Origin of the sequence: Georgenia sp. M64, assembly GCF_038049925.1 — a bacterium.
Taxonomy (GTDB): Bacteria; Actinomycetota; Actinomycetes; order Actinomycetales; family Actinomycetaceae; genus Georgenia.
The window spans coordinates 2,062,586-2,985,331 of the sequence record NZ_CP145809.1; the positions used below are offsets into that span (position 1 = coordinate 2,062,586).

A 922,746-nucleotide genomic window follows, 5' to 3' on the forward strand; every position below is an offset into this window, starting at 1 on the left:
CGATCTGCAGCGGCACGAGGATGTTGCCGAACGCGGTGAACAGCGGCGTCGCGAACAGGAACATCATGATCGTGCCGTGCATGGTGAAGAACTGGTTGTACTGCTCCTTGGACTGCAGCAGCATGCCCGGCTCGAAGAGCTCCGCACGTATGAGCAGCGCGAGGACCCCGCCGATCATGAAGAAGACGAAGGCGGCGACGAGGTACATGTACCCGATCACCTTGTGGTCGGTCGATGTCACCCAGGACACGACGATCTTGCCGAGGCTCTGCTTGTGGGGCTGCAGGCCGGGGACGACCTCTGGTCGGGCGTCGGCTGTCTTTGCCATCAGTCCTGGCTCCCTTCCGTGGCGTTGTCGTCGGTGACGAGGTAGCGCCGGTTGAGCTCCTCGCCCAGCCGCCCGGTCTGGCCGGCGGCGCGCAGCTCGTCCATCTGCTCGTCGAACATGGCGCGGTCGACCACCTCGACGTTGAAGAGCATCTCGGAGTGGAACTCCCCGCACAGCTCGGCGCACTTGCCCGAGAAGGTGCCCTCGCGCTGGGGGGTCACCTGGAAGGTGTTGGTCCGACCCGGGATGATATCGAGCTTGTAGAGGAACGCCGGGATCCAGAAGGAGTGGGCGACGTCGCGCGAACGGAGGGTGAACTCGACCGTCTCGTCCACCGGGAGGTACAGCGTCGGGAGGGTCTCCTCCACCCCCACCTCGCCCGTCAGCGCGACCTGGCCACCGGAGGAGTGCACGTCCTCGCTGAGGTAGTTGAAGTCCCAGCTCCACTGCTTGCCGTAGACCTCGATCTCGAGGTCCGGCTCGGCGGCCGTGTCCTGGAACTCGCCGGTGGTACGTGTGGAGAAGAAGAACAGCGTGCCGATCATGAGGATCGGGACCACCGTGTACATCAGCTCAAGCGGCACGTGGTAGCGCAGCTGGACCGGGAGCTCGGGGTCGTCCTTGCGCCGCCGGTATGCCACGACGACCCAGATCGTCAATCCCCAGACGAGCACACCGACGACGAGCGCTGCCAGCCACGACCCGTTCCACAGGTCGATCATGCCCGCGGTGCGGTCGGTCAGGCCCCGCTCGCTGGGCAGGAAGCCGACGTCGACGCCCTTGCCGGGCTCGCTGGGGAACTGGTCCGCGGGGGCGCACGCGGTGGCGACCAGCCCCACGCCGGCGGCGAGGAGGAGGGCGCGCACGCCAGGGCGCCGGGGTGGCGGAGACGGGGTACGCACGGGATGAGACCTTCCGACGCGGTGCTGCAGCTGTCTTGACGAGGGGCCGCCGGCTCCCGTCGCCTGCACCGACGCCGTCGGCGCGCACGGACCCGGGACCTTCGTCCTTCGGGGGAACACTACCGGTCGACAGCCTCGTGAGGCGCCACCGACGGGCGTTCCGGACGCCGAATTTGACGTTCTGTCACCTCCGGACGCTCCCCGGTGACCGGTATGACCGGTTCACCCGCCGCGGGACGGCGACGGCCCGGTGCGCACCCCCGGCGGGGGGCGCACCGGGCCGTGGCCGGTCGGGTCAGGAGGTCGGGCCGTGGGCCCCGACCACGTCGACGACGGCGGCGAGGGAGGGCGACGCCTCGGCGGTGTCGCTGGCGGGCGTGCCGGGAATCTGGATCACGGCGCGCGAGCCCACCGGGACACCGGCGAGCTTGTCGAAGACGGAGCCCTGGCCCAGGGTCACACCGGTGACACCGGAGGTCTCCCAGGTGTTCGCGCTCTGGCTGTTGTCCCACAGCGTCTCGGCGAACTGCACCACGACGGTGGAGCCGGGCTCGGCGGGCACCGCGTCACCCGTGCCGTTGGCGATGACGGTGACGACCGGCTCGGTGGGCTCGGGGGCGCCCTCGTCGACCGTGACGCTGGGGACCTCCCCCGGGGCGCCCTCGACGGTCACGGGCAGCTCGGGTGCGGGCTCGACGGCGGTGGCGTCCGCCTGGCCGGTCGCGTCCGGGGCGTAGGCGCCCACGACGTCGACGACGAAGACGAGGGTGTCGCCCGCCTCGATGACGCCGCCCTGGGGGTTGTCGCCGTAGCCGAGCTCGGCCGGGATGGACAGCAGGACCCGGTCGCCGACGTGGGTGCCGGTCAGGCCCTCCTTCCAGCCGGGGATGACCTGGTTGAGGCTGAAGCCGGTGGGGGCGCCGCGCTCGAAGGAGCTGTCGAAGACCTCGCCGTCCCACACCTGTCCGGCGTAGTTGGCGACGACGTAGTCGTCCGCGCCGACCTCGGCACCGTCGCCAGGCTCGAGGACCTCGACCTCGAGCTCGGCGGGCGCGCCGCTGCCGGGGAACGTGATCTCCGGGGTCTCCCCGAAGGCGCCGGCCACGGTGGGCAGCTCGTCGCCCGGCGGGGTGGCCTCCGCGGAGGCGCTGGTCGTCCCCTCGGCCGTGGGCGACTCCTCGCCGTCGCCGGAGGAGCAGGCTCCCAGGGTCAGGGCAGCGGCGAGAGCCAGGCTGGTCAGGGCTACGGGGCGGCGCACGGTGTCTCCTCGGGGGTGGTCAGGCGGTGGGCGGCGCTCGAGCGCCCCCCGGGCAGCACGACGGCCCCGACCGGCATGGCCGGCGGGGCCGTGCGCGGGGCGGGGTGGCTCAGTGGAACGAGTCGCCGCAGGCGCAGGAGCCGGTGGCGTTCGGGTTGTCGATGGTGAAGCCCTGCTTCTCGATGGTGTCCGCGAAGTCGATCGTCGCGCCGTCGAGGTAGGGCACGCTCATCCGGTCCACGACGACCTCGACGCCGCCGAAGTCCCGGACGGCGTCGCCGTCGAGGACCCGCTCGTCGAAGTACAGCTGGTAGATCAGGCCGGAGCACCCGCCGGGCTGGACGGCGACGCGCAGGCGCAGGTCGTCGCGCCCCTCCTGCTCGAGGAGGGTCCTGACCTTGGTGGCCGCGACGTCGGTGAGCTCCACGCCGTGCGTGGTGAGCTGCTCGGTGGACTCGCTCATGGGTATCTCCGCTTCGTCGATGGGCTCCCGCTGAGATGAACTGCACCGGGGGCGACCTTGTTCCGGGCCAGCCTACGTCGTGCGTGCGTCCGGACGCACGATCCGTGCCGATCGTGACCGATCCCACCGCCGCCCCGGGGCGAGCTCACACCGACCACGTCCGGGCGATCCGCGCCCCACGCGCCCGCAGGGCGCCCAGCCCCTCCCCCGCCCCCGGGCGGCGCCCGCGGCGTCCGGCGTCGAGCACCTCGTACGTGGCGCTGATGCCGAGCGGGGAGACCTCCCGGCGGGAGGTCTGGACCTCGTCGGCGACGGCGACGACGGGCAGCGCGCGCGGGAGTGCGGCGCGCGCGACGGTCGCGACCACCGACGCGGTCAGGCTCCGGGCGTCCAGGACGGCCGCCCCGGTCAGGACGAGGTCCGCCTCCGCGACGGCACCGGCGAGATCCACCGCCGTCGCGACGACCTCGGCCCCGGGCAGGGGGCGGGCGCCCAACAGCTGCAGGACGAACGCGCTGCCGCCCCCGGCCCCGGTGCCCGGTGAGCGGGCCAGCCGGGTACCGGCTGACCGGGGCTCGACCGCGAGCAGGGAACGGCGCGGGATCGGCGGCGCCGCGCGCTCCAGCACGTCGCACCCGTGCCCCAGCGCCCGCTCGAGGTCCTGCGCGCGGACCGGTCCGACCGCCGGGTCCTGCCCCAGCACGGCACCGGCGCCGTGCAGCCCCAGCAGGGGGGCGTCGTCGCTCAGCGCCAGGACGAGGTCGACGCCGGCGAGCCGCTCCCGGGCGGCGGACACCGCGGCCGCCGCACCGGCGGGCGTCAGGCCCGTCAGGGCGAGCCCCCCGCTCGTGAGCGGTTCCGCCCCGGCCATGCCCGCCAGCTGCGCGAGGAGTCCGGCCCCGCCGTCGTGGGCGGCCGCTGGGACCGACAGGCCCACCACGACGCGGCCGGCCCCGGTGGCCAGGGCGGCGAGGACGAGCGCACCGAGCCCGCCGGTGGTGCTCCGGACCGCGGCCTCGGCGCGGTCCGCCGCGAGGTGGGTGCCGAGGACCTGGTCCGCCTCGACGAAGGCGGTCCCGCCCGCCTGGCCGGGCACGTGCAGGACCGTGGCGGGCACGGCGGCGCCGAGCGGGCCCGGGACGGTCACCGGGACGAGCCGACCGCCCAGCGCCGCGCCGACGGCGTCGACCAGCCCGGCGGAGCCGTCGGACAGCGGCAGCGCCCGGACGACGTCGGACGGGACGCTCTCCCGCCACCCCTCGGCCAGCGCCGTGGCCGCGACGGCGGCGGTGACGGCCCCGGCGAACCGGTCCGGTGCGACGAGGACCCGCACCTCAGACCCGGCCGCCGAGACGTGCCAGGAGCAGGGCCTCGGCCAGGACCACCCGCTCGAGCTCGCCCAGGTGGACGGACTCGTCCTCGCTGTGGGCACGGGAGTCGGGGTCCTCCACCCCGGTGACGAGGATCCTCGCCTCGGGGAAGACCTCCCGGAGCTCGGCGATGAACGGGATCGACCCGCCCACGCCGATGTCCACGGGCTCGTGGCCCCAGGCCTGCGTGAAGGCCCAGCGGGCCGTGCGCATCTCCTCGGAGTCGCCGCCGGCGTCGAACGCCTGGCCGCGCTCGCCGGGGGTGACCGTGACGCGTGCGCCGAACGGCGCGTGGGCGAGGAGGTGGTCGTGGAGCAGCCGCTCGGCCTCGGCGGGGTCCTGACCCGGCGCGATGCGCATCGAGAGCTTGGCCCGGCAGACCGGTGCGATGGTGTTCGAGGCCTGCGCGACGGAGGTCGCGTCCAGCCCGATGACGGAGATCGCCGGCTTGGTCCACATGCGCGCGCTCAGCGCCCCGGTGCCGGCGAGACGGTAGCCGTCGACGGCCGAGGCGTCGGCGCGCAGGTCGGCCTCGGGGTAGTCGACGTCGGCGTCGTCACGGGCGACGAGACCGGCGACAGCGACGTCCCCCGCGTCGTCGTGCAGGCTCGCCACAAGGCGGGCCATGAGGGTGACGGCGTCGAGCACCGGACCGCCGAACATGCCCGAGTGCACGGCGTGGTCGAGCACCCGCACCTCCACCTCGCAGTCGACCAGCCCGCGCAGCGACGTCGTCAGGGCCGGGACGCCGATGCGCCAGTTCCCCGAGTCCGCGACGACGATGACGTCGGCCGCGAGACGGTCGCGGTGGGCGTGGAGGAAGTCGGTGAAGGTCGGCGAGCCGATCTCCTCCTCCCCCTCGACGAAGACCGTCACGCCCACCCCGAGCTCGTCCCCGAGCACACGCAGCGCGCCGACGTGGGCCATGACCCCGGCCTTGTCGTCCGCGGCGCCGCGGCCGTAGAGCCGCTCGCCGCGCTGCACGGGCTCGAAGGGGTCCGAGGTCCACCCCGCGGCCTCCCCGGGGGGCTGGACGTCGTGGTGGGCGTAGAGCAGCACCGTCGGCGCGCCCTGCGGGCCGGGCCGGTGGGCCACCACGGCGGGGCGGGAGGTCCGTCCGTCGGTGGTCACCTCGAGGACCTCGGCGTTGGCCATGCCGGCGCCGCGCAGCAGCGCCGCCACCGCCTCCGCCGAGGCGCGCACGTGCGCCTGGTCGAACGCCTCGGAGGAGACGCTGGGGATGCGCACCAGGTCCTCCAGGTCGGCGCGCACCCGGGGGAAGGCCTCACGGGTGCGCCGGGCGAGATCGTCGACTCCAGTCACGGCGTCGAGGCTACCGCCGCCGCGTCGACTACCCTGCTGGGGTGATCGGACGCCGCACCCCCGTCGAGCCAGAGCCGGAACCTGTCCTCCCCGGCAAGGGCCGCCCCACGCCGAGGCGCAAGCAGGCCGAGGCGCGCAACCGCCGGCCCCTCGTGCCCGAGGACCGCAAGGAGGCCCGGCGCCGCGCCCGCGAGCAGCGCAACGAGGCCTGGGCCCGTCAGCAGGAGGCGATGCGCACCGGCGACGAGCGGTACCTCCCGCTGCGGGACAAGGGCCCGGTCCGTCGCTACGCCCGCGACCACGTCGACGCGCGCTGGTCGGTGGCCGAGTTCTTCCTGCCCCTCGCGCTGGTGATGATCGTCGTCATGATGTTCGCCGGCGCGTACCCCCAGCTGGCCGGCGGGCTCGTGCTCGCGATGTACGGCGTCCTCGTCCTCGCGATCGCCGACTCCCTGTTCATGGTGTGGCGGCTGAAGAAGAAGCTCGCCGCGCGGTTCGGTGAGGAGAAGGTGCCCCGGTGGACCGGGTTCTACGCGTTCACGCGCAGCTTCTACTTCCGTCGCATGCGCCAGCCCCGTCCGCAGGTCGGGCGCGGGGAGTACCCGGCCTGAGCGGGCACCTACGATCGAGGGCATGGTCAACCACGTCTATCTCGGCCGCTCCGGCCTGAAGATCTCCGAGATCACCTACGGCAACTGGCTCACCCATGGCTCCCAGGTCGACGCGGAGGTGGCGACATCCTGCGTCCACGCCGCCCTCGACGCCGGGATCACCACGTTCGACACCGCCGACGCCTACGCCAACGGCAAGGCCGAGAAGGTGCTCGGCAAGGCGCTCAAGGGCCAGCGCCGCGAGTCCCTCGAGCTGTTCACCAAGGTCTTCTGGCCGACGGGCCCGAAGGGTCCCAACGACTCGGGCCTGTCGCGCAAGCACATCATGGAGTCCATCGACGGCTCGCTCCGGCGCCTGGGCACCGACTACGTCGACCTCTACCAGGCGCACCGCTTCGACGTGGAGACGCCGATCGAGGAGACGATGCAGGCCTTCGCCGACGTCGTGCGCGCCGGCAAGGCCCTGTACATCGGCGTCTCGGAGTGGACCGCCGAGCAGATCCGCTTCGCCCACGACCACTCCAAGGAGCTGGGCTTCCAGGTCATCTCCTCCCAGCCGCAGTACTCGATGCTCTGGCGGGTCATCGAGGACGAGGTCGTCCCCACCTCCAGCGAGCTCGGGCTGTCCCAGATCGTGTGGTCCCCGGTGGCCCAGGGTGTCCTGACGGGCAAGTACCTGCCCGGGGAGAAGCTGCCCAAGGGGTCGCGGGCGACCGACAAGAAGGGCGGCGCGGACACGATCAAGCGCTTCCTCGACGACGACCTCCTCACCCGTGTCCAGGACCTGCGGCCGGTCGCGGACGAGCTCGGCCTGACGATGGCCCAGCTGGCCGTGGCCTGGGTCCTGCAGAACGACAACGTCGCCGCGGCCATCATCGGCGCCTCCCGGCCCGAGCAGGTCGCGGAGAACGTCGTCGCCTCGGGCGTGCGGATCCCGGCCGAGCTCATGGCGAGGATCGACGAGACCCTCGGTGACCGGGTCGTCCGCGACCCGGCGAAGACCTGGGAGAACGCCCCGCACACGCGGCCGAGCTGATCGGCCCCGGCGGCCGCGCGGGGGCCCGTGCCCTCCGCGGCCGCCGCCCCCGGCTTGCATGCCGTCGGCGCCCGCCGCCCGCTGCCCGCCGGCAGCCGCTCGCGGCCCGCAGGCCCTCAGCGGCCGCCGCGCCCCCGGGCCGCGCGGCCGGCGAGGGCCCGGTTGAGCTGTCCCGGCCAGGCCGGGCCCTCGTAGATGAACGCCGTGTACGCCTGGAGGAGGTCCGCGCCGGCGTCGAGCATCGCCTCGGCGTCGGCCGGGGTGGTGATGCCCCCGACGCCGATGACCACCGGTCCCTCCCCCAGTCGCGTCCGCAGGAGCCGGACCACGTCGAGCGCGCGGGCGCGCAGCGGCTCGCCCGACAGGCCGCCCGGGCCCAGGTCGTGGTCGATCGTCGTGTTCGTCGCCACCACCCCGCCCAGACCGAGCTCGAGGACCAGGTCCGCGACGGCGTGGAGATCGGCGTCGGCGAGGTCGGGGGCGATCTTCACGAGCACCGGCACCTCGCGCCCGGCCGTCTCCCGTGCCGCGTCGCGGACCGCGGCGAGGATCGGCCGCAGCGCGTCGACCGCCTGGAGGTCGCGCAGGCCCGGGGTGTTCGGCGAGGAGACGTTGACCACGAGGTAGTCGGCCCACCGGGCCACCGCCCGGGCGCTGGTGACGTAGTCCGCCGCGGCGCTCTCGAGCGGGGTCACCCTGCTCTTGCCGATGTTGGCGCCGACCACCACCGCGCGCCCCCGCCGGGTCCCCCGCAGCCGGCGCAGCCGCTCGCCGGCTGCGGCGGCGCCGTGGTTGTTGAAGCCCATCCGGTTGCGCAGGGCACGCCGGTCGACGTGGCGCCACAGCCGGGGGCTGTCGTTGCCCGGCTGGGCGACGGCGGTGACGGTGCCCACCTCGACGAAACCGAAGCCGAGCATGTCCATCCCCAGCACCGTGTCGGCGTCCTTGTCCATCCCCGCGGCGAGGCCGAGGACGCCCGGGACCGGCCGCGTGAGGGGCCCGCCGGCCGACCTGGCCGGGACGGGTCGGCCGGGTCGCCGGCCGAGGGTGGCGCGGACGGCGCCCGCGAGTCCCGGGACGCGCGCCACCGACCGGATCAGACCCATGGCCAGGACGTGCGCCCGCTCGGGGTCGAGGCGCAGCGCGAGGGTGCGGAAGAGAACCTGGTACATCTCAGCGCCGCTCGGCCCGGGCGGCCACCCGCGCCGGGCTCGAGACGTAGAGCCAGACCAGGCCCAGGACCGGCAGCACCGCCGGGACGAAGCCGTAGCCGCTGCCGTAGCGCGACCAGACGGTGTCCGCGGGGAAGAGGTCGGGCCGGGTCAGGCTCAGCGTGCCGACGACGGCGACGCCCACCAGCTCGAAGCCCACCGCCACCCACGCCACGCGCCGCATCCGGCGGCCGTTGTGGGCCAGCGCCACCGTCGCGGCGACGTACACCGCGCCGGCCAGCGCGGAGAGGCCGTAGGCGACGGGGGCCTCCCCCGCGTCCCGGAGCAGCTGGACCGTCGCGCGCGCCGTCGCCGCGACCGCGAAGATGCCGTACACGAGGATGAGCACGCGGCCCAGGCCGTAGGCCGGTCGCCGGGTGTCGGTGGTCGACGTCGTGCTCACCGGGGCGTACCCCGGCTCGCGGACGTCCTCGCGGGTGGTCATGTCGTCCTCCTCGGTCATCCTGCCCACACCTGCCAGACCCGGGCCTGCATGGCCATGATCGCCACGCACGCCACGAGCAGGACGACAGAGCTCGTCCGTGTCCGGTCCGCCATCGCCCAGACCGCGGCGACCGGCAGCAGCACGACCGCAGTGACCACGTAGCCCCAGAACGTCCAGGGGTCCGCCGGGGACCTGCCGCCGGCGGCGGCGACGATCCCCACGACGATCTGCGCCAGGAGTGCGACCTCCACGGCGCCGCCCGCGACCAGCTGGCGCAGCACCACCGGACGGTCCCTCAGCGCGAACCAGGCGGCCCACAGCGCCAGCGCGCCGGCCAGGGCGGCGGCGAGGACGACGGTCGTGAGCACCCGGCGAGATTATCGCCCCCGGGCCGCCGGGCTAGCATCGGACGGTGACCGACCTCGACCTGACCTCGAAGAACCCTGCCCGCATCGGTGCCGACGCCCTCGTCGTCGGCGTCGCCCGGACGACCGACGGCCCCCGGCTGCTCGGCGACGTCCTCCCCGGGCGTGCCGCCTCCGCCCTCGCCGCGCTGCTGCCCGCGCTCGGCGTGAGCGGCACCGCCGACGAGGTGGTGCGCATCCCGGCCGTCGACGGCGTCTCCGCGGACGTCCTCGTGCTCGCCGGTGTCGGTGAGGACCTGACCTACGAGGCGCTGCGCCGGGCGGCGGGCTCTGCCGTCCGCTCCCTCGCGGGGACCGAGCACGTCGTCCTCGCGCTGCCCGCCGAGGACGCTGCCGTGGTCGGCGCCGTCGCCGAGGGCGCCCTGCTCGGTGCCTACCGCTTCGACCGCTACAAGACCTCCGACCCCGCGCCGGTGGCGCGCGTCGAGGTCGCCACCCCGGCCGCGAAGGACAAGGCCGCGCGGGCGGCCGCCGAGCGCGCCCGGGTCGTCGGTGCTGCGGTGCGCGGCGTGCGCGACCTCGTCAACGCCTCCCCCGCCCACCTGTACCCGGCGAGCTTCGCCAACGAGGCGAGGGCGGCCGCCGAGGGCAGCGCGGTCACGGTGACCGTCCTGGACGAGCAGGACCTCGCCGACGGCGGCTACGGCGGCCTCCTCGCCGTCGGGCAGGGCTCGGTGCGCCCGCCGCGCCTGGTCCGGGTCGAGTACGCGCCCGCCCGCTCCCGCGCCCACTACGCCCTCGTGGGCAAGGGCATCACCTTCGACTCGGGCGGGCTGTCCATCAAGCCGGCCAAGGGCATGGAGACGATGAAGTGCGACATGGCGGGCGCCGCGACGGTCCTGCACACCGTGCTCGCCGCCGCCGAGCTCGCCCTGCCGATCCGGGTGACCGGCTGGCTGGCGCTCGCCGAGAACATGCCCTCCGGCACCGCGCAGCGCCCCTCCGACGTCATCACGATCCGCGGCGGGACCACCGTCGAGGTCCTCAACACCGACGCCGAGGGCCGTCTCGTCCTGGCCGACGCGCTCGTCGCGGCCCGGGAGGAGAACCCCGACGTCCTCGTGGACATCGCGACGCTCACCGGCGCCCAGATGGTCGCCCTCGGCAACCGGGTGGGTGCGGTGATGGGATCCGAGGAGGTGCGCGGGCAGGTCGTGGCCGCGGCGGAGGCCGGCGGCGAGCAGCTCTGGCCCATGCCGCTGCCGGCCGAGCTGCGCGAGTCGATGAAGACACCGGTCGCGGACATCGCCAACATGGGCGACCGGTTCGGCGGCATGCTCGTCGCGGGTCTGTTCCTCAAGGAGTTCACCGGGGACACCCCGTGGGCGCACCTGGACGTCGCCGGCCCGGCCTACAACGACTCCAAGCCCTTCGGCTACACCCCCAAGGGCGGGACCGGCATGGGGCTGCGCACGCTCCTCGGCCTGCTCGAGGCCGCGGCCGCCCGGTAGCCGTCTCGGTGGCGCGCCCGGCGACCGGGCGCGGCACCGGCCGGGTCCGCCGCCGCGCGGGTGCGCCCCGCGCCCGAATGGGCCCTCACGGCACGGGAGTGGAATGATGACGGCGGATCCGGCCCAACCGGGGCCGACCATGGTGCTCAAGGAGAGGTACGTGGCTGAAACGCAGGAGTACGACATCGTCATCCTCGGCGGCGGGAGCGGCGGGTACGCGGCGGCCCTGCGGGGCGCGGAGCTCGGCCTGAAGGTCGCTCTCATCGAGGCCGGCAAGCTCGGCGGCACCTGCCTTCACCGCGGCTGCATCCCCACCAAGGCGTTGCTGCACTCCGCGGAGGTCGCCGACACGATCCGCGAGAGCGCCGGCGTCGGGGTGGAGAGCACCCTCGGCGGCATCGACATGGCCAAGGTCAACAGCTTCAAGGAGGGCATCGTCGCCCGCCTGTACAAGGGGCTCCAGGGCCTGGTCTCCTCGCGCAAGGTCGACCTGATCGCCGGCTGGGGCCGCCTCGTCGCGCAGGACACCGTCGAGGTCGACGGCACCCGCTACAAGGGCAGGAACGTCATCCTCGCGACCGGCTCGTACTCCAAGACCCTGCCCGGGCTCGAGATCGGCGGCCGGGTCATCACGTCCGAGCAGGCCCTCGAGCTGGACTACGTCCCCAAGAGCGCCATCGTCCTGGGCGGGGGGGTCATCGGCGTCGAGTTCGCCTCCGTGTGGAACTCCTTCGGGGCCGACGTCACCATCATCGAGGGCCTGCCCAACCTCGTGCCCAACGAGGACCCCTCGCTCTCCAAGGGCCTCGAGCGAGCCTTCCGCAAGCGCAAGATCGCCTTCCAGACCAAGACCATGTTCGCCGGCGTCGAGCAGAACGACGACGGCGTCAAGGTCACCACCCAGGACGGGAAGACCTTCGAGGCCGAGCTCCTCCTCGTCGCCGTCGGCCGTGGCCCCGCGACCGCCAACCTCGGCTACGAGGAGAACGGCATCCCCATGGAGCGCGGCTTCGTCCTCACCGACGAGCGCCTCCACACCGGCGTCGGCAACGTCTACGCCGTCGGCGACATCGTGCCCGGGCTCCAGCTGGCCCACCGCGGCTTCCAGCAGGGCATCTTCGTCGCGGAGGAGATCGCCGGCCTCAAGCCGGCCGTCATCGCCGAGTCCGGCATCCCCCGGGTGACCTACTGCGAACCGAACGTCGCCTCCGTGGGTCTGACCGAGGCCGAGGCGAAGGAGGCCTACGGCGAGGTCGAGTCGGTCGAGTACAACCTGGGCGGCAACGGCAAGAGCCAGATCCTCCAGACCACGGGCTTCGTCAAGCTCGTCCGGCAGAAGGACGGTCCGATCGTCGGGGTGCACATGCTCGGCGCGCGGGTCGGCGAGCTCATCGGCGAGGGCCAGCTCATGGTGAACTGGGAGGCCTACCCCGAGGACGTCGCCGCGCTCGTCCACGCCCACCCCACGCAGGACGAGGCGATGGGCGAGGCCGCGCTGGCCCTTGCCGGCAAGCCTCTGCACGCCCACAACTGACCCGATCGAAGGAGACGCCAGGACATGTCTGAGTCCGTGAAGATGCCCGCACTGGGCGAGTCCGTCACCGAGGGCACCGTCACCCGATGGCTCAAGGCGGTCGGCGAGTCGGTCGAGGTGGACGAGCCGCTGCTGGAGGTCTCGACCGACAAGGTCGACACCGAGGTGCCCTCCCCGGTCGCGGGGGTCATCGAGAAGATCCTCGTCGAGGAGGACGAGACGGTCGAGGTCGGCGCCGAGCTCGCCGTCATCGGTGACGGCTCCGGCGGCGGGGGCGACGCCCCGGCCGAGGAGCCCGCCGAGGAGCCCGCAGACGAGCCCGCCGCCGAGGAGAGCTCCCCGGTCGCGAGCGAGGCTCCCGCGGCCGAGGAGGTCGAGGCCGCCCAGCCGGCGGCGGAGGACGCCAAGCCGGCCGAGGAGGCCAAGTCCGAGGCCACCGCGAACGCCCCGTCCGAGGGCGGGTCCGGCGGTGGGTCCGGCTCCGGCGAGCCGGTGACGATGCCGGCTCTCGGCGAGTCCGTCACCGAGGGCACCGTCACCCGCTGGCTCAAGGCCGAGGGCGACACCGTGGAGGTCGACGAGCCGCTCCTCGAGGTCTCCACCGACAAGGTGGACACCGAGGTGCCCTCGCCCCTGGCCGGGACGGTGCTGAAGATCCTCGTCCAGGAGGACGAGACCGTCGAGGTCGGCGCGCAGCTGGCCATCGTCGGCGAGGCAGGCGCCGCGCCCGCGAAGGAGGCTCCCGCCGAGGAGCCGGCGGCCGCGGAGCCCGAGCAGAAGGCGCCCGAGAAGAAGGAGCCCGAGCAGCAGGCCCCCGCCGAGGAGCCGGCCAACCAGGCCACCGTGGAGAAGGAGTCCGGCCAGCACCGGGCCGAGCCGCCCGTCGAGGCGCCCCAGGCCGGTCCGCCGTCGGCACCGGCCCGTCCGTCCGAGCCGGCGCCGGCCGCCGAGGCGGCGGCGACGTCCTACATCACCCCGCTGGTGCGCAAGCTCGCCAACGACCGGGGCGTCGACCTCGCCACCCTCACCGGCACCGGCGTGGGCGGACGCATCCGCAAGCAGGACGTCGAGGCCGCCGCCGAGGCTGCCAGGAAGGCTGCCGAGGAGAAGGCCGCCGCCGAGCAGCCGCAGCCCTCGCAGCCCGCTGCGTCGCAGCCCAGGAAGGCCGCCGAGCCCTCCCCGCTGCGGGGCACCACCGAGAAGATGTCGCGCCTGCGCAAGGTCATCGCCAAGCGCATGCGGGAGTCTCTCGACACCTCCGCCCAGCTCACCTCGGTCGTCGAGGTCGACGTCACGCGGATCGCCGCGCTGCGTTCGCGGGCGAAGTCGTCGTTCCAGGCCAACGAGGGCACGAAGCTGACCTTCCTGCCGTTCTTCGTCAAGGCGGCGACCGAGGCGCTCAAGAGCCACCCGAAGCTCAACGCCACGATCGACGGCGAGCAGGTGGTCTACCACGGCGCCGAGCACATCGGCATCGCGGTCGACACCCCGCGCGGTCTCCTCGTCCCGGTCATCAAGGACGCCGGGGACCTCACCCTGGGCGGGATCGCGAAGAAGATCAACGACCTCGCCGCCCGCACCCGCGACAGCAAGGTCACCCCGGACGAGCTCTCCGGCTCGACGTTCACGATCACGAACACCGGGTCGGCCGGCCTGCTCATGGACACCCCGATCATCAACCAGCCCGAGGTCGCCATCCTCGGGGTGGGCACGATCGTCAAGCGTCCGGCCGTGGTGACCGACGCGGACGGCAACGAGGCCATCGCCATCCGCTCGATCATGTACCTGTCCCTGACGTACGACCACCGGCTGGTCGACGGTGCGGACGCCGGGCGCTTCCTCAGCGCCGTGCGCGTCCGGCTCGAGGAGGGCGCGTTCGAGGCCGAGGTCGGTCTCTGAGCCCTGATGCACGGCGGCGGCCCCGTACCGGCAGAGTCCGGTGCGGGGCCGCCCGCGTCACCGAGCACGCCCGCCGCGTGACCGAGGCGGCTCGTCCCGCCGCGTGACCGGGGCGGCTCGTCCCGCCGCGTCCCGCCGCGTGACCGGGGCGGCGCGTCCCGCCGCGCCACCATCACCCGGCGGCGCCGTCACCCCCGGCGAGCCTGCACGGAGCCGTTGCGTCCACCCGCCACGGCGCGGGGCCCGCCAGGGTGTAGCGGGTGCAGCGTTCCGGCTGGGGCTCAACTGCCCGGTGCCCGGTGGAGGCCGTGAGGGTGTACCCGGACTGCCGGGTGACCGCCTCGAGCACGAGCCGGGAGGTTCGCTGCTCGACCAGCTGGACGTCGACCACGGTGGTGCTCAGTCCTCGCGGCCGCGCACCGCCCAGGGCGCGCACGACCGCGGCATCGGCTGCGGCCGGGGCGCTGCCCGGCACGGTGAGGGCGGCGAGACCACCGGCGTCACCGGCGGTGAGAGCCTCGTCCCGGGCGGCCACGAGCTGTGCGAGGACCACGCCCGCAGGGGTTGACGGCGCCGCGGACCGGGCCGCCGCCGCGCCGCCGAGCACCCCGACCGCGAGCCCGAGGGCGACGAGCAGTGGAACGGGTGACCGCCGACGACGACGGAGCCCTCGGCTCCGCGTCCGACGTCGTCGCGCCGCGGCGAGGGCCGTCGGCGGCTGGCCGGCCCGCGTCCGGAGCTGAGCGGCGGCCAGGTCGGCATCGGCCGGCAGGGCCACCGGGGCCGGGTCGGCGAGCCCGGGCGCGCACGCCGCGAGGTCCCGGGCAGCGGGCCTCTCCCCCGGTGCGGGACGAAGGGCGGTGCGCAGCACGTCGCCCACGGCGGGATCGTCCGCTGCCGCCCACGAGAGGGTGCGGGCGAGGGACCAGACGTCTCCCGGCGCCGACGCGGGCGCCCCGCCCGCCCGCTCGGGGGCGACGAAGCCCGGCGTGCCGGCCTCTCGCGTGACCTCTCCGGCGAGGTCCGTCAGCACCGGCCGCCCGCCCTCGGTGAGGATGACGTTGCCGGGTGAGACGTCGCCGTGGACGACACCACGATCGTGCAGGTGGCCCAACGCGGAGCCGAGCGCGTCGAGCAGGGCGGCCGCCTCGGCGCGGGTGAGCGGACCCCGGGCGGTGCGCACCGTGGCGAGCGTCGGTCCCTCGACGAGCTCGCACGCGAGGGCGCAGCGGTCCCGGCCGACGCTGACGACGTCCAGCACCCGGGGCAGGTGGGGGTGGTGACCGCCGCGGAGTGCGGCCAGCCGGCGCAGCTGGGCGGCGCCGCGCTCGTCCGGTGCCAGTCGCAGGACGCTGAGCGCGACCGCGCGGCCGGCCGGGTCACGTGCGGCCCAGACCGCGCCGGTCGCGCCGAAGCCCACGGGCTGCCCCACCCGGTACCCCGGTACCTCGGGAGCACCGGGGCGTCTCGCGCTCATGGTGCGAGCGAACCAGGCGGGCACGTCCTCGCGCACCCCCGTCGGCCCTGCTGTGGACGACGGGGGTGCGCCGAGGGCGCTGTGGGGGGCTCGTCAGTCCTGCGGGACCCGGCGCTGCCACGGCCACCAGGTGCGGCGACCGAGGTCGTGGACGAGTCCGGGGACGAGGAGGGAGCGCACGACGAACGTGTCGAGCAGGACGCCGAAGGCGACGATGAACGCCAGCTGGAGGAGGAACAGCAGCGGGATGACCGCCAGTGCGCTGAACGTCGCCGCGAGCACGAGCCCGGCCGAGGTGATGACGCCGCCGGTGACGGCCAGGCCGCGGTGCACGCCCTCCCGGGTGCCGCGGACGAGCGACTCCTCCCGCACCCGGGTCATGAGGAAGATCGAGTAGTCGATGCCCAGCGCGACGAGGAACACGAAGCCGTACAGCGGCACGGTCGCGTCGGCGCCGGGCAGGTCCAGGACGTGGTTGAACACGATCGCGCTGATGCCCATGGTGGCCCCGAACGAGAGGAGGTTGGCCAGGAGCAGCACCAGCGGCGCCACGACCGCCCGCAGGAGCAGCACCAGCATGAGGAAGATCGCCACGAGGACCACCGGGATGATGGTCCGCAGGTCCTTGGCGGCGGTGTCCTGGGTGTCCAGGCGCTGTGCCGCTGCGCCCCCGACGAGGGCGTCGGCGTCCGCCGCGTGGACGGCGGTGCGCAGCTCGCGCACGGTCGCCACCGCTGCCTGGGTCTCCGCGGCGTCCTCGGTCACGACGTCGATCCGGACCAGGCCGTCGACGACGACCGGTTCGGCCTCGGTGTCCACCCCGGCGGGCGGACCGGACTCGGTGTCCACCCCGGCCGGCGGACCCGCCTCGGTGTCCACCCCGGCCGGCGGACCCGCCTCGGTGTCCACCCCGGCCGGCGGACCCGCCTCGGTGTCCACCCCGGCGGGCGGACCCGAGGCGGCGGTGACGAGCGACGCCCCGGTGACGCCGGGGACGGCCTCGGCGGCTGCGATGACGTCTGCCGCGTTCGCCTCGGCGGTGATGACGACCGCGGGCTGGACCTGCCCGGCGTCGAAGTGCTCGGCGAGCACGGCCTCGCCGGCGACCGACTCGGTCTCGGCCAGGAAGATGTCGGAGTCGCTGGTGCCCTCCGCGCGCAGCGTGGGGACGAACGCGGCGGCCGCGAGGAGGACGAGAGCGGTGACGACCCAGACCGGCCGGGCGTGGGACGTGACGAAGGTGGCTACCCGTTCCCAGATCCCCGGCCGTGCCGAGCCGCGCGTGACGAGGTGCGCGCCGTCGACGACGTCGGCGCCGGTGTAGCGGGGGGTCCGCGGCCAGAAGATGAACCGCGACCGGCGACCGGCGAGGAGGAGGAAGGCCGGCAGCAGGGTGAGGGCCGCCAGGACCGCCGAGGCGATGCCGATGGCCGCCACCGGTCCCAGGCTCGAGTTGGACCCCAGGTCGGAGAGCAGCAGGCACAGCAGTCCGACGATGACGGTTCCGGCGCTGGCCAGGACGGGTTCCAGCGAGGCCCGCCAGGCGACCTTCATCGCGTCGGCGGGGTGGGCGTGCCGGGTGAGCTCCTCGCGGTAGCGCGCGACGAGCAGGAGGGAGTAGTCCGTGGCTGCGCCGACGACGAGGATCGAGAGGATGCCCTGGCTCTGGCCGTTGAGCTGCAGGACCCCGCCACCTGCGAGGGGCTTGATGACGAGGGCGGCAGCGGCCAGGGCGAAGACCGACGTCAGCAGGACCGCGAAGGGCAGGCTGGGCGAGCGGTAGACGAGGATGAGGATGACGAACACGACGACCAGAGCGGTGAGCAGCAAGATGCCGTCGATCCCGCCGAAGGCGGTGACGAGGTCGGCGATGGCACCCGCCGGGCCCGTCACCCAGGTGCTGACGCCGGCCAGCTGGTCAGCGGCGAGGGCCCGCAGCTCGGCGACGGCGGCGTTGACGACCCGCTCCTCGCCCTCCCCGACGAGCTCGTTCGCGACCGTGGCGTCCAGGGGGACCGGGACGAGCACGGCGGCGCCGTCCTCGGACGGGACGGCGACGACGGGGCCGGTGAGGACGTCACCGAGCGCCCCGCCGCCGGGCAGCACGATGTCTGGGACGGCCTCGGCGAACGCCGCGACGGCCTCGACCTGACCGGCGCCGAGGGTCCCCCCGTCCGCGGCCTCGACGACGACGAGCGCAGGCAGCGTGGTCTCGTCGCTGAACTGCGCCGAGAGCTCCCCCGCCCGAGTGGACTCGGCGTTCGCGGGCAGGAAGGCCGCGTTGTCGTTCTCCTGGACCTCGGAGAGGGTCCCCTGGGCCATCCCGCCGAACGCTCCCACGAGCAGCCAGACGACCAGGGCGAGCAGGATCAGTCCCGCCCGCCCGACCGCGGACCGGGTCCGGACGCGGCGCTGCGGCGGTGCGGGCGGTGCTTGGGTGGCCACGGGATCCTCCTGGACGGTCAAGATGCTCAACACCGTGAACGCTAGCCTGGCTACCTAGCTTGTGCAAGACTCGATCCGGGCCCTCCACGGGCCGACCCACGTCGCTCTGGAAGGATGCCCCGATGGATCCCCGAGGCCCCGGTGTCGCGACCCCGCCGCCGGCGTGGCCCACCGGCCGCCTGCTCTCCGCCGCCGCCCGGCGCGTCGAGCGGTCCTGGGACGACTACCTCCACCGGTGGTCGCTCTCCCACGCCTCGCTCCCGCTGCTCGCCGTCCTGGCGGGCGGTCCCCGCTCGCAGCGCGAGATCGCCGCCGCCCTCGGGGTGAGCGAGCAGGCCGTGAGCAGGATGGCCGTCGGGCTCGAGCGGGCCGGGTACCTCGAGCGCCGGCGCCACGGCACCGACCGCCGTCGTCAGGTCGTGGCCATCACGGAGCACGGCCGCACGACGCTCGCCGCCCTCGACGACCCCGGCGCGGTCGAGGCCCTGGCCACCGCGGCGCTAACCCCGGCCGAGGTCGCGGAGCTCCGGCGCCTGCTCCTCCTCGTCCTGGAGCCACCCGGGGGATGAACGGCCGGGCGGGCCGCGGCGCGCATCGGCCTACGATCGTCCCGTGCGCTTCGAGCAGATCGACCTGGGGACCTCCCTGACGGACTACCAGCGGGCGTGGGAGCTCCAGCGCGCGCTCCACGCCCGGGTCGCCGACGGCGACCTCGAGAACACGGTCCTCCTGCTGGAGCACCCGCCCGTCTACACCGCGGGCAGGCGCACCGCCACACGCGACCGCCCCACCGACGGCACGCCCGTCATCGACGTCGACCGTGGCGGACGCATCACCTGGCACGGCCCGGGCCAGCTCGTCGTCTACCCCATCGTCCGGCTGCGCGAGCCGGTCGACGTCGTGGCGTACGTGCGGGCGCTGGAGCAGGCCGTCATCGACCTCGCCGCGGGCTACGGCGTGGCCACCGCGCGCGTGCCCGGCCGCTCGGGGGTGTGGGTCCTCGCCGACGACCGCGGGCGCGACCGCAAGCTCTGCGCCGTCGGCGTCCGGGTGGCCCGGGGGGTGACGATGCACGGCATCGCCGTCAACGCCGACGTCGACCTCGCGGCGTACGACCGGATCGTGCCCTGCGGCATCGACGACGCCGACGTCACCTCGCTGTCCGCCGAGACCGGCCGGCGCATCGGTCCCACGGACATCGCCGAGGCCCTCCAGCGGCACCTCGCCGAGGCGCTCGGCCCGCTCACGGACGCGTCCCGGCCCGCGACGGCGCCGGCCGGGACGCCGACGTAGGATCGTCACCAAGCAACGGACGAGGAGAGGCACCACGTGACCATCGCTCCCGAGGGCCGCAGGATGCTGCGGGTCGAGGCACGCAACGCCGAGACCCCCATCGAGAAGAAGCCGAGCTGGATCAAGACCCGCGCCACGATGGGCCCTGAGTACCGGGACCTCAAGCAGCTCGTCCACGGCGGCGGCCTGCACACGGTGTGCGAGGAGGCCGGCTGCCCGAACATCTTCGAGTGCTGGGAGGACCGGGAGGCCACGTTCCTCATCGGCGGCTCCCAGTGCACGCGGCGCTGCGACTTCTGCCAGATCGACACCGGCAAGCCCTCGGCCCTGGACCGCGGCGAGCCGCTCAAGGTCGCCGAGTCGGTCCGGACGATGGGGCTGAGGTACTCCACGATCACCGGCGTGGCCCGCGACGACCTCGACGACGGCGGAGCCTGGCTCTACGCCGAGACGGTCCGCCAGATCCACGCCCTCAACCCCGGGACGGGCGTCGAGCTGCTCATCCCGGACTTCGACGCCGTGCCCGAGCAGCTCGCCGAGGTCTTCTCCTCGCGGCCGGAGGTGCTGGCCCACAACGTCGAGACGGTGCCGCGGATCTTCCGTCGCATCCGGCCCGGTTTCCGCTACCAGCGCTCCCTCGGTGTCCTCACCTCCGCCCGCGACGAGGGCCTGGTCACCAAGTCCAACCTCATGCTCGGGATGGGCGAGACCTTCGAGGAGGTCGTCGAGGCGATGGAGATGCTCCACGACGCCGGCTGCGACCTGCTGACCATCAACCAGTACCTGCGCCCGTCGGTGCGGCACCACCCGGTCGACCGGTGGGTCCGCCCCGAGGAGTTCGTCGCCCTGTCGGACAAGGCCGAGGAGATCGGCTTCCTCGGTGTCATGTCCGGACCGCTGGTGCGCTCGAGCTACCGCGCCGGTCGGCTGTGGGGCCAGGCGATGGCCCGCAAGGGCCGGCCCGTGCCCGAGCACCTCGCGCACCTGTCCGAGGCCCGGACCTCCCGCCAGGAGGCCGCCGCGCTCGTGCGCTGAGCCGGGCGTAGCCTCGGCCGGGTGGACCCCGTCGGCGCCCTGGAGCGCGTGGCCTACCTGCTCGAGCGGCAGCTGGCCGAGCCGCACCGCGTCCGGGCGTACCGGCGCGCCGCCCGACGCCTCGCCGCGCTCGCCCCGGACGAGCTCGGCGCGCGGCTGCGGGCCGGCACCCTGACCGACCTCCCCGACGTCGGACCGAAGACGGCCGCCGTGGCGTACCAGGCGGCCGCCGGGGACGTCCCGGCCTACCTGGCCGAGCTCGAGGACGGTGCACGGGACCGGGTCGTCACGGGCGGGGAGGTCGTGCGCGGCTGGCTCGCCGGCGACCTCCACACCCACTCGGACTGGTCCGACGGCACGGCCCCGATCGCGGCGATGGCCGCCGCGGCCGTGGACCTCGGCCACTCCTACCTCGCCCTCACCGACCACTCCCCCAGGCTCACCGTCGCCCGCGGGCTGACGGCCGCGCGGCTGCGGGAGCAGCTCGACGTCGTGGCCCGCCTCAACACCGAGCTCGCACCGTTCCGGATCCTCACCGGCATCGAGGTCGACATCCTCGAGGACGGCTCCCTCGACCAGGACGAGGACCTCCTCGACGCCCTCGACGTCGTCGTGGCGAGCGTCCACTCCCTGCTGCGGATGGAGAGCGCGGCGATGACACGGCGCATGGTCACGGCCGTCGCGAACCCACGGGTGGACGTCCTGGGGCACGTCACCGGCCGACTCGTCACCGGCTCGCGCGGGACGCGGCCGCCCTCGACCTTCGACGCGGAGATCGTCTTCGAGGCGTGCCGGCGCTTCGACGTCGCCGTCGAGATCAACTCCCGGCCCGAGCGGCGGGACCCGCCCACCGACCTGCTCCACCTCGCCCGTGACACCGGCTGCGTCTTCGCCGTCGACACCGACGCCCACGCGCCGGGTCAGCTCGAGCTCCTCGACCACGGCTGCGCCCGCGCGCAGACGGCCGGCCTGGCCCGGTCACGCATCGTCAACACCCTCGCCGTCGACGACCTCCTGGCGTGGACGGCCTGACCAGCCATCGGGGGTGGACCGCCTGACGACCCATCTGGCCGCGACGGCGTGGCCCCTGCCCCCCGGACGGTAGGCTTGACCGTCATGGCACGCAAGAACTCCGACGACGCCGCACCGAAGCCCCAGAAGCAGCGCTGGTACCACAACGTCCGTGACGCCTACCGGCTGACCCGGCAGGTCAACCCCCTCATCACGTGGATCCTCCTGGGCGTCTTCGTGGCCGTCATGGGGCTCGCCCTCATCATCGGGTTCATCTGGGGCCACCCGTGGTACACGGGCCTGTTCGGCCTCATGCTGGCGCTGACCCTCATGCTCGTCGTGCTCTCGCGCCAGACCGAGAAGGCGGCCTACAGCCAGATCGAGGGCAGGACCGGCGCCGTCGGGGCCGTCCTGGGCCAGACCAAGGGCTGGAACTTCGAGCAGGAGCCGGTCGCGGTCAACCCGCGCACCCAGGACCTCGTGTTCCGCATGGTCGGTCGTCCGGGCATCGTGCTCGTCTCCGAGGGCCCGGCCAACCGGGTGCAGCGCCTCCTCGAGGACGAGCGGCGCAAGGTCGCCCGGGTCGCGCCGAACGTCCCGGTCCACCTGGTCCAGGCGGGCAACGACGAGGGACAGGTGCCGCTCGCGAAGCTCGGCAAGACCGTCCGCAAGCTCAAGAAGACCCTCACCGCGGCCGAGGTGGCCACGGTCGCCCGCCGGATCCAGGCGCTCGGCGGGACCAGGCTGCCCATCCCCAAGGGCGTCGACCCGATGCGTGCACGTCCCGACCGCAAGGGCATGAAGGGCCGCTGAGCCCCTGCTCCGCACCGGTCCGTGCCGCTGAGCCCCTGGTCCGCACCGGTCCGTCGAGCCCGCCGCCGTCCCTGGTGGTGTGACCGTCAAGCCGAAGAGTCCGTCAGGCCCGGCCCGACGGACTCTTCTGCTTCGTAGCCGTGGCCGGTCTCGCGCCGCCGTCTCGTTCGCTAGCGCACTCGTGTGACGACGGTCCCCGCCCACACGTCGTGCAGGCCGCGACCGTCAGGGCCCCAGACCACCGCGGGGATCACCAGGCACAGCGCCACCGTGCGTGCGAGCGCGCGGACCGGACCGGGGAGGCCGCCGGCGGGGGTGCGGACGGCGAGACCCGCCACCACATGGCCAATCGTGGCGCCGAGGGTGGCGACCATGAGCCACGTCATAAGGGCGAACACGGCGAGCGTCGCCATGGGCTCGTAGCCGAGGAAGCCGGCGCTGATCGCCGAGGCGAGGGCCCAGTCCACGGCCAGTCCGACGAGACGGCGGCCGAGGGTGGCGACGGGGACGGAGACGGGCGCGGTCACCGGGAGAGTTTACCGGGCCGACACCGTAGGGCCCCGATCCGCTCCGGCCACGAAACATGCCGGACACATTGAGGTGACACGCGGGCAACAGGTCGGGACTAACCTCGGCGTCGTACCTTCGTCCACACCAAGGAGCAGCGGATGTTTTCCAGCGCCGAGGAGGCCATCGCCTTCACCAAGGAGCAGGACGTCAAGTTCGTCGACGTCCGCTTCTGCGACCTGCCGGGGGTCATGCAGCACTTCAACATCCCGGTCGAGGCCTTCAACGAGGACGCCTTCACGGACGGCCTCATGTTCGACGGCTCGTCGATCCGCGGGTTCCAGGCGATCCACGAGTCCGACATGAAGCTCGTCCCGGACGTCACGAGCGCGTTCGTGGACCCGTTCCGCAAGCAGAAGACGCTGGTCGTCAACTTCTCGATCGTCGACCCCTTCACCGACGAGTCGTACTCGCGTGACCCGCGCAACATCGCCGCGAAGGCCGAGGCCTACCTCAGGAGCACCGGCATCGCCGACACCGTCTACTTCGGTGCCGAGGCGGAGTTCTACGTCTTCGACGACGTCCGGTTCCAGACCACGCAGCACTCGAGCTTCTACTACCTCGACTCCACCGAGGCGGCCTGGAACACCGGCCGCGAGGAGGAGGGCGGCAACCTGGGCTACAAGACCCGTTACAAGGGCGGCTACTTCCCTGTCTCCCCCTCCGACCGCTTCGCCGACCTGCGCGACGACATGGTCCGGATCATGCAGGAGGTGGGCCTGGACGTCGAGCGCGCCCACCACGAGGTCGGCACGGCCGGCCAGCAGGAGATCAACTACCGCTTCAACACCCTGCGGGGCGCGGCCGACGACCTGATGAAGTTCAAGTACATCATCAAGAACGTCGCCTTCGAGGCCGGCAAGTCCGCGACCTTCATGCCCAAGCCCCTCTTCGGTGACAACGGCTCCGGCATGCACTCGCACCAGTCCCTGTGGAAGGACGGCAAGCCGCTGTTCTTCGACGAGCGTGGCTACGGTGGCCTGTCCGACCTCGCCCGCTGGTACATCGGTGGACTCCTCAAGCACGCGCCGTCGCTCCTGGCGTTCACCAACCCCTCGGTGAACTCCTACCACCGCCTGGTCCCCGGCTTCGAGGCGCCCGTCAACCTCGTGTACTCGGCCCGCAACCGCTCGGCGTGCATCCGCATCCCCGTCACCGGCACCTCGCCGAAGGCCAAGCGCATCGAGTTCCGCGTGCCCGACCCGTCGTCGAACCCGTACCTGGCCTTCTCCGCCATGCTCATGGCCGGCCTGGACGGCATCAAGAACCGGATCGAGCCGCCGGACCCGATCGACAAGGACCTCTACGAGTTGCCGCCCGAGGAGCACGCGCAGATCGACCAGGTCCCCGACTCCCTCCCGGCCGTCCTGGACGCGCTCGAGGCCGACCACGACTACCTCACCGAGGGCGACGTCTTCACCGCTGACCTCATCGAGACGTGGATCGACTACAAGCGCGCCAACGAGATCGACCCGCTGCGCCTGCGCCCGCACCCGCACGAGTTCGAGCTCTACTACGACCTCTGAGCCGGTCGTCAGCCCGAGCCGCCCCCCGACCCGCTCTCAGTGCGGGCCGGGGGGCGGCCTGCGTCCCGGCAGCGACGCCGACCGCCTGGTCATCCGCCTGGTCATCCGCCCGGGCGCCGGCGCCCGCCGTTGTCATCGCGCGCCTTCGACCGTAACCTGATGGTTCCGGCGCGACGCGCGCCGGGAGCGCCACTCCAGACTCCGGTGGCACCGCGACGGTGCGACGGAGAGGCGAAGATGGACGGCAGCGGGAGTCCCTCGGTCGTCGTCGACGAGGAGGAAGGCACGACCAGGCTGGTCCTGGCCGGTGAGATCGACGCGGGCATCGCCGACGACGTCGCCCACGCGCTCCAGCGCGTGGCCGCCCACGACACGCCGGTCGACATCGACCTCGCCGGTGTGACGTTCATGGACTGCTACGGCCTGCGGATCCTCCAGGCGGTCGTCGAGCGGGTGAGCGCGCCCGTGCGCGTCGTCGCCGCCAGCGCCCCGGTCCGGTTCCTCCTGGAGACGGCGGGGCTGGCCGCCCTCACCGCCGACGGCCCGGGCTCGTCGGGGCCGGACCGCGCCGTCGACCTGAGCGGGATCGCCCCGCTGGCGGTCGACCGCCTCTACCTGTCCGAGCCCCTGACGGCCCGGCCCCAGCAGGCCCAACCGCTACCGGTGGGCACGGCCCGGCCCGAGCAGGCCGAACCGCAACCGGTGGGCACGGCACGCACCGAGGGAGGCCTGCCATGACGCTGGGGACCACGACACCGCCGGTGGGCGGCACCCTGGACGGACCGCCGCGCCTGCTCCTCACGCTCGCCGACCTCGAGGCGGTCGTGCGGGACGTCGGCTCGGCCCACCTCTACGTCGGGACGGCGCCCTACCTGCTCCGGGCCGGGCCCTGGCACGCCGAGAGCGGGTACCCGCTGCCGGGGGTGCCCGCGTGGCCGCTGCGCGCGGAGCCCTGGTGGCAGGGCGGTCAGCGGGTGTGGATCGCGCGCCAGCTCGTCCGCCGCGCCGGGCACGTCGAGCCGTCGCAGTCGGCGTGGGTCGTGGTGGGCTCCGCGGCCGGCCGGGGCGGCGACGGCGAGCCCCTCCTCGCCGACCCGCGCACGCTCGCCGAGGTGGCGGCGCGGGTGCACCGCGAGGCGGCGGAGACCTACACGGGCTGGCGCGAGCGCGAGTTTCGCTGAGGCGTTCGCCGGGCGCCGGCCGCGCCGGTGGCCCGGGCTGCGCCGACGGCCCCGGTCGCACGGGGTCCGACCCGCGCCCGGCTCACTGGTAGAACAGCTCGTCGACGACCGTCCGAGCCCGCCGGGCCCGGCGCAGGTACTCCTCCTCCAGGTCGAGCCGCCGGCCCGGGGGGTAGCCGAGGATCCGGGCCACCACCTCGAGCTCGACCGCCTCGTGGGGCAGGGTGTCGATCTTGGCGCCGGTGGTCCGGCCCGTGCCGAGCACGATCGCGTCCCGGATGCGGGACGCGAGCTGCCACGCCCCGTCCAGGCGCGCAGCCTCCTCGGCGCTGACCAGCCCGGCCTCGTGGAGGGCGTGCAGCGCGCGGGTGGTCGAGGTGGTGCGCAGCTCCGGCACCCGGCCGGCGTGGCGCAGCTGGAGCAGCTGCACGGTCCACTCGACGTCGCTGAGGCCGCCGCGGCCGAGCTTGAGGTGGCGGGTCGGGGGGACGCCCCGCGGCATGCGCTCGGACTCGACCCGGGCCTTGATCCGGCGCAGCTCGCGCAGCTCGGCCTCGGTGAGGCCCTCCGCGGGGTAGCGCAACGGGTCCACGAGCGCGACGAACCGCCGGGCGAGGTCGTCGTCCCCGGCCACGGGGCGCGCGCGCAGCAGGGCCTGCCGCTCCCACGGCTCGACCCACCGCTCGTAGTACTCGGCGTAGGCCGACAGCGTGCGGGTCATGGGGCCGTTGCGGCCCTCGGGTCGCAGATCCGCGTCGACCGCCAGGGGCGGCTCTCCCCCGCCCTCCCCCAGGAGCCCGCGGACCTTGCTCGCCACGGCCACCGCCGTCCGGGTGGCCGTCTCGGGGTCCGCGCCCGGCTCCGGCTCGTGGACGAAGAGGACGTCGGCGTCGGAGGCGTAGCTCATCTCCTCCCCGCCGAGGCGCCCCATGGCCACGACGAGGTAGCGCGACGGCGGCTCGGACAGGCCCGCCTCGGCCGTGGCCTCGGCGACGGCGACCCGCAGCGCGCCGGCGAGGGTGACGTCGGCCGCGGTGGTGATCATCGCACGGGAGCGACCGTCCGGGACCGCGTCGAGGACGTCCCCGATGCCGGCCCGGAGGAGCTCGCGGCGCCGGAGGTAGCGGGCCACCATCACCCCGGGCACCGGCTCGGCCCGGCGCGACTGGAGCGCGAGCAGCTCCGGCTCCAGCACCTCCCGGGTGCGGGGGGCGAGCTCGTCGTCGTCGTCGAGCCACCGCACCGCCTCGGGCAGGGTCGCCAGGGAGGCGGCGACGTAGCGGCTGTGGGAGAGCAGGTGCGCGAGGCGCTCGGCGGCCGCGCCGGAGTCGCGCAGGAGCTTGAGGTACCAGTGGGTGGTGCCCATGGTCTCGGAGAGCTTGCGGAAGCTCAGCAGGCCCGAGTCCGGCTCGGGTCCCTGGGCGAACCAGCCCAGCATGACGGGCAGGAGCTGGCGCTGGATCGCCGCCCGCCGGGTGATGCCCTCGGTCAGGGCCGCGATGTGGCGGATCGCCCCGGCGGGGTCGTGGAAGCCGATCGCGGCGAGGCGGGCGCGCGCCGCTTCCGGCGCCAGGACGACGTCCTGGGCGCTCAGCTGCGCGGTGAGGGGCAGCAGCGGGCGGTAGAAGATCTCCTCGTGGAGGTGGCGCACCTCGCGCCGCACCTGCCGCCACCGCTCCTCGAGGGACTCCGCGCCGTCGACGCCGTCGGTCCGCAGCGACCGGCCCAGGCGACGCAGGTCCGCCTCGTCGGTGGGGACGAGGTGCGAGCGGCGCAGCCGGTAGAGCTGGATGCGGTGCTCCAGCGCCCGCAGGAACCGGTAGTGGTGCCCCAGCTCCTCGGCGTGGTCGCGGCCGACGTACCCGGCGCGCGCGAGCTGCGCCAGGCCCTGCAGCGTCGTCCGGGACCGGATGGTCTCGTCGGTCCGGCCGTGGACCATCTGGAGCAGCTGGACGGTGAACTCGACGTCGCGCAGGCCACCCTTGCCGAGCTTGAGCTGACGCTCGGCGTGCTGGGCGGGGACCGTGTCCTCGACCCGGCGCCGCATGGCCTGGGCGTCCTCGACGAAGTGCTCGCGCTCCACCGCCGACCACACCATCGGCGCGAGGGCCTCGACGTAGGCCTGGCCGAGGGCGAGGTCACCGGCCACCGGCCGGGCCTTGAGCAGCGCCTGGAACTCCCAGGCCTTCGCCCAGCGCTCGTAGTAGGCGAGGTGGGAGGCCAGGGTGCGCACGAGGGGGCCGTCCTTGCCCTCGGGCCGCAGGTTGGCGTCCAGCGGCCACAGGGCCGGCTCACCCGACGGGCCGGCGCACGCCCGTGCCAGGGCGGCCGCGAGCCGGGTGCCCACCGCGAGGGCCTCGCCCTCGTCGGTGCCCTCCGCCGGCTCCACGACGTAGACGACGTCGACGTCGGAGATGTAGTTGAGCTCGCGGCCCCCGGTCTTGCCCATCCCCAGCACCGCCAGGCGCACCCCACGGGCGCCGTCCGGCTGGTCCGCGCGCACCACCGCCAGGGCGGCGTCCAGCGCCCCCGCCACGACGTCGGCGACGGCGGCTGCCACCTTGGGCAGGTCCGCCAGCGGGTCGGGGCTGGTGAGGTCCGCGGCGGCGATCTCCAGGATGCGCCGGCGGTAGGTGCGCCGCAGGGTGTCCACCCCCTCGGCGCCCGTGACCGTGGCGACCGGGACGGTGTCGCGGTGGTCCGCCCCGACCGCCCTCAGCGCCCGCTCGCGCTCGTCCTCGGCCGTGAGGTCGAGGACCGGGACCTCGCCCTCACGCTCGGCGAGGAGGCTGACGTCACCCGGGCGCGCGACGAGCATGTCCCCCAGCGCCGAGCTCGCGCCCAGGACGGCGAGGAGCCGGTCCCGGTGCGGCCCGTCGGTGGTGAGCACGGCGGCGAGGTCCCCGCCGTCGTCGGCGGCCTCGACCAGCCGGAGCAGGGTGAGCAGGGCCAGGTCGGGGTCGGCCGCGCGGCCGAGCGCCTCGGGCAGCGGTGCGCCCGCCGCCTCCGCGGCGGCGACCACCGGGGCGAGCGCGGCCTCGGCGAGGAGGATCTCGGCGCGGGCGGGCGCCGCGAACCCCAGCCGGCGCAGCCGGCTGGCGGCGGAGACCTCACGCGGCACGGGCGGTCAGCTCACAGGGCGGGGATGAAGCGCTGCAGCTCGTACGCCGTCACCTGGGCCCGGTACTCCTCCCACTCCGTGCGCTTGTTGCGCAGGAAGAACTCGAATGTGTCCTCACCGAGCGTCTCGGCGACGAGCTCGGAGGTCTCCATGATCTCCACGGCCTCGCGCAGCGAGTTCGGCAACGACCTGATCCCCAGCGCCTTGCGCTCGGCCCGGCTCATCGCCCAGACGTCGTCGTCGGCGCCCTCGGGCAGCTCGTAGCCCTCCTCGATGCCCTTGAGGCCGGCGTTGAGCAGCACCGCGAAGGCGAGGTAGGGGTTGGCCGCGGAGTCCAGCGCCCGGTACTCCACCCGCGCCGAGCCGCCCTTGTCGGGCTTGTACATGGGCACCCGCACGAGCGCGGAGCGGTTGTTGTGGCCCCAGCACACGTAGCTGGGGGCCTCGCCGCCGCCCCACAGGCGCTTGTAGGAGTTGACGTGCTGGTTGCACACGGCGGTGATCTCCGCGGCGTGCCGCAGCAGGCCGGCGATGAACGCCCGGCCGGTGTCGGAGAGCTGGTACTGCCCGGCGGGGTCGTAGAAGGCGTTGTGCTCACCCTCGAACAGGGACAGGTGGGTGTGCATGCCGGAGCCGGGGGCGTCCACCAGCGGCTTGGGCATGAACGTCGCCAGCACGTCCTGCTGGAGGGCGACCTCCTTGATGACGGTGCGGAAGGTCTGGATGTTGTCGGCCGTGCTCAGCGCGTCGGCGTAGCGCAGGTCGATCTCGTTCTGGCCCGGGCCGGCCTCGTGGTGGGAGAACTCCACGGAGATCCCCATCGACTCGAGCGTGGTGATCGCGTCACGGCGGAAGTCGTGGGCGGTGCCGCGCGCGACGTGGTCGAAGTACCCGCCACGGTCGATGGGCACCAGCCCGTCCTCCGGCGAGGAGTTCTGGAAGAGGTAGAACTCGATCTCGGGGTGGGTGTAGAAGGTGAAGCCCTTCTCGGCCGCCTTGTCCATCGCGCGGCGCAGCACCCCGCGCGGGTCGGACCGGGCCGGCTCGCCCGCCGGGGTGAGGATGTCGCAGAACATCCGGGCCACGCCGTTCTCCTCACCGCGCCAGGGCAGCACCTGGAAGGTGGCCGGGTCCGGCTTGGCGAGCATGTCCGCCTCGTAGACCCGGGTCAGGCCCTCGATGGAGGAACCGTCGAACCCGATGCCCTCCGCGAAGGCCCCCTCGAGCTCGGCCGGCGCGATGGCCACGGACTTCAGCACGCCCAGGACGTCGGTGAACCACAGCCGGATGAACCGGATGTCGCGCTCCTCGATCGACCTGAGCACGTACTCCTGCTGCCTGTCCATCGACCCCTCCTCGGTCCGGGACCGCCACGGAAGGTGCCCGGGCGGACGTGCGAGGGGCACGGGCCCCCACAGGCCCCATCATGGCGCACGCCCGGCCGCCCGCGCGCCGCCGACCGGCATCCGCCCCTCCGGCGCGCTGCGCCGTCGCCTGCGGCAATAGGCTCGGGGCATGGCTGAACTGCGCATCGCCCTCGCCCAGGTCAACAGCGCCGTCGGCGACCTCGACGCCAACGCCTCCGCCGTGCGTGCCGTGACCGCCCGCGCCGTCGCGGCCGGGGCCGACGTCGTGCTCCTGCCCGAGATGGTCCTGACCGGCTACCCCGTCGAGGACCTCGCCCTGCGCGGGTCGTTCCAGCGCGCCGCGGCCGCGCGCCTGGAGACCCTGGCCGCCGAGCTCGCCGCGGACGGCCTGGGCACCACCGCCGTCGTGCTGGGCTCGCTGGGCACCGCCCGGGCCGAGCGGCCCACCAACGTCGCCGCGGTCCTGCGCGGCGGCGCCGTCGAGGCGGTCTACACCAAGCACCACCTGCCCAACTACGGCGTGTTCGACGAGTACCGGATCTTCGCCCCGGGCGACCCGGACGACGTCGTGGTCGTCGAGGCCGGCGGGCAGCGGCTCGGTGTGGCGATCTGCGAGGACATCTGGGTCGACGGCGGGCCGGTCGCCGCGATGGCCGACGACGGTCTCGACGCCCTCCTGGTCCTCAACGGCTCGCCGTACGAGTTCGGCAAGGGTGCCGTGCGGCGGCGTCTCACCCGTGACCGGGCGCGGCAGCTCGGCTGCCCGGTCCTCTACGTCAACCTCGTCGGCGGCCAGGACGACCTCGTCTTCGACGGCCACAGCTTTGTCGTCGACGCCGCCGGGGACCTCGTCGCGGCGTCCCCGGGCTTCGTCGAGGACCTCCTGCTGGTGGCGCTGCCCGGGGACGGCGCGGCCCCCACCACCCCGGCCGGGTACGCCCTGCCCCCGGAGCGGTCGGACATCGCCCAGATGTACGAGGCCATCGTCCTGGGTCTGCGCGACTACGTGCGCAAGAACGGCTTCGAGAAGGTCGTGCTGGGTCTGTCCGGCGGCATCGACTCGGCCCTCGTCGCCGCCGTGGCCGCCGACGCGATCGGTGGGGAGAACGTCGTGGGGATCTCGATGCCCTCGCGGTACTCCTCGGACCACTCGCGCGACGACGCCGCCGACCTCGCCCGCCGCATCGGCGCCGACTACCGGGTGCGCCCCATCGGCCCGATGGTCGAGGCCTTCCTCGCCGAGATGGACATCACCGGGGTCGCGGAGGAGAACCTCCAGGCGCGGGTGCGCGCCGTCGTCCTCATGGCCGTGTCGAACTCCGAGGGACCGCTGCTCCTGGCGACCGGGAACAAGAGCGAGCTCGCTGTCGGGTACTCCACCGTCTACGGCGACGCCGCGGGCGGGTACGCGCCGCTCAAGGACGTCCTCAAGACCCACGTGTGGGAGCTGGCCCGCTGGCGCAACGAGGCCGCCGCGGCCGCCGACGAGGAGCCGCCGATCCCGTGGAGCTCGATCGAGAAGGCTCCCTCGGCCGAGCTGCGCCCGGACCAGAAGGACTCCGACTCCCTGCCGGACTACGACCTGCTCGACAACGTCCTCGAGGGCTACGTCGAGCGCAGCCTCGGCCGGGAGGAGCTGCTCGACTCCGGGTTCGACCCCGAGACCGTCGAGCTCGTCCTGCGGCTCGTGGACCGCGCGGAGTGGAAGCGCCGCCAGTACCCCCTCGGCCCCAAGGTCACCGCGGTCGCGTTCGGCCGTGACCGGCGCCTGCCCGTGACCAACCGCTGGCGCGAGCGGCTCTGACCCTCCCCCGCCCGACCGAGAGGACGACCCTTCCCATGAGCACCCCCGCACCCGAGACACCCCGCCGGTTCCGGGTCCACCACCTGCGCCAGGCCAAGGAGCGCGGCGAACCCCTGACGATGCTCACCGCCTACGACGCCGTCACCGCCCGGGTCTTCGACGAGGCGGGCGTCGACCTGCTCCTCGTCGGGGACTCCGTCGGCGACAACATGCTCGCCCACGACTCCACGATCCCGGTGACGGTCGACGAGATGGTCGTCGCCACCCGGGCGGTCGCGCGCGTGACCCGCCGGGCGATGGTCGTGGCGGACCTGCCCTTCGGCTCCTACGAGGCATCCCCCGCCCAGTGCCACGCCACCGCCGTGCGGCTGGTCAAGGAGGCCGGCGCCCACGCGGTGAAGTTCGAGGGCGGGACGCACCTGGCCGGCCACGTCGAGCTCCTCACCCGGTCGGGGATCCCCGTGGTGGGCCACCTGGGCTTCACGCCGCAGTCGGAGAACATCCTCGGCGGCAAGCGCGTCCAGGGCCGCGGCGAGGAGGCCGCCGACCGGCTCGTCGCCGACGCCCTCGCCCTGGCCGACGCCGGCGCCGTCGCCGTCGTCCTGGAGATGGTCCCCGCACCCGTGGCCGACCGGGTCACCGAGGTGCTGCCCGTCCCCACGATCGGGATCGGCGCCGGGAACGGCTGCGACGGGCAGGTCCTCGTCTGGACCGACATGGCCGGCATGGGGTCGTGGTCCCCCCGGTTCGCCCGCCGCTACGCCGAGCTGGGCGCCGCGCTCGGCGCGGCGACGCGCCAGTACGTCACGGAGGTGCGGACCCGGGCCTTCCCCGGGCCCGAGCACACCTACGAGAGCTGAGCGGACCCGCCGGCGCCTGTCGTGCCGCCCTCTGACCCGTCCGTCGTCCCCTCGACGGACGGGTCGGCGCCGGGCTCCCCCTTCCAGGCGGCGTCGTCCTCCTCCCACTCCTCGTTGCGCGAGCGCACCGTGTCCATGGCGTGCCGCGCGGCCTCCGCCGACGGGTACGGGCCCATCCGGGAGGTCCAGCCCGCGACCTTCCCCTCCTGGACCTCGCCCGTGGCGAGGTCGTAGTAGAACTCGGGCTGCTCGCTCATGCTCGTCCTCCTCGTCGCTGCCCGCGCGGACCGCGGGCCGCCCCGTCCGTAGACTGGGCCCATGCTGGTGGACCCTATGCTCGCCGACCGCGCCCCCCGGGGCACCCTGACGAAGGGACGCGTCTCGCCGCTGCGGGAGGTGCCCGCGTCGATCCCGCGGCCGGAGTACGTCGGGCGCACGGGTCCGGAGCGGGTGAGCGCCTCCGAGGTGAAGTCGCCCGAGACGATCGAACGGATCCGGCGGGCCTCGCGCGTCGCGGCTCAGGCGCTGGCCGAGGTCGGCCGCCACGTCGCGCCGGGCGTGACGACGGACGAGCTGGACCGCATCGGCCACGAGTTCATGCTCGACCACGGCGCCTACCCCTCGACGCTGGGCTACATGGGCTTCCCCAAGTCGCTGTGCACGTCGGTCAACGAGGTGATCTGCCACGGCATCCCCGACTCGACCGTCCTGGCCGAGGGCGACATCCTCAACGTCGACGTCACCGCCTACCTCGACGGCGTCCACGGCGACCTCAACGCCATGTTCGAGGTGGGCGAGGTGGACGAGGAGTCCCACCTCCTCGTCGAGCGGACGAAGGTCGCCATGGAGCGCGGCATCAACGCCGTGCGCCCGGGGCGCGCCGTCAACGTCATCGGCCGGGTCATCGAGGCCTACGCCCGGCGGTTCGACTACGGCGTCGTGCGCGACTTCACCGGCCACGGCGTCGGCGAGGCGTTCCACTCCGGACTCATCATCCCCCACTACGACTCGGCCCCCCGCTACGACGACGTCATCGAGCCGGGCATGGTCTTCACGATCGAGCCGATGCTCACCCTCGGTGAGATCGACTGGGTCCAGTGGGACGACGGCTGGACCGTGCTGACCAAGGACCGCTCCCGCAGCGCCCAGTGGGAGCACACCGTCGTCGTCACCGAGACCGGCGCGGAGATCCTCACCCTGCCCTGACGCCCCGGTCCGGATAACCTGCGGGTGCGCCGACCGGCGCGGCGGGACGGACACGACGGAGAACCATGAGCGACCTCATCGGATTCGGCATCGACATCGGCGGCTCGGGCATCAAGGGCGCCCCGGTCGACCTCACCACCGGTGAGCTCGTCGGCGACCGGCTGCGCATACCCACCCCGAACCCGTCCAAGCCGGCCGCCGTCGCGGCCACGGTGGCCGAGCTCGTCGCCTCCTTCGACGTGCCGGACACGACCCCGATCGGGCTGACCTTCCCCGCCCCGATCAAGCACGGCGTCGTGGGGTTCATCGCCAACCTCCACAAGTCCTGGAAGGGCGTGGACGTCCCGGTCCTCATGACCGAGGCCATCGGCCGTCAGGTCATCGCGGTCAACGACGCCGACGCCGCCGGCATCGCCGAGGTCGTCTACGGCGCCGCGAAGGGCGTGCCCGGTGTCGTCCTGGTCACGACGCTCGGCACCGGGATCGGCTCCGCGCTCATCGTCGACGGCACGCTCGTACCCAACACCGAGCTCGGCCACCTCGAGATCGACGGCCACGACGCCGAGCACCGCGCGGCCTCCTCCGCGCGCGAGGCGGAGGGGCTGTCGTGGGGCGAGTGGGCCGAGCGCCTCCAGCGGTTCTACGAGACGGTCGAGATGCTCTTCTCCCCCGACCTCCTCGTCGTCGGCGGCGGGGTGAGCAAGAAGCACGACAAGTTCCTCCCCCTGCTGACGACGAAGGCACCGATCGTCCCCGCGGCGCTGCGCAACACCGCCGGGATCGTCGGCGCCGCGCAGCTCGCCGCCCACGGCTACCGCTGACGTGGCCCGCGGCCTCGAGGAGGTCGCGCCCGGTGTCCACGTGGCCACCGCAGGGCTGTGGGCGACCACGTCCACGGTCGTCGTCGCGTCGGACCGCTCCTGCCTCCTCGTCGACCCCGCGCTGACCCCCGCCGAGCTCGACGGCCTCGCCGCGACCGTCGCCGGGCGCGGCTGGCGGGTGACGGCGGTGCTGTCCACCCACCCGCACTGGGACCACCTCCTGGTGCCGGCGTCGCTGACCGGCGTGGCCCACCTCGCCTCGGCGGCCGCCGTGCGCGCGGCTAGGGAAGGCCGGACCGCGCTGGTCGCCGAGGCCGCCGGGAGCGGCACCGGGTCGCAGGCGCACCTCGGCGTCCCGGACGCCCTGCCCGCCGGGGCGGCCGGGGACGGGCCGTCCGTGCCGACCTGGCCCGCGGTCAGGCTCGCCGAGCATCGTGCGCACGCGCCGGGGCACCTCACGGTCGTCGTCCCCGTCGCGCGGGCGCTCCTCGTCGGCGACATGCTCTCGGACCGCGAGGTCCCCCTGCTCGACCTCGACGCGGCCGACCCGGTGACGGACTACGTCGCGGGGCTGGCGCTCCTGGCCTCCCTGCTGCCGGCAGCCGACGTGGTCGTGCCCGGGCACGGCACCGTCGCCACCGCCGCCCAGGCCCGCGCACGCCTCGACGCCGACCTGCGCTACCTCGACGGCCTGGCGGCCGGCCGTCCCGGCACCGACCCGCGCCTGGGCGACCCGTGGGTCAGGGCGGAGCACGAGCGTCAGGCGGACCGGCTCCGCGGTGACCCCGGACCTGCGGCAGGGCCGCCGCCGCGAGATCAGGGGCGGGATCCGGGTCGTCCCTGATGTGCGGAGCGGGCCGATGCGCGACGCTGGAGGCACCGACAACGAAGAAGAGGTGCACGACGTGAACGACATCCGAGGCGGCATGCGCAACCAGGGTCTGGTCCGCCCCCGCGACACCCGCGTCCTCGCGGGCGTGTGCGCGGGCCTGGGCCGGCGCTTCGGCCTGTCCCCGTGGGTGGCGCGGCTGCTGTTCGTCCTGCTGCTCATGGTCCTGCCCGGCAGCCAGCTCGTGGTCTACCCCATCCTGTGGGTCCTCATGCCCAACGAGTACTGACCCGCCCTCGCCGAGGCGCGGTCCGGCCGCCACCGGCGGACCTCCGACACGCGGCACCACCTGCCCGTTCACCGGCCGTACACCGGCCGTCGTTACGATCGGTGGCAGGGGTACGGGTTCTGAGGAGCAACACGGTGGTCATGGTCTCGCGCTGGTTCGTCGTCGGGGCGGCCGCCCTGGCCGGAGTCGGCCTGGCGACCTCCGCGGCGCTGTCGGACGTCTCCCTGGGCCCGGAGGGACCCCTCCGGGTGGTCCTCACCGCGGCCGGCACCGGTCGCACGGCGGACTGCTCGGCCGCAGCGTTCGAGGGGACCTTCTTCGACGGTGCCACGGTCACCGTGACGGACGCCGCCGGCACGGTCGTCGGCGCGGGCGAGCTCGACGCCACGGGCCAGGCCACCCCCGACGGCTGCGCCTGGTCCCTCACGTTCGGTGAGCTCACGGGCGCCGAGAGCTACGTCGTCGAGCTGCGCCGCGAGGGAACGCCACCACGGGTGCACACCTACGACTTCACCGTGGCCGAGCTCGAGGAGAAGGACTGGACCGTCTGGGTCAGCGTGTTCGCCTGACGGCCCGGGTGCGGATGAGTCGGCCGGTACGCCGGGTTCTGTCCCGCCGGGTCGTTGCCGTCCCGGCGGTGGCGGCCATCCATCTACGACGTACGTTGCCGCACGCCTCCAGCGACCTACCCGCAGGCTCGGGCGGGCAGCCCTGATCACGCCTGCTGTCTGGTCTTGCTCCGGGTGGGGTTTGCCTAGCCGCGACGGTCACCCGCCGCGCTGGTGGTCTCTTACACCACCGTTTCACCCTTACCGCCGGATCGCTCCGGCGGCGGTCTGCTCTCTGTGGCACTGTCCCGCGGGTCACCCCGGGTGGGTGTTACCCACCACCCTGCCCTACGGAGCCCGGACGTTCCTCGGCGCCCCGGCCGAGGCCGGGACGACGCGACCGCCTGGCCGACTCATCCGCGCCGCCATGGTACCCCGGGCGGACGCAGGGCGACCGGCCGTTACCATTCCCCGGTGCTCGTGCTGCTGCCGCCCTCCGAGGGCAAGACCGCCCCGGCCCGCGGCGGCCCGGTCGACCTCGCCCGTCTCGCCGCCCCTGCCCTGGCGCCCGCCCGGGAGCGCGTCCTCGACGCCCTCGCCGCCGTCTCCGCAGCACCGCAGGGGCCGTCCGTGCTGGGGGTCGGCCCGTCGCTCGCGCCCGAGGTCGGGCGGAACACCGTCCTGCGCACCGCGCCCGCGGCGCCGGCCGCCCGGGTCTACACCGGGGTGCTGCACACCGCGGCCGGTCTGGCCGGCCTCACCGGCCCGGCCCGCGCCCGCGCCGGCCGCTCGGTGCGGATCCTCTCCGGGCTCTGGGGCGTCCTGGCGCCGGCGGACCGCATCCCCGCCTACCGGCTCTCCATGGGCGTCGCCCTGCCCGGGACGGGACCGCTGGCGACGTACTGGCGCGAGCACCTGCCCGCGGTCCTGGACGAGCAGGCTGACGGCGACGTCGTCGTGGACTGCCGGTCGGCGACCTATGCCGCCGCGTGGCGGCCCGGAGCCGCGGCCCAGCACGTGGCGGTCCAGGTGGTGCGCGAGTCCGGCGGACGGCGCCAGGTGGTCTCCCACAACGCCAAGCACGCCCGCGGGGTGCTCACCCGCCACCTGCTGGTCCGGCCCGGCCGACCGCCGCGCACCGCCGACCAGCTCGCCCACGCCGCCACGGAGCTGACGGGCACCGCATGGGGGGCGGTGGAGCTGACAGGCACGGGACGGCGGCGCACCCTCACCCTCGTCGAGAAGGACTGACCGGATCGACCTCCGCGGGCACGACGACCTCCGAGGGGCACCCGACGACGGTGAGGTCGCCGACGAGGCGGCCCGCCGCGTCGACCTGGGGCCACACGCGCACGACCGTCACCGAGGCGGGCGGGATCCGCACCGCGGACCAGTGGTCGGCGGCCACCCGGCCGACGAGCCCGACGGCGGCCCGGACGACGACGGTGTGCGCGGCGACGACCACCGTCTCGCCGGTGTGCGCGGCGGCGAGGGCGCGCAGGCCCCGCGCCACCCGCGCCCCGACGTCGCGCAGGGACTCCCCACCCGGGGGGCGGTGGTCCGCCTCGGTGGCCCACCGCAGGAGCTCACCGGGCCAGCCGCTCTCGATCTGCTCGACGGACAGCCCGTCCCACTCGCCGAACCGGCACTCGGCGAACCGGTCGTCGGGCTCGGCCGGGATGAGCCCCAGCGCCGCCCCGAGGGCGTCGGCCGTCTCCCGGGTGCGCACCATGGGCGAGGGCACCAGCACGGACGGCACAGGCAGGTCCGCCCAGAGGTCCGCCCCGAGCCGGCTGACGAGGGCGCCCGCGCGGGCGGCCTGCTCCCGTCCGAGCGGGCTCAGCGGCGGGCCGGGCGTGTCCCCGCCGGAGTAGTGCCCGCTCTCGGTCAGCGCGGTCACGCCGTGGCGCACGAGGACGACCGTGACCGGGGACCCGACCGCCCGCGGCAGGGGCGTCCCGGAGGCGCGGGGGGCGTTGGCGTCCGCGGCGGAGGTGTCGTCGGCGTCAGTGCCGACCCCGCCCGGCAGCACCTCGCCGGCGCCGTCGGGCGCCGGTGCACCGGACCCCGCGGCAGCCGGTCCGCGACCGGGGAGGTCCGTGCCGGCGTCGTCGTGGTCCCGTCGGACCGCGGCCCGGGTGTCCATGGCGGTGTTGGCCAGGGCGTCGGCAGCACCGTTCTGGGCCCTCGGCACCCACGTGTACCGGACCCGGTGCGGGGGCAGGACCGCCCGGGCCCGGGCGGCGAGGTCGCGCATGTCGGCGTGCCTGATCTTCCACCGGCCGCTCATCTGCTCGACCACGAGCCGGGAGTCCGCTCGCACCTCGACCTCCGCGCCGGGGTCGATGCCCGCCGCCGCGCGCAGGCCCTCGACCACCGCCGTGTACTCGGCGACGTTGTTCGACACGACGCCGAGGTAGTCCGCCCGCTCGGCCAGGAGGGCACCGGTGCGCCCGTCGCGCACGACCGCGCCGTACCCGGCGGGGCCGGGGTTGCCCCGGGACCCGCCGTCGGTCTCGACGACGAGGAGACGCCCGCTCGCGGGCGCGGCGTCGAGGTCCGCCCGGCCGGAGGGCGGGCCGCCCGCGGGCGGTCCGTCCGCGGCAGGTCCGTGCGCCGCACGGCCGTCCGCCGGGAGGCCCTCGCCGAGGTCGAAGAGCCCGTCCTGCTCGGTCACTGCTCGTCCAGGCGCACCAGGACGTAGCCGTGGTCCTCCGAGACGATGACCTCCTCGGGTCCGGCGGCGTCGATCGCGGCCAGCTCGGTGAGGGAGAAGTCGACCTGGACCCCGTCGGTCCGGTGCCCGTGGATGCCCACCGCGCCGAGCCCGCCGGTGCGCCGCCGGGCGGCCTCGTAGAGGTCGACCAGCTCGGGGTCGAGCTCGCCGGCCAGACGAGCCCGGTCCTCCGCGACCTTGCGCGCCTCGTCGTCGAGCGTGGCGAACGCGGCGTCGCGCTGGGCCTCGTGGTGCGCCACGTCGGCGCTGATGGCCTGCTCCTGGGCCTCGAGGTCGGTGACCCGGCTCTCCGCGGCGTCCATGCGCTCCATGATCTCCAGCTCGACCTCCTCCAGGACCTCCTGGCGCTGCGCGAGCTTGGCGAGCTCGTCCTGGAGGGCGACCAGCTCGCGGGAGAGCCCCGTCCCGGAGTCGAGGGTGGCCTGGTGGCGGGCGGCCCGGGCACGCACCTGCTCGACGTCGGCCTCGGCCTTGGTGAGCTCGCGCCGGGTGTCCGAGGCCACCGTCCGGGCCTCGACCTGGGCGCGGTGGAGGTCCTCGGCCCGGCCCCGCAGCTCCTCGAGCGCGGCGAGGACCGGCAGGCTGCGCCGCTGGTGGGCGAGCCGGGCCAGGCGGGTGTCCAGCGCCTGCAGGTCGAGCAGGCGGCGCTGGTCCTTCACGGGGGCGGTGGTCACGAGGAGGCTCCTTCGTGCGGCGACGCGGCGCCGCTCGGTGTCTGCGGGAGGTGCACCGCCCACGGGTCGGTGACGAGGGTGGACACGTGCAGGTCCAACCTAGCGCCGCGGGCGAGCGCGGCGGCGCGGAGCACCTCGGCCGCGCGCGGCAGCCAGGGCCACTCGCTCGCCCAGTGGGTGGCGTCGACGAGGAAGGGGCGCCCGCCCGCGAGGTGCTCCGAGGCGGGGTGGTGGCGCAGGTCGGCGGTGAGGTAGACGTCGGCGCCGAGGGAGCGCACCCGTCCGAGGAGGGAGTCCCCCGACCCGCCGCAGACCGCGACGGTGCGGACCTCGGCGTCGAGGTCCCCGCCCACGCGGATGCCCTGCGCGGTGGCGGGCAGGACCCGGGCGACGAGCTCGGCGAACGCCCGGAGGGTCATCGCCTCGGGCAGCCGCCCGATGCGGCCGGTGCCCGTGGCGGCAGGGACGGGGGCCTGCGCGACGAGGCTGTGGGCGGGCTCCTCGTAGGGGTGCGCCTGCCGCAGCGCCGTCAGGACGGCGGCGCGCCGCTCGCGCGGGAGCACCATCTCCAGCCGGTCCTCGGCGACCTCCGCGACGGCGCCGACCTGCCCGACCGCGGGGTGGGCCCCCGGCAGGGGCCGGAACGTCCCGGTCCCGGGCGAGTGGAAGGCGGCACGCTCGTAGTCCCCCAGCCGGCCCGCGCCGGCCGCGGCGAGCGCGTCGAGGACGGCGGCCGTGTGGTCCCGGGGCACGAAGGTCGTCAGCGTGTCCAGCTCAGCGTCCAGCGGCTCCACCGGCGCGGTGCCGGTGAGCCCCAGCAGGTCCGCCAGGGCCTGCGAGACGCCGTCGGCGGCGGCGTCGGCGTTGGTGTGCGCGGCGTAGAGGGCGCACCCGCCGGTGACCAGGCGGTGGACGACCCGACCCTTGGGGTCGCTCGCCGCGACGGAGGACGTCCCGCGCAGGTAGAGCGGGTGGTGGGTCACCAGCAGGTCGGCGCCGTGGTCGAGCGCCTCGGCGACGACCTCCTCGGTGGGGTCGACCGCCAGGACCACGGAGGTGACCGCGGCGGCCGGGTCGCCCGCGACGAGCCCGACGGCGTCCCAGTCCTGCGCCGTGCGCGGGGGGTAGTGCTCCTCGAGGACGGCGACGACGTCGGCGACGGTCAGCGGCATGGCGGCGAGCCTACCTGCGCACCGGTGGGCCCGGCCGGTCTCGAACCGACGACCTCCGCGGTGTAAACGCGGCGCTCTGACCAACTGAGCTACAGGCCCCACGCGCCACGCGGCGCGGCCTCAGCCTAGACCGCTCAGCGGCCGCGGCTGCGCGCGGCGATGCGGATGCCCGACCACGTGGGCGCCGCGGAGACGGCGGACGTGGCGTGCATCCCCGCCGTGCGCGCGGCGTCCTCGACGTCGGCGGGCCGCACGTGGCCCGGCCGGCCCGGCTTGGGCGTGAGGACCCAGATGAGACCGCCGTCGTCGAGGTTGGCCTGGGCGTCGACGAGCAGGTCCGTGAGGTCCTCCACCTCGGCGTCCTCCTCGCGCCACCAGATGAGGGAGCCGTCGCACACGTCGCCGTAGTCCTCGTCCACCAGCTCGGTGCCCGTGGCCACCTCGATGGCCTCGCGCACCTCGAGCGAGACGTCCTCGTCGTAGCCCCACTCCTGGATGACCTGCCCGGTGGTGAAGCCGAAACCGGCCCCCGCACCCGCGCTCCCTGACACGTCGGTCCTACCTCTCCTGGGCCGTCGGCCCGCGTCGTCCGCGCGCCCCGGGCTGTCCCGGGACGACGTGTGGGGCCAAGCCCATCGCAACCCGGCCCCTCGGTGCAAGCCCGGTCCGGGCGTGGCGGTCGCGGATCTGCTCCCGGGCGGCGCCGCCGGCGGTGTCGGGAGCGTCACAGCCGCGATGCCCCGCCCCGCATTCGACCTCGGCAAGGTCAAGGCACGACAATGGTCCTAACCTGAACGAGAGTGCGTCACCACCCAGCGTCGAAGCGACGCCTGACCGCGAGAAGAGGGAACGCGTGAGTTCACGAGACGAGTCCTCGCCCCTGATCAACGGACTGCTGAGCAGGGTCCAGGACATCGACCACGACGAGACCCAGGAGTGGCTCGACTCCCTGGACGGGCTCATCGACGAACGCGGCGGGCCGCGGGCGCGCTACATCATGCTCAACCTGCTCAAGCGGGCCCGGGAGCGCAACGTCGCGATCCCCAGCTCGATCAACACCCCCTACGTCAACACGATCGGGGTCCACGAGGAGCCGTACTTCCCCGGCGACGAGGCCGTCGAGCGCAAGTACCGCGGCTGGATCCGGTGGAACGCGGCCGTCATGGTCACCCGCGCCCAGCGTCCCGACGTCGCCGTCGGCGGGCACATCTCCTCCTACGCCTCGGTCGCGACGCTGTACGAGGTGGGCATGAACCACTTCTTCCGGGGCAAGAACCACCCCGGCGGCGGCGACCAGGTCTTCTTCCAGGGCCACGCCTCGCCGGGCAACTACGCCCGGGCCTTCCTCGAGGGCCGCCTCAGCGAGGCGGACCTGGACGGCTTCCGGCAGGAGTACTCCCACCCGGAGGGCAGCCGCGGGCTGCCGTCCTACCCGCACCCCCGGCGGATGCCGGACTTCTGGGAGTTCCCCACGGTGTCGATGGGTCTGGGCCCGGCCCAGGCGATCTACCAGGCGTGGGTCAACCGCTACGTCCACGAGCGCGGGATCAAGGACACCTCCCAGCAGCACGTGTGGGCGTTCCTCGGCGACGGCGAGATGGACGAGCCCGAGTCGCGCGGCATGCTCCAGCAGGCCGCCCAGCAGAACCTCGACAACCTCACCTTCGTCGTCAACTGCAACCTCCAGCGCCTCGACGGCCCGGTGCGCGGCAACGGCAAGATCATCCAGGAGCTGGAGGCCCAGTTCCGCGGCGCCGGCTGGAACGTCATCAAGGTCATCTGGGGCCGGGAGTGGGACGTCCTGCTCAACGCCGACAAGGACCGCGCCCTCGTCAACCTCATGAACGAGACCCTCGACGGGGACTACCAGACGTACAAGGCGAACGACGGCGCCTACGTCCGGGAGCACTTCTTCGGCCGTGACCCGCGCACCAAGGCACTCGTGGCGAACATGACCGACGACGAGATCTGGGCGCTCAAGCGCGGCGGGCACGACTACCGCAAGATCTACGCCGCCTACAAGGCAGCCACCGAGCACACCGGCCAGCCGACCGTGATCCTGGCGCACACCGTCAAGGGCTACGGGCTGGGACCGAGCTTCGCGGGTCGCAACTCGACCCACCAGATGAAGAAGATGAAGACGACGGACCTCAAGATGCTCCGGGACGCCCTGCGCATCCCGATCTCGGACGAGCAGCTCGAGGACCCGTTCAGCGCCCCGTACTACCGGCCCGACGCCTCGGACGAGACCCTGCAGTACATGCTCGAGCGTCGCAAGGCCCTCGGCGGCTACGTCCCCGAGCGGCGCACCGACGCCAAGGCGCTGGCACTGCCGGACGACAAGCCGTACCAGATCCTCGCGAAGGGCTCGGGCAAGCAGGAGATCGCCACCACCATGGCGTTCGTCCGGCTGCTCAAGGAGCTCATGAAGGACAAGGAGGTCGGCCGGCGGTTCGTGCCGATCATCCCCGACGAGGCGCGCACGTTCGGCCTGGACGCGATCTTCCCCACCGCGAAGATCTTCAACACCAAGGGGCAGAACTACACCTCGGTGGACCAGGAGCTCATGCTCAGCTACAAGGAGTCCGAGCAGGGGCAGATCCTCCACACCGGCATCAACGAGGCCGGCTCGGCCGCCGCGATGCAGGTGGTCGGCACGTCGTACGCGGTCCACGGCGAGCCGATGATCCCGGTCTACATCTTCTACTCGATGTTCGGGTTCCAGCGCACCGGCGACCAGTTCTGGGCGGCCGGCGACCAGCTCGCCCGCGGCTTCATCATCGGCGCCACGGCCGGCAAGACCACCCTGGCCGGCGAGGGCACCCAGCACATGGACGGGCACTCCCCCGTCCTGGCCTCGACGAACCCGGCGATCGTCCACTACGACCCGGCCTACGCGTACGAGATCCGGCACATCGTCAAGGACGGTCTGCAGCGGATGTACGGCGAGGACAGCCGCGACCAGAACGTCATGTACTACCTCACGGTGTACAACGAGCCGATGGTCCAGCCCGCCGAGCCGGAGGACGTCGACGTCGAGGGCATCCTCCGGGGCATCCACCAGATCGCCCGGCCCGAGGGCGACGGCCCCTGGGTCCAGCTCCTCGCCTCCGGCGTGGGTGTCCCGTGGGCCCTGCACGCCCGCGAGCTCCTCGCCCAGGACTGGGGCGTCCGGGCCGGCGTGTGGTCTGTGACGAGCTGGTACGAGCTCCGCAGGGACGGCCTCGAGGCCGACCGGCACAACTTCCTCCACCCGGAGCAGGAGCGCCGCGAGGCCTACGTCACCTCCCGGCTCCGCGACGCCGGCGGCCCGTACGTGGCCACCAGCGACTACGAGCACCAGGTGCAGGACGCGATCCGGCCGTGGGTGCCGGGCGACTACCACACCCTGGGTGCGGACGGCTTCGGCTACTCCGACACCCGGCCGGCGGCACGGCGCCAGCTGTTCATCGACGCCCACTCCATGGTCGTCAAGGCGCTGGAGGCCCTCGGCCGCCGCGGGGAGGTCGACACCGACCTCGCCCGGCAGGCGATCGAGCGCTACGACCTGTTCAACGTCCACGCCGGCGAGTCCGGCTCCGCGGGCGGCGACGCCTGACGCCGAGCACGTGACGACAGCGGCCCCACCCGTTCGGGTGGGGCCGCCGTCGTGCCGGGCCGGGCCGTTGCGCCGGCCGCGGTGACGCACCGCGCCGGGGCGCTACTCCGGACGGCCGACCGGGATGCCGTGCGTGAGGGTCGTGGGGTCCTGCCCCTCGTAGCGCCGGCCGCGGTACTGCGGGCGCACGAGGTTCTCCACCGAGAGGATCTCGTCGAGTTCGTCGGCACCGAGCAGGCCCATCTCGAGGACGACCTCGCGCACGCTCTTGCCGGTGCGGGCGCACTCCCGGCCCACGAGGTCGCCGTTGTGGTGGCCGATGATGGGGTTGAGGAACGTGACGATCCCGATGGAGTTCAGCACGTAGCCGCGGGCGATCTCCTCGTTCGCGGTGATCCCCACGACGCAGCGCTCGGTGAGGTTGTCGCAGGCGTTGGTCAGCAGGTGCAGCGACTCGAAGCACGCCTGGGCGATGACCGGCTCCATGACGTTGAGCTGGAGCTGGCCGGCCTCGGCGGCCATGGAGACGGTGACGTCGTTGCCGATGACCTTGAAGCACACCTGGTTGACGACCTCGGGGATGACCGGGTTGACCTTGGCGGGCATGATCGACGAGCCGGCCTGGAGCTCAGGCAGGTTGATCTCCTTCAGGCCCGCGCGCGGGCCCGAGGACAGCAGACGCAGGTCGTTGCAGATCTTGCCGAGCTTGACCGCCGTGCGCTTCGTCGCCGCGTGGAGGGTGACGTAGGCGCCGGTGTCCGAGGTGGCCTCGATGAGGTTCTCGGCGCTGACCAGCGGCAGGCCCGTGACCTCGGCGAGCTTGGCCACCGCCGTGGCGGGGTAGCCCTCCGGGGTGTTCAGGCCGGTGCCGATCGCCGTCGCCCCGAGGTTGACCTCGAGCAGCAGCGACTGGGCGAGGCTGAGCTGGCGCAGCTCCTCGCCGAGGACGACGCCGAACGCGGTGAACTCCTGGCCCAGGGTCATCGGCACGGCGTCCTGGAGCTGGGTGCGACCCATCTTGAGCATCCCGGCGAACTCGGTGCCCTTGTCGTCGAGGGCGAGGACGAGGCGCTGGACGGCGTTCTTCAGCTCCTCGGTGGCCCGGTGGAGGGCGATGCGGAAGCCGGTCGGGTAGGCGTCGTTCGTGGACTGGCTCTTGTTGACGTGGTCGTTGGGGTTGACGACGTCGTAGCGCCCCTTGGGCAGGCCGAGGTGCTCCAGCGCGAGGTTGGCCACGACCTCGTTGACGTTCATGTTCACGCTCGTGCCCGCCCCGCCCTGGAAGACGTCGACCGGGAACTGGTCCGTGCACCGCCCGCGGAGGAGGATCTCGTCGCAGGCCGCGACGACGGCGCCTGCCACCTCGGCGGGGACGGTGCCCAGTTCGGCGTTGGCCAGGGCCGAGGCCTTCTTGACCTCGACCATCCCCCGGATCAGCTCGGGGACGTCGTTGATGGTGCTGGTGCTGATGCGGAAGTTCTCCGCCGCGCGCACGGTGTGGATGCCGTAGTACGCGTCCGCCGGAACCTCTCGTTCACCGAGCAGATCCTCTTCGATCCTCGTGTCCATGCCCGTCCCTCTCCCCACCACGGGGACGCCGTGCGTCCTGCCGGGCGTGGCGGGGCCCGCGACGATGCTAGGCCTGGACCTGCGCGGCTGCCACGAGCGGCTCCAGCTCGGCGGTGACCCGGGCCACGCCGGCGGCGTCGGGCGAGTCGGCGAGCTCACCGAGGTGGCGGCGCGCGTCGAGCGGTCGGCCGGCGTCGAGGGCGGCGAGGACGACCTGACGCCCGGCCTCGACCTCGTGCTCGCGCGGGGACCAGTGCCCCACGCCCAGGCCGAGGCCGTCCCCCGGCAGGCCCGACTCGCGCAGCATCCGCACGCTCTCGCTGACCGCGCGGCCCGTCCGGTCGCGCTCGCACGCACCGTTGAGACGGCGCATCGCGCCCTCGTGGTCGTCGACGAGGGAGAGTCGGGCGAGCTCGATGAGGGCGTACCAGGCGCGCGGGTTGCCCGCGATCTCCTCGGCGAGGGCCCACACCGCGAGGTTCTCGGCGCGCTCCCGGTCCGCCGGCTCCTGGTCCGCGGTGAGCGGGTCGGCCGGGCCCACCCCGCTGGCGCGCCGGCGCACCAGGTCGGCGAGGGCCGCGAAGGCCTCGATGTCGTTGGGGTCCTCCACGAGCCGCGCGCGCAGCGCGTCCTCACGCGGGACGTCGGCGGTCGGCGGGACCGCGGAGGGACGGCGCATCCCGACGCGGCGGACCGGCTTCTTCCGCCCGAGGAGGGCGCGCAGTCGTCTCAGCAGTGCCATGCCGACGACCATATCCGCATCGCCCCCGCCCTGCCGCCCGATGCGGGCCGCAGGCGTGGCGGCCCGCGCCCGCCGCCTTTGTAGGCATCCCACAACCGCTCGCTATGCTCGCAGGCATGACGGTCAGCGAGCGGGTCAGCCGGGAGGAGGGCAGCTCCGACGTCGTGCGCCGCCTGCGGGGCGGCACGGACATGCTCACCTCGGCCGCCCTGCGGCGCCTCGACGCCGAGCTCGACTGGTACCGGTCCCTGGCCGCCGAGGACCGCTCGTGGATCGGGCTGGTCGCCCAGGCCGGCATCGCCGCCTTCATCACCTGGTACGAGCAGCCCTCCTCGGGCTCGTACAACGCCCAGGAGATCTTCCGCGCCGCGCCGCCCGAGCTGACGCGGTCGATCTCGCTGCAGCACACCCTCCAGCTCGTCCGGATCGTCGTCGAGGTCGTCGAGGACAACGCCGTCCAGCTCGCCGAGCCCGGCCAGCAGCGCGAGCTGCGCGACGCCGTGCTCGTCTACTCGCGGGAGGTCGCGTTCTCCGCCGCGGAGATCTACGCCCGCGCGGCCGAGACCCGCGGCGCCTGGGACGCCCGGCTCGAGGCCCTCGTCGTCGACTCGCTCGTGCGCGGCGTCGCGGACGACTCGGTGCGCTCGCGCATCGCGGCCCTGGGGTGGTCGGGCCTGGGCGCCACCCTCGTCCTCGTCGGCCCGGCGCCTGCGGCGATGGACGAGCGGCGGACCTCCGACCTGCGCCGGGCCTGCCGGCGGGCCGCCGCGGACGCGCTCGTCGGCATCCAGGGCGACCGCCTCGTCATCGTCCTCGGCGGCGAGGGGGACCTGCGCGCCGCCGCGGAGTCCCTCCTGCCCCGGTTCGCCCCGGGACCGGTGGTCCTCGGTCCGCAGGTGCGCGACGTCGGCGACGCCGGACGGGCGGCCCGGGCCGCGGTGGCCGGCCAGCTCGCCGTGCGCGCCTGGCCCGGGGCCCCGCGCCCGGTGCTGGCCGACGAGCTGCTGCCCGAGCGGATGCTCAACGGGGACCCCCTCGCCCGGCGCACCCTCGTCGAGGACCTGTACAAGCCGCTCGTCGCCGGCGGCGCCACGCTCGTGCAGACCCTCGAGGAGTACTTCGCGCAGGGCCGCTCGCTCGAGGCGGCCGCGCGCGCCCTGTTCGTCCACCCCAACACCGTGCGGTACCGCCTGCGCCGCATCGCCCAGGTGGTCGGCTGGGACCCCACCGACGCCCGGGAGGGCTTCGTCCTCCAGATCGCCCTCGCCGTCGGCCGCCTCACGCAGACCGACGCCGGGCACTCGGGCGTGTGACCGGCGGGCGCCCGGGCGTGTGACGCACGTCCCGCGCCCGCGCCGGCCCGGCGGGCGGGCCGGTGACCGGCGTCACGGAGTTGTAGGTATCGCACAAGCGCCTCCGTGGGACTTGGTAGGCCCCGTAGGCGCGGCGGCCCCCTCCCCGGCGGGCAAGGTTGGACGGTGCTAGCCGTTCTCTGCCCCGGACAGGGCGCCCAGACCCCCGGGATGCTCGCGCCCTGGCTCGAGCTCCCCCACCTCCGGGAGCTGCTCGAGCACTACAGCGACGTCACCGAGCTCGACCTCGTCACCCTCGGGACGACGGCGGACGCCGAGACCATCCGCGACACGCGGGTCGCCCAGCCGCTGCTCGTGGCCGCGTCGCTGCTGAGCCACCACGCGCTCGGGCGTCCCCGCGCCGACCTCGCCGCGGGCCACTCCGTGGGCGAGCTGGCGGCGGCCGCCGTCGCCGGGGTCCTCGACGACGACGCCGCCCTCGTGCTCGTCCGCGAGCGGGGCCGGGCCATGGCCGACGCCGCCGTCGCCACCCCGACCGGCATGACCGCCGTCGTCGGCGGGCGCCCGGAGGACGTCGAGGCGGCCCTGGCGCGGCACGGCCTCACCGCGGCCAACGTCAACGGCGGCGGGCAGGTGGTCGCCGCCGGCACCACCGAGCAGCTCGCCGCCCTCGCCGCCGACCCGCCCCCGCGCGCCCGGGTGATCCCGCTGCAGGTCGCCGGCGCCTTCCACACCGAGCACATGGCGCCCGCCGTCGCGGCGGTGCGCGCCACGGCCGCCACCCTCACCCCGGCCGACCCGGCCACCACGCTCCTCTCCAACGCCGACGGCGCCGCCGTGCCCTCCGGGGCCGACGCCCTCGAGCGCCTCGTCACCCAGGTGGCCGGCCCCGTGCGCTGGGACCTGTGCTGCGAGCAGATGCTCGCGGCCGGCGTCACCGCCGCCGTGGAGCTGTGCCCCGGCGGGGTGCTCACGGGCCTGGCCCGGCGCACCCTGCCCGGGGTCGAGACCGTGGCCCTCAGGAGCCCGGACGACCTGCCCGCCGCACGCGAGCTCATCGACAGCCACGGAGGATCCCGATGACCCGACCCACCCTGCGCGTCTCCACACCCGTCGAGCACGCCCGGATCCTCGGCGTCGGCGGGGTCCGCGGCGAGAACGTGGTCGTCAACGACGACATCGTCGGCCCGATCAGCTCGTCCGACGAGTGGATCCGCCAGCGCACCGGCATCGTCTCGCGCCGCCGTGCGGGCGAGGACGTCGACGTCGCCGACCTCGCCGAGGGCGCGGCCCGGGCCGCGCTCGAGGCCGCCGGGCTCACGGGCTCGGACGTCGACGCCGTCGTCGTGTCCACCGTGACGTGGTTCGAGCAGACGCCGTCCCTCGCGGCGGTCGTCGCCGACCGGATCGGTGCGACGCCCGCCGCCGCCTACGACATCTCGGCCGCGTGCGCCGGGTACGCGTACGGCATCGCCCAGGCCGACGCCATGGTCCGCGCGGGCACCGCCCGGCACGTCCTGGTCATCGGCGTGGAGAAGATGTCCGACTTCATCGACCCCACCGACCGGTCGATCTCCTTCCTCCTCGGCGACGGCGCCGGCGCCGCCGTCGTCGGCCCCTCGGACACGCCCGGCATCGGGCCGACCGTGTGGGGCTCGGACGGCTCGGCCGCCGGGATGATCAAGCAGACACACTCGTGGCTGGACTACCGCACCGCGGGCCCCAGCGGGGAGGTCGAGTGGCCGACCCTGCGCCAGGAGGGGCCCTCGGTGTACAAGTGGGCCGTCTTCCAGATGACGCCGACCGCGGAGCGCGCCATCGAGGCGGCCGGGCTGCGCCCGGAGGACATCGACGTGTTCATCCCGCACCAGGCGAACATGCGGATCATCGACCACATGGTCAAGAAGCTCGGCCTGCGCGACGACGTCGTCGTGGGCCGGGACATCGCCGAGACCGGCAACACCTCCGCCGCGTCCATCCCGCTCGCCACCGAGCGGCTCCTGCGCGAGGGCCAGGCCCGCAGCGGCGACATCGCCCTGCAGATCGGGTTCGGCGCCGGGCTGGTCTACGCCGCCCAGGTCGTCGTCCTGCCCTGACCCACCCGCGCGCCGCCCTGGCACGGGCGGCGGGCCCCCACCAGACTGTCCACCGACCACCCACGTGAGACTTCACCGCACGTGACACAACAAGGGAGAGAACACATGGCTTACAGCGAGCAGGAGATCCTGGCCGGGCTGGCCGAGATCGTCAACGAGGAGACCGGCCTGCCGGTGGACTCCGTCACCCCCGAGAAGTCCTTCACGGACGACCTCGACGTCGACTCCCTGTCGATGATGACGATCGCCACCCTCGCCGAGGAGAAGTTCGAGGTCCGCATCCCCGACGAGGAGGTCGGCAACCTCAAGACCGTCCAGGACGCCGTCGCCTACATCAACGGCGCCCAGCAGGCCTGACCTCACCGGCCGGGGCGTGCCCACCGCGCGCCCCGGCCGTGGCTCGGCCAGCACCGCACCGCACCGCCCCCGCACAGCCCGAAGGAGCACCCGCATGGCAGCGACCACCGTCGTCGTGACCGGCCTCGGCACCACCAACCCGCTCGGCGGGGACGTCGCGTCCACCTGGTCGGCGGTCCTCGCCGGCAAGTCCGGCGTGCACACGCTCGACAACGACTGGGCCGAGCGCTACGAGCTGCCCGTCAGCTTCGCCGCCGAGGTCGCGGTCAAGCCCGAGGACGTCCTGCCCCGGCCGCAGCTGCGCCGCCTCGACCCCTCGGCCCAGTACGCCATGATCGCCGCGCTCGAGGCCTGGGCGGACGCCGGGAGCCCCGAGGTCGACGGCGAACGCCTCGGCGCCGTCGTCGGCTCCGGCATCGGCGGGGTGTGGACCATCCTCGACGCCTGGGACACCATCAAGGACAAGGGGGCCCGGCGCGTCATGCCGCTGACGGTGCCCATGCTCATGGCCAACTCCCCCGTCGCCAACATCTCCGTGCGCTTCGGCGCCAAGGCCGGCGCCCACGCCCCGGTGTCCGCCTGCGCGTCGGGCGCCGAGGCCATCGCCTACGGGGTGGACATGATCCGCTCCGGGCGGGCCGACGTCGTCATCGCCGGCGGTGCCGAGGCCGCGATCCACCCCATGCCGCTCGCCTCCTTCGCCAAGATGCAGGCGCTGTCCACCCGCAACGACGACCCGGAGGCGGCCTCGCGCCCCTACGACGTCGACCGGGACGGGTTCGTCATGGGTGAGGGCGCCGGCATCGTCGTCCTGGAGTCCGCCGAGCACGCCGCCGCCCGCGGCGCCCGCGTCCACGCCGTGGTCGCCGGGGTCGGGATGTCCGCCGACGCCTTCGACATCGCCCCGCCCGACCCCACCGGTGCGGGCCAGGAGCGTGCCATGCGCATCGCCCTGGCCGACGCCGGCCTGGACGGCTCCGACGTCGTCCACGTCAACGCCCACGCCACCTCCACCCCCGCCGGCGACGGCGTCGAGGCGGGCGCGATCGCCCGGGTCCTGAATGCGGGGGCGTGCGTGTCCGCGACGAAGTCCATGACCGGGCACCTCCTCGGCGGCGCCGGTGCCCTCGAGGCGGTCCTCACGGTCCTGGCGGTGCGTGAGCGCACGGCCCCGCCGACGATCAACGTCGACAACCTCCAGGAGGGCCTGGATATCGACCTGGTGCGCGGCGAGCCGCGCGCCCTGCCCACCGGCCAGGTCGCCGCGCTCAACAACGCGTTCGGCTTCGGCGGGCACAACGTGGCGGTGCTGTTCGCCTCCGCCTGACGCCGGTCACACAGGGGCGCCCCGGGAGACCTCCCGGGGCGCCCCTCGTCACGTCACGCGCCCGTCGGCCGGCCGCCCGAGCACCGGGAGCACGCCATGGTGCCGTGCGGCCTGCCCAGCGTCCCGACCGCCCCGCCTCAGCCGACCCGGTGGAGCCACCGCACGGGGGCACCCGCACCCGCGTACCGGAACGGCTCGAGCTCGTCGTCCCAGGCCTGGCCCAGCGCCAGGTCGAGCTCGTGGCGCAGGCGCAGGGGGTCGCCCGCGTGCTCCAGCGCCGCGCGGACACGGTCCTCGGGCACGACCACGTTGCCGTGGGTGTCCGTCTGCGCGTGGAAGATCCCGAGCTCGGGGGTGTGCGACCAGCGTCCGCCGTCGCAGCCCGGGCTCGCCTCCTCGGTGATCTCGTAACGCAGGTGGGTCCATCCGCGCAGCGCCGATGCCAGACGCGCCCCCGTGCCGACCGGGCCGACCCAGGAGTGCTCGGCACGGAACAGGCCGTCGGCGGCCGGCTGCACCGTCCACTCCATGGTCACGCGCGCGTCCAGCACGGTGCCCGCCGCCCACTCGACGTGGGGGCACAGCGCCCGGGGCGCAGAGTGCACGAAGATGACGCCGCGGGTGAAGGCACCACTCATGTCGACTCCTCCTGGTTGGTTTCGAGGTGCGTCTTCCCCAACGACCTCGGTACCTCACAGGCAGGTGTTCGCGCGGCGAACAGCGCCATCATGCCGTACGCGGCGCCGCCCGCGCCACACGTGAGCTCGGCGAGCCGCACGGGGCGCCCGGCTCACGTCGGCCCGCCGAGCCGTACCGGGGCGCCGCCCGTGCACGCGTGAGCCCGCCGCGTGCACGGCTCTGCTGACCGGCCCGTGAGCTCAGAGCAGCTCGCGGACCGCCTTCATCGCCTTCTTCCGCACGGCGGGCTCGAGCCGGTCGAGGTAGAGCTTGCCGTCGAGGTGGTCGACCTCGTGCTGGAGGGCGCGGGCCATGAGCTCCTCACCCTCGACGACGACCTCCTTGCCGTCCAGGTCGATGCCCTCGACACGGGCGTACCAGGCGCGCCGGGTGGGGAACCACAGCCCGGGGACCGACAGGCAGCCCTCGTCGCCGTCCTGGAACTCGTCCTCGGAGAGCTCGACGATGCGCGGGTTGAGGACGTAGCCGATCTCGTCGTCGATGTTCCAGGAGAACGCCCGGAGGCCGACGCCGATCTGGTTGGCCGCCAGGCCGGCGCGCCCCTCGGTGTCGACGGTCTCGAGGAGGTCCTCCACCAGGGAGCGGACACGGTCGTCGATGTCGGTGACGTCCTCGCAGGGGGTGCGCAGGACGGGGTCACCGACGGTACGGATCTCACGCATGGCCATGGGGTCATCGTTTCACGATCCGCCGCACGTCCCGCACGACGGCGGCCCGAGTGCCGGGCGTGCCGGCGGGGAGTTCGTCTCACCCCCTGCCCAGCGCGACGAAGGTGTGAGAGCCTGGAAGGCATGCCCGGACTGCTCCGCATGGTGCGCCGTGGTGCCGTCACCGTCGTCGGCGCCACGGTCCTCGTGGCGGGGCTGCTCATGCTCGTGCTCCCCGGCCCGGGCCTGCTCGGCACGGCCGCCGGCCTGGCCATCCTCGCCACGGAGTACGCCTGGGCCCGCAAGCACGTCCACCACGTGCGCCGGCGCGCCCACGACGTCACGGCGCTCGCCGGGGCGAGCCCGCTCAACACCGCCGTCGCGATCGGCTTCGGCGCGGTCCTGCTCACGGTGGGCACCGTCGCCGTCGTCGCGCCGGACCTCATCCCGTTCGCCGGCGTAGGGGTGGGCGTCGGGCTCCTCCTCAGCGGCACGGCCATCGTCGTCGGCACGGTCGTCGGCTACCGCGAGCGTCTGCTCGCACTGCGACTGCGGCGCGAGGCCGAGCGGCACGGCATGACGCTCGGCGCCCCCTCGCAGCTGTCCGAGGAGCGCTGACCCGCTCAGGGCCCTAGGCCTCTGGTGCGCGCAGCAGTGCGCCGGGCACGCTGGACCCAGGCTCGTCGGTGCGACCGGGCCGGGGAGGGAGAGATGGCCGAGCTGCCCGCCGGGGCCGCCGCCGCGCTCCCCGGGTCCTCCAGGGCGGGGACTGCCGAGACCCGACTCTCGGCGACCGTGCCGGCCGGGACGGTGCCTGCTGGAACGGTGCCTGCTGGGACGGTGCCTGCCGACACCGGGCTCACCGCTGCCGAGGTCGCCGAACGGGTCCGGGCCGGCCAGGTCAACCGCACGAGCGAGCGACCCAGCCGCACCGGCGCGCAGATCCTCCGGGCGAACCTCCTCACCCGCTTCAACGTCCTCCTCGGCGCCCTGCTCGCGGTGATCCTCGTCGTCGGGCCCCTGCAGGACGCGCTCTTCGGGATCGTCATCGTCGCCAACGCCGCGGTGGGGATCGTCCAGGAGCTGAGGGCCAAGCGCACGCTCGACCGCCTCTCGGTGCTCGAGGCCCCCGTCGCGACGGTCGTGCGCGACGGCGCCACCACCCCGGTCGGCGCCGCGGAGGTCGTGCTCGGGGACGCGGTGGAGGTCCACCGCGGCGACCAGCTCGTCGTCGACGGGCCGCTGCTGCGCGCGGAGGGCCTGGAGATCGACGAGTCCCTCCTCACCGGCGAGGCCGCTCCCGAGCCCCGTGGGGTCGGCGAGACGGTCCTGTCGGGCAGCTTCGTCGTCGCCGGGTCGGGCCGGTACCGCGCCGACCGGGTGGGCGAGAACGCCTACGCCGTGACGCTGGCGGCCGAGGCCCGGCGGTTCACCCTCGTGGCCAGCGAGATCCGCGACGCGCTCGACCGCGTGCTCCGGGTGATCACCTGGGTGCTCGTCCCCACGGCGGTGCTGCTCGTGGCGACCCAGCTCCTCGTCGAGCAGGAGTCGCTCGCGACGGCGGTGCGCTCCTCCGTCGCGGGTGTCGTCGGCATGGTGCCCGAGGGGCTGGTGCTGCTCACCTCGGTGGCGTTCGCCGTCGGGGTCGTCCGGCTGGGTGCGCGCGGGGTGCTCGTCAAGGAGCTGCCGGCCATCGAGGGGCTGGCGCGGGTCGACGTGGTCGGGATCGACAAGACCGGCACCCTCACCGAGCCCGCGATGTCGGTGGCCGCCGTCGTGGCCTTCGGCGACGGCCCGGCCGAGGAGGCGCTCGGGGCCGTCGCCCACGCCGACGCGAACCCCAACGCCTCCACCCTCGCCCTCGCGCGCGCCTTCCCCGCGCCGGACGGGTGGGTGGTGACCGACGAGGTGCCGTTCTCCTCGGCCCGGAAGTGGAGCGCGGTCACGGTGGCCGGGCACGGGACGTGGGTGCTGGGTGCCCCCGAGGTGCTCCTCCCGCCCGGTGCGCCGGCCGTGGCCGAGGCGGAGCGGCGGGCGGGCGCCGGGCAGCGGGTGCTGCTCCTGGCCCGCGCCGGCGAGCTCCCCGGGACGCCGACGACGAGCGAGCTCCCCGGGACGCCGGCGGCGGGCGAGCTCCCCGGGACGCCGGCGGCGGGCGAGCTCCCTGCCGGAGGGACGGTGCGGGCCGGGGGCACGGACCGACAGCCCCCACGCGCGCTCGTCGCCGTAGCTCTCGTCGCCCTGGCCGAGCGGGTCCGCCCCGACGCCGCCGCCACGCTGCGCTACTTCGCCGCCGAAGGGGTCGAGGTGAAGGTCATCTCCGGCGACAGCCCGCGGACCGCCTCCGCGGTGGCCGCCCAGCTCGCCCTGCCGGGGGCGGACCGGCCGGTCGACGCCCGTACCCTCGGACCGGACCTCGGCGACGCCGTGGAAGGCGCAACCGTCCTGGGCCGGGTGACGCCGCAGCAGAAGCGGGACATGGTCCGGGCGCTGCGCGGCCGCGGGCACGTCGTCGCCATGACCGGCGACGGCGTCAACGACGTCCTGGCGCTGAAGGAGGCGGACATCGGCGTGGCCATGGGCAGCGGCGCGCCGGCGGCCCGGGCGGTGGCCCAGCTCGTGCTCATGGACGACCGGTTCGATGTCCTGCCCGGCGTCGTCGCGGAGGGCCGCCGTGTCATCGCCAACATCGAGCGCGTCGCGCACCTGTTCCTCACCAAGACCGTCTACGTCGCCGTCCTGGCCCTCGCGGTCGGGGTGGCCCAGCTGCCGTTCCCGTTCTTCCCGCGGCACCTCACCGTCGTCTCCACCCTCACCATCGGTGTGCCCGCTTTCTTCCTCGCCCTGGCACCGAACCTCGAGCGCTCCCGGCCCGACTTCCTCGGCCGGGTGCTGCGTTTCGCCGTGCCGGCCGGGACCGTCGCGGCGGCGGCGACCTTCGGCGGCTACGCCCTGGTGCTCGGCGCCGGCCTGGGCGTCGGCGCCGCCCGGACGACGGCGACGGTGGTCCTCCTCGGCGTCGGCCTGAGCGTCCTCACCCTGCTCATGCTGCCGCTGCGACGCTGGGAGGTGGGCCTCGTCGCGGCGCTGGCCGGCACGTTCGCCGGGCTCATGCTGGTGCCGTGGACGCGGTCCTTCCTCGCCCTGACCACCCTGCCGCCGCGGGCGTGGGCGGTCGCCGGCTCCCTCGTGCTCGGGGCCGGGCTCGCGCTCGTCGGCGTGCACCGTCTCGCCCATCGCGAGCCCCCGCCCGCCGGGGTGCCGCCGGCGGGGCCGGCCCGTCAGAGCCGGGCGAGGGTCTCCGGGTCGGCCGAGCCGCCGTAGTACCGGTCCAGCACCGCGGTGAACGCCGGCTCGCCCGGAGCGGCGGCCGCGAACAGCGTCATCGACGACCGGAGCTTGACCGCGTCGATCCCGCCGAGGAGGTCCTGCGCCGTCGGGGCGGGGCTCGCCGCGACGGTCCGCGCGCACGCGACCAGACGCGGTCCCAGGACCGGGTGCCGCAGGTAGGCCCGGGCCTCGGCCAGGGAGGCGATGGCGTACCGCCGGGCCGTCTCGCTGCGGCCGAGCCCGGCGACCTGCGGGAAGACGAACCACATCCAGTGCCCGGTCTTGCGTCCGCGTGCCAGCTCGGCCAGGGCGGCGTCGTAGGTGTCCTCCTGGGCCCGGACGAACCTCTCGAGGTCGTGCCCGTCGCTCATCGCGCCCCCGTCGCTCATGACGCCCCCGTCGCTCATCGCGCCCCCGCCGCTCATGACGCCCCCGTCGTGGTGTGCCTCGGGGACGCAGCCCGCAGCCCGGAGCGCAGGAGCTCGCCCGCGCCCGGCGGTGCGCCTGCCGCGTCGAGCCCGAGGAGGGCCGCGCCGAGCACCGGGGCGGTGTCCACCACACGCACGGACGCCGACGGCGCGCGGTCGGCCAGGCCCGCCTCGACCGCCCCGAGGAGCAGCGGGTCGCGGGCCGCGAGGACCCCGCCGCCGAGGACGACGTCGGCCTCCCGCTGCAGCAGCCCGAGCCGGCCCAGGGCGGCGGTGGCGAGGAGCACCACCTCCTCCGCCATGCGCCGCACGACGGCGACGGCGGCGCGGTCCCCTTCACCGGCCACCCGCAGCAGCACCGGGGTCAGCCCGAGCAGCCGGTCGGCGGGGATGTCGCCCAGGTGGATGCCTGCGACGACCTCCGCGACCGTCGTGACGCCGAAGTACCCGGCGACGGCGTCGCGCAGGGCGGTGGGCGCTCCGCGGCCGTCCTCGGCCCGCACCGCGAGCCAGAGCGTCTCCGCGCCGAGGTCCGCCCCGCCGCCCCAGTCGCCCGAGAGCCGCCCCAGCGCGGGGAACCGGGTGACCGCGCCGCCGGCGGCCACGCCGACGGCGTTGACGCCCGCCCCCACGACGACGGCCACCGCGTCGGAGGCGTCGGTCCCGGCACGCAGGAGAGCGAAGGTGTCGTTGTCGACCACGACACGCCGCGCCCAGCCGGCTGCGCCGATCCGGTCGCGCAGCGCGGCGGTCTCGTCGGGCAGGTCCGCCCCGGCCAGGTAGAACGCCCCGTGCTCGGCCACCGGGCCGGCCGCCGGGTCCAGGCCCGCGTCGGCGGCGACGCGCGCCACGAGCTCACCGATCACGCTCATGGTGGTGGCCATGCCCACGCTCTGGTGGCACGAGCCGCCACCCCGCGCGCAGGCCAGGACCGTCCCGTCGTCGGCGACGAGGAGGACGTCGGTCTTGCTGTTCCCACCGTCGACGGCCAGGACGCTCACGTCAGCCACCGCAGGTGCTCGTGGTTCGCGGCGAGGAGGAGGTCGGTGAGCCGGTCGGCGGTCTCCGCCTGACCGATCAGCGGGTGGGCGAGCAGGGCGCGGAAGACGCGGTCCCGCCCGCCGCGCAGCGCGGCGTCGAGCGCGAGGCTCTCGTACGCGCTGACGTGCGCGACGAGACCCGCGAGGAGCGGGTCGAGCGGCGCCACGGGCTCGGGCACCACGCCTCCGGCGCCGACCCGGGCGGGCACCTCGACGACGGCGCCGTCGTCGAGGAAGGGGAACGTGCCCGCGTTGCGGAGGTTGACGACCTGGACGTCGCGCCGGTCGCCGACGAGGGAGGCCATGAGGTCCACGGCCGCCTCCGAGTAGTAGGCGCCCCCACGCCTCTCGAGCAGGGCGGGCTTGCGGTCGAGCGCGGGGTCGGCGTAGAGGTCGAGGAGCTCCCGCTCGATGGCGGCGACCTCCTCGGCGCGCGAGGGCGTCGTGCGCTGCTCACGGACGACGGCGTCGTGGTCGTAGAAGTAGCGCAGGTAGTACGAGGGCCAGGCACCGATGCGGCGCAGCAGGGCGGCGGGCAGGCCGGACCGCTCGGTGAGGACCTCGGCGCCCTCGTCCAGGAGGGCCGGCAGGACGTCGGTGCCGCCGACGACGACACGCCGGGTCCACGTGAGGTGGTTGAGCCCCACGTGGTCCAGTCTCACGTCGGCGGGGTCCGCCCCGAGGTGCGCGGCGACGGCGCGCTGGTTGCCGATGGCGACGTTGCACAGGCCCACCGCGCGGTGCCCGGCGTCGAGCAGCGCCCGGGTGACGATCCCGACCGGGTTGGTGAAGTCGACGACCCAGGCGTCCGGCGCCGCCCGGGCCCGGACCCGCTCGGCGATGTCGAGCACCACCGGGACGGTGCGCAGGGCCTTCGCCAACCCCCCGGTGCCGGTGGTCTCCTGCCCCACGCAGCCGCACTCGAGCGGGAGGGTCTCGTCGACGGCGCGGGCGCGCTGCCCGCCGACACGCAGCTGGAGGAGGACGACGTCGGCCCCGTCCACGGCGGCGTCGAGGTCCGCCGTCGCGCTCACCGTCGCCGGGTGGCCCTGGCGGGACAGGATGCGCCGGGACACACCCGCGACAAGGTCGAGGCGCTCGTGGGCCGGGTCGGTCAGGGCGAGCTCCTCGACCGCGAGCACGTTCCCCAGCCGTGCGATCCCGTCGACGAGCTCCGGGGTGTACGTCGACCCGCCGCCGACGACCGCGACCTTCACGTCGTTCTCCTTCCGCGGGACGGCCGGGCGCCGCGACCCGGGACCAGGGTGGCACGACGCCCGGCCGTCGTCGTCCTCACAGGTCCCGCTGCGCCAGCTCGCGGAAGTCGTCCGGCACACCGCCGGTCCGGCCCAGCGTCGCCGGGAGGTAGCCGACGGCGTCCTTGCCGAACCGGGCGCGCGCGGCGTCCATCGACCGGTCGAGCGCCCACCGGGCCGAGCCGGTGGCCGAGCCTGGCCGCCACGGGTCGGGCGGGGGAAGGGGCAGCTCGAGCTGGATGGACGGCTGCGCGGCGAGGTTCGACACCGAGATCGCCAGGAGGGTGATCTCGACGGCGCCGTCCTGGTCGTCCAGGGCCTGCCGGACGAGGCGCTCGGCCACCTCGGTGAGCGTGAGCGTCGACGAGACCGGGGCGGCGAGGGTGAGGGAGCGGGTGACGGCCCGCATGCCGGCGAACCGCACCCGCACCGTGACCGTCCGGCCGGCACGGTCCTTGGCGCGCAGACGCCCGGCGACCCGCTCGGCGAGGTGCGAGAGCACCGAGCGGACGAGCTCCGGCGTCGGGGCCCGCCGGCCGAGCGCGGACTGGGCGCCGACGGACCGGGCCCGGGACGACGTCGCGACCCGGCGCGGGTCCTCGTCCAGCGCCAGGGCGTGCAGCGTCCCCCCGGGGCGCCCGAGAAGACGCTCGAGCATGGGACCCGGCGCGGCCGCGAGGTCGCCGATGGTGCGGATGCCCCGCTCCGCCAGCTGCTGCTCCGTCACCGGGCCGACCCCCCACATGAGGGCCACCGGCAGCGGGTCGAGGAAGGCACGCTCCTGCCCCGGCTCGACGACGACGAGCCCGTCGGGCTTGGCCACCTGCGAGGCGACCTTGGCCAGGTGCTTGGTGCGGGCCGCACCCACCGAGATCGCCAGCCCGACCTCCGCGCGCACCCGCCGCCGGATCAGCGCCCCGATCGACGCGGGCGGGCCGAAGAGGTGCACGGCTCCGGAGACGTCGAGGAAGGCCTCGTCGACGGAGATGCGCTGCACGAGGGGCGTGACGTCACCGAGGATGTCCATGACGCGGTCCGCCAGCGGCTGGTACCGCGCGAAGCTGCCGCGGACGAAGGTGAGGTCCGGGCACAGGCGGGCCGCCCGCCAGCCCGGCATCCCGCCCTGCACGCCGAAGGCCTTCGCCTCGTAGGACGCCGCGAGCACCACCCCGCCGCTCGGGCTGCCGCCCACCGCGATCGGCCGGCCCCGCAGGGCCGGGTCGAGCAGCTGCTCCACCGACGCGTAGAAGGCGTCGAGGTCGGCGTGGAGGATCGTGGCTCCGTCGGGCACGTACTCAGACTAGACGAACAGGTGTTCGAGTGTCGAGGACGGCTCCTACCTCCGCCCGGCATCCTCGTGACGCCGAGCGACGTCCGGCCCCGAGTCGGGATGCCAACGGTCGACTACCGGTGAGGTGCGTGCCGAAGCAGCGCCGCCCCGTGGGGCGCGAGGCGCACGAGCAGGGCCGCGGAGCCGGGTGCGACGCCTCGGGTGTCCTCGCTCTGGCGGGCCACCGACGTGGCGGTGACCGGCTCGCCCGTCCACAGCTCGCGGACCTCCCCGACGAGCCGGCCGTGGGCGGTCACCGGCAGCCCGACGTCCCCGGCGTCGAGTGCGACCGCGAGCTCCCCGGCGCCGAGGTTGAAGGCCGCCACGTAGCGCACCTCGTCGTCCCCCTCGGCGGTCCACAGCACCAGCGGACCCTCGCGGAAGACCTCACGGTTGCCGCTCGAGCGGGCGTGTACGGCGAGGACGTCCGGGTTGGTGAACAGCGCGGTCGTCGCCGGGTCCGTCGACGGCAGGTCCCCACCGATCATCAGGGGCGAGCGGGCGATCACCCACAGGGTCATGAGGCTGACCCGCTCGGCGGGCGTGAGGGCGTCGTCGCGCGGCTCGCCCCGCTCGGCCCGCAGGCCGATGCGTCCCAGCGGCAGCATGTCGCCGTCGGGCCAGCCCCGCTCCCCCGCGAACGGCGCCCACCGGGCGAACCGGGCGAAGTTGCCCTCGACGTCCTCCCACCGGTCCCACAGGTCGTCGCAGATGCGCCACATCGTGGCGTGCTCGCGCAGGTGGCCCACGCGGGTCAGGGAGAGGTCCCGCCCCGGCGAGAGGCTCAGGTCGATCGCGCGGCCCGACCGGTCGATCGCCCGGGCGTAGGCCGCGATGTCCGCCGCCTGGTACGGCCACAGCATGTCGTCGGCCTTGATGAGGTCGACACCCCACCGGGCGTACAGCTCCAGGGTGGAGTCGTAGTAGGCCTGGGCGGCCGGGTGGTCGTGGTCGAGCCCGAGCATGTCCGGGTTCCACTCGCACACGTTCGTCGGGTCGGCGACGTCGGCGGCGGTGGCGCCGCCACCGCCGAGCACGGGCGTGGCCCGCTCCACCGCCAGGCGCGGGATCCCCCGCATCGTGTGGATGCCCAGACGCAGCCCGAGCGCGTGGAGGCGTTCGGCGAGCGGCCCGAAGCCCGCCCCGCCGGCGGCGCTGGGGAAGCGCCCCGGGTCCGGGAGGAGGCGGCCGTGGTCGTCGAGGGCGAGCGGCGCGCCGGCGTTGTACCCGTGGGCACGGGCGGTGGGGTCGGACCAGTCGATGTCCACGACGACGGTGTCCCACCCGTGGGGCAGGAGGTGCTCGGCCATGAACGCGGCGTTTGCCATCACCTCGGACTCGGTGACGGTCGTGCCGTAGCAGTCCCAGCTGTTCCACCCCATCGGCGGGCGCGGGACGGGTCGGGTCGCCATGCGGGATCCTCTCGAGGTGGTCCGGCGTGCGGATGGGCGGCATCGCGCCTTGGCATGCGGAGGGCGCAACCGCGACTGCGGTGATGCGGGAGCTCAGCAAACCGCTCTTGACGCGACAGAGAATGAAGCACCTTAACCAGACAGCTCGAGAACCGGTCTCTCGGCCCCTCCGGACGGCCGCGGTCAGTCCGGGCTGTTGGGCGTCGGCGGTGAGCCGGGCGCTCGGATCGCGGTCTTGCCGATGGGGGTGCCGTGGCGGTCGAGGAATCGCCAGTGGGTGGGGTGGCGTTCGATGGTGATGTGTTGGGCGTGGACGTGGTCGTGGTGGTGCCAGCACAGCAGGATGGCGTTGGTGATGTCGGTGGGGCCGTGGTGGGCGTACCACCAGAGGTTGTGGTGGATCTCGCCCTCGCCGGGTGGGGCGTCGCAGCCGGGGTACTGGCAGTGGCGGTCGCGGGCGATGATCGCCCTCGTTTGGGCGGTGGTGAAGAGGCGTTCCTCGCGGCCGACGTCGAGGATCTCGGCGTCGGGGCCGAAGATGACGCGGTGGACGGCGCTGGCGCAGGCCAGGCGGGCGAGGAGGGTGAAGGGGATGGGGGTGTTGTCGGCCAGGGTCGCGGCCTCGACCCCGGCCAGGACGCCCGGGTCGAGGTCGGCGGTGATCCGCGCCAGGACGTCCGTGTCCTGACCGCCGCCCGCGCCGACGTCACCGGCACCGGCACCGGTGCCGGTGCCGGGATCGCTCTGCCCGGCGCCGCGTGAGCCGCTGGCGCCGTCGGCGCCGCCGGCGGAGGCGGCGGTGAGGGCGAGGAGGGTGTCCAGGGTGGTGGTCACGGCCAGGTGGGGGCGGATCCGGGCGGTGGGTTGGAGGGTGCCGGAGTCCAGGGCGAGGTGGGTGATGCCGTTCAGGGCCGCGGCGCGGCGTTGGGCGGGGGTGCGGGTGTCTCCGGCGGGCGGGACGCCGGTGCGGGCGGTCAGGGCTTCTTTCAGGGCGGTGGCGTTGGCGGTGGCGAGGAAGCCGCGCAGGAGGGACCCGCCGGGGACGTCGGAGATGAACAGCTCCTCCCGGTCCAGGTCATCGGCGTAGGAGCGGTCGGCGGCGTCGGGGTCGGTGCGGATGGCCCAGTGGGCGACCAGGCGGGTGAACCGGGCCACGTCCAGGCCCGCCGCGCAGCCGACGAGGAACTCCTCACCCATCTCGGGGTCGGCCAGCTGCGCCACCCGAGCGGGGGTGTCGGTGGCGTGGCGGATGAGGACACCGACGTGCTCGTCACTGATGTCCCCGGCCGCCAGGGCCGCCGCGGCGGCGGGCAGGACGTCGCGCAGGGCCCGGGCGGTACGCACCCGCCGGGCGGCGGTCGCGGGGTGGGCGCCGGTGATCTGGCGCACCCAGGCGGGCAGGGTCCGGGCCCCGCCGGTGGCCCACCGCCCGTCGGCGTCGACCGCGGCCAGGACCCTGGCCTCCAGGCCCGCGACCTGACGGCGGACCCGCTCCAACGCGCCGGCGGTCTCGGCCAGGGCGGTGAACGCCACCCCGTGCACGTCCACCTCGGCCAGGGCCGCGCACGCGGTGAGCAGGTCGCCGACCCCGGCCGCCAGCGCGGTCCCGGGATCGACCACCGCCTCCGCCGCCACCACACACCTCCAGGGCACACCGCCCCCGTCTCCGGGGCATCCAATACGAGTCAGCTACCTGGCCCCTAATTTATCGAACGCCCGTACAAGGAAGCAATACCCACGACTTGTGTAAATGAATTTGTGGATAACCCCGAATGTCCACAGGGCTGGATGGCAGGCTCAGCGGCATGGGGCGGCCCAGGCCGGACCGGCACCAAGCCGGGCGACGGTCATCGTCGCCGGCGGGCGCCGCCCACCTGCAGTCCCGTTGTCCTACGTACCGACACGGCCACCCAGCGTGGCTCGACGCCGTCGGCGCCCCGTGAGCCGGATATCCCCGCACGAGCCGCATTTCCCCCACGAGCCACACTTCCCGCGCGAGCCACATTTCCCCGCACGAGCCACAATGCGCCTCGTCGGGTCGAGCCACGAATTCACCGGCAGGCTGTTCCTTCGACCGGCACCACGAACCCCTCGATGACCACCCGGCCCCACCGCCCTATCGAAGACTTTCCTCCGCGATGTCGCACCACAGGGGATGCCGACTGTGCGCGCATCCCGTCGCTCCGCGCCGTGCTGCACCTCAGACAGCCCTGTGCCGCAGAACACACTTGCGCTCCGGGCCGAGCGCCGTGTAGTTTCCTCCCCGACAGGCAGGGTTGCCTGAAGGATTGTTACTCGGCGACGAGGCAAGACCTGAGACGCACGCACGTGCGGCTCGGGTCTTTTTTTGTGCCCGGGGACATGGACAGAGAGGTCTTGAGATGGGATCCGTGAACTATCGGACGTTGGCCGAGGACATCCTCCAGGAGGTCGGCGGCGAGCAGAACGTGACGAGCGCTACGCACTGCGCCACCCGCCTGCGGCTGAAGCTGCGCGACGAGAGCAAGGCCGACAAGGCCGCCATCGAGAAGCTCCCCGGGGTCATCACCGTGATGCAGGCCGGCGGCCAGTACCAGGTGGTCATCGGCAACAACGTGCCGACGGTCTACGCCGAGCTCGGCAAGATCTCGAAGCTGACCGACGACGACCACGCCGGCGCCGACGCCCCGGCCGGGGGCAACATCTTCAACCGCTTCATCGACCTCATCTCCTCGATCTTCCAGCCCGTCCTGTGGCCGCTCGCCGGAGCGGGACTCCTCAAGGCCTTCCTGAGCATGGCCAACCAGTTCGGCTGGCTCGCGGCCGAGTCCCAGACCAACGTCATCCTGGCTGCGGCCGCCGACGCGCTGTTCTACTTCCTGCCGATGTTCCTGGCGATCACGTCCGCCAAACGGTTCCGGACCAACCAGTTCACCTCGATGGCCATCGCAGGCGCCCTCGTCTACCCGTCGATCGTGGCACTGGCCACCGCGGGCGAGCCCGTGGCCTTCGCAGGGGTGCCGGTCGTCATGATGAACTACACGAACTCGGTCATCCCGATCATCGTGGCGGTCTGGCTCCAGAGCCACCTCGAGCGCTTCCTCGCCAAGGTCCTCCCCGACGCGATCCGCAACTTCAGCGTCCCGCTGCTGACCATCCTCGTCATGGTCCCGCTCGTGCTCATGACGGTCGGACCGGTCACCACCGCCGCCGCCGAGGCGATCTCCTCGGGCGTGAACGCGATCTTCGGCGTCGCGCCGTGGCTCGCCGGCGCCATCCTCGGCGGTTTCTGGCAGGTCTTCGTCCTGTTCGGCCTGCACTGGGGCCTCGTCCCCGTCATGATCAACGACCTCAGCACCCAGGGCTTCTCCATCCTGTCCGGACCGCTCGTCGCAGCAGTGCTCGCTCAGGCAGCCGCCGCGCTCGCCGTGGCGATCAGAAGCCACAGCGCCGCACGGCGCGAGGTCGCGGCGACCGGCTCCCTTTCCGGCTCCTCGCCGGCGTCACCGAACCGGTCATCTACGGCGTCAACCTGCCGCTGAAGAAGCCCTTCTACTTCGGTATCGCCGGTGGCGTCGTCGGCGGCGCCATCGCGGCCGCCGGCGGCAGCGCGGCCAACGCGTTCGTGTTCCCGTCCCTGCTCGCCCTGCCCGCGTACGCCCCCATCGGCAACTTCGCCCTGCAGCTCATCGGTACCGGCGCCGCCATCGCGATCGCTTTCTCGCTCACCTTCCTCTTCGGTCCCCGCGAGTCCGCGGACGCCGTCGCTGCCACTCCCTCCACGGGAGGCGCTCCCGTGCCCGCCGTCCCGGGAGCCACCTCGGGCGCCGCCCAGGCCTCCACCGTTACGCTCACCGGCGTCGTCGACGTCCTCTCCCCCGTCGCCGGCCGCGCCGTGCCGCTCGCCGAGGTGCAGGACAAGGTGTTCTCCTCCGGTGCGATGGGGCAGGGCGTGGGCATCGTGCCCTCCGACGGCCGCATCTACTCGCCCATCACCGGCACCGTCCAGGTGGCGATGAAGACCGGACACGCCTACGGCATCAAGTCGGCCGAGGGCGTCGAGGCCCTGGTCCACATCGGGATCGACACGGTCAAGCTCGGCGGCCGCGGCTTCACCGCGGAGGTCACCCGCGGCCAGCAGGTCCGCGCCGGCGACCTCATCGCCGTCGTCGACCGCGACGTCGTGGCCGAGGCCGGCTACGACCTCACCACGGTGCTCGTCGTGACGAACACCAAGGAGCTCACCGCGGTCGTCCCGGTCGCCGGCGGCACCGTGGCCCACGGCGACCCCGCCCTGACCGTGCAGGTCTGAGACAGATGACCCACTTCCCGACGACGACGGAGCGCACCGTGACCACCACCTTCCCCGCCGGCTTCCTCTGGGGCGGCGCCACCGCGGCCAACCAGGTCGAGGGCGCCTACGCCGAGGGCGGCAAGGGCCTGTCCATCCAGGACGTCCTCCCCCGGGGCATCCAGACGCCGCCCACCGAGGCCCCCACGCCGGACAACCTCAAGCTCGAGGCAGTGGACTTCTACCACCGCTACGCCGAGGACATCGCCCTGTTCGCCGAGATGGGGTTCAAGGTCTTCCGTCTCTCGATCGCGTGGAGCCGGATCTTCCCCAACGGTGACGACGACACCCCCAACGAGGAGGGCCTCGCCTTCTACGACCGGGTCCTCGACGAGCTCGAGCGGCACGGCATCGAGCCCCTCGTCACCATCAGCCACTACGAGACGCCGCTGCACCTGGCTCGCGCCTACGGCGGGTGGACCAACCGCGAGCTCATCGGGTTCTACGAGCGGTACTGCCGCGCCCTCTTCGAGCGCTACGGCCACCGGGTGAGGTACTGGCTGACCTTCAACGAGATCAACTCCGTCCTGCACGAGCCCTTCCTCTCCGGCGGCATCCCGACGCCGAAGGACCAGCTGAGCGAGCAGGACCTGTACCAGGCCATCCACCACGAGCTCGTGGCGTCCGCGCGCGCCACCAGGCTCGCCCGCGAGCTCGCTCCCGGCGCCCAGGTCGGCTGCATGATCCTCGCCATGCCCACCTACCCGCTCACCCCGGACCCGGCCGACGTCGTCGCGGCCATGCAGGCGGAGCACGCCAACTACGCCTTCGGTGACATCCACTGCCGGGGCGAGTACCCGGGCTACCTGCTGCGGTACTTCCGCGAGCACGGCATCGAGCTGGACGTCACCGACCAGGACCGCGAGGACCTGCGGCACACGGTCGACTTCGTCTCGTTCAGCTACTACATGAGCCTGTGCGAGACCGCCGACCCGGAGAAGAAGGTGGCCGGACGCGGCAACATCATGGGCGGCGTCCCGAACCCGACCCTCGAGGCGTCGGAGTGGGGCTGGCAGATCGACCCGCAGGGTCTGCGCGTCGTTCTCAACGACTACTGGGAGCGGTGGCAGAAGCCGCTCTTCATCGTGGAGAACGGCCTCGGCGCCGTCGACCAGCTGGTCGAGGTGGACGGCACGCCCACCGTCGTCGACGACTACCGCATCGCCTACCTCGACGACCACCTCGTGCAGGTGGGCGAGGCCCTGGCCGACGGCGTGGACCTGCTGGGCTACACCACGTGGGGCTGCATCGACCTCGTCAGCGCGTCGACCGCTCAGATGAGCAAGCGCTACGGCTTCATCTACGTCGACCGCAACGACGACGGCACCGGCAGTCTGGAGCGGTACCGCAAGAAGTCGTTCCACTGGTACCGCGAGGTGATCGAGACCAACGGTGCGATCCTGGGCCGTGCCGACGACGTGGCCCCGGCGCTGCAGCGCTGAGTCCAGTGCGGTGAGGGGTGGCGGGGCCGGACGGTTCCCGCCACCCTGGGCCTGAGGAGAGGAGGTGGGCGTGGAGATCCTGCGGGTGTTCAACAACAACGTGGTCCTCGCCCGCACCGACGCCGGCAGCGACGTCATCCTCACCGGCCGCGGGCTGGGCTTCCAGGCGAGGCCCGGTGACACGGTCGACCAGGACAAGGTGGTGCGCGTCTTCGTGCCCGAGGACGGCCGCGACCCGGACAACTTCGGTGCGCTCATCTCGGCGATCCCGCCCGAGCTCCTCCTCCTCGCCGACCAGGCCCTGGCCGCCTCGGACGCCGGCTCCGGCCGGCGGGCCAGCTCCACCACGGTCGTCGGCCTCGCCGACCACATCAGCTTCGCGCTCGAGCGCCTGCGCCAGGGCATCGAGATCGAGTACCCGCTCCGGGCGGAGGTCGCGCACCTCTACCCCCGGAGCTCGCGACCGCCGGCCGCGTCCTCGAGCTCGTCAACGCCCGGCTCGACGTGCCCCTCCCCCCGGAGGAGGCCGTCCCGATCGCCCTGCACCTGGTCAACGCGGGGTTCGCCACCGGTGACCTGTCGCAGACCTACCGTATGACCGGCGTCTTCGCGCAGCTCTTCGACGTCCTCGAGCAGACGTACTCCCGGCCCTTCGACCGTGACACGGTCAACGCGGCCCGGTTCATCACGCACCTGCGGTACTTCTTCGTCAGGGCGCACACCGGACGTCAGCTCGACGACGGCGCGGGCCGGCTCGGCACCGCCATCCGGGGCGCCTACCCCGAGGCCTACTCGACGGCGCTGAAGCTCCAGGCGGTCCTCGAGCTCCGGCTCGGCCAGCCCCTCACCGAGGACGAGGTGACGTACCTGACGCTGCACGTCGCACGCATGGTCGACGAGGTCAGAGCCTGATCGTGCCCGCGCCCGCCGCCGACGCCCCTAGTCTTGGCCCCGGACAAGGACGCCCACCCGAGCGGAGCCGATGATGCAGACGTACCTCTACTTCTCACTGGTGCCCGAGGCGCTGATCGCCTCCCAGCTCCCGCCGGAGAAGTTCGGGCAGTACTACGCCACGGGGTACGGCTACAAGTCCAAGGGTCAGGCGATCTTCTTCGACGTCGACCCCGCGCGGCTCGGGGACTTCTTCGACCTCGAGGCGGCGTTCGAGCGGTGCGTCGCCCACCCCGACGGCCGCCCCAAGAGCTCGGTGTACGTCTCCACCTACCGGGTGCTCGAGCACGTGCCGGTCGACGCGCTCGGCAGCCTGCACCTCACCACCGCCTACGGCGCCACGCTCGAGCTCGGGCGCAGCGCGGACCTTCCGCCCGCCGGTGACGGTCTGCACCTGTACAAGGAGCTCGCCCCGGTGACCAGCCTCGTCGTCAGCGACCAGGACCCGCGCACCTTCTACGAGGGCATCACCGTGGAGCCGTCGAAGTTCGTCCGCTTCCCGGGACTGGCGTTCGTCGAGCTCGAGCTCGGCGAGCTCGCGAGCGACCCCGCCCGCGGCCACGTCGCGGACCTGCCCTACCACAACCTCCACCACCTCCGTGAGGCGCTGCTCGAGGTCTCCCAGCCCGACAAGTCGACGAAGATGGTCGAGCGGGTGCCGTCCGGGGAGTTCACCTACCGCACCGTCAAGGACGGCAGCGGGTTCTACTTCGGCAACGGCGCCGACCTTGCGTTCTACCCGATGCCCTCGCACCACGACCTCCGGCAGGACCACCCGCTGTGGTGGCGGTCCGCGAACCAGTGAGGCACGTCCACCGCGTGCGCGACGAGCACCGGGTGCGCGACGAGCACCGGGTGCGCGACGAGCACCGGGTGAGCGACGAGCACCGGGTGAGCGACGAGCACCGGGTGAGCGACGAGCACGGCGTGAGCGACCACCACCCGGGCCGGGCGGCGCCGGTGCTCGGGCTCCGGAGGCGCCGGTGAGGCAGCAGCACGGATGAGGGTCGCGATCGCGACGTGCACGGCCGTGCCACCGGGCTTCGACGACGACGAGCGCCTCGCCGAGGAGCTCGGTCGCCGGGGGATCGACGTCGCCAGGATCGCCTGGGACGCGCCGGGCACCCGCTGGGACACCTTCGACGCCGTCGTCATCCGGTCCACGTGGGACTACCCGCCCCGGCGGGCCGAGTTCCTCGCGTGGGCCGACGCCGTCGGCGCACGCCTGCACAACTCCCCCGCGCTCGTGCGGTGGAACAGCGACAAGCGCTACCTCGCCGACCTCGCCGCGGCCGGGATCCCGGTCGTCCCGACGACGTTCGTGGCTCCCGGCGAGCCGCTGCCGCAGCTGCGCGGCGAGGTCGTCGTCAACCCGAGCGTCTCGGCCGGCGCACGCGACACCGGCCGCTTCTCCGAACGCACCCACCACCTCGCCCGCGCGCTCGTGGCGCGCGTCCAGGCCGGCGGCCGGACGGCGATGGTCCAGCCCTACCTCCCCGCAGTGGACAGCCGCGGCGAGACGGCGGTGGTCTGCATCGACGGTGAGCCGCTCCACACCCTGCACAAGCACGCCGTCCTGCGGGCCGACGAGGTCGCTCCCGTGCGCGCCGACGACCTCGGTGCCGCCGAGGCGATGTACGACCCGGACCTCGTGGTGCCGGGCGAGGCGGAGCCCGCCGAGCTGGACCTCGTGGGCCGGGTCCTCGAGAGTGTCACCGCCCGCTTCCGCGGCGCCCCGCTCTACGCACGGGTCGACATGGTCCGGGCCGAGGACGGCGCACCGGTGCTGCTCGAGCTCGAGGCGGTCGAGCCGAACCTCTACCTCGACGTCGCACCGGAATCCCTCGGCCGGGTCGCCGACGCGATCGTCTCGCACGCGGCGGCCCTGCCCGGCTGAGCCCGGCCGCCCGCCGTCCGGTTCCGGTTGCGGCGCGCCCGCCCGGCCCTAGCATCACAGTTCTCACGTGAGCGCGCCGGGGCGGCCGGCCACCTCGTGGACCGGACAGGGGGACCCGTGGCTTCGACCACTCGTGCAGGTGACGACGTCCCACCTCGGCGGCGCCGCTCGCCCGTCGGGGCGCTGCTGGGGTTCCTCATCGGGGTCGTGGTGACCACCGTCGTCGCCGTGGTCCTGCTCGGCATCGGCGTGGCCGGCGTGGGTGACGCCGAGGAGGCGATGGGCCCGACGCCGACGCCGACGCCGACAGCCGACCCGACGCCGCGCCAGGAGGGCGCGTCCGGTCCCGTGCCGGCCGCCTGCCTGGAGGCCGCGGAGTACAACCAGACGCTCAACGAGGCCCTGGACGAGATCGCCGTCGGCGTCCGCGACCAGGACGCACGCACGCTGCAGGAGGCGCTGGACGCCGTGCAGGACGCCCGGCCTGGCTCGGAGGCGGCGTCGCAGGAGTGCCAGGACCTCGCCGGGACCGACGGCGCCACGGATGAGGCCACGGCCGGGACCACCGGCGAGGAGACGGCCGGCACCACCGACGAGGAGACGGTCGGGACCACCGACGACGAGACGGCCGGGACCACCGACGACGAGACGGCCGGGACCACCGACACGGAGACGGCCTCCGACGGCGCCGGCACGACCGGCGACAGGGAGAGCACCGCGGGCGCCACCGCCGAGCCGACCGACTCCGCGACGCGATGAGCGAGCCGAGCAGGGTCGCCCGGCGCCGGGGCCTCGCGGAGCGCCTGTGGTACGGCTACGCGCGACTCATCGTCGCGCTGCGCTGGTTCGTCATCGTCGGGTGGGTGGCGGCGGCGGCCGCGGCGATGATCCTGCTCCCACCCCTGGGGACCACCGCCGACGACCTCGAGGCCCTGGGCGCCGACGACGCCAGCTTCGCCGCCGAGAAGCGCTCCGTCGAGCTCTTCGGCTTCCCGCTCCTCAGCCGGGTGGCGATGGTCCAGCACGACCCGGCCGGGATGACGACCCTCGCGCAGGCCGAGGGCGTCCTGCGCGGCATCGCCGTCAACCAGGACGCCTACGACACCGCGCTCCTCGGCGCCATCCCGATCCCGAACGCCGGTGGCGCGTTCCCCGGCGCCCAGGAGGAGGACACCGCCGTCATCACGTTCCTCTTCGCCGAGCCCACCGCCAGCTTCTTCGAGCAGACCGACGTCGCGAAGCAGTTCGCCGAGGACCAGCTCACCGATGCCGAGGACGCGTACGTGGGTGTGACGGGCTCGATGCCGGCCCGCGCCGCGCAGGGCCGCGTCGTCAACGCGTACGTGCCCGTGGTCGAGCTGACCACCCTCCTCGCCGTCCTCACCGTCGTCGCGCTCACGTTCCGCTCGCTCGCGGCGCCCGCCGTCACGCTCGTCTCGGTCGGTGCGGCGGTCGGGTTGACGATGGGCGTCGCCGGCTCGGTCGCGGAGGCCCTGGACTTCTCCGTCCCGGCGGACCTGCGCCCGCTCATCGTGGCGCTGCTGCTCGGCGTGGTGACCGACTACTGCATCTTCTACCTCTCGGGCCTGCGGGCCCGGCTCGCCGAGGGCCACGACCGGCTCGAGGCCGCTCGGCTGGCGACCGCGTCGTTCACCCCGATCGTCACCGTCGCGGGCCTCACGGTCGCCGCCGGGACCGCCTCGCTCGTCGTCGCCGGGTCGGCGCTCTTCAGCGGCTTCGGGCCCGGGCTGGCCGTCACCGTGCTCACCGGGGTGGTGGTGGCGATCACCCTCGTCCCGGCGATCCTCGCGGTGCTCGGCCCGCGCGCGTTCTGGCCGAGCGACATCCGCCTCGCGCTCGAGCGCGAGGCCGGCCGCCAGCGCTCCTCCGCCCTGACGTCGACCGTGACGCACCGCGGCTCCGCCGTCGTCGTGGCCGCCCTGTGCATCGCGGGGCTCGGCCTCGCCGCCTCCCAGGTGCGCCACATGGACCTCGGCCTCGGGTTCGTCCAGTCGCTGCCCGCCGACAGCGAGGTCGCGCGCGCCGCGGAGGCCGCCGGCGAGGGTTTCGCGCCCGGGATCGTCTCCCCCACCGAGCTGCTCGTCGAGGGCGACGGCGTGGGCGAGGACGAGGAAGCGGTTTCCCGTCTCGGCGAGGCGCTGCAGGCGCAGCCGGGCGTGGCCGGGGTCCTCGGTCCCGGTGACTCCGCCGCCGCGGACGACCTCGGCGTGCTCGTCGCCGAGAGCGGCGACGCCGTGCGCTACCTCGTCGTCCTCGACACGACGCCGCTCGAGGCCACCGCGATCGACAACCTCCGCGGTCTGCGCGAGAGCATGCCGGAGCTGACCGCCGAGGCCGGGCTCGACGGCGTCACGACCAGTCTCGCCGGCGACACCGCGCTCGCCGACGGGATCGTCAAGGACACGACCGACGACCTCCTGCGCATCAGCGTCGCCGCGCTGGCCGTCAACCTCCTCATGCTCGTGATCTTCCTCAGGGCGCTCGTCGCGCCCCTGTACCTCCTCGCCTCGAGCGTCCTCGCCCTCGGCGCCACCCTCGGCATCACCGTCATGGTCTTCCAGGGGGTGCTCGGGCACGACGACCTCACCTTCTACGTGCCCTTCGCCGCCGCCGTGCTCCTGCTGTCCCTCGGCTCGGACTACAACATCTTCGCGGTGGGACGGGTCTGGCAGCTCGCCCGCGACCGCTCCCTGCGCGACGCGATGCTCGCCGGGGTCCCCCAGTCCACCCGCGCCATCACGGCTGCCGGCCTGGCCCTTGCCTCCAGCTTCGGGCTCCTCGCCCTGGTGCCGCTGCGCCCGTTCCGCGAGCTGGGGTTCGTGCTCGCGGTGGGGATCCTCATCGACGTGTTCGTCGTGCGGGCGCTGCTGGTGCCGTCGCTGCTGACCATCGTCGGCACGGTGAGCAGCTGGCCGTCGAGGCGCCTGCGGCGACGGGAGCCGCAGACGTCGGCGGCGGCGCCACCCGCGCGGGAGAGGTAGCGGACCGCCCGGACCACGGCAGGCCGACGTCCGCCACCCGTCCGCGCCGCCATACCGCGGCAGAGCCCGTCGGCGCGGTCATACCGCGGCGGAGCCCGTCGGCGCGGTCATACCGCGGCGGAGCCGTGCCGGCCCGAGCACTCCGGGCAGCCGGACACGCTCGGCTGAGCCCGTCACCCGGGAGGAACGCAGGAGCCCCGTCGCGCAGCGTGCGCGACGGGGCTCCTGCGTCAGTCCGGCCGTCAGAAGATGGAGTACTCGCCCAGGCGGTCGATCTGCTCGACGCTGTGGGCCGTCTCCAGGATCCACTCGAGGTACGTGGTCATTGGTGCCTCCAATCGAGGTGCTCAGCAGGAACGGTTCGAAGAACACGCCCTTGGGCACCCCGACCGGGCTATCACCCGGCAACATCCAGGATACGGGGCCGGACGTTGATGAGCGGGCGAAGGCCGGGTGACCTTGTTCATGTGCGCGTGTGGTGGAAGACCTGAACATCGGACCAGGTACGCGACGGCATGACCCTTGCCAGGCCCTCCGATGAGCTTGCCGGGCCCTCCGATGACTGCGTCGGTGCGGTGCACCGCCGATACCGGCGATCTCGCCGTCGATGCTTGCCGGGGACGGCGCCACGGAGGACTCTGTAGACCCCGCCCTGGTCGGAGGCATTCATGGGCAAGCTGATCTACGCGGCCAACATCTCGCTCGACGGCTACCTCGAGGACGAGGCCGGCTCGTTCGACTGGTCCGTGCCGGACGAGGAGGTGCACGCGTTCTGGAACGAGCACGAACGGCACATCGGCACCTCGCTCTACGGCCGCCGCATGTACGAGACGATGCGCGTCTGGGAGAGCGACGACTGGCTGACCGACGAACCGGACGTCGTCCGCGAGTACGCGCGGATCTGGCGCGACGCCGACAAGGTCGTCTACTCCACGACGCTCGCCGAGGTCTCCACGGCGCGGACGAGGATCGAGCGGGCCTTCGACCCCGAGGCGGTACGCCGCCTCAAGGAGACCTCCGACGCGGACCTGAGCATCGGCGGCGCGACCATCGGGGCCGAGGCGTTCCGTCACGGCCTGGTCGACGAGTGCGTGCTGCTCCTGTGCCCGGTGACCGTGGGCGGCGGCAAGCCGGCACTGCCCAGGGGCGTCCGACTCGACCTCGAGCTGCTGGACCACCGCCGGTTCCGCAACGGGGTGGTCTACCTGCGCCACGCGGTACGAAGCGCCACCTGAGCGGACGGACGTCGCGAGCCGGCACGCGCGTCGTGATGCGGCGACGTCTCGGTGCCCCGGCAGGACCCGGACCCGCGACCGACGACTGATGAGGGGATCGTCGGACCGACCGTCGCCCCTGGTCACCGTGCCGTGGGCCGGCCCCACCTGCGCTGCTGCCTCGGGACAGTTCCTCTCGCCCATGGCCTTCCCCGGACGCCTTACGGACTCGGTGCGGATCCGCTGGACCGACGGTGCCCGGGCGTCGACAGGACCGCGAGCTGTGCTGCACGTCGGAGACCCAGCCGTGATCGATGAGGACGTGGAGTGCTGCGGCTGGTGGTTGATCGCCGTGACGGTCCGGACCCGCAACCACCCCGCCCGCCCCGATGCCGACCGCCGAAGGTCCCAATCATCACCGGCTGACAGCCAGCGCTTGGACATCCACACGGTCAGGTCAGCGGTGTCCGGAGGGACTTATGACTCTTCCCGACCTGCGAAGCCCTGGGGCAGGCTGGTCCTGGAGGCGGTTTCTCAGCGTCCCGGCGTCGGGCACCGCAGGCCCGAGAAGCCTCTTGGAGGCACACGTGTCCGCCACGATCAGTTACCAGGACTACTGGGTCAACCCACGCATCAAGACAGCCGCTCTGTGGGCGTCCATGCTGTTCGTCTACGTGTACGTGGACTTGTTCGGCTTGTTCCGAGCGGACGTGCGGGCCGACATCGAGGCGGGCGAGATGTTCGTCTTCACCATCGGACAGGGCGTCCTGCTCGGCATGACCATCTACGTGCTCATCCCGATCCTGATGCTGTTTCTCAGCCTCGTCCTGCCGGTGAAGCTGACGCGGACGACCAACCTCGTCGTGCCCCTGCTTTACGCCGTCACGATCGTGGCCGGCGCCATCGGTGAGTGGAACTACTACCTCCTCGGCAGCCTCGTCGAGGTCACCCTGCTGGCTGGCGTCGTGTACTACGCGTGGACCTGGCCAACGACGACCGACGTTGTGACCGCCCCGGCGGACCAGTCCCGGGACGGCACACGCGGGCGCTTGGCGCCCTAGGTGGGCGGGTCGCTCACGCGTCCGGTCCTCGCCTGCTGAGGTCAACGATGGCAACGCACATCGAGAAGGTGCACGGGGAGATGGGCCAGGGTGTGCTGAGGTAGCCCTACCGACGGACGGCAGTCGTCGTCGGGGTGCTGCTCGTCGTGTGTTCGGCCGCCAGCATCCTGAGCGTGGCACCGCTCGGTTCCATGCTGGACAGCCCGGTCGATCTGGCACGGTTGGCGGCGAACGACGATCGGGTGGTGCTCGCGGCGCTGGTCGAGTTCGTGTGGGCAGCGAGCGGCGCCGGCATCGCGATTGCTCTCTACCCCGTGCTGCGACGCTACGGCCGTGCCCTGGCTCTCGGGGCTGTGGCCGCGCGGGTCGTCGAGGGAGTGCTGGTTCTCGTTGGCACGCTCAACCTCCTGGCTCTCTTCACGCTGGCCCGGCAGTCCCTGAGCTCAGGCTGGACCGACGACGCCTCGACCGACGCATCCGTGCAGCTGCTCCTCGCCGTGCGGGAATGGGTGCCGAGCTTCATGATCCTGTTGCCGTTCCTGCTCGGCGCCGGGATGTATTACTACCTGATGTACCGCTCGACCATCGTCCCGAGGTGGTTGTCGGGCTGGGGCCTCCCCGCGGTCGCGCTGTCCTTCGTGGCCACTCTCTCCTCCGGGTTCGCCCAGGAGTTCGGGTTCACCACGTTGAACACCGTTCTGAACGTCCCCGTCTTCCTGCAGGAGATGGTGCTGGCCGTGTGGCTGCTCGCCAAGGGGTTCAACCATGAGCCGAAGCGCCCCACAGACGTGCACGGAGGTTAGGCCATGCGGAAGCGCGCTCCGCACGTGAGTCGGGCAGGCCGCTTCGCGGCCCTGTACGTCGCGGCCGCCTGTTTCCGGTCACCAGCCAGGTGGCGGTCGTCGCCGGACTGGTCCGCGCCGGGCTGGTCCTGACCAGCGTCATGGTGTTCAACCACGGCATCACCGTGGCGGTGGACCAGCAGGCCAGTGACCCAGAAGCAGGCTGCCGCCACGTGGCAGATGATCAAGGCGGTTGCCGACGCTCTGGGTGGAGCCGGTGGCGGCGTCCTCGGCGGTAGTGGTTCCTGTTGGTGAGCTGGGTGGCGCCTCGTTCGAAGGTGTTTCGTGTCAGCCGGGCCGGCTCGGCCTCGGCGTCGGCGCCGCCGCGCTGCTCTCGGCGGTGCCCGTCTGGGCTTCCTCGAGGTGTGGTCGGCCTGCTGCACATCGCGTGGTTCCTCTGGTTCGGAGTCGTCACGGCCCGGACAGGATCGGATCGGCGGAACCACGGCTCGCCAACCGGGTCCGTCATTCGTGGCCGCGGCCTTCGGGGCGGAACGACGCCTCACCCTCGCGATGACGGCTCCACATGGGCAGCTTCTCGGCATGAGCGATCACGGGGTAGCGAGGTCGAGTGCGTCGGGCGGTATGGCTCGGTCGGTTGGCCCTGGCGGTGAGATCGGGAGCGCCAGCGCCCAGCCTTTTTGGCGCCGGCACCCAGTGCGAGCTTCATGCACCTGCCGCAGAGGGCGACTCGATCGGCGAGCCGCTCGCGGGCGTGGTCGTTCTCGGACCGGCATCAGCGGACGGCGTCCGCCTGGTCTGCGGCCTGGGACTCAGCGGAGACGAACCAGGGGGGTCGGGTCGTCCCGCCACTCCCCTGCAGACGCCGGTCCGCAAGAGCTTCGGACCGGCGCGGCAACCCACCCATCTCGACGGGCCCAACAACAACGCTGACCTGCGCAAGCGTGCCCCCGGCAGGACTTGAACCCGCGACCGACGAATTATGAGTTCGCTGCTCTGACCAGCTGAGCTACAGGGGCGTGCGGCGCTCGGAGCGCTCACGACGGCGTCCAGCGTACCGGCCGCGTTACCGTGGTCGGGTGATCCTGCGCCGCGACCGCCGCCTGCCCGAGCCCCTCACCGCCCACCTCGCCCCGCGCGACGCGCCCCTCGCGTCGGCGGAGCTGGCGGACGGGACGTGGGCCGTCGTCGCCCGGGCGGCCCTCGTCGTGGTCGGGCCCGGCGGCGTCGTCGTCCGCTCGCCGTGGCACGAGGTCGAGCGCGGCACGTGGGACGGCGACGAGTCGGTCCTCACCGTCACGTGGGTCGACGGCGTCCGCGCCCCGCTCGAGCTGAAGGTGCAGGACGCACCGAGCGCCGAGCGCTTCACCCGCGCCCTGCGCGAGCGGGTCCAGTCCTCCCTCGTCCACAGCGAGAGCGCCGAGCTGCCCGGCGGGGCCATCGTCATGGTTCACATCCGCCGCGACGAGGACGGGGCACTCTTCTCCCAGGTGACCGCCCGCGGCCGCCTGCGAGACGACGCCGAGGAGCGCCGTCTCGTCGACGAGATGGAACGTCACGCGCGCGCCGCTGTGGGCCTCGCCACATGACCACCTCGGGGCGCGTCCCGTGGCCGGAGCGGCCCTGATTCTTTGCTAGAGTCCTATCTCGCGATCCCGCGTAGCTCAATTGGCAGAGCATCCGACTGTTAATCGGACGGTTACTGGTTCGAGTCCAGTCGCGGGAGCCACATCACCGACTGCCTCACCTGCTAGAACAAGGTCCAAACCCGTCGTCGCACCCGGCGCGTGCCACATACGTGCCAGAACCGCGCCAGTTCCTGGCAGCCGAACGGGCGAGCCAGGGCGCAGCAAACCTCGACGGAGCTATCAGCCCGGCAACTCTCACGCCACCGGCGCCAAGGCTCGAGACCCCCGCCCACTCAGCACTGCACCTCACATGCTGAGAATCTCGAGGCTCCACCCAACGGCACGGCACTCGCTGGGTGCCCCCATGGGTGCGGACGACGCCGATGGCTGAGGACGACGATGAGCGACGGGGCCGCCTCACCGACCAGCAGCTCGACGAACTGGTCACTGCCTACGTCGACGACGTCCGTGCTGGGGTCATCCACCCGCAGGACTGGAACGCGCGGGACACCCGGTGGGAGGTTAAGCACTACCTCGCCGAAGGCCCCGAACCGCTGCGCTTGCTGGACGCGATCCTCGACCGGGACACCGGGGACGGGGTAATCACCGAGGATGTCGGCCTCGGGTTGCTCGTCGGCTACCTCGACGACCGTCGTGGACTGTGGGCGCAGCTCAACGAGCGCTGCCGGAAAGATCTGCGGTGGGCCGCTCGACGTCCCAATTCGAACGGGCCGTCGAGCGTCCTCTCCCCGTAATGACGTGTCAAAGAATGCGCGCACGAGCGTCCAGGACCTGTCCTAGATGCTGCGCCCGTGAGTACGCCCCCTAGCCGCGTCAGTCTTGCGGGTCTGGGCAATGACCGGCACGGTGCAGTGCGTCGGTGGCTCGGTGGCGGTCGCGTTCCTGGGTGAGTCTGGGGGGAGGCGCGCCGAGTGGTGCGGGCCGGTGATGCCGTATCGGTCGCGGTAGGCGGCGATGACGGCGAGTTGAGAGAGCCACCGTGCGCGATCGCCGGCACCGAGCGGTCGCTCACCAATACGAGACAGCCACGGCGCCTGTTCGCGGACGGCGGTCTCGGCGAGGGTGTGGGCGCGAGTCTCGATGATCTGGCGGCGTTCGGCGAGGCCGCGAGCAGCGTCGGCGGGCAGGCCCCCGGCTGCGGCAGGGAGGAGTCCGGCGATGAGGTCCGGGGTCGTGCCGGGAGCGGGCCGTGACGTGGCTCGGGCGAGGCGGGCGGTGAGGACGGCGGCGATGTCGTGAGCGTCGAGCAGTGTGCGCTGTGCGACCAGGCGCGGCAGGAGGGTGTCGAGGTCGTGGTGGTTGGCCTCGGCGCGGCGCAGCTCAGCGGTGAGGACGGCGAAGGCCTCAGACTCGTTGACCTGAGCAGGTTCTGCCAGCGCGAGCCCCGCGCGGGTGAGGGTGTCGGTGACGAGACACCCGGGCCCGGGCTGGCGGACACAACCTCTCACGCATCAGGGGCCAAAGTCCTATCGTTGAACTCTTCGACCCGTCCTGACATGGAAGTTCACTGTGAGCCGCGGGAAACTCCCCGGGCAACCGTGGGAAATCGGGAGCGGTGCGCTCCCCCGCTGGCGAGGAGGTGGCGGGACCGTGACGGGCAACGTCGTGATCTCGGGGCAGCACACCCACCATCGATCACTCTACCGGGCCCCTCGCCGCAGACCCGGCACTCCCACCCTCGCTGGCTCGTGTCAGCGATGCGTCCGCCCAGCCTCCGCGCCGTCCCCCATCGACTCGCGGGCAGCTTTCGACTGGAGAAACTGACACCCGATAGCGTCTCCTCGAGGACGAGAGGAGACCACCTTGCCGCTACGCTCCGTTCTGCTCTTCGTCATCGCCGCGCTGTTCGAGATCGGCGGCGCCTGGCTCGTCTGGCAGGGAGTACGAGAGCACAAGGGATGGGTCTGGATCGGCGCTGGAGCCATCGCCCTCGGGCTCTACGGGCTCGTCGCCACCCTCCAGCCCGACGCCAACTTCGGCCGCATCCTGGCCGCCTACGGCGGAGTGTTCGTCGCCGGCTCACTCGCGTGGAGCACGCTCATCGACGGCTTCCGCCCGGACCGCTGGGACCTCACCGGCGCGGTCCTCTGTCTCGTAGGGGTCGCCGTCATCATGTACGCCCCGCGCACTGGCTGATCCCATCATCCGCAGTGTTGGCGGCCACGGGAGACTGCCCGGAGGCGGCCAGATAGCTGCCCGGTGGCGGTCGTGAGAGTTGCCCGCTGACGGTCATGGGATCTGCCCGACACGACATTCCTGCCCTGCCGCGCTGACGCGGTTCGGGGCCCCTCCTCGGGTGCGATGGCGGTGCTGAAGCGCCCATCGCCCCGAGGAGGGACAACGTGAAGTCTGCCGAGGAGATCATGGAAATTCTCGAAGCGTTTGATCTGACTGGTTCGTACAGGGACGCCGGCGAGCTCGCCGGGGTCTCCCATCACACCGTCGCCCGATACGTCGCCGCTCGTGACGCGGGACGGTTGAGCGAGAGGCCGGCGGCCCGTCCGCAGCTGATCGATGAGTTCTTGCCCAAGGTCGAGGAGTGGGTGGACAAGAGCAACGGCAAGATCCGCGCCGACATCGCCCATGACAAGCTGGTTGCCCTGGGATTCACCGGGTCGGAGCGGACAACCCGCCGGGCGGTCGCGGCGGTGAAGAAGGCTTACCGGCAGGGCAGGGCCCGGGTGCATCGGCCCTGGGTCACCGAGCCGGGGCTGTGGTTGCAGTACGACTTCGGTGACGGCCCGGTCATCGACGGCGCGCGGACGGTGTTGTTCTGCGCGTGGCTGGCGTGGTCGAGGTTCCGGGTCGTGCTGGCGATCAGGGACAAGACGATGCCGAGCGTGTTCGCCGCCCTGGACCAGGTCTTCCGGGTTCTGGGTGGGGTGCCGACGTATGTGCTGACCGACAACGAGAAGACCGTCACCGTCGAGCACATCGCCGGGATGGCGGTGCGGAACCCGCAGATGGTGGCCTTCGCCCGGCACTACGGGGTCAGCGTGCTCACGTGCGAGCCGGCCGACCCGGCAAGCAAGGGCGGGACGGAGGCCACGGTCAAGGTCGCCAAGGCCGACCTGGTCCCGAAGGAGACGAACCTGCTGCCCGGTTACGCCTCGTTCGCCGAGCTCGAGGCGGCCTGTCAGGCGTTCACCGATCTGGTCAATCACCGGGTCCACCGGGTCACCCGGCGGGTCCCGGCGGAGATGCTGGCCGAGGAACGCGCCCGCCTGCATGCCCTGCCGGCGGCCCCGCACACGGTCGCGTTCGGGCTGACACGGCAGGTGCCGGCGAACTCCCCGATGGTGACCTTCGAGGCCGGGCAGTACTCCGTGCCGCATCACCTCCTCGGGGAGAGGGTGTGGGTCCGCACCTACGGCGCCGGGCCTGGGGAGCAGGTCGTCATCGTCCACGCCGGCGAGTCCGGCCCGGTCGAGGTCGCCCGCCACGCCCGCGCCACACCGGGCTCCCCGAGCATCGACGACGCGCACTTCCCGCCCGCCCCGGCCGGTGCCCTGGAGCGCCGGCCGCGTCCGAAGAGCGCCGCGGAGATCGAGTTCCTCGCCCTGGGTGACGGGGCCCGGCTCTGGCTGAGCGAGGCCGCCGCGGCCGGCACGACGAAGATGCGGGTCAAGATGGCCGAGGCCGTCGCCCTGGCCAAGCTCTTCGATCCCGGTGAGGTCGACTGGGCCCTGGGCCACGCCGCCGTCCACGCCCGCTTCGCCGAGGCCGACCTGCCCTCGATCCTGAACCACGCGGGCACGAGCGACGGTGAGGTCCACCGCGCCGGGGAGGACCGCTCCTTGACCCAGGGCACCGCCGGCTGGGCCGCCCTGGGCCAGCAACCGCCCGCCAGCCCCGGCGTCGAGGAGGTGGCCTGATGACCACCACGACCACACGCACGAGCGTGCCGGCCCTGGGAGTGCCGTCCGCGCCGCCGCTACCCGGCGACCTCGAGGCCCTGCTCCGCCGGCTGCGCCTGCCCCACATCCGCCACCAGGCACCCGAGGTCATCGCCACCGCCAAGGCCCAACGCTGGGAACCCGTCGAGGTTCTACGGGCCCTGTTCGCCGAGGAGGCCGCCGGCCGGGACCGGGCCTCCCTGGCCACCCGCCGGACCGCGGCCGGGTTCCCCACCGGCAAGACGTTCGACGCCTGGGACGAGGCCGCGTCCTCGATCCCGGTCCCGACCCAGCACGCGCTACGGACCCTGGAGTGGGTCCACCGCAAGGAGAACCTCGTCGTCTGCGGGCCGTCGGGGACCGGGAAGACGTTCCTGCTCGAGGCCCTGGGGCACCAAGCCGTCGAGCAAGGCCTGCGGGTCTCGTGGTTCACCCTCGAAGACCTCGGCGCCCTCCTGCGCAGGCACCGCGCCGACGACACCGTCACCAAGGCCATCGCGAAGGTGCTGCGCGCCGACCTCGTGGTCGTCGACGACATCGGCCTCCTCCCGGTCGCCACCGACGCCGCCGAGGGCCTCTACCGCCTCGTCGACGCCGCCTACGAGAAACGAGCCGTCGCGATCAGCTCCAACCTCCACCCCGCCGGGTTCGACGAGCTCATGCCCAAGACCATCGCCACCGCGACCGTCGACCGGCTCCTCCACCACGCCCACGTCTGCCAGACCAGCGGCGAGTCCGTCCGCCTGTCCCAGGCCCTCTCCGGTCGAGGAGTGACGCCCTTGGCCTGACCACCCGGGCCGGTGATGGCCAGCCCCTGGGCAGATCCCATGGCCATCACCGGGCAGTTCCCGTGACCGTCACCGGGCAGGTCTCACGACCGCCCCTGGGCAGTTCCCACTGTCCCTTGACACGCAGTTTCCTGACTCTCATCTGGGCGTTGCGGACGGCAGCCCGTCGCGCTTGCCCGCGGGATGCGGCCGGTGACGGCGCTTCGAGCAGCGCCGGGGACGAGTGCTCCATTCCGATGGAATGCCGTGCTGACCAGGTGCTGCAAGGATCGGCCGGATGGAGGGATACCTGCTTGTCCTGGCGTTGGCGGCACTGCCCGCGGCGGGGAACTTCCTCGGCGGCCTGGCATCGGAGGCGCTCCGTGTCTCGGGCAACGGACTGGGTGTCGCACTACACGCCGCTGCTGGGGTGGTCCTCGCCGTCGTCGGTCTCGAGCTGATGCCGGAGGCGCTGGCGTCGTCCACACCGTGGGTGCCGATCGTCGCGTTCGTCGGCGGCGGCGGGTTTTTCCTCGCTCTGGACAAGGTGATCGGCTATGTCCAGGCCAGGTTCGCCCCCGACGGACAGTCGGGTCCGTGGGCGATCTTCTCCGGGGTATCGCTCGACCTGTTCAGCGACGGCGTGATGATCGGTACTGGCACCGTCGTCAACCCCGCGCTGGGCCTGTTGCTTGCCGCAGGCCAGGTGCCGGCCGATATCCCCGAGGGCTTCGCAGCGGTGGCGACCCTGCGCCGAGCGGGGGTCTCGCGCAGTCGGCGCCTTGCACTGGCGGCCGCCTTCGCCATCCCGATCCTGATCGGCGCCACCCTGGGGTACTTCGCCCTGCGTTCCGCGCCGGAGCTGGTCACCCTTTCCGTACTCGCACTCACGGGCGGCGCCCTGACCGCCGTGGTGATCGAAGAGATGGTCCCCGAGGCTCACACCGCGAGCAGGGAGAACGGCGAGGAAGACACTGAGGAGCCCCGGCTCAACGCCCTAGCCCTCGTCGCCGGCTTCGCGCTCTTCGCCGCCATCTCGGCCTACCTGGGCGAATAGCGGGGCCCGAAGAGACCGCTTGGTGCACCCACGTCATGATCCCGGCAACCCGTGTGTGCGCTGACCCGCACGTCGGGTAGGTCGTGATGCCCTTGTCAGGCAATGCCGACCGAGCCTTACGCCGAACTGTCTCGGCGAAGTCGTCCGGACGCTGGCGCCGGGTTAGCAGGACGGTGATGGACCGATTGCGGGGATCGTTGCGAAATCCGGCCACCGGAGGGGCCCGGTTCCAACACCCCTGATCGGTGTCACCGACTGCGCCGTCGTCCTCGATATCTCCGGACCGCAAGCCCGTCGTTGGTGATCCGAGCGGCCGGCGTTGGCGTGCGCGCTCGTGGTCGGTGACCTGACCGGCCGGCGGGGTTGCCCGGATTGCATGGCCGAGACGGATCTCGACGCGGATGGAGTTGCCATCACCCCGGCGGTCACGGCGACGACGCCCTCGGTAATGTCCCAACCACGATGAACCACGCCAGGGTCAGCCCCCGCCTCACCGCCGCGCGCTCACCGTGGCCGGTCACGCTAGTCCTCGGCCCTGTCGCTGCCGGTGAGGCTGACCAGGACCAGCGCCGCAGCGCCGGCGGTGATGAAGACGTCGGCCAGGTTGAAGGTGGGGAACCAGCCGCTGTGCAGGTAGTCGGTCACCACCCCGTCACCGGCCCGGTCGAGCAGGTTGGCCACCGCGCCTGCCAGGATCGCCGCCAGCGCTAGCCGCACGGGCACCGTCGCGGTGCGGGTAGCCCGCCAGGCGAAGGCCGCCAGCGCGACAACGATCAACCCGGTAATGCCGAGCACGACACCGGCGGGCAGGTCGGCGCCGAGACTGAACGCCACCCCGGAGTTGAAACCCAGGCGGAGCTCGACGGGCCCCAGGTCCACCGCCTGGCCGTCGGCCAGGGCCGCGCCCGCCCATTGCTTCAGGCTGAGGTCCGCCGCGGCCAGCAGCGTCACGATGGCAACCAAGGCGGCCCGCGCCCGGGTCACCCCGATCGCCTTCGTGGATTCCTGTGTGGTCACGAGAACACTCCCTCATCCTTGGTGATCTCATGAACCTCGACCGCCCGGGCAGGCGACGAGAAGACCACGGTGTCATCGCCGACGACCTCGGCAAGCTGGGTGATCGTGGAGGCGGTTGCCAGCCGTCTGCGGTCGGTGAGGTGCGGGTGCGAGTGGATCACGGATGCTCCTTCGAAAGCTCGCCGAGGTCGCCCTGGCCTACAGGCCGAAGGCGCCGCCCTCGACGAGGATGACCACGCCCAGGCCGATCAGGACGAGCGGGAACAGCACGTGCTCCCAGCGCTCCAGAATTTCCGCGATGGGCCTGCGGGTGGCGACGAACTTCGCCAGCAGCACCAGCACGGCCACGAGGGCCAGGAACACGATGGAGTAGGCCACGATCGCGCCGGTGCCCACGGTGACGAAGACCGGGACGTAGACGCCGATGTTGTCCCCGCCGTTGGCGAAGGTGACGCCGGCGACGGTCCACACGCTGATCGCCTTGCCGGCGACCTTCTCATCGTCGTCGTCATCGACCCCGCGCCAGGCGTTCCAGGCCGCAAGCAGTCCGAGCGCCAGCGGGATGAGTCCGAAGTAGGCGATCGCCTCCTGCGGCAGGAAGGTGGCCGCGCCCAGGGCGACCAGGACCGACGCGACGAGGATGGCACCGAAGCCGAGGTACTGACCGGCGATGATCTTGCCCGTGGTGCCACGCATGCCGGCGCCGCGGGCGAAGAACAACGACAGCACGATGATGTCGTCGATGTTGGTAACCAGGAACAGGCCGATCGCCTGCAGGATCGGGGCGAGCAGGTCCATGACTGCCTTTCGGTGAAGCGCCGGCGCTGGTGCCGGCACGGGTGTGCGAGGACCGGGGCACGGAAGAGGGCCGTGGTCGTGCGACCACGGCCCTACCCGGCGGGGATTCCTTGGGGACTCTTGGGGCCGGCGGGTGTGCCCGTCGGCCCCCGTGCTCATCAGCTGTGGGTGGCGACGGGCACCGCGGCGGGGGACCCCGTCCGTGCGGCGATGGTGCGCAGGTCCGTGGACCGACCGGCCCGGACGCCGTTGGCGATGACGACGACCTCGGCGAGCTCGTGGACGAGGACGACCGCGGCAAGGCCGAGGACACCGGCGAGGGCGAGCGGGATGAGCACGGCGATCAGGACCAGCGACAGGCCGACGTTCTGGAGCATGATCCGCCGGGAGCGGCGGGCATGCGCGAGGGCCTGGGGCAGCAGCCGGAGGTCGTCGCCCATCAGGGCGACATCGGCGGTCTCGATCGCGACGTCGCTGCCCATGGCGCCCATCGCCACACCGAGGTCCGCGGTGGCCAAGGCGGGTGCATCGTTGACGCCGTCCCCGACCATCACCGTGACGCCCCGAGCGCGGAGCATCCCGACGAGGCGGGACTTCTCCTCCGGGCGCAGCTCGGCGTGCACGGTGGTGATGCCGGCCTCGGCGGCCAGCGCCTGGGCGGTGGCCGTGTTGTCGCCCGTCAGCATTGTCACGGTGTAGCCCTCGCGGCCCAGGCGGGCGATGACCTCGGGGGCCTCGGGGCGAAGCTCGTCGCGCACGGCGATGGCTCCGAGCACCCGGTCGTCGACCTCCAGGAGCACGGCGGTGGCGCCGGCCTGCTGCATGGCGGTGACCTCGGCCGCCAGCCCGGCGGGTTCGATCCAGCCGGGGCGTCCCAGGCGCACCCGGCGGTCGCCGATGGTGCCGGTCAGTCCGGCGCCGGTGACAGCCTCGACGTCGGCCGCCGCCGGCACGGTGTCGGCGGCTGTGACGATGGCCCGGGCGAGGGGGTGCTCGCTGCGGGCCTCGAGCCCGGCCGCCAGCGCGACCACCTCCTCGCGGGTGGCTCCCCTGGCGGTGGCGACCTCCACGACGACCGGCCGGTTCGCTGTGAGGGTCCCGGTCTTGTCCAGGGCGATGGTGCGGACCCGGCCGAGGGTCTCCAACGCCGCCCCGCCCTTGATGAGCACACCGAACCTGCTGGCGGCACCGACCGCGGAGACCACCGCGACCGGGACGGAGATCGCCAGGGCGCACGGGGACGCGGCGACGAGGACCACCAGGGCCCGCTCGATCCACAACCCGGGCTCGCCCGCGAGGGAGCCGATGACGGCGATGAGGGCGGCGAGGATCATGATGCCGGGCACGAGCGGCTTGGCGACCTTGTCGGCCAGGCGCTGGGTCGCCCCCTTCCGGGACTGCTCGGCCTCGACGATATGCACGATGCGTGCCAGGGAGTTGTTCTCCGCGGTCGTGGTGGCCTCGACCTCGAGGGCGCCGGTGCCGTTGATGGACCCGGCGTAGACCTCCGCGCCCGGGCCGGCTTCGACGGGCATGGACTCCCCGGTGATGGCCGAGACGTCCAGCGAGCTGCGCCCGGCGAGAATGGTCCCGTCGGTGGCGAGGCGCTCACCGGGCTTGACGATCATGAGGTCGCCGACGCGCAGGTCCTTGGGTGCGACGCTGACCTCGATGCCGTCGTGGCGCACGGTGGCTCGCTCGGGCACGAGGGAGAGCAGCGCGCGCAGACCCCCGCGGGTCTTGGCCAGGGAGTACTCCTCCAGGCCCTCGCTGATGGAGTACAGGAACGCCAGCATCGCGGCCTCCTGCACCTCACCGAGCAGCACCGCCCCGACGGCCGCGATGGTCATCAGGGTGCCGACCCCGATCCGGCCCTTGGCCAGGGCACGGAGCGTGCCGGGGACGAAGGTGGCCGCGCCCGCCAGCAGGGCGGCGAGGTTCAGCCCGAGCGCCCAGCCGTCCTGCCCGGTCCAGGAGAGCAGGAAGCCCGCGAGGAGCAGCACGCCCGAGAGAGCGGCCCCGCGGATCTCGTCGACGTCCCACAGCCGCTCGACGGACTCGCCAGGCCCGTCGCCGTGCTCGTCGCCGGTGTCGGTGTGCTCGTCCTCGGGATGTGTGCAGCAGGCGTCGCTCATCGGGCGGTCTCCAGGTCCTGGTGCGGCTGCAGGTGGTCGGCGTCCGGCGTGGTGGTGGCGCCGATGCCGTAGTTGGGGCACAGCTCGACGGCGTACCCGGTGGAGGCCAGCAGCTGCTCCGCCGTCGCCAGGACCGCAAGCAGCTCCGGGGCGGTCGTCAGGGTGAACATCGACGCCCGTCCCTCCGGGTGGGAGGTCACCAGACCGCAGTCGCGCAGGCACGCCAGGTGCGCGCTCACCGTCGACTGGGCCAGACCCAGGTGCTCGGTCAGGTCCCGCACCCGGTGCTCCCCCATCGTCAGGTGCTGCAGGATCGCCAACCGGGCCGGGTCGGACAACCCGTGGAACAACGCCGCCGCCGGCGCAAGGGCCGCAGGGTCAACTGCTCCGGTCTCTGCGCTGTCATCGGAAGTTGCTGATTGCATCGTCATAGAGCGATACTAAGCGGTGCCTGGTCGTGGATCAACCTCGACCGTGGGCCGCGGAGCCGCGAAGGGATGGCGCAGGATGATGTCGACGGGTGTGGCCGCGTGGCTGGCCCTGGGCCTGTACGGCGCCGGTCTCGTGGCGGCGTTCGTGGTTCGGTCGTGGGTGCATCGCCGCCGGACCGGTTCGAGCGGGTTCCGAGGGATCTCCGGCCCGATCGGGTCGCTCGAGTGGTGGGGCGGCGTCCTTTTCGCCGCGGCGCTGGTGCTTGGCTCACTGGGTCCTGCCCTGGCCCTGTCGGGCACCGTCGAGGTGTTCGCGTGGACGCCGGGATGGCTCAGCTGGGTAGGTCTGCTCGCAGTGGCCGCCGCCATGGTCGGTGTGCTGATCGCTCAGGGAGGAATGGGCAGCTCCTGGCGTATCGGCGTCGACGCGAGCGAGCGCACCGACCTGGTGACCTCCGGGCCCTTCGCCAAGATTCGCAACCCCGTCTTCTCCGCGATGATCACGGCCCTGCTGGGCATGATGTTGATGGTTCCCGGTGTCGTGACCATGGCCGCCCTGCTCGCCCTGGTGGTCGCGGTCGAGCTGCAGGTTCGCTTCGTCGAGGAGCCGTACCTGGTGCGGGTGCACGGGAAGGCATACCTTACCTACGCCCGGACCGCAGGACGCTTCGTACCTGGCGTCGGACGGCTGGCCGGCCTCGTTGAGCCGGATCGCTGAGCGTGCAGCGGCACGACCTGCTCTCGATCACGGCCCGTGCGCCGCGCCCAGGACGTCACGCCCGGGTCAGAGAAGGGTCTGCCAGTACGTCCGAAACTGGAACAGGATGAGCGCCAGGATGGTCAGGTACCAGCCGGTGAGCACGACCCCGTGGTAACCGGCGACGACTTCGGTCGCCCGGCGCGTCGGTCGGGGCAGGGAGGCGTGGGCGGCGGTGAGGTTGCGCAGAGTGGTGTACCAGAACAGCGCGATGGTCACGATCCACACCACGATGCAGTAGGGGCACAGCGCCTCGATGCGGTACAGGCTCTGGAAGATCAGCCAGTGCACGAAGACGGCACCGAGACTGACGCCGGCCTGGAGGCCCAGCCAGAACCAACGCCGGTACCGAGCACCGGCAAGGAGTCCCACACCGACGGTGGTGACGACAGCGAAGCCCGCGACACCGATGAGCGGGTTCGGCACGCCGAAGGCCTCGGCCTGCGGGGTCGTCATGACCGAGCCGCAGCTCAGGACCGGGTTGATGCTGCAGCTGGGCACGTAGCGGGGGTCGGCGATCAGGGCGATCTTCTCCACGAGCAGCACCACCGCCGAGACCAGACCCACCAGCCCTCCCAGAGCCAGCAGCAGTGCGAGCTGGCGCGTCGTACCACCGCCGGCGTGGGCGGAGACGTCGCCCAGGCCGTCACCTCGTTGGGCTTGCGGCGACACCTCGTCAGCCCTCAAGGGCGTCATCGATCAACTTGCGGAACTCGTCGGTGGTCGCCGGTGCGATCATCTTGCCGTTGAGGAAGAACGTCGGTGTGCCCTGCACCCCGAGCGCCAGAGCGTCGTTCATGTCCTGCTGGACCCGTTCGAGCGTCGCCGGGTCCGCGACCGCCCGGTCGTAGGTCGCCACGTCGAGGCCCAGATCCTGGGCGAACGTGCGGAACAGGTCGGCCTTGGACGTCTGCTGCTCCCCCCATTCGGACTGGGTCTCATACATCCGCTTGTACATCGCCTCGAACTGCCCCTGCTGGGCGGCGGCCTCGACGGCCAGCGCGGCGTTCTCGGCATTGGCGTGGCCCGGCACCGGGAAGTAACGGGCGACGAAGGTGACCCGGCCTGCGTAGTCCTCACGGAGTTGCTCGACGAAGGGGTAGGCCGCCAGGCACGCCTCACACTCGAAGTCGAGGAACTCCACCAGCGTGACCCGGCCGTCAGCGGCCGTGGCGAGCCGGTGGCTGTTCTCGCGCACCACCGGGATCTCGCCGACCTCACCGCCCCCGTCGGCGCTCGGGTCCCCGCCGGCCCGGCCAACGACAAGAGTCACCGCCATGGCGACGACGAAGACCGCGACGAGCGCGGCTGACAGCTTCACATTCCTGCTCACAGAACCATGCTCCTGCCCAGCGGCACCGCCGTCCGGCGTGACACACATCGTGGTGAATGGGGGCGCAGTCGTTCCGCACCGCCGGGTTAGGTAAACACACAAACCGGTCGGAACACATCTCGACGGGAGCGTCGGCGACCACGGGAGCGGTGAGAGCCTGGACGTTGGGCCCTTGGAGACGTATCGGGGCGTGACCAGCGACCCTTGAACCGTCACCTCGCCCCTCGCCGGGCGGTGGGGTGCCTAGGCGTGTGGGATGGATTACGGAAACGGCAAGGTGGTTTTCTGTGCAGCACCGGCCCGTTACCCTTTCGTGACACGTTGGTGGCGGCCGGGGCAGACCTGGAGCCTGTCTGCACTAGTTCACGGAGGCCTTGCTCGATGCCGGACGGTGCTGCGCCTGAGGAAGTCCGGGTGCCGCTGACCCGACGTCGGATCCGCGAGGCAGAGCGTGCTGCCCACGACGCACAGCGGGCCGGAGCCGCTCATGGTGACCGGGTCCGTCCGTTCGAGGGGCCGCCGCCATCGGAACAGGCCGGCGTGGGGGGTAGACGCCGTCCGAGCCACGCGTACGTGGCCGCTGGGCTGCCTACCGAGGAGCTGGTCCAGGTCTCGGCCCGGTCTCGCCGCGAGGCGCGCTCCCGGTCCACGCGTGGAGACGTTGACCGTCGTCCGCGGCGGCTCGTGGCGCGCGCGACCGTGCTGACTGCACTGGGGTTGACGACGATCGCGGTACCGGTGCTGGGAATCGACGGGAGCGACCACTCGGCCCACGCGCACGAGTCGGCCGTGGCGTCCGTGCAGCCCGAGCCCAACGTGTTGGACGTTCTGGACTCCCAGGTAGCTGCGGCCGAGCCGTCGAACCTCGCCCCGCCGAGTCTGCTCGCCGACCCGGCGGCCCGAGCCCGGGCCGAGTGGTTGCAGGCGTCGCGGGCGGCGCAGCGCGGTGCTCTCGATGGTGCGGACCTTCAGGGAGCCCACGGGACGCTGGCCGCTGCGGTGCCCGAGAAGAGAATCGTCATGCCGCTCCCGCGGGGATCGTTCCGCACGACTTCTCCCTACGGCGGACGTCCGGACCCGTTCACCGGAGGGGCGTCCACGCACACCGGTGTCGACTTGGCGGCACCACTGGACACACCGATCCACGCGGTCGCCGACGGGGTCGTCGACTACGTCGGTCCTGGGAAGGACGGCCGCTCCAGCATGATCATCGTGGTCAGGCACGAGATCGACGGCCGAACGGTGTACAGCTGGTACAACCACATGTACGCCAGAGGCCTGTACGTCCAGGTCGGCCAGCAGGTCCGGGCCGGTGACGTCATCGCCGGCGTCGGGAACAACGGCCGGTCCACCGGGCCGCACGTGCACTTCGAGATCCACACCGACGACGACCTGACGACGACGGACCCGCTGGTATGGCTACGGGAGCAGGGCGCGGTCGACGTCAGCGAGCTTCCCTAGCGTGCCGATGTTCTCCGCCACGGGCCTCGACCTTGACACACGCCGCGGCGTTGTGGGTTGCCGACCGAGCTTGCCTATGGTGGCCCTCATGTCTGCCACCGCCCACACGCTTCCCACCCTCCGCGGCGCAGGGCCTGCCGCGGTCCGCGCGACACTGGTCCTCCTGCTGCTCGGCTTCACGGCGCTGCTCACCCCTGCGGCCGCCCGCGCACACGACACGCTCATCGAGACCAGTCCCGGCCAGGACGCCGTCGTCGAGGATGCGCCGACCGAGGTGACGCTGACCTTCAGCGCCGAGGTCCTCGATCTGCCCACCACCATGGTGGTGACCGCGGCAGACGGGGACGTGGTGGCCGAGGGCACGCCGGCGGTCGACGGTCAGACGGTCCGGCTCTCTCTGCCCTCGATCCTGCCCGACGGCGAGTACGAGGTGACCTGGTCGGTCGTCTCCTCCGACGGGCACCGCACCGAGGACACCTACACGTTCACCCTCGCGGCCGACGACGACGCGGCACCACCGGAGCCAGCCGCAGAGAGCGCCGCAACTCCCACCGCCCAACCGTCCGCCCATACACCGGGGGCCAGCCCGGCACCGGACACCGACGCCGACGCGCAAGCACGCGGCGAGGACGGGTGGATGCCCTCCTGGACCGCCATCTTGATCGTGCAGGCCGGCATCATGGTGCTCGCCGTGGCGGTAGCGCTGAGCTACAAGCGCTGGCGCACCGGCCGCTGACCTCACGTGAGGGGAGTGGCCCGCTCCCAGGTTCCAGTACGGGTTATGGTGACCCGGGCAGGCTCAAGTTTCTGCAAGGGAAGCTCGCCACAACCGACCTCAAGGACCACGTGGAGACCGTGACCAAGAAGAATCAGGCGCAGGAACGCGCCGCTCGGCTCGCGACCATGCGCGCCGAGCAGTCGCGGCGGGAGCACCGCCATCGGAGCCTGATCATCGCCGCCGTAACCCTGGTCTGTGTCGGGCTTGTCGCAGCGGTGGCGATCCCCCTGGTCGGTGCCGCCCGTCAGCGAGCTGCCGTGGAGGCCGCGGCCAACGCCCCGATCGAAGGCGTCCAGGAGTTCGAGAATCTGAGCGCGAGCCATGTCACTGGGCCCGTCGACTACCCGATGGCACCAGCCGCCGGCGGGGACCACGACTCAGCGTGGCAGAACTGTGGGACCTACACCGCGCAGGTTGCGGACGAGAACGCCGTGCACTCTCTCGAGCACGGGGCGGTCTGGATCGCCTACTCCCCCGAGCTGCCTGCGGACGAGGTGGCCGCGCTGACCGACAAGGTGGAGAACGAGCAGTACGCGTTGGTCAGTCCCTACGAGAGCATCGGGTCCCCGATCGTGCTGAGCGCATGGGGCGTCCAGCTCGCTGTGGAGGGTGCCGGCGACCCGCGCATCGACACGTTCCTTGCCCGGCACCTCCAGGGGGAGCAGACCCCCGAGCCCGGCGCGGCGTGCTTCGGCGGCGTCGGGATGCCGACGGCGTGACGATGCCTGGAATCGACCCTGCCCTCGGCGGACCGGCCGGCCCGCCGAGGGCCGAGCGGGGCGCCCGGTCCCCCGCCGGGCGCGGTGTGCCCGGCACTGTGCTGGCAGTTCTCGCACTCGTGCTCGCCGCTCTCTCCGGGGTGGGCGGCCTCATCGCCGGGTCGCGGCTGGCGCCGGAGGCCGACGTCCCCCGGCCCGGCTCGGTCGATGCCGGCTTCGCCCGCGACATGGGCACCCATCACGCCCAGGCCGTTCAGATGTCCGCACTCGTTCGTGATCGCACCGAAGACCCCCAGATCCGAGCGCTGGCCCTCGATGTCCTCCTCACTCAGCAGCAGCAGGCTGGCCAGATGTTCGGCTGGCTCGAGCTGTGGGATCTGCCCCAGGCCAGCCAACAGGCTCCCATGGCCTGGATGCAGGACCACGCGGGCATGGCAGAGGGCAGCGCCGAAGCCGCCGGCACGATGCCTGGCATGGCGAGCCGGGAGGAGCTGAACCGCCTCGCCGGGTCCTCGGGCCGCGACGCCGAACGGCTGTACCTCGAGCTGATGATCCCCCACCATCAGGGCGGGGTGGACATGGCGGAGTTCGCCGCGGTCAACGCACAGCAAGAGGCCGTCCGCAACCTGGCGGCGAGCATCGTCAAGGCGCAGACCGCCGAGCTCACGGTACTGGACGACCTCCTCACCGCGCGCGGCGGTCCGTCCTCCGACTGAGCGCCTCGAGAACCTCGCCATGCTGTAACATCTGCGGAGTTCTGCAGATGAGGAGGTTTCGATGGGTGAAGTCGCTCGGCTCGACTCCTGCCATGTCGTCACGGTCCACCCGGACAAGGTGGCGCTGACCCGCGAGCACATCCCTGACCCGACCGAGACAGAGCGGCTGGCCACCCTGTTCAAGCTGCTCGGTGACCCACGCCGAGCGCGGATCCTCTACGCCCTGCTCGAGGCCGGGGAGCTGTGCGTGTGCGACCTGGCCGCCTCGGTAGACGTTCCGGAGACGGCGGTCTCGCAGTCGCTGCGGCTGCTGCGCGCCGCGGGAGTGGTCGACAACCGCCGCGCCGGCCGGATGGTGTACTACCGACTGGCCGACGCTCACGTGCGGATGCTGCTTGACCTCTCTCGCGAGCACGCCCGCCACGAGGAGGGGATCTGATGGGCACCGGACACAGTCACGGCCCCACGCCCGCGACCGGGCACGCGGGCGGGCGCTACCGCACCCGTCTGGCCGGCGCCTTCGCACTGACGGCGACGTTCTTCCTCGTCGAGCTCGTGGCCGGGTTCCTGTCCGGCTCGCTCGCACTGATCTCCGACGCCGGACACATGGCAGCCGACGTCGTGGCGTTGGGCGCCGCCCTGGTGGCAACGCGGATAGCGACCCGCCCGGACACCTCCGGACGTCGGACCTACGGGTCCTACCGGGCGGAGGTCTTCGCATCGGGCCTGACGGTGCTGATCATGCTCGGCGTGGGCGGTTACGTCCTGCTCGAGGCATTCAGCCGGATCGGATCGGCCCCCGAGGTGACCTCGGGGACCATGCTCGTCGTCGGCTTGATCGGGCTGGCGATCAACATCGCCTCCATGCTGCTGCTGCGCAGCGGGTCCAAGGAGAGCCTGAACGTCAAGGGTGCGTACTTCGAGGTCGTTGCCGACGCCGCCGGGTCGGTGGGCGTCATGGTCGCGAGCGTGCTGATCATGACGACAGGTCAGCCGGTGTGGGACGTCGTCGTTGCTGCGCTGATCGCCGTCTTCGTGATCGTCCGGGCGCTCTCGTTGGGGCGACAGGTCCTCAGCGTGCTCGGTCAGCACGCCCCTGCGGGCATGGATCCCGAGGCGGTGGCGGACACCCTCGGTGACGTCCCTGGGGTCAGCCAGGTCCACGATCTGCACCTGTGGACGCTGACGTCAGGCATGAACGTCGCCACCGCCCATCTCGTCGCGCCCGACGGGACGGACCAGCACGCCGTCCTCGTCGCCGCCCGAGCGGTCCTGCAGGACCGGTACGGGATCGAACACGCCACCTTGCAGGTCGAGCCACCCGGACACCGAGGCTGCAACGACCTGAGCTGGTGAGACTCGGGCCCCGGCTCGGTCGGTGCAGGGGAGGCAGCGCTGGCCCCTGACCTGCAGAGAGAAGTTCGTAGGGAGTGAGGAACGGCCGTGATAGGTACGGGTCGGGTCGGCGAGCCGGGATCCCGCAGCTGCCCCTCGAGCGGTATGAGTGATCTGTGAAGACGGCCGCGTCCGCGTCCGGGGGCACCCATGACGTCCGCCGGACCCGGTCTCACAGCCCTGAGGGTGCCCGCCGGCCGAAGCCGGAGAGGGGATGGTGGTACGCCCTCGGCGCCCTGCCGATGGCGCTGGTCGCCATGGTCGCGGGGCTGGCGCTGACCGGTGCCACGAACCCCCCGGAGCTGTTCGATCCCGGTCCGTTCGTGCGCTGGGGCCTGCCCCTCGTCACCGCCCTCACATGGGCCGGCGCGACCCTGACCATCGGTACGTTCACGCTTTGCGCGCTGGCGCTGCCGCGACCCGAACCGGGCAGAGGAGCGACGAAGACCGGCGACGGTGGCGCATGGGTTCTCCTTGCGCAGGTCGGTGTGGTGGCCGCGGTGGTATGGGCCTTCGCCCAGCTGGCGCGCCTGCTGCTCACGCATGCGGCGGTGCTGGGAGCGCCGATCGGTGGACCGGGTTACGACGTCCAGCTCATTCACTTCGTCACCGAGATCGAGATGGGACGCTACCTGGCCCTGGCCACGATCCTGGTCGCCGTCGTCCCGATCGTCGCCGTAGCCAGCGCGAGCCACACCGCCGCGGCGTGGGCCGGCATACTCGCTTTGCTCTCGCTGTACCCGGTCGCCCAGACCGGGCACGCCGCGGGGGCGGCGAACCACGACATGGCGGTGTCCTCGTGGTGGCTGCACCTGGGGGGCGTGACGGTGTGGGTCGGCGGGCTGGTCGCCCTGTGTCTCGTCGCACCCAGGCTTGGCCCCGACCTTCCGCGCGTGGTGGAGCGGTACTCGCGTGTCGCGTTGTGGGCCTTCCTGCTCACCACGGTCGCCGGTGCCGTGAACGCCTCGATCCGCGTGACGACACCGCTGGACCTGCTTACCCACCCCTACGGCCAGCTGTTGCTGGTCAAGGTGGTGCTCACCCTGGTGCTGGGGCTGGCCGGCTGGCTCCACCGCACCAGCACCATCCCGGCGATCCGAGCCCATGCCTCCGCCGGCGCCGACGGTGCAGGGACAGGACTGGCGTTCTGGCGTCTGGCCGGGATGGAGGTCCTCGTCATGGGCGCGGTCGTCGGCATCGCCGTCGCCCTGGGCGCCTCGGCGCCGCCGGACCCTCTGGAACCGGTGAGCAACGCCGGAGCACTCTTCGTCCTCACCGGATACCCCGAGCCGCCGGCGCCGACCGTGGCGACCTACCTCACGCAGTGGCGACCGGAGCCCCTGACCGCCTTCGCCGCCCTGGCCGGGGTGATCGTCTACGTGCACTGGGTGCGGCGCCTGCGCCGCCGGGCTGACACCTGGCCCGTCACGCGCACCATCAGCTGGTCGATCGGCCTGGCCCTGTTCTTCTGGGTCACCAACGGCGGACCGGCGGCCTACGGGAAGGTGCTCTTCAGCGGCCACATGGCCCAGCACATGCTCCTCGCCATGGTCGTGCCCATCTTGCTCGTGCTCGGCGCCCCGGTGACCCTGGCCCTACGGGCCCTGCCGGCCCGAGGGGACGGCTCCCGCGGACCCCGGGAATGGCTGCTATCAGTGGTGCGCTCCCGCCCGGCCCGCTTCCTCTCCCACCCGATCGTCGCAGGGGCCAACTTTGCGGGATCGCTGGTCGTCTTCTACTACTCCCCCCTCTTCGAATACTCCCTGACCAGTCACCTCGGGCACCTGCTGATGGTCGTGCACTTCACTGCCGCGGGTTACCTCTTCACCAACGCCCTGATCGGCGTCGACCCCGGCCCCGCGCGTCCGTCCTACCCGCTGCGCCTGCTGCTGCTGTTCGCCACGATGGCATTCCACGCCTTTTTCGGTATCTCTCTAATCAGCCAGACCACCGTCCTGGCAGGCGGATACTTCGGCCAGCTCGACCTCAGCTGGTTCGACGGCCTTCTCGCCGACCAGGAGGTCGGCGGAGCGATCACGTGGGGCGTCGGCGAGATTCCCACCCTCGCGCTGGCCGTCGCGGTTGCGCTGGGCTGGGCGAAGGAGGACACCCGGGCCGCCAGACGCTCCGACCGCAAGGCGGAACGCGACGACGACGCCGACCTCCGCGCGTACAACGCCGTCCTCGCCGCCCGCGCGGCAGGCCGGGCGCCCGCCGCGGACGCTGAGGATCCGCCCCGACGAGCCGGGCCACGCTCATGACGGTGCAGATGTTCGCCGCGCAGGTCGCCGTGCCCCGCCCCTCTGGCGTGCTTCGACCATGCGAGACAAGCCCTCATTTGCCCGAAGACCCGCCCGCGGCTACTCCGGGGCGACCCGCACCTACGCACCGCACCGGGAGCGCGAGATGACACCAGGACCGGTCAGGACCAGATCAACCAGCGCCACGCACGGCAGCGACCCAACCCTGGCCCAGGGTGCCTTCGGCTGGCCGCAGCGGCCCTTCAGTCGACGTGTCGTGATCGCTGGCGGGCTCGGTACAGCGGCTGCGTTGTTGCTTGGTGCCTGTGCCCCCGGTGGCAACCCGCAGTCCCCGGCCGATGCAGCGGCGGCCGCGTCGGACGCTGGTTACGTCGCCGGTGACGGCACGTTCGCCACATGGGCCCCCGCTCAGCGAGCCGAGCCCGTCTCCCTGGTTGGGACCACCTACGCCGGGGACGAGCTCGACCTGGCCGACTGGCGCGGTGACGTCGTGGTGGTCAACTTCTGGGACGCAGCCTGCCCGCCGTGCCGCGCCGAGGCACCCGACCTGAAGGACGTCTACACCGACTACACCACGCGCGGGGTGAAGATGCTCGGCATCAACCCACGCGACGACGGTGGCACGGCCCAGGCGTTCGAGCGCACCTTCGAGGTGCCGTACCCCTCCCTGCACGACCAGGAGGCGCGGGGGGTCGCCGCTTTCGAGGGGCTGGTGCCGCTGCAGGCCATGCCCTCCACCGTGGTCCTGGACCGGCAGGGGCGCGTCGCTGCCCGCATCCTCGGTCAGGTTGATCCGACCATCCTGCGTGGGCTCATCGACGACACCCTGGCCGAGGAGGTCTAGGACGTGGGCTCGGACCAGATCCGTGATCCCCTGCCCGGCCACGGTGCTGACCGGGCCAATGCCCGCCGCCGTGCTGACCATCCCCGCTACCACGAGACATCGGTCCGAGAACCATGAAGATCATCACCGAGACAGACGCCACCAACCTGAGCTCCAAGGCGGAGCTGGGACAACACGGGACCGCCGACCTGCCCCCGGGAATCAAGCTCGGGCCGGCCGGTTGGCTGCGGTGGACCTGGCGTCAGCTGACGAGCATGCGGGTCGCGATCATGCTGCTGCTTCTCCTGGCCGTGACCGCGCTGCCCGGTTCGCTGTTCCCCCAGCAGCCGCAGGACCCCGCACGGGTGGACGAGTACTTCGCCAGCTACCCACGCCTAGCGCCCTGGCTCGAGCGCTTCGGCTTCTTCGACGTCTACAGCTCGCCCTGGTTCGCCGCGGTGTACCTTCTCCTCTTCACCTCACTGATCGGATGCATCGTGCCGCGCATCCGGGTCCACTGGCGGGCCCTACGTGCCCAGCCCCCACGCGTCCCCCGTAGCTTCCAGCGATTCCCAGTGCGGCAGGAGCGCACGGTCGCCGAACCGCGTCCCGTGGTGCAGGCCAGCATCATGGCCGCCGTGAAGGGCCGCTACCGAGCGACCGTCACCTCCGAGGGCATCACCGCCGAGCGCGGGTACCTGCGCGAGAGCGGCAACATCATCTTCCATCTGTCGCTGATCGGCGTCCTGCTCTCACTGGCAGCCGGGCAGCTCTACAGCTACCGCGGACAGTTCATCGTCGTCGAGGGTGAGTCCTTCGCCAACTCCATCCTCGACTACGACACCTTCGACCCCGGGACCTTCTTCGATCCCAGCTCGCTCGAGCCCTTCACCTTCACGCTCGAGGACTTCGAGTCCCGGTTCACCTTCGACGCCCTGGCCCGCGACTTCGCCGCAACCGTCAGCGTGACCGAGCCCGACGGGACCACCCGTCGTGAGGTCATCAAGGTCAACGACCCCATGGATGCCGGCGGGGCGAACGTGTACCTGATGGGCAACGGCTTCGCCCCGCGCATCACCGTGCGCGATGGTGCGGGCGAGGTTGCCTTCTCGGGGCCGGTCCCTTTCCTGCCCCAGGACTCCGTCTACACCTCAAAAGGTGTCATCAAGGTCCCCGACGTCAGCACCGGCGAGCAGCTCGGGCTCACCGGGGTCTTCCTGCCCACCGCCATGATGGCGGAGGACGGCTCCGGGGCGTACTCCGCCCATCCCCAGGCCAACGCACCACTGATGGTGCTCACGCTCTGGGCCGGCGACCTCGGCCTGGACGACGGTGTGCCCCAGAACGTCTACGTCCTCGAGACCGCCGACATGCGCCAGGTCTACGAGGAGGCGCCGGACGGTTCCCCCGGTTCCGCCGAGGGCGGCCAGAGGCCGGTGACCTTGTTCCTCGCTCCCGGCGAGAGCGTCGAGCTGCCCGAAGGACTCGGCACCGTGACCTTCGAGTCGCTCCCCCGCTTCGTCGGCCTGGACCTGCGCTACGACCCCTCGCTGCCCTACCTGCTGGGCTCCGCCGTCGCCGCCATGCTCGGGCTGTCCGCCTCCCTGTTCGTCCCCCGCCGGCGCCTGTGGGTCAAGCTGACCGACACCACCGACGGAGGCACCTCCGTCTCCGGCGCGGCACTGGCCCGGGGGGACGATCCGGGCCTTGCCCGTGACCTCACCAAGGTACTGGAGAACGCGGGAACCTCCGTCGCCCCCTCACCGGACACCGGGGTGCACACCGAGGACGGGGCCGAGACGGCAAACGAAGCGCACGTCACGACCAGCGCCGGATATCGCCCGGCCCAGAAAGGACACTGATGCCCGAGAGCACCCTCGGCCAGATCAGCCTGATACTGATCTACGGGGCGATGGCCGCCTACACCGTCAGCTTTGTCGCCTTCTCCGTCGACCTGGCCGGACTACGCGACCACGGGCACGACGGCCGGCGCCGCCGCGCCGCCGGCATCGCGATCACCACCGCCTGGCTCGGTTTCGCCCTGCACGTCCTCGGCGTCACCGCACGTGCGGTCGCCGCCGCCCGGGTGCCCTGGGCGAACATGTACGAGTTCTCCATCCTCTTCACCCTGGTCGCGATGGTGATCTTCCTGTCTCTGCAACGCGGCCGGGACATGCGCTTCCTGGGCACCTTCGTCCTCGGCCCCGTGCTCCTCATGCTCGGCATCGCAGTCTCAGTCCTCTACGTCCGCGCGGACGGCGTCCAACCGGCCCTGCAGACCTACTGGCTGGTCATCCATGTCTCCATCGCCACGCTCGCCGTCGGCGTCTTCTCCATCGCCGCGACCCTCTCCACCCTTCAGCTCGTGCAGGAACGTGCCGAGCTGCGTCGTGCCCGCACAGATGTCGCAACTCCCCAGTCCACGCACGCGCCGGAGTCCGGCGGCGCTACGGCGACGCCTACGCTGACCCGGGAAACGCAGAGCCCGGCCCACCGGCTGTGGGGTCGGCTGCTCGACGTCGTACCGTCCTCGGTCGAGCTCGAACGCCTCGCCTTCCGGCTCAACGGGATCGGCTTCATGATGTGGACCTTCACGCTGGTCGCCGGTGCGATCTGGGCCGAACACGCCTGGGGCCGGCCGTGGGGCTGGGACGCCAAGGAGACCTGGTCCTTCGTCATCTGGGTCATCTACGCCGCCTACCTGCACGCGCGGGCCACCCGCGGCTGGGAAGGCCGACGTGCCGCCTACCTCTCGATCGCCGGGTTCGTCACCATCCTCGGCAACTACTTCCTGGTGAACCTGGTTTTCAACAGCCTGCACTCCTACAGCGGCATCGGATAGTCATGCGCCCGCACGTAGCGGCGGCACGCTGTCATCCGGCCGAGCCAGGCCTTGCAGGATCTCCCGGCGGGACCGGCCGGGCCGGTCGGTCGGTGTGGAGGCCCTCGACCCGGCGTCGGATCTCCCGATATTCCTGGGCCACGACCATCACCAGCACCGGGGTCGACCTCGTCGGCCGCCGCGGCGCCAGCTGTGCACACCTTCACGCACCCGTCGCCCGGAGCGGTCGCGCACGCGCCAGCAACATTGGGACGGCCACAGTCGTGGGCACCGACGAAAGAATCCCGAGGACGGCCGGACGTGATCCCTGGCGGTCCGTACGTGGCTTCGGTTGTCCCTCTGGGGACGCCGTTCACCGTGCACCTGTCGCTCCCAGCCGGGCCAAGACCTCCGCGGCACCTACACGCACCTCATGGGTGGCGCCGACGTCACGTGGGGGCTGCCCAGATCTGATCCCCCGAGGGCGGGAGGGATGAGCCCCCCGGCCGACCGGCTCCTCCCACCTCGCCTGGCGGGAATCGACGTCGCGCGCGGTCTGGCGGTCCTGGGCATGTTTGTCGCCCACCTGGGTGACGACGGACCAGGCGGCCGGCATGACCCGGAGTGGTTCGTCATCGCCGACGGGCGCTCTTCCGCGCTCTTCGCGTTGCTCGCAGGTCTCTCGCTCGCACTGACCAGCGGGCGGCAGGTCCTCCCCTCGGGTATACCGCTGATCCGAGCGCGCCTCGCGGCACTCGTCCGCGCCGGCGTCCTTCTGCTCCTCGGTGTCCTCCTCGTCGCCCTCCAGACACCGGTGCTCGTCATCCTGCCGGCGTATGCGGTCCTCTTCGCTCTCGCCGTCCCGTTCCTCGGCCTGCGTCGCAGGTGGTTGGTGGTAGGTGCCGTCGCCGTGGCGGTGATCTCCCCGACGGTGATCTTCGCTCTCACGACCCCGACCGCCGAGGGCCGACCCAGCGTGCTCGCACGCCTGACCAACCAGGCTGACCCGGTCCAGCTGCCGATGGACGAACTCGTCACCGGCCCCTACCCGGCCCTCGTCTTCCTGGCCTACGTCCTGCTCGGCATGGCCGTGGGCCGCAGCGACCTCTCCCGGACCCGGACCCACACCATCCTGGTGGGCGCCGGCACAGGCCTCGCGTGCCTCGCATGGGGGACCTCACGGCTCGCGCAGGACTCGCTTGGAACCGGCGCCACGCCTCTGACCCTGCGCCTGGTCAGTGCGGCGGCGCACGACAACTCCACCCCCGAGGTCATCGGGAACAGCGGCACCTCCCTCACGGTCATCGGCCTGTGCCTCCTGATCACCCGGCCCACGGCAAGGCACGGTCGAGCTCTCGCCGGCGTTCTCGCCCCGGTAGCGGCCACATGAGCCATGCCGCTGACCGTGTACTCGCTGCAGATCGTCGCCATCTCGCTGCTAGGCAACGACGTGGTGTGGGACCCACAGTCGAACACAGTCCTGATCTGGTTCATCGCAACCACCCTGATCGGGGCATGGTCGTGGCGCCACTTCCTCGGGCGAGGGCCGCTCGAACGCCTCCTCAAGGCGGCCGTCCAGACGACCCTCCGGGCGGGTCCTCCCCCACCGGCGAGCCAGCACGACCGGCGCCATCAGGACGACCCGTGATGGACGGCGCCAGCCACCCGTTGCTCCGGCCTGTATCTGATCGCTCCACCCCACTCGGCGAACGTCATCCCGCGTTGCGTCAGCCATCCGGGGCGCGGGAATTGCCTCGCGTGGCGGGTCCCACGGATCGCGGTCGATGAGGAACCGCTCGGCGTTGAGCCCGCCCTCGGCGGCCACCTTGTGACCGATGTCAACGCCGGTCCGATGTGATCGTAGAGCCGCTTGGGTTCACGTCGCGGCCGCACCACCTGACCGATGAAAGCATGCCGCTGCGTCGCAGGCGAAAGCGCAACCCGAAAGGGAGCGACGGCCGTTCTGGAACCTGCTCGCCTTCCAGCTGGGCACGGTGCAGGCGTGTCGCGAGGTCGCCGAGAGCAAGCCTGCACGCGGGCATGTCGATCCCTGTAGGCGGACACGTACTTCCCTGCTGACGGACGGCTGATCTCCCATCTGTGGCCATGGACCGGTCAAGTCCGCTCCGACGTGGGCGTACCTCCGGGAGTTGTCCTAGGTCTTCGACCACGTCATGAGAAAAGGTTCGACCTGAGAGACGTCGGCCGCGATGACGACGGTTTGCGTGCGCAAGATCGAGAAGTCGATCGGAACGCGGCAACGGCAACGTCCGCGGATGTGATCGACTCCCGCGTCATCTCCGTGGGGTTCTCCGGGACCGGACGGACCACCCGGCCCGAGAGCGCGCAGGCCAAGGTCGCGTGGCCGGCCGGGACACCGCCCCACGTATCGGCCGTAGATCACCGAGCCGGGGGTGGCAGCAGTTCGACCCGGGCGAGGAGCCACAAGCTCCGAGCGCGGACGGGTCCCATCGTCGGACGCTATCGTTCTCCTCGGGCAGGTACGCGCGCCCGATTCGGACGGGCCGGCGACAGGCTAGAAGCTGCGCGTGTGGGTTTGCGCCCTGATCACGTCGGCCCTGCGGGTGTGGGTGATGGCCTGGCCGAGGTGCAGGGCTTCGGCGGCCCGGTGCCGGTCGCGTTCCTGGGCGAGGGTGTGGGTCGAGGGTCCGAGCGGTGCGCGGCTGGTGATGGTGTACCGGTCGCGGTAGGCGGCGACGACGGCGAGCTGGTTCAGCCACCGCTCATAACTGCCGGCTCCGGTTGGTCGCTCCCCGACTCGGGACACCCAGGGTGCCCGGTCCCGGATCGCAGTCTCGGCGAGGGTGTGAGCGCGGGTCTCGATGAGGTGGCGGCGTTCGGCCAGGGCGAGGGCGGCATCGGGGGCTAGCGGTCCGGACGCGGCGGGGATGAGTCCGGTGATGAGGTCCGGGGTCGTGCCAGGTGTGGGCCGCGCCGTGGCTCGGGCGAGGCGGGCGGTGAGGACGGCGGCGATGTCGTCGGCGTCGAGCAGCGTGCGCTGCGCGGCCAGGCGTGGCAGCAGGGCGTCGACGTCGTGGCGGTGGGCCTCGGCGCGGCGCAGCTCGGCCATGAGCACGGCGAAGGCCTCAGACTCGGTGACCTGGGCGGCTTTGGCCGTCGTGAGCCCGCCCGCGCCGGTGAGGGTGTCGGTGACGAGCCGGGTCCAGCGGCCCTGCTGGGCGGTGGCGGCGATGGTCTCGTACTCGGCCGCGAGCTGGGCGAGGCCGGTCCAGCGTTCCTGCTCGGCGGTGATGGTCTGATGCGCGGAGAGCTCGAGGCCGGAGTGGTTGAGCACTCCGAACAACACGGTGCGGGCGGTGGTGTCGGTCTCGGCGGGGGTGGCGTGGAGGGGGGCGGGCTGGTCGAGGGCGACGTAGGCGGCGTTGGCGTGGCGGCCGCGGGTCATGGACACATAGAGGTTCTCCCGGGTGGTCGACGACGAGACGACCACGTGCGCGGTGTCCACGGTCAGGCCCTGGGCGCGGTGGGCGGTGACGGCGTAGCCGAGGTCGACGTGCCGGGCGACGTACCCGGCCGGCAGCCTTAGCCTCGCGCCGTTGGCGCTGTTGGCTTGGCGGACGTCGAGTGTCCCGTTGCGTCCGACGTGGGTGACGGTCCACCTGTCGCCGTTACGGACCCAGGTGTCCGGGGCGGTGCGCAGGCGGCGGTCGTTGCGGCGGGTGATGACCACATCACCGACGGATGCGCGGGCCTCGTCGCACAACCGGACCTCGCGGCCGGTGGCGGTCAGACCGGCTTGGATGCGTTCGGCGCGGGCGCGTTCGTTGAGCTGCCGTACGGACTCGGCGGCCTCGCTCACCAGGATGCTGGAGCGTCCTGCGGCCAGGTCGTGCTGCCACGCCTCGTAGGCGGCATCGACCATCGCCTCCGTGGTCCCCTCGACGATCCGGCCGTGGCCGGCGTAGGCGTCGATCGCGGCCGGGTCGCCGTCGCGCAGGGCGAGGGAGGCTTGCTTCTCCCAGTCGTGGACGAAGCGTCGCACCTCGACCAGTCGGGCCAGGTCGGCGCCGCGGGCCTGGACGAGCATGTTGAACGCTCCGCCGGCGTCGACGGACTGCAGCTGGGCCGGGTCCCCGACGAGGACGACCTTCGCCCCGACCTCGGCTGCGCGGGTGGCGATGGTCTCCAGGGTGCGGGTGCAGGCGAGGGTGGCCTCGTCGAGGATGGCGAGCTGGCCGGGGCGGAAGTCCGTTCTGCCGCGGGCGTGGTCGTGGACCCACTTGGCGGTGTTGTCGCACCCGAGGCCGATGTCGTCGGCGAGGACCTGTGCGGCGGCGGCCGACGGTGCCATCCCGATCACGGACCCGGGCCCGTGCGCCGTGGTCCAGGCACCGGCCAGGGCGGCCATCGCGGTGGACTTCCCGGTCCCGGCCGGACCGACCAACAGATCCAGGCGTCGGCCCGAGGTGAGGATCTGCGTGATCGCGGCGGCCTGCTCCCCGCCGACCACCACACCGTCACCCCGGCCGCCCGGCACGGTCACGACGATGGGTGGCGGGACGACGAGCGCCGGTTCGTGGTCCTCGGCCAGGGCGAGCAGCCGGTCCTCCGCGGCGAGCAGACGCTCGCTCGAGTAGTACGTCGAGTGCCGCGGCCGCAGGGTGCTGGTGCCGTCGTCGCGCCGCATCCCCGCCGGGGTGGACGCGACCTCGGCCGGGGTGAGCTGGACCGACCGCCGGGTGGCGGCGTCGGTGATGAGCGCGATCACCTGTTCGCGGTCCGCGACGGTGGCGAAGCGCCAGCCCATGGTGCGGCGCGAGGCCTCGGCCCACAGGTTCCAGTGCCGCCAGGTCGACCGCCGCTCCGACACCGCATCCACGACGTCGGCGGCGGCCTGGTCGATCAGGAACATCGGCACCGACTCCCCGGTCAGCGCCCGCGCTGGCTCTCGGGTGGTGGTGAGGGTGCGTGCCCACACGGTGGGGTCGCCGCCCACCAGGTCCCGCGCGCGTGCCCGCCACTCGGCCGTCAGCTCGGCAAGTGCCCGGATGGACTTCTCGGGGCGGGTGTCCAGGGTGGCCTCCGCGCGCAGCCGTACGATCCGCCTGTCCGTGGGGCGGTGCCCGTGCTCGGCCACGTAGGCGGCGATCCTCGCGTCGGTCGCGACGTCGATGGCCCGGGCCCGGCTGGAGAACGCGGCGATCAGGTCTTCGCCGACACCTTGGATCTCCCACTGGCCGGTGCGGTCCTCGCCCCGCTGGCGCCGCTCCCACGACAGCCCGAACGTGCCCGTGAGCCGGTCCGCGAGGACGGCGTTGTAGTGCTCAGACAAGGCGACGATCGCGTGGTGGACCGCCCGGGAGTCCAGGGTCCGCCACCGCCCGTCATGGGCGGCCATCACCTTGTTCGACACCACCACGTGGGTGTGGAGCTGCGGGTCGTTCGCCCGCGAGTCCCAATGGTCATACGCCGTCGCAGCGACCCCCACGATCGGTACCTGTCCGATCCCGGCGTGCCCGGTGCGGGTGGCCGCAACCTCCCGCTCGAACAGGTCGAGCACCTGCGCGACGGCGGCGTGATGGGCCTCGACGATCAACTCCTTAGTGTTCGCGTCCGCCAGGCCCCACAGCACCGAGACCGACTTCGGCACCGAGAACGTCAGATCGAACCCCGCCGTCGCGGTCTGCGGCCCGCGCGCGTACTGCTCGGCTTGGATGCGGGTCACCTCGGCGTCGAACTCCCCCGCCGGCAGGGCCCGGTCCACGCGAGCGGTCAGCGCCGCGGTCCGCTCCGCCACGCTCGGGTACTCCCGGAACGGCCGGCCCAGGCTCGCCCCGGTGACCGGGTCGCTCCCGCGCCCCAACAGCATCTGCAGCTGCTCCGGTGTCACCGCCATGCCCGGGCGCAGCTCCCCAGCCCCGAAGAAGACGACCCCCGTGCCCAGCCACACCCCCGGCGGTGTGCCGGCCCCGGTGAAGTAGCGCGTGAACGCGGTCGCCTGCGTCGCGTCGCCGTCGCCCTGCACGACCGAACGCAGCAGGTACCCGTAGCCCTTGCATGCCGACACCACGCGCATCGAGACCGTCACACCCACCAGGTGCGCGACCCAATCCACCTCGGGTGCCAGAGGTGTGAGGACCACCACCGGTGACCCATCTCGGACCACACCGACCGAGTGGCCGAAGACGCGTAGGCTCCCGCGGGGGGTCGGCTCCGTCACCGTATCTTCGGTCGGCCCGGGACGTCCGGAGACGCGGTGGCGTGGCCTCTGGCGTCGTGGGCACACCTGGTAGTCGAACAGGCCTTCCCGGACGCTGTCGCCGGTATGGGCGCGCTGGTCGACGAGCTACCGCAGGGCGCGGAGAGAGGAAGAACTGGACCCTGTCGCCAACTCACGCCGACCTTCTCCCCGTACGCACCCTGACCTGGGCCGATATGTCCCGCCATGGTGCGTACGGGGTGCGTACGGGGTGCGTACGGGGTCAGGCACCCCGTACGTTCTCGGCAACGCACCCGCTCGAGAGTATGACCCATGCAACCCGCGATCACACACGCGAGCCGGACGCCGGCAACGCGATACACCCCGACGACGGCAACCGCGGGGGAAGAGAGCGGTGGTGAGGACTCCTCACGACCGCGGACACGCCGCCGCCGCGCAAACGACCCGTTTCAGTGGAGCCGGCACCTCGGGTGAAGGGAACGGTGGTGACGACTCGTCACGACCGCAGACGCGGCCAGCATCCCCGGGTTAGGTGCGCTTCGGTGAAGACGGCACCTCGGGGGAAGAGAGCGGTGGTGAGGACTCCTTTCACCACCACGTCCGGCGTTCGCTTCTCGTCGTTGCTGCTGCCACGAGGAGCGAGTGACTCGAGGATCTCGGCGGTCACCGGGGCGGGTGCTGCGTCGTGACCTTCAAAGACGAGACGCCGCGCGGCATTCACCGCGCCGTCGGGATCTTGATGACGAGCGCCCGGCGGAGCTCCTCGAGGTCGACCCGGATGACGCGGCCGACCCTGTACCCGGTGACCGTGCCGTCGGCGATGCGTCGCCGGATCGTCTTGGTGCAGACGCTGAACTCTGCTGCGGCGTCGGAGAGCGCGACGAGCTTGCCGCTCGGCACCCGCGTGGTCCCCCGCCGATTCGTGCTCATCTGCTGCCTCCTGGTGGTGTGGACCGCACCGTCAGTCCGTCACATCTGAGGTGTGCGTCCCTGCCCCTTCGGGCCCCTCCCTGTCCGCCTGAGCCCACCGACCGCGCAACCCCTTCGACGCCCGTCGCACGCCGAGCACGCCGCCGGGGCGAACTCCCCCAACGGGACGTCGCGTGACCTGCTCGGCGCCGTCCGCCTGCCCGGCTGGCCCGCCGGGCTCGCCGGCCTGAACCCGCTGACCAACCTGCTGATCCTCCTGGTCTGGACTACCACAGGCCCCGTTGCCACAACGGGGACGGCGAGGGCACCTCAGGCTCACAAGACCCCGTTGGCGATCTCCGAGAGTTTCGCCGCGATCTGCGCATCTCGCCCCTGCGCGACGTGCTGGTAACGGATCGCCATGGCCGGGGTCGAGTGACCGAGCCGCCCCATCAGTTCCTTCAGCGTCGCGCCCGTCTGCGCCGCCAGGACGGCCCCAGTGTGCCGCAGATCATGGAAATGCAGGTCGGATCGACCGGCGGCGTCACGGGCCTTGTGGAAGTGCCAGGACATGCTCGAGTGGGCGAGCTGCTCACCGTCCTTGTCGGGGAACAGGAGCCCGTCTCGACCCCACTGCGCGTGCTCGTCGATGTGGTCGCGCAGCAAAGGGATCAGGTGCGGTGGGATCGACACGTCCCGGACGCTCTCGGTCGACTTGGGAGTGTCGACGACGACCTCACCGCCGACGCGGGTGACACCGCGGCGGACCTTGACGACAGCGTTCCTCAGGTCGACGTCCTTGCGGCGAAGTTCGGTGATCTCACCGAAGCGGAGGGCGCACCACGCCGCGAGGAGGATCGCGGCGCGCAGCCGGGCGGGCATGGCCAAGGTCAGCTGCTCCAGCTGAGCGAGCGTGGCCGGCTCGATCTTCCGGGCCGCCTTCCTCACGGAGCCCGCGCCGCGCACCCGGCACGGGGACGCGGTGACAACGTCCTCATCTACCGCGGTGAGACAGATGGACCGCATGAGGGAATAGGCGTGCGCCCGGTACGTGGGGCCGGTCCTGGTGCCGAGATCGTGATTCCAGTCCGCGACGTCGGTCGGGGTGATGGCGACGGCTGGCCGGTCACCGAACCGGGGCAGGATGAACTTGTCCAGGATCCCGCGGTAGTGGGCGGCAGTCCTCGCCTTCAGCTCGCGGCGCTTGAGCCACGACTCGGCGTAGGCGCCGAAAGTGATCGGTGCCACCTTCGCCGTGCGTGCGGACTCGGGGAGCCACTCGTCCCGCACGATCTCCGATCGGCGCACCGAGAGCCACCCGTGCGCGTCGCCCTTCGTGTCGAACGTGACAGGGGCCTTGTAGGGCTGACCGTCCGGGCCTGTGTAGCGGGCCTGGAAGCGGCCGGAGGGCAACTTGCGGACGCTGCCAAACGATGCGCGCCGCCCCCTCCGGTTCCCGCCGGAGCCGGCGGCGCCAGGTGGATCGGTGGTCATGATGCCTACCTCAGTTCCGGGGGTGTCGTGCCAGCTACGTGCCAGAACAACAGGGTAACCGTGTCCTCTCGCGTCCGATCCTGTCTCCCGTGACTGTACTGCTAACACGCAGGTCAGAGCGCCAATTTGGCGGCGTGCAACAATCACGAGATTGTGCGGACGAACTGGTTCGAGTCCAGTCGCGGGAGCCGGACGAGGCCCGCACCGTCAGGTGCGGGCCTTTTCTCATTCGTCCCTGACGCCCGTCGATCCTCCACCACCGAGGCCCGTACCGGTCTCGTCGTCGGGTCCGACGCCGTCCGGCGCCACACCGGCCGGCAGCCGCTCGAGCGAGGAGTGCGGCTCGCCACGGGCGTGGAGGTCCCCAGGCTCGACGTCGGCCTCGTGCCCCGGCTCGAGCCCCAGGGACCCGTCGACCAACGGCTCTCCCGCCGTCGTCTCGACGTCACGGCGCTCGGCGTCGCGCGGGTCAGCCTCGACCTCGCGCGCCTCGGGTGCGGTGGTGCTGTCCTCGGGCATCGAGACCCCCTCGTCGTCACTCGTGTGCGCTGACGACGGTACCGCGCCGGCCGCCGGAAGACCTCGGAGAACCGGCGGAGCCGGCTACTCCGTGCGCAGCGCGCGACGCCGGTTCTCCAGCGTCATGAGCTCGCCGAACGTGGCCGCGTAGGCGGGGTCGCCCGGATCGGTGCGCTGCAGCCGCCCCTTGACGTCGGCGATCTCCCGGGTGAGGCCCATCCGCATGAGCGCGGTCAGCACGCCCTGCGCGTAGCCGCCGAGGGCGTCGGGCCGGTCCTCGGGCAGCGGCGCCACCGCGAGCTCGGTGAGCACCCCGGCCACCGGGCCGGCCGCGTTCTCGCGCACCTCCTCCGCCCACCACCCGGCCGCCTGACGCGCCGCGTCACCGCCGCCGGCGGCCGCGACCTGCTCGACGCGCTCGCCGTAGGCGCGCGTGCCACCCGCCGCCCGGATGGCGTCGTGGACACCGCGGTAGGCCGGCACGGTGAACGTGTCCGGCGCAAGGTCGTCGAAGCCGGCCCCGAGGGCGTGCTGGGGCAGCTGAAGGACCACCTCGAGCACCTCACGCTCGAGCCGGGCCACCGGGTCCTCACGCATCCGGCGCTCGCCACCACCCTGGCGGCCCTGCCCGTTCGACCCGGCCCACCGGTTCGCGTCGCCGCGTGCGTCGCCCGCCTCCTGGCGGGCGACGCCACCACCGGTGCCGCCGCCGCCGTCGTAACGCCCTCCGCCGTCGCCGCGGCGACCAGCGCCGCCGTCGGGCCGCCACTGCCCGCGCGAGCCGTCGCCGTCCCGGCCCCCGCCGTCGCGGCCCCCGCTGACCGCTCCCCCACCGGGAGCAGCCGGGCGCGGCGCCCGCTCGGCCGCCTGCACCGCGCGGCGCACGCTCATCTCGTCCATGCCGAGCCACCCGGCGAGCTCGCGGGCGTACTCCGCCCGCAGCGCCCGGTCGCGGATGCTCGCCACCACGGGCGCGGCCGCACGCAGGGCGGCGACCCGGCCCTCCGCCGTCGCCAGGTCGAGCTGGGCCAGGACGGAACGGATCGCGAAGGCGAAGAGCGGCTGTCTGGTGCTGACGAGCTCCCGCACGGCCTCGTCGCCGCGCTGGAGGCGCAGGTCGCACGGGTCGAGCCCGTCCGGCCCGACGGCGACGAAGGTCTGGGTCGCGAACCGCTGGTCCTCGTCGAACGCCCGCAGGGCGGCCTTCTGCCCGGCGGCGTCGCCGTCGAAGGTGAAGATGACCTCCCCGCCGTGGGTGGCGCCGGAGGAGAAGATCACCCCGGAGGCCGAGTCGGCCGAGTCGCCCAGGAGGCGTCGCACGATGCGGATGTGGTCGGTGCCGAACGCCGTGCCGCAGGTCGCCACGGCGGTGCCGACGCCGGCGAGGTGAGCGGCCATGACGTCGGTGTAGCCCTCGACGACGACGACGCGTCGCTCCTTGGCGATCGCCCGCTTGGCCAGGTCGAGGCCGTAGAGGACGTGGGACTTCTTGTAGATGGGGGTCTCGGGGGTGTTGAGGTACTTGGGCCCCTGGTCGTCCTCGAACAGGCGCCGGGCCCCGAAACCCACGGTGTCGCCGGTGATGTCCCGGATGGGCCAGACGAGCCGGCCGCGGAAGCGGTCGTAGATCCCCCGGTTGCCCTGGGAGACGAGGCCCGACGCGGTGAGCTCGGCCTCGGTGAACCCCCGCCCGCGCAGGTGTCGCATGAGGTGGTCCCACCCCTGCGGGGCGTACCCGACGCCGAAGGTCGCCGCGGCGGCCCGGTCGAACCCGCGCTCGGCGAGGAACTGCCGCGCCTGCTCCGCCCCGGGGGTGTCGAGCTGGCCGGCGAAGAACTCCTCCGCCACGCGGTGGGCGTCGACCAGGCGCTGACGGCGGCCGTGCTCCTCACGGGGCCGGCCCGTCCCGCCGTCCTCGTAGCGCAGCTGGACGCCGACCTTGCCGGCCAGGTGCTCGACCGCCTCGCTGAAGGGCAGGTGGTCGATCTTCTGGACGAAGGAGATGACGTCCCCGCCCTCGTCGCAGCCGAAGCAGTGCCACAGGCCCAGCTGGGGCCGGACGTGGAAGGACGGGGTGCGCTCGTCGTGGAACGGGCACAACCCCTTCATCGAGCCGACGCCGGCCGGCCGGAGCGTGACGTAGGTGCCGACGATCTCCTCGATGCGGGCCCGTTCGCGGACGGTGGCGATGTCCTCGCGACGGATGAGCCCTGGCATGGCGTCAGTCTAGGTGGCCGGGCGCGGTCGCCCACCGCCGCTCGGGACGGGGTCGCACGACCTCCACCTGTGGAGCGTCAGTACACCTCGGAGAGCATCCCGCACAGGCGCGCGTGCCACTGCTGCGCCGAGGGATCGGTGAGGGAGGCCACCTGGTCGACGACGGCGCGCAGCCGGCCGGCGTCGTCACCGGCCTCGCGGTGGTCGGCCGCGAACGGCGGCTCGAGGTGCCGCTCCCCGCCCGAGGCCAGGGCGTCGACGAGGTCGAACACGATGGTCCGCTGGGCCAGGTACAGCGGCTCGAGCTCGCGCGGGGCCATGACGTACAGCGCCGCGACACCCTTGAGGACGAGGATCTCGGCGAGCGTGGGGTCCGGGACCACGAGGTCGGCGGCGTAGCGCGTGAGGCGTCCGCCGCCGTAGCGCGCCCGTGTGGCGTCCTCGGCCGCTCCGCAGAACCGGCCGATGAGCTGGCTGGTCATGTCCTTCAGCCGCGCGAGGTCACGCCGGGAGCCGTCGTACGAGCTCACCCACACGGGGTCGGCGAGGAGCCGCTCGAGCGCCGCGCCCAGCTCGTCGTCGGAGACCGGCGGGTCGTACCAGTCGCGGACCTGGGCCACGACACGGGCCTGCTCGCCCTCGCGGCGCAGCACGTCCATCTCCACGCGCCCGCCGACGATGGCGTCCTCCACGTCGTGCACGGAGTAGGAGATGTCGTCGGCGAGGTCCATGACCTGGGCCTCGAGGCAGCGCCGGAGCTCGGGCGCACCCTCCCGCAACCAGGTGAAGACGGGCAGGTCCTCGGGGTACACGCCGAACTTGGCGGTGGTGGTGCCGTCCACCCGGACCGGGCCCCGGCCCGGCAGCCACGGGTACTTCGTGGCGGCGTCGAGGCTGGCCCGCGTGAGGTTGAGCCCCACGCCCGCACCCTCGGCCGTGAACACCTTGGGCTCGAGCCGGGAGAGCAGCCGGAGGGTCTGGGCGTTGCCCTCGAACCCGCCGATCCCCCGGGCCACCTCGTGCAGGGCCCGCTCCCCGTTGTGGCCGAAGGGCGGGTGGCCGAGGTCGTGGGAGAGGCATGCGGTGTCGACGACGTCGGGGTCGCACCCCAGCGCCTTGCCCAGCTCCCGACCGACCTGGGCGACCTCGAGGGAGTGGGTCAGGCGGGTGCGCACGAAGTCGTCGCTGCTGGGTCCGAGCACCTGGGTCTTGGCACCCAGGCGGCGCAGGGCGGAGGAGTGCAGGACCCGCGCGCGGTCCCGCTCGAAGGCCGTGCGGCGCGGGCTCTTGGCCTGCTCCTGCGACCAGCGCTCCCGGTCGCGGTCGGTGTACGCGTCGTCGGCGGGGACGAGCGGGGCGTCGGGCACGCCTGGAGCCTACGTGATCGGGTGTGCCCCGCTGCGATGTGGGCCACAATGGCCGCGTGAGCCCCGCCGTCGAGCCCTCCCCCGTCCGAACGCCCGACGCGCCCGCCGACGCGGACCGGCCCGCCGACACGGACGCACCGGGCGCGACGCCCGACGCCGCACCGCCGGCGGACGGACCCGGCGGGACCGGCCGGCTCGGTGACCTCACCGTGACCACCCTGGTCCACCGCGGCGCGAGGGGCCCGGCGGCCTGGTGGGAGGCCGCTGTCGTCTACCAGGTCCCCGGGCGGCTCGACGTGGCCGGGGCGCGCACCATCAGCGCGGAGATCTCCCACCTGGCCCGGCTCGGCGCCGACGTCCTGCAGGTCCGGGTGCCCGAGCTCGACCCCACCGACCCGGCGGCCGCCCCGGTGGTGGACGACCTCGTGCGCCGCACCCATCAGCGCGGGCTGCGGATGGTCGTCGGCCTGGCCGGTCACGACGCCCCGGCCGGCACCGCGGACCCGGCCGCGTGGCACCTGGCCCGGTGCGCCGCGTGGCTGGACTGCGGCGTCGACGGCATCGACATGGTGGTCGCCCAGGCGTCGTCCCCCGACGGCGCCCACCGGCACGAGGGGCTCGACCTCGGGGCGCTGCACGCCCTGCTGGCCGAGCGCTCCGACGACGCCGTCCTCACCGGCGCGGCGAGCGCCACCGACCCGGCGTCGCTGCTCGCCCACCTCCAGGAGGACTGGCTGCACGTCACCCGCGACGACCGTCTCGCCGTCACCGACTGGTCGGCCGAGCCGCTCCGGTCCACGATCACCGACTCCTACGCGGTCCGCGACGTCGTCGGCGTCCCGGCCGGCTGGACGACGACGGGCGTCGGGCCGGCCCGCGGCCGACGGGTGTGGGCCCGGACCGACGAGGACACGAGGGAGCGCCGGTTGCGCGCCCTCACCCTCCTCACCCTGGCCCTGCCGGGGGTGGCGTACCTGCGTCAGGGCGACGCGACGGGGGTGACGGTGCGCGACGAGCACCCGGTCGAGTTCAGCACCGCCACCGTCGCCCGGGTCGCGAGGGAGCAGCGTGGCGCGCTGGGCAGCGCGTTCGAGAACTTCCGGCTCGCGCTCCGGCTGCGGCACGAGCTGCGCCTCGGCACCGGGCACCTGGCCTGGGTGGACGAGAAGGACGGGCGCGAGGCGCTCGTCCTGGTCAACCGCTCGGTGCTCGTGGTGACCAACCTCGGGGAGGAGGCCGTGCGGGTCCCGGCCGACCGCGAGCTCCTCCACGCGTCGAGCTCGCTGGGCCCCCCGATCGACGGCGACGTGGTTGTCCCCCGGGACACCACGGTGTGGTTCTCGCTGGCCTGAGCCGCATCCCGGCGCGGCGCAGGCCGCGCGTGACGCGGCGCGGCGTCAGCCCGCGCGCCACCAGGCGGCGGCGTCGGGCGGCAGCGCCGCACCGCTGAGGGGCTCGCTCGCGAGGAGCACCTCGCCGGCGGGCAGCTCGACCGCGTCGCCCGAGAGGTTCACCGCGCAGCACAGCCCGCCCTCGCGCTCGAACGCGAGCACCCCGTCGGCGACGTCGAGCCACCGCAACGCCTCGCCGCGTCCGCGCAGCTGCTCGCGCCGCAGCCGCAGGACGTCCCGGTAGAGGGTGAGCATCGAGGCGGGATCGGCCGACTGCGCCTCGACCGTCAGCGCCGCCCAGTCCCCCGGCTGCGGCAGCCAGGTGGCACCGCCGTCGGGTGAGAACCCGTAGGGCGGGGTGTCGCCCGACCAGGGCAGCGGGACGCGGCAGCCGTCCCGGCCGGGGTCGGTGCCCCCGGTCTGGACGAAGATGGGGTCGCGGCGCTGTGCCGGGGTGAGGTCCTCGACCTCCGGCAGGCCGAGCTCGTCACCCTGGTAGACGTACAGCGACCCGGGCAGAGCCGCCACGAGCAGGGCTGCGGCGCGGGCGCGCCGCGTGCCCAGCCGGAGGTCGGTGGGCACGCCCGCGCGCCGGCCGCCCGGGTCGAACCCCGAGTCCGCGCGTCCGTACCGGGTGACGGGCCGGGTGACGTCGTGGTTGGAGAGCACCCAGGTCGGCGGGGCCCCGACGCCGGCGTGGCTCGCCAGGGTCGCGATGATCGGGGCTCGCAGGGCGGCGGCGTCCCAGGGCTGGGCCATGAGGTCGAAGTTGAAGGCGGTGTGCAGCTCGCCCGGGCGCAGGTAGGCGGCGAGCCGCTCGCCGTCGCCGAGCCAGACCTCCCCGACGAGCACCCGCTCGTCGCCCGGCTGGGCGTCGACCACCGAGCGCCAGGACCGGTAGACTTCGTGGACGTCGTCCCGGTCGACGTACGGGTGCTCCCCCGGCCCGGGCAGGTCGGGCACCGGCGGCAGCGCCGGGTCCTTGGAGATCATCGTGGCGGAGTCGATGCGGATACCGGCGACCCCGCGGCTCAGCCAGAACCGCAGGACGTCCTCGAACTCGGACCGGACGTCGTCGTCGCGCCAGTTCAGGTCCGCCTGCTGGGGGGTGAACAGGTGCAGGTACCACTCGCCGGGCCGGCCGTCGGGCTCGACCACGCGCGTCCACGCCGGCCCGCCGAAGGCGGACTGCCAGCCGTTGGGGGGCTGGGCACCGTCCGCCCCGAGACCGGGGCGGAAGATGAACCGCTCCCGCTCGCGGCTGCCCGGCCCGCTCGCGACGGCCGCGCGGAACCACGGGTGGGAGGTGGCGATGTGGTTGGGGACGACGTCGATGATGGTGCGCAGGCCGTGCGCCGACGCCTCGGCGATCAGGACCTCGGCGTCGTCGAGGCTCCCGAGCTCGGGGTCGATGGCGCGGTAGTCGGCGACGTCGTAGCCGCCGTCGGCACCGTCGGAGGGGTACCAGGGGGTCAGCCAGACGGCGTCCGCGCCGAGCTCGCGCACGTGCGCGAGCCGGCGCCGCACCCCGGCGAGGTCACCCACGCCGTCGCCGTCGGCGTCGGCGAAGCTGCGCGGGTAGACCTGGTAGACGACCGCGTCACGCCACCACGGGCTCATCCCTTGACGGACCCCGCGGTGAGCCCGGCGACGATGTAGCGCTGGAGGAACTGGAACAGCAGGATGATCGGGATCGAGGCCACCACCGCAGCGGCCGCGAACAGGCCCCACGGGGCGTTGCGCTCGTCCGACGCCCACTGGTACAGCCCCACGGCGAGGGTGAAGTTGTCCGTGCTCTGCAGGACGACCCGCGCGATGACGAAGTCGCCGTAGGAGGCGATGAAGGACAGCAGCCCGACCACCGCGAGGATCGGCGCGACCAGCCGGAGGATGATCGTGAAGAAGATCTGGGCGTGGGAGGCCCCGTCGATCTTGGCGGCCTCGTCGAGCTCCTTGGGGATGGTGTTGAAGAACCCGTACATGAGGAACGCGTTGGTGCCCAGCGCACCGCCGAGGTAGACGGCGATGAGGGACAGGCGGCTGTTGAGGCCGAGGACGGGGAAGATCTCGCCGATGCTCAGCAGCAGCAGGAAGATCGCGACGAACGCCAGGGTCTGCGGGAACATCTGCACCAGCAGCAGCGCGGTGAGGCCGCCACGCCGGCCGGCGAAGCGGAACCGCGAGAACGCGTAGGCGGCCGCCGAGCCCATGAGGACGGTGCCGATCGCCGTCACGCCCGAGACGATGAGCGAGTTCAGCGCCCACGTGGCGAAGTCGCTGTCCCCGAGGTCGGCGTAGTTCTCCCACGAGATGGTGCGGAAGAGGTCGTTGGATCCCGTCAGGCTCCCCCCGGGGTTGAAGGAGGTCGACAGGATGTACAGCAGCGGCAGCAGGCAGTAGGCGATCGCGACGACGCCGACGACGTGCCGCCAGCCGATCTCGCGCCACCAGCGGCGTCCGCGGGGCCTACCGTCGTTGTAGACCGTCGTCGTCTGGGCCATCTCAGATCTCCTCGAGCGTGCGGGTGCGACGGAAGCCGAGCCAGGAGATGACCCCGACGACCAGGAAGATGACGATCGCCATCGCCGAGGCGAGGCCGTAGTCCCGGGCGCCGCCCTCGAAGGCCGTCGCGTAGACCAGGGTGATGAGGATGTCGGTGGCGCCCACCTGGACCGGGGAGTCGGGGAAGTTCGGCCCGCCGCCGGTGAGCATGAAGATGAGCGAGAAGTTGTTGAAGTTGAACGCGAACGAGGCGATGAGCAGCGGCGCGGTCGCCACCAGCAGCAACGGCAGCGTGATCGAGCGGAAGATCCGCAGCGGGCCCGCGCCGTCCATCTTGGCCGACTCCATGACGTCGCCGGGCAGGGACTGCAGGGCACCGGTGGCCACGAGGAACATGTAGGGGAACCCCAGCCAGAGGTTCACCCCGATGATCGAGAGCTTGGCCAGCCACGGGTCGGTGAGCCACTGCACGCCCGCCCCGCCGAGGATGACGTCGTTGATGAAGCCGAAGCGCTCGTTGAGCATCCCGCGCCACACCAGCGCGGCGAGGAAGCCGGGGAAGGCGTACGGGAGGATGAGCATGGACCGGTAGAAGCGCCGGCCCTTGACGCGCGGGTCGTTGAACACGATCGCGAGGAAGAGGCCCAGGGCGAACGTCGTCGCCACGGACAGCCCGGCGAAGACGAACGTCCAGACGAAGATCTGGAAGAACGGGCCCGCGAGGCGGTCGCCGGTGACCATCTCGAGGTAGTTGTCGAAGCCGACCGCGACGCGCCAGCCGGGCGTCAGCGCGGTGCCGTCCTCGCTGACGAAGCTGCCCTCCTCGTTCGGGCGGTAGACCGTGCCGTCGTCGGTGTTCGTCATCGTGTCCGCGGCCTCGTCGTAGCTGTAGAAGCTGCGCGAGACGAACCCGCTGGTGCCGTTCTGGGTGCGGATGGAGCCCTCGTTGGGGTCCTCGGCGATCGGCACCCGCAGGTTGGTGACGGCCTGCTGCTGCTGCGCGACCTCGGCGAACGGGAGCACCTCCCAGCCGGGGAGCTCGACGATGCGCCCGCCCTCGACCTGGGCGTCCTCGACCACCTCGAGCGGCTGCTCGGCGGTGCCGGCGACGACGTCGCCGTCCTCCTGGACGACCGCGAAGCCGAGCTCCTCGCCGTCCCGCACGACGGCGAGGGGCAGGGTCGGTGCGCCCTCGACGCGGCGGTCGTTCTGCAGCAGGATCGCGCTGACCGCGTCGGCCTTGGTGGAGTTGTGCCCGTCCCCGTAGTTGGTGAAGGAGACGTAGCCGGTGTACGCCATGACGAACACCTGGTAGACGAGCAGGAAGAACAGGCCCGGCACGAGGTACTTCGCCGGGATCATCCGCCGGGAGAAGTAGACCCAGTTCACGACGACCAGGGCGAGGACCAGGAAGCCGACGATGCCCCAGTGCTCGACGGCCGCGGCGGCGAGGATCCCGTACACCCCGAGCGCGTCGACGAGGGCGACGAGCACGAGCTTGACGAGGAAGCCGGGGCCGAAGCTGCGCGCGTGCGAGTCGGTCCGGCGTCTGGAGGGAGAGCGCTCCTGCGGCGCCTCGGTGATCTCTGGGCTGGTCATCTGGGTGCTCCCTCCGCGCTCAGCGGTGAGCGCGCGACGTCGGGTCGTGGCGTGGAGGTGCGGCCCCGGACGGGTCCGGGGCCGCACCTGTGTCTCAGCGGATCAGCCGGCGATCTCGGACTGGAGGTTGCCGATCATCGTGTCCCAGCGCTCCACCGGGGGCACCGTGCCGTTGATGATGTCGACCTCGGCGCCGCCCCACCACTCCCAGACGGCAGCCATCTCGGGCAGCGCGGGCATGGGGGCGCCGGTCGCGCCGGCCTCGTTGAAGCCCGCGAGGATCGGGTCCTCGAGCGCCTCGGCGGCCTCGGTCATCGCCGGCACACGGCCGCCGATGTTGTACAGCTCGGTCTGGACCTCGGGGGTCGCGACGAAGTTGACGAGGAAGTCGTTGACGAGGAGGGCGTTCTCGGAGTTGATGTTCGGGAAGAAGCCCTGGACGCCCACGAACGGCTGGGCCTCCTCACCGCCGGCGCTCGGCACCGGCAGGACGGAGATGTCCAGCCCGGCCTCGGTGAACTCGGTGGTGTACCAGGGGCCGGTGATGATGTAGGGCGTCTCGCCGGCGAGGAACGCCTCCTTGGCGACGTCCGCGGAGATGTTCGTGTCGAGGATGCCCGCCTCGCCCTGCGCCGCGAGGAACTCGGCGAACGCCTGGCCCTCGGGGCCCGCCATGCCGAGCTCGGCGGTGTAGGACCCGCCGTCGCTGACGAAGACGGGGGCGCCGAAGGAGGTCTGCAGCGGGTACAGGTGGTACGGGTCGCTGCTGGTCGGGTCCTGCTGGATGACGATCGGGTACTCCGAGCCGGTCTCCTGGGCCGCGGCGATCATCTCGTCCCAGGTCTCGGGCGTCTCGGAGAGGATCTCGTTGTTGCGGACGAGCGCGATGTTCTCGATGGCGTACGGCACGCCGTAGACCTGGCCGTCGTAGGTCACGGCGTTGAGGGCCGACTCGGAGAAGAGGTCGGCCTTCTCACCGAGGTCGACGGTGCCGACGACGCCGTTGGTGACCCAGCCGCCCAGGCCGTCGTGGGCCGAGACGATGATGTCCGGGCCCTCGCCGGTCGGCACGGTGGTGATGAACTCGTTGCCGATGTCGGCCGAGGCCTTCTGCACGACCTCGATCTCGACGCCGCTCTGCTCGGCGTACTGGGTGCCGATCTCCTCGACGAGGTCGATCCGGGTCTCGTCGGCCCAGATCGTCAGGGTGCCGGTGAGCTCCGGCGCCTCGGTGCCGGCCTCGGTCGTCCCCTCAGCCGCGGGGGCTGCGGTGGTCTCGTCGTCGGTGGCGTCGCCGCCCCCGCCGCACGCGGCAAGCGCCATGGTCATGCCGACCGCGGCCGCAAGGGTGATGCTCCGTCGCATCGTCATCTCCTGTAACAGTTGTTGGATGGGTTTCTCTCCCGGTCGCCCTGCGGTGCCAGCACCGCGGGGAGCCCGATGTGAAAGAGAGTAGGCATGTCGGTAGCCAGACTGCAACAACTTGCAGTAACTTTCAGGCAACAGTTTCATGACAGCCGTGCAGGGTTGCACGCAGGAACCAGGAGTGGGTCAGTGGCCATGCAAGGGCGCACCAGGCTTACCGACGTCGCCGAGCAGGCCGGCGTCAGCACGGCGACGGTCTCTCGGGTCCTCAACGGCAAACCCGGCGTGGCGGGCGAGACCCGCCGGGCGGTCCTCGCCGCGCTCGACATGCTCGGCTACGAGCGGCCCGAGAAGCTGCGATCACGGTCGAACGGGCTCGTCGGTCTGGTGGTGCCCGAGCTGAGCAACCCCGTCTTCCCCGCGTTCGCGCAGTCGATCGAGACCATGCTCGCCACCACGGGCTACACGCCGCTGCTGTGCACGCAGTCCCCCGGCGGCATCACGGAGGACCAGTACGTCGACATGCTCCTCGAGCACGAGGTCGACGGCATCATCTTCGTCTCGGGCCTGCACGCCGACACCCACGCCGACCCGGCCCGCTACCAGCGACTGCAGGAGCGTGGCGTCCCGATCGCCCTCATCAACGGCCACAACCCCGAGATCGACGCCCCGGCCTTCTCCACCGACGACCGCGGCAGCATGGACCTGGCGGTGCGCCACCTCGTCTCCCAGGGCCACCGCACCATCGGCCTGGCCATCGGCCCGGACCGGTTCGTCCCGGCCCGCCGCAAGCGCGACGGCTTCGTCGAGGCCATGCGGAACTACCTCGACGTGTCCGACCCGGCGATCGTCAGCACCCTGTTCACCGTCGAGGGGGGCCTCAGCGCGGGCACATCGCTCATCGACCTCGGGTGCACCGCGATCATCTGCGGGTCCGACCTCATGGCGCTCGGCGTCGTGCGGGCCGCCCGTGCCCGGGGCCTGCGGGTGCCCGAGGACCTCTCCGTCATCGGGTACGACGACTCGGCGCTGATCCCGTTCACGGACCCGCCGCTGACGACCATCCGTCAGCCGGTCGAGGCCATGTGCCAGGCCGCCGTCACCACGCTCGTCGCCGAGATCGGTGGTTCGAGGGTTCCTCGCACGGAACTGGTGTTCGTGCCCGAGCTCATCGTCCGCGGCTCGACCGCGGCCGCGCCGGGCAACGTCGTGGGGCTGGCGATCTAGCCCGTCGACCGCGTTCCGGGCACCTTCCGCCATCAGCCGAGGGGGCGTGCGGCCGGCCCGGCTGGCCTCCGCGCGCCGACGGCGTCAGGATGGTCGGTCGGCGACGGCGGGTCACGCCTCGCCCCAGCACCCCAGCACCCCAGCACCCCAGCACCCCAGCACCCCAGCACCCCAGCACCCCAGCACCCCAGCACCGACCCAGGAGATCGATGTCCACCCTCACCCGTGCCGAGCTGACCGTCCACACCCCCACCGAGGGACGTGCCACCTGGTGGCGCGAGGCGGTCATCTACCAGGTCTACCCCCGCTCCTTCGCCGACGGTGACGGTGACGGCATCGGCGACCTGCCCGGCATCACCGCACGGCTGGACCACCTGGCGGCGCTCGGCGTGGACGCCGTGTGGCTCTCGCCCTTCTACCGCTCCCCGCAGGCGGACGCCGGCTACGACGTCGCCGACTACCGCGACGTCGACCCGCTGTTCGGCACCCTCGCCGACGCCGACGCCCTCCTCGCCCGGGCGCACGACCTCGGCCTGCGCGTCATCGTCGACCTCGTGCCGAACCACACCTCGGACGAGCACGAGTGGTTCGCCGCGGCGCTCGCCGCCGGTCCCGGCAGCCCCGAACGGGCTCGCTACATCTTCCGCGAGGGCAACGGCGAGACCGGTGAGGAGCCCCCGAACAACTGGGAGTCCGTCTTCGGCGGCCCCGCGTGGACCCGGGTGCGCGACCGCGCCGACGCCCCGGGCAGCGCCTGGGCCGAGGACGGGCAGTGGTACCTCCACCTGTTCGACTCCAAGCAGCCCGACCTGGACTGGGAGAACCCCGAGGTCCGGGCCGAGCTCGAGGACGTCCTGCGCTTCTGGCTCGACCGCGGCGTCGACGGCTTCCGCGTCGACGTCGCGCACGGCCTGGTCAAGGCCGCCGGCCTGCCCGACTGGGCGGGGCACGTGAGCATGGTCGAGGGCGCCGAGGACGCGGGTGACACCGATCCCGAGCCGCCCGCGGTCCGCTCCCCCGAGGGTCACCACGCCCACCCGCCGATGTTCGACCAGGAGGGGGTGCACGAGATCTACCGCGACTGGCACCGGGTTCTCGCGGAGTACCCGGGCGACCGGGTGCTGGTGGCGGAGGCGTGGGTGGACCCCGTCGAGCGCCTCGCGCGGTACGTCCGCGCCGACGAGATGCACCAGGCCTTCAACTTCGCCTTCCTCGTCTCCCCCTGGCACGCCCCCGAGCTGCGCGACGTCATCGCCCGTTCCTACCGGGCCAACGACGCCGTCGGGGCGCCGACGACCTGGGTCCTGTCGAACCACGACGTCGTCCGGCACGCCTCCCGGCTGGGCCTGGCCCGTACCGGCAAGGGCCCCAACGGCATCGGCGCCACGGACCCGCAGCCCGACGCCGAGCTCGGTCTTCGCCGGGCCCGCGCCGCCACGCTGCTCATGCTGGGGCTCCCGGGCTCGGCGTACCTCTACCAGGGCGAGGAGCTGGGGCTGCCCGAGCACACCGAGCTGCCGGACGAGACGCGTCAGGACCCGGCGTTCTTCCGCACCGGCGGGGCCGAGCGCGGCCGCGACGGGTGCCGGGTGCCGCTGCCCTGGGAGCAGGACGCGCCCGGGTTCGGCTTCTCCCCCACCGGCCGCACCTGGCTGCCGCAGCCTTCCGAGTGGGCCGACCTGGCTGCCGACACCCAGAGCGGCCGGCCCGGCTCGACCCTCGAGCTGTACCGCGAGACGCTGCGCCTGCGCGCGGAGCTCGGGCTGGGGCTGGGGTCGATGTCGTGGAGCGCCGGGCACGCGACGAGCCCCGACGTCGTCGCGTTCGTCACCACGGGCGCGGCCGAGGTCCTCGTCCTGACGAACCTCGGCGACACGGACGTCGCCCTGCCGGCCGGGTGGAGCGTGCTCGTGGCCAGCGGTCCGCTCGGCGAGGGTGCCGGCGGCGAGGCGACCACCGTGCCGGCCGACACCACGGTGTGGGCGCGGCGCAGCTGACCGAAGGCTGACGTGGCCCCGCCCGGCCTCCGGGCCGGGCGGGGGCGGCGGCCGGGCGGGGCGCCGCTGCTCAGCCGCCCGAGACGGAGAGCTCGGCCTGACTGATCATCGCCAGCAGGTCGGCGTCCATGTCCTGCGAGTCCAGCCAGCCGTCGGGCAGGTGCGGGGCCTTGGGGCTGCCGGCCCGCCCGCGCGGCCCCTCGGCGCTCTCCCCGGGGTAGGCCTGGTCGAGGTCGAGGGCGGCGAGCCGCTCGTCGAGCTCGGCGAGGGAGGAGACGAGCCCGAGGTCGTGCCGGGCCTCCCCGCCGACGACGTAGCCCTTGAGGTACCACGCCATGTGCTTGCGCATCTCGCGCAGGGCCCGGTCCTCCTCGCCGAAGTGCTCCACCATGAGCTCGGCGTGGCGCCGGACCGTGCCGGCCACCTCCCGCAGCCCCGGCCGGACCCGCAGGTCCGACCCGTGCGCGGCGGCGACGAGGTCCGTGAACAGCCAGGGCCGGCCCTGGCACCCACGCCCCACGACGACGCCGTCGCAGCCGGTGCTGGCCATCATCTCGGCCGCGTCCTCGGCCGACCAGATGTCGCCGTTGCCGAGCACCGGCACGCTCGTCACCGCGTCCTTGAGCCGCGCGACGGCCTCCCACCGGGCCTTGCCCGAGTAGTGCTGCGCGGCGGTGCGGGCGTGCAGGGCGACGGCGGCCACGCCCGCGCGCTCGGCCAGCCGGCCGGCGTCGAGGTAGGTGAGGTGGTCGTCGTCGATGCCCATCCGCATCTTCACCGTCACCGGTACCTCGTGGTCCCGCCCGGCCGACGCCTCCCGGGCGGCGGCGACGGCCTCGGTGACGATGGCGTCGAAGAGGTCGCGCTTCCACGGCAGCGCCGACCCGCCGCCCTTGCGGGTGACCTTGGGCACCGGGCAGCCGAAGTTGAGGTCGACGTGGTCGGCGCGGTCCTCGGCGACGAGGATGCGCACCGCCGCGCCGATCGTCGCGGGGTCGACGCCGTAGAGCTGGACCGAGCGCACCGGCTCCTCCGGGTCGGGGGTGATCATCCGCATCGTCTCGGGCGTGCGCTCGACCAGGGCGCGCGAGGTGATCATCTCGGTCACGTAGAGCCCGGCGGGCGCGAACGGGCCGGACGGGCCGGCAGCTGCCGGCACGGCCGCCGGCGCGCCGGCGGGCGCGGCAGCCGGCGCGGCGGCACCTTCACCATGGCCGGACGGGAGCGAGCTGGCGCCGGGCGGGACAGAGGTCGCGCCGGCGGCGGTGAGGCCGGCAACGCCGGACTCGCGGCACAGCCGTCGGAAGGGCGGGTTCGTCACCCCGGCCATGGGGGCCAGCACGACGGGCGTGCCGAGGGTGACGGCACCGATCTGGAGGTCGCTCACCGAGCCATTGTCACCGGCGGGGCCGGGGAGGGGCGAACCGGGCCGATCTCGCCGTCACGGTGCCGGTCGCGGGCGGGCGCCCGGCTGACGAGCAGGGCGGCGATGGCCGTCGTCACGGGGATCGCGAGGACGAGGCCCACGGAGGAGACGAGGGTGCGCACGATCTCCTCGGCGATCTCCCCGGCCATGAGGGTGTCGAGCAGCGCACGGTCCATGAGCGAGGCGACCATGAGGACCGGCAGGGCGGTGCCGACGTACGCGAACGCCAGGGTGTAGACGGTCGAGGCGATGTGGTCCCGGCCGATGCGCATCCCCTGGCCGAACAGCCGCCGCCTCGGCAGCGCCGGGTTGGCGGCGTGCAGCTCCCAGACCGCGGAGGCCTGGGTGATGGTGACGTCGTTGAGGGCACCGAGGCCGGCGATGACGATGCCGCACAGGAGCAGGTCGGCGAGGGAGAGGTGGGGGAACTGCGCGGCGAGGATGAGCGACTGGTCCGACCCGGCGCCGGTGAGGTTGGCCGACCCGGTCCCCCACACCCCCAGGGTGGCGGTGACGGCGAGGCCGACGAACGTGCCGAGCAGCGCCGTCGTCGTGCGGATGGAGACGCCGTGGGCCAGGTAGAGCGAGAGGAACAGCATCGCCCCGGACCCCACGAGCGCGACGAGCAGCGGCGGGTGGCCGAGCATGAGCGCCGGCAGGACGAACAGGAGGATGACGGCGAGGGAGGTGCCCAGCCCGGCCATGGCCGCGAGGCCACGCCAGCGGGCGACCGCGAGGACGACGGCGGCGTAGATCGCGACGAGGATCCACACCGGGCTGGAGCGCTCGAAGTCCCAGAAGACGTAGGGGCTGCCGGTGCCCATGGCGTCCGGGCTGAACATCAGGCGCAGCTCGTCACCGACGCCCATCCCGTTGGCCATGATCTCCGGCGGCACCTGGACCGGCACCACCTGGCCTGCGCCGGTGCCGGTGGAGAGCTCCACACGGACCTGCCCGCCGTCGCCGTCGGCGCCGAGCACCTCGACGACCTCACCGGCCTCGATCGTCATGCCGGTGCCGGCGAGCGGCACGGAACCGATCGGTGTCTCGCCCCGCGGCCACAGCGCGACCAGTCCGACGACGGTCGCGACGAGGAGGGGCAGGACCAGCGCGGCGAGGATCGCCCGCACCCGTCGGGCCTCGGCGGGGTTGAGCGGCAGCTCGCCGGAGTGGTGGTGGCTCACCTGCCCATGCTCGCCCCGCGACAGGCGGGGACCGCGCAGGCCACGCCGTCCCGGCGGAACCTGGCGGGTTCGCTCCCGCGGCGGCCGCGCCGCCGAGCGCGCACCCTCGCGTCGAGCTCGCGGGAACCGGGACCGGTCAGCACCCCAGGAGGTCCTCGCTCGACGCGCAGGCACGACCTCGGCGAACGCGGCGCCGAGCGGGCACGAGCTCCCCGCGGGCCGACCCAAGCGGTGGCGCCGGCGACCCAGGGCCGCCGGCGCCGGCGCTCAGCAGCCGACGAGACGCTCGGCGAGGTAGCCGCGCACCTTGTCGAGGGAGATGCGCTCCTGGTTCATGGAGTCGCGCTCGCGCACGGTGACGGCCTGGTCCTCGAGGGAGTCGAAGTCGACCGTGATGCAGTACGGCGTCCCGACCTCGTCCTGGCGCCGGTACCGCCGGCCGACCGCGCCGGCGTCGTCGAACTCGACGTTCCAGTACCTGCGCAGCTCCGCGGCGAGGTTCTTCGCCACCGGTGAGAGCTGCTCGTTGCGCGAGAGCGGGAGGACGGCGGCCTTGACCGGGGACAGGCGAGGGTCGAGCCGCAGGACGGTGCGCTTGTCCACCCCGCCCTTGGTGTTCGGCGCCTCATCCTCGGTGTAGGCGTCGGCGAGGAACGCCATGAGGGAACGGGTCAGACCCGCGGCCGGCTCGATGACGTACGGGACCCAGCGCTCGTTCTTCGCCTGGTCGAAGTAGCTGAGGTCCTGCCCGGAGTGCTCGGTGTGGGTGGACAGGTCGAAGTCGGTGCGGTTGGCGACGCCCTCGAGCTCGCCCCACTCGCTGCCGCTGAACCCGAAGCGGTACTCGATGTCGACCGTGCGCTTGGAGTAGTGGGAGAGCTTCTCCTGCGGGTGCTCGTAGTGGCGCAGGTTCGCCGGGTCGATGCCGAGGTCGGTGTACCAGGCGGTGCGGTTGTCGATCCAGTACTGGTGCCACTCCTCGTCCGTGCCGGGCTCGACGAAGAACTCCATCTCCATCTGCTCGAACTCACGGGTGCGGAAGATGAAGTTGCCCGGCGTGATCTCGTTGCGGAAGGACTTGCCCACCTGGCCGATGCCGAACGGCGGCTTCTTCCGGGCGGAGGTCATGACGTTGGCGAAGTTGACGAAGATGCCCTGGGCGGTCTCGGGCCGCAGGTAGTGCAGGCCGGACTCGTCCTCGACCGGGCCGAGGTAGGTCTTGAGCATCATGTTGAAGTCGCGCGGCTCGGTCCACTGCCCGCGGGTGCCGCAGTTGGGGCACGCGATGTCGGCGAGGCCGTTCTCCGGGGCGTGGCCCTTCTTCTCCTCGTACTCCTCGGCCATGGTGTCGGCCCGGAAGCGCTTGTGGCAGCTGAGGCACTCGGTGAGCGGGTCGGTGAAGACGCCCACGTGGCCCGAGGCGACCCAGACCTGCCGCGGGAGGATGACCGAGGAGTCGATGCCCACGACGTCCTCGCGGGAGGTGACCATGTGCCGCCACCACTGGCGCTTGATGTTCTCCTTGAGCTCGACGCCGAGCGGCCCGTAGTCCCAGGCGGAGCGGGTGCCGCCGTAGATCTCCCCCGAGAGGTAGACGAAGCCGCGCCGCTTGGCGAGGTTGATGACGTTGTCCAGGCGCGAGGGTGCTGCCACGGGTGATCACTCCGGTACTCGAGACGGACCCGCACCTGGCTGGCGCGGGCGGGAGCCGGCGGTGACCGGCTGCGGGGACCAACCTACCGACCGGCGTGCGGGGATGCCGTCCTCGGGAGCCCGGGGGCCGGTGCGTGCGGCGCCGGGAGCCGGCGCGTGCCGCGCGGCGGGCCGATGCCTGCGGCCTGGACAGCGGTGCGTCGCACCGGCCGTGGTGCGCGCCACAGCCATCAGGTTTGACGATCGTTCTCAATACCGATGAGAATGATCCTCATGACGCGACGCACCCTCCGCACGGCCGCCGCGGCGACCGTCCTGGCGACGACGCTCGCCGCCTGCTCGGGAACCGGTTCGGGCGACGGCGGCGCCGGCTCCCCCGACGGTGCCGGCGCCGAGGTCCTCGCCTCCTTCTACCCGCTGCAGTACGTGGCCGAGCGGGTGGGCGGTGACCGTGTGCAGGTCGACTCCCTCACCCCGCCCGGGGCCGAGCCGCACGACCTCGAGCTCGCCCCGGCCGACGTCGCACGCCTCGGCGAGGCCTCCGTCGTCGTCTACCTCTCCGGCTTCCAGCCGGCCGTCGACGACGCCGTGGCCCAGACCTCGCCCGAGCACCTCGTCGACGCCGCCGCCCACGCCGAGCGGGCCGGCACCGACGACCACGCCGACGAGGAGTCGGCCGAGGCCGACGACCACTCGGCCGAGACCGACGACCACGCGGCAGAGGACGAGCACGCGGGCGAGGCCGGCGCCGACCCGCACCTCTGGCTGGACCCCACCCTGCTCGCGGAGGTGGCCGTCGACGTCGCGGACGAGCTCGCGGCCGCCGACCCCGACAACGCGCAGGAGTACGAGGCGAACGCCGAGACCCTGGCCGGCGAGCTGACGGCCCTGGACGAGGAGTTCACCACCGGGCTCGCCCAGTGCGAGATCCGCACCGTCGTCGTCGCGCACGAGGCGTACGGCTACCTGGCCGAGGCCTACGACTTCGAGCAGGTGGGCATCTCCGGCATCGACCCCGACACCGAGCCGTCGCCCGCGCGTCTCGCCGAGATCGGCGACGTCGTGCGCGCCGAGGGCGTCACGACGATCTTCACCGAGTCCCTCGTCAACCCCAAGGTGGCCGAGACCCTCGCCGACGACCTCGGCGTCGAGACCGCCGTCCTGGACCCCCTGGAGGGCCTGGCCGACGACAGCAAGGACTACCAGGTGGTCATGCGCGAGAACCTCGCCGCCCTGAGGGAGGCGCTCGCGTGCGCGTGAACGACGGCATGAACGACGCCGGCTCGCCCGACCGCCCCGCCGCGGCGGGCGGGCCGTCGGCGGAGGTCCCGCTCGCGGTCGAGGACCTCGGGGTCACGCTCGGGCACGCCCACATCGTGCGCGGCGTGACCTTCACCGTCGGCGCCGGGGAGATGGTCGCCCTCCTCGGCGCGAACGGCTCGGGCAAGTCCACGCTGGTGAAGTCGCTCGTGGGGATCGTCCCGGTCACCCACGGCCACGCCCGGGTCTTCGGCGCCGACGTCGGCGACCGGCGCGCCGTCCCGTGGCGCCGGGTGGGCTACGCCCCGCAGCGGGTCACCGCCACCGCCGGCGTCCCCGCGACCGCGCTGGAGGTGGTGACGTCCGGGCTGCTGGACAACCGGCGGCTGCGGCCCGGCCCCGGCGCCCGGCAGCGCGCCATGGAGGCGCTGGAGGAGGTCGGCCTGGCCGCCCGCGCCCACCGGAGCGTGCAGGTCTTCTCCGGCGGCCAGCAGCAGCGGGTGCTCATCGCGCGTGCGCTCGTGCGCCGGCCCGACCTCCTCATCCTCGACGAGCCCCTCGCCGGCATCGACCGGGAGTCGAAGGAGGCCCTCGCCGGCACGCTCACCGGCCTGCGCGAGCGCGGCACCACCGTGCTCGTCGTCCTCCACGAGCTCGGCGAGCTCCAGGGCCTCGTGCAGCGGGCCGTGGTCCTGCGCCACGGCCGGGTCGTGCACGACGGCGCACCGCCCGCCCCGGTCCCCGGCCACGACGACCCCGACCACGAGCACGACCACGCCCACGGCGACCAGCCCGTCCCCGGCTACGCCGCCCCCGACCTCTCCGCGGAGTGGTGATGGACCTCCTGACGACCCTCGGCGACATGCTCGCCAGCCCCCTCATGCGCCGAGCGCTGCTCGTCGCCCTCCTCGTCGGCCTCTCCGCGCCCGTCGTGGGGACCTACCTCGTCCAGCGGCGCCTGGCCCTCCTCGGCGACGGCATCGGCCACATGGCACTGACCGGCGTGGCGGCGGGCTGGCTCGCCGGCGCCGCCGTCGGCCTCACCCCGCACGACGTCCTCGCCGTGCCGGGCGCGGTCGTGGCCGCCGTCGCGGGCGCCATCGCCGTCGAGCTCGTCCGGGAGCAGGGCCGCACCAGCGGCGACGTCGCCCTCGCGCTGCTCTTCTACGGTGGCATCGCCGGCGGCGTCCTCCTCATCGGCCTCGCCGGCGGGACGTCGGCCAACCTCACCGGCTACCTCTTCGGCTCGATCTCGACGGTGACGACGACGGACGTGTGGCTCACCGTGGTCCTCGCCGCGGTCATCCTCGGCGTGGGTCTGGGCCTGCGGCCCGCGCTGTTCGCGCTCAGCCACGACGAGGAGTTCGCCCGGGCCACCGGCCTGCCGGTCCGTGCGCTGAACATCACCGTCGCGGTGACGGCGGCTCTCACGGTGTCGGTCTCGATGCGTGTCGTGGGCGTGCTGCTCGTCTCCGCACTGATGATCGTCCCGGTCGCGGTGGCCCAGCTGGTGGCCCGGTCGTTCCGGGCGACCATGGCGCTGGCCATGACGATCGGGGTGGTCGTGACGGTGGTGGGCCTGTCCATCACGTACTTCCGGTCGCTGTCCCCCGGGGCCACGATCGTCATGCTCGCCATCGGGCTGTACGCCGTAGTATCGGTGCTGCGCCCGTCGCTCCGGCGTCCGGCCGGGGAGGACCCCCACCTGGACGTGGACGACGACGTCGAGGTCCGGGAGGCGGTGTGATGCTGCGGATGACGCGCCAGCGCGCCGCCGTCAGCGGGATGCTCGCCCGGACGCGGGACTTCCGCAGCGCGCAGCAGCTCCACGAGATGCTGCGCGAGGCGGGCGAGTCGATCGGCCTGGCCACGGTGTACCGGACGCTGCAGTCCCTCGCCGACGCCGGCGAGGTGGACGTCCTGCGCATCGCCGACGGCGAGACCCGGTACCGCCGGTGCGGCCGGTCCGAGCACCACCACCACCTGGTGTGCCGCGGCTGCGGACGCACCGTGGAGGTCGAGGGCGCCCCGGTGGAGCGGTGGGCGGCCGAGGTGGCCCGGGACAACGGCTTCGTCGAGGTGGACCACACCGCCGAGCTGTTCGGCACGTGCGCCCGCTGCGCGGAGAGGGAAGCAGCCCGTGCCTGAGTTCCTCTCGTCCTGGCCGTTCTGGCTCGTGTTCGTGTTCATGTGGTCGGGGGCCACCGTGCGCGGGCAGGCGACGTACTGGGCAGGACGGGTGGTCACCGACCAGACCCTGCGCCGCACCCACCCGGCGGGTGGCCGCGCGCGCCACCTGCACGACTGGCTGGCCGGGGAGGGCACCGAGCGCGGCATCGAGGCGATCCGGCGGTGGGGCCTGGTCGTCGTGCCCTTCTCCTACCTCACCGTGGGCTTCCAGACGATGGTCAACGCCGGGGCCGGCGTGCTGCGCATCGGCTGGGTGCGCTACACCGTCGCCCAGCTCCCCGGCGCCCTGGCGTGGGCGGCCATCTACTCCACCATCGGCTTCGCGGTGTGGGAGGCCGGGCTCGCCGCCGCCGCCGGGTCCCCGTGGGGCCTGGCGGGCATCGGGGCACTGACCGTCGTCCTCGTCTCGACCGTCCTCGTGCGGCGCCGTCGTCGACCGACGACGCTCGACGGCGCCGCGACCACCCCGGCGGTCTCGGAGGAGCCGGCCCGCGGCTGAGGCGTCCCGAGGACCGCACAGTCGTCCGCCCTGCGGTGGAAGATCACGAAACGGTCACGTAACGTCGTGGGGTCCGCGGCGGGCCTCCGACCGCCGCGGCCGGGTCGCCCGCCGGGCGCCCGGTGCACGCCGCAGCGCCACCCCGCCCCGGCGGTCGTGCAGGTCCCCCATCGCGCGGGGGCGGGGAGCCCGCAACGGGCGAGGCACGCGCGGAAGGAACTCCATGACCACGAGAAACACCATGTCCGGCACGGCCACCACGGCCGCGCCCCGCAGCACCGCCGCCCGCGTCCGGCGCGCCGGCGGCGTCGGCGCCCTCCTGGCCATGCTGTCCGTGCCCGCGGTCGGTGTCACCGGCGCCGGGGCCGCCTCCGGCGAGACCTGGGACGCCCTCGCGCAGTGCGAGAGCAGCGGCAACTGGTCGATCAACACCGGCAACGGCTACTACGGCGGTCTGCAGTTCTCCCAGAGCACCTGGGAGGCGTTCGGCGGCACGCAGTACGCGGCGCGGGCGGACCTCGCCAGCCGTGAGCAGCAGATCGCCACGGCCGAGCAGACCCTTGCCGTGCAGGGCTGGGGCGCCTGGCCGGCGTGCTCGGCGAAGCTGGGGCTCTCCGAGGGCGACAAGGCCGGGTCCGCCGGCGCGGCACCCGCCGTGCAGGCCGCACCCGCCCCGGCCCCACAGGCGCCCGCCGAGCAGGAGCACACGCACCCGGCACCCGCCGAGCAGGAGCACACCCACCCGGCGCCCGCCGAGCAGGCGCCGGCACCGAACCCGGCCGCGGAGACCCACACCGTGGTCGCCGGCGAGACCCTGGCCAGGATCGCCACCGACCACGGCGTCTTCTGGCGCGACCTCTTCGAGACGAACCGTTCGGTGGTCGGCGACAACCCCGACCTGATCTTCCCCGGTCAGGTGCTCCGCATCGGCTGACCAGCTGCTGCGCACCCGCTGACCAGGTGCTGCGCACCTGATGAGCCGCCCACACCGAGGGGCCTCCCGCACTGCGGGAGGCCCCTCGTCGTTCGCGCCGCGGGCCCTCGTCGTTGGCGCGGGACGCCCTCGTCGTTTCGCGCGGCGGGCCGTCGTCGTACGGGTGGGTGGCCCTTCGTCGTCGTGCGGGCGATGGCCCTAGATGCCCTCGGGCCGGTCCACCGCCCCGCCGTAGCGGCGGTCGCGACGGGCGTAGGTCTCCACGGCACGCCACAGGGTGCGGCGGTCGACGTCGGGCCAGGCGTCGTCGATGAAGACCATCTCGGCGTACGCGGACTGCCACAGCAGGAAGTTCGACGTGCGCTGCTCCCCGCCCGTGCGCAGGAACATGTCGACGTCGGGCAGGTCCGGCTCGTCCAGGTGCCGGGCGACGGTGCGCTCGGTGACCCGCTCCGGGTCCAGCCGTCCGGCGGCGACCTCCCGGGCGATGCTGCGGGCGGCGTCGGCGATCTCGGCCCGGCCCCCGTAGTTGACGCACATCGTCAGCGTGCACACCGTGTTGTCCCGGGTCTGCTCCTCGGCCCGCTCGAGCTCGGAGACCACCGAGCGCCACAGCCGCGGGCGTCGGCCGGCCCAGCGCACCCGCACGCCCCAGGCGTCCATCTGGTCCCGGCGGCGGTGGAGGACGTCGCGGTTGAAGCCCATGAGGAAGCGGACCTCGTCCGGTGAGCGCTTCCAGTTCTCGGTGGAGAACGCGTACGCCGAGACGTGCGTGACCCCGATCTCGATCGCCCCGGCGACCACCTCGAGCAGGGCAGCCTCCCCCGCCTTGTGACCCTCGACGCGGGGCAGGCCGCGGGCGTTGGCCCACCGGCCGTTGCCGTCCATGACGACGGCGACGTGCCGCGGCACGAACCGCGGGTCGATCGCGGGGGCGCGCTCGCCCGAGGGGTGCGGCGGCGGCGGGACGGGCGCGGCGGCGCTCACGCGCGCTCGACCATCCGCAGGGAGCGCAGCTGGCGCTCGAGGTGCCACTGGAGGTAGGACGCCACAAGTCCCGAGGCCTCCTTGCGCTCGCGCGGCTCGGACGCGTCGGCCTGGGCCCAGTCGCCGGAGAGCAGCGCGCCGAGGAGCGACATCGTCTCCCGGGCGGGCGAGGCCGAGCCGGGTGGACGGCAGGAGTCGCACACCGCGCCGCCGGCCGCGGCGTTGAACCCGCGGTGCGGACCGTCGGTGCCGCACCGGACGCAGTCGTAGCAGCTGGGCGCCCACCCCGCCACGGCGAGGGCGCGCAGGAGGTAGGAGTCCAGCACGAGGGAGGCCGCGTGCCTGCGCGTGGCCAGGGAGTGCAGGGCACCGACGAGGAGGAGGTACTGCTGCGGGAACGGCTCGCGCTCGATCTCGGTGAGCCGGGCCGCGGTCTCCGCCATGGCGTGGGCGGTCGTGTACAGCCCGTAGTCCTCACCGAGGTTGCGCCCGTAGGGGGCGATGGTCTCGACCTGGGTGATCGTGTCCAGGCTCCGGCCCAGGTGGAGCTGGATGTCGACGACGCCGAACGGCTCGAGCCGGGCACCGAACTTCGACGAGGTGCGCCGCACCCCCTTGGCGACGGCGCGGACCTGGCCGTGCTCACGGGTCAGCAGCGTGATGATGCGGTCGGCCTCACCGAGCTTGTGGGTCCGCAGCACCACGGCCTCGTCCCGGTACAGCTTCACCCGTTCATTGTCCCCCACCGGCCGCCGCCCCGGCCCCATGGCGCGCGGGGCACGGGGCGGCCCGGCCGCAACGCCTCAGCGCCCGGCGCGGTTGACCGCCGAGACGATGGCCTTGAAGGACGCGGTCATGGTCGAGGGGTCGATGCCCACGCCCCACAGCACCTGTCCACCCACCTCGCACTCGACGTACGAGGCGGCGGTGGCGTCCCCGCCCTCGGACAGCGCGTGCTCGGCGTAGTCGAGCACGTGGACCTCCACGCCCACCTCGCCGAGGGCGTTGACGAACGCGTCGATCGGGCCGTTACCGGTGGCGGCGAGGACCTTCTCCTCCCCGCCGTCGACGAGGGTCACGGTGAGGACCGCGTCGGTGCCCTCCCCCGCCGTCGTGAGGGTGGTGCCCTTGAGAGCGAAGCGGCCCCACGGCTCGAGGCCCATCGCGGCGGTGTGCGGCAGGTACTCGTCGGCGAAGATCGACCAGAGCTGCTCGGCGTCGATCTCCCCGCCGTAGGCGTCGGTGTGCTTCTGGACGATGCCGGACAGCTCGATCTGCAGGCGGCGGGGCAGGTCCAGGTGCCGGGTCGAGGAGAGCAGGTAGGCCACCCCGCCCTTGCCGGACTGGGAGTTCACCCGCACGACCGCCTCGTAGCTGCGGCCGACGTCCTTGGGGTCGATCGGGAGGTACGGCAGCTCCCAGACGACGGCCTCCTCGGCGCCGCCGGCCGCCGCGACCTTCTCCGCGCGGGCCGTGAAGCCCTTCTTGATGGCGTCCTGGTGCGAGCCGGAGAAGGAGGTGTAGACGAGGTCGCCGCCGTAGGGGTGGCGGGGGTGGACGTCCATCTGCGTGCAGGCCTCGACGGTGCGGCGGATCCCGTCGATGTCGGAGAAGTCGATCATCGGGTCGATGCCCTGGCTGAAGAGGTTGAGGCCGAGCGTGATGAGGTCGACGTTGCCGGTGCGCTCGCCCTGGCCGAAGAGGCAGCCCTCGACCCGGTCGGCGCCCGCGAGCAGCCCCAGCTCGGCCGCCGCGACACCCGTGCCGCGGTCGTTGTGCGGGTGCAGCGACAGCGCGACGTGCTCGCGCCGGGTGAGGTTGCGGCTCATCCACTCGATCTGGTCGGCGTAGACGTTGGGGGTGGCCCGCTCGACCGTGGCCGGGAGGTTGAGGATGATCTCCCGGCCGGGCTCGGGCTGCCAGACGTCCATGACCGCCTCGCAGACGGCGAGGGCGAAGTCCAGCTCGGTGTCGACGAAGATCTCCGGGGAGTACTGGTAGCCGAAGACGGTCTCGTCGCCGAGGACCTTCTCGGCGTAGGCCAGGACCTCGCGCGTGCCGGCGACGGCGAGCTCCTGGGTGGCCTCGCGGTCGTTGTGGAAGACGATGTCACGGAAGACCGGGGCGGTGGCGTTGTACAGGTGCACACTCGCCCGGGGGAAGCCGACGAGGGAGTCGATGGTCCGGTGGATGAGCTCGGGCCGCGCCTGGGTCAGGACCGAGACGGTGACGTCGTCGGGCACCGCGTCGTCCTCGACGAGCGAGCGCACGAAGTCGAAGTCGGTCTGCGAGGCGGCCGGGAAGCCGATCTCGATCTCCTTGTAGCCCATCGTCACGAGCAGGTCGAACATCCGGCGCTTGCGCTCGGCGTTCATCGGCTCGATGAGGGACTGGTTGCCGTCACGCAGGTCGGTGGAGAGCCAGCGGGGGGCACGGGTGGTGCGGCGGGTCGGCCACTGCCGGTCGGGCAGGTCGACCGGGTTGACCTCCACGAAGGGCCGGTACTTCGACACCGGCATGGCGGAGGGCTGCTGGGCGCTGATGCGGTCTGCGGTCTTCATCGGTTCCTCGTCGCTCGTGCGTGATGGCCGGGCACGACGACCGCCGCGACGAGGGGCCGGCCGTCAGTTGGCCTCGTCGCGGCAGAGAAGGAGCAGCTGGTGCTGCACGGACCTGCGCACATCACGAGGCTACCGCCCGCGGTGGGCACGAGTCACCTTCCGGACGGGGTCGTCTCAGCATTCAGGTGGTCGCCGGCGTTCAGGTGGTCGCGGTCAGCTGGGCGCGCCCTGTGGTCGGCCGCGCTCAGGTGGCGGCCGGCGTTCCAGGCGGTCGCCGGCGTTCAGGTGGTCACCGGTCAGGCGGCGGAGTCGCGGTGACTACGGAGGAACCGGGGTGGGTCAGCCCGTCCGGCGCACCGGACTCACCCCGCTTCATCCTGAGTCGCCGAGGTGGGGGCGTGATTCGCCGAGGTGGGGGCGTGCTTCGCCGGGGAGGAGGCCTGACACGCCGAGGAGGGGCCTTGTCAGGGTCGGGACGTGTCAGGGCACTCGGCTCATCGTGGTGTCAGGGCACCCGGCTCATCGTGATCGGTGGCGGGATCTCCCCCGCCCAGCCCACCGGCGCGAGGGGGATCCGCCCGTCGCGGGCACGGGCGTCGAACTCCTCGCTCAGCCGCACGAGCTCACGCTGGCGCGTGTACCCCGTGGAGCCCGCCCGGAACTGCCGCACGAGGAGCCAGCCGGCGAGCGGGAACGCGACGGCGAGGACGAGCCAGCCCACCGCGAGGCCGGACATGATCGAGGCGAGCCCCATGAGCACCACACCGGCGACCAGGCCGGCGCCGATGGTGCGCAGGGAGAAGGCGCGCGAGACCCCGTCACCCGTCACCGCGTGGAACTCCGCCCAGGCGCGTGCGCGGAACTCGGCGACGGAGCCGGCGTCCTCGGGAGCGCGTCCCGGCACACCACCGCGCCGCGCCCCGCTCATCGGGCCTCCTCCCCCTGCAGGACGTGCACGCTCTGGGCCACCATCGTCGCCAGGCGCGCGCACGACTCCAGCGAGCCGCGGTGGAACGTCGAGGCCGTGACGACGACCAGCGCTCCGGCCGCCGGGAAGGGCAGGTGGATCTCGGCGGAGCCGTGCTCGAGCGGCTCCGTCCCCGGCGGCACGGTCATCCCGGCGTGCTCCTGAGCGGCCCAGTCCAGGGCGTCGAGCCGCACGACGGCGGCTCCGGCGGTCACCGGGGTGGTCACGGTCTCGACGTGCGCGCCCGGGTGCCGGGCACGAAGGGCCCGGGCGAGCATGACGTGCTGCGCGACGGGGGCGTCGTCCGGCAGCGGGGGCAGGTCGTGCACCTGCACCGAGAGCTGGACGAACACACCGCGCACACCGTCGAGGACGTCGGAGGTTCCTGCACCGCCGGCACCATCGGCGACGTCGGAGGTCTGCGCGCCGCCGGCACCGCTGTCGATTCCGGGGGTGCCTGCTCCGTCGGTGGCGTCGGACGTCCCTGCGGCGCCGGCACCGTCGGCGTCCGCCGGGTACACCGCGCTCACCAGCCCGGCCCATATCACCGGCCGGCGCAGCAGGCCCCGGCGCAGCACGAGGAGAGCTCCGGTGACCGCGTCGACGTCGGCGCCCGGCGCGTCCCGCCCGACCCGCTCGGCGATCTCCGCCCGCGCCTCGTCCTCGCTCAGGTGCAGCCGGAGGTCGAGCATGTCGCGCGGCACGAGTGCCTCGACGGCGCGCGTCACGGGTGCCGTCGTGCCGGTGGTGACCGCGCTCATCGGGCCAGCTCCTCGGACGTGAGGTAGGCGGTGCCCGCCGGGAGGTCCCACGGGTTGTCGACGTCGTGGGCGGTGACCTGCTGGACGAGCGGAACGCCCGTGATGACCCACTGCGCCTGGTTGGACTTGATCTTGACGGCCTGCCAGAGCAGCTCGTCGGCGTGCATCTCCGTGGTGGTGAAGAGGCTCGGCGGGAGCTCGACCGGCTGCCCGTCGACCCCGCGCACGACGGTGGGCGCGGTGCCCACCCCGGTGGTGCGCCGGATGTGGTTGATCCGGCTGATCGCCTTGCCGGCGATCTTCCCCACGCCGAGGCCGGCCAGCCCCCAGGCGACGGCGGACCAGTCGCCGTCAGCCGCGACGGCCAGCGCGGTGTCGGTGGCGAGACCGGCGGCGCCGACCACCGAGGCGCCCAGCGCGAGGAACGGCGCCGCGGGCGGGAAGACGAACAGCGAGACGCCGGCCGCGACGGCGAGCCCGGCGGAGGCCCAGCCGCAGAAGGCGGAGATGTCGGACAGGCTCGGCGCGATGGACCGGATCCAGTCGCCCACCTCGGAGGAGGAGACCCACCCGCCGAAGTCGCGGACCCAGTTGCCGATCGTGGCGGACCAGCCACCGCCGAAGGACATGTCCCCGGCGGCGTCGAGTCGGGCCGCGTAGGACTTCGAGGCGTCGTTGAACTCGTCGTGGAGGCGGTCGGCGGCGGCGCGCAGGGCGATCACGCGGTCGGCGGCGGCGTTCGCCGCGGCGAGGGCCTCCTCCCGCTCGCCGGGCTCACCCGCACCCGGCCCCATCTGCAGGTAGGGGACCGCGGCGGAGACGGCGGCGCGCTCGGCCCCCAGGGCGACACCGAGGTCGGCGTCGATGGTGGCCGCGCGAGCCTGGAAGCCCGCGAGGTCCTCGGCCCAGCCGGACAGGACGTCCCCGGCCTGGCCGAAGGCGGTCGCGATGGTGCTCAGGCGTGGCGGGAACTCGACCATCGCCTCCTGGTAGGCCCGCGCGGTCTGGCCGGTCCACAGGTCGGTGCGCGCCCCCTGGAGGAACGCGGACATCTCGGCGACGTCGTCGCCGAGGTCACGGAAGAGGCGCGCGAGGTCCCGGGTGCCCTCGACGTCGCCCGGGGTGGGGTCCCAGCCGAGGTTCTCCAGCACCCGTGAGGCGGTGAGGTACCCGCTCATCCGTGCCTCTCCCGGGTGACGAGCTGCTCGGCGAGACGCAGGTCGAGGGTCTCGAAGGCCTCCAGGACCTGCCCGAGGAAGGTGCCGGCCTGCCGGCCCTGCTCGCGCACCTCGTCGAGGCTGTCGTCCCAGCTGTCGGCGAACTCCACGACGTCGTCGTGGAGGATCCGCGCCCCGACCGCGAGCCCGGACATGCCGCGCAGCGTGTCGTGCACGGACGCCATGCGCTCGTCCAGGCGCGTGAGGTCGTCCCGGACGTCCTCGACGTAGGCCCGGTCGACGATCAGCTCGTCAGACATCTCTCCCCCTCGTGCGCGGCGCGGCCCGGAGGCCGCGCCGCGATGTGCGTGCTGGCTGCCGACCGAGGGCGATCCCCCGCCGGCTCCCCACCGGTCAGATGCCGGCGGCCAGCTGCGAGTCGGTGTCGGCCAGCGCCTGGGCGGCGTTGGTGAGGTACTGCGACAGGTCCTGCAGGCCCTCGATGGTGGTCTGCGCGCCCTGGGTGAACTGCTGGTAGGACTCGTTGAACCGCACCGAGGCCTGGTCCGTGACGAACCCGGACTCCACCAGGCCCTGGATCTGGGCCTGCAGGCGCTGCAGGTCGGCGACGATCTGCTCCTTCGCGGTGACGAGGTTGTTCGCCTCGCGCTGCATCTCGTCGTAGGAGACGTTGATGTTGGCCATGTGCTTCCCCCTTCTCGTGGTCCGGCCGCCTTCCGGCCGGATCCGCTGCCCTATTCCTACCGGTATGGGGGGCACCGTGTCGCGCTCCCCCGATGGGGAGAACTCCCCATCACCACCCTGGCTGCGACGACGTCGTCACGCCCGCGTCCCGCTCCCGCTGCCGGTCACCGACGCGGCTGAGCTCGACCTGCGCCCTCACTGCACCAGCGGCAGCTGGACGCGTCGCACCTTGCCACGGTCCACGGCCAGCCCCCGCCCGGGCGGGAACTCGGCCCGCTGCACCCGGGGGAAGCTCGTGCGGAAGATCGTGTCGCCCTCGATGCTCTCGGGCTGCAGGGCGATCCCGCGCCGGCCGTTGCGGACCTCGGCGAGCAGCGGCCACGACGACCCCCACGCCGACGTCTCGGCCTCGGCGACGACGAGGTGGTCGTTGCGCCGGGCCGCCTGGATCAGCTCGGTGAGCGGCCGCTCGGCCGGACCGGAGAGGAAGTCCGCGAGGCTCTCCACGACGAGGACGATCCCCGTCTCCCCGTCCCCGGGCGGGCGCCCGAACAGCGGCAGGACCTCCTTGGCGACCTCGGCGACGTCGGCCGCGCCGGTCGCCGAGCGCTCCCAGCCGGGCAGCCCGGCGAGCTCCGAGCGCCGGGCGGCCAGATGGACGAACCGGGCGTCGGGTCGGGCGGCGCGCACCGACGCCGTGAGCCAGCGCAGGGCGTTGGTGCGCCCGGACTCCGGGGGGCCGGCGACGAGGAACGTCCCGGCCGGGGCGAAGCCGACCGGCTCGAGCGTGTCGTCCGCGACACCGAGGACGGGCCACCCGTCGACGCTCGCCGGCATCTCGCGGGCGGGCACGAGCGCCGGCAGGCGCCGGACCGGGGGCGCCTCGGGCGTGCCGCCGCGGCGCAGCGTCCCGGCGAGCGACTCGACGGCGCGGACCTGCTCGGCGAGGTTCGGGCTCCCGCCGAGGACGGCGATCTGCATCTCCAGCCCCTCGGGCGTGATGGCGCGCCCCGGCGGGGAGGCGGGGTCGAGGACGTCCTTCGGCGCACCGAGCTGGAGGTAGGCCTGCTCGTCGGCCTGGCGCATGACCACCCGCCGGGGCAGCGAGCCGGTCACCGAGATGGGGATTGCGCCGGGGCGGTCGGCCGTCACCGCGACGTGGACCCCGGCGGAGCGGCCGTCGACGAGGATCTGGAGGAACAGCTGGTACCAGGGGGCCCGCCCGGGAACGGTCTCCCAGTCGGCCCGGAAGGCGGCGAACCCGTCGAGGAGGACCAGGACACGCGGCTCGTCGGGGCTGCCGGTGCGCTCCCGGTACTCCGCCACGGTGCTCGCGTGGGCGGCCGCGTACCGCGCGGAGCGCTCCTCGACGAGGTCGCGCAGGGTGGCGAGGAGGCGCTGGACCCGCTCGGTGTCGTCGCCGTCGATGACGGCGCCGACGTGCGGCAGCGCCTCCAGCGGCGCGAGGCCGCCGGAGGAGAAGTCGAGGGCGTAGACGTGCACCGGCCCACCGCGCGGGGTGATCCCGGCGCCGGTGGCGAGGGTGCGCAGGGCGGTGGACTTCCCCGAGCCGCCCGCACCGTAGAGGGCGATGTTGCCGTCGACGTCGGGCCGGTAGTACGTGGTGACCTGCTGCTGGTGGGCGGGGTCGTCGACGACGCCGAGCACGAGGGCGGCGTCGGAGCGCGGGCGCAGCGCCGCGAGGTCCTGGACGGGTCCGAGGACCGGCAGCCAGGGCCGGCGCGGCGCCGGGACGCCGGCCGCCTCGGCGGCGGCGGCCACGGACGCGACGATCCGGGCGATGTCGGTGGGGCCCTCCTCGGCGGGACGCTCGGCGTCGGGGCTCTCCGGCGGCTCCCACCGCACGCCCGCGCCCATGGCGAGGGTCTCGACGTCGACCTCGGCGCGCGGCGCGGCCTCGCTCGTGCGGCCGCCGGCGTACCCGGCCTGGAACATCGTCACCCGTCCCGGGCCGGTCCGGGCGGCCCCGCGGCCGGGGGTGCCGGGGTCGAAGTGGGCGGCGTCGGGCAGGCCGAGGACGTCGCTGGAGTCGTTCTCGTCCGCCATGCGCAGGGCCACGCGCAGGTTGGTGTTCGCCCGCAGGTTGTCCTTGATGACGCCGGCGGGCCGCTGGGTGGCCAGCACCAGGTGCAGGCCGAGGGAGCGGCCGCGCTGGGCCACGTCGACGACGCCGTCGACGAACTCGGGCACCTCGGTGGCCAGCGCCGCGAACTCGTCGACGACGATCACCAGGCTCGGCGGCGCCTCCGGGTCGCCGGTGCGCTCGAGGGTGATGAGGTCCTTGGCGCCCTTGCGGTTCAGCAGCCGCTCGCGGTGGTGGAGCTCGGCCCGCAGGGAGGTCAGGGCCCGGCGCACGAGGTGCGGTGAGAGGTCGGTGACCAGACCCACCGTGTGCGGCAGGTTCACGCAGTCGGCGAAGGCCGAGCCACCCTTGTAGTCGACGAAGAGGAACGTCACCCGGTCGGGGCTGTGCGCGGCGGCCATGCCCAGCACCCAGGACTGGAGGAACTCGCTCTTGCCCGACCCGGTCGTGCCGCCGACGAGCGCGTGCGGGCCCTGCGTGCGCAGGTCGAGGGTGAACGGCTCGGTGGCGCCCTGGCCGATGAGGGCGCGCAGGTTGGCGTCGTGCCGCCGGCGCTGGGGCGGGCGGCCGTCGCGGGGGGTGAGCGAGCCGTTCTCCTGCCAGCGCTCCAGCACCGCCGTCGCTCCCTGGGCGACCTCGGGACCGATGAGGGAGAGGTAGGAGACCCGGGCGGGCAGGTCGGAGGCGTCCTCGACCGGGGCGCCGGCGTCCGCGACCGCCGCGAGGTGACGCGCCAGGTCGGCGGCGGCGGGGGCGGTGAGGCTCTCGCACACCATGGGCCGCACGGCGTCGCCGGTCCGGACGTAGCCCGCGGTGCCGGCGTCGGTGGTGGTCGAGACGGCGAGGAACGTGCGGCACACCGCCGGCAGGCGCTCGACGGCGGCGGCGCACCACACCACGTGCACGCCGGCGGCCGGGCCGGCCTCGGCGAGGCGGACGAGCCGGCCGCGCTCGACCGGGGCGTCGTCCTCGACGAGCAGGACGACGGCGGGCAGGGCGGTCTCGCCGGTGCGCCGGGCGAGGCGGTCCTCGACCAGGCCCTCGAGGCGGGCGACGAGCCCGAGGACACCGGCCTGGTTCGAGCCGACGTGGGCGCCGTCCAGCGGGGAGTGGACGGAGCCGACGTGGGGCAGCCACTTCGTCCAGTCCCAGCGCGGCGCCGAGGCGGCAGAGGTCGCGACGGTGAGGACCAGCTCGGCCGGGGAGTGCAGGAGCACGAGCTGGGCGACCGCGGCCCGGGCGGCGTCGTCGAGGACGGCGCGGGGCCCGGCCAGGCCGAGGGCCCCGGACTCGCGCAGGTCGACGGTGACCGGGACGCCGTCGACGTCGCGGAACTGCGCCCGCAGCTCGGTGAGCCGGTCCCAGTACTCCTGCGGGGTGCTCCCCCGGTTGGGCAGGGTGACGGTGGTGCGCGAGGCCGTGGTCCCCACCCCCAGCCGCAGGGCGAGGAACTCCTCGTGCTCGGGCCGCCTGGTCCACAGCAGCGGCTCGAGGGCGTGCGCGTGGGCGAGGAGGTCGGCGACGGCGGGGTGCTCGGCCAGGCGCATCTGCCGCTCGGTCGTGCGCCGCTCCGCCAGCTCGCTGCGCACCGCGTCGAGGGTCGCCGTGAACTGCTCGACCTCGGCGCGGAAGGTGCGCCGGCTCGTGGCCCGGTTGTCGACGTAGGTGCCGATGACCATGAGCGGCATCATCGCCATGAAGGCGAACATCTCGGGGCTGCGGCCCAGCATGAGGAAGACCGGCACGAGGAGCATCGGCACCGCCAGGATCACCCACGGCAGCCGCACCGGCTTGGGCGGGGCGGGCGGCCTCGGCGCCTCGACCTCCTCCCCGGGGTACGCCGGCGCCAGGCGCGGGGACCTGTTGAACTCCACCACGGCGGTGTCGGGACGGGTGTGCCGGGCCGCGGCGAGCCGCTCGACCCGCAGCGTGGTGTCGCCCAGGGTGACGGTGTCCTCGGGGAGCAGGACGGCACGCTGGACCTGGCCCTCCCCCATGAGCAGGCCGTTGGCCGAGCGCAGGTCGACGATCTCGACGACGTCGCCGACGCTGAGGCGCGCGTGCTCCTTGGACACGGTGGGGTCGGCCAGCCGCACGTCGCACCCCTTGCCCCGCCCGATGACGGTGGTGCCCTCCGGCAGGTCGGCGCTGAGCCCGGCGTCGGGGCCCTCGAGGACCCGCAGCCGGGCCACGGCCGGGCCGGTGCCGCCGTCGGCGAAGCGCCGGGCGGCCTGGGCGAGGGAGACCACGGAGCCGGGCCGGACGGTCTGCCCGGCCGGTGCCTGCGGGTCGAGCAGGCGCACGCTGCCGTCCGGGACGTGGCGACGCAGGGTGAGCCCCTCGACCTCGCCGGTGCTCAGCGGCGCGGCCGCAGGGTCGGTGGCGTGCAGGGTGCGGGCGACGTCGGCGACGGTCGCCGTGCCGTCGACGGTGACGGCGAGGTCGACCGGGTCGGCGGACGTCCGCAGCAGGCTGAGCTTGATCCTCACCGGGTCTCCTCGGGGTGCGCCGGGGCGCGGTCGGGTGTGGTCCTCACGCGCGGGCGCCCGGCGGGACGGGTCGCGGGCCGGCGCAGGGACCGGGTCGAGACGCGCGAGCGCCACCACCGTCGCCGGCCGACCGCGGCGCGCAGCCGGGTCAGGGTGGCGCGCACGTCGCCCCAGTGCCCCTCCACGTCACCCTCCGCGGGCGGGACGGGTCCGAAGGTGGCCTCGTCGGCCCGCGCGGCCAGCTGGTGCAGCGCGCCACCGGCGCCGCTGACCGCGGCGGTGACGACGCGCGCGCCCTGACGCCGGGTCGCGGTGCGCGGGAGGTCCACCCCCAGGTCGGTCGCCGCGTCGATCACCTCCGACCAGGCTCCGGCCACGCGCTGGGTGGGCGTGCCGCGCAGGCGACGCCGGCGGGCCCGCAGGGCCTTGACCGCGACGACCACCAGCAGCGGCAGGAGCAGCACGAGCAGGAGACCACCGGCGACGGCCGCGACGAGCAGGGCGAGCGGGAACGCCTGCTCCTCCTCCTCGTCCTCGTCCTCGACCTCCACGTCCCGCCGGTCCGCCGGTGGCGCCTCGGGGGGCTCCTGGGCGGGCGGGGGCGGCTGGAGCACCTGCGGCTGGGGGCGGTTCTGGGGCTGCGGAGCCTCGTCCTGCCAGATGCGGTCCTCGTCCGGGGTGGGGTGGAACGGCACCCACCCGTGCCCCTCGAAGGGGACCTCGACCCAGGCGGTGACGTCCTCGCCGGTGAGGTCGCCGTCACCGGCGGCCTCCAGGCCCATGACGACCCGGGACGGGATGCCCAGGGCGCGCAGCATGAGCCCCATGGCGGCGGCGTACTGCTCCTCGTCGCCGACCATCGCCTCACCGGCGAGCAGCTCGTCGACGCGGGCGGCGCCGTGGCCGGGGAGGGAGGGCGCCTCGCCCTCGAGGCCGTGGGAGAAGTATCCCTGCTGCAGGCCGGCCTCGACGGCCTGGATCTGCGCGAGCGGGGTGGTGGCCTCGGCGGTCATGCTCGCCGCGACGGTGGTGGCGGACTCGGGGAAGAGCGCCGGGGGCAGCTCGACGTCGGCCACCGGGGCGCCCTCGAGCTCGGTGGCCCGCGGCGCCGTGACGGGCGCGGCGAGGACCTCGTAGGTGTCCCCCGCCCGCAGCCCGGCGGTGGTCAGGCCCGTGCCGCCGGCACGGCTGAAGTAGAAGGAGCGCTCGAGCGTCTCGGCCCGCGCGCCGGTGAAGTCGACGTCGTACGCCCGGCCGGCGACGGGCACCCACACCCCCGCGTACTCCCCCACGGTGACGCGCACGCGGGCGAGCCCCGCGGGCACGTCGGGCTCGATCCTTTCTCCGATGCGGGTGAACTCGCCCGAGCCGGACGCCGCCGCGCCGGAGACCGTCCACGCGGTGCCGTCGTAGGCGTCCAGGACCGCCAGCCGCAGCGCGGTGCCGGCGGGCAGGCCCGACACGGTGAGCAGCGCGGTGTCGCGGTGGTCCTTGACGTGGCTGCGGAAGCCCGCGAGCGGGCTGGCGTAGTCGCGGATGTCCGGTGGCGGCTCGACGCGCTCGCGCAGGATGAGCCGGGGCGCCTCCGGCGGGGCGAGGAGGGCGACGCCGGCGCCGGCGACGAGGCCGAGGGCGGCCAGGGCGGCGACGCCGGGCAGCCGGCCGGCGTGGGCCCGGCCGGTGCGCCAGGTGCCCCACAGCAGGGACCCGAGCGCCAGGGCCAGGCCGAGGGGCACGGCGGTGGTGACGTCCGCCGTTCCGAGGAGGACCGCGAGGGCCAGCACGAGCACCGGCGCCACGAGCGCCAGGGCGGGGCGCCGGGTGCGCAGCGCCACGCTGACCGCCACGAGGGCGGCGACGAGCCCGAGGAGGTAGGGCGCGGTGAGCCTCGCGCCGCCGTCGCCGAGCGGCGGGGCGACCGTGACGACCTCCTTCCACGAGGTGACCACGCCGCGCCCCACCGACCCGATCGTCTCCGGGGTGGGCACGAGCCCGCCGAGCGCCGTCGTGGGCGCCGCGAGGGGTGAGAGGAGGACGAGCGCGACGGCGGTGGCGGCGAGGAGTGTCAGGGCGCCCCAGCGCCGCGCGGCACCGACGACGGCCAGCGCGGTGCCGGCCAGGACCCCGCCGACCGCGGCGGCGACGAGGCGTGCCGAGCCGAAGACGGGCAGGAGGGGGACGAGGGCGAGCAGCACGAGCAGCGCCGGGCCGGCGACGTCGGGCAGGCGGCGGGCCAGGAGGGTCCTCATCGGCGCATCACCGTCCGCAGGGCGGCCGGGAGGTCCGCCAGGGTGGGCACGGTCACCACGGTGACGGCCCCGACCGTCGCGACACCGGGCTCGGCGTCGACGTCGGCGCGCACCGCGACGGCCCGCACGCCCAGGGGAAGGACCGCCCCGGCGGCGCGCAGGTCGTGCGGGGTCGTCCCCGAGCCGCAGACGAGGACGGCGAGGGAGGCGTGCTCGACCTCACGGGCCACGGTGCGGGCCATCGAGACCACCGAGCCGGGCCCGGTCCCGGGGACCAGGCGGGTGAGGTCGTCCAGGAGCGCGCGGGCCGAACGGGTGCGCAGCACCTCGTGGGTGGTCAGGACCGTGAGGTCCTTCTCCTCGGCGAAGGCCTGGAGCCCCAGGGAGGCCGCGGCGGAGACCGCGAGCTCCAGCTCCTCGGGCTCGGGGTGGTCCGCGGCGTTGCGGGAGAGGGCGACGACGACGTGGGAGCGCCGGGTCTCCTCGTACTGGCGGACCATGAGCGTGCCGGTGCGGGCGGAGGAGCGCCAGTGGACGTGCCGGCGGTCGTCCCCGGGGATGTACTCGCGCAGGGCGTGGAACGACAGGTCCGAGCTCGTGATGTCCCGGGTCGGCCGGCCCTCGAGGTCGTGGAGGAACCCCGCCGAGCTCGACGCGAGCCGCACGGTGCGCGGGTGCACGAACAGCTCGACGGTCTCGGTCCAGGTCATCGCCCGACGGACCAGGCCGAGCGGGTCGCCGCGGACCGTGCGCACGGGGCCGACGGCGATGACGGCGCGGCGCGACGTCGGGATGGCGAAGAGCTCCTCGTGCTCCCCGCCGCGTGGCAGGCCCGGCAGCGCGAAGCCGGTCTCGGCGTCACCGACGGCGAGCTCGACCCGGGCGGGCAGGACGGGGTGGGCGGCGGTGTTGCGCACCGTCACCCCCGCCATGGCCCGCTCCCCCACGGTGACCCGGTGCTCCGACAGGCGCAGCTCCACGGCGAAGGGCTGACGCCCGAGGGTGAAGGCCAGCGCACCGGCGAGGACGGCCAGCAGTCCCGCCCCGCCCGCGACGAGCTCGAGCCAGCCCAGCCGGGCCCCGGCAACCCAGGCCACGGCGCCCACCGCCAGGGTCGACCAGCCCGCCGCGGAGACCCAGCCGAGCGCCGTCGCCACGGCCGCGCGGGGCGCGGCGGTACGGGTGAGCGCGGCCTGGACGCCGGGGACGGTGCGGAAGCGCCCGCTCAGGCTCGTCGCGGCGGGGCGTGCGGTGGTGCGGGCGGTGCTCACTGCCGCGGTGCCTGCTCCCGCACGGTGGGCGGCACGACGTCGGCGACCACCGCGGCGACGGCGCCGGCGGCGGTGGCTCCCTCGAACTCGGCCTCGGCCTCGAGCACGAGGCGGTGCGCCCAGACGGGCTCGGCGAGGTCGCTGACGTCGTCGGGCACGACGTAGGTGCGCCCCTGGGAGGCCGCCCACGTCTTTGCGGCGCGGACGAGGGACAGCGCCCCGCGCACCGAGACACCGACGACGACGCCCGGGGCGCGGCGGGTCTCCGCGGCGAGGCGGGCCACGTACTCCAGGACGGCCGGGTCGACGTGGACGGTGTCGGCCAGGGCGACCATGTCGGCCACGGCCGCGCCGGTGATGACGGGGTCGAGGGCGCCCGCCCGGTCGCGCACGGCGGCCGCGGCGAGGATCTCCACGGTCGCGGCGTGGTCGGGGTAGCCGACCGAGGTGCGCATGAGGAACCGGTCGAGCTGGGCCTCGGGGAGGCGGTAGGTGCCGGCCTGCTCGATGGGGTTCTGGGTGGCCAGGACGATGAAGGGCCGGCCGACGCGGTGGCTCACACCGTCGACGGTGACGCGGCCCTCCTCCATGACCTCCAGCAGGGCCGACTGGGTCTTGGGCGAGGCCCGGTTGATCTCGTCCGCGAGGACCACGGAGGCGAAGATCGGGCCCTGGTGGAACTCGAAGGTCTGGGTCTTCGGGTCGAAGATCGACACGCCCGTGACGTCCGAGGGCAGCAGGTCCGGGGTGAACTGGATCCGGCTGGACGTCGCCTGGAGGGTCTGCCCCAGCGCGCGGGCGAGCTGGGTCTTGCCGGTACCGGGGTAGTCCTCGAGGAGCAGGTGGCCGCCGGAGAGCAGCGTGGTGACGACGAGGCGGACGACGTGGTTCTTGCCGAGCACGGCCTGGCCGACGTTGTCGACCAGCCGGGTGAAGGTCTCGGCGAACCAGGCGGCCTGCTCCTGGGTCATCACGGGCTGCACGGTGGTGGTGGTCATGAGGTCCTCGGGGGTGGTGGGCGGTCGGGGTTCGCCGGCTGGGCCGGGTCCTGGGCGGTGGCTGGCCGGCTGTCAGCCGGCCGGGGCGTTGGGCCAGACGAGGGTGTGCTCCTCGCGGACCGGGCCGTCGAAGACGACGCGGACCCGTTCGCCCGGGTAGCCGCGGTACATCGTGGTCTGGAGCAGGCCGTCCCCGCGCAGGCTGTGGACCTTGCCGTTGGAGCTGGAGCCGGAGACGTACGTGCCGTTGGCGTAGAAGGTGACCGTGTAGCTCCCGGCCGGCAGGTCCCAGTAGCGGGCGTCGAGGTAGGCGCAGGAGACGTGCGTGCACTCGCCGTAGGGAGCGCCGATCGCCGAGCGGGTGCGGCTGACCTCCACGCGGGGGTTGGTCGGCGGCGGGGGTGGCGGGGCGGTACGGGCGGAGGCGGAGGCGCTCGTGCGCGCGCCGTCCTCCCGGATGACCCGCACCTCCCCCTGGTAGAGCGTGTCCCACGACCCGCCGCGGCGGGCCGAGTCGTTCGCCGCGACCCGCTGCCACCCGGTCCAGGCGTTGCCGCCGTCCTTGAAGCGCACCTCGGTGGCGGTGATCGCCCGGCCGTTGCCGTCCGGCGTGCTCCACGTGAACGTCACCTGGTCGCTGTTGGCGTTGGCACGGATGGTCGGGTTCCCTAGCGGTCCGTAGGGCACCGCGGTGTTCGACGCGCCGGAGGGGTCGCCGGGGTAGGTGTTGGTGGCCCGCACCCGGAAGGTGTAGCTGGAGCCGTCCTGCAGGCCCGTGACGCGGCGGTCGGCCCGCAGGTTCTGCCAGGCGCCGCCGTTGACGGAGACCTGGTAGCCGGTGATGGCGTCGCCGTTGGGCTGGGCGGCGGTGAACTCGAGCTGGACCACCCCGTCCTGGCCGGTGGCGGTGGCGGTGGGTGTGCCCGGCGCGGAGGGCTTGGCGAACGAGCGCACCGGCGCGGACTGCGGCGACGTCCCGGACCAGCCGGCCTTGTTCTGCGCGGCGACGGTGACCGTGTAGCTCGACCCGGCCGGGGCGTCCTCCTGGAACGAGGTCGTCGACGCCGGCACGGTGAACTCCCGGAAGGCGGCGCCGTCGCGGAGGATCTGCACCTGGTACTGCGAGACGGCGTCGCCGTTGGCGTAGGGCGCCTCCCAGGCGGCGGTGATCTGCTCGGCGACCGGGTCGTCGACGCGCTGGACCCGCGGTGCCGCCGGGGTGTCCGGCACCCCGGCGGGGACCTCCCCGGCGGACCAGCCGGACCACTCGGACGGGTCCGGGGCGGCGTTGCGCGCCCGGACCTGGACGCGGTACTCCTGGCCGTTCGTCAGGCCGGTCCACGTGTGGGACGTCCCGGTGACGGTGACCTGTCCCGAGCCGACGGCCGGGGAGATCTGCAGGTCGTAGGACTCCACCGGCGAGCCGGCGGTGGGCGGCTCGGTCCAGGTGATCTCGAGGCTGGCGTCGCCGAAGGTCAGGGTCGGCGGGGCGGGCCGTTCGGGGCGCACGTCGGGCCGGGCGACGGCGGAGGGTCCGGACGGCTCGGAGTCGCCGACGGCGTTGGTCGCAGTGACGGTGAAGGTGTACTCGACGTCGTTCGTCAGGCCGGTGACCGTGCACGTCGTCGTCGCGCACGCCGTCGTCGACCCGGCGGTCTCCACCCGGTAGCCGGTGATGGGGGCGCCGTTGTCCGCCGGCGCCGTCCAGGACAGCACGACCGTCCGGTCGCGCACGTCCTCGACCCGGGGCGGGGCGGGGCGGGCGGGGACGCCGACGACGTTCATCGTGGCGCGGCCCTCGACCTGCCGGGCCGGGTCGCCGGTGGCGTCGGCGACGGTGAAGCGCACGACGACACGGCCGACGAAGTCCGCGCCCGGGGTCACGGAGAGGCGCCCGCCGTCGACCGAGGCCTGCGCGGCACCCGCCTCGACCACGGCCCCGACGAGGCTCAGCGGCTCGGGGAAGGGGTTGTAGGCCCCGGCGAGGACGTCGCGGGTGACGGTGTCGCCCTGGTCCACCGTGCCCAGGTCGACGTCGGTGACGCCGGCGAGGGGGCGGGTGGACGGTACGACGAGGGCCTCGACGACCCCGGTCACGGGCGGGTTCACGGGGTCGGAGACGGCCACCTCGATGCGTCCCCGGGTCCCGGCGAGGGTGTCGGCGGGGACCGAGACCGACAGGTAGGGCCCCTCGACCGTGGCGGCAAAGCCGTCGGGGACGCCGACGAGCTCGTACTCGAGCCGGTTGAAGTCGGCCGTGTCGGCGTCGGTGACGAGGTTGCGCAGGTTGAGGGTGACGGCCTCCTCCGCCGGGGCGACCTCCACCGAGCCGCCGGCGAAGGTGGGCGGGGTGTTGCCGCCGTCGGGCTCGACGGTGATCGGCAGGGTCAGCACCGAGGACAGCCCGTCCTCGGCGCTGTCGCCGTCCGTCACCTCGAAGGTGATCGACGCCGGCCCGACGTACCCGTCGGCGGAGGTGAACGTCAGCGTGGTGGCGTCGACGACCGGCGCGGAGCCGTCGGAGCTCGTCGCCGACACCGAGGCGGAGTCGGTCAGGCGCACGTCCCGCCCGCTCGGGGCGACGACGTGGTCGGCCAGCGCGATGTCGACGCGCTGACCGGTGCGCACCCGCACGGGCTCGGCGTCGGTGCGGAGCACGGGCCCGGTGTCCTGCGCACCCGGGATGTCGACGAACGCCCACGCGCTGTTGCCGTCGACGTCGGTGACCTCGTACGTGATGACCTGGCGGGAGGGCAGGACCGGGGCGCGCAGCTGGTCGCCCTCGACGGTGACGCCGTCGGCCCCCTCGACGCGGACGGTCAGGGCCTCGGCGGTGCCGTCGGGGTCCTCGTCGTTGTCGAGGACCGGGACGGTGACGACGTCGTGGCCGATGATGTCGGCGGCCTGGACGAGGTCGTCGCGGGCCACGGGCGGCGCGAGCGGGGCGTCCGGGGAGACGGTGACGCCGAGCAGGCCGGTGTCCTGGCCGCCGCGCTGGTCGGTGACGCGGTAGGCGAGCGTGAACGTCGTCGGCTCCGCCGGGGTGACCATCCGCAGCCGGCCCTCGGCGACACCGATCTCGACGCCGTCGACCGGGTCGAAGGGCTCGTCGGGGGCGAGGTAGAGGGGGTCGCCGTCGGGGTCGGTGTCGTTGAGCAGCACGTCGACGGTGACCTCCCGCCCCGGCCGCACGACGGCGGTGTCGTCCTGGGCCTGCGGGGGGCGGTTGGTCTGCGGCGGCGGGACGACGGCCACCCGGACGGGGGCGGCGGCGACCAGACCGAGGCGGTCGCGCACCGTGTACGTGAAGGAGTCGGTGCCCGCGAGGTGGCCGTAGGCCTCGTAGTCGAGGTAGCCCGGCCCGACCTCGACCACCCGCCCGAGCGTGGGCGCCTCGCCGGTGCCGAGGAGCTGGACCGAGTCGCCGTCGGGGTCGATGCCGAACAGCGGGACGGGGATGCGGATGCGCTCGCCGCCGAAGGCGCGGGTCTCCACCGGGCGCGGCAGCGGGGCGGAGTTGTGCTCGGCGTCGGCCTGGACGTGCACGGTGACCTGTGCCGAGGCCTCACCGCCGAGCTCGTCGACCACCCGGTAGACGGCGTGGACCGTCTGCGGCTGCTCCGGTGCCCGGAAGCGCACCGTCTCCCCCGAGACGAACATGTGGCCCTGGGTGGGTGTCTCGGCGAGCTCGGGGTCCAGCTCGAACTCCAGCCCCGAGGGGTGGGAGTCGTTCTGCAGGACCGGGACGGTCACGAAGTCGCCGGCGCGCACGGTCGCGACGTCGGGCTCGGCGACGGGCGGCTGGGGGGCGGCGTCGGCCCCGACCGGCAGGACGACGACCTCGCCGGTGGCCGCGGCCTCGCCGTTGGACACGGTGTACGTGAAGCGGGTCGCGGCCGCCAGGACCTCCGTCGCGGAGATCTTGAGGATGCGGTGCTGCAGGACGGAGACGACGAGGCCCGAGCCGGCGGGGACGTCGACCTGCTGGACGGCCAGGAGCGCGCCGGTGGGGTCCTCGTCGTTGGCGAGGACGTCGACGAGGACCGACCCGCCCACGGGCAGCAGCGCCGTGTCCTGCACGGCGACGGGGGCCCCGGGTGCGGGCTCGACGACGTCGACGCGGACCAGCCCGGTGGCGTCCTTGCCGGAGTCGTCGACGACGACGTAGGTGAGGTAGGCGGTCTGGGCGACGTCGGCGCGGAAGCGGAAGGATCCGGCGTCGTAGTCCGGGACGACCGTGACGTCGCCGGACGGCTGGACGTTGGCCAGACGCAGCGGCTCGCCGTCGGGGTCCGTGTCGTTGGCGACGGGCTCGACGACGACCTCCTCCCCCACCGTGGCGCGGACGTGGTCGTAGACCGGCACCGGGGGCAGCGAGGTGTCGCGCACGTCGACCTCGAGGGTCACCTCGGTGACGGCGCGCGCGTCCGAGACGAGGACCGTCACCGGCTTGACGCCGGCGCTGACCCCGGAGTCGACGAAGGTCACCAGGCCGTCGGGGGTGTACCGCACGACGTCGTCGGTGGTGGCGCTCGCGCCGGTGACGACGAGCTCGTCGCCGTCGGGGTCGCGCAGGTGGGACAGGACGTCGACCGTGCCGGTCGCACCGGTGGAGAGGGTCAGGCGCAGGGGCCGGAGCTGCTCCGGCGGGTTGTTGACCTCCTCGGGGACGACCCGCACGGCGACGGCGGCGCCCGCCTCGCCGCCGCGGCCGTCGTCCACGGTGTAGGTCAGCGAGCCCGTGCCGGTCGCGTCCGTGGGGACCTGGACCTGCAGCGCCCGGCCCCCGACGACGGGGCGCACGGTCGCGGCCGGGAAGCCCTCGAACCCCGAGACCGTCAGGACGTCGCCGTCGGGGTCGGTGTCGTTGGCGAGCACCTCGAGCACCGCCGTGGCCCCGGGCCGGACACCGACGTCGTCGTCCTCGGCGACGGGCGGGCGGTTCTCGGCCTCCCGGTCGAGCGGGATCTCGTCGGTGATGTCCTGCTGGGACTCCTCCTCGAGCTCGTCGCTGGCGTCCGGCGGGGTGACGTCGTCCCAGTTGTCGACGATCGTCATCGCCTCGGTGACGAGGTAGGCGGTGCCGGAGAGGGTGTCGTTGAGGACGACGAGGCCGTGGTTGGTCCGGAAGACCAGCTCCCCGGGGGTGGTCGTCGCCGGGACGGCCGCGTCGGTGGGCGCGCCGTCGCCGCACTGGACGAGGTAGTGCGGCTCACCCCCGGCCCAGGCGGCGTGCACGCACCCGCCCACGACGGCCGGGGCGGCGGGCTCGCCCGCGACCGGGGCGCGCAGGACCACCGGCTCGCCGCCGGCCAGCGGGACCCGGACGAGGGCGTCGGCGGTGGCGAGAGCGACGTCGGTCGCGGCCTCGCCCGGCTGCTGGAGGACCACCCGGGAGGTGTCCAGGCCCAGGCCCGTGAGGTCTCGGGGCTCCTCGCCGGGGACGAGGAGGCTGACGTCACCCTCCGCGGTGCGCGTGAGGACCACGACCTCCTCGCCGACGACGCTGGCCTGGGTCTCGGCGTCGGCGAGCTCCGCCGGCTCCACGCCGAGCGGCTCGGTGGGCAGCACCGGCGCCTCCGCGTCGGCGGCCGCGGCCTCGGCCTGGAGCCGCTCGGTACCCGCGGGGATGGTCACGACCTCGGCCTCGGCGGTGGAGACGCCGTAGGCGGTGCCGTCGGTGCCGACGGTCAGCACGGCGCCGGCACCGAGGGACGCCTGGGGCTCGGCCTCGTCGTCGCCCAGCGCCCCGGGGGCGCCGGCGGGTGCCGTGCGCACCGTGCCGGCCGCACGGTCGAGGACCGCCAGCACGCCGCCGCCCAGCGCCACGCTCCGCTCGGCCGGGAGGGTGATGCCGCCGGTGGTGGCGACCGTGGCGACGTCCAGCGGGGAGAGCACACCGGCGCCGTCGTCGAGGACGAAGACGTCCGACCCCTCCTGGAGGACGTCGACGTCCTGCGTGGCGGAGGTCACCGAGCCGTCCAGCTCCTGGACGGGATGGTTCACGCGTCCGACCCGCAGCTCGGCCGAGGAGGAGACCCACACCCCGCCGTCGTGGAGCTCGACGTCAGCCGTCGCGACGCCGTCGTAGAGCAGGCTCGCGGCGACGACGCCACCGGTCACGAGGGACAGGACGGTCGCCGAGGCCACCTTGCGGCGGGCCTCCCGGCGGCGCTGCGCCTTCCGGGCGCCGGTCGGGCGCGCGAAAAGTCCCACGACTCCCCCTGGGATGAGCACTTGGTCCCGGTCCGGGCACCGCGATGCATGCTAGCGCAGGGGGACGTCCGCAATGGGGGGCAGCAGGTGGGGAGAACTCCCCATCCCGGCTACCGCTCGGGCGCCGCGGCGGTGTCGAGCAGCGCCAGCTCCTCCGCCACCACCAGCCGGGACGCGACCGCGTGCTCGACGAGGCGGGCGCGCCGGTTGACCGCGAGCCGCCCCGGGCCGCCACGCAGGCCGCGCACGCCGTGGCGGTGGAGCTTGTCGCACACGTTGTCGAGCTTGCGGTTGAACCGGGTCAGCGCCCAGCCGAGCCGGGCGGCGGCCTGGGCCGAGGTGGGGATCGTCGCGGTGGTGCCGCGACCGGTGAGGACGGGCTCGGCGAGGGCCAGGACGAGCAGCCGCTGGGACGGGGTGAGGTCGACGGGGCCGACGGTGGTCTCCCCCACCTCGTCCTGGACGGGGCGGGTGGGCAGGAACGCCGGGTCGTCGTTGTCCACGGTGAGCTCGTAGGTCGTGGGGCCGGCGGTGAAGAGGACGACCGTGCGGGCGTAGACCAGGGGCAGGCGCGCGCCCGGCGCGAGCCAGGCCTGGGTGCTGCCGTCGGGGTCGGCCAGCGTGGCCGACAGGCGGGAGCCGACGTTGTGGATCCACCACAGGTCCTCGTGCCGGACGATCTCGAGGAACCGGCGGTGCAGGTAGGGGTTGTCGTCGAGCTCGAGCGGGCCCTCGCGGCCGATGACGAAGGTCTCCGTGACGTCGTAGAGCTCGCCGCAGAACTCGACCCTCAGCCCGGCGGCCCCGCGCGCCGTCACGGGACGCACGCCTCGGCCGGCTGCGCCGACGTCGTGCCGTTGGGCAGGCGCACCTTGACCGCCACGCAGACGGTGGCCTCGGCCCCCTCGACGACGGCGACCGGCTCGGCCGCGGGCCGCACCTGGGGGTCGGCACCGGGGTCGGTGCGCTGCCAGGTGTAGGTCACCTCGCCCGCACCCTCCGGGGGCGACCACGTGAACGTCACGGTGGTGCCCTCGCGGCTGCCCGCGAGCGACACCGGGCTCGCCACCCGCTCCGGCATCGCCAGCCCGGTCCCGGTGACCTCGGTCGGCTCCGGCGGCTCCTCACCGCGCAGCGCCCCGGCCGCGACGACGCCGCCGGCGACGAGGAGGACCGCGACACCGGCGAGGACGAGGCGGCCCCGGCGCGCCGGCCTCTCGGCCGGCGCGGCGTCGGGCGCCGCGTCGGGCGCGGCGAGTGGGCGCGGACGGGCGCGGGTCACGTCGTCGCTCTCGTCCCGGACGACGGTGGCCCCGCGCAGGACGGTCCCGGCGTCGTCGTCGGCCGGGGCGACGTCGGCCGCGTCGCCGTCACCCGCCCGCCCGGTCTCCCGGGGGCCGGGCGGCCGCTCCTCGGTGACCACCCGGGCCCGGGCGAGCGTGGGGTCGACCTCGATGACCCGGCGGACCTCCGTGCGGCCCTCGCCGTCCCCGCCGCCGCGGGCCGCCTGCATCCAGGAGGTGTCCGGCACCTCGATGTCGGTCACCGGCAGGCGCAGCTCCTGCTCGACCACCTGCAGCGCCCGGCCGAGGTCCAGCGCCGAGGCGTAGCGCTGGGCGGGCTGCTTGGCCATGCCGCGGGCGAGCGCCCGCTCGAGCGAGGCGGGGACGTCCTCGCGCCCGGTGGGGGGCACGGGGTCACGGCGGATCCGGCGCGTGTAGTCCAGCCGGGTGTTGGGTCCGCCGGGCCGGGTGAACGGCGACCGGCCGGCCAGGAGCGTGTGGACGGTCGCGGCCAGGGAGTAGACGTCGCCGCTCACGCCGGGGGCCGGGCGACCCTCCACGGACTCCGGGGGCGCCCAGGGGATCGAGACCCCCGCCGTGTCCTCCGCCGCGGCCCCGACGAGCCCGGCGATGCCGAAGTCGGTCAGCGCGGGCCGGCCGTACTCGGTGGTGAGGATGTTGGCGGGCTTGATGTCGCGGTGGACGATGCCCGCGCGGTGCGCGGTCTCGACCGCCCCCGCGAGGCGGATCCCGATGCCGAGCGCCTCGGCCACCGACAGCGGCCGGGTGCGGATGCGCTCGGCGAGGTTGGGCAGCGGGCAGTACTGCATGACGAGGTAGGGCCGGCCGTCGGCGGCCACCCCCGCGTGGAAGATCGCCACGATCGAGGAGTGGGACGACAGCTGGGCCATGACGTTGGCCTCGGCGTCGAACTGCTCGCGCGAGGCCGTCGCGTCGGCCGTGAGGACCTTGACCGCCACCTGACGGCGCGGCATGTGCTGGGTGTAGAGGTACACGTCGGCGAAGCCCCCGGAGCCGAGGGGGCGCTCGAACGTGTACCCGGGCAGCGCGGGAGCCGGGGCGGGCTGTCGTGGGCTCACGCGGGCGTCTCCCCCGCCCGGGCGACGCGCACCCGGACCTCGGCCCCGAGCTCGAGCTCCCCGCCGGCCGGCACCGGCACGCCGGCACCGGGCCGCAGCCGCAGCGCGGGCTGGCCCGCGACGTGCACGACCGTGCCGTTCGTCGAGCTCATGTCGGTGACGACGACGTGGTCACCGGCGGGCCGGACCTCGACGTGGGTGCCGGAGACGTCGCGCTGGGGGTTGGGCACGGCGACGAGCCGGGGGGCGTCGGGCCCGGCGAAGCGGGTCGCCTCGGGCGCCCGGCCCAGGAGCACCGGACGGGTCACCTCCACCCGGGCGCCGGAAGGCAGGACGAGCTCGAGCGCGGCGTCGGTGGCCGTCTCCTCCGCGGGGTCCGTCAGGTGGGGCAGCTCCCCGCGCAGGACGGTGTCCTCGGGGCTGGGCCCCCGCTCGAGGGACGGACGCTCGCCGGTCAGGCCGCGCCGTTCGTCCCCTCCCGCGCCTGGCTCGCTGGGCTCGTCCTCGCGCGCGACGGAGGCGTCCGCCTCGCGCGGACCGGTCGACCACGGGACCGACGAGATGATCGCGGGGCGCGCCCGTCGGTCCGGGGTCGCCGCGGGCGCGGGCGGGGCGGACGCGGGCAGGGCTGGTGCGGGCAGGGCGGGTGCGGGTGCGGGCGGGTCGGCTGCGGACGCCGCGCCGTCCGTCGCCTCGGGCAGGTACGTCGTCTCGAGGGACCTGTCGCCGGGGGTCCCCGGCGACACGCCGCTGGCGGTCTCGGCCGGCGCGGACGCGCTCTCGGCGGGCGCGGACGCACTCCCGGCGCGCGCGGACGCGGCCTCCGCGACCGGCTCGGACGCGGCCTCAGCGGCCTGCTCGGTCGACCACAGCAGGTGGTCGTAACGGTCGTCCGGGCCATCGTCCGGACCGGCGACCCCCGCCGGCTCCACCTGAGGCGGTGCGGCCGCCGGCGAGCTCGCCGCCGCGGGCGGGGCGCCCGTGGCGGGGGGCTCCGCCGGCGGCGCGGCGGGGGTGCCTTCGCCGCGGCCGAGGGCCGCCGCCAGCGCCGGGGCCTGCATGAGGGTCAGCTCGAGGTCCTCCTCGCTCTCCCCCTCGGCCAGGAGGAGACCGGCGTGGGCGTCGGACGTCGTGACGGAGCGCAGGGCGCCCGCGAGGGCGATCCCCCCGACCAGCGGCAGCCAGTCGGCGGCGCCGAGGTCGCCACCGGGCTCGGCGGGCTCGACGCCCGCACCGGCCACCGCCGCTCCCACCGCACCGGCCGCTCCCGCCGCACCGGTCGCACCGGTCGCACCGGTCGCACCCGCGCTGATCGTGAACCCCGCACCGCCGCCGAGCACCTGCTCGCGCCAGGTGGCGTAGCCCGCCCCGGTGACGCTCTCCTCACCGACGCGCACCGCGAGGTCCCCACGCACGAGCACGGCGAGACCGTCCGGGTGGGCCTCGACCATCGCGAAGGACGGCAGCGCCCGGATGCCCCCTGCGGCGAGGTGCTCGACCCAGGTGGCCAGCCGCGAGCCGTCGCGGGTGAGCCGCCACAGCTCGCGGGCGGCGCCGAGCCCGACCGAGGGGTGCAGCAGGGCGACGGCCCGGTCACCCACGAGGGCGATCCAGCTGCCGCTGCGGTACTCGTGCACGCTCATGCCCCCGCCTGTGGCAGCGTGGAGCCGTCCTCGTCCTCGTCCGCCGCCGCGGCCGGGCTCGGCACGGTGCGGCCGCCCGCCCGGTCCGGGTCGCCGGCGTCGACGACGACCACGGTGACGTTGTCGTTCGCGCCGTCGCGCACCGCCTCCGCCACGAGCGCGCGGGCGGCGTCCTCCGCGCCGGGGACGGCGGTGAGGATCTCGGCGATGCGGTCCTCCTCCAGCTCGCCGGTCAGACCGTCGGTGCACAGCAGGAGACGTTCGTCGGGGAGCACCCGCAGCATCCAGAAGTCCACGGAGCTGTCCCCGCCGGTGCCCACGGCCCGGGTGATGACGTTGCGGCGCGGGTGGTGACGGGCGTCGGCGGCGTCGAGGGTCCCGGCGTCGACCATCTCCTGCACCAGCGAGTGGTCGACGCTGATCTGCTGCAGCCGGCCCTCCGCGAGGCGGTAGACGCGCGAGTCCCCCACGTTGAGCACGAGCCAGTAGGGCTCCCCGCCCTGCTCGGTGAGGATCGCGCCGGCGACCGTGGTGCCGGCCGACGCGTCACCGGTGGCGTCGGCCCCCTCGCGGGCCATCGTCGCGCGGATCCGGCCGGCCGCGGCGGCCACCGCCGCCTCGACGTCGGCCGGGGCGATCGGCCCCGGCGCACCGGCGAGCGGTCGGAAGGCGTCGACGACGGCGGCGCTGGCCATCTCGCCGCGGGCGTGCCCGCCCATCCCGTCGGCGACGACGAAGACCGGGGGGCGCGCCAGGGCGGCGTCCTCGTTGATGCTGCGGCGCCCGCCCGTGTCCGAGGCCACGCCCCACTCGATCGACATCCGTACCCTCTCGTGAAGTCCAGGGACCCAGGGTGCCAGAAACCGCCCGTCCGGCCTCACAGCAGCGCGGGGTACACCCCCCAGTACGCCGCGGTGACGAGCAGGACGAGCGCGCCGAGCAGGGTCAGCACCACGACCGCGCGGCCCGTCCCGCGGGCGCCGCGACGCCACCAGGTCTCGACCACCTGCACGAGCAGCGCGGCGGCGAGGATGCCCACGAGCTGCGCGACGAGCCACCCGCCCTGGGCGAGCAGCGGGTTGGTGCGGTAGTTCAGGGCGAGGTCGGCCACGCCGACGAGGTAGGACCCGAACAGCACCCAGGTCGCCGTCGTCGCCAGGCTCAGCGCGGCGGTGTGGCGCCCCAGCGGGGCGGGCAGGGCCCCGGCCCGCCGCCCCCACAGGCGGGGCACCTGCCCGGCGGCGGCGGTGACGGCGCCGAGCGCCAGCAGGCCGAACCCGACGAGGAACGAGGCGACCATCATGTCCCCGGTGGCGAACCAGCGCGGCTGGTCCACCGGCTCGGCCCGGTAGGCCTGGACCGGCTGGTCCCCCGCGATCCTGGGCTGGGCGTCGGCCGTCTCGGGCAGCCCGAGGATCCACCGCGCGAGGTCCTCGGTGAACCCGGGCGCCAGGACGCCGTCGATGCGGATGCCGTGGTTCGCCCCGGCGTAGTACCGGATCGTGTACAGGTCGTTGCCGGCGCGCTCGAGGTCGCGCACGAGGACCTCGGGGCCCTGGACGATGGGCATCGAGGCGTCCGCGGTGCCGTAGACGACGAGGACCGGCTGGGTGAGCCGCTGGTGGTACGGGGAGGGGTCGAAGTCGAAGTACTCGAACCCGCCGCCCGGCAACGTGCCGCCCACCAGCCGCGGGATGGCGCGCAGCACCTGGTCGGGGACGCCGACGTCGCGCAGGTAGGAGTCCGCCGCCAGCGCGCCCTGCTCCCGGATGGGCACCACCGGGGCGGAGACGAGCACGACGAAGGCCACGTCGTCGTTCCCGGCGGCCGCGATCGGCGCGGGGATGGCGCCCTCGCTCTCCCCGTAGACCCCCACCCGGGCCGGGTCGACGCCGTCGTGCTCGCGCAGGACCGCGAGGGAGTCGAGGTAGTCCTCGGCCATGCCGGGGTAGTCGCGCGACCGCGTGGTGTAGGTGTCGGCGCGCTTGTCCGGCACCATCGTCACGACCCCGGCGCTGGCGAGGTCGGTGGTGGTGTCGGCGAAGTTCTCGTGCGTGGCCGTCCCGGCGCCGTGCATGAACAGCACCGCCGGCCGCAGCCCGGGCGCCCCGACGGGCGAGGCGATCGTCGCCTGCACGGTGACGCCGTCGTCCACGCGGACCTCCACGACCTCGCTGGCGACCTCGTAGGTCCCCACGGGCGGGGTGAGGACGTCCGAGCCGATGGTTGTGTCCGGCGTCTCCGGGACGACGGTGTGGCCGAGGGGCTGGGGGTTCCACCCCGGGCCGGCGAAGGCGCCGACGAGACCCAGGACGAGGACCACCACGACGGTGGCGGCCAGCCTGCGGTATCTCACCCGCTCAGGGTAGTTCTCGGCGCTGACGCGCCCGCGCGCGGTGGTCAGAAGCCGAGCCGCTGGAGCAGCTTGGGGTCACGCTGCCAGTCCTTGGCCACCCGCACGTGCAGGTCGAGGTAGACCCGCGCGCCCAGCAGCGCCTCGATGCCCTTGCGGGCGCGCGTGCCGACGTCACGCAGCCGCGCACCGCCCTTGCCGATGATGATCGCCTTCTGCGAGGGCCGCTCGACGTAGAGGTTGACGTGGACGTCGAGCATCGGGGGCCGGGGGTCGTCCTCGTCGCGGGGCCGCTCGTTGATCTCCTCGACGACGACGGCCAGGGAGTGGGGCAGCTCGTCGCGCACCCCCTCCAGGGCGGCCTCCCGCACCAGCTCGGCGATCATGACGTTCTCGGGCTCGTCGGTCAGCTCGCCGTCGGGGTAGAGCGGCGGGGAGAGCGGCAGGCGCGCGAAGAGGACGTCGGTGAGCACGTCGACCTGGTCGCCGGCGACGGCGGAGACGGGCACGATGTCCGCCCAGGAGCCGAGCTGGTCGATCTCGAGGAGGTGCTCGGCGAGGCGTTCACGGCTGACGAGGTCGGCCTTGGTGGCCACGGCGACCACGGGCGTGCGCTGCTGGCCGAGCTCGCGGGCGATGAACCGGTCCCCCGGGCCGATCCTCTCGTCGGCGGGCAGGCAGAAGACGATGACGTCGACCTCGCCGAGGGTCTCGCGGACGAGGTCGTTGAGCCGCTGGCCCAGGAGGGTGCGGGGGCGGTGCAGCCCGGGGGTGTCGACGAGGACGAGCTGGCCGTCCTCGCGGTGGACGATCCCGCGGATCGTGTGCCGGGTGGTCTGGGGCCGGCCGGACGTGATCGCGACCTTCTGGCCCACGAGCGCGTTGGTGAGGGTGGACTTGCCGGCGTTGGGCCGCCCGACGAGGCAGGCGAAGCCGGCGCGGAAGTCCTCGGGCCAGTCCACGCGCACGAGGCCCTCGAGGGCGTTGGGCCCGGCGGTGAGCTCGTCGTCGGAGGGGAAGGTCATGGTTGCTCCTCGTCGGGGGGTCCGCCGGCACGGCTGGCCAGCAGGGTGGAGACGCGTCGCCGGCGGCCCTCGGCGCGCTCGGCGACGAGGTGGAGGCCCAGGACGTCGACCTCGGCGCCCGGCAGCGGCACCTTGCCCAGCGCCTTGGCCAGCAGGCCGCCGGCGGAGTCGACGTCGTCGTCGTCGATCTCCAGGCCGAAGATCTCGCCGAGGTCGTCCACCGGAAGGCGGGCGGGGACGCGCACGGTCCCGTCCCCGAGGTCCTCGACCTCGGGCTCGGCCCGGTCGTGCTCGTCGACCATCTCCCCGACGAGCTCCTCGAGCAGGTCCTCGATCGTGACGAGCCCGGCGATGCCGCCGTACTCGTCGACGACCATGGCGATGTGGACGCTCTCGGCCTGCATCTCACGCAGGAGGTCGTCCACGAGCTTGGTCTCGGGCACGAACACCGGCTCGCGCATGACCTCGGCGGCGGTGAGGCCGGCGGTGTCCTGGCGCCGGTGGACCCGGCGCATGACGTCCTTGAGGTAGAGCACGCCGCGCAGGTCGTCGGTGGACTCCCCCACGACCGGGACACGGGAGTAGCCCGACCGGGTGAACAGGGTGATGGCCTTCTCGAGGTTCTCGTCGGCGTCGATGGTGACCATGTCGGTGCGCGGGACCATGACCTCCCGGGTGAGGGTGCGGCCGAGCTCGAAGACCGACTGGAGCAGCTCGCGCTCGTCCTCCTCGATCTGCTCGGACTCGCTCACCCGGTCGACCATGTCGCGCAGCTCCTCGTCGCGCTCCTCCCGCTCCTCCTCCAGGGTGCGCGGCGAGCGGGGGTGCAGGCTCGCCGAGATGCGCAGGGCCACCGCGCCGAAGCCCGCGAGCGGGGCGATGACGGGCGCGAGGACGCCCAGGACGCCGGTGGGGTTGCGCCGGCCGACGCTGCGCGGGGAGACCCCGACGACGACCGTGACGAGGACGGCGGTGAGCACGACGGAGACAGCCAGCACCTGCCACCAGCGCGGGAGCAGGTCGGCCACGACGAGGGTGAGGCACACCGCCGCGGTCATCTCCGCGAGCAGGCGGACGAACGCGGTGGCGGCCATCGCGGCGGCGCGGCGCTCGACCAGGCGCACCACGGTCGCGCCGTGGCGGTGACCGGTCGCCGCGAGCTCGCCGGCCGCCGCGCGGGTGATGCGCGCGAGGGCGGCCTCGCCCGCGCTGAGGGTGGCCCCGACGGCGGCGCCGACGACGACGAGGAGACCGAGCCACACCTCGGGGACCTGGTCGATCATGCCGTCCACCGGCGTCAGCGGCCCGCGAGGAAGGTCAGGAGGAGCCGGCGCTGGAGGTCGAACATCTCCTTCTCCTCGTCCGGCTCGGCGTGGTCGTACCCGAGGAGGTGGAGGATGCCGTGCGTGGTGAGCAGGAGGAGCTCCTCCACGGTGGAGTGACCCGCGGTGCGGGCCTGGGTGGCGGCCACCTCGGGGCACAGCACGATGTCGCCGAGCGTGCCCTCGGCGGGCTGCTCGCCCTCGCGCGCCGGGCGCAGCTCGTCCATGGGGAAGGACAGGACGTCGGTGGGGCCGGGCTCGTCCATCCAGCGCTCGTGCAGCTCGGCCATGACGTCGGTGGTGACGAAGAGGATCGACAGCTCCGCCTGGGGGTGCACGCGCATCTCGTCCAGGACGTAGCGGGCCAGGGCGGCGAACTCCTCGCCGTCGACCTCGTAGCCGGACTCGTTGTTGATCTCGGTGCTCATCGCCGGCCACCGCGCCCCTCGCGCCGCTCACGCAGCTCGGCGCGCGCGCGCTCGCCCTCGCGGGAGCGGACGGTGGCGTCCCAGCGCTCGTAGGCGTCGATGATGTCGCCCACCAGCCGGTGGCGCACGACGTCGGCGCTGGTGAGCCGGCAGAACGTGACGTCCTCGATGTCGTCGAGGATCTCCTGGACCACCCGCAGGCCCGACCGGGTGCCGCTGGGCAGGTCCACCTGGGTGACGTCGCCGGTGACGACGACCTTCGAGCCGAACCCCAGGCGGGTGAGGAACATCTTCATCTGCTCCGGGGAGGTGTTCTGGGCCTCGTCGAGGATGATGAAGGCGTCGTTGAGGGTCCGTCCGCGCATGTACGCCAGCGGGGCGACCTCGATGGTCCCGGCCGCCATGAGCTTGGGGATCGACTCAGGGTCGAGCATGTCGTGCAGGGCGTCGTAGAGGGGCCGCAGGTAGGGGTCGATCTTCTCGCTGAGGGAGCCGGGCAGGTAGCCCAGGCGCTCGCCGGCCTCGACCGCGGGCCGGGTCAGGACGATCCGGCTCACCTGCTTGTTCTGCAGCGCACCGACGGCCTTGGCCATCGCGAGGTAGGTCTTGCCCGTGCCCGCCGGGCCGATGCCGAAGACGATGGTGGAGGCGTCGATGGCGTCGACGTAGCGCTTCTGGCCCAGCGTCTTGGGCCGGATGGTCCGCCCGCGGTTGGACAGGATGTTCTGGGTGAGGACCTCCGCCGGGCGGGCGGCGCTGGGCGCGGTGAGCATGGCGATGGCCCGCTCGACGGCGTCGGCGGACAGGGCCTGCCCGGCCCCGGCGACGGTGGAGAGCTCGTCGACCAGGCGCTCGGCGAGGGCGACGTCGCCCACGGGCCCCGTGAGGGTCAGGACGTTGCCGCGGACGTGGACGTCCACGGCGGGGAAGCCCCGCTCGACGGCGCGCAGCACCTCGTCGCGCTGGCCGAGGAGGACCACCATGGGGACGTCGTCGGGGACGGTGACCTGGTGCTGGACGTGGCCGGGGACGTGGGTGCCGTCGCCGGGAGCGGTCTGCTGCGTCATGGGTCGGGCCGGCGGCCCAGGCTCTCCTCGGTCGGTGGGACGCACGGCGCGCGCCGTGCGTGCCCAGGATATCGGGTGCGTGCCCGGTCAGCCCCAGCGGCCGAGCCGTTGCGCGAGCACGGCCAGCGCGGCGGGTCCGGCGGTGGAGGTGCGCAGCACGTGGGGCCCGAGCAGCACGGCGCGCGCCCCGCCCGCCTCCAGGGCGGCCACCTCGGCGTCGGTGATGCCGCCCTCGGGACCGACGACGACGGCGACGTCGACGGCGTGGGCCAGCCCGTGGGCGCCCGGCGCGAGCGTGCCCGGTCCGGGGAGCGGGACGGCGGCGAGCGGTCTGGTGGCGCGCTCGTGCAGGACGAGGACCACGCCGCCCGCCGCCACGGTGGTGGCCACCGCCGCGGCCAGCTCCCGGGTGGTGACGGGCTCGTGGACCGCCGGGACCCAGGCCCGGCGGGACTGCTTGGCGGCGGCGAGGGCCACGGCCGCCCAGCGGCGCCGGCCCTTCTCCGCCCTCGGCCCGGACCAGACGGAGACGGACCGCTCGGCCTGCCAGGGGACGACGGCGTCCGCACCGAGCTCGGTGGCGGTCTCCACCGCCTGCTCGTCACGCCCGCCCTTCGCCAGCGCCTGGACCAGGACCAGCCGGACCCCGGGTGGGGGCTCGTGGGTGAGGGTCTCGACCTCCACCCCGAGCTCCTCGCGCGCGGCGGTCACGACCGTGCCGCTCGCCCGGGCGCCTGCGCCGTCGACGAGGTCGACGGCCTCACCCACGCGCAGGCGCCGCACGGCGACGGCGTGACGGGCCTCGTCGCCGGTGACGGTCACGACGGTGCCGGGCGCGGCACCGTCGAGGTCGGCGAGGAAGACCGCGGTGGTCATCTCCCGGCGAGCTTCTCGCGCAGCTTGGAGAAGACCCCCGAGCCCGAGGCGGCCAGGCGGGCCTCGGGCTGCTCCTCGCCGCGCAGCGACGCGAGCTCGGCGAGGAGCTCGCGCTGGCGCTCGTCCAGGCGGGTGGGCACCTGGACGTCGAGGTGGACGTGGAGGTCACCGCGGCCGGGCCGGTGCAGGTGCCCCACGCCCAGGCCCGGCAGGGTGACGACCTGCTCGGGCTGGGTGCCCGGCGCCACGTCGACCTCGCGCGGACCGTCGAAGGACTCCAGCGGCAGGACGGTGCCCAGCGCCGCGGCCGTCATGGGGATGCCCATGGTGCAGTGCAGGTCGTCCCCGCGACGGACGAACACGGGGTGGGGCTTCTCGCGGATCTCGACGTAGAGGTCGCCGGCGGGCCCCCCGCCCGGGCCGACCTCGCCCTGGCCGGTCATCCGGATGCGGGTGCCGGAGTCCACGCCCGCGGGCACCTGGACGTTGATGGTGCGGCGGGTGCGCACGCGTCCCTCGCCGGCGCAGTCCGGGCAGGGGTCGGGGATGACGGTGCCGTGGCCCTGGCAGGCCGAGCACGCGGTGGTCGCCATGACCTGGCCGAGGAAGGATCGGGTCACACGCTGGACGGAGCCGCGGCCGTGGCAGACCTCGCAGGTGCGCGGGGAGGTCCCGGGCCGGCAGCACGAGCCCTGGCAGGTGCCGCACACGACGGCGGTGTCGACCTGGAGGTCGCGGCTGCCGCCGAAGACCGCCTCCTCGAGGTCGATGTCCAGGCGCACGAGGGCGTCCTGGCCGCGGCGCCCGCGCGGGACGGGCCCTCGGGGGGCACCGCCCGCGGCCGCGCCGAAGAAGGTCTCGAAGATGTCCTGGAAGCCGCCGAACCCGGCGCCGCCGCCCCCGCCACCGAGGGCGGACTCGCCGCCCATGTCGTAGAGCTGGCGCTTCTCCGGGTTGGACAGGACCTCGTACGCCCGGGTGACCTCCTTGAACTCGTCCGCCACGTCCGGCCCCGCGACGTCGGGGTGGAGCTTGCGGGCGAGCTTGCGGTAGGCCTTCTTGATCTCCTCGGCGCTCGCCTGGCGGGAGACACCGAGGATCTCGTAGTAGTCGCTCACGGGGTCACTCTCTGTCGGCTTCGGGCCGGGGGCTGCCGGCCTGCGGTCGTGGCCGGGGCGCCGGCCTGGGGGTGGGGGCCGGACGGGCCGGCGGTGCGCTGCGGTCCGGACGGGCCGGCCGCGGTGGGCGGGTCCGGACGGGCCGGACCGCCGGTGCGGTCACCCGGCAAGGAACCGGGAGAGGTAGCGGGCCACCGCGCGGACGGAGGCCATGGTGCCGGGGTAGTCCATCCGGGTGGGGCCGAGCACGCCCAGCCGGGCGATCCCCTCCGCGGGTGCGGAACCACCGTACGCGCTCGCGACGAGGGAGGCCTCCGAGAGCGCCTCGGAGCGGTTCTCCGACCCGATCCGCACGGCGACGTCGTCCTCCATCTCCGAGAACAGCCGAAGGAGCACCACCTGCTCCTCCAGGGCCTCCAGGACGGGACCGATGGTGCGGCTGAAGTCGACGTCGGAGCGCGCCAGGTTGGCCGTTCCCGCCATGACGATGCGCTCCTCGGCGTCCAGGCGCAGCGTGTCCAGGACCTCCTCGCTCACCGCCTCCACCAGCGGGCGGTGCTCGGGGGCGAACTGCGGGGGCAGCGCCGCGAGCGGCTCGACGATGGCGCCGAGGCGCCGGCCGGCGCACGCGACGTTGAGCCGGGCGCGCAGCTCGCCGACCACCCCGGGGTCGAGCTCGTTGCCGGTCTCGACGGTGCGCTGCTCCACCCGGCCCGCGTCGGTGATGATGACCACGAGCAGCCGGTGCGGGCTGAGCAGGACGAGCTCGAGATGGCGCAGGGCCGAGCGCCGCAGCGACGGGTACTGCACGACGGCGACCTGGTGGGTCAGCTGCGCGAGCAGGCGCACGGTCCGCTCGACGACGTCGTCGAGGTCGACCGCGGTGTCCAGGAGGTTGGCGATGGCGCGGCGCTCGGGGACCGAGAGGGGCTTGAGCGTGGAGATCTGGTCCACGAAGGCGCGGTAGCCCTTGTCGGTCGGGACGCGTCCGGCCGAGGTGTGCGGCTGGGCGATGTACCCCAGCTCCTCCAGGACGGCCATGTCGTTGCGGATGGTGGCCGGGGAGACGCCGAGGGAGTGGCGCTCGACGAGCACCCGGGAGCCGACCGGCTCCCTCGTCTGGACGTAGTCCTGCACGATCGCGCGCAGCACGTCGAGCCTGCGGTCCTCGCTCACGGTTCCTCCCTCCGCCGGGCCAGCACTCTCGGCCTTCGAGTGCTAATCCTACGCGCCACGCCCGCGCACGCTGCGTGGGGGCGCGCCACCGGCGGCCTACCCTGCCCGGGTGGACGACCGCTACGGCACCGACATCCTCTCCGCCGACCCCCACCGCGCGGGCGCCTACGCCCACCGGCCCACCACCACGGACCGGGCCGCGGAGAAGGGCCTCGTGGTGGAGGAGGTCGGCACCGGCTGGGTCGGCGCCGTGGTCCGGGTGGAGAAGTCCGGCGGCATGCACGTGGTCGTGCTCGAGGACCGTCGCGGCCGGACCCGGACGTTCCCGCTGGGCGCGGGGTTCTGGGTCGAGGGCCGGCCGGTCCGGCTGGTCCCCCCGGCGGCGGCGCGGGCACCGCAGGGTCCGCGGACCGCGGGCGGCCGGCGGCTGACGGCGTCCGGCTCGCTCGCCGTCGAGCGCGAGCGCGCCCGGGTGGCGCGGGCGTCGCGGATCTGGGTCGAGGGCCGCCACGACGCCGAGCTCGTCGAGCGGGTGTGGGGCGACGACCTCCGGGTCGAGGGCGTCGTCGTCGAGCTGCTCGACGGCGTGGACAACCTCGCCGCCGCGCTGCGGGACTTCCGTCCCGGCCCGGGCCGGCGCGCCGGGGTGCTCGTTGACCACCTCGTCCCGGGTTCGAAGGAGTCCCGGATCGCCGCCGAGGTGACGGCGGGCGCCGCGGGTGAGCACGTGCTCGTCCTGGGCCACCCCTACGTCGACGTGTGGCAGGCGGTGCGGCCCGAGCGGGTGGGGCTGCAGGAGTGGCCGGACGTCCCGCGCGGGACCGACATCAAGGTCGGCACCCTCGCCGCCCTGGGCTGGCCCCACCGCGACCAGGCGGACATCGCCTCGGGGTGGAAGCGGATCCTCGGCACGGTCCGGTCCTACAAGGACCTCTCGCCCGCCCTGCTGGGCCGGATGGAGGAGCTCATCGACTTCGTCACCGGCGTGCCGGAGTGATGGCGCCCGCGGCGCGGGCCATCACTCGGGTGCGACCGCCGGCCGGCGCCGCCCGGCCGGTCAGCCCGCGCTGCCCGGCACCATGACGACGCCGCCGGTGAGCCGGCGGTAGACGAACGCCGAGGCGATGACGACGAGCGGGAACGCCACGAGGAGCCCCACGACCAGGGCCAGCGCGCCGAGGATGACGACGCCGAGGGCCGCGAGGATGAGCAGGACGGCCGTGCCGAGGTTGTCCTTGACGAGGACGAAGCTCGCCCGGAGCGAGTCGACGGCGGAGAGCCGGCGGTCGATGGCGAAGTGCAGGTAGAACATCCCCAGCACCCCGATGATCAGACCCGGGATCACCAGCAGGAGGATGCCGACGAACATCGCGAGCGACAGCAGGACCGCGGCGAGCAGCGCCTGGAGGAAGTTCGGCACGGAGAGGAAGTCCCCGACCTGGATCCTCCTGCCGTCCACGGTGCGCAGGGCGGCCGAGACGAGCGCGGCCCCGATCGCGAAGTTGATGATCGTGAAGATGATGTTCACCAGCGACGCCGCGGGGTCGAAGGTCATCATGACCCACCCGGCGTCGCCGGAGGGCGCTCCCGCGTTGCGGATCGTGCGCTCGATGCTCGTGCCGGTGCTGCTCACGACGAGCATCACCAGCGCGGCGAGCACCCACGGGCCCGCGTTGACCTTGAACGCCTGCCACGCGTAGCGGAAGGCCTCACCGACGGAGACGGGCGGGGTCTGGAGGGCGACGTACGGCGCCTGGCCGGGGCCGTACTGGCCGCCGTACTGGCCCTGCTGCGGGGGCTGCCCGTAGGCCGGGGGTGCCTGCTGCCCGTACTGCGGCGGCGCCTGCTGGCCGTACTGGGGCGGGGCCTGCTGCCCGTACTGCGGCGGAGGTACCCGCTCGCCGTACTGCGGCGGCTCGCCGCCCGCGGGCGCCCAGGGGGCGTCGTGGCGCTCGTCGTCGCGCGGCTCGTCGGGGATGCGGTCGGGGGTCTCCCCGGGGGGAGGCGGGCTCTGGCTCACTGGTGGGTCCTCGCACTCGTCGGACGCGCCCTGTCCCTCATGACGATGGCACACCACGTGGCCTGGCGGGAGAGTCCTACGGCCCGTTCTCAGGCGGTGAGCTCGCGCACGACGGCGTCCGCGAGGAGCCGGCCCCGCAGCGTCAGGGCGACCCGGCCGTCCCGGGCCGGTCCCGGCTCGACCAGGCCGCGCCGGACGAGGTCCGTCACCACCGCTGCGAGGCGCCCCGGCACGGCCCCGCCGGGCCTGAGCTCGACGCCGTCGGCCAGACGGACCCCGAGCATGATCCGCTCGAGCTCGGCCTCCCGCGCTCCGAGGACCTCGCGCCCCGCGGCGGGACTGAGACCGCTCTCGAGCCGGTGGGCGTAGGTACGCGGGTGCTTGACGTTCCACCACCGCACGCCGCCGACGTGGCTGTGCGCCCCCGGGCCGACGCCCCACCAGTCGTGCCCGCGCCAGTAGGCGAGGTTGTGCCGGCAGGCGTCGGCGGGCCGGCGCGCGAAGTTCGACACCTCGTACCAGTGCAAGCCGGCCCCGGCGAGCACCTCCTCGGCGAGCTCGTACTTGCGGGCCGCGTCGTCGTCGTCGGGCAGCGGCAGCTCGCCGCGGCGGACCTGGGCGCCCATCCGGGTCCCGGGCTCGACGACGAGGGCGTAGGCCGAGACGTGGTCCGGCTCGAGCGCGACCGCGGCGTCCAGGCTCGTGCGCCAGTCCGCCACGGACTCCCCCGGCGTGCCGTAGATGAGGTCGACCGACACCGCCAGGCCGGCGGCCCTCGCCCGGGCCACCACGTCGGGCAGGCGGGCGGGGTCGTGCGTGCGGTCGAGCGTGGCGAGGACGCCGGGCACGGCCGACTGCATGCCGAAGGAGACCCGGGTGAAGCCCGCCTCGGCCAGCGCCGCCAGCGCGGCCGCGTCCACGGAGTCGGGGTTGGCCTCGGTGGTGACCTCCGCGCCGTCGGCCAGGCCCCAGGCGTCCCGGACGGCGCCCAGCATCCCGGCCAGGTCGCCCACGGGCAGCAGGGTCGGCGTCCCGCCCCCGACGAAGACCGTGCTCACGGGGCGGGCCGGCATGCCGGCGGCCGCGAGCGCCTCGTCGGCGAGGACCCGGGCGGCGAGGTCGATCTCGCGCCGGGCGGTCTCGGCGTACGCCTGCGCGCTCGCGCCGCCGCCGAGCTCGGCGTTGGTGTAGGTGTTGAAGTCGCAGTACCCGCACCGCACCCGGCAGAAGGGCACGTGCAGGTACACGCCGAGGTCGCGGTCGGCGGCGCCGGCGGCCGCGGAGAGCGGGAGCCTGCCGTCGTCGGGCGGCGTCTCGCCGTCGGGAAGTGCCGGTGCCATGGCCTCTAGTGTCTCCCACGTGGACCGTGCCCCCGAACCTCGCACCGCGCTGCACCGGCTCGACGGCGACGACCCCGCCACCGCCGCCCGGCGGGCCGCCGTGGCGCGGCTGCGCCCCCTGCCGGCGCAGGAGCCGTTCTCCTCGCGGGCCGAGGTGACCCTGCCGCTCGCGGACGCCGAGCCGACCCGCACACCCTTCGCCGTCGAGCACGACGGACGGGTGGTCGGGTTCGGGGTGATCGACTCGCTGGGCTACCTGCCCGACGTCGTCGACCGGCCTGACGAGGCGGCCCTGCTGCGCGGGTTCTACCTCGACGCGGCGGAGCAGAACCGCGGGATCGGCCGCGCGACCGTGCCGCTCCTGCGCGTCCTGGCCCGCGAGCTGGTCCCGGCCGCGCGGATCCTCGTCCTCACCGTCAACGAGGCCAACCCGGCCGCGGTGCGCGCCTACACCGCGGGCGGGTTCGTCGACGTCGGGCGCTACCTCGGCGGCGGGCTCGGCCCGCAGCGGGTGATGGCCGTCGCACTGTGACGCGCGGCGACCCCGCCGGGGTCAGGGGCGGGCGGCGGCCCGGTCGACGTACTCACGCAGGTAGTCGGCCATCCGCCAGCCCTCGTCGGCCGCGTGGGCGAGGAGCGTGCGGGCGTCGGCGGGGTCCTGGGCGGTGAACCACCGGCTCACGCTCACCCCGTGCCCCGGGCGGCGCACGACCACGACGTCGTCCCCGGCGGCGACCGGGCCGGGCACGACCACGCGCAGGTAGGCACCGGTGCGCCCGTGCTCGGTGAACCGCGAGACCCACCGCTCCTGGCGCAGCCACCGGCCGAACGTCGCGCAGGGGGTCCGCGGACCGGTCACCTCCACCTCGAGGCGCTCGCCGATCCGCCACCGCTCGCCGATCTCGGCGTCGTCGACGGCGACACCCGCGGTGCGCAGGTTCTCCCCCAGACGACCCGGCGGGACATCCTGCCCCAGGACCGCCGCCCAGTGCTCGGCCTCGGCGGCGTCGACGGCGTAGAGCGCCTTGTCGGGGCCGCCGTGGTGCCTGCGGTCTGCCTGGACGTCGCCGCGCAGCCCGTACGTGCCCACCCGGGCGGCGCCGTCGACGGGCCGCTTGTCGATCGCGGTGACCCCGGCGGAGCCCGCATCCGGGTGGAGCCGGGCCACACGGCACACGTGGGTGACCACGGGCACGGCGGCGGCTACTTCTTGCCCGTGGGCGCGTCGGAGGTGAGGGCCGCGATGAAGGCCTCCTGCGGGACCTCGACCCGGCCGATGTTCTTCATGCGCTTCTTGCCCTCCTTCTGCTTCTCCAGGAGCTTGCGCTTGCGGGTGATGTCTCCGCCGTAGCACTTGGCGAGCATGTCCTTGCGCAGGGCGCGGATGGTCTCGCGGGCGATGACGCGCGCGCCCACCGCGGCCTGGATCGGCACCTCGAACTGCTGCCGCGGGATGAGCTCCTTGAGCTTCTCGGCCATCGTCACGCCGTAGGTGTAGGCCTTGTCGCGGTGGACGATCGCGGAGAACGCGTCCACCTGCTCGTGGTTGAGCAGGATGTCGACCTTGACGAGGTCGGCCTCCTGGTCGCCCGAGGGCTCGTAGTCCAGCGAGGCGTAGCCGCGGGTCTTGGACTTGAGCTGGTCGAAGAAGTCCCCGACGATCTCGGCCAGCGGCAGGGTGTATCGCAGCTCGACCCGCTCCGGGGAGAGGTAGTCCATGCCCAGGAGGGTGCCCCGGCGGCTCTGGGTGAGCTCCATGATCGTGCCGACGAACTCGCTCGGTGCCAGGATCGTGGCCTTGACGACCGGCTCCCGGATCTGGCTGATCTTGCCCTCGGGGAACTCGCTGGGGTTGGTCACCCGCACCTGGCTGCCGTCCTCGGCGACGACGTCGTAGGAGACGTTCGGCGCCGTGGAGATCAGGGCGAGGTCGAACTCGCGCTCGAGCCGCTCCCGGACGATCTCCAGGTGCAGCAGGCCGAGGAAGCCGCAGCGGAACCCGAAGCCGAGCGCGACGGAGGTCTCGGGCTCGTAGACGAGGGCGGCGTCGTTGAGCTTGAGCTTGTCGAGGGCGTCGCGGAGCACGGGGTAGTCCGAGCCGTCGATCGGGTAGAGCCCGGAGAACACCATCGGCTTGGGCTCGCGGTAGCCGCCCAGGGCGTGCGCGGCCGGCTTGGACAGGTTCGTCACCGTGTCGCCGACCTTGGACTGGCGCACGTCCTTCACGCCCGTGATGAGGTAGCCCACCTCACCGACCCCGAGGCCCTGCGACGGGATGGGCTCGGGCGAGATGACACCGATCTCGAGCAGCTCGTGGGTGGCCCGGGTCGACATCATCTGGATGCGCTCGCGCGGGCTGAGGTGCCCGTCGATGACCCGGACGTAGGTGATGACCCCGCGGTAGGTGTCGTAGACGGAGTCGAAGATCATGGCGCGGGACGGCGCGTCGGCGTCACCGACCGGTGCCGGGATGTCGCGCACGATGCGGTCGAGGAGCTCCAGGACCCCCTCCCCGGTCTTGCCCGAGACCCGCAGGCAGTCCTCCGGCTCGCCGCCGATGAGGCCGGCGAGCTCCTCGGCGTACTTCTCCGGCTGCGCGGCCGGCAGGTCGATCTTGTTGAGGACGGGGATGATCGTGAGGTCGTTCTCCATGGCCATGTAGAGGTTGGCCAGGGTCTGCGCCTCGATGCCCTGGGCGGCGTCGACGAGGAGGACCGCCCCCTCGCACGCGGCGAGCGAGCGGTTGACCTCGTAGGAGAAGTCGACGTGCCCCGGGGTGTCGATCATGTTCAGCGCGTACGCCTGGTCGCCCACCTGCCATGGCATCCGCACCGCCTGGGACTTGATGGTGATGCCGCGCTCACGCTCGATGTCCATGCGGTCGAGGTACTGGGCGCGCATCGCCCGTGAGTCCACCACGCCGGTCAGCTGGAGCATCCGGTCCGCCAGCGTCGACTTCCCGTGGTCGATGTGGGCGATGATGCTGAAGTTGCGCAGCAGCTCCGGCGGCGTGGCCGACGGGCTGATCTGCGCCGACAGTGCCGGGCTGGGGATCGGTGACAACGCGGGCTACCTCTGCGGGGGTGGTGCGCGCGGGGGCGCGCGGGACACGGACTGGCCCCATCGTCCCACGCCCGGGCGCGGGCGCCGCGCCGGAGGGAGACGCCGTCGGCGAGCACGCCGTGTTCGCCCGGGGCGAGGCCGCTCGGCGCCGGGCCGGCGGGCGTGCGAACCTGGGTGCATGACTGCGACGGCGGACGTCCTCGCCCAGGTGGTGCCCACGCTCGTGCGGGTCGCGCGGCGGCCCGGCGCCGCCCTGCTCACCGGTGCCGGGCTCGGGGTGGGCGTGCTCGCGCTGCTCGGGCTGGCGCTGGGCGTCACCGCGACCGGCGCGTGGGCGTGGGTGCCGCTCGGCCTCGCCGCCGTCCTGGCCGTGCCGGTGGTGGTGCTGGCCGTGCGCCGTGAGCGCCTCCAGGCCCAGACGGCGGACCTGCAGGTCCACCGCACGGTCGGCACGGGTGAGCTCGTGGTGCTCGAGCCCGGCAGGGCGGGACGTGACCTGCGGGCCGAGATGGACGCCCTCGACGCCGCGGCCGCCGAGAACGCCCTGCGCACCGCGCGCTTCCTGCCCCGGGTCGAGGCCGCGCAGCGGGCCGCCCTCGTCGCGGCGGGCGGCCCGGTCCACGCGCCCTACCTGCGCGACGACCTGCGCGTCACCCTGCTCGCGCTCGTCGGCACCGTGGCGGCGATCCCGCTGTCCGTGCTCGCCTCGGTCGGCACCGCCGTCGCCCTGCTGCTGTCCTGACCGGTTCCCCGCTGCACTCCTGACCGGTTCCCCGCTGCACTCCTGACCGGTTCACCGCCACTCTCCTGACCGGGTCAGCCGCCCTCGCGGGGCGGACCTCACTCCTCGAGGGTCATGAGCACCTCGACGTGCTGGGTCGACCGGCCCCCGCCCGAGAAGACCCCCCGCACCGGGGGCACGTCCCGGTACTCCCGGCCGCGCGCCACGAGCACGTGGTGCGGCCCGACGTCGATGCGGTTGGTGGGGTCGTAGCCGTACCAGTCGCCCGACCAGAACTCCACCCACGCGTGGGACTGCCCGACGGCGACCTCGCCGGTCCCGGCGCCGGCGAGCGGGTGGAGGTAGCCCGAGACGTAGCGGGCGGGGATCCCCAGCGCCCGCAGGGTGCCCACGGTGAGGTGGACGATGTCCTGGCACACCCCCTTGCGCGCCTCCCACGCCTCCGCGGCGCGGGTGTGGACGCCGGTGACGCCCGGCACGTACTCCATCTCCCCGCGCAGCGCCCCGCACACGGCGACGGCGCCGTCGTGGACCCCGAGCCCGGCGGCGGCGTCACGGGCGAGCTCGACCAGGTCGGGCGGGGGGCTCGTGGTGGGCGAGATCATGAGCATCTCGCTCATCCGGTCGGTCAGGGCCGGGGCGGCGAGGCTCGCCCACTCGGTGCCGTGGACCCGCTGCGGCGCGGCGTCCCGCTCGACGCGGGAGTCCGCGACGAACGTGAGGCTCTCGTGCGGGGTGAGGACCTCGACGGCGTCGACCCGCGTCCCCCAGTAGTCCCGGTACTCGCTGCGCCACGTCTCCGGGGCGACGGTGAGGGTGGACTCCAGCACCCGCTGGCCGAGCATCGCGGCCGGGCGCATCCGCAGCTCGTTGTAGGACACCCGCACGGGGTGGGCGTAGGCGAAGGTGGTGCGGTGCACCACGTGCAGGCGGGTCACAGGTGCTCCCCCATCCAGACGGCCGGCTCGGCCAGGAAGTAGCGGGCCCGGATGTGGTCCGACGCCTGGCTGCAGGCCACCTGGACCGCCTCCATCTCCGCGAGCAGGTTCGTCTGCAGGTCCGTCACGGGCAGGTACTCCAGGTGCGAGCGGGCGCGACCGAGGGTCCGTGCGGCGTCCTCGCGCACACCGGGCAGGCGGACGCCCGGCTCGAGCTCGGCCAGGCACTGCTCGGCCCGGTCGAGGGCGTGGACGATCGAGCGCGGCAGGTACCGGTCGAGGAGCAGGAACTGGGCGGCCTGGACGTCCCCGACGCGGCCGCGGTAGGTCCGCAGGAAGGCCTCGTAGGCCCCGCCGGAGCGCAGGAGGGAGACCCAGCTCGCCCCGCCCGTGCCGCTGACCGCCCGGGAGGCGACGAGGCGGGCGGTCATGTCCGCCCGTTCGAGGGACCGGCCCAGCACGAGGAACTCCCACGTCTCGTCCCGCGACGTCGAGGAGTCGACGATCCCCGCGACGATCGCGGCCCGCTCGCGCACCCACTGGAAGAAGTCGTAGGCGCTGCGCCCGTGGGTCATGGCGGGCAGGGCGTTCCAGGTGGTGTTGAGGCACTCCCACAGCTCGGTGGAGATCGTCTCGCGGGCCCGTCGGGCGCTCTCGCGCGCCGCGACCAGGGCACCGGCGATCGAGCCGGGCGCGGTGCGGTCGTAGGCGAGGGTGTCCAGGAGCTGGCGCCGGCCCACCGGCTCCTCCACCGGCGGCGGCGGAAAGCCCATGATCGCCAGGACGGAGCGGGAGTGGGCGTCCTCGTCGACCCAGGGGTCCTCCAGGAGGACCTGGAGCTGGACGTCGAGGAGGCGGGCGGTGTCGTCGGCGCGCTCGACGTAGCGACCGATCCAGAACAGCGACTCGGCGATCCGGCTCAGCACGGCGCCACCCCGCTCTGCTGCTGCGCGGCCGGCCGGCGCTGCTCGGGCTGCTGCTCCACGGTCTGCTGCTGGGCCTGCTGCTGGGCCTGCTGCTGCTGCTCGCTCTGCACCCGGACGGTGTCGGCGGCGTCGGAGTCACGGGGCACCCCGACGGGCACGACCAGCTCGCCGTGCACCGGCGGCTCGGGCGGTGGTGGTGGGGTCCGGCGGTGCCCGACGACCCACGTGTCCTTGGACCCCCCGCCCTGGGAGGAGTTGACCACGAGCTGGCCCTCCTGCAGGGCCACCCGTGTGAGGCCGCCCGGGAGCACCCACACGTTCTCGCCGTCGTTGACGGCGAACGGGCGCAGGTCCACGTGCCGGGGCCGCACGTGCTCGCCCGCGAGGGTGGGCACGGTGGAGAGCTGGATGACGGGCTGGGCGATCCAGCCGCGCGGGTCGGTGCGGAGCCGCTCGCGCGCCGCGTCGACCTCCTGCCGGGTGGCGGCCGGACCGATGAGGATGCCCTTGCCACCGGAGCCGTCCACGGGCTTGACCACCAGCTCCTCCAGCCGGTCGCAGACCTCCTCCAGCGCCGCGGGCTCCTCCAGGCGCCAGGTGTCGACGTTGCTGATGAGCGGCTCCTCGCCCAGGTAGTAGCGGATGAGGTCCGGGACGTAGGTGTAGATGAGCTTGTCGTCGGCGACCCCGTTGCCGACGGCGTTGGCGATGGTGACGTTGCCCGCCCGCGCCACGCCCATGAGGCCGGGGCAGCCCAGGAGCGAGTCGGAACGGAAGACCACCGGGTCGATGAAGTCGTCGTCGACCCGGCGGTAGATGACGTCCACCCGGCGCCGGCCGCCCGTCGTGCGCATGTACACGCGACCGCCCGCGACGAAGAGGTCGCGGCCCTCGACCAGCTCGACGCCCATCGAGCGCGCGAGCAGGGAGTGCTCGTAGTACGCGGAGTTGTAGACCCCGGGGGTGAGGACGACGACGACGGGGTCGTCCACGCCGTCGGGGGCGGAGGCGATGAGCGCGTGCAGCAGCCGGCGCGGGTAGTCCGCGACCGGGCGCACCCGCAGGCTCGCGAAGAGCTCGGGGAAGGACTGCGCCATGGCGCGCCGGTTGGACAGGACGTAGCTGACCCCGGAGGGGACCCGGACGTTGTCCTCGAGGACACGCCAGGTGTCCGCGGCGTCGCGGATGACGTCGATCCCGGCGACGTGCACGCGGACCCCGTTGGGCGGCTCGATGCCCCGCGCCGCGCGCGTGAAGTGAGCCGAGGAGACCACCGCCGAGCGCGGCAGGACCCCGTCGGCGATGACCCGCTGACGGCCGTAGACGTCGTCGAGGAGCGCCTCGAGCGCACGGACCCGCTGCGCGACCCCCGGGGCGAGGGCGTCCCACTCGTCCGCGGTGACGACGCGCGGGACGGTGTCCAGTGGGAAGGGCCGCTCCTCGCCGCCCACGTCGAAGGTGATGCCCTGGGCGAGGTAGGACCGGGCGAGGGCGTCGGCGCGGGCCATGAGCTCGTCCGCGCTGAGCCCGCGCAGCGTGTCGTAGACGTGGCGGTACGGCACCCGGACGCCGTCGGGCTCGATCATCTCGTCCCACGCCGCCCCGGCGGGATAGCCGTCGAAGAGGTCCATGGGGGACGACGTTAGTGCGCCGACGTGTCCGGCGTGTGACGAGACCCGGGCGCCGCGCGCGTCCCGCCGGACCCTCGCGCGGGCACCGCCCCGACCGCACCCCGGACCGCACCCCGGCCGGGCGCGGCGACGCACCCCCCGCTAACCTGCCGGGCATGAACCCCATGCTCCGCCGCGCGCTCGGCGCCGCCGGCGACGCCGCCACCCGCGTGCTCCAGGACTACCTGCGCCGGCCGCGGCAGGCGCGCCCGGCGCCGACCCGCCGCCGTCCGGTCCCGGGCGCCGGACCGCGGGGCTCGTCCTCGCCGGCGGCCACCGTCGGGGAGCAGCAGGTCGAGGCCGGCTCGCGTGACACCGTCGAGTACGACGTCGCCCGGCTCGGCCTGCCGGACCTCGCCTACGCCCCGCAGGCCGACGACCAGCCCGACCCGGGCGAGGTCGTGTGGACGTGGGTGCCCTACGACGACGACCCCGACCAGGGCAAGGACCGCCCCGTGCTCGTCCTCGCGCAGGAGGGCGCCGGGCTCGTCGTGGCGCAGATGAGCTCCCAGGACCACGACCGGGACGCGGCGGACGAGGCGCGCTGGGGCCGGCGCTGGATCGACGTCGGGTCCGGCGCGTGGGACTCGCGCGGGCGGCCGTCCGAGGTCCGCCTGGACCGCCTGCTCTGGGTGGACCCGGGCGCCGTGCGCCGCGAGGGCGCCGGGCTGCCGCGGGAGCGCTACGACGAGGTCGTCGCCGCCCTGCGGGCGCTGCACGGCTGAGACGGCGCTCACCCCGGCCCGGGGTGAGCGGCACCGGGGCGGGCTGCTAAGGTGTTCTCTTGGGTTGCCGCCCGGTCGGCGGTGGCCCGGCCACCGACCAACCACGAGGTCCCCCACGCCCCAGTCCCGGTCGCGGCAACTCCCTCAACGACCGATGACCGATCGCTCAGGCGAACGCAACAGAGAGTGCATACGTGGCGAACATCAAGTCCCAGAAGAAGCGCATCCTCACCAACGAGAAGGCGCGGCTGCGCAACAAGGCCGTGAAGTCCGAGCTCAAGACGTACGTGCGTCGGGTTCGCGAGGCCGTTCTCGCCGGTGACAAGGACTCGGCGTCGGAGGCCCTGCGGGCCGCCGGGCGCAAGCTCGACAAGGCTGTCAGCAAGGGCGTCATCCACGCCAACCAGGCTGCCAACCGCAAGTCGAAGCTGGCTCGCTCCGTCGAGAAGATCTGATCCTCCGCGGCCGCGTGCGGCCGCGACCGAAGGGCGCCGCTCCCCCGGGGGCGGCGCCCTTCGTCCTTCCCGGACGCCACTGCTGCGGTCTCATCGCACCGGCACGTCGAAGGGCCTCCCGCCGTCCCGCGCCGCCGTTGCCACGACGGCCCGGTAGTGCTCGAGCAGCGCGTCGCCGAGGGCCTCCCACGACCGAGGTAGGACCCGGCGGCGCCCCGCCTCGCCCATGCGTGCGCGCATCGCGGGGTCGGCGGCGAGGACCCGCACCGCTCGGGTGAGGGCGCCGTCGTCCTCCGGGGCGTAGAGGTAGCCGGTCTCCCCCTCGGCGACGACGTCCAGGGGCCCGCCTGCGGCCGGCGCGACGACCGGCACGCCGGAGGCCATCGCCTCCTGGAGCGTCTGCCCGAAGGTCTCGTGTGTGCCGGTGTGGACGAAGACGTCCAGCGCGGCGTAGGCGTCGGCGAGCTCGTCGCCGTCGAGACGGCCGAGGAACGTCGTGGCCGTCCCCCGCAGCAGTCGCTCGAGCAAGGGCCGCGAGGGCCCGTCACCGACGACCACCAGGCGCACCCCCGCCAGCGTCGCCACACCCCTGAGCCTCTCCACGCGCTTCTCCGGCGCCAGCCGTCCCACGTAGCCGACGACGGCGGTGCCGGCCGGTGCGCCCTCGAGGACGGACGCACGCACCGCCCGTGTCCCCGGTGCCGCCCGCCGGCTCGGGTGGAAGGTCGCGGCGTCGACGCCGCGTCCCCACAGGGCGCACCGCGCCACGGCGTTGTCGGCGAGGTCGGCGAGGCTGGCCTCGGAGGGGGCGAGGGTGAGGTCGGCCTGGGAGTGCACATGGCGCAGCCAGCGCCGGATCCCGGGCGCCGTCGCGGACAGGCCGTGCTTGCGCGCGAAACCGGCGACGTCGGTCTGGAAGACCGCCACGGTGGGGATGCGCCGGCGTCGTGCGGCGGTGATCGCCTGGGCGCCGAGACCGAAGGGCGAGGCGGCGTGGAGGACGTCGGGCCTGAAGCCGTCCAGGACCCCGGCCAGCTGGACGCTGGGCAGGCCCGCCCGGAAGCCGCGGTAGCTGACCGCGGGCACGGCGACGACGGGGAAGCCGGCGTACGTCGGCGGCGCCGGGGCGGGGCACACGACGACGGCCTGGTGCCCGCGGGCGGCCAGGTGGTCCAGCACCCGGAGGACCGAGGTGGTCACCCCGTTGGCCGACGGGAGGAACGACTCGGTGACGATGGCGACGCGCACGGGCCCACCGTCCCGCGACGCGGTGGCCGGCCGTCGTCTGCCGCGGGTGTGTCCGGTGTCGCGCCGGTGAACGCTTCGCGGCGGGAGCTCGCCGGCCCGGGATCGGCCGGCCCGCGACGGCGTCTCAGTCCTCCAGGGTGAGGCCGCGCTGCTCCTTGAGGAGGAGCGAGCCGCCCGCGGCGAGGAGGAACGCTGCGGCGAAGACGGTGAAGATCAGCCAGATCCCGCCGGACCGGTCGAGGAGCGGCACGGACAGCGGCGCGAGGATCGACGCGATCCGGCCGAACCCGGCGGCCCAGCCCGCCCCGGTCCCACGTACGGCCGTGGGGTACATCTCCGGCGTCACGGCGTAGAGCGACCCCCACGCCCCGAGGGCGAAGAAGGACAGCAGGCACCCGGCCGTCACGACCCCGGCGGGGGTCGTCGCCGTGGCGAAGAGGAACGAGGCCCCGGCCGCGCCGGTGAGGAACGCCGCGAGGGTGGGCCGACGGCCCCACGCCTCGATGAGGAAGGCGGCGAGCGCGTACCCGGGCAGCTGAGCCGCGGTGATGACGACCGTGTACTCGAAGGAGCGGACCATGCCCAGCCCGGAGGCGACGAGGAGCGTGGGCAGCCAGGTGAAGGCGCCGTAGTAGGCGAAGTTGAGGAAGAACCACACGATCCAGAGCCCCGCCGTGCGCACGCGCAGCGGCCTGGCCCACAACGTGCGCAGCCGCACCCCGACCGGGCCGGCGGTCGCGGGGCCCGTCCGGGCCGGCGCACCCGTCGGGCTGGTCGGGCCCGCACCCGCAGGGCTCGTGTGACCCGCACCCGCTGGACCCGCCGGACCGGCCGGACCCACACCCGCTGGACCCGCCGGATCGGCCGGACCCGCACCCGCGGTACCCGCCGGACCCGCACCCGCGGCCGTGGCGCCCTGGGAGAACACCGGCCTGGCGTCCTCGAACCGGCGGACGGCGTCCTCGGCCTCGGCGGCCCGGCCCCGCGACTCGAGGAACCGGACCGACTCGGGGATCGCCCGGCGCACGTACAGGGCGTAGAGGGCGGGCACCGCGCCGAGGGCCAGGGCCCAGCGCCAGCCGTCGTCGGACGCCGAGACGACGAAGTAGCCGATGAGTGCCGCCGCGAGCCAGCCCACCGCCCAGAACGCCTCGAGGATGACCACCAGACGGCCGCGGATCCTCGCCGGGGCGTACTCGCTGACCAGGGTGGATGCGACGGGCAGCTCCGAGCCGAGCCCGAGACCGACGACGAAGCGCAGGGCGAGGAGGGCCGCGAGCGAGGTCACCAGCGCCGACGCACCGGTGGCGAGCCCGTAGACGAGGAGGGTCAGGGCGAAGACGTTGCGGCGTCCGACCCGGTCCGCGAGCAGACCGCCGAGGGAGGCGCCCAGGGCCATCCCGACGAAGCCGATGGAGCCGACGAGGCTCAGCTGGGTGGGGTTGAGGCCCCACTGCACCGACAGCGCGGCCATGACGAAGGAGATGAGTCCGACGTCCATGGCGTCGAGCGCCCACCCGATGCCCGACCCGACGAGCAGGCGCCGGTGCTCGGTCGTGAAGGGCAGCCGGTCGAGCCGCTGCGAACGGCTGAGGCCGCCGGTGTCCCGCGCGGTCGTCGCGGCCGCTTCGTCCATGAGGGTTCCCATCACGGCGGCACACGGCCACCTGCTCGTCGAGCCGCCTGGTGGGCGGCGGGGGCCGGGCGCCGCGGGCGCCGGTCGTCCTCCAGGTTAGACCCTGTGCGAGCACAAGGCCGCGGACGCCCGCTGTCCGACCCCCTCAGCGGTGCGCGGCGGCGATGCGCAGAACCGCGCGCTCGACGGCGAACACCGGGTCGCGGCCCAGCCCCTTGACCTCGGCGTCGGCCGCGGCGACCGCGGTGATCGCTGCGGCGAGCCCCTCCGGGGTCCAGCCGTCGAGCTCGCGCCGAGCCCGGTCCACCTGCCACGGCGCGAGCCCGAGGTCGCCCACCGACACCCCGGTCCGGCCGCGGGTGGCGGCGACCTTGGCCAGCGTGCGCAGCTTCATCGCCAGGGCCGCGACCACGGGGACCGGGCCCGTGCCGGTGGCGACGGCGTGCCGCAGCAGGGCGACCGCCTCCCCCGCCCGCCCCGCGACGGCGGCGTCGGCGACGCGGAAGCCGGTCGCCTCGACGCGCCCGCCGTAGTAGCGCAGCACGACATCGGTGGTGACGGTGCCGGTGGTGTCGGCGACGAGCTGGGCGGTCGCCGCACCGAGCTCGCGCAGGTCCGTCCCGACGGCCTCGACGAGCGCCTGGACGGCGTCTGGCTCGATGCGCCGGCGAGCCCGTCGGAAGTCGGTGCGGACGAGGTCGGCCTTGTCGGCGTCGCGCTTGACCGGGTCGCACGCCACCACGGGGTGTCCGGCCGCGGCGACGGCGTCGAGCAGCTTCTTCCCGCGCGTGCCGCCGCGGTGCCGCAGGACGAGCCAGACGTCGTCCGGCACCGCCTGGAGGTAGGCGAGCGCGTCGTCGAGGAACGGGTCGGACATCGACTCGAGCCCCTCGACGACGACGCACCGCGGCTCGCCGAACAACGACGGGCTGGCAAGCATCTCGAGCTGCCCGCGCTCGTACGCGGCGGCGTCGACCGTGGTGACCTCCACCTCCGGGTCGGCCTCCTTCGCCAGCTCGAGGAGCCGGTCCACCGCCCGGTCGGCGAGGAGCCCCTCCGTGCCCCGCACGAGCACGACACGGGCCAGCGCGACCTGGTCCCAGGTGAGCACGGCGGGCTTGCGGCGGGTGGGGGGCACTCCCCTAGCCTGCCACCTCCTGCGGGTGTCCAGGACGGCCGTTCACCGGCACCGGGAGACGGTGGCGAGGTCCGGCCCGCGACGGACGAGGGCGATCTCTCCGCAGGTGTCGGTGCGCAGCACCACCGAGCCGGTCCGCGCGTACAGCTCCAGGGCCGAGGCCGCCGGGTGGCCGTAGTCGTTGCCCGCCCCGACGCTGACCACCGTCAGGCGCGGTCGCAGGGCCGCGGCGAGGCCGGCGTCCTGTCGCGCCGACCCGTGGTGCGCCATCACCACGACGTCGACGGCACCGCCACGGGCCCCGGCGAGCCGGCCGCGCACACCGGCCTGCCCCGCCAGCTCGACGTCACCGAGGGCGACGACGTCGGCGCCGGGTGCCGTGAGCCGGAGCACGAGGGAGAGGTCGTTGACGCCGTCGCCGCCCGGGGACCGGGCGACCGCCGCGGGGGTGGGCCACAGGACCTGCCAGTCCACCTCTCCCGCCCTGCCCCGGTCCGCCGGCCCGGCGGCCCGGCCCCCGGGCGCCACCGGCACCTCGTGCGTGACCGGGCGGGACACGGGCACGCCCGCGTCGGCCAGCAGGGTGAGCGTGTCGCGGACCCCGGGGGCGGGCTCGGGGCCCGGCCCGAGGACCGCCGCGGTGACCTCGGCGGCGGCGAGCACCTCCGCCAGGCCGCCGACGTGGTCGGCGTGCGCGTGGGTGAGCACGAGCAGGTCGACCCGGCCGACGTCCGCGGCGCCGAGGCAGTCACCCGCGGCACCCCCGTCGGGCCCGGTGTCGATCATGACGGCGGCATCGTCCCCCGAGCGCAGGAGGAACGCGGCCCCCTGGCCCACGTCGCACTGGATCGCCACCCAGCCGCGCGGGGGCCACCCGTCGGGCAGGGCGGCGACGAGGTCGTCACGCCAGGGCAGGACCAGCAGCGCCGGCACCACCACCGCCACGACCACCACCGGGCGCAGCCAGGCCGCGCGCGGGCCGGCCCGTGCGAGCACCCCCACCCCCGCCGCCGTGGCGACGGCGAGCGCGAGCACGCCCGGGCCCCCGGCGGGCCACGGCACCTGCGCGGCGGGCAGACCGGCGAAGGTCTGCGCGACGGTGGCGATCCACCAGGTGAAGGCCGCCGCCGCCGTGACGAGGACGCTCGCGGCGGTCGGCCAGACCGGGCCCAGGAGGGTGGCCGCCACCCCGAGGACGGTCGCCGGTGGCACCGCCACGGCGGCGAGGAGGTTGGCCGGGACGGCGTAGAGGGCGACGGCGGGTGTGAGCAGGACGACGACCGGTCCGCACGCCGCCTGTGCCGCTGCCGGCACCGCGATGCCCACGGCCAGCCAGCGCGGCACCACGTGGCTCAGCCACGAGGCCCATGGCCGGGCCAGCAGGACGAGGCCGCCGGTGGCGAGGACGGACAGGGCGAACCCGTACTCACGCGCCAGCCAGGGGTCGAGCAGGATGAGGCCGACGACGGCACCGGCGAGCGCGGGAAGGGCCCGGGACGGGCGTCCGAGCAGCAGCGCGACCAGGACGACCGCTCCCATCGCCGCGGACCGCAGGACGCTCGCCTCGGGCCGCACGAGCAGCACGAACGCCGCCAGGGCAACGGCCCCGACGACGGCGCGACCCCGGCGCGGCAGCCATGCGGTCGAGCCGAGCACCGCGCCGAGGAGGATCGCGACGTGCGCACCGGAGACGGCGGTGAGGTGGGTCAGGCCGGTGGCGCGCATGTCCTCCTCGAGCGCCGTGGGCAGGGCACGGTCGTCACCGACCGCGATCCCTGGCACCAGGCCCCGCGCCTGCGGGGAGAGGTCGGCCGTCACCGCGCGCAGCCGGCCGCGCATGGCGTTGACCACGCGCAGCGTGGCCGGGGGTGGGTCCGTCACGTCAGGGGGGTCACCGGCGAGGAGCAGGGCCACGGCACGCTCGCCCGGTTCGGTGGCCGCGAGGGTGGCGCGCACGCGCACACGCTCCCCCAGCGTGACGTCGCCCCACGTGGCCGGTCCGAGGAGCACCACCGGCGCGGACGCACCCGAGCGTTCGCCACGGCCGGCGACGCTCTCCAGGTCGAGCTGGACCCGGACCCGGGGCGCCGCCTCCCACTCGCGGGCACGCCCGAGGGGCTCCGGCTCGCTCGCCACGCGGCCGGTGACGACGACGGACGCGCCGCGGGAGGTGAGGTCGGCGAGGTGGCCGCCCTGGCGGTGGTGGAGCTGGGCGGCGGTGCTCAGGAGCACGGCCGCGACGACGCCCGTCACCAGCAGGGCGGCCGCGGACGGTGACGTCACCGCGCTGCGGCGGTGCCGGCCCGGCTGCGGCCGTGCGCGGCGGGTGGCGCCGATCACCGCGCCCGTCACGAGGGCGAGCCCGAGCGCGGCGGCCGCTGCGAGCGCGACGGCGTCCGCCGGCTGGGCGACCGCTACCCAGGCGGCCGCCCACGCCCCGACGGCCGGGAGGACCGCCCGCGCGTCGACGGTGCGGACGTCCTGCGCGCTGCGCGGCACGGGCGGGCCGCTCACACGCTCACCAGCTCCCGCAGCCGCTCCATGGTCGTCGGACCGATGCCGGAGACCGCGTCGAGGTCGTCGACGGTTCCGAACGGCCCGTTGGTCTCGCGCCACTGGAGGATCCGCTCGGCGAGCGCCGGGCCGATACCGGGGAGGGCGTCGAGCTCGGCGGCGGTGGCCGTGTTGAGGTCGACCGGCGACGGCGCAGCCGGAGCGTCGGCACCGGAACCGGAGGAGAGCCCGGGGGCCGGGCCGGCCTGGCTGCCGGGCACGCCCTGCCCCTGGACGGGCACGAACACCTGCTCGCCGTCGACGAGCGGGCGCGCGAGGTTGACGGCGGCGAGCTCCGCGTCCGGGGACGCTCCGCCGGCAGCCTCCACCGCCTCACCCACCCGCGCGCCGGCGGGGAGCTCGACCACACCCGGCCGGGCCACGGCGCCCGCCACGTGGACGACGAGGGGCGTCGCGGCAGCGGTCGTACCCCGCACGTCCGCCGCGTCCGGCTCGTCCGTCAGGCCCTCGCCCGGCACTCCGCCCGCGCCGTCGTCGCGCGGCGCGCCGGTTCCGTCGCCGCGGGGCTCACCGGTCCCGCCGTCGGCGCCCGCCGGTCCGCCGCCCGGCACGGACGCGGCCGCCCGGTCCGCCGGTGGGAGCGGGACGGGCTCGCCGGGGCGGCCGGCCCATGCCCACGCGGCCACGGCGAGGGCCACGACGAGCACGACGACCACCGCGGCGACCGCCGCCCGTACGGGCGGCGCCCAGCGCCAGCGGCTGCGGCGGTGGTCGGTCTCCGGGTCCACCTCGAGGTGCCCGGCCGTCGCCGTGTAGGCGGCCCGGGTCAGCCGGTGCAGGCGCTCGCCGCGGCCACGGTCCATGACGACGATGCTCCGGCCCGGGACCGCCATCGACCCGCACGGGCGAGGACGGTGTGCACGGCGGCGTCCCGCCGCCGGATGTGGAGGAGCGGCGCGGCGTCGCCGGGCGCGGCGCCGGGCCCGCCGTTCGGGGACGACGGGCCCGGTGGTCGATGCCTTCCGGGTTGCTGCGGGAGGGGCGGGCTGCCCCTCGCGCGGTTACGGGAAGAGCGGGGCGCCGTCGGGAAGCTCGACGCTGGGTGTGTACGTCCCGCTGGTGAGGTTGTCGTAGTTGGCGCCGGCGAGCTGGCACAGGGCCGTCTCGTCGATGTCGCCGAGCTGGGCGGCGGTCACGGTCGCCTTGACGTCGCCGTCGAGGTCGACGGTGCTGTCCACGAGCTCCTCGGTCGTGGTGTTGCAGGTGATGACGATGAGCCGGTAGAGCGCGACGTTGACGAACGTGGGCGGCGTCGTCGGTCCGTTCGTGTCCTCGAGGGTCAGGTCGACGGTCTCGACGTCCGGGTCGGGCTCGTAGCCCTCCGGGAACGGCGCGATCTCGTCGATGGTGTAGCGCCCGAGACGCAGGTGCTCGAGGAGGAACTCACCGACGTCGGGATCGGCGTCGGCCGCGGAGTTGTCCAGGACGGTGACGCACACGTCGGTGATGTCGTCGAACGTGTCGGGGTCCGTCGAGGTGTTGAGGTTGTGCGTGCGGCACACCTGGAAGGTCGCGCCGGCGAGGCGGGCACCGGCGTCGTCGTTCTTGAGCCAGGTGAGGCTGCCGTCGCGGAACTCCTTGACGGCACCGTCGGAGCTCGAGCCCGTCCCGTTCGTGCTGCGGGTGAGGGTGTCGCTGCCCTCGGTTGCGGTGATGGTCAGGGTCACCGTCGCGGTGCCCGTCACGGTCCCCGCGGTGGCCGAGGTGAAGACGACGACGCACTGGCCGTTCGCGTCGAGGTTGTCGCCCGTCTCGTCGCAGCTGCTCGCGGTGGCGTCGACGGTGTTCACGGCGCCGGAGGCGTCGGTGAGGGTGACGTCGACGTGCCCCTCGGTGGCGGCGACGAAGCCATTGCCGTCGCCGAGGTTCTTCTCGACGTCGACCGTGAACGTGTGCGACTCACCGATGGAGTTGATGTCGTCGGGCTCGATGGTGATCTTCGCGTCGACGAACCGCTTGACGGCGTCGGGGTTCTCCCCCGGGTCCGAGCCGGTCTCGACGTCGATCGTCTCGTCGCCGACGGCGATGCTCGCCGACGCGTGGCCGGTGACGGTCCCCGCGGTCGTGGAGGTGAAGGTGATGGTGCAGGTGCCACCGATGGTGCCGGTGGTGGAGCAGGTGTCCGCCGTGACCGTCACGGGGTTGGCCGCTGTCACGGAGTGGGTGAGGGTGACGTCCACCAGGGTGCCGTCGTCGGCCGGGGCCGACTCGCCCGCGAACGTCTTGCTCGCGGTCACGGTGAAGGTGTGGCTCTCGCCCACGTCGTTGACGGCGCTCGGTGCGATGGAGATGTCGGCACCGCACAGCGGGAAGGACCCGTGCACGAGGTCCTTGAGGACCGCGTTGACCTCGAAGGAGGACCGGGTCTCGGCGAGGAAGTTGGTGAAGCAGGGCACCGTGCCGTCGAAGACGGCGCTGAGGTTGATGCCGCCCTCGAAGAACGCGCCGGTGGGGATGTCGCGCACCCCGCCCTTGCCGACGTAGTTCCACGGGACGCCCGCGTCGGGGATCGGCGCGGTGTTGACGTTGGCGCAGACCTCGTCGTCGGCGGCGACGTCGTCGCAGTCCGCGGGTGTGCCGTCGGCGCCGCCGACGAGGGTGAGCAGGGTGCCGCCGCCCTCGTCGCCGCCGGTGCCGACCCACTCGAGCACCTTGATGGTGACGGCGGTGCCGCCCTGGTCGAACTCGCTCAGGACGAGGAGGTCACCGACCTGGTGCTCGCCGCTGAAGGTGCTCGTGCTGCCGAGCGGGACGCCCGGGACGGGTGCGACGTCGTCCTGGAAGAACCAGAAGCCGACGTCGGCCGAGCCCTGGACCGCGTAGCGGTCGAGCCCGAAGTAGACGTAGGTGTCCCCGCCGAGGGTGTAGGCGGAGGCGTAGGCGTTGGTGATGTCGTCCTTGTCCGGGACGCTGCCGTTCTTGTGCTTCCAGCCGGGGATGTCGAGGTCGTCCTTGGACCCGCCGCCGGTGAAGATCGACTGCGGCGCGGGGTCGGGCACGATCCCGGTGGTGGCGAAGGCGTTGCTGTCGCCGTCGAAGAGGGTCGACCAGTCCTCGCCGGTGACCGCTGCGTCGTCCATGATGTTCGCGTCGAGCTCGAAGAGGTCGGCGTCGTGCACGGCCGCGACGGGTGCTGCGAGCAGCGCCCCGCCCAGGCCGGCGAGGGCCAGCGCACCGGCTCCGGACGCGGCGACCGCTCGCCGCAGGCTCCTCCGCCTCACGCGCGCGGACACGGGTAGCCCCTCTCCGCGAACGCCGCGCGACACGCGGCTCCTGCTGGGGTGTGACCGGTGCTTCTCCCTTGGTGCATGGTGGTGACTCCCTCTCTCAGGACGCCCCCGAGAGGGCGCCATGTGGTGCCCTGCCACCCGGCGCACCGCGTGGGTCCGTGACCCCGGCCGGCTGCGTTGCCGGCCCCACGGGCAGCCGCGGCGCCGTGCCGCAGGACTCCCCCCGGTGCGACCGTAGGACCGCGACGACCGGCCGCGACATCGGCAACTCACCCGACGCCGTGAGCCACGATCGCCCTAGGGTCGCCGTAGGGTCATCTCCTCACCCTGCACCCCGGTCGCTCTCACCCCCGTTTCGGGTGGTGTTCACCCACGTCGGGGCTCCCGCAGCGGAGTGGTCGCGGCCTAGCATGCCGCCATGGCGAGCGTCGTGGGGGCGCACGCCCGTGCTGTCGCTCTGGCGTCGGGAGACGAGCTGCGGCGGGAGCTGGGGCGAGTTCTCGCGCGCCTCGGCCTGGAGCTGGTGTGCGCGTCGTCGGCGACCGAGGTCATGCGCCTCAGGGGCGACGCGCCCGCCGTGGCCGTTCTCGAGGTCGAGGCCGGCGCGTTCATGGTGTGCCGGCACCTCCACGACCGGTTCGGGGAGTCGCTCCCCGTCATCATGGTCTCGGCCACCCGGACCGAGCCCCAGGACCGCGTGGCGGGGTTCCTCGTGGGCGCCGACGACTACCTCACCGTGCCGCTCGACTCCGACGAGGCCCTGTGCCGGGTGCGGCGGTCCCTGCTGCGCGGCGCCCGGCGGTCCGTTTCCGTCCCGGGCCTCGCGGCCCTCACCCAGCGGGAGGCCGAGGTGCTCGATCTGCTGGTGGCGGGATACACGCAGAAGCAGATCGCCACCCGCCTGGACATCTCCGGCAAGACGGTGGGCACCCACATCCAGCACCTGCTGACCAAGCTGGACCTCCACAGCAGGACGGACGCCATCGCCCTGGCGATCCGGGCGGGGCTGACCCCGCAGGCACCGGCGCCCCGACGTCAAGGGATCGTCTCGCTCAGCGCGTAGGGCGTGGAAGGATCACGGTCATGGCCGACGACCTGACCACCGCCGATCTCGCCCAGCTCAGGGCCGACGCCGCCCAGGCCGCTGCGGAGGCGGCCGAGGCACGGGCGGTCGCCGCCCAGGCGGCGCTCGACGCCGCGCTCGCTGCGGCCGGGCACGCCGCGGCGGCCTCCCCGGGCGGAGGCCCGGACCCGGCCACCGCCACGCCCCCGGCCCCGGCTGACGAGCCGCGACCACCTGACCCGCTGCCCAAGGCCGCCGAGCCGCAACCTGGGGACGACGCGCCGGCGCCCGCGCCGGACGGCGCGCCCGGGCACTCTCCCGACCTGGCCGGCTACGCCGCCGAGGTGGCCGCCGGGTACACCTTCGAGGGCCCGACGCTCGCGGTCGGTGCGCTCGTCACGGACGACGGCGCCGTCCCCGGGGCGCAGGTGCGTCTGCCGCTGGGGATGCTCAACCGGCACGGCCTGGTCGCCGGCGCCACCGGGACCGGCAAGACCCGCACCCTCCAGGTGCTCGGCGAGGGCCTCTCCGACGCCGGCGTGCCGGTCTTCCTCACCGACATCAAGGGCGACCTCTCCGGAATCCTCGAGCCCGGCGAGGCGAGTGAGAAGCTCCTCGAGCGCACGCGCCGCATCGGCCAGGACTGGTCCCCGACGTCCTACCCGGTCGAGCTGCTCTCCCTCGGCGGGGTCGGCCGAGGTGTGCCGATCCGCACGACGGTGACCGACTTCGGCCCGCTCCTCCTCGCCAAGGTGCTGGGCCTGAACGACACGCAGGAGTCCAGCCTGCAGCTGATCTTCCACTGGGCCGACGCCCAGGGCCTCGCCCTGCTCGACCTCAAGGACCTCCGCTCGACCGTCGCCTACCTCACCAGCGAGGAAGGCAAGCCCGAGCTGCGCGAGATCGGCGGGATCTCCTCCGCCACCGCCGGCGTCATCCTCCGTGAGATCTCCGCGCTCCAGGCGCAGGGCGCCGACGTCTTCTTCGGCGAGCCTGCGTTCGACACCGCCGACCTGCTCCGCACCGCGGCCGACGGCCGCGGTGTCGTCTCGGCCCTGCAGCTGCCCGACCTGCAGGACCGCCCCGGCCTCTTCTCCACCTTCGTCATGTGGCTCCTGGCGGACCTCTTCGGTTCGCTGCCGGAGGTCGGCGACCTCGACCGGCCGCGGCTGGTGTTCTTCTTCGACGAGGCGCACCTGCTCTTCGCCGACGCCTCGGCCGAGTTCCTCAAGCAGGTCACCCAGACCGTCCGGCTCATCCGGTCCAAGGGCGTGGGGATCTTCTTCGTCACGCAGACGCCCAAGGACATCCCCGAGGACGTCCTGGCCCAGCTCGGCGCCCGGGTCCAGCACGCCCTGCGGGCCTTCACCCCCAAGGACGCCGACGCCCTGCGCGCCACGGCGCGCACCTTCCCCACCTCCCCCTACGACCTCGAGGAGCTCCTCACCACGCTGGGCACCGGCGAGGCGGTCGTGACCGTCCTGTCCGAGAAGGGCGCACCGACCCCGGTGGCGGCCACCCGGCTGCGCGCGCCCCGCGCCTCGATGGAGCCGGCCACGACGGCGGCGATGGAGTCCGCGGTGGCCGCGTCACCCCTGCTGGCGCGGTACGGCGCCGCGGTGGACAACGAGTCCGCCCACGAGCTCCTCACGACCCGGGTGGCGCAGCAGGAGGCCGCCGCGCAGGCCGCGGCCGCCCGGGCGGAGGCGGACCGCCTCGCCGCGGAGCAGCGCAAGGAGGCCGAGCGTGAGGCGAAGGAGCGCGACCGGGAGCTGGCGAAGCTGCAGGCGGAGATCGAGCGCGAGGAGAAGAAGGCCCGGGAGGCCGCCGAGCGCGCCGCCCGGCGCCGCGGCAGCGCCTTCGACTCGTTCCTCCGCTCAGCGGGTACCCAGCTGGGCCGGGAGATCACCCGCTCGATCCTGGGCACCCGTCGCCGCTGATCGGCCCGCCGCCGGCTCGGCCGGACGTCCCCGCCTCGACGGGCCCGCCCCGCCCGGGGCGTGCGGCTCGGGTCAGGCGCGCCGGTAGACGACGTCGGTGACGAGCTGGCGCCGCTCCCCCGGGGCGAGCGCGAGCTCGTCCGCCTGGTCGGCGCGGTTGAGCGCGTCGGTGAGCAGCTGGCAGGGCTCGACGGCGATCGAGCCGCGCGGGTCGCGCTCGAGGGCGTCCCCGGTGAACACGTGGACCACGCGGGCCTGGAAGGGCTCCTGCTCGACGGTGAGCGTGTCGCCGGTGCGGGGCGAGCGCACGACCGTGGCCACGACACCGTCGTCGTCGGGGACGAGGTTGGTGAAGGCGTCGTCGAGGGCGGCCTGGCCCAGCGGCGCGAACCGCACGGGCGCCGCCGTCCCGGCGTAGGCCTGCTCCCCCGCGAGCGGGATGAGGGTGGGGTCGGTGAGGACGCGGGCTCGCGCCGGGATGCTCAGCTCGAGCTCGTCGACGCTCGCGTGCCCCGGAAGGCGCAGGTAGGGGTGCCAGCCGAGAGCCACCGGCGCGGCGGTCTCGCCGATGTTCCGCGCCACGAGCTCCAGGCCGAGCCGGGCCTCGCCGAACGAGCCGATGCCCAGGGAGTAGGTGGCGGTGACCTCGACCGAGAACGGGTACCCAGGGTTGAGATCGGGGGTGATCGTGGCGGTCAGACGCAGGGTGCGGTCGGAGTCCGTCGCCCCTGCGACGGCCCGGCGCCACGGCACGTCGGTGAGCAGGCCGTGGAGGGCCTCGCGGGTGCCGTCGGCGTCGGCGCCGAGGTCGTGGGAGGTCCCGGCGAAGGTGTACCGGGCGTCGCGGACCCGGTTCGACCACGGGGCCAGGACGGCGCCGCGGTACCCGTCGCGCTCGGCGAGCTCGGCTGCGCTGCGGTAGCCGTCGTGCAGGTCGGCCGGGGCACCGTCCGGGCCCGGCACCTGCCAGCGCAGGAGCGTCGCGCCCGTCTCCGCCACCTCCAGGAGCGCACCGTCGGGGTGGATCAGCACCCAGGTGGTCTGCCCGTCGAGGTCCCCGCGGGTCACCGCGGCGCGGGTGACGGAACTGGTCTCCATGCTTGCTCCTGCTCTCGTACGTCGTCTGGCCCTCAGCATGACCGATCGGCGCCGCCCGCGCGGGAGTGTCCACGTCGCGGCCCGGGTCCGGCACCGCCGGGGAGCCGGGCGGGGTCAGCTGGCGGGCACCACGTTGACGAGCCGGGGCGCGCGCACGACGACCGTGCGGATGTCCTTGCCGCCCAGCGCCCGGGTCACCGCCGGGCTCGCCAGCGCCAGCTCCCGCAGGTCGTCCTCCCCGATGGAGACGGGCACCTCGAGCCGGTCGCGGACCTTGCCCGCCACCTGCACGACGCACGTGGTCGTCTCCTCCACCAGCAGGGCGGGATCCGCCGTCGGGAAGGGCTCACGGGCCAGGGAGGTCGTGTGACCGAGGCGGGACCACAGCTCCTCGGCGATGTGCGGCGCCACCGGGGCGACCATGAGGACCAGCGGCTCGATCGCCTCGCGGGGCACCTGCGCCAGGCCAGTGAGGTGGTTGTTGAGCACGATCATGCGCGCGATGGCGGTGTTGACGCGCATCGCGGACATCTCGGTCTCGACCTCGGCGACCGTGCGCGCGACGAGACGCCGGGTGGCCTCGTCGGCACCGGTGTCGACGACGGTCGTCTCGCCGGTGACCTCGTCGACGACGTTGCGCCACAGCCGCTGGAGGAACCGCTGCGACCCGACGACGGCGCGGGTGTCCCACGGCCGGGAGTCCGCCAGCGGGCCCATGGACATCTCGTAGACGCGGAAGGTGTCCGCGCCGTACGTGGCATACATGTCGTCGGGGGTGACGATGTTCTTGAGGGACTTGCCCATCTTCCCGTACTCGCGGAAGACCTCCTGGCCCTGCCAGGTGAAGGTCGGCTCGCCGTCCGCGTCTGCGGACTCCTCGACCTCGTCGGCCGGCACGTACTGCCCCCGGGCGTCGGCGTAGGCGTAGGCCTGGATGTAGCCCTGGTTGAACAGCCTGTGGAACGGCTCCGAGCTCGAGACGTGGCCGAGGTCGAACAGGACCTTGTGCCAGAACCGGGCGTAGAGCAGGTGGAGGACGGCGTGCTCGACCCCGCCGACGTACAGGTCCGCACCGCCGGAGACGTTGGCGGCCACGGCGGTGCCGTCGGCGGCGGTCGTCGCCGGTCGCGGGCCCATCCAGTACCGCTCGATCTCGGGGTCGACCAGGGCCTGGTCGTTGCGCGGGTCGAGGTAGCGCAGCTCGTACCAGCACGACCCCGCCCAGTTGGGCATGGTGTTGGTGTCGCGGGTGTAGGTGCGCGGGCCGTCGCCCAGGTCGAGCTCGACGCGCACCCAGTCGGTGGCGCGGCCCAGCGGGGGCTCGGGCGAGGACAGCGCGTCGTCGGGCTCGAAGGTGCGCGGGGAGTAGTCCGGCACCTCGGGCAGGTCCACGGGCAGCATCGACTCGGGCAGGGCGTGCGCGCGGCCCTCGTCGTCGTAGACCACGGGGAAGGGCTCGCCCCAGTAGCGCTGCCGGGAGAACAGCCAGTCCCGCAGCCGGTACGTCGTGGCGCCACGCCCCACGCCGTTCTCCTCGAGCCAGGCGATGGTCCTGTCCTTGGCGGTCGCCACGTCCAGCCCGTCGAGGCTGAGGGACCCGCCCGAGGAGTTCACGACCGTGCCGTCGCCGGAGTAGGCGCCGCCCTCGAAGCCCTCGGGCGGGGCGACGGTGTGGATCACGGGCAGCTCGTACGCCTGGGCGAAGGCGAAGTCGCGCTCGTCGCCGCCGGGGACGGCCATGATCGCGCCGGTGCCGTAGCCCATGAGGACGTAGTCGGCGACGAACAGCGGCACCTCGGCGCCGTTGACGGGGTTCGTGGCGAGGATGCCCGTGAACACGCCGGTCTTGGGGCGCTCGGGGTCCTGGCGCTCGACGTCGGTCTTCGCGGCGGCGGCCTCCTGGTACGCCTGCACCGCCGTCCGCGGGTCGGCGGCGCCGCCGGTCCAGACGTCCTTGGTGCCCGCCGGCCACGCGGCCGGCACGGCGCCGTCGTGGAGCAGCGGGTGCTCGGGCGAGACCACCATGAAGGTGGCGCCGAAGAGCGTGTCCGGCCGGGTGGTGAACACGGTCAGCGGCTCGTCGGTGCCGGGCACGGCGAAGTCGACGTGCGCGCCCGTGGATCGGCCGATCCAGTTCCGCTGCATCGAACGGACCTTCTCCGGCCAGTCGATCGTGTCGAGGTCGTCGACGAGGCGGTCCGCGTAGGCGGTGATCCGCATGTTCCACTGGCGCAGGCTGCGCTTGAACACCGGGTAGTTGCCGCGCTCGGAGCGGCCGTCGGCCGTGACCTCCTCGTTGGCCAGGACGGTGCCCAGCCCGGGGCACCAGTTCACCGGTGCCTCGGTGATGTAGGCCAGGCGGAAGGAGTCGACCACGTCGGCCCGCTCACCCGGGGAGATCTCGTCCCAGGGGCGACCGTCCGGGGTGGGCCGGGTGCCAGCGGCCAGCTCCGCCTCGAGCTCGGCGACCGGCCGGGCCCGCCCGGTCCCGCCGTCGGCCCGGGGGGCGTCGGCGTCGTAGAAGGAGCCGTAGATCTGCAGGAAGATCCACTGCGTCCAGCGCACGTAGTCGGGGTCCGTGGTGGCGAACGTGCGGCGCTGGTCGTGGCCCAGGCCCAGGCGCCGCAGCTGGCGGCGCATGTTGACGATGTTCTCCTCGGTGGTCACGCGGGGGTGCTGACCGGTCTGCACGGCGAACTGCTCGGCCGGCAGGCCGAACGCGTCGTAGCCGAGGGTGTGCAGGACGTTCTTGCCCTTCATGCGGTGGTAGCGCCCCACGACGTCCGTGGCGATGTAGCCCAGCGGGTGGCCCACGTGCAGGCCCTTGCCCGATGGGTAGGGGAACATGTCGAGGAGGTAGAACTTCTCCCCGGCCGCGTCGCCGGCGAGGTCGCCGGTGGGGTTGTCGGCGTGGAAGGTGCCGAGCTCGTCCCAGCGGTCCTGCCACCGCTCCTCGATCGTCCCCGCCAGGGCGGCGGTGTAGCGGTGGGGGGTCTGCGCCCCGGGTGCGTCGTCGTGCTGGCTCATCGTCCCTCGTCCTTCGTGGCTCCTGACATGACAAGACCTCCCGGTCACGGGAGGTCAGCCGCGCTGAGGCGGCGCCTGGGCGCCGCCGGGGTCAGCGCGGCCGCGTCAGGAGCACCACGGTCGTCATGGGCCCAGGCTATCGCAGCCCGGCGGAGGCCCCGCGGGCGCGGCTCAGGGACGCCGGCCGGTGCCCCGGGTGGTGGGCCGGGAGGCTCCTCGGCGGCGGCCGTCGCGGCGCTCGGGGTGCTCGGCGGGGCGGGCGGGGTGCTCGAGCCGGTCGCTGCCGGCGGAGCCGTGGTGCAGCTCGGCGTGCTCGGGCTCCTCGGCGGCCCGGCCGCGGATGCGGACCCGGGCGCGGATGCGCAGCACGACCGCTCCGGCCACCGCGGAGATCACCGACGCGAGGATGACCGCGAACTTGGCGTGGTCGCCCTCGGTGGTCGCCCCGAACGAGAGCTCGGCGATGAGGAGGGAGACCGTGAAACCGATCCCGGCGAGCATGCTCACCCCGGCGAGGTCGGGCAGGTCCACGCCGTTGCCCAGGCGGAGCCGGGTCGTCCGGACGAGCAGGGCCACCCCGCCCCAGATGCCCAAGGGCTTGCCGAGGACGAGGCCGGCCATGACGCCGATGGAGATGGGGTCGCCGAGGACCTCGCCGAGACCGCCCGAGTCGACGACCGACACCCCGGCGGCGAAGAACGCGAACAGCGGGAGGACGAGACCGGCCGACCACGGCTGGACCCGGTCCACGAAGGCGTGGGTCATCGACTCGCGCTCGCCGCCGCGGGTGCGGGCGGGCACGCTCATGCCCAGGAGGACGCCGGCGACGGTGGCGTGCACGCCGGCCTCGTGCATGAGCACCCAGGCGACGAGCGCCACCGGCACGAGCACCCACCAGGCGTGCACCCGGCGCTGGACGAGGACGGCGAACACGGCGATGGCCGCCAGGGCCCCGGCGAGGGGCAGGAAGTGGATCTCCTCGGTGTAGAACACCGCGATGACGGTGATGGCGAGGAGGTCGTCGACGACGGCCAGCGTCATGAGGAAGACCCGCACCGCGGGCGGCAGGCCCCGGCCGAAGATGCCGAGCAGTGCGAGCGCGAAGGCGATGTCGGTGGCGGTGGGGATGGCCCAGCCGCGTCCGCCGCCGGAGTCGGTGAAGGCCTGGACGCCGGCGTAGATGAGCGCGGGCACGGCCATGCCCAGCACCGCCGCGAGCATGGGCAGCAGGGCCTGGGAGAACTTGCGCAGCGACCCGGTCACGAACTCGGTCTTGAGCTCCAGGCCGACGACGAAGAAGAAGATCGCGAGCAGGCCGTCGGCCGCCCACGAGCCGAGGGAGAGGTCGAGGTGCAGCGCCGCCGGTCCGACGACCGTCCCGGTGAGGGCGTGGTAGCTCTCGCGCCACGGGGAGTTCGCCCACACGAGCGCGACCACCGCGCCGAGGAGGAGGAGCGCACCGCCGAAGCGCTCGTCCTGAAGACGCGCCCTCAGGCCGCGGCGGTCGTGCGGGTGGAGCGTGGGGACGTGGTGCTGGACTCCGGGCACGGGTGGGTCCCTTCCTGGTGGGTCGGCGAGAGAGTCGCCGACCAGACTTCCCGGCACACCGCCGTTCAGGTTACGTGAGGGGCGGGACGCCCGCACGCCCGTCCCGCTGGGCGGCCCGGAGCCGGGTGGTGAGCGCGGTGAGGGTGCGCAGCTCCTCCGCGCTGAGCGCCCCGCCCACGTGCGAGGCGATCGAGCGCACGTGGCGGCGTCCGATGGTCCGCTGCATCTGCGCCCCCGCCTCCGTGAGCGAGACCAGCACGCCGCGGCCGTCGTCGGGCGCGGGCTCGCGCGCCAGCAGGCCGCGCTCGACGAGCCGGTCGACCATCCGGCTGAGACTGGGCTGGCTGAGGAAGACCTCCTCGTTGAGGTCCCGCAGCCGCATCCGTGACCCGCCCGCCCGGCTGAGCGTGAAGAGCACGTCGTACTCCCGGGCCCGCAGCGGAGCGAAGTCCCCGGCCCGCTCGAAGCGCTTCATGAGCGTGGACTGGGCCCGGAAGAGCGACTCCCACGCCTCCGCGGCCAGCCGCGAGTCCGACGTCGTGCCTGGATCCTCGGTCACTGAGCCCCCTCACGTCTCGATGCGGACGCATGCTCCCACACCCGCGGTGGGCACGGCACGACGCCGAGGACGGCGACGTCGAGGACGTCCTGGTGCGACGTCGCTCGTCGGTACCTCCCGCGCGGCCCCGGACGGCCAGGAACGCGGCCGGCGGCCCACCTGTCGGAGGGTCGCCGGCCGCGCGAGCTGACGGGGCTCGTCCGGGCTAGCCGGCCGTCAGCCCCATGGCGGTCGGGAGCCACATGGAGATGGCCGGGATGAAGACGACCACGAACAGGCCGAGCACCAGCGAGACGAGGAACGGCCAGAGCCTGCTCACCACGGGCTCGATCCGCAGCCCCGCCACCCGGGCACCGACGAACAGCACGTTGCCCACCGGTGGGGTGATCACCCCGAGGGAGAGGTTGAACACGATCATCGTGCCGAAGTGGATCGGGTCGATCCCGAACTCCATGACGATCGGCAGGAAGATCGGCGTGAAGATGAGGATCGCCGGCGTCGGGTCCATGAACGTGCCGACGACGAGGAGGATCACCATCATGAGGACGAGGATCACCGTCGGGCTGCTGGTCAGCCCGAGGACGGCCTCGGAGATCATGTCGGGGATCCGGGCGAACGACATGACGAAGGACAGCGCGGTGGAGACGCCCACGAGGAGCATGACGATCGCCGTCGTGCGGGCCGAGTCGAGCAGGATGCGCGGCAGGTCCCGCACGTGCAGGGCCCGGTAGGCGAACCCGAGGACGAGGCTGTAGACCACGGCGATGGCCGCGGACTCCGTGGCCGTGAAGTACCCGGCCAGGATGCCGCCGACGACGACGACGATCATGAGCATCGACGGGACGGCCTTCCACAGCACGAGGACCGCCTGGGCGAACGTCGGGTGGTCGCTCGAGCGCAGCCGGCCGGGCTGGCGACGGGCGTAGACGTAGACCATCGCCATGACGGCGCCCGCCCACACCAGGCCCGGTCCGACACCGGCCATGAACAGCGCCGCGATCGAGGTGGACGACACGAGCGAGTACACGATGAAGGTGTTGCTCGGCGGGATGAGCATGCCGGCCGGGGCGGAGGCGACGTTGACGGCGGCGGCGAAGGTGCGCTCGTAGCCGTCCTTGCGCATCCGGGGGGTCATGACGGTGCCGACCGCCGCGGCGGCGGCGACGGCCGCGCCGGAGACGGCCCCGAACATGGCGTTCGCCACGACGTTCGTCTGGGCGAGGGAGGCCGGCATGCGCCCGGTGAGCACCTTCGCGGCGTCGATGAGCCGCCCGGCGATGCCGCCGTTGTTCATGAGGACGCCCGCGAGGACGAAGAACGGGATCGCCAGCAGCGGGAAGGAGTTGATGCCCGTGAACATCCGCTGGGCGGAGACGAGCACCGCCTGGTCGGTGCCCAGGAGCACGACGGCCGCGCCGAGCGAGGACAGCCCCACGGTGACGGCGATCGGCACGGAGGCGACGATCCCGAGGATGATGCCGAAGAGCAGGATGAGTCCCGCGATGGTGTTGGTGTCCATCACACGGCCTCCTCGTCGGCTGCCTCGAGGCCGGCGTAGGCCGGCTCGGTGCCCCGGGCGATCCCCTGGAGGTGGTAGATCGCGTAGAACGCGACGAACAGCCCCGAGATCGGCAGGGCGAGGTACATCTGACCGATGGTGAACGGCAGCGCGCTGAGGTTCTGCCCCATCGCGCCCTGGGCGGCCCGCCACCCGCCCCAGACCAGCACCACCACCGCGAAGATGATGATGAGGACCTGGACGGCCATGGCGATGACCCGCTCCACCTTCTCGGGGAAGAGCCGGACGACGAACTCGACCGCGATGTGGCCGCGCTCGCCGAAGACGTACGCGGCGGCGAACAGGCCGAGCCAGACGAACGTCTGACGGGCGAGCTCCTCGGACCACGTGCTGGGGTTGCCGACGACCTGGCGGGAGAAGACCTGCCAGACCACGACGAGGACCAGCACGGCGAAGAGTGTCACGGAGATCGTGGCGAGGACCTTGTCGAGGGCCTTCTTGAGGGTGGTCACGGGTAGCACCTCCTTTCAGTGGGTGACGGGCCGCGGGGGGTCACTCGGCGGCGGCGCGGGCGGCGTCGTAGAGGGCCTGCTGGCTCTCGGAGGTGATGAACTCCTCGGCGAGGGGCTCGAGGACCTCGGTGAAGGCGGCCTCGTCGACCTCGGTGAACGTCGCGCCGCCGGCCTCGGCGTTGGCGATGGCGTCCTCGGTGGCGGTGGCCCAGAGCTCGGTGTGCTCCTCGTGGGCGGCGGTCCACTCGGCGTCGAAGACCTCGCGGTCCTCCTCCGACATCTCGGCGAGGAGGTCGGTGTTGATGATGAGGTAGTCCAGCCCGACGAGGTGGTTGGTGTAGGACCAGTACGGGGCGACCTCGTAGTGCTTCTGGGTCCAGAACGAGACCTCGTTGTTCTCGGCGGCGTCAACGACACCGGACTGCAGGCCGGTGTAGAGCTCGCCGAAGGCCATCGGGGTGGCGGAGGCGCCCATGGCCTCGGCCATCGCGATGTGCAGGTCGGACTCCTGCACGCGCAGCTTCTTCCCGGCCAGGTCCGCCGGGGTCTCGACCGGGGCGTCGGTGGTGTAGACGCTGCGGGCGCCCTGGGTGAAGCCGCCCAGGACGGTGACGTTGTTGGACTCCTCGAGGGAGGCGTACAGGTCGCCGACGATCTCCTCGTCGTGCACGACCGACATCTGGTGCTCGACGTCGTCGAAGACCTTGGGCAGGTTGAAGACGAGGAAGTCCTCGTTGAGGTTCTCCAGCTGGGTGCCCGAGACGATCGCCATGTCGACCGAGCCGTCGGAGACGAGCTGGAGGGCCTCGGCCTGCGCGCCGAGGGTCTCGTTGGGGTAGACGTCGATGCTGTAGCGGCCCTCCGTGGCCTCCTCGAGGCGCTGGCCGAAGTTGTCCAGGGCGATGTAGGAGGGGTGCTCCTCGGTCTGGTTCAGGGCCAGGCGCAAGGTGGCGCCGCCACCGTTGCCGCCGGCCGCGGCGGTCTCGCCGTCGCCGGTCGTCTCGCCACCACCGCAGGCGGCGAGGGTCAGCGCGGTGGCGGTGGCCAGGGCGGCCATCGTGAGGGTCTTCGTGCGCATCATGGGTGTTCCTCTTCTGCTCAGCGATGAGCGTTCGGTGTGAAGCGGGCCCGGGGGGCCGGGATGTCGCGGTGGTGAGGCGTCCGTGCCGTCCGGCGCCGGCCTCTGGCTGGGCGCCACCCCCGGTGAGGTGGGGACGCCCTGATTCACCCACACGGCCGAATCGAGCGGCAATCAGTTGCCACTCCTTGCCTTGGGCCCACTCGGGCGCGGCAAGAGACGACAACCCGACGGGCGCGCGGACGCACCGGAGGGCACGGGTCTTCCCCGCGCTCTCCGATGCGTCCGGCGTGGCCGGTCGTTCAGGACCGGGCGGCCAGGATCTCCTCGGCCCGCTCGGTGACGGCGGCCACCAGCTCGTCGTCGGGCAGCAGGTCCGGACCGAGCAGCCGCAGGAGGGCACGCACGGCGTCGGCCACGTCGCCCTGCGCGGCCGCGACGACCTCCGCCTCGCGGGTGTCCTTGACCGGGGCGCCGTGCCCCTGCAGGTGCAGGACCCAGGCGGCGAGGGCGCGCACCGGTCCCGCGGGCAGCCGGCCGGCCGCGCGCTCGAGGCGCAGCGCCGGCAGGATCCGGACGGGGACCTTCTGTGAGCCGTCCGCGGCGATCTGTGCGAGGAGGTGGCGCACCCGAGGGTTGGAGTAGCGGTCCAGCAGGGCGGCGCGGTACCGGGCGACGTCGTCGGCGGGCACGCTCAGGTGTTCCCCCGCCACGTCCCACCAGTCCTCGACCCAGCCCCGGACGACGGGCTCGGCGATGGCGTCGGCGACGGTCTCGTGCCCGAGGATCGTCGCGGCGTAGGCCATGAGCGAGTGCGAGCCGTTGAGCATCCAGAGCTTGCGCTGCTCGAAGGGGTGCACGTCGTCGACGACCTTCACGCCGGCCTTCTCCCAGGCCGGCCGGCCGGCGGGGAACTCCCCGGAGACGACCCACTCGCTGAAGGGCTCGGTGGGCACCGGGGAGACGTCGTCGTAGCCCTGGCTCTCGCGCACGGCGGCGCGCTCGGCGTCGGTCGTCGCCGGCGTGATCCGGTCGACCATGGAGGTCGCCCAGGAGACGTTCTCGTCCATCCAGCCGGTGAGGGTGGGGTCCACCAGCTCGGCGAGCTCGACGACGACGCCGCGGAACGTGGGGCCGTTGTCCGGGAGGTTGTCGCAGGGCAGCACGGTGATCGCGCCGGCCCCCGCCGCGCGGCGGGCGAGGAACCCGGCCACGAGCCGGGCCGGGGTCGTGCGCACGGCACCGGCCGGGTCTTCCCTCAGCGTCGCCACGTCCGACGAGACGTCCGGGTCGTCGGCGGCCAGGTGGCCGTCGGACCCGCGCATGTAGCCCGCCTCGGTGACGGTGGTGGTGACGATCGCCGTCTGCGGGGCGCGCAGGTAGTCCAGGAAGGCGGCGGTGTCCGTCGCCGGGTGGACGGCGGAGAGCGTGCTGATGATCTCGAAGGAGTCCCCGTCGGCGTGGCGGGTGATGAGCGTGTAGAGCCCGTCCTGGGGGCCCAGCGCCTCGGCGGTGTCGGGGCGCCGGCCGGTGAAGGCTGCGATCCCCCACTCCCCCGCGTCCGGGGCGTGCTCGGTGTACCAGGCCTGGTGGGCGCGGGTGAAGTTGCCGACGCCGAGGTGCACGATCCGCACCGGCGCCGCGGGCCGGCCGTGGTGGCGGCGGCTGAGTCGTTCGGTGCTCACAGCTTGAACGCCTTCCTGGGCTGGGTGACGACGAGGTCGTAGGCGCTGTCGAGCGCCTCGGCCATGGTGAGCCGGTGGTCCGCGACGAGCTCGGCGAGGAAGGCCGAGTCGATCCGCCGGTTCATGTCGTGCCGGGCAGGGATCGAGAGGAAGGCGCGGGTGTCGTCGATGAAGCCCGACGTGCGGCTGAACCCGGCGGAGCCGGTGATCGAGCGGCGGTAGCGCTTGATGCCCTCGGCCTCGTCGATGAACCACCACGGGGCCCCGACGTAGACCGAGGGGTAGAAGCCCGCCAGGGGGGCGAGCTCGCGCGAGTAGACCGTCTCGTCGATGGTGAAGAGCACCAGCTGGAAGTTCGGCGCCGTGCCGAAGGCGGAGAGCACAGGCTTGAGCGCCTGGGAGAACTCCACGGCCATCGGGATGTCGGCACCGACGTCGGCACCGTGGGCGTCCAGGGTCGGCGTGTGGTGGTTGCGCACGACACCCGGGTGCATGGTCATCACCAGACCGTCCTCGGAGGCCATACGGGCCTGCTCGAAGACGAAGTGGCGGCGCAGCGTGTCGCCCTCCGCCGGGGTGATCTCGCCCGCGCGGGCCCGGGCGTACAGGCGCTGCGCCTCGCCGTCGTCGAGCTGCTCGGCGCGGGCGTCGCGGTGGGAGTGGTCCGAGGAGACGGCCCCGTGCGCCTTGAAGTACGCGCGGCGGTTCTCCATCGCCTCGACCCAGCCGGGGTAGCTCCCGGTGTCGACCCCGGTGACCTGGCCCAGGGTGTCGATCAGTGTGTTCCACGCGGGCGTGGCGGGCTCGAGGTACTTGTCGGGCCGGAAGGTCGGGGCCACGACCCCGGTCCAGCTCTCGTCGGCGGCGAGCTTGGCGTGGTGGCGAAGGTCGTCGGCCGGGTCGTCCGTGGTGGCGAGGAACTCGATGCCGAAGCGCTGGTACAGGGCGCGGGGACGGAACTCGGGGGTGGCGATGGCGGCGGTGATGCGGTCGTAGATCTCGTCGGCCGTCCGAGCCGAGGGGACGAGGTCGATGCCGAACACGTCGGAGAGCACCGACTCGAACCAGAACTTCATCGGCGTGCCGCGGTAGACCTTCCAGTGCTCGCACAGCAGGTGGAAGGCCCGACGACCCTGCTCGGGGGTGAGCTCCCGGCCGCCGGCACCGAGGTCGGCGAGGTCGACGCCGGAGGCGTGCAGGAGCCGGTTGATGTAGTGGTCGGGGCTGATGAGGAGGGAGGTCGGATCCGCGAAGGGCTCGTCGTCGGCCAGCCACTGCGGCGGGACGTGCCCGTGCGGGGAGATGATCGGCAGGTCCTTGACGGACTCGTACAGCTCGCGGGCCAGGGGCCGCAGCGTGGGGTCCGCGGGGAGGAGGCGGTCGGGATGGACGTGGAGGACGTCGTCGTCGGTGGTGGTGGCCATGCTGTCATCGTCCTGGCGGCCCCACCGTGCGGCAACGTGTTGCCGGGTGTTGCCAGGCATCCGGGCCGCCACGCCGGTGCGAGCGCGCATGTACGCGCCGAACGAGGAGGAACGGGCGTCCGCGCTCATCCCGCCCGGTGCGCGCTCGCCCGTGAGGTCCTCACTCACCCGTAAGGTCCTCGCTCGCCCGAATCAGGCGGGCCCGGCCCGCCGAGCGCGCATGTTCGCGCCGAACGAGAAGGAACGGGCGTCCTCGCTCACCCCGCCCGGTGCGCGCTCACCCGCACACTCCTCCCTCAGCGGCCGCACGCGTGCCCGGCCCGCCGAGCACGGGTCAGCGCCGAACGCGGCGCTCGCACGTCAGGGCTGCGCGGAGGCGGCGGCGGTGCTCGACCGCTCCATGAGCTTGACGGGCACCACGACCGGCGGTCCCCCACGCGGGTGCGCACCCTTCATCTGTGCGACGAGGTTGCGCACCGCGGCCGAGCCGAGGGCGCGGCGCGGGGTGGCCACCGTCGTCAGCGAGGGCGTGACGAGGTCGGCGGCGAAGATGTTGTCGTAGCCCACGACGGAGACGTCGTCGGGCACGCGGACCCCGCGGGCCTGGACCGCGCGCATGAACCCGATGGCGACGAGGTCGTTGTAGGCGATCACCCCGGTGGTGGGCGCCTGGAGCCATGCCTTCGCCCCCGCGACCCCGCCCGCGACCGTGGGGGCGAGAGGGCCGATGCGCCGGACGTGGACGCTGAGCTCGAGCGACGCCTCGCGCAGCCCGCGCCAGCGCATCCCGTCGGCCCACGACGCCTCGGGGCCGGCGAGGTACGTGACGGTCGTGTGCCCGAGCCCGCCGAGGTGCTCCAGCGCGCGCCGCACGCCGCGGGGGTTGTCCGGGACGACCGACGGGATCTCCCGCACGGCACGGTTGATGACGACCATCGGCTTCTGCTTGGCAATCATCCGGATCGCCGCGTCGGACATGCGCGACGTCCCCAGCACGATGCCGTCGACGATGGGCAGCGCCCGTTCGAGCGCGTCGCGCTCCTGCCGGTCGGACTCGCGCGAGTCCACGAGGACGACGATGTACCCCGCCTCGGCCGCCTCGTCCTGGACGCCGTTGATGATCTCGAAGTAGACGGGGTTGGTGATGTCGGGGACGACCAGGGCGATGAGGTTGGTGTGGGTCGTCGACAGCGCCCGGGCCATCGGGTTGGTGCGGTAGCCGAGCTCGGCGGCGACCTTGCGGATCCGGTCGGCCGTCTCGGAGTTCACCCGCCCTGGCCTCGAGAACGTCCGCGACACCGTCGACGGCGCCACACCAGCGGCCTTCGCCACGTCGTAGATCGTCGGCGCACCCCTGCGCGGACCGGGGACCGGGCCGGGCTCCTCGGCGTCGGCAGGTACGGGTCCGGTGATGGGCACGACGCCGGGCACCTCGTGCTCGTCCTGCTCCACCCGCGGGCCCCCTCGATCCTGCGCCGGTGCAACATCCGGCAAACGGTTGCGACTCTTCCCGCAGCCTAGTGGGAACGGTCGCGGCGATCCTCGTCCGCCGCGCACCGTCCTTCGCCCTCGCCGGCCCGCTCCGGACCCGTCGGCCGCGTCGGCCGTGGCAGGTGCGGACCGCCTGCGGACGGCGCCACGGACGAGCGGACAACACCTGGCAACCCTTGGTGACCGGTGCCTCGAGATGCGTCAATGGAGCGGACGGGTCGACCACCGCCGCCTACGACCCTCCACCCGCGCGTGCCGATCGCCTGGCCCACCAGGTCCTCACCCGCCCGCCCGGACCGTCGCACCGGAAGGAACCCCATGCTCCGCCCCCAGGACTCCGCCACCCGTGAGCGCCGCTCCCTCGACGGCCTGTGGCGCTTCCGCGCCGACGCCGCCTCGCGCGGCCGCACCGAGCGCTGGTTCGCCCGACCCCTGGACGACGCGATCGACATGCCGGTCCCGGCGAGCTTCAACGACGTCGTGCCCGGCCGCGAGCTGCACGACCACGTCGGCGAGGTCTGGTACCAGCGCACCGTCCGCGTCCCGCGGGGGTGGGCCGGCGAACGAGTGGTGCTCCGGTTCGACGCGGCCACGCACCGCGCGACCGTCTGGGTCGGCGAGAGCGAGGTGATGAGCCACGAGGGCGGCTACACCCCGTTCGAGGCCGACGTCACCGAGCACGTGACGCCGGGCGAGGAGGTCCGCATCACCGCCGTCGTCGACAACACCCTCACCTGGGAGACCGTCCCGCCGGGCATCGTCGTGGACACCCCCCACGGCCGGCGCCAGAAGTACATGCACGACTTCTTCAACTACGCCGGGCTCCACCGCACCGTCTGGCTCTACAGCACCCCGGCCACCCACGTGGCCGACGTCACCGTCGTCACGGGTGTCGACGGCGACCCCACCGCGACCGTCGTCACCGGGACGGTCGCGTACGAGGTCGAGGTGGCCGGCGGCGTCACTGGTGGTGACACTGGCGACGGCGCCGCGGCGGGCGACGGCGCGGACGAGCCGGCCGTGGACGTCGAGCTTCGCGACGCCGGCGGCACCGTCGTCGCCCAGGGCCGCGGCGCGGTGGGCACGCTGACCGTCCCGGACGTGCGGCTGTGGCAGCCGGGTGAGGGCTACCGCTACGACCTCGTCGTCTCGGTGAGCGCGGACGGCGTCCTCGTCGACCGCTACACGGAGAAGGTCGGCGTGCGCACGGTGGAGATCCGCGGAACCGACTTCCTCATCAACGGCCGCCCGTTCTACTTCCGCGGCTTCGGCATGCACGAGGACCACGTCACCCGCGGCAAGGGCCACGACGACACCGCCATGGTCCACGACTTCGAGCTCCTGCGCTGGACGGGGGCCAACTCCTTCCGCACCTCGCACTACCCCTACGCCGAGGAGGTCATGGACTACGCGGACGCGCACGGCGTCGTCGTGATCGACGAGACGGCCGCCGTCGGCATGAACGGCGCGGTGGCCGCGGTCCTGGGCACCCGTGTCGACAAGGTGTTCTCCCCCGAGACCGTGAGCGAGCGGACCCGCGAGGTCCACGCCCAGGCGATCCGCGAGCTCGTCGCGCGGGACAAGAACCGACCGAGCGTGGTGCTGTGGTCGATCGCCAACGAGCCGGAGTCGCACACCGAGGAGTCGGAGGAGTACTTCCGCCCGCTGTTCGCCCTCACCCGCGAGCTCGACCCGCACCGCCCCGTCGGGTTCGTCAACGTCATGTTCTCGCCGGCGGACGTGTGCCGTCTCGCGGGGTACTCCGACGTCGTCATGATCAACCGCTACTACGGCTGGTACGCCGACAGCGGCGACCTCGCCGCCGCGGAGGCCGCCCTCGAGGACGAGCTGGCGCAGTGGTCCGAGCACGGCAAGCCGATCCTCATGACCGAGTACGGCGCCGACACGATCACGGGCCTGCACGACCTCACCGGGGCCATGTGGTCCGAGGAGTACCAGACCGAGCTGCTCGACATGTACCACCGGGTCTTCGACCGCACACCGGCCATGGCGGGCGAGCACGTCTGGAACTTCGCCGACTTCGCCACCTCCCACGGGATCGTGCGGGTGGACGGCAACAAGAAGGGCGTCTTCACCCGCGACCGCCGCCCCAAGGCGGCCGCCCACCTCCTGCGGCGCCGCTGGCGCGGCTGATTCTGCCGCCCCACCGCCGCGGCAACCCGTGGCACGGACGTGGCGGCGGGCGCGGGTCCCGGCGAGGATGGCACGCGTACGGTGAGGGACCGACGAAGGAGGACCGGTGGCACCACGCTTCGACCGGCTGGCCGGTGACGACCTGGCCCGCGCCGACGCCGTCGGCGCGCTGCTGACGGGCACGGCCCCGCTGGGGGTGGCGTACTCCGGCGGGGTCGACTCCGCGACGCTCCTCGCCCTGGCGGTGCGGGCGCTGGGTCCCGGCGACGTGGTGGCCCTGCTCGGGGTCTCGCCCTCCCTCGCCCGCAGCGAGCGGGCGACGGCGCACGAGACCGCCGCGTTCGTCGGCGCCCGTCTCGTGGAGGTCCCCACCCACGAGGGCGAGAACCCGGACTACGTGCGCAACGGCGTCGACCGGTGCTTCTTCTGCAAGGACGAGCTCTTCGGCCGGATCGACCACGACGTGGTCCGCGACCACGGCCTCGCCGCCGTCGCCTACGGCGAGAACGCCGACGACACCCTGCGGCCGGACCGGCCCGGCTCCCGGGCCGCGACCGAGCACCGCGTGCTCCGCCCGCTGGCGGACGCGGGCCTGACCAAGGCGCACGTGCGCTCCCTCGCCCGGGCGATGGCCCTGCCCGTGGCGGACAAGCCGGCCGCCCCGTGCCTCGCCTCGCGCATCCCCCACGGGCAGGAGGTGACCCCCGCCAAGCTGCGCCAGGTCGAGCGCGCGGAGGAGGTCCTGCGCGAGCTGGGGTTCAGCGACGGGCGTGTGCGCCACCACGGCGACATCGCCCGCGTCGAGCTGCCGGTCGCGGAGATCCCCCGGGCCGCCGGCGACGACGTGCGGGAGCTCCTCGAGAGCGGCATCCGGGCGGCGGGCTTCCGCTACGTCGTCGTCGACCTCGGCGGCATCCGGTCCGGCGGGTTCACCCTGCCCCTGCTCGCGGCCGGCCACCGTGGCTGAGCCCGACGGCGTCGTCCCCGGCGTGGCGGAGCTCGACCACGACCGTGCCCGGCGGCGCGGCTACCCGGAGGCGGTCTACTGCGAGGGCAAGTCCCCCGACCAGCTGCGCCGGATCGCCGCCGCCCTCGCGGGCCGGCCCGGGAACGCCGCGACGCTCTTCACGCGCGCCGACGACGAGCGGGCCGCGGCCGTCCTCGAGGCGCTGCCCGACGCCCGTCACGAGCCCGACGCACGCCTGCTCGCGTGGCCGCCGCGCGAGCCGGACCCCACCGGCGGTCTCGTCGTCATCGTCTGCGCCGGGACGTCCGACCTTCCGGTGGCCCGCGAGGCCGAGCTCACCGCCCGCTACCTCGGCCGGCGCACCGAGCTGGTCGTCGACGTCGGGGTGGCTGGCATCCACCGAGTCCTCGCGCGGGTGGAGACCCTCCGGGCGGCCGACGCCGTCGTCGTCGTCGCCGGGATGGACGGCGCTCTGCCCGGCGTCGTCGCCGGGCTCGTCTCGGCCCCCGTCGTGGCCGTGCCCACCTCGGTCGGCTACGGCGCGGCCTTCGAGGGGCTCGCACCGCTGCTGACGATGCTCAACGCGTGCGCACCGGGGGTGGGCGTCGTCAACATCGACAACGGCTACGGCGGCGGCCACCTCGCCGCCCAGATCGCCGCCCCGCGCGCCGGTGGGAGGATGGGCCGATGAGCGTCTTCACCAGCATCATCGCCGGCGACATCCCCGGTCGGTTCGTCTGGGCCGACGACGTCTGCGTCGTCCTCGCCACCATCGCGCCGATCACCGACGGCCACATGCTCGTCGTCCCGCGCACCGAGGTCACGCAGTACACCGACGCCGACGACGCGCTGCTGTCCCACCTGGCCGTCGTCGCCAAGCGGGTCGGCCGGGCGCAGCAGGCGGCCTACGGCGCGCCGCGGGCCGCGGTCCTCGTGGCCGGCTTCGAGGTCGACCACCTCCACCTCCACGTCCTGCCGGCGTGGGACGAGCGGTCCCTGCGCTTCGACAACGCGCGCCACGACCTGCCCGCCGAGGAGCTCGACGCAGCCACCGAGGCGGTGCGCGCCGCCCTGCGCGATGCCGGCTGGGGTGCGCAGGTGCCCGTCTCGGCGGGCTCGCCCGCGCTGGCCTGACGCCGCTCAGTCCTCGGAGCCGGGCGCCGCGGCGTCCGCCTCTCCCCCGGCCCCCGGCCCGGCGCCGTCCGGCCCGGCGCCGTCCGGCCCGGGCTCGGTACCAGGATCGGCGCCGTCCAGCCCCTGCTCCACGGTCGCGGGCTCGCCGCCGTCCGCCGCGGGCTCCTCACCCACCTCGTCTCCCCCGGCACCATCGTCCGTCGCCGGCCCGGTCTCCGGCTCCGGGAAGCGGAACCACGTACCGAGCCGGACGGAGGCGTCGGTGCCCACGAGGACGCGGCGGTAGTCCATCGGCTCACCGGTCGCTCGGTCGATCCGCAGGACCGTCAGCTCGGCGTCGGAGGTCAGCGGCCCGACGGTCGCGCCGCCACCCGCGCCGCCGCCGGTGGAGGTGCTCACGTAGCGCAGACCGGCCCCGAGCGGCTCGGGGCCCACGGTCCGGTGCCAGTGGCCCGAGAGCTGCAGCGTCGCGCAGCCCGACTCCAGGGTGGCGGTGCCCGCGCGGGGGTTGTGGACGAGCAGGAGGTCGACCGGGTCACCGGCGTCCCGCGCGTCGCAGGCCGTCCGGGCGAGCCGCTCCTCCATCTCCGGGATCGTCTCGTCCCGCTCGGGCCGGGTGCCGGCGCCGATCGCGGTGAGGGTGGGGTCGGTGTCGCCGAGGATGCGGACACCGGCGACGTCGACGACGTCGCCGCCCAGCACCGTCCACCCGGCCGCGCGCTCCTGCTCGGCCGTGGTCACCGAGTCGTGGTTGCCGGTCGCGACGACGACCGGGACGCCACTGGGCACCGCCCCGGCGAACGCGTCCACGCAGTACGACTCCACGGAGCTGCCCGAGACCACCGTGTCGCCCGCGTCGAGCACCGCGTCGGCCGCGAACGCGTCGACGGCGGCCGTGATGACGTCGGCCATACCGACGTTGCAGTGCAGGTCCGAGACGAGGACGAACGTGACGGGCTCCGGCTCCGGCTCGGGGGACGCCGTGGCACCACCGGGCACGCCCGCGGCGTCCGGCTCGGCGAGGGGGCCGTCGCTCTCGTCGAGCGGTGCGTCGGGCTCGGCGTCAGGGTCTACCAGAGGTGCGTCCAGCGCGGCGGCGTCGGGCGCCTGCGTCTCCGGGTCGACGGCCTCTGCGCCGGGCGCCGATGCCTCCCCCTCGACGGCCTCCCCCACGGGCGCCGACGCCTCCGGGTCGGCGGCGTCCGCGTCGGGGTCAGCCGCCCGGCCGGCCGCGCCGTCGACCGGTACCGGTCCGGCCTCGGGCGTGCCGGTGACGCCGTCCGCCAGGAGCGACGGCGGCGCGACCGGCGCCGACTGGTCGTCCTCGGCGACCGCCGTGCGCAGGTTCTGCGACGCGAGGGCGTAGAACTCCTCGTTCTCCTCGTAGGCGTCGCGCAGCACGTGGCCGTACGTGGCGATGAGATCGGCGAGCCGGCCCGTGATCTGCACCCCCTGCATCGGCGTGCCGTCCAGCACCGGCGGGCTGAGCCCCACGACGGGGCGCTGCTGCACCGCGGGCACGAGGACGGCGGCGACCAGCGCCAGCGACGCGACCGCGCCGAGCGGCGTGACCCCCGGCCGGGCGAGCGCCGCCCGCACGTGGTCGCGCAGGAGGCCCTGGGAGGCCAGGCGCCCCGCGGCGATGAGCACGAGGGCGACCGACCAGACGACGGTGGTGCGGCCCAGGGCGTCGGCGACCAGCCCGCGGGTCGCGGCGGCGACGGCCGCCTCGGGGTGGCTGAAGAGCTGGGCGTAGGCCTGGAGGTCGGCCAGCAGGCCGGTCATCGGGCTGCCCGTGGTCCCGAGCTGGAGCGGGATCTCGCGGACGACCACCTCGATGCCCAGCGGCCACGGGAGGGGCGAGTCCGCCACCACGGCCCCGAGCGGGCCCAGCTCGACGGTCGCCTGCCGGTCGAGCGTGACCTGGTAGTCGGCCTCGTGCGGACCGAGAGAGGCGCGGGTGGACGCCGTCGAGACCCCGACCGCGAGCGCGAGGAGGCCGGTGACGAGCAGGGTTGCGGCGGTGCGCAGCACCCGCCGGGTCGTGGGGGTCTGCCGGTGCCACCACGCCCAGCGACGCTGCGTCGGGACCGGGTCGCTCATCAGGTCCATCATTCCCTGTTCCCGCACGGATCGCCCGGCGCGGGACCCGGCGTGCGTGAGACCGTGGCACCGACCATCCTGGGGACGGCGGCCACGGCCGGCTCGCCCCGGCAGAGGGAGGCCCCATGGGCAGGGACGTGACGGCGAAGTCGTACACCCGCAGCGACCACACCCGGTACCGGCGGGCCGTCCAGCGCGACCTCGACGCGTTGGAGCAGATGCTCGAGGACCGCTCCTTCGTCGAGGACGAGTGGCGCACGGGCCTGGAGATCGAGCTCAACCTCGTCGAGGAGGACCTCTCCCCCGCGATGAAGAACGCCGAGGTCCTCGAGCACATCGACGACATGCGCTACCAGACCGAGCTCGGACGGTTCAACATCGAGCTCAACGTCGAGCCGCGGCGCATCGACGGTCAGTCCCTCCTGCAGCTCGAGTCGGCCCTGCGCAAGAACCTCAACCGGGCCCGCGACCGGGCCGGTGACCTGGGCGCGGACATCGTCATGATCGGGATCCTGCCCACGCTCGAGCCGCCGGAGCCGGGGCGGTCGTGGTTCTCGGAGAACGACCGGTACCGGCTCCTGGACGAGGCCATCCTCTCCGCGCGGCGCGAGGACATCCTCATCGACATCCCGGGGCCCGAGCGGCTGCGGATGACGTCGGACACGATCGCGCTCGAGGCCGCCTGCACGTCCGTCCAGCTGCACCTGCAGGTGCGCCCCGGGAGCTTCGCCCGCTACTGGAACGCCGCGCAGGTGCTCGCCGGCCCGCAGCTCGCCGTCGGTGCCAACTCGCCCTACCTCTTCGGCCACCAGCTCATGGCCGAGACCCGCACCGAGCTGTTCCTCCAGTCGACGGACCTGCGCGCACCGGAGCTCCGCAACCAGGACGTGCGCCCCCTCGTGCCCTTCGGCGACCGGTGGATCAACTCGATCTTCGACCTCTTCGAGGAGAACGTCCGGTACTACCCGACGCTGCTCCCCGAGACGACGGAGGAGGACCCGTTCGCCGTCCTCGACGCGGACGGCACCCCGGAGCTGGCCGAGCTGCGGCTGCACAACGGCACGATCTACCGCTGGAACCGGCCCATCTACGACGTCTCCGACGGCCGTCCCCACCTGCGGGTGGAGAACCGGGTGCTGCCCGCCGGCCCCACGGTCGTCGACGTCCTGGCGAACGCGGCCTTCTTCTACGGCGTCGCGGTGGAGATGGTCCTGGACGAGCGGCCCCTGTGGTCGCGGATGAGCTTCGAGGCGGCACGCGAGAACTTCCACGCCGCCGCGCGCGACGGCGTCGAGTCACGGCTGTACTGGCCCGGGGCGGGCAAGGTGGACTGGGACGAGCTGGTCCTCCGGCGGCTGCTGCCGATGGCGCAGTCCGGGCTGGAGCGCCTCGGGGTGGCCACGGAGGCGTCGGACCGGTACCTCGGGATCATCGAGTCCCGCGCGAAGCTGCGGGTCAACGGCGCCTCGTGGCAGGTCGCTGCCACCCGGGCCTTCGAACGGCGCGGCCTGGACCGTCCGGCCGCGCTCAAGGAGATGCTGCGCGAGTACGTGGGGCACATGCACGCCAACGACCCTGTCCACACCTGGCCGGTGCCCTGACCCGCCCGACGTCAGACGGCGACACCGCCGAGCCAGGCCGTCACGCTGACGATGAAGCCGTTGAGGCCGATCGCGAGCCCCGCCAGCGCGGGCCACATGGGATGGCGCCGCTGTGCGAGGGAGACCACGCCGAGCACCGCCGCGACGAGGGAGAGGATGAGGGAGACGAACCGGTTCACCGCCGTGTAGGTCTCGTCCGCCCCGCCCGGCGCCCCCGCGGAGTAGGCGTAGACGGCCTGCCACACGGTCAGGGCCACGGCCACCGCGAAGGCCGTCCAGGCGACGGCGTCGGAGCGCCGCTCGGCCGCCTCGCCGAGCGCGGCCGTCTCGGGCCCGGCGGCCGCGCGCCCGGACACGTCCCGGTCACGTGCGCCGCGGTCCGCCGCGCGCCCGGACACGTCCCGGTCACGTGCGCCGCGGTCCGCCGCGCGCCCGGCGCCCGCGGCGCCGGACCGGTCCGGGTGGGCCGGCGTGCCCGACGGTTCGTCTCTCACGATGGTCTCCTCACGTCCCGGTCCGACCGGTCGTCCGGGTCGGCCCGGGACGCCCGGGACGACCGCTGGTGCCAGCCTGCCACGCCGGGGCGACGCCCACCCCCGACACGGCCGTGACGCCGCCACTAGGATCGGTCCATGAGCGACACCGTTCCGGTACCGGAGGGCCTGGCAGAGCAGGCGGCGACGATCGGGGGGCCGGAGGGGGTCCTCGACGAGCGGGCCGTCCACGACCACATCGTGTCCTCGCTCGCCAGGCTGGACCTCGACGGCCGCAGCGTCGCCCTGGTCGTGCCGGACGGCACCCGCTCGGTGCCCATGCCGCGGCTCCTGCGCCCCGTGCACGAGGCCCTGGCCGGGCGCGCCACGAAGGTCACGGTCGTCGTCGCGCTGGGCACGCACGCCGCGATGAGCGAGGAGGCCATGGGCCGGGCCTTCGGGTACGAGCCGGGCCGGGCCGAGGAGACCTACCCGGGCTGGACCTTCGTCAACCACGAGTGGTGGCACGAGGAGACCTTCGCCGACCTCGGCGTCATCCCGGCCTCGGAGGTCAGCCGGTACTCCGGCGGCCGGCTCAACGACCGCGACATGCACGTCGTCGTCAACCGCGCGGTGGTCGAGCACGACGTCTCCCTCGTCGTCGGCCCGGTCCTCCCCCACGAGGTCGTCGGGATCTCCGGCGGCAACAAGTACTTCTTCCCCGGCCTGTCGGGGCACGACGTCATCGACCTGTCCCACTGGGTCGGCGCCCTCATCTCCTCCTACGAGATCATCGGGACGACCGGCATCACACCGGTGCGCGCCCTGATCAACGCCGCGACCGAGCGCATCCCGTCCGAGAAGCTCTGCGTCGCCGTCGTCACCGAGGCCGGCACGGGCGAGCTGCACTCGGTGAGCGTCGGCACGACGGAGTCCGCGTGGGCGGCCGCCGCCGAGATCGCCGCCGCCTCCCACATCACCTACCTCGACCGGCCGGTCAGGCGGGTGCTGTCGATCCTGCCCGAGATGTACGAGGACATCTGGACCGGCGCCAAGGGCTTCTACAAGCTCGAGCCCGTCGTGGCCGACGGCGGCGAGGTCATCCTCTACGCCCCGCACATCACGGAGATCTCGGTGATGCACCCGGGCCTGAAGGAGATCGGCTACCACAACCGCGACTACTTCGTGAAGCAGTGGGACCGGTTCCGGGACCACCCCTGGGGCGAGCTCGCACACTCCACGCACCTGCGCGGCATGGGCACCTACGACGCCGAGACCGGGACCGAGACCAACCGGGTCAAGGTCACCCTCGCCACGTCCGTGCCCCGGGAGCAGGTGGAGGCGGTGAACCTGTCGTGGATGGACCCCGCCGACGTCGACGTCGCCGCCCTCGAGGCGGACCCGGACACCTTCGTCGTGCACAACGCCGGTGAGGTGCTGTTCCGGCTGCGGGAGCCCAGCTGAGCCCCGCGCCGGGCCGTCACGTCTGGCTCGACGTCACGGCGGGCGTCGCCGGTGACATGCTGCTCGGGGCCCTCGTCGACGCCGGGGCGGACCTGGCCGCGGTCCAGCGGGCCGTCGACGCCGTCGTCCCCGGGTCTGTGCGGCTCGAGCGGTCCGAGGTGGTGCGCGCCGGCCTGCGCGCCGCGAAGGTCGACGTGGTCGTCCTCGTGGACGACCCGCCGCACCGGCGGTGGACCGAGGTGCGGGCGATGCTCACCGGTGCCACGCTCGACCCGCTCACGCGTGCCCGGGCGCTGGACGCGTTCGCCCTGCTGGCCCGGGCGGAGGGGCGCGTGCACGGCACGAGCCCGGAGGACGTGCACTTCCACGAGGTCGGGGCGCTGGACTCGGTGGCCGACGTCGTGGGCGTCTGCGAGGCGCTGCGGCTGCTGGACGTCGGCACCGTCAGCGCGACGGCGATCGCCGTCGGGGCTGGGCGGGCGCGGGTGGCTCACGGGGACGTCCCCGTGCCCGTCCCCGCGGTGGCCGAGCTCGTGCTCGGCTGGCCGGTCACGGCGGGCGTCCCCGAGATTCCCGACGACGGCCACGAGCACCACCCCCACGACGGCGGGTCCGGCCACGCCCACGGCCACGACGCCGACCACCACGGCCACCACGCCCACGACCACGACCACGCCCACGGCGACTCCGGCGGCGAACCCGGCGACCCCCTCCCTGCGGCGCCCGCCCGGGCTCGGCAGGTCGGCGAGCTCGCCACCCCGACCGGGGTCGCCCTCGTCCGCGCTCTCGCGACGAGCGCCGGCGTTCTGCCCGCGATGACACCCGAGGCGGTCGGGGTCGGGGCGGGCACCAAGGACGTGCCCGGGAGGCCGAACGTGGTCCGCGTCGTGCTCGGGCAGCTCGCCTCCCCCCGGCCGGTACCCGACCCCGGGTCGCACGACGACGCACCCGGCCCGGCCGGATCGCACGACGTCGCACCCGGCCCGGCCGGATCGCACGACGTCGCACCCGGCCCGGCCGGATCGCACGACGCGGCCCCCCAGGTCGTCCAGCTCGAGGCGAACGTCGACGACCTCGACCCGCGCCTGTGGCCGGGCGTGCTCAGCGCCCTGCTCGGGGCCGGCGCCGTCGACGCCTGGCTCAGCCCCATCCTCATGAAGAAGGGTCGGCCCGCCCACACCGTCCACGCCCTGTGCCCTGCCGGCGCAGCCGACGACGTCGCGACGACCCTGTTCACCACGACGAGCACCATCGGCGTGCGCCAGCACGCCCCGCTGCACCGCCGCGTGCTGGGTCGGACGTGGCAGGCGGTCGACGTCGGCGGCGCCCAGGTGCGGGTCAAGGTCGCCCACGACACGGTCGTGGTGCGACAGGTCACCCCCGAGTTCGACGACGTCGTGGCCGCGGCGGCCCAGCTCGCCCTGCCCGAGCGCATCGTCCTGGACCGCGCAAGGCTCGCCGCGGACGAGGCCGGGCTCCGGGTGGGCGGCGCCCTTCATGAGGGCATCACGGACACACTCCCGGACGCACCACCGCAGGAGGAACGATGAGCACGCAGGAGAGCGACGCGGAGCGACCCGAGCACGCCGAGGGTGGCCGGTACACCACGCCCGGGCAGGAGTACACGCGGGACACCCGCTACATCACCACCCGCATCACGGCCGACGGTCGGGACGGCTACCCGGTGGAGCCCGGCCGCTACCGGCTGATGGCCGCCAGGGCCTGCCCGTGGGCGAGCCGGGCGATCGTCGTGCGCCGCCTGCTCGGCCTGGAGGACGCGATCTCGCTCGGCCTGCCCGGCCCCACCCACGACGCCCGCTCGTGGACGTTCGACCTCGACCCGGGCGGCCGTGACCCGGTGCTCGGCATCGAGCGGCTCCAGGAGGCGTACTTCCGCCGGGTCCCCGGGTACACCCGCGGGATCACGGTCCCGGCGATCGTCGACGTGCCCACCGGCGCGGTCGTCACCAACGACTTCGACCAGATGACGCTGGACCTCTCGACGCAGTGGCGCGACCACCACCGCGAAGGTGCACCGGACCTGTACCCGGAGTCGCTGCGGGAGGAGATCGACGCGGTCAACCGCCGTGTGTTCGCCCAGGTGAACAACGGCGTCTACCGGTGCGGGTTCGCCGGCTCGCAGGAGGCCTACGACCGCGCCTACGACCGCCTGTTCAGTGCGCTCGACTGGTTGGAGGAGCACCTGGTCGGCCGGCGGTACCTCGTCGGGGAGACCATCACCGAGGCCGACGTGCGCCTGTTCACCACCCTCGTCCGCTTCGACCCCGTCTACCACGGCCACTTCAAGTGCAACCGCAGCAGGCTCACCGAGATGCCGGTGCTGTGGGCCTACGCCCGCGACCTGTTCCAGACCCCGGGCTTCGGCGACACGGTGGACTTCGGACAGATCAAGCAGCACTACTACCTCGTCCACACCGACATCAACCCCACCGGGATCGTCCCCCGAGGACCCGACCTCGCCGGCTGGCTCACGCCGCACGGTCGTGAGGCCCTCGGTGGGCGCCCGTTCGGCGACGGCACGCCACCCGGACCGGTTCGGCCGGGCGAGGAGGTCGACCCGGCCGGGACGGCCCGGGATGCTACTGGTAGCTGATGAAGTTCGGCACCGGCTGCACCTGCATCGTCTGCTCGGGCGTGAGCATGGGGACGTCCTCGTCGTAGAAGTTCTTCCAGCCCCACCACCGGACGGACGGTGCGTTGGCGCGCAGCGTCGCCCAGGTGCCCTGCTTGGCTCCCTGACCACCCTGGCCGTCGGCGTGGATGAGGACGGCGAGCTCGCTGCGTGACTGGTCGACGGTGTCGACGCCGGGGATCATCCGCACCTGGAACTGGTGGAGGACGAGGAGCTTCTGCGGCAGGGCACGCTCGCGGGTGAGGTCGGCCAGGTAGGTGACGACCTGGTTGACCTCGGCGACGTCGACGTGGCCGATCTGACGCATGTGCACCTCGTCGGGCCCGAGACGCCACTCCGGGTCGAGGGCGAGGCCCACGTTCGGCATCGCGAGGAGCTCCTCGTAGCGCCTGGCCTGGGTGACGAAGTCCGTGCGGCCCGGCTGGAGGTCCAGGACGACGTAAAGGCCCTGCTCGTGCGCGAGGTCGACGAGCGGGCGCAGCTCCTCCACCGGCCGCTCACCGGAGTAGTTGCCGTCGTCGCCGGGCCCGGCCGAGGCGACCGTGGAGATGATCTCCAGGGCGGGGACGACGTAGGTATCGGTGAGGTCCGCGTACGACGCCGCGTGCGCGCGGGCGCGCTCCACGGTCGCCTCGGGTCCCTGCTCGCCGAGCACCCCGAGCGCGGAGGTGATGGGGCTGCCGTAAAGCGCGACGTAGGTCTTGCCGGGCATGACCAGCTGGCCGCCGCCGGGAAGCTCGGTCCCCGTCGCAGCCGTCCGGGTCCGCCACTCCAGCGTGCCGGGGTCGCCGAACGCTGTGCCCAGGCCGACGACGACGCCCGGCTCGTTCGCGGCCGTCTCCTGGACCGTGGTGCTCGTGGCCCGCGGGTCGCCGCCGGGCACGGTCTGCACCCGGGCGCCGGCGGTGCGGGCGTTGGCGACGGCGGCCGCCTGGGCGGGGTCACCGGTCGTCATCACGACCACGTCCGACGCAGCAGGGTCAGGCCGCTCCGTGGCGGGAAGCTCGGCGGCGCTCGACTCCTCGCCGTCGTCCTCGGTGGAGTCAACGCCCGGCTCGGTGGCTTCGCCACCCGGCTCGGTGGGCTCACTCGCCGGTGTCGCCTCCGCACCGGTTCCTGTCGGCTCGGCGCCGGCCGCGTCGCCGGTCGCCGGCGCGGTCGTGGCCCCTGCCTCAGGCGCGCTCGGGTCGCCGGCCTCACCCTCCGCAGGTGGGGTGCCGTCAGCGGCTGGGGCGGGGTCGGCCGCCGCGAGCAGGGCGGGCTGCCCGGGGTCGAGCGCGACGACGGCGGCCACCGCACCGTCGGCGGCGACCGGCTCGGCCGACACCGACGCTCCGACGAGCTCGGCCAGCGCGGCGTCGTCCTGCGGTGCGTCGACGACCTCCACCTCTCCGGCGGGGTCCGACACCTCGCCGACCACGAGAACCGAGCGGGCGCCCAGTCGCTCGAGCTCCGCCGTCGCCGCCGGGCCGTCGAGGAGCACCGGGACGCCGAGCGCGAAGGCCGCGGAGGCGCCGCGGAGTGCGTCCGCCTCGCTCGCGAGGACGACCACCTCGGCGTCGGTGAAGAAGGTGGCCGAGGTCTGGGCGGCGAGGTCCGCCGCGCCGTCGGCGCCGATGACGGCGGTGGCGGGTGGCGCCGCCACCGTCGCCACGACGGCGGGATCGGCCGACTCGCTCGGACGTCCGGCGGTACCGAGCTCCTTGCCCTCGGTGTCGGTGCACCCGGCCAGCGCCAGGGCGGCGGCCGCGAGGGCGGCGGGAACGGTGCGTCGAGACGGGCGCATGCTCTCCTCAGGAGTTCTGTGGGCGGTCCTTCCAGGGTACGGCCCGCCTCCGACGTTGAGACTTGTAGGGCCTCGTCTGGGGGTGTGACTCTGCCTCTGACTGGCCCGCGTGCGGTGCCTTTGACGTGATCTGTCCACTCTCGGGCGAGGCGTCTTAAGGGTGCGCCGACCAGGCGGACATGACTTCATAGGAGCCTGGCCTAGAGGCCCCGTCAACGTCTTGTCTGCCCGCCTGGCCGGTGCTGCCGATCCCTAGTTCTACGCGGAAGGGCACATCCATCATGACAAGCACGCGCCCAGTTGTCGCCGGGGCCGATACCCATGCCGACACGCATCACATCGCCGTCCTCGACGCCGCCACCGGCGCGTTGCTCGGCGACCGGCAGTTCCCGGCCACGACAGCGGGATACCGGGCGATCCTCGCTTTCGTGGCCGAGCTCGGCGAGCTGGTCCGGTTCGGGGTCGAGGGCACGAACTCCTACGGGGCTGGGTTGAGCCGGCACCTGCAGGGCGCGGGTGTGCCGGTGCGGGAGGTGATACGCCCGAACCGTGCCGCACGACGCCTGCGAGGCAAGTCCGATCCGCTGGACGCGATCACCGCCGCGCAGGTGGCACTCGCCGGCGAGGACCTCCCGATCCCGAAGGCCAGTGACGGTCCGGTGGAGTCCATCCGGGTCCTGGCGATGGTCCGGGACTCCGCGGTCAAGGCCCGCGCGAACGTCCTCCGCCAGATCGGGATGATCCTGGTATCGGCACCCGCCGAGCAACGGGAGAAGTTGCAGAAACTGGGTGAGAAGGCGCTGCTGGACACGCTGCGGCGCTCCCGCCCCGGCGATCTCCTCACCGGCGTCGACCACGCCACAGCGACCGCGCTGCGCCATCTCGCCCGCCGCCACGAACACCTCACCGAGGAGATCGCCGAGACCACCGACCAGCTCCGCGCCCTCGTCGAGCACGTCAACCCCGCGCTGCTGGCCACCAAGGGCGTCGGGGTCGTCACCGCCGCGCAGCTACTGATCACCGCCGGGGACAACCCGCACCGAATCACCGGCAAGGCCGCGTTCGCCGCGCTCACCGGCACCAGCCCGATCCCGGCCTCCAGCGGCAAGACGAACCGGCATCGCCTCAACCGCGGCGGCGACCGCCGCGCCAACTTCGCCATCCACACCATCGCGCTCGTCCGGATGAGCATGGACCCGCGCACCAAGGCCTACATCGCGAAGAAACTCACCGAGGGCAAGACCAAGCTCGAAGCGATCCGCTGCCTCAAACGACACATCGCGAACGAGATCTACACACTGCTCACAAACCCGCCAGCCGTGCCTGACGTCACCGACCTGCGCCCCGCCCGCCTCGCCCGAGGACTATCCCTCCAGACCGTCGCGGACCACTTCGGCGTCTGGCCCATGCACATCTCCACCATCGAACGCGGCAAACGCCGCGACGACGACCTCACCCACCGCTACCGCCAATGGCTCAACGCCGCTTGACAACCCATAGGAGCATCACACGGCGCGGGCGCGCGCCAGGAGATGCGCCACAGCGCAGGAGCCCGCGACCGCTGGGAGGATCGCCACCGCAGCCGTGCGGGGAAGGTTCCCCGCCGCGACCCTGTTGCAGGAGAAGTCGGTCGGACCACGGGAGAGGACGAGGGATGCCGGACTACGGCCACGAGATGCGCGGCGGCGCGTTCATCACCCCCTCGGCCCGTGACGCCGCGGGCACGGTCCGCCTCGCCACCACGGCCGAGGACGCCGGGCTCGACGTCGTCGCCTTCCAGGACCACCCGTACCAGCCGGCGTTCCTCGACGCCTGGACACTGCTCTCGTGGGTGGGGGCGTGCACCTGGCGCGTCCACCTCATGCCCGACGTCGCGAACCTCCCCCTCCGACAGCCTGCCGTGCTCGCGCGCTCGGCGGCGAGCCTCGACCTCCTCACCGGCGGACGTGTCGAGCTGGGCCTCGGCGCCGGCGCCTTCTGGGACGCGATCGTCGCCATGGGCGGTCCCCGCCTCAGCCCGGGCGACGCCGTCGACGCCCTCGGTGAGGCGATCGACGTCATCCGTGAGCTGTGGGACCCCACGCGCCGCCTCGTGCGCGCGGGCGGCGAGCACCACCACCTCGACGGCGCGAAGCCCGGACCGGCTCCCGCGCACCGGGTCCCGATCTGGATCGGCGCCGTACGCCCCCGCATGCTGAGGTTGACCGGACGTCTCGGCGACGGCTGGGTGCCGAGCTCGGCCTACGTGCCGCCGTCCGACCTGGCCGCACCGAACGGAGTCATCGACGACGCAGCGCGCGCGGCGGGCCGGGACCCGGCGGACGTGCGGCGTCTGTACAACATCGGCGGGGACTTCTCGCGGGGCGCAGGATTCCTCCGTGGCCCGGCGCCGGTGTGGGCCGAGCAGCTCGCGGAGGTCGCCCTGACCCACGGGATGAGCACCTTCATCGTCGCCGCCGACACCGCGGACGACATCCGGCGCTTCGGCCACGAGGTGATGCCGGACCTGCGCGAGCGGGTCGCCGCCGAGCGGGCGACGCGATGAGCGGCGTCCTCAGCGCCGCTGAGCTCGGGGCCCCTGCGCTCGGCGAGCGGGCGACGATCGTCCAGGTCTCCAGCGCCTTCTGCGCACCGTGCCGGGCGGCACGGACCGTGGCGGCACATGTCGCGGGGACGAGCGACGGGGTGGCACACGTCGAGCTCGACGTCGCGGGTCACGAGGAGCTCGCCGAGCGCCTCGGGGTCACGGCCACGCCGACCGTCCTCGTCCTCGACCGCGCCGGGAGCGTCCGGCACCGGCTCGAGGGAGTGCCACGACTGGCGTGGCTGCGCGCGAGCGTCGACGAGGCAGCCGGCGACCTCCCGATGTAGGCCGACCGGCCCGAGCCGGGCCGACACCATTCCGAGACAGGCCGACCGTCACGGACCAAGGTCCTGCACCGCGTGTGACGTCTGCCCCAGGATGGGGTGGTCAGAGTCGACACAAACAGGAGGACCCGCACATGTCGTTCCAGGACAAGGTCGCGATCGTCACAGGCGGTGGCTCGGGGCTCGGAGAAGCGATCGGCAAGGAGCTCGCCGCCAAGGGCGCCAAGGTCGTGCTCAGCGACATCAACCTCGCCGCCGCCCAGCGCGTGGCGGACGAGATCACCACCGCGGGCGGTACCGCCTCCGCGGTCGAGCAGGACACGGCCGTCAAGGCGGACTCGGAGAAGGTGGTCCGCTACGCCGTCGAGACCTACGGCGCACTCCATCTCGCGGTCAACAACGCCGGGATCGGCGGCAAGAACGCGCCCGCGGGCGAGACGGACCTGGACGAGTGGGACAAGGTCATCGGGATCAACCTCAACGGCGTCCTCTACGGGATGCGGTACCAGATCCCGGAGATGCTCAAGGCGGGCGCGGAGCGCAGCGCCATCGTCAACATGGCCTCGATCCACGGCTCCGTGGCGGCTCTGGGCAACGGCGCGTACACCGCCGCCAAGCACGGCGTCGTCGGGATCACCAGGAACGCGGCGGCCGAGTACGGCGCCCAGGGTCTGCGCATCAACTCGGTCGGCCCGGGCTACATCCACACGCCTCTGCTCGACAACAACCTCACGCCGGACGTCATCGAGATGCTCGCCGGCAAGCACCCGCTCGGACGTCTCGGCCGCCCGGAGGAGGTCGCGCACCTGGTGTGCTTCCTGCTGTCCGAGGACGCCTCGTTCATCACCGGCGGGTACTACCTCGTCGACGGCGGGTACACCACGGTGTGAGCTCGCCCGTGCCACGCAGGGTCCGCCGTCGGCTCGTCCGGCCGCGGCGGACCCTGCGGTGCGCCGGTGAGGGACCGTTCGCCCTGACGCCGGGCGGGTGCCGTCACACCGTTGTCGGCGCCGTCACTCGCGGACATGCGCCATCACGCCGTGACCGGCGCCGCCGTCACGTGCGGACCCGCGCCATCACGCCGTGACCGGCGCCGTCACCCCTCAGGCGCCGTCACCCTCAGGCGCCGTCGCCTTCAGGCCCGCGCGGAGGCGAAGCGACGGACCCAGCCCTCGACGTAGTCGGCCGTCTCCTCCCAGTCGCGGACGGCGTGCACGGGCATCCCCAGGCGGATGACGGGATAGTCGTTGCCGCCCTCGTCCAGCCGGTCACCGACGAAGAGGATGTCGGACACGGCGATGCCCGTCTGCTCGCTGAGCCGCTCCATCCCGTAGGCCTTGTCCACGCCCTTGCGGGTGATGTCCACCGACGTCGAGCCGCCGGAGCGGACCTCCAGGTCCGGCAGGAGCTCGGCGACGGCGTCGCGCAGACGCCCCTTCTTCTCGCCGGTGGGGTCCCACGCCTTCTTCGCGTCGAGCGGTGCCTCCTGGCCCAGTGCCGAGAAGGTGATCTGGGAGCCGCGGTCCTCGAGGATGTCGCCCCAGGTCTGCTCCTCCCAGAGGCCGAGACGGCGGGCCTCACCCTCCACCGCCGCGAGAGCACGCGACCGCTCGTCGTCGGTGAGGTCGTGGTTGTAGACCTGCTCCCACGTCGCGCCCTCGTGGCGCAGGTAGCGCGTGCCGCACGTGGGCATGAGGTGCAGCCGGGAGAGCTGCTCGTCCGTGGCGTCGAGGTGGGCGAGGACCTGGTCGCTGAACTGACCGAAGTGACCGCCGGAGATGATGCACACCGGCACCTCGTCCAGCAGTGCGGTCAGGGCGCGCCCCATGCGCTCGGGCATCGGCGACTTCGACGGCGCGAGCGTGTCGTCGAGGTCGAAGGCGATGAGTCGCACGTCCGTCGCGTCGGCCTGGGTCTCGTCGGTCATTGATCTCCTCGGGTGGTCGTCCTGTGATTATGCCGTGTCCCCGCAGACCGCCCGGAGCACAATGTCCCCATGACCACCGTGCCGCTCCTCACGCTCAACGACGGGCACCGCCTGCCGGCCATCGGCCTGGGCACCTACCCCATGACCGACGAGGTGGCCGCGACCGCCGTCGCCTCGGCGCTGCGCATGGGTTACCGCCTCGTCGACACCGCCGCGAAGTACGGCAACGAGGTGGGCGTCGGCCGCGGGATCGCCGATTCCGGTGTGCCGCGCGAGGAGGTCCTCCTCACGAGCAAGCTTCGAGGGCAGGATCAGGGCTACGACGAGACGTTGCGGGCCTTCGACGCCAGCCGCCGGGACCTCGGCGTGGACTACCTCGACCTCTACCTCATCCACTGGCCGCTGCCCCGGGTCGACAAGTTCGTCGACACCTGGCGGGCGCTGATCCGCCTGCGCGAGGAGGGACTCGTGCGCTCGATCGGCGTCTCGAACTTCACGGTGGACCACCTTGACCGGCTCATCACGGAGACCGGGGTGACCCCAGCCGTGAACCAGATCGAGCTCCACCCGGCCTTTCCCCAGGAGCAGATGCGTGCCGCGCACGCCGAGCGCGGGATCATCACCCAGTCGTGGAGCCCGCTCGGACGGGCTCGTCTGCTCGACGCCCCGGCCATCGTCGAGGCAGCCGGGCACCACGGAGTCACCCCGGCCCAGGCCGTGCTGCGCTGGCACCACCAGCTCGGGGCTGTGCCGATCCCGAAGTCGGCCGACCCGGAGCGGCAACGTGAGAACCTCGACATCTTCCGCTTCGCGCTCCACGAGCCCGAGCTCGACCGAATCTCCGCACTCGCCCGCTCCCGGTACGGCGGCGACCCGGACGTTCACGAGGAGTTCTGAGGTCGGGACCGCCGCGTCCGAACGCCCTCTCGAAGGTTTGAGCGCACACGGCCACGACGAACGTGTGGGCTCGGGCTCAGCCCGCTCCCCTGCTCCCCGCTGCAGCCCGCTCCCTCGCTCCCCGCCGCAGCACCCTGTGCCATGGGTCTTCCTTCCCTCCCCACTGTTCCTCCACAGGTGTGGTTCCTGCGTGGGTGTCCACAAATTTGGCGGAATGACGCCATTCCTCTGGACCTGCCGAACGTCCGTTCGATACGGTGGAGGTTGACACGGACGAGGGAGGTGAGTGGTCATGGCGGTCACCGCCGAGCTGCCCGGGAGCCCGACCGTCGCCCTGCTCACCACGGCGCAGGACGCCCTGAGCCAGGTTCTGGCGACCGACCTGCTCGACCACCCCGCCCAGGTCGCCCTCGACGTCCTCGACCAGGCCGAGACCCTGCGCCGCCAGGTCGAGGCCCTGACCGCCCGGGCCCTGACCGCGGTCGAGGCCGACGGCCGGTGGGCCCTGGACGGGGCCCGGTCCATGGCCACCTGGTACCGGCACCGCTCCGGCCGCCACCACAGCGCCGCGGCCCGCAAGGTCCGCCAGGCCCGCGCCCTGCGCGACCACCTCCCCGCCACCGCGACCGCCCTGGCGACCGGCACGATCAGCGTCGACCACGCCGCCGCCCTGGTCCGCCACACCACCGACACCCCGGCCCGCCAGGCCCTGCTACGCCACCACGACGTCGGCGAGGACTTCCTCCTGGGCCACGCCACCACCATGGACGCCCAGGGCTTCACCCTGGCCCTGCGCCACTGGGCCCTGCGCGCGGACCCCGACGCCGCCGACCGCGCCTACCGCGCCGACGCCGACCGCGAGGAGTTCTACCTCGCCGAGACCACCGACGGCTACGTCCCCGGCGGGTGGCTCTCCAAAGCCACCGGCACCGCGCTCCTGACCGCCCTCGACGCCCGGGTCGGCACCCCCGCCGCGACCGATACCCGCACCCCCAACCAGCGCCGCGCCGGCGCCCTGGCCTCCCTGGCCCACCTCACCCTCGACGCCGGCATTCTCAAACCCTTCGCCCGCACCCGCCCCCACCTGTGCGTCACCGTCCCCTTCACCACCCTGACCCTGCTCGCCCAGACCACCCCCACCCCCCACCACCCCTCCTGCCCCGCCACCACGCCCCGCCCCGCCAGCCCTGGCCCCACCGGCCCCGGCGTCACCAGCCCCGGCGTCACCAGCCCCGGCGTCACCAGCCCCGGCCCCACCGGCCCCGGCGTCACCAGCCCCGGCGTCACCAGCCCCGGCCCCACCGGCCCCGGCCCGGGCGCGGCGTTCGGCCTCACCCCGGCCACGACCGACGCCACGGGCGGGACCGGCGCCACGGACCCCGCGGCCACCACCGGCGCCACCAGCGCCACCGGCGCCGCGGCCGCCCGGTGTACCTGCGGCGCCCCCGAGGCGCTCATCAGCGCCGACCTCGACGTGGCCGCGATGGCCGCCGCGGAACCCGCCACCTTCCCCGACGGCACCCCCCTGCCCCACGCGCTCCTGGCCCGCCTGGCCTGCTCCTCCGGGATCCACCGCGTGGTGTTCGGGCCCGACTCCCAACCCCTGGACGTCGGCCGCGAGGAACGCCTCTACACCACCGCCCAGACCCGGGCCATCATCGCCCGGGACCGCCACTGCCAGTACCCCGACTGCACCGCCCCACCAGGCGAGGGCGAGATCCACCACTCCCTGTGGTGGTACGCCCACCACGGCCCCACCGACCTCCGCAAAGGCATCCTGCTCTGCTGGCACCACCACGACCACGTCCACAACCGCCACATCACCATCGAACGACACACCGACCGATGGACCTTCCACCGCCGCGACGGCACCCTCCTCGGCACCACCACCTTCCGCACCAACTAGCCCGGTCGGCGCACCCGCGGCAACGTCGCCCTTAGGCCTGCGTGCGTCAGTGGCTGGCGAAGTGAGTCGCGAGGCGTGCGAACCCCTCGTCGAGGCCGACCGTCGGGCTCCACCCCAGAGCGTCGCGCGTCCGCCGCTGGTCGAACCAGTGCGCGGTGCTGAGCTGCTCGGCGAGAAACCGGGTCATCGGCGGCTCGTCCGGTCGCGCGAGAAGGGACCACGTCCGCTCCACCACGGCTCCGACGCCGCGGGCGATCGGGACCGGGACGGACCACGCCGGCGGCTCGACCCCCGCGGCACGGCACATCCCGCCGATCAGCTCGGCCACCGGCCGGGGCTCACCGTTGGTCACGACGAACGCCTCACCGTGGACGGTCTCGACGCGCTCGAGCGCCGCGACGATCGCCGAGACGGCGTTGTCCACGTAGGTGGTGTCGATGAGAGCGGCGCCGGTGCCGATGCGAGGCAGCCGGCCGGCAGCCGCGCGGTCCACCACACGTTGGACGAGCTGGGTGTCGCCCGGTCCCCACACGATGTGCGGCCGCACGGCGACGACCGCGAAGCCGGGACGGTCGGCGGCCAGCGCGAGCAGCTCGGCGGCCGCTTTCGTCCGTGCGTAGCTGCCCCGCGCGAGGTCCGGCCGGGCTGGTTGCGTCCCGGCACCGACGATCGAGGAGCCGGTGTGGGCCACGGAAGGGGAAGAGACGAACACGAAGCGCGCGACCCCCGCGGCGCGGGACGCCTCGAGCAGGAGGCGGGTGCCCTCGACGTTCGTCCGGACGAACTCCGCCTCCGCGCCGGTGAACGACACCTTCGCCGCGAGGTGGACGACGGCGTCGTGCCCGAGGACGGCCGCAGCGACGGCGTCGGCGTCGCTCACCGAGCCGCGCACCTCGCGAACGCCGGCGATCCCCGCCTCGCGCCGCTGCAGCACGGTGACGTCGTCGCCGCGGTCCCGGAGCGTGCCTGCGACGGCCCGGCCGAGCATCCCCGACGCACCGGTGACGAGCACCTTCACGGGTTCCCCACCCTCGCTCCGGCGAGCGCCCGCTCCGCCCACGCCGCCAGTCGGGTGCGCTCGACCTTGGAGTTGTGCCGGACGTCGGTCGGGATCTCCGGTACCCGCAGGACCGCGGCGAGGGGCACCGTCGACCGCGCACGGACGGTCCGCGCCAGGCCCGCCGGAGCCAGTGACCAGCTCCGCCGGGCGCCGGCGTGGGCGTCGGGGTCGGTCTCGACCACGACCACCACCTGTTGGGTGCCTGCCGGACCCACCCCGACGGCGGCGGCGCGGCGGACCCCGTTCACGGCGAGCGCCGCGTTCTCCACCGCGACTGGTGTCACGACGCCGCCGGCGGTCGAGATGACGTGGCTCAACCTGCCCTCGACCCACAGCCGACCACGACCGTCGAGATGCCCGACGTCGCCGGTGCGGTGCCACCCCGGCCACGTCCGCGAGTCGGCCTCTGTCGCCCAGAGCCGGTCGTAGCGGTCCTTGAGGTTCGGGGCGGAGACCAGCACCTCACCGGTCACGCCGGCCTCGTCCGTGGGCTCCCCGGCGGCGCGGCCCACGTCGTCGAGAGGCACCACCAGCACCCGGGCGCGTCCGACCGGCCGGCCGACGCACGTGCCGCCGCCGGCCCCTCGGACCGTCCCCGAGGCGGCATCGGCCGAAGCCTGGCGGATCTCCTCGAGCGAGACGTCCGTGACGGGAAGCGCCTCGGTCATCCCGTACGGCGTGTGCGCGCTGGCCGAGGGCACGAGCGCCGCGGCTGCGGCGAGGCGCTCCGGCGCGATCGGGGCACCCGCCGACAGCAGGACCTCGACGCGACCGAGAGCCGACCGCCCGGCGTCCGTCAGCTCGCCGGCCGTCCGTACCACGTTGGCCAGGGCGGACGGTGAGGCGAAGACCGCCCGGGCGTCGATGGCCGCGACGGCGTCCGCGAGGGCGCCGGCCGTGAGCGTGGCAGGGGCCGTGACGTCCATGTCGGGGGTGGCCGACGTCGCTCCGAGTGCAGTGCCGAGCAGTGCGAACGGAGCGAATCCGGCGACGAAGGGCCGCTCGGGCGAGAGCCCGTAGGTGTCGGCAACGACGTCGCGCATGCCCGCCAGCCCGCGGTGGGTGTAGGCGACGCCCTTCGCCGGGCCCGTGGAGCCGGAGGTGAAGAGCACCGCGGCGTCGGCGTCCGGGGCCGGCTCCGGCGGGAGCTCGATGCCGGCGGACTCGAGCCGCCGCCCCTGCTCGATGAGGTCGCGGTAGGTCCCCTCCGCGCCGAGGATCCGGCTGGGGAGCGCATCTGCACCCGCGCCCGCACCCGCGCCCGCGCCCGCGACGAGGACGCGCCGACCGGGCCACCCCAGGGTCCGCGCGCCGAGGAGCGCTCGGTCGACCCCGATGATGACGTCCGGGTCTGCGCCGCGGACGGCCCGCGTCAGTCCCGCCGTCCCGAGCCCGGCGTCGGCGAGGACGACCACGGCACCGATGCGCAGGCACGCGAAGAGCGCGGTCGTCAGCTCGGCGCCCGGTGGCACCAGCAGGCTCACCCGTTGCCCCGGCCTGACCCCGGCGTCCGACAGACCGAGCGCGAGGTGCCGGACGTCGGCGGCGAGGCGTCGCCAGGTCACGGTCGTGACTGCCCCGTCGCGCAGGGAGACGACCGCCGGCCCGTCGGTGTCGGCGAGGGAGTCCAGGGCCGCCCACAACGGCTCGTACGGGGCGCTGTCCCCGCGAACCGGCAGCTCTCCACTCGGCCCGAGGGGCGCCGCATCGGTCCCGCGAGGGTGCGGCGCCGTGTCGCCGTCGACGGCCTCCGGACCCGCGGCCGCCAGCCCGATCCCGCGCGCCGCCAGCCAGCGCACCAGCACGCCGGCGACGTCGGCGTCCTCGACCACGAGGTGGCCGGCGCCCTCGAAGCGGTGGACGTCGGCCTGCGGGAGTCGCTCGCGAAGATCCCGGAGGTAACGCCCGTAGAAGACCGGGTCGCGGGGCCCCCACAGGAGCAGCGCGGGGACGTCCAGGGCGGCGACCCCGTCGGCGACACGGCGCAGCTCCCGGTGGCTGGGGTGGCTGGCGTCGACCGGGATGTCCTCGACGAACGCGCCGATCCCCCGTCGCCGCTCCGCCGTCGTGTACGGCGACCGGAACGCCGCGCGCACCTCCGGGGCGAGCGCCGGACTCGCCAGGGACAGCGTGACCTCGAGGAATGCCGGCGTGAGCACGGTGGCAGCGCTGTGGATGGCGGTGCGGCGCGCCAGGCGCAGCAGCCCGGGCACCGGCACCGCGTCGTCGTGGTGGACGGCCGTGTTCGTCAGGACGAGGGCTGCCAGCTCCCGCGGGTGGTCGACGGCCCACCCGGAGACGACGACGCCGCCCCAGTCGTGGCCCACGGCGACGACCGGGAGCCGTGCGCCCCGCGAGGCCCCGACCTCGGCAGCGGGGACGACGCCGTCTCCGTCGCCCGAGATCCCGAGGGCGTCGGTGAGCCGGCCGAGCTGAGCCACGCGGTCAGCGAGGCGGTGGTGCGCACCCGTGCGTTCGGACCAGCCCATCTCCAGCTGGTCGACGGCCACGACGCGCCAGCCCGCGGCCGCGCCGGCGGTGAGCACCGAGCGCCACAGGTACGACCACGTGGGGTTGCCGTGCACGCACAGAAGGACGCCGCGGGCGGGCCCGGTGAGCGAGGGAGCGTTGTCGAGCAGGTGCCAGTCGTGCCCGTCGACAGCGACGCGGCGCGACCAGGACGGGTCGACCCCGTGCCACGCCGGGGCGAGGGGCCTGGTCCGGTCAGCGCCGGGCGATGCCGTGGTTCCCGGTGCGGCTGAGCCTGCGCTCACCAGGCGAGCTCGAGCATCGTGGTGTTGAGGCCCGACCCGACCCCGAGGCACATCACCCGGTCCCCGGGGCTGAGGCTCTCCGCCTGCTCGGAGAGGGTCATCGCGATCGCGGCAGGGCCGACGTTGCCCCAGCGGTCGAACGTGATCGGCACGGCCGCGGGGTCGAGGTCCACCGCCTCGATGATCGCGTTGGTGTACGGCGTGGAGATCTGGTGGGTGACGTAGCGGTCCAGGCGGCGCCAATCCCAGCCCGAGCGCTCCGCCTCGTGCCACGCGTCGGTGACGAGCTTGAGCCCGTGGGTGAGCAGGCTCTTGGTGTCGGTCGTCATCTTGCCGAACGACCCGACGCAGAGGCGGTGGTGCTCCGTGCCGGCACGGGAGACCCCACCGAGGATGCGGTGCCCGTCCGGCCGGTCCGAGGCGCGCCCCACGACCGCGGCGGCAGCGCCGTCACCGAGGGTGAGAGAGGCGAACTGGTCCGTGTAGTCCCCGCGCGTGACGCACTCCGCCGCGAGCCTCCGGAGCGTGTCCTCCTGCGTGGGACGCACGTCCTCGGCGTCGACGACGACGGCGTAGTCGATCTGTCCGGCGTCGATCATCGCCGAGGCCATCTGCAGCCCGTTGACGAACCCCAGGCAGGCGTTGGTGATGTCGAAGTTGAGGGCCGAGCTCGGCAGGCCCATGCGGTGGTGCACCCCGACCGCCACCGAGGGCTCCAGGTGCGGCCGTGAGACGGAGGTGTTGACGAGCATCCCGACGTCGCCAGGGTCGACCCCAGCGGCGGCGAGCGCCTTGGCGCCGGCCTCCGCGGCCATGTCCTCGAAGTCGGTCCCCTCGGCCCACCACCGCCGCTCGCGCACGCCCGACACGCGCTCGAGGAGGTTCGGCGGCAGCCGCAGCGCGCGCCGCGTGGGCGCCAGCCGTTCCTCGAACTCCGCCGAGGTCACCACCACCGGTGCCTCGATGTGGGCCAGCCCGACCACGGCGCTGTCCCGGTACCGCGCACTCGCGTTTCCGTCTCTCACTCCCTCAGGTTACGGACCACCCCGCACCTGCGCCTGCGGGTCCGTCCCGTGGCACGGACTCACGTCGGCGAGACGGCCTCGTCACCAGGTGGTGTCGGCCTCCGGGCCGTCCTCGAGGATGGTCTCGAGCTCGTCGCGGTCGTCCAGCGGGTGCCTGGCGAGGAAGTGGATGGACGCGGCCAGCCCTCCCCACACGACGACGATGGCGACGATCATCATGACGACGGCGACGGTGCTCATCGCGTCACCTCCCCGTGCGTGGTGCCGGTATCGCGGCCCGTGCCGCGCCGGCCCGGCGGTCGCCCGACCGGGTGGGCGGTGAAGTCGTCGACGGGCCGGCGCCACGGGATCACGGAGTAGAGGATCGAGGCCAGCACGGCCAGGCCGACCACGCCCCAGCCGAAGGTGTTGAGGAACCAGCCCGGGTAGCCCGAGTAGGGCTCGGCGAGAAGACTGATCACGGTCGCCACGAGCATGACGACGAGCACGAGCGGGACCACGATCGCGACGAGCACGCGCCACCACGCACCGACCTGCGCCGTCGACGTGCCGTTGAGGTGCGCCTGGAGCTCGGGGAGCTTGCGGGCCACGAACGCCACGAGGAGCGACATGAGGATGGCGGAGGAGACCACGCCGATCTCGTTGATGTACTTGTCGACCGTGTCCAGGACGGGCAGCCCGGTGGTGGTGGAGTACAGCGCCAGGGACAGGATCGCGGCGAAGCCGCCGATGAAGATCGACGCCTGCACCCGGGACAGCCCGAACTTCTCCTGGAAGGCGGCGGAGACGACCTGGAGCAGGCTGAGCAGCGAGGTCAGCCCGGCCAGGGTGAGCGAGGTGAAGAACAGGACCCCGAAGATCGGCCCACCGGGCATGAGAGAGATGATCTGCGGGAAGGTCATGAAGCTCAGGCTCACGCCGGTGATGCCCTCGAGGTCCCCCACCGCGACGCTCTGCTGCGCGGCCATGTACCCCAGCGTGGCGAAGACGCCGATGCCCGCGAGGAGCTCGAAGGAGGAGTTCGCGAAGGCGGCCACATACCCGGTCGGGACCAGGTTGGAGCGGCGCTTGAGGTAGCTCGAGTAGGTGAGCATGATCCCGAACGCGATCGACAGGGAGAAGAAGATCTGGCTGTAGGCGGCGATCCACACCTGCGGGTCGCCCAGCGCCGCCCACTCGGGCGTGAAGAAGGCGTCGATGCCGTCGATCGCCCCGGGCAGGAACAGGGCCCGCACGACCATGATCGTGAACAGGATCGCGAGCAGGGGCAGGAAGACGCGGTTCGCCCGCTCGAGCCCGCGCTGGACACCGAGGGCGAGGATGATCAGCACGACGACCCACACCACGAGGAGGGGCCAGAAGATCGCCGGCACGATGTCGAAGGAGACCCCCGCATCGCCAGCCTGGAGGAACTCCCCTACGAAGAACGCGGTGGGGTCCGAACCCCAGGCCTCCGTCACCGAGAAGCCCACGTAGCGCACCGACCACGCGATGATCACCGTGTAGTACGTGATGATGACGAACGAGATGGCCACCTGGAACCAGCCGAGCGCCTCGAAGGGACGCCCGAGCCGGCGGAAGGTCGCCGGGGCGGAGCCGCGGTAGCGGTGCCCCAGCGCGTAGTCGAGCAGGAGGATGGGCACCCCGGCGGTCAGCAGCGCGACGAGGTACGGGATGAGGAACGCCCCACCGCCGTTCTCGTAGGCGACCCCCGGGAACCGCCAGATGTTCCCGAGCCCGATCGCGGAGCCGATGGCGGCGAGCAGGAACCCGTACTGGCTCGACCACTGCTCCCGTTCGGGCGCCGAGGCGGACGGTCGTGAGGTGGCCATGAGCTGCCTTTCCCGCAGGTGCCCGCCCGGACAGCACGGCACGTGGTGCCGCCGAGGGTAGCGCCACCGCCCGCGCCGGGCGACCCAGGTCCGCACCCCGACAGCACCGGGCGACCGGGCCCGACGGTACGGAGTCCCCGAGCCCGCGTCGGCGCGCGGCCGTGGGAGCATGGTCGCCGCACCGTAGCCCCGACCCCCAGGAGAGACGCCATGGCCACCCCGCACATCGCCGCCGAGAGGGGCGACATCGCTCCCGCCGTTCTCATGCCGGGTGACCCCAGGCGCGCCGAGCGCATCGCGGCCCAGCTCATGCCGGACGCCCGCAAGGTCTCCGACGTGCGCGGCATCGGGGCGTACACCGGCACGGTGGACGGACGGCCGCTGTCGGTGATGGCCTCGGGAATGGGTATGCCCTCCCTCGGCATCTACGCCAACGAGCTCTTCCAGTTCTACGACGTCCAGCGGATCATCCGCGTGGGCACGGCGGGCGGGCTCTCCCACAAGGTGAAGGTCGGAGACGTCGTCGTCGCGCTCGGCGCCCACACGGACTCGGCGATGAACACGACCCGCATCCCGGGCATCCACTTCTCCGCGGTCGCCTCCTACCAGCTCGTCGCCGCCGCCGTCGCCGCCGCGGGCGGGGCGGACGACGTCCATGTCGCCCCGGTGGTCTCCCGCGACCACTTCTACGGCAACCCCGCCGAGCAGATCCAGGCCCTGGCCGACTACGGCACCCTCGCCGTGGAGATGGAGGCCGCGGGCCTCTACGGCATCGCCGCCGAGCACGACCGCGAGGCACTCGCGGTCCTGACGATCTCGGACCACCTCCTCGACGGCTCGCGGGACATGAGCGCCGAGGAGCGTGAGCAGAACTTCGGCCGCGCGCTGCGGCTGGCCGTGGCGGCCGCACACTGCTGAGGGAGTCTCCGGCGAGCTGCTCGCCGGAGACGTCACGGCGCAGTGCCGAGGGCGAGGTGCCGACGCACCGCTTAGGGCGAGGTCCGGACGCACCGCTGAGGGCGAGGTCGCGACGCACCGCTGACGGGACGCGGCCGAGCCCTGGCGCGCGCGAGGGACCAAAGTCCCGGAACCCGTTGCACACCGCCACCTCCCGGCGCAGACTGGACCTACGTCCCTCAGGCGCGGCGGAGGTCATGATGCGAACCGACCAGCTGGACATGCTCCCGATGCTCTCGCGCGGCAAGCACCGCAACCCCAGGCGCGGTGCCTGCTTCATGGAGCTGGCATCCTTCCTCGCCGGCGAGCGGTGGAGCGACCGCCCGCGCTGCACCCATCCGCTCCTCGCCCACCTCGCGCGTCTGGTCAACGACTGCACCTCCGACGCGGCCCGACCGGCGCTGGCCACGATGATCCCGTCGGTCATCGGGCTCGTGAGCGACGACCCCCGGTGGAACCACGAGATCGCCCACCTGGCCGCGCGCCGCGCCCTGCCGGTGGTGGCCGAGGAGACCCAGCGGGCCCTCGCCGTCGGACTGCTCAGCCTCGACAAGCTGCTCGCGCCCGGCGACGGGCGGGACGAGGACACCCTGCGCTGGACGACCGCCGAAGCATTGGACACCGTTCCGCTCGCGACCCGGTGGGCTCGCGACTTCGTCGCCCGCGGCGTCGTGGGACCGGTCCGGTTCCATCCCGGCCCGGTGATCCTCGACTTCGCGATCCCCGGAATCGCGGCGGCCTGCGTGCCCGACTCGGACGAACGGCTGCGTGACCTGCTCGACTCGGCGATCCGGCTGTGCGAGGCGCTCCGCGGCCGCTCCGACGCCGCACCCCTGCTGCCGGAGCAGTGGCTCGACGTGTGCCGGCCCGCCACCGTCGGGTAGCAGCAGCCACCCGAGAGAGCAGCCGTCAGCCGCCCGAGAGAGCAGGCCGCCCGACCTGGTGCGGCACGGCCGGAGCCACCCGACGTGCCCGCGCCCTTCCGAGCAACGACCTGAGGCCCGTGCCGGGCGCCTGAGCAACCAGCCCGGGCACTTCTCGGCGCGCGGGCGTCCCCCGTGGCACAGCCTCGTCGCGTGGTCCTCGACCGGGTACGGCCGGCCTCGGTGGGGTTCGGCCCCCGCCCTCAAAGCTCTTCACGACAGGCGTGGACAACTGGGCAAATCAGTCTCCAGACGTGCGCCGCAAAGGTATTGTCCAGACCAGACGCTAAGGAGGGCGCTTCCGGTGACTCAGTCTGAGACGCACACGATCGACGAGGCATCCCCGCCGGTCCGCCGGGGTCCGGGCAGGCCTCGCCACGCCGACACCGAGGAGCGTGCGTTCCGCGCCGTCCTCGAGCTCTTCGGCCAGAAGGGCTGGTCCGGTCTGAGCCTGGACGGCGTCGCGACGCACGCCGGGATCGGGAAGTCCTCCATCTACCTGCGCTGGAAGGACAAGCGCGACCTCCTCCTCGACGCCATCCGGCACCTCGAGGCGCACAACGTCACGCCGGCGGGCGAGGACCTCGACATCCGTGAGTACCTCAACCAGCACGCCTGCGCGCGTGCCGAGTTCTTCCTCGGCGAGTACGGCCCCGCGATGGCGCACATGTTCTCCGCGGCCGTGGTGAACCCGGAGGAGTTCAAGGAGATCCGGGAGGAGAACATCAGCCGAGGGGTGCTCGCCCTCGCCGGTCGGATCGAGAAGGCCATCGCGGACGGCGAGCTTCCCCCTGGGACGTCGGTGCACCATCTCCTCGACGCGATCGAGGGCGCGATCTTCGTGCACATGCTCATCAGCTCCTCACGGAGCAGCCGGGAGGAGCTCGAGGCCGGGCTCAAGGACTACGTCCGCGAGCTGGTGGACATCCAGCTCCGTGGGGTGGGTGCACGGGTCTGAGCGCTGCGGGCGGCCACCTCTGATCCCGGCGGGCGGCCACCTCTGATCCCGGCGGGCGGCCACCTCTGATCCCGGCGGGCGGCCACCTCTGATCCCGGCGGGCCGCCGTCCGCGTGCGCGCGGTCGGCGCGGTCTCGAGCACGGCCGTGCGATCAGGGTGTCCGCGCCAGGTAGGCCGCCGCGGTCCACAGATGGGTGACGGCGTAGGCGCGCCACGGACGCCACGCCCGTGCCGCGGCCACCGTCTCGGCGGCGGAGGCTCCCCCGAGGGCACGTCGCAGCACGAGGTCGCCCGAGGGCAGTGCGTCGCGGTCGCCCATGGCGCGCAGGGCGAGGTACTCCGCCGTCCAGGGTCCGACACCCGGCACGGCGAGGAGGGCGGCCCGGGTGGCTCCGGGGTCCTGGTCCGGGTCGATCCGGAGCCCGGCGGCGCACACCGTGGCCAGGGCGTGGAGGGTGCGGGCCCGGTTCCCGGTCACCCCCGTCACCTCCCTCAGCGCGGACGGTCCGGCGTCGGCGAGCACCTCCGGCGACGGGAAGGTGCGCAGCCCGCCGCCTCCCGATGTTGCCGTGCCCGGGACCGGGCCGCCGAGCGCCGCGACGAGACGCGCCGCGAACGTCCGGGCAGCGGCGAGGGAGACCTGCTGACCGAGCACCGTGGTCACCGCCGCCTCGAAGCCGTCGACGTGCCCGAGCACCCGTAGACCGGGCCGGGCGGCCACCAGCGGTGCGAGCGCCGCGTCCTTCGCCAGGTGGACGTCGACGGCCGCGACGTCGGTGTCGAGGTCGAACCAGCGGCGCAGACGGGCGACGACGGCGTCGCCGTCCCCCGGGTGGGCGAGCTCGATCTCGGCCCTGACAGCCGTCGGTGTGATCCGCAGCGAGACGGCGGCCGGCCCGTGGGCGCCCGGGACCGTTCGACGTACCGACCCCGCGGCGGGGTCGACCTCCTCGAGGCCCGGCACCGCGTGCGCGGCGAGTGCCGCGAGGAGCGGCCCGACGGCGAGCGGCGTGGCGGCCGGCAGGAGGACATCCACCGCGGTGCCGCTCACACCGGCGTGCCGTCGGCGCGCCACAGCCCGGACGCGCCGCGGCGGTGCGACCCCACGAGATGGGTGTCGACGATGCCGACCGCCTCCATGAGGGCGTGCACCGTCGTGGGACCGACGAAGACGAACCCGCGACGCTTGAGGTCCCGGGACAGCGCCACCGACTCGGGCGACGTCGTCGGCACCTCGTCCGGCCGGGTGGGCACCGGTGTCCTGGTGGGACGGTAGGACCACACGAGCTGCTCCAGCCCCCCGTGCTCGCGCAGGGCGATCACAGCCCGGGCGTTGGTCGTGGCCGCGAGGATCTTGGCGCGGTTTCGGATGATCCTGGGGTCCGCCATGAGCCGCTCGACGGCGTCGGCCCCGAAGGCCGCGACCACGTCGGGCTCGAAGTCGTGGAACACCTCGCGGAAGGCGGGACGCTTGCGCAGGACCGTCGCCCAGGACAGGCCCGCCTGGAACGCCTCGAGGCTGAGCCGTTCGAAGAGCGCACGTTCGCCGCGCACCGGCATGCCCCACTCGGTGTCGTAGTACGCGCGGAGGAGCGGGTCGGTCGCCGCCCACACCGGGCGGGCCAGGCCGTCACCGCCGACGACGAGCCCGTGGAGGACGGCCGGTCCGCCGTCGCTCGGCACGTCCCCGCCGTCGCTCGGCACGTCCCCGCCGTCGCTCGGCACGTCCCCGCCGTCGCTCGGCACGTCCCCACCGTCGCCTCGTCTCACGCGGCCCGCTCGAGGTCGAGGAGGACCCGCTTGGCCGGCAGACCGCCGCGGTAGCCGCCCAGTGAGCCGTCCGAGCGCACCACCCGGTGGCACGGCACCACGAGCGGCACCGGGTTCGTGGCGCAGGCCGACGCCGCGGCCCGGACGGCGGTGGGTCGGCCCGCCGCGGCCGCCAGAGCGGTGTAGCTGGCGGTCGCGCCGTACGGGATCTCGCGCAGGTGCGCGAGGACCTCCCGGCGGAAACCGGCTGTCAGCCGCAGGTCGAGGGTGACGTCGAAGTCGTGCCGGCGACCGCTGAAGTACTCCTCGAGCTGGCGGGCGACAGACTCGAGCCTGCGCGGGTCCCGCAGGATCCGCGGGCTGATGCGCTCGCCGAGCGTGGCGAGGACGGCCTCCTCGCCCTCATCCTCGAACGCCACGCGCACCAGGCCGACGGGCGTCGCCGCGAGCAGGAGCCGGCCCAGCGGTGAGTCGACCGTCCGGTACGCGACGTCGAGCAGGTCCTCGGCGTCGGCCAGCTCGGCGAGGCGTCGGTGCAGCGTCGCGAGGTGCTCGGCGTCGACCTCCCGCGCCGGCGCCAGGGCGTCCGGGGATGCTGCGGGCCGGGACAGGGCGGGGCGCTCGGCGGCACCGGCCTGCGCGCCCGGGTGCTTCTCGGCCGGGTGGGCGGCGCCGTCCGCCAGGTCGCTCGTCTTCCGGTCGCTCGGCCGCTCGTGGACGGACCCGTGTCGGGTGATGCTCATGAGGACGCTCCCAGTCTCTCGCGCAGGTTCCGGATGCCGTCGGCGGCGGCGCGCCGGGCGGCCGGTGCGGTCCCACCGACCAGCGCCGCGACCTGGTCGTAGGGCAGTCCCGCGAGGTGGTGGTAGGCCACCGCCTCCCGTTGACGCTCGGTGAGCTCACCCAGCGCCCGCCACAGGTCGACGGCCTCGTGCCCGTGCGTGGCCGGGGGGACGACTCGTTCCGGGAGCTCGGCCACCGGCACCGCTCGGCGGGCCCGGGAGCGCAGGAGGTCGATCGCCTTGTGCCGGGCGATCGTCACCAGCCACGCCTCGACGTTCGCGCCGTCGTCGAGGGCCGGGTAGGCCCGCATCGCGGCCAGGAAGGTCTCGGACCAGGCGTCGTCGGCGTCGACCGGGCCCACGAGGGCGCGGCAGACCCGCAGGACCGTGGGGCCGTGCTCGGTGACGACCTGCTCGAAGGGACTCACGCCCGGTAGACGTCCTTCCGCGCCCGGATGTGAGGGGTGGGCGCACGCCGATCGTAGGACGTGACCGGCTGGGATCAGCGCCCGGGTGGGATCAGCGCCCGGCGGGGGTCAGCGCCCGGCGGGGCGACAGGCGGGGCTCGAGCGTCTCGGCGACGTGCGCCACCGACTCGCGCAGCCGCAGGGTCTCGCCCTCGTCGAGGGTGTCGACGACGGCGTCGACGAGCCGGACCTGCAGCGCCTGGGCCTGCTGGAGGAGGACGGTGCCCGCGGGGCTGACGTGGATCAGGCCGGGGGCGCTCCCGTCGTCCGCGCGGTCGTGGGCGTGCCGGCCGAGCAGGCCCCGCTCGGCCAGGCCCTCGACGGTCACGCGGGCGGCGGCGTCGGGCTGGCCGGTCCGCCGCGCCACCTCCCGGAAGTGGTCGGCGCCCTCGGAGACGGCGGTGAGGGCCTGGAGCTCACCGAACCGGATGCCGAGGAGTGTCTCCATGTGGCGGAAGATCTGCTCGCGCGACCGCGTCATCACGGCCATCTCCTCGACGAGGTCGAGGGTGTCGACGAGGTGCTCGCTGGGGTCGGACCGCTGGACGGCCGAACGGGCCCGGCGGTTGCGGACGAGCTGGTCGCCCGCGAGAAGGGCGGGGTCGGAGGATGTTTCCTGGGGTGTTTCGTGACTCACACCCAGCACAACGGTGGCGATGCCCTCACTGTTCCGTGACCCGCCCTCGGTCGGGTTCCCGCCCACCCCGGGGACCGCCACGCCCGTCACCGGCCCGCCGCGTAGCCCTGGACCCCGCGGGGGTTCGCCGCCGCCGAGAGCACACCGGTGTCCGGGTCGAGCGTCACGGCCGACAGTCGCCCGAGCGACCAGTCCCCCGCCCGCGTCACCCGGTGGCCCCGGCGACGCAGCTCGGCGATGACGTCGTCGCCGAGCCGGTCCTCCACGACCGCGCCCGCCGGCGTCCACGTGCGCGGCCAGAACGAGCCCGGCATCGACGTGGTGTGCAGCGCGGGGGCGTCGATGGCCTGCTGCGGGGAGTAGCCGCCGACGATGGTGCGCAGGAGGTACAGCAGCTGCCACTGGTCCTGCTGGTCGCCGCCGGGCGACCCCAGTGCCGTCACCGGGCGACCACCGCGCAGCACGAGGGTGGGCGTGAGGGTGGTGCGGGGCCGTCGCCCGGGGGTGAGCGTGGCGGGCGAGCCCTCCTCCAGCCAGGTCATCTGCAGCCGTGAGCCGAGGCAGAACCCGAGCGCCGGGATGGTCGGTGAGGACTGGAGCCAGCCGCCCGAGGGCGTCGCCGAGATGATGTTGCCCCACCGGTCGACGATGTCGAGGTGGCAGGTGTCGCCCCGGGTCTCCCCCGTGGGGGCGACCGTGGGCTCGCCGAGCCCGGCCCGGGAGTTCTCGTGACCGGGGTCGTACTCCGTGCGCAGCGGCGGCAGGAAGGGCTCGTGCCCGGGTACCTGCCCCGGCCGCAGCTCCGCCGAAGCGTCGGCGGTGATGAGGGCGCGCCGGCTCGCGGCGTACTCCGCGCTCAGGAGGGTTGCCAGCGGGACGTCGGTGTCGCCGTAGTAGGCCTCGCGGTCGGCCAGGGCGAGCTTCTGCGCCTCGAGCACGGTGTGCGCACCGAGCGCGGTGGACGGGTCGAGGTGGGCGTCGTCGTAGCCGTCGAGGATCGCGAGGGTCTGGAGCAGGGCCGGTCCCTGCCCCCAGGCACCGGTCTTGGCGACGGTGTACCCGCGGAAGTCGAAGGTGACGGCCGGCTCGTAGGCCGCGGAGAAGGCCGCGAAGTCCTCGGCGGTGATGACGCCGGCGTGGTCGCCGCCGGTGGAGTGCCGGTGCGGCTCCGCGAGGAACGACGCCGCCTCCCGGGCGACGAACCCCTCCCGCCACTGGCGACGGGCCTCCTCGATGCGCCCGGCCCGGTCGCTCGCGCCCGCCTCCCCGGCCGCGACGAGCCGCTCGAGCGTGCGCGCGTACGCCTGGTTCCGGACCATCTCGCCGGGCGCGGGCGGCCGCCCGTGCGGCATCCACTGCCTCGCCGACGTGGGCCAGTGCTCGGTGAAGAGGTCCTCCACCGCCGCGATCGTCTCCCCCACCCGCGCCAGCACGGGGTGCCCGTCCCGGGCGTAGCCGACGGCGTACGCCAGGACGTCCGCCAGCTCCCACGTGCCGTGGTCGCGCAGGAGCACGAACCACGCGTCGACCGCACCGGGGACCGCGGCGGCCAGGGCCCCGGACCCGGGGACGAGGTCGAGCCCCTCGGCGAGGTAGTGCTCGCGCGACGCACCGGCCGGGGCGGGGCCCTGCCCCATGAGGACGGTGGGCGTGGGGTCCTCGGCGGTGGCGAAGATCGCCGTCATGTCGCCGCCGGGACCGTTGAGGTGGGGCTCGACGACGTGGAGGACGAAGCCGGCGGCGACCGCCGCGTCGAACGCGTTCCCGCCCCGCTCGAGGACCGACTGCGCGGTGCCGGTTGCGAGCCAGTGCGTCGTGGCCGACATCCCGAAGGTGCCGTGCAGGGTGGGCCGGGTGAGGAAGGTCGGGGGTGGGGTGAACTTCACTCTTCGACCCTAGTGGCGCCCAACGACGTCGCGCCCGGACCTCGCACGGGCTGTGGACGAGCGCTCAGCGGTCGTCGTCCTCGCGGTGGTGGAGCTCGGCGACGGCCCGGAGCTTCTCCAGGTCGAGCCGGTCGGCGGCGGCGACGGCGAGCCGTACGGGCGTCAGCGCGGTGAGGGTGGAGGTGCGGGTGCCGCCCTCGAGCACGGCGCGCTCCCCCAGCACCGCACCGGGGCCGACCTGGGCGATCTCCTTGCCGTCGACGTCGACCGTGAGGACGCCGTCCAGCACGAGGTAGATCTCGGTGCCCGGCTCGCCCTGGCGGGTGACGGTGGCCCCCGCGGGGAGTCGGCGGATCTCCGGCCGCTCGCCGCCGTGCATGATGCCGCCGGAGAGCTGACGCTCGAGCGCGCTCTCGGCCTCGACGACGAGCGCCTCGGAGTCCAGGTTGCCCCAGGGGGTGCGCGGGCCGAAGGAGTGCGCCAGCCACGAGTCCAGGTCGGTCAGCCCCGACTTCAGGCTCAGCGCACCGTCGGGGCCGTAGACCCAGTGCCGGGGGAACGCGGACGCACCGGGCATCGCGACGTCGACGTGGCCGTCGGGGTGCAGGGTGAGCGCGAGGGTCGTCCACACGATGGGGGCCTGCCACATCGCGAACGGCGCGTGCGGCACGGGCCGCGGCAGCGGCACCCCGGTCCGGCCGCCGACCGTCTGGGTGAAGTGGACGCTGCCCTGCTCGACCACCGGCTCCTCGCGCAGGGTGGGCAGGGCGTAGCCGCCGAAGGTGGCGCCCACGGAGGCGACCCGGACCGTCGTCGAGCCCATGACGACCCCGGACTCCGGCGCGAAGCCCCACTCCAGCGGCGTGCCGGTCTCGTCGAAGTCCACCCAGGCGGACAGGACGTTGGCGAAGCGGAAGCGGTCGTCGGCGCGCAGCCGGTGAACCTCCTCCGCGCCGCTGAGGTGGTCCACGGGCGGGGCGTCGTAGTGCGAGAGTCCCAGGTCCATCCCGGCCTTGAGCCACCCCCGCATGGAGTCCGACGGGATCCAGGAGAGGGAGGTGATGGTGGATTCGACCCGCATGGTGTGCTCCGCCCGTCGGTGACGCGATGGTCGTCATTCAACACGAGGCGGCGCTTGCCGGTCGAGGGTTCACGCCCCGGGCGACGACCGGGCGCCGACCAGACGACAACCGGGCTGCGACCGGGCTCCGGCCGGCGCACCAGGTCGCCGGTGGTCGTCGACAGCAGCCATCTCGGCAACCTCGCCGGCAGCGGATCCTGGGCTGGTGCGACGCCGCGCCCGTCAGAGCGGGTCGGTCCCCTCACCCTCGACCCGTCCGGACCCGGCCGGCGCGCCGACGAGGGCGAGCGCCTCCTCCACGGCGGCGTCCGCGTCGAGCTCGGCCCCGGCGGCGCGGTCCCGCTCCCAGCCGCCGTGGCCCTCGCGGACCTCCTCGACGGCGGCGGCGAACCAGGCGCGGTCCGGGGCCGGCAGGGGCAGGTCCGCGCGGGCGCGCATCTCCCCCGCGGCGCCCACGAGCCGGGCCGCGGCACTGGCCCGGCCGCGCTGCGCGGCGACCACGGCGGCGTGCTCGACGACGATCGCGGTGAGGTCGACGTCGCCCATCGAGGCGATCTCGCGACCGTGGCGGCGCAGCACGGCGGCGGCATCATCGGTGCGGCGCTCGTGGAGGTGGGTCCCGGCGATGTTCACGCGGGTGACGGCGATGCCCCACCGGTCGTCCAGCTCGAGCGTGTGCTGGAGCACCCGGTGGAAGATCTCCAGCGCCTCCGCCGGCCGGCCGGTGTCGAGGTGCACCAGGGCGAGGTTCGACATGGCACTGCACTGGCGGATGCGGTCCCCGCCCCGCTCGGCGACGGCGGCCGCCTCGGTGAGCAGCTCGCGCGCCTGGTCCGGCTCGCCGAGGACCCGGTGGACCACGCCGAGGGCGTTGAGCTCGCGGGCGACGCCGGCGTCGTCGCCCGTGCGCCGCCAGTACTCCAGGCACTCGGTGAGGAGCTCGCGCGCCGCGGGCACCTCGCCGTGCTCGAGGAGCAGCACCCCGAGCCCGTGCAGGGCACCGACGAGGTCCGCGGACTCGACGTCGCTGGCCACCCGGACCGCCTGCGCCAGCCAGCGCCGGCCCTCGGCCTGGTACCCGCAGCCGTACCAGAACCAACCCAGCTCCTCGCACAGTCGCAGGGCCAGGCCCAGCGCGCGCGGCGAGCCGTCCGGCCCCGCGCCCAACGCCCAGCGCAGCGCCCCGCGCAGGTTGCTCAGCCGGTCCTCGATCCGTCCCCGGGCGCGCAGGTACTCCGGGCCTCGCAGCCGCGGGACCTCCCGCTGGACGATGGCGAGGAAGTGCTCGGCGTGCCGCCGCCGGACGTCCGCGGCCTCGCCCGTCTCCGCGAGCCGCTCCCGGCCGAAGTCGGCGATGGTGCGGAGCAGCCGGACCCGCGGCTCCCCGTCGGGCCCCTCGGCGACGACGACGAGGTTGACGTCCATGAGCGCCGCGACCGTGTCGAGCGGGTCGTCCTCGTCGCCGAGGAGAGCGGCCACGTCGTCGAGGTCGAACTCCCCCTCGAAGACGCTGAGGTGCCGCAGCGCCCGCTGCCGCGCGGGGTCGAGGAGGTCGTAGCTCCAGGCGACGGCGTCGCGCAGGGTCCGCTGCCGCCCCGGTCGGCCGGCCTCGGACGCGGCGATGCCCAGGCTCTGGTCCAGGCGGGCCCGCATGGCCCGCGGGCCGAGCAACTTGGCGCGGGCGGCGACGAGCTCGATCGCCAGCGGGAGCCCGTCGAGACGGCGGCAGATGGCCGCGACGTCCTCGGCGTTGTCGGGCCCGACGACGAAGCCCGGGCGCACGAGCCTGGCCCGCTCGGCGAAGAGTGTCACCGCCGGCGAGCCCGCGACCGGCCGGCCGGGTCCGGGGACGGCGAGCGGGTCGAGCGGGTGCTCGTGCTCGCCCACGACGTGCAGCGCCCGGCGGGACGTCGCCAGGACGCGCGGCCCGGCGTCGGCGAGCGCGCGCACGACCTCGGCCGCGTCGGGGATCTGCTCGAGGTTGTCCAGGACCAGCAGGACCCGGCGGGGTGCGAGGTGGGCGAGCAGCATCTCGGGGGTGAGCTCCGCGCCGGCCAGGCCCACCGTCTCGGCCACGGTGGTCCACATGACCTTGCCCGTCCGCACAGCCGCGAGGGAGACGAAGTAGACGCCGTCCGGGAACGCGGCCTCCAGGCTCGCCGCCACCGCCATCGCCAGGCGGGACTTGCCCACCCCGGCCGGCCCGGTGAGGGTGACGACCGCGCCGGGCCCGGTGACGAGGCGCGTGAGGTCGGCCAGCTCCGCCTCCCGGCCGACCAGCGAGGTGCGTGGGACCGGGACGTTCGAGCCCGAGCCGAGGCTCCGGGGCGGCGGGAAGTCCGCCGGCAGGTCGTCGTCGAGGAGCTGGAAGAGACGCTCCGGCTGCGGGAGGTCCTTGAGCCGGTGGGCACCGACGTCGGCGGCGCGGGCGCCGTCGTCGCCGCGCACCAGCTGCCACGTCGCCTCGGTGAGCAGGACCTGGCCGCCGTGGGCGGCCCCGCACACGCGGGCGGCGCGGTGGACGTCCAGGCCGACGTAGCCGTCCTCGTGACGGACCGGCTCGCCCGTGTGCAGGCCCATGCGGACCCGTACCTGGGCCCCGCCCGGCCACGTCGCGGCGGTCAGCTCCCGCTGGGCCTCGCGCGCGGCGGCGACGGCGTCGACGGCGGAGGCGAAGGTGACGAAGAAGCTGTCGCCCTCGGTGCCCATCTCGTGCCCGTCGTGACGCCCGACGGCGGCGCGCACGATCGAGCGCTGGAGCGAGAGCACCTCCGCGTACCGGGGCCCGAGGTCGCGCAGGACCGCGGTGGAGCCCTCGATGTCGGTGAACAGCATCGAGACGGTGCCCTCGGGCAGGTGCGTCACGGCCACCCCACGGTTCGCGACCCCATGCCCTCTCCCGTCCACCGGCCCTGGGGCCATTGAACAGCAGACGACGCGCGACGGGGTGCGCGTCGATGTCCGAGAAGTCGTTGGCAGCGCCGCACCGCCGCACTAGGCTGCGACCCGCAGGGGGGCCTGCCACCACGAGCACTCCCAGGAGCCACGCATGTCGACCTTCGAGACCGACGAGCCGTTCGAGAGCACCGACGCCGAGTCCGACGCCCAGACCGCCGCGGTGCGCGGCCGCCCCGAGGACAGGGACCACCACGACAAGGGCCTCAAGGGCGGCAAGGACACCGAGAAGCACATGCTCTGACGGCGCCTGACGCCGTCCGACGCACCCGGACCAGCACCTCCGCACACAGACCCCTCCGTCTGGCCCCCGTCCGCCGGCCTGGTGCCCGCTGAGGACGGACGCACCCGTCCGCATGCGTGAGCACGGATCCGCCCGCAAGCGCGGCTCCGTGCTCGGCGCGCTCCGACCCGCCCTCGGCGCGGCACGGACCCGCTCTCGGCGCGCCACGGAACGGCCCTCGGCGTAGGCACGGACCCGCCCTCGCACGCGCCCGGCGTGCCCCCGCCGGGACCCCGTCGTCCCGGTATGTCCGGTACCTCCCGTCGGCATGCCGCCAAGATCTCTCGACATAGAGACTTTCGTCCCTGGCGGGTGCTACGTTGACGCCGTTCACGCCGCTGTGAGCCCGTTCACACACCGATGGGGGTCCGTGCATGTCGCACTCGCACTACGACGCGGAGGCGCATCTGCCGCCGCACCACAGCCCGCTCCCCGAGCTCGTCGAGGAGGAACGGACGCGCGAGCCCAGCGCCGAGGACTTCACCCGGGTGCAGTCGTCGGAGGAGTTCGTCCACCTGCGCAAGACCTTCCGGAGCTTCGCCTTCCCGATGACGGCGGTGTTCCTCGTCTGGTACTTCGCCTACGTCCTGCTGTCGACGTACGCCGAGTCGTTCATGTCGACCAAGGTCCTCGGCAACCTCAACCTCGGTCTGCTCCTCGGCCTGGCGCAGTTCGCCTCGACGTTCCTCATCACGTGGCTCTACGTGCGCCACGCCAACAAGTCGCTGGACCCCGTCGCGGCGAAGCTGCGCGGCGAGCTGGAGGGTGAGATCTGATGGACGTCGGAAACCCGTGGCTGAACATCGCGATCTTCCTCGCGTTCGTCGTCGTCACCCTGGTCATCGTCATCCGTGTCTCGCGCACGACGACGTCGGTCAGCGACTTCTACCACGGCGGCCGGGCCTTCTCGGGCCGCCAGAACGGCATCGCCATCGCCGGTGACTACCTCTCGGCGGCGTCCTTCCTCGGCATCGTCGGGGCCGTCGCGCTCTACGGCTACGACGGCCTGCTGTACTCCATCGGCTTCCTCGTCGCCTGGCTCGTGGCGCTGCTCCTCGTCGCCGAACCGCTGCGCAACACCGGCAAGTACACGATGGCCGACGTGCTCAGCTTCCGCATGAAGCAGCGCCCGGTGCGCACCGCTGCGGCGACCTCCACGCTCGCGGTGTCCTTCTTCTACCTGCTCGCCCAGATGGCCGGGGCGGGCGGTCTGGTCGCGCTGCTGCTGGGCATCGACGGCAAGTTCGGGCAGGGCCTGGTCATCGCCGTCGTCGGGGCGCTCATGATCGTCTACGTCCTCATCGGCGGCATGAAGGGCACCACCTGGGTGCAGATCATCAAGGCCGTGCTCCTCATCATCGGCGCCGGCGTCATGACGATCTGGGTCATGGCTCTCAACGGGATGAACCTCTCCGAGGTCGTCGGCTCCGCCATCTCGGCGCACCCCGAGGGGGCACGGATCGCCGAGCCGATGCTGCAGTACGGGGCGTCGGGCACCTCCAAGCTCGGGTTCGTCTCCCTGGCCATCGCGCTCGTCTTCGGCGCCGCCGGGCTGCCGCACGTGCTCATGCGGTTCTACACGGTGCCCACCGCCAAGGAGGCCCGCCGCTCGGTCACCTGGGCGATCGGTCTCATCGGCGCGTTCTACCTCTTCACCCTCGTCCTGGGCTTCGGGGCGGCCTACCTCGTGGGCGCCGACGCGATCCGCGCGGCGCCGGGCGGGGCGAACTCCGCCGCCCCGGCGCTGGCGTTCGAGCTCGGCGGCACCCTGCTGCTGGGGGTCATCGCGGCCGTCGCCTTCGCCACGATCCTCGCGGTCGTCGCGGGCCTGACCATCACCGCCGCCGCATCCTTCGCCCACGACATCTACAACGGTGTCATCAAGAACGGCGAGGCGGACCCGGCCCAGGAGGTCAAGGTCGCCCGTCGCACGGCGGTGACCATCGGGGCGATCTCGATCGTCGGGGGTGTCCTGGCGAACGGGCAGAACGTCGCGTTCCTCGTCTCGCTCGCCTTCGCCGTCGCGGCGAGCGCGAACCTGCCGTCGATCCTGTTCTCCCTGTACTGGAAGCGGTTCAACACCCGCGGGTCGGTGTGGAGCATCTACGGCGGCCTCGTCAGCGCGCTCGTCCTCATCATCTTCTCCCCGGTCGTCACCGGTTCGGAGACGGCGATGATCCCGGGCATCGACATCGCGTTCTTCCCGCTGTCGAACCCCGCGCTCGTCTCGGTCCCGCTGGGCTTCTTCCTCGGCTGGCTCGGCTCGGTGACGTCCGCCGAGCACGACGTGGCCAAGCAGGCCGAGATGGAGGTCCGGTCGATGACCGGCGCCGGCGCCGAGAAGGCCATCGTGCACTGAGTCCGCGCACGACCACGACGGCGGCCGGGATCACCCGGCCGCCGTCGTCCGTCCGCCGCCCCGCCGCGACCCTGCGGTAATCAGAACGGGGCGACCCGGGGCACCGTCGGGAAGATCTCGTCCAGCTCGGCGAGGTCGGCCGCGGACGGCACCCACGCGGCCGAGACCGCGTTCTGGCGCACCTGCTCCGCCGACGTCGCGCCGGCGATCACCGAGGCGACGGCCGGCCTGGAGGCGAGCCAGGAGAAGGCGACCTCGACCTCGCTCAGCCCCCGGTCGCGCGCGAAGGACCCGAACCGTGCGAGCTGGTCGAAGTCGGTGTCCTCGAGCAGGTGCTGCCGCGTCCGGGTGAGGCGGCTGCCCTCGGGGGCGGTGCCGCGCGAGTACTTCCCGGTGAGGAGGCCGTTGGCCAGCGGGAAGTACGGCAGGACGCCCAGGCCGTAGGCCTGTGCGGCCGGCAGCACCTCGAGCTCGGCGCGCCGGTCGAGGAGGTTGTAGTGGTTCTGCGCGGAGACGAAGCGGGTGAGCCCGCGGGCCCGGGCGACGTGCTCGGCGTCGGCGATCTGCCAGCCGGCCCGGTTGGAGTGGCCGACGTAGCGCACCTTGCCGGCGTGGACGAGGTCGTCGAGGGCCGCCAGCGTCTCCTCGACGGGAGTTCGCGGGTCGGGCGCGTGGAGCTGGTAGAGGTCGATCCAGTCGGTGCCGAGCCGGCGCAGCGACGCCTCGACCGCCCGCATGACGTAGCGCCGGGACCCTCTCGCCCCGAAGTCGGCGCCGTTGACGCCGTTCATGTCCATGCCGAACTTCGTCGCCACGACGACGTCCGCGCGGCGCCTGCCCAGCGCGCGCCCGAGCAGCTCCTCGCTGAGCCCCGGCTCGCGGCCGTAGACGTCGGCGGTGTCGAAGAACGTGACCCCCGCGTCGAGGGCCGCGTGCACGACCTCCGCTGCGCCCTCGGCGCTCTCGGTCCTCGTGCCGGCGCGGCCGAGGTTGTTGCACCCCAGGCCCACGACGGAGACGGAGAGGCCGGACGTGCCGAGCTGGTTGAGATCCATGAGCCCGACACTATCGACCGGGTGGCGTCCGCTCAGGTCCGGGGCACGATCCCCAGGTGCGCGAGCTGGGTGCGGGCGCTCTGGCCGGCCGCCGACTCCAGCGCGGGGTCGACGTCGCCGTAGACCCGCCGGACGACGTCCTCGGGGGTCCGGGCGCCGGCAGCCACGGCGGCCCGGACCTCGGCCAGCCGGGCGTTGCGGTGGGTGCGGATGTTCTCCAGCGCCGCGGCCGGCTCGTCCACGTGCGGACCGTGGCCGGGAGCGATGGCGACGACCTCGTGGCTGCGGGCGAGGGCGAGGAGCCGGTCGAGCGTGGCGAGGTAGGCGGTGACGTCGCCGTCCGGCCACGCCAGGACCGTGCTGCCCCGACCCAGGACGGTGTCCCCGGTTAGGAGCAGGCCGTCGGCGGGGAACAGCAGGCACACCGAGTCGGCCGTGTGGCCGGGCGTGGTGAGCACCGTCAGGCTCAGCGCACCGGCCGCCAGTGGCTCGCCGTCGGCGAACGGCTCGCCGCGTCCGGCCCCGCGGACCGGGGCGCCGGTGCGCTCGGCGAGCGCGTCGGCCCCGGCCGTGTGGTCGCGGTGGTGGTGGGTGAGCACGACGAGGGCGACGCGTCCGCCGTCGGCGGTGGCGACCTCGAGCACCCGGGCCAGGTGCCCGGCGTCGTCCGGGCCGGGGTCGACGACGACGACGTCGGTGCCCTCGCGCAGGACGTAGGTGTTCGTGCCGTCCAGGGTCATCGGGCCGGCGTTGGGGGCGAGCACACGGGTGGCCCGCTCGCTGACCTGCCGCACCGTCGTGGCGTCCATGGTCCGGAGCATACGGCGCATGGCCCGGCCGGGAGCGGGACTCGGGTCCGGCCCGCGGACCGGCCGCGGACCGGCCGGCGGGGCGGCGGGGCGGGGTGGGGCGGTGCGGTGCGGGTCAGTCGACCCGTACCCGCACGCCGTGCCAGCCCGTTGCGCCGTCGGGCAGCACCGGGCGGGTCTCCCCCGTCTGGACCTCGCCGTCCTGGTCGGTGGCCCGCACCTCGAGGAGGTGCTCGCCCGCACCCGCTCGCCAGCGGTAGACCCACTGCCGCCAGGTGTCGACGTCGAGCTCCCCCGCCAGCTCGGCCTCCTCCCACGCCCCGCCGTCGACGCGGACCTCGACCCGCGCGATCCCCGTGTGCTGCGCCCAGGCGACGCCGGCGACCGCGACCTCGCCCACCGCGAGCGAGGCCCCGGACCGGGGCACGTCGATCCGGGAGGAGATCTTCACCGGCCCCCGCTCGGACCACCCGCGGTCGGTCCAGTACGCGGTCTGGTCCTCGAAGCGGGTGACCTCGAGCTCGCTCACCCACTTCGTCGCCGAGACGTACCCGTAGAGGCCGGGCACGACCAGGCGCACGGGGTACCCGTGCTCGGGCGGCAGCGGCTCGCCGTTCATGGCGACGGCGAGGAGGGCGTCGCGCCCGTCGGTGAGGACCTCGAGCGGGGTCGAGGCCGAGAAGCCGTCGACGCTGCGGGACAGGACCATGTCCGCCCCCGCGGTGGGGCGGGCGCGGGTGAGGACCTCGCGCACGGGGACACCGACCCAGGCCGCGTTGCCGATGAGCGGGCCCCCGACCTCGTTGGAGACGCAGCACAGCGTCACCCACGCCTCGGTGAGCGACTCCGCGAGGAGGTCCTCGTAGGTCAGGACGACCTCCTCCTCGACCATGCCGTGCACCCGCAGCTGCCAGGTGGTCGCGTCGACCCGCGGGACGATGAACGCGGTGTCGATGCGGTAGAAGTCGTCGTTGGGCGTCACGAGCGGCGTCAGCCCGGCGACGGCGAGCTCGGCGCCGGCGGGGACCGGCGGGGCGGGGACGTCCGGCTCGGGCAGGGCGACGGCCGGCGGCGCGGGCCGTGCGGTCGAGCGGGCGACGGCAGCCGCGGCCACCGCGACGCCGGCGAGGAGCCCGGCGCCGATGAGGAGGGTGCGCCGGGCGGGGTCCGGGCGCGTGACGTACTGTCCCGCGGTGGGGCCGACCGCCGAGCCCGGCGTCGAGCCGTCGGGCGTGGTGCCGTCGCGGGTCAGCGCGCCCTCTCGGGTGAGCACGGCGTCCCGCGGGGTCAGCGGGGCGTCCCGCGGGGTCAGCGCGGCGTCCCGCGGGGTCAGCCCGGCGTCCCGCGGGGTCAGCGCGGGCAGCGCGAGCACGCCCACGACGGTGGCGGCCAGGACGGGCCACACCGCCGGCGCCCCGCCGTCAGGACGCGAGACCGTGGCAAGCGCAGCGACGGCGCCCAGCACCGCCACCAGCGCGCCGCCGGAAAGACGCCGGCGACGCTCCTCGGTCCCGGCGACGGCGGCCAGAGCCGTGACGACGACGGCGATCCCGGCGCCGAGGGCCACCTTGTCCGACGTGCCGAACCAGGCGATCGCGAGGTCCTTGAGCCAGCCCGGCGTGAGGTCGATGAACGCCTCGGCGACCGCCTCGACCGGGCCGGGCCCCGTGCCCGCCAGCGCGGCGAGGACCTCGGCGAGGGCGATGGTGACGCCGGTGACGGCGATCCCGAGAAGCGCCGCCGCGCCGCGGCCTGTCATGCAGGCAGCCTATGCGTCGGGGAGGCCACGAACCAGGTGGGGACGAGGGACGGTCGGGGCAACCGGGATCGACCCGCGCGAGGGCAGGCTCGGTCGGAGCGACGGCAGGCTCAGCCCGCCCGCTCGGCGTCGTGCATCCGCGGGTCGGCGTACTGCAGGACCAACCACGGGCTGAAGGCCCACGGAGCGGAGGAGACGGCGAGCGCGAGGTCGGTCCGGCCCACCCAGCGGTACTCCGCCACCTCGCCCGGCGCGGGCCTGGGCTCGCCGACCGCGGTCGCCGTGAACACCGGGCAGACCTCGTTCTCGACCACGCCCGACGCGTCGACGGCCCGGTAGCGGAAGTCCGGCAGGACGGGGCGGACGTCGACGACCTCGAGGCCGAGCTCGTCGCGCCCGCGGCGGTGGACGGCGTCGACCATGTCCTCCCTCGGGCCGGGGTGCCCGCAGAAGGAGTTGGTCCACACCCCGGGCCAGGTCTTCTTCGTCAGGGCCCGCCGGGTGACGAGCACCCGGCCGGCCCGATCGACGACGTGGCAGGAGAACGCCAGGTGCAGCGGGGTGTCGGCGGTGTGCACCGTGGCCTTGTCCGCCGCCCCGACGGGGCGACCCTCGTCGTCGAGCAGCACCACCAGCTCGCCGTCGCCGCTCGCCTCCGGCACGCGTGCCACCGTCCTCTCGCGCGCCCGCGGGCTGGGCGCTCGTCCCCGCGATCCTACGGTGGCCTTCCGCCGGCCCGGCGACAGGTCCACCATGGGAGGGACGGCGGTCTGGAGACGCGATGACCGATGCTGACGGCACGCCACGCCCACGCGGCGACGCAGGGCCGGGACCGCCCGCGCCGCCCGGCCGGGCGGCCTCCGGCCCACCACGACCGACCGGCCCACCACCGACCGGCCCACCACCGACCGGCCTGCCGCTCCCGGTCCCGCCCGGCGTCCGGGCCCAGCTCCTCGCGACCGAGCACTGGAGCCTCCTGGCGACGCGGTCGCAGACGTGGGCCGAGGTGATGGCCAGGATCACGCTCCACCTCACCTTCACCTCGGCGAGCATCGTCTCGCTCGCCCTCGTCGCGCAGGTGTCGGGCTTCGGCCCCTCGTTCCGGCTGCTCGCCGTGGGTCTGAGCGGGTCGGTGCTGCTGCTGGGCTCGCTGACCCTGGTGCGCGTCTTCAACGCCAGCAACGACGACCTCGCCCTCGTCATGGGGATGAACCGGCTGCGCCGGGCCTACGTCGACACCGACGCGGGGATCGAGCAGTACCTCATCACCGGGACGACGGAGGACCCGGCCGGCGTCGGCCGGACGTACACGATGGTCGGTCGACGCAAAGGGGGCCAGTTCTTCGGGAGCACGGCGCTGTTCCTCCTGGTCGTCAACGTCCTCGTCGCCGGGGTGTTCGCCGCCCTGGTGGCCGGGTCGTGGGACCTCGAGCGGCCGGCCGTGGGCCTGCTCGGGCTCCTCGGCGCGGCCGCCTACGTCCTGGTCGTCGCTGTGCTCATGCGTCGCACCTTCGCCCGCGACCACCCGGGCTTCGCCGGCGTGCCGACCTCGGAGCCCTCGCCCTGAGCCGTCCGGCCGGACCGCGCCCGCCGCACGGGTCCTTCCGCTCCGGGGCTCCGACGCCTACCGTGGACCTGTCCGGTTCGTCCGTTCCCAGCCGGTGACCCGGCCCGCAGGGAGGGAGCTCGCGATGACGCGACGCCCGATCGGAGTTCTCACCGCCGCGCTGGTGCTGCTCGTCGCCGCCCCGGCCGTCGCCGCCCCGTTCCCCGACCGGCTCGAGCTGCCCGCCGGGTTCCAGCCGGAGGGGATCGCCGTCGGGTCCGGTCCGACCGCCTGGCTCGGCTCCCTCGCCGACGGGGACATCTACGCCGTCGACCTGCGCACCGGCGCGGGCGAGGTGGTCAGCGAGGGCCCGGGCACGCCGTCGGTCGGTCTCGCGGTCGACAGCCGGGGGCACCTCTTCGTCGCGGGCGGCCCGACCGGTGACGCCCGCGTCGTCGACACCGCCACCGGCGAGGTCCTGGCCACCTTCGCCCTCACCGGGGAGAGCCCGACGTTCATCAACGACGTCGTCCTCACCCGTGAGGCGGCCTGGTTCACGGACTCCTTCAGGCCGGTGCTGTACCGGGTGCCGCTCGGGCCGTCCGGCGCCCTCCCGGATCCCGGCGAGGTCACCGAGCTCCCGCTCACCGGCGACTGGGAGCAGGTGGCCGGCTTCAACGCCAACGGCATCGAGACGACGCCGGACGGCAGGGCGCTCCTCGTCGTGAACTCGACCACCGGGGTGCTGCACCGCGTGGACCCGGCCACCGGCGAGACCCTGGCCGTCGACGTCGAGCCGCTGCCCGCGGCCGACGGCCTGCTGGTCCGTGGCCGCACGCTGTACGCCGTGCAGAACGCGGTCGGGCAGATCGCCGTCGTCGAGCTCGACCCGGCGGGCACGCGCGGCACGCGCGTCGACACCCTCACCAGCCCCGACTTCGACGTCCCGACGACCGTCGCGGCGTTCGGGTCGGACCTCTACCTGCCCAACGCCCGGTTCGGGACTCCCCCGGCCGGGGCCGCGTACTGGGTCACCGTCGTCGACCGGTGAGGCCCGGCGTCCCGCCGCCGCCTCAGTTACCCATCGCCTCGGCCCTCGGCCGCCTCAGCCCTCGGCCGGTGCGCCGCCACGGGCGTCGAGCATCTCGCGCAGCACGGTCAGCTCGGCCTCCTGGGCGGTGACGATCGCGCCGGCGAGGTCGCGCACGACGTCCTGCTCGGCCATGTCCACCGCCGCCTCGGCCATCTCCACGCCGGCCTCGTGGTGCGGGATCATCAGACCGAGGAAGATCCGCTCCGCCTCCACGCCGTCGGCCTCGGCGAGCGCGGTGAGCTCGGCCCGGGTCGCCATGCCCGGCATGAGCCCGTCGGGGGCGGCGCCGTGGTCGCCGTGCCCCTCCATCCACGCCATCGGCTCCGCGGGGCCGGACTGCGGCAGGTTCCAGGTCTCGAGCCACGCGTGCATCTGCCCGGCCTGCTGCTGCTGGGTGAGCACGATGTCGAGCGCGAGCTGGCGCACCTCGGGGTCCGCGCTCGCCTCGCGCACGAGGACCCCCATCTCGACTGCCTGGAGGTGGTGGACCCGCATGTCCCGGGCGAACCCGGCGTCGGCCGACCCCTCCGCCGGTGTCGCCGCCGACGGCGCGAGCCGGGTGCCGGCGAGCAGCCCACCCACCGCGGCGAGGGCCACCAGCAGCGCGGCGACCGCGACGAACGCACCCTGGCGGCGCGCCCCGCCCGCGGCCGGACCGACCTGCTCGTCCGAGTCGGTGGGCAGCGTCACGGCGGCGGGCATCAGGCGGGCGTCCCGACGCCGCCGAAGCAGGCCGCGCCGGGCTCGGGCGTCTGCTCGCCCTGGAGGTACCGCTCGAGGAAGACCTCGAGCCGCTCGTCACCCGCGTCCTCGACCTGGAGCTGGAGACCCCACGCGCTGGCCACCACCGGGGCGGGCATGTCCGCCTCGCCCGGGCTGAGGAGACCGTACGCCTCCCCCTCGACGAGGTCGGTGAGGATCTCGACCTGCTCGGCCGGGAGGTCGGGGTCGTAGGTGATCCACACGGCGCCGTGCTCGAGGGAGTGCACCGCGTTCTCGTTCGGGACGGGCTCGGTGTAGACACCGCAGTTGAGCCACGCGGGGTTGTGGTCACCGCCGACGGGCGGCAGCGGGTCGTACGACACGGCCGTCTCGACGTGGTTCGAGGTGAGCTCGGTGAACTCCTCGACGCCGTCGATCGGCGCGTTCGCCGCGGCCTCGACGGTGGCGCGCTCACGCGAGGCGTTGACGAGCGGGACGGCGACCGCCGCGACGAGGGCGAGGCTCAGCCCCGCGGCGCCGCCGACGATGAGGTTGCGCTGGCGCCGGTCCCTGCGCTGCTGCTCGGCCCGCATGGCGGCCACCTGGGCCGCGCGGTCCTTGGCGTCCACCTTGCGGGTGCTCACGTGGGGTCCCCCAGAAGTTGTGCTTTCAAGTACCTCGATGCTAACCCGCGCGTCGGTCAGGGCCAAGAACGGTCGTGGGTGCGCGCGAGCACGCCGACAGTACCGGCGGAGCCCCCGCGCGCGGCGCGGGGAACCGCGACGGCCGCCTCGTCGGGGAGGTCGGCCGTCGCGCCCGGCGCCAACGGTCCGTTCAGGGGTACTACGGTGCCGCGCGCTCCCTGGTGAAGGTCCAGGTGGCGCCACGTCCTCGTGCACGCCGGGCCACACGTTAGGCAGTCCTCGGTCGGGACCGTCGGGACCTAGGTCCCCGCGTTCGAGACCGGGACCTCCGGGCCTGTCCGACCCCGTTGCGGGTGGCAGGCTGAGAGGAAGCCGACGAGGTCCCGGCACCGGCGCCGGGCGGGCAGGAGGACATTCCCATGAGCGCGCAGAACGTCCCGCCGGGTGCGGTGGTCGTCGGGGTCGACGGCACCGGGAAGGACCGTCGAGCACTCGCCTGGGGTGCCGCGGAGGCGGCGCGCCGCAGGACCGGTCTGCACGTGCTCTACGCCTACCCCTGGACCGTCTTCGCCAGCGAGTACGGGATAGCCCCCAGCGCGGAGATCCTCCGCGACGCCTCGGCGGTGACGGACGCGGCCGTCGAGGAGGCGCTGGAGGCGGTCCCGGGCCTCGTCGTCACCACCCAGGTGGTCGTCGCCGACGCCGCGGTGAGCCTGGTGACGGCGTCCGAGCAGGCCTCGGTCGTCGTCCTGGGTGCGCGCGGGCGCGGGGCGGTCGCCGGCGCGCTGCTGGGCTCGGTCTCGCAGTCGGTCGCCGCCCACGCGCACGGGCCGGTGGTCGTCATCCGGGAGCGCGGGGGCACGCCCGACGGCCCGGTGGTCGCCGGTGTGGAGCCCGCCCAGGGAGCGGCGGCCGTCCTCGAGTTCGCGTTCGAGCAGGCGCGCGCCCACGGCGTGGGCCTGCGGGCCGTCCACGCCCACTCCCTCGCATCGTTGCGGACCGACTACTTCGGACCCCGGACCGAGGAGTTCCTGGCCCTGGCCGCCGAGCAGGTGGTGAACAAGGAGCGGTCCGCCATCGACGCGCTCGTCGCGGCCGAGGCCGGTCGGGGCGTGGCGGTGGAGGTGGTCGACGTCGAGGGCCACCCCGTCGACGTCCTCGCGGAGGAGGCCGACGCGGCCAGCCTCGTCGTCGTCGGAAGCCGCAGCCGCAGCGGCCTCGCGGCGCTGCGCCTGGGCTCGGTCAGCCGGGGGGTGCTGTGCCGTGCCCCGGTCGTGGCAGTCGTCCGGGTGCCGGTCACCGCGCGGTAGCGCACCCGGACCCGTCCTCCACAGCCGGGTTCCCCACGGCACACCGTGTGCTGCGGTGCACGGCGGGCACGCGCGTGGGTGGGTGGCGCTTTGCTTCCCTCAAGGAGGCGAACCCCATGACCAACGAGTCGCTGCAGTCGCTGAACGTCAACACCCTCATCGGCAACACCCGCCACCGGGGAACGGCCTGGCACTACCGGGCCGATCTCCAGGGCGAGGAGCCCAACCACTACCCCGGTCCCATCCCTGTCGAGGACGTCGCCCGGCGGCTCTTCGGGTGGGACGCCCTGACGCGCCGGATCGCCGTCGAGGTGCCGGCCGACGTGCGGTCGATGACCCACGTCAGCCCCGCCGGCACCCCCATGCGCTGGGTGGACGTGCCCGGCCGCAAGGCGGTGGTGCGCTCGGACCGTGACGACGGCGCCGTCCTGGGCGTCTTCACCGACGCCTACGTGCCCCACCAGTACGCCCAGTACCTGCTGCGGACCCTGTCGGACATCCTCGACGACTCCCTCTCCGTCAGCTCCGCCGGACTGCTCAAGGACGGCGCGGTCGCCTGGGTGGAGGTCTCCGTCCCGGAGTCGATCGTCACGCCCGAAGGGGTGGAGTTCCGGCCGAACCTCCTCGCGACGACGACGCTCGACGGCTCCCTGGCCACGACGTACAAGCGCACGGTCACCGACGTCGTGTGCGACAACACGCGCAACGCCGCCCTGCGCGAACGGGGGCAGCACGTCAAGATCCGCCACTCCCGCAACTCCCTGCTGCGGCTGGACGCCGCCCGGCAGGCCCTGGCGATGGTGCACACCACCGCGGAGGAGTTCGCCGCCGAGGTCGCGCGGCTGTGCCGGATCGAGGTCGACCACCGCACCTGGAGCCGGTTCCTCGACTCCTGGGTGCCCCGGACCGCTGCGGACGGCGCCCGGCTCGCCCCGCAGGCGGCCCGGATGGCCGAGCGCAAACGAGAGGCCCTGGCCGGGCTGTACGCGCACGACCACCGCACCGCACCGTGGGCCGGGACGGCCCACGCGGTGCTGCAGGCGGTCAACACCTACGAGCACCACCTCAGCCCGATGCGCGGGACCTCACGCCCGCAGCGCAACATGCTCCGGACCGTCAGCGGTCGGTACGACAGCCTGGACCGTGCGGCGTGGCAGACCCTGGAGAAGGTCCTGGCCACGGCCTGAGCTGCGTCACATCGCCCGGGCCAGGCTGCGACGCAGCGCCCACGACCCGACCAGCAGCAGGACCACGGCCATGGCGGCCAGCACCCCGAGCTCGAGGGCGATGTCGGAGAAGGTGGCGTCGTGCCGCTGGATCTTGGCGAAGGCGTCGTAGCCCCAGGCGTGCGGGGTGATGTGGGCGGCCGTGCGCAGGGCGTCGGGGAAGAACTCCAGAGGGGTCATCGCCCCGCCGAGCGCCCCCAGGATGAGGCCGGAGCCCACCCCGACGCCGGAGGCCGCGGCGTCGTTGTCCATGACCGAGCCGATGACCATCGCCGCGGCGGCCGCGACGGCCGCGAACAGGGCGAGGACGACCACGGACAACCACACGGTTCCCCAGTCCACGCCGAACACGAGGGCCGTCCCGGCCATGATGTACAGGCCCTGGACCCCGGCGATGGCGAACCGGCCCAGCGCCTGGCCCCGGACGACCCCGCCGGTCGTCACCGGCGCGGCGAGGGTGCGCCGGTGACGACCGGTACCGGCGGGCCTGGATGAGGGTGGCGGAGCCGGCGACGGAGATGAGGAAGACGAACAGGAGCAGCTGGGAGCTGGCGCCGAGGTCGAACTGCCCCAGGCCCGAGAGCTCCTGCGCGACGGCGTCGACGTCGACGACGGACAGCGTCGGCGGGCTCACGCGGCCGGCGGCGTCCTCCAGCGCGGCGCGTGCGTCCTCCTCGGCCACGCCGCCCGCACCGGTGAGCGCCGCGAGCTGGGCGTCGCTCACCCCGACCGCGCGCACCGCGCTGCGGACGCGTTCGAGTGCTACCTGGGCGCCCGCCTGCGGGCCCGTGACGACCTCGACGGTCACCGGCTCCCCGAGCGCGGCGCCGGCGGGGACGAACACCCCGGCGTCGCTGCGGCCCCGGGCCAGCAGCTCGCGCGCCGCGTCGGGCTCGGCGAGTGTCACCGCGACCCCGTCGCCCTCCAGGACCTCGACGAGGGCCGAGCGGACCTCGCCGGCCTCACCGGCGACGACCACGCGGCCCTGCGGTCCGTCGCCGCCGAACTGGGAGCCGATGAGGACGACGAGCAGCAGCGGGAAGATGAAGACGAAGAAGATGTTGGACCGGTCCCGCAGGAACCGCCGCAGCTCCACCCCGGCGATCGTCAGCGCGCTCATGGCGCCGCCGCCCGGTCCGGCACGAGCCGGGAGACCGCCACGGCGACCGCGGCGAAGCCGAGCATCGTCAGGACCGGGACGCCGATGTCGCCCAGGCCCCCGCCGCCGGCGGTGATCCCGAGGCCGCGCATGAGCGCCGCGACGGGGTTGAGGTCGAGCACCCGCGCCAGCAGGCCCGAGGCCGCGAGCGGGAAGAACGCCCCGCCCGCCACACCGAGGCCCATCGCGAGGATCGACTGCATGACGCTCGCCTGCTCGGCGGTCCGCGCCAGCCGGGCGACGACGAACATCAGGGAGGTGGCCGCGGCGACCGCGCAGAGCACGAGGACGCCGACGGCGAGCGGCGAGCCGAAGTCGGCGCCGAACATGAGCGACCCCGCCACGAGGAGCACCGTGGTCGCCACGACGCCGAGGACGAAGCTCACCAGGGCCTTGGCCGCGACCACCGTGCCGGGTCGCATGGGCATCGAGCGCAGCCGGGCCATGGTCCCCTGCTCGCGCTCGGCGACGAGGCCGAGGACGCCGAACCCCACGGTGAACAGCAGGAACAGTCCTGCCTGGCCGGCCACGAGGGTTGCCGACGTGCTCAGCTGCTCGCTCGACGCCACGCCCTCCTCCAGCGTGAGGGCGCCGGTGTCCGTCGCGGCGCGGGCCGCCACCTCGCCGACCGTGTCGGGCGGGAGACCCGCTGCCGAGGCGGCCGCGGCGGCCTCGGTGCCGGCGGCGAGCTGGTCGAGGACGCCCTGGGCGACGGCGAGGAGCACGTCCGTCTCGACGCCGGCCCCGTCGCCCTCGACCATCTCGACGGTGACCGGCTCCCCGGCGCGGACGGCGTCGCCGAACCCGTCCGGCACGATCATCGCCAGGTCCGCCGTCCCGTCCGCGGCGAGGGCACGGGCCTGCTCCGCCCCCACCTCGGTGAGGGTGACGTCCGGCGCGTCGATCCGGGCGAGGGTCTCGCCGAGCACCGGGGCGAGCTCGTCCCCCGCCGGGGCCGCGACGGCGAGGGTGACCGGTTCGAGCTCGAGCTCCTCGGTGCCACCGAGGACGAGGTTGAACACCGCCATGAGCCCGAGGGGCACGGCGATGCCGAAGATGAGGACGGAGCGGTCCCGCAGGCGCTGGAGAAGGTCGCCCGCCGCCATCGTGAGGATGTGGCGCATCAGTCCCGCAACGCCTTCCCGGTGAGGTGGAGGAACACCGACTCCAGGTCGGGGCGGGTGATCTCGACGTCGCTGAGCGACATCCCCGCGGAGGTGGCGCCGGTGACGACGTGGCTCACGGCCGAGGGGGCGTCGCGCACCGTGAGGGTGAGGGTGTGCCGGTCGGCGTCCACGCGCTCGACCGCGGGGAGCCGCGCGAGGACCTCGGCGGCCTCGGCCAGGTGGCCGGTGCCGGTGAGCCGGATGTGGTCGACGCCGCCGGTGAGGCGGATCAGCTCGTCACGGGTGCCCTCGGCCTGGATGCGCCCCGAGTCGACGATGGCGATGCGGTCGCAGAGGCGCTCCGCCTCCTCCATGTAGTGCGTGGTGTACAGCACCGCCATCCCCTCGCCGGACAGCGCCTCGACCGACTCCAGGATCGCGTTGCGGGACTGGGGGTCCACGCCCACTGTCGGCTCGTCGAGGATGAGCAGCGTCGGTCGGTGCAGGAGACCGACGCCGATGTTGAGCCGGCGCTTCATCCCGCCGGAGTACTCCTTGGTCCGGTCCTTGGCGCGGTCGGTCAGCCCGATGAGGTCGAGGACCTCCTGGGTGCGGCGGCGCAGCCGGTCGCCGCGCAGCCCCTGGAGCCGGCCGAAGAACGTGAGGTTCTCCCGTGCGGTCAGCTCCGGGTAGATGGCGAGGTCCTGCGGGACGAGGCCGATGTGCCGCTTGACCTCGACGGCGTCGGGCACCACGGCCCGACCGGCCACCGTGACCGAGCCCCCGTCGGCGGCCAGCAGCCCGGCGACCATCGAGATCGTCGTGGTCTTGCCTGCCCCGTTGGGACCGAGGAGCCCGTACGTCTCGCCCCTGGCGATCACGAAGGACACCCCGTCGACGGCCGTGAGGTCGCCGTAGCGCTTCTCCAGACCCGTCACCGCCAGGACGTCCTCGGCCGTCACGGCCTCTGCTGCACCCACGTCGCCCATCCGTCCCTCGGCCCCCCGGCGGGGTCCATGCTGCCACCTGGGAGAACGCACCGGAACACCTCCGGCGACGACGCCCGACCGGCTGCGGCCGCAGTGCCGGGAGCCCGTCCGAGGTGTCACCGAGCGGCTGCGCAGCCGGCTCCTGCCCCGCCACGCCGACGCGCCGCGCCGCCGGCCGGCCCTGGTGCGGGGCGGCCGGCGCACCCGGGCTCGTGGCCCGGGCGCGCCCGACCCGCGCGATCGTCCCACACCGACGTTCGCGTCAGCGCGCCTGGCGACCGGCAAGGTCCGACCGTCGGCGACAGACCTACCGTAGCGATACCCCCGGGTGTATCGAGGAGACCTACGTCCCGCACGAGCTCCGGGATTCCCACTCGAGCTCCTAGAGGCTGCGGGGACGGTACGCGGCAACCAGCGCGTCGAGGAGCCGGTCGGTGTCCTCGTCGACCTCACGCCGGGTGGGGTCGCCGTCGTACCAGTCGACGATCTCGCGGGCGCCCCGGGCGAAGGGCACCTTCGCGGTGAAGTCGGAGACGAGTCGCCGCACCTTGGTGTTGTCGAAGATCACCGAGTGGGCCTTGTCGCCGAGCAGGGAGGCGCCGAGCTCGGGGTCGGCCGCCGCGATCGCCTCCGACGCGACGTGCACGAGACGCGGCTCCACGCCGGCCGCCTCGGCCATGAGCGTGTAGATCTGGTTCCAGGTGAGCACCTCGTGGGAGGTGATGTGGAAAGCCTCGCCGATCGCGGAGGTCGCCCCGAGCAGCCCGGTGAAGCCTGCGGCGAAGTCGCTGTTGTGGGTGAGGACCCACAGCGACGTGCCGTCCCCCGGGACGACGACCTCGGCGCCGCGCCGCATGCGCTCGACCGTCGTCCAGCCGCCGGGCAGCGGCACCATCGTCGCGTCGTAGGTGTGCGAGGGGCGCACGATCGTCGCCGGGAAGCCGTTCTCCCGGTACTCGCCGACGAGCACGTCCTCCGCGGCGATCTTGTTCCGGGAGTAGCCCCAGAAGGGGTTGCGCAGCGGGGTCGACTCGGTGATCGGCAGCCGGGCCGGCGGGGTCTGGTAGGCCGAGGCCGAGCTGATGAAGACATACTGCCCGGTCCGTCCGGCGAAGGTCTCCACGGCCGCGCGCACGTGGGCCGGGGTGAAGGCGAGGAAGTCGGCGACGACGTCGAAGGTCTCCTCCGCCAGGGCCTCGCGCACGGCGGCGAGGTCGCGCACGTCGGCCCGCAGCTCGCGCACCCCCGCGGGAAGGGGCCGGGTCGTGGACCGGCCGCGGTTGAGCACGGTGACGTCGAACCCGTCGTCAGCCGCCCGGCGCACGCACGCCGAGCTGATGACTCCGGACCCGCCGATGAACAGGGCCTTCATGTTTCCTCCTCGTCGCGGTCGGCGGGTGGGGCCGGCCGGTCTCCCATGCTGCCAGCAACGCCGGCCGGGCGACGACCGCTGCCGGCCCCCGCCGGCCGCTGCCGACGGGCAGGCGACGACACGCGCTGCCGGCTGACGTCAGCGCGCCCACCTTGCCGGCAGACGTCAGCGCGCGCCCACCGACGACAGGGCCTCGACGACGCGGGTCATCGGCGAGCCGAGGTTCCACCGCTCCGCCAGCGCCAGGACCGCCTCGGGGTCGGCGGGGGTGGCGGGCAGGGCGTCGTCGACCTCCGCGGCCGGGGCGTCGCGCGCCACCCGGACCACGAGGGGGGCGACGTCGAGGTAGTCCCGAGCCCCGCGGAGCCGAGTGCGCTGGGTGGCCGAGACCGCCCCGCCCTCGGCGTCGACGGCGGCGCGGAGGCCCGCGAGACTGCCGTGCCGCGCGAGGAGCCCGGCCGCCGTCTTCTCCCCCACGCCGGCGACCCCGGGCAGCCCGTCGCTGGGGTCGCCACGCAGGATCGCCATGTCGGCGTAGGCCTCACCCGTGGCGACGCCGTAGCGCTCGCGCAGCCGCGCCTGGTCGACGTGCTCGAGGTTGCGCAGCCCGCGGGCGGTGTACAGCACCACCACCCCGGCGTCGTCGTCGACGAGCTGGAAGAGGTCGCGGTCGCCGGTGACGATCTCCACGCCGCCGGGCGCCCGGGACGTGACCGCCCGGTCGGTGAGCGTCCCGATGACGTCGTCCGCCTCGTAGCCGGGGGCACCCACCCGCGCGATCCCCAGGGCCGCGAGGGCCTCGACGATGACGGGCACCTGCGCGGTCAGGGCCGGCGGCACCTCCTCGCCGCCGTCGGCTGCGAGCCGGTGCTCCTTGTAGGACGGGATCGCCGCCACGCGGAAGGCGGGGCGCCAGTCGTCGTCCCAGCAGGCGACGAGTCGGGACGGCCGACGGTCGGTCACCAGGCGCGCGATGGTGTCGAGGAACCCGCGGACCGCGTTGACAGGGGTGCCGTCCGGGGCGGTGACGGAGTCCGGGACCCCGTAGAACGCCCGGAAGTACAGCGAGGCACTGTCGAGGAGCAGCAGCGGGCCGGTCGAGGTCATGGGGTCCAGCATGCCCTGCGGGCGCCGACCGCGGGCGGGCGGGCGTCCGACCAAGGGCGCGCCCGGTCCTCAGGCGCCGGCCGCGGCCGCCGTCGGGGCGGCGGTCGACACCGCCGAGCCTCGCCGGCGCCGCGAACGACCCGGGACCAGCGGCGACCACCACGGGCCGCGCGCCTCGCGCGCCACCCGGCGGGCCTCCTCGAGTCGCCAGGAGCCCTCGTCGTAGCTCCACTGGTTCCACAGGCGCTCCTGCATGAGCACCATCTCCACGATCTGTCCGCTCTCCACGTTCTCCTCCTCGTCGGGGTCCCGCCGGTCCGGTCGGCCGGCGTGGCGTTCTGCGCCGGACACGACGATCCCCGCCGGCGCCCGGCCCGCGCATCGGTGGTGCATGCCCATCTACCGGGGACCGGGTGCCTACGGCAGCGCCGCCCATCCGAGATGGGCAACCCGGTCCGGCGAGATGGGCAACGCCTACCGATGTGCCGCCCGCCGCCCGGCGGGGACCGTGGTCATGCCAGGTTCCCAACCGACCACAGGAGGACTTCCATGAACCAGGTCACCACCGAGGCCACGACCCGCAACGGGGTCGACACCGCGACCCTCTTCGCCACGCTCGACGCGGTCAGCGCCGATCCCTCGATCGCCGACTTCCGGTTCCGTGCGCACAACCGCTGGGTCAGCGGCACGCACAGCCAGGGACGGATCAGCGGGTTCTACGGCGCCGGCCAGGAGATGAGCCACCTGCGCGAGACCGTCCTCGACGCCGACCACCCCCAGGTGCTCGTCGGCAGGGACACCGGGCCCACGCCGGTGGAGTACGTGCTGCACGGCCTGGCCGCCTGCCTCACCGCAGGGCTGGTGAACATCGCCGCCGTCCGCGGGATCACCCTGACCTCCGTGGAGTCGACCGTCGAGGGTGACATCGACCTCATGGGGATCCTGGGGCTCTCGGAGAGCACCCGCAACGGCTTCTCGCAGGTGAGGGTGCACTTCACCATCAGCGGCGACGCACCGGAGGAGGTCCTGCGGAACCTGCTCGAGCGGTCCGCGGGCCGCTCCGCCGTCCTCGACGTCGTCACCAACGGCGTCCCGGTGACGATCGACGCCACCGTCCGCTGAGCGGCTCCGCCTCGCCGGGGACCGGTCGGTTCCCGGCGTGGCCGAACAGGAGAGGGACATGACCACGCACGTCCGCACGATCATCATCGGTGCCGGCCAGGCAGGTCTCGCGCTGAGCCGCGAGCTGACCGAGGCCGGGCAGGACCACGTCGTCCTCGAACGCGGCCGGCCCGCGGAACGCTGGCGCAGCGAGCGCTGGGACTCCTTCCGGCTCCTCAGCCCCAGCTGGCTCACGCGCCTGCCGCACTACCGGTACACCGGCCCGGACCCCGACGGGTTCATGACCGGCGCCGAGGTCGTCGACTTCTTCGACGGGTACGTGCGGTCCTTCGACCCGCCGCTGCTCACCGGTGTGGAGGTCACCGCGGTCGAGCCGTCCACGCGGGGCTGGGAGGTGCGCACCGCCGCCGGCGCTCGCTGGTCGGCCGAGAACGTCGTGGTCGCCACCGGCCACTACGACGCGCCCTCGGTGCCCGCGACGGCACGAGCGCTCCCGAGGGACGTCCACCAGCTGCACACCTCCGGGTACCGCAACCCCCGCTCCCTGCCCGAGGGTGCCGTCCTCGTCGTCGGGGCCGGGCCGTCCGGGCAGCAGATCGCGGACGAGCTGGCGCTGTGCGGCCGCGAGGTCTACCTGGCGGTCGGGCACCACCGTCCCCTCCCCCGCCGCTACCGCGGCCAGGACGTCTTCTGGTGGATGGACCGCCTCGGCCTGCTCACCCGGACGATCGACACCCTGCCCGACCCGACCGTGACCCGGAACGCGCCGAGCGTCGTCCTCTCGGGCGGGACCCACGACCTCGACCTGCGCCGGCTCGTCGCCGACGGGGTCGTGCCGGCCGGCCGGCTCGTGGCCGCCGAGCAGGGGTGGGTGACGTTCGCCGACGACCTGCCGGACCGGCTCGCCGAGGCTGACCACAACGTCCGCCGTCTGCGGGCGGCGGTGGACGACCACGTCGGCCGGACCGGGACCGTGGCCCCACCCCCGGAGGACGGCGAGCCGGCCCCGGCACCCTGGGCCGGGGCGGCACCGCGCCGGCTGCACCTCGGCCGGGCCGGTGTGCGGACCGTGGTGTGGGCGACCGGGCACCGCCGCGACCTCTCCTGGTTGCGCGCCCCGGTCCTCGACGGCGACGGCGAGCCCGTCCACCGCCGCGGCGTCACCCCCGCGCCGGGGCTCTACCTCCTCGGGCTGCGTTGGATGTACCGGCGCAACTCGAGCTTCATCGACGGGGTGGGCGCCGACGCCCGCTTCCTCGCCGAACGGCTCGTCCCGGCCCGGAGCGCGGTGCCGGTCGGCTGACCGGTCCCCCGGCCGCGCCCGCCCGGTGGGCAGCCGCACTCAGCCGACAGACCGGGCCGTGCTCAGCCGGTGGGTGACCGTGCACAGCGGGCAGACCGCGGCCGCGCTCAGCCGGTGGGCGCGGCCGTCCCGGCGAGACCCAGCTCGTGCGCGAGACCCGCGGCCTGCCGGCGGCTCGGCACGTCGAGCTTGGCGAGGATCGCCGCGACGTGCTGGTCCACGGTCCGCACCGACACGACCAGCTGCTCGGCGATCTCGGCGTTGGTCATGCCCTGGGCGAGCAGGACGAGGACGTCGACCTGCCGCTCGGTCAGGCCCGCCGGGTTCGTCCGGGTGCCCCGGCGGGGCCCACGGGGGATCTGCCGCACCCCCTGCTCGCGCAGGAGCTCGCGCACGCGGCGGGCCGCGGCCTCGGCACCCAGGTCGTCGAAGGTACGAAGCGCCTCCACGAGGCCGGTGCCGTCCGCGCCGTGGGCGAGGGCGTCGGCGGCGTCGTAGGCGCACCCGAGCCCGGCCCACGCGCGGGCGGCCGCGGGAGCGTCGCCGCCGAGCTCCAGGCGGATCGGCAGCGCCACGCCCTCGGGCACCGTCACGGGCACCCCGGCGCGGGCGAGCCACAGCGCGACGTCACCGATCGCCCAGGGCAGCCCGCAGCGCACGACACGGTCGTACAGGTCCGCGAGCGCGCCCCGCTGGGCGGGCAGCCGCCCGGCGAGGTCGGCGCGCTCGGCCCGGGCCACCGTGAGCAGCACCTCGCGCTGCAGCTCGCCGCTGCGCTCGACGGCCGCCGCGAGGCGCCGGAGCGTCTCGGCGTCGGGACCGCCCCGCCGGCTGTGCAGCCGGACGAGGGTGTACAGGGCGTTGAGGTCGTTCAGGGGCGTCGAGGCCGGCCCTTCCACCACCGACGTGGCCAGCGCCTCCGCGACGTCCCACCGCCCCCGGTCCATCTCCAGGCGCGCCCGGAGGCCGTCGAGGTAGCCGAGGACCGAGAGCACCTCGCGCTCCTCGGCGAGCGCGCTGCCGCGGTCGAGGCTGTCACGGGCGAGGTCGTGGTGACGGTGCTCGATCGCCGTCTCGGCGAGGTTGGCGTACCCCACGCAGGCCAGGTGTTCGTGGCCGCTCGCGCGAGCGATCGCGATGCCGCGTCCCACCGTCGCCACACCGTCCTCGTGCCCGCAGCCGTACCGCGCCGCGCCGACGGCGACGAGGGCCTGCGCGAGGACGTCGTCCTCGCCCAGTGACTGCGCCATCTCCGCGGCCTCGGTGCCCAGCCGGACCGCCTCCTCGCTGTCCCAGAGGACCATGGCGTGGATCGCCCGGGTGGCCAGGGTCTGCGCCAGGTCCCGTCCGCGGGGGAACCCTGCGGCGACGGCGACCGCGTCCTCGAGGTAGCGGTCGCCGGACCGCGGGTCGCCGAGGGAGTAGTGGATGCCCGACAGGAACCGGCTCACGCGGGCGACACCGATCCGGTCGCCGAGCTCGCGCAGGACCGTCAGGGCCGCGCGGGCGGCCTCGGCCGCCTCGGCCATGGCAGCGGTGTCCAGGCACGTCACCGACCACTCCTCGAGCACCGCGGCCCGCACGTCCGCCGGCAGGCGGTCGGCGAGCGGCGACACCCGGCGGTAGTGGGCCAGCGCCTCGGTGTTCGCGCCGTACCGGACCGCCTGCCGGGCCGCGAGAAGCCCGTGACGCACGATCGCGTCCGGGTCGGCGAGCGCGACGGCGTGGTGGACGAGCCGGGCGGGGTCGGCCTCCTGCGCCTCCAGCTCGTCGAGCAGGAGCCGGTGGAGGGTGGCCCGGTGGCCGGCCGGCACCTCGGCCGCGACCGCCTGACGGGCGATCTCGTGCCGGAAGCACACCCACACCGGCCCGACCTCGAGGATGCCCCGCCGCTCCGGGACGACGGCGGCGTCCGCCCACCCGGGCACGCACGCGTCCAGGACCCGGCGCTCGAGCCGGCCCGGGCTCATGGCCACGAGCTCGACGAGCTCGCGGGCCGGACCCGGCAGGCGCGCGACGCGGGCCATCACCGCGTCCGCGACCGACGGGGGCACGTCGCCGGGGTTGGCCAGGACCTCGGAGACGTAGAAGGGGTTGCCGCCGGTGAGCCGGTGCAGCTCCACCGCCGACGCCTCGGCGAGGTGGGCGACGGCGGTCACCGAGAGCGGCTCGACGGCGACCCGCACCGCCGCCGCGGGCGGCACCTGACCGAGCACCCGGCGCAGGGGCCGGCCTGGGTCCGCCTCGTCGGAGCGGTAGGTGAGGATCATGAGGGCCGGGACGTCGTGGATCCTGCGCACGAGGTAGGTGATGAGGTCCAGGCTGGCCGCGTCCGCCCAGTGCAGGTCCTCGACGACCATGACGGTGGGCGCGGGCGGGCGGGCCATCTCCGCCAGCAGGAGGACGTAGAGCCGGTCGGCCCCGTCGCCGCGCCCGAGGGCCGCGGCGAGGTCGGCCCCCGCCTGCCCCGCCATGTCCACGAAGGGTCCGAGCGGGCGTGGCGTCGACAGGTCGTCGCAGATGCCCGACAGCACGCGCAGGTCCCGGCCGTGCCGGGCGAGGAACGCCCGCACGAGGGAGGTCTTGCCGACACCGGCCTCGCCGGAGACGAGCGCGACCCGGCCCAGGCCGGTCGCGGCGGCACGCAGGGCGTCGTCCAGCGCGGCCAGGTGGTGGTCTCGCTCCATGAGAGCCACCTCCCCAGGCTAGGGCGCGGGGCCGGTGGCCGGAAGGGTCGCCGCACGTTCACACCGCACGTCGGCCCGTTGGTCCCGCGCGCCGGACGGTGCCGGCGGCCTAGCGTGGCGGGAGGGGAGCGCCCGGCGGCGAGTCCGGGCGCGGGACGAGGAGCTCCGACATGGACCTGCTGACCCGGACCGACATCGACACCCTCACCGTGCGGGAGCCGGGCGAGCACGTGTCCGTCTTCCTCCCGACCCGGCGCGACGCCGGGGACCGGCTGCGCCTGCGCAACCTGCTGGACGAGGTCCACGCCGTGCTCGTGGGGCACGGCACCCGCCGACCCGACGTCGACGCCTTCCTCGAGCCGGCGCGCCGGGACGACGCGTGGGCGTGGGAGCGGATGAGCGACGGGCTGGCGGTGTACCTCCGTCCGGGGCGGATGCACGCGTACCGGGTGCCGCTGCCGCTGCCCGAGGTGGCGGTGGTGGGCGACCGGTTCGTCGTCGGCCCGATCCTGCCGCTGGTCACCGAGGAGGAGCACTTCGTGCTCGTCGCGCTCGACCGCCACGACGTCCGCCTGCTGGAGGGCACCCGTGACCGCCTCGAGGAGGTGGACCTCGCCGAGGTCCCGACGAGCCTGCTGACCTCCAGGACGAGGCACGGGGTCGCGCCGCACCCCTCGCCCGCCCGCTCGGTCGCGGCGCCGCGGTCTTCTACGGTCACGGCGGCGGGGACGGCAGCGACCGCAAGGCGGAGGCCCGTGCGTTCTTCCGCACGGTGGCCGGCGGGATCGCGGAGGTGCTCGGCGACCGCCGGACACCCATGGTGCTGGCGGGTCTGCCCGAGGCCGTCGCGATGTACCGCGACGTCAACCCCTACGTCCCCGTCCTCGACGCGGCCGTGGCGGGCGGCCCGCGCACGGCGGAGGAGCTGCACGCCGCCGCGTGGCCGCTCGTCGCCGACCATGCCGCCCGGGCCGGCCGGGCGGCGCTGGACCGGCTCGCGGAGCTCCTGGGCACGGGCCGCGCGACCACCGATCCCGAGGAGGCGGCCGTCGCCGCGCAGGAGGGCCGGGTCGAGACGCTCCTGCTGCCCTCACGGGAGACCTGCTGGGCCTCGGTACCGCACGTCGTCGAGCTCGGTGACGGCAGCGTCGCCGACTGCGAGCGGGTCGACGACGCGGCGGTGGCCACGCTGCGCGCGGGTGGCCGCGTCGTCCTCGTGCCGGCCGGCGACCTCCCGGGCACCGTCGGCGCGCTGCTCCGCTACTGAGCGGTCGGTGACTCCCGGCTGGTACGACCCCGCCTAGAGTGGCGCCCATGAGCCACCCCACCGCGCTGCACGAGCAGATCCTCGCCGAGGAGTCCGAGCTCCGCTTCGCCACCTTCACCCGCCACCACGCGTGGGAGCTGGGCTGCCTGCTGCGCGAGGCGGCCCTCACCCGGTCGTTGCCGATCGCGATCGGCATCGTGCTGGGCGAGCAGCGCGTGTTCCACACCGCGCTCGACGGCTCGAGCGCGGACAACGACGAGTGGCTCGCCCGCAAGATGGCGGTCGTGCGCCGCTACGGCCGCAGCTCGCTCGGGGTCGGCGAGCAGTTCCGGGTCGGCGGGAAGGACTTCGACGCCGACAGCCGCCTCGACACGGCCCGGTTCGCCGCGCACGGCGGGGCGTTCCCGCTGACGCTGACGGGCGGGGAGCTCGTGGGGGTCGTCGGCGTCTCCGGGCTCCCGCAGCGGGAGGACCACGCCCTCGTCGTCGAGCAGCTCCGGATCTACCTCGGGCGGTAGCCGCGCAGGCGGCCCTCACCCGAGCCGCGGGTCCGTCACGGTACCGGGCACGCAGCAGCGGGGCAGGGGGTCGGTCAGGGCGTCGCGCCCCGCCGCACACGACCAACCAGGACGGTCAGGGCGTCGCGCCCGCCGCTCCCAGCCACGCTCGCACGCGCGTGGCCCAGCCCTCGCGCCCCCGGGCGAGCACCGCGGCGAGGAGCAGCCGGGCCTGCCAGTGGGAGAGGTCGCCCGCCATGACCGCACCCGCCGCGGCGAGGTCGGCTCCCCCGCCGGCGTAGAGGCCCGCGACGGCGCCGGACCCCGTCCGTGACGTGACGACGACGGGCAGTCCCGCGCCGAGGAGCTCCACGAGCGCGGCCGTCACCGGCGGGGTGGTGTTCCCCGCGCCGAACCCCGCCACGACCAGCCCCTCGGCCCCGTCCCGCACCGCCGCCTCGACGGCCGCGGCGTCGGCGCCGAGGTACTGGGGCACGACCGTGACCCGCGGCAGGTCGACGGCGTCCGGGGGCAGGATCGGGGCGGGCAGCTCGGGCCGGGCGTGGCGGCGCACCCCCGTCTCGTCGACGTGCCCGATGGGGCCGCGGGTGGGTGCGGCGAACGCCTCGAGGCCCAGCGACTTGGCCTTGTGGGTCCCGATGGCCGGCAGCACCGCGTCGGCGAAGGCGATGGTCACCCCCGTGCCCCGGCTCGTCGGCGACGCGGCCCAGGCCAGGGCGGCGGCGAGGTTGCGGGGACCGTCGGGGGCGGCGTCGTCGAACGGGCGCTGCGACCCGGTGAGGGTGACCGGCCGCTCGGTGTCGTGGCCGAGGGCAAGGAGGAACGCGGTCTCCTCCATGGTGTCGGTGCCGTGGGTGACGACGACGCCGTCGGAGCTCGCCAGGGCCTCCCGGACGCTCCGGGCGAGGCTGAGCACGCGCGGCACGGTCAGCGCCGAGGAGTCGACCCCCTCGACGTCGCGGACGACGACGTCGACCTCCAGCGGCCAGACGGTCCGGGCCCGCTCGAGGAGCTCGGCCCCGGCGGCCCCGACGGTGAGCCCACGCGCACCCCTGCGGGCCGCGATGGTCCCGCCGGTGGCGAGCAGCGTGATCATGGTGCCTCCTGGCGACGAGATGCCCGGGTCAGGCTACCGACCGCCGTCGCCCCGTGCGGCACCGGGCGAACTGGCAGGTCCGCCCCAGCGTCCTCCCAGGTCGCGGAGGCAACGTGGTGCTCGCGGGATTCGACGACCGGGCCCCCGCACCCGGAGAGACGGATGGAAGACATGAAGCGCACACTCTCCGCCCTGGCGGCCGCCGGGGCCCTGGGCATCGCCGGCGTCGCCGGTGTCGCCCTGCTGCCGGCGGGCGCCGCGACGACCACCGGGACGACCACCGAGGAGGAGTCCGCCTCCTTCCTCGCCGACCGCGTCCAGCGCGTCCGCGACGCGCTCGCCGGCCTCGTCGAGGACGGCACCATCACCGAGGACCAGGCCGACGACGTCGCCGAGACGCTCGGTTCCGCCCTCGGACGCGGCGGCCACGGCCTGCGCATGCTCGCGCTCGACAGCGCCGCGGAGGCGCTGGGGCTCGACCAGGAGGTGCTGCGCGAGCAGCTGGCCGACGGCGCGACGCTCGCCGAGGTGGCCGAGGCGCAGGGGGTCTCGACCACCGAGCTCGTCGACGCCCTCGTCGCCGCCGCCGGTGAGCGGATCGACCAGGCGGTGGCCGACGGCGACCTCGACGAGGCGCGTGCGGCCGAGCTGCGGGCGGGCCTTGAGGAGCGCATCACCGCGGCGGTCGAGGAGGGGCTGCCGATGGGTGGGCCCGGCCACGGCCCCGGCGGGCACCGCGGGATGCCGGGCCTGAACGGCACCTCGGACGACGGCGCCACGACCGACGGCGCCACGACGGGCGACGCCACCGCGCAGACCTCGGCCTGGCGGGCCTGACCGGCGAGCCGCGCCCGACCGGCGGGCCCGACCCGGCTCGCCCGGGCGGGCCCGACCGGGCGCCCCGACGACCTACTCGCTGAGGAAGACGTACCTCGCCACGAGCAGCAGGGCGACGACGTAGAGGATCGGGTGGACCTTTCGGCCGTCGCCGGTGAAGAGCTTGATGGCGCAGTAGCTGATGACCCCGAGGCTCACGCCGTTGGCGATGGAGAAGGTCAGCGGCATCGCGATGATCGCCAGGAACGACGGCACACCCTCGGAGACCTTGTCCCACTCGATGTGGCGGATCCCGTCCATCATCATCGCCCCGACCAGGATGAGCGCCGGTGCCGTCGCCGCGCCCGGGATCGCCCCGGCGAGCGGCCACAGGAACATCGACAGCGCGAACAGCACGCCCGTCGTCGCCGACGTCAGGCCCGTCCGGCCGCCGTCCTCGATGCCCGAGGCGCTCTCGACGTAGGCGGTGGTGGTCGAGGTGCCCATGAACGCACCGAACATGGCGGCGAGTCCGTCCATGGAGAAGGTGGTCTTGGCGCGGGGCATGTCGCCCTTCTCGTCGAGGTACCCGGCGCGCTGGGCCAGCCCGGTGAGGGTGCCCGTGGCGTCGAAGAAGTCCACGAAGAAGAAGGTGAACACCACCGACAGGACGCCGAGGCCGAGGGCGCCGGCGATGTCCAGCGCCCCCACGAGGTCGCTGGGCCAGATCGGCGCGGCGACGACGCCGTCGCCGAACCCGGGGAACGCCTGGAGGCCGCCGTCGGCGCCCCCGGCGAAGACCTGGGCACCGGAGACGATCGCGATGACCGAGGACCCGAGGATGCCCCAGAGGATGGCGCCCTTGACCTTGAGCTGGAGCAGGACCGCGGTGATGAGCAGGCCGACGATCGCCACCCAGGCGGTGGGGCTGCCGAGTGAGCCGAGGGTGACCATCGTCGCCTCGTTCGGCACGACGATCCCGGCGGTGCGCAGCCCGAGGAACGCCAGGAACGTGCCGATGCCGGCGGTGATCGCCAGCTTGAGGCTCATGGGGATCGCCATGACGATCGCCTTCCGGGCCCCGATGACGCTGAGGACGACGAACAGCACGCCCGAGATGAACACCGCGCCGAGCGCCGTCTGCCACGGCACGCCCATCCCCTGCACCACCGTGAAGGAGAAGAACGCGTTGAGCCCCATGCCGGGGGCCTGGGCGAACGGGTAGCGAGCGATGACGCCCATGACGATGGAGCCGAACGCCGCCGCGATGGCCGTGACCATGAGGAGCTGGACGAACGAGTTCGGGACGTCGATCGCCCCGGAGAGGACCTGCGGGTTGACGAAGAGGATGTAGCTCATCGTCAGGAACGTGGTGAAGCCCGCGCGCAGCTCGCGCGGGATCGTCGAGCCCTCGGCGGTGATGCCGAAGTAGCGGTCCACCGGGCCGGGCCCGGTGCGGACGGGACCGGACCTCTTCGTCGCGGTCGTGCTCATGCTGCCTCCAGGGGAAGGGACGGGGGCACGGGCTGGGGCGCGGAGCTGACCGCCCGGCCGGCTACCCAGACGACTGCGACGTCGCCGGGTGTGCCCAGGGTGAAGATCTTGGCAAGGGCGTCGGTCGGGTCCGCCGCGTGGCGGAGCACGACCTCGAGGGTGCTGCCCGGCTGGGGTCGGACCCAGACGGCGTCGAACTGCTTGCCGACCGAGAGGTCGCCGACGTCGTCGCCGAGCCCCAGCGCCAGGGCGCCGGACCTCGTCGCGAGATGGAGGAGCGCGGCGGGGCCGAGGGCCACGCCGCGCGGGCCGAGGAGGCGCTGGACGAAGTACGCCTGCAGGCCCTCCTTGAGCAGGGAGAAACCGGTGCCGGCCCCGACGTCGGAGCCGAGCGCCACCCGCACGCCGGCCGTGAGGTGCTCGGCGAAGGGGAACAGCCCGCTGCCGAGGGCGCAGTTGGAGGTGGGGCAGTGGGCGACGGCGGCGCCCGCGCGGGCGAGCACCTCGAGCTCGTGACCGGTGGGGTGGACGTTGTGGGCCAGGACCGAGCGCGGGGTGACCAGGCCGTGCCGGTCGTAGGAGTCGAGGTAGTGCCCGGCGCCGGGGAAGAGCCGGGCGACCTCCTCGATCTCGGCGGTGTTCTCGTTGAGGTGGGAGGTGAACCAGACGTCGTCGCGGGCGCCGAGGAGCTCGGCGCACGCGTCGAGCATCGGCTCGGAGCTGGAGAGGGAGAACCGCGGCGTGACGGCGTAGCGCAGGCGTCCGCGGCCGTGCCACCTCTCCAGCAGGGCCCGGCCGTGCGCGAGGGCTGCCTCGGGGGTGGTGAGCAGGGGCTCGGGGAGGACCCGGTCGCTGACGACCAGGCCGCTGGTGATCCGCAGCCCGACCCGCTCGGCCTCGCCGAACAGGGCGTCGACGGCCTCCGGGAAGTGCGAGCCGAAGACCAGCGCGGTGGTGGTGCCGGCGCGGACGAGGCCGTCGACGAACTCGCCGGCGACCTCCTCGGCGTAGGCCCGGTCCACCAGGCGCATCTCCTCGGGCAGCGCGCACCGGTCGAGCCAGTCCAGCAGGGGCATGCCCAGGCCGCCGATGGCCCGCACCTGCGGGAAGTGCACGTGGGTGTCGACCATCCCCGGCAGCAGGATCCCGCCCCGCAGGTCGACGACCTCCTCGCCGGGGTGGGCGGCGGCGACGTCCGCGAAGCGGCCGCGGGCGGCGATCACGCCGTCGCGGACGAGGAGCCCGCCGTCGCTCTCGGCGCGCAGGGCCTCGGGGCCGTCCTCGAGCGGGTCGCCGGGGGTGTCGAGGACGGTGGCGCGGTAGAGGGTCATGCGCGGCGGCCCTCGGCCGGCGCGGCGGCCGTCGCACGGTCCGGCCGCGCGAGGCCGTGGGAGGGCCCCGCAGGTCCGGTGGCCTCGATGGTCTGCAGCAGGTCGGCCGCGACGGAGACGGCGATGACGGCCGGGGCCTTGCCCGTGATGGTCGGCAGCCCGATGGGGCAGGTGATGGTGGAGATGACGGCGTCGTCGTGGCCCTCGCCGCGCAGCCGGACCCGGAACCGTGACCACTTCGCGCGGGAGCCGATGAGGCCCACGTCCAGGTCACCGCGGCGCAGGGCCGCGTCGCACAGGAGGAGGTCCTCGGCGTGGTCGTGCGTCATGACGAGCACGTGCGAGCCCGCCGGGAGGGCGCGCAGCACGGTCTCCGGGGCGACGGCGTGGTGGACGGTGACGCTCGCGTGCCCGCCGGTGACCTCGGCCAGGCGCAGCGGGTCGAGCTGCTCGGGCCGGCTGTCGACGAGGTGGAGGTCCAGGCGCAGCCGGGACAGGATGCGGGCGAGCTCGAGGCCGACGTGCCCGACACCGAACACGGCGACGGTCGGGGCCGTGCGCAGCGGCTCGAGGAGGACGCTGACCTCTCCCCCGCAGCACTGACGCCCGTGCCGGTTCTCGGTGTGGTCGTTGAGCGCGAACGTCACGGTCTCGGGCACGGTGACGCCCTCGTCGATCATCGCCCGCGCCCGGTCCACGACCGTGGCCTCGAGGTTGCCCCCGCCGACGCTGTCCCACGTGGCGTCCTTCGCCACGACCATCTTCGCGCCCGCCTCACGCGGGGCGTGGCCGCGGACCGCCGTCACGGTGACGAGGACGCCCGGGCGAGCGTCCGCGCGCAGGCTCTGGACCGCCTCCAGCCAGTCCACGGTCAGCTCCCCCCGGCGCCGGCGCGGGCGACGCCGTGGTCGGCGCCGTCGTGGGCCTCCTCGGTGCCGTGGTCGGACCCGTCGACGTCGCCCGTCGCGGCGGGCTGGGCGGCCCCCGGCGACGGCGCGGCCGCGTCCCCCGTGGGTGCGCCGTCCCCGAGGTCGTCTCCCCCGCCGGCCGGCCGGGCCGCCGCCGTCCCCGCGACGGGCGCACCCGGCACCGCCGACGTCTCCTCGCCGGGCGCGCCACCGGCCGCGCGGGCCGCCTGGACGGCCCAGAAGACCGCCTCGGGGGTGGCCGGGCTCGCCAGGCCCACGGTGACCCCGCCGGGCCCGAACGCGGCGGCGGCCTCACGCAGCGCCTCCCGGACGCTGAAGGCCAGCATGAGCGGCGGTTCCCCCACGGCCTTGGAGCCGTAGACGACGCCGGTCTCGGTGGCCCGCTCGAAGAGGTGGACGTTGAGCTCCTCGGGCATCTCGGAGAAGCTCGGCAGCTTGTAGGTGCTCGCCGACTGGGTGGCCAGACGGCCGCGGGTGTCGCCGTCGGAGAGGTCCCAGCGCAGCTCCTCCAGGGTCAGCCAGCCGGCGCCCTGGACGAACCCGCCCTCGATCTGGCCGAGGTCGATGAGCGGGGAGAGCGTGTCGCCGACGTCGTGGACGATGTCGGTGCGCAGGAACCGGTAGGCACCGGTGAAGCCGTCCACCTCCACCTCGGAGGCGGCGACGCCGTAGGAGAAGTACTTGAACGGCTCGCCCTGCATCCGGCTGGAGTCCCAGTGCAGGCCCTCGGTGCGGTAGTACCCGGCGGCGAACAGAGGGACCCGCTGGAAGTAGGCGGCGCTGACGACGTCGGACCATGCCAGGTCCCGGTCGTGGAACCCGATGCCCGTGACCCGCCCGCCGTCGAAGCGGACGTCGTCGGGGTGGATGTCGAGCGTGCGGGCCGCGACACCCGCGAGCCGCTCGCGGATCTGCTCGCAGGCGTCCTTGACGGCGCCGCCGTTGAGGTCCGCGCCCGAGCTGGCTGCCGTGGCGGAGGTGTTGGGCACCTTGTCGGTCCGGGTGGGCGCGAGGCGGACGTGGTCCAGCGGCACGCCCAGGGCGGTCGCCGCGACCTGGCGCATCTTGGTGTGCAGGCCCTGGCCCATCTCGGTGCCACCGTGGTTGATGAGCACCGACCCGTCCTTGTAGACGTGGACGAGCGCCCCGGCCTGGTTGAACGCGGTGAGGTTGAACGAGATGCCGAACTTCACCGGCGTCACGGCCAGCGCCCGCTTCGTGTACGGGTGTGCGGTGTTGAACGCGGCGATCTGCTCACGGCGCCGGGCGACGTCGGCGCGCTCGTGGACCTCGTCCCAGATCGCGGCGAGCCGCTCGGGGTGCCGCACCGGCTGGCCGTAGGGCGTGGCCTGGCCCGGGGCGTAGAAGTTGCGCCGGCGCAGCTCGGCCGGCTCCACCCCCAGCAGGGGCGCGCACCGCCCGAGGATGTCCTCGATGACGAGCATCCCCTGCGGGCCGCCGAAGCCCCGGAACGCCGTCTGCGAGGTCTTGTTGGTCCGGGCGATCCGGCCGTGGACCTCGACGTCGGGGATGAAGTAGGCGTTGTCGATGTGGCACAGCGCCCGGGCGAGCACGGGCTCGGACAGGTCCAGGCTCCAGCCGCCGTCGGAGGTCAGGGTCGCGCGCAGGGCGAGCAGGCGGCCGTCGTCGTCGAAGCCGACCTCCCACGAGGCGTGGAACGGGTGCCGCTTGCCGGTGATCGTCAGGTCCTGCGTGCGGTTGAGCCGCAGCCGGACGGGCCGGCCGGTCAGGACCGAGCCGAGCGCGGCGATGGCCGCGAGGCCGTGGGGCTGCATCTCCTTGCCGCCGAACCCGCCGCCCATGCGCAGGCACTGCACGGTGACCTCGTGGCTGTGCAGCCCGAGGACGTGGGCCACGATCTCCTGGGTCTCGGAGGGGTGCTGGGTGCTGGACTGGACGAGGACCTGCCCCGCCTCGTCCACGAGGGCGAGCGCGGCGTGGGTCTCGAGGTAGAAGTGCTCCTGGCCGCCGAGCTCGAGCTCGCCGGAGAAGCGGTGTGCTGCCGCCGCCAGCCCGGCGGCGGCGTCGCCGCGGCTCACGGTGGGCTGGTTGCCCTGGAAGCTGCCGGCCTCCATCGCCTCGCCGAGGGTGAGCAGCGACGGGAGGACCTCGTACTCGGCCCGCACCGCCTCGGCGCCGAGCCGGGCCGCCTCGAGGCTCTCGCCCAGGACCCAGGCCACGGGGTGGCCGAAGTACATGACCTCGGTGGGGAAGAGCGGCTCGTCGCCCTTGACGCCGGCGTCGTTGACGCCCGGGACGTCGGCGCCGGTGAGGACGCGGACCACGCCCGGCACCGTCGTCGCCCCGCTGGTGTCCAGCGAGGTGACGCGGGCGTGGGCATGTGGGGCCTGGACGGGCCAGGCGTGCAGGACCCCGGCGGTGCGCACGACGAGGTCGTCGGTGTAGAGCGCGGCGCCGGTGACGTGGAGCTCGGCGCTCTCGTGCGGGACGGAGACCCCGACGACGGGCCGCTCGGGACGCTCGGACAGGGACCTCATCGGGCCACCTCCAGGGCGGTCTGGGCGAAGAATCGCAGGAGGGACTGCTCGAGCATGGCCGAGCGGTACCGCGAGCTGGCGCGGTGGTCGTCCATGGGGGTGCCCTCGCCGGCCATGACCGCAGCGGCCGACCGGGCCGTCTCCTCGGTCCACCGGCGTCCCACGAGGGCGTCCTCGGTCGCCCGTGCGCGGACCGGCGTCGCGGCGACGCCGCCGAGCCCGATCCGGACCGCGCTCACCTCGCCGTCGCCACCGGTGGTCAGGGCGAACGCGACGGCGACCGAGGAGATGTCGTCGAAGCGCCGCTTGGCGATCTTGTAGAACGCGGTGGCGGGCGCGAGCGGGAGCGGGAGACGCACCGCCCGGATGATCTCCCCGGGCCGGCGCACGGTCGTGCGGTACCCGGTGAAGTACTCGGCCAGGGGGACCTCCCGCTCGCCGTCCGCGCCGGTGAGGACGAGGGAGGCGTCCAGGGCGAGGAGCGCGGGCGCGGAGTCGCCGATGGGCGAGCCGGTGCCGAGGTTGCCGCCGAGGGTCGCGGTGTTGCGGATGAGGCGCGAGGCGAACTGCGGGAAGAGCTGGGCCAGCAGCGGGACCCGCCCGTCGAGGGCCCGCTCGACCTCCGACAGGGTCAGGGCCGCGCCGATCTCGATGCGCTCGTCGGTGACCTCGAGGCCGCGCAGCTCGGGGAGACGGTCCACCGCCAGGACGAGCGGGGGCCGGGCGTGACGGATGTTGCGCTCGACGCCGGTGTCCGTGGCGCCGGCGACGACGAGGGCGTCGGGGTCGGCGGCGAGCCGCTCGAGGAGCTCGGCGAGGTCGGCGGGCCGCACGAACCGCCCGGTGGCGTCGGACCGGTCGGTGCTCCGGACCGCGGGCGCGGGGCGTCCCTGGCGCTCGGCGAGGGGGTCACCGGCCTCGGGGCCGTCGAGGGCGAACGCCGCGTCGCGGATGGGCCGGTACCCGGTGCAACGGCACAGGTTCCCGCTCAGGGCGTGCAGGTCGAACCCGTTGGGACCGGTCTCGTCGTCGGCGGCGTGGTCCTCCCCGACGGCGGACGTCCCGGTCGCCCCGGCCGCCACCCCGGCTCGGCGGTCCGGCCGGTAGTACTCCGCGGCCATCGAGCAGACGAACCCCGGCGTGCAGTAGCCGCACTGCGACCCGCCCCGCTCGGCCATCTCGCGCTGGACCGGGTGGAGGTGCTCCGACCGGCAGGCGCCGGGCGCCGTGCCCAGGCCCTCGGCGGTGACGATCTCCTGCCCGTCCAGCGCGGCGGCCGGCGGCAGGCAGGCGTTGATCGCCGTCCAGCGCGTGCGGCCCTCACCGTCGGGGCGGGCGACGAGGACGGCGCACGCACCGCACTCACCCTCCGCGCAGCCCTCCTTGGCGGCGGTCAGGCCCTGCGCGCGCAGCCAGTCCAGCAGCGACGTGTGCGGCCCGGCCGGGACGTCGGCCCTGACCTCGCCGTTGACGGTGACCTCTAGGTCCATGCCTCGTGCTCCTGCTTCGAACTGCCCGTGGGTCCGCCGGTACCGGTGGTCCGCGAGGGGCATGGTTCGGTGCTTGAGCTGCCGGGCCGCAGGTTATCCATGCCGAACAACGGCGCCGGTGTGCGCAGGACGTTAGTCCCTCGCCCGCGGTGCCCACAAGCATTTCGGAAGGCGAGTTCCAGATCGATATCTGGACGGCACCGGGGCGAAACGTGGCGCGGCAGGGACGGAAGGTTGGCGCTGTCGGGGCGGGAGGTGGTGGGGCCCGCCGGAGTCACGCCACCCGTCCGAGGCCGGCGCCCCCGTGATGCGGGACGGCGCCGGGGGTCCCATGCTGGGCGAAAGACGCGGGCGTCAGCGCCTCGTCCCGAGCAGGAGGAGATGTCATGACCACGAAGGTCCACAAGTCGATCATGGTCGACGTCCCGGTCGCCACGGCCTACAACCAGTGGACGCAGTTCGAGGACTTCCCCCACTTCATGGGTGGCGTCACGTCCGTCACCCAGCTCTCCGACGACCGTCTGCAGTGGGTCGCCGAGATCGCGGGGGTCAAGCGCGAGTGGGAGGCCCGGATCCTCGAGCAGGTCCCCGACCGCAAGATCGCCTGGGCGGCCACGGAGGGCGCCACCAACGCCGGCGCGGTGACGTTCGAGGACGTCGGCGGCGGCCAGACCCAGATCCACCTCGAGCTGGAGTACGAGCCCGAGGGTCTGGTCGAGACGGCCGGCGACAAGCTCGGCCTCGTCGAGCGGCAGGCGGTGGCCGACCTCGAGCGCTTCAAGGAGATCATCGAGTCCGAGGGGTACGCGAGCGGCGCCTGGCGCGGCACCGTCAACCCCGGCGCGACGGTCGGCGCCCCCGGTGTCGGCGCAGCAGCGCCCTCCGAGGGCGACTCGGGCAAGGCGGGGGTCTCCGGCAAAGCCGCCGCGGCCGCCGTCGGCGTGGCCGCCGCGGGAGCGGCCGCGGTCGCAGCCGCCAAGGGCGGTGACGACAGCCCCACCCGCACCGCCCCGTCCGCACCGGCGGAGGGCTTCGACCCCGGGGCCCCTCCCGGGACCCCGCCGGCCTACCCGCCCACGGTGGCCGACGACGAGTCGATCCCGCCCGCCGTGCGGGCACAGGCCAACGTCGACCCCGAGACCGGGCTCGCCCCCGGCGAGGCCGACCGGACGGACGTGGACGCGTCGGGCACCGGGCTCACCGAGGGCGAGCCTCGGCACCGTGACGACGACGCCCCGTACCGGGACGACGACGCCCGTCGCCGCGACGACGACCCCCTCCGCTGAGCAGCGGGCACCAGGACACCCCGGTGCGCGCCGAACCCGGCGCAAACCTGAGCTGATCCTCCCGACGGCCCCGGCCCCGCGCCGGGGCCGTCGGGCGTCACGGGGTCAGCGGCCCTGCTCCAGGCGCAGGGCCGCCAGTGCGGCGCGCGCGGCCGCGACGTCGGCGCGAGCGCCCGCGTCGTCGGCGACGGCCACCTCCCGGTCGTCCTCGGCGTCGGCGAGCTCGTCCTCCACACGCTCCAGGGTGACCTCGGCCGCCTCGAGGCGCCGCCGCAGGTCCTCGGTCTCGGCCCGGGCCTGCAGGACGCCCGCCTGCAACGACCGCACGTGCTCCTCGGCCTTGCGCCGCCGCCGGTCGGCGGTCGCGGCCTCCGCCTCGGCGGAGGCGAGGTGCTCCTGCGCCTCGGCGAGCCGACGGGCGGCCGTCTCCCTCGCGCGCGCCCGCTCGGCGTCGCGTGCGGCCCGCTTGCGCGCCAGGGGCGCCACCCCCTCGGGGGCCCGCTCCCCCGCCGCCCCGGGAACGGCCAGCACCCCGTCGAGGTCCACCCCGCCGAGCCCGGAGGACTCCATCGGCGCGACGAGGAGCCCGGTGCGCAGGGCCTCGGCGGCGTCCTTGTCCGTCATGGCCGCGTTGAGGGTCGCCGCGAGCTGCTCCACGACGCCCGGGCCCACCTTGTGCCCGAGCTCGCCCGCGAGGTCCCGGCCACGGCGGGCGAGGGCCGAGACGAGACGACGGCGCTGCGCGGTGAGCTCGCGGAGCTGGGCGGCGTCGAGGTCGGCCTGGGCGCGTCGCAGCTCCTCACCGAGCTCGAGCAGGCCGGTGACCTCCTCGCCGAGGTGGCGCACCATCTGGTTGGCCAGCCACGCGGCGGCCGACGGCCTCGGCATCGCCCGGACGGCGTCCGCGAGCCCCTTCTCACCGGCGGCCCGCAGCTCCTTCGCCCGCGCGTTGCGCGCCGGCGTGAACTCGGCGGGGGTCAGCCCGTAGAGCTCCTGCGCCACGGCGCTGAGGTCGGTCACGGCGCCAGTCAACCCGACGAGGGCCCTCCCGCTCCAACCCGCCCCTCCCGCGCACCTACCACCCCGGTACCGGCCCGCCCCCGGCACCGGCTCGCCCCGGTGTGCTGACCGGCCCCGGCTCACCGCGCGATCCGGCCGCCTCCCCACGCGGACCGGCCCCGTCTCACCGCACCGGCCCCGTCTCACCGCACCGGCCCCGCCTCACCGCACCGGCCCCGCCTCACCGCGCGGACCGGCGCGTCCTGGCAGGGTGAGGCCGTGAACATCCTCCAGCGCCTGCGCGAACGTTTCTGGTTCGTGCCGGCCGTCATGGTCGTTGTGGCGGTCCTGCTCGCCGAGGCCCTCATCGCCGTCGACGAGCTGGCGACCCTGCCCACGCTGCCCGGCTGGCTCGACTCGATCATCTACCGCGTGGGCGAGAGCGGCAGCCGCGACATCCTCGGTGCGATCGCCGGGTCGTCCCTCGCCGTCGCCGGCACGACCTTCTCCATCACGATGGCGGTCCTCGCGCTGACGTCCTCCAGCTACGGCCCGCGCCTGGTACGCAACTTCATGGCCGACCGCGGGAACCAGGCCGTCCTGGGCGTGTTCGTCGCGACCTTCCTCTACAGCCTGCTGGTGCTGCGCTCGATCCGGGCGCTCGGCGACCCCGGCGACCCCGAGGCGGAGGTGTTCATCCCCCACCTGGCGGTCAACGGCGCCGTCGTCCTGGCCGTGCTGAACATCGCCGTGCTCATCTACTTCATCCACCACATCTCCGACTCGATCCAGGTCTCGACCATCGCCCGCCGGGTCCGGCAGGACCTGCACGCGACCGTCGACCGGCTCTACCCCGAGCAGATCGGCCGTGACCTCGACGTCGACGCCCGTCTGCCCGACCGGCTCGAGGAGGAGGCCGCGCCCGTGCGCGGCGGACGGACCGGCTACGTCACCTACGTCGACGAGGCGGCGCTGCTCGACGCCGCCCGCTCGGGAGACGCGCTCCTCGCCCTGCGGGTCATGCCCGGTCGCTACGTCCTGGAGGACACCGTGCTCTGCCTCGTCCACCCGCGGGACCGACGGGACGACGAGCTCGTGAAGAAGGTGCGGGACGCCGTCGTCGTCTCCGACGCCCGCACGCCTTACCAGGACGTCGACTTCGCGGTGCAGCAGCTCACCGAGCTCGCGGTGCGGGCCCTCTCCCCCGGCACGAACGACCCGTACACGGCCGTCAACGCCCTGGACGACCTGTCCTCGGGCCTTGCCCTCCTCGCCGCCCGCGAGCTGCCCTCCCCGTGGCGGGCGGACGACGACGGCGTCCCGCGCGTCCACGCCCCGCGGCCCGACGCCGTCTCCCTCACCTCCGACGTCCTGGACCACGTGCGCTGGTACGCCGGGACCGCGCCGTCGGTCATGCACGCCGGCCTGACCCTGGTGCGGCGGGTCGGCCGGCACGCCCAGGACCAGGCCCTGCGCGCGCGGCTGCTCACCCAGGTCCGGTTGCTCACCGAGGCGTTCGAGGGTGCGGGGCACCAGGAGCACGACGTCGAGGTGTTCCGCGAGCGGGCCGACGAGGTCACCCGGGGACTCGCCCGCACGGGTGCCTGAGAGCCGCCGGGGCCCCTGACACCCGGCACGGTCACACGCGCGCCCGGCGGCCCGCCACGCGCCACCGGCAGGCTGGGGCGCGCAGGCTGGGAGACCCCGCAGTGCGGGTGCCTGCCTGCCGACGCCCGACCCGGAGGCTGCGCCGCGGGTCGACAGACCCGCCCCCGGCGGGGCTAGCGTGGACGCCCGACGCCGACCCGAGGAACCGCCGTGACCCCTGCACCGCACCTGCTCGACCAGCCCCACCACGACGGCTCCGAGGTGTACGTCCCGCCCGGGACGCCGCGCCTGGGTGACGTCGTCCCCGTGCGCCTGCGGGTCCCGGGAGCCCGGCGCGAGGTGTGGGTGCGCACCGTGCGCGACGGCGAGCCGATGATCGCCCCGGCGCGGCCGGACCGGTCGGTCGGCGAGGAGCACTGGTACGTCGCCGAGGTGGACGTGCACAACCCGGTGACGGGCTACCGCTTCCTCGTCGCCGAGCCGGGTGGCTACCGCTGGCTCAACGGGCGCGGCGCCCACGCCCGGGACGTCCCCGACGCCGCCGACTTCCGGCTCAGCGTCCACGAGCCCGCACCGGCGTGGACGGCGTCGTCGGTGGTCTACCAGGTCTTCCCCGACCGCTTCGCCCGCTCCTGCGGCCACGACGGCCCGCCGCCCGGCCCGCTGCCCGAGTGGGCGCTGCCCACGGCGTGGGACGAGGTCCCCGGCGCCCGCGGCCGCGGCGTCGGCAGCCAGCTCTACGGCGGGGACCTGCCCGGGGTCGAGTCCCGCCTGGACCACCTCGAGCGCCTCGGCGTCGACACCCTCTACCTCACCCCGTTCTTCCCCGGCCGGTCCAACCACCGCTACGACGCTCGCACGTTCGACCACGTCGATCCCCTGCTCGGCGGTGACGAGGCGCTCGCCTCGCTGCGCGCCGCGCTGCGCTCGCGCCGCATGCGGCTCGTCGGAGACCTCACGACCAACCACACCGGCGTGGCCCACGAGTGGTTCGACCGGGCGCGCACCGACGTCGGGACCGCCGAGTCGTCCTTCTACCACTGGGACGACGGCGAGCCGGGGTACGTGGGGTGGCTCGGCCACGCCTCGCTGCCCAAGCTCGACCACCGGTCCCCCGAGCTCGCACGGCGCCTGGTCGAGGGGCCGGGGTCCGTCGTCGCCCGCTGGCTCGCCGAGCCCTACGCGCTGGACGGGTGGCGGATCGACGTGGCCAACATGACCGGCCGGTACGGCGCGGTGGACCTCACCCACGCCGTCGCCCGGACCATCAGGGAGACGATGCGCGCGGTGAACCCCGAGGCCGTGCTGGTCTCGGAGCACTTCCACGACGCCGGCGCCGACCTCGTCGCGGGCGGCTGGCACGCGAACATGAACTACTCCGGGTTCACCCGGCCGGTGTGGACCTGGCTCGTCGAGCCGGGCTCCACGCTGCCGTTCCTGGGGATGCCCGTGCCGGTGCCGCGCCGCGGTGCCGGCGCGGCGGTGGCCACGATGCGCGAGTTCGACTCGGCGGTGCCGTGGTCGGTGACGGCACGGCAGTGGAACATGCTCGGCTCGCACGACACCGCACGGATCCGCAGCGTCCTGGGCAGCCGCGAGCGGGCGGAGGTGGCGGCGGCGCTGCTGCTGACCTACCCCGGGACGCCGGTGATCTTCGCCGGCGACGAGGGCGGGATGACCGGCGTCAACGGTGAGCACGCCCGGCGGACCATGCCCTGGGCGCAGGTCGACGCCGGCGGCGGGCCGGACTGGGACGCGGCCACGTTCGAGATCTACCGGTCGCTCCTCGCCGTGCGGCGGTCCTCGCGGGCACTGCGCGAGGGCGGCCTGCGGTGGGCCGTGGTCGACGACGACGCCGTCGCGTACCTGCGCGAGACGAGCGACGAGCGGGTGCTGGTCCTCCTCGCCCGGGCGCCGTGGTCGGGCGCGCGGCTGCCCGCCTCGCTCGCCGCGGACGGCGCCGAGAACCTCTACGGCGGGGCGCCGCTGCTCGTCGGACCGGGCGGGGTCGAGCTGCCGGGCGACGGCCCCGGCGCGCAGGTCTGGCGCCTCGGCTGAGCCACCGCGCCGGCGGCCGCGACGCCGGCCCACTCCGGGCGGCGGCGGTCAGCGGGTCGTGTCGACGACGCAGAACCGGTTGCCCTCGGGGTCGGCGAGGATGACGTAGTCGGCGTCGGCGGGCTGCTTGTCCCAGTGCACGCGGGTCGCGCCGAGCCCCACGAGCCGCTCGACCTCGCCGCGCTGGTCCTCGGTGTACAGGTCCAGGTGGATCCTCGGCGGGACCTGGACCGGCGCGGGGACCCTGTCGAGGGAGATGTGGGGGCCGGACCGGCCGGCGCGCGGGCGCAGCAGGACGAAGTCGTCCTCCTCGCCGCTGCCGTCGCGGGGCATGTAGTCCAGCGCGGCCGACCAGAACGCGACCTGCCGGGGCAGGTCGTCGACCCGGATGACGATCGAACCGACGGTGAGCACGCCGCCCTCCCTACACCGGTAGGTGGGCCCGCAGCGGCATGCGCGGGCCGAAGCGCTGGTGACGGATGCCGCTCAGCTCGACGAGGCGCTGCACCCGGTAGCGGTGGCCGCGGAACGGCTCGAGGAGCTCGGCCATGCCGGCGTCGTCGGTCCGCCGTCCGGTGAGGGCGTAGCCGACGTCCTTGGCCACGTTGTAGTCGCCGAAGCTCACGGCGTCGGGGTCGCCGTGCGCGCGGACGCGGACCTCCGCGCTCGTCCACACCCCGATGCCGGGGATGGAGCGCAGCCCGCGGTCGGCACCGGCGTGGTCGCGCTGGAGGGTCCGCTCGAGCGCGTCCGCCCGCCCGGCCGCGGCCACGATCGTCGAGGACCGGGAGTGGTCGATGCCCAGCCGCAGCCACTCCCACGACGGGATCGCCACCAGGGCCGACGGGGCGGGCTGGACCCGCAGGCCCAGCCCCGCCCCGGGCCCCGGGGCGGGCTCACCGAAGCGGCCCACGAGGCGCCGGTAGCCGGCGAACGCCTCCGACCCGGTGACCTTCTGCTCGATGACGGCCGGCACGAGCGACTCCATGACCAGCCCGGTCCGCGGCACCCGCCAGTGCGGGTGGGCGCGCCGCAGCCGGTCCACGACCGGGTGTCGCTCGGCCCGGAACCCCGACGGGTCGTCGCCGGCACCGAGCATGGCGGGGACGGCGTCGAGCACCCAGTCCGCGCCGTCGCCCCAGGCGGTGGCGAGCACCTCGCCGTCCGCGGGACGCACGCTCAGGCGCAGGGTCGCCGTGCCGGTAGGGGTGCGCACGCCGCGCCAGGCCGCACCGTCGGCGGCGGCGAGGAAGGTCGGGTCCCCGGGACCGTGACGCAGGACGGCGAGCTGCTGCGCCACCCGGCAGGGCCAGGTGGGGCGCCAGGTGCGCTCCGCCGTCGTCACGTGACCAGCGTAGGCGCGCGGGGAACCCGCGGAGCGGCTGCGCCGCCGGGCCGCCGGGCCTACTTCCCCGGGCCCTTGCCGCCACCCTTGCCCTTGCTGCCGCTGACGACCGGCTCGGCGGCGGCGGGTGTCGGGGCGAGCTCGGCGACCGTGAGGTCCGAGCGCAGGACGGTGCTCGTGGTCGTGCCGAGGTAGATGTGGCCGTCCGCGACGGCGATCGAGCGCGCGTCCTCCGGGACGGAGGTGGTCACCTGCTGCCAGGTGACGCCGTCGGCCGACCGGGCGATCCCGCCGCCGCCGAGGACCCACACGTGCTGGTCGTCGCTGAAGACGTCGATCGCCCCGATGCTCCCGCCCGTGATGGTCTGCCGTGTGGGAGCGGGCGACTGGTGCAGCGTCCGGCCGTCGAAGGTGGTCACGACCGTCCCGCGGCCGCAGACGAGGGTGTCGGCGAAGACCTCGATGTCGGAGGCGTCCGAGGGGAGGCAGACGTTGCCGAGCCGCGTGCTCCCGGTGGTCCAGCGGCGGCCGTCGAAGATCCGCACCGGACCGGAGGAGCTGGTGGTGCCGTAGTGGCGCGCCTGGACGTAGATCTTCCCGCCGAGCTCGGCCACCCAGTAGTAGCGCTCGTAGCCGCTGGCGGTCGCGGGCAGGTCGGTGACCGCCTGCTCCCACGTGGTTCCGCCGTCGACGGACCGGTACGCGACGGCGCCGACCCGGTCGGTGCCGTCGAGGTAGGCGGAGCCGGCGACCCAGAGGTCGCTGCCGTCCATGGTGGCGACGTCGTAGGCGTGGACGACCGGCACCGCGGCGGCGTTCTCCCACCTCCCGGAGGCGTCCGTGGCGAAGCCCGAGGGTGTGCGCCACCCGGCCCTGGGGTCGGCCATCGGGGCGAAGCGGGTCCCTCCGACGTCGCGGACCACCTGGATCTCCTCGGTGGGGACGCCGGCGAGGGCGACGGCGACCTCGCCCGTCGCGGGGTCGAGCGTGACGAGGTCGATTGGTCCGGTGTTGTCCCCGTAGTCGCCGTAGCCGAGGTGGATGAGACCGTCGTGGACGGACAGGTCGTCGATGATCCGGCCCTGGGCGGAACGCTGCGCCGCGACCGGGGCGACGGTGGCGACGGTGCTGTACCCCGGCTCGCCGGCCGGGGCCTCGACGGCGGCGCCGGCGGGAACGGCCACGGCAGCCGCGGCGACGAGCGCGGCGGCGAGGGCGGGTGCTTGGGCGGCTGCGCGGCGCGCGCGGGATCGCGACATGGGGATCTCCGGGGTGGGGCGGCTGGTCGGCGACGAGGTCGGACGACGGATGTCGCGCACACCATCCCGGCCGTCGCGCACGCCGCGCGGACGCCACGCACCGCCCCGCAAAAGTGTGTCGCAGATCACTGCGACCCTGGGACCTGTGACGCCTGTTCGGGGGACTTAGGTCCCGGGATCAGGGCCGCCGCGGGTCACCGGGCGGGCCCCACGGCAGGGCCGGTCCGGCGGGGGAAGAATGGGGGCATGGCCTCCCCCGTCGTGTCGTGTCCCGCCTGCGGGACGAGGAACCGTGTGCCGGTGACCACCGGCGGGCGGCCGCGGTGCGCCGCCTGCCACGCCGACCTGCCCTGGGTGGTGGACGTCTCCGGTGCCGAGTTCGCGGACGCCGTCGAGGGCAGCGCCGTCCCGGTGCTGGTGGACCTGTGGGCACCCTGGTGCGGCCCCTGCCGCCAGGTCTCCCCCGTCGTCGAGCAGCTGGGGCGCGAGAACGCGGGTCGGCTCAAGGTCGCCAAGGTCAACTCCGACCTCGCACCGGAGGTGGCCGTCCGCCACAGGATCAGCGGGATCCCGACGCTGCTCCTCTACTCCGGGGGCCGGGAGGTCACCCGCGTCGTCGGTGCGCAGCCGGCCGGACAGCTGCGGCGTTGGCTCACCGAGGCCCTCGCGAGCACCTGACCGGAGGACGGCGGGCTCACCTCACGGAAGAGCAGGCCCGTGGTCGTCACCAACGGTGGTCACGCTCACGAGCGCACGTGCCGGTCGGCGAGGTCGTCGAAGACCTCCCGGTTCAGCCGCAGGGCGTACCGCGCCTCCGCGACGACGGCGGCGCGCTCGGTCGCATCGAACGGCAGGGCGTCCAGGCGTTCGCGGTAGGCGTCCTTGTAGGGCTTGACCTTCTCGATGCCGTCGAACCGGTAGAACCGAAGCCCCTCCTCGGCGACGCCGTAGTGCCGGCGCAGCATCGCGGCGACCACCTGCCCGCCCGAGAGGTCGCCGAGGTAGCGCACGTAGGCGTGGGCCGCGTACCCGACGTCGGTCGCGGCGACGGCGTCGAGCCTGCTCACGTAGCGGCCCACGGCGGGTACGGGCTCGACCCGGCCTTGCCAGTCCGGTCCCCACAGGTGCGCCAGGTCCGCCTCCAGCGCCGCGGTCCGGGCGAGCTCGGGCGCGACGAGCGCGGCTGCGGCGCCGGTGAGCCGGCCGCCACCGGCCTCCAGAGCGCGGTACACCCCGAGCTGCTGCGCGGCGAGGTCGGCGTACGCGTCCGGTCCGAGCCGGCCGTCGAGCAGCGCGGTCACGAAACCGGCCGACTCCGCCGCGCGGTGCTCCGCGCGGGTGCCCTCGCGCAGCTCGGTCGCGAGCCCGGCCGAGGCCCCGGCGGGGGCTCCGGTGGAGCGCCCGGCCGACTCCTCGGTCGAGGCTGCCGTCGAGGTTCCGGTCGGTCGCCCGGCCGAGAGCTCCGCCGTCAACTGGTGCTTCACGCCGTCTCCTGTTCGTCCGTCCGGGTGCCGCAGCAGGAGTCGTCATTCGATCACGTCCGGTGGCCCGCACGCGCGCCACGGCGTGCCGCATCCTGGGCCCGGGAGGACAGGACCGCCTCCGATGCTGCACCCTTGGACCTGGCGCCGAGCACACGGCGCACCGGATCGCTGCGCTGGGAGACCCGCGCGATCCGCACCGGGGACGGAGACTGCGTGGACGACTCGCTGCTGGCGCCGCAGGTGCCCGTCGACCTGGACAACTGCGCCCGCGAGCCGATCCACATCCCCGGGTCGATCCAGCCGCGCGGCCTCCTGCTGGCCCTCGCGGCGGACGACCTCACGGTCCTCCACGCCTCCGACAACACCGAGGGCCTCCTCGGGATCCCCGCCCGTGAGCTCCTCGGCGGCCCGCTCGCCGGCGCCGTGGGCACGGAGGCGGCTGCCGTCCTCGCGGCCCGGTTCGCCGAGCCCGGTGAGGTCCGTGACCGCAACCCGCTCACGCTCACGGTGCGCGGCGCGAGCGTGGACGCGATCCTCCACCGCCCGCCGCGCGCGGACGGCGCGCGGGAGCGACCGGACACGGCCTCGCCGGTCACGGGTACCCGGACCGTCGCCGGCACCGGCACCGGCGCGCAGGGCGCCGGTGGTACGGCTGCCGGGGTCGTCGTCGTCGAGCTCGAGGCGGTCTCGGGCGACCGCCCGCTGACCTACACCGGCACGTACCAGGCCGTGCGCGGCGCGGTCGAGTCGCTCAACCGCGCCCACAGCCTCACCGCCCTGTACGACACCACGGCCCGCGAGGTGCGAGAGCTCACCGGGTTCGACCGGGTGATGGTCTACCGGTTCGACGAGGAGTACAACGGGGAGGTCGTCGCCGAGGCGCGTCGCGGCGACCTCAACCCCTTCGTCGGCCTGCACTACCCGGCGACCGACATCCCCAGCCAGGCCCGTGCCCTGTACGAGCGGAGCTGGATCCGCCTCATCTCCGACGTCGGGTACACGCCCGCGCCGATCGTGCCCACGCTCGACCCGCGCACCGGCGCACCGCTGGACCTGACGTTCGCGACCCTGCGCAGCGTCTCCCCGATCCACCTCGAGTACCTGCAGAACATGGGCGTCACGGCGTCGATGTCCATCTCCCTCCTCAAGGACGGGAGCCTGTGGGGCCTCATCGCCTGCCACCACTACTCCGGCCCGTTCGCCCCGCCCTACGGCGTGCGCGCGGCGGCCGAGTTCCTCGGCTCGGCCCTCTCGCTGCGCCTGGTCGCCCAGGTGGAGGACGAGCGCATCGCCGCGGCCCGCCGGGTGGCGCGCGACCTGGCCGGCCTGGTCGCGGCCTCGCGCGACGAGGCGGTGCCGCTGGCCGAGGCTCTCACCGCCGACGACGCGATCCTCGAGCTGCTCGGCGCCGACGGCGTCGTCGTGCGCGCCCAGGGCGACACCCGCACGCTGGGCCACGCCCCCGGCCCCGCCGGACGCGACGCCCTCCTCGCGTGGGCGGGCACGACCACCGGCGACTACGCCTGCACCACCTCGCTCGTGCGTGACGTCCCCGAGGTCGCCGCCCTGGTGCCCGACGTCGCCGGTGTCCTGGCGATCACGATGTCCGGTGGGGACGCCGTGGCTTGGCTGCGCCGCGAGGTCGTCCACTCGGTCGACTGGGGCGGGGACCCGCACAACAAGGCCCTCGCCCGCCTGGAGGGCGACACGGTGCGGCTGAGCCCGCGCAGGTCCTTCGACCGGTGGCGCGAGACCGTCCGCGGGTCCTCCCTCCCCTGGACCGACGACCAGGCCGACACCGCGAGGCTGCTGCGCCGCCACGTCGTGGAGGCGATGTACACCCGCACCCAGCGCGACGCCCGCGCCGCCGAGACCCTCCAGTCCTCCGCACTGCCGGCGCACCTCCCGCAGGTGCCGGGCTGGGCGCTCGACGCGCGCTACGCCCCCGCCGACGGCGGTCGGGTCGGCGGGGACTGGTACGACGCCCTCACCCTGCCCGACGGCCGGCTCGCCGTCGTCGTCGGCGACGTCGCCGGCCACGGTCTGCACGCCGCCTCGACGATGGGTCAGCTCCGCAACGGCCTGCGCGCCCTCCTCGTGCGCGACCCGGACCCCGCCGCGGCGGTCACCGCGCTCGACGAGCTCGTCCGCGCCACCATGCCCGGCGAGATGGCCACGCTGCTGGTCGCCGTCGTCGACCCCGGCACGGGTGCGGTCGACTACGTCCGCGCCGGCCACCTGCCGCCCGTGCTGCTCGACGCCGACGGCGACGCGGTCCTGACCGACGACGTGCACACCACCCCGGTCGGCTTCGTCACCGGGCACGTCACGCCGGGCCGCCTCACCGTCGCTCCCGGCGGCTCACTGATCCTCTTCACCGACGGGCTCGTCGAGCGACGCGGGACCTCGCTGCGCTCGGCGCTGGAGTCGCTGCGAGAGGCGTTCGGGCAGGCGCACGCGGCGGCCGCGGGCCGCGCCGGCGACGGCAGCTGGGGCGGCGACCCGGACGGAGGGGACGGCCCGGACGAGGGTGCCGGCCCGGCCGGCGGCGTCGACCTCGACGCCGTCGTCGCCCGGGTGCGTGACCCACGTTCGGACGACGACGCCACCGTGGTGGTGGTGCGCCGGGTTAGGCTCGAGGCGATGACGGACGTGACCTCATGATCGGGACCCCTGGCGACATCGCGCTGCGCGCGCACGAGGGCGAGGTGCACGCGGTCCTCGTCGGGGAGGTCGACCTCGACGCCGTGAGCCGCCTCAAGGACGAGCGCGACCACGTCGGGGTCGTCCACGCCGTCGACTCCTCGGAGCTGACGTTCCTCGACTCCTCCGGCCTGCGCTTCCTGCTCGGCCTCACCGCGCTCAACCCCGGGATCCGGCTCGTCAACCCCTCCCCGGTGCTCCTCGAGCTGCTGGAGATCACCGGCACCGCCGGCATGTTCCGCATCGCCTGAGCGCCGCGGCCACTCGCCGGGGTCGGCGCCGCGCCCGGCGCTCAGTCGGTCAGCAGGTCCTCCACGCCCGCGACCACCTCGACGTCGACGCCGGGCCGGGCACCGTCACGCACGTCCCGGTCACCCAGCGCCTCGCCCAGGCGGACGGTCTGGAGCATCGGCACGCCGACGTCGGGGCACGAGAACCCCTCACGGGTGGCGCGGCGGGCGACCGTGAACGCCGAGACGACCACCTCGTCCGCGTCCTCGGCGACCTCGACCCGGTGCGGGTCCCCGCACCCCGGCACACCCCCCAGGTAGCGCACGAGAAGCTCACGCTCACCCACGACCGCCACGGCCTCGACAGGCGCGGGGCGAACCCGGTCGAAGCCGACGACGAGGGCGTACCCGCCCACCGCGGTGAGAGCCAGCACGATCGTGCCGACGAGGTACAGGCTCAGCGCCCGCACCCGCGTCCGCCCCTCGGCCGACAGGTCACCCACCCGTGCATCGTCGCCTGCCGGGACCACCGAACGCCAGAGATCCACCCGGGGAGACGCTGGTCCCTCGGAAATCACCGTCACCACCTGGGACGATGGAGGTGTCAGGCCCAGGGACCCGCGGCCGGTCCGGCCGCGCGACGCGACGGCGCCCGCCGCCGCGGCCGACGAGGAGGTTGGCGATGAACGAGCAGCAGTTCGAGAAGATGCGCAGCGGCGCGGGCTTCGTGGCCGCCCTCGACCAGAGCGGCGGCAGCACGCCCAAGGCGCTGCGCCTGTACGGCGTCGAGGACGACGCCTACGCCTCCGAGGAGGAGATGTTCGACCTCGTCCACCGGATGCGAGCCCGCATCATGACCAGCCCCGCCTTCACCGGCGAGCACATCCTCGGCACGATCCTCTTCGAGAACACCATGGACCGCGATGTCGAGGGCCGCCCGACCGCCGAGTACCTGTGGGACGTCAAGACGATCGTCCCGATCCTCAAGGTCGACAAGGGGCTCGACGCCGAGACCGACGGCGCTCGCATGATGAAGCCGATGCCGGGGCTGGACGACCTCCTGGCCCGGGCCGCGGAGAAGGGCATCTTCGCCACGAAGATGCGCTCCGTCGTCTGCGGCCCCGGGGCCGGGCTCGACGCGGTCGTCGACCAGCAGCTCCAGGTGGCGCACCGCATCATCAAGGCCGGGCTCGTGCCGATCATCGAGCCCGAGGTCGAGATCCGCTGCCCCGAGAAGGAGGCCGCCGAGGACCAGCTCCACGCCGGCCTGCTCGCCCACGCGGAGCGGCTCGGGCCGGACGAGTTCATCATGCTCAAGCTCACCCCGCCCGAGCGGGACGACCTCTACGCCGACCTCGTCGCGCACCCGCAGGTGCTCCGCGTGCTGTTCCTCTCCGGCGGGTACTCCCGCGACGAGGCCTGCGAGCGCCTGGGCCGCAACCACGGCTGCGTCGCGAGCTTCTCCCGCGCCCTCACCGAGGGGCTGCGCGCCGAGATGAGCCCGGAGGAGTTCGACGCCGCGCTCGGCGCGTCCATCGCGCAGATCGCGGCCGCGTCAGCGACCTGAGCCCAGCGGCCACCGGCGTGCGCGAGCGCCCCGGCGCGCACGAGCGCCGTGGGCGTGCCTAGCATCGGGGCGACGGGTGAGCGCGTACCCGCCGCCCCGACCCCCAGGAGCCCGCATGATCCCCGTCGGTGTCACCGCCATCCCCACGCAGGGCGCCGAGCTCGCCGCGCGGGTCGCGGCCTCGCTGCGCGAGGCGCTCGACCTGCGCGAGGAGCACGTCCGCGTCGAGGCCGGCATCTCCGCCCCGGAGCAGGTGGACCACCTCCGCATCGACCTCACGCACGCCGTCGTCGACCGCCACCACCTCACGGTGCGACCCTGGCGACCCCCGGCCCCCCGCGGCGGTGTCGCGGCCACGGTGACGTCCCTCGCCGTGACCGGCGCGCCGCTCGTGCTGTTCGGTGCGTCGGTCGCCGTCGACCTCGAGGCCGGGAACGTGCCCGCGCGCTGGGTCCACGACGAGCAGTCCCGCCTGTGGCTGGTCTTCACCGAGGAGATCTCGCCCGTCGGTCCCGCCCGCGGCCGTCTCGCCATCACCGGGGACGTCGCCGCGCTGACGGCCGCGGTCGAGCAGGTCGCCGGGGAGCTCGCCCGCAGCAAGGGCCTGACCCTGCGGGAGCTGAGCGTGGTGCCGCGGACCGTGGGGCCGGACCGCTGGCAGGTCGAGGTCCGCGCGACCGTCACCAAGGGCTTCGTCTCGAGCCGGGTCAGCGCCGATGCGCAGGTGCACCTCGACCCGGCCCTCGTCCTGCACGTCGAGCAGGTCGACGTCCGCGCGGGCGGGATGCTCGGGAAGATCGCCGAGGGACTCGCCGAGGGCTACCTGCGCCGCGTGCGGGGCCGGCGGATCCCGCTGGGCGCACGGCCCGTGGCCGGAGCCCGGCTGACCTCCCTCGACGTCGACCTCGACGGCCGCTTCCACCTCGCCGCGACGCTCGGCTGACGGCGGTGCCCCGGACCGCCCCCCTCGCGCGGGCTCGTGGGCTGGCCCGCTCGCTCCTCTGGTCGTACGGGACCGTGTGGCGCCGACGACGGATGGTGGCCTTCTACGCGGGCTTCCTCGCGCCGGGCGACCTCGCCTTCGACGTCGGCTCCCACGCCGGGAACCGGGTGCGGGCCTTCCGACGTGCCGGGGCCCGGGTGGTCGCCGTCGAGCCGCAGCCCGACCTGCTCGCGGTCCTGCGCACGCTCTACGGGCGCGACCGGGGGGTGCGGATCGAGCCGTGCGCACTCGCCGCCGAGCCGGGCGAGGGGGTCCTGCACCTTGCCACGCGGGCGCCGACCGTGTCCACCCTCGCGCCGGCCTGGATCCGCGACGTGCGCGCCGACCCGCGCTTCGCGGGCCTGCGGTGGGACCGCGAGGTGGTCGTTCCCCTGCGCACCCTCGACGAGCTCATCGCCCGCCACGGGGAGCCCCAGTTCTGCAAGATCGACGTCGAGGGCCACGAGCTGGAGGTCCTGCGCGGGCTGACGCGGGCCCTGCCGGCGCTGTCGTTCGAGTACATCCCGGTGGTGGCCGACCGGGCGGTGGCCTGCGTGGAGCGGCTGGCCCAGCTCGGGGAGTACCGGTTCGCGTCCTCCCCGGTGGAGACGTGGCGGTGGGCGACGCCGTGGCTGACGCCCGAGGACATGGTGCTCCGCCTTCGCGCCCTCTCCCCCGACGCCCGGCCCGGCGACGTCTACGCGGTGCGGTCGGACGTGACCCTGCACGGCTGAGCGGCGAGCGCCCCGGCGGTCGGTGCGAGCCGGCGCTCCCACTGTCGGCGGGCGTCCCGGCCGAAGGACCAGCTCAGCGCCACGAGCGCCACCACCGGTGCCGCCGTCGTCACCGCGGCCGGGACGAGGGGCGGCGCCCCGAGGACGACCAGGAGCACGACCACCTGCGCGACGCCGACGACCTTTCGGGCGAGCGAGGGCGGGACCGGCGCCCGGAGCCAGGGGGCCACCGCGGCCGCGGCGAGCTGGCCGTAGCGCATGAGTCCGATCGCCAGGACCCACCACCCGGCCGCACCGGTCACCACCACGGCGACGGCGAGCACGAGCACGAGCGCGGCGTCGGTCTCGGAGTCGAACCGCGCACCGAACGCGCTCGCCTCGCCCCGTCGCCGGGCGACCCGGCCGTCGACGCCGTCGAGCAGGAGCGCACCCGTGCCCGTGAGGAGCACGGCGAGGGAGAGGACGGCCGACGTGGCCGCCGCCTCCGCGGTCGACGGCCGCACCGACGCGGCCGCGGCCAGGGCGGGCAGCAGGGAGGCTATCCAGGTGACGAGCACCAGACGCACGAGGGTGACGACGTTCGCGGTGCCCAGCCCGGTGCACGGCACGGCCCGGTCGGTACCCACGGGGTCCGCGCCGACCGGGCCGGGTCCGCGCACGGCTTGGACGAGGACGGCGGCACCGACGAGGTACGCACCGGGCCCGACGAGTGCGCCCGGTCCGCCCGTGCCGGTCGCGAGCAGGACCAGCGGGACGGCCAGGCTCGCGAGCAGGCCCAGCGGCACGGCCACCGGTGTCCGCACGAGGTGCCGCGCGGCCGGGTGCCCGGTGCCGGCGGCCCCGCCGTTGGTCGTCATCCGGGGCCTCCTCGGCGAGTCGGACCGGCACGTCCCGGTGGGCCGAAACTAGACCACGCCGGGCCTCCGGGCCAGACCAGGACGCCGCGGGACGGCGGCTAACCCTCGAGCAGGCCGAGGTCCAGCGCGCGCAGCACGGCCCGGGTGCGGTCGCGCACCCCGAGCTTGACGAACACCGCGGACAGGTGGTTCTTCACGGTCCCGGCGGCGAGGTGGAGCGCCCCGGCGATCTCGGCGTTGGAGTAGCCCGCCGCGGCCAGGCGCAGCACGTCGAGCTCGCGCGGGGTGAGCGGCTCCGGACGCTCGAAGCCCTCGACCGCCCCGGGCCGGGCGGAGACCGCGCGGAAGAGGCGGTCGGTCAGCCCCGGCTGGAGGAGCGTCCCGCCGCCGGCGAGCACGCCGATGGCACCGACGAGCTGGTCGAGCGTGACGTCCTTGAGCAGGTAGCCGCGCGCGCCGGCGCGCAGGGCCCGCAGGACGAGCTCGTCGTCGTCGAAGGTCGTCAGCACGAGCACCGGGACCTCGGACCCGCGTGCGGCCAGCTCCTCGAGCGTCGAGATGCCGTCGCGGCGTGGCATACGCAGGTCCAGCAGGAGCACCTCGACGTCGACGCGCCCGACGAGCGCGAGCGCGTCATCGCCGTCCCGGCCCTCTCCGACGACCTCCACCTCGTCGCTCAATGCGAGGAGGCTGAGGATCCCCTGCCGGACGAGGGTCTGGTCGTCGACGACGGCGACCCGGGTCACGGTGGGGGCTCGGCTCGGGAGCCCGGCCGCCCTGCGGCGGCAGCACCTGACGCGGCCCCACCTGCGAGTCCTGACGTCGCGACACCACCCGCGGCGTGGTCCCCTGCCGCCGGCAGCCGGATCATCACTGTGAAGCCCTCGCCCGGCGCCGACGCGAACGACACCTCCCCGCCGAGCTCCTCCACCCGCTCACGCATCCCGGTCAGCCCGTTGCCGGGCACGATCCGGCGCGCCCCGGCGCCGTCGTCGTGCGCCCGGACCACGAGGCCGTCGACGTCGGAGACGACCGAGATCTCCAGCCGGCTCGCCGCCGCGTGACGCACCGTGTTCGTGAGGACCTCCTGCACCGCGCGGACGACGGCGATGGTCCGCTCCTCGTCGAGCGGCGACCGGTCGTCGTCGAGGGGCGCCCGGACGTCGTCGACGTCCAGCGCGACCGTCAGGCCCGGCAGCCGGCCGACGACGGCGCGCAGGGTGGGCACGAGCCCGGCCGGGACGTCGCGCAGCTCGCCGACCGTGGCGCGCACGTCGGTGAGCAGGCCCTTGGCGATGTCCCTGGCGCGCGAGACGTGGGTCAGGGCCTCACCGCTCGCCTGGTGGCCGGCCACCTCCAGCTCGAGGGCGAGCGCGGTGAGCTGGTGGCCGAGGACGTCGTGGAGGTCGCGGGCGATGCGCAGCCGCTCGTCGTTGCGGCTGGACGTGGCCAGCAACGCGGTCGCGGCACGCAGGTCGGCGTGGGTGGCGGCGAGCTCGGCCCGCGCGGCCGCCTCGCGGCGGGTGCCGACGACCACGAGCGCGGTGAACACCTGGAACGCGAGGTAGGCGGTGGTGCTCAGCAGCATCGTCGTCGTGTCCCACCCGGTGAGCGCCCCGCCCACGGCCACCGCGACCGTCTGGACCACCACGACCGCGGCGAGCACGCCCACCGGCAGCGCGAAGGCGATCGTCGCCGTCGTGACGACGAACAGCAGGGACGTGAAGCCCAGGTCCGGGGCGAGGAGCCACACCGCCATCCCGGCGACGACGAGGGTCCCCATGCTCACCCGCGGGTCCCACCCGCGCGCGGCCCGCACGTCGAGGCTCTCGACGGCGAAGACGGCGAGGTAGACCAGGTAGGCCGCCCACCACAGCGCGGCGACCGTGCCGTCGTCGCCGAGGGGGACGCCCGAGACGAGCACCGCGACCCCGACGACGGCGGTGGCGGCCAGGCCGGCCCCGGCGCTGAGCAGCTCGTCCGCGCGGAAGGTCATGACGCCGATGCTACGAGGCGGAGCCCCGGCGGCGGACCTGCCGATGGTCATGGGTCGAACCGGTGCCGACAGGCACATCCGGTGGTGCCGCGCCGCTTCCTAGCGTTGCGGCGACGGAAGGAGAACCACCATGACCGTTCTCGAGATGCACGACGTGCACAAGCACTACCGCGGCGCGATCGCCCTGGACGGGCTGGACCTGGCGGTCGAGCGGGGCGAGATCGTGGCCGTCCTCGGCCCCAACGGCGCGGGCAAGACGACAGCGTTCGAGCTGTTCCTCGGGCTGGTCCGGCCGACGTCGGGCTCGGTGTCGGTGCTCGGCCGGGCGCCGGGCGGGCCGGTGCGCGGGCGCGTCGGGGCGATGCTGCAGTCGGCCGGGCTGCCCGAGCAGGTGACCGTGCGCGAGCTCGTCCGCCTCGTCGGGCGCAGCTACCCGCGCGCCCTTGCCACCGACGACGTGCTCGCCCGCACGGCCCTGACCAGGCGGGCGGACCGGACCGTGACGACGCTGTCCGGTGGGGAGCGCCAACGGCTCCTGCTCGCGCTCGCCCTGGTCGGGGCCCCGGAGGTCCTGCTCCTGGACGAGCCCACCGCCGCGATGGACGTCGCCTCGCGCCGCACGTTCTGGGACCAGGCCCGCGCGAGCGTGGCCGACGGCGCCACGATCCTGTTCGCCACCCACGACCTCACCGAGGCGGCGACGGTCGCCGACCGGGTGCTCGTCGTCAGCGCCGGGCGGCTCGTCGCCGACACGACGGCGGACGAGCTCACCCGCCACGGCAGCGAGGACCTCGAGGAGGTCTTCCTCACCCTCACCGCGGAGCGATCCTCCGCCGCCGACGAAGGAGACGACCGATGACCACCGCCCCCCGCCCCGTCCACAACCCGACGTCGCGCGCCCCGCGCACCGGCGACGCCCGAACCACCGCACAGGCGGGCCGACGGCCCAACGGCGGACCTGTCGGCCTCGTGGCGCTCGCCGCCCTCACCCAGCTGCACGCCAGCCTCCGCACGCCCGAGTTCGCCGTCGGCGCGGTCGGTGTGCCTCTCCTGCTCTACGCGATGTTCGGGCTGACCAACGCCTCGGCCGTCCTGCCCGGCGGGACGTCGGTCGGGCTGGCGATGCTCGTCTCGATGAGCGCGTACGGCGTGGTGTCGCTGGCGATCTTCACCTTCGGCGAGGACGTCGCGAAGGAGCGCGGCCGCGGCTGGACGCGCACCCTGCGCGCGACGCCGCTGCCGACGAGCGTCCACCTCGCGGCGAAGATCGCCGACGCGCTCGTGCTCGCCGTCGTCGTCGTCGCCGCGATGAGCGTCCTCGCCGCCACCGCGGCCGGGGTCTCCATGCCGGCGACGACGTGGCTGGCGCTCGGCGCGACGATGGTCTCCGGGGTGCTGCTCTTCTCCACCCTGGGCTTCGCCATCGCGTTCGTCGCCCGGCCGCGGGCGGCGGCCGTCATCGCGAACCTCGTGTTCCTGCCGCTGTCGTTCGCCTCGGGCTTCTTCGCCCCGCTGAGCGACCTCCCCGAGGTGCTGCGCGACGTCGCCGCGTTCCTGCCGACGTTCCACTTCGGACAGCTCGCCTACGGCGTGGCCATGCCGGCAGCCGACGTCGAGGCCTGGACCGCGGCGGCCGGCCGGCCGGTGTGGGTGCACCTCGCCTGGGTGCTCGGATCGGCGATCGCACTCGGGGCGCTCGCTCTGTGGGCGGCGCGCCGGGAGAGCGTCACTCGCCGCGGTTGAGCGCGGACAGCCGTCACCCTCCCGGCGCGCCGGACGGTGCCCTCCCCGGCCCGTCCCGCCCGCGGGGCAGATGGCTCCGGACCAGCTCGGCGCCGGCGTCCGTCGCGACGGCGAACCACTGCGTCCGCTCGTCCGCCCCGTGGCTCGTGGCCCAGGCGGTGAACGCCGGTCCGGTCGGGTCATAGTTCCGGGTGCTGCGGATGGCGAACCACTCCTTCACCCGCGAGTCGCCGATCTGCTCGACGAGACCAGCCTGCGTCAGCACCCGGACCGTGGGACGTCGCAGGGGCGCCTTCTTCCCACGGACGGGGACCGGACCGCCGCCGAGCTCGAGGACGAGGCGGGCGAGGCCGTACGCCTGCTCGAAGGTGAGGTCGCGGCGCGCGCCGCGGATCCCGTGCGCGGCGACGAACGCCGGTGATCCACCGACCTGGCCGGTCATGGCAGCCTCCTCCGACGCCCGCGCGGGAGGCGGCGCCGTGGGGCGACCGTAGTGGCAGCCCCCGACGTCGAGACCGGCAGGGCCTTGTCCGGTCTTTCGACCCGCGCCGCTGTAGCGCGTTCTAGGGACAACATCCGCCCGTGCGGAGTAGCGTCCCGACCGGGGGCAGCGCGGAAGGGCGTGGCCATGGGCGTTCGCAGCACCACTGTCGGGCGGATCGTCGGCTCCGCCGTGCTCGCCGCGGCGCTCGTCGCGTCGTGCGGGCAGGGCACGGCCGGACCGACCGAGCCCACCCCCTCACCGTCGGCCACCGGTCCGGCGTCGCTCACGTGCCCACCGCCGGACGCCACGCTCCCCGCGAGTGCCACGCGGCTCTGGGACGCCGCCCTCACCCTCGCGGACGCCGACCGTACGGACGAGGCCGTCGAGGTCGCCGTCGAGGCCCTCGCAGCCAGCGGCGGTCGTCTGCCCGCGGAAAGGTGCGAGGACGCCGCTGCGCTCCTCGATCCGGAGCCGAAAGCTGAGAAGTGGTGGGACACCGCCCGCACCGTGACCGAGGACTGGCTCAAGATCTGGTGGGCCTGGGCTGCCGTCATCGCCGCCGTCGTCCTCGCAGGCTTCGCAGCGATTGTCCGCCTGCCGTCGTGGCGTCGTCGTCGCAGGTGGCCGGCTCTGCGGATCGGGAGCCTCGACGTCGACACGGCCGCCACCGGGGAGGATCTCGGCGACCGGCTCGCGAGCACGATCCGCTCGCACCTCGCCGGTGCGGACAAGCCGAACCGACTCCCCTCCCTCCGGCTCGCCGAGCCCACCGACGCCGAGATCGAACGCCTCCCCATGGACCCGGTGCCCGAGCAGGTGAGCTGGCTGGTGAGCGCGGCGCGCTGGCTGCGCGGGCGCAACACCCTGCACATGCACGTGCTCCTGGGTGAGCCCGACCAGCGCACCCGCACGATCAGCTGCACCGTCCGGCTCGACGAGCCCAGCGGCAGACCGGTTCGTCGTCGGGGCGGCGTCGTACCCGACGGCGTCCGCGAGGACCTCATCGAGATCCCCTACGCCGGGTCCGAGCCGACCACCGACGACTACGCGTCGCTCGCGGGCTTCGCCGCCGTCTGGCTGGCCACGGAGGTCGCCGACATCAGAGGCACCCGTGGACCGTTCGCCGACCGGACCGGCACGTGGTTCTGGAACGCCCATCGGCACTTCCTCCTCGGCATCCGGGCGACCAGGCACGAGGACGTCGGTCACGCCCGGTTCCAGTACCTCCGGGCGCTGGAGGCCCACCGCAAGGCCGCCGACCACGACGACGGCGTCCCCGGCCGGTTCTTCGAGGCCGAGCTGAACGCCGCCGTCGTGCTGGGTATCGCGAAGAACCACGCGCTGTGGCCGACCGGGGTCCGCGAGCTCGAGGCACTCGCCGGGTCGTTGGCGAGCGAGCGCGCCCAGCTGTCGGGGTCCGCGGACGACCACCTGAGGACCCGCCTCGACGGGCTCCGGCTCCGGGCCGAGCTCAACCTCGTCATCCTGCGGCTCAACATCCTCACGCGGAGGTGGCTCGTCGGCGGCGAGGGCCGTGACGACGCTGCGGTCCGCGACCTCGAGCAGTCGCTGGCGACGCTTCGCGCCACCGCCGAGCAGAGCCGGGCGGAGGACCACCTGCGGCGTCGCGTCACCCTCTACGCGAGGGCTCTCGAGCTCGGGATCGCCGAGGTCGCGAGCGGGTGGGACCGCACCCGCGGGTGCGGCTCGGACGCCGGCCTCACGCGCGCCACCGCCGACCTCCTCGACCGGCTCGACGAGCTGCCGACGATGATGCGACCGCACGTCGTCTACAGCCTCGCCTGCGTGTGGGCACGGCGGTACGCCCGCAGGGGCCTGAGCGGCGCCCGACGCGCGGCAGCACGGGACCGGGCTGTCGAGCTGCTGGGTCAGGCGGTGACCGCCAACCCGGACCTGCGGAGGTGGGCGCCGGAGGAGCCCGCCTTCTTCCGGCTGACCGGCCACGAGCCCTTCCAGAAGGTGATCGCCAAGCCGGAGGAGAAGCAGGCCGAGGCCGCGGAGCCCGCCTGACTTTCGGACGCTCGACCCGGTCCACCACCACCTGACCACCATGAGATTCAGGACCCTCTGCTCTGTTCCCGCCGCCGGGCTCGGCGTACCGTCGGTGACGTTCCACGGCGGCTCCCGGCCGCGGGTCCGGGCCGACGTCGCACGGCCGAGGAGGACGGGATGAACGGGACGGCTCGAGCGGCGGCCCTGGTGGCTGCCGCCACGATGGCGCTGGCAGCGGCGCTCCCGGCGGTGGCGAGCGGAGCACCCGCCGGGAGGGAAGAGGCGGCGGCTGCACCGACCGGCTCGTCGTTAGCGGCGGCCGCACCGACGATCGAGAACTTCCGGTACTACGAGGCAACGGTCAACGTCAGCGAGTCCGCCGAGGGCTGGCGCGGTGCCGTGAGCGTCCGCAGCGTCATCGGCGGCGAGGAGTCCGTGTTCGTCTTCCTCAGCCGGGACGGCGAGCCGGTCACCTGCGCGGACGAGACCGCGGATCTCGTCACGTACACGCTGTTCTCGGCGGACGACGCGACGGAGCCGGGACCGATCACCCTCGACATCGACCGCCGGCTCCGCACGGCGCACGCCGATGCCGTCGTCGATCTGACCCTCGTCGAGAGTCCCGGGTGCGGCGGGGAGGACCTCGTCACCGAGCTCCCCGCCCAACACATCACGCTCGACGTCACCGGAACCACCGAACGCCTCCGGACGAGCATCTCGGGCACGACCTCCTCGGCCGGGGACATGGACCGACTCCGGGACTACGACCTCGCCCGCGACGGGACCGGCACCGTGGCGATCGACGGGCTCCTCGCCCCGGTGAGCAGCGACCAGTCGTTCCTCACCTACTCGGCGGAGCACTTCTTCCGGCACGGGGACTTCCCCGGGATTGTCGACAACGCCGCACCGGACGGCGGTCTGGGCGCGTTCGCGGCAACCTCCCGCAGCTACGACCCGCCCGACGGGCTCGGCCTGCTCTTCGAGGACGCCTTCGTCGGCGCGACCGTGGGCCCCAGCCCCGACAGGGAGATGAGGCTGGCCGCCTCCGCCGTCCAGGTTCGTGCCGTCATCTGCGAGAGCGGCGCACTCGGCTTCGTCTCGCGCGACCTTCGCGGCTCGGCGACGACGGACGTCGCCATCGACCCCAGATTGACCTCTGCCACTGCCGCGGCGACGCTGACGATGGAGGTTCTGGTCCTCGACGACTGCACGGGTGGGTCCGCGGTCGAGACGGTCGAGCTCCCGGTGGCGATCGACCTCACCGCGTCCGGGCCCGCGGTCCGGTTCAGGGGCTCCTTCGCCCAGGTCACCCCTGGCTCGGGCGTCGAACGGACTCAGGGCTGGTTCGTCACGCGGGACGCCGCCGGGACGCTCGTCCTCGGTGACCTCACCGGTCCGGCCGACCTGGCCTACATCTCCCGCGCGAGCCGCTGACGGCGGGCGCGCCCGCCCCCGCCGGGCACGTCCGGCTACTGGGTGGCGACGACGGTCGTGGCGGCGATCGCGTCGTCGAGCGCCTTCCGCACCGCCGTGGCGGCGAAGCCGCCGTCCTCGGCGACCGCCCGCGCCCGGCGGCGCAGCTCGCGCCTGCTCACGTCGCTGCCCGGTAGGACGGTGGGCACCTGGCCCACGGCGTCGAGGAGCGCGATGAGGGTCAGCTCGTACGGAGTGGGGGCACGGCCCACGACGAGCACGTCGCTGAGGCCCTTTCGCACGCCGTCCTCGTGGGTGGAGTCGACCGCCGGCCACGCGGTCCTCGGGAAGACGCCGAGCACCCTGTCCACCTCGAGCCGGAGGATCCCTCGTGCGGCGAGGCGCTCGAGGACCCGCTGGTGCAGGCCCTTGCCGATGCCGTCGAGGGCGTTCTTCGGCTTCTCGGGCTTGCGGCCGGCGAGGCGCTGGAGCGTGGCGTCGAGGAGGTCGTCCCCGGTGGGCGAGGCGTCGGCGACGACGAGCCGGCCGGGGCGCTGCTCCTCGTCCCGGTCCGTCACCCGGAGCCTGCCGAGCGCGGTCAGCTCGTGGACGACGGCGCCCGCGAGCACGAGGTCCCGGCGGAGCTGGTCGACCAGCGGCTTCCCGGTCTTGTCGTCGGTGAGCAGGAGCACCAGATCCTCAGCCAGCAGCACCGTGCCACCCTATCGATGCGGTCGGGCCGGTGTGCCGCCCTGCTCGGTCGGGTGCGTCTCGAACCGCGTCCGGCCGCCGGGGTCAGCGCCCCAGCCGGCCGATGCTCACCTCGCTCATGAGCGCGGGGCGGTAGCCCTCGAGGTAGCCGTCGACCGTCGGGTGGAGGTTGTTCGGGTCGGTGGGGTTCTGCAGGTCGAGAGCGATCCACGGGTCGGCCGAACCGAGACCGTGGCCGGCGAAGCGGTCGGTGACGTCGACGAAGGTCGCTCCCTGGGACTCCACCGCCGCCTTGAGCGCGGCGTTGAGCGCATCGGTGAGCGCGTTGATCTCCACGGCGCGCTCCGCCGTCATGAGGACGACGCCGTTCGGCAGCGTCAGGCCGGTCGGCTCGACGAGGTGGGGGTAGCCGAGGACGACGATCGTGCCGTCCGTCGCGGCGTCGACCGTCGCGATCGTCTGACCCGCGGAGGCCGCCGCCCCGGCGATGCGCATCGGTGCAGTGCCCACCAGCACGTCGCACGCTACCTCGGCGAGATCCGCGAACGCGGAGCACTGGACGAGCGTCTCCACCCAGGCCACGTCGTTCCCGCCCAGGGTGAGGCTGACGAGCTCGGCCTCCGTGAGCCCTGCCTGGACGGCCGGCACGGACTGCACGATCGTGCGGATGTCCGCCGTCGTCGCTCCCCCGCAGGCCGCGTCGGCCACCAGGGTGACGCGCGGATGGCCGTCGAGCGCGCTGACGTGGTCGGGTCCCGCGCCCTGGAAGCAGGGAAGGGAGACACCGGGAGCGACGGTCTGCAGCGACGTCAAAGCGACTCCCCCGGTGCCGAACGCCGCCGAGTACGAGTCGCCGAGGTTGACGTGGTCCACCTGCGGGGGTCCCGCCGGCTCCAACGGCTTCGCGGCGGTGGCCGAGGCACCCGCGAGGGCCAGCCCGACGGCGGCCGATCCGGCCGCGAGGAGCGAGACTGCACGGCGGAGGAACGTTCTGGGCATGGCGTGCCTTCCGGTTCGAGGCGGAACCACCCGGGGTGGCGTCCCTGCCGGTCGGGCCGGTGCGAGCACCCGCTGGGGTCAACCTATGGCCTACGGACCGCGGTGAACAGGCCTGAGCTGGGACCGTCCGGCCGCCCCTACGGCAGCACGAGCCGCAGTGCCGCCCCGAGCGTGCGGTGCCGGAAGGTGAAGCCGGACGCCTCGAGCCGGTCGCTGGACACCCGCTGGCTCGCGTACGCCAGCTCCTGCGCCCCCTCGGTGCCCACCACGAGCCGGGGCCCGAACGACGGCACGGGCACCAACGCGGGCCGGTGCAGCACCTTCCCGAGGGTGCGCGCGTACTCCGCGCCCTGCACCGGCTCCGGCCCGACGGCGTTGAGCGGCCCGGCGAGGTCGTCGGTGAGCACCGCGTGCGCGTACACCGACACGACGTCGTCGGCCGAGATCCAGCTCTGCCACTGCTCCCGGTCGAGCGGGCCACCGAGGCCGACGGCGAACAGCGGGAGCAGCCGCGACAACGACCCCTCCGCCGGGCTCTGCACCAGTCCGGTGCGCACGTTGACCACGCGGACGCCGGCCTTCTCCGCCGGTTCGGTGGCGGCCTCCCACTCCCGGCACACCAGCGCGAGGAACCCCGATCCCGACGGCGACTCCTCCGTCAGGGGCGCGTCGTCGCCGTCGCCGTGCGGGTCGGTCCCGTAGTACCCGATGCCCGACGCGCAGACGAACGCCCGTCGCCGGCCGTCCCCGGCGAGGTCCGCGAGCGCCCGCGCGATGAGCAGCGTGCCCTCGGCGCGGCTCGTGAGGATCTCGTCCTTGGCGGCCGCGGTGAACCGTCCGCCGATGCTGCGACCGGCGAGGTTGACGACCGCGTCCACGTCCCGCAGGGCCTCGGGGTCGAGCCGGCCCGCGGCCGGGTCCCAGCTGATCTCGTCGGACGTCTCGGCGGGCCGGCGCACGAGGCGGAGCACCCGGTGCCCACCGCCGGAGAGCAGCGCGCACAGCTGGGTGCCGATGAGCCCCGACGCGCCGGCGACGGCGATCGTGCGGGACCCGGCGTCGGCGTGGGCGGCGTGGAAGGCCAGGTCGTCACGCAGCTGGACGGCCCGGTACTCCAGCACCCGCCGCAGCGTGGGCACGAGCGTCCCCGCGACGAGGTCGCTCTCCCGCGGTGCGACGACGTCGACGCTCTCGTGCAGCACCGTCCCCCCGCCGGACTCGACGAAGCGGTGCTCGTGGACGATCCGGCCGAACGGACCGGTCGTCGTCACGCGGAAACCCCGCGGGGGGTCGTAGGAGTCGTGGCGGCCGGTGGACTCGAGCTGCCCCCGGCGCAGCCACCCGGGCAGGGCAGACGGCAACGGCAGGGCCGTGGCCAGGGCGCCCAGTCCGGTCCCCAGCACACCGGGCGCGCCGACCGCGAGGCGGGCCTCGGAGCCGTCACGCAGACCCTCGTCGGGCTCGGAGAGCACGGACCCGGCGAAGGGCGGCGTCAGCCGGACGAGCGCACCGGGCCGCTCGAACCAGGCGAAGACCCGCTCACGCGGGTAGGGCAACGCGGTGCTGTGCTCGATGTGGGCCACGTCGCCATCGTGACACGCGCACCCGTCCAGGGCCCGTCCGGCTGCTGCCGCACAGCCCGAACGCTGCTGCAGCCTCGGCTCGGCCTCGGCACGCGCGACGTCCTCGGCCTCGCCGCCTCCTACTTCTTCGGCACCTCCGGATTCCTCGGTGCCTTCGGTGCCTTCGGTGCCTTCGGTGCCTTCGGTGCCTTCGGTGGCAAGGTGGCCACGTACTCCGCCGCCTGAGCGACCAGGTCGCGGGCGTCGGCGTCGTCGGGGACCGTGACGTACCCGCCCATCGGCCGCTCCTCGGGGCCGAACCCGCGAGCGCCCCTCTCGCGCAGCGCCGTCAGGTCCGCCTCCGGCAACTTCACGCCGACGTCGGAGCCGAAGAGACCGGCGAACATGTGCCCGCCGAGGAACGCCCCGAGATTGCCGAACATGGGCCGGACCTCCACGCGGGGGTCGTCGGGCACCAGGTCGCGGAATCGCGCCTTGTCCTCCTCGGTCGGCCTGGGCATCTGCACGGTGTCCTCCTCGGGTGGGACCTGGGCCCATCATCACCGATGGAGAGCCCCGGCGGACAGGGTGCCGCGCGGTCGCGGGCCGTCGACGGCGCCTCAGCGCCACCGCAACCGCGCCCGCACGACGGCGGCGCCCAGGACCGTCATCACCGCGGCCGCACCCACGAGGTAGCCCGTCATGGCCCCGGCGCCGAGGGCCGCGGACGCGGCTGCCGTCCCCGCCGCGCTGCCCACGAACAGGGCGGTGGCGAACAGGCTCACCATGGTCGCCCGGGCCCTCGGGAGCGTCTCCGTCACCCAGTTCTGCAGGGTCGAGTGGAAGAAGGCCCAGCCGCCGGCGAGCAGGACGGCAGCCACGAGGACGCCGATCCCGGACCGGTCGAGCGCGAGCACGAGCGACGACGCCACGGTCATCACCGCACCGGCCGCCATGAGGCGTGCGGGACCGACCCGGGCGCTCATCCCCTTCACCACCCGGGCGAGGACGACCACGCCCACCCCGTAGCCGGCGACGACGACGCCGGAGAGCGTCACGGACATCCCCTGCACCTGCAGCAGGGCCGGCAGGAGCGGCAGGACGCCGAGCATGAGCGCGCCCTCGACGAACGCGACGGCGAGGAGGGCGCGGGCACGGCCGTCCCGGGCGACGGCCCCGAAGGCCGTCCGGTCGGTCCCGCCCGCCACACCCGCCGGCTCCGGCATCGTCCGGGTCCACCACACGACCACCAGGGCGAGGACTCCGGGCAGCGCCAGCGCCGCCCGCCACCCGAGCGCGTCGCCGAGGACCGCGGCCACCACCGCCGCGAGAGCCGTGCCGAGCGCCATCGCGCGCATGACGTCGGTGAGCAGGCCGTGCCGGCGCGCGGCGTCGACGGCGTCCCCGAGGTAGACCAGCGCGCCGGGGACCACCGCGGCCAGGGCGGCCCCGGTCAGGCCCCGCAGGAGGACGAGGAGGGCGAAGGACGGCACGAGGAACGACGCGGTGGCGAGCACCCCGGCGATCGCCAGGGCGAGACGAACGGTCGGGACCCGGCCGAACCGGTCCGAGACCACCCCCCACCCCACCTGCATGACGCCGTACCCCACGAAGTACGCCGTCGCGGCGCCCGCCGCCACCTCGACGGAGACGCCGAGGTCGGCGGCGACGAGCGGGAGGACCGGGGCGATGAGCATCCGGTCGAAGGAGCTGAGGAAGGTGACGGCCTGGAGCTGCCGGATGGTCCTGCGCACGGCCCCGCCCCTCCCGCTCTCGCGCCCCGGACCGGCGCGCGGCGGCGCCGGTCCGGGGCGGGTCTCACGCGGCGGGCCGGCCGCCGAGGTAGAGGTCGCTCAGCTTGGGATCGGCCAGCAGCTCGCGGGCGGGCCCGGTCGCGAAGACGGTGCCGAGGTCGAGGACGCAGCCGATGTCGGCCATCTCGAGCGCGCGTCGGGCGTTCTGCTCGACGAGCAGCACGGCGACGCCCGCGTCGCGCATGCGGGCGACCTGCTCGAACACCGTCGTCGTCCGCTTGGGGTCCAGGCCCATCGAGGGCTCGTCGAGGAGGACGACGTCGGGGCTGACCATGAGCGCCCGGGCGAACTCCACCTGCTTCTGCTGACCGCCGGAGAGCAGCCCCGCGGCGGCGCCCCACCGCTCGGCCACGACCGGGAAGACCTCCTTGACGAAGGCGGCCCGCTCGGACAGCGCCGCCCGGTCGGCGGAGGTGTAGCCGCCGAGCATGACGTTCTCCTCCACCGTCATCTCGGGGAAGACGCTGTGCCCCTGCAGGACGTGCGACAGCCCGGCGCGCAGGAGGGTCTGCGGCCCGGAGCCGGTCATGTCCTTGCCGTTGAGGACGACGGACCCGGCCCGGGGCTTGAGCAGCCCGCTGGCGACCTTGAGCACGGTGGACTTGCCGGCGCCGTTGGGACCGACGAGGCACACGACCGTGCCGCGCGGCACCTCGACCGACAGCCCGCGCAGCACGAGGGCGGCCTTGCCGTACCCGGCCTCGATCCCCTTGAGCTCGAGGACGACGTCAGACGCCAAGGTAGGCCTCCAGCACTCGCGGGTCGGACTGGATGATGTCCGGCGTCCCGGTGGCGATCGGCGCGCCACGGTCGAAGACGACGATGTGGTCGCACAGCTTCATGATGAGCTCCATGTTGTGCTCGACGATGAGGAAGGTGGTGCCCTCCGCGTTGAGCTCGCGGATGAGGACGGCGATCCGCTCGATGAGCGAGGGGTTCACCCCGCCGGCGGGCTCGTCGAGCATGACGAACGGCGGGTCCGACATGAGGGTCGAGCCCAGCTCGAGGAGCTTCTGCTGGCCGTAGGAGAGGTCGCGTGCCTCCGCCGTCTCGAGGTGGTCGATGCCCACCCGGGCCAGCATCCGCCGCGCCCGCTCGACCGTCTCCGGCGAGTGGCTCCCGCCGAGGTAGTCCGCGAGCGAGTGCGGCTGGACGGCGACGAGCATGTTCTCCAGCACGGTCATCCGTGGGAAGGTCCGGCACAGCTGGAAGCTCCGCCCGAGCCCGGCCCGGGCGATCTTGTGCGGCGCCCAGCGGGTGATCTCCTTGTCGTGGAGGTAGACCTTGCCCGAGTCGGGCTTGATCATCCCGGTCACGCAGTTGAAGAAGGTCGTCTTGCCCGAGCCGTTGGGCCCGATGAGCCCGTTGATCTTCCCGTCGAGGAAGGTCACCGAGGCGTCGCTGACGGCGTGGACGCCGCCGAAGGACTTCGTCAGCCGCTCGGTGCGCAGGATGGTCGTGCCGACGGCGGAGCCGGCCGGTGCGGGGGTCATCGGGTGCGCTCCTGCTCGTCCGTGGGGTCAGCCGGGGCCGCGCGCCTGCCGGTCGGCTCGCCCGTCGAGGTGGCCGTGGGGTCGGCGGTGGAGGGGACCGGGGCCCGGCCGGTCGCCGTCGCCGTCTGCTCGGCCCGCAGCTGCTCGGCGGAGAGCTCGCGGATCGAGGTGGCCTGGGGCCGGAACCGCCCGACGAGCTGCTGGGCGCCGGTGAGGACGCCGTCGGGCAGGAACAGCACGACGATCGCCAGCAGCAGGCCCGTGGCGACGAGGTGGAACTGGGTCTGGCCGTAGTTGAGGACGAAGTACTCCAGCGCGACGCCGATGACGACGGCGCCGAGCAGCGGCCCGAAGAGGTACCGGGTGCCACCGAGGAGCGCCATGAGCACGATCTGCGCGGAGAGGACGACGTCGAACTGGAAGATCGGGTCGAGGTCGCCGAACCACAGCCCGTACAGCCCGCCCGCCAGCGCCACGACGAGCGCCGAGAGGGTGAACGCGACGAGCTTGAGGGTCGCGGTGGGGATGCCGAGCGACTCGGCCTTGTCCTCGTCCTCGCGCACGGCCTTGAGACCGGCGCCGAAGCGCGAGTGGTTGACCAGCGCCCACAGCACGAGGGCCAGGACGAGCAGGCCGAGGAAGATGAAGTAGAACGCCCGGTGGTGCTCGGGGCGCAGCAGGTCGGGGAACGGCCGCGGCACCACCAGGCCGTTGGAGCCGCCGGTCACCGTGTGCCAGCTCTGGAAGACGAGCTGGAGCACCAGGACGAGCGCGATCGTCACGATGACGAACGAGGCGCCTCGCACCCGCAGCGCGGCGAAGCCCACCGGGACGGCGATGACGAGGGTCCCGAGCGCCGCGACCACCAGGGCGACGAAGCTGGGCATCCCGACGTTGATGACGAGCAGCGCCGTGCCGTAGGCACCCAGCCCGAAGAACGCCGTGTGGCCGAGCGAGATGTACCCGGTGAACCCGCCCATGAGGTTCCAGCCGGTGGCGAAGACGGCGTAGTTGAGCACGATGACGCCGGCGCTGAGCATGTAGGGGTTCGGCGCGAGGAACGGCCACAGGGCCAGCACGGCACCGACGACGGCGATGACGAGCAGGTCGCGGCGGCGGTCGCGGCCGGCCCGTCCGGTGCGCCCACCACGTCCGGCGAGGCCGGCGAGGCCGCGCCCGTGCCCCTCGCGGTCGCCCGTGCGGGCGGCGCGGCGGTCAGAAACGCTGAGCAAGACGGCCTCCGAAGAACCCCTGCGGCCGCACCATGAGCGTGGCGAACAGGGCGAGGTAGAAGATGGTCTGCGCCCACGTGGGGCCCAGGGGCAGCTCGAGCATCACGCGCAGCACGCCGAGCAGGAGCGCGGCGATCGCGGCGCCGGGGATCGAGCCGAGCCCGCCGACGACGATGATCGCCATGAGCGGGCCGATCCAGTGCCAGTGCAGCGAGGGGTAGATCGTCGCCTGGAGGGACAGCGCGGCGCCGCCGACGGCGGCCGTGGCCAGGCCGAGACCGAAGCCGAAGCCGGCGGTCCGGTTGGTGTCGATGCCCACGAGCTGCGCGGCCTGCGGGTGCTGGATGGTCGCGCGCAGCGCCCGGCCGAAGCGGGTGTACTTGAGCACCGCGAACAGCGCGAGGAGGCTCACCCCCGCCAGCGCGAACGAGATCACCTGCACCACGGGGATGCGGGCGGTGAGCAGCTCGATGCTCGAGGCGCCGTAGGGCAGGTTGATCCGGCGCTGGGTGCCGGAGAAGACCATGCCGAGCAGGCCCTCGACGATGAGCGCGATGGCGAAGGTGAGGAGCACCGACATCATCGTCATCGTCGCCGGCCGCAGCCGGGACAGCAGGAAGCGCTGCATGAGGTAGCCGATGGCGAAGAACGCCGGCACGGTGGCCAGCAGCGAGAGCATCGGGTCCAGCCCGGTGGCGGTGGAGAACCGCCACGCGATGTAGGCCGAGAGGATGATGAACGCCGAGTGCGCGAGCATCACCACCCGCATGATCCCGAAGTACAGGGTCAGACCCGCTGCCAGGAGGGCGTAGAGCCCTCCCAGCAGCAGGCCCAGGATCAGGCTCTGGAAGAGGAGAGTGCCTGAGACCACCGGCTCACCACTCCGGCTTCGGGTAGATCAGCTCGGCCTCGGCGACGTCCTCGGGCAGGACGATGGCGATCTCGCCGTCGACGTACTGCTGGATGAGGTGCGCGCCGTTGGGGCGGCCGGCCTCGTCCCAGCCGAGCGTGCCGACGACGGTGTCCACCTCGTTCTCGTGGAGCCAGTCGATGAGCTGCTGCTGGCAGTCGCCCTGCTCGGCGCACCCGACGGCCTCGACGGCGGCGGCGACGACCTGGCCGGCGGTGTAGGCGTTCGCCTCGTCCTCGCCGGGCTCGGCGCCGTGGAGCTCCTCGTTCGCCGCGACGAACTCCTCGTTGGAGGGGTAGGTGGCCTCGACGGTGTAGCCGGTGGGCGAGAGGATGCCGTCCACCGCACCACCGATCGCCTCGACGAACTCGGGGTTGGTCGGCGCGGTGGAGAAGGCCGCCATGCGCGGCTGGTAGTCGAGCTGCTGCAGCGCCAGGATCATGTTGACCGCGTCCTGGTACTGGGTCCCGCCGACGACGATGTCGGGGTCCGCGTCCGCGATCTGCGCGGCGACCGCGCTCATGTCGGTCGCGTTCGGCGGGTAGACCTCGTCGACGACGATCTCGACGCCGAGCTCGGCGAGCCCGTCACGCAGGCCGTAGGCGGTGCCCTGCGCGAACGGGTCGTCCATGGCCGCGACGGCCGCGGTCTGCGGGCGCTCGTCCTCGGGCATGGCCTCGATGTGGTCGAGGAGGTAGTTGTAGTGGTCCGGGGCGATGGCCGGGGCCGCGTAGAAGATGTTCTCGAAGCCGTTCTCGAAGACCTCGGCGGCGGCCGCCGCGGGCTCGACGAAGAGCATCCCGTACTCGTCGGCGACGCGGGACGCGGGCACCACGAGCCGGGTGGAGAACGGGCCCATGACCAGGTCGACCTCGTCCTGGGCGATGAGCGACTCGTAGTCGGCCACGACACGCGCGGCGTCGGAGGCGTCGTCGAGGATCTTCAGCTCGACCTGGCGGCCGAGCAGCCCGCCGCCGTCGTTGATGACCTTGGCCCAGGTCTCGTACCCGCGCTGGACGCCCTTGCCCGGCTCGGCGAAGTCACCGGTCAGCGGCAGCGAGATGCCGATGACGATGGGGTCGTCCCCACCCTCGGCGCCGCCGGTGGCGTCATCGGTCCCGCCGCCGGTGTCCCCGCCGCACGAGGCGAGCAGCAGGGCGCCGGCGGTCGCGGCGGTGATGGCGGTCAACTTCCTTGTCGACATGGTGTCTCCTCATCAAGACGACGGCGCCGTCTCGGTGGAGCGGGTGACGAGGCTCGCGCACGGTGAGACGGGTCCGCCGTGCAGGTCACGGCCCACCGCGATGTGACGGTGTGGTGGTTCCCCACGGCGGCGGAGCAGCAACGACGACACATCGCGGGCGGCGGAACAGCAACGAGGTCGCATCCCGGGTCGCGGAGCAGCAACGACGACACATCGCGGGCGGCGGCCACGAGGGACGTGCGCCGCGCCCCCGGCACCTGGGGCGTGGCTCACGTCACAATTCGGCAACATCGACGTCCGGGCGGGCCGGGGGGTTTGTGCGGTTCGACGTCCTGTGTACTGTGCGTGGAAAGCGCTTGCTGAGGTGGTCGTCCTGATGAGGTGGACCCGGTGAGCCCCTCAGGCCGGCCGGCTCCTCGGCACCGGCCGCGACCGCGCCGCGAGGACCTGCGCCACCACGGCCAGGACGCCCTGGGCCACGAAGAGACCGGGCGTGACGCTCCCACCGACCACGGCCACGAGCAGCGGCAACGTCCCCAGGGCGACGACGTCGGGCCCCACGAGGAAGGCTGCGCCGAGCCCCGGTGGGACCACGCCGAACGGGGTGTGCACGAGCGGGCCGGAGAAGTCCGGCAGCGGCCGGTACGCCGCCCGCACCGCCGCCGCTGACCACACCGGCGCCGCCAGCACCACGAGCCAGCCCGCGTCGGCGTGAGCCGCCGCGAGCAGCGCGTGCACGACCGCGGACCACACGACGAGGACGACCGTGGGCACCACGAGGCGCAGGCGGCGGACCGTTCGCTGGCCCAGCGGCAGGAGCGTGTCCAGGGCAGGAGCCGCGCTCGCCTCGCGAGCGCCGTCCGTGACCGCGAGGCCCGCGGCGTACCCGCCGACGACGAGCAGGGCGAGGGTGAGGACGGGCACGTCCGGACCGAGGGCCAGGGCGGGCAGGCTCCCGGCGACGACGAGCTGGACCAGGCGCCGGGGCCGGCGCAGGAGGAGCATCGCGTCGGAGGTCACGAGGGCTGCGTGCGGGGCCCACCGCCGCGGGACCCGCGCCACGGGTCGCAGCCGGGCCGAGCGGCGGGCCGCCGGCTCGGTCGCCGCGGCGAGCGCCCGTCCCAGCCCGCGGGTGTCGAGTGACAGCACCGAGCCCAGGGCCTCCGCCGAGCTCGCGCCACGCTCTCGCACGACGGACCCGCTCACCCGTCCCAGCCGCAGGTCGAGCGCGACGGCGAGCGTCGTGGCGAGGACCACGGTGGCTGCCGCGGCGGCGCCCAGGACGACGGCGGCGGGCGGGTGCGTGACGCCGGCCGGCCAGCCCCACCACAGCCCGGCGAGACCGGCGAGGGGTACGGCCGCCAGTGCCGTGTCCGCCGCGCGCCGGGTCCGGCCGTGCACGCCGGCCGAGACCTGCGTCAGTCCCACCGCGAGGACCAGCGCCGCGGCGCCCGCTCCCCCGGTGACGGCGGCCCCGGCGAGTGTGGCTACGCCGGGTGACGGCACCAGCACGAGCGCCCCGAGGGCGGCGACCACCGCCCCGGGCAGGGCCGCGACGACGGGCCACCGCAGAGCGGCGGGACGCAGCAGGCCGCGCCGGTCCACCGGCAACGGCAGCCACCACGTCGCCTCGTGGCCCGGCAGCGAGATCGGTCCGAGCCGTGCCGCGAGACCGACGAGCGCGGCCGCCCCTGCGGCGAGGACGAGCACGGCCAGCCACCGCGCGGCGGCCACCGAGGCGTCGTCGAGGAGGCTTCCGCCCAGGTCGCGGCCCAGCCGGGCCGCGAGCGCGAACGCCATGGCGGTGTACAGGACGACGATGAAGCCGCCGAGGTAGACGTCGTAGAGGAGGTCGCCGAGCCCGCTCTCGGCGCGCTCGAGGCTGCGGCGGCGGGACCACCGGCGCACCGCCCGGCCTGTCGGGGGCGCCGGTCGTACGCCGAGCGCCTCGCTGCCGTCTCTCACAGCGCGGCGATGGCGGCCGCGCCCTCGGCGGCCGTGAGCAGCCGCGCACGCTCCTCCCCCAGGACGAGGACGGCGGTCGCTGCGCCGACGACGACGGCGGGGTCGTGGGTGGCGAGAAGGACCGCTCCCCCGGCCTCGCGCTCCTCGACGAGCCGCTCGACCAACCGGTCCCGCATCCCGGCGTCGAGGCGCTGCTCGGGCTCGTCGAGCACGAGAAGCGAGCGGGGCCGTGCGAGCGCCGCGGCCAGGAGGAGGCGGCGGCGCTGCCCGGAGGACAGCGCCGCGGGCAGGGCGTCGGCCCGTGCGGTGAGGCCGAGCTCTTCCACCAGGCCCTCGACGACGTCGGCGGCGTCGGGCACGCCGTGTCCGAGGCAGGTCAGGAGGAGATGCTCGCGCGCCGTCAGCGCAGGGAAGAAGACCTCGTCACCGAGGCACTGCGCGACCGCGGCCCGCTGGGCGCCGGACCGCTCGTCCACCGGTGCCCCCAGGATGCGCACTCCGCCGCGGATCGGCTCGAGCGACCCGACGACCGTCCGCAGCAGGGTCGACTTGCCGGTCCCGTTCGCGCCGACGACGGCGAGAACCTCGCCGGCACCGACGCGAAGGTCCACCGGCGGGCAGACCGGCATGGTGAACCCGACCACCAGCCGCGACGCCTCGACGACGGGAGAATCGGACACTCCCCGATGCTACCGAGGTCCGTGCCGACCAGCTCTCGCCCGCGCCGAGCCCCCCACCTCGCCGCCCCTGTCGCCTCACCGCTGCCGACGCGCCGGTCGGTCGCGGCGATCCGGCGCCGCGACGCGGTGCAGCGGCAGGCGGAGCTCGGCGACGCAGCCCGGCCCGTCGTTGCGGATGGCGGCCGAGCCACCGTGTGCCTCGGCGACCCCACGGACGATCGCCAGGCCCAGGCCTGCTCCACCGCCCTCTGCCGGACCGCGCGAGCCCGTGGCGCGCCAGCCGGCCTCGAACAGGTGCGGGAGCTGGTCGGCGGGGATGCCGCCGCACTCGTCCGCCACGCGCACGGTCGCCGTGCCGTCGACGCCGGGCGCACCGTCGTCGCCGGGCGCACCGTCGTCGTCGGGCGCACCGTCGTCGCCAGCACCTGCCCATCCCCTGCCGTCGCGGTCTGCCCGGCCGTCGTCGTCTCCGTCGACGAGGACGTCCACCGTGACCGTGCCGCCCGCGGGGGTGTGGCGGACGGCGTTCGCCAGGAGGTTGGCCACCGCCCGGCTCACCTCGCGGGCGTCCATGGGCACGGCGGCGGACGACCGCGCCCGTCCGACGACCCGCACGCCGGCGCGCTCGACCACGGGGACGGCCTGGGCGACGGCGTCGGAGACGACGTCGGCCAGCGGCACCCACTCGGTGCGCAGCACGCGCCCGGACTGCAGCCGCGAGAGGGTGAGCAGGTCGTCCACCATGTCGCTGACCCGCAGCACCTCGGCACGCAGCCGCACGAGGTACGCGGCCGGGTCCTCGGCCACGCCGTCCTGCAGCGCCTCGGTCATCGCGCGCATGCCGGCGAGCGGGGTACGCAGGTCGTGCGACATCCGGGCGACGAGGTCGCGCCGCCCCTCCTCGAGCCGGCGGTCGCGCTCACGTGCCGCCTCGGCGTCGGCGTTCGCCCGGGTGAGGAGGTGCAGCCGGCGGGCGAGGACGAGACCGGTGAGCACGGCGACGGGCAGCGCCGCGGAGATCACCAGGAGGATCGTCCGGGAGTCCTCGGGACCGAGGAGCATGGCGCGAGCGCTGGCGTACACGCCCGCGGCCAGCGACAGCACGACGACGAGCGGGGCTGCCACCGCCGCACCGACGACGGATCGCCGGGCCACGCCCAGGACGACGGCCGCGCCGGCGGCCCCGACCGCCGCGGCGACGAGCGCGGCCAGGCCCGCGGCCGAGAGCTGGCCGCCCATCACGCGCTCGCGTCCGCGGGAGCCGGTTCGGGGTCCCAGCGGTACCCGACCCCGAAGACGGTCACCAGCCGGCCCGGCCGCGCGGGGTCGTCCTCCACCTTCTCCCGCAGCCGGCGCACGTGGACGGTCACCGTCGAGCGGTCGCCGTACTCCCAGCGCCAGACCTCGGCCATGAGCTCGTCCCTTCCGACCGCCCGGCCGGGGTGGCGCAGGAACCACTCGAGGAGGTCGAACTCTCGCGCGGTGAGGACGAGCTCGCGCCCGGCCAGCTCGGCCCGGTGGGCCGCCCGGTCGAGCACGAGGTCGCCGTCGACGAGACGTCCGGCTGCGTCGAACCGCCCGCCGGCCCCGAGAGCCGGGCCCGGCCTCTCGGCGGCGGCGGGCGCGGTGGCGCGCCGGAGGAGCGACTGCACCCGGAGCACCAGCTCGCGGGGGCTGAACGGCTTGGTGACGTAGTCGTCCGCGCCGACCTCGAGGCCGAGGATCCGGTCCTCCTCCTCCTCGCGGGCGGTGAGCATGACCACGGGCAGGTCGGCGCGCACCCGGCGCAGACGCCGGCACACCTCGAGACCGTCGATGCCGGGGAGCATGAGGTCGAGAATCGCCACGTCGGGCGGTCGAACCGTGGCGATCTCCACCGCGGTCAGGCCGTCCGCCGCCCGCTCGACCTCGAGACCGGCGCGGACGAGGTACGCCCCGACGACCTCGGCGACGGTGGCGTCGTCGTCGACCACGAGTATCAGTGGCACCACCCCATGCTAGGTGCCCGGCGCCTGCCGCCCCGGGGCGCGCGCGGTGCGTCACCACCTCGTAAGAACCGGGTAAGGCCGGCGTCATGGAGTCCGTCGGCAGCCCGTCCTTCACTGGTGACAGGCCGGCCGCCACGGCCGGCGACCAAGGAGGAGAAACCATGTCGAACCACATCCGCACCGCCGCCGGCGTCGCCGTCGTCGCGCTCGGGTCGCTGGGCCTCGCGTCGTCCGCCCAGGCTGGGGTGAGCGGCCCCGCCTTCTACGTCGACCACGAGCTCTACCGCACCGTGGCCACGCCCACCGAGCTCTCCGGCACGGGGGCGCCGGAGCACTCGTGGGACACCATCTACAGCTTCGGCGACGCCCAGCGCAGCGTCGCCACGGCGGCCCCGGGCGACCGCGACTACAACGGCGGACGATGGCAGGTACACGACGTCCGGTTCCCGAACGGGTACGAGGCCGCGCTCACCTCAGGTGACCTCGACGACGACGGCGTGCTGGACGCCACCGACGAGGTCCTGGCCGCGCTCACCGCCGGCGACGCCGTCGACCACGGCGTCGTGAAGTACTTCGTCTGCACCGTGAACAAGGTGCCCGCGAGCCAGCTCTGAGCCCCGTCCGCGTGAGCACCCCTGCCGACCGAGGCGTCGGCCGACCCCTCAGGCCGGCCGACGGCCTCGGCCCGCGTCGTGCGCTCAGGCGGTCTGGCCCTCGTGCTCGCCCTCGGCGAGCTCCTCGACCAGCTTGTCGTTGAACGCGGGCAGGTCCTTCGGCGTCCGGCTGCTCACCAGACCGGCGTCGACGACGACCTCCTCGTCCACCCAGGTCGCGCCCGCGTTGCGCAGGTCCGTCCTGAGGCTCGGGTAGGAGGTGACCGTACGGCCGTTGAGGACGTCCGCGTCGGCCATGATCCAGCCGCCGTGGCAGATGACGCCCACCGGCTTGTGCTGCTCGAAGAACGCCCGGACCAGGGCTACGGCGTCGGTGTCCATGCGGAGCTTGTCGCCGTTGGCGACGCCACCGGGCAGAACGAGACCGTCGAAGTCGTCGGCTCTCGCGCTGCCGACGGCGAGGTCGACGCTCGCCTCGTGGCCCGTCTTGCCGGTGATCGTGCCGGACTCCGGCGAGACGAGCACCGCCTCGGCGCCGGCGGAGGTCACGGCCTCCCAGGGCGAGGTCAGCTCCGAGTCCTCGAAGCCGTTGGTCAGCAGGAACGCGACGCGCTTGCCGGACAGCTCAGCCATGCTCTTCTCCTTCTCTCGTGCGGTACGCCTCGACGTTACGAGCCGCGCCGCGACCTCGCCCGTCGAGGCGCACCTCGCGGCGCCCGACCGCGGCGACGGCGCGCTCCACAACCCGGCCTCCGCGGGGTGGCGGCGCGCGAGAATGGTCCGATGCCGAAGCCTGCCGACGACGCCCGCTGTCCGTGCCTGTCCGGCCTGGTCTACGCGGACTGCTGCGGGCCGCTCCACGCCGGGATCGCTTCCGGCGGTCCGTACGCGCCGACCGCGGAGGCGCTCATGCGCTCGCGGTACAGCGCGTTCGCCGTCGGCGACGCCTCCTACCTGCTCGCGACGTGGCACCGCTCGACCCGTCCGGGCCACCTCGAGCTGGACGACGACGTGGAGTGGCGCCGCCTCGACGTCGTGCTGACGTCGGCGGGCGGCCCGTTCGACGACGGAGGCGTCGTGGAGTTCGTCGCTCACCACCGCGGCGCGGACGGGCGCGGCCGGCTGCACGAGGTGAGCCGGTTCGTCCGCGAGGGCGGACGCTGGTTCTACGTCGACGGCGCGCGCCGCTGAGCTGACCCGCGCGGCCGACGGCGACCGCCTCGCCGACAGCGACAGCCTCGCGACTGCGACCGCTCCAGCGACGGTAACCGCCCCCGCGACGGCAACCGCCCCCGACGCGAGCGCGCGCCTCCCGGCCCGGGTCAGCTCAGGCGAGCTGCACCGTGGTCAGGCAGGTCGGGTCCTCCTCGCCGGTGCCGATGGCGGTCTCGGCGGTCTTTCCGTCGTAGGAGACGGTGAGGGTCGCCTCGATGTCCCGCGGCAGCCAGAAGCCGGTGAACCCGTTGTCGAAGGTGGTCACCGTCTCGTCCACGAGGACGTCGCCGGTGGCGTCGTCCACGATGCTCACCTGCACCTCCTTGCCGCCGAGCTCGCCCTTGCAGGTGGTGAGCGAGTGGTAGAAGCACTCGTGCGTCTGGTCCACGTACGGGGCGACGGAGAGGTAGAACCGGTCGTCGGGAAGGTCGACGGCGACCTCCTGGTCGGCGTCGGACAGCACCAGCTGGTCCACGCGCACCGACGCCATGAGGTCGGTCGAGCGCTCGGTCAGCGCCACCCGGTCGAGCTCGTCGACGATCGCCGCCGTGTCGAGGTCCGCCAGGCCGTGCTCGGTCAGCAGTGCCTCGACGTCGGACTCCGTCGCCCCGGCGGTGGTGGGTGCAGCGCCGGTCGCGGCAGGGCCGGGCTCCTCGGCGGCGCCGGCGCAGCCGGCGAGCAGCACGAGCACACCCGCGGTGGCGGCAACGAGTCGTCGTCCCATGGTCTCTCTCCGATCCGCCCGAAGGGCGCAAATGCTGAACTTTCCGGCAAGCCTGCCATCACGCCAGCCACACCACCTGGGTCCAAGGACTCATCCGCGGCCCCGTGCATCCACAGGCTCCACGGCAGGGCTCCCGGTCTCCGCCCATGCTCGGCGATGATGGCGTCCATGAGCGAATTCGCCGGGTTCACCCCGTGGGGGCCGGAGTTCTACGCCGAGCTCGAGCTGCACAACTCGCGCGAGTTCTGGGCCGAGCACAAGGCGCGCTGGGAGCGGGAGGTCCGCGATCCCATGCGGGCACTGATGGCCGCGCTGGAGCCGGAGTTCGGCCCCGCTGTGGTGTTTCGCCCGCACCGGGACGTGCGGTTCAGCGCCGACAAGTCGCCGTACAAGACCCACCAGGGCGCGATCGCCGGGCCTGCCCGCGGGCTGGGGTACTACGTCCAGCTCGATGCCGACGGTCTCAGCGTCGGCGGCGGGTTCCGCTCCCACTCCGCCACCCAGACGGACCGGTACCGTCGCGCGGTCGATGCCGACGACGGCGGCGAGCTGCCGGCGATCGTCGCCACCCTCGAGGGCCAGGGGTACGAGGTGATCGGCGCGACCCTCAAGACCCGGCCACGCGGCTACCCGGCGGATCACCCGCGGCTCGAGCTGCTGCGGCGCAAGGAGCTCATGGCGATCCGGAACGTGGGGGTGCCGACCTGGCTGGCCACGACCGAGGCACTCGATCGTGTCCGCGCGATGTGGACGGAGGTGCGCCCGCTCGCACGGTGGGCGACCGAGCACGTCGGACCGGCCGAGGACGTGACCGCCCGCCCGTAGCGCCGGGGATGTGCGAGCCGGCCGGTGGCGCCGAGAACGTGCCTACCGGCCGGCAGCGCCGAGAACCTGCCCGCCTCAGAACAGCGCCGGCTGGGCCGGCTCGACGGCGGGTGGCGGCGCCGCCTCCTGGCCGGTGCGGGTCCAGCGCCGTTGCGGCCGCCTGTCGAACCCGTGCTTCCGGCGCGCCCGACCTGCCCGTTCACCGAGCCATGTGCGGTGCTCCGTCGAGGCGTAGGAGCCGGAGCCGTAGAGGCGCCGGTAGCCGGGGACCAGCTCGGGGTACTCACGGCCGAGCCAGGCGAGGAACCACTCACGCGCACCGGGCCGCAGGTGCAGGGCACCGGTGGTGACGTCGGCGGCCCCGGCCTCGGCCAGCGCGGCGAACAGCGCGTCGAGGTGGTCGTCGGAGTCGGTGAGCCACGGCAGGATCGGCATCGCGAGGACGGTGCACTCGAGCCCGGCGTCGGTCACCGCACGGATGAGGTCCAGCCGCGCCTTCGGGGTGGGTGTGCCCGGCTCGACGCGCTGCTGGAGATCGGGGTCGATCAGGGCCAGTGAGACCGCCACCGACACCGGCACCGTCCGCGCTGCCTCGACCAGCAGCGGCAGGTCCCGCTTGAGCAGCGGACCCTTGGTGAGGATGGAGAACGGCGTCCCGGACTCCGCGAGCGCCGTGATGATCCCCGGCATGAGCCGGTAGCGGCCCTCAGCCCGCATGTACGGGTCGGAGTTCGTACCGAGGGCGACGTGCTCGCGCTGCCACGACGGTCGGGCGAGCTCCTTGCGGAGCACGTCGGCGACGTTCGTCTTCACGACGATCTGGGTGTCGAAGTCCTTGCCGGCGTCGAGGTCGAGGTACTCGTGGGTGCGCCGCGCGAAGCAGTACGTGCACCGGTGCAGGCAGCCCCGGGTGGGGTTGATGGTCCACGAGAACGGCACCTGCGACGCGGCGGGCACCCGGTTGAGTGCGCTCTTGCACAGCACCTCGTGGAACGTCACGCCGTCGAAGTCCGGCGTGCGGACGCTGCGGACCAGACCGGCGAGCGGCACGAGCGCCGTCTCGTCCGCGACCTTCAGCTGGCGCGACTCCCATCTCATGACATCCATTCGAACACACTTACGACACCACGTCGAGCACCGGGCAGGGAGGTGTCGCGTCCGGGCCCTGCGGGTGCGTTACCCACGCAGGCGCGTGGCTCTCTGGGTATCGCTCTCATCGCGTGGCTCTCCGGCGCCTGGCCCTCCGGAGGAATGCGCAGCCCGCTGGGGTCAGTCCGACAGGTCCAGGAGGTACCGGTGCACCACCCCCACCGCGACCGACCCCTCGCCCACCGCCCCGGCGACGCGCTTGACCGACCCGCGCCGGAGGTCCCCCGCGGCGAAGACGCCGGACATGCTCGTCTCGAAGTCGCCCCGGCCGAGGTCGCGACCGGTGAGCACGTAGCCCTGCTCGTCCAGCTCGACCGTGCCCGCGAGCCAGTCCGTGTGCGGCGCCGCACCGATGAGCACGAAGAGCGCCGCGGTCGGCACCGCCTGCCGGTCGCCGTCGGGTCCCGCCAGGACGACGCTCTCGAGGCGCTCCGCTCCCCCGCCCCCGACCACCCTCGTCCCGGCCCGCACCGTGATGTTCGCGGTCGCCTCGATCTGCCGGACGAGGTAGTCCGACATGCTCGCCGCCAGGGACTCCCCCCGCACGAGCATCGTCACGTGCCGGGCGAACCTCGCCAGGTGCAGGGCGGCCTGGCCGGCGGAGTTCGCGCCTCCGACGACGTGGACGTCCTCCCCGGCGATCGCCGGGGCCTCGACGCCGGCCGCGCCGTAGTACACCCCGGCCCCGACGAGACGCTCGAGATCGGTGCCGCCCAGGCGCCGGTAGGTCACCCCGGAGGCGAGGATGACGGCGCGCGCCCGGACCTGGCCGCCGCCGTCGAGGGTGAGGACCCGCTCGTCCCCGTCGGCCGCGAGCCCGACGGCCCGGCGGGTGAAGACGAACTGTGCCCCGAACAGCAGGGCCTGCTCCCACGCCCGGTGCGCGAGCGGTCCGCCGCCGATGCCACGCGGGAACCCGAGGTAGTTGCGGATGAGCGAGCTCGTCCCGGCCTGGCCGCCGATCGCCTCGGGCTCGATCACGACCGTCCGCAGCCCCTCGGAGGCCCCGTACACCGCGGCGGCGAGCCCGGCCGGGCCGGCGCCGACGACGGCGAGGTCGTGCACCGCACCGCCGGCCTCGGTGGTGATCCCGTGGGAGGCGGCGACGTCGGCGAAGGTCGGGTCGCGCAGCACGGTGCCGTTGACGTGGACGGCGGCGGGGAGGTCGCCCTCGCCGAGGCCGTGCTCGGCCATGAGCCGAAGACCCTCGGGCGAGTCGGCCGGGTGGAAGTCGAACGGGACGCCGTTGCGGGTCAGCAGGTCGAGGAGCTGGTGGGTGCGGCGGGTCCACTGCTCCCCGACGAGGCGGTAGATGACGAAGTGAGGGCGGTGGGCCTTGGTCCAGGCGCTCAGCCACTCCTGCACCTGGGGGTAGAACCACTCCTCCGGGTCCACCCACCCCTTGGCGAGCTGGAAGTCGATCTGCCCGAGCGCCACCGCCCGCTGCAGCGTCTCCAGCTCGCCGAACGGGATGTGGGTGTGGTGGCGGTCCATCGCGAACAGCAGGACCCGGCCCGCCCCGGGATGCAGGGCGTGCGCCGCCTCGAGGAGCGTCACGCCGCCGAGGTGGAGGTCCGCGAGGACCATCGCCACCTCGGCGCCGTCGCGCGCGAGGGACCGCAGGGTGTCGAGCCCCGCCTCGGCCGACGCGGCGGGGAGCACCGTGTAGTCGGGGCCGAACCGGCGGTTCAGCGCCGCGCAGGTGCGCCCGCGGTCGTCGTCGTTCGCGTCGACGACGACGATCACGGGCGCGACGGACGTCATCGCGGGGCTCCCGCCTGAAGCACGGTCACGAGGCCGAGCATCTGTCCACGCTAGCGGTCCGGGCCGCCCCCGCGGCAGCCCGCGTGCCGCCGCGGCGCGCGGGCGCGCCGGGATCCGCGGTGCTCGGTCAGGCCCGGAACTCCCCCGGCCGCGGCTGACGCCAGGCGGGGACGTCGTAGCCTGGATCCCACGGGAACCGTCCCGACCGGTCGTCAACGGTCAGCTGGAACACCGGCACGGAGTGCTCCGCCGGCCGCCGGTAGTGGACGTTGGCCGCGTAGACGATCTCGCCCGGGTTCGGCGACTCCTCCACGAAGAGCCGGTGCGGCCACTGCTCGAAGCCGACGACCTCGCCGTGCATGAGCTGCCGTCCGTCGTAGACCTGGCCCGCGAGGTGGTTGAGCACCCCTGCGGCGTTGTCCATGTTCAGCCCCAGCACGAGCAGCTCGGGGTGCCCGATCCCGAACAGGCCCACGGTGTAGCAGAACGGCGGGCGCTCTCGTCCCGGGTCGCCGAAGACGTACTCCAGGTGCACGCCGTGCTCGCGTACGTGCTGGGCCACGAGCTGCTCCTGCTGGTCCAGCCACGCCCCGACGGCCGGGTCTCCCACACCTGCCATGCCCGCTCCCTTCCTCGAGCACGACGCTAGGTGGCAGGAGCGGACCGGCGGCCGGCGATCCACAGCATGTCCTCACCCTGACCGGCCGTCCCCAGGCGAACCGCGTCGCCCGGCTACGCCGACGACGATCGGGGCGCATGACAGTGACAGGACGGGACTGCAGGGAAGGTGGCTATACTCATGATCATCATTGGCGCCACAAGGAGTGGACCCATGGATGTAGGAGTACGCCAGCTGCGCGACGCACTCAGCCGATACCTCGCGGAGGTCAAGGCGGGCAGGACGGTGACGGTCACCGAGCACGGTCGCCCCGTGGCCCGGATCGTTCCGGTCGCCCGACCGACCCGCCTGGAGCAGCTGCGCCGCGAGGGCCGCGTCCAGCCGGCCCCCCGCGTCAAGCAGCCCGCGCCCGACCCGGTCACGACCACGGGGCCCGTGAGCGATCTCATCGCCGAGCAACGTCGTTGATGATCGGTTACCTGGACACCTCGGCGTTCGTGCCACTGCTGGTCGAGGAGCCGACGAGCACAGCCTGCCGCCGGTTCTGGGACGACGCGGACACGCTGGTCAGCACTCGGCTGCTCTACGTCGAGACGAGCGCGGCGCTCGCACTCGCCCAGCGGATCGGTCGGCTCGGCCCGGGCCGGCTCGACCGCTGCCGGTCGGTGCTCGAGGAGCTGTGGCAGGCGGTCGAGGTGCTCGAGCTTGACGGCGACCTCATGCGCGCGGCGTCGAGACATGCGGGTGATCACGCTCTTCGTGGCTACGACGCCGTCCACTGCGCCGCGGCCTGGCTGGTCAACGACGCCGACGTGGTCGCCGCGTCAGGTGACAGGCAGCTCCTGACGGCCTGGTCGAACCTGGGGGTGACGACCTACGACACCACCGGCTGACACGGTCCCGGACGAGCGAGGGGCGACCGGACGGATCCTCCTGACGAGGGCCTCACGCCGCAGCCGCGAGCCCGCCCAGCTGCTCGAGCCGTGCCACGCCGAGCGCACCGTAGGTCCGCAGCTGTTCGTGCGCGTCGTCGAGCGCGGCTGAGCCGGGGTACCCGGGCGGGACGCGGGCCGGGTTCAGGGAGGTGCTGTTCGCCCACGCCTTGATGTCCGGCTCGGCGCCGAACGCCAGGGAGGACCGCCTCCCCAGAACGTTCATGGCCGCCCACTCGGTGAGCGTGTTCGCGTACGGCGTCGGCGGGCACAGCCGGTTCTTCTCGGCGTCGTCGGTCCGCGTGGCCTCGACGTACCCGGCCAGGGCCGCCCCGAAGCAGGGGAAGCCCACCCGGATGGGCTGCAGGGTGATCGCCGCCGGTCCCCAGATCGGCACGAGCGGCGGGTACTTCAGCCCCGATGCGGCGCAGTGCACGACCAGCGCGTCCTTCGCCGTCGTCACGGTCCCGCCGTCGAGGACGACCCGGCCCGTCTCGACGCGCCGGACGTGCCCCAGCCGCACGACGTTGTCGATGGTGCGCAGCTGCTCGAGCTCCCAGGTGGCCAAGGTCGGGGTCTTCGCCATCGTCGGTGTCACCGTCCGGTCGATCCGCAGCATCACGCCGGCGTCCTCCAGGCGGAGGAAGAGGTCCTCGAGGGAGGTGGCCGCCGCGGCCGCGACCATGACGTCGGCCACCATGCCGGTGAAGACCGCCGGGTCGGGCTGGATCACGGCCCGGTTGAGCATCCACGGGTCGCGCGGGCGCACCCAGCAGATCGCGTCGGGGTCGACCCCGCGGGCGAGCAGCCACACGCAGGCGTCGGTCGCGGTCTTGCCGGACCCGACGACGACGAACTGCCCCGGCGCCTCGGAGAGCCGGGCCAGGTCGTTGACCGGCCGCACCTGCGCACCGCCGGCCACCTCGAACGGTGGCGGGGTGTCCGCGGGGATGTCCGGCGCGAGGTAGCGCGCGTCGACGACCCGGCACCCCGGCCGCACCTCGAACCGCTTGCCGGACACGTGAGAGACGATCTGCCCGTCGCCGAGGTACTCGCAGCCCACGAGCACCTCGACGTCGCCCGTGGTCACCATCGCCTCGCGCACCCGCCCGTAGTACGCGCAGATCTCCGAGACGGTGGCGCGCTCCTGCAGGCCGGTCTCCGGCCCGTGGTCCTGGACCTGCCCGTCACCGAGCAGTGTCGAGGCGACGCCGTAGAACGCCGAGGCCTGGTGGAGGCGGACGAAGGGGTAGGCGTCGAGCCAGTGCCCGCCGACGTCGTGGCGCCGGTCGACGACGGCGACCCGTACGTCCGCGTGGTCGGTCAGCGCGTCGGTGAACGCCATGCCGCTGGCCCCCGCCCCCACCACGAGGTAGTCGGCGTCCACGGTCGGGACCATGGGACAACGGAACCACCGCCGGCGCGGCCTGTACAGAGCTGGGAGGCGTCGCGGTGGGTCCGGTTCGTGCCCGGTCGGCCGGCTCGTCCCAGGGAGGCGGCGCGGACCTCGGTGCGCGCCCGTGCGGGAGGCGGCGCGGACCTCAGTGCGCGCCTGCGCGGGTAGCGACCTCGCCGAGGGTCTCCGCCAGCTCCCGCGGCCGCGACCACATCGGCCAGTGGCTGGTCGGCAGGTCGATCCAGGTCGTCTCGCGCAGCTCCGGGATGCCCGCGACGAACGCCCACTCAGGATGCTCGACGGCGGAGGTCTGGTAGAGCTCGGCGGTGAAGCCGGTGCAGATGAACGTGCTGGGGATGTCCCGACGGGCGTCGTTCGTCAGGTCCGCGGACTCGCGGATGAGGTTCCCCGGCTCGGGCACCGCGCGCCGGCGGAAGGTCTCCTTCTGCTCCTCCGTGAGTCCGTCGAGGTTCTCCTCCTCCTCGATCTCCGACCAGACCATCGGCTTCTCCACGCCGTCGAAATCGGGGTCGAGGGCGCCCTTGCCGGGTGCAGTGTCCACGTAGACCATGGCCGCGATCCGTCCCGGGACGCGGTCGCTGGCGGCGTAGCCGGAGAAGCCGGCGGCGCTGTGGACCGCCAGGACGACCGGGGCGTCCTTCGCCTCGACCGCCGCGCAGATCGCGTCCACGTGGTCGGCGAAGGTGACGGCTGATCGGTCCGCGTCCGCCGACTCGAGGCCGGGGAGGGTGAGGGCGGTGACGTCGTGCCCCTCGGCCCGCAGAAGCTCGGCCACCTCGTCCCAGGCCCATGCCCCGAGCCAGAAGCCCGGGACCAGGATGATCGGTGCGGCGTGCGCGTTCGTCTCGGCCATGTCGCTCCTTCGTGGTGCGGTCGGATGCGGCCAGGTGTCCACGATGGCCGGTGCGGGCCCGGATGTCGATGGCCGGGACGGCGGGGTCCTTCCCGCGCTCCTCCCGGCGGTGCGCTCTGATGCGCCCACGTGGCGGGCTGGCGCGGGCGGTGTTCTGCGTCTGTGTTCGCCGGCCGGACATCCTGTCGCCGAACCGACGCCCGATGCTCGCGTAGCGAACAGTCGAGAAACACCACACCTACCTCGGGGAGTACCAGCGCCCGGTGAGCCTGGGCGCCGCCCCTCAGATCACCACGACCTCGCGCTCGGCGGGAATCCGTGCGCTGCCGTCCGAGCCCAGGAACGCCAGCGGGACGCCGCGGGCTCGGGGCCAGTCGGTCGTGTCGGACACCTGGACGTGCACGTGCGGCTCGGTGCTGTTGCCGGAGCTCCCGCACTCGCCCAGCAGCTCCCCCACCTCGACCCGCTGTCCCGGGCGCACCCGGACCGTTCCCCGGCGCAGGTGTGCGAGGACCACGTACGGACCCTCGGGCCCGACCGCGATGACCACGCGGTTGCCGGCGAGCGAGTCCACCCCCGCCCGGGCGCGTGCCGGCTGACCGAGCGCGTACCGGATGAGCGCGGGCTGCGACCGGCGTCCGTCGTGGTCGGGCATCGTGTCCACGGCCTCCACCACGGTGCCGGAGACCGGCGCGGTGACCGGCAGGCCGAACCCGACGTAGGTCTCGGGCGGTTCGGTCGCGACCAGGGTGCGCCACGTGATCGGGCCGGACCGGCCGCGTGCATCGACCGCGACGAAGTCGATCGCGTGCGACGTCCCGTACAGCGCCGTGCCGTGGCTGGGGATCCGGCGTGCCGGGCTGTTCTCGGTGCGCCACCGTCCGCGGAACGGGTAGGCGAGAACCAGCGGCCGGGCGGGGGGTGCCACGCTCACGTCCTCAGGCTGACACACGCCACACGGCCCTCGCGCCCCGCAGCCCGTGTCGGGAACAGGTCGTACGCCCCGCCTCAGTGCCCGAACGCCTCCGCCAGCCACCACGCCGGCTCGTCGGCCACCACCTTGGCGTCGACGAGCAGCGGCCGGTCCCGCGGACCGGCCACCCACGCGGCCACGGCACCGAGGTCGGCCGGCCCGCGCACCGTCACGGCGTCGAACCCGTAACCGGCGCCGACGGCGGCGACGTCAGTGGGCGGGAACCTCACCGAGCCCAGGGGCTCTCCGGCGAAGTGGTGCACCTCGGCGCCGTAGGCGTCGTCGTTGTAGACCACCACCACCATCGGGAGGCCGAGCCTGCGCACGGTGTCCAGCTCCGCGGCCCCCATGAGTGCCCCGCCGTCGCCGAGCGCGGCGACCGGCAGCCGGTCCGGCTCGGCGAGGGCCGCGCCGATGGCGCTCGCCAGTCCCAGCCCGATGGACTGGAAGGCCTGCGTGAAGCAGAACCCGCGCTCGTCGGGGACACGGAGGAACATCGACGGGTAGCCCATGAAGTTCCCGGAGTCGACGGCGACGACGCGCTCGGCGGGCAGGAGGTCGTCGAGGGCGATGGTCAGCGTGCGGGGGTCGATCCGGTCGCCGGTGGAGCGGTCCTCGAACGGGACGTCCCGCCACCGCCGCCCGGCGGCGAGCCGGTCGTGCACGTCGGCCGTGCGGTACCCCGCCGTGTCGTGCCCCATGACAGTCGGGGCGGCCGTCGCCCCGGTGTCCGTCGGCCCGATGTCCGCCGCACCGCCGAGCAGGGCGAGCGCAGCGGCCGCCGTCACGGCCACGTCCCCGACCACCCCGAGGTCGAGCGCGCGGTGGACACCGAGCGCCTCGGGGGTGTCGTCCACCTGGACCACGGTGGCGTCGGCGGCGATGAGCCGGCCGTGGCGCATCGTCCACATGTTCAGCGCGCACCCCCACCCGACGACGAGGTCGGCGCTCGCCACCAGCTCCGCGACCACCGGCGAGGAGAACCCGCCGGAGACGTCGAGGTCCCAGTCCTCGCCCCGGAAGAGCCCCTTGGCGACGGCGGAGGTCGCCAGCAGCGCACCGCACCTCTCGCCCAGCGCCGCCAGCGCGTCCCGCGCCGCGACGGAGCGAGCGCCCCGGCCCGCCACGAAAACCGGGCGCTCGGCTGCCCGGAGCGCCGCGGCGAGCCGCTCGAGGTCCGTCACGGACGGTGCAGGTGGGTCCGGCGGGGCGGGGAGCGGCGGGATCTCGACGTCGCCCACCTCGAGGTCCGCGACGTCGAGCGGGAGGTTGAGCAGCACCGTGCGCCGGTCGTGCAGGGCGGTGGCGACGGCGCCGACGGCGTCGGCAGCCGCGGTGGCGGCCCCGACGCGCATCGGCACCGCCCCGACCGCACGCGCGAGGGCGTCCTGGTCGACGTGGAAGTTCGACGTCGGCGCGGTCGCCTCGGCCGCGAGGACGACGAGCGGGGTGCGCGACTTCGCCGCCTCGGCGATCCCGGTCATGGCGTTCGTCAGGCCGCACCCCTGGTGCACGGACACGGCGGCGACCCTCCCCGCGGTGCGGGCGTAGGCGTCGGCCATGGTGGCCGCGCCACCCTCGTGCCGGGCGGCGACGAACCGCGCGCCGGCGTCGACCATCGCGTTGGTCGCCCGGAAGTTCCCCGAACCCACCACCCCGAAGACGTGGTCGACGCCCGAGTGCACCAGCGCCCGGCCGACCACCTCGGCGACCCGCACGTCAGCGCTCGACGAGGGCCAGCACCCGGGCGGGCGAGCCGGACCCGCCGACGATCTTCAGCGGCGAGGTGACCAGCACTGCGCCGGTGGCCGGCAGCCGGTCGAGGTTCGTCAGCTGGGCGAGGCCGTACTTGCCGTTGCCGAGGAGGTACGAGTGGCACGGGAACGGCGGCTCGAACCCTGCCGCCGCGCCCGCGTCGGTGCCCACGGTCTCCACGCCGAGGCCGATCAGCGGGGTCTCCTCCGCGATCCAGCGGGCGCAGTCGGCGGACATCCCCGGGCTGTGCGGGCCGTCGTCGTCCTTGTTGATCATGTCGTGCTGCGTGGTCCGCGCCGACCACCCGGTGCGGCACAGGAGCCAGCCGCCGTCGGGCAGGGGGCCGTGCTCGGCGGCGAAGGCCTCGACGTGCTCGCGGGTGATGACGAAGTCCGGGTCCTGCGTGACCTGGTCGGTGACGTCGAGGACGACGGCGGGCGCCACGAGCTGCCCGGCCGGGACGGTGGCGACGTCGGCCCCGTCCTTCCCGGTGACCCAGTGGACCGGGGCGTCGAAGTGCGTGCCGGTGTGCTCCCCGGTGCGGAAGTTGTTCCAGTACCACGCGGGCCCGCGGTCGTCGTAGCGCGAGATCTCCTCGAGGCGGAACGACGCGGTCTGCCCGAACTGCTCGGGCAGCTCGAGGATCGGCGTCTCGGCGGCCAGCGGTGCGGTGAGGTCGACGACCTCCACCGAGCCGGACCGCAGGGCGGCGACGAGGTCGGCAAGCAGGGCCATGGGTGCTCCTTCGCAGGTGGTTGCCGCACAGGGTGGCACACCGGGCACGGGGCGGAGAGCACATCGCGGCTGCGTGGTCGCTCACCCGTCCTGGTTGCGGTCAGTAACGTTCGCCGTCGGAGCCGGCGCCGTCGGCACAGGGGGACGCAGTGACGGACGAGCAGGCGGCGGACGCCGGACACGACGACACCGGACATGGGGCGGACACCGGGCACGAGGCGGACGCCGAGCACGTGGACCGCGCCGTGCGGCTGGAACGGCTCGCCGCCGCAGCCCGGGCCGACGCGGCAGCCCGGGCCGGCGCCGTCGGGCACGATCCGCAGGATCTGCAGCACGCTCTCGCCCTCCTCGACGCGCTCGACCTCCGCACCCTGACCGAGCTCGAGCGTGAGCTCGACCGGCCGGACAGCATGATCACCCGGCCTCGCACGGGCGAGTCGCCGGGCCTCGCCGCGTTCCTGGGCCGGCGCTACGCCGCCTCGATCCCCGCGTCCCGGTACCACCCGAGCACCTCGGTCCCGGAGCTCACGGCCCGTCTGCTGGACACCCTCGTGTGCCGTGAGGTCCTGCTCGCGCACGGCACGACGATGTTCGGCCGGGCCGTCGCCGGGGTGAAGGACGCCCTCGGGCTGCCGCCGAAGGACAGCCTCGCGGCGACCGGGTTCGCCGAGTACGGTGCGCCGGCGGTGTTCCTGCTGCTCGACGTCGCCGCGTCGTTCGCGACCGTCCAGCTGAGCAGGACCTCCGCCCACATCACCGCGTCGATGGGCTACTCCGGGATGGACGCCTACGCCGACGCCCTCGACGCCTGCCACTTCATGACCGTGCCGTTCGCGCGCCACCTCCTCAGGTGGCGGCCCGCCCCCGACGCGCTGGTGTCCGCCATGCGGCACGGCCGGCTGGACGGCCTCGGTATCTCGCCCACCGACGTCGACGAGGAGCGGTTGCGCGCGGAGCTGGCGACCCTGCACAACCGCCTCCCGGAGCTGAGTGCGCCGTACCCGTCGTGGGAGGGGCCCGGGGCTGTCCGACGGCGGCCGCGGGCAGGAGCCGGGCCGGAGGACGAGGTGCGCAGGGCGTTCGTCGTCGCCCCGGCCGACGGCGACCCACGCACCGTCGGCCACGCTTTCCAGCAGCGCCTCACCCGCCGGAGCTGGACCGTGCGGGTCCGCGAGCGTCGCGCCCCGCTCGCAGCAGCCGCCGCAGTCGCCGCGATGGTGCTCTCCTCGACGCCGGCGTGGACGACGGCGCACCCGGTATCGCTCGGCCAGGTCCTCCTCGCCGGGCTCGTGGGCGCCGTCGCGGTGCTGGCGTGGACGGCCCTGCTCGATGACCGCGAGGAGGAGTTCTTCCGCGCGGCCGTGGCGTTCAGCCCATCCACCGTGCTGCAGGGACGGCGCGACGCAGCCCTGGTGTCCGCCCTGCGCGACCTCCGGCCGGACGCCTTCGCCCGAGACCGGAACGGCGGCCTCGCGCGGACCGTCACGGTCGTGCTCGAGCGCGACGGTGTCGTGGTGCTCGGCCGCGAATCGCGGCCGGTCGCGAGGTTCCACTGGCTGCACGTCGCGCGGATCAACGCGTCGACCGTGCCGGCGCCGCCCGCAGCGCCATCAGCCGAGCCCCACCCCGCACCGGCCCGCGGCCGAACCGTGCACCGGGTGGCCTTCGTGATCCGCCGGGACGGCCCCGACGTCGCCGTCACGCTGCCGCTCGAGCGGGCGAAGGTGGCCTGGACGCAGCTGAGCTTCGTCGAGAAGAGTCCCCTCAAGGCCCTGGTCTCCGGGATGGAGTCCGCGCGGTACGGCTGGGCCCTCTCCCCCGCTGCCGTCGGGCCGCGCGGCGCCCGCCGGGACGCGAACGAGCGCATGCGCGTGCTCAGCGGCGTCGACCCGGTCGCCGGGACCCGGTACGAGAAGGAGGCCCTCGACTGGGAGTTCGGTCCGCGGACCCGGCCGCCGAGTCGCACATGATGCCCGCCGCGCGAGTCTGCTCGTCTGGTCGCTGCGAACGACCAGACGAGGAGGTTGGTCGGCGCTCTGCCTGCCCGCAAGGGCGTCACGCGGCCACCCGCTCCCGCTGCGTCAACGCCAGCGCCCACACCGCGCCGGCGAGGGCGACGCCGGCCGCGACTCCGAACGCCCACGGGGTCCCGGCCGACTCGGCCACGACACCGAGCAGCATCGGTCCGAGGCCGATCCCGAGGTCGATGGCGGCGCTCGCCGTCCCGGACGCCGCGCCACGCTCGTCCGGGCCCGCGAGCGCGAAGATCGCGGCGAACAGGGCCGGGGTGCTGAACGTGATGCCCAGGCCCATGACGGCCGCCCCGGCGACCGCCCCGAGCGGCGTCGGCCAGAGCGCCACGAGCCCGAGCCCGGCGGCCATCGTCGCGACGGCGGCGGTGGCGAGCCGCAGCGGCGGGAACCGGTCGGGCACCGTGGCGAAGACGATCCGGCAGGTGACGACGACGATCCCGTAGGTGGCCAGCGGCACGCTCGCGTTCGCCATGCCGACCGACTCGGCGTGGAGGGCGGCGAAGGCGAGGAACCCGCCCATCGCCACCATGGAGGCGAGGAACACCAGCCCGACCGGCACCGAGGGGCGGTGGACGAGGTGCCGGTCCCTGGCCACGCCCGGCTCGCCCGCACCCCCTGGTCCGTCCGGCATGGTCGGTCGCGTCTCGCCGATCCCTGCCGCCAGGGCGGCCGCCGCGGCCGCGAATGTCGCGGCGGCGAGCCACGCGGTGGTGAAGCCGGCGGCGCGGACGAGCAGCTCGCCCAGCGGCGGGCCCGCGGTGAGGCCGAGGTAGAGCCCGAGCGAGTTGTAGCTCATCGCCTCCCCGATCCGGCTGGGCGGGGCGAGGTCCATGAGCGCGGCCACCGCCGCCACGAAGAACGCCGCTTCCGCCAGTCCCAGGACGAGCCGGAGCGCGACGACGCCGGCGAGCCCGCCCGCGAGCGGCGTCAGCGCCATGCACACCGCGCACAGCAGCGCGCCCGCGACGAGTGAGGGGCGGCGTCCCCTCGTGTCGGCCACCCGGCCGGCGAAGGGCCGTGCCACGAGGGCGACCACCGCGAAGGCGCCGAACGCGAGCCCCGCGGCGGCGGTGCTCGAGCCGAGCGGACCCGTCACGTACAGAGGCAGGGCGTAGATCGCGACGCCGTCGGCGGTGAAGTAGGCGAGCTCGGCCAGGCCCAGCATGACGAAGGGCCGGGTGAACAGCCGCTCACGCGAGTCGGTGGGAAGGGTGCCGGTGGTGGTCATGCCGGCACTGTCGTCCGGCGCGGCGCCCCGCACATGGGTAGACCTACCGGGTTTCGAGCAGCCCGTGCTCCATCGCGAACAGGGCGGCGGCGGGGCGGGTGCTCACGCCGATGCGGACGTAGATGTCCTGGACGTGGTGCTCGGCCGTGCGCGGGGAGACGCCGAGCCGGTCACCGATCTCCCGGTTGGTCAGCCCTCGGGTGAGCAGGCGCAGCACCTGGACCTGACGGTCGGTCAGTCCGCCCACCCCGGCCGGTCGGCTCGGCCGCTCGTGCCCGGCGGCGCGCAGGACCGCCGCGGCGGCGTCGGGGTCGAGGTGGCCCGTCCTCGCCTCGGACCGCAGGCGCCCGGCGGCGGCGTCGGCCGTCAGGGCGGCCCGGTGGGGCCGGTCCTCCACGCTCGAGCGGTAGAGGTCCGCCGCGGCGAGCACGCGTGCGGGCATCGACAGGTCCGCCGCGCGCAGGCCACGGTGGTAGCCGGTCCCGTCGCACCGCTCGTGGTGCTGGGCCGCGACGTGGGCGAGGTCGGCCAGTGCCGGTGAGCGCGAGAGGATCCGTTCGGTGTAGTACGGGTGGAGGCGGGCCTGGTCGCGCTCGGCGGCCGTGAGCGGTCCGGGCTTGGTCCAGATCCGGCTCGAGACGCCGATCCGGCCGAGGTCGTGGAGGTGCCCGGCGATCCGCACGCGGGCGGCATCGGGCAGACCGAGAATCTCGGCGGCGTCGCCCGCGAGGTCCGCCACGCCCGCCGAGTGTCCGTGCAGCCACGGGCTCTTGAGGTCCACGAGGTGGCCGAAGGTGCGGGCGACGTCCGCCAGTCCGCCCTCGTCGACGAGAAGCGCAGGGTCGGGCTCGACGGCGAGGGCCGCCTCGAGGGGGTCGAGCGTGGCGGGAGCGGACAGGGGCTGGGCGTCCGTGAGCCCTCCGGGCGTGGCTGCGGCCGGGGCCGGGGGACGCTCAGGCAGGTCGACGAGCCCCTCGAGCAGGCCGACGTCGAACCCGGCGACGACGTCCGGGTCCAGGTGGGTGCCGGCGCGTCGCCGCAGCTCGGCGAGCGCCGTCGCCGGTCCGGCGTGGAGGGCGAGGAGGACGGCGGTGCCGGCGACGTGCATGATCCGGGTGGTGACCGGGATCTGCTCCCCCGCCACGTGGGGCTGCCCCTTGCCGTTCCACATCGCGGTGACGTGCGCGAGCGTCTGCGCGACGGCGTCGCCGAGCCCCAGCCCGACCGCGGCGTCGCGCGCCACCTCGCACGTGGCGGTGGGCGGCGCCTCGTCCCGGGCGCTGCGGACGGCGGTGAGGAGGGTCTGCGCGCGCCTGCGCCCGGACGCGGCGCTCACCCCGGGGACGAAGGTGCGCAGGACGTCGCCGGGCCGCTCGACGTCGGCGAGGAAGCTGTACCGGACGAGGGAGATGTCGTCCCCGAAGAGCCCGGCCGCCTCGTAGGAGGCGGCGGTGCAGCCGAGGTGCTCGAGGAGGGAGGCATAGAGGACCACCCGTGCGTCCTCCTCGGGGCAGCCGAGGGCGCGCGCCAGCCGGACCGCCACCACGGACCGGGTGAGCGACTCGTCCAGCGGGGAGCCGGACCCCAGGTCCATCGCACCGGACAGCCCGCCGAGGATGGCCAGGAGCCGGATCATCACCCCACGGTGGCACCCTCGACCCGCGGCCACAACGGGTCGTCCCGCCGCTGCCGACCTGCCGGTGCGTTGTCGGGCAGGCCGGGCGCGACAAGACCCGGCCGACCAGTCTGCTCACCTGGTCGCTGCGGACGACCAGATCAGCAGACTCGCCCGGGATGCCGAGCACCGGGTTGGGTCGGGCAGGCCGGCCAGCGAGCTCGTCGCGGGGCCGCCGCGCCCGGCTCAGCCGATCGTCACGGTCGCCGTCAGGGGCGTGTCGGCGCTGGAGGTGCCCACGTGGACGGTGTACTCCCCCGGCAGGACGACGAAGCCGTGCGTGCACGCGTCCCACACCGACAGCGGGTGGTGCGTCGCCCCGGAGTCGACGACGACCCGCACCCGCTCCGACGCCCCGGGCTCGAGCCGCACCTTCGCGAACCCGACGAGCCGCCTCGGTGGCTCTTCGGCCGCCGCCGGCAGGCCGAGGTAGACCTGGGCCACCTCGGCGCCGGCCACGTCCCCGGTGTTGGTCACCGTCACCTCGACCGTGAGCGGCGACGTCCCGTCGTCCGTGGTGGGGCTCACGGCCAGGTCCGAGAGCTCGAACGTCGTGTACGACAGCCCGTGCCCGAACGGGAAGAGCGGCGTGACGCCCTCCGACTGGTACCAGCGGTAGCCCATCCGCAGCCCCTCGGTGTACCGGATGACCGGGTAGCCGGCGCTCTCGTCCGTGCCGGGGTACCGCTCGGGGTGCCCGGCGAACGGGGTGTCCGCCCAGTCGCGCGGGTAGGTCGTGGGCAGCTTCCCGGAGGGGTTGACGACGCCGAGGAGGAGGTCGGCGACCACGTGCCCGTCCTCCGAGCCCTGGTTCCACACCTCGAGGACGGCGGGGACGGCGTCGATCCAGGGCATCAGGACGGGGTTGCCGTCCTTGAGCACCACCACGGTGCGCGGGTTGACCGGTCCCACCTCGGCGATGAGGCGGTTCTGGTCGTTGAGCATGTTCGCGTCGTCCTGGTCCGCGCCCTCGGTGGCGACCAGCCCCGCCATGATGACGACGACGTCGGCAGCGGCGGCCGCGGTCCTGGCCTCCTCGAGGTTGGACAGGTCGTCGGCGACGGTGACCTTGCTCAGCGCGGCGGTGGAGCCGAGCCCGTCGAGGACCTCCCGCAGCCCGTCCACCGGCCGCACGGTGTAGAGCGGGTCGACCTTCGAGCTGCCGCCGCCGCCGAGGCAGGCCTCGTCGACGTAGGTGGCCTGCCCGATGACGACGATGCTGCCCACCCCGGGATCCAGCGGCAGCACCTGGTTCTCGTTCTTCAGCAGCACGGCGATCTGTTCGCCGATGCGCCGGGAGACCTCGCCGTTGCGCCGTGCGTCGATCTCGCCGGGCGCGTAGGGCCGCTCGAACTGCCCGAGCCGGAACATCTGGGTGTACCGGCGCACCAGGGCCCGGTCGACCGTCTCGATCTCCAGGCTCGTGTCGTGCAGGGCTGCCTTGACGTTGGCCTCGTTGAGCCACTTGGCGTCGGGCATCTCGTGGTCCATGCCCGCGTTGATCGACGGCGCCGCGGACCGGCACGACCAGAAGTCGGACTGCACGTACCCCTCGAAGCCCCACTCCTCCCGCAGGACCGTGTGCAGGAGGTACCGGTTCTCGGTGGCGTACGTGCCCCGGACCCGGTTGTACGCGCTCATGATCGCCGCGATGCCGGCATCCTTGACGAGCATCTCGAAGGGCAGCAGGTACAGCTCGCGCAGGGTCCGCTCGTCGACCTCGACGTCGGTCCGGAAGCGCTCGTACTCCTGGTCGTTGACGGCGTAGTGCTTGCCCATGGCGATGACGCCGTGGTCCTGGATGGCCCGGGTGACCGCCACCCCCATGACGCCGCTGAGGTACGGGTCCTCGGAGAAGTACTCGAAGTTCCGCCCCGCCGTCGGGAGCCGGTGGAGGCACACCCCGGGCCCCTCGAGGACGTGCTGGCCCAGCGTGGCCGCCTCCTCCCCGATCACGGTGCCGTACCGGTGCGCCAGGTCGGGGTCGAAGCCGGCCGCGAGACCGATGGTCATCGGCAGCGCGGTGGCCGGCGGGCTCGGCGTGCCGTCGCCCATCCCCACCCCGACCGGTCCGTTGGTGATCCGGAAGCGCGGGATGCCGAGCTCCTCGATGCCGGTGACGTGCCGCTCGATGCGGATCTGGGCGGCCAGCTGGTCCATGTCCGCACCGCTCTCGACCGCCTGCGCGGTCAGCGCGTAGATGTCGATGGTCTCCATCGCCCCGTGCAGCTGGGCGATCTTCTGCTCCAGCGTCATGGCGGCGACGAGCGCCCGCGCCCGGTCCCCGGGGGGCGACGACGTGTCCGTCCAGGGTCGGTCCGAGGCGGTGGCGGCGGTGTCACTCGGCATGGTCATCTCCTTGTGGTCCGGGGCGACGCCGGCGACGACGCCCACGTCGATCAAACTCCTCGCGCGCGCCCGGCGCGAGGCCCAGTGCGCGGTCCCGGCGGTCGCGAGGACGAGCGCCGCCCGCCCGGGCCGGGTCGAGCCGGCGAGGTCCCTGCCTCACGAGCCACCGGAACCTGGGCACGGGAGCCCGAGCGGACTAGCCTCAGGACATCGGGCTCGACGAGGAGCTCGACGAGGAGGTCGGCATGTCTGACGCCACACCCGGAGCAGGTCAGGACCGCGCCGGCGACCGCGGGACGGCCGACAGGCCCGTGATCACGATCTTCGAGCACTACGGTGCTGGCGCCACCACCGTGGGCCGCCGGGTCGCGGAGCAGCTGGGCCTGCCGTTCCACCCCCAGGCCTTCAGCTCCGAGGACCTCGAGGCCGGACCCGACGCCGTGCTGAGGAGCAACGCGGTGCTGGCGACGGTGTACTCGGCGATGGGCGGCGCCTACGGCGGGTTCGAGGGCCGCGACGTCGTGGCCACCCAGCAGCAGAAGTACGACCTCGTCATGGACAACAACCGGGCGGTGTGGGAGGAGGCGGCACAGGGCGGCGTCATCCTCGGACGCAACGGCGCCGTCATCCTGGCCGACCGGCCCAACACCGTGCACGTGCTGCTCACCGGCGACCGCGAGGACCGCATCACCCGCGCGGCGAGCGAGGCCGGCATCACGACCGAGCAGGCCGCCCGGCGTCAGGAGCGGGAGGACCAGGTGCGCTCCGAGATGTCCAAGACCCTGTACGGGTGGGACCCGCGCCTGCCCGACCGGTACGACCTGGTGATCAACACCAGCCGTATCCCGTTGGACGCCGCCGCGGACGCGATCGTCCACGCCGCCCGCGTACGGACGCGCTGAGCCGCCGCACCACCCCACCCGAGGAGCTGACGAGCATGGACACCGCCGTCCCCGCGACCGGGGTGGTCACCCCCCGCAAGCTCACCACGCGCAACTACCTGGCCTACGCCGCGGGCGACGCCGCGAACAACCTCTCCTTCACGATGGCGGGCTTCTTCCTCATCCTCTACTACACCAACGTCGTGGGGATCGAGGGCGGCGTCGTCGGCACGATGTTCCTCGTCGTCCGCTTCGTCGACGCGTTCACCGACCTCTTCGCCGGCCGCGCCGTCGACGCCAAGAAGCCGGGCAGGCTCGGCAAGTTCCGGCCCTTCGTCCTGTGGTTCTCCCTGCCCCTGCTGCTCACGAGCATGGCCATCTACTCGGCGAAGACCTTCTTCCCCGACATCTCGGGCGGCGCCGCGGTCGTGTACATGTACGTCACCTACCTGCTCATGGGGTCGGTCTTCTACACGCTGGTGAACATCGCGTACGGCTCGATGGCACCGGCCATCACCCAGAACCCGCTCGAGCGCGGGAAGCTCGCGGCCTTCCGCGGCTACGGCGCCTCGATCGCCATCCTCGGGCTGGCGTTCGCCATCGCCCCGCAGATCCGCGCGAACGTCGGCAACCCCGAGGCGCTGCAACGGTCGCTCTTCCTCACCACCGCCGCCTTCGTCGTCATCGGCATGGCGCTGTACCTGTTCCTCGTGTTCAACACCCGCGAGCAGGTCGCCCGGCCCACGTCGCCGGTCTCGATGAAGGACAGCCTGCGCACCCTCACCACCAACAAGCCGCTCCTGTGGCTCTCACTCGGCGCGGTCCTGTTCCTCACCGCGGTGACGGCGCTGAGCACGCTGGGGTCCTACATCGCCATCTACGTCCAGCAGGACGCGCAGTTCATCGCGTGGAACATCCTCGCCCAGACCCTGGCCATCCTCGTGGTCGGGCCGCTCATCCCGGTCATCGTGCGCACGATCGGCAAGCGCGCCGGCTACGTCTCCTTCGGTGCCGTCACCATCGTCGGCGCCGCCGTGCTGGCGCTGTCCCCCCTCGGCGAGGTCCCACTCCTGGGCCCCGTCGCGTTCCTCCTCATGGGCCTGGGCATCAACGGCGTCAACACCCTCATGTGGGCGCTGGAGGCCGACACCGTCGAGTACGGCGAGTGGCGCACCGGCAACCGGACCGAGGGCACCACCTACGCCGCCTTCTCCTTCACCCGGAAGATGGGCCAGGCGCTCGGCGGGTTCGTCGGCGGCTTCGCCCTCACCTGGGCGGGGTTCAGCGCCGCCCGGGCCGCCGGCGGCGAGACCCAGGAGGAGGGGGTCGCCGAGGCCATCCAGCTGTGGGCCGGCGGCATCGTCGCCACCTTCGCCCTGCTGTCGCTGCTCGTCATGGTCTTCTACCCCCTCACCGAGGCCAAGTTCCGCGAGATCACCGCCGACATCGCCGCCCGCCGGGCCGCCTCCGCCCGGTAGCGCAAGCCCGACAGCCGCCGCCCGACAGCCGCCGCCCGACAGTCACCCCCGAGAAGGAGTCCCATGCTGCGTCCCCAGGACACCGCCACCCGGGAGCGGAAGAGGCTGGACGGCCTCTGGCGCTTCGCCCTCGATCCCGACGGCGCGGGGCGCGCGGCCGGCTGGCACACGGGACCGCTGCCGGGCACGTCCCTGATGCCGGTGCCCGCCAGCTTCAACGACCTCGTCACCGACGCCGCCGTGCGCGAGTACTTCGGCGACATCTGGTACCAGACGCTCGTCCGCGTACCGCGCGGCTGGGCGGGCCAGCGCGTCGTCCTGAACCTCGAGTCCGCCACGCACCGTGCGGTGGTCTGGGTGAACGAGACCCCGGTCGTCGAGCACGAGGGCGGGTACACCCCATTCGAGGCCGACGTCACCGGACTGGTCACCCCGGGCGAGGAGGTGCGCGTCACCGTCGTCGTCAACAACACGCTGAGCTTCCGGTCCATCCCGCCGGGCGCGATCGAGGAGACCTCCAGCGGCCCGAAGCAGCGCTACTGGCACGACTTCTTCAACTACGCCGGTCTGCACCGCTCGGTGTGGCTCTACGGCACCCCCCGCAACCACGTCTCCGACATCGCCGTCGTCACGGGACTCGAGGGCACCACGGGCACGGTCCGGTACACCGTCGAGACCGCCGGCCAGGCCGTCTCGGACGACTCGGACGTCTCGACCGGCGCGGGCGTCGCCGTCGTCCTGCGCGACGCCGACGGCGCCGAGGTCGCGCACGGCACCGGTCCGACCGGCACCCTCACGGTGCCCGAGGTACACCGGTGGGCACCCGGCGACGGCTACCTCTACGACCTCGAGGTCCGGCTGCTCGACGGCGCCGCGACGGCGGACAGCTACCACCTCAAGGTCGGCGTGCGGACCGTGGAGGTGCGCGGCACCGAGTTCCTCGTCAACGGTGAGCCGTTCTCCTTCAAGGGATTCGGGATGCACGAGGACCACGCCGTCATCGGCAAGGGCCACAGCGACGCCCACCTCGTCCACGACTTCGAGCTGCTGCGCTGGATCGGCGCGAACTCCTTCCGCACCTCCCACTACCCCTACTCCGAGGACGTGCTCGAGCACGCCGACCGCCTCGGCGTCGTCGTCATCGACGAGACGGCGGCCGTCGGGCTGAACATGGGTCTGGGCGGCGGCATCTTCGGTGGCCAGGGGTACACGACCTTCTCCCCCGAGACCGCGAACGAGGCCACCCGGGAGGTCCACGCGCAGGCCATCCGCGAGCTGGTCGCCCGGGACAAGAACCACCCGAGCGTCGTCCTGTGGAGCATCGCCAACGAGCCCGAGTCAGAGACGGAGGCAGCGGAGGAGTACTTCCGTCCCCTCTTCGACGTCGCCCGTCAGGCCGACCCGACCCGGCCGGTGGGGTTCGTCAACGTCATGCTCGCTCCGCACGGCACGTGCCGCGTCTCCCAGTTCGGGGACGTGCTCATGCTCAACCGGTACTACGGCTGGTACGTCAACACCGGCGACCTCGCGGCCGCCGAGCACGACTTCAAGGCCGAGCTGGACGCCTGGTCGGGCGACGGCAAGCCGATCATCATCACCGAGTACGGCGCCGACACCTACCCCGGGCTGCACAGCCTGGTCCCCGAGCCGTGGTCCGAGGAGTACCAGGTCGCCTACCTCGACATGAGCCACCGGGTGTTCGACAGCGTCGACGCCGTCGTCGGCGAGCACGTGTGGAACTTCGCCGACTTCGCCACCACCTCCGGGATCATGCGGGTGGGCGGAAACAAGAAGGGCGTCTTCACCCGTGACCGGCAACCCAAGGCCGCTGCCCACGCCCTGCGCCGGCGCTGGCGCGGCGGGCCGTAGCCACGGAGCCGGATCGAGCCCGGCTGCGGCCACTCCGGGAGAACGCGGCACCGACCTTGGCAGCGCTACCGCGACCAGGCGAGCGTGCCCGCCGCGGTCGCTACCCGGTCGGCGCCGTCGCCTGCTCGAGCTGGGCGGCGAAGCCCTCGGCGAAGCGCCGCACGCCGTCCCACTCGGTGTAGACGTGGTCGCGGGAGATGTCGGTGTCGAGGCTGCCGGGCTTGTCGCTCGCGATCTTCTTCATCATGTGCCGCTTGACGAAGCCGTACTGCGTGTAGAGCAGCGCCCCGCCGAAGATGCCGACCGTGCCCGGCCGCCAGCCCGTCTCCTGCTCGAAATGCTCGACGTAGCCCTCGGCCTCCGGCGGGTCGCCGTGGGCGGCGAGGCTGACGGAGAAGAAGGCCGACGGGACACGGGCGAGCATCTGGTGGTTCTTCCTGGCCAGCTCGACCACATGCTTGTCGTGCTTGCCCATGTGGATGGACGCCCCGAGGACGATGCCGTCGTAGCCGTCGGGTATCGCGCCCCGGGCGTCCTTGACGTCGACCATGGTGATCTCGTGGCCGCGGTCGCGGAGGACGTCGGCGACGACGTCGGCGATCTTGGCCGTCTGGCCCTCGGTCGTGCCGTACGTGAGGAAGACCTTCACGATTGCTCCTGTCCCGGGGAGCACGTCGGGCGCGCCGTCGACGGCACGCCGAACCGCTCCCATCTGCTCCATGGTCCGCCGGTCATCGGTGGTTCGGCAGAGCCGTTGGTCCCGCAAGAACGCTCCCTACGAGGACTCTCGACCTCCAACGGGACAATGGGCCGCATGACCGAGCTTGCCGACGCCGTCCTGCCGCTCATCCGCACCCGCGCCGATCTGCACCGCTGGTCGGCGTCCAACGCCCACGGCCGGCAGATGCACGACGCCGTCGACCTGCTCGAGCAGGCCGCCGCGACCGAGAACCCGGCCAGCCTGTACGCCGTCACGCACAGGGCGCTCGCCTCCGCCGTGAAGATCATCGCCCGCGCCGACGACTCCAGCGGCATCATCGGTGACGCATGCCGCCGTCTCCTCGCGCTGCACCCCGTGCACGCGGCGGGGGCGGGCGTCGCCCCGGGCAGGCTCGTGGACTGGATGATCCGGTTCCAGTTCGACGGCGACGTCGACTACTTCGAGATCGACCCCGTCGCCTACGCGCCGGCCCTCGGCGAGCACGGCGTCGCGGCGTACCGCGACCGGCTCGCGGAGATCCGCGGGCGTCTCGGGGCAGAGCCCGCCGAGGGCGAGTGGTGGCGGTCGGAGAGCACGCACGAGTGGTTCACCCTCCACCACAACGAGCAGCGCCTCGCGGTGCTCGACCGCGACGTCGAGGAGATCGTCCGTACCCACGCCCGGGACCGGAAGGTCGCAGCCTGGCTCCACGACACCGCCGAGGCGCTGGAGGAGATCGGCGAGATCGACCTGGCCGTCGACTGGGCAAGGCGGGCGACCGAGCACGACCGCGGCCATCAGTCGCTCAGGGCCGCGCGCTACTGGTGCAGCCTCCTGGCCGCCCACCGCCCGGACGAGCTGTCGGCCGCCCGGCTCCAGGTGTTCCGCACCTGGCCGTCGGCGACCACAGCCGGGCACCTCCTCGAGGACGCCGGGGCCGCCTGGCCGGACTACCGCGACGAGGTCCTCGACCGGCTCGCGGCGGACCCCCGCGAGGCGGTCCTCTTCGCCCTCCTCGGTCTCAAGGACGCCCGGCTCGCGTGGGACCTCGCGCACGAGCTGGAGCTGCGTGACGTCGACGCCTGGGACCGTCTGGTCGACGCGTACGAGCGCATCGACCCACGTGCCGTCCTGCCCGTGCAGATGAAGCTCGTCGAGGCCGCACTCGTGAAGGCGGACGCACACCAGTACCGGCTCGCGGCCCGCCGCCTGAGGAGGATGCGCACGCTCGCCCGGGAGACCGAGGACGCCGCCGCCGTCGACGCGTTCGTCGCCTCGCTCCGTGTCGAGCACCGGCGTCGTCCGCGGCTCCAGCAGGAGCTCGACCGCGCCGGCCTTCCGTGACGCGACGGGCTCTTGCCCGATTTGTCACCGCGCGCGCACCATGAGTCGACGACTCGGAGCGGCGCATGAGACGCATGAGAACACTGCTGGGAGCGGGACTCGCGCTCGTCGCTCTGCAGGTCGGTGGCTGCTCCACCGAACCGCCGACGACGGCGTCCGAGCCGACCACGGACGGGACCGCCGCCGAGACCGTAGACGGAGGTACCGCCGGCGAGACCGCCGACGGTGCGACCGCCGCTCCCCCGTCGTCCGGACCGTCTTCCGCCGAGCCGGGCACGTCCGGGTCAGACACGGCCGGGCCGACCACTGCCGGCTCGGCCGACGAGTGCGAGCGAGAACCGAGCCGTTCGGGTGAGGTTCTGACCCTCCAGGAGGTTATCGACGAGGCCGTCGACGGCCACGACGGCGGCATCGTGGTGGCCCTCGCTCGTGACGGCGGGGAGATCCGTGTCTGTGCGGCGGGCACGGCGGACCCGACGGGGACTCCCCTTCAGGCGACCGACGCCTTCCGCGTCGCCAGCATCACCAAGACCTTCACCGCGGTGGTGCTGTTGCAGCTGGTGGAGGAGGGCGAGCTAGGCCTGGACGATGCCGTCGGCGACCACCTGCCGGACCTCGGACTGGTCGAGGGCGTCTCCGTGCGCCAGCTCCTCCACCACTCCAGCGGCATCCCTGACGTCATCAACCACCCCGACCTCGTCGCCGTCCTCAGCGACTTCGACCGCGTGTGGACGAACGACGAGGCGCTCGCCCTCGCCGGGAGGGTCGAACGGGACTTCGAGCCGGGGGCGGAGCACGTCTACTCCAACACCAACTACCTGCTGGCACAGATGGTGATCGAGTCGGTCAGCGACCGTACGCTCGCGGACCTCGTCGAGGAGCGCATCACCGGGCCCCTCGACCTCGCCGACACGGCCTTCGCCCCTGCCCCGGACCTCGTGACCGGCTTCTCCGACGTGTTCGAGCCGGACGGGCACACCGAGGGCGTCTCCTACCGCGCCCTGGAGACCCTCGGTCCCGGTGCGGGCGCCCTCATCTCCACGGCCTCGGACGTGGCGGTCTTCTACCGCGCCCTCGCCGCCGGCGAGCTGCTCAGCCGCGCGACCATGACCGAGATGACCGAGTTCGAGGGCAGGGGCGGCTTCGGCCTCGGCATGGGCCTGGGGGTGTGGCGCCTGTCCCTGCCGAGCGGGCCCGGCTACGGCCATGGCGGCAACATCCCCGGCTACGTCTCGTACGCGGGTGTGACGCCCGACGCCGAGGACGTGATCGTCCTGCTCAGCAACGACGACGACCTCCAGCCCCACTCGCTGCTGCGACTGACCTTCGCGGCGTGGTGACCGTCCACCACCGACCGCCCAGAGCCGGCTGCCCAGAACCAACCGCCGGAGCCGACCGGACTCAGCGCACCCGCTCGCGCCGGTACAGCGCCCGCGCCCACAGGTAGCCCCCCAGCGCGACGGCGAGCGACCACCCCACGGCCCAAGCCGCCGTGCCGCCGTCGGGACCGCCCTGGAGCAGGCCGCGAACCGTCTCGATGATCGGGGTGAACGGCTGGTACTCGGCGAACCAGCGCACCGCCGTCGGCATGGTCTCGACGGGGACGAACCCGCTGCCGAGGAACGGCAGGAGGATGAGGAACATAGGCGTGTTGCTGGCCGTCTCCACGCTCTTCGAGAGCAGCCCGAGCGCCACGGACAACCAGGTCAGGGCGAACGCGACGAGCGTGAGGAGGCCCAGCAGGGCGAGCCAGTCCAGCGGGCCGGCCGCGGGCCGGAAGCCGATGAGGACGGCGACGACGAGCAGGACGAACATCGCGAGCAGGGACTGGATGACGCTGCCGAGCACGTGCCCGGCCAGGACGGAGCCGGGCGAGATCGCCATGGTCCGGAACCGGGCGATGATGCCCTCGGTCATGTCCATGGCCACGGAGATGGCGGTGCCCTGGGCGACCGCCGCGGCCGTCATGACGATGATCGCCGGCGTGACGTAGTCGATGTAGACGGCGCGGCCGGCGCCCCCGGGTTCGGTGCCACCGAGTCCGGCGCCGAGCGTCCCGCCGAAGACGTAGACGAAGAGCAGCAGGAACACGATGGGCATCCCGACGAGGATGACCGTCATGCTCGGGTACCGGCGCATGCGGCGCAGGCTCCGGCGGAGCATGGTGGCGGAGTCGTGCAGGGCGAGCGGGACGGCGGTCATGACACGGCCTCTCGGGTGGGGATGGCGTGCCCGGTGAGGGCGAGGAAGACGTCGTCGAGCCCGGGGCCGGTGACCTCGACGTGCTCGGTGACGACGCCGGCGTGCTCGGCCCGGTCCAGGACGGCCCGGACGGCCGGGACGTCGGTCGTGCCGGAGACGCTCATGGTCAGGGCCTCGGCGTCCGCGACGGCGTCGGGGAAGGCGCGGGTCGCCGTCGCCAGCGCGGTCGGGTCGGCGAGGTGGAGGCGGATGGTGCCGCCCGGGACGAGGCGCTTGAGCTCGGCGGGGGTGCCGTGCGCGACGATCCGGCCGGCGTCGAGAACGGCGACGCGGTCGGCGAGGTGGTCCGCCTCCTCGAGGTACTGGGTGGTGAGGAGGATCGTCACGCCGTCGGCGACGAGGTCGCGGACGACGTCCCACATGGCGCGGCGGCTGCACGGGTCGAGCCCGGCGGTGGGCTCGTCGAGGAACACCACGCGGGGCTCCCCGACGAGGGTCATGGCGAGGTCGAGCTTGCGCAGCATGCCGCCCGAGTACGTCGAGGCGGGCTTGCGCGCGGCCTCGGTCAGGTCGAACCGGGCGAGGAGGTCGGCGGCCCGTCGTCGGCCCTCCGCGCGCGGGAGGCGGTGGAGGTCGGCCATGAGGTGGAGGTTCTCCTCCGCGGTCAGGAGGGCGTCGACGGCGGAGAACTGGCCGGTGAGGCCGATGACGGCGCGGATCGCGTCGGGGTCGTCGTCGAGGTCGTGACCGGCGACGCGGACCGTCCCGGCGTCGCGGGAGAGCAGGGTCGAGAGGATGTGGACCGTGGTCGTCTTGCCGGCCCCGTTGGGGCCGAGCAGAGCGAGGACGGTGCCGGCCGGCACGACGAGGTCGATGCCGTCGAGCACGAGGTGCTCACCGAACGACTTGCGCAGCCCGAGGGCCTCGACGGCCGGGCTGGTGGGGGTGGGCATGGTGGTTCCTTCTCAGGTGTGGGCAGGCTGACGCCCGCCCAGTGCGGGCAGGCGGGGGCGGCCGCGGGTCGGCGGCGGGCGGGTGCGCGGGTCAGGCACCCGGTGGGACGGACGTCCGGGACGGGCGGCCGGTCAGGCCACGGGCGGCAGGAGCGGTGATGGATCGGCGTGGATCAGCGTTGGGGCCGCGGCCGGTCAGATGTCGAGGTCCTCGATGACCGGCTGGTCGACGGCGACCACGACGAGGTCGTAGAGCGGTGCGGGGATCTTCTCGCGCAGGGCGTCGAGGTCGTCGACGACCTCGAGGGTGGCGGTCGCGGCGGTGGTGCCCCACGACTGGTCGGCACTGAGGTGACGGCGCCAGCCGGTGAGGTTGCCGTCGGGGCCGGCGGCCGCGACGTACTCCGCCGACCGCTCGACGTGGACGACGAACTTGCCCACGCGGCTGCGGAAGACCCGGTAGTGCTCGGACCGGTTCTTCGTCGACCGCGTCCAGTCGACCAGCTGCACGCCGAGGAACCGCTGGCGCCGGCCCTTGCCCGGTCCGACACGGACGGTGATCTCCTGGAGGCCCTCGTCCTTGCCCTCCTCGACCTCGACGTAGCGCTGCAGCGCCTTGGAGATCGCTGCCGAGAGGTTCCCGCCGGCGAGCTCCTGCGCGCGCTGGAAGAGGTCGACGTCCCTCTCGGCCACGTAGATCGTCTTGTTGGGCATGTCATCATCCTAGCCTCCGACCTGAGCATACGCATATGTATACGTATATCGCAAGGTGTAGAGGTGGGCGCGCCCGGACCGCGGGTCTGGAAGGACCGACCCGAGGACGTACGAGGCTCGCTGGGGGACGTTCGTCCATCGACGCCGCAGCGCCCGTGAGGACAGTGGGAGGCGGACCGCGGAAGGCGGGCCAGGGTCCAATCAGGGTCCTGACGAGGGCGGATCCCGATACCCGCGCGCCGCCGCGACTGGAACGGTCATCTCGGGCGGAATTTTTCGCCGCCACGCGTCCGATCTGATCCGGAGGGATCGCATGTCCACCCGCACACCGATGCGCAGCCCGAGCACCGACCCGACGACGACAGGGCTCTCCATCCGCTCGCTGCGGACGTTCTTCCTCGCCACGTTCGGCCTGTCCTGGGGGGTCGGCGTCCTCTACGTGTTCTTCTCCGAGCCGCTCGACGGGGTCTTCGGCCCGATGGGCTACACCAACCCGATCTTCATCTTCATGGTCTACTCCCCCGGCATCGTCGGCGTGCTCCTGGTGTGGAGACACGAAGGCCTCGCGGGGGTGGCGCGCTTCTTCCGGCGGTTCGCGCTGGTCCGCATGTCACCGGCCTGGTGGTTGGTGCTCCTCGTCGGCATGCCGGCGGTGTTCTACGCCGGCGCGGCGATCACCGGCTCCTTGACCGACCCGTTCCCGTTCCAGCCCTGGTCCGCCGTCGTGCCCGCCCTGCTGGCGATGCTGTTCATCGGCCCCATCGAGGAGCTCGGCTGGCGCGGGGTCGCCCTGCCGCTGCTCCAGCGGAGGCTGGCGCCCCTCTGGTCGAGCCTGCTCCTCGGTCTCGTCATCACGATCTGGCACACGCCGTCGTTCCTGCTGAGCGGCACGAAGCAGTCCGCCTGGGAGTTCTGGCCGTTCTTCTTGGGCGTCATCGCGATCAGCGTCATCCTCACCCCGATGTTCAACGCCGCGCGGGGCAGCCTGCTCGTCGCCTTCCTCTTCCACGCGCAGATGAACAACCCGGTCTGGCCTGACGCGCAGCCGTGGGACATGTGGCTGTTCGTCGCGGTCGCCGTCGTGGTCGTCGTCGTCAACCGCAGAACGATGCTCGACACGGGATCAGCGGCGACGGCGATCCTGACCCCAGCGGTGCCGGATGGCGTGGTCCGGGCGCCGGCGATGTGAGGCGTGATCTGGAGCCCTGCGCCCCGCGACCAAGACGCCGGTCACGTGGCGCCCACCCGGTCACACGAGAGCGGGAACCCGCTCCGGGCAGTGGACGACGGCCAGCAGCCCGTCCGTGCCGAGCTCCACGGGTCCGTCGGCATGGGTGAGGAAGACGCACTCCCCCGGGCCGACGTCGAGCGAGCCGTGCGCGCCCGACACCGTCGCGCGTCCCGCGCACGAGACGACCATGCGTGGGCCGGACTCCGGTACGGCTGCACCAGCGCTCCCCGTCAGCGTCCAGAGCGCGAAGTCGCGCACCGGCGGCCGGTACAACGTCCCGGCGCCGGCCGCCGAGCCCTCGAGCCGGCCCGGCCCCCCCGGCGCCGGGTCCACGAGCCGGAGCAGCTCGGCGACGTCCACGTGCTTGGCTGTCAGGCCCGCCCGGACGACGTTGTCCGAGGTCGCCATGATCTCCAGGCCGGTCCCGTGCAGGTAGGAGTGGACCATGCCGGGCGGGACGTAGACGACCTCGCCCGGCGCCAGACGCAGCTGGTTGAGGAGCAGCGCGGCGACGATCCCGACGTCGCCCGGGTGGTGCTCGGCCAGGCTCGCCACCGTGGCGTACTCGGTCCGGAACATGCCCCGTTCGCCGAGCTCGCGCACCCGTCGGGTCACCGCGTCGGCGAGCTCGTGGGGCGCCGGGTCGAGGAGGATCGCGGCTAGCGCAGCACCGTGTACGTGCTGGGGGTCGGCGGCCCTGAGTGTGGCCACCACGGGCGCGAGCGCGTCGAGTCCGAGCCCGGAGAGGAGCCGGTCCGCTTCGGCGGGCGGGCGGAACCCTGCGAGGAGCTCGGTCTCCTCGAGTGCGAGCAGCAGCTCGGGCTTGGCCGAACGGTCGCGGTAGCTCCGGCCGGGGTCGTCCCTACTGAGACCGGCGGCCTCCTCACGCCGGAACCCGCTCTCGGCCTGCTCGGCGGTCGGGTGGACCTGGAGGGACAGCGGCGCGGCGGCAGCGAGGAGCTTGGCCATGAACGGCACCCGGTCACCGCGCACCCCAGGCCCGAGTGAGGCCGCCGGGTCCTTGGCGACCAGGCGGTCGAGCCCGGTCCCGGCCTCGTCCACGGAGGGGTCAGCAGGGTGCGCGCCCATCCAGATCTCGGCCACCGGCCGGCCGTCGGGCTCGGCACCGAGCAGGGCCGGGAGCGCGGTCGTCGATCCCCACGCGTAGCGCTTGACGGGGTTGGTCAGGCGGAACACGTCAGCGCCGCGCCAGGATCTCGTCCGGACCGGGGATGTACAGCCCGGCCGCAGCCAGCATCCGGTCGGTCTCGGCGGCGTCGACGTGGCGCCCCACCGTCCGGTACTGCCCGATCGGCACCACGGAGTGCGTGACGGTGTCGTCGTGGACGTGCACGAGGTTGAACGCCTGGGCGCCGTCGCGCCCTCGGGTGCCGCGGCCGGGGGTCTGGAGGTCCTGGGTGTAGCAGGTGGCCGACGCGACGGACACCGGGATCCCCACGAAGGTTCCGGCTGTCGAGTAGTGGAGGTGCCCACCGAGGATGGCCCGGACGTCAGAGCCGCGCAGCACCTCGGCGAGGGCCGCCTGGTCGCGGAGCTCGACGGTGACGGCGAGGTCCTGCACGCACGGGACCGGCGGGTGGTGCAGCGCCAGCAGACTGCCCTCCGGCGCGGGCACCGCGAGGGCCTCGCGCAGCCACTCGAGCTGGGTCGGCTCGAGCTCTCCGTGGTGCCGGCCCGGGACGGTGGTGTCGAGGACGACGAGGCGCAGCCCGCCGAGCATGACGACGTGGTCGTAGGGCTCGGTGGAGCCCGGCGCGTCGAGGAGCTCGGTACGCAGGCCGGCCCGGTCGTCATGGTTGCCCATGACCCACACGACCTTGGCCCCCATGCGGGCGGCCACCGGCTCGACGATGCCTCGCAGGCTGCGGTAGGCGCCGGCCTCTCCACGGTCGGCCAGGTCACCGGTGAAGACGATGGCCTCCGGGTGCACACCGGTGGTCTCGAGTCCGTCGAGGAGCTCGGAGAGGTGCCCGCCTGCGTCGGCGACGTCGCCGAGCAGCCGGCCCGGAGGCACGAGGTGGGTGTCCGAGATGTGCACGAGGAAGTGGCGCGCTCGGGGGTGCTCGGCGGGACGAAGCTCGGTCATGGTTCCTTCCGGGAGGACGGCGGACCGACGGTCCGCCCAGGGACGAGGACCCCGGGGAGACGCTCGGCGACGACGCCGGCGCCCGGGTGTGCAGCGAGCAGCTCGGCCATCCGGGCCACCGTGCGCCTGGCGAGCTGCTCGACGGGGATGCGGTAGGTCGTCAGCCCGAGGAGGTCGGCGCCGTGCAGGATCCCGTCGCAGCCGGAGACCGAGACGTCTCCCGGGACGGACAGGCCCACGGCGGCGAGGCCCCGGAGGACCTCGAGCTGGCGCAGGTCGGACGGGCACATGATCGCGCTCACCCGGCCCTCGCGGGCCAGGGCCACCGCCTCGGCGACGCCGCCGCGCGGGCCGGCGCCCACGGGGACCGGGATGATCCGCACCCCGCGACCGGCGAGCGTGGCGGCCATCGTGGTGCCGCGCACGTACTCGGGGTAGGAGTCCCCCTCGGCCGTCACGAGGATCGCGACGTCGCGGTGACCGGCGTCAGCGACGTGCTCGGCGAGGCTGCGGCCGGCGTGGACCTCGTCGTAGGACACGGCGTGGATGTGATCGGTGGTCTCGGGCCGGCCGGCCCGGATGATGGGGATCCGGGAGCAGAACGGCTCCAGCTGCTCGCTGGTCACCCCGCCGGTGGCGACGATGAGGCCGCCCACCCGCATCCCCATGAGCCGGTGGAGGCCCGCCACCTGACGCCGGCCACGGGTGTCGGCGGTGACGGTCATCGAGACGAGGGTGAGGTCGGCGGCGTGCGCGGCCTCCTGGAGCTGGGTGAACAGCAGGCCGTAGGCGGGGTTGGCGGCGTCGCGCAGGAGCAGGCCGATCGTCGACGACCCACGGGAGGCCAGCTCGGAGGCGAGCACGTTGGGCACGTAGCCGAGCCGTTCGGCGGCGGCGAAGACCCGGCGCCGGGTCTCCTCCGAGACCTTCTTCTGCCCCAGCATCACGCGGGAGACCGAGGTGCGCGAGACCCCGGCCGCCGCGGCGACGTCCTCCATCGTGAAGCTCGTGAGCTGGTCGGGCACGTCGGGCACATCCGGCAACGCCGCGCCGGCCCCCGTCGGGTCGTCCTCGACGCTCATGCTCCCACCGCCACGCGCTCCCGGGCCGCGCGGTAGTCGCGCAGCAACCAGGGCCAGTCTGTCTGGATCGCGTCGACGCCGAGGTCGAACAGCGGTCCCCAGCCCTCGTCCGGGGAGCCGAGAACGGCGCGTTCGTCGTCGTGCCCGGCGAAGAGGTCACGGCCGGTCGTGAGGACCTCGGCGTTGACCAGGACGAACGCACCCCGGGCACGGAGGTCGGCGAGCACGGCGGGGTCGAGGAACGGGCTGTCGCCATCCCGTGCCAGCAGCTCCACGCCCACGGTGTTCAGCTGAGGGTCCTCGAGGTGGTGGTGCGCCTGCTCCACCGTCGCGCAGATCGGCACGAAGGGGTACTTCACCGGGTGGGCGCGCAGCACGTCGACGCGGTCGAGCCCGGCGGCCGAGCACTTGAGCAGGAGCTGTGCGCTCATGCTCAGGGCGTCGAGGGCGGGCAGGAGACTCTCCCACCAGGTCCAGGAGCGGTCGACGTTGACGAGCGTGCCCGCGGGGACGCCGCCGAGGAGGTCCAGCAGGCCGGCGACCGGCGCCGGTCGCCCGGGCCGCTCGCTGTGGACGTACCGCTGCGCACGGATCTCGCGGGCGGTGCACGAACGCAGGTCCGTGGTCGTGCCGAGGAGCCGCTGCTCGTTGCCGTCGTGGAAGGCGAAGAACTCCCCGTCCGTGGATGCCACGACGTCGATCTCGACGACGTCGCCCCCGGACGCGACCGCGGCGACGACCGACTCGGGGGTGTTCTCCACCAGCGAGCCGACGGCGGTCCCACGGTGGACGACGATGAGCGTGCCGACCTCGGCGGCTCGCGCCCCCAGGAGCGCGTTGGTGGCGGCGAAGCGCTCCTGGCCGAACATCAGCGAGCCTCCGTCTCGCCCGGCAGCGAGGTGGGCAGAGCGGCCCGCAGCCGTGTGCGCCGCTTCCGCGTGCGCGCCGCACGGCCGTAGACGAGGTACATCGTCAGGCCGGTGATGACCATGAGGAGCACGGTGTAGACGAACGTGTTCGCCCGCGCGTCCAGGCTCGCCGTCCCGTCGGTGTTGGCCTTGATCACCAGGCCGAGCGGCTGGAAGAGCGGGTGAGCGAGGAAGACGGCGGTGTCGTAGTCGTCGAGCAGGGAGTTGAAGTTCAGCGCGAGCACCGCGGCCGCGGCGGGCAGGACCGCCGGGAAGAGGATGCGCCGGAAGATGTACAGCGTGCGAGCGCCCATGAGGGTCGCGGCCTCCTCGAGGGAGGAGTTCACCCCCGCGAAGGCCGCCTTGAGCAGACGCAGCGTGAACGGGATCTTCACCACGACGAACGCGATGAGCAGGATCACCGCCGTGCCGGTCAGGACGACGTTGCCCACCAGCGGGCTCGGGTGGTCGTAGCTCATGATCAGCCCGAGCGCGATCATGGCGGCGGGCAGGATCCACGGGATGTGGAGCAGGTACTCGAACGTCGTCGTCAGCCCGTTGCGGTACTTGGAGAGGATCCGGGTGACGAAGAGCAGACCGCCGACCACGATGACCGCCGCCGCCGCCGAGTACACGATCGAGACCAGGAACGGGCGCAGCGACGACTCCTGCCCGAGCACGCGCACGTAGTTGTCGATCGACATCTTCTCGATGGCGAAGCTGCCCGACTCGATCGTCGTGGAGTCCACGAAGGAGTACAGGACGATGAGGACCACCGGCAGGACGTAGACGGCGAACAGCAGGTAGGCGACGACGTGCACGACGATGTTCGCCACCGGGTTGGTGATCCGCTGCTTCTCCAGGGCTGTGGAGACCCGCGAGAGGGAGAAGTACGTGCCGCCCTTCTCGACCCGGGTCATCACCGCGAGCATGAGGATCGTCGCCCCACCGAGGACGACGGCGAGCAGCGCGGCGAGGTCGCGCGACGTGGGCGAGCCGGCGAAGGTGAGGATCATCGGTGCGATCGTCTGGAAGTCCCGGCCGCCGAGGACCTGAGGGGCCGAGAGTGCTCCCAGACCGGTGAGGAACGACAGGATCGTGATCGCGAAGAGCATCGGGCGCAGCATCGGCAGGACCACCCGGAAGAGGATGGTGAACGTGCCGGCTCCCATGTTCTTCGCGGCCTCGATGGTCTGGTGGTCGACCTTGGCCAGCGACGAGGACAGGAAGAGCATGTGGTTGGTCGTCGTGGCGAACGTCATGACGAACAGGACGGCGAGGTAGCCGGTGAACCAGGCGGGGTCGAGCCCGGGGAAGATCCGCAGCAGGAACCCGGTGACGATCCCGTCCTCGCCGTAGACGAACTTGTAGCCCGCGGCGAGGACGATGCCGCCGTAGATGAACGTCGTGGCGTACCCGAACCACAGGATCCGGGCCCCCTTGATGTCGAAGTACTTCGTCACCAGGACGATGAAGACGCCGACGACGTTCGTGGTGACCGAGAGGGTGACGGCGAGGAGAAAGCTGTTCGTCAGCGACGTCATCGCCCGCTCGGAGGAGGCGAGCTTCTCCACGGCCCGCCCGGAGAACGCCCCGTCGGGGAAGAAGGTCTCGATGAGCAGGTTGGCGTTCGGCCACACGAGGAACGCGGCGATGAACCAGGTCAGGACGACCGAGACGACCAGCACGAACGGTGAGCGCAGCATGCTGCGCACGGGTGTGCGGCTCATCGGTGGGCCACCGTCGCGCGCGGCGCCGGTGGGACGCGCACTCCGTCGTCGCCGTACTGCAGGACGTGCGTGGGGTCGAGGGTGAGGGTCACCCGCTCGCCCACCGCGGGCCGGACCTGGCCGTCCTCCTTGAACAGGACCTGGACGCTCGCCCCGTGGGACTCGACCGTGAAGACGGAGTGGAGCCCGTGGTAGCTCGCGGCGGCCACGACGCCGTCGACGGCGCAGCTCTGCGGCGGCGGGGTCGTGCCCTCGGTGAGCAGGCCGACCTTCTCCAGGCGCAGGTAGGACGACCGCGCCGGGTCGAGTCCGGCGCCAGGGCCCAGGGCGGCGAGGAACGCGGGGGTGAGACGGGAGGCCTCGCCGATGAAGGTGCAGACGAACTCGGTGGCCGAGGCGTCGTAGATCTCCTGCGGAGTACCGACCTGCTCGACGCGGCCCTTGTTGAAGACGGCGATGCGGTCCGACATCGTCAGCGCCTCGTCCTGGTCGTGCGTGACGTAGAGCGTGGTGATGCCGAACTCGTGCTGCAGCTCCTTGAGCTGGCCGCGCAGCTGGTGACGGAGCTTGGCGTCGAGGTTGGACAGCGGCTCGTCGAGCAGGAGGATCTTCGGCTGAAGGACGAGCGCGCGGGCGATCGCCACGCGCTGCTGCTGGCCGCCGGAGAGCTCGGCGAGGTTCTTCCCGAGCTGCTCCTCGCTCAGGTCCACGCGCCGGGCGATGTCGCGTACGAGCCGGTCGCGTTCGGCCTTGCCCTCCTTACGGACCTTGAGCCCGAACGCGATGTTCTCCCAGACGTCCATCGACGGGAAGAGCGCGTAGTTCTGGAACACCATGCCCACCCGTCGCTGGTCGCTGCGCAGCCGGGTGACGGCCTTGCCGTCGACGTAGATGTCGCCCGCGCTCGGCTCGATGAACCCCGCGAGGGTGCGCAGCGCCGTCGTCTTCCCGCAGCCGGACGGGCCGAGCAGGGTGAAGAACTCGCCCTCGGACACCTCCAGGTCCAGGTGCGGGATGGCGACGAAGTCATCGAAGGTGACCTCGATGTTCTCGTAGCGGATCACGGTGTCTCTCCTCGGTGCGGGGTGCTGGACGGCGGTCGGGCGAGCCCGGGCACGGCGGGCCGGGGCATCTGGCCCCGGCCCGCCGGGCGGTCACGGGACGTACTCGAGCTCGACCTTCTCGATCCAGGAGGCGATGTTCTCGGCGACGAACTCCCAGTCGATGTCCTGCTGCACGAGGTTCTCGTGGAACTCCACGATCTCCGGGTCGGCCTCGGCGATCGCACCCTCGTTGACCGGCATGGAGTCGAACTCTGCGGACCACGCCGCCTGCGCCTCCGCGCCACCGAACCAGTCGATGAACTCGTGCGCCTGGTCGGTCTGGTCCGTGCCCTTGACCACGGCGATCTGCTCGACGGCGAACGGGATGCCGAACTCGGGACGCATGATCTCCGAGTCGACCCCGTACTCCTCCTCGCGCGAGGGGATGCCGGAGGTGAACATCTGGCCCATGTCGACCTCACCCTCGGCCATGCGCAGGTAGAGGTCGGTGTCCGGCACGGAGGGGTTGCCGTGCTCGAAGTAGCCCTGGATCTGCTCCCAGCCCTCGTCCGAGACGCCGAGGTCGCCCTCGGGGTCCTTAAAGCGGTCGAGGATGCCGGCGAAGATCAGCTGGGTCGTCGCGCCGCCGAGGCCGTCCACGGTCTCGTACCGCTCGTGGAAGCGCTCGTCGTTCCACAGGTCGGTCCACTCCTGCGGCGCCTCCTCCGGTGTGTACACGTCGGCGTTGTAGGCCAGGACGATCCCCTGCTGGACCAGCGGCCAGAAGTAGCCCTCGCCGGAGGGGTCCGCGAGGTCGGGGTCGACCTCGCCCGACCATGCCGGCTCGTAGGGCTCGATCGTGTCGGCCGCGACGAGCTGGGAGAAGTACATGTGGTTGAGGCCGAAGACGACGTCCGCGACCGGGTTGCCCGCCTCGGCGAGGATCTTGTTGGTGGTGTCGCCGCCGCCCTGGCCCACGACCTCGATGTCGAACCCGGCCTCGGCGGCCTGCTCGGTCAGCCACTCGGCGCGACCGTCGGCGTTGGAGTTCGTGTAGACGATGAGGGTCTCGCCGCCACCCTCACCACCGGCGGCGGGAGTCGTCTCGGCGTCGTCGGTGTCCGCGCCGGTGGCGCTGCAGGCGGACAGGAGAAGGGTGGCTGCCGCGGCGGCGGCCGCGATGCTGGAGAGCTTGTGCACGAGGGACTCTTTCTCTCGGGATCGGCGGTGATCTCAGTGCGGCGGCGAGCCGAACCTGGACCGACCGGGACTTCCATGTCGACGTCAAGGGGGAGCGCTCTCCCCCACAGCCCAGGATGGCTGTGAGCCATGAATGCGTTGTGGCCTCACGCTAAACCCGAGATGAACTCTTGTCCACGGAAACGCGCCCATGGGGGGAGCGCTCCCCCACAGACCCGACCTGGACCGCCAGCCCACCCTGCGTCGGTCCTGGCAACAGCGCAGACACCGTCGAGGTGCGGGAGGCCAGGACCAGGCCGTCCCACGAGCCACCCAGCCTGCACAGACCGCGCCGGGCACTCCTGAGCAGCTTGGCCGAGGAGAACGTACGGGCATTCCTGACACAGTTTTCGGCTACAGCGGGTGGCGGTCACCGTGCCGCCCTCCGCCCGCCCGCCGGGGGTGAGGACCGGACAGGCCGAGGGCGTCCGGCACGATGTCATCCACGTGCCGAACGCCCTCGGCGAACCCTTCCCGAGCGTGAGCGCGAGGTCAGCGGGGTGCGGTGCCCGCTCGCGACCCGCTACCTCGCCAGCCACCCGCCGTCGACGGCGAGGACCTGCCCGTGAACGTACGCGGCGGCGTCGGAGGCGAGGAACACCACGACGTCGCCGATGTCCTCGGGCGTGCCCCAGCGGCCGGCCGGGATCCGGACCGAGAGCTGCTCGAGCCGCACCGGGTCCGCCAGCAGCGCGCTGTTCATCTCGGTGGCCATGTAGCCCGGCGCGACGGCGTTGACGTTGACGCCCTTGCCGGCCCACTCGTTGCACAGCGCCTTGGTGAGCTGGGCGATCGCCCCCTTGCTCGCCGCATAGGCGGGCACGGTGATGCCGCCCTGGAAGGACAGCAGTGATGCGAAGTTCACCACCTTGCCCTCGCCGCGCTCGAGCATCGGCCGGCCGAAGATCTGGCACAGCTGGAACGGCGCGCGCAGGTTGATGTCGAGAACCGTGTCCCAGGCCTCGAGCGGGAAGTCCACGGCGGGGTAGCGGTCCTGGGTGCCGGCGTTGTTGACGAGGATGTCGACCCGGTGCTCGGCGAGCACCGCCTCGGCGGCCGCGGCGACGGCGTCACCGTCGGCGAGGTCCACCTGCTGGAAGGACACGGTTCGGCCGAGCGAGGCGGCGTGCTCGCACAGCTCCCCGGGGACCTCGTTGCGGGCGAGGACGACGACGTCGGCCCCGGCCTCGAGCAGCGAGCGGGTGATGCCGGAGCCGAGCCCGCGCCCTCCCCCGGTGACCACGGCCGTGCGGCCGGTGAGGTCGAACCTGTTGACGCTCATGCGTCTGCCTTTCCGTCCAGCGGGGTGACGAGGACCTTGAGGCAGTCCTGTCCGGAGGTGGCGGCGTCGAACGCGGCGCCGATGTCGGCCAGGCCGAAGGCCTTGGTCGGGAAGCCCTCGAGGCCCAGCTCGCCGGCGGCGATGAGCTCGATGGCCCGGGTCATGTCGGCGGAGGTGTAGACCCGCACGCCCACGAGGCTCTGCTCCTTGAAGCACACGGCCTGCAGGTCCAGCGCGGTCGGCTGCTTGTACACGCCGACGACGACGATCCGCCCCAGCACCCGGGTGGCCGCGGTGAGCTCGGCGGCCACCGACGGGTGGGCCGCGGAGTCGAAGGTGGTGTCCGCACCCTCGCCGTCGGTCAGCGGCGCGAGCGTCTCGGCCATGCTCGAGCCCTCGGGCACGACCGTGAAGCCGAGGCCCTCGGCCACCGAGCGGCGCCACGGGCTGGGCTCGGTGATGACCACGCGACCGGCGCCCTCGTGCCGCGCGACGAGCGCGGTGAGGATCCCGATGGGTCCGGCGCCGTAGACGGCGACGGTGTCCCCGCGCTCCATGCCGGAGAGGTCGACCGCGTGGACGGCGACGGCGAGCGGCTCGGCGAGGGCGGCGGTGCGGGGGTCGACGCCGTCGGGCACCGCGTGCAGCACCTCGGGCGGCAGCGCGACGTACTCGGCCATGCCGCCGGGGGCGTCGATGCCGTACAGCCCCAGGCGCCGGCACACGTGGGAGCTGCCGGTGCGGCAGGCGCGGCACTCGCCGCACGTGATGAGCGGCTCGACGGTGACCAGGGTGCCGGCCGCGGTGCCGGTGGCGCCGGCCTGCTCGACCCACCCGGACATCTCGTGGCCCATGACCAGGGGCGCCTGGGCCCGCGGGTGCTTGCCGTGGAGGATCGACAGGTCGGTGCCGCAGATCCCGTTGTAGGCCACGCGGACGAGCGCCCAGCCGTCGGGGACCTCCGGCCGCTCGACCTGGCGGTGCGCCACCTCGTCGGTGGCGGTCCAGACCGCCGCCGCCATCGTGGACGTCTCGGTCGTCGCGCTCATCTCAGGCTCCCGTCAGGGCGGCGACGGGTGCGCAGCCGGCGTTGCGGCCCGGGGCGCCGAGCACCTCGGGGTTGACGATGTCGCGCGGCGCGCGGCCGGCGCACACCTCGACGACGTTCTCCACCGTGCGCCGCTTGAGCTCGTCGTAGGACTCCTCCGTGTACCAGGCCAGGTGCGGCGTCAGGACGACGGAGTCGAACGTGGTGAGCGGGTGGTCCGCGGCGATGGGCTCGGACTCGTGGACGTCGATCGCGGCGGCGCGGATGGAGCCGGTGGCCAGGGCCTCGACGAGGGCGTCGGTGTCGATGACGCCGCCGCGGCTGGTGTTGACGACGATGGCGTCGGTGCGCATCCGGGCGAGCTCGGCGGCGCCGATCATGCCGCGGGTCTCCTCGGTGAGCGGGGTGTGCAGGGAGACCACCTGGGAGCGCTCGAGCAGCTCGTCCAGGCTCACCGAGGGGAAGCCGTGGAACGTCGCCGCGCCGGGCTCGGCGAGGATGTCGTAGCCGATCACCTCGTACCCGAGGCCGGCGGCCTTGCGGGCGGTGGCGGTGCCGATGAGGCCCATGCCGATGATCCCGAAGACGCGGTCGCGGGTCTGGTAGACGGGCCGGACGACGGCGAGGTCGAAGGACCCGGCGCGCACCCCCCGGTCCAGCCGCGGGATGCCGCGGGCGGCCGCGAGGGTCATGGCGACCGCGTGGTCCGAGACGGACTCGGTCCCGTAGTCGGGGACGTTGCACACGGCGATGCCGCGCGCCGTGGCGGCGTCGACGTCCACGGAGTCGACGCCCACGCCGTAGCGCCCGATCGCGCGCAGCGAGGGCAGGGCGTCCATGATCTCGGCGGTGATGGTGGCGTACTGGACGAGGATCGCGTCGGCGCCGGCGGCGTTGGCGATCAGCTCCTCCGCGCTGCGTGACTGGGTGAGGACCAGCTCGGCGCCGGCGGGGTCGGCGACCTCGTGCTCGGCGGCGAAGGAGTCGTGGTCGCACTCGGTGATGACGAGACGCATCAGCGGGCCAGCCATCCGCCGTCGACGGGCAGGACGACGCCGTGGACGTAGTCGGCGGCCCGGCTGCACAGGAACAGCACGGCGCCGGCGATGTCGGAGGCCTCGGCCCAGCGCCCGGCGGGGATGCGGTCGAGGATCGCCTTGCTGCGCTCGGGGTCCTGGCGCAGGTCGTGGGTGTTCGCGGTGGCGACGTAGCCCGGGGCGACGGCGTTGACGTTGACGCCGTGCTGGGCCCACTCGTTGGCCAGGGCGCGGGTGAGCCCGGCGATCGCGGACTTCGACGAGGTGTACCCGGGCACGTTGATGCCGCCCTGGAAGCTGAGCATGGAGGCGGTGTTGATGATCCGGCCGTGGCCGCGCTCGATCATCGTGGCGCCGATCTCCCGGGCGAGGACGAACGCGGTGCGCAGGTTGACGTCCATGACGTGGTCGAAGTCGGCGTCGGGGTGCTGCGCGGCGGGGATGCGCCGGATGGTGCCGCCGTTGTTGACGAGGATGTCGACGCCGCGCTCGGCCAGGTCCGCCGCGAGGGCGGTGACGGCGTCGCGGTCGGAGAAGTCGGCGGTGATGGGGGTGAAGGTGCGCCCGTGGGCCTCGACGGCGGTGCGGACCTCACTGTCGCCCTGGGGCATGTCGTAGCTGACGCCGACGATGTCCGCCCCGGCGGCGGCGAGCGTCTCGGCGATCGCCAGGCCGATGCCCTGGCTCGCGCCGGTGACGACGGCCGTCTGCCCCTCGAGGCTGAAGAGGTCCTCCGCGAAGGCGGCGGGGGTGGTCGCGTGCGTCATGTCGGTGTTCTCCTGGCGAGGTGGGTGGTGCGGCGCTACCGCTCGTGCGGTCAGCGTCGGAGGACGGGTGGGGCGGTGCTGCCCCCGGGCGTGTACCCCAGGGCGCGGGAGATCTGGTCGGCGGTGCGCAGCGCCGCCTCGGACATCGCCTCGACCTGCTCGAGCGTGTGCTCGACCGTGATCGTGGAGATGCTGATGCCGTACTTGATGGTTCCGGTGTGGTCCCTGATGGGGGCGGCCACGCAGGCGACGCCGGGGACGTTCTCCTCGCGGTCCATGGCGTAGCCGCAGCGGCGCACGTCGGCGACGTCCGCGCGCAGCGCCTCGAGCGTGGTGAGGGTGTGCGGGGTGCGGGCCGGCAGGCCGGCGCGCGCGACGAACCGCTCGAGCGCGTCGTCGGAGTACCCGCTGAGCACCGCCTTGCCGATGCCCGAGGAGTGCATGGGGATGGCGTTCCCCACCCGGGAGGGCATCTGGTAGGGCTTGTCGGAGTCGGTGCGGACGAGGTAGATGATCTCGTCGCCGTTGGCCGCCCCCACGTGGACCGTGCAGTGCACCTCGGCGACGAGCTCGTCGACGAACGGGCGGGCGATCTCGGAGATGTCGATGCGCTGGAGCGCGCGGCCCGCCAGGGAGAGGATCTGCGGTCCGGGCAGGTAGCTGCCGTCGGCGGCGAGGGCGACGAAGCCCCGGTCGACGAGCGTGGAGATGATCCGGTGCGTGGTCGCCTTGGCCAGGCCGGTGGCCGCCACGACCTCGGAGAACCGGTCGTGGGTGAGCGCCGCCTCGAGGACGAGGAGGGTCTTCTCGCTGGCGTTGGCGGTGGCGGCCGCCCCGGCGAGGGCCTCGGGGTGGACCGAGGTCGGGCCGGGTCGGGGTGCGGTCTCGCTGATCATGGTCTCTGCCTGTCCCTGGACGGTTGCTGGTGGGTACCAGCGTGCACTCATCTCATCTCTGAGATCGGGAACCCGTCCATGTCGTCGAAGGACTGGTTCTCCCCCGCCATCGCCCACACGAAGCTGTAGGCCGCGGTGCCGACGCCGGAGTGGACCGACCAGCTCGGGGAGATGACGGCCTCCTCGTTGCCGATGAGGAGGTGCCGGGTCTCGTCGGGCCGGCCCATGAGGTGGACGACCCGGGCGTCCGCGGGCAGGTCGAAGTAGAGGTAGGCCTCCATGCGCCGGTCGTGGGTGTGCGCCGGCATCGTGTTCCACATGCTGCCGGGGTGCAGCGTGGTCACGCCCATGACCACCTGGCAGCTGCGCACGCCGTTCTCGTGGATGTACTGGTTGAGCGTGCGCCGGTTGGAGGTGAGGGGGTCGCCGAGCTCGCGGACCGTCCCCTCGCCGGCCTTGACCAGCGTCGTCGGGTAGGCGGTGTGCGCGGGCGCGGAGACGAGGTAGAACCGGGCCGGGCCCTGCTCCCCGCCGGCGTCGGTCGAGGACAGCAGCACCTCGCGGGCGCCGCGGCCGACGTACAGGCACGAGCCGTGGGCCAGCTCGTAGGAGGTGCCGTCGACGGCGACCGTGCCGGGTCCGCCGACGTTGACGATGCCCGCCTCACGGTGCTCGAAGAAGTACTCGGAGCGGATCTCCGGGAAGGTGGGCAGCTCGACGGTCGTGCTGACCGGCCGCACCCCGGCGAGGACCACGCGGTCGTGGTGGGTGTAGACCGCGCGGGCCTCGTCGTCGGCGAACAGGGCGGGCACGAGGTAGCGCTCGCGCAGCTCGGCGGTGCCCATGCCGGGGATCTGCTCGGGGCTGGTGGCGTAACGCTGTTCCATCGTGGACCTCTCGTGGTGCGGACGTGCGTGGCTGTGGTGCTTGCTTGTGTGGCAGTGGTGCTGGTGCTTGCTTGTGTGGCTGTGGTGCTTGCGGTGTGGTGGGAGCTCGGTGCGCTACGGCGCGACGAGGCCGAGGACGCCGGGCAGCCACATCGACAGGGCGGGTGTGAAGATCACGACGACCAGCAGCAGGATCAGTGCGCCGAAGAACGGCAGCAGGCGCCGGATCACGTCCTCGATGCCCAGGTCGGCCACCTTGGCCCCGACGAAGAGGATCGGGCCGACCGGCGGGGTGATGGTGCCGACCGAGAGGGCGAAGACCATCATGATGCCGAAGTGCACGGGGTGGATCCCGAAGGCGCTGACGATCGGCAGGAAGATCGGCGCGAAGATCAGCACCGCCGGCGTCGGGTCCATGAACAGGCCCACCACCAGCAGGACGACGGCGATGAGGAGCAGCAGGACCACCGGGTTGGAGCTGACCGAGAACATCGCCTCCGAGACCATCGCCGGGACCTTGGCGAAGGACATGACGAAGCCCATGATCGACGAGACGCCGATGAGGAACATGACCACCGAGGTGGTGCGGGCCGCCTCCATGAGGATGCGCGGCAGGTCGCTGAGCTTGATCGCCTTGTAGATCGCCGAGAGGATCAGCGAGTAGACGACGGCGATGTTCGAGGCCTCCGTGGGGGTGAAGAACCCGCCGAGGATGCCGCCGATCACGACGACGATGAGGGCCATCGCGGGCAGGGCCGCGACGATCGTGCGGGTTCCCTCGGCGAACCCGACCTTCCTGCTGAGCCGCAGCTCGGGGCGGCTGCGCGAGTACAGGTAGACGATGATCATGCAGGCGACCACCCACAGCAGGCCGGGGATGTAGCCCGCGACGAACAGCGCGGCGACCGAGGCGCTGGAGACCAGCGAGTAGACGATCATGAGGTTGCTCGGCGGGATGAGCATGCCGGCCGGGGCGGAGGCGATGTTCGTCGCCGCGGAGAACCCTCGGTCGTAGCCCTCCTTGGCCTGCATCGGCCCCATGGTGGAGCCGATCGCCGCCGCGGCGGCGACGCCGGAGCCGCTGACGGCGCCGAACATCGCGTTGGCGGCCACGTTCGTCTGGGCGAGCGAGCCCGGTGTGCGGCCGACCATGACCTTGGCGGCGTTGACGAGCCGGCTGGCTATGCCGCCGTTGTTCATGATGACGCCGGCCAGGACGAAGAACGGGATGGCCAGCAGCGGGAAGGAGTTGATGCCCCGGAAGACCTGCTGGGCCGAGGTGAGCACGCCGTTCTCGACACCGAGGACGACGAACAGCGCGGTCATCGACGACAGGCCGACGGCGATGCTGATGGGGGCGCCGATCACGAGGAAGATCGAGATGCCGGCGAGGAGGATCAGTGCTGCGAGCGGTGCGGTTTCCATGTGTCAGCCCTCCGTCACACGACGTCCGGCTCGGTGTCCTCGACCGGGCGCTCCGCGCCGGTGAGGATCCGTACCAGGTGGTAGATGGTGTAGAGGGCGATGAGCACGCCCGAGATCGGCAGCGCGAGGTAGAGCGGGCCGACGTTGACCGGCAGGCCGGTGAGGTTCTGCTCCCAGGCCAGGTCGACCACGCTGAAGCCGCCCCAGATGAGGACCAGGGCCGTGAAGGTGAGGACGCCGAGCTGCACGACCACCGCGAGGAGCTTCTGCACGGTGACGGGCAGCTTGCGGACGGCCACCTCGACAGCGATGTGACCGCGCTCGCCGAAGACGAGCGCCGCCCCGAAGAGGCCCAGCCAGATGAACAGGTACTTGGCGAGCTCCTCGGACCAGCCGCTCGGCTGGTCGAGGACCTGTCGGGCGAAGACCTGCCAGGTGACGTCGACGACGAGCAGGGCGAAGAGCGCCACGCACGTCCACGTCAGGACGCGGTCGAGCGCGTTCTTTGCTGCATTCATGGGATGGGCCTCTTCGGGACGGTGGGGATCACTCGGCCGCTTCGCGGACCTGCTCGAGGATCGTGCGGGTGACGTCGTTGGTGATCTTCGACTCGGTCAGCGGCGCGATGGCCTCGGCGAACGCCTCGGCGTCGACCTCGTTGAACTGGGCGCCCTCGGCCTCGGCGGCCGCCTTGGCCTCGCCGACCTGCTCCTTCCAGAGCTCGGCCTCGTGCTCGATCGCCTCGGCAAGGAGCTCGTTGAAGATCTCCTGGTGCTCGGCCGACATCGACTCCCAGATGGTGGGGTTGATGATGAGGTAGTCGGGGAACATCAGGTGCCGGGTGTAGCTGTAGTACGGGGCGACCTCGTGCTGCTTGAGGTTGTAGTAGATGAGCTCGTTGTTCTCGCCGCCGTCGAGCAGGCCGGACTGCATGGCCGTGTAGACCTCGCCCTGGCCCATCGGGGTGCCGGTGCCGCCCATGAGGCTGAGCATCTCGATGTTGGTGTCGGACTCGATGACGCGGATCTTCATGCCCGCGAGGTCCTCGGGGGTGTTGATCGGCTTCTCGGTGTTGTAGACGGACCGGATGCCGCCGTGGAAGGCGCCGAGCACCTTGATGCTCTGGTCCTCGAGCGAGGAGTAGAGGTCGCCGACGATCTCGGGGTCGTTGGTGACCTGGCGCTGGTGGTCCTGCGACTCGAAGGTGAAGGGCAGGTTGAAGACGACGAAGTCGGGGTTGAAGTTCTCCAGCAGGGGTCCGGCCACGTAGGCCATCTCCAGCGTGCCGGCCTGCAGCAGCTCGATGGTCTCGCGCTGCGCGCCGAGGGTCTCGTTGGGGAAGACCTCGATGTCGTAGGCGCCGTCGGTGGCCTCGAACAGCTTGTCGCCGAGCTCGTCCAGGACGATGTACTGCGGGTGCGTCTCGGGCTGGTTGAACGCCGCCTTCATGACCAGGGTGTCGCCGGAGGCCTCGGGGGCCTCGCTCCCCTGGGCCGCCGGCGTCTCGCCGGCGGGGTTGGTGGCGCCGGTGCCGGCGCTGCACGCGGTGAGCGCGAGCACCGAGGCCCCCAGCAGGGCCGTGATCGAAACAGCCTTGTTTCGCGTCATCTTCAAGGACTCCTCTGTCGGCTCACGACGTGAGCGCATCTCGTGCGGGTGCTTTCTGCGTGCCCGCACCGGTGGTGGGTCACTGGCCTCGACGTCGAGCTGACCGCGTTGCCAGAAGTGCCATGTCGTGGAACTTAGTTCCGTGGTGCGGACCTAGATAACCAGACGGAGGACCCACAAGCAACACGACCTAGGTCCCAGAACCGCTACCGTGACCTGATCGAGACTTTCGTGGAACGCAGTTCCGCCAAACGGAACCCTAGAGGAGAATCCCCCGATGACCGACCACGACGACGTGCGGCTGCCGCTCCTCGGCGCCTACGCGATGGCACCGACCGACCCCGCCGACGAGGCCGTCTTCTACGACGGTGTCGCCGACCTCGGGATCGGCGGACTCGAGCTTCCCCTTCCCCTGCCCGGCGCACCGAGCCTCGAACCCGCCTGGCTCGCACGGAACGTCCTGCCGAGCTGGGACCTGCTCGTCACGTGCATCCCCACCGTCATGGGCCGGCTCGGCACGGATCCCGCGTACGGCCTCGCCGCTGCCGACGACGACGCCCGGGCCCGCGCCCTCGCCGACGTCGCCCGGGCGCGTGACCTCGCCCTGCGGCTCGCCGACGAGCACGGACGACGGCGCGTGGTCGGCATCCAGGTGCACAGCGCCCCCGGACCGCGCGGCGGCGGCCGCGACGCCCTGACGCGGTCGCTCGAGGAGATCTCCGGCTGGGACCTCGCCGGCGCACAGCTGCTCGTGGAGCACTGCGACGCCGCCTCGGACGAGCACGTCGCCGTCAAGGGCTTCCTCGCCCTCGAGGACGAGATCGCCGCGGTCCGCACCGCCGGCGGCTCGGTGTCCGGCTCCGCCGACGCTACCGGCCTCAGCGTCAACTGGGGGCGCTCGGCCATCGAGGGGCGCAGCGCCGCCACCCCGGTCGAGCACGTCCGTGGGGCGGTCGACGCCGGTCTCCTCGGCGCCGTCGTGCTCTCCGGCGCCACTGGCGAGACGACCGCGTGGGGTGAGGCCTGGGGCGACGCGCACATCCCGCCCCGCGGCGGCGACCCGGCTCTCGCGCCGTCGTCGGCCTCCCTGCTCGGACCCGACGAGGTGCGCGAGACGCTCGACGCCGCCGGACCGGCCGCTCTCGTCGCGGTCAAGGTCTCGGTCCGGCCGAGGGACGCCGACGTGCCCACCCGGCTCGCCGTCGCCCGCGCGGCGCTGACCCTCGTCGGCGACGCCCGGCGGGCCGCCCGATGAGGGTCGGGTTCGTCGGTCTCGGCGTCATGGGGGCGCCCATGGCGCGCAACATCGCCCGCGCCGGCTTCGAGCTCCACGTCACCGCCCGCCGGCCCGCGGCGGCTGATGCCCTCGTCGCCGACGGCGCCACATGGCACGACACGGCACGCGAGCTCGCGCGCCACGCGGACGTCGTCGTCGTCATGGTGCCGGACCTGCCCGACGTCGAGGCCGTCCTCGACGGCGAAGACGGCCTGCTCGCCGGGGTGGACGCCCCGACGGTCGTCGTCGTCTGCTCGACCGTCTCCCCCGAGGGCGTGCGCGCCCTGGGACGGCGGGTGGCCGAGGCCACCGGCGGGCTCGCCCGCCTGGTCGACGCCCCCGTGAGCGGCGGGGAGGAGGGCGCCGTCGCCGGGACCCTGTCGGTGATGATGGGCGGGCGCGACGAGGACGTCGCCGTGGCCGCGCCCGTCCTGTCCGCGACCGGCACCCCGGTCCACCTGGGCCCAGCCGGCGCGGGCGAGGTCGCCAAGGCCTGCAACCAGATGATCGTCGCCGCCACCGTCCTTGCCCTCGGCGAGGCCGCCGTGGTGGCCGAGCGAGCCGGGCTCGACGTCCGCGCCCTGTTCGACCTCCTCGGCGGCGGGTATGCCGGGAGCCGCCTGATGGAGGTCAAGAAGGCGCGGCTGGCCGAGCACGACCACAGCCCCTCCGGGCCGGCGAGGTTCATGGTCAAGGACCTGGGGTTCGCCACCGCCGAGGCGGCCGCGACCGGGACGGCGACCCCGCAGCTCGACGTCACCCGGGAGGTCTTCACCGGGCTCACCGACGCCGGGCTCGGCGACCTCGACACCAGCGTCGTCCAGGCCTACGTCGAGTCCCTCGGGCGGGCGAGGTGAGTGCCCCCGGCCGCCGGACGGCCGAGGTACCTGCCCCGACGGTCGCGTCCGGGAAGGTCGCGCCCGGGGATGTCCGTCCCTCCCCCCGAACGGTCATCAGCCGGCTGACGCCGGGCGGCCGGCGCAACTTCGCCGACACCCTGCGCGCCGAGAACACCGGCGCCGTTCTCCTCGTCCTCGGTACCGTCCTGGCCCTGCTGCTGGCCAACTCCCCCGCCCGCGACACCTACGCCGCCCTCAGCGGCACGGTGGTCGGTCCCGCGGCCCTGCACCTCGACCTCACGCTCGCGCAGTGGGCCACCGACGGGCTGCTCGCGATCTTCTTCTTCGTCGTGGGCCTGGAGCTCAAGCGGGAGATGGTCGAGGGCCAGCTGCGCCGCCCGGCCACGGCCATCGTGCCGATCCTCGCCGCCGTCGGCGGCATGGCGGTCCCGGCGCTGCTCTACCTCCTGGTCAACGTCCTCGCCGACGACGGCGCCACGAACGGCTGGGCCGTCCCGGTCGCGACCGACATCGCCTTCGCCGTCGCCGTGCTCACCCTGTTCGGGCGGCGCCTCCCGACGGCGCTGCGCGCCTTCCTGCTCACCCTGGCGGTCGTGGACGACCTGCTCGGGATCGTCGTCATCGCGCTGTTCTACTCCGACGGGATCCACGTCCTCGAGCTCGGCGGCGCGCTCGCCGCGATCGCCGTCTTCGCCCTCCTGGTCCGCCGGCGCCACTCTCCCTGGCTGCTCGCGCTCGTCGCCGTGGCGGCGTGGGCGCTCATGCACTCCGCGGGCGTGCACGCCACCATCGCCGGCGTGCTGCTCGGCTTCACCGTGCCGGTCCTCGCGCGCGGCGGCGCCACCAGAGGGCTCGCGGAGCACTACGAGCACGTGTGGCGGCCGGTCTCGGCCGGCCTCGCCGTGCCGGTGTTCGCCTTCTTCGCCGCCGGGGTGAGCCTGAGCCCGGAGGCACTGCGGGACGCCCTCGGCGACCCGGCGGCCCAGGGCGTGGCGCTGGGGCTGGTCCTCGGCAAGCCGGTCGGCATCCTCCTGGCCACCGCGGCGCTCGTGGGCCTGACGAGGGCTCGGCTCGACCCCTCCGTGCGGTGGCCGGACCTCGCCGCCGTCAGCGTCGTCGCCGGGATCGGCTTCACCGTCTCCCTCCTCATCGGCGAGCTCTCGTTCCCGGGCGGCTCACCGCGCGGGGAGCACGTCAAGGCCGCGATCCTCCTCGCCTCGGCCGGCGCCGCGCTCGTCAGCGGCGGGTTGCTCACCTGGCGCAGCCGGGTGCACGGCAGCCGCCTGGACGACCCGGACGCAGAACCCGTGACCACCGGCGTGCGGTCGGACTCCCCGCCGACGCCGTAAAGAACGTACGGATACTCCGTACAGAATCTTCGGCCAAGGCCACGGCCACGGCCACGGCCAGCGGCCAGCGGCCAGCGGCCGCCAGGCCCGGTCAGGCGGCCGCGATCCGCGCGAGACCGTCCCGGTCGAGCAGCGCCGTCCACCGTCGGCCGGAGTCCACGAGCCCGTCGGAGCGCCACCGGCTCATCACCCGTGAGACGGACTCCGGCGTCGAGCCGGCCATGGCCGCGAGGTCGGCGCGGGAGAGCGGGACCTGGATGAGCACACCGCCGCCCGGGCGCTCCTGGCCCATCCGGTCGGCGAGTCGGAGCAGGACGGCGGCCACGCGCGCGGCGACGCTCTCGCCCGACCGGCCGGCGTCGGACCGGGCCCGGGCGAGCCGGACGGCGAGGTCGTCGAGCACCCGCAGCGCGACGGCCGGGTGCTCGGTGAGGACCTCGCGGAACGCCGCCGGTCCGATCCGCAGCGCGCACGTGGTGGTCAGCGCGACGGCGGACTCGGCGAAGGTCGGCTCCCCCAGGGTGCTCAGCGCACCGAGGAGGTCCCCGGGCGCGAGGACGTCGGTGATGACCTCGGTGCCGCCCGCCGCGGTCCGGGTGAGCTTCACCCGCCCCGCCGCGACGACGAAGAGGTGCTCGGCCGGCTCACCGGCGGTGTAGAGCGGGTCACCCTCGGCCCACGACAGCGACACCATGCGCTCGTCGACGGCGGCGAGCTCGTCCTGGGACAGGCCGCGGAAGTACGGCACCTGCCGCAGCACGGCCAGGCGCACGTCGCGGGCGCAGCGGTGCGGCTGGGCGCAGGTGCTGCGCAGGGGAACGTGCCGGCGGGCCACCGCCTCAGGCTAGACCCGCCGGTGCCGTTGATTGACGGCCGTCATGGTCCGCCGTCGACGCCGTTCGTAGCGTCGGGCTCATCGACAGAGAGGAACGACCATGACCACCCCGACCACCCGCACCGTCCTGCGTGCCGAGGGCTTCACCTGCCCGTCCTGCGTGACCAAGATCGACAAGCAGGTTCGCCGGCTCGACGGCGTCTCCGCCGTGACCGTGCACTTCGCCTCCGGGCGCATCGAGATCGACCACGACCCCGGCGTCGCCGAGGTCCCCGCGCTGGTCGAGGCCGTCGCCCGCGCCGGGTACACCGCCCGCCCGGCGACGTTCTGACGAGCCCCCCGTGACCACTCTCTCCCGCAGCCGGTGGGCCGTGCCCGCCGGCTCCGGCGCCCTCATCCTGGCCGCCCTGCTCATCGGCCTCGTCTCGGCCCCGGCGCGTGACGCCCTCATGGTCGCCGCCGCCGCGGTCGCCGGCGCCCCGGTGCTCCGCTCGGCCGTCCGGGCGCTGGCCGCCCGGGTGGTCGGGATCGACCTGCTCGTCTCCGTCGCCGCGCTGGGCGCCGTCGTCATCGGGGAGTACTGGGAGGCCGCCGCGGTGACCTTCCTCTTCGCCGTCGGGCACGCGCTCGAGGCCGCGACGCTCGGCCGGACCCGCGCCGCGCTGGCCGAGCTCGTGGCCGTGGCGCCCGACGTCGCCGTCGTCCTGCGCGACGGCGAGCAGGTGGAGGTCCCGGCCGCTGAGGTCGCCCCGGGCGAGAGCGTCCTGGTGAAGTACGGCGCGAAGGTCCCGGTCGACGGTGAGGTCACGGCAGGCACGGGTGCCCTGGACGAGTCGGCCGTCACCGGTGAGTCCGTGCCGGTGGACAAGACCGCCGGCGACACCGTCTACGCCGGCACCGTCTCCCTCGGGGGGCTGCTGCACGTGCGGGCCACCGGGACCGGGTCGGACACCACCCTCGCCCGCATCATCCACCGTGTGGAGGAGGCGCAGGACGCCCGGGCTCGCACGCAGGCGTTCCTGGACCGCTTCGCCCGGTGGTACACCCCCGGGATCATCGTCCTGGCGGTGATGGCCGGGCTGCTCTCGCGCGACGTCGAGCTCGCCCTGACCCTGCTCGTCATCGGCTGCCCGGGCGCACTCGTCATCGCCGTCCCGGTCGCGGTCGTCGCCGGCATCGGGCGCGGTGCCCGCGACGGCATCCTCGTCAAGGGCGGGGACCACCTCGAGACCGCTGCACGCGTCGACGCCGTCGCCCTCGACAAGACGGGCACCCTCACCACCGGCCGGCCCGTCCTCACCGACGTCGTCGTCCTGGACCACCGGCTCACCCGCGCCGAGGTCCTGACCTGGGCCGCCCGGGCGGAGGCCGGCTCCGAGCACCCGCTCGCCCGGCCGGTCCTCGACGCCGCCCGGCAGTCCGGCGTCGCCGTCGGGGTCCCCGGTCCGACCGAGCCCGTGGCCGGGCGCGGCGTGGTCGCGGTGGTCGAGGGCACCCGGGTGGTCATCGGGTCCCCGGCCCTCCTGGCCGCCCAGGGCATCGCCGACGACGGCGCCACAGCGGCCGCCGCCGACCTCGCGCGCCGGGGCCGGACACCCCTCGCCCTGGCCGTCGACGGTCGGGTGGTGGGCGCGCTGGGCGTCGCGGACACGGTGCGCGCGGAGGCCGCCCCCATGGTCGCCGCCCTGCACGCCGCGGGGGTGCGGCGCGTCGTCATGCTCACCGGCGACACCGCCGCCGTCGCCGCCGAGGTCGCACGGGCCACAGGTGTGGACGAGGTGCGGGCCGGGCTGCTGCCGGAGGACAAGCTCACGGCGGTGCGCGAGCTCCAGCGTGCCGGGTACGTGGTGGCGATGGTGGGCGACGGCGTCAACGACGCCCCCGCCCTCGCGACGGCGGACGTGGGCGTGGCGATGGGCGCGGCCGGGACCGCCGTCGCCGTGGAGACCGCCGACATCGCCCTCATGGGCGACCGGCTCTCCCGCCTGCCCGAGGCGCTCGCCCTCGCCCGCCGGACCGTGCGCACCCTCCGGCAGAACATCGCCGTCGCCCTGGTCACCGTGGCGCTGCTCCTGGTCGGGGTGCTGCTCGGTGGCGTGACGATGTCGGTGGGCATGCTCGTCCACGAGGCATCGGTGCTGGTCGTGATCCTCAACGCGATGCGGCTGCTGCGCCGGGCGTGAGCGCCAGCTCGCCGTATCGTCGATCGATGGAGACGGTGAACGTCCAGGAGGCCAAGACACGACTGTCCGAGCTGTTGACGCGTGTCGAGCGCGGCGAGGAGGTCTTCACCGCCCGGGCGGGAGTGCCGGTGGCTCGACCGGAGGCCGTGCGGAAGGCGCCGCCGAGAACCTTCGGAACGATGTCGTTCCACGTCCCGCGGACCTTCGACGAGTACCTCCCCGAGAGTGAGCTCGAGGCCTGGCAGTGAGGTACCTGCTCGACACCACATCGTCCTGCTGGTGAGGACGGACGGACGGACCGACCGGCGGGTTCACTCGCCCAGGACCACCAGCCCGACCCGAACCGCGTCTCCGGTCGCGAGACCCTCCGCGGCGCGGACGGCCTTCTTGACGGGCAGCACGTAGGTGCCGCGCTTGCTGTCGGGGAAGATCGACGTCCGCCACACCGTCTCCCCCACGGTGACCTCGACCCGCACCGAGCCGAACCCGCGCGCGAACGGGGCGGACACCTCGAGGATGTCGTCGGCCATCTCGGTGGGCAGCGCCACGAACGTCCAGGTGTCCGCCTGCCGGGCGTCCCACTGCCAGAGCTCGGCCTCGAACTCGTACGTCACGCCCGCATGCTTCCCGGCGGCGGCGACCACGTCAACACGCGTCCACGCCCGGGCGTATCCCCCGTTCCGGGGACAATCGTCCCTGGCGGGTGGCCCGTCCTCGCGGTGCACTGGAGGTGGAGCGCCGCCCGCGCTCCACCGCGGAGGCTGTCATGTCCGAGAAGCACGCCGCCCATAGGCTCGCAGGAGCCGTCGTCGCCCTCGTCCTGCTCGCCGGGTGCGGAGCTCCCGGACCGGCGCCGACCCCGGGACCGGCGCCACCGCCCACGACCGAGCCGGCCCCACCGCCGACGACCGAACCGGCCCCACCGCCGACGACCGAACCGGCACCAGACCCCACGACCGCCCCGGAACCCATCACCGAGCCCGCGCCGGACCCCATGACCGATGCGACCGGTACCTGGCTCGCCATGGTGGACACCCTGTGCGGCTCGGCCATCGAGGAGTACGCGGGAGCCAAGGATGCGATCGGCGAGTCCGAGCCCGTCACCCTCTCCCTCGTCGCCGCCCAGCTCGCGGGCGCCGTCGCCGAGCAGGCGTCCTCCCTGCAGCCGGACGACCCGGCCGCCGCCGACCTCGTGCTCGCCCTCACCGACTTCGCCGACGCCCTCGGCGAGGTCGCCTGGGCGATGGACTCCGGGACCTACGACGACGTCATGGCCTCCGGCGACTGGGCGATGGCCGCCGGCGACGACCTCGCCGCCTCGGCGGAGTACGTCGGGGCCTGGACGTGCGCGTTGATGTCCGACGAGATCTGAGGAGGCGGAGATGACACGAGAGATCATCGACCTCGGAGCCCCGGTCCTCCCTCCGGAGCTGGAGGCGGAGGTCGTCGGCGCCCTCACCGACGCCGTGCTCGCCCAGAGCGTCCCCGAGGAGCTGGAGGTGTTCCGCGCGCGACGCACCGAGCTCGTCGCGGGCCGGGGCACCGTGCCCCCGCCGGAGCGGGACACCGCCCTCGGCTCCGGCGCGGAGGTCGTCGTCCTGCTCGCGCCCTACGTCGTCGCGGCGGCAACGGCCGCCGTGCGGTTCCTCGGCAAGCTCCTCGCGGGTGCCACCGAGGAGGAGGTGCAACCGATGCTGCGCTCCTGGGTCAGACGCCTCCTGCACCGGGACCCTGCCGACGAGACGGTGGCACCTGTCCCCGCCGCGACCCTGCGCCGCGTTCACGAGACCGCCTCGACCGTCTGCCGGCAGATGGGGCTGGAGGACGACGACGCGCTCCTCATCGCCGATGCCCTCGTGGGCCGGCTCTCCCTGGCCGCAAGCACGTGACCGCGGCGTGCGTGGCCACGCCCGGACGGTGGGCACCCGACGTCGGCTCGCACCACCCGGCCACCGCGACGCTGACCGCGTTCGCCCTTCTCACCGCCACGATCCTCCTCGCCGGGGTGTTCGTCGGGCAGTGGCTCGCCATGGGTGAGCCGGCCGGGACGTCCCTGCACTGGATGGTCGCGGTACCCCTCGTCATCCTCGTCGCCACCGCGGGCCTGGTCGCGGCCCAGCCCGGACGGCGGGTGCGCTCGGACGACCTCGTCCCCGTGCCGCCACAGAGCCCGGGGGCGCGCCGGCACGCCGACGTCGCCGCGCAGGCCGGGCTCGTCCCGGCACCGGAGCTCGTGTGGAACCCGCAGGACCCCCGCACCGGCGCCCTCGCGCTCGGGCGGCCGGGTCGTTACCTCGTCCGGGTCACCCCCGCCCTCCTGGGTACGGCCCGACGCCGGCCGGCCACGTACGACGCCGTCGTGCGGCACGAGCTCGCCCACGTCCGCCACCACGACGTCGCCCTGGCGTACCTCGCGCTGTACTCCTGGTACGCGACGCTGCCGGTCCTGGCTGTCCCCGTCGTCCTCCGGCTCGCGGGCGGCGACCGGTCCCTCCTGCCGAGCTACCTCGTCCGCGCAGTCGCCCTGGCGAGCGCGGTGTACCTCGCCAGGGCGTTCCTGCTGCGCCGGCGTGAGCACGAGGCCGACCTCCGCGCGGCGATGTGGTCCGGCGACCCGCACGGGGTGGCTGCGGTCTTCGGCCGGGTGCCCGGCCCGCCCGGGCACCGTCTCCTCCGCAAGCGCCGTCTCCTCGCGCTGCACCCCACCGGGCCCGAGCGAGTCGCCTACGTCCTGGACCCGGGCCGGCGAGCGCGGCTGAGCCCGGCGACCCTGCTCGTCGCCGGGTTCGCCGCCGGCGCCGCGCTCCCCCTGCTCCAGGCGCTGGCCGCCGAGGCGTTCGCCTGGGACGCTCTCACTGCCGCCCGGGCCGCGCGAGCCGTGTCCTTCGGGGGCCTCGGCGCCGTCGTCGGCGCGGAGGTCTGGCGCACCGGCTCCGTGGGCCGGCCGGTCAACGGTCCGGGCCGGACCGCCGCCACGGGTGCGGCGCTCGCCGCCGGGGTGGCGGTCGGCGCCCTCCTCTCGCTCGGCGGGACCGGCCTCGTCCAGGGCTCCGCCGTCGACGCCGTCGCAGCGGGCCTGACGGGCCTGCTCCTGGGCGCCGTCCTCGTCGTGGGCCGAGAGCTCGCCGCCGGGCCTCCGCGCGCGGTGGCCCTGGGAGCTGCGGTGGCGTGCGCTCTCGCCGCCGACGCGGTGACCGGCGTGGCCGAGCTCGTCGCCGGGGGCCTGTCCGTCTTCGTCCTCGCGTTCCTGCCGTTCGTGGCCGCGCAGAGTCCGGCGGCGTGGCTGCTCGGCCTCGCGGTGGTCGCCGTCGCGACGGGCGCTCTGGTCCGGGACCGCCGAACCGACCACCACCGGCGGCTCGCGACGGCGGCGGTGGCCGGTCTGGTGGGCGCGGCTGCCGCGGTGGTGGCCGGCGCGGTCGCCGACGAGCTTGGACTCGGGGGTCTGATCTGGGCACCTGTCGGGGCGGCCCTGGCGGTGCTGGTCGTCGTCGGGGTGCGGGGCCTCGCCGACGGCGTCCTCGCCGGCGCCGTCACCGTCGTCCTCGCCGCGCCGGCCGGCGTCGTGGTCGCCGCGGTCCGGGCCGGGGGCCCGCTCGGCACCGACGGGGTCTGGGCGGTCCTGGAGCCGGCCGCCGCGACCGTGACACTTGCCGGTCTGCCGCTGCTCGCCGGGGTCGGCGTCCTCCGCCGCCCCGGCGCCCCACGGGAGGCCGGACGACTGGTCCTCGTGACCACCGTCGTCGCCCTCGTCTCGGCGGTGACGACGGCGGTTCTCGCCCCCGCCGACAGCCCCGCCCCATCCGACGCCGGTGCCCTGGGGGCGTACCTGAGCGAGGAGCTTCCCCTGCTCGTCGTGCTGCGGGACACCGCCGCGGTGGCGTACGAGGAGGCCCTGTACTTCCCGCGCGGGGGTGACGTCGCGGCGGACCTCCGCGGGCGCGTCGTGGGGTTGTACGACGACGCCATCGACGCCGCCGACGACGTCGAGGCCGGCTTCCCCCTCGGTGGCGCCCCGGAGCTGCGGCAGCTCCACGAGGCCTACCGCGACGTCGTGGTGGCCGAACGTGCGCTCACCCTGGCGGCCGCCCAGGCCCAGGTGGACCCTGCGGCGACGGCGCAGGCCCAGACCGCCGCGACAGCAGCGGCCGCGGCGATGGCACGGTGGACCGAGCTTCATGAAGCAGCTCTGGGGACGCTCGGCGAGGCCGGCCGGTGACCTGCCCGCTCGACGGTCCGCGCCGTCCGAATCGATGTCGTGCTGCGGTCGTACACGGGGCTGTGGTGACCTAAGCCTGGTCCCCCACCTCGGTGAGCAGCCGCCCGAGCAGACGGCGGAGCTCGGCGTGCCCCTCGGCGCCGAGCACCTGGGTGATCGTCTGCTCGATCCCGCTCACGGTCGCCCGGCCGGCGTCGACCGTCCGCTCCCCGAGAGGGGTGAGGCGGATGAGCTTCGCCCGCCGGTCCGTCGGGTCCGGCTCGCGGCGCAGGTACCCGAGCTCCTCGAGCTCGTCCACGAGCTCGAGCATCGACTGCGGCGTCATGTTCGCCCCGCGGGCGAGATCGCTCAAGCGCGCGCCCTCGCGCCCGATCTGGGCGAACACGGCCGAGTGTCGCGGCTTCTGCGGGTACCCCGCTCCCACGACGCCCTCGACGATGCGAAAGCCCAGGAGGCTGTAGGCCTGCCCGAGCATCGCGATGGTGTTGGGCTCTTGCGCCGGCACCCTACTCCGTCCTAAGGTTTGCCTTACTTTCAGGCTGACCTTACTACATGGGCGATCTCGCCCGTGAGCTTTGGAGACCGCGATGTCGGACCAGCTCGCTCAGGTCGCACCCACGCCGCTCGCCGTCGCGCCTGGCCCGTCGCTCGCCGCCCACATCGCCGTGGGCGGGGTGTCCGGCCTCGCCTGGGGAGCGGGGCTGCGCGGCTACATGGCCGAGATGGTCGGGGCCGAGTCCGTCGTGAGCTGGGGCGGAACCGTGCTCGCCGTCCTCCTCCCCGCCGGGGTCACCGGGGCACTGCTCGGCTGGGCCGAGTACCTGCGACGGACGGGCGGCCGACCGCACTGGCGGCTGCTCGCGCTCGCCCCGCTCGCCCTGGCGGTCGCACCGCTCCTCATGCCGGGCGCGGTCGTCGCTCTCGTGACGCAGGGGCTCGGTGGCGGCGCGATCGCCTTCGCAGCCATCGGCATCGGTGGGGGCTTCGCACTGTCCGGGCGCGGCCGGGTCCGCCGGCGCGCCCTGTGCGGTGTCGTCGCGGGCATCCTCGTCACGGGCATCGCGGCCACCCCCGCCGGCATCGGCGGACCCGACCTGGCGCTGAGCACCCCGCGCGGCGTCTGGGTCGCGCTGCTCGGCCTCACGTCCGGTCTCACCCTCGCCATCGCCTCCTCGATCCCACAGCGACCCGCCGTCCGCACGGGGCCCAGACCCACAACAGATGCAGGCTGGTCGGCTCGAGGAGGCGTGGCGTGAACGCGGCGCTGAGGTCTCTCCTGCGCACCGCCAACACCCTCGCCGTCGCCCTCTACCGGCGTTCGGGCGGACGCGTCGGCGGATCCGCCAAGGGGGTGCCGGTGCTCCTGCTCACCGTCCCGGGACGCCGGACGCGGACTCCGCACACCGTGCAGGTCGCGTACTTCGAGCACGACGGCCGGTTCCTGGTCACCGGCACCAACGGCGGCTCGTCGCACGAGCCGCAGTGGTTCCGCAACATCCGGGCGACGCCGACCGGTCGCGTCGAGATCGGTCGCCGGGCGCTCGACGTGGACGTCCGGGTGGCCGCGCCGGACGAGCGCCTCGAGCTCTGGGCGGACGTCGTCGTCGCGCAGGCGCCGCCCTTCGCCCACTACGAGGAGAAGAGCGGCCGCGCCATCCCGGTGGCCGTCCTGACGCCCGCGTCCCCGGCCTGACGTCGTCCTGTCGGGCGCACCTCGCCGTCAGCTCTCCATCTTCGTCACGATCCGCTGGACGGTGAGCCAGGTGCGGGTGGTGATGTCCTTGCCGTAGGTCTTCTCCAGCCAGGCCATGAAGTCCGGGGTCCGGCCCGGGTCGCTGTTGTCGATGACCGCGAGGAAGACCCGGGCCGCGTCGTCGAAGCCCACGACCCGGGCGCGCGGGTCCGACCGCTCGGGCAGACGGTCCGGGGGCTGGGCGCCGTCCTTGAGGAACGTCGCCGTCAGGTAGGTGCCTCGCCCGTGCGTGAGCCCCGGGAACGGGTCGCTGTCCAGCAGGGCGCGGAGCTCGGCGTGCTCACGGACGATGGTGCCGCCGGGGATGCCGAGCTCACGGTGGAGCGCGCGCTGGATCCGCCGCTCGAGCGTGGGGACGTCGCTCCTCCTGCCGCTGAAGACGATGTTGCCGCTGGCCAGGACCGAAGCGACCGAGTCGAACCCGAGCCCCTCGAAGACACCCCGCAGCTTGTCGTTGGTCATGTTCGGGTTGCTCGGGGCGATCCCCCGCAGCAGGGCCGCGTACCTGGTGCTCACGTTCCTACTCAACCACCGAGCGGCCCGCCTCCGGGGAGGAGACGGGCCGCTCGTCGGCGACGGCGCGCGCCGGCGCGGGACGGCGCTGCTACTCCTCGCTCCCGAACAGGGCGTTGACCCGCTCGTTCGCCCGGGCGAGGGACTCCGGCTCCGTCTGGAAGGACAGCACGGCGTCCATGGCCGGGGCCATGACCGAGGTGAGCTCGGCCCACCGGGCGCTGACCGGGCTGGTGACGGTGGTGCCCTCCCGCACGTGCACGGCGAAGGCCGCCGCGTCGGTCCCGGCCTCCTCGTAGACCTCCACGGCCCGGTCGGTGGCGGTCGTGATGGCGGGGAAGATGACCCCGCTCTCGGCCATGACGTCCTGGCAGTCGGCGGAGCCGAGGTGCTCCACCCAGCGCCAGGCCTCGTCGGGGTTGGGGCTGCCGGACCAGATGGCGTCGGAGAGCCCGTTGAACACCGAGGCCCGCTGGCCCGACGGTCCGATCGGGGTGGGCGCGACCTGGGTCTCCACACCACCGAGCTCGCGGATGGTGCGGGCGTTCCAGCTGCCCTCGATGAGCGAGGCGTACCCGCCGGCGGCGAGGGCGTCGGTGGTGCCGACGCCGGAGGTGGCCGCGGCGAGGGAGGGCATGTACCCCTTCTCCACCAGGGACCGCCACCAGGCGATGGTCTCGACGAACCTCGGGTCGTCGTAGTTGAACCTCGTTCCCCAGGGGTTCTGGTCGGCGTAGGTCCAGTCGTTGCTCAGGGCGTAGGCGGACCACTGGACCTGCCCGTAGCCGCCGCCGGCCTCGTTGTACCCCATGCCGTAGACGTCGACGTTGTCCTTGTCGAAGCCGGGCTCGTTGCCGCGGACCCCGTTCTCGTCGATGGTCATGGCGGCGAGGAACTCCTCGAACGTGCCGCCGTCGTCGGGGTTCCACTCCAGCTCCCACAGGTCCTCGGCGCTGTACCCGGCGGCCTCGGCCAGCTCGGTGTTGTAGTAGATGCCGACCGTGTCCCAGTCCTTCGGCAGCCCGTACCGGCCGGTGCCGTCGGGGCCGATCCACAGGTCCGCGAGGCCCTCCTGGTACTGGTCCAGGTCGACCCCGGCCTCGTCGATGTAGGGCTCGAGGTCGAGGATCTGGCCGAGGCTGACGAACTTGCCGAACTGGGCGGAGTGGTCGACGAAGACGTCGGGGGCGTTCTCGGCCACCATGCCGGCGGTGAGCTTGGTCCAGTAGTCGTCCCAGCCGTACTGCTCGATCTGGACGTCGATGTCGGGGTTGTCGGCCTCGAAGTCCTCGGCGCACTGGTTGTACCCGGGCATCTGGGTGGAGTCCCACATCCAGTACTGGATGACGGTGCGGCCGTCGCCGGTGGTGCGCGCGTCGGTGGCGCAGCCGGTCACGGTCAGGGCGAGGGCGGCGAGGGCGGCCGGCAGGGCCGCGCGGCGGGTGGGGCGCATGGGGTGCTCCTTGGGGCTCGGCTGGGGCTCGGCGACGGGTCGGCCGGTCGGGGCGCTCACTTGATCCCCGAGAAGCCGATGGAGTTGACGATCCGCCGGCCGAGGACGACGAAGAGGACGACGATGGGCAGCGCGGCGACCAGCGTCGCTGCCATGAGGCCGGACCAGTCGGGCGTGCCGAACGGCGTCTGGGACCGGAAGATGCCCAGCGCGACGGTGAGGACCCGCACGCTTTCCTCCTGGCCGACCAGCAGGGGCCAGAAGTACTCGTTCCAGGCCGTGATGTACGTCAGGACGGCCAGGGTGGTGATCGGCGCGGACGCCATGGGCAGGATGACGCGGAGGAACACCCGCAGCCGGCCGGCGCCGTCGATGAGGGCCGCCTCCTCGATCTCGCGCGGGATGCCGAGGAAGAACTGGCGCAGGAAGAAGATGGCGAACGGGGTCATGAAGAAGGTCGGCAGGACCAGGCCGGCGTAGGTGTTGAGCAGCCCGAGGTCCTTCATGAGCACGAAGTTCGGGATGGCGGTGAAGATGCCCGGCACCATGAGCGCGGCGAGGAAGACGGCGAAGACGACGTTGCGGCCGGGCCAGCGCAGCCGGGCGAACGCGTACGCGGCCATCGCGGAGAAGAAGACCTGACCGAGGGTGATCGCGGTGGAGACGATCACGGAGTTGCGCAGGTACACCCAGAAGTTCAGCGCCGAGCCCGCGCCGCCCTGGGCGAGGTTCTCCTCCAGGGACGTCAGCCCGAACACGCGGCGGTAGGCGTCCAGGGTCAGCCCGGCGGGCAGGAGGTTGCCGGGGTCGGTGGCCAGCGCGCTGTTGGTGGACAGCGAGGTGCGCAGCATCCAGTAGAAGGGGAACACCGTCACGAGCAGGACGGTGATGAGGCCGATCCAGGCCAGGACCCGGCCGGCGGTGGGCCGCACGCGCTCGCGCGGCGGACGGGTTTCGGCGACGACGTCGGGCTCGGCGACCGGGACGGGCGTGGTGGTGGTGGGCATCGTCATCGGTCTCTCCTAGTTCTCGTCCGACTCGCCCGCGCGCATGAGCTTGATCTGCACGAAGGTGATGACGGCCAGCAGCAGGAACAGGGCGATCGCCAGCGCCGAGGCGTAGCCGAAGTTCAGCTGGCCGAAGGCGAGGTCGTAGATGTAGAGGTTGAGGACCCGGGTGGCGTTGACCGGGCCGCCGTTGGTGGTGACCGAGACGGTGTCGAACACCTGGAAGGAGCCGGTGACCGTGACGACGAGGACCATCGCCAGCACCGGGCGCAGCAGGGGCAGGGTGATCGAGCGGAACGTCCGCCACTCGCTCGCGCCGTCGAGCTGGGCGGCCTCGTACACCTGGGGCGAGATGACCTGCAGCCCGGCGAAGATCAGCAGGGCGGTGTAGCCCATGTGCCGCCAGACGTTGATCATCGCGATCGTGGGCAGGGCGAGGGCGCTCTCGCCGAAGAAGGCGACCGCGTCGAGCCCGACCCAGCCCAGGGCGACGTTGACGATGCCGATCTGGAAGTCGAGCATGAAGTACCAGACGAGGGCGACGATGACGTTGGCCACGAAGTAGGGCAGCAGCGCCATCCCGCGGATGAGGGTCGACCGGGTGATCCGGTGCAGCAGGACCGCCAGGGCCAGGGCCACCACGGTCTGGACGCCGATGTTCATGAGCACGTACAGCGCCGTGACGCCGAGCGCGTTCCAGAACAGCGGGTCGGCGAGCATGCGCTCGAAGTTCGCGGTGCCGACCCACTCGGGCGGGGTGAGCACCTGGTAGTTGGTGAAGCTGTAGTAGACCCCCCGGACGGCGGGCAGGAGGTAGAAGGCGACGAGGCCGATCGACGCGGGGAGGAGGAAGAGCAGCGCGGTGCGCATCTCTGTCCCTCCCCACCGGCGTGCGCGGCGGCGCCGGACCGGCGCGTGGGGGGCCGTGATGGCCATGGGAGCTCCTGTCGCTTCGCTGGGACGGGTACGAGGGTGTGGTGGGTCGACCCCCCGGCCTGGGGCCGGGTGGTTGGGGAGGGCGTTCGCGGACGACGGCGCCGGGTGCGCCGGCTCGTCAGTGCCGGTAGCTCGTCAGAGCCGGTGGCTCGTCAGAGCCGGGTGAGGTGGAGCAGGACCATCTGCTCGGGGTTGAGGGCGGGCGCCTGGACGCCCACGCGGGCGAGGGTCTCACCCGTGAGGACGGCGCCGCCGGCCATCCAGGGGGCGGGCCGCTGGCCGGTGCGGCCGGCGACGGCGTCGCCGGGGGCGAGCGGGGTGAGCCGGTAGCGGGCGGCCGGGTCCAGGCCGGGCAGGCGGACCCGGCCGGGCGGGTTGGCCACCGGGGTGCGCACCTCGACGATCGTGAAGATCGCCTCGGCGCGGTCGGCGGCGACGACGCCGTGGACCCACAGCGCGTCGTCGGGGTGGTCGGCGTGGACGACGTCGCCGGTGTGCAGCAGGTCGCGGTGCGCCTTGTGGGCGGCGACCCACGCGGTGAGCCGGGCCAGCTCCTCGGGTGTGGCGCGGGTGATGTCCCACTCGATGCCGAGGTGGGAGAAGAAGGCCGTGCCGGCGCGGAAGTCCAGGCTGTGGGCCCGGCCGGTGGTGTGCGAGACCGGGGAGGCGATGTGCGAGCCGGCCAGCTCGGGCGGCAGGAGCAGGGCGGTGCCGGCCTCGATCTGCTGGCGTTCGAGGGGGTCGATGCAGTCCGAGGTCCAGATCCGGTCGGTGCGCTCGAGGATGCCGAGGTCGGCGCGGCCGCCGCCGCCGGCACAGGACTCGATCTCCAGGTCCGGGTGGGCGGCGCGGATCTCGTCGATGAGGCGGTAGACCGCCTCGACCTGGCGGTGCACCCCGGCCTGGCCGGTGGGCCAGTGCCCGGCGTCGACGAGGTCGCGGTTGTAGTCCCACTTGACGTAGTCGATGTCGTAGGCGGCCAGGACGGCCAGGACCTGGTCGCGGACGTGGGCGTAGGCGCCGTCGTGGGCGAGGTCGAGGACCTGCTGCTGACGGGCCGGGACCGGGGTGCGCCCGCCGGTGGCGAGGATCCACTCCGGGTGCGCCCGGTAGAGGTCGGAGTCGGGGTTGACCATCTCCGGCTCGAACCACAGCCCGAACTCCATGCCGAGGCCGTGGACGTGGTCGACGATCGGGCCCAGACCCTCGGGCCAGACGTCGGCGGAGACGACCCAGTCCCCCAGGCCGGAGGTGTCGTCCCGGCGGGAGCCGAACCAGCCGTCGTCGAGGACGAACCGCTCGACACCGACCGAGGCGGCGAGGTCCGCGAGCTCCTTGAGGCGGTCGAGGTCGTGGTCGAAGTAGACGGCCTCCCACACGTTGATGAGCACCGGCCGGGCCGAGCGCGGGTGGCCCGGACGCGAGCGGAGGTAGCGGTGGAACCGTGCGGACATCTCGTCCAGGCCGATGCCGTGCGAGGCGTAGACCCAGGGGCCGGTGTAGGCCTCCCCCTCCCCCAGCCGCACCTCGCCGGCCAGCAGGAGCTCGCCGCCCGCGAGGAGGGAGTCGCCGAGGTTCGTGCGCTCGGCGTACGTGCGGGTGTTGCCCGACCAGGCCACGTGCACGGCCCGGACCTCGCCGCGGCGCCAGCCGAAGCCCTGCTCGCCGGCGGCCATGACGAGGCTGGCGTCGTGCCCGCGGCCGCGGCGGGACTCACGCAGGTGGGTGCCGAGCGTGAAGGCGTGGCGCTGCTGCGCGCGTTCGCGCAGGTGGCGGCCGGTGAGGTCGAGGATCTCCTGCGCCTCCGTGGGCACGGGCAGGGCGAGGTCGAGGGAGGTCAGGTCGAAGACCCCCGCACCGGTATTGGTCACGTCGGCGCGCTCGCGCAGCAGGCCGGAGGTGAGCAGCTCGATCTCGACCCGTAGGACCAGCCCGGCGACGTCGTCGGCGGCGGTGACGACCACGCGCTCGGCGACGACGGGGTCGCCGTCGGGGCGCTCGGTGGTGACGCCGGTGAGGGTGAAGGCGGTGGAGAAGTCGGCTCCCGACCGGTGCCCGGTCAGGCCCGGGGTGCCGAACCAGCCGCGGGAGTGCTCGGCGACCAGACCCACGGGGACGACGACGTCGGCCTGCCCGGAGACGAGCGGGGGTTCGCTGGCGCGCCGCAGCTCGGCGACGTCGTCCTCGGTGAGCTCCCCGAGGTCGGGGCCCCAGTGCAGGACGCGCGGGAGCTGCTCGCCGGCGACGTCGAGCAGCAGGCTGGTGCCGCCGGTGCGCAGGTGCACGTGGGTGGTGGTGACCGGCGTGGCCGCTGCGGTGATGGTCACTGAGGGCTCCTTCGTTGGGGCGTCGCGTTCAGTGGGTTATTTCTACTGCAGAAGTAAGTGCCCCGTCAACCCCCTCCACCCGCCCGTCGCCGCCACCGCGCGAAACGTCGCAGCCTTGCGCGAAGAACGTCGCGGTTCTCGCGAGTCCGGCCGCACAGCTGCGGGCCGTTCAGTGTGACGGGCCGCACCGCCGAGGCGGGCCTTTTGTTTTGTCGCGACAGGAAGGCGTCGGTACTCCTAGACTGCGGATCATGACGAGGACCACGTGGGCGCCGCTCGAGGGCTCGGCCCAGGCGGTGGCGCTGGAGGTGCTCGTCAACGGCCCGCTCTCCCGCACCGCGCTCGCGTCCCGGCTCGGGCTCTCCCAGGCCTCCCTCACCCGGCTCACCAAGCCCCTGCTCGAGTCGGGTCTCCTCGTCGAGGCCGAGCCGTCGGCGAGCGAGGCCCGGCTCGGCCGCCCGACCCAGCCGCTCGACGTCATCCCCGAGGCGAGCCACTTCGCGGGCGTCAAGCTCACGGAGGAGACCGCCTTCGGCGTCGTCACCACGCTGCGTGCGGGTGTGGTGGCCGAGCGCACGATGCCGCTGCCGGGGCACGACCCGGCGGGCGTCGTCGCGGCCGTGGCGGAGCTGGTGGCCGCGCTCGGCGCCGAGGCGGCCGACCGCGGCGGGCTGCAGGGCGTGGGCGTGAGCCTCGGCGGCAACACCCGGGAGGCGACCGTGGTCACCCGCGCCCCCTTCCTCGGCTGGCGCGACGTGCCGCTGGCCGAGCTCGTCGCGTCGGCGACCGGGCTGCCCACGGTGATCGAGAACGACGTCACCGCCCTGACCGAGGCGGAGCACTGGTTCGGCGCCGGGCGCGAGCACGCGACCTTCGGGCTGCTGACGATCGGGGCCGGGGTGGGGTTCGGCCTCGTGGCCGACCGGCGCCTGGTCACCAGCCCCGAGGCGGGCCTGGGGCTCGTCGGCCACCACCCGCTGGACCCCGGCGGGCCGCGCTGCCTCGTCGGGCACCGCGGGTGCGCGTCGGCGATGCTCACGGTCGGCGGGATCAGCGGCGCGGTCTCCGCGGCCGTGGGCCGGTGGGTCGGCTACGACGAGGCGCTCGACCTGGCTGCTGCCGGTGACGCCGTGGCCCGCGCCGTCGTCGACGACTCGGGGCGTGCGCTCGGCATCATGGTCGCCGCCGCCGCGAACTTCACGACGGCGCCGGCGGTCGTCATCGGCGGCGAGGGCGTCCGGCTCGCCGACGTCGCCGCGGCGGCGTTCGCGCAGGGCCTGGCGAGCGGCCGCGACCCCGACGCGAGCGAGGTCGAGGTGATCGTGCGGCCGGGCGACTTCCACCAGTGGGCCCGTGGGGCCGCCGTCGTCGCGATCCAGGCGTTCGTCTCGGGTCGCCCGGCGGCCGGCCGCCGCGGCTGAGTGAGGAGCCGCGCTGCCGGCCGCGCCGGGTGCCTCAGCCCTTCTTGCGCTCGCCCTCGCGCTGCGCCTCCGCCAGGTCCTCGTCGGACAGGATCCGCTCGTCGGGGTCGGCGGCGTCGCTCACGGCGGTGAACCGGAGCTTCTCCATGTAGGGCGTCGGCTCGCCACGCCGGTAGTCGGCGAACTCCTTGGCGTAGTAGGCACGCGCCTCCTCCACGGTCTTCGCGGCGGTGACGACGTCGTGCATGAGGTTCAGCGCGAGGTTGTTCGCCTCCTCGTCGTGGCAGCGGGCCGACACCTCGCCCTGCGTGCGGTCGACCACCACGCTGCCGTCGAAGCGCGCGAGGTCGGAGACCTTCTCCGGGGGCACGCGGTAGTCCAGCACGGACTGGACCGAGTCGTTGTGCGGCGCGGGGAAGAGGTGCTCGTCGAAGTCCTTGGACGCCACCATGCGCTTCCAGGGACCGGGCGCGTGCCAGATGAGGTACGAGTCGGTGGCCTCCTGCGGCTCGCCGTACTTGTCGACGACGAGCTGTGCTGCCTCGCGGGACTCCTCTGGCCAGTCGGAGGTGATCTCCGCGGCGGGACGCTGCGCCATGTCCACTCCTTCGCTCGGGTGAATCCACGCTCCCCCGCCAGGCCCCCGCCCGCAAGCCGGCCGGGGGCGCCGTCGGGACCCGGCCGTCAGCCCGCTACCCGCGATCGTCGATCTGTGCTTGCCGTGCCGGGGTGCCCGGGAACCTGGTCCGCAGCGTGGCGTGGACGGCCTCGGCGTAGGGCTCCGCGGCCGCGATCGCCTCGGTCACGGTCGCCAGGACGGTCGCCGTGCCCTTCCCGGTGACCGGAGCGGCCGCCGGCGCCAGCACGTCGTGCGCCATGAGAAGCTCGATCGCGAGCAGGTCCTCGAGCACGCCCAGGGCCTGGTCGGTCCGGCGCACGGCCAGCGGTGCGCCGGTGGCGTGGTCCTCGACGTCGAGGTCGAGGGGCGGGGTGCCGAGGGTCGCGGGAGCCGCGAGCTGCACGAGCTCGGGCAGCAGGGCTGCCGCGGTGTAGCGCAGCTGGAGGCCGTACACCGGCTGCTGCGGCGGCGGTCCGTCGGCCATCTGGCGGAAGAAGGCGCCCCAGAGCTGCGCCATCCGGCGTTCGCTGAGCTGGCCCACGTGCGCCAGCGCGATGCGCAGGGCGTCGAAGCTGATCGCGAGAACCATGGGGTGGAAGTTCCCGTTGCTCAGGAGGACGCCCTCGGCCGCCGAGGCGAGCGGGTTGTCCGCGGCCGCGTTGAGCTCGGTGGTGACCGCGTGACGAGCCGCCGCCACGTACTCGCGCAGCGCGCCGTGGACCTGCGGGACGACCCGGAACGAGAGCGGGTCCTGGACGGAGCGGGCCCCTCCAGGTTCGGCCAGCGCACTCCCGGCGAGAACCTCACGGAGGTGGTCCGCGGCGTCGACCTGCCCGGGGATCCCGTGGGCCCGGCCCACCGCTGGGTGGAGCACCGAGACGTTGGCCCCGGTCGCCTCCATCGACAGGGCGGCGGCGAGGTCGGCCGCCTCGGCGATCCGGGCGGCCCGGGCGACCACGAGCGCGGCGTGGCCGACCGACACCGCGTTGGCCGAGATCAGCGCGAGGCCGTCCTTGCCGCCGAGGACGAGCGGAGTGATGCCGGCCCGCCGTAGCGCCTCGCCGCCGGGCAGGATCTCGCCACCGTGCTCGGCGCGACCGACGCCGATGGCGACCTGCGCCACGCCCGCCAGCTGCCCGAGATCCCCGGCGCCCACCGAGGAGACCTCGGGCACCACGGGGTGGACCCGGGCGTTGAGCATCTCGGCGAGCACCTCGGCCACCCGGAGGCCGGCGCCGGACCCGCCGCGCGCGATGCCGTTCAGGCGCACGGCCAGGGCAGCGCGCACGACGTCGGTCGGCAGGGACGCGCCGATCCCGCCGCTGTGCGACATGACGAGGAAGAGCTGCTCGTCGCGGATCTGCTCCTCGGTGAGCCGGGTGTCCCTGCCGTGCCCGACCTGGGTGGTGAGGCCGTACACGGCCTCACGGGCCTCGAGTGCCCGGTCCACGACGGCGCGGCTCGCCGCGATCCTGGCGCGGACCGTCTCGTCGAGCTCGACGCGGGCGCCGTCGACGACGTCGAGCATCTCCTCGAGCGTCAGCGGTGACTCGGTGATCGTCACGGTGGCCATCGCTGATCCTCCGGTGGTCCAGCAGGGCGCGGCGAGAGCCGCACTCGACGGTACCGCTCCGCAGAATCGGTGAGCGAGGTGCGGTCTCCGAGCGGACCCCCAGACGATCGTCAGCCCGCGCCCCGTCCGACCTCGCGAAGCGCCATCGCGACGACGCCGTCCCAGGTCGCCTCGTCAACCAAACGGTCGAGCTCTGGCCGAGGTGCGCGATGGGTGGCGCGGCCGAGCACGTCGGCAACCAGCTCTGAGGCGGAAGCCGCCCGTGTTGGCAGCGCCCGCACGTCCAGTGCGATGTCCACCTCGTCGGCCCAGGCATAGGCTCCGGCAACGCCACGATCCACGGCCAGGGCTCGCCGCGACGGACGGCGAATCTTCTGCTCGGCCAGGGGGACGAGCTGTCGGACCGTTCGCGGACTGATGTCCTCTCCTCCGAGGACGATGAGCGGTCGCCTGAGGTAGAGGCTGAACAGCGCCTCCGAGGACGTCCCTGGGCTGGCTCCGCCGATGGCGATCGCGGCATCGCACAGACAGGCCTCGACGAGGTTGCGTCGATGCCCCCACCCGGGTGTCAGGACGACCGCCTCCGCTCCGCGCCAGTGGGGTGGAGCCGCGCGCTCCTTGTTGGCGACACCGATCCACCTCGCCGGCCGGCCCGGTGATGCGGCTCCGTTCGCAGCGAAGATGGCCGTGTCCTTGACATGTCGCGGCCTGCTGGGCTTGAGGTCTCCTCCGGTGAGCAGGACGGCCTCCGCCCGGTGCACCGCTGCACCAAGCAGCTCCGCAGCGGCGAGCTCGTCCACCGTGGCATCGTTCGTGCCGAAGATCGCTACCACCGCGAGGTTCGGACTCACGTCGGGTCCTCCTGCCCTCTACGGACGGTCGAAGAGATCGTCGGGCACGGTGGATCGGGCGGGGTCGACGAGCCAGGCGAGGGCTTTGTGGATCCTCGCCGCGACGGTGGCGTCAGAGAACCTGTACCGACGCTCGACCGGGATACCCAGCGTCTCAGCGGCGCCGTCGCTGACCCGGATCGTCAGGGTGACCCCGTCCGCGACGATCTCGCGCACTCCCCCTTCGCACGTCGCTCCCGTGTCGGTGGAAAGCGTGTACGGCTCGGAGGTGGCCGCAGAGCCGTGCGGGGTGAGCAGTCGGGAGACGATGAGATGCGTCCCGGCCCCGGACTCGTCCTCACCCAGTCCGACCACGGCGGAACCGTCCGCCCGGACGGCAGCGACCGCCCGGACCTCGATGTCCTCCATTTTGCCTCCTAGCTCCCGCCGGCGCTGAATCCGCCCGGTTCGTACGAGATCTTGGCGCCCCGTCGTCCGGCAGCGTTCATCTTGCCCTTGCACGAGCTACAGGACAGGTAGTGCCCGGTCATGACCCAGTGAGCACCAGGGCGGACGTAGTCGTCGTAGGTCGACAGCGCCCGTGCCTCGGTGTGTGTGGCGAGCATGTTGAGGGGGTAGCCGAGCTCGTACTCCTCCTGGGTCATGTCGCCGCTCACCAACGTGGTGGCCACCACCTCTTGTCCACCGACGATGATGCTCAGCTGCATGGTGTGGGGGCCGCGCCTGACGACCTCCTTCTTGGAGTACCGGTCGGTGTCGGACGGGCGCAGGCGCAGCAGCGTCCCGGCACGGAACCGGGTCAGCCGGAACGTGTACAGGGTTGTGCCGGACATCTCGGTGGTCTCGACGAACTCCGCGTCCTTCCACTCCTCGCCGCTCGCCAACCGCACGGACGCGGGGTCCCCGGCCTTGAAGGCCACTGCCTCGTCGGCCACCGGCGCAGGGACGGCTCCCTCGACCACCGAGTTGTTGGGCGCGATCGTCACGGTGAAGTCGAGATCAGCATCGGTGCGGTCCTCGGCGGCGGGCGCGAAGGCGATCGTCAGGCCGATCCCGGGCTCGAGCAGCGAGGTGTAACGACGCTCGATGGTGCGAGCCTGTTCCTCCTTCGCGGACCGCAGGGAGGCGTAGTCCTCTGCCTCACCCCCGGCCCGAAGGTCACTCGCCGCTTGGGAAGCGACCGCTCGGTGATCGGTGACGTCGAGATCCGCCGGCGGCGGGGCCTGGTCGGCGGCCGCGGCGGGCTTCGGCCCGCCGCCCAGGATCGCGAGGACCGCCTTGCCGCCCTTGACCGCCTGGTTGATCACCCAGTCGATGGCGTCGTTGACGGGTGCGCGGGCCTTGTCGATCGTGTTGCGGATGGTGGTGCTGATGTCGCCCAGGCCGAGCAGGCTGGCGAGGAACCCGATGGCTACCGGTATCGCCTTGGCGAGGGCGTTCTCGACGAACGTCGCCGCCACGCTGATCGAGCCCTTGGCGATCGCCCCGATCGAGTCGATCACCGCGTTGACGAGGTCGATGATCTGCGACCCGCGGTTGATGAAGAACATGACGATGTCGTAGATCGCCTTGCACGCCTTGAAGAACGCGGACGCCGGGTTGAGCAGGCCGACGATCCACGTGATGCCGGCGACGATGACCTTCTCCTGGATGAACTCCCAGATCGCGTCGAGGACCATCGCCTTGAGATCGGCGACCTTCTCCTGGATGAACCGCCACAGACCCGGGATCCCCTCGGTCGCGATGACCTTGAAGACCTCCGCCGCCTGCTCCAGCGCCGAGACGACCGGTTCGCCCACGATCTTGACCGCCCGCGCACGGAAGTTGGCGTAGGTGAGCCCGAGCACCTGCAGGACGATGCTGACGATGCCCTTGAGGTCGAAGGAGTCCGGCATGGTGATCCCGGCCCCGCCGAGCGCGCCGAAGAGCCAGTCCATCAGGCCCTTCCTGAGGTGGGTGCCGATGTTGGCGATGAAGTTCTCCAGGCCGAGGGCGACGCCGGCGACGAGGTTGCCCAGGAAGCCGATGGGGTCGGAGATGATGTCGGAGACGACGTCGGCCGCCTTGGCCAGGATGCTCAGCAGCATGTCCTTGAAGGCGAGGATCTTCTTGACCAGGCCGATCGTCGCGTCGTAGACCCGCTGCCACAGGGACTTGTTGGCGGCGCGCAGCTCCTCCTCCATGGCGGACATGCGCTCGTACGACGCCTTGTACTGGTTCGTGAGGCTCTCGACGAGCGCGTCCTTGCGGGCGTCGATGCTCTGCGTCATCTCGTCGAACTCGTTGGAGACCGCCGCGAGCGTCTCCATGCCGAAGGCCTGCAGGCTGACGTCGAGGCTGGCGACGAAGACCTGGACCTCGGCGAGCCCCTGGGTGACGCGCCGCTTCGCGGCGGCGAGCTTGGCGTCCACGCAGTCGGCGACCAGGTCGATCGCTTCGTTGACGTGCCACAGGTATGCGCTCCGGGCGGTGGCGAGGGAGCTCTCGATGAGCTCCTCCCAGTCGTCGCCCCACGTCGTCAGCCACGTACCGACGCCGCCCTTCTCCTCCTCGAAGGTGTCGCGGTAGGCCTTCTCGGCGGCGGTGAGACCCTCGCCGAAGATGCGGGCGGCCTCGGTCTCCATCTCCGTCAGGAGGGTCTCGACGTCGGTCCGGGTGCGGTTCTTGATCCCCTCGATCGTGGTGGTGACCCGCCGGCGCTCTGCCTCGTCCCGCGTCATGGTGCCCGTCTGGCGGCCCGCGACGGTTCCGATCACCCCGGTCCGGGCCTCCTGCATGCCGGCCAGGCCGCCGGCCAGGGCGCCCTGGGCCCGCTGCTCGGCACCCCCGCGCACCTCGGCCTCGCCGGCCCGGTACGTGGCCGCCACCTGGGCCTCGTGCTCCTCGGCCTCGGTCCGGGCCGTAAGGGTCTGGCCGAACTCCGGCTCGTTCCCCCGCTCGAGCTGGTCCTGGGTGACCCCGCTCTCCGCCATCGCGGAGTCGGTCGCCTGCCGGTCCTCGGAGTAGTCGAGCCGCTCCGGGGGCAGAGGTGCCGGCACGACGGGGGCGGCGGCGACGGGCGCCGGGGACGGGCCCACCTGCTCGACCTGCAGGTCGACCTCCGGCTGGGGCGTCTCGACGTCGGCCGGAGGCACCTCGGCCGCGGCGGGCGCCGCCAGCGGGCCGGCCGCCGCGTCCCGCTGCGCGCCGAGCTGCCCCTGGAGGCTGGAGCTCGCGGCCTGCGCGCCGCCGGAGATGACCCTGTTGGCCTGGTCCTCGCTGGTCGGCGTCGGTGACGTCGCCGCCACGATCGCCGCACTCAACGCAGCCCGGAAGGACTCCCGCTGGAAGGTGTCCGTCTCCGTCCCCGCCTCGTCGAGGTTCTGCACGGTCGCGACGGCGGCGCCGCGCAGCTGCTCGGTCGGGTGGCGGACCGCCGCCGCCTGAGCATTGACCTGGATCGTCCCGGCCGGGGTGTGCCCGGACGCCCGGCCAGCCCGCTGGCGGATCTGCTGGACCGCCGGCGCGATCGCCTCCCGCGGCGACGGCGGTTCCGTCACCTCTGGCGCCGCCTCCGCCGCGGCTGCCTCCACCGCGGCCCCCTCCGCCGTGACCGCACCGGCTTCGGGGACGACCGGCGCGGCTCCGGCCATGGCCTGCGCTGCTCCGGCTCCTGCCGCCGCGGCCTCGGTCGCCGCTGCCGCCGGCTCCGCCGCCCCCGGCCCGCCGGCAAGCTCCGCCACCGTCCCTGCTCCGCCTGCCGGAGCGCCGGGTCCCGGTGCCGAGACACCGGTCATCGCCGTCGTTGGGCCGGTCCCGGTGGTCACCGTCGGACCGGTCGCCGCCGTCCCGGGCACCCGGGCAGCGACCGGCACCGCCGCAACCGCGGGCGCACCCCGCACCGCCACAGCCGGCGCCGCCGCTCTCGCGACGACCGGAGCGGCACCCCGCGCCACGGCCGGAGCAGCCGCCCTCGCGGCCGCGGGAGCAGCGGCCCTCGCGGCCGCGGGAGCAGCGGCCCGCGCGGCCGCAGGAGCGGCAGCCCTCGCGGCCGCGGCCGCCGACACGCTGCCCGCCGCCCGGGCCACCGGCCCGCCCTGGCCCAGCCCGAACGCCGCGCCGACCCCCCGGTTGCCCAGGCGCTGCTGCAGGTCGGCGGGCGTCACCGCGCCGGCCCGGCGGGTCGGCGCGGCGGGTCGGCGCGGCTCCGCACCGGTCCGGCGGGCGGGTGCCTGGCGGGTCTGGGCCATGGTCCGGCGCTACGAGCCCGCGGCCTTCCGGGCGGCAGGGCTCTTGCCCAGCCGGGAGACGGCGTCCTCGAGCGCCGCGACCTTCTCGGCCAGCTCGGCGGTGGCCCGGTCGGCCGCGCACATGGCCTCGACCGGCTTGACCCACCGCCGCCCCGCGTGGTCCGGCTCGCCGACGATGCCGCGGTTCTCGTCGAGCGTCACGGCGCCCAGGAGGATCCACTCCGCCTCGCAGCAGCAGCTCGGGCACGTGGTGAGCAACTCGCACCACCCGCGCCGCTCGGTCTCGTAGGACTGGTCGCCGTGGTCGTCGCACCGGCCGTCGTCGTCCTGCCGGTCCGCGGGCGTGCGGCGGCACACCGACAGGGCGTCGAGCTCCTCCGGGGTGAACGCCCGGACCAGCGTGTGCTCGCGAACCCGCCCGCACTCGTGCGCGTCGTCGTCGCGGCACCGTCCGCACCCGTTCCCGTCGTCGCTCCGGTGTGACGTCTCGTCCGACGTCGTCCGGCGCACGGCGATGAGCACCGTCGGCGGCGGTGGCTCGCAGGCACAGGGGTCGGGCGTCAGGTCGAGCTCGACGGGTGCGCACAGCTCGATCGGGTACCCCTCGCAGTCGATCGCCAGGCCCCGGTCCACGCAGAGCACCCAGGCGGGCTCGCCCTTGACGGTGCGCCGCACCCGAAGCCCGAAGCCGCAGACGACGCCGCACCCGAGGTACGCCCGCAGCACGCTCTGCAGCAGGGACACGGGGTAGCGAGCGGCGGTGTCGAGGTCGTCGGCGCTGACGAGCATGCCGTCGTGGAACGACACGCTCTCGATCCCGCTCGGCCGCGCCTTCCGGGGGAGCTGGACGCTGCACTCCTTGGTCTTCATCTTCTCGCTCCTTGGTCTCGCGCCGCCGTGCGGTCAGGTCCACGTCTGGTGGTGCCGGGTGCCACGTGGCCGGTCATGTCGCGCCCCCGGTGTCCGCCTCGTCCGGGCTGTAGCCGCCCTTCCGGCGGGTCCGCCGTTCCACCTGGAAGGCGGTGACGAGGTCGTCGCCGGGCCGGGACTGGCACCGGACGCCGCACTTCAGGCCCGGTGGGCGGGCGTCGAGCATCCGGCCGCAGCGGTCGCGCAGGAGCTGGCCGCGGACGGTGATCTCGATCCGGGCGCCGGCGAAGAGGTTCGAGCGCCGGCCCGTCACCTCGGCGCCGAGCCACTCGTCGTCCAGCACGAGCCTGGCTCCCCAGGCGCCGTCGCCGTGGTCACCGTGCTCGGCATCTCCGTCCTTGTCGGCCCGGCCGAGCGGCGTCACCTCGGCCAGCGGGACGCGGTAGCTCAGCCAGCTGGCGTCGTCCTGCTGGTAGAAGGCGGTGACGAAGACGCTCGCCTCGTGGAGGGTGCGCGGGTCGAGCGGTCTGGTGAACCAGACCTCGAGCCCGCCCGACGTCAGCCGCTCCTCGAACGCCCGCCAGGGCACCGGCGTCGACCAGCCGCCGTCGAGCCAGTCCTGCCAGGAGACCGACCGCACCCGCGGCAGGTCGGCGTCGCAGCAGCTGGTCAGCTCGTACAGCAGCGGGTTGCGGTAGACAAACGGGCGGACGCTGACCGTGTCGGGCTCGGTTCTGGGGCAGAAGCCGTACCGCGGGTCGCAGGGGTCGGGTCGCGGCCCGGGGTGCGCGTCGTGGTCCCACCGGTCGGACTTGTCGGGACGCTGCTCGGGTTCGTCGAGGTGCTTCTCAGGATGCTTGGGGTCATCCCGGTCCTTCTCGGGGTACTTCTCCCCCAGCGCCTCGGCGGGCCTGTCCGGGTAGCGCTGGTCGCTCTTCGGCGGCTCCTTCTGCTCCTGCTTCTGCGGGTACTTCTCGTTCTCCTTGGCCGGGTCCTTACCCTCGGGGTACGGGTCCTTCCCGTCGTCCTTGCCGTCATCCTTGCCGTCGTCCTGGGGGTACTGGTCCGGGTCCTTCCCGTCCGTCCCGGGATGCTGGTCGCGGTCGTCCTTGGCGGCGAGGTCGCAGATCCGGACGCACGCCAGCGGGACGCAGACCTCCGGGTCGGCGTCGTACTCCCACTCGTCGTCACCGGTCGGGCGCATCGGCCCCGGCTCCCGGAGAAGCCACTCGACGTCGGGACTCTCCGGATCGCCCGGCAGGCCGCCGGTGCGGACACCGAGGTACTCGTCGTGGCTGAGGCACCGGTCGTGCGGGTGGTCCGGGCAGTCCCGGTCGACCCCCAGGCAGCCACGGTGCAGGGAGAAGACGACACCGTCGTGCGCCCAGTGCGGGTCGTCACCCCGGCAGTCCTCCTCCTGGGGGGCGCGGCGCGCGTAGTGCGCGCACAGCGTGTACCAGCCGGGCCCGCGCGGCGGCGGGCCGACGAGGTCGGCGATGCCGAGCCGCCCGCCCTCCCACAGGAGCATCCGGCCGTGCCGGTCCAGCGCCAGACCGCCGCTGAGCTCGAGGCAGCCGCGGCGCAGGTCCAGGGCACCGTCGTCGTCCACCGACAGGGCGAAGCCCAGGACGACGCCGTAGCCGTGGACGGCGCGGCTGAGCAGCTGCTGGCGCATGAGCTCGTCGGCGAGGCCGGCGTTGAGCTGCTCCGCGGTGAGCATCTGCCGGGGGGTGAAGCTCGGCCGGCGGGACCAGGCGCCCCGCTCGGGACCGCTCCTGTTCTTCATAGGTCGCTCCTTCTCACTGCAATCGCGGTCCTGGGCCAGGTCGGGCGGCGTGGTCGAGCACGATCGGTGCGCCGGCCGTGGCGGGGAGGGGCCAGCGGCCCAGTCGGGTCGTCGCCCCGAGGTGGTCGGCGCCGGCGAGCCGGGAGTCGTCGGAATCGGCGACGACGGCGCCGTCGGTGCGGTCGCCGGGCCCGCCCGCCAGGCGCAGGCCCCCGCCGAGCCGCCTCCCACCGGCCGCGCCGGTCCACCGGACCTCGACGCGGCAGTGCGCGGGCACGAAGACGTCCAGGAGCCGGCCGAGGAGGGGCTCGAGCTCGGAACGCTCCGGCCCGACGGCGAGCGTGATCGTCACCGTCCGGGCCCGATAAGCGAGCATCGCCACCGGGTCGGCGCAGGTCGGACCGAGCCGGGCGGTGCCCAGCACCAGCGCGCCGGCGCGCGGCGGGCGCGGCAGCTGTCCGAGCGCCACGGTGTCCGCGCCCAGCCGGGCGGGCTCCGCCCCGACCGACGGCGCCGCGTGCACACCGAGGAACCAGCCGGCGGGCTCGTCGGCCGAGTCCTCGACGCTCGCCCGGCCGCCGGTGACGAGGTCGAGGACCAGCTCCAGACCCGTGCGGGTGCCCCGCAGGTCGAGGATCTCGGCGGCGCGGACGAGGAGGCCCCGCCGCACGTGCGCGGGGAGCTCGCCGAGCGGCGGGAAGCCCAGCCAGCCGAGGAGGTAGTCGCTCCAGCCGTCGTCCGCGGTCACCGGGTCGAGCCGGGCCGGGAGCGCGTCGAGGGTCTCGTCGATGCCGTCGAGGAGCACCTCGTAGGGCGCGAGCAGGCGACGGAGCTCGTCGGCGCCGCGCGGGTCCTCCCGGTAGATCGCCGGGAGGTGGTCGAGGTAGGACGTGCCGGGGTAGCGCACGCGCAACCGGGCCAGCTCGGGCGCCGGGCCGCCGGCGGGCACGGCCAGCTCGAGGCGCAGCCAGAGCGTGGTCCCGTCCGCGCCGTCGAGGAGGTCCACGAGCCGTTCCGGCGAGTCGGTGCTGCCGCGGTAGGTGGCTCCCCGCCGCCAGGTGAGCCGCTGCTCATCGACAACGCCGGCTCGGGACCGTCCGTCGAGCAGCGACGCCGCGAGTGACGGGTCGCCGGTCGCCCAGCTGATCTCCAGGGTCGTCCCGGCGGGCAGGACGACGTCGACCTCGGCCCGGTCCCACGGCGCGACCGGCCCCAGCGGGGAGACCAGGGCGGGGGTGATGAACGTGGCCCGGCGTGGCTCCGTCGCGGGCGCCGCGACGATGTGCGCGAGGCCGCCGCTGCCACCGAGAACGAGGGTCGTCCCCTCCACGGCGAGCGAGGTCAGGCGGCCGAGGCCCCGCGGGAGGGTGAGGACCTGGTGGTCCTCGACGTCGCCGGTGCGGGGGTCGAGCGACTGGTACACCACACCGGCCGAACGGTCGTCGGCGACGGTGAGCAGGTGCACCACCGTGTCGGCTGCGAGCAGCGTGCGGCCACGTCGGTGCACGGGGTCCAGCGGGATGCGCGTCACGGCCGCCGTCGAGGTGTCGACGACGAGCAGCTCGGTCGAGGCGTCGGGGTCCACGACGGCGATCCAGGCCCCGGTCGCGCCTGCCGCCACCGACAGCTCGGCTCGGTCACCGACAGCCGGATCCGACGTGTCCGCGCCTGCGTCCGCGGCCGGGCCCGAGTCAGGGCCGTCCGTCCGGTCCAGCGCGATGGTGTCGCGACAGGTGCGGCCCCAGCAGTCGACGTGCCGCAGCCGCCGGCCCGCTCGGCCGAGCTCCACGACCCACACGCCGTCTGCGCCGTCACCGGTCACGTCGCTGACCCGCCAGCCGGTCGGGACCGCGGCAGGGGTGAGGCGCTGGAGCGTCCGGGCGTCGTGACGCTCGAGGTCGTCCCCGGCGAGCACCCACAGCAGCGACCGGCCGACGACGAGGCGCCGCGCCGGCGCAGGACCCTCCAGGACCCCGAGCTCGGCGACGGCCTGCTCCTCCGCCAGCAGGCGCGCGAGCTCGCGGGACCGCGGCCGCAGCCAGGTCAGCCCGGCACACCCGCCGGCCGCGGCCAGGGCGCCGCCGTCGGCGCTCCCCGTTCCGCCGACAGGGCGCACCGTCAGAACGTCCGGGACGACCAGCCGGTCACCCCGCACCTGCAGGCCGCGGCGGACGCCGGCCCGCCAGTGGGCTGCCGTGCGGAAGTCGTAGACGCGCTCCTCGACCGAGGGCATCAGTCCCACCTCCGCCAGCTCGGCTCGGCGCCCGGGGCGCCGCCGTCGACGACGACCTCCACGTCACCCGCGACGACGACGCCGTCACGGGGCACCGTGAGCCCAGACGACTCGTCGTCGGCGGTCGCCGAGGAACCTGCCGACCCGTCCGCCGCGAGCCGGACGTCGGGGACGGTCCCGACACCCTCGACGCTCGCGACGATGGCCACGACGTCGGTGACGGTGAGGTCACGTCCCAACGGCCAGGGCTCCGCAGATCGCCGCACGGCGGTGAGCCGGTCGCGCAGCGCCGCCTCGACCGCGGCCGCGACGTCACTCGGGACGGCCCACGCCTGGGTCGTGACGCGCACCGCCACGTCGACGACGACGACCGCCGGCCCCTGGACCACGAGCCGCTCGCCGAGCACCCGTCCGCCGCCGAGCTGCGCGGCGACCTCACGCAGGTACGCCCGCGGCACCTCGGCCGAGCCACCGGGTCCGACGTCGAACCCGGCCGGGGCCACGACGAGGGTCCGGACGCCGTCGACGGAGCGGCCGGGGAGCCGGCGGTCGAACCGCGGCAGCACCTCCGCCCGGCCGACCGCCATGCCGGGCAGGGCGTAGGCGGCGGCCGCGAGGTCGTCGTCGGTGAGCAGCACCGCCCGGCTGGTGGCCGCGGCCCGGGCGTGCGCGAGGAGCTCCGTGGCGGTCGTCGCGTCCCGGCCGCCCGCGAGCGCGTGGCGGTTGGCGCCGTACGGGACCGGGCCGAGGACCGGGACGCCCCAGGTCAGACCGGGCCGGAGGTTCCCGCCGGAGCCCGCGGTGCGCAGCAGGTCGCCGTGGGCGATCGCCGCGCCGGCCGGTGGGCGGCGGCCGTTGACGCCGTTGCCGAAGACGACGGCGTCCGGCGTGACGGCGTAGTGCCGGTCGTCCGGGCCGGAGGTGGCCAGGTCGTGCTCGGTCCAGGGCTCGTCGCCCACCTCGATAGCCAGGCGGGGACCGCCGGACGCCGGAACCAGGTCGGCGGTCGAGAGCTCGACCGTCTGGTCCGGCAGGCCGGTGCCGACCGCCAGCGCCGCACGGGCGACGCGCTCGAGCTGGACCACCGGCAGGGCGTTGACGGCGACGGCGCGCACCTGCGGGGGGACGGGGAAGAAGCCGCGGTCCAGCCGGAGGCGGACCTCGGCGGTGCCCGGCCGTGCTGGCGGGACGGTGAGGACGACGACGCCGGTCCTCGCCAGCCCCGCGGTGCCGTCGTGCTCGACCGGCAGGTGCTCCCACCCGTCGTCGGCGGCCCGATACTCCCAGACCGCCGGGCCCCAGGAGGTCTCCGGCGACGGCGGGGGTCCGGGCGGCGCGGCGACCTCGAGTCCGAGCGCGACCGGGGCGGTCGTCCCGGCCATGCCGGGGGCCTCGTCGAACCGCAGCGTCAACGCGGTGGCCGTCTCGGTGTGGGTGGCGGTGCCCGGGCCGGCGCCGTCGACCGTCCACGTCAGGCCGTCGGGCGCCGGCGCGGGCACGGCCGCTCCACCGACCGTGAGGTCGACCCCCACCAGCGCGGCGGGCGTGAGGTAGACCTGCCGGTCGCTGACGACGCGCAGCGCCGGGTGCGCCTCGCACCGGACCTCGGTGCCCTCCCGGAGGAGCCGGCCCTCGGCCACGCCCTGGGCCGGCCAGACGATCCCGCGCGCCGGGGCCGGACCCTCCGCCCGGCGGCCCAGCAGCGCGGCGAACGCCCGCAGGTGCCGGCCGCCGACGTGCCCGGCGCGGTAGACCTGCTGGTCCACGATCCAGGCGAGGAGGTCGACGAGCGTCATCCCGGGGTTGTGGACGTTGTGGTCGGTCCAGTCGGGGGCGTACCGGGGGATCTCCCCGCGGGCAAGGTCGACGAGCTGGTCGAACTCGATCGTGTCCAGCGAGGTGACGAACTCGCTCGGGATCACGGCGCGCCTCCCGTGACGACGACGGAGAGGTCCTGGGCGCAGACGAGGCCGTCCACCGGGAACGCCTCGGGCACGTCGACGCTGACCTCGACCACCCGCTCGACGCCACCGACCGGGGCGAGCGCCCGCAGCACGTCCGCGGTCGTCGGGCGCCGGCCGAACGGCCACCCGGTCCCGTCCGGCCCGCCGGTGACGGGGTCGAACAGTGCGGCGAGCGCCGTGGTGGCGTCCTGCTCGACGGCGGCCCACCGCTCGGGCGGGGCGCCGAGGGTGACCGCCACGGTCACGGGGACGTCGGTGGGGCCGGTGACCTCGACGCCGTCGCCGTCGAGCGCGCCCCAGCCGACCTCGCGCAGGCGCGCGGCGACCGCGTCGAGCTGGGCGAACGTCGGGTGCGGGCAGCCGGTGCCGCGCACGGCGACGGCGACCCGGACCGGCTCCCCCGGCCCCCGCGGGCGCCGGCACCGCGCGCGCAGGACGTCCCCGGAGGAGGCGACGGCGAGCGCCTCGACGTCCGCGGGGGTCAGGGCGCGGCCGGCGTGGCGGAGCTGCTGGGGCGCCGTGGCGAAGAGGGTGTCGGCGGCAGGGGCATCGATGCCGCCGGCGGTGCCGAGCGGCAGGACGGCGGCCTCGACGCCCTGGACCGCCGTCGTCAGACGGGTGGCCGGCCAGGGTGGGGTGTTGCCGGCCGCTCCCCCGCCCTGCTGGTAGCCGAAGGCGCGGATGTTGTCCCGGCCGGCGGGCGGGATCCGGCCGGTACGGTCGTCGCCGAACCGCACCCGGCCGGTCGCGGGCTCGAGGACGTACACGCGCGCGCCGCCGCTCTGCCCGACGAGGCTGTCGACGCGGCGCCAGAGCACCCACGTGCCTGGTGTCCGCTCGACGCCGGTGACGACGGGGGCCGGGCCTGCCCCGCGGGTCTCGGCCGCGAGCGCCGCGAGTGCCGTGACCTCCTCCTGGCCCAGGTCCTCGCGGACGCGGAGCTCGACCGTGTCGGGCAGCACGGGGACGTCGGCGAGGAAGACGGTCGTGCCGGGGGCACCGAGGCTCGAGCCGAGGATCTCCTGCTGGACCGTGCGCGCCTGACTGACCGGCACCGCGTTGGGCAGGAGGAGGCGCACCACCGGCGCCCAGCTCGCGGCCGCCTCGGCGTCCGACCCCGCGCCCGAGCCGGCTACCCCGCCCGGTGCCGAACCGGAGCCGCCCGGGTCCGCGCCAGGGCGCAGCCGCAGCCACACCCGGTCCCGGCCGAAGAGCCGCACCGGCACCGGGTCGTGGTCGAGCGCCAGGGTGATCGTCCCGGTGCGGCGCAGGGACGCCGTCCGGTCGTCGGTGGGCACCCGGCGCCAGCCCTCGGGCGTGCGCACGTCCACCTCGAGCGCGCCGGTCCCGGGCTGGTCGACGGCGTCGACGAGGAACGTGAGCGGCCCGCGGCCGATCGCGGCGGTCAGGCCCGCGAACACCGCTCGCGACTTCGCGCCGACCGCCCCGGCGCCCTCGAACAGCTCGAAGCTCGCCGACGCCACGGCTGCCGCCTGCGTCTGGTCGACGACGTCGGCGTTGTTCTCCACCAGCAGCACCTCGGGCGGCAGGCCCGGCGGGGAGGCGAAGGTCGCCTCGATGGCGAGGATCTCGGGCGGGCGCAGCTCGGAGGTGTCGACGACGACCGTCTGCTCCGTGACGCCGCCGCTGGTCTCCTGCCGGACCAGGTAGGTGGGCCGCCCGTAGTCACCGCCCACGAGCCGCGCACGGATCCAGTAGTCCTCCTGGCCGCCGATCTCGGTGGTGGTCAGGTCCGCGGGGACGACGAAGCGGATGGTCCCGGACGTCGAGAGGTCGTCGGTCCCGTCGAGCACCTCCAGGCGCCGCCAGCCCTCGCCGTCGGCGTACTCCCACGACAGCTCGGGGTTGGTGTAGCCGCGCTCGCGCACGGTCACCGACCAGGTGGGGTCCTCGGCGAACGACGCCGCCGTCGCGCCTGCCGCGGGCAGCGTCTCCCAGGCCGCGCCGAGCCGCGCCCACACCACCGACAGGACCCGCTCCGCGAGCAGGACCTGCTGGGTCCGCGGGTCGGCGGGGGCGCCGAAGACGAGCTCGCTCGGCTTGACGGTGGTCACGACCTTCGCGAGGGTGCCGAGCGCCTCGTCCGTCACCGACACCACGGCCGTCTCCTCGACCACCTGGTACTCGGGGTCGTCGCCGGCGACCTCCCGGTCGAGGGTGGCGACGCCGCCGGTGAGGTCGGTGACGACGTGGCTGGCCTCGCCCGCGACGATCCGCGACCCCACCTCGGTGGCCGTGTCCGTGGCGGCCAGACGCAGCTGCGTGCGGCTGTCCGCCGGATCGAAGGTGCCGGTGTGGGCGGTGGCGCCCACGCGCAGGAACCGCACGGTGGTTCCGGCGGTGACGCCGTCGACCTCGTACACGCGGACGTCGCCCTCGCGGATGCGCCGGTTGGCCGACCCGAGGGTGACGAAGGACGGGGCGGTGCCGTCGGACGGGGTGATCTCGGCGCGGTTGGGCACCCAGGGGCTCTCGAGCTCGATGAGGTCGTGGAGCTCGACGTCGAGCTCCTCCGGCGCGGCGACGGCGGCACGCAGCACCCGCTCGCCGGCGCCGGGCACGAGCAGCTCCAGCGCGTCGTCGGTCGCGACGAGCTGGGGGCGGGCGGCCGACGCCGGGGCGGGCAGGGGCGTGGTCGTGACGTCCTCGCCGCCCTGCCACACGAACGCCTCGTCCGGGCCCAGGCCGACGGTCGTGGGCAGGCCGCCGACGCCGAGCACGCCCGGGTGGGCGTGCAGGGCGGAGCCGTCCGCGACCGTGCCCGCGATGGGCAGGACGGTGACGTCGTCGCCGTCCCGGTCGAGCCCGACGAGACCGCCGCCGGCCGCGAGGCACACCCACAGGTGCTCCGCGCCGCCGGTGCGGTAGCGCGTCGCCGCGGGGACGACGTCCGGGCGGGCCGGGGGCACCGGCTCCTCCCCCGCGACCTGCGTCCACGACGCCGTCGGTCCGGCGGCCCCGTCCTCGACGGTGGCCACCCACAGGGCGCCGTCGTCGTCCGCGGCGAGGACCTCGACCCGGTCCGGGCGGCCCGGCCAGTCCGCGCCCTGGACCCCGGTGAGGAGCCGCAGCCCGGCCGGGGCCAATGAGTCAGGCTCGACGGCCGACCAGGTGCCCACCGCGCGCCCGGCCTCGTCCAGCCGGAGGGCGTGCAGGTCGTGGTCGGCCATCTCCAGGATCACGGCCACGCCGTCGCCGGCCGGGGCCGGGACGATCACCGGCGCGACGACGGCGACCCCGCCGTCACCCGCCGCCGTCTGGCCGGCCGGGCGGTCGAGCGCGTGCCACGTGCTGCCGTCGACGGTGACCGCCGTGGAGGTGGTGCGCACCACCGCGGACCACAGCGCGCCGTCGCGGTCGGTCACGACGACGACGTCGCCGGCGGCATCGGTCCGCCCCACGGCCACCGGCGCGGCGGCCCCGAGCAGGACCCGGCGGCCGTCCTCGCCCGTGAGGGGCGCCTCGAGCCAGCGGACGGCGCCGTCCTGCGGCAGCAGCACCTGGAGGTTGCCGTTGCGGCCCGCGCCGTAGCCGCGCCAGTCCGTCCCGGACCCGGTCGCGAGGACGAACGCGACGATCGAGGAGTCGACCAGGGTGATGTCCAGCCGGGCCGTGGCGCCCTTCTTGCTCAGGGTCTCCGGTGCGGCGAGGGCGAAGACGTCGAAGCGCAACGGCTCGGGGCCGAAGGGCAGGAACCGGCGGGTGGTGGCGAGCGGGGTGCCGTTGTGCGCGGCGGCGGTCACGGTCCGGCTGCCCTCCGCGGGGGTCGCACCGCCACCCGCGCCGGTGCCTGTGCCCGTACTCGTGGCCCCGTCCTCGCCGGTCCCCGCGGAGGCGACGCTGAGGTGCACGCCCGACGCCCGGGACGTCGGGGGCCGGCCGACCACCGGGGTGCGCAGCTCGGCGCGGAGCCACCGGGAGGTGTGGCCGTGGACCTCGGTCTCCTCCACGGACCCGGCCCACGACTTGGCCACGCGGACCTGCGCCCCCCGGACCCCGAGCAGGTCGAGCCGCTGCCAGGCCGGCTCCTCCTCGCCGTCGCGGGTGCCGAAGAGCGACCAGGCGACGTCGAGCGCGCCGAGCTCCCGGGCGAGACCGGCCGGGGCGAGGGTCACCCCGATGGTGGCGGGCTGGTCGAGGTTGAGCAGGTCGGGGTGGCCGAGGTGCAGGACGTGCGCCTGGACGTCGCGCAGGCGGAAGGACTCCAGCGCAGAGATCCGCGCCGCCGTCGTCCCGGCGGGCGCGGGCTCCTCGAGGGGGTCCACCAGGGTGACGAGCCCGTGCTCGTCGGCCTCGAGCACCCGGTAGGCGCCGGTCCCGATCCGCAGCAGGTCCTCCGGGGCGAGGCCCCCGGCGGGGCTGAGCTGGACGGTCCGGCTGCCGGCGCCGGCGAACGTCAGCAGGCGGTAGCCGTCCGCCGCCGCGACCGGCGCGGCGGGCGTGGTCACCCGCGCCGGGGCGAGCTCGATGCGGTCGGCGCCGGCGTCGACGGCGACCAGCTCGCCCACCCGGCCCGGGACCACCCGGAGGCGGGCCTGGGTCTCGAAGGTGACGTCGTCGCCGGCCGGGGCGGGCCGGGCACTGGCGGCACCGGCAGCACCGACGTCGGGCGCCGGGGGTGTCACGGCCACCTGGGTGCGGGCCGGCGCGTGCACGGCCCGCAGCTGCTTGACCCCGAGGGTGAGCACGAGTACCCCGGTGGCGGGCCGGGGCGGCGAAGGCGGCAGACCGAGGAGGTCGAAGAACGCCAGGGCGTCGCGCCGGGCGGTGGCGTCGAGGCGCTGCGTCGTCTCCTCGGCGAGCCGGGCGCCGATCCGCAGCAGGGCCGAGCCGACGTCGTCGCGCTCCTCCGTCGGCCGCCACCGCGGGGTCAGGGCGGCGGCGAGACGGCGCAGCTCCGCCCGGAGCTCTGGTGCCCGGCGGGGATCGGTCCCCGGGTGGACGCCGGCCTCGAGGCGCGAACGGTAGGTGCTCATCGGCTCGCCGACTCCCGGAAGGAGAAGGGGTAGACGAGGTTGCCGGGCTGGTTGGTCGCCCGGACCTCGTAGTCGATGACGACGTCGAGGCGGCCCAGGCCCAGGTGCGCGCTGCTCACGGTCACCGCGCGGACGTCGATGCGGGCCTCGTAGGTGCGCAGCGCCTCGCGCACGGTCGTCTCGATCTGGGCCACGACCTGGGTGGACAGGGCGGCGAAGACGAGGTCGTGGATGCCGCACCCGAAGTCCGGGCGCATGACCCGCTCGCCCTTGGCCGTGCCGAGGATGATGACGATCGACTGGCGGATGTCCTCCTCGTAGGAGACGAGCTCGACCAGGCCGGTGGCCGGGTCGAGCGCGACGGGGAAGGCCCAGCCCGTCCCGAGGAACTCGCGTCCACGTGCGTCGGTGTCCATGGTCAGCCGATCAGGACGGTCGGGTCGCCGACGGCGACGGCGTTGGGCGGTCCGGCCTCGAGGATCTGGTCGCCCAGCCGGGCCGCGGGCAGGCCGCCGATGAGGACCGTGGGGCTGCCGGCGGCGATCGTGCCGCCGACGTGCGGCTTGGGCCCGTCGAAGAGCGGGCAGACGTGCGTGTCGGATCCGGCCCGCCACGCCGGCCGGCCACCGATGAGGACGGTCGGGCAGCCCGGCCCGGGGACCAGCGGCGAGCCGTGGGCGGTGGTGTCACCCACCCGCGCGGCCGGCTTTCCCATGATGTCCCTCCTCCTCGCTGATCCGGACGACCTCGTCGAGTTCGTCGACCTAGTTGATCTGCACGACCGAGCCCTGCAGCTTGAGCGTCCCCGACGACGTCAGGCTCATCGACGCCGAGGCGTCGATGGAGACCGTGGCGCCCTTGAGGACGAGCTCGCGGCCGGCGGTGACGGTGACCTTCGCGCCGCCGGAGTCGATGGTGATGACGTTGTTCTTGGCGTCGTCGACCGTGATGCCGTCCTTGTCCAGGGCGATGCGCTTGCCGTCGGCGAGGCGGACCTCGATCTCGGGTGCGGCGTCGTCGTCGTTGAACCGGATGGTGTGCCCCGCGCGGGACGTGATGACGCGGGTGTTGTTGGCGCCGTCGCCGTTGTCCGCGGGTGGCTTGTCCTTGCCGTTCCACAGCGAGCCGAGGACGTAGAGGTGGGACGGGTCGCCCTTCTCGGCGGCGACGAGCACCTCGTCGCCGATCTCGGGCAGGAAGTACGTGCCGCGGTCGGCCCCGGCCATGGGGACGGCGAGCCGGGCCCAGAAGCTCGTGTCGCCGTCGGGGTGCCAGGGCAGCCGGACCCGGACGCGGGCCAGGCCGTCGGGGTCGGTGTTGTCGGTGACCTCCCCCACCGCGACGCCGGTGAGGAAGCCGTCCGCCTCGCGCTCGGCCTCCTCGGTGCGCATCCAGGTGCCGCTCATACCGTCGTCTCCTGCACTGTGAAGGTGGTGCGGTAGCCGCTGCCGTCGAGGGTGTGGGTGGTCTCGGCGATGTAGTAGGTCTTGGAGAAGGCCCGGCCCAGCCCGCCGAGGGTGACGTTGGTGTCGGGCAGGAGCTCGGGCAGTCCGACGCACTCCCCGCGGCCGGTGAGGAAGTCCTGGGCGCGTTCGTCCAGCACCGCCTGGGCGCGCGCGTCGGCCTCCTCCTGGGTGCTCACCGGTGCCCGGAGGTTGAGGACGGGGTCGGCGGCGAGAGCCCGGACGACCCGTTCCCCGCCGCTCTCCTCGCCGGTGTCGCGGCCGGTCTCCTCCCCGCGCCGGGCCCGGCCCACGATCTCGGTGCCGGTGGCGGCCGAGCGGCCGTGCACGCGGACCTCGGAGATCTGCCGGGCGAGGTTCGCCTCGGGGCTGAAGCTCAGCAGCCCCTCGCCCCAGACGAGCTCGGCGACGGCGGCGGCGTCCTTGTGCCGGGGGCCGAAGTAGAGCGTGCGGTCCCGCTCGTAGAAGGTGGCCTTGTTGCGCTCGGCGAGGGTGGTGACGAAGACCATGTCGGTCTCGTTGTTCTGGTCGATGCGGTCCTTGGCCGGGGTGGTGGGCTCGACGTCGGCGCGCAGGCCGGCCGCGCGGGCGACGTCGGCCACGGCCGTGCTGTCCGGGGCGGCCTCCCAGTGCCGGGTGTTCTTGCCGACGGTGAGGGGGTAGAGGCCGTCGCTGCCGCTGATGGACAGCTCGGGGGTGGAGCCGGCGGAGAAGTCGGTGCTGAGCTCGGTGACGACGCCGGTCAGCACCGGGCTGAGGGCGGCCGGGTCGCCGTACCCGAGGGCAATCTCCACGGTGGCACCGAAGGCGAACAGCTCGAGCAGGTCCACCCGTTCCTCGGCGCGGGTGGCGAGGAACTCCCGGGCCTTCCAGTCGAACGCGGCGGCCACCTTGAAGGAGAAGCGGCCGGCGGTCTTCTCCTTGAGGTCGACGCTGACCGAGGTCACCGCGAGGTAGAGGTCGCGCAGGACGTCCTCGCCGCCGACCTTGACGGCGAACGTGGGGACGTAGAACCGGTCGTGGGCGGTGTCCTGCTCAAGCTGGGCGAGTCGCACGGGGCACCCCCTCGTCGATGGGCGGCAGCACGAGGACGGTCCCGGGCGGGATGCGCCGGGGGTCGTCGACGTCGTTGTGCCGGGCGATGAGCCGCCAGTACCGGGGCTGGCCGTACTCGCGGGCGGCGAGGAGCCAGATGCTGTCGTGGGCCTCGAGGACCCGGCGCTTGGTCTTGTCGGCGGAGTTGCGGCGCGGGTCCTCGAGCTGCTCGGCGATGGTGCGGTACTGCTTGAAAGTGACCGAGAGGGTGGCCCGGACCGGGGTGCCGTCCGAGGCGAACATCGTCAGCCGCTGGGAGATCTTCTCCACGACGGCGACGAACCGGAACACCCCCCAGCGGAACTCGACCCGGGGCGGGGCGTGGAGGTCGCCGTCGATTGAGAGCAGGTCGGTCAGCGGCGAGGTCAGCTCGAGGACATTCCGGCTCTGCCCGTCGGTCCAGGTGTCGAAGAGCAGGTCCATGCTCAGGACGCGGGCGTTGCCGTTGACGAACTGCACCACGGGGTTGGACAGGCCCGGGGGGGCGGACTCCTGGAAGTTGGCCGAGTACTCGACGTTGTACTCGGTGGGATTGAACAGCACCGTGATGGGGGTGCCCGCGGCGCGCCCGTCGAGGGGGGTGACGATCGCCTTCGCCAGCTCCTGGGCCATGTCAGCCCCTCCCCCGGCGCTCGCGCTCGATGCGCATGCGCTTCTCGAACCGGTGCCACAGCTCGCGGTCGAGCCGGTCCAGGTCGACGGCGGGGGCGGCCGCGGCGGTGGGCGGCGGCGTGGGGGCGGGCGCGTCGTGGGCGTCGACGACGGCAGGCCGGCTGCGGTGGACGAGCGCGGCGGGTGGGCGGTCCGGGACGGCGAGCGGTCCGGGTGCCGGTGGTGCGGGCGCCGGACGCGGCGCACTGCGGAGCCGTGGCCCGACGCGCAGCTCGGTGGCGGGGTAGCCGCCCGGGTGCGGGGCGGCCGGGCCGGTCGGCCGGCGGAGACGACGGCGGGCCGGCGCGGGGGCAGGGGTGGCCGCGTCGGCGAGCCGGTCCATGAGCGGCTGAGGGGCGGCGCCGAGCCGCGAACCTCGGGTGCGGTGCCTGAGCGGCGGAACGGTCGGCGGCGCCTTGACGTCGAGCGACTCCGCGGCGACGCCCGGCGCCGTCGGCCGCGCAGCTGGCCGGCTGCCGATCAGACTCTGCTGGCCGTCACCGTCGGAGGGAGGCGGTGTGCGCCAGGTGGGCCGGGTCGTGGTGGTCTCGCTGCCGGACCGGTGGATGCGGTCAGCCGGCGTATTGCGGTCGAGCCGAGCCCCACGCGGTGCCCGCACGGCGTCGGGCTCGCGCGGGCTCAGGGGCCGGCGGGTCGCCCGCCCCGGCCCGGAGTCGCGCGTCGCACCGAGGCGCCACGCACGCTGGGCCACCGCGACCGGCGCGCGCGTGCCGTCCGCCGCGGACGGCATCTGCCGATCGGCGCCCGACGCCGGCGCGACCCCACGCACGAGCGTCGTCAGCCGCTCCGCGAGCCAGACCCGCAGCGACAGAGACAGCGACAGCCGCACCGCGGCCCCGTCTCGCGAGCGCAGCACCGGCGCCGGCAGCGTCCGCGCGGGCCGGCGGAAGACCAGGGCCAGCGGCCGCCGCCACAGCGGCCCGCGCCCCGACCGTCCGCCGCCCGCCCGGTCCCCAGGCACGCCGTCACCCAGCGCAGCAGCCTTCCCCCGGCGCAGCCGGCCGGACCCCGGACGGAAGGTCGGCGCGGGGCGCGTGGGCAGGCGGGCGCTCATCGCTGCCTCGTGATCCCGTGGTGAACGAGCTCGACCGCCTCGGTCGCCACCGCCCCGGACATCGCGTCGAGCTCCGCACCTGACCACCGCGCCGGGTACGCCGCGGCGCACACCCACCGCCAGGCCTCCTGACCCGCCTCGTCGAGGAGGACCACCGAGACGGTCCGGCGCTGCACCCGGCCGGAGATGACCTCCTGGTGCCAGTCCCACAGCCACCCGTCCACCAGCCCGCGCTTGAGGACGAGCGGGGGGTAGGTGGTCTTCAGCGCCAGCTGGTGCTCGAAGTCGTTGACGCCGCCCTCGCGGTAGGGCTCCACCTGGGTCTGACGCTCGACGCCGGAGACCGACTGGAACCCGCCGGCCTCGGTGCCGTCGATCTCCACAACGAACCGGAACAGACGGAAGGGGTCGGGGCGGGCCATGACTCACCTCCTCAGAGGGTGTCGAACGGGTTGGCGGGTGCGCCGTCGAGCCGGCGGTTGATCTGGGAGATCTCCTCGCACCAGCGGCGGCGCTGGGCGTGCTCGAGGGACATCAGCTCGGTCTGCGGCCAGTGGAAGTGGTAGGCGATGAAGGCCATCTCCTCGTAGAGCTGGGCCACGGGATAGGCCCTCACGCTTCCCCCAGGGCGTAGACCCTCCCGCCCCCGGCGAGTCGACCGTCCGGCGCGCCGGCGGCGTGGCCGCCGACCTCGTCGCCCAGCCGGCCGTCCGGCTCGTCGGCGGCGTTGAGGCGTTCGTAGAGCCCCTGGAGGTAGTCCAGGTCGCTGGCGAACAGCCCCTCGACCACCTTGGTGTTGACGTCGGGCAGCGACCCGAGCCGGGTGACCACCCGGGCCAGGACGATGATCGTCAGGTAGGCGGGGTTGGCCTGCACCCGGGGGTCCTTGAGTGGCAGGATCTCGTCGGCCGCGGTGGCCAGGCGCATGACGCCGTCGGTGTGCAGGACGCCGTCGGCGTCGAGGTACCCCTTGGGGAGCGTGAAGTCGACCTCGGTGGCGAACATGGTGTGCCTCCCTACTGGATCCGGCGGATGCCCTCGTTGGCGAGCTCGAGGGTGTCGATGGCCACCTCGTTGCCGGTGCCGTTGAGGTCGGTCGGGTCGTACTTGCACGGCCACGCGCGGGTGACCTCGAAGGCCGCCTTGTCCTCGCCGGCCTCGTTCTGCACCCGGATGACGACCGTCTTGCGGATGTCGTCCTGGAGCGTGGCGCCGCCGACGACGAGCTGGTGCCAGTCGGCGAGCTCGAGGGAGTCGGTGATCCCCCACTTGAGGGTGACGTTGGCGTACTTGGTCAGGCCGGAGAGCTTGCGGACCGTGAGGCGGGCCTCGTCGCCCTCCCGGTACTCGATCGGGTCGCTCGCGAGGTCCCCGATGGTCACCTCGGAGAACGCGGCCTGCTCGAGGCCGTCGATCTCGAGGCGGAACCGGAACTTCCGGAGCGGGTCCGTGCGTGCCATCGCTCAGCCCTCCTGGCTCGTGGCGGTCGTGCCCGTGACGGTCATGACTTCGCCTCCTGCGTCTTCTGGAAGACCCGGAAGACGACGAACTCGGCCGGCCGGACGGGCGCCACGCCGACCTCGACGATGAGGCGGCCGTTGAGGAGGTCGTCCTCGGTCATCGTCTCCCGGCCCACCGCGACGGAGAACGCCTCCTCCTCCTTCAGCCCGAGCAGCGCGCCCTCGCGCCACTGGGTCCGCAGGAACAGGGTCACGGTCTGCTTGACCCGCGCCCACAGCCGCGGGTCGTTGGGCTCGAACACGACCCACTGGGTGGAGTTGTAGATCGAGGCCTCGAGGAAGATGAACAGCCGCCGCACGTTGACGTACTTCCACAGCGGGTCGCTGGACATCGTCCGGGCGCCCCACAGCCGGATGCCCCGGCCGGGGAACCGGCGGATGGCGTTGACCCCGCGGGGGTTGAGGATCTCCTGGGTGCCCTGGTTGATGTCGTACTCCAGGTCGATCGCCCCGGCGAGGGTCTCGTTCGCGGGGGCCTTGAACACCCCGCGGGTGTTGTCGGTGAGGGCGTAGATCCCGCACACCGACCCGCCCGGCGGGACCAGGGTGCGCACCCCGCTGCGGGGGTCGCTCACGTAGATCCACGGGTAGTAGAACGCGCCGTACTTGGTGTCGGTGACGTCCGAGCGGGGCTCGATCCCGCTGGCGTTGCCCAGGCCCTGGAGGGAGTCGACGACGGCGAAGCGGAACCTGTTCCGCTCGCAGTGCGTGACCACCAGGCGCGCCGTGTCGTAGTCGACGCCGGGGGCGTAGACGATCGCCACCTCCCGGAACCGGTCGAGCTCGAGGGCCTTGAGACCGCGGCGCCGGCCGGGGTCGGCGTCGTCGACCTCGTAGTCGGCCGGGGTGAGCGGGTCGCCGTCGGCGCCGCCGTCGAGCTGGGCGGAGACGCCGTCGCCGGTGGGCAGCTCGGCGTCGTCGGCGGCCGAGATCTGCACCAGGGAAGAGTTGAACCCGTTGACCCGCTTGTCGAAGTACGCCGGCGAGGCGGGGTCGAGGCTGAGGTCGTCGAAGTCCTCCGCGATCGTGGGGACCGGCCCGTCGTCGATGCCGGCGGCGTCGGCCGGGACGTCGGCCGGGTTGGCCCAGTGGTCCACGCGCAGGCGGAACCCCACGGGGTTGCCGTCCGCGCCCCGGGTGCTGCCGGGCAGGATGCGGACCCAGGTGTTGTTGTAGGCGGTGCCCGGTCCGGTGGCGGTGACGGTGAACCCGCCGACGTCGACCGTCGCGGCGGCCGCCCCGGCCCCGGTGACGCGGGTGACGTAGCAGCGGCGTCCGCCGTTGTCGAAGAAGGTCTTCACGGCGTAGGGCAGGAACTTCCCGGCGCCGAAGACGTCGCCGAACCAGCGCAGGTACTCCCCGTAGCTGGTGGTCAGCCACGGTACCAGCGGGCCGCGCTGCGCCTCTCCGAGGAACGCCGCGGTGCTGGTCGCCACGCCCTCGATCGGCTTGGGGCCCCGTTCGATCTCCTCGACGTAGACGCCCGGTGCGAGGTACTCAGGCATTCGACTCTCCTGTCGTGGCGTGGGTTCCGGCGGTCCGGAGGCTCTCGCGCAGCTGCGCCTCCGACTCCGCCCTGTGCTTATCGCGGGCCTTCGTCGCCGCCGCGAGGTCGGCCTTGGCCGTGGTGGCGGCGGTCTCGGCATCGGCGAGCGCCCTCTGTGCGTCGGCGAGCGCCGTGACGGCGTCGAGCAGCTTGTGCTCCAGGTCCTTGGGTGGGATGAGGCGGGGGCCCTCGCCGAAGGACTTCCGGCGGGCCGCCGCCGAGCCGAGCAACCAGTACGCCAGCGCGTACTCACCGGCCTGGCGCGCCTTGGCGATCTCCTCGCGCCGGGTCTTGAGCTCGGTGTGCTGGGCGGTGACGGTCGCGGTGAGCTTCTTCCACCCGGCCAGGGCGTCGGAGCGCTTCTTGACCCGGTCCTTGAGCCGGTCCCGCCTGCTCTCGGCGCTCGCGAGCGTCCGGGCAGCCTTCCTCGCCTTGCGATCGAGCTTCTTGGTCCGGTCCGACCGTGCCTTGACGACGGCCTCGACCCCGGCGACACCGTCCTCACCCAGCTGCCGGCGCAGGCCCTCCTCCTGGGACTGGAGGTACTCCCCGTAGGCCGTGTCCTCGCGGGCGAGTGCGTCGTAGGCGGCGGTGTAGGCGGTGGCGGCGGTCTCGGCGTCCTTCTGGACCGCGCGCAGGGTCGTCAGCCGGTTCTCGAGGTCCGCGAGCGCGACGTCGGCCTGGTTCTTCTTCGTACGCGCGGCGGTGGCCTCGGTCTCGAGCTGGGCGAGCTTCTCGGCGATCGTGTCGTCATCGCTCGAGCCGCTGTCGGTCGAGCCACCGCCGGTCGAGCCACCGCCGGTCGAGTCGTCGCCGGTGCTCGGTGCGCCCGATGCCGTGTCACCGACGGGCGCCTCGACCACCTCCTCGGTCTGCTCGGTCGGCAGCGCCTCCTCCTCGGTGGGGGGTGAGCCGCCCGCCTCCCCCACCGCCTGGCCCTGCGGCTGCAGCTGGTTGTCGAGGTCCTTCTGCTGGGCGGGCACCGCCTCGGCGTCACCGGCGTCCGCTGATGGTTCGCTCACGGCCGCGCTCCTTCCTTCTCGTTGGTGGTCCGCCCGGCTCAGGGGCCGGCTCGTACGTGGATGGGTGGGATGACGGCGTCGTCGAGGTCGACCGGCGCCGTGAAGACGTGGTGGCGGCCGTGCTGGAGCTGGACCGCCAGCGTCCGGGTGGGCAGACCGTCCTTGCCCACGGTCAGGACGACGTCGATCTCCACCGGCTCGTCCGGGGCCGGCGGGCGCAGCTCCACCACGAGCGCGAACGCCCCCCGCGCATCCGTCGTGGCCGGGAACTGCCGACCGGGGCCCGGCGCCGCGGCGGAGACCGTCGCGCCGTCCACGGGTTCGGCCCCACCGGCCGGGCTCCGCACCACGACCCCGCGCACCAGGGTGGCGACGTCGTCGAAGGGGGCGTCCGGACGCCGCTCGAGCGCGACGACGTGGCGCACCCCGTCCGTGGCGAGGTTGACGGTCAGGAGCACCGGGCCCCGGTAGATGCTGCGCTCGGTCCCGATGCGGAAGGTGAGGTCCTCGCCCGGCGGGGCGTTGAGCACCACCGCCTGGCCGCTGAGGTTGCGCACCACGGCGACCGGGCGCGGCTGCCCGGCGGCGACGTCCCACAGGGTCACGTCGACGTCGCCGCGCACCGGCCGGCGGGTGGCGCCGTCCATGAGGGTCACGACGGCGGTGACGACGTCGGTCCGGCCCTCCTCGAAGGCGATGCTCACAGCGCCCCCACCCGTTCGGCCAGCGGTCCGGGCGGGTCGGGCAGGACGCCGGCGCGGTAGCGGCGCTCGGTGACCCGGTCGTCGCGGACCGGCGGCGCGGACGTGACGAGCACGGGGCTGGCCAGGTACACCATCGACGTGCGGTAGGACGACTGCGGCAGCAGCCCCCAGATGCGGCTGAGGTCCTCCACCGTGCACGGTTCGGGGGTGACCCGCACGGTCTGCCCCGGCACCTGGTCGATGGTGGGGCGCTCGTGCAGGGCCCGCACGGCCGCCCCGAGGGTGAGGAGCTCGTCGGGGTCGGCGGCGCCGCCCCCGGCGCCGGTGGAGCGGAACACCGAGAGCAGGTAGCGCAGGTCCAGGGCGAGGGCGTCGGTCGCGACGAGGGGGCCGTCGGCGTCGCCGGGCCGCGGGACGAGCACCTGCTCGTTGCGCAGCGCCGGGCTCGGCACCACGTGGACGAGGAAGAGGGCGAGCTTGCGGTCGGCGACGTCCTCGGCCACCGGCGGGCCGACGTAGACCTTGCCCACGCCGACGGCGCTCTCGAGCCGGGCCTGCAGCGCGGCGGTGACCAGGGCGACGGCGTCGGCGGTCATGGTCGCACCAGCGCGGGTGTGCGCTCCTCGGGCACCGGCCAGTCGTCGAGGGTCTTCTCCGCGGCGAGCAGGCCGGTCTTGCGCAGCTCGCGGCGGGTGGCGGTGCGCACGTGGTCCAGGCCGATGGGGCCGCCGCCCGGTGCGGCGAGGAACGCGGCGTGCAGCGCGATGGACTGGATGCTGCCGCCGGTGATGGGCAGCCGGCTGGCGACGGCAGCGACGTCGAGGCCGTCCAGCGGCGCCGCCGGCGGGAACGCCTTGTGCCAGATCCGGGCCCGCTCGGCGGCGGTCGGGACGGCGAAGTCGACCACGAAGCGCAGGCGGCGCAGGAACGCGCCGTCGATGTTCGCCTTGAGGTTGGTCGTGAGGATCGTCAGGCCGCGGAAGGACTCGAGGCGCTGGAGGAGGTAGGCGACCTCGACGTTGGCGTGGCGGTCGTGCGCGTCCTTGATCTCCGTGCGCTTGCCGAACACGGCGTCGGCCTCGTCGAAGAGCAGGACGGCGCCGGTGCGCTCGGCGGCCTCGAAGACCCGGTCGAGGTTCTTCTCGGTCTCGCCGATGTACTTCGAGACGGTCTTGGACAGGTCCACCTGGAGCAGGTCCACCCCGAGGTCGCGGGCGATGATCTGGGCGGCCATGGTCTTGCCGGTGCCGCTCGGGCCGCTGAAGAGGGCCGCGACGCCCTGCCCGTAGGGCACGCGGGCGGCGAACCCCCACTCCTCGAGCACCCGGCCGGCGTGCAGGACGTGCTGCGGGATGGCCTTGAGCAGGGTCCGGTTCTCCTCCCCGAGCACGATGTCGTCCCAGCCGTAGACGGGCTCGACGCCGCGCACCCCGGCCGGCAGCGCCGTGGGGCGCAGGTCGCGGGCGGCGCGCTGGACGAGCTCGACGGCGGAGCCGGCAGTCCCGTCCGCGAGCTGCTGGGCGGCCATCGTGGCGGCGTCGTCGAAGGTGCCGGGCTCGAGGGCAACCGTGGCGGCGAGCCGCTCGGCGTCGCCGGGGCGCAGCGGCAGCTCGGCGTGCTCGGCCGCGCGGGTCCACCAGGTGGCCCGCTCGGTCGCGGAGACGGCGGGGGCCCGCAGGACGAGCCTCGACCGGGCCGGGAGGTCGCCGTCGGCGGCGACGAGGCCGCGGCTCCCTGCCCGGTGCCGCACGAGGTCGCCGACCCGGCGGCGCTCGGCCTCGTCCAGGGCGTCGGTGCCGAGCAGGAGCAGGGCGCCGCCGAGGAGGTGGGCGAGCGCCGCCCAGTCGCCCGCCGCGCCCGCGCGGGCGCCGGGCTCGACGCCCGCGAGGTCGCCGACGACGACGGGCAGGCCGATCCAGGCGGTCAGCCGGGTGAACCAGCGCCGGCCGCCGTCCCCGCCGACCAGGCGGACCACCGTGCCGCGGCGGGCGGCGTCCTCGAGGCGCCGGGCCAGCTCGCTCTCCTCGGCGGAGAGCGGCGGCTCCGCGCCGGCGAGGGACGCCCGCAGCTGGGCGCCGAGCCGGGCCGCGGCGTCCTCGGCGGAGGGGGCGAGCAGGTGGGCGAGCACCGCGGCGGCCGGGGCGTAGCCGACGTCGACGGCGGGGGCCTCGCTCTCGACCGGCCGGACCAGACCGGTGTCCACGAGCGAGCGGGCGCGGCGCAGGTCCCAGGTGGCGACCCGGGCGCCGGTTAGCAGCTCGGCCAGGAGGGTCAGGCTGGGCCGGCGGCGGGTGAGGTCGTCCTGGAGGACGCCGACCGCCGTCGCGTAGCGCCCGTCGATCTCCGGGGCGAGGACGAGGCCGAGGAGGCGGAGGTCCTGGTCGGTGAGGTCGAACGTGGCCGCGACGTCCGCGAGCGCCGGGGGCAGGGCGGACCGGGAGACGAAGAGGCCGTCGTCGGTGTCGGCGAGCCGGGCGGCGAGGTCGTCGGCCTGGGGCCGGGCAGGGTCCACGCCGAGCATCTCCAGGGCGTCGCGCGGGCTGACCGACCAGCCGAGCACCCCCTGGCCGCCCTCGCCGAACCGGCGGGTCAGGGCCAGTGCCAGGCTCGTCTCGATCCAGCCGGCCAGCGGCGCGAGCCCCTCCGCGTCGACGCCGCGGGCACCGGCGGGGACCACCCGGATCCGGTCCCGCTCGTCGTCGGGCGGTGTGGTGCGGGCCTCCCCGGCGAGCGCCCGGACGACGTCGGCGAGCTCCTCCCAGCGGGCGTTGTCCACCCCGACGAACGACCGCGCCGCGGCCGGGTCGAGCAGCACGACCATGCGCACGGCCGGCTCGTCGAGGTAGCGCCGGCACGCCGAGGGGTCGCTGCCCTCGAGGACGAGCACCACGGGCTCGACGGCGGTGCCGAGGACGGCGTCGGGGTCGTCGACCGCGACGACGGCGAACTCGCCGGTCTCGCTGAGCAGCGCGCGCAGACCCTCGGCGAACGGTTCGCTCGAGAACGGACCGATGAAGATGGTCATCCTGCGCGCCACTGCTGCTCCAACCCGGGACGTCGTCCCACCATGGCGCGGGCCGCGGGCCGGGCCAATGGATCGTCCGGGCCGAAGAGGATCCGGGTCGGGTCCTGGATCCACGGGCCGCCGGATCCATGCCGACACCCCCGTGGACAGACCCACCCATTTCGGACCGGATCCGCCTTGCCAGGGCGCGCCGGGACGCGAGACGCTTGTGGCTTCAAGGGGGGCCTGTGGTCGGCGGTGAACCCTTCAGCCGCCGGCATGAGGGTCGGGGAACCTGATGCGCGTGCTCATCTACTCACCGGTTCGGCTGTTCGGGGAGTGCCTGGCGGCGTTCCTCGCCTCGGCCGACCATATCGACGCGGTCGCGCCCGTGGATGAGATCGACGACCTCGACATGAAGGCGCTGGAGTTCGGCGCCGACGTGGTCCTCTTCGACGTCACCGCCCCGGAGGCGCTCGCTGCCGCCCGGCTGGTCAAGGGCCTGTGCCCGGACACCGCGACCATCGCGGTGGCCGTGACGGAGGTGGCCGACGAGGTGCTCGCCTGCGCGGAGTCGGGGTTCGACGCCTACGTGCCCCGCACCGCGCGAACGGACGAGATGCTCGAGATCCTGCGCCGGGCGCAGCTCGGTGAGACGCTCTGCGACCCCCGGATCGCCCGGACCCTGTTCAACGAGCTGGCCCGCCGGCACGCGGTCGCGGCGGCGGACACCCACCTCACCCCGCGGGAGATCCAGATCGCCCGGCTCCTCGGGCGCGGCGCGGCCAACAAGGAGATCGCCGCTGAGCTCCACCTCTCCGTCGCGACGATCAAGAACCACGTCCACTCGGTGCTGCGCAAGCTCGAGGTGGGCAGCAGGGCCCAGGTGGCGGGCCTGCTGAGGGAGAACCCGCTCGCGCTGCGGCTACGGTGACGACGTGGCTGCAGGGATCGCAGCACCAACCAACTCCCGTCGGGCACTTCGGTCCCCACCGTTTGGCGCTCAAGACAGAAGGCTCATCCGGCCGAGCACGCCAATCCACTCCAGGCCACCGCCAATCACAGCTTCACGCGTGCTCCGCTTTCGTTCGAGTCAGAACCATCGTCCGGCCGCTGCGAAGTCTCTTGGACGAGGTTCCGCGCGACCATGCCCACGCCATACAATCCGAGACCGGCCAAGGCCCCGAACGCAGCACCAACTGGTCCCGCGCTGAACCCGATTCCCGAGCCGGCGCCCACCATCCCAACAGCGGTCATGCCTCCGAAGTGAATGGCCGCCCATCCAGCGGCACCTCCGACGGCCCCACTGGCCATGAATCCGGCGGCTTCCTTGCGGGCACCAGTCTTTCGAGCCATCGGTTCCCTCATTCGTGCGCTTGGCTCCGTTTGTCGCGGAACGTGCCTGATAGGTACACGATTCATAGCAGGAACGACGGTCCGACGGCGCGGTTTCGGCGTCCAAGACGTCAGGGACCTGTGCTCGCTTGCTTGCCCTTGGCAAGAGATAAAGCTCGCAAGGGCAAAAGGTCCCGCTTGCAGATGCCCCCGGGACGCGAGGTCCAGCTGCGTCCGCGACAGGCCCAGCACCTCGCCGGCGAGCCTGACAGGTCCCCTCGCACGCGTGTCCAGTGGCCACCCGGTACAGCCCGACGGGGTCTTGCAGCTGCCGGTATGGCGCTCCTCGCTCGGGTAAACCTCGCACTCCCCGCTGGACGCCGCTAGGACGTCGCAAACCAGGGGCTTGGTGGCGCTCGGCGATGTTCCGCCGCACCGCGTGGCCCTTGTACCGGTGCATCCTTCCTGGCGGTGCTCGAGGTCACCGGGTTGCTCGGGAGGTGCCAGGCCGCAACAGCGCAGCAGCAAAGATGGAAGTCCAGCCCCTCCTTGACCACGGTCGTCGACAGCTGCAACCTTTTCCCGCAGTTGAGCCGTCGAGTGAGTCACTGAATGGGCACCCAGGTGTCAAGTGGCAATGGCGCAGGCGCCCAGCGGGTTGACTTCCGACGGGCATCGACACGGTCATGGTGCACGGCATTGGGCGATAGGGTCGCGTTGTGCACGACGGCAAGGAAGGCATGGGAGTGAGCGACGACGGAGGGCTGACGCTGAGCAATCCTGTCATTAACGGCCCATATGGACCCCCGGCAAGCCACTTCGAGATCGGCCAGCAAGGTCCGACCGGGAAGATCATCCAGGGCCGCCGCCCGAGCCAGTCGTTCATCCCCATCGCTCGCACGAAGAAGCGCGGCGCGCGCACCGACAGCCCGTCGGCGCTCCAACATGAGTTCGACTTCGAACTCACCGGCGAACGGGTCGACAAGAACACCCTGATCAACGACGTCCGTCGCGAGGTCGACCTGTGGCGTGCCCGGGGCTACTCCCACGTCACCCCCGTGACACGCACCCTCCTCGACTACTGGGCCGATCCTAAACGCGACAAGCCGCTGTTCTTCGGCCAACGGGAGGCGGTCGAGACCGCGATCTACCTTAGCGAGGCGGCGGGCCGCGCCGGCAACACCGACTGGCGCACCCCGCTCGCCCGAGTGAACGCAGATCACAACGCGGACCTCCCCCGCGTGGCGCTCAAACTCGCCACGGGTGCCGGCAAGACGGTCGTCATGGCGATGCTGATCACGTGGCAAACCCTGAACAAGGTCATGTCCCCCCGCGACACTCGGTTCGCCAAGCGGTTCCTCATCGTGGCGCCAGGGATCACGATCCGCGACCGGCTGCGTGTGCTCGAGCCGGGCGAGCCCGGCAACTACTACGACCAGCGGGACGTCGTGCCCGCCCAATACCAGAAGGCGCTGCGCGAGGCGCAGGTTGTCATCACGAATTACCACGCCTTCTTGCAGCGTGACGCCAAGGAGATCCAGGGCGTGCATCGCACCACCCGGGAGATCTTGCTCGGCTCGGCCGCGAACACGAACGACGACCCATTCCGGGAGTCGCCAGACGCGGTGGTCTCGCGCGTGCTGCGCGGGTTCTCTCTACCGACGGGCAAGAACCGCAACGCGGGATCTGAGATCGTGGTGTTCAACGACGAAGCCCACCACTGCTACCGCTACAACCCGGAGCAGAACGAGAAGCTCAGCAAGGAGGAGCAGGAGGCCAACAAGGAGGCCGGCACCTGGTTCACCGGCCTTCAATGGGTGGCAAACCGCGTGGGCATCAAGACCGTCTTCGATCTGTCAGCCACGCCGTTCTACATCAGCGGCTCCGGCTACGGCGAGGGCCACATCTTTCCGTGGGTAGTCTCCGACTTCTCGCTGATGGACGCCATCGAGTCCGGCATCGTGAAAGTCCCGCGCACCCCCGTCGACGACGACGCCGCCGACGACAAGGTGACCTATCTGCGCCTGTGGGACTACGTCGGTAAGGACCTCCCAAAGCGAAGGACGTCTGCCGCGCTGGACGCGAACGGCTGGACCATGCCGGCCGAGCTTGAGGGTGCGCTGCGCAGCCTGTACCGCTCCTACGAGAAGTCGTACGCGCACTGGCAGGAGGAACTCGAGCCGCTGGGCGAGACGCCCCCAGTCTTCATCGTGGTCGCCAACAACACGATCGTCTCTAAGTTGATCTACGACTGGATCGCTGGTGGCCCACTGCTCGACGGCGACGGGGAACCGATTCTACGGCTCGACGGCTCGCCGGTGCTGCGACCCGGAAACCTTCCGCAGTTCTCAACCGTGCAGGACGGCGTCTCGGCACCGCGCCCGCCGAGCATCATTGTCGACTCCCAGCAACTGGAGTCAGGTGAGGCGCTCAGCGCCGATTTCAAGAAGGACGCCGCAGCGGAGATCCAGGCGTTCAAGGCCGAATACCGCCGTCGCAACCCGGGTGCCGACGCCGAGGCACTGACCGACGAGGACATGCTCCGCGAGGTCATGAACACCGTCGGCAAGAAGGGGACGCTCGGAGAGCACGTGCGCTGTGTCGTGTCGGTATCGATGCTCACTGAGGGGTGGGACGCCAACACCGTCACCCACATCCTCGGCGTGCGGGCGTTTGGTTCCCAGCTCCTGTGCGAGCAGGTGGTCGGCCGCGGCCTTCGCCGCCGCTCGTACGCAATCAACGACGTCGGCCTCTTCGAGCCGGAGTACGCAAACATCTATGGCATCCCGTTCGCGTTCATCCCTACCGACAAGGACGTACCCGACCCGCTGCCCAAGCCGCCAGCCACCTGGGTCCACACGGTCGAGGGACGCCAGGAGCACCGCATCACCTTCCCCAAATTGGACGGATACCGGCTCGAGGTCCCCGATGCCGACTGGTGGATCGACCACGACTCCGCCAAGCCATTCATCATCGGACCATCGACCGTCCCAACCTGGACGGAGAGCGCCGGCGTCGCCGGAACCGTCGAGCTCGACCGCGGCGACTCCCACCTGCTGCGCAAGCAGGAGCTCGCGTACGAGATCGCCAAGCGACTGATCGACAAGCAGCTCAAGACGCAGGACAACGACGACGGCGACCGTCGCCCCTGGCTGTTCCCGAAGATCGCTGGGCACTGTCTGGAGTTCATCAACAAGTACGTCGTCATCGAGCCGGGCTACTCGCTGAACTCACTGCGACTCGCCGAGCCCCAGGCGCTGCTCACGGACGCCGTCTACCAGGCCCTCACCAGTCAGACGGAGAACCGGCGTCCGCGCATCCGCCCCATCCTGCGAACCTTCGACCCGGTGGGCTCAACAGGAGAGGTTGACTTCGACTCCCGCAAGAAGGTCAAGGAGACCGAGAAGTCCGAGGTTTCCCACGTAGTGCTCGACTCCGGGTGGGAAGCCGACCTCGCCAACGTGTGTGAATCGCTGAGCGACATCGCGGCATACGCCAAGAACGACCACCTAGGTCTGACCATCCCATACGTGTATAAGGGCAAGTCTCACGACTATGTGCCCGACTTCCTGCTACGGCTCAACCGACTCGAGGGCGAAGACTTCGACCGCGTCCTCATCGTGGAGGTCTCCGGAGGGCAGAAGAGCCCCGGCCCGACGTCGGTCAAGGCCACGACCGCCCGTGACTCCTGGTGCGCCGCCGTCAACAACCACGGTGGGTTCGGACGATGGGGGTACATCGAGGTCAAGGACCAGAAAAACTTCCTCGACCACGTCCGAGACGCCATCACGAACCTATACGCCGACGCAGCAATCATCGGCGACCCCGACCTGCTGGACTATCTCGAACGCGAAGAGGTGCGCCGTGGCGCGTAGAATTACGACCCCCAAGGGACCGACGCCCGTCGAGGCGATCCAGCACCCCGACAAGCGCGTCAACATCCCAACTGCCGACGCGCAGGACTTCGTATCGCCGGAGCACCATGCCGTGCCCACGGTCGTGTACGAGCGCGACCCAAGCCTCGACCCGCAGTTGGTCTGGCGGAACAAATACAAGGAAGACGTCGCTGAACTCGTTGCAGAGGCGCCGCCGATCTATATCCAGGAGAAGATCGACTCCCGCGTCCTGGTTGAGAACCTGCGCAAGACCGCGAAGCACGACGAGCTCGAGCCGGAACTAACCCTGTTCGACACGTTCGACGGCCTTGACGAACTCGACTCGATAGACTTTTACCGACACCAGGCCAACTGGTCGAACCGTATGATCCTCGGCGATTCGTTCCAGGTCATGGCATCGCTCTCCGAGCGAGAGTCGCTGCGCGGGCAGGTGCAGATGGTATACATCGATCCACCCTATGGGATTGGATTCGCATCAAATTGGCAGACGTCCGCAAGAAACCGTACCGTTCGAGATGGGCGGGTCGAAGATTCCGCCCGCGAAGCGGAGCAGATCCGCGCATTCCGTGACACATGGGGAGAAGGCATCCATTCGTATCTCTCTTACCTGAGAGATCGCCTGTTCGTCGCACGTGACCTTCTTACCGAAAGCGGAAGCATCTTCGTGCAAATCGGCGACGAAAACTTGCACCTGGTTCGCAATCTACTGGACGAAGTGTTCGGTCCGGAGAACTTCTGCGGCCAGTTTGCATTCAGGACTAAGATTCCCCTTCGCACTACCTTGGTCCCTGCAATTTATGACCACATCGTGTGGTTCGCGAAGTCGAAGAGCAATGTAAAGTTCCGGCGCCTCTTCAAGACCCGGCGCTCAGGGCTTGGCAGTCAGTTCACGCGCGTGCAACTCCCTGACGGGACTCGACGCAAACTCACTCGTGCTGAGCTGTCGGACCCTAGTTCCGCACCGGGTCGCGTTTATCGGTTAACCGACCTCGTCTCGGCTGGCCGAACCGAATCATGCGTGTTCGAGTTTGAAATTGAAGGGCGCAAATTTTTCCCGTCCGGCAATAAGAGCTGGAAGACAAATCCGAAGGGTATGCAGAAGCTGATCGCCGCTGGAAGACTCGAGGCTCCTGCAGGTGCCCCGAACTACGTATTCTTTGCCGATGACTATCCAGTTGAGGAACTCGACAACGTCTGGACCGACACCCAGGGCGCGTCGGATCGCACTTATGTCGTCCAGACCGCAACAAAAATCATTGAACGTTGCCTGTTGATGTCAACGGATCCTGGAGACCTGGTTCTAGATCCGACCTGCGGGTCGGGAACGACTGCTTACACAGCCGAGAATTGGGGCCGTCGGTGGATCACGATCGACACTTCCCGGGTGGCGTTGGCTCTCGCCAGGCAGCGGCTGATGAGTGCTCGGTATCCCTACTACCTCCTAGCTGACAGCGAGAACGGAAGACGGAAGGAACAGGAACTTACACCCTCACCGTTGGCGCCGGCGAGAACGACCAACGACATACGCCACGGATTCGTTTACGAGCGCGTCCCTCACGTCACGTTGGGCTCGATCACCCGGAACCCTGATATTCAAGACGGCATGTCGAGCGACTCAATCGATGCTGCGGTGAGACGACATGCGGACATGGAGTTGCTTTACGACCGACCGTACGAGGATTCGAAAAGGGTACGCGTTTCCGGACCGTTCACCGTCGAAAGCTTGTCGCCACACCGTTCTCTCGCTTTCGCTCAGGTTGGAGATGCGCAGTCGAATGCGGAGTCGAGCGCGGCGGAGGATGCCGAGAGCCTCACCTTCGAGCAATCCATCCTCGATAACCTCGCTCGCGCCGGAATCCAGAACGGGCGGCGTGCAGAGCGGATCGAGTTTGCACACGTCGCCCGATACCCGGGCACCTATGTTCAGGCGGTCGGCGAGCGGCGGACTGATAACGATGATCAGGCTGCCGAAGCCACTGCCACACGAGTCGCGATCGCCGTCGGACCACAGTACGGCACCGTAGACCCCAGGTTTATAAAGTCGGCGGCCCGTGAGGCCATCGACGCGGGAGTAGATCTCCTGTGTGTGCTCGGATTCGCCTTCGATCCACAGGCCACTGGCGTCACCGAGGACGATTCGGTCACGGTCGAGACGTCGCGGGATGGGTTCGACGTCGCTGGTGAGCGGTCGCTGGGTCGCATCAAGGCACTCCTCGTCCGCATGAACGTTGACCTGCTCATGGGAGACGCACTTAAGAAGACGGGCGCCGGCAACCTGTTCACCGTATTCGGCGAACCCGACATCGTCCTCAACGAGCAGGACGGGCAATACACCGTCGAGTTACTCGGAGTCGACGTCTACGATCCCACCACGGGTGAGGTGCGCAGCGACGACACGAGCAAGATCGCGCTCTGGATGATTGACACCGACTACAACGAGGAGTCTTTCTTCGTTCGGCACTGCTACTTCACCGGCGGCAACGACCCTTTCAAGCGTCTCAAGACCGCACTCAAGGCAGAGATCGACGCCGAGGCGTGGGCCACGCTTTACGACACTAGGTCCCGCCCGTTCGGGCGGCCTTCAACTGGCAAGATCGCAGTGAAGGTCATCAACGACTACGGTGACGAGGTCATGAAAGTCTTCGAGGTATGAAGCTCACACACGTCCGGATCAAAGACTTTCGGAGTTTCTCGGGCGAACATGAATTCGCGATGTCAACCGGCGTCAACTACTTCGTGGGTCCCAACAATTGCGGGAAATCAAATCTCCTAAGAGCCGTTGAACTCGCTTTGGATCCGGATTCCACTTACCTTCCTGAACGAGACAGACCTGCACGGCAAGTCTCACTGGGCGCACCTCCCAAGACCCGCATCACCTTAACCTTCGAGGTCGGCAATACCGGTCCCGAGAAGACGTTACTGAGTCGCGCGCGAGACTATGAGCTGCGACTCAGAGAAACGCGAGCCAATTCCACGAGCACGATTCAGACGTATGCGGATGACAGCCAAATTCGAATGGTGGCAGCCTTCGGAACCGGGGGAACACGTCAGACGACTTTCCAGGCCAAGGGACTCGGAGCTGGCTACCTTCCGGCGGAAAGCCCCGAAAATGTGAAGTTGGAAGCCCAGTTTCGCAAGGTCGTCCGGTTCGCAGTTGTCCATAGTGGCGAAGACCTTCAGTCACTTCTGGCCGGCAAATTTCGAGAGATACTTCAGATGGTCATCGCGGATCACCTGAGCGAGGAATTGACCAAAGCTCAGGAGGCACGCAGCATGTACCTCGCGGCGTTGCAGAAGGAACTACTTGAGCCACTGCGGAGCCAGATTCACGCACGCGTCACCGGGATGTTCCCTGAGATTACGGTTGCGGACCTCGTGCCGGATGTACCAACCGTGGCACAGACCATCTCCTCCGTCGATGTTCAACTCGGCGACGCGATGACGACGCAACTCAGCGAGAAGGGTACGGGCGTCCGGGGCACCGTGCTCGTCTCTATGCTTCAATATCTCGCCGAGCAGAGTCGCCGCTCCCTTGTACTGGCTGTCGAGGAGCCCGAAGCGTTCCTCCACCCTGGTGCCCAGGAATCCATCCGCGGCGAACTCGAGAAGCTTGCCTCACGAGCCGACGTAACGCTGGTCGTGACGACACACTCCCCCTACGTGATTTCCCGGTATGAGCAAGCACAGATCACGGAACTCCAAAAGAGCCCAGACGGCACAACGGGGAAGGCTGGTGCCGCTCTGGGTAACGAGTTGCGGTCGAAGTTGCTCGGAGCGCTTTACCGGGACGTAGAGAGCGCCGAGATAGTCGAACGAAGCCTTGCAGTTCCAGAGAACACTCGCGCAGTGGTTGTCACCGAGGGCTACACCGATGGGCTTTTCTTGGAATTAGTCTGCAAAGCAGTCGAACGAGCGGACGTGGTCGACGGACTCCACTTCATCCCTGCGGGCAGCGCTGCCAAAGTGGTGCTGCAGGCTCTAACGACAAGATCAGCAACAGGTGTACCCGTCCTAGCCTTGCTTGACCACGACGACCAAGGGCGCGCCGCACGCGACAAGCTCAAGGCATTCGACTGGAACCCGAAGTCGGAGCTCGTGTCGCTCTCGTCGTGGCCCGGCGGATGCAAGAAGCATGACATCGAGATCGAAGACCTTCTGCCTCAAAAAGCTGTTGCGAAGCTGGTAATGCAACTAGGTGAAGACGCAGCCCTAGACGGCAAAGAGAAGTGCGGAGCACACTGGCATTTGAGGCCGACGAAGGAGTGGAAAGATGCCGCCATAAGTAGGCTGGAGTCGTACCTCACCAAGGGCGATCCTGGCGGCATGGTCTGGCTGGCCGAGGAGCTTCAAAGTCGGGCGGAGAAGGTCGCTGCCGCCAAGGAAAAGCGTCGCGCGTTCCAAGCCGCCGAAGAGACTGGCAAGTGACCGTGTACACGCCTGCGCAGGCCGACGCGATTGGTTGCCTCGATCGGACGCTGCAGATTATCGCCTGCGCGGGCTCAGGGAAGACGCAGGTCATCTCGCAGCGCATCGCGGACATACTTGCCCTGCCGGATGTGAAGCCCGGGAACGTTGTTGCGTTCACGTTCACAGAGAAGGCGGCCGCGGAGCTCAAGGAACGGGTGCTCCGCATCATCGAGGAGCAGCACGGTTCGACCACCGGGCTGGCCGAGATGTTCATAGGCACGATGCACGCTTACTGCCTGAACCTGCTGCAGACCTATATCCCGGAGACGTTTAAATTCTCCGTATTGACCGAAATCACACAGCGGCTGTACATCGACCGCAACTCGCGCCGGTCTGGGCTCACTGAGACCCCGACGATGTCTCGCGGCACGCCGAGACTTCGCCGGTACATCCACTCGAAGTTGTACTCGCAGGTGCTATCAGTGCTCGCCGAGGACACGGTCGACCTTTCGCAGGTCGATCCGCAGGTGCTCTTGTCACAGCATGCGTACAAGGCGCTCCTGGCACAGGGGGCGTACTTCGACTACACGACGATGGTTGAGCTCGCGGTCGAGCTGCTCGAGGCCGCAATCGGTGACGCCCAGGCCGATCCCCTGCTTCACCACATCCGCGACGAGGTGCGCTTCGTCGTCGTCGACGAGTACCAGGACGTCAACCCGCTGCAGGAGCGGCTGGTCCGAGCCCTGACACGATTCGGGGCGAACCTCTGCGTCGTTGGCGACGACGACCAGACCATTTATCAGTGGCGCGGAAGCCAGGTCTCCAACATCGTCACGTTCGCCGACCGGTACGACGCCGTCCGTCAGGTCACCCTGGCAGACAACTTCCGATCCTCCAAGGGTGTCGTCGCACTCGGGCGAGCGATCGCCGAGAGCATCCCGGCCGGCCACCGGCTTGCCAAGGAGATGGAGTACGCCTCCCACCAGGAGTGGCAGCGTGGCGACATCCTGGCACTGACGCACGCCTCGCCTCAGGCGGAAGCCACGTGGATTGCCGATCGGCTGCAGTCACTGCGCGGAGTCGCGTTCAAAGACGCACCTGCCCGTGACTCGCGCGGTCTGTCGTGGTCAGACATGGCGATCCTGTTCCGGTCCGTGTCCGGGGACGCCGGTCCGCTCGTCGAGGAACTAGATCGCCGCGGGATCCCCTACGTCGTGAAGGGCCTGACCCGCCTGTTCGACGCAGTGGAGATACAGGCAATCGAGGCGATGTTCCAGTTCCTCGTCGGTGACATCGATCGGCCCATGCTTGAGTCGCGCTGGAGAGCAGCTCGCCTCGTGCCGGACGGCACGTCGCTCGAGTCCCTCGTGCAGCTGCTCAAGGAGTCGGGAGACTTCTCGCGCGGCCATCGGTGGGGCACCTACAACATCCAGCGCGTCTACCTCGAAGCCCTCGAGCGCATGGGTATCCGAGAGGACACCATCACCGGCGACGGTGCCCGTAGCGAGTTGGTGTTCTACCAGCTTGGCAAGTTCAGCCAGGTCATCTCCGACTTCGAGGAGATCCATTTCTCCTCGGCCCCTGAGAAGAAGTACCGGGCGTTCGTCGATTGGCTCACCAACCAGGCACGCGGGTACTACGACGACGCGGACGCGGACGTTGGCTATGCGACGCCGGATGCCGTCACGATCTCGACCGTGCACCAGGCCAAGGGCATGCAGTGGCCCGCCGTCTTCGTGCCGTGCCTGCGGAAGAACCGGTTCCCCAGTCAGCGTCACGGTGGGCTCAACCTGTTTCACGTCATCCATGACACCGCGATCGACGACGCCGACCGGTACCGCGGGACCGAGGAGGACGAGCGCCGGCTCTTCTACGTCGCTATTACCCGCGCACAGAAGTACCTGTATCTCTCGTTCTCTCCAGGCGGTTCGCCACGCAACAGCACGCCGTCCGTGTTCATGCAGGAGGTCGTCGCGGTCTCGTACGTGTCGACCGCCGATAGCGGGCTTCCGTCGAACCTTGCGCGACTCGAACCGCAGCCCAAGGTCGAGATCCCCCAGGTCACGCTCTCGTTCTCCGAGCTGAAGTACCTGTTCGAGTGCTCCTACCAGTTCAAGTTGCGGTTCATGTACGGGTTCAACGCCCCGATCCACGAGGCGCTCGGATACGGCAAGGGGCTGCACGACGCACTCGCCGAGATGCACAAGCGGGCACTCGACGGTGACCTGATCACGAAGGCCGACATCACAGACCTCGTGAACCGACACCTCCACACTCCCTACGCCTACCCCGCCCTGAGGGAAGCGCTAGTGCAAGCGGCGCAGGACTCGCTCGACCGTTACCTGCGTCTTCACGGTGACGACCTCCGACGCACCGTTCACTCCGAGAAGCAGATCCAGGTCCACATCGCTCCCGGCATCACCGTCGACGGGCGCATCGACCTCGTCAAGCGACTCGAGACCGACGAGGTCTCGATCGTTGACTTCAAGTCGACCGAGCGCGCTCAAGAAGAAGACGTCACGCGCGACCAGCTCCACGTGTACGCCGTCGGATACAAGGAACTCAACGGCGAGGGAGCCGACCTCGTCGAGGTCCTCAACCTCGATGAGAAGGGCAAGAATGCCCGCGAAGAGATCCGCGACGACCTGCTGGACGGTGTGAAGCAGCGGATCAAGAATGCTGGCGACGCACTTCGCACCAACCAGCTGCCGAAGTTCGAACAGTGGGCGCCCGCATGCAACAAGTGCGACCTGGTCGGGCTCTGTAGGCCACGCCGCGCGCCTGAACACGGTTCCTAGCCCTGAGTGTCAGCGCCCCAGGTCAAGAAGACGCTCTTCGCCGTCGGCATTGCGGGTTGACCGTCGGTATTGCGCACGATGTCGGGCTCGCGGAAGATCTTCCAACCGTCATCGAACCCGAACTGAGAGATCGAGCCCACGGGGTCCTTGAGTCGGTGGATCTCGAAGGCATCGTCGTCCTCGGCGTTCTCGACCACGTAGAGCCAGAACTCATCTGGGTGCTCGACCGCCTCGAGGTACTGCCGGCGCGATAGGAGCACACCGCGGAGAGACCAGTCTCCGCCCACGGACTTCACCTCGATCCGACGCACGACCTTGCCCGCCGAGTCGTGCGACAGAACATCAAAGCCGGGGTTCGAATGCTCCTGCTCTTGCGGGTTTCGGCCGCACGAGCTCTCGTACTTCAGAACTCGGGCAACCCCAGCAGCGTCGATCGATGAACTGCGCAGCGACTCATCGCCGACAGTCTCGGTCTCCTGATCGCTGCCGTAGTACACGTACGACCGCATGTGCTCGCGCCGCTCGCCTCGTATGCGGTTCCCGCCAGCACTAGGTCGTCGCGGTGCCGACCGCTCACCAGTTCCTCGTCCTGCCGCGGTTGGGCTGTCGGTACGGTTCGGCTCCGTCGTGTCGCTGCCGTCCCCACCGCCAAGCGAAGAAGGCCGCAGCGAGGCATCAGTATCTGGCGCGTCGTCGTCCTCGCAATCTTCTTGCTCCTCCGGAGCCCCACCCTCCACCTCCGACGACTCTTTTAGAATGCACTCCTCGGTAGCGCGAATCCGCGGGATGTCTGGCTCGACAGGCTCGTGGTACTCGAAATCCTCAACCGTTCCGGAGCCGACCGTCGTACGCTCGATTTCTGCCAGGTCTGCCACGCCGAGTTCGTCGAGGTTCTGCTCGGCCTCGTCGCTACTTGCGGCGCTGAGAACCGTCTCGAGCTGGAGCGCCAGTCCGGGGTGGTCCTCACCGACCAAGCATCGGGCGAGCTCTCGAGCGATGCGCCGTAGGTCAGGCGGCTCGCTGAACAGCAGCGTCTTGGTCTCGTCCACGTAGATCGCATGGACCTCGGCCGCCTCCGTGGTCTGAACCTGGTTGCCGAACTCAGCCCGGTACTTTACGGAGAGGTGGTTTGTCCGCGAGAACTCGATCTCGAACAGGCTATCGGGGTCGACCTGCTCGTCGCCGTCGTCGAACTCCGATTCGATGACACGGAGGATGGACTGTCGGCGTTCACCGAGGAGATGGGCGACTTCCGGCGCGGGCGCGCGTTCGCTATCACCAACGATCCCCTCGATAAGGTCTTCAGCTCGTCGAACGCCCGCCGCCTCCAACGCCCGCCAGGTCGCACGCTCACGTCGGATGACGTTCTGCGATAAGAGTTCGATCCGCTCGGCAAGCCCGCGTCCGTCCTTGAACACGAGTAGATCTGGCGCGTTTAAGAGACCGCGGGAGTCGACGACCGATCGAACGCGGCGCAACCTCACCAAGGGGGACAGAACGCCCGGCTCGTCCGCCACAAGCAGCGCCTGAAGGTGGCTCCACGCCTGATGTACGACCACCTGAGCTTCCTCGTCAAGCATGTCGTTGCCGAATGCCCTCGAGATGCGCACAAGCAGTCGCTCAAGCTGCGCGGCTCCCGGCTCTTCCTCGACGCCAACCCTGTCGTAGAACTCCTGGTACCGACGCTGGTCGTGGGGTAGCCGTGTAACCCACTGCCCCAGCCCGGCCTCCGTCCAGAACACAAAGTCCGGCTCTACGAACTCGCCTGGCGTGACCTGGATGCACCGCTCGCCGGAGAGTTCCTGTACGAGTCGATCGTCGCTGACAGACCCGAGTGCCTGGTAGACGTCCGGATGCATTGGGACCTTCGTCTCGGCACAGTGCCGCAGGTGAGCGACGATCACCGAGGTCGGGGGGTCGCTGGGCATCCCGAGCCAGCGGAGGGTCTCAGCGTGAACCTGCTGCGTTTCGCGAGGCAGCCCCAACTTGGGGCCTTGAGACTCGAAGAGGTGCCTCCGGAACGTGGGCAGAACCTTCTCCGGGCGCTCACGGCCGCCACCCTCCACCGGCAGCCATGGAAGCTCCTGAAGATTCCTGAGGTCCAAAGGCACCGACTGGTAGCGCTCCGGCGAGCCCTGAATGGCGTCAAGGATCGAGAGGACCACGTCGGGATCGGGTTCGCTGTCGTCGTCCGCGAGGCGGCGCGCCGCCGCGTTCAGGAGACTCCGGCTGGGCGTGGTTCCCACGCCGAGCCAGACGAGCGCGTCCACGAGGTACTCGGGTAGGCGCTCCACATCGGCGATCGGCGCATCCGGATCAATGAGTTCCACGGCGGCGTTCGGAAGGTGCACGTCAGCTGCCTCTCGGACGACCCCGTCGACACAAAGCACGAGCCGAGCACCCCGGACCGACGCCGCGGCTCCGTCGTCTTCGTCGAGTTGTGGCCTGGCCCGGTGGATGATCCGGAGAATCACACCGAGCGTCTCGGCGTCGCCAAACGTGTCGCCGTCTGCGAGCGGTACGACCACCTGTGTCAGGTAGTCGACAGCGTCCAGGTCACGCGCCCCCAGCGTTCGCAACAGGTCCCCTTGTCCTCGGACCCTGCTGACGTCGACCACGTCAGCGAGGCCAAGCTCATCCTCGAAGTCGGAGGGCAGCGACAGCTCGTGCAGCGGCTTCAGCCCACCGATCGAGGATGGGTAGATGGCCAGCGCGGCTGCCCGCGAACGGTCCTCCTCAAGCTGCAGGTCAAACCCGCGGTTGCCGAGCCAGGCGAGTACTCGGTCGGCAGTCGCAGCGAGTTGGTCGCGATCGGCACCTTCGAGGATGTCCAACGCAATCGCTACGTCCAGTTCCGGGCAGTACTCGACGAGGCTCGGGCACACCTCCTTCAGGCGTGCGATGTCGGCGATCCGGTCCTCGCCTAGCTCGATGAACAGGGCCTGGTCGGCGTCGTTGATGACGACGGTCGACGCGGCGGCTGCGAACTTGCCGTCGATGCAAGGCACGATCGCCGGCTTGTATGCCCCAGACTCGATGGCGGCGGTCTTGCTTCGCGATAGCAGGATCTCGAGCACCCCGAGAAGGGACAGCATCTCAGCGTCATTGAAAATGCCTGTCGGCGGCTTCCAGGCCTCCACGACGTTGTGCCCGATGAGGGCATCGACAACGTGCGCGGCCTTCATGAGTTCCATGCCAAACGCAGTGAATGAGAGTGACATCACCGTTGCGCGGAGCGTGGAGTCGACAACCGGAAGGGTCAGGTCGACGAACACCGACTCCGCCTTGTACTCGTCAAAGGTCTGCGGAACCAGGCACCCGCGAGGAGCGCGGACTTCGCCGGCGATCGTTCGCATGATCGACAAGTCAGCAATCCCATCCTTAACTCGCTCGAAGAACGGCTCGAATGCTTCTTCGTGAGCCGGTCCAGGACGGCTAGCGAGTTCGAAGTCGCGGATCAGTTCCCAGGTTGCGTCGAGGCCAATGACCTCGCTCGCCGGCTCGAGGTTCTGCCGGACCAGGGCAGCCGCCGAGTCGATGAGGTCGCGGTTCCAGTCGGAGCGGTAGGTGCCATCGTCGAAAAGCACGCCCTTCCGGTCTTCGCGGGGATAGAAAGTCGCGTTGACGTGTCCGCTCCAGCCGAGCCGCGTCTGGGTGGGCAGCCCGCCGTAGATGCGGCCTTCGACCTTCTCACCGACGGGTAGCGCAACGGTGACGTACTCCGACCGGTTCTTGTCGATTTGAGGGAACCTCGCCTTCAAATCCCCTGAGCTGTCGTACTCGCCCTCCAGGAACAGCCACTCACTGGCAGAGCGTCCGTCGGTGACGGACACACGGTCACCGTCTCGCGTTCGCTTGACGACAGCCCGATCGGAGCGAGTTTGGACCTCGATCTGCTCCACCCGCTTGAGGAAGAGCAGCGCTTCGGGGGCACGCTCGAGGAACGCCGACTCAAGAAGCTCGATGTCCCGCGCGGCCACGACTTGTGCACCAAGCGCCATCCGGAGGTCCGTCTGCTCGGTTGCCCACGGTAGGAAGAAACTTGTCCCGGATGACCCGTGGTCACGACCGCACTCCTCCTTGCAGACGGCTATGCGGTGCTGCTCGTCAGTGCTCTCGTCGAGAACGAGGTGATAGCCCCCTGTGACCAGTTCGGGGTGGTCTGTGATCTGGTAGACCGACGTGAATCCCACGCCGAATGCGCCCGTGGTGTCCACGTCTTCAGACTTGTGTCTGCCGGCGAAGATGCGGAATGAGTGAAGGTCACAGCTCCGGCCGCGGGCTTCCTTCCATGGGCACACTGCCAACCTCTGATCGCCGCAAGCGCTGAACTCGCCGTCATTCCATGCCGTCAACTCGGCGGAGCTCACTGTGAAGGCAACCCGCGTGGCCGTCTTCGCGTCGTCCGCATTCTGCGTGAGTTCATGCAGAATCGTGGTCGGGCCACCGAGGACCGAGAGCACGTTGGCGATATTTCCAAGGTGGTCCGATGTCTTGGAAAGACTGTCAAATCCCTCGAGACCCAAGCTCACTACAGCACCCTTTCCGATCACCCGCGCGCGACGTGTACATCATCGCCTATCTCAGACGATGGCGCGGCAAGCCCGATGTGGTGGCGCCGTCGGGCCTGCTTGGGAGCCAGCGGCGACGGATTACGGAAACATGCGGGACCAGCCTCTCCTACGCGTGATCCCTCATGAGCGCTGTCGAAAGGGGCGAAGAGCTCGAGTTAGTAGGAACTCGAGCGGCTGTCACTGTAACCATCGACCACCGACGTCCTCGCGAGTGCTTCGGTTGCGTCCTTGACCAGGCCAATCTATGAGCGCGAGTAGTCGACGGTGACCCGGTATCGACCCGACAGCCACGGACATCCCTGATTGTGGTCGGCGAGCGCCTCGGTCGACGGGAAGTCCTGCGGCTCGTCCGGCAAATGCCGCACGGGACGTCCGTCGAGCTCGCGGTAGATCATCTCCACCACAGCCGGGGACACCCGCACGACGAGATATCCACCTTCACGCTGCACCGTGAGCAGGTGCAGGTCGAAGAGCGTGTGGATGTCGGACCGCAGCAGGAGACCGTTCGCCACGATGTTGGTGTGTGTGCCGCGGTACGGGGAGATGTGCGCGGCCTCGAGCACCGCCCCCTCCGCCGTCCCGGTCACGGCGCACCGCCGCCCGTAGGTGCTTAGCAGCGACGTACGAAACTGCCCCTGCCCGCGGCGGACGGCGATCTCCGCGAGCGCCCGCTCACGCGTGTCCTCCTTCAGGTCCGCCAGCTCAGCCGCGGCGCTCTCGGCGGTGGCGAAGGCGCGTTCGGCGTCGTCCTCCGTCGTCGTCGTCGTGAAGAGTGAGCTGAGCCAGGCCTCCGCAGCAGAATCTGTGGTGCTGTGTCGGAGTGACGGGTTGGCAGACAGGCCAGTGGACTCCATCACCGACGCCCAACTGACCTGACGCGCCGAGAGATCGGACGCACGGTCAAATCGAAAGCGCCCCACGTATAGCCGCTCGCCGTCGTCGGTCCAGGGCAGGTTCTCCACACCCGTCAGAGCCGTCGCATCCACCGAGACCTCGACACGTCCCACAAACCCATGCTGCGAGAGCCAAAAGTAGACCACGTCACCCTTCTTGATCGGCGACATTCTCTTTGCCATGTCCCAGAGGCCGTTCTCCTTGGCGATCTCCCAGTGATTTGGGTAGTCCTTGTGAATCGTGAGCACCCAGCTCCTCATGGCATTCCTCGTCCGCGTGATGCGGGTGGAGGCATGTCCGTGAGCCGGAAGCCTGTCGGGCCGCGTGCTGTGTTGTTGTGATGAATCAGCGGTCCTCGCCGCGCTGAGGACTGTCAGGAGGCGGTCATCGCCTCCGTGGTGACCCGCGCGGGGTTGACCCGCGAGCGGAGCATCGCCTGTGTCTCCTCGTCGACCGAGTAGAGGAGCGTCCCGCGCAGGCCGCGGGTGAGCAGGACCTTGTAGACGTGCCGGACGAGCCGGTCGAAGGTCGGGTTGTCCACCGCCGCACGGGAGCGGAAGTCCGGGTCCTTGTTGAACTCACGGCGGGCCACCCAGTGGTCCCCCCGCCAGACGAGGTCCGGGCCGAGGATGACGCCGTTCCAGGCGTACTCGAAGCCCTGAGCGGTGTAGACGCAGCCGACCTGCTCGAAACCGGCCGGGTCGGAGGCCCAGAGCGAGGCGGGTGGGGCACCGCCGACAGCGCGCTCGCTCTTGAGGTTCCACGGCCGGCTCCACGAGCCGACCCGCACGTCGCGAACGAGCGAGCTGTCCTTGTTCGGGTCGCTCCACGGCCAGCAGAAGCCCGCGGTCATCCGGGCGTTCTCACCGGCATCCACCCGGGCGCGGAGCCTGGCCTCCATCTCGTCGACGGAGTCCACGACCTCCACGGAGAAGGTCGACTCGTCGTGCCACGCTGCCGGCTGGTCTCCGGGGTGTGGGGCTTCCGTCCTGAGCCCCAGCAGCGCGTGGACCCAGCCGAGATAGGTGTCGCTGCCGCCGGCGCGGAACTGGCCGGCGAGGTCGACCTGCCGGACGGTGATCCCTCGGCTGGCCGCGTGTGCCTTGATGTCCGGGATCGTGCCCATCTCTCCCCCGGCCGAACCACCTGGTGCTCGTCGAGGAGGAAGACCGGCACCCGAGCGGCATCGAGCAGCTCCTCCACCTGCGGGCGGGCCTGGTCGCGCAGCGCCTTGGGCGTATAGCGGTTGACCGACTTCTCCCGGATGCGGTGGGCCTCGTCGAGCACGACGACGTCGAGAGCGTCCTCGTCGGCCCCGATGAAAGAGTTGAAGTACTTGAAGAGGTTCTTGGTTCGGGTGGAGCCCTTGCCTGCGACCTGGCGCATGGTCTGCGTGAACGACTTCGAGCCTGTGGCGTGAACGACCGGGTGACCCCGCCGCGCCAGCTCCCCGAGCACGGACAGCGCGATGACGCTCTTGCCGCTGCCCGGCGCGCCGCTGACGACGATCGCCGTCTTGCGGCCCTCGTTGCGGGCGTCCTCGACGGCCTGGAGCACGAGCTCGTAGGCGACCTTCTGCTCGTCGAGGAGGACGAACTGCTCCCGGTGCTGGATCTCGGCGGCCGCGTGCTCGAGCAGCTGCTTGGAGGGCCGGACCGGCGAGGACAGGAGGGTGTCGGCCGCGGAGACCCCGGAGGACGGCGCGAGGCGGGTGCGGAGGTACTCGCGGAACTGCGCGCGCCGCTCTCCGGTGAACATCGGGGCGGTCGCAGCGTGCGCCGTCGGCCACAGGTCCTCGACGAGGTGGTCCGTGGCGTTGTGCAGGTAGGCGACCGATGCGAGCTGGCCGGGCTCGTCCTGCAGGACGACGAGGAAGTCGCGAAGATACTCGGCGTACGCGGCGACCTGGAGCGAGGGGTGTAGGGAGGGCCGGTAGGGAGCCCCGGCGACGTCGACCAGGGTGTCGCTGTCCTCCCACCGCGTCGCGCCGCCCCACTGCTTGAGCTCGACGAGGACGTAGCTGGGACGGCCCGTCTCCGGGTGCGACCCGGCTAGGAGGACGTCGATCCGCTTGTTCGACAGCGGTAGCCGGTGCTCGAGGACGACCTCGACGTCGTCGAGCCCAGCGGCCGTCAGATCGGCGGCGAGGACCGGGAGGCTGTGCCGCCACGACCGCCGCTCACTCTCGCCGGGAACCGTGCCGCCCTGCATGAGGAGATAGTTCTCCAGCGCGTCCTCGACCACCGAGAAATCCCCGTGGACGCTCTCGCTGAGCTGGTGCGCGGAAAGACGGACGTTCCCGACCACTGATTTCCCCTCGGGCAGCACGAATCATCGTGCGGAGGGGACATGTCTGCTGGGCAGAAGTCCGTCGGTACCGCTGTCCTGACATTATCGGACAAGTGCGGGCGGAGGACGGGAGGCACTACCGGATGGTCATCCGGGCCCTGGTCATCGTCGCGAGGATCCGGGCGTGCGTCTGCCGCGGCAGTGCCCTTCTCCCCGGCTCACCGAAAGGGTTCCCGGGGCGTGCCTGCGCGTTCGCGAGCAGGTCGTCGAGCCCGACCCGTGCGACCAGGAGCAGTCCGTGGGTGGCTCGGGTGCACGCCACGGCGAGTCGTCCGAACGCGAAGTTGAACGCGTCCAGCCTGCTGGCACCCGAAAGCGGGCGACACGTCCGTCAGAGCGACTTGGAACGCAAGACTGATCCGCCCTCAACTCGATAACGAACCGTGGCACACTTGCAGCGGTCTCGGAGTCGAAGGAGCGCAACATGTCGAACCCGCTCGATCTCGGTGGTGCCCCCTCTCCCGCAGTAGAGGATCCACTGGTGCTGGAGCCACCAAAGCCCGCCGCTGAAGTCGCTGTGCGCGAGCCCGAGAAGGTCGGCGGGATGATCCTCGTGGATGAAGACGCGCAGAAGAAGCATGCCGAGACGGCGCAACGGTTCGTCGACGACCTCCTCAGCACCTCTATGCACGGTCCCGAGTTCCAGACCAAGCTGGCGCAGCTGACCCGGCTCGGGGAGGGCGCGATGCAGCAAGCGAGTGCCTCCTCCAACAGGATGTTGAGGAGGCCCGCAGCCGCCCTCGCTGCGAGTGGCGCAGACCCGGCGTCGCGAACGGGGAGCACTCTCGTCGAGCTCCGTCAGATCGTCACCGAGCTGGACCCCAAACGCCACGACCTGACAGGCACGAAGCGCGTCTTGCGTTTCCTTCCAGGTGGCAGTGCGGTGCAGCGCTACTTCCTGAAGTTCGAGTCAGCGCAACAGCAGCTCGATGCGATCACCAGGGCGCTCAAGGGAGGGCAGGACGAGTTGCGCCACGACAACGCTGCCATCCAGACCGAGCGGGACGCTCTCTGGTCGTCGATGGGGCAACTCGCAAACTACGCAGTGCTCGCCGGCCACCTCGGGGCCGAGCTCGAGCGGCGCACGGTGGAACTCCGCAACGAGGGGCGCGCCGAGGACGCGACGACCCTCGAGGCCGATGCACTGTTTTACGTCCGCCAGCGGCATCAGGACCTGATGACGCAGATGGCTGTCTCGATCCAGGGCTACCTCGCACTCGACGTGGTTAAAAAGAACAACTCCGAGCTAGTCAAGGGCGTCGACCGGGCGCTGGACACAACGTTAGCTGCCCTACGGGTCGCGGTGATCGTGGCCCAAGCACTGGCACAGCAGAAGATCGTGCTTGCGCAGGTTGAGGCCCTCAACTCGACCACATCGAACATGATCATGTCCACATCGGAACTCCTCCGGTCGCAGGGCGCCGCCGTGCACCAGAACGCCGTCAAGGCGACGATCGACCCAGGCAAACTGCAGCAAGCGTTCGACAACGTCTTCCAGGCAATGGACGAGATCGACCGCTACAAGGCCGAGGCAGCGCAGTCGATGAAGCAGACGGTGCAGGTATTGGAGGGCCAGGTCAACCGCGCCCGCCTGCAACTCGAGCGAAGCCACGCGACCGACGCCGCCACCAACCATGCCCCGAAGGCCTGAATATGACACGATTCACGTTCAAGAACGCGGTCAAAGTTGGCGCAGTTGTCTTCCTTTTCCCGTTCATCGCCTTCTTGCTGCTGATCATCGGCCTCAGCTCAAAGCGTAGAAGAGTGCTCCTCGAGGGGATCGCGTACGCGGTCGCATTCGTCATCGCCATCAGCCTGCCTACCGGGAGTGCCGTCTCGGCCTTTCTCGGGCTCGGTGCCATGGTGGCGTCCGGTATTCGCTCATATCAGGTTCGAGACCTGTGGCTACGCCGCAAGAGCGCGAGTCCCCAGCCGCAGTACGTTGCCGGCCCTAAAGCGCCCCAGGCCCCACCGCTCCCTTACCCGGGTCCTCAGGCGGCCGCACTGCCCCCTCGCCCCACCAACGACGACTTCGCGCCCGCTCTCGCCTGGGTAGCGGCCCAGGCAAAGCAGAACAAGTACCGCATCCCTTCCGAGTCCTACGTCACCATCCTCGAGACGTGTCAGACACTCGACTCGGTACTGGACGCCGAGAAGCGCCAACCCACCGCAGACGCTCGCTTCCAGTACGAACTTGGTGCCATGGTGAAGGAATACCTGCCCGCCGTCCTTCGGAACTACCTCGCAATTCCTCCAGACATGGTGGGAATCCGCCAGCCGAATGGCAGGACCGCAGACGAGGAGCTCGAGAGCCAGATCCAGCTCCTCGCCCGGCAGGCAGAGACGCTCCACGCAAACCGTCACCGGCAGAGCTCCGCCGACCTAACCAGCACGGGCAACTTCTTGAGGGAGCGGTTCGGACACCACCAGCAGGGTGGGTTCGACTTCGGGATCGAGTAGCCCGTACCGAGCCGTCAATCGGTTACGTCGATGAAGGCTGCGACGCGTCGAGGCTGTCCGTGTTGGCACTCTCACCTCGGTTTCGCGGTACCACTCGAGGACCTTCTTATCGCTTCCGTACCGCACAAGAGTCCGCGGGACCGACGGTCACCAGGCAGATGGCGTGAACCCGACCCGATCCCTACCCTGTACGGGCTACTCGCGCCGCCGCACCCGCGCTGGCGGGAAGACAGTTCCGATAGCCACGTCGTTCATACGCGAGTCCGCCCCTGCTGGGGGTCGTGCCCTGCACCGACGGCGTTTGCGCGGTCGTCAGCCGGGCTCCCCCGCCTGGACCAGCCCGGACTCGTACGCGACGACGGCGATCTGCACCCGGTCGCGCAGGTCGAGCTTCGTCAGCACCCGGGAGACGTAGGTCTCGACGGTCGCCTCGCTGAGGAACAGCCGGGCGCCGACCTCGGCGTTCGACAGCCCCCGCGCGACGAGCCGCACCACCTCGGTCTCTCGCTCGCTCAGCGCGCTCAGCTCGGTCGGTCGCTGACCGGCCGGGGGTCGGCGCGCGAACTGGGTCAGCATCCGCGTGATGAGCGCCGGGGCGAGCATCGACTCCCCGCGGGCGACCACCCGGACGGCGTGGACGAGGTCGTCGGGGGCGACGTCCTTGAGGAGGAACCCGGCGGCGCCGGCCCGGACGGCGGACCACACGTACTCGTCGAGGTCGAACGTCGTCAGCACCACGATCCGCGGGTGCGGCGGCGGCCCGGCGAGGATCTCCCGGGTGGCGGCGACGCCGTCGAGGCGGGGCATGCGGATGTCCATGAGGACGACGTCGGGGCGCAGCTCAGCGACGGCGGTCACGGCGGCCCGGCCGTCCTCGGCCTCCCCCACCACGTCGAGGCCGGCCCGTTCGAGGATGAGCCGGAAGCCCGTGCGGACGAGCTCCTGGTCGTCGACGACGAGCACCGTCGTCGACGGCGTCGGGGTGCTCACGCCCCCTCCAAGGGCAGGACGGCGTCCACCGTGAAGCCGCTGCCGTTTGTGACGGTGAGGGTGCCGCCGAAGAGTGCCGCCCGCTCGCGCATCCCGACGATCCCGTGCCCGGGCTCGCCGTCGGCCGGCCGGGCTGGTCCGTCGTCGCGCACCCGGATGCGCAGGTCGTCCTCGCCGAAGTGCAGGACCACCTGTGCCCGCCCGGCGGCGGAGTGCCGGCGGACGTTGGTCAGCGCCTCCTGGACGATCCGGTAGGCGGTCAGGTCCAGGCCCGCGGCGAGCGGCGTGCGCTCACCGGTGACCTCGACGTCGACGTCGAGCCCCGACTCGCGTACGGCCCCGACGAGCTCAGGCAGGGCGTCGACCCCCGGCTGCGGAGCGAAGGCCCCGGCCGGCTCGAGCTCACGCAGCATGTGGACCATCCGGCGCATCTCGGTCAGCGCGCCGGCGCCCGTGGTGCGGATGGCGCCCAGGGCCTTGCGCGCGAACGCGGGGTCGTCCTCGACCAGCTGCTCGGCGGCGCCGGCCTGGACCACGATGACGCCGACGGCGTGGGCGACGATGTCGTGCAGCTCGCGAGCGATCCGGCCGCGTTCCTCGGCGACGGCGGCCGCGGCCCGCTCCCTCGCCTCGAGCTCGGCGCGGTGCGCCCGCACCGCCGCGGCCGCGGCCCGCTCGGCCGAGACCCGCAACCCGTGCCCGCACAGGAACGCCAGGGTCAGGGCACCCCAGTGGAAGACCAGCTCGCCGGGGTCGCGAAGGAGCGGGAGGAACACGTCGGCGACGACGACCATCGCCGCCGCGGCGATCGCGCTGACCCAGCGCAATCGGCCCGGCGCGTGCCGGGCGAGGGAGTACACGAGGACGAGCATCGGGACGAGCTGGCCGAAGAAGAGCACCTGGAGCTCGCCGCCCACGAGGACGCCGAGGACCGGCCACATCGCGAGCGCGGCGAGGGCGACCCGGGGTCGGGCGCGGCGCTGGGAGAGCAGCGTCGCGACCGTCACGATGCCGATCGAGCTGACCACGGGTGAGCCCGTGCCGACGACCGACTCCATCGGCAGCCAGACCTCGACGAGGCCCAGCACGGCGACGAGCGCCGCGACGCCGGCGTCCAGCGCCCGTTCCCGACGGGCCGAGCGGTCCACAGCGCCCAATCTAGACATGGCGGGGTGTGCGCGGTGTCGTCCTGAGGTGGACAAAGCGGTCAACCCGGGTTGATCCCGCGGCACCGGCCGGCCAACCCGAGTCCCATGGGCCGACGACCTGGCGCCGATGCCGCGCGACCCGCGCGATCCCTAGCGTCGGGACCAGCCCGGCGACGTCGTCGGGACCGCCCTCACCACAGGAGCCCGGACATGAATCACCTCACCTCGCCCGCGGTGCGCTGGACCGTCGCCCTCGCGCTCGCGCTCGCCCTCGCCGGCGTCACGACGGTCGTGAGCATCCTCCTCATGCCGGACTTCTCCGGCACTCACGCCGACTGGCTGGCGGAGATCGCCGGGGATCCCGGCACGGCCGCCGTCTCGGCGCACCTGTTCGCCTTCTCCCAGCTCCTCGTGGCCGTCGGGGTGGTGGGGGTTGCCGTGCAGGTGTTCCCGCGCCCCCCGCGCCTGGCGTTCCTCGCCGCCGCCCTCGTGGTGCTCCAGGCGTTCGGGCACGCCGCGCACGCCGGGTTCAACGCCGTTATCCTCGCCATGGCGGCCGGCGCCGGCGACGCCACCACCCACGTCGAGCTGCTTGAGCGCACAGAGGCCGGGCTGCTGCCCTACATGGCGCTCGGGCTGATCGGGACCGTGCTGGGCCTGATCCTCCTCGGCGCGGCTCTGCTCCGCGCGGGCTACGGGCCCCGGTGGCTCGGCGTCGTCCTTATCGCGTTCGTCGTGGTCGAGTTCGGCCTGTCCGGCCTGAGCATGTGGGCGGGCTACCTCGCCGGCGCCCTGTTCCTCGTGGCGTTCCTCGCCATGGCGGTGCTCACCGTGCGCGGGGCCGACGACGCAGCTCACGTGCCGGCGACCCAACAGGCGGTGGCCAGAACCGCGAGCTGAGGCCACGGCCCCGCCGCCAGCCACGGGCGGCGGGGCCGTACGCCGGAGGCGGAGTGGTGCGCGGCGGGCGCGCGGCCGACGGCTGGTCGGGCGGGCAGCGGATCAGCGGTGGGATGCGCCGGCGGGCACGTCGGACAGCTCCGCGATCCTGATGTGGTTGCCGAACGGGTCACGCAGCCCGAAGTCCAGACCGTACGGACGGGCGGTGGGCTCGTCGGTGATGTCCACGCCGCGCTCGACGAGCTGCTCGTACATGCCCTGGGCGTCGTCGGCGGTGAAGAAGAGGTGTCCGCCGGCGGCGCCCTTGGTCAGCAGGTCGCGGACCTGCTCGGCCGTGCGCTCGTCCATCGACGGCGGGGCCGGCCGCTCGAGCAGGATCTGGTGCCCGTCCGGTGCCTTGACGGTGAGCCACCGCATGGGGCCGAAGTTCATGTCGTCGGCGAGCTCGAGGCCGAGGGTGCCGACGTAGAAGTCGAGCGCCTCGTCCTGGTCGAGGACGTAGACCTGACTGATGCGCAGCGTGGTGATCATGACGTGCTCCTCGTTCGGGCCGCCCGGGCGGGGCGGCTGATGAACAGAACGCTATTCAGCCGGGCGTCGGTGAGGCTTCTCCGAAACTGCTCGGTCTCCCCCACCGTTTGGTGAAGCAGGTCGGGACCGCAGGAGGCGGGACGGCGGCGCGGAACTCGCTCGGTGACTGACCGACCACCTCGCGGAAGGTCCGGCTGAACGTCCCGAGGCTCGTGAACCCGACGCTCATGCAGACATCGGTGACGGACCGGTCGGTCTCGCGCAGGAGGTGCATCGCGCGCTCGACCCGCCGGCGCTGGAGGTAGCGGTGCGGCGTCTCGCCGAACGTGCGCTTGAACGTCCGGATGAAGTGGGCGTCGGAGACGAGTGCGATCCGCGCGAGGGCGGGGATGTCGAGCGGCTCGGTGTACGCGCGGTCCATGGCGTCGCGGGCGCGCAGCAGTCGGCGGTTGGCCTGCTCCGACTCCCGGCTCACCCGATCACCCCCGAACCGGACTCATCCTTCACCTGCACAGGCACTTCGTGCGAGGGCGAAGCCCTGTCGCGCACGGTCGGTCCACGCCCTTTACGACTCCGCGGCGACGGTTCCTCCCCCACCGTGGAGCCATGGGAACGGTCGACGACGCCATCGCGGAGGTCCCCTCGCCGTCGCGGGAGGTGCTGCAGCACGTGGTCGACATCGCCCGTCGGCTCGCGCCCGACGCCGAGCAGGGCATGAGCTACGGGATGCCGGCGCTGCGCGTGGCCGGCAAGCCGTTCGTCAGCGTCGTCGCCGCGGCCAGGCACCTCTCGCTCTTCCCGTTCTCACCGGCCGCGATCGACACCGTGCGCGACGAGCTCGCGGGCTACTCGCTGTCGAAGGGCACCGTGCGCTTCACGGCCGAGCACCCGCTGCCCGACGACGTCGTCGAGCGCATCCTCCGTGCCCGGCTGGCGGAGATCACTGGGTCGTGACGCCTCCGCCGGGACGAGGCGCCGGCGGGCGCCTAGACATCCCACGGTTCTAACGTGTCAAGCGGCGAGGGTTTCGCCGGTGTTCTCGGTGGTGTGCCAGGCGGTGTGCTCGTCGTAGAGCGTGTGGTGGCGCAGGCAGCCGTGGAGGATGCCGACGAGGCGGTTCGCGACGGCGCGCAGGGCCTGGTGGTGGGTGGCGCCGCGGGCCCTGCGGGCGTTGTAGTAGGCCCGCGCGCCCGGGGAGACGTTCAGTGCGCAGAAGGCCTGCAGGTACAGGGCGTCGCCGAGACGACGGTTGCGGGCGAAGCGGGCCAGGACGACCTGTTTCTTGCCCGAGGCGCGGGTGATCGGGCTCATCCCGGAGTAGTTCTTCCGCGCCCGGGTGTCGGCGTAGCGGTCGGGGTCGTCCCCGAACTCGGCGAGCACCCGGGCGCCGAGCACGGCCCCGAGGCCGGGCTGGCTGAGGTAGATCTCAGCGTCCGGGTGCTGGCCAAAACACGCCTCTACCTGCCCCTCCAGGGCGGCGATCTGGGCGCTGAGCTCCTTGATCACCGCGACCAGCGCGGCGGTGGTGGCGGTGTAGGCCGTCTCGATCCCGGCCCGGGCGCGCAGCTGCTCGCCGCGCAGGGCCGCCACGATCTCCTCGGCCCGTTGGGCCACGTAGCGTCGCCGCCCGGCCCTGCGCAGCAGGGCCTGCACCCGCGCCGGGGTCAGCCGCGCGCCCGCGTCCGGGCCGGGCGCGGCGGCCAGGACCGCGAGGGCGTCGCGGTCGGCCAGGTCGGTGCCGAAAGCGGCCAGGGCCGCGGGGTAGAACTCGCGCAGGTTCGAGCGCAACGTGTTGACCTGGCGCTGACGGGCCCAGATCAGCGACTGGTGCGAGCGGGCCAGGACCTTGACCTGCTCGGCGATCTCGCTGTCCCCGCTGATGGGGTGGTGGTGGGTCCGGTCGGTGCGGACGATCTCGGCGAGCACCAGGGCGTCGCCCTTGTCGGACTTGGCCCCCGAGGTGCCGTGCCGTTGCCGGTAGCGGGCCGCCTGGAGCGGGTTGATCGCGAAGACGACGTACCCGGCCGCGAGGAGGGCCTGGACCCACGGGCCGCGGTCGGTCTCGATCCCCACCAGCACCTCGCCGGCATCGTCGTCCTCGTCCAGGTGGTCGGCCACCACGGCATGGAGCTTCTCGACGCCCTTGATGCCTTCGTCCAGTCGGCGCCGGGCCAGCAGCCGCCCGGCGTCGTCGATGATCGCGATGTCGTGATGGTCCTCGGCCCAGTCATCGCCGATGAACAGCATTCGTTCTTCCAGTCCCTTCCTCTCGACCAGAGCCACCCGAGGAGGACCAGCTGCGACCTAATGGATCAGTGCTCGCATCGGCACGACATCCCACCAGCGCTCTTCCTCCTCGCCAACCGGCAGGGGCACGATCTAGGCGTAGGTCTCTCAAAGGACCTGGCTGCGAGAGTGCTCACCCGCCAGCGGCTCGGACACCAAGTCTGCTCCGAGCGGAGAGACATGATGTAGCCCCATTAGGCTCCGGACCATGCCCAACCCGACCGCCGCCATCCTCGTCATCGGTGACGAGATCCTCTCCGGCCGCACCCGCGAGGCCAACGCGTACCACCTCGCCGGGGAGCTGACCCGGGTGGGGATCGACCTGTGCGAGATCCGGGTCGTGCCCGACGACCACGACGTCATCGTCGCCGCGATCAACGCACTGCGGTCCGCGCACACGCACGTGTTCACCTCGGGCGGGATCGGCCCGACCCACGACGACATCACCGCCGACGCCGTCGCCGCGGCCTTCGGCGTCGGGATCGACGTGCGCGAGGACGCCCGCGCCATCCTCGAGGCAGCGCTGGTCGCCCGCGGACGCACCGCCACCTCCGACCAACTGCGGATGGCGCGCATCCCCGACGGCGCCGGTCTCATCGTCAACGACCTCTCCGGCGCGCCCGGGTTCAGCATCGGCAACGTCCACGTCATGGCCGGCGTGCCGAGCATCTTCGTCGCGATGCTCACCACCATCCTGCCCACACTCGAGGCCGGCGCCCCGCGCCTGTCGCGTGAGGTGCGCTTCGCCGTCGGCGAGGGCCGGATCGCCTCCCCGCTGCGCGAGCTCGCCGAGGCGATGCCGGACCTCAGCGTCGGGTCCTACCCGTTCCGCGAGGGCGAGCTCTACGGCACGAACATCGTCGTGCGCGGTACCGACGAGGCACTCCTCGACGAGGCCGTGGCGCGGCTGGAGGAGATCCGCACCCAGGTCGGCTGACCGGGCGCCGACAGCACGGGTCCCGCCGCCCGGCTCGGGGCGGCGGGACCGGTCCGGGGGGTCTACCGGTCGGCGGCGATGAGGGCGACGTCGCCGTCGGGGGTGCTCCGCACGTCGGCGGCCATGGCGGCAGCGAGGTTGAGCCGCTGCCAGCTATCGTCACCCTCGTCGGTGAGGTCGAGCGGGTAGCCGGAGTCGATCGAGGTGAGCTCGAGGACCTGACGGCGCTGCTCGGCAGTGAGGTTTGGGTGGCTGGCGATGAGGAGGGAGTCGGCGCCCTCGGGAACGCTCATCTCCCGGCCGGGCTCCTCGACCTGCGGGAAGCCGTAGGTCATCCGATCCTCGTAGAGGTCGACCGCCTCGCCGTCGTCCAGGTAGTCCTCGTCCCGGGCGACGCACGCGGTCAGCGGGACGCCGCAGTCGGACTCGAGGACGGCGTGCAGCTCCTCGGAGGCGGCCTCCAGGAGCGGGTGGAACTCCTCGTCCGACCAGCGGCGCTCGACGATCTTCTGGCCCATCATCCGGCCGCCGATGACGTCGAGCGGGTAGTGCACGCCCATGACCACGCGGTTGTGGCCGGCCTCGGAGGTGCGGGCGAGGATCTGCGGGGCGAGCTCGGGCAGGAGGGTCGCCAGTGCCGTGCCCTGCCAGAACGCCTGGCTCGTGTGACCGGAGGGGCAGGCGCCGCCGGTGGAGCCGTAGGCGTCCCCACCCTCCTTGTCGTAGTACGTGATGAGCTCGGGGTGGGCGACGTACGGGCGGTCGTAGTCGTAGAAGTTCTTCGCCGGGTTCGTCGAGGCGGACGGGCCGGCGAGCCGCTGCCCGGTCTTGGAGATCAGGGCCTCGGTCTTCGGCAGACGGTCCTCCGCCAGGGCGTCCAGGTAGATCTGCCCGAGCGTCTCCCCCAGCCCATCGGCCATCGAGACCGACATGTCGGCGTACGGGTCGACGATCGCGCGCTCCTGCTGCTCGACGTCGGCACCGGAGTTGATCTCGACCGTCGTGGCGAGGTTGAGCTCCAGGATCTCGGGGTGGTTCTCCCGAAGGTCCGTGAACCCACGGAGCAGGGGGATGTAGTCGTAGGAGGAGTCCGAGGGGTAGGTGGCCGCGAGGACGTCGGCCGAGAACGGCTCGGGGCTGAACTCCTGCTTCCACGCGGGCTGGCGCACGCTGACGTCAGCCGCGGGGGCTGCCACAGCGGCAGAGGCCAGACCGCCGGCGAGCGCGCACGCGAGCGCTCCGGCGACGAGTGGCTTCTTGGGCATGACGACGATGTCCTTCCGTAAGGGTTCTCGGGCGTCTGAAACCCATTGGAGAGGACATGCACATGTCTAGACAAAAACCTCATATCCGTCCGTGCTGACCGCGGACCCAATCGATGGAGGCGCCATGCGCTTCGCGGTCGTCCGACACCGTCCGGTCGTCCACCGCGACAAGAACCACCACCACGCCAGCGAGCCGACCCCGCGCGACTATCAACCTCCGCGAGTGCTCGCGTCTTGATGCATCACCGGGTAGAGCAATCCAACTTCCGCGACGAGTCGGGCGCAAGGATCTCGCGCGGGCGCATACGGTGTGTCAGGTAGATCGACGAGAGCGAGGTAGTTCACTGATGGGGGCCATTTTCAAGCCAACACCATGGCAGGTCGACCAACTGGTCTCAGGAGTACAGAAGGGCAGCATCCGGCTGCCAGATCTGCAGCGCCCATTTGTGTGGCCGGCGACCAAGGTCCGCGACCTATTCGACTCGATGTACCGCGGTTACCCTGTCGGGGAACTGATGTTCTGGGACGTGACCGCGACGGGCGAGACCAGGGCGATATCCGGGCCCGGCGAAGTGGAAGCAGCACACCAGATCGTTGACGGCCAACAGCGCCTCACAAGCCTTTACGCCGCGATGAAGGGGCTGCCGGTGCGCGATGAGGCGTACCGCAATAAGTCGATCACCATCTCCTTCAACCCGTTTACCGAGAAGTTCGATGTTCGCTCACCCGTCCTTGCGCGCTCAGTGTTCTGGGTCGAGGACATCTCGACTGCCTTCTACTCACCCATTGAAGCGCACGACACTTTTGTCGAGCGCTTCCTGGCGTCTGGCCAAGATCTCAGTCGCGGGAAGGAGAGGGAACTCACGAAAGTCTTCGTGAAGCTCGACGCGCTCCGGAACTACTCGTTCCAAGTGGTCCACATCCAGAGTGAGGTCGAGAAGCGGACTGTCGCTGATATTTTCGTGAGAATCAACTCAGAGGGCGTCAGCCTCAAGGCCTACGACTACATCCTCACGTGGCTGAGCGTGTTCTGGCCTGAGGGGCGCGACGGCATCGAGCACTTCGCACGGAATTCACGGATCAGCCCGGACCGGGCCACCGAGATCGCTGGTATGCGGATCGATTGGACACCGAAGAACCCCTTCTTGGCAGTCGAGACGGGCCATGTCGTGCGCGCCATGGTCGCCGTTGGCCAGAACCGAGCAAAACTGCTCGACGCCTACGCGGCACTGCAGGCAAAGGATCGTTCGACCGGCGTCGTTGATCCGGAGCGGCAGGAACGTGAACTGAACCTCTTGCAGAAGGCGTTGCCGATCGTCACCGATCGGGTCAACTGGACTGAGTTCGTCCACGCGGTTCAATCGGCCGGATTTCGGTCAAACAAGGGCATCACGTCCAACACCAACCTCGTCTATAGCTACGTCATATTTCTCCTCGGCCGGAACCGGTTTGGCGTCGACCTGCAGCGGCTCCGCTCACTGATCGCGCGATGGGTCTTCATGTCCCAGATGACATCGCGGTACACCGGATCAGGCGAGTCTCAACTCCAACGAGACCTGGACGCGTTCGGAGGGCTGACGAAGGGCGACTCGGATGGCTTCGAACGTCTCATTAACCAGACAATCAAGACGACCCTGACTGACGACTTCTGGTCATTCAATGTACCCCAGCTATTGGTCAGCTCGAGCACAGCCTTCTCCCCGATCTATCAGTGCTATCTGGCAGCACTCAATACTCTCAACGCTGACATGTTCATGCTCCGCATGCCCGTCCGGGAGTGGATGGATCCGACACTGCCGGCCGTCAAGGGATTGGAGGGCCATCACCTGTTCCCGCGCGCATACCAGGAAGCCGTCCTGGACATCCACGACACCAAGCGCATCAATCAGGTCGCAAATTTCGCGCCAACCGACTGGGCCACAAACATCAGAATCTCGGACAGACCGCCAGCAGAGTACTGGCCTGACCTCGTGGCCGAGCGCGGAGGCGATGAAGAGTGGCTCGCGAGGCAGTACTATTGGCACGCGCTCCCAGATGAATGGCAGCACATGCGGTACGACGATTTTCTCGAGGCACGGCGCGAACGAATCTCAGAAGTAATTCGCGACGCCTTTGCGGTGCTCAGCGGAAGTTCAAGCCGACTCACTGACGAGCCAGTATTTATCGAGGAGATCCGTCCTCCCGAACCGGCGCTGTCGGAGATGGTAGGAGCGGGAATCCTCAAGCCAGGCGACCTACTGGACCCAGTGGACCCGGAGTGGGTGGTGGACGCGGTCATCAGCGACGATGGCACAGTTCTAATCGATGGCATTCATGAGTTTGACTCCCTCGACGACGCCGCCTGGCACCTAGGAGTCACAAACCTCAGCGGGTTCGAATTCTGGGCTCTGGAGCGCGACGGTGGCACTGCCCCTCTATCAGAGGTGGTTGCCCAGCACGCAAACTAGCCCAGCTTGCCGAATGGCTGCCCGTCGATCTGGTCGGCCGCCACGGAGGGCTACTGCCCCGTGCGCTTAAGGAGACCTCAGTCAGCGACCGCATGCCACCTGAAATCGCCTAGAGATCATCACCCGGCGAACGGGCTCGGTGGTGGAGGGTGTGTAGCGGTCGATGGCGAGGTGTGTTGATCGACGGTGCATGGCCCGTCGAGGCGGCCCGCACCCATCCCGATGCGCGGTCCTCGGCGTCAGCTCAGTCAACTCATGCTCACAGAGCACCTCCTGCGTCCCCAGCTGGCGAGATTAGGCAGCCGGCGTCCTCATCTCCAGTGATACCGCCGCCCCCGGAGCGCAGCTCCGGGGGCGGCCGACCGCTACGGAGCGATGGTCATCGTGAACACGTCACCGGCTCCCGCGTTGGTCTGGCCGTCCGGAGCGCCGAAGCTGAGGCCGGAGACCAGCACGCTGCCATCGGGCGCACCCGCGGCGTAGAGGTTCGCCTCGTCCCACTCGTCGGCACCGTCACGGTCGCCGGACCCGAACTGGCTGCGCTCCCCCACCGCGCCGCTCGCGTCGAGCACGGCGGTGAACACATCCACCCCGCCCACCTGGGAACCGATCGGCCCGTAGGTCGTTCCGACGAGCAGCACCGAGCCGTCGGCGCGAGACACGGCGGTGACGCCGCGGTCGTCGGTCGCCGTGCCCAGCTGGGTGGTCCACAGCTCCGAGCCGTCGTCGGCGAGAGCGAGGGCGAAGGCGTCCTTGTCCCCGAACGCCGTGGCGCCGAGCTGGCCGCCGGTGTGGCCGACGGCGATGACGGTGCCGTCGTCGCGGACTTCGAGCCCGCTCACCTGGTCGGTGTCGCCGGTGCCGTGCTGGTTCAGCCAGGCGACATCGCCGGCTGCGGTGAGCCGGGCGGTCCAGCCGTCAAGGCCGCCCGCGGCGGCACCGCCGGGCATGGCGCCACCGGCGACCCCGCCCACGTACACCCCGCCGTCGGGCGCCGGTGCGACGGCGAGGGCCTTGTCCTCGCCGGTGCCGCCGATCTGCTTCACCCACGCGAGGGCGCCGTCGGCGGTGACGCGGGCGACGAGAGCGTCCTTGTCGCCGGCGCTGGGGCCGTCGACGCTGCCGCTGGTGTACCCGGCCACGAACGCGCCACCCGCCCCGTCGGAGGCGACGGCGTAGACGCGGTCCGCGGCGGCCGGGTCACCGAACTGGGTGGTCCATTCGCGCGCACCGGCGGCGTCGATCCCGGCGACGAACGCGTCGTCGCTCGCGCCCGACGGGTGGGCGCCGTCGAGGTCGCCGCGGGTGTACCCGGCCGTGACGACGCCGCCGTCGCTCCCGGCGACGACGCCGTACGCGCGGTCGTTGGCCGCGGTGGTCAGGGCGTGACGCCAGGCCACGCTGCCGTCCGCGGCCCGCCGCTCGAGGACGACGTCCATCGCGCCGGCGTAGGGGACGTCGGCGTAGGCAGCCCCGACGTTGAGGCCGATCAGCGTGCCGTCGTCGAGCGCGAGCGCACCGCCCGCGCGGTCGTCACCGCTCGTGCCCAGCAGCTCGGCGTCCCACGGCGTTGCCGGCGTGGTGCGCAGGCGGGCGGAGACGTCGGTGATTGCCTCACGGAAGGCGGGCTGCCACACGTCCCAGTCGTGGCCGCCGTCGAGGACCCGAAATTCCGCGGTCACGCCGTCGACGCGGCGGGCGGTGTTGTAGAGCTGGGCAGACTCGAAGTCGAGGTCGTGGCTGGCGTCGGCGGGGTCGGGGTTCGCCCACTCGTCGTCGCCCACGGCGATGAACAGGTGCACCGGCAGGCCGGGGTCGAGCGCCTCGAGGGCGGTCGGGTAGCTGAGCTCGGTGTACCGGTGCTTGTCGAAGAGCTTGTGCCCGACGCCGTAGGCGCCGTAGTCGCGGGTCGAGGAGTCCGCGGGCGGCTGGGGGACGTAGACCGCCGGGCTGAGGACTATGCCGGCGGAGAACGTGTCCTGGTGGGCGAGGGTGAACCGCAGCGCCCCGGCGCCGCCCATGGAGTACCCGCCGACCGCGCGGGCGGCCCGGTCCTCGACGGTGCGGTAGGTGGCGTCCACGTGCTCGACGAGGTCCTCGGTGAAGGCGGTCTCGACGGACATGCCCGCGCCCGCCCCGGTCGCCTTGTCCCCGGTGTAGAGCGAGTCGGTGTACCAGCTCCCGCGCTCGTTCCACGGCGCATCGGGCATGACGACGACCATCGGCTGGATGGTGCCGGCGGCGATCATCTCGTCGAGGTCGCCCGCGACGCGTTGCCACGCCGCCTGGGTGTCGCCGCGGCCGTGGAGGAGGTAAACGGTGGGGTACTCGGCGTCGCCGGCGTCGTACCCGGCGGGCAGGTAGACGGTGTAGTCGATGGTCCCGACGGCGTCCGAGGGGGCCTGGGCGGTGAGCACCGTGCCCGTCTCGGCGGCGAGGGCGGGCAGGGCGGCGGGCGCGCCGGCGCCGAGGAGCACGGCGGCCCCGGCTCCGGCGAGCACCCGGCGGGTGAGGCGGTTCCTCATGGTTCTCTCCCTTGAGAATCGTGGACGCTGAACTGTTCAGTCCTCGGTGAGGGCGAGGACGGCCCGGGCCTGTTGGACCATGGCGACGTCGAGGAACGTGCCGTCCTCGAGCGCGATCGCCCCGACGCCGTCGGTACGCGCGTCACCCACCCTCGCGACGACGGTGCGGGCCCGCTCGACCTCGGCGTCGCTGGGGCGGAACGCCTCGCGGATCGGGCCGAGCTGGGCGGGGTGGATGGCGGCACGGCCGAGGAACCCCAGCGTCTTCCCCTCGCGGCACGAGGCGGTGAGCCCGTCGAGGTCGCGAACGTGCGGGTGGACGGACATGTGCGGGGACGGCAACCCGGCGGCGCGGGCGGCGACGACGACGCGGCTGCGCACCCACGCCAGGCCGGCGTCGTCGCTCAGCCGCAGGTCCGAACGCAGGTCGGCCTCCCCGAGCCCGACCGAGGCCACCTGGTCCGACGCAGTCGCGATCTCGAAAGCTCGCTCGACGCCGATGGCCGACTCGAGAAGCAGGTGCAGGCTCCGGCCGGGCAGGGCGCCGGCGAGGGCACGGACCTGCCCCGCCGACTCGACCTTCGGCACCCGGGCGCCCACGTCGCCCGGCAGGGCGTCCAGCATGGCGACGTCGTCGGTGTGCCACGGGGTGTCCGGGTGGTTGATGCGCACCTGGACCGGCCGGCCGGCGTCGGTGAGCAGCCGGGCCGTCTCGGTGCGGGCCCGGTCCTTGTGGGCGGGGGCGACGGCGTCCTCGAGGTCGACGATGACGATGTCGGCGTCGGTGGCGAGGGCCTTGGTGACGCGCTCGGGCCGGTCGCCCGGGACGTACAGGAGCGTGAGCACGGGCCGGGTCATACGGCGCCCTCGTCCCGCAGCGCCGCGATCCGCTCGGGGGTGAAGCCGAGCTCGCCGAGGACGGCGTCGGTGTCGGCGCCCGGCGGCCGGCCGGTGAACGCGATGACGCCGTCGTTGCCGGAGAGCCGGAACAACGGGCCCTGCATGAGCATGGGGCCGAGCTCAGGGTCGTCGATCTCGTGGACGGTGCCGAGCGCTCGGAACTGCGGGTCCTCGACGATGTCGTGCGCGTCGTACACCGGCGCGACAGCGGCCTGGGCCTCCTCGAAGGCGGCGACCACCTCGTCGCGGGTGCGCCGGCCGATCCACGCCCCGACGGCCTCGTCGATGACGTCGGCGTGCTGGGCGCGCTCGTGGCCGCTGGCGAACCACGGCTCGTCGACGAGGTCCGGCCGGCCGACGAGCCGCATGATCCGCTCGGCGATCGACTGGGCCGAGCTCGACACGGCCACCCACTGGCCGTCACCGGTGCGGTAGGTGTTGCGGGGGCTGTTGTTGCTCGACCGGTTGCCGGTGCGCGGCTGGACGGTGCGGGTCTGGTCCCACCGGGTGATCTGGGGGCCGAGCATGGCGAGGATCGGCTCGATGATCGACACGTCGACCACCTGGCCTCGCCCGGTGGCCTGCCGGGCGTGCAGGGCGGTCATGATCGCGTACGCCGTGGCGAGCGACGCGATGCCGTCGGCGAGGCCGAAGGGCGGGAGGGTGGGCGGGCCGTCGGGCTCGCCGGTCATGGCGGCGAACCCGCTCATCGCCTCGGCGAGGGTGCCGAACCCGGGGCGGGTTCGGTACGGGCCGATCTGGCCGAACCCGGAGACCCTGGCAAGGACGAGCCCGGGGTTGGCGGCGGAGAGCTCGTCGTAGCCGAGCCCCCAGCGCTCCAGGGTGCCGGGGCGGAAGTTCTCGATGACGACGTCGGCCCGGCCGGCGAGGGCGAGGAAGACCTCGCGTCCGCCGTCGGAGCCGAGGTCGGCGGTGACGGTGCGCTTGTTGCGGCCGAGGGTCTTCCACCACAGGTTGACCCCGTCCTTGCTGGCGCCGTGCCCGCGGGAGGGGTCGGGCCGGCGGGGGTGCTCGACCTTGACGACGTCGGCGCCCATGTCGCCCAGGTGCGCGGCGGCGAGCGGGCCGGCAAAGAGGGTGGAGGCGTCGACGACGGTGAGGCCCGCCAGGGCGCCGTCGGTCTTGTCGCGGGAGACGGTCACTGGTCCTCCAGGGTCCAGGCGCACCGGAACCCGATGCTCGAGCTGCGGGCCAGGCCCAGGCCGGGGACGAGGAGCTTGGCGGTGAAGTCAGCAGCGCGGACGCCGCCGTCGAAGTACCACTCCGAGCCCTCGCACTGATGCGCCGAGCCGCCCTTGAGCATCGCGAAGCGGGTGCGGCCGTCGCTGTGCTCACTGTCGGTCCAGCTCCACACCGCCGGTGTGCCGCGGCGGATGCCGCGTTCGCCGGCGAGCTGCCACTCGTCCTCAGTGGGCAGGCGCCCGCCGCGCCAGGCGCAGTAGGCGCGTGCGTCGTCGAGGTCGACGAACGTCACCGGCTCGTCCTCGCGTCCGGCCGGCGGGCGGCCCTTGTCGAAGTGGGCGAGGAAGCGGTGGGCGACGGCGGGTGTGTAGCCGGTAGCGGCGAAGAACGCGGCGAACTGGGCGTTGGTGACCTCGGAGGCGGCGACGGCGACGGCGTGGTCGAGCCGCCCGTCGCGCTGGAGCGTGCGGGCGTCGTGCAGGCGCGGGACGAGCGGCTTCCACTCGTCGACGTAGGGCGCGCCCTGGTACATGCCGGTCTCCCGGGCGCGGAATCGCACGGTGAGGACGTACTCCCCTGCCGGGACGACGACGGCGTCCGCGGGCACGTCGTCGGTCCGAGCCGCGAGCGAGGCCGGGGCAGGCGGGACCGAGGGGCTCGGAGCCGAGCCGGGAACATCCGCGACGACCGGGCTCAGCCGGCGGGCGAGGCGGTGCGGGAAGTGGCCGTCGTCGTCGAACGGCATGGTGGCGAGCCGCTCGCGGAGCCCGGGCAGCCAGTCCGGCTCGCGGGCCCCGGGCGCGACGGCGAGCGCGGCACCGATCGAGCGGGCAGGGACGGTGACGGGATTGAAGGTGCTCCTGTCGGTGACAGTGTCCGTGTCGGCCACGGCGCCGCCGTCGGTCCTGAACAGGTCGACCACGATGCCGTCGGCGGGCAGCGGGCCGGTCCAGTCGGCGTCGCCGCGGTTGACCAGCGCCCACAGCGTCACGCCGTCGCGGGCGAAGGTCGAGGCGTAGATCCCCGCGTCGTGGGCGTCGGGTGAGATCTCGGCGAGTGGGGTCCACTCGCCCTCGAGCAGCAGGTCGGCGGCGGCGCGCTGCACGGTGACCGTGCGGCGCACGGTGGCAGCGTCGCGGGGGTTCCACCCGACCCACACGCCGAACACCACCTCCCACACCATGACCCCGACGCCGTTGAGCCAGGCGGACTGCAGCTCCTCGGTGTGGTCGCGGTGCCAGCGACGGATGTGGTGCTGCATGTGGCGGCGCTCGTACCAGTGGGCGCGCAGGACGCCGGGCACGGGGCTGTCGGCGAAGAACTGCGCCCAGGACGCGTTGTGGTCGACGATCCGCTCGACAGGCAGCTTGGACTCGCCCTCCAGCACGATGCCGGGGCGGGCGCGCTCGAGGGACTCGACGAGCTCCGGGTCGGCCTTCTTGAGGGTGTCGAGGAAGACACCGTCGGCCGGCAGGTCCCGCACGAGGGCGGCGAGCTCGGTGACGTCGTCGCCGCCGCGTCGGGTGCCGGTGTCCCACGGGTTGTAGTCGACGAAGACCTTCAGGCCCGCGGCGTGCAGGTCGGCCACGAGCCGGTCCAACCCCGGGACGTCGCGGTAGTAGTCCCACTGGTTGCGGTCGTCGATCCCGATGACCGGGTAGGCGTGCCAGAGCACGACGGCGTCGAGGCCGCCGAACCGCTCCCGGGCGTCGTCGACGAAACGCTCGGGGGTGAAGCGGTGGTCGTCGAAGGAGTACAGCAGCTCGTCCCACAGCCACACCTGCGCCACGGTGAAGCAGCGCGCGGCCCATCGGGCGCCCGACCGGTCGTACGCGGCGCCGTCGTAGGCGTGGCGCTGCCGGGCGTCCTCACGCCAGGCGGTGAGGCGCGCCCGCCACAGGGGCCAGTCGGCGGGGTCGTCGGGCGCCGCGAAGATCTTGGCGACGTCGAGTGCCGTGAGGTCGGCGCCACCCTCGAGCGGGACGGATGTGGGGGCGTCGATGGGGCGCGGGACGAGGGGGTCGAAGCTGTAGCTCACGCGTGCTCCCTCGCGAGCCGGGCGGTCTCGGTGGCGGTGGGGACGGCGTTCTGGGCGCCGGGCCGGGTGACGGCGAGCGCCCCGGCGGCGGCGGCGAGCCGGGCGGCGTCGGCGAGGGAGGCGCCGTCGGCCAGGGCCGCGGCGAGCACGCCGCAGAAGGTGTCGCCGGCGCCGGTGGTGTCGACGGCGGTGACGGCCGGGGCCGTCACGGTCTCCGGCTCGCTGCCGCGCTCGGCGACCAGGGCGCCGTCGCCGCCGAGCGTGACCACGACGGCGGGGACCCGCTCGAGGAGGGCGGCGGCCAGCCCGCCGGGATTCCCGTGGTGCCCGACGGGGTCAGGGCCGGCCAGGTCGCGGGCCTCGTGCTCGTTGACGACGAGGACGTCGATCTCGGCCCACACGTGGGCCGGCAGGTCCCGGGACGGGGCGGCGTTGAGCACGAACCGCGCGCCGCCGCGGCGGGCGCGGGCCGAGGCGACCACGGTCTCCAGCGGTATCTCCAGCTGGGCGAGGACGACGTCGGCAACGGCGAGACGGCCGGCGGCGGCGGCGTCCACCGTCACCTCGGCGTTCGCGCCGGGCGCGACGATGATGGCGTTCTCGCCGTCGTCGGTGATCCAGATGAGCGCAGTGCCGGTGGGCTCCTCGGTGCGGGCGACGAGGTCGGTGCGCACGCCGGCGCCCGTGAGCGAGTCGAGGAGCAGGTCCGCGGCCTCGTCGCGCCCGAGGGCGCCGAGGAACCACGTGTCCGCGCCCCCGGCGCGCGCAGCGGCCACCGCCTGGTTGGCGCCCTTGCCGCCGGGCGTGCGGCGGAGGTTGCCGCCGAGGATCGTCTCCCCCGGTGCCGGGTGCCGCGGGACGTCGACGACGAGGTCGACGTTGGCGCTCCCGACGACGACGACGGTGCCGGTCATCCGGCTCCCCCACCCGTCGTCGCACGCGGTGCGGAGGGTGCCGCGGCGGCTGCGGGTCCGCCGTCGTCGAGGAGGCCGGCGAAGGCCCGCTCGACACCCGCACGCCGTTCGGCGTCCCGGCGCCGGATCTCCACCGTGACGGCGGCCAGGTCACGGGCGGGAGCGGCGAGGTCCATCCGGCTCGCGGTCGCCACGGTCTCGGCGAGGTCGGCGCGGACCGCCGCGGAACCGCCGAGCGCCCCGGCGAGGGCCCCGCCCATCGTGGCGATGGAGTCGGAGTCGCGGCCGTAGTTGACCGCGCCGAGGACCGTGGACTCCCACTCGCCGTCGGCGATGAGGAGGAACCCCAGCGCCACGGGCAGCTCCTCGATGCTGTGGAGGCGGCTGGGCCGGTGGGCGGCGAGGCCGCGGTCCCGGTAGCCCTCGGCGACGAGGTCGAACGGGCGCACGGCGTCGCGCACCGCCCCGGTGGCGATCGCGTCGGTCCAGTGGTCCTGCCGGCCGGCGGCCTCGGCGACCGCCTCGATCGCTGCCCGGGTGCCGTCCTGGGCCAGCCGCAGCGCCGTCGCCACGACGTCCTGCGCACTCGCCCCGGGCACCATCGCGGTCGCGGCCGCAGCGGCCATGACGCCGGCGGCCTCCCGGCCGAAGGAGGACTGGTGAGCCCCGGCCACCTCGATGGCCTCGGCGTAGGCGCCGTCGGGATCGGCGGCGTTGACCAGGCCGATGGGTGCGGCGTACATGGCCGCCCCGCAGTTGACCGCGTTGCCGACCCCGGCCTCGCGGGGGTCGGCGTGGGCCCAGTGCAGCCGCAGGGAGAGGTACTTCTCCGCCAGGGCGAGGCGCTGGAGCAGCACCGTCTCCGTCTCGAGCTCGGGCACCCACACCTTCTGGGTGAGCAGCCGGGGCACGAGCCGCTCGGCGACGTCGTAGGCGTCGAGGTGGTCCCTCTTGTCGCAGTAGACCTCGACGAGCATCCGGTTCATGAGGGTGTCGTCGGTGACGTGCCCGTCGCCCTTGTGGAAGGGCGCGGTGGGCTTCCGGGTGCGCCAGTCCGGGTGGTAGGGCTCGACCACGCCCTCGACCCAGCCGCCCCACCGCTCGCGGATCTCGTCCGGCAGGTACGTCTCGGTGGCGCCGCCGAGGGCGTCGCCGACGGCGGCGCCGACCACGGCCCCGGTCATCTTGTCCAGGAGGTCGTTCATCGTGCTGCCTCCGAGGTGCGGGCCGAGGACCGGTCTCTCTGGGCGGTGACGATCTCGCTGAGGACGTCCTCGACGGCGAGGCCGGCGAGGGCGCGCACGCTCGTGCCGGTGAGCACCGGCAGCGGGGCGCCGCCCGTGACGTCCCCGAAGGCCGCGCCGGCGACCGCCCCGGCCAGCGGGACGAGGGCGTCGGCGTGGCGCGGGTGGGCCAGGGCCCCGAGGAGGAGCTCCTCCGCGCTGCTCGCCGCGGCGAGGTGGGCGAGGAGAAGCCCGAGGGTCTCCGGGGCCTGGTTGGAGAAGGCGTAGACGTGGTCGACGACGTCGCGCTCGAGGCGGGCGGCGAGGGCCCACGGCGCGGCCGGTCCGACGGCCAGGCACTCGGTGACGACGTTGGCGCACCAGCCGCCGGCCGGCAGCTCGGCGACGGCGGCGTCGATCGCGTCCTCCGTGCTGCCGCCCGCGAGGAGGGTGGCCAGGAGCGCGGCGGCGCCGCGGGCGCCGTCCACGCCGTCGAGGGCGTGGGTGATCCGGGCGTCGTCCTCGGCGAGGTCGGCCGCGCCGAGGGGGTCCCCCGGCCGCAGGACGGCGGCGGCGACGGCCCGCACGCAGGCGACGTCGTCGAAGTAGTGGGCGTTGTCGTTCCCGGTCTGGGGCGCGGACATGCCGGCCGCGAGGTTCTCCAGCGCCATGAGGGTGCCGAGCCTGGCCCGGACGGTGCCGGGCTCACGCCTGCGCTGCTCGGCCACCTGCGCCCAGGCGCCGTCCCCCTCGCCGGCGGGCGAGCCGTCGAGGCGCTGCCGGAGGTGGTGGCGCAGCGCGACGACGAACCACTCGACGTCGTCGGCGGGCCCGGCGGGGTCGATGAGCTCGGGCGAGGACGACTGCAGGTAGGGCGTGGGCAGGGACGTCGACCCGAGCGCGTGGCTGTGCCGCACGGCCTCACCGAGCCGGACGCTGCGCCGGGGCGGGAAGGCCCCCAGGCGGTGCCACCACGACGGCCACGCGATGGCGTCCCCCGCGCTCATCCCGGCGATCGTCCACCGGGTCCGTTCCGTCGTCGTCATGACACTCCCTGCAGCTCGGTCGCGAGGTCGCACAGCTGGTCGGCGATCTCCATCGGGTGCATGCCGCGCGTGGCGGTCAGGCACACCCCCGGCGCCACGGCGACCGCGGGCAGCCACTCCTCGGGCATGGCCGCGATCCCGGCCATGGCGCCCGCGACGGCGCCGGCCATGGCCGCGACGGTGTCGGCGTCGCGGCCGAGGTTGACGGCGTTGAGGATGGTCTCGCGCGGGTCCCCGCCGCCGGCGAGGACGGCGGTGAAGGCCAGGCCCACCGCCTCGGGCGCGAGGTCGGCCCAGTAGTAGCCGCGCACGGCCAGCCGGTCCACCGCGGCCGGGGCCACGACCGACCAGTCCGGCGACGACGCGGCGACGGTCCGCGCGACGGCGAGGCACCGGGCCGTCCAGGAGTCGGCGGGGACGGCGTCGACCGCGGCCGTGACGACCCCGTCGACGTCGGCCCCGGCCATCGCGGCGGCGACGGCCGCGGCGACCGCCTGCCCGGCGTAGATGCCCTCCCCGGCGTGGGAGACGGCGCCGTCCTCGGCCGCGAGCCGGGCGGCGAGGGCCGGGTTGCCCGCGGCCGCGATGCCGATGGGTGCGACCCGCATGGCCAGGCCGTCGCTCCACGCGTGGGCGTGCTGCCCGGACCGGGGCGGGCGGTGGCCGCGCTCGAGGTTGCGGATGGCGGCCATCTCGCTGAACCCGCCGCCGGCGAACCCGCCCTGCTGGCCGCAGACCTCCTCGCGCCACAGGTCGGCGACGGTCTCGGCGGTGAAGCCCGAGCGGTAGCGCAGCAGCGCTTTGGCGGTGAGGAGGGCGTACTCGGTGTCGTCGCTGCCCAGCGGGGTGTCGGCGACGTACCCCTCGATCCTGCCCCACCGCGCGACGATCTCCGCCGGTTCCATGCCCTCCGCGGGCCGCCCGAGCGCGTCGCCGACCGCCAGGCCGGCGAGGCAGCCGCGGGCGCGGCTTCTCATGTCCTCCACGTTCTCCCCTTCGTCGTCGTGCTCCGCCGTGCTGGTGCGCCCACGCCCGGGCGCACCGGCCGGCGGTCGACCGGTCACCGACCGATGTCGGCGCCGCCCTCCTCGAGCTGCTGCGCGAGCTCCTCGGCGGTGATCTCCTCGGCGAAGTACCGCTGGAAGGCCGGGGTGGCCGCGCGGTCGCGCCACTCCTCGAAGCCGGCGAGCTGCTGCCACGGCGCGGCCATGAGCGAGTCCATGGACGCCACGGCGATGTCCCAGCCCTGCTCCCCGCCGGTCTCCTCGGAGAGCACCTCGAGCGCCCCCTCGCTGGTGGGGACGAGCCAGTCGCCGAGCGCGAGCTCGGCCATGTTCTCGTCGTTGAGGAAGAACTCGATGAACTGCGCGGCGGCCTCCTGGTTCTCCGACTGCGCCGCGATCGACAGTGTCTGCGGGTTGGCCGACTGCGCGCTGCCCTCGCTGCCCTCCAGCGGCGGGAGGGTGACCCACTCGAAGTCGTCGGGAGCCTGCTGGACCATCTGCTGACGCAGCCAGATCGCGCCGAAGAGCATCGCCGTCTCCTCCCCGAAGAACGCCGGGAGGGCGTCGGTGGTGCTCACGCCCACGGAGTCGGGGTCGATCGTCTCGGACTCGTAGAGCATGGAGTGGATGCGGGTGGGCACCTCGAGCTCGGGCTCGCCGACGGAGATGGTGGCGTCCTCGCCGTCGCCCTCGACGTAGTCGCCGCCGAAGCCCAGGGAGAGGTTGAGCATGGCGTTGGCGGGGCTGCCCAGCGGCCACGCGACGCCGTAGCGCCCCTCGGAGGTCAGCTGCTCGGCGGCGTCCTGGAAGTCGTCCCACGTCCACGGGTTCTCGGCGGTCGGGATCTCGATCCCGGCCTCCTCGAGCATCGTGGCGTTGGCGAACGGGACGCGCGCCTCGAGCAGGAAGGGGGCGCCGACCGTGCCGTTGCCCTCGACCTGGACGGTCTCCCAGATGCTCTCGGGGATGCCGGCCTTGAACTCGTCGGAGAGCAGGGGGTCGAGGTCGGCGTAGTAGCCGCCCTCGGCGAAGACCTGCCCGGCGGCCGCCTCGTAGTGGATGATGTCGGGCGGGTCGCCGCCCTCGAACGAGGTGAGCAGCTGGTCGTGGACCGAGCCCCAGTCGCCCTGGACGTACTCGACCTGGATGTCGGGGTTCTGCTCGTTCCACTCCTCGACGATGGCCTGGTTCGCCTCGATGGAGGCCTCCTGCCACGCGAGGGACTGGAACCTCAGGGTGATCGGTTCCTCCGCGCTGCCGGTCTGCTGGTCGGCGCCTTCCTGGTCGCCGGTCCCGCCGCCGCAGGCGGCGAGGACGAGTGACGCACTCACCGCGGCGGCGGCGACGCTCATGCGCTTGCTCATCGTGTTGCTCCTCTCGGTGGTGCTGTAGGTCGGTGGTGGTGGGTAGGTGCTGGAGGTCGGTGGGTGGTCGGGTGAGATGGCATCGGTGTCCTGTCGGTGCGGGATCAGCCCTTGGTGGCGCCGGCGGTCATGCCTCCGATGAGGCCCTTCTGGATGAAGCCGAAGAAGACCAGGCCCGGGATGGTGGCGACGAGCGCACCGGCGGCCAGCGGCCCGAGACGGGCCACGCCCTCGAGGCCGACGAACCGGGCGAGGGTGAGCGGGAGGGTCTCCAGCTCGGGGCTCTTGATGAGCACGAGGGCGAAGAAGAACTCGTTCCACGCGGTGATGAAGGCGAACAGGGTGGTCGCCACGACCCCGGGGAGCAGGAGCGGGAAGACGATCGAGCGCAGGATCCGCAGCCGGGACGCGCCGTCGACCATCGCGGCCTCCTCGATGTCCGCGGGCAGCTCCCGGACGTAGCCCTGCAGCATCCACAGCGCGAACGGCAGGATCCACACCACGTAGATGAGGACGAGGCCGGGGCGGGTGTCGACGAGCTGCGCGCTGCGCAGCAGCAGGAAGATCGGGATGACGAGGAGGATGAAGGGGAACAGCTGGCTGACGAGCACCCAGGCGAGGATCGGCTTGCCCATGCGTGAGCGCAGGCGGACGACGGCGTAGGACGCCGGGAGGGCCACGAGCACGGTGAGCACCGCGCTGGCGAGGGCGACGACGAGGCTGTTGACGATCGACCGGACGAGCGCCTGCTCGCTGAACGCGGTGACGAAGTTGTCCAGCGTCGGCTGCTCCGGGAAGAGCCCGGGGTGGAGCCGGACGAGGTCCTGCGGCGACGCGAACGACGTCGACAGCAGCCACAGCAGCGGGAAGCCGAGGAAGAGCAGGTACAGGCCGAGCGCCACGTACTGCAGCGGGCGCACACCGCGCGGGAGGCGGTCCATCGGCGAGGTCCCCGACTGGCGCCCGGCGGTCGTGGGGGGCGCGGTGTCGGTGGACACGACGGTCGTGGCCATCAGGTCTCCTCCCTGAGCCGGCGGCGTAGGTAGAACAGGACGACGACGAGCACGATGAGGACCATGACGTTGCCCAGCGCGGCGGCGTAGCCGTAGTTGCCGTACCGGAACGCCTCCTCGTAGGCGAAGAGCATCGGCAGCAGCGTCCGGCCGCCGGGCCCGCCCCGGGTGAGGACGTAGACGAGGTCGAACGAGTTGAAGTTCCAGATGAAGTTCAGCGTCGTGATCGCCGCGATGACGCCGCGCATGTTGGGCAGCGTGATCGAGAGGAACCGCCGCCACCGGCTCGCGCCGTCCACGGCGGCGGCCTCGTGCATCTCCTGGGGCACGCCCTGCAGGCCGGCGAGGAGGACCACGGTGGTGACCGGCAGCCCCGCCCACACGCCGACGACGATGACGGCGGGCAGGGCGGTGCTGAAGTCGGCCAGCCAGTTCCGGCCCAGCTCCTCCAGCCCCAGCCGGTAGAGGATCTCGTTGACCAGTCCGGCGTCGGGCCGGTAGACGAGGGACCACATGATGCCGACGACGACCGGGGGCATCGCCCACGGCACGACGGCCAGGGTCCGGGCCAGCCATCGTCCCCGCAGGTTCTCGTTGAGCAGCAGGGCCAGGCCGAGGGCCAGCACGAACTGGATGCCCGTCACCGCGAACGCCCAGATGAACCCGATGCGGAAGGACGACCAGAACTTCGAGTCGTCGAGCATCTGGCGGTAGTTCTCCAGGCCGTTGAAGGCGTAGACGGCGTTGAGGCCGGCCTGGGCGTCGGTGAACCCGAGGTAGACCCCGCGCAGGAGCGGGTAGACGCTCAGGGCGAGGATCGGGATGACGGCCGGCAGGAGCAGCCACAGGGCAGAGGTGCCCCGCTGCTGCTTGCGCCGCGTCGTGGCGGGTGCGGTCACGTGTCCCTCCTTCGTGTGCTCGAGCCGCGCACGACCAGCTCGGTGTAGACCTGCTGGCGGCGCGGGGCTCCCGTGTAGCGGCCGTGGATGCGGTCGAGGAGCATCTGACCGGCGAGGCGGCCACGGTCGGCGAACCGGAGATCGACGCTGCTCAGCTGGGGACGGCAGACCGTGGCGTCCCGGGAGTTGTCCATCCCCACCAGGGCGACGTCCTCGGGCACGCGCAGCCCGGCGTCCTGGCAGGCGTGGAACGCGCCGACGGCCAGCTGGTCGTTGGCGCAGAAGAGGCCGTCGACGTCGTGCTCGGCGAGCAGGCGGGCGGTGGTCTCGTACCCGGCCTCGCGGGTGAAGGCCGCGGCGTGGGTGATGACCGGCTCGCCGGCTCCGCGACCGTCGAGGGCGGCGCGGAACCCGCCGGACCGGCTCCGCGCGGGCAGCGTCCCCTCGGGACCGTTGACCATGGCCAGTCGCTCGCACCCCTGGTCGAGCAGGTGATCCGTGGCGATCCGTGCGCCGTCGGCCGCGTCGGCACCGACGGAGTCGACGGCGAGCCCGTCGGGGACGGAGCCGATGACGACGACCGGGACGGCCGGCTCGCGAAGCGCCTTGACGAGCTTGGGATGGAACCGGGTCGAGGTCATGATGAGCCCGTCGACGTACCGCTGGCGGAGGCTCTCCACGACCCGCAGCTCCTCCTCGAGCCGACCGTCGGTCGACTCGACCAGCAGTCGGAGCCCGTGCTCGCGGGCGAGCGCCTGGAGCGCACGCATCGTCTCGACGTAGGCGGGGTTCCCGATGTCGTCGACGACGAGGCTCAGCTGGCCCGTCGAGCGCCCCCGGAGCGAGCGCGCCGCGGCGCTCGGGAAGTAATCGGTTTCTAGAACTGCTTTCCGGACCCGCTCACGGATGTCCTGGCCGACGCGCGGATCGTCGTTGAGGACGCGGGAGACAGAGGCGACAGAGACGCCCGCACGTGCAGCGACGGCAGAGATCGTCACCGACCGGCCCGCGACCATCACAACCTCCCTGTTGTGAAACTGATTACACGGAACCGTAAGGCCGACCCTGCCTCGCGTCAAGACGAACGGACAATTCGCCGCCCCGCTCCTGGCGATCGTCGCCGACGTGGAACAGCGCTGGCACGGACGCCGATCGCTTCGCGGGCAGGCCGAGAGGCTGCGAGTATCTGGGTGCCGGACGTCAGCGCGCCCCGGTTCGCGGAGGAGGCGCGTCGGCAGTCGGCGGCGGCTGCGCGCAGCAACACCGAACAGGACAACCAGGCTTACGTCGACGCCATCTCATGGGGGGCCGCGGACGGGTGAGGCGAGGAGACGTCTTCGCCGCTGCAGCACAATCTCCGTGCACCTGACGAGCGGAACCTGTGGCGATCGTGCAGGAGGCCGCTGACACCGACACCGACTGTCGGTAGGGACACCTAGCATGTCGCGCATGACCGAGGAGGCGACGGCGGAGCTCGGCCCGGACCCCTGGGCCGCCTACCTCGCGGGTCCGGAGTCCATCCCGTCCTACCTGACCTCCCGTCACGCGGCGCAGTACCGCACCGTCGTCGACGTCCTCCTCGCCACGCAGGACTCCTCGCTCACCGGCATGAGCTTCGACGAGGCACGCTCCGCCGTCGTCGCGCACCTGACGACAGTCCTCGACAGCGAGACGGCGCGGCGACTCACCGACGAGGAGGTGTTCCCGCTCGAGGCCCGTCTCGAGCAGCTGGCGGACTGGGGTGTGCTGACCCGGTGGCAGGAGCCAGCCCGCAGCGGCGAGGACTTCCTGCGCAGGCGCGACCGGTACCAGCTGACCCCGCGGGCGGCGGCGCTGCACCACTTCTGGCGGACGCTGGGCGACGACGTCGAGCCCGAGGCCGACATCGCCCTGGCCCCGCGGGCGATACGCGAGCGCGCGGAGGCGTTCGAGGCCGCCGTGCTGGCCGCGGACTACACCTCGGCCGCCAACGAGTTCGCCCAGATCAAGGTCCAGCGCGAGTCGATGGCCCGGGCCGCCCGCTCCTGGCAGCGGACCCTGGCCCACGCGCTGGCCGGACGTCCCGAGGAGCACAAGCAGGACCTGCTCTGGCAGACCCTCGCGGCCTACATCGCGATGTGGGGCGAGCAGGTCGATGTCCACTCCCCCGCGATCTCCGCGGCGCTGGACCGCCTGGACACCCACCTCGACACGGGCGTCTGGCGGGCGTGCGCGCGCGCCTCCATGGGTGAGGCCGCCCCGGAGTCGGCGGTCGACGCGTCGGTCGAGCGGTGGCGCGAGGCCTGGGTGGTGCTGCGTCGCTGGTTCGACGGCCCCGACTCCCAGGCGCGGAGCCTGCGCCGGCAGCTGCGCGACCTCGTCTCCCCCTGGGCGCGCAACATGGGCATCCTCATGGGGTCGGCGGGGACCGTGTCGCGGCGCGGCGACCTCCTCGCCCTCGCCACCGCGATCGAGCGTGCCGAAAGCGATGACGTCGCCTGGCGGCTGTGGGACGTCACGACCGGGCTGTTCTCCGCCCGGCACCTGCTCGTCGCCGCCCCCTCGGCCGAGGATCAGCGACTCTCCTGGGCCGAGGCACCGCCGGCGCCGATCGCCACCCGGTTCCGGGAGCAGGGTGCCCGCGCCGTGGCCGGCCGGGTCTCCCGGGCGCCGAGCTTCGCCGAGGGACGCCGGCTCTCCCGACTGGCGCGCCAGCAGCGCGAGGCCGGGCGCGAGGAGGCCATCGCCCGCCTGCGGGCCCGGTCCGGCACCCGGGTGGGGACCTGGCCCCCGATCGACCGCGAGGAGCTCACGGTGCTGCTGGACCTGTTCGCGACCGTGACGCGCCTGAGCCGACACGGCGACGGCCACGACCGCACCGCCGTCACCGAGGACGGCCGCTGGCGGGTGCGCCTGACCGAACCGGAGCCCGGCGCGGTGGTGGTCCTCGACTCCCCGGACGGTGCGCTCGCCGTGCGGGACTGGCACTTCGAGATGACGCCGGCATGACGCAGTCGACTCGCGAGCTCCAGGTCGCCTTCACGTCGCTGCTGGCCACGCCCGCGCTCTCCCGCGCCGCCAGCCCCGAGATCTTCCACCTCGTGCGCCGGCACCAGCACCGCCTCGCCGAGTGGTTCGACACCCGCCTGGGCTACCGGCTCGTCCTGTCGGCCACCACGGCCCGGCTGGTCCGGCTCGCCTCGCCCACTGGCGTCGTCTCGCCCGCGCCCTTCGAAACCGTCCCCCGGCGGGCCCTCGTCCTGGCGCTGCTGGCGGCCGCGGTCGCGGAGGACGCCGACGAGATCACCTCCACGCAGGAGCTCTCCGACCGGGTCAGTGTGCTCTCGGCACGCGAGGAGGTCGGTGTGGAGGCCTACGACCCCGACCGGTTCGCCGAGCGCCGGACGTTCGTCCAGGGGCTCGGGATGCTGCTGCGGGCCGGGGCGCTGGTTCCGCTGGCCCGACGCGACGAGGACGCCCGCGAGGGCTGGGCCCACCAGCGCGACCAGGTGGGCGGCGCGTACCAGGTCCAGCGCGAGATGCTCCTGCGACTGGTCCATCCCGCGAACCTCACCGCCGCGCTCCGCGCCGGCCCGCACGGCCCGCGCACGGACGGACCCGGCGGGCACGGGCCCACCGACACCGCCGAGCACCCTGCCCGGTTCGGAGTGATGCGCCGGATCGTGGAGCTGCCGGTCTGCCTCGTGGCCGACCTCGCACCCCGGGAGCAGGAGTACCTGGCCGGCCAGCGCCCGCGGATCGCCCAGTGGTGCGAGGAGATGACGGGCTGGACCCTCGAGCACCGCCGGGAGGGGGTCGCGCTCGTCCCGGACCACGAGGGCGGGACGGACCTGCCGTTCCCCCGTCCTCGGGCCCGCGACTTCGCGGCCCTCATGGTGCTCGGCGAGCTGGTGCGGGCGGCACCGCCCGCCGGGTCTGCCGCGCCGGTCGTGTCCCGGGAGGACCTGCTCGGCGCCGCCGACCGGGTCCGGACCACCTACCCCAGGGCCATGACGAAGGATCTGGCCGGCACCGGCGCCGTCGCCGACCGGTCGGTCGAGCTGCTGGTCGCCCTCGACCTGCTCCGGCCCGGCCCGGCCCCCGGCTCGTGGCACCTCATGCCGGCCGCGGCGCGTTTCCGCGACCCGGCGGTCTCCGTCGCCGACCCCCCGCGCGACGAGGCACAGCCAAGGCCCAAGAAACAGAGCACCCTGTTCGACACGGAGGTCTTCTCATGATGGACCCGGGACGGTGGCTCGCCGCGCAAGCCACCGGTGCACTGCCCCTGCCCACGCGGCAGCGCTGGCAGCCCCTGCGCGTGGGCATCGTCAACCTGTGGGAGTACGACCGCGCCGAGTTCTGGTGCGCCGACGGACGGCTGATCCTGCGCGGTGCCAACGGCTCCGGAAAGACCAAGGTCCTCGAGCTGACCACGCTGATGCTCCTGCGCGGGGAGATCGCCCCGGCCGTGCTCGACCCCTTCGGCAGCCGGAACCGGACCATGGGGTACAACCTGCTCGCGTCCGGACAGGGCGACGACCCGCGGCCGGTCGTCGACGCCGCCACCGGCTACTCGTGGGTGGAGTTCGGCCGGCTCGACGACCACGGCGACCCGCAGTTCGTCGTCGCCGGGGTCGGGGCCTCGGCCCGGCGGGCCGCCGGCAACCCCGCGATCACGTCCTGGCGGTTCGTCACCCACCTGCGACCGGGCCGCGACCTCGAGCTCGTGCAGGACCGGCGGGTCCTGCCGGAGAAGGAGCTGCGCGCCCTGCCCGGGATGACGGTCTTCTCCAGCGCCGCGGCCTACCGGGAACGCCTCTCCACCGAGATCTTCGGCCTCTCCGCCGGCGCCTACGACAACCTCACGAACCTCCTGCGGGAGCTCCGGGTGCCCAAGCTCGGCGAGCGGCTCAACCCCGCCACCCTGGCCGCCACGCTGCGCGACGCCCTGCCGCCGCTCGCGTCCCACGAGGTCAGCCAGCTCGCGGACGGCTGGGACGGGCTGGAGTCACTGCGCGAGCGGATGGCCCAGACCGAACGCGCCGCCCGTGCCGTCGCCCGGTACGTCGCCGACAGCTGGCGGCCCTGGGCCCGCGCCGTCGTCGAGCAGCGCGCGAGCGAGATGGCGGTTGCCACCTCACGCCTGGACCGCACCACCCGGGACCGGCGCCAGGCGCAGGAGTCGCTCACGGCGAGCGAGGCGCTCGTGGAGACCACCCGGGTCGACGAGGCTGAGGCAGGTGCCGAGCTGCAGCGCCAGCGCGCCGCCCTGGCCGAGCTCATGGAGTCCGAGGCGTACCGCGACGCCCAGCAGGCCGAGCACCGCGTCACGAGCCTGCGGGACGAGACACGCCGGCTCACCACGCAGGCCGAGGACGCGGCCACCAGGCTGGCCGCGGCGGAGCGGGACCGCACGGACGTCGCGTCGCGCCATGCCGGCGCGGAGGACCGGCTGACCGAGGCTGTCGACGCGCGGGAGCGCGCCGCGGACCTGCTGCACGGCACCGCGGGACCGGCCGGGGTCGTCGTGACGCTGCCCGAGGACGCCCTCACCGCCGCGCTGCACGCCCTGCGCGCCACGGTCCAGCGACGCTCCGAACGCCTCCGCCACCTGCGCACCCTCAGCGCGGAGCACCAGCGTGCGGCGCGGACGGCGGAGGGCTCCGGCACCGAGCTGAGCACCCGCGAGGCCGACCTCGCCGGCGCCCAGCACGACGCCGACGGGCGTGCCGACGCCCTCGACGCCGCCGTGAGCAGCCTGCAGAGCGCGCTCGTCACGTGGGCGGGGCAGCTTCGTGAGCTCGACGGCGCCGCCTGGCTCCCCCGGTGGGAGGACGCCGTCGCCCAGCTCGACGTGCCCAACTCCGACCCGCCGGTCCTGCGCGACCTCGTCGACGAGGCCACCACCTCCCCGCGTCAGCTGCTCACCGCCGAGCTCGGCCGGCTCACCGCCGTGAGGTCCGAGATCGACAGGCGCCTGGACCGCACGGTCGAGGATCTCCGGCGCGAGCGGTCCACCACCGAGCAGAGCGTCCCCGAGCCCGTGGGCTGGCGACGGCGCGAACGTCCCGCTTCCGGCCCGCACGGTGCGCCGTTCTGGCGCTGCGTCGAGCCCGTCGGTCTCGACGACGACGCGGCCGCCACCCTCGAGGCGGCCCTGGCCGCGGCCGGCGTCCTCGACGCCTGGGTGAGCGAGACGGGTGCCCTGCTCAGCGCACCCGACGGCGCGGCCGAGGCCGAGGTGGTCCTGCGCCCCGGCACGCACGTGGACGGCCCGACCCTCACCGCCGTCCTTGCTCCCGCCGAGGGCTGCCCCCTGCCCGGGGAGACCGTCACCGCGCTGCTGGCCGCCATCGGCTGGGGCCGCCCCCCGGAGCCGGCGGACACCTGGTTCGACCCGGACGGCACCTGGTCCCTCGGGCCCCTCACGGGCCGGGCGGCACCGCTGCAGCCCGCGTCCTACCTCGGCGCCACGGCGCGGGAGGCGGCGCGCCTGCGACGGATCGCCCTCCTCGAGATGCAGGAGCGGGACCTGCGAGCCGACCTCGGCGCAGCGAGTCGCGCCCTCCAGGGTGTGCGGGACCGCCTGGCCCGCCTCGACACCGAGGTCCGGACCGTACCCGTCGACCACGACGCGAGGGCCGCCCGGACCGCCCTCGCGTCGGCCCTGCGCGCCGTCGCCGACGCCGAGCAGCGAGCGGCGGCGACCCGGCGCCGTCACGAGGAGAACCTCGGGGCGGTGAGCCAGGCGCGCGCCGCACTGACCCGGTACGCCTCGGAGCACGGGTTCTCCCCCGACGACGTCCCGGCGCAGGAGGAGGCGCTGCGGGCGTTCTCCGAAGCGCTGGAGCGGCTCGGGCACGCCGTCGCGATCGAGGACGAGCGGCGCCGTGCGGCCGCGGACGCCCACGACGCGCTCGACGTGGCCACCGCCCGCGTGGCCGTGGAGAACGAGGGCCGGGCGCGGCGGGTCGCCGAGCTCGAGGAGTGCCGCACACGCCTGCACACCCTCGAACGGATGATGCGCAAGGACCACTCCGAGGTGCTCGCGGAGCGGCAGCGCATCGACGACCACGTCCGCGAGCTCGAGACCTCCGTGCGCGAGCTGGGGCAGACGCTGCTCGCCGCCACCGTCGAGGCGGAGAAGGCCCGCGGCGTCCTGGACCGCCACGAGGAGGCCTACGTCGAGGCGGAGGGCCGACGGGACCGTGCGATGGCGGCGTGGTGGGTGGCGGCCGACGCCGGCCTGCTGTCGGCGCTGGAGATCGACGCCCCCGAGCGGCACACCGTCGAGACCGCCCGCGTCTCCGCCCGCGCCGCCCGCGGCTCGCTGTCGGTCTCGGCCGACGAGCTCGCGGCCGCCGTCGACCGGGCGTGGCGTTCATGCTTCGCCGCCACGGCCCGCCTCGCCGAGGAGCTCGCCACCGAGCGGGACGCCCGGCACCGCCAGGAGGCCGACGCCGTCCTGCAGGGTTTCGAGATCCTCGCGGACCCCGACGCGGGCTGGCAGCGGCCGGACCTGGCCGAGCAGTCGCTGACCGAGCAGCTCCACCGTCAGCGCGCGCACTTCGACGAGGAGCAGCACCGGGTCCTCGCGACCCTGCTGGGCTCGACCTTCATCGAGCACCTCAAGGAGCGCCTGGACTACACCCAGCGGACGTTCACCCGCATCAACGACCGGCTCGCCGAGCACCCGACGCGCCAGGGCCAGTCGGTCCGGCTGCGGTGGGAGCCGGACTCCCAGGACCCCGAGGCCGGTCAGGTCATCCACGCCCTCAGCCGCGGGTTCGACCAGCTCACCGCCGAGCGCCAGGAGCAGGTCCGCCAGTTCCTGTCCCGGCGCATCGAGGACGCGCGGGACAACGCGGAGGCCGACGGGCAGGACTGGCGCGAGAGCCTCCACCACGCGCTGGACTACCGCACCTGGCTGCGGATCACGCTGCAGTACCGGGCCGGCCGGGAGAGCGCCTGGGTGCCCTTCGACGCCGCGACGCACGGGTCGAAGTCCGGCGGGGAGAAGGTGGTCCTGCTGTCCCAGCCGCTCTTCGCGGCCGCCGTGGTCGCCTACGACTCGGCCCTGCCCACCGCCCCGCGCTGGGTCTGGCTGGACGAGGCCATGACCGGTGTCGACGCCGAGCTCAAGGCCTCCTTCCTGGGCCTGACCGTCGACTTCGACCTCGATCTCATGCTCACCGCGCACGACGAGTGGGGCACCTACCCGTCCGTGCCGGCGGTGGCCATCTACGACCTCGCCCGGGAGAAGGGGTTCCCGGGCGTCGACTCCGTGGTGTACCTGTGGGCGGGCGGCCGGCGGGTGAGGGTGGCGGACGTGGCGGCCGGGCCGGGCACGTCCGCGGCGGCGGTGGACGTCGAGTCCGAGCTCGACCTCGAGGGTGCACGTGGCTGACGCCGTCCCGCCCGGCCTCCGGGCGTGGGCGCAGACCGCCGGAGGCACCAAGGTGCTCGACGCCCTGCGGGAGCGGGGCCGCCGGGGAGCCTCCCTCGCGCGCGGGAAGGTCACCGCGGACCTGACCGAGGCCGAGCGGTCCGACGTCGGGCGTCTGCTGGGCACGCCCTGGGCGGTCGGTGCGGCGGCCGTCCGCGTGGAGCACGTGGCCAGGTCGCTGGCGGAGCACGGGCTCGACGTCCCGACGTTCCTGGAGAGGCTGGACGGGGCGCCGGTCATGCCGCGCAGCGCCGAGCGGGCCGCAGCCCGCGCCGGACGGGCCGAGGAGACGGACCGCGCCGTGCGGACACTGGTCGAGGCCGGCGTCGACGCCGACGTCGCGATGGCCTGGGCTGCGCACCCGGTCACGCCGGCCGGCGGGGACGGCACGCTGGTGCACCTGGCCGGTCAGGTCGCACGGGCCTGGAGTCACCTGCCGCACGGCGGACGGCCCGTCCGGCTCGCCGAGCTCGCCACGCTCGTCACCGGCGCGGACGCCCACGCGCTCGACCGGGACACCGCGGCGGGACGCGCGACGGTCCTCCTCGTCGCTCTGGTGCACGGCGAGGACTACCCGTCGGGCCCGTCGTCCTGGCGCCGGCGGTGGGCCCGGGCGGACGTGTGGTGCGACACCATCTCCTCCACCGCCCTGGTGCTCAACCTCCCGCTGCTCGGGAGCGCACCCGCCGTCGCGGTCGCGACGGCGACGCCCGGGGAACCGGTGTGGCTGACCCTGCGGTCCCTCGCGGGTGACTGGGCCGTCGGCACCGCCGCCACGCCCGGCTCGGTGTTCGTCTGCGAGAACCCCACGGTGGTCGAGGCGGCCGCGGACCGCCTCGGTCCGACCTGTCCGCCGCTGATCTGTACCGACGGCGTGCCGACGCAGACGGTGATCGACCTCCTCGCCGCTGTGGCCGCAGCCGGGTTCACGGTCCGAGCACGTGCCGACTTCGACGGCAGAGGCGCCGACATCGTGCGCATGCTGACGACCGTGGCACCCGAGCTCGAGCCGTGGCGGTTCACACGAGGCGACTACGCCGCCGCGGGCGGTGTCCTCACCGATCCGTCATCGGCGCCGGACGCGCTGCTGGTCCGGGGTGACATCACGAACGCCATCCACGAGGAGGCGCTGCTCACCGACCTGATCGGCGATCTGCGGGACGCCGCAGACGTCCTTGCCAGCGACACCGCTTCGGCACGGGGCGCCTGACCCCTGGAGCCCCCGCCGACCGGGAGCCCCGAACATATCGCCTTGCGCATATATATCTTTCGGCGTATGTTGGCTTCGATGGACGGAACCCGGACCCAGGAGCGGCTGAGCGCCATCGCCGAGCCCACCCGCTTCCGGATCGTCGAGCTCCTCAGGGCCGGTCCCCGACCGGTCGGCGCGATCGTCGACGCGCTCGGCGTCGGCCAGCCGCAGGTGTCGCGGCACCTGCGCGTCCTGGCCGACGCGGGCGTCGTCGGCGTGACGAAGAACGGGCAGCGTCGCATCTACCGGCTGCTCCCCGAACCGATACAGGATCTCGAGGAGTGGGTCGCCGGCCTGACGGCCGCCTGGTCCGACCGGCTCGACCGTCTTGGCACCCTCCTCGACGACAAGGACGGAGCAGCACCATGACGTCGCAGCACACCACCACCGTTGATGAGGAAGCCCGCACCATCACCGTCGAGCGCACCTTCGCCGCCGACGCCGAGCGCCTCTGGCAGGCGTGGACCGACCCGGCCCTCGTCGCCCGCTGGTACGGCCCGCACCACTGGACCACCACCGTGCACGAGATGGACGTCCGCCCGGGCGGCCGCTGGCGCTACACGATGGCGCCGGACGACGGCTCGCGCCCACCGATGAACGGCGTCGCCACGTACGAGGACGTCGAGCCACCACACCGCCTGACCTACCTCGACCGGATCGCCGACGACGCGTGGACCGCCGCCGTCGGCGAGCCCGGGCTGTCCGTCGCGGTGACGTTCGAGCCGACGCCGGAGGGCACCCGGGTGCGGGTGGTCGCCGGCTTCGGCGACGACGAGGGACTGCGCCGCGGCATCGCCTCGGGCATGTCCGGCGGGTACGTCGAGACCCTCGACCGGCTGGCGAGTGTCGTCCTACCGGGGCACGGACCCGAGTAGCCGGCGACCCCTTGGGACGCCGGTCAGCCGAGAATGCTCTCGATGTCGTTGAGCACGAGGTTCGCGGCGGTGACGCCGATGCCGAGCATCCAGGTGTCGTCCGAGACCTCGTGCGCGTTGCCGGCCTGGACAGCGGTGAGCCGGTTCCAGAGCTCGCCGCCGGTGACGTCCGCGACGGCGGTGTCCTCGGGCGCCCCGTAGACGGCCGTGAACACGACGTCGCCGTCCGCCTGGGAGATCTGCTCCGCGGAGACCTCGACGAACGTCTCCGGCACCTGCTGGACGGCCGGACGGCCGAAGCCGGCGTCGGCGAGCACGGTGCCGATGAACGAGGCCTCGCCGTACAGGCGGATCTGGCCCGGCAGGAACCGCACGACGCTGACCTCGGTCCCGGCGGGGTCGCCGCCGGTGACCGCCCCGCCCACATCGGCGGCGCGCGCCTCGTAGTCCGCGATGAGCTCGTCGGCCTGCTCGCGCTCGCCGAGAGCGTCGCCGGCAAGCCGGAGCGTCTCCTTCCAGGTGTCGCCGACGTCACCCGCGAAGACCGTGGGCGCGATCGCCGAGAACTCGTCGTAGAGGTCCTCGTGGCGGACGGTGTTGGACAGGATGAGGTCGGGTTCGAGGGCCGCGATCGCCTCGAGGTTCGGCTCGCCGATCGTGCCGACGGGCTCGGTCTCGGCGAGCTCGTCCTCGAGGTAGCTCACCAGGGACGTCGAGACGTCCGTGGTCACCGCCCCGACCGGGGTCACGCCGAGCGAGACGACCGCGTCGAGCTCGCCGGTGTCGAGTACGACCACGCGCTCGACGTCGGCCGGGACCTCGGTGGCCCCCATCGCGTGCTCGACGGTGCGGGTCTCGGCCGCCTCCGTCGTCGTCCCGGACCCCGCGGTCTCGCCTCCTGAGCCGCATGCGGCGAGGGCTGCCGCCGCGGCGACGATGGTCAGGGTGCGGCCGGTCCGCGTGGTGAGAACGTTCCTGGGCACAGCGAGAACCTCCGTGATCGTGGGGTGTGACCGAGACGCGGTCGCCAGACGCTAGCAGGTAAGGCTAGCCTTACCTACCGGCCGTTCAAACCACCCGTGAGGACCTCTCCGTGCACCCGACGACACTGCCCGTGGACGGGCGCGCGCCTGCAGCGGCCACGCCGCGCCCGGGCAGGCGGCATCCCGGCAACCGCCGCCGGCGCCTCCTCGGTCTCGTCGTCCTCGCCGCCGCGCTCGCCGCCTTCGCCCTCGTGAGCCTCGCCGTCGGCTCGAATCCCCTCCCGCTCGACCTCGTCTGGTCCGCGCTGGTGTCACCGGCGGACACGGAGGCGGACATCATCGTGCGGCAGCTCCGGCTGCCTCGCACCGTCGTGGCCCTGGTGGCAGGGGGCGCGCTGGGCCTGGCGGGTGCGCTCATGCAGGGCCACACACGCAACGCCCTGGCCGACCCCGGTCTCCTCGGCGTCAGCGCCGGGGCGGCGCTCGCCGTGGTGGTCGCGGCCTACGTCCTGGGGGTCGACGAGCCGTCGGCGTACGTCTGGTTCGCCTTCGCCGGTGCCCTGGTGGCCACAGCGATCGTGCTCGTCTTCGGCTCCGCACGCGACAACCCGGCCACGCTGGCGCTCGCCGGTGCCGCCGTGACCGCCCTGCTGGGCGCCTTCACCAGCGCCATCGTCCTGCTGGACGTGGAGACGCTCGAGGCCTACCGGTTCTGGGCGGTCGGCTCGGTCGCGGGCCGGGACCTGCAGGCCCTGACCCCCATGGTGCCGTTCCTCCTGGTCGGCGCCGTCCTCGCCGTGGCCAACGGCCCGGCCCTCAACACCCTCGCGCTCGGCGAGGACGTCGCCCGGGCGCTGGGTCAGCACGTGGGCCGCGCCCGCCTCGTCGGCATCGCCGCGGTGACGCTGCTCACCGGCTCCACCGTGGCCCTGTGCGGCCCGATCGGCTTCGTCGGGCTCATCGTCCCCCACGCGGCGCGCGCGCTCACCGGTCCGGACCACCGGTGGCTGCTGCCCTACAGCGCGGTCGCGGGTGCGGCGGTGCTGCTCGCGGCCGACGTCGTCGGCCGGGTGGTGGTGCGGCCGGCCGAGCTCCAGGCGGGCATCGTGCTGGCCCTGGTCGGAGCGCCGTTCTTCGTCGCGCTCATCCGCCGCCGCCGGACGGCGGCGCTGTGAGCCTCACCCAGGCCCAGGCCCAGGCACAGGCGCGGGCCGCCGGCACCGCCCCGGCCGAGACGCCCCGGTTCCCCGGGGTGCGCCCGGTGCGCGTCGGACCTGCCTCGACGGTGCTGCGCCCCCGGTACCTGGTGGTCGTCGGTGCGCTGCTCGTGGTCGCCGCCGCGCTGATGGCGGTCAGCGTCGCCCTGGGCGACCTGGGACTGAGCGTGGCCGAGGTGCTGGCCATCCTCGTCGGCGGGGGGGACGACGGCGACCGGTTCGTCGTCCTCGGCCTGCGCCTGCCTCGTGCCCTCACGGGGCTGCTCGTCGGTGTCGCCCTCGGCGCGGCCGGGGCGATCACCCAGTCGGTGAGCCGGAACCCGCTCGCCTCCCCGGACGTGCTCGGGGTCACCGCCGGCGCGAGCGTGGGCGCCGTCGCGATGATCGTCCTCGCCCCGACCGGCGGGGCGGTGCTCGGCGTCCCTGCCGCGGCCCTCCTCGGCGGCCTCGCCGCCGCCGTGGCGGTCTACGCCCTTGCCTGGCGGCAGGGGGTCGACGGCTTCCGCCTGGTCCTCGTCGGCATCGGCGTCAGCGCGTTCGGTACGTCCCTGACCACCTGGCTGCTCGTCCAGGCAGAGCTCAACGACGCCGCCACCGCCACCGTGTGGCTCACCGGCAGCCTCAACGGCCGCGGCTGGGACCACGTCGTCCCCGTCGCCGTGACGATCGCCGTGGTGGCGCTGCTCGCCGGTCCGGCGGCCTTCGCCCTGCGCGCCCTGAGCCTCGGGGACCAGACGGCCACGGGCCTCGGCGTGCGGACCCAGGTCACGCGGCTCGTTCTCGTGCTGCTCGCCGTCGCGCTGGCCTCGGTGGCCACCGCCGCCGCCGGGCCCGTGCCGTTCGTGGCGCTCGTCGCGCCCCAGGTGGCGCTGCGCCTGACCCGCTCCCCCACACCGCCCCTGGTGGCGTCCGGTCTGCTCGGCGGGTGCCTGCTGCTCGCCTCCGACGTCGTCGCCCGCACCGTGCTGCCCGTCCCGCTGCCCGCCGGTGTCGTCACCGCGGTCATCGGTGCCCCGTTCCTGCTCCACCTGCTCCGACGACGGATCCGAGAGGTCACCCCATGACGGACCCGAACCCCCGGCTTCGCGCCGACGGCGTCACCCTGGCCTACGACGAACGCGTCGTCGTCCAGGATCTCGACCTGGCCCCGGTCGACGGCGGTATCACCGCGATCATCGGGCCGAACGGCTGCGGCAAGTCCACCCTGCTGCGCGCTCTCGGTCGGTTGCTCCGGCCGCGAGCCGGGCAGGTCCTCCTCGACGGCAGGCACATCGACCGCATGCGCAGCCGCGACGTCGCGAAGGTGCTCGGCGTCCTCCCGCAGGCCCCGGTCGCCCCCGAGGGGCTCACGGTCGCGGACCTGGTGGCGCGGGGCCGGCACCCGCACCAGTCGTGGATCCAGCAGTGGTCCGCCGGCGACGAGGACCACGTGGCGGAGGCGCTCGCCTGGACGGGCATGCTGGAGCACGCCCACCGGCCGCTCGACGAGCTCTCCGGCGGCCAGCGCCAGCGCGCGTGGATCTCCATGGCCCTGGCGCAGGGCACCGACGTCCTGCTCCTGGACGAGCCGACCACCTACCTCGACCTCACCCACTCGCTCGAGGTCCTCGACCTCGTCGACACCCTGCACGAGGAGCGCGGCCGCACCGTCGTCATGGTGCTGCACGACCTCAACCTCGCCGCCCGGTACGCCGACCTGCTCGTGGTGATGAACGAGGGTCGGGTGGTCGCCTCCGGCGACCCTCGGGAAGTCCTCACCGAGGATCTCCTGCACGAGGTCTTCGGGCTGCGGGCCACGATCGTCCCCGACCCCGTCTCGGACGCCCCGCTCGTCGTGCCCATCGGCCGGCGGCACGTCCACGCGCATCTCGGCACCGCCGGTGCGGCGAGGCCGGCCGCCGTCGTCGGCTGACGTATCTCCGCAGCCACCCAGCCAGGGCGGGTCCACAGGCGCGGGTGGCCCCTCGGCGTCACGCTGGCACACTGGATCGCGACCATCCCGTCGGCCGACACCGCGAGGACCCCGTGCCGAAGAAGCGCAAGAACCGCAAGAGCCCGACCCACCAGGCGCAGCAGCACCGGACGCGGCGGCCGCACCAGGCGGACCGTCCGGGGCCCACCGGCTCCATGGGCGGCAACATCATCGAGGCCGCCCGCACGGAGGGGTTCGACGTCACCTCCCCCGAGGGTGTCGCCGCGGCCATGGAGTGGTTCAACTCGCTGAGCTACGAGGAGCGCTTCGCCGTCACCGAGACGGGCCGGCTCCCGGACGACGCCTCCCCCGGCACCCCAGAAGTTCCGGGCGGTCAGGCCGGCGCCGCCTTCGGGCTCGGCCCGGACGGCCGACCACGGCTCTCGGTCGTGCCGGACCTGGGCGTGAGCTGGTCCGACGGCGCCTGGCCCGACGGGGACGACGAGGACTGGCCCGACGAGGACGAGGAGGACTGGCCGGACGACGACCTCGAGCTCGCCGACATCTGGCCGCCGTTCCTGGGCGACCCGGTCGACCCCGACGCCGTCCCGGCACCGACCTCCCTCGCCGAGCAGGCCGCCGCGCTCTCGGGGACCACGCTGGTGCGCCGCGCCGACGCCCTGCTGGCGTGGCTCGGCGACGGCCGGCGGGTGACGAGCACCGGCGCGCTGCGCCAGGCCGACACCGCCGAGGTCATCGGGCTGCTCGGGCTCGACGACCCGCAGGTGCGCTCGATGTGGGACGTCCCCGAGCTCGCGCTGCTCTGGACCGCCCTGGTCGGCGGTGGCTTCATCGACGTCGGTCGGACCACCGTCTCCCCCGCAGCGAAAACCCTGCCGTGGGTGGGCCCGGACGGGGACGACGAGGCGCGAGTCAGCTGCGGCAACGTCCTGTTCGGCTCGGCGCTGCTGACCTTCCTCGCGGAGCAGGAGGACGGCACGACCGTGGCCGCGATGCCGCCGCTGACCTTCCTGGCCCTGACCAAGGCGGCTCAGCCCGGCGGCGTGCATCTCGCCGACCCCGGCGCCTCGTCCGACGACATGATGGCGGTGATGGTCCACGCCGACCTCGAAGCCCTCGCGGCGGTCGGTGTCCTCACCGTTACGGACGACCGCTACGAGCTCCCCCCGCACCTGCTCCCGGTACTCGACGTCGTCATGCAGCAGGTGGTCGATCAGCTCGGCCTGACCTGAGCCGCGTGGGGCGGTCGGATCACAGGCCCAGGAGCCGCCGGAGCGCAAGCTCCGCGCGCGCGAGGGTCACCACGTCCACCGCCCCCATCCGTCGGATCAGGCGTTGGGGCGAGATGGCCCGGACGTCCTCGCACTTGACATAGCTTGTCTGGCGCAGACCGGAGGCTCCCGGGTCAACCTCGACGTGAGTGACTGACGGACGGTGGGTTCGGGTGAGAGGCAGGACCGTGACGACGGGCGGTGCCGAGTCGAGCCAAGGCTGAGCGCTGATGATGACAACCGGCCGACGCATCGACTGCTCGTGCCCCACGGGCTCACCGAGATCAGCGAGGTGGATCTCGCCGCGGATCACCAGTCGTCCTCGCTGAGGGCGTCGTCGACCGGATTGCGAAGGTTGTCAGCGGCCGTCGGATCGTGGAGGCGGGCGCGGCACTCCTCGTCTGTCAGCGCGGCGTTCTCCGACCGAACCCGCGTCCAGAACTCGTGCTCGTCAGAGGCATCCAGTGCGGTCTCGATGGCTGCGGCGAGCGTCGTGTGCTGCTGCCTCGCCCGGACGGCCAGCCGGTCACGCAACGCACGCGGCACCTTGATGGTCGTGGAGTCGTTCATACCCACTGGTATACCGCCACGCACACCGAGCGGCAATGCCTCACGAGACCGTGGGAACGACAGAGAAGACCGGATGCCCCTCCGGTCCCCTCTGTCGACGACGGCTACGGTCGCTTGGCGTACCCACCCGCGTGCGGCGGCGGGCCGGGCTCGCCGGCGAACGCCGGCCGGCCCTGCTCGCCCGCGTGCGCGGGCGGCTCACCGGCACCCGCCTCACCGGCACCGCCGCGCGGGACCGTCACCGTCTCGACGGCCGAGAGTGCCTCGGCCCCGTACGGGTCGGTGACCACCGCGTACCAGCCGTGCTCCCCCGCCGGGAGCCCGGCCCACTCGGCCGTGACGGTCTCACCCGACGGCACGCCCTCGAACGCGGCGATCTCGGTACCGGTGAGGACCTCGACCACGAGCGCGTCGGTGCCCAGCACCTTCTCCCGCGTGGTGATCCCGACCGCGGCGTAGGGGATGGTGAAGTCCTGGTGCTCGGCCGCGAGCGAGGCGTCGTCGGCGTCGTAGTCGTCCAGCGAGGGCGAGTACGTGCGGGCGACGACCTGCTCGCCGTCGTTGTCGAAGTGCAGCAGGCGCAGGTACCCCAGGCCGCCCTCGGGCAGTCCCTGGTAGTCGAACAGCACCTGGTACACCGACCGGTCGGGCGCGCCGTCGCCGTCGTCGTCGAAGTCGTCGATGCGGGTGTAGGCGTCGTGGTAGTGCCCGGAGAAGACCATCTTGACGTTGGGGTTGGTCGCGACGACCTCGTCGTAGATCTGCTGCGGGATCGGTCCCAGCCCGCCGGTGGTGAGCATGTACTCGTGGAGGTTGAGGATGGCCACCCGTTCGGGGTACTGGGCGAGGACCTCGTTCAGCCACGCGATCTCCTCGGCCCCGGGGTCCCAGCCCATGGAGAGCATGAGGAAGTCGATCCCGCCGGCGGTGACGAGGTCGTAGTGGCCGCGGTTGTCGGCGTAGTCCCCGCCCCACCAGGGGTTGTCGGCGTAGCGCTCGGCGCCGAAGAACTTCGAGTAGTTGGAGTAGTCGGCGAGCTTGGACCCGACGTCGTGGTTGCCCGCCAGGACCCCGTAGGGCAGGTCGGCGTCGTCGAGCATCGTGTACGCGGCGTCGGCGCGGTCCCACTGGGCCATGTCGTCCCACACGTCGACGATGTCGCCGGTGTGGATGACGTACTGGAGGTTGAGGTCCGCCCGCTCGGTGAGGAAGAAGTCGTGGATGGCGAGCTGGTGGTCGTAGAACGTCTCGTTGTAGTACTGCGTGTCCGACTCCCAGCCGATCGTGAAGTCGTACGCGCTGCGCGGGGTGTCCTCCGGGTGGTTCGGCTCGACGGCGGACGCGCGGGTGGACAGGTCCTCCCCGGCGAAGCCCTCCGAGTGCTGGACGAGCACGGTCACGTTGCCGTTCGCGACGTGGTCCGCCGCCGGGACGAGCCCGCCGAGGGTGAAGTCCTCCCGGGCGTCGGCCTGAGCGGTCTCGCCGTCGGTGACGTGCCGGTCGACCTCCTCCCACGCGCCCGTGGCGGTGTTGAGCACGTAGAGCAGGACCTTCGCGTCCGGGTTCGCCGAGCCGTCCCAGCTCACGCGCACCCGCGCGTCGTCGCCGGCCCCCTCCGGCACCGCGACCTCGAAGAGCTGGTAGGGGAAGGCGTCCGCGGACGTCGTCACGGCCTCGACGCCGTCGGCGCCGGTGAGCGCCTCGAGGTCGGCGCCGGTGAGGAGCTGCCGACCCTCGCGGTCGAGCCCATCGGCCTCGCGGGTCTGCCCCGAATAGGCCTCGACGCCGTCGCCGGGGATGAGCCGGTGGCCCTCGCGGAAGCTGACGTCGAGCGGGTCGCCGCTCGGGTCGGTGACGGTCGCGCTCAGCTCGACGTCGCCGTTGCGCGCCACCTCGGACTCCGCGGCGTCCACGGCCGGCTGCTCGACCGGCGTCGTGAAGCGCACCTCGTGGGTGGCGGTGTTCCCGACGGCGTCGGCCGCCTCGACGACGAACGTGTGCTCGCCCGCCGCGAGGTCCACCGAGGAGATCGTGTGCGGGAGGGTGACCGGCTCGCCGTCGAGGGTGGCGGTGACGGTCTCGACCCCGGTGGCGTCGGTGAGGTCCGCGTCGAGGACCACCTCGCCGCGCACCTGCGTCCCGTCGGCGAGGTCGGTGGTGATGACCGGGGCGGTGTTGTCGACGACGACCGTCGCCTGCGCCGTCGCCGTCCCGTCCGTGGCGGAGACGGCGTGCTCGCCGTCGGCCGCGGCGGTGGTGTCCCAGGTGTGCCCGACGGCCCGGAAGGCGTCCTCGGGGAGGGTGAAGGCGGCGTCGACGTAGTCGTTCTTGCCGGCGGAGTCACCCATGGAGATCACCTGGGCGGGGTCCTCGTAGCCGGCGGGGCGCAGGGTGCGCCCGTCGGGCAGGACGAGGCGGAGGTTGGTGATCTGGAAGTCGTCGTTGTTCTCGTCCGGGTCGATCTCCGGTGCGGCCTTGGTGCCCGCCCACACCGAGACGACGAGGTCCTCGCCGCGGGTGACGTGCTCGAGCGGGACCGGCGTGGCGATGGTCTCGAAGCCCTCGTAGATCCCGTCGTCGAAGATCCTCAAGGTCTCCTCGCCGACCTTGACGCCGTTGCGGAAGTAGGTGTCCACCCCGCCGGCCTCGAAGATGAACACCGGCGCCGACTCCAGGGCCGGCTCGGTGGGGACGCTCTCGCCGTCGACGGCGAGGGTGAGCTCCGGCGGGTAGGTGTCCCCCGCGGCGGAGACCACGTGGTCGCGGGCGACGACCTCGCCGTCGGTGACGTTGAGGCGGACCGGCGACTGGTCGACCCCGGCGACCGGGACCCGGCGCACGTCGGTCGTGGTGACGTTGGCGCCGTCGGAGGCGGTGACCCAGTACTCGTACCAGCGCTTGCCGGTGAGGTCCGCGGCGTCGACGACGTGGGTGTAGCCGTCTGCGCCGTCGCTGCGGAGGTTGAAGGCCTGGGCGCCGGCGTCCGCGCTGGAGCGCACGTGGACCGTGACGGTGCGGACCTGGCCGTCGGTGACCGTGAGCTCGATCGGGAAGCCGGCCGCGGGGTCGATCTCGGCCGCGGTGGCGTCGGTGACGGCCGGGGCGGTGGTGTCCTCGGCGGGGACGACGAGCCCGGCGGGAACCTGGTCGGCGTCGACCGCGCCGGGGGTGGCGGGGGCGGCGCGGATGAGCTGCTGGCGGCCGAGGTCGGCGGGGTCGTGGGCGTAGTGGATGCCGATGTTGGCGGCGGTGTCGTCCGCGCCGGCGAGGTTGTAGTACGCCGTGCTCACCGCGAAGCCGGTGTTGGTGACGACCTGCATCCCGCGCGCCGAGCCGTTGGCCATGCCGCCGATGAAGATCTCGGTGAGGTCGTCGCCGAGCGTGAGGTCGGAGCCGTAGTGGGCGTTGAAGTCGGCGTCGGTGAGGTGGTCGTTGCGGCCGTTCTTCACCCACAGGACGATCGTGGCGCCGGGGTCGACGACGAGGTCGGCGGGCTGCGCGGGCCAGGTGACCACGTTGGAGTTGGTGAGGTCCTCGAGCGGGTACAGGTAGTCGAGGGTGAAGTCGGCGTAGGAGACCGGCTCGGCGGTGGGGTTGTAGAGCTCGATGAACTCGTAGGCGTCCGCGCCGTCGACGTTGGAGGTGTCCGGGACGAGCTCGGTCACCTGGACGGTGGCGGCCTCGAGCGTGGGGTCGGGCTCGAGCGGGCCGGGGGTGGCGGTGGGCTCCTCGGTCGGGTCCACGGTCGGCTCGGCCGTGGGCTGCTCGGTCGGCTGGTCGGTCGGCTGCTCGGTCGGCTCCGGCGTCGGCTCCGGCTCGGCCGGGACGAGCGCCTCCGGTGCGACGACGCCCGGCGAGGGGGTGGCCCGGGTGGCGAGGATGTCGAGGCCGGCTCCGCCGTCGGCGGGGAGACGGAAGTGCACGGTCTGGTCCGGCGCGGCGGACCCGGCCGGGTAGTACGAGAAGGTTTGCGTCTCGGCGGTGGTGACGCGGATACCCCGGTCGCCGCCGTTGGCCATGCCCGGCTGCCCGGTGAGGCGCACGAGTGGGTAGTCCGCCGCCTCCCCCGCCGCGGCCGCCCAGTGGTCGCGGAACTCCTGCTCGGTCCGGTCCGGCGCGGTCACCGTGGTCGAGGTGTAGGTCAGCCACAGGACGACCGTGCCGCCGGCGGGCACCACGGTCCCGGCGGGGTAGGTGAGCGGGACGTCGCGGGCGGTGTCCGCGCCGTCGAAGATGTAGAAGAGCTCGACGCCCGCCGCGGTGAGGTCGATGTCGGCGTCGGTGGTGTTGTGGAGCTCGACGAACTCGTAGTCGTCGTAGGAGACGGTGTCCGGGGCGATCTCGGTGACGACCAGCGGCGGCGGCTGGGTCGCGAGTGCGGTCGGCGCAACCGTGGCCGGTGCGACCACGGCGGGCGCGGCCGCGGGAGCGGCGGTGGTCGGCGCAGCGGCCGCCACGGCGATCACGGCGCCGGCGGCGAGCGCGGCCGTCAGGCGGAGCGCGGGGAGTGCGGATGGTGCCGGGCGGGCGGGCATCAGGTGTCCTTCGGTATGGGGACAAATCGCCCCACACGTTAGGGACGCCAGGTGCCCGGAAGGTGCCGCGCAGGTGAGGGCCGGGTGAACGACACGTGGCGGGTCGGTGCCGGCACGGACATCGCGGCGGGCCGGACCGCACCGTCCGGCCCACATCCTGAGATCCCGGCGAACCGGACGAGAACAGACCGGTCTGTCGGTGGGAGCGTCGGGGCTTCACCGGACCGACACCGCCCAGGAAGGCCCGACATGACTGCCTCCCCCTCGCTCGAGGACGTCCTCGAGAACGTCCTGCCCGACATCGCCGACCGGGCCGGGGCCATCGACCGCTCGGACGCCGACCCGCTCGACGACCTGCGCGTCCTCGGCCACCGGCTCGACCTGTTCGACCCGAGCGCCACGTCGGTGGCCACCGCGGTGCGCGTCATCGAGTCGGTGGCCCGGGCGTCCCTCACCGTCGGCTTCGTGGCCTGGGCGCAGCGGATGGCGGCGGAGTACCTCGCCCTCGCCCCGGCCTCACCCCTGGCGGCCGCCCGGCTCGCCGACGTCGTCGCCGTCCGGCGCCGCGGGGTGACGGCCATGGCCGCCGGACAGCGCCAGGCCGTCGGGCTCGAGAAGGCCCCCGTCACCGCCACTTCCGACGGTGCGGGCGGCTACCGCCTCAGCGGCACCGTGGCCTGGGCGTCGAACGTCGCCGCGGACAGCGTGGTGGTCCTGGCCGCGAACCTGCCCGACGGCGGCACGCGCGTCCTCGCCGTCGACGCCGCGGACCTCACCGTGCGCGAGGCGCCGGACCTGCTGGGGCTCAACGCGACGGCGTCGGGCTCGCTCGTCATCGAGGACGTGGCCGTCCCGGCCGAGGCGGTCGTGAGCACCGACCTCCAGGTCTTCGCCGCCACGATGCGGCCCCGGTTCCTGCTCCTGCAGACCGCGTTCTGCAGCGGCGTGACGTCGGCGGCGCTCGACGCCGCCGGCCCCCAGCTCGCCGGCACCGGCGCCGTCTACGCGGGCGACCACGCGGACCTCGCCGCCCGGTACGGCGACCTCCGGGACCGCCTGCACGGCTACGCGGCGCAGGAGGTGGCCTCGCCGGGCACGGTCGCGGTCCGCGACCTCATCGCCCTGCGCCTGGAGAGCACGACGCTCGCCACCGCCAGCACCCGCCTGGGCCTGGCCCTGGACGGCGGGCGCGGCTACGCCACCGCCTCGGCCACCAACCGGCGCTTCCGCGAGGCGTCCTTCCTGCCCGTGCAGTCCCCCTCCGAGGCCCAGCTGCGCTGGGAGCTCGCCCGGGCCGAGGCGGCCGCGCGATGAGCGCCCCCGTGACCCCGCCCGTGACCGTCGCGCCCGCCGTCCGGGTCGACGGGGCCCGCCGGACCCTGCCCGACGGCCGCCCCCTGTTCGCCGGCCTCGACCTGGAGGTGCGGGAGGGCGCGTTCTTCGTGCTGCTCGGCCCGTCCGGCTCGGGCAAGTCCACGCTGCTGCGCGTCCTCGCCGGGCTGGACCAGCTCGACGACGGCACGGTCGACCTCGCGGCCGTCAGCGAGGCCGACGGCGCCGGCCGGGTCCGCCCGAGCGTCGCCATGGTGTTCCAGGACCCGCTGCTCTACCCCTGGCTCACGGTGCGGGAGAACGTCGCCCTCGGCTCGCGGTTCCGGGCCACCCGCGAGCGCCACGGCCACTCCGACCTCCAGGAGATGCTCGAGCACTTCCGCCTGGACCACCTCGCCGACGCCTACCCCGACGAGCTCTCCGGCGGGCAGGCCCAGCGGGTCGCCGTCATGCGTGCGGTCGGGGTGCGTCCCCGACTGCTCCTCCTCGACGAGCCGTTCAGCGCCCTCGACCCCGCCACCCGGGCCGACCTGCAGCAGTGGCTCGCCGGCGTCGTCGCCGAGCTCGGCACGACGACGATCCTCGTCACCCACGACGTCGACGAGGCGATCACGCTCGGCGGCCGCATCGGGCTGCTCAGCGGCTCCGGCGTCGTCGACCGCGTGTGGACGGACGTGGACCGGGCCCGCGAGGGCGGCGCCCGGACCGCGCTGCGCTCCGAGATCCTCAGCGAGTACCGCCGATGAGCCTGACGCGCCGGGGCCTGCTGCGGGCCGGGTCCGGCCTGCTGGTGGCGGGCGCCGCGGCCGGGGGCCTGACCGGTCTGGCCAACCTCGGGATCACCGCCGCCACCGGGGCCTCGCCGGCGCCGGGGCGGGACCGGCCGCTGCGGATCGGCTACCTCCCCATCACCGACGCCTCGCCCCTGCTCGTGGCGCACGGCCACGGGCTCTACGGCGAGCACGACCTCGACGTCGCCCAGCCGGTCCTCTTCCGCAGCTGGGCCGGGCTCGCGGAGGCCTTCCTCACCCGTCAGGTGGACGTGGTCCACATGCTCATGCCGATGGCGCTGCAGCTGCGCGCGACCGTCGACCCGGGCGCGCGGGTGCTCGCGTGGAACCACACGTCCGGCTCGGCCCTGACCGTGGCCCCGCAGGTCAGCGACCTCGCCCAGCTCGCGGGGCAGCAGGTCGCGATCCCGGGGTGGTGGTCGATCCACAACATCGTCCTGCAGCGGATGCTGCGCGGCGCGGGCCTCGAGCCGGTGATCCGGCGCGGCGCGTCGGCCCGGGCGGGGACGGTCGAGCTCATCGTCATGTCGCCGTCGGACATGGTCCCGGCGCTCGCCGGGGGGTCGATCGCCGGCTACACCGTCGCGGACCCGTTCAACGCCGCCGCCGAGGCGCGCGGGATCGGCCGGATCCACCGCTTCCTCGGGGACGTGTGGCGGGACCACGCCTGCTGCGTGCTCCTCACCCACGACGAGCTCATCGACGCCCGGCCCGGCGCGGTGCAGGCCCTCACCGACTCCGTCCTGGCCGGGCAGCAGGCGATCGTGGCCGACCGGGCCGGGGCTGCCGCCACCCTGACGGAGATGTCGTACCTGCCCCAGCCGGGGCCGGTCGTGGCGCGGGCGCTCAACCAGCCGGCCGACGCCCACGCCGTCGCCCACCCCGCGTGGGACCCGCACCTCATCGGGTTCGCACCGTTCCCGTTCCCGAGCTTCACCGAGGCCCTGGTGGAGAACATGCACGCCACGGTCGTCGACGGCGACCGGACGTTCCTCGACCGCCTCGACCCCGCCGCGGTCCACGGCGCCCTCGTGGACGACCGGTTCGTCCGCACCGCCCTCGAGCGCACCGGCGGCGCCGCCGCCTGGGGCCTGCCCGCCGACCTCACCCGTACCGAGGAGATCGCCGTATGAGCGCCCAGACCCCGACCGCGCCGCCCTCCGGCGCGCCGACCCGCAGGGCCCCTGTCGATGCCCGCACCGACGCGCCCCGCGCGCGGAGCCGCGGAGACCGGACCGGCCGCCTGGGCGCCACGCTCGCCGGGTTCGCCACGCTCATGGTGCTGTGGTGGGTCCTGACCCACCCGGCGGTGGTGGACGACCCGATCCTGCGCGCGGTCGCCCCGCAGCACGCCCTGCCCGCCGTGGCCGGGCTGTTCGCCCGCGGCGTCCTCGTCCCGGACGCGCTCGCCTCGCTCTACCGGCTCCTCAGCGGCCTCCTCGTGGCCGCCGTGGTCGGGATCCCCGTGGGCCTGCTCGTAGGGCTCAACCGCCGGCTCGAGCAGGCCACGCACTCGCCGTTCCAGTTCCTGCGGATGATCTCGCCGCTGTCCTGGACGCCGCTCGCCGTCGCCGTGTTCGGGATCGGGCACGAGCCCGTGGTCTTCCTCGTCGCCGCGGCGGCCGTGTGGCCGATCGTCATGAACACCGTGGCCGGCGTGCGCGCCATGGACCCCGGGCACGTGCTGGTGGCCCGCTCGATGGGTGCGACGCACCGGGAGATCCTGCTCGCCGTCGTCCTGCCCTCGATCCGGCCGGCCCTGCTCACGGGGTTCCGGGTGGCCCTCGGCACGGCATGGATCGTGCTGGTGCCGGCGGAGATGCTCGGGGTGCGGTCGGGGCTGGGCTACCAGGTCCTCAACGCGCGCGACCAGCTCGCCTACGACCAGGTGATGGCGGTCATCGTCGTCATCGGGGCGCTCGGCTTCCTCCTCGACACCCTCTCCAGGCGCCTGCTCGAGCGGCGCCGGGCCACGCCGGCCGCCCGGGCCGGCCGGGCCACCGCGGCCGCCGCCGTAGGCTGACCCCGACGATCGGGAGGGCGAGATGGCGCAGACGGTGACGACCGGGACGACGGCGGCCGAGGTGATGGCCGAGCTGGCCGCGCTCGAGGACCCCAGGATCCGCGAGGTGAACGCCCGCCACGGCGACGACCACGGCGTGAACCTCACCAAGCTCCGCGCCGTCGCCAAGCGGCTCAAGACACAGCACGAGCTGGCCCGCGAGCTCTGGGCCACCGGCGACACCGCCGCGCGGCTGCTCGCCCTGCTCGTCTGCCGCCCCAAGGCGTTCGAGCGCGATGAGCTCGACACCATGCTCCGTGACGCCCGGACCCCGAAGGTGCACGACTGGCTCGTCGGCTACGTCGTCAAGAAGTCCCCGCACGCCGAGGCGCTGCGCGTGGCGTGGTTCGCCGACCCGGACCCGGTGGTCGCGAGCGCCGGCTGGGCGCTGACCACCGACCGCGTGGCGCGCAGCCCCGAGGGCCTCGACCTGCCCGGGCTCCTCGACGTCATCGAGGCACAGATGAAGGACGCCCCCGACCGCCTGCAGTGGGCGATGAACCACTGCCTGGCCCAGATCGGCATCGAGCACGCCGAGCACCGCGCCCGGGCGCTGGAGATCGGCGAGCGCCTCGAGGTCCTCAAGGACTACCCGACGCCGCCGGGCTGCACCTCCCCGTTCGCGCCGGCGTGGATCACCGAGATGGTGGGCCGGCAGCGCACGAGCTAGCACGGCGCATCGCGAGGTTGCGCAGCGGGCTCTCAGCCGGACCTGAACCGGGAGGTGACGGCCTGGCGGGTCGCCGCGACGTCGACATCCCCGTCGCCGCTCTCGGTGATCAGCCTCGCGAGGCGTCTCGGCCAGATCGCGTGGACCCCGCGCGTGGTGAACGCCCCACCGATGAGCGGCCAGTCGGCGTCGACGAAGCAGAGCACGCCGGTCACCGGCACCTCGCCGACGACGTCACGCACCAGCTCGACCTGTCGGAGCACGCCGTCGACGAGCTTCGTGCAGTCCCGGCGGCCCACCAGCACCTTCTCGACACGGGGCCGCAGAATCCCACCCTCGATGGTCAGCGCCGGTCGCCCCGTGTAGCGCTTGGCGTCGATCACCCACACGCCGCCGCGGGTGATGGCGATGTGGTCGATGTTGGCCTTCGTGCCCGGGATACGGCGGTCGTGCAGGACGGCGACCCTGTCCGACGTCAGCCCGTCCAGGCGTGCGCCCAGGCGTTCCTCGCCGACCGCCCCGCGCTCCCACGCCGTGGTGCTCTGCTTCTCGTCCGCCAGCACGACCGCGAGACCGCCCAGCCTCCCCCACCTCTGGCGGAGCCGCTCCTCGTCCTTGGTCCTGCGCCGCTCGTACTCGCGGCGAGCGGAGGAGCCGGCCACCCCGGCCACCTCCTCCGGTGGCGAGTCCGGGGTCGGCACCTCGACGTGCGCCACGGATGCCGCGCTTGTCTCCGCCGTCGGGCACTCGACGCAGCGAACCGTCCTGGTGACACGCTCGTACACGGCGTCGGCGCGGGCCGGGAGCTGGGATCCGCAGACCCGGCAGACGCCGGCGTAGCGGAGCCTCATCCGCTTCGTCGACTCCGGGTCGGCTTCGTCGCCGCTCGCTTCGCTCATCGCTGCGTGCCGGCCGCCGGTCAGCGGGCGAGCATCGCCGCGGCGAGGTCGCGGGCGGTGCGCAGCGGCTCGCCGTCGTGGGCGAGCTTCGACCCGGCCAGCGCGCCGTCGTAGAGGACCCGCAGCCGCCGGGCCAGCTCCTCGGCGTCGTCGCGACCGTCCTGGCGCAGGAGGTCCGCGATCGTGGTGAAGAACCAGTCGCGGTGGGCCGTGATCGCGGCGCGGACGGCCCGCTCACCCGCCGTCGTCGCCTCCGGGTAGTCCGACGCGACGCCGAGGTAGAGGCAGCCGCGGTGGTGCGGCTCCTGGCCGGCCAGGGCGAGGTCGAAGAAGGTCAGCACCTTCGCCGTGGGGTCTGCCTCGTCGGCGACGGCGCCCGCCCACCGATCGCGGTCCCGCTCGTCGAGCGAGCGGACGTAGGCGGCCACGAGCTCATCCTTGGAGCCGAAGGTCGTGTACAGGCTGGCCTTCGCCACACCCGCCTCGCGCAGGATGCGGTCGATGCCGACGGCGTGGACGCCCCGCTCGGCGAACAGCTCGGTCGCGGCCGCGAGCAGCCGGTCCCGCGGAGGGAGCCGGTCGGCCCGCGCCCGCTGCTGCCCGGTGGTCACAGTCACGCGACCACCCTATCGACCGAGTTCGTGGGCTTCCCCACGGATCGGTCCAGCTCGTGGACACAACACCACCCGATAGACCGACCTGTCTGTTCAGCCAGTACGCTGGCATGAGCCCGGCGACGGGCGGACCACGTTGCCCACGGGCAGACAATCGACCCGGAAGGAACCCGGCATGGCTCTCTACCTGTACGAGACGGTCCCGAACGAGGCGCACCGCGAGGACCCGGGCGCCGTCGTCGCCGACATCGGCGAGCTCCTCACCGCCGCGGGGGCCGAGGTCATCGAGTCCCAGGTGACCCGCGGCGCCACCCAGATCTTCACCGTGGCCGAGGTCGCGGACGACGCCGTCGCGCCCGAGCTCGACGCGTCCGACCTGGACGCCGTCTCGGTCTCCGAGCCGGCTAAGGTGCGGATCGTCGGGGCGGACCTCGCCGACATCAAGGCCGCCCGCCCCGCCGCCGGCTACCTCGTCGAGTGGGACATCCCCGCCGAGATCGACATGGACAGCTACCTCACGCGCAAGAAGGCCAACGCCCCGCGGTACGCCGACGTCCCCGAGGTGAGCTTCCTGCGCACCTACGTGCGCGAGGACACCCTCAAGTGCCTGTGCTTCTACGACGCCCCCGACGAGGAGGCCGTCGTGCGCGCCCGCAGCGCCGTCAGCACCCCGATCAGCCGGCTCCACGAGCTCGTCTGAAGCAACGCGCCAGGTCACCCGAACCGGAGCGGACCGTCCGACCGGAAGCACGCGACACCAGCGACCTTGGACCTGTCGTCCGGCGGTTTGCGGGGTTAGGGTGGACGGACAAGACCGCAACTCCCCCGGCGGTCGGACGCGGTGCACACGTTCGCCGGCGGCGGGGGGAACGGTGCCGAACGGAAGCAGAGCAGGTGATGCGTAGAGGTGATGAAGCCAACTAGCGCTACCCGGCCGTCAGGCGACATGCGACCACTTGGCCGTTGATGCGAAGTCAGCACCGGCACTGCCCATGATCGGGCGAGTCGCGGAAGCCGACCCACCGGGAATGCACCCTTGAGAGGCCCGGGTCCACGGACCCGGGCCTCTCCTTGCGCGACGACGCAGTCGGCCCGTGCGCTCAACGGAGTCAGTCCGCGCCCGACGCAGTCAGCGCCGGTGGGGCCCGACGCACTCAGCGCCGGGCGAGAACCGACCCGCCGTCGTCGACGGCGTGACCGGTGTCGCCGTGGCCCTCCTCCGCCGGCCCCGTCAGGGCGACGACGAACGCCCCGGCGACGACGAGCGCCACGGCCACCACCGGCACGAGCCGCCGCCCGCGTGGGTGCGTGCGCTCGATGAGCATGACCCCGGTCAGGGCCGCCATCGCCACGAGGTTGCCCATCCCGACGGCGAACATCACGAGCATGAGCGCCCAGCAGCAGCCCAGGCAGTACGCGGCGTGCCGCAGGCCCGTGTGCCAGGCGCCGCCCACCCCGCGCCGGTAGTGCGACCACAGGAAGGCCGACGGCGACCGGCACTCGGTGAGGCAGCGCTCCTTGAGCGGGCTGAGCTGGAAGAGCCCGGCCGTCACGAGGACGCCGCCGGCGATCAGTCCCGGGTTCTCGGCGAGCCACGGGGTGGCTTCGACCACCCGGTGCAGTACCGCGTCGGCGCCGAGCGCGACGACGGCGAACCCGGTCCACACCGCGAAGTAGGCGCCGACGAAGACCGCCATCGTCGTCCGGGGCCGGGCCTGCCCGCGGGCGACCCGCTCGAAGGCCCGGAGCATCGGCAGCGCGGTCGGCAGCATCATCGCCGCCGTCATCACCTGCCAGGTCGCCACGAACAGGAGCAGCGCCACCGGCAGCGACGCCGGGGGTGCGGCGAGGATGGCCCCGTGGTCGAGGACCGCCGCCCGGTCGAGCGCGACGAGGGCCAGCATCAGCGCCCAGGCGGCCGCCACCGTGACCAGCACGAGCGGGTCGAGACCCGGGCGGACACGGAACCGGGCGAGCGGCGCGTGCGAGACGGCCATCTCCGCCACCCCTCAGGCGGTGAAGCGGAAGTGGCCCTGGAGGGCGTTGTGCCCGCCGAGGTCGACGTCGGGCAGGCCGTGCCGGCTGCCGTCGCGCGTGAACCGCGCGGCCTTGCCGACGTAGACGGGCGAGCCGGGAATCGTCGAGAACACGGTCTCGGAGAGCACCGACGGCTGACCGGTCGCGCCGGCGTACCCGGTGATCTCGGCGTCGGCGATGTTCCCGACCGTGAGCCGGCCCGCCCCCTCGGCCACCGTGAACACGATGGGTGCCCGCTCGACGGCGGCGACCTCGCCGATGAGGCCCGCCAGGTCCGCGACCGCGCCGCCCAGCTGTCCCGTGAACAGGCGCAGGAGGGCGTCCTCCTGCTCCTGGGTGGCCTTCTCGTCGACGACGACGACGGCGCGCCACCCGCCGGCGAGGACGTTGCCGGGGATGTGGACGCTCAGGGCGAGGGTCAGGCCCGAGACGTCGGTGCCCTCGATGGTGCCCGAGTCGACGTGCCAGGCGAGGGCCGAGTCGCACGTGCCGCCGTCGGGGTCCTCCCCCACCCAGCACGGGCAGATCACCTCGCAGGAGCAGACCTCGAGCAGCCGGCCCTCGACGTCGTACGTGGTGGTGGTGGGTGCGGTGGTGGTCATGGTGGTCCTCCTCGGGTGTGCTCCTCACGCTAGGAGCGCCCGGGGCGCGGCCGCGTCCGTCGTACCACCCACCCGTTCCGGCCACCCACGTCTCCGGTCGGCGGGCTCGCGGCGCCGTGCACGTAGTCCGCCCGGCCGGGGCGGTCGGTGGCGCGGGCGGCGGGGCGCATCGCCGTGGAGCGGGTGCCCTCAACCCCCGCTCGGGTGCACCGTCGCCGCCGCTGCCGCGGCTCGGGCGCCCTTGCCGGTCAGGCCGAGCTTGACGTAGACGTTGGACAGGTGCCGCTCGACCGTCCGCGGGCTGAGCCCGAGCTCGGCGGCGATCTCGTCGTTGCCCAGCCCGCGCCGCACGAGCGCCATGACGTCCAGCTCGCGCACCGTCAACGGCGTGTGGGGCGTCAGGCCGGCGTCGCCGTCCGGGTCGGCCGCGAGGAAGTCGTCGACGAGGCGGAAGAACCGCTCCCACGCCGGCTCGTCGGGCTGGATTACGTGGTTGTGGCCCGGGAGCAGCGCGAACCGCGCGTGTGGGATCGCGGCCGCGACCTCCTGCCCGGCGGTGAGGGGGATGACCCGGTCGTCGTCGAGGTGCATCACCAGCGTCGGGACGGTGACGTGCGGTGCCACGCTCCGGACGTCGATCGCCGCGAAGGCCGCCTCGAAGCGTGCGGCGTCGGCCGGGGTCGTGGTGCGCCGCAGGAGCTCGTCGTAGGCGCGGAGGAGGTCCTCGTCGCCGTCGGGGACGAAGTCGGAGGTGTATAACCGGCGGAACGTCGGGTTCTCCTTGCCCCAGGCGATCCGGATGAGCGTGGTCATGGCGTCGCGCGCCTGACGCTGGAGCTCGGTGGGGTTGCGGTGGTCGAACCCGCGGAGGTAGCCGCCGTAGAGGACGAGGTGGCTCACCCGCTCGGGATGGGCCGCGGAGTAGCGGATCGCGACGGGCGTCCCCTGGGAGACGCCGAGGAGGGCGAAGCGGTCGAGCCCGGCGGCGTCGACGACGGTCTCGAGGTCCTCGACCCACGCGTCGAGCGAGAAGTCCTCGACGTCCCGGTCGGAGAGTCCGCAGCCGCGCTCGTCGTAGCGCACGACCGTGTACCGGCTGCCCAGCTCGGCGAGGAAGGGGTGCCAGATGGGGCTCTCCCAGTCGTACTGGAGATGGGTCAGCCAGTGGGCGGCGCGGACCAGGACCGGTCCCTGGCCGTGGACGGCGTACGCCAGGCGCGTGCCGTCCCGCGCGGTGGCGAACCCGATGCGCTGCTCGAGCGCTGCCATCGCTTCAGTGTAGGGACCGTGTCGGCGCGGCGAAGCCGTTGGCGAGGTCCCGGCTGCCGAGCCACCGGGGCCTCGCCCGTCTCCCGTTCAGCCGCTGATCCAGTGCGCCATTCCGGGAGGCAGCTCGCGCGCAGGATCGCCGTTCAGCTGATGCGCTCTTGTAGCACTCAGAGTGCTACCGTGTCCGGTATGACGCGTATCGGAATCCGGGAGCTTCGCCAGCACGCGTCCCGCTACGTCGCCATGGTGAGGAAGGGCGAGACCGTCGAGGTGACGGACCGGGGACAGCTGGTCGCACTCCTCACCCCCCCGGAAGGCCCCAGGAGCGCTCGGGAGCAGCTGATCGCGGCCGGCCAGCTCATTCCGGCGACGAGTCCGAGTGGGCGTCTCCGCTCCCCGCACCCTGTGCCGGTGGCACCCGGCGAACCGACCAACGAGGATCTGCTCGACGCCGGCCGCGAGGAACGGTTGTGATCTACCTCGACTCGTCGGCGGTGATGAAGCTGGTGCGCCGCGAGGCAGAGACAGCCGGGATCCTCGAGTGGCTCCAGCTTCACCGTGACCTCCCCGCGGTGACGAGCGAGCTCGGCCGGGTCGAGGTCCTGCGAGCCGCGCGACGAGCGGGCGCGAACGCGCTGGCTGAGGCGCGGGCCGTCGTGGGAGACCTCGACCTCATCTCGCTCGACCGCGCGGTGCAGGACGTCGCATGCGACGTCGGAGAGCCATCGCTCAGGACCTTGGACGCCCTCCACCTCGCCTCCGCCCTCCTGCTCGGCGAGGCCCTGACGGTCCTCGTCACGTACGACCATCGACTCGCCGATGCCGCGCGGGCCGCCGGCCTGGTCGTCGCCTCTCCCGGCCGGTCGACCTGACGTGGCACACTCGCCGGTCTTCCACGACCGGGTCGCTCGCCCTCAACACGCCCCTAGCTGCACCAGCGTGTCCGTCAGACCACTGACGAAGGCATCGAGGTCGGGGACGACGTCGCCGTCGCCCACCACGTCGATCTCCAGCGTCCCGGCGTAGGAGAGCACCCCGACGGACAGCGCGAGGTTGCCCTGGTTCGTGCCCAGCTGGAACAGCTCCAGCACCGGCGCGCCCGCGAAGACGAGCGGCGCCGTCGGGCCGGGGAGGTTGCTGACGAGCAGGTTCACCATGCGCTGGTGGTTCATCACCCCGACCATCCAGCGGCGCAGCAGCCGTCCGCCAGGTCTCAGCGGCGGCCGGCCCCGCCGGGCGGCGGTGTGGGCGGCGATGCGCTTCAGGCGGCGCACCGGGTCCGCCTCCCCCACCGGGACGGGCACGACGCGCACGCCGGTGAGGTTGCCGGGGGCTCCGTCGGACCGGGCCGCGGCGGGATCGCGGAGCGAGGCGATGACCGAGACCCGCAGGACGAGGTCGTCGCTCAGCTCGCCGCGCTGCTCGAGCAGACGCCGGGCGCCGCCGGCCACGGCGGCCAGGACGACGTCGTTGACCTTGCCGCCGTGCGCGTGGGCGACGGCCTTCGTGCGGGCCAGGTCGGCGCGGGCGAGGACGACCCGACTGCGTCCACCCACCGGCCGGTTGAAGGAGACGGCGGGCGCCCGGCCGGCGCGCAGCACCCCCGCCGTCTCCACCGCCCTCGCCGCGGTCAGCCGGGCGCCGGTCGCGACAGCGCGGGTGGTGGCACGCAGGCCCTGACGGGTCGGCGCACGTTCAGCGGCGTCGCGCACGGTGGCGTCGCCGCGGCCCGCCCCCGGATCGGTGACCTGCCCGTGTGGCGGCGCGCCCGGGGCACCCTCGAACAGCGACTCCAGCAGACCGAGGACCGCGACGCCGTCGGCGATCACGTGGTGCAGCCGGAGGAACAGCCCGACCCGGTTCTCCGGCAGACCGGTGAGGAGCCACATCTCCCACAGCGGGTAGCGACGGTCGAGCGGACGCTCGTTGATCCGGGTGCAGGTCTCGAGCAGCGCGGCCTCGTCGGCGGGCGGGTCGAGCGCCCGGGTGCGCACGTGCCGGGTGAGGTCGATCGCGCCCGGAGCCGACCAGCGCGGCCCGCCGTGAGCGGCCCCGCGCGCCATGCCGCGGGGCGGCAGGACCAGCCGCTGGCGCAGGCGTCGGGGCAGGCGCGCGCTCACGTACTCGCGCACGGCATCGAGCCGCACCTCACCCGCGGGGTCGCGCAGCGGCCGCCCGTCGAGGACGGCGAGCGCGGCGACGTGCATGACCACCCCGCGGGCCTCGACCATGAGGTTGGTGACATCCATGGCGCTGAGGCGGTCCGGCCGCGCGGGCCGTCGCTCGAGGGTCACCGGCCACCTCCCCGCCGTCGGGAGCTCACACCACAACCGTAGGGGCGGCGGTCGGGAAGCGGCGTCTGTCGGCGACCGGGCCGGGCACCGGCTGGGCCCATGGTCCGGCTCGCCGTCCCCTGGTCGTGCGTAGGTTCAGGACCACGACCGTCAACGAGGAGAGTCGCCATGGGCACTTACGTCATCACCGGCGCCGCATCCGGCATCGGCCGGACCACGTCCGAGATCCTGACCTCACGCGGACACCGGGTGGTGGGGGTCGATCTCGCGGGTGTCGACGTCGACGCCGACCTGTCCACGCCTGATGGCCGCGAACGCATGGTCGAGGAGGTACGCGGGATCACCGGCGGTCGCATCGACGCCGTCATCGCCTGCGCTGGACTCTCGACCCCGACGACGACGACCGTGCGGGTGAACTTCTACGGCGCCGTCGCGACGCTCCAGGGCCTGCGCCCGCTGCTGGCCGGGTCCCCCGCGCCGCGCGCCGCGGCCGTCGCCTCGATGGCTTCGCTGTTCCCGCCGGACGAGGAGCTGCTCACCCTGCTGCTCGAGGGGACCGAGGACGAGGCCGTCGCACGGGCCGAGGTGCTCGCCGCCGACGAGCGGGCCGGCCAGATCTACGGGACCTCCAAGCGGGCGCTCGCCCTGTGGGTCCGCGCCCACGCCGCCACCCCGGAGTGGGCCGGTGCCGGGATTCCGCTCAACGCCGTTGCGCCGGGCATCATCCGCACCCCGATGACCACCGACCTGCTCACCACCGAGGAGAGCACGAAGGCGCTCCTGCAGCAGGTACCCATGCCGCTCAACGGCGTCGCGGAACCCGAGACGGTCGGGTACCTGCTCGCGTGGCTGACGGGCGAGGAGAACACCCACCTGTGCGGGCAGGTCGTCTTCGTCGACGGCGGCTCCGACGCGGTCATCCGCGGGGCGTCCACCTGGTAGCCGGCCGACGCCTCACCGCCCGCGGTCGCGCTGCCGCTGCCGCATGACCACGTAGGTCGCCCCGCCGAGCAGCAGTCCGGCGACGACCACGATCACCGTGCCGGTCGGGCCGGACACGACGGACTCGAGCATCTGGCGGGACTGCGACGTCGGGTCGGCGAGGACGACGCCCACGAACGCCGCGACCAGCACGCCGGCGAGGACGGACACCCACCGCGACGACACCCCGTCCAGGCCCATCTTCCGGCGCAGGATCTGAGCGGCGCGGACGATGCGCCCGGCCCGGACGATCCTCAGCGCACCCACGACCCGGAGCAGGCGGAGAAGCTGGACCGGGCCGATCGCAAGGACGACGGCGATGGCAACGGCCACGGTGAGCAGCACCATCCAGATGTGCTTGCGCAGCCACGCGACCTTGTCGCCCGAGACGGCGAAGAGCACGACCGTCTCGGCGACGAGGACTCCCCCGCTCAGCCAGTTCGCGCCCGTGCCGAGCATCGCCCAGGGGTCGTCGAGGAGTGTGAGGAAGACGGCGGGGACCGAGGCGACGGCGGCGACCAGGACCGGCAGGGCGAGGCGCTCCTCCCACCGGCTCTCGCGTTCCTCCATCGGCCACCACGGTACCGGGGCGGCGCGGCCTGGCCGACTTGGGTCGGCGGGTCAGGACGCGTCGACGACGGCGCTGCCTGTTCCGGAGGCGACGGCGCTGCCTGTTCCGGAGGCGACGGCGCTGCCTGTTCCGGAGGCGCCGAGTTGGGGGTTGTTGCGAAAATCTGGCGCACAGAGTCGCAACAACCCCCAACTCGACGAGTGGTCGCCCGGGCTCAGGCTTCCTCGACGAGTGGTCGCCCGGCGCAGGCGCCCTCGACGAGTGGTCGCCCGGGCGCAGGCGCCCTCGACGAGTGGTCGCCCGGCTCAGGCGCCCTCGACGAGTGGTCGCCCGGGCGCAGGCGCCCTCGACGAGTGGTCGCCCGGGGCGCAGGCGCCCTCGACAACCGGCAAGTCGCCCGCCGGCCGCCAGGCGCCCGGGGGCCGGCCGCCGGCCGCCGGGCACCCGGGGGTCCTACTCGGCCGGGACACCGATGCGGTCCAGGAGGTCGTCGGCGACGCCGGCGAGGTACTCCGCGCCCCACTCGGTGAGGTAGCCGGCGTCGATCTGCTCGGCGTCGACCTCAGCCACCAGCGCGAGGTACTCCGCCCGGCTGCCGTAGGTCTGCTCGAACTCCTCGGCGGTGATGAGGTCCACCGAGCCGTAGACCGACCCCGGCTTCGAGGCGCCGAGGTAGGTGCCGAGCGGGTGCTCGATGAGCCCGTAGCGCACACCGCCGGTGACGTTGCCGCTCTCGTCACGGACGAAGGCGCCGTCGGCCTGGTCGAACCAGAGCGAGGGTGCGGCCTCCTTGCCGGTCTTGCTCCAGGTCACCAGCGCCTCGGCGGCGGCGATGATCGTGGGCTCGAGCGGGTAGGGGTTGAGGGCGTCGCGGAACTCCTGCTCGTGGACGGCGGTGTTGGGCAGCCGGCCCGACTTGTAGATCTCCTCGTCCGCAGGGATGACCGGGGAGAGGAGGTCGGTGTGCGGGGTGCCGGGCACCTGCCAGTGGCGGCGGTTGTCCGGCAGGTCCTTCTCGGCCAGCGTCGCGGTGCCGAACAGGCCGGCGTCACCCTCGGAGGTGACGGTGATGAAGGGGACGTCGAGCGCGGGCTCGGAGCCCGGGCCGACGACGAAGCCGTCAGTGTCGGCCTGCGTGAGCGGACGCTCGAGGACGGCGCCGACGGAGTTGAGGTAGCCGTCGAAGACCGGTCCGCGGTTCGCCGCGGTGACGGCCTCGTGGAAGTGCGTGGCGTAGGTGTTGATGTAGATGCCGGACTGGGACTGGCCCATGAGCAGGACCGTCTTGGCCTTCTCGCCGCCGAGGACGGCGCGCCCGTCGTTGCCGTCGAGCAGTGTGCCGACCTGGGTGAGGATGTCCCACGCGAGGCCCTCCTCCGCGCCGGGCACGACCATGAAGGGGTTGAACGAGGACGGGTCGTTCGGGTTGGCGACGATCGGCTCGCGCTCGACGTCCTCGACGTCCCAGGTCAGCGGTGCGTAGCGCTCGGCGTCGAAGTTCTTCAGCGCGTCGATCTGGATGGGCTTGGAGGTGACGCCGATGACGGTGTGGCCCTCGTCCATCGCCCAATCCCACATGCGGCGCCAGTGGTCCTCGCCCGGGAAGCCGTTGGAGGCGTTGAGGATGTCCACGAGCACGACGCCGGAGGAGTCGCCCTTGTGGGCGGGACGGCGCACGAGGATGTGGTTGGTGTAGTCGACGTCCTCGGTGACGACGGCCAGCTCGCCGTCGGCGGCCGCGTCGTCGTCGTAGACGTTGGCCGTGCCGGAGAGGAAGTACTCCTCCTCCACGTAGCCGCGCGCGGCGAGGTCGAGCGGCTGGCGGGCGCGCTCCATCGTGGACCAGGGGTAGCTGTCCTCGGCGACGGCGATCGGTCCGACGACGTCGGGCACGGCGGTGAGGGACTCGGTGACGGCGTCGAGCTCGGTGTGCGGGTTCGTGCCGGCTGGCGGGGCGGCGACGGCCGGGGCGACCGCGGCGGTCAGGCCGAGCGCAGCGACGGCGGCTGCGGTCAGCGCGGTGCGCCGGCGGGGAAGTCTGTGGGTGGTCAAGGAACTCTCCTTCGAGGAACGTCGGTGTTCGGCCCGGCGGCGGTGGTGGGCGCACTGGCGGGCGTGCGCGCCGCGGACAGCCCGGGTGACGGACGGCGCGGCACGGGCCCGAGTCTGGGCAGCAGCGTCCGAAATGGCCACCGGTTGCCACATCTTGCAGGGAGCAGTGGCGGGGCCCGTTGCCCGGCCGTGCGCCGAGTTGTGGGTTGTGGTCATCCGATCGACCTCGAAGGCAGCACGAACCCACAACTCGGCGACGGTGGCGCGGTTGGCCTGGCGCGCCGGGACCAGGCATGCCGATGACCGGCCACGCGCGCGGCGTGGCCGGTCACCTGCAGTGTTCGTCAGCTGATCTGCACCCCGAGCCGACGGGTGAGGGCGAGACCGGCCGCCATGAGGAGCAGGGCGAGCCCGCCGAGCGTCCTGCCGTCCGCGCCGGTTGCCGGGAGCGAGCCGGATCCGGTGGTCAGCGCAGCCGCTTCGGTGCCGGACATCTGCGGCAGCGGGCCGCCGGACGCAGTGAGGGCGTGCGTCAGGTTGGCGACAGTGACCACCCGACCGGCGCCGAGGACGCCGGTACCGAGAGCACCTCCACCGGTGGAGACGACGGCCTCGTCGCCTGCGGTCTTGTCGGCGGAGTCGACACCGAAGTCGACCTCGGCATCGACAATGACCTCGCCGCTGCCGGTGTCGGTGCCCGTGCCGGTGTCGGTGCCAGTGCCGGTGTCGGTGTCGGTGCCATCGTTGCCGGTGCCAGTCCCGGAGTCGCTGTCAGTGCCACCGATCGCGACGTCCACATCGACCGTGGCCGGATCGGTCGCGTCAGCGGCCTCCTCCTCCGACAGATCGCCACCGAGAAGCTCGCCGTCGACATCGACAACCTCGTTGCCGGCGTCGCCCGTCAGGTCGACCTCGACGTCCGCAATGGCGAGCTCGTCGGTGCCCACCGCAGCGTCACCGGTGACGGCACCGCTGTCGGTGCCACCGATCGCGAGATCCACGTCGACCGTGGCCGGGTCAGCGGCGTCGGTAGCCTGCTCCTCCGACAGGTCACCACCGAGAAGCTCGGCATCGACGTCGACAACCTCGTTCGAGGCGTCGCCGGCCAGGTCGACCTCCGCGTCCGCGTTGACCACCTCGTCGGTGCCGATCCCGATGACACCGGTCTCCGTGCCGGCGCCGGTCTCACCCGTGCCGGTGCCAGTCCCGGAGTCACCGGTGTCGCCGATCGCGAGGTCGACATCGACGGTGGCCGGATCGGTCGCGTCAGCGGCCTGCTCCTCGGACAGATCGCCGCCGAGAAGCTCGGCGTCGACGTCGACAACCTCGTTCGTGGCCTCGCCGGTCAGGTCGACCTCCGCATCCGCGGCGATGACTTCACCGGTGCCGATCACGGCACCATCGGTTTCCGCACCGGCTTCGGTCTCACCCGTTCCGGTGTCGATGCCACCGATCGCGACATCAGCATCGACCGTGGCCGGATCGGTCGCGTCGGCGGCCTGCTCCTCCGACAGGTCACCACCGAGGAGCTCGGCATCGACGTCGACAACCTCGTTGGCGGCATTGCCGGTCAGGTCGACCTCCGCATCCGCGGTGACGACCTCGCCGGTGTCTGTGTCCGTGGTGGCGTCGGTGAGGGTCGCGTCGACGTCCACCAGGACGTCCTCCGTGGCTGTCGCCTCGGTGACGACCTCGACGGATGCTTCGGCGTTGAGGTCGATGCCGGTTCCGCCGACCTCGGCGTGTGCTGCTGTGGCGCCGGCGGCGAAGAGGCCACCGGTGACGAGCGCTGTCTTGAGCGCCCGACTGACGTAGATGTGCATGGCTGAATCTCCTGACTGAGGATGGGTGCGCACATGGCGCGGGGTCGCGTGCCGGCAGTGGTGCCGGCCGGACCGGCCTCAGGCAGGAGAGACGGAGACGTCCAGAGCGATGCTCTGCGGTGTGGGGTCGTCGCCGGGGTTGCCGCGAGACGTGCGCGGACTGGCGTCGAGGTCGAAGAGGGTGGTCGGAGCGGCCTCCGCGGTGACGGACGCACCGCTCGCGGCCACCAGGGGCGCACCGGGAACGGCGGCCGACGACGGCGTGCGTGAGTTCCCGCTGCTACCGACGGCTGTGCCGGTGGGTGCGCTGGGTTCGCCGTCGGTGGCGACGAATGCCGGGTCGGCCGGCCGGAGCTCCCCGTGTCGACTCTCGGGTGTCGCACCGACGAGCCGGTCGGCGCCCGTCGTCACGGTGGGTGCGGCCATGTCACCGACGACAGCGCTGGCCTCGTCAGCCACCGGTACGGGTGTCGCGGCCGTCGGACCTGCATCGGGCGAAATCTGGAGTGCGGGAGTAGCGGGCTCCGGCGGGGCGGCCTCCGGGACCAGCTCGAGCGCGACGTCGTCCAAGGTGTCAGTGACGGGGTCGAGAGCGGGCTCAACGGGCGCCGCGATCTCCGCGAGGCTCTCCACCACGGGTGCCACAGCTTCGACGACCGGGGCAGCCACCTCAACGACCGGCTCGGCAGCCTCCACCACCGGGGCAGCCACCTCAACCACCTGCGCGGCAGCCTCCACCACGGGCGCTGCCACCTCAACCACCGGCACGGCAGCCTCCACCACGGGCGCTGCCACCTCAACCACCGGCACGGCAGCCTCCACGACCGGGGCAGCCACCTCAACCACCGGCGCCGCGGGAGCGACCGCCGTCTCGACCGCCTCCGTGCTTGCCCTCTCGACGACCTCGTTCGTGGCGGACGCCATGGGGTCGACGGCTGTCGAAACCGGCGCGGCGACCTGCTCGACGACGGTCTCCGCGCCGTCCAGCGCGCCACCGTCGAGCACGGACGCACTCGCCGATGACGCGAGCGCGGCACCGGCGACCAGGGCGCCCGCCGAGCCGGCGAGCAGCCCCAGCCCGCGCAGGACCCACCGTCCGAGACGGCGTTCGCCGTCCGGGCGCTGGTCCCTGCCCTGCGAGCCGGACATGTCACCTCCGGTGTGGTCTACGCCACAACGTAGAGGCGACACCGCGACCATGCCACCTGAACAGGTGTCGACAGGAATGGGCGAGGCGGGTCGACAGGAATGGGCGAGGCGGCACGGCAAGCCGACCGCCGCCCGCGGTGCAGGCCGCGCCGCCGTGCAGGCCGGCCCGGCGCAGACCACCCGCGGTGCGAGGCCGACCGACCCTCCTCAGCGCACCCCCGCCGGCGCCACAGCGTGCGGCTGCTCGCCGTCGTCGATCCCGAGCGACCGCTCGAGCTTGGCGCCTTCGACGTCGACGTCCGGCAGGACCCGGTCGAGCCAGCGCGGCAGCCACCACGCCCGCTCCCCCAGCAGGCTCAGCACCGCCGGGGTCAGCGTCATCCGCACGAGGAACGCGTCCACCAGCACGCCGAGCGCGAGCCCGAACCCGATCGGCCGGATCATCGTCAGCTCGGCGAAGATGAACCCGCCGAACACCGCCACCATGATGATCGCCGCGGCCGTCACCACCCGGGCGCTGTGGTCGAAACCGCTGACGACGGCGGAGCGGGCGTCCTCACCGTGGACGTAGGACTCGCGCATCGCCGAGACCAGGAACACCTGGTAGTCCATCGCGAGCCCGAAGAGCACACCGATGAGCATGATCGGCAGGAAGCTCAGCACGGGACCGGGCTCGTGGACGTCGAAGACGCCCGAGGCGATGCCGAGCTGGTAGGTCGCCACGACGCCGCCGAACGTCGCCGCGAGCGAGACGAGGAAGCCCGCGGTGGCGAGCAGCGGCACCCAGATCGAGCGGAACACCATGAGCAGCAGCAGGAGCGACAGCCCGATCACGACGGCCAGGTAGACGGGCAGGGCGTCACCGAGGCGTGCGGAGATGTCGATGTTCGCGACCGTCTGGCCGGTCAGGCCGATCGTGACGCCGCGGGCGTCGCCGATCACGGGGGCGGCGTCGTCGAGCCGGTTGACCAGCTCGACGGTCGACTCCGCCGACGGGCCGTCGGCCGGGACGAGCTGGAACGCGAGCGTGGACCGGTCCTCGCTCACGCCGAACGGCACCACGTACTCCACGCCGCCGACGCCTGCGAGGTCCTCGGCCACGTCGAGCTGGACGTCGGTGAGCGTCGCGTCGTCGGCCGGCACGTCGTCCAGGGTCGCGACGGCGATGAGCGGCCCGTTGGCGCCGGCACCGAAGTTGTCCCGGATGAGGTCGTAGGTGCGGTAGGCGGTGGTGTCGGCCGGCTCGGCGCTGCCGTCGGGCAGGCCCAGCCGCAGCTGCGGCGCGGGGCTGGCCAGGACCGCGGCGACGACGGCGACGCCGAGGATCGCGAGCCACGGCTTCCCCTGGACGACGGCGGCCCAGCTCCGGCGGGTGCGGCGCGCGCGCCGGGTGGTCGCCGCCGGCTGCGCGGTGCGGGGCGCGGTGCGCTGCCGGCGCGGCAGCACCCGGTCCCCCAGCAGGGCCAGGAGCGCCGGGGCCAGGGTGAGCGCGGCGAGCACCGCGACGACGACGGTCGCCGCGGCCACGAGGCCCATGGTCGCCAGGAAGGGGATGCCGGTGAGGGTGAGCGCGGCGAGGGCGATGACCACCGTGGTGCCGGCGAAGGCGACCGCGTTGCCGGCCGTGCCGCTGGCGAGGGCGATGGACGCGGTGCGCTCCATGCCGCGGCGGAGCTGGATCCGGTGCCGGTTGAGGATGAAGAGGGAGTAGTCGATGCCGACGGCGAGGCCCAGCATGAGCGCCAGCGCCGGGGTCACGCTCGTCATCTCGACCACCGAGCTGAGGGCGAGCGCCCCGCCGATGCCGATGCCGACGCCCACCACGGCGACGAGCAGCGGCAGCCCGGCGGCCACGACCGAACCGAGCATCACCAGCAGGACGATGGCCGCGATGACGAGGCCGACCGCCTCGCCGGGACCGAAGGCGCCCGCGATGTCGGAGACGATCTCGGTGCTGTAGTCGACCTGGACCCCGGCCTCGGCGAGGGGCTCGCCGACCCGCTGGACCTCCTCGGTGATCTCCGCGGGCAGCGTGCCGCCCCCGACGGCGTCGAAGCGGATCTGCGCCATGGCGACCGTGCCGTTCTCGGAGACCTGCCGCACGCCGTCGGTCAGTGCCGCGAGCCGCTCGCCCTGGTCGAGCTCGGTCTCCCCGCTGGCGAGATCGGCCTCGCCCTGCTCGATCCGGGCGAGGCCCGCGTCGATCTCCGCCTGGGCGGCGTCGAGCTCGGCGGCGCCGGCCTCGAGCTCGGCCCGGCCGGCGTCGATCTGCGCCTGCCCGGCGGCGAGCTGCTGCTCGGCGGCGGCGACCTGCTCGGGAGGCATGGCGGCCCGGCCGGCGTCGAGCTGGGCGGCCTGCTCGTCGAGCTGGGCCTGTGCCGCGTCGAGCTCGGCGGCACCGGCCTCGAGCTCGGCCCGGCCGGCGTCGACCTGCTCCTGCCCGGCGGTCAGCTCGGCGCGGCCGGCCTCCAGCTCCGCCCGGCCCGCCTCGAGCTCCTGGCGGCCCTGGGCGAGCTGGTCGCCGGTGCCGTCGAGCTGGGCCTGGACCTCGAACGGGTCGGTGGCGTCGATGACGCCGTCCAGAGCCGACCACTCCTCGGTGACGTCGGCGACGGCGGCCCTCTGGTCCTCGGTGAACCCGTCCTCGGTGGAGAACGTCACCGTGCCGATGACGCCGGAGGCCTCGGGGATCTCGCGCTCGAGATCGTCGAGCACCTCCTGGAAGCGGCTGCCAGGGATGGTGAAGTCGTTGCCGAGCGGCTTGCCGAGCACGACGGCGCCGGTGCCGGCGAGCGCGATGACCAGCGCCCAGGCGATGACGACGCTCCAGTGGTGCCGGGCGCTCCAGCGTCCGATCCGGTGCAGCAGGGCGGCCACGAGGGCTCCTCTCCGGGCGCTTGGCCCTGCCGCCACGGTCGTGGCGGGTGAAGTCGGTGGCGCCTTGGGGCAGCCGTTGATGGGGGCGTCTTGGTGCGGGTGGGGCGATGTGCGCGTGGTGGGAGGACGGTCAGTCAGGACTGCGCCACCCGGCGCGGGCGTGCTCCAGCGCGCGGATGAGCTCGGTGTTGAACAGGGCGACGGCGTCGGCGTCGGACAGCCCGGCGCTCTGGGTGCGCCAGGCCTTCTCGACCGTCTCGAAGAGGGTCATGACCGTGGCGGCGAGGGTGCGGGCGCGCAGGGGGTCCGCGTCGGCGAGGCGCTCGGTGAGGACGGCGGCGAGCCAGTCCTCGTGGTGCTGCCACAGGCGCAGGTGCGCGCGGTGGCCCAGCCCCTCCTCGGCGGCCGCAGCGTCGGCCGGCTGCCAGCCGAGCAGCCCCTGGTCGACGGGGGTCTCGCGGACGGCGGCGACGATCTCGCCGAGCGGGTCCCCGCCGCGCGGCTGGCGGAGGAAGGCCTCGACGAGGCGCTGGACGGGCGCGGCGGTCGCCTCGGCGACGGCGCCCTCGATGCCGGAGAAGTAGTTGAAGAACGTCCGGCGGGAGACCCCGGCCCGGTCGGCGATGTCGTCCACCGTCACCCGGTCCGCGCCGTTGTCGCGGCTCAGCTCCTTGACGGCGTCGAGGAGCGCCTGGCGGGTGCGCGCCTTGTTGAGCTCGCGGCGCCCGGGAGCCGACTCGTCCGTCATGTCTCCATGGTGCGCTCCAACTGCACGCAGTGCAAGTTTGCATCGGGTGCATGCCGTCTCGGATGTATCGGGTGCACGCCCTCCTGGATGTAGGAGAATCCCTCCGGGGTCCGACGACGGTCGAGATGTGGACCGGCGCCCCCGTTCAGCTGCCCGGCGCCATCGGCGCGGCGACCGACGAACAGATGGATGCGCATGCCGGAGTGGTGGAGCAGCGCCTGGCCGGTTCTTGTCGGCCTCGCCGGCGCCCTCCTCGTGCTGTGGCTGGCCCTGCTCGTCTCCCTCTGGCGCACGAAGCCGGACGAGCTCCGCCTGCGCGAGGCAGTCCGCCTGCTCCCCGACGTGCTGCGGCTGCTGAGGCGCCTCGCGGGCGACACCTCGCTCCCCCGCGGCATCCGCCTTCGCCTCGTGCTGCTGCTCGCCTACCTGGCCCTGCCGTTCGATCTCGTCCCGGACTTCATCCCCGTCCTCGGCTACGCGGACGACGTCGTCGTCGTCGTCCTCGTCCTGCGCTCGGTCGTCCGCACGGCCGGCCCAGAAGCTCTCGAGCGGCACTGGCCGGGAACTCCCGAGGGCCTCGTCGCGGTCCGCAGACTCGTCCGGGACTGATCCCGCCGGCGCGCCGGCAGGAGCACCCTGGAGGCACGGTGCTGCCACCGACTGTTTCGGACCGCCGAAATCTGATGGACCGCGGAGCGGTCCGACGCGCACAGTGTTCTCAGACATGCCGCTTGCGCGCGCGCAAGGGCAGACCGGCTGCTCGCCCAGCCGGGGTGCCGTCATCGAGGAGGTGGAGCCATGCCGGAAACCCAGGCTCCGGAGCGGCGCCGGTCGCGCCGTCCCCTGCCACGGGCCCTGCAGCCGTTCACCGTCCGGCGCTACCGGATCCTCGCGCTCGCCCTCACCCTCTCGCTGCTCGGGACCGGGATCTGGATCGTGGCGCTCGTCTGGCAGGTCATCGCCATCGACGGCGGGCCGGTCGAGCTCTCCCAGGTCGCGACCGGCTCCGCCGTCGGCATGCTCGTGGCGGTCCTCTTCGGCGGCGTCCTCGCCGACCGCGTCCCGCAGGACCGGATCCTCCTGGGCGTCGAGGCGACCAAGGCGCTGCTCGTCGGCGCCCTCGCGGCGCTCTCGCTCACCGGGACGCTGAGGCTGTGGCACCTCGTGGTGGTGGCGGTGGTGGTCGGCGCGACGGAGGGCTTCTTCTACCCCGCCTACTCGGCCCTGCTGCCCAACGTGCTGCCCACCGAGCACCTCCTGGCGGCGAACGGCGTCGAGGGGGTGCTGCGGCCCGCCGTCATGCAGGCCGCCGGCCCGGCCCTGGCCGGCGCGGCGATCGCGGCACTCTCCCCCGGGCTCGCCCTCGCACTGGTCGCCGGGTCCCAGGTACTGGCCGCCGTCGGCCTCAGCCGGCTGCGCCTGACGCTCCCGCCACGGGAGCCGACGGACCGGAACCCGGTGGCCGGGCTCGTCGCCGACCTGCGCGAGGGCTACCTCTACATGGTGCGCACGCCGTGGTTCCTCGCGACCCTGCTGTTCGCGACCGGCTGGGTGCTGCTGCTCATGGGGCCGATCGAGGTGCTGCTGCCGTTCGCCGTGCGCGACCAGGCCGGCGGCGGGGCCGGGGCGTTCGCGCTGGTGCTGGCGTCGTTCGGCGTGGGCGGCGCACTCGGGTCGCTGCTCGTCGCCTCGTGGCGGCTGCCGCGGCGCTACCTCACGGTCATGGTCATGCTCTGGGGCGCCGGGGCGACGCCCGTCGCCGTCATCGGCCTGACCGACCGGCTGTGGGTCATGGTCGCCGCGGTGTTCGTCGTCGGCCTGACGAGCGGGGCGGCGACCGTCATCTGGGGCACGCTCCTGCAGCGGCGAGTTCCCTCGGCCCTGCTGGGACGGGTCTCGAGCCTCGACTTCTTCGTCTCGATCCTGCTCATGCCGGTCTCGATGGCCCTCGCCGGCCCGGTGGGCGAGGCGTTCGGCCTCGGCCCGGTGTTCCTCGTGGCGGGGCTCGTCCCGGTGCTCTTCGCCGTCGCCGCGGTGATCCTGGCACGGATGCCGCGCGACGAGCTCGAGAACCCGCTGGACCACCACGTCCCCGCAACGGTCGACGGCGCTGTCGAGACGGACGGGACGGGGTAGATCCGACGGCGCCGTGCCACCGTTTCCGCCCCGAACCACCGAAGGCTCCCCAACGAGCCGTCGGGCCAACCCGGCCCTGTCGCTCCGCACACTCGGCACTACACCAGTAGTGACACAGCACAACAGACGTAGTAGATTCTCGCCATGGAGCGCAACCGCAGCTCGTCAGGGCGAACCACGACCGCCCGCACGGACCTGCCCCTGCCGCACGTCGACGGCGTCGAGCACCGCCTCGTGGACCTACCGGGTCTGCGGATGCACGTGGCCGCAGCCGGGGAGGGCGACCCGGTCCTGCTCCTGCACGGGGCGCCCGTGCACTGGTACGAGTGGCACAAGATGATCCCGGGGCTCGCGGCGCACCGGCGGGTGATCTGCCCGGACCTGCGCGGCTCGGGGTGGACCGACGCCCCGCGGACGGGCTACACGCGCGACCAGATGACGGCCGACGTCGTGGCCCTCCTCGACGCCCTGGAGCTCAACAAGATCACCTTGGTCAGCCACGACATGAACGCCATCGCCGGCTACGCGCTGTGCTGGGACCACCCCGAGCGCATCGAGCGCCACGTTGCGCTCGGCGTCCCACCACTGTTCGTCAAGCTTCCCGCGAAGGTGCTGCCGAAGTTCCGGCACCTGTGGCACCAGGAGGCGCTCGCGGTCCCCGGCCTCGGCGCCGCCCTCACGGGGCGCGGCCACCAGCGGGTGATCCGCCACATGCTCAACTTCCCCCCTCCCCAGCAGCCGTGGAACGCCCACGAGCGCGAGATCTTCCTCGCGCCGCTTCGCGAGCCGGCGCGGGCCGGCGCCATGTCGGCGATGCTCCGGAAGATGGTGCTGCCCGAGGTCGGCCGGCTCCTGAGCGGCCACTACCGGTCCCGCCGCCTGACCACGCCGACGCTGGTCGCCGCCGCCGCGGGCGACCCGCTCTTCCCACCACAGCTCGTCCGCGAGCTGCTCGCGGACGGCGACGCGTACGCCGACCACGTCGAGGTCGCGACCGTCGACGGCGCAGAGCACCACCAGCCGGCCGAGGCGCCCGAGCGGCTGGTCGAGCTCATCCTGGGGTTCACGGCGACGTCGCACCGCTGACCGCGGCCGGTCCGGCCCGCACGCACGACGCACGCGACGCCCGCAACCCCCGGCCGCGCACGGGACCCGCTGCCGCGACCCCCCACATCCCGTAACCCGGACACCCGTCTCACGATGCGCCCGACGACGGCCGCCTCATGTCACATTGCCGTAACGAAAAAGTTGTCAAATCCGCCGGTCAAGGACTGGTGATGAACGTCCCCACCCGGTCGCGGTATCCGCGGCGTGACGCCGTTTTCGCGCCCTCGTGAGGGTGCGCCCAACGTCGGCGCACGGACAGCAGCCAGCCATTTGTGGCCCGCACCGCCGATCCCTAGCGTGGCCGGGCGCCATGACCACTCGGGGTGACCCGTCCGGTGCCGCGCGCCCCGGGGCGCGCGGCGTCGGGAGGCTGTGCCTCGTCCGAACCGAAGGGACCATGATGACCACCACGACGCGCCGCAAGGCCGCCACCGCCGCCACCGCCGGAGCTCTCGTGCTCGGGCTCGCCGCCTGCGGCAGCAACGACGAGACCGACGACGCCGCGACCGCCACCGGCGACGCCCTCACGCTCGAGGAGCTCACCGAGGACGGCACGATCACCGTCGGGTTCGCCGGCGAGGCGCCGTACAGCTTCCAGGAGGACGGCGAGCTGACCGGAGCCACCGTGGCCCTGCACGAGCAGATCTGGGGCGAGCTGGGCGTGGAGAACGTCGAGGGCGTCCAGGCGGAGTTCGGTCAGCTCATCCAGGGCCTCAACGCCGGCCGCTTCGACGTCATCGCCGCCGGGATGTCGATCCTGCCCGAGCGGTGCGAGCAGGCCTCCTTCTCCGACCCGGAGTTCATGTACACCACCGCGCTGATGGTCGAGGAGGGCAACCCGCTCGGCCTGAGCGACATGCAGTCGATCGCCGAGTCCGAGGCCCAGATGGCCGCCATGAGCGGGGCGATCGAGGCCACCTACGCCACCGACCTGGGTCTGACCCCGATGGAGGTCGGGGGCCCGCAGGATGGCATGGACGCCGTGGTCAACGGGCGCGCCGACGTCTTCGCGCTCACCGGCATCTCGCTGAACTGGATGAAGGAGAACAACCCCGACGCCCCGGTCGAGGTCACCGAGTCCTTCGTCGCCGAGATCGACGGCGAGGAGCAGGTCGGCGCCGGTGGCACCGTCTTCCGAGACGCCGACACGGAGCTGCGCGACGCCTACAACGAGGAGCTGGCGAAGATCGTCGGTGACGAGCAGGCCTACCTCGACGTCGTCGGCGACTTCGGCTTCACGGCCGCCGAGCGGCCCACCGACGACCTGACCACCGAGCAGCTGTGCTCCGGGGAGCTGGGCTGACGTTGGACAACCTCGACGCACTGGTCGCGGCGCTGCCGAGCCTGGCTGACGGGGTGGTCATCACCCTGCAGCTGACGCTCGGCGGCGGCGCGCTGGCGTTCGTCCTCGCCGTCACCCTGGGCCTGAGCGCGCGCAGCGAGGTCTGGCTGGTGCGCGGCGCGGCCCGGGTGCTCATCGAGTTCTTCCGCGGCACGTCCCTGCTCGTGCAGCTGTTCTGGCTCTTCTACGTCCTGCCCCGGCTCGGCGTCACGCTCGACGCTCTCCTCACCGGCGTGCTCGCCCTCGGGCTCAACTACGGCGCCTACGGCGCGGAGGTCGTGCGCGGGGCGATCAGCTCCGTGCCCCGCGGGCAGTGGGAGGCGGCCACCGCCCTGAGCATGCGGCCCGCCCGCAAGCTCCGGAAGATCATCTGGCCCCAGGCGTGGGCGATCATGATCCCCTCCCTGAGCAACCTGCTGGTGATGCTCCTCAAGGGCACGGCGGTCGCGTACGTCATCCTCATGCACGACATCACCTACGTGACCGAGCAGCTCCGCAGGACGACGAACGACACCTTCTTCTCCTACGGCGTCGGCATGGTGCTGTACTTCCTCATCGCGTGCGCGATCGTCCTCACGGCCAACGCGGTCGAGCGGCGCGCCAAGCGCCGGCTCGGCCAGGGCCCCGTGGACACGCCCGCACCGACGGCAACCGTCCCGACGGCGACCGCCCCGGCAGGGGTGATGACCCGATGAGCGACATCTGGAGCTGGGAGCGCGCGGCCGAGGTGCTGCCGCAGCTGCTCGAGGCCTTCGTCCAGGTCACGCTGCTCGCCACGGTGCTCGGCTCCGCCCTCGCGGCCGTGCTGGGCCTGGCCGTCGCGCTGGTCCGCCGGCTCGCCCCGGTCTGGATCGCATGGCCCGTCCACGCGGTCATGGAGTTCATCCGGATGACCCCGATCGTCATCCAGCTGCTCTTCGTCTACTACGTCTTCAGCGAGCTGGACGCCCTGACCATCGGCATCGCCGTCCTGGGGATCCACTACGCCACCTACATGGCCGAGGTCTACCGCTCCGGGATCGACGCCGTGCCGCGCGGGCAGTGGGAGGCGGCCACCGCGCTGTCGATGTCCCCCACCCGCACCTGGCGCAAGGTGATCATCCCGCAGGCGCTGCGCACCACCGTGCCCGCCCTGGGCACCTGGGTGATCTCGATGTTCAAGGACACCCCCTTCCTCACGGTCATCTTCGTCGTGGAGATGGTCAGCCGGGCGGAGGTGTACGGGTCCCGCACGTTCGTCTACGTCGAGGCCTTCACGCTGGCGGGCCTGATCTTCCTCGCTGCCAGCTACCCCACGTCCGTCCTCCTCAGGAGATTGGAAGCACGCCTTGCACGCTACTGACAGCCCCGACGGTGCCACCGCCGTCCCCGCCCTGCGGTTCGAGAACGTCGTCAAGAAGTTCGGCGACCACACCGTGCTGGACGGGCTCGACTTCGAGGTGGCGACGGGCGAGCGTGTCACGCTCATCGGCCCCTCGGGCTCGGGCAAGACGACGATCCTGCGTCTGGTGATGACCCTCGAGCACCTCACCGGAGGTTTCATCCATGTCGACGGCGACCCGCTCACGCACGAGCTCCGGGGCGGGCGCCGGGTGGAGCGGCGCCCGAAGGACGTCGCCCGCATGACGAGGAAGATCGGCATGGTCTTCCAGCAGTTCAACCTGTTCCCCAACATGACCGTGCTGGAGAACATCACCGAGGCGCCGATCCACGTGCTCGGGCGGTCCAGGTCCGAGGCCGAGCGGCGGGCGCGCGAGCTGCTCGACCAGGTGGGCCTGGCGGACAAGGCGGACGCGCACCCGACGCGCCTGTCGGGCGGGCAGCAGCAGCGCGTCGCCATCGCGCGCGCCCTGGCGATGGACCCCGAGATCCTGCTGCTGGACGAGGTCACCTCCGCGCTCGACCCCGAGCTCGTCGGCGAGGTGCTCGGCGTCCTCCGTGACGTCGCGCGCAGCACCGACATCACCATGCTCATCGTCACCCACGAGATGCAGTTCGCCGCCGAGGTCTCCGACCGCGTGCTCATGTTCGACCAGGGACGGATCGTGGAGGACGCCCCGCCCGGGGTCATGTTCTCCAACCCCGGCGAGGAGCGGACGCAGGCGTTCCTGCAGGCCGTCCTCTAGCCGGGGCGGGACCGCTCCGGCCGGTCGGCTCTCGCCGGCCGGCCCGTCGGGCGTCCGACGCGTCGCGGGAGGGCCCCACGAACCGCACTTGCTATTGACAAGCACACTTGTTTTTAGCAACCATGATGTCGTCGCACGAGAGCGGCGCACCCGCCACGTCAAGGGAGACATCATGGCCACCGAGCTCTTCGTCAACCTGCCCACCACCGACCTCGAGCGCGCGAAGGCGTTCTACACCGGCCTGGGCTGGCGCATCAACGAGAACTTCACCGACGAGAACGCCGCGTGCGTCGTCATCGACGACCACATCTACCTCATGATCCTCACCCGCGACTTCTTCGCCACCTTCACCGACAAGCCCATCGCCGACCCCCGCACCTCCCTGCAGGTGGAGACGGCGTTCAGCCGCGAGAGCCGCGACGAGGTCGACGCGATCCTCGACCGCGCACTCGCCGCCGGCGGCGCCGAGCCGCGACCGCCCCAGGACTACGGGTTCATGTACGCCCGCGACTTCGAGGACCCGGACGGCAACCTCTTCTCGGCACTGTGGATGCACCCGATGGCCGCGGAGCAGGGACCCGAGGCGTTCATGGCGCAGCAGGGCGCCGGAGGCGACGGGCAGGCGTCGCAGGCCTGACATGGCGGCACGCACCTACGGGCAGTACTGCGGGGTGGTGACGGCCCTCGAGCTGGTCGGCGAGCGGTGGGCCCTGCTCATCGTCCGCGACCTGCTCGTGGGCCCGCGCCGCTACTCCGACCTCAAGGCCGGCCTGCCCCGCATCCCCACGAACATCCTCGCCACCCGGCTCAAGGAGCTCCAGGCGGCCGGGGTGGTCCGTCGGGTCCCGCTCGCCCACGGCCTCGTCTACGACCTCACGGAGTACGGCCGGGGTCTCGAGGACGTCGTCCTCGCGCTGGGGCGGTGGGGTTTCCGCGCCATGGGCGAGCCAGGGGCGGACGACGTCGTCACGCCCGACTCGATGACCATGGCCTTCCGCACGGCGTTCCGCCCGGCGGCCGCGGCCGGGTGGGTGGGCACCTTCGTCGTCCACGTGGGCGACGTCGTCCTCACCCTGACGGTCGACGACGGCGACCTCACCGTCACCCGAGGCCCGACCGACGGCGCTGCGCTCACCTTCGCCGCGGGCCCGGCGATCCGTGAGGTGATCGCGGGCCGGGTGTCCCCGGACGATGCGGTGCGGACCGGCGTCGTCCACGTGCTCGACGGCGACCCGGCGGCACTGACGCGGTTCGCCGAGATCTTCCACCTCGAGGCCGAGCCGGCACCCGTCGTGCCGGTGTGAGGTCGACCGGCGTCAGCCGCGCCGGGCTGCCGCCTCGGCCGCGGCGGCCAGGTCGGTGAGGTCCTTCTCGAGCTCCCGCTTCACCATCTTCAGGCCGAACCTGCCCATCGCCCTGGCCAGCGGGTTCTGCGGCTTGGTGGGCTCGCCGCTGAAGGTCAGCGTGACCTCCGTGCGCACGGCGTCGAGCGGGGTGAACGTGAATGTGGAGACGTAGTGCACGCCGTGGTTGTCGGCCTCGACCGTGTAGGACGAGGGCCGCTCGGCGTGCGTGACGGTCATCTCCTCGGTGGCCTCCCGGCGCATCATCACGCGGGTCTCACGCCAGCGCGTGCCGACGTCGAACGGGTCGCCACCGGTGAGGACCTCGACGCGCGCGATCGCGGACATGGTGCCCGGCATGGCCTCGAGGTCGGTGGCCACGTCCCAGACCGTCTCGACGGGCGCCGCGACGGTGCGCGAGACGGTGACGGAGCTGTCGGACATGCGGGGCTCGATTCGTTCGGTGGAAGCGATGAGGTGCCACGCTATCGCCGCCCGGGGACATCGGAGGAGGAGGGGTCGGAACGAACACACCCGACGGCTCAGCGGCCGGTGGCGGCCACCACCCCGACACTCAGTGGCAGCTGCAGACCCACACCCAGTACGTGCGGCCTCCCGCGCGCCGCTGCTCGCGCCAGCAGTCGCCGCTCGAGCCGTCCGGGCACAACGCGCGGGCCGGAGCGACGCCGTCGTCGAGGACCTCGTGCCCGACGCTCAGCGGCCCACCGAGGAGGCCACGCAAGGTCTCCGGCTCGGGCAGCGGCGCGTCGCGGTCGCGGGCGAGGGAGTCGAGGCACGCGTCGAGGTACTCCTGCGCCGCGTCGTCGGCCTCCGCGACGTCGCCGTGGGGTGCGCGGCCGGCGACCTGCGAGGTCCCGTTCGGCGCGGCGCGGTCGGTGGTGAGACGCTCCACGACGGCCCCGTCAGCACATCGCGACGCAGCGGATCAGCCGCCCGGACCCGTCGCAGTAGCAGGTCCGGCACGGGTTCTCGCTGTGGAAGCACACGTCCAACCCGTGAGCGAGGGCGTCGGCCCGCACCGACTCCGGGGCATCCAGCGCCGAGGCGTGGGCGGGCAGATCGCCCTCGAGCACGATCTCCGCACCGGGCTCAGTGGGCCAGGGCCCCTCCACGTCGGCGATCCGGCCGTCGTCGCCGATGCGGATGGTGAACGCCTCCCCCGCCTGAGAAGTCAGAATCCACTCGTGCATGGGCGTCTCCCTCAACTGGGCATCGTTGCCGTCCGAACACCGTAGCGCCACTACTGTTATAGTGCCCAGCGTGACGACGACGAGGACCAGGGCGCTCGACGCCGCCGTCGAGCTGCTCGGCACCGAGGGGCTGCGCTCCCTCACCCACGTGCGGGTGGACGAGCGGGCCGGCCTGCCCAAGGGCTCCACGTCGAACTCCTTCCGCACGCGACGCGCCCTCCTGGAAGGGGTGGCCGTGCGGATCCTCGAGCGCGAGCTGCCCGGGGTCGGCACGACGTTCACCCAGCCGTCCACGCCCGAGGAGTTCGTCGAGGGCCTCAGCAGCCTCCTCGAGCTCCTCACCGGGCCGGCGCGCGTCCCGACGACGGCCCGGCTCGTCCTGTTCCTCGAGGCCAGCCACGACCCACCGCTCCGCGAGGTGCTCTCGCGCGGACGCGGGATCCTCGAGGCGATGGGGGTCGCGAGCCTCGCCACCCTCGGCGCCCGCGACCCGCGCAACGCGGCAGCCGCCGTCGCCGCATGCTTCGAGGGCCTGCTCCTGCACCGGGTCGCCCGCCACGACGAGACCGACCCGCGGCCCGTGCTCGGCCTGGTGGTGCGCGGCGCGCTCGCCTGAGCCCCTCAGCGGCGTCGACGACGAACGGCAGACCCACGCCGAGCAGCACGCGGTCGGCCGTCAAGAACCCCAGGCGCCCAGCCCGAGCCTGCGCGACGAGCAGGCTGTCGAACGGGTCGTGGCCGTCGAGGCCCGTCAGGGCGAGCATCGCCCGGGCATGCCCCGCCGTGACGGGGAGCTCGGTCAGCCCGCTCCGCAGGAGGTCGGCCTCGAAGGAGTCCGGCAGGTCCAACGCGGCCCTTGCGGACCTTGAGCAGCAGCTCCCAGATGCTCGCCGCCGAGAACGACGGTCGCGCCGAGGACGCCATCGCCGCGCGGGCGGACGGTCCCGGCCGCGCGTCGTCGGTCGTCCACCAGAGCAGGACGTGGCTGTCGAGGAGCACCGTCAGCGTTCCGTCGGGTCGACGGGCGCCTCGACCACCGCCCGGACGAGCCCGGGGTCGGGATCGTCGAACGTCTCGGTGTCGTAGCGGATCCACCCCTTGAGCAGTCCGGGCACCAGTGCGGACCGGACGTGGGGCACGGTCCGCACGGCACACCGACCCGCTGCTACGCTTGTCCGGACGTACTGACAAAGCCCGGCCGCTCGTGCCGACGGCGACCACCCAAGGAAGGGAAGTCCCGGTGCTGCGTTTCGCCCTCATCGGAGCCGGCCGGATCGGCGCGGTCCACGGCGCCTCGATCGCCGCCCACCCCGGCGCGAGCCTGGCGCTCGTGGCGGACCCCGATCTCGAGGCCGCCGGCCGGCTGGCGACCCGGTTCGGCGCCCGCTCCACGACCGACGTCTCCGACGTCTACGCCGCAGGTGACGTCGACGCCGTCATCGTCGGCTCCCCCACCGCGCTGCACGTCGAGCACCTCACCGCCGCCGTCGCCGCGGGCAAGGCGGTCCTCGTCGAGAAGCCGGTCGACCTCGACATCGCCCGGGTCGATGCGTGCATCGCGGCGGTGGGCGGGGACGCCCGGCGCGTCATGGTCGGGTTCAACCGCCGCTTCGACCCGGCCTTCGCCGAGGTCCGCGCCCGGTCGGGCGAGGTGGGCGAGGTCGAGCAGGTGACGATCGTCAGCCGCGACCCCGCCCCGCCGCCGGCGCAGTACGTGGCCAGCTCGGGCGGTCTGTTCCGCGACATGGCCATCCACGACCTCGACATGGCCCGCTTCCTCGTCGGCGAGATCGCCTCCGTCCACGCCGTCGGCCAGCGTCTCGGCACGGTGCCGGAGCCCGACGTCGACGGCGCCGTCACGACCCTCGTCGCCGAGAGCGGCGCCGTCGTGACGATCGTCAACTCGCGCCACTGCGCCACCGGCTACGACCAGCGGCTGGAGGTCTTCGGCCCGCTCGGCTCGCTCGAGGTGGGCAACGTGCGGGCGACGACGGTGCGCCACCACGGGGCGACGACGAGCGCGGCCACGGGGCCGTACCTCGACTTCTTCCTCGAGCGGTACGCCACCGCCTACGCCCGCGAGCTCGACCACTTCGTCACGGCGATCACTGCCGGCGAGGCGCCGAGCCCCACGCTCGCGGACGGCCGCGCCGCCCTCGAGCTCGCCGACGCGGCGACGCTCAGCGCCGCCACCGGGGAGACCGTGCGACTGCGGTCCTCCGCCCCCATGGAGAAGGAGACGGTATGAGGATCGCCGGAGCGCCCATCAGCTGGGGCGTGTGCGAGGTGCCCGGCTGGGGCCACCAGCTCACCCCCGAGCGGGTCCTGACCGAGATGCGCGACGTCGGTCTCGAGGCCACCGAGTTCGGCCCCCAGGGGTGGCTGCCCGAGGCCCCGGCCGAGCGCGCCGCTGCCATCTCCCCGTACGGCCTCAAGGCGGTCGGCGCGTTCGTGCCGGTCGTGCTGCACGACCCGGGCCACGACCCCGTGCCGGAGGTCGAGCGCGAGCTGGACAGCTTCGAGGCCGCCGGCGGCGACGTCCTCGTCCTCGCCGCGGCCACCGGCCAGGAGGGCTACGACGAGCGTCCCGAGCTCGACGACGACGGCTGGGCCACGCTGCTGGCCAACCTCGACCGCCTCACCGAGGTGACTGCCCGCCGCGGGATCCGCGCCAGCCTGCACCCGCACGTCGGCACGATGATCGAGCAGCGCGCCGAGGTCCTGCGCGTGCTCGAGGGCTCCGCCGTGCCGCTGTGCCTGGACACCGGCCACCTCCTCATCGGCGGCACCGACCCGGCCGAGCTCGCCCGTGACTGGGCCGCGCGCATCAACCACGTCCACGCCAAGGACGTGCGCGCCGACCTGGCCGACTCGGTCCGGGCCGGCGACCTCACCTACACGGAGGCGGTCCGGCGCGGCATCTACGTCCCGCTCGGCCAGGGCGACGTCGACCTCGCGTCGATCGTCCGTGACCTCGCGGCCGCCGGGTTTGACGGCTGGTACGTGCTCGAGCAGGACACCATCCTCGGCGGCGCCCCCGACGGCGAGGGGCCGGTGGGCGACGTCGCCACCTCGCTCGCGTACCTGCGCAGCCTCGCCGGCTGAGGTTCCACCGCGCCGGCTGAGCTTCGCCGGCTGAGCTTCGCCGGTGCCAGCCGCTGCCGTCCGGGGCAGGTGCCGTTTCGCCGCCCGACAGCCGGGGTCGCCGAGCGGGGAAGAACTGGCGGACTGGGGAAGAAACAGCCGCTCTGAGCCGTCGAAACCTCCCCGACTGTTGCCACATCACGGCGGATGGCCCGCGGCTACTCCAGCCGGAGACCGACGCTCACGGTGCCCGGCGAGCGCCAGCTGAGGTAGAGCCGGGTGCCGCCGAGGGCGTCGGTGCCGCCGAGGAAGGTGTACGCCTCGCCGGGCCGGTACAGCGGCGGACGCTCCGGTGCGGGCGTACCCGACGGCGGTGTGGACCATGGCCTGCTCGTTGCGGGCGAGGTAGTACGGGACCGTGCGCTCGGCCGGCTCGGGGTCGAGGTGGTTCTCGGCGAGCGCCTGCCCCAGCCCGGCGACGTTGCCGTGGCCGAAGATCCCCATGACGCCGGCGACGAGGGGCCGCTCGACGCCGTCCCGCTCGGTGTGCTGGTTGGCGAGGAACCGCAGCAGGGCCTGGCCCACGGTGAGGCGGACGGTGGGCCGGTCGGCGTCGGGGGTGGTCATCGTGCCTCCTGCGCAGGACGGGTCATCGGCAGACGGGGGTCGACCTGCTCGCGCTCCCACGTGCCGCGCACCCAGTGGTGCGCCGGGTCGTCGGTCATGAGCCAGGCGCCGTCGTCGGCGGGGCCGGCCATGACGTTGAGGTAGTACAGGTCGTACCCCGGGGCCGCCATCGACGGACCGTGGTAGCCGTGCGGCGTGAGGACGACGTCGCCGGCGCGCACCTCGGCGGCCAGGTCGAGCGGCCGGCCCGGCGAGCCGTAGGAGCGGTGGAAGCCGAAGCCGGGACCGTCGGGGCCGGCGGCGACGTCGAAGTAGTAAATCTCCTCGAGCTCGCGCTCGTCGTCGGTGTGCTCGTCGTCCTTGTGCGGGGGGTAGGAGGACCAGTTCCCGGCCGGGGTGAGGACCTCGCAGACGAGGAGGTGGTCGGTGCGCACGTCGTTGCCGAGGGCGTAGTTGTTGACCTGGCGGGAGGCCGCCCCGGCGCCGCGCAGCTCGGTGCGCACGGCGTCCGCCCGCTGGTAGGACACGGGCAGGTCCCGGGTGGCGCGCGCCGTCGGCAGGGCCAGCCGGGCGCCGTCGGGGGCGGTGATCACGGCGGTGGTCCGGCGGGGCAGGTAGAGGAAGTCGGTCACGGCGGTGAAGACGTCGGGGCGGCCGTGGAGCTCGAGGAGGGCGGCGCCGTCGGGAGCCCCGCCGTCCTGAGCACCAACGCCGGGAGCCCCACCGCCGGGCGTCTCGAGCACCTCGACGACGCACCCGCCGGCGAGCGGCAGGACGAGCAGCTCGTCGTCGCCGGTGGCGAGCTCGTGGATCCCGCCCGGCGCCAGCTCGAGGACCTTGAGGCCGCTGAAGGCCCACCCGGCCCGCTCGGGGGTGACGTCCACCGAGTACGGGCCGTGGCCGGTGGTGCCGGCGCGCAGGAGGATCTCGCTCACGGTCACCTCATGACCTCCACGGCGGCGTCGACGGCGCCGGCGACGTCGTCGCCGGGCGGGTAGAGCAGGGAGCGGCCGATGACCAGGCCCGTCACCGAGGGGATGGCCAGCGCCCGGGCCCAGCCGGCGCGGGCGGCCCCGGCGTCGGGGTCGACGTCCCCGCCGAGGATGAGGGCCGGCAGGGTCGAGGCGGCCATGACGCGCTCCATGTCCGCGACGACGGGCAGCTTCAGCCACGTGTACGCCGAGGTCCGGCCCAGGCCCGACGCGATGGCGATCGAGGTGATGACGGCCTCGGGGCTGAGGTCGTTGACGACCCGGCCGCGGGCGTCACGCCGGGAGATGAACGGCTCGACCATGGCGGTGACCCCGGCCTCGGCGAGGGTGTCGACGGCGTGCGCGGCGGCCTCGAGGGCGCGCGCGCTGGCCGGGTCGGCGGGGTCGATGCGCAGGAGCATCTTGCCGCCGTCGAGGCCCGAGGCGACGACGCCGCGGGCGTCGTAGCCGGTGAAGCGGTCGTCGATCTCGAACGAGGCGCCGGCCAGCCCGCCGCGGTTCATCGAGCCGTAGACGAGCTTGCCGTCCAGCGCCCCGAGGAGGGTGAGGTCCTCGACGAGGTCGGCGGTGCCGAGGAAGCCGTGCACGCCGGGCCGGGCGAGGGCCTCGACGCAGCGGCGCAGCAGGTCGCGCCGGTCCGCCATCGCTGCGGGCTCCGGGCCGGCGGCGAGCGCCCCGCGGGCGGGGTGGTCCGCGGCGATGATCATGAGCTTCTCCCCGGCCGGGACGCGGCCGCGGGGCCGCTCGTGCAGGGCGGCGGCGATGCGCCCGGGGTCGGTGGCGCGGATCCGGAGGATCTCGGCCAGCTCGGCGGCCAGGGTGGCCTCGGTGGTGGTCATCGGGCGGCCGTCCGGGTCTGGTTGAGCTCGGCCACGGGGGTGCCGGCGAGGACGGCCTCGAGCTCGGCGGCGGTGGGCATCGCGGTGGAGCACTCCAGGCGGGAGGCGACGATCGCCCCGGCCGCGCTGGCGGCCTCGCTGGTGTGCCGCAGCGACCAGCCCGACAGGAGCCCGTGGACGAGGGAGCCGCCGAACGCGTCCCCCGCGCCGAGGCCGTTGAAGGTGGTCACGGGCGTGGGCGGCACCTCGACCCGCTCCTCGCTGGTCTTCGCGAGCGTCCCGGCCGGGCCCTGCTTGACGACGGCGAGCTCGACGCCGGCCTCGAGGAGGGCGTCCGCGGCACGCTCGGGGTCACGCTCGCCGACGGCGACCTCGCACTCCTCGCGGTTGCCGACGGCGACCGTCACGCCGGCGAGCGCGGCGCGCAGCTGCTCGCGGGCCTGGAGCGGGGACTCCCAGAACATCGGGCGGTAGTCCAGGTCGAGCACGGTGTGCCGGGCCCGGCCGCGGACGGCGAGGGCGGCGTGGTGCGCGGAGCGGCTCGGCTCCTCCGACAGCCCCGTGCCGGAGAGCCACAGGAGCCGGGCCTTGCGCACGACGTCGACGGGCACGTCCTCGGGGCGGATCTGCATGTCGGGGGCGGAGGGGCGGCGGTAGAAGTACAGGGGGAAGTCGTCCGGCGGGAAGATCTCGCAGAACGTCACCGGGGTGGCGTACTCCGTGGACGTCACCACGTGCGCGTCGTCGACGCCGAGCCGGCGCATCTCCCGGCGGACGTAGCGCCCGAACGGGTCGTCGCCCACGCCGGTGAGGATGGCGGCGCTGCTGCCGAGCCGGGCGGAGGCCACGGCCACGTTCATCGGGCTGCCGCCGAGGTACTTGCCGAAGCTGGTGACGTCCTCCAGCCCCACGCCGGTCTGCAGGGGGTAGATGTCGACACCGCTCCGGCCGACCGTCAGGACGTCGATCCCCACCGCGGCACCTCCTCGTCCTCGCGGTCCGTGCCGCATAGTCACATCGCCGCTGGGCCGGGCGGCTCCGACGGCGTCAGGGGAACTCTGCCCTGACAAGGGCACCGAAGTCAAACTTTGTCCTGACATGCCTGGAGCGCTGGTCCTGGCGTGAGATCGACAGTGCCGCGGCCGTCCCCCGTCCTCCGACGCCGGTCGCCACCACCTCACATGGTCCGCGCAGAACAGGTACGATCCTCCTAATGTCCGGACACAAAGCCGTGTCCGATCCGTCCGACGAAGAACCGGGGCCCATGTCTGACAAGGGGACGCAGCTGCACATCGAGCTGGACCGCACGAGCCCGGTGCCGCTCTACCACCAGATGGCCAAGGCCATCGAGCGCAGCATCGAGTCCGGCCAGCTCGCGCCCGGCGAGCGGCTGGAGAACGAGATCGCGCTGGCGGACCGTCTGCGCGTCTCCCGGCCCACGGCCCGCCGGGCGCTGCAGGAGGTGGTCGACCTGGGGATGCTCGTGCGCCGGCGCGGCGTGGGGACTCAGGTGGCGCCCGTGCGGGTGCGCCGGAAGGTCGAGCTCACGAGCCTCTACGACGACCTCGCCAACGCGGGGCGTCACCCCAGCACCTCGGTGCTGGAGTACAGCGTGGGCGCGGCGGCGCCCGAGGTGGCGGCGGCCCTGGAGCTGCCCGCCGACGCCCAGGTCGTCACCGTGCGCCGGCTGCGCTTCGCCGACGGTGAGCCGCTGGCGCTCATGACCAACCACCTCCCGCGCGAGATCGCGCCGACCTACGACGAGCTGGCGGACGTGGGGCTGTACGCCGCGCTGCGCTCCCAGGGCGTGGAGATTCACCTCGCCCGCCAGCAGATCGGGGCGCGCGCCGCGACGGCCGCAGAGTCGCGGGTCCTCGGGGAGAAGCCGCGCGCAGCGCTGCTCACCATGGAGCGCACCGCCTACGACCCGGCCGGGCGTCCGATCGAGCACGGGGTGCACCTCTACCGCGCGTCCCGCTATAGCTTCGCGACGACCCTCTTCGCGCCGTAGGGACGCGACGTCAGCTACGACCGGTCGCCGGAGGGGCCGGCGGCCCCTTCGCGTCGCGTCGTTCCGCCGTCGTCGCCAGCCTGCCGCGTCGCACCGCCGTCGGCCCCGTCGCGTCGCGTCGTTCCGCCGCCGTCGTCAGCCTGCCGCGTCGCCCTGCCGTCGTCCTCGCCCCGCCGCGTCGCCCGGGCGCCGTCCCGGCCGATGCCCGCGAGCGCCGCGGTGAAGCTGGGCGAGGACTCCAGCACCCGGATGTCCGCGGGCATGGAGATGTCGGCGTCGCTCAGCGCCCGGATGACGGCGGCGATCACCTGATCCTGCGCCTCGAGCGTCTCGAGCTGACGGGCGCCCGACCAGAACCGCAGCTCGATGTTGATCGTCGAGGCACCGAGCTCGGTGATGAGCGCCTGGGGCGGCGGGTCGTCGGCCACCGTGCTCAGGCCGTCGATCGCCGCGAGCGCGAGGGCCCGCGCCCGCTCCAGGTCGGCGTCGTAGGCCACCCCGACGACCACCGACGTGCGCACCTTCTCGTAACCCGTCTGGACGGTGAGGACGCCGCTGCTCATCGTGGCGTTGGGGATGAGGACGCGCCGGCCGTCGAAGGTGCGCACGACCGTCTCGCGGAGGTTGATCTCGACGACGGTCCCGCGCACGTCACCGATGGCGATCTGGTCGCCGGCCCGGAACGGTTCACGGCTGATGAGCAGGACCCCGGCGAAGAGGTTGCCGAGCACCTCCTGGAACGCGATGCCGGCCGCGATCGAGATGACGCCGAGCCCACCGAGGATGTTGATCGGCTGCACGCTGGGGAACGCGATCGTCAGGCCCGCACCGATCGCGAGGCCGAGCAGCAGCCAGCCGGCCATGGCCGAGAAGACGGCGGTGAAGCTCGGGCTGCGGCCACGCCAGCGCCAGTACCGCTGGAGGCCCGCACGCAGGAGCCGGGAGAGCAGGTACCCGGCAAGCACCGTCAGCGCGCCGACGCCGAGCTGCCCGGGCTCGATGTCGGGCAGGTTCCAGCCGGCGGCGGTCTGGGCTCTCACCTGCCCCATCATGCAGGGCCCCGGAGCCGGTCGCCCCTGGGGGCGGCAGGCCGCAAGTCGACCGCAAGTGCCGCGCAAGCGCTGCTCGCGATGGTGGTGACGTCAACCGGACACCACCGACGAAGGAACCACCGTGACCATCGACCTGCTCTCCCCCACCACCCTGCGCACCGCCGGCACCGGCGCCCTGCACCTGCCCGGCGACCCCGGGTACGACGCGGCCCGGCTCGCGTGGAGCTGCGGCGTGGACCAGCGCCCGGCAGCCGTCGCCTCCCCCACCAGCGCCGCCGAGGTCGCCGCCGTCGTGCGGGCGGCCCGCGCCGCCGGACTGCGGGTCGCCCCGCAGAGCACCGGCCACAACCCGGGCCCGCTCGCCGCCCAGGGCCTCGACGACGTCGTCCTGGTCCGCACCGGCGCGATGAACGACGTGCGGGTCGACCCCGACCGGCTCACCGCCCGCGTGGGCGGCGGCACCGTGTGGCTGCCCGCCGTCGAGGCCGCGGCCGCCCACGGCCTGGCCACGCTGCACGGCTCCTCCCCCGACGTCGGGATCGCCGGGTACTCCCTCGGCGGCGGCCTCGGCTGGTACGCCCGCAAGCTCGGGCTCGCCGCGAACAGCCTCACCGCGGTCGAGCTCGTCACGGCCGACGGGGAGATCGTGCGCACCGACGCCCAGCACGACCCCGACCTGTTCTGGGCGCTGCGCGGGGGCGGCGGCGGGTTCGGCGTCGTCACCGCTCTCGAGTTCGGGCTGTACCCGATCGCGACGGCGTACGCGGGGTTCCTGCTGTGGGACGCCGCCGACGCCGAGCAGGTCCTGCGTACCTGGTCCGCCTGGGCGCCGGGAGCCCCGGACGAGGTCACCACGTCCTTCCGGATGATGAAGCTCCCGCCGCTGCCGGAGCTGCCGGACTTCCTGCGCGGCCGGCACATCGCCATCATCGACGGCGCCGTGCTCGGCACCGACGAACGGGCCCGCGAGATCCTCGGCGAGCTGCGGGCGCTGCACCCGGAGGTCGACACCTTCGCCCGGGTGCCGGCGGCCTCGCTCGCCCGGCTGCACATGGACCCGGAGGAGCCCATGCCGCTCGTCTCCGGCACCGCGATGCTCGGCTCCTTCCCCGACACCGCGGTGGACGCCTTCCTCGCCGAGGTCGGTCCGGGCTCCACCTCGAGCCTCCTGATGGCCGAGCTGCGCCAGCTCGGCGGGGCCGTCGGCCGCCGGCACGAGGGCGGTGGCGCGCTCGACCGGTTCGTCGGCGACTTCCTCGCCTTCGGCGGCGGGCTCGCCGCGACCCCGGAGATGGCCGCCGCGGGGCAGGCCGACGCGGACGCGCTGATGTCGGCGCTGGCCGGCTGGGCCAACGGGCGCACCTACCTCAACTTCGCCGAGGACGCCGTCGACCCGCGGACCGGGTACGACGTCGAGGCGTGGCAGCGCCTCACCGCGATCCGCTCCGTGGTGGACCCGGACGGGCTGTTCGTGCCCAACCACCCGATCGGCCGCGCCGTGGAGGACGACGTCCTGGTGTGAGGCGAACTCAACCACCCGAGCACCGAGCACCGAGCACCGAGCACCGAGCACCGAGCACCGAGCACCGACCAGAAGACTCCGTCAGCCATCGCCTGACGGAGTCTTCTGCGTGTGGGCGTGGGTGGGCGTGGGTGGGCGTGGGCGTGTGGGCGTGGGTGGGCGTGTGGGCGTGGGTGGGCGTGGGCGTGTGGGCGTGGGCGTGTGGGCGTGGGTGGGCGTGGGCGTGTGGGCGCGGGCCGTGAGGCGGGTGTGGCCCGCACGCTGCTGACCAGGACCTTCGGGCCTGTCCAGGGGCGGGGGCCGGCGGCAGAGTGGACCGGACGACGACGGACGGACGACGATGAGCGCCGCGAGCACGGCCCCGACCGAGGTGCCGGTGGGCTACCGCCTGCACAGCACGCTCGACCTCAAGGAGGACCCCCGCGCGGCGGTGACGATCCAGGTCGGCTTCGCGGCCGCCGTCGCCGGGCTCGTCGCGGCCGCCCTCCTGCTGGACCTGCCGCTCGACGGCTCCTGGCACCCGGCCGTCGTCGCGGCGGTCACCGTGGCGGCCTGCGTCGTCTACATGGTGGTGCACGAGGCCACGCACGGCGCGGTGCTCTGGTGGCTGACGAAGGTCCGCCCGACGTTCGCCGTCCGCCTGCCGTACCTCGTCACGGGGAGCCCGGCGCTGATCTCGCGGCGCCAGGCCGTCGTCGTCGCGCTGACCCCGGTGGTGCTGTGGGGCCTGGTGCTGCTCGACCTGCTGCGCGACCTGCCGGCGGAGCTGTTCCTCACCGTGTACGTGGTGCTCGTCCTCAACGTGGCCGGCTCGGCCGGCGACGCGCTGCAGGCCCATGCGTTCGCGCGCCTGCCCGCCGGCGCGCTCGTCCGCGACGACGGCCGGGTGACCGCTGTCTTCCTGCCGGACCGCTGACCTGCGCCGGGACGAAACCTTTACGCCTCGCACGGGGTGCCGCTAGTGTCCGTTTCGTAGGACGGTGGCTCAGCCGGCCGGCGGTCGGCGAATCCACCCGCAGCCTTTTTCCGTCGCCTCCGGAGAACGCACCGGTCGTGGCGGGACGTCTTCGTCGTGCGCACCGGGGGGGAGCCACGCCGAGCACCCCGACGTGCCGGTCCGGACCCCTTGGAAGCGCCAGCCTCTGCGCGCCCGGCAACGGCACTCGGTGACCGCCGTACCGCACCACCGGTCCCGCCAGGAGTCCCCCCGTGCCGAGCCCCCGCACGACCCGCCGCGCCCGTTCCCCCCGCCTCAGCCGTTCCCCCCGCCGTCCCCTCTCGCTGCTCGGACTGAGCACCCTGCTGGTGCTGTCCCTGGTGGCGACCGCCCCACCGGCCACGTCGGAGGTGCTCTCCGGGGCGGAGCCCGCCACGCTCGGCCAGGAGCCGCAGATCACCCCGGCCGAGCTGGGCGAGGACACCCTCGAGGGCCTGCAGCTGGCGGACCCGACCGAGAACCTCGACCTGGTGGCGCCGCCGGAGGCGGACAACCAGGGCGGCGCGGCGCTCAGCCACCCGTTGGGCGTCCCGGCCGGCCGGGCCGGCGTCGAGCCCACGCTCGAGCTGGCGTACGACTCCGGTGGCGGCAACGGCTGGCTCGGCACCGGCTGGGACCTCGGTCTCGGCGCCGTCGAGGTCGACACCCGCTGGGGCACTCCGCTGTTCTGCCCGGCCGCCGGTGCCATGTGCGGGCCGGAGGGCGAGCGCGACGTCGAGAGCGAGACCTACCTCCTCGACGGCGACCAGCTCAGCCCCACGGCCGTGCGGTTCCCCTTCGTCGACCGTGAGGGCGACAAGGCCGACTGGACCCGCCGCGTCGAGACCGAGTGGGAGCGCATCGTCCGTCACGGGGACAGCCCCAGCACCTACTGGTGGGAGGTCACCGACAAGACCGGGACGACCCGGTACTACGGCGGCACGCCGGAGGGCACGCGCGACCCGCAGGCGATCCTCACCGACGACGCCGGCAACGCCGTGCGGTGGGGCCTGTCCGGGGTCCGCGACATCTCCAGCAACATCATGCGGATCACCTACGACAAGCCCGCCGGCACCGGCGTCGGCGCCGAGGACGCCACCCTCGGCACCGGCTTCTACCCCCGCTCGATCCGGTACACCGGCTCCCTCGCCGCGGGCGTCCCGGACGACCCCGCCTACGAGATCGTCTTCCTCCGCGACGGCGACCTCGGCGTGACCGAGCGCCGGCCGGACGTCGTCGTCGACGCCTCCACCGGTGCGCTCGAGGTGACCTCCGACCTGCTCCGCCGGGTGGAGGTCCGCCACGGCACGCCCGCGGCCGACGGCACCGCCCGGACCACCTACGGGACGCTGGTCAAGGCCTGGAACCTCACGTACACCGAGGAGGCGTTCGGCAAGTCGCTCCTGCGCACCGTCGAGCAGGTCGGCTCCGACGACGCCGTCGCCGGGTCCCACACCTTCACCTACTACGACGAGGTCGGGTACGACACCGGCACCTACGACGGCTTCGCCGGCGATGCCACCTGGACCACCGGTGCCGGCGGCGGCGCGAACGACCTCAACCAGACCCTCCTCGGCGGTGTCGAGCTCTCCGCCCTCGGCGCCTCGGAGACCAACAGCGGCGACGGACACGCCTACATCGGCTTCAACGCGACGGCTCCGTCGAAGACCGGCTCCTTCGGCGGGTCGATCTCCGTCAGCGGCGGCGGCACCGGCGGCCTGGTCGAGATGATGGACCTCAACGGCGACCTCCTGCCCGACAAGGTCTTCCGCAGCAACATCACCGGCGCCGGCGTGCAGTACCGCCTCAACACCTCCGGTCCCGGGGGCACCACGACCTTCGGCCCCGCGAAGCCCGTCGTCGGCATCGGCACCCTCTCCACCGAGGCGTCCGTCGGCATCTCCGGCGGCCCGGAGGCCTACTTCGGCGTCTCCGTGCAGTTCAACATCGCCGCCGACGTCTCCATCGGCGAGCAGTACTTCACCGACGTCAACAACGACGGCCGGCCCGACTACGTCAGCGCCGGCAAGGTCTGGTTCAACACCCCCGACGGCAGCGGCGGGGTGGAGTTCCGCGACGACAGCTCCGGCACCGCCGTCCCCATCGACCCCGGCACCGCCAGCCTCGCGGGCATCGAGGCGCTGCAGGAGTTCGAGGACTTCCAGCGCGCGAGCTCCCCGCTCCAGGACGTCGTCCACCGCTGGGTGGCCCCGTTCACCGGCACCGTCCAGATCACCGGCGACGCCACCCTCGACCCGCCCTCGGGGACGGACTACGCCGGCGACGGCGTCCGCGCCGCCGTGCAGTACCGCGGCACCGAGCTGTGGGCCGCGAACCTGGCCACCCCCGGCGCGACCGCCACGCCCACGGGCGTGGACACGGTCGCCGTCGAGCGTGGCCGAGCCCTGTACTTCAGGGTCGGCTCGGTCGACGACGGCGCCGAGGACCTCCTGCGCTGGAGCCCCGTGGTCACCTACACCTCGCTCGGCACCCCGGGCGGCGACGCGAACGGGCTGAGCCAGACCGAGTACGCCGCCGCCGACGACTTCACCCTGGCCGGGCGCCCCGACACCCCGGTGCTCATGCCGCTGGCCGGCACCGTCCGCGTCGAGGGCACCCTCACCAAGTCCGCCGCCACCAGCGACGACCTCACCGTGCTCGTCATCCACAACGGCACCGTCGTCCACTCCGTGCCGGTCGCGGCCGCCGCCACCGGCGACGTCGCAGTCTCGACCGAGATCGACGTCGCCGCCCCGGTCCCCGCGGGTGACGGGACGCCCGGCAGCGCCGACTCGGTCGTCGTGCGGATCGCCGCGGACTCCCCGGTCGACCCCACCGTCCTGTCGTTCGCGCCTCGCCTGTACTACACCCAGGCCTTCGACGGCGCGACGGAGATCCCGGTCCTCGCCGACCTCGACGGCGACCTCGTCGCCGACGAGCCGGCGCTGGAGCTCGAGGTGCCCTACGACATCGACATCTACCCCCGCAACGACCTCACCGCCCCGGCCGAGCCCTGGGCCTCCGACCTGGACGTGGCCCGCACGGTGACCGTCTCGGGCCAGGTCGGCGCCGTCGCGTCGACCGAGCCCGGCACGGTCGTGCTCACGGTCAAGCAGCGCACCGCCGACGGCGACCCCGGCGAGCTCGTGGCCAAGGGCACCTTCGACGTGCCCGTCCCGCCGCTGGCCGGCCTGCCCACCGCGGGGTCGACGAGCCTGACCGTCGAGCTCGACCCCGACGAGGACTACTGGTTCGACCTCACCGTGCGCGAGCCCGGTCTCTCGGACCACATCACGGGCAGCGACGTCTCGCTCCGCTGGACCGACGGCGACGGCGTGCAGCAGGACCGCGACGTCCCCCAGACCCTCAACTGGTCCGGGCGCCAGGCCATCTTCCCCATCGCCCACCGCGGGTGGGCCTACGCCGGCTACAACGCCGACGGCCGGTCCACCACGGCGATCGACGAGCAGGCCTTCGAGTTCGACCGCGCGGACTACCCCGAGGCCGCACCCACGGGCTTCGGTGACGACACCTACCAGGACCCCGCCCAGGGCGAGTCCTACACCTTCACCCCGTACGTCCTCGACGTCGTCGGGGCCGGCGGGGTCGTCACCGCCGTGCCGATCTGGCGCGGGATCAAGGACAACCTGGCCGGCGGGGCGGGCTTCATGTCCTCCTCCCGCACCGGTGCCGACAGCATCGGCGTCGCCGGCTCCGCCGCCGGCGCCGGCGTCCAGGCGGTGCGCCGCGTGGGCGTCTCCGCACCCGTCTTCGGCCTCGTCGCCGGCATCGGGCCCGTCTCCGGAGCCTTCGGCGCCGGTCCGAGCTTCGGCCTGCTCGACTACGTCGACATGAACGGCGACGCCTTCCCCGACGTCGTCGCGCCCGGCCGGATCACCTACACCACCCCGCGGGGCGGCTACCTGCCCGGCTCGGGCGACGGCCCCGACGTCGTCGGTCAGGACACGACCTTCGCCGTCAGCGGCGGCTTCGAGGGCACCGCGATCGACGTCAAGGGCAACTCCAAGGGCGACGCGAACACCGCCCAGGACACCGCCGCCACCTCCGGCAGCGGGAAGAAGCCGACCTCGTCGGGATCGGCGCAGCAGGGCGAGGCGGCCGAGACCCAGGAGTCCGGCGCCAACGTGGGCGCGAGCCTCGGCATCACGGCCCAGTTCACCAACCCCGGCTCCCTGAGCGCCGACTGGAACGAGGGCCTGGGCGCCACCGACCTCGACACCGACGCCCCGCTCGAGCGCGAGCTCGCCGACGTCAACGGCGACGGCCTGCCCGACCAGGTCGTGGCGAGCCTCGACGGCGTCTCGGTCTACCTCAACCTCGGCTACCGGTTCTCCGACACCGCGGTGAAGTGGTCCGGCGGAGCGTTCGAGAACGGCGAGTCCTACTCCGGCTCCGTCGGTCCGCTGCTGGGCTTCAACTACAACAAGAAGGAGTTCTCCGGCGGCCTGTCCTACAGCGAGGGCATCGACCAGGCCCGGTACTCCTGGGTCGACGTCGACGGCGACGGCGTCCTCGACCGCATCCGCAAGGCCGGCGACGGCACGATGGTCGCCTTCGGCTCCGGCAGCGGACTCGCGCCCGAGGTCGACTACGGCTCGATGGTCACCGGCGAGCTGGAGCTCATCGGCGACATCCCGCTCGGCGAGCAGGCCGCCCAGGACCGCAGCCGCGGCCTCGGCGGGGGCTTCGACTTCATGATCCCGGTCGGGCCGCTGTGCCCGCCGCCGATCGGGCCCGGCTGCTACATCATCGTCAACCCCGGCGCCAGCTACGAGCGCAGCCTGTCCTCCACCCAGGTCCAGCTCACCGACGTCGACGGCGACGGCTACCCGGACTCCGTGCGCAGCACCGCCGACGGCACGATGACCGTGCGGGCCAACAACCGCGGCCGCACCAACCTCCTGCAGTCCGTCACCAACCCCCTCGGCGGCGAGATCCGCCTGGGCTACACCCGCGACGGCAACACCGAGGACCAGCCCTACCCGGTGTGGCTCATGACGTCGGTCGAGGTCGACGACAACCGGCCCGGCGACGGCCCGGACGTCCAGGCCACCACGTACCTCTACGAGGGCGGCCGGTTCGACCCTGTCGAGCGCGAGCAGATGGGCTACTCCGCCGTCACCGAGCAGCAGCGCGACGGCGCCCTCGACGCCGCCGTCCTGCGCCAGACCGTGCGCGCCTACGCCACCGACACGGTCTTCGACTCCGGGCTGGTCACCTCCGAGGTCCTCCGGGACGGGTCCGGGCAGCGGCTCTCGTCGACGACGTCGACGTGGATGCTCACCGAGCTGACCGAGAACGTGGCGAGCTCGGCTCCCGGGGACGCGGTCGAGGCTCTCGTGAGCCGGCCGGCCACCGGTGCCGAGGCGCTCGCGCTCCTCGACGACGCCCACGGCGTGGTCCGCACCAAGGTCGTCCAGGCCTGGTACGACGCCACCGGGAACCTGGGCACGTCGCGGGAGTCGACGTTCGCCTACGACGACCTCGGCAACGTGACCGAGCAGGGCGACCCCGGCCAGCCCGGCAACCCCGACGACGACCTCACCTCCGTCACCACCTACTCGCAGTGCCGCGACAGCTCGTGGGTCGCCCAGCCGGCGATCTTCACGGTGGTGGGCGCCGGCGGCGACGTGCTGCGTGAGCGGGACGGCTCGACCGACCTGTGCCTCAACGCCGTGCCGATCCACCTCGAGGAGCGCATCGACGACGCCGCGGTCGCCGTCACCGACCTCGAGTTCGACGCCTGGGGCAGCTACGACCGCATCACCTACCCCGAGAACGCCGACGGCGAGCGCTACACCGTGGACTACGTCTACGACACCGACCGGCACACCGACGTCGCCGAGGTCGTGGACAGCCACGGGCTCACCGCGACGGCCACGTACTCCCCCGCCGGCCGCGTCACCGCCCGCGTCGACGCCAACGGCGCGACGACGAGCTACACCTACGACGCGTTCGGCCGGCTCGAGACCATCCGCAGCCCGTACGACCAGGACCCGGCCGGCCCGCCGACCGTGGCCTTCGAGTACGCCCCGACGGCAGCGGACTACGGCTACGCCGTCGCCCGCCACCACGACCGCTTCAACGACGACACGATCGACACGGTCGCGTTCGTCGACGGCATCGGCCGGGTCACGCAGACCAAGCACGACGCCGACATCCTCGCCGGCGACCCGGCGGAGGCCTCGACCGACGAGATGATCGTCGCCGGCGCCGTCGAGTTCGACGCCCTCGGCCGCGAGGTCAGGGAGTGGTTCCCGATCGTCGAGCCGCTCGGCACCATCGGCACGTACCAGACGGCGACGTCGACGTACCCGCCCACCGTCACCTCGTACACGCTCCTCGACCAGGTCGCCGAGGTCTCGGTGCCCAACGGCGACGACGGCGACGAGCCGCACGTCACGACGATGGAGTACTCGTTCGGGTCGGTGACCGGGGTGCCGGCGGGCCTGTTCGTCACCCGGACCACCGACGCCAACCGCAACGAGGACGCCACCACCGGCAAGCAGCACGTCACCTACACCGACGTCCGGGACAACCTCCTCGTCGTCGACGAGCTGCCCGCGGGCGCGGAGTCGCTGCGCACCCGTATGCGCTACGACGCCCTCGGCCAGCTGGTCTCGGTCCTCGACAGCGCCGAGAACCTCACCACGCACACCTACGACGGGCTCGGCCGGCGCCTGTCCACCGAGACGCCCGACGGCGGGCTGCGCGAGCTGTCCTGGGACGCGGCGGGCAACCTCGTCTCCGAGGTCACGCCCAACCTGCGCGCCGAGGGCCTGAGCATCGACTACGCCTACGACGTCGACCGTCTCGTGCGGATCGACTACCCGGCCGGCACCCCGGACGTCGCCTACACCTACGGCGCCCCGGGCGCCGCGGGCAACGGCGCCGGCCGTGTGGTGGCGCTCGAGGACGGCGCCCGCCTGCAGTCCCTGACCTACGACGCCCTCGGCAACGTGGCCCAGGAGACCACGACGATGAAGGCCCACAACCTCGGGCCCCAGACGCAGGACAAGCTCACCTTCACCACGGGCTTCACCTACGACTCCTTCGGCCGGCTCGACACCCTCACCTACCCCGACGGCGAGGTCCTCGCCCACGAGTACAACTCCGGCGGGCTCCTCTCCGGGATGCAGGGCACGAAGGACTGCACCGAGCTGGGAGCGCTCACCGCGCCGGTCGACGCGGTCGCCACGACGATCACGGTGACCGAGCGGGCGTCGTCGGTGCCCGAGCTGCCGTTCACGATCACCATCGGCGGCGAGCAGCTGCGGGTCACCGACCGGGTCGCGACCGGGACGCCGGGGCAGTACACCTACACGGTCGAGCGCGGGATCAACGCCGCCGTGGAGGTCCCCACGGCCCAGGCGCACGCCGCCGGGGCCACGGTCACCTCCGACGTCGCCGTGACGTGCACCTACCGCTACCTCGACCGGCAGGAGTACGACGAGTTCCTCGACCGGCGGCTGCGGCGCACCGGCAACGGCGTCGTGAGCCAGTGGGCGATGGACTACATCGGCCGGCTCGAGACGCTCGTCACCGACACCGACGTGCGGCAGGTCCAGAACCTCACCTACTCCTACGACAAGGTGGACAACGTCCTGTCGATGGTCAACGAGGTCCCGGACGCCGTGCCGAGCCTCTACGTCGGGCCGAGCGAGCAGAGCTACACCTACGACCCGTACTACCGGCTCAGCACGGCCGAGGGCACCGCCGACGTCCCGCCGGACAAGGTGCGCGAGTTCACCCTCGCGCTCACCTACGACGCCCACGGCAACGTCACCCGCAAGGAGCAGACCGACGTCATCCGCAAGGCGAACGGCAGGGGCAGGGCGCTCGTCCAGACCCCGACGACCTACACCTTCGAGATGGACCACGCCGGGGACGGCCCGCACCAGCTCACGGTCAACGGGCCCCGGACGTACACCTACGACGCCAACGGCAACCTCACCGGCTGGGACGACACCGAGACCAACGAGACCCGCGCCGTCACCTGGGACGCCGAGGACCGCATCACGCGGATCGACGACGGCTCGGACACCACCGACTACACCTACGACGCCGACGGGCGCCGGGCGATCGAGCGCGGCCCCGACGGCGAGACCTCGTTCGTCAACCGGTGGTACACCGTGCGCAACGGCTCCGTCCCGTGGAAGAACATCTGGGCCGGGGACGACCGGCTGGGCTCGAAGCGCTCGTTCGACGACGACTACGAGCACCAGCAGTACTACCTGCACAAGGACCTCCAGGGCTCGACGAACGTCGTCACCGACGACACCGGCAAGGTCTTCGAGCACTGGGAGTACCTGCCCGGCGGGGAGCCCTGGATCCGGGAGGACTCCAACGTCCACCGCACGCCGTACCTCTACGCCGGCGGGTACCTCGACGAGGTGCGGGACCTGGTCAGCCTCGGGCAGCGGTGGTACGAGCCGCGCGAGGGGATCTTCTACAGCCCCGACCCGATCCTCCACCGCGACCCGGCGGCGGCTGCGGCCGACCCGGCGCTGCTCCCGGCGTACTCCTACGCCCAGTCCTCACCCCTGCGCCTGGTCGACCCCGGCGGGGACGCGCCCGACGCGGCCGGGGCGGACCTGCGCTCGCCGGGGATCGCGGCGGCGGTGGGCCGGCTCGCGGCCGCCGGCAAGGCGGCGGCGTTCCAGGCCGACCTGGCCCGGTCCTCCCGGCTGTGGCAGGCCCTGGTGCGGTTCTCCGGGACCGAGCGGGCGAAGTCGCTGCAGGCCTTCTCGGAGCGGTTCGAGGCCAAACCGCTCGTGCAGGTCAACCTCGTCAAGACCGCCGACGGCTGGGCGGTGCAGGACGTCCAGCTCTCGCCGTTCGGGTTCGTCCAGAAGAAGGTGTACGAGGGCGCCACCGACCGGGCGGGCCGGGCCGGGACCGACACCGCGGCCGACGACGGGCTCGGCGGCCAGAGTGCACCGGTACCCGGTGCGGGCACGCCGGCCGCCGACGCCGCACCCGCCAACGGCCCGCCCGTGCCGGGCACGGCCACGGCGCCCACCGGCGCGGGGGCGGCGCCGGGTCCGGCCGCCGTCGGCAGCCCCGCCGCGGCGAGTCCGGCCGGCGGCGGCCTCGGGTCCTCGTCGCCGGGCGCGGGCGTCGGGGCGGCGGACGGTCCGCCGGACTCGGGCGCGAGCTGACGGACCCCGGGTCGGCCGGCCGAACGGGCCGGCCGCCCCGGGGCGGCGTCCTATGCTCGGCGCTGTGAGGGTCGGGGTGCTCGGCCCCGTCGAGGCGTTCCTCGACGGCCCGCTTGACCTGGGGACGCGCAAGCAGCGCGCCCTCGTCGCCGCGCTGGCCCTGCACCGCGGCCGGCCGGTCGCCGTCGACACGATCATCGACCTGCTCTGGGGGGACGACCCGCCCGAGGCCGTCGCCGGGACGCTGCAGGCGTACGTGGCCCGGCTGCGCCGGGTGCTCGAGCCCGACCGGCCCGCCCGGGCGCCGGCCACCGTCCTGGTGACGATCGAGCCCGGCTACGCCCTGCGCCTGGCCCCGGAGGACCTCGACGCCGCGGTGTTCGAGCAGGTGACCGGGCACGCCCGGCGGCTGCTCGCGCCCGCGGCCCGGGTGCTGGAGGGGCTGGCCCCCACCGGCGCACGGACCGACCCCGCCGGCGCGCGGACCGACCCCGCGGGCGGCCGGCCCGCCGGCCGGCAGGCCGGCCCCCTGCCGGCGGGCGTCCTCGAGGACGCCGTCGCCCGGCTGGAGTCGGCCCTGGACCTGTGGCGCGGCGAGCCGTACGTCGAGCTCGAGGACGCCCCCTCCGCCGTCGCCGAGCGTGCCCGCCTCGAGGAGCTGCGCCTCCTCGCGCTGGAGGACCTCGCCGTCGCGCGGCTCGCGCTCGGACGGCACGGCCAGGCGGCCGCGGAGCTGGAGGCCCTGACCTCCGCGCACCCGCTGCGGGAGCGCCTGTGGGCGCTGCGGGCGCTGGCGCTGGCCCGCGGGGGCCGGCACGCCGACGCCCTCGACGTGCTGCGGCGGGTGCGCGAGGTGCTCTCCGACGAGCTGGGGCTGGACCCGGCCGCCGAGCTCCGTGCGCTCCAGGCGGCCGTCCTCACCCAGGACCCGGCACTGGCGGTGCCACCGCCCGTCACGGCCGGGACGCGCGCCGCGCCCGCCGACCAGGATGCCGCGCAGGACGCGGCTCCAGCGGCCCCGCGAGCGGCGCCACCGACCGGCGGGGACCGCGCCGACCCCACCCCGCTCCCCCGGCTGCCCTCGTGGCCCATGGTCGGCCGCGACTCCGAGCTGGTCGCGCTCACGGGTCTCCTCGACGCCGCGGACCGCGGCAGCCCGTCCTTCGCCGCTCTCGTCGGCGAGCCGGGGATCGGCAAGTCCCGGCTCAGCCACGAGCTCCTCGTCCTCGCGCGCGCCCGGGGCGCCCGCGTCCTGGTGGGCCGGTGCTCGCAGGACGACGGCGCACCGCCCCTGTGGCCGTGGGCGGCCGTGCTGCGCGGGCTCGGGGAGGACCTGCCGCTCGGACCGGGCGGCCAGGACGAGGGCGCGGGCTTCCGCACCTGGGAGGCGATCGTGACGGCGCTGGTCGCCGCCGCCCGCGAGCGCACCGTCGTCGTGGTGCTCGACGACCTCCACTGGGCCGACCCCGCCTCGCTGCGGGTCCTGCGCCTGCTGGCCGAGACCGCGGAGTCCGGACGGCTCCTCGTGCTGTGCACCTGGCGCGAGCACCCCGAGCCCGTCGGTCCGCTCGCCGAGGCGGCCGCGGCGCTCGCCCGCCGGCACGCGCTGCGCCTGACCCTGCACGGCCTCGACGCGACCGCCGTCGGGGCGGTCGTGGCCGCCGTCGCCGAGACCACCCCGACCGGGGCCGAGGCCGACGCCCTGCGCGAGCGGACCGACGGCAACCCGTTCTTCCTCGTCGAGTACGCGCGCCTGGCCCGCGAGCGGCGGGACCTGCCCGGCCTCCTCGCGGAGCCGGACCCGCCCTCGGCCGTGCGCGAGGTGCTGCTGCGCCGGCTCGAGCGCCTGCCGGGCCCGACGGTGGCGGCGCTGCGGGCCGCGTCGGTCGTGGGCCGGCGCTTCGACGTCTCCTCGCTCGCCGCGGCGGCGGGCGGCGACGAGGACGAGCTCCTGGACCACCTCGACCTGGCCCTCGCGGCCGGCCTGGTCCGCGACGAGGGGGTGGACCGGTTCTCCTTCTCCCACGCGCTCGTGCGCGACACGGTGCGCTCCCAGCTCAGCTCCACCCGGCGGGCGCGCACCCACGCGCGCGTCGCCGCGCACCTCGCCGGGCTGCCGGGCCGCGAGGTCGAGGCCGCCCACCACTGGCTCGCGGCCGGTCCGGCGCACGCCGCGCACGCCTGGCGCGCGGCCGTCGCCGCGGCCGGGGCGGTCCGCCGGTTCCACGCGTACGAGCAGGCGGCCGAGCTGCTCACGTCCGCGCTGACGTCGATCGACGTCGCCGGAGGTGCCACCGCACGCGAGCGCTACGACGTCCTGCTCGACCTCGTCGACGCCTACCGGTGGGCCGGCAGCTGGGAGGGGCTCGTGGCCACGGCCGAGCGCGCCGTCGCCGTGGCGGAGGAGATCGGCGACGTCGAGCTCCTCGTCCGAGCGGCGTCGGCCCCGACCGTCGGGGCGCTGTGGCAGTCGGCGCCCGAGGGGCAGGTCCACGCGGGCATGGTCGCGACGCTGCGCCGGGCGCTCGAGCGGGTCGGGCCCGGCGACGGCGCGGTGCGCTGCCGGGCGCTGCTGAGCCTGGCGAACGAGCTCTACCACGGCGCGGGCGTCGCCGAGCGGCGGGCGCTGCTCGAGGAGGCCATCGCCATGGCCCGGCGGCTGGGCGAGGAGGTGCTGCTGCTGGACGCCTGCGAGGTGGCCTGCGCGACCCTCCAGGGCCCGGCGACCGTCCGCGAGCGGCTGGCGTGGTCGCAGGAGGCGGCGCGCATCGCCGGGCGCATCGGGTACGAGCGCACCTACCTCGTGGCGCTCTGCCTGCGGGCGGGCGTGGAGGGCGAGCTGGGGATGGTGGGGCCGATGCGCACGACCATCGACGAGGCGCGTGTGCTCGCCACGCGGCTGCGGGTCCCGTTCGGGCTGATCGTCCTGGCGAACCTCGAGGTGCCGTGGCTGGCGATGGCGGGCCGGTTCGACGAGGCGCAGGAGTGGGTCGCCCGGCTGGAGGAGCTCGACCGGATGACCGGGATCCACCAGTCCGGCGAGGCACTGGCCGGGGCGATGGCCGCGCTGCGGCTGTGGCAGGGCCGCAGCGCCGAGTCCGTCCCGGCGCTCATGGCGATGGACGCCGGCCCCCAGCCGCTCGCGACGACGGTCGCCGTCTTCCTCCTGCGTGCCGGCCGCGTCGACGAGGCGAGGGCCTACCTCGCCGCGCACCCCGCCACGCTCGACGACGAGAGCTTCGTGGCGCTGCTCGGCTCGTGCATGGCGGGCGAGGCGGCGCTGGGGCTGGGCGACGCCGCGCTCGGGGCGGCCGCCTACGAGCGGGCGGTCCCCTACGCCGGGCTCAGCTGCTCGGCCGGCTCCGCGAACGCCTCGGGGCCGGTGGACGCCTACCTCGCGCTCGCCGCGGCAGCCACCGGGGACCTCGCCGCGGCCGCGCGCCACGCCGACCGGGCCGCCGAGCTGTGCCGCGGGTGGGAGATCCCGCTGGCCGGGCGGTGGCTCGCGGCACAGCGGGAGCGGTACGGCTTCTGAGCCCCCGGAAATGGATCGACCGGTGTCGGACCCCTCGGCGACAATGTCCCGGTGACCACCACGCCGCCCTCCGCGGTCGACCCCGCCACCCCGCCGGTCCCCGACGCCGGGAGCCCCGGCGACCCCCGCGACCCTGCCACCACCGGGCCCGTCGGCACCACCGAGGCGGACCTGCCCACCTGGCGCCGCGACGCGGCGATCTTCCTCTCGGGCCAGACCGTCTCGCTGTTCGGCTCGATGCTCGTGCAGTACGCGATCATGTGGCACCTCACGCTCGAGACGAGGTCGGGCGCCGTCATGGCCCTGGCCTCGGTGTTCGGCTTCCTGCCGCAGGCGGTCGTGTCCGTCTTCGCCGGCGTCTGGGCGGACCGCATGGACCGCCGCCGGCTCATCATCGGCGCCGACGCGGCCATCGCGGTGACCACCCTGGGCCTCGCCCTGCTCATGCTCGGCGGCATCGACGACCTGTGGCTGATCTACCTCGCGCTCGCCATCCGCTCGGTCGGCGCCGGGGTGCAGATGCCCGCCGTCGCCTCCCTGCTGCCGCAGATCGTCCCGACCACCAGGCTCATGCGGGTCAACGGCATCAACGGCTCCATCCAGTCGGCGATGATGCTCCTCGCGCCGGCCGTGGCCGCCGCCGTGTACGCGAGCTTCTCGATCGTGGCGGTGTTCCTCGTCGACGTCGTCACGGCGGTGGTCGGCATCGGCCTCCTGCTCGCACTGTCCGTGCCGGCGCTCGCCCGTGCCGCCGGCGCGGCCGAGCGCCCCGGTTACCTCGACGACCTCGTCGACGGCGTCCGCTACGTCCGCACCCACACGTTCGTCCGCTGGCTGCTGGTGCTCTACGGCGTCGTCTTCCTCCTCGTCGTGGCGCCGTCCTACCTCACACCGCTGATGATGGTCCGCACCTTCGGCGAGGAGGTCTGGAAGCTCACCGCGCTGGAGCTGGCGTTCAGCATCGGGATGATGCTGGGCGGCGCGGCCATCGCGGCCTGGGGCGGTCTGCAGAACCGGGTGGTCATGGTGCTCGGGTCCACGTTCGTCTTCGGTGCGCTCGCCGTGGGCATGGGCCTGGCGACCCACATGTGGGTCTTCATCGGCCTGATGTTCCTCGTCGGGCTCGCCGTCCCGGCCTTCTCCACCCCGTCCATGACCGTGCTCCAGGAGACGGTCGAGCCGGATCGCCAGGGCCGGGTGTTCGGGTTCGTCGGCATCGTCATGGCCGTGTCCATGCCGCTGGGCATGGCGGTGTTCGGCCCGCTGGCCGACCGGTTCACGGTCCAGTCCCTGCTCGTCGTCTCCGGCGCCCTGATGTTCCTCGTCGCGACCGTCGCCGTCATCGTGCCGTCCGGGCGGCGGGCCGTCACCGCGGGTGCGACGCCCGACGCCTGACCTGGTACCGCTCGGTCACCCGCCCAGCTCGTGCGGGTGCGGGTAGGACTCCTGGGCGCCGCGGCGGCCGACGGCGAACGCCGCCACCTCGGTCGCGGCGACCACGGCGTCGCCCAGGTCGGCGCCCCGCGCGAGCGCCAGCGCCAGGGCCCCCACGAACGCGTCGCCCGCGCCGGTCGTGTCGACGACGTCCACCGGGCGAGCCCCGGTGTGCTCCGGCCGGCCACCGGCGACCGCGTGGGCGGCCCCGGCCCCACCGAGCGTGACGACCACCGAGCGCGGGCCCAGAGCGAGCAGGGCGGTGACGGTCGCGCCGGGGCCGGTCCTGGCTCCGCCGACGAGGACGGCGGCCTCGGACTCGTTGACGACGAGTGGGTCGGCGACCGCGAGGACCTCCGCCGGGAGCGTGGCCGCCGGGGCGGCGTTGACCACGAGCCGCGCCGACGTCGCCTCGCGCGCGACGTGCTCGACCGTGTCCAGGGGGATCTCCAGCTGGAGGACCACCACGTCGGCGGATGCCAGCGCGGCGCGGCAGCCGGTCAGGAGCGCGGGGGTGACGTGCCGGTTGGCGCCGGGCGAGACGATGATCGCGTTCTCCCCGTCGGGTGTGAGGAGGATGACGGCGTTCCCGGTCGGCGCCCCCACGGTGCGCAGGTGGCCGACGTCGACGCCGGCCGCCTCGAGCGACCGGCGGAGCATGGCGCCGTGGTCGTCGTCGCCGACGCAGCCGACGAACGTGACGTCCCCGCCGAGCCGGCCGGCCGCGACGGCCTGGTTGGCACCCTTCCCGCCCGGGGTCACCCGGACGTCGGAGCCGAGCACCGTCTCACCGGCGGCCGGCCGGTGGTCGACGTCGAGGACGAGGTCGGCGTTGGCCGAGCCGACGACGACGATGCGGCCGCTGCTGCCCATACGGCGATTGTCCCCGACGGTCACCCCCGGGCGCCGTCGGTGCCCCTGTGACCTCCTCGTCCATCCCCGGCCCCCGTCGACCGCCCACCGCGTCGAGATGCGGCTCGTCCGGCGTCGGACCACCCTGGTGACGAAGCGAACCGACGCGGGCGCCGTCGTCGCCCGCCGCACGCACGGGAGGCAAGCGATGCCGAAGACCAACAAGGACGGCTCAGCGAAGCAGAGCGAGCTGCCCTCGACGCTGAAGAAGTCCGGGGCGAAGGCGCAGCGCACCTTCGCCAAGGCGCACGACTCCGCCGCGGAGACGTACGGCGAGGGCGAGCGGGCCAACCGGACCGCCTACTCGGCGCTGAAGCACTCCTACGAGAAGGTCGGCGACCACTGGGAGGCCAAGGACGAGAAGGGGCCGTCGGACAAGAAGGCCGCCGGGGGCCGCGGCTCCGCGGGGAGCACGAAGGGTGGGGTGGACGCCAACGCCTCGAAGGAGCACCTCTACGACGTCGCGAAGCGCCTGGATATCTCCGGCCGGTCGAGGATGAGCAAGGACGAGCTCGTCGACGCCATCCAGCGGGCCAACGCGAAGGAGACGCGCAAGAGCCGCTGACGGCACCCACCGTCGGGCGAGGGGCCGGGGGTGGGCGACCGCCCGCCCGACACCCTGGTCAGCACGGCCCGAGAGGTCCAGACTTGCGCCGACAACGTCGAGCGAGGAGGACCCATGACCACCAGGCTCAACCCGTACATCAGCTTCAAGGACAACGCCCGCGAGGCGCTCGAGTTCTACCGCGACGTCTTCGGCGGCGAGCTGACCGTGAGCACCTTCGCCGAGTTCCAGGCGAGCGAGGACCCCGCCGAGGCCGACAAGATCATGCACGGCCAGCTCGAGGCTGGTGCCCTGACGCTCATGGCCGCGGACACGCCCGACGCCATGGGGTACGACGACGGCTCCCGCATCTCCATGTCGCTCAGCGGCGAGGACGAGGCCGAGCTGCGCGGCTACTGGGACAAGCTCGTCGACGGCGGGACCGCCACCATGCCGCTGGACAAGGCGCCGTGGGGTGACTACTTCGGCATGTGCCAGGACAGGTTCGGCGTCACCTGGATGGTCAACATCGCGGGCGACGGCGGCCAGCCGTCGTAGCCGGCCCACCGGCCGCGGCGACCGCCACGACGGCCACGACGGCCACCGACCGGACCGGCCGGCGCGCTCAGCCGCGCCACCACCTCCGGTCACGCCAGGCCGCCGTCGACCACAGCGCCCAGGCCACGAGGACGGGCTGACCGAGGAGCCGGACGGCCCGGGCCGTGTCCGTGTCCAGGCCGAAGGCGTCGGTCCGGGTGAGGTACTGCGAGACGTTGCCCGGGAAGATCGCCACGAAGAACGCGGCGACCACCCAGCCCACGACCACGCGGTGACGCGGCAGCGCGACGAGGGCGCCGCCCAGTGCCAGCTCGACCGCGCCCGAGGCCACGACGACGGTGTCGCCGTCCACCGGCAGCCACGGCGGCACCTGGGCGAGGAACTCCTCCCGGGCCACCGTGAGGTGCCCGGTGCCGGCGAGCAGGAGCACCGCACCGAGCAGGAGTCGCGCGGCGGTCCGGCCGCGGGAGACCGCCGGCCGGGTCTCGCGCTGGTGCTCCATGAACCGACGCTAGCAGGGGGCTTGACAGCCGCCACGAGGAGGCGCATCGTTGTAGTCAACCGATTGATTGAACAACAAGGACGTTGATCACATGGCCGACGACGACGAGCTCCTCGACCGGGCCTTCATGGCCCTGGCCGACCCCGCCCGCCGTCGGATCGTCGCCCGGCTCAGCCGGGGGCCGGCCACGGTCAACGAGCTGGCCGAGCCCTTCGCGATCACCAAGCAGGCGGTCTCGAAGCACATCCAGGTCCTCGAGTCGGCCGGGCTCGTCACGCGCACACGCGACGCCCAGCGCCGGCCCGTCCACCTCAACCCCGCACGGCTGGAGGAGCTGACCTCCTGGATCGACCGCTACCGGCTGGTCAAGGAGGCGCAGTACCGCTCGCTCGACGCCGTGCTCCGCACCACCAACCAGCAGGAGTGAACGAGATGAGCAACGCCCTTCACCTCTCCGTCCCGGAGGGGCTGCCCTTCATCGACTACGAGCGCGAGTTCGACCACCCGGTGCCCGAGGTGTTCCGGGCCCACGCCGACCCCGAGCTCATCACCAGGTGGCTCGGCCCGCGCGGGACGAACGTCCGCGTGGAGCACTACGACTTCCGTACCGGCGGGTCGTACCGCTACCACCACACGGGTCCGGACGGGCACTCGTACGCCTTCAGCGGCATCTTCCACACCGTCCGTGAGAACGAGTTCGCCATCCAGACCTTCGAGTTCGACGGCTACCCCGACGTCGTGAGCATCGAGTCCCTGACCTTCACCGATCTCGGCGACGGGCGGTGCCGGCTGACCGGCCACAGCGTCTACCCGTCCGTGGAGGCCCGGGACGGCATGGCGATGTCCGGCATGGAGGAGGGGCTCGGCGACGGCTACGACCGCCTCGAGGAGCTGCTCGCCGAGGGGGTGGCGGCATGAACGCCATGACGCTCACCGTCCCCGACGCCGCGCCGTTCACCGAGTACACCCGCGAGTTCGACCACACGGCCGGGGAGGTCTTCCGTGCCCACGCCGACCCCGACCTCTTCGCGCGGTGGATCGGCCCTCGGGGGCTGAGCACGCGGGTCGAGCGCTACGAGTGCCGGTCGGGCGGCACGTTCCGGTTCATCCAGCACGGCGACGACGGCGTCGAGCACGCCTTCCGCGGGGTCTTCCACACCGTGCGGCCCGCCGAGCTCGTCCTCCAGACCTTCGAGTACGAGGGCTACCCGGACGTCGTCACCCTGGAGTACATGAGGTTCGAGGACCTGCCCGGCGGTCGCTGCCGGCTCACCGGACGGTCCGTCTACCCGAGCCTCGAGGCCCGCGAGCGGTACCTCGCCGACGGCATGGAGGGCGGGATCACCGAGGGGTACGAGCGGCTCGACGAGCTCCTGGCCGAGCAGGTTCCCGCCACCTGACGTCTTCCTCGACCCCCGTGACGCCTTCCCTCGACGTCGCCCACGGCGCACACTTCTTCCACCGGGGAAGGAGCGGCCATGTTCGACGGCGAGCACATCCCGCCCGGGTTCGAGCCAGGGGCCGAGCGTGGCTCGATGCGACCGCGGACGAGCCCGGCGGCAGGGTGGAGCCTCGCACGATGGGCCGCGACGATGCTCGTCGTCGCGGCCGTCGTCGCGGCGTTGGTCGTCCTCGGGTAGCGCTCGCCCACAGGCAGGCGCTCGCGTGCGGGTCGTCCCCCCGCCTGCTTCACGTGCTCGCCGACACCCTCACCGAGGTCGGATGATCACATCCTCCTCGCCGGTGACGTCCTCGACCTCGTGGCTCGCGCGGTCCATGAGCTGGTCGGCGAGGTGGCGCAGGGCTCGTGCCACGGCGACCTCGTCACCGATGCGCGAGACGCGAGGGTCGGCCGGGCTGCGACGGCTCTCCCCGCTCGCACTGATGCCCGGAAGGGCGTCGCTGATGAGGGCCACGTTGGCCGTCGTGTCGTCGCCCTGCTCGAAGACGGACACCCGCACCTGCCACTCGTGCACGGGCCGGAGCTCGCCGACCTCGGCCGCCGCGGACTCCGCCTCCGTGTGCGTGGTGCGCAGCTCGGCGCTGGGTCCGGGGAAGATCAGTCCCTCGTGCCCGTCGCTCCATCGCACCAGGTAGGGCGGCTCGCCGTCCCTGCCGCGCACCTCGACGATCTCGCCGTCGCGCACCGGTTCCCCGACGTGCTCCGCCGCGAGAACGATGTGGTCTCCACGCTGAGCCCTCATGACCACTCCTCCGGTCGTCTCCCGTTCCTGCTCGTGACTCCACTCTGGCGCGCTTGGCCCGGTCAGGGAAGGGGCGACCGCGGGATCGGCCCACCACCAGCCGAGCACGGCGTTGAGTCCCAGCCCCACCAGGACCGTCACCGACAGGGCGTTGGACATCCACGTCTCGGTGGACTGCGCCACCAGCACCGGGTTGTCCAGTTCCCGCCCGGTCCGCCGCTGTGCCACCGCGACCGGGGTCATCACGACCAGGGCGACCACGTTGAGCACGATGCCCAGCAGGGACTCCCCCGCCTTGTCCTGCGTGAGCAGATCACGAACGGACTCGAACGCCACGTAGGCGGCCAGCGCGTAGAAGGTGACCGCGATGGCGCGCAGCGCCGGTCGCTGCCGCGCCCGGGCGCCGGCCCGCAGCTGCCAGATCACCACCGCGGCGGCGAAGACCTCGATGGCCGAGTCGATGCCGAACCCGATCAGCGCGATGGAGTTCGCCATCACCCCGGCGGTCACGGCGACGACGCCCTCGATGACGTCCCAGACCACGATGAACCACGCGAGGGCGAGCCCCCGCCTCACCGCCGCGCGTTCACCGTGGCCGGTCACGCTAGTCCTCGGCCCTGTCGCTGCCGGTGAGGCTGACCAGGACCAGCGCCGCGGCACCGGCCGTGATGAAGACGTCGGCCAGGTTGAAGGTGGGGAACCAGCCGCTATGCAGGTAGTCGGTCACCACCCCATCGGCGGCGCGGTCGACCAGGTTGGCCACCGCGCCGGCCAGGACCGCGGCCAGCGCCAGCCGCGCGGGCAGCGTCACGGTGCGGGTAGCCCGCCACGCGAAGACCGCCAAGGCGACAACGATCAACCCCGTGACGCCGAGCACAACACCAGCGGGCAGGTCGGCGCCGAGGCTGAACGCCACCCCAGGGTTGAAGGCGAGGCGGAGCTGGATGAGCCCCAGGTCCACCGACTGGCCGTCGGCCAGGGCCGTGCCCGCCCATGCCTTCAGGCCCAGGTCAACCGCGGCCAGCAGCGTCACGGTGGCGACCAAGGCGGCCCGCGCCCGGGTCACCCCGATCGTCTTCGTGGGTTCCTGTGTGGTCACGCGGACACTCCCTCTGCCTTGGTGATCTCATGGACCTCGACCGCCCGGGCGGCCGGCGAGAGGACCGCGGTGTCATCGCCGACGACCTCGGCAAGCCGAATGGTCGTGGTGATCGTGGAGGCGGTTGCCAGCCGTCTGCGGTCGGGGGGGGGTGCGGATGCGAGTGGGTCACGCTTGCTCCTTCGAGAGCTTGCCGAGGTCGTCCTGTGGCCTACAGGCCGAAGGCGCCGCCCTCGACGAGGATGACCACGCCCAGGCCGATCAGGACGAGCGGGAACAGCACGTGCTCCCAACGCTCGAGAATCTCGGCGATCGGCTTCCGGGTGGCCACGAACTTCGCCAGCAGGACGAGCACGGCCACGAGGGCCAGGAACACGATGGAGTAGGCCACGATCGCCCCGGTGCCCACGGTGACGAAGACCGGGACGTAGACGCCGATGTTGTCCCCGCCGTTGGCGAAGGTGACACCGGCGACGGTCCACGCGCTGATCGCCTTGCCGGCGACCTTCTCGTCGTCGTCATCGTCGTCCCCGCGCCAGGCCTTCCAGGCCGCGAGCAGGCCGAGCGCCAGCGGGATGAGGCCGAAGTAGGCGATCGCTTCCTCGGGCAGGAAGGTGGCCGCGCCCAGGGAGACGAGGACGGAGGCGGCGAGGATGGCGCCGAAGCCGAGGTACTGACCGGCGATGATCTTCGCCGTGGTGCCGCGTATGCCGGCGCCGCGGGCGAAGAACAACGACAGCACGATGATGTCGTCGATGTTGGTGGCCAGGAACAGGCCGATCGCCTGCAGGATCGGGGTGAGCAGATCCATGACTGCCTTTCGGTGAGGCGCCGGCGCGTGGTGCCGGCACGGGTGTGCGGTGACCGGGCACGGAAGAGGGCCGTGGTCGTGCGGCCACGGCCCTCCCCGGCCGGGATTCTTAGGGGATTCTTGGGGCCGGCGGGTGGGTGCCCGCCGGCCCCTGTCCGCTGTGGGCGGCGGCGGGCGTCGCAGCGGCCGGCGACGTCGTCGTCGGGGCGGCGAGGGTGCGCAGGTCCTTCGAGCGGCCGGCCCGCACCCCGTTGGCGATGACGAAGACCTCGGCGATCTCGTGGACGAGGACCACCGCGGCCAGGCCCAGCACGCCGGCGAAGGCGAGCGGGATCAGGATGGCGATCAGCACCAGGGACAGCACGACGTTCTGCAGGATGATCCGCCGGGTGCGGCGGGCGTGGGCGAAGGCACCGGGCAGCAGCCGCAGGTCGTCGCCCATCAGGGCCACGTCGGCGGTCTCGATGGCCACGTCGGTCCCCATGGCGCCCATGGCCACGCCCAGGTCGGCGGTGGCCAGGGCGGGGGCGTCGTTCACGCCGTCGCCGACCATGGCGGTGGCCCGGCCGGCGGCGCGGAGCTGGCCCACCAGGCGGGACTTGTCCTCCGGGCGCAGGTCGGCGTGGACCTCGGTGATGCCGGCATCCGCCGCCAGGGCCTTGGCGGTGATGGCGTTGTCGCCGGTGAGCATCGCGACGGTGTAGCCCCGCGCGCGCAGGTCGGCGACGACGTCGGCGGCCTCGGGCCGCAGCTCATCGCGCACCGCGATCGCGCCCACGACGGCACCATCGACCTCGAGGAGCACGGCGGTGGCGCCGGCCTGCTGCATCCGGGTGATGTCCGCGGCCAGCGTCCCGGGCTCGACCCAGCCCGGGCGGCCCAGCCGCAGCGCCCGGCCGGTGACGGTGCCGGTCAGGCCGGCGCCGGTGACGGCCTCGACGTCCTCGGCGGCGGGCACGGTGTCGGCCGCGGCGAGGATGGCGCGGGCGAGTGGGTGCTCGCTGCGTGCCTCCAGGGCGGCGGCCAGGGAAAGCACCTCCTCACGGGTGTGGCCCGCGGCCGCGGCGACGTCGGTGACCACCGGTTCGTTGCGGGTCAGCGTGCCGGTCTTGTCCAGGGCGATGGTGCGGACCTTGCCCAGGGTCTCCATGGCAGCGCCGCCCTTGACCAGGACGCCGTGCTTGCTGGCGGCGCCGATGGAGGCCACGACGGTGACGGGCACGGAGATGGCCAGCGCGCACGGGGAGGCGGCGACGACCATGACCAGGGCCCGCTGCAGCCACAGGTCGGGGTCGCCGAAGATGGCACCGAGCACGGCGATGAGGACCGCCGCGATGAGGATGCCGGGCACCAGGGGCCCCGCGATCTTGTCCGCCAGGCGCTGGGTGGCGCCCTTGCGGGACTGCTCGGACTCGACGATGTGGACGATGCGGGCCAGGGAGTTGTTCTCGGCCGTGGTGGTGACCTCGACCTCCAGGGCGCCGGTGCCGTTGATGGCGCCGGCGAACACTTCATCGCCGGGGCCGGCCTCGACCGGCATGGACTCCCCGGTGATCGCGGAGGTGTCCAGGGCGGTGCGGCCGGTCCGGATGATGCCGTCGGTGGCGAGGCGCTCCCCGGGCTTGACCAGCATCAGGTCGCCGACCATCAGCTCGGCGGGGTCGACCACCAGCTCGGTGCCGTCGCGACGGACGGTGGCCTCGCGCGGGACCAGGTCGAGCAGGGCGCGCAGGCCCTTGCGGGTCTTGGCGACTGAGTACTCCTCCAGGCCCTCGGCCAGGGAGTACAGGAAGGCCAGCGTCGCGGCCTCCTCCACCTGGCCAAGGAGGGTGGCGCCGGCGGCGCCGATGGTCATGAGCAGGCCGACGCCGATCTTGCCCTTGAACAGCTTCTCGAACGTCTCCGGCACGAACGTCGCCCCGCCGGTCACCAGGGCGGCGATGCTCAGGCCGAGCTCCCAGCCCTCCTGGCCGGCCCGGCCCAGCAGGAACCCGGCGAGCAGCAGCACCCCGGACAGCACGCCGAGGCGGATCTCCCCGACCTGCCAGATGTGGTCGACGTCCTCGTCGTCATCGTCGTCGTCATCATCGTCGTCACGGGCGGCGTTGACGTCGTCGACGTAGTCCTCGTCGTCGGCGTTCCGGCGGGTCATCTTGGTATCGCTCACTGCTCACTCTCCCCCGCGGGGTGGGACTTCAGGTCCTCCGGGGCCGGGTTCCCGGTGGTGCCGATGCCGTAGTTGGGGCACAGCGCGACGACGTACCCCGTGGCGGCGAGCAGCTTCTCCGCGGTCGCGAGCACCTCGAGCAGCTCCGGGGCGGTGGTCAGGGAGAACATCGAGGCCCTCCCCTGCGGGCGGGAGTCCACCAGGCCGCAGTCGCGCAGGCACGCCAGGTGCGCGCTCACCGTCGACTGCGCCAGCCCCAGGTGCTCGGTCAGGTCCCGCACCCGGTGCTCCCCCACCGTCAGGTGCTGCAAGATCGCCAACCGGGTCGGGTCCGACAGGCCGTGGAAGAGCGCGGCCGCCGGCGCCAGATCAACTGGCTTGGTGGTAGCAACTACCCCAGTCACATCAGTCATATCCGGGACCCCCTCTGGTGGTATCGCGTTTTCTCGATGTTAGCACTGCAACGTGCTTGATCGCGGTGGGCGGTCGGCACGTGCGGCACGCAACACTCCGCGGGCACTGCCGTCGACCGCCAGGACGCATGCAGCGCCTCTCACACCCGGGCCGGGACGGTCTTGGCGGCCACACCGAGCAGGTAGTCGCCGCGAATCCGGGTAGTCGATCCGACGACAACGAGCCCACGGCGCGTCAGTTCATCGAGGAACTGCTGGGCCGTGAATCGGTCCTCGATCGGGTGGTCGAACAGCCGCCGGTAGCTGGGCCGCGCGAGGGCATGGGCGGTGACCTCGTCGAAGTAGAACCGCCCGCCCGGCGCCAGCACCCTGACGACCTCGGCGATCGCGGCCCGCCAATCCGGGATGTGGTGGACGATCCCGAAGTCGAACACAGCGCCATAGCTGCCGTCCTCGGCATCCAGCGCCGCCAGCAGATCGGTGGCACTGCCCTGCGCGAGCCGCACCCGGCCGCCGTAAGTAGCGAGACGCTTCCCCGCGCGCTCGATCATCGCCGGGTCGAGGTCCACGGCGTCCAAGGTGGCGGCGCCGAAGTGGTCCATGACGAGCTGCGAGCCGTATCCGGAGCCGCACCCGATCTCCAGCGCGCGCGTCCCGGGGAGCAACCGGCCGCCGATCCGCAACAGCGCCCGTGTCTCGTAGAGGCGCTGCAGCCACCGCCGGGGTGGTGAGTTCACCACAGCGGTCTCGACCTTGTTCATCAACATCGTCAGCCCCTCCCTCGCGCCCGCCAATTATCATCGACGATTGCCGATGTTAGCATGGGATACGTTCTTTCCCGGTCTGGGACGGCTGCACCGACCCGCCACTGAACACGCCATCAAGAACCCACAAGATCCAGCAGCAAGCGGGCCACCGGCCATTTCGAGCCGGCCGCCGGCCTCTGCGAAGATCGAGCGAACCCCCACCGTCGCCGCGAGCGACGCGTTGCTGCACCCAAGGAGCCCCCAAGCCGTGCGATCGTTCCCGAAGCCCACCGGCCTAGGAAGACCAACTGCTGTCTCGGCATCCCGGCCGATCACCCGCCGGACGCTGCTGGGCGGTCTGGGTGCGGGGGCAGCGCTGCTGGCGCTGGGCGCCTGCGCGCCGGGGGGCGCGCAGGAGAGCTCGGCCGGCGCGGGGTATGTCGCTGGGGACGGCTCCTTCGCCACCTGGGCGCCGGGCGAGCGGGGCGAACCCATCACCCTGGTCGGGACCACGTACGGCGGGGAGGAGCTCGACCTGGCCGACTGGCGCGGCAACGTGGTCGTCGTGAACTTCTGGTACGCCGCCTGCCCGCCCTGCCGGGCGGAGGCGCCGGACCTCGTGGCCATCTCCGAGGACTACGCCGCCCAGGGGGTGCAGCTGCTCGGGGTCAACCCGCGCGACGACGTCGGCACCGCCCAGGCGTTCGAGCGCTCCTTCGAGATCCCCTACCCCTCACTGCACGATGAGGGGGCGCGCGCCGTCGCCGCGTTCGAGGGGCTCGTGCCGTTGCAGGCCATGCCGTCCACGGTCGTGCTCGACCGCCAGGGGCGGGTGGCCGCCCGCATCCTCGGCCAGTTCGACCCCACCATCCTGCGCGGACTGATCGACGACGCGCTCGCCGAGGAGGCCTGACCCAGTGGACCAGATTGGCCAGGTGTTCTCCGACGCGGTGCTGACCGGGCCGATGCTCGCGGCCCTGCCGGTGGCCGCGATCGCGGGCTTCGTCTCCTTCGCCTCCCCGTGCGTGCTGCCGCTGCTGCCCGGCTACGTCGGCTACCTCGGCGGCATGGCCGGCGCGACGGCCACCGGCGGGCCGACGGCCCCGCCGTCCACTGGGCGCGCGCGGCGCCTCGGGCGGCTCGGTGGCAACGCCCGGCTGCTGGCCGGCGTGATGCTGTTCGTGGCCGGCTTCACCGCGGTGTTCGTGCTGCTCGGCGTGGTGTTCGCCTGGGCGGGCATCCTGCTGGCGCCCTGGCTCGATGTGGTCATGCGCGTCCTGGGCGTCTTCGTGATCGTCATGGGCCTGGCGTTCCTGGGGCGCCTGCCGCTGCTGCAGCGCGAGCGCCGGGTGCACGCGCTGCCGCGCCAGGGCCTGTGGGGCGCCCCCCTCCTTGGCGTGGTCTTCGGGCTGGGCTGGGCCCCGTGCATGGGCCCCACCCTGGCGGCCGTGCTCACCTTGTCCTTCGGGGAGGCCGACCCCCTCCGCGGGGCCGTCCTCGTGCTGGCCTACAGCCTCGGACTCGGGGTGCCGTTCGTGGTCCTGGCGACGCTGTTCTCCCGCTCGACACGGGTGCTCGGCTTCCTGCGCCGGCACCGGCTGACCATCCAGCGCCTCGGCGGCGCCCTGCTGGTACTTCTCGGGATCGCCATGGTCACTGGGCTGTGGGGCCTGCTCGCCGGGTACCTGCAGGGCCTGGTCGCCAACTTCCAGACGGTGGTGTGACGCCGTGAGCACCGATGTGACGAATCTGTCCTCCAAGGCCGGACAGGGCCAGGACGGCCACCAGGATGCCGTCCAGCCCGAGGGGGCCAGGCTCAGCCTCGGGGGCTGGCTGCGCTGGGTCTGGCGGCAGCTGACCAGCATGCGGGTGGCCCTGCTGCTCCTGCTGCTCCTGGCGGTCGCGGCGTTACCGGGATCCCTGTTCCCCCAAGAGCCGCAGGACCCGACGGCGGTCGATGACTACTTCACGAACAATCCCCGGCTCGCGCCGTGGCTGGAGCGGCTTGGGTTCTTCGACGTCTACAGCTCCCCGTGGTTCGCCGCCGTCTACCTGCTGCTCTTCACGTCGCTGATCGGCTGCATCCTCCCGCGCATCCGGGTGCACTGGCGGGCGCTGCGCGCCCAGCCCCCGCGCGTGCCCCGGCGCTTCGACCGGTTCCCGGCGCGGGAGGAACGGGTGGTGACCGAGCCCCGCGCCGTGGTGCAGGACACCGTCATGGCCGCGCTGAAGGGTCGCTACCGGGCGGTCGTCTCCGGCGACGGGATCAGCGCCGAGCGGGGCTACCTGCGCGAGAGCGGCAACATCGTCTTCCATCTGTCCCTGATCGGGATCCTGGTTTCCCTGGCGGCCGGGCAGCTCTACAGCTACCGCGGGCAGGCGGTGGTCATCGAGGGCGAATCCTTCGCCAACTCGGTCGTCGACTACGACTCCTTCGACCCGGGCACCTTCTTCGACGCCAGCTCGCTCGAGCCCTTCACCTTCACCCTGGAGAGTTTCGAGTCCGAGTTCACCGTCGACACCCAGGCCCGCGACTTCGCCGCGAAGGTCCGCGTCACCGAGCCCGACGGCACCAGCCGCCCCGAGGTGATCAAGGTCAACGAACCCATGCACGCCGGCGGCGCGAACGTGTACCTGATGGGCAACGGCTTCGCCCCGAAGATCACGGTGCGCGACGGGGCCGGGCAGGTGGCCTTCTCCGGGCCGGTGCCCTTCTTGCCGCAGGACGCCGTGTACACCTCCAAGGGCGTGATCAAGGTCCCCGACGTCACCGGCGGGCAAGAACAGCTCGGTCTGACCGGGGCGTTCCTGCCGACGGCCGCGATGGCCCCCGACGGCTCGGGGGCGTACTCGGTCCACCCCCAGCCCACCGCCCCGCTCATGGTGCTGACGTTGTGGGCCGGGGACCTGGGCCTGGACGACGGCATCCCGCAGAACGTCTACGTCCTCGACACCGACGACATGCGCCAGGTCTACGAGGAAGCCGAGGACGGCTCACCGGGCTCGGCCGACGGCGGGCAGCGGCCGGTGACGCTCTTCCTCACCCCCGGCCAGAGCATCGAGCTGCCCGAGGGGCTGGGGACCGTGACGTTCGAGGCCCTCCCCCGCTTCGTCGCCCTGGATCTGCGCTACGACCCCACGCTGCCGTTCCTCCTGGTCTCCTCGATCGCCGCCCTGGTGGGCCTGTTCGCCTCGCTCTTCGTCCCGCGCCGGCGCCTGTGGGTCAGACTGGCCGACAGCCGCGGCGGGGGCACCGCGGTCTCCGCCGCGGCCCTGGCCCGCGGGGACGACCCCGGGCTGGCGCGCGACCTCGCCCGCGTGCTCTCCGCAGCCGGCACGGTCCGCGACACCTCGGGTGAACCGCGCAGGCGTGACCCCGTCGCCCAACCATCACAAGAAATCGCCAACGACATGCCGGCCGGGACCAGCCCGGCCCGGGAAGGACAGTGATGCCCGAAAGCCCCCTCGGCCAGGTCAGTCTCCTGCTGGTCTACGGCGCGATGGCCGCCTACCTCGTCGCCTTCGTCGCCTTCGCGGTCGACCTGTCCGGTCTGCGTGACCGCGGTCCCGCCCAGCGTCGCCGCCGGGCCGCCGGTATCGCGATGGCGACCACCTGGCTCGGGTTCGCCCTGCACCTGCTCGGCGTGGTCACCCGCGCCGCGGCGGCCGGGCGGGTGCCGTGGGCGAACATGTACGAGTTCTCGATCCTGTTCACCCTTGTGGCGATGGTGATCTTCCTGGCCCTGCAACGGGGCCGGGACATGCGATTTCTCGGCGCGTTCGTCCTGGGGCCCGTGTTGCTCATGCTCGGCATCGCCGTGTCCGTGCTCTATGTGCGCGCCGACGGCCTGCAGCCCGCGCTGCAGACGTACTGGCTGGTCATCCACGTGTCCGTCGCGACCCTCGCCGTCGGCGTCTTCTCCATCGGCGCGACCCTGTCCATCATCCAGCTCGTCCAAGAACGCGCCGAGCTGCGCCGGGCCCACACGACAACCAGCGCCTCCGCCCCGGCAGCCGCATCCGGCGCCGCAACGGCCACGCTGACCCAACAGAACGAAGAAACCAAGGCGCGGGGACTGTGGGGCCGGCTGCTCGACGTGGCGCCCTCCTCGGTCGAGTTCGAACGGCTCGCCTTCCGCCTCAACGCCGTCGGCTTCATGATGTGGACCTTCACCCTCATCGCCGGCGCCATCTGGGCCGAGCACGCCTGGGGCCGCCCCTGGGGCTGGGACGCCAAGGAGGTCTGGTCCTTCGTCATCTGGGTCGTCTACGCCGCCTATCTGCACGCCCGCGCCACCCGCGGCTGGGAAGGACGCCGCTCCGCCTACCTCTCCATCACCGGATTCGCCGCCATCCTGGCGAACTACTTCCTCGTGAACCTTGTCTTCAACAGCCTGCACTCCTACAGCGGCATCGGCTGAGACCACCAGCCACGTGATGCCCGCTCCGCTCGCTTGCTAACGAAGGCCCTTGCGTCGTTTCCAGATGGGCGGCGTGATCGTTCAACACGACCGAATGCAAGAAGAACCAAAGACAAAGACAGGGAGATGGACGTGAAACGACTGCCGCTCGCAGCCGCGGCACTGACGCTGGTCCTCGCCGGCTGCAGCGCATCGGCTGACTCGACTCCGGCCGCTGGGGCGGGCGCCGAGGCTGGTCTCCTCGCCGCGCACGACCTGGCCGGTATGGACGCCACGGAGATCATCGACCACCTGGACCGGCTCGGAGGCGCCGACCGACCCGCAGACCTCATGGCCTCCGTACGCCCTGACGAGCTGCTGCTCTCCGACGGCGAGCAGGAACTGGTCCTGGCGATGCCCGCGGACCGCTTCTACCTGTCGGTTGCGCCCTACGTGGACCAGACGCATGAGTGCTTCTACCACAGCCTGACCACCTGCCAGGGCGAGCTGACCGAGGAGAACGTCCAGGTGCGGATCATCGACGACGCGACCGGTGCGGTGCTGGTCGACGAGCAGTCGACGACCTTCGACAACGGCTTCGTCGGCTACTGGCTCCCCCGCGACGTCGACGGCACCATCGAGGTCAGCCACGCCGGACTCACCGGCACAGCGGACTTCACCACCACCGACGAGGGCGCCACCTGCATAACGTCCCTCCAACTCGCCTAGCTCTACTGACCTTGCCCTCGCCTAGAGGGCACTTAGTGGACGCCTCACCGCCACAAGTCGCCTATGCCGGAGATTCCCTATGCCCAAGATGTCCGGGATCGAAACGGCGTTCTGCCGTAGTGATCTGTGGGGACGTTTCGCGCGCGACATCGTCTTGCCGTGGGCTCTTGAAGGGCAAGACGTCAGGCGGCGACGTGCTCGAGCTGGGGGCTGGCAGCGGAGATATGGCAGCAGCCCTGCTGCAGCGGTCGCCCGGGGTTCGCTTGACGCTGACCGACATCGACGAGCGCATGGTCGCCACGGCGCGCAATCGCTTCTCCAAAAGCCCGCGCTCGAGGGTGGAGCAGGCGGACTCAACGGCACTTCCCTTCGAGGACTCGTCATTCGACTTCGTGCTCAGCTTCTTGATGCTCCATCACGTCGTGCGCTGGCAGGCCGCGGTAGCCGAAGCGGCTCGGGTGCTGAAGCCAGGCGGCATGCTGATCGGCTATGACCTGACGGCCTCGCCGGCGCCCCGGCCGTGCGGGTGGAGGACCCGAGGGCCAAGTTGCTTCACCTCCTTGACCGATCACCCCACCAACTGGTGCCACCTGCCGAACTTGCTTCCACAGCACGCCACGTAGGCCTCGACGTCTCGATTCGTACCGGTTGGGCCGGCCAGGTCATGCGCTTCCACGCACAAAAAGAGCCAACCGACTAACGCAACTCGAGAAAACGAGCGGCGTCTCAGTTCCTTGGTTCTGAGACACCGCTGGGTAAGTCCCATCGAGTGGTGTAACTGGCCTGGTGGCCCCTCGGGCCCTTCGGGACACGGCGGTCGTGTCGGTCCTACACATGGAGGGGCCACCGCGTGAGGCTCTGCGAGAACGACCAAGAACTCGTAGAGAGGCATCACACGATGGCCAAGAACCAGTCTGCCCTGCTTGCCCTGCTCGACACACTTCTGCACGCCGAGGAGGGTGAGGTGATGCGCCGGCTGCTCGGCTCGGCGCTGCAGGACCTGATCGACGCCGAGGCGAGCGCGCACATCGGCGCCCAGCCGCACGAGCGCACGCCAGAGCGCACGACCCGGCGCAACGGCACCCGCGAGAAGCTCGTCTCGACCGCGACCGGGGACATCACGGTGAAGATCCCCAAGACCCGCACCGGGTCGTTCTTCCCCTCCCTGCTCGCCCCGCGCCGGCGGGTCGACCGGGCCCTGCACGCGGTGATCTGCGAGGCCTACGTCCACGGGGTGAGCACGAGGAAGGTCGACGACCTCGTCACCGCCCTGGGCATCGAGTCCGGGATCTCCAAGTCCGAGGTCTCGAGGATCTGCGCCGCCCTGGACGAGGAGGTGGCCACCTGGCGGGACCGGCCGTTGGACCACACCTGGTTCCCCTACGTCTTCCTCGACGCCACGCACTGCAAGGTCAGGATCGGCGGGCGGGTGGTCACCCAGGCGGTGGTCATCGCCACCGGGGTCACGATCGACGGGCGCCGGGAGATCCTCGGCCACGCGGTCGGTGACAGCGAGACCGAGGCGTTCTGGGCCGAGTTCCTCCGCTCCCTGCGCGACCGGGGCCTGGCCGTGACCACCGAGGCCTCCCCGGCCGGGGTCCAGCTCGTCATCTCCGACGCCCACCGCGGCCTGACGAACGCGATCGCCACCGTGCTGCCCGGAGCCGCGTGGCAGCGGTGCCGGGTCCACTTCATGCGCAACGTGCTGGCCAGGGTCACCCGGGGCAACGCCGAGATGGTCGCCGCGACCATCCGCACCATCTTCGCCCAGCCCGGCGCGAAGGCGGTGCGCGAGCAGGTCGACGCCGTCGCCGACATGCTCGCCGGCCGCTTCCCCGCCGTGGCGGACATGCTCCTCGGCGCCAAGGCCGACATCACCGCCTTCGCCGACTTCCCCGAGGCCCATTGGACCAAGATCTGGTCCAACAACCCCATCGAACGGCTCAACCGCGAGGTCAAGCGCCGCACCGACGTCGTCGGGATCTTCCCCAACGTCCCCGCCCTGGACCGCCTCGTCGGCGCGGTCCTGATCGAGGCCCACGACGAGTGGCAGGCCGCCGACCGCCGCTACCTCTCCGAGGCCTCCATGACCAAGCTGCACCCGACCGCACCCACCGCGATCACCACCGGCCGACACACCGACGAGGAGGTCGACGCGCCCGCCCTGAAGACGGCATAGTCAAACCCAGCAGAGCCGCTCACGCAGCCGGCTCAGTTACACCACACCACGGGGCTCTATCACACCGCTTAGTGAGACACCTTGTCAGATCCCGAACTCGCGTGCACAGCTGACCTGCCGTTTCGGTGTGGTGTGCACGGGAGTGTGATCTTCCGGCGTGTCCGTTCTCGTGTGCGCGGTCGGTGCCTTGTTCCATGGTGCTGTGCACGACGAGGCGGTCGATGAGGATCGCGTTGCTGAGCGCGGTCTGCTGACCGTCCCGGATGAGGTGTGGGCGCTGGCGGTGCGCCGGGCGGAGGTGATCGCCCCGCTCGCCGAGGTGGGCCGGGTCGGGGGCGAGGCGGTGGACGGCGCTGCCGAGCAGTTGGGCGTCTCGCGGCGTCAGGTGTACGTGCTACTGCGCCGGTGGCGCGAGGGCGGTGGCGTGGTCTCGGCTCTGGTTCCAGGCCGTTCGTCCGGTGGCCGCGGCGGGCGGCGACTGCCGGCCGACGTGGAGGCGATCGTCGCGGAGGTGTTGCGCCGGGAGTACCTGACCCGGCAGCGCAGGACCACCGCTGTGGTCCACCGCGAGGTCGTGCGGGGCTGCCGGCGTCGCGGGTTGCCGGCACCCTCGCGTGGCGCCGTCGAACGGCGGATCGCCGGGCTGGACCCGGAGGCTGCGGTGCGGGCGCGGGAAGGCCCCGACGGGGCCCGGTCCCTGGAGTCCGCCGGCGGACGGGTGCCGCCGGTGACCGGGGTGCTGGAGCAGGTGCAGATCGACCACACCGTGGTGGATCTGGTCGTGGTCGACGAGCGGCACCGTCTGCCGATCGGGCGGCCGTACGTGACGGTCGGGATCGACGTGTTCTCCCGGTGCATCGTCGGGCTGGTGGTCACGTTGGAGGCGCCCTCGGCGCTGTCGGCAGGGCTGTGCCTGGCGCACATGGTCACCGACAAGCAGGCCTGGCTCGAGCGCCTCGGGATCGAGGCCGCCTGGCCGATGGCCGGCAAGCCGGGCGAGCTGTACCTGGACAACGCCGCGGAGTTCAAGAGCGAGGCGCTGCGGCGCGGGTGCGAGGAGCACGGGATCAAGTTGCGCTACCGCCCGCCGGGGCGTCCGCACTACGGCGGCATCATCGAGCGGGTCGTCGGCACGCTGATGGAGATGGTCCACGAGCTGCCGGGCACGACGTTCTCCAACCCGGCCCAGCGCGGCAGCTACGACTCCGACGCCAAGGCGGTCCTGACGGTCGCGGAGCTGGTGAGATGGTTGGCCCTGGCGGTGGCGAGCTATCACGGGCAGGTCCACGGCACGACGCGGCAGACCCCGCAGGCCCGCTGGGCCGCCGACACCGCCGCGTCGGCACCGGTGACGATCACCGACGAGACGGCGTTCCTGGTGGACTTCCTGCCGGTGATCCGGCGGACGCTGACCCGCACCGGATTCGTCATCGACCACGTGCACTACTTCAGCGACGCGCTCAAACCGTGGATCGCCCGCCGCGACCGGCTGGACCGGTTCGTGATCCGCCGCGATCCGCGCGACATCAGCCGCATCTGGGTGCTCGACCCCGAGGGCGGGTCCTACCTGCCGGTGCCCTACCGGACCCTGTCACGCCCGGCGGTGAGCGTGTGGGAGCACCGCGGCGCGCTTGAGCGGCTGCACGCCGAGGGACGGGCGCAGGTCGACGAGGAGGCGTTGTTCCGGATGGTCGAGCAGATGCGCACGATCACCGAGACCGCCCGGGCCACCACCCGCAAGACCCGCCGCGACGCCGAACGACGCCACCGCAACCCGCCGGCGGCCGCCGCGGCACCGCCAGTGCTCGTGAGCCCGCCCGAGGACGTCCCGGCGGGCCGACCAGCAGAAGGCCGGATGGACGCCGACGTGGTTCCGTTCGAGGTGATCGAGCAGTGGTGAACAACGACCTGGCCCCGGCCGCCCTGGACCACCTGCACGACAGTGCCCGGGCTCTGGCTCGGCTCCCGGCTGAGGAACGGGTTCGGCACGTGCGCGCGGACCGGTGGATCGGCTACTCCCGGGCCACCGCGGCCCTGGACCGGCTCGAGACGCTGCATGCGTGGCCGGGCCGGCAACGGATGCCCAACTTGTTGCTGGTCGGCCCGACGAACAACGGCAAATCCATGATCATCGAGAAGTTCCGCCGCCTCCACCCACCCACCTCGCACGCGGACCGGGAGGAGATCCCGGTGCTGGTCGTGCAGATGCCCTCCGAACCGTCGGTGATCCGGTTCTACGTCGCCCTGCTCGCCGCGCTCGGCGCGCCGCTACGCCCGCGTCAGCGCCTGGCCGACATCGAGCCAGTGGCGTTGACGCTGCTGCGGGCCGCGAGAGTCCGGGTGCTGGTCATCGACGAGCTGCACAACATCCTCGCCGGGCGGTCCGACACCCGCCGGGAGTTCCTCAACCTCATCCGCTTCCTCGGCAACGAGCTGCGCATCCCGCTGGTCGGGGTCGGCACCCGCGAGGCGTACCTGGCCATCCGCTCCGACGACCAGCTCGAGAACCGCTTCGAGCCCTTCACCCTGCCCCGATGGGAGTCCGACCAGGAGACACGGTCGCTGCTGGCCAGCTTCGCCGCCGCCTTCCCGCTGCGTCGCCGATCGACCATCGCCACCGAGGAGATGGCCCGCTACCTGCTGACCCGCAGTGAGGGCACGATCGGCGAGCTCACCCACCTGCTCGTCGACGCCGCCGTGGCCGCGATCGAGTCCGGCGAGGAGGCCATCAACCAGCGCACCCTTCTCCTGGCGCCCTATGCCGGCCCCACGGAACGACGCCGGATGTTCGAACGCGAGCTGGCATGAGCCGTCGGTGGCCCCTGCACCCGCCACCGGGCGACGGTGAGGCGCTGTCCTCCTGGCTCAACCGGCTGGCCGAGATCTACGGGCTCAGCGTCGAGGAACTGATCCGCCACGACCTGGTCCCACCGGGTACAGGCCCGGTGGTCCACGACGGCGGCGCCCTGGACCTGGACCCGCCGGCCGGAGTGCTCAGCGCCCTGCATCGGCGCACCGGGGTGCCCCTGGGCGAGCTGCGCCAGATGACGATCAGCGGATGGGTGCCTTGGCTGCTCGACACCCTGGACGTCGAACCGGAGGCCGAGGCGGCACTCGACACCTACGTCCACCAGGACTCGGTGCTCCTCACCGCCAAGGAACGGCCCCGCCGGCAGGTGCCCGGCTGGCGCGCCTGGCTGCCCTCGGACCGCAGACGCGGACCGATGCGCCGGGCCTGCCCGACCTGCGCGAGCACCACCACGACCGGCGGCTCCGGCTTCACCCTTGTCTCCCAGCTACCACTCACGCTCAGCTGCCCGCAGCACAGCTGCCGCCTCGAACCGGCCCTCGGCGCCCTCGGGGCCTTCATCGCCTGGGCGAGGCAGGACACCAGCGCCACCGCCGCACCGGCCCCGGTCATCGCCATGGACTCGCTCACCCACGAGGGACTGCGCACCGGTCTCGTCCCCCTCCCCCGCCGTCGAGTGCACGTCGGGGTGTGGTTTCGACTGCTGCGCACCCTGATCGACGAGCTCTCCACCCCCGTCTCGCTCCTGCGCGTCCGTTCCCGGCGCACCATGCAGCACCTCTGGGACGTGGCCGGTCATCCACCACGGGCCGGCATGGCGGGCCCCTGGCGCCCCTACGAGACACTGCCCTGGCCCCAGCAGCGAATGCTCCTGGAAGCCGCCGCCACCACCCTCCAATTGGTCAAGGCCGGCGAGGTCACCGCTTACGGCACCCTGGGCCATCTCCTGTCCCCCGAGGCCTACCGGCCCGTTCCCGACGGCAGCACACCGATCCAGCGCCGCCGTGACTACTGGCGGGAGATCGAGGATGCGACGAACCAAGCCATCGCCGACGCCCAGCGCGACCCCGCCGCAGCACGGCAGCTGCTGACCACCCTCACCGCCCTGACCCGCAGCGAGACCACCTTCCGACGCACCCGCGAGGACCTGGTCGCCCTGGGCGTCCCCGACCGCCACCTTCCTCGGACGCTGACCGAGGCACACGCCCGTGACACGCCGCCCGCCATGAGGACGCCCTCATCACATTAAAGGCGACGGCACCTTTGCGTGACGTAGAATACCTGCCGGGTTAAGTGACATATTCCGCGCAGCAAAGCCTCCGGATGCGTACTGTCACGTAATCGGTCGTATACGTGACAGGCGCGGAGGTGCGCGGTGCTGGTCGGCTACATGCGGGTCTCCAAGGCCGACGGGTCTCAGACTACCGATCTCCAACGCGATGCCCTCCTCGCCGCCGGCATGGACGCCGACGCCCTGTACGAGGACAAGGCCTCAGGCAAGAAGGAAGACCGGCCATTGCTCGCCGCGTGCCTCAAGGCGCTACGGCCCGGGGACACCCTCATGGTGTGGAAGCTCGACCGACTCGGCCGCGACCTGCGCCATCTGGTCAACATCGTCCACGACCTCACCACCCGCGGCATCGGCCTCAAGGTCCTCACCGGGCAGGGTGCGGCCATCGACACCACCACAGCCTCCGGCAAGCTCGTCTTCGGCATTTTCGCCGCCCTGGCCGAGTTCGAACGCGAACTCATCTCCGAACGCACCATCGCCGGCCTCGCCGCCGCCCGCGCCCGCGGCCGCAAAGGCGGACGCCCCTACAAGATGACCCCCGCCAAGATCCGCCTCGCCATGGCCTCCATGGGGAAACCAGACACCAACGTCGCCGCCCTGTGCAAAGAGCTCGGCATCACCCGCCAAACCCTCTACCGCCACGTCTCCCCGGAAGGAGAGCTGCGCCCAGACGGAGCAAAACTACTCGGCGCCAACCACTGAACAGCCCCCTGCTGATGGCACGCGTGGAGCGGTGCGACTAGCGCCGGCTTGACCCTGACGCGACGTCATGGTCGACGATTGAAAGTATGCAGATCGGTGACCTCGCGAGGATGGCCGGCACGACCGCGAGGGCAGTGCGCCACTATCACCGCGCGGGCGTCCTGCCCGAGCCAGCCCGACGGGCTAATGGCTACCGGGACTATGACATCTCCGACCTGGTCCGCGTCATGCGGATCCGGTGGCTGCTCACGGCCGGGCTGACGCTGCGCGAGGTCGCCGCAATGCTGCAGAACGACAGGTCCGCCGACGTGGACCTGGACGGCCAGCTGCTCGCCGCCCTCGGCAGAGTGGAGGTCGAGCGCGCCCGGCTGGACACACAGGAGCGCGTACTTCGCGAACTGCTCCGCCGGGTGCAGTCCGGACAGGCCCTCTCGGCCGTCGACGACGATCTCCGCGGCGCCATGGACGCCGTCGCGAAGGTCGCCGCGCCTGCCTCGCACAGCTTGATGCGCACCGAGCGGGCCGCCGTGGACCTCATGGTGCACAGCGGTCTGGCTCACGCGAAGGCCCAAGAGTCACTGGCTGCTGTCTACCGACGTGTGGCCGAGGATCCCGGCCTTGCCGTGGCCCTGGTCGAGGTGACCGAACGGCTCGAGGCGCTCACCGGGGCAGACCCGCAGTTCGCCGTCGAGGAGATCGACGCGACGGCCGCACAGCTGGAGTCCGTGCTGGTTGACGTCGACATCGACGGGTTCATCGGCTCGCTAGAAGCGGCAGAGGGGTCGGCCGGCACCGGTGAGGACGGGCTATGGCTGGCCACGCTTCTTCCCGACCCGGCGCACCGAGCGGTCATGCACCGCGTACTCTCCCGGAGGTCGCTATGAGGAACGACCTGCGTCCCCACGGACCGGCCGAGCAGGAGACGCCGACCGGCAGGCTTCGACGGACCGCCCGCCTGGTGAGGTGGGCGACCCTCGTGCTGATCGCCGTCGAGGCCGCACTCGTGATCGGTGGCCGGATCGACCTCGGCACTGCGGTCGCGGCGCTCGTTGCGGTCGAGGTCATCCTGGGCGCCGCCATCCTCGCGCTGGCGTGGCGCGCCGCTCGCACCCACGACGGCGACCGCGTCGCTGCCGCCGCACGTGCGCTCCTGCCCGGACCCGTAGCCGCCGTGATCCTTCTTGAGCTTGGCCAGATCCGCGCCCTGTGGCTGCTCGTCCGACGACGCATCCACACCGAGCACCGCGAGGACACCACCATCTCGTATGCCGCCGGGCGCGGCAGCGTCTATCTCATGGTGGTCGCCGTGTGCCTGATCGAACTCTTCGCGGTTCACCTCATCGTGCCCTGGCAGCGCCTGGGCACGTGGTCCTGGCTCCAGTGGCTCGCGCTCACCCTGTCCGCTTATGCCGTGGTGTGGATCCTGGCCTGGTGGGCTGCCCAACGCACCCACCCCCACCTCATCACCGACGAGGAGCTGATTCTGCGCAACGGCACACTCGTGGCACTGCGGGTGCCGCTGGAGCAGATCCAGGCAGCGAGACCACGGCGCCGTGGACAAGTGACCGACGAACGGCTGAACCTCGGTGGGCCCGGCGGCGGAACGAACATCGACATCGACCTCGACGAACCGGTGACCTGGCGCAGCTTCACCGGGCGGCGCGAACGACAGATCAGCGCCATCGCCCTTGAGGTCGACGACCCCGCAACCTCGGCGCAAGAGATAATCACGGCGATCCGCTCACGGCGCCCACACTGACCCGCGCACTGGCGACCCAGATCGGGAGTACACCCACGACAGTGCAGGTGACTTCGGAAAGCCGTGCAGTCGACTTCGGAAAATGACACGCGCCGTGTGCGCGCAGAGGCGAGCGTCTCAGAAAGGGTCGCAAAACCTCCAAACGACACGGCCGGTTCTGAGACGGGTCGAGGACGCAAAATGAGGCGCCGATACCGGCTCCGCCGAGTCGTCTGAGAAACGATCGTTTATGGACGGCCCGGCGGTCCGGTCACCGCCCTCTCGCCCGCGGTTGCAGTGCTGTCGTCCTTACGCCGCGCAAGTTCAATCTCGGGAGAGTCCTGTCGGCCAGATGATGCGCACGTTTCTACCAAGCTCTCGGGCATAGGCGACAGCATCGGCGGTTCCTCCTCGACCACGTGCAGGTTCCCCATCCCACACCGCGATCAGGATGTGGCAGTGCTCAGCGATCCACTTACCCGCGGCGTCGTATGCCTCTTCCGATGGTCCGGGGTACTCAAGCACCGTGGTGGTCGTTGCGGCGCTCAGCAGGTTGGCGTAGTTGTCGTGGTCCTGGCCGGAAAAGGTCGCCTCGTACCCGCCGGAAGGGATGACCGCGTGCAGGTCGCCGCCGGCTGCCAGGAGCTCGCGCGCGAAGAGCTGGTCGGTGCCAGCGGCGAGGCTGCTGTACCCCACCAGCGGTGGGCGTTGCTCAGCAATGACAGCCTGCATGCCGGCGGTAACGTAGCCGATCGCTTGGGCCGGAATGCTCTGGTGCCCGGTGACGCCGAGCCGAGTCATATGCGTCCGGCCTTCACAAGCTGCCAGTAGTGCTTGCCGAGCGCGGTCAGCCGGCACCCGGTGGAATGCATCGCGGCATAGTAAAGGTGCTCTTCGTCAATCGGTTCGATGAGCCGGCACGCGCGGTACTTCTGCAGCCCGGAGAAGATCTTCTCGTACTCAGGAATGCTGCTCTCTTCGGTGGGCTCGTACGTCGGGTCGAGCGGGTAGTCGTAGTCCGCCGTCGGGAACCACTCAGTGAGGCTGCGAAGGGTGGGCAGCGGGACACGCGGGTCGCACATGCGGATGTCGTGCAACCGGTCGATATTCGCCTTGAACGTCGGCCGTTGCTCCCACGCACCGAACGATTCTGACAGATAGGCGTACAGCCCGGAGACGTTGACGTGCCCAAGGACATCGGCCGCCCCACCGTCCAGCGCGCCCTCTAGGTAGGTGGAAAACTGCCCACGCCCGTCGGCGGTCTCCATCGACACCTGGTCGTTGCGGCTTGCGGTGAGAACCGAGAGGCCGCGGCGGAGGTTGGCTAGCTGATTGCCCAGCGCCCCGATGGTCGTAGCCCCGCCTGAGAAGCAGCAATCGAGGATCACGACCACCTCACTAACGCTGCTACGCCCGATTCGGTCGACAATTTCGGCGAAGGCAACGCCGGGAGTCGAGGTGGTGCCATCGGAGGTTACCAAGGCGACGTCGCCATTCAGTGGCGCTCCGTGACCGGCGAAGTACAGGAGCGCGAAATCGGAGCCCGGAGCGAGCAGTTCGTCGACGAGCGCGAGCAGGTCGTCTCGGGTAAGTCTGTCCCTTGCGGTACGTACCGTGACGACCCGGCAGTCGAGGTTCGGAGAGTCATCTTCGTTGCGAGCCAGCAATGGGTGGAGCGCTGCGGCGTCGTTCGCACACCCCCCCCAAGTCGGGGAAGTTGTCGTAGTGGTCAATGCCGAGGAGCAGTGCACGTTTCATCAAGTGGTCACAAACTGTCGATGAAGCTGGACACGTTTTCCCAGGTCCACGTCTTGCACGGTGCGGAGCCCATCTGGGACGGCTTGGTGCGGTAGCCATCTTCGATCCAGATGCCGAGCAGCGGGGCGCCCTCCTCGACGGCGCACTTAATTTCCCACAGCTGCCCCGTCGCGGCCGGCGTGCTGCTGCTAATCAGTGCGATGACCCCATCAGAGCGCCGGATGCGCGTGCGAACGCGCTCCTTCCACTGCGATGAGTAGGGCTCCTTCACTGACATGTCGATGAACTCGAACGGAGTGTCCGGGTGCACCCGCTGGCCGGTGAAAAGGTTGCGCGTCGTCTCGTCTTCCTTGGCGAAGGCGATGAACACAGTCTTGGACGTCAATTTCGGCTCGCTTCTCTAGGTTGTGCTTCCCGGAGGGGAAGTAGTCGGAATTGAGCGTACTAGTGACCTCCGACACACCCCGTAGCGACTATCGCTCGATGCCTCGTTCGCATGCCGCGGCGGCCTCTATAGGCTCTTTTGGGCTGCGGGGCGGGAGCCGGCCGGGCTCCCTTTCTCCGCCGGCACAAGCGCCACCTCGTCGTCGTTCGTTGTGTTGATCTCGAACGTCCTGAGGTAGTCGGCGTACAACCGGGTTGTGTCGAGCGACGAGGACAGCCGCGACACCACTTGCTGGTATCCCGTCACCGAGTCCGAGACAACGAAAGCGTGCGACAGGGGGCGGCCAGCGTCCTCCCGGGCCTGCACCGCTTCTACGAAACCCGCCCATTGGGTGATGTCGAACAGCACCCCGTACGCCGCGCCATCGGGAAGCGACCACCCGCGCTCAGTGTCGATCTCGTCTATCCGGATGCCCCTAGCGCCGGCCTTGAGCCAAAGGAGGGGTGCGATCGCGTGAAAGCGGCGCCCGAGGGATACCAGAGCTGGATCCTCGTAGGTGAGCTCGAAGAACTCCACGTTCTCCTCGAACCCCTCCGCCATCGGGAACTCGTCGGTGAACTTGTAGTCGCCCTCAATCGGGTCACCGTTCGGGGTCAATCCAGTTACCGCAGCTCTCACGCGCGGCCAGGCGATTGACTCGGCAATGCCCTGGGCCTCCCACTCCACGTCACCGGGGTTAATGCCCTGCTTCCGCAGTTCCCTGGCCTCGTCAGCGCTCACTTCGTTGTTGGTGACCACGATCGCGCGCCGCGTGCCACCGTCCTCATGGTTCAGCCTCATGACAGCGTGTGCGGTCGTTGCCGAGCCGCCGAAAAAGTCGAGAATCAATGCATCTGGCTTGTCCTTCACGAAAAATCGGAGGGCGTCCTCGACTGCGTACAGCGACTTGGGGAAGGGGAACCGTCGGCCAGGTATCAGATGACGCAGGAGGCTGGTCCCCCCCAGGACCGCCGGCCTCATGGGAGGCAATCCTCCACTGGGTTCCTGGAATGAAGACGGGGGTATAGCCAGAGGAATCAACGATGATGGAGCCATCTGCCCGTTTCCCCAGGACCGGGAAGAGTCCCTGCTCGACCTTCCGCTGCTCCCCCCGCTTGAGGTAGGCGATGGTGGTGCGCTCCCCGCGCCAGTTGCCCATCTTCACGTACCCCTGCTCGATGAGATCCACAAGCGCACCTGGGCTTATCTGCCAGTTGCCCTCACTCCCATCTGAGCGAATGGGCCACACTGCGACACAGCCTTCAGGCGGAATTACGTCGTCCCGGTCAGCGCCTAGGAAACTTTCACCCACCGAATCGAAGACCGGACCATCTTCCGTGTTGCGCACGAAGACCGGGTAGAACAGTGCGGGGCGGTCCTCTCTCCTGGCATTAGTTCCAGAGCGCAGCAATTCCGCCCAGCGGAGCTTCTCGGCACGCAGGTCACGTACGACCTTCCACTCGCTCGTCAACGGGAGTGCGCGTGGTGCTGCCCGGCCAAACATCACGAAGTAGACGTATTCATCAGTTCGCCCGAAGGCAGCAGATCGTGTCGCGCCCTTTGGGTTAATGACGCTGCTGATCATCTGGATCCGAGCCTCGGGGAACACCTGCTCCAGCAGGAGGCCCAGGCGCAGATACTCCTTCTCGTCGATGGTGACGATGAGAACGGAGTCGCTGTGGTTGAGCAGGCGCTTGGTGAGCTTGAGTCGGCGCTCCATAAAGGACAGCCACTTGGAGTGGCGGTACTCGTCGGCATTGTCGACGTAGTCGTTGTTGTACTTCCAGTCCTTCGCACCGGTGTTGTAGGGCGGGTCGATGTAGATGGCGTCAACCTTGCCCTCGTACGGGTAGAGCAGGGCCTCGAGGGCGTGATAGTTCTCGGCGTTGATAATGGAGTGCCAGGGCTGGTCCGTGGGGCCGTTCTGGACCCGAGCGACGCTCCGCAGGCCTGGGTAGATGGGGTCCCCGAACTCGCGGGTAACGACCAGGCGGTCACGCTCGACGATGTCTGTACGCCCGTCGCTGTCCTGCAAGGCGGCCATGCCGGTCTGGGCGTTGATCTGCATGACGATCCAGACACCGGAGTCGTTAACAGCGGTGCAGTCGGTGGTGCCTTCTCCAAGGATTCGGACCTTGTCGCCGCGGCGGACCTTGAACTTCGGCAGCAGCACGGACTCGGGCTTGTGCGGATCGAAGACGAGACCGAACTGCCGGCCCTTCGTGACCTTGCGGTACTCGGCGCGTAGGGCGGCGCGCAGGGACTCGTCCTTGATGGAGTCGATCAGGTTATCAATGTGGGCCATCGGGCAGCTTTCAGTACTCGGTGCCGTGCTGGCGGAACAGTTCGGCGGAGGCGGTGCCCGGGAAGGCCAAGATGGAGTCGCGCACCTCGGGGTTCTTGTGGTTGAGCATCAGGTACTTCCCGTCGACGAGGGCGATGGACTGCACCCGCTGGTAGGTGTCGCCGTGCTGCGCGGTGTACTTCGCCAGGCCCTTGAGCTTGTCGACGGCATCCGCGAGGTGGGTGCCGTGCGGGTCGATCAGGGACGGGACGAGGCTGCCTCCGACCTCGTGGATGAAGACGAAGTCGGGCACCATGCCCTTGATGCCGGATGAGGTGGTGTACGGGATCTGCAGGGCATGCCGGCCGCTGTTGGGGTTGCGGTACCAGGCCACGGCGCCGTGGGCGAGCTCTGTCTCCAGGATGTGCTTCTCCCATTTCTGCAGGGAGACGCGGAACTTGCCGTTCTCGTCGGAGATCAGGTGCTTGTCGTACGGGTCGCCCTCGGCCTGTTCATCGCGCTGGTCAGGGATGGTGACCGAGGTCCGCAGCGGGCGGTCGGACTCACGCTTGATCCGGTCGAACCGCTCCTGGTCCATAGGAGACAGGCGGGTGATGGCAGAGTCGAACTTGAGGAACCACTGCTCAATGAGGTGATTCGCGCGGACGTTGATCTCTTTGACGATCTCGGCGTCCGAGGCGAGGGCGATGGTCTCGAGCATCGCGTCGATGACGTCATCGTCGTTCGGTGCGACCTTATTGACGTACGCGTTCGCCAGGCCCTGCGGGAGGGTGCTGCGGGCCCGGTCCATCAACATCTTGATGCCGCGGGTGTCGAGGGCGATCTTGGTGTCGGTCTCGTTGACCTTCTCGGTCTTCGTCCCAAACGCGACGTTGCGTTCGAACAGGTGCGTCTGCCCGGCCTGCTCGAGCATCTTGTCCCACTCCCCCGCAGCCTGGAGGTTCTCCTTGCGGGTGCTGATAACGGACAGCAGCTCGTTGGTGGCCTGCGTGGGTGCGTAGGGCAAGAGCTGGTGGCCGTCGTGCTCGCCGGCGAGCAGGGTGGCGAGGGCGTACAGGCGGGCCACTGGGCCGCGCAGTGTGCGGCGCGGGATGGTGTAGGACGGCAGGGACCGAATGACGCCGAAGACGTCCTGGGGTGCGTCAGTGGTCAGGGTTTGCGTCTCGCCCTGGTTGAACAGGTCGGCGCCGTCGGCGCCGCCACCAAGGGCTGGGGACGGTGCAGGGGTATCCGTGCTGGCGGGGGCCACTGCGGTGCCGGAGGAAACGGACGTGGACATCTGGCCCGATGCGGCGGTGTCATCGGCGGCCGGTTCCGGGTCGCCGCCGTACCAGGCCTCCAGGTCCGCGTCGCTGGGCCCACCACCGTCCGTGGCGGGTGCGGGCGAGGGTGGGGTGGCCGGGGCAGGGTTCGCGGTGAGGAACGGGTTGTGCTTGTAGGTGATCGGGTCCTTGATGATCCGGGTGCCACCGGTGAGGTTGTCGGCGTCGCCTTCCTCGAACCGGGCCGCGATGGCGTCCACCGCGGCGGCGTCGAACTTCGGCAGGATGCAGTGGACGGAGTTGAGGGTCTCGTCGGTAAGGATCCGCCGGGCCAGCGGGGTGCGGACCATCCGGCCCATGATCTGTGTGATCAGGTCGGCGTCCTTCGCGACGCGCATAGAGACGAGTACCTCGGCGCGCGGGCAGTCCCACCCGGTGGTGATGGCCGTCTTAGCCTCGATCCACCGATGGTCCGCGGCTCGCTCGTTGATGCGGTCGGGACGGCGGTGGTGGTTCTCGGGCGTGGGGTGGTTGCCGGTCTGCCCGGCTTTTCCACTGATGGTCCTCGGTCGTGGGGCGATGGGTCGGGGTTCAGGTGACCCGGGCGCTGCGCGGGAGGACGGCGTCGTAGAGCGTTGTCCAGGCGCTCTGCCAGGGCCAGGCGGTGGGCAGGTGCAGCCGTAGCCGCCGGGCGGAGGTCGCGATCCGGGCGGGGACGTTGATCAGCTTGCGGCGGATCGTCTCGGTCGTTGCCCGGACCAGCGACGGTGCCCTGGTCACCGTGGCGGCGGCGCGGGTGAGGTTGAACGCCATGACGGCACAGACGAGCCAGGCGGCGTTGGCGGCGAAGACACCGGAGGGCAGGTGTGCCAGGGCGGAGGCCTTGAGGTCGGCGTGGACGTTCTCGATGATCGCGTGGGCCCGGTGGGTCTGGTCAGCGGCGACCGCGCCGAGCGCCTCGGGTGCCGTGGTGGTGAAGAAGGCGTGGAAGCGCCAGGTCTCGAACAGCGTCTCCTGGCCCTGACCCTGCTTGGGGTTCAGGTCGGGGATGCGCCGGACCACGAGCCGGCCGGGGACCTGCTCGGCCTTCTTCTTCGAGGAGAACGCGGTGAACGGGACCTCAGCGACCTCGGCGCGTGAGTTCCATACCCCGGTGGTCTCGTCGTAGATGGCATCGGTGTACCGGATCGCGGTCCACGCATCGGCGTCGATCGTGGCGATGGCGCGTTTGACGGCCGGGTCCATCCGCGCGGTGATCGAGACCTGCGCGCCGGCCTTGAGCGCCGCGGTGACCAGAGTGTGGGAGTAGAACGCCGAGTCGGCCCGCACCAGCACACCACGGCCGGCCAGCCGGCTGCGGCGGATCAGCGCCAAGGTGTCGGTCGCCAGCCGGGCCGCCCCGCGCGGGGAACCCACCGACCCTTTGCGGAGCCGCTGGGCGGCGATCACCGGTGCGACCTGATCGGTGGAGACGGTGGCAAGCAGGGCGTTGAGCCCTCGCACGCCGGAGTACCCGAACGCCGCCCCCTGCTTGGCGTAGCCGTGGACCTCAACGATGGTGTCGTCGATGTCGACCATCACCATCCCCGCGTCCGCCGCGCCGCCGAGCAGGGTGGTGTGCTCGGCCAGGGCGAGGAAGAACCGTGAGGCGACCGCGTCGACCTGGCGGACGTGGCCGAAGGTGAACGAGCGCAGGAACGAGCCCAGCGTCGAGGGGGCGTAGGCACCGGAGAAGACCTTGCCCATGCCGCCGTGGCGCAGCAGGGCCATGTCGTCGATGCTGTCCGCGCCGGCGGCCATGCCCGCGACCAGCGAGGACAGCTTCAGGCCGGCGTTGGCGCCCTTGTCCGTGGGCACGCTCAGCCGCTCGTCGGCCAACTCCCGCAGTCCCGCCCGACGGGCCAGGGCCATCACCGGGACCAGGCCGGCGGCCGACACGAGGTTGGGCTCATCGAACGTCGCGGACACGACCGGACGGGTGTGAGAAAGTTGCATCTACGAGATGCCCTTCTTGAACTGGCGATACGGACCTTCGACAAGTCGTATCTTCCCAGCTCAGAGGGGCATTCTCGCGTTCCCGCGCCTACCCGTAACAGTCAGCCCTCGGTGGATCGAGGCTTAGCCAGGACGACGCGCACGTCGTGACGGTCCTGGATGTCCTCGGGCGGGCAGTACGCGATGGCGTGGCCGCCGGCGTCCTCTGGCGCGTGGGAAGCGAAGGTGTGAACGATGTTCTCCACGCCGACCCCGGGCCACTCGCTAAGCACCACGGAGACGAGGTCGCCGAGCTCCTTGGACGTGGGCATGTCGTCAACCTGGATGACCAGGATCGGGTCGACGGTCGGCTCACCGTTGGCCTCGGTGTAGTCGTTCCACTTCGCCTCGTACTCGCGCACTTTCCGTACCGCGTGCACGACGAGGGTCGACTCGGCGGCTTCGACGCCCTTAGTGTGGCCGAGGATGATCTGGTCCTTGAGCAGACCGGAGGAGCGCACGTCCTCGATGGAGATCGTGTGGCTGTACGGGCGCCGGTTCAGGTCCGTCATGGAGTCGCGGAACTTCTTCGGTGTCGCGGAGATGCCCCACACCGCGGGTACCGCCGGACGCCCGGTCTCACCGCCGCCGATGATCTGGGAGACGATCGTGTCCCGGGTGCCGTTGCGGGTACCCATGCCGCGGTGCGCCTCGTCCACCACGACGACGAACCCGTGGGGGCGCAGGGCGATGGTGTTGCTGATCGTGTCCCACAGCGAGTAGGTCCGGCCGTCCACGCGGCTCTTCGACAGGTTCGCGGCCGAACTGAGCTTCTGGATGTTGAGGAAGTAGACCTTTCCCGGGGCGAAGACCTCCTCGTCGAAGTCGTTCTCGATCGGGATGAGCCGATTCAGCTTCAGCGCGGATGATGCAGCCATCATCTTGTTCAAGGTCTGCCGGTTCAGTGACGGGTCGTCGGTGACCCACAGGAACGTGGCGGTGTCGATCCCCGGGGTGCTCTCATCTCCATCAAGGGCGGCCTCGATGACCGCGGTGGCGATGACGGTCTTCCCCGCACCGGTAGGGGCGGCGAGCACGACGGCACCGTTGTCGGTGGGGTCCTCGCCGTGGTCGCGGGCGATCTTGAGCAGGGCGCGACCCACTTCTGACTGCGCGATCTCCTGGTACGGGAACAGCTCGTACTTCACCAGCGGGGGCCCTTCAGAGCGCTATCGGACGATGTGCTCACCTTAGGGCCGCGCTGAGCCGCTTTTTCGCGGAGGCTCGAGTAACCCACCCCCTGGCTTGTCGGGCGTCCCAGGTCGACGACGACGACCATTGACAAGGTGCACCGACACCTTGACCTGGTGCTTCGCCTGGTTCGAGGGCGATGTCAGTGGTCGCACCTACGTTCGAGGCATGAGTTCGAGACGTGGTCGCAAGATCGACCTCGCGGCGGTGAGGGCCCGGGGCTGGGACAGCACCGTCGAGGCCTACCTCGCCGAGGTCCGCGACGTCGCGATCGCCAACGCTAGTGCGGCGGGCACGACGCCGGCGTCCGTCCCCACTGCTGGCCCGAGGCGGCTCAGGCTCGTGGACGCGGTCTACGCCGAGCCCGTCGAGCTGGCCGTCGCGTTCAGAGAGCCCGACAGCGACACCGACACCGGGCTCGACACCGGCATCGAGCCCGGCACCACCGACGACACCGAGAGCCAGACCGGTCCTGGGCCCGGCACCACCGACGACACCGAGAGCCAGACCGGTCCTGGGCCCGGCACCACCGACGACACCGAGAGCCAGGCCGGCGCCGAGCCCGACCCGGAGACGGAGGCCGAGGACCCGGGGATGCCGACGCAGGAGGAGATCACCGCCGCCGCCGCAGTTCTCGCACGGGCCGCGGGCCTGCACGGCGCCCCACTCGCCACCGCCCTGGACCCCGTCCCTGCCCAGGGACAGGACCCCGCCGTCCTCATCGAGCTCATCGCCAACTGGAACCGCGTGATCTCCTGGTCCACCGCCCGCCGAGGCGAGGTGGCCGCCGCCCTGGCCGACGCCGCCGCCGAGCACGCCCGTCACTCCCCCGGTCCCTCCGTCGACCCCGTCACCGTCGCCGCCACCGAGATCTCGATGCGCCTGACCACCACCAAGCAGGCCGCCACCCGCATGATCACCACCGGTGCCCTGCTCACCGGCCCCCTGACCGCCACCGGCGCCAGCCTCGAACACGGCGCGATCGACCCGGTCAAGGCACAGATCATCGCCGACGCCCTGCACCACATCCCCCACCAGATCGCCTGGGACATCGAGGATGCCGTGCTTCCCGGCGCCCAGGGCCGCACCCTCGCCCAGCTGCGCCGTGACCTGACCCACGCCCTCATCGCCGCGGACCACCACCACGCCGAGGACCGCCACCGCCGCGCGCGCACCGCCCGTCGCGTCTGCCACCCCAAGGCGCTCCCGGACGGCATGGCCTCCCTCTACGCCGTCCTGCCCGCCGAGGACGCCATCGCCATCGACCTCACCCTCGACAACGCCGCCCGGCACGCCAAGGCCACCGGCGACACCCGCACCCTCGACCAGCTTCGCGCCGACACCCTCGCCACCATCGCCGTCAACGCCCTCAGCACCGGCCAGATCCACTTCACCGCCCCGGCATCCGAGCAGGTGGCCGGGACGGCACACCCGCTGACTACCGCGTCCGGTCCCGCGCCCGGGCACGCAGCCAACGCGTCGCCCACAACGTCGTCCTCAGCTCCAACAACCGGCCCCCCGCCCGGCCCGGTGCCGTTGACGGCCATCAGGCTCAGCCCCGCCCCGGTCACGATCCTCGTCACCGTTCCCCTGACCACCCTCCTCGGTGGTGGCGAGCCCGCCGTCCTGGACGGCTACGGCCCCATCGACCCTGTCACCGCCCGCGCCCTCGCCCTCGGGGGAACCTGGCGACGCCTGGTCACCGACCCCCTCACCGGTGCCGTCCTGGACCACGGCCGCACCCGCTACCGACCCCCGAAGGACCTCGCGGACCTAGTCCGCGCCCGAGACCGCACCTGTATCCGCCCCGCCTGCAACACCCCCGCCACGCGCTGCGAGCTCGACCACTCCCTCGCCTGGTCCCAAGGCGGCACGACCGCTCTGACCAACCTCGGCTCCGCCTGCGACGGCGACCACGACCTCAAGACCTGCGGCCACTTCGCCGTCCGACAGATCACCAACGGCGTCTTCGAGTGGACCTCCGCCCTCACCGGCCACACCTACCGTCGCGAGCACGACGGCAGCGTCACCTACCTCAACCCGCACCTCCCCCGACAGCCGCGCACCGACCCCCAGCACGACCCCACCAGACCGACCTCCACACCGCCCTACTAGCGGTGGCCGGTGCGCGACGTCGCAGTCACCGAAGCAGTGGCCTCTCTCTCGTTCGTGATCCGAGCTCGTTGTGCGCCGGGACCCCGATCACAGGACTCGGCGCACACCGGGCAGCCGGGCGACGAGATGACCGACCACGAACACCGTCGGGACCGCCGCGACCGCGACCAGGACGAACTTCGCCGCCGGCGACCAGGGCAGCGGTCGAGCCGCTGCGGAGATCGCGACGAGGACGAGTGGGTGGACGAGGTAGGCGGCGTACGACGCGCGGGCCGCGAGTGCCGCGACAGGACCCACAGGACGGTCGTGCCGCCGGAAGAGGTCGAGCACCCACACGGAGAAGGCGAGCGCCACCACCGCCGAGATGGGCGCCACGGCAACGTTCCCAGCGAGCGTCAGGTCCGCACCGTCGCCGCTCACCTCCGTGCCGAGCACCAGGGCACCGAGGAAGGCGACGGTGCCGCCCGCCGCGACCAGCCCACAGCCCCGCGCCAGGGCGTGCGCCACGACCAGGCGCCGCTCGGCGAGGACCACGCCGAGCACGAAGAGCGCCCCGGACTGCGGCCACTGCGCCCAGCGCAGGTTCCACAGGTGTTCAGTGAGGTAGTCCCAGCGCAGCCAGACGACCGCATCGACGGCGACGATCGCGAGCGCAAGCGCGCCGAGGACACCCAGACCGAGCTCCCCACCGGTCGCGGGCGGCGGCGAGCGCCGGGCCCGCCATGCCGCGTAGCCGAGGTTGAAGGCCAGCAGGGCGAGCACGAACCAGAACACGCCGATGTCGCGATCCCCACGGAAGTCGGACAGGAACGCAGCAAGGGGGCGATCACCACCTTCGGCGCCGGCCCCCCAGAAGTCGGCGACCGGGTCGATCAGGAGGAAGACCACGAGCACCGGGACGCCGAGCCGCAGGAGCCTTCCGCGGACGAAGGACGCCGGACCGCGACGCGCGAACGAACGCACCGCCATCATCCCGCCGACGACGAACAGCGGTCCGAGCCCGAAGTTCGCCAGAGGCGCGACGAGCAGGAAGAGCACGCGCTCGAGCAGGTCCGAGTCGACCCTCTCCTCGTAGTACCAGCCGATCGGCACGAGGTACGCGGTCCCGACGTGCACCACGACGACGCCGGCGATGACGACGACGCGGAGCCGGTCGACCCACGCAGCGCGCGTGTCGGCCGGCGCCACGGGCAGCTCGCTCACGGTCATGGCGCCACCGCCGCCTCGTCGAGGCTCAGGCGACGAGTCCCGCGAGCTCGGCTCCCCACGCACGGGCTCGGTCGAGCTCACCCGCCCGCAGCGGGCCCTTGCCGCCGTCCAGGACGAACCCCTCACGCGCGATGACGTCACGACCGTGCCGGCGCAGCGCCCGCGCGATCGGACGGGCAGCGCCGCCCGCGAGCGGGTTGCCCAGGTGCGTGTCGAAGGTGGCCGCCTTGCCACCGGTGGTTCCCAGATGTGCGAGCCAGTCCCTGACCCCCTGCGACGTCGCCTGGTCCGTGTCGTCACCACCGCCGCCGTCGGGCGCGTCGCCACCGCCGCCGTCGGGCGCGTCCTCGGCCGCCTTGCCCCGGGACCAGGCCGTGCTCATCCCACGGACGTGCGTGGGGCCACCGACGACGAGCAGGTCCGGCTCACGCTCGGCGAGCTCCTCGGCGACCTCCCGCACCGTCACGCTCGCACCGGCTCCACGGGCGCCGTCGGCGATCGCCTCGGCGACCTCACGGGTCGTTCCGTACACCGTCTCGTAGACCACCGTCATCTCCATGACGGGCCACCTCCTTGCCTCTCTCCGGACCGGTCGGTCGACCGGTCCGCGAACCGGTCGTTCAGTCGGCCACCCGGCCGAGCACGGGGACGAGGACTCCGCTGACCGCCCCGAGCACGGCGCCGGCGAGTGCACCGGTACCCGCTCCGAGCGCGACGACGGCGAGGTCGGACCACGTGGCGGGCGCCGCCGTCGCCCCGGCGAAGATGACCACCATCGCCGGTGTCCAGGCGGTCGCACTCACCGCGACCCAGCGCCACGGGCGGGCGACCGTGCCGCGCAACGCACCCGCCTGTGCGGCGCCGAGCACGGCGCCCATGAGGAGGCCGAGCCCGGCTGCGCCGGATGCGACCAGCAGCGCCGACGGGCCGGCACCGGCGCCGTCGTCGCCACCGAGGACAGCGGGGGCGGAGACGGCCGCCCAGCCGAGCCCGGCGACGGCGACAGTCATCAGGACCCAGTGCCGACGGCGCAGGCCCGGCGCATCGGGACGCAGGGCTGCGCTCTGCGCGAGACCGAGGGCGGTCCCCTCGACGAGGCCGGCCGCGACGACGAGGCCCCAGGCCAGTGCCGTCCGGTCAGGAGCCAGCGCGGTGGCAGCGCGAGCCGCACCGGCGGCGGCGGCCATGCCGACCGCTTCCGCCCCGGCGCACAGGAGCACCCAGCGACCCAGCCGGGTCGGCGCCCGGACGGCCGGCCGGGCCGGCGGTTCCGCCGTCGTGCGGACCATCGCCACCTCCAGGGCGCCGGTTCACCCGCGCCCCAACCTCCATGGTGCGCACGGCGTGGCACGCGGTCCCAGGGTCGGAGGTCCCCGGGGCCCGCCGTAGAGGAGGACGCCGGCCCGGCACGCATGACGGCGCCGGCCGGACCACGTGGGCCGGCCGGCGCCGTCGCGTCGTCGTCGGGTGTCCCGACACTCAGTCCTCCACGGCGTCCTTGAGCTCGTCCTTCGTCATGGTCGAGCGCCCGGGGACGTCCTGCTCCTTGGCCTTCTCGTAGAGCTCGTCCTTGGTGGGCTCGTCAGACCCGCCCGTCGAGCCGGACCCGCCGGCCGGGACGGCGGCGCCGGTCTCGCGGACGAACCGGGCGCCCATCTCCTCGCGCTCGGCGGCGCTGAACTCCTTCTCGAGGACCGGCAGGAGGTCCTGCTCCTCCTCCTCGACGTGGTGCTCCAGCTCACCGACCATCGCGGCCAGCTTGCCGTCCCAGCCGGCCTCGTCCGGGTCCCCCGCGACGAGCTCGGCCAGCATGCCCTCGATGTGCTTGTGCTCCTCGACGCTGTCGTGGACCTGGTCGGCCTCCTCGCCCTGCCGTTCCCGGATCGCCGGGTACACGAAGGACTCCTCGGCCTCGGAGTGCGGCATGAGGAGGTCGCTCACCTGCTGGAGCGCGGCAGCGGCCTCGGCGCCGCCCTCCTGAGCCTTGGCGAGGAGCTTCTCGACCTCGCGGTGCTGTCCCTTGATGACCTCGACGATGTCCGGCATGGGGCGTCCTTTCAGTACGTGGGGAGGCTCATCCTGCCGCCCCGGCGGCGGACGGCAACCGGAGCGGCGGCGGACCGGTTCGGCACGGGTACCGCGCCACCGGCGCCGGCACCGGCACCGGCACCTGCACCGGCACCTGCACCGGCACCTGCACCGGCACGGGCACCGGCACGGGCACGGGCACGGGCACGGGCACGGGCACGGGCACGGGCACGGGCACACTGCTGCACCGGGACCGGGCATCGGCGCCGGCGGGCTACCGTGGCTGCGTGGGCATCGACGTGAGGCCGGCCACGCTCGAACGGTTCGACGACGTGGCGACCATGCTCGGGCCGAGGAACCCCGGGTCCAACGTGTGCTGGTGCCTGAGCCACCGGGTCGACTCCAGGACCAACCGCAAGCTGGTCGGCCCCGCGCGCGGGGAGTACGTGCGCGACCTGTGCGCCCGCCCGGTCGCCCCGGGCGTGCTGGCGTACGACGCCGGCGAGGTCGTCGGCTGGGCGGCCGTGGCCCCGCGGGCGGAGCTGCCCTTCGCCCGCTCCCGGAAGATCCCGCACGTCGACGACCTGCCCGTGTGGTCCCTGTGGTGCATCCGGGTCCGGCCCGGCCACCGGGGCCGAGGCATCGCGCACGCGCTGGTCGACGGTGCGGTGACGTACGCGCGGGCCGAGGGAGGCCCCGCGATCGAGGGCTACCCGGTGGACAACCAGGGTCGAAAGGTCGACCTGACCATGGCGTACGTCGGCACGAGGAGCCTCTTCGAGGGGGCGGGCTTCGTCAAGGCCGCCGACACCGACGCCGTCTCCGGCGGCTTCCCCCGGGTGCTCATGCGGCTCAGCCTCGGCAGCAGCGCGGACACGACCGCGCCGAACAGCTGAACGACTGACCTGCTGACCTCACCTCGATTCTCCTCCTTCGCGCCTCGCCTGACTGCCAAAACCTTCCGCGCTCGCCCACGGAGGGCGACGATGGGCCCCGGAGGAGATGCCCATGAGCGACCAGCCGGCCATCGTCGCGACCGACCTGTCCTTCTCCTACGGCGACCACCGTGCGGTGGACGGGGTGACCTTCGCGGTCGCGCCGGGCGAGATCCTCGGCTTCCTCGGCCCCAACGGCGCAGGCAAGTCCACCACGATCAAGATGCTCACCGGCCAGCTGCCGCCGGGTGGTGGCACGGTCGAGGTCCTCGGCCTGCCGATGCCTGCGCGCCGCACCGAGATCCAGTCGCGGATCGGGGTCTGCTTCGAGGAGAAGAACCTCTACCCGGCCATGAGCGCAGCGGAGAACCTGCGCTTCTTCGCGCGGCTCTTCGGCATCCGCGGCTTCGACCCGGCCCCGCTGCTGGAGCGGGTCGGGCTCGCCGAGCGCGCGAAGGACCGGGTGTCCGACTTCTCCAACGGCATGCGCCAGCGCCTGATGATGGCCCGCGCCCTGGTCAACACCCCGGACGTGCTCTTCCTCGACGAGCCCACCGACGGACTGGACCCGGTCTCGGCACGAACCATCCGAGCCCTCGTCGTGGAGGAGACCCGGCGCGGTGCCGCCGTCCTGCTCACCACCCACGACATGGTCGAGGCCGACGAGCTCTCCGACCGGGTGGCCTTCATCAACGCCGGGCGCGTCCTCGTCCTGGACACCCCCGAGCGCCTCAAGCTCGCGCACGGCGAGCGCTCGGTCCGGGTGCGCAGCCTCGGCTCCGACGGCGCCGTGGCCGAGCACCTGGTCCCCCTCGACGCCGCGGACACCGCCGAGCGCATCGGCGCCGCCGTGAGCGCCGGGGAGGTGCTCACCGTCCACACCGAGGAGGCCACGCTCGAGGACATCTTCGTCCTCTACGCCGGCCGGGGGCTGGCGTCGTGAACGCCGCCATCGTCACCGCCATCCTCCGCAAGGACCTCGCCGCCTTCCGCCGGGACCGGTTCTACGTCCTCATCACCGCCGCCTCGGTGGTGCTCTACCCGCTGGTGTTCTGGCTGCTGCCGGCCACGGTGGACGAGACGATCAGCCTGGGCGTCGCGCCGGGTGAGGTCCGTGAGCTCCTCGGCGGGGACGCGGCCGCGCAGGGCGGCCTCGACATCGTCGCGTTCGACGACGTCGCCGCCCTCGAGGGCGCGGTCGACGACGGCGACCTCGTGGCCGGCCTGGCGTTCCCCGCCGACTTCGTCGAGGCGACCGCGGCCGGCGAGCGCACCTCCGTGACGCTCCTCCTCAGCGCCGCGACGCCACCGGAGCTGAGCGGGACGATGCGCGCGTTCGTCGGGGAGATCGCCTACGCCGTCGCCGGGCAGGCCCCGCCGGTCGACCCCCGCACGGAGATCGTCGTCCTGGGCGAGGACCGCGCCGGGGACCAGGTCACGCTGCGCGAGCAGCTGCGCCCCCTGCTGGCGTTCCTCGTCCTGCTCACCGAGACCCTGGCCCTCGCGGCGCTCGTCGCCGCGGAGGTGCAGCAGCGCACCGTCACCGCGGTGCTCGTGACGCCCGCGACCACGACCGACTTCCTCGCCGCCAAGGGGATCCTCGGCACGGCCATGGCATTCGTCGAGGCGGTCCTCATCACCGCGCTCATCGGCGGCCTCGCCACCGGCGCCCCCATCCTGCTCCTCGCCCTGCTCCTGGGCGCCATGCTCGTCACCGGGTTCGGGATGATCGCCGGCGCCTTCGGTCGGGACTTCATGACCGTGCTCTTCCTGTCGGTGGTGTTCATGGTGCCGCTCATGATCCCCGGCTTCGCCGCCCTCTTCCCCGGCAGCGCGTCGGGCTGGGTGCAGGCGCTGCCGTCCTTCCCCCTCGTGGACACGATCGTGCGCGTCACGACCCAGGGCGCCGGGTGGTCCGACGTCGCCGGGTCGCTGCTGCTGCTGGCGGGGTGGTGCGTGGCTTCGTTCGCCGTCGGGGCACTCGTCCTGGGCCGGAAGGTGGCGCGGCTGTGAACGCGTCCGCGCACGCCGTGCGGGCAGACGCCGCGGCCGCCGCGCGGACGGGGTTCAGCCTCGGCCGCGCGCTGCGCGTGACGGAGAAGGACCTCCGGCTGGGGCCGCGGTCGCCCATCTTCCTGTGGGCGATCGTCCTGCCGGTGGTGCTCACGTTCGTGCTCACCGCCGTCTTCGGCACCCTGTTCGCCGCACCGCCGCGCCTGGGGATCGTCGACGCCGTCGGCTCGGCCGTCACCTCGGCCCTGCGCGACGCCGAGGGCCTGGTCGTGGTCGAGCTCGACGACGAGACCGAGCTGCGCGGGGCCGTCGAGGCGCACGACGTCGACGCCGGCCTGGTGCTGGGCGCCGGGTTCGACGAGACGCTCGCCGCGGGCGGTCAGCCCGAGATGGAGTTCTTCGTCTCCGGCTCGTCCCTGACGTCGGACCGGGTGATCCTCGGGGTGACCACGGTGTCGGTGCTGCGCGAGCAGGCCGGGCAGAGCCCACCGGTCGACGTCGTCGTCACCCAGGTGGGCGACGCGGACTTCGTCCCGGTCGAGGACCGGCTGCTGCCGCTCATCGTGTTCTACGCCGTCGTCATCGCCGGCATGTTCCTGCCGGCGGCGTCCCTCGTGGACGAGCGGGAGAAGCGCACGCTCGACGCCCTCCTCGTCACCCCCACCCGGATGTCGGAGGTGCTGCTGGGCAAGGGGGTCCTCGGTGTCTCGCTGGCGATGGCGATGGGGGTGATCACGCTCTGGCTCAACGGCGCGCTCACCGGACGAGGGCCGGGACTCGTGGTCTTCCTCCTCCTCGGCGCCGTCATGGTCGCCGAGATCGGGCTCGTCCTGGGCTGCTGGGCGCGCGACAGCAACACCCTCTTCAGCGCCATCAAGGGCGGCGGGCTGCTCATCGCCCTGCCGGCGTTCTTCTTCCTGTTCCCCGCCCTGCCGCAGTGGGTCGCCCGGCTGGTGCCGACGTACTATTTCCTCGGCCCGATCTACGAGATGGCGAACGCCGGGACGACGCTGGGCGACCACCTGGGCGACCTCGCGATCGGCGTGGCGGTGTGCGTGCTCCTCGCGCCCGCCGTCGTCGCGATGGGCCGGCGGACCGAGCGGCGCGCCGCCATCACGATGTGACGGGCGCCGGCCCCAGCCCGCCGCCCGCGCCGGCCGCCGGCGCGCACGCCTGGACGTGCCCGGGCGCTCAGGTGCTGGGCCAGAGAACCATCGGCCGGGTGTACGTCTCCGCCCACGGCGCCTCGCCGTGCCCGGACCGCTGCCAGCCCTCGGCCGTCAGCCGGGTACGCAGCTCGCTGAGCGCCTCGTCCATGCCGGGCGCCCACGCCTCCTGGGGCGTCATCGAGTCGGGCAGCCCACGAACACGCGGGAAGGTCGCGCTCCTGATCTCGTAGTTTCCCCAGCGCGGGTCCGTGCTCTGCGCCCGGCCGACGAACCGGCTGTACGCGTTGCCGCTCTGCGACGCGAGGGTAGCCAGGACCGCGACCCACCAGCCGGCTCTGTTGACGTCCTCGAGCTCGATCTGGAGGGTGTCGTGGTCGGCGCCCACCGGGAGCCACGACCGCGTGGCATCGTCGAACCACCCGCGCCCGTCCTCGGAGTAGTGGCCCGGGCCCTGCGGCGGACCGGTCCGCTCCGCGGTGAGTCGGCTCATCATGTCCATCACCTCGGGGTCAACGCTCCTCCCGTCCCGTAGCCGGACCGAGAGTCCTACGTCCTGACGTCGCGGACGCCGGCCCAGTGCTCCGGGCGCCCCAGGTGCGGCGCGACCCTCGTCGCCCCGTCGCCCTGCGCGGCGGCGAGCTGCGGGCCGGTGAGGAACAGGGTCTCCCTGAGGTCGGCGCCGGCGAGACGGGCACCGCGCAGGTCCGCGCCGAGGACGTCCGCGGCCCGCATATCCGCCTCGCGCAGGTCCGCACCGACGAGCACGGCGCCCCGCAGGTCCGCACCGCGCAGGTCCGCCCCGGCGAGCCGCGCGCCCACGAGGTCCGCCCGGCGGAGGTCCCGCCCGGTCGGCACGTCCCGGGCCCGACGTGCCCGCGCCTCGTCCACCGGCACGTCCCGCAGGTAGGCCGCTCGCACGTGCGCGCTCACCCGGTCCAGGAGCTCCCCCACGGCGCCCCGGCGGGCGGCGACGTCGAGCGCGAGGATCGTCGACGGTGCGCCCCGGGTGAGCGCGTCGACGGCACCGAACGCGCGGTCGGCCTCGTCGGCGAGGGCCGGCGGGACGGCCAGCCGTCGCGCCTCGTCGAGGTGTCGCAGCATCTCGTGGAGCTGGCGCACCACGACGAAGACGGCGAACATCTCCTCCGCGTCGCCGGCGCGCCAGTCCCGCCCGCCGTAGGTCAGCCGGGCGACCTTCTGCCCGGCGCCGAAGCAGTCGTACACGGTGCAGCCGGGGAACCCCTTCTCGCGCAGCCGGGCGTGGATCCCACAGCCGTGGTCCGCCCGCAGGTTCGGGCAGGGCACGCCGGGCGCCTTGTCGATCGCGAAGTCCGCGGAGGCGACCAGCGGCAGGGCCACGCAGCACAGCGCGACGCACCGCGAGCAGTCGGCGGCCAGCTCGGTGGGGACGCCGCCCGCCACGGCCGGGGTGCCGGTCACGGTCGCCACCTCCTCAGCCAGGGTCCGCGAGCGCCCATCGTAGGCACCGGCCGAGTCGGTGCGGGGGCGCGCGCACGGGCCGCTGTCGCTGAGCTCAGCGAGTGGCGGCGTCGAGGAACCCCACGACCGTCGTGGTCCAGCCGTCGGGGTCGGCGCCCAGGCCGCCCATGTGGTCCGCGCCCTCCACCGTCCACACCGTGACCGCCCCGTGCTCGGCGAGGTCGGCGGCGGCCAGGGCCTCCTCCTCGACCGTGCCGGCCACGACGAGCAGCACCGGCCGCGGGGCCGTCTCGGCGACGGCGTCGCGCAGCGGCGGCGGCGGGGCGGCCGGGCTGAGCAGGTCGGCGGCCGCCGTGCGCACCACCTCGAGCGCCTCCTGCAGCGAGCCGCGCCACCCGTAGCCCTCGGAGAGCCAGCCGAGGTCGGCCGCCGTGCGCCCCGTCACACCCTCGGCGACGACGGCGCGGATCCGCTCGTCACCAGCGGCCGCGCCGATGACCTCCTCGCCGCCCATCGACAGCCCCACGGCGGCGATCCGCGCCGGGTCGACGTCGTCGCGGCCGGTCAGGTAGGTCACCGCGGCGCCGACGTCGGCGTCGCCGAACCAGCCCCACCGCATCCCGCGGCCGGAGCTCTCACCGTGCCCGCGGGCGTCGACGGCGAGCACGCCGTAGCCCGCCGCCGCCAGCACCTCGGCGTGGTCCACGACCGCCGCCCGGGACGAGCCGGACCCGTGCATGAGCACGACGGCGGCCCCCGTACCCGACGGGACGTACCACGCGGCGAGCCGGACGCCGTCGGCGGTGCGGAAGAAGACCTCCTCCGCCCCCGCCGGGGGTGCTGCGGTCCCGGCTGCGCTGCGCGGGGGCACGGAGGCGATGACCGGGGTCGTGAGCAGGTAGGCCCCGAGCAGGGACGCGACGGCGGCGACGAGCGCCACCGGTACCCGCCACCACCCCCGGCTCACGCGCACGAGCGCGAGCGTGCCGGCGACGACGAACACGACGCCCACGACTGCGACCGACAGCGCGAGGACGGCGCCGACGATCCCGACCCCGAGGCGGGGCAGGCCGATGCCCAGCCCGACGGCCGCGAGGACCGTCCCGAGGACGACGGCGAGCACCCCGAGCGCGGCCTGCCAGCGCCGCCGCCGCCACGAGCGGGGCCGACGCCAGCGGTGCCGGGCCCCGGACGTCCCGGACGTCCCGGACGCGAGCGCGCCGGCCGCGCGCCCACCCTGCGCCGTCGGCATCGCCGCCTCCTCGTGGGCCGGTTCCCGGACCCCTCAAGCGTGGGGGGACCGACCCGATCCCTCAAGGGACGAACGGCATGCGGTAGACCTGCCCCATGGACATCGACGACGTGCGCCACCGGCTGGACGAGTTCGCCGCGGAACGTGACTGGGCGCAGTTCCACACCCCGCGCAACCTCGTGCTCGCGCTCGTCGGCGAGGTCGGCGAGCTGGCGGAGCTCGTGCAGTGGCGCACCGACGAGCAGGTGCTGGCGTACGCCCGGACCGACGACGGGAAGGTGGCCCTCGCCGACGAGCTCGCCGACGTGTTCACCTACCTCGTCGGGGTGGCCGAGGCCGTGGGGATCGACCTCGACGACGCCGTCCACGCCAAGATCTCGAAGAACGCGCAGAAGTACCCGCCCGACCTCTCACGCGGTTCGAACGCGAAGTACACCGAGCTCGGCGGGGCCGGCTGAGCGGCGGGCGAAGGTCCGTGCGGGCGGCTCAGCCGACTCGCACCTCGGGCCCGACCCAGATGTCCGCGCCACGCGGGGCACGGGCCTGCCCGGTGCGCCGGACCACGACCGGCACGCGCGCAGGCGCGGGCGTGGGTGACGGCCGCCCGTGCCGCTGGCCGTCGTACCGGGCGCGGCGCCCGGGGTCGCGCAGGACCTCGTAGGCCGCCATGACACGCCCCAGCGCCCGGTCGTGCGCCGCGTCGCCCGACGGGCCGGCAGCCGCGCGGCTGTCCGGGTGGTGCTCACGCACGAGCGCGCGGTACGCGCGGCTGATCGCGTCCGCACCAGCGGCCGGGCCGACCCCCAGCACGCGGTAGAGGTCGGTGTCGTCAAGGTCGGTGTCGTCGAGGTCAGGGTTCACAGCCGGCCTTCCTGGGCATGCGGAAAGCGTCGCGCGGCACGGTTCTCCGTGCCGCGCGACGTGCCGTCCGTGCGCCGCGGAGGTGCCCGCTGGTGCGCCCAGCCGTCGGTGCCGGGTCCGTGCGGGCGCAGGGTGAGCGCGGGTGCGGCCGCGGCGCGCCATCGCCGGGCGGCCGCCGGCCGCCTGGTGGCTCCGCGGCCGGCGCGGAGGCGCTCCCGGGGCGGGTGAGGGCCGTCCCAGGCCTCCGCGACGATCTCGTCGAACTCGGCGCGCAGCAGGAGCTCGTCCTCGATCACCAGCTCGAGGAACGCCTCGTTCCGCGCGGTCGCGCCGCCGGGCACGACGGGCGACGTCGCTCGCTGCACGGTCATCGTCGATCCACCTGCCGGGTCCATCCGAAGACGTCCACGGTCACCGATCTGTGGTGACCGCCACACATTTCTTATAGCACCGCTAGGATCTGTTTTCAAGAGCCGCCGAAGGAGCACCCATGCCGCGCAGAGGGTCCCGCACGGCCGGGGAGGCCCGACCGGACCTCGGGCCCGGGGCCGATCCCGGGCCGGACCCCGCCCGTGGCGTGTACGGGATCTCGGTGGCGGCACAGCTCGTCGGGGCGGACCCCCAGAGCCTGCGCCTGTACGAGCGCCGGGGCCTCCTCGAGCCTGCCCGCACCCCGGGCGGGACCCGTCGCTACAGCGCGGACGACGTCACCCGGCTCGCCCGCATCGGCGCCCTCCTCGACGACGGTCTCAACCTCGCCGGCGTCTCCGCCGTCCTGGACCTCGAGGCCGACAACGCGCGCCTGCGGGCACGGCTGGACGCCCACGAGGCGGCCGAGGGATCGCCGGACGGCGGGCGGCCCGGGCGCTGAGTCAGGGCTGCGGCTCGAGGACGAACAGCGGGATCTCGCGCTCGGTGCGCTCCTGGTACGCGGCGTAGTCGGGGAAGACGGCCACCGCACGCTCCCACCACGCGGCCCGCTCGGCCCCGGTGAGCAGCCGGGCCCGCACGTCGACGACCTCCGGGCCGTCCTGCAGGCGCACCGCGGGGTCGGCGAGGAGGTTGTGGTACCAGGCGGGGTGGGCCGGGGCGCCGCCCTGGGAGGCGACGGCGAGGTAGGCGCCGTCGTGCTCGACCCGCATGACCGGCACCTTGCGGACCTTGCCGCTGCGCGCACCCCGCATGGTCATGACGACGACCGGCAGGTGCCCGCGCAGTGTGGTCCCGCGCGTCCCGCCCGAGGCCTCGTACTCCTCGACCTGCTCGCGCACCCACCGCTGCGGGCTCGGGCCGTACTCCATGTGTGCTCCCCTCGTCAGGGGAGCAGTCCATCACGCGGTGGCCTCCGTCCGCGCGGGCGCCACCACCCGTGGACGCCGCGAGCCCCGCGTGCGCCGGCCCGGTCGCGCGCCCGCCTCGTGCGGCTCCCACCGGAACCGCAGCGCGAGGACGACGAGACCGGCGACGGTCCAGGCCGCCAGGACCGCCAGGTGCGCCCACCCCGGGCCGGCGGCGCCGGGCGCGACGGCGTCGGTCATGGCCCGGGCGGCGTGCCGGAGGGGGAAGAACCAGCCGACGGCGTCGACCACCGGCGGGTAGGTCACCCCGACGACGAAGATGTCGGAGATGAACGACAGCGGCAGCAGCGTGCCGAGCGCGACGCCGACGGCGCCCTGCGCCGTGTGCACGAGCGAGGCGACCGCGACGCCGAGCACCGCGAGGCAGACGGTCGCGAGCACGAACGTCCCCAGCGCCACCGCCCAGCCCGGCGGCAGTGGGGTGGCGAACACCACCCGCGCCAGGACGGCGATGAGCGCGAGCGTGAGGAGGGCGACGACGAGCGCGCCGGCCACCCGCCCGGTGAGCATCGCCCAGGTCGGCAGCGGGGTGCCGCGCACCCGCTTGAGGGCGCCTCGCTCGCGGTCCTCGGCCAGGGTCGAGGGCATGTTGACGTATGCCGTCACCGCGGCCCCGTAGACGGCCATCGTCGCGGCGTAGAAGACCCCCAGCTGCTGACCGTCGTCCATGACGAGGTCACCGCCGCCGTTGACCGTCGGCACGACGGCGACGAGGACGACCGGGAAGACCACCGCGAAGAACACTGCCGAGGAGTCGCGCCACAGCGTCGCCCAGGTGTGCGCGACCTGCCCGCCGAGCAGGGCGGCCGCGGACGGAGGAGCCGCGCGTCGCGACACGGCGTCGCCGGGCCGCGCACGGACCCGCCGCGTCCTCGCCGTCGCCTCGGGGCGGCCCGGCCGCAGCGCCCACGCGGCCATCGCGGCGCCGGCCACGCCCCACGCCGCCAGGGCGCCGAGGTGGTCGAGCTGGAACCCCGAACCCGTGAGGAAGGGGTTGAGCGCGTCCCCGAGGAGCGCCACGAGGTGCTTGAGCGGGAAGGCCCACCCGAGCGACTCCATCCAGGCGGGCATCTGCCCGCCGACCATGAAGATGTCGGAGACGAACGCCAGAGGGATGACGATCCCGTTGGTCACCGCGAGGGTCGCCTGCGGGGTGGGCAGCAGCAGCGCGAGGGCCAGGCCGCACATGCTGAAGGTCAGCGAGGCCACCGCGAGGGTGACGACGACGGCGAGGACGGTCCGGCCGAGGATCTGGACGCCGTAGAAGGCCGCGCCGGTGCCCAGGACGAGCGCGCACGCGAGGAGCCCGAGGAGGACCGCGGCCCCGACCCGGCCGCCGAGGAGCGCCCAGCGCGGCAGCGGCGTCCCGCCCTGCCGCTTGAGGACCCCGGTGGCCCGTGCCTCGGCCAGGCCCACGGCGAGGAAGGAGAAGCTCGCCATGACCACCCCGAACGACGCCATCCCGGGGGCGAGGAACTGCGCCAGGCGCACCCCGCCGCGCGCGTCGACGGTCTCGTTGCCGAGGAGCGCGGCGAGCAGGACGAAGAAGGCCAGCGGGAACGCCACGGAGAGGATGAGGGTGATCGGCGTGCGCAGCAGGGTGGCCAGCTCGTGCCGGACCTGGCGCGCGAGGATCCCGGCGTCGCGGCCCATCAGGTCACCGGCCCCCCGGCCCGCTCCCCCACGAGGTCGAGGTAGACGTCCTCGAGGCTCGGTCGGACCAGCGCGAGGTCGGCGAGCTCGACGCCGCGCCCGAGCGCCCAGGAGGCGAGGGCCGCGACGTCCGCCGTCGCGGAGCGGGTGCGCACCTCGACGACGTCACCCACCTGCCGCCGGTCGACCCCGAGGGACGGCAGCTCCCCCACCCCCGTCCCGGGCGGGAGCCGGAAGGAGATGACCGGGGCGAGACCGGCCGCCGTGGCGAGCTCGGCGGGCGTGCCCGCCGCGACGACCCGCCCGTGGTCGACGACGACGACGCGGTCGGCCAGGTGCTCGGCCTCGTCGAGGTAGTGGGTGGTGAGCAGGATCGTCGCGCCCAGGTCGCGCAGGCGGTCCACGAGCTCCCAGGCGCGGCGCCGCGCCGAGGGGTCGAACCCGGTGGTGGGCTCGTCGAGGAAGAGCATCTCGGGCCGGCCGACGATCCCCAGGGCCAGGTCGAGCCTCCGCCGCTGCCCGCCCGAGAGGGTCCGCACCCGTGCGTCGGCCTTCTCCTCCAGGCCGGTCAGGGCGAGGACCTCGTCGACGGCGCGCGGGCGGGGGTAGTACCCGGCGTGGAGCCGGACGAGCTCGCGGGGGGTGAACAGCTCCTCGAAGCCGGCCTCCTGGAGCACGACGCCGATGCGCTCGCGGAGCTCGCGACCGCCGGTCTGCGGGTCCGTGCCGAGCACCCGCACCGTGCCGGCGTCGCGGCGGCGGTACCCCTCGAGGATCTCCACCACGGTGGTCTTGCCGGCGCCGTTGGGACCGAGCAGCGCCACCACCTCACCGTTGTCGATGGTGAGGTCGAGCCCGTCGACGGCGGTGACGTCGCCGTAGACCTTGCGCAGTCCCTCGACCTCCACGGCCGCCATCGGTCCTCCTGCCCGCCCACCACCAGCCTCCGCCCGCCGGGCGCCCGGCGGCCAGGCACCGAGGTCCCAGGTCACGGCTAGGGTGGTACGCGAGGACAAGGGGGCAGGCCGTGCCGTTCGCCGACGAGCTCATCGGGCCCGGCACCGCCCGGGCGCTGCGCGACGCCGTCCGGGCAGCCGGTGCGTCCCGTGTCGACGGCGCGTCCGCCGGCCCGCTCGACGAGGCGGTCCACGCCCTGGGCCCGCTCCCCCTGCGCGCACGCAGCGACCTCCTCCGGGACGCGCTCCTGGCCGAGGTCCCGGGCGACCTCGCGACGCTCGCCGTCACGGTCAGGCGGGCCGCCGGGGACCCCGGGTTCACCGGGTGGCTCATCTGGCCCGTCACCACCGCCGTCGCCCGGCGGGCGATCGAGGACGGCGCACCGGCGGCGCTCGACGACGCCCTGCGCCTGCTCGCCGAGCTCACCCCGCGGCTGACGTCGGAGTTCGCGCTGCGCCCGCTCCTGCGCCACGACCTGCCCCGCACCCTGGCCGCCGCCGCCCGCTGGACGTCCGACCCCGACCCGCACGTGCGCCGGTTGGCGAGCGAGGGCACCCGGCCCTACCTGTCGTGGGCCGTCCGGGTCCCGGCCCTGGTGGCCGCGCCGGTGACCGTCCCGCTCCTGGACGCCCTCTACCGCGACGAGTCGGAGATGGTCCGGCGATCGGTGGCGAACCACCTCAACGACCTCAGCCGGCACGCGCCGGAGGTCGCGGTCGAGGTGGCCGGGCGGTGGTCGGCGGCACCGGCACCGCACACGTCCGCCGTCGTCCGCCACGCGATGCGCACGCTCGTCAGGCGCGGCGACCCCGGCGCGCTCGCCCTGCTCGGCTTCGGCGGCGCGGCCGCCGAGGTGAGCGGGCCGGTCCTCGACCGGACCGCCCTCGCCCGGGGCGAGACGCTGACCTTCACCGCCACCGTCACGAACCCCGGCCCGGGCACCGCACGGCTGTCCGTGGACTACGTCGTCCACTACCGCAAGGCCGACGGCACGCTGCGCCCGAAGACCTTCAAGCTCAGGCAGGTGGTCCTCGACGCCGGCGAGTCGGTCGAGGTGACCCGGCGCCACGCCTTCCGCGACCTCAGCACCCGGCGCCACCACCCCGGTGAGCACCGCCTCGGGCTGCTCGTCAACGGACGCGCCACCGACACGGCCGACTTCACGCTCACGTGAGGGCCGTACCCGGGCCCACGGCGGGCGGGCCGGCCCCACGGGAGGGCCGAGAAGCACGAAGCCCGGCTCCTCGGGCAGAGGATCCGGGCTTGTCGACACCGATCTGTGGAGCTAGAGGGATTCGAACCCTCGACCTCTTCCATGCCATGGAAGCGCGCTACCAACTGCGCCATAGCCCCGCTGCCCCGTGGGGCGTGGACTACTTTAGGCCATCGGTGGGGCCCAACACCAAATCGGTCCGCCCCGCTCCGGCGTGACCCTCACCACGGGAGACCGCCCGGCGTGTCGGCGGTCTACCGTGTGGGACATGAGCGAGAGCACCAGTGCCGCGGAGGAACGCGCGATCGCCTACGCGCAGCACCTGTTCGACCTCGCCCGGGACGGCGACGCCGCCGCACTGCGGACGGCCCTGGACGCCGGGGTGCCGGTGAACCTCACCAACGCCAACGGCGACACGCTCCTCATCCTCGCCGCGTACCACCGCCACGGGGACGTCGTGCGGGTCCTCCTCGACCACGGCGCGGACGTCCACCGGCACAACGACCGCGGCCAGAACGCGCTCGTCTCGGCGGTCTTCCAGCAGGACGCCCCGGTCGTGCGGATGCTCCTCGACGCCGGCGCCGACCCGGCCGCAGGCACCCCGTCGGCCGTCGACACGGCCCGGGCGTTCGGCCTGCCCGCGATGGCCGAGCTGCTCGAGGAGCACCGGCCCTCGCCGTGAGGACGAGCCGGTCCTGACGACGGGCGAGGACGGGCCCTCAGTCCAGACCGAGGTTGTAGGCGCTCAGGCGCCAGACGGGCTCCCGGCCGGGGTTGGGGTGCATGAGGGTCCAGGCGCAGTTCTCGAGGCCGGTCAGCCCGAACCACTCCATGGGGTCCAGGCCCATGAGCACGGTCTGCCCCAGCGTGATCGCGGCGCCGTGCGCGACGACGACGAGGGTGTCGTGCTCGCCGAGATCGGCGGCTGCCTCGGCGACGGCCTGCGCGACGCGTGCGCCGCAGTCGCCGCGGGTCTCCGCACCGACGCCGTCGGGCTCACGGCCGCGGCGCCACGCCTGGAAGGCGTCGGGCCAGCCCTGCTTGATCTCGTCCTGGGTCAGGCCCTCCCACGCGCCGAAGCTGCGCTCGCGCAGCCGGGGGTCCGCGATGGGGACGATGCCCGTGAGGTCGGCGAGGGCCTTGGCCGTCTCGGTCGCGCGCGCGAGGTCGGAGGTGATGATGCGGGTGGGCTCGAGCCCGGTCAGTGCGGTCGCCGCCAGGGTGGCCTGTCGGCGGCCGTCGTCGTTGAGGCCGATGTCCACCTGGCCCTGGAGACGATGATCCTTGTTGAAGTCGGTCTGGCCGTGGCGCCACAGGACGACCGTGCCGGCGGTCATGAGTCGCCGGCCTCGTCCTCCGCAGCGGCGTAGAGGTCGGCGGGGAGCTCGACGACCGGGCAGTCCTTCCAGAGGCGCTCGAGCGCGTAGTACTCGCGGTCCTCCTCGTGCTGGACGTGCACGACGATGTCGGCGTAGTCCATGAGCACCCAGCGGGCCTCGGTGACACCCTCCTTGCGGACGGTCCGCGCCCCCTCCTTGTGGAGGGCCTCGTCGATGGCCTCGACGATGGACTTGACCTGGCGCTCGTTGCTGCCGGACACCACGAGGAAGACGTCGGTGAGCACGAGCCGCTCGCTCACGTCGAGCGCGATGATCTCCTTGGCCTTCTTGTCGGCCGCGGCGCGCGCGGCCACGACGGCGAGGTGGCGCGACTTGTCGTCAGCGGACACGGGACTCCTCAGAATGGGACGGGACTGAAGAGCGATCCTACGGGACCGTCACCACGCCCACACCGCCGGCGCCGCTCGCTGTGTCGCGCATCACCGCCGCCGCGGCCGGGCCGGCCTCGGCCGCCCCGGCCGGGTCCCGGAAGGCGAGCAGGCCGATGAGCAGACCGATGATGACGGCGGCCAGCACGAGCGCGACGATGCGCACCACCGACGCGGCAGGGTTGCGCGGACGCATCTCCTCGACGTAGGCGGCGTCGTCCTCGACCTCTGCGGCGCTGGCCGCCGAGACCGCGTCGGCGACCGCGCCCATCCGCTCACGCACCGATCGCCGGGGCGCCGGCTGCCGCCGGGCCCGACGGCTGGTGGTGGCCTCCGCCTCGTCGGGCGAGGAGCCCGAGGCGGCCGTGAAGCCGCTCACCGGTGACCAGTTCGGGCGCAGCGGCGCGTCGTCGTCGTCCTCCGCCGCGAGGGCGGCCGCGGCGTAGGCCTCGGGGCTGCTCGTCGCCGAGCGGGCCGAGCCCGCCGAGACCGGCGGCATCGCGACGGTGCGGTCGAGCTCGGAGACGGCGTCCGGCGACGACGCCGACACCGCCGACCACCGTGGCGCGGCGAAGCCGCCGGTCGCCGTGCGGGGCTCGCCGCCCGGGGCGCGCGTGCCCTCCGCCGTCCGGTCGCCCTGCTCCGGCAGGAGCTCGTCCTCAGGCTCGGTGGTGGACGCCGCCTCGGGCTCGGCGGCGTGCTCCGCGAGGTGGTCCTCCACGCGGATCGTGTGCTCGTCGTCGGGCACCACGGGCAGGGAGACGGCGGACTCCCAGGACACCGGGTCGGCGCTGACCTCGGGCGCGGGCTCGGGCGCGGGCTCGGGGGCGGACGCAGGGCGCGGCACGTCGCCGGTGCGGGCGGCGGGGGCCGTCTCGGGCCCCGCTGCCGTCACGGGCTGGACGCCGGTGATCGTCCCGGTGGAGTCGAGCGTCCGCACCCCCTTGGCCATCGGGGGCGTCCGCACGACGGGCCGGCGCACGACGGAGCGCTGGGCGGGCCGCCGGTCGGCGGGGCCGGCCGGCTCGTCGGCGCCCGCGGCTGGCGGGCCGGACGACCCCGGGCGCTGCGCGCCCTCCTCGTCACCGTGGTCGGCCTGGTCGCCCTGGTCGGCTTCGACGGGGTCGCGCGAGGCGGCGCCGGCGAGCCGGAGCGCCTCCTCGGGCGCGAGCTGTCGGCCGTCCTCGCCGACGAGCGGCAGCTCACCGGTGGCGATCGCCTCCAGGCGCGCCTGCTCCTCCAGGGCACGGCGACGCATCTCCTTGCGGGTGACGCGCACCTGGCCGGCGGCCTCGGCCGCGCGCCGTGCCTCCTCCTGCGCCTGCCGCCGGCGGCGGCGCTCCCCGCGGCTCTCCTGCTGCTCGCTCACTGCTCGGCCCCCACGGCACGCCGGGGCGGGAGTCCCGCCGTCGCGCCCTCGTTCCTGCTGCCCGTCCGCCCGTGGGGCGCCGCCCCGTCGCGGTACAGGCCGTACTTGTTGATGTACTGCACCACACCGTCGGGCACGAGGTACCAGACGGGCTGGCCGGCCGCGACGCGCGCGCGGCAGTCGGTGGAGGAGATCGCCATCGCGGGGACCTCCATGAGCGAGACGCCCGACGAGGGCAGCGCGCCGAGGTCGAGCTCGTGCCCGGGTCGCGTCACCCCCACGAAGTGGGCGAGCGACCACAGCTCGTCCGCGTCCTTCCACGTGAGGATCTCGGGCAGGACGTCGGCGCCGGTGATGAAGTAGAGCTCGACGTCGGGCAGCTGGGCGTGCAGCCGGCGCAACGTGTCGATGGTGTAGGTGGTGCCGGGCCGGTCGATCTCCGCCCGCGAGACGGTGAACCGCGGGTTCGACGCCGTCGCCACCACGGTCATGAGGTAGCGGTGCTCGGCCTCGGTGACCTCACGGTCGACCTTGAACGGCTGGATGCCCGTGGGCACGAAGATGACCTCGTCCAGCCCGAAGGTGTTCGAGACCTCGCTGGCGGCGACGAGGTGCCCGTGGTGCACCGGGTCGAAGGTGCCACCCATGACACCGACCCGGCGCTTCGCGCGGTCCTTCATCGCGTCCGGCACGGGCTCAGCGGTGGCGGGTACGGATGTTGCGGAACCCGTAGACGAAGAGCAGCAGCACGAGGAAGGCCACCAGGGTGATCCCGCCGAGCAGGTACGGGCTGACCTCCGCCGCCTCGGCGGCGTGCTCGGCCTCCTGGGCGGCGAACGTCATGAGCGAGCTCTTCATCGAAGATCCTTCCGAACCACGGTCCTGAGAGGGGCCAGTCTTGCACGGTCGGCGCCTCGTCGTGGAGGACGCTCGCGGGCCGGGCGCCGGTGCCGCGGCCGCGTCGTGGGCCCTGGCCCGGACGACGTCGCAGGTGGTGCGTCAGGGCCGCGTGGGGAACCCGCGCCGTGCGAGCAAGATCACCACGAGGCAGGCGAGAAGCACGCCCGCGGCGAGGAGCGGAACGGCCCCGACGCCGGCCGAGCCCACGACGACGCCACCCAGGGCCGCGCCGACGGCGATGCCCAGGTTCGACGTGCCGTTGACCAGGGCGCCGGCGATGTCCGGGCCGACGTCCCCGGTCCGGAGCGCGGCCGCCTGGGTCAGGGTCGGCACCGAGCCCATCGCCGCGGACCACAGCACCGCCGCCGCGACCACCCAGCCCAGCGAGTCCTGCCCGAGCCACAGGCCGACGAGCGCGAGGACCATCGCCGTGAGGGTGGTGAGCAGCCCCGCCCGGGGCCGACGGTCGACGAAGAGCGCCGCCCCCCAGACCCCGATGATGCCGACGCCGCCGAGCAGGAGGAGAACCGGACCGACCTGGTTCTCCCGTGCGCCGGCGGCGAGGAGCAGCGGGGCGATGTAGGTCCAGGCGGCGAAGTGGCCCAGGAAGACGAGGGCGTTGGCCCCGCCGACGGCGGTGATGGTCGGGCGCCACCACGACCGGGTCGGGCGAGGCCCGGTGCGCCGTGGCACGCCCTCGGCCGCGGGCAGCAGGAGGGCGACGACGACGGTCAGCGCGGCAGCCATCGCGGCCACCGTGACGAACGCGGGCCGCCAGCCGATCGCCGTCCCGATGGAGGTGGCCAGCGGCACGCCGAGGATGTTCCCCAGGGACGCGCCCGACAGGACGATCGTGATGGCGCGGCCGACGAGGAGCGGCGGCACCAGGCGCGGGCCGTACCCGATGGCGACCGAGAAGAACAGGGCGTGGGAGACCCCGCCCAGCGCGCGCCCGAGGGCGAGGGTGGCGAAGCCGGGGGCGAGCGCCACGAGGACGTTGCTCAGCGTGTACCCGACGAGGGTCGCCAGGAGCACCGGCTTGCGCGGGAGCCGCGCCGTCACCATGGTCATCGGCACCGCCAGGACGGCGACCATGACGGCGTAGACGGTCACCAGCAGGCCCGCGCGGCCCTCCCCCACACCGAGGTCGCGGCCGATCTGGGGCAGGAGCCCCACGGGCAGCATCTCGGTGGTGATGGCGACGAACACCGCCAGCGCGAGCGCGAGCAGGCCCGGCAGGGCCGGGCGCAGGCCGCGCGCCTCGGGCGACGCCGGAGGGCTGGTGGGCATGGACGACCTCTCGCTCGGCGGGCGATGACGAGAATATCCGCCGCCGTGGTCCGCTCCCCCGGGCCGGGCCCCTGCCGGCCTGTGCCGCTGGTCACCGTGCACTGGTCGCCGCGGCGCGGCTCAGGGCGCGCGGACCAGCCCCACCCCGCGGTCGGCGACGTCGACCCCCGGGGCCAGCGCCGTCACGTCGGCGCGGGCGAGCATCCGCGCCGCGACCGTGTCCGCCCGGTAGGGCAGCGCGGAGGCACCGACCTCCTCCCACCACAGAGCGGCGACGCCCGCGACGTGCGGGGTGGCCATCGACGTCCCGCTGAGCGAGACGAGCCCGCCGGTGCCCGCCTCGGCGGACAGCACGCCCACGCCCGGGCCGGCGATCGCCGGGAAGGTGTTGGAGAAGGGGGCGATCTCCAGCCCCTGAGCCCCCTGCGCCAGGGCCCCGGTGGAGACGACGCCGTCGGCGGCCGCCGGGAGGGAGACCCCGATCTCGTACTCGGGGTCGACCGTGCGCCGCGACTCGTTGCCGGCGGCCGCGACGAGGATCATGCCGGGGCCGAACGCGGCCTGCGAGCGCACGAGGCCCATGAGGGCGTCGAACATGCGCAGGTTGGCGCGGTAGCCCTCCAGGGCGGCGGAGGTGGCGAGGTCGGCGGGCCAGCCGTCGTCGACGAGGCGCTGGACCAGCCCGGGGAAGTCGAAGCCGAGGGACATCGAGGTGACCTGGGCGCCCTGCTCCAGCGCCCACTGGATGCCTCGGAAGATCATCTCCGAGGTGCCGCCGCCGTCGTCGCCGAGGACCTTGCCGATGAGTGCGCGGCCCACCCCCGGCGCCACACCGATCCGCGTGCCGCCGACGTCCCGGCCCAGGACCGTCCCGGCGCAGTGCGTGCCGTGCCCCTGGCTGTCGCCGTTGCCGGAGCCGGAGAAGTCCTCCTCGACGACGTCGACCCCGGCGAAGGCGGGGTGGGCGGCGTCGATCCCGGTGTCCAGCACCGCCACCGTGACGCCCGCGCCGGTGCGCGCGGAGACGTCGGCGCGCACCGCGGTCACCCCCCAGGTCGGTCCGGGGACGGCCGTGGCGGCGGGCCCGGCGGTGGGGACCGGGAAGATGAGCGAGGTCGGGATGACCGGGGCGACGGCGCGGACCTCGGGGTCCCGGGTGAGCTCACGCAGGTCGGACCGGTCCAGCTCGGCCGTCTCCACCGACGGCACCGCCGGACCGGGCTGCCCGCGCTCGGCCGCCGCACCGCGCCAGGGGTCGGCCGGACGGGCCAGGCTCATGTCCCGCAGGACGGTGTAGTGGCTCATGACCGCTCCTCGTCGTGGCTCATGACCGCTCCTCACGCTCGCCGGGTGGGGTCACCGTACGGCCGCGCGGCTCCCCCTGAACAGGGGTCGTCCCGACGGCTGGGTGCCCCGCGGCTCCGGGTTCTCAGGGCTCGAGCACCGCCCAGCCGTGCGCGGGTACCCGCGTGCCGGCCTCCCCCGCCGCCTCCGCGTGCCCGGCGACCACGGCGCCGGCGGCGGGGACCTCCGCCGGCTCGTCGGAGATGTTGAGCACGACGACGAGGCGGTTCTCGCCGTCACGGGCCTCGTACGCGAGGACCTCGTTGGACAGGGCGAGGCCGGCCGTGCGGGCGCGGTGCAGCCACGGGTGCCGGCGCCGCAGCGCGATGAGCTCCTGGTGGAGGTGGTAGGTCTCCCAGCCGTACGGGGCGAGGTCCGCCGGCCGCTGCGGAAGGGCGGGCCGGATCGCGTCGTCGCCGCCGAGGCGCTCCTCCTTGAGCCCCTCGAACGCCTGCTCGTCCCCGTAGTAGATCGACGGCGTCCCCCCGACGGTGAGGAGCACCACCAGCGCGTGGGCGAGGTGACGGCGGTCGGTCAGCCGGGTGGCGATGCGGGTGACGTCGTGGTTGCCGACGAAGGTCTGCGGGGCGAAGGTCCCGAGCATCTCCCCGTGGCGGGTGAGGGCGTGGTCGAGCTCGTAGAGGTTGGTGTCGTTGAGGGCGCTCCAGATCGCCTTCCACAGCTCGTACTGGGTGACCGAGTCGACCCCGGACCCCGCGACGAAGCCGGCGTAGTCGCCGTGGATGACCTCCCCGAGGAGGTAGGCCTCCGGATGGGCGGCGCGAACGCCGGGCAGCACCCGCTGCCAGAAGGGGAGCGGGACGGCGTAGGCGGCGTCGAGCCGCCAGCCGTCGAACCCGGCGCGGAGCCAGTGGTCCATCACCTCGGTCACCAGCTCCGCGACGCCGTCGTCGTCGTGGTCGAGGGCGACGAGGGCCTCGTGGCCCTCGAAGCTCTCGTGGACCGGCTCGCCGCCCCCGTCGGGCCAGGTGAGGCGGAAGAGCGCGGCCTCGGGCGCCGTCGGGCCGCCCTCGAGGGCCCGCAGGAAGAGCGGGTGCTGCGAGCCGACGTGGTTGAAGACCCCGTCGAGGACCACCTTGAGCCCGCGGTCGTGCGCGGCCGCGAGGAGCGCGTCGAGGTCGGCGCGGTCACCCAGGCGCGGGTCGACCTCGAAGTGGTCGATCGTGTCGTACCCGTGGCTGCGGGAGGTGAAGACCGGCCCGAGGAGCAGGCCCGAGACCCCGAGCTCCACGGCGTAGTCGAGCCACTCCACCAGGCGCGGCAGCCGGTGGGTGACCGGTGCGCCGTCCTCGAGGACCGGCTCGGCGCCGAGGGCCCCGAGGGGGTAGACGTGCCAGAAGATCGCGTGCTCGTGCCAGGTCGTCACGGGACGACATCCTCCCCCGGGCGACGCGGCTCCGCACTCCCGTCACCGCTCTTGCCCCGACCCGCGTGGTGGAGTTGGCTACCGGCATGGGCCAGGTACGCCAGCTCCGTGTCGTCGTCGAGGCCGAGGACTACGACGAGGCGGTCGCGTTCTTCCGCGACGTCCTCGGCATGCCGGAGCAGGAGGCCTACGCCGGCGAGGGAGGGGCGTCGGTGGTCATCCTCGACGCGGGCCGCGCGACCCTCGAGATCGCCAACCCGGCCCAGAAGCGGATGATCGACGACGTCGAGGTCGGCCGCCAGGTGGCCCCCCACATCCGGCTCGCGCTGGAGGTGGACGACTCGGCGGCGACCACCGAGCGGGCGGTGGCGGCGGGCGCGGAGCTGGTGGCCCCGCCGGTGCGCACGCCGTGGGACTCGCTCAACGCCCGGCTCGACGTCCCCGCCGGGCTGCACGTCACCCTCTTCACCGAGCTGGGGTGAGGTGAGCGTCGGAGGCGCTCCAGCTCACCGAGGTGGGGCGAGGAGCGTCAGAGGCGCTCGAGCCGGGGGCTGTTGAGGGCCACGCGACGCAGGTGGCCGCCGCCGAAGTCGATGACGACGGTGTCCGCCTCGAGGGTGACGACCCGGCCGACGCCGTGCCGTTCGTGGCACACGCGCTCGCCCACCGGGATGGGGTCACCGGGGCGCACCTCGGCCGCGCGCCCGGCGTTGAACGGGCTGTTGGGGAGGTAGTTCCGACCGGTCGGTGCATGTGAGGCCATGCCTCCATGGTCCCCCACCATGGCCCCTCGTGTGAACAGGGGATGTCTCACAGGTGGCACGTCCGGATCTGTCGGTCCGGTCGCGTCGGCCCGCTGCGCGAGAAAGGCGCAGGTCAGCGCGACGGATCGTGCCCGAGGGAGCGCAGCTTGGTCTCCCGGTCCGGGTCCGCCGCGTCCCCCTCCAGCAGGCCGCGGATCTCCTCCACGACCGAGCGCATGACGACGACGTCGTCGTCGCCCAGCTCCTCCCGCGGCCGCTCGAGCAGCTCGAGGAGGGCCCGGGAGCGCTCGGGGCCGGCATGGTCGGGCAGCGCCTCGACGTCCTGCCCGCCGGCGGTCGTGGTGAGCCACTCGCGCAGCTCCGGTGCGGTCATGGTGACGAGCCCGTGGAAGTCGTCCCACAGGGCGTCGTCGACGGCGGTCTCAGCCATGGTTCCCCCTCGCTGGTGTCCGGTGCGACGACCGTACGGTCCGGCGGGGCGACGCGCACGGCGGGGCGACGGGCGGCGCTCGGCCGCGACGTCGGCGCGCGTGGTGGAGGCGTCCCGTCAGGCGTGCGAGGGGGCGGTGGGGGCGTTCTGCAGCTCGAAGGTGAGCTCGTCGGGGTAGCAGTGGAACCACTCCTCGCCCGGCTCGTACGACCGGACGATCGGGTGGGCCGTGGTGCGGTGGTGGGCCGTCGCGTGCCGGTTCGGCGAGGAGTCGCAGCACCCGATGTGCCCGCACGCCTGGCAGGCGCGCAGGTGCACCCACGTCGCGCCGATCGGCAGGCAGTCCTCGCACCCCGGGGCGGCGTCCGGCACGACGTCGTGGTCGATGGTGTCGAGGTGGCTGCAGAAGGTCATCGGACAATGAGAGCGCACACCGCCAGCGCTCCGCCAGGGTTTGGCCGGAGCAATATCCGTCGGGAGGCGTCCCGTCACCCGGGCGGCGCGGGCCGGGGCTGTGCCGGGACGTGCCGGGAAATCGGACAGGGACGGAACAATCGCCTCACGGAGGGTGTTGCCCCGGTCATGAGCGAACCGATCTCCGTCCACGTCTGGTCCGACGTCGCCTGCCCGTGGTGCTTCATCGGCAAGCGCCGCTTCGAGCGGGCCGTCGCCGGCTTCGACGGGGAGGTCGCCGTGCAGTACCACTCCTTCGAGCTCTCCCCCGACACCCCGGTCGACTTCGCGGGCAGCGCGGCGGACTTCCTCGCCGGCCACAAGCGCCTCCCCGCCGAGCAGGTGGAGCAGATGCTCGCCCAAGTCACGGCCCTCGCCGCCGCCGAGGGGCTGCGCTACGACTACGCCGCCGTGCGGCACACCAAGACCCTCAAGGCGCACGAGCTCATGCACCTCGCGCTGGAGCGCGGGAAGCAGCTGCCGATGGTCGAGGCGCTCTTCTCCGCCTACTTCGAGCAGGGCCGGCACGTCGGCCACGTCGACGACCTCGTCGAGCTCGCCACCGCCGTCGGCCTGGACGCCGAGGAGACGCGTGCGGCACTGACCGCGGGGACGTACGCCGACCGCGTGGCCGAGGACATCGACCAGGCGCGGCGGCTGGGCATCAACGGCGTCCCGTTCTACGTCGTGGACGGGCGCTACGGCGTCTCGGGAGCCCAGTCCCCGGAGACCTTCCTCTCGGTGCTGCGCAAGGTCGCCGACGAGCGACGCACCGCCGCACAGGTCGGCGACGGACCCTCCGGCGACATCGGTACCCACGACGTGGCACCCGCCGGGGCGGTGCGATGAGCGCCGCGGGCGCGGCCGACCGGTCGGGCCACCCGCGCGTCCGCTCCCTGCCGCCGGCGGCCCCGGAGCCGGCGAGCGTGGGGCCCGGGAGCCCGGAGCCCGGGAGCCGGGCGCCCGGGAGCCTGGAGCTCGTTGCGCCCGACCCGGACGCGGGCTGGTGCACCGACGGCGTCTGCCTGCCTGGGAGCGGGGCGAGCGACCTCTAGCCGCTACTGACGGATCTGGCCGTCGCCCTCGACGATCCACGTCGTCGTCGTCAGCTCGGCCAGCCCCATCGGCCCGCGGGCGTGGAGCTTCTGCGTGGAGATCCCGATCTCGGCGCCGAGCCCGAACTGGCCGCCGTCGGTGAACCGCGAGGATGCGTTGACGATGAGTGCGGCGGAGTCGAGCTCCGTGGTGAACCGGCGCACCGAGGTGACGTCCTGGGTGCAGATCACCTCGGTGTGGCCCGAGGAGTAGCGGGAGATGTGCTCCAGGGCCTCGTCGAGGGAGTCGACCACCTTCACGGCGAGGTCGAGCGAGAGGTACTCGGTCTCCCAGTCGCGCTCGGTGGCGGGCTCGAAGCGCAGCCCGGCCGGCAGGGCCGCGGCGGTGGCCTCGTCCCCGTGGATGGTCACGTCCTTCTGCCCGAGCGCGGCCAGGACCGCCGGCAGGAAGGTCGCGGCGACGTCGCGGTGGACGAGGAGGGTCTCCGCGGCGTTGCACACCCCGGTGCGCTGGGTCTTGGAGTTGAGCACGATCGGCACGGCCTTGGCGACGTCGGCCGTGGCGTCGACGAAGACGTGGCAGTTGCCCACGCCGGTCTCGATGACGGGCACGACGGACTCGCGCACGACGGTCTGGATGAGGTCGGCCCCGCCGCGGGGCACCAGGACGTCCACCAGGCCGCGGGCGCGCATGAGCTCGACGGCGCCGGCCCGGCCGAAGGCGTCGATCGACTGCACGAGCGTTCGGGGCAGCCCCTGGGCGGCCAGCGCGTCGCCGAGGACCTCGACGATGACCTCGTTCGAGCTCGCGGCCGCTGACCCGCCGCGCAGGATGACGGCGTTGCCGGACTTCAGGGCCAGCCCCGCGGCGTCCACCGTGACGTTGGGCCGCGCCTCGTAGATCATGCCCACCACGCCCATGGGCACGCGGACCTGCCGCAGACGCAGGCCGTTGGGCAGGGTGGATCCGCGCACGACCTCCCCGACGGGGTCGGGCAGGGCGGCGAGCTCGCGCAGGGCGTCGGCGATCGCGGCGATCCGCAGCGGGTCGAGGGCCAGGCGGTCGAGTAGGGACTCCTTCATCCCGCCCCGCCGGCCCCGCTCGAGGTCCTCGGCGTTGCCCGCGACGATGCGGTCCGAGGCGTCGACGAGCGCCTCCGCCATCGCGTGGAGCGCCGCGTCCTTGGTCGCGCGGGTGGCCGTGGCCAGGACGCGCGAGGCCTTCTTCGCCTCCCGCGCGATCGCCGTGACGGCGGCGTGGGCGTCGGGCCCCGGACCGGTCGCGCCGGCCGGTGCGGTCGTCATCGTCTCGCTCATGGACCCAGGCTAGACGCGCGGACCCTGCGGCGGCAGGCCCCGTCTCACGGACGGGCCCGGACCTCTGACGTGCGCACCGGCCGAGCGCCCAGCACCCTGGTGCCCGTGACCGTCCTGCTCCTCCTCGCCGGCCTCGCCCTGCTCGTCCTCGGCGGGGAGGTCCTCGTCCGAGGCGCCGGTGGCCTCGCCCGTGCGGCGGGGATGTCGCCGCTGGTCGTCGGGCTCACCGTCGTCTCCTTCGCCACCTCGGCGCCCGAGCTCGCCGTCACCGTCGACGCCGCCCTCTCCGGCAGCCCGGGGCTGGCGGTCGGCAACGTCGTGGGTTCCAACGTCGTCAACATCCTGCTCGTGCTGGGGGTCTCCGGGCTGATCCTGCCGCTGGCCGTGCGCAGCGCGCTCGTGCGCCGCGACGTGCCGGTGATGATCGGGGCGTCCGTCCTCCTGCTGCTCCTCGCGCTCGACGGAGCCGTCACACCGGTCGACGGCGTCGTGCTCATGGCGGTCCTCCTCGCCTACGTCGGCTGGACGGTCCTCGGGAGCCGGCGGTCCGGCGTCACCGCGCGCGACCCCGCCGAGGTGCCGCGCACGGCCCGGCACGTGGCCCTGGACCTGCTGAGCGTCGCCGCCGGGGTCGGGCTGCTCGTCCTCGGGGCGCGGTGGCTGGTCAGCGGTGCCACCGACGTCGCCACCGCGCTGGGGATGAGCGACCTCGTCATCGGCCTGACGGTGGTCGCGGTGGGTACCTCGCTGCCGGAGCTCGCGACGTCGGTCATCGCGGCGGTGCGCGGCTCGGTGGAGATGGCGGTGGGCAACGTCGTCGGGTCGAACATCTTCAACATCGGGGCCGTCATGGGTGTGGCCGCGGTCGTCGCCCCCGGCGGCGTCCCGGTGGACCCCGGCGCGGTCCGCTTCGACCTGCCGGTGATGGTGGCCGTCGCGTTGGCGCTGCTGCCGGTGGCGTTCACCGGGTTCACGGTCGCCCGCTGGGAGGCGGCGCTGTTCGTGGCCTACTACGCCGCGTACGCCGCCTATCTCCTCCTAGACTCCGCGGGCCACGACGCCCTCGCCCCGTTCAGCACGGTCATGCTCGTCTTCGCCCTGCCGATGACCGCGCTGACCCTCACCCTCCTCGTGGGGTACGAGCTCGGGCGGTCCCGCGGGGGTGGCCCACCTCGCACCGGCGTGCCGGAATGATCTCGGCGCGGCAGTGTTGACACCACTGAGACCGACCCGCCGTCCGCCGACCCGGAAGAGGAAGCATGGCTACCAAGAACATCACGCTCGAGCAGTTCGAGCAGACCGTCAGCGCCGAGGGCATCACGCTCGTCGACTTCTGGGCCGACTGGTGCCAGCCCTGCAAGCGGTTCGCCCCCGTGTTCGAGGAGGCGTCGGAGACGCACCCGGACATCACCTTCGCCAAGGTCGACACCGAGGCCGAGCAGGAGCTCGCCCAGCAGCTGCAGATCACCGCGATCCCCACGCTCATGGCGTTCCGCGACGGCATCCTCGTCTTCTCCCAGGCCGGCGCGCTGCCGGCCAAGTCCCTCGAGCAGCTGGTCGACGGCGTGCGCGAGCTGGACATGGACGACGTGCGCAAGCAGATCGCCGAGCACGAGGAGAGCCACCAGCACTGACGCGCTGCCGGTGACGCACAGGGCCCACCCCGTTCGGGGTGGGCCCTGTCTCATCCCGTCGGTCGGTCGGTCGAGCCGAGGCCGGTTCAGCGGGGAAGAAGCGTCGGACCGGGGCAGATACGACGGCGCACCGCCGTCGAATGCTCCCCGGCATCGTCCCCAGCAACGTTGAGCGCTCGGCGCGCCCGGCCGTGCCGCCCACGCCGACCGCTCGGCGCGCCCGGCCGTCCCGATCAAACCGGCCGTTCGCGCCTGCTCCGACCGTGAGCGCTACGCGGGCCGGGCCGCCGCGCGCCGACGGTGCTCGGCGACCTTGTGGCGGTTGAGGCACCCGGCCGAGCAGAACTTCTTCCGGCCGGCCGGCGAGGAGTCGGCGAACGCGTCCGCGCACCGCACCCCCTCGCAGAGGCCGAGCCGGTCCGCGCCGCGCACGTGCACCCAGTCGAGCAGGCCCACCCCGAGGGCGGCGCGCAGGGTGGCGCGCGCGTCCTCGACCTCCCAGGCGATCTGGCCGTCCGTGCCCAGGCGCGGCGTCGGTCCGGCCGGAGCGAGCAGGTCGTTGACGGCGGCCGTGACGTCCTCGTCGTGCTCGGACCTCACGAAGACCTCGTACGCGTCGTCTGCCAAGGTGTGGAGCTTCTCTACGGCGAACGGCGGCAGGTCCTGCGCGACCGGCCCGAGCACCTCGTCCAGGGACCGGTACCCCTTGTCCTCGTCCTGCGCCGCCCGGCGCGCACGGACCGAGTAGTGGTTGACGAAGTCGACGACGGCGGTGATGTCGAGCCGCGGGACGGTGACCATGCCCCCATGGTAACCCCTCGCTGCCACTCTACGGGTTACATACGACCCGGCCCCGATCCGCGATCCGGACGGGAACATCGCGGCACACCCGGTGGTTGTAACCCGCAACACCTTGCCATAGGGTTACATCTCAGGTAACCTGTATCACATCACCAACAGGTTACTTCTGGGGGTCGGGGCCCGCCCCGACCACCCACCCCGGCACCTCGGTGCCGACGGCAACGAAGCCAGACACGAGCAGCAGGAGATGGACCGTGGACCACAGCTGGGGATACGCGACCGTGATGTTGAGCTCCGTCCGCCACGCCGAGCTCATCGCCGAGGCGGAGAACTACCGGCGGCTGCAGGCTCTGCCCCGTGCGCCCCGCCCGCGGACCGGCCGCACCGGCCGGGCGCTGCGCGAGCTCGCGGCGTGGCTGCGCCACCCGGCGCGGGTCGAGGAGCGCTGGACGCTGGCCCACTGAGCCGCTCGAGGGCGGCGGGCCTGGCCCGGCTACAGGGTGACGTACCCGCCGTCGGCGGCGATGCGGTCGGCGTCCGGGTCGTCGAACCAGGTGCCGTTCTCGCCCAGGTACCGGAAGTGGACGTCCGTGCCGGCGGGCACCGTCACGGCGACGGACATGGTCCCGTTGCTGCGCCGCTTGAGCACGTGCGCGCCGGGCGTCCAGTCGTTGAACGTCCCGACGACGCTCACGACGCCGGCCGGGTGGTCGGCCGGGAGGGCGAAGGTGAGCTTGCGGCCGGCGGCCGGGGCGGTGGACTGCTTGATCACGGTGTTCCTCTCGACGGTGGCCTCTCACGGCGAGCGCCAGCACGGATTCTGCTGGGACGCGAGCCGGGAGCGGGGCAACCGACGGGTGAGGTCCGACACAGGCGACGTCGGCGCAGGTCACGCGCCCCGATCGGCTCCTCGCCGGCGTGTCCCGCCGCTGCGGGCCTGCGGTCCCGACCAGCCAGGAGCCGACGCGCGCGGTGGGTACCCCGAGCGGGAGGGCCTGACCGCGGGGCCGGGGTCAGGGGGATCTCAGGGGCCGTTCAGGGCCGATCCCCGATGACCGCCCACCTCGCCGGTGCCAGGCTCGAGACGACCCCGAACACGAACCGAGGAAACTCCCATGCTGCTCCCCCGTCTCCCCCTCTTCATCGCCGCCGTCGTCAGCTCGGTCCTCCTCGTCGGCTGCTCCACCCCGCTGACCTCCGGCCCGCGGACCGGCGAGGACCGTGACATCGACGGCACCGTCACCGCCGTCGACCTCGACGGCTTCGGTCGCGTCCGGCTCACCGTCGGCGCGGAGCCGTCCCTGCACGTCACCGCCGGCCGCAACGTCCTCGACGACGTCGTCACCGAGGTCCGCGACGGCGTCCTCCACCTCGACGTGCGCGGCGGCGGTCTGCGCATGGTCAACCAGGACATCACCTACGACGTCGTCCTGCCCGAGGTCCAGGGCATCACGGTCGGGGGCGCGGGCGACGTCGAGGCCCTCCTGGAGCCGGGCGACGCCCTCGCCGTCGCACTCGACGGAGCCGGCCGCATCGTGGTCGACGGTGTCGACGTCGACGTCCTGCGCGTCGAGATCGACGGGGCCGGCGAGGTCGAGCTCGTCGGCAGCGCGCAGCGGCAGTCCGTGAGCCTCGGCGGGGTCGGCAGCTACTCCGGGGAGAACCTCGACTCCGTCGACGCCGAGGTCGTCGTGGGCGGCGCCGGCAGCGCCGACGTCACGGTCACCGGCTCGCTCGACGCCCGGGTCGACGGCGTGGGCTCCGTCTCCTACGCCGGCGGCGCGGACGTCACCGAGCAGGTCGACGGCGCCGGGTCCGTGCACGCCCGCTGACCCCTGGAACGCAGCCGCCCTGGGCCACGCGCCCGGGGCGGACTACCGTGGGGACCGAGCAAGGAGGCCGCCATGAGCAACGAGCCCGCGGACGCCGACGCGCTGGGTCCTCTGGTCAAGTCCCTGGTCGTCCCGCTCCCGCCCGAGAAGGCGTTCGAGCTCTTCACGACCGGCATGAGCCGGTGGTGGCCGCTGGACTCCCACTCCGTCGGCGAGGACCACGCGCACGCCGTCCTCGTCGACGGCACCGTCGGCGGCGCCGTCACCGAGTGGATCGACGACGGCCGGTCGGAGGTGTGGGGCCGTGTGACCGCGTGGGAGCCCCCCGGGCGCGTCGCGCTCGACTGGTTCCCCGGGCACCCCGAGAAGGAGGCCACGCACCTCGAGGTGACCTTCGTGCCCGCCGACGGCGGGACACGGGTCGAGCTGACCCACTCCCGGTGGTCGGCCCGGTCCGACGGCGAGCTCGCCCGGGCGGAGTACGACCCCGGCTGGGACTACGTCCTCGGGCGGTACGCCGGCCGCGCCGCCGCCCCCTGACCACCGCCACCAGCCACTCGTGACCACCCGGGCCGGCGAGACCTCGCCACACGCGGCCCCGCGACGCCCCGGTGGCTACCCGCCCGGGCCGAGCACCCGCCCGAAGCAGAGGCTGACGTCGGCGATGGCGGCGTACTCGCCGTAGACGGGGATCGCCGCCCAGCCGGCCGCCTCGTAGAGCGCGACCGCCTCGGGCTGACGGGTCCCGGTGTGCAGGACGAGGGCCCCGGCTCCCCGCCGGGAGGCGGCGGCGGTCACCTCGGTGAGCATGCGCGAGGCGAGGCCGAGCCGCCGGTGCGTGGCGGCGACGAAGAGCTTCTTGACCTCCAGCGGCGCGGGCACGCCGGCGACGTCCACCGGCTCGGGCAGGCGCCGCAGCGACCCGCACGCGACGGGCTCGTCGCCGTCGAACGCGACGAGGGTCAGGACCATCTCCGCCGGGACGGGGCTGAGCGCGGGCCCGAGCCGGTGCGCCTGGTCGGCGTACCGGGGGTCGATCTCGGCGCCCATGCCGGTGCGCAGCGCGACGGCCGCCGGGTCGTCCCAGGTCACCTCCCGGACGACGACGGCACCCGCCCCGCGGGTCGCGTCCGACGTGGCGAGCCCCGAGCTCACACGACCCCCGCGGTGCCCAGCGCCGTGCCCACCGCGAAGGTCACGGCGAGCGCCAGCGCGCCGCCGACGACCACCCGGGCCGCCGCCCGGCCCTTCGACCCGCCACCGATCCACGCCGCCACCGTCCCGGTGGCCGCGAGGGCGAGGAGGGTGGCGACGAACGTGACCGGCACCCGCACGCCCGGCCCGGGCAGGAGGATCGCCAGGAGGGGCAGGACCGCACCGAGCGTGAACGCGATCGCCGAGGCGAACGCGGCGTGCCAGGGGCTGACGACGTCGTCCTGGTCGATGTTGAGCTCCATGGACAGGTGGGCGGCGAGGGCGTCGACCTCGGTGAGCTCGGTCGCCACCTGCCGGGCCGTGCGCGGGGTGAGGCCACGGGCCTCGTACATCGACGCGAGCTCGTCGAGCTCGCCCTCGGGGTCCTCCGCCAGCTCGCGGGTCTCCCGGGCGATGAGCGCCCGCTCGCTGTCGCGCTGGCTGCTCACCGAGACGTACTCGCCCAGCGCCATCGAGATCGCCCCGCCGACCAGCGCCGCCGCACCGGCCGTCGCGATGGGCCCGGTCGCCGACGTGGCGCCGGCGACGCCGACGACGACGGCGGCCGTGGAGACGATGCCGTCGTTGGCGCCCAGGACGCCGGCGCGCAGCCAGTTCAGACGCTGGGCGAGGTTGGTCCGGCTGTGCGGCTCGACCGGGGCCTGCGGGGTCTGCGTCATGGGCCCAGCACACCACCGGTCCCGGCCGTACGGCAACGCAGGCAAGGCTTGGCTCTCCCGGCTCCGCGCCCGCCCAGGACGGACTCAGGGCGACTCGACGACGACGTCCCCGGGCGCCTTGTCGGGTCGCCACCCGCGCCAGCGGGGGTGGCGCAGACGGCCGTCGCCGGTCCACTCCGAGAGCTCGACCTCCGCGACCCGGTTCGCGGTGACCCAGCGCGCGTCCTTGGCGTCCGGGCGCGGCACGTCCGCCACGGGCGGGGTCCGCCGTTCCTGGCGGGAGAGCTCCTCGACCCAGGTGCGGGCCTCGCGTTGGGTGAAGCCGGTGCCCACGCGTCCGGCGTAGCGCAGCTCGCCGTCGTCGCCCGGCACGGCGACGAGGAGGGAGCCGACCGCCCCTGAGCGGTTGCCCCGGCCGGGCCGCCAGCCCACGACCACCACCTCCTGGGTGAGGGTGTGCTTGATCTTCACCCAGGCGCCCGAGCGCCGTCCGGGGGTGTAGGCGGAGTCCCGCCGCTTGGCGACGACCCCCTCCAGGCCCCACTCCCGGCTCGCGGCCATGGCGGCGTCGACGTCGCCGTCGAACGCCTCGGGGATCTCCACCCGGGAGTCGGCGGAGGCGTCCACGAGGTCGCGCAGGAGCGCCCGACGCTCGTCGTAGGTGCGCCGCAGGGACGACGCGCCGTCGGCCTCGAGGACGTCGAAGAGCATGAGGTGGACCGGCGCGGACGCGCGGGCCCGCTCGATGTCGCGGGGCCGGACGAGGTTGAACCGCTGCTGGAGCAGGGAGAAGCTCGGGCGGCCGCGCCGGTCGAGCGCGACGATCTCGCCGTCGAGGACCGCCTCGCCGGCGCCGGTGAGGCAGCCGGCGACGTCGGCGAGCTCGGGGTAGAGCGTGGTGACGTCGTTGCCGTTGCGGCTGAGGAGGCGCACGTCGTCACCCTCGACGACGACGATCGCCCGGGCGCCGTCCCACTTCATCTCCAGCGCCCAGTCGTGCCCGGCGGAGAGGTCGCCGACGTCCCCGGCCGTGGCGAGCATCGGCGATGGCACGTCGCGGCGGGCGCCGCGGCTCGCGGCCCGCGGCGTCGTCGACCCGGTCGCGGGCCCCGGCACGGTCCTCGGGCTCCTCGACACCGGGCTCCGCGGTGCGGTGTCCTTCGACGCCGCACCCCTCGCCGCGGGCCTCCTCGCCGGGGCGCCCGTCGGCGACGCGGCCCGCCGGCCGTCCGCCATGAGGTGGATGAGCCAGCTGCGCGGCTCCTGCCCGCCCCGCCCGCCGGTGTGGATGAGCGCGAGCCGCGCCGTGCGCCCGGGGCCGTCGGTCTCGAGGCCGCCGCCCTCCTGACCGGTGAGGGTGACGATGACCTCCTTGCCCTCGTGCCACTTGTCGTACTCGTAGGTGCCGGAGTCGAAGATCCGCACCTCCCCGGCGCCGTACTCGCCCTCGGGGATCGTCCCGGCGAACGAGCCGTACTCCATCGGGTGGTCCTCGGTCTGGACCGCGAGGTGGTTCTGGGCCGGGTCGGTGGGCACCCCCTTGGGCAGCGCCCAGCTGACGAGCACACCGTCGTGGGCGAGGCGGAAGTCCAGGTGCCACCGCCGGGCGTGGTGCTCCTGGATGACGAACGTCTGGGTGGCGCCGGTGGTGGGGGCGACGGCGTCGGGCACCGGCTCGGGGGTGCGCTCGGGGTTGCGCATGGACCGGTAGGTGCCGAGGAAGTCGTGACCGGGTACGCCCTGGCCGAACTCGCCGTCACTCTCGGGGAACATCGCGGCCATGGGGTCGCCGAGCCGCCGGGCCCGGTCGAGCACCTCGGCGTGCTCGAGGTGGCGCAGCGTGGGCGAGGCCAGCTCGCGCCACGTCCGCGGGGCGGCCACGGTCGGGCGGGTCCGGCCACGCAGCGAGTACGGCGCCACCGTGGTCTTGCTCCCGTTGTTCTGCGACCAGTCCACGAGCACCTTGCCGGCCCGCAGCGTCTTCCTCATGTCCGAGACGACGAGGTCGCCGTGGTCGGCCTCGAGCGCCCGCGCGAGCTCGTGCGCGATGGCGCTGATCTCGTCCGAGGTGTGCGTGCCGTCCAGGGCCGTGTAGAGGTGGATGCCCTTGGAGCCCGAGGTCACCGGCACCGGCTCCAGCCCCATCCCGCGCAGGAGCTCGCGCGCCCACCGGGCCACCTCGGCGCACTCCGCGAGCCCGGCACCCTCGCCGGGGTCGAGGTCGAGCACCATCCGGTCGGGGTTGTGGCGGGTGCCGTCGTGGGCGAAGCGCCACTGCGGGACGTGGATCTCCAGGGCGGCCACCTGCGCGAGCCAGGCGAGCGTGGCCGGGTTGTCCACGAGCGGGTAGGTCTTGGGACCGGAGGAGTGCTCGATGTCCGCCCGCACCACCCACTCGGGCGCCCCGGCCTCGAGGTTCTTGATGAAGAACACCGCCCCGGGCTGCTCGTCCGTGCCCACCCCGTCCGGCCAGCGCTTGCGGGTGGCGGGCCGGCCGGCGCAGTGCGGCAGCATGTACGGCGCGATCTCGGCGTAGTAGGCGAGCACGTCGGCCTTCGTGGTGCCGGTCGCCGGGTAGAGGACCTTCTCGAGGTTGCTCAGCCGCAGGCGGCGGCCGTCGATGCTCACCGTCTGGGTGGTCGCGGGCATGCCTCATCGTGGCGCGCGCCGCTGACCTGCGCATCCTTCCGGCCGGATCACCGGTTGGTTGCGATTCCGTGACGAGTGCCAGGGGTGTCTCTTCCACGAAACACACCTGTGCTAGACAGTCCTCCACACCTGAGCGGGTCGGACCCGCCCAGGGCCGGACCGACGTCGGCCCGGGCCGATCATCGAACCAAGGAAGTGGACCATGGCATCAGCTGGACACCGGCGCCGGGGCCTGACGGCCCTGGGCGTCTCCGCAGCCCTCGCGCTCGTCCTCGCCGCCTGCGCCGAGACCGAGACCCCCGACGACGCCGCGGGCGGCGACGCCGGGACCGACGGTGGCGGCAGCTCCGAGGCGATCGCCGTCGGCACGACCGACGTCATCACCTCCCTGGACCCCGCGGGCAGCTACGACAACGGCTCCTTCGCGGTGCAGAACCAGGTCTTCCCGTTCATCATGAACACCCCCTACGGCAGCCCCGACGTCGAGCCCGACATCGCCGAGAGCGCCGAGTTCACCTCCCCCACGGAGTACACGGTCACCCTCAAGGAGGGCCTGACCTTCGCCAACGGCAACGAGCTGACCGCCTCGGACGTGAAGTTCAGCTTCGACCGCCAGCTCGCCATCGCCGACGGCAACGGGCCGTCCTCCCTGCTGTACAACCTCGACAGCACCGAGGCCGTGGACGACCTCACGGTCGTCTTCCACCTCAAGAGCGAGAACGACCAGATCTTCCCCCAGATCCTGTCCTCCCCCGCCGGCCCGATCGTCGACGAGGACGTCTTCGCCGCCGACGCGCTGACCCCGGCCGACGAGATCGTCGAGGGCAACGCCTTCGCCGGGCAGTACGCCATCACCGACTACACCGAGAACGAGCTCATCGCCTACGAGGCGTTCGAGGACTACCAGGGCGTCCTGGGCCCGGCCGAGACGGCCAACGTCACCGCCCAGTACTTCGCCGACGAGACCTCGCTCAAGCTCGCCGTCCAGGAGGGCGACGTCGACGTCGCGTTCCGCTCCCTCAGCCCCACGGACCTGGAGGACCTGCGCGGCGACGACAACGTCGTCGTCCACGACGGCCCCGGTGGCGAGATCCGCTACATCGTCTTCAACTTCAACACCCAGCCCTTCGGTGCCACCACCGAGGAGGCCGACGAGGCCAAGGCGCTGGCCGTGCGCCAGGCCGCCGCGCACCTGCTCGACCGCGACGCCCTGTCCGAGGAGATCTACGCGGGCACCTACACCCCGCTGTACTCCTACGTCCCGGAGGGCCTCACCGGTGCGGTCGAGCCGCTCAGGGACCTCTACGGCGACGGCGACGGCGGGCCCGACGCCGAGCAGGCCGCCCAGGTCCTCGCCGACGCCGGCGTGGCGACCCCGGTCGAGCTGAACCTGCAGTACAGCCCCGACCACTACGGCGCCTCCTCCGACGAGGAGTACGCCCTCATCGAGTCCCAGCTCGAGGCGGACGGCATCTTCGACGTCACCCTCCAGTCGACCCTGTGGGACACCTACTCCACCGAGCGCCGCGAGGACCTCTACCCGGCCTACCAGCTCGGCTGGTTCCCGGACTACTCCGACGCCGACAACTACCTCACCCCGTTCTTCCTCACGGAGAACTTCCTGGGCAACCACTTCTCCGACCCGGCCGTGGACGAGCTCATCCTCGAGCAGGCCACGACCGAGGACGAGGGCGAGCGCACCGCCCTCATCGAGGAGATCCAGACGACGGTGGCCGAGCAGCTCTCGACCCTGCCCTACCTCCAGGGCGCCCAGGTCGCGGTGTCCGGCACGGACATCGACGGCGTCACGCTCGACGCGTCGTTCAAGTTCCGCTACGCCCCGCTGACCCGAGGCTGACGACCCGCGAACGGGATGCCGCCCACCGGCGGCATCCCGTTCGCGCGTGAGAGGAGACGTCCGTGACGATCGTGGACGACCGCGCCGTGGGGACCACCGCGGCGGCGAAGACCGGCGGGGGGTCGGGCCTGGGCCGCTACATCCTCGTGCGGTTCCTGCTCATCATCCCCACCATCTTCATCCTGGTGACGCTCGTGTTCGGGCTCATGCGGGTGGCCGGCGACCCCATCACCGCCTCGGTCGGCGGCCGGCTGAGCGCGGACCAGCTCGCCGAGCGGCTCGCGGCGGCCGGGTACGACCGGCCGATCCTCGTGCAGTACGTGGAGTACCTCGGGCAGGTCTTCACCGGGGACTTCGGCCGCACGATCACGGACAACCGCGAGATCAGCGACATCCTGCTCACCTACGGCGCGGCCACGCTCGAGCTCGTCCTGTTCTCCCTCGTCGTGGCGTTCGTCCTCGGCGTGCCGCTGGGCATGGTCGCCGCCTACGTGCGCGACCGGTGGCCCGACGCGGTGCTGCGGGTCGCGGCGATCCTCGCCTACGCCACCCCCGTGTTCTTCCTGGGGCTCATCCTCAAGCTCGTCTTCTCCGTCTGGCTGGGCTGGTTCCCCCTGGGCGGGCGGGCGAGCACCGACGTCCAGCTCGTCCTCGGGCGCATCTCCGGCTCGACCGGCATCAACATCGTCGACGCCCTGCGCACCGGGCGCTGGGACCTCATCTCCGACGTCCTCGCCCACGCCGTCCTGCCCGCCACGGCGCTGGGCCTGCTCACCGCCGGGGTGTTCCTGCGGCTGGTGCGCACCAACCTCATCGGCACCCTGCAGATGGACTACGTCGACGCCGCCCGCTCCCGCGGCGTGGCCGAGTCGCGGCTGGTGCGCCGGCACGCCTACAAGCCCGCCCTCATCCCCATCATCACGGTCATGGGTCTGCAGATCGCGCTCATGCTCGCCGGCGCCGTCCTCACCGAGACGACGTTCGGGTGGCGCGGCCTGGGCTTCCAGCTCGCCCAGTACCTGGCCTCGCGCGACTTCGTCGCCGTCCAGGGCATCGTGGCGCTGCTCGCCGTCATCGTGGCCGTGACCAACTTCGTCGTCGACGTCGTCGCGGCGCTCGTCGACCCGAGGGTGAGGTACTGATGCGCCCCGACGACCACACCGGCACCGACCTGGGGACCGCAGTCCCCGGCAGCGCGGCCCCCGACGCCGACGAGCTGACCCAGGAGGCGCCGGCCGCGAGCGTCCCGCACGGCACCGCTGCCGAGCCGCGGTGGAAGAAGCTGCCCGTGGTGTGGCAGCTGCGCCGCAGCGTGGGCCTGCAGCGCGGGATGCTCGTCGCGGGCCTCGTCCTCGTGGCCGGGTTCGTCCTCCTCGCCGTCCTCGCCCCCGCGCTCGCCCCGTACGGCTACAACCAGCTCAGCGGCCCCGACGGGAGCTTCCCCCGCCAGGCGCCGCCGTCCCCCGAGCACCTGTGGGGCACCACGGTCGGCGGCTACGACGTCCTCTCGCGGGTGATCTGGGGCTCGCAGACGGCGATCCTCACCGTCGTGATCGCCGTCGTCGCCTCGATCTTCCTCGGCGTGACCCTGGGGCTGGTCTCCGGCTACCTCGGCGGCTGGCTGGACCGGGTGCTCGTGACGATCGCCGACGCGATCTACGCCATGCCCACCCTGCTGCTGGCGATCGTCGTCTCCATCATCATCTCCGGCGGGCAGTCGAGCTTCCTCGGCGGCATCATGGCCGCGGCGCTGTCGATCACGGTGGTGTTCGTCCCCCAGTACTTCCGGGTGGTGCGCGCCGAGACGGTGCGGCTCAAGAGCGAGCCGTTCGTCGAGTCCGCCCGGGTCGTGGGCACCCCCACCACCCGCATCCTCACCCGGCACGTGCTGCGCAACGCCACCCGCTCGCTGCCCCTCATCGTCACGCTCAACTCCTCCGAGGCGATCCTCACCCTCGCAGGCCTGGGCTTCCTCGGCTTCGGCATCAACCCCACCGCCGCCGCCGAGTGGGGCTACGACCTCAACCGGGCGCTGTCCGACGTCGCGTCGGGCATCTGGTGGACCGGCGTGTTCCCCGGCGCCGCCATCGTGCTGCTCAACCTGGGGATCACCCTCGTCGGGGAGTCCCTCAACGACCTGTCCGACCCGCGTCTGCGCATCAGGCGCCGGGCCACGACGCCGACCCCGAAGGCAGCGACCGCATGAGCTCCGTCGTCGACATCCGCGACCTGCACGTCACGTTCGCCACCGACGTCGCCCCCGTCGTCGCCGTCGACGGGGTCAGCCTCACCGTCGAGCCGGGCAAGGTCCTGGCGATCGTCGGCGAGTCCGGCTCGGGCAAGACCGTCACCGCGCGCTCGATCCTCGGCCTGCTGCCGGAGACCGCCCACGTCGACGGCGCCGTCGTCCTGGCCGGCAACGACGTCGTCCAGCTCGACGCCCAGCAGCTGCGGGACGTGCGCGGACGGGACGTCGCCATGATCTTCCAGGAGCCCTCCACCGCGCTCAACCCGGTGTTCACCGTGGGCTGGCAGATCGTCGAGGGCCTGCGCGCCCACGGGAACGTCTCGCGCAAGGAGGCCCGCGCCCGCGCCGTGGAGATCCTCGGCCGGGTCGGCATCCCCGAGCCGGAGAAGCGGGTGGACCACTACCCCCACCAGTTCTCCGGCGGGCAGAAGCAGCGCATCGTCATCGCCATGGCGCTCGTGCTGGGGCCGAAGGTGATCGTCGCGGACGAGCCGACGACGGCCCTCGACGTCACGGTGCAGGCCGAGATCCTCGACCTGCTGCGCCGCGTCCGCGACGAGTTCGGCTCCGCGATCGTCCTCATCACCCACAACATGGGCGTCGTGGCCGACCTCGCCGACCGGGTCGCGGTGATGTACAAGGGCGAGGTCGTCGAGGAGGCGGACGCCCGCGAGCTCTTCTCCGACCCGCGCCACGAATACACCCGCGCCCTCCTCGCCGCGGTGCCCAAGCTGGGCGAGCACACCAAGGCCTGGGCGCCCGGGCCCTCCCCCGCCGCGCGCGGCGGGGCGCACGTCTCCGGTGCCGACGCCGTCACCGCGGCGGCCGTCGACAGCGCCGCCGCCACCCGGGCCGGCGGGGTCGACGCCGTCGTCACCGCCCGGAAGCTCACCATCGACTACCCGGGCCGGCTCGGGCAGGGCGGCTTCCGCGCCGTGGACGAGGTGTCGTTCCAGATCGCTCCGGGCGAGGTGCTCGGGCTGGTGGGCGAGTCCGGGTCCGGGAAGACGACGATCGGCCGGGCCATCGCGGGTCTGACCCGCGCCACCGGCGGGTCGCTGTCGGTGCTGGGGCACGAGATGGTCGGGTTCCGCGAGCGGGCGTTCCGGCCGCTGCGGGCGCGGATCGGGTTCGTCTTCCAGGACCCGGCCACGAGCTTCAACCCGCTGCTGACGATCGACGAGTGCATCGCCGAGCCGCTGGTCGTCCACGGACGCGCGCGCGACCTCGCCGCCGCGCGGCCGCGGGTGCGCGAGCTGCTCGACGCGGTCCACCTGCCCACGTCCTACGGGGCGCGGTACCCCCACGAGCTCTCCGGCGGGCAGCGCCAGCGCGCGTCCCTCGCGCGGGCGCTGGCGCTGGACCCCGAGCTGCTCGTGGCCGACGAGCCGACCTCGGCCCTGGACGTCTCGGTGCAGGCGCGGGTGCTGGAGGTCTTCACCGAGCTCCAGGAGCGGCTGGGCTTCGCGACGCTGTTCATCAGCCACGACCTTGCCGTCGTGGGCATGCTGGCCGACCGCATCGCGGTGCTCTACCGCGGGCGCCTGGTCGAGGAGGGCACCGGCGAGCAGGTCCTCGGCTCCCCCGAGGACCCCTACACCCAGCGCCTGCTCGCCTCCGTGCCCGTCCCGGACCCGGTCGAGCAGGAACGGCGGCGCGAGCTGCTCGCGCGGTTCACGGGCTGAGCCGCCGGGCGGCTCTCAGGCCCGTCCCCCGAGGGCCGCGCCCACGGCCTCCGCCAGCGTGGTGGCGCGGCGGCCGAGCAGCGACTCCAGCCGCGCGGGCTCGCCGTCCAGCGCACCCTCGGCGATGTTGGCGTCCACCGCGACGAGGAAGCCCGCCGTCGCCGCGTCGAGGCCCGCCTCGGCGAGCGCGACCGAGAGCTCCTCCGGCGAGACGGACCGCTCGACCACGGGCGTCCCGGTGGCCTCGCTCACCGCCGCGGCCAGCTCGGCGTAGGTGAAGGCGGGGCCGGCGAGCTCGTGGACGACGTCGCCGCCGTCGTCCTCCATGATGGCGACCGCGGCCGCCTCCGCCAGGTCGGCCCTGGTCGCGGCGGCGACGCGGCCCTCGCCCGCGGCGTGCGTCACGGCGCCGCCGGACGTGTACGCCGCGAGTGCCCCGGTGAAGTTCTCCGTGTACCAGGTGTTGCGCAGCAGCGAGTGCGCGATACCGGAGCGGGCCAGGACCTCCTCGGTCGCCCGGTGCTCCGGGGCGATGACGAGCGGCGTCTCGCCGGCGCGCAGCACGGACGTGTAGGCGATGCGCGAGACCCCCGCCCGCACCGCGGTCTCGACGACGTTGCGGTGCTGCGGCACCCGTCGTCCGACCTCCGAGCCCGAGACGAGGAGCAGCCGGTCGACGCCGGCGAGGGCCTCGTCGAGCGGCGCGTCGTAGTCGCCCTGACGGACCTGGACGCCGCGGGCGGCGAGGTCGGTGGCGCGGGCGGGCGTGCGCACGATCGCGACCACGTCGGCCGGCTCCACGCCCCGGTCGATCAGCCGGTCGATGGCGGTGCGGCCGAACGGACCGGTGGCTCCGGTGACGGCGAAGAGGGTCATGACGCTCCTGGTGGGTGGGCCGGCCCTTCGGACCGGGGGTCAAGCGTGGCGCTGTCGAGAAGAGGTGCCGGCGAGCAGGGTCCTGCCGGAGGGATCTCCCGAGAAGGGATCCGCGTGGTCGGGCGCGGCGCTCGCGCTGCCCCGCCCGGCCCCGGCGTGAGGCGCCGGGGCCGGGCGGTGCGTGCGATCGCTGGGCCGAGGATCAGGCGCCGAGCACCTTGACGCCGGTGCTCCAGGTGTTGCCCAGGGTGCCCTGGAGGGTCATGTGCAGGAAGCCGACCGCCTCGAGCTGCTGCGCGCGGCGCAGCGGGCCCGCGTCGACGCCGCGCAGGCCGGCCGAGTCGGCGAGGGCGATGACCTCGGCCTTGGCGGCGGCGTCGTCGGCGGCGACGAGGACGTCGAGGGGCTGCCCGGCGACCTCGCCGGCCACCAGGGTGCCGGCGAACGTGGTGTTGAAGGCCTTGACGACCTTCGCCTCGGGAGCGACCTTGGCGATCTCCTCGGCGGCGGAGCTGCCGGCGGGCACGACCAGGGAGTCGAAGGTGGCGAAGTCGACCGGGTTCGTGATGTCGACGACGACCTTGCCGGCCAGTGCCTGGCCCAGCCGGCCCGCCACCTCGAGCGCGGCGTCGTAGGGCAGCGCGAGGACGACGACGTCGCCGGCGATCGGGGCGTCCACCGGGCCGGTGGTGACGTCGCCGGAGAGCTCGCCGGCCAGCGCGGCGGCGGCCTCGGTGTCCCGGGCGAGGATCTGCACGGTGTGGCCGGCGGCGAGAGCGCGGGTGGCGATGCCGCGGGTCATGTTGCCGGCGCCGATGATCGTCAGGGTGCTCATGGTGCTCCTCAGGGTCGTGGTCTGGGTGGTCTGGGTGTCGTGCGTGGTCTCGGAGGTGCTGGTCGCGTCGCTGCGCGGCGCGGGGTCTGCGGTACGCGTGCGGCGGAACAGGTCGAACAGGCCCATGGGGTCCTCTCGGGCTGACGTGCCTCGCCCGGTGTTGGCGACGACTGCACACTTGAAGGTACAACTGAGACTCTAGCGCGAGATAGTTGAGCTGTCAACCATCTGCGTTCACTCTGCACTGGCGCCGCCCTTTCCTGCCTCCCTCACCGATTCGCCCACCCCTGCCGCGCTCCCCGCTGCACCCGCCACAGTCGCGCTCCCTCGCTCGATCCGCCGTGTACCGTTGAACGGTCAACGCCCCCGGGTACCCTGGCGGGTATGGACGACGACCCTTCGGTGTGGCTGACCTCGGAGCAGGAGGAGGCCTGGCGGTCCCTCATGGCCGCGATCCTGCTGCTGCCCGGAGCCCTGGACGCCCAGCTCCAGCGCGACGCCGGGCTCACGCACGGCGGCTACGTGGTCCTGTCGGCGCTCTCCGAGGCGCCCGAGCGGCAGATCCGGATGCGGCGGCTCGCGGAGATGGCGAGCATGTCGATGTCGCGGCTGTCCCACCTCGTCGACCGCCTCGAGGCGCGCGGGTGGGTGGAGCGCCGGCCGGTCCCGGGCGACGGACGCAGCACGATGGCCGGGCTCACCGACGCGGGCTGGGAGAAGGTCGTCGAGACCGCACCCGGGCACGTCGACGCCGTGCGGAGCCTCGTCTTCGAGGGGCTGAGCGCGGAGCAGACCCGCCAGCTGAAGTCGATCTTCGACACGATCGTGCCGAAGATCGACCCCGAGAACCGGCTGTCCGCGTGCGGTGCGACCCGGCGGGGCGCCGCGCCGGCCAGCGCCGCGCCGGCCAGCGCCGCGCCGGCCAGCGCCGCGCGGGCGAGCGCCGCGCGGTCGTAGCTCCAGCCGGCGGCGACCGGCGACGCGCCTTGCCGGCGGGGAGGGTGCGCCCACCGACGGAGGGTGCGGGTCTGTGCCCCCGTCGACGGTGCGCCCGTCTGCGACGTGCCGGTCAGTGCCGTCGTCGAGCGTGCGTCGAGTTGGGGGTTGTGGTTGTCGGGATGACCTCCTCGACAACCACAACCCCCAACTCGACGACGACCGGCACGTCGTAGAAGGGTGCGCCGCCGACCGGCAACGGATGCTGACATCGCTGTGGTCGAGCGTCCCTGGGCGACGCCACCCGACCCGCGATGTCACGCTGTGGTGGTCCCCGGTGCGCGAACAGTCGCAACAGCGTGACATCGCCTGGGTGAACAGCGTGACGGGGACGCCGGCCACCCGGTGCGGGGACGCCGGCCACCCGGAGCCGGGCGCACCGGACCTCGCGGCGGAGCGCGCTCGGCCGCAGCCCGGGGCGACCCGCCGCGAGGACCGACGGTCAGTACTGGGAGTAGCTGAACGTCGCCGGGTCCGCGCCGATGCGATCGTCGGAGTCGAGTCCAGCGACGGCCGCCATCTCCTCGTCGCTCAGCTCGAAGCCGAAGAGGTCGATGTTCTCCACCATGCGGCGCGGGTTGACCGACTTCGGGATGACGATCGTGCCCTGCTGGACGTGCCAGCGCAGGACCACCTGCGCGGGCGTCACCCCGTGCGCGGCGGCGACCTCGGTCACCGCGGGCGACTCGAGGTCCCGGCCCTGCCCCAGCGGGGAGTACGCCTCGACGGCGACGCCGGCGCGGCGGGTGGCCTCGAGCGTGGCGGGCTGCTGGAACGTCGGGTGGAGCTCGACCTGGTTGACCGCCGGGACGATGTCACTCTCGGCCACGAGCCGCTCGAGGTGCTCGGGCAGGAAGTTCGACACCCCGATGGCGTGGACCGCTCCCTCGGCGTAGAGCTTCTCCAGCGCCCGCCAGGTCTCGACGTACAGGTCGAGGTCCGGCCGCGGCCAGTGGATGAGGTAGAGGTCGACGACGTCGAGGCCCAGCGCCCGGCGCGAGGCGTCGAAGGCCTTGAGCGTCGAGTCGTGGCCCTGGTCGCCGTTGCGCAGCTTGGTGGTGATGAACAGCTCCTCGCGCGGCAGCGCCGACGCCCGCACGGCAGCCCCCACACCCTCCTCGTTCCGGTACGCGGCCGCGGTGTCGACGTGGCGGTAGCCCAGCTCGAGGGCGTGCTCGACCACCTCCTGCGTCTTGCCGTCGGGGACCTGGAAGACGCCGAGCCCGACCTGCGGGATGAGGACGTCGTTGTTGAGGGTGATGTCGGGAACGGTGTGCAGGGAGGTCATGGGTCAGTTCTATACCGAACGGCTCCGTCCGGCCCGGTGTAACGGCGTCGACACGGCACGCCCAGCGGTGGGATCGTGGGAGCACCGAGTGCAAGGGAGCACGAGATGTTCGAGGACACCAAGGCCTTCAGCAGCTTCTCCGTGGACGACGCCGCCGCGGCGAAGGACTTCTACGAGGGGGTGCTCGGGCTCTCGGTCTCCGAGGGCGCCATGCCGGGCATCCTCTCCCTCCGGCTCCCCGGCGGGGCGGAGGTGATGGCGTACGAGAAGCCCGACCACACTCCCGCCTCCTACACCGTCGTCCACTTCCCCGTCCCCGACCTCCCGGCCACGGTCGCCGACCTCGCCGGCCGCGGGGTCACGTTCGAGCACTACCGAGATACGGCCGTGGAGACCGACGACGACGGCATCTTCCGTGGCGGCGGGCCGCTCATCGCCTGGTTCACGGACCCGGCGGGCAACGTGCTGGCCGTCCTGGAGGAGGAGCGCGACGACTGAGGCCGCGCGGAGCCTGTGGGTTCGCAGGTCAGATGGGGTGGCGCCGCGACACGCCGGGCTGTTGACTGGGTGCAACGCTCCGACGTCGGAAGGCTGACCCATGCGCGCGATCTGGAAGGGTGCCATCACCTTCGGTCTCGTGAACGTGCCCGTGAAGCTGTTCAGCGCCACCGAGAGCCACGACATCTCGCTGCACCAGGTCCACGACGCCGACGGCGGCCGGATCCGCTACCAGCGCCGGTGCGAGAAGTGCGGCGAGGTGGTGCCCTACTCCGACATCGACAAGGCCTACGACGACGGCGACCGCACCGTCGTCCTCACGGACGAGGACCTCGAGTCGCTGCCGGTGGAGCGCTCCCGGGAGATCGACGTCATCGAGTTCGTCCCGAGCGAGCAGATCGACCCGATCATGATGCAGAGCGCCTACTACCTCGCGCCGGACTCGAAGTCCTCGAAGTCCTACGTCCTGCTGCTGCGGACGCTGGAGGAGACCGAGCGGACCGCCGTCGTCACCTTCACGCTGCGCCAGAAGACCCGGCTCGGCGCGCTGCGCGTGCGCGACGGCGTCCTCGTGCTCCAGAGCCTGCTGTGGGAGGACGAGGTCAGGGCGGCGGACTTCGACATCGACGACTCCGTGACGCTGTCGAGCAAGGAGATGGAGATGTCGGCCGCGCTCGTGTCGAGCTTCGAGTCCGACTTCGACCCGGGCTCGTTCACCGACGAGTACCAGGTCCAGCTCCAGCAGCTCATCCAGGCCAAGCTCGAGCAGGGCGAGGCGCTGGACACCGAGGAGACGTTCGGCGCGCCGGCCGAGGAGGAGGGCGGGGAGGTCCTCGACCTCATGGAGGCGCTCCGTCGGTCCGTGGCGGCGTCCCGCGGCAAGCGGACCGGTGGCGAGGAGGCCGCCGAGGAACCCGCCGCCGACGACTCGGCCGCCGGCGAGGAGCAGGAGGAGGCGGCGACCGGCACGGAGGGCCGGCGGTCAACAGGCGGGCGGGCCCCAGCCAAGAGCTCCACGGCCAAGGGCTCCACAACCAAGGCCGCTACCGCCAAGGGCTCCACAACCAAGGCCGCCACCGCCAAGGGTGCCTCCGCCAAGGGTGCCTCCGCGAAGACTCCCGCCAAGAGCTCCACGACCCGGAGTGCGGCGGCCAAGACCAAGTCCACCAGCGCGAAGTCGACCAGCGCGAAGTCCGGCGGCTCCACCGGCAGGACGAGCAAGACCTCGTCCCGGTCCACCGCGTCCACCGAGACCGAGAGCAAGCCCCGGGCCACCCGCGCGAAGACGGAGAAGAAGTCGGCCTGACGGATCGACCGACAGCCGTTGCCGGCCGGCCGACGGGTCGACCGAGGGCGTTGCCGGCTTCAGGCTCGGCCCGGTACCGCCGGCCCGGAGGTAGCGTGGGCCCGTGCGCAAGCCTCTCGCCCTCGCCGCCCTGGGCGCGATCCTGCTCGTCGCCGGTTCGTGGTTCGCGCTGCGCCCGCGCGCCTTCGGCTGGGCCGCGTACACGCCGCTCAGCGATGCCCCCCTGTCGCCCGGGGCGATCGTGCTCGACGGCACCGGCGTCGTGGCGCTCCTGGCGGCGGCGACAGGTCTGGCTCTGGTCGCCGGCGTCCTCGGGTACCTGCTCGCCGTGCGCCGCAGGTGACCGCTGGTCAGCTCGGGGCGGCGGCGCGGATCTTCTCCAGCAGCGGCTCGGCAGCGCGGTCGAGGAAGTCGTCCTGGCCCTCGTCGCCGACCTGGACCACCGCGACGTCGGTGAACCCCGCCTCCCAGTAGGGCTGCACGGCCGCGACGATCTTGTCGAGATCCGGCCCGCACGGGACGGACGCGGCGACGTCCTCCGGCCGCACGGCCGCGGTCGCCGCCTCGAAACCGCGCGTGGTCGGCAGGTCGGCGTTGACTCCCCACCCCAGGCCCGACCAGCGGAACATCTCGTGCGCCCGGGCGACGGCGGAGGCCTCGTCCCGGTCCCAGCAGATCGGGACCTGACCGATGACGCGTGACGGAACGAGCGCGTTCTCCGCCCGTGCGGCCGACCACTGCTCCACGAGCGCTGCCTCGGGCTCGGTGGTGACGAGGTGGTCGGCGAGCGGGGCGAACCGCGAGACCGACTGGGCGCCGGAGACCGCCACGGCGATCTCCACCCCGTCCTCCGGACGGTCCCACAGCCTCGCCGAGTCGACCCGGAAGTGCTGCCCGTCGAAGGTGAGATCCTCGCCGTCGAGGAGGTCGCGGATGATGACGACCGCCTCCTCGAGCATGCCGTGCCGCTCCCCCACCGCCGGCCAGCGCTCCCCCACGACGTGCTCGTTGAGGTTCTCCCCCGAACCGAGGCCGAGGATGAACCGGCCGTCGCTGAGCAGGCCCATCGTCGCTGCCTTCTGTGCGACGACGGCGGGGTGGTACCGCATGGTCGGGCAGGTCACGTAGGTCATGAGCTCGACCCGCTCCGTCACCTGCGCGACGGCCCCCAGGACGCTCCAGGCGTAGGGCGAGTGCCCCATGGCGTCCAGCCACGGGAAGTCGTGGTCCGAGCTGACCTCGAAGTCGAAGCCGCGACGTTCGGCCTGCGCCGCGTAGCGGACGAGGTCCTTCGGACCGCTCTGCTCGGTCATCAGCGTGTACCCGAATCGCATGACCCCACGCTGGCACCGCGTGGCGGCCCCCGCACGCCGGACCGGGAGAAGGCCACTTGCCGGACGGCAGCGCGACGGGCTGGAAGACTGCTGGGCGTGAACGAGCAAGGTGGCCTCATCAGTGTCCTGGCGGTCGTCTCCTACGTCGTCTTCACGCTGCTCTTCATGGGCGTGGTCCGGCGGCTGCTGGGGGTGCGCGTCTCGTTCCTGCGCACGGCCGTCGCCACCCTCGTCGCCATCTGGGTCTCGCGCCCCCTCCTGGACGCTCTCGTGGGCGAGCCCGTGCTGACCGTCCCGTCGGTCGAGCTCGGCCTGTACCTGACGTTGCTCGGGGCGTTCACGTTCGTCGTCGCCATGGTCCTCATCGTGCTGGCCGAGCTCCTCGTGCCCGAGGGCACGCTGCCCGGACCGTTCGACGCCTGGCACAGCTGGCGCGCCCGGATGACCCGCTCGGGCCGGTACGTCGAGATCCTGCGCATCGCGACCCGGCACGGCCTCGGCAGGTTCCTGCGCGGGCGCCGGCACCTCGCGCTGGGCACCGTGGCCGAGCGCCGCGACCTGGCCCGCTCGCTGCGCCGGGCCCTCGAGGACGGCGGCGTCACGTTCGTCAAGCTCGGTCAGCAGCTCTCCACCCGCAACGACCTGCTCCCCCGCGAGCTCATCGACGAGCTCGTCCAGCTCCAGGACAACGCCGCACCGGTCGACTGGGAGGTGGTGCGCGGGACGATCGCCACGGAGACCGGCCGCGACCCGGGCGAGGTCTTCCGTGAGCTCGACCCCACACCTCTCGCCGCGGCCTCGGTCGCCCAGGTCCACGCCGCCGTCCTCCACGACGGGCGCAAGGTGGTGGTCAAGGTCCAGCGCCCCGGCATCGAGCACGACGTGGACCGGGACCTCGACATCGTCGCCCGCCTCGCCACCACCCTGGAGGGCCGCACCGACTGGGGCCACGACATCGGGCTCGTCGACCTCGCCGACGGGTTCTCGGCGGCGCTGCGCGAGGAGCTGGACTTCACCATCGAGCGCGACAACATGCTCGGCGTCGCCGCCGCGCTCGACGGCAGGGACGGGATCGTCGTCCCCACCCCCGTGCGGGGGCTGAGCGGGCCGCGGGTGCTGGTGATGGACCGCCTCCCCGGTCTGCCCGTCGGCGCGGCGCACGAGGTGCTCGCCGCGCTGGGCCCGCAGCGGCGGACAGCCCTGGCCAAGACCCTGCTGGAGACGGTCATGGACCAGCTCCTCGAGAGCGGGATCTTTCACGTCGACCTCCACCCGGGCAACGTCCTCGTGGCCGACGACGGCACGCTGTCCATGCTCGACCTCGGCTCTGTGGGCCGGCTCGGGGCCAAGACCCGCCAGGCGATGGGCCACTTCCTCGCCGCCGTGGGCACCGGTGACTCGATGGCGGCCACCGACGCCCTCCTCGAGCTCGTCGAGCGGCCCGAGGACATCGACGAGCGCAACCTCGAGCAGGCCCTGGGGGTGCTCATCCTGCGCTACAGCGCGGGCGGCTCCGCCGAGGGGGCCGCCGCGTTCACCTCCCTCTTCGCGCTCATCAACTCCTTCCACCTCGGGGTGCCGCCCGAGGTCGCCGCCGTCTTCCGCGCGATGGCCACCCTCGAGGGCACCCTGCGGGCGATCGACCCCTCCTACGACCTCGTCACCGAGGCGAAGGGGATGGGTCGTGAGCGGATGGCGGGGATCACCGGCGCCGCGCGGCTCAAGGAGACCCTCGAGCAGGAGGTCAGCGGCCTGCTGCCGGTGCTGCGCCGCTTCCCCCGGCGGGTGGACCGCATCGCCGACGCCGTCGAGCACGGCCGTCTCACGGCCAACGTGCGGCTCTTCGCCGACCCGCGGGACCGGCAGATCGTCACCCACCTCGTCCACCGCACCCTGCTGACCGTGCTCGGCGCGACCGCGGGGATGATGTCCGTGGTGCTCTTCAGCGTCACCGGCGGGCCGATGGTCACCAGCACGGTGAACCTCTACACGGTGCTGGCGACCGCCCTGTTCGTCGTCGCCGTAATCCTCGTCCTGCGCGTCCTCATCATCATCTTCCGGCGCGAGGAGCCCTGAGCCGGCCCGCGGTGTCGTGACACCGCGGACCGACCCGGCCCATCGCGACGGCGCACGTCCAGGACGGCGGCAGCGGACGGCGTTGGTCCGGACCGGCCGGTCGGGACCGGGCCTGTCAAGAGTGCGAGCGTCAGGACGGGACAGCCACCCGGGCGGCGGCGGGACGCCGGGCTGCCGCGACGCGGGCAGCCGGCGCGGAGGGGACGCGGACCGGTCGCACCGCCGTCGTCGCGGGGGCCAGGAGGCCGCGGCCCCGCAGCTCGGGCAGCAGCCCGTGGACGAGGGCCGCGACGTCGGCCGGGACCGAGCCCGGGACGACGACGACGCCGTCCGCGGACCCGCCCGTCACCCACGCCTCGATCGTGTCGGCGACGTCGCTGACCGTGCCCACCCCGGCCAGCGCCCCGGTCCACGGGGCGCCGCCGGCGATGTCGGCCACCAGGGCCGCCCGCTCGACCGCGGCGCTGCGCTGGGTGGAGACCACGGCGTGGAGGTCGACCAGGACCGGGATGTCCCCGCGCCCGGCGGCCCGGGCGGCGGCGCGCACCGCGAAGCGGAGCTCCCGTGCCCACGCGGCGTCCTGCTCGCGGATGCGCACGACGTCCGCGAAGGACCCGGCCGTCTCGACGTCGCGCTCGTCGCGCACCTCGACGACGACGCGCGTGCCGGTGCCGCGGGCGGGCCGCTCCTCACCGGCGAGGCGGGCCGCGGGGGCGCCGGCCCGGGTCTGGACGCCGGCCCAGGCGGTGCCGACCAGGCCCACCTGGGCGAGCTCGGCGGCGACGGGGCGCAGGTCGGCCCCGGCCGGGACGGCGGCGACGAGCCCGCCCGGTCCGGCGTGCGGGCCGATGCGGCGGGCCGCGACCACGGGGTCGAGCCACGACTCGGGACGCAGGACCCGGTCCGTGCGCAGGCGGAAGCCCTCGCCGAGTGCGACGAAGTCGACGCCGGCCTCGTGGGCGGCGCGGGTGTAGGAGGCGAGCCGGGCCAGGTCGGCCTTGGCGACGGGCAGGTCCGCCCCGAGGTCGTCGTCGGCGGTGACGCCGAGCGCGGTGAGGTCGAGGGCGACCTGGGCGGGGCGGTTCTCGGAACGCGGGAGCAGCAGAGCGGTCATGGGAGCACACATCCAGGTGTCGGCGCGCCGGCGGCGGGCGCGGCGGAAGGAAGGCTGACCGGCCGGTCCCGCGCGTGGCGTGCCAATCGCCCGCGGCGGGGGGCTCGAGATCAGGGGTGACGCGTCGGCAGGTGCCGGGGCGTCGCGGGGTATGTCGTCAGATGGACATACCGGGACGACACATGCACATGCACATCGAGCGGCGCGGCGAGAAGACGTTCTGCCCGGGGCCCTGGTGCGTGTTCATTCGTCCTGAGTTTCCTTCGTGCTCGGCGGTTGTCCCGCGCACTCGCGGGACCAGGTCATCACCCGGGGCACCCCCCGCACGTGGGGGGTTGCCGGCCAGCGAGCCGGGGCTTGACGCTGACGCTCTTGACCTCGACATGACAGTAGGTGGGCGTTGCTTCAGGTGTCAACCATCGGTCCCGGTGCGTGGACCGCACCGGGACGTGGGCTGCCTCACACCCCCGGTTCCGCTGGCTCGCCGAGGGACAGCATGAGCCGGTTGGCCCACCCGAAGAAAGCCGCACCGTGGACGAGATCGGCGATCTCGAGGTCGTCGAGCCCGGCGGCCCGCAGCGCGCCGACCTCCTGCGCGCCGAACGTGGGCGGGGTGCTGCTCAGCGCGACCGCCGCGGCGACCACCGCGTCCCACCGCGGTCCGAGGTCGGCGAAGACGCCCTCGTCGAGCAGTCGCTGGACGTCCTCGGGACGCCGCGAGTGGTGCGCAGCGAAGCGGGCGTGGACCGAGGCGCAGAAGACGCAGCCGTTGAGGCGGCTGGCCGCGGTGGCCGCGAGCTCGCGCTCGGCCCTCGGCAGACCGCCGCGGGTGTTGTAGAAGATGTCGTTGTCGGTGCGGGTGCGCGCCGCGAGGACCTCGGGGTCGCGCACGAGCAGCCGGAAGTAGTCGTTGTCCGCACGGCGCCGGTCGACGAGCCCGTCGAGGTGCCGCTCGGTGAGCTCCTCGCGGGGCAGGGGCTCGAGCCACGGGACCCACCCGAGCTGGTCGCGGGTGAACGCCTCGGGACGACGGAGGTCCGGGTAGGTGAGGACCTGGGCGGGCGCCCGCTCAGCCGGCCCGGGCTCCGGACGGTCGCCGGCGAGACCGTCCGGCGCCTCGCCGGCGACGCCGTCGGGTGCCTCGGCGGTGCCACCATCCGGTACCTCGGCGGCCAGCGCACCGAGGCCGTGGACGACGCGGACCTGGAAGGCGAGGAACGACACCAGCTGGGCGAGCGTGACGATGCCGTCGGTGCTCCAGCCCGCCGCGGCCAGGCGCTCGAGCGCCGCCGGGCTCGCCTCGCGGGGCCGCAGGACGAGCAGGTGCGCGTGCTCGAGCGCCGCGGTGAGCCGGGCCCCGAGCGCCTCGCCGTCCTGGACCCGGTACACCGGGCCCGGCCTGCTCTCCCCGGCCAGCGCCGGCTCACGGTAGGCGCCGTACGGTCCCGTGGTCGCGCCGCTCGCCACCTCGCGTGCGACGACGCGGGCGAGGTGCGGGTCGGCCGCCCCGAGGTGGGCGGCGTAGCGGGCGGCGACGGGACCCGAGCCGTGCAGTGCCGAGACGAACGCGGCCACCACCGAGCGCTCGAGGAGCGAGACGTGGGTGGGGTCGACCGGCTCGAGGAGGGCCTCGTGGCTGCGCTGGGCGTTCGCGCGGGCGGCGGGCCGCGCGCCGCGGATCTCGTCGAGCCGGCTGCCCGGCCGGGTGCCGAGGAGGTGGTCGACGACGTCGGGGACCGCCGGGGGGACGTCGGGGTCGGTGGGGACGGTGGTGGGTGCGGAGGCGGTGGTGGGTGCGGTGCTCATGTCGGGTCCTCTTCTGGTCGGGGAGGTCATGCCACGGGGGCGGGGAGCCCGGCGCGCAGCCCGGTCCGCAGCGCAGGGGCCACCTCGGTGGCGATGAGCTCGATGGAGCGCAGGACGTCCTCGTGGGGCGGGTCGATGGAGTGGACCTGGAACGAGACGTCCGTGGCGCGGGCCAGGGCCGTGTCCTCGGCCAGCTCCGCGAGGACCTGCTCGGGCGTGCCGAGGTGGCTGTCGGTGCGCCGCAGGAGCGCGTCGACGTCGTCCTCGGGCAGGTGGTGGCCCTGGCGCCGCAGGCCTTGGGCGGCGCGTCGCAGGCCTGCCTCGGCGTGGGGCCGGAGGCGGGCCGGGTCCTCGGCGACCACGAGCGTGCGGGAGGCCAGGATCCTCGGCGCCACGCCGTCGGGCAGGGCCGCGAGGTAGGCGTCGATCACGGGGTCCTGCAGCTCGCTGAGGGTGGCGTCCGGCGCGTGGGCCGGGCGCGGCTGGGTGCGCGAGAGCATGAGTCCGTCCCCGCGCTCGCCCGCCCGCGCACCGCCGTCGACGGAGAAGGTCGCCTGCCAGATCCGCCGGCCCAGGTCCGGCGCCGGCGGGTAGAGGTGGTTGCGCTCGTCGGCCAGCGCCCGTCCCTCGAGGGCCTCGAGGAGCGCGGCGAGGTGCCGGGCGAAGATCTCGCGCCGGTCGGCGTGGGCGCGCCCGAAGGCGGGGAAGGACTTCGGCGTGCCGCCGTTGCCCAGACCCAGCTCGAGCCGCCCACCGGACAGGACGTCCAGGACGGCCGCGTCCTCGGCCACGCGCACGGGGTCCTCCAGCGGGAGGGTGATGATGCCCGTGCCGAGCCGGATGCGGTTCGTCAGGGCCGCGACGTGGCTGAGCAGCACCAGCGGGGAGGGCAGGCCGCCCTCGTCGCGGTCGAAGTGGTGCTGGGCCACCCACGCCGAGTCGAGCCCGAGGTGCTCCGCGAGGCGGATCTGCTCGACGGCGTGGGCGTAGCGCTCGGCCGGCGAGGCGTCGTCGAGGATGCGGGTGAAGATGCCGACGGCGGTCATCTGGTCTCTCCGTTCGTGGGGGCCGCCGCGCGGTGCGGGATCGCCTCGACGAGGGCGGCGGTGTAGTCGTGGGCTGGGTGGTCGAGGACGTCGGCCGCGCGGCCGTGCTCGACGACCCGGCCGTCGCGCATCACCGAGACGGTGTCGGCGATCTGTCGGACGACGGCGAGGTCGTGGGAGATGAAGAGGTAGGTCAGGCCCAGGTCCTGCTGGAGCCGGTCGAGGAGGTCGAGGATCTGGGCCTGGACCGTGACGTCGAGCGCGGAGACCGCCTCGTCGAGCACGAGCACCGCGGGCTCCAGGACGAGGGCCCGGGCGATCGCCACGCGCTGCCGCTGCCCGCCCGAGAGCTCCGCCGGCCGACGGGCCGCCAGCGTGGCCGGCAGCGCGACCTGCTCGAGGGCCTCGGCCGCCCGGCGCCGCCGGTCACGTCGGTCGGTGCGGCCGTGGTTGCGCAGGGGCTCGGCGACGATCTCGGTCACGCTCTGGCGCGGGTCGAGGGAGCTGAACGGGTTCTGGTAGACCAGCTGGGTCCCCCGGCGGAACCGGCGCAGGGCCTCCCCCCGCAGCCCGGTGACCTCCGCCCCCTCGACCACCACGGAGCCGGCGGTGGGTCGTCGGAGCCCGACGACGGCGCGGGCGGTGGTGGTCTTGCCCGAGCCGGACTCCCCCACGAGCGCGTGGGTGGTGCCGCGGACCACCGAGAAGGAGACGTCGTCGACGGCACGGAACCGCGGTCCGCGTCCGTGCCCGAACTCCTGGACGAGGCCGCGGACCTCGATCGCGCGGTCGGTCTCGCGCGCCGTCTCGACGAGCCGGGCGGTGGCCCGGGGTGCCGGCTCGGTGAGGGAGGGCGCGTCGGCGAGGAGCGTGCGCGTGTAGGGGTGGGCCGGGGCGGCGAGGAGCGCCTCGGTCGCGCCCTCCTCGACGATCCGGCCGTCCTTCATCACGAGGATGCGGTCGGCCCGCTCGGCGGCGACGGCGAGGTCGTGCGTGACGAGCAGGACGGCCGAGCCGAGCTCGGCGCGCAGGTCGTCGAGCAGGTCGAGGATCCGGCGCTGGACGGTGACGTCGAGGGCGCTGGTGGGCTCGTCGGCGATGACCAGGTCGGGCCCGAGCGCGATCGCGCCGGCGATGAGGACCCGCTGCTTCATCCCGCCGGACAGCTCGTGCGGGTACTGGCGGGCCCGCCGCTCCGGCTCGGGGATGCCCACCCGGGCGAGGAGCTCGACGACCCGCGCCCGCACCGCCGCCCGGGGGCCGGCCCGGTGGATGCGCAGGACCTCGGCGAGGTTGTCGCCGATGGTGCGGACCGGGTTGAGGGAGTTGTGCGGGTCCTGCGGCACCAGGCCGATCCGTGCCCCGCGCACGGCGCGCAGCTGCCGGGGCGTCCAGCCGGAGACGTCGGCGCCGCCGACGGCGATGCTGCCCGCGTCCACGTGGGCGCCGGCGCCCAGCAGACCGATGACGGCCTGCGCCGTCGTCGTCTTGCCCGACCCCGACTCCCCCACGACGGCGACGACCTCGCCGGGCCGGACGTCGAAGGAGACGCCGCGCACGGCCGCGGTCGAGGTGCGGCCCGAGCGGTAGGTGACGGCGAGGTCGCGGACGGCGAGGACGGGCACGTCGCGGGGGGTCCCGGGGGCCGCGACGTCCCCCGGTGCGGTTCCCGCGCTCGTCACTGCGGCTCCTGGACCGGCGGCCGCGGCGGAGGCCCGGTGAAGGGTGGGGGCGGTGGTCATGACGGCCTCCTCAGGGCGGCGCTGATGCGGTTGGCGGACAGGACCACGGCGACCAGGACGAGCCCCGGCAGGGTGGTGAGCCACCAGGCTGTGGCGATGTAGCTGCGCCCCTCGGCGATGAGCAGGCCCCACTCGGGGGTGGGCGGGGGTGCGCCGTAGCCGAGGAACCCCAGGGTGGAGACGGCGATGATCGCGGTGCCGAACTGCAGGGCGGCGAGGGAGACGACCGCGCCGACCGAGTTCGGCAGGACGTGGCGCCACAGCACCGGGAAGAACCGCCCGCCGGAGCCGAAGGCGGCCTCGACGTAGTCGCTGCGCCGCACCCGGACCACCTCCGAGCGCGCCAGCCGGGCGAAGGCGGCCACCGAGCTGATCCCGACGGCGATCGCCGCGTTGGTCGTGCCGAAGCCGAGCAGGATGATGATGCTGAGCATGAGCAGCAGCGCGGGGATCGCCAGCAGCACGTCGACGACGCGCATGAGGACGTCGTCGACGAGCCGGCCCGCGGAACCGGCCAGCACGCCCAGGGCGGTCCCGGCGGCGAGGCCGACGGTGACGGCGAGCAGGGCGCCGGCGAGGGAGTGCACCGAGCCGTGGACGACCCGGGCGAGGAGGTCCCGGCCCAGGGCGTCCGTCCCGAAGGGGTGCGCCGGGCCCGGGGCCTGGAGCTTCTCCGCGGGCACGCCGGCGAGCGGGTCGTGGCCGGTGAACAGCCCCGGCGCGACGGCCCACCCCAGGACGACGGCGACGACGGCCACCGCGAGGACCAGGCTCGGCGAGGTGCCGCGCAGGGCGCGGAGCGGGGTGCGCCGGGCGGCGAGCCCCTCGACGCCGCGCGGGTCGTGGCCGGGCGGGGTGGCGACGCCACTCGGATCGCCGGTCGAGGTCGCGACGCCACGCGGGTCGTGCCCGGGCGAGCTCGCGGGGGGCGGGGTGGGGGTCGTGGTGCTCATGCGGCCAGCCCGATCTTCGTGGCGGTGCGGGGGTCGAGGACGGGGTAGAGCAGGTCCACGACCAGGTTGACGACGACGAACGCGGTGGCGGCCAGGAGGACGACGCCCTGCAGGACCGGGATGTCCTGCTGGGCGACCGCCTGCTCCGTGAGCCGGCCGATCCCGGCGCGGCCGAAGACGGTCTCGGTCACCACCGCGCCGCCGATGAGCTCGCCGAGCAGCACCCCGGCGACGGTGAGCGCCGGGGCGACGGCGTTGCGGGCCACGGTCCGGGTGAGCAGCCACACCGGACCGGCGCCCTTCGCCGCGGTCACGGCGACGAAGGGCTGGAGGCTCACCTCGTCGATGCTGCGCACGAGCACCTGGGCGAGCGGGGCCGCCAGGGGCACGGCGAGCGCGAGGACCGGCAGGACGAGCCCCTGGACGGGGCTCGCCCCGATGACCGGGACCAGGCCCAGCCGGAAGGAGAAGACCTGGACCAGGACGATCGCCAGCCAGAACACCGGCACCGCCGCGAACAGCGACGGAGCCGAGCGCAGGAGCCCGCGGAGCCACGCGAACGGGGCGAGCACGCTCAGGGCCGCGATCGCCGTCGCGAGGACCACCGCGAGGGCCAGTGCGGACGCCGCGAGGGCGGCCGTGCCGGGCAGGGCCTCGGCGACGAGCGTGGCCACCGGCGTGCCGTACTGCACGGAGTAGCCCAGGTCCCCGGTGAGGAACCCGCCGAGGGCGTCGAGGTACTGCCGCACCAGCGGCACGTCGGCGCCGTAGGCCTCGCGGATGGCCGCGATCTCGGTCGAGGACAGGCCGAGCTCGGGGTTCTCGAACTTGATGAGCAGGGCGTCCCCTGGCAGCGCCTGGAGCAGCACGAAGCTGAGGGTGAAGGCGGCCAGGAGGACGACGAGCGCCTGGCCGACCCGGTTGAGGACGTACCGCACGGCTACTCGCTGAGCCAGGTGTCGTAGAACGCCGGCCGACCGACCGACTCGAACCCGGCGCCCTGGACGCGCGGGGCGACGCCGTAGACCTGCGGCTCCTCGAAGAGCGGGATGTAGTACGCCTGCTCGGTGAGGTAGTCCTGGACCTCGCCGGAGCGCTCGGCCCGGGCCGCGGCGTCGGGCTCGGAGGCGACGGCCTCGAGGAGCTCGTCGAGGGTGGGGTCGTCGGAGATGAGCACGTCGCGGTTGGCGGTGTGGAACTGGCTCTTGATGACGTCGAAGTCCGCCCGTCCGACCATGGAGTGGTAGAGCGGGGTCTTGAGCGGGTCGCGCGAGTTCGCGGTGATCGTCGCGGAGTCGGCGGTCTTGACGTTGAGCTCGACGCCGATCTCCGCCAGCTGCTGGGAGACAAGCTCGAGGTTGGGCTTGGACAGCGGCTGGGCGTTGGAGGCGTAGACGTCGAGCGAGAGCCGCTCGCCGTCCTTCTCCCGGATGCCGTCGGCGCCGGGGACCCAGCCCGCGTCGTCGAGGAGGCTCTGCGACAGCTCGGGGTCGTGGGCGAGGGCGTCGCCCTGGTCCCTGTAGCCGAGCGCGGTGGCCGCCAGGTGCGAGGTGGCCACCGGGTAGTTGGCCGTGTAGACGGTGTCGACGACCTCCTGGGCGTCCACGCCGTGCAGCAGCGCCTGGCGGACGCGGACGTCGCTGAGGATCGGGTGCGTGGGCCGCAGCGCCAGGCCGTTGTTGACCCCGCGGGTCTGGGGCGCGTGCAGGGCGAAGCCGGCGGACTCCACCTGGGCCTCGTCGTGCGCCTGGACGTACCGGACGTAGTCGGCCTGACCGGAGGTCAGCGAACCGATGCGAACGCTGTCCTCGGGGGTGACGACGATCGTGATGGCGTCGAGGTAGGCGCGGCCCTGGTGCTCCAGGGCGGGCGGGGCCCAGTCGTAGTCCTCACGGGCCTCGAGCCGGATCTGCGAGCCCACCTCCTCCGAGGCGATGACGAACGGGCCCGAGCCGACGACGTCGGTCGAGCTGCCGGCCCCGAGCTCCTCGAGGCTGCGGTCCAGCGTGTCGGCCGAGAGGAGCCCGGAGTTGATCGTGGAGGTGGCCTGGAGGAAGCCGGGGGCGGGGGCGTCGAAGTGGAACCGGACGGTGTCCGCGTCGACCACCTCGCTGCCGGCGTAGTTGTTGATCGCCTCCGAGACGGTCAGGCCGAGCTCGCTGTCGCCGAGGCCGTAGGTGTCGAAGTTCTTCGCCACGACCTCGGCGTCCAAGGCCGTGCCGTCGGAGAAGGTGACGCCCTCGCGCAGGTCGAAGGTGTACTCCGTGGCGTCGGCGTTGACCTCCCAGTCCGTGGCGACCCACGGGTGGATCTCCAGGGTCTCGGGGTCCTGGTAGGTGAGCCGGTCGGTGATGTTGTTGACGAGCCCGCCGTTGGGGTAGAAGCCGGCCTGGGGCGGGTAGAGGTTGGTGTGCGGCTGGTACTCGAGGTAGACGAGCTCACCGCCGGTCACGGGCTCCCCGGAGGGGGCGGCGCCTGTGGTGGCCGGCGCCGACGACTGGGCGGATGAGCACGCGGCGAGCAGGGAGGCCGCGACGAGGGCGCCGAGGGCCGGGGCGGCCCTGCGCAGGGTGCGGGAGGGGCGGTTCATGTCGATCCTTCACGGGTGGGTCGGCGCCGTGGCGGTGCCGAGGAGTCAGGGTGGTGCGGGACTACAGGCGACGGCCGTGCACCGGAGCCGTTCACCAGGGCCGTTCGCCTGGGTCTTCACCCGGGTTCTTCACCCGGGCCGCGGGGCCCGGGGGCCGTGCGGGACGTCGGGGCAGGTCATGGCGCACGGCCTCGCTGGACGGGCGTCGGCGCGACGACCGGTGACGCGGTCGGACGATGCGTCGAGGCCGAGGCACCGGAACGGTGGGGATCCAGCGGACCGGTGGGTGTCACCCAACCGGTTGGTATCTACCGGAGCAGCAAGTACCCGCCGGAACACGCAGGGGCTGCCGGAGCACTGGCGGCCACCGGAACGGCACGAGACCGTCCTCAGATGCCCGGGCTGCGACCGGTGGCGCCGAGCTGAGCCGCCTTCGCGAAACTGGTGGGAAGGTCCTGGCCGGGGTCCGACGGGAGGTCGGTCAGCCGGCGCAGGACCTGCGCATACAGGCCCGCACGGTCATGGGACGACAGCGGCGGGTGCCCGTCACGGGCGCGCCACCGAGGAAGCTGCGGGCCGGACCCGTGCTCTCCGTCATCGTTCCTCCGTCTTGCGGGCGGGGCCGGCTCCGGCGTCTCCGGGGCCCTCGTGGGAGGAAGACTGCCCGGCTCACCCCACCCCCGCCCCTGTCCGTCTTGTCCGTCTCGCCAAGCGAGACGCCAGCGTCCGTGGAGCGTCGCCGTCTCCGTCCGCGAGACGACCGGGTCCGTCCACGCGCCGGCGGCCCGCGCCCGTCGTAAGGTCCACGAGACCTGTCACCGGACCGAGGAGTGCCGCATGAGTGCCGAGGACGTGGTCGCGCTCCCCTGCGCGGCCGAGGACCCGGCCCGCCACGGCGCGGAGATCGGCCCCGAGGAGTTCAAGCGGATCTTCCGCCACCACCCCGGCGGCGTCGCGGTGATCACCCTCGCCGGCCCGCACGGGCCGGTGGGCTTCACCGCCACCTCTGTCATCTCGGTGTCCGCCGCGCCCGCGATGCTCGCCTTCTCCCTGGCCTCGACCTCCTCCGCGCGTACCGCGGTCGAGGCGGCGCGCGGGGTCGCCGTCAACTTCCTCGCGGCCGACCAGGAGGATCTCGCCGCACGGTTCGCCCGCCGCGGCGTGGACCGGTTCGCCGGCCTGGACTGGCTCCCGCTGCCCACCGGTGAGCCCGTGCTGCCCGGGGTCCGTGCCTGGGTCCGGGGCACGGTCGAGCAGCGCGTCCCCGTCGGCGACAGCCTGCTCGTCACGCTGCGGGCGGTCCGCGCCGACGACCGGGCCGCCGCTCCGCTCGTCTACGAGAACCGCACGTACCACCGCCTCGGCGGCCACACCACGACCTGACCCTCCACCTGCGCGGGTCCCTCTCGTCCGTCCCCGCGAGTGTCGTTGCCCGCGCATCCGGATCGTCCGGCTGGGCGGGTCCGCGCCGATCGCCGTGGGCCCCGCTCTCCGTATCGTGTGCGTCATGGACGCCGACCCCCGCGCCCAGGCGGGCTACGGCACGAGGTTCGACTGGGGCCTCGCGGGTGCTCGGGCCCTGGCGCACCGCCACGCGCTCGTGGTCGTCGTCGACGTGCTCTCCTTCAGCACCACCGTCGCCATCGCCGTCGGCCGGGGCATTGCGGTACACCCCTGCGGCGACGACGACTCGGCCGCCGACCTCGCGCGCCGGACCGGCGCCACCCTGGCCGCACCGCGCCGCCGGGCGACCCCGGACCACCCGTGGTCACTCTCCCCCGCGCTGGCCCTGCGCGCCCCGGCCGTGCCCCGCCTCGTCCTGCCCTCGCGCAACGGCTCCGCCATCGCTGCCGCGGCTGACCGTGCCGGAACCAGGCCTGCGGCGGCTACGTCTGGTGCCCGCACCGCGGCTGCCACCGGCGCCACGCCCACCGCGGATGCCACCCCCGCGGGCGCCACGTCGGCCACCGGCGCCACACCCGCCGCGGGCATCCCGGCGGCCGCGGTCGTCACCGCCGCACTCCGGAACGCGCGGGCCGTGGCGGCGTGGGCCACCGCCCGCGGCTTCGGCACGCCGGACCGGCCGGTGAACGTCGTGGCGGCCGGCGAGCGCTGGCCCGACGGCACGTTGCGCCCGGCCCTGGAGAACCTCCTGGGCGCTGCCGCCGTCCTGCGCGCCCTCCACGTCTGGCCCGGCCACCGCTCCCCCGAGGCGCGCGCGGCCGCCGCGGCCCTCGAGGGCGTGGGTGACCTCGGTGCGGCGCTGCGCGGCTGCGCCTCCGGCCGCGAGCTGGTCGCCGTCGGCTGGCAGGACGACCTCGCCGCCGCGGCGGACGTCGACGTCGACACCGTGGTGCCGCTGCTGAGCGGCGGGGCGTTCAGGGACGCCGCAGCCGCACCCTGACCTGGACGAGGTCGTCACGGTGGACCACCGCGCGCGGGTGGCGGTCGTCCTCAGGTCCGCGCAGCTGGTCGGTGGACTTGCCCATCATCTCGGGGATCTCGGCCGAGCCGTAGGCGCTCAGCCCGCGCGCGACGACGCCGTCGGGACCGACGAGCTCGACGGCGTCGCCGGCCTCGAACTCGCCGTCGACCCCGACCACCCCGGCCGCCAGGAGTGAACGCTTGCCATCGGTGACGGCCCGGGCGGCTCCGGCGTCGAGGTGCAGGCGGCCGCGGATCTGGGCCGCGTGGGCGAGCCAGAGCCGTCGGGCCGACTTGCGCTTCCCGGTGGCCGAGAACCACGTGCCGACGTTCTCGCCGTCGAGGGCCTGGCGCGCACGGTCGGCCGAGGTCAGGACCACGGGGATCCCCGATCCCGTGGCGATCGCGGCGGCGTCGAGCTTGGTGACCATCCCGCCGGTGCCGATCTCGCTCCCGCGGCCGGTGACCTCCACGTGCGCGAGGTCGGCCGGCCCGTCGACCTGCGGTACGAGACGGCTGGTGGCGCGTCCGGGCGGGCCGTCGTAGAGACCGTCGACGTCGGTGAGCAGGACCATGGCGTCGGCGCGGACGAGGTGGGAGACGAGTGCGGCGAGGCGGTCGTTGTCCCCGAACCGGATCTCGTCGGTGGCGACGGTGTCGTTCTCGTTGACGATCGGCACGACGCCGAGGGCCAGGAGCCGCTCGAGGGCGCGCTGGGCGTTGGCGTAGTTCGTGCGTCGAATGAGGTCCTCAGCCGTGAGGAGCACCTGTCCCACCCGCTGGCCGTAGTAGGCGAACGCCTCCGTGTAGCGGGCAACGAGGATGCCTTGGCCCACCGAGGCGGTGGCCTGGGCAGTCGCGAGGTCCCGGGGACGGCCGGTGAGGCCGAGCGGCGTCATGCCGGCGGAGATCGCGCCGGAGGAGACGAGGACGATCTGCTGACCCCGGGCGCGGCGCGCCGCGAGGATCTCCACGAGGGTGTGCAGGGCCGGCATGCTCAGCCGCCCGTCGGCGGCGGTGAGCGAGGAGGACCCGACCTTGACCACGACGCGGGTTGCCGTGGCGATCCCGGAGCGGTCGGCGAGGGGCTTGTTCACGATCCCATCCTTCCCCATGAGCCCCGTGGGCGGTGCCGCTGGTCGGCCGGTGGACGCGCGCCCGTGCGAGCCGCCACGGTCCGTCGGGTACCGACGGGCCGGCGGAGACGACGCTCTGCTCGCCGGACCACTCCGTCGGGCCTCCCGTGTCGTCGCGCGACGAGCCGTCTCTGCTCGACGAACCGGATCCTCCAGCCTTGTCTGTCTCCAGCCTCCACACGAGGACGTCACCGCTGAGCCGCCTGCTCGACCATCCTGCTCACCGGCCGCTACCGGCATAGCGGCGAGCTCACAGGGCCGTCGTCGGGGCGGTGTTCACAGTCGTGGTGTCGATGTCACACCCCGTCTCTACGGTGGGAACATCAGTTCGAGGTGGAGGTGGGAGCGGTGGACCAGGACCCCGAGTCGGCGGCCCGCGACCGCGACGGCTCGGCCGGCGACGACCGGCCTGCGGACACCCACACTCGTGATGGCGACGCCCGGGCCGCCCAGGGCAGCGATGCCGATGACCGGGATGCGCAGGCGCGCGAGCGCGGGTACTGCTGCTACGCCGACGCGCTGACCAACGGTGGGTGCGAGCACCTGATCGCCGTGCAGCGGCAGTGGCGGACCGAGGAACGCATCGCCCGGGCCCGCACCCTGACCACGCTGGGCATCAAGGGCCTGGCCGACCAGGCCCACGACGGCCACCGCTGGTCCCAGGACGTCTTCGACCAGCTCCTCGGCCCCGGCGGGTACCAGGCCGTCGCCGAGCCCCTCACCCCGCCCGCCACCGACAGTGAGGACTCGGCCGGAGACGGGGACGGGGATGAGGACGAAGATGCTGCGCGGGTCAGGCGGCGGCGTCGGCTCGACCGGCCGATCGCGGAGGTCATCGCCCAGGTCTACGCCGAGCACGCGGCCACCCTCGGGGTGGCCCTGAACGTCCTGGCCTCGATGGCCCCGGGCCCCGAGCTCGCCGCCCTGCTGGACGAGATCGACCTCGACGCCCTCGCCCCCTTCGCCAAGGTCGAGGTCGTCGCCGCCTACAAACGCCTGGAGTCCTGGTCCGCCGGACGGGCCGCGCTCGCCGCCGCCCACGTCGCCACCGAACCGGTGATGTACGCCAAGACCGGCGCGGCCGCCCCCAAGACCATCGACGGCACCGCCGAAGAGCTCGCCCTGCGCCTGGCCACCACCCGGCAGGACGCCGCCAAGCTCGTCGCCACCGGGCAGGGCCTGACCCGGTCCTTCGCCGCGACCCGCGCCCACCTCGAATCCGGTCAGATCGACTACCGCAAGGCCGCCACCATCGTCGCCACCCTCCACCACAGCCCCACCCCCGTGGCGTGGATGGTCGAGCACGACATCCTCACCGAGGCCGACCGGCGCACCCACCCCCAGCTCGTGCGCGACCTCGCCGACAAGCTCATCGCCGTCGACCCCCACGATGCCCAGGCCCGCCACCACCGCGCCCGCGCCCGCCGCCACGTCACCCACACCCAGCCCCTACCCGACGGCATGGGCCGCATCAGCGCCGTCACCACCGCCACCAGCTGCGTCCAGATCGACCTCGTCCTGGACCACATGGCCCAGAGCGCCCGCGCCGCCGGCGACACCCGCACCACCGACCAGCTCCGAGCCGACATCCTCCTCGCCCTCATCACCGGCCGCTTCCGCCCCACCACCCACACCCCCGGCCACGACCACGACCACGCCGAGGGCGACGCCGACGCCGCCACCAACAGCGACCCCGACGCCGACGCCGACGCCGCCACCGCAGCCGATACCGATGCCGACGCCGACGCCGATGCCGATACCGCAGCCGGGCCGCGAACCGAGGCCGACGCCGGGACCGGGGCCGTCGAGTCCGGGACGACCTGCCGGTGCCCCGCCGCCCCCCAGGACCCCAGCGAAGGCCCCTGCCTGCCCCCGCTGCACCTGCTCATCCCCGCCGACGGCGAGTGGTTCGGCGACCCACCCAAGGTCGACATCCGCCTCGACGTACCCCTGTCCGTCCTCCTCCCACCAGCCACCGCCACCCCACCGACCACCACCACGCAGCAGCCGCCGCCGACGTCAGGTCCGCCGCAGGACGCTCCCACGGTGCCCGGCCAGCCGCCCGACGACACGGCAGAGTCACCGCCGACCTCCGACCCGCCGACGTCCGACCCGCCGCAGGACGGGCCGACGTCTGACCAGCCGCAGGACACGCCGACCTCTGACCCACCGCAGGACACGCCCGCGGTGCCCGGCGAGTTCCCCGACGACCCGCCCGCCGGTGTCGCCACCCTCACCGGCTACGGCCCCATCACCCCCGACGTCGCCCGCGCCCTCGCCGCCGGCGGCACCTGGCGCCGGATCGTCACCGACCCCCTCACCGGAGCCGTCCTCGACGTCGGCCGCACCCGCTACCGGCCCCCCGCCGACCTCCTCGACCACGTCCGCCAACGCGACCGCACCTGCGTCCGCCCCGGCTGCACCACCCCCGCCCACCGCTGCCAGTACGACCACACCCAAGCCTGGGCCCACGGCGGCCCCACCGCCGCACACAACGGCGGACCCCTGTGCACCCGCGACCACACCATCAAAACCGCCGGCATCTTCACCGTCGTCCAACCCCAACCCGGCATCTTCGAATGGCTCACCCCCACCGGACACGCCTACCGACGAGAGATCAACGGCACCATCACCATGCTCCCCCACACACCGCCCCACCTCGCCGACCGCCGACCCACGACGAAACACCTCACCGGCGCCGCACCCGGCGATCCACCCCCAGACCCCGGCACCCCGCCCTACTGATCTCCCTACTGATCAGACACGCTGAGTGCGGACGGACCGGGACGACATCCCACGGCCGGGGCCGGACTCGGTGTCCGAGGGATCCGATGAGGCGAACGCTCCGACGGGGGGGCTGGACGAGGGGCTCAGATGCCGCTGGGATGCCGATACCAAGAGCCCCACGGCGCTTGGACCGGAGAGCGGCGTCGGCGCCCCAAGTCCTGACCCTTGTGCCCGGTTCGTCCCCGGCGGACGATGGAGCTCCTCACCGCCGGGCGCGCGTTCCCGCGACTGCAGGGGGTGCCGGGCTGCTGCACCCCGACGGCGAGGGAGCCGTGCATGTGCACGGCCCCTCTCGCGGGCTCGCCGACACCGCCCGGGCCGTCCGCCCCCCTGCCAGGCGGTCGAGGCGTGGTGGACATGGACGACGGACCGACCCTTGCCGAACCGGTCGAAGGCCTGCGCGAGCAGGTCGCGGGACAGGTACTGGGGCCAGGCGACGAGGGCTACGACGAAGCGCGGCGGGTCTGGAACGGCATGGTCGACGCGCGTCCGCTCGCCGTCGTGCGGGCCTCCTCGGTGGACGACGTGCGCCACACCGTTCTGGTCGCGCGGGACCGCGGGCTCACCCTCGCCGTGCGGGGCGGCGGGCACGGCGTCGCCGGCAACGGCACGGTCGACGGCGGCATCGTCCTAGATCTGGGGGCGCTGAACGCCGTCACTACCGATCCCCGCGCTCGGACGGTCACCGCCGGCGGCGGCGCGCTCCTTTCCGACGTCGACGCCGCGACGGTGCCGCACGGACTCGTCGTCCCGCTGGGGGTCGTCTCACGCACAGGGGTCGGTGGTCTCACGCTCGGCGGCGGTGTCGGCTGGCTGACCCGGGCCTACGGGCTGGCCGCGGACAACCTCCTGGCGGCGGACGTGGTGACAGCGACGGGTGAGGTGGTGCGCGCCGGCGACGACGGCGACCCCGAGCTGCTCTGGGGTCTCCGAGGCGGCGGCGGGAACTTCGGTGTCGCCGTCTCCCTGACGTTCCGCGCCTACCCCCTGCCCGAACGAGTGCTCGCGGGCACGCTCCTGTACGGCCTGCCCCGTTGGCGGGAGGTGCTCGCTTCCTACGAGCGCTGGACCCGCGAGATGCCCGAGGCCATGCAGACGATCGTCTCGGTCATGACCCCGCCGCCGGAGCTGGACGCCGGCGACGACCCGGTCCTCATGGTCGGCTACGTCTGGGCCCTGCCCGACCACGACGCCGGCGAGGCCGTCGTCGCCGAGCTGCGGGCTGTCGCCCCGCCGGACGCCGAGGAGTCGGGACCGGCCACGTGGAGAGACGTCCAGACGGCGCAGGACGCCTTCCTGCCGCCCGGCTCACGGGCTTACTGGAAGAACGCCTCGTTCGACCGCCTCGACGACGAGGTGATCGAGGTCCTCGTCCGACGCGGCACCGAGCAGACCTGGGTGGGCACCGGGTACGACATCCACCACATGGCCGGGGCGTACGAGCGGGAGCCCGAGGGCGGATCGCCCTTCCCGGCACGGTCCGCCAGGTTCTGGCTCAACATCTACGGCTTCTGGACCGACCCGGCGGACGACGCCCACCACACGGCCTTCGTCCGTGGCCTCGCGGCCGACATGGCACCGTTCGCGACCGGCGGGCTGTACGTGAACTTCATGGGTGGGTCCGAGGTGGCCGACGGCGCCGCCTGGGCACGGACGATCTACGGCGAGGAGGCGACGGGCCGGCTGGTGGCGCTCAAGCGTCGCTACGACCCGGAGAACCTCTTCCGGCTCAACCACAACATCCCGCCGGGCTGACCGCTCGAGCTGCCGGGCTGACCGCCGAAGCTGCCGGGCCGACCGGTGAAGCTGCCGGGCTGACCGCTCGTGCTGCCCGATCGCGCCCGGCTACGGCGTGAACCCCCGGGGCCGTTCGCGATCCTCGGAGTCCCCGACGGCCGTGTCCGCCTCGGCCCCGGCGGCGGGGTCGCCGCCACCCTCCTCGCCGTGGACGTCAGGCGACGGGCCCAGCTCGTCGGACCGGTCCGGGTCCGCCGCGCCGTAGGTCAGGTCGGCGGGACCCGACGTGGTGGGTGGCGCGGCGCGGCGGCCGGAGTCCTCGTCGGGCGGTGCAATGCGCTCGTCCTCGCTCATGCGCCTACGGTCGCACCGAACCCGCCCGACGGCGCGGCGAGCGGACCGTTCGCCCTGCGAGGCGGCTGCGCCGCCCATCCCGAGGTGCGGCGGGCTGCCCTGCCGGACCTGCACGGCCGCCGTCAGGAGGTCTGGTCGTCGACGTCCTCGGGATCGGTCCACACGCCATGCTGACGCTCGGTCCACAGCTCGTCGCGAGCGGCGCTCTTGGCGTCCATGAGCTCGTGGTAACCGCGGCGCTTCTCCGCACGGGTCGGCCGCGCGGTCTCCTCCAGGCGCAGGTCGGTGCCGCGCGGCCCGAGCAGCTCGGCACCGGTCTGCATGGTGGGCTCCCAGTCGAAGACGACCCCGCCCTCGACCGCACCGATGACGACCGTGTCGCCCGCGACGGCACCGGCGCGGTAGAGCTGGTCCTCGACGCCGATCCGGTTGAGCCGGTCGGCGAGGTAGCCGACGGCCTCGTCGTTGTTGAAGTCGGTCTGACGCACCCACCGCTCGGGCTTGGCGCCACGCACCTGGTAGAACACCCCGTCCGGCCCGTTGCGGCGGGTCACGGTGAACCCGGCGTCGTCGACGGCGGTGGGCCGCAGGATCACCCGGGTAGCCTCCTGCGTGGGGGCCTCGGCCCGCGCCCGCGCGACGATCTCGGCCAGCGCGAACGACAGCTGCCGCAGACCCTCGTGGCTCGCCGTCGAGATCTCGAAGACCCGCAGGCCGCGCTGCTCCAGCTCGGGGCGGACCATCTCGGCGAGGTCCCGCGCCTCGGGGACGTCGATCTTGTTGAGGACGACGACGCGGGGGCGCTCCATGAGCGGAACCCGCCCCCCGGCGAGGTCGAGGTCCCCGGCGTAGGCGGCGAGCTCGGCCTCGATGGTGTCCAGGTCGCTCACCGGGTCGCGGCCCGGCTCGAGCGTGGCGCAGTCGAGGACGTGGACGACGACGGCGCAGCGCTCGATGTGACGCAGGAACTCCAGACCCAGGCCCTTGCCCTGCGAGGCGCCGGGGATGAGGCCCGGGACGTCGGCGACGGTGTAGCGCTCCGAGCCGGCCTGGACGACGCCGAGGTTGGGCACGAGCGTGGTGAACGGGTAGTCGGCGATCTTGGGACGCGCGGCGGACATGGCCGCGATGAGCGAGGACTTCCCGGCGCTCGGGAAACCCACGAGCGCGACGTCGGCGACGGACTTCAGCTCGAGGACGAGGTCGACCTGCTCCCCCTCCTCGCCCAGGAGGGCGAAGCCGGGAGCCTTGCGCCGCGGCGAGGACAGGGCGGCGTTGCCGAGCCCGCCGTGGCCGCCCTGGGCGGCGACGAACCGCGTGCCAGCACCGACGAGGTCGGCGAGGACCTCGCCGTCGAGGGTCTTGACGACCGTGCCGTCGGGGACGGGGAGGATCAGGTCCTCACCGGTCCTGCCCGCGCGCATGTCACCGGCCCCCTGGGTGCCGGACGTCGCCCGCTGGTGCGGGGAGTGGTGGTAGGGCAGCAGCGTCGTGGTCTGGGGGTCGACGACGAGGATGACGTCACCGCCCTTGCCGCCGTTCGCGCCGTCGGGGCCGGCGAGCGGCTTGAACTTCTCGCGCCGGATGGACGCGCAGCCGTTCCCGCCGTCGCCCGCGGCGACGTGGAGAACCACGCGATCGACGAAGGTGGCCATCGCCGTCGTCCTCTCTCTCGGGTCCGGCGCGCCGTGGGGCGCCCCGTGGGTGGTGCGGTCCTGCGGACCTCAGGCATGGAACAGGGGCGGACGGCTGTGCGCCGTCCGCCCCTGCCCGGAGCTGAAGGTGTTGCTCAGGCGTTCGCCAGGACGATGTCGACGACCTTGCGGCCGCGGCGGGTGCCGAAGGCGACGGCGCCGGGCTCGAGGGCGAAGAGGGTGTCGTCCTTGCCACGGCCGACGTTCAGACCGGGGTGGAAGTGGGTGCCGCGCTGGCGGACGATGATCTCGCCGGCCTTGACGACCTGGCCACCGAAGCGCTTGACGCCCAGACGCTGGGCGTTGGAGTCGCGGCCGTTCCGGGAGGAGCTGGCGCCCTTCTTGTGTGCCATCTCGAACCTGCTTTCTGATTGCTCGATACGAACGGACCCTGGCGGGCCGCGAGTCAGTTGATGCCGGTGACCTTCAGGCGCGTGCGCTGGCTGCGGTAGCCCTGGCGCTTGCGGTAGCCGGTCTTGTTCTTGAACTTCATGATCGAGATCTTCGGGCCCTTCTCGGCCCGGACGATCTCGGCGGTGACCTTGACCTTGCCGAGGTCGCCGGCGCCCGTGGTGACCTTGTCACCGTCGACGAGCATGATCGGCTCGAGCTCGACGGTCTCGCCGACCTCACCGGTCAGCCTGTCGACGACGACGACGTCGCCGACGGACACCTTCTCCTGACGGCCGCCGGCCTTGACGATCGCGTACACCACGTTGCTGCTCATCTCTGTCGTTACGGGTGGGGTCACGGCTCCCGGGGACCTGAGATCCCGCCGGGGCTGCCGGACTTCACGGAACAGGCGCGCCGCGGAGGCGCACCGACGCTCTAGGTTACGCGCTGGGGGTCCTGCGGGCAAATGTCCGCGGGGCCCCACCAGCGGTCCTGCCCTGTGGGATCGGGCACAAGGCTACGCGAGCGAGGCAGCCGCTGCGAGCAGCGCGAAGGCCCCGCCCCAGCGGGGACGGGGCCTGTCACGTCGGGTCAGCCGGCGCAGCCGTGGACGACCGCGACGCCGACGAAGGCGTTGGCGCCACCGGCGTAGTTGGGGTGCGCCGAGTCGCCCGCGGCCCTGGCCGGACCGACCAGCTGGCCGAAGGACGTGCCGCAGCTGTCCTGGATGGTCTTGCCGGGCGGCATGTGGCCCGCGGCGGAGGCCGGGGCGGCCAGGAGGCCGAGCCCGAGTACTGCGGCGGCGATGAGTGTCTTCTTCATGAGGATCTCCTTCTACCCGGGGGCCGGCGCCCGCCTCGTCGGCCCGTCGTCGGGCCGTCAAGAGGGACGCTACACACACATCGCTCGCTTGGCTAGATACTAGATAGGAGAGTTTGGGTCTTCTGACTGCCCGGCCGCGTGCGGCGGGTCCACGTGTCGAGCCGCCCAGCGGACGGCCCGGTAGCGTCGGTCGTCCCGAGACCTGGAGGTCCTGTGCCCGCCGACTCCCCCACCATCCTCGCCACGTCGGGCGGGTACGTCCCCGGACGCCGCACCCAGCTCGAGCTCGGTCCGCTGGTGCACCACGCGGTCGAGCTGTCCGGGGTGAGTGGGCGAGCGCCCCGGCTGGGCTACCTCGGCACCGCCGCCGGCGACCAGCGCTGGGCGATCGCCGAGCGCCACGAGGCGGCGCGCCTGGCCGGGTACGAGCTGAACCCGCTGCGGCTGTTCACCATGCCCAACGTCGACGACGTCGAGGGGTACCTGCTCGAGCAGGACGTCGTGTGGGTGGACGGCGGGTCGGTGGCCAACCTCCTCGCGGTGTGGCGCGTGCACGGACTGGACGCGATCTTCCGCCGCGTGTGGGAGGCCGGCGTCGTGCTGGCCGGCGTCAGCGCCGGCTCGATCTGTTGGCACACCTCGGGCACGACCGACTCCTTCGGACCCGAGCTGCGCGCCGTCCACGACGGCCTGGGCCTGGTGCCGTACGCCAACGGGGTGCACTACGACTCCGAGCCGCGCCGCCGCCCGCTGGTGCACGAGCTCGTCGCCGCCGGGGAGCTGGGCACCACGTACTGCACGGACGACGGCGTCGGGCTGCTCTACCGCGGCACCGAGCTGGCCGAGGCGGTGACGGAGGTGCCGGGCAAGGGCGCGTACGTGGTCACTCGCGGTCCGGACGGCGCCGCGGTGGAGGAACGCATCGAGCCGCGGCTGCTTCGGCGCGGCTGACCGCGATGTCAGTGGTGGGTGGGACGGTGCCCTCATGGACACGGTGCCCCTCTCCGCCGAGCAGGTGATCGGCGTCTTCTGGGCGCGGTCGCGGCTGCTGCAGCACCCCGCGCTCCACGCGCGCGGCCGCCTCGTGCGCCGCCACCTCGACGTCTACCTCGACACCGAGGCCGAGCAGTGGCTCACCACGCCGGAACGGGCGCTCGTCGAGGCCGAGCGCCAGCTCGACCCGGCGGGCGCCGTGGCCCGGGTGACGGGACCGGAGGCGCTCGTCGCGGCGCTTCCCGGGTTCGTCGACGCCGAGTGGCTCCTGCCCTCGGTGGCCGACGCGCACGCCCAGCTCCTCGTCGTCGACTCGCTCGTGCGGTGGCTCATCGCCTCCGGGACGGTCGACGCCGGCGAGATGTCGTGCTCGGTGCTGGAGATCGAGACGAGGCTGGCGCAGGCGGCGGCGGGTCTGGACCGCCGCCGCGCGCTCAGTCGGTCAGATCCGCCAGGGCGACTGCCACCCGGTGCGGCCCGGAGACGACCTCGGTGACCACCCCGGCCGTGGCCGGGTCGTCCAGGGCGGCGACGACGACGCGCGCGACGTCCTCGCGCGGGATCGTGCCCCGGCCGGGGCGACCCACGCTGACCGTTCCGGTGCCCGGGTCGTCGGTCAGTCCGCCCGGACGGATGACGGTCCAGTCGAGGTCGCGGGACATGAGGTCCTCGTCGGCGGCCTTCTTCGCGTCGAGGTAGGCGGCGAAGACCTCGTCCATGCCCGGCTCGCCGCCGGTGGCGGCGCCCATGGACGAGATCATGACGTACCGGCGCACCCCGGCGCGCTCGGCGGCGTCGGCGAGGAGGACGGCCGCGCCCCGGTCGACCGTGTCCTTGCGGGCGGCGCCGCTGCCCGCCCCGGCCCCGGCGGCGAAGACGACGGCGTCGGCACCACGGAGGATGCCGGCGACGTCCTCGAGGGCCGCCGTCTCGAGGTCGAGCAGCACCGGCTCGCCGCCGGCGTCGCGCACGTCCGCCTCGTGGGCGGGGTTGCGGACCAGGCCCACCACCTCGTCGCCGCGGCCGGCGAGCTGCCGGGTCAGGATGAGGGCGATCTTGCCGTGTCCACCGGCGATGACGATTCTCATGGCGTCGACGTTACCCGGACCGGCCGCTCGAGCGTCGGGCGGGTCCCGCTACTCGCGCACCGCTCCCTCGAGCATCCCCTGGATGAAGTGGCGCTGGAGGACGAGGTAGAGCACCACGACGGGCAGGGCCACGAGGACGGCCGCGGCGGCGAGCAGCGTGGTGCCCTGGACGTACTGGCCCTGGAAGAGCGCGAGCCCGAGCGGCGCGGTGCGCAGCTGAGCGTTGGGCGACATCACCAGCGGGATGAGGAACTCGTTCCACGTCCACATGAACGTCAGCAGGACGAGCGTGACGATCGCGGGGCGCGCGACCGGGACGAGCACCTGCCACAGCACCCGGTGGTGCCCGGCACCGTCCAGCCGCGCGGCCTCGATGAGCGAGCGGTTCGCGCCCCGGAAGTACGCCCGCATCCAGAAGGTGCCGAACGCCACCGACTGGGCCACCTGCGGCAGGGCGATCGCCCACACGGTGTTGGTGAGCCCGAGTGCCTGGAGGTCGAAGAACAGCGGCACGACGATGGCCTCGGTGGGCACCATGATGCCCAGCAGGAACAGGTAGAACAGCGGCTGGGAGCCGCGGAACGTGAACGCCCCGAAGGCGTACCCCGCCATGATCGAGAAGGTCGTGGCCATCGAGACGACGATGACGCCCACGACGACCGAGTTGAGCATGTACTCGCTGAACCGGCCCTGCTCCCAGGCGCGGCCGAAGTTCTCCACGTGGAGCGGAGGTCCCGTCAGAGCGTCCTGGGGTGTCTCGGGCGCGAGCGCCGCCTGGAGGATCGTCAGGACGGGCGCCAGCGCGACAAGGGCGAAGAGGATGAGGATGGCGTAGTTGGTGGCGCGCTCCCCCGCGGAGATCCTCATGAGGCGGCCGCAGGACCGGACGCGCTCATGACTCCCGCTCCCCGATGCGGTTCACTGCGATGTTGATCCCGAAGATGAGGACGGTCAGGACGACGGCGACCGCCGCTGCGGAGCCGACCTCGCCGAGCTGGAACGCCCGACGGTAGACCTCGAAGCTGGGGACCGTCGTCGTCGCCCCCGGCCCGCCGGAGGTGGTGACGTAGACGAGGTCGAAGGTCTTCAGCGCGGCGATGATGGTCATCGTCAGGGCGACGACGACCTCCGCCCGCACCGACGGCACCGTGATGAAGAGGAAGCTGCGCACCGCGCCGGCGCCGTCGAGGGTGGCGGCCTCGTACAGCTCCGTCGGGATCCGCGACATCCCGGCCATGAGCAGGACCGTCACCAGGCCCGTGGAGACCCACGTGCCGATCAGCCCGACGGCGGGGAGCGTGAGGGTGAAGTCCCCCAGCCAGGTGCGCGTGAGGGCGTCGAGGCCCACTGCGCGCAACAGCGTGTTGAGCTGCCCGTCCGGTGCGTAGATCTGGCGCCACGCGACGGCGACCACGACCATCGCGATGACCTGCGGGAGGAAGATGACCGTGCGGAAGAACCCCATACCCCGGACCTGGCCGCGGGTGAGCAGGGCGGCCAGGACGAGCCCGATGCCCAGCGGCAGGACCGCGAAGAAGAAGATGAGCACGAGGGAGTGCCCGAAGGCGCTGCGGAGCCGGTCGTCGGTGAGGACGTCGGCGTAGTTCGCCAGCCCCACGAACGTCGCCAGGCTCAGCCCGTCCCAGTCGTACAGGGAGATCTGCACGGCCCGGCCGAGGGGGTAGAGCAGGAACAGGGCGTAGACGACGAGCGCGGGCAGCAGGAACCAGTAGGGCGTCAGGCCGTAACGGCTCCGCCGACGGACCGGTGCGGGGCCGCCCGGGCCCCGCACCGTCTCGTCACTGGTTGGAGGCGACGAAGTCCGCATAGTCCGCTTCGACGGCCTCGGTGAACTCCTCCGGGGTCATCTCCCCCGCCATGAGGGCCTGAAGGGCCTGCCCGATGGTCTCCGCCATCGTGGGGGTGGCGTAGTCGAGGTAGGGCACGAGGCCGTCGTTCTGGCTGACCTCGTCGAACGCGGTGAAGATCTCCGACTGGACCCCGCCCTCGGGCAGGTGCTCCGCCGTCTCCACGACCGGCATGTTGCCGGTCTCGGCGAGGATCGCCATGGCGTCGGCGCTGGTGATGAAGTCGATGTACGCCGCCGCGACGTCGGGCGTCTCGGCCGCGGAGGTGATGGTGAAGGGCAGGCCCGTGCCACCGGTGGTCACCGACGTCCCGGCGCCCTCGACCGGCGGCGGCGGGAAGAAGCCGACGTCCTCGCCCATGGCGGCCTCGAGGTCGGCCGCGAGCCACGAGCCGCCGATGAGGTAGACGCCGCCGCCTTCCGTGAGGGACTGCCAGACGGCGTCGTAGTCGGCGCCGTTGAAGCCCTCGTTGAAGTAGCCGGCCTCGGCCCACTCCTGGATGGTCGCGGCCGCCTGGAGGTTGGAGTCGGCGGTCCAGCTGGCTCCCTCGTTGCCGAAGCCGAGGGTGCGGATCTCGGCCGTGTCGACGTAGGCACCCTGGACGGGGCCGAAGACGTGAAGAGCGGGCCACTGCTCGATGTTGCCCAGCAGGAGCGGGGTCTCTCCGGCGTCCTTGATGGTGGCGAGCTGGGCCTCGAAGTCGGCCCACGTCTCGGGGACCTCCAGGCCGAGCTCCTCGAGCTTGGGCTTGGAGTAGTAGACGCCGACGATCTCGCCGACCTGCGGCATGCCGTAGAGGTTGCCGTCGCCGAACGTCGCGCCGTCCTCGCTGTAGCTGGAGTACTGCAGGACCGACTCGGGGTAGCGCTCGGTCCAGCCGTAGGCCTCGGCCCACGGGTCCAGCGGGACGAGCTGGCCGGCACCGACGAACCGGCCCATCTGGCCGCGGGAGTTGTTCGCCTGCACGACGTCGGGGGCGTCGTCACCCGTGAGGGCCAGGGGCAGCGTGGTCTCGAGGTCCTCGAAGGCCTGGGAGTTCCGCTCGATGGTGATGTTCGGGTACTGCTCCATGAAGGCCTCGTTGAGGCGCTCCATCTGCTCGTTCTGCCCCCCGCGGACCTCCTGGTCCCACACCACGAGGGTCTGGTCCTCGAGGTCCGAGATGTCGGTGACCACCTCGGCGGCCTCGCCGGTGGTGGGCTCCGAGGTCTCCTCCGAGCCGGTGTTGGAGCCAGGGGTGCAGGCTGCGAGGGCGAGGGACGCGACCGCGAGCGCGGCCACCCCGACGCCGCCGCGCGCGTGGCGCAGTGAGCTGGTCATGTTGGTTCTCCCGTCGTGTGCAAGCACCTCATTGTCACCGAGGATGCCCCCGTCGGGGGCCTCGCCACTCGGGCACATTCCGTTCAGCCGTCGGTCAGGCTCGCCTCGGCGGTGCGGACGTCGAACGGCGCCGAGGTCTCGGTCGTCGTCGCCAGGCCTGCTACCGGCAGCCACACCCCGGAGCCGGCGACCTGGAACTCGCCCGCCCACCTCGTGGTCAGCTCGACGGTGGCGCCCTCCGCGGCACGGTCGTAGATGTGCGAGACGGAGTGGTCGGGGTACGGCGCACCGGGGTCCGTGGTCACCAGCGGCGCTGAACCGTCGCCGAAGTCCCACGTGTAGTCCACCGGGCTCACCCGCACCTGGACCGGCGTGCCGAGCACCACCGTGTCGAAGGTTTGGGTGGCGCCGTCGGTCCACACCACGGTGTCGAGGTTGACGAGCACCCAGCCACGGTCCGGCTGCACGGTCAGGCCGCCGGGCTCGATGGGGAGTCGCCGCATCTCCTCCGCCGTCACGACGACGGGCAGCGGCGCCGGCGCATTGGGGGCGGCCGGGTCCCCCGGGGCCGGAGCGATCATCCACGGTGCCATGTCGGTGTAGTCGACGAGGAAGGACTCCCCGCACGCGGTGAAGTCGATCTCGTAGACCCCGCCGCCGATGGGGATGTACATGAAGCACGGCGGAGGAGGCGCGGCGGCGGATGATTGGGAGGGCGGCGACGATGGTGTGCCCGAGCCAGTTCCCGACCCGGTGTTCGCTGCCGGAACCTCGTCTCGCGAATATCCGGTGAGCTCAAGCGCGTCGTTGTCCGCGTTGCCCTCCCACCTACTGTCCGCCCAGGCGGAAGCGATCGAAAGACTGCTTATCGCAACTATGGCGACGATTGTCTTCGCTCCTCGAATCACTCCTCTAGCCGAGCGCTTCTCCGTCCTCAACCTGCACCTCCCTCACCAGCCACTCGTCCACTGCACGACCGATTGCGAAGATCAAGACGCTCCTTCCACCCGAAGCCGTGCTGGACGAGCCCGAACCTTCGACCCTTCGGGACGGTCCTTCCTCCGCCAGCAGGTCTACACGGAAGTACTCATTGCCCTGCAAAGGTGGATGGGCGGTCGCGTCGAGGACTGAAAAGTCACCACCTTCAGCCGATCCGCCCGCACCATAAAGCTCCTCCACGTCTGAGACGACGTCCGTACAGAAGTCACACTCCGGATCCGACATCGCGCGGATTTCAGCGGTACTTCCACTGGCATAGGCGTACTGATACAACTTAAGGAAGTACTGCGCCGCGGCCTCCGCGCCGGCGACGTCGTCGCGGCGCATCGCCTCCGGTGGTACGGGCTTCTCGACCTCCGCCGACGGCGCGGTGGTCGTCGGCTCGGGCGCCGCGCTGGACGGCTCCACCGACGGCGCCTCCGAAGCGGAGACGGTAGGGGTCGGCGTTCCCGCGGAGCCGTCCGTGCACCCGCCGAGCAGGATGGACAGCGTCAGCGCCGCCGTCGCCCCGACGATCGTCCGCGGTCGTCTCTCCCCCAGCACCATGGGCAGACGCTATTAGCGACCCGCGGTGTCCGGCTAGCGTTTGGGCACACCTGTGGAAACTTCGCGAACTTCGCCCGGACACCGGACCACGACGAGGCGGGGGCCGGACCGTGTGGTCCGACCCCCGCCTGCCAGGTCCTACAACCTGCGCTCGGCTACTGCTGCTGCCCCTCGGACGTCGAGGACGGCGGCGTGACGACGCCGCTCGCGACGACCCGTCGGCTGCGTCGCGCCCGCCGGGGCGCGGGGGCGGAAGGTGCCTCGTCCGCTGCCGCCTCGCCGGGCGACGCCGGCGTGACCGCCGCGGCCGGGGCCGGGGCCCCGATGACGCCGGTGGACTCGACGACCGGCTCAGCGGCCTCCGCCGGCTCGGCGACCGAGGCCGCAGAGATCTCGGCGGCAGCACTCCGCTCCGGCCGGGCCTCATCCACGTCGGACGACGCACCGGCGGACGCCCGCAGCGCGGCGAGCTCCTCGCCGATGGCCAGGGCCGTGAGCTCGGGCTCCTTGCCCGTCGAGCCGGTCGAGACCGTCTCACCGGCGCCGGAGCTGTCGGACTCCGACCTGGGGTGCTCGTGGTCGTGCTCGTGCGCGCTGGCGGCGGCCGCGGCGATCGTCGCGAGCGTGGCCTTGACGGCCTCGCGCGCAGCGACGGCGGCCGGGTCCTCCGCCTGCTCCTTCGGCTCGGGTGCGGCCTCCGGCTGCGAGCCACCACTGCCCTTGCGGCCCCCACGACGACGTGCGCTCGGGGGCGCCTCCTCCACCGCGGTTCCGTTGGCGCTGCGCTCGACCGGGGCGTCGTGGACGACGAACCCGCGGCCGTTGCAGGCCTCGCACGGGGTGGAGAAGGCCTCGACGAGGCCCTGACCGACCCGCTTGCGGGTCATCTGGACCAGGCCGAGCGAGGTCACCTCGGCGACCTGGTGACGGGTCCGGTCCCGGCCCAGGCACTCCAGGAGCCGGCGCATGACGAGGTCGCGGTTGGACTCGAGGACCATGTCGATGAAGTCGATGACGATGATCCCGCCGATGTCGCGCAGCCGGAGCTGGCGGACGATCTCCTCGGCGGCCTCGAGGTTGTTGCGGGTGACCGTCTCCTCGAGCGTGCCGCCCGAACCGGTGAACTTGCCCGTGTTGACGTCGACGACGGTCATGGCCTCGGTGCGGTCGATGACCAGCGAGCCACCGGAGGGCAGCCAGACCTTGCGGTCCATCGCCTTCGCCAGCTGCTCGTCCACGCGGTGCTCGGCGAAGACGTCGCGCTCGCTCGTCCAGTGGTGCATGCGGTGCGCGAGGTCCGGCGAGAGGTCCCGGACGTACCCGGAGATCGTCTCCCAGGCCCCGCCACCCGAGACGACCAGAGACTCGAAGTCCTCGTTGAAGACGTCACGGACCACCCGCACGGCGAGCTCGGGCTCGCCCTTGAGCAGCAGCGGCGCGGCCTTGGCGTTCTTGGCCTTGGACTCGATGTCGGCCCACTGCTTGGTGAGTCGCTCGACGTCGGCGCGCAGCTGCTCCTCCGAGGCGCCCTCGGCCGCCGTACGCACGATGACGCCGGCCCCCTCGGGGACGATCTCCTTGAGGAGCTTCTTCAGCCGCGCCCGCTCGTTCTCGGGGAGCTTGCGGGAGATGCCCGTCATCGCCCCGGAGGGCACGAGCACGAGGTGGCGCCCCGCGAGGGTGATCTGGGAGGTCAGACGCGCGCCCTTGTGCCCGATGGGGTCCTTCGTGACCTGGACGAGCACGGTGTCGCCGGACTTCAGCGCCTGCTCGATGCGGCGGGGCTGGCCCTCCATCCCGGCGGCGTCCCAGTTGACCTCGCCGGCGTAGAGGACGGCGTTGCGGCCCTTGCCGAGGTCGACGAACGCGGCCTCCATCGACGGCAGCACGTTCTGCACGCGGCCGAGGTAGACGTTGCCCACCATCGAGGTCTGCGTGTGCCGGGCGACGTAGTGCTCGACGAGGATGCCGTCCTCGAGCACGGCGATCTGGTTGAGACCGTCCTTCTCCCGCACGATCATCTTGCGGTCGACCGCCTCGCGGCGGGCGAGGAACTCGGCCTCGCTCAGCGTGGGTCGGCGCCGCCCGGCCTCACGGCCCTCCCGGCGACGCTGACGCTTGGCCTCCAGACGGGTCGAGCCCTTGAGCGCGGTGACCTCGTCCCGAGCGGGACGGGGCTCCTCGGTCTCCCCGGACCGGCCCGAACGGCGGCGCCGGCGACGGCGACGCGAGCTCGAGCCGCCCTCCTCGCCCTCGTCCTCGCCGGACTCGGGCTCCTCCTCGGGCTCGTCCTCGGTGGACTCGGCCGACTCCTCGTCGTCCTCGCCGCCGCTCTCGCCCTGGCCGCCACGGTTACGACGGCCACGGCCGCCACGGCGACGGCGACGGCGTCCCCCGCGCTCCTCGTCACCGGTCTCCTCGGCGCCGTCGGTCTCCTCGGGCTCCTCGGCGGCGGCGACCGTCTCCTCCGGCAGCTCCTCCTGAACGGTCGGCTGCTCCGCGGCCGGCTGCTCGGCCGGCTTGCGACGGCCACCACGACGACGGCCGCGCGGCTCCTCGGCGGCCGGCTCCGACTCGGAGGTCGTGGCCTCGGCGGTCACGGTGTCGGTGCGCTCGGTGGCCGGGACCGGTGCACCCGCGGGTGCGGAGGCCCGGCGGCGCGGCCGGGCGCGGCTGGTGTCGGGCGCCTGGAACAGCAGGGCGGCCGCGGGCAGTCGCGGCCCCTCGGCCGGCTCTCCAGCAGCCGCGGGAGCGGTGGCCTCGCCACCGTCCTCGGTCTCGTCGGCGACGGAGACCTCGGCGTCCTCGTCCTCGTCCTCCGTCACCGGCTCGTCAGCGGGAGCGGCGGGCCCGCCGAGGCCAAGCTCGGCGAGGACGTCGATCTTCTGCTCCGGCGAGCGGGCGGGCGCGGTGGCGCGGCGGCTCCGACGGGCCGGGCGCTTGCCGGCCCCGGCCGCGCCGTCCTCGGCCACGTCGGGACCGGCCCCAGCCGTCTCGGCGGCGCCGGCCTGGGGTGCGGTCCCGGGCGTGGCGTCGGCGGTCCGGCCCTCGGCGGAGGGTGCAGACCCGGTCTGCGCGAGCGGAGCCGACTCAACGGGCTGCGCGGTCTGGTCCCCGGGGCCCGCCTCGCTGGGAACGTCGGCAGCGACCTCGGCGGGAGCCGCCTTCTTCGTGGTGCGGCGGGCGCGGGTCTTCTTCGGCGCCGGCTCGGCGTCGGCCCGGTCGGCCGCCTCGGCGGGGACCGGCGCGTCGGTGGGGACCGGCGCCTCGGCGGGGACCGGCGCGTCGGCGGGAGGAGCGACCTCCGCGGTCTTGCGGGTGGACGCGCGGCGGGTGCGGGGCTTCTTCGGCGCCTCGCCCTCCGTGGCCGTGACCGAGCCGGCGTCCGGGGCGTCCACGGCGGGCTCCTGCCCGGCCGGGTCGGCGCTGCCGCCCTCGGTGGTGACGGGCGGGGTCTTGGCGCGGCTGCGCCGGGCGGGGGCCTTCTTCGCCGCGGGGGCCGCGGCGGTCTCGTCGGGCGCACCCGCCTCAGGGGTGGCCCCCTCCACCGTCGTCGCGGCACCGGCGGGGGCGGTGACGCGGCGGGACCGGGGACGTCGCTTGGGGGCCTCGGTGGCCTCGGCGCCGGCGGTCTCGGCGGGGGTGGTGCTGTCGTTCTCGCTCATGGGGTGAGCCTCTCCACCCGGGACGCCGTCCACACCCTGCCGGCGCCCTCGGGCGTCAATCGTCCGCGGCGAGCCGCGGACGGAAGTCCTGGTGTACGCCGGGTGCGCATTCGGTGCGCGGCCCGCCGCCGACGGACGGGACGACCCGCCGGCCGTCTCCGGCTCGGCGGTGCCTGCACCGGTGCCCCTGCTGCAGCGCACTCACCTGGTCTGGCGAGGCGGCGCGAGGTGGGCGCCCGGTACGAGGCGGTCGCGACGTCGTCGGACCGGAGAACGGGGTGTGGATCTGCTCTCCGACCATCACGGAGTATCTCACAGGGCGGCCCGGTCCGGGCGGGACGCGCGCGGGACGGACCAGGTGGTCCTGACGTCCCGTCATCTCCCGGGACCTTGGTCCCGGTACGCCACAGAGCCCGATCGTAGGTTTGGACGTGGCAGAATTCGTGCTCGCACAGCCCGCCCCGGGCGCGGCGCGCCCCCCCTCCCCCCGTCTGAGAAGGGCTTCGAAGGTGGAGACACTCGACCTGGCTCGGTGGCAGTTCGGCATCACGACCGTCTACCACTTCGTCCTCGTCCCGCTGACGATCGGCCTGGCGCCCCTGGTGGCCGGAATGCACACCGCGTGGGTGCGCACCGGCAAGGAGCACTGGCACCGCCTGACGAAGTTCTTCGGCAAGATCCTCCTCATCAACTTCGCCCTGGGTGTGGCCACGGGCATCGTGCAGGAGTTCCAGTTCGGGATGAACTGGTCGGAGTACTCCCGCTTCGTCGGCGACATCTTCGGCGCCCCGCTGGCCGTGGAGGCGCTCGCCGCGTTCTTCCTCGAGTCGACGTTCCTCGGGCTGTGGATCTTCGGCGAGGGCAAGCTGCCCCGCTGGCTGCACAGCCTCTCCATCTGGATGGTGGCGGTGGGCTCGACGATCTCCGCGTACTGGATCCTCGCGGCGAACTCGTGGATGCAGCACCCGGTCGGCGCGGTCTACAACCCCGAGACGGGCCGGGCCGAGCTCGACGGCGTCGGCGGCTTCCTCGAGGTGATGACGAACAACACCCTCATCGCCGCGTTCTCGCACACCATCACGTCGGCGTTCCTCGTCGGCGGGACGTTCGTCGCCGGCATCTGCGGCTGGTGGATCGTGCGCTCGGTGCGCGCCGGACGGGAGAACGAGGCGCGACAGGTGTGGCGCCGCGGCGCGTACGTCGGCCTCGTCACGATCGTCCTGGCCGGGATCGGCGTCGTCGGGACCGGCGACATCCAGGGCAAGCTCATGTACGAGCAGCAGCCCATGAAGATGTCCGCCGCCGAGGCGCTGTGCGAGGGCACCGAGGGGGCCTCGTTCTCGCTGCTGACCATCGGCGACCTGTCCAACAGCTGCGAGAGCGCCCACGCCATCCTCGAGATCCCGGGCCTGACCTCCTTCCTCGGCACCGGCTCCTTCAGCGGCCCGGAGAGCTACCTCCCCGGCGTCAACGACATCCAGGCCGAGTACACCGAGCGCTACTCCGACGCCTTCGGCGAGGTCGACTACACCCCCAACCTCATGGTCACGTACTGGAGCTTCCGGCTCATGATCGGGCTGGCGGTCTTCTCCGCCGCCCTGGCGCTGGCCGGCCTGTGGCTCCTGCGCAGGGGCCGGGTCACCGACAAGATGTGGTTCTCCCGGCTGAGCCTGCTGGCCCTGCCCATGCCGTTCCTCGCGGCGTCCTTCGGCTGGATCTTCACCGAGATGGGCCGCCAGCCCTGGGTGGTCCACCCCAACCCCGCCAACCCGGTCGACCAGGTGTACCTCCTCACCCAGAACGGGGTCTCCACGGTCGTCTCGGCCGGCTCGGTCATCACCTCGCTGGTGGTCTTCACGCTGCTGTACGCGGCGCTCGGCGTGGTGTGGTTCATGCTCATCCGGCGCTACGTCCGCGAAGGGGTGCGCCCGCTGCCCGAGGACGTCACCGACGCGCCGCAGGGCACCGACGAGCCCGCACCGACCCTGTCCTTCGCGTACTGACCGCCCCCGACCTGGAGACACGCCGTGGACCTCCCCCTCCTGTGGTTCCTGCTCATCGCGGTCCTGTGGACCGGCTACCTCGTCCTCGAGGGCTTCGACTTCGGCGTCGGCATGCTGCTGCGCCCCTTCGCCCGTGACGAGAACGAGCGCCGCGCCATGCTGCGCACCATCGGGCCCGTCTGGGACGGCAACGAGGTGTGGCTGCTCACCGCGGGCGGCGCGACCTTCGCGGCCTTCCCCGAGTGGTACGCCACGATGTTCTCCGGCTTCTACCTGCCGTTGCTGCTCATCCTCTTCGCGCTCATCATCCGCATCGTCGCGATCGAGTGGCGCGCGAAGATCGACGACCCTCGCTGGCGCGGCCGCTGGGACTGGGCCCACACCGTCGGCGCCTGGATCCCGGCGGTCCTGTGGGGCGTGGCGTTCGCCAACCTCGTCCAGGGCATGGAGATCGAGGTGGTCGACGGCAACCACCAGCTCGTCGGCGGGTTCTTCTCGCTCATCACGCCGTTCACCCTCCTCGGTGGGGTCATGACCGCCACGGTCTTCCTCACCCACGGCGCGGTCTTCCTGGCGCTGAAGACCGACGGCGAGATCCGCCACCGCGCCGGCGCCCTGGCGGCCCGGCTGTCGGTGCTCTCCCTCGTTGTCGCCGGGGTGTGGGCCGTGTGGGCGCAGCTGGCGTTCTCCGCCCACTCCCTCACGTGGGTCCCGCTGGTCGTGGCCGCCGTCGCCCTGGTCGGCGTCGTCGTGGCCACCCGTGAACGCCGCGAGGGCTGGGCGTTCGTCCTCAACGCCGTCGCGATCGTCGCGGCCGTGGTCCTCATCTTCGGGACCATGTACCCCAACGTCATGCCCTCCTCGCTGGACCCGGCGTGGTCGCTGAGCATCGACCAGGCCGCCTCGACCGACGCCACGCTCACGGTGATGAGCATCGTCGCGCTGTTCTTCGTGCCGGTCGTCCTGGCCTACCAGGGCTGGACGTACTGGGTGTTCCGCAAGCGCATCGTCGCCGCGCCGGGCGGTGGCGACGACGGCCTGCACCCCACCGACGTCCGCGCGTTCGAGTCCAGCACTGGGGCACACTGAGGCGGTGAAGCCGCTCGACCCACGCCTGCTCAGGCACGCCCGGGCGGCCCGCCGCTACATCGCCCTGACGGCGGTGACGGGGCTCGTCACCGCCGCGGCCGTGATCGCCCAGGCCGTGCTCGTCGCCCGCGCGGTCTCCCCCGTCGTCGAGGGCCGGGCGGGCTGGGCGCAGGCCGCGCCGCTCGTGGCCGCCCTGGCCGGGGTGCTGGTGCTGCGCGCCGTCGTCCTGGTCGTCCAGGAGTCCCTCGCCCACCGCGCCGCCCGTGACGTCGTCGCCGAGCTGCGCGAGCAGGTCCTCGCCCGGGCGGTGGCCCTGGGCCCGCGGTGGCTCGCCGACGGCAACGGCCCGCGGGTGGTCACCCTGGCCACCCGGGGGCTGGACGACCTCGAGCCCTACTTCGTGCGCTACCTTCCCCAGCTGCTGCTCGCCGCGACGGTCACCCCCGCCACGGTCCTGGTGATCCTCGGGCTGGACCTCACCTCGGCGCTCATCGTCGCCGCGACGATCCCCCTCATCCCGGTCTTCATGTGGCTCATCGGGGTGCTCACCCAGCGCTTCGCCGCCGAGCGGCTGGTCGCGATGCAGCGCCTGGGCACCCAGCTCCTCGACCTCCTCGCGGGCCTGGCCACCCTCAAGGCCCTCGGCCGGGAGCAGGGACCGGCCGCACGGGTGCGCGAGCTGGGGCAGGCCTACACCCGCACGACGATGGCCACGCTCAAGGTCGCCTTCCTCTCGGGGGCGGTGCTGGAGTTCCTCGCGTCGATCTCCGTGGCGCTCGTGGCGGTGACGATCGGCATGCGCATGGTCTACGGCGGGCTGGACCTCACCACGGGCCTCACCGTGCTCATGCTCGCGCCCGAGGTGTACCGCCCGCTTCGCGAGGTGGGCTCGCACTTCCACGCCTCCGCGGACGGCGTCGCCGCCGCCGAGCAGGCCTTCGCCGTCCTCGAGGAGCGCCCGGCCACGCCGGGCACCGTCCCCGCCCCCGATCTGCGCCGCACCGACATCGTCCTCGACGGCGTGAGCGTGGCGGCGCCGGGCCGGGCCACCTGGGCGCCGTGGCGGCTGAGCGCGCGCCTGCACCCCGGGCGCGTGGTCGCCCTCGCCGGCCCCTCGGGCGCCGGCAAGACGACGGCCGCGCAGGTGGTCCTCGGGCTGCTCCGGCCGGACGAGGGCTCGGTGCGCCTGGAGGGCGCGGCCGGCACCGGACCGACCGACCTCGACCTCGCCGACGTCGAGCCCGGCTCGTGGTTCGACCAGATCACCTGGGTGCCGCAGCGCCCGGTCATCGTGCCCGGGACCGTGCGGGCGAACGTCCTGGGTGACCGCCCGGTCGACGACGCCGCCACCACCGCCGCGCGCGCCACCGGCCTCGACGCCGTCCTGGCCGAGCTGCCCCGGGGCTGGGAGACGCCTCTGGGCCACGGCGGGGTGGGGTTGTCCGTGGGGCAGCGTCAACGGCTCGCCCTGACCGCGGCCCTCCTCGGTGGCGCCCCGCTCGTCGTCCTCGACGAGCCGACCGCCCACCTCGACGCCGCCGCGGAGCAGCACGTCCTCGACGCCGTGGCGGCCCTGCGCGACCAGGGCCGCACCGTCGTCGTCATCGCCCACCGCGCCGCCCTGCTCGACCTCGCCGACGACGTCGTCACGGTCGCCGCGGCCCCGGCCACCATCGAGCCTGCCGAGGCCTGGTCATGACCGCTCCCGCCCCGCCCGCCCCGCCGGTGGTGGCCGACCGTCCGGTGGTCCTGCCGGCCGATGAGCGCCGGGCCCTGCGCCGGGCCGTCGGGCTGCTGGCCCTGGACCGGGTGCGTCTGCTCTGGGCGGTGCTCGCCGGCAGCGCGGGGCTCGGCAGCGCCGTGGCGCTCACGGCGACCTCCGCCTGGCTCATCGCCCGTGCCTCCCAGATGCCGCCCGTGCTGGAGCTGTCCGTCGCAGCGGTGGCGGTGCGGACCTTCGGCATCTCCCGTGCGGTGCTGCGCTACCTCGAGCGCCTCGCCTCCCACCTGGTGGCGCTGCGCGGCATGGCGGCGCTGCGCGAGACGGTCTACCGCCGGCTCGCGGCCGGCCGCACCGACGCCGTCGCCGGTCTGCGCCGCGGGGACCTCCTGGCCCGGACGGGCGCCGACGTCGACGCGGTCGGCGACGTCGTCGTCCGCGCCCTGCTGCCCGCGGTGGTCGCCGCGGTCGTCGGGGTCGGGTCGGTCGTCCTCGTCGCGTGGCTGCACCCCGGTGCCGGCGCCGTGCTGGCCGTCTGCCTCGTCGTCGCGGGCGTCCTCGGGCCGTGGCTGAGCATGCGGGCGGCCCGGCTCGCCGAGCACGCCCAGGTCCTCGCCCGCGGCGAGCTCGCCGCCACGGCCATGACGATGGTCGACGGCGCCGCCGAGCTCACCGTCTCGCAGCGCGTCGCACCGCTCCTGCGCGCCGTGGGCCGGACCGAGCGCGAGCTGGCCACCGCCAAGGACGCGGCCGCCCGGCCCGCCGCGCTCGCCGCAGGCATCGACAGCCTCGCCATGGGCGTGGCCGTGCTCGGCGCCATCGTGCTGGGGATCCCCGCGACCGTGGCTGGCGCGCTCCAGCCGGTCGAGCTCGCCGTCGTGGTCCTCACCCCGCTGGCCGCGTTCGAGGGCACCGCCATGCTCGGCCCGGCGGCCGTGCAGCTCGTCCGGTCCGCCGGCTCGGCGGTACGGGTCATGGCGCTGCTCGACGCGGCCGGTCCGGACGCCGGGACCGGGGCGCCCGCCGCGCAGGCGGCGCCGGTCGCCGCGGCAACGGCGCGGCCCACGAGCGGTCGCGCCCTCGTCCCGGGCCGTGCCGAGCCGTCCGCTACGGACGGGCCACGGCTGTGCGCCCGGGGACTCGCCGTGGGCTGGCCCGGCGGCCCGGTCGTCGCCGAGAGCCTCGACCTGGACCTCGCGCCCGGCCGCGCGCTCGCCGTGGTCGGCCCCAGCGGGATCGGCAAGACCACCCTCCTCCTCACCCTCGCGGGCCTGCTGCCGCCGCGGGCCGGCACGGTCACCCTCGACGGGACGCAGGTGTGGGGCCGCTCCCGCGAGGAGGTCAGCCGGCAGGTCGTCCTCACGGCCGAGGACGCGCACGTCTTCGCCACGACCGTCCTGGAGAACCTCCGCGTCGCCCGTGGCGACCTCACCGAGGACGACGCCGTCGACCTGCTGCGCCGCGCCGGCCTGGGCGACTGGCTCGCCGGCCTGCCCGCCGGGACGGCCACCGGGCTCGGCACCGACGCCGCCACGATCTCCGGCGGGGAGCGCCGGCGCCTGCTCCTGGCCCGGGCGCTCGCCAGCCCCGCCCGGCTCCTGCTGCTCGACGAGCCCGCGGAGCACCTGGACCCGACCACCGCCGACCGCCTGGTCACCGACCTCCTGCGGGCCGGGCAGGACGTCGCCGGCCGCGGGGTCCTGCTCGTGACCCACCGGCTCGCCGCCCTCGGCGCCGCGGACGAGGTCGTGGTCCTCGGCCCGGCGGGTGACGCGGGCGCGAGGCCGCCCGCACCGGCTACCGTGCTGGCGAGGGGCTCGCACACCGAGCTCCTGGCCACCGTGCCCGCCTACCGGTGGGCCGCCGAGCAGGAGGAGCGACGATGAGCGCCGAGGCCCCCGGCGACGACGGCATCCACGTCCGCCGGGCCACCGACGCCACCGGCGGCGCCGACCGGCGCCCGGACACCATCGCCTCGAACACCTCCTCCCTCCTCGGCGCGGCGATCGACCTCACCTCGCACCTGGACGTCCAGGCCGCGCTCAAGAACTTCGTCGACCGTGCCGCGCGCCTGTCCGGGGCCCGCTACGCCGCGCTCGGCGTCCTCGACAGCCGCGGCAACACCACCGCGTTCGTCCAGGTGGGCGTCAGCGAGGAGGTGCAGGCGGTCCTCCGACACCCGCCGCGGGGGTACGGCGTGCTCGGGGCCATCCCCGTCGACGGCCCGCTCCTGCTGGACGACCTCACCCAGCACCCCGACTTCGGGGGCTTCCCGCCCGGCCACCCCCCGATGCACTCCTTCCTCGGGGTGCCGGTGCGGGTCAACGAGCAGGTCTTCGGCCGGCTGTACCTGGCCGAGAAGCTGGGTGGGTTCACCGAGCACGACGCCCAGGACATGATGAGCCTGGCGGAGGCGGCCGCGGTCGCCATCGAGAACTCCCGCCTCTACGCCGAGGCGCGCAACCGCGAGCGCTGGATCGCGGTGAGCCAGGACATCACCACCACGCTGCTCGAGGGCACCGAGGAGGAGGAGGCCCTGGAGATGATCGTCTCCCGGGTCCGCGACGTCGCCGAGGCCGACACCGCGCTCATCGTGCTGCCCTCCGTCGGGGACGCCTGGGCGTGCGAGATCGCCGACGGGTACCTCGCCGGGGACCTCCTCGGCCTGGTCTTCCCGCCCGACGGCCGGGCCATGACGGTCCTCAAGGAGGGCACCGGCCTCATCGTCGACTCCCTCACCCGGCTGCGCACGCTGCGCCTGCGCGAGCTCGCCCAGTTCGGCCCGGCCCTGTACGCGCCGATGATGCTGCGCGGTGAGGGCAAGGGCGTGCTCCTGCTGCTCCGGCGCATCGGCGGGCCGGAGTTCGACCCCTCCGACCGCGCCATGGCCGAGTCGGTCGCCCGTCAGGCCGCTCTGGCCCTCGAGCTCGCCGCGGCCCGGCACGCCCAGGACGTCGCGGCGCTGCTCGACGAGCGCGCCCGCATCGGCCGCGACCTGCACGACCTGGCCATCCAGCAGCTCTTCGCCACCGGCATGCAGCTCGAGGCCGCCCGCACCGCCGCCGCCGAGCGGGGCGACCCGGCCCTGACCACGCTCCTCGAGGACTCCCTGTCCAGCGTGGACGAGTCCGTCAAGCAGATCCGCGCCATCGTGCACTCCCTGCGCGAGCCGGACACCGCCGTCGTGCTCGTCGAGCGGCTACGGCGCGAGGCCTCCCTCGCCCGGACCTCGCTGGGGTACGCCCCCTCGCTCGTCATCGACGTCGAGGGCACCGTCATCTCCGACGACGACGCCCAGGCCGGGCTGGTCGACATCATCGACGACCGGGTCGACGCGGACATCTCCGACGACGTCGTCGCGGTGGTCCGCGAGGGACTGTCCAACGCCGCCCGCCACGCCCGGGCCGCCTCGGTCCAGGTGCGCGTGAGCGTGCTCGGCTCCGGCCCGACCGGCCGCGTGATCGTCGACGTCGAGGACGACGGCGGCGGCGTCGACCCCACCGTGAGCCGTCGCTCCGGACTGGCCAACCTCGCCACCCGCGCCCGGCGGCACGGCGGGACGTTCTCCCTCGGCAAGAGCGAGCGCGGCCAGGGCAGCCTCATGAGCTGGCAGGTGCCGCTCAGCTAGCCGTCCTGCCACGCCTGGGTACGCGGCCGGCGGGAAGACAGTCCGGGAAGTTCGGCCCGGTCGGCCGATGGGCTCAGCCGGGCTCGGCCGGGCGGTCCGGCGAGGTCAGCCCCGCCAGCCGGCGGCGCGCTGCCCGGCGACCCAGGCGGCGACCTGGGTGCGGCGCTGCAGACCCATCTTCGACAGCAGCGCCGTGATGTGGTTCTTCACGGTCTTCTCCGCCACGCCCAGCCGGTCGCCGATCTCGCGGTTGGACAGGCCGTCGCCGATGAGCTCGAGCACGCGGCGCTCGGACGGGGTGAGGTCGGCGGTGGGGTCCTCGTGGTCCGCGCGCCGGCGGGTGACCGTCCGCTCGTCCAGGAGGGTGCGGCCCGAGGCGACGGCCCGCACGACGTCGGCGATCTCCGCGCCGCGGACGGTCTTGAGCAGGTAGGCCTTGGCGCCGGCCGCGAGGGCGGAAGCGAGCGCGTCGTCGTCGTCGAATGACGTCAGGACGATGGGCCGCGCGTCCGGCACCTTCTCGCGCAGGGTGGCGATGATGTCGATGCCGGTGCCGTCGGGCAGCTGCAGGTCGACGAGGAGGACCTCGGGCCGGACGAGCTGCGCCCGGCGCACGGCCTCGGCCACCGAGCCGGCCTCCGCGACGACCGTGAGGCCCTCGGCGCGGTCGACGATCTCCGCGATCCCCCGACGCACGACCTCGTGGTCGTCGATGATCATGACCCGGATGTCGTGAACGGGCGTCTCCTGCGTGTTCGGCACGCCCCGAGCCTACCCAAGGTGGCGGGTTTTCCCGGCATCTCGGCACCCGCCGGACGTGGCGCGGAACACATCCCGGGCCCGGGGCACCGCGGTCACGCGCGCGCCCGGCGCTGGCAGCCCGGGCAGGAGAACGAGCTGCGGTTCATGAACTGCTCCCGCCGGATCGGCCGTCCGCACCGCGGGCACGGCAGGCCCTCGCGGCCGTAGGCGTTGAGGGAGCGCCCGAAGTACCCGGCGGCGCCCTCGACGTCGACGTAGAGGGCGTCGAAGGACGTCCCCCCGACCGCCAGCGCCTCGCGCATGACGTCGGTCGCGGCGTCGAGCAGCTCGCGCACCCGCGCCGGCGAGAGTCGGTCCGTGGGCCGGGAGCCGTGGAGGCGGGCGCGCCACAGGGCCTCGTCGGCGTAGATGTTGCCCACGCCGGAGACGAGGGTCTGGTCGAGGAGGGCGCGCTTGACCTCGGTGCGCCTGGCCCGGGTGCGCCGGACGAGCGCGGCGCGGTCGAGCGCGGGGTCGAGGAGGTCGCGGGCGATGTGCGCCACCGGTGCGGGCAGGACCGGCGCCGCGCTGCCGTGACCGCCGGGCCCGCCGTCGGCCGTGGGGACCGTGCCGGCGACCAGGACGTGGCCGAAGGTGCGCTGGTCGACGAACCAGAGCTGGCCGCCATCGTCGAAGGTCAGCCGCACGCGCAGGTGCGCGGTGGAGAGCGGGACGGTCCGCACGAGCGTCGGCGGGAGGGTGGCGGTGAGGTCGCGGGCGGGCCCGTCGGCGACGAACGCGGCGGCGTCGGCGTCGTGGCGCCGGCTGCCGTCGGGCTCCTGGACGAGGAGCTGGCCCGACATTCCCAGGTGGGCGACGAGCGCCTCCTGGGGCAGGTCGTGCTCAGTAAGCTCACCCGGCTCACCCGGTTCACCGAGGTTGAGCCACAGGTACTTCCCGCGCCGGACCGCGGCGGCGACCGTGCGGCCGGCCACCCGGGCGACGAGCTCGGCGGCCCCGCCGGGCTGACGGCGGACCGCCCTCGGGTGCAGCACCTCCGCGGTCGCCACCCGTCGGCCGACGACCCGGCCGGCGAGGCCGGCCCGGACCGTCTCGACCTCGGGGAGCTCAGGCACGCCGGGCCGCGTCGGTTCCCGGAGGCTCGGCCGCGTCGGCGCCGTCGTCGGGCAGCGGGCCGGCGTCGCCGTCGAGCCGCTCGTAGGCGTCCTCGGCGGCGTTCTGCTCGGCGACCTTCTTCGAGGGGCCCACGCCCTGGCCGTACCGCTCGCCCTCGAGGAGGACGACGGCGGAGAAGGTGCGGGCGTGGTCGGGCCCGGTGCCGCTGACCACGTAGCCGGGCGCGCCGAGCCCACGGCCGGCCGCCAGCTCCTGGAGCGAGGTCTTCCAGTCGAGGCCGGCGCCGAGGCGGGCGGCCTGGCCCAGGAGCGGTGCCACGAGCTGCTCGACGACGCCACGGGTGTGCTCCAGGCCGTGGCACAGGTAGGTCGCACCGATGAGCGCCTCGACGGTGTCGGAGAGGATGGAGTCCTTCTCACGGCCACCGGTGACGAGCTCGCCGCGGCCCAGGAGGATGAACGCTCCGAGGTCGAGGTCGCGCGCCACGCCCGCGAGGGCCCGCTGGCTCACCGTCGCCGCCCGCATCCGGGCCAGGTCCCCCTCGGGGACGTCGGGGTGGTGGCGGTAGAGGTACTCCGTCACGACGATGCCGAGCACGGAGTCGCCGAGGAACTCCAGCCGCTCGTTGGTGGGCAGCCCCCCGGCCTCGTGGGCGAAGGACCGGTGCGTCAGCGCCAGGACGAGCAGCTCGGGGTCGATGTCGGTGCCGAGCGCGCCCAGCAGCGCCTGGACGTCGTCGCGGGCGGGCGTCTCCACGACGTCGTCGTGCCTGGCCCGGCGCCGGCTCATCGAGCCTCCTCGCCGCCCTCGGGGTCCGACCCCTCGTCCTCGGCGAAGAGCGAGCCGAGGGCGGCCCAGCGCGGGTCGAGCTCCTCGTGGTGGTGGCCGGGCTCGGCGTCGTCGAGACGGACGCCGCAGTGCGGGCACAGCCCGGCGCAGTCCGCGCGGCACAGGGGCTGGAACGGCAGGGCGAGGACGACCGCGTCGCGCACGGTGGGCTCGAGGTCGAGGAGCTCGCCCTCGAGCTCGGGGAGGTCCTCGGCCTCCTCGTCGCCCTCCTCGGTCAGCGCGGCCTTGCGGCCCTCGTAGTAGTACAGCTCCGAGACGTCGACGGTGATCGAGGAGTCGACGTCGCGCAGGCAGCGCACGCACTCCCCGTGCAGGGGCGCGGCGGCGGTGCCGGTGACGAGGACGCCGTCGGCGACCGCCTGCAGGGTCAGGTCCAGGTCGAGCTCGGCGCCGAGGGGCACGCCGATGACCTCCGTGCCCATGTCGGCGGGGGCTGGGACGCTCGTGCTGAGGGTGCGCATCGCCCCGGCCCGGCGGCCGAGGTCGTGCGTGCTGACCACGAGCGGGGATCGGGGGTCCATGGCTCTCCTCTGGGGTGACGGCGGCTCCGCGACGGCGCGCGGACCGGCGTCGATGCTACCCGCCCGGGCCGCTACCGCTCGGTGTCGGCGGCGCTCTCGCGGCCGACCCGGGCGGCGAGCGCCTCCCGGCCGGCACGGACCTGGGTGCCGATGGCCCCGAGGTCGATCTCGAACTGGGCGAGCTGGCGGTCGCAGTAGTCGTTGGCGTCCGCGGCGAGCTTCGCGGCGCTCGCCTCCGCCTCGGCGACGATCTGCGCGGCGCGCTCCTGCGCGAGGCGCACCACGCGCTCCCCCGCCACGAGCTCCTCGGCGCGGGCGCGGGCGTCGGCGAGGACGGCCTCGGCCCGGTCGCGCGCCCGCTCGAGCATCGCGTCGGCGTCGGCGACGATGTCGTCCGCGGCGTGGATCTCCTCGGGCACCACCGCCCGGGCGGCGTCGAGGAGGTCGAGGACCTCGGCCCTGTTCACCAGCACCGACGCCGACATCGGCATCGCGCGGGCGCTGCCGAGCATCTCGGTGAGCTCGTCGAGGATCGACATCAGCGAGGCGCCCTCGCGGGTCTGCTCGGTCGTGGTCATCGCGTACCTCCAGGGACGGGTGGTGCGGGCAGCACGCGGCGCAGCGCCGCGGCGACGTCGGCGGTGACGAGGTCCTCGACCGGGCCGCCGTGGCGGGCGACGTCCTTGACGAGGGAGGAGGCGACGTGGGCGAGCGCCGGGTCGCCCATGACGAAGACGGTCTCGACGCCGCTGAGGTGGCGGTTCATGAGGGCCATCGAGTGCTCGGCGTCGAAGTCGGCAGCGCCGCGCAGACCCTTGACCACGGCGGTGGCGCCGACCTGCGCGCAGAACTCCGCGAGCAGACCGGGCACCGCGGCCACGCGCACGCCGTCGATCCCGGCGGTGGCGGAGCGGGCCAGCGCGAGGCGCTCGTCGAGGTCGAGGAGGTAGCGCTTGTCGGGGTTGTGCGCGACGGCGACCACGACCTCGCCGAAGAGGCCGCGCGCTCGCCGGACGACGTCGACGTGCCCGAGGGTGATGGGGTCGTACGACCCGGGGCACACCGCCAGGGTGCCGTCCCGCGTGGCGTCCATGGGCGTCACCGTAACGGCCCCGCGGGCCGACGCCGGGGAGGCGGGACCCGCGTGGCGGTGCTACCCCGGGGCCGGCTCGGCGAACCAGACCTGCGTGTCGCCGTATGTCCGGGAGTCGGTGCGGATCATCCCGGCCGGCCACGCCGGCTCGGGGCTGCGGCGCGAGCGTTCGACGACGACCACCCCGTCCGGGGCCACCCACCCGTCCCCCAGCCGTGCCAGGACCTCGGCGAGGTCGTCCTCGTCGACGTCGTAGGGCGGGTCGAGCAGGACGAGGTCCGCCGCGAGGGGCGGGCCGGCCAGGTGGGTCAGGACGCGGGCGCCGACGACGGTGACCCCGCCGAGGCCCAGCCTGGCGGCGTTCTTCCGGCACAGGGCCGCAGCCGGGCGGGCCGCCTCGACGAGGGTCACCCGGCGCGCCCCGCGCGAGGCTGCCTCCAGACCGAGTGCGCCCGAGCCGGCGTAGAGGTCCAGGACGACGGCGCCCCGGACGACGCCGAGGTGGTCCAACCGGGAGAACAGCGCCTCGCGGACCCGTTCGGAGGTGGGCCTGGTGCCGGTGCGCGGCACGTCGAGGCTCCGCCCGCCGGCCGAGCCGGCCACGATCCTGGTCATCGGACCAGCCTAGGCTCCGCCCCGACCGTCCAGACGGGTCTAGGCGGCCCGCCGGCGCCGCGCCGACGACCTCGCGTCCGACCTCGTGGACGTCGTCCCGGCCGAGCCGGCCCCGGCCGCCGTGGTCACCCCGGCCGCCGTCGTGGCCCCGGCCGCCGTGGTCACCCCGGCCGTCAGGACGGTGTCGGGGGCCACCCGGGATCGCGGAGCGACCCGGACCCACTCCCCGACCCGGGCGCGTGCCCCGACCGTGGCCCCGCTCCCGACGACCGCACGCGGGCCCACGTGGGCGCCGGGTCCGACCTCGGCGTCCGCGCCGACCACCGACCCGCGGTCGACCCAGGCCCGGGGGGCGACACGCGCTCGCGGCATGACCTGCGCCCCGGGGTCGACGTAGGCACCCTCGCCGACGAACGCGGTGGGGTCCACGCGCGCGGCCGCCTCGACGTACCCGCCACCGTTGGCGTGGGGCGCGTAGCGTCGGGTGACGCCCTCGTCGTCCTCGAACTCGTTGCGCTGCAGGTGCTGGTTGCGCATCCGTCCCTCCCTGTCCGATGCGTACACCTGTCCAACGCGGGACGAGCGGGGCGTGTTCCACCGGTGTGCGCTGACGTACCGTGGACCGAGATCGATTGGCGACCTCACGCGTCCGGTACCTCCAGGGAGCACCATGTCCGTCCCCGTCTCCGTCCTCGACCTCGCGACCGTCCACACCGGTGGCACCGTCCGCGAGACGCTCGACAGCTCCGTCGACCTCGCCCGCCACGCCGAGCGGTGGGGCTACCGCCGCTACTGGTTCGCCGAGCACCACAACATGCCCACGGTGGCGTCCTCGGCCACCGCCGTGCTCGTCGGGCACGTCGCGGCGCACACGAGCACCATCCGGGTCGGTGCCGGCGGGGTCATGCTGCCCAACCACTCCCCCCTCGTCGTCGCCGAGCAGTTCGGCACGCTCGAGACGCTCTACCCCGGCCGCATCGACCTGGGCCTGGGCCGCGCCCCCGGCGGGGACATGGCCATGCTGCGCGCGCTGCGCCGCGACCCCTCCGCCGCGGAGAGCTTCCCGCAGGACGTGGTCGAGCTGCAGTCCCTCCTCGGTCCCCTCACGCCCGGCCAGGGCGTCCGCGCCACCCCGGGCACCGGCACCGAGGTCCCGTTGTACATCCTGGGCTCCTCCCTCTTCGGTGCCCGGCTCGCGGCGGCGCTGGGCCTGCCCTACGCCTTCGCCTCCCACTTCGCCCCGACGGCGCTCGTCGACGCCGTGCAGGCCTACCGCCGCGAGTACCGGCCGTCCGCGCGTCATCCCGAGCCGTGGGTCATCGCCGGCCTCAACGTCTTCGCCGCCGACACCGACGCCGCCGCCCGCGAGCTCCACGCCGACGCCCTGCGCGCCGGCGCAGCCCGCCTGACGCGCCGCGGCGAGGACCTCACCCCCGCCGAGGCCGACGCCGTCCTCGCCTCCCCCGCCGGCGACCAGATCCGGATGATGACGCACTACTCCGCGGTCGGCGGGCCCGAGGGCCTCAAGGACCAGGTCGAGATGTTCGTCCGGCACGCGGGGGCGGACGAGATCATCGTCGCGACGAACGCCCCCACGCACGAGCAGCGCCGTCGCTCCTACGAGATCCTCGCCGGGGCCCTCGACCTGGCGGGTTGAGCGCAGAATCACCGGTGGAGCCGTGTGGTTGCGGGACTCGGCCCGCCCGCCAAGACCGCCCGACGGCCGCTGGTGGGTGAGGTGGGGCAGCCCAGACGCTATACGTGCACATAGACCGCTATAGGTCTGCATAGTTAGTTAGGATGGGCATCGTGGACCCGGTGAGAAATCCGTACATGCCTGGCGCGGGCCGCAAGCCAGCCGCGCTCGTCGGTCGCGACGACACGCTGCGCTCCTGGGACATCGCCCTCCAGCGAGCAGAGCGCGGCGTCACAGATCAGCCGTTCGTGCTGTATGGCCTGCGCGGAGTTGGCAAGACCGTCCTGTTGACCCAGTTGCGCCATGACGCACAGGCACGCGACTGGTGGGTAGTTCAAGTCGAAGCGGGCGCAAACCGATCACTGCGAGAGATGCTGGGCGAAGGACTGTACGAGCCACTCTCAGAGATCAGTCGACCTTCCGCCGGGCGCAGAGTCCTTCGGGCACTGAAGACCGCCCTCTCTTTCAAGGCCTCCTACGACGCGACAGGGACCTGGACGTTTGGAGCGGACCTGTCCGGCATTCCCGGGGGTGGCGCAGACAGCGGCGTCCTCGACACCGATCTCCGAAAGATCATCAAGGACGTATCCCTCGCGGCAGCCGAGGAGGGCGTGGGACTCGCAATCCTGATCGACGAGGCGCAGGACCTGAGCACCGCGGAGTTGACGACGCTCGCTGTGGTCTCTCAAGCTGCAGCGCAGGACAACTGGCCGGTGCTGTTCGCTCTCGCAGGTCTCCCGAGCCTTCCTCAGACGCTGGCCGAAGCAAAGTCGTACACAGAACGGTTCCAGTTCAACCCGGTCGAAAAACTGTCGCATGAGGACGCGCACGCAGCCATCGTCCGACCCGCCGAGCAGGAGGGTGTTTCATGGGACGGAGCCGCGCTCGAGAATCTCGTCGAAGCTTCCGGTCGATAGCCTTACTTCATCCAGCAGTTCGGTCGAGAGGCATGGGATGTGGCCGATGGTGACCGCATCGAGCTGGTAGACGCGAGGGTGGGAGTCTCCGTCGGCCAGAAGCAGTTGGACAGCGGCTTCTTCAAGGCACGCTGGGACAGAACTACAGCCTCCGAGAAGCGGTACCTGCGCGCGATGTGTCCTGAAGGTGACACTGGCGTGGGCTCGGGGGAAGTTGCTTCACGACTCAAGAAGACGATCAACGCGCTGGGGCCAACTCGCGCAAACCTGATTCACAAAGGCCTGATCTACGCCCCCGACCACGGCGTGGTGTCCTTCACGGTGCCGGGCATGGCGGCCTTCATCCGACGACAGGCCGACTAGTCCGACCGCCTTGACGGGCGTTGACCGGTCCGACGGCACGGCACGGCGACGGCGCCGCTCCGCCTGACAGTTTCTCCACCCAAACTCCATCTCGTGCCGGCAGGAAAGGGCGGCGCCCGACTCGCACGGGCCACGACGTCCGCCCCCGAGCCCGGGCGCGGCACAGGCACCTGCCGCAGACTGGCCCCATGACCGACGCCCCCCTCGCCCTCGTCTCCGGCGCCACCGGCTACATCGGCGGCCGCCTCGTGCCCGAGCTCCTCGCCGCCGGCCTGCGGGTGCGCGCCATGGCGCGCCACCCCGACCGGCTCGACGGGCGGCCCTGGCGCGAGGGCATCGAGGTCGTCGCGGCCGACGCCCTCGACGAGGACGCGCTCGCCGCGGCCATGGAGGGCGTGGACGTCGCCTACTACCTCATCCACTCCCTCGGGACCGGCGCGACCTTCGAGGAGCGCGACCGGCGCACCGCCCGCACCTTCGGGGTCGCGGCCCGCCGGGCCGGCGTCGGGCGCATCGTCTACCTCGGCGGCCTGCACCCCGAGGAGGAGGAGCTCTCCGCCCACCTGAGCTCACGCAAGGAGGTCGGGGAGATCCTCCTCGCCTCCGGCGTGCCCACCACCGTCCTGCAGGCCGCGGTCATCATCGGCTCGGGCAGCGCGTCCTTCGAGATGATGCGCTACCTCACCGAGCGGCTCCCGGCGATGATCGCGCCGAAGTGGCTGGAGAACCGGATCCAGCCCATCGCCGTGCGTGACGTCCTGCGCTACCTCGTCGGGGCGGCGTCCATGCCGGCCGACGTCAGCCGCGCGTTCGACATCGGCGGGCCCGAGGTCCTCACCTACCGGCAGATGATGCAGCGCTACGCCGCCGTCGCCGGCCTGCCCCCGCGGGTCATCAAGACCGTCCCCGTGCTCACCCCACGGCTGGCGAGCCACTGGGTGGGCCTGGTCACCCCGGTGCCCGCCGGGCTCGCGCGCCCGCTCGTGGAGTCGCTCATCCACGAGGTCGTGGCGAAGGAGGAGGACATCAAGGCCTACGTCCCCGACCCGCCCGAGGGCCTCATCGGCTTCGACCGGGCCGTCGAGCTCGCCCTCCAGCGGGTCCGCGACTTCGACGTCTCCACGAGCTGGTCGTCCGCCTCCCCGGCCGGCGCGCCGTCCGACCCGCTGCCCGACGACCCGGACTGGGCCGGTGGGTCCCTGCAGGTGGACGAGCGCGAGACGGTCGTCGACGCGGGCGCCGACGACCTGTGGACGGTCATCGAGGGCATCGGTGGGGCGCACGGCTGGTACTCCTGGCGCCTGGGGTGGGTGGCGCGCGGGCTCATGGACCGCGTCTTCGGCGGGCCGGGCCTGCGCCGCGGCCGACGTCATCCGCACCAGCTCGCCGTCGGCGACGCGCTGGACTGGTGGCGCGTGGAGAAGCTCGACGACGGCCACCTCCTGCGGCTGCGGGCGGAGATGCGTCTGCCCGGCGAGGCCTGGCTCGAGCTCGTGGCCGACACCGACGACGCCGGCCGGACGCTCTTCCGCCAGCGGGCGATCTACCACCCGCACGGGCTGCTCGGCCAGGCGTACTGGTGGGCGGTCTACCCCTTCCACGGCGTGGTCTTCGGCGGCATGCAGCGCAACATCGCCCGCGCCGCCGAGGAGGCGGCGAAGGCGGCGGACGGAGGGACGGCGAAGGCGGCGGACGGGGAGACGGCCGAGGACACCGGGACCGCGGCGCAGACGACGGCCCCGTGAGCGCACCCGTCGCGGCGGTCGTCACCCGCGCCGACCGCGTCCGGCAGGTCGCGGTGACGATCAGCCTCGTCCTCTGCGTCGTCGGGTCGATGATCGGTGTCGGGGTCTTCGGCGGGACGCCGATCCAGGACGCGGCGGGCGGGCTGCTCGCCGCGGACGCCACGCACCTCGCGCCCGCGTCGCCCGCCTTCTCGGTCTGGACGGTCATCTACCTCGGGCTCGGCGCCTACACGGTCGTCCAGCTGCTGCCCGGACGCGCCGCCGACTCCTTGTTCCGCAAGGTGGGGTGGCCCGCTGCCGCGTCGATGCTCCTCAACGCGGCCTGGATCCTCGTGGTGCAGGCCGGTCTCGTGGCGCTGTCGGTGGCGGTGATCGTTGCGCTGCTCGCCGTCCTCGTGCTCATCTTCCTGCGGCTGGGCGTCGCGCACGGCCGGCGGCGCCTCGACCGCGTCGTGGTCGACGGGACCTTCGGGGCCTACCTGGGCTGGGTGAGCGTGGCGACGGTCGCCAACATCGCCGCCGCGCTGCTCGGGGCGGGCTTCACCGGTGCCGGCTTGCCGCAGGTGTTGTCGGTCGCCATGCTCGCGGTCGTCGCCGTGGTGGGCGTCGGGCTCGCCCTCGTGGGCGGCGCCGGCCGGATGTCTGCCGTGGGCCGGTACGGCGTCGCCGCGACGATGGTGTGGGGCCTGGTGTGGATCGGCGTCGGCCGCACCCAGGGCGAGCCGCTCGCCCCGGTGACGGCCTACGCCGCGTGGGCCGCGGCGGCCGTCATCGCTGCCGTGACGCTTCTGCGGTCCCGCCGCCGCACCTCCTGACGAGGCGCCGCGGACCCCGCAGAAAAATTGCCTCGGGAAAAGTGCATCCAAACGCATCGACCCGGGGGAAGTCCTCCATGTCAGCACCACAGCGCCCCACGGGGCACGACACGGAGGACCAACCATGAAGACTGCAGCAGCGCTCGGCGGCTCCATCGCCGCGATCCTCGCCTTCGCCGCCGTCCCCGCCCAGGCGGACGGGCACCAGGCCCAGCTCTCCGTCCTGCACGGCGTCCCCGACCTCGTCGTCGACGTGTGGGTCAACGGCGAGCTCACGCTCGACGACTTCGAGCCCGGCGAGCTGGCCGGTCCCCTCGACCTCGACGCCGGCACGTACACCGTGGCGATCACCGCGTCCGACGCGGCCGACGACTCCGAGCCCGCCATCGGCCCGGTCGACCTCCCGCTCGAGGCCGGCATGAGCTACACCGCCGCGGCGCACCTCGCCGAGGACGGCACGCCGACGGCGACCCTCTTCACCAACGACACCAGCGCCACCGAGGCCGGCCAGGGGCGCCTGACCGTGCGCCACGTGGCCGCCGCACCGGCCGTCGACGTCCTCGCCGGCGACCAGGCCGTCATCACGGGTCTCGCGAACCCCGACGAGGCCTCCCTCGAGCTCGACGCCACCACCGTGCCCGCCGCGGTCGCCGCCGCCGGCACCACGGACCCGGTGATCGGGCCGGCCGACGTGCCCGTCCAGGACGGCGTGGCCACCATCGTCTACGCCTGGGGCAGCCTCGAGGACGGCAACCTCGCGCTGGCCACCCAGACCATCGAGGGCCTGCACTCCGCGCCCGCCGGCGTCCCGACCGGCCTCGTCGAGGTCCAGGAGTCGACCTCTCCCGCGCTGTACCTGGGTCTGGCCGGCCTGCTCGCGCTCGGCCTGGGGGTCGGCGCCCGCCGCCTCGCCGCCGCCCGCAGCTGACCCCGTCGCCGGCAGTCGCCGGTGACCCGCACGACGCACGTACGACCAAGAACGCACTCTCCGGAGGAGGATCCCGTGACCGGCACCCGAGCACTCGCCGTCGCCGTCCTCCTCCTGGGTGGCTGCGCCGTAGCGGTGCAGCCACCCACCGAGACCCCGTCCCGCTCCGCCTCGGCGGAGCGGGCTCCGGCGGGGGACCTGGATGCTGCCGCGGCGGAGCCCCCGACGGCAGACCGTCCCCCGGCGTCAGGGGAGCCCGGCGCGGCGGTGGTGCCCCCGCCACCGTCCGCGCCGGTGCCCGTGGCCGTGCGCGACGCGACCGGCGTCCCCGCCGCCCCGACGCGGACGGCGCCGGTCCGACTCGTCTACGAGGCCCTGGGCGTCGACATCCCGGTCGACGCCGTCGGGGTCGCCCCCGACGGCCAGATGGAGATCCCGGAGGACGCCGCCCGGGCGGGCTGGTACCGCCACGGTCCGGGGCTGGACGCCGGGGCCGGCACGGCCGTCCTGGCGGCGCACGCCGGCAGCTACGTCACCCCGCGCGGACCGCTCTACGACCTGCCCGACGCCCGCCCCGGCGACGTCGTCGTCCTCACGGGCGACGACGGGTCCGAGCTCCGGTACGAGGTGGAGACGGTCGAGCAGACGACCAAGACGGTCATCGACTGGTCCGCCTACTTCCGCCGCGACGGCGAGCCCCGCCTGGTCCTGGTGACCTGCGGCGGCGAGTGGGACGCGCAGCGGCAGAGCTACGACGACAACGTCACGGTCACCGCTAGGCTCGTGGGGAGCTGAGATGTCCACGGTCGCACCGCCACGCGGCCGGGTCCCGGCAGGGGAGGTGGCCGCCGTCGACGAGGATGCCCTCGAGGCCGCCTTCCGGGCCGGCCGGCCCGAGGCTGTGCGCGACGTCTACGAGCGCTTCTCCCCCATGGTCTTCTCCATCGCCCGGCGGTCGCTCGGCAACGTCGCGGACGCCGAGGACGTCACCCAGCAGGTGTTCGTCTCGGCGTGGCGCTCACGCGAGCGGTTCGACCCCGACCGGGCCCGGATCGGCGCCTGGTTGGTGGGGATCACGCGCCACGCCGTCGCCGACGCCCACGAACGGCGCTCACGGGAGCGGCGCACGGAGGACGCCCTGTCCGCCACCGCCGAGCCGCTGACCGCCCCGCCCGGGGAGCACCCCGAGCGGGTCGTCGACCGGGTGATCGTCACGGACGCGATCGAGAGCCTGGGCGACCCGCAGCGCGCGATCATGTCCCTGGCGTTCTTCGAGGACCTCACCCACGGCCAGATCGCCGCCCGGCTCGACCTGCCGCTGGGAACCGTGAAGTCCCACATCACCCGAAGCCTCAGACGACTACGAGCAAGGATGGAGGTGCCTGATGTCGCTCTCTGACCACCACGTCGATGACGAGACCCTGGCCCTCCTCGCCCTGGGCGAGCCCGCCGACCCGGCGGTGGCCGCGCACACCCGCGACTGCCCCGTGTGCCGCGCCTCGCTCGCCGAGCTCGCCGACGTCGTGGGCCTCGCGCGCCACCCCGAGGTCGCCCGCGGGCTGGAGCGGCCCGGCCCGCACGTCTGGGACCGGATCGCCGCCGAGCTCGCGGCGGACGACGCTCCCGTCGCTCCGGCCGTGAACGCGCCGGCGTCGGCCGAGCCGGTCGGCCCGGCCACGCCACCCGGGCGGCCGATCGGCGCACCCCCCGCCCCGGCGGCCGCTGCACCCGGCCCGCGTGCGGCCGGCACCCCGTGGTGGCGCCGCCGCACGGCCTGGGTGGCGGCGGCGAGCTTCGCGCTCGGCATCGCCGGCACGCTGGCGGCGGAGAACCTCCTCGCGGCCGGCCCCGGGCCCGCCGTGGCATCGGCCGCCCTCGACCCGCTGCCCGGCTGGAGCGAGACGGGGACCGCCTCGGTCCACGAGGTCGACGGCCGCCGCGTGCTCACCGTCGAGGTGCCGGGAGCGGCGGAGGACGCCTACCGCGAGGTCTGGCTCATCGACACCGAGGTCCAGCGGCTCGTGAGCGTGGGCATCCTCACCGGCGAGCAGGGCACCTTCGAGCTGCCGGACGGGCTGGACATCGACGAGTACCCCATCGTCGACGTCTCCCGGGAGCCCCTGGACGGCGACCCCGCACACTCCGGGGACAGCATCGTCCGCGGCCGGCTGACGGCCTGACCGTGCCTCACCCGTCCGACGCCGCGCGCAGCGGGGTGCCGGCGAGGTCGAGCTCGTCGGCCATGGCGAGGAGGAAGTCCGCGACGTCCTGGCGGGCCTCGGGCCGCACCGCCCGGGCGATCTCGCCCATCCGACGGTGCATGCGGGCCATCCGCTCGCGCAGCTCGCGGTGCGCGTACGGCGTGGCCCGCAGGACCACCGAGCGCCGGTCCCGCGGGTGCGGCACGCGCTCGAGGTGCCCCGACGCCGCGAGCCGGTCGACGAGCTTGGTGGTCGAGGCGGTCGAGATCCCCAGATGGGCGCTCACCTGGCGCGGGGTCGCGACCTCCCCGCGGTTCTCCGCCGCGATGATCAGCTGCAGCGCCTGGACGTCGCTGACGTTCATGTCCATGTCGGCGCTCATGCGCCGGCGCATCTCCTGGTCGGCTCGTCTGAACCGGCGGAGTGCACCCAGCACAAGGGTGGCCGGATCGTCGTCGTCGTACCAGTATCCAGGTACCTGCTCGGTGGTCACACAACTACCTTACTCGACAACTTGCTTGCTTATCTAGTAAGTTGCCGTCATCCCCCGACGCTCCTCCAGGAGGCCGAGATGCCGACGTCGACCACCCTCACCACCGCGGACCACGTCGTGCTCGTCGACGACGACGGCCGGGCCGTCGGCACCGCCCCGCGGGCGAGCGTGCACGGGCCACAGACACCCCTGCACCTGGCGTTCTCCTGCTACGTCTTCCGGGCCGACGGTGACCTGCTCATGACCCGGCGGGCGCTGGCCAAGCGGACGTTCCCGGGCGTGTGGACGAACAGCTTCTGCGGGCACCCGCGGTCCGGGGAGCCGATGACCGTGGCGATCGCCCGCCATGCGCGCTCCGAGCTCGGCCTCAGCCTCACCGACGTCACGTGCGTGCTGCCCGACTTCCGCTACCGGGCGACCGACGCGTCCGGCGTCGTGGAGAACGAGCTGTGCCCGGTCTACGTCGCCACCGCCCTGCACGCCCCGGTCCCGAACCCCGAGGAGGTCATGGACCTCGCGTGGGTGGCGCCCGAGTCCCTCGGCCGGGCGGTGGTCTCCGCGCCGTGGGCGCTGAGCCCCTGGACGGTCGAGCAGGTGCGGGCGCTCGCCGAGGCCGACCTCGACGACGTCCCCGGAGTGACGGAGCTGGCCGGATGAACGCCGTCGACGCCGTCCTCGAGGCCCACCTGCGCCGCGACAGCGGCTCGCTCGGCCCGGAGTACGCCCGGCTCTGGTCGGCGCTGGGTGACGCCGCCGAGGGCGGCAAGCGGTTCCGGCCCGCGCTCGTGGCGGCGATGTACCGCTCGCTCGGCGGCGCCGACGACGAGCTGGCCACCCGGGTCGGCGCGGCCGTGGAGCTGCTGCACTGCGCGTTCGTCATCCACGACGACGTCATCGACGGCGACGACACCCGTCGTGGCCGCCCGAACGTCTCCGGGACGTTCTACGCCGCGGCCCGGCGGGCCGGCGCCGCCGACGGGCCGGCCCGCGGCTACGCCGACACCGCGGGGATCCTGGCGGGCGACCTCGCCCTCGCCGCCGCGGTGCGCGCCATGGCGACCTGCGGCGCGGCCCCGGCCGTGACCACCCGCCTGCTGGACCTCATGGACGAGGCGTTGCACGTCACCGCGGCCGGCGAGCTGGCCGACGTCCACCTCTCCCTCGACCTCGCGCCGGTCTCTCTCGGCGAGGTGCTGACCATGGAGGAGCGCAAGACGGCCGTGTACTCCTTCGAGCTGCCGCTCCAGGCGGGCGCCGTGCTCGCCGGCGCCCCGGAGCCGCTGGTCGCCGGCCTCGCCGAGCTCGGCCGCCTCGTCGGCATCTCCTTCCAGCTCCTCGACGACCTCCAGGGGGTCTTCGGCGCCGAGGACCTCACGGGGAAGTCCGTCCTGACCGACCTGCGCGAGGGCAAGCACACCCCGCTCATGGCGCACGCCCGCACGACCGCCGCCTGGCCGCGGATCGCGGCCTACGTCGGCGACCCGGACCTCGACGAGGCCCACGCGGCCGAGGTCCGTGAGCTCCTCACGACGTGCGGCTCGCGCAGCTTCATCGAGGACCTCGCCGACGACTACGTCTCGGCCGCCCTGGGTCTGGCCGCCGACCTCGGGATCTCCGACGACGTCGTCGCGCACCTCACCGCCCTGACCGACCAGCTCGTCCGGAGGGCAGCATGAGCCTCGACCACACGACGTCGACACCCGCGCGGGCGATCTACGACGACGTCGCCCGGCGCAGCGCCGCCGTCGTCATCAGCGCCTACTCCACCTCCTTCGCCTGGGCGTGCCGGCTCCTCGCCGAGCCGGTGCGCACCCACGTGCGCAACGTCTACGCCCTGGTCCGCATCGCCGACGAGGTCGTCGACGACCCCGCGGCGGCCGAGGCCGCCCACCGGGGCCACGTCCTGACCGTCCTGGAGGAGGAGACCTACCAGGCCCTGCGCACCGGCTACAGCACGAACCTCATCGTGCACGCGTTCGCCGGCACCGCCCGCGCCTGCGGCATCGGCCCCGAGCTCCTCACGCCCTTCTTCGCCTCGATGCGCGCCGACCTCGCCGTCCACGAGCACGACCGCGCCAGCCTGGACACCTACGTCTACGGCTCCGCGGAGGTGGTGGGGCTCATGTGCCTGCGGGTCTTCCTCACCGACCCGGCGGCGCGGTCCGGCTACGACGAGCTCGCGCCCGGCGCGCGCCGCCTCGGAGCGGCGTTCCAGAAGGTGAACTTCCTGCGCGACCTCGCCGAGGACCACGACGACCTCGGCCGCACCTACTTCCCCGGCCTGGACCCCGAGCACTTCGCCGACACCCACAAGGACGCGCTCCTGGACGACATCGACGCCGACCTCGCAGCGGCCGCGGCCGTGGTCCCGCTGCTGCCGCCGAGCAGCCGCCGGGCCGTGCGCGCGGCGCACGGCCTCTTCGCCGAGCTGTCCCGGCGTCTGCGCACCACCCCGGCCAGCCGGATCCGCGCCGAGCGGGTGCGGGTCCCCGGGCCGGTCAAGGCCCGCATCCTCCTCGCCTCGCTGCTCGGGGTGGGGGCGTGAGCGCCCGCACGGTCCCGGGCGTGCCGAGCGCCGGTGCCGCGCCGGACCGGCCGGCGACCGGTGCCGGCGCCCGGCCGCGCGCCGTCGTCGTCGGTGGCGGGATCGCCGGTCTGGCCTCCGCCGCCCTCCTGGCCCGCGAGGGGTACGAGGTGGACCTGCTCGAGCAGAACGACGAGCTCGGCGGCCGGGCGGGGTCCTGGGAGTCCGGCGGCTTCCGGTTCGACACCGGGCCGTCGTGGTACCTCATGCCCGAGGTCTTCGACCACTTCTTCGAGCTGCTCGGCACCTCGGCCGCCGAGCAGCTCGACCTCAGCGTCCTGGACCCCGGCTACCGGGTCTTCTTCGAGGACGGCTCCGCCCCCCTCGACATCCGGGCCGACCGGGCCGCGAACATCGCCACCTTCGAGTCGGTCGAGCCCGGCGCGGGACGCCGCCTCGAGGCCTACCTGGACTCCGCGCGGCAGGCCTACGACCTGGCGGTGCGCCGGTTCCTCTACACGACGTTCGCCTCGCCGCGGTCGCTGCTGCACCGCGACGTCCTGTCCCGGGCGCCGCACCTGGCCGAGCTCCTGCTCCGGCCGCTCGGCTCGTTCGTCGCCGCCCGGTTCCAGGACCCGCGCCTGCGCCAGGTGCTCGGCTACCCGGCGGTCTTCCTCGGCTCCTCGCCCGACCGGGCGCCCAGCATGTATCACCTCATGAGCCACATGGACATCGCCGACGCCGTGCGGTACCCCCAGGGCGGCTTCACCCGCCTCATCGAGGTCGTCGCCGCGCTGGCCGTCCGCGAGGGCGCGCGCCTGCACACCGGGGCGACGGTCACCGCGATCCTCACCGGCGCCGTCCCCGAGCGGGTGGGGCGACGCCGCGGCCTCGCCGCCGCCGCCCGCAGTTTGCGCGGGGGGCTCGGCGTGCGCGCCGGGGCGCGCGGGGTGCGCTACCGCACCGCCGACGGTGCGGAGCACACCATCCGGGCCGAGGTCGTCGTCGCCGCGGCCGACCTCCACCACGTCGAGACCCAGCTCCTCCCCGAGCGCCTGCGGACCTACCCGCAGCGCTGGTGGGACCGCCGGACCTCGGGCCCGGGCGCCGTCCTGCTCTACCTCGGCGTGCGCGGCAGCCTGCCCGAGCTCCCCCACCACTCGCTGTTCTTCACCACCGACTGGCAGAGCAACTTCGACGCCATCTTCGGCCGCTCCCCCCGGGTGCCGGACCCCGCGTCGTCGTACGTCTGCAAGCCGTCCCAGACCGACCCGACGGTCGCCCCGCCCGGCACGGAGAACCTCTTCGTCCTCGTGCCGGTCCCGGCCGACGTCACCCTGGGGCGCGGCGGCGTCGACGGCGCCGGCGACCCCGCCGTCGAGCGGATCGCCGACGCGGCCATCGACCAGATCGCCGCCTGGGCGGGCATCGAGGACCTGCACGAGCGCGTCGTCGTACGCCGCACGGTCGGGCCGGCGGACTTCGCCGCGGAGCTCAACGCCTGGTCGGGCGGGGTGCTCGGGCCCGCGCACACGCTCCGCCAGAGCGCCTTCCTGCGGGGGTCCAACGCCTCGCGCCGGGTGGCGGGGCTGTACTACGCCGGGTCGAGCACGATTCCCGGGATCGGGCTGCCGATGTGCCTCATCAGCGCCGAGATCATGCTGAAGCGGCTGCGTCACGACCACTCCACCGAGCCCCTGGCGGTCCCGCTGTGACGGGGTGGGAGTACCTGCTCGCCCTGGCCGTCTCGCTGGCGTCGATGGTGGTCATGGACCGCCGGTGGCGCCTCGTCCTGTGGCACCGGCCCCGCCGGGCGGCGGGGGTGCTCCTCGCCGGCGTGGCGTTCTTCCTCCTGTGGGACCTCACCGCGATCGCCCTCGGCTTCTTCGAGCGCGGCCAGTCGGCGGCGATGACCGGGATCGAGCTGCTGCCCGAGCTGCCGCTCGAGGAGCTGTTCTTCATCAGCTTCCTGTGCTACCTGACCCTGGTGCTGCACGCCCTCGCGCTGCGCCTGCTCCCGGCGCCCGCCGCCCGGCAGGGGGCGCAGCGATGACCTACCTCGGCCTGGGTCTGCTGTTCGTCGCCGTGGCCGTCGCGGTCCTGGTCGTGGCCTGGTGGACGGTGCGGCCGTCGCGGCGGTGGTGGCTCGCCACGGTGGTCACGGTCGTGGCGCTCGTGGTGCTCACCGTCGTGTTCGACTCCGTCATGATCGCCGCGGACCTCTTCCGGTTCGACGAGGCCGCGCTGACCGGCCTGCGCCTCGGCCTGGCGCCCGTGGAGGACCTGGCCTGGCCGGTGGCCGCCGGGCTCGGTCTGCCCGCGCTGGTGGCCCTGCGGGCCGGCCGGTCGGCGGCGACGTCGGCGGCCTCGGTCGGTCAGGCCACCGCGACCAACCGGACCACCGCGGCGGAAGCGACCGGGAGGGAGGCATGAGCGTGTCGCAGACAGGCGGCGTGAGCGCGGCCCTGCGCCAGGTCGTCGGCTCCTCCCGACCCGTCAGCTGGATCAACACCGCGTACCCCTTCGCGGCGGCGTACCTCCTGGCGGGCGGCGGCGTCGACGTCGCCCTCGTCGTGGGCACCCTGTACTTCCTCGTCCCGTACAACCTGCTGATGTACGGCATCAACGACGTCTTCGACTTCGAGTCCGACCTGCGCAACCCGCGCAAGGGCGGCATCGAGGGCATCGTCCTGGCGCGACGGTGGCACCGGGTCACCCTCTGGTCGGCGGTGCTGAGCAACCTGCCCTTCCTCGTCGCCCTCCTCCTCATGGGCACGGCGACGTCGGCGCTCGTGCTCGCGGTGAGCGTCTTCGCCGTGGTGGCGTACTCGGCACCCGGCCTGCGCTTCAAGGAGCGGCCCGTCCTGGACTCGGCCACCTCGGCGACGCACTTCGTCAGCCCGGCGGTCTTCGGGCTCGCCCTGGCCGGGGCCGCACCGACCGGGGCGGCGGTGGCGGCGATGGTCGCCTTCTTCCTCTGGGGCATGGCCTCCCAGGGCTTCGGCGCCGTCCAGGACGTCGTGGCGGACCGGTCCGCGGGCATCGGCTCGATCGCCACCTGGCTGGGCGCGGCCCGCACGGTCCGGCTGGCGATGGCGCTGTACGTCCTCGCCGGCGTGGTGGTCCTGGCCACCGGATTCCCCGGGGCGCTGGCCGGACTGCTCGTCGTGCCCTACGTCGTCAGCGTCGCCCCCTACCGGTCGCTGGTGGACGAGGACTGCGAGCGGGCGAACGGCGGCTGGCGCCGGTTCCTCTGGCTCAACATGGTGACGGGGTTCCTGCTCACCCAGCTGTTCATCTGGATCGCGCTGCGAGGCTGACCCGGCGCGTGCCCTGCGCGCCGAGCGGCGCCCGCCGGGCGCCGCTCCGGGCAGGCTCGGGCACGCCCGGTCGTGGCGTCGCTACGCCCGCTCGAGGTAGGCGGCGGTCTCCTCGTCGACGTGCCGGGCCAGCACCTCGGCGAGATCGGTGTGCGCGGCGAGCTCCGGGTCGGCCGCGACGACCGCACGCGCGGCCGCCCGGGCGGCGTCGATGATCTCGGCGTCCTTGGTCACGCGGAGCAGACGCAAGGAGGTGCCCCGCCCGGACTGGGCCGCGCCGAGGACGTCGCCCTCCCGCCGCATCTCGAGGTCCAGCTCCGCGAGGCGGAAGCCGTCCGCCGTCGCCGCGAACGCCTCGACCCGGGCGAAGGCGGGGCTGCCGGGCGCGGCCGCGGTGACCGCCATGCACACCCCCGGCCGGTCACCGCGGCCGATCCGGCCGCGCAGCTGGTGCAGCTGGGACAGGCCGAACCGTTCGGCGTCGAGGACGACCATGACGGTGGCGTCGGGGACGTCGACCCCGACCTCGATGACGGTGGTGGACACCAGCACCGGGGTCTCGCCGGTGGCGAAGGCGCGCATCGCGGCGTCCTTCTCCTCCCCGCTCAGGCGCCCGTGCATCTGCCCGACGGCGACCCCCGCCAGCGCCGGGACGGCGCGGAGCAGCTCGGTGACCTCCTCGACCGACGCCAGCGGCGGCCCCGCCGGCTTGGCGGCGTCGAGCAGGTCGGCCGGCACGTCGTCCGGGTCGCCGTCGGCCACGAGGGCCGCGTCGTCCGCCGCGTCGATCCGCGGGCACACGACGTAGGCGCGACCACCGCCGTCGACCTCCTCGCGGATGCGCTCCCACATGCGCCCGACCCACCGCTCGTTGCCGGCGGGCACGACGGAGGTGCTCACCCCGGCCCGGCCGGCGGGCAGCTCGCGCAGCGTGGAGGTCTCGAGGTCCCCGAAGCTCGTCATGGCCACCGTCCGGGGGATCGGCGTGGCGGTCATGACGAGCAGGTGCGGGCTCACCCGGGCCTTCGCCCGCAGGGCGTCGCGCTGCTCCACCCCGAAACGGTGCTGCTCGTCGACCACGACGAGGCCGAGGTCGGCGAGCTGGACCACGTCACCGAGGAGGGCGTGCGTGCCCACGACGATGCCCGCCTCCCCGGACGCGGCGGCGGCGAGCGCCTTGCGCCGGGCGGCCGCGCCCATCGACCCGGTCAGCAGCACGACGCGGGTGCCCTCCTCCGCGCCGCCGAGCATCCCGCCCTCCGCCAGCGGCCCGAGCAGCCCGGTGATGGAGCGGTGGTGCTGGTGGGCCAGGACCTCGGTCGGCGCGAGCAGGGCCGCCTGCCCGCCGGTGTCGACCACCTGGAGCATCGCCCGCAGGGCCACGACGGTCTTGCCCGAGCCCACCTCGCCCTGGAGGAGCCGCTGCATGGGCACCGGGCGGGCCAGCTCCTCGGCGACGACGTCCCCCACCTCGCGCTGCCCGGCGGTCAGGGTGAAGGGCAGGCGCGCCTCGAAGGCCTCACGGATCCCGCCGGCGCGCGGCGGCCGGGCCGTCGCCGGCTCGGCGAGCGCCGCGGCCCGTCGGCGCGCCAGCGCCGTCTGCAGGACGAACGCCTCCTCGTGACGCATGCGGTCCTGCGCGCGACGCCACTCCCCCTCGCTGTGCGGCAGGTGGATCGAGCGGAACGCCTCGAGGGCCCCCGGCAGGCCGTGCTCGCGGCGGTACTGCTCGGGCAGCGGCTCGGGCACGTCCTCGGGACGCTGCGGCCGCAGGACGGTCTGCACGGCGTCGGCGACCTTCCAGGAGGGCATCTCCGCGCTGGCCGGGTAGATCGGGATCGGCCAGTCCATGCTCTCCATCGCCGCGGCCTCGTCGTCGACGTCGCGGAAGGTCCGGTAGTCCGGGTGCGTGAGCTGCCGGGTACCGCGGTAGTCGCTCACCGTGCCGGTGAACATCCCGCTCTCCCCGGGCCGGAGCCGGCCCTCGTGGTACTTCACCGTGCCGAGGTTCTTGCCGAAGAACGTCAGGGTGAGCTCGTTCGTCCCGTCCGTGATGATCGAGGTGAGGATCGCCCCGGGCCGGTTCTGCATGCGTCGCGCCGAGGTCCGGGCCACCTGGGCGATGACCGTGACGTGCTCGCCGACGGCGAGGCTCCGCAGGTCGGACAGGCGTCCCCGGTCGCCGTAGCGACGCGGGTAGTGACGGAGGATGTCCTCCTCCGTGCGCAGGCCGATCTTGTCCAGCGCCTTGGCGGTGCGCTCGCCGAGGAGGTCCTTCAGCGACCGTCCGAGGCGGAAGCGCACGTCGCCGGCGACGGCGGGGTCGTGGCGGACCCCGCGCGCGAGCGGTGCGCCCGCGCGCGCCCCGCCGGTGCTCACGTGGTCGGTGCTCACGTGTGGCAGGTTAGCCGGTGGCACCGACACGACGCCGTCGGCCTGTGGTCGACGCCACCGGCCGCCGCACCCGGCACCGTTTGGGGCCCCGGCCCGTGGTCGGGTACTCTTGCCAGGTTGCCCGCGACCTCAGGCCTGCGCCTGCCCGCCGGGCTCACCGACCATCGCGTACGGCCGCCCCGGCCGCGCGTCAGCGAGAAGATCAGGAGAACGACCGTGGCTGCCACCTGCGACGTCTGCGGCAAGCGCCCCAGCTTCGGCAAGAGCGTCTCGCACTCCCACGTGCGGACCAGCCGCCGTTGGAACCCCAACATCCAGCGCGTGCGCGCCCTCGTCAACGGCGCGCCGAAGCGCGTGAACGTGTGCACCTCGTGCCTCAAGGCCGACAAGGTCACCCGCGCCGTCTGACACCGACGCGCCACCAGGGCCGCCACCCGCGAGGGTGCGCGGCCCTTCGTGCGTCACCGCCGCGGCGCCGAGCCAGGCGGCTCCGCCGCACCCCTGAGCCCGGCCCGCCGAACCCCTGCGCCCTGCCCGCCGAACCCCTGAGCCCGGCCCGCACGGCCGAGCGCGACGGGGCCGTGCAATCCCTGGGCCCTGCCCGGCCGTACCACCGGGCACGACGTTCGTGCACGACGGTGTGCACGCGGGAGGCGGGCGGGCACCATGCGCGGACGAGCCACTCTGATCCTGGTCCTGGCGACGGCTCTCGTCGCGACCCCGCTGGCCCCGGCCTACGGGGCGGTGACGGTGAGCAGGGCGGAGATCTCCGGGTCCCGGCTCAGGCTGGAGGGCACCGCGACCGCCAACCGGGACATCACGGTCGACGGCGAGGTGCTGGGCCGCAGCAGCAGCTCGGGCCGGTTCCGGATCAGCCGCACCCCGTACACGGCACCGCCGGACTGCACGGTCGACGTCAACGACGGCTCGGCCGCCCCCCGTGTGGTCACCCTGAGCGGCTGCACCGTGAGCCAGCCGGCGCCCGATCCCGAGCCGTCGACGTCGCCGCCGACGCTCGTCTCCCCCGCGGCCGGCGCGAGCGTCACCACGCCGTTCACCATCGCGTGGACCTCCGACATCAGCCCCGACTCGATCAACGGCGGCTTCAACTGGGAGGTCTCCACCACCTCGACCTTCTCCACGGTGGTGCTGCGCGACTCCACCCTGCCGAGCGTGCGCCAGGACACCGTCAGCGGCATCCCCGCCGGCACGTACTTCTGGCGTGTCCAGGCCGTCGACGGCGAGCTGAACCTCAGCCCGTTCTCGGCGCCGCGCAGCGTCACCGTCACGGGTGCGAGCGCCGGCCAGCTCGGGGCGGCGACCCTCAGCCTCCCGCCGTACGGCAGCTCCTTCCACCCGTTCGAGTCCTTCGAGGTCTTCTGGACGGCCGTCACGGGGGCCGCCACGTACACCCTGCAGTTCACGAAGGACTCGTCCTTCCCGGCCGGCACCTTCGGCATCGACAACATCACCGACACCTCGACCGGCATCACGATCGGTGACTTCTGCGGCGGCTGCGAGCAGGGCACGTACTTCGCCCGGGTGATCGCCGAGGACGCGGACGGCGTCCAGGGAGCCCCGTCGAACACCATCAGCTTCACGATCTCCTACGACGCCCCGCTCCCCCCGCCCCCCGCGCCGCTCTCCCCGGCCGACGGCGCCCAGCTGACCCTGCCCATCTCCATCGACTGGGCCGACGTCCCCAACCCGCAGCCCTCCGGGTACGAGCTGCAGATCGCCCGGGACAGCGCCTTCACCGACATCGAGGACCACGCGCCGCAGCTCACCTCCTCCCAGCGCACCGTCCTCTCCCTCACCTCGGGGACGAAGTTCTGGCGGGTCCGCTCCCACCAGGGCGACGCGTCGGCGACGACGGCGGCGGTCACCGACTGGTCCCCGACGCGCACCTTCACCGTGGCGCCGAGCGCGTCCGGCGTGCAGTCGGTCTGGCTGGGCGCACCCCCGTGCGAGAACCCCTGCCCGGGCGCGGACAACCTCGACAGCGGACAGGAGATCACCGGCTCGATCCAGCTCACCACCGCCGCACCGGCCGGCGGCGCCGTGGTCACCCTCACCAGCGACCCGGCCTCGGGCGCGAGCCACCCCGCGACGGTGACGATCCCCGCCGGCCTGGCCTTCGCCACGTTCCGGCTCTTCGCCGGCGAGGTGACCACCGTGACCCCGGTGACGCTCACGGCCACGATGGGCTCGTCGTCGGCGAGCTTCGCCTTCACGGTGCACCCGACGACCGTGGAGCGGCTCTCCTTCTGCTGCGACACCACCGGCGGGTTCGAGGCGCCGGGGTTCCTCCAGATGACCGGGAAGGTGCCGGCCGGTGGCCTGACCGTGAGCCTGAGCAGCAGCTCCCCGCTCGCGCAGCCGCCGGCCACCGTGACCGTGCCGGCCGGCAGCTTCGCCCTGCCCGTCCCCATCCCGACCAGCGCGGTCACCGAGGTGACCACCGTGACCATCACGGCCACGCTGGGCGGCACGACGATCACCGCGCCCCTGCGGCTCTACCCGCAGGTGCCGCCGTCGTCGCTGGTGCTCGACCGGACGGAGACCACCGGCGCCCAGGGCGCCGCCGGTGTCGTACGGATCGCGACGGGGCAGACCCACGAGGTGCAGATGCGGATCACCAGCAGCCACCCGGCGATCGCCGACCCGCAGGACGCGCGCATCGGCTACCAGGGCACGGGTTCCTCGTTCACGATCACGACGCAGCCGCCGGCCGAGTCGACCGTCGTGACGATCTCCGCGACCGGCGCCGGCGTGACGCTCACGGCGACGCTCACCGTCCACCCGTCGGGCGGGCCGACGCCACCACCGCCCGCACCGGCGGCGCTCTCCGCGGTGACCCTGAGCCCGGCGACGGTCACGTCCGGCGCGAGCTCGACCGGCACCGTCACCCTCACCGCCGCGGCACCGGCCGGGGGCGCCACCGTCGCGCTCACCTCCTCGGCCTCCGCGGCGACGGTCCCCGCGAGCGTGACCGTCCCGGCCGGCGCCACCAGCGCCACCTTCGCCGTCACCGCCGGCTCCGTCACGACGCAGAGCACCACGACGATCGGCGCCACCTACGCCGGCGCCTCGCGCTCGGCGGTGCTCACGGTGACGCCACCAGCCGCACCGTCGACCGACACGGTGGCCGTGCAGCGGGCCGAGTACGACGACGGTCGGCTCCGCGTGGAGGCCACCAGCACCAGCTCGACGGCGACGTTGCGCGTCACCACGTCGACGGGGGCTCTCATCGGGACCCTCTCGAACGACGGCGGCGGGCGCTACCGCGGCGAGCTCAGCTGGCCCACGAACCCGCAGAGCGTCACGGTGACCTCGAGCCTGGGCGGCAGGGCGACGCGCACCGTGTCCTGACCGGGTCACGCCCGCTCGGCCAGGCCCCTGATGTTCCGCAGCATCTCCCGGCTCATGACGAAGGGGACGGCCTCGAGCACGCCCAGGCGCGCGAGGAGCCGGACCGGCGCCGCCGAGACCGCGGCGAAGGAGACCCGCTCCACGAGCCGGGACCGCCCGCCCGGCAGGGGCCGCACGTGCAGGCTCCAGCGCCCCACCGCCGGTCCGTCCGCGGGACCACCGGCGAGGACGAGGTCACGCCCGGCCTCCAGCCGTGCGACCCGTAGGGGTGGCGCGGTGGCGGCGAGCCGGACGTCGTCGCCCGCGGCGAGGTCCTGCAGGTGCGGCAGGACCCGGTCCACGTTGCGGATGCGGCAACGCGCGAGGTTCTCGAGCTGCTGGAAGCTGTAGAAGCCGCCGCGGCCCTGCCCCACCTGGAGCAGCCACGGCCACACCCGCTCCGGCGGGGCCGCGACCGTGACCGCACGCGTGGTCACCGAGGCGCCCGGCGCGAGCAGCTCGTCGTCCGGCAGGGCGCTGCGGACCTCCGCCGCGGTCGCTCCCCACGTCGCGTGCCGGCGCCGCAGGAGCGGCGCGGCGACGAGGTGGCCGACCATCTCCCCCGCCCCGCGCAGGTTGGCCCGCACGCTCCGTCCGACGTCCACGTCGCCCGCCTCTCTCCCCCGACCCTCCACGCTAGGGGCGCGAACCGGCGGGCGACACCGACCTACGGCCCCCTACGGCTGCGCGGCGCGCCAGGCGTCGACCTCGGCCGTGAGCTCCGCCCGGCGGGCGTCGTCGACGAACGCGGCCTCCACGCCGTTGCGGGCGAGGGTGGCGAGCTGGTCGGGGGTCAGGCCCAGCAGCCGGGTGAGCTCACGGAAGTTGTCGTCGACGTAGCCGCCGAAGTAGGCGGGGTCGTCGGAGTTGACCGTGACGACCAGGCCCCGCTCGAGCATCCCGACGAGGGGGTAGTCGGCCAGGGAGTCCACCACCTGCAGACGGAGGTTGGACAGCGGGCACAGGGTCAGCGGGACCCGCTCGGCGACGAGCCGGTCGACGAGGGCGTCGTCCTCGAGCGCACGGATGCCGTGGTCGACCCGCTCGACGCCCAGGACGTCGAGGACCTCCCGGACGTTGGCGGCCGGGCCCTCCTCCCCGGCGTGGGCGACGCGGTGCAGCCCGTGGGCGTGGGCGAGGTCGAAGGTGTCCTTGAACGGCGCGGCGGGCCCGACCTCGCTCGAGCACAGGCCCACCCCGAGGATGGGGAATCCGCTGGTGAGGACCTCCTCGAGCGCGGTGCGGGCGTCCTCGGCGGGAAGGTGGCGCAGGAAGGTGATGATGAGGCCGCTCGTGACGCCGTGGTCCGCCTCGCTCGTGGCCAGGACGCCGGTCACGCCCGCGAGCGCGACGGCGGCCGGCACGCCCCGGGCGGTGTGTGCCTGGATGTCGAGGAAGACCTCGGCGTGCCTGACCCCCGCCCGGCGGGCACGGTCGAGGTAGTCGCGGGTGAGGTCGGCGAAGTCCTCCTCGGTGCGCAGGACGACCATGTTCGCGTAGTAGAGGTCGAGGAAGCTCTGCAGCCCGGTGAAGGAGTACCGCGAGCGCAGGTCGTCGATGTCGTCGTAGGGCAGGTCGATCCCGTTGCGCTCGGCCAGGGCGTAGATGAGCTCGGGCTCGAGGGTGCCCTCGAGGTGGAGGTGGAGCTCGACAGTGGGCATCGTCATCGGCACATCATGGCAGCGCTTCCCGGGCGGGCCCGCGAGCTCGGAGCGCCGTGTCGGCCGCGCCGGTCGGCGGCGCGTGCGCCGCCGGCGGGAGGGGGCGCGGCGCGGCGCCCTCAGAGCGGGGCCTGGGGGTTCTCGCAGAGGAACGGCGCCCGCGGGCCGCCCGAGTGGTACTCGTACGTGGTGCCGTCGACCTCGAGGACGACGAGGGTGCCGTTGGTGAGGACCTGCGCGTAGGCCATCCCCGGCTGCGGGCACCCGAGGGACGCGTCGCGCCAGGTGACCTCCTCGACCCGCGTCACCTCGACGTCGTCGGCGTCGACGCCGAGCCGGTCCGCCAGGTCCTCGGCCGCGAGCGCCGCGGCACCCGTCGGAGCGCTCGTCGGGCTCGGACCCACCGAGCTGGGGCCCGCCGTGGGGCTCGGGCCCGCCGTCGGGCTCGGCCCCGAGCTCGGTCCGGACGACGTGCTCGCCGCGTCCGGTGTCGATCCGTCCATGCCGTCCTCCGCCCCGCACCCGGCCACGAGCAGCGCCGTCGCCACCGCCACGAGTCGTCCTGTCCTCATCGCCGGAAGTGGTCCCACCCGGGGCTGATCGTCGGCTCGACCCCGCCGACGAGCACCGTACCGGCCTGCGCCCCGGCGGCCGCCCGGACGGTGCCGAGCCGGGTGAACCCGGCGGGCAGCTCGGTGCCGGCGGGGAACGTCGCCAGCATGCCGTGGTCCTCCCCGCCGGTCAGCGCCCACACCGCGGGGTCGGTCCCGAGCCGGGCCGCGGCGTCGGCGAGCCCCGCGAGGGCGGACGGCACGGAGTCCTCGAGCGGCTCGAGGTCGAGCACGACCCCGGACGCGCGGGCCAGGCGCCGGCCGTCGCGCAGCAGGCCGTCCGAGACGTCCATGAGGGCGCTGGCTCCGGCCGCGGCGGCCGCCGGTCCGGCGTCGAGCGCCGGGCGGGGGCGCAGGAAGTCGGCGATGAGCGCCTCGTCGGAGCCGCCGTGGCGTCCCTCCGTCAGGAGGGCGTGACCGGCCGCGGACCGGCCCAGCGCGCCCGCGTGGGCGACGACGTCGCCCGGCCGGGTGCCCGAGCGCAGGACCGGCGCACGCCCGCCGAGGTCGCCGTGCACGGTCACGGCGACGACGAGCTGCTCCCCGGCGGAGAGGTCGCCGCCGTCGACGCCCACGTCGAGCGGGCCGCAGGCTTCGGCGAACCCTCGGCACAGGTCGTGCACCCAGGCCACCGGGGTGCTCGGCGGAAGGACGAGCCCCATGACCATGGACGTCGGGACCGCCCCCATGCCGGCGATGTCGGAGAGGTTCTGCATCGCGGCACGCCACCCCACGTCGGCGGCCGAGGACCACTCCGGCCGGAAGTGGTGCCCGGCGACGAGCAGGTCGGTGGAGACGCAGAACCGGCCGTCGGGCGCGGCGACGACGGCGGCGTCGTCCCCGGTGGGGACGAGCGTGCGGCTGCCCCGCGGCAGCAGGGGGACGAACGAGGCGATGAGGGCGTCCTCGTCGAGGTCCGCGACAGTGGGCTGGGTCACCCCGCCACGCTACGGCGTGGCCGTCACCGTCCGCGACCCTATGGTGGCTTCATGCCCCGTCGCCGCGTCGCGCTCGCACTCACGGCCGTCGCCGTCCTGTCCGGCTGCGCCGCCCCGGTCTCGCTGCCGCCCGGGGAGCTGGCCGCGGACCCGGTGTGCGCCCGCGTCCTCCAGGCGACCCCCGACGTCCTCGGCGGCCTCGAGCGGCGCTCGACCACCACCCAGGCGGCGACGGCGTGGGGCGACCCCGCCGTGACGCTGCGGTGCGGCGTCACCTCGCCGGGACCGACCACCGACCGGTGCCTGAGCGTCGACTCCGGCGACGGCACCGCGGTCGACTGGATCGCGCTGGAGGGCGACGACCCCGACCTGCCCGAGCACGCCCGCCAGGGTGGCGGCTCGTGGACCTTCATCACGTACGGGCGCCGGCCCGCGGTCGAGGTCGTCGTGCCCGTCGAGCAGGTGGGCGGGCAGCCGACGGCCGCGCTCGTCGACCTCGCCGGCGCGGTCTCCATCGTCCCGGCCGAGCGCGCCTGCGTGGGGGCGACCGACGCCTGACCCTGCGCGGCCCGGCCGGACGCCCTAGCGTGGCGGAGGTCCGGCCACGTCGCGGCCGGTGCGTCCGGGCGGGGTCCGGCGCGGGTCGTCGATCAGGAGGCGTTCAATGGCGGGACCGGTGTCGGTCGTGGTGTCGGTCGTCGGGGTTCTGCTCGTGCTCGGCGTCGTGTGGGACGTCTTCCACACGATCTTCCACCCGAGCGGGCAGGGCCGGATCAGCGGCGCCGCGATGGCCGGCGTCTGGCGCCTGACGGCCCGCGGCGGGCCCCGTCGTCGCGAGCTCGCCGGACCGAGCGCGCTGGTGGCGGTCATCGTCGCCTGGGTCGCGCTCGCCGTCGTCGGCTGGGCGCTGGTGTACTGGCCACACATGCCGGCCGGGTTCGTCCACAGCAGCGGCCTGGACGTGAGCGGGCGCAGCACGGCCGCGGACGCGCTGTACGTCTCCGTCGTCACGCTGGCCACCCTCGGCTACGGCGACGTCGTCCCCGCCGCGACGGGGCTGCGGCTCGTGGCGCCGCTCGAGGCGCTCATGGGGTTCGCCATCCTCACGGCGGCGGTCACCTGGGTGCTGCAGGTGCAGCCGGCGCTGGTGCGCCGCCGCACCACGGTCATGACGCTCTCGGGGCTGCGGCGTGCGGGCCTCGAGCGCGAGGTGCGCACGCTCGACGCCGACCTGCCGGCCGTCGTCCTGGCGGACCTGGCGTCGGCGGTCACCCAGGTCGGCGTGGACCTCACCCAGTACTCCGAGACGTACTACTTCCGGGAGGGCGAGGAGGAGCGCGACCTCGGTGAGGCGCTGATCTTCGCCGCCGACCTCGCCGAGGCGGGCTCCGCCTCGCCGCGGCCGGACGTCCGCCTCGCCGCACGCGCCCTGCAGACGGCGATCGACGACCTCGCCGCGCACGCCGCGACCACGTTCCTCGGTGCGGCGGGCGACACCCGTTCGGTGCTCGAGGCGCTCCGGCGCGACCGCGCGAAGCGCCCGCGCTGACGCGCCCTTGCCCGCCGCCCGCAGGCCCGCGCTGACGCGCCCTTGCCCGCCGCCCCGCGCTACCGCAGGCCCGCGGGCCGCTCGAGCGCCAGCGAGATGAGCTCGTCGATGAGCTCGGTGTAGCTCAGCCCCGACTTCTCCCACAACAACGGGTACATGGAGAAGGGCGTGAACCCGGGCATGGTGTTGAGCTCGTTGATGACGACCTCGCCGCCGTCGGTGTAGAAGAAGTCCGCGCGTGCGAGGCCCTCGCACCCGAGGGCCTCGAAGGCCGCCGCGGCGAGCTCCCGGACCCGGTCGGCCACCTCGCGCGGCAGGTCCGCCGGGGCCGACATGGTCAGCGCGGCGGTGTCGAGGTACTTCGTCTCGTAGTCGTAGAAGCCGGCGGCCGGGTGGTCGAGGACGATCTCGCCGGGCACCGAGGTGCGCGGCGCGTCGTCGCCGTGACCCTGGAGGACGGCGCACTCGATCTCGCGGCCGGCGATCCCGGCCTCGACGATGACCTTGGGGTCGTGCCGCTGGGCCTCCTCGACGGCGGCCGCGACGTCCTCGGCCCGCTCGACCCTCGTGATGCCCAGGGACGACCCGGCCCGGGCGGGCTTGACGAACACCGGCAGCCCGAGGGAGGCGACGGCGTCGAGCGCCGCGGCCGGGTCGGTGCGCCAGGCCCGCGGGGTGATGACGGTGTACGGGCCCACCGGCAGCCCGTGGCCGGCGAGCACGACCTTCATGTAGTGCTTGTCCATGCCGACGGCGGAGGCGAGGACGCCCGAGCCGACGTAGCGGGTCCCGGCCATCTCGAGCAGGCCCTGGAGGGTGCCATCCTCGCCGTAGGGGCCGTGCAGGAGCGGCAGGACGACGTCGACGGCGGCCAGCTCGTCGGGCACCCGGCCGGGCTCGGCGACGACGAGCGGACCCGGTCGCTCGCCCAGCGGGACGAGCAGGCGCCCGTCGGCCGGCTGGATCTCGGCGCGGCCACCCTCGAGGCGGGCGGGGTCGTCGGCGGCGAGCACCCACTCCCCGGTGCGGGTGATCCCGATCGGCACGACCTCGTAGCGGTCCCGGTCGATGGCGCGCAGCACGCCCGCGGCCGTCGCGCAGCTGACGGGGTGCTCGCCGCTGCGCCCGCCGAAGAGGACGGCCACGCGGGTCCGGCGTGCGCCGTCGGCGGGCGCGCCGTCACGGCCGACGGCCGCGGCGTCGTCGGTGCGGGGGGCAACGGCCTCGCCGTCGGGGGTTCTCGCGTCGTTGGACATCGGTTGGAGGGTACCCGCAGCGGGCCGCCGGGCCGCATAGCCTGGCCCGGTGAGCACCGAGAACCTGCCCGAGCACCTCTCCCCCGCGACCGTCGCCGTCGCCGCGGGCCGACCCGACCGCGTCAAGGGTGGCCCGGTCAACCCGCCCGTCGTGCTGAGCAGCACCTACGTCTCCACCCGCGAGCCGGGCGGGGAGCTGCTGTACGCCCGCTACGACACCGAGACCTGGCACCCCCTGGAGGAGACGATCGGGGCGCTGGAGGGATCGGCCCTGCCGGCGCTGGTCTTCTCCTCCGGCATGGCCGCGATCGACGCCGCCCTGCGCCTCGCCGCCCCGGGGACGGCGGTCGTCGCACCGCGTCACGCCTACCTCGCCACGCTGACCGCGGCCCGCGAGCAGGCGCAGCGGGAGGGCTCCGAGGTCCGGCTGGTCGACATCGCGGACACCGCCGCCGTCGTGGCCGCCCTCCGCCCGGCCGACGGGCCCGCCGCGAGCGTGCTGTGGATCGAGTCACCGACCAACCCCATGCTCGAGGTGGCCGACGTGCCCGCGCTCGCCGCCGCCGCACGCGAGACGGGGGTCCTCACCGTCGTCGACAACACCTTCGCCACCCCGCTCGGGCAGCGGCCGCTGGCCCAGGGCGCCGACGTCGTCGTCCACTCGGTAACGAAGTTCCTCGCCGGACACTCCGACGTGCTGCTCGGTGCCGCCGTCACCGACGACGCGGGGCTCCGGCAGCGCCTCCACGCCCGCCGGACCACCGGCGGCGCGATCGCGGGTCCGTGGGAGTCGTGGCTGGCGCTGCGCGGCCTGCGCACCCTCGCCCTGCGGGTGGAGCGGTCGCAGGCCAGCGCGCTCGAGCTCGCGCGCCGGCTCGAGGGGCACCCGCTCGTGGCCGGGGTCAGCCACCCTGGCCTGCCCAGCCACCCGCAGCACGAGCGGGCGACCGCGCTGATGAACGGGTACGGCTCGATCCTCACGCTGCGGCCCGTCGGCGGGGCCGCGGCCGCGGACGCGCTCACGGAGGCGGTGCGGCTCTGGGTGCCGGCCACGAGCCTGGGCGGGGTCGAGTCGAGCCTCGAGCGCCGCCGTCGCCTGGCGGCCGAGGCGCCGACGGTGCCGGAGGACCTGCTCCGGCTCAGTGTGGGGATCGAGGACGTCGAGGACCTGTGGGCGGATCTCGACCGCGCGCTGCGGCTGGCCCAGCGGGGCTGACTCCTGCCGCGGGGCCGGGCGGCTCACGGGCCCGCGCGCCGCGGGATCCGGGGCCGGCGGCGCCCCCCTTGCCGGCCGGTGGCGCGGTGGTCCCCCGATGATGCGGTCGCCCCGGCGGTCCCCTAGCGTGGGGGCGAACCAGGGCTCCAGCGACGGGGCAACCGACGACGACGCAACGGGGTGGGTCCCCGGCTGAGGGGGCACGGGGTGGCGGACGGGAGCAGACGGGCGCTGGCCGCCCTGGCGACGACGGCCGTCCTGCTGGCGGCGTGCACGGCGACCACCCCCGGCGACGGCCCGTCGAGCCCCGACAGCGGGCGGACAGGCGAGCCGGCCCCGACGACGGACCCGACCACGACGCCGACCCCGGCGCCGAGAGCCCCGGCGCCGGCGGCACGGCGTCCCCGTCCCGCCCCGACGCGGCCGACGTCCTGCCGGCCGACTACCCGTGGGAGCCGCGGGAGGACCCCCCGCCCCTGGCGGACGTCGACGTCGCGGGCGAGCCGTGGCTCGGTGGGCTGTCGTCCCTCGACCCGGAGGACGGCCTCGAGGTCCCCGCCGACGGTCCCGGGCCCTACGCCGTCACCGGCGTCGACGTGTACGAGCAGGGCGAGGGCCAGAGCCGCGTGGTCGTGAGCTACGACGGCGACGGGCTCGCCGGTCTGCTCACCAGCGTCGTCGGCCCCACGGAGCTGCCGCCGGGCGTCGAGGTCCCCGACGGCGTCGACACCGCGTTCGTCCGCATCCCCGGCGCCACGGACCCCCTCGGCGGGGACCTGGTCGCCGGTCAGCTCGTGGACGCACCGCCCCTGCGCCACGTCAGCGGGGTCAGCATCGGCACGCCCGACGAGAACGGCACGACCTTCTACGTCGGGCTGCCCGAGGGCACCACCGTCTGGTACGTCGTCGACCACCCGGGGACGCTCGTCATCGTCGCGACCGACCCCGCCTGACCCGCGGGCGCACCCGCCGCCGCTGCGCGGGTCGACCCGGACGGCTGCCGGGTCACGATTCGGCCTCGGCCGGTGCTTCGCCGTCCCCCGCGCGGGTGGCGCCTCCTACCGTGGGCGCCAGGGCGGCACGCGCCCGGAGCTTGGGAGGCCACCATGAAGCGTTCGACCATCGCCGCGACCGCCGGCACGGCCCTGCTGCTGGTCCTGACGGCCTGCGGAGGCGGCGGACCGTCCGAGCCGGCCGCCCCGCCGGCGACGACCGCCGACGGCACCGAGAGCCCGGCCGCCCCGTCCCCCACCGCGAGCGCCACCACCGGCGGTACGGCCGAACCTGCCGACGAGACCGACGAGCCGGTCGAGGACGTCGCCTACTCGACCGAGGCGCAGAACGACCCCGAGTGGCCCTCGGCCGGCGGTGACCTGCTGCCCGTGGCCGTGCGCGCGGGCGCCCACGAGGGCTTCGAGCGCGTGGTCCTCGACCTCGAGGGGACCGGGACGCCCGGTTGGCGGGTGGAGTACGTCGACGTCGCGATCGAGGACCCGCGCGGGACCGAGATCGACATCGACGGCGACGCGACGCTCCAGGTCATCGCCACCGGGGTGCGGATCCCCGAGGAGGACGAGCTCGACCGGGTCCTCCCCTCCGGCGAGGTCGACGTCGAGGGGACGGACGTGGTCGAGGAGGTCTACGTCACCGGGATCTTCGAGGGGCAGAACCAGGCGTTCATCGGTCTCGACTCCGAGCGGCCCTTCCGGGTCTTCACGCTGACCGAGCCGAGCCGGCTCGTGGTCGACATCCAGACCGAGGACTGACCGGCCCGTCCCGGTCCCGGGCGCTGGTCGGGTCACGGGCGCTGGTCGGGTCGCGCGGCCGGCCGGGCCCGCTGGGGCCGGCCGACCGCGCCCGGTCCCTCAGTCCAGCCGGAAGCCGATCTTCATCGTCACCTGGAAGTGCTTGATGGCGCCCTCCTCGAGATGACCGCGGACGTTGACGACCTCGAACCAGTCGAGGCCGTGCAGGGTCTCCGAGGCCTTGGCGAGCGCGTTCCGGATGGCCTGGTCGACCCCGTCGGGGGACGTCCCGACGATCTCACTGACCTTGTACGTGTGGTCGGACATGTGCGGTCCCTTCGTCGTCTGCGGTGACGCGGTCAGTCTTCACCCGCGACCGCCCGGCGGCAACGGCAGGACCGGGAGGGGTGCGACCCAGCACCCGCTGCCGCAGCGCCTGCCGTCGCGCGCGGCGCGCCCGGCGGGCGGCGCGCCGGGCGGCGCGGGCGGCGTCGAACGACGCGCGGGGGTCGCCGTCGAGACGCATGTCGTAGGGCCGGGCCGGCGGTGCCTCCCCGCGGATCTCGGCCAGCTGGTCGGTGACCGCCGTCATGATCCGCGCGGTCGCCACCCGGATGGCGTCGCCGTCGTCGGCCGACAGGTCGGCCAGGTCCACGGGCGGTGCCGCGACGACCGTCACCTCCTTGGGCGGGAAGGGCCGGAACGACGCCGAGTACCGCGGCACGACCCGGTGGGCGCCCCACTGCGCGATCGGGACGACGGGCGCCCCGGTGCGCAGGGCGAGGCGTGCGGCCCCGGTCCTGCCCACCATCGGCCACAGGTGCGGGTCGCGGGTGTGGGTGCCCTCGGGGAAGATGACGACGCACTCCCCGGCGGCGAGCGCCGCCTCGGCCGCCGTCAGCGCGTGGCCCGCCTGCGCCGTTCCGCGCTCGACGGGGATCTGGCCCAGCCCACGGATCGCCCGGCCGAGGAGGGGGATCTCGAAGAGCGAGTCCTTCGCGAGGAACCGCGGCGGCGCACCGTGCTCGTAGAGGAAGTGCGCGAGCGTGAGGGGGTCGAAGTTGGACACGTGGTTCGAGACCGCGATGAACCCCGTGGTGGGCAGGTGCTCACCCCCTCGCCAGCTCCGGCGGGTGCTGGCACGCATGACGGGGAGGATCAGGGCTGCCGCCAGCCGGTAGCCGCGGGACGCTGAACGAGCCACGAGGCGATGCTATGGCCGTCCGCACCCCGCCGTGGCGGTTCGGACGCCGCGGCGACCACCCGTGGTTCAGCCGGTCTCGCGCGCCCTGAGCACCAGGCCCCTGACGTAGGAGGCCTGCCCGAGGTGCTGGAGATCGTCGGCGACGACGCTCACGAGCCGCACCCCCAGCGTCACCGGTGGATCCCAGCTCTCGTCCACGACGCGGTCGAGGTCCTCCTCGGCGAGGGTGGCGAGGTACTCGCAGGTGCGCCGGTGGACGTCGCGGAGGTAGCCGGTGAGCTCCTCGGCGCCCGCCCGGACCTTGGCGACGTCGGCGCTCGAGTGCCCGTACCCCGTCGAGAGGGCGGGCAGGTCGAGCGAGAAGCGGTCGACCCAGCCGTCGCTCACCCAGGACTGCTCGGTGCCCGCGACCGCCGACACCTGGGAGTCCTGGCCTCGGGCGAGGTGCCAGACGAGCCAGGCGATCGAGTTGGCGTCGGTGTCCGGCCGTCGGAGGAGCTCCTCCGCGCTCAGGCCGTCGAGGACGCGCTCGACCTCGTCCGGCACCCGGGAGTACGCCTCGATCAGCAGCTCGGCGGTGTTCATGCCTCCAGTCTGGCGCTGCCGCGGCGCCGCGCCACCGGGTTGGGCGAGGTACGTGCGGGAGCCGCCGGCTCGGGCCGCCGGCCGACCACGGTGCCAGGCGGCACGGTGGGTCGGCTCAGGCGGCGACGAGAGCGCGCGCGCCGAGGGCCTCGAGCTTGTCCTGGAAGTTCTCGTACCCCCGGTTGATGATGTCGATCCCGCTCACCCGCGACGTCCCCTGGGCGGTGAGCGCCGCGATGAGGTGCGAGAAGCCGCCGCGGAGGTCCGGCACCATGATGTCGGCCGCGCTCAGCGGCGTGGGACCGGAGATGACGGCGGAGTGGTTGAAGTTGCGCTGGCCGAAGCGGCACTGCAGGCCGCCGAGGCACTCGCGGTAGATCTGGATCTTGGCGCCCATGCCGCGCAGCGCCTCGGTGAAGCCGAACCGGTTCTCGTAGACCGTCTCGTGCACGATCGACAGACCCGTCGCCTGCGTCAGGGCCACCACCAGGGGCTGCTGCCAGTCGGTCATGAAGCCCGGGTGGACGTCGGTCTCCAGGACGATGGAGCTGAGGTCGCCGCCGGGGTGCCAGAACCGGATGCCGTCCTCGCGGACGTCGAACGCCCCGCCGACCTTCCGGAAGGTGTTGAGGAAGGTCATCATCTCCGGCTGGGTGGCCCCGCGCACGAAGATGTCGCCCTGGGTGGCCAGCGCGGCCGACGCCCAGGAGCCGGCCTCGATGCGGTCGGCGAGCGAGGTGTGGCTGAAGCCCCCGAGGCGGGCCACGCCCTCGATCCGGACGGTCCGGTCGGTGTCGACCGAGATGATCGCGCCCATCTTCTGCAGGACCGCGATGAGGTCCATGATCTCCGGCTCGATCGCCGCGTTGCGCAGCTCCGTCAGGCCGGCCGCCCGCACCGCGGTGAGGAGGGTCTGCTCGGTGGCGCCGACGCTCGGGTACGGCAGCTCGATCCGCGCGCCGTGCAGGCCCCGCGGGGCCGAGAGGTGGATGCCCTGGGTCCGCTTGTCGACCACGGCCCCGAACTGCCGCAGGATCTCCAGGTGGTAGTCGATCGGCCGGTCGCCGATCCGGCAGCCACCCAGGTCGGGGATGAACGCCTCCCCGAGCCGGTGCAGGAGCGGGCCGCAGAAGAGGATCGGGATGCGGCTGGAGCCGGCGTGGGCGTCGATGTCCGCGACGTGCGCGGACTCCACGTTGCTGGGGTCGAGGTGGATCACCCCGGACTCCCGCTCGTGGTCGACGGTGACGCCGTGCAGGCGCAGCAGGTCGGAGACGACGTCGACGTCCCGGATGAGCGGGACGTTGCGCAGCACGGACGGTTCCTCGCCGAGGAGGGAGGCGACCATCGCCTTGGAGACGAAGTTCTTGGCACCGCGGACGGTGATCTCACCGTTCAGGGGCGTGCCGCCCTCGATCGTCAGGAGCCCGCTCATACTCACCTCACCCGGCCCCGGCCGGGCCGGGGCACTGTCTCTGCCCCCGCCCGGGTGGCCAGGGATGCCTCAGGATACGTCGGCCACCGCCGGACGGGGCACCCCGGGGCCGTGTCGCCTCGAACACACGGCCCTCGTCGGCCTCGCCGGCGGAGGGGCCGGCGGCGCACCACCGGCCCCGGGCGTGCGCCGCGTCGAGGCGCGCGCCTCAGCCGAGCGGTGCGTCCGAGTGTGCGGGCAGGTGGGAGCTGTCCGTGACCGGGCGCGCCGCCATGATGTGCGCGGGCGGCAGGTGCCGGGCCGGCAGGGTCCGGGGCCGCCACGACGCACGTTCGTGCTCGTAGGCGGTGATGTCCGGCTCGTTCTGCAGCGTGAGGCCGATGTCGTCCAGGCCCTCGATGAGCCGCCAGCGCGTGTAGTCGTCGATCTGGAACGTGCCGTGCACGTCCCCGGCGACGACGGTCCTCGCCACCAGGTCCACGGTCACCTCGGTGCCGGGCTCGTTCTCGAGGACCTTCCAGAGCATCTCGGCGTCCTCCTGGGAGATGACGCCGGCCACGAGCCCCTGCTTGCCCGAGTTCCCGCGGAAGATGTCCGCGAACCGCGGCGCGAGGACCACCTTGAAGCCGTAGTCCTTGAGCGCCCACACCGCGTGCTCGCGGGAGGAGCCGGTGCCGAAGTCGGGACCGGCCACGAGCACCGACCCGTTCGCGTACGCCGGCTTGTTGAGCACGAAGTCCGGGTTGCCGCGCCACGCCGCGAAGAGCGCGTCCTCGAAGCCCGTGCGCGTGACGCGCTTGAGGTAGACGGCCGGGATGATCTGGTCGGTGTCGACGTTGCTGCGGCGCAGCGGGACGCCGACACCGGTGTGCTGGGTGAACTTGTCCATGGTGGCTCTCTCCTCAGGCGCCGACGGCGGTGGTCTGGGCCGGCTCGAGGTCGACCGGGGCGGACAGGGTGCCGCGGACGGCGGTGGCGGCAGCGACGAGCGGGGACACCAGGTGGGTGCGGCCCCCCTTGCCCTGGCGGCCCTCGAAGTTGCGGTTCGACGTCGAGGCCGCCCGCTCCCCCGGCTTGAGCTGGTCGGGGTTCATCCCCAGGCACATGGAGCAGCCGGCGTTGCGCCACTCGGCGCCGAAGTCGAGGAACACCTGGTCCAGGCCCTCGGACTCGGCCTGCAGCCGCACCCGCGCGGATCCGGGGACGACGAGGACGCGTACGTCGTCGGCCTTCCGGCGCCCCTTGAGGACCTCGGCGACGGCGCGCAGGTCCTCGATGCGCCCGTTCGTGCACGAGCCGATGAAGACGGTGTCGACGTGGATGTCGCGCAGCGGCGTCCCGGGGGCGAGGTCCATGTACTCCAGCGCCCGCTCGGCGGCCCTGCGCTCGGACTCCTCGACGATGTCGACCGGGTCCGGCACGCTCGCCGACAGCGGCAGGCCCTGTCCGGGGTTCGTGCCCCAGGTGACGAAGGGCTCGAGGTCGGCGGCGTCGAGATCGACCTCGGTGTCGAAGACGGCGTCGTCGTCGGATCGCAGGGTGCGCCAGTACTCGACGGCGGCGTCCCAGTCGGCCCCCTCGGGGGCGTGCGGACGGCCCTTGATGTACTCGAAGGTGGTCTCGTCGGGGGCGATCATCCCGGCGCGCGCGCCGGCCTCGATGGACATGTTGCAGATCGTCATCCGCGCCTCCATCGAGAGGTTGCGGATCGCCTCCCCGCGGTACTCCAGGACGTAGCCCTGCCCCCCGCCGGTCCCGATCTTGGCGATGATCGCCAGGATGATGTCCTTGGCGGTGGTGCCCTCACGCAGGCGCCCGTTGACGTTGATCGCCATGGTCCGGAAGGGCGCGAGCGGCAGCGTCTGGGTGGCGAGGACGTGCTCGACCTCCGACGTGCCGATGCCGAAGGCCAGGGCGCCGAAGGCACCGTGGGTGGAGGTGTGGGAGTCGCCGCACACGACCGTCAGGCCCGGCATCGTCAGGCCGAGCTGCGGGCCGACGACGTGGACGATGCCCTGGTCGGCGTCGCCCAGGGAGTGCAGGCGGATCCCGAACTCCTCCGCGTTGTGCCGCAGCGTCTCGATCTGCGTCCGGCTGGTCGCGTCCGCGATGGGCCGGTCGATGTCCAGCGTCGGGGTGTTGTGGTCCTCGGTGGCGATCGTGAGGTCCGGACGGCGGACCGGGCGGCCGGCGAGGCGCAGGCCCTCGAAGGCCTGCGGGCTGGTCACCTCGTGCACGAGGTGCAGGTCGATGTAGAGCAGGTCGGGCGCTCCGTCGGTTCCCTTGCGCACCACGTGCGCGTCCCAGACCTTCTCGGCCAGCGTTCCGCTCATCGCGACTTTCTCCTCCTCGACGGCCGGGCTCTTGGCCTGCCCGGCGGGGCACTTCGTCGGACACTTGCAATCTCAGTGGCTGAGATGCCAGTATCGGTACATGGACAACTCTAGCGGAGTCGGCGTTCTTGACAAGGCCGCCACGGTTCTCGGTGCGCTGGAGGCGGGACCGGCCACCCTCGCCCAGCTCGTCAGCGCCACGCACCTCGCACGGCCGACGGCGCACCGCCTCGCCGTCGCCCTCGAGCACCACCGTCTCGTCGCCCGTGACATGCAGGGCCGGTTCGTCCTCGGCCCGCGCCTGGCCGAGCTCGCCTCCGCCGCCGGCGAGGACCGCCTCCTGGCCGCGGCCACCCCGGTCCTCACGGCGCTGCGCGACCACACCAACGAGTCGGCCCAGCTCTACCGGCGCCAGGGCGACCAGCGGATCTGCGTCGCCGCCGCCGAGCGGCCCATGGGGCTGCGGGACTCCATCCCGGTCGGGGCCACCCTGAGCATGCTGGCCGGCTCCGCGGCGCAGGTGCTCCTCGCGTGGGAGGAGCCCGACCGCCTCCACCGCGGGCTGCACGGCGCGAACTTCACCGCCACGATGCTCTCGGCCGTGCGCCGGCGCGGCTGGTCGCAGTCGGTGGCCGAGCGCGAGCCCGGCGTCGCGTCGGTCTCCGCGCCGGTGCGCGGACCGTCCGGCCGGGTGCTGGCCGCCGTCTCCATCTCCGGGCCGATCGAGCGGATGGGCCGCCAGCCCGGCCGGCTCCACGCCGCGGCGGTCGTCGCGGCCGCGAACCGCCTCACCGAGGTCCTCAAGCGGACCGAGGAGGGCTGAGCGACACGGCCAACGACGAGAGGCTCCCACCGCGTGGTGGGAGCCTCTCGCTCGTTGTAGCCCCGACCGGATTCGAACCGGCGCCGCCGCCTTGAGAGGGCGGTGTCCTAGGCCGCTAGACGACGGGGCCATGGCTTCCTGAGCCTGGACGAGCATACCCGAGCCGTCCGGGCGAGGTCGCCCCCGCCGGCTATGACGCCCGTCACGCTCCCGGACGGCTGCCCCGGAGACGAACCGAGACGTCTGCCCCGGAAGACGGCGAGAGACCCTCACCGCGTGGTGAGGACCTCTCGCCCCTTGTAGCCCCGACCGGATTCGAACCGGCGCCGCCGCCTTGAGAGGGCGGTGTCCTAGGCCGCTAGACGACGGGGCCCTGACATGGTCTTCCTGGTGGGAACCCCCGGACGTGCCGGAGGTCGACCGCTGGGGTACCAGGACTCGAACCTAGACTAACTGAACCAGAATCAGTCGTGCTGCCAATTACACCATACCCCATGGGGGTACGACCTCCGCCTCGCCGCTGCGGGCCGGTGGGGGTCGTGCCGTCGCAGAACACTACCCGAGCCACGGTGCGGCGACCAAACCCGCGACGAGCACTATGACCGACCTCACGCGCCGCCGCGCGGGCGTCGAGGCGGCCGTTACCGTGTCGTCATGGAAGCCGACGACGTCCGGCACGCAGCGCAGTGGCTCGCCGCCGAGATCCGCGCCCGTCCCGCCGACGACTACGACTACGACGCCCACGCCCACGGCCTGGGGTGGACGTGCTGGGCCACGGCCGAGCACGTCCTCGACGACCTCTTCGCCTATGCCCTCCAGCTCGCCGGGCGGGCGCGCGGGGACTACCTGCCCGTGGACGCCGCCGACGGCGGTGAGACGGTGGTGCGGTCTCGGCGCTCGGCCGGGACGGACGGGCTCGCGGTCAACCTCGAGGCGATGGCCGAGCTGCTTGCCGCCCAGGTGCAGATCGGCGACGACACGGACCGGGCCTACCACCCGTGGGGCGACTCGGACCCCGGCGGCTTCGCCGCGATGGGGGTGTGCGAGATCGTCGTCCACGGCTGGGACGTCCTCACCGCTCTCGACGACGAGGTCGCAGACCTTCCCGAGGACCTGTGCACCGGTGTCCTGGCACGCCTCTTCCCCGGCTCGCCCGTCGACCTCGGCAGCGCGCAGGAGGTCCTGCTGTGGCAGACCGGCCGCCGGGAGATCGCCGGGCTCGGCCGGCTCGAGAGCTGGCGCTGGGACGCCACCGTCCGCTGACGGCCGACCGCTGACGCCGACCGCTGATTCCGACCGCTGACGGCCGACCGCTGCCGACCGGCGAGTGAACCCTGACGACCGGCGACCGGGAGGACGAGGTCCGGCGACGTCGGGGCGCCGCTCCGCCCCCGACGCCGTCAGGCGGCGAGGTGCTCGCGCAGGCGCCGGAGACGGACGAGCGTGGCCTCCTTGCCGAGGATCTCCATGGACTCGAACAGTGGCGGGGAGACCCGCCGGCCGGTCACCGCCGTGCGCAGCGGCGCAAACGCGAAGCGGGGCTTGACGCCCATGCCCTCGACGATGGCCTCGCGCAGCACGGCCTCGACCCGCTCGGTCGTGAACTCGGTGAGCGGCTCCAGCGCGCCGAGCGAGGCGTCGAGGACGTCCCCGGCCTCGGGCCGCAGGGCCCCGACGGCATCCGGCTCGAGGACGAGGTCGCCGTCCCCGACGAACAGGAACCCGAGCATCCCGGGGGCCTCGCCCAGGAGCGTCATGCGCTCCTGGACCAGCGGTGAGGCGGCCTCGAGCAGCCCCTGCTCGCGCGCGGTGAGGCCGTCCAGCGTCGCCGCCGAGACGAGGCCCCGTGCGTGCAGGTACGGCACGAGCCGCGCCCGGAAGTCCGCCGCGTCGAGCATCCGGAGGTGGGTGGCGTTGATGGCCTCGGCCTTCTTGAGGTCGAAGCGTGCGGGGTTGGGGTTGACGTCGGCGACGTCGAACGCCGCGACCATCTCCTCCTTGGAGAAGATGTCGTTGTCCGGGGAGATGCCCCAGCCGAGCAGCGCGAGGTAGTTGAGCAGCCCCTCGGGGGTGAAGCCGCGGTCGCGGTGGAGGAAGAGGTTCGACTCCGGGTCGCGCTTGGACAGCTTCTTGTTCCCCTCGCCCATGACGTACGGCAGGTGCCCGAAGGCCGGCATGACGCTCGCGATGCCGAGGTCGAGCAGGGCACGGTAGAGCACCACCTGACGGGGGGTGGAGGAGAGCAGGTCCTCGCCCCGCAGCACGTGCGTGATACCCATGAGGGCGTCGTCGACGGGGTTGGTGAGGGTGTAGAGCGGGAACCCGTTGGCGCGCACGACGACGAAGTCCGGGATCGACCCGGCCTTGAAGGTCACCTCCCCGCGGACGACGTCGGTGAAGCTGACGTCGGCGTCGGGCATGCGCACGCGCAGGACCGGCTCGCGGCCCTCGGCGCGGTAGGCGGCCCTCTGCTCCTCGGTGAGGTCGCGGTCGAACCCGTCGTAGCCGAGCTTGGGGTCGCGGCCGGCGGCCCGGTGGCGCGCCTCGATCTCCTCCGGCGTGGAGTACGACTCGTAGGCGTACCCCGCCTCGAGGAGCCGGGCGGCGACGTCGCGGTAGACGTCCATCCGCTCGGACTGCCGGTACGGACCGAACGGGCCACCCACCTCGACGCCCTCGTCCCAGTCCAGGCCGAGCCAGCGCAGGGCGTCCAGGATCTGGTGGTAGCTCTCCTCCGTGTCCCGCTCGGGGTCGGTGTCCTCGATGCGGAAGACGAACGTGCCGCCGACGTGCCGCGCGTGGGCCCAGTTGAACAGGGCGGTGCGGATGAGCCCGACGTGCGGGGTGCCGGTGGGCGAGGGGCAGAAACGGACGCGGACGGCGGAGCCGGTGGCCGCTGCGGTGTTCTCGGTCATGATGGGCCCAGCCTAGTGGCGCCCCGGTCACCCCGGTCCGGGCGTGGGTCCCGCCGGACCGCCGGGCTCACTCCCGCCGGACCGCCCGGCGTCAGTCCCGCCGGACCACCGGGTTGCTGAACGAGCCGATGCCCTCGACCTCGACCTCGACGCGCTGACCCACGTCGATCGGTCCCACGCCCGCCGGCGTGCCGGTGAGGATGATGTCGCCCGGGAGGAGCGTGAAGATCGAGGAGACGTACTCGATGAGCTCGGGGACCTTGTGCACGAGGTCGGAGGTGCGCCCGTCCTGGCGCACCACCCCGTCGACGCGTGCCCGCACGGCCAGGTCGGAGACGTCGAGGTCGACGGCGAGATAGGGGCCGAGCGGGCAGGACGTGTCGAAGCCCTTCGCGCGCGTCCACTGGGCGTCGGTCGCCTGGACGTCTCTGGCCGTCACGTCGTTCGCCACGGTGTAGCCGAAGATGACGTCCTGGGCCTTCGCCGCCGGCACGTACTTGCACAGGCGCGAGATCACGACGGCGAGCTCGGCCTCGTGGTGGACCTCCCTCGACCACGGCGGCAGCACGATGGGGTCGTCCGGCCCGATGACCGAGGTGTTCGGCTTGAGGAACACGAGCGGCTCGGCGGGCACCTCGTTGCCCATCTCGGCGGCGTGGTCGGCGTAGTTGCGGCCGATCCCGATGACCTTCGAGCGCGGGATGACCGGCGAGAGGAGCCTCACGGCGTCCAGCGCCACGCGCTCCCCCGTCGTCTCCAGACCGGCGAAGATGGGGTCGGACCGCAGGACGACGAGCTCGTGGGAGTCCTCGTCGAGGATGCCGTAACGGGGGTCCTCACCGGTGGTGAACCGTGCGATGCGCATGGTGACCACCGTAGTGCCGCCCGGGTGCGGACGAGAGCGACGGGCGCTGGGTGCCGCCTCGCCTACGCTTGCCGGGTGTCCGCCGACCGCCCGCTCCCGGCGCCGCTGTGGCGCGCGGCCGCCGCGGCGCACGCCGCACGCGCGGACGCGCTCACCGCGGCCCGCCGGGAACGCGCCGGCCGGGGGCTGACGGACCCGGTGGAGGACTTCCTCTTCGAGTACTACCCGCTCCGGCCGGCCCGGCTGCGGCGGTGGCACCCGGGGGCGGGGACGGCGCTGGCCCCCGACGCCCCCGACGACCTCGCCAGCCCCGACGACCTCGCCACCCCCGACGAGCTCGCCACCCCCGACGAGCTCGACGCCCGGTCACGGTGGCGCTGGCACCACCGGCGGGCGGACGGCTCGGTCGCCCTCGACGTCGGCGCCCTCATGGCGGACCGGGGCGACGGCGTCCGCTGGATCCACGACCTCCTCACCCGCACCGCCGCCCGCACCCCGCAGCTCGGGTGCCTGGGGCTGCACGAGTGGGCGATGGTCTACCGCCAGGAGCGGCACCGGCACCCGTTGCCGCTGCGGCTGGGCCAGTCGGCCACCGACGCGGTGGTCGAGGGGCACCCGCTGCGGTGCACCCACTTCGACGCCTTCCGCTTCTTCACGGGACCGGCCCGCCCGTTGAACCGCGACCAGCCCGAGCGTGCCACCCAGCCCGCGCTCGAGCAGCCGGGCTGCCTCCACGCGACCATGGACCTGCTCAAGCACGCCTTGAAGCTCGGACCGGCCTGCCCCGGCGACCTCCTCCTGGACACCTTCGAGCTCGCGCGCGACGTCCGTGTGCTCGACATGCGAGCCTCGCCCTACGACGTCACGGCGCTGGGGTACGACCCGGTCCCGATCGAGACGGCACCGGGCCGGGCCGAGTACGTCCGGCTGCAGCGCGGCTTCGCCGAGCGGGCCGCACCCCTGCGGGACCGGCTGCTCGAGGTCACCGGCCGCCTCGTCGCAGCACCGGCCGACGGCCGGACGCGCACGCCGGCCCGGGCGACCGGGACGTGAGCGGGCTCGCCCGCCGTCTCGGCCCGGCTGACGCCGTCGTGATCGGCCTGAGCTCGATGATCGGTGCCGGCGTCTTCGCGGTGTTCGCCCCGGCGGCGGCAGCAGCCGGCTCCTGGCTGCTCCTCGGCCTGGCGGTGGCGGCCCTCGTCGCCACCGCGAACGCCACCTCGACCGCGCAGCTGGCGGCGACCTACCCCACCTCAGGCGGGACGTACGTCTACGGCCGGGAGCAGCTCGGCCCGTGGTGGGGGTTCGTCGCGGGCTGGTCCTTCGTCATCGGGAAGACGGCGTCCGCGGCTGCGATGGCGACGACGTTCGCCGCCTACACCGTCCCGGAGGCCTGGCAGCGCCCCGTCGCCGCGGCCGCCGTCGCCGCGCTCACGGCGCTCGGGCTGCGCGGCATCACCCGGACGGCGGCCCTGGCCCGCGTGCTCCTCGTCGTCGTCCTGCTCGCCCTGGCGGTGGCGCTCGTCGCGGCACACCTCGGCGCGGGCGGCACGGCGGCCGGCGCACCGACGGACGCCGCGGACCGTGCGGTCGGCCCGCTCGGGGTCCTGCAGTCCGCCGGCCTGATCTTCTTCGCCTTCGCCGGCTACGCCCGCATCGCCACCCTCGGCGAGGAGGTCCGGGACCCCGGGCGGACCATCCCCCGCGCGATCGTCACCACCCTCGTAGCGGCTGCGGTCCTCTACACCGCGGTCGCGCTCACGCTGCTCGCCGTGCTCGGGCCCGACCCGCTGGCCGCCTCGCGGGCGCCGCTGGCCGACGCGGTCGCGGCCGGGTCGTGGGACGCGGCGGTCCCGGTCGTCGGCATCGGCGCGGCCGTGGCGAGCCTCGGGGCGCTCCTCGCCCTCCTCCCCGGGGTCGCCCGCACGACCCTGGCGATGGCGCGGGAGGGCGACCTGCCCGGCGGGCTCGCGGTCGTCGAGCCCGTGCGGCAGGTCCCCCGGCGCGCCGAGCTGACGGCCGCGGCCGTCGTCGTCGGCGCGGTCCTCGTCACCGACCTGCGCGGGCTCATCGGCTTCAGCTCCACCGGCGTGCTGCTGTACTACGCCGTGGCGAACCTCGCCGCGCTCACCCAGGGACGCGACCGGCGCCGGTACCCGCGCGCGCTGCAGGTCGTCGGGCTGACCGGCTGCCTCGTGCTCGTCGCGACCCTGCCCCCGGCGTCCGTCCTCGCGGGCCTGGGCGTGGTCGCGGTCGGCGTCGCGGTCCGTCTGCTCCGGGGGCGCCGCCCGGGACCTACTCTCGTGCCATGACCCACCAGCCGCCGGAGCACGAGGTGCGCACGGCCGGGGACCGGCCGTCGCCGCCCACGTCGCGAGACGCCGTGTCCCGCCTCACCGGCGTCGACGTCGCCCGGGGCGTGGCGATCCTGGGGATGTTCGTCGCGCACCTCGGCGACGACGGTCCCGGCGGCCGGCACGACCCGGAGTGGTTCGTCGTCGCCGACGGCCGCTCGGCCGCCCTGTTCGCGCTCCTCGCGGGCGTCTCGCTGGCGCTGGCGAACGGCCGGCGCGTCCCACCCACCGGCCTCGCGCTGACCCGGGCCCGCGTGGCCACGTTCGTGCGGGCGGCGGTGCTGCTCGTCATCGGGGTGGTCCTGGTCGCGCTCGGCACGCCGGTGCTGGTCATCCTGCCCGCGTACGCGGTGATGTTCGCCCTCGCGACGCCGTTCCTCGGGCTGCGCCGCCGCTGGCTGCTGCTCGGGGCGGGGACCGCGGCGGTCGTCTCCCCGACGCTCATCCTCGCCACCACGACGCCGACGGCGGACGGGCGGCCCTCCCTCCTCGCCCGGTTCCTCGGCGCGGCCGACCCGGTCGAGCTGCCCATGGACGAGCTCGTCACCGGTCCCTACCCGGCGCTGGTGTACCTCGCCTACGTGCTGCTCGGGCTGGCGCTGGGGCGCAGCGACCTCACCCGGGCACGCACCCAGGCCGCGCTGGTGGGCGCGGGCGCGGCCCTGGCGACGCTGGGGTGGGGCACGTCCCGTCTCGCCCAGGACGCCCTGGGCACCGACGCCTCGCCGCTGGCCCGGCGCCTGGTCAGCGCCGCGGCGCACGACGACTCCACCCTCGAGGTGGTGGGCAACTGGGGCAGCTCGCTCGCCGTCGTCGGGCTGCTGCTCCTGCTCACCCGGCCCACGACCTCGGCGGGCCGCGCCATCGCCGCGGTGCTCTCGCCGGTCGCGGCGGCCGGGGCGATGTCGCTGAGCGTGTACTCCGTCCACATCGTCGCGATCGCCGTCCTCGGCAACGACGTGGTGTGGAACCCCGTGTCGAACGGGGTGCTGGTGACCTTCGTCGTCGTGGCTCTCGTGGGCGCGTGGCTGTGGCGCCGGCTCCTCGGCCGGGGCCCGCTCGAGCGTCTCGTGCGCGGCGCGGTCGAGGCGGTCGTCCCCCGCGCCTGAGGCCGGGGGCGCCCCCGACGGCGCGGCCGGCGAGCCCTACTCGGTGCGGTCGGCCCGCTCGACGACCTCCACGTCGCGGCGCAGCCACACGTCGGTGGGCAGGTCGCCGGGGAGGTCGTCGTTGCCGACGCCCACGAAGGCGGGCCTGCGTCCCGCCGCGACCTGGCGCTCGAAGTCCCGCATGGCACCGAGCGCCCACCGGCCCAGGAGGAAGAGCGCCACGAGGTTGATCGAGGCCATGAGGCCCATGGCGATGTCGGCCAGCGCCCACACGGTCGAGAGCTGGAGCAGCGCTCCGATCGCCACCGACGCGATGACGAGCAGCCGCAGCGCGAGGTTGCCGGCCCGGCCCGGCCGGATGAAGTCCATGTTGATCTCGGCGTAGGTGAAGTTGCCCAGGACCGAGGAGAACGCGAAGACGAAGATGAGCAGGGTCATCGGGATCGTCGTCCACGTGCCGAGCTCGGCCGCGACGGCGCTCTGGGTGAGGGTGGCCCCCACGGCGTCGGAGGTGGTGCCCGGCTCGTAGACCGCGGGCCCCGCGAGCAGGATGAGGAACGCCGTCGTCGAGGAGACGACGATCGTGTCGACGAAGACCCCGAGGGACTGCACCAGGCCCTGCTGCACCGGGTGGCGCACCGTCGCGGTCGCGGCCGCGTTGGGGGCCGAGCCCATGCCCGCCTCGTTGGAGAACAGGCCACGCTTGACGCCGTTGAGGAGCGCGGCGAGCATCCCGCCGGCCGTGCCCGCGAGCGCCTCGTCGAGGCCGAACGCGCCGGAGACGATCTGCCCGACGACACCCGGCAGCTCGGGCAGGTTCAGCGCCAGGACCGCCAGGCCGAGCAGGACGTAGGCGAACGCCATGACCGGGGCCACGACCTCGGCCACCCGCGCCACGGGGCGGATCCCGCCGAGGATCACCGGGGCGGCGAGCGCGACGAGGAGGACGGCCGTCACCCAGGTGGGCCAGCCGTGCGCGCCGCCGAGCGTGCCCGCGATGGTGTTGGCCTGGACCATGTTGAACGCCAGGCCGAACGCGAAGATGAGCGCCACGGCGAACACCAGGCCCCAGCCGCGCGAGCCGAGACCGCGCTGGATGTAGAAGGCCGGGCCGCCGCGGAAGGTCCCGTCGTGCCAGCGCACCTTGTACATCTGGGCCAGGGTGGCCTCGACGAACGCCGTCGCCATGCCGAGCAGGGCGATGACCCACATCCAGAAGATCGCGCCCGGGCCGCCGAGGGTCAGCGCGATGGCGACGCCGGCGATGTTGCCGGTGCCCACGCGCGAGGCGATGCCGATGGCGAAGGCCTGGAAGGAGCTGATGCCGCCCTCGCTGCCGCCGCGGGAGCCGGCGATCTCGCGCAGGGTGCGGCCGAAGAGGCGGAACTGCACGGCGCGCGAGCGCAGCGTGAAGTACAGCCCCGCGCCGACCAGCAGCGCGATGAGCAGGTAGGTGTAGAGGACGTCGTTGACGCCGGCGATGAACGCGTCCATCGGGCTTCCCCTCGGGTGGGACCCAGGCGCGGAGCGCCGTGGCAAGGCGGATCGGGACCGGGGAAGAGTAACCGCAGCCGGGGCGGGCGGCGCGGCGAGCGGAGCGGCGGTCCCCGGACCTGGGACGGGGCCGCCGTCAGTGGCCGGGGGTGCCCGAGCGGTCCAGGGGCAGTCCGAGCCAGACGTCGCCGGGCAGGTGGCCGGGCAGCGACGGGTGGTCGCGGGCGTCGAAGCGCACCTCGGCCCCGCCGCGCTGCCCCTCGTAGTCGCGCAGCAGGGCCGCGACCCACGGGGCCAGGCGGACCACGGCGACGAGGTTGACCACCGTGAGGAACGCCATGGCGGTGTCCATGAGCGCCCACACCGTCTGCAGCGCGAGCACCGCGCCCACCCCGGTGGTGAGCACGACGACGCCGCGCAGGACGTGCCGGGCGTGCCGGCCGGCGTGGAGGAAGTCCATGTTGACGTCGGCGTAGGCGTACGCCCCGAGGATCGAGGAGAAGCCGAAGAAGAAGATCATCAGCGTCATGGGCCACGCCATCCAGGCCCCGAGCGCCGTGGTGACGGCGGACGTGGTCAGCTCGGCGCCGGCGTCCAGCCCGGTGACACCCGGCTCGAGCATCCCCGAGGCGAGGATGATGAAGGCGGTGGCGGTGCTCACCAGCATCGTGTCGACGAACACCCCGAGGGACTGGATGAGGCCCTGGTGCACCGGGTGGGCCACGGTGGCGGTCGCGGCGGCGTTGGGGTTGGTGCCCATGCCCGCCTCGTTGGAGAACAGGCCCCGGCGCACCCCGTTGAGGACGGCGGCGACCACGCCCCCGCCGATCCCGGCGAGCGAGGCGTCGAGCCCGAGCGCGCCGGCGAGGATGTCGCCGAAGAACGCCGGCAGCGCGCCCAGGTTGCCCGCGACGACGGCGACCGCGACGACGACGTAGGCCAGCGCCATGAGCGGGGTCATGACCTCGGCCACGCGGGCCACCCCGCGCACCCCGCCGAGCACCACGACCGCGGTGAGGACGACGAGCAGGAGCGCGGCGGCCCAGACCGGGACGCCGTGCGAGCCGGCGAGGGTCGCGGAGATCGTGTTGGCCTGCACCATCGGCATCGCCACGGCCATCGAGGCCACGAGGAGGAAGGCGAAGACCGTCGCCCACCGGCGCGAGCCGAGGCCGCGCTGGATGTAGAAGGCAGGCCCGCCGCGGAACGTGCCGTCCAGGGCCCGGACCTTGAAGACCTGGGCGAGCGTCGCCTCGGAGAACGCGGTGGCCATGCCGACGAGCGCGACGAGCCACATCCAGAAGATCGCTCCCGGACCGCCGAGGATGAGCGCGATCGCGACACCGGTGATGTTGCCGATCCCGATGCGGGTGGCCATGCCGATCGCGAACGCCTGGAACGAGGAGATCCCGCCCTCGGCGCCGCGCCGTGACCGCGTGACGTGGCGGAGCATCTGCCCGAACAGCCGCACCTGGACCCCGCGGGTGCGCCACGTCAGCCAGACGCCGGCGAGGACGAGGAGCCCGACGAGGGCGTAGGTGTACAGCGCGTCGTTGGCGACGCTGAGGGCCTCGGTCACGGTGCTCCGATCGGCGGACGGCTGGGTGGCCGGCCCCATTGTGGTCCGTGGTCAGAGCGCCCGGCAGCCGCGCCCGCGGAGCGGACCACCGAGGGCCGCGCTGATGTAGCACCAGTCGAGCGCCCCGGCGGACAGCGGCAGCACGCCCCACGCGATGGAGGCCTGCCCGGCCCGGGTGCGGCGACCGCGGAAGCCGGCGACGAGGAAGGCGGTGCCGGCGCCGACCCGGAAGACCCGGCCCGCTGGGCTGTTGACCCAGCGGCCGAACGCCGACCGGTCGAAGTCCTCGGCGATGCGCATCGGGTCCTCCTCGGGTCGTCGGCTCATCGTAGGTCCGAGGGCGTGGCGGCGGCGATGAGAGGATCGGGGCATGTCCACCACCACCGGCGCCGCCCTCAACGTGCTCCTCGACGACCTCGAGGACAGCGCCGGCGCCACCCCGGACGCGATCTACGAGGCCTTCACCTCCTGGGCGGCCGCGGCCGGCCTGCCGCCCTACCCCCACCAGGAGGAGGCGCTGATGTCGCTGGTGGCCGGCGACCACGTCATCCTCGCCACGCCCACCGGCTCCGGGAAGTCGCTCGTGGCCATGGGCGCGCTGTTCACCGCCCTGGCCACCGGACGCACGGGGTACTACACCGCGCCGCTCAAGGCGCTGGTGAGCGAGAAGTTCTTCGACCTCGTCGACCTGTTCGGCTCCGCGAACGTCGGCATGGTCACCGGCGACAGCGCCATCAACCCCGGCGCCCCGATCATCTGCTGCACCGCGGAGATCCTCGCGAACCAGGCGCTGCGCGACGGCGGTGCGGGCGACGACGGCGACGCCGTCGTGTGCATGGACGAGTTCCACTTCTACGCCGACCCGCAGCGCGGCTGGGCGTGGCAGGTGCCGCTCCTCGAGCTCACCGGCGCCCAGTTCCTCCTCATGTCGGCCACCCTGGGCGACGTCTCGTTCTTCGCCACGGACCTGCACCGCCGCACGGGTACCGACGTCGCCGTCGTCGCCGACGCCGAGCGGCCCGTGCCGCTGACGTACGCGTACTCCGTCGAGCCCATCCAGGACCTGCTGCTCGAGCTCGTCCAGACCCACCGGTCCCCCGTGTACGTCGTGCACTTCGCCCAGAAGGACGCCGTGGAACGGGCCCAGTCGCTCACCTCGGTCCAGGTCGCCACCCGCGAGCAGCGCGACCGGGTCGCCGACGCCCTCGGGGACTTCCGGTTCGGGCCGGGCTTCGGGGTGATCCTCTCCCGCCTGCTGCGCCACGGCGTCGGTGTGCACCACGCCGGGATGCTGCCGCGCTACCGCCGCCTCGTCGAGCGACTCACCCAGCAGGGCCTGCTCGGCGTCGTGTGCGGCACCGACACCCTCGGCGTGGGCATCAACGTCCCGATCCGCACGGTGGTGGTGACGTCCCTGACGAAGTACGACGGCGAGCGCTCCCGCCACCTCACGGCCCGGGAGTTCCACCAGATCGCCGGGCGCGCCGGGCGCGCCGGGTTCGACACCACCGGCGAGGTCATCGTCCAGGCGCCGGACCACGTCATCGAGAACGCCAAGGCGCTGGCGAAGGCCGGCGACGACGAGCGCAAGCGCCGCAAGATCGTGCGCAAGAAGGCGCCCGCCGGGGCGGTGAACTGGACCGACAAGACCTTCGAGCGGCTGCGCGACGCCGACCCGGAACCACTGACGAGCCAGTTCCACGTCACGCACACGATGGTGCTGTCGGTCCTCGCCCGGCCGGGCGACCCCGTCGCCGCGATGTACCGCCTGCTCACCGACAACCACGAGCCGGATCGCGAGCGCAACCCGCACCTGAGGCGCGCGGTGGAGATCTACCGGTCGCTGCGCACCGCCGGGGTGGTCGAGCACGCCTCGGCGTCCTGGCGCCGGGAGCACCCCGGTGAGCCCTACGTGCGCCTCACGGTGGACCTGCCGCGCGACTTCGCCCTCAACGCGCCGCTGTCACCGTTCGCGCTGGCCGCCCTGGACCTGCTCGACCCGGACTCCCCCGACTTCGCCCTCGACGTCGTCTCCGTCATCGAGGCCACCCTCGAGGACCCCCGGCCCCTGCTCTACGCCCAGCAGCGCGCGGCGAAGGGCGAGGCCGTCGGGGCGATGAAGGCCGAGGGCCTGGAGTACGACGAGCGCATGGCGCTCCTCGAGGACGTCACCTGGCCGCAGCCGCTCGCCGAGCTCCTCGGCGCCGCGCTGACCACCTACCGGCGGACCAACCCGTGGGTGTCGGACTACGAGCTGCACCCCAAGTCGGTGGTGCGCGAGATGGTCGAGCAGGCCATGACGTTCTCCGAGCTCGTCTCGCGCTACCAGCTCGCCCGCTCCGAGGGGGTGGTCCTGCGCTACCTCACCGACGCCTACCGGGCGCTGCGTCAGGTGGTGCCCGACGCCGCCCGCACCGAGGAGGTCGCGGCGATCATCGACTGGCTCGGTGAGCTCGTGCGATCGGTCGACTCCTCCCTCCTGGACGAGTGGGAGGCCCTGGCCGCCGGCGCGGCCGCCGCGGCGGGCGCCGTCGCGGTGTTCGACGACACGCCCACCGCCGTGGAGCGCCGCTTCGGTGCGGACGCCGACGGCGTCTGGGCGTTCACGCGCAACCGCCACGCGTTCCGCGTCGCCGTGCGCAACGCGCTCTTCCGCCGGGTCGAGCTCGCCGCCCGGGAGGCCCACGAGGTCCTCGGGCGTCTCGACGGCGACGCCGGGTGGGACGCCGAGCGGTGGGCCGGAGCCCTGGACGGCTACTGGCGCGAGTACGACTGGCTCGGCACCGGCCCCGAGGCGCGCTCGGCCACCCTGGTCGACATCGACGAGCACCCGACCGACGCCGACGTGCCCGACGGCGTCCTGCGCCCGGGCCGGACCTGGCTGGCGCGCCAGACCTTCGACGACCCGGCCGGTGACCACGACTGGGGCGTCACGGCCCTGGTGGACCTGGACGCCTCGGACGCGGCGGGGGCCGCCGTCGTCCGGGTCCTGGCCGTGGGGCCGCGCTGAGATGGCGCGCCGCGGCGGTCGGACCCCGGCGCTGCGGGTCCTGACGGAGCGGGGCGTGCCGCACACGGTCCACGAGTACCACCACGACCCGTCCACGCCGAGCTACGGCGCGGAGGCGGCCGAGGCCCTGGACGTCGACCCCGCCCGGGTCCTCAAGACGTTGGTGGCGCGGGTCGACGGGTCGCTCGTGGTGGCGGTCGTGCCGGTCGCCGGGCGGCTCGACCTCAAGGGCCTGGCCGCCGCGTGCGGCGGCCGGCGCGCGGTCCTCGCCGAGGCCGCCGACGCCGAGCGCGCCACCGGGTACGTCGTCGGGGGCATCTCCCCGCTCGGGCAGCGCACCGCGCTGCCCACGGTCGTGGACGTGACCGCCACGGCCTGGCCGACCGTCCTGGTCAGCGCGGGCCGCCGCGGCCTCGACGTCGAGCTCTCCCCCGCCGACCTCCTCACGCTCACCGGCGCGACGGCGGCGCCGGTGGCCCGGCCGTGAGCGACCCCGGCACGAACCGGGGTGGAGCGGCGCGCCGTTCCCGGCGGGAGGGGCCCCAGGTGCCCGAGCCGGCCGTGGCGGCCCACCTCGACCAGGTCGGTGCGGCGGGGCTGGGTGCCCTGGTGGTCGACGCGGCGGACCTCACCGGGATGGACCTCGCCGGGGCCGAGCTGGCCGAGGTGCAGGTGGAGGCGTCCGCGCTGGACCGGCTGCAGGGCGCCGGCGGCCGGTGGCGCGGGGTCACCCTCGTCGACTGCCGCCTCGACGGCGCGGACCTGGCGAACCTGCGCGCCGAGGACCTCTCCCTGGTGCGGTGCTCGCTGCGCGAGGTGCGGCTCACCGGCGCCCAGCTCGCCGGGGTCCGGCTGCGCGCCGTGCGTCTCGACGGCGCGCGGGCCTCGCTGACGAGCTGGCGCGATGCGGTGTGGCAGCACGTCGTGCTGCGCGGCTGCGACCTCACCGAGGCCGATCTCACCGGCGCGAGCCTGAGCGACGTCGTCCTGGTGGACTGCGACCTCTCCGGCGCCCAGCTCGCGGGGCTGCGCTGCGAGCGCGTGCGCCTGGAGGGCTGCCGGCTCGGCGGGATCAGCGGCGTCGGCGGGCTGCGCGGGGCGAGCGTCAGCGAGGCGGACGCGTACGCCCTGCTGCCGGCGCTGCTGCGCGAGGCGGGGGTGACCGTCCACGGCTGAGGTGCGGGTCGGCCCGGCCCTCGTCAAACTGGGACGGTGCCCGTTCCCGCGCCCCGCACGTCCGAGGAGACCATCGGCAGGCGCGACGTCACGTCCTGGCGCTCGATGCTCGGCCGGGGCCTCGTCGCCCTCGTCGCACGGGTGGCCCGCCGTCTCCCCGAGCCGCTCCACCGGGCCGGACGGTGGTCCGTGGCGAACCTCGCCTTCGTCGTTCTCGTCGCCGTGGCGGGCGCCGCGATGGTCGGGCTGACCGCCGTCACGCACACCGTGCAGGAGAACGTGGCCGACGAGGACGGCATCAGCGTCCTCGACCAGCCCGTCCTCGACGCCGCCGTCGACCTGCGCACCGCCGACCTCAACACGGCGGTGACCGCGTTCACCGACGTCGGCGGCCCGGTCGGCATGCCGGTGCTGGCCGGCTCCGCGGTCGCCGTCCTCGTGGCCGTGCACCGCCGGTGGACCCCCGTGGTCCTCGCGCTCGTCGCGGGTGCGGGCTCCCTGGCGATGACGATGGTGGGCAAGGGCTGGGTTGGACGCATCCGCCCGCCGGCCGAGCTCGCCGTCCCCCCGCTCGAGACCTCCCCGTCGTTCCCCAGCGGTCACACCCTCAACGCGACCGTGCTGACGGTGGTGGTCGTCTACCTCGTCCTCCTGCGGACGACGGCGACGTGGCAACGGGTCCTGGCGGTCACGGTGGGGCTGCTGTTCGTGGTGGCGATGGGCCTGAGCAGGGTCTTCCTCGGCCACCACTGGCTCACCGACGTCATCGCCGGCTGGAGTCTCGGCCTGGCGTGGGCCCTGGCGGTCATCACCGCCCACCGTCTGTGGCTGACCCTGCGCCGCCGCGAGCCCGCCGCCGACGGCGCCTGACCGGTCCGCGCCTGCCGGTCAGGCCTTCGGCGCCCTGGCCGCCGCCTTGGCGGCCCGCTTGGTCTCGCGCACCTTGGTGAGGGAGTCGGCGTCGACGATGTCGGCCACCGACCGGTACGCCCCCGCCTCGCCGTAGGTCCCGGCGGCCTCGCGCCAGCCGGGCGCGGTCAGTCCGCGCTGCTTGCCGAGCAGGGCGAGGAAGATCTTCGCCTTCTGCTCGCCGAACCCCGGCAGGGCCTTGAGCCGGCGCAGGACCTCCGCGCCGTCGGGCTCCCCGCGGGTCCACAGCGCGGCGGCGTCGCCGTCGTAGTGCTCGAGCAGGTAGGCGCTCAGCGCCTGGATCCGTCCGGCCATCGAGCCGGGGTAGCGGTGCACGGCCGGCGGGGTGCGGCAGACCTCCGTGAGCGCCTCGGGGTCCATCCGCGCGAGGAGCTCGGGGTCGAGGGAGCCGAGCCGGTCCCGCAGCTTCCTCGGACCGGCGAACGCCGTCTCCATGGCGACCTGCTGGTCCAGGAGCATCCCGACGAGGAGTGCGAGCGGGTCGGTGCTCAGCAGCGCGTCGGCCTCGGGGTCACCGGTGATGTGCAGGTCGTCGGCCATGGTCCCGATCCTGCCATCACCGGCTCGGGGTCGCCGCCGCGGCGCTGACGCCCCCTCGGTGCACGGGTGCCTCCTCCGCCGGGCCGGCGTCCGGCCGGGCCGGGACGCCTGCGCTCCCGCCCGCCCCGTCGGTCCCCCGGAGCGGGTCGACGGTCCCGCCGGGTGCGACGGCGAGCCGCTCGAGGAGGAACAGGAAGGCCTCCGCGTAGGGGTTCCCCGCCACCCGGTCGGCGACCTCGTCCCACTCGACCTGCTCGCGCAGGGCCCGCACCACGGGCAGGAGGTCGGAGAAGTTGCACCGCTGCTCGGTCAGGACCCGCATCTTCTCGGCGACGACGTCGGTCGCGCGCAGCACCGGCATGGGCACGCCGAAGACGTCGAAGCTGTCCGTGCGCTCGAGCATCTCCTCGGTGACGGCGGCCCCGCCGAGCCGGAAGATGAGGTCGATCAGCGCCCCGCCGTGGTAGGCCTTGAAGAGCCAGTTCTCCACCGGGTCCTCGACGCGCAGGCCCTCGGTCTCCTCGAGCACCGCCCGCGCCTTCTCGACGTCGTGCTCGCGCACGACGAAGTCCGCGTCGTGGTCGGACTCGGGCGCACCGTGGACCCACGCGGCGAAGCCACCGGCGAGGGCGAAGGGGATCTGGGCGGCCGAGAGGGCGGAGCCGACGATGCGCATGCCCTCGTGCAGCTCGGCGCGGTCGTGGTCGTCCATGGAAGGGGTCTACACCACCGCGCGCGCCCCCGCACGACGACCGGCACAATGAGGAGGCGATGCGGATCGCCACCTTCAACATCCTCCACGGTCGGTCCCTGGCGGACGACCAGGTGGACCTCGCGCGCTTCGAGCGCGCGGTGCGCACCCTCGACGCCGACGTCCTGGCCCTGCAGGAGGTCGACCGCGACCAGCCGCGCTCCCACGGCGCGGACCTCACGGCGATGGCGGCGGCGGCCCTCGGCGCACCGGAGCACCGCTTCGTCGCCACCATGCACGGCACGCCGGGCCTGTGGACGGCGGCGACCGGGGACGAGGCACCGGAGGCCTCGGTGTACGGCATCGCCCTGCTCACCCGCCATCCCGTGGAGCACTGGCGGGTCCTGCACCTGCCGGGCCCGTCCCGCCGGGTCCCCGTCCTCTTCCCGGGCCGGCGCCGGCCGGTGCTCGTCAAGGACGAGCTGCGGACCGCCGTCGCCGCCGTGGTGGCCGCCCGGGAGGGCACCTTCACCGTCGTCGCGACCCACCTGACGTTCGTGCCCGGCTGGAACGTGGCCCAGCTGCGTCATCTCGTCCGCGAGGTGCGCGGCATGCCCCGGCCGCTCGTCCTGCTGGGGGACCTCAACATGGCGGGCGGGCGGCCGGCCCGGTACAGCGGCCTGCGCCCGCTCGTCACCGCCCCGACGTTCCCGCTGGACCGGCCGGACCAGCAGCTCGACCACATCCTCGCCGACGGCGAGATGACCGTGACGGGTGAGGGCCGGTCGCTCGACCTGGGCATGTCGGACCACCGCGCCCTCGTCGTCGACGTCGCCCTGCCCGGACCACCGGCGGCGGGTCCGCGCGATCCCGGTGCGCACCGGGTGGCCGGGCCGGCGCCGCGTGGCTGAGCCGGGGCTCGGGGACGTCGTCGCGCGCCTGCGCGCGGCGGGGAGCGTCTTCGCCGAGGAGGAGGCGGCGCTGCTCGTGGCCGCCGCACCCACCGCTGCCGAGCTCGAGGAGACGCTCGGACGCCGGGTCGCCGGCGAGCCGCTCGAGCTCGTGCTCGGCTGGGTCGAGCTCGAGGGCGTGCGGGTGACGCTGGACGCCTCGGTCTTCGTCCCGCGCCGCCGGTCCGGCCTGGTCGTGCGCGAGGCCGTGCGCCTCGTCCGCTCCCCCGCCATCGTGGTGGACCTGTGCTGCGGCTCCGGCGCCCTGGGGGCCGCACTGGCCGCCCGTGTGGGCGGGGTCGAGCTCCACGCGACGGACGTCGACGCCGCGGCCGTGCGGTGCGCGCGCCGCAACCTCGGCGCGGCAGCCACGGTGCACCACGGGGACCTCTTCGCGGCGCTGCCCCGGGAGCTGGCCGGACGGGTCGGGCTCGTCCTGGCGAACGCGCCGTACGTCCCCACCCGCGAGATCGCGACGATGCCGCCGGAGGCACGCGACCACGAGCCGCTCGTCGCCCTCGACGGCGGGGCGGACGGGCTCGACGTCCACCGCCGTATCGCTGCGGACGTGGGGCGATGGCTCGCCCCGGGCGGCCATCTCGTGCTCGAGACGAGCGCCCGGCAGGCGGCGCGCACGGCCGCCCTGGTGGCGGCGGCGGGGCTCGGCGCCCGGGTCGTCCGTGACGCGGACCTGGACGCGACGGTCGTCGTCGGCACCGCTCGCTAGGGTGCGAGGGATGGACGAGGACCTCGCCGCGCGCCTCGCGGCCGTGCGCGACCGGATCGCCGGTGCGTGCGCCGCCGCCGGCCGCGACCCGCGCGAGGTCCGCCTCCTGCTGGCGGTCAAGACCCAGCCCGTGGGCGCGATCCTCGCGGCGCTCGACGCCGGGGCGGGCCTGCTCGGGCACAACCGCGCCCAGGAGCTCGTGGCCACCGGCCCCGCCCTCGCCGCACCGGGGGTGCCCCGGCACGAGATGCACTTCATCGGCCGTCTGCAGACGAACAAGGTCAACCAGGTGCTGCGGTGGGCCACCTGCGTCGAGACGGTCGACTCGGCCCGCCTGGCGGAGCGTCTCGACCGGGCGGTGGCGGCCGGCACGGGGGCCGGTGAGGGCCCGCCCGGACCGCTCGACGTCCTCGTCCAGGTCAACACCTCCGGCGAGGCGACCAAGTCCGGCGTCGACCCCCGCGGGGCCGCCGGGCTGGCTGCCGTGGTCGCCGCCCTCCCGCACCTGCGCCTCGGCGGCTTCATGACCGTCGGGGCGCGGTCCGCCGACCCCGGCGTCGTGCGGCGCTCCTTCGACCTCCTGGCCGAGGTGCGTGCGGAGGTGCTCGCCTCGGGCCGGCCGGGGACCGCCGGGGCCACCGCGCTGAGCATGGGGATGAGCGGTGACCTCGAGGCCGCCGTCGCCGCCGGCGCGACGATCGTCCGGGTCGGGACCGCGGTCTTCGGCGAGCGTGCTCAGGGCACCCGGTAGGTCCACTCCGGCGCGAGGAACTTGCTGTGCACGAGCTCCTCGGCCCGGTCGAGCTCCGCCGGCCGGTAGTCCGACTCCTCGGTGCGGTAGCGGCCGCGGAAGTGGTCGAGGAAGGAGTCGATGATCGCCTCGCGCGAGAGCCCGGTCTGCGAGCGCATGGGGTCCACCCGCTTGTTCGCGCTGCGGATGCCCTTGTCCGAGAGCTTCTCGCGGCCGATGCGCAGGACGTCGAGCATCTTGTCGGCGTCGATGTCGTAGCTCATCGTCACGTGGTGCAGCACGACACCGGAGGCGAACCGCTTCTGGGCGGCGCCGCCGATCTTGCCCTGGTCGGAGGCGATGTCGTTGAGCGGGACGTACCGCGCCCGCACCCCCACCTCGGCAAGCGCACCGAGCACCCAGTCGTCGAGGAAGGCGTAGGAGCGCTCGAAGCTGAGCCCCTCCACGAGGGACTCCGGCACCACGAGGGAGTAGGTGATGCAGTTCCCGGCCTCCATGAACATCGCGCCGCCGCCGGAGATCCGGCGCACCACGGACATGCCGTGCCGCTCGAGCGCATCGGTGTCGACCTCGTTGCGCACGGACTGGAAGGAGCCGATGACCACCAGGGGGGCGTCCCACTCCCAGATCCGCATCGTCGGGCCGCGGCGCCCGGCGGCGACCTCCTCGGGGATCACCTGGTCGAGCGCGACGTGCATGGCCGGGTGCATCGGGTCGCCGTGGATGACGTCGAAGGTGTGGTCCGACCAGCTGGTGGCGTGACCGAGGGCGCGGCGCACGGCGATGCCGACCGCCTCGGGGGTGAAGCCGACCAGGCTCGCGCCGGGGCGCAGCGACCGGGTGATGGCGGCCGCGAGGTCGTCCGCCGACGCCGTGACGGGCATCCCGTCGAGGGCTCCGTTGATGTCGTCCAGGGCGGCGTCGGGCTCGAGGAAGAAGTCCCCCGAGAGCCGTGCGCCGCTCAGGCGCTCCTCGACGACGTCGACGTCGACCGCGACGAGCTTGCCGCCGGGCACCTTGTACTCACCATGCACGGCGACCACACTAACCGCGCGGCGGGGCGAGGGCGGCAGAGGCCGGCCGGGCGGCCCGCCGTGCGCCGGGGCGGCCGGGCAGCGCCGGGGCGACCGGGCGTGCGCCCGGGGCGGCCAAGGGCGACCGGCCGTGCGCCGCGCCGCAGCGGCCCGCGGGCTCAGCGCGGCTCGACGCCGTGGTGGAGCAGACCCCAGGTGACGGCCTCGGTGAGCGCCTCCCAGCTCGCCTCGATGATGTTCGTCCCCACCCCCACGGTGGACCAGCTGCGCACGGAGTCCGACGTCTCGATGAGGACCCGGATGGTCGCGTCGGTGCCCTGCTGGGTGTCGAGGATGCGCACCTTGTAGTCGATGAGCTCGAAGTCCTCGATCTCGGGGTAGGTGCCCACGAGCGCGGCGCGCAGGGCGTGGTCGAGGGCGTTGACCGGACCGTTGCCCTCCCCGGTGCTGACCATCCGCCCGTGGCCCGTGCGCAGCTTCACCGTCGCCTCGGAGTCCACGGTGCCGTCCCGCCCGGGCCGGTGCTCGACGAAGGTCCGCCAGCTCTCGACCTCGAAGTAGCGCGGCGCGCGGCCGTCGAGCTCCTCCCGCAGCAGGAGCTCGAACGAGGCGTCCGCGGCGTCGAAGGTGTACCCCTGCGCCTCGGCGTCCTTGACCCGCTGGGTCACGCGCCCCAGCAGCTCGGAGCGTCCGGACAGGTCGAAGCCGAGCTCGCGGCCCTTGAGCTCGATCGATGCCCGCCCGGCCATCTCCGAGACGAGCATGCGCATGTCGTTGCCGACGGCGGTGGGGTCGATGTGCTGGTAGAGGTCCGGGTCGACCCGGATCGCGGAGGCGTGCAGACCGGCCTTGTGCGCGAAGGCCGACGCGCCCACGTAGGGCTGGCGGCCGTAGGGGCTGATGTTGGTGATCTCCGAGACGGCGTGGGCGACCCGGCTGGCCTCGGCGAGCCCGGCCCCGTCCAGGACGGGGGTGTCGAGCTTGAGCTGGAGGTTGGCGACGCAGGTGAGCAGGTCGGCGTTGCCGGTCCGCTCGCCGTACCCGTTGACCGTGCCCTGGACGTGCCCGGCGCCGGCGGCCACCGCGGCGAGGGTGTTCGCGACGGCGCAGCCGGAGTCGTTGTGTGCGTGCATCCCCAGCCGCCCGGTCGTCGCGGCGCGGACCTCGCCGACGACCTGGGCGACCCAGTCGGGCAGCATCCCGCCGTTGGTGTCGCACAGCACGACCGTCTCGGCCCCGGCCTCGAACGCCGTCCGCACGCACCGCAGGGCGTAGTCGGGGTCGAAGCGGTAGCCGTCGAAGAAGTGCTCGGCGTCGACGACGACCTCCCGGCCCAGGCCCACGAGGTGGCGCACGGTGTCACCGATCATCCGGAGGTTCTCCTCGCCGGTGGTGCGCAGCGCCCGCTCGACGTGGCGCACGTCGCTCTTGGCGACGAGCGTGACGACCGGCGCCTCGGACTCCACCAGGGCGCGCACCTGGGCGTCCTCCGCCGGTAGCGCGCCGGGCTTGCAGGTGGCCCCGAAGGCGGCCAGGCGTGCGTGGCGCAGGTCGAGCTCCTTGGCGGCCCGGGCGAAGAACTCGGTGTCCTTGGGGATCGCGCCCGGCCAGCCACCCTCGATGTAGTCCACGCCGAGCTCGTCGAGCAGGGCGGCGATGGCGAGCTTGTCCGCCACCGAGAGGTTCATCCCCTCCTGCTGGGCGCCGTCGCGCAGCGTCGTGTCGTAGACCTGGACCGTCGTGGCCGGGCCGGCGCTCGGCGCGGCGGTTCCGGGGGCGGCTGCGGTGCTGGACATGTGAACTCCTCGAGGGCCGGTCGGGCGACGTGGTCCCAGCTCGTTCCGGCGGCGGTGGTGCCGGTACCGGTGCTGCCGGTCCTTCCCGGCAACCGTTGCCGGGAGGGGTGGCCCCAGCAACAAAAAAACCTCCCGGGGTACGGGAGGTTGCGCATCGGGCGGGTGGGCCTGATGCGCTAGCCGATAATGAGCTGGGACGGCGTCACGTCCGTCAGTGTGCCACATCGCCGTCCGACTGTGGACGGGTGCGCCCACATCGTGGACCCGGCGCGCCACCCCCGCCGGCGACCCGGCGCCGGACCACACCTACCGCTCGAACCGCGACGTCCCCCCGTTCCGCACGAGAGCGCGGCGGGTATCACACGAGCCGGTACATCCACTCGTGCGGGTCCGGTCGGTGGCCGTACTGGATCTCGGTGAGCGTGCCGTAGAGCTCGCGCGTGGTCTCCCCCGGGGCGCCGTCGGCGACCGTGACGTCGAAGTCGGCGCCGGCGAGCCGGCCGATCGGCGTGATGACCGCCGCGGTCCCGCACGCGAAGAGCTCGCGCACCGCCCCGGACCGGATCTGCTCGAGCAGGGCCGCGAGGGTGATCGTCTCCTCGCGGACCTCCCGACCGCCGTCGCGCAGGAGCTGCAGGATCGACGCCCGGGTCCCGCCCTCGAGGATGGTGCCCGTCAGCGCCGGGGTGCGCACCGCGCCGTCGGCGTCGACGACGAAGACGTTCATCCCGCCCAGCTCCTCGAGCTGCGTGCCGGTGGCCGCGTCGAGGAAGCACACCTGCTCGAACCCCTTGGCGTAGGCCTCCTGCTGGGGCAGCAGCGACGCGGCGTAGTTGCCGCCGGTCTTGGCCGCGCCCGTCCCGCCGGGGCCGACACGGTGGAAGTCCTGCGAGACCCAGATCGAGACCGGGGTGAAGCCGTGCGGGAAGTACGGGCCCACGGGCGACGCGATGACGAGGTAGTCGATCTCGTGCGCGGCCCGGACCCCGAGGAACGCCTCGGTGGCCACCATGAAGGGGCGCAGGTACAGGCTCGAGCCCTCGGACCCGGGGACCCAGCGCTCGTCAGCCGCGACGAGCGCGGCGAGCGAGCCGACGAAGTCCTCCTCGGGCAGCTCGGGCAGGGCCAGGCGACGGGCCGATGCGTTGAACCGGGCGGCGTTGAAGCCGGGCCGGAAGGTCCAGACCGACCCGTCGTCGTGCCGGTAGGCCTTGAGCCCCTCGAACACCTCCTGGCCGTAGTGGAGGACGGCGGCGGCCGGGGAGATCGTCAGCGGCCCGAAGGCCTCGGTGCGCCGCTCGTGCCAGCCTCGCTCCTGCGTCCAGCGGGCGCGGCCCATGTGGTCGGTGAACGCGACCCCGAAGGAGAGCTTGCCCATGACCTCACCGTGCGCGTCGGCGCCGGCCGGGGCCGTGTTGGGGGTCAGCGGGAACCGCTTCGCCACCTCCGCGGCGGGCGGGAGCTGGGCGGCGGAGAGCCCGGTGAGGGTGGCGACCTGCTCGGACGAGGTGCTCATGGTGACCTTCTCGGCTGGGATCGGTTCTCGGAACGACGGTAGCGCCGCCCGGCCCGTCGCCGGGGTCGGCGGACGGGCTCGGGGGGTGATGACGTGCGCGCGCCGAGCGCAGCGGCGCGCGCGGCGTCAGGACCGTACTCGGGCCGCCAGTGCGTCGCCGACCTGCGAGGTCGACCGCGCGGTGCCGTCGCGGCCGGCGATGTCCGCGGCGACGGCGCCGGAGATCCGGCGCGCCTCGTCGACCAGGCCGAGGTGCTCGAGCATGAGCGCGACCGAGAGCACCGTGGCGGTGGGGTCGGCCTTGGCCTGGCCGGCGATGTCCGGGGCGGAGCCGTGGACCGGCTCGAACATCGACGGCGTCGACCGGTCGGGGTTGATGTTCCCCGAGGCCGCCAGCCCGATGCCGCCGGTGATGGCGGCGGCGAGGTCGGTGAGGATGTCGCCGAACAGGTTGTCGGTGACGATGACGTCGAACCGGGCGGGGTCCGTGACGAGGTAGATCGTCGCGGCGTCGACGTGGGCGTAGTCCACCGCGACGTCGGGGAACTCGGCCCCGACCGTCTCGACGGTGCGCCGCCACAGGTGGCCGGCGTGGACGAGCACGTTGTGCTTGTGCACGAGGGTCAGCTTCTTGCGAGGCCGGGCCTGGGCGCGGGCGAAGGCGTCCCGCACCACCCGCTCGACGCCGAAGGCGGTGTTGACCGAGACCTCGTTGGCCACCTCGTGGGGGGTGCCGGCGCGGATCGCGCCGCCGTTGCCCACGTAGGGGCCCTCGGTGCCCTCACGGACGACGACGAAGTCGATCTCGCCCGGGTCGGCGAGCGGCGTCGGCACGCCCGGGTACAGCGTGGAGGGACGCAGGTTGACGTAGTGGTCCAGCGCGAAGCGCAGCTTCAGCAGCAGGCCACGCTCGAGCACGCCCGAGGGGACCGAGGGGTCACCGATCGCGCCGAGAAGGATCGCGTCGTGGCCGGCGATGGCCTCGAGGTCCGCGTCGGTGAGCGTCTCGCCGGTCCGGTGCCAGCGGGCCGCGCCGAGGTCGAAGGGAGTCTGCTCGACCTGGACGTCGGAGCCGTCGAGCACCGCGCCGAGGACCTTCAGGCCCTCCGCGACCACCTCCGGGCCGATGCCGTCCCCTGCCACCACCGCGAGCCTGATCGTGCGCGTCATGCTGCGAACCTACCGGCGTTGTCCACCACGTGATACCTCGGTCTCATGAATTGGAATGGAGCGACGCCGCCCCCGGCGGGGGCGGCGTCGCGACCGGCCCGGTCAGCGGCCGGCGTGGCCCTCGACGTAGTCGGAGTCCTTGCTCTCGACCCACGCGAAGAGCTTGCGCAGCTCGCGGCCGGTGGACTCGATCGGGTGCGCCTCCCCCTTGGCACGCAGCTCCTGGAACTCCGGCGCGCCGGCGTCCTGGTCGTCGATGAAGCGCTTGGCGAAGGCCCCGGAGCGGATGTCCGCCAGGACCTCCTTCATGTTCTCCTTGACCTGCGGGGTGATGACGCGCGGGCCGGAGACGTAGTCGCCGTACTCTGCGGTGTCGGAGACCGACCACCGCTGCTTCGCGATGCCGCCCTCGTAGATGAGGTCGACGATGAGCTTGAGCTCGTGCAGGACCTCGAAGTAGGCGACCTCGGGCTGGTAGCCCGCCTCGGTGAGGGTCTCGAAGCCGTACTGGATGAGCTGGGAGACACCGCCGCAGAGCACGGCCTGCTCGCCGAAGAGGTCGGTCTCGGTCTCCTCGGTGAACGTGGTGCGGATGCCGGCGGCGCGCAGACCGCCGATGGCCTTGGCGTAGCTGAGGGCGGTCTCCCAGGCCGTACCGGTGGCGTCCTGCTCGACGGCGACGATGACGGGGACCCCGCGCCCGGCCTCGTACTCCCGGCGCACGAGGTGGCCGGGGCCCTTCGGGGCGACCATGACGACGTCGTGGCCGGCCTCGGGCTGGATGTAGCCGAAGCGGATGTTGAAGCCGTGCGCGAAGAGCAGCGCGGCGTCGGGCTTGAGGTTGGGGGCGATGTCCTGCGCGTACAGGCCTCGCTGGTGCTGGTCGGGCGCCAGGACGACGACGAGGTCCGCGCCGGCGACGGCCTCGCCGACCGTGGCGACCTTGAGGCCCTGCTCCTCGGCCTTGGCCCGGGAGGCGGAACCCTCGCGCAGGCCGACGGTGACGTCGACGCCGGAGTCGCGCAGGTTCAGCGCGTGCGCGTGCCCCTGGCTGCCGTAGCCGACGACGGCGACCTTCTTCGACTGGATGACGGACAGGTCGGCGTCGTCGTCGTAGAACAGCTCGGCCACGATGGTTCTCCTTCTCGGTTGGAAAGTGCTCGCGCCTGCGGCGCGGGACGGCTGGGTCGTGCGGTCAAGGGTGGCAGGTCAGGCGGTCCGGACGGCCCGCTCCACCGCCCGGTCGGTCATCGAGCGCGACCCACGGGCGATCGCGACCGCGCCGGACTGGACGATCTCACGGATGCCGTGCGGCTCGAGGGCGGTGAGCAGGGCGCGGATCTTGCCGTCGCCACCGGTCGCCTCGATCGTCACGGCGTCGGGCGCGACGTCGACGACGTGGGCGCGGAAGAGCTCGACGACCTGCAGGACGGCCGTGCGGGAGGCGTCGTCGGCGCGCACCTTGACCAGGAGGAGCTCGCGCTGGACGGATGAGTCCGGCTCGAGCTCGACGATCTTGAGCACGTTGACGAGCTTGTTGAGCTGCTTGGTCACCTGCTCCAGCGGCAGCTCGGCGGCGTCGACGACGACGGTGATCCGGGAGATCTCGGGGTGCTCGGTCGGGCCCACCGCCAGGGAGTGGATGTTGAAGGCGCGTCGGGCGAACAGGGCCGCGACGCGGGTGAGGACGCCGGGCTTGTTCTCGACGAGGACGGAGAGGGTGTGCTTGCTCATGGGTGGCTCCTGCTCACTCGTCGCGGTCCCACGCGGGGGTGATGCCGCGCGCGTACTGGATGTCGTCGTTGCCGACGCCGGCGGCCACCATCGGCCAGACCATCGCGTCGCGGCTGACGACGAAGTCGATGACGACCGGGGCGTCGTTGATCTCCATCGCCTTGCGGATGGTGTCGTCGATGTCCGCGGCGGACTCGCACCGCAGGCCCACGCAGCCGTAGGCCTCCGCGAGCTTGACGAAGTCGGGGATGTGCTTGGTCTCGTGCCCCGTGTGGAGGTCGGTGTGCGAGTAGCGGCCCTCGTAGAAGAGGGTCTGCCACTGCCGGACCATGCCGAGGGAGGAGTTGTTGATGAGGGCCACCTTGATGGGGATGCCCTCGAGGGCGCAGGTCGCCAGCTCCTGGTTGGTCATCTGGAAGCAGCCGTCGCCGTCGATGGCCCACACCGTCGCGTCGGGCCGGGCGGCCTTGGCCCCCATGGCTGCGGGGATCGCGTAGCCCATGGTGCCCAGCCCACCGGAGTTGAGCCACGTGCGCGGGTTCTCGTAGCTGATGAACTGGGCCGCCCACATCTGGTGCTGCCCCACGCCGGAGGCGTAGATGGCGTCCGGGCCCGCGATCTCGCCCAGCCGGGAGATGACGTGCTGCGGCGCGATCAGGCCGTCCTCGGTCGGGGTCCAGCCCAGCGGGTAGCGCTCGCGCAGCTCGTCGAGCTGCTGCCACCACCTGGCGAGGTCGGGGCGGCCGTACTGCACGTGGGCGGCCGCGAGCTCGCTGACGAGCTCGGTCGCGACCTCCTTGAGGTCGCCCACGATCGGCACGTCGGCGGTGCGGTTCTTGGAGATCTCGGCGGGGTCGATGTCGGCGTGGACGATCTTCGCCCGGGGGGCGAAGCTGTCCAGCCGGCCCGTGACGCGGTCGTCGAAGCGGGCACCGAGCGCGACGATGAGGTCGGCCTTCTGCAGGGCCGCGACGGCGGGGACGGTGCCGTGCATACCCGGCATGCCGAGGTTCTGCTGGTGGGAGTCCGGCACCGCGCCGCGTGCCATGAGGGTCGTCACGACCGGCGCGCCGGAGAGGTTGACGAGCTCGAGCAGCTCCGGCGACGCGTTCGCACGGATCGCTCCACCGCCGACGTAGAGCACGGGCCGGCTGGCCGTGGCCAGGAGCCGGGCGGCCTCGCGGACCTGCCGGGCGTGCGGCTTGGTGACGGGGTGGTACCCGGGCAGGTCCATCTGCGGCGGCCAGACGAACGTCGAGGCTGCCACCTGGGCGGACTTGGCGATGTCGACGAGCACCGGGCCGGGACGACCCGTGGACGCGATGTGGAACGCCTCGGCGATGCGAGCGGGGATCTCGTCGGCGTCGGTGACGAGGAAGGAGTGCTTCGTCACCGGCATCGTCGCTCCGACGATGTCGGCCTCCTGGAACGCGTCCGTGCCGATCATCGCGGCACCGACCTGGCCGGTGATCGCGACGACGGGCACGGAGTCCATGTTGGCGTCGGCGAGCGCGGTGATGAGGTTGGTGGCCCCGGGGCCGGAGGTCGCCATGCACACGCCGACCTTGCCCGTGGCCGCCGCGTAGCCGGTAGCCGCGTGGCCGGCCCCCTGCTCGTGCCGGACGAGGATGTGCCGCAGCAGGGTGGAGTCGTACAGCGGGTCGTAGGTGGGCAGGATGGCGCCGCCCGGCATCCCGAAGATGGTCTCGACGCCGAGTTCCTCGAGCGCCCGGACGATGTTGCGGGCGCCGGTGGAGGGCTCGGAGATCCGCTCACGGTCGGGCGAGGCTACGACCGGCGTCGGACGGACGGGGACCGGAGCGGTCGTGGCTGCGGGACGCGGGGGCGCCGGGTGCGGTGCCTTGGCCATCATGAGCCTCCTGGGGGCGGTACTGCGTCGAGGGTGGTGCTCGGGGTCCTGCCGCGGACATGAAAAAACCCCTCGCCCCCGTCCGCGGGGGTGCCGAGGGGCGCGCGCAGCGTCGTCGTCAGCGACGGGCTGCGCGCCCGGGAACTACTACGAGGTGGTGCATGGCACACACCATAGCCCGGACGCCGCCGCTGGTCACGCCACACCAGCGTTGTCTCACATCGTGGAGCACGGAGCCAGATGTTGGACGGTCGTCGGGCGCTTCGACCACGCAGGGGATGTGCCGTGGGGAGCGCTCACCACCGGCCGGCGGCCCGCCGCAGAACCGTCGACGGCCCGCCACCGAATCGGCGCGAGGCTGAACGCTCCTGCGCCTGTGGCGTCCGGTCCGCGGTATCGGTGCGCCGGACCTGGGCCCAGTGGCGATCGGCACACCTGGTCCGTGACCTCCGCCCGTGCCCGTCGCCGCCACGCGGCGCTAGGTTGCGTCTAGGACCGAACCACCGGGAGCCGACATGCAGGCAGTCTTCACGACCCTGGCCGAGCAGCCGCTGCTGCTCCTCTTCGGGGTGCTGGGGGTCGGCGCGGTCATCGGCCGGATCTCCGTCCGGGGCATCTCGCTCGGTGCGGCCGCCGTGCTCTTCAGCGCCATCGGGGTCACGGCGTGGGCCGACTCCTCCGGCATCACGGTGGAGATACCGGAGGTCGTGGGGTTCCTCGGCCTGGCGGTCTTCGCCTTCGTCACGGGCATCACGTCGGGCCCCAACTTCTTCCACACCCTGCGCACGGCCTGGCCGGTCATGCTTGCGGTCGCCGCCGTCCTCGTCGCCGGTGCCGCCACGGCGGTGGGCCTGGGCCGCACCCTCGGCCTCGGTGCGGAGACGATCGCCGGAACGTTCGCGGGAGCGCTCACCAACACCCCCGCCCTCGCCGCGGCGGGCGGGACACCGGCGGCCACGGTGGGGTACGCCGTCTCCTACCTGTTCGGCGTGCTGGGCATGCTGGCCCTGACCACGCTCGCCCTGCGCTTCAGCGCCACCGACACCGACGCCCCGGCACCGGTCGTCGACGTCACCCTGCGGGTGGACACGGAGGCTCAGCCCACGGTGGCCGAGCTGCGGAGCAGGCACGGTGGCCAGCTGCTCTTCTCCAGGATCCGCCGGGAGGAGACCGGGCCGGCCGAGAGCGTGCCGGACGACACCGTGCTCCACGCGGGGGACGTCATCACCGTCGTCGGGCCGACGACGGAGATCGAGACGCTCACCGCCGAGCTCGGCCACCGCTCCTCCCACGACCTCATGCTCGACCGCTCGCACCTGGACTTCCGACGGATGACGGTCTCCGACCCCCGCCTCGCCGGCCGGACGGTCGGCCAGCTGGGTCTCGAGACGAGGTTCCAGGCGACCGTCGCGCGGGTCCGGCGCGGAGACGTCGACATGGTCGCCACGCCCGACCTCGTCGTCCAGATGGGCGACCGGGTCCGGGTGGTCGCGCCGACCTCGCGGATGAACGAGGTCACCCGGTACTTCGGCGACTCCGCACGTGGCCTCTCGGACATCAACCCCGCGGCGTTCGGCCTGGGTCTGCTCGTCGGCCTCCTCATCGGTGAGATCCCCATCCCCGTCCCCGGTGGTGCGACGTTCTCGATCGGCGCCGCGGCAGGCACACTCATCGTCGGCCTGATCATGGGCCGCATCGGCCGGATCGGGCGGGTGGTGACCGCACTGCCCTACACCGCGTCCATGGTCCTCTCCGAGTTCGGCCTCCTTGTCTTCCTCGCCTACGCCGGGACCAAGGCCGGCTCCCTCATCACCGACGCCTTCACCTCGGGCGACGTGGTCGCCATCTTCATCCTCGGTCTCGCGACCACGCTCGTGGTGGGCGCGGGGACCTTCGCCGTTCTGCGTTGGGGGTTCCACAGCGGCGGCACACGGCTTGCGGGCATCCTCGGCGGAACGCAGACACAGCCGGCGCTCCTGGCCTACGCCAACGGCCGCACCGGCCACGACCCCCGGGTGGCGCTGGGCTACGCCCTTGTCTACCCCACCGCCATGGTGGTCAAGATTCTCCTGGCACAGGTCCTCGGCGGCCTCTGAGCTCGGCCGTCCACGAGCCGGGCGCGGCCGGCGGTCGACGAGCCGAGGGAAGCGAGACGGTCGCCGAGGCGAGATGGCCTGTGGAGGCCGACTTACCGGTAAGCCCGAGCCGTAGTGCAGCAGACCGTCGTCCGGGAACGCAGACCGCCGTTCAGGAATGCAGAAAGGCGTCCAGTAATGCAGAAAGGCGTCCAGTAATGCAGAAAGGCGTCCAGTAATGCAGAAAGGCCACACCCTTTTGTTGGCGGCCACGGGAGACTGCCCGGAGGCGGCCAGATAGCTGCCCGGTGGCGGTCGTGAGAGTTGCCCGCTGACGGTCATGGGATCTGCCCGACACGACATTCCTGCCCTGCCGCGCTGACGCGGTTCGGGGCCCCTCCTCGGGTGCGATGGCGGTGCTGAAGCGCCCATCGCCCCGAGGAGGGACAACGTGAAGTCTGCCGAGGAGATCATGGAAATTCTCGAAGCGTTTGATCTGACTGGTTCGTACAGGGACGCCGGCGAGCTCGCCGGGGTCTCCCATCACACCGTCGCCCGATACGTCGCCGCTCGTGACGCGGGACGGTTGAGCGAGAGGCCGGCGGCCCGTCCGCAGCTGATCGATGAGTTCTTGCCCAAGGTCGAGGAGTGGGTGGACAAGAGCAACGGCAAGATCCGCGCCGACATCGCCCATGACAAGCTGGTTGCCCTGGGATTCACCGGGTCGGAGCGGACAACCCGCCGGGCGGTCGCGGCGGTGAAGAAGGCTTACCGGCAGGGCAGGGCCCGGGTGCATCGGCCCTGGGTCACCGAGCCGGGGCTGTGGTTGCAGTACGACTTCGGTGACGGCCCGGTCATCGACGGCGCGCGGACGGTGTTGTTCTGCGCGTGGCTGGCGTGGTCGAGGTTCCGGGTCGTGCTGGCGATCAGGGACAAGACGATGCCGAGCGTGTTCGCCGCCCTGGACCAGGTCTTCCGGGTTCTGGGTGGGGTGCCGACGTATGTGCTGACCGACAACGAGAAGACCGTCACCGTCGAGCACATCGCCGGGATGGCGGTGCGGAACCCGCAGATGGTGGCCTTCGCCCGGCACTACGGGGTCAGCGTGCTCACGTGCGAGCCGGCCGACCCGGCAAGCAAGGGCGGGACGGAGGCCACGGTCAAGGTCGCCAAGGCCGACCTGGTCCCGAAGGAGACGAACCTGCTGCCCGGTTACGCCTCGTTCGCCGAGCTCGAGGCGGCCTGTCAGGCGTTCACCGATCTGGTCAATCACCGGGTCCACCGGGTCACCCGGCGGGTCCCGGCGGAGATGCTGGCCGAGGAACGCGCCCGCCTGCATGCCCTGCCGGCGGCCCCGCACACGGTCGCGTTCGGGCTGACACGGCAGGTGCCGGCGAACTCCCCGATGGTGACCTTCGAGGCCGGGCAGTACTCCGTGCCGCATCACCTCCTCGGGGAGAGGGTGTGGGTCCGCACCTACGGCGCCGGGCCTGGGGAGCAGGTCGTCATCGTCCACGCCGGCGAGTCCGGCCCGGTCGAGGTCGCCCGCCACGCCCGCGCCACACCGGGCTCCCCGAGCATCGACGACGCGCACTTCCCGCCCGCCCCGGCCGGTGCCCTGGAGCGCCGGCCGCGTCCGAAGAGCGCCGCGGAGATCGAGTTCCTCGCCCTGGGTGACGGGGCCCGGCTCTGGCTGAGCGAGGCCGCCGCGGCCGGCACGACGAAGATGCGGGTCAAGATGGCCGAGGCCGTCGCCCTGGCCAAGCTCTTCGATCCCGGTGAGGTCGACTGGGCCCTGGGCCACGCCGCCGTCCACGCCCGCTTCGCCGAGGCCGACCTGCCCTCGATCCTGAACCACGCGGGCACGAGCGACGGTGAGGTCCACCGCGCCGGGGAGGACCGCTCCTTGACCCAGGGCACCGCCGGCTGGGCCGCCCTGGGCCAGCAACCGCCCGCCAGCCCCGGCGTCGAGGAGGTGGCCTGATGACCACCACGACCACACGCACGAGCGTGCCGGCCCTGGGAGTGCCGTCCGCGCCGCCGCTACCCGGCGACCTCGAGGCCCTGCTCCGCCGGCTGCGCCTGCCCCACATCCGCCACCAGGCACCCGAGGTCATCGCCACCGCCAAGGCCCAACGCTGGGAACCCGTCGAGGTTCTACGGGCCCTGTTCGCCGAGGAGGCCGCCGGCCGGGACCGGGCCTCCCTGGCCACCCGCCGGACCGCGGCCGGGTTCCCCACCGGCAAGACGTTCGACGCCTGGGACGAGGCCGCGTCCTCGATCCCGGTCCCGACCCAGCACGCGCTACGGACCCTGGAGTGGGTCCACCGCAAGGAGAACCTCGTCGTCTGCGGGCCGTCGGGGACCGGGAAGACGTTCCTGCTCGAGGCCCTGGGGCACCAAGCCGTCGAGCAAGGCCTGCGGGTCTCGTGGTTCACCCTCGAAGACCTCGGCGCCCTCCTGCGCAGGCACCGCGCCGACGACACCGTCACCAAGGCCATCGCGAAGGTGCTGCGCGCCGACCTCGTGGTCGTCGACGACATCGGCCTCCTCCCGGTCGCCACCGACGCCGCCGAGGGCCTCTACCGCCTCGTCGACGCCGCCTACGAGAAACGAGCCGTCGCGATCAGCTCCAACCTCCACCCCGCCGGGTTCGACGAGCTCATGCCCAAGACCATCGCCACCGCGACCGTCGACCGGCTCCTCCACCACGCCCACGTCTGCCAGACCAGCGGCGAGTCCGTCCGCCTGTCCCAGGCCCTCTCCGGTCGAGGAGTGACGCCCTTGGCCTGACCACCCGGGCCGGTGATGGCCAGCCCCTGGGCAGATCCCATGGCCATCACCGGGCAGATCCCGTGACCGTCACCGGGCAGGTCTCACGACCGCCCCTGGGCAGTTCCCACTGTCCCTTGACACCCTTTCGGGTGTGGCCTTTCCACAATGGTGTTCGGCGGTGTCCTACTCTCCCACACAGTCTCCCGTGCAGTACCATCGGCGCTGAGGGGCTTAGCTTCCGGGTTCGGAATGGGACCGGGCGTTTCCCCCTCGCTATGACCGCCGTAACTCTGTCGAGTTGTGCGCAACCCCTTCCGCGTTCCCCTCGTTTCCGCCGGCCACCCGGTGTGGGGGTGGTGGTGGGGTGTGTGGGGTGCGGGGTGCGTTACCCGGGAACCGTACAGTGGACGCAAGCAGTCGTTTGGATGCTTTGTGTTGTGGCAAGTTGTCGGCCAATTAGTACCGGTCAGCTTCACGAGTCGTTAGTCCTCGCTTCCACATCCGGCCTATCAACCCAGTGGTCTGCTGGGGGCCTTCCCAGGACAAGCCTGGTGGAAACCTCATCTTGAAGCAGGCTTCCCGCTTAGATGCTTTCAGCGGTTATCCCTCCCGAACGTAGCCAACCAGCCGTGCTCCTGGCGGAACAACTGGCACACCAGAGGTTCGTCCGTCCCGGTCCTCTCGTACTAGGGACAGCCCTTCTCAAGTTTCCTGCGCGCGCAGCGGATAGGGACCGAACTGTCTCACGACGTTCTAAACCCAGCTCGCGTACCGCTTTAATGGGCGAACAGCCCAACCCTTGGGACCTACTCCAGCCCCAGGATGCGACGAGCCGACATCGAGGTGCCAAACCATGCCGTCGATATGGACTCTTGGGCAAGATCAGCCTGTTATCCCCGGGGTACCTTTTATCCGTTGAGCGACGGCGCTTCCACAAGCCACCGCCGGATCACTAGTTCCGACTTTCGTCCCTGCTCGACCTGTCAGTCTCACAGTCAAGCTCCCTTGTGCACTTGCACTCGACACCTGATTGCCAACCAGGCTGAGGGAACCTTTGAGCGCCTCCGTTACATTTTAGGAGGCAACCGCCCCAGTTAAACTACCCACCAGGCACTGTCCCTGGTCCGGATCACGGACCGAGGTTAGATGTGCAGTACGACCAGAGTGGTATTTCAACGATGACTCCACACTCACTGGCGTGAATGCTTCACAGTCTCCCACCTATCCTACACAAGCCGTACCGAACACCAATACCAAGCTATAGTAAAGGTCCCGGGGTCTTTCCGTCCTGCTGCGCGTAACGAGCATCTTTACTCGTAGTGCAATTTCGCCGAGTTCGCGGTTGAGACAGCGGAGAAGTCGTTACGCCATTCGTGCAGGTCGGAACTTACCCGACAAGGAATTTCGCTACCTTAGGATGGTTATAGTTACCACCGAGCGACTTGTCACACCCGGCGAGCAGCACCGATCCGTCGAGGCGCTCGGCCTGCATGACGGTCTCGACGGAGTCGGCGATCACGTCGCGGGAGACCAGCGAGAAGTGCATCCCCTCGTGCCCCATCGAGATCCCGTCAGAGACCGAGATGGTCCCGAACTGGAGTGGATATCCGCCGCCGGCGTGGACGCCGTCCTTCGCGGCCTGCGCCAGGCGGTCGAGGGAGAGGTTGCAGGGGGTGATCTCGTTCCAGGAGCTCGCGACTCCGATCTGGGGCTTGGCAAAGTCCTCGTCGCCCATACCCACCGCGCGAAGCATGCCGCGCGCGGCGGTGGCCTCGATGCCATCCGTGACCGTGCGGCTACGGGGCTTGATGTCCGGGCCGGTAGCTGTGTCATCCATGCGGCTGAGTCTAGAGCGACCCGCTTCCACCGCTGCTCACGTGGCCGAGCATCGGACACCGGCGCGGGACACCGGCACGGCGTCCTGAGCCACCAAGTCGCGTGGCGGCCCGGCGCTGGGAGTGTGTCTGTGCCCGTGGTGTGAGCGGTAAGCGGTACGCCCGGCCCGGGTCGGGGAGAGGTCGGATACGAAGAAGGGAGCGGGCACCCGCGCGGGCACGGCGCCTTTGTGGGTCCGGAGATGCTGAAATCTGTTGGGACCGGGAATGCAGAAAGGCCACACCCTTTCGGGTGTGGCCTTTCCACAATGGTGTTCGGCGGTGTCCTACTCTCCCACACAGTCTCCCGTGCAGTACCATCGGCGCTGAGGGGCTTAGCTTCCGGGTTCGGAATGGGACCGGGCGTTTCCCCCTCGCTATGACCGCCGTAACTCTGTCGAGTTGTGCGCAACCCCTTCCGCGTTCCCCTCGTTTCCGCCGGCCACCCGGTGTGGGGGTGGTGGTGGGGTGTGTGGGGTGCGGGGTGCGTTACCCGGGAACCGTACAGTGGACGCAAGCAGTCGTTTGGATGCTTTGTGTTGTGGCAAGTTGTCGGCCAATTAGTACCGGTCAGCTTCACGAGTCGTTAGTCCTCGCTTCCACATCCGGCCTATCAACCCAGTGGTCTGCTGGGGGCCTTCCCAGGACAAGCCTGGTGGAAACCTCATCTTGAAGCAGGCTTCCCGCTTAGATGCTTTCAGCGGTTATCCCTCCCGAACGTAGCCAACCAGCCGTGCTCCTGGCGGAACAACTGGCACACCAGAGGTTCGTCCGTCCCGGTCCTCTCGTACTAGGGACAGCCCTTCTCAAGTTTCCTGCGCGCGCAGCGGATAGGGACCGAACTGTCTCACGACGTTCTAAACCCAGCTCGCGTACCGCTTTAATGGGCGAACAGCCCAACCCTTGGGACCTACTCCAGCCCCAGGATGCGACGAGCCGACATCGAGGTGCCAAACCATGCCGTCGATATGGACTCTTGGGCAAGATCAGCCTGTTATCCCCGGGGTACCTTTTATCCGTTGAGCGACGGCGCTTCCACAAGCCACCGCCGGATCACTAGTTCCGACTTTCGTCCCTGCTCGACCTGTCAGTCTCACAGTCAAGCTCCCTTGTGCACTTGCACTCGACACCTGATTGCCAACCAGGCTGAGGGAACCTTTGAGCGCCTCCGTTACATTTTAGGAGGCAACCGCCCCAGTTAAACTACCCACCAGGCACTGTCCCTGGTCCGGATCACGGACCGAGGTTAGATGTGCAGTACGACCAGAGTGGTATTTCAACGATGACTCCACACTCACTGGCGTGAATGCTTCACAGTCTCCCACCTATCCTACACAAGCCGTACCGAACACCAATACCAAGCTATAGTAAAGGTCCCGGGGTCTTTCCGTCCTGCTGCGCGTAACGAGCATCTTTACTCGTAGTGCAATTTCGCCGAGTTCGCGGTTGAGACAGCGGAGAAGTCGTTACGCCATTCGTGCAGGTCGGAACTTACCCGACAAGGAATTTCGCTACCTTAGGATGGTTATAGTTACCACCGCCGTTTACTGGGGCTTAAATTCTGAGCTTCGCCTTGCGGCTGACCCGTCCTCTTAACCTTCCAGCACCGGGCAGGCGTCAGTCCGTATACATCGTCTTGCGACTTCGCACGGACCTGTGTTTTTAGTAAACAGTCGCTTCTCCCTGGTCTCTGCGGCCCTCAAAGGCTAGCCAGCAAGTGGCTTCACCCCTCAGGCCCCCCTTCTCCCGAAGTTACGGGGGCATTTTGCCGAGTTCCTTAACCACGATTCTCTCGATCGCCTTGGTATACTCTACCTGACCACCTGAGTCGGTTTAGGGTACGGGCGGCTAGTCCCTCGCGTCGAGGCTTTTCTAGGCAGCATAGGATCACCCTACTTCCCCCCTACGGGGTCACTATCGGATCTGAGGCTATGTGGGGTGCGGATTTGCCTGCACCCCGCCCTGCATCCTTAGACGTGCATTGCCATTAAGCACGCGGTGGCTACCTGTCTGCGTCACCCCTGTTAACACGCTTACCTACTACCGGATCGGGTCCCACGCGCCCCCGCCCCCCAGCCCGAAGGCCAAGGAGAAGGTTTGGGTGGTTAGCATCACCGGGCTCGGTATGGTCGGTCCTTCGCCGGTACGGGAATATCAACCCGTTGTCCATCGACTACGCCTGTCGGCCTCGCCTTAGGTCCCGACTTACCCAGGGCGGATTAGCCTGGCCCTGGAACCCTTGGTCATTCGGCGGACGGGTTTCTCACCCGTCATTCGCTACTCATGCCTGCATTCTCACTCGTGTGGGATCCACCACTGGGTCACCCCGCAGCTTCACCTCCCACACGACGCTCCCCTACCCATCCACGCCCCTGAACACCCATCGAGTGGGTGCTGGGGTATGCGTGAATGCCACAGCTTCGGCGGTGTGCTTGAGCCCCGCTACATTGTCGGCGCAGAATCACTTGACCAGTGAGCTATTACGCACTCTTTCAAGGGTGGCTGCTTCTAAGCCAACCTCCTGGTTGTCTGTGCAACTCCACATCCTTTCCCACTTAGCACACGCTTGGGGGCCTTAGCTGGTGGTCTGGGCTGTTTCCCTCTCGACTACGAAGCTTATCCCCCGCAGTCTCACTGCCATGCTCTCACTTACCGGCATTCGGAGTTTGGTTGACGTCAGTAACCTTGTAGGGCCCATCGGCCATCCAGTAGCTCTACCTCCGGCAAGAAACACATGACGCTGCACCTAAATGCATTTCGGGGAGAACCAGCTATCACGGAGTTTGATTGGCCTTTCACCCCTACCCACAGGTCATCCCCTCAGTTTTCAACCTAAGTGGGTTCGGTCCTCCACGCGGTCTTACCCGCGCTTCAACCTGCCCATGGGTAGATCACTCCGCTTCGGGTCTAGAGCACGCGACTAAAGACGCCCTATTCGGACTCGCTTTCGCTACGGCTTCCCCACACGGGTTAACCTCGCCACATGCCACTAACTCGCAGGCTCATTCTTCAAAAGGCACGCCGTCACCCCAACCATGGAGGCTCCGACGGATTGTAAGCATCCGGTTTCAGGTACTATTTCACTCCCCTCCCGGGGTACTTTTCACCTTTCCCTCACGGTACTAGTCCGCTATCGGTCACCAGGTAGTATTTAGGCTTACCAAGTGGTCTTGGCAGATTCACACGGGATTTCACGGGCCCCGTGCTACTCGGGATACCTACAAGGAGGCCGCGATGTTTCGTCTACGGGGGTCTCACCCACTACGCCCGGCCTTCCCAGACCGTTCGACTACACCACGACTTTCTCACTCCACACCGCCCCGGCAGAGACGGTAAGCAGGTCCCACGACCCCGAAGGTGCAACGCCCGCCGGCTATCACACACCCCCGGTTTAGCCTCATCCGCTTTCGCTCGCCACTACTCACGGAATATCTCTTCCTGTGGGTACTGAGATGTTTCACTTCCCCACGTTCCCCCCACACGCCCTATATATTCAGGCGCGGGTAACCAGACATGACTCTGGCCGGGTTTCCCCATTCGGACACCCTCGGATCACAGCTCGTTTGCCAGCTCCCCGAGGCTTATCGCAGGCTACAACGTCCTTCTTCGGCTCCTGGTGCCAAGGCATCCACCGAATGCTCTTAAAAACTTGCCACAAAAGATCAAAGATGCTCGCGTCCACTGTACAGTTCTCAAACAACGCACCAACACCTCCCCGAACCCCCAACATCACACAGGGGACCGGGCCAGGAATGGTCACCAGAAGGCCAGCCACCACACCCACCCCACCACCCAACCACCCCCACAGGGGCGACCAGAGCACGGGGCCGGCAGGCCTGTTCCCTCAGGACCCAACAGCATGCACAAGCCCTTGACGTTCCACCCATGAGCGAACTGCCCGGTGAACACTCGCCACCGACAGCAGCCACAAACACCCCGACCCCCAAGGGGGGACGCGGATGCGCTGTGAAGCTCCTTAGAAAGGAGGTGATCCAGCCGCACCTTCCGGTACGGCTACCTTGTTACGACTTCGTCCCAATCGCCAGTCCCACCTTCGACGGCTCCCCCCTACAAGAGGTTGGGCCACCGGCTTCGGGTGTTACCGACTTTCGTGACGTGACGGGCGGTGTGTACAAGGCCCGAGAACGTATTCACCGCAGCGTTGCTGATCTGCGATTACTAGCGACTCCGACTTCATGGGGTCGAGTTGCAGACCCCAATCCGAACTGAGACCGGCTTTTTGGGATTCGCTCCACCTCGCGGCATCGCAACCCTTTGTACCGGCCATTGTAGCATGCGTGAAGCCCAAGACATAAGGGGCATGATGATTTGACGTCATCCCCACCTTCCTCCGAGTTGACCCCGGCAGTCTCCCATGAGTCCCCGGCATAACCCGCTGGCAACACAGGACAAGGGTTGCGCTCGTTGCGGGACTTAACCCAACATCTCACGACACGAGCTGACGACAACCATGCACCACCTGTACACCGACCTTGCGGGGCACCCATCTCTGGATGTTTCCGGTGTATGTCAAGCCTTGGTAAGGTTCTTCGCGTTGCATCGAATTAATCCGCATGCTCCGCCGCTTGTGCGGGCCCCCGTCAATTCCTTTGAGTTTTAGCCTTGCGGCCGTACTCCCCAGGCGGGGCACTTAATGCGTTAGCTGCGGCACGGAACCCGTGGAATGGGTCCCACACCTAGTGCCCAACGTTTACGGCATGGACTACCAGGGTATCTAATCCTGTTCGCTCCCCATGCTTTCGCTCCTCAGCGTCAGTAACGGCCCAGAGACCCGCCTTCGCCACCGGTGTTCCTCCTGATATCTGCGCATTCCACCGCTACACCAGGAATTCCAGTCTCCCCTACCGCACTCTAGTCTGCCCGTACCCACTGCAGGCGCGAGGTTAAGCCTCGCGTTTTCACAGCAGACGCGACAAACCGCCTACGAGCTCTTTACGCCCAATAATTCCGGACAACGCTTGCGCCCTACGTATTACCGCGGCTGCTGGCACGTAGTTAGCCGGCGCTTCTTCTGCAGGTACCGTCAACCCGAAGGCCTTCTTCCCTACTGAAAGAGGTTTACAACCCGAAGGCCGTCATCCCTCACGCGGCGTCGCTGCATCAGGCTTGCGCCCATTGTGCAATATTCCCCACTGCTGCCTCCCGTAGGAGTCTGGGCCGTGTCTCAGTCCCAGTGTGGCCGGTCACCCTCTCAGGCCGGCTACCCGTCGTCGCCTTGGTAGGCCATCACCCCACCAACAAGCTGATAGGCCGCGAGCCCATCCCCAACCGATAAATCTTTCCACACACCACCATGCGATAGCGCGTCATATCCGGTATTAGCCACGGTTTCCCGCGGTTATCCCGAAGTCAGGGGCAGGTTGCTCACGTGTTACTCACCCGTTCGCCACTAATCCACCAGCAAGCTGGCATCATCGTTCGACTTGCATGTGTTAAGCACGCCGCCAGCGTTCGTCCTGAGCCAGGATCAAACTCTCCGTTAAAAAACACTCGCCAAACCACACCCAAAAGCGCGGCCGACAAACCATACGAAGAGCACACCCCCAACCCACCAAAGCAGGCCAAGGGCAAACCCATGACTACACACACCCAGACCCAACCGGGGGCCAGGACCAGGCGCGATAACCAAAACAAAACAAAGACCCCAGACACCACAACCAACCCCCCACCACAAAAGCAGGAGACCAGCCACGACACCCAGAATCAAATGGCATCAAAAACTTGGCACACTGTTGAGTTCTCAAGAAACAGACACACACCACCCAGACCCGAAACAACCCTCGGACCCGAACTGGGGCAACCTCTCTAACTTATACCCCCCACCGCACCCAGTCAACTTCACCAGTTTCCCAGCTCCATCGACCGAACCACGCCGGCCAGGCACCCACCAACGACCGCAGCACAAGACCACGAACCGAAGAGGGAAAGTCTCCGCGGGACCGGCCACCATCACGGTGTCCGTACCTCCCTGGCGGGACTCAGAAATATTAAGCAGCCCCCACCCCCACCGTCAAACCCACCCACCATGGCCTACACCACACCCCACCAGCCCACGAGACCCCGGCCGGCGGCACCACACCGCCAACACACACGGCGCCGCGGCGCGTGGGAGCGCGACAGCGCCCCACCCGAGCCGGGTGGGGCGCTGTGCATGTGCGTCGACGGCGGGGCCTGCGTCGTCCCTACTCGAGGATCGCTCCTCGGGAGGCCGAGCGGACGAGCTTGGTGTACTTGCCGAGGACGCCCTTGGTGTACCGGGGCGGCAGGGGCTGCCAGCCGTCACGGCGACGAGAGAGCTCGGCGTCGTCGACGAGAAGCTCGAGGCGACCGCCGGCGACGTCGAGCCGGATCTGGTCGCCGTCCTGGATGAACGCGATGGGACCGCCGTCGACCGCCTCGGGGGCGATGTGTCCCACGCACAGACCGGTGGTCCCGCCCGAGAACCGGCCGTCCGTGAGCAGCAGGACGTCCTTGCCCAGGCCGGCGCCCTTGATGGCACCGGTGATCGCGAGCATCTCGCGCATGCCCGGCCCACCCTTCGGTCCCTCGTACCGGATCACGACGACGTCCCCATGACCGATCGTGCCGTTCTCGAGCGCGTCCATCGCAGCCCGTTCACGGTCGAACACGCGCGCGGTGCCCTCGAAGACGTCGGACTCGAAGCCGGCCGACTTCACGACGGCGCCCTCGGGTGCGAGGGAGCCGTGGAGGATGGTGATGCCGCCGGTGGGTGCGATCGGCGTCGATGCCGCGCGGAGCACCTTCCCGTCCGGTGCGGGCGGGTCGAGCTTCTCGAGGTTCTCCGCGACGGTCCGCCCGGTGACGGTCATGCAGTCACCGTCGAGGAGCCCGGCGTCGAACAGCGACCTCATGACCACCTGGATGCCGCCCACCCGGTCCACGTCGTTCATGACGTACCGGCCGTAGGGCTTGAGGTCGGCGAGGTGGGGAACCTTGGCGCCGATCCGCCGGAAGTCGTCGAGGGTGAGGTCGACGTCCGCCTCGTGCGCGATGGCGAGGAGGTGGAGGACCGCGTTGGTGGATCCCCCGAAGGCCTGGACCACCGCGATGGCGTTCTCGAACGCTGCCTTCGTCATGATGTCGTGCGAGGTGATGCCCTGCCGGAGCAGTTCCACCACCGCCTCGCCGGCCCGCCGGGCGGCGGCGTCGCGGCGCCGGTCGGCCGAGGGCGGGCTGGCCGAACCGGGGATCGACATGCCGATCGCCTCGGCGACCGTCGCCATGGTGTTCGCCGTGTAGTAGCCACCGCAGGCACCCTCACCCGGACAGATCGCGCGCTCGATCCGCTCGAGGTCCTCGGTGCTCATGAGGCCGCGGGAGCAGGCCCCGACCGCCTCGAACGCATCGATGATGGTCACGTCCTTCTCGGTGCCGTCCGAGAGCTTCACCCATCCCGGCATGATCGTGCCGGCGTAGATGAAGACGCTCGCCAGGTCGAGCCGCGCCGCCGCCATGAGCATGCCGGGAAGCGACTTGTCACACCCGGCGAGCAGCACCGATCCGTCGAGGCGCTCGGCCTGCATGACGGTCTCGACGGAGTCGGCGATCACGTCGCGGGAGACCAGCGAGAAGTGCATCCCCTCGTGCCCCATCGAGATCCCGTCAGAGACCGAGATGGTCCCGAACTGGAGTGGATATCCGCCGCCGGCGTGGACGCCGTCCTTCGCGGCCTGCGCCAGGCGGTCGAGGGAGAGGTTGCAGGGGGTGATCTCGTTCCAGGAGCTCGCGACTCCGATCTGGGGCTTGGCAAAGTCCTCGTCGCCCATACCCACCGCGCGAAGCATGCCGCGCGCGGCGGTGGCCTCGATGCCATCCGTGACCGTGCGGCTACGGGGCTTGATGTCCGGGCCGGTAGCTGTGTCATCCATGCGGCTGAGTCTAGAGCGACCCGCTTCCACCGCTGCTCACGTGGCCGAGCATCGGACACCGGCGCGGGACACCGGCACGGCGTCCTGAGCCACCAAGTCGCGTGGCGGCCCGGCGCTGGGAGTGTGTCTGTGCCCGTGGTGTGAGCGGTAAGCGGTACGCCCGGCCCGGGTCGGGGAGAGGTCGGATACGAAGAAGGGAGCGGGCACCCGCGCGGGCACGGCGCCTTTGTGGGTCCGGAGATGCTGAAATCTGTTGGGACCGGGAATGCAGAAAGGCCACACCCTTTCGGGTGTGGCCTTTCCACAATGGTGTTCGGCGGTGTCCTACTCTCCCACACAGTCTCCCGTGCAGTACCATCGGCGCTGAGGGGCTTAGCTTCCGGGTTCGGAATGGGACCGGGCGTTTCCCCCTCGCTATGACCGCCGTAACTCTGTCGAGTTGTGCGCAACCCCTTCCGCGTTCCCCTCGTTTCCGCCGGCCACCCGGTGTGGGGGTGGTGGTGGGGTGTGTGGGGTGCGGGGTGCGTTACCCGGGAACCGTACAGTGGACGCAAGCAGTCGTTTGGATGCTTTGTGTTGTGGCAAGTTGTCGGCCAATTAGTACCGGTCAGCTTCACGAGTCGTTAGTCCTCGCTTCCACATCCGGCCTATCAACCCAGTGGTCTGCTGGGGGCCTTCCCAGGACAAGCCTGGTGGAAACCTCATCTTGAAGCAGGCTTCCCGCTTAGATGCTTTCAGCGGTTATCCCTCCCGAACGTAGCCAACCAGCCGTGCTCCTGGCGGAACAACTGGCACACCAGAGGTTCGTCCGTCCCGGTCCTCTCGTACTAGGGACAGCCCTTCTCAAGTTTCCTGCGCGCGCAGCGGATAGGGACCGAACTGTCTCACGACGTTCTAAACCCAGCTCGCGTACCGCTTTAATGGGCGAACAGCCCAACCCTTGGGACCTACTCCAGCCCCAGGATGCGACGAGCCGACATCGAGGTGCCAAACCATGCCGTCGATATGGACTCTTGGGCAAGATCAGCCTGTTATCCCCGGGGTACCTTTTATCCGTTGAGCGACGGCGCTTCCACAAGCCACCGCCGGATCACTAGTTCCGACTTTCGTCCCTGCTCGACCTGTCAGTCTCACAGTCAAGCTCCCTTGTGCACTTGCACTCGACACCTGATTGCCAACCAGGCTGAGGGAACCTTTGAGCGCCTCCGTTACATTTTAGGAGGCAACCGCCCCAGTTAAACTACCCACCAGGCACTGTCCCTGGTCCGGATCACGGACCGAGGTTAGATGTGCAGTACGACCAGAGTGGTATTTCAACGATGACTCCACACTCACTGGCGTGAATGCTTCACAGTCTCCCACCTATCCTACACAAGCCGTACCGAACACCAATACCAAGCTATAGTAAAGGTCCCGGGGTCTTTCCGTCCTGCTGCGCGTAACGAGCATCTTTACTCGTAGTGCAATTTCGCCGAGTTCGCGGTTGAGACAGCGGAGAAGTCGTTACGCCATTCGTGCAGGTCGGAACTTACCCGACAAGGAATTTCGCTACCTTAGGATGGTTATAGTTACCACCGCCGTTTACTGGGGCTTAAATTCTGAGCTTCGCCTTGCGGCTGACCCGTCCTCTTAACCTTCCAGCACCGGGCAGGCGTCAGTCCGTATACATCGTCTTGCGACTTCGCACGGACCTGTGTTTTTAGTAAACAGTCGCTTCTCCCTGGTCTCTGCGGCCCTCAAAGGCTAGCCAGCAAGTGGCTTCACCCCTCAGGCCCCCCTTCTCCCGAAGTTACGGGGGCATTTTGCCGAGTTCCTTAACCACGATTCTCTCGATCGCCTTGGTATACTCTACCTGACCACCTGAGTCGGTTTAGGGTACGGGCGGCTAGTCCCTCGCGTCGAGGCTTTTCTAGGCAGCATAGGATCACCCTACTTCCCCCCTACGGGGTCACTATCGGATCTGAGGCTATGTGGGGTGCGGATTTGCCTGCACCCCGCCCTGCATCCTTAGACGTGCATTGCCATTAAGCACGCGGTGGCTACCTGTCTGCGTCACCCCTGTTAACACGCTTACCTACTACCGGATCGGGTCCCACGCGCCCCCGCCCCCCAGCCCGAAGGCCAAGGAGAAGGTTTGGGTGGTTAGCATCACCGGGCTCGGTATGGTCGGTCCTTCGCCGGTACGGGAATATCAACCCGTTGTCCATCGACTACGCCTGTCGGCCTCGCCTTAGGTCCCGACTTACCCAGGGCGGATTAGCCTGGCCCTGGAACCCTTGGTCATTCGGCGGACGGGTTTCTCACCCGTCATTCGCTACTCATGCCTGCATTCTCACTCGTGTGGGATCCACCACTGGGTCACCCCGCAGCTTCACCTCCCACACGACGCTCCCCTACCCATCCACGCCCCTGAACACCCATCGAGTGGGTGCTGGGGTATGCGTGAATGCCACAGCTTCGGCGGTGTGCTTGAGCCCCGCTACATTGTCGGCGCAGAATCACTTGACCAGTGAGCTATTACGCACTCTTTCAAGGGTGGCTGCTTCTAAGCCAACCTCCTGGTTGTCTGTGCAACTCCACATCCTTTCCCACTTAGCACACGCTTGGGGGCCTTAGCTGGTGGTCTGGGCTGTTTCCCTCTCGACTACGAAGCTTATCCCCCGCAGTCTCACTGCCATGCTCTCACTTACCGGCATTCGGAGTTTGGTTGACGTCAGTAACCTTGTAGGGCCCATCGGCCATCCAGTAGCTCTACCTCCGGCAAGAAACACATGACGCTGCACCTAAATGCATTTCGGGGAGAACCAGCTATCACGGAGTTTGATTGGCCTTTCACCCCTACCCACAGGTCATCCCCTCAGTTTTCAACCTAAGTGGGTTCGGTCCTCCACGCGGTCTTACCCGCGCTTCAACCTGCCCATGGGTAGATCACTCCGCTTCGGGTCTAGAGCACGCGACTAAAGACGCCCTATTCGGACTCGCTTTCGCTACGGCTTCCCCACACGGGTTAACCTCGCCACATGCCACTAACTCGCAGGCTCATTCTTCAAAAGGCACGCCGTCACCCCAACCATGGAGGCTCCGACGGATTGTAAGCATCCGGTTTCAGGTACTATTTCACTCCCCTCCCGGGGTACTTTTCACCTTTCCCTCACGGTACTAGTCCGCTATCGGTCACCAGGTAGTATTTAGGCTTACCAAGTGGTCTTGGCAGATTCACACGGGATTTCACGGGCCCCGTGCTACTCGGGATACCTACAAGGAGGCCGCGATGTTTCGTCTACGGGGGTCTCACCCACTACGCCCGGCCTTCCCAGACCGTTCGACTACACCACGACTTTCTCACTCCACACCGCCCCGGCAGAGACGGTAAGCAGGTCCCACGACCCCGAAGGTGCAACGCCCGCCGGCTATCACACACCCCCGGTTTAGCCTCATCCGCTTTCGCTCGCCACTACTCACGGAATATCTCTTCCTGTGGGTACTGAGATGTTTCACTTCCCCACGTTCCCCCCACACGCCCTATATATTCAGGCGCGGGTAACCAGACATGACTCTGGCCGGGTTTCCCCATTCGGACACCCTCGGATCACAGCTCGTTTGCCAGCTCCCCGAGGCTTATCGCAGGCTACAACGTCCTTCTTCGGCTCCTGGTGCCAAGGCATCCACCGAATGCTCTTAAAAACTTGCCACAAAAGATCAAAGATGCTCGCGTCCACTGTACAGTTCTCAAACAACGCACCAACACCTGTCCGAACCCCCAACATCACACAGGGGACCGGGCCAGGAATGGTCACCAGAAGGCCAGCCACCACACCCACCCCACCACCCAACCACCCCCACAGGGGCGACCAGAGCACGGGGCCGGCAGGCCTGTTCCCTCAGGACCCAACAGCATGCACAAGCCCTTGACGTTCCACCCATGAGCGAACTGCCCGGTGAACACTCGCCACCGACAGCAGCCACAAACACCCCGACCCCCAAGGGGGGACGCGGATGCGCTGTGAAGCTCCTTAGAAAGGAGGTGATCCAGCCGCACCTTCCGGTACGGCTACCTTGTTACGACTTCGTCCCAATCGCCAGTCCCACCTTCGACGGCTCCCCCCTACAAGAGGTTGGGCCACCGGCTTCGGGTGTTACCGACTTTCGTGACGTGACGGGCGGTGTGTACAAGGCCCGAGAACGTATTCACCGCAGCGTTGCTGATCTGCGATTACTAGCGACTCCGACTTCATGGGGTCGAGTTGCAGACCCCAATCCGAACTGAGACCGGCTTTTTGGGATTCGCTCCACCTCGCGGCATCGCAACCCTTTGTACCGGCCATTGTAGCATGCGTGAAGCCCAAGACATAAGGGGCATGATGATTTGACGTCATCCCCACCTTCCTCCGAGTTGACCCCGGCAGTCTCCCATGAGTCCCCGGCATAACCCGCTGGCAACACAGGACAAGGGTTGCGCTCGTTGCGGGACTTAACCCAACATCTCACGACACGAGCTGACGACAACCATGCACCACCTGTACACCGACCTTGCGGGGCACCCATCTCTGGATGTTTCCGGTGTATGTCAAGCCTTGGTAAGGTTCTTCGCGTTGCATCGAATTAATCCGCATGCTCCGCCGCTTGTGCGGGCCCCCGTCAATTCCTTTGAGTTTTAGCCTTGCGGCCGTACTCCCCAGGCGGGGCACTTAATGCGTTAGCTGCGGCACGGAACCCGTGGAATGGGTCCCACACCTAGTGCCCAACGTTTACGGCATGGACTACCAGGGTATCTAATCCTGTTCGCTCCCCATGCTTTCGCTCCTCAGCGTCAGTAACGGCCCAGAGACCCGCCTTCGCCACCGGTGTTCCTCCTGATATCTGCGCATTCCACCGCTACACCAGGAATTCCAGTCTCCCCTACCGCACTCTAGTCTGCCCGTACCCACTGCAGGCGCGAGGTTAAGCCTCGCGTTTTCACAGCAGACGCGACAAACCGCCTACGAGCTCTTTACGCCCAATAATTCCGGACAACGCTTGCGCCCTACGTATTACCGCGGCTGCTGGCACGTAGTTAGCCGGCGCTTCTTCTGCAGGTACCGTCAACCCGAAGGCCTTCTTCCCTACTGAAAGAGGTTTACAACCCGAAGGCCGTCATCCCTCACGCGGCGTCGCTGCATCAGGCTTGCGCCCATTGTGCAATATTCCCCACTGCTGCCTCCCGTAGGAGTCTGGGCCGTGTCTCAGTCCCAGTGTGGCCGGTCACCCTCTCAGGCCGGCTACCCGTCGTCGCCTTGGTAGGCCATCACCCCACCAACAAGCTGATAGGCCGCGAGCCCATCCCCAACCGATAAATCTTTCCACACACCACCATGCGATAGCGCGTCATATCCGGTATTAGCCACGGTTTCCCGCGGTTATCCCGAAGTCAGGGGCAGGTTGCTCACGTGTTACTCACCCGTTCGCCACTAATCCACCAGCAAGCTGGCATCATCGTTCGACTTGCATGTGTTAAGCACGCCGCCAGCGTTCGTCCTGAGCCAGGATCAAACTCTCCGTTAAAAAACACTCGCCAAACCACACCCAAAAGCGCGGCCGACAAACCATACGAAGAGCACACCCCCAACCCACCAAAGCAGGCCAAGGGCAAACCCATGACTACACACACCCAGACCCAACCGGGGGCCAGGACCAGGCGCGATAACCAAAACAAAACAAAGACCCCAGACACCACAACCAACCCCCCACCACAAAAGCAGGAGACCAGCCACGACACCCAGAATCAAATGGCATCAAAAACTTGGCACACTGTTGAGTTCTCAAGAAACAGACACACACCACCCAGACCCGAAACAACCCTCGGACCCGAACTGGGGCAACCTCTCTAACTTATACCCCCCACCGCACCCAGTCAACTTCACCAGTTTCCCAGCTCCATCGACCGAACCACGCCGGCCAGGCACCCACCAACGACCGCAGCACAAGACCACGAACCGAAGAGGGAAAGTCTCCGCGGGACCGGCCACCATCACGGTGTCCGTACCTCCCTGGCGGGACTCAGAAATATTAAGCAGCCCCCACCCCCACCGTCAAACCCACCCACCATGGCCTACACCACACCCCACCAGCGCGGCCCCTCGGACGGGGCGAGCCCGCCGTGGCGCCACCTCCCGAGCACCGGCAGGCGTCGCAGGCGGCGCGGCGGTCACCGTGTCCGGGCTCCGCGGAGCTCGCCTCCCGAGGACCGAGCTCCAGTCGACCTCCCACGGTGGGCCTGCGGATGAGACCCGGTCCGGGACGACGCGACCCCCCGGCCGTGGCCGGGGGGTCGCGTCGTCCGTCGAGCAGCCAGCCGTGGAGGCGGCCGGAACGGGGTCAGAGCTTCGCGAGCTGCAGCTCCTTGTTGTCGACCTGGTGGGCGGTCCAGAGCTTCCACGCGACGACAGCGAGGACGAGGTAGACCGCGACGAAGAGGACGAGGCCGATGTTGAGGCCGATCCCGAAGATCCACATGTACGCGATGGCACCCGCGGCCAGCACGTAGTACGTCATCGGGATGATCGTCTTGCGGATGAGGTCGCCCTCACGGCCGAGGAGGCCCACCGTGGCCGCGGCGGCCACGATGTTGTGGATGGCGACCATGTTGCCCGCCGCGCCACCGACGGCCTGGGCGGCCACGACGGTCTCGGGGCTGGACGCCCCGATCCCCTCACCGGTGGAGAACTGGAACAGCGAGAACATCATGTTCGACACGGTGTTGGACCCCGCGACGAACGCGCCGAGCGCGCCGATGGTCGGGGCGAGGATGGGCCAGTTCTGCCCCATGAGGTCCGCAGCGCCCTCGGCGAGCGTGAGTGGCATGGAGTTGTAGCCCGAGTCGTTGAAGTTGGTCCCGGAGTTGATGAAGATCCGGACGAGCGGCAGGGCCGTGAGCAGCGCGAAGGCCGCCCCGAGCAGCTGGCCGCTGGCAACCTTCCAGGACGCGGCGATCTTCTTGCTGTTCATCCGGTGCAGCACGTAGGTGATGAGGATGGCGAGCAGGAAGATGGCGCCCGGGGAGTACAGCAGGTCCATGTTCTGCGAGATGCCCGAGCCGAAGATGTCCTGGACCTTGATGACCGCCGGACCCGTGAGGAACGCCTTGACGGCGGGGATGTTGCGGGTGATGAGGAGCAGCGCGGCGACGATGACGTACGGCGCCCAGGCGCGGGTCATCGACATGCGCTTGGTGAGGTGCGAGGCCTCCTCGAGCGGGTCCACGGTTCCCATCCACCGGGGGCTCCACCGCTCGCGGGGCGGGAAGTCCCAGACGTCCTTGGGCATGAGGAAGCCCTTGGACGAGGTGTACATGACCACGACGAGGCCGATGAACCCACCGAGCATGGAGGGGAACTCCGGGCCGAGCAGGTAGGCGACCGCCAGGTAGGGCAAGATCATGGCCAGCGCTGCGTAGAGAGCGAACGGGGCCACGGCGAGGCCGGCTCGGAAGTCGCGCTTCTCACCGAAGAAGCCGGTCATGAGCGTCACCATGAAGAGCGGGACGAGCAGGCCCACGACGGCGTGGATCGTGGCCACCTGGGTGGCCGTGTGCGCGACGAACTCGCTCTGGTCCAGGCCGAGGGCCCCCGCACGAGCGGCGGCGTTCTCGACGAGGGTGCCGTCGGTGCCCGACAGGCCCGTGCCGATACCGACGTTCATCGGCGTCCCGACGGCGCCGAAGCTCACCGGCGTGGACTGGATGATCAGACCCGCCATGACCGCCGCCATGGCCGGGAAGCCGAGAGCGAGCAGCAGGGGCGAGACGACGGCGGCCGGCGTGCCGAACCCGGCGGCGCCCTCGATGAACGAACCGAAGAGCCAGGCGATGATGATGACCTGCACCCGGCGGTCCGCGCTGATGCGGGTGAACCCGGCCCGGATGGTGTCCAGTGCTCCGCTCTTGGTGATGGTCTCGAGCAGCAGCAGGGCCCCGAAGACGATCCAGAGCAGACCGATGGCGATGAGGACGCCCTGCACGGTCGAGGCGGCGATGGCGTTCCAGCTCATCTGCCAGACCGCTGCGGCGATGATGACCACGGCCACCAGGCCGACCGGCATGGCGTACTTCGCCGGCCAGCGGAATCCGATGAGGAGCGTGCCGACGATGATGATCGGCAACGCTGCGAGTAGTGCCAGTACAGCTAGGTTGTCCACGAGCCCCCCCAGGGACCGGCACCCTCGCCGGTCATGTCCGTGAATTTCACGATACGGAAACTATGGTTCACGTATCGGAGTAACGACAGGACAGTAGCCCGCATCACACCGCGAGGGCAATACCCCAGACGACTTCCGATAACAAGGGTCGCAGGGCTACCCCGGGTCAACCGGACGAGTCGGGCGCGGTCAACCGGACGAGTCGGGCGCGCAGCCGGGAGAGTGGGTGCAGCGGGCAGCCGGAAATGCCCCCAGCGGGCACGGGGAGCAAAGCTGACCCCAGCCGGCACGGGAGCGAGGCTGACCCGCGGGCGCGGGAACAACGGCGACCACGCGAGCCAGCGGGCGCGCGCGAAGGAGCGGCGCCGCTCAGGCGACGCCGCTCCACGTGCCAGGGTGGGCGCTCAGGGCGCCGATCCGCGGAGGGCCGGGATCAGCCGCACCCACCCGCGCCGCAGGCGCACGTACCGCACCCTCCGCCCGTCGCCTCCGCGGCGGCCGGCACCACCTCCGGGGCGGGTCCCGCGCCGAACCGGCCCACCTTCGGCCGGGTCGGGTCCTTGCGCGGTGGGTTCTCCAGGAGTGTCTGGGCCGGCAGCCCGCGCAGCGACGCGTCGAGCACGAGGATCATGTGCGCCGTCGCCATGTGCTTGCCCTGGCGCCCGAGGGCGTCGGTGATCTGCAGCAGGCACCCGGGGTTGGACGTCACGAGCAGCTCGGCCTCGGTGGCCGCGACGTTCGTCGCCTTGCGGTCGCCCAGCTCGCGCGCCGGCTCGGGGCGCACGAGGTTGTAGATGCCGGCTGACCCGCAGCACAGGTCTCCGTCGGCGATCTCCTTGAGCGTGAGCCCGGGGATCCCGCGCAGGAGCTGCCGGGGCTGGGCCCGCACCCCCTGGGCGTGGGAGAGGTGGCACGCGTCGTGGTAGGCGATCGTGACGGGCAGCGGGTGCCGCTGGGCGACGGGACCGAGCTCGACGAGGATCTCGGAGATGTCGCGGACCTTCTCCGAGAACGCCCGCGCGCGCTCGGCGTAGGCGGGGTCGTCCGCCAGGAGGTGCGCGTAGTCCTTCATGGTCGAGCCGCAGCCCGCGGAGTTGACCACGATGCGCTCGACGCCGGCGTCGCTGAACGCGTCGATGAGGGCACGGGCGTACCGCAGGCCCTCCTCCTCGCGCCCGGCGTGGACCGACAGCGCCCCGCAGCACTCCTGCGCGGGCGGGGTGACGACGTCGCAGCCCTCGAGGTTGAGCACCCGCACCGTGGCGGCGCTGACCCCGGGGTAGAACTCCCGCTGGACGCAGCCGAGCAGCATCCCCACGGTCATCCGGCGGGGCCCCCTGGCGGGCATGACCTCCGGGATGCGCACCTGGCGCTGCACGGGCGGGGCGATGGCCTCCATCGTGGCCAGCGTCGGGGAGATCCTCTCCAGGACCCCCGAGCCGCGAACGAGCCTGGACAGCCCGCTGCGCTGGTACAGGGCCAGCGGCCCACGCATGAGCCGGAGCCGGTCCGGCCGGGGGAACAGGGCGAAGATCGCCTCGCGGACGGCCCGCTCCCCCACCGACCGGTGCTGGGAGCCGCGCCGCTGGACCTGCTGGCGGGTGGCCTCGATGAGCTTGTCGTACTGCACGCCCGAGGGGCAGGCCGTCACGCACGCCATGCACCCGAGGCAGTTGTCGATGTGCTCGACCATCGACGGGCTCATCGGCTCGCCCTCGAGGCCCTCCTTCATGAGGTAGATGCGCCCCCGGGGGGAGTCCATCTCCTCGCCCCAGAGGTTGTAGGTGGGGCAGGCCGGCAGACAGAACCCGCAGTGCACGCAGTCGTCGATGAGCTCGCGGGCGGGCGGGTGGTGGTCGTCGAAGGCGGCGAGCCCGAGCACGTCCGGCAGCGTCGTGCCCGACTGCGCCGGCTCCGCCGAGCCCATCGTCCCCTTCGTCGCGTCGACGCTCATCAGATACCTCCCACGAACCGGCCCGGCGCGAGGTTGCGTCCGGGGTCGAGCTGCTCCTTGATGCCTCGCATGAGGCCGAGGCCGGCCACCGGTCCCCACACGTCGAGCCCGTCTCGCAGCTCGGCCGGGGCCGTGAGGACGACGACGGTTCCCTCCCGCGGGCTCGGTGCCGCGGCGCGCAGGTCCGCCAGGACCGCCGCGACGGCGTCGGGCGCGGGGGCCGTGATGCCGGCGTGGAGGACGCCGAGGGCGCTGCCGCGCAGCGCGACGGACGCACCGTGGCGCTGCTCGCTCGAGCGCGCCGCGGTGAGGAGGTCCGCGACCCCCGTGAGAGTGGCGGTGGCCTTGGCGGTGACGTCCCCGCCGGGCAGGCGCGCCCACCACGAGGGCTGCTCGCCGACGTCGCCGCCGACCAGGGAGAGGGTCTGCTCGGCCCGTGCGGTCACGGCCTCCTCGGTGCCCTCCAGGAGCACCGCGACCGTGGCCTCGTCGCTGCCCGCGGGGCGGTCGATCTCGACCGCGGCGGGGGCGAGCCGGGAGGCGACGACGGTGCGCGCCAGCTCGGCCGCCTCCGCGAGGGGGGCGCTGCGCAGGACGAACCGGCGGGCCGGTCGCACGGGGTGGAGCCGGAACGCCGCGCGCACGATGACCCCGAGGGTGCCGTAGGAGCCGGTCATGATCTTGGCCAGGTCGTACCCGGCGACGTTCTTGACCACCTTGCCGCCCGACGTCGCCACCGTGCCGTCCGCGAGGACGACCGTGGTGCCCAGCACGAGGTCGCGCAGGGCGAGACGCTGGAGCCGGCGCGGGCCCGTCGCGGCGGTCGCGAGCGCGCCGCCGATCGTCGAGCCCGCCTCGAGGCGCTCGCGCGGCACGTCCGCCACGAGCTCCTGCCCGGCGCGGCCGACCTCCTCCTGGAGGTCCTTCAGCGCCAGCCCCGCCTCGGCGACGACGACGAGGTCACCCGCCTCGTGCTCGACCAGACGGTCCAGGCCGCGGGTGTCCAGGATGAGGTCGACCCGCTCGGGCGGGACGCCCCACGTCAGCGCGGTGCCCGCCCCGCGGGCGACGGTCACCAGGCCCTGGCCGGTGGCCTCGCGCAGGAGGGCGGAGGTCGCCTCGACCGAGGTGGGCCGGGCGACGGCGGCGGCGCTGACGCCGTCGACGGTGTCGGTGTCCTGCGCGGGGCGGACCTCGCCCGCGCCGTCGAGGCTGCGGGCGAGTGCGGTGATGTCGATGCTCATCAGAAGACCTCCGCCAGTCCGGCTTCCTGCAGGGGGTGGGCGCCCTGGTGACGGCCGGGACGCTCGCCGCACAGCCGCGGCGTGGGGAAGACCTTCCCCGGGTTGGAGATGCCGGCGGGGTCGAAGGCGCACCGCACCGCCTGCATGGTGGCCAGGTCGTCCTCGGAGAACATGCGCGGCATGTACTTCGCCTTGTCCGAGCCCACGCCGTGCTCACCGGTGATGGACCCGCCGTTGGCGATGCACAGGTCGAGGATGCCGCCGGCGACCTCCTCGGCCCGCTCGGCCGCGCCCTCCTCGGCGTCGTCGAAGAGGACGAGGGGGTGGAGGTTGCCGTCCCCGGCGTGGAAGACGTTGGCGACCCGGACCCCGCGCTCGGCGGACATCTGGGCGATCTCGCGCAGCACCTTCGGCAGCGCGGTGCGCGGGATGACGCCGTCCTGGACGATGTAGTCGGGGCTGATCCGCCCGACGGCGGCGAAGGCGGACTTGCGGCCCTTCCAGATGAGGGCGCGCTCGACGTCGTCGGCGGCGACCCGCACCTCGAAGGCACCGGCCTCCTGGCAGTGGCGCACCACCTCGTCGAACTCCCCCTCGACGTCCGCGGCCGCGCCGTCGAGCTCGACGACGAGGACGGCCCCCGCGCCGGCGGGGTAGCCGCAGTGGACCGCCTTCTCGGCGGCCTCGATGGCCAGGGCGTCCATCATCTCGATGGCCGCAGGGATGACGCCCGCGGCGATGATCGCCGAGGTGGCCGCCCCGGCGTCGTCGGTGGAGGCGAAGCCGGCGAGGATCGTGCGGACGTCCTCGGGGAGGCGGGTCAGGCGCACGGTGGCGGCGGTGACGATCCCGAGGGTGCCCTCCGAGCCCACGAGGGCACCGAGGAGGTCGTAGCCGGGCGGGTCGGGCGCCTTGCCGCCGATCTCGACGAGCTCCCCGCCCGGGGTGACGAGGTCGAGCCCGGTGACGTGGTTGGTCGTGAAGCCGTACTTCAGGCAGTGGGCGCCGCCGGAGTTCTCCGCGACGTTCCCGCCGATGGAGCACACCGACTGGCTCGAGGGGTCGGGCGCGAAGTAGTAGCCGTCGGGCGTCGTGGCCTGGGTGAGGCGGAGGTTGATGACGCCGGGGTCGACGACGGCGCGCTGGTTCGCCGCGTCGATCTCGCGGATGTCGCGCATCTGGGACATCACGACGAGGACCCCCTCCGCCCGTGGCAGCGCCCCGCCGGACAGGCCCGTGCCGGAGCCGCGCGCGACAAACGGGACCCGCAGGTCCGCGCAGGCGCGCACGGCCGTCGCGACGTCGGCCGCGTCACGGGCCAGGACCACCAGGCCGGGGACCACCTTGTACTGGGCGAGCCCGTCGCACTCGTAGGTGCGCAGCCGTTGGCGGTCGGTGATGACCTGCTCGTCGCCGAGCTCGGCGACGAGCCGGGCGGTGACCTGCTCCAGCGGGTCCATGGCAGCCTCCTTGGTGCCTGCTCCCCGTCCGGGGAGGGGTCGTCACGGGCCCGGGGGTGCCGGGCCCGCACCCGCCGGCGACAGCCGGTGGGGCCGTGCGGGGCGCGGCGGGGAGCCCCCGCCGCGCCCGTGCGGCGGGCGTACCCCGCCGCGGTGCGGCCTACGGCATCCGCTCGTAGGCCGGGAGGGTGAGGAAGTCGGCGTAGTCGTCGGCGACGGCGACCTCGAGGAACGTCTCCCTGGCGCGGTCGTAGTCCGAGGCCTCGCCCGGCAGCTTGGCAATCTCCTCGGCGACGATCCGGTCGATGAGCTCCCGGGTCACCTTGTGCCCGGTGTCGGCGAGGGTGACGTCGTTGTGGAGCCACTGCCACACCTGCGAGCGCGAGATCTCCGCCGTCGCGGCGTCCTCCATGAGGTTGAAGATCGCCACCGCACCGAGCCCCTCGAGCCACGCCTTGAGGTACTGGATGCCGACGGAGATGTTGTTGCGCAGCCCCGCCTCGGTGACGTCGCCGGGGGTGGCGGAGACGTCGAGGAGCTGGGCCGCGGTGACGTGGACGTCCTCGCGCCTGCGGTCGAGCTGGTTGGGCCGGTCGCCGAGCTTGTCGGTGAAGACCTCCTTGCACAGCTCCACCATGCCGGGATGGGCCACCCAGGAGCCGTCGAAGCCGTCCTCGGCCTCGCGGGTCTTGTCCGCGCGCACCTTCTCGAAGGCCGCGGCGTTGACCTCGGGGTCCTTGGAGGGGATGAAGGCCGCCATGCCGCCGATGGCGTGGGCGCCGCGCTTGTGGCACGTGCGCACGAGCAGCTCGGTGTAGGCGCGCATGAACGGCACCGTCATCGTCACCGCGTTGCGGTCGGGGAGCATGAACTCCTTGCCGCGGGTGCGGAAGGACTTGATGACGGAGAACATGAAGTCCCACCGTCCGGCGTTGAGGCCCGCGGAGTGCTCACGCAGCTCGTAGAGGATCTCCTCCATCTCGAAGGCCGCGGGGTAGGTCTCGATGAGGACGGTCGCGCGGATGGTGCCCCGCGGGATGCCGAGCGCGTCCTGGGCGAGGTTGAACGCGTCGTTCCACAGCCGCGCCTCGAGGTGCGACTCCATCTTCGGCAGGTAGAAGTACGGCCCGAGGCCCTTCTCGATCTGGCGCAGGCCCGCGGTGGCGACGTACAGGGCGAAGTCCACGAGGGAGCCGGAGGTCTCCTCGCCGTCGACGAGGATGTGCTTCTCGGGCAGGTGCCAGCCGCGCGGGCGGACCACGATGGTGGCGAGCTCGTCGTCGGCGCGGAGCTTGTACTCCTTGCCGTTCTCGGCGGTGAAGTCGATGGTGCGGTTGATCGCGTCGAGCAGGTTGAGCTGGCCGCCCACCACGGACTCCCACTGCGGGGTGTTGGCGTCCTCGTGGTCGGCGAGCCAGACCTTCGCGCCGGAGTTCAGCGCGTTGATGGTCATCTTGCGGTCGGTGGGGCCGGTGATCTCCACCCGGCGGTCGACGAGCCCGGGGGCCGGCGGGGCGACCTGCCAGCTCTCGTCCTCGCGCACGTGCGCGGTCTCCGGGAGGAAGTCCAGGGTGCCCCCGTTCGCGAGGTCGGCGACCCGCGCCGTGCGCGCCTCGAGGAGCTCCAGGCGCCTGGCGTTCAGCTCACGGTGCAGCCGTGCGACGAGGTCGAGCGCGGCCGGGGTGAGTACCTCCTCGTACCTCTCGCCGATCGGTCCGGTGATCTCGAGACCCTGCGTGGTGGTCAAATGACTCCCCTACTTTCGCGATACGGAACGACATGTCTTCCCAGTGGAAACTGTAGACGTGGGCTCATCCCTGGTCAACGCGAGCCGCCAGGTAGGCCGGAGCCGTGACGCCGCTGCGCCAGACCCGTTCACCGGCGTTCCGCCCACCGCTGCCGGGCCTCCTCCAGCGCCTCGGCCGCGACCTCGCCCCACACCCGGAACCGGCTCAGACCGCCGTCGGGGTAGACGTCCAGACGCACGTGGGTGGCCTCGGCGGCCACCGCCGTGAGGAACCGGTGCCGCGTGTCCGGCTGGACCGCGACCCGGGGCAGGATCTCGGTCCAGGTGGCGCCCTCGAGGTCGCCGTCCAGGACGTCGGCCGCACTCACCCGCACCCAGCCGGGCGCGTTGCCGACGTAGTAGCCGGTGTCGATCTCCAGGTGGCGGGCGGTACCGCGCCGGCCGAGCGCGAAGACGGCGAAGTCGTTGCCGCCCCCCCGGCGCCGGGCGTTCTCCCACCCCTCCCCCATGTTGCGGGCCCGGCCGGGCATGATGATCTGCGCCGGCGAGGAGTAGAAGGCGTCGGACGTGGCCGCGAGGCGCCCGCCGTTCTCCGCGGCGACGAGGTCGATCGTGCCGGTGAGGAAGCGCGGGTCCTCGACCACCTCGCCGTGCACGCGCAGGCGGGCCACCCCGCCGTCGGGGTAGATCGACAGGCGCACGTGGGTCCACCAGCGACCGTCCTCGACCGCGTAGTAGTTCTTGGTGTCGCCGGCGCAGTCGGTCCTTGCGACGAGGGTGGTCCACTCGGCCTCGGCGAGGTCGGCCACGGACGGGTACCCGTCCGCCGCCGTGGCCTCGACCGAGATGAAGGGGGGATAGTTCCCGCGGAACCAGGCGGTGTCGACGACGACGCCGCGCACGACGCCCGGCGCCCCCAGCCGGACGATCGCCCAGTCGTTGCCGGGCTCACGGCGACGGCGGGTCTCCCAGCCGTCGTACACCTTGCCCTTGTGGCCGAAGTCGCCGGGGTCGAAGGCCGCCGGCCACGGGTTGATGAGGTTCTCCCGCTGGGCGAACAGCTCGTCGTTGGCGGCGATCACGCCGGCGCCGAGCGAGCGGGACGCCAGGTCGGTCAGGGCGGTGAAGTCGGGGGCGCCCGCGTCGGCGGCGTGGTTCATGCGTCTCCTCGTCGTAGCAGCGTCCCGGTGGGGACGTCGGTGATGGTCCGGCCGCGCAGCAGGGTGCGCCGCACGACGCCGGTCAGGCGGCGGCCGGCGTAGGGGGTGACCGGGTTGCGGTGGTGCAGGCGCGCCGGGTCGACGTCGAAGGACTCCTCCGGCGCCAGGACGGCGAGGTCGGCGTCCTTGCCCGGCGCGATGGCCCCCTTGCGGTCCAGCCCGACCAGGGCGGCCGGCGCGGTCGACATCCACCGCACCACCTCCTCCAGCGCCACCCCTCGGGACCGGGCCTCGGTCCACACCGCCGCGAGGCCGAGCTGGAGCGAGGCCACGCCGCCCCAGGCCTCGCCGAAGTCGCCGGTGTCGAGCGCCTTGAGGTCCGGGGTCGAGGGCGAGTGGTCGGTGACGACGATGTCGATGGCGCCGTCGCGCAGGCCCTGCCACAGCGCGTCCTGGTTGGCGGCGCCGCGGATGGGCGGGCAGCACTTGAACGCGGTGGCGCCGTCCGGGACGTCCTCGGCCTCGAGGGTGAGGTAGTGGGGGCAGGTCTCGACGCTGACCCGCACGCCCTCGGCGCGGGCGCGGGCGATGAGGGGCAGCGCGGCGGCGTCGGAGAGGTGCAGGACGTGCACCCGGGCGCCGGTCCTCGCCGCGGCGCCGAGGAGGGTGGCGATCGCCGCCTCCTCCGCGGCGGGCGGGCGCGAGGCCAGGAAGTCCGCGTAGCGGGGGCCGTGGGGCTCGGGCGCGGCGCCGATGACGCCCGGGTCCTCGGCGTGGACGACCATGAGGGCGTCCAGCCGCGCCAGCTCGGCCAGGTCCCGCTCGAGCTCGGCGGCGTCGAGGTGGCCGAACTCCTCGACCCCGGAGTCGACGAGGAAGCACTTGAAGCCCATGACGCCCGCCTCGTGCAGCGGGGCGAGGTCGGCGGTGCTGCCCGGGACGGCGCCACCCCAGAAGGCGACGTCGACGTGGACGCCTCCCTCGGCCTCGGCACGCTTGACCTCCAGGGCCGCGACGTCGGTCGTCGGCGGGACGGAGTTCAGCGGCATGTCCACGATGGTCGTCACGCCCCCGGCGGCCGCGGCCCGGGTGGCGCTGGCGAAGCCCTCCCACTCGGTGCGGCCCGGCTGGTTGACGTGGACGTGGGTGTCCACCAGACCGGGGACGAGCACCTCGTCCTCGGCCAGGTCGAGCGTCTCGGTCGCGACGAGCCCGGCACCGAGGTCGGCGACCTCGACGACGACCCCGTCGCGCACGCCCACCTCGGCCGCGCGCCACCCCTGCGGGGTGAGGACCCGGCGGCCGCGCACGACGAGGTCCAGCGGCGCGACGGCGGGCCGGCCGTCGAGGTGCGCGGCGGCGATCCGCTCGGCGAGACGCTCGAGCAGCGGCCCCGCCTCGGCGATGCACGTGGCGACGTCGGGCTCGAGGTCGGTGAGGGCGTGGACGGCCGCGATGCCGGCGGCGCGGGCCCGGGCCGGGTCGAGCGTGGACGACCCGCACACGGCGACCACGGGCACGGCGCCGGCGGCTGCGGCCACCCCCACCGGGGCCTTGCCGTGGAGGGACTGCTCGTCGAGGCTGCCCTCGCCGGTGACGACGAGGTCCGCCCCGGCCACGCGCGCGGCGAAGCCGGCGAGGTCGAGGACCACCTCGATCCCCGGCCGGCGCCGGGCGCCCAGCAGCAGCAGGGCGAACCCGACGCCCCCGGCGGCGCCGGCCGACGGCGCCGAGGCCAGGTCCTGCGCACCGTCCGCGCCGGCGCGCGCCAGGGCCCGCACCCAGGTGGCGAGGGCCGCGTCGAGCTCGGCGACGGCGGTGGGGTCGGCGCCCTTCTGCGGGCCGTACACCGCGGCGGCGCCGTGCGAGCCGAGAAGCGGGTTGTCGACGTCGGAGGCCAGCACGAGCGTGGCCGCGCCGAGCCCGGGGTGGAGGCCGGCCAGGTCCACGCCGGTGACGTCGGCCAGCGCCGCCCCGCCGTCGGGCAGCTCGCCGTCCGGACCGGTGAGGCGGGCCCCGAGAGCGGCGAGCATCCCCGCGCCGCCATCGGTGCTGGCCGAGCCCCCGATGCCGACGACGACCTCCCGGGCCCCGGCGTCGAGGGCGTGGGCGATGACCTCGCCCAGCCCCCGCGAGGAGGCGCGCCGGGCGGTCGTGGGGTCGGGGTCGAGCATCTGCAGACCGGTCACCGCCGCCATCTCCACCACCGCGGTCCCGCCCCGGCGGGCGTACCTGGCGTGGACGGGCTCGCCCAGCGGGCCGGTGGCCCCGACGGCGACCGGCTCGAAGCCGGCGGCGAGCGCGGCCTCGACCGTCCCCTCGCCGCCGTCGGCGACCGGCAGGACGTCGACGTCCAGGTCCGGGACGGCGCGCCGGAGTCCCGCGGCCAGGTGGGAGCCCACCTGTGCCGCCGTCAGCGAACCCTTGAACTTGTCCGGGGCGAGGACGACCTTCATGACCCCATCCCAGCAGAGGGCGCCGACGTCTGCCCGCTCTGTGCCGTGCGCCTGCTCCGCACCCCCGGACCGTTCAGCACGGCTCAGTCCAGCATCGCGGCGGCCGTGGTGGAGTCCTCGGCCGAGAGCACGATGTCCTCGAACTCGTTGACGCCGTCGAGCTCGGCCCCCATGGGGATGTTGGTGACCCGCTCGAGGATGACCTCGACGACGACCGGGACGCGGAACTCCTGCGCGGTGGCCTGAGCCTTGGTGAAGGCGGTGGCCAGGTCCTCCGGGTCCGTCACCCGCATGGCCTTGCACCCGAGCGCCTCGGCGACCTTGACGTGGTCGACGCCGTAGCCGCCGCCGTCGGGGGAGTTGACGTTCTCGAAGGCGAGCGAGACGTGGTAGTCCATCTCGAAGGCGCGCTGCGACTGCCGGATGAGGCCGAGGTAGGCGTTGTTGACGACGACGTGGACGTAGGGCAGGTGGTGCTGGGCGCCGACCGCGAGCTCCTCGAGCATGAACTGGAAGTCGTAGTCGCCCGAGAGCGCCACCACCTCGGCGTCGGGGCGGGCGGTGGCCACCCCGAGCGCGGCAGGGCCCGTCCAGCCCAGCGGCCCCGCCTGCCCGGCGTTGACCCAGTGCCGGGGCCGGTAGACGTTCAAGTGCTGGGCGCCGGCGATCTGGGACAGACCGATGGTCGTGACGTAGACGGTGTCCCGGTCGAACGCGCGGTTCATCTCCTGGTAGACCCGCTGGGGCCTGATGGGGATCTCGTCGAAGTCGGTCCGGCGCACCAGCTCGCGCTTACGGGCGGCGGTGGCCTCGACCCAGGCCGAGCGGTCCGGCAGGGCGCCGGCGTCGCGCCGCTCGCGGGCCACCTCGACGGCGAGCGCGAGGAAGGCCTTCGCGTCGGAGACGATGCCGAGGTCGGGGGCGAAGACGCGCCCGATCTGGGTGGGCTCGATGTCGACGTGGACGAAGGTGCGGCCGCAGCGGTAGGTGTCCAGGCCGCCGGTGTGGCGGTTGGCCCACCGGTTGCCCACGCCGAGGACGAGGTCGGACTCCAGGAACGTCGCGTTGCCGTAGCGCTGGGAGGTCTGGATGCCGACCATCCCGGCGGCGAGGCGGTGGTCGTCGGGAATGGTGCCCCAGCCCATGAGGGTGGGGACGACGGGGACGTCGAGGGTCTCGGCGAGCTCGACGAGGAGGTCCTCGCCGCCGGAGTTGACGATGCCACCACCGGCCACGAGGAGCGGGCGCTCGGCGGCGCCGAGCATGTCCAGCGCCTTCTCCACCTGCGCGCGGGTCGCGGCGGGACGGACGACGGGCAGCGGCTCGTAGGTGTCGGGGTCGAACTCGATCTCGGCGGTCTGGACGTCGATCGGCAGGTCGATGAGCACCGGTCCGGGCCGGCCGGACCGCATGAGCTGGAACGCCTGGGCGAGGACACCGGGGACCTGCCCCGCCTCGAGGACGGTCTTGGCCATCTTCGTCACGGGGGCCGCGATGGCGGCGATGTCGACGGCCTGGAAGTCCTCCTTGTCCAGCTTCGCCACCGGCGCCTGGCCGGTGATGCACAGCATCGGGATCGAGTCGGCGTGGGCGGCGTACAGGCCGGTGATCATGTCCGTCCCGGCAGGCCCGGAGGTGCCCACGCAGATGCCGATGTTGCCCGGCGCCGCCCGGGAGAACCCGTCGGCCATGTGGGAGGCGCCCTCCATGTGGCGGGCCAGGACGTGACGGATGCCGCCGTGGCGGCGCATCGCGTCGTAGAACGGGTTGATGGCGGCGCCGGGCAGCCCGAAGGCCTGGGTGGCGCCCTCCTTCTCGAGGATGGCGACGGCGGCGTCGACGGCTCGCATGCGAGGCATGTCGGTCTCGATTCTTCTGCGGCGGGCTGGGCCCGCTGGGTGCTCGGATGGGTGCGGCGCCGGGCGGGCCGTCACGGCGTCGTGACGAGCGCCCGTGGCGCGGGTCGCCGTTGTGGCCGGCGCGCGGTGGGTCGGTGCGCCCGCCGGCGTTGTGGCCGGCGCGCAGTGGGTCGGTGCGCCCGCCGGCGGTGGGGCCGGCGGGCGGTGGGGCGGGTGGCGGTCAGTCCGAGCGGCCGGAGAGCCGCTCGACCACGCGGAGGAGGCCGGAGTGGTCGAGCCCGCCGTCACCGTTCGCCCGGGCCGAGGCCATGAGCTGGGCGACGACCGCCCCGAGCGGGATGACGACGCCGGCCTCCCGAGCGGCGGAGGTGACGATGCCGAGGTCCTTGTGGTGCAGCTCGATGCGGAACCCGGGCTCGAAGGAGCGGTCCAGCATCTTCTGGGCCTTCTGGTCGAGCACGGCCGAGCCCGCGAGCCCCCCGCCGAGGACCTTCACGGCGGCGGCGGTGTCCACGCCGTAGGCCTCGAGGAAGATCACCGCCTCGGCGAGGAGGGCGATGTTGCCGGCCACCATGAGCTGGTTGGCGGCCTTGACGGTCTGGCCCGAGCCCGACGGACCCACGTGGACGATCGTCTTCCCGACCGCCTCGAGCACCGGCTGCGCGGCCGCGAAGTCCTCGGCGGAGCCGCCGACCATGATCGACAGGGCGGCGTTCTTCGCGCCGGCCTCGCCGCCGGAGACCGGGGCGTCGAGCAGGCGGAAGCCCTTCTCCCGCGCCTGCTCCGCGAGCTCGGCGGTGACGTCGGGACGGATCGTGGAGAAGTCGATGACCAGCGCGCCCGTGGCGGCGTTGGCGAAGACCCCGTCCTCGCCGGCGAGCACCTCGGTGACGTCCGGGGAGTCCGGCACCATGACGGCGACCACCTCGGCGCCGGCGACGGCGTCCGCGACCGAGGACGCGGCGGTGCCGCCGGCCTCGACGAGGGCACGGGTCTTCTCCAGGCTGCGGTTGTACCCGGTGACGTCGTGCCCGGCGTTCTGCAGGTGGACGGCCATCGGGCTGCCCATGATGCCCAGGCCGATGAATGCGATCTTCATGGAGGTCCTTCCGTCTCGGTGGCGCTCAGGCCCGGGCGGCGCGCTGCTCGCGCGGGAGCCAGGCGAAGGGGTCGGCGTCGGTCGTCTTGTACTCCAGGCCCACGGGTCCGGCGTAACCGCCGGCGCGCAGGTCCTCGATCCAGCGGGAGATGGGCAGCTCGCCCGAGCCGGGCGCGCCGCGCCCCGGGGCGTCGGCGATCTGGACGTGCGCGACCCGGTCGCGGTAGGCGGCCAGGTCCGCGTCGACGTCCCCGCCGTTGACGGAGATGTGGAAGACGTCGAGGAGCAGCCCGAGGTTCGTCTCGCCGTGCTCCTGCGCCACCCGGTCGAGCACGGCGACGACGTCGGCGGAGGACTTCAGCGGGTACGCGGGCGTCCCGGAGACCGGCTCGAGCAGGACCGTCCCGCCGATCCGGCCCACCGCCCGGGCGGCCAGGGCGAGGTTCTCCGCACCGACCGCGTCCTGGACGGCGGGGTCGGCGCCCTCGACCCGGTTGCCGTAGAGGGCGTTGAACGCCCGGCAGCCGGTGCGCTCGCCGATGGCGGTGACGACGTCGAGGTTCGCGCGCAGCTCCTCCGAGCGCTCGGGCCACGAGACGAGCCCGCGGTCACCGCCGGGCATGTCACCGGCGTTGAAGTTCAGGCCGGTGAGCGCCACCCCGGCGTCGTCGATCGCGCGGACGAGCGTGTCGACGTCGGCGGCGTCGGGGGCCGAGGTGGGGAACGGCCACCACAGCTCGATCCCGTCGAAGCCCGCGGCGCGGGCTGCGGCGGGGCGCTCGAGCAGCGGCAGGTCCGTGAGGAGGATCGAGCAGTTCACGGTGTACGGGATGGTCACCCTGGCCTCACTTCCACATCATGGAATGTTGCTTCCTAGTTGTGAAAGCCTAAGGGTGACCGCCGCACGGGTCAACCCCGGGCGCCTCACCCCCGCCCGGCGGCGAGCCTGGCCACCTGGGACGGGTCGAGACCGGCCGAGCGCAGCTCCTCGCCGTCCACGGCGCCGCAGTCGAGACCGCGGCGCAGGAACCACGCCAGCGCGCGCGCCGTGGCCGGCTCGTCGAGGACGCCGCCCGCCGCGCCGTCCAGGTAGGCGCCCAGACGGTCCGTGGCCGTGGCGAGGCCCTCCCGGTAGAACGCGTACGTGGCCGCGAACCGGCTGGGCAGCTGGGCGGGGTGGAGGTCCCAGCCCTGGTAGTAGCCGCGCTCGAGCGAGCGGCGGACGAGCCGGCCGTGCAGCGACCAGGCCTCGCGCACCCGATCCGGCTCCCCCACCGGCAGGACGTTCGTGGAGCCGTCGGACAGGCGCACGCCGGTGCCGGCCGCGGCGAGCTGCATGACGGCCTTGGCGTGGTCGGCGACGGGGTGCTCCATGGACTGGTGGGCCGCGGCGATCCCCAGGGCTGCGGAGTAGTCGTAGGTCCCGTAGTGCAGCCCGCTCACCCGTCCGGCCCCCGCGTGCACCATGGCCGCGACCGGGGCCGTGCCGTCGGCGCCGAGGATCGCCTGGGGGGTCTCGACCTGGACCTCGAAGCGCAGGCGCCCGGGGGCCAGCCCGTGCGCCCGCTCGAGGGCCGCGCAGACGAGGACCATCGCCCGGACCTGGTCGACCGAGGTCACCTTCGGCAGGGTCACGACGAGGCCGGCCGGCAGGTCGCCCGAGCCGGCCAGGCCGGAGAGGAACAGGTCGAGCGAGCGCAGGCCGCGCGCGCGGGTGGGCCGTTCGAGGCTCTTGAACCGGATCCCCACGAAGGGGGTGGCGGTGCCCGCGTCGAGCTCGGCCCGCAGGTGGCGCGCGGCGGCGAGGGCGACGTCGTCCTCGGCGTCACCGTGGTCGCCGTAGCCGTCCTCGAGGTCGATGCGCAGGTCCTCGACCGGCTCGCGGTCGAGCTTCTCCGCCACCCGCCGCGCGACGTCCTCGCGCAGCGGGTCCGCCACGCCCACCGCCTCGACGAGCGCCGCCGCGCCGCCCGCGGTCTCGACCGCCTCCAGCGCCTGCCGGCCCCAGTCCTGCGCCAGCCCCGCCCGGTAGCGGTCGGCCGGCACATAGACGGTGTGGACCGGCTGGCGCGAACCGTCGTCGCCCGGGTAGGCGCCGGAGAGGTGGGCGTCGGCCGCGGCGAGGAGCTCGTCGACGGCGGCGAGGTCGGCGCCGTCCAGGACGGTGCGGGCCGTCACCGCTCGGCCTCGGCGGCGGACCCGCCCTTCTCGGCCACCGTCTGGGAGCGCACGGCCTCGGCGACGGCCTCGGCCACGCGGTGGTCGAAGACGCCGGGGATGATGAAGGCGCCGTTGCGCTCGTCGTCGCCGACGACCTCGGCGATGGCCACGGCCGCCACCCGCAGCATCTCGTCGCTGATGACGTGGGCGCCGGCGTCGAGCAGGCCGCGGAACAGACCCGGGAAGGCCAGGACGTTGTTGATCTGGTTCGGGTAGTCCGACCGGCCGGTCGCCACGACGGCGGCCGTCTCGCCGGCCTCGATCGGGTCCACCTCCGGGGTGGGGTTCGCCAGCGCGAAGACGATCGCGTCGTCGTTCATGGTGGCCACGTCTGCCCCGGTGAGGATGTTGCCGGCGGAGACTCCGATGAAGACGTCGGCCCCGGCCATGCCCTCCTTGAGCGTGCCCGTGAAACCCTCCTCGTTCGTGTTCTCCGCGATCCAGCGCCGGTACTCGTCGCCGTTGGTCGCCCCCCGGTGCAGGGCGCCGCCGCGGCCGAAGCCGATGATGTGGCGGGCCCCCTGGGCCTTGAGCAGCCGGATGATCGCGCTGCCCGCGGCGCCGACGCCGGAGACGACGATGCGCACGTCCTCGAGCTTCTTGTCCACGACCTTGAGGGCGTTGATGAGCGCGGCAAGGACGACGATGGCCGTGCCGTGCTGGTCGTCGTGGAAGACGGGGATGTCGAGCTCCTCGCGCAGGCGCGCCTCGATCTCGAAGCACCGCGGGGCCGAGATGTCCTCGAGGTTGACCCCGCCGTAGACCGGCGCCAGCGCCTTGACGATGGAGATGATCTCCTCGGTGTCCTTGGTGTCCAGGCACACCGGCCACGCGTCGACACCGCCGAACTCCTTGAACAGCGCCGCCTTGCCCTCCATGACCGGCAGCGCGGCCGCGGGCCCGATGTCGCCCAGGCCGAGGACGGCGGTGCCGTCGGTGACGACCGCGACGGTGTTGCGCTTGATGGTCAGGCGCCGGGCGTCCTCCGGCTTCTCGGCGATGGCCAGGCAGACCCGGGCGACGCCCGGGGTGTAGGCGCGGGAGAGGTCGCGGCGGGTCTTGAGCGGGACCTTCGCGTTGACCTCGATCTTGCCGCCGAGGTGCATGAGGAACGTCGAGTCGGACCACTTCAGGACGTGCACGCCCTCGAGGGCGTTGAGGGCCGCGACGACCCGCTCGCCGTGCTCGGTGTCCACGGTGTCGCAGGTGACGTCGACGGTGAGCTTCGTCGGGGAGGAGTGCGCGATGTCGACGCCCATCACCGCGGCGCCGGCCTCGGCGACGGTCGAGACGACGGTCGACGTGGCGCGCTGGGAGGCGGGGACCTCCACCCGCAGGGTGATGGTGTAGCTGGGGCTGGGCATGACCATGGCGTTCTCGTTCCTGTCGGGCGGGGGCGACGTCGCCCCGCCGGTGATTTCGTTATCTGGAAGACTAGTTCTGCCAAGCGAACTCTGGTAGGCATTGTGGTGGCAGGTCGTGGGACGAGCCGGTTCCCACCGGCGGCGGGAGGAGCAGCAGGTGTCGAGCAGCCAGGGCGTGCAGTCCGTGGACAGGGCGATCGACCTCCTCGAGGCGATGACCGACCTCGGCGGCGACGCCACCCTCAGCGAGCTGGCGGCGGCCTCGGGACTGCCGATGCCGACCATCCACCGGCTCATGCGCACCCTCGTCGCCCGCGGCTACGCCCGGCAGGCGCCCTCCCGCCGCTACACCCTCGGCCCCAACCTCATCCGGCTCGGCGAGGGGGCCGGCCGACAGCTCGGCGCCGGGGCCCGGCCGCACCTCGAGCAGGTGGCGCGTGAGCTCGGCGAGACGGTCAACCTCGCGATGATCGACCGCGACATGGCCGTCTACGTCGCGCAGGCCGCCTCCGGGCACTCGATGCGAATGTTCACCGAGGTGGGACGCCGGGTGTTCTGCCACTGCACCGGCGTGGGCAAGGCCGTGCTCGCCCAGCTCCCCGACGCGACGGTCCGCGAGATCGTCGCGCGTGCAGGGATGCCGGCCCAGACCGAGCTGTCCATCACCGACCCGGACGCGCTCATCACCGAGCTCGACCGGATCCGCGCCCAGGGCTACGCCGTCGACGACGGCGAGCAGGAGCTCGGGGTGCGGTGCTACGCGGTCGCCGTGCCGGACGCCCCCACCCCGGCCGCGGTGTCGATCTCCGGGCCCGCGGTCCGGGTGACCGACGCGTTCGGCGAGCGGGCCGTCCCGGTGCTCCAGGAGGTCGCCGCCCGCATCACGGCCGAGCTGCTCGGCACCCACTGACCGCCCCGCTCAGCAGAAGCCGGTCACGCTCGCCCAGGCGCGGGGCTCCGGGTCTACGTCGGTGCGGCGCACCTCGGCCTCGATGAGCCCGTAGGGCCGGTCCGCCGCGTAGAAGACCTCGCCGGGGTTGTCCAGGCCGAAGGGCTCCAGGTCCACGAGGAAGTGGTGGAGGTTCGGCATGGAGAAGCGGATCTCCCCGATGTCGCCGTGCTCGGCGAGCACCCGCTCGCCCATCCGGTACAGCGTCTGCTGGAGGGCGAGGGAGTGGACGTCGGCGAAGGTCTCGAGCATGATCCGGCGGACGTCGGCGAAGACCGCGTCGTAGTCGACCTCGTCGAGGTAGCGCCAGCGGGCCGTCACCGACGTCGCGAGGATCCGGTCCGCCGTCTCCGGCAGCGTCGTGTAGCGGTCCTTCGGGAAGCCGTGGAACTCCGACCCGGTGGACTTCAGCACCGCCAGGTCCTCCAGCCCCGCCACGACGAAGACGTCGTCGCCGTCGCGCTGGACGACGGCGGTGCGGGTCTCGGTGCCGCCCCGGACGAAGGCGTGGTCGTGCGTGCCGTCGGTGACGTGGGACGTCAGGGCGCTCGGGATGCGGTCCCAGGAGTACTGCTGGACCGCCCACCGCCCACCGGTGACCCAGTCGAAGGACGACGTGAAGTGCTCGGCCAGGCGCAGGGCGAACGCCTCGGGCGCCCCCACGCCGTCGCGGGCGAGGGCGAAGACGGTGTTCTTCTGGGTGTCGGTCGGGACGACCGGGGCGTTGTCGCCCTCGGTGTGGGCGACCGTGAACTCCCCGCGCAGCTGGGACGTGACCGACAGGTCGGTGATGCGGTGCCGCTCGGTGTCGCGGTCGATGCGCACCAGGCGCACCTCGGCCTTGCCGTACTGGTTCTCGCCCAGCGCGATCGTGGGCGTCGCCGTGCTCTCGGTCATGCTCGCTCCTCGGTGGTCCGGTCTCGGGCGGCGCTCAGCTGCCGCGGTAGGTGGTGTACGCGAACGGGCTCAGCAGGAGCGGGACGTGGTAGTGCTCCCGCCCCTCCTCGACCCGGAAGTCGACGGTGACCTGCGGGTAGAAGGTCTCGGTGCCCCGGGCGGCGAAGTACGGACCCGTGGCCAGGACCAGACGGTAGGTCCCCGGCTCCAGGCGGGCCGGCCCGAGGTCGTGGCACCGCCCGTCGGCGTCGGTCACGGCGGCGGCCACCTCGGTGGTGCCGTCGGCGCCGTGACGGGCCAGGGTCACCGCGACGCCCGCGGCGGGCGCGCCGGCGACGGCGTCGAGGACGTGGGTGGTCACGTGCGAGGTCACGACAGCTCTCCCTCGAGTCTCAGGACGGCGATCTCACGCAGCTGCTCGGCGGCCACCCGACGTTCCGTGGCTGGGTCGTTGCCCAGGCGCTCCTCGAGCGCCGCGAGGATCTGCGCGGCGTCCCGGCCGGCCGCCCGGATGAGGAAGACGTGGCCGAACCGGTCCTCGTACCTGCGGTTGCCCTCCTCGAGCCGCCGCGCGAGCTCCGGGTCGTGCCCGACGCCGGCCTGCTCACGCCGGGAGTGCTCGGCGTCGCGCCCGTCCGTCGTGGGGCGCTGCCCGATGCGCGGGTGCCGGGCGAGGGCGGCGTCGACCTCGTCGTCGGTGAACGGCACCGCCGCGACGCGTGCCCGCTCGAGCGCGGCGGCGACGACGGGGTACGGTCGGCCCGCCGTCACCTCCCGCGCCCAGCGCGGCACCGCCGCACAGCTCATCGCGGTGGCGAGCGCGTCCTCCGGCGTGGCGCCGTTGAACCGCGCGAGACCGCCGGGCAGGTCGACCATCCACTCCCCCACTTCCGTCTGTCGGAACTTACGTTCCGTGCGATGAATCCAAGCGTGCGAGGACCGCCCCTGTCAAGGTCACGTGGTCACGAAATCGCCGAAAATGTCCGGACCGGGAAATCCGGTGAGGCGTCCCAGCGGCGCGGCCCGGACCCTGACGTCGCGCCCCTCCTGGGACATCCGCGCAGGTCAGACGGGCCAGATAGCCGTTCGCGGGAGAAAGGGCCCACATGCCCCGGGAGGGACGAGCGGGGGATTTACGGCGCACCGGGACTTTCGCCCCAAGAATCGGACAATGCGCCCTGTCAGTCTTTCGTCAAGAGCTACCACACCGGCTCACCCGATGCTCACAAGGAGAGCAACCATGGCAACCGCAACCCCGCACCGCACCGCTCCCGGGACGACGACGTTCCAGGAGGAGATCGTCACCTCCTCCGCCGTGCGCAAGACCCTGGCTGTCGGCCGCATCATCATCGGCTGGGTCTTCCTCTGGGCCTTCGTCGACAAGCTGCTCGGCCTGGGCTACATGACCCCCACCGAGCGCGCCTGGATCAACGGCGGCACTCCCGCCCAGGGCTTCATCAAGGGCATCGAGGGCCCGTTCCACGGCGTCTTCCAGGTCTTCGCCAACCCGTTCGGCGACTTCCTCTTCATGTTCGGTCTGCTCGGCATCGGCGTAGCCATGATCGCCGGGGCGGGCCTGAAGATCGCCGCCGTCGGCGGCACCCTGCTCATGCTCTTCATGTACCTCGCCGAGCTGCCCCTGGCCCTGGGCGGCACGAACCCCATCACGGACTCGCACTGGGTCGAGGCCATGCTCCTCATCATCTCCGCCGTCACCCTCTCGGGCGACACGTGGGGCCTGGGCAAGTGGTGGGCCGGCAAGGTCGGCAACAGCTGGCTCCGCTGACACCCACGACCTGAACGGAGAGAGGGGCCCCGGTCGTCACGCCGGGGGCCCCTCTCTCCGTTCTCGTCGCGCCACGGCGACGGGCGCGACGGCTCAGCCGATGCGCGCCATGAGGATCTCGCGGACCCGGCCGGCGTCGGCCTGACCGCGGGTCGCCTTCATCACGGCCCCGACGATCGCGCCGGCCGCCTGGACCTTGCCGCCGCGGATCTTCTCCACCACGTCAGGGTTGGCGGCGATGGCCTCGTCCACGGCCGCCTCGAGCGCGCCGTCGTCGGAGACGACCTCCAGCCCACGGGCCACGACGACCTCTTCCGGCGAGCCCTCACCGGCGAGAACGCCCTCGAGCACCTGCCGGGCGAGCTTGTCGTTGATGCGACCGGCATCGACGAGGGCCGCGAGCTCGGCGACCTGCGCGGGGGTCACCGCGAGCTCCTCGAGCGTGACGCCCGCGGTCTTGGCGGTCCGGGACAGCTCCCCCATCCACCACTTGCGGGCCGCGGCCGGGCTCGCGCCCGCGGCCACGGTGGCCTCGACGAGGTCGCCCGCGCCGGCGTTGACGAGGTCGCGCATCTCGGCGTCGGCAAAGCCCCACTCCGCCTGGAGCCGCCGGCGGCGCACGGCGGGCATCTCGGGCAGCGAGGCCCGGATCTGCTCGACCCACTCCCGGGGCGGGGCCAGCGGCACGAGGTCCGGCTCCGGGAAGTACCGGTAGTCCTCGGCGTCGGACTTCACCCGGCCGGGCGAGGTGGAGCCGGTGTCCTCGTGCCAGTGCCGGGTCTCCTGGACCACGGCCCGACCGGCGTCGAGGACGGCGGCCTGGCGGGAGATCTCGTGACGCACCGCGCGCTCGACGGAGCGGAAGGAGTTGACGTTCTTCGTCTCCGTCCGGGTGCCGAGCGGGGAGTCCGGGCTCGGGCGCAGGGAGACGTTGACATCGGCCCGGACGTTGCCGCGCTCCATCCGGGCCTCGGAGACGCCGAGGGCGCGGAAGATGTCCCGCAGGGCGGCGACGTAGGCGCGCGCCACCTCCGGGGCCCGCCGGCCGGCGCCCTCGATCGGGCGGGTGACGATCTCCACCAGGGGGATGCCGGCCCTGTTGTAGTCCACGAGGGAGTACTCCGCGCCCTGGATGCGCCCGGTCGACCCGCCGACGTGGGTGTTCTTCCCGGCGTCCTCCTCCATGTGCGCGCGCTCGATCTCCACGCGGAAGACCGTGCCGTCCTCGAGCTCGACGTCGAGGTGGCCGTCGTAGGCGATGGGCTCGTCGTACTGGGACGTCTGGAAGTTCTTCGGCACGTCGGGGTAGAAGTAGTTCTTCCGGGCGAACCGGCACGTCTCGGCGATCCGGCAGTTCAGGGCCAGCCCGATCCGCACGGCGTACTCCACCGCCTTGCCGTTGACGACCGGCAGGGCGCCCGGCAGGCCGAGCGAGACGGGGGTGACGGCGGTGTTGGGCTCCGCGCCGAAGGTCTGCGGGGCGCCGTCGAACATCTTCGACGCCGTGCCGAGCTCGACGTGGACCTCGATCCCGAGCACCGGGTCGTAGCGGTCAAGGGCCTCGTCGAGGTCCACCAGCGTCGCGCTCATCGGGCCACCTCCAGCTCCGGGGCACGGCCGAGGATCGGCCCGCCCCACCTCTCCTCCAGCAGGCGCTCGAGCGCACCGCCCACCCGGTAGAGCCGGGCGTCCTCGCGCGCCGGGGCGAGGATCTGGAACCCCACGGGCAGGCCGTCGTCGCTCAGTCCGGCAGGCAGTGACATGCCGGGGATCCCGGCGAGGTTCGCCGGGATGGTCGCGACGTCGTTGAGGTACATGGCGAGCGGGTCGTCGAGCTTCTCCCCCAGCCGGAACGCCGTCGTCGGCGTGGTCGGCGAGACGAGGACGTCGGCCTGGTCGAACGCCGCCGCGAAGTCGCGCTGGATGAGGGTGCGCACCTTCTGCGCGGAGCCGTAGTAGGCGTCGAAGTAGCCCGCGGACAGCGCGTGCGTACCCAGGATGACGCGGCGCTTGACCTCGTCGCCGAACCCGGCGCCGCGGGTGGCGGCCATGACGCGCTCGGCGGTGGCCGGGCCGTCGGCCGGCTCGACCCGCAGCCCGAAGCGCATGCCGTCGAACTTGGCGAGGTTCGACGAGCACTCGGCCGGCAGGATGAGGTAGTAGGCGGCCAGGGCGTAGTCGAAGCTCGGGCAGGAGACCTCCACGACCTCCGCGCCGGCCTGCTCGAGCAGGGCGACGGACTCCTCGAACCGGGCGCGGACGCCCTCCTGGTAGCCCTCACCGCCGAGCTCGCGCACGATGCCCACGCGCACGCCGGCCAGGTCGCCGTCGCGGGCCGCGTCGGCGTAGCCGCGGGCGTGGCCCGGCAGGGAGGTCGAGTCCAGCGGGTCGTGCCCGCCGATGACCTCGTGCAGCAGGGCCGAGTCCAGCACGGTGCGCGAGACGGGTCCGGCCTGGTCGAGGGAGGAGGCCAGCGCGATGAGCCCGTAGCGCGAGACGGAGCCGTAGGTCGGCTTCACCCCGACCGTGCCGGTGACCGCGGCCGGCTGGCGGATGGACCCGCCCGTGTCGGTGCCGATGGCCAGCGGCGCCTCGTAGGCGGCCACCGCGGCCGCGGAGCCGCCGCCGGAGCCACCCGGGATCCGGTCGAGGTCCCACGGGTTGTGGGTGTTGCCGTAGGCGGAGTGCTCGGTCGAGGAGCCCATGGCGAACTCGTCGAGGTTGGTCTTGCCGAGGATCGGCATGCCGGCGGCCCGCAGGCGGGTGACGACGGTGGCGTCGTAGGGCGGGACCCAGCCCTGGAGGATCTTCGAGCCGGCGGTGGTCACCTGCCCCTGGGTGACCACGATGTCCTTGACGGCGATCGGCACACCTGCGAGGGCGTGCAGCTCCTCGCCGGCGGCGCGGCGGGCGTCGACGTCCGCCGCCGTGGCCAGCGCCTCGTCGGTGTTGACGTGGAGGAAGGCGTGGACGGCGCCGTCGACGGCGGCCGTGCGGTCCAGGTGGGCGCGGGTGACCTCGACGCTGGAGACGTCGCCGTCGCGCAGGAGGGTGGCCAGCTCGGCCGCGGTGCGGCGCGTGAGGTCGGCGCTCATGCGTCCTCGCCCAGGATCTGCGGGACGGCGAACATCCCGTCCTGCGCGGCGGGCGCGGCTGCCATGACGGCGTCGCGGTCGAGGGTGGCGACCACGACGTCCTCGCGCATGACGTTCGTCAGCGGGATCGGGTGGGAGGTGGCGGGCACCTCGGGCGTGGCGACCTCGCTGACCCGGGCCACCGCGGTGGCGATGACGTCGAGCTCGCCGGCGAGGCGGTCGACCTCCTCGGGCGTCAGCTCGATGCGGGCGAGGGCCGCGACGCGCGCGACCTCGTCGGAAGAGATGGTGGACATGCCCGCGAGTCTAGACGCCGGGCCGGGCTCGGCTCAGCCGGCGGCGCGGCCCACGAGGTCCAGGACGGCGAGCGCGTAGGCGTCGGCCGGCTCGGGCGCGCGGTGCTCGACCTCGACGTCCCGCGAGCCCTCCGGCACCACCGTGGTGACGACGTAGAGGTCCTCGCGCCGCAGCGAGCGGAACGTGCCGCCGAGGAGCTCGCGGAGCTGGTCCTCCCGGGGGAGCCACAGGGTCCGCTCGATCATCACCGAGTCCAGGGCCCACTCCGTCGTGCCGTTGAACGCCAGGACCGTGCCGGTGGCGTACCGGCGCGCCTCGATCGTCATCTCGGAGAGGGTGAAGACCTCCCCGGCGAGCTCGGGGGCGTCGACGAGGAACCGGTCCCCCGACGCCGGCCGCCAGAGCACGCCGGCCGCCCGCAGGCGCCGGGCCAGGTCGGTGGAGATTGTCGTCGTGGTGGTGGTCATCGCTCCAGTATCGCCGGGCCGGGTGTCGGGCGCGCCCCGGGGCGGCGGCCCCCGGGCCGGCCGGGGTGAGCACCGATAGGTTGGCGCCATGACGCTCGCCCAGCGCCTCGGCCACGCCCTGCTGACCCGGCCCCACCTGACTGTGCGCCACGTGTGGCGGGCGGCCCGCCTCTACGTCGCGGCGACCGCCGCCGCGCAGACGGCCGCGGTGGTGACGGTCCTGGCCGTGGACCGGGTGCGCAAGCACCGCGAGCCACCGACCGGGGAGTTCCCGCACAAGGACCCGGCCGAGGTCGAGGTCGCCGACTCGCGGGTGCGCACCTTCACCTACGGTGCCGACCTCTACGAGGACATGCTGGCCTCGATCCACGGGGCCCGGGACACGATCTACTTCGAGACCTTCATCTGGAAGTCCGACACGGTCGGCCAGACCTTCAAGGACGCCCTCGTCGCGGCCGCCCGGCGCGGGGTGACGGTCTACGTCGTCTACGACAGCTGGGGCAACCTCGTCGTCCCCCCGGCGTTCAAGCGCTTCCCGGACCTGCCGGGGCTGCACGTGCTGCGCTTCCCGCTGTTCCGCCCGGGTCTGGTCACGTTCAACCTGCGCAAGACCGGCCGCGACCACCGCAAGGTCCTCGTCGTCGACGGCCGGGTGGGCTATGTGGGCGGCTACAACATCGGCGACCTCTACGCCACGCAGTGGCGTGACACCCACGTGCGGGTCGAGGGCCCGTCCGCGTGGGAGCTGGAGAACGCGTTCGTCGACTTCTGGAACGACCACCGCAGGAAGCACCACCCGCTGATCCCCGACCGGGGCGCGCGGTCCTGGGACGCCCGGATCCGTGCGGCGCAGAACTCCCCCAACCGGCTCATCTTCCCCGTCCGGGGGATCTACCTCGAGGCGATGGACCGCGCCCAGCACCGGATCTACATCACCCAGGGCTACTTCATCCCCGACCGGGAGATCCTCGCCGGGCTGGTGGCAGCCGCCCGGCGCGGGGTGGACGTGCGGGTGCTCATCCCGGAGTACTCCAACCACATCCTTGCCGACTGGGCCGCCCGGACCTACTACTCCCGCCTCCTCGAGGCGGGGGTGAGCATCTGGCTCTTCCAGGGAGCGATGGTCCACGCCAAGACGATGACGGTCGACGGGCGCTGGACCACGGTCGGGACGACGAACATCGACCGCATGTCGATGACGGGGAACTTCGAGATCAACCTCGAGCTCCACGACGACGACCTCGCCGCCGAGATGGAGCGGATCTTCGAGGTGGACATGACCAACGCGCGCCGGCTCACCGTCGAGGAGTGGGAGGCCCGCGGTCACGTCAGCCGGCTGCTCGAACGGATCCTCAAGCCGCTGGGGCCGCTGCTGTGACGGTCGCGCGGACCGCTCCCGTGCGGGCGGCGCCGGCCCCGCCAGAGGCTCAGACCCGCTGCTCGTAGAACCACATCAGCGCGGCCGGGTCCCACGCACCGATGTAGTCGCGCGCCGGCACGCGCCGGTACCCCACCCGCTCGTAGAGCCGGTGCGGGGTGCCCGGACCGTCCACCGAGAGCACGGAGAGGACCAGCGCCGGGTAGCCCTGCTCCCGGGCCCACTCCGCGGCGCCGCGCAGGAGCGCCTCGGCGACACCGCGCCGCTGCGCGGCGGGGTCGACCGCGAGCATCCGGACCTCGAGCTCGTCCCCCGCGGCGATGTCGGCGTAGCCGCTGCCGGGCGGCGCCAGCGTGACGGTGCCGAGGACACGGCCACCCTCCCGCGCGACGAGGACCACGGTCTCGGCCGCGCGGTGGGCCACGTCGCGCAGGGTCGCCGCGTAACCACCGTCGTCCTGCGCCAGGATCTCCGCGGACCGATAGGCGTCGACGCACAGCTCGCCCACCCGGGCGTGCTCCTCGGGCCGGACGAGGTCGACGGCCAGGCGGGCGGTACGGGTCACGGCCTCATTATCGCCGGACCTCACGCCTCCCGGACGACGCCCTCCACCGCTGCCGGACCGCCCTGCAGGAGGCTGACGAAGCCCGCCTCGTCGAGGACGGGCCGCCCGAGGGCGCGCGCCTTGTCCTCCTTGGTCCCGGCGTTCTCCCCGACGACGACGAAGTCGGTCTTCCTCGACACCGACCCGGCGGCCTTGCCGCCCCGGGCGATGATGGCCTCCTTCGCCGAGTCGCGGCTGAAGCCCTCGAGGGAGCCGGTCACCACGACGGTGAGCCCCTCCAGGGTGCGCTCGACGGTGGTGTCGCGCTCGTCCGCCATGCGCACGCCCGCGGCGTGCCACCGCTCGACGATGTCCAGGTGCCAGTCCTCCTCGAACCATGCCTTGAGGGCGGCGGCGATGACCGGACCGACACCGTCGACGGCCGCGAGCTCCTCCTCGGTCGCGGCGCGGATCGCCTCGAGCGAGCCGTACTCGGTGGCGACGGCCCGGGCTGCGGTGGGGCCGACGTGCCGGATGGACAGCGCGACGAGCACCCGCCACAGGGGCTTGTCCTTGGCCTTGTCGAGCTCGGCGACCATCCGCTCGGTGGTGGCCGTCGGCTTCGAGGGCCGGGCGAGGGTGCCGTCGCGCCTGTAGGTCGGTGCCGTCCAGAAGAAGAGCCGCTGCTCCCAGCGGCCCGTGCCGACGCCCGCCTTCTTGATCTCGCGCCACACCCGCACGTCGGCGAGCGCGTCGGGGGTGAGGTCGAACAGCCCCGCCTCGGTCGTGAGGACCGGCCGCTGCCGCTCCGGCAGGCGGGCGTCCGCGGCGGCGAGGTCGTCGGGGGTGGGCACCGGTCCGTGGCCGGCCTCGACCGCGAGCGCGAGCGCGGCCTCCTCCCGGCCCGCCTCGGGGTCGGTCAGGGCCAGCGCCGCCTCGCCGCCGAGCGCCTCGATGTCCAGCGCCCCGCGCCCGGCGATGTGGGCGACCCGCTCGGTGAGCTGGGCGGGGCACGAGCGGGCGTTGGGGCAGCGCAGGTCGACGTCGCCCTCCTTCGCCGGGGCCAGCGGCGTGCCGCACGAGGGACACCGCTCGGGCATGACGAACTCCCGCTCGCTGCCGTCGCGGAGGTCGACGACGGGGGCCACGATCTCGGGGATGACGTCGCCGGCCTTGCGCAGGACCACCGTGTCGCCGATGAGGACGCCCTTGCGACGGACCTCGTTGGCGTTGTGGAGGGTGGCCATCGCCACGGTCGAGCCGGCCACCAGCACCGGCTCCATGACGCCGTAGGGCGTCACCCGGCCGGTGCGACCCACGTGCACCCGGATGTCCAGCAGCCGGGTGTTGACCTCCTCCGGCGGGTACTTGTACGCCGCCGCCCAGCGGGGCGCCCGCGACGTGGCACCCAGGCGGCGCTGCAGCGCGAAGTCGTCGACCTTGACGACGATCCCGTCGATCTCGTGCTCGACGTCGTGCCGGTGCTCACCGAAGTAGGCGATCATCTCCTCGACGCCGGCCTCGCTGTCCACCACCCGCGTGCGGTCCGAGACCGGGACCCCCCACGAGCGCAGCGTCTCGTACAGCGCGGACTGCGTGGCCGGGGCGGCCGCTCCCACCGGCCCCCAGTCGACGGCCCCGATGCCGTGGGCGACCATCGCCAGGCGGCGCGACGCGGTGATGCGGGGGTCCTTCTGCCGCAGCGAGCCGGCCGCGGAGTTGCGGGGGTTGGCGAACGGGGCCCGGCCCGCCTCCACCAGGGAGGCGTTGAGGGCCTCGAACGCCTCGACCGGGAAGTAGACCTCCCCCCGGATCTCGATGCTCGCCGGGTGGGGCCCACCGGCGAGCTGGTGCGGGACACCCTCGACGGTGCGCACGTTGAGGGTGACGTCCTCGCCGGTGCGCCCGTCCCCGCGGGTCGCACCCCGGACGAGGCGGCCGTCCTCGTAGGTCAGGCTCACCGCCAGCCCGTCGACCTTGAGCTCGCACGTCATCGCGACGTCGCTGCGTCCGGCCTCCGCGTGCACCCGCGCCGCCCACTCGCGCAGCTCCTCGAGCGAGAAGACGTCGTCCAGGCTCATCATCTGCTGGCGGTGCTCGACGGTGGTGAAGTCGGTGGAGAACGTCCCGCCGACCCGCTGGGTCGGCGACTCGGGCACCCGCAGGTCCGGGTGCTCGGCCTCCAGCGCCTCGAGGTCACGCAGGAGGCGGTCGTACTCGGCGTCGGAGATGGTGGGCGCGTCCCGCACGTAGTACGCGAACTGGGCGGCCTCGACCTGCTCGGCGAGCTCCTGCCACCGCTGCCGGGCCTCGGCCCGGGCGGCAGCCGGAACGGCGGCCACCGGCACGCCGGCGGGGACCTCGTCGTCGTCAGGGCTCTGGTCGCTCACGGTGGACATCATGGCTCAGGCCCCCGACATCCGCCCGGGAGGTCGGGCGGCTCGTCAGCCCTGGACCGGCCCCGGGGCCTGCAGGACCGAGAGGAACGGTTCGAGGAACTCCTCGAGGAACCGCGCCGAGGAGTCGTACCCGAACAGCGGCTCGGTGGGATCGAGCGCGACGCCGACGGCCTCACGCAGACCCACCGCCATCTCGGCGGCGCCCTCGCCGGCGTCCTCGGCCATGCCATCCTCCTCGACCAGGTGTGCCCATCATGCCCCACCCCGGGCGCCGGAGCCCCACCGTCCCGCCCCGGCCGTCCACAGGCGCCGGCGGCGGGCGCCGGTCCCCAGCGGGCCGGCCGGGTGGGCGGTCGGCGGACGAGGGTGTCGCCATGACCACCCAGGCCACCGAGTCCGGACCGGTCCCGGCCCTGCGCCGTCCCCCGACCGAGCCGCCCGCGGTGCTGCGCTGCGCGTGGCACCTGGCGGTTCTCACCGGTCCGGGCGCCGGCGGGTGCCTGGGGCTCGAGCCGGGCACGTCGCTCGTGGGCCGCGCGGACGTCCTGGGCGACCCGCTGGTCTCGGCGCGGCACCTGGAGGTGCGGCTCCGGCGGGGCCGGGTGGAGGTCAGGGACCCCGGCTCGGCGAACGGCACGCGCCTGCGGCGGGCCGCGCACCGGTGGCCCGGGACGTGGCTCCTCCCGCCGTGGCGGCGGGCGCGTCGCCCCTGGGCGGACCGGCACGGCCGGCCGGGCCGCGGTCGCCGGCTGGGCACGCGGTGGCGGACGCTGAACGAGGGGGACGTGCTCGAGGTCGGGTCCACCCACCTCCAGCTGCGACCGCGCCCCGGGGACACGACGCACCCCGCCCCCCTCGCCGACGGTGCGGAGCGGGCCGCCCGGTCCGGCCGGGACACCGGCCGGTTCCTCCTGCCCGGGCTCATGGCAGTGACGACCGTCCCGATGGTCATCTCCTCCTCGGCCGGTCCGTGGCGCTGGCTCCTGGTCCTCGTGCCGGTCGCGCTGCTGTGGTCGGCGGTACGGGCCGGACGCGGCAGCGCGCCGCCCGGGCCCCTGCCGGACCCGAGCGCCGTGCTCCTCCTCGCGGGCGCCGGCCCGGGCACGACGGACGTGAGCGGGCGCCCGGGGCATCTGCTCGTCTCGGTCGACCCCGGCGGCGCGCGCCGGCCACGTCGCACCCACGGACCGCTCGACCTCACCGCCGGGTCGGTGGCCCTGGTCGGTCCGCGGGCGGTCGTCGAGGCCGTCGCCGGCTGGCTGGTGTGCCAGCTCGCCGCCCACCACCGGCCGGGCGAGCTGGCCCTCGACCTGCCGGCGTCATGGCGCTGGGCCTCCCGTCTGCCCCACCGCGCGGCCGCTGCCGGGCCGAGGGGCGGCTCGGCCGGCCCCGAGGAGGTCGCCGCACGTCTGCGCGTCGCCGCCGCCCGGCCCGACCTCACCGCCGCGCCGGGGCTGGTCCTGGCCACGGACCTCGCCGACGTCCCCCCGTGGTGCTCGCGCGTGGTCCACCTGCCCCGCACGCCACCGGGCCTCCCGGGCCCGCGCTGGTGCGCCGCGGTCGCCGCCGCCATGACGACCGGCGGGGCGGCAGTCCCGCCGCGGGTCGTGCTCCTCGCCGACCTGCTCGGGCTCGGGACGGCCGGCCCGGGCGCCGCCGCCACGGCCGAACGGCTGACCGCGGCCTGGGACCGCGGCAGCACGGGCCTGGCCGCACCGGTGGGGATCGACGCCGAGGGGGTCGTCGACCTCGACCTCACCATGGACGGTCCCCACGCGCTCGTCGCGGGCTCGACGGGGTCGGGCAAGTCCGAGCTCCTCCTCAGCTGGTTGACGGCCCTGGCCGTGCGCTGGTCCCCGGCGGCGCTCCAGGTCGTGCTCGTGGACTACAAGGGCGGCGCCACCTTCGCGCCCCTCGCCGGGCTGCCGCACACCGCGGGGGTGCTCACCGACCTGGACCCGGCGGGGACGGAGCGCGCCCTGAGCAGCCTGCGCGCCGAGATGCGACGGCGCGAGGCCCTGCTCGCCGGTGCCGGTGTACCCGACATCGCCTCCTACACCGCCGCCGGGAACCGGCTGGCGCGGCTGCTCGTCGTGGTGGACGAGTTCCGCGTGCTGGCCGAGGCGCACCCCGAGGTCCTCTCCGCCCTCGTCCGGCTGGCCGCACAGGGACGCTCGCTCGGCCTCCACCTCGTCCTGGCCACCCAACGGCCCGGTGGCGCCGTCGGCCCCGAGATCCGCGCCAACCTCGGCGTCCGGCTCTGCCTCCGGGTCCTCGAGCCGGCGGACTCGGTCGAGGTCGTCGGCACGCCCCGGGCGGCCGGTCTCGAGGGCCCCGGGCGCGCGCTGCTGCGCACCGACCGGGTGCGTGAGCTCCAGGTGGCGTGGGTCGGCCCGGACCAGGGACTCGTCCGCGAGGTGGTCGCCGGGGCGGCGCTGGCCTGGGAGCGCCGCGGTGACACCGCCGCGACGGCACCATGGGCACCTCCGCTGCCCACCGTGGTGCCATTGGACGAGATCGCCCGGCCGGACGGACCGCCGCGGCGGCCGGCAGCAGCGCCAGCCGCACCGGGTGCGGCGACAGGCCCGTCCCGCCCGGTCCGGGCCCCGGTCGCGCTGCCCCTGGCCCGCACCGACCTGCCGGACGAGCAGCGGCTGGGCACCTGGTCGTGGTCCGGCCCCGCGCTGCTGGTGACGGGCGGGCCGGGCACGGGTCGCACCCAGGCCCTGCGCACGGTGGCCGCCTCGGCACGAGCCGCGGGGGTCCCCGTTCATGTCGTCGCCGCCGACCCGGCGGCGTTCGCCGACGTCCACGACCGGTGCGCGGGCTCGCTCGTGCCCGCCGGCGACCCCCGGCTGGTCGCCCGCCTGCTCGACCTGCTCGGGGACGCCGGGCACGGCGCGCAGGTCCTCCTCGTCGACGACGCCGACGACGTCGCCGAGAACCTCGACCTCACCGGGCCGGGACGGGGCTCGGCCCTTCTGGGCACGGCGGTGCGCGGAGCCCGCCGCACTGGCGTCGCGGTCGCCCTGGCCGGCCCGCCGTCGCTCGCCGGGGCGCGGTGGCTCGAGGCGGTGCGGACCCGGGTCGTCCTGTCCCCCCGGGACGAGACCGAGGCCCTGCTGTCCGGGGTCCCCGCGGCGCTGCGCCTGCGCGGCGGGCCGCCTGGCCGGGGCGTGCTCCTGCGACCCGAGGGGGCGGTCCTGCTCCAGGTCGCGCTCGCCGGGCCGAGCGATCGGCCACCCGCGCACCCGCGGGAACCACCCGCAGGCGTCCCGCTGCTGCGGCCGCTGCCGGACGTCGTGCGGCTCGCTGACGCGCCGGTGGGCGTCGGGGTCGTCCTCGGCCGGGGCGGGGACGACGCCGGGTGGGTCACGCTCGCGTGCGCCCCGGGCGAACGGGTGCTGGTCGTCGGTCCGCCCGGGAGCGGCCGGACCACGGCCCTGGAGGTCCTCGCCCGGCAGCTCCGGCGTGCCGGCCGGACGGTCACCGCGGACGCCGGGCGAGCCCGACCGGGGGACGTCGTCGTCCTCGACGACCTCGATGCCCTGGCCGTGCTGCCGGACCTCACCGGTGTCACGGTGCTGGCCGCGGTGCGTACGGAGGCGGCGGCGACCGTCCACCGCGGCCCGCTGGCGACCTGGCGCGGGCGGGCGGACCTCGTCCTGCTCCGGCCCGGCCACCCGCTGGCGGGCCAGGTCACCGACGTCGACGTCCGCGGCGCGCTCGACCCGGTGCGGCCACGCCACGCCGGGCTGGCCGTCCTCGTCCGCGGAGGTCGCGCGGTCCCGGTCCAGGTCGCGACGCCCTGACCGACACCGGTGGGTCTACCGGCGCAGTCCCTCCTCGATCTCGGCCAGCGCCTGGGCGAGGTCGACGGAGGGCGCCCACTCCCAGGCGTGGGCCCGCGCGGCGAGGATCCGACCGGTCCAGGCGGGATCGTCGTCCCAGACCGGGTCGATCCCGAGGGCGCGGGTGACCGTCCCGTAGTAGTCGCGTGCGGTGGCGGGCCCCGCCGCGACGTCGAGGGCGGTGCACCCGCCCTCGACCGGACCCTGGCCCGGGTCGGCCGACCCCACGACCCGGCCGGTGGCGACGTCCGCGGACACGGCGGCGAGGTCGGTGACGTGCACCCACCCGAACGTCGCCGACGGGTTCGCGCGCCGGGCCTCCACCGAGCGGCGCATGGTGTCCGGCCGCAGGGTGTTCCACACCGACGTCGGCCCCGGGCCCAGGATGGCCGGCGGACGAAGGAGCACCCGGGTGATCCCGTCCACGTCACCGAGAGCGGTCTCGGCATCGCGCTTGGTCACCGCGTAGGCGCCTGCCGTGTCGTCGACGAGCGCGGCGGACTCGTCGATGTCACCCACGTCCGGCCCACGCCGGTAGACCGCCGCCGTGGAGACGTGGACCAGGCGTGCGACGCCGGCGTCCCGGGCCGCGCGGGCGACCGACCTGGTCCCCTCGACGCCGATCCGGTGCTGCGTCGCCCGGTCGGAGCCCATCGGGTGCACGGTGGTGACGACGGCGTCGGCGCCCGCGACGGCGGTCGCGGCGAGGGCGGGGTCGAAGAACTCCCCCACGTGCTCCTCCACGCCGGGGAGGTCCGGGGCCGTCCCGCCGCGCCGGACCACGGCCCGGACGCCGGCACCGCGCTCGACCAGCGCTCGGCAGACGGCCGCGCCCACCAGCCCGTTGGCCCCGGTGACCACGACGACGGATCGCTCGCTCGACTCTGTCACGGGCTCACTGTGCCACCCGCGCCGGTCGCCGGCCCGTCGGGCGGCCGGCGCGGGCCACGGGCGGCCGGCGCGGGCCACGGGCGGCCGGCGCGGGCCACGGGTGGCCGGGCCGCGGGTGACCACCGGCCGACGCACCGCGGACGAGGCGGAGGTCAGGCCACCGCGTCGGGGGCGTTGGTCCGGGAGGCGTGGTCGCGGGAGGAGGGCCACAGCACACCGGCCACCACCACGACGGCGCCGGCCACGAGGACCACCGGCAGCCAGCCGGGGAGGGAGCCCGCCAGCGCGAGCGCGGTGGCGACCTGCAGGAGCTGCCAGGTGATGACCGGTCCGCGGCCCCACCTGCTGCCGCGCCACAGGGCCCGGCCCGCCCCGCCGAGAAGTGTCGCGAAGCCGACGAAGAAGACCGCGAGCGCCACTGCGGAGCCCACGTCGAGCGCCAGCCCACGCACCGTCTCGGCCACGAGCACGACCGCGGCGACCACGAGCGCGAGCGCCTCGAGAGCGACGACCGCCAGGGCGCCGAGGAGGGGCGGCGGCGGGGTCGGGCCGGCCCTGCCGGGCACGGCGGCCGAGGGCTCTGCGGGGCGTGTCACACCGACGAGCCTACGCATCCCCGCGCGTCGCGGGAGCGGCGCCAGCCAGGCCAAAACCCTGTGAGTAACACCACCCCCGTTACCCGACGGACATTTTCCCGAAACCTCTTGTGGCCCACCGGAGGCCGTGTCAACCTTGGTGGCAGCAGCAAACACCCCTTGTCGGAAGCTGCTCCCCCCGAATGGTGAACGAGTGCTTCCGACGTGTGCCCGAAGGAGCAAGCCCTATGGATTGGCGTCACCGCGCTTCCTGCCTGACCGAGGACCCCGAGCTGTTCTTCCCGATCGGGAACACCGGTCCGGCCCTCGTGCAGATCGAGGAGGCCAAGGCCGTGTGCCAGCGCTGCCCGGTGGTCGACACCTGCCTGAAGTGGGCGCTGGAGACGGGGCAGGACTCCGGGGTGTGGGGCGGCCTGAGCGAGGACGAGCGCCGCGCGCTCAAGCGCCGCACCGCGCGCGCCCGTCGCGCCGGCTGACAGACACACACGAACGACGCCGCCGGGCCCACGCCCGGCGGCGTCGTCGTGTCAGCACGCGGCGTCGTCGTGTCAGCGGGCGCTGAGGTCCGCACGCAGCACCACCTCCGTGCCCCCCGTGGGCACGGCCTTCCACCTGATCTTCCCGCGCAGCTCGTTGTTCACCATGGTCGAGACGATCTGCGTACCGAGGCCGGAGTGCACCCGGTCCGTGTCCAGGCCGACACCGTCGTCGCGCACGGAGACGTGCAGGTGCGTGCCCTCGCGCTCGGCGTGGACGGTGACCGTCCCCGAGCGGCCCTTGAGCCCGTGCTCGACGGCGTTGGTGACGAGCTCGGTGAGCACGACCGCGAGCGCCGTGGCCGCCTCCGCGCCCACCGCCCCGAAGGTGCCGTCGACGACGGTGCGCACGGAGGAGTCGGGCGAGGCGACGTCGGCCGCCAGACGCAGCGCCCGGCCGAACACCTCGTCGAAGTCGACGACCTCGTCGATGTTCTGCGAGAGCGTCTCGTGGACCAGCGCGATCGTCGCGACCCGCCGGGTCGCCTCGCCGAGCGCCGACTTGGTCTCGGCGTTGGTCGAGCGCCGGGCCTGGAGGCGCAGCAGCGCGGAGACCGTCTGGAGGTTGTTCTTCACCCGGTGGTGGATCTCGCGGATCGTGGCGTCCTTGGTGATGAGCTCGCGCTCGCGCCGACGGACCTCGGAGACGTCGCGGCACAGCAGCAGGGCGCCGCGCCGTTCGCCGTGGTCGGTCAGCGGCACCGCCCGCAGCGACAGGCTCACCCCGCGGGCCTCGACCTCGGTGGACCACGCGGCCCGGCCCATGATCACCACGGCGAGGGTCTCCTCCACCGTGCTGTGGTCCTCCAGGAGCGATGTGACGACCTCTGCCAGGACCTCCCCCTTGAGCTCGCCGATCACCCCGAGGCGGTGGAAGTTGCTCACCGCGTTGGGGCTGGCGTAGACCACCCGTCCCTCGGCGTCGAGCCGCACGAGGCCGTCGCCCACGCGCGGCGCACCGCGCCGGCTGCCCGCCGGGGCCTGCGGCTGGGGGAACTCGCCACGCCCGATCATCGCGCACAGCACGTCCGCGATCTCCACGTAGGAGATCTCCAGCCGTGAGGGCACCCGGGAGGCCGGCAGCGCCGACTCCCGCGTCATGATCGCGATGACCCGGTGCTCGTGGACGACCGGGACGACGACCTCGCGGATCCCCCGCTCGGACCGGTCGTGCTCGGCGCGCAGGTGGACCCCGCCGTCGGCCATCGTCTGGCGCATGAGCTGGCGACGCGGCTCCTTGGGCACCGACCCCACGACGTCGTCGTAGTGGATGGTCGCCGACGTCGAGGGCCGGCACTGCGCGCCCGCCACGAAGGAGCCGTCCTCGGTGGGCAGCCACAGCACGAGGTCGGCGAAGGCGAGGTCGGCGACGACCTGCCAGTCACCCACCAGCTGGTGGATGCAGTCCACCTCCGCCGGCTCGAGCGGTGAGGCGATCGCGATCATGTTGGCGAGGGTGGGCACCGCTCCAGCGTAGGGGAGCCGACGACGCGGTCCGGCGGCGGGTGCGCACACCCCCCGCTAGGCTGACGGCCGGTCCCTCGCCCCGGACCGGCCGCCGCACCGAGGAGCGCCCCGTGCAGTTCGCCGCCACGATCGACTACCCCGCCGACGTCGAGACCGTCGCCGCCATGCTCGCGGACGAGGAGTTCGCCGGCGCACGCGCCGAGCGGGCCGGCTCGCTCGAGCACCGGGTCGAGGTGCACCGCGAGGGGCGGGCGTTCACCGTCACCACCCGGATGAAGATGCCGACGACGATCGTGCCCGCGGCCTTCCGCTCCCTGGTCGGCGACTCCCTCGACGTGCGGATGGTCGAGGCGTGGGAGGAGCCGGGGGCGGGCGGTGCCCGGCACTCCACCCTGGCGCTGGACATCCACGGTGTGCCGGTCCGCGTCGTGGGCACCCAGCGCCTCGAGGCCACGTCCGCCGGCTGCACCGAGACCTACGCCGGAGAGGTCACGGCGTCGGTGCCCCTGTTCGGCGGGCCGATCGAGGAGGCCGCCGTGCGGACGGTGCAGCAGGTCGTCGACGTCGAGCGCGAGCTGGGCCTGGAGCACCTCGCGCGCTGACGGCGTCGCTCAGGGCGAAGGCCGACGGGGCCGCTCGGAACGGGGCCGTGGGCGCCGCCCGCATCGAGGCGCCTGGCTCGCCGTTGAGCCAGGTGCGGCCCACACCATACCCCCTTCGTGACGTGGGCCACAGGCCTCTACTCCCCCAGCATCCACCGGTGCGGGGCGGCCAGGCGGTGCGCCGCGGCAGGCCCCCAGGTGCCGGTGGCGTAAGGCTCCGGCAGCGGCCGCGCCTCGCCCTGGAGCGGTGCGAACGCGGCGAACGCCGCCCGCAGGCCCTCCGCCGTCGTGAACAGGGACCGGTCTCCGATGAGGGCGTCGTGGATGAGCGAGGCGTACGGCGAGATGGGCTCGCCGCCGGGGACGTCGTCGAGCTCGAGCACCGCCTTGCCCGGGGAGAAGGTGAGGTCCGGTCCGGGGGTCTTGACGGTGATGCCCAGGCGGATCTCGCCGTCGCCGGCGAAGCAGATCTCGATGGTGTTGGGCTCGGAGAGCTCACCGGCGAGCGGGCCGAACGGCGGCTTGAGGACGAGGGTGATCCGCTGGGTCTTGCGTGCCATGCGCTTGCCGGTCCGCAGGAGGAACGGGACGCCGCGCCACCGCTCGGTGTCCACCCACAGCCGGGCGGCGACGAAGGTGTCCTGCACCGAGTCCGACGGCACGCCCTCGATGTCGGTGTAGCCCTCGAACTGACCGAGGACGACGTCCTCGGCCGGGTCGAGCGGCCGGAACGCGCGCAGTGCCGCCTCCCGGGCGGCGATGACCGACTCCGGGTCGCGCAGGTCGGTGGGCGGTTCCATCGCCACCTGCCCGGCCACCTGGAACAGGTGCGTGACGAGCATGTCGAGGGCGGCACCCGTGGCCTCGTAGAAGGCCGCCCGGTTGGCGACGTCGAGGTCCTCCGGGACGTCGATCTGGACCTGGTCGATGCTGGCCCGGCTCCACTCCGAGCCGAAGAGCTGGTTCGCGAAGCGGAGGACGTAGATGGTCTGCACGCCCTCCTTGCCCAGGAAGTGGTCGATCCGGAAGACCTGGTCCTCCGTGAGGACCTCCTTCACGAGGGCGTCGAGCTCCTCGAACGACTCCGCGGAGGTGCCGTAGGGCTTCTCGAAGACCACCCTGGCTCCCTCCGCGAGGCCGTGGGCTCCCAGCCCCTCGGTGATGGCGGGGAAGGCGACCGGGGGGACGGCGAGGAAGTGCAGGACGACCGGCTCGGTGCCGGCGGTGTCGCGGACCTCCTCGCGGACCTGCGCCAGCACCGTGGGCAGCTCTCCGGGGTCCTCGGCCGTGAAGCCCCCGCCGGCGTAGCGCACGGCCGAGGGGTCCCACCCGGCCGGCACACCGAGCTCGGAGCGTTCCAGCGAGGCGCGCACGAGGTCGCGGAACCCGTCGTCGTCGAGGTCGTCGGTGGCACAGCCGACCAGACGCCAGTGCGCCGGCATCAGGCCACGGTCGTGCACCTCGTGCAGGGCCGGCAGGACCATGCGGCTCGCGAGGTCACCGGTGGCACCGAAGAGGACGACGACGACGGACTCGGGCAGCGCGGGCTGGTTCGGGGGCACGGGGCCAACGTATCGGCGGGCGTGGCGGGCTGCGAGCGGTCGTCGCGACGGCGGCGAGCGGTGGTCGCCACGGCGTTGCGTGGTCGTCGCGACGGCGGCGCGGGGACGTGCGACGATCGGCCCATGAGCGAACCCGACGAGACCGAGCGGCCGGCCCTGTGGGCCGAGCGCACCGGTACCCGCACCTTCACCGGCCGCAACCTCCGAGGCGCTGAGGTGCTCATCGGCAACGGTGACGCGCCCGGCGTCTTCACCCCGGGCGAGCTGCTCCAGATCGCGCTGGCGGGATGCGTCGGGCAGTCCACCGACCACCGCCTCGCGCACGCCCTCGGCGACGACTTCCACGGCACGGTGGTGGTGTCGGTGGAGAAGAACGCCGACGAGAACCGCTACGAGTCCTTCGACGTCGAGGTCATCGCGAACCTCGCGTCGGTGGACGAGGCCACCCGGGACAAGGCCGTCGAGCGGGGCACCTCGGCGATCGAGCGCGGCTGCACCGTCGGGCGGACCCTCGGCGCCGGCGCCACGTACCGCACCGTCTTCACGAGCGAGGCCCCCCGATGAGGGCCGCACGGGCGGCCGTCGACCGGCTCCTCGACCGGGCCGTCGCGCGTAGCGACCGTGCCGCCGAGGTGCTCGCCGAGCTGCGGCGCGAGAACCCCGGCGCCACCCCCGCGCAGGTCCTGCGCCTCCTCGACGAGCGCTACGTCAAGCGCGTCGCCCGGCTCGGGGGCGCGGTCGGTGCCGTCGCCGCGGTGCCCGCCCTCGGGACCGTCACCGCGGGGGTCCTCACCGCCGGGCAGCTCGGGAGCTTCCTCAACGCCTCCGGTGACTACGTCATGGCCGCAGCGTCCCTCCACGGGGTCGAGGTCGACGACGCCGAGCGTCGCCGGCTGCTGCTCCTGGCCTCCCTCCTCGGCGAGGAGGGCGCCGCCGCCGTCCAGGGCCAGCTCGGCCTGGGCACGCTCTACTGGGCGAAGGGGGCACTGACCAAGCTGCCGCTCGGCACGGTCCGGGCGGTGAACCGCGGACTCACCGGTCGCCTGCTCACGTGGGGGGTGGGACGGGTCGGCGCCCTGGCGCTGGGCCGCCTGGCCCCCTTCGGCGTGGGCGCCGTGGTCGGCTTCTACGGCACACGGGTCTTCGCCCACAACGTGGTCGAGGGCACGGCGCAGGCGCTCGGTCCGGTGCCGGCGCGGTTCGCCGACCCTCTCCCCGCCTGAGGCGTCTCCGTGACCCCGCCGCGCGGGACACGAGCGGCCGCTCCTACCGGCGCGTAGGCACGCCCTTCGCTGCGGCGTCCCGCGCGAACGCGCGCGTAGGCGCCTTCGCTGCGGCGTCGCGGCCCCCCGAGAACCGCGACGCCGCTCAGGTGCGGGCGTCCAGCCGACGCGCGACCGAGCGCGCCCAGTCGGCGATCTCCTCCCGGTCGCGGAAGTCTCCGTCCGGGATGTGCAGGGTCCGCACGATCGTGCGCTCCCCGAAGGCGAGCCTCGTCCTGTCGATGCGGCCGGCGAACACCTTGTGCTCGAGGGCGCCCGCCACCTCGACCGCGGCCGCACCGTCGGCCGGTTCCTCCGCGGGCCTGGGCGGGTCCCCCACCGGCCCGGAGGAGAACAGCCAGACCGGACGGCGTGCCAGGTCCTTGCCCAGCCGCTCGACGAGCTCACGGGCCGGCGCCATCCACCGGCCGACGTAGACCGCGCTCCCGAGGACGACGGCGTCGATGCCGTCGAGGTCGGCGACGTCCTGCGGCGCCCTGGCGACCACCTCGTGGCCGGCGGCGGCGAGGACCTCGGCGACCTGCTCGCCGATCTCTGCCGTGGCGCCGTGCTTGCTGGCGACGGTGACGAGCACGCGCATCAAGCACCTCCTCCGGCATCCGTCCCACCACCGTGCCGTCACCGGTGCCGCGGACGACAGGGACCAAGGACCCGTTGCCGCCGGGCGGTCCACCGTCGTGACCTGTCCCGCGCCCGGCTCGCCGGCAGCTCCCCAACGGGGGATCAGCCGGTCGCCTGACGGCCCCCAGTCGCCAGGCGATCACCCTGTCGTCCGACGATCACCCTGTCGTCGGACGATCCCTCCGTCGCCCAACGATCACCGCGTCGCCCAACGCTCCCGGCACACCACTCTCGTTCGGCGACAAGGGGATCAGCCGCACAGCGCCGGGGGGGCGGAGGCGCCGGGTGGCGGAGGCGGCGGGGGCAGGGCGAAGCGGAGGCAAGGGCCGAGGCGGAGGCGGCGGAGGCACGCGGACGGGACCCGGTGGTCGTCGTCGCGCATTCGCGAGGGGACCACCGCGCACCCTTGACCTGCGACGACACCCAGAATTGAGTCGGACATGCTCAACTTTTTCGTCGTGAGCGAAATCCATGGTCCGATCGTTAGCACTCGCACCCCAGGAGTGCTAAAACTGATGTCGGAAGCACCGCCGGACCCCGGCGGGCGACGCGGCCCGGACCGCCCGGGCCCGCCAGACGTGGAGGTGGACCATGGCCAACCGATTCGACCCGTTCCGCGACATCGACCAGATGCTGGCCACGATGCGCCAGACGCCCTCCTCCCCCGGGATGCCGCTCGACCTGTACCGCGACGGCGAGGCGTTCGTCGCGAAGTTCGACCTCCCGGGCGTGGACCCGTCGTCCATCGACATCGACGTCGACGACCGGACCCTGACCGTGCGCGCCGAGCGCACCGCCACCGCCGACGACGTCCAGTGGCTCTCGCACGAGCGGCCCAGCGGCACGTTCGCCCGGCAGCTCACCCTGGGTACCGGCCTGGCGCTGGACAAGATCGAGGCCGGCTACGCCGACGGCGTGCTGACCCTGACCATCCCGGTCGCCGAGGAGGCCAAGCCGCGCAAGATCCAGGTCGCGCACACCGGCTCCACGGCGACGATCGACCAGTAGTCCGGCCGACGGGTGTCCCACCGCGGCCCGCGGTCCGGCACCCCTCGACCACCGACCACGCACCGGCCCGCACCTGTCGGGCCGGTGCCCGACAGGGCCCGGGACGCCCGGGCCCCGAGCACCTGGAGGTGACTGAGATGATCCTGCGAACCGACCCCTTCCGAGAGATGGACCGCTGGCTCGACACGGTCCTGCGTCAGGTGCCCACGGCTCACCCGATGCCGATGGACCTGTACCGCGACGGCGAGTCCTTCGTCGCCAGGGTCGACCTGCCAGGGGTGGACCCCGCCACGATCGACATCGACGTCGAGGACCGCACGCTCACCATCCGCGCCGAGCGGGCAGCCGAGGAGTCCGAGAACCTGCAGTGGCTCTCGCGCGAGCGCCCCACGGGCACCTTCGCCCGTCAGCTCACCCTCGGTCACGGGGTGGACCTCGACAACATCGACGCCGGCTACGCCGACGGCGTCCTCACCCTCACCCTGCCGATGGCGGAGGAGGCCAGGCCACGCAAGATCGAGGTGGCGCACACCCCGGCCCTCGACCGTGGCGAGGCACGCACGATCGAGTCGGGCTCGACAGCCTGACCGGGCGCAGCTCACGGGCGCGGCGCACCACGCGCCGCGCCCTCTGCACGTCCCGGCACCACGCCCCCGCACCGCGGAGTCGGCACGCCCACGCACCACGCGCTCGGCGCAGCCACACGCCGTGCCCTGACGTGCGGGACGCGCCACGACGCGGCGCCGTGCGGCCCGGCGTGCGGAACGCGCGGTGGCCCGTGCCTACGATGACCCGGTGAGCCACACCCCCGACGTCGAGACCACCGCCGCGCCCGTCGGCGCCGCCGAGCCAAGCACGGTCAGCACCGCCTACGAGGACCTGCTCCGGCACGTGCTGGCACACGGCACCGCCAAGGGCGACCGCACGGGCACCGGGACACGCAGCGTCTTCGGCCACCAGATGCGCTTCGACCTCACCGCCGGCTTCCCGCTGGTGACCACCAAGCGCGTGTTCCTGCGCGGGGTGGCCGAGGAGCTGTTCTGGTTCCTCCGCGGGGAGCACAACGCCCGCACCCTCCAGGAGCGGGGCGTGCACATCTGGGACGAGTGGGCAGACGACGACGGCGAGCTCGGTCCCGTCTACGGCGTCCAGTGGCGCTCCTGGCCCACTCCCGACGGAGGCCACATCGACCAGGTCCAGCAGGTCCTGGACACCCTGCGCTCCGACCCGGACTCGCGCCGGATCATCGTCTCGGCGTGGAACGTCGCCGAGCTCGACCGCATGGCGCTCATGCCCTGCCACGCCTTCTTCCAGTTCTACGTCGCCGACGGCCGGCTCTCGTGCCAGGTCTACCAGCGCAGCGCGGACCTCTTCCTGGGAGTGCCCTTCAACATCGCCTCCTACGCCCTGCTCACCCACATGATGGCCCAGCAGGCCGGCCTCGAGGTTGGCGACCTGATCTGGACGGGCGGTGACTGTCACATCTACGACAACCACGTCGACCAGGTGCGCGAGCAGCTCTCCCGCGAGCCCTTCCCCTTCCCCACGCTCGAGCTGCGCAAGGCCGCCAGCCTGTTCGAGTACACCTTCGACGACGTCGAGGTTCTCGGCTACCGCCACCACCCGGCCATCAAGGCCCCCGTGGCCGTGTGATGCTCGGCCTCATCTGGGCCCAGGCTCACGACCGCGTCATCGGCGCCGGCGGCACCATGCCCTGGCACCTGCCGGAGGACCTCGCCCACTTCCGCCGGACCACGACCGGCTCGGCCGTCGTCATGGGCCGAACGACGTGGGACTCCCTGGCCCCGCGCTACCGCCCGCTGCCCGGCCGGACGAACGTCGTCCTCTCCCGCCGCGGTGCGAGCGTCGACGGGGCCCTCCTCGCGAACGACCTCGACGTCGCCCTGTCCCTCGCGGGCCAGGGCGACGTGTGGGTGATCGGCGGGGCGGACGTCTTCGCCCAGGTCCTCGACCGGGCCGACACCCTCGTCGTCACCGACATCGACCTCGCGGTCGACGGCGACACCCGCGCCCCGGCGATCGACGACGCCGTCTGGGCGGTGCGGTCGGCCGACCCGGACCGCGGCTGGCACACCGCGGCGAACGGCCTGCGCTACCGCTTCACGACCTACCGGCGCGCCTGACGCCGACGGCCGGCACACGCCTGGGCCGACCGCACCCGTCACCGGGTCGGGCGGCCAGGTCACGAGGCGGGTCAGGCCGCCGAGGACGGAGCCGGTCAGGCTTCCGGTCACGGAGCCGATCAGGCCGCGCGGACCTCGATGAGGTTGTTCCACGGGTCGTTGAGGCGCACGACGGCTCCGTTGTGACGGACGTCGACGCCGTGACCGCGCATGCGGTCGGACAGTGCCGCGACGTCCTGCGCGGTGGGCAGGATGATGTCCACCGTGCCCAGTCCGAGGGCGGGCACGCGCGGCCCGGCGCCTGCGCTGTTCCAGGTGTTCATGGCCATGTGGTGGTGGTACCCGCCGGCCGCGACGAACAGCGCCTGGGTGCCGTAGGTCGTGGTCTCCTCGAAGCCGAGCTTGGCGACGTAGAAGTCCCGGGCCGTGGGCACGTCGCCCACCTGCAGGTGCACGTGCCCCACGACCGCACCCGGCAGGGTTGCGGGGAGCTTCCGGTCCGTCGTGGCGACGAGGTCACGGGCCTCGTCGGTCAGGTGCTCGGCGAGGAAGCGGTTGGGGTCGAGGTAGTTCGTGGCCATCGCGACCTGCTTGACGCGGTCGCCGGTCCACACCCAGCTCTCGCGCGGGCGGTCGACGTAGAGCTCGACGCCGTTGCCCTCCGGGTCGGTGAAGTAGAAGGCCTCGGAGACCAGGTGGTCGCTCGACCCGGCGAAGGTGCGGGGCGCCCGGACGGCGAGCGAGGCCACCACGGCAGCCAGCGACGCGTGGTCCTCGAAGAGGAACGCGGTGTGGAACAGGCCCGCGCTGCGGGGCGACCCGGGCGGGAGCGACGGGTCGTGGCGCAGCACGAGCAGCTCGACGCCGTGCCGGCCGAGCGACACCTCGTCGCCCTCGGCGCGCAGCACCTGGAGCATCACGCCGTCGCGGTAGTAGGCGGTCATGAGGTCGAGGTCGCCGACGAGCAGCGTCACGCTGCCCATGGCGGTGGCTGCGGGCAGGAGGTCCTCGACGGGCCGGTTCGAGATCGGCGCGACGGTCTGGCTCATGGTGGGGTCCCTCGGTCGTCGGTCGGAATGTCCTCAACGGTACACGTACTTGAAGTTTCAACTCAATGGGGTTCAGGAGTATTCCGCATCACGCCGGGCGCCGGCTGTCACACGGTCGCGCCGGTCTCCGTTCAGCCTTGACAGCCGCCTCCTCGAAGCGGACATTTGCACCTCCCGGACCCCGGGAGCAGGCCACGACGAGGAGGCCCCATGTCCCCCTACCCGCCACCACACGTCCGGCGCCAGGACGGACGCGGCCGACGACCCGCCCGAGGTGGAGGGGGTCCGCCGCGGCGCCGGCGCCGAGGGCCACGTCGCCCCCTCGCAGCGCTGATCGCCGCCGTGGCTGGCGGTGCCGTCGTCCTCGGAACGCTCCCCGCCCAGGCCGCGGGGCTCATGAAGTACCGGACGTACAAGGTGCCGACCGACAGCAGCCAGCCGAGGTACATCACCCCCGGCTCGGACGGGAACCTCTGGTTCACCGAGGGCGGGCAGGTCTTCACGCCCGGCCCCGACCCCGATGCCGGGGGCACGTTCCACAGCACCATCGGGATGATCACGCCCACCGGCGACATCACCGAGTACCGGGTGGACTGCGACTGCTTCCTCGACGACATCGAGCAGGGCCCGGGCGACATCCTGTACTTCACCACCAACGACTTCGGCGCCCTGGGTCGCATCACCACCCAGGGCGTGGTCGACTTCATCACCCCCCAGAGGGCCGACGGCACCGCGGCCGACTACATCCTCGGCGGCGGCATCGACGGCCGCGGTGACGACCTCTGGGGCTCGAGCGCCTTCCGCGACGTCCTCTGGCGCTACGACGTCGGCACCGGCGAGCTGACGGAGCACCCGGCCACCGACCCCGGCGAGCTGGCCGTCGCCGCCGACGGCGTCGTCTGGTTCACGGCGCCCGGCGCCGTCCGGAGCCTCGACCCCGTGACCGGCTCGACCACGGAGGTGCTGGTCACCGGCACCCCCGCCCAGATCGCCGTCGCCTCGGACGGCAAGGTGTGGTGGACCGAGCGGTTCGCCGACGTCGTCGGCTTCCTCGACCCAGCCACCGGCGAGCTCAGCGAGTTCTCCGCCCCGGGCGCCGGACCTCAGGACATCGCCGCGGCCGGCGACGGAAGCATGTGGTTCACCCAGGCCAACATCGGGAACGCCGCACGCATCACCGCCGACGGCGTGATCACCGAGGCGGGCAAGGCCGTCGGGGACGACCCGGACAGCGGGTTCGAGAACGCCCTCGGCATCACTGTCCGGCGTGGGCCGGAGGGCGAGTCGGTGTGGTTCACGATGGAGGCGGCGAACAAGATCGCCGCCCTGACGCCCAGATAGTCGTCCGTCACGGCAACGACGAAGGCCCGGACCATGAGGTCCGGGCCTTCGTCATCTGGTAGCGGGGGCAGGATTTGAACCTGCGACCTCCGGGCGGAATCGAGGGCCTGATGGCCACCGCCGATCAGTCCCGGGAACAGCGGATTTCCCTGTGTTGGTAAGGAAATCTCCTCGCTGACACCTCCGACTGTAGCCGATCGTTGACGCACTTTCACGGCTGAATCTGGAGGGTAAGTGGAGGGCCATTGAAACGCGAACGTTCAGCCGCGACGCCTCAGGGATGGGAGGGTTGGCGACCGCGCCGAGGCGTCGAGGCCGGTTCATGCGGATGGGCAGTGGCTGGGACATCGCGACGATGACGACGCCAGCTCAACGACTTCCGCACCCGGCCCCTGCAGGACGGTCTCTAAACGTTTGTGGCCACGGACGCCCTCGGCCACCGCGTCACCGCCATCGCATCGGCGAGGGCGAGCATGAAGACGCCGCTACCAACCACCCGACCGCGTCCGCCACCAGGTGGAACGTCCTGCCCACTGCTAGGAGCCTGCCGCCGAGTGCGCCCGCACCGACGACGATCAGGACCGAAGCCATCAGCACGATCGTGGAGTGGCCCCGGGCAAACCAGAGCCCAACCGATGATGACCCCGGGGCCGTCCCGGACGGGTCTCCGCGTTGCTCGTCGACCGCCGCGATGTGGTCGGCGTCGAAGGTGTGGCACATCCCGAAGAGGTACGCACTGACGCCAACCCGATGCCAGCTGCCTTGGCGCTCGTGCCCACCCAACAGCCAGCCGAGCAGATTCAAGCGACCGCGACGAACCAGGCCACAGCCCCGGCTAGCGCCTTGCGCTTCGAGTGCCGGTCACGACCCCGCACCCTCCGTACGCCACTGGCCCGGATCGGACTCGGTTCACTCGCCCCCGGACCAGATCCCGTTGTGCCCGACCCAACGCCGCTCACGCGATTGCGTCCCTCCGTCGCGGCCTCCCCCCCAGCCTCGCGTCACCTAGGCTCGACATGAGCGCCGAAAGGACAAGCAGGGCTCCCAGCACGCCGGCCTGTACCGTCTGCGAGAACCCGGCGAGCTGGAGCCCGGAGTTCAGAACGATGACGAGCAGGACCGCCAGAGCGACGCCGCCCAGCCGTCCTCGTCCACCAAAGATGTGGATCCCGCCCAGCACGGCGATCGTCACCGCCTGCAGCTCGAGGTTCAAGCCGGCCGCGGGGCGTGCTGTGAGGAGCCACGCGTTACTAACGACCGCAGCGACCGCGGCCAGCAGCCCGCTGGTGCAGTAGAGGGACAGGCGGATCCGGCGGACGTCGATCCCCACGAGAGCCGCCGCTTCCTCGTTGTTGCCCACCTGGTAGACCCGCCGGCCGTACCGCGTCCAAGCCAGCACCGCACCGATGACGAGGAAGGCCGGGACGAGGACGAGCAGCACCTGAGTCGGGACCCCGAAGACCGTGCTGTTCCCGAGAAATCGGAAGCCGTCCCTGTCCATCCCACCGACCTGCCCGCCACCCGTCAGAACCATCGCAAGCGAGCCGTAGAGGAATAGCGTGCCCAGTGTTGCGATCAAGGCCGGGATGCCAACGACCGTGACGAGGAGCCCGTTTATTAACCCCAGGAGCACGCCGGCGATCAGTGCCACGAAGGCGGCGAGCCACGGGCTGGCTCCGGCGTCCTGAGCCACGACGCCCATGACCACGCCGCTTAGGCTCAGCGTGGAGCCGACCGACAGGTCGATCCCGCCGCCGCCCCCGAGGATGACCATCGCCTGACCGAGAGCGAGCAGTCCCACAAGAGCGCCGAACTGGGTCATAGAGAGGAGGTTGTCCACACTGAAGAAGTACGGCGACAACGCGCTCATGGCCACCATTGCCACCACAAGGAGGACGGTCAGGACCACCCGGCGATCCGCCATCGAGATACCTCGGGGCCTCGCCCCGAAAATGGATGACACCCTCATACCGCTTCCTTCCTACGCGCGTCGATCAGGCGCCGGGTTAGGACGTCCGTGGCCACCGCCAGGATGAGAGCGGAGCCGACGATTACGCCGCTGAGCAGGGACGGGACGCCCAGCAGCACGATGCCGTTCTGGAGGACGGCGATGAAGGTCAGACCTGTGAGAGTCCGCAGCACGCCACCCGATCCGCCGAGGATGCTCGTGCCGCCCAGCAGGACGGACGCTATGGCGGGTAGCGTCAGATCGTTGCCCGCGTTCGACTGGATAACACCTAGACGCCCCGAGTACACGATCGCAGCGAGCGAGACCAGCACGCCCACGATGATGTACGCGAAGAGCACGGTGCGCTGGACGGGCACGCCCAGCAGCCGTGCACTCTCCGGGTCATTGCCTATCGCGTACAGCCGCCGGCCGAAGACCGTGTTGCGGAGCACCCATGCGAGCACGAGGAACACGCCTACAGTCAGCAGGGTGACTGTCGGAACGGGCCCGATCCGCGAGAGAGGGCCGAGCCCTGGCACTACTGGGCCAGTGAAGAGATCCGTCTTGTCCCACAGGAGGAACAGGACCGTCCGGTAGATTGCCGCGGTGCCAAGCGTCGCGATGATGGCCGCCACCTTGCCGAGCGCGACGATCGAGCCGTTGACGAGCCCGAGGATCGCCCCGAGGAGCACCGCCGCGGGCACGACCACGTACAGCGGCACGCCGCTCGTCGCGAGGCTCACGGCGACCCATGCCACCACACCGACCATGTTGCCCACGGACACGTCGATCCCGCCGACAAGGACCACGAGGGTGACGCCGGCCGCCACGAGCCCGATGTCCGAGGCGTTGACGGCGATATTCGCGAGGTTGTCGGCCGCCGCGAAGCCGGGCGTCGCCAGGCTGAAGAAGACGATCTCGATGACGAGCAGGACAGGCACCAGGCCTTCCCGGACCACCCGGATGACTCGGTCGTCCACCGAGAGGGTGGGGCGCTCCGAGGTACGGTCGAGACGTTCAAGCAACATGCTGCACCCCCACAGCGGCCCTCAGGACCCGCTCCTCGGTCATCTCGTCGCCAGTCAGAGACGCGACGATCCGTCCGCCGCGCATCACGTGGATTCGGTCGGAGACGGCGAGCAGCTCCGGGAGCTCGCTCGAGATCACGAGGATCGCCATGCCCTTCCGGGCGAACTCGATGATTCGGCGCTGAACGTCGACTTTGGTGGCGACGTCGATGCCCCGGGTGGGCTCGTCCAGAATGAGCAGGCTGGGCTGGACCGACAGCTGCCGGGCCAGAATCACCTTCTGTTGGTGCCCGCCGGACAGGGACGTAATCGGTGCGTTCGGACGCGATGTCTTGATGCGCAGACGCTGGATCCAGTCGGCTACTACCTGGCGCTCGCGTCGCGCCCGGATGAAGTCGGCGACGCTCGTGAGGCGTGGCAGCACCGACGCGCTCAGGTTCGTCGCGACGCTCATATACGGGAAGATGCCCTGCGTCTTCCGATCCTCGGGCAGGTAGGCGACGCCGCTTGCGATCGCATGACCCGGTGATCTTGGAAAAAACCGCGAGCCGTTCAAGCTCACGGTCCCGCCGGTCGTCGGCAGCCGACCGAGCAGGCCCATGGCCAGCTCGGAGCGTCCGGCACCGACGAGGCCGTACAGACCCACGGTTTCGCCGGCGCGCACCTCAAGGTCAACGTCCTGCACGAGGCCGCCGACCGAGTAGCCACGCAACTCGAGCACCTGCTCGCCAGGACTCTCCGGCGGGCGGACGACGGAGCTGTCGATCTCCCGGCCCATCATCATCGTGACGATCTCGTCGTGATGGGCGGTCACCGGCAGCTCACCCACTAGGCGGCCGTCCCGCAGGACGATGAGCCGGTCGGCGACCTTGGACAGCTCGTCGAACCGATGTGTGATGTACAGCACACTCACACCCTCGTCGGCGAGGGTCCGCACGACCGCAAAGAGTCTGGACGCCTCGGCATCCGTGAGGATCGACGTAGGCTCATCGAGGATGAGCACCTTCGCCTGAACGTCCACGGCCCGGGCGATCAGGACGAGCTGCTGCTCCGCGAGCCGCAGGTCCCCCATCTGCCGGTCCAGCAGCGACGTCGGGAGCTCGAGCCTGCGGAACAGCTGCTCCGCCTGACGACGCACCTCGCGCCAGCGGAGGACGCCGGTCCGACTCGCAAGTTCACGTCCCACGAACAGGTTCTCCAGGACGCTGAGCCTGGGGAAGTACGACGGCTCCTGGTACACGATGCTCACGCCTGCGGCCAGTGCCTCGGCCGGAGACCTCGGCGCGTACTCGTCCCCGTCGAGCAGCAGGCCGCCGCCGTCGGGCGGGTGAACGCCCGCGATCGCCTTGATGAGGGTCGACTTGCCGGCGCCGTTCTCGCCGAGCACGGCGAGGCGCTCCCCGCCCCTCAGCGAGAACGACACGTCGTCTAGAGCCCTCGTGGCCCCGAAACTCTTGGAGACCCCTCGGACCTCTAGCCGCACCGCAGCCATGGCGCTCCCCCCTTCTCGCGACGGACGGGACGGGACGCTGCGGTCGGGCGGCCAACCGGCTCAGAACTCATAGTCATCCATGTTCTCCTTGTTGAAGACCATGGCCGGCCCGAGGAAGAGCTCACCGGTGGACTCGTCGTAGATCACTGGGTCGTCGATGCCGGGGACGGTGTTCTCGGCCTGGAACTCACGGCCCTCGACGAGCTCGTTCATCGCCCACACGGTCAGCGCGCCGAGGTCGAGCATGTTCCACAGCACCGTCGAGTACACGGTCCCACTCTCAAGGAACTTACGCGCCGTGAGCGGGCTCGTTGCGGCAACGACCTGCACCTCACCGGACTTGCCGGATGTCTCGACGGCCTGGGCGACCCCGGGCAGGGCACTAGACGGGATGGACAGCACGCCGGCGAGGTCAGGAAACGCCGTCAGGACATCCTGTGTCTCCTTCAGGGCGGTCGCGGTGTCAGCGGTGTACCGGACGCCGCCGACCATCTCCAGGCCCGGGTACGTCTCGGCGGCATAGGCATGGATTGCGTCGATCCAGCCGTTCATATTCGGCGAGTCCGGCGCGCCGGAGACGATGGCGTACTCCCCCTCCTCGCTCCCGATCGCCTCCACGAGCTGGTCGACGAGGGCCTTGCCGACCTCATCGAAGCTCGCCGGCTGCACCATGACCTGCCGCTCGCTGTCCGGCGCGTCGCTGTCGGACGTAATGACGACGAGCCCCTTCTCGCGTGCGGCCGAGATGGCGGGGTCGAGGGACCGGGGGTCAAGCGCCGAAACCGAGACGGCGTCGTAGCCCTGCTGCACAAAACTCTCGAAGATGCGCAGTTGCTCTGTCGCGTCGACCGTCGCCGGCCCACCCTGCGTGTAAGTCCTTCTGCTCCCTGGCGTGAGCGCCCTGGCGGGCTGAGAATGGTGCTCCGGTCGCCCGTTGACGTCGTCATCCCATGGCCCCTTGAGACCGTGTGTAAGTCGGGCGCGGGGGCTGTGCTGTGGGCCCTTCACTGTCGCTTCGAGCACGAGGACTAGTTTCCTTCTCCCCTTCAGCTCCCACGGGCGACCGGTTCAGCACGGGTACTGGGAGCCTGGGGAGGTGGCGGCAATGGAGATCGCGGCCGATGAGGACGAGATCATCGAACGAGTCGCGGCGCTCGATATCGGCAAGGCCGAAGTGGTGTGCTGCGTGCGGGTACCAGCCCCGGGTCGGCGCCGCAGGCAAGAGGTGCGCCGGTACTCCACCATGACCGAGCAGCTGCTCGCGCTGGGCGACTGGCTGACTGAGGTCGGCGTGACCCGGGTGGTGATGGAAGCGACGTCGGACTACTGGAAGGCGCCGTTCTACCTGCTCGAGCAGACCGGGATGCAGACATGGCTGGTCAACGCCCGCGATGTCAAGCACCTGCCCGGGCGACCCAAGACCGACAGGCTCGATGCGGTCTGGTTGTGCAAGGTCGCCGAACGCCAGATGCTGCGCCCCTCATTCGTCCCGCCGGTGGAGATCCGTCAGCTGCGTGATCTGACCCGATACCGGGTCGACCTAATCGAGGCACGCACCGCGGAGAAGCAACGCGCCGAGAAGCTCCTCGAGGACGCCCAGATCAAGGTCTCGGTCGTCGTCTCCGACCTCTTCGGAGTCTCCGGGCGGGCGATGATGGCCGCGCTGATCGCCGGCCAGCGCGACCCCGCCGTGCTCGCCGACCTCGCCCGCGGACCGATGCGCCGCAAGACCGCTCAGCTCCAAGAGGCCCTGACCGGGCACTTCACCGACCACCACGCCTTCCTGCTGGCCAAGATGCTCCACCGGGTCCAGACCATTGACGCCGACATCGCCGAGGTCGAGAAGAAGATCGCCGAACACCTGGCCCCGTTCGTCGGCGACACCCTCCAACGGCTGGACGAGATCCCCGGGATCGGGATCGCGGCCGCCTGCGCGCTCATCGCCGAGATTGGCCTGGACATGGCCAGGTTCCCCACCCCAGGACACCTTGTCTCCTGGGCGAAGTTCGCCCCCGGAGTCAACGTCTCCGCCGGGAAGATCGTTGGCACCACCAGAACCGGGCGCGGCAACCGATACCTCGCCCGGGTCCTCGGTGAGATCGCCGTCGCGGTCGGCCGCACCAAGACCTTCCTCGGTGCCCGCTACCGCCGACTGGCACGCCGAATAGGCAAGAAGAAGGCAATCGTCGCGATCGCAAGGTCGATCCTGGTGATCATCTGGCACCTGCTCGCCGATCCAACCACCCGCTTCCGAGACCTCGGCGTCGACTATTACGACACCCACATCAACAACAACCGCCGCGTTCGCAGCCACGTCCGCGACCTTGAATCCCTCGGCTACAAAGTCACCCTCGAACCCGCCGCCTGAACCACCGGCTAGCCACCCGCGCGAAGTCACCACATTCTCGGACTAGTGATGCCCAAGCGGTCCGCCTCGGCAGAGGCCCCCTGATTGAAGGCGTCGAACACGGGGATGCCCTCAATCTGCGAGACGAAGGCGACCCGGACGTCGCTCTCGCCGCCGCCATCGCTCGCGCCCGGCGCCCCGGTCGGCTCCGCCGGTGTCGTCGGAGCGCAGGCGGCCAGACTGAGGGCCAGGAAGGCGGCCACAGGGAAAGCCGCGGTCCGCAAACGCGAGCGCCGGGACGTCGAGTTGGCTGCTCTGCGGAGGAAGTGGGTCGTTGACATGGTGGTCGTGCTCCTTTGCATCAACTGAACTAAATCAACTGGACGGTGTGCGGGGACATGCGGTGGTTTCAGGGGGCGATCGGTCACCCATGCTGGAACCTTGTCTCAGACGCGACCACCTGCGGCCACGCAAAGCGAACTGGTCATGCGGTCAGCGCGCTCGAGCGATCGAGCGCGTAAGGGGCGTGCCAAAGCGGCGTGTTGCTCAGCAGCAGCACAGACGGGTCGAGTTCCAGGCCGATGACCTCCCGGACGTACTCGCGACGCCGCTCGACCCGCTCCTGGGCTTCCGGGTATAGCCCGGCGAACTGGTCTCGCAGGGCTTCATCGGCGAGCGCTAGGCCGTCCTCGATGTTGATGCCCACGTGGGGGCCCTTCGCGGCGGGGATGATGTCGCCCTGCAGGAGCACCCCGCTCGCGAGCTTCGCCGTGTTGCCGGCCTCGAAGGGCGAGTGCAGCCACTCCTCGAACCCGAGCGTATGCCCCGGGTTGAGGGCGAACTCGAAAAGCTCCGGGTCACGCGCGGCGTCGGCCGCCGCGAACACGTCGCCGCCCGTGGCATCGATGCGGACGGCCCCATACCACGCCAGCATCGTGTCGAAGTAGTTCAGCGTCGCCGCCTCGAAAAACGACGCGACGTCGGCATTGAGGTCGGCGGCGGAGCCCGCGATCATGCCGGAGCGGCACGTTAGCGAGCCTCGGAGACCCTGGGCAATCTGGTATGCGTCGCCCTTTTGCGCGCGCTGGTCCGTCGGCGAGGACAGGCCCCGCGCGGTCTTCAGACCGAAGTTGACCATGAAGTGGACCGAATGCGCGATGCCGCCGTCGAAAAGCGACCCGGCCAACTCATCCGCGCGGACTCCGACCCCCAGACCTCGCGTCGCGGCATTCACGCTGGCGCTGTTAAAGGCTGACGCGTACTCCGCCTCCGCGATCTCGTGCACCGTATTGTGGGTGCGGAGCCCGTGCTCGGGGTGCACGAACATGTCCTGCGCGTTGCTGAGGTTCTCCTCGCCGACCAGCGCGCGAAGCGTGTCGACCAGGTACGACGGCACGCCGAACGCCTTCGCGGGGTCCGCGATGAACCCCACGCCGAGGCTCTTGGCGCCGGCGACGCCCGTCCTCACCCCGCGCTCGAGGCCGGCCGACGTCAGAAGGTCGGCGAGCTGGACCGGCTTGTGGCGGAACTGCCCCTGCGGGCTGAACTCCTGATACAGCAGCACGCGGATGCCGAGCTCGGGGTCCGGCGCGTACCCGAGGTTTTCGTTGCCGAGCAAGACAGTCGCGTCACCGGTGCGGAGAAGGATGAAGACGCCTTCCTCGAACCGAGGGTCGACACCGGTGAGGAAGTGCAGGTCCCCAGCGTGCTCCCGGTCGCCGTACACGACTAGAGCCTCGAGCCCGTGCCGCTGCATGGCCTCAATGGCCAGCGAGCGCCGCTCGAGGAAGCGCGTGACGGGCACATAGGGCCTGGTCGTGGGCAGGCCGATGTTCGGCTCTGGAATCTGTGTAATGCGGGCCATGTCGCCTCCAGCGAAGTCGGTGTGCGAGGAACTTAGCAACGCTGCGCTACGTCGTCAACAACGTTGCGCAACAGTGTCTGCTGCAGACGTCGCGACAACGGGTCGCCACGGAATATGACGACTCTTCGCACCAGCCCGGCAGAAGGAGCGCGCCAAGGCGCGATGCGCGGACTCGTTGGTCAGCCCCGTACGGCGGCGCGCCCCGCACCGTGTCACACGACCGAGCGCACGGACTCCCGGATCTGGAGGGTCACCGGGACCTGTACGGTGCGCGGCTCCTCGCCCCGCCCCTCCATGCGCTCCGTCAGCGCGGTGACGGCCGTCTTGGCCATCAGGTCCAGGGGCGTCCGCACAGTGGTGAGCTGCGGCGTGACGTGGCGGGCCTCGGGGATATCGTCGAACCCGACGAGGGAGAAGTCATCCGGGACGGACAGCCCGAGACTGGCCGCTGCGCGCAAGACGCCCAGCGCGATCACGTCGCTCGCCGCGAAGACCGCGGTGCACTGCACCTCCGACGAGAAGACGCGGGACATCGCGGCCACTCCGAACTCCTCGGTGAATGAGCCGAGGAGCGTCACTTGATCATCGGGGTTGATGCCGTGGCGTCGCAGGACGTCGTCGAACCCCCGCTTGCGCTCCTGCGTGGAGCGCAAGCTCGCCGGGCCGCCAAGGAATGCGAAGGACCGGTGCCCTTGGGAGCACAGGAACGTCGTGGCTTGAAACGCCCCCGCGTAGTCGTCGACGAGCACGGCGTCAACAGGCGGCAGCATCCCGATTTCCTCGTCGACCACGACGATCGGAATGCCCTCCCCGATGGCGTGGGCAAGGGCGGCGTTGGTGCGGTAGTTGCCGGCATACAGGATCCCCTTCACCCCGAACTCCTCCATGAGGAACACGTAGTCGAACTGCTTGTGCGGGTTATCCATGGTGCTGGTGACGATGGCAGAGAGACCCTGGGCGTCGGCGGCGCGGACGAGGCTCTCCGCTAGGCGTCCGTAGTAGGAGTTGCCAAGGTGGGGCACGACAATGCCGGTCGTCCTGCGGTTCCCGTTCCTTGGCATGGTCAACGCCCTCGGCAGGAACCCGGTCTCCTCGATGGCGGCGCGTACGCGCGCCTCGGTCTCAGCGGTCAGCTGGAGTTGTCCGGCAAGGTATCGGGAGATCGTCGACACCGACACACCCGCCGTGCTGGCGAGTGCGCGATAACTCACGCGCCTGCCCCCGTCCGCCTGTCCCATGCCGCCCCCTACGCGCCGATCTGCGCGCACTCACGCGCAATATGTTGCGCAACATCATGGCACCTGCCGCGCCTACCGGACTGACGCAGCGCCACAGAAGAAGTCATGTCGGCACGAAGTGCCCAGGGCTCACCCGCCGCGAGGGCCTAACTACCGGGCCCATTCGAGTCAACCGACGGGAAGGTGCGCCACGACGGTCAGGCGACGCGCGAGGTCCGCGAGGTCCACGCCGTTGGCGACTTGGACCTCGGCGTAGCGGTCCCGCGGCACTCCGGCGATGCCGTGCAGGGCGCCGGCAATCGAGCCCGCCATGCAGGCGACCGTGTCAGTGTCGTCGCCCACGTTGGCCCCTGCGACCACGGTCCACCACGGGTCACCACCGGCGGCGACAAACAGTCCGATTGCTGCCGGGACGGCCTCGGCGGCCGGCAGGCCCGCCCCGATGACGTCGGCGATCCGCCGCGTCGCGACGTCCAGCGACGACGCGCTCGCCCCGATCTCGGCGGCGAGCTCGATCCGGCGGGCGACGGACGGACCGGCGACCTCGCGGCCTCGCGTGGCACCGATCGCCGCCCCCCGCTCCGCGGACCACACCGCCGCTCGCACGACGTCGATGATGGTGACACCATCGCACAACGCCACCGACACCGCGCCGGCGACCGCAGCCGCCGCCGAGACGCCGACGCTCGTGAAGTGGCTCGGGCGGCAAGTCGTCGCCGCCTCCTCGACCGCGGCCGCGGGGTCCCCAGGCCAGACGAGGCCAGCGGGTGCCACTCGCATCGACCCGCCGTTGGACGCCCCTTCGGTCGTCTCGACGCCCTGCGCCCCGACTAGTTCAGGGTCCGCACCCCCCTTCAGCGCGGCGATCGCCCGGCGGGTGCTCGGACCTGCAAAGTGAGGAAAGTACTCCGGCTTGCCCGACCACTCGATCAGCATGTCCGCTACAGCACGTGCGGTGATCGTCCCGCCGCCCGCGACTAAGGCCTCCGCAAGCAAGATCATCTGGCTCGAGTCGTCGGTGAACTGCCCCGCCGCGCGGCCCTTCGCGAACGGCGAGTCCTGGGGCGGGGCGTGGAACCGCTCGACCCGGCCGCCGAACCGGGCGCGGATCTGGTCGATGCTGCGCTGCTCCGTCGGGGCGCCGAGGGCGTCACCGATGACGGCCATCGCGAGGGAGCCGTGGATGCGGTCCTCGAGCGCCGCACGTCCGGGCGCCGAACCCGGGACGATCAGGGTGTCAGTGGGGCTGGTCATGACGTTGTACCTCCAGAGGTAAGGTCAGGCTGTGGTCAAGAGGGCACCCCGCGAGCCCACGACGCCGAGGGTGACGGCGGCGGCCTCCGCCGCCCTCGCCATCGTCGGACCGATCGGGTGACCGGCGAGGAGACAGGCCACGAACGTCCCCGCGAACGAGTCGCCCGCGCCCGTGGAATCTACGACGCCTACGGGCCGAGCGGGCTGCCGTAGCGCGCGCCACGCGCCTGTGCCGTCCCCGTGGACGACGAGCGCCCCGCCGGACCCGAGCGTGAGGACGACCAGGCGAGCCCGTCCGGGGACTCCGACGCGGAGCATGTCCGCCGCGGCCAGAGCGGGGTCTTCGAATCCGGTGAGCCCGCGCGCGCCGCCGGCGTTGGTCACGACGATGTCGGCGTCCGTCGCCAGCTGCCGCGCCCGCGCGGTATCGTCCCGGACGAAACTCCCCTCGATGTCGACGCTAGCGAGTGCGCCGTGCAGACGGGCAATGTCGATGAGTTCCGCCGAGAACGAGATGTCGCCTAGGACGTGTAGCAAACGTGTGCCCTGCAACAGGTCGAGCGAAACGTCGGTGCGCCTGGGCAGCGACGCGGGTGTGCGCGCGCCGAGGAGCGCCTTTTCCCCCGTGGCGTCGAGCGCGACCGCGCACCACCACGTGACACCCCCCTGCTCGACGTGGACGTGCCGCGTGTCAACGCCGCGCGCTTCGAGGTCCGCAAGGCACTGACGCCCGAAGGCGTCCGAGCCCACGCGTGAGACGAGGGCGAGCCGGGCGCCGGGAAGGGCGCGGGTGGCCGCGACGGCGAAATTCGCGCCCATGCCACCGCCGAAGACACCGAGGTGCTCGCCGATCGCCTTCTCATCGCGGCCGGGCAGGGCGTCGACCCGCACCATGAGATCGACGCCGGTGTCACCCACGACCACGACGTCATGCTCTCGCGGTGCTGGCAGCGCAGGCAGGAGGTCACTCACGGTGCTGTTCGGGTCGAGGTGGCGACCGGTCGGGACCTGGATCTCCGACGTGCTCATGCGGACCTCCCCACCGCAGCGAGGACCGACGTCCCCCGGGTGGCTGTCGCGGCGGCCGGCTTGGGGGGCCGCGCCAGGGCGGCCCGCATCGCCGCGGCGACGCGCTCGGCCACCTCGCGCAGCTCGCGTCCGCTCGTCGCCGCGATTCGGACGAGGACACCGGCGTCGTTCGGCAGTCGCATCCCGGCGATGTAGCAATCTCTGCCGCCGAACTCAGGCCCCACGATGGGAAGCCGGCACCCGGGCTCGGCGATCGCGACGACTTGGCCGACCGCGATGAAGCGGGCGACCCTGCCCGGCATGCGGTCCCAGGGACCGGTCGAGTTCGTGTCGTGGACGACCAGCTCATCCCCCAGATAGACGCGCAGCTCGCTCGTGTACCGCCGGAACGACCGGCCCGACTCGCCTTGCAGGGCGATCACGGCGTCACCGAGCAGCGCGCGTCCGCCGTCGGACAACCGCACCGTCGTCGTCTGCTCGTAGATCGCTCCGGGGAAGAGGATGCGCGGCTCCGGGACATGGTCGAACACTCCGGCGGCACCCACCAGAACGTCGGTAACCTCAGCCGCGGCTGCGTCACCCGTGGCACGGTGGACGGACGGCGCTCCCTGCGAGCGCAGCATGGCGTGGGCGCCCGCACCGACGACGAACCGCGCCGTCGTCCGGTCACCGCTGTTCAGGGTGCCCGACGCGCTCTGCAGCGTGACGACGGACGCCTCGGGGAATTCCCGCGAGCGGAGTTCCCGGGCCACGAAGAACGGCCAGGAGAACCGCCGGCGGACAAGGCTCGTCCCGCCCGGCAGGGCGGCGAACTCGAGCAGCAGCTGGGAGTCCACGGCTACTGGAACAACACGTTCTCGCACAGGTGGTCCACGACCTCCTGAACGCCCGTCGCGGTGCGGCAAGAGGTCACAACGACCGGCTTCCCGCGGCGCACCTCCAGCGCCTCGCGCTCCATCTGCTCGATGTCGACCCCGACGTACGGGGCGAGGTCGGACTTGTTTATGACGAGCAGGTCACACCGAACCACACCAGGACCACGTTTGCGTGGGATGTCCCCTCCGCCAGCGGTGTCGATGACAAAGAGCCAGTAGTCCACGAGGTCGGCCGAGAACGTCGACGCGAGATTGTCGCCCCCGCTCTCCAGCAGCACGATGTCGGTGTCCGGGTGCTGCGCGAGCATCCGGTCCATCGCGTCGAGATTCAACGTGGGGTCCTCGCGGATGACAGTGTGCGGGCATGCCCCCGCCTCGACGGCGGCGACCCGCTCGGGGTCGATGACGCCCGAGGCCCGCACGCGCCGTGCATCCTCGTCGGTCACGAGGTCATTGGTGATCACCGAGACCGACAGGCCGAGCGCCTGCAAGGCCGGGATCAGACTCTCGACCAAGGCGGTCTTCCCGGACCCCACGGGTCCACCGATGCCCACCCGAGCAGCGGGTAGCACGTTCATCTCTTCTCCTAACGCAGCAGGTAACGGCGGGCGAGCGGGACCTCGGTGACGCCGACCACGTCGATCTGTTCGCCGTCGACCCGGACGGTGAAAGTCCGCGGGTCCACCTCGATGGCCGGGAGCGCGCTGTTGCGAACCATGTCGTGCTTGGTGAGGTGGCGGGTGCTCGTGATGGGGATGACCGGCTTGGCCGTCTCGAGCCGGTCGAGCAGCCCATGCTGCAGCGCCACGCGCGAGACGAAGATCGCCCCCAGGCGCGCGGCCGCGTCACCGAACGCCCCGAAGTTCGGACCCTGGATTACGGGCTCGGACATCGGCAGGCTCCCGTTGGCGTCGCCGAGTGCCGCCCACGCCATGAACCCGCGCTTCAGCACGGCGATCGGCTTGATGCCGAAGGACTCGCGGGGCCAGAGCACGAGGTCGGCAAACTTACCCTCCTCGACCGAGCCCACGTGGTCCGCGATGCCGGCTGCGATCGCCGGGTTGATCGTCAGCTTGGCGACGTAGCGCTTGATCCGCTCGTTGTCGCCGGGCCCAGTCTCCTCCGGGAGGCGACCGCGGCGGTCTTTCATGACGCTCGCAAGCTGCCAGCAGTTGGCAACGTTCTCCGCGAGGCGGCCCATGCCTTGCGTGTCGGTCGCGAAGATCGAAATCGCTCCGATGTCGTGCAGGTGGTCCTCAGCCGCCATCGACTGCGCACGGATCCGCGCTTCCCCGAAGGCGAGGTCCACCGCCGAGTCGAACCGCAGGTTGTGGCCGACCATCGCCATGGGCAATCCCTCCTCAAGAGCCGCGGGCGTGTAGGGGTTCGTCGGGTTGGTGGACGACGGGATCACGTTCGGGTAGGAGCAGACCCGGAGCAGGTCCGGGGCGTGACCCCCGCCTGCTCCCTCGACGTGGTACATGTGGATCGTCCGACCGCTGACGACCCGCATCGTGTCCTCGGCGAAGCCGAATTCGTTGATCGAGTCAGTGTGCAGGTGCACCGAGAAGTCGTGTGCGTCGGCCGCGCGCAACGAGCCGTCGATGACCGAGGGCGCCGCACCGAAGTCCTCGTGCACCTTGACCGACATCGCTCCGCCGGCTACGGAGGCAACTACGGCACGCGGGTCCGAACTTCCCCGGCCGAGGACGCCGAAGTTGACCGGGGTCCCGCTCGTCGACCGAAGGAACATCTCCATCGCGGGCCGGGTGCCGCCACCCGTGTCCAGCACGTGAGCTGGCGACCCGGAGCCGATGAGCGTCGTGGTGCCCCCGGCCATCGCCTGTGCGGCTTGCTCCTGCGACTGAATGTGGGCGTGCGCCTCGATTGCCCCTGCCGTCACGATCAGACCGTCCCCGGCGATGATCGAGGTCGAATTCCCGACGACGAGGCGTGGGTCGACGCCCGGCATGGTCCGGGGGTTGCCCGCGCGCCCCACCGCGACGATGCGCCCGTCCCGGATGCCGATGTCGCCTTTGACGATCCCGATCACGGCGTCAAGGACCGTGGCGCTCGTGATGACGACGTCCAGGCAGCCATCCTCGTAGGTCGCCTCGCCCGCGATGCCCTCACCGTCCCGCAGCGTCTTCCCGCCACCCAGGATGAGCTCGTCACCGCGCGCGGCGTGGTCCTGCTCGATCTCCGCGAACAGGGAGGTGTCCCCAAGCCGGACCAGATCCCCCGTGGTCGGCCCGTACATGGATACATACTGCGTCGACTCAATCGAAGTCACTGCGCACTTCCTTTCCGACGTACCCACGCTCATGAGCGCGGGCCAACGCCTCGCACCGTATGTCCTCGTCGTCCAGCCGGCCCTCCGTCAGGCCGGCGAAGCCCCGCACATCGCGCGTACCCCGCAGGTCGACCAGACCGACGCGCTTGGCCACACCGGGTTCGAAACGCACCCCTGAGCCGGCAGGGACTGCGAGCCGACGGCCGAAGGCCGTCTCACGGTCAAACAGAAGCGCGCGGTTCACCTCGAAGAAGTGCGTGTGACTTCGCACCTGAATGTCGCGGTCTCCGACATTCACGACATCGATCTCGACGACAGGGGCCCCTTCCAGGACGGTGATCTCCTGCGACGCCGAGACCACTTCTCCCGGCACGACGCCCTCGTCCGAGGTCCGCAGGACGGGGTCGAACAGGATGAGCAGTTTGGTGCCCTCGCGCATAGGGAGCTCGATAAGTACCTTCTTCAGCATCGAGCGCACGCCACTCTCCACGTGCTCGTCGGTGAGCAACTGGTAGGCGCGGTCCCGGATCTCGCCATACGCCAGACCCTGCCGCGCCATGGTCATGGCCTCGTCGGTCAGGTACGCAATCGCCTCCGGATGGCTCAGACGGATGCCGAGCCGGAGGTTGCGTCGAGCGAACTCGGCCGCCGAGAAGAGAACGAGGCGGTTGAGCTCGGTGGGTGTGAGGTTCATTGCTCCTCCTTAGGAGGCGAAAAGCCTGGAGTCACGCAGGGCGTGGCGCTCCATGGCCAAGTCATGGATTACGGACCAGGACGTCGGAGCGTTCGGCACTGGGGTCCTGAGCAGGTCCTCGAGGACGTCTACCGTCCCGACCAGCGCTTTTTGCGCCGCGAGGGCGCCCACCTTGCCAAGCCGCACGGCGGCCGACGCGAGGCTGCTCGCACTCGACCAGCCGCTCACGGCACACGCCGAGGCCTCGTCCATGCCGCACTCGCGGAAGACCAGGCCCTGCACCACGGCGAGGTGCCCGTCCGCGCGGCCGTCCTGCACGCGGGCCGCAAAGTCCTCGGTCGCCGGAAACCGCATGCGCGACCACGGACGAAGGAAGGTGCGGCCGGCGCGGGTGCTGGTCTCCCGGACGACGGCACTGACCGTCGCCGCGGTGCAGTACCGGTCGACGCCCACCCGCTCCTCTTGTGTGGCGGCGACGAAGCTCCGCTGGACGAAGTAGCGGTCGAATCCGGCCCAGCGGCCCGTCAGGTACCACGCGAGCACGTCCTCCAGCGGGTCGTCCCCGAGGACCTCGTCCTGGTACAGCTGTTCAAGGCCCCACGAGAAGGCGAACGACCCGGAGGGCAGTGCGCTGTCGGAGTGCAGGAGCGCGGCGAGGAAGCCCTTGTCCACGGGGCTCATAGCTCCGCGACCTCGATCTGCCCGGAGTCCAGGAACGTGGTGATGCGTGTGAGGTACTCGTCGGCGGGAGCGTCGAGGAGTACGACCAAGCGGTCGCCCTCGGTCCGCACCCGCCAGTGGAGGTGGCCGGCGTGCCACCCGAGCTGGATGCCACCGGCCACGTCCGTGGCGCGCAGCACGAGAGTCTCGGGCGCGCCGCGGTGCAGGACGACGGCACGGTCCGGCTCCAGGAGGAGCACGAGCCCGTCGATGTCGTTGGGATCCTGGTCGAGAACAATACCGAACTCGGTGCCCCTGTCACTCGTCGCCCGGAACCGCCGCCGCCCGACCAGGGGCTCGGGCAGGTAAATCCGCTCGACGCGATTCGCATGCTCAAGGCGGTGGAGCTCGTCAGCGAGAGCCCCGTCGAACTCGCGCCCGACAGAGCCGGTAATCGTCTCCATGCATTCCTCCTTCGTCACGGTCGACCCGTGGACCGGCGGGAGCTGTCGCGCACGATCAGCTCTACGGGCAGGACACGGTGCGCCTGCGCACGGTCCTCACCGTGAAGCAGGGCGACCAGATCGGCCACCGCCTCCTGCCCAAGCTTGTGGTAGTCCTGCTGCACGGTCGTGAGGCGCGGCCGCAAGTAGCCCGACTCCTCGGTGTTGTCGAAGCCGACGACCAGGACGTCGTCGGGCACCGAGACCCCGGTGTCCGCGAGCGCCGAGAGCGCGCCGATCGCCATCCGGTCGTTGGCGACGAACAACGCGTCGACGTCCGCGCCGTCGATGAGTTCCCGGGCGGCCCGGTACCCGGACGACACGGACCAGTCCCCGCGCACCGACAGCCCCACCTGTAGGCCGTGCCGCTGCAGCGCCTCGAGCCATCCTGCGCGACGCTGCTCGGCCGAGGGCCAGTCCTCTGGACCTGCGATGTGGGCGATGCGACGGGCGCCCTGCTCGATCAGGTGCTCCGTTACGAGTGCTGCACCGCCCTGCTGATCCATGGTGATCGAGGGCAACGCGCCGTGCCCCGCGCCCTCCACCACGATCGTGGGTACGCCGATCGCCATGGCCGCCAGCGCCCGCTCGCTTTCGCGCGTGGGAGCGAGGGCGATGAGGCCTTCCGCCTCCCGGAAGGGGTCGAGCCTCGAAAAGGAGCTCTTCGTCGCGGCCTCGAGCGACGGTATCGTCGCGACCGAGACGTGATAGCCCGCATCCTGCACCGCGCTCTGGAGCACGAACGACAAGGACGCCGGGCTAAAGATCTCGGCCAGGGTCAGGATGCCGATAGTGTGCGAGCGCCGAGTCGCCAACGCCCGGGCGGCATGGCTGGGCTCGAAACCCAGATCGAAGATCGCTCGGACGACACGGTCCCGGGTGCGGGCGTGCACGGCGCCGGCGCCCGCGCCGTTCAGCACCCGCGAGACGGTGGCACTCGAGACGCCGGCCTTGGCCGCGACGTCGCGGATGGTGGCCCGGCCGACCTCGCCGTGCCGGCCGTCGATCACCCTCGACGTCGACGCAGCGACCTGCACCTCAGGCTCGTCCTCCACCTCGGTGCCCCCCCCCTCTCATCACCTCGCTACCAAGACCGACTCTGATTCGCGTGCAGCATACTGTAACCGGTTCCAGTTTCGGTACTCGCCCTCCGGCCCGTTGGTCACGAACACCGGCCGTGGTCTCGGTGAGCCAACCGTTGGCGATACTGATGACAGCAACTGCAGTTTGACGCGGTCCATGACAGCGGCCCGGCCACTGGGCGCGGCCTCCGAATCCCCGTGCAAAGCCGACGATGCCGCCGTCGCAGGCGAAAACCGCGAACCTAGAGGCTTCGCCCGTGCGTGCGAGCACCGCGCGGTCCAGTCCCCGGCGCCCGGGTGAGGGCTCGGGCGCGGTGCAGTGCGTCGGCGGCGTGACGCCGGTCGCGTTCCTGGGCGAGGGTCTGGGTCGAGGGTCCGAGCGGCGCGGGACCGGTGATGGTGTACCGGTCGCGGTAGGCGGCGACGACGGCCAGCTCGGCGAGCCACCGTTCCCGGCCGCCTCCCGCCGGCCGCTCACCGATGCGGCACACCCACGGCGCCCGGTCGCGCACCGCGGCCTCGGCGAGGCCTCGGGCGCGGGTCTCGATGAGCTCGCGGCGTTCGGCCAGGGCGCGGGCGGCGTCGGCGGGCAGCGGCCCGGTCACGGCCGGGATGAGTCCGGCGATGAGGTCCGGGGTCGTGCCGGGTGCGGGTCGCCGGGTGGCTCGGGCGAGGCGGGTGGTGAGGACGGCGGCGATGTCGTCGGCGTCGAGCAGGGTGCGCTGGGCGACCAGGCGTGGCAGGAGGGTGTCGAGGTCGTGGTGGTTGGCCTCGGCGCGGCGCAGCTCCGCGGTGAGGACGGCGAAGGCCTCGGACGAGGTGATCTGGTCGGCTTCGGCCGGCGTAAGTCCCCCCGCGCTGATGAGGGTGTCGGTGACGAGCCTGGTCCAGCGGCTCTGTTGGGCGGTGGTGACGATGGTCTCGTACTCGGCCGCGAGCTGGGCGATGCTCGTCCAGCTCTCTTGCTCGGCGGTGATGGTCTGGTGGGCGGAGAGCTCGAGCCCGGAGTGGTTGAGCACCCCGAACAGCACGGTCCGCGCGGAGGTGTCCGCCTCGGCGGGGGTGGCATGGAGGGGGTCGGGCTGGTCGAGGGCGACGTAGGCGGTGTTGGCGAGGCGGCCGCGGGTCATGGACACGTAGAGGTTCTCGCGGGTGGTCAAGGCGGAGACGACCACGTGCGCGGTGTCGACGGTCAGGCCCTGGGCGCGGTGGGCGGTGACGGCGTAGCCGAGGTCGACGTACCGGCCGACGTACCCGGCAGGGAGCGTCACCCGCGCGCCCTCTCCGGGCCGGCGGACCTCGAGCGTGCCGTCGTGTCGGACGTGGGTGACGGTCCACCGGTCGCCGTTTCGGACCCACGCGCCCGGGCCGGTGCGGAGGCGACGGTCGTTGCGGCGGGTGATGACCACATCACCCACGGATGCGCGTGCCTCGTCGCGCAACCGGACCTCGCGGCCGGTGGCGGTCAGGCCCTGCTGGATGCGTTCGGCGCGGGCGCGCTCGTTGAGCTGCCGTACGGACTCCGCGGCCTCGGTCACCAGGATGGACGACCGGCCGGCGGCCAGGTCGTCCTGCCACGCCTGGTAGGCGGCGTCGGTCATGGCCTCGGTGGTCCCCTCGACGATCCGGCCGTGGCCCGCGTATGCGTCGATCGCGGCCGGGTCACCGTCGCGCAGGGCGAGGGAGGCGTCCTTCTCCCACGCGTGGACGAAGCGCCGCACCTCCACCAGCTGTGCCAGGTCGCCGCCGCGGGCCTGGGCGAGCATGTTGAACGCGCCGCCGGCGTCGACGGACTGCAGCTGGGCCGGGTCCCCGACGAGGACGACCTTCGCGCCGACCTCGCCGGCGCGGGTCACGATGGTCTCCAGGGTGCGGGTAGAGGCCAGGGTGGCCTCGTCCAGGATGACGAGCTGGCCCGGGCGGAAGTCCGCCCTACCACGGGCGTGGTCGTGCACCCATTTCGCGGTGTTCTCGCACCCGATGCCGATGTCCTCGGCGAGCACCTGCGCGGCGGCGGCCGACGGCGCCATCCCGATCACGGACCCGGGCCCGTGCGCCGTGGTCCAGGCACCGGCCAGGGCGGCCATCGCGGTGGACTTCCCGGTCCCGGCCGGACCGACCAACAGATCCAGGCGTCGGCCCGAGGTGAGGATCTGCGTGATCGCGGCGGCCTGCTCCCCGCCGACCACCACACCGTCACCCCGGCCGCCCTGCACGGTCTCGACGATGGGTGGCGGGACGACGAGCGCCGGTTCGTGGTCCTCGGCCAGGGCGAGCAGCCGGTCCTCCGCGGCGAGCAGACGCTCGCTCGAGTAGTACGTGGAGTGCCGCGGCCGCAGGGTGCTGGTGCCGTCGTCGCGCCGCATCCCCGCCGGGGTGGACGCGACCTCGGCCGGGGTGAGCGGGACCGACCGCCGGGTGGCGGCGTCGGTGATGAGCGCGATCGCCTGTTCGCGGTCCGCGGCCGACTGGAAGCGCCAGCCCATGGTGCGCCGCGAGGCCTCGGCCCAAAGGTTCCAGAGCCGCCAGGTCGACCGCCGCTCCGCCACCGCGTCCACGACGTCGGCGGCGGCCTGGTCGATCAGGAACATCGGCACCGACTCCCCGGTGAGGACCGGCACCGGCTGCATCGTGGTGAGGGTGCGCGCCCACTCGGTCGGGTCACCGCCCACCAGGTCCCGCGCGCGCGTCCGCCACTCGGCCGTCAGCTCCGACAACGCCCGGACGGTCTTCTCAGGCCGGGTCTCCAGGGTGGCCGCCGCGCGCAGCTGCACGATCCGTCGGCCGGACGGGCGGCGGCCGTGCGCGGCCACGTAGGCGGCGATCTTCGCATCGGTGGCGACGTCGATCGCCCGGGCCCGGCTGGAGAACTGCCCGATCAGAGCTTCACTGACGCCGCGGATCTCCCACTGGCCGGTGCGGTCCACGCCACGGTCGCGCCGCTCCCACGACAGCCCGAACGAGCCCGTGAGCCGGTCGGCCAGCACCGCGTTGTAGTGCTCGGACAGGCCGACCATCGCGTGGTGGACGGCCCGGGAGTCCAAGGTCCGCCACCGCCCATCGTGGGCGGTCATCACCTTGTTCGACACCACGACGTGGGTGTGGAGCTGGGGGTCGTTCGCGCGGGAGTCCCAATGGTCATACGCCGTCGCGGCGACCCCGACGACGGGCACCTGCGCGATCCCGGCGTGCCCGGTGCGGGTGGCGGCGACCTCCCGCTCGAAGAGGTCGAGTACCTGCGCCACGGCGGCGTGGTGGGCCTCGACGATCAGCTCCTGGGTATTCGCGTCAGCCAGGCCCCACAGCACCGACACCGACTTCGGCACCGAGAACGTCAGATCAAACCCCGCGGTCGCGGTCTGCGGCCCCCGGACGGCCTGCTCGCCCTGGATCCGGGTCACCTCGGCGTCGAACTCCCCCGCCAGCAGGGCCCGGTCCACCCGCGCGGTCAGCGCCGCCGTCCGCTCCGCCACGCTCGGGTACTCCCGGAACGGCCGGCCCAGGCTGGCCCCCGTGACCGGGTCGCTCCCGCGCCCCAACAGCATCTGCAGCTGCTCCGGTGTCACCGCCATGCCCGGGCGCAGCTCCCCAGCCCCGAAGAAGACGACCCCCGTGCCCAGCCACACCCCAGGCGGGGTACCCGCCTCGGTGAAGTACCGCGTAAACCCGGCCGCCCGGACGGCGTCGCCGTCGCCCTGCACCACCGACCGCAGCAGATACCCGTACCCCTTCCCCGCCGAGACCACCCGCATCGAGACCGTCACACCCACCAGGTGCGCGACCCAATCCACCTCGGGTGCCAGAGGTGTGAGGACCACCACCGGCGACCCGTCCCGGACCACGCCGACCGGGCGGCCGGCACGCGGACAAGCCGTCCACGCGAAGGTCGGCTCCGCCACGCCTCTCCGGGTGACACCGGACGGACGGCACGTCGGTGGTACGGGCCTCTGGCGTCGTGGGCACACCTGGTAGTCGAACGGGCCTTCTCGGACGTTGTCGCCGGCGTGGGCGCGCTGGTCGACGAGCTACCGCAGGAAGGCGGAGAGGAGTGACCTCAGTCCGGTCGCCAACACGCGGCGACCTTCTCCCCGTACGCACCGTGACCTGGGCGGATATGCGCCGTCATGGTGCGTACGGGGTGCGTACGGGGTGCGTACGGGGTCAGGCACCCCGTACGTTCTCGGCAACGCACCCACGCGAGAGTAAGACCCATGGAACCCGCGATCGCACACATGAGCTGGACGCCGGCAACGCGACGCTCGCCGACGACCGCACCCGTGGGGGAAGAGAGCGGTGGTGACGACTCGTCACGACCGCAGACGCGGCCACCATCCCCGGGTAAGTGCGCGGTGGGGCCGGCACCTCGGGGGAAGAGAGCGGTGGTGAGGACTCCTCACGACCACGTCGGGCGTTCACTTCTCGTCGTTGCTGTCACGAGGAGCGAGTGACTCGAGGATCTCGGCGGTCACCGGGTTCACCTTCTCGTCAGGCTCGATGTAGTGCTCCTTAGTGATCTGGGATGAGGTGTGGCCGAGCATCTCGGCCGCGAGGTCCGCACCGCCCGCCCGGTCGATCACCGTCGCGACGGTCCGACGGAACGAGTGCGGCGTGACACCGGCGATGCCGGCCTCGTCCAGGATGGCGCGCAGACGCCGGCGCACGTTGTTGGTCGTCAATGGGGTGTGGTTGCGGCTGAAGAAGATCAGGTGCTCCGGGTCCTCGGCGACGAGCGCGACGAGCCGCTGGCGCAGCACCTCAGCGGTGAACGACGGCACAGCGACGGTTCGGGCCGACTTCGCCGTCTTGGGGTGCGGCTGCCGGTGGGTCGGCTTACCTGTCGGCGAGACGATCGTCCCGCTGAGCCGGACGGTGGCGGGCGAGACGGTGACGTCGACGTCACACTTGCGGATCGCCAGCACCTCGCCGATCCGGGCCGAGGTGCCGAGCATGACCTCGATGATCTGGTCGAGCTGGCCGTCCGGCGGTGGTCCGGGCATCCCGGGCTCTCGGCGCCATCCCCGCACCGCGGCCCGGATCGCGTCGACCTGGTCCAGGGTCAGGGCCATCGCCCGAGTCGGCGGCTTCCTGAGCCGGGCCGTGTCCCGGACCGGGTTCTCCCTGAGCGCGTCGTAGCGGACCGCCAGGCCGAGGGCGAGGCTGAGGACGGTGCGCGCCTGCTTGGCCATGCTGTAGCTCCTGGTCGTGGCCAGCGCTTTGATGAACCTGTCGACCCTGCGGACGCTGATCTCGCGCAGCGTGTAGTGCTCGAAGGCCGGCATCACCAGCTGCCGCATGTTGCGTTCGTAGAGCGCCCTGGTGCTCGGCGCGAGCTTGCCCTCGAGATCGAGGTCCTCGAGCCAGATGTCGACGAGGTGCCCGAAGGAGGTGTCGGGGGTCAGCTCGCCGGTCCCGGTGGCGTAGTCGGCCCGGCCGGCGAGCTTCTCCTTCAGGCGATGCTCTGCCGCCTTGCGCGTGGTGCCGCTGGCCTCGACCCGCCGGAGCCGACCGTCGAGGTCTCTGACGCGCACCCGGGCTCGGACCACCCCGCCCGCCAGTGCGGTGAACTCGATGTCGCCGAACGTGCCGATCGGGGTGCGGGGCCGTGCCACCTCAGCTCACCTCGTCAGATGATCGCGTGGCGTCGCGGACCGCTGGGCGTCCACCCACGCCGCGACGTCCGAGACGGCGAACTTCAGGTGCCGGCCGACGCGGAACCCGCGCGGGCCGTGCCCGGTCTGGCGCCAGTCGTAGACCGTCCGGACGGGTACGCCGAGGTACTCGGCAAGGTCCTGGACGCCCAGGAGCGGGTCCAGCCCGCTCCACTGTGTCGTTGAGGTTCCCATGCCTGCCAGGTGCGCCGCACGCACCGTGGCAGCCGTGACACCCCGGCAGCGACCGGCGTCGACCGCACTGACGACCCGATCCGACCTCGACGTAGAGATCAAAGTGGAGGGTTTGTGGAGGGTGGATCAAATCTCTAGACACCTCAGGCCCGGGAATCCGCAGATTCCCGGGCCTGATTCGTAGCGGGGGCAGGATTTGAACCTGCGACCTCCGGGTTATGAGCCCGGCGAGCTACCGAACTGCTCCACCCCGCGTCGGTGACTCCAGGTTACGTCCCCGGCTCCTCGCGGAGCAAATCGTGGGGCCGTGCCCTGGGTCACACGGCTCAGCCCTGGGCGGCCTCCTCGGTGGGCTCCGCCGTCGGCTCGGCGGTGGCCTCGCCGTCGGGCGCGACCTCCCCGGTCGCCTCGGCGATCTCGGCCTCGGCGGCGAGCGCGTCCTCGATGGCGGACTGGAGGCGCTGCTGCGCCTCGCCGTAGGCCGTCCAGTCGCTCTCCGCGAGAGCGGTGTTGCCGTCGGCGATCGCCTGCTGGGCCTCGGCCAGGGCGTCGGTGAGGCGCTCCTGGGCGGCGGCGGGGACCTCGGTGGTGCCCTGGGGCTCCTCGCCCGCAGGGGCGTCCTCCGGCGGGGCCACCTCGGCGTCGCCGGCCTCGGCACCGGAGTCGCCGCCGAAGACCTCGTCGAGGGCCTCGTCGAGCGTCGACGCGAAGCCGATCTCGTCGCCGAAGGAGACGAGCACGCGCTGCAGGAGGGGGTAGGACGTGCCCTGGGCCGACTGGACGTAGACGGGCTGGACGTACAGCAGGCCGCCACCGACGGGCAGGGTGAGGAGGTTGCCGAGCTGGACGTCGGAGTTGCCCTGCCGCAGCAGGTTCAGCTCCGAGGAGACGCCCGGGTTGGAGTTGAAGTTGTTCTGGACCTGGCCGGGACCGGGCACGGTGAGGTCCGAGGGCAGCTCGAGCAGACGCATCTGCCCGTAGTCCTCGCGCACCTCGCCGGCGGCGTCCCCTGTCTCGGAGTCCACGGCGAGGAACCCGGTGAGGATGTTGCGGTCGGTCTGGCCACCCGGGATGAAGCTCGACGTCAGGGAGAACTGCGCCTCGTCCTGGGCGGGCATCTGCATCGTGAGGTAGTACGGCGGCTGCGGCACCCCGGCGGCGGCCGTCGGGTCGGTCGGGATGTTCCAGAAGTTCGACCCGGAGTAGAACGAAGCCGCGTCGGTGACGTGGTACTGGCTGAGGAGCTGCCGCTGGACCTTGAACAGGTCCTCGGGGTAGCGCAGGTGGCTCATGAGGTCGCCGCTGATGTCCTCGACCGGCTGGACGTGGTCGCCGAAGATGTTCTGCCAGGTGTCCAGGATCGGGTCGTCCTCGTCCCACTCGTAGAGGGTGACGTCGCCGTCGTAGGCGTTGACGACCGCCTTGACCGAGTTGCGGATGTAGTTCACCTGGGCCGGCGCCACGCCGACGGCGGCCGGCACCCCGTTGACCGTGGTGAGGGAGTCCGTCGTCGCCTCCTCGAGGGACTCGCGCGCGGAGTAGGGGTAGTCGTTCGTCGTGGTGTACCCGTCGACGATCCAGACCAGCTCCTTCGGCGTGGCCTCGTCACCGTCCATGTCGACGACCGCCGGGTAGGCCTTGGCGTCGAGGGTGAGGTACGGGGCGACCTTGGACACGCGCTGGTGCGGGTCGCGGTCGAAGAGGATCTGCGACTCCTCGGTCACCCGGTCGGAGAAGAGGATCTGCATGTCACCGAACTTCAGCGCGTAGAGGAGCTTCGCGGCGAAGTTGCCGATCGACGGCCCGCCGTCGCCGGTGTAGGTGTTGTTGACCGCGCCGTTGGGAGCGTCGTCGTCGGGGTAGTCCAGCTCCCACGGGTCGGTGCCCTCGGGCGCCCCCACGATGGAGTAGTCGGGGCTGAACTGGCCGAAGTAGACCCTCGGCTCGTACTCGCCGAGCTCACCGGTGCTCGGGATGCCCTGCTGGAAGAACGCCGGCCGCCCGTCCGAGCGCGTGGTGTTGCCGTACGCGGCCACCACGCCGAACCCGTGGGTGTAGACGGTCTTGTCGTTGACCCAGGTCCGCTGCTCCGCCCCGAGGCCGTCCTGGTTGAGCTCGCGGACGGCGATGACGGTGTCGCGGCTCTCGCCGTCGATCTCGTACCGGTCCACCGCCAGGGTGGTCGGGAACCCGTAGTACTGCCGGTTCTGCTGGAGCTGGTTGAACGTCGGCGAGACGATCTGCGGGTCCAGCAGGCGGATGGAGGCGGTGGACTGGCTGTCCTCACGGAGCTGGCCGGCCTCGGCCTCGGTGGTGGCCGAGTACGTCTCGACCTCGATGTCCTGCAGGTCGTAGGCGGCGAGGGTGCCGTCGATGTTGCGCTGGATGAACTCCCGCTCGAGCTCGATCGCGTTGGGCTCGACCTGGAAGCGCTGAACGACGGCGGGGTAGGCGGAGCCCACGACGATCGCGGAGACGATCATGACCCCGATGCCCGCGACCGGCAGCCGCCAGGTGCCGCGGAAGGCGGCGACGACGAAGAGCACGGCGACGACGACAGCGATGCCGGCGAGGATCGCCTTGGCCGGGATGTTGGCGTTGACGTCGGTGTAGGACGCCCCCGCGAAGCGGGCGTTCTCCCCCACCAGCACGGAGTACCGGTCGAGCCAGTAGCTGGCCGCGATGAGCAGGACGAACACCGCCGCGAGGATGCCCAGGTGCAGACGGGCGGCCGGGGAGATGCGCTGGGCGCGCGGCGCCAGGGAGATCCCGCCGTAGAGGTAGTGGGTCACCACGGCCGCGGCGGCGGAGAGGAACACCACGGTCATGAGGAAGGAGATGAGCATCCGGATCACCGGCAGGGTGAAGACGAAGAAGCCGATGTCCAGCCCGAACTGGGGGTCGTTGATCCCGAACTGCTCACGGTTGAGGAACGTCAGCACCTCGCGCCACTGGGCGGACAGCGACGACCCGGCGAACAGGCCCAGGACCAGCGGCGCGCCGATCATGATGAGACGGCGCAGCGGCTCGATCGACTCGCGGTACTTGTCGAGGTTGCGCTCCTCCGGCGTCGTCGGCGGGTAGACCTGCCGCTGGGAGTAGGCGAGGTGGAGGTTGAGCCACACCGCCCCGCCCATGAGCAGGAAGCCGACGGCGAACAGCGCCGCGCGGGTGGTCCACTCACGGATGAGGACGTCGGTGAAGCCGAGCTGGTTGAACCACTGGACCTCGGTCCACACCTGGGCGAGCCCCATGACGACGGCCGCGAGGACGGCGAGGACGACGATCGTGGGGACGAGCGCCCCCCGCCGCGGCGCGGGTCCGTTCTGGCTCGGTGGACGGGGGACGGATGGGGACGTCACGGAGCAGCACCTCAGCTGATTGGTCGAGCATGATGGGGACGGGCGCCTCGCGCGCGTGCCCTGCGTGCTCAACGTGCCGCCCGGGTCCTAGGTTCCCACACCGGCGACGCTTTCCGGCGCGGCCCGACCGCCGGTGGGTAGGCGATCATGGGGTCATGACCGACGCCCCCCAGCTGCCCACGCCCCGCCTCCAGGCCCTGCGCACGGCCGTGCGCGACATCGAGCGCCACGTCGCCGGCCTGGGCTGGGACTCCCCCGTCCTCGTCTTCGCCCTCGTCAACACCGCCGGGGCGCTGGCCGCCAACCCGGCCCTCGAGCGGGACCTGCCCACCGACGCCGTCCTGGCCGCCCAGGAGGACCCCGAGCACCTCACCAGCATCGAGCAGGACGGCCTGCCCGAGTCCGCCACCCTCGAGGAGCTCCTCGGCCGGCTCGCGTGGCCTGAGGAGGTCGACGGCGCCGCGATCGTCGTCGAGCGCATGGTCGTGCCGCCGGAGGCCGAGTCGGGGATGCCCCGCGAGGCCGACGCCGCGGTGGAGTACCTCATGGCCCACCCCGACCGGCAGGACGTGCGGATCGCCGCGGGCGTGCTGCGCACCGGGGAGTCGTGGTGTGCGCTGCGCACCCGGGCCAACGACTCCGACGAGGAGGTGGGTGGCTCTCCCGACGCCGTGCCCGGCCTGGTCGAGGCGCTGCGCGACACCTTCCGCTGACGGGGCGCCGCCGTCCGGGCGCCGCCGTCGGTCGAGGCCGCGGGGCCTATCCCGGGCAGGAGGGCAGGTCCTCGCCGCCGCCCGTCCCGATCTCCTCGACGGCGGCCCGGGCCTCGGCGAGGGTGCCCACCGGCACCACGCGCAGGCCGGCGGGGACGTGCCCGACGACCTCGGCGCAGTTGCCCGCGGGGGCGAGGAACCACTCGGCGCCGTCGCGGCGGGCACCGACGAGCTTCTGGCGGATGCCGCCGATGGCGCCGACCTCGCCGGCGAGGTCCACGGTGCCGGTCCCGGCGACGACCTCCCCACCGGTCATCTCGCCCGGCGTGAGGGTGTCGACGATCCCGAGGGCGAACATGGTCCCGGCGCTCGGGCCGCCGATGTTGTCGATGTCGAACGAGACGTCGACGGGCAGCTCGACGTCCGGCAGCAGGCCCACCCCCAGGATGCTGCCCCGCGGCGCCTCGACGTCGGGGGCGGTCACCGGGGCGCTCGTGGTGACCTCGACGACCTCCGCCGTCCCGTCCCGGTCCACGCCGACCCGGACCACCGTGCCCGGGGGCGTGACGTCCAGGACGCCGACGAGGTCGGCGAAGTCGGCCACGTCGGTGCGCGCCTCGCCGGCGGGCTGGACGGAGGTGATGACGTCGCCGGGGCGGATGACGCCGTCGGCGCCCGAGCCCTCGGCGACCTCACCCACGGTCATGACCATGGGGACGTCGTAGCCGACCTCGGTCAGCGCCGCGACGGTGGCGTTCGTCTGCGAGGAGGTCATCTGGGCCGAGGACTGGTCCTCCAGCTGCTCGCGGGAGACGCCCTCGGGGTAGACCGCCTCGCGCGGGAGGACCACCTCGGTGCCGTCGAGCCACGCCCCGAGGGCCCGCAGAGCGCTCACCGGGCGGAAGCCCGGGCCCCCGAGGTAGGAGACGGTGGTCAGGCGCAGCTCGCCGCTCGTGGGGTAGGTCTGCGCGCCGTCCACCGTGATGAGCGGCTCGCCGTCGTGCTCGGCGAGGGTGTCGACCGTCGGTCCGGGCTGCTGGACGACGTAGGGCAGCGGGACCATGGCCATGACGAGGAGCAGCAGGGCCACCAGGGCGCCGGAGACGACGAGGGTCACCGCGCGCCGGGGCACGAGGGGCTCGCCGTCGCGGGGCCCGACCCCTCCTGCGGCGGCGGTCTCCTGCTCGATCACCGGGACATCATGCCCCACCTGTCTGGGAGCAACCCGGGGGCTGCCCGGGAGGATGCCGGGAGCCACGGACGGCCTCGCCGGGAGGATGCCGGGAGCCACGGACGGCCTCGCCGCGAGGAGGCCGAGATCAACGGACCGGCCTCGCCGCGAGGATCCGGGAGCTCCTGTCCCGCTCGGCAGGTGCGCCCTGAGCGAACCGGGCCCGCCCGGCGGGTCCCGGCCGGGCCCCGCCGGGACCCCGGCGGTTACCGTGGTGGTCCACGACCAAGGAGCAGCGATGAGCCAGCACCCCGACCAGCCGGCCGGCGGCGAGCCCGAGAGCTGGGAGCAGCTCCTGCGCTCGATGATGGGACCGGAGGCGGCAGCCGAGGCGATGCGCGCGATGCGCGCGTCCGGCCTGGACCCGGACGCCATGTCGAAGGCGGCCGGCCTGCCCACCGACCGCAACCAGCTGATGATGATGATCGGGCAGATGCAGCAGCTGCTCGCCTCCGGCGGGGGCGGCCCGGTCAACTGGGACCTGGCCCAGTCCCTCGCCCGGCAGAGCGCCTTCGCCGGCGGCGACCCGGCCGTCACCGCCGCCCAGGCCGAGCAGGTGCGCTCGGCCCTGTCGGTGGCCGAGCTGTGGCTCGACGCGGCCACCGAGCTCGGCCCCGCCGGCGGCCGGCACGAGGCGTGGAGCCGGGCGGACTGGGTCGAGCGCACCCTGCCGGCGTGGAAGGGCCTCTCCGAGCCGGTGGCGACGTCGCTCTCCCAGGCGCTGGTGGACACCATCGCCGCTCAGGCGGAGCACCTTCCCCCCGAGGTCCGCGCCATGGCCGAGCAGGTGGGCGCGGCGCAGGGCATGCTCCGCCAGCTCGGCGGCGCCGTCTTCGGGATGCAGCTGGGCCAGGCCGTCGGCGCGCTGGCACGCGAGGCCTTCGGCACCTCCGACACCGGGCTGCCGCTGGTGGAGGAGCCGGTGGTCGCCCTGGTCCCGGCCAACGTCGCGGAGTTCGCCGAGGGCCTGGACGTCCCGGCCGACGAGGTGCGCCTCTTCCTCGCGGTCCGCGAGGTCGCCCACGCCCGCCTCTTCACCCACGTGCCGTGGCTGCGCGGGCACCTGCTGGGCATCGTCGCCTCCTACGCCCGTGAGATCACCATCGACACCGGCGCGATGGAGGAGGCGGTCCGAGGCATCGACCCGACGGACCCCGAGCAGCTCCGCGAGGCCTTCTCCGGTGGCGTCTTCGCCCTCGACCGGTCCCCCGCGCAGGAGGCGGCCCTGGTCCGTCTTGAGACGGCGCTCGCGCTCGTCGAGGGGTGGGTCGAGGAGGTGACGGCCCAGGCGGTCGCACCGCACCTGCCCGCCGGGGTGCCGCTGCGCGAGATGCTGCGCCGGCGCCGGGCCAGCGGCGGACCGGCCGAGCAGACCTTCGCCAGCCTCGTCGGGCTCGAGCTGCGGCCCCGGCGGCTGCGCGAGGCCGCCACGCTGTGGGCGAGCCTGGGCGCCCAGCGGGGCGTGGCCGACCGCGACGCGCTCTGGTCGCACCCCGACCTCATGCCCACGCCGGAGGAGCTGGACGACCCGGGCGGGTTCGTCACCTCGCGCCAGGCCGCGCGCGATGCCGAGCACGACGTCGACGAGGCGCTCGCCGCCCTCCTCGACGGCACGCTCGCCGGCGGCGGCGGGGACCGCGGCCCGGACGATGCCACCGAGCAGGCCGGTGAGGCCACGGAACCGGACGCACCAGGCGACGCGACCGGCGGCGCACCGGGCGACGAGACCGGCGACGAGACCGGCGGCCCGCCCCGCGCCTGAGCCTGTGGACGAGCCCGGCGGGCCGGGCCCGTGGCGTGCCACCGTTCCTCCCGTACGCCGGGCCGCCGGCGGGAGGGAGGGGCACGGTGCGACTGCGACCCGGCCTGACGGTCCTGTGGCGCCGCCCCGGCGAGAGCCAGGTCGGCACGGACCCGCGCTGCGCCGTCGTCCTGGAGGGGCTGACCGAGGGCGAGCAGTGGCTCGTGGAGGCGCTGCGGCGCGCCCCGACAGCAGCGGACCTGCTGCGGCTGGGCCGCACGCGCGGGGTCCCGCCCGAGCGGGTGCGCGAGCTCACGGACCTGCTCGAGCGCTCCGGCGTCCTCGACCCCTCCGACGCCCCGGGGCGCGACCCGGTCGCGCCCGAGGAGGCCTACTGGTCGCGACTACGGACGGACGGCGACGGCGCGGCCGTCATGGCGACGCGGGCGGCCGCGCGGGTGGCGGTGCGCGGGGTCGACCGGCTGGGGATGTCGCTGGCGGTGACGCTGGCCGCCTCGGGTGTCGGCACGCTGCTCCTCGACGACGACGCACCCGTGACCCCCGCGGACCTGGGGGTCTTCCACCCGCGGGACGTGGGCCGTCCGCGGGGGCGGTGCGGGACCGAGCACCTGCGGTCGGCGTTCCCCACGCTGCGCACCTCGGCCCCGCCGGGCACGCGCCCGGACGTCCTGGTGGCGGTCTCCTACGGCGTTCCCGACCCGGTGCGGCTGCGTCCGCTGCTGCGCGAGGACGTCGTCCACCTCCCGGTGGTCGTCGGGGACGTCGACGTCGTGGTGGGACCCCTGGTGGTGCCCGGTCAGGGGCCGTGCACCCGCTGCCTCGACCTGCACCGCACCGACGCCGACGATGCGTGGCCGGCGCTCGCCACCCAGCTGCGGGTCGCGCCGCAGCCGGGCACGGAGGTCACCGTCGCGGCGCTGGGCTCGGCGCTGGCGGCCCACCAGGTCCTGGCCGCGATCGACGGCCGGGAGGTCGGCGTCGCCGCCGCGAGCCTGGAGGTCAGCGCGCTGGACCCGGTGCCCGTGGTGCGCCGCTGGACCGTGCACCCTCGGTGCGGGTGCGACCGGGTCGGGGAGGACGCGCGGACGCCGGTGGCCGCCGGGGCGCTCGGCCCCGGCTGACCACCGGCGTCACGCTGCCCTCGCGGGCGGGTCCGCTCAGGCGACGATGTCCTGCTTGCGTGGCCGGCCGCGGCCGCGCTTGCGGGCGACGACGACGCCGTCGACGAAGACCTCGCCGCCCCACACGCCCCACGGCTCGGCGCGTTCGACGGCACCGGCGAGGCAGGCCTCGCGCACCGGGCAGGCCCGGCACAGGGCCTTGGCGCGCTCGACGTCGGCGGTGCGCTCGGCGAACCACAGGTCGGTGTCGTCCGCGACCTGGCAGGGGGTCGCGGCGGCCCCGGGCCGGCCCGGGGTGGACAGGACGCCCCAGCCGGGGTCGCCGGCGAAGTCGGGGGTCAGGTCCGCCGGGGCGGCCGGCCAGGTGGTGGATGATCCCTGGCTGATCTGGTCGAGAAGGGCGGTGAGCTGCACGAGCCTGCTCCTGATGCGTGTCGTCTGTTGTCCGGAGAGGGGCCGGGTGTCGTACGACGACGACGGCCGCGGTCCCAGGGGGAACGCGGCCGGAGCTCGTGCTGAACGAGGTCTAGATCCGGATCGCGGTCCCGAGGGTGGCGATGCGCAGCGTGCGCGGGCGCGCGCCAGCCACGGAGGTGCCGAGGCTGGGCGCGACGCTGAACCGAGCAATCGCGTACGTGGCGTTGGTGAGCATCACTCTCGAGCACCTCCTCCGGCGTGGGGGATCCTCTGTGCTGGCTAGGCAGGACCCGGTCGAATCGGACATGGGAAGCCTAGACCCGCGCCGGATCGGCGGGCAATCCTTTTTCGCGACGACTTTTCGGCAGGTCCCGCGGGCGCGCTCAGCGCGCGAGCCAGGCCTCGACGTCGACGTCCTCGCCCCGCACCACGGCGAGCACCTGGGGGCCGTACGCCTCCAGCTTGGTCGCCCCGATCCCCCGCAGGACGCCGAGCTGGCGCAGGTCCTTCGGCTTCGCCGTCGCGATCGCCTGAAGGGTCGTGTCGTGCAGGACCGTGTACGCCGGCTTGCTGATCGCCCGGGCGACGTCGCCGCGCCAGCCTCGCAGCCGCTCGAAGAGCTCGGCGTCGGCGGGGTTGTCCGAGAGGAAGGACTCGGTGCGGGCCCGGGCGGCGCCGCGCCGCGAGAGCCCGGCCCGGCCCGCGCCGGTGCCGTCGGGCCAGATGCCGTCGAGGAACCGCGAGCGCTTGCGCGAGGCGCGCCCGCCCACGGTGCGCGCCCGGGCGAAGGAGATCTGGAGGTGCTCCCGGGCCCGGGTGACCCCTACGTACAGCAGGCGGCGCTCCTCGGCGACGGCGTCGTCGCCCTCGGCCAGCGAGATCGGCAGCAACCCCTCGCTGACCCCGACGAGGAACACGGCGTCCCACTCCAGGCCCTTGGCGGCGTGGAAGGACGCCAGCGTGACGCCCGCGACGGTCGGTGCGTGCTGCGCCGCCATCCGGTCGTCGAGCTCGGCGACCAGCCCGGCCATGTCGGCGCCCCGGGCGGCGTGGAGGTCGTCGGCGAGGCCGACGAGGGAGTTGAGCGACTCCCAGCGCTCCCGCGCCGCGCCCCGCGCGGCCGGCGGGTCCTGCGCCCAGCCGACCGAGGAGAGCACGTCACGCACCGCCGCGGGCATCGGCTGCTCGGCGCTCGCCCGGACCGCACCGCGCAGCAGGACGATCGCCTCACGCACCTCGCGACGGGAGAAGAACCGCTCGCCGCCCCGGACGAGGTAGCCGATCCCGGCGTCGGCGAGAGCCTGCTCGAGCGCCTCGGACTGGCCGTTGGTGCGGTAGAGCACCGCGATCTCGGACAGGGCCACCCCCTCGCGCTCGAGGGCGGTGATGCGCTCGGCCACGCCGCGGGCCTCGGCCAGGTCGTCGTCGTAGGTCTCGAAGCGCACCGGCACCGAGGACGGGCGCTGGGCGACGAGCTCGACGGCGGCGGCGTTGCGGTGCCGCCCCGCGCGGGCCAGGACCTTGTTGGCCAGGTCCACCACCTGGGGCGTCGAGCGGTAGTCGCGCACGAGGCGCACCACGGCGGCGCCCTCGTACCGGCGCGGGAAGTCGGTGAGGTAGGCCGGGGTCGCCCCGGTGAAGGAGTAGATGGTCTGCGAGACGTCGCCGACGACGCAGAGCTCCCGTCGGCCCCCGAGCCACAGGTCGAGCAGGCGCTGCTGGAGCGGGGAGACGTCCTGGTACTCGTCCACGACGAAGTGGCGGTACTGCCGGCGGACCTCGGCCGCGACGTCGTCGCGCTCGAGGAGGACACCCACGAGGAGCAGGAGCACGTCCTCGAAGTCGATGACCCCGCGCTCGCCCTTGACGTCCTCGTAGACCGAGAGCAGCCGGGCGACGGTCGCGTGGTCGTGCCCCGCCACGGCCTCGCGGCCCGCCCGCGCCGCGCGCGCCACGTAGTCCTCGGCGGTGACGAGGGAGACCTTCGCCCACTCGACCTCGCCGGCGAGGTCGCGCACCGCCACCCGGTCGGCCCCGAGCCCGAGACGCCCCGCGGCCTCGGCGACGAGGGAGGCCTTGTGCTCGGCGATGCGCGGGAGCTGGCCGCCGACCGCCGTCGGCCAGAAGTAGGACAGCTGGCGCAGCGCGGCGGCGTGGAAGGTCCGCGCCTGAACGCCGCCGACCCCGAGGTCGCGCAGCCGCGAGCGCATCTCCCCCGCCGCCCGCGCGGTGAACGTCACGGCGAGGACGGTGCGGGGGTCGTAGGTGCCGGTGCGGACCCCGTTGGCGATCCGGTAGGTGATCGCGCGGGTCTTGCCCGTGCCGGCGCCGGCGAGGACGCACAGCGGGCCGGTGAGGTGGTCCGCGACGGCGCGCTGGTCGTCGTCGAGGGCTGCCAGGAGGTCGTCGGTGCTCATCACCGCCAGTGTCGCAGGACCCTCGGACACCGCGCTGCGCGCGTCCCCCGCCCGGCGGGGCCGGGCGCGTCCCCCGGGCGTGGTCGCCCGCATCGCCGCGCCGGCGGCTCAGGCGCTGAGGCGGCCCAGCCGGCGCGAGACCTCGGCGACCGAGGGGTTGGTCAGGGCCGAGCCGTCCGGGAAGACGACGGTGGGGACGGTCTGGTTGCCGTCGTTGACCGAGGCGACGAACGCCGCGGAGTCGGCGTCGTCCTCGATGTCGACCTCGACGTAGCTGACGCCCTCGGCGTCCATCTGCGACTTCAGGCGGCGGCAGTAGCCGCACCACGTCGTGGAGTACATCGTCACGGTGCCGGCGGCGGGGGTGGTCATGGAGGTCCTCTCGGTCGTTGTCATTTCAACATCCGTTCCGGTCCGATTCTTCCCGCACGCGGCCCGGCGCGCGAGCGCGGCCGAGCCGGGGACCGAGGTCTGAGACGCGAGGACCGGGACGGGCGGCCCGCGCTGCACCGTGGGCCGCGGTGAGGGGAGGCGGGACTCAGTGCCGCAGCGTGTCGCCGTACCAGTCCTCGATGAGGGCCAGGGCGATCGAGGCCCGGGTGGGCAGGAGGACCTCCCCCGCCTCGACCGCCGCCCGCAGCTCCTCCCGGGTGAACAGTCGCGCCTCCGTGATCTCCTCGGCGTCGACCCGTACCTCGGGGTCGGCCTCGGCGAGGCGAGCGCGGAAGCCGAGCATGAGGGAGGCCGGGAAGGGCCACGGCTGGGAGGCGACGAACTCGACGTCGGTCACGACGACCCCGGCCTCCTCGAGGACCTCGCGCCGCACCGCCGCCTCGACCGACTCACCCGGCTCGACGTAGCCCGCGAGCGTCGAGAACCGGCGTTCGGGCCAGTGCGCGGCGTGGCCGAGGAGGATGCGGTCGCGGCCGTCGGTGACCGCCATGATGACGGCGGGGTCCGTGCGGGGGTAGTGGAGGGAGTGGTCCGCGGGGCAGCGCCGCACCCAGCCCGCGTCGACGACCTCCGTCAGCTCCCCGCACCGCGGGCACCGCGGGTGGCGGGCGTGCCAGGACGCCACCGCGACGGCCGTGGTGGCCAGCCCGGCGTCCCGGTCGCCGAGGGCGTCCCCGACGTCGCGCAGGTGCCCGAAGGTCAGGCCCGCGACGAGGTCGACGAGGGCGGCGTCGCCGACGACGGGCACCCCGTCGAGGTCACGCTCGTCGCCGAGGTCCTCGGGGAGGGTCAGCGCGAGGTACGCGCCGTCGTCGTCGCGGCCGAGGTAGACCACGTGCTCGGGGTCCAGGGCCGGGAGCGCGGTGGCCGGCCGCAGGTCCAGCGCGGTCCCGCGCAGCGCGAGGTGCCCGTGGCGCAGGAGGAGCACGCGCGTGCCGGCCTCACCGGCGAGGGCGGTGACGAGCCCGGGCCGGGACCGCGAGACGGCGTCGGGGTCGACGGTGGACCGGGCGAGGGGCAGGTCGGCGCGCACCTGCTCACCCTAGGGCGGCGGCCGCGCTCACACGGTGCGGGTGCCCGCGCCGAGGCGACCGGCGCGGGCGAGGGTCGCCTGGCCGAGCACCCGCGTGCCGGCGTAGACGACGAGGGACTGGCCCGGCGCGATCCCGCGCAGCGGCCGGTCGAGGTGGGCGCGGAGCTCGTCCCCCGTGCGGCGCACCCGTGCCGGCACCGGCTCGCCGTGGGCGCGGACCTGGACCTCTGCTCCGGTCCACTGCCCCGCGGGCACGTCGTCGGCCAGCCAGACCGTGGCGGTGGCGGTCAGGTCGTCGACGCTGAGCAGCTCGGCGGGCCCCACGACCACCTCGTTCGAGGCGGGCCGCACCTCCAGGACGTAGCGGGGGCGCCCGTCGGGGGCCGGGCCGGGCAGACCCAGGCCCTTGCGCTGGCCGACGGTGAACGCGTACGCCCCCTCGTGCTCGCCCACGACCGCGCCGTCGGGGTCGACGACGGCGCCGGGCCGGGCGCCGAGCCGCGAGCGCAGGAAGCCCTGGGTGTCGCCGTCGGCGACGAAGCAGATGTCGTAGGAGTCCGGCTTCGCCGAGACGCTCAGGCCGCGGTCGGCGGCCTCGGCCCGGACGTGGTCCTTCGACGGGGCGTCCCCGAGCGGGAAGATCGAGCGGGCGAGGCGCTCGGGGCCCATGACCGCCAGGACGTACGACTGGTCCTTGAGGGGGTCGGCGGAGCGGTGGAGCTCGCGCCGGGGGCCGGAGGGGCCGGTGGCCTCGGTGATGCGCGCGTAGTGGCCCGTCACCACGGCGTCGAAACCGAGGGCGAGGCCGCGGTCGAGCAGGGCCGAGAACTTGATGTGCTCGTTGCAGCGCACGCAGGGGTTGGGGGTGCGCCCGGCGGCGTACTCGTCGAGGAAGTCCGCCACGACGGTCTCCTCGAACTCCTCGGAGAGGTCCCACACGTAGTAGGGGATGCCCAGGACGTCGGCCGCCCGGCGGGCGTCGCCGGCGTCCTCGATGGAGCAGCAGCCGCGCGAGCCGGTGCGGTGCTGCGCCCGTGAGCGGGACAGGGCCATGTGGACCCCGACGACGTCGTGCCCGGCGTCGAGCGCACGCGCCGCCGCGACGGCGGAGTCCACCCCGCCGGACAGGGCCGCGAGGACGCGCATCACCGGGCCGCCCGGTCCGGCCGGGGCGCGGCGGGAGAGCCGGCGGCGACGCGGGCCGCGGCGGCGCCGCGCCGCCGGGTGCGCACCTCGTGGGCGCGCCGCGCGCCGTCGACGACCGCGGGCAGCGCGGCGAGGACGGCGTCGACGTCGGCGTCGGTGCTCGTGCGGCCGAGCGAGAGGCGCAGGGCTGACCGGGCCGTGTCCTCGTCACGGCCCATGGCCAGCAGGACGTGGGACGCCTCCTGCACGCCCGCCTGGCAGGCGGAGCCGGAGGACGCGGCGACGCCCGCCAGGTCCAGCCCGAGGAGCAGGGCGTCGGCGTCGGCGCCGTCGACGGTGAGGTGGACGGTCCCGGGCAGGCGCGGGTCGGGGCCCGGGCCCGGTGGCGGGCCCGTCAGCCGTGCGCCGGGGACCGCGGCCAGCACCCCGGTGGTCAGCCGGTCCCGCAGCGCGCGCAGCCGGCGGCCCTCGTCGGCGACCTCGGCGACGGCGAGCTCGACCGCGAGGGCGAGCGCCCGGGCTCCCGCGACGGCGATCGTCCCCGAGCGCACGCCGCGCTCCTGGCCGCCCCCGTGCTCCACCGGCACGAGGGCGAGCTCGCGGCGGGCGAGGAGCGCGCCGGTGCCCACCGGTGCGCCGAGCTTGTGGCCCGAGAGGGTCAGGGCGTCCGGGCCGCCCGGCGCGAAGTCCACGGGGACGTGGCCGACCGCCTGGACGGCGTCGGTGTGGACCGCCGCCCCGTGCCGGCGGGCGAGCTCGACCACCTCGGGCACGGGCTGGAGGACGCCGGTCTCGTTGTTCGCCCACATCACCGAGACGAGGGCGACGCGCCCGGCGCGCCGGGCGAGGAGGTTCTCGGCGGCGCCGAGGTCGAGGACCCCGTCCGCCCCCACGGGCAGCCGGTCCACCTGGGCGCCCTCGTGCGCGGCGAGCCAGGCCGCGGCCTCGAGGACGGCGTGGTGCTCGACGGCGGAGACCGCAAGGGCGTCACGGTCTTCGCGGCGGGCCCACCAGGCCCCCTTGACGGCGAGGTTGTCCGCCTCCGTCCCGCCGGAGGTGAACACGACCTCCCCGGGGCGCGCCCCGAGCGCGGCGGCGAGCTGCTCGCGCGCCTCCTCCAGCCGCCGGCGCGCCTCACGACCGGCGGTGTGGAGGGAGGAGGGGTTGCCCAGCCGGGTCAGCTCCTCGGCGTAGCGCGCGGCGACCTCGGGCCGCACCGCTGTGGTGGCGGCGTGGTCGAGGTAGTGCCGGGCGCCCAAGGCTCAGCCCTGGCGCAGGCGGCGCAGCTCGGCGACGGCCTGGGGCACGACCTCGGTGAGGTCCCCGACCACGCCGAGGTCGGCGATCTCGAAGATCGGCGCCTCGGGGTCGTTGTTGACCGCGACGATCGTCTCCGCGGTCTGCATGCCGGCGGTGTGGTGGATCGCACCGGAGACCCCGAGCCCGACGTAGAGGCGCGGGGAGATCGTCACACCCGTCTGGCCGACCTGGGCGGAGTGGTCGATCCACCCCTCGTCGGTGGCCACCCGGGTGGCGCCGACGGCGCCGCCGATCTCGTCGGCGAGCTGCTCGACGAGGGAGAAGTCGCCCTCGACGCCGCGGCCCCCCACGACGACGACCTTCGCCTCCCCCAGCGGTGCCCGGCTCCCGCCGGGGTGAGCGGTGCGCGAGACGACCCGGACGGCGCGCGCGACCGAGGAGAACGCCACCGGGACCGCGGAGACCGTGGCCGGCCCGGGGGCCGGGGCGTCGGCGGCCTCGACCGCGGTCGGCTTGACGGCCACCACGGGCAGGCCCCGACGCACGGCGCAGCTGGTCTCCCAGGTGCCCTGGAGGACGGAGCGGGAGGCGACGAGGCGACCGTCCTCGCCCACTGACACCCCCGTGGCGTCGACGACGGCGCCGGAGCCGAGCGCGACCGCCAGGCGGGCGGCGATCTCCTTCCCGGCGAAGCTGGAGACGAGGAGGACGGCCTCGGGGCGGACCGCGGCGACGACGGCGAGGACGGCCTCGGCGGCCACCGGGGCGACCTCGGGAGGCAGGGAGTCCAGGTCGGGGACGTGCACGGTGGCCACGCCCAGGCGGGCGAGGGCGGCGGTGTCCGGCTCGGCGAGGGCGACGGCGTCGACGTCGCCGGTGGTGAGGCCGCGGGCGAGGGTGAGCACCTCCGTCGACGGCGCGGTGAGCGCGCCGTCGGCGTGGTCGACGACGACGAGGACGGTTCCGGTGAGCGTGGTCATGTCTCTTCCCTGCCTCAGACGAGCTTGTTCTCGACGAGGTACGCCGCGAGCTGCGCACCGGCGTCGCCGGAGTCGGTGATGACGCGGCCGGCCTCGCGCGGCGGGCGCGGTGCGGCGTGGACGACGACGGTCCCCGCCCCCGCGGTGCCCACCTCGGGGCCGCCGTCGGCCTCCGCGCCGGTGGAGGCCAGCGAGAGGTCGTCGAGGTCCCAGATGGCCACGGGCCGCTTCTTCGCCGCCATGATCGCCTTGAAGTTGGGGTAGCGCGGCTCGTTGGCCTGGTCGGTCACGGACAGCACCAGCGGCAGCTCGGCCGCGAGGACCTCGTCGGCGTCGCCGATGGTCCGGGTGACCGTCACGGTCCGGTCGTCGATCGCCACCCGGCCGGCGAGGGTGAGCTGCGGCAGCTCGAGCGAGGCCGCCAGCGCGGAGGGCAGCATCGCGGTGAGGCCGTCCATGGACGCCATGCCGGTGACGACGAGGTCGACCGGGGCCTCCTCGCCGAGCTTGCGGACCGCGGCCGCGAGCACCCGGGCGGTCCCGACGACGTCGGACCCGGCGGCGCGGTCGTCGATGACGTGCACCCCCGAGGTGGCGCCCATCTGGAGCGCGCGGCGCACGGCGTCCACGGCGTCGTCGGGCCCCATCGTGAGGGCGACCACCTCGCCGCCGGTGGCCTCGGCGAGCTCGAGCGCGGCCTCGACCGCGTTCTCGTCGAGCTCGTTGAGCACGTCGTCGTCGCCGCGCACCAGGTGCCCGGCGGCGTCGAGCGAGCGCTCGGCCTGCAGGTCGGGGACGTGCTTGACGCACACGACGATCCTCATGGCCCCAGCCTGCCACCTGGTGCGCCGGTGCCGGCAATCGAGCCGCCCCGCACCGCGGCGGTGTGGTCGGCCTCACGCCCGGGGTCCGCTGAGGTTGAATGGGACCGTGAGCACCGCACGCCCCACCGCCCGCCCGGCCCCCCGGCCGGCCGCGAAGCCGCGGGCGACGCCCCCGCCCGCCGCCCCGGCACCGCCGCCGGCCCCGGTGGAGGTCCTGCGCGCCGACCACGCCGCGAACCCACGCCGCCTCGGCGCCCACCTCGTCGGGGACGGCGTCGACGTCGCGGTCGTCGCCTCCCGCGCCCGCGAGGTCGAGCTCTGCCTGCTCGACCCGGCCGGCGACGGCACGTTCACCGAGCGCCGCTACCTGCTGCGCGGCCCGGTGGCGGGGGTCTGGCACGGGCACGTCCCCGGGGTCGGCCCGGGCCAGCGCTACGGCTTCCGCGTCCACGGGCACTGGGACCCCGCGGCGGGGCTGCGGCACAACCCGGCCAAGCTCCAGCTCGACCCGTACGCCCGCGCGATCGACGGGGCGGTCGCCCTCGTCCCCGAGATCCACGACCACCTCGTCGGGCCCGACCTCGCCCCGCTCGACGGCGGGACGAGCGCCGACCCGGCCGACTCCGCCCCCTACGTGCCCCACGGCGTCGTCGTGGACGACGCGTTCGACGGGCACGTCCCCGGCCCGCGCGTGCCGTGGTCGCGCACGGTGCTGTACGAGGCGCACGTGCGCGGCCTGACGATGCGGCTGCCGGGGCTGCCCGAGGAGCTGCGCGGGACCTACGCGGGCCTGGCCAACCCGGTGACGATCGCGCACCTGAAGTCCCTGGGCGTGACGACGATCGAGCTGCTGCCCATCCACGCGTCGATGTCCGAGCCCTTCCTCACGACCAAGGGGCTGAGCAACTACTGGGGCTACAACACCCTGGCCTTCTTCGCCCCCGAACCGCGCTACGCCACCCGGGCGGCCCGGGAGGCCGGCCCGCAGGCGGTGCTCGCCGAGGTCAAGGGCATGGTCGCCCTCCTGCACGCCGCGGGTCTCGAGGTCGTCCTCGACGTCGTCTACAACCACACCTGCGAGGGCGGCTCCCACGGGCCGTCCCTGAGCCTGCGCGGGCTGGACAACACCGGGTACTACCTCCACGACGGCGTGGCGCCGGCCCGGCTGGTCGACGTCACCGGGTGCGGCAACTCCCTGGACTTCCGCCGCACCCGGGTGGTCCAGCTCGCCCTGGACTCGCTGCGCTACTGGGTGGAGGAGGTCGACGTCGACGGCTTCCGCTTCGACCTGGCGGTGACGCTGGGCCGCAACGGCGGTGACTACACGCCCTACCACCCCTTCCTCGTCGCGATGGTGACGGACCCGGTGCTCTCCTCGGTCAAGCTCATCGCCGAGCCGTGGGACCTGGGCCCGGGCGGGTGGCGCACCGGGCAGTTCCCCGCGCCGATGGCCGACTGGAACGACAAGTTCCGCAACGCCGTGCGCACCTTCTGGCTCGCCGACGCCGGCGCCGCCTCCCACGGGCACACCGGTCACGACCTGCGCGAGCTGGCCACCCGCATGTCGGGCTCGGCGGACCTGTTCGGCCTGGGCGAGGTCCCCGGGGGCCGCGGTCCGCTGAGCTCGGTCAACTACGTCACCGCCCACGACGGATTCACCCTGGCCGACCTCGTGGCCTACGACCACAAGCACAACGAGGCCAACCTCGAGGGCAACCGCGACGGGACCAACGACAACCGGTCGTGGAACCACGGCGTGGAGGGCGCGGTCAAGGACTCCATCGCCGCGCCGATCCTGCCGCTGCGCCGGCGCTCGATGCGCAACCTCATGGGCACGCTCCTGCTCTCGGCGGGGACCCCGATGATCACCGCCGGGGACGAGTTCGGGCGCAGCCAGCACGGCAACAACAACGCCTACTGCCAGGACAACGAGATCTCCTGGGTGGGCTGGGAGCTCGCACCGTGGCGCCGGGACATGCTCGAGACCACCCAGTACCTCCTGCGGCTGCGGGCCGAGCACCCCGTCCTGCGGCCGACCCGCTTCGCCACCGGGCGGCCCGACCCCGGCGACGACGTCGCCGACCTCGCCTGGTTCGACGGCGCGGGCCTGGCGATGACGGCCCACCGGTGGCACGACGTCCACAACCGGGTCCTGCAGATGCTGCGCTCGGGCCGGCGCTCGGCCGACCGGGACGCCCTCGTCCTCATCAACGGCTCCCTCGACCAGCAGATGGTCACCCTCGCCGAGGGCCGGGGCGGGGACTACGAGCTCGTGTGGGACTCGGCGTGGGAGCGCCCGGAGTACCAGCGCACCACCTCCGACTCCGACCCCCTCAGCCTCATCGCCTCCCCCCACGAGGTGGTGGAGATGGAGTCGCTGAGCATGCGGCTGTACCTCTCGATGCCCTGACCGCGGAGCGCCCACGCCCTGAACGGGCGCCGCCGCCGCGACGGTAGGGTGGCCCGCGTGCCCGCACAGCCCCTGACGTCCGAGCCCCGACAGACCGCCGCCGACCAGGCCGGCAACGACCTGGCCGAGGCGACCACCGACGCCTCCCTCGAGCGCACCCGCAGGCGAAGCGAGGAGATCGAGGCCCAGATCGCCGCCGACCCGACCGGCTTCCGCGTCCTGACCGGGGACCGCCCCACCGGCAACCTCCACCTCGGCCACTACTTCGGCAGCCTCCTCAACCGGGTCCGCCTCCAGGACGCGGGCGTGGAGACGATGGTCCTCGTCGCCGACTACCAGGTCATCACCGACCGTGACGGCGTCGGGCCGATCCGCGAGCGGGTGCTCTCCCTCGTCGCGGACTACCTCGCGGTCGGCATCGACCCCGACCGCTCGACGATCTTCACCCACTCCGCCGTGCCGGCGCTCAACCAGCTCATGCTCCCCTTCCTCAGCGTCGTGACCGACGCCGAGCTGCGCCGCAACCCCACCGTGAAGTCGGAGATGGAGGCCACCGGCGACCGGCCGATGTCCGGCCTCATGCTCACCTACCCGGTGCACCAGGCGGCCGACATCCTCTTCTGCAAGGCCAACCTCGTGCCGGTCGGCAAGGACCAGCTCCCCCACCTCGAGCAGGCCCGCGTGGTGGCGCGGCGCTTCGACGAGCGCTACGGCCGGGTCGGGGACGCCCCGGTCTTCCCGCGCCCCGAGGCGCTCCTCTCCGAGGCGGCCTCGGTGCTCGGCACCGACGGGCAGAAGATGTCCAAGTCGCGCGGCAACGCCATCGAGCTCGGCATGGACGCCGACACCACCGCCCGCCTGCTCAAGCGGGCGGTCACCGACGCCGACCGGCACATCACCTACGACCCCGTCGGTCGCCCGGAGGTCTCCAACCTCGTCCAGCTCACGGCCCTGGCCGGCGGCCGGGACCCCCACGACGTCGCCCGGGAGATCGGCGACGGCGGCGGCGCGGCACTGAAGCGCGCCGCCACCGAGGCCGTCAACGAGATGCTCGCCCCGGTCCGGGCCCGGCGGGCCGAGCTCGTCGCCGACGAGGGGCACCTGCTCGCCGTCCTGCGCGCGGGCAACGAGCGGGCGCGCGCCGTCGCGGACGCCACGCTCGACGAGGTCCGCGCGGCCATGCAGATGGTGTACTGAGGCCGCGGCCCAGCGCCGCCGGCACCACCGCACGACGGCGCCACCACCGCACGACGACCGACGGGCCCGTCCTCCGCGAGGAGGACGGGCCCGTCCGCACCCCCGGCCGCCCCGTCACGGAGCCGGCCGGGCCGGTGCGTCAGTGCTCGGCGCTGGTGACCAGGCTCAGCTCCGTGAAGGACGCCAGGTCCGGGTGGCTGGGCACGATCCGGGCGGTGTAGCCGAAGGGCCCGGCGAACTCGAGGGTGTAGGAGCCCGTGAAGGCGTGCCGGCCACCCTCCAGGACCTCGGTGTGCTCGAGCGCGAAGACCCGGAACTCGGTGAGGTTGTCCTCCTCGTCCACGCGGCCGCCGACGACCTGGACCTGGACGTCGGCCGGCTCGAGCTCGCCGAGGTCGGCGTAGACCGTCACCGCGACGGTGTCGCCGACGTTGACGACGTCGGCGACCCCCGACGCCTCGACGTGGTCGACGCGCACCCCCGGCCACGCGGCCCGGACGCGGGCCTTCCAGCCGGCGAGCTCGTCGGCCCCGACGTACTGGTGCTCGCCGTCGAGCCGGCGCGAGGACACCGCGACCGGGGTGTAGAGGTGGCGCACGTAGTCCTGGACCATCCGGGTGGCCTGCACCTTCGGCCCGAGCGTGGCCAGGGTGTGGCGGACCATCTCCATCCAGTGCCGCGGCACGCCGTCGGCGTCCCGCTCGTAGAAGCGCGGCACCACCGTGTCCTCGAGCAGGGTGTACAGGGCGGCCGCCTCGAGGCGGTCGCGCTCGGCGGGGTCCTCGACGCCGTCCGCGGTGGGGATCGCCCAGCCGTTGCGGCCGTCGTACCACTCGTCCCACCAGCCGTCGAGGATGGAGAGGTTGAGCGCACCGTTGAGGGCGCACTTCATCCCGGACGTGCCGGACGCCTCGAGCGGGCGCAGCGGGTTGTTCAGCCACACGTCGCAGCCGGGCATGAGGGACTGGGCCATGGCGATGTCGTAGTTCGGCAGGAACACGATCCGCTCGCGCACCCCGACCTGGTCGGCGAACTGGACGAGCTTCTGGATGAGGGTGACCCCGAGCTCGTCGTCGGGGTGGGACTTGCCGGCGACGATGATCTGGATCGGGCGCTCGGGGTCGGTGAGCAGGCGGGAGAGCCGCTCGGGGTCCGAGAGCATGAGCGTCAGGCGCTTGTAGGTGGGCACCCGACGGGCGAAGCCGATGGTGAGGACGTCGGGGTCGAGGACGTCGCCGGTCCAGCCGAGCTCGGCCGGGGAGGCCCCGCGGTCGATCCATGACTTGCGCACGCGGCGCCGCGCCTCGGTGACGAGGTTGCTGCGCAGGGTGCGGCGCACCGCCCAGAGCTCGGCGTCGTCGACGCCGCCGGCGTCCGGGCCCAGCAGCCAGCCCTCACCGGTCGCGAGCTGCTCGGGGGTGAGGTGGCGCTCGGCCATCTCGGCGAACGCCGGGTCGGTCCAGGTCGGGCCGTGGACGCCGTTGGTGACGGAGGTGATGGGCACCTCGCGGACGTCGAAACCGGGCCAGAGCTGGTGGAACATGCCCCGCGAGACGCGTCCGTGGAGCTTGGCCACGCCGTTGGCCCGCTTGGCCGCGCGCAGGCCCATGACGGCCATGTTGTACACGCCCCGGTCGCCGCCCTCGAAGTCCTCCGCGCCGAGCGCGAGAACCTTGTCGAGGGGGATGCCCGGGATCTCCGCGCCGCCGCCGAAGTACTGCGCGACGAGCTCGGTGCTGTACCGGGAGATGCCGGCGGGCACCGGGGTGTGGGTGGTGAAGACGGTGCCCGCCTTGACGGCCTCCAGCGCAGCCTCGAAGGTCAGGCCCTCGGCCTCGACGAGCTCGCGCATCCGCTCCACGGAGAGGAACCCGGCGTGGCCCTCGTTGCAGTGGTAGACCTCGGGCTTCGGCGAGCCCGTGAGGCGGGAGTACAGGCGCACGGCCTTGACGCCGCCCATGCCCAGGAGCAGCTCCTGGCGCAGGCGGTGGTCGGCGGAGCCGCCGTAGAGACGGTCGGTGACCCGGCGGGCCTGCTCGTCGTTGTCGAGGATGTTGGAGTCGAGCAGGAGCAGGGGCACGCGGCCGACCTGGGCGAGCCAGACCTGGGCGCTCAGGGTCCGTCCGCCGGGCATGTCCAGCGACACGCGCGCCGGGGTGCCGTCCGGCTCGCGCAGGAGCGTCAGCGGCAGGTTGTCGGGGTCGAGCAGGGGGTAGGTCTCGTGCTGCCAGCCGTCACGGGTGAGGGACTGCTTGAAGTAGCCGGCGCCGTAGAGCAGGCCCACGCCCACGATCGGGACGCCGAGGTCGGAGGCGGACTTGAGGTGGTCGCCCGCGAGGATGCCCAGTCCGCCCGAGTACTGCGGCAGCACGGCGGTGATGCCGTACTCGGCGGAGAAGTAGGCCACTGCGGACGGCTTGTCGGCGTCGGCGTAGTCCCGCTGGTACCAGCGCGGCTCGCTCAGGTAGCGGGCGAGGTCGGCGTCGAGCTCGCGGATCTGCGCGACCAGCGCGCGGTCGGCGGCGAGCTTCTCCAGCCGCCTCGGGTCCAGTGCGCCCAGGAGCGCGACGGGGTCGCCGTGGACCTCCTCCCACAGCTGCGGGTCGAGGGAGGCGAACATCTCCCGGGTCGGCGTGTGCCAGGACCACCGCAGATTCTGCGCGAGGGTGTCCAGCGGCTTCAGTGCCTCGGGCAGGACGGTGCGGACGGTGAATCGTCGGATGGCTCTCACGCGCGCAAGTCTAGGGGCAAACCCCTGCAACGCTTGCACTCCGTTACATCCGGGGGCACGGCGACGACACCTCTGGGGGCGTCCGCGCCACAGGTGCCGCAGATCCTCCCCTGGACCTGCCATCCGGGCCCGTCCTCGGTAGGTTCGGTCCGTGCACACCTCGAAGCCGCAGCAGCCCGCCCGACGCCGCTCCGACCGTCCCGCCGGCTCGCAGCCCGCCGTCCCCGAAGCGAGCGCGGGCGCCTCCGAGACGCCGCCCGTCCCCGCCGCCGAGCAGGCACCTGCCTCTCCTCCCGAGCAGGCACCCGCCGGGGCGCAGCCGCCCGCCGCGCCCGGCCCTCACCCGCTCGCCGCGGCGCCCGCTCCCGTGCCGGCGCCGTACGCCCCGGTCGGACGCATCCCCGTGGTCGAGGTCTCCCCCGTCCTGGAGGACGGCCGGTGGCCGGCCAAGGCCACCGTGGGCGAGGCGTTCCCGGTCCGGGCGACCGTCTTCCGGGAGGGGCACGACGCGGTCGCGGCCACCGCGGTCCTCGTCGCGCCCGACGGCAGCGACCACTCCCGGGTCGCGATGCGCGACGTCGCCCCCGGCCTCGACCGCTACGAGGCCTGGCTCGTCCCGGACGCGCCCGGTGACTGGGGCTTCCGGGTCGAGGGCTGGTCCGACCCGTACGCCACCTGGGCCCACGACGCCACGATCAAGGTCGACGCCGGCGTCGACGTCGGCCTCATGATGACCGAGGGGGCGCTGGTGCTCGGCCGGGCGGCCGAGGCCCCGGGCCTGGACGACGGCGCCCGCGCCGTCCTCACCGACGCCGTCGCCGCCCTGCGCGACGCGCGCCGGCCCCCCCAGGCGCGGATGGCCGCCGCGACGTCCCCCGACGTCCGCGCGGTGCTGGCCGCGCACCCCCTGCGGGAGATGGTCTCGCCGTCGGCCACGTACCCCGTCGTCGTGCACCGCGAGCGCGCCCTGTACGGGTCCTGGTACGAGATGTTCCCCCGGTCCGTCGGCGCGCACCTGGACAAGGAGACCGGCACCTGGACGCCGGGGACCCTGCGCACCGCCGCGGAGGACCTGCCGCGGATCGCCGGGATGGGGTTCGACGTCGTCTACCTCACCCCCGTCCACCCGATCGGCCTGACCAACCGCAAGGGCCGCAACAACACCCTGGGGGCGACCGAGCAGGACCCGGGCTCGCCGTACGGGATCGGCTCGTGGGAGGGCGGGCACGACGCCATCCACCCGGACCTGGGCACGTTCGAGGACTTCGACGCCTTCGTCGGCCGGGCGCGGGAGCTGGGCATGGAGGTGGCCCTGGACATCGCCCTGCAGGCCTCGCCCGACCACCCGTGGGTGAGCGAGCACCCGGAGTGGTTCACCACGCGGGCGGACGGCTCGATCGCCTACGCCGAGAACCCCCCGAAGAAGTACCAGGACATCTACCCGCTGAACTTCGACAACGACCCCGAGGGCATCTACGTCGCGATCCGCGACATGCTCGACCTGTGGGTCGAGCACGGGGTCACCGCGTTCCGAGTGGACAACCCGCACACCAAGCCGCTGAGCTTCTGGCAGCGCCTGCTCGCGGAGTACCACGAGCGTCACCCCGAGGTGATCTTCCTCGCCGAGGCCTTCACCCGGCCGGCGATGATGCGCACGCTCGGCGCGATCGGCTTCCACCAGTCGTACACGTACTTCACCTGGCGGACCCGCAAGGACGAGATCGGCGACTACCTGCTCGAGCTCGCCCGGGAGACCGACGCCCGCGTCCGGCCGAGCTTCTGGCCCACCACGCACGACATCCTCACGCCCTACATGCAGCAGGGCGGGGTCACCGCGTTCGCGATCCGGGCCGTCCTGGCGGCCACCGGCTCGCCCACGTGGGGCATCTACTCCGGCTACGAGCTGGTCGAGCACGTCGCCCGGCCCGGCGCCGAGGAGCAGATCGACAACGAGAAGTACGAGCTCAAGGAGCGCGACTTCGCGCGCGCCGGCGACCACGGCATCGCGACCCTGCTCACCGCCCTCAACCGGCTGCGCCGGGCGCACCCCGCCCTGCAGCGGCTGCGCAACGTCACCGTCCACCCCACCAGCGACGACGGGATCCTGTGCTTCTCCAAGCACGTCCCCGCCGACCAGTCGCCCACCGGCACGGCGGACACGGTCGTCGTGGTCGTCAACCTCGACCCCTTCCTCACCCGCGAGGGCGTCGTCCACCTCGACCTCGCGGCCCTGGGCGTCACACCGGGCGGCGAGCCCGGCGCCCCCGCGATCGCGGTGAGCGACGAGCTGAGCGGCCAGACGTACTACTGGGGGCCCGACCCGTTCGTCCGGCTGGATCCGCACGCCCAGGTGGCCCACGTCCTGAGCGTGAGGCCGCTGTGACGGCGCAGACGGCCGCGGGTGCGGCCGTCCCCACCCAGACCGCCGTGCCCGCCCCCGAGGGGGCACTGCCCGCCCCGGTCGAGCCGGTCGCGGCGCTGCAGGACGGGCACCGGCCCGGCCTCTCCGAGGACCCGGAGTGGTACCGCACGGCGGTGTTCTACGAGGTGCTCCTGCGCGCGTTCGCCGACTCGCGCGGCTCCGGCACCGGTGACCTGCGCGGCCTCATCGACCGCCTGGACTACATCCAGTGGCTCGGTGTGGACTGCCTGTGGCTCCCGCCGTTCTACCCCTCGCCGCTGCGCGACGGCGGGTACGACGTCTCCGACTACACCTCCGTGGCGGCCGAGTACGGCACCATCGAGGACTTCGAGGAGCTGATGCGCGAGGCACACGCCCGCGGCATCCGCGTCATCGTCGACCTCGTCATGAACCACACGAGCGACCAGCACCCGTGGTTCCAGTCCTCGCGGTCCAACCCCGACGGGCCCTACGGCGACTTCTACGTCTGGTCCGACACCACCGAGCGCTACGAGGACGCCCGGATCATCTTCGTCGACACCGAGACGTCGAACTGGACGTTCGACCCGGTGCGCCGGCAGTACTTCTGGCACCGGTTCTTCTCCCACCAGCCGGACCTCAACTTCGAGAACCCCAAGGTCCGCGACGCGATGTTCGACGTCGTGCGCTTCTGGTGCCAGGTGGGGGTGGACGGGTTCCGGCTCGACGCCGTGCCCTACCTCTTCGAGGAGGAGGGGACGAACTGCGAGAACCTGCCCCGCACCCACGAGTTCCTCGCGGACCTGCGCGCGATGGTCGACGCCGAGTTCCCCGGCGTCGTCATGCTCGCCGAGGCCAACCAGTGGCCCGAGGACGTGGTGGAGTACTACGGGAGCGAGGAGCGGCCCGAGTGCCACATGTGCTTCCACTTCCCCGTCATGCCCCGCCTCTACTTCTCGCTGCGCGAGCAGCGGGCGAGCGCGATCCGGGACATCCTCGCCGACACCCCGCCCATCCCCGCGGGGGCGCAGTGGGGGACGTTCCTGCGCAACCACGACGAGCTCACGCTGGAGATGGTCTCCACCGAGGAGCGCGCCGCCATGTACGGCTGGTACGCCGAGGACCCGCGCATGCGGGCCAACGTCGGCATCCGGCGCCGGCTCGCTCCGCTCCTGGGCAACTCCCGGGCCGAGATCGAGCTCTCCCACGCGCTCCTGCTGTCCCTGCCCGGCTCGCCGTGCCTGTACTACGGCGACGAGATCGGCATGGGTGACAACATCTGGCTCCCGGACCGTGACGCGGTGCGCACCCCGATGCAGTGGACCCCGGACCGCAACGCCGGCTTCTCCACCGCGGACCCGGGCAAGCTCTACCTGCCGGTCGTGCAGTCCCTCGTCAACCACTACGCGGCGGTCAACGTCGAGGCGCAGATCGCCCAGAAGACGTCGCTGCTGCACTGGGTCCGGGGCATCCTCGACGTGCGGCGCCAGCACCCCGTGTTCGGCAACGGCGACTTCGTCCCGCTGCGGGTGGACAACGACGCGGTCCTGGCCTTCACCCGCTCGAACGGGCACGAGACCGTGCTCTGCGTGATGAACATGGCCAACACCGCCCGCTCGACGACCGTGCGCATGCCCGACCACGCCGGCCACCACCTCACCGACGTCTTCGGCGGGGCGCGGTTCCCGGCGGTGTCCGCCGACGGCACGGTCACCTTCACCCTGGGCTCGCGCGACTTCTTCTGGCTCGTCGTCACCCGCCCGGAGGAGGCGGTGACCGCGCCCATGGGCGGCCTGCCCGCGCACGTGCGCCCGGCGCCCGGCGAGGGTGAGGAGCACCACCGCGCGGAGCCGTACCACGTCACCCCGGACGGCACCGGCCCCCGCGCCCCCGTCCTGCCGCACGACCACCGGCCGCCCACGCCGCCGGCCGGGATGCCCGCGCTCACCGCACCCGCGGCCGGCCACGGGCCCGCCGGCCCGCGACCCACCGACGACCCTGCGACCGTCGCGCCGCCCATCGGGGGCGCCGGCCCCGCCGCGGCCGCGCCCCGGCTCTCCGACCCCAGTGCCGCGACCCCGGAGGGGACGGCATGAGCATCCTCGACGCCGAGCTCCTCGGCGCCCTCGGCCCGTGGCTCGCCGGGCGGCGGTGGTACACCGGCAAGGGCCGCGAGCCCCGCCTGACAGCGGTCTCCGGCCTGCGCCTGGACGAGGCGTCGGAGACGTGGCTGGTGCGCGACGACGCCGGCCCCGAGCCGGTGCTCTACCAGGTCCCGCTCACGCGCCACCCGGGCCCGGTCGCCGGGCTCGAGGGCGCGCTCGTGGCCACCGGGCCCGCCGGCTGGGTCTACGACGGCTGCCAGGACCCCGACGGCGCCGCCGCCCTCCTCCGGGCCATCACCGAGGAACGTCGGCTCGACCCGGTCGACGGCCGCGGGACGGGCACCGGGCACCGCGCGGGAGCGGCCCCCGTGCCCACGGGCTCGCGGGTGCTCAGCGGCGAGCAGTCCAACACCTCGGTCATCTACGACGTCGCCGACGGCGAGCCCGTCATCCTCAAGGTCTTCCGAGTCCTGCACCCCGGGTACAACCCCGACGTCGAGGTCCAGCAGGCGCTCGCCTCGGCCGGGTCCACCCGCGTCCCCCGCCCGGTGGGCGACCTCGTCGGTCGCTGGCCGGGCCGCGACGCCGGTCCGCCCGACGCGGTGACCGGCGCCGGCGAGACCCTGGTCGAGGGCCACCTGGCCCTGGCCCAGGAGTTCCTGCCCGGGGTCGAGGACGCCTGGCGCGTCGCGCTGCGCGCGGCGACCGCGGGCGAGGACTTCACCGACCGGGCCCGCGCCCTCGGCGAGGCCACCGCCGAGGTCCACGCGGTCCTCGCCCGGGTGCTGCCCACCCGCGCGGCCGACGACGCCGCCCGCGCGGCCACGCTGCGCGGCTGGCAGGGTCGCCAGGGCGACGCCGTCGCCCACGTCCCGGCGCTCGCGGACCGGGCCGACGAGATCGACGCCGTGCTGCGCGCCGGGGCGGGCGCGCCGTGGCCGCGGCTGCAGCGGGTGCACGGCGACTTCCACCTCGGGCAGGTCCTCGACGTCCCCGGCCGGGGCTGGGTCCTCCTGGACTTCGAGGGCGAGCCCCTGCGTCCCCTCGCCGGGCGCACCGAGCCGGACCTCCCCCAGCGCGACGTCGCCGGGATGCTGCGGTCGTTCGACTACGCCGCGGCCTCCGCCGCGGGCGCCCCGGCCGGCTGGGCCACCGCCGCGCGGGAGGCGTTCCTCGACGGCTACGCCGTGGCGTCGGGCGGTGACCCCCGGGCCGACGCCGAGCTGCTGCGCGCCCTGGAGCTGGACAAGGCGCTGTACGAGGCGGTCTACGAGGCGCGCAACCGGCCCGACTGGCTGCCCATCCCGTTGGCGGGGATCGAGCGGATCCTCACCGGCGCCGCCGGCACGTGACCCACCACCCCCGCCGACCTCTCGGCCGCCGGGGCCACAGACCGCGCGAGCGGCACCCTGATGGGAGAGAGTTGACCCATGGATCGTGAAACCAGACCGCCCGCCCGCCCGGTCGACGCCGGCGTCCTGCACGAGGTCGCCTACGGCAGCTACCACGACCCGCACTCGGTGCTCGGCGCCCACGTCGGGGACGGCGCGGTCACCGTGCGCACCGTGCGTCACCTCGCCGACGCCGTCGCCGTCGTCACCGCCCACGACGTGTACGAGGCCCACCACGAGCACGACGGCGTGTGGGTGGCCGTGCTGCCCGGGACGACGGTCCCGGACTACCGCGTCCGGGTCACCTACGGCGCCACCACCACGACCGTGGACGACCCCTACCGCTACCTGCCCACCCTGGGCGAGCTCGACCAGCACCTCATCACCGAGGGCCGGCACGAGGAGCTGTGGAACGTCCTGGGAGCGCACGTGCGCCGCTACCCCGGCGAGCTCGGCGACGTCACCGGGGTCAGCTTCGCGGTGTGGGCGCCCAACGCCCGGGCCGTGCGCGTCGTCGGCGACTTCAACTCGTGGAACGGCGCCGGCACGGCGATGCGCTCCCTCGGCGGCTCGGGGATCTGGGAGCTGTTCGTGCCCGGGATCGGTGCCGGCGAGCGCTACAAGTTCGAGATCGGCTACCGCGACGGCTCCTGGCACCAGAAGGCCGACCCGATGGCCCGCTACGCCGAGGTGCCGCCCGCGACCGCGTCCGTGGTGACCGAGTCCTCCTACACCTGGTCCGACGACGCGTGGATGACCCGCCGCGCCACCACGAACCCCCACACCGGGCCGATGAGCGTCTACGAGGTGCACGCCGCGTCGTGGCGGCCGGGACTGTCCTACCGTGAGCTCGCCGACGAGCTCATCGAGTACGTGACAACCCTCGGCTTCACGCACGTGGAGTTCATGCCCGTCGCCGAGCACCCGTTCGGCGGGTCGTGGGGCTACCAGGTCACCGGCTACTACGCCCCCACGTCCCGGCTGGGCACGCCGGACGACTTCCGCCACCTCGTCGACCGCCTCCACCAGGCCGGCATCGGCGTCATCGTGGACTGGGTCCCCGCCCACTTCCCCAAGGACGCGTGGGCCCTCGCCCGGTTCGACGGGACGGCCCTGTACGAGGACCCGGATCCGTTGCGCGGGGACCACCCCGACTGGGGCACCCACATCTTCAACTTCGGTCGGCGCGAGGTCCGCAACTTCCTCGTGGCCAACGCCCTGTACTGGCTCGAGGAGTTCCACGTCGACGGTCTGCGCGTCGACGCCGTCGCCTCGATGCTCTACCTCGACTACTCCCGCAAGCCCGGGCAGTGGCGGCCCAACGCCCGCGGCGGGCGGGAGAACCTCGAGGCCATCAGCTTCCTCCAGGAGACCACCGCCACGGCGTACAAGAGGGTCCCCGGCATCGTCATGATCGCCGAGGAGTCCACCGCGTGGCCCGGCGTGACGGCCGAGACCTCCCGCGGCGGGCTCGGGTTCGGCCTCAAGTGGAACATGGGGTGGATGAACGACACCCTGCGCTACGTCGCGGAGGAGCCGATCAACCGGCGCTACCACCACGGCGAGCTGACGTTCTCCCTCGTCTACGCCTTCTCCGAGCAGTTCGTCCTGCCGATCAGTCACGACGAGGTCGTCCACGGCAAGGGGTCCCTCCTGTCGAAGATGCCGGGCGACTACTGGCAGCAGCTGGCCAACGTCCGGGCGCTGCTGTCCTACCAGTGGGCCCACCCCGGCAAGCAGCTGCTCTTCATGGGCCAGGAGTTCGCCCAGGGCGCCGAGTGGGACGAGAGCCGCGGCCTGGACTGGTGGCACATGGACGTCCCCCAGCACCAGGGGGTCGCCCGGCTCGTGGCGAGTCTCAACGAGGTCTACCGCGCGCACCCGGCGATGTGGTCCGAGGACTTCTCGCACCGCGGCTTCGAGTGGATCGAGAGCACGGACGGGGACCACAACCTCATCTCCTTCGTCCGTCGCAGCGCCGACGGCGAGGACCTCGTGGTCTGCATCGTCAACTTCGCCGGCACCCCGCACGAGGGGTTCCGCACCGGGCTGCCGCACGGTGGCGACTGGGTGGAGGTCCTCAACTCCGACGACGAGGCCTACGGCGGCTCCGGCGTCCTCAACCCGGGCACCCTGCACGCCGAGGAGGTCAGCTGGAACGGCCGGCAGCACTCGGTCGCGCTGCGTGTGCCGCCGCTCGGCGCGGTCTGGCTGGTCCCGGCCGGGCGCTGACGAGCGTAGGAGCGTCACAGGGGCCGGTCCTCACGACCGCAGCAGCGGCACAGGGCCGGCCCCCACGCACACGATGTGACGCTGTGGCGACGCCCGAGCACCTCGCGGCCGCAACAGCGTCACAGGGCCGGCCCTCGCGCACCCGATGTGACGCTCCTGCGACGCGCGCCGACCGGACACGGTCGCTGCAACTCCTCAGATCGAGGTGTTGCAGCGACCGTGTGAACCCGCGGTCCCGGGCCCTTCATCAATCCTGATCAGTACAGAGCGCTCGCCAGGCTGCGACGTGCGGGGGCGACGTCCGGGTGCGCCAGACCGGCGATCTCGAACAGGTCCACGAGGCGCTGCCTCACCCGCTCCCGCTCGTCCCCGGCTGTGACGCGCACGGTGGCGAGGAGCCGCGCGAATGCCGCACCGAAGTCGCCGACGGCCGCCTCGACGTCCGCCGCGGTCAGTGCCGCGTCGACGTCGCCGGCACCGCCGGCGTCCGCGACGGCGAGCGCCTGCGCCGCGTCGGCCGCGTCCGCCCGCTGGAGCAGCTGGACCTGCAGCATCGCCGCGTGCGCCTCCGCGTCACCCGGGTTCTCCTTGAGGGCCCGTCGGTAGGCGTCCTCCGCAGCGGCCAGGTCCCCGCGCTCCAGGGCCTCCATCGCCTCCGCGTGCAGCGGCGGCAGCGGCGGCTCCTCCGGCTCCGGGAGCGGTTCCTCCTCGGCGGCCAGCACACCGGTCACGCCGTTCTCGGCGGCGAGCCGCAGGACCTCGTCGAGGACCTGGCGCAGCTGCTCGGCGGGGTAGAGACCCTGGAACAGCGGGATGGGCTGGCCGGCGACGACGGCCGCCACGGTGGGGACCGACTGGACCTGCAGCGCGGCCGCGATCTGCGGGGCCGCGTCGACGTCGGCCTTCGCCAGCTGGAAGCGCCCGCCGTACTCGCGGGCGAGGCCCTCGAGGACCTCCGTGAGCTGTGCACTCGCGGCGGACCGGGGCGACCACAGCTCGAGCACGACCGGGACCTGCGAGGAGAGCTGGACGAGGGCGCCGAACGTCTGCTCGGTCACGTCGGTGACCAGTGGCCCGGGAACTGTCGCGCCGGGGGCGCCCGGGGCAGGTGCGCCGGGAGCGGCACCCGGCGCACCACCGGGTGAAGGGGCGCGGAGCGTGGACAGGTCCACGGCACCGGCGAGGTTCATCCGCGGCATGGGCTGGCTCATGGGTGGTTCCTTCGTTCGTCCGTCATCGTGCTCGTGCCGCTGTGCGGCGCGGTCGGGTCAGCCCTCGGGCTCCTCGGCAGGCGCAGCGGCGTCGTCCCTGGTCACCTCGGACAGGACGGTGTTCGCGCCCAGCGCCCGGATCGTCTGGTCCTCGGCGTCGGCCGGCGGGACGTAGAACGCCAGCAGCACGAGCGAGGTGCCGGTGACCGTGCCTCGCACCTCGGCGTCCTCCCCCAGCAGCCGGCCGAGGGCGCCACCGGCGGTGACGGTCGCCCCGGCCACGGTCTTGCGGATCGTGGTGGCCGTGGTGATCTCGCCCATGACGATCGCACCCCCGTCGGCCGTGGCCAGCGCCACCGGGCCGTCGTCGCCGGCCTCGGCGCCGAGGGTCGCCTCACCACCCGCCTCGACGGCGTCGTCCAGCCCGGTGACCCCCTCGCGCACGCTCGTCGCGAACGGGTCCTCGGCGAAGAGGTCCGCCGCCTCGCCCTCGGGGTCGGTCAGTGCCTCGGCGTAGCGGTCGACGACCTCCGCCGGCGCGGCCACGAGGCCGGTGGCGTCGTTGGGCACCTGCGCCGAGCCGGTGTCCGGGTGCACCAGGGCGGGCGTCTCGATCCCGGGGAACAGCTCGACCCAGCCCCACAGCGCGAACTGCTGCCGGGCGCTGCCCTGGGTCAGCGCCATGAGCAGCGGCAGGTTCGCCCCCTCGGGCACCTGCGTGATGACCATCGCGGTGCGAGGGAACTCCGTGGTCGCGGCGACCGCCTCCACCTGCGGCTCGGTCGTCAGCGGCCCGGGGGCAGCGTCGCCGTCGGTCTCCTCGGCCAGCCGGTACTCGGCCTGGCGGATGTCCCGGGCGGGGCCGATGACGCGCGAGGACATCGCCTCGACGTCCTGCGCCTCGTCCCCCGCCGCCAGGGCGTCGGCGACCTCCTGGAGGATGCGCTCGGTGCGCGCCGCGTCGAGGACCGGGGCGGGCGTCTCGGCCACGGGGTCCGGCTCCGGCTGGGGCAGCTCCGCCGGGGCGCACCCCGCGAGCAGGGCGACGACGACGGCGCCGCCGGCCACGGCGCGCCGGTGCGTGATGCGCCTCATCGCTGCTCCTCCTCGTCCCGGGCTTCCCTGAATCCCCACATGCTGCGCCAGCTCGGTGCCTCCTCGTCGGTCGTCCCGGCGGCAGGACCGCCGGGGTGCTCGGTAACGGCGGCAGGACCGCCGGCGTGCTCGGTACCGGCGGCAGGACCGCCGGGGTGCTCGGCACCGGCGGCAGGACCGCCGGGGTGCTCGGTACCGCTCCCGGGACCACGGGACGCCCCCGCCGGGGCCGCGTCGTCGGCCTGGTCGACGCGAGCGGTGCGGTACTCGCCGGCGCGCGGCGAGGCGGGCACGATCCCCGCTCCACGGGCGGTGCCGGCGGCCACGCGCTCGCCGTCGCCGGCGTGGACCTCGGGGGGGTGGTCGGTGTCGTCGACGCCGGTGAGGTCACCGGTGCCGGTACCCGTGCCCGCGGCACCGGGTCCGGACGCGACGGCGGTCCGGGTGGCGCGCAGCTCGGCGGACCGGGTCGAGCCCGGGACCACCCCGGCCCCGCGGGCGGCCCCGGCGTCGCCCTGGTCGCGGACGTGCTCGGTCCCGGCCACCACCGGGATCTCTCCCGTGCGGCCGCGGCCCTCCTCGGCGCGCGCTCGCTCGCGCAGCTCCCGCCGCGTCAGGCCTGCCCCGGCCGTGGTGGGCAGCACGGAGGTGGTCGCGGCGGCCGCGGCGGGCCGGGCCTCGGCGGTGCGACGGCCGGCCTCCCGGCGGGTCAGGATGTCCAGCACCAGCAGCGCGAGGCCGGCCAGGAGCAGGACGGCGCCCGCGACAAGTCCGGGGACCAGCCACGGCGTGCGCACCTCGACGGGCCAGGTCAGGGCGACCTGCGGCGCCGGGGACGCGCCGTCGGTGGCGGCGAGGAGGCTCCAGCGTCCCTCGGCGTCCTCCCACGCGATCTCGGCGGTACCCGTCCCGGTCTGCTCGACGGGCCACAGGTCGGACCCTGCCGGGTTCGGCAGGCCCTCCGCGGACTCGCCCCGGGTCTCGGCCTCGAGCTGCTCCCACGAGCTCAGCCCGGTGATGCGCACGTGCGCGTCCTCACCGACCCAGGCGTCGACGTCCTCGCTCCGGGCGACCACCAGGACGACCGGCTCGTCGTCGCCGGCCGTCGCCGTGATCGTGACGTCCTCGGCGACCGCGTCCAGGACCCCCGGGTCCGAGACGACGACGGGCGCCTCGGGGCGGTCGGGCAGGGTGAGGGTGGCGGTGTCCGTGGGACGCCACACCGTGGCGGAGGCGATCGCCAGCGCGATGGCGACGACGCCGAGCACGATGAGCGCGACGGAGATGATCCGACGTGTCACGAGGGTGGGTGTCCTCCCGTTCAGGATGCCCGGTGCGGCATCGTCAACCAGCCAGAATACGTCGCGCCGTCCCCTCGCGCGCCCGGGGAGGTCCGGGCGCCCCCGGTGCGGGCGGCCCGGGTCCGCCAGGGGACGGCCGCCGGACCGCCCCGCGGTGGTGCCGGTCACGCGCCCGGCTACCCTGAGGACGGCCGACGTGGGGCAGGGCGTCCGTGGGCTCCGCCGCCACGACGACGATCGCAGGAGGTTGCCATGAGCGAGGAGGGCCCGGCGTTCCCGGTGGTGATGCGCGGCTACGACCGTGCTCAGGTCGACCAGCGGATCCACGCCCTGGAGAGTGCCCTCGCGGAGGCTCGGCACGAGGTCGAGGCGCTCGACGCCCGCACCCTGAAGATCGCCGGTGAGCTCGCCGAGGCCCAGCGGCTGCTGCGGGAGAACGAGCGCCCCACCTACGCCGGGCTGGGCTCACGCGTGGAGCAGCTGCTCCGGTCCGCGGAGGAGCAGGCTTTCGACGTCGTCAGGCGGGCGAACACCGACGCCCAGCGGATCCTCGACCGCGCCCGGGCCAACGCCGGCGCCCTCACCGAGCGGGCCGAGCAGGAGGCCGCCGCCCTCCTCGCCGACGCCCGACGCGAGGCCGAGCAGCTCTCGACCCACTCCCGGGCCCAGGCCGACACGGCGGTGACCAACGCCCGGCACCGCGCCGAGGAGCTCGTCGCCTCGGCCGAGCGGGAGGCCGGCCGGGTCACGGCCGCCGTCACGGCCGAGACCTCCGAGCGGCGGGCAAGCCTCGAGCGGGAGCTGGGCCTCCTGCGTGCCCTGACGGAGCGGGAGACGACCGAGCTGCGCACGCGGACCGAGACCGAGACCACCGAGCTGCGCGCCCGGACCGAGACCGAGACCGCCGAGCTGCGCGCCCGGACCGAGCAGGCCGCCGCCGACGCCCACGCCGCTGCCCTCGAGCAGACGCGCACCATGCTCGGGGACGCCCAGGAGCGCGCCGAGCAGGCGGAGCGGCGCCTGGCCGAGGCGCTGGAGCGCACCGAACGCCTCCGGGTGGACACCGACGCCGAGGTACGCGCCCGCCTCGACGCCGCCCACGGCGAGGTCGAGCAGCTGCTGGCCGACGCCCGCGCCGACGCGGCGCGGATACGCGCCGAGGCCGTCGACGAGGCGGAGCAGGTCCGCACGACGGCGCAGCGCCAGGTGGAGGAGCTGAGCAGGCAGCGTGAGTCCATCGCCAGCTACGTCGAGGACCTCCGAGGCCTGCTCGCCGCCCGGGAGGAGGGGGCGCCCCCGGCACCCGAGGACTCCGGCCGGCCGGCACAGGCCTCGCCCGACCGGCCCGCGGCGGGCACCGACCGGGCACCGGCGGGCACCGCCGACCCACCGCCCACCAAGGGGCCTGCCCGACCACCCGCCGGCCCCGGCGCCCGCCCCGGCAAGGGACGCCCGTCCGGCGGCCGTCCGCCGGCGGGCCCGCCCCCGCCCCCACCCGCCTGAGGAGGGCGGTCAGCGCACCATCCGCAGCTCGGGCAGGAGCCCGTGCGCGGCCTGCTCGCGGCGGGCACCGTCGAGCTCGAACCCCTGGCGCCGGTAGAAGTCCACCGCCCGGTCGTTGCCCTCGACCACCCACAGGAAGCACGGCGCGTCCCCGACGGCCAGGCCCAGCAGGTGAAGACCCGTGCGGCGGCCCTGCTCGGCGGCGAGCACGTAGAGCAGCGTGAGCTCCAGGGGACGGACCTGGCCCGGTCCCGTCGCACGGGCACTCGCGAGACCCACGGCCTCGCCGTCCCGCTCGGCGATCCACGTGTGGGTGTCGCCCGGGTCCGCCAGGCGGGCCGCCCACCGGCCCTCGAGGGTCTCGTCCCGCTCGGCGTAGACCGCCTCCGGGACCCGGTCGCCGTAGGTCTCTCGCCAGCCCTGCTGGTGCACGCGGGCGAGCGCCGGGGCGTCGAGGACCGACGCCGGACGGATCCGGGCGGAGGGCAGGGCGGGCACGGTCCCCAGGGTACCGGGGGTGGTCGTCGCGCCGGTCGTACGCTGTCGGCCATGGACACCGACGAGTGGTCACGCCGGCGCCGGGAGGCGGCCGGTGCCCATGCCGAGGCCCTCGACCGGCGCCGGCGGGCCGACGCCCGGCGCGCGCAGGAGATGCTCGACGGCTTCGCCGCCGCGGCAGCCGCCGCGGGCCTGCCCGCCGAGGCCCTGCGGGTCCAGGGCTACGGCGGGCGCGGCTCGGCCCGCACGGACACCACCGGCTGGTACCTCCGCGCGGACCGCACGGTCGCGGTCGGGACGGACGGCTCCTTCTACGTCCTCACCGCACGCCTCTCCGTCACGGACCGGTTGCGCGGGGTGACGCTCCGCCCCGCCGAGCCCCCGCTCGTCATCGGTTCCGGCGGCAAGGACGGCGACTCGATCGACCTCGCGACGGCCCTCGGGCGCCTGCTGCCGGGGTGGGACGCCCGGGACTGACCACCCTTCCCAGTAGCGGACGGTCGTGGGAGGGTGGAGGTCCGGCCGCGGACGACTGTGCCCGGGGCCGGACTCCGAAGTTCGTACGACGACGTCCGACAAGAAGGAGGCCCCAGGTGGGCAACAAGGCAGTCAGCTACGCAGGTCCGGGCAAGGTCGAGGTCATCGACATCGACTACCCGGTGTTCGAGCTCAAGGACGGACCGGGTGTCAACCCGGCCAACGTGGGCCGGAAGGTCAACCACGGAGCGATCCTCAAGGTGGTGTCCACGAACATCTGCGGCTCGGACCAGCACATGGTCCGGGGCCGAACGACCGCTCCCGAGGGGCTCGTGCTGGGTCACGAGATCACGGGCGAGGTGGTCGAGGTCGGCTCCGACGTGGAGTTCATCAAGGTCGGCGACCTGGTGTCCGTGCCGTTCAACATCGCGTGCGGTCGCTGCCGCAACTGCAAGGAGGGCAAGACCGGCATCTGCCTCAACGTCAACCCCGACCGGCCGGGCTCGGCCTACGGGTACGTGGACATGGGCGGCTGGGTCGGCGGCCAGGCGGAGTACGTCCTCGTGCCGTACGCCGACTGGAACCTGCTGACGTTCCCCGACAAGGACCAGGCGATGGAGAAGATCCTCGACCTGACCATGCTCTCCGACATCTTCCCCACCGGCTTCCACGGCGCCTACACCGCGGGCACCAAGGTCGGCAGCACGGTCTACATCGCCGGCGCCGGGCCCGTGGGTCTCGCGGCGGCCACGTCGGCCCAGCTGCTCGGCGCCGCCGTCGTCATCGTCGGCGACCTCAACGAGGAGCGGCTCGCCCAGGCGCGGGCGTTCGGCTGCGAGACGGTCGACGTCTCCAAGGGCGACCCGAAGGACCAGATCGAGCAGATCCTCGGCGTGCCCGAGGTGGACTGCGCCGTCGACGCCGTCGGGTTCGAGGCCCGCGGGCACGGCGCCGGGTCGGCCAAGGAGGCCCCGGCCACCGTGCTCAACTCGATCATGGACATCACCGCGGCCGGCGGGGCGCTGGGCATCCCCGGGCTCTACGTCACCGGTGACCCGGGGGCGGTCGACGACGCGGCCAAGCACGGCACCCTGTCGATCAGCCTGGGCACGGGCTGGGCGAAGTCGCTGAGCTTCACCACCGGCCAGTGTCCGGTGATGCGCTACCACCGCGGCCTGATGATGGCGATCCTCCACGACAAGGTGCAGATCGCGAAGAACGTCCACGCGACGCCGATCCCGCTGGACCAGGCGCCGCAGGGCTACGCCGAGTTCGACTCCGGCGCGGCCAAGAAGTACGTCCTCGACCCGCACGGGCTCATCAAGGCCTGACGCGCGCCGCACACGGCCCCGGCCGGCACACCGCCGGCCGGGGCCGTCCCGTCAGCGCTGCGCCGCCCGCTCGTGCAGCCGGTGCAGGGCGACGGCGACCTCCGCGGGCGCCTCGAGGGCGCTCATGTGGCCGGCCCGCGGGACGACCACGACCTCGACGTCGGTGAGGGCGTGGGCCATCTCCTCGGCGGCCGCCTGGGGGCTCATCTCGTCCTCCGCGCCGCGCAGGACCAGTGCCGGGACCTCCAGGTCGCGCAGGACCGCCAGCCGGCCGGGCCGGTTGGCCATCGCGTGCTGCGCCCACGCGATGCCGCCGGGGGGCGCCGCGGCCAGGGCGGCCCGCAGCCGCTCGACGACCTCGGGCCGCTCGGCCAGCGTCGTCGGCCCGACCACCTTCTCCAGCATCGGTGCGACGGCGGACGAGCCCGCGGCCCCCAGGGCGGCCTCGGCCACCTTGAGGCGGTTCCGGCGCGCCGCCTCGTCGTCGGCGCCGGCGCGGGTGTCGAGGAGCCCGATGCCGGCGAGCAGGCCCCGGTGTCGCTCGGCGAGGGCGAGGACGGCGTAGCCCCCCATGGACAGCCCCGCGACGACGCCCCGGCCGATCCCGGCCCGGTCCAGCGCGTCCGCCACGGCGTCCGCGTAGGTGGTCAGGGCCGGCCGGCGCGGGTGCCCGAGCGCCTGGGAGACAGCGCTGCCCGCGGGCGAGGAGCCGAAGCCGGGAGCGTCGACGGTGACGACGTGGAGGTCGGGGAGGTGCGACACGACGTCGTCCCACATCGAGGAGTCGAGCGGGAAGCCGTGGAGCAGGACGAGGGGGAGGTCGGAGGCGGGGCCGTGGTGGTGCAGTGCCAGGCTCATGTCCCGAGCATGGCACGGCCCGGCACCGTCGGCGCCCCCACTCGTGGGGCCTTCTGTCCGGTTCCGGCGGCGGCCGTCCTCCTCGTGCGCCCGCGGGCTCAGCGGGTCGGCCGGCGCCGCTCCCGCGCCTGCCAGCAGGCCGCGTGCCAGTGCCGGCGCTCGTCCAGGCCGGCCTGGGCGCCGAGGAGGTGCTCGGTGGGCCAGGCCACGACGTGCGGCGTGCCCGGCGCGACGAGCTGGTCGCACCCGGGGCACCGGTAGCTCTTGTCCGACCCGCGCACCCGGCGCACGGCGAAGGTCTGGCCCCCGGGACCCGACTCGCTGCGGGTGAGGCCACCGAGGCGGTCGGGGTCGAGCGGGACGTGCCCGTCCCCGTAGGGACGGCGCCGCGAGCGTCGTGAGGAGGGCATCTCAGGCGGGCGGGCGCAGCACGCCGGAGCGCACCAGCTCGGAGTACCAGCGCGCCGAGGCCTTGGGGGTGCGCTCCTGGGTCGCGTAGTCGACCCGCACGATGCCGAACCGCTTGGCGTAGCCGTACGCCCACTCGAAGTTGTCGAGGAGGGACCACAGGAAGTAGCCGCGCACGTCCGCGCCGTCGTCGATCGCGCGTCCGACGGCGTCGATGTGCCGGTAGAGGTAGTCCAGCCGCTCGGGGTCCTCGACCGCGCCGTCCGGGCCGACGACGTCGTCGAAGGCCGCCCCGTTCTCCGTGATCATGAGCGGCAGCCCGTCGTAGGCGATCGTCAGGGCGGTGAGGAGCTCGTGCAGCCCCTCGGGCTCGATGTTCCAGCCCATCGCGGTGACCGGACCGCGCGGGGCCAGGAACTCCACCGTGTCGAGCCCGACCCAGGGGCTCGCCGCCGAGTCGCCGTGGCCGCCGGTCCCGGTGGGGCGCTCGCCGGGGCCGAGCCGACGCACGTAGCTCGTGGAGTAGTAGTTGACCCCGAGCACGTCCAGGCGCTGGCGGATGAGGGCGAGGTCGCCCTCCTGGACGAACGACCAGTCGGTGACCGAGGACGTGAGCTCGCGCAGCTCGACGGGGTAGGACCCGTCGAGCAGCGGGCCGAGGAAGATGTGGTTGCCGACGAGGTCGACCTCGTGCGCGGCCTCGAGGTCGGCGGCGCGCTCGGGGTCGGCCGGCCGGGTGACGTGGAGGTTGAGGGCGATGGAGATGTTGGCGTCGTCGCCGAGCTCCTCGCGGATGGCCGCCGCGGCGAGGCCGTGCGCGAGGTTGAGGTGGTGTGCGGCGGCGAGGGCGGCCGCCGGGTCGGTGACGCCGGGCGCGTGGACGCCGGAGGCGTACCCGAGGTAGGCGCTGCACCAGGGCTCGTTCAGCGTCGTCCACACCTCGACGAGGTCGCCGAGCTCGCGGGCCATCGCACGGGCGTAGCCGGCGAAGGCGTAGGCGGTCTCCCGGCTGGTCCACCCGCCGGCGTCCTGGAGCTCCTGGGGCAGGTCCCAGTGGTAGAGCGTGACGACCGGGTTGATCCCCGCCGCGGTGAGCTCGCCGGCCAGGGCCCGGTAGAACCCGACACCCTCGGGGTTGATCGGCCCGTGCCCGCCGGGCTGCACCCGCGGCCACGAGATCGAGAAGCGGTAGGCGTCCAGGCCGAGCTCGGCCATGAGCGCGACGTCCTCGCGCCAGCGGTGGTAGTGGTCGACGGCGACGTCGCCCGTGTCGCCCTCGTGCGTCCGCCCGGGGGTGTGGGAGAAGGTGTCCCAGATCGATGGCCCGCGGCCCCCCTCGGCCACCGCACCCTCGATCTGGTAGGCCGCCGTGGCCGCCCCCCAGACGAAGTCCTCGGGGAACGTGCGCTCGCTCATGTCGCTGCCCTCTCGTCTGTCGGTGGTGCCTGGGTCTGCTGAAGCGGCACCTCGACGCCGCCGCGGAGCACGCGCACGGGGCGCAGGTGGGTGTCGGTGACGAGGACGTCGGCGCGGCGGCCCGCCTCGAGCGCGCCGACGTCGTCCGCGCCGAGGACCGCTGCCGGACCAGCCGAGGCCATGTGGACGGCGTCGGCGAGGGGCACCCCGCCCGCGACGGTCGTGCGCACGACGTCCAGCAGGTGCGCGGTCCCCCCGGCGATGGCGCCGCCGTCGGTCAGGCGCGCGACGCCGCCGGCGACGGTGACGTCCTGCGAGCCCAGCCGGTAGCTGCCGTCGGCCATGCCGGCGGCGGCCATCGCGTCGGTGACGAGCACCGCGCCGTCGCGCCCGACGAGCTCGTGGACCTCCCGGACGACCGCCGGGTGCAGGTGGGTGCCGTCGCCGATGAGCTCGACGACGGCGGAGCCGCGCCGGGCGGCGGCGAGGAGCTCCCCCACCGGGCCGGGCTCGCGGTGGTGCCAGGGGTGCATGCCGTTGAACAGGTGCGTCACGGTCGCGCGCGCCGAACGCCCCCCGCCGGCGAGCAGCGCCGCGGACGCCTCGAGCGCGCTGCGCGTCTGCTCGGGTCCGGCGTCGGTGTGGCCCCAGGACGGCAGCGCCCCGCCGGCCACAAGCCGCGCCGCTACGTCGAGGTTGCCGTCGTGCTCCGGTGCGAGCGTCATGGTGACCAGGTGCCCGCGGGCGAGGGCGAGCAGCTCCTCGGTCAGCTCCGGGTCCGGGGGGACGATGAGCGCGGGGTCCTGGGCCCCGCAGCGCACCGTGGACAGGAACGGACCCTCGAGGTGGATCCCCGCGATCTCGCCGGCGTCGGCGAGGTCGGCGAGCATCGCGACCCGCTCCCGCAGGGTGTGCGGAGCCGCCGTGACGAGGGAGGCCACGAGCGTTGTGGTGCCGTGCCGCCGGTGCTCGGCGACGGCACGGAGCGCCTCGTCGGCATCGGTGGCGTCCGGGAAGGATGCGCCGCCGCCGCCGTGGCAGTGCACGTCCACCAGGCCAGGAAGGACGAGGCCGCCGTCGGGGTCGGGCAGGGCCGCGCCCGCCAGCGCCGCCTCGGCCGCGGCGCGGCCCGCCGCGTCGGTGAGGTCGGCCACGAGCGCGATGCGGTCGCCCTCGAGGAGGACCACGCCGTCGTCGAGGACGCCGGTGGGGGTCACCACCCGCCCGCGCAGCACCGTCATGGCCCTATCCAACACCGTCAGAACAGCCGCGAGCCCACGTCGTCCAGGCCGCGCATGGCGTCGTAGTCCAGGACGAGGCAGCGGATCCCCCGGTCGGTGGCCAGGACCCGGGCCTGGGGCTTGATCTCCTGGGCGGCGAAGACCCCCCGGACCGGGGCGAGGTGGGGGTCGCGGTTGAGCAGCTCGAGGTAGCGGGTGAGCTGCTCAACGCCGTCGATGTCGCCCCGCCGCTTGATCTCCACCGCCACGCTGGCGCCGGCGGGGTCCCTGGCCAGGATGTCGACGGGTCCGATGGCCGTCGGGTACTCCCGCCGCACGAGCTGGTGGCCGGGGCCGAGCAGGGCGATCTGCTCGGCGAGGAGCTTCTGCAGGTGGGCCTCGACGCCGTCCTTGACGAGGCCCGGGTCCACCCCGAGCTCGATGCTGTGGTCGGCGTGGACCTCGTGGACCCGCACGACCAGGCGGTCGTCGGTCTTGGCGTTCTGCACGGTCCAGACCTCGACGGCCCCCGCCTCGGCGTCCGGCCCGACGGCCGTGGCGACGTCGAGGCGGCACGGCGGGCTCATCCAGTTCAGCGGCTTGTAGGAGCCGCCGTCGGAGTGGACGAGCACCGACCCGTCGGCCTTGACCATGAGCAGCCGGGTGGCGAGTGGCAGGTGGGCGTCCAGCCGGCCGGAGTAGTCCACGGAGCACTTCGCGATGACGACACGCACGGGGTGGAACCCTACCTTCCGGCGCCCCTCACGGACGCCCCTCGTTCGGCGGTGCGGCCTCCAGCCAGCTCACCAGGCCGGCCAGGGCCTGGTCGACCATGGCGAGCTCGAGGTCCTCGCCCCGGTACCGGCACGCGACCTCGACCACCTCGCCGCCGCGCGGGCCCGGTCCCCGGCGCCGGCGTCCGACGATCTCCAGGTCCCGCCGCACGAAGCTGCGGGCCGGCCGGTGGGCGAGGGAGACGAGCCGGTGCCAGTCCAGGCGGCCCGAGCCGAAGACGGCGATCCCCGAGGTCCAGTCACGCTGCCCGGGCCGGCGCAGCGCACACTCGAACGAGCCCACGCGCCGGCCGAGGTGGCGCACCCGCCCGGTGAGCGCGACGACCGCCAGGACGACGAGGGCGAGCGCCGTGAGGATGCCCCACACGGCGCCCGCCCCTGACAACGTCGTCCTAGCTCGCCCGGTCGGCGGCGCTGTTGTCCACCACGACCGTCACGTTGTCCTCGTCCACGGAGACGAAACCCTCGTGGACGTCGAGCGTGACGACCTGGCCGGAGGACGGGGTGATGCGCACCTTGCCCGGTCGCAGCACCGCGAGCACCGGCTGCCGGCCGGTGAGGATGCCCATGTCGCCGCCGGCGGCGGGCACGACGACGCTCGTCGCCTCGCCGCTCCACAGCGAGGCGTCCGTCGAGACGACCTCTACCTTCATCACGTCGGTGCCCTCCGTCAGCGCAGCTCGGACTGGAGCTTGGCCCAGGACCGCTCGAGGTCCTCGAGGCCGCCGATGTTGAAGAAGGCCTGCTCGGCGATGTGGTCGAACTCGCCGTCCGCGATCTTCTTGAACGCCTCGACGGTCTCGCTCACCGGCACGGTCGAGCCGGAGACACCGGTGAACTTCTCGGCCATGTAGGTGTTCTGCGAGAGGAACTGCTCGATGCGACGCGCGCGGGCGACGGTGACCTTGTCCTCCTCGGAGAGCTCGTCGACGCCGAGGATGGCGATGATGTCCTGCAGCTCCTTGTTCTTCTGCAGGATCGACTTCACCCGTGTCGCGACGTCGTAGTGCTCCTGGCCCACGTACTGCGGGTCGAGGATGCGCGAGGTCGAGGTCAGCGGGTCCACCGCGGGGTACAGGCCGCGCGAGGCGATGTCGCGGGAGAGCTCCGTGGTGGCGTCCAGGTGCGCGAACGTCGTCGCCGGGGCCGGGTCGGTGTAGTCGTCCGCGGGGACGTAGATCGCCTGGAGCGAGGTGATCGAGTGCCCGCGGGTCGAGGTGATCCGCTCCTGGAGCTGGCCCATCTCGTCGGCGAGGTTCGGCTGGTAGCCCACCGCGGACGGCATGCGCCCGAGCAGCGTCGAGACCTCCGAGCCGGCCTGGGTGAAGCGGAAGATGTTGTCGATGAAGAGCAGCACGTCCTGCTTCTGCACGTCGCGGAAGTACTCCGCCATCGTCAGCGCGGACAGGGCCACGCGCAGACGCACGCCCGGCGGCTCGTCCATCTGGCCGAAGACGAGGGCCGTCTTGTCGAAGACCCCGGCCTCCTCCATCTCGACGATGAGGTCGTTGCCCTCACGGGTGCGCTCGCCGACGCCGGCGAACACGGACACACCGCCGTGGTCCTGCGCCACGCGCTGGATCATCTCCTGGATGAGGACGGTCTTGCCGACGCCCGCACCGCCGAACAGGCCGATCTTGCCGCCCTGGACGTACGGGGTGAGCAGGTCGATGACCTTGATGCCGGTCTCGAACATCTGGGTCCGGGACTCGAGCTGGTCGAAGCGCGGGGGCTCGCGGTGGATCGGCCACCGCTCGGTGATCTCCAGCTGCTCGCCCTCGGCGAGGTTGAGGACCTCGCCGGTGACGTTGAAGACGTGGCCCTTGGTGACGTCGCCGACGGGCACCGAGATCGGCGCGCCGGTGTCGAGGACCTCGGCGCCGCGCACGAGGCCGTCGGTCGGCTTGAGGGCGATCGCCCGGACGAGGTTGTCGCCCAGGTGCTGGGCGACCTCGAGGGTCATGTGGAGCTTGCCGCCGCCCTCGCCCTCCCCCTGGCCGGTGAGGTCGACCTCGGTGGTGAGGGCGTTGTACATCTCCGGGATGGCGTCCGGCGGGAACTCGATGTCGACGACGGGGCCGGTGACGCGGGAGATCCGGCCGACGCCGGCCGCACCCTGCTTCGTCGTGTCGGTGTCAGTGGCAGTCATTGTCCTTGTTCCTTCGCTGTTCACCGGCTCGACGCGAGCGCGTCGGCTCCGGAGACGATCTCGGTGATCTCAGAGGTGATGTCGGCCTGGCGGGCCTGGTTCGCCAGCCGCGTGTAGTCGCGGATGAGGTCCTCGGCGTTGTCCGTGGCCGTGTGCATGGCCTGCTGACGGGCGGCCAGCTCCGACGCCGCCGCCATGAGGTGCTGGGCGTAGATCCGGTTGCGCACGTACAGCGGCAGGAGCGCGTCGAGCACCTCGTCCGGGCTGGGCTCGAACTCGTACAGCGGGAGCGGCTGCGCGCCGGCCTCGGTGACACCCTCGACGACCTCCAGGGGCAGCATCCTGCGGACCTGCGGCACCTGGGAGACCATCGAGACGAACCGCGTGAAGACGACGTGGAGCTCGCCCACGCCGCCCTCCTCGACCGGGGCGAGGAACGCCCCGAGGAGCTCGTCCGCGATCTCCGTGGAGGTCTCGGCGTCGGGGTTGTCCGAGCTGCCGGTCCACGACCGGACGACCTCGCGGCCGCGGAAGCGGAAGTAGCTCTCGCCGCGCCGGCCCGAGACGTACAGCACCGGCTCCTTGCCCTCGGCCTCCAGCCGCTCGAGCAGGCGCTCGGTCTCGCGCAGGACGGTCGCCGAGTAGGCGCCCGCCATGCCGCGGTCGGAGGTGATGGCCAGGACCGCGACCCGGTTGGTGTCCTGCCGGCCCCGGATGAGGGGGTGGTCGAGGTTGGCGTGCTCGGCCACGGCGGAGACCGCCCGGACCAGCGCCAGGGTGTAGGGGTCACGCCCCTGCGCCTTCTTCCGGGCCTTGGTGATGCGCGAGGCGGCGATGAGCTCCATCGCACGGAAGACCTTCTTCAGGGTCTGCGTGGCCCTGATCTTCTGCTTGTAGACGCGCTGGGATCCCGCCACGGTCAGCCTCGCTTCGTCGAGACGATCTGCTCCTGCGCGCGCTCCGCCTCGACCTCGTCCTCGCCCAGCTCCGGCTCGGCGCCGAGCGGGCTGCCCGCGGCGTCGACGAAGCCCTTGCGGAAGTCCTCGACCGCGGCGCGCAGGGCGTCCTCGGTGTCGGACTCGAGCTTGCCGGTGGTGGCGATCGTGGTCAGGACGTCGGAGTGGCGACGCAGGTGGTCGAGCAGCTCGGCCTCGAAACGCGGGATGTCCTTGACCTCGACGTCGTCGAGGTACCCGTTGGTGCCGGTCCAGATCGAGGCGACCTGGTCCTCCACGTCGTACGGGGTGTACTGGGGCTGCTTGAGCAGCTCCATGAGGCGCTCGCCGCGGATGAGCTGCTGGCGCGTCGTCGGGTCGAGGTCGGAGGCGAACATCGCGAACGCCGCCATCGACCGGTACTGCGCCAGGGTGATCTTCAGCGTGCCGGAGACCTTCTTCATCGCCTTGATCTGGGCGTCACCGCCGACACGGGAGACGGAGATGCCGACGTCGACGGCGGGACGCTGGTTGGCGTTGAACAGGTCGGACTGGAGGAAGATCTGCCCGTCGGTGATGGAGATGACGTTGGTCGGGATGTACGCCGAGACGTCGTTCGCCTTGGTCTCGATGAGCGGCAGACCGGTCATGGAGCCGCCGCCGAGCTCGTCCGAGAGCTTCGCGCAGCGCTCGAGCAGGCGGGAGTGCAGGTAGAACACGTCGCCGGGGTAGGCCTCGCGGCCCGGCGGCCGGCGCAGGAGGAGGGAGACGGCGCGGTAGGCCTCGGCCTGCTTGGACAGGTCGTCGAAGACGATGAGGACGTGCTTGCCCTGGTACATCCAGTGCTGGCCGATAGCCGAGCCGGTGTAGGGGGCGATGTACTTGAAGCCGGCCGGGTCGGACGCGGGCGCCGCGACGATGGTCGTGTACTCCAGCGCGCCGGCCTTCTCCAGGGTGGCGCGCACCGCGGCGATGGTCGAGCCCTTCTGGCCCACGGCGACGTAGATGCAGCGGACCTGCTTCTCCGGGTCGCCGGAGTCCCAGTTCGCCTTCTGGTTGAGGATCGTGTCCAGGGCGATGGCGCTCTTGCCGGTCTGGCGGTCGCCGATGATGAGCTGGCGCTGGCCGCGGCCGATGGGGATCATCGAGTCGATGGCCTTCAGGCCCGTCTGCAGCGGCTGGTGCACGCTCTTGCGCATCATGACGCCCGGGGCCTGGAGCTCCAGCGCGCGGCGTCCCTCGACGCCGGTGATCTCGCCGAGGCCGTCCAGCGGCTGGCCGAGCGGGTCGATGACGCGGCCGAGGTAGCCCTCGCCGACGGGCACCGAGAGCACCTCGCCGGTGCGGCGGACCTCCTGGCCCTCCTCGATGCCGGTGAAGGTGCCCAGCACGACGACACCGACCTCGCGCACGTCGAGGTTCATGGCCAGGCCCAGCGTGCCGTCCTCGAACCGCAGCAGCTCGTTCGCCATGGCACCGGGCAGGCCCTCGACCTGCGCGATGCCGTCACCGGCCAGAGTGACGTGGCCGACCTCTTCGCTCACGGCCTGGGCGGGCTCGTAGGAACTCACGAAGCTGTCCAGCGCGGCGCGGATCTCCTCCGGCCGGATCGTCAGCTCAGACATCTGCTCTTCCTTCGTCTCTTGGCGACCGCGGTCGCGGTCCGTCAGTCATGGGTCGGTGAGGCTCAGCCGGCGACGCGGCGTCGGACCTCGGCGAGGCGGCTCGCCAGGGTGGCGTCGATGACGTCGTCGCCGACCTGCACACGCAGGCCGCCGACCACGGCGGGGTCGATCCCCACGTGCACCTGCACGGCACGGTCGTACCGGCGCCGCAGGATCGCGGCGAGCCGGTCGATCTGCTCGCGGGTGAGCGGGACGGCCGAGGTGACCGAGGCCACCAGGTGCTCGCGCCGGGCGGCGGCCAGCTCGGCCACGCGCCGCAGGAGGGAGGGCACCGGCTGGCCCCGGGGGGCCCGGGCCGCGCGGGCGGCGAGCGTCGCCGTCTCCGGCGCCACCTTGCCCGCCAGCACGGTCTCGACGAGCTCGGCCCGGCGGGCCGGGTCGGCGTGCTTGTCCGACACCGCCAGGCGCAGCTCGCGCTCGTCGGTGAGGATCCGGGCGAGGCGGTAGGACTCGTCCTCGACGACGGCGAGGCGGCCCGCGCTCTCCGCGGCAGCCAGCACCGTGGTCACGGCGAGGGACTCGACCGCGTCGGCCAGGTCCGCATCGGTGGACCAGCGCTCACGCGCCAGCCCGCCGAGGAGGTCGGCGACCTCCGCGTCGACCCGCCCGCCGAGGAGGTGCTGGACCAGGCCGGCCTTGTCCTGGCCGGACCGGGTCGGCTCGGTGAGCGCGCGACGCAGCGAGGCGGAGCCGTCGAGCAGGTCGACGACGGCGAAGAGCTGCTCACCGAGGGCGACGCCCCGGCCGCCCACCTGCCGCAGGACCGGCTCCCACCGCTCCCGTGCCTGGTCGAGCGCCGCCTGGCTGGACGCGCGCATCACGCCTCCCGCACCGGCGCCGGGGCCGTCTCGAGCTCATCCAGGAAGCGGTCGATGACGCGGGACTGCAGGGCCTGGTCGGTCACCGACTCCCCGACGATCCGGGCGGCGAGGTCGGTGGCGAGCATGCCGACGTCGGTGCGCAGCGAGATCTGCGCGGCCTGGCGGTCCGCCTCGATCTGGCGGGCGGCACCCTCGGTGACCCGGTCGGCCTCGGCCTGCGCCTTGCTCCGCGCCTCCGCGACGATGGCCTTGCCCTCGTCCTGGGCGTTGTCACGGACCTCGGCGGCCTCGCGGCGGGCCAGGGTCAGCTCCTCGGCGATGCGGGCCTCGGCCTCGGCCGCGGCCTGCTCCGCACGCTCGGCGTGGGTCAGGCCCGCCTCGATCTTGGCGGCGCGCTCGTCGAGGACCGCGGTCAGGCGCGGCACCGCGTACTTCACGAGGAAGAACGCGATGATCGCGATCGCGACCAGCGACCAGACGATGTCGTAGGTGGCCGGGAGCAGCGGGTTCTGCGTCTCCGCGGCCAGCACCAGGGCCGTGGGGGTCATCAGAAGACGAAGCCTGCGGCGAGGCCGATCAGACCGAGGGCCTCGACCAGCGCCATACCGATGAACATGTTGATGCGCAGCGGGCCGGCCAGCTCGGGCTGACGGGCGACAGCCTCCTGGGTCTTGCCGACCAGGATGCCCATGCCGATACCGGGGCCGATGGTGGCGAGGCCGTAGCCGATGGTCGCGATGTCGCCGGTGATCTCCATGAGGAGGTCTTCCTTCCTTTGTGGCGGGCCGGGTACGTCCCGGCCGCGTCGTTGTTCAGTGCCTGTGGTCGGGCCCTCGGGCCCGGCCGTCGATCAGTGCGACTCGACGGACAGCTGGATGTACACCGTCGTGAGCACGGTGAAGACGTAGGCCTGGAGGGCGGCCACGAAGATCTCGAACAGCGTGAAGGCGAACCCGGCGGCGAAGGTCAGCGCGCCCAGCGGCGCCATGGCGCCGGCGGCCTCGAAGAAGAGGAAGTTCGTCGCGCTGAAGGTCAGCACGAGCAGCAGGTGCCCGGAGAGCATGTTGGCCAGGAGACGGACGGTGAGCGTCGCGGGCCGGATGATGAACGTCGAGAGGAACTCGATCGGCGTCAGGATGAGGTAGATCGGCCACGGCACACCGGGCGGGAAGAGCTGGGCCTTGAAGAAGTGCCCGCCGCCCATGGCCTTGACGCCCGCGTAGATGAACGTCACGTACGCGATGAGCGCGAAGATCAGCGGCACGCCGATCACCGAGGAGCCGGCGATGTTGAGGAACGGGATGATGCCGGTGATGTTCATGGCGAGCACGCCGAAGAAGATCACCACGAGGACCGGGGTGTAGCGCCGGCCGAGCTCCTTGCCCAGGGACTCCTCGGCGATGCCCGTGCGCACGAAGTCGATGGCCATCTCGCCCAGGGACTGACCGCGGCTGGGCACGAGCGTGGTGCGGCGGGCCGCCAGCCAGAACAGCAGCACCAGCAGCCCGACGGCGATGAGCCGGACGAGCGCGATGCGGTTGAACTCGAAGATCGTCCCGTCGAAGAGGATCGCCGGCGGGAAGAAGTCCGCGAGCGACGGGCCGTGGAAGCCCGCCCCCTCCTCGGCGGCGACGACGTGCGCCGAGGTGGGAAGTGTCAGCAGAGATGCGGCAGACAGGACGTCCCCCCGGTGTTCCTCGTGATCGGGCAAAGGGCGTGTCCCAGGCACCGTGCAGCGACGCGGGCGTGCTGGGGACGGGATGAGCCTAACGCATGGGCGGCGGTGCTCCCGACCCGTCTCAGCGGGCGCCCGGGGTTCCCGAGCCCGGTTCCACGTTGGGCACGCGGGCCCTCAGGACGGCGGCCGACTCGATGGCGAGGGAGCCGAGGATGGCCAGGACGAGGACGACGAAGAAGACGCCCGGGTGGTAGAAGTCCCGCCCGCGGACGAGGACGAGGACGACGAGGAGCAGGACCATCTTCACCAGCCACCCCCCGACCGCCGCGGCGCTGGCGATGGGCAGGGGCTTGTCGGCGGTGACCATCATCGTCACGACCGTCCCGAGCATGAACAGCGTCGCGATGCCCGCGGCCATGAGCGCGCCCCAGACCCCCGGCAGACCGGCGACCAGCCACCCGAGGCCCGCACCGCCCACCGCGAGGGCCGCGACGAGGACGGCGAGGCGCCGCAGGATCCGCTCGTACATCGTCCTGATGGTCCGGTCGGTCTCGGTCATCGTCGGTCCTCTCGGGCCCGGCGGCGCAGGCCGGGCAGCTGGGCGTAGGTCACGGCGACGGCCAGGGCCACGGCGACCGCCGTGCCGACCGCCACCTGGGCGGGGGTGTACACCGCGAGGGCGACCGCGGCGAAGGCGAACACCGAGGTCCACAGGTACATCACCAGGACCGCGCGGGTGTGGGAGTGCCCGGCGTCGAGCAGCCGGTGGTGCAGGTGCAGCCGGTCGGGCTTGAACGGTGACTGACCGGCGCGCAGGCGCCGCAGGACGGCCAGCGTCATGTCCACCAGCGGCAGCAGGAGCACCGCGACGGGCAGGAGGATCGGCACGAACACCGGCAGGACCTGGCTGCCCGACAGGGCCGCCGGGTCGATGCGCCCGGTGACGACGATCGCGACCCCGGCGACCGTCAGGCCCAGGAGCATCGAGCCGGAGTCGCCCATGAAGATCCTGGCCGGGTGGAAGTTGTGCGGCAGGAAGCCCAGCGTCACCCCCACGACGGCGGCCATGACCGCGGTGGCGACGTTGGCGTAGTTGCCCGGTGAGGCGTCGCGGGTGAGGAGGTAGGTGTAGAGGAAGAACGCGCCGCCGCCGATCGCGATCATCCCCGCGGCGAGGCCGTCGAGGCCGTCGACGAAGTTCACGGCGTTGATGGCCACCACCACGGCCAGGACGGTGGCGACGAGGGAGAGCCGGCTGGAGCCGATCGTCAGCCCGAACACCGGGAACGTGATGAGCTGGACGCCCTGCCAGGCCATGAACCCGGCGGCGAGGACCTGCCCGACGAGCTTGGTCATCCAGTCCAGCTGCCAGATGTCGTCGGCCACGCCGAGGAGGGCCACGAGCGCCCCGCCCCCGAGGATCCCCCAGGCCATGGAGGTGCCGTAGAACTCCTCGTGGAGGAACGGCACCTGGGAGGCGACGACCATCGCGACGGCGAGGCCCGCGAGCATCGCGACGCCACCGAGCCGGGGCGTGGGCGTGGTGTGGACGTCGCGCACCCGCACCGGCGTCAGCGCCCCGGTCATCTGCGCGACCCGCCGCACCACCGGCGTCGTGAGGAAGGTGACGGCCGCGGCGGTGAGCAGGACGAGGAGGTAGACCCTCACCCGGGCTCCGTGGTGCGCGCGGGCCCGGGCGGCGCGTCGGCGGTCACGGCGTCCGCGGTCCCGTCGGTCTCGGCGGCCGCGGTCCCGTCGGTCTCGGCGTCCGCGGTCCCGTCGGTCTCGGTGGGCGCGGTCCCGTCGGTCACGGCCTCCGCGGTCCCGTCGGTCACGGCGGGGACATCCTCCGCCAGCTCGGGGGCCACCCGGGCGAGCGCCGCCCGGGTGAGCGCACCCTCGCGCAGCACGGTCAGCCGCTCGGCGGTCGCGTCGACGATGGTCGACGCCGTCCCGCCGCCCGCCCGGCCCGCGTCGAGGTAGACGGCGACGCCGTCGCCGAAGTAGTCCAGCGCCTCCTGGGCGGTCTCGGCCGCCGGCTCGCCGGTGAGGTTGGCGCTGGTGACCGCGAGCGGGCCGGTGCGGCGCAGCAGCGCCAGGGCGGTCTCGTCGGCGGGCATCCGCAGGGCGACCGTGCCGTCGGTGTCCCCCAGGTCCCACGCCAGCGAGGGCTGCGCGAGGCAGACGACCGTCAGCGGTCCCGGCCAGAACTCGCGCACGAGGTCCCGGACGACCTCCGGCACCTCGGTGGCCAGACCGTCGAGGGCACCGACGTTGCCCACGAGCACCGGCGGGGGCATCTGCCGACCGCGGCCCTTCGCGGCGAGCAGCGCGGCGACCGCCCGCGCGTCGAAGGCGTCGGCACCGATGCCGTACACGGTGTCGGTCGGCAGCACGACCAGCGCGCCCCGCCCGAGGGCGTTGACCGCCTCGTCGAGGCCGGCGCTGCGCTGCTCGGGGTCATGGCAGTCGTACACGCTCACGCAGGTGAGTCTCGCACGGCCCGTGCGGCCGTCGTGACATCCTCTGCGGTGAGATGCCTCCCTCACCCGCCCGTCCGACCGCCCCCGCGGGCACGTCCGTCGCCGCGCCACGGCGCCGGGCGTGGGTCGTGGCGCTCGTCCTCGCCGTGGTCGTCCAGCTCGTCGTCCTCTACGCGCCGGCCGTGCCGGACGTGCCCGGGACGGGGGTGCCCGGCGCGGACAAGGTCGTCCACGCCGCCGTGTTCGCGGCGGTCACCCTCGCCGCGCTGCGTGCGGGGCTCTCGGGCTGGGTGGTGGCGGCCTACGGCCTGGCGCACGCCGGCGTGAGCGAGGCCCTGCAGCACGTCCTGCTCGCCGGCCGCACCGGGGACGGCGGGGACGTCGCCGCCGACGTCGCGGGCGTCGTCGCCGGCCTCGTGGCGGCGTGGTGGCTCAGCCGGCGCGACGGGCGGTGACGTAGCGGTCACGGCCCGTGAGGTCCGTGCCGGTGACCACGTCGACGAACCCGGCGCCGGCGACGAGGTGGCGCACCGCCGCCGCCTGGACCTCGGCGTGCTCCATGACGAGGACCCCGCCCGGGCGCAGCAGCCGGGCGGCGCGGGCGACGACGGCGCGAGGGGTGTCCAGCCCGTCGGCGCCCCCGCCGTAGAGGGCCAGGTCGGGGTCGTGCTCGCGCACCTCGACCTCACGCGGGACCGCACCGGGCGGGATGTAGGGCGGGTTCGCGACGACGACGTCGACGCTCCCGTCGAGCTCGGGCAGCGCGGTGGCCGCGTCGCCCTCGACCAGGTGCACCGACGGGGCGAGCGCGGCGACGTTGCGCCGCGCCACCGCCGCCGCCGCGGGTGAGAGCTCGACGGCGTGGACGATCGCGCCGGGGACCTCGGTGGCCACGGCCAGGGCGATGGCGCCCGAGCCGGTGCACAGGTCCACCGCGACCGGGGCGGCGGAGCCGGCCCGCCGGAGCGCGCCGATCGCCGCCTCGGCGACGACCTCGGTCTCCGGCCGCACCACGAACGCGCCCGGCCCGGCGGCGAGGGTGAGGTGGCGGAAGGCCATGGAGCCGGTGAGGTGCTGCAGCGGCTCGCGCCGACGGCGCCGCTCGACGAGCTCGGCGAAGCGGGCCTGGAGGTCGGGCCCGCCGCCGGCGGGCCCACCGTCGCCAGACCCACCGTCAGCAGACCCCTTGTCTGCGGGTTCTCCGTCGGCACGGTCGAAGGTGGCCCCCGCGGGCAGCAGGTAGAGGGCGCGGCCGAGCACGTGCTCGGCGAGGAGCCGGGCGTCGACCTCGGGCGAGGGCACGCCCGCCTCCGCGAGCAGCACCGCCGCCCCGCGCACCGCCTCGCGCACGGTCACGGTGCGGCCGTCGCCGGCGCCGGCCGGCCGGTCGCTCACTGCCCGCCGGCGGCCGCGGCGAGCCGGGCCGCCTCGTCCAGCTCGACGGCGGAGGCGATGACCGGGCCGAGGTCGCCGTCGAGCACGTGGTCGAGGTTGTACGCCTTGTAGCCGGTGCGGTGGTCGGCGATGCGGTTCTCGGGGTAGTTGTAGGTGCGGATCCGCTCGGACCGGTCCACGGTGCGCACCTGGGACCGGCGCTGCTCCGACGCGGCGGCCGCGGCCTCCTCCTGGCGGGCGGCCAGCAGCCGGGCGCGCAGCACCCGCATGGCCTGCTCGCGGTTCTGCAGCTGCGACTTCTCGTTCTGCATCGAGACGGTGATGCCGGTGGGCAGGTGGGTGATCCGCACGGCGGAGTCCGTGGTGTTGACCGACTGCCCGCCCGGGCCGGAGGAGCGGTAGACGTCGATGCGCAGGGCGCCCGCGTCGATCTCCACCTCGCCGGGGTCGTCGACCTCGGGCAGGACGAGCACGCCCGCTGCGGAGGTGTGGATCCGGCCCTGCGACTCGGTGACGGGCACCCGCTGGACGCGGTGGACGCCGCCCTCGTACTTCAGGTGCGCCCAGACGCCGTCGGCCGGGTCGGTGGGCGCGCCGCGGGTCTTCACCGCGACGGAGACGTCCTTGTACCCGCCGAGGTCGGACTCGGTGGCCGAGAGGACCTGGGTGGTCCAGCCCTGCCGCTCGGCGTAGCGCAGGTACATGCGCAGCAGGTCGCCGGCGAAGAGCGCGGACTCCTCCCCGCCCTCGCCGGCCTTGACCTCGAGGATGACGTCGCGGGCGTCGTCGGGGTCGGCGGGCACGAGGACCCGGCGCAGGTGCTCCTCCGCCGCCGCGGCGGAGGCCTCGAGGGCGGGCAGCTCCTCGGCGAAGGCGTCGTCGCCCTCGGCGAGCTCGCGGCCGGCGGCGAGGTCGCCGGTGGCCGCCTCCCACGCGCGGTAGGCGGCGACGACGCGGCCGAGCTCGGCGTAGCGCCGTCCCAGGGTGCGGGCGCGGCCGGGGTCGGCATGGACGGCCGGGTCGGCCATGGCCCGCTCGATCTCCTCGTGCTCGGCGATCAGCGGTGCGACGCCGTCGAAGTCCTCGCTCACGTCCGTGCCCCTTCCTCGGCCCGTGGGCGCGTCGTGCGCCCGGATGCACGACAGCGCCGGCGGGAGCCGCGGCCGGGGGGCCGCGGCGTCACCGCCGGCGCTGGTGTGGTGCTAGGCGTCCTTCTTGCCGTAGCGCGCCTGGAAGCGGGCGACGCGGCCACCGGTGTCGAGGATCTTCTGCTTGCCGGTGTAGAACGGGTGGCACGCGCTGCAGACGTCGGCGTGGATCTGGCCGGACGTCGCGGTCGAGCGCGTGGTGAAGGTGTTGCCGCAGGTGCACGTGACCGTGGTGGTCACGTACTCGGGGTGGATGCCCTGCTTCATGGTTCTCTCCTAGGTTCGGTGGTGCCCCGGGTCGCGCGCCGCGCGGCGCGCGTGAACCGGAAGCCGACGAGACATTGTGCCCCACGCAGGTCCGGGGACGAAACGCGGCGGGGGCGTGAGATCGGGCACGCCCCCGCGCGCGGGTCAGTGGATGGCCAGCTCCGGCTCGTGGGTGGGGCTGGGGGTCGTCTTCTGGACGGTCATGAGGAACTCGGCGTTGGAGGTGGTCCCCCGCAGCTTGCCCAGGAGCAGGTCGATGGCCTGCTGCTGGTCCAGCGCCCCCATGACCCGGCGCAGCTTCCAGACGATCTTGAGCTCCTCCGGCGGCATGAGGAGCTCCTCGCGCCGGGTGCCCGAGGCGTTGATGTCGACCGCCGGGAAGATGCGCTTGTCGGCCAGCTGGCGCGAGAGCCGCAGCTCCATGTTGCCCGTGCCCTTGAACTCCTCGAAGATCACCTCGTCCATCTTCGAGCCGGTCTCGACCAGCGCGGAGGCGAGGATGGTCAGCGAGCCGCCGTTCTCGATGTTGCGGGCCGCGCCGAAGAACTTCTTCGGCGGGTACAGCGCCGAGGCGTCCACGCCGCCGGAGAGGATCCGCCCCGACGCCGGTGCGGCGAGGTTGTAGGCGCGGGAGAGCCGGGTGAGGGAGTCCAGGAGCACGACGACGTCCTGGCCCAGCTCCACCAGCCGCTTGGCCCGCTCGATGGCGAGCTCGGCGACGATGGTGTGGTCGGTGGCCGGGCGGTCGAAGGTGGAGGCGATGACCTCGCCCTTGACCATCCGCTCCATGTCCGTGACCTCCTCGGGGCGCTCGTCGACGAGCACGACCATGAGGTGGACCTGGGGGTTGTTGACCGAGATCGCGTTCGCGATCTGTTGCATGATGATCGTCTTGCCGGCCTTGGGCGGGGAGACGATGAGACCGCGCTGCCCCTTGCCGATCGGCGCCACGAGGTCGATGACCCGCGGGGTGATGGCCTTCGGCGTGGTCTCCAGCCGGAGCTGGTCCTGGGGGTACAGCGGCGTGAGCTTGCTGAACTCGGGCCGCTGGCGCGCCCGTTCCGTGCTCATGCCGTTGATGCTGTCCAGGCGGACGAGGGCGTTGAACTTCTGCCGGGGGTTCTCGCCCTCGTGGGGCTGGCGCACGGCACCGGTGATGGCGTCGCCCCGGCGCAGGCCGTACTTCTTGACCTGGTTGAGCGTGACGTAGACGTCGTTCGGGCCCGGGAGGTACCCCGAGGTCCGCACGAAGGCGTAGTTCTCGAGGATGTCGAGGATCCCGCCGACGGGCAGCAGGACGTCGTCCTCGCTGACCTCGACCTCCTGGTCGTCCTGGTACTCGCCGGGGCGGCCGGTCCGGCGCTTGCGGTCGCGCCCGCGGTCACGGTTGCGTCGGCGGCTGCGGCCCCCGCGCTCGTCCTCGGCGTCGTCGAACCGGCGGGTCTGCTGGCCGGCGCCGTCGCCCTCGCGGCGGCGGGCGGCCGCCTCCCCGACGGCGTCGAGGGCGCGCCGTGCGCGGTCCTCGTCGCCCTGGTCCCCGCGCCCGGCGCTGGCGGCGCGGGCGGCCAGCTCACGCTTGAGCGCCTCCTTGGCCTCGTCGTGCGAGGCGTCGTCGGCGGGGCTCGTGGCGGGGACGCCCTGGCCGGCGGGCGCGGTCACCCGGCGGGAGCCGCGTCGGCGGGGGGCCTCGGCGGCGGGGCCGGCCGGGGCGTCGCCCTCGGCGCGGGCGGCGCGGTCCTGGCCGTCGGCGCGGGCGGCGCGGTCCTGCCCCTCGGCGCGGGCGGCGCTGTCCTGGCCCTCGGCGCGGGCGGCGCTGTCCTGGCCCTCGGCGCGGCGGGCCGGCTCGTCCTGACCGGAGCGGGTGGCGGCCTCCTCCCGGCCGGCCACGGCCTCGGGCCGCTCGACCCGGCGCGTGCGGCGGACCCGGTCCTCCTGGCCGGCGGCGGGCCGGGCCGGCTCCTCCTGGCCGGAGGACGTGGCCCGCTCCAACTGGCCGGAGGACACGGTGGTCTCGTCCCGGCCGGCGGGGACAGGCAGCGCCGTCTGTCCGGTCGGCTGGTCGGCGCCCGTCGCGGCGCTCCGGGCGGAGCGCGACTCGCGGATCGCGGCGATGAGGTCGCTCTTGCGCATCTTCGCGGTGCCCTTGAGGCCCATCTGGGCGGCCATCGCCTGCAGCTCGGGCAGACGCATGGTGGTCAACGAGCCCCCACGGGGGGCGTCGACGGCTTCGGTCACGAGGTTCCTTCCCTCGGAAGAGTCCACCGATCGGTCTCGGGGACACGTGTGAGATCCCAGCCGGGAGGCTGGGCGGATGAGGGTCGCACGCGCGCGGCACGCTCGATCGTGCTGCGGTCGGGGCGGTGCTCCGCCTCTGCGACGACGACTGGACGCACCCAGGTGCGCGGAAGACGTCCGCAGGGGTCGGTGCAGGGCACACTTTACCAGCCGCCACGGGTTCCGGGGGAATCCGTGACCGGTTCGTCACCGCGCGGCGGTCACGGAACCTGGTGCGCCCCGCGTCCGGCGACGCCCGGCGAGAGCACCCGCCAGCCGCGGGAGGCGAGCATCGCGGTCGTGACCTCGTCGAGCCGGTCCAGGACGAGGACGCTCGGACCGGCCCCCGACACGACCGCGGGCCACCCCGCCTCGCGCAGCGCCCGCACGGCCTCGGCCGTCGGCCGCATGGCGTCGGCCCGGTAGTCCTGGTGCAGACGGTCCTCCGTGGCGGCCATGAGGAGGTCGGACCGACCCCCCAGGGCCAGGACCAGCAGCGCGGTGCGCCCGGCGTTGAACGCCGCGTCCTTGTGCGGGACCTCGGCCGGCAGGACGGCCCGGGCGGTGCGGGTGAGCAGCCGTGCCTGCGGCACGAGCACGCTCACCCCCAGGCCCGGGTCGAGCGGGATCGAGGCCGCGTGGGCGCCGCCGGCGTCGACCCACGCCGCGGTCGCCCCGCCGAGCAGCGCCGGCGCGGCGTTGTCCGGGTGGCCCTCCATCTGCGTGGCCAGGCCCAGCACCGCGGCGTCGTCGAGGACCTCGGGCTCGGAGACCAGCGCCCGGGCCGCGACGAGCCCCGCGACGACGGCGGCGGCCGACGAGCCCATCCCGCGCCCGTGCGGGATCGCGTTGGTGCAGGTCAGCTCCAGCCCGGCCTGCGGGGCCCCCGCGAGGTCGAGCCCGGCCCGGACCGCGCGCACCACGAGGTGCTCCTCGCCGTCGGGGAGGTCGTGGGCCCCCTCCCCGTGGACCGTCACGGTCGTGGGCCCGGCGACGGCGCGCACGGTCACCTCGTCCCACACCCCCACGGCGATGCCGAGCGCGTCGAAGCCGGGGCCGAGGTTCGCCGAGGTGGCCGGCACCCGCACGGTGACGACGTCGCGCACGAGGCGCACGGCGGGTTACAGACCCAGGGCCGCGACCGCGGCCTCGAGGGTGGGGGCGATGACCCGGGGCTCGACCCGGGTCTCGCCCAGCGCCGTCGCGGTGTCCTTGAGGCCGTTGCCCGTCACCGTGCACACGATCCTCGCCCCGGCGGGGACCAGCCCGAGCTCCGCGGCCTGGAGCAGGCCGGCGACCGAGGCCGCCGACGCCGGCTCGACGAACACGCCGACCTCCGCCGCCAGGAGCCGCTGCGCGTCGAGGATCTGGGCATCGGTGACCGCGTCGATGCGGCCGCCGGAGTCGTCCCGCGCCGCGACCGCGTGGTCCCACGAGGCCGGGTTGCCGATCCGGATGGCCGTCGCGACGGTCTCGGGGTGCTCCACGGGCGCGCCCTTGACGAACGGGGCGGCCCCCTCGGCCTGGACACCCCACATCGCCGGGGTGCGGGTGGCCACGGGGGGGATCCGGGTGGCGGCGTCGTCGACCGAGGCGGACGTCGTGCGCCCGGCGTACTCGTTGTAGCCCATCCAGTAGGCCGAGATGTTCCCGGCGTTGCCCACGGGCAGGACGTGGATGTCCGGTGCGTCGCCGAGGGCGTCGACGATCTCGAACGCCGCGGTCTTCTGACCCTGCAGACGGAACGGGTTGACCGAGTTGACCAGCGCCACCGGGTAGGCCCGGGAGAGCTCGCGCACGATGCGCAGGCAGTCGTCGAAGTTGCCGTCGACGGCGACGAGGGTCGCACCGTGGACGATCGCCTGGGCGAGCTTGCCGGCGGCGATCTTGCCCGCGGGGAGCACGACGGCGCAGCCCAGGCCCGCCCGCACCGCGTACGCCGCGGCCGAGGCCGAGGTGTTGCCGGTGGAGGCGGCCACGACCATCCTCGTGCCGGTCGCGGCGACCTTCGACATCGCCATCGTCATGCCGCGGTCCTTGAACGAGCCGGTGGGGTTGGCGCCCTCGACCTTGACGTGGACCTCGGCGCCGGTGGCGCGGGAGAGCGCGGGGGCGTGCACGAGCGGGGTGCCGCCCTCCCCCAGGGTGACGACCGGGTCGCCGTCGGCGATCGGCAGCCGGTCCCGGTACTCCTCGACGACGCCTCGCCACTGGTGGGCCATTACTCCCCCTCGACTCTCATGACCGACAGGACCTCGCGCACCCGCGGCTCCCCCGCCAGATCCTCCACGGTCCGCGCGAGCGCGGCCTCGTTCGCCTCGTGGCTGACGATGGTGATCCGCGCCTGGGACTCGCCCTCGGCGGGGCGCGACTGGCGCACGCTCTCGATGGACACCCCGTTGGCGCCGTAGATCCCCGCCACCGCCGCGAGCGTGCCGGGCTGGTCCGCGAGCAGCAGCTGCACCTGGGTGCGGGCCGGGGTCTGCTCCGGCGCCAGGAGGGGGAGCTGGGCGTAGACCGACTCGCGCGGGGCGTTGCCGCCGCCGACGCGGTGGGCGGCGGCGGCGACGACGTCGCCCATGACCGCCGAGGCGGTGGGCGCCCCGCCGGCGCCCTGACCGTAGAACATCAGCCGGCCCGCGGCCTCGGACTCCACGACGACGGCGTTGAACGCGCCGCGCACCGCGGCGAGCGGGTGGGTGGCGGGCAGCAGGGCCGGGTGGACCCGCACGCTGATCCCCCGCGTGCCGTCGTCGCTGACGCGGCGGGCCACGGCGAGGAGCTTGATGACGTAGCCGGCGTCGCGTGCGTCGGCCATGTCCTGCGCGGTGACCGAGCGGATGCCGGCGACCGGGACGTCGTCGATCCCGACCCGCGTGTGGAAGGCGAGCGAGGCGAGGATCGCGGCCTTGGCGGCGGCGTCGTGGCCGTCGACGTCGGCGGTGGGGTCGGCCTCGGCGTACCCGAGCTCCTGCGCCAGGGCGAGGGCCTCGTCGAAGCCGAGCCCGCGGGTGGCCATCTCGTCGAGGATGAAGTTCGTGGTGCCGTTGACGATGCCCAGCACGGCGGTGACGTTGTCCCCGGCCATGGACTCGCGCAGCGCGTAGACGACCGGGACGGCGCCGGCGACCGCGGCCTCGTAGTACAGGTCCGCGCCGCTGGCCTCGGCGGCCGCGTGCAGCTCGGGGCCGTGCGCGGCGAGCAGGGCCTTGTTGCCGGTGACGACGCTCGCCCCGGCGCCCAGGGCGGTGAGGACGAGCGTGCGGGCGGGCTCGATGCCGCCGACCAGCTCGATGACGACGTCGGCGCGGCGCACGAGGCCCTGCGCGTCGTCGGTGAGCAGCTCTCGCGGCACCCACGGCTCACGGTCGGCGGCCGTGTCGCGCACGGCGATGCCCACCAGGTCCAGGCGGGCGCCGCTGCGGGCGGCGAGGTCGTCGGCGTGCTCGCGCAGCAGGCGCACCACCTGGCTGCCGACGGTCCCGCAGCCGAGCAGGGCTACCCGCACGGTCCGGTCCTCGGCACCGGCGGTGCGGTCCTCGGTTCTCGCTGCGCTCACGCGGTCTCTCCTGTCGGGCCGGCTCGACCCCGCGCGGCGCGCGGGCCCCGCCAGCATAGGGGCCGGTCCGGACGCCGGGCCGAGGTGTCCAGGATCAGCCCTGGTCGAGCGCGAGCAGGTCCTCGAGGGTCTCGCGCCGGACGAGGACGCGGACGGCGCCGTCGCGCACGGCGAGCACGGGCGGGCGGGGCACGAGGTTGTAGTTGCTCGCCATCGAGCGCCCGTACGCGCCCGTGGCGGGGACGGCGAGGAGGTCACCGGCGGCGACGTCCGCGGGCAGGGCGACGCCGCGCACGACGATGTCCCCGCTCTCGCAGTGCTTGCCGACGACCCGCGAGGGGACCCGCTCGGCGGCGGAGGCGCGCCCGGCGACGGCGGCGGTGTAGTCGGCCTCGTACAGCGCCGGGCGGATGTTGTCGCTCATCCCGCCGTCGACGCTGACGTAGGTGCGCCGCCCGCCGTCGTCGAGCTGGACGTCCTTGACGGTGCCCACGGTGTACAGGGTCAGGGCCGAGGGCCCGACGATCGAACGGCCGGGCTCGACGGAGACCCGGGGCACGGCGGTGCCGAGCTCGGCGCAGGCCCGCCGCACGACCCCGGCGAGCGCGGCGGCCACCTCCTCGGGGGTGGGCGGGGTGGCGTCCGCGCCGGTGTAGGCGATGCCGTAGCCGCCGCCGAGGTCGATCTCGGGCATGAGGTACCCGGTGTCGGCGGCGACCTGGGCGCGCAGGCCGAGCACCGCGCGGGCGGCGACCTCGAAGCCGGCGAGGTCCATGATCTGGCTGCCGATGTGGGAGTGCAGACCCACCAGCTCGAGGTCGGGCCGGGCGAGGATCTCGTCGACGGCCTTGCGCGCCGCGCCGGAGGTCAGGGAGAGGCCGAACTTCTGGTCCTCGTGCGCGGTGGCGATGAACTCGTGCCCGCCCGCGTGCACCCCGGTGGTGACGCGGACCATGACCGGGGCACGGAGCCCGCGCTCGGCGGCGAGCCGGGCGACGACGTCGACCTCGGCGAGGGAGTCCACGACGATCCGGCCGACCCCGTGCTCGAGGGCGGTGACGATCTCCTCGGCGGACTTGTTGTTCCCGTGCAGGCCGATGTGCGCGCCGGGGACGCCCGCGCGCAGGGCGACCGCGAGCTCGCCCCCGGTGGAGGTGTCCACCCGCAGGCCCTCCTCGTGCACCCACCGTGCCACGGCCACGCTGAGGAACGCCTTGCCCGCGTAGTAGACGTCGGCTCCCGCGAGTCCGGCCTCCGGCGCGAACGCCGCGGCGAAGGCGCGGGCGTAGGCCCGGGCCCGGCCACGCAGGTCCGCCTCGTCCAGCACGTAGGCCGGCGTGCCGTGCTCCGCGGCGAGGTCACGGACGTCGACCCCGCCGACGACGAGCGCGCCGTCGTCGCCGCGCCGGACCGAGGTCGACCACACCCCCGTGCTCGTGCCGTCCGGCTCCGGGGCGGGCCCGGCCGGCCGCGGGGCGGCCGCGGGCGCGGCGCTCACATCCGCTCCGGGGCGCCCACGCCGAGGAGGCCCAGGCCGTTGGCGAGGACCTGCGTGGTGGCGTCGTTGAGCCAGAGCCGGGCCCGGTGGGAGGCCTCGACGGGCTCCTCCCCGCGCGGGGTCACCCGGCACTGCCCGTACCAGGCGTGGTAGGCCGCGGCGAGCTGCTCGAGGTAGCGGGCCACGCGGTGCGGCTCCCGCAGCCGGGCGGCGTGCGCGACGACGCCCGGGAACTCGCCGAGGGCGCCGAGGAGGGTGGCGTCCGCCTCGTGGTCGAGGGTGGCCGGGTCGAAGTCGTCGCGGGTGACGCCGTGGTCGGCGGCGTTGCGGGCGACGTTGCGGGTGCGCGCGTGGGCGTACTGGACGTAGTAGACGGGGTTGTCGAGGTTCTGCTCGCGCAGCTTCTCCCCCTCCAGGGTCAGGGGCGAGTCCGCGGGGAAGCGGGCGAGGGTGTAGCGCACCGGGTCGGTGCCGATCCACTCGATGAGGTCGCGCAGCTCGATGATGTTGCCCGCGCGCTTGCTCATCCGCGCCCCGGCGACGGAGACGAGCTGGCCGATGAGCACCTCGATGTTGGCCTCCGGGTCGTCGCCCGCGCACGAGGCGATCGCCTTGAGCCGGTTGACGTAGCCGTGGTGGTCGGCCCCCAGGAGGTAGATCTTTCCGGGGAAGCCCCGGTCCTTCTTGGACAGGTAGTAGGCGGCGTCCGCGGCGAAGTAGGTGGGGGTGCCGTCGGCGCGGACGAGCACGCGGTCCTTGTCGTCGGAGAAGTCGGTGGTGCGCAGCCACACCGCCCCGCCCTCGTCGTAGACGTGGCCCTGCTCACGCAGGCGCGCGACGGCCTGCTCGACGGCGCCGCCCGCGTGGAGCTCCCGCTCGGAGAACCACACGTCGAAGTGGACGTTGAAGTCGGCGAGGGTCTCCTCGATCTCGGCCATCTGCAGCCGGTAGCCGAGGTCGCGCGCCGCGGCGACCGCCTCATCGTGGGGCAGGGCGGCGAGGTCGGGCCGCTCGGCGAGCACCCGCGTGGCGAGCTCGCCGACGTACTCCCCCTGGTAGCCGCCCTCGGGCACCTCGGTGCCGGTGGCGCGGGCGAGGATCGACGCGCCGAACTTGTCCATCTGGGCGCCGGCATCGTTGATGTAGTACTCCGGCGTCACCTCGGCGCCGGAGGCGCGCAGCAGCCGCACGAGGGCGTCGCCGAGCGCCGCCCACCGGGTGTGACCGATGTGCAGCGGTCCGGTCGGGTTGGCGGAGACGAACTCCATGTTGATGACCTGCCCGGCGATGGCGTCGTTGCGCCCGTAGCCCGGCCCGGCCTCGACGATCGTGCGGGCCAGCTCGCCGGCAGCACCCGCCTCGAGGCGGATGTTGAGGAAGCCCGGCCCGGCGACCTCGGCGGAGGCGATGCCCGGGGCCGCGGTCAGCCGCGCCGCCAGGAGCTCGGCGAGCGCCCGGGGGCTGGTGCCGGCCGGCTTGGCCAGCTGCATGGCGACGTTGGTCGCCCAGTCGCCGTGCTCGCGCTGGCGGGGCCGCTCGACCCGGGGCTCGGGGACGTCGCCGGCCGCGAGCGCGACGTCGCCGGCGTCGACGGCGTCGAGGAGGACGGAGCGGATGAGGGCTGCGAGCTCGGCTGGGGTCACCCGCCTCAGGGTAGTGGTCGCCCCGACACGCCCGCCGGGCCGGCCGGCGTCCGTGACGTGCGGGGCTCGTCACACCGCACGCTCACACGAGCATGTCGCCGTAGACCACCTCGGTGACCCGCAGGGGCCCGGTGAGGGTGAGGACGACACCGTCGTCGGTGCGCCACACGACCGTGGAGGAGACGCCGTCGGGCATGAGGAAGGCCCAGTGCCGGCCGGAGCCGTCGGAGTACACGGTGCCCTCGGAGATGACGGTCGCGCCGTCCTCGCGCAGCCCGGCGACGACCTCCTCGGCGTGGGCGTCCTGCTCCTCGATGCTGTCGAAGGCGACGGCGGTGAGACCGACGGTGTCGGTGCCGTCGGTGAGGGTGCCCGTGACCGCCTCCCGGGCGCCGTCGGGGGCGCCGTCGAGGGACGCCCAGCCCGGCTCCTCGAGCGTGAAGGGAACGCCGGGGTCCACCGCGTCGACAACCTCGGTGCCCAGCCGGTCGGCGAGCGGGGCGGCGTCGACCGTGCGGTCGGGGAACGGGGTCGGGCTGGGCGCGGCGGCCGGCCCGGTCGTACCCGGACCGGCGGTGGGCCCGGTGGGCTCGGACGAGGGACCGGCGGTGGTCGCGCCGTCGGCGGGACCGGGATCGCCCGGCCGGTACAGCAGTGCCAGGACGACGACGGCGACGAGGACGACGGCGGCGACGACGGCCAGGAGGAGCCGGCGCGGCGGACCGGTGGGCTCCGGCGGCCGGCCCGGGGTCGCGCCCATGGTGTGCCTCCTCGCCGTCTCCTCCCGCCAGGTTAGGGCCGGGTCGTCCTCGCGCGCCCACGATCGGGAGGCGGTGCTGCCGACGGCGGGGGCGGGCGCTGCGCAACGCGCCGATAGCCGAGGGGCCGACCGGGCCGAGGGGCCGACCGGGCCGAGGGGCCGACCGGGCCGAGGGGCCGACCGGGCCGAGGGGCCGACCGGGCCGAGGGGCCGACCGGGCCGAGGGGCCGTCGGAGCCGGCCGCGGTGGCGTCGTGACGCTGGTCACGGCGGCGCGGTGGGCGGCACCGAGGTGAAGGCGACCCGGCCGGACTGATAGCATCACCTGGCGCTGCGAGAGCGGTGCGGGCCCCTTTAGCTCAGTGGATAGAGCGTCTGCCTCCGGAGCAGAAGGTCGCTGGTTCGAATCCAGTAGGGGGCACCGACGACGAAGGCCCGGACCTGGTCCGGGCCTTCGTCGTCGGAGATCCCGCTCGGCCGGTCCGGGCGCCGGGGCCGGCACGCCCCGGGCGCGGCTGGCATCGACGACACCCGGCCGCCAGGTCGCCGGGACCGCGCGGCTCGCTCGACGGCACCCGGCCGCGAGGTCGCCGGGACCGGCGTCATACCCCCACGGGGACCGGGGCGAGGAGGTCGGCCCAGGGCATCGGCAGGGCGGCGAGGTAGGAGTCCGCCCGGACCTCGAGGCCGTCGGCGAGGGTGGCCTCGACGGCACCGTAGGAGGCGAAGCCGACCACGCGGGCGGCCGTGCGCAGGTCCGTCCCGACGTCCTCCCCGCCCTGCCGCGCGACGGCCGCACGGAGGTAGCCCTCCGCACGGTCGACGAGGTGGTCGCACAGGGCGCGCACGAGCGCGGGGTCGCCGTCGGGGCCGAGCAGACCGGTCAGGACGACCCGCCGGGCCCCGACGTAGCCGAGCAGGGCGTCGAGCCACTCCGCGAAGGTGTCGTGGCTGCCGCCGGCGGCGGGGGTGAGCCCCTCGGTGAGGTCCTCGACGACGACCGCGGCCACCTCGCCCACCGTGTCGTAGTGCTTGTAGAACGTCGTGCGGTGGATCCCGGCCGTGCGGCACAGCCGTGCGACGCTGATCTGCCGCAGCGGCGTCGTGGGCAGCAGCTCCGCCATCGCGGCGGTGAGGGCCTCCAGGGTGCGGCGCGTCCTCGGGTCGACCCTGGCCTGCTCGTCAGTCATGGGACACATCATGCCGTGCGAAGTGGGGGCCGAGCGCCATCAGTGCCACGGACCGCGCGCCGTCAGCACGTCGCGGAGGACCCGGGGGCGGTCGGAGACCAGCCCGTCGACGCCGAGATCGAGCAGACGGGTCATCTCCGCCGGCTCGTCGACCGTCCAGACGTGCACCGCGAGGCCGCGACGGTGGGCGGCACGCAGGAACGGGGCGGTCACGACGGGAACGCCGCGGTGACGCACCGGAACCTGCACGCACACCACCCCGACCTCCGGGCCCGGGACCCCGCGCACCACCCCGACGGCGCCGCCGGCGATGAGCCGGACCACCGCGCGGCGCCCCAGGGAGCTCGCCACGCCGGGCCCGGTCAGCGCGCGGAGCCGCTCGAGCCGGGCGTCGTCGAAGGACGCCAGGCAGACCCGGTCGGCGGCCCCGGTTCGGCCGAGCACCTCTACGAGGGGCCCGACGACGGCGTCGTCCTTGGCGTCGATGTTCACCCGCAGGTCCGGGTAGTCCCCCAGCAGCTCGTCCAGGCGCAGGAGCGGCTCGCCGGCCGTGTCGCGCAGGCGGGAGACCTCCGCCCACGTCAGGTCCCCGACGGCGGAGCCCACGCCCGCGACCCGCTCGAGGGTCTCGTCGTGGCTGAGCACGACGACGCCGTCGGCGGTGGCCCGCACGTCCGTCTCGAGGTAGCGCAGGCCGAGCGCGACCGTGTGCTCGACGGCGGTGCGGGAGTTCTCCGGGACCTCACCGGCCCCGCCGCGGTGGGCGAGGGCGACCGGGCCGGGACCGTCGAGGTAGGAGCTCACGGGGCCCATCCTGCCCGTACCGGAGCCGCGAGCACGCCCGGGCACCCCGCGGGCACCTCACCGGGCGGTGGGGAAGTTCACCAAAGACGCTCGCACGGGGCTCCCGGCGAGCCGTGCGCCCGGCCGCGGAACGGCGTGATCGTGCGGCTCCGGGCCGCCGGGACCAAGGGCGCAGGACCTTGGGCCGTGGGACCGAAGCCCGGCTCGGCGCGGGATCTCCGACCTACGTTCTCAAGCAGCAGGCCGGCGACCGGCGCCGGGACCGTCGAAGGAGCACCAGTGGACACCCCCGAGATCGACCAGCTCGTCGCGAAGGGCCTCACCGCCCTCGCCGACTACGCCTCGCTCACCCAGGAGGACGTCGACCGCATCGTCAAGAAGGCGTCCGTCGCGGCGCTCAACCAGCACGGCGTCCTCGCCGAGGCCGCCGTCGCCGAGACCGGCCGCGGGGTCTTCGAGGACAAGGCGACCAAGAACATCTTCGCCTGCGAGCACGTGACCTACTCGATGCGCGACCTGCGCACCGTCGGCGTCATCAACCGCGACGAGCTCAAGGGCATCGTCGAGATCGCCGAGCCCGTCGGCGTCGTCGCCGCCGTCACCCCGGTGACGAACCCGACCTCGACCGCCATCTTCAAGGCCCTCATCTGCCTCAAGACCCGCAACCCCGTCATCTTCGCGTTCCACCCGGGCGCGCAGGACTGCTCGGTGGCCGCGGCCCGCGTGGTGCGCGACGCCGCCGTCGCCGCCGGGGCGCCGGAGGGCTGCATCCAGTGGGTGAGCGAGCCCAGCATGGCCGCCACCGGCTCGCTCATGAACCACCCCGGGGTCTCCCTCATCCTCGCCACCGGCGGCAACTCGATGGTCCGGGCCGCGTACTCCTGCGGCAAGCCGGCCCTCGGCGTCGGCGCGGGCAACGTCCCCGCCTACGTCCACACCAGCGCGAACCTCGAGCGGGCCGCGACCGACCTGGTGATGTCGAAGTCGTTCGACAACGGCATGGTGTGCGCCTCGGAGCAGGCCGTCATCCTCGACGACGCCGTCTACGACGAGATGCTCACCCACCTCGACCGCCTCCACGCCTACCGCGCCACCGCCGCGGAGAAGGCGATGCTCGAGGAGTTCATCTTCGGCGTCGGCGCGAACTCGGAGAACTGCGGCGAGGCCCGTCTCAACGCCGCCGTGGTGGGCAAGTCCCCCACCTGGATCGCGCGGCACGCCGGCTTCACCGTCCCCGAGGACACCTCGATCATCCTCGCGGAGGTCTCCGGCGTCGGCCCGCACGAGCCGCTGACCCGGGAGAAGCTGTGCCCCGTTCTGGCGGTCGTGCGCGCCGGCTCCACCGAGGAGGGCATCACCCTCGCCGAGCGCATGGTCGAGCTCGACGGGCTCGGCCACTCGGCCGTCATCCACGCCAGCGACACCGGGCTCGTCGAGCGCTTCGGCGCCCGGGTCAAGGCCGTGCGCATCATCACCAACGCGCCGTCCTCCCTCGGTGGCATCGGCGACATCTACAACGCCTTCATCCCCTCGCTCACGCTCGGGTGCGGCTCCTACGGCCACAACTCGGTGTCCAACAACGTCTCGGCGGTGAACCTCATCAACATCAAGCGCATCGGCCGTCGCACCAACAACCTCCAGTGGTTCAAGGTGCCCGCCAAGACCTACTTCGAGCCGCACGCCATCCGCTACCTCTACGACATGGAGGGCATCGACCGGGTCACGATCGTCACGGACGCGACGATGACGCGGCTGGGCTACGTGGACAAGATCCGCGACGTCCTGGACCGCCGGGCCCGTCCCGTCGCCCTGCAGGTCATCGACGACGTCGAGCCCGAGCCGTCGATCGGCACGGTGCGCCGCGGCGCGGAGTCGATGCGGTCGTTCCGCCCGGACACCATCATCGCCCTCGGCGGCGGGTCGCCCATGGACGCCGCCAAGGTGATGTGGCTGCTGTACGAGCACCCCGAGGTCCGGTTCGAGGACCTGCGGGAGAAGTACCTCGACGTGCGCAAGCGGGCGTTCCGGTTCCCCGCGCTCGGCGAGCTCGCCAAGCTCGTCTGCATCCCGACCTCCTCGGGCACCGGCGCGGAGGTGACGCCGTTCGCGGTCATCTCCGACCCGGAGACGGGGTACAAGTACCCGCTGGCGGACTACGCCCTGACGCCCTCGGTCGCGATCGTCGACCCCGAGCTCACCGCCCGGATGCCCTCCAGCCTCGCCGCGGACTCCGGCTTCGACGCCCTCACCCACGCCACCGAGGCCTACGTCTCGGTCTACGCCAACGACTTCACCGACGCCCTGGCGCTGCACGCGATCAAGATGGTCTTCGACAACATCGCCACCTCGGTCAACGGCGAGCGCGACGGGCTGGCCGCGACGGTGATCGGCAAGGCCCGCGAGCGGATGCACAACGCCTCGACCATCGCGGGCATGGCGTTCGGCAACGCCTTCCTCGGCGTCGTGCACGCCATGGCGCACACGGTGGGCTCGACCTACCACCAGGTCCACGGCCGCACCAACGCGGTGCTGCTCCCCCACGCGATCCGCTACAACGGCCAGGTCCCCACCAAGCTCAGCAACTGGCCCAAGTACGAGACCTACACCGCACCGCAGCGGTTCCAGCAGGTCGCGGCCCACCTCGGCCTGCCGGCCGCCACGCCGGAGGAGGCCGTCGAGGCCTACGCCCGGGCCGTGGAGGAGCTGCGCGCGTCGCTGGGCATGCCCGGCTCGTTCGCCCAGATGGGCATCGCCGAGGAGGCCTTCGTCCCGGCGCTGGACACCCTCGCCATGCGGGCCTTCGAGGACCAGTGCGCCCCGGCGAACCCCCGTCTGCCGATGGTCAAGGACATGAAGGACATGATGCAGGCGGCCTACTACGGCGTCGGCGTGGAGCAGGTCCGGATCGACCGCGCCGCGGTCCGCGACCAGAGCGCGGAGGAGTCCGAGTCCGAGGGCGTGCAGGGACCGCGGGTGGTGGTGACCGAGGGGCTGAGCGAGATCCCCGGCGAGGGCACCGCCCCGGCCGACCTCGACGCCTCCATCGCCCGGGCGGACGCCCGGCAGCGGCGCTGAGGGGCGTCCCGCTCCGGCGCTGACGCGGCGGGCACCTCACGGTGCCCGCCGCGTCTCGTCGCCCTCCCCGCGTCGCCCCGCACGGACCCACTCCCCGCGCCGCGCCGCGCCGAGCCGCAGCCGCAGCCGCAGCCGCAGCCGCAGCCGCAGCCGAGCCTGGCCCCCACCCGCACGAGCCCACCCTGGGCCGCTTCCCGTGTCGTCCCGCCACGTCGCGGCTGCCCGGTCGGGAAGAATGTCGGCCGTGTGGACGACGGCGTACCTCGACCTGCTCGCGCGCGAGGCCGACCCGGCGGAGTTCGACCGGCCCGTCGAGGCCGCGCGTCGCGCGGGCGCCGACGCGGCCGCCGTCGCCGAGGTCGAACGGGCCCGCGACTCGGCGCTGCGCGTGCGCGAGGTCCTCGAGGCCCGGCGCCGGCGTGAGCACGAGCTGTCCGCCCTCTTCCAGACGGCCGGCGACCTCGCCTCGCTCACCGACGTCGACGCCGTCCTGCACGCCATCGTCAGCCGGTCGCGCGACCTCCTCCACAGCGACGTCGCCTACCTCTCCCTCATGGACGCCGCCGCCGGGGACACCTACATGCGGGTGACCGTCGGCTGCACCTCCGAGCTGTTCCGTGGGGTCCGGCTCTCCCTCGGGGCGGGGCTGGGCGGGATGGTGGCGCAGACCGGCACCGCGTACGCGACCTCCGCGTACTTCGAGGACCACCGCATCGACCACACCGCCACCATCGACGCGGCCGTCGCGGACGAGGGGCTGAGCGCGATCCTCGGCGTACCCCTGGTCCTGGGCGGGCAGCTCATGGGGGTCCTGTACGCGGCGCACCGCTCGGTGCGCCCCTTCGCGGCGGCCGAGATCGCCCTGCTGACCTCCTTCGCCGCGCACGCCGCGATCGCGCTCGACAAGGCCCGGGCGCTCAGCGAGACCCGAGCGGCCCTGCGGGACCTGCAGGTCGCCGACGAGATGCTCCGCGCCCGGACGGTGGCCGTCGAGCGCGCGGCGGAGGCGCACGACCGGTTCTTCGGTCTCGTCCTGCGGGGCGGGGACGCGGCTGCCGTCGCCGCCGAGGTCCGCACGCTCCTCGCCGGCGACGTCCTCGTCGTCGACGCCGACGGCACCGTCCTCGCCGCGGCGGGGTCCTCGCAGGGCCCCACCGCCGCCGAGGCAGCGCTCGCCCGCCGCGCCGCGGCCGCCGGCCGGACGCTGCGCGCCGAGGGCGTTCACGCCGCCCCGGTCGTGGCCGGGGCGGACGCGCTCGGCGCCCTCCTGCTGCGCCGCGGCGAGCCGCTGGAGGAGGCCGACCGGCGCATCCTCGAACGGGCGGCGCTCGTCAGTGCCCTGCTGCTGCTCTTCCGGCGGTCGGTCGCGGCCGCCGAGGACCGCCTGCGCGGCGAGCTCCTCGAGGACGTGCTCCTCGACCGCGACGGCTCGGGTCTGCCCGCGCGTGCCCGGCGGGCCGGGATCGACCTCACCGTCCCGCACGCCGTCGTCGTCGCCGAGATCGCCGGCGAGCGCGGCCTGGCCGCCGACGCCGGGGCCTCCGTCGCCGCCGCGCGCGGCGGGCTCTCGGCGGTGCACGACGGCCGCCTGGTCATCGTCCTCCCCCACCTCTCCCCCGCCGGTGCCGGCGCCCTGGTCGCGGCCGAGGTGGCCCGGCGGACCGGTCGGTCGCCGACGGCGGGGGTGGCCGGACCGGCGGTCGGCAGCCACGAGGTGCGCGCGGCGCACGCCGAGGCGTTGCGCTGCCTGCGCACCCTCCAGGCACTGGGTCGTACGGGCGAGGCGGCCGGCTCGGCCGACCTCGGCTTCGTCGGGCTGCTCCTCGCCGACGACCGCGACGTGCCCGCCTACGTGCGGTCGGTGCTCGGGCCCGTCCTCGACTACGACGAGCGGCGCGGGACCGAGCTGGTCGCGACGCTGCACGCGTACTTCGCCGAGGGCACCGCCGTGGCCCGCACCGCTGCGGCGCTGCACCTGCACGCGAACACCGTCTCCCAGCGCCTGGACCGCGTGACCCGGCTGCTGGGCCCCGACTGGGCCGCACCGGAGCGTCGTCTCGAGGTCCAGCTGGCGCTGCGGCTGGAGGCGCTCGTCCGGCGCCCCGCCGGACGTCCTACTGCTCGTCCGGGCTGACGACACGGGTCCCGTCCGGACCGGCGGCGTGCCTCAGCAGGTGGGCGACGGCTCCTGCGCGCCGTGCTCGGCGAGCCAGGCGACCGGGTCGACCGTGGTGAGCTGGTCGTCCGTGTGGATCTCGAGGTGCAGGTGCGGACCCGTGGACCGCCCGTTGTTGCCCACCCCGGCGATGTGCTGCCCGACCTCGACCTCCTCACCGACGTCGACGAGGACACCCGAGGCGTACATGTGCCCGTACCAGCTGTAGAACGTGGTGCCGTCGAGCTCGTGACGGATCACGACGAGGGTGCCCGACCGGCCGTCCTTGCCGGCGCCCACGTACTCGACCGTCCCGGCGGCCACCGCGTAGATCGGCGTACCGATGGACCCGGCGAAGTCGCTGCCGGTGTGCTGGCCGAAGATCCCGCTGAGGGGGTCCGAGCGGTTGCCGTACCTCGAGGTGAAGCGATAGGTCCCGCTCGCCATCGGCATGACCAGCCGGGCCCGCTCCTCCGTCACGGCGGCGCGGGTCCCGCTGGCACCCGTCACCGGCGCGCACCGGAGCGCGTCGCGGTCGGCGGCACGGGAGGTCTGCAGCACCTCCGCCCGGCTCGCGGCCGCGGGGTCGGCGAGCAGCGCCGCCGGCGCGGGGCCCGCGAGCGCGACGGCGGCGGCGTCGAGACGGGCCATGGCGCTCGCCGTCGTCGGGATCTCGGCCCGGGCGCTGTCCGCCGGGGTGGCGAAACCGGCCATCGGCGCGGCGATCGTCAGCACGCCGAGGGCCGACAGGACGGCGGCTCGCGGCGCCCAGCCGGCGACGTGGCGACGTCCGGCACCCGGGGCCGTCGGACGGAGCTGCCGGCGCGAGGGGGGCCGGGACAGCGTGGGGCCCGCCTCCCCGGCGGCCGGCAGGAGTCCCGGCAGGGCGATGGTCCATGTGGCCGTGTCGTCCGCGGGGGACGAGGGAGCCCGGCCGGACGCGGGACCGGCGGCGGGGGCCGGCACGGGGCGCGGCGGGGCGGCCGGGCGGCCGGCACCAGGCGCCGACGGGGCGGGCGCCGTAGCGCCGGCTGCCGACACGCTCGCGGGGACCACGGCCTCGACGGGCACGGCGGTCGGCGCGGGCGCCGGAGGCGTCGCCCGGGCAGGTGTTGCGGGCGCCACCGCCCCGGCCGGGGCAGCCTGCTCGGCCACCACCGCGCCGGCCGGGGCAGCCTGCTCGGCCACCGCTGCGCCGGCCGCGGCCTGCTCCACACGCGTGCGGAGCTCACGCCGGGAACGGGGCCTCACGTGCGCACCTCCGAGCGCGGCATGAGGAGCGGGCGTGGTGTGCCCGTCCCCGGCGACCCGGACCGCAGCGGCATCGACCTCCGGCCGATCGTGCCCGCCGGCGGCGCGCAGGTCGCGCCTGGACCTCACCGGTGCGGGCCGCGACGCCGTCGTGCTCTCCGGCCGGGCGTCGACGACCTCGGACGCGGCACCGCGCGAGGGTGCGAGGGCCGCAGGAGTCGTTCCGTCCGCGGCCGGCCCTGCGAGGGCCTCGAGGCGGGCGCGCTCAGCCTCGCGGAGCTGACGCCGGGTCGGCGGTGCCGATGGTTCTGGCACAGCGGGACCTGACATCGACGAGGACCTCCGGAGGGCGCCGGCCTGTCGACGGCCGAGCGGGAGCACGAGGGGCGCGAGCCCCGAGGTGGGTTGGTGACGAAACAGTAACGGACCGATGTCGACGAACCGGGCGATCTCCGCTCTGACGCGCGTGACCTGGCTCACACCGAGGTGCGGTCCGCGTCACGTCTGCGTGCGGTACTCCTCGCGCTGCATCGAGTCGCGCACCTCGCCGACGAGCTCCTCGAGGATGTCCTCGAGGAACACCACGCCCAGGGACTCGGCGCCCCCGTCCGGGGCGACCACGCGCGCCAGGTGCGCGCCCGAGCGCTGCATCGCGGCCAGGGCGTCCTCCACCTCGTCCTCGGGCGCCACCGCCGCGAGCGCACGGACCCGCCAGGGCGGCACGGGCAGGTCCCGGGCGTCCCCCTCGGCGTACAGGACGTCCTTGAGGTGGAGGTAGCCGGCGAGCTCGCCCGTGCCGGTGACGAGGGGGAAGCGCGAGAAGCCGGTCCGCGCGACCTCCCGCTCGACCTCCGCCGGGGTGCACCCCACGTGCAGCGCGTCGAGCTCGTCCACCGGGACCATGACCTCGGCGGCCGTGCGCTCGGAGAACTCGATCGCGCCGGTGAGCAGGCCAAGGTCGTCGCTGAGCACCCCCTCGGCCTGGGAGCGCTCGACGATCGAGGCGACCTCCTCGGCGGTGAAGGCCGAGACGACCTCGTCCTTCGGCTCGACGCCGACCATCCGCAGGACGAGGTTGGCGAACCAGTTCAGGCCTCCCACGACCGGTCGCAGGACCTTGGAGATCCACACCAGGGGCGGGGCGAAGATGAGCGCGGCCTTCTCGGGCGACGTCACCGCGAGGTTCTTCGGCACCATCTCGCCGAGCACCACGTGGAGGTAGACCACCAGCGCGAGCGCGAGGGTGAACCCCACGACGTGCCCCGCCTCGGCGGGCAGGCCTGCCGCCTCGAGGGGGCCCTGGACGAGGTGGGCGATGGCCGGCTCGGCCACCGCCCCCAGCCCCGTCGAGCACACCGTCACGCCCAGCTGGGCGGAGGCGAGCATGATCGTCACGTTCTCCATCGCGTAGAGGACGCTTCGCGCGCCCCGGCGCCCCTGCTCGACCAGGGGCTCGATGCGCGAGCGACGCGCGGACATCACGGCGAACTCCGCACCGACGAAGAAGGCGTTGAGCGCGAGGAGGACGAGGCCGACGACGAGGGCCGTGGAGGTGCTCATGCCGCACCCCCGGCCGGGACGGGCCGGACGCGCAGGCGGTCGACCCGGCGGCCCTCCATGTGCTCCACGGTGAGCAGGACGTCCCCGACGGTGACCTCGTCGCCCTCGCCGGGGATCCGGCCGAGCCGGTCCATGACGAGCCCGCCGAGGGTCTCGTACGGCCCGTCGTCGGGAACCCGAAGGCCGGTCTGGTCGGCGAGCTCGTCCGGGCGCAGGACGCCGGGGACGACCCAGGTGCCGCGGGGGCCGGCGTGCGTGCCCGAGCGGCGGCGGTCGTGCTCGTCGGCCACGTCTCCCACGAGCTCCTCGACGACGTCCTCGAGCGTGACGATCCCCGACGTGCCGCCGTACTCGTCGACGACGACGGCCATCTGGAGGCCCTCGTCGCGCAGCTGCACGAGCAGCGGGCCCAGCGCGACGGTCTCGGGCACGCGGGGCGCCTCGACCAGGAGCGAGGACGAGGCCACCGGCACGTCCGCACGGCGCTCGTAGGGCACGGCCACGGCGCGGCGCAGGTGGACCAGCCCGACGACGTCGTCGGGGTCCTCCCCGAAGACGGGGAAGCGCGAGTGGCCGGTGGCCCGGGCCAGGGCGACGACGTCGGCGGCGGTGTCCTCCCGGCTCAGCGCGTGGATCCGGCCGCGGTCGGTCATGACGTCGACGGCGGTGAGCGCGCCGAGGCCGATCGACCGGGTGAGCAGCGTCGCCGTCGAGACGTCGAGCGTGCCCTGCTCCGCGGAGCGGCGCACCAGCGCGGCGAGCTCGGAGGCGGAGCGGCCGCCGGAGAGCTCCTCGGCGGCCTCCACCCCGAAGCGTCGCAGGACCGCGTTGGCGGAGTTGTTGAGACCGGTGATGACCGGGCGCAGGGCCCGGGTGAAGACCCGCTGGAGCGGGGCGACGTGGCCCGCGGTGACGAGCGGGTCCGCCAGGGCGAGGTTCTTGGGCACGAGCTCGCCGAAGACCATCGAGAAGGTGTTGACCGCCACCAGCGAGAGCACCACCGCCGTCGCGGTGGCCGCGGCGCTGGCGAGGCCGGCGCTGCCGAGCGGGCCGGCCAGGAGCGTCGCCAGGGCGGCCTGCGTGGTGTAGCCCAGCAGGATGGTCGTCACGGTGATGCCGACCTGGGCGCTGGAGAGCTCGAGCGAGAGGTGCTTGAGGGCCCGGCCGACGCCGACAGCGCGCTTGTCGCCCGCGGCGATCCGCCGGTCGACGGTGCCCGGGTCGAGGGCGACGAGGGAGAACTCCGCCGCGACGAAGACGGCGGTCCCGGCGGTCAGGACGACCCCGAGGAGGACGAGCAGCCACTCGGTCAGCACGGCCTCGCCCGCCCGGTGGCTCGGCGGGACCCGCGCGTGTCTTCCGCGGGCAGGGGTTCAGGAGGGTCGGCGGGATGTCGACCGCGGCGTGAGCGACGCATGGTGGCTCGATGGTAGCGACCCGCCCGGGCGGTGCGCCCCGACATCACCGGTTCGGGACGTTCGTCCTAGGCGTGTGTGACGCCCCGTTGACCGGCTCTTGAGCGAGTCGGCGCAGGGGCCGCCGACGCCGCCCGAATTCCGGCCGGGAGCCGGTCTCGATGTGGGGTCGGAGGAGCAGGTCGCCTAGGGTTGTAGGCGATCTTCATCACACCCCTGGAAGAGGGCGAACAGCGAGTGTCCACGCAGGAACACGACATCAGCTCCACCTTTGGCGCCAACGAGTGGCTCATCGAGGAGCTCTACGAGAAGTACAAGCAGGACAAGCGGTCCGTCGACCCTGCGTGGTGGGACTTCTTCGAGGACTACGAGAGCACCGGCAACGGCGGTGACGCGGACCAGGCGCCCGGTGCCGAGACGGGCCAGGCCCCGGCCGGACGCACCGTGCCCGCCGACCCCGCGCCGTCGGACGCGGCGCCCGCCGTGGTGAGCCCGGCCCGGGCGGCCGCCCCCGAGCCCGGCGCGCCCCCGCAGAGCGCCGCGCGCTCGGCCGGCACGCCCTCCCCCGGCGCCCGGGCGGACCAGTCGGTGGAGACCGTGCGCGACGACCTGCCCCCCGCGCCGCCCGTCTCGGCCCAGCCCCCCACCTCCGCCTACGTCGAGCGCGCCGGGCGTCCCTCCCCGACGGCGGAGAGCCCGGCCGAGGACGAGACCGTCAAGCTGCGCGGCGTCGCCGCGCGCACGGTCCAGAACATGGAGACCAGCCTCGAGCTGCCGGTTGCGACGAGCGTGCGCGCCGTCCCCGCCAAGGTGATGGTCGACAACCGGATCGTCATCAACAACCACCTCGCCCGCTCACGCGGCGGCAAGGTCTCCTTCACGCACCTCATCGGCTTCGCCATGGTCGAGGCGCTGTCGGAGATGCCGGAGATGAACTACTCCTACAGCGAGACCGAGGACGGCAAGCCCGCCGTCTTCCAGCCGGCGCACGTCAACTTCGGCCTCGCGATCGACCTGCCGAAGCCCGACGGCACCCGCAGCCTGGTGGTGCCCTCCGTCAAGGCCGCCGACACGATGGACTTCGCCGGCTTCTGGGGCGCCTACGAGGACCTCGTGCGCAAGGCGCGCAAGAACAAGCTCACCCTCGAGGACTACGCCGGGACGACGATCTCGCTGACCAACCCCGGCGGCATCGGCACGGTGCACTCGATCCCGAGGCTCATGAAGGGCCAGGGCACGATCCTCGGCGTCGGCGCGATGGACTACCCGGCCGAGTTCGCCGGGGCCTCGCAGCAGCGCCTGGCGCGGATCGGCGTCTCCAAGGTCCTCACCCTCACCTCGACCTACGACCACCGGATCATCCAGGGCGCGGCCTCGGGCGAGTTCCTCAAGATCATCCACACCAAGCTGCTCGGCACCGACGGCTTCTACGACCGGGTGTTCACCTCCCTGCGGGTGCCGTACGAGCCGGTGCGCTGGCTCCAGGACATCGAGTACGACCCGGAGACCGAGCTCGGCAAGCCCGCCAGGATCGCCGAGCTGGTGCACGCGTACCGCTCCCGCGGCCACTTCATGGCCGACACCGACCCGCTCGCCTACCGTCAGCGCCGACACCCCGACCTCGACGTCGCCGCGTACGGGCTGACCCTGTGGGACCTCGACCGCACCTTCCCCACCGGCGGGATCGGCGGGACGGCCCGGGCGAGCCTGCGCGACGTGCTGCAGCTCCTGCGTGACGCGTACTGCCGGACCGTGGGCATCGAGTACATGCACATCGGCGACCCGGGTCAGCGCAAGTGGTTCCAGAGCCAGCTCGAGACGCCCTACGCCAAGCCGTCGAGCGAGCAGCAGCTCCAGATCCTCAGGAAGCTCAACGCCGCCGAGGCGTTCGAGACGTTCCTGCAGACGAAGTACGTGGGGCAGAAGCGCTTCTCCCTCGAGGGTGCCGAGTCGCTCATCCCCCTCCTCGACGTCATCCTCACCGGTGCCGCCGACGACGGCCTCGACGAGGTCGGGATCGCCATGGCCCACCGCGGGCGCCTCAACGTGCTCGCCAACATCGCCGGGAAGTCCTACGGGCAGATCTTCTCCGAGTTCGAGGGGAACCAGGACCCGCGCACCGTCCAGGGGTCCGGCGACGTGAAGTACCACCTCGGGACCGTGGGCACCTTCACCGCACCGGACGGGGAGACGACCGCCGTCTACCTCGCGGCGAACCCGTCGCACCTCGAGGCGGCCGACGGCGTCCTGGAGGGCGTGGTCCGGGCCAAGCAGGACAGGATCGACCTCGGCGAGGACGGCTTCTCCGTCCTGCCCATCCTCATCCACGGCGACGCCGCGTTCGCCGGCCAGGGCGTGGTGACCGAGACGCTCAACCTCTCCCAGCTGCGCGGGTACCGCACCGGCGGCACGATCCACATCATCGTCAACAACCAGATCGGCTTCACCACCGGCCCGTCGTCCTCGCGCTCGTCCTACTACCCGACCGACATCGCCAAGGGTCTGCAGATCCCGGTGTTCCACGTCAACGGCGACGACCCCGAGGCGGTCGCCCGGGTCGCGGAGCTGGCGTACGCCTACCGACAGAAGTTCCACAAGGACGTCATCGTCGACCTCGTCTGCTACCGCCGGCGCGGCCACAACGAGGGCGACGACCCCTCGATGACGCAGCCGGTGATGTACAACCTCATCGAGAACAAGCGCTCGGTGCGCAAGCTCTACACCGAGTCGCTCATCGGGCGGAAGGACCTCACGGCCGAGCAGGCCGAGGAGGCGCTCAAGGACTACCAGCGCGAGCTCGAGAAGGCCTTCACCGAGACCCGCGAGGGCGGGTGGACCCCGCCCGAGACCGCCGACGAGCAGGTCGCGGGCCTCGAGCGTCCCGAGTCCCAGCTCGAGGACGCCGGCGTCATGGTCGGCTGGCAGACCGCCGTCGGCGCCGAGGTGCTGGAGCGGATCGGGCAGGCGCACGTGCGCCCGCCGGAGGGCTTCTCGGTCCACCCCAAGCTCGACAAGCTCCTCCACCGTCGCGACGAGATGACCCGCGAGGGCGGGATCGACTGGGGCTTCGGGGAGATCCTCGCCTTCGGCTCCCTCGTCATGGAGGGCACCCCGGTGCGGCTGTCCGGGCAGGACTCGCGGCGTGGCACGTTCACCCAGCGCCACGCCGTCCTGCACGACTACACCAACGGCGCGGAGTGGACGCCGCTGATGTACCTCACGCCCGACCAGGCCAAGTTCTGGGTGTACGACTCCTCGCTCAGCGAGTTCGCGGCGATGGCCTTCGAGTACGGCTACTCGGTCGAGCGGCCCGACGCCCTCGTGCTGTGGGAGGGCCAGTTCGGCGACTTCGCCAACGGCGCCCAGACCGTCATCGACGAGTTCATCTCCTCGTCCGAGCAGAAGTGGGGCCAGCGGTCCTCGCTCGTCCTGCTCCTGCCGCACGGCTACGAGGGGCAGGGCCCCGACCACTCCTCCGCGCGCATCGAGCGGTACCTGCAGATGAGCGCCGAGGAGAACTGGGTGGTCGCCCAGCCGTCGACGCCGGCGAACCACTTCCACATGCTCCGGCGACAGGCCTACGCCCGGCCGCGCAAGCCGCTCATCGTCTTCTCGCCCAAGCAGCTGCTGCGTCTGAAGGCGGCGGCCTCCCCCGTGGAGGACTTCACCTCGGGCACCTTCCGCCCGGTCATCGGCGAGGTGGAGGAGCGCGTGCGCACGGCCGGTCAGCAGGTCGAGAAGCTCCTGCTGTGCTCCGGCCGGATCTACTACGACCTCGCCGCGCAGCGGGTGAAGGCCGACGACTCCGGTGTCGCCATCGTCCGGCTCGAGCAGCTCTACCCGCTCGACCTCGACGCGGTGCGGTCCGAGCTCGCCGCCTTCCCCGACGCCAGGGTGGTCTGGGTGCAGGACGAGCCGGAGAACCAGGGTCCGTGGACCTTCGTCTCCGACCACCTGGCCCCCGCCCTGGACGGGCGCGAGCTCGAGGTCGTCTCGCGACCGGCGGCCGCGTCGCCGTCGACCGGCTCGCACAAGCGGCACGTGGAGGAGAACGCCGAGCTCATGCGGCAGGCCTTCGCCCGCTGAGCACCGCCGACGGGCCGGGACCTCGTGGTCCCGGCCCGTCGGCGTCCCCGCGCGTGCTGCGGGGCCTGCGCGGCTCCACCGGGCAGGATGGGGGCACCGAAGCATCACGGGAGGAGCACGGTGGGCGAGGGACAGCTGCGGATCTGCGTCATCGGGGACGAGCTCACGGCGGGCACCGGCGACGCCCGGGGTCTGGGCTGGGTCGGCCGGGTCATGGCGCGCACGACGACGGAGGAGCCGGCCTTCGTGGCCCAGCTCGCCGTCCCCGGCGAGTCCAGCACCGCCCTGTCGGCGCGCTGGGAGACCGAGTGCCGTCGCCGCTTCGGTGCCCACACCGACAACCGGCTCGTCATCGGGCTGGGCTCCACCGACCTCGACGAGGGGCTCTCGCTGGCCCGGTCGCGGCTCAACCTCGCGAACATCCTCGACGGCGCCGCCGCCTCGCGGGTGAGCTGCTTCGTCGTGGGGCCCCCGCCGCGCCCCGGGGCCGACCCGGAGGCGCTGGCCGCGCTGTCGCAGGCGTACGCCGACGTCTGCCAGCGCCGCCACGTGCCCTACGCGGAGACCTTCGAGCCCCTGCGGACCCACGAGCAGTGGCACGCCGACGTCGCCGCCGGCGACGGCACGCATCCGGGCCAGGCCGGCTACGGGCTCCTCGCCTGGCTCGTCCTGCACTCGGGCTGGCACGACTGGCTGGGTGCCGAGCCGGCCGCCTGACCTCCCTGGCGGTCGACGCTCGACGCGGAGGTCCCACGCGGCAGTCGTTACAGTGGTGGGATGTCGGTCGAGCTCGGTCTGCCCCGTGCCCGCGCAGCGCGCGGCGCGGGCGCGCGGGACGCCGCGACGCCGGGCGGCCGACCGGACACGTCCGGGCTGGTGGACCGCTTCGGCCGGGTCGCCCAGGACCTGCGCGTCTCGCTCACCGACCGGTGCAACCTGCGCTGCGAGTACTGCATGCCGGCCGAGGGATTCGACTGGCTGCCCAGCCGGGAGGTCCTCTCCGACGACGAGGTGATCCATCTCATCCGGGTCGCCGTCGAGCGGCTCGGCGTGCGGGAGGTCCGCTTCACCGGCGGGGAGCCGCTCCTGCGCAAGGGTCTGGAGCGGATCGTGGCGGCGACGACGGCCCTGCGCACCGCCGACGGTGCCGTGCCCGAGACCTCGCTGACGACGAACGGGCTGGGCCTGGACCGCAGGGCCGCTGGGCTCGCCGCTGCCGGGCTCGCCCGGGTCAACGTCTCCCTCGACTCCCTCGACCGGCAGGCCTACGCCACGCTCACCCGTCGGGACCGGCTCCCCGACGTCCTGGCGGGGATCGACGCCGCGGAGGCCGCCGGCATGACGCCGGTGAAGATCAACGCCGTGCTCATGCGCGGGGTCAACGACACCGAGGCGCCCGAGCTCCTCGCCTACGCCCTGCGCCGCGGGTTCGAGCTCCGCTTCATCGAGCAGATGCCGCTCGGCCCGCCCGAGCGCTGGGTGCGCGGGGAGATGATCACGGCGGCGCAGATCCTCGCGGCCCTGGCCGAGCGTTTCGAGCTCACACCCACCGACGCCGCCGAGCGTGGTGCCGCACCGGCGGAGCGGTTCCACGTCGCCCCCTCCGGCGACCTGCCCGGCGGCTCCGTGGGCATCATCGCCTCGGTGACCCAGCCGTTCTGCGGCGCCTGCGACCGCACCCGGCTGACCGCGGACGGGCAGGTGCGAACCTGTCTCTTCTCGCGCACCGAGACCGACCTGCGCGGCCTGGTCCGCGGCGGGGCGGACGACGAGCAGATCGCCGCGGCCTGGCGCACCGCGATGTGGGGCAAGCTCGCCGGGCACGGCATCGACGACCCCGGCTTCCTGCAGCCCCAGCGGCCCATGAGCGCGATCGGAGGCTGAGATGACTGCCGTGACCACCACCACCGTCACCGTCCACCTGCGGTACTTCGCCGCCGCCGCCGAGGCGGCCGGCGTCGCCGCGGAAGACCTCACGCTCCCCGCCGGTGCCACCGCAGCCGACCTCACCGACCTGCTCGCCGTCCGGCACGGGTCCGAGCTGGGCCGGATCCTCGGCATCTCCAGCCTCCTCGTCGACGACGTCGTCCGCGAGGAGCCCGACGCCCCGCTCGCAGCCGGGGACCGCCCGGCCGTGCGCGTGGACGTCCTGCCCCCGTTCGCCGGCGGCTGACGGAGCCGCTCCCCCGCTCGCCGGGCCCACCGCGCAACGGCGCGGTGGGCCTCCGCCGTCGTGCAGCCGGCGAACGTCCTCGCGAGCGCCATACCGGATCGGCCATTTTCGCCGGCATCCCCGGCCTGCGCGTCGACTGCCAGCCCGCCCGCCGGGCCGTTCGTCCCGGCCGACCCGAGGACGATCGCCCCACGGCGGGCACTGAATCGTCCTGAAGTCTGGTCCCGAACCAGACGTATCCCTGTCGAAAGGATGCTCCATGAGCGCGCCGCCCGTCCCACCGGGGCCCACCACCGTCCCCCGCAGGTCGTTCCTCAAGTGGTCGGCCGCCGCCGGTGGCAGCGCTGCGCTCGTCGGCGCAGGCGCGTACTTCGGCGGCATGCCCGGCGTCGGGCCCGCGAGCGCCGCGACGACGGCGAACGGCCTGGACGTCGACCGGACGGTCTGGTCCTCCTGCAACGTCAACTGCGGGTCCCGGTGCCCCCTGCGCATGCAGGTCAAGGACGGCCGGATCGTGCGCGTGCTGCCGGACGACACCGGCGACGACTCGCTCGGTTCGCAGCAGATCCGCGCGTGCGTGCGTGGGCGGGCATTCCGGCAGCGGGTCTACAACGCCGATCGCCTCAAGAAGCCGATGAAACGGGTGGGTGAACGCGGTTCCGGCGAGTTCGTCGAGATCTCCTGGGACGAGGCACTCGGCACCGTCGCAGGAGAGCTGCGCCGGGTCATCGACACCTACGGCAACGAGGCTGTCTTCTACCACTACGGCTCCGGCTCCACGGGTGGCAACATCACCAAGCGCGGAACGTGGCCGAGACTTCTGAACTGCCTCGGCGGCTACCTTGCCCAGTACGGCGACTACTCCACGGCACAGATCACCGGCGCCTACCCGTTCCACTACGGGGCATGGCTGCCCAGCAACTCCTTCGAGGATGCGAAGAACTCGCGGCTGCAGGTGATGTTCGGCAACAACCCGCTCGAGACCCGCATGAGCGGCGGCGGCGAGACGTTCGTGACCCAGCAGACGAAGAAGCTCACCGGGCTCCGGACGATCATGATCGATCCGCGCTACTCGGAGTCAGCCGTGGGGCTCGGTGACGAGTGGGTGCCCATCCGTCCCGGCACCGACGCCGCCCTGGTCGCAGCCATGGCTCACGTGATGATCTCGGAGAACCTTCAGGACCAGGAGTTCCTGGACACGTACTGTCAAGGATTCGACGAGGAGCACATGCCCGAGGGGGTGCCCGCGGGCAACTCCTACACCGCCTACGTCCTGGGCGAGGGCACGGACGCAGTCGCGAAGACGCCGGAGTGGGCGTCCCACATCACCGGCGTTCCTGCGCCGACGATCGTGCGCCTGGCCCGTGAGATCGCTTCGACCAAGCCCTGCGCGATCACACAGGGCTGGGGCCCCCAGCGGAGCGCGAACGGCGAGAACCAGGCTCGGGCCATCTTCACGCTGGCCGCCATGACCGGGAACATCGGGATCACGGGGGGAGGAAACGGTGCGCGAGAGGGGAACTACGCCCTGCCGCTGGCCAAGTTCCCGCTCCTCGACAACCCCGTCACCACAGCGATCTCATGCT

The 922,746-nt window shown here is 73.1% G+C and carries 787 protein-coding genes, 9 tRNA genes, 7 rRNA genes, 1 other RNA gene, 3 pseudogenes, 1 riboswitch and 2 other annotated features (2 of these 810 only partly in view); of the genes and pseudogenes, 320 read left to right on the top strand and 487 right to left on the bottom strand.

The window, feature by feature from the left end; genetic code table 11:
* From ctaD to AAEM63_RS09380, 6 genes are all read right to left on the bottom strand, one after another.
* Positions 1-328, bottom strand: the 5' portion of a protein-coding gene (gene ctaD / locus AAEM63_RS09355; RefSeq protein ID WP_341361254.1) for a cytochrome c oxidase subunit I. 1,490 nt of this gene lie to the left of the window's left edge; only the first 328 of its 1,818 coding nucleotides appear in the window; it begins with the start codon at positions 326-328; the stop codon falls past the left edge of the window.
* Entirely contained in the window at positions 328-1,089 is a 762-nt protein-coding gene (gene coxB / locus AAEM63_RS09360) for a cytochrome c oxidase subunit II (RefSeq protein WP_341361348.1), read from the bottom strand. Before coxB ends, ctaD begins: the two co-directional genes overlap by 1 nt.
* A 436-nt stretch (positions 1,090-1,525) precedes the next feature.
* Positions 1,526-2,488, bottom strand: coding sequence for an FKBP-type peptidyl-prolyl cis-trans isomerase (locus AAEM63_RS09365; protein ID WP_341361255.1), 963 nt, complete (start codon positions 2,486-2,488; stop codon positions 1,526-1,528).
* A 109-nt stretch (positions 2,489-2,597) separates the two neighbouring features.
* Entirely contained in the window at positions 2,598-2,951 is a 354-nt protein-coding gene (gene erpA, locus AAEM63_RS09370; protein WP_123919077.1) for an iron-sulfur cluster insertion protein ErpA, read from the bottom strand.
* Positions 2,952-3,096: 145 nt separating this feature from the next.
* Positions 3,097-4,284, bottom strand: a complete 1,188-nt coding sequence (locus AAEM63_RS09375; protein WP_341361256.1) for a glycerate kinase — start codon at positions 4,282-4,284, stop codon at positions 3,097-3,099.
* Position 4,285: 1 nt separating this feature from the next.
* Positions 4,286-5,644, bottom strand: coding sequence for a dipeptidase (locus tag AAEM63_RS09380; protein ID WP_341361257.1), 1,359 nt, complete (start codon positions 5,642-5,644; stop codon positions 4,286-4,288).
* A gap of 41 nt (positions 5,645-5,685) precedes the next feature.
* Between AAEM63_RS09380 and AAEM63_RS09385 the strand changes: the two genes are divergently transcribed.
* Positions 5,686-6,255 carry a DUF3043 domain-containing protein gene (locus AAEM63_RS09385; protein WP_341361258.1) on the top strand — a complete coding sequence of 190 codons (570 nt, stop codon included), beginning with the start codon at positions 5,686-5,688 and terminating at the stop codon, positions 6,253-6,255.
* 22 nt (positions 6,256-6,277) lie between these two features.
* A complete protein-coding gene (locus tag AAEM63_RS09390) occupies positions 6,278-7,291 on the top strand; it encodes an aldo/keto reductase family protein (protein WP_341361259.1) in 1,014 nt (337 codons plus the stop codon).
* 116 nt (positions 7,292-7,407) lie between these two features.
* Here AAEM63_RS09390 and AAEM63_RS09395 read toward each other — a convergent pair whose 3' ends face one another.
* Genes AAEM63_RS09395 through AAEM63_RS09405 form a run of 3 tightly spaced genes read right to left on the bottom strand, consistent with a single transcriptional unit; the run spans position 7,408 to position 9,315 of the window.
* The gene (locus AAEM63_RS09395) at positions 7,408-8,463 is read right to left on the bottom strand and encodes a quinone-dependent dihydroorotate dehydrogenase (RefSeq protein ID WP_341361260.1); all 1,056 of its coding nucleotides are present in this window, start codon (positions 8,461-8,463) and stop codon (positions 7,408-7,410) included.
* Between the two features lies 1 nt (position 8,464).
* Complete coding sequence (locus tag AAEM63_RS09400; protein WP_341361261.1) at positions 8,465-8,965, bottom strand: hypothetical protein; 501 nt, start codon at positions 8,963-8,965, stop codon at positions 8,465-8,467.
* Positions 8,962-9,315: a hypothetical protein gene (locus AAEM63_RS09405; protein WP_341361262.1), complete on the bottom strand. Its 354-nt coding sequence runs from the start codon at positions 9,313-9,315 to the stop codon at positions 8,962-8,964. Before AAEM63_RS09405 ends, AAEM63_RS09400 begins: the two co-directional genes overlap by 4 nt.
* A gap of 44 nt (positions 9,316-9,359) precedes the next feature.
* Between AAEM63_RS09405 and AAEM63_RS09410 the strand changes: the two genes are divergently transcribed.
* The 3 genes from AAEM63_RS09410 to sucB all read left to right on the top strand — a co-directional run bounded on the left by AAEM63_RS09410 (position 9,360) and on the right by sucB (position 14,256).
* Entirely contained in the window at positions 9,360-10,823 is a 1,464-nt protein-coding gene (locus tag AAEM63_RS09410) for a leucyl aminopeptidase (protein WP_341361263.1), read from the top strand.
* 139 nt (positions 10,824-10,962) lie between these two features.
* A complete protein-coding gene (gene lpdA, locus AAEM63_RS09415) occupies positions 10,963-12,357 on the top strand; it encodes a dihydrolipoyl dehydrogenase (RefSeq protein ID WP_341361349.1) in 1,395 nt (464 codons plus the stop codon).
* A 24-nt stretch (positions 12,358-12,381) separates the two neighbouring features.
* Complete coding sequence (gene sucB / locus AAEM63_RS09420) at positions 12,382-14,256, top strand: 2-oxoglutarate dehydrogenase, E2 component, dihydrolipoamide succinyltransferase (RefSeq protein WP_341361264.1); 1,875 nt, start codon at positions 12,382-12,384, stop codon at positions 14,254-14,256.
* Positions 14,257-14,428: 172 nt separating this feature from the next.
* Here the strand turns inward: sucB and AAEM63_RS09425 are convergent, their stop codons facing one another.
* Both AAEM63_RS09425 and AAEM63_RS09430 read right to left on the bottom strand, forming a co-directional pair.
* Positions 14,429-15,733: a protein kinase gene (locus AAEM63_RS09425; protein ID WP_341361265.1), complete on the bottom strand. Its 1,305-nt coding sequence runs from the start codon at positions 15,731-15,733 to the stop codon at positions 14,429-14,431.
* Positions 15,734-15,826: 93 nt separating this feature from the next.
* Positions 15,827-18,202: an MMPL family transporter gene (locus AAEM63_RS09430; RefSeq protein WP_341361350.1), complete on the bottom strand. Its 2,376-nt coding sequence runs from the start codon at positions 18,200-18,202 to the stop codon at positions 15,827-15,829.
* 98 nt (positions 18,203-18,300) lie between these two features.
* Here AAEM63_RS09430 and AAEM63_RS09435 point away from each other — a divergent pair, with 98 nt between their 5' ends.
* The 5 genes from AAEM63_RS09435 to AAEM63_RS09455 all read left to right on the top strand — a co-directional run bounded on the left by AAEM63_RS09435 (position 18,301) and on the right by AAEM63_RS09455 (position 22,330).
* Positions 18,301-18,747, top strand: coding sequence for a MarR family transcriptional regulator (locus AAEM63_RS09435; RefSeq protein ID WP_341361266.1), 447 nt, complete (start codon positions 18,301-18,303; stop codon positions 18,745-18,747).
* A 43-nt stretch (positions 18,748-18,790) separates the two neighbouring features.
* Positions 18,791-19,471 (top strand): lipoyl(octanoyl) transferase LipB, encoded by a 681-nt coding sequence (gene lipB / locus AAEM63_RS09440; protein ID WP_341361267.1) that lies wholly within the window; start codon positions 18,791-18,793, stop codon positions 19,469-19,471.
* Between the two features lie 36 nt (positions 19,472-19,507).
* Positions 19,508-20,506: a lipoyl synthase gene (gene lipA, locus AAEM63_RS09445; protein ID WP_123919104.1), complete on the top strand. Its 999-nt coding sequence runs from the start codon at positions 19,508-19,510 to the stop codon at positions 20,504-20,506.
* A gap of 21 nt (positions 20,507-20,527) precedes the next feature.
* Entirely contained in the window at positions 20,528-21,538 is a 1,011-nt protein-coding gene (locus AAEM63_RS09450; RefSeq protein WP_341361268.1) for a PHP domain-containing protein, read from the top strand.
* 84 nt (positions 21,539-21,622) lie between these two features.
* On the top strand, positions 21,623-22,330 hold the full coding sequence (locus tag AAEM63_RS09455; RefSeq protein WP_341361269.1) for a DUF4191 domain-containing protein: 708 nt from the start codon (positions 21,623-21,625) through the stop codon (positions 22,328-22,330).
* A 170-nt stretch (positions 22,331-22,500) separates the two neighbouring features.
* Here the strand turns inward: AAEM63_RS09455 and AAEM63_RS09460 are convergent, their stop codons facing one another.
* Positions 22,501-22,857: an RDD family protein gene (locus AAEM63_RS09460; RefSeq protein WP_341361270.1), complete on the bottom strand. Its 357-nt coding sequence runs from the start codon at positions 22,855-22,857 to the stop codon at positions 22,501-22,503.
* 141 nt (positions 22,858-22,998) lie between these two features.
* Here AAEM63_RS09460 and glnA (AAEM63_RS09465) point away from each other — a divergent pair, with 141 nt between their 5' ends.
* The 3 genes from glnA (AAEM63_RS09465) to AAEM63_RS09475 all read left to right on the top strand — a co-directional run bounded on the left by glnA (AAEM63_RS09465) (position 22,999) and on the right by AAEM63_RS09475 (position 25,604).
* On the top strand, positions 22,999-24,423 hold the full coding sequence (gene glnA, locus AAEM63_RS09465; protein ID WP_341361271.1) for a type I glutamate--ammonia ligase: 1,425 nt from the start codon (positions 22,999-23,001) through the stop codon (positions 24,421-24,423).
* 237 nt (positions 24,424-24,660) lie between these two features.
* Positions 24,661-25,161: an STAS domain-containing protein gene (locus AAEM63_RS09470; RefSeq protein WP_341361272.1), complete on the top strand. Its 501-nt coding sequence runs from the start codon at positions 24,661-24,663 to the stop codon at positions 25,159-25,161.
* Positions 25,158-25,604, top strand: a complete 447-nt coding sequence (locus tag AAEM63_RS09475; RefSeq protein ID WP_341361273.1) for a DUF6098 family protein — start codon at positions 25,158-25,160, stop codon at positions 25,602-25,604. The genes AAEM63_RS09470 and AAEM63_RS09475 overlap by 4 nt, the downstream gene beginning before the upstream one ends.
* 82 nt (positions 25,605-25,686) lie before the next feature.
* On the opposite strand, the gene AAEM63_RS09480 is transcribed toward AAEM63_RS09475, so the two are convergent.
* Both AAEM63_RS09480 and glnA (AAEM63_RS09485) read right to left on the bottom strand, forming a co-directional pair.
* Positions 25,687-28,725: a bifunctional [glutamine synthetase] adenylyltransferase/[glutamine synthetase]-adenylyl-L-tyrosine phosphorylase gene (locus AAEM63_RS09480; protein ID WP_341361274.1), complete on the bottom strand. Its 3,039-nt coding sequence runs from the start codon at positions 28,723-28,725 to the stop codon at positions 25,687-25,689.
* Positions 28,726-28,736: 11 nt separating this feature from the next.
* Positions 28,737-30,071: a type I glutamate--ammonia ligase gene (gene glnA / locus AAEM63_RS09485; RefSeq protein ID WP_341361275.1), complete on the bottom strand. Its 1,335-nt coding sequence runs from the start codon at positions 30,069-30,071 to the stop codon at positions 28,737-28,739.
* Between the two features lie 169 nt (positions 30,072-30,240).
* Between glnA (AAEM63_RS09485) and AAEM63_RS09490 the strand changes: the two genes are divergently transcribed.
* Positions 30,241-31,896, top strand: coding sequence for an NAD+ synthase (locus tag AAEM63_RS09490; RefSeq protein WP_341358035.1), 1,656 nt, complete (start codon positions 30,241-30,243; stop codon positions 31,894-31,896).
* A 35-nt stretch (positions 31,897-31,931) separates the two neighbouring features.
* On the top strand, positions 31,932-32,756 hold the full coding sequence (gene panB, locus AAEM63_RS09495) for a 3-methyl-2-oxobutanoate hydroxymethyltransferase (RefSeq protein WP_123919122.1): 825 nt from the start codon (positions 31,932-31,934) through the stop codon (positions 32,754-32,756).
* Here the strand turns inward: panB and AAEM63_RS09500 are convergent.
* Positions 32,744-33,013, bottom strand: a complete 270-nt coding sequence (locus AAEM63_RS09500) for an SPOR domain-containing protein (protein WP_341358036.1) — start codon at positions 33,011-33,013, stop codon at positions 32,744-32,746. The genes panB and AAEM63_RS09500 overlap by 13 nt on opposite strands.
* Positions 33,014-33,074: 61 nt before the next feature.
* Between AAEM63_RS09500 and map the strand changes: the two genes are divergently transcribed.
* From map to AAEM63_RS09525, 5 genes are all read left to right on the top strand, one after another.
* Positions 33,075-33,962, top strand: coding sequence for a type I methionyl aminopeptidase (gene map / locus AAEM63_RS09505; RefSeq protein WP_341358037.1), 888 nt, complete (start codon positions 33,075-33,077; stop codon positions 33,960-33,962).
* Positions 33,963-34,027: 65 nt separating this feature from the next.
* A complete protein-coding gene (locus AAEM63_RS09510) occupies positions 34,028-34,783 on the top strand; it encodes an ROK family protein (protein ID WP_341358038.1) in 756 nt (251 codons plus the stop codon).
* A gap of 1 nt (position 34,784) precedes the next feature.
* Complete coding sequence (locus AAEM63_RS09515) at positions 34,785-35,627, top strand: MBL fold metallo-hydrolase (RefSeq protein ID WP_341358039.1); 843 nt, start codon at positions 34,785-34,787, stop codon at positions 35,625-35,627.
* Positions 35,628-35,688: 61 nt separating this feature from the next.
* On the top strand, positions 35,689-35,901 hold the full coding sequence (locus AAEM63_RS09520) for a PspC domain-containing protein (RefSeq protein WP_341358040.1): 213 nt from the start codon (positions 35,689-35,691) through the stop codon (positions 35,899-35,901).
* A gap of 134 nt (positions 35,902-36,035) precedes the next feature.
* On the top strand, positions 36,036-36,470 hold the full coding sequence (locus tag AAEM63_RS09525) for a hypothetical protein (protein WP_341358041.1): 435 nt from the start codon (positions 36,036-36,038) through the stop codon (positions 36,468-36,470).
* An 11-nt stretch (positions 36,471-36,481) separates the two neighbouring features.
* Here the strand turns inward: AAEM63_RS09525 and rnpB are convergent.
* Positions 36,482-36,865, bottom strand: an RNA gene (rnpB, locus tag AAEM63_RS09530) — RNase P RNA component class A.
* Positions 36,866-36,923: 58 nt separating this feature from the next.
* Here rnpB and yaaA point away from each other — a divergent pair.
* Positions 36,924-37,700: a peroxide stress protein YaaA gene (gene yaaA, locus AAEM63_RS09535; protein ID WP_341358042.1), complete on the top strand. Its 777-nt coding sequence runs from the start codon at positions 36,924-36,926 to the stop codon at positions 37,698-37,700.
* On the opposite strand, the gene AAEM63_RS09540 is transcribed toward yaaA, so the two are convergent.
* The 5 genes from AAEM63_RS09540 to AAEM63_RS09560 form a co-directional block, all read right to left on the bottom strand.
* On the bottom strand, positions 37,678-39,126 hold the full coding sequence (locus AAEM63_RS09540; protein ID WP_341358043.1) for a bifunctional RNase H/acid phosphatase: 1,449 nt from the start codon (positions 39,124-39,126) through the stop codon (positions 37,678-37,680). The two genes, yaaA and AAEM63_RS09540, sit on opposite strands and share 23 nt — an antisense overlap.
* Positions 39,123-39,860 carry a hypothetical protein gene (locus tag AAEM63_RS09545; protein WP_341358044.1) on the bottom strand — a complete coding sequence of 246 codons (738 nt, stop codon included), beginning with the start codon at positions 39,858-39,860 and terminating at the stop codon, positions 39,123-39,125. The genes AAEM63_RS09540 and AAEM63_RS09545 overlap by 4 nt, the downstream gene beginning before the upstream one ends.
* Positions 39,857-41,032 carry a Nif3-like dinuclear metal center hexameric protein gene (locus tag AAEM63_RS09550; RefSeq protein ID WP_341358045.1) on the bottom strand — a complete coding sequence of 392 codons (1,176 nt, stop codon included), beginning with the start codon at positions 41,030-41,032 and terminating at the stop codon, positions 39,857-39,859. Before AAEM63_RS09550 ends, AAEM63_RS09545 begins: the two co-directional genes overlap by 4 nt.
* Before the next feature lie 25 nt (positions 41,033-41,057).
* Positions 41,058-41,131 (bottom strand) — tRNA-Val (locus tag AAEM63_RS09555).
* Positions 41,132-41,166: 35 nt separating this feature from the next.
* Positions 41,167-41,583 (bottom strand): DUF3052 domain-containing protein, encoded by a 417-nt coding sequence (locus AAEM63_RS09560; RefSeq protein WP_123919133.1) that lies wholly within the window; start codon positions 41,581-41,583, stop codon positions 41,167-41,169.
* Positions 41,584-41,885: 302 nt separating this feature from the next.
* Here AAEM63_RS09560 and aceE point away from each other — a divergent pair, with 302 nt between their 5' ends.
* Positions 41,886-44,630, top strand: coding sequence for a pyruvate dehydrogenase (acetyl-transferring), homodimeric type (gene aceE, locus AAEM63_RS09565; RefSeq protein WP_341358046.1), 2,745 nt, complete (start codon positions 41,886-41,888; stop codon positions 44,628-44,630).
* A 102-nt stretch (positions 44,631-44,732) separates the two neighbouring features.
* Here aceE and aspA read toward each other — a convergent pair whose 3' ends face one another.
* Together aspA and AAEM63_RS09575 are read right to left on the bottom strand one after the other, a co-directional pair.
* Positions 44,733-46,199: an aspartate ammonia-lyase gene (gene aspA, locus AAEM63_RS09570; protein ID WP_341358047.1), complete on the bottom strand. Its 1,467-nt coding sequence runs from the start codon at positions 46,197-46,199 to the stop codon at positions 44,733-44,735.
* A gap of 67 nt (positions 46,200-46,266) precedes the next feature.
* Positions 46,267-46,941, bottom strand: a complete 675-nt coding sequence (locus AAEM63_RS09575) for a hypothetical protein (RefSeq protein WP_341358048.1) — start codon at positions 46,939-46,941, stop codon at positions 46,267-46,269.
* Between the two features lie 116 nt (positions 46,942-47,057).
* Between AAEM63_RS09575 and AAEM63_RS09580 the strand changes: the two genes are divergently transcribed.
* The 5 genes from AAEM63_RS09580 to AAEM63_RS09600 all read left to right on the top strand — a co-directional run bounded on the left by AAEM63_RS09580 (position 47,058) and on the right by AAEM63_RS09600 (position 52,034).
* Positions 47,058-48,254: a helix-turn-helix domain-containing protein gene (locus tag AAEM63_RS09580; protein ID WP_341358049.1), complete on the top strand. Its 1,197-nt coding sequence runs from the start codon at positions 47,058-47,060 to the stop codon at positions 48,252-48,254.
* A gap of 165 nt (positions 48,255-48,419) precedes the next feature.
* On the top strand, positions 48,420-49,337 hold the full coding sequence (locus tag AAEM63_RS09585; protein ID WP_341358050.1) for an ACP S-malonyltransferase: 918 nt from the start codon (positions 48,420-48,422) through the stop codon (positions 49,335-49,337).
* A complete protein-coding gene (locus tag AAEM63_RS09590) occupies positions 49,334-50,350 on the top strand; it encodes a beta-ketoacyl-ACP synthase III (protein ID WP_341358051.1) in 1,017 nt (338 codons plus the stop codon). Before AAEM63_RS09585 ends, AAEM63_RS09590 begins: the two co-directional genes overlap by 4 nt.
* A gap of 105 nt (positions 50,351-50,455) precedes the next feature.
* The gene (locus tag AAEM63_RS09595) at positions 50,456-50,707 is read left to right on the top strand and encodes an acyl carrier protein (protein ID WP_123919147.1); all 252 of its coding nucleotides are present in this window, start codon (positions 50,456-50,458) and stop codon (positions 50,705-50,707) included.
* A 94-nt stretch (positions 50,708-50,801) separates the two neighbouring features.
* Complete coding sequence (locus tag AAEM63_RS09600) at positions 50,802-52,034, top strand: beta-ketoacyl-ACP synthase II (RefSeq protein WP_341358052.1); 1,233 nt, start codon at positions 50,802-50,804, stop codon at positions 52,032-52,034.
* A gap of 137 nt (positions 52,035-52,171) precedes the next feature.
* On the opposite strand, the gene AAEM63_RS09605 is transcribed toward AAEM63_RS09600, so the two are convergent.
* Positions 52,172-52,672, bottom strand: a complete 501-nt coding sequence (locus tag AAEM63_RS09605) for a DUF3145 domain-containing protein (RefSeq protein ID WP_123919151.1) — start codon at positions 52,670-52,672, stop codon at positions 52,172-52,174.
* Positions 52,673-52,912: 240 nt separating this feature from the next.
* The gene (def, locus tag AAEM63_RS09610) at positions 52,913-53,401 is read right to left on the bottom strand and encodes a peptide deformylase (RefSeq protein WP_341358053.1); all 489 of its coding nucleotides are present in this window, start codon (positions 53,399-53,401) and stop codon (positions 52,913-52,915) included.
* Positions 53,402-53,524: 123 nt separating this feature from the next.
* On the opposite strand from def, the gene AAEM63_RS09615 reads away from it, so the two are divergent.
* A complete protein-coding gene (locus AAEM63_RS09615) occupies positions 53,525-53,998 on the top strand; it encodes a PGPGW domain-containing protein (protein ID WP_341358054.1) in 474 nt (157 codons plus the stop codon).
* Between the two features lie 93 nt (positions 53,999-54,091).
* Positions 54,092-56,704, top strand: a complete 2,613-nt coding sequence (locus tag AAEM63_RS09620; RefSeq protein ID WP_341358055.1) for an HAD-IC family P-type ATPase — start codon at positions 54,092-54,094, stop codon at positions 56,702-56,704.
* Here AAEM63_RS09620 and AAEM63_RS09625 read toward each other — a convergent pair.
* The 6 genes from AAEM63_RS09625 to AAEM63_RS09650 all read right to left on the bottom strand — a co-directional run bounded on the left by AAEM63_RS09625 (position 56,662) and on the right by AAEM63_RS09650 (position 63,811).
* Positions 56,662-57,081 (bottom strand): DUF1810 domain-containing protein, encoded by a 420-nt coding sequence (locus AAEM63_RS09625; RefSeq protein WP_341361351.1) that lies wholly within the window; start codon positions 57,079-57,081, stop codon positions 56,662-56,664. The two genes, AAEM63_RS09620 and AAEM63_RS09625, sit on opposite strands and share 43 nt — an antisense overlap.
* Positions 57,082-57,131: 50 nt before the next feature.
* Positions 57,132-58,139, bottom strand: coding sequence for a BadF/BadG/BcrA/BcrD ATPase family protein (locus tag AAEM63_RS09630; protein WP_341358056.1), 1,008 nt, complete (start codon positions 58,137-58,139; stop codon positions 57,132-57,134).
* Positions 58,136-59,395, bottom strand: a complete 1,260-nt coding sequence (locus tag AAEM63_RS09635) for a 6-phospho-beta-glucosidase (protein ID WP_341358057.1) — start codon at positions 59,393-59,395, stop codon at positions 58,136-58,138. Before AAEM63_RS09635 ends, AAEM63_RS09630 begins: the two co-directional genes overlap by 4 nt.
* 76 nt (positions 59,396-59,471) lie before the next feature.
* Positions 59,472-60,725: a DNA polymerase IV gene (gene dinB, locus AAEM63_RS09640; protein ID WP_341358058.1), complete on the bottom strand. Its 1,254-nt coding sequence runs from the start codon at positions 60,723-60,725 to the stop codon at positions 59,472-59,474.
* Between the two features lie 113 nt (positions 60,726-60,838).
* Positions 60,839-62,176 carry an alpha-galactosidase gene (locus AAEM63_RS09645; RefSeq protein ID WP_341358059.1) on the bottom strand — a complete coding sequence of 446 codons (1,338 nt, stop codon included), beginning with the start codon at positions 62,174-62,176 and terminating at the stop codon, positions 60,839-60,841.
* 183 nt (positions 62,177-62,359) lie between these two features.
* Complete coding sequence (locus AAEM63_RS09650; RefSeq protein ID WP_341358060.1) at positions 62,360-63,811, bottom strand: DUF222 domain-containing protein; 1,452 nt, start codon at positions 63,809-63,811, stop codon at positions 62,360-62,362.
* 746 nt (positions 63,812-64,557) lie between these two features.
* On the opposite strand from AAEM63_RS09650, the gene AAEM63_RS09655 reads away from it, so the two are divergent.
* The 13 genes from AAEM63_RS09655 (at position 64,558) to AAEM63_RS09715 (ending at position 76,876) form a co-directional block, all read left to right on the top strand.
* The gene (locus tag AAEM63_RS09655) at positions 64,558-65,697 is read left to right on the top strand and encodes a PTS transporter subunit EIIC (protein WP_341358061.1); all 1,140 of its coding nucleotides are present in this window, start codon (positions 64,558-64,560) and stop codon (positions 65,695-65,697) included.
* 83 nt (positions 65,698-65,780) lie between these two features.
* Positions 65,781-66,467, top strand: coding sequence for a PTS glucose transporter subunit IIA (locus AAEM63_RS09660; protein ID WP_341358062.1), 687 nt, complete (start codon positions 65,781-65,783; stop codon positions 66,465-66,467).
* Positions 66,468-66,472: 5 nt separating this feature from the next.
* A complete protein-coding gene (locus AAEM63_RS09665) occupies positions 66,473-67,948 on the top strand; it encodes a glycoside hydrolase family 1 protein (RefSeq protein ID WP_341358063.1) in 1,476 nt (491 codons plus the stop codon).
* A 64-nt stretch (positions 67,949-68,012) separates the two neighbouring features.
* Positions 68,013-68,546, top strand: a complete 534-nt coding sequence (locus AAEM63_RS09670; protein WP_341358064.1) for a CAT RNA binding domain-containing protein — start codon at positions 68,013-68,015, stop codon at positions 68,544-68,546.
* The gene (locus AAEM63_RS09675) at positions 68,543-68,860 is read left to right on the top strand and encodes a PRD domain-containing protein (protein WP_341358065.1); all 318 of its coding nucleotides are present in this window, start codon (positions 68,543-68,545) and stop codon (positions 68,858-68,860) included. The genes AAEM63_RS09670 and AAEM63_RS09675 overlap by 4 nt, the downstream gene beginning before the upstream one ends.
* 70 nt (positions 68,861-68,930) lie before the next feature.
* Positions 68,931-69,704 carry a hypothetical protein gene (locus tag AAEM63_RS09680; RefSeq protein WP_341358066.1) on the top strand — a complete coding sequence of 258 codons (774 nt, stop codon included), beginning with the start codon at positions 68,931-68,933 and terminating at the stop codon, positions 69,702-69,704.
* Between the two features lie 14 nt (positions 69,705-69,718).
* Entirely contained in the window at positions 69,719-69,886 is a 168-nt protein-coding gene (locus AAEM63_RS09685) for a hypothetical protein (protein WP_341358067.1), read from the top strand.
* A 13-nt stretch (positions 69,887-69,899) separates the two neighbouring features.
* The gene (locus AAEM63_RS09690; protein ID WP_341358068.1) at positions 69,900-70,796 is read left to right on the top strand and encodes a hypothetical protein; all 897 of its coding nucleotides are present in this window, start codon (positions 69,900-69,902) and stop codon (positions 70,794-70,796) included.
* 117 nt (positions 70,797-70,913) lie between these two features.
* The gene (locus tag AAEM63_RS09695) at positions 70,914-71,555 is read left to right on the top strand and encodes a hypothetical protein (RefSeq protein ID WP_341358069.1); all 642 of its coding nucleotides are present in this window, start codon (positions 70,914-70,916) and stop codon (positions 71,553-71,555) included.
* Positions 71,552-73,798 carry an MMPL family transporter gene (locus tag AAEM63_RS09700; RefSeq protein ID WP_341358070.1) on the top strand — a complete coding sequence of 749 codons (2,247 nt, stop codon included), beginning with the start codon at positions 71,552-71,554 and terminating at the stop codon, positions 73,796-73,798. Before AAEM63_RS09695 ends, AAEM63_RS09700 begins: the two co-directional genes overlap by 4 nt.
* Positions 73,799-74,466: 668 nt before the next feature.
* On the top strand, positions 74,467-75,033 hold the full coding sequence (locus tag AAEM63_RS09705) for a dihydrofolate reductase family protein (protein WP_341358071.1): 567 nt from the start codon (positions 74,467-74,469) through the stop codon (positions 75,031-75,033).
* A 566-nt stretch (positions 75,034-75,599) separates the two neighbouring features.
* Positions 75,600-76,073, top strand: coding sequence for a DUF6326 family protein (locus tag AAEM63_RS09710; RefSeq protein WP_341358072.1), 474 nt, complete (start codon positions 75,600-75,602; stop codon positions 76,071-76,073).
* A gap of 134 nt (positions 76,074-76,207) precedes the next feature.
* Positions 76,208-76,876 carry a DUF4386 domain-containing protein gene (locus tag AAEM63_RS09715; RefSeq protein ID WP_341358073.1) on the top strand — a complete coding sequence of 223 codons (669 nt, stop codon included), beginning with the start codon at positions 76,208-76,210 and terminating at the stop codon, positions 76,874-76,876.
* Between the two features lie 945 nt (positions 76,877-77,821).
* Here AAEM63_RS09715 and AAEM63_RS09720 read toward each other — a convergent pair.
* Positions 77,822-77,895, bottom strand: a tRNA-Ile gene (locus tag AAEM63_RS09720).
* A 60-nt stretch (positions 77,896-77,955) separates the two neighbouring features.
* Here AAEM63_RS09720 and AAEM63_RS09725 point away from each other — a divergent pair.
* From AAEM63_RS09725 to AAEM63_RS09735, 3 genes are all read left to right on the top strand, one after another.
* Positions 77,956-78,465, top strand: coding sequence for a hypothetical protein (locus AAEM63_RS09725; RefSeq protein ID WP_341358074.1), 510 nt, complete (start codon positions 77,956-77,958; stop codon positions 78,463-78,465).
* A gap of 64 nt (positions 78,466-78,529) precedes the next feature.
* A tRNA-Asn gene (locus AAEM63_RS09730) sits at positions 78,530-78,605 on the top strand.
* Positions 78,606-78,887: 282 nt separating this feature from the next.
* Entirely contained in the window at positions 78,888-79,259 is a 372-nt protein-coding gene (locus tag AAEM63_RS09735) for a hypothetical protein (protein ID WP_341358075.1), read from the top strand.
* A 42-nt stretch (positions 79,260-79,301) separates the two neighbouring features.
* Here the strand turns inward: AAEM63_RS09735 and AAEM63_RS09740 are convergent, their stop codons facing one another.
* Positions 79,302-79,973, bottom strand: a complete 672-nt coding sequence (locus AAEM63_RS09740) for a hypothetical protein (RefSeq protein ID WP_341358076.1) — start codon at positions 79,971-79,973, stop codon at positions 79,302-79,304.
* Positions 79,974-80,328: 355 nt separating this feature from the next.
* Here AAEM63_RS09740 and AAEM63_RS09745 point away from each other — a divergent pair, with 355 nt between their 5' ends.
* The 4 genes from AAEM63_RS09745 (at position 80,329) to AAEM63_RS09760 (ending at position 84,245) form a co-directional block, all read left to right on the top strand.
* Positions 80,329-80,661, top strand: coding sequence for a YnfA family protein (locus tag AAEM63_RS09745; RefSeq protein ID WP_341358077.1), 333 nt, complete (start codon positions 80,329-80,331; stop codon positions 80,659-80,661).
* Positions 80,662-80,867: 206 nt separating this feature from the next.
* Positions 80,868-82,400 carry an IS21 family transposase gene (gene istA / locus AAEM63_RS09750; RefSeq protein WP_341358078.1) on the top strand — a complete coding sequence of 511 codons (1,533 nt, stop codon included), beginning with the start codon at positions 80,868-80,870 and terminating at the stop codon, positions 82,398-82,400.
* Complete coding sequence (gene istB / locus AAEM63_RS09755; RefSeq protein ID WP_341358079.1) at positions 82,400-83,209, top strand: IS21-like element helper ATPase IstB; 810 nt, start codon at positions 82,400-82,402, stop codon at positions 83,207-83,209. The genes istA (AAEM63_RS09750) and istB (AAEM63_RS09755) overlap by 1 nt, the downstream gene beginning before the upstream one ends.
* A 277-nt stretch (positions 83,210-83,486) precedes the next feature.
* The gene (locus tag AAEM63_RS09760) at positions 83,487-84,245 is read left to right on the top strand and encodes a ZIP family metal transporter (protein WP_341358080.1); all 759 of its coding nucleotides are present in this window, start codon (positions 83,487-83,489) and stop codon (positions 84,243-84,245) included.
* A 522-nt stretch (positions 84,246-84,767) separates the two neighbouring features.
* Here AAEM63_RS09760 and lspA (AAEM63_RS09765) read toward each other — a convergent pair.
* The 5 genes from lspA (AAEM63_RS09765) to AAEM63_RS09785 form a co-directional block, all read right to left on the bottom strand.
* A complete protein-coding gene (gene lspA / locus AAEM63_RS09765) occupies positions 84,768-85,262 on the bottom strand; it encodes a signal peptidase II (protein WP_341358081.1) in 495 nt (164 codons plus the stop codon).
* A complete protein-coding gene (locus AAEM63_RS09770) occupies positions 85,259-85,423 on the bottom strand; it encodes a hypothetical protein (RefSeq protein WP_170175151.1) in 165 nt (54 codons plus the stop codon). Before AAEM63_RS09770 ends, lspA (AAEM63_RS09765) begins: the two co-directional genes overlap by 4 nt.
* 37 nt (positions 85,424-85,460) lie before the next feature.
* Positions 85,461-86,060 (bottom strand): cadmium resistance transporter, encoded by a 600-nt coding sequence (locus AAEM63_RS09775; protein ID WP_123913748.1) that lies wholly within the window; start codon positions 86,058-86,060, stop codon positions 85,461-85,463.
* Positions 86,061-86,218: 158 nt separating this feature from the next.
* Positions 86,219-88,195 (bottom strand): cation-translocating P-type ATPase, encoded by a 1,977-nt coding sequence (locus AAEM63_RS09780; protein WP_341358082.1) that lies wholly within the window; start codon positions 88,193-88,195, stop codon positions 86,219-86,221.
* Positions 88,192-88,620 carry a metalloregulator ArsR/SmtB family transcription factor gene (locus tag AAEM63_RS09785; protein ID WP_341361352.1) on the bottom strand — a complete coding sequence of 143 codons (429 nt, stop codon included), beginning with the start codon at positions 88,618-88,620 and terminating at the stop codon, positions 88,192-88,194. Before AAEM63_RS09785 ends, AAEM63_RS09780 begins: the two co-directional genes overlap by 4 nt.
* A gap of 82 nt (positions 88,621-88,702) precedes the next feature.
* On the opposite strand from AAEM63_RS09785, the gene AAEM63_RS09790 reads away from it, so the two are divergent.
* Positions 88,703-89,344 (top strand): isoprenylcysteine carboxylmethyltransferase family protein, encoded by a 642-nt coding sequence (locus AAEM63_RS09790; protein ID WP_341358083.1) that lies wholly within the window; start codon positions 88,703-88,705, stop codon positions 89,342-89,344.
* A 66-nt stretch (positions 89,345-89,410) separates the two neighbouring features.
* Here AAEM63_RS09790 and AAEM63_RS09795 read toward each other — a convergent pair whose 3' ends face one another.
* A complete protein-coding gene (locus AAEM63_RS09795; RefSeq protein WP_341358084.1) occupies positions 89,411-90,055 on the bottom strand; it encodes a vitamin K epoxide reductase family protein in 645 nt (214 codons plus the stop codon).
* A 4-nt stretch (positions 90,056-90,059) separates the two neighbouring features.
* Positions 90,060-90,704, bottom strand: a complete 645-nt coding sequence (locus AAEM63_RS09800; RefSeq protein WP_341358085.1) for a thioredoxin domain-containing protein — start codon at positions 90,702-90,704, stop codon at positions 90,060-90,062.
* Positions 90,705-91,454: 750 nt separating this feature from the next.
* Between AAEM63_RS09800 and AAEM63_RS09805 the strand changes: the two genes are divergently transcribed.
* The 12 genes from AAEM63_RS09805 to AAEM63_RS09860 all read left to right on the top strand — a co-directional run bounded on the left by AAEM63_RS09805 (position 91,455) and on the right by AAEM63_RS09860 (position 103,338).
* Positions 91,455-92,177: a M23 family metallopeptidase gene (locus tag AAEM63_RS09805; protein WP_341358086.1), complete on the top strand. Its 723-nt coding sequence runs from the start codon at positions 91,455-91,457 to the stop codon at positions 92,175-92,177.
* 88 nt (positions 92,178-92,265) lie between these two features.
* Positions 92,266-92,913, top strand: coding sequence for a copper resistance CopC family protein (locus AAEM63_RS09810; RefSeq protein WP_341358087.1), 648 nt, complete (start codon positions 92,266-92,268; stop codon positions 92,911-92,913).
* 110 nt (positions 92,914-93,023) lie between these two features.
* Complete coding sequence (locus tag AAEM63_RS09815; RefSeq protein ID WP_341358088.1) at positions 93,024-93,674, top strand: DUF3105 domain-containing protein; 651 nt, start codon at positions 93,024-93,026, stop codon at positions 93,672-93,674.
* Positions 93,675-93,772: 98 nt separating this feature from the next.
* On the top strand, positions 93,773-94,390 hold the full coding sequence (locus AAEM63_RS09820; protein WP_341358089.1) for a DUF305 domain-containing protein: 618 nt from the start codon (positions 93,773-93,775) through the stop codon (positions 94,388-94,390).
* Between the two features lie 61 nt (positions 94,391-94,451).
* Positions 94,452-94,829, top strand: a complete 378-nt coding sequence (locus tag AAEM63_RS09825) for a metalloregulator ArsR/SmtB family transcription factor (protein WP_341358090.1) — start codon at positions 94,452-94,454, stop codon at positions 94,827-94,829.
* Positions 94,829-95,746 carry a cation diffusion facilitator family transporter gene (locus AAEM63_RS09830; RefSeq protein ID WP_341358091.1) on the top strand — a complete coding sequence of 306 codons (918 nt, stop codon included), beginning with the start codon at positions 94,829-94,831 and terminating at the stop codon, positions 95,744-95,746. The genes AAEM63_RS09825 and AAEM63_RS09830 overlap by 1 nt, the downstream gene beginning before the upstream one ends.
* Positions 95,747-96,027: 281 nt before the next feature.
* On the top strand, positions 96,028-98,046 hold the full coding sequence (locus AAEM63_RS09835) for a cytochrome c oxidase assembly protein (protein ID WP_341358092.1): 2,019 nt from the start codon (positions 96,028-96,030) through the stop codon (positions 98,044-98,046).
* 292 nt (positions 98,047-98,338) lie between these two features.
* Positions 98,339-98,890, top strand: coding sequence for a TlpA disulfide reductase family protein (locus tag AAEM63_RS09840; protein ID WP_341358093.1), 552 nt, complete (start codon positions 98,339-98,341; stop codon positions 98,888-98,890).
* Positions 98,891-99,003: 113 nt separating this feature from the next.
* Positions 99,004-100,731 carry a cytochrome c biogenesis protein ResB gene (locus tag AAEM63_RS09845; protein ID WP_341358094.1) on the top strand — a complete coding sequence of 576 codons (1,728 nt, stop codon included), beginning with the start codon at positions 99,004-99,006 and terminating at the stop codon, positions 100,729-100,731.
* Complete coding sequence (ccsB, locus tag AAEM63_RS09850) at positions 100,731-101,711, top strand: c-type cytochrome biogenesis protein CcsB (protein ID WP_341358095.1); 981 nt, start codon at positions 100,731-100,733, stop codon at positions 101,709-101,711. The genes AAEM63_RS09845 and ccsB (AAEM63_RS09850) overlap by 1 nt, the downstream gene beginning before the upstream one ends.
* Before the next feature lie 472 nt (positions 101,712-102,183).
* Complete coding sequence (locus tag AAEM63_RS09855; RefSeq protein WP_341358096.1) at positions 102,184-103,080, top strand: heparan-alpha-glucosaminide N-acetyltransferase domain-containing protein; 897 nt, start codon at positions 102,184-102,186, stop codon at positions 103,078-103,080.
* Positions 103,081-103,083: 3 nt separating this feature from the next.
* A complete protein-coding gene (locus tag AAEM63_RS09860; protein WP_341358097.1) occupies positions 103,084-103,338 on the top strand; it encodes a hypothetical protein in 255 nt (84 codons plus the stop codon).
* 888 nt (positions 103,339-104,226) lie between these two features.
* Here AAEM63_RS09860 and mobF (AAEM63_RS09865) read toward each other — a convergent pair.
* From mobF (AAEM63_RS09865) to AAEM63_RS09890, 6 genes are all read right to left on the bottom strand, one after another.
* A complete protein-coding gene (gene mobF, locus AAEM63_RS09865; protein WP_341358098.1) occupies positions 104,227-107,787 on the bottom strand; it encodes a MobF family relaxase in 3,561 nt (1,186 codons plus the stop codon).
* An 822-nt stretch (positions 107,788-108,609) separates the two neighbouring features.
* On the bottom strand, positions 108,610-108,822 hold the full coding sequence (locus AAEM63_RS09870) for a DNA-binding protein (RefSeq protein WP_341358099.1): 213 nt from the start codon (positions 108,820-108,822) through the stop codon (positions 108,610-108,612).
* A 315-nt stretch (positions 108,823-109,137) separates the two neighbouring features.
* The gene (locus AAEM63_RS09875) at positions 109,138-110,295 is read right to left on the bottom strand and encodes a tyrosine-type recombinase/integrase (RefSeq protein WP_341358100.1); all 1,158 of its coding nucleotides are present in this window, start codon (positions 110,293-110,295) and stop codon (positions 109,138-109,140) included.
* A gap of 225 nt (positions 110,296-110,520) precedes the next feature.
* Positions 110,521-110,814: a hypothetical protein gene (locus tag AAEM63_RS09880; RefSeq protein ID WP_341358101.1), complete on the bottom strand. Its 294-nt coding sequence runs from the start codon at positions 110,812-110,814 to the stop codon at positions 110,521-110,523.
* An 84-nt stretch (positions 110,815-110,898) separates the two neighbouring features.
* Positions 110,899-113,031 (bottom strand): DNA primase, encoded by a 2,133-nt coding sequence (gene dnaG, locus AAEM63_RS09885; RefSeq protein WP_341358102.1) that lies wholly within the window; start codon positions 113,029-113,031, stop codon positions 110,899-110,901.
* Positions 113,032-113,108: 77 nt separating this feature from the next.
* Entirely contained in the window at positions 113,109-114,398 is a 1,290-nt protein-coding gene (locus AAEM63_RS09890; RefSeq protein WP_341358103.1) for a deoxyguanosinetriphosphate triphosphohydrolase, read from the bottom strand.
* A gap of 56 nt (positions 114,399-114,454) precedes the next feature.
* On the opposite strand from AAEM63_RS09890, the gene AAEM63_RS09895 reads away from it, so the two are divergent.
* Complete coding sequence (locus tag AAEM63_RS09895; protein WP_341358104.1) at positions 114,455-115,750, top strand: hypothetical protein; 1,296 nt, start codon at positions 114,455-114,457, stop codon at positions 115,748-115,750.
* Positions 115,751-115,795: 45 nt separating this feature from the next.
* Here the strand turns inward: AAEM63_RS09895 and AAEM63_RS09900 are convergent, their stop codons facing one another.
* From AAEM63_RS09900 to AAEM63_RS09915, 4 genes are all read right to left on the bottom strand, one after another.
* Positions 115,796-117,409 (bottom strand): glycoside hydrolase family 13 protein, encoded by a 1,614-nt coding sequence (locus tag AAEM63_RS09900; RefSeq protein WP_341358105.1) that lies wholly within the window; start codon positions 117,407-117,409, stop codon positions 115,796-115,798.
* Entirely contained in the window at positions 117,406-118,290 is an 885-nt protein-coding gene (locus AAEM63_RS09905) for a sugar ABC transporter permease (protein ID WP_341358106.1), read from the bottom strand. Before AAEM63_RS09905 ends, AAEM63_RS09900 begins: the two co-directional genes overlap by 4 nt.
* Before the next feature lies 1 nt (position 118,291).
* Positions 118,292-119,890 (bottom strand): ABC transporter permease subunit, encoded by a 1,599-nt coding sequence (locus tag AAEM63_RS09910; protein WP_341358107.1) that lies wholly within the window; start codon positions 119,888-119,890, stop codon positions 118,292-118,294.
* Positions 119,891-119,992: 102 nt separating this feature from the next.
* Positions 119,993-121,255 carry a maltose ABC transporter substrate-binding protein gene (locus AAEM63_RS09915; RefSeq protein ID WP_341358108.1) on the bottom strand — a complete coding sequence of 421 codons (1,263 nt, stop codon included), beginning with the start codon at positions 121,253-121,255 and terminating at the stop codon, positions 119,993-119,995.
* 195 nt (positions 121,256-121,450) lie between these two features.
* Here AAEM63_RS09915 and AAEM63_RS09920 point away from each other — a divergent pair, with 195 nt between their 5' ends.
* Together AAEM63_RS09920 and AAEM63_RS09925 are read left to right on the top strand one after the other, a co-directional pair.
* On the top strand, positions 121,451-122,482 hold the full coding sequence (locus AAEM63_RS09920; protein WP_341358109.1) for a LacI family DNA-binding transcriptional regulator: 1,032 nt from the start codon (positions 121,451-121,453) through the stop codon (positions 122,480-122,482).
* Positions 122,483-122,691: 209 nt separating this feature from the next.
* Complete coding sequence (locus AAEM63_RS09925) at positions 122,692-124,479, top strand: glycoside hydrolase family 13 protein (protein ID WP_341358110.1); 1,788 nt, start codon at positions 122,692-122,694, stop codon at positions 124,477-124,479.
* A gap of 70 nt (positions 124,480-124,549) precedes the next feature.
* Here the strand turns inward: AAEM63_RS09925 and dusB are convergent, their stop codons facing one another.
* The 3 genes from dusB to AAEM63_RS09940 form a co-directional block, all read right to left on the bottom strand.
* Positions 124,550-125,809, bottom strand: a complete 1,260-nt coding sequence (gene dusB / locus AAEM63_RS09930; protein WP_341361353.1) for a tRNA dihydrouridine synthase DusB — start codon at positions 125,807-125,809, stop codon at positions 124,550-124,552.
* 53 nt (positions 125,810-125,862) lie between these two features.
* Positions 125,863-127,089: a YibE/F family protein gene (locus AAEM63_RS09935; RefSeq protein ID WP_341358111.1), complete on the bottom strand. Its 1,227-nt coding sequence runs from the start codon at positions 127,087-127,089 to the stop codon at positions 125,863-125,865.
* Between the two features lie 267 nt (positions 127,090-127,356).
* Positions 127,357-128,742, bottom strand: coding sequence for a glycine--tRNA ligase (locus tag AAEM63_RS09940; protein WP_341358112.1), 1,386 nt, complete (start codon positions 128,740-128,742; stop codon positions 127,357-127,359).
* A 273-nt stretch (positions 128,743-129,015) separates the two neighbouring features.
* Between AAEM63_RS09940 and AAEM63_RS09945 the strand changes: the two genes are divergently transcribed.
* The 6 genes from AAEM63_RS09945 to AAEM63_RS09970 all read left to right on the top strand — a co-directional run bounded on the left by AAEM63_RS09945 (position 129,016) and on the right by AAEM63_RS09970 (position 133,625).
* On the top strand, positions 129,016-130,002 hold the full coding sequence (locus AAEM63_RS09945) for a metal ABC transporter substrate-binding protein (protein ID WP_341358113.1): 987 nt from the start codon (positions 129,016-129,018) through the stop codon (positions 130,000-130,002).
* Positions 129,993-130,838 (top strand): metal ABC transporter ATP-binding protein, encoded by an 846-nt coding sequence (locus tag AAEM63_RS09950; RefSeq protein WP_341358114.1) that lies wholly within the window; start codon positions 129,993-129,995, stop codon positions 130,836-130,838. Before AAEM63_RS09945 ends, AAEM63_RS09950 begins: the two co-directional genes overlap by 10 nt.
* On the top strand, positions 130,838-131,749 hold the full coding sequence (locus tag AAEM63_RS09955; RefSeq protein ID WP_341358115.1) for a metal ABC transporter permease: 912 nt from the start codon (positions 130,838-130,840) through the stop codon (positions 131,747-131,749). The genes AAEM63_RS09950 and AAEM63_RS09955 overlap by 1 nt, the downstream gene beginning before the upstream one ends.
* Complete coding sequence (locus AAEM63_RS09960) at positions 131,749-132,150, top strand: Fur family transcriptional regulator (protein ID WP_341358116.1); 402 nt, start codon at positions 131,749-131,751, stop codon at positions 132,148-132,150. Before AAEM63_RS09955 ends, AAEM63_RS09960 begins: the two co-directional genes overlap by 1 nt.
* Positions 132,143-132,691 (top strand): VTT domain-containing protein, encoded by a 549-nt coding sequence (locus AAEM63_RS09965; RefSeq protein WP_341358117.1) that lies wholly within the window; start codon positions 132,143-132,145, stop codon positions 132,689-132,691. Before AAEM63_RS09960 ends, AAEM63_RS09965 begins: the two co-directional genes overlap by 8 nt.
* Before the next feature lie 223 nt (positions 132,692-132,914).
* Positions 132,915-133,625 (top strand): transglycosylase family protein, encoded by a 711-nt coding sequence (locus AAEM63_RS09970; protein WP_341358118.1) that lies wholly within the window; start codon positions 132,915-132,917, stop codon positions 133,623-133,625.
* A 198-nt stretch (positions 133,626-133,823) separates the two neighbouring features.
* Here AAEM63_RS09970 and AAEM63_RS09975 read toward each other — a convergent pair whose 3' ends face one another.
* From AAEM63_RS09975 to hrcA, 25 genes are all read right to left on the bottom strand, one after another.
* Positions 133,824-134,612: an isoprenyl transferase gene (locus tag AAEM63_RS09975; RefSeq protein WP_341358119.1), complete on the bottom strand. Its 789-nt coding sequence runs from the start codon at positions 134,610-134,612 to the stop codon at positions 133,824-133,826.
* Complete coding sequence (gene recO, locus AAEM63_RS09980; RefSeq protein ID WP_341358120.1) at positions 134,609-135,340, bottom strand: DNA repair protein RecO; 732 nt, start codon at positions 135,338-135,340, stop codon at positions 134,609-134,611. The genes AAEM63_RS09975 and recO overlap by 4 nt, the downstream gene beginning before the upstream one ends.
* Positions 135,341-135,415: 75 nt before the next feature.
* Positions 135,416-137,173, bottom strand: coding sequence for a 2-isopropylmalate synthase (gene leuA / locus AAEM63_RS09985; RefSeq protein ID WP_341358121.1), 1,758 nt, complete (start codon positions 137,171-137,173; stop codon positions 135,416-135,418).
* A gap of 505 nt (positions 137,174-137,678) precedes the next feature.
* Positions 137,679-138,101 (bottom strand): hypothetical protein, encoded by a 423-nt coding sequence (locus tag AAEM63_RS09990; protein WP_341358122.1) that lies wholly within the window; start codon positions 138,099-138,101, stop codon positions 137,679-137,681.
* Complete coding sequence (locus AAEM63_RS09995; protein ID WP_341358123.1) at positions 138,098-138,901, bottom strand: hypothetical protein; 804 nt, start codon at positions 138,899-138,901, stop codon at positions 138,098-138,100. The genes AAEM63_RS09990 and AAEM63_RS09995 overlap by 4 nt, the downstream gene beginning before the upstream one ends.
* Entirely contained in the window at positions 138,898-140,079 is a 1,182-nt protein-coding gene (locus AAEM63_RS10000) for a hypothetical protein (RefSeq protein WP_341358124.1), read from the bottom strand. Before AAEM63_RS10000 ends, AAEM63_RS09995 begins: the two co-directional genes overlap by 4 nt.
* Complete coding sequence (locus AAEM63_RS10005; RefSeq protein WP_341358125.1) at positions 140,076-140,378, bottom strand: hypothetical protein; 303 nt, start codon at positions 140,376-140,378, stop codon at positions 140,076-140,078. The genes AAEM63_RS10000 and AAEM63_RS10005 overlap by 4 nt, the downstream gene beginning before the upstream one ends.
* Before the next feature lie 94 nt (positions 140,379-140,472).
* Positions 140,473-140,763, bottom strand: a complete 291-nt coding sequence (locus AAEM63_RS10010) for a WXG100 family type VII secretion target (RefSeq protein ID WP_341358126.1) — start codon at positions 140,761-140,763, stop codon at positions 140,473-140,475.
* 195 nt (positions 140,764-140,958) lie between these two features.
* Entirely contained in the window at positions 140,959-145,356 is a 4,398-nt protein-coding gene (locus AAEM63_RS10015; RefSeq protein ID WP_341358127.1) for an FtsK/SpoIIIE domain-containing protein, read from the bottom strand.
* Positions 145,353-147,605, bottom strand: coding sequence for a transglutaminase-like domain-containing protein (locus AAEM63_RS10020; RefSeq protein ID WP_341358128.1), 2,253 nt, complete (start codon positions 147,603-147,605; stop codon positions 145,353-145,355). Before AAEM63_RS10020 ends, AAEM63_RS10015 begins: the two co-directional genes overlap by 4 nt.
* The gene (locus AAEM63_RS10025; RefSeq protein WP_341358129.1) at positions 147,602-148,876 is read right to left on the bottom strand and encodes a DUF58 domain-containing protein; all 1,275 of its coding nucleotides are present in this window, start codon (positions 148,874-148,876) and stop codon (positions 147,602-147,604) included. Before AAEM63_RS10025 ends, AAEM63_RS10020 begins: the two co-directional genes overlap by 4 nt.
* On the bottom strand, positions 148,873-149,874 hold the full coding sequence (locus tag AAEM63_RS10030; RefSeq protein ID WP_341358130.1) for a MoxR family ATPase: 1,002 nt from the start codon (positions 149,872-149,874) through the stop codon (positions 148,873-148,875). The genes AAEM63_RS10025 and AAEM63_RS10030 overlap by 4 nt, the downstream gene beginning before the upstream one ends.
* 72 nt (positions 149,875-149,946) lie before the next feature.
* Positions 149,947-156,090: an Ig-like domain-containing protein gene (locus tag AAEM63_RS10035; RefSeq protein WP_341358131.1), complete on the bottom strand. Its 6,144-nt coding sequence runs from the start codon at positions 156,088-156,090 to the stop codon at positions 149,947-149,949.
* 110 nt (positions 156,091-156,200) lie between these two features.
* Entirely contained in the window at positions 156,201-156,908 is a 708-nt protein-coding gene (locus AAEM63_RS10040) for a hypothetical protein (RefSeq protein WP_341358132.1), read from the bottom strand.
* Entirely contained in the window at positions 156,905-158,473 is a 1,569-nt protein-coding gene (locus AAEM63_RS10045) for a serine/threonine-protein kinase (protein WP_341358133.1), read from the bottom strand. The genes AAEM63_RS10040 and AAEM63_RS10045 overlap by 4 nt, the downstream gene beginning before the upstream one ends.
* On the bottom strand, positions 158,470-160,116 hold the full coding sequence (locus tag AAEM63_RS10050; protein WP_341358134.1) for an FHA domain-containing protein: 1,647 nt from the start codon (positions 160,114-160,116) through the stop codon (positions 158,470-158,472). The genes AAEM63_RS10045 and AAEM63_RS10050 overlap by 4 nt, the downstream gene beginning before the upstream one ends.
* Positions 160,113-160,937 (bottom strand): protein phosphatase 2C domain-containing protein, encoded by an 825-nt coding sequence (locus AAEM63_RS10055; RefSeq protein WP_341358135.1) that lies wholly within the window; start codon positions 160,935-160,937, stop codon positions 160,113-160,115. Before AAEM63_RS10055 ends, AAEM63_RS10050 begins: the two co-directional genes overlap by 4 nt.
* A 56-nt stretch (positions 160,938-160,993) precedes the next feature.
* The gene (locus tag AAEM63_RS10060) at positions 160,994-162,472 is read right to left on the bottom strand and encodes a prolyl oligopeptidase family serine peptidase (protein WP_341358136.1); all 1,479 of its coding nucleotides are present in this window, start codon (positions 162,470-162,472) and stop codon (positions 160,994-160,996) included.
* Positions 162,473-162,516: 44 nt separating this feature from the next.
* Positions 162,517-163,494 (bottom strand): GTPase Era, encoded by a 978-nt coding sequence (gene era, locus AAEM63_RS10065; protein WP_341358137.1) that lies wholly within the window; start codon positions 163,492-163,494, stop codon positions 162,517-162,519.
* Positions 163,491-164,777, bottom strand: coding sequence for a hemolysin family protein (locus AAEM63_RS10070; RefSeq protein WP_341358138.1), 1,287 nt, complete (start codon positions 164,775-164,777; stop codon positions 163,491-163,493). The genes era and AAEM63_RS10070 overlap by 4 nt, the downstream gene beginning before the upstream one ends.
* A gap of 14 nt (positions 164,778-164,791) precedes the next feature.
* Complete coding sequence (gene ybeY / locus AAEM63_RS10075; RefSeq protein ID WP_341358139.1) at positions 164,792-165,244, bottom strand: rRNA maturation RNase YbeY; 453 nt, start codon at positions 165,242-165,244, stop codon at positions 164,792-164,794.
* On the bottom strand, positions 165,241-166,311 hold the full coding sequence (locus AAEM63_RS10080) for a PhoH family protein (RefSeq protein ID WP_341358140.1): 1,071 nt from the start codon (positions 166,309-166,311) through the stop codon (positions 165,241-165,243). Before AAEM63_RS10080 ends, ybeY begins: the two co-directional genes overlap by 4 nt.
* An 87-nt stretch (positions 166,312-166,398) precedes the next feature.
* Positions 166,399-167,187, bottom strand: a complete 789-nt coding sequence (locus AAEM63_RS10085) for a 16S rRNA (uracil(1498)-N(3))-methyltransferase (protein WP_341358141.1) — start codon at positions 167,185-167,187, stop codon at positions 166,399-166,401.
* Positions 167,184-168,305: a molecular chaperone DnaJ gene (gene dnaJ / locus AAEM63_RS10090; RefSeq protein WP_341358142.1), complete on the bottom strand. Its 1,122-nt coding sequence runs from the start codon at positions 168,303-168,305 to the stop codon at positions 167,184-167,186. The genes AAEM63_RS10085 and dnaJ overlap by 4 nt, the downstream gene beginning before the upstream one ends.
* 159 nt (positions 168,306-168,464) lie before the next feature.
* A complete protein-coding gene (gene hrcA, locus AAEM63_RS10095; protein ID WP_341358143.1) occupies positions 168,465-169,481 on the bottom strand; it encodes a heat-inducible transcriptional repressor HrcA in 1,017 nt (338 codons plus the stop codon).
* A gap of 109 nt (positions 169,482-169,590) precedes the next feature.
* Here hrcA and AAEM63_RS10100 point away from each other — a divergent pair, with 109 nt between their 5' ends.
* On the top strand, positions 169,591-170,478 hold the full coding sequence (locus tag AAEM63_RS10100; protein WP_341358144.1) for a DUF3097 domain-containing protein: 888 nt from the start codon (positions 169,591-169,593) through the stop codon (positions 170,476-170,478).
* Positions 170,479-170,538: 60 nt separating this feature from the next.
* Here the strand turns inward: AAEM63_RS10100 and AAEM63_RS10105 are convergent, their stop codons facing one another.
* The gene (locus AAEM63_RS10105) at positions 170,539-171,501 is read right to left on the bottom strand and encodes a hypothetical protein (protein WP_341358145.1); all 963 of its coding nucleotides are present in this window, start codon (positions 171,499-171,501) and stop codon (positions 170,539-170,541) included.
* An 89-nt stretch (positions 171,502-171,590) separates the two neighbouring features.
* Positions 171,591-172,841 carry a radical SAM family heme chaperone HemW gene (gene hemW, locus AAEM63_RS10110; RefSeq protein WP_341358146.1) on the bottom strand — a complete coding sequence of 417 codons (1,251 nt, stop codon included), beginning with the start codon at positions 172,839-172,841 and terminating at the stop codon, positions 171,591-171,593.
* Between the two features lie 19 nt (positions 172,842-172,860).
* On the opposite strand from hemW, the gene AAEM63_RS10115 reads away from it, so the two are divergent.
* Positions 172,861-173,373, top strand: a complete 513-nt coding sequence (locus AAEM63_RS10115; protein ID WP_341358147.1) for a GNAT family N-acetyltransferase — start codon at positions 172,861-172,863, stop codon at positions 173,371-173,373.
* A gap of 21 nt (positions 173,374-173,394) precedes the next feature.
* On the opposite strand, the gene AAEM63_RS10120 is transcribed toward AAEM63_RS10115, so the two are convergent.
* Together AAEM63_RS10120 and lepA are read right to left on the bottom strand one after the other, a co-directional pair.
* On the bottom strand, positions 173,395-174,036 hold the full coding sequence (locus AAEM63_RS10120; protein ID WP_341358148.1) for an MOSC domain-containing protein: 642 nt from the start codon (positions 174,034-174,036) through the stop codon (positions 173,395-173,397).
* An 8-nt stretch (positions 174,037-174,044) separates the two neighbouring features.
* Positions 174,045-175,904 carry a translation elongation factor 4 gene (lepA, locus tag AAEM63_RS10125; RefSeq protein ID WP_341358149.1) on the bottom strand — a complete coding sequence of 620 codons (1,860 nt, stop codon included), beginning with the start codon at positions 175,902-175,904 and terminating at the stop codon, positions 174,045-174,047.
* Between the two features lie 178 nt (positions 175,905-176,082).
* On the opposite strand from lepA, the gene AAEM63_RS10130 reads away from it, so the two are divergent.
* Complete coding sequence (locus AAEM63_RS10130; RefSeq protein WP_341358150.1) at positions 176,083-176,646, top strand: hypothetical protein; 564 nt, start codon at positions 176,083-176,085, stop codon at positions 176,644-176,646.
* A gap of 98 nt (positions 176,647-176,744) precedes the next feature.
* On the opposite strand, the gene AAEM63_RS10135 is transcribed toward AAEM63_RS10130, so the two are convergent.
* The 3 genes from AAEM63_RS10135 to AAEM63_RS10145 are packed head-to-tail and all read right to left on the bottom strand — an operon-like array spanning position 176,745 to position 180,096.
* Positions 176,745-177,584, bottom strand: coding sequence for a transglutaminase family protein (locus AAEM63_RS10135; RefSeq protein WP_341358151.1), 840 nt, complete (start codon positions 177,582-177,584; stop codon positions 176,745-176,747).
* Positions 177,581-178,510: an alpha-E domain-containing protein gene (locus tag AAEM63_RS10140; protein WP_341358152.1), complete on the bottom strand. Its 930-nt coding sequence runs from the start codon at positions 178,508-178,510 to the stop codon at positions 177,581-177,583. The genes AAEM63_RS10135 and AAEM63_RS10140 overlap by 4 nt, the downstream gene beginning before the upstream one ends.
* Positions 178,504-180,096, bottom strand: a complete 1,593-nt coding sequence (locus AAEM63_RS10145) for a circularly permuted type 2 ATP-grasp protein (RefSeq protein ID WP_341361354.1) — start codon at positions 180,094-180,096, stop codon at positions 178,504-178,506. Before AAEM63_RS10145 ends, AAEM63_RS10140 begins: the two co-directional genes overlap by 7 nt.
* Before the next feature lie 200 nt (positions 180,097-180,296).
* Here AAEM63_RS10145 and AAEM63_RS10150 point away from each other — a divergent pair, with 200 nt between their 5' ends.
* Together AAEM63_RS10150 and rpsT are read left to right on the top strand one after the other, a co-directional pair.
* Complete coding sequence (locus tag AAEM63_RS10150; RefSeq protein ID WP_341358153.1) at positions 180,297-180,905, top strand: type II toxin-antitoxin system PemK/MazF family toxin; 609 nt, start codon at positions 180,297-180,299, stop codon at positions 180,903-180,905.
* A gap of 194 nt (positions 180,906-181,099) precedes the next feature.
* Positions 181,100-181,360, top strand: coding sequence for a 30S ribosomal protein S20 (gene rpsT, locus AAEM63_RS10155; protein WP_123919268.1), 261 nt, complete (start codon positions 181,100-181,102; stop codon positions 181,358-181,360).
* A gap of 90 nt (positions 181,361-181,450) precedes the next feature.
* Here the strand turns inward: rpsT and AAEM63_RS10160 are convergent, their stop codons facing one another.
* The 6 genes from AAEM63_RS10160 to AAEM63_RS10185 all read right to left on the bottom strand — a co-directional run bounded on the left by AAEM63_RS10160 (position 181,451) and on the right by AAEM63_RS10185 (position 191,189).
* Positions 181,451-182,608 carry a glycosyltransferase family 1 protein gene (locus AAEM63_RS10160; protein ID WP_341358154.1) on the bottom strand — a complete coding sequence of 386 codons (1,158 nt, stop codon included), beginning with the start codon at positions 182,606-182,608 and terminating at the stop codon, positions 181,451-181,453.
* A gap of 124 nt (positions 182,609-182,732) precedes the next feature.
* A complete protein-coding gene (locus AAEM63_RS10165) occupies positions 182,733-184,244 on the bottom strand; it encodes an MFS transporter (protein WP_341358155.1) in 1,512 nt (503 codons plus the stop codon).
* Between the two features lie 145 nt (positions 184,245-184,389).
* Complete coding sequence (gene holA / locus AAEM63_RS10170) at positions 184,390-185,382, bottom strand: DNA polymerase III subunit delta (protein WP_341358156.1); 993 nt, start codon at positions 185,380-185,382, stop codon at positions 184,390-184,392.
* A 42-nt stretch (positions 185,383-185,424) separates the two neighbouring features.
* Positions 185,425-187,896 carry a ComEC/Rec2 family competence protein gene (locus AAEM63_RS10175; protein ID WP_341358157.1) on the bottom strand — a complete coding sequence of 824 codons (2,472 nt, stop codon included), beginning with the start codon at positions 187,894-187,896 and terminating at the stop codon, positions 185,425-185,427.
* Positions 187,893-188,759 carry a ComEA family DNA-binding protein gene (locus AAEM63_RS10180; RefSeq protein WP_341358158.1) on the bottom strand — a complete coding sequence of 289 codons (867 nt, stop codon included), beginning with the start codon at positions 188,757-188,759 and terminating at the stop codon, positions 187,893-187,895. Before AAEM63_RS10180 ends, AAEM63_RS10175 begins: the two co-directional genes overlap by 4 nt.
* Positions 188,760-188,957: 198 nt before the next feature.
* Complete coding sequence (locus AAEM63_RS10185; RefSeq protein ID WP_341358159.1) at positions 188,958-191,189, bottom strand: prealbumin-like fold domain-containing protein; 2,232 nt, start codon at positions 191,187-191,189, stop codon at positions 188,958-188,960.
* A gap of 415 nt (positions 191,190-191,604) precedes the next feature.
* On the opposite strand from AAEM63_RS10185, the gene AAEM63_RS10190 reads away from it, so the two are divergent.
* Positions 191,605-192,249 (top strand): response regulator transcription factor, encoded by a 645-nt coding sequence (locus tag AAEM63_RS10190; RefSeq protein ID WP_341358160.1) that lies wholly within the window; start codon positions 191,605-191,607, stop codon positions 192,247-192,249.
* A 20-nt stretch (positions 192,250-192,269) separates the two neighbouring features.
* Entirely contained in the window at positions 192,270-194,189 is a 1,920-nt protein-coding gene (locus AAEM63_RS10195) for a helicase HerA-like domain-containing protein (protein WP_341358161.1), read from the top strand.
* 72 nt (positions 194,190-194,261) lie between these two features.
* On the opposite strand, the gene AAEM63_RS10200 is transcribed toward AAEM63_RS10195, so the two are convergent.
* From AAEM63_RS10200 to AAEM63_RS10245, 10 genes are all read right to left on the bottom strand, one after another.
* On the bottom strand, positions 194,262-195,287 hold the full coding sequence (locus AAEM63_RS10200) for an aldose 1-epimerase (protein WP_341358162.1): 1,026 nt from the start codon (positions 195,285-195,287) through the stop codon (positions 194,262-194,264).
* 114 nt (positions 195,288-195,401) lie between these two features.
* On the bottom strand, positions 195,402-198,314 hold the full coding sequence (gene leuS / locus AAEM63_RS10205) for a leucine--tRNA ligase (RefSeq protein ID WP_341358163.1): 2,913 nt from the start codon (positions 198,312-198,314) through the stop codon (positions 195,402-195,404).
* A gap of 171 nt (positions 198,315-198,485) precedes the next feature.
* Positions 198,486-199,862 (bottom strand): Na+/H+ antiporter NhaA, encoded by a 1,377-nt coding sequence (nhaA, locus tag AAEM63_RS10210; RefSeq protein WP_341358164.1) that lies wholly within the window; start codon positions 199,860-199,862, stop codon positions 198,486-198,488.
* Positions 199,863-199,932: 70 nt separating this feature from the next.
* Positions 199,933-200,421, bottom strand: coding sequence for a MarR family transcriptional regulator (locus tag AAEM63_RS10215; RefSeq protein ID WP_341358165.1), 489 nt, complete (start codon positions 200,419-200,421; stop codon positions 199,933-199,935).
* Positions 200,422-200,626: 205 nt separating this feature from the next.
* Positions 200,627-201,940: a TRAP transporter large permease gene (locus AAEM63_RS10220; protein ID WP_341358166.1), complete on the bottom strand. Its 1,314-nt coding sequence runs from the start codon at positions 201,938-201,940 to the stop codon at positions 200,627-200,629.
* Positions 201,940-202,452 carry a TRAP transporter small permease gene (locus tag AAEM63_RS10225; RefSeq protein ID WP_341358167.1) on the bottom strand — a complete coding sequence of 171 codons (513 nt, stop codon included), beginning with the start codon at positions 202,450-202,452 and terminating at the stop codon, positions 201,940-201,942. Before AAEM63_RS10225 ends, AAEM63_RS10220 begins: the two co-directional genes overlap by 1 nt.
* A 40-nt stretch (positions 202,453-202,492) precedes the next feature.
* Positions 202,493-203,533: a TRAP transporter substrate-binding protein gene (locus tag AAEM63_RS10230; protein ID WP_341358168.1), complete on the bottom strand. Its 1,041-nt coding sequence runs from the start codon at positions 203,531-203,533 to the stop codon at positions 202,493-202,495.
* A gap of 299 nt (positions 203,534-203,832) precedes the next feature.
* Positions 203,833-205,215 (bottom strand): mannitol dehydrogenase family protein, encoded by a 1,383-nt coding sequence (locus AAEM63_RS10235; RefSeq protein ID WP_341358169.1) that lies wholly within the window; start codon positions 205,213-205,215, stop codon positions 203,833-203,835.
* Positions 205,212-206,639 carry a glucuronate isomerase gene (uxaC, locus tag AAEM63_RS10240; RefSeq protein WP_341358170.1) on the bottom strand — a complete coding sequence of 476 codons (1,428 nt, stop codon included), beginning with the start codon at positions 206,637-206,639 and terminating at the stop codon, positions 205,212-205,214. Before uxaC ends, AAEM63_RS10235 begins: the two co-directional genes overlap by 4 nt.
* 360 nt (positions 206,640-206,999) lie before the next feature.
* The gene (locus AAEM63_RS10245) at positions 207,000-208,091 is read right to left on the bottom strand and encodes a LacI family DNA-binding transcriptional regulator (protein ID WP_341358171.1); all 1,092 of its coding nucleotides are present in this window, start codon (positions 208,089-208,091) and stop codon (positions 207,000-207,002) included.
* 357 nt (positions 208,092-208,448) lie between these two features.
* Here AAEM63_RS10245 and uidA (AAEM63_RS10250) point away from each other — a divergent pair, with 357 nt between their 5' ends.
* The 4 genes from uidA (AAEM63_RS10250) to AAEM63_RS10265 all read left to right on the top strand — a co-directional run bounded on the left by uidA (AAEM63_RS10250) (position 208,449) and on the right by AAEM63_RS10265 (position 212,385).
* Complete coding sequence (gene uidA, locus AAEM63_RS10250; RefSeq protein WP_341358172.1) at positions 208,449-210,284, top strand: beta-glucuronidase; 1,836 nt, start codon at positions 208,449-208,451, stop codon at positions 210,282-210,284.
* 106 nt (positions 210,285-210,390) lie between these two features.
* Entirely contained in the window at positions 210,391-211,251 is an 861-nt protein-coding gene (gene larE, locus AAEM63_RS10255; RefSeq protein WP_341358173.1) for an ATP-dependent sacrificial sulfur transferase LarE, read from the top strand.
* Positions 211,244-211,942 carry a nickel pincer cofactor biosynthesis protein LarB gene (gene larB, locus AAEM63_RS10260; protein WP_341358174.1) on the top strand — a complete coding sequence of 233 codons (699 nt, stop codon included), beginning with the start codon at positions 211,244-211,246 and terminating at the stop codon, positions 211,940-211,942. The genes larE and larB overlap by 8 nt, the downstream gene beginning before the upstream one ends.
* Positions 211,939-212,385, top strand: a complete 447-nt coding sequence (locus AAEM63_RS10265) for an HIT family protein (RefSeq protein WP_341358175.1) — start codon at positions 211,939-211,941, stop codon at positions 212,383-212,385. Before larB ends, AAEM63_RS10265 begins: the two co-directional genes overlap by 4 nt.
* 6 nt (positions 212,386-212,391) lie before the next feature.
* Here AAEM63_RS10265 and AAEM63_RS10270 read toward each other — a convergent pair whose 3' ends face one another.
* A complete protein-coding gene (locus AAEM63_RS10270; RefSeq protein ID WP_341358176.1) occupies positions 212,392-214,488 on the bottom strand; it encodes a metallophosphoesterase in 2,097 nt (698 codons plus the stop codon).
* A gap of 125 nt (positions 214,489-214,613) precedes the next feature.
* Between AAEM63_RS10270 and AAEM63_RS10275 the strand changes: the two genes are divergently transcribed.
* Positions 214,614-216,089 (top strand): glutamate--cysteine ligase, encoded by a 1,476-nt coding sequence (locus AAEM63_RS10275; protein WP_341358177.1) that lies wholly within the window; start codon positions 214,614-214,616, stop codon positions 216,087-216,089.
* 11 nt (positions 216,090-216,100) lie between these two features.
* Here the strand turns inward: AAEM63_RS10275 and AAEM63_RS10280 are convergent, their stop codons facing one another.
* Positions 216,101-216,583 (bottom strand): hypothetical protein, encoded by a 483-nt coding sequence (locus tag AAEM63_RS10280; protein ID WP_341358178.1) that lies wholly within the window; start codon positions 216,581-216,583, stop codon positions 216,101-216,103.
* 138 nt (positions 216,584-216,721) lie between these two features.
* On the opposite strand from AAEM63_RS10280, the gene AAEM63_RS10285 reads away from it, so the two are divergent.
* The 3 genes from AAEM63_RS10285 to AAEM63_RS10295 are packed head-to-tail and all read left to right on the top strand — an operon-like array spanning position 216,722 to position 220,640.
* Positions 216,722-218,026, top strand: a complete 1,305-nt coding sequence (locus AAEM63_RS10285; protein WP_341358179.1) for a lactate racemase domain-containing protein — start codon at positions 216,722-216,724, stop codon at positions 218,024-218,026.
* Positions 218,023-219,576 carry a LarC family nickel insertion protein gene (locus AAEM63_RS10290; RefSeq protein ID WP_341361355.1) on the top strand — a complete coding sequence of 518 codons (1,554 nt, stop codon included), beginning with the start codon at positions 218,023-218,025 and terminating at the stop codon, positions 219,574-219,576. The genes AAEM63_RS10285 and AAEM63_RS10290 overlap by 4 nt, the downstream gene beginning before the upstream one ends.
* On the top strand, positions 219,573-220,640 hold the full coding sequence (locus AAEM63_RS10295) for a glutathione S-transferase C-terminal domain-containing protein (protein ID WP_341358180.1): 1,068 nt from the start codon (positions 219,573-219,575) through the stop codon (positions 220,638-220,640). Before AAEM63_RS10290 ends, AAEM63_RS10295 begins: the two co-directional genes overlap by 4 nt.
* Here the strand turns inward: AAEM63_RS10295 and AAEM63_RS10300 are convergent.
* Positions 220,627-222,465, bottom strand: coding sequence for a hypothetical protein (locus AAEM63_RS10300; RefSeq protein WP_341358181.1), 1,839 nt, complete (start codon positions 222,463-222,465; stop codon positions 220,627-220,629). The genes AAEM63_RS10295 and AAEM63_RS10300 overlap by 14 nt on opposite strands.
* A 281-nt stretch (positions 222,466-222,746) precedes the next feature.
* Between AAEM63_RS10300 and AAEM63_RS10305 the strand changes: the two genes are divergently transcribed.
* The 4 genes from AAEM63_RS10305 (at position 222,747) to AAEM63_RS10320 (ending at position 226,223) form a co-directional block, all read left to right on the top strand.
* Entirely contained in the window at positions 222,747-223,955 is a 1,209-nt protein-coding gene (locus AAEM63_RS10305; RefSeq protein ID WP_341358182.1) for an IS110 family transposase, read from the top strand.
* Positions 223,956-224,119: 164 nt separating this feature from the next.
* The gene (locus AAEM63_RS10310; RefSeq protein WP_341358183.1) at positions 224,120-225,010 is read left to right on the top strand and encodes an LLM class flavin-dependent oxidoreductase; all 891 of its coding nucleotides are present in this window, start codon (positions 224,120-224,122) and stop codon (positions 225,008-225,010) included.
* Positions 225,007-225,336: a thioredoxin family protein gene (locus AAEM63_RS10315; protein WP_341358184.1), complete on the top strand. Its 330-nt coding sequence runs from the start codon at positions 225,007-225,009 to the stop codon at positions 225,334-225,336. Before AAEM63_RS10310 ends, AAEM63_RS10315 begins: the two co-directional genes overlap by 4 nt.
* Positions 225,337-225,467: 131 nt before the next feature.
* The gene (locus AAEM63_RS10320) at positions 225,468-226,223 is read left to right on the top strand and encodes a glucose 1-dehydrogenase (protein ID WP_341358185.1); all 756 of its coding nucleotides are present in this window, start codon (positions 225,468-225,470) and stop codon (positions 226,221-226,223) included.
* Positions 226,224-226,468: 245 nt separating this feature from the next.
* Here AAEM63_RS10320 and AAEM63_RS10325 read toward each other — a convergent pair whose 3' ends face one another.
* On the bottom strand, positions 226,469-227,260 hold the full coding sequence (locus AAEM63_RS10325) for an HAD-IIB family hydrolase (protein ID WP_341358186.1): 792 nt from the start codon (positions 227,258-227,260) through the stop codon (positions 226,469-226,471).
* A 69-nt stretch (positions 227,261-227,329) separates the two neighbouring features.
* Between AAEM63_RS10325 and AAEM63_RS10330 the strand changes: the two genes are divergently transcribed.
* Both AAEM63_RS10330 and AAEM63_RS10335 read left to right on the top strand, forming a co-directional pair.
* A complete protein-coding gene (locus AAEM63_RS10330) occupies positions 227,330-228,157 on the top strand; it encodes an aldo/keto reductase (RefSeq protein ID WP_341358187.1) in 828 nt (275 codons plus the stop codon).
* A 292-nt stretch (positions 228,158-228,449) separates the two neighbouring features.
* Positions 228,450-230,063 (top strand): DUF222 domain-containing protein, encoded by a 1,614-nt coding sequence (locus AAEM63_RS10335; RefSeq protein WP_341358188.1) that lies wholly within the window; start codon positions 228,450-228,452, stop codon positions 230,061-230,063.
* Between the two features lie 46 nt (positions 230,064-230,109).
* Here the strand turns inward: AAEM63_RS10335 and AAEM63_RS10340 are convergent, their stop codons facing one another.
* The 5 genes from AAEM63_RS10340 to AAEM63_RS10360 all read right to left on the bottom strand — a co-directional run bounded on the left by AAEM63_RS10340 (position 230,110) and on the right by AAEM63_RS10360 (position 236,754).
* Positions 230,110-231,081 carry an NAD-dependent epimerase/dehydratase family protein gene (locus tag AAEM63_RS10340; RefSeq protein ID WP_341358189.1) on the bottom strand — a complete coding sequence of 324 codons (972 nt, stop codon included), beginning with the start codon at positions 231,079-231,081 and terminating at the stop codon, positions 230,110-230,112.
* A complete protein-coding gene (locus AAEM63_RS10345; protein ID WP_341358190.1) occupies positions 231,078-233,897 on the bottom strand; it encodes an alpha/beta fold hydrolase in 2,820 nt (939 codons plus the stop codon). The genes AAEM63_RS10340 and AAEM63_RS10345 overlap by 4 nt, the downstream gene beginning before the upstream one ends.
* Positions 233,894-234,922: a 3-oxoacyl-ACP synthase III gene (locus AAEM63_RS10350; protein WP_341358191.1), complete on the bottom strand. Its 1,029-nt coding sequence runs from the start codon at positions 234,920-234,922 to the stop codon at positions 233,894-233,896. Before AAEM63_RS10350 ends, AAEM63_RS10345 begins: the two co-directional genes overlap by 4 nt.
* Before the next feature lie 81 nt (positions 234,923-235,003).
* Positions 235,004-235,162 carry a methionine/alanine import family NSS transporter small subunit gene (locus AAEM63_RS10355; RefSeq protein ID WP_123919335.1) on the bottom strand — a complete coding sequence of 53 codons (159 nt, stop codon included), beginning with the start codon at positions 235,160-235,162 and terminating at the stop codon, positions 235,004-235,006.
* A complete protein-coding gene (locus AAEM63_RS10360; RefSeq protein ID WP_341358192.1) occupies positions 235,159-236,754 on the bottom strand; it encodes a sodium-dependent transporter in 1,596 nt (531 codons plus the stop codon). The genes AAEM63_RS10355 and AAEM63_RS10360 overlap by 4 nt, the downstream gene beginning before the upstream one ends.
* Before the next feature lie 210 nt (positions 236,755-236,964).
* Between AAEM63_RS10360 and deoD the strand changes: the two genes are divergently transcribed.
* The 3 genes from deoD (at position 236,965) to AAEM63_RS10375 (ending at position 239,592) form a co-directional block, all read left to right on the top strand.
* The gene (gene deoD / locus AAEM63_RS10365; RefSeq protein WP_341358193.1) at positions 236,965-237,672 is read left to right on the top strand and encodes a purine-nucleoside phosphorylase; all 708 of its coding nucleotides are present in this window, start codon (positions 236,965-236,967) and stop codon (positions 237,670-237,672) included.
* 236 nt (positions 237,673-237,908) lie between these two features.
* Positions 237,909-238,595 (top strand): hypothetical protein, encoded by a 687-nt coding sequence (locus AAEM63_RS10370; RefSeq protein WP_341358194.1) that lies wholly within the window; start codon positions 237,909-237,911, stop codon positions 238,593-238,595.
* A 343-nt stretch (positions 238,596-238,938) separates the two neighbouring features.
* Entirely contained in the window at positions 238,939-239,592 is a 654-nt protein-coding gene (locus tag AAEM63_RS10375; RefSeq protein WP_341358195.1) for a TetR/AcrR family transcriptional regulator, read from the top strand.
* A gap of 152 nt (positions 239,593-239,744) precedes the next feature.
* Here AAEM63_RS10375 and AAEM63_RS10380 read toward each other — a convergent pair whose 3' ends face one another.
* The 8 genes from AAEM63_RS10380 to AAEM63_RS10415 form a co-directional block, all read right to left on the bottom strand.
* The gene (locus AAEM63_RS10380) at positions 239,745-240,644 is read right to left on the bottom strand and encodes an AlkA N-terminal domain-containing protein (RefSeq protein ID WP_341358196.1); all 900 of its coding nucleotides are present in this window, start codon (positions 240,642-240,644) and stop codon (positions 239,745-239,747) included.
* Positions 240,641-241,276: a DNA-3-methyladenine glycosylase I gene (locus AAEM63_RS10385; protein ID WP_341361356.1), complete on the bottom strand. Its 636-nt coding sequence runs from the start codon at positions 241,274-241,276 to the stop codon at positions 240,641-240,643. The genes AAEM63_RS10380 and AAEM63_RS10385 overlap by 4 nt, the downstream gene beginning before the upstream one ends.
* 83 nt (positions 241,277-241,359) lie before the next feature.
* Complete coding sequence (locus AAEM63_RS10390; RefSeq protein ID WP_341358197.1) at positions 241,360-242,106, bottom strand: methylated-DNA--[protein]-cysteine S-methyltransferase; 747 nt, start codon at positions 242,104-242,106, stop codon at positions 241,360-241,362.
* Positions 242,103-242,573 carry a sigma-70 family RNA polymerase sigma factor gene (locus AAEM63_RS10395; RefSeq protein WP_341358198.1) on the bottom strand — a complete coding sequence of 157 codons (471 nt, stop codon included), beginning with the start codon at positions 242,571-242,573 and terminating at the stop codon, positions 242,103-242,105. The genes AAEM63_RS10390 and AAEM63_RS10395 overlap by 4 nt, the downstream gene beginning before the upstream one ends.
* Before the next feature lie 91 nt (positions 242,574-242,664).
* A complete protein-coding gene (locus tag AAEM63_RS10400; protein ID WP_341358199.1) occupies positions 242,665-243,249 on the bottom strand; it encodes a hypothetical protein in 585 nt (194 codons plus the stop codon).
* A gap of 86 nt (positions 243,250-243,335) precedes the next feature.
* On the bottom strand, positions 243,336-245,135 hold the full coding sequence (locus AAEM63_RS10405) for a gamma-glutamyltransferase family protein (protein WP_341358200.1): 1,800 nt from the start codon (positions 245,133-245,135) through the stop codon (positions 243,336-243,338).
* A gap of 64 nt (positions 245,136-245,199) precedes the next feature.
* Positions 245,200-246,216, bottom strand: coding sequence for a cyclic nucleotide-binding domain-containing protein (locus tag AAEM63_RS10410; protein WP_341358201.1), 1,017 nt, complete (start codon positions 246,214-246,216; stop codon positions 245,200-245,202).
* A gap of 222 nt (positions 246,217-246,438) precedes the next feature.
* Complete coding sequence (locus AAEM63_RS10415) at positions 246,439-249,081, bottom strand: tetratricopeptide repeat protein (protein ID WP_341358202.1); 2,643 nt, start codon at positions 249,079-249,081, stop codon at positions 246,439-246,441.
* Between the two features lie 184 nt (positions 249,082-249,265).
* Here AAEM63_RS10415 and AAEM63_RS10420 point away from each other — a divergent pair, with 184 nt between their 5' ends.
* The 3 genes from AAEM63_RS10420 to AAEM63_RS10430 all read left to right on the top strand — a co-directional run bounded on the left by AAEM63_RS10420 (position 249,266) and on the right by AAEM63_RS10430 (position 251,813).
* On the top strand, positions 249,266-249,415 hold the full coding sequence (locus AAEM63_RS10420) for a hypothetical protein (protein WP_341358203.1): 150 nt from the start codon (positions 249,266-249,268) through the stop codon (positions 249,413-249,415).
* 413 nt (positions 249,416-249,828) lie between these two features.
* The gene (locus tag AAEM63_RS10425; RefSeq protein WP_341358204.1) at positions 249,829-250,230 is read left to right on the top strand and encodes a DUF485 domain-containing protein; all 402 of its coding nucleotides are present in this window, start codon (positions 249,829-249,831) and stop codon (positions 250,228-250,230) included.
* A complete protein-coding gene (locus tag AAEM63_RS10430) occupies positions 250,230-251,813 on the top strand; it encodes a cation acetate symporter (RefSeq protein WP_341358205.1) in 1,584 nt (527 codons plus the stop codon). The genes AAEM63_RS10425 and AAEM63_RS10430 overlap by 1 nt, the downstream gene beginning before the upstream one ends.
* An 80-nt stretch (positions 251,814-251,893) precedes the next feature.
* Here AAEM63_RS10430 and AAEM63_RS10435 read toward each other — a convergent pair whose 3' ends face one another.
* The 4 genes from AAEM63_RS10435 to idi (AAEM63_RS10450) all read right to left on the bottom strand — a co-directional run bounded on the left by AAEM63_RS10435 (position 251,894) and on the right by idi (AAEM63_RS10450) (position 256,098).
* Entirely contained in the window at positions 251,894-252,868 is a 975-nt protein-coding gene (locus AAEM63_RS10435; RefSeq protein WP_341358206.1) for an aldo/keto reductase, read from the bottom strand.
* A 32-nt stretch (positions 252,869-252,900) separates the two neighbouring features.
* Positions 252,901-253,677, bottom strand: coding sequence for an MBL fold metallo-hydrolase (locus tag AAEM63_RS10440; RefSeq protein ID WP_341358207.1), 777 nt, complete (start codon positions 253,675-253,677; stop codon positions 252,901-252,903).
* Positions 253,678-253,792: 115 nt separating this feature from the next.
* Positions 253,793-255,436, bottom strand: coding sequence for a molybdopterin-dependent oxidoreductase (locus AAEM63_RS10445; RefSeq protein WP_341358208.1), 1,644 nt, complete (start codon positions 255,434-255,436; stop codon positions 253,793-253,795).
* Between the two features lie 110 nt (positions 255,437-255,546).
* The gene (idi, locus tag AAEM63_RS10450) at positions 255,547-256,098 is read right to left on the bottom strand and encodes an isopentenyl-diphosphate Delta-isomerase (RefSeq protein ID WP_341358209.1); all 552 of its coding nucleotides are present in this window, start codon (positions 256,096-256,098) and stop codon (positions 255,547-255,549) included.
* A gap of 119 nt (positions 256,099-256,217) precedes the next feature.
* Between idi (AAEM63_RS10450) and AAEM63_RS10455 the strand changes: the two genes are divergently transcribed.
* Complete coding sequence (locus AAEM63_RS10455; RefSeq protein WP_341358210.1) at positions 256,218-257,003, top strand: hypothetical protein; 786 nt, start codon at positions 256,218-256,220, stop codon at positions 257,001-257,003.
* Positions 257,004-257,127: 124 nt separating this feature from the next.
* Entirely contained in the window at positions 257,128-258,033 is a 906-nt protein-coding gene (locus AAEM63_RS10460; protein WP_341358211.1) for a hypothetical protein, read from the top strand.
* A gap of 54 nt (positions 258,034-258,087) precedes the next feature.
* Here the strand turns inward: AAEM63_RS10460 and AAEM63_RS10465 are convergent, their stop codons facing one another.
* Together AAEM63_RS10465 and AAEM63_RS10470 are read right to left on the bottom strand one after the other, a co-directional pair.
* Positions 258,088-258,777: a DUF305 domain-containing protein gene (locus tag AAEM63_RS10465; RefSeq protein WP_341358212.1), complete on the bottom strand. Its 690-nt coding sequence runs from the start codon at positions 258,775-258,777 to the stop codon at positions 258,088-258,090.
* The gene (locus AAEM63_RS10470; protein WP_341358213.1) at positions 258,777-259,421 is read right to left on the bottom strand and encodes a DUF3105 domain-containing protein; all 645 of its coding nucleotides are present in this window, start codon (positions 259,419-259,421) and stop codon (positions 258,777-258,779) included. The genes AAEM63_RS10465 and AAEM63_RS10470 overlap by 1 nt, the downstream gene beginning before the upstream one ends.
* Before the next feature lie 419 nt (positions 259,422-259,840).
* Here AAEM63_RS10470 and AAEM63_RS10475 point away from each other — a divergent pair, with 419 nt between their 5' ends.
* Both AAEM63_RS10475 and AAEM63_RS10480 read left to right on the top strand, forming a co-directional pair.
* Positions 259,841-260,731: a universal stress protein gene (locus AAEM63_RS10475; RefSeq protein ID WP_341358214.1), complete on the top strand. Its 891-nt coding sequence runs from the start codon at positions 259,841-259,843 to the stop codon at positions 260,729-260,731.
* A 116-nt stretch (positions 260,732-260,847) separates the two neighbouring features.
* Complete coding sequence (locus AAEM63_RS10480; protein WP_341358215.1) at positions 260,848-261,918, top strand: DUF932 domain-containing protein; 1,071 nt, start codon at positions 260,848-260,850, stop codon at positions 261,916-261,918.
* A gap of 6 nt (positions 261,919-261,924) precedes the next feature.
* On the opposite strand, the gene AAEM63_RS10485 is transcribed toward AAEM63_RS10480, so the two are convergent.
* The 6 genes from AAEM63_RS10485 to AAEM63_RS10510 form a co-directional block, all read right to left on the bottom strand.
* Positions 261,925-262,401, bottom strand: a complete 477-nt coding sequence (locus AAEM63_RS10485) for an ABC transporter permease (RefSeq protein ID WP_341358216.1) — start codon at positions 262,399-262,401, stop codon at positions 261,925-261,927.
* Positions 262,402-263,073: 672 nt separating this feature from the next.
* Positions 263,074-264,240 (bottom strand): ABC transporter permease, encoded by a 1,167-nt coding sequence (locus AAEM63_RS10490; protein WP_341358217.1) that lies wholly within the window; start codon positions 264,238-264,240, stop codon positions 263,074-263,076.
* Positions 264,240-265,202, bottom strand: coding sequence for an ABC transporter ATP-binding protein (locus AAEM63_RS10495; protein WP_341358218.1), 963 nt, complete (start codon positions 265,200-265,202; stop codon positions 264,240-264,242). Before AAEM63_RS10495 ends, AAEM63_RS10490 begins: the two co-directional genes overlap by 1 nt.
* A 391-nt stretch (positions 265,203-265,593) precedes the next feature.
* The gene (locus tag AAEM63_RS10500) at positions 265,594-266,583 is read right to left on the bottom strand and encodes an SDR family oxidoreductase (protein ID WP_341358219.1); all 990 of its coding nucleotides are present in this window, start codon (positions 266,581-266,583) and stop codon (positions 265,594-265,596) included.
* Between the two features lie 165 nt (positions 266,584-266,748).
* Positions 266,749-267,690 carry a 5'-3' exonuclease gene (locus tag AAEM63_RS10505; RefSeq protein WP_341358220.1) on the bottom strand — a complete coding sequence of 314 codons (942 nt, stop codon included), beginning with the start codon at positions 267,688-267,690 and terminating at the stop codon, positions 266,749-266,751.
* Positions 267,691-267,759: 69 nt separating this feature from the next.
* Positions 267,760-267,978, bottom strand: a complete 219-nt coding sequence (locus AAEM63_RS10510; protein WP_341358221.1) for a hypothetical protein — start codon at positions 267,976-267,978, stop codon at positions 267,760-267,762.
* Positions 267,979-268,239: 261 nt separating this feature from the next.
* On the opposite strand from AAEM63_RS10510, the gene AAEM63_RS10515 reads away from it, so the two are divergent.
* Both AAEM63_RS10515 and AAEM63_RS10520 read left to right on the top strand, forming a co-directional pair.
* Complete coding sequence (locus AAEM63_RS10515) at positions 268,240-268,812, top strand: OsmC family protein (RefSeq protein ID WP_341358222.1); 573 nt, start codon at positions 268,240-268,242, stop codon at positions 268,810-268,812.
* A gap of 58 nt (positions 268,813-268,870) precedes the next feature.
* Positions 268,871-270,115 carry an NAD(P)/FAD-dependent oxidoreductase gene (locus AAEM63_RS10520; protein ID WP_341358223.1) on the top strand — a complete coding sequence of 415 codons (1,245 nt, stop codon included), beginning with the start codon at positions 268,871-268,873 and terminating at the stop codon, positions 270,113-270,115.
* Positions 270,116-270,222: 107 nt separating this feature from the next.
* Here AAEM63_RS10520 and AAEM63_RS10525 read toward each other — a convergent pair whose 3' ends face one another.
* Positions 270,223-272,802, bottom strand: a complete 2,580-nt coding sequence (locus tag AAEM63_RS10525) for an AAA family ATPase (RefSeq protein WP_341358224.1) — start codon at positions 272,800-272,802, stop codon at positions 270,223-270,225.
* A 652-nt stretch (positions 272,803-273,454) separates the two neighbouring features.
* On the opposite strand from AAEM63_RS10525, the pseudogene AAEM63_RS10530 reads away from it, so the two are divergent.
* Positions 273,455-274,069, top strand: a pseudogene (locus AAEM63_RS10530) (hypothetical protein); the annotation flags it as partial.
* Positions 274,070-274,116: 47 nt separating this feature from the next.
* Positions 274,117-274,587, top strand: a complete 471-nt coding sequence (locus AAEM63_RS10535) for a heme-degrading domain-containing protein (RefSeq protein WP_341358225.1) — start codon at positions 274,117-274,119, stop codon at positions 274,585-274,587.
* 115 nt (positions 274,588-274,702) lie between these two features.
* Here AAEM63_RS10535 and AAEM63_RS10540 read toward each other — a convergent pair whose 3' ends face one another.
* On the bottom strand, positions 274,703-275,683 hold the full coding sequence (locus AAEM63_RS10540) for an asparaginase domain-containing protein (RefSeq protein WP_341358226.1): 981 nt from the start codon (positions 275,681-275,683) through the stop codon (positions 274,703-274,705).
* Between the two features lie 171 nt (positions 275,684-275,854).
* On the opposite strand from AAEM63_RS10540, the gene AAEM63_RS10545 reads away from it, so the two are divergent.
* Positions 275,855-276,520 (top strand): hypothetical protein, encoded by a 666-nt coding sequence (locus AAEM63_RS10545; RefSeq protein WP_341358227.1) that lies wholly within the window; start codon positions 275,855-275,857, stop codon positions 276,518-276,520.
* A gap of 72 nt (positions 276,521-276,592) precedes the next feature.
* Here the strand turns inward: AAEM63_RS10545 and AAEM63_RS10550 are convergent, their stop codons facing one another.
* Genes AAEM63_RS10550 through AAEM63_RS10570 form a run of 5 tightly spaced genes read right to left on the bottom strand, consistent with a single transcriptional unit; the run spans position 276,593 to position 284,262 of the window.
* Entirely contained in the window at positions 276,593-277,993 is a 1,401-nt protein-coding gene (locus AAEM63_RS10550; protein ID WP_341358228.1) for an NCS2 family permease, read from the bottom strand.
* A complete protein-coding gene (gene guaD / locus AAEM63_RS10555; protein ID WP_341358229.1) occupies positions 277,990-279,324 on the bottom strand; it encodes a guanine deaminase in 1,335 nt (444 codons plus the stop codon). The genes AAEM63_RS10550 and guaD overlap by 4 nt, the downstream gene beginning before the upstream one ends.
* Entirely contained in the window at positions 279,321-280,193 is an 873-nt protein-coding gene (gene xdhC / locus AAEM63_RS10560; protein ID WP_341358230.1) for a xanthine dehydrogenase accessory protein XdhC, read from the bottom strand. The genes guaD and xdhC overlap by 4 nt, the downstream gene beginning before the upstream one ends.
* Before the next feature lie 2 nt (positions 280,194-280,195).
* Positions 280,196-282,772: a xanthine dehydrogenase molybdopterin binding subunit gene (xdhB, locus tag AAEM63_RS10565; protein WP_341358231.1), complete on the bottom strand. Its 2,577-nt coding sequence runs from the start codon at positions 282,770-282,772 to the stop codon at positions 280,196-280,198.
* Complete coding sequence (locus AAEM63_RS10570; RefSeq protein ID WP_341358232.1) at positions 282,769-284,262, bottom strand: FAD binding domain-containing protein; 1,494 nt, start codon at positions 284,260-284,262, stop codon at positions 282,769-282,771. Before AAEM63_RS10570 ends, xdhB begins: the two co-directional genes overlap by 4 nt.
* 386 nt (positions 284,263-284,648) lie before the next feature.
* Here AAEM63_RS10570 and AAEM63_RS10575 point away from each other — a divergent pair, with 386 nt between their 5' ends.
* Positions 284,649-285,548, top strand: coding sequence for an SRPBCC family protein (locus AAEM63_RS10575; protein ID WP_341358233.1), 900 nt, complete (start codon positions 284,649-284,651; stop codon positions 285,546-285,548).
* A gap of 105 nt (positions 285,549-285,653) precedes the next feature.
* Here the strand turns inward: AAEM63_RS10575 and AAEM63_RS10580 are convergent, their stop codons facing one another.
* Positions 285,654-286,568 (bottom strand): hypothetical protein, encoded by a 915-nt coding sequence (locus AAEM63_RS10580; protein ID WP_341358234.1) that lies wholly within the window; start codon positions 286,566-286,568, stop codon positions 285,654-285,656.
* Between the two features lie 258 nt (positions 286,569-286,826).
* Between AAEM63_RS10580 and AAEM63_RS10585 the strand changes: the two genes are divergently transcribed.
* Together AAEM63_RS10585 and AAEM63_RS10590 are read left to right on the top strand one after the other, a co-directional pair.
* On the top strand, positions 286,827-288,155 hold the full coding sequence (locus AAEM63_RS10585) for a DUF2254 domain-containing protein (RefSeq protein ID WP_341358235.1): 1,329 nt from the start codon (positions 286,827-286,829) through the stop codon (positions 288,153-288,155).
* Positions 288,156-288,365: 210 nt separating this feature from the next.
* Complete coding sequence (locus AAEM63_RS10590; RefSeq protein ID WP_341358236.1) at positions 288,366-290,213, top strand: glycoside hydrolase family 13 protein; 1,848 nt, start codon at positions 288,366-288,368, stop codon at positions 290,211-290,213.
* 48 nt (positions 290,214-290,261) lie between these two features.
* Here AAEM63_RS10590 and AAEM63_RS10595 read toward each other — a convergent pair whose 3' ends face one another.
* The 3 genes from AAEM63_RS10595 to AAEM63_RS10605 are packed head-to-tail and all read right to left on the bottom strand — an operon-like array spanning position 290,262 to position 292,817.
* Positions 290,262-290,627: a VOC family protein gene (locus AAEM63_RS10595; protein ID WP_341358237.1), complete on the bottom strand. Its 366-nt coding sequence runs from the start codon at positions 290,625-290,627 to the stop codon at positions 290,262-290,264.
* A 10-nt stretch (positions 290,628-290,637) separates the two neighbouring features.
* Positions 290,638-291,558 carry a DNA-3-methyladenine glycosylase 2 family protein gene (locus tag AAEM63_RS10600; protein ID WP_341358238.1) on the bottom strand — a complete coding sequence of 307 codons (921 nt, stop codon included), beginning with the start codon at positions 291,556-291,558 and terminating at the stop codon, positions 290,638-290,640.
* A 59-nt stretch (positions 291,559-291,617) separates the two neighbouring features.
* Entirely contained in the window at positions 291,618-292,817 is a 1,200-nt protein-coding gene (locus tag AAEM63_RS10605; RefSeq protein ID WP_341358239.1) for a hypothetical protein, read from the bottom strand.
* Positions 292,818-293,111: 294 nt separating this feature from the next.
* On the opposite strand from AAEM63_RS10605, the gene trxA (AAEM63_RS10610) reads away from it, so the two are divergent.
* Complete coding sequence (gene trxA, locus AAEM63_RS10610; protein WP_341358240.1) at positions 293,112-293,495, top strand: thioredoxin; 384 nt, start codon at positions 293,112-293,114, stop codon at positions 293,493-293,495.
* A gap of 65 nt (positions 293,496-293,560) precedes the next feature.
* Here trxA (AAEM63_RS10610) and AAEM63_RS10615 read toward each other — a convergent pair whose 3' ends face one another.
* The gene (locus AAEM63_RS10615; RefSeq protein WP_341358241.1) at positions 293,561-294,301 is read right to left on the bottom strand and encodes a biliverdin-producing heme oxygenase; all 741 of its coding nucleotides are present in this window, start codon (positions 294,299-294,301) and stop codon (positions 293,561-293,563) included.
* Positions 294,302-294,514: 213 nt separating this feature from the next.
* On the opposite strand from AAEM63_RS10615, the gene AAEM63_RS10620 reads away from it, so the two are divergent.
* Positions 294,515-296,965, top strand: coding sequence for a SpoIIE family protein phosphatase (locus tag AAEM63_RS10620; RefSeq protein ID WP_341358242.1), 2,451 nt, complete (start codon positions 294,515-294,517; stop codon positions 296,963-296,965).
* Positions 296,962-297,255 (top strand): STAS domain-containing protein, encoded by a 294-nt coding sequence (locus AAEM63_RS10625; RefSeq protein ID WP_341358243.1) that lies wholly within the window; start codon positions 296,962-296,964, stop codon positions 297,253-297,255. Before AAEM63_RS10620 ends, AAEM63_RS10625 begins: the two co-directional genes overlap by 4 nt.
* 41 nt (positions 297,256-297,296) lie before the next feature.
* Here the strand turns inward: AAEM63_RS10625 and AAEM63_RS10630 are convergent, their stop codons facing one another.
* Positions 297,297-297,737: a hypothetical protein gene (locus tag AAEM63_RS10630; protein WP_341358244.1), complete on the bottom strand. Its 441-nt coding sequence runs from the start codon at positions 297,735-297,737 to the stop codon at positions 297,297-297,299.
* A 179-nt stretch (positions 297,738-297,916) separates the two neighbouring features.
* Here AAEM63_RS10630 and AAEM63_RS10635 point away from each other — a divergent pair, with 179 nt between their 5' ends.
* From AAEM63_RS10635 to AAEM63_RS10645, 3 genes are all read left to right on the top strand, one after another.
* Complete coding sequence (locus tag AAEM63_RS10635) at positions 297,917-298,801, top strand: fructose bisphosphate aldolase (protein WP_341358245.1); 885 nt, start codon at positions 297,917-297,919, stop codon at positions 298,799-298,801.
* A gap of 115 nt (positions 298,802-298,916) precedes the next feature.
* On the top strand, positions 298,917-299,744 hold the full coding sequence (locus AAEM63_RS10640) for a hypothetical protein (protein ID WP_341358246.1): 828 nt from the start codon (positions 298,917-298,919) through the stop codon (positions 299,742-299,744).
* 5 nt (positions 299,745-299,749) lie between these two features.
* Complete coding sequence (locus tag AAEM63_RS10645; RefSeq protein ID WP_341358247.1) at positions 299,750-300,517, top strand: FkbM family methyltransferase; 768 nt, start codon at positions 299,750-299,752, stop codon at positions 300,515-300,517.
* Here the strand turns inward: AAEM63_RS10645 and AAEM63_RS10650 are convergent.
* The 3 genes from AAEM63_RS10650 to AAEM63_RS10660 all read right to left on the bottom strand — a co-directional run bounded on the left by AAEM63_RS10650 (position 300,481) and on the right by AAEM63_RS10660 (position 303,370).
* A complete protein-coding gene (locus AAEM63_RS10650) occupies positions 300,481-301,374 on the bottom strand; it encodes a CDP-alcohol phosphatidyltransferase family protein (protein WP_341358248.1) in 894 nt (297 codons plus the stop codon). The genes AAEM63_RS10645 and AAEM63_RS10650 overlap by 37 nt on opposite strands.
* Before the next feature lie 98 nt (positions 301,375-301,472).
* The gene (locus AAEM63_RS10655; protein ID WP_341358249.1) at positions 301,473-302,120 is read right to left on the bottom strand and encodes a response regulator transcription factor; all 648 of its coding nucleotides are present in this window, start codon (positions 302,118-302,120) and stop codon (positions 301,473-301,475) included.
* Positions 302,117-303,370 (bottom strand): sensor histidine kinase, encoded by a 1,254-nt coding sequence (locus AAEM63_RS10660; protein ID WP_341358250.1) that lies wholly within the window; start codon positions 303,368-303,370, stop codon positions 302,117-302,119. The genes AAEM63_RS10655 and AAEM63_RS10660 overlap by 4 nt, the downstream gene beginning before the upstream one ends.
* A gap of 130 nt (positions 303,371-303,500) precedes the next feature.
* Between AAEM63_RS10660 and AAEM63_RS10665 the strand changes: the two genes are divergently transcribed.
* Positions 303,501-304,229, top strand: a complete 729-nt coding sequence (locus tag AAEM63_RS10665) for an ABC transporter ATP-binding protein (protein ID WP_341358251.1) — start codon at positions 303,501-303,503, stop codon at positions 304,227-304,229.
* On the top strand, positions 304,226-305,113 hold the full coding sequence (locus AAEM63_RS10670; protein WP_341358252.1) for an ABC transporter permease: 888 nt from the start codon (positions 304,226-304,228) through the stop codon (positions 305,111-305,113). The genes AAEM63_RS10665 and AAEM63_RS10670 overlap by 4 nt, the downstream gene beginning before the upstream one ends.
* A gap of 13 nt (positions 305,114-305,126) precedes the next feature.
* Here AAEM63_RS10670 and AAEM63_RS10675 read toward each other — a convergent pair whose 3' ends face one another.
* Positions 305,127-305,555 carry a hypothetical protein gene (locus AAEM63_RS10675; RefSeq protein WP_341358253.1) on the bottom strand — a complete coding sequence of 143 codons (429 nt, stop codon included), beginning with the start codon at positions 305,553-305,555 and terminating at the stop codon, positions 305,127-305,129.
* Between the two features lie 186 nt (positions 305,556-305,741).
* Between AAEM63_RS10675 and AAEM63_RS10680 the strand changes: the two genes are divergently transcribed.
* Together AAEM63_RS10680 and AAEM63_RS10685 are read left to right on the top strand one after the other, a co-directional pair.
* Positions 305,742-307,628: a hypothetical protein gene (locus AAEM63_RS10680; RefSeq protein ID WP_341358254.1), complete on the top strand. Its 1,887-nt coding sequence runs from the start codon at positions 305,742-305,744 to the stop codon at positions 307,626-307,628.
* 159 nt (positions 307,629-307,787) lie between these two features.
* A complete protein-coding gene (locus tag AAEM63_RS10685; RefSeq protein ID WP_341358255.1) occupies positions 307,788-309,044 on the top strand; it encodes a hypothetical protein in 1,257 nt (418 codons plus the stop codon).
* Between the two features lie 35 nt (positions 309,045-309,079).
* Here AAEM63_RS10685 and AAEM63_RS10690 read toward each other — a convergent pair whose 3' ends face one another.
* From AAEM63_RS10690 to AAEM63_RS10755, 14 genes are all read right to left on the bottom strand, one after another.
* A complete protein-coding gene (locus AAEM63_RS10690) occupies positions 309,080-309,736 on the bottom strand; it encodes a GPP34 family phosphoprotein (protein WP_341358256.1) in 657 nt (218 codons plus the stop codon).
* An 82-nt stretch (positions 309,737-309,818) separates the two neighbouring features.
* Positions 309,819-310,733 carry an SGNH/GDSL hydrolase family protein gene (locus AAEM63_RS10695; RefSeq protein ID WP_341358257.1) on the bottom strand — a complete coding sequence of 305 codons (915 nt, stop codon included), beginning with the start codon at positions 310,731-310,733 and terminating at the stop codon, positions 309,819-309,821.
* A gap of 137 nt (positions 310,734-310,870) precedes the next feature.
* The gene (locus tag AAEM63_RS10700) at positions 310,871-312,316 is read right to left on the bottom strand and encodes a TIGR01777 family oxidoreductase (RefSeq protein ID WP_341358258.1); all 1,446 of its coding nucleotides are present in this window, start codon (positions 312,314-312,316) and stop codon (positions 310,871-310,873) included.
* 119 nt (positions 312,317-312,435) lie between these two features.
* Complete coding sequence (locus AAEM63_RS10705; RefSeq protein ID WP_341358259.1) at positions 312,436-312,822, bottom strand: TfoX/Sxy family protein; 387 nt, start codon at positions 312,820-312,822, stop codon at positions 312,436-312,438.
* Between the two features lie 93 nt (positions 312,823-312,915).
* Complete coding sequence (locus AAEM63_RS10710) at positions 312,916-314,049, bottom strand: MFS transporter (RefSeq protein ID WP_341358260.1); 1,134 nt, start codon at positions 314,047-314,049, stop codon at positions 312,916-312,918.
* Positions 314,050-314,113: 64 nt separating this feature from the next.
* Positions 314,114-314,848 carry an ABC transporter ATP-binding protein gene (locus AAEM63_RS10715; RefSeq protein ID WP_341358261.1) on the bottom strand — a complete coding sequence of 245 codons (735 nt, stop codon included), beginning with the start codon at positions 314,846-314,848 and terminating at the stop codon, positions 314,114-314,116.
* A complete protein-coding gene (locus tag AAEM63_RS10720) occupies positions 314,838-315,602 on the bottom strand; it encodes an ABC transporter ATP-binding protein (RefSeq protein WP_341358262.1) in 765 nt (254 codons plus the stop codon). The genes AAEM63_RS10715 and AAEM63_RS10720 overlap by 11 nt, the downstream gene beginning before the upstream one ends.
* Complete coding sequence (locus AAEM63_RS10725) at positions 315,599-316,834, bottom strand: branched-chain amino acid ABC transporter permease (protein WP_341358263.1); 1,236 nt, start codon at positions 316,832-316,834, stop codon at positions 315,599-315,601. Before AAEM63_RS10725 ends, AAEM63_RS10720 begins: the two co-directional genes overlap by 4 nt.
* A complete protein-coding gene (locus AAEM63_RS10730) occupies positions 316,818-317,705 on the bottom strand; it encodes a branched-chain amino acid ABC transporter permease (RefSeq protein ID WP_341358264.1) in 888 nt (295 codons plus the stop codon). The genes AAEM63_RS10725 and AAEM63_RS10730 overlap by 17 nt, the downstream gene beginning before the upstream one ends.
* Before the next feature lie 4 nt (positions 317,706-317,709).
* Complete coding sequence (locus AAEM63_RS10735; protein WP_341358265.1) at positions 317,710-318,948, bottom strand: amino acid ABC transporter substrate-binding protein; 1,239 nt, start codon at positions 318,946-318,948, stop codon at positions 317,710-317,712.
* A 399-nt stretch (positions 318,949-319,347) separates the two neighbouring features.
* The gene (locus tag AAEM63_RS10740; protein WP_341358266.1) at positions 319,348-320,913 is read right to left on the bottom strand and encodes a DUF6297 family protein; all 1,566 of its coding nucleotides are present in this window, start codon (positions 320,911-320,913) and stop codon (positions 319,348-319,350) included.
* Entirely contained in the window at positions 320,910-321,593 is a 684-nt protein-coding gene (locus tag AAEM63_RS10745; RefSeq protein WP_341358267.1) for an ATP-binding cassette domain-containing protein, read from the bottom strand. The genes AAEM63_RS10740 and AAEM63_RS10745 overlap by 4 nt, the downstream gene beginning before the upstream one ends.
* Before the next feature lie 75 nt (positions 321,594-321,668).
* Positions 321,669-322,832 carry a HAMP domain-containing sensor histidine kinase gene (locus AAEM63_RS10750; RefSeq protein ID WP_341358268.1) on the bottom strand — a complete coding sequence of 388 codons (1,164 nt, stop codon included), beginning with the start codon at positions 322,830-322,832 and terminating at the stop codon, positions 321,669-321,671.
* Entirely contained in the window at positions 322,832-323,581 is a 750-nt protein-coding gene (locus AAEM63_RS10755) for a response regulator transcription factor (protein ID WP_341358269.1), read from the bottom strand. Before AAEM63_RS10755 ends, AAEM63_RS10750 begins: the two co-directional genes overlap by 1 nt.
* A 161-nt stretch (positions 323,582-323,742) precedes the next feature.
* Between AAEM63_RS10755 and AAEM63_RS10760 the strand changes: the two genes are divergently transcribed.
* The gene (locus tag AAEM63_RS10760) at positions 323,743-324,195 is read left to right on the top strand and encodes a hypothetical protein (protein ID WP_341358270.1); all 453 of its coding nucleotides are present in this window, start codon (positions 323,743-323,745) and stop codon (positions 324,193-324,195) included.
* Positions 324,196-324,279: 84 nt separating this feature from the next.
* Here AAEM63_RS10760 and AAEM63_RS10765 read toward each other — a convergent pair whose 3' ends face one another.
* Positions 324,280-324,828 (bottom strand): type 1 glutamine amidotransferase domain-containing protein, encoded by a 549-nt coding sequence (locus AAEM63_RS10765; protein WP_341358271.1) that lies wholly within the window; start codon positions 324,826-324,828, stop codon positions 324,280-324,282.
* Between the two features lie 150 nt (positions 324,829-324,978).
* On the opposite strand from AAEM63_RS10765, the gene AAEM63_RS10770 reads away from it, so the two are divergent.
* Positions 324,979-325,386 (top strand): YchJ family metal-binding protein, encoded by a 408-nt coding sequence (locus tag AAEM63_RS10770; protein WP_341358272.1) that lies wholly within the window; start codon positions 324,979-324,981, stop codon positions 325,384-325,386.
* A 136-nt stretch (positions 325,387-325,522) separates the two neighbouring features.
* Here the strand turns inward: AAEM63_RS10770 and AAEM63_RS10775 are convergent, their stop codons facing one another.
* Positions 325,523-326,134: a CueP family metal-binding protein gene (locus AAEM63_RS10775; RefSeq protein WP_341358273.1), complete on the bottom strand. Its 612-nt coding sequence runs from the start codon at positions 326,132-326,134 to the stop codon at positions 325,523-325,525.
* 168 nt (positions 326,135-326,302) lie between these two features.
* On the opposite strand from AAEM63_RS10775, the gene AAEM63_RS10780 reads away from it, so the two are divergent.
* The gene (locus tag AAEM63_RS10780; protein ID WP_341358274.1) at positions 326,303-326,959 is read left to right on the top strand and encodes a DUF2461 domain-containing protein; all 657 of its coding nucleotides are present in this window, start codon (positions 326,303-326,305) and stop codon (positions 326,957-326,959) included.
* Between the two features lie 75 nt (positions 326,960-327,034).
* On the opposite strand, the gene AAEM63_RS10785 is transcribed toward AAEM63_RS10780, so the two are convergent.
* The 3 genes from AAEM63_RS10785 to AAEM63_RS10795 all read right to left on the bottom strand — a co-directional run bounded on the left by AAEM63_RS10785 (position 327,035) and on the right by AAEM63_RS10795 (position 330,491).
* Positions 327,035-328,057, bottom strand: coding sequence for an Rv2578c family radical SAM protein (locus AAEM63_RS10785; protein ID WP_341358275.1), 1,023 nt, complete (start codon positions 328,055-328,057; stop codon positions 327,035-327,037).
* Positions 328,058-328,228: 171 nt separating this feature from the next.
* Complete coding sequence (locus tag AAEM63_RS10790; RefSeq protein WP_341358276.1) at positions 328,229-329,872, bottom strand: FAD-dependent oxidoreductase; 1,644 nt, start codon at positions 329,870-329,872, stop codon at positions 328,229-328,231.
* 127 nt (positions 329,873-329,999) lie between these two features.
* Positions 330,000-330,491, bottom strand: a complete 492-nt coding sequence (locus tag AAEM63_RS10795; RefSeq protein ID WP_341358277.1) for a DUF4262 domain-containing protein — start codon at positions 330,489-330,491, stop codon at positions 330,000-330,002.
* 213 nt (positions 330,492-330,704) lie between these two features.
* Here AAEM63_RS10795 and AAEM63_RS10800 point away from each other — a divergent pair, with 213 nt between their 5' ends.
* Together AAEM63_RS10800 and AAEM63_RS10805 are read left to right on the top strand one after the other, a co-directional pair.
* Complete coding sequence (locus AAEM63_RS10800; RefSeq protein ID WP_341358278.1) at positions 330,705-330,959, top strand: type II toxin-antitoxin system prevent-host-death family antitoxin; 255 nt, start codon at positions 330,705-330,707, stop codon at positions 330,957-330,959.
* Positions 330,959-331,384: a type II toxin-antitoxin system VapC family toxin gene (locus AAEM63_RS10805; protein WP_341358279.1), complete on the top strand. Its 426-nt coding sequence runs from the start codon at positions 330,959-330,961 to the stop codon at positions 331,382-331,384. Before AAEM63_RS10800 ends, AAEM63_RS10805 begins: the two co-directional genes overlap by 1 nt.
* A gap of 52 nt (positions 331,385-331,436) precedes the next feature.
* Here the strand turns inward: AAEM63_RS10805 and AAEM63_RS10810 are convergent, their stop codons facing one another.
* The 5 genes from AAEM63_RS10810 to AAEM63_RS10830 all read right to left on the bottom strand — a co-directional run bounded on the left by AAEM63_RS10810 (position 331,437) and on the right by AAEM63_RS10830 (position 337,156).
* Complete coding sequence (locus AAEM63_RS10810) at positions 331,437-332,822, bottom strand: NAD(P)-binding protein (protein ID WP_341358280.1); 1,386 nt, start codon at positions 332,820-332,822, stop codon at positions 331,437-331,439.
* Between the two features lie 142 nt (positions 332,823-332,964).
* The gene (locus AAEM63_RS10815) at positions 332,965-333,693 is read right to left on the bottom strand and encodes an alpha/beta fold hydrolase (RefSeq protein ID WP_341358281.1); all 729 of its coding nucleotides are present in this window, start codon (positions 333,691-333,693) and stop codon (positions 332,965-332,967) included.
* Between the two features lie 283 nt (positions 333,694-333,976).
* Complete coding sequence (locus AAEM63_RS10820; RefSeq protein WP_341358282.1) at positions 333,977-334,627, bottom strand: M23 family metallopeptidase; 651 nt, start codon at positions 334,625-334,627, stop codon at positions 333,977-333,979.
* Between the two features lie 74 nt (positions 334,628-334,701).
* Positions 334,702-336,384, bottom strand: coding sequence for a thiamine pyrophosphate-binding protein (locus tag AAEM63_RS10825; RefSeq protein WP_341358283.1), 1,683 nt, complete (start codon positions 336,382-336,384; stop codon positions 334,702-334,704).
* A 1-nt stretch (position 336,385) separates the two neighbouring features.
* Complete coding sequence (locus AAEM63_RS10830) at positions 336,386-337,156, bottom strand: cyclase family protein (protein WP_341358284.1); 771 nt, start codon at positions 337,154-337,156, stop codon at positions 336,386-336,388.
* 149 nt (positions 337,157-337,305) lie between these two features.
* On the opposite strand from AAEM63_RS10830, the gene AAEM63_RS10835 reads away from it, so the two are divergent.
* Positions 337,306-339,126 (top strand): hypothetical protein, encoded by a 1,821-nt coding sequence (locus AAEM63_RS10835; RefSeq protein WP_341358285.1) that lies wholly within the window; start codon positions 337,306-337,308, stop codon positions 339,124-339,126.
* Between the two features lie 85 nt (positions 339,127-339,211).
* On the opposite strand, the gene AAEM63_RS10840 is transcribed toward AAEM63_RS10835, so the two are convergent.
* The 3 genes from AAEM63_RS10840 to AAEM63_RS10850 all read right to left on the bottom strand — a co-directional run bounded on the left by AAEM63_RS10840 (position 339,212) and on the right by AAEM63_RS10850 (position 344,486).
* Positions 339,212-340,417 (bottom strand): MFS transporter, encoded by a 1,206-nt coding sequence (locus tag AAEM63_RS10840; RefSeq protein ID WP_341358286.1) that lies wholly within the window; start codon positions 340,415-340,417, stop codon positions 339,212-339,214.
* 43 nt (positions 340,418-340,460) lie between these two features.
* Positions 340,461-342,053 (bottom strand): HD domain-containing phosphohydrolase, encoded by a 1,593-nt coding sequence (locus AAEM63_RS10845; protein ID WP_341358287.1) that lies wholly within the window; start codon positions 342,051-342,053, stop codon positions 340,461-340,463.
* Positions 342,054-342,278: 225 nt separating this feature from the next.
* A complete protein-coding gene (locus AAEM63_RS10850) occupies positions 342,279-344,486 on the bottom strand; it encodes a glycoside hydrolase family 3 C-terminal domain-containing protein (protein WP_341358288.1) in 2,208 nt (735 codons plus the stop codon).
* A 200-nt stretch (positions 344,487-344,686) separates the two neighbouring features.
* On the opposite strand from AAEM63_RS10850, the gene AAEM63_RS10855 reads away from it, so the two are divergent.
* The 3 genes from AAEM63_RS10855 (at position 344,687) to uidA (AAEM63_RS10865) (ending at position 348,669) form a co-directional block, all read left to right on the top strand.
* Positions 344,687-345,343, top strand: a complete 657-nt coding sequence (locus AAEM63_RS10855) for a cytidylate kinase-like family protein (RefSeq protein ID WP_341358289.1) — start codon at positions 344,687-344,689, stop codon at positions 345,341-345,343.
* Between the two features lie 35 nt (positions 345,344-345,378).
* Positions 345,379-346,800, top strand: coding sequence for a glycoside-pentoside-hexuronide (GPH):cation symporter (locus AAEM63_RS10860; protein ID WP_341358290.1), 1,422 nt, complete (start codon positions 345,379-345,381; stop codon positions 346,798-346,800).
* 63 nt (positions 346,801-346,863) lie between these two features.
* Positions 346,864-348,669: a beta-glucuronidase gene (gene uidA / locus AAEM63_RS10865; protein WP_341358291.1), complete on the top strand. Its 1,806-nt coding sequence runs from the start codon at positions 346,864-346,866 to the stop codon at positions 348,667-348,669.
* A 100-nt stretch (positions 348,670-348,769) separates the two neighbouring features.
* On the opposite strand, the gene AAEM63_RS10870 is transcribed toward uidA (AAEM63_RS10865), so the two are convergent.
* On the bottom strand, positions 348,770-349,318 hold the full coding sequence (locus tag AAEM63_RS10870; protein ID WP_341358292.1) for a flavodoxin domain-containing protein: 549 nt from the start codon (positions 349,316-349,318) through the stop codon (positions 348,770-348,772).
* Between the two features lie 165 nt (positions 349,319-349,483).
* Here AAEM63_RS10870 and AAEM63_RS10875 point away from each other — a divergent pair, with 165 nt between their 5' ends.
* Both AAEM63_RS10875 and AAEM63_RS10880 read left to right on the top strand, forming a co-directional pair.
* Positions 349,484-350,713, top strand: coding sequence for a DUF6880 family protein (locus tag AAEM63_RS10875; RefSeq protein WP_341358293.1), 1,230 nt, complete (start codon positions 349,484-349,486; stop codon positions 350,711-350,713).
* 74 nt (positions 350,714-350,787) lie between these two features.
* Positions 350,788-352,053 carry a serine hydrolase gene (locus AAEM63_RS10880; RefSeq protein ID WP_341358294.1) on the top strand — a complete coding sequence of 422 codons (1,266 nt, stop codon included), beginning with the start codon at positions 350,788-350,790 and terminating at the stop codon, positions 352,051-352,053.
* A gap of 61 nt (positions 352,054-352,114) precedes the next feature.
* Here the strand turns inward: AAEM63_RS10880 and AAEM63_RS10885 are convergent, their stop codons facing one another.
* From AAEM63_RS10885 to AAEM63_RS10895, 3 genes are all read right to left on the bottom strand, one after another.
* Positions 352,115-352,915: an ABC transporter permease gene (locus AAEM63_RS10885; RefSeq protein WP_341358295.1), complete on the bottom strand. Its 801-nt coding sequence runs from the start codon at positions 352,913-352,915 to the stop codon at positions 352,115-352,117.
* On the bottom strand, positions 352,912-353,868 hold the full coding sequence (locus AAEM63_RS10890) for an ATP-binding cassette domain-containing protein (protein ID WP_341358296.1): 957 nt from the start codon (positions 353,866-353,868) through the stop codon (positions 352,912-352,914). Before AAEM63_RS10890 ends, AAEM63_RS10885 begins: the two co-directional genes overlap by 4 nt.
* A gap of 195 nt (positions 353,869-354,063) precedes the next feature.
* Positions 354,064-354,582: an EXLDI protein gene (locus AAEM63_RS10895; protein ID WP_341358297.1), complete on the bottom strand. Its 519-nt coding sequence runs from the start codon at positions 354,580-354,582 to the stop codon at positions 354,064-354,066.
* A gap of 313 nt (positions 354,583-354,895) precedes the next feature.
* Here AAEM63_RS10895 and AAEM63_RS10900 point away from each other — a divergent pair, with 313 nt between their 5' ends.
* Positions 354,896-355,771 carry a type II CAAX endopeptidase family protein gene (locus tag AAEM63_RS10900; RefSeq protein ID WP_341358298.1) on the top strand — a complete coding sequence of 292 codons (876 nt, stop codon included), beginning with the start codon at positions 354,896-354,898 and terminating at the stop codon, positions 355,769-355,771.
* Positions 355,772-355,831: 60 nt separating this feature from the next.
* Here AAEM63_RS10900 and manA read toward each other — a convergent pair whose 3' ends face one another.
* From manA to AAEM63_RS10980, 16 genes are all read right to left on the bottom strand, one after another.
* Positions 355,832-357,010, bottom strand: a complete 1,179-nt coding sequence (manA, locus tag AAEM63_RS10905) for a mannose-6-phosphate isomerase, class I (RefSeq protein WP_341358299.1) — start codon at positions 357,008-357,010, stop codon at positions 355,832-355,834.
* Between the two features lies 1 nt (position 357,011).
* Positions 357,012-357,920, bottom strand: coding sequence for a phosphodiesterase (locus AAEM63_RS10910; protein ID WP_341358300.1), 909 nt, complete (start codon positions 357,918-357,920; stop codon positions 357,012-357,014).
* Positions 357,917-359,002: a LacI family DNA-binding transcriptional regulator gene (locus tag AAEM63_RS10915; protein WP_341358301.1), complete on the bottom strand. Its 1,086-nt coding sequence runs from the start codon at positions 359,000-359,002 to the stop codon at positions 357,917-357,919. Before AAEM63_RS10915 ends, AAEM63_RS10910 begins: the two co-directional genes overlap by 4 nt.
* Positions 358,999-359,871 (bottom strand): glycerophosphodiester phosphodiesterase family protein, encoded by an 873-nt coding sequence (locus AAEM63_RS10920; RefSeq protein WP_341358302.1) that lies wholly within the window; start codon positions 359,869-359,871, stop codon positions 358,999-359,001. The genes AAEM63_RS10915 and AAEM63_RS10920 overlap by 4 nt, the downstream gene beginning before the upstream one ends.
* Complete coding sequence (locus tag AAEM63_RS10925) at positions 359,871-361,640, bottom strand: iron ABC transporter permease (protein ID WP_341358303.1); 1,770 nt, start codon at positions 361,638-361,640, stop codon at positions 359,871-359,873. Before AAEM63_RS10925 ends, AAEM63_RS10920 begins: the two co-directional genes overlap by 1 nt.
* Positions 361,637-362,704, bottom strand: coding sequence for an ABC transporter ATP-binding protein (locus AAEM63_RS10930; RefSeq protein WP_341358304.1), 1,068 nt, complete (start codon positions 362,702-362,704; stop codon positions 361,637-361,639). Before AAEM63_RS10930 ends, AAEM63_RS10925 begins: the two co-directional genes overlap by 4 nt.
* A 90-nt stretch (positions 362,705-362,794) precedes the next feature.
* Positions 362,795-363,883 carry an extracellular solute-binding protein gene (locus AAEM63_RS10935; RefSeq protein WP_341358305.1) on the bottom strand — a complete coding sequence of 363 codons (1,089 nt, stop codon included), beginning with the start codon at positions 363,881-363,883 and terminating at the stop codon, positions 362,795-362,797.
* A gap of 562 nt (positions 363,884-364,445) precedes the next feature.
* Positions 364,446-365,204 (bottom strand): glucose 1-dehydrogenase, encoded by a 759-nt coding sequence (locus tag AAEM63_RS10940; RefSeq protein ID WP_341358306.1) that lies wholly within the window; start codon positions 365,202-365,204, stop codon positions 364,446-364,448.
* Positions 365,201-366,253, bottom strand: coding sequence for an alcohol dehydrogenase catalytic domain-containing protein (locus tag AAEM63_RS10945; RefSeq protein WP_341358307.1), 1,053 nt, complete (start codon positions 366,251-366,253; stop codon positions 365,201-365,203). Before AAEM63_RS10945 ends, AAEM63_RS10940 begins: the two co-directional genes overlap by 4 nt.
* A 1-nt stretch (position 366,254) precedes the next feature.
* The gene (locus AAEM63_RS10950) at positions 366,255-367,283 is read right to left on the bottom strand and encodes a C-terminal binding protein (RefSeq protein WP_341358308.1); all 1,029 of its coding nucleotides are present in this window, start codon (positions 367,281-367,283) and stop codon (positions 366,255-366,257) included.
* Positions 367,268-368,056 (bottom strand): SDR family oxidoreductase, encoded by a 789-nt coding sequence (locus AAEM63_RS10955; RefSeq protein WP_341358309.1) that lies wholly within the window; start codon positions 368,054-368,056, stop codon positions 367,268-367,270. The genes AAEM63_RS10950 and AAEM63_RS10955 overlap by 16 nt, the downstream gene beginning before the upstream one ends.
* 50 nt (positions 368,057-368,106) lie before the next feature.
* Positions 368,107-368,952, bottom strand: a complete 846-nt coding sequence (locus AAEM63_RS10960) for an IclR family transcriptional regulator (protein ID WP_341358310.1) — start codon at positions 368,950-368,952, stop codon at positions 368,107-368,109.
* 47 nt (positions 368,953-368,999) lie between these two features.
* Complete coding sequence (gene kduI / locus AAEM63_RS10965; protein WP_341358311.1) at positions 369,000-369,839, bottom strand: 5-dehydro-4-deoxy-D-glucuronate isomerase; 840 nt, start codon at positions 369,837-369,839, stop codon at positions 369,000-369,002.
* A gap of 114 nt (positions 369,840-369,953) precedes the next feature.
* Positions 369,954-371,264 carry a TRAP transporter large permease gene (locus AAEM63_RS10970; protein ID WP_341358312.1) on the bottom strand — a complete coding sequence of 437 codons (1,311 nt, stop codon included), beginning with the start codon at positions 371,262-371,264 and terminating at the stop codon, positions 369,954-369,956.
* Between the two features lie 14 nt (positions 371,265-371,278).
* Positions 371,279-371,782, bottom strand: coding sequence for a TRAP transporter small permease (locus AAEM63_RS10975; protein ID WP_341358313.1), 504 nt, complete (start codon positions 371,780-371,782; stop codon positions 371,279-371,281).
* A gap of 28 nt (positions 371,783-371,810) precedes the next feature.
* Positions 371,811-372,872 (bottom strand): TRAP transporter substrate-binding protein, encoded by a 1,062-nt coding sequence (locus AAEM63_RS10980; protein ID WP_341358314.1) that lies wholly within the window; start codon positions 372,870-372,872, stop codon positions 371,811-371,813.
* Between the two features lie 277 nt (positions 372,873-373,149).
* Here AAEM63_RS10980 and AAEM63_RS10985 point away from each other — a divergent pair, with 277 nt between their 5' ends.
* The 3 genes from AAEM63_RS10985 to nhaA (AAEM63_RS10995) are packed head-to-tail and all read left to right on the top strand — an operon-like array spanning position 373,150 to position 376,357.
* On the top strand, positions 373,150-374,127 hold the full coding sequence (locus AAEM63_RS10985) for a DUF4862 family protein (protein ID WP_341358315.1): 978 nt from the start codon (positions 373,150-373,152) through the stop codon (positions 374,125-374,127).
* The gene (locus tag AAEM63_RS10990) at positions 374,124-375,005 is read left to right on the top strand and encodes an NAD(P)-dependent oxidoreductase (RefSeq protein ID WP_341358316.1); all 882 of its coding nucleotides are present in this window, start codon (positions 374,124-374,126) and stop codon (positions 375,003-375,005) included. Before AAEM63_RS10985 ends, AAEM63_RS10990 begins: the two co-directional genes overlap by 4 nt.
* The gene (nhaA, locus tag AAEM63_RS10995) at positions 375,002-376,357 is read left to right on the top strand and encodes a Na+/H+ antiporter NhaA (protein ID WP_341358317.1); all 1,356 of its coding nucleotides are present in this window, start codon (positions 375,002-375,004) and stop codon (positions 376,355-376,357) included. Before AAEM63_RS10990 ends, nhaA (AAEM63_RS10995) begins: the two co-directional genes overlap by 4 nt.
* Before the next feature lie 91 nt (positions 376,358-376,448).
* On the opposite strand, the gene AAEM63_RS11000 is transcribed toward nhaA (AAEM63_RS10995), so the two are convergent.
* A complete protein-coding gene (locus tag AAEM63_RS11000) occupies positions 376,449-377,192 on the bottom strand; it encodes a Crp/Fnr family transcriptional regulator (RefSeq protein ID WP_341358318.1) in 744 nt (247 codons plus the stop codon).
* A gap of 100 nt (positions 377,193-377,292) precedes the next feature.
* Between AAEM63_RS11000 and AAEM63_RS11005 the strand changes: the two genes are divergently transcribed.
* From AAEM63_RS11005 to AAEM63_RS11015, 3 genes are read left to right on the top strand one after another with little or no spacing between them, the layout of a single operon-like run.
* Positions 377,293-377,523, top strand: a complete 231-nt coding sequence (locus AAEM63_RS11005) for a heavy metal-associated domain-containing protein (RefSeq protein ID WP_341358319.1) — start codon at positions 377,293-377,295, stop codon at positions 377,521-377,523.
* 10 nt (positions 377,524-377,533) lie between these two features.
* Positions 377,534-379,375 (top strand): cation-translocating P-type ATPase, encoded by a 1,842-nt coding sequence (locus AAEM63_RS11010; protein ID WP_341358320.1) that lies wholly within the window; start codon positions 377,534-377,536, stop codon positions 379,373-379,375.
* A 26-nt stretch (positions 379,376-379,401) separates the two neighbouring features.
* Positions 379,402-379,623: a type II toxin-antitoxin system prevent-host-death family antitoxin gene (locus tag AAEM63_RS11015; RefSeq protein ID WP_341358321.1), complete on the top strand. Its 222-nt coding sequence runs from the start codon at positions 379,402-379,404 to the stop codon at positions 379,621-379,623.
* Between the two features lie 63 nt (positions 379,624-379,686).
* Here AAEM63_RS11015 and AAEM63_RS11020 read toward each other — a convergent pair whose 3' ends face one another.
* Positions 379,687-379,989: a DUF1905 domain-containing protein gene (locus tag AAEM63_RS11020; RefSeq protein ID WP_341358322.1), complete on the bottom strand. Its 303-nt coding sequence runs from the start codon at positions 379,987-379,989 to the stop codon at positions 379,687-379,689.
* A gap of 380 nt (positions 379,990-380,369) precedes the next feature.
* On the opposite strand from AAEM63_RS11020, the gene AAEM63_RS11025 reads away from it, so the two are divergent.
* From AAEM63_RS11025 to AAEM63_RS11035, 3 genes are read left to right on the top strand one after another with little or no spacing between them, the layout of a single operon-like run.
* A complete protein-coding gene (locus AAEM63_RS11025; protein ID WP_341358323.1) occupies positions 380,370-380,747 on the top strand; it encodes a hypothetical protein in 378 nt (125 codons plus the stop codon).
* Positions 380,748-380,757: 10 nt separating this feature from the next.
* Positions 380,758-381,264, top strand: a complete 507-nt coding sequence (locus AAEM63_RS11030; RefSeq protein WP_341358324.1) for a hypothetical protein — start codon at positions 380,758-380,760, stop codon at positions 381,262-381,264.
* 11 nt (positions 381,265-381,275) lie between these two features.
* Entirely contained in the window at positions 381,276-383,594 is a 2,319-nt protein-coding gene (locus AAEM63_RS11035; RefSeq protein WP_341358325.1) for a M48 family metalloprotease, read from the top strand.
* A gap of 70 nt (positions 383,595-383,664) precedes the next feature.
* Here AAEM63_RS11035 and AAEM63_RS11040 read toward each other — a convergent pair whose 3' ends face one another.
* A complete protein-coding gene (locus tag AAEM63_RS11040) occupies positions 383,665-384,099 on the bottom strand; it encodes a MarR family winged helix-turn-helix transcriptional regulator (RefSeq protein ID WP_341358326.1) in 435 nt (144 codons plus the stop codon).
* An 82-nt stretch (positions 384,100-384,181) separates the two neighbouring features.
* Here AAEM63_RS11040 and AAEM63_RS11045 point away from each other — a divergent pair, with 82 nt between their 5' ends.
* Positions 384,182-384,850: a hypothetical protein gene (locus AAEM63_RS11045; RefSeq protein WP_341358327.1), complete on the top strand. Its 669-nt coding sequence runs from the start codon at positions 384,182-384,184 to the stop codon at positions 384,848-384,850.
* Positions 384,847-385,287, top strand: coding sequence for a nitroreductase/quinone reductase family protein (locus tag AAEM63_RS11050; RefSeq protein WP_341358328.1), 441 nt, complete (start codon positions 384,847-384,849; stop codon positions 385,285-385,287). Before AAEM63_RS11045 ends, AAEM63_RS11050 begins: the two co-directional genes overlap by 4 nt.
* Positions 385,288-385,314: 27 nt before the next feature.
* On the opposite strand, the gene AAEM63_RS11055 is transcribed toward AAEM63_RS11050, so the two are convergent.
* The 5 genes from AAEM63_RS11055 to AAEM63_RS11075 all read right to left on the bottom strand — a co-directional run bounded on the left by AAEM63_RS11055 (position 385,315) and on the right by AAEM63_RS11075 (position 391,583).
* Positions 385,315-385,863: a DUF1697 domain-containing protein gene (locus tag AAEM63_RS11055; RefSeq protein WP_341358329.1), complete on the bottom strand. Its 549-nt coding sequence runs from the start codon at positions 385,861-385,863 to the stop codon at positions 385,315-385,317.
* A gap of 88 nt (positions 385,864-385,951) precedes the next feature.
* Positions 385,952-387,313, bottom strand: coding sequence for a sugar ABC transporter substrate-binding protein (locus AAEM63_RS11060; RefSeq protein ID WP_341358330.1), 1,362 nt, complete (start codon positions 387,311-387,313; stop codon positions 385,952-385,954).
* Positions 387,314-387,369: 56 nt separating this feature from the next.
* Entirely contained in the window at positions 387,370-388,320 is a 951-nt protein-coding gene (locus AAEM63_RS11065; RefSeq protein ID WP_211339001.1) for a carbohydrate ABC transporter permease, read from the bottom strand.
* A gap of 15 nt (positions 388,321-388,335) precedes the next feature.
* The gene (locus AAEM63_RS11070) at positions 388,336-389,256 is read right to left on the bottom strand and encodes a sugar ABC transporter permease (protein ID WP_123919587.1); all 921 of its coding nucleotides are present in this window, start codon (positions 389,254-389,256) and stop codon (positions 388,336-388,338) included.
* Between the two features lie 152 nt (positions 389,257-389,408).
* Positions 389,409-391,583 carry an alpha-galactosidase gene (locus AAEM63_RS11075; RefSeq protein WP_341358331.1) on the bottom strand — a complete coding sequence of 725 codons (2,175 nt, stop codon included), beginning with the start codon at positions 391,581-391,583 and terminating at the stop codon, positions 389,409-389,411.
* A gap of 251 nt (positions 391,584-391,834) precedes the next feature.
* Here AAEM63_RS11075 and AAEM63_RS11080 point away from each other — a divergent pair, with 251 nt between their 5' ends.
* Entirely contained in the window at positions 391,835-393,004 is a 1,170-nt protein-coding gene (locus AAEM63_RS11080) for an ROK family transcriptional regulator (protein WP_341358332.1), read from the top strand.
* A gap of 34 nt (positions 393,005-393,038) precedes the next feature.
* Here the strand turns inward: AAEM63_RS11080 and AAEM63_RS11085 are convergent, their stop codons facing one another.
* From AAEM63_RS11085 to AAEM63_RS11205, 25 genes are all read right to left on the bottom strand, one after another.
* Positions 393,039-393,602: a hypothetical protein gene (locus tag AAEM63_RS11085; RefSeq protein ID WP_341358333.1), complete on the bottom strand. Its 564-nt coding sequence runs from the start codon at positions 393,600-393,602 to the stop codon at positions 393,039-393,041.
* A gap of 94 nt (positions 393,603-393,696) precedes the next feature.
* Positions 393,697-395,196 (bottom strand): aromatic amino acid ammonia-lyase, encoded by a 1,500-nt coding sequence (locus AAEM63_RS11090; protein ID WP_341358334.1) that lies wholly within the window; start codon positions 395,194-395,196, stop codon positions 393,697-393,699.
* A gap of 110 nt (positions 395,197-395,306) precedes the next feature.
* Positions 395,307-396,047: a hypothetical protein gene (locus tag AAEM63_RS11095; RefSeq protein WP_341358335.1), complete on the bottom strand. Its 741-nt coding sequence runs from the start codon at positions 396,045-396,047 to the stop codon at positions 395,307-395,309.
* Positions 396,048-396,065: 18 nt separating this feature from the next.
* Entirely contained in the window at positions 396,066-396,455 is a 390-nt protein-coding gene (locus AAEM63_RS11100; protein ID WP_341358336.1) for a hypothetical protein, read from the bottom strand.
* An 8-nt stretch (positions 396,456-396,463) separates the two neighbouring features.
* On the bottom strand, positions 396,464-400,276 hold the full coding sequence (locus tag AAEM63_RS11105; RefSeq protein WP_341358337.1) for a hypothetical protein: 3,813 nt from the start codon (positions 400,274-400,276) through the stop codon (positions 396,464-396,466).
* Positions 400,277-400,285: 9 nt separating this feature from the next.
* Positions 400,286-401,146, bottom strand: coding sequence for a hypothetical protein (locus AAEM63_RS11110; RefSeq protein ID WP_341358338.1), 861 nt, complete (start codon positions 401,144-401,146; stop codon positions 400,286-400,288).
* 73 nt (positions 401,147-401,219) lie between these two features.
* Entirely contained in the window at positions 401,220-402,932 is a 1,713-nt protein-coding gene (locus AAEM63_RS11115; RefSeq protein ID WP_341358339.1) for a hypothetical protein, read from the bottom strand.
* A 13-nt stretch (positions 402,933-402,945) separates the two neighbouring features.
* On the bottom strand, positions 402,946-405,165 hold the full coding sequence (locus AAEM63_RS11120; protein WP_341358340.1) for a hypothetical protein: 2,220 nt from the start codon (positions 405,163-405,165) through the stop codon (positions 402,946-402,948).
* Positions 405,165-407,087 carry a hypothetical protein gene (locus AAEM63_RS11125; RefSeq protein ID WP_341358341.1) on the bottom strand — a complete coding sequence of 641 codons (1,923 nt, stop codon included), beginning with the start codon at positions 407,085-407,087 and terminating at the stop codon, positions 405,165-405,167. The genes AAEM63_RS11120 and AAEM63_RS11125 overlap by 1 nt, the downstream gene beginning before the upstream one ends.
* Positions 407,084-412,126 carry a hypothetical protein gene (locus AAEM63_RS11130; protein ID WP_341358342.1) on the bottom strand — a complete coding sequence of 1,681 codons (5,043 nt, stop codon included), beginning with the start codon at positions 412,124-412,126 and terminating at the stop codon, positions 407,084-407,086. The genes AAEM63_RS11125 and AAEM63_RS11130 overlap by 4 nt, the downstream gene beginning before the upstream one ends.
* Entirely contained in the window at positions 412,123-412,542 is a 420-nt protein-coding gene (locus AAEM63_RS11135) for a GPW/gp25 family protein (RefSeq protein WP_341358343.1), read from the bottom strand. The genes AAEM63_RS11130 and AAEM63_RS11135 overlap by 4 nt, the downstream gene beginning before the upstream one ends.
* 2 nt (positions 412,543-412,544) lie before the next feature.
* Positions 412,545-412,841 (bottom strand): PAAR domain-containing protein, encoded by a 297-nt coding sequence (locus tag AAEM63_RS11140; RefSeq protein WP_341358344.1) that lies wholly within the window; start codon positions 412,839-412,841, stop codon positions 412,545-412,547.
* 49 nt (positions 412,842-412,890) lie between these two features.
* Positions 412,891-413,532, bottom strand: coding sequence for a phage baseplate assembly protein V (locus AAEM63_RS11145; protein WP_341358345.1), 642 nt, complete (start codon positions 413,530-413,532; stop codon positions 412,891-412,893).
* Entirely contained in the window at positions 413,529-414,644 is a 1,116-nt protein-coding gene (locus AAEM63_RS11150) for a contractile injection system protein, VgrG/Pvc8 family (RefSeq protein WP_341358346.1), read from the bottom strand. The genes AAEM63_RS11145 and AAEM63_RS11150 overlap by 4 nt, the downstream gene beginning before the upstream one ends.
* A complete protein-coding gene (locus tag AAEM63_RS11155) occupies positions 414,625-415,296 on the bottom strand; it encodes a hypothetical protein (RefSeq protein ID WP_341358347.1) in 672 nt (223 codons plus the stop codon). The genes AAEM63_RS11150 and AAEM63_RS11155 overlap by 20 nt, the downstream gene beginning before the upstream one ends.
* A 1-nt stretch (position 415,297) precedes the next feature.
* Positions 415,298-416,410 carry a hypothetical protein gene (locus AAEM63_RS11160; RefSeq protein ID WP_341358348.1) on the bottom strand — a complete coding sequence of 371 codons (1,113 nt, stop codon included), beginning with the start codon at positions 416,408-416,410 and terminating at the stop codon, positions 415,298-415,300.
* Positions 416,407-416,832: a phage tail protein gene (locus AAEM63_RS11165; RefSeq protein WP_341358349.1), complete on the bottom strand. Its 426-nt coding sequence runs from the start codon at positions 416,830-416,832 to the stop codon at positions 416,407-416,409. Before AAEM63_RS11165 ends, AAEM63_RS11160 begins: the two co-directional genes overlap by 4 nt.
* Before the next feature lie 11 nt (positions 416,833-416,843).
* A complete protein-coding gene (locus AAEM63_RS11170; RefSeq protein WP_123919625.1) occupies positions 416,844-417,026 on the bottom strand; it encodes a DUF6760 family protein in 183 nt (60 codons plus the stop codon).
* Positions 417,023-417,415 carry a hypothetical protein gene (locus AAEM63_RS11175; protein ID WP_341358350.1) on the bottom strand — a complete coding sequence of 131 codons (393 nt, stop codon included), beginning with the start codon at positions 417,413-417,415 and terminating at the stop codon, positions 417,023-417,025. Before AAEM63_RS11175 ends, AAEM63_RS11170 begins: the two co-directional genes overlap by 4 nt.
* An 11-nt stretch (positions 417,416-417,426) precedes the next feature.
* Positions 417,427-417,870, bottom strand: coding sequence for a phage tail protein (locus AAEM63_RS11180; RefSeq protein ID WP_123919629.1), 444 nt, complete (start codon positions 417,868-417,870; stop codon positions 417,427-417,429).
* 41 nt (positions 417,871-417,911) lie between these two features.
* On the bottom strand, positions 417,912-419,435 hold the full coding sequence (locus AAEM63_RS11185; RefSeq protein ID WP_341358351.1) for a phage tail sheath family protein: 1,524 nt from the start codon (positions 419,433-419,435) through the stop codon (positions 417,912-417,914).
* Positions 419,428-420,498, bottom strand: coding sequence for a hypothetical protein (locus tag AAEM63_RS11190; RefSeq protein ID WP_341358352.1), 1,071 nt, complete (start codon positions 420,496-420,498; stop codon positions 419,428-419,430). The genes AAEM63_RS11185 and AAEM63_RS11190 overlap by 8 nt, the downstream gene beginning before the upstream one ends.
* A gap of 38 nt (positions 420,499-420,536) precedes the next feature.
* Positions 420,537-421,202: a hypothetical protein gene (locus AAEM63_RS11195; protein WP_341358353.1), complete on the bottom strand. Its 666-nt coding sequence runs from the start codon at positions 421,200-421,202 to the stop codon at positions 420,537-420,539.
* Entirely contained in the window at positions 421,199-421,798 is a 600-nt protein-coding gene (locus tag AAEM63_RS11200) for a DUF4255 domain-containing protein (RefSeq protein ID WP_341358354.1), read from the bottom strand. The genes AAEM63_RS11195 and AAEM63_RS11200 overlap by 4 nt, the downstream gene beginning before the upstream one ends.
* On the bottom strand, positions 421,795-424,227 hold the full coding sequence (locus AAEM63_RS11205) for an AAA family ATPase (RefSeq protein WP_341358355.1): 2,433 nt from the start codon (positions 424,225-424,227) through the stop codon (positions 421,795-421,797). The genes AAEM63_RS11200 and AAEM63_RS11205 overlap by 4 nt, the downstream gene beginning before the upstream one ends.
* Positions 424,228-424,504: 277 nt before the next feature.
* On the opposite strand from AAEM63_RS11205, the gene AAEM63_RS11210 reads away from it, so the two are divergent.
* From AAEM63_RS11210 to AAEM63_RS11230, 5 genes are all read left to right on the top strand, one after another.
* A complete protein-coding gene (locus tag AAEM63_RS11210) occupies positions 424,505-425,140 on the top strand; it encodes a response regulator transcription factor (RefSeq protein WP_341358356.1) in 636 nt (211 codons plus the stop codon).
* Between the two features lie 1,120 nt (positions 425,141-426,260).
* The gene (locus AAEM63_RS11215; protein ID WP_341358357.1) at positions 426,261-429,416 is read left to right on the top strand and encodes a DEAD/DEAH box helicase family protein; all 3,156 of its coding nucleotides are present in this window, start codon (positions 426,261-426,263) and stop codon (positions 429,414-429,416) included.
* Positions 429,406-432,090 (top strand): site-specific DNA-methyltransferase, encoded by a 2,685-nt coding sequence (locus AAEM63_RS11220; RefSeq protein WP_341358358.1) that lies wholly within the window; start codon positions 429,406-429,408, stop codon positions 432,088-432,090. The genes AAEM63_RS11215 and AAEM63_RS11220 overlap by 11 nt, the downstream gene beginning before the upstream one ends.
* Complete coding sequence (locus AAEM63_RS11225; protein WP_341358359.1) at positions 432,087-433,862, top strand: AAA family ATPase; 1,776 nt, start codon at positions 432,087-432,089, stop codon at positions 433,860-433,862. The genes AAEM63_RS11220 and AAEM63_RS11225 overlap by 4 nt, the downstream gene beginning before the upstream one ends.
* Positions 433,859-436,642: an ATP-dependent DNA helicase gene (locus tag AAEM63_RS11230; RefSeq protein WP_341358360.1), complete on the top strand. Its 2,784-nt coding sequence runs from the start codon at positions 433,859-433,861 to the stop codon at positions 436,640-436,642. The genes AAEM63_RS11225 and AAEM63_RS11230 overlap by 4 nt, the downstream gene beginning before the upstream one ends.
* Here AAEM63_RS11230 and AAEM63_RS11235 read toward each other — a convergent pair.
* The 4 genes and pseudogenes from AAEM63_RS11235 to AAEM63_RS11250 form a co-directional block, all read right to left on the bottom strand.
* Positions 436,639-441,195, bottom strand: a complete 4,557-nt coding sequence (locus AAEM63_RS11235) for a DUF3883 domain-containing protein (RefSeq protein ID WP_341358361.1) — start codon at positions 441,193-441,195, stop codon at positions 436,639-436,641. The genes AAEM63_RS11230 and AAEM63_RS11235 overlap by 4 nt on opposite strands.
* Before the next feature lie 263 nt (positions 441,196-441,458).
* A complete protein-coding gene (locus AAEM63_RS11240; protein ID WP_341358362.1) occupies positions 441,459-442,358 on the bottom strand; it encodes an HNH endonuclease signature motif containing protein in 900 nt (299 codons plus the stop codon).
* A gap of 125 nt (positions 442,359-442,483) precedes the next feature.
* Positions 442,484-443,236, bottom strand: a complete 753-nt coding sequence (locus tag AAEM63_RS11245; protein WP_341358363.1) for a DNA/RNA helicase domain-containing protein — start codon at positions 443,234-443,236, stop codon at positions 442,484-442,486.
* A gap of 35 nt (positions 443,237-443,271) precedes the next feature.
* Positions 443,272-444,321: pseudogene (locus AAEM63_RS11250) on the bottom strand (DNA/RNA helicase domain-containing protein); the annotation flags it as partial.
* A 562-nt stretch (positions 444,322-444,883) separates the two neighbouring features.
* On the opposite strand from AAEM63_RS11250, the gene AAEM63_RS11255 reads away from it, so the two are divergent.
* Together AAEM63_RS11255 and AAEM63_RS11260 are read left to right on the top strand one after the other, a co-directional pair.
* Positions 444,884-446,110 (top strand): toxic anion resistance protein, encoded by a 1,227-nt coding sequence (locus AAEM63_RS11255; protein ID WP_341358364.1) that lies wholly within the window; start codon positions 444,884-444,886, stop codon positions 446,108-446,110.
* Between the two features lie 2 nt (positions 446,111-446,112).
* A complete protein-coding gene (locus AAEM63_RS11260) occupies positions 446,113-446,919 on the top strand; it encodes a hypothetical protein (RefSeq protein WP_341358365.1) in 807 nt (268 codons plus the stop codon).
* Between the two features lie 312 nt (positions 446,920-447,231).
* Here the strand turns inward: AAEM63_RS11260 and AAEM63_RS11265 are convergent, their stop codons facing one another.
* Both AAEM63_RS11265 and AAEM63_RS11270 read right to left on the bottom strand, forming a co-directional pair.
* Complete coding sequence (locus AAEM63_RS11265; protein WP_341358366.1) at positions 447,232-447,909, bottom strand: response regulator transcription factor; 678 nt, start codon at positions 447,907-447,909, stop codon at positions 447,232-447,234.
* On the bottom strand, positions 447,906-449,057 hold the full coding sequence (locus tag AAEM63_RS11270; RefSeq protein WP_341358367.1) for a sensor histidine kinase: 1,152 nt from the start codon (positions 449,055-449,057) through the stop codon (positions 447,906-447,908). Before AAEM63_RS11270 ends, AAEM63_RS11265 begins: the two co-directional genes overlap by 4 nt.
* A gap of 210 nt (positions 449,058-449,267) precedes the next feature.
* Here AAEM63_RS11270 and AAEM63_RS11275 point away from each other — a divergent pair, with 210 nt between their 5' ends.
* Entirely contained in the window at positions 449,268-449,957 is a 690-nt protein-coding gene (locus AAEM63_RS11275; RefSeq protein ID WP_341358368.1) for a DUF4386 family protein, read from the top strand.
* 102 nt (positions 449,958-450,059) lie between these two features.
* Here the strand turns inward: AAEM63_RS11275 and AAEM63_RS11280 are convergent, their stop codons facing one another.
* Together AAEM63_RS11280 and AAEM63_RS11285 are read right to left on the bottom strand one after the other, a co-directional pair.
* Entirely contained in the window at positions 450,060-450,488 is a 429-nt protein-coding gene (locus AAEM63_RS11280; RefSeq protein ID WP_341358369.1) for a VOC family protein, read from the bottom strand.
* A gap of 55 nt (positions 450,489-450,543) precedes the next feature.
* Positions 450,544-450,963: an AraC family transcriptional regulator gene (locus AAEM63_RS11285; protein ID WP_341358370.1), complete on the bottom strand. Its 420-nt coding sequence runs from the start codon at positions 450,961-450,963 to the stop codon at positions 450,544-450,546.
* A 131-nt stretch (positions 450,964-451,094) separates the two neighbouring features.
* Between AAEM63_RS11285 and AAEM63_RS11290 the strand changes: the two genes are divergently transcribed.
* Positions 451,095-451,442: a DUF1801 domain-containing protein gene (locus AAEM63_RS11290; RefSeq protein WP_341358371.1), complete on the top strand. Its 348-nt coding sequence runs from the start codon at positions 451,095-451,097 to the stop codon at positions 451,440-451,442.
* 57 nt (positions 451,443-451,499) lie between these two features.
* Here AAEM63_RS11290 and AAEM63_RS11295 read toward each other — a convergent pair whose 3' ends face one another.
* Positions 451,500-452,735 carry an IS110 family transposase gene (locus AAEM63_RS11295; RefSeq protein ID WP_341358372.1) on the bottom strand — a complete coding sequence of 412 codons (1,236 nt, stop codon included), beginning with the start codon at positions 452,733-452,735 and terminating at the stop codon, positions 451,500-451,502.
* A 247-nt stretch (positions 452,736-452,982) separates the two neighbouring features.
* Here AAEM63_RS11295 and AAEM63_RS11300 point away from each other — a divergent pair, with 247 nt between their 5' ends.
* Positions 452,983-453,711 carry a molybdopterin-binding protein gene (locus tag AAEM63_RS11300; RefSeq protein WP_341358373.1) on the top strand — a complete coding sequence of 243 codons (729 nt, stop codon included), beginning with the start codon at positions 452,983-452,985 and terminating at the stop codon, positions 453,709-453,711.
* Between the two features lie 62 nt (positions 453,712-453,773).
* Here the strand turns inward: AAEM63_RS11300 and AAEM63_RS11305 are convergent, their stop codons facing one another.
* The gene (locus AAEM63_RS11305; RefSeq protein WP_341358374.1) at positions 453,774-454,976 is read right to left on the bottom strand and encodes a phosphatase PAP2 family protein; all 1,203 of its coding nucleotides are present in this window, start codon (positions 454,974-454,976) and stop codon (positions 453,774-453,776) included.
* Positions 454,977-455,323: 347 nt separating this feature from the next.
* On the opposite strand from AAEM63_RS11305, the gene AAEM63_RS11310 reads away from it, so the two are divergent.
* Complete coding sequence (locus AAEM63_RS11310; RefSeq protein WP_341358375.1) at positions 455,324-457,423, top strand: DUF262 domain-containing protein; 2,100 nt, start codon at positions 455,324-455,326, stop codon at positions 457,421-457,423.
* Between the two features lie 365 nt (positions 457,424-457,788).
* Here the strand turns inward: AAEM63_RS11310 and AAEM63_RS11315 are convergent, their stop codons facing one another.
* The 12 genes from AAEM63_RS11315 to AAEM63_RS11370 all read right to left on the bottom strand — a co-directional run bounded on the left by AAEM63_RS11315 (position 457,789) and on the right by AAEM63_RS11370 (position 472,550).
* The gene (locus AAEM63_RS11315) at positions 457,789-459,948 is read right to left on the bottom strand and encodes an alpha/beta hydrolase-fold protein (RefSeq protein ID WP_341358376.1); all 2,160 of its coding nucleotides are present in this window, start codon (positions 459,946-459,948) and stop codon (positions 457,789-457,791) included.
* Positions 459,949-459,984: 36 nt separating this feature from the next.
* A complete protein-coding gene (locus tag AAEM63_RS11320; RefSeq protein ID WP_341358377.1) occupies positions 459,985-460,806 on the bottom strand; it encodes a CoA ester lyase in 822 nt (273 codons plus the stop codon).
* Entirely contained in the window at positions 460,803-462,011 is a 1,209-nt protein-coding gene (locus AAEM63_RS11325) for a CoA transferase (protein WP_341358378.1), read from the bottom strand. Before AAEM63_RS11325 ends, AAEM63_RS11320 begins: the two co-directional genes overlap by 4 nt.
* Positions 462,008-464,089: an SUMF1/EgtB/PvdO family nonheme iron enzyme gene (locus AAEM63_RS11330; RefSeq protein WP_341358379.1), complete on the bottom strand. Its 2,082-nt coding sequence runs from the start codon at positions 464,087-464,089 to the stop codon at positions 462,008-462,010. Before AAEM63_RS11330 ends, AAEM63_RS11325 begins: the two co-directional genes overlap by 4 nt.
* Complete coding sequence (locus AAEM63_RS11335; RefSeq protein ID WP_341358380.1) at positions 464,086-465,003, bottom strand: ribokinase; 918 nt, start codon at positions 465,001-465,003, stop codon at positions 464,086-464,088. Before AAEM63_RS11335 ends, AAEM63_RS11330 begins: the two co-directional genes overlap by 4 nt.
* Positions 465,000-466,208: an ADP-ribosylglycohydrolase family protein gene (locus tag AAEM63_RS11340; RefSeq protein WP_341358381.1), complete on the bottom strand. Its 1,209-nt coding sequence runs from the start codon at positions 466,206-466,208 to the stop codon at positions 465,000-465,002. Before AAEM63_RS11340 ends, AAEM63_RS11335 begins: the two co-directional genes overlap by 4 nt.
* Entirely contained in the window at positions 466,205-467,272 is a 1,068-nt protein-coding gene (locus AAEM63_RS11345; RefSeq protein WP_341358382.1) for an ADP-ribosylglycohydrolase family protein, read from the bottom strand. The genes AAEM63_RS11340 and AAEM63_RS11345 overlap by 4 nt, the downstream gene beginning before the upstream one ends.
* Entirely contained in the window at positions 467,269-468,249 is a 981-nt protein-coding gene (locus tag AAEM63_RS11350) for an ADP-ribosylglycohydrolase family protein (protein WP_341358383.1), read from the bottom strand. Before AAEM63_RS11350 ends, AAEM63_RS11345 begins: the two co-directional genes overlap by 4 nt.
* 83 nt (positions 468,250-468,332) lie before the next feature.
* Positions 468,333-469,640: a sugar ABC transporter substrate-binding protein gene (locus AAEM63_RS11355; RefSeq protein ID WP_341358384.1), complete on the bottom strand. Its 1,308-nt coding sequence runs from the start codon at positions 469,638-469,640 to the stop codon at positions 468,333-468,335.
* A 104-nt stretch (positions 469,641-469,744) separates the two neighbouring features.
* The gene (locus tag AAEM63_RS11360; RefSeq protein ID WP_341358385.1) at positions 469,745-470,653 is read right to left on the bottom strand and encodes a carbohydrate ABC transporter permease; all 909 of its coding nucleotides are present in this window, start codon (positions 470,651-470,653) and stop codon (positions 469,745-469,747) included.
* Positions 470,653-471,552 (bottom strand): sugar ABC transporter permease, encoded by a 900-nt coding sequence (locus AAEM63_RS11365; protein WP_341358386.1) that lies wholly within the window; start codon positions 471,550-471,552, stop codon positions 470,653-470,655. The genes AAEM63_RS11360 and AAEM63_RS11365 overlap by 1 nt, the downstream gene beginning before the upstream one ends.
* Positions 471,549-472,550: a LacI family DNA-binding transcriptional regulator gene (locus AAEM63_RS11370; protein WP_341358387.1), complete on the bottom strand. Its 1,002-nt coding sequence runs from the start codon at positions 472,548-472,550 to the stop codon at positions 471,549-471,551. The genes AAEM63_RS11365 and AAEM63_RS11370 overlap by 4 nt, the downstream gene beginning before the upstream one ends.
* Positions 472,551-473,001: 451 nt before the next feature.
* On the opposite strand from AAEM63_RS11370, the gene AAEM63_RS11375 reads away from it, so the two are divergent.
* The 6 genes from AAEM63_RS11375 (at position 473,002) to AAEM63_RS11400 (ending at position 482,104) form a co-directional block, all read left to right on the top strand.
* The gene (locus tag AAEM63_RS11375) at positions 473,002-474,540 is read left to right on the top strand and encodes a DUF2397 domain-containing protein (protein ID WP_341358388.1); all 1,539 of its coding nucleotides are present in this window, start codon (positions 473,002-473,004) and stop codon (positions 474,538-474,540) included.
* The gene (locus AAEM63_RS11380; protein ID WP_341358389.1) at positions 474,537-475,769 is read left to right on the top strand and encodes a TIGR02678 family protein; all 1,233 of its coding nucleotides are present in this window, start codon (positions 474,537-474,539) and stop codon (positions 475,767-475,769) included. The genes AAEM63_RS11375 and AAEM63_RS11380 overlap by 4 nt, the downstream gene beginning before the upstream one ends.
* Entirely contained in the window at positions 475,766-479,938 is a 4,173-nt protein-coding gene (locus AAEM63_RS11385) for a TIGR02680 family protein (RefSeq protein WP_341358390.1), read from the top strand. The genes AAEM63_RS11380 and AAEM63_RS11385 overlap by 4 nt, the downstream gene beginning before the upstream one ends.
* Positions 479,931-481,187 carry a DUF2399 domain-containing protein gene (locus AAEM63_RS11390; protein ID WP_341358391.1) on the top strand — a complete coding sequence of 419 codons (1,257 nt, stop codon included), beginning with the start codon at positions 479,931-479,933 and terminating at the stop codon, positions 481,185-481,187. The genes AAEM63_RS11385 and AAEM63_RS11390 overlap by 8 nt, the downstream gene beginning before the upstream one ends.
* A gap of 78 nt (positions 481,188-481,265) precedes the next feature.
* A complete protein-coding gene (locus AAEM63_RS11395; RefSeq protein ID WP_341358392.1) occupies positions 481,266-481,598 on the top strand; it encodes a metalloregulator ArsR/SmtB family transcription factor in 333 nt (110 codons plus the stop codon).
* Positions 481,595-482,104 (top strand): SRPBCC domain-containing protein, encoded by a 510-nt coding sequence (locus tag AAEM63_RS11400; RefSeq protein ID WP_341358393.1) that lies wholly within the window; start codon positions 481,595-481,597, stop codon positions 482,102-482,104. Before AAEM63_RS11395 ends, AAEM63_RS11400 begins: the two co-directional genes overlap by 4 nt.
* Before the next feature lie 23 nt (positions 482,105-482,127).
* Here AAEM63_RS11400 and AAEM63_RS11405 read toward each other — a convergent pair whose 3' ends face one another.
* A complete protein-coding gene (locus AAEM63_RS11405) occupies positions 482,128-483,087 on the bottom strand; it encodes an iron-siderophore ABC transporter substrate-binding protein (RefSeq protein ID WP_341358394.1) in 960 nt (319 codons plus the stop codon).
* Positions 483,088-483,197: 110 nt separating this feature from the next.
* On the opposite strand from AAEM63_RS11405, the gene AAEM63_RS11410 reads away from it, so the two are divergent.
* The 4 genes from AAEM63_RS11410 (at position 483,198) to AAEM63_RS11425 (ending at position 487,469) form a co-directional block, all read left to right on the top strand.
* Positions 483,198-484,262, top strand: coding sequence for an iron ABC transporter permease (locus AAEM63_RS11410; RefSeq protein WP_341358395.1), 1,065 nt, complete (start codon positions 483,198-483,200; stop codon positions 484,260-484,262).
* Positions 484,259-485,368, top strand: coding sequence for an iron chelate uptake ABC transporter family permease subunit (locus AAEM63_RS11415; RefSeq protein WP_341358396.1), 1,110 nt, complete (start codon positions 484,259-484,261; stop codon positions 485,366-485,368). Before AAEM63_RS11410 ends, AAEM63_RS11415 begins: the two co-directional genes overlap by 4 nt.
* Positions 485,365-486,216 carry an ABC transporter ATP-binding protein gene (locus tag AAEM63_RS11420; RefSeq protein ID WP_341358397.1) on the top strand — a complete coding sequence of 284 codons (852 nt, stop codon included), beginning with the start codon at positions 485,365-485,367 and terminating at the stop codon, positions 486,214-486,216. The genes AAEM63_RS11415 and AAEM63_RS11420 overlap by 4 nt, the downstream gene beginning before the upstream one ends.
* 113 nt (positions 486,217-486,329) lie before the next feature.
* On the top strand, positions 486,330-487,469 hold the full coding sequence (locus tag AAEM63_RS11425; RefSeq protein WP_341358398.1) for a hypothetical protein: 1,140 nt from the start codon (positions 486,330-486,332) through the stop codon (positions 487,467-487,469).
* Between the two features lie 19 nt (positions 487,470-487,488).
* Here AAEM63_RS11425 and AAEM63_RS11430 read toward each other — a convergent pair whose 3' ends face one another.
* The 3 genes from AAEM63_RS11430 to AAEM63_RS11440 all read right to left on the bottom strand — a co-directional run bounded on the left by AAEM63_RS11430 (position 487,489) and on the right by AAEM63_RS11440 (position 492,613).
* Positions 487,489-487,821 carry a type II toxin-antitoxin system PemK/MazF family toxin gene (locus tag AAEM63_RS11430; RefSeq protein ID WP_341358399.1) on the bottom strand — a complete coding sequence of 111 codons (333 nt, stop codon included), beginning with the start codon at positions 487,819-487,821 and terminating at the stop codon, positions 487,489-487,491.
* Positions 487,818-488,078 carry a hypothetical protein gene (locus AAEM63_RS11435; protein WP_341358400.1) on the bottom strand — a complete coding sequence of 87 codons (261 nt, stop codon included), beginning with the start codon at positions 488,076-488,078 and terminating at the stop codon, positions 487,818-487,820. The genes AAEM63_RS11430 and AAEM63_RS11435 overlap by 4 nt, the downstream gene beginning before the upstream one ends.
* Before the next feature lie 104 nt (positions 488,079-488,182).
* On the bottom strand, positions 488,183-492,613 hold the full coding sequence (locus tag AAEM63_RS11440; protein ID WP_341358401.1) for a metallophosphoesterase: 4,431 nt from the start codon (positions 492,611-492,613) through the stop codon (positions 488,183-488,185).
* Between the two features lie 249 nt (positions 492,614-492,862).
* Here AAEM63_RS11440 and AAEM63_RS11445 point away from each other — a divergent pair, with 249 nt between their 5' ends.
* Genes AAEM63_RS11445 through AAEM63_RS11465 form a run of 5 tightly spaced genes read left to right on the top strand, consistent with a single transcriptional unit; the run spans position 492,863 to position 497,468 of the window.
* Entirely contained in the window at positions 492,863-493,927 is a 1,065-nt protein-coding gene (locus AAEM63_RS11445) for an acyl-CoA dehydrogenase family protein (protein WP_341358402.1), read from the top strand.
* The gene (locus AAEM63_RS11450; protein WP_341358403.1) at positions 493,924-494,691 is read left to right on the top strand and encodes an ATP-binding cassette domain-containing protein; all 768 of its coding nucleotides are present in this window, start codon (positions 493,924-493,926) and stop codon (positions 494,689-494,691) included. The genes AAEM63_RS11445 and AAEM63_RS11450 overlap by 4 nt, the downstream gene beginning before the upstream one ends.
* On the top strand, positions 494,688-495,869 hold the full coding sequence (locus tag AAEM63_RS11455) for an ABC transporter substrate-binding protein (protein WP_341358404.1): 1,182 nt from the start codon (positions 494,688-494,690) through the stop codon (positions 495,867-495,869). The genes AAEM63_RS11450 and AAEM63_RS11455 overlap by 4 nt, the downstream gene beginning before the upstream one ends.
* Positions 495,866-496,759 carry an ABC transporter permease gene (locus tag AAEM63_RS11460; protein ID WP_341358405.1) on the top strand — a complete coding sequence of 298 codons (894 nt, stop codon included), beginning with the start codon at positions 495,866-495,868 and terminating at the stop codon, positions 496,757-496,759. The genes AAEM63_RS11455 and AAEM63_RS11460 overlap by 4 nt, the downstream gene beginning before the upstream one ends.
* Before the next feature lie 22 nt (positions 496,760-496,781).
* Complete coding sequence (locus AAEM63_RS11465; RefSeq protein WP_341358406.1) at positions 496,782-497,468, top strand: DNA alkylation repair protein; 687 nt, start codon at positions 496,782-496,784, stop codon at positions 497,466-497,468.
* 32 nt (positions 497,469-497,500) lie between these two features.
* Here AAEM63_RS11465 and AAEM63_RS11470 read toward each other — a convergent pair whose 3' ends face one another.
* Positions 497,501-498,184, bottom strand: coding sequence for a nuclease-related domain-containing protein (locus AAEM63_RS11470; RefSeq protein WP_341358407.1), 684 nt, complete (start codon positions 498,182-498,184; stop codon positions 497,501-497,503).
* Positions 498,185-498,387: 203 nt separating this feature from the next.
* Positions 498,388-498,984, bottom strand: a complete 597-nt coding sequence (locus AAEM63_RS11475) for a helix-turn-helix domain-containing protein (protein ID WP_341358408.1) — start codon at positions 498,982-498,984, stop codon at positions 498,388-498,390.
* Positions 498,985-499,156: 172 nt separating this feature from the next.
* Between AAEM63_RS11475 and AAEM63_RS11480 the strand changes: the two genes are divergently transcribed.
* Complete coding sequence (locus AAEM63_RS11480) at positions 499,157-499,681, top strand: DUF4242 domain-containing protein (protein WP_341358409.1); 525 nt, start codon at positions 499,157-499,159, stop codon at positions 499,679-499,681.
* 454 nt (positions 499,682-500,135) lie between these two features.
* Here the strand turns inward: AAEM63_RS11480 and AAEM63_RS11485 are convergent, their stop codons facing one another.
* From AAEM63_RS11485 to AAEM63_RS11495, 3 genes are all read right to left on the bottom strand, one after another.
* On the bottom strand, positions 500,136-500,978 hold the full coding sequence (locus AAEM63_RS11485) for a DUF2182 domain-containing protein (protein WP_341358410.1): 843 nt from the start codon (positions 500,976-500,978) through the stop codon (positions 500,136-500,138).
* 12 nt (positions 500,979-500,990) lie between these two features.
* Positions 500,991-501,620, bottom strand: coding sequence for a DUF1326 domain-containing protein (locus AAEM63_RS11490; protein WP_341358411.1), 630 nt, complete (start codon positions 501,618-501,620; stop codon positions 500,991-500,993).
* 189 nt (positions 501,621-501,809) lie between these two features.
* Positions 501,810-502,889 carry an alpha/beta fold hydrolase gene (locus AAEM63_RS11495; RefSeq protein WP_341358412.1) on the bottom strand — a complete coding sequence of 360 codons (1,080 nt, stop codon included), beginning with the start codon at positions 502,887-502,889 and terminating at the stop codon, positions 501,810-501,812.
* Positions 502,890-503,078: 189 nt separating this feature from the next.
* On the opposite strand from AAEM63_RS11495, the gene AAEM63_RS11500 reads away from it, so the two are divergent.
* Complete coding sequence (locus AAEM63_RS11500) at positions 503,079-503,363, top strand: type II toxin-antitoxin system prevent-host-death family antitoxin (protein ID WP_341358413.1); 285 nt, start codon at positions 503,079-503,081, stop codon at positions 503,361-503,363.
* Positions 503,360-503,761: a PIN domain-containing protein gene (locus AAEM63_RS11505; protein WP_341358414.1), complete on the top strand. Its 402-nt coding sequence runs from the start codon at positions 503,360-503,362 to the stop codon at positions 503,759-503,761. Before AAEM63_RS11500 ends, AAEM63_RS11505 begins: the two co-directional genes overlap by 4 nt.
* A 42-nt stretch (positions 503,762-503,803) precedes the next feature.
* On the opposite strand, the gene AAEM63_RS11510 is transcribed toward AAEM63_RS11505, so the two are convergent.
* A complete protein-coding gene (locus AAEM63_RS11510; RefSeq protein WP_341358415.1) occupies positions 503,804-505,183 on the bottom strand; it encodes a wax ester/triacylglycerol synthase domain-containing protein in 1,380 nt (459 codons plus the stop codon).
* A 168-nt stretch (positions 505,184-505,351) separates the two neighbouring features.
* Between AAEM63_RS11510 and AAEM63_RS11515 the strand changes: the two genes are divergently transcribed.
* Positions 505,352-506,125: an SDR family oxidoreductase gene (locus AAEM63_RS11515; protein WP_341358416.1), complete on the top strand. Its 774-nt coding sequence runs from the start codon at positions 505,352-505,354 to the stop codon at positions 506,123-506,125.
* A 12-nt stretch (positions 506,126-506,137) separates the two neighbouring features.
* On the opposite strand, the gene AAEM63_RS11520 is transcribed toward AAEM63_RS11515, so the two are convergent.
* From AAEM63_RS11520 to AAEM63_RS11545, 6 genes are all read right to left on the bottom strand, one after another.
* A complete protein-coding gene (locus AAEM63_RS11520; RefSeq protein ID WP_341358417.1) occupies positions 506,138-506,734 on the bottom strand; it encodes a hypothetical protein in 597 nt (198 codons plus the stop codon).
* A 454-nt stretch (positions 506,735-507,188) separates the two neighbouring features.
* On the bottom strand, positions 507,189-508,787 hold the full coding sequence (locus AAEM63_RS11525) for an alpha/beta hydrolase domain-containing protein (protein ID WP_341358418.1): 1,599 nt from the start codon (positions 508,785-508,787) through the stop codon (positions 507,189-507,191).
* Positions 508,788-509,131: 344 nt separating this feature from the next.
* Complete coding sequence (locus tag AAEM63_RS11530) at positions 509,132-510,643, bottom strand: hypothetical protein (protein WP_341358419.1); 1,512 nt, start codon at positions 510,641-510,643, stop codon at positions 509,132-509,134.
* A gap of 45 nt (positions 510,644-510,688) precedes the next feature.
* Complete coding sequence (locus AAEM63_RS11535) at positions 510,689-511,810, bottom strand: hypothetical protein (protein WP_341358420.1); 1,122 nt, start codon at positions 511,808-511,810, stop codon at positions 510,689-510,691.
* 156 nt (positions 511,811-511,966) lie between these two features.
* Positions 511,967-514,636, bottom strand: a complete 2,670-nt coding sequence (locus AAEM63_RS11540) for an MMPL family transporter (protein WP_341358421.1) — start codon at positions 514,634-514,636, stop codon at positions 511,967-511,969.
* Between the two features lie 130 nt (positions 514,637-514,766).
* Entirely contained in the window at positions 514,767-515,384 is a 618-nt protein-coding gene (locus tag AAEM63_RS11545; RefSeq protein WP_341358422.1) for a helix-turn-helix domain-containing protein, read from the bottom strand.
* Between the two features lie 189 nt (positions 515,385-515,573).
* On the opposite strand from AAEM63_RS11545, the gene AAEM63_RS11550 reads away from it, so the two are divergent.
* The 9 genes from AAEM63_RS11550 to AAEM63_RS11590 all read left to right on the top strand — a co-directional run bounded on the left by AAEM63_RS11550 (position 515,574) and on the right by AAEM63_RS11590 (position 523,399).
* Positions 515,574-515,993: a YkvA family protein gene (locus AAEM63_RS11550; protein WP_341358423.1), complete on the top strand. Its 420-nt coding sequence runs from the start codon at positions 515,574-515,576 to the stop codon at positions 515,991-515,993.
* Between the two features lie 189 nt (positions 515,994-516,182).
* Positions 516,183-517,520, top strand: coding sequence for an MFS transporter (locus tag AAEM63_RS11555; protein WP_341358424.1), 1,338 nt, complete (start codon positions 516,183-516,185; stop codon positions 517,518-517,520).
* 144 nt (positions 517,521-517,664) lie between these two features.
* Positions 517,665-518,606, top strand: a complete 942-nt coding sequence (locus tag AAEM63_RS11560; protein ID WP_341358425.1) for an alpha/beta hydrolase — start codon at positions 517,665-517,667, stop codon at positions 518,604-518,606.
* 421 nt (positions 518,607-519,027) lie between these two features.
* On the top strand, positions 519,028-519,930 hold the full coding sequence (locus tag AAEM63_RS11565; RefSeq protein ID WP_341358426.1) for a transporter substrate-binding domain-containing protein: 903 nt from the start codon (positions 519,028-519,030) through the stop codon (positions 519,928-519,930).
* 2 nt (positions 519,931-519,932) lie between these two features.
* Complete coding sequence (gene ehuC, locus AAEM63_RS11570) at positions 519,933-520,664, top strand: ectoine/hydroxyectoine ABC transporter permease subunit EhuC (RefSeq protein WP_341358427.1); 732 nt, start codon at positions 519,933-519,935, stop codon at positions 520,662-520,664.
* Entirely contained in the window at positions 520,661-521,311 is a 651-nt protein-coding gene (ehuD, locus tag AAEM63_RS11575; RefSeq protein ID WP_341358428.1) for an ectoine/hydroxyectoine ABC transporter permease subunit EhuD, read from the top strand. Before ehuC ends, ehuD begins: the two co-directional genes overlap by 4 nt.
* Complete coding sequence (gene ehuA, locus AAEM63_RS11580) at positions 521,298-522,095, top strand: ectoine/hydroxyectoine ABC transporter ATP-binding protein EhuA (RefSeq protein ID WP_341358429.1); 798 nt, start codon at positions 521,298-521,300, stop codon at positions 522,093-522,095. The genes ehuD and ehuA overlap by 14 nt, the downstream gene beginning before the upstream one ends.
* Positions 522,096-522,267: 172 nt before the next feature.
* Positions 522,268-522,732, top strand: a complete 465-nt coding sequence (locus AAEM63_RS11585; RefSeq protein WP_341358430.1) for a VOC family protein — start codon at positions 522,268-522,270, stop codon at positions 522,730-522,732.
* A 1-nt stretch (position 522,733) separates the two neighbouring features.
* Entirely contained in the window at positions 522,734-523,399 is a 666-nt protein-coding gene (locus AAEM63_RS11590; RefSeq protein WP_341358431.1) for a helix-turn-helix domain-containing protein, read from the top strand.
* A 12-nt stretch (positions 523,400-523,411) separates the two neighbouring features.
* Here AAEM63_RS11590 and AAEM63_RS11595 read toward each other — a convergent pair whose 3' ends face one another.
* From AAEM63_RS11595 to AAEM63_RS11605, 3 genes are all read right to left on the bottom strand, one after another.
* Positions 523,412-523,882, bottom strand: coding sequence for an SRPBCC family protein (locus AAEM63_RS11595; protein ID WP_341358432.1), 471 nt, complete (start codon positions 523,880-523,882; stop codon positions 523,412-523,414).
* Between the two features lie 130 nt (positions 523,883-524,012).
* Positions 524,013-524,351 carry a hypothetical protein gene (locus tag AAEM63_RS11600; protein ID WP_341358433.1) on the bottom strand — a complete coding sequence of 113 codons (339 nt, stop codon included), beginning with the start codon at positions 524,349-524,351 and terminating at the stop codon, positions 524,013-524,015.
* Between the two features lie 10 nt (positions 524,352-524,361).
* The gene (locus AAEM63_RS11605; RefSeq protein WP_341358434.1) at positions 524,362-524,649 is read right to left on the bottom strand and encodes a hypothetical protein; all 288 of its coding nucleotides are present in this window, start codon (positions 524,647-524,649) and stop codon (positions 524,362-524,364) included.
* A gap of 70 nt (positions 524,650-524,719) precedes the next feature.
* Between AAEM63_RS11605 and AAEM63_RS11610 the strand changes: the two genes are divergently transcribed.
* Complete coding sequence (locus AAEM63_RS11610; RefSeq protein WP_341358435.1) at positions 524,720-525,265, top strand: TetR family transcriptional regulator; 546 nt, start codon at positions 524,720-524,722, stop codon at positions 525,263-525,265.
* Between the two features lie 385 nt (positions 525,266-525,650).
* On the opposite strand, the gene AAEM63_RS11615 is transcribed toward AAEM63_RS11610, so the two are convergent.
* Complete coding sequence (locus AAEM63_RS11615; protein WP_341358436.1) at positions 525,651-525,797, bottom strand: hypothetical protein; 147 nt, start codon at positions 525,795-525,797, stop codon at positions 525,651-525,653.
* Between the two features lie 92 nt (positions 525,798-525,889).
* Here AAEM63_RS11615 and AAEM63_RS11620 point away from each other — a divergent pair, with 92 nt between their 5' ends.
* Together AAEM63_RS11620 and AAEM63_RS11625 are read left to right on the top strand one after the other, a co-directional pair.
* Positions 525,890-526,897 carry a Gfo/Idh/MocA family oxidoreductase gene (locus AAEM63_RS11620; RefSeq protein WP_341358437.1) on the top strand — a complete coding sequence of 336 codons (1,008 nt, stop codon included), beginning with the start codon at positions 525,890-525,892 and terminating at the stop codon, positions 526,895-526,897.
* Positions 526,894-527,754: a TIM barrel protein gene (locus AAEM63_RS11625; protein ID WP_341358438.1), complete on the top strand. Its 861-nt coding sequence runs from the start codon at positions 526,894-526,896 to the stop codon at positions 527,752-527,754. The genes AAEM63_RS11620 and AAEM63_RS11625 overlap by 4 nt, the downstream gene beginning before the upstream one ends.
* 177 nt (positions 527,755-527,931) lie before the next feature.
* Here the strand turns inward: AAEM63_RS11625 and AAEM63_RS11630 are convergent, their stop codons facing one another.
* Genes AAEM63_RS11630 through iolC form a run of 4 tightly spaced genes read right to left on the bottom strand, consistent with a single transcriptional unit; the run spans position 527,932 to position 531,201 of the window.
* Positions 527,932-528,360 carry a hypothetical protein gene (locus AAEM63_RS11630; RefSeq protein ID WP_341358439.1) on the bottom strand — a complete coding sequence of 143 codons (429 nt, stop codon included), beginning with the start codon at positions 528,358-528,360 and terminating at the stop codon, positions 527,932-527,934.
* Positions 528,357-529,295 carry a 5-deoxy-glucuronate isomerase gene (gene iolB, locus AAEM63_RS11635; RefSeq protein WP_341358440.1) on the bottom strand — a complete coding sequence of 313 codons (939 nt, stop codon included), beginning with the start codon at positions 529,293-529,295 and terminating at the stop codon, positions 528,357-528,359. Before iolB ends, AAEM63_RS11630 begins: the two co-directional genes overlap by 4 nt.
* 2 nt (positions 529,296-529,297) lie before the next feature.
* Positions 529,298-530,191 (bottom strand): deoxyribose-phosphate aldolase, encoded by an 894-nt coding sequence (locus AAEM63_RS11640; protein WP_341358441.1) that lies wholly within the window; start codon positions 530,189-530,191, stop codon positions 529,298-529,300.
* Positions 530,188-531,201, bottom strand: a complete 1,014-nt coding sequence (gene iolC, locus AAEM63_RS11645) for a 5-dehydro-2-deoxygluconokinase (protein WP_341358442.1) — start codon at positions 531,199-531,201, stop codon at positions 530,188-530,190. The genes AAEM63_RS11640 and iolC overlap by 4 nt, the downstream gene beginning before the upstream one ends.
* Positions 531,202-531,455: 254 nt before the next feature.
* On the opposite strand from iolC, the gene AAEM63_RS11650 reads away from it, so the two are divergent.
* The gene (locus AAEM63_RS11650; RefSeq protein ID WP_341358443.1) at positions 531,456-532,202 is read left to right on the top strand and encodes a GntR family transcriptional regulator; all 747 of its coding nucleotides are present in this window, start codon (positions 531,456-531,458) and stop codon (positions 532,200-532,202) included.
* A 14-nt stretch (positions 532,203-532,216) separates the two neighbouring features.
* Here AAEM63_RS11650 and AAEM63_RS11655 read toward each other — a convergent pair whose 3' ends face one another.
* Positions 532,217-533,242 (bottom strand): mechanosensitive ion channel family protein, encoded by a 1,026-nt coding sequence (locus AAEM63_RS11655; RefSeq protein ID WP_341358444.1) that lies wholly within the window; start codon positions 533,240-533,242, stop codon positions 532,217-532,219.
* A 133-nt stretch (positions 533,243-533,375) separates the two neighbouring features.
* Here AAEM63_RS11655 and AAEM63_RS11660 point away from each other — a divergent pair, with 133 nt between their 5' ends.
* The 5 genes from AAEM63_RS11660 (at position 533,376) to AAEM63_RS11680 (ending at position 549,864) form a co-directional block, all read left to right on the top strand.
* On the top strand, positions 533,376-534,776 hold the full coding sequence (locus tag AAEM63_RS11660; RefSeq protein ID WP_341358445.1) for an FAD-binding oxidoreductase: 1,401 nt from the start codon (positions 533,376-533,378) through the stop codon (positions 534,774-534,776).
* A gap of 340 nt (positions 534,777-535,116) precedes the next feature.
* Entirely contained in the window at positions 535,117-535,692 is a 576-nt protein-coding gene (locus AAEM63_RS11665) for a DUF3267 domain-containing protein (protein WP_341358446.1), read from the top strand.
* A gap of 293 nt (positions 535,693-535,985) precedes the next feature.
* The gene (locus AAEM63_RS11670; RefSeq protein ID WP_341358447.1) at positions 535,986-544,934 is read left to right on the top strand and encodes a SpvB/TcaC N-terminal domain-containing protein; all 8,949 of its coding nucleotides are present in this window, start codon (positions 535,986-535,988) and stop codon (positions 544,932-544,934) included.
* 64 nt (positions 544,935-544,998) lie between these two features.
* Positions 544,999-548,469 (top strand): BTAD domain-containing putative transcriptional regulator, encoded by a 3,471-nt coding sequence (locus tag AAEM63_RS11675; protein WP_341358448.1) that lies wholly within the window; start codon positions 544,999-545,001, stop codon positions 548,467-548,469.
* Between the two features lie 51 nt (positions 548,470-548,520).
* Entirely contained in the window at positions 548,521-549,864 is a 1,344-nt protein-coding gene (locus AAEM63_RS11680) for an MFS transporter (protein ID WP_341358449.1), read from the top strand.
* Positions 549,865-549,879: 15 nt separating this feature from the next.
* Here the strand turns inward: AAEM63_RS11680 and AAEM63_RS11685 are convergent, their stop codons facing one another.
* A complete protein-coding gene (locus AAEM63_RS11685) occupies positions 549,880-550,776 on the bottom strand; it encodes a ribokinase (protein ID WP_341358450.1) in 897 nt (298 codons plus the stop codon).
* Positions 550,777-550,963: 187 nt separating this feature from the next.
* Between AAEM63_RS11685 and AAEM63_RS11690 the strand changes: the two genes are divergently transcribed.
* Both AAEM63_RS11690 and AAEM63_RS11695 read left to right on the top strand, forming a co-directional pair.
* Positions 550,964-551,380, top strand: a complete 417-nt coding sequence (locus tag AAEM63_RS11690; RefSeq protein WP_341361357.1) for a ChaB family protein — start codon at positions 550,964-550,966, stop codon at positions 551,378-551,380.
* A gap of 114 nt (positions 551,381-551,494) precedes the next feature.
* Positions 551,495-551,917: a VOC family protein gene (locus AAEM63_RS11695; RefSeq protein ID WP_341358451.1), complete on the top strand. Its 423-nt coding sequence runs from the start codon at positions 551,495-551,497 to the stop codon at positions 551,915-551,917.
* A gap of 67 nt (positions 551,918-551,984) precedes the next feature.
* Here the strand turns inward: AAEM63_RS11695 and AAEM63_RS11700 are convergent, their stop codons facing one another.
* Positions 551,985-552,419, bottom strand: a complete 435-nt coding sequence (locus tag AAEM63_RS11700; protein ID WP_341358452.1) for a hypothetical protein — start codon at positions 552,417-552,419, stop codon at positions 551,985-551,987.
* Positions 552,420-552,510: 91 nt separating this feature from the next.
* On the opposite strand from AAEM63_RS11700, the gene AAEM63_RS11705 reads away from it, so the two are divergent.
* The 4 genes from AAEM63_RS11705 (at position 552,511) to AAEM63_RS11720 (ending at position 554,059) form a co-directional block, all read left to right on the top strand.
* Positions 552,511-552,846: a metalloregulator ArsR/SmtB family transcription factor gene (locus AAEM63_RS11705; protein WP_341358453.1), complete on the top strand. Its 336-nt coding sequence runs from the start codon at positions 552,511-552,513 to the stop codon at positions 552,844-552,846.
* A gap of 5 nt (positions 552,847-552,851) precedes the next feature.
* Positions 552,852-553,337 (top strand): SRPBCC family protein, encoded by a 486-nt coding sequence (locus tag AAEM63_RS11710; RefSeq protein ID WP_341358454.1) that lies wholly within the window; start codon positions 552,852-552,854, stop codon positions 553,335-553,337.
* Positions 553,334-553,819: an SRPBCC family protein gene (locus tag AAEM63_RS11715; RefSeq protein WP_341358455.1), complete on the top strand. Its 486-nt coding sequence runs from the start codon at positions 553,334-553,336 to the stop codon at positions 553,817-553,819. Before AAEM63_RS11710 ends, AAEM63_RS11715 begins: the two co-directional genes overlap by 4 nt.
* Positions 553,820-553,897: 78 nt before the next feature.
* Positions 553,898-554,059: a hypothetical protein gene (locus AAEM63_RS11720; protein WP_341358456.1), complete on the top strand. Its 162-nt coding sequence runs from the start codon at positions 553,898-553,900 to the stop codon at positions 554,057-554,059.
* Between the two features lie 69 nt (positions 554,060-554,128).
* On the opposite strand, the gene AAEM63_RS11725 is transcribed toward AAEM63_RS11720, so the two are convergent.
* The 6 genes from AAEM63_RS11725 to AAEM63_RS11750 form a co-directional block, all read right to left on the bottom strand.
* Positions 554,129-555,226 (bottom strand): DUF1918 domain-containing protein, encoded by a 1,098-nt coding sequence (locus tag AAEM63_RS11725; protein WP_341358457.1) that lies wholly within the window; start codon positions 555,224-555,226, stop codon positions 554,129-554,131.
* Between the two features lies 1 nt (position 555,227).
* A complete protein-coding gene (gene lspA, locus AAEM63_RS11730; protein ID WP_341358458.1) occupies positions 555,228-555,656 on the bottom strand; it encodes a signal peptidase II in 429 nt (142 codons plus the stop codon).
* A gap of 277 nt (positions 555,657-555,933) precedes the next feature.
* A complete protein-coding gene (locus tag AAEM63_RS11735; RefSeq protein WP_341358459.1) occupies positions 555,934-556,533 on the bottom strand; it encodes a cadmium resistance transporter in 600 nt (199 codons plus the stop codon).
* Between the two features lie 109 nt (positions 556,534-556,642).
* Positions 556,643-558,685, bottom strand: a complete 2,043-nt coding sequence (locus AAEM63_RS11740; protein ID WP_341361358.1) for a cation-translocating P-type ATPase — start codon at positions 558,683-558,685, stop codon at positions 556,643-556,645.
* An 11-nt stretch (positions 558,686-558,696) separates the two neighbouring features.
* Positions 558,697-559,113, bottom strand: coding sequence for a metalloregulator ArsR/SmtB family transcription factor (locus tag AAEM63_RS11745; protein ID WP_341358460.1), 417 nt, complete (start codon positions 559,111-559,113; stop codon positions 558,697-558,699).
* Between the two features lie 140 nt (positions 559,114-559,253).
* A complete protein-coding gene (locus AAEM63_RS11750) occupies positions 559,254-559,874 on the bottom strand; it encodes a class I SAM-dependent methyltransferase (protein WP_341358461.1) in 621 nt (206 codons plus the stop codon).
* Between the two features lie 253 nt (positions 559,875-560,127).
* On the opposite strand from AAEM63_RS11750, the gene AAEM63_RS11755 reads away from it, so the two are divergent.
* The 13 genes from AAEM63_RS11755 (at position 560,128) to AAEM63_RS11815 (ending at position 573,728) form a co-directional block, all read left to right on the top strand.
* Entirely contained in the window at positions 560,128-560,772 is a 645-nt protein-coding gene (locus tag AAEM63_RS11755) for a TlpA disulfide reductase family protein (protein WP_341358462.1), read from the top strand.
* A 4-nt stretch (positions 560,773-560,776) separates the two neighbouring features.
* Positions 560,777-561,583: a cytochrome c biogenesis protein CcdA gene (locus tag AAEM63_RS11760; protein ID WP_341358463.1), complete on the top strand. Its 807-nt coding sequence runs from the start codon at positions 560,777-560,779 to the stop codon at positions 561,581-561,583.
* Positions 561,584-561,587: 4 nt separating this feature from the next.
* Positions 561,588-563,309 carry a cytochrome c biogenesis protein ResB gene (locus AAEM63_RS11765; RefSeq protein ID WP_341358464.1) on the top strand — a complete coding sequence of 574 codons (1,722 nt, stop codon included), beginning with the start codon at positions 561,588-561,590 and terminating at the stop codon, positions 563,307-563,309.
* Positions 563,309-564,280 (top strand): c-type cytochrome biogenesis protein CcsB, encoded by a 972-nt coding sequence (gene ccsB, locus AAEM63_RS11770; protein ID WP_341358465.1) that lies wholly within the window; start codon positions 563,309-563,311, stop codon positions 564,278-564,280. Before AAEM63_RS11765 ends, ccsB (AAEM63_RS11770) begins: the two co-directional genes overlap by 1 nt.
* A gap of 132 nt (positions 564,281-564,412) precedes the next feature.
* Positions 564,413-564,988 carry a CueP family metal-binding protein gene (locus AAEM63_RS11775; RefSeq protein WP_341358466.1) on the top strand — a complete coding sequence of 192 codons (576 nt, stop codon included), beginning with the start codon at positions 564,413-564,415 and terminating at the stop codon, positions 564,986-564,988.
* 167 nt (positions 564,989-565,155) lie between these two features.
* Positions 565,156-565,611: a class I SAM-dependent methyltransferase gene (locus AAEM63_RS11780; RefSeq protein ID WP_341358467.1), complete on the top strand. Its 456-nt coding sequence runs from the start codon at positions 565,156-565,158 to the stop codon at positions 565,609-565,611.
* A gap of 275 nt (positions 565,612-565,886) precedes the next feature.
* A complete protein-coding gene (locus AAEM63_RS11785) occupies positions 565,887-567,167 on the top strand; it encodes an IS256 family transposase (RefSeq protein WP_341358468.1) in 1,281 nt (426 codons plus the stop codon).
* Between the two features lie 202 nt (positions 567,168-567,369).
* Positions 567,370-569,067 (top strand): Mu transposase C-terminal domain-containing protein, encoded by a 1,698-nt coding sequence (locus tag AAEM63_RS11790; protein ID WP_341358469.1) that lies wholly within the window; start codon positions 567,370-567,372, stop codon positions 569,065-569,067.
* On the top strand, positions 569,064-569,975 hold the full coding sequence (locus tag AAEM63_RS11795) for a TniB family NTP-binding protein (RefSeq protein WP_341358470.1): 912 nt from the start codon (positions 569,064-569,066) through the stop codon (positions 569,973-569,975). Before AAEM63_RS11790 ends, AAEM63_RS11795 begins: the two co-directional genes overlap by 4 nt.
* Complete coding sequence (locus tag AAEM63_RS11800) at positions 569,972-571,225, top strand: TniQ family protein (protein WP_341358471.1); 1,254 nt, start codon at positions 569,972-569,974, stop codon at positions 571,223-571,225. The genes AAEM63_RS11795 and AAEM63_RS11800 overlap by 4 nt, the downstream gene beginning before the upstream one ends.
* A 126-nt stretch (positions 571,226-571,351) precedes the next feature.
* A complete protein-coding gene (locus tag AAEM63_RS11805) occupies positions 571,352-571,969 on the top strand; it encodes a recombinase family protein (protein ID WP_341358472.1) in 618 nt (205 codons plus the stop codon).
* A gap of 86 nt (positions 571,970-572,055) precedes the next feature.
* On the top strand, positions 572,056-572,853 hold the full coding sequence (locus AAEM63_RS11810) for a MerR family transcriptional regulator (RefSeq protein ID WP_341358473.1): 798 nt from the start codon (positions 572,056-572,058) through the stop codon (positions 572,851-572,853).
* Between the two features lie 92 nt (positions 572,854-572,945).
* On the top strand, positions 572,946-573,728 hold the full coding sequence (locus AAEM63_RS11815) for a hypothetical protein (RefSeq protein WP_341358474.1): 783 nt from the start codon (positions 572,946-572,948) through the stop codon (positions 573,726-573,728).
* A gap of 303 nt (positions 573,729-574,031) precedes the next feature.
* Here AAEM63_RS11815 and AAEM63_RS11820 read toward each other — a convergent pair whose 3' ends face one another.
* From AAEM63_RS11820 to AAEM63_RS11855, 8 genes are all read right to left on the bottom strand, one after another.
* The gene (locus AAEM63_RS11820) at positions 574,032-574,508 is read right to left on the bottom strand and encodes a hypothetical protein (protein ID WP_341358475.1); all 477 of its coding nucleotides are present in this window, start codon (positions 574,506-574,508) and stop codon (positions 574,032-574,034) included.
* Complete coding sequence (locus AAEM63_RS11825; protein WP_341358476.1) at positions 574,505-575,374, bottom strand: caspase family protein; 870 nt, start codon at positions 575,372-575,374, stop codon at positions 574,505-574,507. Before AAEM63_RS11825 ends, AAEM63_RS11820 begins: the two co-directional genes overlap by 4 nt.
* 98 nt (positions 575,375-575,472) lie before the next feature.
* The gene (locus tag AAEM63_RS11830; RefSeq protein ID WP_341358477.1) at positions 575,473-575,835 is read right to left on the bottom strand and encodes a TIR domain-containing protein; all 363 of its coding nucleotides are present in this window, start codon (positions 575,833-575,835) and stop codon (positions 575,473-575,475) included.
* A 141-nt stretch (positions 575,836-575,976) separates the two neighbouring features.
* Positions 575,977-576,630 carry a hypothetical protein gene (locus tag AAEM63_RS11835; protein WP_341358478.1) on the bottom strand — a complete coding sequence of 218 codons (654 nt, stop codon included), beginning with the start codon at positions 576,628-576,630 and terminating at the stop codon, positions 575,977-575,979.
* Between the two features lie 43 nt (positions 576,631-576,673).
* Positions 576,674-578,194 carry a DNA methyltransferase gene (locus AAEM63_RS11840; RefSeq protein ID WP_341358479.1) on the bottom strand — a complete coding sequence of 507 codons (1,521 nt, stop codon included), beginning with the start codon at positions 578,192-578,194 and terminating at the stop codon, positions 576,674-576,676.
* Positions 578,195-578,204: 10 nt separating this feature from the next.
* Positions 578,205-579,854 carry a hypothetical protein gene (locus tag AAEM63_RS11845; RefSeq protein ID WP_341358480.1) on the bottom strand — a complete coding sequence of 550 codons (1,650 nt, stop codon included), beginning with the start codon at positions 579,852-579,854 and terminating at the stop codon, positions 578,205-578,207.
* Between the two features lie 193 nt (positions 579,855-580,047).
* Positions 580,048-581,451 carry an IS1380 family transposase gene (locus AAEM63_RS11850; protein WP_123916759.1) on the bottom strand — a complete coding sequence of 468 codons (1,404 nt, stop codon included), beginning with the start codon at positions 581,449-581,451 and terminating at the stop codon, positions 580,048-580,050.
* 101 nt (positions 581,452-581,552) lie between these two features.
* Complete coding sequence (locus AAEM63_RS11855; RefSeq protein WP_341358481.1) at positions 581,553-582,638, bottom strand: DEAD/DEAH box helicase family protein; 1,086 nt, start codon at positions 582,636-582,638, stop codon at positions 581,553-581,555.
* 211 nt (positions 582,639-582,849) lie between these two features.
* Here AAEM63_RS11855 and AAEM63_RS11860 point away from each other — a divergent pair, with 211 nt between their 5' ends.
* On the top strand, positions 582,850-584,796 hold the full coding sequence (locus AAEM63_RS11860) for a DUF222 domain-containing protein (protein ID WP_341358482.1): 1,947 nt from the start codon (positions 582,850-582,852) through the stop codon (positions 584,794-584,796).
* Positions 584,797-584,883: 87 nt separating this feature from the next.
* Here AAEM63_RS11860 and AAEM63_RS11865 read toward each other — a convergent pair whose 3' ends face one another.
* The 4 genes from AAEM63_RS11865 to AAEM63_RS11880 all read right to left on the bottom strand — a co-directional run bounded on the left by AAEM63_RS11865 (position 584,884) and on the right by AAEM63_RS11880 (position 588,051).
* Positions 584,884-586,005 (bottom strand): acyltransferase family protein, encoded by a 1,122-nt coding sequence (locus tag AAEM63_RS11865; protein WP_341358483.1) that lies wholly within the window; start codon positions 586,003-586,005, stop codon positions 584,884-584,886.
* A 25-nt stretch (positions 586,006-586,030) separates the two neighbouring features.
* Complete coding sequence (locus tag AAEM63_RS11870; protein WP_341358484.1) at positions 586,031-586,564, bottom strand: flavodoxin domain-containing protein; 534 nt, start codon at positions 586,562-586,564, stop codon at positions 586,031-586,033.
* 61 nt (positions 586,565-586,625) lie between these two features.
* A complete protein-coding gene (locus AAEM63_RS11875; RefSeq protein WP_341358485.1) occupies positions 586,626-587,294 on the bottom strand; it encodes a hypothetical protein in 669 nt (222 codons plus the stop codon).
* 190 nt (positions 587,295-587,484) lie between these two features.
* The gene (locus AAEM63_RS11880) at positions 587,485-588,051 is read right to left on the bottom strand and encodes a hemerythrin domain-containing protein (protein ID WP_341358486.1); all 567 of its coding nucleotides are present in this window, start codon (positions 588,049-588,051) and stop codon (positions 587,485-587,487) included.
* 269 nt (positions 588,052-588,320) lie between these two features.
* Here AAEM63_RS11880 and AAEM63_RS11885 point away from each other — a divergent pair, with 269 nt between their 5' ends.
* The 4 genes from AAEM63_RS11885 (at position 588,321) to AAEM63_RS11900 (ending at position 592,105) form a co-directional block, all read left to right on the top strand.
* Positions 588,321-588,929, top strand: a complete 609-nt coding sequence (locus AAEM63_RS11885) for a GNAT family N-acetyltransferase (RefSeq protein WP_341358487.1) — start codon at positions 588,321-588,323, stop codon at positions 588,927-588,929.
* Between the two features lie 112 nt (positions 588,930-589,041).
* Complete coding sequence (locus AAEM63_RS11890; RefSeq protein WP_341358488.1) at positions 589,042-589,911, top strand: ABC transporter ATP-binding protein; 870 nt, start codon at positions 589,042-589,044, stop codon at positions 589,909-589,911.
* Positions 589,908-590,981, top strand: a complete 1,074-nt coding sequence (locus tag AAEM63_RS11895; protein ID WP_341358489.1) for an ABC transporter permease — start codon at positions 589,908-589,910, stop codon at positions 590,979-590,981. Before AAEM63_RS11890 ends, AAEM63_RS11895 begins: the two co-directional genes overlap by 4 nt.
* Positions 590,978-592,105 (top strand): ABC transporter permease, encoded by a 1,128-nt coding sequence (locus tag AAEM63_RS11900; RefSeq protein WP_341358490.1) that lies wholly within the window; start codon positions 590,978-590,980, stop codon positions 592,103-592,105. The genes AAEM63_RS11895 and AAEM63_RS11900 overlap by 4 nt, the downstream gene beginning before the upstream one ends.
* 67 nt (positions 592,106-592,172) lie before the next feature.
* On the opposite strand, the gene AAEM63_RS11905 is transcribed toward AAEM63_RS11900, so the two are convergent.
* From AAEM63_RS11905 to AAEM63_RS11915, 3 genes are all read right to left on the bottom strand, one after another.
* Positions 592,173-592,643, bottom strand: a complete 471-nt coding sequence (locus AAEM63_RS11905; protein WP_341358491.1) for a hypothetical protein — start codon at positions 592,641-592,643, stop codon at positions 592,173-592,175.
* Positions 592,644-592,696: 53 nt separating this feature from the next.
* Positions 592,697-593,590 carry a pentapeptide repeat-containing protein gene (locus AAEM63_RS11910; protein WP_341358492.1) on the bottom strand — a complete coding sequence of 298 codons (894 nt, stop codon included), beginning with the start codon at positions 593,588-593,590 and terminating at the stop codon, positions 592,697-592,699.
* A 94-nt stretch (positions 593,591-593,684) separates the two neighbouring features.
* Positions 593,685-594,842: an alpha/beta fold hydrolase gene (locus tag AAEM63_RS11915; protein ID WP_341358493.1), complete on the bottom strand. Its 1,158-nt coding sequence runs from the start codon at positions 594,840-594,842 to the stop codon at positions 593,685-593,687.
* A 95-nt stretch (positions 594,843-594,937) separates the two neighbouring features.
* Between AAEM63_RS11915 and AAEM63_RS11920 the strand changes: the two genes are divergently transcribed.
* Complete coding sequence (locus AAEM63_RS11920) at positions 594,938-595,300, top strand: nucleotide pyrophosphohydrolase (RefSeq protein ID WP_341358494.1); 363 nt, start codon at positions 594,938-594,940, stop codon at positions 595,298-595,300.
* A 28-nt stretch (positions 595,301-595,328) separates the two neighbouring features.
* Here the strand turns inward: AAEM63_RS11920 and AAEM63_RS11925 are convergent, their stop codons facing one another.
* Positions 595,329-595,703, bottom strand: coding sequence for a J domain-containing protein (locus tag AAEM63_RS11925; protein WP_341358495.1), 375 nt, complete (start codon positions 595,701-595,703; stop codon positions 595,329-595,331).
* The gene (locus AAEM63_RS11930; protein WP_341358496.1) at positions 595,700-596,074 is read right to left on the bottom strand and encodes a hypothetical protein; all 375 of its coding nucleotides are present in this window, start codon (positions 596,072-596,074) and stop codon (positions 595,700-595,702) included. The genes AAEM63_RS11925 and AAEM63_RS11930 overlap by 4 nt, the downstream gene beginning before the upstream one ends.
* Before the next feature lie 119 nt (positions 596,075-596,193).
* Here AAEM63_RS11930 and AAEM63_RS11935 point away from each other — a divergent pair, with 119 nt between their 5' ends.
* A complete protein-coding gene (locus AAEM63_RS11935) occupies positions 596,194-596,574 on the top strand; it encodes a MerR family transcriptional regulator (RefSeq protein WP_341358497.1) in 381 nt (126 codons plus the stop codon).
* A 1-nt stretch (position 596,575) separates the two neighbouring features.
* Here AAEM63_RS11935 and AAEM63_RS11940 read toward each other — a convergent pair whose 3' ends face one another.
* The 3 genes from AAEM63_RS11940 to AAEM63_RS11950 are packed head-to-tail and all read right to left on the bottom strand — an operon-like array spanning position 596,576 to position 599,631.
* Positions 596,576-597,004: a nitroreductase family deazaflavin-dependent oxidoreductase gene (locus tag AAEM63_RS11940; protein ID WP_341358498.1), complete on the bottom strand. Its 429-nt coding sequence runs from the start codon at positions 597,002-597,004 to the stop codon at positions 596,576-596,578.
* 30 nt (positions 597,005-597,034) lie between these two features.
* Positions 597,035-598,714: an ABC transporter permease gene (locus AAEM63_RS11945; protein WP_341358499.1), complete on the bottom strand. Its 1,680-nt coding sequence runs from the start codon at positions 598,712-598,714 to the stop codon at positions 597,035-597,037.
* Complete coding sequence (locus tag AAEM63_RS11950; RefSeq protein WP_341358500.1) at positions 598,714-599,631, bottom strand: ABC transporter ATP-binding protein; 918 nt, start codon at positions 599,629-599,631, stop codon at positions 598,714-598,716. Before AAEM63_RS11950 ends, AAEM63_RS11945 begins: the two co-directional genes overlap by 1 nt.
* A gap of 110 nt (positions 599,632-599,741) precedes the next feature.
* Between AAEM63_RS11950 and AAEM63_RS11955 the strand changes: the two genes are divergently transcribed.
* Positions 599,742-600,845: a DNA alkylation repair protein gene (locus AAEM63_RS11955; RefSeq protein WP_341358501.1), complete on the top strand. Its 1,104-nt coding sequence runs from the start codon at positions 599,742-599,744 to the stop codon at positions 600,843-600,845.
* A 106-nt stretch (positions 600,846-600,951) separates the two neighbouring features.
* Here the strand turns inward: AAEM63_RS11955 and AAEM63_RS11960 are convergent.
* Positions 600,952-601,024: transfer RNA gene (locus AAEM63_RS11960), tRNA-Ala, on the bottom strand.
* 128 nt (positions 601,025-601,152) lie between these two features.
* Here AAEM63_RS11960 and AAEM63_RS11965 point away from each other — a divergent pair.
* A complete protein-coding gene (locus AAEM63_RS11965) occupies positions 601,153-601,566 on the top strand; it encodes an ankyrin repeat domain-containing protein (RefSeq protein WP_341358502.1) in 414 nt (137 codons plus the stop codon).
* Between the two features lie 37 nt (positions 601,567-601,603).
* Here the strand turns inward: AAEM63_RS11965 and AAEM63_RS11970 are convergent, their stop codons facing one another.
* The 8 genes from AAEM63_RS11970 to AAEM63_RS12005 all read right to left on the bottom strand — a co-directional run bounded on the left by AAEM63_RS11970 (position 601,604) and on the right by AAEM63_RS12005 (position 608,942).
* Entirely contained in the window at positions 601,604-602,221 is a 618-nt protein-coding gene (locus tag AAEM63_RS11970) for a histidine phosphatase family protein (protein WP_341358503.1), read from the bottom strand.
* Entirely contained in the window at positions 602,218-602,613 is a 396-nt protein-coding gene (rsfS, locus tag AAEM63_RS11975; protein WP_123919908.1) for a ribosome silencing factor, read from the bottom strand. Before rsfS ends, AAEM63_RS11970 begins: the two co-directional genes overlap by 4 nt.
* 37 nt (positions 602,614-602,650) lie before the next feature.
* Entirely contained in the window at positions 602,651-604,021 is a 1,371-nt protein-coding gene (locus AAEM63_RS11980; RefSeq protein ID WP_341358504.1) for a hypothetical protein, read from the bottom strand.
* Positions 604,018-604,668 carry a nicotinate-nucleotide adenylyltransferase gene (gene nadD / locus AAEM63_RS11985; RefSeq protein WP_341361359.1) on the bottom strand — a complete coding sequence of 217 codons (651 nt, stop codon included), beginning with the start codon at positions 604,666-604,668 and terminating at the stop codon, positions 604,018-604,020. Before nadD ends, AAEM63_RS11980 begins: the two co-directional genes overlap by 4 nt.
* A 49-nt stretch (positions 604,669-604,717) precedes the next feature.
* Complete coding sequence (locus tag AAEM63_RS11990; RefSeq protein WP_341358505.1) at positions 604,718-604,879, bottom strand: hypothetical protein; 162 nt, start codon at positions 604,877-604,879, stop codon at positions 604,718-604,720.
* A 141-nt stretch (positions 604,880-605,020) separates the two neighbouring features.
* Positions 605,021-606,211: an MFS transporter gene (locus AAEM63_RS11995; RefSeq protein ID WP_341358506.1), complete on the bottom strand. Its 1,191-nt coding sequence runs from the start codon at positions 606,209-606,211 to the stop codon at positions 605,021-605,023.
* A 120-nt stretch (positions 606,212-606,331) separates the two neighbouring features.
* Positions 606,332-607,516, bottom strand: a complete 1,185-nt coding sequence (locus AAEM63_RS12000) for a S8 family serine peptidase (RefSeq protein ID WP_341358507.1) — start codon at positions 607,514-607,516, stop codon at positions 606,332-606,334.
* Between the two features lie 124 nt (positions 607,517-607,640).
* On the bottom strand, positions 607,641-608,942 hold the full coding sequence (locus AAEM63_RS12005; protein ID WP_341358508.1) for an alpha-amylase family glycosyl hydrolase: 1,302 nt from the start codon (positions 608,940-608,942) through the stop codon (positions 607,641-607,643).
* An 86-nt stretch (positions 608,943-609,028) separates the two neighbouring features.
* Between AAEM63_RS12005 and AAEM63_RS12010 the strand changes: the two genes are divergently transcribed.
* The gene (locus tag AAEM63_RS12010) at positions 609,029-609,424 is read left to right on the top strand and encodes a VOC family protein (RefSeq protein WP_341358509.1); all 396 of its coding nucleotides are present in this window, start codon (positions 609,029-609,031) and stop codon (positions 609,422-609,424) included.
* 47 nt (positions 609,425-609,471) lie between these two features.
* On the opposite strand, the gene AAEM63_RS12015 is transcribed toward AAEM63_RS12010, so the two are convergent.
* From AAEM63_RS12015 to AAEM63_RS12025, 3 genes are all read right to left on the bottom strand, one after another.
* On the bottom strand, positions 609,472-609,705 hold the full coding sequence (locus AAEM63_RS12015) for a hypothetical protein (RefSeq protein ID WP_123919922.1): 234 nt from the start codon (positions 609,703-609,705) through the stop codon (positions 609,472-609,474).
* Between the two features lie 113 nt (positions 609,706-609,818).
* Positions 609,819-610,136, bottom strand: a complete 318-nt coding sequence (locus AAEM63_RS12020; protein ID WP_341358510.1) for a DUF3140 domain-containing protein — start codon at positions 610,134-610,136, stop codon at positions 609,819-609,821.
* Positions 610,137-610,253: 117 nt separating this feature from the next.
* The gene (locus AAEM63_RS12025) at positions 610,254-610,550 is read right to left on the bottom strand and encodes a UBP-type zinc finger domain-containing protein (RefSeq protein WP_341358511.1); all 297 of its coding nucleotides are present in this window, start codon (positions 610,548-610,550) and stop codon (positions 610,254-610,256) included.
* Between the two features lie 168 nt (positions 610,551-610,718).
* Between AAEM63_RS12025 and AAEM63_RS12030 the strand changes: the two genes are divergently transcribed.
* Positions 610,719-611,438 carry a DsbA family oxidoreductase gene (locus tag AAEM63_RS12030; protein WP_341358512.1) on the top strand — a complete coding sequence of 240 codons (720 nt, stop codon included), beginning with the start codon at positions 610,719-610,721 and terminating at the stop codon, positions 611,436-611,438.
* Between the two features lie 209 nt (positions 611,439-611,647).
* Here the strand turns inward: AAEM63_RS12030 and AAEM63_RS12035 are convergent, their stop codons facing one another.
* Entirely contained in the window at positions 611,648-612,961 is a 1,314-nt protein-coding gene (locus AAEM63_RS12035; protein WP_341358513.1) for a glutamate-5-semialdehyde dehydrogenase, read from the bottom strand.
* A 105-nt stretch (positions 612,962-613,066) separates the two neighbouring features.
* Between AAEM63_RS12035 and AAEM63_RS12040 the strand changes: the two genes are divergently transcribed.
* Positions 613,067-614,155: a calcium/sodium antiporter gene (locus AAEM63_RS12040; RefSeq protein ID WP_341358514.1), complete on the top strand. Its 1,089-nt coding sequence runs from the start codon at positions 613,067-613,069 to the stop codon at positions 614,153-614,155.
* A gap of 65 nt (positions 614,156-614,220) precedes the next feature.
* The gene (trxA, locus tag AAEM63_RS12045) at positions 614,221-614,595 is read left to right on the top strand and encodes a thioredoxin (RefSeq protein WP_341358515.1); all 375 of its coding nucleotides are present in this window, start codon (positions 614,221-614,223) and stop codon (positions 614,593-614,595) included.
* 270 nt (positions 614,596-614,865) lie between these two features.
* Here trxA (AAEM63_RS12045) and AAEM63_RS12050 read toward each other — a convergent pair whose 3' ends face one another.
* Positions 614,866-615,396: a CGNR zinc finger domain-containing protein gene (locus AAEM63_RS12050; RefSeq protein WP_341358516.1), complete on the bottom strand. Its 531-nt coding sequence runs from the start codon at positions 615,394-615,396 to the stop codon at positions 614,866-614,868.
* 254 nt (positions 615,397-615,650) lie between these two features.
* Between AAEM63_RS12050 and AAEM63_RS12055 the strand changes: the two genes are divergently transcribed.
* Complete coding sequence (locus AAEM63_RS12055; protein WP_341358517.1) at positions 615,651-615,860, top strand: hypothetical protein; 210 nt, start codon at positions 615,651-615,653, stop codon at positions 615,858-615,860.
* A gap of 29 nt (positions 615,861-615,889) precedes the next feature.
* On the opposite strand, the gene AAEM63_RS12060 is transcribed toward AAEM63_RS12055, so the two are convergent.
* Positions 615,890-616,168, bottom strand: coding sequence for an isoamylase early set domain-containing protein (locus AAEM63_RS12060; protein WP_341358518.1), 279 nt, complete (start codon positions 616,166-616,168; stop codon positions 615,890-615,892).
* Positions 616,169-616,511: 343 nt separating this feature from the next.
* Between AAEM63_RS12060 and AAEM63_RS12065 the strand changes: the two genes are divergently transcribed.
* Both AAEM63_RS12065 and AAEM63_RS12070 read left to right on the top strand, forming a co-directional pair.
* On the top strand, positions 616,512-617,228 hold the full coding sequence (locus AAEM63_RS12065) for a DUF2807 domain-containing protein (protein ID WP_341358519.1): 717 nt from the start codon (positions 616,512-616,514) through the stop codon (positions 617,226-617,228).
* Between the two features lie 72 nt (positions 617,229-617,300).
* A complete protein-coding gene (locus AAEM63_RS12070) occupies positions 617,301-617,768 on the top strand; it encodes an SRPBCC domain-containing protein (protein WP_341358520.1) in 468 nt (155 codons plus the stop codon).
* Positions 617,769-617,843: 75 nt separating this feature from the next.
* On the opposite strand, the gene AAEM63_RS12075 is transcribed toward AAEM63_RS12070, so the two are convergent.
* From AAEM63_RS12075 to AAEM63_RS12085, 3 genes are all read right to left on the bottom strand, one after another.
* On the bottom strand, positions 617,844-618,383 hold the full coding sequence (locus AAEM63_RS12075; RefSeq protein ID WP_341358521.1) for a GNAT family N-acetyltransferase: 540 nt from the start codon (positions 618,381-618,383) through the stop codon (positions 617,844-617,846).
* A complete protein-coding gene (locus tag AAEM63_RS12080; protein ID WP_341358522.1) occupies positions 618,380-619,102 on the bottom strand; it encodes a VIT family protein in 723 nt (240 codons plus the stop codon). The genes AAEM63_RS12075 and AAEM63_RS12080 overlap by 4 nt, the downstream gene beginning before the upstream one ends.
* An 84-nt stretch (positions 619,103-619,186) precedes the next feature.
* A complete protein-coding gene (locus tag AAEM63_RS12085) occupies positions 619,187-621,751 on the bottom strand; it encodes an ATP-dependent DNA ligase (RefSeq protein ID WP_341358523.1) in 2,565 nt (854 codons plus the stop codon).
* 202 nt (positions 621,752-621,953) lie between these two features.
* Here AAEM63_RS12085 and AAEM63_RS12090 point away from each other — a divergent pair, with 202 nt between their 5' ends.
* From AAEM63_RS12090 to AAEM63_RS12105, 4 genes are all read left to right on the top strand, one after another.
* Positions 621,954-623,609, top strand: coding sequence for an ABC transporter substrate-binding protein (locus AAEM63_RS12090; protein ID WP_341358524.1), 1,656 nt, complete (start codon positions 621,954-621,956; stop codon positions 623,607-623,609).
* A gap of 68 nt (positions 623,610-623,677) precedes the next feature.
* Positions 623,678-624,751, top strand: coding sequence for an ABC transporter permease (locus tag AAEM63_RS12095; RefSeq protein WP_341361360.1), 1,074 nt, complete (start codon positions 623,678-623,680; stop codon positions 624,749-624,751).
* A complete protein-coding gene (locus AAEM63_RS12100) occupies positions 624,751-625,815 on the top strand; it encodes an ABC transporter permease (protein ID WP_341358525.1) in 1,065 nt (354 codons plus the stop codon). Before AAEM63_RS12095 ends, AAEM63_RS12100 begins: the two co-directional genes overlap by 1 nt.
* A complete protein-coding gene (locus AAEM63_RS12105; protein ID WP_341358526.1) occupies positions 625,812-627,542 on the top strand; it encodes an ABC transporter ATP-binding protein in 1,731 nt (576 codons plus the stop codon). Before AAEM63_RS12100 ends, AAEM63_RS12105 begins: the two co-directional genes overlap by 4 nt.
* A gap of 15 nt (positions 627,543-627,557) precedes the next feature.
* On the opposite strand, the gene AAEM63_RS12110 is transcribed toward AAEM63_RS12105, so the two are convergent.
* Positions 627,558-628,418: an NAD(P)H-binding protein gene (locus tag AAEM63_RS12110; protein WP_341358527.1), complete on the bottom strand. Its 861-nt coding sequence runs from the start codon at positions 628,416-628,418 to the stop codon at positions 627,558-627,560.
* 202 nt (positions 628,419-628,620) lie between these two features.
* The gene (locus tag AAEM63_RS12115; protein WP_341358528.1) at positions 628,621-629,379 is read right to left on the bottom strand and encodes an NAD(P)-binding domain-containing protein; all 759 of its coding nucleotides are present in this window, start codon (positions 629,377-629,379) and stop codon (positions 628,621-628,623) included.
* 258 nt (positions 629,380-629,637) lie between these two features.
* On the opposite strand from AAEM63_RS12115, the gene AAEM63_RS12120 reads away from it, so the two are divergent.
* Positions 629,638-630,210 carry a MarR family winged helix-turn-helix transcriptional regulator gene (locus AAEM63_RS12120; protein ID WP_341358529.1) on the top strand — a complete coding sequence of 191 codons (573 nt, stop codon included), beginning with the start codon at positions 629,638-629,640 and terminating at the stop codon, positions 630,208-630,210.
* A gap of 481 nt (positions 630,211-630,691) precedes the next feature.
* Here the strand turns inward: AAEM63_RS12120 and AAEM63_RS12125 are convergent, their stop codons facing one another.
* The gene (locus tag AAEM63_RS12125; RefSeq protein WP_341358530.1) at positions 630,692-631,537 is read right to left on the bottom strand and encodes an aldo/keto reductase; all 846 of its coding nucleotides are present in this window, start codon (positions 631,535-631,537) and stop codon (positions 630,692-630,694) included.
* Between the two features lie 105 nt (positions 631,538-631,642).
* Here AAEM63_RS12125 and AAEM63_RS12130 point away from each other — a divergent pair, with 105 nt between their 5' ends.
* The 3 genes from AAEM63_RS12130 to AAEM63_RS12140 all read left to right on the top strand — a co-directional run bounded on the left by AAEM63_RS12130 (position 631,643) and on the right by AAEM63_RS12140 (position 633,684).
* Complete coding sequence (locus tag AAEM63_RS12130; protein WP_341358531.1) at positions 631,643-632,035, top strand: VOC family protein; 393 nt, start codon at positions 631,643-631,645, stop codon at positions 632,033-632,035.
* A gap of 100 nt (positions 632,036-632,135) precedes the next feature.
* Entirely contained in the window at positions 632,136-633,341 is a 1,206-nt protein-coding gene (locus AAEM63_RS12135; RefSeq protein WP_341358532.1) for a Ku protein, read from the top strand.
* Positions 633,342-633,444: 103 nt separating this feature from the next.
* Complete coding sequence (locus tag AAEM63_RS12140) at positions 633,445-633,684, top strand: hypothetical protein (RefSeq protein WP_341358533.1); 240 nt, start codon at positions 633,445-633,447, stop codon at positions 633,682-633,684.
* 7 nt (positions 633,685-633,691) lie between these two features.
* Here the strand turns inward: AAEM63_RS12140 and AAEM63_RS12145 are convergent, their stop codons facing one another.
* Positions 633,692-634,675: a TIGR03557 family F420-dependent LLM class oxidoreductase gene (locus AAEM63_RS12145; protein WP_341358534.1), complete on the bottom strand. Its 984-nt coding sequence runs from the start codon at positions 634,673-634,675 to the stop codon at positions 633,692-633,694.
* Positions 634,676-634,771: 96 nt separating this feature from the next.
* On the opposite strand from AAEM63_RS12145, the gene AAEM63_RS12150 reads away from it, so the two are divergent.
* Positions 634,772-636,751: an AarF/UbiB family protein gene (locus tag AAEM63_RS12150; RefSeq protein WP_341358535.1), complete on the top strand. Its 1,980-nt coding sequence runs from the start codon at positions 634,772-634,774 to the stop codon at positions 636,749-636,751.
* Between the two features lie 130 nt (positions 636,752-636,881).
* Here AAEM63_RS12150 and AAEM63_RS12155 read toward each other — a convergent pair whose 3' ends face one another.
* From AAEM63_RS12155 to AAEM63_RS12185, 7 genes are all read right to left on the bottom strand, one after another.
* Entirely contained in the window at positions 636,882-637,865 is a 984-nt protein-coding gene (locus AAEM63_RS12155) for a hypothetical protein (protein WP_341358536.1), read from the bottom strand.
* Between the two features lie 267 nt (positions 637,866-638,132).
* A riboswitch (SAM riboswitch) is annotated at positions 638,133-638,243 on the bottom strand.
* An 81-nt stretch (positions 638,244-638,324) separates the two neighbouring features.
* Positions 638,325-639,671, bottom strand: coding sequence for an alkylhydroperoxidase domain protein (locus AAEM63_RS12160; protein ID WP_341358537.1), 1,347 nt, complete (start codon positions 639,669-639,671; stop codon positions 638,325-638,327).
* Between the two features lie 26 nt (positions 639,672-639,697).
* Positions 639,698-640,717 carry a putative FMN-dependent luciferase-like monooxygenase gene (locus AAEM63_RS12165; RefSeq protein WP_341358538.1) on the bottom strand — a complete coding sequence of 340 codons (1,020 nt, stop codon included), beginning with the start codon at positions 640,715-640,717 and terminating at the stop codon, positions 639,698-639,700.
* Positions 640,714-642,459: an ABC transporter ATP-binding protein gene (locus AAEM63_RS12170; RefSeq protein WP_341358539.1), complete on the bottom strand. Its 1,746-nt coding sequence runs from the start codon at positions 642,457-642,459 to the stop codon at positions 640,714-640,716. Before AAEM63_RS12170 ends, AAEM63_RS12165 begins: the two co-directional genes overlap by 4 nt.
* Entirely contained in the window at positions 642,456-643,412 is a 957-nt protein-coding gene (locus AAEM63_RS12175; protein ID WP_341358540.1) for an ABC transporter permease, read from the bottom strand. Before AAEM63_RS12175 ends, AAEM63_RS12170 begins: the two co-directional genes overlap by 4 nt.
* Positions 643,409-644,350 carry an ABC transporter permease gene (locus tag AAEM63_RS12180; RefSeq protein ID WP_341358541.1) on the bottom strand — a complete coding sequence of 314 codons (942 nt, stop codon included), beginning with the start codon at positions 644,348-644,350 and terminating at the stop codon, positions 643,409-643,411. The genes AAEM63_RS12175 and AAEM63_RS12180 overlap by 4 nt, the downstream gene beginning before the upstream one ends.
* Positions 644,351-644,352: 2 nt before the next feature.
* The gene (locus AAEM63_RS12185; RefSeq protein ID WP_341358542.1) at positions 644,353-646,002 is read right to left on the bottom strand and encodes a TIGR04028 family ABC transporter substrate-binding protein; all 1,650 of its coding nucleotides are present in this window, start codon (positions 646,000-646,002) and stop codon (positions 644,353-644,355) included.
* Between the two features lie 837 nt (positions 646,003-646,839).
* On the opposite strand from AAEM63_RS12185, the gene AAEM63_RS12190 reads away from it, so the two are divergent.
* Both AAEM63_RS12190 and AAEM63_RS12195 read left to right on the top strand, forming a co-directional pair.
* The gene (locus AAEM63_RS12190; RefSeq protein ID WP_341358543.1) at positions 646,840-647,385 is read left to right on the top strand and encodes a flavin reductase family protein; all 546 of its coding nucleotides are present in this window, start codon (positions 646,840-646,842) and stop codon (positions 647,383-647,385) included.
* A gap of 124 nt (positions 647,386-647,509) precedes the next feature.
* The gene (locus tag AAEM63_RS12195; protein ID WP_341358544.1) at positions 647,510-648,406 is read left to right on the top strand and encodes a 2-phosphosulfolactate phosphatase; all 897 of its coding nucleotides are present in this window, start codon (positions 647,510-647,512) and stop codon (positions 648,404-648,406) included.
* On the opposite strand, the gene proB is transcribed toward AAEM63_RS12195, so the two are convergent.
* Complete coding sequence (gene proB / locus AAEM63_RS12200) at positions 648,381-649,523, bottom strand: glutamate 5-kinase (RefSeq protein ID WP_341358545.1); 1,143 nt, start codon at positions 649,521-649,523, stop codon at positions 648,381-648,383. The two genes, AAEM63_RS12195 and proB, sit on opposite strands and share 26 nt — an antisense overlap.
* A 387-nt stretch (positions 649,524-649,910) precedes the next feature.
* Between proB and AAEM63_RS12205 the strand changes: the two genes are divergently transcribed.
* Positions 649,911-652,307 carry a DUF222 domain-containing protein gene (locus AAEM63_RS12205; protein ID WP_341358546.1) on the top strand — a complete coding sequence of 799 codons (2,397 nt, stop codon included), beginning with the start codon at positions 649,911-649,913 and terminating at the stop codon, positions 652,305-652,307.
* Positions 652,308-652,706: 399 nt separating this feature from the next.
* Complete coding sequence (locus tag AAEM63_RS12210; RefSeq protein WP_341358547.1) at positions 652,707-654,104, top strand: FAD-binding oxidoreductase; 1,398 nt, start codon at positions 652,707-652,709, stop codon at positions 654,102-654,104.
* Positions 654,105-654,194: 90 nt separating this feature from the next.
* On the opposite strand, the gene AAEM63_RS12215 is transcribed toward AAEM63_RS12210, so the two are convergent.
* From AAEM63_RS12215 to AAEM63_RS12235, 5 genes are all read right to left on the bottom strand, one after another.
* Positions 654,195-654,440, bottom strand: a complete 246-nt coding sequence (locus tag AAEM63_RS12215; RefSeq protein WP_341358548.1) for a hypothetical protein — start codon at positions 654,438-654,440, stop codon at positions 654,195-654,197.
* Positions 654,441-654,562: 122 nt separating this feature from the next.
* Positions 654,563-656,095 carry a GTPase ObgE gene (gene obgE, locus AAEM63_RS12220; protein WP_341358549.1) on the bottom strand — a complete coding sequence of 511 codons (1,533 nt, stop codon included), beginning with the start codon at positions 656,093-656,095 and terminating at the stop codon, positions 654,563-654,565.
* A gap of 134 nt (positions 656,096-656,229) precedes the next feature.
* The gene (rpmA, locus tag AAEM63_RS12225; protein WP_341358550.1) at positions 656,230-656,487 is read right to left on the bottom strand and encodes a 50S ribosomal protein L27; all 258 of its coding nucleotides are present in this window, start codon (positions 656,485-656,487) and stop codon (positions 656,230-656,232) included.
* Between the two features lie 53 nt (positions 656,488-656,540).
* A complete protein-coding gene (gene rplU / locus AAEM63_RS12230) occupies positions 656,541-656,849 on the bottom strand; it encodes a 50S ribosomal protein L21 (RefSeq protein WP_211338891.1) in 309 nt (102 codons plus the stop codon).
* 269 nt (positions 656,850-657,118) lie between these two features.
* Positions 657,119-657,349 (bottom strand): hypothetical protein, encoded by a 231-nt coding sequence (locus tag AAEM63_RS12235; protein WP_341358551.1) that lies wholly within the window; start codon positions 657,347-657,349, stop codon positions 657,119-657,121.
* A 213-nt stretch (positions 657,350-657,562) separates the two neighbouring features.
* On the opposite strand from AAEM63_RS12235, the gene AAEM63_RS12240 reads away from it, so the two are divergent.
* Entirely contained in the window at positions 657,563-658,300 is a 738-nt protein-coding gene (locus tag AAEM63_RS12240) for a peptidase E (RefSeq protein ID WP_341358552.1), read from the top strand.
* A 34-nt stretch (positions 658,301-658,334) separates the two neighbouring features.
* On the top strand, positions 658,335-658,838 hold the full coding sequence (locus tag AAEM63_RS12245) for a hypothetical protein (protein WP_341358553.1): 504 nt from the start codon (positions 658,335-658,337) through the stop codon (positions 658,836-658,838).
* Here AAEM63_RS12245 and AAEM63_RS12250 read toward each other — a convergent pair.
* The 7 genes from AAEM63_RS12250 to AAEM63_RS12280 form a co-directional block, all read right to left on the bottom strand.
* Entirely contained in the window at positions 658,777-659,430 is a 654-nt protein-coding gene (locus AAEM63_RS12250; RefSeq protein ID WP_341358554.1) for an SDR family oxidoreductase, read from the bottom strand. The genes AAEM63_RS12245 and AAEM63_RS12250 overlap by 62 nt on opposite strands.
* Positions 659,431-659,478: 48 nt before the next feature.
* Positions 659,479-660,297 carry a carbohydrate ABC transporter permease gene (locus AAEM63_RS12255; RefSeq protein ID WP_341358555.1) on the bottom strand — a complete coding sequence of 273 codons (819 nt, stop codon included), beginning with the start codon at positions 660,295-660,297 and terminating at the stop codon, positions 659,479-659,481.
* Between the two features lie 25 nt (positions 660,298-660,322).
* Positions 660,323-661,222, bottom strand: a complete 900-nt coding sequence (locus AAEM63_RS12260; protein ID WP_341358556.1) for a sugar ABC transporter permease — start codon at positions 661,220-661,222, stop codon at positions 660,323-660,325.
* Positions 661,223-661,229: 7 nt separating this feature from the next.
* Positions 661,230-662,618, bottom strand: a complete 1,389-nt coding sequence (locus tag AAEM63_RS12265) for an extracellular solute-binding protein (protein WP_341358557.1) — start codon at positions 662,616-662,618, stop codon at positions 661,230-661,232.
* Positions 662,619-662,701: 83 nt separating this feature from the next.
* Positions 662,702-663,292: a hypothetical protein gene (locus AAEM63_RS12270; protein WP_341358558.1), complete on the bottom strand. Its 591-nt coding sequence runs from the start codon at positions 663,290-663,292 to the stop codon at positions 662,702-662,704.
* 238 nt (positions 663,293-663,530) lie between these two features.
* Positions 663,531-664,163, bottom strand: a complete 633-nt coding sequence (locus tag AAEM63_RS12275; protein ID WP_341358559.1) for a DUF6318 family protein — start codon at positions 664,161-664,163, stop codon at positions 663,531-663,533.
* Between the two features lie 155 nt (positions 664,164-664,318).
* A complete protein-coding gene (locus AAEM63_RS12280) occupies positions 664,319-667,828 on the bottom strand; it encodes an Rne/Rng family ribonuclease (RefSeq protein WP_341358560.1) in 3,510 nt (1,169 codons plus the stop codon).
* 509 nt (positions 667,829-668,337) lie between these two features.
* On the opposite strand from AAEM63_RS12280, the gene AAEM63_RS12285 reads away from it, so the two are divergent.
* Genes AAEM63_RS12285 through AAEM63_RS12305 form a run of 5 tightly spaced genes read left to right on the top strand, consistent with a single transcriptional unit; the run spans position 668,338 to position 676,268 of the window.
* Positions 668,338-669,831 carry a cytochrome ubiquinol oxidase subunit I gene (locus AAEM63_RS12285; RefSeq protein WP_341358561.1) on the top strand — a complete coding sequence of 498 codons (1,494 nt, stop codon included), beginning with the start codon at positions 668,338-668,340 and terminating at the stop codon, positions 669,829-669,831.
* 24 nt (positions 669,832-669,855) lie between these two features.
* Positions 669,856-670,920, top strand: a complete 1,065-nt coding sequence (gene cydB / locus AAEM63_RS12290; protein WP_341358562.1) for a cytochrome d ubiquinol oxidase subunit II — start codon at positions 669,856-669,858, stop codon at positions 670,918-670,920.
* Positions 670,921-670,924: 4 nt separating this feature from the next.
* Positions 670,925-672,619: a thiol reductant ABC exporter subunit CydD gene (gene cydD / locus AAEM63_RS12295; protein ID WP_341358563.1), complete on the top strand. Its 1,695-nt coding sequence runs from the start codon at positions 670,925-670,927 to the stop codon at positions 672,617-672,619.
* The gene (gene cydC / locus AAEM63_RS12300) at positions 672,616-674,526 is read left to right on the top strand and encodes a thiol reductant ABC exporter subunit CydC (protein WP_341358564.1); all 1,911 of its coding nucleotides are present in this window, start codon (positions 672,616-672,618) and stop codon (positions 674,524-674,526) included. Before cydD ends, cydC begins: the two co-directional genes overlap by 4 nt.
* Positions 674,523-676,268 (top strand): GAF domain-containing protein, encoded by a 1,746-nt coding sequence (locus tag AAEM63_RS12305; protein WP_341358565.1) that lies wholly within the window; start codon positions 674,523-674,525, stop codon positions 676,266-676,268. The genes cydC and AAEM63_RS12305 overlap by 4 nt, the downstream gene beginning before the upstream one ends.
* 105 nt (positions 676,269-676,373) lie before the next feature.
* Here AAEM63_RS12305 and AAEM63_RS12310 read toward each other — a convergent pair whose 3' ends face one another.
* From AAEM63_RS12310 to AAEM63_RS12345, 8 genes are all read right to left on the bottom strand, one after another.
* A complete protein-coding gene (locus AAEM63_RS12310) occupies positions 676,374-676,988 on the bottom strand; it encodes a response regulator transcription factor (RefSeq protein WP_341361361.1) in 615 nt (204 codons plus the stop codon).
* A gap of 134 nt (positions 676,989-677,122) precedes the next feature.
* Positions 677,123-678,145, bottom strand: a complete 1,023-nt coding sequence (gene mutM / locus AAEM63_RS12315) for a bifunctional DNA-formamidopyrimidine glycosylase/DNA-(apurinic or apyrimidinic site) lyase (RefSeq protein WP_341358566.1) — start codon at positions 678,143-678,145, stop codon at positions 677,123-677,125.
* Positions 678,138-678,935 carry a ribonuclease III gene (rnc, locus tag AAEM63_RS12320; RefSeq protein ID WP_341358567.1) on the bottom strand — a complete coding sequence of 266 codons (798 nt, stop codon included), beginning with the start codon at positions 678,933-678,935 and terminating at the stop codon, positions 678,138-678,140. Before rnc ends, mutM begins: the two co-directional genes overlap by 8 nt.
* Positions 678,932-679,516, bottom strand: coding sequence for a YceD family protein (locus AAEM63_RS12325; RefSeq protein WP_341358568.1), 585 nt, complete (start codon positions 679,514-679,516; stop codon positions 678,932-678,934). The genes rnc and AAEM63_RS12325 overlap by 4 nt, the downstream gene beginning before the upstream one ends.
* A 71-nt stretch (positions 679,517-679,587) precedes the next feature.
* Positions 679,588-680,094 carry a hypothetical protein gene (locus AAEM63_RS12330; RefSeq protein WP_341358569.1) on the bottom strand — a complete coding sequence of 169 codons (507 nt, stop codon included), beginning with the start codon at positions 680,092-680,094 and terminating at the stop codon, positions 679,588-679,590.
* A complete protein-coding gene (gene coaD / locus AAEM63_RS12335; RefSeq protein WP_341358570.1) occupies positions 680,091-680,609 on the bottom strand; it encodes a pantetheine-phosphate adenylyltransferase in 519 nt (172 codons plus the stop codon). The genes AAEM63_RS12330 and coaD overlap by 4 nt, the downstream gene beginning before the upstream one ends.
* A 60-nt stretch (positions 680,610-680,669) precedes the next feature.
* Positions 680,670-681,224, bottom strand: coding sequence for a 16S rRNA (guanine(966)-N(2))-methyltransferase RsmD (gene rsmD / locus AAEM63_RS12340; RefSeq protein WP_341358571.1), 555 nt, complete (start codon positions 681,222-681,224; stop codon positions 680,670-680,672).
* 39 nt (positions 681,225-681,263) lie between these two features.
* Positions 681,264-681,761 (bottom strand): transferase, encoded by a 498-nt coding sequence (locus AAEM63_RS12345; RefSeq protein WP_341358572.1) that lies wholly within the window; start codon positions 681,759-681,761, stop codon positions 681,264-681,266.
* A 133-nt stretch (positions 681,762-681,894) separates the two neighbouring features.
* Between AAEM63_RS12345 and AAEM63_RS12350 the strand changes: the two genes are divergently transcribed.
* The 9 genes from AAEM63_RS12350 to AAEM63_RS12390 all read left to right on the top strand — a co-directional run bounded on the left by AAEM63_RS12350 (position 681,895) and on the right by AAEM63_RS12390 (position 689,868).
* On the top strand, positions 681,895-682,881 hold the full coding sequence (locus AAEM63_RS12350) for an LLM class flavin-dependent oxidoreductase (RefSeq protein ID WP_341358573.1): 987 nt from the start codon (positions 681,895-681,897) through the stop codon (positions 682,879-682,881).
* A 143-nt stretch (positions 682,882-683,024) separates the two neighbouring features.
* Positions 683,025-683,837 carry an ATP-binding protein gene (locus AAEM63_RS12355; RefSeq protein WP_341358574.1) on the top strand — a complete coding sequence of 271 codons (813 nt, stop codon included), beginning with the start codon at positions 683,025-683,027 and terminating at the stop codon, positions 683,835-683,837.
* A 39-nt stretch (positions 683,838-683,876) separates the two neighbouring features.
* Entirely contained in the window at positions 683,877-684,200 is a 324-nt protein-coding gene (locus AAEM63_RS12360; RefSeq protein WP_341358575.1) for a hypothetical protein, read from the top strand.
* 188 nt (positions 684,201-684,388) lie between these two features.
* Positions 684,389-685,945: an SDR family oxidoreductase gene (locus tag AAEM63_RS12365; protein WP_341358576.1), complete on the top strand. Its 1,557-nt coding sequence runs from the start codon at positions 684,389-684,391 to the stop codon at positions 685,943-685,945.
* Positions 685,942-686,760 (top strand): TspO/MBR family protein, encoded by an 819-nt coding sequence (locus AAEM63_RS12370; RefSeq protein WP_341358577.1) that lies wholly within the window; start codon positions 685,942-685,944, stop codon positions 686,758-686,760. The genes AAEM63_RS12365 and AAEM63_RS12370 overlap by 4 nt, the downstream gene beginning before the upstream one ends.
* 124 nt (positions 686,761-686,884) lie before the next feature.
* Positions 686,885-687,688: a DUF4397 domain-containing protein gene (locus AAEM63_RS12375; RefSeq protein ID WP_341358578.1), complete on the top strand. Its 804-nt coding sequence runs from the start codon at positions 686,885-686,887 to the stop codon at positions 687,686-687,688.
* A gap of 75 nt (positions 687,689-687,763) precedes the next feature.
* Positions 687,764-688,483, top strand: a complete 720-nt coding sequence (locus tag AAEM63_RS12380; protein WP_341358579.1) for a class F sortase — start codon at positions 687,764-687,766, stop codon at positions 688,481-688,483.
* Position 688,484: 1 nt separating this feature from the next.
* Positions 688,485-689,087, top strand: a complete 603-nt coding sequence (locus tag AAEM63_RS12385) for a sigma-70 family RNA polymerase sigma factor (RefSeq protein ID WP_341358580.1) — start codon at positions 688,485-688,487, stop codon at positions 689,085-689,087.
* A complete protein-coding gene (locus AAEM63_RS12390; protein WP_341358581.1) occupies positions 689,074-689,868 on the top strand; it encodes an anti-sigma factor in 795 nt (264 codons plus the stop codon). Before AAEM63_RS12385 ends, AAEM63_RS12390 begins: the two co-directional genes overlap by 14 nt.
* A gap of 7 nt (positions 689,869-689,875) precedes the next feature.
* Here AAEM63_RS12390 and AAEM63_RS12395 read toward each other — a convergent pair whose 3' ends face one another.
* Positions 689,876-690,382 (bottom strand): MarR family transcriptional regulator, encoded by a 507-nt coding sequence (locus AAEM63_RS12395; protein WP_341358582.1) that lies wholly within the window; start codon positions 690,380-690,382, stop codon positions 689,876-689,878.
* A 78-nt stretch (positions 690,383-690,460) separates the two neighbouring features.
* On the opposite strand from AAEM63_RS12395, the gene idi (AAEM63_RS12400) reads away from it, so the two are divergent.
* The 7 genes from idi (AAEM63_RS12400) (at position 690,461) to AAEM63_RS12430 (ending at position 696,226) form a co-directional block, all read left to right on the top strand.
* Positions 690,461-691,039 (top strand): isopentenyl-diphosphate Delta-isomerase, encoded by a 579-nt coding sequence (gene idi / locus AAEM63_RS12400; RefSeq protein WP_341358583.1) that lies wholly within the window; start codon positions 690,461-690,463, stop codon positions 691,037-691,039.
* The gene (locus tag AAEM63_RS12405; RefSeq protein ID WP_341358584.1) at positions 691,036-692,058 is read left to right on the top strand and encodes a polyprenyl synthetase family protein; all 1,023 of its coding nucleotides are present in this window, start codon (positions 691,036-691,038) and stop codon (positions 692,056-692,058) included. The genes idi (AAEM63_RS12400) and AAEM63_RS12405 overlap by 4 nt, the downstream gene beginning before the upstream one ends.
* Positions 692,055-692,927 (top strand): squalene/phytoene synthase family protein, encoded by an 873-nt coding sequence (locus tag AAEM63_RS12410; protein ID WP_341358585.1) that lies wholly within the window; start codon positions 692,055-692,057, stop codon positions 692,925-692,927. The genes AAEM63_RS12405 and AAEM63_RS12410 overlap by 4 nt, the downstream gene beginning before the upstream one ends.
* 101 nt (positions 692,928-693,028) lie before the next feature.
* Positions 693,029-694,621, top strand: a complete 1,593-nt coding sequence (gene crtI, locus AAEM63_RS12415; protein WP_341361362.1) for a phytoene desaturase family protein — start codon at positions 693,029-693,031, stop codon at positions 694,619-694,621.
* Positions 694,618-694,959 carry a lycopene cyclase domain-containing protein gene (locus AAEM63_RS12420; RefSeq protein WP_341358586.1) on the top strand — a complete coding sequence of 114 codons (342 nt, stop codon included), beginning with the start codon at positions 694,618-694,620 and terminating at the stop codon, positions 694,957-694,959. The genes crtI and AAEM63_RS12420 overlap by 4 nt, the downstream gene beginning before the upstream one ends.
* Positions 694,956-695,339 (top strand): lycopene cyclase domain-containing protein, encoded by a 384-nt coding sequence (locus tag AAEM63_RS12425; RefSeq protein WP_341358587.1) that lies wholly within the window; start codon positions 694,956-694,958, stop codon positions 695,337-695,339. The genes AAEM63_RS12420 and AAEM63_RS12425 overlap by 4 nt, the downstream gene beginning before the upstream one ends.
* A complete protein-coding gene (locus AAEM63_RS12430) occupies positions 695,336-696,226 on the top strand; it encodes a prenyltransferase (protein ID WP_341358588.1) in 891 nt (296 codons plus the stop codon). Before AAEM63_RS12425 ends, AAEM63_RS12430 begins: the two co-directional genes overlap by 4 nt.
* 81 nt (positions 696,227-696,307) lie before the next feature.
* Here AAEM63_RS12430 and AAEM63_RS12435 read toward each other — a convergent pair whose 3' ends face one another.
* On the bottom strand, positions 696,308-698,530 hold the full coding sequence (locus AAEM63_RS12435; RefSeq protein WP_341361363.1) for an ATP-dependent DNA helicase RecG: 2,223 nt from the start codon (positions 698,528-698,530) through the stop codon (positions 696,308-696,310).
* Positions 698,531-698,836: 306 nt separating this feature from the next.
* On the opposite strand from AAEM63_RS12435, the gene rpmB reads away from it, so the two are divergent.
* Together rpmB and AAEM63_RS12445 are read left to right on the top strand one after the other, a co-directional pair.
* A complete protein-coding gene (rpmB, locus tag AAEM63_RS12440) occupies positions 698,837-699,028 on the top strand; it encodes a 50S ribosomal protein L28 (RefSeq protein ID WP_098484684.1) in 192 nt (63 codons plus the stop codon).
* 258 nt (positions 699,029-699,286) lie between these two features.
* Positions 699,287-701,992 carry a hypothetical protein gene (locus AAEM63_RS12445; RefSeq protein WP_341358589.1) on the top strand — a complete coding sequence of 902 codons (2,706 nt, stop codon included), beginning with the start codon at positions 699,287-699,289 and terminating at the stop codon, positions 701,990-701,992.
* A 5-nt stretch (positions 701,993-701,997) separates the two neighbouring features.
* Here the strand turns inward: AAEM63_RS12445 and AAEM63_RS12450 are convergent, their stop codons facing one another.
* From AAEM63_RS12450 to AAEM63_RS12465, 4 genes are all read right to left on the bottom strand, one after another.
* Positions 701,998-702,636, bottom strand: coding sequence for an SRPBCC family protein (locus tag AAEM63_RS12450; RefSeq protein ID WP_341358590.1), 639 nt, complete (start codon positions 702,634-702,636; stop codon positions 701,998-702,000).
* 72 nt (positions 702,637-702,708) lie between these two features.
* Entirely contained in the window at positions 702,709-703,698 is a 990-nt protein-coding gene (locus AAEM63_RS12455; RefSeq protein ID WP_341358591.1) for an adenosine deaminase, read from the bottom strand.
* Between the two features lie 113 nt (positions 703,699-703,811).
* The gene (locus AAEM63_RS12460) at positions 703,812-704,264 is read right to left on the bottom strand and encodes a hypothetical protein (protein WP_341358592.1); all 453 of its coding nucleotides are present in this window, start codon (positions 704,262-704,264) and stop codon (positions 703,812-703,814) included.
* On the bottom strand, positions 704,261-705,241 hold the full coding sequence (locus AAEM63_RS12465; RefSeq protein ID WP_341358593.1) for a thiamine-phosphate kinase: 981 nt from the start codon (positions 705,239-705,241) through the stop codon (positions 704,261-704,263). The genes AAEM63_RS12460 and AAEM63_RS12465 overlap by 4 nt, the downstream gene beginning before the upstream one ends.
* Positions 705,242-705,292: 51 nt before the next feature.
* On the opposite strand from AAEM63_RS12465, the gene AAEM63_RS12470 reads away from it, so the two are divergent.
* Together AAEM63_RS12470 and AAEM63_RS12475 are read left to right on the top strand one after the other, a co-directional pair.
* Positions 705,293-705,799, top strand: a complete 507-nt coding sequence (locus AAEM63_RS12470) for a DUF3515 family protein (protein WP_341358594.1) — start codon at positions 705,293-705,295, stop codon at positions 705,797-705,799.
* A gap of 106 nt (positions 705,800-705,905) precedes the next feature.
* Positions 705,906-706,790 carry a potassium channel family protein gene (locus AAEM63_RS12475; RefSeq protein WP_341358595.1) on the top strand — a complete coding sequence of 295 codons (885 nt, stop codon included), beginning with the start codon at positions 705,906-705,908 and terminating at the stop codon, positions 706,788-706,790.
* Positions 706,791-706,849: 59 nt separating this feature from the next.
* On the opposite strand, the gene AAEM63_RS12480 is transcribed toward AAEM63_RS12475, so the two are convergent.
* The gene (locus AAEM63_RS12480; protein ID WP_341358596.1) at positions 706,850-708,046 is read right to left on the bottom strand and encodes a D-alanine--D-alanine ligase family protein; all 1,197 of its coding nucleotides are present in this window, start codon (positions 708,044-708,046) and stop codon (positions 706,850-706,852) included.
* A gap of 49 nt (positions 708,047-708,095) precedes the next feature.
* On the opposite strand from AAEM63_RS12480, the gene AAEM63_RS12485 reads away from it, so the two are divergent.
* The 3 genes from AAEM63_RS12485 to AAEM63_RS12495 all read left to right on the top strand — a co-directional run bounded on the left by AAEM63_RS12485 (position 708,096) and on the right by AAEM63_RS12495 (position 711,028).
* A complete protein-coding gene (locus AAEM63_RS12485; RefSeq protein ID WP_341358597.1) occupies positions 708,096-709,262 on the top strand; it encodes an aminotransferase class I/II-fold pyridoxal phosphate-dependent enzyme in 1,167 nt (388 codons plus the stop codon).
* Between the two features lie 269 nt (positions 709,263-709,531).
* The gene (locus tag AAEM63_RS12490) at positions 709,532-710,215 is read left to right on the top strand and encodes a hypothetical protein (RefSeq protein WP_341358598.1); all 684 of its coding nucleotides are present in this window, start codon (positions 709,532-709,534) and stop codon (positions 710,213-710,215) included.
* A 153-nt stretch (positions 710,216-710,368) separates the two neighbouring features.
* Positions 710,369-711,028 (top strand): hypothetical protein, encoded by a 660-nt coding sequence (locus AAEM63_RS12495; RefSeq protein WP_341358599.1) that lies wholly within the window; start codon positions 710,369-710,371, stop codon positions 711,026-711,028.
* Between the two features lie 99 nt (positions 711,029-711,127).
* Here AAEM63_RS12495 and AAEM63_RS12500 read toward each other — a convergent pair whose 3' ends face one another.
* The 6 genes from AAEM63_RS12500 to leuC form a co-directional block, all read right to left on the bottom strand.
* The gene (locus AAEM63_RS12500) at positions 711,128-711,334 is read right to left on the bottom strand and encodes a dodecin (RefSeq protein WP_341358600.1); all 207 of its coding nucleotides are present in this window, start codon (positions 711,332-711,334) and stop codon (positions 711,128-711,130) included.
* Positions 711,306-712,211: a lysophospholipid acyltransferase family protein gene (locus tag AAEM63_RS12505; protein WP_341358601.1), complete on the bottom strand. Its 906-nt coding sequence runs from the start codon at positions 712,209-712,211 to the stop codon at positions 711,306-711,308. The genes AAEM63_RS12500 and AAEM63_RS12505 overlap by 29 nt, the downstream gene beginning before the upstream one ends.
* A gap of 66 nt (positions 712,212-712,277) precedes the next feature.
* Positions 712,278-712,796, bottom strand: coding sequence for a DinB family protein (locus tag AAEM63_RS12510; RefSeq protein WP_341358602.1), 519 nt, complete (start codon positions 712,794-712,796; stop codon positions 712,278-712,280).
* Positions 712,797-712,911: 115 nt separating this feature from the next.
* Positions 712,912-714,231, bottom strand: coding sequence for a UDP-N-acetylglucosamine 1-carboxyvinyltransferase (gene murA / locus AAEM63_RS12515; protein ID WP_341358603.1), 1,320 nt, complete (start codon positions 714,229-714,231; stop codon positions 712,912-712,914).
* A gap of 208 nt (positions 714,232-714,439) precedes the next feature.
* Positions 714,440-715,120, bottom strand: coding sequence for a 3-isopropylmalate dehydratase small subunit (leuD, locus tag AAEM63_RS12520; RefSeq protein ID WP_341358604.1), 681 nt, complete (start codon positions 715,118-715,120; stop codon positions 714,440-714,442).
* A 13-nt stretch (positions 715,121-715,133) separates the two neighbouring features.
* Positions 715,134-716,564: a 3-isopropylmalate dehydratase large subunit gene (gene leuC, locus AAEM63_RS12525; RefSeq protein ID WP_341358605.1), complete on the bottom strand. Its 1,431-nt coding sequence runs from the start codon at positions 716,562-716,564 to the stop codon at positions 715,134-715,136.
* 100 nt (positions 716,565-716,664) lie between these two features.
* Here leuC and AAEM63_RS12530 point away from each other — a divergent pair, with 100 nt between their 5' ends.
* Complete coding sequence (locus tag AAEM63_RS12530) at positions 716,665-717,387, top strand: IclR family transcriptional regulator (RefSeq protein ID WP_123913624.1); 723 nt, start codon at positions 716,665-716,667, stop codon at positions 717,385-717,387.
* Positions 717,388-717,444: 57 nt separating this feature from the next.
* Here the strand turns inward: AAEM63_RS12530 and AAEM63_RS12535 are convergent.
* The 3 genes from AAEM63_RS12535 to AAEM63_RS12545 all read right to left on the bottom strand — a co-directional run bounded on the left by AAEM63_RS12535 (position 717,445) and on the right by AAEM63_RS12545 (position 717,882).
* Positions 717,445-717,517, bottom strand: a tRNA-Glu gene (locus AAEM63_RS12535).
* 170 nt (positions 717,518-717,687) lie between these two features.
* Positions 717,688-717,760, bottom strand: a tRNA-Glu gene (locus AAEM63_RS12540).
* Between the two features lie 50 nt (positions 717,761-717,810).
* Positions 717,811-717,882 (bottom strand) — tRNA-Gln (locus AAEM63_RS12545).
* Positions 717,883-718,041: 159 nt separating this feature from the next.
* Between AAEM63_RS12545 and AAEM63_RS12550 the strand changes: the two genes are divergently transcribed.
* On the top strand, positions 718,042-718,650 hold the full coding sequence (locus AAEM63_RS12550; protein ID WP_341358606.1) for a hypothetical protein: 609 nt from the start codon (positions 718,042-718,044) through the stop codon (positions 718,648-718,650).
* Positions 718,651-718,787: 137 nt separating this feature from the next.
* Here AAEM63_RS12550 and gltX read toward each other — a convergent pair whose 3' ends face one another.
* Both gltX and AAEM63_RS12560 read right to left on the bottom strand, forming a co-directional pair.
* The gene (gene gltX, locus AAEM63_RS12555) at positions 718,788-720,302 is read right to left on the bottom strand and encodes a glutamate--tRNA ligase (protein WP_341358607.1); all 1,515 of its coding nucleotides are present in this window, start codon (positions 720,300-720,302) and stop codon (positions 718,788-718,790) included.
* A 91-nt stretch (positions 720,303-720,393) separates the two neighbouring features.
* The gene (locus AAEM63_RS12560) at positions 720,394-721,167 is read right to left on the bottom strand and encodes a fumarylacetoacetate hydrolase family protein (RefSeq protein ID WP_341358608.1); all 774 of its coding nucleotides are present in this window, start codon (positions 721,165-721,167) and stop codon (positions 720,394-720,396) included.
* A gap of 75 nt (positions 721,168-721,242) precedes the next feature.
* On the opposite strand from AAEM63_RS12560, the gene AAEM63_RS12565 reads away from it, so the two are divergent.
* The 3 genes from AAEM63_RS12565 to AAEM63_RS12575 are packed head-to-tail and all read left to right on the top strand — an operon-like array spanning position 721,243 to position 724,630.
* Positions 721,243-722,220 (top strand): 3-methyladenine DNA glycosylase, encoded by a 978-nt coding sequence (locus tag AAEM63_RS12565; RefSeq protein ID WP_341358609.1) that lies wholly within the window; start codon positions 721,243-721,245, stop codon positions 722,218-722,220.
* Positions 722,217-723,479: an APC family permease gene (locus AAEM63_RS12570; RefSeq protein ID WP_341358610.1), complete on the top strand. Its 1,263-nt coding sequence runs from the start codon at positions 722,217-722,219 to the stop codon at positions 723,477-723,479. Before AAEM63_RS12565 ends, AAEM63_RS12570 begins: the two co-directional genes overlap by 4 nt.
* Positions 723,476-724,630 (top strand): heparan-alpha-glucosaminide N-acetyltransferase domain-containing protein, encoded by a 1,155-nt coding sequence (locus tag AAEM63_RS12575; RefSeq protein ID WP_341358611.1) that lies wholly within the window; start codon positions 723,476-723,478, stop codon positions 724,628-724,630. The genes AAEM63_RS12570 and AAEM63_RS12575 overlap by 4 nt, the downstream gene beginning before the upstream one ends.
* A gap of 36 nt (positions 724,631-724,666) precedes the next feature.
* Here AAEM63_RS12575 and AAEM63_RS12580 read toward each other — a convergent pair whose 3' ends face one another.
* From AAEM63_RS12580 to AAEM63_RS12590, 3 genes are all read right to left on the bottom strand, one after another.
* Entirely contained in the window at positions 724,667-726,124 is a 1,458-nt protein-coding gene (locus AAEM63_RS12580; RefSeq protein WP_341358612.1) for an alanine/glycine:cation symporter family protein, read from the bottom strand.
* Positions 726,125-726,260: 136 nt separating this feature from the next.
* A complete protein-coding gene (locus AAEM63_RS12585; protein WP_341358613.1) occupies positions 726,261-727,703 on the bottom strand; it encodes an alanine/glycine:cation symporter family protein in 1,443 nt (480 codons plus the stop codon).
* Positions 727,704-727,754: 51 nt separating this feature from the next.
* Positions 727,755-728,030: a hypothetical protein gene (locus AAEM63_RS12590; RefSeq protein ID WP_341358614.1), complete on the bottom strand. Its 276-nt coding sequence runs from the start codon at positions 728,028-728,030 to the stop codon at positions 727,755-727,757.
* A 43-nt stretch (positions 728,031-728,073) separates the two neighbouring features.
* Here AAEM63_RS12590 and AAEM63_RS12595 point away from each other — a divergent pair, with 43 nt between their 5' ends.
* Genes AAEM63_RS12595 through AAEM63_RS12610 form a run of 4 tightly spaced genes read left to right on the top strand, consistent with a single transcriptional unit; the run spans position 728,074 to position 732,759 of the window.
* Positions 728,074-730,713, top strand: coding sequence for a DUF3516 domain-containing protein (locus AAEM63_RS12595; protein WP_341358615.1), 2,640 nt, complete (start codon positions 728,074-728,076; stop codon positions 730,711-730,713).
* A gap of 1 nt (position 730,714) precedes the next feature.
* Positions 730,715-731,200 carry a Cys-tRNA(Pro) deacylase gene (gene ybaK / locus AAEM63_RS12600; protein WP_341358616.1) on the top strand — a complete coding sequence of 162 codons (486 nt, stop codon included), beginning with the start codon at positions 730,715-730,717 and terminating at the stop codon, positions 731,198-731,200.
* A 59-nt stretch (positions 731,201-731,259) separates the two neighbouring features.
* Positions 731,260-731,889 carry a pentapeptide repeat-containing protein gene (locus AAEM63_RS12605; protein ID WP_341358617.1) on the top strand — a complete coding sequence of 210 codons (630 nt, stop codon included), beginning with the start codon at positions 731,260-731,262 and terminating at the stop codon, positions 731,887-731,889.
* A gap of 36 nt (positions 731,890-731,925) precedes the next feature.
* Positions 731,926-732,759, top strand: a complete 834-nt coding sequence (locus tag AAEM63_RS12610; protein WP_341358618.1) for a phosphatase PAP2 family protein — start codon at positions 731,926-731,928, stop codon at positions 732,757-732,759.
* A gap of 18 nt (positions 732,760-732,777) precedes the next feature.
* Here the strand turns inward: AAEM63_RS12610 and AAEM63_RS12615 are convergent, their stop codons facing one another.
* Entirely contained in the window at positions 732,778-733,359 is a 582-nt protein-coding gene (locus tag AAEM63_RS12615) for an HhH-GPD-type base excision DNA repair protein (RefSeq protein ID WP_341358619.1), read from the bottom strand.
* A 16-nt stretch (positions 733,360-733,375) separates the two neighbouring features.
* A complete protein-coding gene (locus AAEM63_RS12620; protein WP_341358620.1) occupies positions 733,376-734,071 on the bottom strand; it encodes a hypothetical protein in 696 nt (231 codons plus the stop codon).
* Between the two features lie 59 nt (positions 734,072-734,130).
* Here AAEM63_RS12620 and AAEM63_RS12625 point away from each other — a divergent pair, with 59 nt between their 5' ends.
* Genes AAEM63_RS12625 through AAEM63_RS12635 form a run of 3 tightly spaced genes read left to right on the top strand, consistent with a single transcriptional unit; the run spans position 734,131 to position 736,478 of the window.
* The gene (locus AAEM63_RS12625; RefSeq protein ID WP_341358621.1) at positions 734,131-734,961 is read left to right on the top strand and encodes an endonuclease/exonuclease/phosphatase family protein; all 831 of its coding nucleotides are present in this window, start codon (positions 734,131-734,133) and stop codon (positions 734,959-734,961) included.
* On the top strand, positions 734,954-735,727 hold the full coding sequence (locus tag AAEM63_RS12630; RefSeq protein WP_341358622.1) for a putative protein N(5)-glutamine methyltransferase: 774 nt from the start codon (positions 734,954-734,956) through the stop codon (positions 735,725-735,727). The genes AAEM63_RS12625 and AAEM63_RS12630 overlap by 8 nt, the downstream gene beginning before the upstream one ends.
* 10 nt (positions 735,728-735,737) lie before the next feature.
* A complete protein-coding gene (locus AAEM63_RS12635) occupies positions 735,738-736,478 on the top strand; it encodes a YggS family pyridoxal phosphate-dependent enzyme (protein ID WP_341358623.1) in 741 nt (246 codons plus the stop codon).
* Here the strand turns inward: AAEM63_RS12635 and AAEM63_RS12640 are convergent.
* From AAEM63_RS12640 to AAEM63_RS12670, 7 genes are all read right to left on the bottom strand, one after another.
* On the bottom strand, positions 736,463-737,512 hold the full coding sequence (locus AAEM63_RS12640; protein WP_341358624.1) for a biotin/lipoate A/B protein ligase family protein: 1,050 nt from the start codon (positions 737,510-737,512) through the stop codon (positions 736,463-736,465). The genes AAEM63_RS12635 and AAEM63_RS12640 overlap by 16 nt on opposite strands.
* 158 nt (positions 737,513-737,670) lie before the next feature.
* Entirely contained in the window at positions 737,671-739,308 is a 1,638-nt protein-coding gene (gene cimA, locus AAEM63_RS12645; protein WP_341358625.1) for a citramalate synthase, read from the bottom strand.
* 358 nt (positions 739,309-739,666) lie between these two features.
* Positions 739,667-740,824: a branched-chain amino acid aminotransferase gene (locus AAEM63_RS12650; protein WP_341358626.1), complete on the bottom strand. Its 1,158-nt coding sequence runs from the start codon at positions 740,822-740,824 to the stop codon at positions 739,667-739,669.
* A gap of 126 nt (positions 740,825-740,950) precedes the next feature.
* Complete coding sequence (locus tag AAEM63_RS12655) at positions 740,951-741,994, bottom strand: 3-isopropylmalate dehydrogenase (protein ID WP_341358627.1); 1,044 nt, start codon at positions 741,992-741,994, stop codon at positions 740,951-740,953.
* A gap of 102 nt (positions 741,995-742,096) precedes the next feature.
* On the bottom strand, positions 742,097-743,125 hold the full coding sequence (ilvC, locus tag AAEM63_RS12660) for a ketol-acid reductoisomerase (protein WP_341358628.1): 1,029 nt from the start codon (positions 743,123-743,125) through the stop codon (positions 742,097-742,099).
* Positions 743,126-743,203: 78 nt separating this feature from the next.
* Complete coding sequence (ilvN, locus tag AAEM63_RS12665) at positions 743,204-743,728, bottom strand: acetolactate synthase small subunit (protein ID WP_123913664.1); 525 nt, start codon at positions 743,726-743,728, stop codon at positions 743,204-743,206.
* 13 nt (positions 743,729-743,741) lie between these two features.
* Complete coding sequence (locus AAEM63_RS12670) at positions 743,742-745,598, bottom strand: acetolactate synthase large subunit (protein WP_341358629.1); 1,857 nt, start codon at positions 745,596-745,598, stop codon at positions 743,742-743,744.
* Positions 745,599-746,113: 515 nt separating this feature from the next.
* Here AAEM63_RS12670 and AAEM63_RS12675 point away from each other — a divergent pair.
* From AAEM63_RS12675 to istB (AAEM63_RS12685), 3 genes are all read left to right on the top strand, one after another.
* Entirely contained in the window at positions 746,114-747,694 is a 1,581-nt protein-coding gene (locus AAEM63_RS12675) for a TrkA C-terminal domain-containing protein (RefSeq protein ID WP_341358630.1), read from the top strand.
* A gap of 430 nt (positions 747,695-748,124) precedes the next feature.
* Positions 748,125-749,657: an IS21 family transposase gene (istA, locus tag AAEM63_RS12680; protein ID WP_341358078.1), complete on the top strand. Its 1,533-nt coding sequence runs from the start codon at positions 748,125-748,127 to the stop codon at positions 749,655-749,657.
* The gene (gene istB / locus AAEM63_RS12685; protein WP_341358079.1) at positions 749,657-750,466 is read left to right on the top strand and encodes an IS21-like element helper ATPase IstB; all 810 of its coding nucleotides are present in this window, start codon (positions 749,657-749,659) and stop codon (positions 750,464-750,466) included. Before istA (AAEM63_RS12680) ends, istB (AAEM63_RS12685) begins: the two co-directional genes overlap by 1 nt.
* A gap of 152 nt (positions 750,467-750,618) precedes the next feature.
* On the opposite strand, the gene rrf (AAEM63_RS12690) is transcribed toward istB (AAEM63_RS12685), so the two are convergent.
* From rrf (AAEM63_RS12690) to AAEM63_RS12790, 21 genes and pseudogenes are all read right to left on the bottom strand, one after another.
* Positions 750,619-750,735 (bottom strand): 5S ribosomal RNA (rrf, locus tag AAEM63_RS12690).
* Between the two features lie 161 nt (positions 750,736-750,896).
* Positions 750,897-751,769 (bottom strand) — a sequence feature (23S ribosomal RNA rRNA prediction is too short).
* 44 nt (positions 751,770-751,813) lie between these two features.
* Positions 751,814-751,905, bottom strand: a sequence feature (23S ribosomal RNA rRNA prediction is too short).
* Between the two features lie 691 nt (positions 751,906-752,596).
* Positions 752,597-752,713 (bottom strand): 5S ribosomal RNA (gene rrf / locus AAEM63_RS12695).
* A 149-nt stretch (positions 752,714-752,862) separates the two neighbouring features.
* Positions 752,863-755,977 (bottom strand): 23S ribosomal RNA (locus tag AAEM63_RS12700).
* Positions 755,978-756,302: 325 nt separating this feature from the next.
* Positions 756,303-757,826: ribosomal RNA gene (locus tag AAEM63_RS12705) — 16S ribosomal RNA — on the bottom strand.
* The 16S, 23S and 5S rRNA genes sit together here, the layout of an rRNA operon.
* Positions 757,827-758,525: 699 nt before the next feature.
* The gene (gene ilvD / locus AAEM63_RS12710) at positions 758,526-760,232 is read right to left on the bottom strand and encodes a dihydroxy-acid dehydratase (RefSeq protein WP_341358631.1); all 1,707 of its coding nucleotides are present in this window, start codon (positions 760,230-760,232) and stop codon (positions 758,526-758,528) included.
* A gap of 311 nt (positions 760,233-760,543) precedes the next feature.
* Positions 760,544-760,660, bottom strand: a 5S ribosomal RNA gene (gene rrf, locus AAEM63_RS12715).
* A 149-nt stretch (positions 760,661-760,809) separates the two neighbouring features.
* Positions 760,810-763,924 (bottom strand): 23S ribosomal RNA (locus AAEM63_RS12720).
* Positions 763,925-764,249: 325 nt separating this feature from the next.
* Positions 764,250-765,773: ribosomal RNA gene (locus AAEM63_RS12725) — 16S ribosomal RNA — on the bottom strand.
* An 813-nt stretch (positions 765,774-766,586) separates the two neighbouring features.
* A complete protein-coding gene (locus AAEM63_RS12730; RefSeq protein WP_341358632.1) occupies positions 766,587-768,404 on the bottom strand; it encodes an L-lactate permease in 1,818 nt (605 codons plus the stop codon).
* 433 nt (positions 768,405-768,837) lie between these two features.
* Positions 768,838-770,358 carry a heterodisulfide reductase-related iron-sulfur binding cluster gene (locus AAEM63_RS12735; protein WP_341358633.1) on the bottom strand — a complete coding sequence of 507 codons (1,521 nt, stop codon included), beginning with the start codon at positions 770,356-770,358 and terminating at the stop codon, positions 768,838-768,840.
* The gene (locus AAEM63_RS12740) at positions 770,358-771,602 is read right to left on the bottom strand and encodes an FAD-binding oxidoreductase (RefSeq protein WP_341358634.1); all 1,245 of its coding nucleotides are present in this window, start codon (positions 771,600-771,602) and stop codon (positions 770,358-770,360) included. Before AAEM63_RS12740 ends, AAEM63_RS12735 begins: the two co-directional genes overlap by 1 nt.
* Positions 771,602-773,062 carry an FAD-linked oxidase C-terminal domain-containing protein gene (locus AAEM63_RS12745; protein ID WP_341358635.1) on the bottom strand — a complete coding sequence of 487 codons (1,461 nt, stop codon included), beginning with the start codon at positions 773,060-773,062 and terminating at the stop codon, positions 771,602-771,604. Before AAEM63_RS12745 ends, AAEM63_RS12740 begins: the two co-directional genes overlap by 1 nt.
* Before the next feature lie 160 nt (positions 773,063-773,222).
* Positions 773,223-774,809: a malate synthase A gene (gene aceB, locus AAEM63_RS12750; RefSeq protein ID WP_341358636.1), complete on the bottom strand. Its 1,587-nt coding sequence runs from the start codon at positions 774,807-774,809 to the stop codon at positions 773,223-773,225.
* A 128-nt stretch (positions 774,810-774,937) separates the two neighbouring features.
* Positions 774,938-775,969, bottom strand: coding sequence for an allantoicase (alc, locus tag AAEM63_RS12755; protein WP_341358637.1), 1,032 nt, complete (start codon positions 775,967-775,969; stop codon positions 774,938-774,940).
* On the bottom strand, positions 775,966-777,291 hold the full coding sequence (allB, locus tag AAEM63_RS12760) for an allantoinase AllB (RefSeq protein ID WP_341361364.1): 1,326 nt from the start codon (positions 777,289-777,291) through the stop codon (positions 775,966-775,968). The genes alc and allB overlap by 4 nt, the downstream gene beginning before the upstream one ends.
* Positions 777,292-777,333: 42 nt before the next feature.
* Positions 777,334-778,425: pseudogene (locus AAEM63_RS12765) on the bottom strand (glycerate kinase); the annotation flags it as partial.
* 83 nt (positions 778,426-778,508) lie between these two features.
* Positions 778,509-780,284, bottom strand: a complete 1,776-nt coding sequence (gene gcl / locus AAEM63_RS12770; protein ID WP_341358638.1) for a glyoxylate carboligase — start codon at positions 780,282-780,284, stop codon at positions 778,509-778,511.
* A gap of 220 nt (positions 780,285-780,504) precedes the next feature.
* Entirely contained in the window at positions 780,505-781,383 is an 879-nt protein-coding gene (locus tag AAEM63_RS12775) for a 2-hydroxy-3-oxopropionate reductase (RefSeq protein ID WP_341358639.1), read from the bottom strand.
* A 25-nt stretch (positions 781,384-781,408) separates the two neighbouring features.
* Positions 781,409-782,215 carry a TIM barrel protein gene (locus tag AAEM63_RS12780; protein ID WP_341361365.1) on the bottom strand — a complete coding sequence of 269 codons (807 nt, stop codon included), beginning with the start codon at positions 782,213-782,215 and terminating at the stop codon, positions 781,409-781,411.
* Between the two features lie 92 nt (positions 782,216-782,307).
* Positions 782,308-783,561, bottom strand: a complete 1,254-nt coding sequence (locus tag AAEM63_RS12785; protein WP_341358640.1) for an aldolase/citrate lyase family protein — start codon at positions 783,559-783,561, stop codon at positions 782,308-782,310.
* The gene (locus tag AAEM63_RS12790) at positions 783,558-784,973 is read right to left on the bottom strand and encodes an NAD-dependent malic enzyme (protein ID WP_341358641.1); all 1,416 of its coding nucleotides are present in this window, start codon (positions 784,971-784,973) and stop codon (positions 783,558-783,560) included. Before AAEM63_RS12790 ends, AAEM63_RS12785 begins: the two co-directional genes overlap by 4 nt.
* Before the next feature lie 208 nt (positions 784,974-785,181).
* On the opposite strand from AAEM63_RS12790, the gene AAEM63_RS12795 reads away from it, so the two are divergent.
* Positions 785,182-785,877, top strand: a complete 696-nt coding sequence (locus AAEM63_RS12795; RefSeq protein ID WP_341361366.1) for an IclR family transcriptional regulator — start codon at positions 785,182-785,184, stop codon at positions 785,875-785,877.
* Positions 785,878-785,886: 9 nt separating this feature from the next.
* Here the strand turns inward: AAEM63_RS12795 and pucL are convergent, their stop codons facing one another.
* From pucL to uraD, 3 genes are read right to left on the bottom strand one after another with little or no spacing between them, the layout of a single operon-like run.
* The gene (gene pucL / locus AAEM63_RS12800; protein ID WP_341358642.1) at positions 785,887-786,813 is read right to left on the bottom strand and encodes a factor-independent urate hydroxylase; all 927 of its coding nucleotides are present in this window, start codon (positions 786,811-786,813) and stop codon (positions 785,887-785,889) included.
* Between the two features lie 34 nt (positions 786,814-786,847).
* Positions 786,848-787,186: a hydroxyisourate hydrolase gene (uraH, locus tag AAEM63_RS12805; RefSeq protein WP_341358643.1), complete on the bottom strand. Its 339-nt coding sequence runs from the start codon at positions 787,184-787,186 to the stop codon at positions 786,848-786,850.
* Entirely contained in the window at positions 787,183-787,689 is a 507-nt protein-coding gene (uraD, locus tag AAEM63_RS12810) for a 2-oxo-4-hydroxy-4-carboxy-5-ureidoimidazoline decarboxylase (protein ID WP_341358644.1), read from the bottom strand. Before uraD ends, uraH begins: the two co-directional genes overlap by 4 nt.
* Positions 787,690-788,053: 364 nt before the next feature.
* Between uraD and AAEM63_RS12815 the strand changes: the two genes are divergently transcribed.
* Entirely contained in the window at positions 788,054-788,599 is a 546-nt protein-coding gene (locus AAEM63_RS12815; protein WP_341358645.1) for a DoxX family protein, read from the top strand.
* A gap of 93 nt (positions 788,600-788,692) precedes the next feature.
* Here the strand turns inward: AAEM63_RS12815 and gatB are convergent, their stop codons facing one another.
* From gatB to AAEM63_RS12835, 4 genes are read right to left on the bottom strand one after another with little or no spacing between them, the layout of a single operon-like run.
* On the bottom strand, positions 788,693-790,189 hold the full coding sequence (gene gatB, locus AAEM63_RS12820; RefSeq protein WP_341358646.1) for an Asp-tRNA(Asn)/Glu-tRNA(Gln) amidotransferase subunit GatB: 1,497 nt from the start codon (positions 790,187-790,189) through the stop codon (positions 788,693-788,695).
* The gene (gatA, locus tag AAEM63_RS12825) at positions 790,186-791,694 is read right to left on the bottom strand and encodes an Asp-tRNA(Asn)/Glu-tRNA(Gln) amidotransferase subunit GatA (protein WP_341358647.1); all 1,509 of its coding nucleotides are present in this window, start codon (positions 791,692-791,694) and stop codon (positions 790,186-790,188) included. The genes gatB and gatA overlap by 4 nt, the downstream gene beginning before the upstream one ends.
* A complete protein-coding gene (gene gatC, locus AAEM63_RS12830; RefSeq protein WP_123913711.1) occupies positions 791,691-791,990 on the bottom strand; it encodes an Asp-tRNA(Asn)/Glu-tRNA(Gln) amidotransferase subunit GatC in 300 nt (99 codons plus the stop codon). Before gatC ends, gatA begins: the two co-directional genes overlap by 4 nt.
* Before the next feature lie 33 nt (positions 791,991-792,023).
* Positions 792,024-792,458: a pilus assembly protein CpaE gene (locus tag AAEM63_RS12835; RefSeq protein ID WP_341358648.1), complete on the bottom strand. Its 435-nt coding sequence runs from the start codon at positions 792,456-792,458 to the stop codon at positions 792,024-792,026.
* Positions 792,459-792,546: 88 nt separating this feature from the next.
* Between AAEM63_RS12835 and AAEM63_RS12840 the strand changes: the two genes are divergently transcribed.
* The gene (locus AAEM63_RS12840) at positions 792,547-793,836 is read left to right on the top strand and encodes a phospholipase D-like domain-containing protein (RefSeq protein ID WP_341358649.1); all 1,290 of its coding nucleotides are present in this window, start codon (positions 792,547-792,549) and stop codon (positions 793,834-793,836) included.
* Between the two features lie 49 nt (positions 793,837-793,885).
* On the opposite strand, the gene AAEM63_RS12845 is transcribed toward AAEM63_RS12840, so the two are convergent.
* The 3 genes from AAEM63_RS12845 to AAEM63_RS12855 all read right to left on the bottom strand — a co-directional run bounded on the left by AAEM63_RS12845 (position 793,886) and on the right by AAEM63_RS12855 (position 797,004).
* Positions 793,886-794,401, bottom strand: coding sequence for a GNAT family N-acetyltransferase (locus AAEM63_RS12845; RefSeq protein ID WP_341358650.1), 516 nt, complete (start codon positions 794,399-794,401; stop codon positions 793,886-793,888).
* Positions 794,402-794,421: 20 nt separating this feature from the next.
* Positions 794,422-796,728, bottom strand: a complete 2,307-nt coding sequence (gene ligA, locus AAEM63_RS12850; protein WP_341361367.1) for an NAD-dependent DNA ligase LigA — start codon at positions 796,726-796,728, stop codon at positions 794,422-794,424.
* 96 nt (positions 796,729-796,824) lie between these two features.
* Entirely contained in the window at positions 796,825-797,004 is a 180-nt protein-coding gene (locus tag AAEM63_RS12855; RefSeq protein WP_341358651.1) for a hypothetical protein, read from the bottom strand.
* Between the two features lie 149 nt (positions 797,005-797,153).
* Here AAEM63_RS12855 and AAEM63_RS12860 point away from each other — a divergent pair, with 149 nt between their 5' ends.
* A complete protein-coding gene (locus AAEM63_RS12860; RefSeq protein ID WP_341358652.1) occupies positions 797,154-800,591 on the top strand; it encodes an FtsK/SpoIIIE domain-containing protein in 3,438 nt (1,145 codons plus the stop codon).
* Between the two features lie 15 nt (positions 800,592-800,606).
* On the opposite strand, the gene AAEM63_RS12865 is transcribed toward AAEM63_RS12860, so the two are convergent.
* Positions 800,607-801,521, bottom strand: a complete 915-nt coding sequence (locus tag AAEM63_RS12865; RefSeq protein ID WP_341358653.1) for an NAD(P)H-binding protein — start codon at positions 801,519-801,521, stop codon at positions 800,607-800,609.
* Between the two features lie 152 nt (positions 801,522-801,673).
* Positions 801,674-802,117, bottom strand: coding sequence for a hypothetical protein (locus AAEM63_RS12870; RefSeq protein WP_341358654.1), 444 nt, complete (start codon positions 802,115-802,117; stop codon positions 801,674-801,676).
* 227 nt (positions 802,118-802,344) lie between these two features.
* On the opposite strand from AAEM63_RS12870, the gene AAEM63_RS12875 reads away from it, so the two are divergent.
* Complete coding sequence (locus tag AAEM63_RS12875; protein ID WP_123913725.1) at positions 802,345-802,593, top strand: WhiB family transcriptional regulator; 249 nt, start codon at positions 802,345-802,347, stop codon at positions 802,591-802,593.
* Positions 802,594-802,665: 72 nt separating this feature from the next.
* On the opposite strand, the gene AAEM63_RS12880 is transcribed toward AAEM63_RS12875, so the two are convergent.
* Positions 802,666-804,099 (bottom strand): histidine kinase N-terminal domain-containing protein, encoded by a 1,434-nt coding sequence (locus tag AAEM63_RS12880; protein ID WP_341361368.1) that lies wholly within the window; start codon positions 804,097-804,099, stop codon positions 802,666-802,668.
* 131 nt (positions 804,100-804,230) lie between these two features.
* On the opposite strand from AAEM63_RS12880, the gene AAEM63_RS12885 reads away from it, so the two are divergent.
* Positions 804,231-804,722, top strand: a complete 492-nt coding sequence (locus AAEM63_RS12885; RefSeq protein ID WP_341358655.1) for a DUF2505 domain-containing protein — start codon at positions 804,231-804,233, stop codon at positions 804,720-804,722.
* A 137-nt stretch (positions 804,723-804,859) separates the two neighbouring features.
* On the opposite strand, the gene AAEM63_RS12890 is transcribed toward AAEM63_RS12885, so the two are convergent.
* Complete coding sequence (locus AAEM63_RS12890; RefSeq protein WP_341358656.1) at positions 804,860-806,284, bottom strand: glucose-6-phosphate dehydrogenase; 1,425 nt, start codon at positions 806,282-806,284, stop codon at positions 804,860-804,862.
* A 123-nt stretch (positions 806,285-806,407) separates the two neighbouring features.
* Here AAEM63_RS12890 and AAEM63_RS12895 point away from each other — a divergent pair, with 123 nt between their 5' ends.
* Positions 806,408-806,848 (top strand): OsmC family protein, encoded by a 441-nt coding sequence (locus AAEM63_RS12895; protein WP_341358657.1) that lies wholly within the window; start codon positions 806,408-806,410, stop codon positions 806,846-806,848.
* Positions 806,845-807,507, top strand: coding sequence for a hypothetical protein (locus tag AAEM63_RS12900; RefSeq protein ID WP_341358658.1), 663 nt, complete (start codon positions 806,845-806,847; stop codon positions 807,505-807,507). Before AAEM63_RS12895 ends, AAEM63_RS12900 begins: the two co-directional genes overlap by 4 nt.
* A 145-nt stretch (positions 807,508-807,652) precedes the next feature.
* On the opposite strand, the gene AAEM63_RS12905 is transcribed toward AAEM63_RS12900, so the two are convergent.
* Positions 807,653-808,147: a flavodoxin domain-containing protein gene (locus AAEM63_RS12905; protein ID WP_341358659.1), complete on the bottom strand. Its 495-nt coding sequence runs from the start codon at positions 808,145-808,147 to the stop codon at positions 807,653-807,655.
* A gap of 632 nt (positions 808,148-808,779) precedes the next feature.
* On the opposite strand from AAEM63_RS12905, the gene AAEM63_RS12910 reads away from it, so the two are divergent.
* The 4 genes from AAEM63_RS12910 to AAEM63_RS12925 all read left to right on the top strand — a co-directional run bounded on the left by AAEM63_RS12910 (position 808,780) and on the right by AAEM63_RS12925 (position 811,340).
* Positions 808,780-809,196 (top strand): Hsp20/alpha crystallin family protein, encoded by a 417-nt coding sequence (locus tag AAEM63_RS12910; protein ID WP_341358660.1) that lies wholly within the window; start codon positions 808,780-808,782, stop codon positions 809,194-809,196.
* 137 nt (positions 809,197-809,333) lie between these two features.
* The gene (locus AAEM63_RS12915) at positions 809,334-809,783 is read left to right on the top strand and encodes an Hsp20/alpha crystallin family protein (protein WP_341358661.1); all 450 of its coding nucleotides are present in this window, start codon (positions 809,334-809,336) and stop codon (positions 809,781-809,783) included.
* A gap of 208 nt (positions 809,784-809,991) precedes the next feature.
* Entirely contained in the window at positions 809,992-810,849 is an 858-nt protein-coding gene (locus AAEM63_RS12920) for a thymidylate synthase (protein ID WP_341358662.1), read from the top strand.
* Complete coding sequence (locus tag AAEM63_RS12925) at positions 810,849-811,340, top strand: dihydrofolate reductase (protein WP_341358663.1); 492 nt, start codon at positions 810,849-810,851, stop codon at positions 811,338-811,340. Before AAEM63_RS12920 ends, AAEM63_RS12925 begins: the two co-directional genes overlap by 1 nt.
* Before the next feature lie 119 nt (positions 811,341-811,459).
* On the opposite strand, the gene AAEM63_RS12930 is transcribed toward AAEM63_RS12925, so the two are convergent.
* The gene (locus AAEM63_RS12930; RefSeq protein ID WP_341358664.1) at positions 811,460-812,389 is read right to left on the bottom strand and encodes a VOC family protein; all 930 of its coding nucleotides are present in this window, start codon (positions 812,387-812,389) and stop codon (positions 811,460-811,462) included.
* A 342-nt stretch (positions 812,390-812,731) separates the two neighbouring features.
* On the opposite strand from AAEM63_RS12930, the gene AAEM63_RS12935 reads away from it, so the two are divergent.
* Entirely contained in the window at positions 812,732-813,730 is a 999-nt protein-coding gene (locus AAEM63_RS12935) for a hypothetical protein (protein ID WP_341358665.1), read from the top strand.
* Between the two features lie 955 nt (positions 813,731-814,685).
* On the opposite strand, the gene AAEM63_RS12940 is transcribed toward AAEM63_RS12935, so the two are convergent.
* The 4 genes from AAEM63_RS12940 to AAEM63_RS12955 form a co-directional block, all read right to left on the bottom strand.
* The gene (locus AAEM63_RS12940) at positions 814,686-815,699 is read right to left on the bottom strand and encodes an ABC transporter permease (RefSeq protein ID WP_341358666.1); all 1,014 of its coding nucleotides are present in this window, start codon (positions 815,697-815,699) and stop codon (positions 814,686-814,688) included.
* Positions 815,696-816,658 (bottom strand): ABC transporter permease, encoded by a 963-nt coding sequence (locus tag AAEM63_RS12945; protein WP_341358667.1) that lies wholly within the window; start codon positions 816,656-816,658, stop codon positions 815,696-815,698. The genes AAEM63_RS12940 and AAEM63_RS12945 overlap by 4 nt, the downstream gene beginning before the upstream one ends.
* A gap of 37 nt (positions 816,659-816,695) precedes the next feature.
* Positions 816,696-818,129 carry a sugar ABC transporter ATP-binding protein gene (locus tag AAEM63_RS12950; protein WP_341358668.1) on the bottom strand — a complete coding sequence of 478 codons (1,434 nt, stop codon included), beginning with the start codon at positions 818,127-818,129 and terminating at the stop codon, positions 816,696-816,698.
* 129 nt (positions 818,130-818,258) lie between these two features.
* Positions 818,259-819,221 (bottom strand): autoinducer 2 ABC transporter substrate-binding protein, encoded by a 963-nt coding sequence (locus AAEM63_RS12955; protein WP_341358669.1) that lies wholly within the window; start codon positions 819,219-819,221, stop codon positions 818,259-818,261.
* Positions 819,222-819,303: 82 nt separating this feature from the next.
* Between AAEM63_RS12955 and AAEM63_RS12960 the strand changes: the two genes are divergently transcribed.
* On the top strand, positions 819,304-820,566 hold the full coding sequence (locus tag AAEM63_RS12960) for an IS110 family transposase (protein ID WP_341358670.1): 1,263 nt from the start codon (positions 819,304-819,306) through the stop codon (positions 820,564-820,566).
* 26 nt (positions 820,567-820,592) lie between these two features.
* Here AAEM63_RS12960 and AAEM63_RS12965 read toward each other — a convergent pair whose 3' ends face one another.
* The 17 genes from AAEM63_RS12965 to AAEM63_RS13045 form a co-directional block, all read right to left on the bottom strand.
* Positions 820,593-820,808, bottom strand: coding sequence for a hypothetical protein (locus tag AAEM63_RS12965; RefSeq protein ID WP_341358671.1), 216 nt, complete (start codon positions 820,806-820,808; stop codon positions 820,593-820,595).
* Positions 820,809-821,029: 221 nt separating this feature from the next.
* Entirely contained in the window at positions 821,030-822,409 is a 1,380-nt protein-coding gene (locus AAEM63_RS12970) for a hypothetical protein (RefSeq protein ID WP_341358672.1), read from the bottom strand.
* Positions 822,410-822,621: 212 nt separating this feature from the next.
* Entirely contained in the window at positions 822,622-823,647 is a 1,026-nt protein-coding gene (locus AAEM63_RS12975) for a LacI family DNA-binding transcriptional regulator (RefSeq protein WP_341358673.1), read from the bottom strand.
* A gap of 168 nt (positions 823,648-823,815) precedes the next feature.
* The gene (locus AAEM63_RS12980) at positions 823,816-824,901 is read right to left on the bottom strand and encodes an ADP-ribosylglycohydrolase family protein (RefSeq protein WP_341358674.1); all 1,086 of its coding nucleotides are present in this window, start codon (positions 824,899-824,901) and stop codon (positions 823,816-823,818) included.
* 24 nt (positions 824,902-824,925) lie between these two features.
* Positions 824,926-825,930 (bottom strand): carbohydrate kinase family protein, encoded by a 1,005-nt coding sequence (locus AAEM63_RS12985; protein ID WP_341358675.1) that lies wholly within the window; start codon positions 825,928-825,930, stop codon positions 824,926-824,928.
* A complete protein-coding gene (locus AAEM63_RS12990; RefSeq protein WP_341358676.1) occupies positions 825,927-826,766 on the bottom strand; it encodes an urease accessory protein UreD in 840 nt (279 codons plus the stop codon). Before AAEM63_RS12990 ends, AAEM63_RS12985 begins: the two co-directional genes overlap by 4 nt.
* A 2-nt stretch (positions 826,767-826,768) precedes the next feature.
* Positions 826,769-827,383: an urease accessory protein UreG gene (gene ureG / locus AAEM63_RS12995; RefSeq protein WP_341358677.1), complete on the bottom strand. Its 615-nt coding sequence runs from the start codon at positions 827,381-827,383 to the stop codon at positions 826,769-826,771.
* An 8-nt stretch (positions 827,384-827,391) separates the two neighbouring features.
* Positions 827,392-829,065 carry an urease subunit alpha gene (gene ureC / locus AAEM63_RS13000; RefSeq protein ID WP_341358678.1) on the bottom strand — a complete coding sequence of 558 codons (1,674 nt, stop codon included), beginning with the start codon at positions 829,063-829,065 and terminating at the stop codon, positions 827,392-827,394.
* Positions 829,066-829,084: 19 nt separating this feature from the next.
* Complete coding sequence (gene ureB / locus AAEM63_RS13005; protein WP_341358679.1) at positions 829,085-829,792, bottom strand: urease subunit beta; 708 nt, start codon at positions 829,790-829,792, stop codon at positions 829,085-829,087.
* A gap of 9 nt (positions 829,793-829,801) precedes the next feature.
* Positions 829,802-830,464 (bottom strand): urease accessory UreF family protein, encoded by a 663-nt coding sequence (locus AAEM63_RS13010; RefSeq protein ID WP_341358680.1) that lies wholly within the window; start codon positions 830,462-830,464, stop codon positions 829,802-829,804.
* 5 nt (positions 830,465-830,469) lie between these two features.
* The gene (locus AAEM63_RS13015; RefSeq protein WP_341358681.1) at positions 830,470-830,916 is read right to left on the bottom strand and encodes a hypothetical protein; all 447 of its coding nucleotides are present in this window, start codon (positions 830,914-830,916) and stop codon (positions 830,470-830,472) included.
* A 14-nt stretch (positions 830,917-830,930) separates the two neighbouring features.
* Complete coding sequence (locus AAEM63_RS13020; RefSeq protein WP_341358682.1) at positions 830,931-832,010, bottom strand: LacI family DNA-binding transcriptional regulator; 1,080 nt, start codon at positions 832,008-832,010, stop codon at positions 830,931-830,933.
* A 269-nt stretch (positions 832,011-832,279) separates the two neighbouring features.
* Positions 832,280-835,828 (bottom strand): MobF family relaxase, encoded by a 3,549-nt coding sequence (gene mobF / locus AAEM63_RS13025; RefSeq protein WP_341358683.1) that lies wholly within the window; start codon positions 835,826-835,828, stop codon positions 832,280-832,282.
* Positions 835,829-836,449: 621 nt separating this feature from the next.
* Complete coding sequence (locus AAEM63_RS13030; protein WP_341358684.1) at positions 836,450-837,646, bottom strand: tyrosine-type recombinase/integrase; 1,197 nt, start codon at positions 837,644-837,646, stop codon at positions 836,450-836,452.
* Positions 837,647-837,652: 6 nt separating this feature from the next.
* Positions 837,653-837,880, bottom strand: coding sequence for a helix-turn-helix domain-containing protein (locus AAEM63_RS13035; RefSeq protein WP_341358685.1), 228 nt, complete (start codon positions 837,878-837,880; stop codon positions 837,653-837,655).
* A 181-nt stretch (positions 837,881-838,061) separates the two neighbouring features.
* Positions 838,062-838,135 (bottom strand) — tRNA-Met (locus tag AAEM63_RS13040).
* A gap of 71 nt (positions 838,136-838,206) precedes the next feature.
* Positions 838,207-841,242 (bottom strand): UPF0182 family protein, encoded by a 3,036-nt coding sequence (locus tag AAEM63_RS13045; protein ID WP_341358686.1) that lies wholly within the window; start codon positions 841,240-841,242, stop codon positions 838,207-838,209.
* 155 nt (positions 841,243-841,397) lie between these two features.
* Here AAEM63_RS13045 and AAEM63_RS13050 point away from each other — a divergent pair, with 155 nt between their 5' ends.
* Entirely contained in the window at positions 841,398-841,955 is a 558-nt protein-coding gene (locus AAEM63_RS13050; RefSeq protein ID WP_341358687.1) for a PPA1309 family protein, read from the top strand.
* A gap of 46 nt (positions 841,956-842,001) precedes the next feature.
* Here AAEM63_RS13050 and AAEM63_RS13055 read toward each other — a convergent pair whose 3' ends face one another.
* Positions 842,002-843,147: a S16 family serine protease gene (locus AAEM63_RS13055; protein ID WP_341358688.1), complete on the bottom strand. Its 1,146-nt coding sequence runs from the start codon at positions 843,145-843,147 to the stop codon at positions 842,002-842,004.
* A gap of 277 nt (positions 843,148-843,424) precedes the next feature.
* Between AAEM63_RS13055 and AAEM63_RS13060 the strand changes: the two genes are divergently transcribed.
* Positions 843,425-844,948 (top strand): zinc-dependent metalloprotease, encoded by a 1,524-nt coding sequence (locus AAEM63_RS13060; protein ID WP_341358689.1) that lies wholly within the window; start codon positions 843,425-843,427, stop codon positions 844,946-844,948.
* An 86-nt stretch (positions 844,949-845,034) separates the two neighbouring features.
* Entirely contained in the window at positions 845,035-846,069 is a 1,035-nt protein-coding gene (locus tag AAEM63_RS13065) for a thiamine biosynthesis protein ThiF (protein ID WP_341358690.1), read from the top strand.
* 36 nt (positions 846,070-846,105) lie between these two features.
* Here AAEM63_RS13065 and AAEM63_RS13070 read toward each other — a convergent pair whose 3' ends face one another.
* The 9 genes from AAEM63_RS13070 to AAEM63_RS13110 form a co-directional block, all read right to left on the bottom strand.
* The gene (locus tag AAEM63_RS13070) at positions 846,106-846,372 is read right to left on the bottom strand and encodes a WhiB family transcriptional regulator (RefSeq protein ID WP_341361369.1); all 267 of its coding nucleotides are present in this window, start codon (positions 846,370-846,372) and stop codon (positions 846,106-846,108) included.
* Between the two features lie 223 nt (positions 846,373-846,595).
* Positions 846,596-846,724 carry a hypothetical protein gene (locus tag AAEM63_RS13075; RefSeq protein ID WP_341358691.1) on the bottom strand — a complete coding sequence of 43 codons (129 nt, stop codon included), beginning with the start codon at positions 846,722-846,724 and terminating at the stop codon, positions 846,596-846,598.
* 145 nt (positions 846,725-846,869) lie between these two features.
* Positions 846,870-848,903, bottom strand: a complete 2,034-nt coding sequence (locus AAEM63_RS13080; RefSeq protein ID WP_341358692.1) for an ATP-dependent DNA helicase UvrD2 — start codon at positions 848,901-848,903, stop codon at positions 846,870-846,872.
* A 108-nt stretch (positions 848,904-849,011) separates the two neighbouring features.
* Complete coding sequence (locus AAEM63_RS13085; RefSeq protein ID WP_341358693.1) at positions 849,012-849,275, bottom strand: mycoredoxin; 264 nt, start codon at positions 849,273-849,275, stop codon at positions 849,012-849,014.
* A gap of 166 nt (positions 849,276-849,441) precedes the next feature.
* Positions 849,442-850,389: an NAD(+) diphosphatase gene (gene nudC / locus AAEM63_RS13090; protein ID WP_341358694.1), complete on the bottom strand. Its 948-nt coding sequence runs from the start codon at positions 850,387-850,389 to the stop codon at positions 849,442-849,444.
* 27 nt (positions 850,390-850,416) lie between these two features.
* On the bottom strand, positions 850,417-851,535 hold the full coding sequence (mnmA, locus tag AAEM63_RS13095) for a tRNA 2-thiouridine(34) synthase MnmA (protein WP_341358695.1): 1,119 nt from the start codon (positions 851,533-851,535) through the stop codon (positions 850,417-850,419).
* Positions 851,535-852,794 carry a cysteine desulfurase family protein gene (locus AAEM63_RS13100; RefSeq protein WP_341358696.1) on the bottom strand — a complete coding sequence of 420 codons (1,260 nt, stop codon included), beginning with the start codon at positions 852,792-852,794 and terminating at the stop codon, positions 851,535-851,537. Before AAEM63_RS13100 ends, mnmA begins: the two co-directional genes overlap by 1 nt.
* A 3-nt stretch (positions 852,795-852,797) precedes the next feature.
* Entirely contained in the window at positions 852,798-853,775 is a 978-nt protein-coding gene (locus AAEM63_RS13105; RefSeq protein WP_341358697.1) for an electron transfer flavoprotein subunit alpha/FixB family protein, read from the bottom strand.
* A 14-nt stretch (positions 853,776-853,789) separates the two neighbouring features.
* Entirely contained in the window at positions 853,790-854,599 is an 810-nt protein-coding gene (locus tag AAEM63_RS13110; RefSeq protein ID WP_341358698.1) for an electron transfer flavoprotein subunit beta/FixA family protein, read from the bottom strand.
* A 214-nt stretch (positions 854,600-854,813) separates the two neighbouring features.
* Between AAEM63_RS13110 and glgX the strand changes: the two genes are divergently transcribed.
* Both glgX and trpS read left to right on the top strand, forming a co-directional pair.
* Complete coding sequence (gene glgX, locus AAEM63_RS13115) at positions 854,814-857,009, top strand: glycogen debranching protein GlgX (RefSeq protein ID WP_341361370.1); 2,196 nt, start codon at positions 854,814-854,816, stop codon at positions 857,007-857,009.
* 120 nt (positions 857,010-857,129) lie between these two features.
* Positions 857,130-858,206 (top strand): tryptophan--tRNA ligase, encoded by a 1,077-nt coding sequence (gene trpS / locus AAEM63_RS13120; RefSeq protein WP_341361371.1) that lies wholly within the window; start codon positions 857,130-857,132, stop codon positions 858,204-858,206.
* A gap of 139 nt (positions 858,207-858,345) precedes the next feature.
* Here trpS and glgP read toward each other — a convergent pair whose 3' ends face one another.
* Entirely contained in the window at positions 858,346-860,937 is a 2,592-nt protein-coding gene (gene glgP, locus AAEM63_RS13125) for an alpha-glucan family phosphorylase (protein WP_341358699.1), read from the bottom strand.
* Positions 860,938-861,304: 367 nt separating this feature from the next.
* Between glgP and AAEM63_RS13130 the strand changes: the two genes are divergently transcribed.
* The 4 genes from AAEM63_RS13130 (at position 861,305) to glgB (ending at position 869,045) form a co-directional block, all read left to right on the top strand.
* Positions 861,305-863,320, top strand: coding sequence for an alpha-1,4-glucan--maltose-1-phosphate maltosyltransferase (locus tag AAEM63_RS13130; RefSeq protein WP_341361372.1), 2,016 nt, complete (start codon positions 861,305-861,307; stop codon positions 863,318-863,320).
* A gap of 95 nt (positions 863,321-863,415) precedes the next feature.
* On the top strand, positions 863,416-865,413 hold the full coding sequence (gene treS / locus AAEM63_RS13135) for a maltose alpha-D-glucosyltransferase (RefSeq protein WP_341361373.1): 1,998 nt from the start codon (positions 863,416-863,418) through the stop codon (positions 865,411-865,413).
* Positions 865,410-866,774 (top strand): aminoglycoside phosphotransferase, encoded by a 1,365-nt coding sequence (locus AAEM63_RS13140; RefSeq protein ID WP_341358700.1) that lies wholly within the window; start codon positions 865,410-865,412, stop codon positions 866,772-866,774. Before treS ends, AAEM63_RS13140 begins: the two co-directional genes overlap by 4 nt.
* A 78-nt stretch (positions 866,775-866,852) precedes the next feature.
* Positions 866,853-869,045 carry a 1,4-alpha-glucan branching protein GlgB gene (gene glgB / locus AAEM63_RS13145; RefSeq protein WP_341358701.1) on the top strand — a complete coding sequence of 731 codons (2,193 nt, stop codon included), beginning with the start codon at positions 866,853-866,855 and terminating at the stop codon, positions 869,043-869,045.
* A gap of 257 nt (positions 869,046-869,302) precedes the next feature.
* On the opposite strand, the gene AAEM63_RS13150 is transcribed toward glgB, so the two are convergent.
* Genes AAEM63_RS13150 through AAEM63_RS13160 form a run of 3 tightly spaced genes read right to left on the bottom strand, consistent with a single transcriptional unit; the run spans position 869,303 to position 872,652 of the window.
* Positions 869,303-870,256, bottom strand: a complete 954-nt coding sequence (locus AAEM63_RS13150; RefSeq protein WP_341358702.1) for a tetratricopeptide repeat protein — start codon at positions 870,254-870,256, stop codon at positions 869,303-869,305.
* 57 nt (positions 870,257-870,313) lie between these two features.
* The gene (locus tag AAEM63_RS13155; protein WP_341358703.1) at positions 870,314-871,351 is read right to left on the bottom strand and encodes a hypothetical protein; all 1,038 of its coding nucleotides are present in this window, start codon (positions 871,349-871,351) and stop codon (positions 870,314-870,316) included.
* A complete protein-coding gene (locus tag AAEM63_RS13160; protein WP_341358704.1) occupies positions 871,348-872,652 on the bottom strand; it encodes a hypothetical protein in 1,305 nt (434 codons plus the stop codon). Before AAEM63_RS13160 ends, AAEM63_RS13155 begins: the two co-directional genes overlap by 4 nt.
* 252 nt (positions 872,653-872,904) lie before the next feature.
* On the opposite strand from AAEM63_RS13160, the gene AAEM63_RS13165 reads away from it, so the two are divergent.
* On the top strand, positions 872,905-874,155 hold the full coding sequence (locus AAEM63_RS13165) for a hypothetical protein (RefSeq protein ID WP_341358705.1): 1,251 nt from the start codon (positions 872,905-872,907) through the stop codon (positions 874,153-874,155).
* A gap of 9 nt (positions 874,156-874,164) precedes the next feature.
* Here AAEM63_RS13165 and AAEM63_RS13170 read toward each other — a convergent pair whose 3' ends face one another.
* Positions 874,165-874,653, bottom strand: a complete 489-nt coding sequence (locus tag AAEM63_RS13170) for a GNAT family N-acetyltransferase (RefSeq protein WP_341358706.1) — start codon at positions 874,651-874,653, stop codon at positions 874,165-874,167.
* Positions 874,654-874,704: 51 nt separating this feature from the next.
* Here AAEM63_RS13170 and AAEM63_RS13175 point away from each other — a divergent pair, with 51 nt between their 5' ends.
* Complete coding sequence (locus tag AAEM63_RS13175) at positions 874,705-875,130, top strand: hypothetical protein (protein ID WP_341358707.1); 426 nt, start codon at positions 874,705-874,707, stop codon at positions 875,128-875,130.
* Between the two features lie 116 nt (positions 875,131-875,246).
* Positions 875,247-876,461 (top strand): formaldehyde dehydrogenase, glutathione-independent, encoded by a 1,215-nt coding sequence (gene fdhA / locus AAEM63_RS13180; protein ID WP_341358708.1) that lies wholly within the window; start codon positions 875,247-875,249, stop codon positions 876,459-876,461.
* 51 nt (positions 876,462-876,512) lie between these two features.
* Here fdhA and AAEM63_RS13185 read toward each other — a convergent pair whose 3' ends face one another.
* From AAEM63_RS13185 to AAEM63_RS13265, 17 genes are all read right to left on the bottom strand, one after another.
* A complete protein-coding gene (locus tag AAEM63_RS13185) occupies positions 876,513-877,319 on the bottom strand; it encodes an alpha/beta hydrolase (protein WP_341358709.1) in 807 nt (268 codons plus the stop codon).
* A 98-nt stretch (positions 877,320-877,417) separates the two neighbouring features.
* Positions 877,418-877,729: a hypothetical protein gene (locus AAEM63_RS13190; RefSeq protein ID WP_341358710.1), complete on the bottom strand. Its 312-nt coding sequence runs from the start codon at positions 877,727-877,729 to the stop codon at positions 877,418-877,420.
* A gap of 1 nt (position 877,730) precedes the next feature.
* The gene (locus AAEM63_RS13195) at positions 877,731-879,143 is read right to left on the bottom strand and encodes a GH1 family beta-glucosidase (protein WP_341358711.1); all 1,413 of its coding nucleotides are present in this window, start codon (positions 879,141-879,143) and stop codon (positions 877,731-877,733) included.
* A complete protein-coding gene (locus tag AAEM63_RS13200) occupies positions 879,140-880,384 on the bottom strand; it encodes an amidohydrolase family protein (protein ID WP_341358712.1) in 1,245 nt (414 codons plus the stop codon). The genes AAEM63_RS13195 and AAEM63_RS13200 overlap by 4 nt, the downstream gene beginning before the upstream one ends.
* Before the next feature lie 17 nt (positions 880,385-880,401).
* Positions 880,402-881,097 (bottom strand): endonuclease NucS, encoded by a 696-nt coding sequence (gene nucS, locus AAEM63_RS13205; RefSeq protein WP_341358713.1) that lies wholly within the window; start codon positions 881,095-881,097, stop codon positions 880,402-880,404.
* Positions 881,098-881,125: 28 nt separating this feature from the next.
* Positions 881,126-881,542 (bottom strand): DUF2550 family protein, encoded by a 417-nt coding sequence (locus AAEM63_RS13210; protein ID WP_341358714.1) that lies wholly within the window; start codon positions 881,540-881,542, stop codon positions 881,126-881,128.
* A gap of 7 nt (positions 881,543-881,549) precedes the next feature.
* Positions 881,550-881,810, bottom strand: coding sequence for a F0F1 ATP synthase subunit epsilon (locus tag AAEM63_RS13215; RefSeq protein ID WP_341361374.1), 261 nt, complete (start codon positions 881,808-881,810; stop codon positions 881,550-881,552).
* 17 nt (positions 881,811-881,827) lie between these two features.
* A complete protein-coding gene (gene atpD / locus AAEM63_RS13220; RefSeq protein ID WP_341358715.1) occupies positions 881,828-883,306 on the bottom strand; it encodes a F0F1 ATP synthase subunit beta in 1,479 nt (492 codons plus the stop codon).
* A 20-nt stretch (positions 883,307-883,326) separates the two neighbouring features.
* Positions 883,327-884,223, bottom strand: coding sequence for a F0F1 ATP synthase subunit gamma (locus tag AAEM63_RS13225; protein ID WP_341358716.1), 897 nt, complete (start codon positions 884,221-884,223; stop codon positions 883,327-883,329).
* Positions 884,224-884,225: 2 nt separating this feature from the next.
* Positions 884,226-885,866: a F0F1 ATP synthase subunit alpha gene (atpA, locus tag AAEM63_RS13230; protein WP_341358717.1), complete on the bottom strand. Its 1,641-nt coding sequence runs from the start codon at positions 885,864-885,866 to the stop codon at positions 884,226-884,228.
* Between the two features lie 62 nt (positions 885,867-885,928).
* Positions 885,929-886,744 (bottom strand): F0F1 ATP synthase subunit delta, encoded by an 816-nt coding sequence (locus AAEM63_RS13235; protein ID WP_341358718.1) that lies wholly within the window; start codon positions 886,742-886,744, stop codon positions 885,929-885,931.
* Positions 886,744-887,295 (bottom strand): F0F1 ATP synthase subunit B, encoded by a 552-nt coding sequence (locus AAEM63_RS13240; protein WP_341358719.1) that lies wholly within the window; start codon positions 887,293-887,295, stop codon positions 886,744-886,746. The genes AAEM63_RS13235 and AAEM63_RS13240 overlap by 1 nt, the downstream gene beginning before the upstream one ends.
* Positions 887,295-887,504 carry an ATP synthase F0 subunit C gene (gene atpE, locus AAEM63_RS13245; protein WP_211338682.1) on the bottom strand — a complete coding sequence of 70 codons (210 nt, stop codon included), beginning with the start codon at positions 887,502-887,504 and terminating at the stop codon, positions 887,295-887,297. The genes AAEM63_RS13240 and atpE overlap by 1 nt, the downstream gene beginning before the upstream one ends.
* Positions 887,505-887,597: 93 nt before the next feature.
* Complete coding sequence (gene atpB, locus AAEM63_RS13250; protein WP_341361375.1) at positions 887,598-888,410, bottom strand: F0F1 ATP synthase subunit A; 813 nt, start codon at positions 888,408-888,410, stop codon at positions 887,598-887,600.
* Between the two features lie 136 nt (positions 888,411-888,546).
* Positions 888,547-888,984: a hypothetical protein gene (locus AAEM63_RS13255; protein ID WP_341358720.1), complete on the bottom strand. Its 438-nt coding sequence runs from the start codon at positions 888,982-888,984 to the stop codon at positions 888,547-888,549.
* Positions 888,981-890,093, bottom strand: coding sequence for an MraY family glycosyltransferase (locus tag AAEM63_RS13260; protein ID WP_341358721.1), 1,113 nt, complete (start codon positions 890,091-890,093; stop codon positions 888,981-888,983). Before AAEM63_RS13260 ends, AAEM63_RS13255 begins: the two co-directional genes overlap by 4 nt.
* Positions 890,090-890,908 carry an L-threonylcarbamoyladenylate synthase gene (locus AAEM63_RS13265; protein WP_341358722.1) on the bottom strand — a complete coding sequence of 273 codons (819 nt, stop codon included), beginning with the start codon at positions 890,906-890,908 and terminating at the stop codon, positions 890,090-890,092. Before AAEM63_RS13265 ends, AAEM63_RS13260 begins: the two co-directional genes overlap by 4 nt.
* 53 nt (positions 890,909-890,961) lie before the next feature.
* Here AAEM63_RS13265 and AAEM63_RS13270 point away from each other — a divergent pair, with 53 nt between their 5' ends.
* Positions 890,962-891,363 carry a VanZ family protein gene (locus AAEM63_RS13270; RefSeq protein ID WP_341358723.1) on the top strand — a complete coding sequence of 134 codons (402 nt, stop codon included), beginning with the start codon at positions 890,962-890,964 and terminating at the stop codon, positions 891,361-891,363.
* On the opposite strand, the gene prmC is transcribed toward AAEM63_RS13270, so the two are convergent.
* The 10 genes from prmC to AAEM63_RS13320 all read right to left on the bottom strand — a co-directional run bounded on the left by prmC (position 891,341) and on the right by AAEM63_RS13320 (position 903,452).
* On the bottom strand, positions 891,341-892,264 hold the full coding sequence (gene prmC, locus AAEM63_RS13275) for a peptide chain release factor N(5)-glutamine methyltransferase (protein WP_341361376.1): 924 nt from the start codon (positions 892,262-892,264) through the stop codon (positions 891,341-891,343). The two genes, AAEM63_RS13270 and prmC, sit on opposite strands and share 23 nt — an antisense overlap.
* Before the next feature lie 35 nt (positions 892,265-892,299).
* Positions 892,300-893,394 carry a peptide chain release factor 1 gene (gene prfA / locus AAEM63_RS13280; protein WP_341358724.1) on the bottom strand — a complete coding sequence of 365 codons (1,095 nt, stop codon included), beginning with the start codon at positions 893,392-893,394 and terminating at the stop codon, positions 892,300-892,302.
* A gap of 111 nt (positions 893,395-893,505) precedes the next feature.
* Positions 893,506-893,718 carry a 50S ribosomal protein L31 gene (gene rpmE, locus AAEM63_RS13285; protein WP_123913846.1) on the bottom strand — a complete coding sequence of 71 codons (213 nt, stop codon included), beginning with the start codon at positions 893,716-893,718 and terminating at the stop codon, positions 893,506-893,508.
* Between the two features lie 144 nt (positions 893,719-893,862).
* Entirely contained in the window at positions 893,863-895,908 is a 2,046-nt protein-coding gene (gene rho, locus AAEM63_RS13290) for a transcription termination factor Rho (RefSeq protein WP_341361377.1), read from the bottom strand.
* 305 nt (positions 895,909-896,213) lie between these two features.
* Positions 896,214-897,107, bottom strand: coding sequence for a homoserine kinase (thrB, locus tag AAEM63_RS13295; protein WP_341358725.1), 894 nt, complete (start codon positions 897,105-897,107; stop codon positions 896,214-896,216).
* A gap of 6 nt (positions 897,108-897,113) precedes the next feature.
* Positions 897,114-898,214 (bottom strand): threonine synthase, encoded by a 1,101-nt coding sequence (thrC, locus tag AAEM63_RS13300; RefSeq protein ID WP_341358726.1) that lies wholly within the window; start codon positions 898,212-898,214, stop codon positions 897,114-897,116.
* On the bottom strand, positions 898,214-899,551 hold the full coding sequence (locus AAEM63_RS13305; RefSeq protein WP_341358727.1) for a homoserine dehydrogenase: 1,338 nt from the start codon (positions 899,549-899,551) through the stop codon (positions 898,214-898,216). Before AAEM63_RS13305 ends, thrC begins: the two co-directional genes overlap by 1 nt.
* Before the next feature lie 94 nt (positions 899,552-899,645).
* Entirely contained in the window at positions 899,646-900,977 is a 1,332-nt protein-coding gene (gene lysA, locus AAEM63_RS13310) for a diaminopimelate decarboxylase (RefSeq protein ID WP_341361378.1), read from the bottom strand.
* 68 nt (positions 900,978-901,045) lie between these two features.
* Positions 901,046-902,692 carry an arginine--tRNA ligase gene (gene argS, locus AAEM63_RS13315; protein ID WP_341358728.1) on the bottom strand — a complete coding sequence of 549 codons (1,647 nt, stop codon included), beginning with the start codon at positions 902,690-902,692 and terminating at the stop codon, positions 901,046-901,048.
* An 82-nt stretch (positions 902,693-902,774) separates the two neighbouring features.
* Positions 902,775-903,452: a hypothetical protein gene (locus tag AAEM63_RS13320; RefSeq protein WP_341358729.1), complete on the bottom strand. Its 678-nt coding sequence runs from the start codon at positions 903,450-903,452 to the stop codon at positions 902,775-902,777.
* Between the two features lie 347 nt (positions 903,453-903,799).
* Between AAEM63_RS13320 and AAEM63_RS13325 the strand changes: the two genes are divergently transcribed.
* Positions 903,800-903,872, top strand: a tRNA-Arg gene (locus AAEM63_RS13325).
* Positions 903,873-904,053: 181 nt separating this feature from the next.
* Here the strand turns inward: AAEM63_RS13325 and AAEM63_RS13330 are convergent.
* The gene (locus tag AAEM63_RS13330; RefSeq protein WP_341358730.1) at positions 904,054-904,641 is read right to left on the bottom strand and encodes a hypothetical protein; all 588 of its coding nucleotides are present in this window, start codon (positions 904,639-904,641) and stop codon (positions 904,054-904,056) included.
* A 39-nt stretch (positions 904,642-904,680) separates the two neighbouring features.
* Entirely contained in the window at positions 904,681-905,445 is a 765-nt protein-coding gene (locus tag AAEM63_RS13335; protein WP_341358731.1) for a glycerophosphodiester phosphodiesterase family protein, read from the bottom strand.
* A gap of 186 nt (positions 905,446-905,631) precedes the next feature.
* On the opposite strand from AAEM63_RS13335, the gene adhE reads away from it, so the two are divergent.
* The gene (gene adhE, locus AAEM63_RS13340) at positions 905,632-908,520 is read left to right on the top strand and encodes a bifunctional acetaldehyde-CoA/alcohol dehydrogenase (RefSeq protein WP_341358732.1); all 2,889 of its coding nucleotides are present in this window, start codon (positions 905,632-905,634) and stop codon (positions 908,518-908,520) included.
* Positions 908,521-908,764: 244 nt separating this feature from the next.
* A complete protein-coding gene (locus tag AAEM63_RS13345; RefSeq protein ID WP_341358733.1) occupies positions 908,765-910,654 on the top strand; it encodes a helix-turn-helix domain-containing protein in 1,890 nt (629 codons plus the stop codon).
* A 33-nt stretch (positions 910,655-910,687) separates the two neighbouring features.
* On the opposite strand, the gene AAEM63_RS13350 is transcribed toward AAEM63_RS13345, so the two are convergent.
* The 3 genes from AAEM63_RS13350 to AAEM63_RS13360 all read right to left on the bottom strand — a co-directional run bounded on the left by AAEM63_RS13350 (position 910,688) and on the right by AAEM63_RS13360 (position 914,802).
* Complete coding sequence (locus AAEM63_RS13350) at positions 910,688-911,926, bottom strand: peptidoglycan DD-metalloendopeptidase family protein (protein WP_341358734.1); 1,239 nt, start codon at positions 911,924-911,926, stop codon at positions 910,688-910,690.
* 498 nt (positions 911,927-912,424) lie between these two features.
* A complete protein-coding gene (locus AAEM63_RS13355) occupies positions 912,425-913,486 on the bottom strand; it encodes a hemolysin family protein (RefSeq protein ID WP_341358735.1) in 1,062 nt (353 codons plus the stop codon).
* Positions 913,483-914,802, bottom strand: coding sequence for a hemolysin family protein (locus AAEM63_RS13360; protein ID WP_341358736.1), 1,320 nt, complete (start codon positions 914,800-914,802; stop codon positions 913,483-913,485). Before AAEM63_RS13360 ends, AAEM63_RS13355 begins: the two co-directional genes overlap by 4 nt.
* Positions 914,803-915,138: 336 nt before the next feature.
* Here AAEM63_RS13360 and AAEM63_RS13365 point away from each other — a divergent pair, with 336 nt between their 5' ends.
* From AAEM63_RS13365 to AAEM63_RS13385, 5 genes are all read left to right on the top strand, one after another.
* On the top strand, positions 915,139-918,987 hold the full coding sequence (locus AAEM63_RS13365) for a multifunctional oxoglutarate decarboxylase/oxoglutarate dehydrogenase thiamine pyrophosphate-binding subunit/dihydrolipoyllysine-residue succinyltransferase subunit (protein ID WP_341358737.1): 3,849 nt from the start codon (positions 915,139-915,141) through the stop codon (positions 918,985-918,987).
* Between the two features lie 120 nt (positions 918,988-919,107).
* The gene (locus AAEM63_RS13370) at positions 919,108-919,704 is read left to right on the top strand and encodes a GDSL-type esterase/lipase family protein (RefSeq protein WP_341358738.1); all 597 of its coding nucleotides are present in this window, start codon (positions 919,108-919,110) and stop codon (positions 919,702-919,704) included.
* A gap of 60 nt (positions 919,705-919,764) precedes the next feature.
* Positions 919,765-920,871 carry a GTP 3',8-cyclase MoaA gene (gene moaA / locus AAEM63_RS13375; protein WP_341358739.1) on the top strand — a complete coding sequence of 369 codons (1,107 nt, stop codon included), beginning with the start codon at positions 919,765-919,767 and terminating at the stop codon, positions 920,869-920,871.
* A gap of 1 nt (position 920,872) precedes the next feature.
* Complete coding sequence (locus tag AAEM63_RS13380) at positions 920,873-921,160, top strand: MoaD/ThiS family protein (RefSeq protein ID WP_341358740.1); 288 nt, start codon at positions 920,873-920,875, stop codon at positions 921,158-921,160.
* A 259-nt stretch (positions 921,161-921,419) separates the two neighbouring features.
* Positions 921,420-922,746: the 5' portion of a DMSO/selenate family reductase complex A subunit gene (locus tag AAEM63_RS13385; protein ID WP_341358741.1), read on the top strand. 1,112 nt of this gene lie beyond the right edge of the window; only the first 1,327 of its 2,439 coding nucleotides appear in the window; its start codon is at positions 921,420-921,422; its stop codon lies beyond the right edge, outside the window.

Bases quoted from the DNA above. Each gene is read 5' to 3' on its own strand.
- AAEM63_RS10335 (WP_341358188.1), top strand. From the start codon at position 228,450: ATGGCGGTCACCGCCGAGCTGCCCGGGAGCCCGACCGTCGCCCTGCTC.
- AAEM63_RS12355 (WP_341358574.1), top strand. From the start codon at position 683,025: ATGGGCATCGTGGACCCGGTGAGAAATCCGTACATGCCTGGCGCGGGC.
- AAEM63_RS11305 (WP_341358374.1), bottom strand. From the start codon at position 454,976: ATGCCCAAGAAGCCACTCGTCGCCGGAGCGCTCGCGTGCGCGCTCGCC.
- AAEM63_RS09735 (WP_341358075.1), top strand. From the start codon at position 78,888: ATGGCTGAGGACGACGATGAGCGACGGGGCCGCCTCACCGACCAGCAG.
- AAEM63_RS12860 (WP_341358652.1), top strand. From the start codon at position 797,154: ATGACCACCCAGGCCACCGAGTCCGGACCGGTCCCGGCCCTGCGCCGT.
- AAEM63_RS13330 (WP_341358730.1), bottom strand. From the start codon at position 904,641: ATGACTGACGAGCAGGCCAGGGTCGACCCGAGGACGCGCCGCACCCTG.
- AAEM63_RS11865 (WP_341358483.1), bottom strand. From the start codon at position 586,005: ATGACCGTGAGCGAGCTGCCCGTGGCGCCGGCCGACACGCGCGCTGCG.
- AAEM63_RS09490 (WP_341358035.1), top strand. From the start codon at position 30,241: ATGGCTGAACTGCGCATCGCCCTCGCCCAGGTCAACAGCGCCGTCGGC.
- AAEM63_RS10570 (WP_341358232.1), bottom strand. From the start codon at position 284,262: ATGGACCTAGAGGTCACCGTCAACGGCGAGGTCAGGGCCGACGTCCCG.
- AAEM63_RS12775 (WP_341358639.1), bottom strand. From the start codon at position 781,383: ATGAAGATCGCATTCATCGGCCTGGGCATCATGGGCAGCCCGATGGCC.
- AAEM63_RS11135 (WP_341358343.1), bottom strand. From the start codon at position 412,542: ATGGACACCGACGCACGTGGACGCGAGTTCCTCGGGACGGGCTGGGCC.
- AAEM63_RS10940 (WP_341358306.1), bottom strand. From the start codon at position 365,204: ATGAGCGTCAACAGGTTCGACCTCACCGGCCGCACGGCCGTGGTCACC.
- AAEM63_RS12815 (WP_341358645.1), top strand. From the start codon at position 788,054: ATGGCAACCGCAACCCCGCACCGCACCGCTCCCGGGACGACGACGTTC.
- AAEM63_RS11740 (WP_341361358.1), bottom strand. From the start codon at position 558,685: ATGACCCGCCGGAACGCCGACGACGAGGACTACGTCGACGACGTCAAC.
- AAEM63_RS10750 (WP_341358268.1), bottom strand. From the start codon at position 322,832: ATGGGCGGCCAGCTCTCGGCCGCGGGCCTGGCCGCGCTCGTCGCCGCG.
- AAEM63_RS10410 (WP_341358201.1), bottom strand. From the start codon at position 246,216: ATGCGGGTCGAATCCACCATCACCTCCCTCTCCTGGATCCCGTCGGAC.
- AAEM63_RS10475 (WP_341358214.1), top strand. From the start codon at position 259,841: ATGAGCGCGCAGAACGTCCCGCCGGGTGCGGTGGTCGTCGGGGTCGAC.
- AAEM63_RS10800 (WP_341358278.1), top strand. From the start codon at position 330,705: ATGGATGTAGGAGTACGCCAGCTGCGCGACGCACTCAGCCGATACCTC.
- AAEM63_RS09435 (WP_341361266.1), top strand. From the start codon at position 18,301: ATGGATCCCCGAGGCCCCGGTGTCGCGACCCCGCCGCCGGCGTGGCCC.
- AAEM63_RS12010 (WP_341358509.1), top strand. From the start codon at position 609,029: ATGGGCCAGGTACGCCAGCTCCGTGTCGTCGTCGAGGCCGAGGACTAC.
- AAEM63_RS12560 (WP_341358608.1), bottom strand. From the start codon at position 721,167: ATGCGCATCGCACGGTTCACCACCGGTGAGGACCCCCGTTACGGCATC.
- AAEM63_RS09910 (WP_341358107.1), bottom strand. From the start codon at position 119,890: ATGACCAGCCCAGAGATCACCGAGGCGCCGCAGGAGCGCTCTCCCTCC.
- trxA (WP_341358515.1), top strand. From the start codon at position 614,221: ATGGCTACCAAGAACATCACGCTCGAGCAGTTCGAGCAGACCGTCAGC.
- AAEM63_RS11210 (WP_341358356.1), top strand. From the start codon at position 424,505: ATGCGCGTGCTCATCTACTCACCGGTTCGGCTGTTCGGGGAGTGCCTG.
- hemW (WP_341358146.1), bottom strand. From the start codon at position 172,841: ATGGCACCGGCACTTCCCGACGGCGAGACGCCGCCCGACGACGGCAGG.
- AAEM63_RS09680 (WP_341358066.1), top strand. From the start codon at position 68,931: ATGATGCAGACGTACCTCTACTTCTCACTGGTGCCCGAGGCGCTGATC.
- AAEM63_RS11350 (WP_341358383.1), bottom strand. From the start codon at position 468,249: ATGAGAAGCCGCGCCCGCGGCTGCCTCGCCGGCCTGGCGGTCGGCGAC.
- AAEM63_RS11490 (WP_341358411.1), bottom strand. From the start codon at position 501,620: ATGACCACCACCGCACCCACCACCACCACGTACGACGTCGAGGGCCGG.
- AAEM63_RS09760 (WP_341358080.1), top strand. From the start codon at position 83,487: ATGGAGGGATACCTGCTTGTCCTGGCGTTGGCGGCACTGCCCGCGGCG.
- AAEM63_RS12345 (WP_341358572.1), bottom strand. From the start codon at position 681,761: ATGCGCAACCAGCACCTGCAGCGCAACGAGTTCGAGGACGACGAGGGC.
- AAEM63_RS11485 (WP_341358410.1), bottom strand. From the start codon at position 500,978: ATGGCCGTCTCGCACGCGCCGCTCGCCCGGTTCCGTGTCCGCCCGGGT.
- AAEM63_RS10955 (WP_341358309.1), bottom strand. From the start codon at position 368,056: ATGACGCACGCGACCACCCCCGCCGCCTTCGCGGAGGACCTCTTCAGC.
- AAEM63_RS09900 (WP_341358105.1), bottom strand. From the start codon at position 117,409: ATGAGCCCGTGGTGGCGTGACGCGGTCGTCTACCAGGTCTACCCGCGC.
- AAEM63_RS10805 (WP_341358279.1), top strand. From the start codon at position 330,959: ATGATCGGTTACCTGGACACCTCGGCGTTCGTGCCACTGCTGGTCGAG.
- AAEM63_RS09995 (WP_341358123.1), bottom strand. From the start codon at position 138,901: ATGAGCGCGGTCACCACCGGCACGACGGCACCCGTGACGCGCGCCGTC.
- AAEM63_RS12625 (WP_341358621.1), top strand. From the start codon at position 734,131: ATGCGGATCGCCACCTTCAACATCCTCCACGGTCGGTCCCTGGCGGAC.
- AAEM63_RS10320 (WP_341358185.1), top strand. From the start codon at position 225,468: ATGTCGTTCCAGGACAAGGTCGCGATCGTCACAGGCGGTGGCTCGGGG.
- AAEM63_RS12410 (WP_341358585.1), top strand. From the start codon at position 692,055: ATGAGCCTCGACCACACGACGTCGACACCCGCGCGGGCGATCTACGAC.
- AAEM63_RS11260 (WP_341358365.1), top strand. From the start codon at position 446,113: ATGACACGATTCACGTTCAAGAACGCGGTCAAAGTTGGCGCAGTTGTC.
- AAEM63_RS09475 (WP_341361273.1), top strand. From the start codon at position 25,158: ATGACGCTGGGGACCACGACACCGCCGGTGGGCGGCACCCTGGACGGA.
- AAEM63_RS09860 (WP_341358097.1), top strand. From the start codon at position 103,084: ATGCCGCTGACCGTGTACTCGCTGCAGATCGTCGCCATCTCGCTGCTA.
- AAEM63_RS11120 (WP_341358340.1), bottom strand. From the start codon at position 405,165: ATGCCCTCGGTCGAGGAGCGCGTCTACGACTTCCGCACGGCAGCCCAC.
- rnc (WP_341358567.1), bottom strand. From the start codon at position 678,935: ATGAGCCGGCGCCGGGCCAGGCACGACGACGTCGTGGAGACGCCCGCC.
- AAEM63_RS10360 (WP_341358192.1), bottom strand. From the start codon at position 236,754: ATGGCCACCTCACGACCGTCCGCCTCGGCGCCCGAACGGGAGCAGTGG.
- AAEM63_RS10355 (WP_123919335.1), bottom strand. From the start codon at position 235,162: ATGAGCACCGTCGCCGTCGTCATGATGATCGTCGCCATCGTCGTCGTG.
- AAEM63_RS09705 (WP_341358071.1), top strand. From the start codon at position 74,467: ATGGGCAAGCTGATCTACGCGGCCAACATCTCGCTCGACGGCTACCTC.
- AAEM63_RS10945 (WP_341358307.1), bottom strand. From the start codon at position 366,253: ATGAGCGCGACGACCGAGACGTCCACGATGGCGGCGGCGGTCTGGACC.
- def (WP_341358053.1), bottom strand. From the start codon at position 53,401: ATGGCCATGCGTGAGATCCGTACCGTCGGTGACCCCGTCCTGCGCACC.
- AAEM63_RS11565 (WP_341358426.1), top strand. From the start codon at position 519,028: ATGACCACCACGACGCGCCGCAAGGCCGCCACCGCCGCCACCGCCGGA.
- AAEM63_RS10440 (WP_341358207.1), bottom strand. From the start codon at position 253,677: ATGGACGCCACGACGGTGCGGCAGGTCAGCGAGCGGGCCACCCGTGTG.
- AAEM63_RS09470 (WP_341361272.1), top strand. From the start codon at position 24,661: ATGGACGGCAGCGGGAGTCCCTCGGTCGTCGTCGACGAGGAGGAAGGC.
- AAEM63_RS10420 (WP_341358203.1), top strand. From the start codon at position 249,266: ATGTCGACCTTCGAGACCGACGAGCCGTTCGAGAGCACCGACGCCGAG.
- ehuD (WP_341358428.1), top strand. From the start codon at position 520,661: ATGAGCGACATCTGGAGCTGGGAGCGCGCGGCCGAGGTGCTGCCGCAG.
- AAEM63_RS10050 (WP_341358134.1), bottom strand. From the start codon at position 160,116: ATGAGCGTGCACGAGTACCGCAGCGGCAGCTGGATCGCCCTCGTGGGT.
- AAEM63_RS10790 (WP_341358276.1), bottom strand. From the start codon at position 329,872: ATGACGTCCGTCGCGCCCGTGATCGTCGTCGTCGACGCGAACGACGAC.
- AAEM63_RS11255 (WP_341358364.1), top strand. From the start codon at position 444,884: ATGTCGAACCCGCTCGATCTCGGTGGTGCCCCCTCTCCCGCAGTAGAG.
- AAEM63_RS11105 (WP_341358337.1), bottom strand. From the start codon at position 400,276: ATGGCCCAGACCCGCCAGGCACCCGCCCGCCGGACCGGTGCGGAGCCG.
- AAEM63_RS09620 (WP_341358055.1), top strand. From the start codon at position 54,092: ATGGCCGAGCTGCCCGCCGGGGCCGCCGCCGCGCTCCCCGGGTCCTCC.
- AAEM63_RS13050 (WP_341358687.1), top strand. From the start codon at position 841,398: ATGACCGACGCCCCCCAGCTGCCCACGCCCCGCCTCCAGGCCCTGCGC.
- AAEM63_RS10720 (WP_341358262.1), bottom strand. From the start codon at position 315,602: ATGACCCCCGCACCGGCCGGCTCCGCCGTCGGCACGACCATCCTGCGC.
- AAEM63_RS13200 (WP_341358712.1), bottom strand. From the start codon at position 880,384: ATGACGGTGCTGCGCGGGCGGGTGGTGACCCCCACCGGCGTCCTCGAC.
- AAEM63_RS11345 (WP_341358382.1), bottom strand. From the start codon at position 467,272: ATGACGACGACGGAACGGACCCGGTGGACGATCGCCGGGATGAGCGCG.
- AAEM63_RS09790 (WP_341358083.1), top strand. From the start codon at position 88,703: ATGATGTCGACGGGTGTGGCCGCGTGGCTGGCCCTGGGCCTGTACGGC.
- AAEM63_RS09945 (WP_341358113.1), top strand. From the start codon at position 129,016: ATGACGCGACGCACCCTCCGCACGGCCGCCGCGGCGACCGTCCTGGCG.
- AAEM63_RS10005 (WP_341358125.1), bottom strand. From the start codon at position 140,378: ATGTCTGACGAGCTGATCGTCGACCGGGCCTACGTCGAGGACGTCCGG.
- cydC (WP_341358564.1), top strand. From the start codon at position 672,616: ATGACCGCTCCCGCCCCGCCCGCCCCGCCGGTGGTGGCCGACCGTCCG.
- AAEM63_RS13195 (WP_341358711.1), bottom strand. From the start codon at position 879,143: ATGAGCGAGCGCACGTTCCCCGAGGACTTCGTCTGGGGGGCGGCCACG.
- AAEM63_RS10535 (WP_341358225.1), top strand. From the start codon at position 274,117: ATGAGCCACCCCACCGCGCTGCACGAGCAGATCCTCGCCGAGGAGTCC.
- AAEM63_RS12635 (WP_341358623.1), top strand. From the start codon at position 735,738: ATGGACGAGGACCTCGCCGCGCGCCTCGCGGCCGTGCGCGACCGGATC.
- AAEM63_RS10370 (WP_341358194.1), top strand. From the start codon at position 237,909: ATGATGCGAACCGACCAGCTGGACATGCTCCCGATGCTCTCGCGCGGC.
- AAEM63_RS11175 (WP_341358350.1), bottom strand. From the start codon at position 417,415: ATGTTCGCCACCGAGGTCGACTTCACGCTCCCCAAGGGGTACCTCGAC.
- AAEM63_RS10635 (WP_341358245.1), top strand. From the start codon at position 297,917: ATGAACGAGCAGCAGTTCGAGAAGATGCGCAGCGGCGCGGGCTTCGTG.
- cimA (WP_341358625.1), bottom strand. From the start codon at position 739,308: ATGTCCAGCACCGCAGCCGCCCCCGGAACCGCCGCGCCGAGCGCCGGC.
- AAEM63_RS12985 (WP_341358675.1), bottom strand. From the start codon at position 825,930: ATGAGCACGTCGGAGATCCAGGTCCCGACCGGTCGCCACCTCGACCCG.
- leuS (WP_341358163.1), bottom strand. From the start codon at position 198,314: ATGAGCCAGCACGACGACGCACCCGGGGCGCAGACCCCCCACCGCTAC.
- AAEM63_RS12310 (WP_341361361.1), bottom strand. From the start codon at position 676,988: ATGATCATCGACGACCACGAGGTCGTGCGTCGGGGGATCGCGGAGATC.
- AAEM63_RS11860 (WP_341358482.1), top strand. From the start codon at position 582,850: ATGAGTTCGAGACGTGGTCGCAAGATCGACCTCGCGGCGGTGAGGGCC.
- AAEM63_RS13085 (WP_341358693.1), bottom strand. From the start codon at position 849,275: ATGACCACCCCCGCCGCCGGCACCGTGACGATGTACTCCACGACGTGG.
- AAEM63_RS10465 (WP_341358212.1), bottom strand. From the start codon at position 258,777: ATGCCCGCCGCCGTGACGCTGCCCACCGACTCGGACGAGCAGGTCGGT.
- AAEM63_RS11045 (WP_341358327.1), top strand. From the start codon at position 384,182: ATGTCGGACCAGCTCGCTCAGGTCGCACCCACGCCGCTCGCCGTCGCG.
- AAEM63_RS09845 (WP_341358094.1), top strand. From the start codon at position 99,004: ATGAAGATCATCACCGAGACAGACGCCACCAACCTGAGCTCCAAGGCG.
- AAEM63_RS11515 (WP_341358416.1), top strand. From the start codon at position 505,352: ATGGGCACTTACGTCATCACCGGCGCCGCATCCGGCATCGGCCGGACC.
- AAEM63_RS10855 (WP_341358289.1), top strand. From the start codon at position 344,687: ATGTCTGACGCCACACCCGGAGCAGGTCAGGACCGCGCCGGCGACCGC.
- AAEM63_RS11870 (WP_341358484.1), bottom strand. From the start codon at position 586,564: ATGGAGATGACGGTGGTCTACGAGACGGTGTACGGAACGACCCGTGAG.
- AAEM63_RS11455 (WP_341358404.1), top strand. From the start codon at position 494,688: ATGAGCCTGACGCGCCGGGGCCTGCTGCGGGCCGGGTCCGGCCTGCTG.
- AAEM63_RS10010 (WP_341358126.1), bottom strand. From the start codon at position 140,763: ATGGCCAACATCAACGTCTCCTACGACGAGATGCAGCGCGAGGCGAAC.
- AAEM63_RS12375 (WP_341358578.1), top strand. From the start codon at position 686,885: ATGAAGACTGCAGCAGCGCTCGGCGGCTCCATCGCCGCGATCCTCGCC.
- panB (WP_123919122.1), top strand. From the start codon at position 31,932: ATGAGCACCCCCGCACCCGAGACACCCCGCCGGTTCCGGGTCCACCAC.
- AAEM63_RS11200 (WP_341358354.1), bottom strand. From the start codon at position 421,798: ATGACCGCCGACGCCGTCGCCCTGGTCACCGCCGCGCTGCAGGCCCGG.
- AAEM63_RS12160 (WP_341358537.1), bottom strand. From the start codon at position 639,671: ATGAGCACCGCACCCACCACCGCCTCCGCACCCACCACCGTCCCCACC.
- AAEM63_RS10180 (WP_341358158.1), bottom strand. From the start codon at position 188,759: ATGGACCGTGGCCGCGGCGAGCGCCTGCACCGGCTGACCCGGGCCGCC.
- AAEM63_RS11440 (WP_341358401.1), bottom strand. From the start codon at position 492,613: ATGCCCGCCCGCCCGGCACCATCCGCACTCCCCGCGCTCCGCCTGACG.
- AAEM63_RS11920 (WP_341358494.1), top strand. From the start codon at position 594,938: ATGGACATCGACGACGTGCGCCACCGGCTGGACGAGTTCGCCGCGGAA.
- AAEM63_RS11100 (WP_341358336.1), bottom strand. From the start codon at position 396,455: ATGGAGGACATCGAGGTCCGGGCGGTCGCTGCCGTCCGGGCGGACGGT.
- AAEM63_RS10520 (WP_341358223.1), top strand. From the start codon at position 268,871: ATGACCACGCACGTCCGCACGATCATCATCGGTGCCGGCCAGGCAGGT.
- AAEM63_RS12080 (WP_341358522.1), bottom strand. From the start codon at position 619,102: ATGACGCAGACCCCGCAGGCCCCGGTCGAGCCGCACAGCCGGACCAAC.
- AAEM63_RS10030 (WP_341358130.1), bottom strand. From the start codon at position 149,874: ATGACCACCACCACCGTGCAGCCCGTGATGACCCAGGAGCAGGCCGCC.
- AAEM63_RS11495 (WP_341358412.1), bottom strand. From the start codon at position 502,889: ATGGCAGCGCTCGAGCAGCGCATCGGGTTCGCCACCGCGCGGGACGGC.
- AAEM63_RS10640 (WP_341358246.1), top strand. From the start codon at position 298,917: ATGATCCCCGTCGGTGTCACCGCCATCCCCACGCAGGGCGCCGAGCTC.
- rsmD (WP_341358571.1), bottom strand. From the start codon at position 681,224: ATGACCAGGATCGTGGCCGGCTCGGCCGGCGGGCGGAGCCTCGACGTG.
- AAEM63_RS12650 (WP_341358626.1), bottom strand. From the start codon at position 740,824: ATGAGCACCTCGTCCGAGCAGGTCGCCACCCTCACCGGGCTCTCCGCC.
- AAEM63_RS11130 (WP_341358342.1), bottom strand. From the start codon at position 412,126: ATGAGCACCTACCGTTCGCGCCTCGAGGCCGGCGTCCACCCGGGGACC.
- sucB (WP_341361264.1), top strand. From the start codon at position 12,382: ATGTCTGAGTCCGTGAAGATGCCCGCACTGGGCGAGTCCGTCACCGAG.
- AAEM63_RS10000 (WP_341358124.1), bottom strand. From the start codon at position 140,079: ATGAGCGGGTACCTCACCGCCTCACGGGTGCTGGAGAACCTCGGCTGG.
- aspA (WP_341358047.1), bottom strand. From the start codon at position 46,199: ATGGACACGAGGATCGAAGAGGATCTGCTCGGTGAACGAGAGGTTCCG.
- ureB (WP_341358679.1), bottom strand. From the start codon at position 829,792: ATGAACCTCACACCCACCGAGCTCAACCGCCTCGTTCTCTTCTCGGCG.
- AAEM63_RS13165 (WP_341358705.1), top strand. From the start codon at position 872,905: ATGAGCGAGGAGGGCCCGGCGTTCCCGGTGGTGATGCGCGGCTACGAC.
- AAEM63_RS13190 (WP_341358710.1), bottom strand. From the start codon at position 877,729: ATGCCCTCCTCACGACGCTCGCGGCGCCGTCCCTACGGGGACGGGCAC.
- AAEM63_RS09645 (WP_341358059.1), bottom strand. From the start codon at position 62,176: ATGGCGACCCGACCCGTCCCGCGCCCGCCGATGGGGTGGAACAGCTGG.
- AAEM63_RS11380 (WP_341358389.1), top strand. From the start codon at position 474,537: ATGACGCAGTCGACTCGCGAGCTCCAGGTCGCCTTCACGTCGCTGCTG.
- AAEM63_RS11065 (WP_211339001.1), bottom strand. From the start codon at position 388,320: ATGCCCACCACCACCACGCCCGTCCCGGTCGCCGAGCCCGACGTCGTC.
- AAEM63_RS11025 (WP_341358323.1), top strand. From the start codon at position 380,370: ATGACCGATGCGACCGGTACCTGGCTCGCCATGGTGGACACCCTGTGC.
- AAEM63_RS11665 (WP_341358446.1), top strand. From the start codon at position 535,117: ATGAGCGCCGCGAGCACGGCCCCGACCGAGGTGCCGGTGGGCTACCGC.
- AAEM63_RS11310 (WP_341358375.1), top strand. From the start codon at position 455,324: ATGGGGGCCATTTTCAAGCCAACACCATGGCAGGTCGACCAACTGGTC.
- AAEM63_RS11520 (WP_341358417.1), bottom strand. From the start codon at position 506,734: ATGGAGGAACGCGAGAGCCGGTGGGAGGAGCGCCTCGCCCTGCCGGTC.
- AAEM63_RS10145 (WP_341361354.1), bottom strand. From the start codon at position 180,096: ATGATCGAGCCCGACGGCGTCCGGGTGCCGTACCGCCACGTCTACGAC.
- AAEM63_RS09655 (WP_341358061.1), top strand. From the start codon at position 64,558: ATGGGATCCGTGAACTATCGGACGTTGGCCGAGGACATCCTCCAGGAG.
- iolC (WP_341358442.1), bottom strand. From the start codon at position 531,201: ATGCGGCACGGACCGCGAGGACGAGGAGGTGCCGCGGTGGGGATCGAC.
- AAEM63_RS10505 (WP_341358220.1), bottom strand. From the start codon at position 267,690: ATGACCTCGACCGGCCCGCTGCTGCTCCTCGACAGTGCCTCGCTGTAC.
- AAEM63_RS11990 (WP_341358505.1), bottom strand. From the start codon at position 604,879: ATGAAGAGCTCGCTCATGACGTTCGCCGCCCAGGAGGCCGAGCACGCC.
- AAEM63_RS09690 (WP_341358068.1), top strand. From the start codon at position 69,900: ATGAGGGTCGCGATCGCGACGTGCACGGCCGTGCCACCGGGCTTCGAC.
- AAEM63_RS09955 (WP_341358115.1), top strand. From the start codon at position 130,838: ATGGACCTCCTGACGACCCTCGGCGACATGCTCGCCAGCCCCCTCATG.
- AAEM63_RS11995 (WP_341358506.1), bottom strand. From the start codon at position 606,211: ATGCCCACCAGCCCTCCGGCGTCGCCCGAGGCGCGCGGCCTGCGCCCG.
- gatA (WP_341358647.1), bottom strand. From the start codon at position 791,694: ATGAGCGCCGACCTCACGCGCCGCACCGCGGCCGAGCTGGCCACCCTC.
- AAEM63_RS11700 (WP_341358452.1), bottom strand. From the start codon at position 552,419: ATGGAGCACCAGCGCGAGACCCGGCCGGCGGTCTCCCGCGGCCGGACC.
- AAEM63_RS12745 (WP_341358635.1), bottom strand. From the start codon at position 773,062: ATGGACCCGCTGGAGCAGGTCACCGCCCGGCTCGTCGCCGAGCTCGGC.
- AAEM63_RS11300 (WP_341358373.1), top strand. From the start codon at position 452,983: ATGCCCAACCCGACCGCCGCCATCCTCGTCATCGGTGACGAGATCCTC.
- AAEM63_RS09835 (WP_341358092.1), top strand. From the start codon at position 96,028: ATGGCGCTGGTCGCCATGGTCGCGGGGCTGGCGCTGACCGGTGCCACG.
- AAEM63_RS12280 (WP_341358560.1), bottom strand. From the start codon at position 667,828: ATGAGCGAGAACGACAGCACCACCCCCGCCGAGACCGCCGGCGCCGAG.
- AAEM63_RS12925 (WP_341358663.1), top strand. From the start codon at position 810,849: ATGCTCGGCCTCATCTGGGCCCAGGCTCACGACCGCGTCATCGGCGCC.
- AAEM63_RS10455 (WP_341358210.1), top strand. From the start codon at position 256,218: ATGACCGATGCTGACGGCACGCCACGCCCACGCGGCGACGCAGGGCCG.
- AAEM63_RS11450 (WP_341358403.1), top strand. From the start codon at position 493,924: ATGAGCGCCCCCGTGACCCCGCCCGTGACCGTCGCGCCCGCCGTCCGG.
- AAEM63_RS10880 (WP_341358294.1), top strand. From the start codon at position 350,788: ATGAGAACACTGCTGGGAGCGGGACTCGCGCTCGTCGCTCTGCAGGTC.
- AAEM63_RS12620 (WP_341358620.1), bottom strand. From the start codon at position 734,071: ATGGACGACCACGACCGCGCCGAGCTGCACGAGGGCATGCGCATCGTC.
- AAEM63_RS11340 (WP_341358381.1), bottom strand. From the start codon at position 466,208: ATGAACGACCTCCTGGACAAGATGACCGGGGCCGTGGTCGGCGCCGCC.
- AAEM63_RS12135 (WP_341358532.1), top strand. From the start codon at position 632,136: ATGCGCGCGATCTGGAAGGGTGCCATCACCTTCGGTCTCGTGAACGTG.
- AAEM63_RS12735 (WP_341358633.1), bottom strand. From the start codon at position 770,358: ATGAGCGTCGACGCGACGAAGGGGACGATGGGCTCGGCGGAGCCGGCG.
- AAEM63_RS09990 (WP_341358122.1), bottom strand. From the start codon at position 138,101: ATGAGCGGGGCGCGGCGCGGTGGTGTGCCGGGACGCGCTCCCGAGGAC.
- AAEM63_RS11435 (WP_341358400.1), bottom strand. From the start codon at position 488,078: ATGAACGACTCCACGACCATCAAGGTGCCGCGTGCGTTGCGTGACCGG.
- AAEM63_RS10545 (WP_341358227.1), top strand. From the start codon at position 275,855: ATGAAGCGCACACTCTCCGCCCTGGCGGCCGCCGGGGCCCTGGGCATC.
- AAEM63_RS10840 (WP_341358286.1), bottom strand. From the start codon at position 340,417: ATGACCACCACCGGCACCCTTCCCACCGACTCGCGTGAGCGGCTGTTC.
- lpdA (WP_341361349.1), top strand. From the start codon at position 10,963: ATGGTGCTCAAGGAGAGGTACGTGGCTGAAACGCAGGAGTACGACATC.
- gatB (WP_341358646.1), bottom strand. From the start codon at position 790,189: ATGAGCGCGACGCTGGTGGACCTCGACGAGGCCCTTGACCGCTACGAC.
- AAEM63_RS10295 (WP_341358180.1), top strand. From the start codon at position 219,573: ATGAGCACGCAGGAGAGCGACGCGGAGCGACCCGAGCACGCCGAGGGT.
- AAEM63_RS10735 (WP_341358265.1), bottom strand. From the start codon at position 318,948: ATGTCGACAAGGAAGTTGACCGCCATCACCGCCGCGACCGCCGGCGCC.
- AAEM63_RS12840 (WP_341358649.1), top strand. From the start codon at position 792,547: ATGACGCTCGCCCAGCGCCTCGGCCACGCCCTGCTGACCCGGCCCCAC.
- AAEM63_RS11935 (WP_341358497.1), top strand. From the start codon at position 596,194: ATGCCGCGCAGAGGGTCCCGCACGGCCGGGGAGGCCCGACCGGACCTC.
- AAEM63_RS12305 (WP_341358565.1), top strand. From the start codon at position 674,523: ATGAGCGCCGAGGCCCCCGGCGACGACGGCATCCACGTCCGCCGGGCC.
- AAEM63_RS10985 (WP_341358315.1), top strand. From the start codon at position 373,150: ATGACCGACCACGACGACGTGCGGCTGCCGCTCCTCGGCGCCTACGCG.
- AAEM63_RS12905 (WP_341358659.1), bottom strand. From the start codon at position 808,147: ATGCGCGTGCTCGTCACCGTCGCCAGCAAGCACGGCGCCACGGCAGAG.
- AAEM63_RS13155 (WP_341358703.1), bottom strand. From the start codon at position 871,351: ATGAGGCGCATCACGCACCGGCGCGCCGTGGCCGGCGGCGCCGTCGTC.
- AAEM63_RS11180 (WP_123919629.1), bottom strand. From the start codon at position 417,870: ATGGCACGCACGGACCCGCTCCGGAAGTTCCGGTTCCGCCTCGAGATC.
- AAEM63_RS12035 (WP_341358513.1), bottom strand. From the start codon at position 612,961: ATGAGCGAGACGATGACGACCGCACCGGCCGGCGCGACCGGTCCGGGG.
- erpA (WP_123919077.1), bottom strand. From the start codon at position 2,951: ATGAGCGAGTCCACCGAGCAGCTCACCACGCACGGCGTGGAGCTCACC.
- AAEM63_RS10445 (WP_341358208.1), bottom strand. From the start codon at position 255,436: ATGACAGGCCGCGGCGCGGCGGCGCTTCTCGGGATCGCCGTCACCGGC.
- AAEM63_RS12960 (WP_341358670.1), top strand. From the start codon at position 819,304: ATGGAGATCGCGGCCGATGAGGACGAGATCATCGAACGAGTCGCGGCG.
- AAEM63_RS10500 (WP_341358219.1), bottom strand. From the start codon at position 266,583: ATGAAGGCCCTGTTCATCGGCGGGTCCGGAGTCATCAGCTCGGCGTGC.
- AAEM63_RS12330 (WP_341358569.1), bottom strand. From the start codon at position 680,094: ATGACCACGACCGAGCAGACCCGCGAGGGCGCCTCGCTGATGTCGATC.
- AAEM63_RS11335 (WP_341358380.1), bottom strand. From the start codon at position 465,003: ATGACCGGCACCGTCGTCGTCGTCGGGAGCGCCAACGTCGACCTCGTC.
- AAEM63_RS10915 (WP_341358301.1), bottom strand. From the start codon at position 359,002: ATGAGCGTCGAGGACGACCCGACGGGGGCCGGCGCGGCGTTGCCGGAT.
- AAEM63_RS12235 (WP_341358551.1), bottom strand. From the start codon at position 657,349: ATGAAGAAGACACTCATCGCCGCCGCAGTACTCGGGCTCGGCCTCCTG.
- AAEM63_RS11720 (WP_341358456.1), top strand. From the start codon at position 553,898: ATGTTCGACGGCGAGCACATCCCGCCCGGGTTCGAGCCAGGGGCCGAG.
- AAEM63_RS09810 (WP_341358087.1), top strand. From the start codon at position 92,266: ATGTCTGCCACCGCCCACACGCTTCCCACCCTCCGCGGCGCAGGGCCT.
- pucL (WP_341358642.1), bottom strand. From the start codon at position 786,813: ATGACCGAGAGCACGGCGACGCCCACGATCGCGCTGGGCGAGAACCAG.
- AAEM63_RS09875 (WP_341358100.1), bottom strand. From the start codon at position 110,295: ATGACCACCGATCCACCTGGCGCCGCCGGCTCCGGCGGGAACCGGAGG.
- AAEM63_RS11930 (WP_341358496.1), bottom strand. From the start codon at position 596,074: ATGACCGTGCAGCGAGCGACGTCGCCCGTCGTGCCCGGCGGCGCGACC.
- AAEM63_RS11015 (WP_341358321.1), top strand. From the start codon at position 379,402: ATGGAGACGGTGAACGTCCAGGAGGCCAAGACACGACTGTCCGAGCTG.
- AAEM63_RS10165 (WP_341358155.1), bottom strand. From the start codon at position 184,244: ATGGACGAAGCGGCCGCGACGACCGCGCGGGACACCGGCGGCCTCAGC.
- AAEM63_RS10270 (WP_341358176.1), bottom strand. From the start codon at position 214,488: ATGAGCGACCCGGTCCCGACGCAGCGTCGCTGGGCGTGGTGGCACCGG.
- AAEM63_RS11810 (WP_341358473.1), top strand. From the start codon at position 572,056: ATGCAGATCGGTGACCTCGCGAGGATGGCCGGCACGACCGCGAGGGCA.
- AAEM63_RS13215 (WP_341361374.1), bottom strand. From the start codon at position 881,810: ATGAAGGTAGAGGTCGTCTCGACGGACGCCTCGCTGTGGAGCGGCGAG.
- uxaC (WP_341358170.1), bottom strand. From the start codon at position 206,639: ATGGCCACCACCACCGACGACGACGTCCTCCACGTCCATCCCGACCGC.
- AAEM63_RS11060 (WP_341358330.1), bottom strand. From the start codon at position 387,313: ATGCGCCCCACCCGCCGCGCGGCCCTGCCGGCCGCCCTCGCCGCCCTC.
- AAEM63_RS10815 (WP_341358281.1), bottom strand. From the start codon at position 333,693: ATGGCCGAGACGAACGCGCACGCCGCACCGATCATCCTGGTCCCGGGC.
- AAEM63_RS12425 (WP_341358587.1), top strand. From the start codon at position 694,956: ATGACCTACCTCGGCCTGGGTCTGCTGTTCGTCGCCGTGGCCGTCGCG.
- AAEM63_RS10775 (WP_341358273.1), bottom strand. From the start codon at position 326,134: ATGGGACGACGACTCGTTGCCGCCACCGCGGGTGTGCTCGTGCTGCTC.
- AAEM63_RS11445 (WP_341358402.1), top strand. From the start codon at position 492,863: ATGACTGCCTCCCCCTCGCTCGAGGACGTCCTCGAGAACGTCCTGCCC.
- glnA (WP_341361275.1), bottom strand. From the start codon at position 30,071: ATGGACAGGCAGCAGGAGTACGTGCTCAGGTCGATCGAGGAGCGCGAC.
- AAEM63_RS12470 (WP_341358594.1), top strand. From the start codon at position 705,293: ATGCCCCGTCGCCGCGTCGCGCTCGCACTCACGGCCGTCGCCGTCCTG.
- AAEM63_RS10685 (WP_341358255.1), top strand. From the start codon at position 307,788: ATGAACGGGACGGCTCGAGCGGCGGCCCTGGTGGCTGCCGCCACGATG.
- glnA (WP_341361271.1), top strand. From the start codon at position 22,999: ATGTTTTCCAGCGCCGAGGAGGCCATCGCCTTCACCAAGGAGCAGGAC.
- AAEM63_RS11385 (WP_341358390.1), top strand. From the start codon at position 475,766: ATGATGGACCCGGGACGGTGGCTCGCCGCGCAAGCCACCGGTGCACTG.
- AAEM63_RS10435 (WP_341358206.1), bottom strand. From the start codon at position 252,868: ATGGATCTCAACCAGCTCGGCACGTCCGGCCTCTCCGTCTCCGTCGTG.
- AAEM63_RS10950 (WP_341358308.1), bottom strand. From the start codon at position 367,283: ATGGCTGGCCCGCTGATGCGTCTCGTCATCACCGAGTGCGACCACGAC.
- AAEM63_RS11595 (WP_341358432.1), bottom strand. From the start codon at position 523,882: ATGTCCGACAGCTCCGTCACCGTCTCGCGCACCGTCGCGGCGCCCGTC.
- AAEM63_RS11650 (WP_341358443.1), top strand. From the start codon at position 531,456: ATGTCTGACAAGGGGACGCAGCTGCACATCGAGCTGGACCGCACGAGC.
- AAEM63_RS11965 (WP_341358502.1), top strand. From the start codon at position 601,153: ATGAGCGAGAGCACCAGTGCCGCGGAGGAACGCGCGATCGCCTACGCG.
- AAEM63_RS13105 (WP_341358697.1), bottom strand. From the start codon at position 853,775: ATGACCACGCTCACCGGAACCGTCCTCGTCGTCGTCGACCACGCCGAC.
- AAEM63_RS10150 (WP_341358153.1), top strand. From the start codon at position 180,297: ATGAACCCCATGCTCCGCCGCGCGCTCGGCGCCGCCGGCGACGCCGCC.
- AAEM63_RS10390 (WP_341358197.1), bottom strand. From the start codon at position 242,106: ATGAGCATCACCCGACACGGGTCCGTCCACGAGCGGCCGAGCGACCGG.
- AAEM63_RS11850 (WP_123916759.1), bottom strand. From the start codon at position 581,451: ATGCAACTTTCTCACACCCGTCCGGTCGTGTCCGCGACGTTCGATGAG.
- AAEM63_RS10080 (WP_341358140.1), bottom strand. From the start codon at position 166,311: ATGACGCAGCAGACCGCTCCCGGCGACGGCACCCACGTCCCCGGCCAC.
- AAEM63_RS11375 (WP_341358388.1), top strand. From the start codon at position 473,002: ATGACCGAGGAGGCGACGGCGGAGCTCGGCCCGGACCCCTGGGCCGCC.
- AAEM63_RS12455 (WP_341358591.1), bottom strand. From the start codon at position 703,698: ATGACGATGCCCACTGTCGAGCTCCACCTCCACCTCGAGGGCACCCTC.
- AAEM63_RS11735 (WP_341358459.1), bottom strand. From the start codon at position 556,533: ATGGATCTGCTCACCCCGATCCTGCAGGCGATCGGCCTGTTCCTGGCC.
- AAEM63_RS10910 (WP_341358300.1), bottom strand. From the start codon at position 357,920: ATGACCGAGCTTCGTCCCGCCGAGCACCCCCGAGCGCGCCACTTCCTC.
- AAEM63_RS12385 (WP_341358580.1), top strand. From the start codon at position 688,485: ATGTCCACGGTCGCACCGCCACGCGGCCGGGTCCCGGCAGGGGAGGTG.
- AAEM63_RS11915 (WP_341358493.1), bottom strand. From the start codon at position 594,842: ATGCCGACGGCGCAGGGTGGGCGCGCGGCCGGCGCGCTCGCGTCCGGG.
- AAEM63_RS12930 (WP_341358664.1), bottom strand. From the start codon at position 812,389: ATGAGCCAGACCGTCGCGCCGATCTCGAACCGGCCCGTCGAGGACCTC.
- rpmA (WP_341358550.1), bottom strand. From the start codon at position 656,487: ATGGCACACAAGAAGGGCGCCAGCTCCTCCCGGAACGGCCGCGACTCC.
- leuA (WP_341358121.1), bottom strand. From the start codon at position 137,173: ATGAAGACCGCAGACCGCATCAGCGCCCAGCAGCCCTCCGCCATGCCG.
- AAEM63_RS12500 (WP_341358600.1), bottom strand. From the start codon at position 711,334: ATGTCCGACCACACGTACAAGGTCAGTGAGATCGTCGGGACGTCCCCC.
- AAEM63_RS11280 (WP_341358369.1), bottom strand. From the start codon at position 450,488: ATGATCACCACGCTGCGCATCAGTCAGGTCTACGTCCTCGACCAGGAC.
- istB (WP_341358079.1), top strand. From the start codon at position 749,657: ATGACCACCACGACCACACGCACGAGCGTGCCGGCCCTGGGAGTGCCG.
- AAEM63_RS09455 (WP_341361269.1), top strand. From the start codon at position 21,623: ATGGCACGCAAGAACTCCGACGACGCCGCACCGAAGCCCCAGAAGCAG.
- AAEM63_RS09605 (WP_123919151.1), bottom strand. From the start codon at position 52,672: ATGAGTGGTGCCTTCACCCGCGGCGTCATCTTCGTGCACTCTGCGCCC.
- AAEM63_RS11970 (WP_341358503.1), bottom strand. From the start codon at position 602,221: ATGACCGCCGGCACGGTCGTCCTGTGGCGCCACGGCCAGACCGACTTC.
- AAEM63_RS12265 (WP_341358557.1), bottom strand. From the start codon at position 662,618: ATGACCAGCTCACTGCGCCACGCGCGCGGCGGCGTCGGGGTGGCCGCG.
- AAEM63_RS12165 (WP_341358538.1), bottom strand. From the start codon at position 640,717: ATGACCGCCGTCGGCATCTTCACCCGCATCCTCGACGACGCCTCGCCG.
- ybaK (WP_341358616.1), top strand. From the start codon at position 730,715: ATGGCGCGCCGCGGCGGTCGGACCCCGGCGCTGCGGGTCCTGACGGAG.
- AAEM63_RS11630 (WP_341358439.1), bottom strand. From the start codon at position 528,360: ATGACCACCCCCGACGCCGACCGGCCCACCGTCCGCCTCACCGTGGGC.
- AAEM63_RS10785 (WP_341358275.1), bottom strand. From the start codon at position 328,057: ATGAGATGGGAGTCGCGCCAGCTGAAGGTCGCGGACGAGACGGCGCTC.
- AAEM63_RS11605 (WP_341358434.1), bottom strand. From the start codon at position 524,649: ATGCACGAGTGGATTCTGACTTCTCAGGCGGGGGAGGCGTTCACCATC.
- AAEM63_RS10980 (WP_341358314.1), bottom strand. From the start codon at position 372,872: ATGACGCGAAACAAGGCTGTTTCGATCACGGCCCTGCTGGGGGCCTCG.
- AAEM63_RS11400 (WP_341358393.1), top strand. From the start codon at position 481,595: ATGACGTCGCAGCACACCACCACCGTTGATGAGGAAGCCCGCACCATC.
- AAEM63_RS11205 (WP_341358355.1), bottom strand. From the start codon at position 424,227: ATGACCATCTTCATCGGTCCGTTCTCGAGCGAACCGTTCGCCGAGGGT.
- AAEM63_RS12105 (WP_341358526.1), top strand. From the start codon at position 625,812: ATGAGCTCCGTCGTCGACATCCGCGACCTGCACGTCACGTTCGCCACC.
- AAEM63_RS10460 (WP_341358211.1), top strand. From the start codon at position 257,128: ATGACGCGACGCCCGATCGGAGTTCTCACCGCCGCGCTGGTGCTGCTC.
- AAEM63_RS12975 (WP_341358673.1), bottom strand. From the start codon at position 823,647: ATGGGACAGGCGGACGGGGGCAGGCGCGTGAGTTATCGCGCACTCGCC.
- AAEM63_RS12940 (WP_341358666.1), bottom strand. From the start codon at position 815,699: ATGAGGGTGTCATCCATTTTCGGGGCGAGGCCCCGAGGTATCTCGATG.
- AAEM63_RS12115 (WP_341358528.1), bottom strand. From the start codon at position 629,379: ATGGGCCTGTTCGACCTGTTCCGCCGCACGCGTACCGCAGACCCCGCG.
- AAEM63_RS11800 (WP_341358471.1), top strand. From the start codon at position 569,972: ATGAGCCGTCGGTGGCCCCTGCACCCGCCACCGGGCGACGGTGAGGCG.
- AAEM63_RS10430 (WP_341358205.1), top strand. From the start codon at position 250,230: ATGGACGTCGGAAACCCGTGGCTGAACATCGCGATCTTCCTCGCGTTC.
- AAEM63_RS11905 (WP_341358491.1), bottom strand. From the start codon at position 592,643: ATGATGAGCCGACTCACCGCGGAGCGGACCGGTCCGCCGCAGGGCCCG.
- AAEM63_RS11185 (WP_341358351.1), bottom strand. From the start codon at position 419,435: ATGCCTGAGTACCTCGCACCGGGCGTCTACGTCGAGGAGATCGAACGG.
- AAEM63_RS12550 (WP_341358606.1), top strand. From the start codon at position 718,042: ATGGAAGCCGACGACGTCCGGCACGCAGCGCAGTGGCTCGCCGCCGAG.
- AAEM63_RS12255 (WP_341358555.1), bottom strand. From the start codon at position 660,297: ATGAGGATCTCCGCGGGGGAGCGCGCCACCAACTACGCCATCCTCATC.
- AAEM63_RS11820 (WP_341358475.1), bottom strand. From the start codon at position 574,508: ATGACTCGGCTCGGCGTCACCGGGCACCAGAGCATTCCGGCCCAAGCG.
- AAEM63_RS12855 (WP_341358651.1), bottom strand. From the start codon at position 797,004: ATGGCCGAGGACGCCGGCGAGGGCGCCGCCGAGATGGCGGTGGGTCTG.
- thrC (WP_341358726.1), bottom strand. From the start codon at position 898,214: ATGGCCCACCAGTGGCGAGGCGTCGTCGAGGAGTACCGGGACCGGCTG.
- AAEM63_RS11845 (WP_341358480.1), bottom strand. From the start codon at position 579,854: ATGCGCGTCGCGAAGGACGCCGACCTGATCACACAGATCATGGGCCGG.
- AAEM63_RS13270 (WP_341358723.1), top strand. From the start codon at position 890,962: ATGCCTCCCTCACCCGCCCGTCCGACCGCCCCCGCGGGCACGTCCGTC.
- AAEM63_RS09615 (WP_341358054.1), top strand. From the start codon at position 53,525: ATGCCCGGACTGCTCCGCATGGTGCGCCGTGGTGCCGTCACCGTCGTC.
- AAEM63_RS11545 (WP_341358422.1), bottom strand. From the start codon at position 515,384: ATGACGGACGAGTCGGCTCCCGGGCGCCGCGAGCTCAACAAGGCGCGC.
- gcl (WP_341358638.1), bottom strand. From the start codon at position 780,284: ATGCCTCGCATGCGAGCCGTCGACGCCGCCGTCGCCATCCTCGAGAAG.
- AAEM63_RS09970 (WP_341358118.1), top strand. From the start codon at position 132,915: ATGACCACGAGAAACACCATGTCCGGCACGGCCACCACGGCCGCGCCC.
- ureG (WP_341358677.1), bottom strand. From the start codon at position 827,383: ATGAACGTGCTACCCGCTGCTCGGGTGGGCATCGGTGGACCCGTGGGG.
- AAEM63_RS10960 (WP_341358310.1), bottom strand. From the start codon at position 368,952: ATGATCAGCGAGACCGCACCCCGACCCGGCCCGACCTCGGTCCACCCC.
- atpE (WP_211338682.1), bottom strand. From the start codon at position 887,504: ATGGAGATCACCGGCGACATCGCGACCATCGGCTACGGCCTCGCCACC.
- AAEM63_RS10020 (WP_341358128.1), bottom strand. From the start codon at position 147,605: ATGAGGACCCTCCTGGCCCGCCGCCTGCCCGACGTCGCCGGCCCGGCG.
- AAEM63_RS10055 (WP_341358135.1), bottom strand. From the start codon at position 160,937: ATGTCGATCGAGTGGGGCGTGGCCTCGGACACGGGCGGGCGCCGCAGC.
- idi (WP_341358583.1), top strand. From the start codon at position 690,461: ATGCCGACGTCGACCACCCTCACCACCGCGGACCACGTCGTGCTCGTC.
- AAEM63_RS11745 (WP_341358460.1), bottom strand. From the start codon at position 559,113: ATGACTGATGTGACTGGGGTAGTTGCTACCACCAAGCCAGTTGATCTG.
- AAEM63_RS10310 (WP_341358183.1), top strand. From the start codon at position 224,120: ATGCCGGACTACGGCCACGAGATGCGCGGCGGCGCGTTCATCACCCCC.
- AAEM63_RS12155 (WP_341358536.1), bottom strand. From the start codon at position 637,865: ATGACCGCTCTGCTGCTCCCGCGTTCCGAGAACCGCCCCGCCCAGGTC.
- AAEM63_RS10760 (WP_341358270.1), top strand. From the start codon at position 323,743: ATGTCGAACCACATCCGCACCGCCGCCGGCGTCGCCGTCGTCGCGCTC.
- AAEM63_RS09675 (WP_341358065.1), top strand. From the start codon at position 68,543: ATGACCGGCGTCTTCGCGCAGCTCTTCGACGTCCTCGAGCAGACGTAC.
- AAEM63_RS11875 (WP_341358485.1), bottom strand. From the start codon at position 587,294: ATGGTCCGCACGACGGCGGAACCGCCGGCCCGGCCGGCCGTCCGGGCG.
- AAEM63_RS12445 (WP_341358589.1), top strand. From the start codon at position 699,287: ATGCGCGGACGAGCCACTCTGATCCTGGTCCTGGCGACGGCTCTCGTC.
- AAEM63_RS09550 (WP_341358045.1), bottom strand. From the start codon at position 41,032: ATGCCGCTGACCGTCGCCGACGTCGTCGCCGTCCTCGAGGAGCACTAC.
- AAEM63_RS11705 (WP_341358453.1), top strand. From the start codon at position 552,511: ATGGCCGACGACGACGAGCTCCTCGACCGGGCCTTCATGGCCCTGGCC.
- deoD (WP_341358193.1), top strand. From the start codon at position 236,965: ATGGCCACCCCGCACATCGCCGCCGAGAGGGGCGACATCGCTCCCGCC.
- moaA (WP_341358739.1), top strand. From the start codon at position 919,765: ATGTCGGTCGAGCTCGGTCTGCCCCGTGCCCGCGCAGCGCGCGGCGCG.
- AAEM63_RS10425 (WP_341358204.1), top strand. From the start codon at position 249,829: ATGTCGCACTCGCACTACGACGCGGAGGCGCATCTGCCGCCGCACCAC.
- AAEM63_RS12510 (WP_341358602.1), bottom strand. From the start codon at position 712,796: ATGAACACCGCCGAGCTGCTGATCGAGGCGTACTCCCGGGTGCCGGAC.
- AAEM63_RS09390 (WP_341361259.1), top strand. From the start codon at position 6,278: ATGGTCAACCACGTCTATCTCGGCCGCTCCGGCCTGAAGATCTCCGAG.
- AAEM63_RS12020 (WP_341358510.1), bottom strand. From the start codon at position 610,136: ATGGCTGAGACCGCCGTCGACGACGCCCTGTGGGACGACTTCCACGGG.
- gltX (WP_341358607.1), bottom strand. From the start codon at position 720,302: ATGACCGAGAACACCGCAGCGGCCACCGGCTCCGCCGTCCGCGTCCGT.
- AAEM63_RS12325 (WP_341358568.1), bottom strand. From the start codon at position 679,516: ATGGACCCCCGATCCCCGCTCGTGGTCAGCACGCACGACCTCGGCCGC.
- AAEM63_RS11160 (WP_341358348.1), bottom strand. From the start codon at position 416,410: ATGAGCGCCCGCCTGCCCACGCGCCCCGCGCCGACCTTCCGTCCGGGG.
- AAEM63_RS09510 (WP_341358038.1), top strand. From the start codon at position 34,028: ATGAGCGACCTCATCGGATTCGGCATCGACATCGGCGGCTCGGGCATC.
- AAEM63_RS11840 (WP_341358479.1), bottom strand. From the start codon at position 578,194: ATGGCCCACATTGATAACCTGATCGACTCCATCAAGGACGAGTCCCTG.
- AAEM63_RS12900 (WP_341358658.1), top strand. From the start codon at position 806,845: ATGAGGGCCGCACGGGCGGCCGTCGACCGGCTCCTCGACCGGGCCGTC.
- AAEM63_RS09500 (WP_341358036.1), bottom strand. From the start codon at position 33,013: ATGAGCGAGCAGCCCGAGTTCTACTACGACCTCGCCACGGGCGAGGTC.
- AAEM63_RS11465 (WP_341358406.1), top strand. From the start codon at position 496,782: ATGGCGCAGACGGTGACGACCGGGACGACGGCGGCCGAGGTGATGGCC.
- AAEM63_RS12000 (WP_341358507.1), bottom strand. From the start codon at position 607,516: ATGAGCCACTACACCGTCCTGCGGGACATGAGCCTGGCCCGTCCGGCC.
- AAEM63_RS12365 (WP_341358576.1), top strand. From the start codon at position 684,389: ATGACCGACGCCCCCCTCGCCCTCGTCTCCGGCGCCACCGGCTACATC.
- AAEM63_RS10695 (WP_341358257.1), bottom strand. From the start codon at position 310,733: ATGCCCAGAACGTTCCTCCGCCGTGCAGTCTCGCTCCTCGCGGCCGGA.
- AAEM63_RS11460 (WP_341358405.1), top strand. From the start codon at position 495,866: ATGAGCGCCCAGACCCCGACCGCGCCGCCCTCCGGCGCGCCGACCCGC.
- AAEM63_RS10975 (WP_341358313.1), bottom strand. From the start codon at position 371,782: ATGAATGCAGCAAAGAACGCGCTCGACCGCGTCCTGACGTGGACGTGC.
- AAEM63_RS09915 (WP_341358108.1), bottom strand. From the start codon at position 121,255: ATGCGACGGAGCATCACCCTTGCGGCCGCGGTCGGCATGACCATGGCG.
- AAEM63_RS10650 (WP_341358248.1), bottom strand. From the start codon at position 301,374: ATGACGACCAACGGCGGGGCCGCCGGCACCGGGCACCCGGCCGCGCGG.
- AAEM63_RS09700 (WP_341358070.1), top strand. From the start codon at position 71,552: ATGAGCGAGCCGAGCAGGGTCGCCCGGCGCCGGGGCCTCGCGGAGCGC.
- AAEM63_RS13255 (WP_341358720.1), bottom strand. From the start codon at position 888,984: ATGACCGAGACCGACCGGACCATCAGGACGATGTACGAGCGGATCCTG.
- AAEM63_RS10920 (WP_341358302.1), bottom strand. From the start codon at position 359,871: ATGTTCGGCCAGGAGCGCTTCGCCGCCACCAACGCGCTCCTGGGGGCG.
- AAEM63_RS12015 (WP_123919922.1), bottom strand. From the start codon at position 609,705: ATGGCCTCACATGCACCGACCGGTCGGAACTACCTCCCCAACAGCCCG.
- AAEM63_RS11940 (WP_341358498.1), bottom strand. From the start codon at position 597,004: ATGGAGTACGGCCCGAGCCCGCAGCGGTGGGTGCGCGAGCAGGTCGAG.
- AAEM63_RS10275 (WP_341358177.1), top strand. From the start codon at position 214,614: ATGGGCAGGGACGTGACGGCGAAGTCGTACACCCGCAGCGACCACACC.
- AAEM63_RS11715 (WP_341358455.1), top strand. From the start codon at position 553,334: ATGAACGCCATGACGCTCACCGTCCCCGACGCCGCGCCGTTCACCGAG.
- AAEM63_RS12050 (WP_341358516.1), bottom strand. From the start codon at position 615,396: ATGGTCACCGTCCCGCGGCTCGACATCACCGCCGTCGTCGACTTCGTC.
- AAEM63_RS10285 (WP_341358179.1), top strand. From the start codon at position 216,722: ATGAGCGACACCGTTCCGGTACCGGAGGGCCTGGCAGAGCAGGCGGCG.
- AAEM63_RS12145 (WP_341358534.1), bottom strand. From the start codon at position 634,675: ATGCGATTCGGGTACACGCTGATGACCGAGCAGAGCGGTCCGAAGGAC.
- AAEM63_RS10810 (WP_341358280.1), bottom strand. From the start codon at position 332,822: ATGGTCCCGACCGTGGACGCCGACTACCTCGTGGTGGGGGCGGGGGCC.
- AAEM63_RS11695 (WP_341358451.1), top strand. From the start codon at position 551,495: ATGACCACCAGGCTCAACCCGTACATCAGCTTCAAGGACAACGCCCGC.
- AAEM63_RS10780 (WP_341358274.1), top strand. From the start codon at position 326,303: ATGAGCGAATTCGCCGGGTTCACCCCGTGGGGGCCGGAGTTCTACGCC.
- AAEM63_RS13110 (WP_341358698.1), bottom strand. From the start codon at position 854,599: ATGAGGATCGTCGTGTGCGTCAAGCACGTCCCCGACCTGCAGGCCGAG.
- mnmA (WP_341358695.1), bottom strand. From the start codon at position 851,535: ATGCGCGTCCTCGCGGCCCTGTCCGGCGGGGTGGACTCCGCCGTCGCG.
- AAEM63_RS11560 (WP_341358425.1), top strand. From the start codon at position 517,665: ATGGAGCGCAACCGCAGCTCGTCAGGGCGAACCACGACCGCCCGCACG.
- AAEM63_RS10770 (WP_341358272.1), top strand. From the start codon at position 324,979: ATGCCGAAGCCTGCCGACGACGCCCGCTGTCCGTGCCTGTCCGGCCTG.
- ilvN (WP_123913664.1), bottom strand. From the start codon at position 743,728: ATGAGCAAGCACACCCTCTCCGTCCTCGTCGAGAACAAGCCCGGCGTC.
- AAEM63_RS12215 (WP_341358548.1), bottom strand. From the start codon at position 654,440: ATGAGCGAGGACGAGCGCATTGCACCGCCCGACGAGGACTCCGGCCGC.
- ilvD (WP_341358631.1), bottom strand. From the start codon at position 760,232: ATGGATGACACAGCTACCGGCCCGGACATCAAGCCCCGTAGCCGCACG.
- AAEM63_RS10845 (WP_341358287.1), bottom strand. From the start codon at position 342,053: ATGATCCGGCTCCTGGCCATCCTCGGCGGGCTGTCCGGTGCGATGGAC.
- AAEM63_RS11710 (WP_341358454.1), top strand. From the start codon at position 552,852: ATGAGCAACGCCCTTCACCTCTCCGTCCCGGAGGGGCTGCCCTTCATC.
- glgB (WP_341358701.1), top strand. From the start codon at position 866,853: ATGGATCGTGAAACCAGACCGCCCGCCCGCCCGGTCGACGCCGGCGTC.
- nadD (WP_341361359.1), bottom strand. From the start codon at position 604,668: ATGGGTGGCACCTTCGACCCGGTGCACCACGGGCACCTCGTCGCCGCC.
- dnaG (WP_341358102.1), bottom strand. From the start codon at position 113,031: ATGCCAGGGCTCATCCGTCGCGAGGACATCGCCACCGTCCGCGAACGG.
- AAEM63_RS09580 (WP_341358049.1), top strand. From the start codon at position 47,058: ATGACGGTCAGCGAGCGGGTCAGCCGGGAGGAGGGCAGCTCCGACGTC.
- AAEM63_RS12100 (WP_341358525.1), top strand. From the start codon at position 624,751: ATGCGCCCCGACGACCACACCGGCACCGACCTGGGGACCGCAGTCCCC.
- AAEM63_RS11080 (WP_341358332.1), top strand. From the start codon at position 391,835: ATGACGAGGACCACGTGGGCGCCGCTCGAGGGCTCGGCCCAGGCGGTG.
- AAEM63_RS10670 (WP_341358252.1), top strand. From the start codon at position 304,226: ATGACCACCGCCCCCCGCCCCGTCCACAACCCGACGTCGCGCGCCCCG.
- AAEM63_RS12185 (WP_341358542.1), bottom strand. From the start codon at position 646,002: ATGAACCGCCCCTCCCGCACCCTGCGCAGGGCCGCCCCGGCCCTCGGC.
- AAEM63_RS10990 (WP_341358316.1), top strand. From the start codon at position 374,124: ATGAGGGTCGGGTTCGTCGGTCTCGGCGTCATGGGGGCGCCCATGGCG.
- AAEM63_RS10130 (WP_341358150.1), top strand. From the start codon at position 176,083: ATGACTGCGACGGCGGACGTCCTCGCCCAGGTGGTGCCCACGCTCGTG.
- AAEM63_RS09425 (WP_341361265.1), bottom strand. From the start codon at position 15,733: ATGAGCGCGAGACGCCCCGGTGCTCCCGAGGTACCGGGGTACCGGGTG.
- AAEM63_RS10795 (WP_341358277.1), bottom strand. From the start codon at position 330,491: ATGGCAGGTGTGGGAGACCCGGCCGTCGGGGCGTGGCTGGACCAGCAG.
- AAEM63_RS12530 (WP_123913624.1), top strand. From the start codon at position 716,665: ATGGACAACTCTAGCGGAGTCGGCGTTCTTGACAAGGCCGCCACGGTT.
- AAEM63_RS10085 (WP_341358141.1), bottom strand. From the start codon at position 167,187: ATGACCACCGCGGTCTTCCTCGCCGACCTCGACGGTGCCGCGCCCGGC.
- leuC (WP_341358605.1), bottom strand. From the start codon at position 716,564: ATGAGCGGAACGCTGGCCGAGAAGGTCTGGGACGCGCACGTGGTGCGC.
- AAEM63_RS13150 (WP_341358702.1), bottom strand. From the start codon at position 870,256: ATGAGCCAGCCCATGCCGCGGATGAACCTCGCCGGTGCCGTGGACCTG.
- AAEM63_RS11155 (WP_341358347.1), bottom strand. From the start codon at position 415,296: ATGGCCCAGGAGCTGGCGAAGGCGATCGTCACCCCCCTCGACGGGCGC.
- AAEM63_RS13355 (WP_341358735.1), bottom strand. From the start codon at position 913,486: ATGAGCACCTCCACGGCCCTCGTCGTCGGCCTCGTCCTCCTCGCGCTC.
- AAEM63_RS09920 (WP_341358109.1), top strand. From the start codon at position 121,451: ATGCAAGGGCGCACCAGGCTTACCGACGTCGCCGAGCAGGCCGGCGTC.
- AAEM63_RS12065 (WP_341358519.1), top strand. From the start codon at position 616,512: ATGCTGCTCCCCCGTCTCCCCCTCTTCATCGCCGCCGTCGTCAGCTCG.
- AAEM63_RS11890 (WP_341358488.1), top strand. From the start codon at position 589,042: ATGAGCGACCAGCCGGCCATCGTCGCGACCGACCTGTCCTTCTCCTAC.
- AAEM63_RS09870 (WP_341358099.1), bottom strand. From the start codon at position 108,822: ATGAGCACGAATCGGCGGGGGACCACGCGGGTGCCGAGCGGCAAGCTC.
- AAEM63_RS10480 (WP_341358215.1), top strand. From the start codon at position 260,848: ATGACCAACGAGTCGCTGCAGTCGCTGAACGTCAACACCCTCATCGGC.
- AAEM63_RS09600 (WP_341358052.1), top strand. From the start codon at position 50,802: ATGGCAGCGACCACCGTCGTCGTGACCGGCCTCGGCACCACCAACCCG.
- AAEM63_RS09400 (WP_341361261.1), bottom strand. From the start codon at position 8,965: ATGACCGAGGAGGACGACATGACCACCCGCGAGGACGTCCGCGAGCCG.
- AAEM63_RS09395 (WP_341361260.1), bottom strand. From the start codon at position 8,463: ATGTACCAGGTTCTCTTCCGCACCCTCGCGCTGCGCCTCGACCCCGAG.
- AAEM63_RS12910 (WP_341358660.1), top strand. From the start codon at position 808,780: ATGGCCAACCGATTCGACCCGTTCCGCGACATCGACCAGATGCTGGCC.
- AAEM63_RS11315 (WP_341358376.1), bottom strand. From the start codon at position 459,948: ATGAGGAACCGCCTCACCCGCCGGGTGCTCGCCGGAGCCGGGGCCGCC.
- AAEM63_RS13175 (WP_341358707.1), top strand. From the start codon at position 874,705: ATGGACACCGACGAGTGGTCACGCCGGCGCCGGGAGGCGGCCGGTGCC.
- AAEM63_RS12495 (WP_341358599.1), top strand. From the start codon at position 710,369: ATGAAGCGTTCGACCATCGCCGCGACCGCCGGCACGGCCCTGCTGCTG.
- AAEM63_RS10525 (WP_341358224.1), bottom strand. From the start codon at position 272,802: ATGGAGCGAGACCACCACCTGGCCGCGCTGGACGACGCCCTGCGTGCC.
- AAEM63_RS12595 (WP_341358615.1), top strand. From the start codon at position 728,074: ATGTCCACCACCACCGGCGCCGCCCTCAACGTGCTCCTCGACGACCTC.
- AAEM63_RS09780 (WP_341358082.1), bottom strand. From the start codon at position 88,195: ATGAGCGACGCCTGCTGCACACATCCCGAGGACGAGCACACCGACACC.
- AAEM63_RS11690 (WP_341361357.1), top strand. From the start codon at position 550,964: ATGCCGAAGACCAACAAGGACGGCTCAGCGAAGCAGAGCGAGCTGCCC.
- AAEM63_RS11750 (WP_341358461.1), bottom strand. From the start codon at position 559,874: ATGAACAAGGTCGAGACCGCTGTGGTGAACTCACCACCCCGGCGGTGG.
- leuD (WP_341358604.1), bottom strand. From the start codon at position 715,120: ATGGACAAGTTCACCCAGCACACCGGTGTCGGCGTCCCGCTGCGCCGC.
- AAEM63_RS13060 (WP_341358689.1), top strand. From the start codon at position 843,425: ATGAGCCAGCACCCCGACCAGCCGGCCGGCGGCGAGCCCGAGAGCTGG.
- AAEM63_RS12250 (WP_341358554.1), bottom strand. From the start codon at position 659,430: ATGAGAATCGTCATCGCCGGTGGACACGGCAAGATCGCCCTCATCCTG.
- AAEM63_RS11245 (WP_341358363.1), bottom strand. From the start codon at position 443,236: ATGGGCACGATCCCGGACATCAAGGCACACGCGGCCAGCCGAGGGATC.
- AAEM63_RS11550 (WP_341358423.1), top strand. From the start codon at position 515,574: ATGCGCATGCCGGAGTGGTGGAGCAGCGCCTGGCCGGTTCTTGTCGGC.
- atpA (WP_341358717.1), bottom strand. From the start codon at position 885,866: ATGTCTGAGCTGACGATCCGGCCGGAGGAGATCCGCGCCGCGCTGGAC.
- AAEM63_RS10925 (WP_341358303.1), bottom strand. From the start codon at position 361,640: ATGAGCCGCACACCCGTGCGCAGCATGCTGCGCTCACCGTTCGTGCTG.
- AAEM63_RS12195 (WP_341358544.1), top strand. From the start codon at position 647,510: ATGGACGCCGACCCCCGCGCCCAGGCGGGCTACGGCACGAGGTTCGAC.
- AAEM63_RS10765 (WP_341358271.1), bottom strand. From the start codon at position 324,828: ATGGCTGAGCTGTCCGGCAAGCGCGTCGCGTTCCTGCTGACCAACGGC.
- rpmE (WP_123913846.1), bottom strand. From the start codon at position 893,718: ATGAAGCAGGGCATCCACCCCGAGTACGTGACCACCACGGTCACGTGC.
- AAEM63_RS12350 (WP_341358573.1), top strand. From the start codon at position 681,895: ATGTCCGTCCCCGTCTCCGTCCTCGACCTCGCGACCGTCCACACCGGT.
- AAEM63_RS11110 (WP_341358338.1), bottom strand. From the start codon at position 401,146: ATGAAGACCAAGGAGTGCAGCGTCCAGCTCCCCCGGAAGGCGCGGCCG.
- AAEM63_RS12580 (WP_341358612.1), bottom strand. From the start codon at position 726,124: ATGGACGCGTTCATCGCCGGCGTCAACGACGTCCTCTACACCTACCTG.
- AAEM63_RS13035 (WP_341358685.1), bottom strand. From the start codon at position 837,880: ATGGGAACCTCAACGACACAGTGGAGCGGGCTGGACCCGCTCCTGGGC.
- AAEM63_RS10890 (WP_341358296.1), bottom strand. From the start codon at position 353,868: ATGCCCACCCCCACCAGCCCGGCCGTCGAGGCCCTCGGGCTGCGCAAG.
- AAEM63_RS13235 (WP_341358718.1), bottom strand. From the start codon at position 886,744: ATGCGCGCGTCCAGCCAGGCGGCGCTCGACCAGGCACGGGAGCGGTGG.
- AAEM63_RS11585 (WP_341358430.1), top strand. From the start codon at position 522,268: ATGGCCACCGAGCTCTTCGTCAACCTGCCCACCACCGACCTCGAGCGC.
- AAEM63_RS12070 (WP_341358520.1), top strand. From the start codon at position 617,301: ATGAGCAACGAGCCCGCGGACGCCGACGCGCTGGGTCCTCTGGTCAAG.
- AAEM63_RS11640 (WP_341358441.1), bottom strand. From the start codon at position 530,191: ATGACCACCACCGAGGCCACCCTGGCCGCCGAGCTGGCCGAGATCCTC.
- AAEM63_RS10325 (WP_341358186.1), bottom strand. From the start codon at position 227,260: ATGACCGACGAGACCCAGGCCGACGCGACGGACGTGCGACTCATCGCC.
- AAEM63_RS11140 (WP_341358344.1), bottom strand. From the start codon at position 412,841: ATGGGAAAGCCGGCCGCGCGGGTGGGTGACACCACCGCCCACGGCTCG.
- AAEM63_RS09830 (WP_341358091.1), top strand. From the start codon at position 94,829: ATGGGCACCGGACACAGTCACGGCCCCACGCCCGCGACCGGGCACGCG.
- AAEM63_RS10970 (WP_341358312.1), bottom strand. From the start codon at position 371,264: ATGGAAACCGCACCGCTCGCAGCACTGATCCTCCTCGCCGGCATCTCG.
- AAEM63_RS13140 (WP_341358700.1), top strand. From the start codon at position 865,410: ATGAGCATCCTCGACGCCGAGCTCCTCGGCGCCCTCGGCCCGTGGCTC.
- era (WP_341358137.1), bottom strand. From the start codon at position 163,494: ATGACCTTCCCCTCCGACGACGAGCTCACCGCCGGGCCCAACGCCCTC.
- AAEM63_RS12675 (WP_341358630.1), top strand. From the start codon at position 746,114: ATGCAGGCAGTCTTCACGACCCTGGCCGAGCAGCCGCTGCTGCTCCTC.
- ybeY (WP_341358139.1), bottom strand. From the start codon at position 165,244: ATGAGCACCGAGATCAACAACGAGTCCGGCTACGAGGTCGACGGCGAG.
- AAEM63_RS12245 (WP_341358553.1), top strand. From the start codon at position 658,335: ATGGACACGGTGCCCCTCTCCGCCGAGCAGGTGATCGGCGTCTTCTGG.
- AAEM63_RS13240 (WP_341358719.1), bottom strand. From the start codon at position 887,295: ATGACCCCCACGGCCCTGGTGCTGGCCGCGGAGACGCAGAACCCGCTG.
- AAEM63_RS12090 (WP_341358524.1), top strand. From the start codon at position 621,954: ATGGCATCAGCTGGACACCGGCGCCGGGGCCTGACGGCCCTGGGCGTC.
- AAEM63_RS12615 (WP_341358619.1), bottom strand. From the start codon at position 733,359: ATGGCCGACGACCTGCACATCACCGGTGACCCCGAGGCCGACGCGCTG.
- AAEM63_RS11480 (WP_341358409.1), top strand. From the start codon at position 499,157: ATGGCTCTCTACCTGTACGAGACGGTCCCGAACGAGGCGCACCGCGAG.
- AAEM63_RS10550 (WP_341358228.1), bottom strand. From the start codon at position 277,993: ATGAGCACGACCGCGACGAAGAGGTCCGGTCCCGTCCGCACCGGGCCC.
- AAEM63_RS12270 (WP_341358558.1), bottom strand. From the start codon at position 663,292: ATGTACATCCCCATCGGCGGCGGGGTCTACGAGATCGACTTCACCGCG.
- AAEM63_RS10200 (WP_341358162.1), bottom strand. From the start codon at position 195,287: ATGGAGACCAGTTCCGTCACCCGCGCCGCGGTGACCCGCGGGGACCTC.
- AAEM63_RS12405 (WP_341358584.1), top strand. From the start codon at position 691,036: ATGAACGCCGTCGACGCCGTCCTCGAGGCCCACCTGCGCCGCGACAGC.
- AAEM63_RS12130 (WP_341358531.1), top strand. From the start codon at position 631,643: ATGTTCGAGGACACCAAGGCCTTCAGCAGCTTCTCCGTGGACGACGCC.
- AAEM63_RS09925 (WP_341358110.1), top strand. From the start codon at position 122,692: ATGTCCACCCTCACCCGTGCCGAGCTGACCGTCCACACCCCCACCGAG.
- AAEM63_RS12575 (WP_341358611.1), top strand. From the start codon at position 723,476: ATGACCCACCAGCCGCCGGAGCACGAGGTGCGCACGGCCGGGGACCGG.
- AAEM63_RS12085 (WP_341358523.1), bottom strand. From the start codon at position 621,751: ATGCCCGCGACCACCCAGACGGTGAGCATCGACGGCCGCCGCCTGCGG.
- AAEM63_RS12120 (WP_341358529.1), top strand. From the start codon at position 629,638: ATGGACGACGACCCTTCGGTGTGGCTGACCTCGGAGCAGGAGGAGGCC.
- AAEM63_RS11225 (WP_341358359.1), top strand. From the start codon at position 432,087: ATGAAGCTCACACACGTCCGGATCAAAGACTTTCGGAGTTTCTCGGGC.
- AAEM63_RS11030 (WP_341358324.1), top strand. From the start codon at position 380,758: ATGACACGAGAGATCATCGACCTCGGAGCCCCGGTCCTCCCTCCGGAG.
- AAEM63_RS10660 (WP_341358250.1), bottom strand. From the start codon at position 303,370: ATGACCTTCCGCGCGGACGAGCTGCTCAGCGCCGGGGCCGGCCTGGCC.
- AAEM63_RS12175 (WP_341358540.1), bottom strand. From the start codon at position 643,412: ATGAGCACCACGACCCCCACCCCGCCCCCCGCGAGCTCGCCCGGGCAC.
- gatC (WP_123913711.1), bottom strand. From the start codon at position 791,990: ATGTCCACCATCTCTTCCGACGAGGTCGCGCGCGTCGCGGCCCTCGCC.
- AAEM63_RS10070 (WP_341358138.1), bottom strand. From the start codon at position 164,777: ATGATCGACCAGGTCCCCGAGGTGTGGCTCGGTCTCCTCGTCGTCGTC.
- AAEM63_RS09905 (WP_341358106.1), bottom strand. From the start codon at position 118,290: ATGGCCCAGACGACGACGGTCTACAACGACGGTAGGCCCCGCGGACGC.
- coaD (WP_341358570.1), bottom strand. From the start codon at position 680,609: ATGGACGCCACGCGGGACGGCACCCTGGCGGTGTGCCCCGGGTCGTAC.
- AAEM63_RS12915 (WP_341358661.1), top strand. From the start codon at position 809,334: ATGATCCTGCGAACCGACCCCTTCCGAGAGATGGACCGCTGGCTCGAC.
- AAEM63_RS11085 (WP_341358333.1), bottom strand. From the start codon at position 393,602: ATGGCGCAGCGTCCCGCCGCGGAGATCACCTCCGACTGGCCAGAGGAG.
- AAEM63_RS12790 (WP_341358641.1), bottom strand. From the start codon at position 784,973: ATGGTCATGCCCAGCCCCAGCTACACCATCACCCTGCGGGTGGAGGTC.
- AAEM63_RS12795 (WP_341361366.1), top strand. From the start codon at position 785,182: ATGACCGACCTCGGCGGCGACGCCACCCTCAGCGAGCTGGCGGCGGCC.
- AAEM63_RS12030 (WP_341358512.1), top strand. From the start codon at position 610,719: ATGAGCGAACCGATCTCCGTCCACGTCTGGTCCGACGTCGCCTGCCCG.
- AAEM63_RS09665 (WP_341358063.1), top strand. From the start codon at position 66,473: ATGACCCACTTCCCGACGACGACGGAGCGCACCGTGACCACCACCTTC.
- uidA (WP_341358172.1), top strand. From the start codon at position 208,449: ATGCTCCGCCCCCAGGACTCCGCCACCCGTGAGCGCCGCTCCCTCGAC.
- AAEM63_RS13320 (WP_341358729.1), bottom strand. From the start codon at position 903,452: ATGGGCGCGACCCCGGGCCGGCCGCCGGAGCCCACCGGTCCGCCGCGC.
- AAEM63_RS12980 (WP_341358674.1), bottom strand. From the start codon at position 824,901: ATGACCAGCCCCACTGACACCCTGATCGTCCCGGGTTCGGCGCCCGGA.
- AAEM63_RS10665 (WP_341358251.1), top strand. From the start codon at position 303,501: ATGACCGTTCTCGAGATGCACGACGTGCACAAGCACTACCGCGGCGCG.
- dusB (WP_341361353.1), bottom strand. From the start codon at position 125,809: ATGGCCGGGGTGACGAACCCGCCCTTCCGACGGCTGTGCCGCGAGTCC.
- AAEM63_RS11355 (WP_341358384.1), bottom strand. From the start codon at position 469,640: ATGAGCAAGCGCATGAGCGTCGCCGCCGCCGCGGTGAGTGCGTCACTC.
- AAEM63_RS11880 (WP_341358486.1), bottom strand. From the start codon at position 588,051: ATGCCGGACATCGTCGAGGTCATCAAGGGACAGCACCGCGAGGTCGAG.
- AAEM63_RS10190 (WP_341358160.1), top strand. From the start codon at position 191,605: ATGGCGAGCGTCGTGGGGGCGCACGCCCGTGCTGTCGCTCTGGCGTCG.
- AAEM63_RS11275 (WP_341358368.1), top strand. From the start codon at position 449,268: ATGAATCACCTCACCTCGCCCGCGGTGCGCTGGACCGTCGCCCTCGCG.
- AAEM63_RS13080 (WP_341358692.1), bottom strand. From the start codon at position 848,903: ATGAGCACCGACGACCTCCTGGCAGCCCTCGACGACGACCAGCGCGCC.
- AAEM63_RS12025 (WP_341358511.1), bottom strand. From the start codon at position 610,550: ATGACCTTCTGCAGCCACCTCGACACCATCGACCACGACGTCGTGCCG.
- AAEM63_RS11145 (WP_341358345.1), bottom strand. From the start codon at position 413,532: ATGAGCGGCACCTGGATGCGCACCGAGGAGGCCGAGCGCGAGGCGGAC.
- ccsB (WP_341358465.1), top strand. From the start codon at position 563,309: ATGCCCGAAAGCCCCCTCGGCCAGGTCAGTCTCCTGCTGGTCTACGGC.
- istB (WP_341358079.1), top strand. From the start codon at position 82,400: ATGACCACCACGACCACACGCACGAGCGTGCCGGCCCTGGGAGTGCCG.
- AAEM63_RS12740 (WP_341358634.1), bottom strand. From the start codon at position 771,602: ATGAGCATCGACATCACCGCACTCGCCCGCAGCCTCGACGGCGCGGGC.
- AAEM63_RS10195 (WP_341358161.1), top strand. From the start codon at position 192,270: ATGGCCGACGACCTGACCACCGCCGATCTCGCCCAGCTCAGGGCCGAC.
- AAEM63_RS11945 (WP_341358499.1), bottom strand. From the start codon at position 598,714: ATGGGCCGCGACGCCGGGATCCTCGCGCGCCAGGTCCGGCACGAGCTG.
- AAEM63_RS12475 (WP_341358595.1), top strand. From the start codon at position 705,906: ATGGCGGGACCGGTGTCGGTCGTGGTGTCGGTCGTCGGGGTTCTGCTC.
- AAEM63_RS10315 (WP_341358184.1), top strand. From the start codon at position 225,007: ATGAGCGGCGTCCTCAGCGCCGCTGAGCTCGGGGCCCCTGCGCTCGGC.
- AAEM63_RS10540 (WP_341358226.1), bottom strand. From the start codon at position 275,683: ATGATCACGCTGCTCGCCACCGGCGGGACCATCGCGGCCCGCAGGGGT.
- uraD (WP_341358644.1), bottom strand. From the start codon at position 787,689: ATGGTCGACCTGCCCGGCGGTCTCGCGCGGTTCAACGGCGCCACGCCG.
- AAEM63_RS12880 (WP_341361368.1), bottom strand. From the start codon at position 804,099: ATGATCGCGATCGCCTCACCGCTCGAGCCGGCGGAGGTGGACTGCATC.
- AAEM63_RS12875 (WP_123913725.1), top strand. From the start codon at position 802,345: ATGGATTGGCGTCACCGCGCTTCCTGCCTGACCGAGGACCCCGAGCTG.
- AAEM63_RS11500 (WP_341358413.1), top strand. From the start codon at position 503,079: ATGACGCGTATCGGAATCCGGGAGCTTCGCCAGCACGCGTCCCGCTAC.
- AAEM63_RS12970 (WP_341358672.1), bottom strand. From the start codon at position 822,409: ATGGCCCGCATTACACAGATTCCAGAGCCGAACATCGGCCTGCCCACG.
- AAEM63_RS12110 (WP_341358527.1), bottom strand. From the start codon at position 628,418: ATGACCCTCTTCGCCGTCACCGGAGCCACCGGTCCGTTCGGCCGCACC.
- AAEM63_RS11070 (WP_123919587.1), bottom strand. From the start codon at position 389,256: ATGGCCATCACGGCCCCCCACGCGCCGGTCCGGCGCCGCCGCGCACGC.
- guaD (WP_341358229.1), bottom strand. From the start codon at position 279,324: ATGACCCTCTACCGCGCCACCGTCCTCGACACCCCCGGCGACCCGCTC.
- AAEM63_RS10885 (WP_341358295.1), bottom strand. From the start codon at position 352,915: ATGACCGCCGTCCCGCTCGCCCTGCACGACTCCGCCACCATGCTCCGC.
- AAEM63_RS10895 (WP_341358297.1), bottom strand. From the start codon at position 354,582: ATGCCCAACAAGACGATCTACGTGGCCGAGAGGGACGTCGACCTCTTC.
- AAEM63_RS10575 (WP_341358233.1), top strand. From the start codon at position 284,649: ATGACCACGAAGGTCCACAAGTCGATCATGGTCGACGTCCCGGTCGCC.
- AAEM63_RS12590 (WP_341358614.1), bottom strand. From the start codon at position 728,030: ATGAGCCGACGACCCGAGGAGGACCCGATGCGCATCGCCGAGGACTTC.
- AAEM63_RS09880 (WP_341358101.1), bottom strand. From the start codon at position 110,814: ATGCCCGAGGACAGCACCACCGCACCCGAGGCGCGCGAGGTCGAGGCT.
- AAEM63_RS13185 (WP_341358709.1), bottom strand. From the start codon at position 877,319: ATGAGCCTGGCACTGCACCACCACGGCCCCGCCTCCGACCTCCCCCTC.
- AAEM63_RS10625 (WP_341358243.1), top strand. From the start codon at position 296,962: ATGATCGGGACCCCTGGCGACATCGCGCTGCGCGCGCACGAGGGCGAG.
- AAEM63_RS10220 (WP_341358166.1), bottom strand. From the start codon at position 201,940: ATGGACACCAACACCATCGCGGGACTCATCCTGCTCTTCGGCATCATC.
- AAEM63_RS10830 (WP_341358284.1), bottom strand. From the start codon at position 337,156: ATGGCCCTGCTTGCCGACCTCGTCGCCGCCCTGCGGTCCGGCTCGGTG.
- AAEM63_RS10230 (WP_341358168.1), bottom strand. From the start codon at position 203,533: ATGATGCGCACGAAGACCCTCACGATGGCCGCCCTGGCCACCGCCACC.
- kduI (WP_341358311.1), bottom strand. From the start codon at position 369,839: ATGGAACAGCGTTACGCCACCAGCCCCGAGCAGATCCCCGGCATGGGC.
- AAEM63_RS13015 (WP_341358681.1), bottom strand. From the start codon at position 830,916: ATGGAGACGATTACCGGCTCTGTCGGGCGCGAGTTCGACGGGGCTCTC.
- AAEM63_RS10300 (WP_341358181.1), bottom strand. From the start codon at position 222,465: ATGCGCCCGTCTCGACGCACCGTTCCCGCCGCCCTCGCGGCCGCCGCC.
- AAEM63_RS12210 (WP_341358547.1), top strand. From the start codon at position 652,707: ATGGACGACGGACCGACCCTTGCCGAACCGGTCGAAGGCCTGCGCGAG.
- AAEM63_RS09595 (WP_123919147.1), top strand. From the start codon at position 50,456: ATGGCTTACAGCGAGCAGGAGATCCTGGCCGGGCTGGCCGAGATCGTC.
- AAEM63_RS12835 (WP_341358648.1), bottom strand. From the start codon at position 792,458: ATGACCACCACCACGACGACAATCTCCACCGACCTGGCCCGGCGCCTG.
- AAEM63_RS10675 (WP_341358253.1), bottom strand. From the start codon at position 305,555: ATGACCGGCCAGGTCGGTGGATCACCGGCGTTCGTCGCCGCGCACGGG.
- AAEM63_RS10265 (WP_341358175.1), top strand. From the start codon at position 211,939: ATGAGCGTCTTCACCAGCATCATCGCCGGCGACATCCCCGGTCGGTTC.
- AAEM63_RS10680 (WP_341358254.1), top strand. From the start codon at position 305,742: ATGGGCGTTCGCAGCACCACTGTCGGGCGGATCGTCGGCTCCGCCGTG.
- AAEM63_RS11685 (WP_341358450.1), bottom strand. From the start codon at position 550,776: ATGGGCAGCAGCGGCCGCATCGTCGTCGTCGGCTCGGCCAACGCCGAC.
- AAEM63_RS11625 (WP_341358438.1), top strand. From the start codon at position 526,894: ATGAGGATCGCCGGAGCGCCCATCAGCTGGGGCGTGTGCGAGGTGCCC.
- AAEM63_RS09825 (WP_341358090.1), top strand. From the start codon at position 94,452: ATGGGTGAAGTCGCTCGGCTCGACTCCTGCCATGTCGTCACGGTCCAC.
- AAEM63_RS12460 (WP_341358592.1), bottom strand. From the start codon at position 704,264: ATGAGGACAGGACGACTCGTGGCGGTGGCGACGGCGCTGCTCGTGGCC.
- AAEM63_RS11090 (WP_341358334.1), bottom strand. From the start codon at position 395,196: ATGGCCACCGTGACGATCACCGAGTCACCGCTGACGCTCGAGGAGATG.
- AAEM63_RS12390 (WP_341358581.1), top strand. From the start codon at position 689,074: ATGTCGCTCTCTGACCACCACGTCGATGACGAGACCCTGGCCCTCCTC.
- AAEM63_RS11295 (WP_341358372.1), bottom strand. From the start codon at position 452,735: ATGCTGTTCATCGGCGATGACTGGGCCGAGGACCATCACGACATCGCG.
- rho (WP_341361377.1), bottom strand. From the start codon at position 895,908: ATGCGTCTGCCCGAGCTGCAGGCGATGGCCGCCCAGATGGGCCTCAAG.
- AAEM63_RS10605 (WP_341358239.1), bottom strand. From the start codon at position 292,817: ATGTCGCGATCCCGCGCGCGCCGCGCAGCCGCCCAAGCACCCGCCCTC.
- AAEM63_RS11420 (WP_341358397.1), top strand. From the start codon at position 485,365: ATGACGGACCCGAACCCCCGGCTTCGCGCCGACGGCGTCACCCTGGCC.
- AAEM63_RS09575 (WP_341358048.1), bottom strand. From the start codon at position 46,941: ATGGCACTGCTGAGACGACTGCGCGCCCTCCTCGGGCGGAAGAAGCCG.
- AAEM63_RS12275 (WP_341358559.1), bottom strand. From the start codon at position 664,163: ATGGTGCTGGGGGAGAGACGACCGCGGACGATCGTCGGGGCGACGGCG.
- AAEM63_RS10875 (WP_341358293.1), top strand. From the start codon at position 349,484: ATGACCGAGCTTGCCGACGCCGTCCTGCCGCTCATCCGCACCCGCGCC.
- murA (WP_341358603.1), bottom strand. From the start codon at position 714,231: ATGAGCGGGCTCCTGACGATCGAGGGCGGCACGCCCCTGAACGGTGAG.
- AAEM63_RS11590 (WP_341358431.1), top strand. From the start codon at position 522,734: ATGGCGGCACGCACCTACGGGCAGTACTGCGGGGTGGTGACGGCCCTC.
- AAEM63_RS09775 (WP_123913748.1), bottom strand. From the start codon at position 86,060: ATGGACCTGCTCGCCCCGATCCTGCAGGCGATCGGCCTGTTCCTGGTT.
- AAEM63_RS10860 (WP_341358290.1), top strand. From the start codon at position 345,379: ATGGACACCGCCGTCCCCGCGACCGGGGTGGTCACCCCCCGCAAGCTC.
- AAEM63_RS10900 (WP_341358298.1), top strand. From the start codon at position 354,896: ATGTCCACCCGCACACCGATGCGCAGCCCGAGCACCGACCCGACGACG.
- AAEM63_RS10515 (WP_341358222.1), top strand. From the start codon at position 268,240: ATGAACCAGGTCACCACCGAGGCCACGACCCGCAACGGGGTCGACACC.
- AAEM63_RS11005 (WP_341358319.1), top strand. From the start codon at position 377,293: ATGACCACCCCGACCACCCGCACCGTCCTGCGTGCCGAGGGCTTCACC.
- AAEM63_RS11360 (WP_341358385.1), bottom strand. From the start codon at position 470,653: ATGGCCACGACCGTCGTGTCCACCGACACCGCGCCCCCCACGACCGCC.
- AAEM63_RS11165 (WP_341358349.1), bottom strand. From the start codon at position 416,832: ATGGCCCGCCCCGACCCCTTCCGTCTGTTCCGGTTCGTTGTGGAGATC.
- AAEM63_RS12170 (WP_341358539.1), bottom strand. From the start codon at position 642,459: ATGACCACCGCCCCCACCCTTCACCGGGCCTCCGCCGCGGCCGCCGGT.
- AAEM63_RS11535 (WP_341358420.1), bottom strand. From the start codon at position 511,810: ATGGTCGCGGTGTCGCCTCTACGTTGTGGCGTAGACCACACCGGAGGT.
- xdhB (WP_341358231.1), bottom strand. From the start codon at position 282,772: ATGAGGTCCCTGTCCGAGCGTCCCGAGCGGCCCGTCGTCGGGGTCTCC.
- AAEM63_RS09625 (WP_341361351.1), bottom strand. From the start codon at position 57,081: ATGAGCGACGGGCACGACCTCGAGAGGTTCGTCCGGGCCCAGGAGGAC.
- AAEM63_RS12190 (WP_341358543.1), top strand. From the start codon at position 646,840: ATGAGTGCCGAGGACGTGGTCGCGCTCCCCTGCGCGGCCGAGGACCCG.
- AAEM63_RS10305 (WP_341358182.1), top strand. From the start codon at position 222,747: ATGACAAGCACGCGCCCAGTTGTCGCCGGGGCCGATACCCATGCCGAC.
- AAEM63_RS12655 (WP_341358627.1), bottom strand. From the start codon at position 741,994: ATGACGCGCACGATCAGGCTCGCGGTGGTGGCAGGGGACGGCATCGGC.
- map (WP_341358037.1), top strand. From the start codon at position 33,075: ATGCTGGTGGACCCTATGCTCGCCGACCGCGCCCCCCGGGGCACCCTG.
- AAEM63_RS11555 (WP_341358424.1), top strand. From the start codon at position 516,183: ATGCCGGAAACCCAGGCTCCGGAGCGGCGCCGGTCGCGCCGTCCCCTG.
- AAEM63_RS12670 (WP_341358629.1), bottom strand. From the start codon at position 745,598: ATGGCCAAGGCACCGCACCCGGCGCCCCCGCGTCCCGCAGCCACGACC.
- AAEM63_RS11950 (WP_341358500.1), bottom strand. From the start codon at position 599,631: ATGGCGGCCGTGGAGGTCGAGGGACTGCGCAAGGTCTACGGCGACGTC.
- AAEM63_RS09855 (WP_341358096.1), top strand. From the start codon at position 102,184: ATGAGCCCCCCGGCCGACCGGCTCCTCCCACCTCGCCTGGCGGGAATC.
- AAEM63_RS10490 (WP_341358217.1), bottom strand. From the start codon at position 264,240: ATGCGCCACATCCTCACGATGGCGGCGGGCGACCTTCTCCAGCGCCTG.
- AAEM63_RS13380 (WP_341358740.1), top strand. From the start codon at position 920,873: ATGACTGCCGTGACCACCACCACCGTCACCGTCCACCTGCGGTACTTC.
- AAEM63_RS11115 (WP_341358339.1), bottom strand. From the start codon at position 402,932: ATGAAGAACAGGAGCGGTCCCGAGCGGGGCGCCTGGTCCCGCCGGCCG.
- AAEM63_RS10330 (WP_341358187.1), top strand. From the start codon at position 227,330: ATGACCACCGTGCCGCTCCTCACGCTCAACGACGGGCACCGCCTGCCG.
- AAEM63_RS09590 (WP_341358051.1), top strand. From the start codon at position 49,334: ATGACCCGACCCACCCTGCGCGTCTCCACACCCGTCGAGCACGCCCGG.
- AAEM63_RS12895 (WP_341358657.1), top strand. From the start codon at position 806,408: ATGAGCGAACCCGACGAGACCGAGCGGCCGGCCCTGTGGGCCGAGCGC.
- AAEM63_RS09785 (WP_341361352.1), bottom strand. From the start codon at position 88,620: ATGCAATCAGCAACTTCCGATGACAGCGCAGAGACCGGAGCAGTTGAC.
- AAEM63_RS11320 (WP_341358377.1), bottom strand. From the start codon at position 460,806: ATGACCCGGCCCGTGCTCACGCTCCTGTACGTCCCGGGCGACCGGCCC.
- obgE (WP_341358549.1), bottom strand. From the start codon at position 656,095: ATGGCCACCTTCGTCGATCGCGTGGTTCTCCACGTCGCCGCGGGCGAC.
- AAEM63_RS11395 (WP_341358392.1), top strand. From the start codon at position 481,266: ATGGACGGAACCCGGACCCAGGAGCGGCTGAGCGCCATCGCCGAGCCC.
- AAEM63_RS12125 (WP_341358530.1), bottom strand. From the start codon at position 631,537: ATGACCTCCCTGCACACCGTTCCCGACATCACCCTCAACAACGACGTC.
- ureC (WP_341358678.1), bottom strand. From the start codon at position 829,065: ATGTACGGGCCGACCACGGGGGATCTGGTCCGGCTTGGGGACACCTCC.
- atpD (WP_341358715.1), bottom strand. From the start codon at position 883,306: ATGACTGCCACTGACACCGACACGACGAAGCAGGGTGCGGCCGGCGTC.
- ccsB (WP_341358095.1), top strand. From the start codon at position 100,731: ATGCCCGAGAGCACCCTCGGCCAGATCAGCCTGATACTGATCTACGGG.
- alc (WP_341358637.1), bottom strand. From the start codon at position 775,969: ATGAACCACGCCGCCGACGCGGGCGCCCCCGACTTCACCGCCCTGACC.
- AAEM63_RS11785 (WP_341358468.1), top strand. From the start codon at position 565,887: ATGGCCAAGAACCAGTCTGCCCTGCTTGCCCTGCTCGACACACTTCTG.
- uidA (WP_341358291.1), top strand. From the start codon at position 346,864: ATGCTGCGTCCCCAGGACACCGCCACCCGGGAGCGGAAGAGGCTGGAC.
- AAEM63_RS12480 (WP_341358596.1), bottom strand. From the start codon at position 708,046: ATGTCCAACGACGCGAGAACCCCCGACGGCGAGGCCGTTGCCCCCCGC.
- AAEM63_RS12430 (WP_341358588.1), top strand. From the start codon at position 695,336: ATGAGCGTGTCGCAGACAGGCGGCGTGAGCGCGGCCCTGCGCCAGGTC.
- AAEM63_RS11290 (WP_341358371.1), top strand. From the start codon at position 451,095: ATGGGAACGGTCGACGACGCCATCGCGGAGGTCCCCTCGCCGTCGCGG.
- AAEM63_RS09960 (WP_341358116.1), top strand. From the start codon at position 131,749: ATGCTGCGGATGACGCGCCAGCGCGCCGCCGTCAGCGGGATGCTCGCC.